The organism is Xanthomonas rydalmerensis, assembly GCF_033170385.1.
Taxonomy (GTDB): domain Bacteria; phylum Pseudomonadota; class Gammaproteobacteria; order Xanthomonadales; family Xanthomonadaceae; genus Xanthomonas_A; species Xanthomonas_A rydalmerensis.
In genome coordinates, this window is the sequence record NZ_CP126170.1 from 3,680,640 (window position 1) to 4,591,886 (window position 911,247).

800 protein-coding genes, 16 tRNA genes, 2 other RNA genes, 5 pseudogenes and 4 riboswitches (2 of these 827 running past the window's edge) are annotated in these 911,247 nt (G+C 68.7%); of the genes and pseudogenes, 321 read left to right on the plus strand and 502 right to left on the minus strand.

Translation table 11 applies throughout. The annotated features are described in order from the left end of the window. The 3 genes in view from QN245_RS15400 to QN245_RS15410 are tightly spaced (at most 7 nt apart) and all read left to right on the plus strand, a layout consistent with a single transcriptional unit that may run on beyond the window. A protein-coding gene (locus QN245_RS15400; RefSeq protein ID WP_317843592.1) for a PhnD/SsuA/transferrin family substrate-binding protein crosses the window boundary here: on the plus strand, positions 1 to 109 show its final stretch. The gene continues 647 nt to the left of window position 1, outside the view; the window shows 109 of its 756 coding nt (coding positions 648-756); its start codon lies off the left edge, out of view; it ends in the stop codon at positions 107 to 109. Positions 110 to 116: 7 nt separating this feature from the next. Then, positions 117 to 758 (plus strand): hypothetical protein, encoded by a 642-nt coding sequence (locus QN245_RS15405; protein ID WP_255421655.1) that lies wholly within the window; start codon positions 117 to 119, stop codon positions 756 to 758. Continuing rightward, the gene (locus tag QN245_RS15410; RefSeq protein ID WP_317843593.1) at positions 755 to 1,390 is read left to right on the plus strand and encodes a hypothetical protein; all 636 of its coding nucleotides are present in this window, start codon (positions 755 to 757) and stop codon (positions 1,388 to 1,390) included. Before QN245_RS15405 ends, QN245_RS15410 begins: the two co-directional genes overlap by 4 nt. A gap of 62 nt (positions 1,391 to 1,452) precedes the next feature. Here QN245_RS15410 and purT read toward each other — a convergent pair whose 3' ends face one another. Beyond that, positions 1,453 to 2,640, minus strand: a complete 1,188-nt coding sequence (gene purT, locus QN245_RS15415) for a formate-dependent phosphoribosylglycinamide formyltransferase (RefSeq protein ID WP_317843594.1) — start codon at positions 2,638 to 2,640, stop codon at positions 1,453 to 1,455. 35 nt (positions 2,641 to 2,675) lie between these two features. Further along, complete coding sequence (locus tag QN245_RS15420; protein WP_317843595.1) at positions 2,676 to 3,548, minus strand: LysR family transcriptional regulator; 873 nt, start codon at positions 3,546 to 3,548, stop codon at positions 2,676 to 2,678. Between the two features lie 131 nt (positions 3,549 to 3,679). Here QN245_RS15420 and QN245_RS15425 point away from each other — a divergent pair, with 131 nt between their 5' ends. From QN245_RS15425 to QN245_RS15480, 12 genes are all read left to right on the plus strand, one after another. Further along, the gene (locus QN245_RS15425) at positions 3,680 to 4,678 is read left to right on the plus strand and encodes a quinone oxidoreductase family protein (protein WP_317843596.1); all 999 of its coding nucleotides are present in this window, start codon (positions 3,680 to 3,682) and stop codon (positions 4,676 to 4,678) included. A 163-nt stretch (positions 4,679 to 4,841) separates the two neighbouring features. Next, a complete protein-coding gene (locus QN245_RS15430; RefSeq protein WP_317843597.1) occupies positions 4,842 to 5,993 on the plus strand; it encodes an aromatic ring-hydroxylating oxygenase subunit alpha in 1,152 nt (383 codons plus the stop codon). Further along, positions 5,983 to 6,609, plus strand: a complete 627-nt coding sequence (locus QN245_RS15435; RefSeq protein ID WP_317843598.1) for a DapH/DapD/GlmU-related protein — start codon at positions 5,983 to 5,985, stop codon at positions 6,607 to 6,609. The genes QN245_RS15430 and QN245_RS15435 overlap by 11 nt, the downstream gene beginning before the upstream one ends. A gap of 454 nt (positions 6,610 to 7,063) precedes the next feature. Next, positions 7,064 to 7,936, plus strand: a complete 873-nt coding sequence (locus QN245_RS15440) for an SPFH domain-containing protein (RefSeq protein ID WP_317843599.1) — start codon at positions 7,064 to 7,066, stop codon at positions 7,934 to 7,936. A gap of 13 nt (positions 7,937 to 7,949) precedes the next feature. Next, complete coding sequence (locus tag QN245_RS15445) at positions 7,950 to 8,240, plus strand: hypothetical protein (protein ID WP_160964424.1); 291 nt, start codon at positions 7,950 to 7,952, stop codon at positions 8,238 to 8,240. Beyond that, complete coding sequence (locus tag QN245_RS15450; protein WP_160964371.1) at positions 8,237 to 8,416, plus strand: type II toxin-antitoxin system antitoxin; 180 nt, start codon at positions 8,237 to 8,239, stop codon at positions 8,414 to 8,416. The genes QN245_RS15445 and QN245_RS15450 overlap by 4 nt, the downstream gene beginning before the upstream one ends. Further along, complete coding sequence (locus tag QN245_RS15455; RefSeq protein WP_160964370.1) at positions 8,413 to 8,589, plus strand: DUF4177 domain-containing protein; 177 nt, start codon at positions 8,413 to 8,415, stop codon at positions 8,587 to 8,589. The genes QN245_RS15450 and QN245_RS15455 overlap by 4 nt, the downstream gene beginning before the upstream one ends. Position 8,590: 1 nt before the next feature. Further along, on the plus strand, positions 8,591 to 9,913 hold the full coding sequence (locus tag QN245_RS15460; protein ID WP_184448167.1) for an alpha/beta hydrolase: 1,323 nt from the start codon (positions 8,591 to 8,593) through the stop codon (positions 9,911 to 9,913). Beyond that, positions 9,910 to 10,503 carry a PH domain-containing protein gene (locus QN245_RS15465; protein WP_237475189.1) on the plus strand — a complete coding sequence of 198 codons (594 nt, stop codon included), beginning with the start codon at positions 9,910 to 9,912 and terminating at the stop codon, positions 10,501 to 10,503. The genes QN245_RS15460 and QN245_RS15465 overlap by 4 nt, the downstream gene beginning before the upstream one ends. 249 nt (positions 10,504 to 10,752) lie before the next feature. After that, a complete protein-coding gene (locus QN245_RS15470) occupies positions 10,753 to 11,571 on the plus strand; it encodes an APH(3') family aminoglycoside O-phosphotransferase (RefSeq protein WP_160964368.1) in 819 nt (272 codons plus the stop codon). A 100-nt stretch (positions 11,572 to 11,671) separates the two neighbouring features. Beyond that, positions 11,672 to 12,481: a M15 family metallopeptidase gene (locus QN245_RS15475; RefSeq protein ID WP_317843600.1), complete on the plus strand. Its 810-nt coding sequence runs from the start codon at positions 11,672 to 11,674 to the stop codon at positions 12,479 to 12,481. Further along, a complete protein-coding gene (locus tag QN245_RS15480) occupies positions 12,478 to 13,074 on the plus strand; it encodes a hypothetical protein (protein ID WP_317843601.1) in 597 nt (198 codons plus the stop codon). The genes QN245_RS15475 and QN245_RS15480 overlap by 4 nt, the downstream gene beginning before the upstream one ends. A 205-nt stretch (positions 13,075 to 13,279) precedes the next feature. Here QN245_RS15480 and QN245_RS15485 read toward each other — a convergent pair whose 3' ends face one another. From QN245_RS15485 to QN245_RS15500, 4 genes are all read right to left on the minus strand, one after another. Continuing rightward, a complete protein-coding gene (locus QN245_RS15485; RefSeq protein WP_160964365.1) occupies positions 13,280 to 13,651 on the minus strand; it encodes a DUF423 domain-containing protein in 372 nt (123 codons plus the stop codon). 102 nt (positions 13,652 to 13,753) lie between these two features. Further along, positions 13,754 to 14,920, minus strand: coding sequence for a polyketide cyclase (locus QN245_RS15490; RefSeq protein ID WP_160964364.1), 1,167 nt, complete (start codon positions 14,918 to 14,920; stop codon positions 13,754 to 13,756). Positions 14,921 to 15,400: 480 nt separating this feature from the next. Then, positions 15,401 to 16,042: a response regulator gene (locus QN245_RS15495; protein ID WP_160964363.1), complete on the minus strand. Its 642-nt coding sequence runs from the start codon at positions 16,040 to 16,042 to the stop codon at positions 15,401 to 15,403. Further along, the gene (locus QN245_RS15500; RefSeq protein ID WP_160964362.1) at positions 16,042 to 17,232 is read right to left on the minus strand and encodes a sensor histidine kinase; all 1,191 of its coding nucleotides are present in this window, start codon (positions 17,230 to 17,232) and stop codon (positions 16,042 to 16,044) included. Before QN245_RS15500 ends, QN245_RS15495 begins: the two co-directional genes overlap by 1 nt. 140 nt (positions 17,233 to 17,372) lie before the next feature. Between QN245_RS15500 and QN245_RS15505 the strand changes: the two genes are divergently transcribed. The 5 genes from QN245_RS15505 to QN245_RS15525 all read left to right on the plus strand — a co-directional run bounded on the left by QN245_RS15505 (position 17,373) and on the right by QN245_RS15525 (position 20,449). After that, positions 17,373 to 17,966, plus strand: coding sequence for a GNAT family N-acetyltransferase (locus QN245_RS15505; protein WP_160964361.1), 594 nt, complete (start codon positions 17,373 to 17,375; stop codon positions 17,964 to 17,966). 2 nt (positions 17,967 to 17,968) lie between these two features. Continuing rightward, positions 17,969 to 18,730: a septum site-determining protein MinC gene (minC, locus tag QN245_RS15510; RefSeq protein WP_160964360.1), complete on the plus strand. Its 762-nt coding sequence runs from the start codon at positions 17,969 to 17,971 to the stop codon at positions 18,728 to 18,730. Between the two features lie 36 nt (positions 18,731 to 18,766). Further along, positions 18,767 to 19,576, plus strand: a complete 810-nt coding sequence (gene minD, locus QN245_RS15515; protein WP_160964359.1) for a septum site-determining protein MinD — start codon at positions 18,767 to 18,769, stop codon at positions 19,574 to 19,576. 2 nt (positions 19,577 to 19,578) lie between these two features. Continuing rightward, positions 19,579 to 19,836: a cell division topological specificity factor MinE gene (gene minE / locus QN245_RS15520; RefSeq protein WP_160964358.1), complete on the plus strand. Its 258-nt coding sequence runs from the start codon at positions 19,579 to 19,581 to the stop codon at positions 19,834 to 19,836. Between the two features lie 115 nt (positions 19,837 to 19,951). Further along, positions 19,952 to 20,449: a hypothetical protein gene (locus QN245_RS15525; RefSeq protein ID WP_160964357.1), complete on the plus strand. Its 498-nt coding sequence runs from the start codon at positions 19,952 to 19,954 to the stop codon at positions 20,447 to 20,449. Between the two features lie 141 nt (positions 20,450 to 20,590). On the opposite strand, the gene QN245_RS15530 is transcribed toward QN245_RS15525, so the two are convergent. Both QN245_RS15530 and QN245_RS15535 read right to left on the minus strand, forming a co-directional pair. Beyond that, positions 20,591 to 21,907 carry a sensor histidine kinase gene (locus QN245_RS15530; RefSeq protein WP_160964356.1) on the minus strand — a complete coding sequence of 439 codons (1,317 nt, stop codon included), beginning with the start codon at positions 21,905 to 21,907 and terminating at the stop codon, positions 20,591 to 20,593. After that, complete coding sequence (locus QN245_RS15535) at positions 21,897 to 22,598, minus strand: response regulator transcription factor (protein ID WP_160964355.1); 702 nt, start codon at positions 22,596 to 22,598, stop codon at positions 21,897 to 21,899. The genes QN245_RS15530 and QN245_RS15535 overlap by 11 nt, the downstream gene beginning before the upstream one ends. A gap of 349 nt (positions 22,599 to 22,947) precedes the next feature. Between QN245_RS15535 and QN245_RS15540 the strand changes: the two genes are divergently transcribed. The 3 genes from QN245_RS15540 to QN245_RS15550 all read left to right on the plus strand — a co-directional run bounded on the left by QN245_RS15540 (position 22,948) and on the right by QN245_RS15550 (position 27,542). Next, on the plus strand, positions 22,948 to 23,724 hold the full coding sequence (locus QN245_RS15540; protein ID WP_317843602.1) for a phosphatase PAP2 family protein: 777 nt from the start codon (positions 22,948 to 22,950) through the stop codon (positions 23,722 to 23,724). Beyond that, entirely contained in the window at positions 23,721 to 25,382 is a 1,662-nt protein-coding gene (locus QN245_RS15545) for a phosphoethanolamine transferase (RefSeq protein WP_317843603.1), read from the plus strand. Before QN245_RS15540 ends, QN245_RS15545 begins: the two co-directional genes overlap by 4 nt. A gap of 126 nt (positions 25,383 to 25,508) precedes the next feature. Then, positions 25,509 to 27,542 (plus strand): M2 family metallopeptidase, encoded by a 2,034-nt coding sequence (locus QN245_RS15550; RefSeq protein WP_317843604.1) that lies wholly within the window; start codon positions 25,509 to 25,511, stop codon positions 27,540 to 27,542. Between the two features lie 29 nt (positions 27,543 to 27,571). Here the strand turns inward: QN245_RS15550 and QN245_RS15555 are convergent, their stop codons facing one another. From QN245_RS15555 to QN245_RS15565, 3 genes are read right to left on the minus strand one after another with little or no spacing between them, the layout of a single operon-like run. Further along, entirely contained in the window at positions 27,572 to 28,102 is a 531-nt protein-coding gene (locus tag QN245_RS15555) for a GNAT family N-acetyltransferase (protein ID WP_160964351.1), read from the minus strand. 4 nt (positions 28,103 to 28,106) lie between these two features. After that, entirely contained in the window at positions 28,107 to 28,520 is a 414-nt protein-coding gene (locus tag QN245_RS15560; protein ID WP_160964350.1) for a hypothetical protein, read from the minus strand. Between the two features lie 50 nt (positions 28,521 to 28,570). Further along, positions 28,571 to 29,821, minus strand: coding sequence for a multidrug effflux MFS transporter (locus QN245_RS15565; protein ID WP_317843605.1), 1,251 nt, complete (start codon positions 29,819 to 29,821; stop codon positions 28,571 to 28,573). Between the two features lie 288 nt (positions 29,822 to 30,109). Further along, a riboswitch (glycine riboswitch) is annotated at positions 30,110 to 30,214 on the plus strand. Positions 30,215 to 30,316: 102 nt separating this feature from the next. Between QN245_RS15565 and gcvP the strand changes: the two genes are divergently transcribed. Next, positions 30,317 to 33,178, plus strand: coding sequence for an aminomethyl-transferring glycine dehydrogenase (gene gcvP, locus QN245_RS15570; protein ID WP_317843606.1), 2,862 nt, complete (start codon positions 30,317 to 30,319; stop codon positions 33,176 to 33,178). A 234-nt stretch (positions 33,179 to 33,412) separates the two neighbouring features. Beyond that, positions 33,413 to 35,527 (plus strand): catalase, encoded by a 2,115-nt coding sequence (locus QN245_RS15575; protein WP_317843607.1) that lies wholly within the window; start codon positions 33,413 to 33,415, stop codon positions 35,525 to 35,527. Between the two features lie 814 nt (positions 35,528 to 36,341). Here QN245_RS15575 and QN245_RS15580 read toward each other — a convergent pair. From QN245_RS15580 to QN245_RS15600, 5 genes are all read right to left on the minus strand, one after another. After that, entirely contained in the window at positions 36,342 to 37,040 is a 699-nt protein-coding gene (locus QN245_RS15580) for a glycosyltransferase family 2 protein (RefSeq protein WP_184644007.1), read from the minus strand. Then, a complete protein-coding gene (locus tag QN245_RS15585) occupies positions 37,037 to 37,639 on the minus strand; it encodes a class I SAM-dependent DNA methyltransferase (RefSeq protein ID WP_184644009.1) in 603 nt (200 codons plus the stop codon). Before QN245_RS15585 ends, QN245_RS15580 begins: the two co-directional genes overlap by 4 nt. Then, entirely contained in the window at positions 37,636 to 38,406 is a 771-nt protein-coding gene (locus tag QN245_RS15590) for a PIG-L deacetylase family protein (RefSeq protein ID WP_184644010.1), read from the minus strand. The genes QN245_RS15585 and QN245_RS15590 overlap by 4 nt, the downstream gene beginning before the upstream one ends. Beyond that, a complete protein-coding gene (locus tag QN245_RS15595; RefSeq protein ID WP_425612875.1) occupies positions 38,394 to 39,374 on the minus strand; it encodes an acyl-CoA dehydrogenase in 981 nt (326 codons plus the stop codon). Before QN245_RS15595 ends, QN245_RS15590 begins: the two co-directional genes overlap by 13 nt. Before the next feature lie 206 nt (positions 39,375 to 39,580). Then, positions 39,581 to 40,744: a zinc-dependent alcohol dehydrogenase gene (locus QN245_RS15600; RefSeq protein WP_160964344.1), complete on the minus strand. Its 1,164-nt coding sequence runs from the start codon at positions 40,742 to 40,744 to the stop codon at positions 39,581 to 39,583. Between the two features lie 154 nt (positions 40,745 to 40,898). Between QN245_RS15600 and QN245_RS15605 the strand changes: the two genes are divergently transcribed. Then, the gene (locus tag QN245_RS15605) at positions 40,899 to 41,249 is read left to right on the plus strand and encodes a nucleotide pyrophosphohydrolase (RefSeq protein WP_317843608.1); all 351 of its coding nucleotides are present in this window, start codon (positions 40,899 to 40,901) and stop codon (positions 41,247 to 41,249) included. A gap of 373 nt (positions 41,250 to 41,622) precedes the next feature. Here the strand turns inward: QN245_RS15605 and QN245_RS15610 are convergent. From QN245_RS15610 to QN245_RS15620, 3 genes and pseudogenes are all read right to left on the minus strand, one after another. Next, positions 41,623 to 42,117: pseudogene (locus QN245_RS15610) on the minus strand (DUF6496 domain-containing protein); the annotation flags it as partial. A gap of 139 nt (positions 42,118 to 42,256) precedes the next feature. Further along, positions 42,257 to 42,829: a phosphatase PAP2 family protein gene (locus QN245_RS15615; RefSeq protein WP_317843609.1), complete on the minus strand. Its 573-nt coding sequence runs from the start codon at positions 42,827 to 42,829 to the stop codon at positions 42,257 to 42,259. Between the two features lie 348 nt (positions 42,830 to 43,177). Then, a complete protein-coding gene (locus QN245_RS15620) occupies positions 43,178 to 44,563 on the minus strand; it encodes a DUF763 domain-containing protein (protein ID WP_317843610.1) in 1,386 nt (461 codons plus the stop codon). 176 nt (positions 44,564 to 44,739) lie between these two features. Here QN245_RS15620 and QN245_RS15625 point away from each other — a divergent pair, with 176 nt between their 5' ends. Next, positions 44,740 to 45,369, plus strand: coding sequence for a DUF4291 domain-containing protein (locus tag QN245_RS15625; RefSeq protein WP_317843611.1), 630 nt, complete (start codon positions 44,740 to 44,742; stop codon positions 45,367 to 45,369). Between the two features lie 116 nt (positions 45,370 to 45,485). Next, complete coding sequence (locus tag QN245_RS15630; protein WP_317843612.1) at positions 45,486 to 46,076, plus strand: hypothetical protein; 591 nt, start codon at positions 45,486 to 45,488, stop codon at positions 46,074 to 46,076. A gap of 218 nt (positions 46,077 to 46,294) precedes the next feature. On the opposite strand, the gene QN245_RS15635 is transcribed toward QN245_RS15630, so the two are convergent. Next, complete coding sequence (locus tag QN245_RS15635; protein WP_317843613.1) at positions 46,295 to 48,811, minus strand: excinuclease ABC subunit UvrA; 2,517 nt, start codon at positions 48,809 to 48,811, stop codon at positions 46,295 to 46,297. Positions 48,812 to 48,946: 135 nt separating this feature from the next. After that, on the minus strand, positions 48,947 to 49,588 hold the full coding sequence (locus tag QN245_RS15640; protein WP_317843614.1) for an HD domain-containing protein: 642 nt from the start codon (positions 49,586 to 49,588) through the stop codon (positions 48,947 to 48,949). 395 nt (positions 49,589 to 49,983) lie between these two features. Between QN245_RS15640 and QN245_RS15645 the strand changes: the two genes are divergently transcribed. Then, complete coding sequence (locus QN245_RS15645; protein WP_255421658.1) at positions 49,984 to 50,244, plus strand: hypothetical protein; 261 nt, start codon at positions 49,984 to 49,986, stop codon at positions 50,242 to 50,244. A 325-nt stretch (positions 50,245 to 50,569) separates the two neighbouring features. After that, complete coding sequence (locus QN245_RS15650; protein ID WP_317843615.1) at positions 50,570 to 51,157, plus strand: hypothetical protein; 588 nt, start codon at positions 50,570 to 50,572, stop codon at positions 51,155 to 51,157. Between the two features lie 269 nt (positions 51,158 to 51,426). On the opposite strand, the gene QN245_RS15655 is transcribed toward QN245_RS15650, so the two are convergent. The 7 genes from QN245_RS15655 to hflK form a co-directional block, all read right to left on the minus strand. After that, entirely contained in the window at positions 51,427 to 52,368 is a 942-nt protein-coding gene (locus QN245_RS15655) for a restriction endonuclease (protein WP_184644029.1), read from the minus strand. 229 nt (positions 52,369 to 52,597) lie between these two features. Next, positions 52,598 to 54,616 (minus strand): tetratricopeptide repeat-containing diguanylate cyclase, encoded by a 2,019-nt coding sequence (locus QN245_RS15660; RefSeq protein ID WP_317843616.1) that lies wholly within the window; start codon positions 54,614 to 54,616, stop codon positions 52,598 to 52,600. A 513-nt stretch (positions 54,617 to 55,129) separates the two neighbouring features. Further along, positions 55,130 to 56,365 (minus strand): DUF1444 domain-containing protein, encoded by a 1,236-nt coding sequence (locus QN245_RS15665; RefSeq protein ID WP_317843617.1) that lies wholly within the window; start codon positions 56,363 to 56,365, stop codon positions 55,130 to 55,132. 138 nt (positions 56,366 to 56,503) lie between these two features. Then, complete coding sequence (locus tag QN245_RS15670) at positions 56,504 to 57,796, minus strand: adenylosuccinate synthase (RefSeq protein ID WP_317843618.1); 1,293 nt, start codon at positions 57,794 to 57,796, stop codon at positions 56,504 to 56,506. Between the two features lie 267 nt (positions 57,797 to 58,063). Further along, entirely contained in the window at positions 58,064 to 58,249 is a 186-nt protein-coding gene (locus QN245_RS15675; RefSeq protein WP_160971067.1) for a DUF2065 domain-containing protein, read from the minus strand. 238 nt (positions 58,250 to 58,487) lie between these two features. Then, positions 58,488 to 59,354 carry a protease modulator HflC gene (gene hflC, locus QN245_RS15680; RefSeq protein ID WP_160966319.1) on the minus strand — a complete coding sequence of 289 codons (867 nt, stop codon included), beginning with the start codon at positions 59,352 to 59,354 and terminating at the stop codon, positions 58,488 to 58,490. Then, the gene (hflK, locus tag QN245_RS15685) at positions 59,351 to 60,511 is read right to left on the minus strand and encodes an FtsH protease activity modulator HflK (protein WP_160966317.1); all 1,161 of its coding nucleotides are present in this window, start codon (positions 60,509 to 60,511) and stop codon (positions 59,351 to 59,353) included. The genes hflC and hflK overlap by 4 nt, the downstream gene beginning before the upstream one ends. 142 nt (positions 60,512 to 60,653) lie before the next feature. Between hflK and QN245_RS15690 the strand changes: the two genes are divergently transcribed. Then, positions 60,654 to 61,658, plus strand: a complete 1,005-nt coding sequence (locus QN245_RS15690; RefSeq protein ID WP_160966315.1) for an acrylyl-CoA reductase family protein — start codon at positions 60,654 to 60,656, stop codon at positions 61,656 to 61,658. A gap of 82 nt (positions 61,659 to 61,740) precedes the next feature. Then, a complete protein-coding gene (pilH, locus tag QN245_RS15695; RefSeq protein WP_010340114.1) occupies positions 61,741 to 62,118 on the plus strand; it encodes a twitching motility response regulator PilH in 378 nt (125 codons plus the stop codon). A 360-nt stretch (positions 62,119 to 62,478) separates the two neighbouring features. On the opposite strand, the gene QN245_RS15700 is transcribed toward pilH, so the two are convergent. Together QN245_RS15700 and QN245_RS15705 are read right to left on the minus strand one after the other, a co-directional pair. Beyond that, positions 62,479 to 63,366, minus strand: a complete 888-nt coding sequence (locus QN245_RS15700; protein ID WP_048490191.1) for a DnaJ C-terminal domain-containing protein — start codon at positions 63,364 to 63,366, stop codon at positions 62,479 to 62,481. Positions 63,367 to 63,501: 135 nt separating this feature from the next. Continuing rightward, positions 63,502 to 63,969 (minus strand): Hsp20/alpha crystallin family protein, encoded by a 468-nt coding sequence (locus QN245_RS15705; protein ID WP_010341349.1) that lies wholly within the window; start codon positions 63,967 to 63,969, stop codon positions 63,502 to 63,504. Positions 63,970 to 64,138: 169 nt separating this feature from the next. Between QN245_RS15705 and QN245_RS15710 the strand changes: the two genes are divergently transcribed. After that, positions 64,139 to 64,621, plus strand: a complete 483-nt coding sequence (locus QN245_RS15710; RefSeq protein ID WP_317843619.1) for a peroxiredoxin — start codon at positions 64,139 to 64,141, stop codon at positions 64,619 to 64,621. 31 nt (positions 64,622 to 64,652) lie between these two features. Further along, positions 64,653 to 65,237: a ferritin-like domain-containing protein gene (locus tag QN245_RS15715; RefSeq protein ID WP_160966311.1), complete on the plus strand. Its 585-nt coding sequence runs from the start codon at positions 64,653 to 64,655 to the stop codon at positions 65,235 to 65,237. A gap of 650 nt (positions 65,238 to 65,887) precedes the next feature. On the opposite strand, the gene pbpC is transcribed toward QN245_RS15715, so the two are convergent. The 19 genes from pbpC to prpB form a co-directional block, all read right to left on the minus strand. Then, positions 65,888 to 68,281, minus strand: coding sequence for a penicillin-binding protein 1C (gene pbpC, locus QN245_RS15720; RefSeq protein ID WP_317843620.1), 2,394 nt, complete (start codon positions 68,279 to 68,281; stop codon positions 65,888 to 65,890). 231 nt (positions 68,282 to 68,512) lie between these two features. Next, on the minus strand, positions 68,513 to 69,001 hold the full coding sequence (locus tag QN245_RS15725; protein WP_317845380.1) for a sensor histidine kinase: 489 nt from the start codon (positions 68,999 to 69,001) through the stop codon (positions 68,513 to 68,515). A gap of 799 nt (positions 69,002 to 69,800) precedes the next feature. Beyond that, entirely contained in the window at positions 69,801 to 71,195 is a 1,395-nt protein-coding gene (locus tag QN245_RS15730; protein WP_317843621.1) for a sigma-54-dependent transcriptional regulator, read from the minus strand. An 82-nt stretch (positions 71,196 to 71,277) separates the two neighbouring features. Next, a complete protein-coding gene (locus QN245_RS15735) occupies positions 71,278 to 73,719 on the minus strand; it encodes an ADOP family duplicated permease (RefSeq protein ID WP_317843622.1) in 2,442 nt (813 codons plus the stop codon). Beyond that, positions 73,716 to 74,486: an ABC transporter ATP-binding protein gene (locus QN245_RS15740; protein ID WP_184448199.1), complete on the minus strand. Its 771-nt coding sequence runs from the start codon at positions 74,484 to 74,486 to the stop codon at positions 73,716 to 73,718. The genes QN245_RS15735 and QN245_RS15740 overlap by 4 nt, the downstream gene beginning before the upstream one ends. Before the next feature lie 21 nt (positions 74,487 to 74,507). Continuing rightward, positions 74,508 to 75,758, minus strand: a complete 1,251-nt coding sequence (locus QN245_RS15745) for an efflux RND transporter periplasmic adaptor subunit (RefSeq protein WP_184448200.1) — start codon at positions 75,756 to 75,758, stop codon at positions 74,508 to 74,510. 147 nt (positions 75,759 to 75,905) lie between these two features. Further along, positions 75,906 to 76,847, minus strand: coding sequence for a glycerophosphodiester phosphodiesterase family protein (locus tag QN245_RS15750; protein WP_160966297.1), 942 nt, complete (start codon positions 76,845 to 76,847; stop codon positions 75,906 to 75,908). A gap of 19 nt (positions 76,848 to 76,866) precedes the next feature. Then, entirely contained in the window at positions 76,867 to 79,785 is a 2,919-nt protein-coding gene (locus QN245_RS15755; RefSeq protein WP_317843623.1) for a TonB-dependent receptor, read from the minus strand. Between the two features lie 43 nt (positions 79,786 to 79,828). Next, positions 79,829 to 80,302, minus strand: coding sequence for a DeoR family transcriptional regulator (locus QN245_RS21535; RefSeq protein ID WP_425612876.1), 474 nt, complete (start codon positions 80,300 to 80,302; stop codon positions 79,829 to 79,831). A gap of 32 nt (positions 80,303 to 80,334) precedes the next feature. After that, on the minus strand, positions 80,335 to 80,994 hold the full coding sequence (locus tag QN245_RS15765; protein ID WP_317843624.1) for an HAD family hydrolase: 660 nt from the start codon (positions 80,992 to 80,994) through the stop codon (positions 80,335 to 80,337). Between the two features lie 379 nt (positions 80,995 to 81,373). After that, on the minus strand, positions 81,374 to 86,263 hold the full coding sequence (locus QN245_RS15770) for an alpha-2-macroglobulin family protein (RefSeq protein WP_317845381.1): 4,890 nt from the start codon (positions 86,261 to 86,263) through the stop codon (positions 81,374 to 81,376). A gap of 372 nt (positions 86,264 to 86,635) precedes the next feature. Next, on the minus strand, positions 86,636 to 87,655 hold the full coding sequence (locus QN245_RS15775; RefSeq protein ID WP_184644053.1) for a nucleoside hydrolase: 1,020 nt from the start codon (positions 87,653 to 87,655) through the stop codon (positions 86,636 to 86,638). 69 nt (positions 87,656 to 87,724) lie between these two features. Next, positions 87,725 to 89,944: a TonB-dependent receptor gene (locus tag QN245_RS15780; RefSeq protein ID WP_317843625.1), complete on the minus strand. Its 2,220-nt coding sequence runs from the start codon at positions 89,942 to 89,944 to the stop codon at positions 87,725 to 87,727. Positions 89,945 to 90,346: 402 nt separating this feature from the next. Then, positions 90,347 to 91,540, minus strand: coding sequence for a 2-methylaconitate cis-trans isomerase PrpF (gene prpF / locus QN245_RS15785; RefSeq protein WP_317843626.1), 1,194 nt, complete (start codon positions 91,538 to 91,540; stop codon positions 90,347 to 90,349). 38 nt (positions 91,541 to 91,578) lie between these two features. Then, the gene (locus QN245_RS15790; RefSeq protein WP_317843627.1) at positions 91,579 to 92,082 is read right to left on the minus strand and encodes an SRPBCC family protein; all 504 of its coding nucleotides are present in this window, start codon (positions 92,080 to 92,082) and stop codon (positions 91,579 to 91,581) included. Positions 92,083 to 92,112: 30 nt separating this feature from the next. Beyond that, positions 92,113 to 94,728 (minus strand): Fe/S-dependent 2-methylisocitrate dehydratase AcnD, encoded by a 2,616-nt coding sequence (acnD, locus tag QN245_RS15795; protein ID WP_317843628.1) that lies wholly within the window; start codon positions 94,726 to 94,728, stop codon positions 92,113 to 92,115. 310 nt (positions 94,729 to 95,038) lie between these two features. After that, positions 95,039 to 96,205 carry a bifunctional 2-methylcitrate synthase/citrate synthase gene (prpC, locus tag QN245_RS15800; RefSeq protein ID WP_160966279.1) on the minus strand — a complete coding sequence of 389 codons (1,167 nt, stop codon included), beginning with the start codon at positions 96,203 to 96,205 and terminating at the stop codon, positions 95,039 to 95,041. Between the two features lie 41 nt (positions 96,206 to 96,246). Next, on the minus strand, positions 96,247 to 96,849 hold the full coding sequence (locus QN245_RS15805; RefSeq protein ID WP_317843629.1) for a DUF1003 domain-containing protein: 603 nt from the start codon (positions 96,847 to 96,849) through the stop codon (positions 96,247 to 96,249). A 31-nt stretch (positions 96,850 to 96,880) separates the two neighbouring features. Beyond that, positions 96,881 to 97,768 (minus strand): methylisocitrate lyase, encoded by an 888-nt coding sequence (gene prpB, locus QN245_RS15810; RefSeq protein ID WP_160963184.1) that lies wholly within the window; start codon positions 97,766 to 97,768, stop codon positions 96,881 to 96,883. Between the two features lie 119 nt (positions 97,769 to 97,887). On the opposite strand from prpB, the gene QN245_RS15815 reads away from it, so the two are divergent. The 7 genes from QN245_RS15815 (at position 97,888) to QN245_RS15845 (ending at position 105,892) form a co-directional block, all read left to right on the plus strand. Further along, a complete protein-coding gene (locus QN245_RS15815; protein WP_317843630.1) occupies positions 97,888 to 99,129 on the plus strand; it encodes a citrate/2-methylcitrate synthase in 1,242 nt (413 codons plus the stop codon). A 298-nt stretch (positions 99,130 to 99,427) separates the two neighbouring features. Continuing rightward, positions 99,428 to 99,523: a type II toxin-antitoxin system RelE/ParE family toxin gene (locus QN245_RS21540; protein WP_237474580.1), complete on the plus strand. Its 96-nt coding sequence runs from the start codon at positions 99,428 to 99,430 to the stop codon at positions 99,521 to 99,523. Further along, positions 99,520 to 99,876 carry an XRE family transcriptional regulator gene (locus QN245_RS15825; RefSeq protein ID WP_184448210.1) on the plus strand — a complete coding sequence of 119 codons (357 nt, stop codon included), beginning with the start codon at positions 99,520 to 99,522 and terminating at the stop codon, positions 99,874 to 99,876. The genes QN245_RS21540 and QN245_RS15825 overlap by 4 nt, the downstream gene beginning before the upstream one ends. Before the next feature lie 146 nt (positions 99,877 to 100,022). Then, positions 100,023 to 100,631, plus strand: coding sequence for a transcriptional repressor LexA (gene lexA, locus QN245_RS15830; RefSeq protein ID WP_184448211.1), 609 nt, complete (start codon positions 100,023 to 100,025; stop codon positions 100,629 to 100,631). Continuing rightward, positions 100,631 to 101,251 (plus strand): translesion DNA synthesis-associated protein ImuA, encoded by a 621-nt coding sequence (gene imuA, locus QN245_RS15835; protein ID WP_184448212.1) that lies wholly within the window; start codon positions 100,631 to 100,633, stop codon positions 101,249 to 101,251. Before lexA ends, imuA begins: the two co-directional genes overlap by 1 nt. Positions 101,252 to 101,261: 10 nt before the next feature. Next, on the plus strand, positions 101,262 to 102,683 hold the full coding sequence (locus tag QN245_RS15840) for a Y-family DNA polymerase (RefSeq protein WP_184448213.1): 1,422 nt from the start codon (positions 101,262 to 101,264) through the stop codon (positions 102,681 to 102,683). Continuing rightward, positions 102,680 to 105,892, plus strand: coding sequence for an error-prone DNA polymerase (locus QN245_RS15845; RefSeq protein WP_317843632.1), 3,213 nt, complete (start codon positions 102,680 to 102,682; stop codon positions 105,890 to 105,892). Before QN245_RS15840 ends, QN245_RS15845 begins: the two co-directional genes overlap by 4 nt. Positions 105,893 to 105,944: 52 nt before the next feature. Here the strand turns inward: QN245_RS15845 and QN245_RS15850 are convergent, their stop codons facing one another. Continuing rightward, positions 105,945 to 106,235 carry a hypothetical protein gene (locus QN245_RS15850; RefSeq protein ID WP_317843633.1) on the minus strand — a complete coding sequence of 97 codons (291 nt, stop codon included), beginning with the start codon at positions 106,233 to 106,235 and terminating at the stop codon, positions 105,945 to 105,947. Between the two features lie 417 nt (positions 106,236 to 106,652). After that, complete coding sequence (locus tag QN245_RS15855) at positions 106,653 to 107,204, minus strand: nuclear transport factor 2 family protein (RefSeq protein WP_317843634.1); 552 nt, start codon at positions 107,202 to 107,204, stop codon at positions 106,653 to 106,655. Positions 107,205 to 107,217: 13 nt separating this feature from the next. Here QN245_RS15855 and QN245_RS15860 point away from each other — a divergent pair, with 13 nt between their 5' ends. Continuing rightward, entirely contained in the window at positions 107,218 to 107,943 is a 726-nt protein-coding gene (locus tag QN245_RS15860) for an ArsR/SmtB family transcription factor (RefSeq protein ID WP_317843635.1), read from the plus strand. A gap of 180 nt (positions 107,944 to 108,123) precedes the next feature. On the opposite strand, the gene QN245_RS15865 is transcribed toward QN245_RS15860, so the two are convergent. Further along, entirely contained in the window at positions 108,124 to 108,894 is a 771-nt protein-coding gene (locus QN245_RS15865) for a DNA-formamidopyrimidine glycosylase family protein (protein ID WP_317845382.1), read from the minus strand. A 201-nt stretch (positions 108,895 to 109,095) separates the two neighbouring features. Here QN245_RS15865 and QN245_RS15870 point away from each other — a divergent pair, with 201 nt between their 5' ends. Then, positions 109,096 to 109,278, plus strand: a complete 183-nt coding sequence (locus QN245_RS15870; RefSeq protein ID WP_184644073.1) for a hypothetical protein — start codon at positions 109,096 to 109,098, stop codon at positions 109,276 to 109,278. Positions 109,279 to 109,411: 133 nt separating this feature from the next. Here the strand turns inward: QN245_RS15870 and QN245_RS15875 are convergent, their stop codons facing one another. From QN245_RS15875 to QN245_RS15940, 14 genes are all read right to left on the minus strand, one after another. Continuing rightward, on the minus strand, positions 109,412 to 110,524 hold the full coding sequence (locus QN245_RS15875; RefSeq protein WP_160966257.1) for a serine hydrolase domain-containing protein: 1,113 nt from the start codon (positions 110,522 to 110,524) through the stop codon (positions 109,412 to 109,414). A gap of 729 nt (positions 110,525 to 111,253) precedes the next feature. Further along, a tRNA-Val gene (locus QN245_RS15880) sits at positions 111,254 to 111,328 on the minus strand. Positions 111,329 to 111,415: 87 nt separating this feature from the next. Continuing rightward, positions 111,416 to 111,769, minus strand: a complete 354-nt coding sequence (locus tag QN245_RS15885; RefSeq protein ID WP_160966255.1) for a PilZ domain-containing protein — start codon at positions 111,767 to 111,769, stop codon at positions 111,416 to 111,418. Further along, a complete protein-coding gene (locus QN245_RS15890; protein WP_160966253.1) occupies positions 111,766 to 112,728 on the minus strand; it encodes a DNA polymerase III subunit delta' in 963 nt (320 codons plus the stop codon). Before QN245_RS15890 ends, QN245_RS15885 begins: the two co-directional genes overlap by 4 nt. Further along, positions 112,725 to 113,396, minus strand: coding sequence for a dTMP kinase (gene tmk / locus QN245_RS15895; RefSeq protein ID WP_160966251.1), 672 nt, complete (start codon positions 113,394 to 113,396; stop codon positions 112,725 to 112,727). Before tmk ends, QN245_RS15890 begins: the two co-directional genes overlap by 4 nt. Next, positions 113,393 to 114,454: an endolytic transglycosylase MltG gene (gene mltG, locus QN245_RS15900; protein ID WP_425612877.1), complete on the minus strand. Its 1,062-nt coding sequence runs from the start codon at positions 114,452 to 114,454 to the stop codon at positions 113,393 to 113,395. The genes tmk and mltG overlap by 4 nt, the downstream gene beginning before the upstream one ends. Before the next feature lie 74 nt (positions 114,455 to 114,528). Further along, the gene (locus QN245_RS15905; protein ID WP_160966247.1) at positions 114,529 to 115,878 is read right to left on the minus strand and encodes an aminodeoxychorismate synthase component I; all 1,350 of its coding nucleotides are present in this window, start codon (positions 115,876 to 115,878) and stop codon (positions 114,529 to 114,531) included. A gap of 185 nt (positions 115,879 to 116,063) precedes the next feature. After that, the gene (gene fabF / locus QN245_RS15910; protein WP_160966245.1) at positions 116,064 to 117,299 is read right to left on the minus strand and encodes a beta-ketoacyl-ACP synthase II; all 1,236 of its coding nucleotides are present in this window, start codon (positions 117,297 to 117,299) and stop codon (positions 116,064 to 116,066) included. A gap of 129 nt (positions 117,300 to 117,428) precedes the next feature. Beyond that, the gene (gene acpP / locus QN245_RS15915; RefSeq protein WP_160966243.1) at positions 117,429 to 117,668 is read right to left on the minus strand and encodes an acyl carrier protein; all 240 of its coding nucleotides are present in this window, start codon (positions 117,666 to 117,668) and stop codon (positions 117,429 to 117,431) included. Between the two features lie 204 nt (positions 117,669 to 117,872). Beyond that, positions 117,873 to 118,616, minus strand: coding sequence for a 3-oxoacyl-ACP reductase FabG (fabG, locus tag QN245_RS15920; protein WP_184644081.1), 744 nt, complete (start codon positions 118,614 to 118,616; stop codon positions 117,873 to 117,875). Positions 118,617 to 118,707: 91 nt separating this feature from the next. After that, positions 118,708 to 119,652 (minus strand): ACP S-malonyltransferase, encoded by a 945-nt coding sequence (gene fabD / locus QN245_RS15925; protein WP_160966239.1) that lies wholly within the window; start codon positions 119,650 to 119,652, stop codon positions 118,708 to 118,710. A 690-nt stretch (positions 119,653 to 120,342) separates the two neighbouring features. Beyond that, positions 120,343 to 121,326 (minus strand): beta-ketoacyl-ACP synthase III, encoded by a 984-nt coding sequence (locus QN245_RS15930; protein WP_160966237.1) that lies wholly within the window; start codon positions 121,324 to 121,326, stop codon positions 120,343 to 120,345. 97 nt (positions 121,327 to 121,423) lie between these two features. Further along, positions 121,424 to 121,618: a 50S ribosomal protein L32 gene (gene rpmF, locus QN245_RS15935; protein ID WP_010342479.1), complete on the minus strand. Its 195-nt coding sequence runs from the start codon at positions 121,616 to 121,618 to the stop codon at positions 121,424 to 121,426. Between the two features lie 101 nt (positions 121,619 to 121,719). Beyond that, positions 121,720 to 122,229 (minus strand): YceD family protein, encoded by a 510-nt coding sequence (locus tag QN245_RS15940; protein ID WP_010342480.1) that lies wholly within the window; start codon positions 122,227 to 122,229, stop codon positions 121,720 to 121,722. A gap of 131 nt (positions 122,230 to 122,360) precedes the next feature. Here QN245_RS15940 and QN245_RS15945 point away from each other — a divergent pair, with 131 nt between their 5' ends. After that, on the plus strand, positions 122,361 to 122,933 hold the full coding sequence (locus tag QN245_RS15945) for a Maf family nucleotide pyrophosphatase (RefSeq protein WP_184448224.1): 573 nt from the start codon (positions 122,361 to 122,363) through the stop codon (positions 122,931 to 122,933). 1 nt (position 122,934) lies between these two features. Here the strand turns inward: QN245_RS15945 and QN245_RS15950 are convergent, their stop codons facing one another. The 3 genes from QN245_RS15950 to QN245_RS15960 all read right to left on the minus strand — a co-directional run bounded on the left by QN245_RS15950 (position 122,935) and on the right by QN245_RS15960 (position 127,860). Next, positions 122,935 to 124,773: a hypothetical protein gene (locus QN245_RS15950; protein ID WP_425612878.1), complete on the minus strand. Its 1,839-nt coding sequence runs from the start codon at positions 124,771 to 124,773 to the stop codon at positions 122,935 to 122,937. Between the two features lie 8 nt (positions 124,774 to 124,781). Continuing rightward, complete coding sequence (locus QN245_RS15955; RefSeq protein WP_317843638.1) at positions 124,782 to 125,771, minus strand: glycosyltransferase family 2 protein; 990 nt, start codon at positions 125,769 to 125,771, stop codon at positions 124,782 to 124,784. A 244-nt stretch (positions 125,772 to 126,015) separates the two neighbouring features. Next, complete coding sequence (locus QN245_RS15960) at positions 126,016 to 127,860, minus strand: ArnT family glycosyltransferase (protein WP_317843639.1); 1,845 nt, start codon at positions 127,858 to 127,860, stop codon at positions 126,016 to 126,018. Between the two features lie 36 nt (positions 127,861 to 127,896). Between QN245_RS15960 and QN245_RS15965 the strand changes: the two genes are divergently transcribed. Genes QN245_RS15965 through QN245_RS15980 form a run of 4 tightly spaced genes read left to right on the plus strand, consistent with a single transcriptional unit; the run spans position 127,897 to position 132,269 of the window. Beyond that, entirely contained in the window at positions 127,897 to 128,850 is a 954-nt protein-coding gene (locus QN245_RS15965) for an AAA family ATPase (RefSeq protein WP_317843640.1), read from the plus strand. A 5-nt stretch (positions 128,851 to 128,855) separates the two neighbouring features. Next, positions 128,856 to 129,812, plus strand: a complete 957-nt coding sequence (locus QN245_RS15970; RefSeq protein WP_317843641.1) for a DUF58 domain-containing protein — start codon at positions 128,856 to 128,858, stop codon at positions 129,810 to 129,812. Further along, positions 129,805 to 131,754, plus strand: coding sequence for a transglutaminase TgpA family protein (locus QN245_RS15975; RefSeq protein WP_317843642.1), 1,950 nt, complete (start codon positions 129,805 to 129,807; stop codon positions 131,752 to 131,754). The genes QN245_RS15970 and QN245_RS15975 overlap by 8 nt, the downstream gene beginning before the upstream one ends. Beyond that, positions 131,751 to 132,269 (plus strand): Slp family lipoprotein, encoded by a 519-nt coding sequence (locus tag QN245_RS15980; protein WP_160966223.1) that lies wholly within the window; start codon positions 131,751 to 131,753, stop codon positions 132,267 to 132,269. The genes QN245_RS15975 and QN245_RS15980 overlap by 4 nt, the downstream gene beginning before the upstream one ends. An 83-nt stretch (positions 132,270 to 132,352) precedes the next feature. On the opposite strand, the gene QN245_RS15985 is transcribed toward QN245_RS15980, so the two are convergent. The 4 genes from QN245_RS15985 to dnaX form a co-directional block, all read right to left on the minus strand. Continuing rightward, positions 132,353 to 132,700 (minus strand): histidine triad nucleotide-binding protein, encoded by a 348-nt coding sequence (locus tag QN245_RS15985; RefSeq protein ID WP_010342491.1) that lies wholly within the window; start codon positions 132,698 to 132,700, stop codon positions 132,353 to 132,355. 75 nt (positions 132,701 to 132,775) lie between these two features. Continuing rightward, entirely contained in the window at positions 132,776 to 133,390 is a 615-nt protein-coding gene (gene recR / locus QN245_RS15990; protein ID WP_160966221.1) for a recombination mediator RecR, read from the minus strand. 250 nt (positions 133,391 to 133,640) lie between these two features. Next, a complete protein-coding gene (locus tag QN245_RS15995; protein ID WP_160966219.1) occupies positions 133,641 to 133,961 on the minus strand; it encodes a YbaB/EbfC family nucleoid-associated protein in 321 nt (106 codons plus the stop codon). Positions 133,962 to 133,967: 6 nt separating this feature from the next. Further along, positions 133,968 to 135,830 carry a DNA polymerase III subunit gamma/tau gene (gene dnaX / locus QN245_RS16000; RefSeq protein ID WP_317843643.1) on the minus strand — a complete coding sequence of 621 codons (1,863 nt, stop codon included), beginning with the start codon at positions 135,828 to 135,830 and terminating at the stop codon, positions 133,968 to 133,970. A 235-nt stretch (positions 135,831 to 136,065) separates the two neighbouring features. Here dnaX and QN245_RS16005 point away from each other — a divergent pair. From QN245_RS16005 to QN245_RS16015, 3 genes are all read left to right on the plus strand, one after another. Then, positions 136,066 to 136,158, plus strand: a tRNA-Ser gene (locus QN245_RS16005). 85 nt (positions 136,159 to 136,243) lie between these two features. Further along, positions 136,244 to 137,773, plus strand: a complete 1,530-nt coding sequence (locus QN245_RS16010) for a DUF6538 domain-containing protein (protein ID WP_317843644.1) — start codon at positions 136,244 to 136,246, stop codon at positions 137,771 to 137,773. A 119-nt stretch (positions 137,774 to 137,892) separates the two neighbouring features. Then, positions 137,893 to 138,801 (plus strand): hypothetical protein, encoded by a 909-nt coding sequence (locus tag QN245_RS16015; protein ID WP_317843645.1) that lies wholly within the window; start codon positions 137,893 to 137,895, stop codon positions 138,799 to 138,801. A 644-nt stretch (positions 138,802 to 139,445) separates the two neighbouring features. Here the strand turns inward: QN245_RS16015 and mobQ are convergent. Next, entirely contained in the window at positions 139,446 to 140,990 is a 1,545-nt protein-coding gene (mobQ, locus tag QN245_RS16020) for a MobQ family relaxase (protein ID WP_317843646.1), read from the minus strand. A gap of 285 nt (positions 140,991 to 141,275) precedes the next feature. Between mobQ and QN245_RS16025 the strand changes: the two are divergent. Beyond that, a pseudogene (locus QN245_RS16025) lies at positions 141,276 to 141,571 on the plus strand (hypothetical protein). Positions 141,572 to 141,713: 142 nt separating this feature from the next. Here the strand turns inward: QN245_RS16025 and QN245_RS16030 are convergent. The 7 genes from QN245_RS16030 to QN245_RS16060 all read right to left on the minus strand — a co-directional run bounded on the left by QN245_RS16030 (position 141,714) and on the right by QN245_RS16060 (position 150,572). Further along, the gene (locus tag QN245_RS16030; RefSeq protein WP_317843647.1) at positions 141,714 to 143,447 is read right to left on the minus strand and encodes an ADP-ribosylglycohydrolase family protein; all 1,734 of its coding nucleotides are present in this window, start codon (positions 143,445 to 143,447) and stop codon (positions 141,714 to 141,716) included. After that, positions 143,448 to 144,110 carry a DarT ssDNA thymidine ADP-ribosyltransferase family protein gene (locus QN245_RS16035; protein ID WP_317843648.1) on the minus strand — a complete coding sequence of 221 codons (663 nt, stop codon included), beginning with the start codon at positions 144,108 to 144,110 and terminating at the stop codon, positions 143,448 to 143,450. It abuts the gene before it with no gap. Next, positions 144,107 to 145,513, minus strand: coding sequence for a 3'-5' exonuclease (locus tag QN245_RS16040; protein ID WP_317843649.1), 1,407 nt, complete (start codon positions 145,511 to 145,513; stop codon positions 144,107 to 144,109). Before QN245_RS16040 ends, QN245_RS16035 begins: the two co-directional genes overlap by 4 nt. Positions 145,514 to 145,930: 417 nt before the next feature. Beyond that, positions 145,931 to 148,504, minus strand: a complete 2,574-nt coding sequence (locus tag QN245_RS16045; RefSeq protein ID WP_317843650.1) for an XVIPCD domain-containing protein — start codon at positions 148,502 to 148,504, stop codon at positions 145,931 to 145,933. Between the two features lie 33 nt (positions 148,505 to 148,537). Next, positions 148,538 to 149,197: a DUF1629 domain-containing protein gene (locus QN245_RS16050; protein WP_317843651.1), complete on the minus strand. Its 660-nt coding sequence runs from the start codon at positions 149,195 to 149,197 to the stop codon at positions 148,538 to 148,540. Positions 149,198 to 149,313: 116 nt separating this feature from the next. Then, positions 149,314 to 149,997 (minus strand): thermonuclease family protein, encoded by a 684-nt coding sequence (locus tag QN245_RS16055; RefSeq protein ID WP_317845383.1) that lies wholly within the window; start codon positions 149,995 to 149,997, stop codon positions 149,314 to 149,316. A 92-nt stretch (positions 149,998 to 150,089) separates the two neighbouring features. Continuing rightward, the gene (locus QN245_RS16060) at positions 150,090 to 150,572 is read right to left on the minus strand and encodes a JAB domain-containing protein (RefSeq protein WP_317843652.1); all 483 of its coding nucleotides are present in this window, start codon (positions 150,570 to 150,572) and stop codon (positions 150,090 to 150,092) included. A gap of 489 nt (positions 150,573 to 151,061) precedes the next feature. On the opposite strand from QN245_RS16060, the gene QN245_RS16065 reads away from it, so the two are divergent. Further along, positions 151,062 to 151,445, plus strand: coding sequence for a hypothetical protein (locus QN245_RS16065; protein WP_317845384.1), 384 nt, complete (start codon positions 151,062 to 151,064; stop codon positions 151,443 to 151,445). A 21-nt stretch (positions 151,446 to 151,466) separates the two neighbouring features. Here QN245_RS16065 and QN245_RS16070 read toward each other — a convergent pair whose 3' ends face one another. Beyond that, positions 151,467 to 151,928, minus strand: coding sequence for a hypothetical protein (locus tag QN245_RS16070; RefSeq protein ID WP_317843653.1), 462 nt, complete (start codon positions 151,926 to 151,928; stop codon positions 151,467 to 151,469). A 372-nt stretch (positions 151,929 to 152,300) separates the two neighbouring features. On the opposite strand from QN245_RS16070, the gene QN245_RS16075 reads away from it, so the two are divergent. Then, positions 152,301 to 153,692, plus strand: coding sequence for a site-specific integrase (locus QN245_RS16075; protein WP_317843654.1), 1,392 nt, complete (start codon positions 152,301 to 152,303; stop codon positions 153,690 to 153,692). A gap of 80 nt (positions 153,693 to 153,772) precedes the next feature. Here QN245_RS16075 and QN245_RS16080 read toward each other — a convergent pair whose 3' ends face one another. From QN245_RS16080 to QN245_RS16090, 3 genes are all read right to left on the minus strand, one after another. Then, entirely contained in the window at positions 153,773 to 155,035 is a 1,263-nt protein-coding gene (locus tag QN245_RS16080; protein ID WP_317843655.1) for a hypothetical protein, read from the minus strand. A gap of 9 nt (positions 155,036 to 155,044) precedes the next feature. Further along, the gene (locus tag QN245_RS16085; protein ID WP_317843656.1) at positions 155,045 to 156,136 is read right to left on the minus strand and encodes a nucleoid-associated protein; all 1,092 of its coding nucleotides are present in this window, start codon (positions 156,134 to 156,136) and stop codon (positions 155,045 to 155,047) included. A gap of 175 nt (positions 156,137 to 156,311) precedes the next feature. Further along, complete coding sequence (locus QN245_RS16090) at positions 156,312 to 156,587, minus strand: helix-turn-helix domain-containing protein (protein WP_317845385.1); 276 nt, start codon at positions 156,585 to 156,587, stop codon at positions 156,312 to 156,314. Between the two features lie 162 nt (positions 156,588 to 156,749). Here QN245_RS16090 and QN245_RS16095 point away from each other — a divergent pair, with 162 nt between their 5' ends. The 4 genes from QN245_RS16095 to QN245_RS16110 all read left to right on the plus strand — a co-directional run bounded on the left by QN245_RS16095 (position 156,750) and on the right by QN245_RS16110 (position 159,362). Then, complete coding sequence (locus QN245_RS16095) at positions 156,750 to 157,520, plus strand: hypothetical protein (RefSeq protein ID WP_317843657.1); 771 nt, start codon at positions 156,750 to 156,752, stop codon at positions 157,518 to 157,520. 51 nt (positions 157,521 to 157,571) lie between these two features. Further along, positions 157,572 to 157,886 carry a hypothetical protein gene (locus QN245_RS16100; protein WP_317843658.1) on the plus strand — a complete coding sequence of 105 codons (315 nt, stop codon included), beginning with the start codon at positions 157,572 to 157,574 and terminating at the stop codon, positions 157,884 to 157,886. Continuing rightward, positions 157,883 to 158,263 carry a hypothetical protein gene (locus QN245_RS16105; RefSeq protein ID WP_317843659.1) on the plus strand — a complete coding sequence of 127 codons (381 nt, stop codon included), beginning with the start codon at positions 157,883 to 157,885 and terminating at the stop codon, positions 158,261 to 158,263. Before QN245_RS16100 ends, QN245_RS16105 begins: the two co-directional genes overlap by 4 nt. Before the next feature lie 358 nt (positions 158,264 to 158,621). Continuing rightward, on the plus strand, positions 158,622 to 159,362 hold the full coding sequence (locus QN245_RS16110) for a DNA/RNA non-specific endonuclease (protein WP_317843660.1): 741 nt from the start codon (positions 158,622 to 158,624) through the stop codon (positions 159,360 to 159,362). A 116-nt stretch (positions 159,363 to 159,478) separates the two neighbouring features. Here the strand turns inward: QN245_RS16110 and QN245_RS16115 are convergent, their stop codons facing one another. The 6 genes and pseudogenes from QN245_RS16115 to QN245_RS16140 form a co-directional block, all read right to left on the minus strand. Beyond that, on the minus strand, positions 159,479 to 159,811 hold the full coding sequence (locus tag QN245_RS16115) for a hypothetical protein (protein ID WP_317843661.1): 333 nt from the start codon (positions 159,809 to 159,811) through the stop codon (positions 159,479 to 159,481). A gap of 421 nt (positions 159,812 to 160,232) precedes the next feature. Then, a complete protein-coding gene (locus QN245_RS16120; RefSeq protein ID WP_317843662.1) occupies positions 160,233 to 160,634 on the minus strand; it encodes an H-NS histone family protein in 402 nt (133 codons plus the stop codon). Positions 160,635 to 161,262: 628 nt separating this feature from the next. After that, positions 161,263 to 162,198, minus strand: coding sequence for a hypothetical protein (locus QN245_RS16125; protein WP_317843663.1), 936 nt, complete (start codon positions 162,196 to 162,198; stop codon positions 161,263 to 161,265). Between the two features lie 51 nt (positions 162,199 to 162,249). After that, positions 162,250 to 162,464: pseudogene (locus tag QN245_RS16130) on the minus strand (integrase); the annotation flags it as partial. A gap of 101 nt (positions 162,465 to 162,565) precedes the next feature. Next, a complete protein-coding gene (locus QN245_RS16135) occupies positions 162,566 to 163,111 on the minus strand; it encodes a type II toxin-antitoxin system VapC family toxin (RefSeq protein ID WP_317843664.1) in 546 nt (181 codons plus the stop codon). Continuing rightward, entirely contained in the window at positions 163,101 to 163,934 is an 834-nt protein-coding gene (locus QN245_RS16140; protein WP_317843665.1) for a hypothetical protein, read from the minus strand. Before QN245_RS16140 ends, QN245_RS16135 begins: the two co-directional genes overlap by 11 nt. A 553-nt stretch (positions 163,935 to 164,487) precedes the next feature. Between QN245_RS16140 and ffs the strand changes: the two genes are divergently transcribed. Next, positions 164,488 to 164,584, plus strand: an RNA gene (gene ffs / locus QN245_RS16145) — signal recognition particle sRNA small type. 284 nt (positions 164,585 to 164,868) lie between these two features. On the opposite strand, the gene QN245_RS16150 is transcribed toward ffs, so the two are convergent. Genes QN245_RS16150 through QN245_RS16180 form a run of 7 tightly spaced genes read right to left on the minus strand, consistent with a single transcriptional unit; the run spans position 164,869 to position 169,036 of the window. Continuing rightward, entirely contained in the window at positions 164,869 to 165,315 is a 447-nt protein-coding gene (locus QN245_RS16150; protein WP_160966215.1) for a molybdenum cofactor biosynthesis protein MoaE, read from the minus strand. 3 nt (positions 165,316 to 165,318) lie between these two features. Further along, positions 165,319 to 165,564 carry a MoaD/ThiS family protein gene (locus QN245_RS16155; RefSeq protein WP_317843666.1) on the minus strand — a complete coding sequence of 82 codons (246 nt, stop codon included), beginning with the start codon at positions 165,562 to 165,564 and terminating at the stop codon, positions 165,319 to 165,321. Further along, positions 165,561 to 166,079, minus strand: coding sequence for a cyclic pyranopterin monophosphate synthase MoaC (moaC, locus tag QN245_RS16160; RefSeq protein ID WP_317843667.1), 519 nt, complete (start codon positions 166,077 to 166,079; stop codon positions 165,561 to 165,563). The genes QN245_RS16155 and moaC overlap by 4 nt, the downstream gene beginning before the upstream one ends. 31 nt (positions 166,080 to 166,110) lie before the next feature. After that, entirely contained in the window at positions 166,111 to 166,485 is a 375-nt protein-coding gene (locus QN245_RS16165) for a nuclear transport factor 2 family protein (protein ID WP_317843668.1), read from the minus strand. 3 nt (positions 166,486 to 166,488) lie between these two features. Beyond that, the gene (gene moaA, locus QN245_RS16170; protein ID WP_160966207.1) at positions 166,489 to 167,523 is read right to left on the minus strand and encodes a GTP 3',8-cyclase MoaA; all 1,035 of its coding nucleotides are present in this window, start codon (positions 167,521 to 167,523) and stop codon (positions 166,489 to 166,491) included. After that, positions 167,520 to 168,287 carry an MBL fold metallo-hydrolase gene (locus QN245_RS16175; protein ID WP_184644106.1) on the minus strand — a complete coding sequence of 256 codons (768 nt, stop codon included), beginning with the start codon at positions 168,285 to 168,287 and terminating at the stop codon, positions 167,520 to 167,522. Before QN245_RS16175 ends, moaA begins: the two co-directional genes overlap by 4 nt. Further along, positions 168,287 to 169,036: a 3-deoxy-D-manno-octulosonic acid kinase gene (locus QN245_RS16180; RefSeq protein ID WP_160966203.1), complete on the minus strand. Its 750-nt coding sequence runs from the start codon at positions 169,034 to 169,036 to the stop codon at positions 168,287 to 168,289. The genes QN245_RS16175 and QN245_RS16180 overlap by 1 nt, the downstream gene beginning before the upstream one ends. Before the next feature lie 20 nt (positions 169,037 to 169,056). Here QN245_RS16180 and QN245_RS16185 point away from each other — a divergent pair, with 20 nt between their 5' ends. Next, complete coding sequence (locus QN245_RS16185; protein WP_317845386.1) at positions 169,057 to 170,106, plus strand: glycosyltransferase family 9 protein; 1,050 nt, start codon at positions 169,057 to 169,059, stop codon at positions 170,104 to 170,106. 199 nt (positions 170,107 to 170,305) lie between these two features. Then, entirely contained in the window at positions 170,306 to 170,560 is a 255-nt protein-coding gene (locus tag QN245_RS16190; protein WP_317843669.1) for a DUF2798 domain-containing protein, read from the plus strand. Positions 170,561 to 170,606: 46 nt separating this feature from the next. Here the strand turns inward: QN245_RS16190 and QN245_RS16195 are convergent, their stop codons facing one another. The 3 genes from QN245_RS16195 to QN245_RS16205 all read right to left on the minus strand — a co-directional run bounded on the left by QN245_RS16195 (position 170,607) and on the right by QN245_RS16205 (position 173,517). Continuing rightward, positions 170,607 to 171,011 carry a DUF6165 family protein gene (locus QN245_RS16195; RefSeq protein ID WP_160966197.1) on the minus strand — a complete coding sequence of 135 codons (405 nt, stop codon included), beginning with the start codon at positions 171,009 to 171,011 and terminating at the stop codon, positions 170,607 to 170,609. A gap of 104 nt (positions 171,012 to 171,115) precedes the next feature. Next, on the minus strand, positions 171,116 to 172,990 hold the full coding sequence (locus QN245_RS16200; RefSeq protein WP_317843670.1) for a rhamnogalacturonan lyase B N-terminal domain-containing protein: 1,875 nt from the start codon (positions 172,988 to 172,990) through the stop codon (positions 171,116 to 171,118). Between the two features lie 436 nt (positions 172,991 to 173,426). Continuing rightward, a tRNA-Ser gene (locus QN245_RS16205) sits at positions 173,427 to 173,517 on the minus strand. 209 nt (positions 173,518 to 173,726) lie between these two features. Here QN245_RS16205 and QN245_RS16210 point away from each other — a divergent pair. Then, positions 173,727 to 174,431 (plus strand): PP2C family protein-serine/threonine phosphatase, encoded by a 705-nt coding sequence (locus QN245_RS16210; protein ID WP_017907821.1) that lies wholly within the window; start codon positions 173,727 to 173,729, stop codon positions 174,429 to 174,431. 168 nt (positions 174,432 to 174,599) lie between these two features. Here the strand turns inward: QN245_RS16210 and dnaQ are convergent, their stop codons facing one another. Genes dnaQ through QN245_RS16225 form a run of 3 tightly spaced genes read right to left on the minus strand, consistent with a single transcriptional unit; the run spans position 174,600 to position 176,497 of the window. Next, positions 174,600 to 175,337, minus strand: a complete 738-nt coding sequence (gene dnaQ, locus QN245_RS16215) for a DNA polymerase III subunit epsilon (RefSeq protein ID WP_184448236.1) — start codon at positions 175,335 to 175,337, stop codon at positions 174,600 to 174,602. A 29-nt stretch (positions 175,338 to 175,366) separates the two neighbouring features. Continuing rightward, complete coding sequence (gene rnhA / locus QN245_RS16220; RefSeq protein WP_017907823.1) at positions 175,367 to 175,825, minus strand: ribonuclease HI; 459 nt, start codon at positions 175,823 to 175,825, stop codon at positions 175,367 to 175,369. Between the two features lie 12 nt (positions 175,826 to 175,837). Beyond that, on the minus strand, positions 175,838 to 176,497 hold the full coding sequence (locus QN245_RS16225) for a class I SAM-dependent methyltransferase (protein ID WP_184448238.1): 660 nt from the start codon (positions 176,495 to 176,497) through the stop codon (positions 175,838 to 175,840). Positions 176,498 to 176,509: 12 nt separating this feature from the next. On the opposite strand from QN245_RS16225, the gene gloB reads away from it, so the two are divergent. Together gloB and QN245_RS16235 are read left to right on the plus strand one after the other, a co-directional pair. Beyond that, positions 176,510 to 177,277: a hydroxyacylglutathione hydrolase gene (gloB, locus tag QN245_RS16230; protein WP_317843671.1), complete on the plus strand. Its 768-nt coding sequence runs from the start codon at positions 176,510 to 176,512 to the stop codon at positions 177,275 to 177,277. Then, positions 177,274 to 178,485, plus strand: coding sequence for a lytic transglycosylase domain-containing protein (locus QN245_RS16235; RefSeq protein WP_317843672.1), 1,212 nt, complete (start codon positions 177,274 to 177,276; stop codon positions 178,483 to 178,485). Before gloB ends, QN245_RS16235 begins: the two co-directional genes overlap by 4 nt. 440 nt (positions 178,486 to 178,925) lie before the next feature. Here the strand turns inward: QN245_RS16235 and QN245_RS16240 are convergent, their stop codons facing one another. From QN245_RS16240 to QN245_RS16305, 14 genes are all read right to left on the minus strand, one after another. Next, positions 178,926 to 180,914 (minus strand): peptidylprolyl isomerase, encoded by a 1,989-nt coding sequence (locus QN245_RS16240; RefSeq protein ID WP_317843673.1) that lies wholly within the window; start codon positions 180,912 to 180,914, stop codon positions 178,926 to 178,928. Positions 180,915 to 181,088: 174 nt separating this feature from the next. Then, positions 181,089 to 181,165: transfer RNA gene (locus tag QN245_RS16245), tRNA-Asp, on the minus strand. A gap of 117 nt (positions 181,166 to 181,282) precedes the next feature. Beyond that, a tRNA-Asp gene (locus QN245_RS16250) sits at positions 181,283 to 181,359 on the minus strand. 27 nt (positions 181,360 to 181,386) lie between these two features. Further along, positions 181,387 to 181,461, minus strand: a tRNA-Val gene (locus QN245_RS16255). An 11-nt stretch (positions 181,462 to 181,472) separates the two neighbouring features. Next, entirely contained in the window at positions 181,473 to 181,745 is a 273-nt protein-coding gene (locus tag QN245_RS16260) for an HU family DNA-binding protein (RefSeq protein ID WP_010341124.1), read from the minus strand. Positions 181,746 to 181,973: 228 nt separating this feature from the next. Continuing rightward, entirely contained in the window at positions 181,974 to 184,442 is a 2,469-nt protein-coding gene (gene lon / locus QN245_RS16265; RefSeq protein WP_160966185.1) for an endopeptidase La, read from the minus strand. A 178-nt stretch (positions 184,443 to 184,620) separates the two neighbouring features. Next, complete coding sequence (clpX, locus tag QN245_RS16270) at positions 184,621 to 185,907, minus strand: ATP-dependent Clp protease ATP-binding subunit ClpX (protein WP_160966183.1); 1,287 nt, start codon at positions 185,905 to 185,907, stop codon at positions 184,621 to 184,623. Between the two features lie 128 nt (positions 185,908 to 186,035). Then, positions 186,036 to 186,662 carry an ATP-dependent Clp endopeptidase proteolytic subunit ClpP gene (gene clpP / locus QN245_RS16275; RefSeq protein ID WP_017907831.1) on the minus strand — a complete coding sequence of 209 codons (627 nt, stop codon included), beginning with the start codon at positions 186,660 to 186,662 and terminating at the stop codon, positions 186,036 to 186,038. A gap of 141 nt (positions 186,663 to 186,803) precedes the next feature. Next, positions 186,804 to 188,099 carry a trigger factor gene (gene tig, locus QN245_RS16280; RefSeq protein WP_317843674.1) on the minus strand — a complete coding sequence of 432 codons (1,296 nt, stop codon included), beginning with the start codon at positions 188,097 to 188,099 and terminating at the stop codon, positions 186,804 to 186,806. Between the two features lie 191 nt (positions 188,100 to 188,290). Next, positions 188,291 to 188,375, minus strand: a tRNA-Leu gene (locus QN245_RS16285). Between the two features lie 90 nt (positions 188,376 to 188,465). Further along, positions 188,466 to 188,541 (minus strand) — tRNA-Lys (locus QN245_RS16290). A 75-nt stretch (positions 188,542 to 188,616) separates the two neighbouring features. Beyond that, a tRNA-His gene (locus QN245_RS16295) sits at positions 188,617 to 188,693 on the minus strand. 35 nt (positions 188,694 to 188,728) lie between these two features. After that, a tRNA-Arg gene (locus tag QN245_RS16300) sits at positions 188,729 to 188,805 on the minus strand. Positions 188,806 to 188,849: 44 nt separating this feature from the next. Next, positions 188,850 to 188,926: transfer RNA gene (locus tag QN245_RS16305), tRNA-Pro, on the minus strand. Between the two features lie 155 nt (positions 188,927 to 189,081). Here QN245_RS16305 and QN245_RS16310 point away from each other — a divergent pair. Then, positions 189,082 to 189,882, plus strand: coding sequence for a Bax inhibitor-1/YccA family protein (locus tag QN245_RS16310; RefSeq protein WP_184448243.1), 801 nt, complete (start codon positions 189,082 to 189,084; stop codon positions 189,880 to 189,882). Between the two features lie 141 nt (positions 189,883 to 190,023). Here QN245_RS16310 and QN245_RS16315 read toward each other — a convergent pair whose 3' ends face one another. The 3 genes from QN245_RS16315 to grxC form a co-directional block, all read right to left on the minus strand. Continuing rightward, positions 190,024 to 191,031, minus strand: a complete 1,008-nt coding sequence (locus QN245_RS16315) for an isocitrate dehydrogenase (protein WP_184448244.1) — start codon at positions 191,029 to 191,031, stop codon at positions 190,024 to 190,026. Between the two features lie 164 nt (positions 191,032 to 191,195). Then, positions 191,196 to 191,606 (minus strand): carboxymuconolactone decarboxylase family protein, encoded by a 411-nt coding sequence (locus tag QN245_RS16320; protein ID WP_160966175.1) that lies wholly within the window; start codon positions 191,604 to 191,606, stop codon positions 191,196 to 191,198. Next, positions 191,603 to 191,914, minus strand: coding sequence for a glutaredoxin 3 (gene grxC / locus QN245_RS16325; RefSeq protein ID WP_160966173.1), 312 nt, complete (start codon positions 191,912 to 191,914; stop codon positions 191,603 to 191,605). The genes QN245_RS16320 and grxC overlap by 4 nt, the downstream gene beginning before the upstream one ends. Before the next feature lie 149 nt (positions 191,915 to 192,063). Here grxC and QN245_RS16330 point away from each other — a divergent pair, with 149 nt between their 5' ends. The 7 genes from QN245_RS16330 (at position 192,064) to QN245_RS16360 (ending at position 201,788) form a co-directional block, all read left to right on the plus strand. Next, entirely contained in the window at positions 192,064 to 193,707 is a 1,644-nt protein-coding gene (locus QN245_RS16330) for a M48 family metalloprotease (protein WP_317843675.1), read from the plus strand. Between the two features lie 83 nt (positions 193,708 to 193,790). Beyond that, positions 193,791 to 194,480 (plus strand): phosphate regulon transcriptional regulator PhoB, encoded by a 690-nt coding sequence (gene phoB, locus QN245_RS16335; protein ID WP_160959358.1) that lies wholly within the window; start codon positions 193,791 to 193,793, stop codon positions 194,478 to 194,480. 64 nt (positions 194,481 to 194,544) lie between these two features. Beyond that, positions 194,545 to 195,870 carry a phosphate regulon sensor histidine kinase PhoR gene (gene phoR / locus QN245_RS16340; RefSeq protein ID WP_160966169.1) on the plus strand — a complete coding sequence of 442 codons (1,326 nt, stop codon included), beginning with the start codon at positions 194,545 to 194,547 and terminating at the stop codon, positions 195,868 to 195,870. 11 nt (positions 195,871 to 195,881) lie between these two features. After that, positions 195,882 to 197,981 carry a polyphosphate kinase 1 gene (ppk1, locus tag QN245_RS16345; protein ID WP_160966167.1) on the plus strand — a complete coding sequence of 700 codons (2,100 nt, stop codon included), beginning with the start codon at positions 195,882 to 195,884 and terminating at the stop codon, positions 197,979 to 197,981. A gap of 55 nt (positions 197,982 to 198,036) precedes the next feature. Then, positions 198,037 to 199,563, plus strand: a complete 1,527-nt coding sequence (gene ppx, locus QN245_RS16350; RefSeq protein WP_317843676.1) for an exopolyphosphatase — start codon at positions 198,037 to 198,039, stop codon at positions 199,561 to 199,563. Positions 199,564 to 200,146: 583 nt separating this feature from the next. After that, complete coding sequence (locus QN245_RS16355) at positions 200,147 to 201,280, plus strand: glycosyltransferase family 4 protein (RefSeq protein WP_184448246.1); 1,134 nt, start codon at positions 200,147 to 200,149, stop codon at positions 201,278 to 201,280. Then, complete coding sequence (locus QN245_RS16360; RefSeq protein ID WP_184448247.1) at positions 201,264 to 201,788, plus strand: phosphatase PAP2 family protein; 525 nt, start codon at positions 201,264 to 201,266, stop codon at positions 201,786 to 201,788. Before QN245_RS16355 ends, QN245_RS16360 begins: the two co-directional genes overlap by 17 nt. A gap of 95 nt (positions 201,789 to 201,883) precedes the next feature. On the opposite strand, the gene QN245_RS16365 is transcribed toward QN245_RS16360, so the two are convergent. Then, positions 201,884 to 203,302 (minus strand): CoA transferase, encoded by a 1,419-nt coding sequence (locus tag QN245_RS16365; protein ID WP_184448248.1) that lies wholly within the window; start codon positions 203,300 to 203,302, stop codon positions 201,884 to 201,886. A gap of 398 nt (positions 203,303 to 203,700) precedes the next feature. Here QN245_RS16365 and lpxH point away from each other — a divergent pair, with 398 nt between their 5' ends. Then, complete coding sequence (gene lpxH / locus QN245_RS16370) at positions 203,701 to 204,438, plus strand: UDP-2,3-diacylglucosamine diphosphatase (RefSeq protein WP_160966161.1); 738 nt, start codon at positions 203,701 to 203,703, stop codon at positions 204,436 to 204,438. Positions 204,439 to 204,493: 55 nt separating this feature from the next. On the opposite strand, the gene QN245_RS16375 is transcribed toward lpxH, so the two are convergent. From QN245_RS16375 to QN245_RS16415, 9 genes are all read right to left on the minus strand, one after another. Beyond that, a complete protein-coding gene (locus tag QN245_RS16375) occupies positions 204,494 to 204,985 on the minus strand; it encodes a hypothetical protein (RefSeq protein WP_317843677.1) in 492 nt (163 codons plus the stop codon). Positions 204,986 to 205,126: 141 nt separating this feature from the next. After that, complete coding sequence (locus QN245_RS16380; RefSeq protein ID WP_317843678.1) at positions 205,127 to 206,371, minus strand: zinc-dependent metalloprotease; 1,245 nt, start codon at positions 206,369 to 206,371, stop codon at positions 205,127 to 205,129. A 235-nt stretch (positions 206,372 to 206,606) separates the two neighbouring features. Further along, on the minus strand, positions 206,607 to 207,413 hold the full coding sequence (locus QN245_RS16385) for a ferritin-like domain-containing protein (protein WP_317843679.1): 807 nt from the start codon (positions 207,411 to 207,413) through the stop codon (positions 206,607 to 206,609). Positions 207,414 to 207,530: 117 nt separating this feature from the next. Next, on the minus strand, positions 207,531 to 208,997 hold the full coding sequence (gene purF, locus QN245_RS16390) for an amidophosphoribosyltransferase (RefSeq protein ID WP_160966153.1): 1,467 nt from the start codon (positions 208,995 to 208,997) through the stop codon (positions 207,531 to 207,533). Positions 208,998 to 209,025: 28 nt separating this feature from the next. Continuing rightward, entirely contained in the window at positions 209,026 to 209,787 is a 762-nt protein-coding gene (locus QN245_RS16395) for a CvpA family protein (RefSeq protein ID WP_160966151.1), read from the minus strand. A gap of 95 nt (positions 209,788 to 209,882) precedes the next feature. Beyond that, positions 209,883 to 210,980 carry an SPOR domain-containing protein gene (locus tag QN245_RS16400; RefSeq protein ID WP_317843680.1) on the minus strand — a complete coding sequence of 366 codons (1,098 nt, stop codon included), beginning with the start codon at positions 210,978 to 210,980 and terminating at the stop codon, positions 209,883 to 209,885. 69 nt (positions 210,981 to 211,049) lie between these two features. Further along, on the minus strand, positions 211,050 to 212,309 hold the full coding sequence (gene folC / locus QN245_RS16405) for a bifunctional tetrahydrofolate synthase/dihydrofolate synthase (RefSeq protein WP_425612879.1): 1,260 nt from the start codon (positions 212,307 to 212,309) through the stop codon (positions 211,050 to 211,052). Positions 212,310 to 212,727: 418 nt separating this feature from the next. Further along, on the minus strand, positions 212,728 to 213,372 hold the full coding sequence (locus QN245_RS16410; protein WP_160966147.1) for a histidine phosphatase family protein: 645 nt from the start codon (positions 213,370 to 213,372) through the stop codon (positions 212,728 to 212,730). Between the two features lie 162 nt (positions 213,373 to 213,534). Beyond that, on the minus strand, positions 213,535 to 215,694 hold the full coding sequence (locus QN245_RS16415) for a S46 family peptidase (RefSeq protein ID WP_160966145.1): 2,160 nt from the start codon (positions 215,692 to 215,694) through the stop codon (positions 213,535 to 213,537). 182 nt (positions 215,695 to 215,876) lie between these two features. Here QN245_RS16415 and tdh point away from each other — a divergent pair, with 182 nt between their 5' ends. After that, on the plus strand, positions 215,877 to 216,908 hold the full coding sequence (gene tdh, locus QN245_RS16420; RefSeq protein WP_160966143.1) for an L-threonine 3-dehydrogenase: 1,032 nt from the start codon (positions 215,877 to 215,879) through the stop codon (positions 216,906 to 216,908). 85 nt (positions 216,909 to 216,993) lie between these two features. On the opposite strand, the gene QN245_RS16425 is transcribed toward tdh, so the two are convergent. Genes QN245_RS16425 through QN245_RS16450 form a run of 6 tightly spaced genes read right to left on the minus strand, consistent with a single transcriptional unit; the run spans position 216,994 to position 222,129 of the window. Continuing rightward, on the minus strand, positions 216,994 to 217,692 hold the full coding sequence (locus QN245_RS16425) for a TorF family putative porin (protein ID WP_160966141.1): 699 nt from the start codon (positions 217,690 to 217,692) through the stop codon (positions 216,994 to 216,996). A 57-nt stretch (positions 217,693 to 217,749) separates the two neighbouring features. After that, positions 217,750 to 217,983 (minus strand): hypothetical protein, encoded by a 234-nt coding sequence (locus QN245_RS16430; protein WP_317843681.1) that lies wholly within the window; start codon positions 217,981 to 217,983, stop codon positions 217,750 to 217,752. A 14-nt stretch (positions 217,984 to 217,997) separates the two neighbouring features. Continuing rightward, positions 217,998 to 219,038: a sulfate/molybdate ABC transporter ATP-binding protein gene (locus QN245_RS16435; RefSeq protein WP_317843682.1), complete on the minus strand. Its 1,041-nt coding sequence runs from the start codon at positions 219,036 to 219,038 to the stop codon at positions 217,998 to 218,000. A 7-nt stretch (positions 219,039 to 219,045) separates the two neighbouring features. Then, entirely contained in the window at positions 219,046 to 220,002 is a 957-nt protein-coding gene (gene cysW, locus QN245_RS16440; protein ID WP_160966135.1) for a sulfate ABC transporter permease subunit CysW, read from the minus strand. After that, positions 220,002 to 221,102 (minus strand): ABC transporter permease subunit, encoded by a 1,101-nt coding sequence (locus tag QN245_RS16445; protein WP_237475279.1) that lies wholly within the window; start codon positions 221,100 to 221,102, stop codon positions 220,002 to 220,004. The genes cysW and QN245_RS16445 overlap by 1 nt, the downstream gene beginning before the upstream one ends. A 4-nt stretch (positions 221,103 to 221,106) precedes the next feature. Continuing rightward, positions 221,107 to 222,129, minus strand: coding sequence for a sulfate ABC transporter substrate-binding protein (locus QN245_RS16450; RefSeq protein ID WP_317843683.1), 1,023 nt, complete (start codon positions 222,127 to 222,129; stop codon positions 221,107 to 221,109). 193 nt (positions 222,130 to 222,322) lie between these two features. Between QN245_RS16450 and kbl the strand changes: the two genes are divergently transcribed. Beyond that, positions 222,323 to 223,525: a glycine C-acetyltransferase gene (kbl, locus tag QN245_RS16455; protein ID WP_317843684.1), complete on the plus strand. Its 1,203-nt coding sequence runs from the start codon at positions 222,323 to 222,325 to the stop codon at positions 223,523 to 223,525. Between the two features lies 1 nt (position 223,526). Beyond that, positions 223,527 to 223,919 carry an HNH endonuclease gene (locus QN245_RS16460; protein ID WP_317843685.1) on the plus strand — a complete coding sequence of 131 codons (393 nt, stop codon included), beginning with the start codon at positions 223,527 to 223,529 and terminating at the stop codon, positions 223,917 to 223,919. On the opposite strand, the gene QN245_RS16465 is transcribed toward QN245_RS16460, so the two are convergent. The 4 genes from QN245_RS16465 to QN245_RS16480 form a co-directional block, all read right to left on the minus strand. Continuing rightward, positions 223,870 to 224,658 (minus strand): pseudouridine synthase, encoded by a 789-nt coding sequence (locus QN245_RS16465; RefSeq protein ID WP_317843686.1) that lies wholly within the window; start codon positions 224,656 to 224,658, stop codon positions 223,870 to 223,872. The genes QN245_RS16460 and QN245_RS16465 overlap by 50 nt on opposite strands. A 91-nt stretch (positions 224,659 to 224,749) precedes the next feature. After that, positions 224,750 to 225,244 (minus strand): hypothetical protein, encoded by a 495-nt coding sequence (locus QN245_RS16470; protein ID WP_160966125.1) that lies wholly within the window; start codon positions 225,242 to 225,244, stop codon positions 224,750 to 224,752. A 290-nt stretch (positions 225,245 to 225,534) separates the two neighbouring features. After that, a complete protein-coding gene (locus QN245_RS16475; RefSeq protein WP_160966123.1) occupies positions 225,535 to 226,632 on the minus strand; it encodes an OmpA family protein in 1,098 nt (365 codons plus the stop codon). Positions 226,633 to 226,909: 277 nt separating this feature from the next. Then, positions 226,910 to 227,821 carry a LysR family transcriptional regulator gene (locus tag QN245_RS16480; RefSeq protein WP_317843687.1) on the minus strand — a complete coding sequence of 304 codons (912 nt, stop codon included), beginning with the start codon at positions 227,819 to 227,821 and terminating at the stop codon, positions 226,910 to 226,912. A 99-nt stretch (positions 227,822 to 227,920) separates the two neighbouring features. On the opposite strand from QN245_RS16480, the gene QN245_RS16485 reads away from it, so the two are divergent. From QN245_RS16485 to QN245_RS16505, 5 genes are all read left to right on the plus strand, one after another. Beyond that, on the plus strand, positions 227,921 to 229,171 hold the full coding sequence (locus tag QN245_RS16485) for an MFS transporter (RefSeq protein WP_167087312.1): 1,251 nt from the start codon (positions 227,921 to 227,923) through the stop codon (positions 229,169 to 229,171). Next, positions 229,168 to 230,472 (plus strand): SGNH/GDSL hydrolase family protein, encoded by a 1,305-nt coding sequence (locus QN245_RS16490; RefSeq protein ID WP_317843688.1) that lies wholly within the window; start codon positions 229,168 to 229,170, stop codon positions 230,470 to 230,472. Before QN245_RS16485 ends, QN245_RS16490 begins: the two co-directional genes overlap by 4 nt. Before the next feature lie 42 nt (positions 230,473 to 230,514). Then, a complete protein-coding gene (locus tag QN245_RS16495) occupies positions 230,515 to 231,549 on the plus strand; it encodes an aldo/keto reductase (RefSeq protein ID WP_184448261.1) in 1,035 nt (344 codons plus the stop codon). A 42-nt stretch (positions 231,550 to 231,591) separates the two neighbouring features. Next, complete coding sequence (locus QN245_RS16500; protein WP_317843689.1) at positions 231,592 to 232,614, plus strand: zinc-binding alcohol dehydrogenase family protein; 1,023 nt, start codon at positions 231,592 to 231,594, stop codon at positions 232,612 to 232,614. A 587-nt stretch (positions 232,615 to 233,201) separates the two neighbouring features. Continuing rightward, entirely contained in the window at positions 233,202 to 235,250 is a 2,049-nt protein-coding gene (locus QN245_RS16505) for an NADPH-dependent 2,4-dienoyl-CoA reductase (RefSeq protein WP_184644161.1), read from the plus strand. 168 nt (positions 235,251 to 235,418) lie between these two features. Here QN245_RS16505 and QN245_RS16510 read toward each other — a convergent pair whose 3' ends face one another. Then, entirely contained in the window at positions 235,419 to 235,829 is a 411-nt protein-coding gene (locus tag QN245_RS16510; RefSeq protein WP_184644163.1) for a Rap1a/Tai family immunity protein, read from the minus strand. A gap of 98 nt (positions 235,830 to 235,927) precedes the next feature. Here QN245_RS16510 and QN245_RS16515 point away from each other — a divergent pair, with 98 nt between their 5' ends. After that, positions 235,928 to 237,259 (plus strand): MFS transporter, encoded by a 1,332-nt coding sequence (locus tag QN245_RS16515; protein WP_317843690.1) that lies wholly within the window; start codon positions 235,928 to 235,930, stop codon positions 237,257 to 237,259. Between the two features lie 130 nt (positions 237,260 to 237,389). On the opposite strand, the gene QN245_RS16520 is transcribed toward QN245_RS16515, so the two are convergent. Beyond that, positions 237,390 to 238,511 carry an ROK family protein gene (locus QN245_RS16520; protein WP_317843691.1) on the minus strand — a complete coding sequence of 374 codons (1,122 nt, stop codon included), beginning with the start codon at positions 238,509 to 238,511 and terminating at the stop codon, positions 237,390 to 237,392. Between the two features lie 111 nt (positions 238,512 to 238,622). Here QN245_RS16520 and QN245_RS16525 point away from each other — a divergent pair, with 111 nt between their 5' ends. The 6 genes from QN245_RS16525 to QN245_RS16550 all read left to right on the plus strand — a co-directional run bounded on the left by QN245_RS16525 (position 238,623) and on the right by QN245_RS16550 (position 246,487). Next, positions 238,623 to 241,121 carry a TonB-dependent receptor gene (locus QN245_RS16525; RefSeq protein WP_184644169.1) on the plus strand — a complete coding sequence of 833 codons (2,499 nt, stop codon included), beginning with the start codon at positions 238,623 to 238,625 and terminating at the stop codon, positions 241,119 to 241,121. Between the two features lie 23 nt (positions 241,122 to 241,144). Continuing rightward, the gene (locus tag QN245_RS16530; protein ID WP_184644171.1) at positions 241,145 to 242,041 is read left to right on the plus strand and encodes a glycerophosphodiester phosphodiesterase family protein; all 897 of its coding nucleotides are present in this window, start codon (positions 241,145 to 241,147) and stop codon (positions 242,039 to 242,041) included. Positions 242,042 to 242,257: 216 nt separating this feature from the next. Continuing rightward, complete coding sequence (locus QN245_RS16535; RefSeq protein ID WP_160967057.1) at positions 242,258 to 243,412, plus strand: glycerophosphodiester phosphodiesterase family protein; 1,155 nt, start codon at positions 242,258 to 242,260, stop codon at positions 243,410 to 243,412. 90 nt (positions 243,413 to 243,502) lie between these two features. Beyond that, the gene (locus QN245_RS16540; protein ID WP_425612880.1) at positions 243,503 to 244,993 is read left to right on the plus strand and encodes a hypothetical protein; all 1,491 of its coding nucleotides are present in this window, start codon (positions 243,503 to 243,505) and stop codon (positions 244,991 to 244,993) included. Between the two features lie 299 nt (positions 244,994 to 245,292). Beyond that, the gene (locus QN245_RS16545) at positions 245,293 to 245,754 is read left to right on the plus strand and encodes a cell wall hydrolase (protein ID WP_019797714.1); all 462 of its coding nucleotides are present in this window, start codon (positions 245,293 to 245,295) and stop codon (positions 245,752 to 245,754) included. A 124-nt stretch (positions 245,755 to 245,878) separates the two neighbouring features. Next, a complete protein-coding gene (locus QN245_RS16550; protein WP_317843693.1) occupies positions 245,879 to 246,487 on the plus strand; it encodes a glutathione S-transferase N-terminal domain-containing protein in 609 nt (202 codons plus the stop codon). Positions 246,488 to 246,535: 48 nt separating this feature from the next. On the opposite strand, the gene prpE is transcribed toward QN245_RS16550, so the two are convergent. The 11 genes from prpE to QN245_RS16605 form a co-directional block, all read right to left on the minus strand. Beyond that, a complete protein-coding gene (gene prpE, locus QN245_RS16555; protein ID WP_160967053.1) occupies positions 246,536 to 248,407 on the minus strand; it encodes a propionate--CoA ligase in 1,872 nt (623 codons plus the stop codon). 143 nt (positions 248,408 to 248,550) lie between these two features. Further along, positions 248,551 to 249,480, minus strand: a complete 930-nt coding sequence (locus QN245_RS16560) for an acyltransferase family protein (RefSeq protein ID WP_317843694.1) — start codon at positions 249,478 to 249,480, stop codon at positions 248,551 to 248,553. A 108-nt stretch (positions 249,481 to 249,588) separates the two neighbouring features. Further along, on the minus strand, positions 249,589 to 249,873 hold the full coding sequence (locus QN245_RS16565) for a hypothetical protein (protein ID WP_317843695.1): 285 nt from the start codon (positions 249,871 to 249,873) through the stop codon (positions 249,589 to 249,591). A 63-nt stretch (positions 249,874 to 249,936) separates the two neighbouring features. Further along, the gene (locus QN245_RS16570) at positions 249,937 to 250,203 is read right to left on the minus strand and encodes a hypothetical protein (protein WP_160967047.1); all 267 of its coding nucleotides are present in this window, start codon (positions 250,201 to 250,203) and stop codon (positions 249,937 to 249,939) included. 70 nt (positions 250,204 to 250,273) lie between these two features. After that, on the minus strand, positions 250,274 to 250,582 hold the full coding sequence (locus QN245_RS16575; protein ID WP_317843696.1) for a hypothetical protein: 309 nt from the start codon (positions 250,580 to 250,582) through the stop codon (positions 250,274 to 250,276). A gap of 22 nt (positions 250,583 to 250,604) precedes the next feature. After that, complete coding sequence (locus tag QN245_RS16580) at positions 250,605 to 253,121, minus strand: S9 family peptidase (protein WP_317843697.1); 2,517 nt, start codon at positions 253,119 to 253,121, stop codon at positions 250,605 to 250,607. A gap of 100 nt (positions 253,122 to 253,221) precedes the next feature. Continuing rightward, a complete protein-coding gene (gstA, locus tag QN245_RS16585; RefSeq protein ID WP_317843698.1) occupies positions 253,222 to 253,842 on the minus strand; it encodes a glutathione transferase GstA in 621 nt (206 codons plus the stop codon). Positions 253,843 to 253,921: 79 nt separating this feature from the next. Beyond that, positions 253,922 to 254,800: a LysR family transcriptional regulator gene (locus QN245_RS16590; protein WP_317843699.1), complete on the minus strand. Its 879-nt coding sequence runs from the start codon at positions 254,798 to 254,800 to the stop codon at positions 253,922 to 253,924. Between the two features lie 70 nt (positions 254,801 to 254,870). Further along, positions 254,871 to 255,857, minus strand: a complete 987-nt coding sequence (locus tag QN245_RS16595) for a malate dehydrogenase (RefSeq protein WP_010340467.1) — start codon at positions 255,855 to 255,857, stop codon at positions 254,871 to 254,873. A 36-nt stretch (positions 255,858 to 255,893) separates the two neighbouring features. After that, on the minus strand, positions 255,894 to 256,271 hold the full coding sequence (locus QN245_RS16600; RefSeq protein ID WP_317843700.1) for a glutaredoxin family protein: 378 nt from the start codon (positions 256,269 to 256,271) through the stop codon (positions 255,894 to 255,896). Positions 256,272 to 256,361: 90 nt separating this feature from the next. After that, a complete protein-coding gene (locus tag QN245_RS16605) occupies positions 256,362 to 256,856 on the minus strand; it encodes a peptidylprolyl isomerase (protein ID WP_048490063.1) in 495 nt (164 codons plus the stop codon). A gap of 199 nt (positions 256,857 to 257,055) precedes the next feature. On the opposite strand from QN245_RS16605, the gene typA reads away from it, so the two are divergent. The 3 genes from typA to QN245_RS16620 all read left to right on the plus strand — a co-directional run bounded on the left by typA (position 257,056) and on the right by QN245_RS16620 (position 261,875). Next, a complete protein-coding gene (gene typA, locus QN245_RS16610; protein WP_160967035.1) occupies positions 257,056 to 258,885 on the plus strand; it encodes a translational GTPase TypA in 1,830 nt (609 codons plus the stop codon). A gap of 16 nt (positions 258,886 to 258,901) precedes the next feature. Further along, the gene (locus QN245_RS16615; RefSeq protein ID WP_184448277.1) at positions 258,902 to 259,384 is read left to right on the plus strand and encodes a DUF2127 domain-containing protein; all 483 of its coding nucleotides are present in this window, start codon (positions 258,902 to 258,904) and stop codon (positions 259,382 to 259,384) included. Between the two features lie 343 nt (positions 259,385 to 259,727). Next, positions 259,728 to 261,875: a ricin-type beta-trefoil lectin domain protein gene (locus QN245_RS16620; protein ID WP_317843701.1), complete on the plus strand. Its 2,148-nt coding sequence runs from the start codon at positions 259,728 to 259,730 to the stop codon at positions 261,873 to 261,875. A gap of 84 nt (positions 261,876 to 261,959) precedes the next feature. Here QN245_RS16620 and QN245_RS16625 read toward each other — a convergent pair whose 3' ends face one another. Both QN245_RS16625 and QN245_RS16630 read right to left on the minus strand, forming a co-directional pair. After that, positions 261,960 to 263,117 (minus strand): mechanosensitive ion channel family protein, encoded by a 1,158-nt coding sequence (locus QN245_RS16625; protein WP_184448279.1) that lies wholly within the window; start codon positions 263,115 to 263,117, stop codon positions 261,960 to 261,962. 268 nt (positions 263,118 to 263,385) lie between these two features. Further along, the gene (locus QN245_RS16630) at positions 263,386 to 264,780 is read right to left on the minus strand and encodes a class II 3-deoxy-7-phosphoheptulonate synthase (RefSeq protein ID WP_317843702.1); all 1,395 of its coding nucleotides are present in this window, start codon (positions 264,778 to 264,780) and stop codon (positions 263,386 to 263,388) included. A 200-nt stretch (positions 264,781 to 264,980) separates the two neighbouring features. Between QN245_RS16630 and QN245_RS16635 the strand changes: the two genes are divergently transcribed. Both QN245_RS16635 and QN245_RS16640 read left to right on the plus strand, forming a co-directional pair. Next, positions 264,981 to 267,122 (plus strand): TonB-dependent receptor, encoded by a 2,142-nt coding sequence (locus QN245_RS16635; RefSeq protein WP_317843703.1) that lies wholly within the window; start codon positions 264,981 to 264,983, stop codon positions 267,120 to 267,122. A gap of 237 nt (positions 267,123 to 267,359) precedes the next feature. Continuing rightward, entirely contained in the window at positions 267,360 to 268,250 is an 891-nt protein-coding gene (locus tag QN245_RS16640) for an alpha/beta hydrolase family protein (protein ID WP_317843704.1), read from the plus strand. Between the two features lie 175 nt (positions 268,251 to 268,425). Here QN245_RS16640 and QN245_RS16645 read toward each other — a convergent pair whose 3' ends face one another. The 53 genes from QN245_RS16645 to QN245_RS16905 form a co-directional block, all read right to left on the minus strand. After that, positions 268,426 to 268,938, minus strand: a complete 513-nt coding sequence (locus QN245_RS16645) for a disulfide bond formation protein B (protein ID WP_160967023.1) — start codon at positions 268,936 to 268,938, stop codon at positions 268,426 to 268,428. Positions 268,939 to 269,137: 199 nt separating this feature from the next. Then, on the minus strand, positions 269,138 to 269,521 hold the full coding sequence (gene rplQ / locus QN245_RS16650) for a 50S ribosomal protein L17 (RefSeq protein WP_010340456.1): 384 nt from the start codon (positions 269,519 to 269,521) through the stop codon (positions 269,138 to 269,140). 197 nt (positions 269,522 to 269,718) lie between these two features. Next, positions 269,719 to 270,717, minus strand: a complete 999-nt coding sequence (locus tag QN245_RS16655; protein WP_317843705.1) for a DNA-directed RNA polymerase subunit alpha — start codon at positions 270,715 to 270,717, stop codon at positions 269,719 to 269,721. 51 nt (positions 270,718 to 270,768) lie between these two features. Next, positions 270,769 to 271,398 carry a 30S ribosomal protein S4 gene (rpsD, locus tag QN245_RS16660; protein WP_010340454.1) on the minus strand — a complete coding sequence of 210 codons (630 nt, stop codon included), beginning with the start codon at positions 271,396 to 271,398 and terminating at the stop codon, positions 270,769 to 270,771. A gap of 14 nt (positions 271,399 to 271,412) precedes the next feature. After that, positions 271,413 to 271,805 (minus strand): 30S ribosomal protein S11, encoded by a 393-nt coding sequence (gene rpsK, locus QN245_RS16665; protein WP_003470632.1) that lies wholly within the window; start codon positions 271,803 to 271,805, stop codon positions 271,413 to 271,415. A gap of 9 nt (positions 271,806 to 271,814) precedes the next feature. Then, on the minus strand, positions 271,815 to 272,171 hold the full coding sequence (gene rpsM, locus QN245_RS16670; RefSeq protein WP_160967083.1) for a 30S ribosomal protein S13: 357 nt from the start codon (positions 272,169 to 272,171) through the stop codon (positions 271,815 to 271,817). Positions 272,172 to 272,510: 339 nt separating this feature from the next. Next, entirely contained in the window at positions 272,511 to 273,881 is a 1,371-nt protein-coding gene (gene secY / locus QN245_RS16675) for a preprotein translocase subunit SecY (RefSeq protein WP_160967021.1), read from the minus strand. A gap of 7 nt (positions 273,882 to 273,888) precedes the next feature. Then, on the minus strand, positions 273,889 to 274,332 hold the full coding sequence (gene rplO, locus QN245_RS16680; protein WP_010340451.1) for a 50S ribosomal protein L15: 444 nt from the start codon (positions 274,330 to 274,332) through the stop codon (positions 273,889 to 273,891). Positions 274,333 to 274,338: 6 nt separating this feature from the next. Further along, the gene (rpmD, locus tag QN245_RS16685; protein WP_010340450.1) at positions 274,339 to 274,530 is read right to left on the minus strand and encodes a 50S ribosomal protein L30; all 192 of its coding nucleotides are present in this window, start codon (positions 274,528 to 274,530) and stop codon (positions 274,339 to 274,341) included. Then, entirely contained in the window at positions 274,523 to 275,068 is a 546-nt protein-coding gene (gene rpsE / locus QN245_RS16690; RefSeq protein ID WP_160967019.1) for a 30S ribosomal protein S5, read from the minus strand. Before rpsE ends, rpmD begins: the two co-directional genes overlap by 8 nt. Positions 275,069 to 275,223: 155 nt before the next feature. After that, positions 275,224 to 275,583: a 50S ribosomal protein L18 gene (rplR, locus tag QN245_RS16695; protein ID WP_160967017.1), complete on the minus strand. Its 360-nt coding sequence runs from the start codon at positions 275,581 to 275,583 to the stop codon at positions 275,224 to 275,226. Positions 275,584 to 275,670: 87 nt separating this feature from the next. Further along, on the minus strand, positions 275,671 to 276,198 hold the full coding sequence (gene rplF / locus QN245_RS16700; protein ID WP_160967015.1) for a 50S ribosomal protein L6: 528 nt from the start codon (positions 276,196 to 276,198) through the stop codon (positions 275,671 to 275,673). Between the two features lie 16 nt (positions 276,199 to 276,214). After that, positions 276,215 to 276,613 (minus strand): 30S ribosomal protein S8, encoded by a 399-nt coding sequence (gene rpsH / locus QN245_RS16705; RefSeq protein ID WP_010340446.1) that lies wholly within the window; start codon positions 276,611 to 276,613, stop codon positions 276,215 to 276,217. 254 nt (positions 276,614 to 276,867) lie between these two features. Next, positions 276,868 to 277,173 carry a 30S ribosomal protein S14 gene (gene rpsN / locus QN245_RS16710; protein WP_160967013.1) on the minus strand — a complete coding sequence of 102 codons (306 nt, stop codon included), beginning with the start codon at positions 277,171 to 277,173 and terminating at the stop codon, positions 276,868 to 276,870. Positions 277,174 to 277,280: 107 nt separating this feature from the next. Next, a complete protein-coding gene (rplE, locus tag QN245_RS16715) occupies positions 277,281 to 277,823 on the minus strand; it encodes a 50S ribosomal protein L5 (protein WP_010341606.1) in 543 nt (180 codons plus the stop codon). 11 nt (positions 277,824 to 277,834) lie between these two features. Then, entirely contained in the window at positions 277,835 to 278,152 is a 318-nt protein-coding gene (gene rplX / locus QN245_RS16720; RefSeq protein ID WP_160967011.1) for a 50S ribosomal protein L24, read from the minus strand. Between the two features lie 15 nt (positions 278,153 to 278,167). Continuing rightward, positions 278,168 to 278,536, minus strand: coding sequence for a 50S ribosomal protein L14 (gene rplN / locus QN245_RS16725; protein WP_003486699.1), 369 nt, complete (start codon positions 278,534 to 278,536; stop codon positions 278,168 to 278,170). A gap of 14 nt (positions 278,537 to 278,550) precedes the next feature. Then, positions 278,551 to 278,820, minus strand: a complete 270-nt coding sequence (gene rpsQ / locus QN245_RS16730; RefSeq protein ID WP_010341599.1) for a 30S ribosomal protein S17 — start codon at positions 278,818 to 278,820, stop codon at positions 278,551 to 278,553. A gap of 11 nt (positions 278,821 to 278,831) precedes the next feature. Next, positions 278,832 to 279,017: a 50S ribosomal protein L29 gene (gene rpmC, locus QN245_RS16735; protein WP_010341597.1), complete on the minus strand. Its 186-nt coding sequence runs from the start codon at positions 279,015 to 279,017 to the stop codon at positions 278,832 to 278,834. Beyond that, the gene (gene rplP / locus QN245_RS16740; RefSeq protein ID WP_003470657.1) at positions 279,017 to 279,430 is read right to left on the minus strand and encodes a 50S ribosomal protein L16; all 414 of its coding nucleotides are present in this window, start codon (positions 279,428 to 279,430) and stop codon (positions 279,017 to 279,019) included. The genes rpmC and rplP overlap by 1 nt, the downstream gene beginning before the upstream one ends. A 5-nt stretch (positions 279,431 to 279,435) precedes the next feature. Continuing rightward, positions 279,436 to 280,170, minus strand: a complete 735-nt coding sequence (gene rpsC, locus QN245_RS16745; protein WP_160967009.1) for a 30S ribosomal protein S3 — start codon at positions 280,168 to 280,170, stop codon at positions 279,436 to 279,438. Positions 280,171 to 280,187: 17 nt separating this feature from the next. Further along, positions 280,188 to 280,523, minus strand: a complete 336-nt coding sequence (rplV, locus tag QN245_RS16750) for a 50S ribosomal protein L22 (protein WP_003470663.1) — start codon at positions 280,521 to 280,523, stop codon at positions 280,188 to 280,190. 12 nt (positions 280,524 to 280,535) lie between these two features. Further along, on the minus strand, positions 280,536 to 280,805 hold the full coding sequence (gene rpsS, locus QN245_RS16755; RefSeq protein WP_003470666.1) for a 30S ribosomal protein S19: 270 nt from the start codon (positions 280,803 to 280,805) through the stop codon (positions 280,536 to 280,538). A 6-nt stretch (positions 280,806 to 280,811) separates the two neighbouring features. Then, the gene (gene rplB / locus QN245_RS16760) at positions 280,812 to 281,639 is read right to left on the minus strand and encodes a 50S ribosomal protein L2 (RefSeq protein WP_160967007.1); all 828 of its coding nucleotides are present in this window, start codon (positions 281,637 to 281,639) and stop codon (positions 280,812 to 280,814) included. A 10-nt stretch (positions 281,640 to 281,649) separates the two neighbouring features. After that, entirely contained in the window at positions 281,650 to 281,949 is a 300-nt protein-coding gene (gene rplW, locus QN245_RS16765; RefSeq protein ID WP_010341592.1) for a 50S ribosomal protein L23, read from the minus strand. Beyond that, positions 281,946 to 282,551: a 50S ribosomal protein L4 gene (gene rplD / locus QN245_RS16770; protein ID WP_048490092.1), complete on the minus strand. Its 606-nt coding sequence runs from the start codon at positions 282,549 to 282,551 to the stop codon at positions 281,946 to 281,948. Before rplD ends, rplW begins: the two co-directional genes overlap by 4 nt. A 12-nt stretch (positions 282,552 to 282,563) precedes the next feature. Continuing rightward, positions 282,564 to 283,214, minus strand: coding sequence for a 50S ribosomal protein L3 (rplC, locus tag QN245_RS16775; protein ID WP_010341590.1), 651 nt, complete (start codon positions 283,212 to 283,214; stop codon positions 282,564 to 282,566). Positions 283,215 to 283,225: 11 nt separating this feature from the next. Further along, positions 283,226 to 283,537 carry a 30S ribosomal protein S10 gene (gene rpsJ, locus QN245_RS16780; protein WP_010341589.1) on the minus strand — a complete coding sequence of 104 codons (312 nt, stop codon included), beginning with the start codon at positions 283,535 to 283,537 and terminating at the stop codon, positions 283,226 to 283,228. Positions 283,538 to 284,014: 477 nt separating this feature from the next. Then, the gene (tuf, locus tag QN245_RS16785) at positions 284,015 to 285,205 is read right to left on the minus strand and encodes an elongation factor Tu (RefSeq protein WP_160966994.1); all 1,191 of its coding nucleotides are present in this window, start codon (positions 285,203 to 285,205) and stop codon (positions 284,015 to 284,017) included. Between the two features lie 89 nt (positions 285,206 to 285,294). Further along, on the minus strand, positions 285,295 to 287,385 hold the full coding sequence (gene fusA / locus QN245_RS16790; RefSeq protein WP_160967005.1) for an elongation factor G: 2,091 nt from the start codon (positions 287,383 to 287,385) through the stop codon (positions 285,295 to 285,297). Positions 287,386 to 287,525: 140 nt separating this feature from the next. Continuing rightward, positions 287,526 to 287,993 carry a 30S ribosomal protein S7 gene (rpsG, locus tag QN245_RS16795; protein ID WP_048490049.1) on the minus strand — a complete coding sequence of 156 codons (468 nt, stop codon included), beginning with the start codon at positions 287,991 to 287,993 and terminating at the stop codon, positions 287,526 to 287,528. Between the two features lie 11 nt (positions 287,994 to 288,004). Then, on the minus strand, positions 288,005 to 288,382 hold the full coding sequence (gene rpsL, locus QN245_RS16800; protein ID WP_160967003.1) for a 30S ribosomal protein S12: 378 nt from the start codon (positions 288,380 to 288,382) through the stop codon (positions 288,005 to 288,007). A gap of 229 nt (positions 288,383 to 288,611) precedes the next feature. Next, positions 288,612 to 292,829 carry a DNA-directed RNA polymerase subunit beta' gene (rpoC, locus tag QN245_RS16805; protein ID WP_317843706.1) on the minus strand — a complete coding sequence of 1,406 codons (4,218 nt, stop codon included), beginning with the start codon at positions 292,827 to 292,829 and terminating at the stop codon, positions 288,612 to 288,614. 130 nt (positions 292,830 to 292,959) lie between these two features. Further along, complete coding sequence (gene rpoB, locus QN245_RS16810) at positions 292,960 to 297,111, minus strand: DNA-directed RNA polymerase subunit beta (RefSeq protein ID WP_317843707.1); 4,152 nt, start codon at positions 297,109 to 297,111, stop codon at positions 292,960 to 292,962. 296 nt (positions 297,112 to 297,407) lie between these two features. Next, the gene (gene rplL, locus QN245_RS16815; protein ID WP_010341338.1) at positions 297,408 to 297,776 is read right to left on the minus strand and encodes a 50S ribosomal protein L7/L12; all 369 of its coding nucleotides are present in this window, start codon (positions 297,774 to 297,776) and stop codon (positions 297,408 to 297,410) included. A 63-nt stretch (positions 297,777 to 297,839) separates the two neighbouring features. Further along, a complete protein-coding gene (rplJ, locus tag QN245_RS16820) occupies positions 297,840 to 298,382 on the minus strand; it encodes a 50S ribosomal protein L10 (protein ID WP_010341340.1) in 543 nt (180 codons plus the stop codon). A gap of 484 nt (positions 298,383 to 298,866) precedes the next feature. Then, positions 298,867 to 299,565: a 50S ribosomal protein L1 gene (gene rplA / locus QN245_RS16825; protein WP_160966997.1), complete on the minus strand. Its 699-nt coding sequence runs from the start codon at positions 299,563 to 299,565 to the stop codon at positions 298,867 to 298,869. A gap of 3 nt (positions 299,566 to 299,568) precedes the next feature. Beyond that, complete coding sequence (rplK, locus tag QN245_RS16830; RefSeq protein ID WP_010341342.1) at positions 299,569 to 299,997, minus strand: 50S ribosomal protein L11; 429 nt, start codon at positions 299,995 to 299,997, stop codon at positions 299,569 to 299,571. 200 nt (positions 299,998 to 300,197) lie between these two features. After that, entirely contained in the window at positions 300,198 to 300,755 is a 558-nt protein-coding gene (gene nusG, locus QN245_RS16835; protein WP_145699991.1) for a transcription termination/antitermination protein NusG, read from the minus strand. A gap of 13 nt (positions 300,756 to 300,768) precedes the next feature. Next, positions 300,769 to 301,182, minus strand: coding sequence for a preprotein translocase subunit SecE (gene secE, locus QN245_RS16840; RefSeq protein WP_160966996.1), 414 nt, complete (start codon positions 301,180 to 301,182; stop codon positions 300,769 to 300,771). A 50-nt stretch (positions 301,183 to 301,232) separates the two neighbouring features. Further along, positions 301,233 to 301,308, minus strand: a tRNA-Trp gene (locus tag QN245_RS16845). Between the two features lie 165 nt (positions 301,309 to 301,473). After that, positions 301,474 to 302,664: an elongation factor Tu gene (gene tuf, locus QN245_RS16850; protein WP_160966994.1), complete on the minus strand. Its 1,191-nt coding sequence runs from the start codon at positions 302,662 to 302,664 to the stop codon at positions 301,474 to 301,476. 45 nt (positions 302,665 to 302,709) lie between these two features. Then, positions 302,710 to 302,785: transfer RNA gene (locus QN245_RS16855), tRNA-Thr, on the minus strand. Between the two features lie 30 nt (positions 302,786 to 302,815). After that, a tRNA-Gly gene (locus tag QN245_RS16860) sits at positions 302,816 to 302,889 on the minus strand. 32 nt (positions 302,890 to 302,921) lie between these two features. Further along, positions 302,922 to 303,007 (minus strand) — tRNA-Tyr (locus QN245_RS16865). Between the two features lie 159 nt (positions 303,008 to 303,166). Next, positions 303,167 to 304,258 (minus strand): redox-regulated ATPase YchF, encoded by a 1,092-nt coding sequence (gene ychF, locus QN245_RS16870; protein WP_160959215.1) that lies wholly within the window; start codon positions 304,256 to 304,258, stop codon positions 303,167 to 303,169. Positions 304,259 to 304,333: 75 nt separating this feature from the next. Continuing rightward, positions 304,334 to 304,918, minus strand: a complete 585-nt coding sequence (gene pth, locus QN245_RS16875; protein ID WP_160966993.1) for an aminoacyl-tRNA hydrolase — start codon at positions 304,916 to 304,918, stop codon at positions 304,334 to 304,336. A 53-nt stretch (positions 304,919 to 304,971) separates the two neighbouring features. Continuing rightward, positions 304,972 to 305,622 (minus strand): 50S ribosomal protein L25/general stress protein Ctc, encoded by a 651-nt coding sequence (locus tag QN245_RS16880; RefSeq protein ID WP_160959210.1) that lies wholly within the window; start codon positions 305,620 to 305,622, stop codon positions 304,972 to 304,974. Between the two features lie 163 nt (positions 305,623 to 305,785). After that, complete coding sequence (locus QN245_RS16885) at positions 305,786 to 306,745, minus strand: ribose-phosphate diphosphokinase (protein ID WP_160966991.1); 960 nt, start codon at positions 306,743 to 306,745, stop codon at positions 305,786 to 305,788. A 140-nt stretch (positions 306,746 to 306,885) separates the two neighbouring features. Then, a tRNA-Gln gene (locus tag QN245_RS16890) sits at positions 306,886 to 306,962 on the minus strand. Between the two features lie 13 nt (positions 306,963 to 306,975). Further along, entirely contained in the window at positions 306,976 to 307,839 is an 864-nt protein-coding gene (gene ispE, locus QN245_RS16895; RefSeq protein WP_317843708.1) for a 4-(cytidine 5'-diphospho)-2-C-methyl-D-erythritol kinase, read from the minus strand. Then, positions 307,836 to 308,489, minus strand: a complete 654-nt coding sequence (gene lolB, locus QN245_RS16900) for a lipoprotein insertase outer membrane protein LolB (protein ID WP_184448286.1) — start codon at positions 308,487 to 308,489, stop codon at positions 307,836 to 307,838. Before lolB ends, ispE begins: the two co-directional genes overlap by 4 nt. Then, the gene (locus tag QN245_RS16905) at positions 308,486 to 310,156 is read right to left on the minus strand and encodes a tetratricopeptide repeat protein (RefSeq protein WP_317843709.1); all 1,671 of its coding nucleotides are present in this window, start codon (positions 310,154 to 310,156) and stop codon (positions 308,486 to 308,488) included. Before QN245_RS16905 ends, lolB begins: the two co-directional genes overlap by 4 nt. Before the next feature lie 66 nt (positions 310,157 to 310,222). On the opposite strand from QN245_RS16905, the gene hemA reads away from it, so the two are divergent. The 8 genes from hemA to ppk2 all read left to right on the plus strand — a co-directional run bounded on the left by hemA (position 310,223) and on the right by ppk2 (position 317,561). After that, complete coding sequence (hemA, locus tag QN245_RS16910; protein ID WP_317843710.1) at positions 310,223 to 311,506, plus strand: glutamyl-tRNA reductase; 1,284 nt, start codon at positions 310,223 to 310,225, stop codon at positions 311,504 to 311,506. Further along, the gene (gene prfA / locus QN245_RS16915) at positions 311,484 to 312,569 is read left to right on the plus strand and encodes a peptide chain release factor 1 (protein ID WP_184448289.1); all 1,086 of its coding nucleotides are present in this window, start codon (positions 311,484 to 311,486) and stop codon (positions 312,567 to 312,569) included. Before hemA ends, prfA begins: the two co-directional genes overlap by 23 nt. Continuing rightward, positions 312,566 to 313,018 carry a GNAT family N-acetyltransferase gene (locus QN245_RS16920; protein ID WP_317843711.1) on the plus strand — a complete coding sequence of 151 codons (453 nt, stop codon included), beginning with the start codon at positions 312,566 to 312,568 and terminating at the stop codon, positions 313,016 to 313,018. Before prfA ends, QN245_RS16920 begins: the two co-directional genes overlap by 4 nt. Before the next feature lie 31 nt (positions 313,019 to 313,049). Then, on the plus strand, positions 313,050 to 314,765 hold the full coding sequence (locus QN245_RS16925) for an O-linked N-acetylglucosamine transferase, SPINDLY family protein (RefSeq protein WP_317843712.1): 1,716 nt from the start codon (positions 313,050 to 313,052) through the stop codon (positions 314,763 to 314,765). A gap of 649 nt (positions 314,766 to 315,414) precedes the next feature. Further along, positions 315,415 to 315,696, plus strand: coding sequence for a hypothetical protein (locus QN245_RS16930; protein ID WP_317843713.1), 282 nt, complete (start codon positions 315,415 to 315,417; stop codon positions 315,694 to 315,696). Between the two features lie 203 nt (positions 315,697 to 315,899). Next, complete coding sequence (moaB, locus tag QN245_RS16935) at positions 315,900 to 316,418, plus strand: molybdenum cofactor biosynthesis protein B (RefSeq protein ID WP_184644345.1); 519 nt, start codon at positions 315,900 to 315,902, stop codon at positions 316,416 to 316,418. Positions 316,419 to 316,431: 13 nt separating this feature from the next. Further along, entirely contained in the window at positions 316,432 to 316,776 is a 345-nt protein-coding gene (locus QN245_RS16940; protein WP_160966973.1) for a helix-turn-helix domain-containing protein, read from the plus strand. Next, positions 316,773 to 317,561, plus strand: coding sequence for a polyphosphate kinase 2 (gene ppk2, locus QN245_RS16945; protein ID WP_160966972.1), 789 nt, complete (start codon positions 316,773 to 316,775; stop codon positions 317,559 to 317,561). The genes QN245_RS16940 and ppk2 overlap by 4 nt, the downstream gene beginning before the upstream one ends. 462 nt (positions 317,562 to 318,023) lie before the next feature. Here the strand turns inward: ppk2 and QN245_RS16950 are convergent, their stop codons facing one another. After that, entirely contained in the window at positions 318,024 to 318,665 is a 642-nt protein-coding gene (locus tag QN245_RS16950) for a TlpA family protein disulfide reductase (protein WP_317843714.1), read from the minus strand. Next, positions 318,662 to 319,936, minus strand: coding sequence for a YihY family inner membrane protein (locus QN245_RS16955; protein WP_167087655.1), 1,275 nt, complete (start codon positions 319,934 to 319,936; stop codon positions 318,662 to 318,664). Before QN245_RS16955 ends, QN245_RS16950 begins: the two co-directional genes overlap by 4 nt. Positions 319,937 to 320,012: 76 nt before the next feature. Here QN245_RS16955 and wrbA point away from each other — a divergent pair, with 76 nt between their 5' ends. The 4 genes from wrbA (at position 320,013) to ybaK (ending at position 322,010) form a co-directional block, all read left to right on the plus strand. Continuing rightward, positions 320,013 to 320,609, plus strand: a complete 597-nt coding sequence (gene wrbA / locus QN245_RS16960; RefSeq protein WP_160966970.1) for an NAD(P)H:quinone oxidoreductase — start codon at positions 320,013 to 320,015, stop codon at positions 320,607 to 320,609. Next, the gene (locus QN245_RS16965) at positions 320,606 to 320,962 is read left to right on the plus strand and encodes a DUF2069 domain-containing protein (RefSeq protein WP_317843715.1); all 357 of its coding nucleotides are present in this window, start codon (positions 320,606 to 320,608) and stop codon (positions 320,960 to 320,962) included. The genes wrbA and QN245_RS16965 overlap by 4 nt, the downstream gene beginning before the upstream one ends. Positions 320,963 to 321,041: 79 nt before the next feature. After that, the gene (locus QN245_RS16970; RefSeq protein ID WP_017909075.1) at positions 321,042 to 321,527 is read left to right on the plus strand and encodes an asparaginase domain-containing protein; all 486 of its coding nucleotides are present in this window, start codon (positions 321,042 to 321,044) and stop codon (positions 321,525 to 321,527) included. Between the two features lie 9 nt (positions 321,528 to 321,536). Beyond that, positions 321,537 to 322,010, plus strand: a complete 474-nt coding sequence (gene ybaK, locus QN245_RS16975) for a Cys-tRNA(Pro) deacylase (protein WP_160966966.1) — start codon at positions 321,537 to 321,539, stop codon at positions 322,008 to 322,010. Between the two features lie 314 nt (positions 322,011 to 322,324). Here ybaK and QN245_RS16980 read toward each other — a convergent pair whose 3' ends face one another. From QN245_RS16980 to sufT, 3 genes are all read right to left on the minus strand, one after another. Beyond that, positions 322,325 to 324,094, minus strand: coding sequence for a S8 family peptidase (locus QN245_RS16980; protein ID WP_425612962.1), 1,770 nt, complete (start codon positions 324,092 to 324,094; stop codon positions 322,325 to 322,327). A 603-nt stretch (positions 324,095 to 324,697) separates the two neighbouring features. Continuing rightward, positions 324,698 to 325,765 (minus strand): branched-chain amino acid aminotransferase, encoded by a 1,068-nt coding sequence (locus tag QN245_RS16985; protein ID WP_425612963.1) that lies wholly within the window; start codon positions 325,763 to 325,765, stop codon positions 324,698 to 324,700. 142 nt (positions 325,766 to 325,907) lie between these two features. Continuing rightward, positions 325,908 to 326,459: a putative Fe-S cluster assembly protein SufT gene (gene sufT, locus QN245_RS16990; protein ID WP_160966962.1), complete on the minus strand. Its 552-nt coding sequence runs from the start codon at positions 326,457 to 326,459 to the stop codon at positions 325,908 to 325,910. A gap of 105 nt (positions 326,460 to 326,564) precedes the next feature. On the opposite strand from sufT, the gene QN245_RS16995 reads away from it, so the two are divergent. Both QN245_RS16995 and QN245_RS17000 read left to right on the plus strand, forming a co-directional pair. Then, positions 326,565 to 326,984, plus strand: coding sequence for a hypothetical protein (locus tag QN245_RS16995; protein WP_160966960.1), 420 nt, complete (start codon positions 326,565 to 326,567; stop codon positions 326,982 to 326,984). A gap of 416 nt (positions 326,985 to 327,400) precedes the next feature. Beyond that, the gene (locus tag QN245_RS17000; protein ID WP_317843717.1) at positions 327,401 to 328,372 is read left to right on the plus strand and encodes an IS110 family RNA-guided transposase; all 972 of its coding nucleotides are present in this window, start codon (positions 327,401 to 327,403) and stop codon (positions 328,370 to 328,372) included. Between the two features lie 122 nt (positions 328,373 to 328,494). Here the strand turns inward: QN245_RS17000 and QN245_RS17005 are convergent, their stop codons facing one another. Continuing rightward, positions 328,495 to 329,937: an NAD(P)(+) transhydrogenase (Re/Si-specific) subunit beta gene (locus tag QN245_RS17005; RefSeq protein WP_425612964.1), complete on the minus strand. Its 1,443-nt coding sequence runs from the start codon at positions 329,935 to 329,937 to the stop codon at positions 328,495 to 328,497. 134 nt (positions 329,938 to 330,071) lie between these two features. Continuing rightward, positions 330,072 to 330,383: an NAD(P) transhydrogenase subunit alpha part 2 gene (locus QN245_RS17010; protein WP_017909519.1), complete on the minus strand. Its 312-nt coding sequence runs from the start codon at positions 330,381 to 330,383 to the stop codon at positions 330,072 to 330,074. Between the two features lie 165 nt (positions 330,384 to 330,548). Between QN245_RS17010 and QN245_RS17015 the strand changes: the two genes are divergently transcribed. Genes QN245_RS17015 through QN245_RS17025 form a run of 3 tightly spaced genes read left to right on the plus strand, consistent with a single transcriptional unit; the run spans position 330,549 to position 332,028 of the window. After that, positions 330,549 to 331,124 (plus strand): RNA polymerase sigma factor, encoded by a 576-nt coding sequence (locus tag QN245_RS17015; RefSeq protein ID WP_160966958.1) that lies wholly within the window; start codon positions 330,549 to 330,551, stop codon positions 331,122 to 331,124. Beyond that, a complete protein-coding gene (locus QN245_RS17020; protein ID WP_317843718.1) occupies positions 331,121 to 331,522 on the plus strand; it encodes a hypothetical protein in 402 nt (133 codons plus the stop codon). Before QN245_RS17015 ends, QN245_RS17020 begins: the two co-directional genes overlap by 4 nt. Before the next feature lie 5 nt (positions 331,523 to 331,527). Next, complete coding sequence (locus tag QN245_RS17025) at positions 331,528 to 332,028, plus strand: DUF3106 domain-containing protein (RefSeq protein WP_317843719.1); 501 nt, start codon at positions 331,528 to 331,530, stop codon at positions 332,026 to 332,028. A 128-nt stretch (positions 332,029 to 332,156) separates the two neighbouring features. Here the strand turns inward: QN245_RS17025 and QN245_RS17030 are convergent, their stop codons facing one another. From QN245_RS17030 to QN245_RS17045, 4 genes are all read right to left on the minus strand, one after another. After that, a complete protein-coding gene (locus tag QN245_RS17030; RefSeq protein ID WP_317843720.1) occupies positions 332,157 to 333,128 on the minus strand; it encodes an IS110 family RNA-guided transposase in 972 nt (323 codons plus the stop codon). Between the two features lie 443 nt (positions 333,129 to 333,571). Next, positions 333,572 to 334,651 (minus strand): NAD(P) transhydrogenase subunit alpha, encoded by a 1,080-nt coding sequence (locus QN245_RS17035; RefSeq protein WP_317843721.1) that lies wholly within the window; start codon positions 334,649 to 334,651, stop codon positions 333,572 to 333,574. A 218-nt stretch (positions 334,652 to 334,869) separates the two neighbouring features. Continuing rightward, entirely contained in the window at positions 334,870 to 337,188 is a 2,319-nt protein-coding gene (locus QN245_RS17040) for a DUF1631 domain-containing protein (RefSeq protein ID WP_317843722.1), read from the minus strand. Positions 337,189 to 337,402: 214 nt separating this feature from the next. Next, a complete protein-coding gene (locus QN245_RS17045; RefSeq protein ID WP_317843723.1) occupies positions 337,403 to 339,640 on the minus strand; it encodes a DUF1631 family protein in 2,238 nt (745 codons plus the stop codon). Positions 339,641 to 339,795: 155 nt separating this feature from the next. On the opposite strand from QN245_RS17045, the gene QN245_RS17050 reads away from it, so the two are divergent. From QN245_RS17050 to QN245_RS17065, 4 genes are all read left to right on the plus strand, one after another. Further along, complete coding sequence (locus QN245_RS17050; protein ID WP_317843724.1) at positions 339,796 to 340,371, plus strand: nitroreductase family protein; 576 nt, start codon at positions 339,796 to 339,798, stop codon at positions 340,369 to 340,371. Beyond that, entirely contained in the window at positions 340,368 to 341,291 is a 924-nt protein-coding gene (locus QN245_RS17055; protein WP_317843725.1) for a 5'-3' exonuclease, read from the plus strand. The genes QN245_RS17050 and QN245_RS17055 overlap by 4 nt, the downstream gene beginning before the upstream one ends. Before the next feature lie 276 nt (positions 341,292 to 341,567). Then, positions 341,568 to 342,119 carry an NUDIX hydrolase gene (locus tag QN245_RS17060; RefSeq protein ID WP_317843726.1) on the plus strand — a complete coding sequence of 184 codons (552 nt, stop codon included), beginning with the start codon at positions 341,568 to 341,570 and terminating at the stop codon, positions 342,117 to 342,119. Then, on the plus strand, positions 342,112 to 342,909 hold the full coding sequence (locus tag QN245_RS17065) for an N-formylglutamate amidohydrolase (RefSeq protein ID WP_317843727.1): 798 nt from the start codon (positions 342,112 to 342,114) through the stop codon (positions 342,907 to 342,909). The genes QN245_RS17060 and QN245_RS17065 overlap by 8 nt, the downstream gene beginning before the upstream one ends. A gap of 38 nt (positions 342,910 to 342,947) precedes the next feature. Here the strand turns inward: QN245_RS17065 and QN245_RS17070 are convergent. After that, a pseudogene (locus tag QN245_RS17070) lies at positions 342,948 to 343,509 on the minus strand (MFS transporter); the annotation flags it as partial. Between QN245_RS17070 and QN245_RS17075 the strand changes: the two are divergent. Further along, complete coding sequence (locus tag QN245_RS17075) at positions 343,504 to 344,388, plus strand: LysR family transcriptional regulator (RefSeq protein ID WP_184448300.1); 885 nt, start codon at positions 343,504 to 343,506, stop codon at positions 344,386 to 344,388. The pseudogene QN245_RS17070 and the gene QN245_RS17075 sit on opposite strands and share 6 nt — an antisense overlap. A gap of 70 nt (positions 344,389 to 344,458) precedes the next feature. On the opposite strand, the gene QN245_RS17080 is transcribed toward QN245_RS17075, so the two are convergent. Further along, positions 344,459 to 345,130 carry a DUF7716 domain-containing protein gene (locus QN245_RS17080; RefSeq protein WP_317843728.1) on the minus strand — a complete coding sequence of 224 codons (672 nt, stop codon included), beginning with the start codon at positions 345,128 to 345,130 and terminating at the stop codon, positions 344,459 to 344,461. Positions 345,131 to 345,533: 403 nt separating this feature from the next. On the opposite strand from QN245_RS17080, the gene QN245_RS17085 reads away from it, so the two are divergent. Beyond that, positions 345,534 to 346,418 (plus strand): transglutaminase-like domain-containing protein, encoded by an 885-nt coding sequence (locus QN245_RS17085; RefSeq protein ID WP_317843729.1) that lies wholly within the window; start codon positions 345,534 to 345,536, stop codon positions 346,416 to 346,418. 122 nt (positions 346,419 to 346,540) lie between these two features. Here the strand turns inward: QN245_RS17085 and pip are convergent, their stop codons facing one another. The 4 genes from pip to prmC form a co-directional block, all read right to left on the minus strand. Continuing rightward, positions 346,541 to 347,482 carry a prolyl aminopeptidase gene (pip, locus tag QN245_RS17090; protein ID WP_160966934.1) on the minus strand — a complete coding sequence of 314 codons (942 nt, stop codon included), beginning with the start codon at positions 347,480 to 347,482 and terminating at the stop codon, positions 346,541 to 346,543. 120 nt (positions 347,483 to 347,602) lie between these two features. Continuing rightward, entirely contained in the window at positions 347,603 to 349,966 is a 2,364-nt protein-coding gene (locus QN245_RS17095) for a Tle-like phospholipase domain-containing protein (protein ID WP_317843730.1), read from the minus strand. Beyond that, entirely contained in the window at positions 349,963 to 350,559 is a 597-nt protein-coding gene (locus QN245_RS17100) for a hypothetical protein (protein WP_237475313.1), read from the minus strand. Before QN245_RS17100 ends, QN245_RS17095 begins: the two co-directional genes overlap by 4 nt. 387 nt (positions 350,560 to 350,946) lie before the next feature. After that, positions 350,947 to 351,780: a peptide chain release factor N(5)-glutamine methyltransferase gene (gene prmC / locus QN245_RS17105; RefSeq protein ID WP_317843731.1), complete on the minus strand. Its 834-nt coding sequence runs from the start codon at positions 351,778 to 351,780 to the stop codon at positions 350,947 to 350,949. Positions 351,781 to 352,017: 237 nt separating this feature from the next. Between prmC and ahpC the strand changes: the two genes are divergently transcribed. The 8 genes from ahpC to QN245_RS17145 all read left to right on the plus strand — a co-directional run bounded on the left by ahpC (position 352,018) and on the right by QN245_RS17145 (position 360,134). Continuing rightward, positions 352,018 to 352,584 carry an alkyl hydroperoxide reductase subunit C gene (gene ahpC, locus QN245_RS17110; protein ID WP_043093067.1) on the plus strand — a complete coding sequence of 189 codons (567 nt, stop codon included), beginning with the start codon at positions 352,018 to 352,020 and terminating at the stop codon, positions 352,582 to 352,584. Positions 352,585 to 352,744: 160 nt separating this feature from the next. Further along, on the plus strand, positions 352,745 to 354,337 hold the full coding sequence (gene ahpF, locus QN245_RS17115) for an alkyl hydroperoxide reductase subunit F (protein WP_317843732.1): 1,593 nt from the start codon (positions 352,745 to 352,747) through the stop codon (positions 354,335 to 354,337). A 152-nt stretch (positions 354,338 to 354,489) separates the two neighbouring features. Continuing rightward, the gene (locus tag QN245_RS17120) at positions 354,490 to 355,443 is read left to right on the plus strand and encodes a LysR substrate-binding domain-containing protein (RefSeq protein WP_184448307.1); all 954 of its coding nucleotides are present in this window, start codon (positions 354,490 to 354,492) and stop codon (positions 355,441 to 355,443) included. A 113-nt stretch (positions 355,444 to 355,556) separates the two neighbouring features. After that, entirely contained in the window at positions 355,557 to 355,988 is a 432-nt protein-coding gene (rnk, locus tag QN245_RS17125; protein WP_167087300.1) for a nucleoside diphosphate kinase regulator, read from the plus strand. Positions 355,989 to 356,045: 57 nt separating this feature from the next. After that, entirely contained in the window at positions 356,046 to 357,014 is a 969-nt protein-coding gene (tal, locus tag QN245_RS17130; RefSeq protein WP_317843733.1) for a transaldolase, read from the plus strand. Between the two features lie 286 nt (positions 357,015 to 357,300). Then, positions 357,301 to 357,870: a type 1 glutamine amidotransferase family protein gene (locus QN245_RS17135; protein ID WP_317843734.1), complete on the plus strand. Its 570-nt coding sequence runs from the start codon at positions 357,301 to 357,303 to the stop codon at positions 357,868 to 357,870. A 175-nt stretch (positions 357,871 to 358,045) separates the two neighbouring features. Beyond that, positions 358,046 to 359,278 (plus strand): hypothetical protein, encoded by a 1,233-nt coding sequence (locus QN245_RS17140; RefSeq protein WP_317843735.1) that lies wholly within the window; start codon positions 358,046 to 358,048, stop codon positions 359,276 to 359,278. Positions 359,279 to 359,393: 115 nt separating this feature from the next. Further along, complete coding sequence (locus QN245_RS17145) at positions 359,394 to 360,134, plus strand: hypothetical protein (RefSeq protein WP_160966916.1); 741 nt, start codon at positions 359,394 to 359,396, stop codon at positions 360,132 to 360,134. Here QN245_RS17145 and msrA read toward each other — a convergent pair. Together msrA and QN245_RS17155 are read right to left on the minus strand one after the other, a co-directional pair. Then, a complete protein-coding gene (gene msrA, locus QN245_RS17150; RefSeq protein ID WP_317843736.1) occupies positions 360,080 to 360,730 on the minus strand; it encodes a peptide-methionine (S)-S-oxide reductase MsrA in 651 nt (216 codons plus the stop codon). The two genes, QN245_RS17145 and msrA, sit on opposite strands and share 55 nt — an antisense overlap. Positions 360,731 to 360,880: 150 nt before the next feature. Next, positions 360,881 to 361,108, minus strand: a complete 228-nt coding sequence (locus QN245_RS17155; protein ID WP_017915895.1) for a putative signal transducing protein — start codon at positions 361,106 to 361,108, stop codon at positions 360,881 to 360,883. Positions 361,109 to 361,367: 259 nt separating this feature from the next. Here QN245_RS17155 and QN245_RS17160 point away from each other — a divergent pair, with 259 nt between their 5' ends. The 7 genes from QN245_RS17160 to rlmM all read left to right on the plus strand — a co-directional run bounded on the left by QN245_RS17160 (position 361,368) and on the right by rlmM (position 367,735). Then, a complete protein-coding gene (locus tag QN245_RS17160) occupies positions 361,368 to 363,122 on the plus strand; it encodes a glutamine--tRNA ligase/YqeY domain fusion protein (RefSeq protein WP_317843737.1) in 1,755 nt (584 codons plus the stop codon). Between the two features lie 304 nt (positions 363,123 to 363,426). Next, the gene (locus QN245_RS17165; RefSeq protein WP_317843738.1) at positions 363,427 to 364,203 is read left to right on the plus strand and encodes an AraC family transcriptional regulator; all 777 of its coding nucleotides are present in this window, start codon (positions 363,427 to 363,429) and stop codon (positions 364,201 to 364,203) included. 30 nt (positions 364,204 to 364,233) lie between these two features. Then, positions 364,234 to 365,193, plus strand: coding sequence for a DMT family transporter (locus tag QN245_RS17170; RefSeq protein ID WP_317843739.1), 960 nt, complete (start codon positions 364,234 to 364,236; stop codon positions 365,191 to 365,193). Between the two features lie 47 nt (positions 365,194 to 365,240). Further along, positions 365,241 to 365,621 carry an STN domain-containing protein gene (locus QN245_RS17175; protein ID WP_184644393.1) on the plus strand — a complete coding sequence of 127 codons (381 nt, stop codon included), beginning with the start codon at positions 365,241 to 365,243 and terminating at the stop codon, positions 365,619 to 365,621. Positions 365,622 to 365,680: 59 nt separating this feature from the next. Next, positions 365,681 to 366,088: a hypothetical protein gene (locus QN245_RS17180; RefSeq protein WP_317843740.1), complete on the plus strand. Its 408-nt coding sequence runs from the start codon at positions 365,681 to 365,683 to the stop codon at positions 366,086 to 366,088. After that, complete coding sequence (locus QN245_RS17185) at positions 366,088 to 366,648, plus strand: nucleoside deaminase (protein ID WP_017914178.1); 561 nt, start codon at positions 366,088 to 366,090, stop codon at positions 366,646 to 366,648. The genes QN245_RS17180 and QN245_RS17185 overlap by 1 nt, the downstream gene beginning before the upstream one ends. A 22-nt stretch (positions 366,649 to 366,670) precedes the next feature. After that, entirely contained in the window at positions 366,671 to 367,735 is a 1,065-nt protein-coding gene (gene rlmM / locus QN245_RS17190; protein WP_317843741.1) for a 23S rRNA (cytidine(2498)-2'-O)-methyltransferase RlmM, read from the plus strand. A gap of 120 nt (positions 367,736 to 367,855) precedes the next feature. Here rlmM and QN245_RS17195 read toward each other — a convergent pair whose 3' ends face one another. Further along, positions 367,856 to 368,971: a Gfo/Idh/MocA family protein gene (locus tag QN245_RS17195; RefSeq protein WP_184448318.1), complete on the minus strand. Its 1,116-nt coding sequence runs from the start codon at positions 368,969 to 368,971 to the stop codon at positions 367,856 to 367,858. Between the two features lie 125 nt (positions 368,972 to 369,096). On the opposite strand from QN245_RS17195, the gene QN245_RS17200 reads away from it, so the two are divergent. The 4 genes from QN245_RS17200 to QN245_RS17215 all read left to right on the plus strand — a co-directional run bounded on the left by QN245_RS17200 (position 369,097) and on the right by QN245_RS17215 (position 371,750). After that, positions 369,097 to 369,996 carry an SMP-30/gluconolactonase/LRE family protein gene (locus QN245_RS17200; protein ID WP_317843742.1) on the plus strand — a complete coding sequence of 300 codons (900 nt, stop codon included), beginning with the start codon at positions 369,097 to 369,099 and terminating at the stop codon, positions 369,994 to 369,996. An 81-nt stretch (positions 369,997 to 370,077) separates the two neighbouring features. Beyond that, the gene (locus QN245_RS17205; RefSeq protein ID WP_160970597.1) at positions 370,078 to 370,800 is read left to right on the plus strand and encodes a hypothetical protein; all 723 of its coding nucleotides are present in this window, start codon (positions 370,078 to 370,080) and stop codon (positions 370,798 to 370,800) included. Positions 370,801 to 370,847: 47 nt separating this feature from the next. Then, positions 370,848 to 371,243, plus strand: coding sequence for an EF-hand domain-containing protein (locus QN245_RS17210; protein WP_184644401.1), 396 nt, complete (start codon positions 370,848 to 370,850; stop codon positions 371,241 to 371,243). A gap of 186 nt (positions 371,244 to 371,429) precedes the next feature. Further along, positions 371,430 to 371,750, plus strand: coding sequence for an EF-hand domain-containing protein (locus QN245_RS17215; protein ID WP_317843743.1), 321 nt, complete (start codon positions 371,430 to 371,432; stop codon positions 371,748 to 371,750). Positions 371,751 to 371,993: 243 nt separating this feature from the next. Here the strand turns inward: QN245_RS17215 and comJ are convergent, their stop codons facing one another. The 3 genes from comJ to ubiH all read right to left on the minus strand — a co-directional run bounded on the left by comJ (position 371,994) and on the right by ubiH (position 375,086). Continuing rightward, positions 371,994 to 372,476, minus strand: a complete 483-nt coding sequence (gene comJ, locus QN245_RS17220) for a competence protein ComJ (RefSeq protein ID WP_317843744.1) — start codon at positions 372,474 to 372,476, stop codon at positions 371,994 to 371,996. A gap of 220 nt (positions 372,477 to 372,696) precedes the next feature. Continuing rightward, a complete protein-coding gene (locus tag QN245_RS17225; protein WP_184448321.1) occupies positions 372,697 to 373,875 on the minus strand; it encodes a UbiH/UbiF family hydroxylase in 1,179 nt (392 codons plus the stop codon). Then, positions 373,872 to 375,086 (minus strand): 2-octaprenyl-6-methoxyphenyl hydroxylase, encoded by a 1,215-nt coding sequence (gene ubiH / locus QN245_RS17230; protein ID WP_317843745.1) that lies wholly within the window; start codon positions 375,084 to 375,086, stop codon positions 373,872 to 373,874. The genes QN245_RS17225 and ubiH overlap by 4 nt, the downstream gene beginning before the upstream one ends. 144 nt (positions 375,087 to 375,230) lie before the next feature. Here ubiH and QN245_RS17235 point away from each other — a divergent pair, with 144 nt between their 5' ends. The 10 genes from QN245_RS17235 to QN245_RS17280 all read left to right on the plus strand — a co-directional run bounded on the left by QN245_RS17235 (position 375,231) and on the right by QN245_RS17280 (position 385,594). Then, positions 375,231 to 375,815, plus strand: coding sequence for a hypothetical protein (locus QN245_RS17235; protein ID WP_317843746.1), 585 nt, complete (start codon positions 375,231 to 375,233; stop codon positions 375,813 to 375,815). 5 nt (positions 375,816 to 375,820) lie between these two features. Next, positions 375,821 to 376,375 (plus strand): cob(I)yrinic acid a,c-diamide adenosyltransferase, encoded by a 555-nt coding sequence (locus tag QN245_RS17240; RefSeq protein ID WP_160970583.1) that lies wholly within the window; start codon positions 375,821 to 375,823, stop codon positions 376,373 to 376,375. Between the two features lie 24 nt (positions 376,376 to 376,399). After that, positions 376,400 to 377,308, plus strand: coding sequence for a histone deacetylase family protein (locus QN245_RS17245; protein ID WP_184448323.1), 909 nt, complete (start codon positions 376,400 to 376,402; stop codon positions 377,306 to 377,308). Between the two features lie 26 nt (positions 377,309 to 377,334). Next, entirely contained in the window at positions 377,335 to 378,159 is an 825-nt protein-coding gene (locus tag QN245_RS17250; RefSeq protein ID WP_255421666.1) for a hypothetical protein, read from the plus strand. A 195-nt stretch (positions 378,160 to 378,354) separates the two neighbouring features. Next, the gene (lptD, locus tag QN245_RS17255; RefSeq protein ID WP_184448324.1) at positions 378,355 to 380,706 is read left to right on the plus strand and encodes an LPS-assembly protein LptD; all 2,352 of its coding nucleotides are present in this window, start codon (positions 378,355 to 378,357) and stop codon (positions 380,704 to 380,706) included. Then, on the plus strand, positions 380,703 to 382,064 hold the full coding sequence (locus QN245_RS17260) for a peptidylprolyl isomerase (RefSeq protein ID WP_317843747.1): 1,362 nt from the start codon (positions 380,703 to 380,705) through the stop codon (positions 382,062 to 382,064). Before lptD ends, QN245_RS17260 begins: the two co-directional genes overlap by 4 nt. Before the next feature lie 3 nt (positions 382,065 to 382,067). Beyond that, complete coding sequence (gene pdxA, locus QN245_RS17265; protein ID WP_160970575.1) at positions 382,068 to 383,045, plus strand: 4-hydroxythreonine-4-phosphate dehydrogenase PdxA; 978 nt, start codon at positions 382,068 to 382,070, stop codon at positions 383,043 to 383,045. Positions 383,046 to 383,171: 126 nt separating this feature from the next. Next, a complete protein-coding gene (gene rsmA / locus QN245_RS17270; RefSeq protein WP_184448327.1) occupies positions 383,172 to 383,966 on the plus strand; it encodes a 16S rRNA (adenine(1518)-N(6)/adenine(1519)-N(6))-dimethyltransferase RsmA in 795 nt (264 codons plus the stop codon). 324 nt (positions 383,967 to 384,290) lie between these two features. Further along, positions 384,291 to 384,674, plus strand: a complete 384-nt coding sequence (gene apaG / locus QN245_RS17275; RefSeq protein WP_010340000.1) for a Co2+/Mg2+ efflux protein ApaG — start codon at positions 384,291 to 384,293, stop codon at positions 384,672 to 384,674. Beyond that, positions 384,674 to 385,594 (plus strand): symmetrical bis(5'-nucleosyl)-tetraphosphatase, encoded by a 921-nt coding sequence (locus QN245_RS17280; RefSeq protein ID WP_425612881.1) that lies wholly within the window; start codon positions 384,674 to 384,676, stop codon positions 385,592 to 385,594. The genes apaG and QN245_RS17280 overlap by 1 nt, the downstream gene beginning before the upstream one ends. A 119-nt stretch (positions 385,595 to 385,713) precedes the next feature. On the opposite strand, the gene QN245_RS17285 is transcribed toward QN245_RS17280, so the two are convergent. From QN245_RS17285 to QN245_RS17320, 8 genes are all read right to left on the minus strand, one after another. Next, positions 385,714 to 386,220 (minus strand): dihydrofolate reductase, encoded by a 507-nt coding sequence (locus QN245_RS17285; RefSeq protein ID WP_317845389.1) that lies wholly within the window; start codon positions 386,218 to 386,220, stop codon positions 385,714 to 385,716. A gap of 80 nt (positions 386,221 to 386,300) precedes the next feature. Then, complete coding sequence (locus tag QN245_RS17290) at positions 386,301 to 387,095, minus strand: thymidylate synthase (RefSeq protein ID WP_317843748.1); 795 nt, start codon at positions 387,093 to 387,095, stop codon at positions 386,301 to 386,303. After that, positions 387,092 to 388,000 carry a prolipoprotein diacylglyceryl transferase gene (gene lgt / locus QN245_RS17295; RefSeq protein WP_317843749.1) on the minus strand — a complete coding sequence of 303 codons (909 nt, stop codon included), beginning with the start codon at positions 387,998 to 388,000 and terminating at the stop codon, positions 387,092 to 387,094. Before lgt ends, QN245_RS17290 begins: the two co-directional genes overlap by 4 nt. Positions 388,001 to 388,630: 630 nt before the next feature. Continuing rightward, positions 388,631 to 389,122 (minus strand): TPM domain-containing protein, encoded by a 492-nt coding sequence (locus QN245_RS17300; protein WP_317843750.1) that lies wholly within the window; start codon positions 389,120 to 389,122, stop codon positions 388,631 to 388,633. Next, positions 389,122 to 390,024 (minus strand): TPM domain-containing protein, encoded by a 903-nt coding sequence (locus QN245_RS17305; RefSeq protein WP_317845390.1) that lies wholly within the window; start codon positions 390,022 to 390,024, stop codon positions 389,122 to 389,124. The genes QN245_RS17300 and QN245_RS17305 overlap by 1 nt, the downstream gene beginning before the upstream one ends. A 120-nt stretch (positions 390,025 to 390,144) precedes the next feature. After that, on the minus strand, positions 390,145 to 390,789 hold the full coding sequence (locus QN245_RS17310) for a LemA family protein (RefSeq protein ID WP_160966717.1): 645 nt from the start codon (positions 390,787 to 390,789) through the stop codon (positions 390,145 to 390,147). Between the two features lie 75 nt (positions 390,790 to 390,864). Continuing rightward, positions 390,865 to 391,614, minus strand: a complete 750-nt coding sequence (locus tag QN245_RS17315; protein ID WP_010342213.1) for a TerC family protein — start codon at positions 391,612 to 391,614, stop codon at positions 390,865 to 390,867. Between the two features lie 39 nt (positions 391,615 to 391,653). After that, positions 391,654 to 392,034, minus strand: coding sequence for a diacylglycerol kinase (locus QN245_RS17320; protein WP_010342212.1), 381 nt, complete (start codon positions 392,032 to 392,034; stop codon positions 391,654 to 391,656). 188 nt (positions 392,035 to 392,222) lie between these two features. On the opposite strand from QN245_RS17320, the gene QN245_RS17325 reads away from it, so the two are divergent. The 5 genes from QN245_RS17325 to QN245_RS17345 all read left to right on the plus strand — a co-directional run bounded on the left by QN245_RS17325 (position 392,223) and on the right by QN245_RS17345 (position 399,727). Beyond that, entirely contained in the window at positions 392,223 to 392,939 is a 717-nt protein-coding gene (locus QN245_RS17325) for an SGNH/GDSL hydrolase family protein (protein ID WP_160966714.1), read from the plus strand. Between the two features lie 109 nt (positions 392,940 to 393,048). Beyond that, positions 393,049 to 393,732, plus strand: a complete 684-nt coding sequence (locus QN245_RS17330; RefSeq protein WP_160966712.1) for a response regulator transcription factor — start codon at positions 393,049 to 393,051, stop codon at positions 393,730 to 393,732. Next, positions 393,710 to 395,119 carry a HAMP domain-containing sensor histidine kinase gene (locus QN245_RS17335; RefSeq protein WP_317843751.1) on the plus strand — a complete coding sequence of 470 codons (1,410 nt, stop codon included), beginning with the start codon at positions 393,710 to 393,712 and terminating at the stop codon, positions 395,117 to 395,119. The genes QN245_RS17330 and QN245_RS17335 overlap by 23 nt, the downstream gene beginning before the upstream one ends. Positions 395,120 to 395,352: 233 nt before the next feature. Then, positions 395,353 to 398,565, plus strand: coding sequence for an efflux RND transporter permease subunit (locus tag QN245_RS17340; RefSeq protein WP_184448332.1), 3,213 nt, complete (start codon positions 395,353 to 395,355; stop codon positions 398,563 to 398,565). Further along, complete coding sequence (locus QN245_RS17345; RefSeq protein ID WP_184448333.1) at positions 398,555 to 399,727, plus strand: efflux RND transporter periplasmic adaptor subunit; 1,173 nt, start codon at positions 398,555 to 398,557, stop codon at positions 399,725 to 399,727. The genes QN245_RS17340 and QN245_RS17345 overlap by 11 nt, the downstream gene beginning before the upstream one ends. A 109-nt stretch (positions 399,728 to 399,836) precedes the next feature. Here QN245_RS17345 and QN245_RS17350 read toward each other — a convergent pair whose 3' ends face one another. The 3 genes from QN245_RS17350 to QN245_RS17360 form a co-directional block, all read right to left on the minus strand. After that, a complete protein-coding gene (locus tag QN245_RS17350; RefSeq protein ID WP_160966708.1) occupies positions 399,837 to 401,117 on the minus strand; it encodes a sensor histidine kinase in 1,281 nt (426 codons plus the stop codon). Positions 401,118 to 401,225: 108 nt separating this feature from the next. Beyond that, complete coding sequence (locus tag QN245_RS17355) at positions 401,226 to 401,939, minus strand: response regulator transcription factor (RefSeq protein ID WP_003481607.1); 714 nt, start codon at positions 401,937 to 401,939, stop codon at positions 401,226 to 401,228. A 92-nt stretch (positions 401,940 to 402,031) separates the two neighbouring features. Further along, positions 402,032 to 402,706: an arylesterase gene (locus tag QN245_RS17360; RefSeq protein ID WP_160966707.1), complete on the minus strand. Its 675-nt coding sequence runs from the start codon at positions 402,704 to 402,706 to the stop codon at positions 402,032 to 402,034. Positions 402,707 to 402,815: 109 nt separating this feature from the next. Between QN245_RS17360 and QN245_RS17365 the strand changes: the two genes are divergently transcribed. From QN245_RS17365 to QN245_RS17375, 3 genes are all read left to right on the plus strand, one after another. Next, positions 402,816 to 403,418, plus strand: a complete 603-nt coding sequence (locus QN245_RS17365) for an ABC transporter ATP-binding protein (RefSeq protein ID WP_160966706.1) — start codon at positions 402,816 to 402,818, stop codon at positions 403,416 to 403,418. Continuing rightward, entirely contained in the window at positions 403,415 to 405,898 is a 2,484-nt protein-coding gene (locus QN245_RS17370) for an ABC transporter permease (protein ID WP_317843752.1), read from the plus strand. The genes QN245_RS17365 and QN245_RS17370 overlap by 4 nt, the downstream gene beginning before the upstream one ends. A gap of 150 nt (positions 405,899 to 406,048) precedes the next feature. Next, positions 406,049 to 406,948 carry a S1 family peptidase gene (locus QN245_RS17375; RefSeq protein WP_317845391.1) on the plus strand — a complete coding sequence of 300 codons (900 nt, stop codon included), beginning with the start codon at positions 406,049 to 406,051 and terminating at the stop codon, positions 406,946 to 406,948. Positions 406,949 to 407,151: 203 nt separating this feature from the next. On the opposite strand, the gene QN245_RS17380 is transcribed toward QN245_RS17375, so the two are convergent. From QN245_RS17380 to QN245_RS17400, 5 genes are all read right to left on the minus strand, one after another. Further along, complete coding sequence (locus tag QN245_RS17380; protein ID WP_425612882.1) at positions 407,152 to 408,087, minus strand: DUF6607 family protein; 936 nt, start codon at positions 408,085 to 408,087, stop codon at positions 407,152 to 407,154. A gap of 52 nt (positions 408,088 to 408,139) precedes the next feature. Continuing rightward, on the minus strand, positions 408,140 to 408,730 hold the full coding sequence (locus QN245_RS17385; protein ID WP_317843754.1) for a Hemin transport protein: 591 nt from the start codon (positions 408,728 to 408,730) through the stop codon (positions 408,140 to 408,142). 6 nt (positions 408,731 to 408,736) lie between these two features. Then, positions 408,737 to 410,950: a TonB-dependent hemoglobin/transferrin/lactoferrin family receptor gene (locus QN245_RS17390; protein WP_317843755.1), complete on the minus strand. Its 2,214-nt coding sequence runs from the start codon at positions 410,948 to 410,950 to the stop codon at positions 408,737 to 408,739. A 174-nt stretch (positions 410,951 to 411,124) separates the two neighbouring features. Next, entirely contained in the window at positions 411,125 to 411,325 is a 201-nt protein-coding gene (hemP, locus tag QN245_RS17395; protein ID WP_160966701.1) for a hemin uptake protein HemP, read from the minus strand. A gap of 186 nt (positions 411,326 to 411,511) precedes the next feature. Beyond that, the gene (locus QN245_RS17400) at positions 411,512 to 412,483 is read right to left on the minus strand and encodes an aldo/keto reductase (protein WP_160966700.1); all 972 of its coding nucleotides are present in this window, start codon (positions 412,481 to 412,483) and stop codon (positions 411,512 to 411,514) included. Between the two features lie 217 nt (positions 412,484 to 412,700). Between QN245_RS17400 and QN245_RS17405 the strand changes: the two genes are divergently transcribed. The 5 genes from QN245_RS17405 to QN245_RS17425 all read left to right on the plus strand — a co-directional run bounded on the left by QN245_RS17405 (position 412,701) and on the right by QN245_RS17425 (position 417,649). Continuing rightward, positions 412,701 to 413,999: a NupC/NupG family nucleoside CNT transporter gene (locus tag QN245_RS17405; protein ID WP_160948067.1), complete on the plus strand. Its 1,299-nt coding sequence runs from the start codon at positions 412,701 to 412,703 to the stop codon at positions 413,997 to 413,999. Positions 414,000 to 414,067: 68 nt separating this feature from the next. After that, positions 414,068 to 415,021, plus strand: coding sequence for a ribokinase (locus QN245_RS17410; protein WP_317843756.1), 954 nt, complete (start codon positions 414,068 to 414,070; stop codon positions 415,019 to 415,021). A gap of 97 nt (positions 415,022 to 415,118) precedes the next feature. Beyond that, entirely contained in the window at positions 415,119 to 415,724 is a 606-nt protein-coding gene (locus QN245_RS17415) for a DUF4893 domain-containing protein (protein ID WP_317843757.1), read from the plus strand. 75 nt (positions 415,725 to 415,799) lie between these two features. Then, entirely contained in the window at positions 415,800 to 416,798 is a 999-nt protein-coding gene (gene dusB / locus QN245_RS17420) for a tRNA dihydrouridine synthase DusB (protein ID WP_317843758.1), read from the plus strand. 23 nt (positions 416,799 to 416,821) lie between these two features. Further along, positions 416,822 to 417,649: a methyltransferase domain-containing protein gene (locus QN245_RS17425; protein WP_317843759.1), complete on the plus strand. Its 828-nt coding sequence runs from the start codon at positions 416,822 to 416,824 to the stop codon at positions 417,647 to 417,649. 7 nt (positions 417,650 to 417,656) lie between these two features. Here the strand turns inward: QN245_RS17425 and QN245_RS17430 are convergent, their stop codons facing one another. The 3 genes from QN245_RS17430 to QN245_RS17440 all read right to left on the minus strand — a co-directional run bounded on the left by QN245_RS17430 (position 417,657) and on the right by QN245_RS17440 (position 420,425). Further along, positions 417,657 to 418,730 carry a metal-dependent hydrolase gene (locus QN245_RS17430; protein ID WP_317843760.1) on the minus strand — a complete coding sequence of 358 codons (1,074 nt, stop codon included), beginning with the start codon at positions 418,728 to 418,730 and terminating at the stop codon, positions 417,657 to 417,659. A gap of 132 nt (positions 418,731 to 418,862) precedes the next feature. Continuing rightward, entirely contained in the window at positions 418,863 to 419,555 is a 693-nt protein-coding gene (locus tag QN245_RS17435; RefSeq protein WP_317843761.1) for a hypothetical protein, read from the minus strand. Positions 419,556 to 419,750: 195 nt separating this feature from the next. Further along, a complete protein-coding gene (locus QN245_RS17440; protein WP_160966689.1) occupies positions 419,751 to 420,425 on the minus strand; it encodes a hypothetical protein in 675 nt (224 codons plus the stop codon). Positions 420,426 to 420,787: 362 nt separating this feature from the next. Here QN245_RS17440 and QN245_RS17445 point away from each other — a divergent pair, with 362 nt between their 5' ends. After that, complete coding sequence (locus tag QN245_RS17445; RefSeq protein WP_160966687.1) at positions 420,788 to 421,174, plus strand: hypothetical protein; 387 nt, start codon at positions 420,788 to 420,790, stop codon at positions 421,172 to 421,174. A gap of 66 nt (positions 421,175 to 421,240) precedes the next feature. Here the strand turns inward: QN245_RS17445 and QN245_RS17450 are convergent, their stop codons facing one another. From QN245_RS17450 to olsF, 3 genes are all read right to left on the minus strand, one after another. Then, complete coding sequence (locus tag QN245_RS17450) at positions 421,241 to 423,178, minus strand: tetratricopeptide repeat protein (RefSeq protein WP_184644438.1); 1,938 nt, start codon at positions 423,176 to 423,178, stop codon at positions 421,241 to 421,243. Between the two features lie 656 nt (positions 423,179 to 423,834). After that, a complete protein-coding gene (locus QN245_RS17455; protein ID WP_160966683.1) occupies positions 423,835 to 424,653 on the minus strand; it encodes a UDP-2,3-diacylglucosamine diphosphatase in 819 nt (272 codons plus the stop codon). After that, positions 424,650 to 426,365, minus strand: a complete 1,716-nt coding sequence (gene olsF / locus QN245_RS17460) for a bifunctional ornithine lipid synthase OlsF (protein WP_184644440.1) — start codon at positions 426,363 to 426,365, stop codon at positions 424,650 to 424,652. Before olsF ends, QN245_RS17455 begins: the two co-directional genes overlap by 4 nt. Positions 426,366 to 426,571: 206 nt before the next feature. Between olsF and metK the strand changes: the two genes are divergently transcribed. Continuing rightward, a complete protein-coding gene (gene metK, locus QN245_RS17465; RefSeq protein WP_010342184.1) occupies positions 426,572 to 427,783 on the plus strand; it encodes a methionine adenosyltransferase in 1,212 nt (403 codons plus the stop codon). Between the two features lie 374 nt (positions 427,784 to 428,157). Here the strand turns inward: metK and QN245_RS17470 are convergent, their stop codons facing one another. The 8 genes from QN245_RS17470 to QN245_RS17505 form a co-directional block, all read right to left on the minus strand. Further along, complete coding sequence (locus QN245_RS17470) at positions 428,158 to 429,381, minus strand: histidine-type phosphatase (RefSeq protein ID WP_317845392.1); 1,224 nt, start codon at positions 429,379 to 429,381, stop codon at positions 428,158 to 428,160. A gap of 44 nt (positions 429,382 to 429,425) precedes the next feature. After that, positions 429,426 to 430,517 carry a Ca2+-dependent phosphoinositide-specific phospholipase C gene (locus QN245_RS17475; RefSeq protein ID WP_317843762.1) on the minus strand — a complete coding sequence of 364 codons (1,092 nt, stop codon included), beginning with the start codon at positions 430,515 to 430,517 and terminating at the stop codon, positions 429,426 to 429,428. 71 nt (positions 430,518 to 430,588) lie between these two features. Then, positions 430,589 to 433,303 (minus strand): TonB-dependent receptor, encoded by a 2,715-nt coding sequence (locus QN245_RS17480; protein ID WP_425612965.1) that lies wholly within the window; start codon positions 433,301 to 433,303, stop codon positions 430,589 to 430,591. 446 nt (positions 433,304 to 433,749) lie between these two features. After that, positions 433,750 to 435,702, minus strand: coding sequence for a lipase family alpha/beta hydrolase (locus tag QN245_RS17485; protein WP_317843764.1), 1,953 nt, complete (start codon positions 435,700 to 435,702; stop codon positions 433,750 to 433,752). Further along, a complete protein-coding gene (locus QN245_RS17490; protein ID WP_160966679.1) occupies positions 435,699 to 436,679 on the minus strand; it encodes an Lnb N-terminal periplasmic domain-containing protein in 981 nt (326 codons plus the stop codon). The genes QN245_RS17485 and QN245_RS17490 overlap by 4 nt, the downstream gene beginning before the upstream one ends. 92 nt (positions 436,680 to 436,771) lie before the next feature. Then, positions 436,772 to 437,347, minus strand: a complete 576-nt coding sequence (locus QN245_RS17495) for a TetR/AcrR family transcriptional regulator (protein WP_160966677.1) — start codon at positions 437,345 to 437,347, stop codon at positions 436,772 to 436,774. A gap of 82 nt (positions 437,348 to 437,429) precedes the next feature. After that, on the minus strand, positions 437,430 to 440,144 hold the full coding sequence (gene ppc / locus QN245_RS17500) for a phosphoenolpyruvate carboxylase (RefSeq protein ID WP_317843765.1): 2,715 nt from the start codon (positions 440,142 to 440,144) through the stop codon (positions 437,430 to 437,432). A 163-nt stretch (positions 440,145 to 440,307) separates the two neighbouring features. Then, the gene (locus QN245_RS17505) at positions 440,308 to 442,848 is read right to left on the minus strand and encodes a S9 family peptidase (protein ID WP_317843766.1); all 2,541 of its coding nucleotides are present in this window, start codon (positions 442,846 to 442,848) and stop codon (positions 440,308 to 440,310) included. A 152-nt stretch (positions 442,849 to 443,000) separates the two neighbouring features. Beyond that, a riboswitch (S-adenosyl-L-homocysteine riboswitch) is annotated at positions 443,001 to 443,100 on the plus strand. Between the two features lie 33 nt (positions 443,101 to 443,133). On the opposite strand from QN245_RS17505, the gene ahcY reads away from it, so the two are divergent. From ahcY to QN245_RS17520, 3 genes are all read left to right on the plus strand, one after another. Then, positions 443,134 to 444,579, plus strand: coding sequence for an adenosylhomocysteinase (ahcY, locus tag QN245_RS17510; protein WP_160957428.1), 1,446 nt, complete (start codon positions 443,134 to 443,136; stop codon positions 444,577 to 444,579). Positions 444,580 to 444,849: 270 nt separating this feature from the next. Next, complete coding sequence (locus QN245_RS17515; protein ID WP_160966673.1) at positions 444,850 to 445,134, plus strand: CopG family ribbon-helix-helix protein; 285 nt, start codon at positions 444,850 to 444,852, stop codon at positions 445,132 to 445,134. Position 445,135: 1 nt separating this feature from the next. After that, on the plus strand, positions 445,136 to 445,435 hold the full coding sequence (locus tag QN245_RS17520; RefSeq protein WP_160957430.1) for a type II toxin-antitoxin system RelE/ParE family toxin: 300 nt from the start codon (positions 445,136 to 445,138) through the stop codon (positions 445,433 to 445,435). 105 nt (positions 445,436 to 445,540) lie between these two features. Here QN245_RS17520 and QN245_RS17525 read toward each other — a convergent pair whose 3' ends face one another. Further along, a complete protein-coding gene (locus QN245_RS17525; RefSeq protein WP_184448355.1) occupies positions 445,541 to 445,798 on the minus strand; it encodes a hypothetical protein in 258 nt (85 codons plus the stop codon). A 26-nt stretch (positions 445,799 to 445,824) separates the two neighbouring features. Further along, positions 445,825 to 446,586, minus strand: coding sequence for a class I SAM-dependent methyltransferase (locus QN245_RS17530; RefSeq protein WP_317843767.1), 762 nt, complete (start codon positions 446,584 to 446,586; stop codon positions 445,825 to 445,827). 512 nt (positions 446,587 to 447,098) lie between these two features. On the opposite strand from QN245_RS17530, the gene QN245_RS17535 reads away from it, so the two are divergent. From QN245_RS17535 to QN245_RS17545, 3 genes are read left to right on the plus strand one after another with little or no spacing between them, the layout of a single operon-like run. After that, positions 447,099 to 448,475, plus strand: a complete 1,377-nt coding sequence (locus tag QN245_RS17535; protein WP_317843768.1) for a cytochrome P450 — start codon at positions 447,099 to 447,101, stop codon at positions 448,473 to 448,475. A 7-nt stretch (positions 448,476 to 448,482) separates the two neighbouring features. Continuing rightward, positions 448,483 to 449,397, plus strand: coding sequence for a sulfotransferase domain-containing protein (locus tag QN245_RS17540; RefSeq protein ID WP_317843769.1), 915 nt, complete (start codon positions 448,483 to 448,485; stop codon positions 449,395 to 449,397). Then, complete coding sequence (locus QN245_RS17545) at positions 449,394 to 450,098, plus strand: sulfotransferase family protein (RefSeq protein WP_317843770.1); 705 nt, start codon at positions 449,394 to 449,396, stop codon at positions 450,096 to 450,098. The genes QN245_RS17540 and QN245_RS17545 overlap by 4 nt, the downstream gene beginning before the upstream one ends. Before the next feature lie 11 nt (positions 450,099 to 450,109). On the opposite strand, the gene QN245_RS17550 is transcribed toward QN245_RS17545, so the two are convergent. Together QN245_RS17550 and QN245_RS17555 are read right to left on the minus strand one after the other, a co-directional pair. Next, positions 450,110 to 450,871 (minus strand): TorF family putative porin, encoded by a 762-nt coding sequence (locus QN245_RS17550; protein WP_317843771.1) that lies wholly within the window; start codon positions 450,869 to 450,871, stop codon positions 450,110 to 450,112. Between the two features lie 17 nt (positions 450,872 to 450,888). Further along, positions 450,889 to 453,429 (minus strand): methyl-accepting chemotaxis protein, encoded by a 2,541-nt coding sequence (locus tag QN245_RS17555; RefSeq protein ID WP_317843772.1) that lies wholly within the window; start codon positions 453,427 to 453,429, stop codon positions 450,889 to 450,891. A gap of 516 nt (positions 453,430 to 453,945) precedes the next feature. On the opposite strand from QN245_RS17555, the gene QN245_RS17560 reads away from it, so the two are divergent. Next, positions 453,946 to 454,443 (plus strand): DUF6630 family protein, encoded by a 498-nt coding sequence (locus QN245_RS17560; protein ID WP_160966659.1) that lies wholly within the window; start codon positions 453,946 to 453,948, stop codon positions 454,441 to 454,443. A gap of 69 nt (positions 454,444 to 454,512) precedes the next feature. On the opposite strand, the gene QN245_RS17565 is transcribed toward QN245_RS17560, so the two are convergent. Together QN245_RS17565 and QN245_RS17570 are read right to left on the minus strand one after the other, a co-directional pair. Further along, complete coding sequence (locus QN245_RS17565; protein WP_160966657.1) at positions 454,513 to 455,070, minus strand: DUF3228 family protein; 558 nt, start codon at positions 455,068 to 455,070, stop codon at positions 454,513 to 454,515. Between the two features lie 203 nt (positions 455,071 to 455,273). Continuing rightward, the gene (locus QN245_RS17570) at positions 455,274 to 456,194 is read right to left on the minus strand and encodes a M14 family metallopeptidase (protein WP_317843773.1); all 921 of its coding nucleotides are present in this window, start codon (positions 456,192 to 456,194) and stop codon (positions 455,274 to 455,276) included. Positions 456,195 to 456,531: 337 nt separating this feature from the next. Here QN245_RS17570 and QN245_RS17575 point away from each other — a divergent pair, with 337 nt between their 5' ends. From QN245_RS17575 to QN245_RS17585, 3 genes are all read left to right on the plus strand, one after another. After that, entirely contained in the window at positions 456,532 to 457,902 is a 1,371-nt protein-coding gene (locus QN245_RS17575) for an alpha-amylase family protein (RefSeq protein ID WP_202394649.1), read from the plus strand. A 163-nt stretch (positions 457,903 to 458,065) separates the two neighbouring features. After that, the gene (gene metF, locus QN245_RS17580) at positions 458,066 to 458,908 is read left to right on the plus strand and encodes a methylenetetrahydrofolate reductase [NAD(P)H] (RefSeq protein ID WP_317843774.1); all 843 of its coding nucleotides are present in this window, start codon (positions 458,066 to 458,068) and stop codon (positions 458,906 to 458,908) included. A 166-nt stretch (positions 458,909 to 459,074) separates the two neighbouring features. Then, positions 459,075 to 459,698, plus strand: coding sequence for a DUF4124 domain-containing protein (locus QN245_RS17585; RefSeq protein ID WP_317843775.1), 624 nt, complete (start codon positions 459,075 to 459,077; stop codon positions 459,696 to 459,698). 273 nt (positions 459,699 to 459,971) lie between these two features. Here the strand turns inward: QN245_RS17585 and QN245_RS17590 are convergent, their stop codons facing one another. The 3 genes from QN245_RS17590 to QN245_RS17600 form a co-directional block, all read right to left on the minus strand. Further along, entirely contained in the window at positions 459,972 to 460,934 is a 963-nt protein-coding gene (locus QN245_RS17590; protein WP_317843776.1) for a Nudix family hydrolase, read from the minus strand. A 394-nt stretch (positions 460,935 to 461,328) separates the two neighbouring features. After that, a complete protein-coding gene (locus QN245_RS17595) occupies positions 461,329 to 461,703 on the minus strand; it encodes a VOC family protein (protein ID WP_317843777.1) in 375 nt (124 codons plus the stop codon). Between the two features lie 171 nt (positions 461,704 to 461,874). Continuing rightward, the gene (locus QN245_RS17600) at positions 461,875 to 462,429 is read right to left on the minus strand and encodes a TetR/AcrR family transcriptional regulator (protein WP_160966643.1); all 555 of its coding nucleotides are present in this window, start codon (positions 462,427 to 462,429) and stop codon (positions 461,875 to 461,877) included. Here QN245_RS17600 and QN245_RS17605 point away from each other — a divergent pair. Beyond that, positions 462,398 to 463,720, plus strand: a complete 1,323-nt coding sequence (locus QN245_RS17605) for an FAD-dependent monooxygenase (protein ID WP_255421670.1) — start codon at positions 462,398 to 462,400, stop codon at positions 463,718 to 463,720. The two genes, QN245_RS17600 and QN245_RS17605, sit on opposite strands and share 32 nt — an antisense overlap. A 121-nt stretch (positions 463,721 to 463,841) precedes the next feature. Here QN245_RS17605 and secA read toward each other — a convergent pair whose 3' ends face one another. Both secA and QN245_RS17615 read right to left on the minus strand, forming a co-directional pair. Next, the gene (secA, locus tag QN245_RS17610; protein ID WP_184448367.1) at positions 463,842 to 466,583 is read right to left on the minus strand and encodes a preprotein translocase subunit SecA; all 2,742 of its coding nucleotides are present in this window, start codon (positions 466,581 to 466,583) and stop codon (positions 463,842 to 463,844) included. 163 nt (positions 466,584 to 466,746) lie between these two features. Continuing rightward, on the minus strand, positions 466,747 to 467,694 hold the full coding sequence (locus QN245_RS17615) for a M23 family metallopeptidase (RefSeq protein ID WP_184448368.1): 948 nt from the start codon (positions 467,692 to 467,694) through the stop codon (positions 466,747 to 466,749). A gap of 10 nt (positions 467,695 to 467,704) precedes the next feature. On the opposite strand from QN245_RS17615, the gene QN245_RS17620 reads away from it, so the two are divergent. After that, positions 467,705 to 468,181 carry a DciA family protein gene (locus QN245_RS17620; protein ID WP_184448369.1) on the plus strand — a complete coding sequence of 159 codons (477 nt, stop codon included), beginning with the start codon at positions 467,705 to 467,707 and terminating at the stop codon, positions 468,179 to 468,181. A 147-nt stretch (positions 468,182 to 468,328) separates the two neighbouring features. Here the strand turns inward: QN245_RS17620 and lpxC are convergent, their stop codons facing one another. The 15 genes from lpxC to QN245_RS17695 all read right to left on the minus strand — a co-directional run bounded on the left by lpxC (position 468,329) and on the right by QN245_RS17695 (position 485,937). Further along, positions 468,329 to 469,243: a UDP-3-O-acyl-N-acetylglucosamine deacetylase gene (lpxC, locus tag QN245_RS17625; protein WP_160966633.1), complete on the minus strand. Its 915-nt coding sequence runs from the start codon at positions 469,241 to 469,243 to the stop codon at positions 468,329 to 468,331. Between the two features lie 382 nt (positions 469,244 to 469,625). Then, positions 469,626 to 470,852: a cell division protein FtsZ gene (gene ftsZ, locus QN245_RS17630; RefSeq protein WP_317843778.1), complete on the minus strand. Its 1,227-nt coding sequence runs from the start codon at positions 470,850 to 470,852 to the stop codon at positions 469,626 to 469,628. A gap of 285 nt (positions 470,853 to 471,137) precedes the next feature. After that, positions 471,138 to 472,373: a cell division protein FtsA gene (gene ftsA / locus QN245_RS17635; RefSeq protein WP_010340121.1), complete on the minus strand. Its 1,236-nt coding sequence runs from the start codon at positions 472,371 to 472,373 to the stop codon at positions 471,138 to 471,140. Beyond that, positions 472,370 to 473,224: a cell division protein FtsQ/DivIB gene (locus QN245_RS17640; RefSeq protein ID WP_425612883.1), complete on the minus strand. Its 855-nt coding sequence runs from the start codon at positions 473,222 to 473,224 to the stop codon at positions 472,370 to 472,372. Before QN245_RS17640 ends, ftsA begins: the two co-directional genes overlap by 4 nt. A gap of 127 nt (positions 473,225 to 473,351) precedes the next feature. Continuing rightward, the gene (locus QN245_RS17645) at positions 473,352 to 474,293 is read right to left on the minus strand and encodes a D-alanine--D-alanine ligase (RefSeq protein ID WP_184644484.1); all 942 of its coding nucleotides are present in this window, start codon (positions 474,291 to 474,293) and stop codon (positions 473,352 to 473,354) included. After that, positions 474,290 to 475,726, minus strand: coding sequence for a UDP-N-acetylmuramate--L-alanine ligase (gene murC / locus QN245_RS17650; protein ID WP_184644486.1), 1,437 nt, complete (start codon positions 475,724 to 475,726; stop codon positions 474,290 to 474,292). Before murC ends, QN245_RS17645 begins: the two co-directional genes overlap by 4 nt. Further along, positions 475,723 to 476,961 carry an undecaprenyldiphospho-muramoylpentapeptide beta-N-acetylglucosaminyltransferase gene (murG, locus tag QN245_RS17655; RefSeq protein WP_317843779.1) on the minus strand — a complete coding sequence of 413 codons (1,239 nt, stop codon included), beginning with the start codon at positions 476,959 to 476,961 and terminating at the stop codon, positions 475,723 to 475,725. Before murG ends, murC begins: the two co-directional genes overlap by 4 nt. Further along, entirely contained in the window at positions 476,958 to 478,280 is a 1,323-nt protein-coding gene (gene ftsW, locus QN245_RS17660) for a putative lipid II flippase FtsW (RefSeq protein WP_167087284.1), read from the minus strand. Before ftsW ends, murG begins: the two co-directional genes overlap by 4 nt. After that, positions 478,280 to 479,365, minus strand: coding sequence for a phospho-N-acetylmuramoyl-pentapeptide-transferase (mraY, locus tag QN245_RS17665; RefSeq protein ID WP_010344435.1), 1,086 nt, complete (start codon positions 479,363 to 479,365; stop codon positions 478,280 to 478,282). Before mraY ends, ftsW begins: the two co-directional genes overlap by 1 nt. Then, the gene (locus tag QN245_RS17670) at positions 479,355 to 480,869 is read right to left on the minus strand and encodes a UDP-N-acetylmuramoyl-tripeptide--D-alanyl-D-alanine ligase (RefSeq protein WP_317843780.1); all 1,515 of its coding nucleotides are present in this window, start codon (positions 480,867 to 480,869) and stop codon (positions 479,355 to 479,357) included. The genes mraY and QN245_RS17670 overlap by 11 nt, the downstream gene beginning before the upstream one ends. Then, complete coding sequence (locus QN245_RS17675) at positions 480,866 to 482,338, minus strand: UDP-N-acetylmuramoyl-L-alanyl-D-glutamate--2,6-diaminopimelate ligase (protein WP_425612966.1); 1,473 nt, start codon at positions 482,336 to 482,338, stop codon at positions 480,866 to 480,868. The genes QN245_RS17670 and QN245_RS17675 overlap by 4 nt, the downstream gene beginning before the upstream one ends. Positions 482,339 to 482,346: 8 nt before the next feature. Beyond that, complete coding sequence (locus tag QN245_RS17680; protein ID WP_317843782.1) at positions 482,347 to 484,215, minus strand: peptidoglycan D,D-transpeptidase FtsI family protein; 1,869 nt, start codon at positions 484,213 to 484,215, stop codon at positions 482,347 to 482,349. Continuing rightward, on the minus strand, positions 484,212 to 484,475 hold the full coding sequence (ftsL, locus tag QN245_RS17685) for a cell division protein FtsL (protein ID WP_009576670.1): 264 nt from the start codon (positions 484,473 to 484,475) through the stop codon (positions 484,212 to 484,214). Before ftsL ends, QN245_RS17680 begins: the two co-directional genes overlap by 4 nt. Beyond that, positions 484,472 to 485,521, minus strand: a complete 1,050-nt coding sequence (rsmH, locus tag QN245_RS17690; protein WP_317845393.1) for a 16S rRNA (cytosine(1402)-N(4))-methyltransferase RsmH — start codon at positions 485,519 to 485,521, stop codon at positions 484,472 to 484,474. The genes ftsL and rsmH overlap by 4 nt, the downstream gene beginning before the upstream one ends. 14 nt (positions 485,522 to 485,535) lie before the next feature. Beyond that, the gene (locus QN245_RS17695; RefSeq protein WP_010344444.1) at positions 485,536 to 485,937 is read right to left on the minus strand and encodes a division/cell wall cluster transcriptional repressor MraZ; all 402 of its coding nucleotides are present in this window, start codon (positions 485,935 to 485,937) and stop codon (positions 485,536 to 485,538) included. A 371-nt stretch (positions 485,938 to 486,308) separates the two neighbouring features. Here QN245_RS17695 and QN245_RS17700 point away from each other — a divergent pair, with 371 nt between their 5' ends. Continuing rightward, entirely contained in the window at positions 486,309 to 487,073 is a 765-nt protein-coding gene (locus QN245_RS17700) for an NRDE family protein (protein WP_317843783.1), read from the plus strand. 207 nt (positions 487,074 to 487,280) lie between these two features. Then, positions 487,281 to 487,647, plus strand: an RNA gene (gene rnpB, locus QN245_RS17705) — RNase P RNA component class A. Positions 487,648 to 487,712: 65 nt separating this feature from the next. Here rnpB and QN245_RS17710 read toward each other — a convergent pair. Further along, positions 487,713 to 488,141, minus strand: a complete 429-nt coding sequence (locus QN245_RS17710) for a GFA family protein (RefSeq protein ID WP_317843784.1) — start codon at positions 488,139 to 488,141, stop codon at positions 487,713 to 487,715. A gap of 85 nt (positions 488,142 to 488,226) precedes the next feature. Beyond that, positions 488,227 to 489,051: a 16S rRNA (cytidine(1402)-2'-O)-methyltransferase gene (gene rsmI, locus QN245_RS17715; RefSeq protein ID WP_160966607.1), complete on the minus strand. Its 825-nt coding sequence runs from the start codon at positions 489,049 to 489,051 to the stop codon at positions 488,227 to 488,229. Positions 489,052 to 489,131: 80 nt separating this feature from the next. Between rsmI and QN245_RS17720 the strand changes: the two genes are divergently transcribed. The 4 genes from QN245_RS17720 to QN245_RS17735 are packed head-to-tail and all read left to right on the plus strand — an operon-like array spanning position 489,132 to position 493,149. Then, entirely contained in the window at positions 489,132 to 490,856 is a 1,725-nt protein-coding gene (locus QN245_RS17720) for a penicillin-binding protein activator (RefSeq protein ID WP_317843785.1), read from the plus strand. After that, a complete protein-coding gene (locus tag QN245_RS17725) occupies positions 490,846 to 491,214 on the plus strand; it encodes a YraN family protein (protein WP_184448379.1) in 369 nt (122 codons plus the stop codon). Before QN245_RS17720 ends, QN245_RS17725 begins: the two co-directional genes overlap by 11 nt. A gap of 1 nt (position 491,215) precedes the next feature. Continuing rightward, positions 491,216 to 491,767: a metal-dependent hydrolase gene (locus QN245_RS17730; RefSeq protein WP_317843786.1), complete on the plus strand. Its 552-nt coding sequence runs from the start codon at positions 491,216 to 491,218 to the stop codon at positions 491,765 to 491,767. Next, positions 491,764 to 493,149, plus strand: coding sequence for an FAD-binding oxidoreductase (locus QN245_RS17735; protein ID WP_317843787.1), 1,386 nt, complete (start codon positions 491,764 to 491,766; stop codon positions 493,147 to 493,149). The genes QN245_RS17730 and QN245_RS17735 overlap by 4 nt, the downstream gene beginning before the upstream one ends. A 236-nt stretch (positions 493,150 to 493,385) precedes the next feature. Here the strand turns inward: QN245_RS17735 and QN245_RS17740 are convergent, their stop codons facing one another. The 13 genes from QN245_RS17740 to QN245_RS17800 all read right to left on the minus strand — a co-directional run bounded on the left by QN245_RS17740 (position 493,386) and on the right by QN245_RS17800 (position 510,322). Then, positions 493,386 to 494,114, minus strand: a complete 729-nt coding sequence (locus tag QN245_RS17740) for a response regulator (RefSeq protein ID WP_160966597.1) — start codon at positions 494,112 to 494,114, stop codon at positions 493,386 to 493,388. After that, positions 494,104 to 496,782 (minus strand): sensor histidine kinase, encoded by a 2,679-nt coding sequence (locus tag QN245_RS17745; protein ID WP_160966595.1) that lies wholly within the window; start codon positions 496,780 to 496,782, stop codon positions 494,104 to 494,106. Before QN245_RS17745 ends, QN245_RS17740 begins: the two co-directional genes overlap by 11 nt. A gap of 66 nt (positions 496,783 to 496,848) precedes the next feature. After that, a complete protein-coding gene (gene kdpC, locus QN245_RS17750; protein ID WP_425612884.1) occupies positions 496,849 to 497,472 on the minus strand; it encodes a potassium-transporting ATPase subunit KdpC in 624 nt (207 codons plus the stop codon). 40 nt (positions 497,473 to 497,512) lie between these two features. After that, positions 497,513 to 499,582 carry a potassium-transporting ATPase subunit KdpB gene (kdpB, locus tag QN245_RS17755; RefSeq protein ID WP_317843788.1) on the minus strand — a complete coding sequence of 690 codons (2,070 nt, stop codon included), beginning with the start codon at positions 499,580 to 499,582 and terminating at the stop codon, positions 497,513 to 497,515. A 10-nt stretch (positions 499,583 to 499,592) separates the two neighbouring features. Continuing rightward, on the minus strand, positions 499,593 to 501,305 hold the full coding sequence (gene kdpA / locus QN245_RS17760) for a potassium-transporting ATPase subunit KdpA (protein WP_317843789.1): 1,713 nt from the start codon (positions 501,303 to 501,305) through the stop codon (positions 499,593 to 499,595). 16 nt (positions 501,306 to 501,321) lie between these two features. Next, positions 501,322 to 501,414 (minus strand): potassium-transporting ATPase subunit F, encoded by a 93-nt coding sequence (locus QN245_RS17765; protein WP_010341961.1) that lies wholly within the window; start codon positions 501,412 to 501,414, stop codon positions 501,322 to 501,324. A gap of 302 nt (positions 501,415 to 501,716) precedes the next feature. Next, positions 501,717 to 503,225, minus strand: coding sequence for an outer membrane beta-barrel protein (locus QN245_RS17770; protein WP_317843790.1), 1,509 nt, complete (start codon positions 503,223 to 503,225; stop codon positions 501,717 to 501,719). A 1,295-nt stretch (positions 503,226 to 504,520) separates the two neighbouring features. Next, positions 504,521 to 506,104 carry a CocE/NonD family hydrolase gene (locus QN245_RS17775; RefSeq protein ID WP_160966585.1) on the minus strand — a complete coding sequence of 528 codons (1,584 nt, stop codon included), beginning with the start codon at positions 506,102 to 506,104 and terminating at the stop codon, positions 504,521 to 504,523. Positions 506,105 to 506,336: 232 nt separating this feature from the next. Next, entirely contained in the window at positions 506,337 to 507,311 is a 975-nt protein-coding gene (gene thiL / locus QN245_RS17780; protein ID WP_317843791.1) for a thiamine-phosphate kinase, read from the minus strand. Positions 507,312 to 507,419: 108 nt separating this feature from the next. Next, the gene (gene nusB, locus QN245_RS17785; protein ID WP_317843792.1) at positions 507,420 to 507,899 is read right to left on the minus strand and encodes a transcription antitermination factor NusB; all 480 of its coding nucleotides are present in this window, start codon (positions 507,897 to 507,899) and stop codon (positions 507,420 to 507,422) included. After that, positions 507,896 to 508,363 (minus strand): 6,7-dimethyl-8-ribityllumazine synthase, encoded by a 468-nt coding sequence (gene ribH, locus QN245_RS17790; RefSeq protein ID WP_184448389.1) that lies wholly within the window; start codon positions 508,361 to 508,363, stop codon positions 507,896 to 507,898. The genes nusB and ribH overlap by 4 nt, the downstream gene beginning before the upstream one ends. Before the next feature lie 119 nt (positions 508,364 to 508,482). Next, on the minus strand, positions 508,483 to 509,610 hold the full coding sequence (gene ribB, locus QN245_RS17795; protein WP_184645192.1) for a 3,4-dihydroxy-2-butanone-4-phosphate synthase: 1,128 nt from the start codon (positions 509,608 to 509,610) through the stop codon (positions 508,483 to 508,485). A gap of 112 nt (positions 509,611 to 509,722) precedes the next feature. After that, positions 509,723 to 510,322, minus strand: coding sequence for a riboflavin synthase (locus QN245_RS17800; protein WP_184448390.1), 600 nt, complete (start codon positions 510,320 to 510,322; stop codon positions 509,723 to 509,725). A gap of 79 nt (positions 510,323 to 510,401) precedes the next feature. After that, positions 510,402 to 510,566: riboswitch (FMN riboswitch) on the minus strand. A gap of 215 nt (positions 510,567 to 510,781) precedes the next feature. Between QN245_RS17800 and QN245_RS17805 the strand changes: the two genes are divergently transcribed. Further along, positions 510,782 to 511,405 (plus strand): outer membrane beta-barrel protein, encoded by a 624-nt coding sequence (locus tag QN245_RS17805; protein WP_184644513.1) that lies wholly within the window; start codon positions 510,782 to 510,784, stop codon positions 511,403 to 511,405. An 88-nt stretch (positions 511,406 to 511,493) separates the two neighbouring features. On the opposite strand, the gene ribD is transcribed toward QN245_RS17805, so the two are convergent. The 6 genes from ribD to QN245_RS17835 form a co-directional block, all read right to left on the minus strand. Further along, entirely contained in the window at positions 511,494 to 512,603 is a 1,110-nt protein-coding gene (gene ribD, locus QN245_RS17810; protein ID WP_317843793.1) for a bifunctional diaminohydroxyphosphoribosylaminopyrimidine deaminase/5-amino-6-(5-phosphoribosylamino)uracil reductase RibD, read from the minus strand. Beyond that, entirely contained in the window at positions 512,600 to 513,082 is a 483-nt protein-coding gene (locus tag QN245_RS17815) for a GNAT family N-acetyltransferase (protein WP_317843794.1), read from the minus strand. Before QN245_RS17815 ends, ribD begins: the two co-directional genes overlap by 4 nt. A gap of 4 nt (positions 513,083 to 513,086) precedes the next feature. Beyond that, positions 513,087 to 513,617, minus strand: coding sequence for a transcriptional regulator NrdR (gene nrdR, locus QN245_RS17820; RefSeq protein WP_010340907.1), 531 nt, complete (start codon positions 513,615 to 513,617; stop codon positions 513,087 to 513,089). Between the two features lie 105 nt (positions 513,618 to 513,722). After that, positions 513,723 to 514,991 (minus strand): serine hydroxymethyltransferase, encoded by a 1,269-nt coding sequence (glyA, locus tag QN245_RS17825; RefSeq protein ID WP_317843795.1) that lies wholly within the window; start codon positions 514,989 to 514,991, stop codon positions 513,723 to 513,725. Positions 514,992 to 515,112: 121 nt separating this feature from the next. After that, entirely contained in the window at positions 515,113 to 515,613 is a 501-nt protein-coding gene (locus QN245_RS17830; protein WP_317843796.1) for an RcnB family protein, read from the minus strand. 110 nt (positions 515,614 to 515,723) lie between these two features. Beyond that, positions 515,724 to 516,659, minus strand: a complete 936-nt coding sequence (locus QN245_RS17835; protein WP_317843797.1) for a helix-turn-helix transcriptional regulator — start codon at positions 516,657 to 516,659, stop codon at positions 515,724 to 515,726. A 223-nt stretch (positions 516,660 to 516,882) separates the two neighbouring features. Between QN245_RS17835 and QN245_RS17840 the strand changes: the two genes are divergently transcribed. Continuing rightward, positions 516,883 to 518,328, plus strand: a complete 1,446-nt coding sequence (locus QN245_RS17840; protein ID WP_317843798.1) for an MFS transporter — start codon at positions 516,883 to 516,885, stop codon at positions 518,326 to 518,328. Positions 518,329 to 518,466: 138 nt separating this feature from the next. Beyond that, the gene (ettA, locus tag QN245_RS17845; protein ID WP_160970653.1) at positions 518,467 to 520,128 is read left to right on the plus strand and encodes an energy-dependent translational throttle protein EttA; all 1,662 of its coding nucleotides are present in this window, start codon (positions 518,467 to 518,469) and stop codon (positions 520,126 to 520,128) included. Positions 520,129 to 520,314: 186 nt separating this feature from the next. Here ettA and QN245_RS17850 read toward each other — a convergent pair whose 3' ends face one another. The 13 genes from QN245_RS17850 to QN245_RS17910 all read right to left on the minus strand — a co-directional run bounded on the left by QN245_RS17850 (position 520,315) and on the right by QN245_RS17910 (position 539,958). Then, positions 520,315 to 520,830: a peptide deformylase gene (locus QN245_RS17850; RefSeq protein ID WP_317843799.1), complete on the minus strand. Its 516-nt coding sequence runs from the start codon at positions 520,828 to 520,830 to the stop codon at positions 520,315 to 520,317. A 231-nt stretch (positions 520,831 to 521,061) separates the two neighbouring features. Beyond that, positions 521,062 to 525,546, minus strand: a complete 4,485-nt coding sequence (locus QN245_RS17855) for a cellulose synthase subunit BcsC-related outer membrane protein (protein WP_317843800.1) — start codon at positions 525,544 to 525,546, stop codon at positions 521,062 to 521,064. Next, positions 525,534 to 526,700 (minus strand): cellulose synthase complex periplasmic endoglucanase BcsZ, encoded by a 1,167-nt coding sequence (gene bcsZ / locus QN245_RS17860; protein WP_317843801.1) that lies wholly within the window; start codon positions 526,698 to 526,700, stop codon positions 525,534 to 525,536. Before bcsZ ends, QN245_RS17855 begins: the two co-directional genes overlap by 13 nt. After that, positions 526,697 to 528,976, minus strand: a complete 2,280-nt coding sequence (gene bcsB / locus QN245_RS17865; RefSeq protein WP_317843802.1) for a cellulose biosynthesis cyclic di-GMP-binding regulatory protein BcsB — start codon at positions 528,974 to 528,976, stop codon at positions 526,697 to 526,699. Before bcsB ends, bcsZ begins: the two co-directional genes overlap by 4 nt. A gap of 59 nt (positions 528,977 to 529,035) precedes the next feature. Next, positions 529,036 to 531,186, minus strand: a complete 2,151-nt coding sequence (gene bcsA / locus QN245_RS17870) for a UDP-forming cellulose synthase catalytic subunit (RefSeq protein ID WP_184448397.1) — start codon at positions 531,184 to 531,186, stop codon at positions 529,036 to 529,038. Positions 531,187 to 531,281: 95 nt separating this feature from the next. Further along, positions 531,282 to 531,674 (minus strand): hypothetical protein, encoded by a 393-nt coding sequence (locus QN245_RS17875; RefSeq protein ID WP_184448398.1) that lies wholly within the window; start codon positions 531,672 to 531,674, stop codon positions 531,282 to 531,284. 47 nt (positions 531,675 to 531,721) lie between these two features. Next, positions 531,722 to 532,180, minus strand: a complete 459-nt coding sequence (bcsD, locus tag QN245_RS17880) for a cellulose biosynthesis protein BcsD (protein WP_184448399.1) — start codon at positions 532,178 to 532,180, stop codon at positions 531,722 to 531,724. A gap of 218 nt (positions 532,181 to 532,398) precedes the next feature. After that, positions 532,399 to 533,583, minus strand: a complete 1,185-nt coding sequence (gene pncB / locus QN245_RS17885; RefSeq protein WP_160970667.1) for a nicotinate phosphoribosyltransferase — start codon at positions 533,581 to 533,583, stop codon at positions 532,399 to 532,401. A gap of 73 nt (positions 533,584 to 533,656) precedes the next feature. After that, a complete protein-coding gene (locus tag QN245_RS17890) occupies positions 533,657 to 534,631 on the minus strand; it encodes a glycoside hydrolase family 113 (protein WP_425612885.1) in 975 nt (324 codons plus the stop codon). Then, entirely contained in the window at positions 534,613 to 536,127 is a 1,515-nt protein-coding gene (locus tag QN245_RS17895; RefSeq protein WP_317843803.1) for a hypothetical protein, read from the minus strand. The genes QN245_RS17890 and QN245_RS17895 overlap by 19 nt, the downstream gene beginning before the upstream one ends. Continuing rightward, positions 536,075 to 538,006 (minus strand): glycosyltransferase family 2 protein, encoded by a 1,932-nt coding sequence (locus QN245_RS17900; RefSeq protein WP_184448401.1) that lies wholly within the window; start codon positions 538,004 to 538,006, stop codon positions 536,075 to 536,077. Before QN245_RS17900 ends, QN245_RS17895 begins: the two co-directional genes overlap by 53 nt. Before the next feature lie 2 nt (positions 538,007 to 538,008). Beyond that, complete coding sequence (locus QN245_RS17905; protein WP_317843804.1) at positions 538,009 to 538,959, minus strand: hypothetical protein; 951 nt, start codon at positions 538,957 to 538,959, stop codon at positions 538,009 to 538,011. 153 nt (positions 538,960 to 539,112) lie between these two features. Beyond that, a complete protein-coding gene (locus QN245_RS17910) occupies positions 539,113 to 539,958 on the minus strand; it encodes a glycosyltransferase family 2 protein (RefSeq protein ID WP_160970675.1) in 846 nt (281 codons plus the stop codon). A gap of 432 nt (positions 539,959 to 540,390) precedes the next feature. On the opposite strand from QN245_RS17910, the gene QN245_RS17915 reads away from it, so the two are divergent. From QN245_RS17915 to QN245_RS17930, 4 genes are all read left to right on the plus strand, one after another. Next, on the plus strand, positions 540,391 to 541,542 hold the full coding sequence (locus QN245_RS17915; protein WP_317843805.1) for a phosphotransferase enzyme family protein: 1,152 nt from the start codon (positions 540,391 to 540,393) through the stop codon (positions 541,540 to 541,542). A 92-nt stretch (positions 541,543 to 541,634) separates the two neighbouring features. After that, on the plus strand, positions 541,635 to 543,815 hold the full coding sequence (locus tag QN245_RS17920) for a TonB-dependent siderophore receptor (RefSeq protein ID WP_317843806.1): 2,181 nt from the start codon (positions 541,635 to 541,637) through the stop codon (positions 543,813 to 543,815). Between the two features lie 385 nt (positions 543,816 to 544,200). Beyond that, positions 544,201 to 544,773: a nicotinamide riboside transporter PnuC gene (pnuC, locus tag QN245_RS17925; protein WP_317843807.1), complete on the plus strand. Its 573-nt coding sequence runs from the start codon at positions 544,201 to 544,203 to the stop codon at positions 544,771 to 544,773. 163 nt (positions 544,774 to 544,936) lie between these two features. After that, positions 544,937 to 545,668: a UTRA domain-containing protein gene (locus QN245_RS17930; protein ID WP_317843808.1), complete on the plus strand. Its 732-nt coding sequence runs from the start codon at positions 544,937 to 544,939 to the stop codon at positions 545,666 to 545,668. Positions 545,669 to 546,191: 523 nt separating this feature from the next. Here QN245_RS17930 and QN245_RS17935 read toward each other — a convergent pair. The 16 genes and pseudogenes from QN245_RS17935 to QN245_RS18010 all read right to left on the minus strand — a co-directional run bounded on the left by QN245_RS17935 (position 546,192) and on the right by QN245_RS18010 (position 570,994). After that, on the minus strand, positions 546,192 to 547,025 hold the full coding sequence (locus tag QN245_RS17935) for a glycosyltransferase (protein WP_160970302.1): 834 nt from the start codon (positions 547,023 to 547,025) through the stop codon (positions 546,192 to 546,194). Between the two features lie 46 nt (positions 547,026 to 547,071). After that, entirely contained in the window at positions 547,072 to 547,725 is a 654-nt protein-coding gene (locus tag QN245_RS17940) for a hypothetical protein (protein ID WP_184448408.1), read from the minus strand. A 243-nt stretch (positions 547,726 to 547,968) separates the two neighbouring features. Next, the gene (gene gspD / locus QN245_RS17945) at positions 547,969 to 550,269 is read right to left on the minus strand and encodes a type II secretion system secretin GspD (RefSeq protein ID WP_184644544.1); all 2,301 of its coding nucleotides are present in this window, start codon (positions 550,267 to 550,269) and stop codon (positions 547,969 to 547,971) included. Positions 550,270 to 550,280: 11 nt separating this feature from the next. Further along, a complete protein-coding gene (xpsN, locus tag QN245_RS17950; protein WP_184448410.1) occupies positions 550,281 to 551,060 on the minus strand; it encodes a type II secretion system protein XpsN in 780 nt (259 codons plus the stop codon). Positions 551,061 to 551,235: 175 nt separating this feature from the next. Further along, positions 551,236 to 551,871: pseudogene (gene gspM / locus QN245_RS17955) on the minus strand (type II secretion system protein GspM); the annotation flags it as partial. Beyond that, positions 551,852 to 552,976, minus strand: coding sequence for a PilN domain-containing protein (locus tag QN245_RS17960; protein ID WP_184448412.1), 1,125 nt, complete (start codon positions 552,974 to 552,976; stop codon positions 551,852 to 551,854). The pseudogene gspM and the gene QN245_RS17960, both read right to left, overlap by 20 nt. Further along, positions 552,973 to 553,830 carry a type II secretion system minor pseudopilin gene (locus QN245_RS17965; protein WP_160970282.1) on the minus strand — a complete coding sequence of 286 codons (858 nt, stop codon included), beginning with the start codon at positions 553,828 to 553,830 and terminating at the stop codon, positions 552,973 to 552,975. Before QN245_RS17965 ends, QN245_RS17960 begins: the two co-directional genes overlap by 4 nt. Beyond that, positions 553,827 to 554,480, minus strand: a complete 654-nt coding sequence (locus tag QN245_RS17970) for a type II secretion system protein J (protein ID WP_160970280.1) — start codon at positions 554,478 to 554,480, stop codon at positions 553,827 to 553,829. The genes QN245_RS17965 and QN245_RS17970 overlap by 4 nt, the downstream gene beginning before the upstream one ends. Continuing rightward, the gene (xpsI, locus tag QN245_RS17975; protein ID WP_184448413.1) at positions 554,477 to 554,893 is read right to left on the minus strand and encodes a type II secretion system protein XpsI; all 417 of its coding nucleotides are present in this window, start codon (positions 554,891 to 554,893) and stop codon (positions 554,477 to 554,479) included. The genes QN245_RS17970 and xpsI overlap by 4 nt, the downstream gene beginning before the upstream one ends. Beyond that, entirely contained in the window at positions 554,890 to 555,339 is a 450-nt protein-coding gene (gene xpsH / locus QN245_RS17980; protein ID WP_039726527.1) for a type II secretion system protein XpsH, read from the minus strand. The genes xpsI and xpsH overlap by 4 nt, the downstream gene beginning before the upstream one ends. A gap of 78 nt (positions 555,340 to 555,417) precedes the next feature. Then, entirely contained in the window at positions 555,418 to 555,855 is a 438-nt protein-coding gene (gspG, locus tag QN245_RS17985) for a type II secretion system major pseudopilin GspG (RefSeq protein WP_048492274.1), read from the minus strand. Positions 555,856 to 556,412: 557 nt separating this feature from the next. After that, a complete protein-coding gene (gene xpsF, locus QN245_RS17990; RefSeq protein WP_160970274.1) occupies positions 556,413 to 557,627 on the minus strand; it encodes a type II secretion system protein XpsF in 1,215 nt (404 codons plus the stop codon). A gap of 121 nt (positions 557,628 to 557,748) precedes the next feature. After that, entirely contained in the window at positions 557,749 to 559,479 is a 1,731-nt protein-coding gene (gspE, locus tag QN245_RS17995; RefSeq protein ID WP_184448414.1) for a type II secretion system ATPase GspE, read from the minus strand. A gap of 282 nt (positions 559,480 to 559,761) precedes the next feature. Continuing rightward, positions 559,762 to 561,657 carry a S8 family peptidase gene (locus QN245_RS18000; protein WP_317843809.1) on the minus strand — a complete coding sequence of 632 codons (1,896 nt, stop codon included), beginning with the start codon at positions 561,655 to 561,657 and terminating at the stop codon, positions 559,762 to 559,764. Positions 561,658 to 561,813: 156 nt separating this feature from the next. Then, positions 561,814 to 568,800 (minus strand): ESPR-type extended signal peptide-containing protein, encoded by a 6,987-nt coding sequence (locus QN245_RS18005; protein WP_317843810.1) that lies wholly within the window; start codon positions 568,798 to 568,800, stop codon positions 561,814 to 561,816. A 1,051-nt stretch (positions 568,801 to 569,851) separates the two neighbouring features. Continuing rightward, the gene (locus QN245_RS18010; protein ID WP_317843811.1) at positions 569,852 to 570,994 is read right to left on the minus strand and encodes a hypothetical protein; all 1,143 of its coding nucleotides are present in this window, start codon (positions 570,992 to 570,994) and stop codon (positions 569,852 to 569,854) included. Positions 570,995 to 571,107: 113 nt separating this feature from the next. Between QN245_RS18010 and QN245_RS18015 the strand changes: the two genes are divergently transcribed. Then, entirely contained in the window at positions 571,108 to 573,729 is a 2,622-nt protein-coding gene (locus QN245_RS18015; protein ID WP_317843812.1) for a methyl-accepting chemotaxis protein, read from the plus strand. 316 nt (positions 573,730 to 574,045) lie between these two features. Here QN245_RS18015 and purL read toward each other — a convergent pair whose 3' ends face one another. The 3 genes from purL to xerD all read right to left on the minus strand — a co-directional run bounded on the left by purL (position 574,046) and on the right by xerD (position 580,352). Next, on the minus strand, positions 574,046 to 578,134 hold the full coding sequence (purL, locus tag QN245_RS18020; protein WP_317843813.1) for a phosphoribosylformylglycinamidine synthase: 4,089 nt from the start codon (positions 578,132 to 578,134) through the stop codon (positions 574,046 to 574,048). A gap of 336 nt (positions 578,135 to 578,470) precedes the next feature. Then, on the minus strand, positions 578,471 to 579,277 hold the full coding sequence (locus QN245_RS18025; RefSeq protein ID WP_160970262.1) for a DsbC family protein: 807 nt from the start codon (positions 579,275 to 579,277) through the stop codon (positions 578,471 to 578,473). 100 nt (positions 579,278 to 579,377) lie between these two features. After that, positions 579,378 to 580,352, minus strand: coding sequence for a site-specific tyrosine recombinase XerD (gene xerD / locus QN245_RS18030; RefSeq protein ID WP_184448418.1), 975 nt, complete (start codon positions 580,350 to 580,352; stop codon positions 579,378 to 579,380). Here xerD and QN245_RS18035 point away from each other — a divergent pair. Together QN245_RS18035 and QN245_RS18040 are read left to right on the plus strand one after the other, a co-directional pair. Beyond that, positions 580,351 to 580,596, plus strand: a complete 246-nt coding sequence (locus QN245_RS18035; protein WP_317843814.1) for a hypothetical protein — start codon at positions 580,351 to 580,353, stop codon at positions 580,594 to 580,596. The two genes, xerD and QN245_RS18035, sit on opposite strands and share 2 nt — an antisense overlap. Before the next feature lie 9 nt (positions 580,597 to 580,605). After that, the gene (locus tag QN245_RS18040; protein WP_184448420.1) at positions 580,606 to 581,082 is read left to right on the plus strand and encodes an RDD family protein; all 477 of its coding nucleotides are present in this window, start codon (positions 580,606 to 580,608) and stop codon (positions 581,080 to 581,082) included. A gap of 281 nt (positions 581,083 to 581,363) precedes the next feature. Here the strand turns inward: QN245_RS18040 and QN245_RS18045 are convergent, their stop codons facing one another. The 3 genes from QN245_RS18045 to lptF form a co-directional block, all read right to left on the minus strand. Then, a complete protein-coding gene (locus tag QN245_RS18045; protein ID WP_221236415.1) occupies positions 581,364 to 582,038 on the minus strand; it encodes a methyltransferase domain-containing protein in 675 nt (224 codons plus the stop codon). Between the two features lie 262 nt (positions 582,039 to 582,300). Further along, positions 582,301 to 583,407, minus strand: a complete 1,107-nt coding sequence (gene lptG, locus QN245_RS18050; protein ID WP_160968937.1) for an LPS export ABC transporter permease LptG — start codon at positions 583,405 to 583,407, stop codon at positions 582,301 to 582,303. After that, complete coding sequence (gene lptF / locus QN245_RS18055; RefSeq protein ID WP_160968935.1) at positions 583,404 to 584,489, minus strand: LPS export ABC transporter permease LptF; 1,086 nt, start codon at positions 584,487 to 584,489, stop codon at positions 583,404 to 583,406. Before lptF ends, lptG begins: the two co-directional genes overlap by 4 nt. A 107-nt stretch (positions 584,490 to 584,596) precedes the next feature. Between lptF and QN245_RS18060 the strand changes: the two genes are divergently transcribed. The 4 genes from QN245_RS18060 to QN245_RS18075 all read left to right on the plus strand — a co-directional run bounded on the left by QN245_RS18060 (position 584,597) and on the right by QN245_RS18075 (position 590,192). Continuing rightward, on the plus strand, positions 584,597 to 586,081 hold the full coding sequence (locus QN245_RS18060; RefSeq protein WP_317843815.1) for a leucyl aminopeptidase: 1,485 nt from the start codon (positions 584,597 to 584,599) through the stop codon (positions 586,079 to 586,081). A 118-nt stretch (positions 586,082 to 586,199) separates the two neighbouring features. Continuing rightward, positions 586,200 to 586,625: a DNA polymerase III subunit chi gene (locus tag QN245_RS18065; RefSeq protein ID WP_160968945.1), complete on the plus strand. Its 426-nt coding sequence runs from the start codon at positions 586,200 to 586,202 to the stop codon at positions 586,623 to 586,625. Positions 586,626 to 586,734: 109 nt separating this feature from the next. Beyond that, complete coding sequence (locus QN245_RS18070; protein ID WP_317843816.1) at positions 586,735 to 589,719, plus strand: valine--tRNA ligase; 2,985 nt, start codon at positions 586,735 to 586,737, stop codon at positions 589,717 to 589,719. Between the two features lie 14 nt (positions 589,720 to 589,733). Then, positions 589,734 to 590,192 (plus strand): methyltransferase family protein, encoded by a 459-nt coding sequence (locus QN245_RS18075; RefSeq protein WP_237475394.1) that lies wholly within the window; start codon positions 589,734 to 589,736, stop codon positions 590,190 to 590,192. Positions 590,193 to 590,276: 84 nt separating this feature from the next. Here QN245_RS18075 and QN245_RS18080 read toward each other — a convergent pair whose 3' ends face one another. From QN245_RS18080 to pssA, 4 genes are all read right to left on the minus strand, one after another. Beyond that, on the minus strand, positions 590,277 to 591,431 hold the full coding sequence (locus tag QN245_RS18080) for a pectate lyase family protein (RefSeq protein ID WP_184448425.1): 1,155 nt from the start codon (positions 591,429 to 591,431) through the stop codon (positions 590,277 to 590,279). A gap of 537 nt (positions 591,432 to 591,968) precedes the next feature. Then, positions 591,969 to 592,457 (minus strand): ribosomal protein S18-alanine N-acetyltransferase, encoded by a 489-nt coding sequence (gene rimI / locus QN245_RS18085; protein ID WP_160968927.1) that lies wholly within the window; start codon positions 592,455 to 592,457, stop codon positions 591,969 to 591,971. Next, the gene (locus QN245_RS18090; RefSeq protein ID WP_184645200.1) at positions 592,454 to 592,924 is read right to left on the minus strand and encodes an alanine acetyltransferase; all 471 of its coding nucleotides are present in this window, start codon (positions 592,922 to 592,924) and stop codon (positions 592,454 to 592,456) included. The genes rimI and QN245_RS18090 overlap by 4 nt, the downstream gene beginning before the upstream one ends. Positions 592,925 to 592,938: 14 nt before the next feature. Further along, entirely contained in the window at positions 592,939 to 593,715 is a 777-nt protein-coding gene (pssA, locus tag QN245_RS18095; RefSeq protein WP_048491588.1) for a CDP-diacylglycerol--serine O-phosphatidyltransferase, read from the minus strand. A 78-nt stretch (positions 593,716 to 593,793) separates the two neighbouring features. On the opposite strand from pssA, the gene QN245_RS18100 reads away from it, so the two are divergent. The 3 genes from QN245_RS18100 (at position 593,794) to QN245_RS18110 (ending at position 596,684) form a co-directional block, all read left to right on the plus strand. Further along, a complete protein-coding gene (locus tag QN245_RS18100) occupies positions 593,794 to 594,186 on the plus strand; it encodes a DUF4124 domain-containing protein (RefSeq protein WP_160968923.1) in 393 nt (130 codons plus the stop codon). Between the two features lie 89 nt (positions 594,187 to 594,275). After that, a complete protein-coding gene (locus QN245_RS18105) occupies positions 594,276 to 595,970 on the plus strand; it encodes a proline--tRNA ligase (protein WP_160968921.1) in 1,695 nt (564 codons plus the stop codon). Between the two features lie 249 nt (positions 595,971 to 596,219). Further along, a complete protein-coding gene (locus QN245_RS18110; protein WP_317843817.1) occupies positions 596,220 to 596,684 on the plus strand; it encodes an H-NS histone family protein in 465 nt (154 codons plus the stop codon). A gap of 60 nt (positions 596,685 to 596,744) precedes the next feature. On the opposite strand, the gene QN245_RS18115 is transcribed toward QN245_RS18110, so the two are convergent. Beyond that, positions 596,745 to 598,004 carry a threonine/serine exporter family protein gene (locus tag QN245_RS18115; RefSeq protein WP_160968917.1) on the minus strand — a complete coding sequence of 420 codons (1,260 nt, stop codon included), beginning with the start codon at positions 598,002 to 598,004 and terminating at the stop codon, positions 596,745 to 596,747. Between the two features lie 100 nt (positions 598,005 to 598,104). On the opposite strand from QN245_RS18115, the gene QN245_RS18120 reads away from it, so the two are divergent. From QN245_RS18120 to QN245_RS18135, 4 genes are all read left to right on the plus strand, one after another. Further along, positions 598,105 to 599,217 (plus strand): ABC transporter permease, encoded by a 1,113-nt coding sequence (locus QN245_RS18120; protein WP_160968915.1) that lies wholly within the window; start codon positions 598,105 to 598,107, stop codon positions 599,215 to 599,217. 76 nt (positions 599,218 to 599,293) lie between these two features. Next, entirely contained in the window at positions 599,294 to 600,109 is an 816-nt protein-coding gene (locus QN245_RS18125) for an ABC transporter ATP-binding protein (protein WP_160968913.1), read from the plus strand. Between the two features lie 4 nt (positions 600,110 to 600,113). Beyond that, positions 600,114 to 601,040: an MlaD family protein gene (locus QN245_RS18130; RefSeq protein WP_043093283.1), complete on the plus strand. Its 927-nt coding sequence runs from the start codon at positions 600,114 to 600,116 to the stop codon at positions 601,038 to 601,040. Beyond that, on the plus strand, positions 601,037 to 601,711 hold the full coding sequence (locus QN245_RS18135) for an ABC-type transport auxiliary lipoprotein family protein (RefSeq protein WP_317843818.1): 675 nt from the start codon (positions 601,037 to 601,039) through the stop codon (positions 601,709 to 601,711). The genes QN245_RS18130 and QN245_RS18135 overlap by 4 nt, the downstream gene beginning before the upstream one ends. Before the next feature lie 303 nt (positions 601,712 to 602,014). Here QN245_RS18135 and QN245_RS18140 read toward each other — a convergent pair whose 3' ends face one another. Further along, positions 602,015 to 602,602 (minus strand): alpha-ketoglutarate-dependent dioxygenase AlkB family protein, encoded by a 588-nt coding sequence (locus QN245_RS18140; protein ID WP_317843819.1) that lies wholly within the window; start codon positions 602,600 to 602,602, stop codon positions 602,015 to 602,017. A 113-nt stretch (positions 602,603 to 602,715) separates the two neighbouring features. Between QN245_RS18140 and QN245_RS18145 the strand changes: the two genes are divergently transcribed. Beyond that, on the plus strand, positions 602,716 to 604,359 hold the full coding sequence (locus tag QN245_RS18145; RefSeq protein WP_160968907.1) for an electron transfer flavoprotein-ubiquinone oxidoreductase: 1,644 nt from the start codon (positions 602,716 to 602,718) through the stop codon (positions 604,357 to 604,359). After that, positions 604,356 to 606,425 (plus strand): glycoside hydrolase family 99-like domain-containing protein, encoded by a 2,070-nt coding sequence (locus tag QN245_RS18150; RefSeq protein WP_317843820.1) that lies wholly within the window; start codon positions 604,356 to 604,358, stop codon positions 606,423 to 606,425. The genes QN245_RS18145 and QN245_RS18150 overlap by 4 nt, the downstream gene beginning before the upstream one ends. Before the next feature lie 16 nt (positions 606,426 to 606,441). Here the strand turns inward: QN245_RS18150 and QN245_RS18155 are convergent, their stop codons facing one another. Next, positions 606,442 to 607,074 (minus strand): CoA transferase subunit B, encoded by a 633-nt coding sequence (locus QN245_RS18155; protein WP_317843821.1) that lies wholly within the window; start codon positions 607,072 to 607,074, stop codon positions 606,442 to 606,444. A gap of 1 nt (position 607,075) precedes the next feature. Next, a complete protein-coding gene (locus QN245_RS18160) occupies positions 607,076 to 607,813 on the minus strand; it encodes a CoA transferase subunit A (RefSeq protein ID WP_184448431.1) in 738 nt (245 codons plus the stop codon). A gap of 133 nt (positions 607,814 to 607,946) precedes the next feature. On the opposite strand from QN245_RS18160, the gene QN245_RS18165 reads away from it, so the two are divergent. Beyond that, on the plus strand, positions 607,947 to 609,293 hold the full coding sequence (locus QN245_RS18165) for a phosphohexomutase domain-containing protein (protein ID WP_184448432.1): 1,347 nt from the start codon (positions 607,947 to 607,949) through the stop codon (positions 609,291 to 609,293). 49 nt (positions 609,294 to 609,342) lie between these two features. After that, a complete protein-coding gene (locus QN245_RS18170; RefSeq protein ID WP_160968899.1) occupies positions 609,343 to 610,746 on the plus strand; it encodes a mannose-1-phosphate guanylyltransferase/mannose-6-phosphate isomerase in 1,404 nt (467 codons plus the stop codon). An 87-nt stretch (positions 610,747 to 610,833) separates the two neighbouring features. Here the strand turns inward: QN245_RS18170 and rfbD are convergent, their stop codons facing one another. From rfbD to rfbB, 4 genes are read right to left on the minus strand one after another with little or no spacing between them, the layout of a single operon-like run. Further along, positions 610,834 to 611,748 carry a dTDP-4-dehydrorhamnose reductase gene (gene rfbD / locus QN245_RS18175; RefSeq protein ID WP_184448433.1) on the minus strand — a complete coding sequence of 305 codons (915 nt, stop codon included), beginning with the start codon at positions 611,746 to 611,748 and terminating at the stop codon, positions 610,834 to 610,836. Continuing rightward, positions 611,745 to 612,302 carry a dTDP-4-dehydrorhamnose 3,5-epimerase gene (gene rfbC, locus QN245_RS18180; RefSeq protein WP_019797144.1) on the minus strand — a complete coding sequence of 186 codons (558 nt, stop codon included), beginning with the start codon at positions 612,300 to 612,302 and terminating at the stop codon, positions 611,745 to 611,747. Before rfbC ends, rfbD begins: the two co-directional genes overlap by 4 nt. Then, positions 612,299 to 613,186 carry a glucose-1-phosphate thymidylyltransferase RfbA gene (gene rfbA, locus QN245_RS18185; RefSeq protein ID WP_184448434.1) on the minus strand — a complete coding sequence of 296 codons (888 nt, stop codon included), beginning with the start codon at positions 613,184 to 613,186 and terminating at the stop codon, positions 612,299 to 612,301. Before rfbA ends, rfbC begins: the two co-directional genes overlap by 4 nt. A 58-nt stretch (positions 613,187 to 613,244) precedes the next feature. Next, the gene (gene rfbB, locus QN245_RS18190) at positions 613,245 to 614,300 is read right to left on the minus strand and encodes a dTDP-glucose 4,6-dehydratase (RefSeq protein ID WP_184448435.1); all 1,056 of its coding nucleotides are present in this window, start codon (positions 614,298 to 614,300) and stop codon (positions 613,245 to 613,247) included. Positions 614,301 to 614,528: 228 nt separating this feature from the next. Between rfbB and QN245_RS18195 the strand changes: the two genes are divergently transcribed. The 10 genes from QN245_RS18195 (at position 614,529) to QN245_RS18240 (ending at position 624,954) form a co-directional block, all read left to right on the plus strand. Continuing rightward, positions 614,529 to 615,275 (plus strand): electron transfer flavoprotein subunit beta/FixA family protein, encoded by a 747-nt coding sequence (locus QN245_RS18195; protein WP_317843822.1) that lies wholly within the window; start codon positions 614,529 to 614,531, stop codon positions 615,273 to 615,275. Continuing rightward, entirely contained in the window at positions 615,275 to 616,216 is a 942-nt protein-coding gene (locus tag QN245_RS18200) for an electron transfer flavoprotein subunit alpha/FixB family protein (RefSeq protein WP_317843823.1), read from the plus strand. The genes QN245_RS18195 and QN245_RS18200 overlap by 1 nt, the downstream gene beginning before the upstream one ends. 20 nt (positions 616,217 to 616,236) lie before the next feature. Further along, positions 616,237 to 617,214 carry a lysylphosphatidylglycerol synthase transmembrane domain-containing protein gene (locus tag QN245_RS18205; RefSeq protein ID WP_184448437.1) on the plus strand — a complete coding sequence of 326 codons (978 nt, stop codon included), beginning with the start codon at positions 616,237 to 616,239 and terminating at the stop codon, positions 617,212 to 617,214. A 106-nt stretch (positions 617,215 to 617,320) separates the two neighbouring features. After that, positions 617,321 to 618,709, plus strand: coding sequence for a UbiA family prenyltransferase (locus QN245_RS18210; RefSeq protein WP_317845398.1), 1,389 nt, complete (start codon positions 617,321 to 617,323; stop codon positions 618,707 to 618,709). Then, complete coding sequence (locus QN245_RS18215; RefSeq protein ID WP_317843824.1) at positions 618,709 to 620,016, plus strand: FAD-binding oxidoreductase; 1,308 nt, start codon at positions 618,709 to 618,711, stop codon at positions 620,014 to 620,016. The genes QN245_RS18210 and QN245_RS18215 overlap by 1 nt, the downstream gene beginning before the upstream one ends. Before the next feature lie 2 nt (positions 620,017 to 620,018). After that, positions 620,019 to 620,747, plus strand: coding sequence for an SDR family oxidoreductase (locus QN245_RS18220; protein ID WP_317843825.1), 729 nt, complete (start codon positions 620,019 to 620,021; stop codon positions 620,745 to 620,747). A gap of 1 nt (position 620,748) precedes the next feature. Further along, complete coding sequence (locus QN245_RS18225) at positions 620,749 to 621,693, plus strand: NAD-dependent epimerase/dehydratase family protein (protein WP_184448440.1); 945 nt, start codon at positions 620,749 to 620,751, stop codon at positions 621,691 to 621,693. A 22-nt stretch (positions 621,694 to 621,715) separates the two neighbouring features. Beyond that, entirely contained in the window at positions 621,716 to 623,011 is a 1,296-nt protein-coding gene (locus tag QN245_RS18230; RefSeq protein WP_317843826.1) for an NAD(P)/FAD-dependent oxidoreductase, read from the plus strand. Then, positions 623,008 to 623,400, plus strand: coding sequence for a GtrA family protein (locus tag QN245_RS18235; protein ID WP_184448442.1), 393 nt, complete (start codon positions 623,008 to 623,010; stop codon positions 623,398 to 623,400). Before QN245_RS18230 ends, QN245_RS18235 begins: the two co-directional genes overlap by 4 nt. Before the next feature lie 78 nt (positions 623,401 to 623,478). After that, positions 623,479 to 624,954, plus strand: coding sequence for a hypothetical protein (locus QN245_RS18240; protein WP_184448443.1), 1,476 nt, complete (start codon positions 623,479 to 623,481; stop codon positions 624,952 to 624,954). A 268-nt stretch (positions 624,955 to 625,222) separates the two neighbouring features. Here the strand turns inward: QN245_RS18240 and QN245_RS18245 are convergent, their stop codons facing one another. The 13 genes from QN245_RS18245 to QN245_RS18305 all read right to left on the minus strand — a co-directional run bounded on the left by QN245_RS18245 (position 625,223) and on the right by QN245_RS18305 (position 639,606). Then, the gene (locus QN245_RS18245) at positions 625,223 to 625,750 is read right to left on the minus strand and encodes a hypothetical protein (protein ID WP_184448444.1); all 528 of its coding nucleotides are present in this window, start codon (positions 625,748 to 625,750) and stop codon (positions 625,223 to 625,225) included. A gap of 22 nt (positions 625,751 to 625,772) precedes the next feature. Continuing rightward, positions 625,773 to 627,374: a hypothetical protein gene (locus QN245_RS18250; RefSeq protein WP_317843827.1), complete on the minus strand. Its 1,602-nt coding sequence runs from the start codon at positions 627,372 to 627,374 to the stop codon at positions 625,773 to 625,775. A gap of 75 nt (positions 627,375 to 627,449) precedes the next feature. Next, on the minus strand, positions 627,450 to 628,424 hold the full coding sequence (locus tag QN245_RS18255; RefSeq protein WP_317843828.1) for a CgeB family protein: 975 nt from the start codon (positions 628,422 to 628,424) through the stop codon (positions 627,450 to 627,452). Further along, positions 628,421 to 630,937 (minus strand): glycosyltransferase family protein, encoded by a 2,517-nt coding sequence (locus QN245_RS18260; RefSeq protein WP_317843829.1) that lies wholly within the window; start codon positions 630,935 to 630,937, stop codon positions 628,421 to 628,423. Before QN245_RS18260 ends, QN245_RS18255 begins: the two co-directional genes overlap by 4 nt. A 56-nt stretch (positions 630,938 to 630,993) precedes the next feature. Then, entirely contained in the window at positions 630,994 to 632,094 is a 1,101-nt protein-coding gene (locus QN245_RS18265) for a class I SAM-dependent methyltransferase (RefSeq protein WP_317843830.1), read from the minus strand. 61 nt (positions 632,095 to 632,155) lie between these two features. Further along, complete coding sequence (locus tag QN245_RS18270) at positions 632,156 to 632,716, minus strand: CatB-related O-acetyltransferase (protein ID WP_184448448.1); 561 nt, start codon at positions 632,714 to 632,716, stop codon at positions 632,156 to 632,158. Next, the gene (locus QN245_RS18275) at positions 632,713 to 634,050 is read right to left on the minus strand and encodes an ABC transporter ATP-binding protein (RefSeq protein ID WP_317843831.1); all 1,338 of its coding nucleotides are present in this window, start codon (positions 634,048 to 634,050) and stop codon (positions 632,713 to 632,715) included. The genes QN245_RS18270 and QN245_RS18275 overlap by 4 nt, the downstream gene beginning before the upstream one ends. A gap of 39 nt (positions 634,051 to 634,089) precedes the next feature. Then, positions 634,090 to 634,908 carry an ABC transporter permease gene (locus QN245_RS18280; RefSeq protein WP_184448450.1) on the minus strand — a complete coding sequence of 273 codons (819 nt, stop codon included), beginning with the start codon at positions 634,906 to 634,908 and terminating at the stop codon, positions 634,090 to 634,092. Between the two features lie 24 nt (positions 634,909 to 634,932). After that, the gene (locus QN245_RS18285; RefSeq protein WP_317843832.1) at positions 634,933 to 636,132 is read right to left on the minus strand and encodes a cystathionine gamma-synthase; all 1,200 of its coding nucleotides are present in this window, start codon (positions 636,130 to 636,132) and stop codon (positions 634,933 to 634,935) included. An 86-nt stretch (positions 636,133 to 636,218) separates the two neighbouring features. Next, positions 636,219 to 637,589, minus strand: coding sequence for a pyridoxal-phosphate dependent enzyme (locus QN245_RS18290; RefSeq protein ID WP_010340227.1), 1,371 nt, complete (start codon positions 637,587 to 637,589; stop codon positions 636,219 to 636,221). Positions 637,590 to 637,769: 180 nt separating this feature from the next. Beyond that, a complete protein-coding gene (locus QN245_RS18295; RefSeq protein WP_010340228.1) occupies positions 637,770 to 637,988 on the minus strand; it encodes an HP1242/YdcH family protein in 219 nt (72 codons plus the stop codon). Between the two features lie 335 nt (positions 637,989 to 638,323). After that, complete coding sequence (locus QN245_RS18300) at positions 638,324 to 639,196, minus strand: OmpA family protein (protein ID WP_317845399.1); 873 nt, start codon at positions 639,194 to 639,196, stop codon at positions 638,324 to 638,326. Between the two features lie 17 nt (positions 639,197 to 639,213). Then, the gene (locus tag QN245_RS18305) at positions 639,214 to 639,606 is read right to left on the minus strand and encodes a DUF4398 domain-containing protein (protein WP_048491628.1); all 393 of its coding nucleotides are present in this window, start codon (positions 639,604 to 639,606) and stop codon (positions 639,214 to 639,216) included. 99 nt (positions 639,607 to 639,705) lie between these two features. Between QN245_RS18305 and QN245_RS18310 the strand changes: the two genes are divergently transcribed. Next, entirely contained in the window at positions 639,706 to 640,842 is a 1,137-nt protein-coding gene (locus QN245_RS18310; RefSeq protein WP_160968863.1) for a PilT/PilU family type 4a pilus ATPase, read from the plus strand. A gap of 466 nt (positions 640,843 to 641,308) precedes the next feature. Here the strand turns inward: QN245_RS18310 and maiA are convergent, their stop codons facing one another. Beyond that, positions 641,309 to 641,965, minus strand: coding sequence for a maleylacetoacetate isomerase (gene maiA, locus QN245_RS18315; protein WP_184448452.1), 657 nt, complete (start codon positions 641,963 to 641,965; stop codon positions 641,309 to 641,311). 89 nt (positions 641,966 to 642,054) lie between these two features. Beyond that, on the minus strand, positions 642,055 to 643,044 hold the full coding sequence (locus tag QN245_RS18320) for a fumarylacetoacetate hydrolase family protein (protein ID WP_317843833.1): 990 nt from the start codon (positions 643,042 to 643,044) through the stop codon (positions 642,055 to 642,057). A 345-nt stretch (positions 643,045 to 643,389) separates the two neighbouring features. Here QN245_RS18320 and QN245_RS18325 point away from each other — a divergent pair, with 345 nt between their 5' ends. The 3 genes from QN245_RS18325 to QN245_RS18335 all read left to right on the plus strand — a co-directional run bounded on the left by QN245_RS18325 (position 643,390) and on the right by QN245_RS18335 (position 645,968). Continuing rightward, entirely contained in the window at positions 643,390 to 644,763 is a 1,374-nt protein-coding gene (locus QN245_RS18325) for a DEAD/DEAH box helicase (RefSeq protein WP_167087274.1), read from the plus strand. Positions 644,764 to 644,954: 191 nt separating this feature from the next. After that, positions 644,955 to 645,314, plus strand: coding sequence for a 6-carboxytetrahydropterin synthase QueD (queD, locus tag QN245_RS18330; protein WP_017916250.1), 360 nt, complete (start codon positions 644,955 to 644,957; stop codon positions 645,312 to 645,314). A 276-nt stretch (positions 645,315 to 645,590) separates the two neighbouring features. Further along, positions 645,591 to 645,968, plus strand: a complete 378-nt coding sequence (locus QN245_RS18335; RefSeq protein ID WP_160968855.1) for a phasin family protein — start codon at positions 645,591 to 645,593, stop codon at positions 645,966 to 645,968. A gap of 413 nt (positions 645,969 to 646,381) precedes the next feature. On the opposite strand, the gene bioD is transcribed toward QN245_RS18335, so the two are convergent. Further along, positions 646,382 to 647,071, minus strand: a complete 690-nt coding sequence (gene bioD / locus QN245_RS18340; RefSeq protein ID WP_317843834.1) for a dethiobiotin synthase — start codon at positions 647,069 to 647,071, stop codon at positions 646,382 to 646,384. Between the two features lie 117 nt (positions 647,072 to 647,188). On the opposite strand from bioD, the gene QN245_RS18345 reads away from it, so the two are divergent. The 3 genes from QN245_RS18345 to btuB all read left to right on the plus strand — a co-directional run bounded on the left by QN245_RS18345 (position 647,189) and on the right by btuB (position 650,583). After that, positions 647,189 to 647,671, plus strand: coding sequence for a GAF domain-containing protein (locus tag QN245_RS18345; RefSeq protein WP_317843835.1), 483 nt, complete (start codon positions 647,189 to 647,191; stop codon positions 647,669 to 647,671). Beyond that, entirely contained in the window at positions 647,668 to 648,096 is a 429-nt protein-coding gene (locus QN245_RS18350) for a TfoX/Sxy family protein (RefSeq protein ID WP_317843836.1), read from the plus strand. The genes QN245_RS18345 and QN245_RS18350 overlap by 4 nt, the downstream gene beginning before the upstream one ends. A gap of 284 nt (positions 648,097 to 648,380) precedes the next feature. Continuing rightward, a riboswitch (cobalamin riboswitch) is annotated at positions 648,381 to 648,597 on the plus strand. 114 nt (positions 648,598 to 648,711) lie between these two features. Then, positions 648,712 to 650,583: a TonB-dependent vitamin B12 receptor gene (gene btuB / locus QN245_RS18355; RefSeq protein ID WP_317843837.1), complete on the plus strand. Its 1,872-nt coding sequence runs from the start codon at positions 648,712 to 648,714 to the stop codon at positions 650,581 to 650,583. Positions 650,584 to 651,058: 475 nt separating this feature from the next. On the opposite strand, the gene gph is transcribed toward btuB, so the two are convergent. Both gph and dinB read right to left on the minus strand, forming a co-directional pair. Continuing rightward, positions 651,059 to 651,712 (minus strand): phosphoglycolate phosphatase, encoded by a 654-nt coding sequence (gene gph, locus QN245_RS18360; protein WP_317843838.1) that lies wholly within the window; start codon positions 651,710 to 651,712, stop codon positions 651,059 to 651,061. Between the two features lie 445 nt (positions 651,713 to 652,157). After that, positions 652,158 to 653,219, minus strand: coding sequence for a DNA polymerase IV (gene dinB, locus QN245_RS18365; RefSeq protein WP_317843839.1), 1,062 nt, complete (start codon positions 653,217 to 653,219; stop codon positions 652,158 to 652,160). A 209-nt stretch (positions 653,220 to 653,428) separates the two neighbouring features. Between dinB and fabA the strand changes: the two genes are divergently transcribed. Next, the gene (gene fabA / locus QN245_RS18370) at positions 653,429 to 653,944 is read left to right on the plus strand and encodes a 3-hydroxyacyl-[acyl-carrier-protein] dehydratase FabA (protein ID WP_160968846.1); all 516 of its coding nucleotides are present in this window, start codon (positions 653,429 to 653,431) and stop codon (positions 653,942 to 653,944) included. Continuing rightward, the gene (gene fabB, locus QN245_RS18375; protein WP_160968845.1) at positions 653,944 to 655,152 is read left to right on the plus strand and encodes a beta-ketoacyl-ACP synthase I; all 1,209 of its coding nucleotides are present in this window, start codon (positions 653,944 to 653,946) and stop codon (positions 655,150 to 655,152) included. Before fabA ends, fabB begins: the two co-directional genes overlap by 1 nt. 46 nt (positions 655,153 to 655,198) lie before the next feature. On the opposite strand, the gene QN245_RS18380 is transcribed toward fabB, so the two are convergent. The 6 genes from QN245_RS18380 to QN245_RS18405 form a co-directional block, all read right to left on the minus strand. Next, the gene (locus QN245_RS18380; protein ID WP_317843840.1) at positions 655,199 to 656,080 is read right to left on the minus strand and encodes an SH3 domain-containing protein; all 882 of its coding nucleotides are present in this window, start codon (positions 656,078 to 656,080) and stop codon (positions 655,199 to 655,201) included. A 374-nt stretch (positions 656,081 to 656,454) separates the two neighbouring features. Then, entirely contained in the window at positions 656,455 to 658,479 is a 2,025-nt protein-coding gene (locus tag QN245_RS18385; protein ID WP_317845400.1) for a M3 family metallopeptidase, read from the minus strand. A 61-nt stretch (positions 658,480 to 658,540) separates the two neighbouring features. Beyond that, a complete protein-coding gene (locus QN245_RS18390; protein ID WP_160969200.1) occupies positions 658,541 to 659,644 on the minus strand; it encodes a PLP-dependent cysteine synthase family protein in 1,104 nt (367 codons plus the stop codon). A 119-nt stretch (positions 659,645 to 659,763) separates the two neighbouring features. Further along, the gene (locus QN245_RS18395; protein WP_317843841.1) at positions 659,764 to 659,976 is read right to left on the minus strand and encodes a heavy-metal-associated domain-containing protein; all 213 of its coding nucleotides are present in this window, start codon (positions 659,974 to 659,976) and stop codon (positions 659,764 to 659,766) included. Between the two features lie 34 nt (positions 659,977 to 660,010). Beyond that, complete coding sequence (locus QN245_RS18400) at positions 660,011 to 662,449, minus strand: heavy metal translocating P-type ATPase (RefSeq protein ID WP_317843842.1); 2,439 nt, start codon at positions 662,447 to 662,449, stop codon at positions 660,011 to 660,013. Further along, positions 662,446 to 662,886 (minus strand): heavy metal-responsive transcriptional regulator, encoded by a 441-nt coding sequence (locus QN245_RS18405; RefSeq protein ID WP_160969204.1) that lies wholly within the window; start codon positions 662,884 to 662,886, stop codon positions 662,446 to 662,448. Before QN245_RS18405 ends, QN245_RS18400 begins: the two co-directional genes overlap by 4 nt. A 116-nt stretch (positions 662,887 to 663,002) precedes the next feature. Here QN245_RS18405 and QN245_RS18410 point away from each other — a divergent pair, with 116 nt between their 5' ends. From QN245_RS18410 to QN245_RS18420, 3 genes are all read left to right on the plus strand, one after another. Continuing rightward, positions 663,003 to 663,404, plus strand: coding sequence for a CopL family metal-binding regulatory protein (locus QN245_RS18410; RefSeq protein ID WP_317843843.1), 402 nt, complete (start codon positions 663,003 to 663,005; stop codon positions 663,402 to 663,404). Between the two features lie 120 nt (positions 663,405 to 663,524). Further along, positions 663,525 to 665,342: a copper resistance system multicopper oxidase gene (locus tag QN245_RS18415; RefSeq protein WP_317843844.1), complete on the plus strand. Its 1,818-nt coding sequence runs from the start codon at positions 663,525 to 663,527 to the stop codon at positions 665,340 to 665,342. Next, a complete protein-coding gene (locus QN245_RS18420; protein WP_317843845.1) occupies positions 665,339 to 666,541 on the plus strand; it encodes a copper resistance protein B in 1,203 nt (400 codons plus the stop codon). Before QN245_RS18415 ends, QN245_RS18420 begins: the two co-directional genes overlap by 4 nt. Positions 666,542 to 666,840: 299 nt before the next feature. Here QN245_RS18420 and QN245_RS18425 read toward each other — a convergent pair whose 3' ends face one another. Next, positions 666,841 to 667,314, minus strand: a complete 474-nt coding sequence (locus QN245_RS18425; protein WP_317843846.1) for a hypothetical protein — start codon at positions 667,312 to 667,314, stop codon at positions 666,841 to 666,843. 427 nt (positions 667,315 to 667,741) lie between these two features. Then, on the minus strand, positions 667,742 to 668,461 hold the full coding sequence (locus QN245_RS18430; protein WP_317843847.1) for a TetR/AcrR family transcriptional regulator: 720 nt from the start codon (positions 668,459 to 668,461) through the stop codon (positions 667,742 to 667,744). Positions 668,462 to 668,565: 104 nt separating this feature from the next. Here QN245_RS18430 and QN245_RS18435 point away from each other — a divergent pair, with 104 nt between their 5' ends. Beyond that, on the plus strand, positions 668,566 to 669,696 hold the full coding sequence (locus QN245_RS18435) for an FAD-dependent oxidoreductase (protein WP_184450294.1): 1,131 nt from the start codon (positions 668,566 to 668,568) through the stop codon (positions 669,694 to 669,696). Between the two features lie 123 nt (positions 669,697 to 669,819). On the opposite strand, the gene glmS is transcribed toward QN245_RS18435, so the two are convergent. Continuing rightward, the gene (gene glmS, locus QN245_RS18440) at positions 669,820 to 671,652 is read right to left on the minus strand and encodes a glutamine--fructose-6-phosphate transaminase (isomerizing) (RefSeq protein WP_184450427.1); all 1,833 of its coding nucleotides are present in this window, start codon (positions 671,650 to 671,652) and stop codon (positions 669,820 to 669,822) included. A gap of 296 nt (positions 671,653 to 671,948) precedes the next feature. On the opposite strand from glmS, the gene QN245_RS18445 reads away from it, so the two are divergent. From QN245_RS18445 to QN245_RS18510, 14 genes are all read left to right on the plus strand, one after another. Next, positions 671,949 to 673,217, plus strand: a complete 1,269-nt coding sequence (locus tag QN245_RS18445; protein ID WP_317843848.1) for an efflux RND transporter periplasmic adaptor subunit — start codon at positions 671,949 to 671,951, stop codon at positions 673,215 to 673,217. 140 nt (positions 673,218 to 673,357) lie between these two features. Beyond that, positions 673,358 to 674,074, plus strand: a complete 717-nt coding sequence (locus QN245_RS18450; protein WP_160969222.1) for an ABC transporter ATP-binding protein — start codon at positions 673,358 to 673,360, stop codon at positions 674,072 to 674,074. A gap of 28 nt (positions 674,075 to 674,102) precedes the next feature. After that, positions 674,103 to 675,425 (plus strand): ABC transporter permease, encoded by a 1,323-nt coding sequence (locus tag QN245_RS18455; RefSeq protein ID WP_317843849.1) that lies wholly within the window; start codon positions 674,103 to 674,105, stop codon positions 675,423 to 675,425. 15 nt (positions 675,426 to 675,440) lie between these two features. Further along, complete coding sequence (locus QN245_RS18460; RefSeq protein WP_317843850.1) at positions 675,441 to 676,655, plus strand: ABC transporter permease; 1,215 nt, start codon at positions 675,441 to 675,443, stop codon at positions 676,653 to 676,655. 12 nt (positions 676,656 to 676,667) lie between these two features. Beyond that, complete coding sequence (locus QN245_RS18465; protein ID WP_317843851.1) at positions 676,668 to 677,978, plus strand: ABC transporter permease; 1,311 nt, start codon at positions 676,668 to 676,670, stop codon at positions 677,976 to 677,978. After that, entirely contained in the window at positions 677,975 to 679,216 is a 1,242-nt protein-coding gene (locus QN245_RS18470) for an ABC transporter permease (RefSeq protein WP_184450304.1), read from the plus strand. The genes QN245_RS18465 and QN245_RS18470 overlap by 4 nt, the downstream gene beginning before the upstream one ends. Positions 679,217 to 679,229: 13 nt before the next feature. Continuing rightward, on the plus strand, positions 679,230 to 680,525 hold the full coding sequence (locus QN245_RS18475) for an ABC transporter permease (RefSeq protein ID WP_184450306.1): 1,296 nt from the start codon (positions 679,230 to 679,232) through the stop codon (positions 680,523 to 680,525). 46 nt (positions 680,526 to 680,571) lie between these two features. Continuing rightward, entirely contained in the window at positions 680,572 to 681,798 is a 1,227-nt protein-coding gene (locus tag QN245_RS18480; RefSeq protein WP_317843852.1) for an ABC transporter permease, read from the plus strand. A 49-nt stretch (positions 681,799 to 681,847) separates the two neighbouring features. Continuing rightward, entirely contained in the window at positions 681,848 to 683,149 is a 1,302-nt protein-coding gene (locus tag QN245_RS18485) for an ABC transporter permease (protein ID WP_317843853.1), read from the plus strand. 38 nt (positions 683,150 to 683,187) lie between these two features. Then, positions 683,188 to 684,408: an ABC transporter permease gene (locus QN245_RS18490; protein ID WP_184450312.1), complete on the plus strand. Its 1,221-nt coding sequence runs from the start codon at positions 683,188 to 683,190 to the stop codon at positions 684,406 to 684,408. Positions 684,409 to 684,444: 36 nt separating this feature from the next. Beyond that, positions 684,445 to 685,776 (plus strand): ABC transporter permease, encoded by a 1,332-nt coding sequence (locus QN245_RS18495; protein WP_317843854.1) that lies wholly within the window; start codon positions 684,445 to 684,447, stop codon positions 685,774 to 685,776. Beyond that, positions 685,773 to 687,008: an ABC transporter permease gene (locus QN245_RS18500; RefSeq protein WP_317845401.1), complete on the plus strand. Its 1,236-nt coding sequence runs from the start codon at positions 685,773 to 685,775 to the stop codon at positions 687,006 to 687,008. Before QN245_RS18495 ends, QN245_RS18500 begins: the two co-directional genes overlap by 4 nt. 102 nt (positions 687,009 to 687,110) lie before the next feature. Then, positions 687,111 to 688,448 carry a sigma-54-dependent transcriptional regulator gene (locus QN245_RS18505; RefSeq protein ID WP_317843855.1) on the plus strand — a complete coding sequence of 446 codons (1,338 nt, stop codon included), beginning with the start codon at positions 687,111 to 687,113 and terminating at the stop codon, positions 688,446 to 688,448. Continuing rightward, a complete protein-coding gene (locus QN245_RS18510; RefSeq protein ID WP_184450317.1) occupies positions 688,445 to 689,800 on the plus strand; it encodes a sensor histidine kinase in 1,356 nt (451 codons plus the stop codon). Before QN245_RS18505 ends, QN245_RS18510 begins: the two co-directional genes overlap by 4 nt. A 109-nt stretch (positions 689,801 to 689,909) precedes the next feature. On the opposite strand, the gene QN245_RS18515 is transcribed toward QN245_RS18510, so the two are convergent. Next, the gene (locus QN245_RS18515) at positions 689,910 to 690,431 is read right to left on the minus strand and encodes a GNAT family N-acetyltransferase (protein ID WP_317843856.1); all 522 of its coding nucleotides are present in this window, start codon (positions 690,429 to 690,431) and stop codon (positions 689,910 to 689,912) included. Positions 690,432 to 690,434: 3 nt separating this feature from the next. Continuing rightward, complete coding sequence (gene glmU / locus QN245_RS18520) at positions 690,435 to 691,802, minus strand: bifunctional UDP-N-acetylglucosamine diphosphorylase/glucosamine-1-phosphate N-acetyltransferase GlmU (RefSeq protein ID WP_184450321.1); 1,368 nt, start codon at positions 691,800 to 691,802, stop codon at positions 690,435 to 690,437. A gap of 140 nt (positions 691,803 to 691,942) precedes the next feature. Between glmU and QN245_RS18525 the strand changes: the two genes are divergently transcribed. Beyond that, complete coding sequence (locus tag QN245_RS18525; protein WP_160969295.1) at positions 691,943 to 692,326, plus strand: GtrA family protein; 384 nt, start codon at positions 691,943 to 691,945, stop codon at positions 692,324 to 692,326. A 394-nt stretch (positions 692,327 to 692,720) separates the two neighbouring features. Here QN245_RS18525 and QN245_RS18530 read toward each other — a convergent pair whose 3' ends face one another. The 10 genes from QN245_RS18530 to QN245_RS18575 all read right to left on the minus strand — a co-directional run bounded on the left by QN245_RS18530 (position 692,721) and on the right by QN245_RS18575 (position 701,146). After that, entirely contained in the window at positions 692,721 to 693,299 is a 579-nt protein-coding gene (locus QN245_RS18530; RefSeq protein ID WP_317843857.1) for a chorismate mutase, read from the minus strand. 306 nt (positions 693,300 to 693,605) lie between these two features. Next, complete coding sequence (locus QN245_RS18535; protein ID WP_019796279.1) at positions 693,606 to 694,028, minus strand: F0F1 ATP synthase subunit epsilon; 423 nt, start codon at positions 694,026 to 694,028, stop codon at positions 693,606 to 693,608. 144 nt (positions 694,029 to 694,172) lie between these two features. Next, positions 694,173 to 695,579, minus strand: coding sequence for a F0F1 ATP synthase subunit beta (atpD, locus tag QN245_RS18540; RefSeq protein ID WP_160969252.1), 1,407 nt, complete (start codon positions 695,577 to 695,579; stop codon positions 694,173 to 694,175). A gap of 145 nt (positions 695,580 to 695,724) precedes the next feature. Continuing rightward, positions 695,725 to 696,588 carry a F0F1 ATP synthase subunit gamma gene (gene atpG, locus QN245_RS18545; RefSeq protein WP_048492349.1) on the minus strand — a complete coding sequence of 288 codons (864 nt, stop codon included), beginning with the start codon at positions 696,586 to 696,588 and terminating at the stop codon, positions 695,725 to 695,727. Positions 696,589 to 696,773: 185 nt separating this feature from the next. Further along, the gene (gene atpA / locus QN245_RS18550; protein ID WP_160969254.1) at positions 696,774 to 698,321 is read right to left on the minus strand and encodes a F0F1 ATP synthase subunit alpha; all 1,548 of its coding nucleotides are present in this window, start codon (positions 698,319 to 698,321) and stop codon (positions 696,774 to 696,776) included. A gap of 147 nt (positions 698,322 to 698,468) precedes the next feature. Next, positions 698,469 to 698,996, minus strand: a complete 528-nt coding sequence (locus QN245_RS18555) for a F0F1 ATP synthase subunit delta (RefSeq protein ID WP_017910292.1) — start codon at positions 698,994 to 698,996, stop codon at positions 698,469 to 698,471. A 1-nt stretch (position 698,997) separates the two neighbouring features. Next, complete coding sequence (locus tag QN245_RS18560; RefSeq protein WP_017910291.1) at positions 698,998 to 699,468, minus strand: F0F1 ATP synthase subunit B; 471 nt, start codon at positions 699,466 to 699,468, stop codon at positions 698,998 to 699,000. Positions 699,469 to 699,582: 114 nt separating this feature from the next. Next, complete coding sequence (gene atpE, locus QN245_RS18565) at positions 699,583 to 699,882, minus strand: F0F1 ATP synthase subunit C (RefSeq protein WP_010340497.1); 300 nt, start codon at positions 699,880 to 699,882, stop codon at positions 699,583 to 699,585. Positions 699,883 to 699,959: 77 nt separating this feature from the next. Continuing rightward, complete coding sequence (gene atpB / locus QN245_RS18570) at positions 699,960 to 700,754, minus strand: F0F1 ATP synthase subunit A (protein ID WP_184644682.1); 795 nt, start codon at positions 700,752 to 700,754, stop codon at positions 699,960 to 699,962. A gap of 26 nt (positions 700,755 to 700,780) precedes the next feature. Further along, entirely contained in the window at positions 700,781 to 701,146 is a 366-nt protein-coding gene (locus QN245_RS18575; protein WP_184450328.1) for an ATP synthase subunit I, read from the minus strand. Between the two features lie 446 nt (positions 701,147 to 701,592). Here QN245_RS18575 and QN245_RS18580 point away from each other — a divergent pair, with 446 nt between their 5' ends. Further along, on the plus strand, positions 701,593 to 702,405 hold the full coding sequence (locus QN245_RS18580) for a porin family protein (protein WP_160969258.1): 813 nt from the start codon (positions 701,593 to 701,595) through the stop codon (positions 702,403 to 702,405). A gap of 137 nt (positions 702,406 to 702,542) precedes the next feature. On the opposite strand, the gene QN245_RS18585 is transcribed toward QN245_RS18580, so the two are convergent. The 3 genes from QN245_RS18585 to aceF form a co-directional block, all read right to left on the minus strand. After that, positions 702,543 to 702,842: a hypothetical protein gene (locus QN245_RS18585; RefSeq protein ID WP_317843858.1), complete on the minus strand. Its 300-nt coding sequence runs from the start codon at positions 702,840 to 702,842 to the stop codon at positions 702,543 to 702,545. A gap of 49 nt (positions 702,843 to 702,891) precedes the next feature. Further along, positions 702,892 to 704,688, minus strand: a complete 1,797-nt coding sequence (gene lpdA, locus QN245_RS18590; RefSeq protein ID WP_317843859.1) for a dihydrolipoyl dehydrogenase — start codon at positions 704,686 to 704,688, stop codon at positions 702,892 to 702,894. Positions 704,689 to 704,820: 132 nt separating this feature from the next. After that, positions 704,821 to 706,581, minus strand: coding sequence for a dihydrolipoyllysine-residue acetyltransferase (gene aceF, locus QN245_RS18595; RefSeq protein ID WP_317843860.1), 1,761 nt, complete (start codon positions 706,579 to 706,581; stop codon positions 704,821 to 704,823). Positions 706,582 to 706,801: 220 nt separating this feature from the next. Between aceF and QN245_RS18600 the strand changes: the two genes are divergently transcribed. After that, positions 706,802 to 707,560, plus strand: a complete 759-nt coding sequence (locus tag QN245_RS18600) for a hypothetical protein (protein ID WP_317843861.1) — start codon at positions 706,802 to 706,804, stop codon at positions 707,558 to 707,560. A gap of 162 nt (positions 707,561 to 707,722) precedes the next feature. Here QN245_RS18600 and QN245_RS18605 read toward each other — a convergent pair whose 3' ends face one another. Continuing rightward, positions 707,723 to 708,262 (minus strand): DNA-deoxyinosine glycosylase, encoded by a 540-nt coding sequence (locus tag QN245_RS18605; protein WP_317843862.1) that lies wholly within the window; start codon positions 708,260 to 708,262, stop codon positions 707,723 to 707,725. Between the two features lie 182 nt (positions 708,263 to 708,444). Here QN245_RS18605 and QN245_RS18610 point away from each other — a divergent pair, with 182 nt between their 5' ends. Continuing rightward, the gene (locus QN245_RS18610; protein WP_184450341.1) at positions 708,445 to 709,077 is read left to right on the plus strand and encodes an OmpW/AlkL family protein; all 633 of its coding nucleotides are present in this window, start codon (positions 708,445 to 708,447) and stop codon (positions 709,075 to 709,077) included. A gap of 143 nt (positions 709,078 to 709,220) precedes the next feature. Here the strand turns inward: QN245_RS18610 and QN245_RS18615 are convergent, their stop codons facing one another. From QN245_RS18615 to QN245_RS18635, 5 genes are all read right to left on the minus strand, one after another. Next, positions 709,221 to 709,784, minus strand: a complete 564-nt coding sequence (locus QN245_RS18615) for a DUF1453 domain-containing protein (protein ID WP_317843863.1) — start codon at positions 709,782 to 709,784, stop codon at positions 709,221 to 709,223. Positions 709,785 to 709,797: 13 nt separating this feature from the next. Next, on the minus strand, positions 709,798 to 710,601 hold the full coding sequence (locus QN245_RS18620; RefSeq protein WP_160969274.1) for a MetQ/NlpA family ABC transporter substrate-binding protein: 804 nt from the start codon (positions 710,599 to 710,601) through the stop codon (positions 709,798 to 709,800). Between the two features lie 226 nt (positions 710,602 to 710,827). Next, positions 710,828 to 711,523 (minus strand): methionine ABC transporter permease, encoded by a 696-nt coding sequence (locus tag QN245_RS18625; RefSeq protein ID WP_160962381.1) that lies wholly within the window; start codon positions 711,521 to 711,523, stop codon positions 710,828 to 710,830. Next, positions 711,520 to 712,527 carry a methionine ABC transporter ATP-binding protein gene (locus QN245_RS18630; protein ID WP_184450343.1) on the minus strand — a complete coding sequence of 336 codons (1,008 nt, stop codon included), beginning with the start codon at positions 712,525 to 712,527 and terminating at the stop codon, positions 711,520 to 711,522. Before QN245_RS18630 ends, QN245_RS18625 begins: the two co-directional genes overlap by 4 nt. A 104-nt stretch (positions 712,528 to 712,631) precedes the next feature. Then, positions 712,632 to 713,528, minus strand: a complete 897-nt coding sequence (locus QN245_RS18635; RefSeq protein WP_184450345.1) for a DMT family transporter — start codon at positions 713,526 to 713,528, stop codon at positions 712,632 to 712,634. 229 nt (positions 713,529 to 713,757) lie between these two features. Between QN245_RS18635 and QN245_RS18640 the strand changes: the two genes are divergently transcribed. Next, the gene (locus QN245_RS18640) at positions 713,758 to 714,240 is read left to right on the plus strand and encodes a YajQ family cyclic di-GMP-binding protein (RefSeq protein WP_160969280.1); all 483 of its coding nucleotides are present in this window, start codon (positions 713,758 to 713,760) and stop codon (positions 714,238 to 714,240) included. Positions 714,241 to 714,608: 368 nt separating this feature from the next. Here QN245_RS18640 and salA read toward each other — a convergent pair whose 3' ends face one another. The 13 genes from salA to QN245_RS18705 all read right to left on the minus strand — a co-directional run bounded on the left by salA (position 714,609) and on the right by QN245_RS18705 (position 728,629). Beyond that, positions 714,609 to 715,895 (minus strand): salicylate 1-monooxygenase, encoded by a 1,287-nt coding sequence (gene salA / locus QN245_RS18645; RefSeq protein WP_317843864.1) that lies wholly within the window; start codon positions 715,893 to 715,895, stop codon positions 714,609 to 714,611. A gap of 22 nt (positions 715,896 to 715,917) precedes the next feature. Continuing rightward, the gene (locus QN245_RS18650) at positions 715,918 to 716,637 is read right to left on the minus strand and encodes an alpha/beta hydrolase (RefSeq protein ID WP_317843865.1); all 720 of its coding nucleotides are present in this window, start codon (positions 716,635 to 716,637) and stop codon (positions 715,918 to 715,920) included. A gap of 19 nt (positions 716,638 to 716,656) precedes the next feature. Beyond that, entirely contained in the window at positions 716,657 to 717,850 is a 1,194-nt protein-coding gene (locus QN245_RS18655) for an OmpP1/FadL family transporter (RefSeq protein ID WP_184644703.1), read from the minus strand. Between the two features lie 773 nt (positions 717,851 to 718,623). Beyond that, on the minus strand, positions 718,624 to 719,751 hold the full coding sequence (locus QN245_RS18660) for an NAD(P)-dependent alcohol dehydrogenase (protein ID WP_317843866.1): 1,128 nt from the start codon (positions 719,749 to 719,751) through the stop codon (positions 718,624 to 718,626). Positions 719,752 to 719,768: 17 nt separating this feature from the next. Then, entirely contained in the window at positions 719,769 to 721,232 is a 1,464-nt protein-coding gene (locus QN245_RS18665) for a benzaldehyde dehydrogenase (RefSeq protein WP_317843867.1), read from the minus strand. 23 nt (positions 721,233 to 721,255) lie between these two features. Next, positions 721,256 to 722,221, minus strand: coding sequence for an alpha/beta hydrolase (locus QN245_RS18670; RefSeq protein WP_317843868.1), 966 nt, complete (start codon positions 722,219 to 722,221; stop codon positions 721,256 to 721,258). Positions 722,222 to 722,392: 171 nt separating this feature from the next. Beyond that, entirely contained in the window at positions 722,393 to 723,166 is a 774-nt protein-coding gene (locus tag QN245_RS18675; RefSeq protein ID WP_317843869.1) for a 1,6-dihydroxycyclohexa-2,4-diene-1-carboxylate dehydrogenase, read from the minus strand. Then, the gene (benC, locus tag QN245_RS18680) at positions 723,163 to 724,194 is read right to left on the minus strand and encodes a benzoate 1,2-dioxygenase electron transfer component BenC (protein WP_317843870.1); all 1,032 of its coding nucleotides are present in this window, start codon (positions 724,192 to 724,194) and stop codon (positions 723,163 to 723,165) included. Before benC ends, QN245_RS18675 begins: the two co-directional genes overlap by 4 nt. Positions 724,195 to 724,219: 25 nt before the next feature. Further along, entirely contained in the window at positions 724,220 to 724,708 is a 489-nt protein-coding gene (benB, locus tag QN245_RS18685) for a benzoate 1,2-dioxygenase small subunit (protein ID WP_317843871.1), read from the minus strand. Beyond that, positions 724,705 to 726,060, minus strand: coding sequence for a Rieske 2Fe-2S domain-containing protein (locus QN245_RS18690; RefSeq protein ID WP_317843872.1), 1,356 nt, complete (start codon positions 726,058 to 726,060; stop codon positions 724,705 to 724,707). The genes benB and QN245_RS18690 overlap by 4 nt, the downstream gene beginning before the upstream one ends. Before the next feature lie 74 nt (positions 726,061 to 726,134). Beyond that, on the minus strand, positions 726,135 to 727,073 hold the full coding sequence (catA, locus tag QN245_RS18695) for a catechol 1,2-dioxygenase (RefSeq protein ID WP_317843873.1): 939 nt from the start codon (positions 727,071 to 727,073) through the stop codon (positions 726,135 to 726,137). A 78-nt stretch (positions 727,074 to 727,151) separates the two neighbouring features. Beyond that, the gene (gene catC, locus QN245_RS18700) at positions 727,152 to 727,442 is read right to left on the minus strand and encodes a muconolactone Delta-isomerase (protein ID WP_184450369.1); all 291 of its coding nucleotides are present in this window, start codon (positions 727,440 to 727,442) and stop codon (positions 727,152 to 727,154) included. Positions 727,443 to 727,444: 2 nt separating this feature from the next. After that, positions 727,445 to 728,629 carry a muconate/chloromuconate family cycloisomerase gene (locus QN245_RS18705; protein ID WP_317843874.1) on the minus strand — a complete coding sequence of 395 codons (1,185 nt, stop codon included), beginning with the start codon at positions 728,627 to 728,629 and terminating at the stop codon, positions 727,445 to 727,447. Between the two features lie 144 nt (positions 728,630 to 728,773). Between QN245_RS18705 and QN245_RS18710 the strand changes: the two genes are divergently transcribed. Then, complete coding sequence (locus QN245_RS18710) at positions 728,774 to 729,706, plus strand: LysR family transcriptional regulator (RefSeq protein ID WP_184450374.1); 933 nt, start codon at positions 728,774 to 728,776, stop codon at positions 729,704 to 729,706. Between the two features lie 15 nt (positions 729,707 to 729,721). Continuing rightward, positions 729,722 to 730,285 carry a DUF1415 domain-containing protein gene (locus tag QN245_RS18715; RefSeq protein WP_184450377.1) on the plus strand — a complete coding sequence of 188 codons (564 nt, stop codon included), beginning with the start codon at positions 729,722 to 729,724 and terminating at the stop codon, positions 730,283 to 730,285. An 84-nt stretch (positions 730,286 to 730,369) separates the two neighbouring features. Here QN245_RS18715 and QN245_RS18720 read toward each other — a convergent pair whose 3' ends face one another. Next, positions 730,370 to 731,077, minus strand: a complete 708-nt coding sequence (locus QN245_RS18720) for a pseudouridine synthase (RefSeq protein ID WP_317843875.1) — start codon at positions 731,075 to 731,077, stop codon at positions 730,370 to 730,372. After that, positions 731,074 to 732,144, minus strand: coding sequence for a class I SAM-dependent methyltransferase (locus QN245_RS18725; protein ID WP_317843876.1), 1,071 nt, complete (start codon positions 732,142 to 732,144; stop codon positions 731,074 to 731,076). The genes QN245_RS18720 and QN245_RS18725 overlap by 4 nt, the downstream gene beginning before the upstream one ends. 143 nt (positions 732,145 to 732,287) lie before the next feature. Between QN245_RS18725 and QN245_RS18730 the strand changes: the two genes are divergently transcribed. Then, a complete protein-coding gene (locus tag QN245_RS18730; protein WP_017908770.1) occupies positions 732,288 to 732,551 on the plus strand; it encodes a hypothetical protein in 264 nt (87 codons plus the stop codon). A gap of 324 nt (positions 732,552 to 732,875) precedes the next feature. On the opposite strand, the gene QN245_RS18735 is transcribed toward QN245_RS18730, so the two are convergent. The 5 genes from QN245_RS18735 to QN245_RS18755 form a co-directional block, all read right to left on the minus strand. Continuing rightward, positions 732,876 to 734,210 (minus strand): PQQ-dependent sugar dehydrogenase, encoded by a 1,335-nt coding sequence (locus tag QN245_RS18735; protein WP_317843877.1) that lies wholly within the window; start codon positions 734,208 to 734,210, stop codon positions 732,876 to 732,878. 74 nt (positions 734,211 to 734,284) lie between these two features. Beyond that, entirely contained in the window at positions 734,285 to 734,605 is a 321-nt protein-coding gene (locus QN245_RS18740; RefSeq protein WP_160968108.1) for a DUF3247 family protein, read from the minus strand. 56 nt (positions 734,606 to 734,661) lie between these two features. Beyond that, positions 734,662 to 736,662: a PAS domain-containing hybrid sensor histidine kinase/response regulator gene (locus QN245_RS18745; RefSeq protein WP_425612886.1), complete on the minus strand. Its 2,001-nt coding sequence runs from the start codon at positions 736,660 to 736,662 to the stop codon at positions 734,662 to 734,664. A 163-nt stretch (positions 736,663 to 736,825) separates the two neighbouring features. Continuing rightward, complete coding sequence (locus tag QN245_RS18750; protein WP_317843878.1) at positions 736,826 to 737,074, minus strand: hypothetical protein; 249 nt, start codon at positions 737,072 to 737,074, stop codon at positions 736,826 to 736,828. Between the two features lie 19 nt (positions 737,075 to 737,093). Next, complete coding sequence (locus QN245_RS18755; protein ID WP_317843879.1) at positions 737,094 to 737,564, minus strand: hypothetical protein; 471 nt, start codon at positions 737,562 to 737,564, stop codon at positions 737,094 to 737,096. 192 nt (positions 737,565 to 737,756) lie between these two features. Here QN245_RS18755 and QN245_RS18760 point away from each other — a divergent pair, with 192 nt between their 5' ends. Continuing rightward, a complete protein-coding gene (locus tag QN245_RS18760; protein ID WP_317843880.1) occupies positions 737,757 to 738,329 on the plus strand; it encodes a DUF3016 domain-containing protein in 573 nt (190 codons plus the stop codon). Positions 738,330 to 738,376: 47 nt separating this feature from the next. Here QN245_RS18760 and alr read toward each other — a convergent pair whose 3' ends face one another. Together alr and QN245_RS18770 are read right to left on the minus strand one after the other, a co-directional pair. Continuing rightward, complete coding sequence (gene alr, locus QN245_RS18765; protein WP_160968116.1) at positions 738,377 to 739,450, minus strand: alanine racemase; 1,074 nt, start codon at positions 739,448 to 739,450, stop codon at positions 738,377 to 738,379. Beyond that, a complete protein-coding gene (locus QN245_RS18770) occupies positions 739,429 to 740,736 on the minus strand; it encodes a D-amino acid dehydrogenase (protein ID WP_317843881.1) in 1,308 nt (435 codons plus the stop codon). Before QN245_RS18770 ends, alr begins: the two co-directional genes overlap by 22 nt. A gap of 136 nt (positions 740,737 to 740,872) precedes the next feature. Here QN245_RS18770 and QN245_RS18775 point away from each other — a divergent pair, with 136 nt between their 5' ends. Next, complete coding sequence (locus tag QN245_RS18775; protein WP_017908762.1) at positions 740,873 to 741,352, plus strand: Lrp/AsnC ligand binding domain-containing protein; 480 nt, start codon at positions 740,873 to 740,875, stop codon at positions 741,350 to 741,352. Positions 741,353 to 741,373: 21 nt separating this feature from the next. Here QN245_RS18775 and QN245_RS18780 read toward each other — a convergent pair whose 3' ends face one another. Both QN245_RS18780 and QN245_RS18785 read right to left on the minus strand, forming a co-directional pair. After that, the gene (locus QN245_RS18780) at positions 741,374 to 741,754 is read right to left on the minus strand and encodes a baeRF12 domain-containing protein (protein ID WP_048492458.1); all 381 of its coding nucleotides are present in this window, start codon (positions 741,752 to 741,754) and stop codon (positions 741,374 to 741,376) included. Between the two features lie 122 nt (positions 741,755 to 741,876). Then, entirely contained in the window at positions 741,877 to 742,320 is a 444-nt protein-coding gene (locus QN245_RS18785; RefSeq protein ID WP_317843882.1) for a hypothetical protein, read from the minus strand. A gap of 137 nt (positions 742,321 to 742,457) precedes the next feature. Here QN245_RS18785 and msrB point away from each other — a divergent pair, with 137 nt between their 5' ends. The 6 genes from msrB (at position 742,458) to QN245_RS18815 (ending at position 746,466) form a co-directional block, all read left to right on the plus strand. Beyond that, a complete protein-coding gene (gene msrB / locus QN245_RS18790; RefSeq protein WP_317843883.1) occupies positions 742,458 to 742,922 on the plus strand; it encodes a peptide-methionine (R)-S-oxide reductase MsrB in 465 nt (154 codons plus the stop codon). Positions 742,923 to 742,960: 38 nt separating this feature from the next. Beyond that, positions 742,961 to 743,362, plus strand: a complete 402-nt coding sequence (locus QN245_RS18795) for an MliC family protein (protein WP_160968124.1) — start codon at positions 742,961 to 742,963, stop codon at positions 743,360 to 743,362. Positions 743,363 to 743,476: 114 nt separating this feature from the next. Then, positions 743,477 to 744,331: a flagellar motor stator protein MotA gene (gene motA, locus QN245_RS18800; RefSeq protein ID WP_160968126.1), complete on the plus strand. Its 855-nt coding sequence runs from the start codon at positions 743,477 to 743,479 to the stop codon at positions 744,329 to 744,331. 7 nt (positions 744,332 to 744,338) lie between these two features. Further along, a complete protein-coding gene (gene motB / locus QN245_RS18805; RefSeq protein ID WP_317843884.1) occupies positions 744,339 to 745,535 on the plus strand; it encodes a flagellar motor protein MotB in 1,197 nt (398 codons plus the stop codon). 106 nt (positions 745,536 to 745,641) lie between these two features. After that, complete coding sequence (locus tag QN245_RS18810; protein ID WP_317843885.1) at positions 745,642 to 746,172, plus strand: hypothetical protein; 531 nt, start codon at positions 745,642 to 745,644, stop codon at positions 746,170 to 746,172. 9 nt (positions 746,173 to 746,181) lie between these two features. Next, positions 746,182 to 746,466 carry a DUF4031 domain-containing protein gene (locus tag QN245_RS18815; protein WP_160968132.1) on the plus strand — a complete coding sequence of 95 codons (285 nt, stop codon included), beginning with the start codon at positions 746,182 to 746,184 and terminating at the stop codon, positions 746,464 to 746,466. Positions 746,467 to 746,594: 128 nt separating this feature from the next. Here QN245_RS18815 and QN245_RS18820 read toward each other — a convergent pair whose 3' ends face one another. Then, the gene (locus QN245_RS18820) at positions 746,595 to 747,134 is read right to left on the minus strand and encodes a DUF6630 family protein (RefSeq protein WP_184644733.1); all 540 of its coding nucleotides are present in this window, start codon (positions 747,132 to 747,134) and stop codon (positions 746,595 to 746,597) included. Positions 747,135 to 747,279: 145 nt separating this feature from the next. On the opposite strand from QN245_RS18820, the gene QN245_RS18825 reads away from it, so the two are divergent. Then, positions 747,280 to 747,522 (plus strand): DUF3297 family protein, encoded by a 243-nt coding sequence (locus QN245_RS18825; protein WP_048492240.1) that lies wholly within the window; start codon positions 747,280 to 747,282, stop codon positions 747,520 to 747,522. 76 nt (positions 747,523 to 747,598) lie between these two features. On the opposite strand, the gene QN245_RS18830 is transcribed toward QN245_RS18825, so the two are convergent. From QN245_RS18830 to QN245_RS18840, 3 genes are all read right to left on the minus strand, one after another. Beyond that, complete coding sequence (locus QN245_RS18830) at positions 747,599 to 748,360, minus strand: ABC transporter permease (RefSeq protein WP_019798936.1); 762 nt, start codon at positions 748,358 to 748,360, stop codon at positions 747,599 to 747,601. After that, positions 748,357 to 749,304 (minus strand): ABC transporter ATP-binding protein, encoded by a 948-nt coding sequence (locus QN245_RS18835; protein ID WP_317843886.1) that lies wholly within the window; start codon positions 749,302 to 749,304, stop codon positions 748,357 to 748,359. Before QN245_RS18835 ends, QN245_RS18830 begins: the two co-directional genes overlap by 4 nt. 170 nt (positions 749,305 to 749,474) lie before the next feature. Then, a complete protein-coding gene (locus QN245_RS18840; RefSeq protein WP_317843887.1) occupies positions 749,475 to 750,404 on the minus strand; it encodes a DMT family transporter in 930 nt (309 codons plus the stop codon). 111 nt (positions 750,405 to 750,515) lie between these two features. Between QN245_RS18840 and QN245_RS18845 the strand changes: the two genes are divergently transcribed. Further along, on the plus strand, positions 750,516 to 750,995 hold the full coding sequence (locus tag QN245_RS18845; protein ID WP_160968142.1) for an Lrp/AsnC family transcriptional regulator: 480 nt from the start codon (positions 750,516 to 750,518) through the stop codon (positions 750,993 to 750,995). A gap of 168 nt (positions 750,996 to 751,163) precedes the next feature. On the opposite strand, the gene QN245_RS18850 is transcribed toward QN245_RS18845, so the two are convergent. Then, on the minus strand, positions 751,164 to 752,801 hold the full coding sequence (locus QN245_RS18850) for a Na+/H+ antiporter (RefSeq protein ID WP_160968144.1): 1,638 nt from the start codon (positions 752,799 to 752,801) through the stop codon (positions 751,164 to 751,166). Positions 752,802 to 752,964: 163 nt separating this feature from the next. On the opposite strand from QN245_RS18850, the gene QN245_RS18855 reads away from it, so the two are divergent. From QN245_RS18855 to QN245_RS18865, 3 genes are all read left to right on the plus strand, one after another. Then, positions 752,965 to 753,636, plus strand: a complete 672-nt coding sequence (locus tag QN245_RS18855) for a class I SAM-dependent methyltransferase (RefSeq protein ID WP_317843888.1) — start codon at positions 752,965 to 752,967, stop codon at positions 753,634 to 753,636. Positions 753,637 to 753,886: 250 nt separating this feature from the next. After that, on the plus strand, positions 753,887 to 754,504 hold the full coding sequence (locus tag QN245_RS18860) for a pentapeptide repeat-containing protein (RefSeq protein WP_317843889.1): 618 nt from the start codon (positions 753,887 to 753,889) through the stop codon (positions 754,502 to 754,504). A gap of 311 nt (positions 754,505 to 754,815) precedes the next feature. After that, positions 754,816 to 755,352, plus strand: coding sequence for a fasciclin domain-containing protein (locus QN245_RS18865; RefSeq protein ID WP_425612967.1), 537 nt, complete (start codon positions 754,816 to 754,818; stop codon positions 755,350 to 755,352). A 121-nt stretch (positions 755,353 to 755,473) separates the two neighbouring features. On the opposite strand, the gene QN245_RS18870 is transcribed toward QN245_RS18865, so the two are convergent. The 4 genes from QN245_RS18870 to QN245_RS18885 all read right to left on the minus strand — a co-directional run bounded on the left by QN245_RS18870 (position 755,474) and on the right by QN245_RS18885 (position 759,550). After that, a complete protein-coding gene (locus tag QN245_RS18870) occupies positions 755,474 to 756,916 on the minus strand; it encodes a UdgX family uracil-DNA binding protein (RefSeq protein ID WP_317843890.1) in 1,443 nt (480 codons plus the stop codon). A gap of 56 nt (positions 756,917 to 756,972) precedes the next feature. Then, on the minus strand, positions 756,973 to 758,217 hold the full coding sequence (locus tag QN245_RS18875; RefSeq protein ID WP_317843891.1) for a putative DNA modification/repair radical SAM protein: 1,245 nt from the start codon (positions 758,215 to 758,217) through the stop codon (positions 756,973 to 756,975). A gap of 94 nt (positions 758,218 to 758,311) precedes the next feature. Continuing rightward, positions 758,312 to 759,118 (minus strand): DODA-type extradiol aromatic ring-opening family dioxygenase, encoded by an 807-nt coding sequence (locus QN245_RS18880; protein WP_317843892.1) that lies wholly within the window; start codon positions 759,116 to 759,118, stop codon positions 758,312 to 758,314. A 30-nt stretch (positions 759,119 to 759,148) separates the two neighbouring features. Beyond that, on the minus strand, positions 759,149 to 759,550 hold the full coding sequence (locus tag QN245_RS18885) for a DoxX family protein (RefSeq protein WP_317843893.1): 402 nt from the start codon (positions 759,548 to 759,550) through the stop codon (positions 759,149 to 759,151). Positions 759,551 to 759,657: 107 nt separating this feature from the next. Between QN245_RS18885 and QN245_RS18890 the strand changes: the two genes are divergently transcribed. Continuing rightward, positions 759,658 to 760,563, plus strand: coding sequence for a LysR family transcriptional regulator (locus QN245_RS18890; RefSeq protein WP_160968158.1), 906 nt, complete (start codon positions 759,658 to 759,660; stop codon positions 760,561 to 760,563). Positions 760,564 to 760,670: 107 nt separating this feature from the next. Next, positions 760,671 to 761,240: a flavodoxin family protein gene (locus tag QN245_RS18895; RefSeq protein ID WP_160968160.1), complete on the plus strand. Its 570-nt coding sequence runs from the start codon at positions 760,671 to 760,673 to the stop codon at positions 761,238 to 761,240. Positions 761,241 to 761,445: 205 nt separating this feature from the next. Here QN245_RS18895 and QN245_RS18900 read toward each other — a convergent pair whose 3' ends face one another. Further along, entirely contained in the window at positions 761,446 to 762,357 is a 912-nt protein-coding gene (locus QN245_RS18900) for a LysR family transcriptional regulator (RefSeq protein WP_184450421.1), read from the minus strand. Positions 762,358 to 762,501: 144 nt separating this feature from the next. Between QN245_RS18900 and QN245_RS18905 the strand changes: the two genes are divergently transcribed. From QN245_RS18905 to QN245_RS18960, 12 genes are all read left to right on the plus strand, one after another. Next, entirely contained in the window at positions 762,502 to 763,569 is a 1,068-nt protein-coding gene (locus QN245_RS18905) for an aldo/keto reductase (protein ID WP_317843894.1), read from the plus strand. A gap of 32 nt (positions 763,570 to 763,601) precedes the next feature. Next, on the plus strand, positions 763,602 to 764,021 hold the full coding sequence (locus tag QN245_RS18910; RefSeq protein ID WP_237475368.1) for a carboxymuconolactone decarboxylase family protein: 420 nt from the start codon (positions 763,602 to 763,604) through the stop codon (positions 764,019 to 764,021). Positions 764,022 to 764,074: 53 nt separating this feature from the next. Then, positions 764,075 to 765,070 (plus strand): aldo/keto reductase, encoded by a 996-nt coding sequence (locus QN245_RS18915; RefSeq protein ID WP_160968166.1) that lies wholly within the window; start codon positions 764,075 to 764,077, stop codon positions 765,068 to 765,070. A 64-nt stretch (positions 765,071 to 765,134) separates the two neighbouring features. Continuing rightward, positions 765,135 to 765,836: a glycosyltransferase gene (locus QN245_RS18920; RefSeq protein ID WP_317843895.1), complete on the plus strand. Its 702-nt coding sequence runs from the start codon at positions 765,135 to 765,137 to the stop codon at positions 765,834 to 765,836. Between the two features lie 50 nt (positions 765,837 to 765,886). Beyond that, the gene (locus QN245_RS18925; RefSeq protein ID WP_221236098.1) at positions 765,887 to 766,333 is read left to right on the plus strand and encodes a GNAT family N-acetyltransferase; all 447 of its coding nucleotides are present in this window, start codon (positions 765,887 to 765,889) and stop codon (positions 766,331 to 766,333) included. 109 nt (positions 766,334 to 766,442) lie between these two features. Continuing rightward, positions 766,443 to 767,459 (plus strand): 3-oxoacyl-[acyl-carrier-protein] synthase III C-terminal domain-containing protein, encoded by a 1,017-nt coding sequence (locus tag QN245_RS18930; RefSeq protein ID WP_317843896.1) that lies wholly within the window; start codon positions 766,443 to 766,445, stop codon positions 767,457 to 767,459. A gap of 1 nt (position 767,460) precedes the next feature. Further along, positions 767,461 to 768,438 carry an NAD-dependent epimerase/dehydratase family protein gene (locus QN245_RS18935; RefSeq protein WP_317843897.1) on the plus strand — a complete coding sequence of 326 codons (978 nt, stop codon included), beginning with the start codon at positions 767,461 to 767,463 and terminating at the stop codon, positions 768,436 to 768,438. Beyond that, positions 768,435 to 769,283, plus strand: a complete 849-nt coding sequence (locus QN245_RS18940; RefSeq protein ID WP_317843898.1) for an MBL fold metallo-hydrolase — start codon at positions 768,435 to 768,437, stop codon at positions 769,281 to 769,283. Before QN245_RS18935 ends, QN245_RS18940 begins: the two co-directional genes overlap by 4 nt. Beyond that, positions 769,276 to 770,457: an ATP-grasp domain-containing protein gene (locus QN245_RS18945; RefSeq protein WP_317843899.1), complete on the plus strand. Its 1,182-nt coding sequence runs from the start codon at positions 769,276 to 769,278 to the stop codon at positions 770,455 to 770,457. The genes QN245_RS18940 and QN245_RS18945 overlap by 8 nt, the downstream gene beginning before the upstream one ends. Further along, a complete protein-coding gene (locus tag QN245_RS18950; RefSeq protein WP_317843900.1) occupies positions 770,454 to 771,569 on the plus strand; it encodes a hypothetical protein in 1,116 nt (371 codons plus the stop codon). The genes QN245_RS18945 and QN245_RS18950 overlap by 4 nt, the downstream gene beginning before the upstream one ends. A 141-nt stretch (positions 771,570 to 771,710) precedes the next feature. After that, positions 771,711 to 772,898 (plus strand): GGDEF domain-containing protein, encoded by a 1,188-nt coding sequence (locus QN245_RS18955; protein ID WP_317843901.1) that lies wholly within the window; start codon positions 771,711 to 771,713, stop codon positions 772,896 to 772,898. 43 nt (positions 772,899 to 772,941) lie between these two features. Continuing rightward, complete coding sequence (locus QN245_RS18960) at positions 772,942 to 773,955, plus strand: Rieske 2Fe-2S domain-containing protein (protein ID WP_317843902.1); 1,014 nt, start codon at positions 772,942 to 772,944, stop codon at positions 773,953 to 773,955. Here the strand turns inward: QN245_RS18960 and QN245_RS18965 are convergent. Then, on the minus strand, positions 773,945 to 776,920 hold the full coding sequence (locus tag QN245_RS18965) for a bifunctional diguanylate cyclase/phosphodiesterase (RefSeq protein WP_317843903.1): 2,976 nt from the start codon (positions 776,918 to 776,920) through the stop codon (positions 773,945 to 773,947). The genes QN245_RS18960 and QN245_RS18965 overlap by 11 nt on opposite strands. A gap of 102 nt (positions 776,921 to 777,022) precedes the next feature. After that, the gene (locus QN245_RS18970; protein ID WP_184644773.1) at positions 777,023 to 777,949 is read right to left on the minus strand and encodes an oxygenase MpaB family protein; all 927 of its coding nucleotides are present in this window, start codon (positions 777,947 to 777,949) and stop codon (positions 777,023 to 777,025) included. A 174-nt stretch (positions 777,950 to 778,123) separates the two neighbouring features. Between QN245_RS18970 and QN245_RS18975 the strand changes: the two genes are divergently transcribed. Together QN245_RS18975 and QN245_RS18980 are read left to right on the plus strand one after the other, a co-directional pair. Further along, on the plus strand, positions 778,124 to 778,741 hold the full coding sequence (locus QN245_RS18975) for a hypothetical protein (protein ID WP_184449412.1): 618 nt from the start codon (positions 778,124 to 778,126) through the stop codon (positions 778,739 to 778,741). 347 nt (positions 778,742 to 779,088) lie between these two features. Next, the gene (locus QN245_RS18980) at positions 779,089 to 781,206 is read left to right on the plus strand and encodes a TonB-dependent receptor (protein ID WP_317843904.1); all 2,118 of its coding nucleotides are present in this window, start codon (positions 779,089 to 779,091) and stop codon (positions 781,204 to 781,206) included. 439 nt (positions 781,207 to 781,645) lie between these two features. On the opposite strand, the gene QN245_RS18985 is transcribed toward QN245_RS18980, so the two are convergent. Genes QN245_RS18985 through QN245_RS18995 form a run of 3 tightly spaced genes read right to left on the minus strand, consistent with a single transcriptional unit; the run spans position 781,646 to position 784,145 of the window. Continuing rightward, positions 781,646 to 782,041: a hypothetical protein gene (locus QN245_RS18985; RefSeq protein ID WP_317843905.1), complete on the minus strand. Its 396-nt coding sequence runs from the start codon at positions 782,039 to 782,041 to the stop codon at positions 781,646 to 781,648. Positions 782,042 to 782,086: 45 nt separating this feature from the next. Further along, positions 782,087 to 782,854, minus strand: a complete 768-nt coding sequence (locus QN245_RS18990) for a LytR/AlgR family response regulator transcription factor (RefSeq protein ID WP_317843906.1) — start codon at positions 782,852 to 782,854, stop codon at positions 782,087 to 782,089. Beyond that, a complete protein-coding gene (locus QN245_RS18995) occupies positions 782,847 to 784,145 on the minus strand; it encodes a sensor histidine kinase (protein WP_317843907.1) in 1,299 nt (432 codons plus the stop codon). Before QN245_RS18995 ends, QN245_RS18990 begins: the two co-directional genes overlap by 8 nt. 496 nt (positions 784,146 to 784,641) lie before the next feature. Here QN245_RS18995 and QN245_RS19000 point away from each other — a divergent pair, with 496 nt between their 5' ends. The 4 genes from QN245_RS19000 to wecB all read left to right on the plus strand — a co-directional run bounded on the left by QN245_RS19000 (position 784,642) and on the right by wecB (position 789,575). Then, positions 784,642 to 785,784, plus strand: coding sequence for a glycosyltransferase family 4 protein (locus tag QN245_RS19000; protein WP_317843908.1), 1,143 nt, complete (start codon positions 784,642 to 784,644; stop codon positions 785,782 to 785,784). 19 nt (positions 785,785 to 785,803) lie between these two features. After that, a complete protein-coding gene (locus QN245_RS19005) occupies positions 785,804 to 786,946 on the plus strand; it encodes a glycosyltransferase (protein WP_317843909.1) in 1,143 nt (380 codons plus the stop codon). 64 nt (positions 786,947 to 787,010) lie between these two features. Further along, positions 787,011 to 788,417 carry an undecaprenyl-phosphate glucose phosphotransferase gene (locus tag QN245_RS19010; protein WP_317843910.1) on the plus strand — a complete coding sequence of 469 codons (1,407 nt, stop codon included), beginning with the start codon at positions 787,011 to 787,013 and terminating at the stop codon, positions 788,415 to 788,417. Between the two features lie 27 nt (positions 788,418 to 788,444). Continuing rightward, positions 788,445 to 789,575: a non-hydrolyzing UDP-N-acetylglucosamine 2-epimerase gene (wecB, locus tag QN245_RS19015; protein ID WP_317843911.1), complete on the plus strand. Its 1,131-nt coding sequence runs from the start codon at positions 788,445 to 788,447 to the stop codon at positions 789,573 to 789,575. Here wecB and QN245_RS19020 read toward each other — a convergent pair. The 17 genes from QN245_RS19020 to QN245_RS19100 all read right to left on the minus strand — a co-directional run bounded on the left by QN245_RS19020 (position 789,560) and on the right by QN245_RS19100 (position 807,768). Next, on the minus strand, positions 789,560 to 790,852 hold the full coding sequence (locus QN245_RS19020; protein ID WP_317843912.1) for an O-antigen ligase family protein: 1,293 nt from the start codon (positions 790,850 to 790,852) through the stop codon (positions 789,560 to 789,562). The genes wecB and QN245_RS19020 overlap by 16 nt on opposite strands. Next, positions 790,849 to 791,631: a WecB/TagA/CpsF family glycosyltransferase gene (locus QN245_RS19025; RefSeq protein ID WP_260302936.1), complete on the minus strand. Its 783-nt coding sequence runs from the start codon at positions 791,629 to 791,631 to the stop codon at positions 790,849 to 790,851. The genes QN245_RS19020 and QN245_RS19025 overlap by 4 nt, the downstream gene beginning before the upstream one ends. After that, positions 791,628 to 792,704, minus strand: coding sequence for a glycosyltransferase family 4 protein (locus QN245_RS19030; RefSeq protein ID WP_317843913.1), 1,077 nt, complete (start codon positions 792,702 to 792,704; stop codon positions 791,628 to 791,630). Before QN245_RS19030 ends, QN245_RS19025 begins: the two co-directional genes overlap by 4 nt. 3 nt (positions 792,705 to 792,707) lie before the next feature. Then, positions 792,708 to 794,033, minus strand: a complete 1,326-nt coding sequence (locus QN245_RS19035) for an O-antigen ligase family protein (protein WP_317843914.1) — start codon at positions 794,031 to 794,033, stop codon at positions 792,708 to 792,710. After that, a complete protein-coding gene (locus QN245_RS19040) occupies positions 794,030 to 795,295 on the minus strand; it encodes a hypothetical protein (RefSeq protein ID WP_317843915.1) in 1,266 nt (421 codons plus the stop codon). Before QN245_RS19040 ends, QN245_RS19035 begins: the two co-directional genes overlap by 4 nt. Further along, positions 795,282 to 796,271: a class I SAM-dependent methyltransferase gene (locus QN245_RS19045; protein WP_317843916.1), complete on the minus strand. Its 990-nt coding sequence runs from the start codon at positions 796,269 to 796,271 to the stop codon at positions 795,282 to 795,284. Before QN245_RS19045 ends, QN245_RS19040 begins: the two co-directional genes overlap by 14 nt. A gap of 16 nt (positions 796,272 to 796,287) precedes the next feature. Beyond that, positions 796,288 to 798,129 carry an asparagine synthase (glutamine-hydrolyzing) gene (asnB, locus tag QN245_RS19050; RefSeq protein ID WP_317843917.1) on the minus strand — a complete coding sequence of 614 codons (1,842 nt, stop codon included), beginning with the start codon at positions 798,127 to 798,129 and terminating at the stop codon, positions 796,288 to 796,290. A gap of 58 nt (positions 798,130 to 798,187) precedes the next feature. Then, positions 798,188 to 799,534 carry a hypothetical protein gene (locus QN245_RS19055; RefSeq protein WP_317843918.1) on the minus strand — a complete coding sequence of 449 codons (1,347 nt, stop codon included), beginning with the start codon at positions 799,532 to 799,534 and terminating at the stop codon, positions 798,188 to 798,190. Then, on the minus strand, positions 799,531 to 800,274 hold the full coding sequence (locus QN245_RS19060; protein ID WP_317843919.1) for a TylF/MycF/NovP-related O-methyltransferase: 744 nt from the start codon (positions 800,272 to 800,274) through the stop codon (positions 799,531 to 799,533). The genes QN245_RS19055 and QN245_RS19060 overlap by 4 nt, the downstream gene beginning before the upstream one ends. 235 nt (positions 800,275 to 800,509) lie before the next feature. Next, positions 800,510 to 801,466, minus strand: coding sequence for an NAD-dependent epimerase/dehydratase family protein (locus QN245_RS19065; protein WP_317843920.1), 957 nt, complete (start codon positions 801,464 to 801,466; stop codon positions 800,510 to 800,512). After that, on the minus strand, positions 801,463 to 802,731 hold the full coding sequence (locus QN245_RS19070) for a hypothetical protein (RefSeq protein ID WP_317843921.1): 1,269 nt from the start codon (positions 802,729 to 802,731) through the stop codon (positions 801,463 to 801,465). Before QN245_RS19070 ends, QN245_RS19065 begins: the two co-directional genes overlap by 4 nt. Before the next feature lie 147 nt (positions 802,732 to 802,878). Further along, positions 802,879 to 804,111, minus strand: a complete 1,233-nt coding sequence (locus QN245_RS19075; protein ID WP_317843922.1) for a lipopolysaccharide biosynthesis protein — start codon at positions 804,109 to 804,111, stop codon at positions 802,879 to 802,881. Positions 804,112 to 804,124: 13 nt separating this feature from the next. Then, positions 804,125 to 805,876 carry an ABC transporter ATP-binding protein gene (locus QN245_RS19080; RefSeq protein WP_317843923.1) on the minus strand — a complete coding sequence of 584 codons (1,752 nt, stop codon included), beginning with the start codon at positions 805,874 to 805,876 and terminating at the stop codon, positions 804,125 to 804,127. Then, a complete protein-coding gene (locus QN245_RS19085) occupies positions 805,873 to 806,340 on the minus strand; it encodes a lasso peptide biosynthesis B2 protein (RefSeq protein WP_317843924.1) in 468 nt (155 codons plus the stop codon). Before QN245_RS19085 ends, QN245_RS19080 begins: the two co-directional genes overlap by 4 nt. A 346-nt stretch (positions 806,341 to 806,686) precedes the next feature. Then, positions 806,687 to 806,905 carry a hypothetical protein gene (locus QN245_RS19090; protein ID WP_152235729.1) on the minus strand — a complete coding sequence of 73 codons (219 nt, stop codon included), beginning with the start codon at positions 806,903 to 806,905 and terminating at the stop codon, positions 806,687 to 806,689. Next, entirely contained in the window at positions 806,886 to 807,335 is a 450-nt protein-coding gene (locus QN245_RS19095; protein WP_160959607.1) for a type II 3-dehydroquinate dehydratase, read from the minus strand. The genes QN245_RS19090 and QN245_RS19095 overlap by 20 nt, the downstream gene beginning before the upstream one ends. A gap of 10 nt (positions 807,336 to 807,345) precedes the next feature. After that, positions 807,346 to 807,768, minus strand: coding sequence for a hypothetical protein (locus QN245_RS19100; protein ID WP_317843925.1), 423 nt, complete (start codon positions 807,766 to 807,768; stop codon positions 807,346 to 807,348). A 263-nt stretch (positions 807,769 to 808,031) separates the two neighbouring features. On the opposite strand from QN245_RS19100, the gene QN245_RS19105 reads away from it, so the two are divergent. Continuing rightward, positions 808,032 to 809,624, plus strand: coding sequence for an APC family permease (locus QN245_RS19105; RefSeq protein ID WP_184449447.1), 1,593 nt, complete (start codon positions 808,032 to 808,034; stop codon positions 809,622 to 809,624). Positions 809,625 to 809,636: 12 nt separating this feature from the next. Here QN245_RS19105 and QN245_RS19110 read toward each other — a convergent pair whose 3' ends face one another. Both QN245_RS19110 and QN245_RS19115 read right to left on the minus strand, forming a co-directional pair. Next, positions 809,637 to 810,092 carry a hypothetical protein gene (locus QN245_RS19110; RefSeq protein ID WP_317843926.1) on the minus strand — a complete coding sequence of 152 codons (456 nt, stop codon included), beginning with the start codon at positions 810,090 to 810,092 and terminating at the stop codon, positions 809,637 to 809,639. An 83-nt stretch (positions 810,093 to 810,175) separates the two neighbouring features. Continuing rightward, positions 810,176 to 811,849 (minus strand): M28 family metallopeptidase, encoded by a 1,674-nt coding sequence (locus QN245_RS19115; protein WP_317843927.1) that lies wholly within the window; start codon positions 811,847 to 811,849, stop codon positions 810,176 to 810,178. 311 nt (positions 811,850 to 812,160) lie between these two features. Between QN245_RS19115 and QN245_RS19120 the strand changes: the two genes are divergently transcribed. The 7 genes from QN245_RS19120 to treA all read left to right on the plus strand — a co-directional run bounded on the left by QN245_RS19120 (position 812,161) and on the right by treA (position 823,295). Further along, positions 812,161 to 813,606: a cellulase family glycosylhydrolase gene (locus tag QN245_RS19120; RefSeq protein ID WP_425612968.1), complete on the plus strand. Its 1,446-nt coding sequence runs from the start codon at positions 812,161 to 812,163 to the stop codon at positions 813,604 to 813,606. A 257-nt stretch (positions 813,607 to 813,863) separates the two neighbouring features. Continuing rightward, positions 813,864 to 815,312, plus strand: a complete 1,449-nt coding sequence (locus tag QN245_RS19125; protein ID WP_317843929.1) for a cellulase family glycosylhydrolase — start codon at positions 813,864 to 813,866, stop codon at positions 815,310 to 815,312. 157 nt (positions 815,313 to 815,469) lie between these two features. Continuing rightward, the gene (locus QN245_RS19130; RefSeq protein WP_317843930.1) at positions 815,470 to 818,367 is read left to right on the plus strand and encodes a M16 family metallopeptidase; all 2,898 of its coding nucleotides are present in this window, start codon (positions 815,470 to 815,472) and stop codon (positions 818,365 to 818,367) included. A gap of 336 nt (positions 818,368 to 818,703) precedes the next feature. Then, on the plus strand, positions 818,704 to 819,177 hold the full coding sequence (locus QN245_RS19135; RefSeq protein WP_317843931.1) for an SMI1/KNR4 family protein: 474 nt from the start codon (positions 818,704 to 818,706) through the stop codon (positions 819,175 to 819,177). 94 nt (positions 819,178 to 819,271) lie between these two features. Next, entirely contained in the window at positions 819,272 to 820,054 is a 783-nt protein-coding gene (locus QN245_RS19140) for a DUF72 domain-containing protein (protein ID WP_317843932.1), read from the plus strand. 322 nt (positions 820,055 to 820,376) lie between these two features. After that, positions 820,377 to 821,294, plus strand: a complete 918-nt coding sequence (locus QN245_RS19145; protein WP_317843933.1) for a GAF domain-containing protein — start codon at positions 820,377 to 820,379, stop codon at positions 821,292 to 821,294. Positions 821,295 to 821,600: 306 nt separating this feature from the next. Beyond that, the gene (gene treA / locus QN245_RS19150) at positions 821,601 to 823,295 is read left to right on the plus strand and encodes an alpha,alpha-trehalase TreA (RefSeq protein WP_317843934.1); all 1,695 of its coding nucleotides are present in this window, start codon (positions 821,601 to 821,603) and stop codon (positions 823,293 to 823,295) included. 79 nt (positions 823,296 to 823,374) lie between these two features. Here treA and QN245_RS19155 read toward each other — a convergent pair whose 3' ends face one another. Together QN245_RS19155 and QN245_RS19160 are read right to left on the minus strand one after the other, a co-directional pair. Continuing rightward, positions 823,375 to 824,148 carry a lytic transglycosylase domain-containing protein gene (locus QN245_RS19155; RefSeq protein WP_160971049.1) on the minus strand — a complete coding sequence of 258 codons (774 nt, stop codon included), beginning with the start codon at positions 824,146 to 824,148 and terminating at the stop codon, positions 823,375 to 823,377. Between the two features lie 527 nt (positions 824,149 to 824,675). Next, entirely contained in the window at positions 824,676 to 825,602 is a 927-nt protein-coding gene (locus QN245_RS19160) for a hypothetical protein (protein WP_425612969.1), read from the minus strand. Between the two features lie 329 nt (positions 825,603 to 825,931). Here QN245_RS19160 and QN245_RS19165 point away from each other — a divergent pair, with 329 nt between their 5' ends. Then, positions 825,932 to 826,717: a transporter substrate-binding domain-containing protein gene (locus tag QN245_RS19165; RefSeq protein WP_317843936.1), complete on the plus strand. Its 786-nt coding sequence runs from the start codon at positions 825,932 to 825,934 to the stop codon at positions 826,715 to 826,717. Between the two features lie 108 nt (positions 826,718 to 826,825). On the opposite strand, the gene QN245_RS19170 is transcribed toward QN245_RS19165, so the two are convergent. Continuing rightward, positions 826,826 to 827,725: an AraC family transcriptional regulator gene (locus QN245_RS19170; RefSeq protein WP_160971043.1), complete on the minus strand. Its 900-nt coding sequence runs from the start codon at positions 827,723 to 827,725 to the stop codon at positions 826,826 to 826,828. A 301-nt stretch (positions 827,726 to 828,026) separates the two neighbouring features. On the opposite strand from QN245_RS19170, the gene QN245_RS19175 reads away from it, so the two are divergent. Further along, positions 828,027 to 828,386 carry a hypothetical protein gene (locus QN245_RS19175; RefSeq protein WP_317843937.1) on the plus strand — a complete coding sequence of 120 codons (360 nt, stop codon included), beginning with the start codon at positions 828,027 to 828,029 and terminating at the stop codon, positions 828,384 to 828,386. A gap of 207 nt (positions 828,387 to 828,593) precedes the next feature. On the opposite strand, the gene QN245_RS19180 is transcribed toward QN245_RS19175, so the two are convergent. Then, positions 828,594 to 830,519 (minus strand): asparagine synthetase B family protein, encoded by a 1,926-nt coding sequence (locus tag QN245_RS19180; protein WP_317843938.1) that lies wholly within the window; start codon positions 830,517 to 830,519, stop codon positions 828,594 to 828,596. Between the two features lie 645 nt (positions 830,520 to 831,164). Here QN245_RS19180 and QN245_RS19185 point away from each other — a divergent pair. Genes QN245_RS19185 through QN245_RS19200 form a run of 4 tightly spaced genes read left to right on the plus strand, consistent with a single transcriptional unit; the run spans position 831,165 to position 834,062 of the window. Continuing rightward, positions 831,165 to 831,950: a class I SAM-dependent methyltransferase gene (locus tag QN245_RS19185; protein ID WP_317843939.1), complete on the plus strand. Its 786-nt coding sequence runs from the start codon at positions 831,165 to 831,167 to the stop codon at positions 831,948 to 831,950. A 32-nt stretch (positions 831,951 to 831,982) separates the two neighbouring features. Continuing rightward, positions 831,983 to 832,264 carry a PqqD family protein gene (locus QN245_RS19190; RefSeq protein WP_317843940.1) on the plus strand — a complete coding sequence of 94 codons (282 nt, stop codon included), beginning with the start codon at positions 831,983 to 831,985 and terminating at the stop codon, positions 832,262 to 832,264. Positions 832,265 to 832,296: 32 nt separating this feature from the next. Next, complete coding sequence (locus QN245_RS19195; protein WP_317843941.1) at positions 832,297 to 833,208, plus strand: hypothetical protein; 912 nt, start codon at positions 832,297 to 832,299, stop codon at positions 833,206 to 833,208. Then, complete coding sequence (locus QN245_RS19200) at positions 833,205 to 834,062, plus strand: sulfotransferase domain-containing protein (RefSeq protein WP_317843942.1); 858 nt, start codon at positions 833,205 to 833,207, stop codon at positions 834,060 to 834,062. Before QN245_RS19195 ends, QN245_RS19200 begins: the two co-directional genes overlap by 4 nt. On the opposite strand, the gene QN245_RS19205 is transcribed toward QN245_RS19200, so the two are convergent. From QN245_RS19205 to QN245_RS19220, 4 genes are read right to left on the minus strand one after another with little or no spacing between them, the layout of a single operon-like run. Further along, entirely contained in the window at positions 834,045 to 834,527 is a 483-nt protein-coding gene (locus tag QN245_RS19205; protein ID WP_317843943.1) for a GNAT family N-acetyltransferase, read from the minus strand. The two genes, QN245_RS19200 and QN245_RS19205, sit on opposite strands and share 18 nt — an antisense overlap. Positions 834,528 to 834,571: 44 nt before the next feature. Beyond that, entirely contained in the window at positions 834,572 to 835,162 is a 591-nt protein-coding gene (locus QN245_RS19210) for a phage tail protein (protein WP_317843944.1), read from the minus strand. A gap of 24 nt (positions 835,163 to 835,186) precedes the next feature. After that, complete coding sequence (locus QN245_RS19215; protein WP_317843945.1) at positions 835,187 to 835,735, minus strand: phage tail protein; 549 nt, start codon at positions 835,733 to 835,735, stop codon at positions 835,187 to 835,189. Positions 835,736 to 835,759: 24 nt separating this feature from the next. After that, entirely contained in the window at positions 835,760 to 836,293 is a 534-nt protein-coding gene (locus tag QN245_RS19220; protein ID WP_317843946.1) for a phage tail protein, read from the minus strand. Positions 836,294 to 836,630: 337 nt separating this feature from the next. Here QN245_RS19220 and QN245_RS19225 point away from each other — a divergent pair, with 337 nt between their 5' ends. Further along, on the plus strand, positions 836,631 to 837,809 hold the full coding sequence (locus QN245_RS19225; RefSeq protein ID WP_317843947.1) for a nucleotidyltransferase family protein: 1,179 nt from the start codon (positions 836,631 to 836,633) through the stop codon (positions 837,807 to 837,809). A 159-nt stretch (positions 837,810 to 837,968) separates the two neighbouring features. Here QN245_RS19225 and QN245_RS19230 read toward each other — a convergent pair whose 3' ends face one another. From QN245_RS19230 to QN245_RS19250, 5 genes are all read right to left on the minus strand, one after another. Further along, positions 837,969 to 838,889 carry a CorA family divalent cation transporter gene (locus tag QN245_RS19230; protein WP_184644840.1) on the minus strand — a complete coding sequence of 307 codons (921 nt, stop codon included), beginning with the start codon at positions 838,887 to 838,889 and terminating at the stop codon, positions 837,969 to 837,971. 270 nt (positions 838,890 to 839,159) lie between these two features. Then, positions 839,160 to 840,530, minus strand: coding sequence for a D-serine/D-alanine/glycine transporter (gene cycA / locus QN245_RS19235; RefSeq protein WP_317843948.1), 1,371 nt, complete (start codon positions 840,528 to 840,530; stop codon positions 839,160 to 839,162). A gap of 139 nt (positions 840,531 to 840,669) precedes the next feature. Further along, the gene (locus tag QN245_RS19240; RefSeq protein WP_160970362.1) at positions 840,670 to 841,041 is read right to left on the minus strand and encodes a hypothetical protein; all 372 of its coding nucleotides are present in this window, start codon (positions 841,039 to 841,041) and stop codon (positions 840,670 to 840,672) included. 183 nt (positions 841,042 to 841,224) lie between these two features. Next, complete coding sequence (locus QN245_RS19245) at positions 841,225 to 842,100, minus strand: DMT family transporter (protein WP_317843949.1); 876 nt, start codon at positions 842,098 to 842,100, stop codon at positions 841,225 to 841,227. Between the two features lie 167 nt (positions 842,101 to 842,267). Next, positions 842,268 to 845,711: a DEAD/DEAH box helicase gene (locus tag QN245_RS19250; protein ID WP_317843950.1), complete on the minus strand. Its 3,444-nt coding sequence runs from the start codon at positions 845,709 to 845,711 to the stop codon at positions 842,268 to 842,270. Between the two features lie 235 nt (positions 845,712 to 845,946). Between QN245_RS19250 and QN245_RS19255 the strand changes: the two genes are divergently transcribed. After that, on the plus strand, positions 845,947 to 846,783 hold the full coding sequence (locus tag QN245_RS19255; RefSeq protein ID WP_317843951.1) for a class I SAM-dependent methyltransferase: 837 nt from the start codon (positions 845,947 to 845,949) through the stop codon (positions 846,781 to 846,783). A 21-nt stretch (positions 846,784 to 846,804) separates the two neighbouring features. On the opposite strand, the gene QN245_RS19260 is transcribed toward QN245_RS19255, so the two are convergent. Next, positions 846,805 to 847,698 (minus strand): LysR family transcriptional regulator, encoded by an 894-nt coding sequence (locus QN245_RS19260; protein ID WP_317843952.1) that lies wholly within the window; start codon positions 847,696 to 847,698, stop codon positions 846,805 to 846,807. Positions 847,699 to 847,781: 83 nt separating this feature from the next. On the opposite strand from QN245_RS19260, the gene QN245_RS19265 reads away from it, so the two are divergent. Together QN245_RS19265 and QN245_RS19270 are read left to right on the plus strand one after the other, a co-directional pair. Further along, entirely contained in the window at positions 847,782 to 848,597 is an 816-nt protein-coding gene (locus QN245_RS19265; RefSeq protein ID WP_317843953.1) for an NAD(P)H-dependent oxidoreductase, read from the plus strand. 82 nt (positions 848,598 to 848,679) lie between these two features. Then, on the plus strand, positions 848,680 to 849,771 hold the full coding sequence (locus QN245_RS19270) for a DUF1615 domain-containing protein (protein WP_317843954.1): 1,092 nt from the start codon (positions 848,680 to 848,682) through the stop codon (positions 849,769 to 849,771). 27 nt (positions 849,772 to 849,798) lie between these two features. On the opposite strand, the gene QN245_RS19275 is transcribed toward QN245_RS19270, so the two are convergent. From QN245_RS19275 to QN245_RS19285, 3 genes are all read right to left on the minus strand, one after another. Continuing rightward, complete coding sequence (locus QN245_RS19275) at positions 849,799 to 850,098, minus strand: hypothetical protein (protein WP_160970376.1); 300 nt, start codon at positions 850,096 to 850,098, stop codon at positions 849,799 to 849,801. Between the two features lie 144 nt (positions 850,099 to 850,242). Next, positions 850,243 to 850,563, minus strand: coding sequence for a DUF3817 domain-containing protein (locus QN245_RS19280; protein ID WP_317845402.1), 321 nt, complete (start codon positions 850,561 to 850,563; stop codon positions 850,243 to 850,245). 204 nt (positions 850,564 to 850,767) lie between these two features. After that, positions 850,768 to 852,855 carry a beta-galactosidase gene (locus QN245_RS19285; RefSeq protein WP_317843955.1) on the minus strand — a complete coding sequence of 696 codons (2,088 nt, stop codon included), beginning with the start codon at positions 852,853 to 852,855 and terminating at the stop codon, positions 850,768 to 850,770. 333 nt (positions 852,856 to 853,188) lie between these two features. Between QN245_RS19285 and QN245_RS19290 the strand changes: the two genes are divergently transcribed. Beyond that, positions 853,189 to 854,406 carry a glycoside hydrolase family 30 protein gene (locus tag QN245_RS19290; protein WP_317843956.1) on the plus strand — a complete coding sequence of 406 codons (1,218 nt, stop codon included), beginning with the start codon at positions 853,189 to 853,191 and terminating at the stop codon, positions 854,404 to 854,406. Positions 854,407 to 854,555: 149 nt separating this feature from the next. On the opposite strand, the gene QN245_RS19295 is transcribed toward QN245_RS19290, so the two are convergent. The 5 genes from QN245_RS19295 to QN245_RS19315 all read right to left on the minus strand — a co-directional run bounded on the left by QN245_RS19295 (position 854,556) and on the right by QN245_RS19315 (position 859,072). Beyond that, entirely contained in the window at positions 854,556 to 855,380 is an 825-nt protein-coding gene (locus QN245_RS19295; RefSeq protein WP_317843957.1) for an alpha/beta fold hydrolase, read from the minus strand. Positions 855,381 to 856,030: 650 nt separating this feature from the next. Next, positions 856,031 to 856,666 (minus strand): DUF2076 family protein, encoded by a 636-nt coding sequence (locus QN245_RS19300; protein ID WP_184449510.1) that lies wholly within the window; start codon positions 856,664 to 856,666, stop codon positions 856,031 to 856,033. A gap of 212 nt (positions 856,667 to 856,878) precedes the next feature. Then, positions 856,879 to 857,082, minus strand: coding sequence for a hypothetical protein (locus QN245_RS19305; RefSeq protein WP_184449512.1), 204 nt, complete (start codon positions 857,080 to 857,082; stop codon positions 856,879 to 856,881). Between the two features lie 98 nt (positions 857,083 to 857,180). Beyond that, positions 857,181 to 858,149: a polysaccharide deacetylase family protein gene (locus QN245_RS19310; RefSeq protein ID WP_184449514.1), complete on the minus strand. Its 969-nt coding sequence runs from the start codon at positions 858,147 to 858,149 to the stop codon at positions 857,181 to 857,183. A 107-nt stretch (positions 858,150 to 858,256) separates the two neighbouring features. Continuing rightward, positions 858,257 to 859,072, minus strand: coding sequence for a hypothetical protein (locus QN245_RS19315; RefSeq protein WP_317843958.1), 816 nt, complete (start codon positions 859,070 to 859,072; stop codon positions 858,257 to 858,259). 218 nt (positions 859,073 to 859,290) lie between these two features. On the opposite strand from QN245_RS19315, the gene QN245_RS19320 reads away from it, so the two are divergent. Further along, a complete protein-coding gene (locus tag QN245_RS19320) occupies positions 859,291 to 860,259 on the plus strand; it encodes an alpha/beta hydrolase (RefSeq protein WP_317843959.1) in 969 nt (322 codons plus the stop codon). A gap of 179 nt (positions 860,260 to 860,438) precedes the next feature. On the opposite strand, the gene QN245_RS19325 is transcribed toward QN245_RS19320, so the two are convergent. Both QN245_RS19325 and QN245_RS19330 read right to left on the minus strand, forming a co-directional pair. Further along, positions 860,439 to 861,359, minus strand: a complete 921-nt coding sequence (locus tag QN245_RS19325; RefSeq protein ID WP_317843960.1) for a hypothetical protein — start codon at positions 861,357 to 861,359, stop codon at positions 860,439 to 860,441. A 148-nt stretch (positions 861,360 to 861,507) separates the two neighbouring features. Beyond that, positions 861,508 to 862,287 (minus strand): SPFH domain-containing protein, encoded by a 780-nt coding sequence (locus QN245_RS19330; protein WP_317845403.1) that lies wholly within the window; start codon positions 862,285 to 862,287, stop codon positions 861,508 to 861,510. Between the two features lie 140 nt (positions 862,288 to 862,427). Between QN245_RS19330 and QN245_RS19335 the strand changes: the two genes are divergently transcribed. Both QN245_RS19335 and QN245_RS19340 read left to right on the plus strand, forming a co-directional pair. Beyond that, on the plus strand, positions 862,428 to 862,649 hold the full coding sequence (locus QN245_RS19335) for a hypothetical protein (RefSeq protein WP_317843961.1): 222 nt from the start codon (positions 862,428 to 862,430) through the stop codon (positions 862,647 to 862,649). A gap of 493 nt (positions 862,650 to 863,142) precedes the next feature. Continuing rightward, positions 863,143 to 863,931 carry a hypothetical protein gene (locus tag QN245_RS19340; RefSeq protein ID WP_317843962.1) on the plus strand — a complete coding sequence of 263 codons (789 nt, stop codon included), beginning with the start codon at positions 863,143 to 863,145 and terminating at the stop codon, positions 863,929 to 863,931. A 66-nt stretch (positions 863,932 to 863,997) separates the two neighbouring features. Here QN245_RS19340 and QN245_RS19345 read toward each other — a convergent pair whose 3' ends face one another. The 3 genes from QN245_RS19345 to QN245_RS19355 form a co-directional block, all read right to left on the minus strand. Then, positions 863,998 to 864,897, minus strand: coding sequence for an XVIPCD domain-containing protein (locus QN245_RS19345; protein WP_317843963.1), 900 nt, complete (start codon positions 864,895 to 864,897; stop codon positions 863,998 to 864,000). Positions 864,898 to 865,007: 110 nt separating this feature from the next. Further along, positions 865,008 to 865,661 (minus strand): hypothetical protein, encoded by a 654-nt coding sequence (locus QN245_RS19350; RefSeq protein WP_317843964.1) that lies wholly within the window; start codon positions 865,659 to 865,661, stop codon positions 865,008 to 865,010. A gap of 153 nt (positions 865,662 to 865,814) precedes the next feature. Continuing rightward, positions 865,815 to 866,414 (minus strand): XAC0095 family protein, encoded by a 600-nt coding sequence (locus QN245_RS19355; RefSeq protein WP_317843965.1) that lies wholly within the window; start codon positions 866,412 to 866,414, stop codon positions 865,815 to 865,817. Between the two features lie 380 nt (positions 866,415 to 866,794). On the opposite strand from QN245_RS19355, the gene QN245_RS19360 reads away from it, so the two are divergent. Further along, the gene (locus tag QN245_RS19360) at positions 866,795 to 867,283 is read left to right on the plus strand and encodes a Panacea domain-containing protein (protein WP_317843966.1); all 489 of its coding nucleotides are present in this window, start codon (positions 866,795 to 866,797) and stop codon (positions 867,281 to 867,283) included. Between the two features lie 18 nt (positions 867,284 to 867,301). Next, the gene (locus tag QN245_RS19365; RefSeq protein WP_317843967.1) at positions 867,302 to 868,021 is read left to right on the plus strand and encodes a hypothetical protein; all 720 of its coding nucleotides are present in this window, start codon (positions 867,302 to 867,304) and stop codon (positions 868,019 to 868,021) included. Between the two features lie 238 nt (positions 868,022 to 868,259). Here QN245_RS19365 and QN245_RS19370 read toward each other — a convergent pair whose 3' ends face one another. Then, positions 868,260 to 871,262 (minus strand): RNA-directed DNA polymerase, encoded by a 3,003-nt coding sequence (locus tag QN245_RS19370; protein ID WP_317843968.1) that lies wholly within the window; start codon positions 871,260 to 871,262, stop codon positions 868,260 to 868,262. Between the two features lie 56 nt (positions 871,263 to 871,318). Beyond that, entirely contained in the window at positions 871,319 to 874,009 is a 2,691-nt protein-coding gene (gene aceE, locus QN245_RS19375; protein ID WP_184449538.1) for a pyruvate dehydrogenase (acetyl-transferring), homodimeric type, read from the minus strand. A 201-nt stretch (positions 874,010 to 874,210) separates the two neighbouring features. Here aceE and QN245_RS19380 point away from each other — a divergent pair, with 201 nt between their 5' ends. From QN245_RS19380 to QN245_RS19390, 3 genes are read left to right on the plus strand one after another with little or no spacing between them, the layout of a single operon-like run. Continuing rightward, positions 874,211 to 876,202 (plus strand): SpoIIE family protein phosphatase, encoded by a 1,992-nt coding sequence (locus tag QN245_RS19380; RefSeq protein ID WP_317845404.1) that lies wholly within the window; start codon positions 874,211 to 874,213, stop codon positions 876,200 to 876,202. Continuing rightward, positions 876,199 to 876,639 carry an ATP-binding protein gene (locus QN245_RS19385; RefSeq protein ID WP_317843969.1) on the plus strand — a complete coding sequence of 147 codons (441 nt, stop codon included), beginning with the start codon at positions 876,199 to 876,201 and terminating at the stop codon, positions 876,637 to 876,639. Before QN245_RS19380 ends, QN245_RS19385 begins: the two co-directional genes overlap by 4 nt. Next, complete coding sequence (locus tag QN245_RS19390; RefSeq protein ID WP_160970416.1) at positions 876,636 to 877,022, plus strand: STAS domain-containing protein; 387 nt, start codon at positions 876,636 to 876,638, stop codon at positions 877,020 to 877,022. Before QN245_RS19385 ends, QN245_RS19390 begins: the two co-directional genes overlap by 4 nt. A 72-nt stretch (positions 877,023 to 877,094) precedes the next feature. On the opposite strand, the gene QN245_RS19395 is transcribed toward QN245_RS19390, so the two are convergent. Beyond that, entirely contained in the window at positions 877,095 to 878,066 is a 972-nt protein-coding gene (locus QN245_RS19395) for an IS110 family RNA-guided transposase (RefSeq protein WP_317843970.1), read from the minus strand. 591 nt (positions 878,067 to 878,657) lie between these two features. On the opposite strand from QN245_RS19395, the gene QN245_RS19400 reads away from it, so the two are divergent. From QN245_RS19400 to QN245_RS19425, 6 genes are all read left to right on the plus strand, one after another. Continuing rightward, a complete protein-coding gene (locus tag QN245_RS19400; protein ID WP_237475458.1) occupies positions 878,658 to 879,203 on the plus strand; it encodes a PadR family transcriptional regulator in 546 nt (181 codons plus the stop codon). Positions 879,204 to 879,287: 84 nt separating this feature from the next. Then, positions 879,288 to 880,079, plus strand: coding sequence for a siderophore-interacting protein (locus QN245_RS19405; protein ID WP_317843971.1), 792 nt, complete (start codon positions 879,288 to 879,290; stop codon positions 880,077 to 880,079). Positions 880,080 to 880,245: 166 nt separating this feature from the next. Continuing rightward, positions 880,246 to 880,515 carry a hypothetical protein gene (locus tag QN245_RS19410; protein WP_184644890.1) on the plus strand — a complete coding sequence of 90 codons (270 nt, stop codon included), beginning with the start codon at positions 880,246 to 880,248 and terminating at the stop codon, positions 880,513 to 880,515. 9 nt (positions 880,516 to 880,524) lie between these two features. Further along, complete coding sequence (locus tag QN245_RS19415) at positions 880,525 to 881,508, plus strand: radical SAM protein (protein ID WP_317843972.1); 984 nt, start codon at positions 880,525 to 880,527, stop codon at positions 881,506 to 881,508. An 11-nt stretch (positions 881,509 to 881,519) separates the two neighbouring features. Continuing rightward, complete coding sequence (locus QN245_RS19420) at positions 881,520 to 881,780, plus strand: hypothetical protein (RefSeq protein WP_317843973.1); 261 nt, start codon at positions 881,520 to 881,522, stop codon at positions 881,778 to 881,780. 24 nt (positions 881,781 to 881,804) lie between these two features. Continuing rightward, complete coding sequence (locus QN245_RS19425; RefSeq protein ID WP_237475457.1) at positions 881,805 to 882,251, plus strand: hypothetical protein; 447 nt, start codon at positions 881,805 to 881,807, stop codon at positions 882,249 to 882,251. A gap of 115 nt (positions 882,252 to 882,366) precedes the next feature. Here the strand turns inward: QN245_RS19425 and QN245_RS19430 are convergent, their stop codons facing one another. Then, positions 882,367 to 883,005, minus strand: coding sequence for a YceI family protein (locus QN245_RS19430; RefSeq protein ID WP_317843974.1), 639 nt, complete (start codon positions 883,003 to 883,005; stop codon positions 882,367 to 882,369). An 83-nt stretch (positions 883,006 to 883,088) separates the two neighbouring features. Then, complete coding sequence (locus QN245_RS19435) at positions 883,089 to 883,679, minus strand: malonic semialdehyde reductase (RefSeq protein WP_017915369.1); 591 nt, start codon at positions 883,677 to 883,679, stop codon at positions 883,089 to 883,091. A 126-nt stretch (positions 883,680 to 883,805) separates the two neighbouring features. On the opposite strand from QN245_RS19435, the gene QN245_RS19440 reads away from it, so the two are divergent. Then, entirely contained in the window at positions 883,806 to 884,777 is a 972-nt protein-coding gene (locus tag QN245_RS19440) for a mitochondrial fission ELM1 family protein (protein WP_317843975.1), read from the plus strand. A 58-nt stretch (positions 884,778 to 884,835) separates the two neighbouring features. On the opposite strand, the gene QN245_RS19445 is transcribed toward QN245_RS19440, so the two are convergent. Further along, complete coding sequence (locus QN245_RS19445; protein WP_202394973.1) at positions 884,836 to 886,710, minus strand: S53 family peptidase; 1,875 nt, start codon at positions 886,708 to 886,710, stop codon at positions 884,836 to 884,838. A gap of 895 nt (positions 886,711 to 887,605) precedes the next feature. On the opposite strand from QN245_RS19445, the gene QN245_RS19450 reads away from it, so the two are divergent. Both QN245_RS19450 and QN245_RS19455 read left to right on the plus strand, forming a co-directional pair. Continuing rightward, a complete protein-coding gene (locus QN245_RS19450; protein ID WP_160970400.1) occupies positions 887,606 to 889,906 on the plus strand; it encodes a TonB-dependent receptor in 2,301 nt (766 codons plus the stop codon). An 80-nt stretch (positions 889,907 to 889,986) separates the two neighbouring features. Beyond that, the gene (locus tag QN245_RS19455) at positions 889,987 to 891,060 is read left to right on the plus strand and encodes a glycerophosphodiester phosphodiesterase (RefSeq protein WP_317843976.1); all 1,074 of its coding nucleotides are present in this window, start codon (positions 889,987 to 889,989) and stop codon (positions 891,058 to 891,060) included. Positions 891,061 to 891,136: 76 nt separating this feature from the next. Here the strand turns inward: QN245_RS19455 and QN245_RS19460 are convergent, their stop codons facing one another. Further along, on the minus strand, positions 891,137 to 892,108 hold the full coding sequence (locus QN245_RS19460) for an IS110 family RNA-guided transposase (protein ID WP_317843970.1): 972 nt from the start codon (positions 892,106 to 892,108) through the stop codon (positions 891,137 to 891,139). Between the two features lie 581 nt (positions 892,109 to 892,689). On the opposite strand from QN245_RS19460, the gene QN245_RS19465 reads away from it, so the two are divergent. Continuing rightward, positions 892,690 to 893,247 carry a queuosine precursor transporter gene (locus QN245_RS19465; protein WP_317843977.1) on the plus strand — a complete coding sequence of 186 codons (558 nt, stop codon included), beginning with the start codon at positions 892,690 to 892,692 and terminating at the stop codon, positions 893,245 to 893,247. 401 nt (positions 893,248 to 893,648) lie between these two features. Here QN245_RS19465 and glnE read toward each other — a convergent pair whose 3' ends face one another. Continuing rightward, positions 893,649 to 896,510: a bifunctional [glutamate--ammonia ligase]-adenylyl-L-tyrosine phosphorylase/[glutamate--ammonia-ligase] adenylyltransferase gene (gene glnE, locus QN245_RS19470; protein WP_317843978.1), complete on the minus strand. Its 2,862-nt coding sequence runs from the start codon at positions 896,508 to 896,510 to the stop codon at positions 893,649 to 893,651. A gap of 632 nt (positions 896,511 to 897,142) precedes the next feature. Here glnE and proP point away from each other — a divergent pair. Further along, complete coding sequence (gene proP, locus QN245_RS19475; RefSeq protein WP_167088057.1) at positions 897,143 to 898,624, plus strand: glycine betaine/L-proline transporter ProP; 1,482 nt, start codon at positions 897,143 to 897,145, stop codon at positions 898,622 to 898,624. 451 nt (positions 898,625 to 899,075) lie between these two features. On the opposite strand, the gene QN245_RS19480 is transcribed toward proP, so the two are convergent. Beyond that, positions 899,076 to 901,268, minus strand: a complete 2,193-nt coding sequence (locus QN245_RS19480) for a hypothetical protein (RefSeq protein WP_425612970.1) — start codon at positions 901,266 to 901,268, stop codon at positions 899,076 to 899,078. Between the two features lie 411 nt (positions 901,269 to 901,679). On the opposite strand from QN245_RS19480, the gene scpC reads away from it, so the two are divergent. Both scpC and QN245_RS19490 read left to right on the plus strand, forming a co-directional pair. Further along, positions 901,680 to 903,200 carry a succinyl-CoA:acetate CoA-transferase ScpC gene (scpC, locus tag QN245_RS19485; RefSeq protein ID WP_317843980.1) on the plus strand — a complete coding sequence of 507 codons (1,521 nt, stop codon included), beginning with the start codon at positions 901,680 to 901,682 and terminating at the stop codon, positions 903,198 to 903,200. A gap of 31 nt (positions 903,201 to 903,231) precedes the next feature. Next, entirely contained in the window at positions 903,232 to 904,395 is a 1,164-nt protein-coding gene (locus tag QN245_RS19490; RefSeq protein WP_317843981.1) for an AAA family ATPase, read from the plus strand. Between the two features lie 213 nt (positions 904,396 to 904,608). On the opposite strand, the gene QN245_RS19495 is transcribed toward QN245_RS19490, so the two are convergent. The 4 genes from QN245_RS19495 to groL all read right to left on the minus strand — a co-directional run. Then, positions 904,609 to 904,908, minus strand: coding sequence for a GIY-YIG nuclease family protein (locus QN245_RS19495; RefSeq protein ID WP_160966529.1), 300 nt, complete (start codon positions 904,906 to 904,908; stop codon positions 904,609 to 904,611). Between the two features lie 429 nt (positions 904,909 to 905,337). Beyond that, complete coding sequence (locus tag QN245_RS19500; protein WP_160966527.1) at positions 905,338 to 906,411, minus strand: 3-deoxy-7-phosphoheptulonate synthase; 1,074 nt, start codon at positions 906,409 to 906,411, stop codon at positions 905,338 to 905,340. A gap of 988 nt (positions 906,412 to 907,399) precedes the next feature. After that, positions 907,400 to 910,315 (minus strand): TonB-dependent receptor plug domain-containing protein, encoded by a 2,916-nt coding sequence (locus tag QN245_RS19505; protein WP_425612971.1) that lies wholly within the window; start codon positions 910,313 to 910,315, stop codon positions 907,400 to 907,402. Between the two features lie 863 nt (positions 910,316 to 911,178). Next, positions 911,179 to 911,247 carry the 3' end of a chaperonin GroEL gene (gene groL, locus QN245_RS19510; RefSeq protein WP_160966525.1) on the minus strand. Its footprint extends 1,578 nt past the window's final position, so only the last 69 of its 1,647 coding nucleotides appear in the window; its start codon lies beyond the right edge, outside the window — the gene reads right to left on this strand; its stop codon occupies positions 911,179 to 911,181.

Consider the following 911,247-nt stretch of genomic DNA (forward strand, 5'->3'; position numbering starts at 1 on the left):
CGACGACCAGGCGATGCTGGACGCGCTGGGCCTGGAGCGCGGCTTCGAGGCGATGGCTGCGGAGGACGCGGAATTCATGATCGACCTGATCGACACCTTGCTGGACTGAGGCGCCCATGCCCACGCCTTCCGCCCGCGATCCCGCACGCCTGGTGATGCGCACCCACGCCCGCGCCCTGCTGCGCGACCCGCGCGATGCCGCCGCGCACCTGGCGCGACTGCACGCCGCGCTGCAACTGCACGACAACGAACCGACCCAGGGCGTGCTCGCCGACCTGTTCGTCGCCCTGCCGCGGCACGACGTCGCCCTGCGCCAGCTGGCGCTGCAGATGGCCGCGGCGCATCTGGCGCCGCACGTGGCCGAGGCATTCCAGCGCCATAGCCAGGGCCACGCGCTGCTGCCGATCAACGCCCTGGCCACGCGCTGGAGCGTGCTGGCGCGGCCGTCCGCCGACGTGCCGGCGCGGGTGCGCCGGGCCAGCCCGGACCATTCGCGGCGGATGGTGCGCGAGGTGGTGGACGCGCTGTGCGATGGCGCACCGATCGCCGCGGCGCGCTGCGAACGCGAGTTCCTGGATTACTGCATCAGTTGCCAGGACAAGCTCGCCTTCATGCTCGCCACCCGCGAACTGCGCCGCCATGCGCTGGCCCTGGGCGACCGCTGGGACAGCACCGCGCGCTGGCTGCAGCAGCGCGAACCGCTGGGCGGCCGCAGCGTCGACGCCCTGTCCTTTTCCAGCGCGAGTGCGCCGCGATGACCACCCCCGAACCGACCAGCCTCGAACCGACCTGGCTGATGCCGACTCCGCACGGCGTGCTGCACGGCTTCGCCAGCGCCACGCCCGACCGCATGCAGCGCGCGCTGCAACTGCTGCTCGGCGCGCACGGCGCGCTGTCGCTGCAGGAATGGCGCCAGCGCGTGGGTGGCGACGCGCAGCGCCTGCTGCAGGACGCGCGCGAACAGCAATGGGTGCAGTTGCTGCGACGTGCGGTGCCCGGCCCGGAAATCCGCCTGGACGATTTCGCCCAGCACGTGATCGCCCCGCTATCGGCCGAACGCCGCGCGGTGCTGGCCTCCGACAGCGGCTTCTGCCTCGGTCATGTCGGGCTGGACCAGGAACAGGCCGAGACACTGAGCGCGGCCGCGGCCGACTTCGCAAGCTTCGCCCAGCGCCAGCGCGCGCGCGGCTGGCACGGCGCGCACCGCTACGTGGCGTTCTACAGCGAGCCGCAGTTGTTGCTGCCGGATTGGTCGTTCGTGCCGTTCTGGGTCGACGGCGCCGGCTACTGGCTGGTGCTGGGCGGCGAGGCGCTGCTCAACAACCTGGCGATGGTGGAACTGGTGTGGAGCATTCGCCTGGCGGCGGCACGGTTTGCGCCGCCGGCTTGAGGGGCCGGGAGTGGGGATGAAAGCGGGCTCGCCTTGCGGCCCGCTTTCCTGTGCCCGAATCTTCAGGCGTCGAGGTCGATGGTGAGGGCAGCGGCGGCGTCGCGGGCGGTCTGGCGCGCCTGCTCGATATCGGCGCCGCGGGCCAGGGTCACGCCGACGCGGCGGTGGCCGTGCACGCTGGGCTTGCCGAACAGGCGCAGGGCGGTGTCGGGCGCCTGCAGCGCGGCGCCGACGTTGCCGAAGCGCGGCACGCCCTCGCCGTGCGCCAGCAGCGCGCACGAGGCCGACGGGCCGCTCTGGCGGATCGCCGGGATCGGCAGGCCGAGGATCGCGCGCGCATGCAGGGCGAACTCGCTCAGTTCCTGCGACACCAGGGTGACCAGGCCGGTGTCGTGCGGCCGCGGCGACACCTCGCTGAACCACACCTCGTCGCCCTTGACGAACAGCTCCACGCCGAACAGGCCCCAGCCACCGAGATCGTCGGTGACCGCGCGGGCGATGTCCTGCGCGCGCTGCAACGCCAGCGCCGACATCGGCTGCGGCTGCCAGCTCTCGCGGTAGTCGCCATCCTTCTGCCAGTGCCCGATCGGATCGCAGAACGCGGTGCCGCCGGCATGGCGCACGGTCAGCAGGGTGATCTCGTAGTCGAAGTCGATGAAGCCCTCGACGATGCAGCGGCCGGCGCCGGCGCGGCCGCCGGTCTGCGCGTATTCCCAGGCCGCGTTGATGTCGGAGGCGCTGCGCAGCGTGCTCTGGCCCTTGCCGGAGGACGACATCACCGGCTTGACCACGCACGGCAAACCGACCGCGGCGATCGCCTCGCGGTACTGCTCGGGCGTGTCGACGAAACGGTACGGCGAGGTCGGCAGGCCCAGGGTCTCGGCGGCCAGGCGGCGGATGCCTTCGCGGTCCATGGTCAGCCGCGCCGCGCGCGCGGTGGGAATCACCCGCTGGCCGAGGTCGCGCTCCAGCGCCACCAGCGTTTCGGTATGGATCGCCTCGATCTCCGGCACGATCAGGTGCGGCTGCTCGCGCGCGATCAACTCCCGCAGCGCCATCGCATCGAGCATGTCGACCACGTGGCTGCGGTGCGCGACCTGCATCGCCGGCGCGTCGGCATAGCGGTCCACCGCGATCACCTCCACGCCGAAGCGCTGCAGTTCGATCGCCACTTCCTTGCCCAGTTCGCCGGAGCCGAGCAGCAGCACACGGGTGGCGGAAGCGGACAGCGGGGTTCCCAGAGTGACCATGGCGGCGGCGCCTGCGCGAAGAGGGGGTGGCTATTCTAAAGCCGCCCGTCCGCCGCCTGCACCGCGTCGGCGATGGCCTCGGCGACCCGCTGCACGCGCGGCGCACGACGCACGTCCGGATGCACGACCAGCCAGATCTCACGCTCCACGTCGCAGCGTGGCGCCTCGGGCAGTTCGACCAGCGCCCCGCCGGCGCTCGCCGCGGTCGCCTCCAGCAGGAACCGCGGCAGCAGCGCCACGCCGGCCCCGGCCACGCAGGCATGCAGTTGCGCGGCCAGATCGTTGGCGACGAAAGCGAACCGGCGCCCGCCCGCGAAGCGCTGCAGCCATTGCTGCTGCGGAGTGTGCGCAAGCGCATCGTCATAGCCGACAAATGACCAGCTGGCAGGCGCCGCGCGGGCCCACTCCGGGCTCGCGCACAACGCGAAGCGCATGCTGCCGATGCGCCGCGCCACCAGTCCCGGCGCCTGCGGCCGCGACAGCCGCACCGCCAGATCGGCATCGCGCGCGTACAGGTTGGCCGCCTGCGCCTCGCCCAGCAGATCGATGCGCAGCGCCGGCCAGGCACGCTGGGCGCGGGCCAGGCGCGGCGCCAGGAAGTGGCTGGCGAACACCGGCGAGGCCGAGACCCGCACGACGCCTTCCAACGTCGTGGCGCCCTGCGCGGCACGGCCGAAGGCATGCGCCTCCGCTTCCAGACGCCTGCCGTGCTCGGCCAACTGCAGCGCTTCGGCGGTCGGCAGCCAGCCGCGCGGCAGGCGGTCGAACAGGCGCAGGCCCAGTGTCGCCTCCAGCGCGTCGATGCGCCGCGCCACCGTCGAGTGCTGGACCCGCAAGGTCCGCGCCGCCGAGGACAGGCTGCCGTCGCGCAGGACGGCCAGGAAGTAGCGGACATCGTCCCAGCTCATCGCGGGAGATGCGGCCGGGAGCGGGCTGGTGTCGGTCGAATTTTGCACAGCGCCTGAGCGAAAGAAGGGAATTCCGCCGAATTATGCACAGCCGGATGATGGTGACCTCCTCCCCACCCCGAGAAACCGCCATGTCCCCTTCCCGTACTGCCCTGCGCATCGGCATCGACCGCTATGGCGATGCCGACGTGCTGCGCCGACTCGATGCGCCGGTCGCCGCGCCCGGCCCTGGCGAGGTCCGCGTCCGCCAGACCGCCATCGGCGTGAACTTCGTCGACATCTATTTCCGCAGCGGCGCGCATGCCTTGCCGCACCTGCCGGAAGCGCTCGGCATCGAGGCGGCCGGAGTGGTCGACGCGGTGGGTCCCGACGTGCGCACGCTGACGCCCGGCCAACGGGTCGCCTATGCGGGCCTGCCCAATGGCAGCTACGCCAGCCTGCGCACGCTGCCGGCCGCGCGCGTGCTGCCCCTCCCCGACGCGCTGAGCGACGAGGTGGCCGCTGCCGGGCTATTGAAAGGCATCACCGTGCACATGCTGCTGCATCGCGTTCGCCAGGTCGCGGCCGGCGACACATTACTGGTGCACGCCGCGGCCGGCGGGCTCGGCCTGCTGGCGACGCAGTGGGCGCGCGCACTCGGCGCACGCGTGATCGGCACGGTCGGCTCTGCCGCCAAGGCCGAGCTGGCCCGCCGCCATGGCGCCGAGGCGGTGGTGGAGTACCGGCAGGAGGATTTCGTCGCCGCCGCGCGCGCGTTCGGCGGTGGCGACGGCGTCGACTACGCCATCGACGGCATCGGCGGCGAGGTCCTGACCCGCACGCTCGGCGCCGTGCGCCCGTTCGGCCTGGTCGCGAGCATCGGCCAGGTCGCCGCGGTCGGCGCACGGCATTGCGTGGACCTCGACGACCTCGGCCCGGCGCGCTCGATCGCGCTGGCGCGGCCGAGCGTGCTGGGCTTCATCGCCCGCGACCTGGACGGCTATCGCGCGGCGGCGCAGGCCACGCTGCAACGGCTGGCGGACGGGCTGCGGGTCGAGATCGGCGCGCGGCTGCCGCTGGAACGCGCGGCCGATGCGCACCGATTGCTGGAATCGCGCGCGAGCACGGGTGCCATCGTGTTGCTGCCGTAGCGGCGGCCGTACCGGCAATTCTGCAATGCCCATAGCAATGGCGCGGAGGCGCCTGCGCGCAGCGAGGTGCTATCTTCTGCAGCGTCACTGGGGATGTCGCCATGCACGCACGCAGCGCCGGAAACCGCCACGGCACGCCCTGCCGCACCGCCGGGGAGCGCCCATGCAGTCGCTGATGCCGGCCGAGGCCTACATCGACGAGGCCTGGTTCGCCCGCGAGCGCACGCAGCTGATGCTGCCGCTGTGGCAGTTCGTGGCGCCGCGCATGCTGCTGGACAAGCCCAACGCCTTCGTGCGCCGCTCGATCTGCGGCGTGGACGTGGTGGTGCAGAACATCGACGGCGAACTGCGTGCCTTCGACAACCTGTGCCTGCACCGGCAGAACCCGCTGCAGCAGCAACCGCAAGGCGTGCGCCCGCTGGTCTGCAGCTACCACGGCTGGCGCTACGGCGCCGACGGCAGCGTGGAGAACATTCCCTTCCAGGACGATGCCTACCGCCTGGCTCCGGAGGCACGCGCCTGCCTGCGGCTGCGCCGCTTCGCCGTGGCCTGCCTCGGCAAGCTGGTGTTCGTGAACCTGTCGGCCGAGCCGATGCCGCTGGAGACGCAGTTCTCGCTGGAAGCGTTGGAGATGCTGCGCGCCGCCTCCGAGCAGTTCGACGACGAAGTGCTGGTGGCGACCTTCGAGGCCGACTTCAACTGGAAGCTGGCCTACGAAAACCTGCGCGATGCGCTGCACCCGCGTTTCGTGCATGCACGCACCCTGGCGCAGCAGGTGAAGTTCCAGGTGCAGATGGACGACGCCGGCATTGCCGAGGCACGCCGTTATCACGCCGAGGGCAGCGCGTCGCGCGAGGCGCATCTGGCGCGCCTGCGCGCGTTCAGCAGCGGTGGCCTCAACGAGCCGTTGGTGGCGATGGCGCACTACCCCTGGCACGCCCACGTCGACCGCTTCGGCAACGACGACTGGTATCTGAACTGGCTGCTGTACCCGAACCTGCACATCGCCTCGGGCTCGGGCGGCTATTCCTTCATCATCGAGCACCACCAGCCGGTGTCGGCGCAGCGCACCGACCTGCTGGTCTACTACGTCACCGCGCGCAAGAAGCATCGCTATCCGGGTTCGGACGCGGTGCTGCTGGGGCACCTGCATGGCGCCGAGAAGGTGCTGCGCGAGGACATCGAGATCATGGAACAGGTGCAGTCGGGACTGCGCGCCGGCGCCCCGCGCGCGGTGCTGGGCGATTACGAGCACGCCAACATGCAGATCGAACGCTGGTACATGGACGTCATGGAGGGCCGCCATGTCCTCTGACAAGTACGTGATCGGCAGCGGTGCACGGCTGCGCTGGGCGCTCGCCGCCTGGGCCGAGGCGGCGCCGGACTGCGTGCTGCACCCGGTGGACGTGGCACAGGGCAAGGACTACCGCTTCGATCTGGATGCGCTGCAGGCGCTGGCCGACACCGGCGCCACTGCCTTCGTCGCCTGGGACGCGCAGTTCCTCAACTTCCGCCGCCAGGAGCTGATGGGCGAACTCAAGGCGCGCGGCTTCAAGATGCCGCCGCTGCTCTGCCGCGGCGCGCAGGTCGCCGCCAGCGCGCGCGTCGGCGAGAACTGCGCGATCGGCGTCGGCGCCATCGTCGATGCGCACTGCGACATCGGCTTCAACACCTGGATCGGCGCGGCGGCGGTGCTGGAATCGGCGGTCAAGGTCGGCGCCTCGGCGTGGATCGAGGCCGGCGTGACGATCGGCGCGGAAGCGCAGGTCGGCGCCCAGGCCACGCTCGGCCGGCAGGTGGACATCGGCCCGGGCGTGCGCATCGGCAAACGCTGCCAGGTCGAAGTCCCCGGCCGCTACCGCAGCGACATCGCCACCGGCACTCACCATCTCAGCGGGTTCCGCAGCCCGGTGCTGATCCTCAACGGTTGAGTGGCTGCCTGCGACGACGGCCGGGATGGGGAGGCGGGAGTCGCGGAGAGGCCGGGATTCGGGAATCGGGATTGGGGATTCGCCGAAAGGCCGGGATTCGGCAGTGGGGATTGGGGATTCGCAAGAGCGGATCGCAGTCAGTCTGACGCCGTGCCGGCGACCCTCGGCCGGCTGGGGACAAGTGCTTCCAGCATGCACTCGGCGAATGCGGCCAGGGCGCGCCTGCTCGCTGTCGCAGCGACGTTCCATTGAAACCGCCAGATCGGCGATCCGGCTGGATGCGCACAGGCGTCCCCCTCGGTCCGTCCGCATGCTCGCTTTTACCAATCCCCACTCCCGAATCCCGAATCCCGGCCTCTCAACCATTCCCCATTCCCGACTCCCCAATCCCGGCCCCTTGCAAACTGATATCAATTTGATATCGTTTCGCCCAACCACCCAAGGACGCGCCACCATGAAAGAGCAGCCCCGTTCCTCCCTGCCCGGCATTCCGATGATCGTGGGCCTGGTCCTGGTGTTCGTGGCGGGCGCCGGGGCGATCATCGCCACCGGCGTGCTGCAGCCGTTGTCGATGCCGTGGACCCTGCTGGTCGCGATCCCGGTGCTGGCCGTCGCGCTGTTCCTGGTGGTCGGCCTGTATTCGCTGGAACCGAACCAGGCGGCGGTACTGAGCCTGTTCGGCCGCTATGTGGGCACGGTCAAGGACCCGGGCCTGCGCTGGAACAACCCTTTCTTCAGCAAGCGCAAGGTCAGCCAGCGCGTGCGCAACTTCGAGAGCGGCCGGCTCAAGGTCAACGAACTGGACGGCAGCCCGATCGAGATCGCCGCGGTGATCGTGTGGCAGGTGATGGATGCGTCCGAGGCGGTCTACAACGTCGACGACTACGAGAGCTTCGTGCACATCCAGTCCGAGGCGGCGCTGCGTGCGATGGCCACCAGCTATCCCTACGACCAGCACGAGGACGGGCAGATCTCGCTGCGCAGCCATCCCAACGAGATCAGCGAACAGCTCAAGCGTCACCTCGACGAACGCCTGACCCAGGCCGGCGTGGACGTGATCGAGGCGCGCATCAGCCACCTCGCCTACGCCCCGGAAATCGCCCAGGCGATGCTGCAGCGGCAGCAGGCCAACGCGGTGATCGCCGCGCGCACGCGCATCGTCGCCGGCGCGGTGGGCATGGTCGAGATGGCCCTGGCCGAACTGCAGAAGAACGGTGTGGTCGAGCTGGACGAGGAGCGCAAGGCGCACATGGTCAGCAACCTGCTGACCGTGCTGTGCTCGGACCGCGGCACCCAGCCGATCGTCAACGCCGGCTCGCTGTACTGAGGTGTCGATGTTGATGCACGCCGCCATCGCGCCGCTGGCGCTCGCCCTCTCCGGCCTGCCGGCCCTGGTCATCGCCGCCTGGGTCGGCGGCAAGGACGACGACCGCGCGCGCGGGCTGGGCCTGCGCTGGGCGCTGATCGGCCTGGCGATCCTGCTCGGCGCAGCGGCGCTGTACTGGACCGGCGGCCAGCGCGCCGGCGTCTATGCGGTGGCGATCGTGCTGCTGCTGACAGTGAACGCGCTGATCGTGTCGATGCTGCTGCACCTGCGGCGCAGCGACGCCGCGCGGCGGGAGCGGTCATGAGCGAGAAGAAGGCCTATCCGCTGCGCATCAACGCCGACGTGCTGGCGGCGGCGCAGCGCTGGGCCGACGACGAGCTGCGCAGTCTCAACGCGCAGATCGAATACGTGCTGCGCGACGCGCTGCGCAAGGCGGGCCGGCTGCCCAAGCCCGGCGACGACAAGGAACGCGGATCATGAGCAAGCGCTGGGAATACCTCACCGTCGAGGCCAAGACCAACCTGATGCTGGGCCTGAAACTGGACGAGCTGCAGGCCGACCTGAACAAGCACGGCAAGCTCGGCTGGGAACTGGTCAGCGTGCTCACGCTGCCAGGCACCAAGCCGCTGCTGATGTTCAAGCGGGAGGCCTGACATGCGCCGGCCTCGGCTCCTCGCGCCTGCACTGGCGGCGCTGCTGGCGCCGCTCACGACGCTGGCGGCGCCGCCGCAACAGACCGCCAGCGCCCTGCTGGATCGCCTGCAGGCCGGCGACCTGGCCGCGGTCGAAGCCGAGTTCACCCCGGCGATGGCCAAGGCGGTGCCACCCGACAAGCTGGCCCAGGCCTGGCGCACGCTGTCCACACAACTGGGTGCGCTGCAGCAGCGCGGCCCGGCCAGCGAACGCGAGCAGCACGGGCTGCGCGTGATCGAACAGCGCCTGCAGTTCGAGCGCGGCGCACTGCTGGCGCATGTGTCGATCGACGCGGACGGCAAGATCGCCGGCCTGCTGTTCACGCCCGCACCGCCGCCGGCGCCTCCGCCGCCCGCAGCCGACGCCGGCTTCAGCGAACAGGCGTTTGCGGTCGGTCCACTGCCGGGCACGCTTGCGCTGCCGGCGGGCAAGGGCCCGTTCCCGGCAGTGGTCTTGGTGCACGGCTCGGGCCCGCAGGACCGCGACGAGACCATCGGCCCGAACCGTCCGTTCCTCGACGTCGCCCGCGGGCTCGCCGCGCAGGGCATCGCGGTGTTGCGCTACGACAAGCGGACCTTCGCCTTGCCGGAGAGCTTTGCCGGGCGCATCAACGCGGGGTTCACCATGGACGACGAGACCACCGACGACGCCGTCGCCGCGGTGGCGGCGCTGGCGCGCACGCCCGGCATCGACCCTGCGCGGATCGTGGTGATGGGCCACAGCCAGGGCGGCATGCTCGCCGCCCGCATCGCACACCGCTCCGGCAAGACCGCCGGCATCGTGCTGTGGGCGGCGCCGGCGCGGCCGTTGCTGGACCTGCTGATCGAGCAGAACCGCTACCTGTTGAGCCAGGAACATCCGCCGTCGCCGCAGCGGCAGGCGGCGCTGGCCGAGATCGAGCGCCGCGTGGCCAAGGTCCGCGGCAGTGGCGAGGTCGCGCGCAGCGATTCGCCGTTGGACGTACCCGCCACCTACTGGCGTGCGTTCGACCAGGTCGACCCGGTCGCCGACGTCCGCGCGCTCGGGCAGCCGGTGCTGTGGCTGCAGGGCGAGCGCGATTTCCAGGTCACCGCGCCGGACTGGCAGCGGTGGCAACAGGCGCTGGCCGACGACCCGCGCGCGACCATGCACCGCTACGCGCAACTCAATCACCTGGGCATCGCCGGCACCGGCGCGCCCGGGCCGGGCGAGTACGCGACGCCAGGCCACGTCGACCCGGCCTTGATCGCCGATGTCGCCGCCTGGGTGCGCGCCCTGCCCGCCAGCCACGGCGCCGCGCCATGAGCCGGCTGCGATCCACCTCGCCCTCGCCGGCACGGCAGTATCCGGTGGCGCCGGCGCATCGGCTGGGTCTGGCGTTGTGGCTGTGGTTGCCGTTGCTGCTGGTGGCCGCGGTGATCGGCGGCTTCGCGCTGCACGCGGCGCAGCCCGGCGCGCTTTGGTGGCATTTCGGGCTGCTGGCGCTGATCGGCGTGGCCGGTACCGCCACCTTCGCGCGACAGCGTGTGCTGCTGCACGACGGTCTGGTGGAAATACGCGCGACCTTCCTGACCAAGCGCGTGCCGCTGACCACGCTGCGCCTGCAGGCCGCGCGCGTGGTCGCGCTGTCCGAGCACACCGGTTTCAAGCCGGCATTGAAGCTGTTCGGTTTCGGCTACCCCGGTTTCCACGCCGGCCACTTCCGGACCCGCGACGGGCACAAGGCGTTCTGCCTGATCACCAGCGACCGCGTGCTGGCCGTTCCCCTGCACGATGGCGGCTGGCTGCTGCTCAGCGTCGAACACCCCAGGCAGGTGCTGCAGGAGTGGCAGACGCTCGCGACGCAGGCTCCCGGCGGCGAAGAGACACGCCGCGCGGCCCGCCGCCTGGCCTGAGTCCGACACGCGTCGCCACGTCGGGCGCTGCCGCGACCGACCGCACAGGGCAACGACGTGCTGCACGCGGTGCGGCACGTTCTCGCGGTTCGCACGCGTCCAATACGTCGAGGACGCAAAGTCGGGCGTTCTGGCGTATGCGAGGCGATATGCTGGAACACCAGCCACGCTCGTCCTCGTCGCCAGCCGCGTGCGTAACGACGACGGCGACGGCTTCGCCCTCCACATGACGCCTCCAGGATCGGCCCGATGGACGACTTAGCGCCACACGAGATTCCCGCCACCGCACCGGCGCTGCCGCCGACGCTGTCCGCGCGGCTGCATGGCCTGCACTGGCACCGCAATCTCGTCGGCGAAGCCGGCGCCCAGGTCTATCGGCTCGCTGGCGCCGGCACGCCGGACCTGTACCTCAAGCGCGGCATCGGCGAGGCGCACGACGAGGTGGTGGACGAGTTCGCCCGCCTGCACTGGCTGCGCGCAATGGGCTGCGTGCCGCGCGTGCTGCATTTCGAGGCCGACGCCGCCGGCGCCTGGCTGCTGAGCGAAGCCCTGCCGGGCAAGACCGCCTACCAGTGGCTGCTGGAAGCACCCGCACAGGCCCAGCGTATCGTGCAGGCGCTGGCCGAGTTCCTGCGCGGCTTTCACGCCACGCCGATCGCCACCTGTCCGTTCGACACCAGCCACCTGCTGCGCCTGGCCATCGCGCAGCGCCGGCTGCAGGCGGGTCTGGTCGACACCGAAGACTTCGACGAGGCGCGTGCCGGCTGGTCGGCGGACGCGGTGTGGCAGGCGATGACCGCGCTGCTGCCGCTGGCCAGCGAGCGCGTGCTGTGCCACGGCGACTATTCGCTGGACAACATCCTGCTCGACGCGCCGGACCACGTCGTCGGCGTGATCGATCTCGGCCGCGCCGGGGTCGCCGATCCGTACCAGGATTTGGCGATCCTGGCCAACCGCCTGGACGAATTCGGCCCGGAGCTCGCCGGCCGCTTCTTCGCCGCGTACGGCATCGCCACGCCGGACCTCACGCGGCTGCAGTTCCACCAGTTGCTCGACGAGTTCTTCTGAACATCCTCGCCGCGCCGCGCAGTGTGCGGCGCGGCCACACGGGCGCGGCTGGACTCCCCGGCGACTGGCCGCCCGCGGTGCTTGGCTCTACCCTGTGCCGATGCGCACCGTTCCCAGCCTGCTGCTCAACACCGAGACCATCGAACTGCTGCCGGCCACGCGATTGCGCGCCCGCAGCAACGCCGACGCGCGGCAGCTCGCGCAGGCGACCTGGCTGCTGCGGCGCAAGCACGACGGGCGCTACCTGGCGACCGCGAACGCACACGGGCTGCACGCGCTGGTGCCGCGGCTGATGCACGAACCCGGCATCGAGGCGGCACTGGATCGACTCGACGCGCTGCCCGCACGCGGCGCGATAACCGCGGACGAGGCCTGGTTGCCGCTGCACGCGCTGCAGGAGCGGCTGGACCAGTTGGGCCTGGCCGCCGATGCCTACGCGCAGCGCACCGGCCTGCCGCTGCAGCCGGAACCGGCCACCCTGCACGCGGCCGGCGACGACCGCTACCGACGCCCGTTGTGGCTGAGCGCGGGCGCCGCACGCGCCTGGCACGCGCTGCGCCATGCCGCCGCGCGCGATGGCGTGGTGCTGGAGGTGATCTCCGGCTATCGCAGCCACGCCTATCAACTGGGCATCTTCGCGCGCAAGTTCGCCCGCGGGCAGACCCTGGAGCAGATCCTCGCGGTCAATGCCGCGCCGGGCTTCAGCGAGCACCACAGCGGGCACGCCCTGGACATCGGCATGCCCGACGAGCCGCCGGCCGAGGAAAGCTTCGAGCGCACGCCGGCCTTCGCCTGGCTGCGCGAACATGCCGGCGCCTTCGGCTACCGGATGAGCTATCCGCGCGACAACCCGCATGGCATCGTCTACGAACCCTGGCACTGGTGCTGGCAGGAGGCCGCTTGCGCATGACCCGTTCCGACACACGCCGGCCGCGCGCCGGCACCGCCGCCTGGCGGGCATTGGCCCTCCTGGCCCTGGCGCTGCCCACCTGCGCCGCCGCGCAATGGCACGACCGGCAGGGCCAGGCCTTGCCCGACAGCGCCGAGCGCGGGCACGACAAGGCCTTCGCTGCCGCGCTGCAGATCGCCGACGACGCCGACTTCGCCGCGTTCGCACAGGAGTGGGGGCAGACCGACGCCGCGCACGCGCCGCAGTTGCGTACGATCGCGCGCGTGCAGCGCGGCCAGTTGCTGCGCGTGGCGCTGCTGTACTCCGGCTGCGCGCCCAGCCCCAACAACGACGGCGCCTGCGATGCGCAGATGAGCCTGCGCGTGCTCGGCCCCGATGGCAGCACGACCCTGCAGGATCCGATGCGACCACTGGGCATGGGTGGCCCACCGGCCGCCGCCGGCCTGCTGGAACTGGCGCCGCTGTCGGTGCAACTGCGCTTCGAGGACAGCGACCCGCTCGGCACCTACACCGTGCAGGTCACGGTCAACGACCCCAGCCAGGACGCGTGGGTGCGGTTGAAGACGCAGGTGGAACTGGTCGGCGACCGCTGAGCGCGGCGCGCGGCCCAACCCACGAGCCGCCCAGCGCGGACAAGACCGCTAGCGCGCGTGTAGCGCCCACACCCTGAGTCGCCGCGGCGACGGCATCGCGCCGCACCGCTGCAGCTTCGCTCCTGCACGGTTTTCAAGCACGCCTTTGCGCACTTACCGCTGCTGCGCTTGGCATGCTTCGCCCCTGTGCCGAAGTGACTCCGGCTCAGCGCCGCAGCGCATCCACCGCCCACAGCAGCCAGCCCAGCATCAGCGTGGTGCCGCCGATCGGCGCCAGCCGGGTCGGCCACTGCGCCAGCGCGTTGCCGGCCAGGCTGCCGGAGAACAGCACGGTGCCGAGCAGCAGCAGGCACAGCGCACTGCGGGCGAGCAGGCGTTCGCTGCGGCGGCCCAGCGCCGCCAGCGCCACGCCGTGGCCGAAGGCATACAGCGCCGCGGTCTGCAGGTGCGATTGCGCCAGGGGCTCGGCAACGCCGTGCGAGGCATAGGCGGACAGGCCGATGGCCACGGCCGCAAGCAGCGCGCCGGCGCTGCACAGCCAGAACGGCCCGCGCGTACGGCGATCGAACGTCAGCATGTGCGTTCCCTCCGGGAGCGCGGCAGCGTTTGCCGCCCCCCATAAACAGAACGCGCCGCAAGATGCGGCGCGTTCCGGTTCACTCGTCCACCAGGGCAGGACTTACTTGATCGCCCAGTAGATGTCGTAGGTGCCTTCCGGCGTGAACGCCTTGTCCACTCCGCCCTTCCAGGCTTCGTACGGACGGTCGGTCACGTCGTAGCCGCTGGTCGCGGCCCAGGCACGCAGCGCATTGCGCGCCGCATCCAGGCCCGCCATGTGGCCGGTGTAGCTGGCGAAGGCGGAACGGTGCGCTTCGGTGCGCAGGTAGGTCACCGGGGCGCCCTGCGGGATGGTCACCTTCAGCGGCTCGCCAGAGGCGGCAACCGGGGTGGCATCGACCGGCGCGGCAGCCGCGTCGTCCTTCTTGTCGTCCTTCTTCTCATCCTTCTTGGCGTCGTCCTTCGGCGCGCCACCGGCACGCTTGCGCACCGGCTGGGCGACGTCGAACGCGTACTTGTCCGAACCGAAGTCGGTGGTGACGATACGCACCGGACCGGCCGCTTCCAGGCCGTTGGCGTCCATCACCCGCTTGATCCACTCCTGGTTGTCCTTGATGGACTTCTTGATGGAGTCGTTGTCGCGGTCGATGTTGCCGGCGTTGACCACCAGCAGGTCCTCGGCCGGGACGTCGACGACCTTCAGGTCCTTCAACGGGGTGTCGTCGGAGCGGTAGTCCACGTTCGGCACGGTGGCCAGCACGTTGCTCAGGCGCGACAGGCCCAGCTTGATGTCGTCGCCGACATGGCGGCTGACGTACAGGCCGGCGTAACGACCCAGCAGGTCCCAACCGTACTTGACGGTGTAGTCCTGGGTGATCTTCACGTTGCGGCCGTTCTTGCCGGTCGGCTCGAGCTTGAAGCTGGTGGTCTTGTCCTTGCCCTTGGTCTCGTCCTCGATGGCGATGACCACGTCCTTGTTCTTCTCGGTCGAGGTGATGGTCCAGCTACCCTTGCCGATGTAGCCCTCCTTGGAGCTGTAGTCCAGGCGCGCGCCGACGCCGGATTCCGGGCCGGAGAGCTTCAGCTCGATGCGCGGGTCGCGCAGCACCAGAGGATTCCAGTCCTTGAACCGACGCAGGCTGTTGACCGTGTCATAGACGATGGTCATGCGCCGATTGGTCTCGACGCTTTCGGACATGTGACGCTCCGAGGGCAGCACCACGCCGACAATGACGAACAGGCCAGCCACGATCCCCAGGGCGATCAGGAACTCGATAATACGGGTCATTCAGGAGGTCTCCGGGGCCGATCCCACGGCCGGGTTGATGAAGCGAAGCGCCCATCCTAGCAGGCTTCGCTGTCCGTGGTCAGCACATCACGGAATGCCGCTTCGCCCTGCGCGGCAACGGCCTCGCGCGATGCCGGCAATCGCCGTGCATGCGGCACTGAGGGCGACCAGACCATTGTCCTGGCAGTGGCATCGGACAGACATGCGTGCCCGGCCATGGACTGCATCGAAGCGAGCAACGGCGGCGCCCCAAGGCCTGCAGGCGTGACGCATGCAGGCCGGACTCGGGCCAGACCACTGCCCCGAGCGGCACAGGCGCGGCCGCCACGTACCGGCACGCTTCCCCAGCGCCCGGTCACGCTGGACCGGCCCGGCGTGCGCGATATCCGCCTTCGCGGGCCGCCCTCCTGTCGTGTTCAGACCGACTGCAGCGCGCGGCCGAACCAAACGCGACGCCAGGCTGGGCCGCCCCCCGCCCCGTCAGACCAGTTGCAGCTCGAACGCCTTCAGCACCGCCCGCGTGCGGTCGCGCACGCCGAGCTTGGACAGGATGTTGGAGACGTGGTTCTTGATCGTGCCCTCGGCCACGCCCAGCGAATTGGCGATCTCCTTGTTGGAGAAGCCGCTGGCCATCAGCCGCAGGATCTCGGTCTCGCGGTCGGTCAGCGGGTCGGGCCGGTCCAGGCTGACGAAGTCGTTGCGCATGTGCTCCAGGCCCGACAGCAGGCGCTGGGTCACCGCCGGCTGCACCAGCGAGCCGCCGGCGGCCACGGTGCGGATCGCGCCGACCAGTTGCTCCAGCGACACGTCCTTGAGCAGATAGCCCTTGGCCCCGGCCTTGAGCCCGGCCAGCACCAGTTGGTCGTCGTCGAAGGTGGTCAGGATGATGGTCGGCGGCAGCGCCGCGGCGCGCGACAGCGTCTGCAGCGCCTCCAGCCCGGACATCGACGGCATGCGCATGTCCATCAGCACCACGTCGGGGAGCACCTGCGGGATCAGCTCCACCGCCTGGCGGCCATCGTTGGCCTCGGCCACCACCTCGATGCCGCCGTCCAGCGCCAGCAGCGAGCGGATGCCCTGCCGCACCAGGGTTTGATCGTCGACCAGGCAGACACGGATCATCACAACACTCCTTGGGGAACGGCGGGCGGCAGCAGGGTGGCGGCGCCGGGAACGACGGCGCGCAGGCGGAAGCCGGCGCCGGGGGCGGCGGCCACGTCCAGGCTGCCGCCATACTGACTCAGGCGCTCGCGCATGCCGCGCAGGCCGTTGCCGGGGGCCAGGGTCTCGCAACCGCGGCCGTCGTCGCGCGCCTGGATCACCACCTGCGGACCGTCGCGGCGCACCTCGATCCACAGATTGTCGGCCTGGGCGTGGCGCACCGCGTTGGTGATGATCTCCTGGGTGCAGCGCAGCAACACGTGCGCACGCTCGGGATCCTCCACGGTCAGCGGCTCCTCCACCTGCAGGTGGATCTGCAGCGACGGCACCCGCTCGGCCAACGGCCGCAGCGCCGCCGCCAGGTCGATCGCACCGCTGTCGCGCAGTTGGCTCACCGCCTCGCGCACGTCGGTCAGCAGCAGCTTGGCCAGGGTATGCGCCTGCTGCACGTGCTCCTGGGCGCGACCCTCGGTGATGTGGCCGGCCACTTCCAGGTTCAGGCTCAGCGCGGTCAGGTGGTGGCCGAGCAGGTCGTGCAGTTCGCGCGAGATGCGGGTGCGCTCGTTGACCCGGGCGCTCTCGGCCAGCAGCGCGCGGGTGGCGCGCAGCTCGGCGTTGAGCTGGCGCTGCTCCTCCCGCGCCTGGGTCTGCTGCCGCGCGACCAGGCTGGTGACGAAGATGAACATGGAGAAGCCGCCGTACAGCAACGACTGCATCAGCGCCTCGAACGGCGGGAAGCCGATGGTCAGGTACACCGGCAGCACCGCCAGCTGGCTCAGCAGCAGCCAGGCCACGCCGGCGCGCACCGGCAGCAGCCAGGGGATCACCCCGGCCGCCACCATCATCAGGATGCTGCCCAGGCCGGAGCGGTGCAGGTAGCCGACCGCCAGCGCGCAGATGGTCAGCAGCACCAGCATGCCGCGGTCGTACCAGCGCACGCCGTCGCCGCTGTGCAGGCGCCGGGTCAGCAGGAAATAGACCACGCCGAAGCCCAGGTAGCTGGTCAGCAGCAGCCACACCTCGCCGCTGGGCATCCGTCCCGATTCCTCGACCGGTTCCCAGTACAGGTACAGCAACGGCATGCAGATGACCGCCCAGGTGAACAGGCCGGCATAGCGCAGAACGCGGGTGTGGCTGAGATATCCCAACATGCAGCCATCTTAGGATGAACGGCGCGCATTGCACTCCCACGGAAGTCATGCCGCCGCGGCTCGCCGGCCCGGGTCGCGCGTGCGATAATCCGGCCCGGCGGCCCGCACGGGGCCGCGCGCGCATCAGCAATGGAGTCTCAATGTCGATCGTCATCCGCGACGTGCGCGAGCACGAGCTCGATTCGGTCCTGGCCCTGAACAACAACGCCGGACTGGCGATCCTGCCGCTGGATTCGGCCAAGCTGCACCGCTTCTACGAAACCGCAGAGTACTTCCGCGTCGCCGAGCGCGACGGCAACCTGGCCGGCTTCCTGGTCGGGTTCGGTAGCGACAGCGCCCACGACAGCAGCAATTTCGCCTGGTTTCGCGAGCGCTACCCGCAGTTTTTCTATATCGACCGCATCGTGGTGGCCAGCCGCCGCCGCGGTGGTGGCGTCGGCCGGGCGTTCTATGCCGACGTGCAGAGCTACGCCGAGTTGCGCTACCCGCAACTGGCGTGCGAGGTTTTTCTGGATCACGGTGCCGATGCGGCGCTGCTGTTCCATGGCAGCTTCGGCTTCCGCGAAGTGGGCCAGAACACGATGAACGAAGTGGAGGTGCGTGCGAGCATGCTGTTGAAGGATCTGTGCAGTTACGCGTGGGTGCGCGAAACCTACGGCGACACCCTGCCCGACCTGCCCTGGGCCGGCCACGCCCATCGTCTGCAGCGGGCGCAGCGCCCGACCGGGACCTGAGCGTGTCGTCGGTGAATCTGGATTTCGAGCAGGCCGGCGAACTGAAGATCGGTCAGGTCGGCATCGCCAACCTGCGCGTGCGCACGCTGGACGTGGCGCGGCTGAGCCAGGAGATGCGCGAGCGGGTACAACGTGCGCCCAAGCTGTTCGGCCGTGCCGCGGTGATCATCGATTTCGGCGGCCTGGCGCAGACCCCGGACACGGCCACCGCGCAGGCGCTGCTGGACGGCCTGCGCGACGCCGGTGTACTGCCGGTGGCGCTGGCCTACGGCACCCGCGAGATCGAGGAGCTGTCGGTGGCGCTGGGCCTGCCGCTGCTGGCCAAGTTCCGCGCGCAGTACGAGCGGTTCGATGGCGGCGCGCCCGCTGCGGCGCCGGCTCCGGTCTCGCCGCCGCCCCCGCCTCCGCCGCCACCCGCTCCCACGGCACGGCCGCAACCCGGGCGCATGCAGAAGAGTGCGGTGCGCTCCGGGCAACAGCTGTATGCGGAGAATTGCGACCTGACCGTGGTGGCCACCGTCGGCGCCGGCGCCGAGGTGATCTCCGACGGCAGCATCCACATCTACGGCAGCCTGCGCGGCCGCGCCCTGGCCGGCGCGCAGGGCAACACCGAGGCGCGGATCTTCTGCCGCGACTTCCACGCCGAACTGGTCGCCATTGCCGGCCACTACAAGGTGCTGGACGATATTCCCAAGGAACTGCGTGGCAAGGCCGTCCAGGTCTGGCTGGAGCAGGACCAGATCATGATCGCCGCGCAAGACTGACGCGGCCCAACCACGAACGTATCAGGAGATAGTCCTTTGGCTGAAATTATCGTTGTCACCTCCGGCAAGGGCGGCGTCGGCAAGACCACCACCAGCGCGAGCCTGGCCTGCGGGTTGGCGCGACGCGGCAAGAAGGTCGCGGTGATCGACTTCGACGTGGGCCTGCGCAACCTCGACCTGATCATGGGCTGCGAGCGCCGCGTGGTGTACGACTTCGTCAACGTGGTGCACAACGAAGCCACGCTGAAGCAGGCGCTGATCAAGGACAAGCGCTTCGACAACCTGTTCGTGCTGGCCGCCTCGCAGACCCGCGACAAGGACGCGCTGACCCAGGAAGGCGTGGAGAAGGTGCTCAAGGACCTGGCCGCCGACGGCTTCGACTACATCGTCTGCGATTCGCCGGCCGGCATCGAGAAGGGCGCGTTCCTGGCGATGTACTTCGCCGACCGCGCGGTGGTGGTGGTCAATCCGGAAGTGTCCTCGGTGCGCGACTCCGACCGCATCCTCGGCCTGCTCGACTCCAAGACCCACAAGGCCGAGAACGGCAAGAGCCTGCCCGCGTTCCTGCTGCTGACCCGCTACAGCCCGGCGCGCGTGGAAACCGGCGAGATGCTCAGCATCACCGACGTGGAGGAGGTGCTCGGCCTGAAGGCGATCGGCGTGATCCCCGAATCCGGCGACGTGCTCAACGCCTCCAACAAGGGCGAGCCGGTGATCCTGGACGGCGAATCCCCGGCCGGCCAGGCCTACGATGACGCCGTGGCGCGCATTCTCGGCGAGGAACGTCCGATGCGTTTCATCTCCGTGGAGAAGAAGGGCTTCTTCACCAAGTTGTTCGGAGGGTGAGCATGGGACTATTCGATTTCCTCAAGACCAAGAAGAACACCGCCGAAACCGCGAAGAACCGCCTGCAGATCATCATCGCGCAGGAGCGCAACCACCGCGGCGGCCCGGACTACCTGCCGCTGCTGCAGCGCGAGCTGCTGGAAGTGATCAAGAAGTACGTCAACATCGACGCCGACGCGGTCAAGGTGGACCTGGTCAAGGACGGCGAGCACGACGTGCTCGACATCTCCGTGGCCCTGCCGGAAGGCCCGACGCCCTGAGGCCGTGCGTCGGCCGCGGCAGGCGCCGCGGCTGACGCACCGGTCGCGCCGGCGCGGTGCCCGCCGTGATCGGGCGCGCCCGCCGCGCCCTTTCCGTCCCAACGAAGTCCACCCGATGCAGACCGATACCGCCCCTGCCGCTGACGCCGCCCAGGTGCTGACCGTGGGCGCGATCGGCCTGGACGCGCCGCGCGCGCTGCTGGCCGGCTACGGGCTGGCCCTGCACCGCGTCGCCGACGGCGCCGCCATTCCCGGCAGCTACTGGGGCGAGCCGGAAGCCGGGGTGATCGCCAGCGACGTCTACGTGCGCGACGACACGCCGGTGCATTCGCTGCTGCACGAGGCCTGCCACCTGATCGTGCTGCCGCCGCAGCGGCGCGCGCAGGTGCATACCGACGCCACCGACTCGGTGGAAGAGGAAGACGCCACCTGCTACCTGCAGATCGTGCTGGCCGACGCCCTGCCCGGCGTGGGCCGCGCGCGGCTGATGGCGGACATGGACGCCTGGGGCTACACCTACCGACTGGGCTCCACCCGCGCCTGGTTCGAACAGGACGCCGACGACGCGCGCGCCTGGCTGGCGCAACGCGGGCTGCTGCCGGCGCAGGCTTAGTCACCATTCCGGGCAGGCCGCGTTGGCCCTCCAAGGCCGTCAGGTTTGCGTCGCGTGGCGCGACGATGATGGCCTTGCCGCGCCAACCCAAAAGGCCGCCCCTTTGCGCACGCTTGGGATTTGGTGACAGGCGCTAGCCCGTCACTCCGGCGCAGACGACGGCGGCGACATCCCGGAGCGCTTCAGCGCGCTGCTCAAATCCAGGGTCGCGCGGGTGCCGCTGCCGGCCGGCGAATCCAGGTGCAGCGCCCAGCCCAGGTGCTCGCACAGCCGCGCGATCAGGTCCAGGCCGATGCCGCTGCCCTCGCGGCTGCCGCCGCCGCGCGCCATGCGCATGTAGATCGCGCTGATCTCTTCCGGGCTCATGCCGTGGCCTGGGTCGTCGATGCAGACCACGCCCGGCGCCGGCATGGTGATCTCGATCCGGCCCTTGTCGCTGTTCTCGATGGCGTTGCGCAGCAGGTTGCCGATCGCCACCTGCACGATCGCCAGCGGGGTGAGCACCTCGCACGGCGGCAGCGGTGCCAGCACCAGTTCCAGGCGCTTGTCCGCGCACAGGTGACGATGGTCCTCGACGATCTCCGGCAGCAGCTGGTCCAGCCGCACCAGGTCGTTGCCGCGCGCCAGCCGCGCCGGGTCCTTGGCCAGCACCAGCAGCAGCGAGATCAACTGGCCGACGCCGCTGGCGGTACGGCGGATGCGCAGCAACTGGTTGCGCACGCTGGGCGGCACGTCGTGCTGCTCCAGCGCCAACTCGGCGGCGCCGCCGATCACCGCCACCGGCGTGCGCAGTTCGTGGCTGGTGCTGTCGATGAAGGCGCGCTCGCGCTCCACGAACAGGTCGTTGCGCGCCAGGTAATCGTTCAACGCCTCGGCGATCACCACCTGCTCGGCGCTGGCGCGCGGATGCACCTCGATGCGCTGCCCAGGCCGGTCCGGGCGCAGGCTGCCGATGCGCTGGGCCATGTCGGTCAGCGGCTGCACCACCCGGCCCATGCCCCAGGCCACCAGCGCGCCGAGCAGCAGCACCGCCACCGCGTTGGACACCAACATCCACAGCGCCAGGTTGTCCTCGTGGTCGTGCAGTTCGGTGATGTCCAGCGTCAGCGCCAGGCGGCGGCCGCGCACGTCCTGCACCAGCACCACCTTCTCGCTGCCTTCCAGCTGTACTTCGTCGTGCAGGCCGGGGCCCAGTGCCGCCACTGCCGGCGGCAGCGGCGCCCCGCCCTCGTCGCCGTACAGGCTCACCGTGCGGGTGTCGATCCAGCGGTAGTCCGGATCGGCCGCGCTGCGCGCCAGGAAGTGGTCCAGTTCGGAAGTCAGCAGCGAACGCCAGGTGAGCTGCTCGGCCTGGTCGTTGACGATGTAGCCATGCACGAACACCGCCAGCGACAGCAGCGCCGCGTAGCCCACCAGCCACAGGGTCAGCCGCTGCCGCAGGCCGGCCCTAGTCGGCATGCTCGCCCTCGTGGGGGCCGACCACCGCCAGGCGGTAGCCGATGCGTGGCAGGGTGTGGATCAGCTTGGCCGCGAACGGACCGTCGACGCTGCGGCGCAGGTCGTAGATGTGCGAACGCAGCATGTCGCCGTCCGGCGGCTCGTCGCCCCACAGCGCCTGCTCCAGGCGGTCGCGGGTGACCGCGGCCGGGCTGGCCTGCATCAGCACCTCCAGCAGCTTGCGGCAGGCCGGGTACAGATGCAGGGCACGCCCGCCGCGGGTCACTTCCAGCGTGGACAGGTCCATCTGCAGGTCGCCCACGCGCAGCAGCTTGCTGCGGCCGCGGCCGCTGGCGCGCACCAGCAACGCCTCCAGCCGCACTTCCAGCTCCGGCAGCGCGAACGGCTTGGTCAGGTAATCGTCGGCGCCGGCGCGGAAGCCGGCGATCTTGTCCGGCAGTTCGTCGCGCGCGGTCAGCATGATCACCGGCACGTCGGCATGGTGCTCCTCGCGCAGCGCGCGCAGCACCTGCTGCCCGTCCAGCCGCGGCAGCATCCAGTCCAGGATCAGCGCGTCGTAGCGCTGGGTGGTGGCCAGGTGCAGCCCGGTGACGCCGTCCGGCGCCGCGTCCAGCGTGTGGCCGCGCACCTCGAAATAGTCGAACAGGTTGGCGACCAGGTTCCGGTTGTCTTCTATGACCAGCAGCCGCATGGGGGCGCTCGAATTCGGGGGACGGACCCGCCCATGCTAGCGGAAGCATGTCGGAACGCCGTCAGAACGGCGTCGCGTCTTGATCGAATCTCAATAAAACCTGGAAAGGATCCCAACACGGGGACGTCAGGCTGCCCTCCCCGCACACCGCCGCAGAGGCCCGACCGCGCCGTTTCCCCGCCACGTTCCCATGTCGCCGAGGCCGGTGGCCCGGCGCTTGCATGACGGCGACGGTGCGCAAGCTTTGCTGAAGCCTGGCCCTCTCATCCCGCAGTTCCGACAGCTATCCGACACCTGCAACCCGACCATGCCCCCACTTTCCCGCCGTCCCTGGCCGCCTTCGTCGACCATGCTCAGTACGCCCCTGCGATTGTCCGCTGCGGCGGCGCCCTACAGCGGCGCACGCCGGCACTTCTATCTCTCCCATCTGTGGGTGCCGCTGGCCCTGGTGCTGCTGGCCAGCACCGTGCTGATGGGCCTGGGCGGCGATTTCTGGATCGCCGACCTGCTGTACCGCTGGGAAGGCGGGCAGTGGGCGCTGAAGGATGCGGCGCTGACCCGTAGCCTGATCCACCACGACGGCAAGCTGCTGAGCGCCGCGGCCTGGGCGGTGACCGCGGGCCTGGCGGTGTGGGCCTGGCGCCGTCCCGATGGACGCCGCTACCGGCAGCCGCTGTTGTACCTGCTGCTGGCGGTGGCGCTGAGCACCGGCGTGGTGTCGCTGCTGAAGTCGGTGACCGACATGGACTGCCCCTGGGACCTGCTCCGCTACGGCGGCAATCGGATCTTCGTGGGCCTGTTCGAGACCCGCCCGGTGGGCATGCCGCGCGGGGTATGCTTCCCCGCCGGTCATTCCAGTGCCGGCTATGCCTGGGTGGGGCTGTACTTCGTTGCGCTGGCGCTCAAGCCGGCCTGGCGCTGGCTAGCGCTGGCGATCGGCCTCGGGGGAGGCCTGCTGTTCGGTCTCGGCCAACAGCTGCGCGGCGCGCATTTCATGTCGCACGACCTGTGGACGCTGGCCCTGTGCTGGGGCGTGGCACTGGGCCTGTACCGGGCGATGCTGTGGCCGGGCGCGATGCCGCAGGCCGACCGACGCCTTTCCACCACCAACGATGCCGCCGCATGAGCCGTTCCGCCGCCCCGCCCTCGCCGTCCACCCTGTCCCGCGCCCGCTGGTGGGCCTGGCGTCCGCAGTTGAGCAACGAGATGCTGGCGCTGGCGGCCAGCGCGTTCTTCGCCCTGGCCTGCAACGGCATGTTCTGGCGCAGCGCGATGAGCGGCCATGCCGGCGACATCAAGCTGGCGCTGTCGCTGTTCCTGCTGCTGCTGTCGGTGCACGGCCTGCTGCTAGGCCTGTTGCTGTGGCGCGGCATCGCCAAGCCGGTGCTGACGGTGCTGCTGATCACCACCGCGTTCGCCGCGCACTACATGAACAGCTACAGCGTCTACCTGGACGCGGACATGCTGCGCAACGTGCTGGCCACCGACCACAAGGAATCGCGCGAACTGATGACCACGGCGCTGATCGCGCCACTGCTGTTCTACGCGGTGCTGCCGATCCTGGTGCTGTGGCGGGTGCGGCTGATCCGGCGTTCGCCGCTGAAGGCGCTGGCGATCCGCCTCGGCTTCCTGGTCGGCATGCTGGCGCTGGGCGGCGTCGCCGCGATGCTGTCGTTCCAGGACCTGTCGGCGATGATGCGCAACCATCGCGAGATCCGCTACCTGGCCACGCCGATCAACTACCTGGTCGCGCTGCGGCAGAACTTCAAGTCCGACAGCCCCACGCGCAAGGCGCCGAAGCTGCCGCTGGAACATGACGCCAAGGCCACCGCGCGCGCGCCGGGCAGCAAGCCGCGGCTGCTGGTGGTGGTGCTGGGCGAGACCGCCCGCGCGCAGAACTGGGGCCTCAACGGCTACGCGCGGCAAACCACGCCGGAGCTGGCCAAGCGCGACGTGATCAACTTCCCCGACATGCACTCCTGCGGCACCAGCACCGAGGTCTCGGTACCGTGCATGTTCTCGCCGTTCGGCCGCCACGACTACAACGAGAGCAACATCCGCAAGCACCAGTCGCTGCTGCACGTGCTCGAGCACGCCGGCATCGCCACGCTGTGGCGCGACAACCAGTCCGGCTGCAAGGGCGTGTGCGACGGCCTGCAGATCCAGCACCTGGACGATGCCAAGGATCCGCAACTGTGCAAGGACGGGCGCTGCATGGACGAGATCCTGCTGCAGGACCTGGCCGCGCAGGTGCGCGCCAAGCCCGGCGACCGCGTGGTGGTGCTGCACCAGCTCGGCAGCCACGGGCCCAGCTATTTCGAGCGCTACCCGGCCGGGTTCCGCCGCTTCACCCCGACCTGCGACACCGCCGACCTGGGCAACTGCAGCCGCGAGCTGATCACCAACGCCTACGACAACTCGCTGCTGTACACCGACCACCTGCTGGCGCGCACCATCGACACGCTGCAGGCGATGCCCGACTACGACACGGCGATGATCTACCTCTCCGACCACGGCGAGTCGCTGGGCGAGAAGGGCCTGTACCTGCACGGCGTGCCCTACGCGATCGCGCCGCAGGAGCAGACCCACGTGCCGATGGTGATGTGGTTCTCGCCGGGCTTCGCCAGCGCGCGCGGCCTGGACCTGGCCTGCCTGCAGGCGCGCTCGCGCAAGTACGCCGACCAGGACAACCTGTTCCCGTCGGTGCTGGGCCTGATGCAGGTCAAGACCGGCGTCTACGACCACGCGCGCGACCTGTTCGCGCAATGCGCCAAGCCGCAGTGACTGCCCGCTCACGGGCGGTCATGGTCTGACGGGACACGGCGGCGCGGCCAAGAGCGCGCCGCCCGAACTTGCGGCGTTGCGGGCGGGCCACTAGCCTTCCGGGCAATCGCCCTGCAAGGATTCGCCGTGAACCACCGCTCTCCGCTGCTCGCGCTGTGTCTCGGCGCGAGCCTGCTGATGCTGTCCGCCTGCCGCAAGGAACCCGCGGCCGAGACCGCCGCCCCCGCCACGACCCAGGCCGAGGGCGAGAGCGCCGACCAGTTCGTCGCCCGCATCAACGAGGAGTACCGCGCGCTGCTGCCGGAACTCACCGCAGCGCAGTGGCTGTCGGCCACCTACATCAACGGCGACAGCGAGCGGCTGGCGGCCAAGGCCAACGCGCGCTGGCTGACCACGCTCAACGGCTGGATCGCGCAGGCACGGCGCTACGACGGCAAGCCGATGTCGGCCGACAGCGCCCGCGCACTGCGCCTGCTGCAGCAGATGACCGCGATGCCGGCGCCGCGCGATCCGGCGCGGCTGGCCGAGCTGGCCGCACTGGCGACGAAGATGGAAGGCGCTTACGGTGCCGCCTCCTACTGCACCGGCGAGGGCGATGCGCGCCGCTGCCGGCAGTTGGGCGAACTGGAAGACGTGCTGCGTCGCAGCCGCGACTACGACCAGCAACTGGATGCCTGGCAAGGCTGGCACGCCGCCGTGCAGCCGATGCGCAAGGACTACCAGCGCTTCGTCGAGCTGGTCAACGAAGGCGCGCGCGACATGGGCTACGCCGACACCGGCGCGCTGTGGCGCAGCGGCTACGACATGCCGCCGGCTCAGCTCGCCGCCGAGACCGACCGGCTCTGGACCCAGGTCAAGCCGCTGTACGAACAGCTGCACTGCTACGCGCGCGGCAAGCTCGACGCCGAATACGGCAAGGACAAGGGCGAACTCGCCGGCGGCCTGCTGCCGGCGCACCTGCTCGGCAACATGTGGCAGCAGGACTGGAGCAACCTGTGGGACCTGCTGCAGCCCTATCCCGGCGCCGGCAGCCTGGACATCACCGACGCGCTGGAGCGGCAGTACCAGGGCAATTTGAGCGCGGCACTGGCGCGGCGCAACGGCGACACCTCGGCGGAGGCGCGATTCATGGCCCAGCGCGAGGCGCAGTTGCTCAGCGCGCAGCAGATGACCGAGCGCGCGCAGGATTTCTACACCTCGCTGGCGATGCCCAAGCTGCCCGACAGCTACTGGACGCGCAGCCAGTTCATCAAGCCGCTGGACCGCGACGTGGTCTGCCATGCCAGCGCCTGGGACATGGACATGGCCGGCGACGTGCGCACCAAGATGTGCGTCAAGCCGAACGAAGAGGACTTCACCACCATCTACCACGAACTCGGCCACCTCTATTACGACCTGGCCTACAACCCGCTGCCGCCGCTGTTCCAGGGCGGCGCCAACGACGGCTTCCACGAAGCCATCGGCGACACCGTGGTGCTGGCGATGACCCCGCAGTACCTGCATTCGATCGGCCTGGTCGACGCGCCGCAGGTCGGCCGCGAAGCGCTGATCAACGCACAGATGCGCATGGCCCTGAGCAAGGTCGCGTTCCTGCCGTTCGGGCTGATGATCGACCGCTGGCGCTGGGGCGTGTTCGACGGCTCGATCGCCCCGGACCGCTACAACCAGGCCTGGTGGGAGCTGAAGGCCAAGTACCAGGGCGTGGCGCCGGCGACACCGCGCGGCGAGGACTTCTTCGACCCTGGCGCCAAATACCACGTGCCGGCCAACACGCCGTACACGCGTTACTTCCTCTCGCATATCCTGCAGTTCCAGTTCTACAAGAGCCTGTGCGACGCCGCCGGCTACAAGGGCCCGCTGTACGAGTGCACCTTCTACGGCAACAAGGAAGCCGGGCAGAAGTTCTGGTCGATGCTGCAGCGTGGCGGCAGCCAGCCATGGCAGGCCACGCTCAAGGAACTGACCGGCAGCGAACGCATCGACGCCGGCCCGCTGCTGGAATACTTCGCGCCGATGCAGGAGTGGCTCAAGCAGCAGAATCAGGGGCGGATGTGCGGGTGGGAAGCGTCGGCGCAGAGGCCGACACAAACCACCGCCCCCGCTTCTCCCACGCCTGCTTCTCCCACGCCCGCCCCGACGACGCCAGCACCTCGGCGCTGAGCACTGCCAGCGCAGGCGCCGCCATCAGCTCAGTCGTCGGCCAGCCGCGCCCAGCGCTCGTGGTCGCGCCATATCCCGCCGATGCGCAGGTAGCGCGGCGAATAGCCCTCGTGGCGGAAGCCGGCGCGCTTGGCCAGGGCCAGCGAGCGGGCATTGTCCGGCTGGATGTTGGCCTCCACCCGGTGCAGCCCCAGCTCGCCGAACGCGTAGGCCACGCACAGGCGCAGCGCATGCGTCATCAGTCCGCGGCCTTCGCAGCCGGCCATGGCGTGGTAGCCGAGATAGGCGCTCTGGAAGCAGCCGCCCATCACCTGGCTGAAGGTGAACAGGCCGGCGAGCGCGCCGCTGCTGCGTTCGCGCGCCAGCAGCGCGATGTTGCTGCCGTCCAGGGTCTGCGCGTACCAGGCCTCGAAGCCGGGCACGTCGGTGAACGGATAGCTCCACGGGTGATGCAGGGCGACGCTGGCGCGGTGCGCCTGGACCAGCGCGATGCCGTCACGGCGCCGCACCCGCGCCAGCGACACGGCCTCCTGCGCAGCCTGGCCGGCACTCTGGCCCATGGGCTCAGGCCGGGGCCGCCGCGCCGCCGTCGTCGCGGCCCATGACCTGGGCGTGCCGCGACTTGAACTCGTCGAAACTCAGGCCCTGCGCCTGCGCATCGGCCTGCGCGGCGTCCTTCAGCGCGTCCGAGTACATCAGCCGCACCGGCGTGCCGGCACGCTCGTGCAATTCTGCCGCCTGCATGATCAGCGACAGCACCTGCGCGGCGCTCTCGCTCTGCCCGGCGATGCGCCCGTCCATGCCCAGCACCCACTCGCCGTCGCGGCGCACGATGCCGGCCAGCAGCGTGCGCTGCTGGTCGCGCAGCTCCGCGTGCGGTTCGATGGGCGCGGCCGGCGCGGCGCCCTCGGCGCGGTGGCGCAGGCGCTCGGCCAGCTTCTTGCGCAGATCGCGGCGCTGCTTGGACTCGATGGACATGCGGTTTCCTCAGCGATGACCCGACGACGATAGCCCAACTGCGGCCATGCTCACAGCGGGTCGGCCGGTTCGAGGCGCGGTACCTGCGCATCCGGCCGCGGCAGGCGCTTGCCGCTGCGCCGCTCCCAGCGCCAGAAGCCCCAGCCGAGCAGGAAGAACGCGCCCGAGCCCAGCGCCAGGTGCAGGGCGTGGCCGCTGAGCAGCGGCGACAGCACGCCGGCCACCAGCACGGTCACCATCAACTGGGTGAAGGCCTGCAGCGACGAGGCCAGCCCGCGCTGGCGCGGATACATGTCCAGCACCGCCAGCGCCAGGATCGGGAAGATCAGCGCGGTGCCCAGGCCCGCGAAGAAGATCGGCAGCACCGCCCACGGCAGCGCGATGGCCGGCGCCAGTGCGGTGTAGGCGATGTTGCCGATCATCGACACGCCGCAGCAGACGAAGCCGAAGCGCACTTGGCGCATCGGCCCCAACCGCCCGGCCATGCGCCCGGACAGGAACGCGCCCAGGGTCATGCCGCCGATGGTGGGGATGAACAGCCAGGCGAAATCGCGCTCGGTCTTGCCCAGCAGCTCGATCATGAACACCGGCGCCGAGGCGATGTACAGGAACACCCCGCCGAAATTGAACGCACCGGCCGCGGCCAGGCGCTGGAAGCGCGGATTCAGCGCGATGCCGATGTAGTCGCGCAGCAGCGTGCGCGGCGCCAGCGGCGTGCGCGCCTGCGGCGGATGCGTCTCCGGCATCCAGCGCAGGGTGGCGACCAGCAGCAGCGAGGAGAAGCCGACCAGGAACCAGAAGATCGTCGGCCAGCCGCGGCCGCTGCCCAGGATCCAGCCGCCGATGATCGGCGCGATCGCCGGGGCGATGCCGAAGATCATCGACACCTGGCTCATCAGCCGCTGCGCGTCGTCGCCGTGGAACAGATCGCGGATCACCGCGCGGCCAACGATCATGCCGACGCCGGCCGAGACGCCCTGCAGCGCGCGGAACGTCAGCAGCGTCGGCAGGTCGCGCGACAGCGCGCAGCCGGCCGAGGCGAGGATGAACACGATCAGGCCGGCGACGATCACCCGCCGCCGCCCCAACGCGTCGGACAACGGTCCGTGCGCCAGGCCCATCACCGCATAGGCGAACAGGTACACGCTCACCGTCTGCTGGATCGCCACCGGATCGGCGTGCAGGCGCTGCGCCAGCTGCGGGAACGCCGGGAAGATGGTGTCGATGGAGAACGGGCCGAACATCGCCAGCCCGGCCAGCAACAGGGCCATGCGGCGCGTGGACACGGACGGGAGCGTCATGGGGACATCATCCTGAGAGCCGGCCGCGGCGGCCACAGGGCGGGCGCACACGCGACAGCGCCGTCCGGCATGGACGGGCGCGAGAAAAGGGAGTGCGGCCATGATACGCGCTGCGGCCGCATGCGCGCATCCGCCGCGGCGTGCCCATTCAGGCTGGTGTGGGCGCGCGCGGCCCGTCGTGGGGGGCGCCGGCCACGCTATAATCGCCGCGCAGCATGGTGGGAGAAGCGGGGCGACCCGCTGCCGAAGGCGCAAACGCCCGTAATCGCTCAGGCCCGATACCACCCGCACCAAGACTCTGGAGAGACCGGTCAAACCCGGCGCCGAAGGGGCACGAAGCGCAGCGCCAGCCGCCGCTTCCAAACTCTCAGGCAAAAGGACAGAGGGGCATTGGGAGGACGCGCGCTTCCCGTCGGTCGTGCCCGCCACAGCGGCCCGACGACGGCCTTGCGCGCGTCCCCGCCTCCTCGTGCCTTCCTCAGCCGGACGACTGCCATGTCTCACACCTCTTCGCTGCGCGACCTCGAACACCACTCGGCTTTCATCGAGCGCCACATCGGCCCGAACGACGCCGAGATCGCGCACATGCTGCGCACCGTCGGCCACGACTCGCTGGAGGCGATGACCGACGCCATCGTGCCGGGCAACATCAAGTCGGCGGCCGCGCTGGCGCTGCCCGACGCCATCACCGAGGAGGAGGCGCTGGCCAAGATCCGCGCCATCGCCGACAAGAACACGGTATTGCGCAGCTTCATCGGCCAGGGCTACTACGGCACCCACACGCCGAAGGTGATCCTGCGCAACATCCTCGAGAACCCGGCCTGGTACACCGCCTACACCCCGTACCAGGCGGAGATCTCGCAGGGCCGCATGGAAGCGCTGATCAACTTCCAGACCATGTGCGCCGACCTCACCGGCATGGAGATCGCCAACGCCTCGCTGCTGGACGAAGCCACCGCCGCGGCCGAGGCGATGACCCTGGCCAAGCGTTCGGCCAAGTCCAGGTCCGACACCTTCTTCGTGCACGACGCGGTGCATCCGCAGACCCTGGAACTGTTGCGCACCCGCGCCGAGCCGCTGGGCATCGTGCTGCGCGTGGGCACGCCGGAGGAAGCGCTGCAGGCCGAATGCTTCGGCGTGCTGCTGCAGTATCCGGACAGCTTCGGCCACATCGGTGATCACAAGGCCTTGGCCGACGCCGTGCACGCGCAAGGCGGCCTGGTCGCGGTCGCCACCGACCTGCTCGCGCTGACCCTGATCGCCGCGCCCGGCGAATGGGGCGCGGACATCGTCGTCGGCAACTCGCAGCGCTTCGGCGTGCCGTTCGGCTTCGGCGGCCCGCATGCCGCGTTCATGGCCTGCCGCGACGCCTACAAGCGCTCGATGCCGGGCCGCCTGATCGGCGTGTCGATCGACGCCGCCGGCAACCCCGCCTACCGCCTCACCCTGCAGACCCGCGAGCAGCACATCCGCCGCGAGAAGGCCACTTCCAACATCTGCACCGCGCAGGTGCTGCTGGCGGTGATGGCCTCGATGTACGCGGTGTACCACGGCCCCGAGGGCCTGGTGCGCATCGCCCGCCGTACCCACCGCCTGGCCGCGATCCTGGCCGCGGCGCTGCGTGGTGCCGGCGTCGCCGTCGGCGAGCGCTTCTTCGACACCCTGCACGTCACCGGCGTCGACGCCGAGGCCATCCACGCCAAGGCGCGCGCGGCCGGCATCAACCTGCGCGCGATCGACAGCACCGCGCTGGGCATCAGCCTGGACGAGACCGCCACCCGCGCCGACGTGGTCGCGCTGGCGCAGCTGTTCGGCGCGCAGGCCGACGTGGACGCGCTCGATGCAGCCACCGCCGACGCGCTGCCGCCGCAGCTGCTGCGCCACAGCACGTTCCTGCAGCACCCGGTGTTCAACACCCACCACAGCGAGCACGAACTGCTGCGCTACATGCGCGCGCTGGCCGACAAGGACCTGGCGATGGATCGCACCATGATCCCGCTGGGCAGCTGCACCATGAAGCTCAACGCCACCGCCGAGATGATTCCGGTGACCTGGCCGCAGTTCGGCGCGATCCATCCGCTGGCCCCGGCCGAGCAGAGCGTGGGCTACAAGCAGCTGATCGACGAACTGGAAGCGATGCTGGTGGAGTGCACCGGCTACGACGCGGTCAGCCTGCAGCCGAACTCCGGCGCGCAGGGCGAGTACGCCGGCCTGCTGGCGATCCGCGCCTACCACCGCGCGCGCGGCGAAGGCCATCGCGACATCTGCCTGATCCCCGAATCGGCGCACGGTACCAACCCGGCCTCGGCGCAGATGTGCGGCATGACCGTGGTGGTGACCAAGTGCGACGGCAACGGCAACGTCGACGTCGCCGACATCCGCGCCAAGGCCGAGAAGTATTCCGAGCGCCTGGCCGCGCTGATGATCACCTACCCGTCCACCCACGGCGTGTTCGAGGAAGACGTGGTGGCGATCTGCGAGGCGGTGCACGCGCACGGCGGCCAGGTCTACACCGACGGCGCCAACATGAACGCCCTGGTCGGCCTGGCCAAGCCCGGCAAGTGGGGCTCGGACGTGTCGCATCTGAACCTGCACAAGACCTTCTGCATCCCGCACGGCGGCGGCGGCCCCGGCGTCGGCCCGTGCGCGGTGAAGGCGCATCTGGCGCCGTACCTGCCGCGCACGCTCGGCGGCGACGGCGACGTCGGCATGGTCTCGGCGGCCAGCTTCGGCTCGGCCTCGATCCTGCCGATCAGCTGGATGTACATCACCATGATGGGCAACACCGGGCTGCGCAAGGCCACCCAGGTCGCGCTGCTCAACGCCAACTACATCGCCAAGCGCCTGGCGCCGTACTACAAGACGCTGTACACCGGCCGCAACGGCCTGGTCGCGCACGAGTGCATCCTCGACATGCGCCCGCTGGAGAAGACCAGCGGCATCGGCGCCGAGGACATCGCCAAGCGCCTGATCGACTTCGGCTTCCACGCGCCGACGCTGAGTTTCCCGGTCGCCGGCACGCTGATGGTGGAGCCGACCGAGAGCGAATCGCAGCATGAGCTGGATCGCTTCATCGACGCGATGATCCAGATCCGCGAGGAAATCGCCGCGATCGAGGACGGCCGCCTGGACCGCGAGGACAATCCGCTCAAGCACGCCCCACACACCGCTGCGCAGGTGACCGCCAGCGAGTGGACCCACGCCTACCCGCGCGAACTGGCCGCGTTCCCGCTGCCGACGCTGAAGCAGCAGAAGTACTGGCCGCCGGTGGCGCGCGTGGACAACGTGTACGGCGACAAGAACGTGATGTGTGCGTGCATCCCGGTGGATGCGTACAAGGAAGACGCGGTGGTCTGAGTCGCGTCGTCGTTCGACGTTGCATCCAAGACCCAGCCTCGCGCGCGAGGCTGGGTTTTTTTATGTGTGCGCGCATCGCGCGCACTGCAGTAGACAAGTGCGTGCCGATGCGGGGCGTTGCACGGCTCGTTCACGCCGCGCCGCCCAGGATCGGGACTTCCGCCGCGCCCGTATCTTCACGCACCGGGCACACCACTGCGACGCCTCTTCTCGCCACGCACCGGAGCACCCCCCATGGCCAGCCGCAAACGCACGCCCAGCGACCCCGCATCGTCCACCGCCCTCGCCTCCACCGCCGCGCCCGCCGACCAGCGCGGCCATGGCGACGAACTGCACCAGCAGGCCGGCGGCACGCATCCGCGGCTCACCACCAACCAGGGCATTCCGGTCGCCGACAACCAGAACTCGCTGCGCGCCACCCCGCGCGGGCCGACGCTGCTGGAAGACTTCATCCTGCGCGAAAAGATCACCCACTTCGACCACGAGCGCATTCCCGAGCGCATCGTGCACGCGCGCGGCAGCGCCGCGCACGGCTATTTCGAACTGACCAAATCGCTGGCCAAGTACACCACCGCAGCGCTGCTCACCGAGGTCGGAGTGAAAACACCGGTGTTCACCCGCTTCTCCACCGTCGCCGGCGGTGCCGGCTCGGTGGACACGCCGCGCGACGTGCGCGGTTTCGCGGTCAAGTTCTACACCAAGGAAGGCAACTGGGACCTGGTGGGCAACAACATCCCGGTGTTCTTCATCCAGGATGCGCTGAAGTTCCCCGACCTGATCCATGCGGTGAAGATGGAACCGGACCGCGGCTTCCCGCAGGCCGCCAGCGCGCACGACACGTTCTGGGACTTCGTCTCGCTGATGCCCGAATCGCTGCACATGATCATGTGGGCGATGAGCGACCGCACCATCCCGCGTTCGCTGCGCATGATGGAAGGCTTCGGCATCCACAGCTTCCGCCTGCTCGATGCGGAAGGCCGCAGCACCTTCGTCAAGTTCCACTGGCGGCCCAAGCTCGGCCTGCAGTCCACGATCTGGGACGAGGCGGTGAAGCTGGCCGGCGCCGATTCGGACTTCCACCGCCGCGACCTGTTCGAGGCGATCCAGCGCGGCGACTTCCCGGAATGGGAACTGGGCGTACAACTGTTCACCCAGGAACAGGCCGACGGTTTCCCGTTCGACCACCTGGACGCCACCAAGCTGATCCCGGAAGAACTGGTGCCGTTGCAGATCGTCGGGCGCATGGTGCTGGACCGCTGGCCGGACAACTTCTTCGCCGAGACCGAGCAGGTGGCGTACTGCCCGGCCAACATCGTGCCCGGCATCGACTTCTCCAACGACCCGCTGCTGCAGGGCCGCCTGTTTTCTTACCTGGACACCCAGCTCAGTCGCCTGGGCGGGCCGAACTTCCACCAGTTGCCGATCAACGCGCCGAAGTGTCCGTTCGCCAACATGCAGCGCGACGGCCACATGCAGATGGGCGTGCCCAAGGGCCGCGTCGCCTACGAACCGAGCTCGCTGCAGGCCGACAGCCCGCGCGAGACGGCGCGCGGCTTCGTCAGCCATCGCACGCCGGCCGAGGACGCCGCCAAGGGCCGCATTCGCGCCGAGAGCTTCGCCGATCACTACAGCCAGGCACGGATGTTCTACCGCAGCCAGACGCCGCCGGAACAGGCGCACGTGGCCTCGGCGCTGGTGTTCGAGCTGTCCAAGGTCGACACCGCGCACGTGCGTGCGGCGGTGGTCGGGCATCTGCGCCATGTCGATCCCAAGCTGGCGCAGCGCGTGGCCGACGGCCTGGGCATGGATGGGTTGCCGCCGGCACCGCCGGCCGCGGTCGCACCGCAGGACCTGCCGCTGTCGCCGGCGCTGCAGTTGATCGGGCGAATGAAGCCCACCCTGCAGGGTCGCGCGATCGGCATCCTGATCGACGAGGGATCCGATGCGAAGGCCGTGCACGAGTTGCGCAAGGCCGCCACCGACGCCGGTGCGGCGGTCAAGATCGTCGCGCCCAAGCTGGGCGGCGCCGTGCTCAGCGACGGCAAGCGCCTGACCGCCGACGGCCAGCTCGCCGGCACGCCCTCGTTCGTGTTCGACGCGGTGGCGGTGGTGCTGTCGGCCGAGGCCGGCAAGCGGCTGAGCAAGGAATCGGCGGCCATCGACTTCGTCAGCAATGCCTTCGCCCACCTCAAGGCGATCGCCGCCGACGCTGGCGCGCAGCCGCTACTGAAGGCCGGCAATGTGCAGAAGGATGCCGGGGTGGTGGAGGCCAGCGACAGCAAGGGCTTCATCAACGCCGCCAAGACCCGGCAGTGGAGCCGCGAGCCGAAGCTGCGCCTGCTGGCCTGAACAAACGCGGCAGTGTCCGCCATGGCGCCGCACGGCGTGGCGCCATGGCGATATCGGTGAGCCAGCCGGAGTCACGGCCCCACTTGCCAGCCCGTGATCCAGTGCGCTGGGATGGCCGCGGTCGACCTGGGGGCACGCGTTCCGGCTAACCACCCGCCTCGGCTACGCGTGCCATGCCGCACAGGCGACCGGCACGACGACGACAAAGATCCCGAACTTGGAGTCGCGTCACTGCACCCGATAGGGGTCCCCGATGCACCCACGAGAGGTCCGAACCGGCTCCCGGGTCGGCTCAACGGCCGCCCGAACATAGCCTGGTCAATTTTTCGCCACCCCTCTTGACACTGTTGTGTCACGGGCCGGCATCGGCCTTATCCACAACCTTATGCAGAAGTCATCCACACCCCCTGTGGACAAGGGGCCGATGGCGCCCTCACCCGACCAGAACAACTAAGTTATTGATTGCTGGTCAAAAAGCCTGTCGAAGACTTGACAAGAAGCTGGCAAACCACTCCAGCACAGCCTGCCGGCGCCAGGCCCGAAGAAAACTTATCCCGAACCTCGAGGCGACGTGTCTACAAAGACGCAAGGTGAAGGAGACGTGAAAACTTCACCCGTTCGCGACGGACGGTTGGCGCCGCCGGCGAGAGCCCTCTGTGACCGTGCCTGGCGCGGCTTTCCGACCGGCAGCATCGGGCTGTGCATGCTGCACTGCGCCACGCTCAGGCAGCGGGTCAGCCCTTGCCGAGCTGGAGTCGCCGGGGCCTTTGCAAGCGCCCAGATGGCACAGGCGCCCGACGCGGCGTTCCAACGCTCAGGCCAGGGCGTCGCCGTCGACCACGGGCAGCAAGGACTCGGCCAAACGGCGCTCCATCTGTTTGAGGTAGTCGCTGAAGCCGCCGCATGCGCGCGCCACGCGGCGCGCGCTGGTGGTCACCACCGGTTGCGCGCGCCGCGCGATCCGCGCCTGCACGCGTACCATCGCCTCCACCAATGCCACGTCCTCGTGCGCCGCCAGCGGCAGGAAGCCACCGCATCGCCGATACAGCTCGGCGCTGAGGCCGAGGTTGGCGCCATGCACGTGCGGATGGTCGTCGTGACGGCATTCGCCGGCCAGGTAGGCATCGCGCAAGCGCGTGCCGTAATCATCCCAGTCGATGACCGTGACGATGCCGCAGAACGCGTCGCTGGCGCACTCCAACTGCGCCGACAGCCAGTTCGCCGGCACCACGGAGTCGGCGTCGGTGCAGGCCAGCCAGCGCGCGCCGGCGGCCAGCGCCGCCTGCGCCGCCGCCGCGCGGGCGCTGCCGACGTTGCCGGTCTGCAGCGCAATGGCGTGCGCCCCATGCGCGGCGACGATATCGGCGGTGCCATCGCTGCAGCGGTCCAGGGCGACGAACACCTGCACCGCCTCGCCGCGCAGACCCGCGCATTGCGCCGCGAGCGCCACCGAGCGCAGGCACGCCCCGATCAGTTGTTCCTCGTCGTGCGCCGGAATCAGCACCGCGATCATCGCAACTGCTCCGCTGCGGCCACCGAGTATGGCGTGGCGCTCCAGGCCTCGAGCAGCACGTCGTCGTCCTCGTAGCGCAACAGCCGCGGCAACCCAAGCGTCTGGGCCAGGCAGGCATGCACGGCACGGCCATCCATGCAGGCCTGGTCAAACGCATGCAGCCAGTGACAGGCGACCAGCACGCCCTGCTCGCTCAGCGAAGCGGCCAAGCGCCGGGCGCACTCCTGCAACCGCGGCAACGGCAGGTAGTAACCGACCTCGCTGAACACGATCAGGTCGAAACGGCCCGCTGGCCAACTACGCGGATGCTCGGCCTGGCGCACCTGCACATGCGCCGCACTGGCGTTGCGCTGGCTGGCCAGGGCCACCGCGCGCTCGGACAGGTCGGTGGCCAGCAACGCATCGCAGCGCGGCGCCAGGGCCGCGGTCAACTCGCCATTGGAGCACCCCAGTTCCCAGGCACGCGCGAAGCGCGCGCGCGGCAGGCTGGCCAGCAACAGGGCGCGCTTGCGCGCTTCGTACCAGCGCTCGCGATAGCCGAACGGATCCTCGTCGCGGTAGAGGGCACCGAAATATTCCTGGACCGGGACCGAGCTCATGCGACAAACACCTCGAAGCGGCGAGCGAAACGTTGCAGGACCTGCGGCGGCAGGATCGGCGCCGGCACCGGCGGGTGTGCGGTGCCCAGTTGCGAGGCGAAGCAGTGCAGCGCCCGTTGCTTGGCCTGCCAGTCGGCATCGCGCAGGGCGTAGCGGACCGCACCGCGCAAGGCCTGCGGCACAGCAGCGTCGGCCTGCAGCCAGTGCCAGGCCCACACCGGGAACTCGACCGTGCGCGCCGCGCTGGCGGCGACCGCATGCCGCACAGCGCGCGCGCTGGCCTCGTGGTCGGGATGGCCATCGTGGCGCCAGGTGGTCAGCACCAGATCGTCCGCCTGCAGGTGCGCCTGCAAGCGTTCGCTCAATACCGCCTCACCCTGGCCGACCTCGCCGTCGGCCAGGCCCAGATGGTGGATCGCGGCGGGATCGACGCCCAGGCAATGCGCGGCCGCGGCCAGCTCGGCGCGGCGCACCGTGCGCAGGCGCTGCGGCGTCCAGTAGGGGTGGTGCGGATAGCAGGCCTCGCCGTCGGTCACCGCCACCAGGTGCACTGGCATCCCCATGCGGCGCGCGCAGGCGATCGCGCCGCCGCAGCCCAGCGCTTCGTCGTCCGGATGCGGCGACACCACCACCAGCCGCGCGGCTCCCGCGATCAGCGCTTCGATCGGACGCTGCGGCAACGCGGCCAGCCAGGGCGAGCGCTGCCACGCCGATTCCGGCGTGCCATCGCCATGGATCTGCGGCCGTGCGGCGCTCACAGCCGCCATGGCTGCACCTGCTCGCCCAATGCCTGGCCCAATGCGGCCCAATCATGCTCGGCATGGCTCTGCCGCACGAACACCGCAAGGTCGGCGCAGCGCATCGCATGTTCGCGGTCGCTGCACAGCGGACCCGGGCCAAGCGCGCGGCCGACGCGATCGAGCACCTCGGTGGCGGCACGCTCCACGAACGAACGCAGCCGGATCACCGCATGCCGATGCGCCTGGTCGGGCGCGGCGTCGATGGCGGCAGCCAGTTCGCGCAACAGCGCGCGCGCCGCGCCGAGGTGCTGGTCGATCACGCCCAGGTGCATCGCCGCATGCGCATCGCGCTGCAGTTTGGAATGCGCGCGCAGGCGCTCGGCTATCGCGCACGCGGCACCGTACCAGCAGGCGGCGATGCCGGCACCGCCATGCCAGAACCCGGGACGCTGCAGGTACTGACCTGGCGCGCCGACCGCGACCGCCGGCACCGCATCAAACGTCACCGGGCCGCTGACCACACGGGCCATGCCGACGGCAGCCCAGGCCTGCGTGTCGATGGCGATGCCGGGCTGGCGCAACTGCACCTGCACCAACTGCTGCCGTTCTGCGTCATGCGCGGTGAGCAACGCCTGATCGACGATGCCGGCACCGGAACACCACGCCTTGCGGCCAAGGACCTCGCCGCGTCGCGCGTCGCCGCGGTACGCCAGACGCGCGTCCGGCGCTTCCGCGGCCCACACGGCAAACAATTGTCCGGACGGCGGCGCCGGCGCGCCGAGTTCGGCCAGGATCGCGAGCGCGTCGTAATGCGCTTCCAGCACCTTGGCCAGGCACACGTCGGCCGCGGCGATCTCGGCGAGGGTGCGCCAGCGGTCCAAGGTGTCGCCCGCGCCAGGCAGCGGCAAGTGTGGATGGCGCGCGAGGACGTGCAAGGCAGCGCCGCGCAGGTCGTCGGCGTCACCGAGGGCAGTGGGGGAAAGCAGTTCGGTCAAGCGAATCCTCTGTACGAAGGCGCCACGCAGCGTCGGCGGTGGCCGCAGCGCAAAGCGCCCGAGATGAAGCCGCGTGCAATCACAGCAGACCGCCTGCGCAGCCAGCGTGTGTTCACCGCGCGGCGGCGTGCACACGCATGAAGCGTTCACCACAGCACGGTGCCATCGCCCCCAGCGATGCGCGGAGGCGATGGCGCTGCGCGGGCCTACGGCGTCAGGATCACCTTGCGGCAGTCCTGCTCCTTCTTGTCGAAGATGGAATAGCCCTGCGCCGCCTCGGCCAGGCTGAGGCGATGGGTGATGATCTCGTTCGGGCGCAGCCGGCCCTCGCCGATGTGTTCCAGCAGTTCCGGCATGAAGCGCTGCACGTGGGTCTGGCCCATCTTGAAGCTCAGCCCCTTGTCGAAGGCGTCGCCGAACAGGAAGCCGTGGATGAAGCCGGCGTACACGCCGGGTACGCTGACGGTGCCGCCACGGCGGGTGGCGGCGATGCATTGGCGCAGCGCGGTGCCGCTGCTGCCTTCCAGCTTCAGCGTGGCCATCACCGTCTCCACCGTGCTGCCCTTGGCCTCGAAGCCCACCGCGTCGATGCTGGCATCCACGCCGCGGCCGTCGGTCTGGCCGACGATGATGTCGGCCGGATCGTCCACTTCCTCGAAGTTCAGCGGGATCACGCCGTAGGTGCGCTGGGCGAAGTCCAGCCGGTACGGATAGCGATCGACCATGAAGATGCGCTCGGCGCCGAGCATGCGGCAGCAGGCCGCGGTCATCAGCCCGACCGGGCCGGCGCCGAAGATCGCCACCGTGCTGCCCTGGCGCACGCCCGCATTGACTGCGGCCTGGTAGCCGGTGGGCAGGATGTCGGAAAGGAACAGCACCTGCTCGTCGTGCAGCACGTCCGGCACCACCAGCGGGCCGACATTGGCCTTGGGCACGCGCACGTACTCGGCCTGGCCGCCGGCGACGCCGCCGTACAGATGGCTATAGCCGAACAGCGCGGCCGGCGGCCGGATGCCTTTCTGGTTCAGCGCCGCGCCCTTGCCGGTGTTGGTCGTCTCGCAAGCGGCGTACTCGGTGAGCCGGCAATGGAAGCACTCGCCGCAGGCGATCACGAACGGGATCACCACGCGGTCCCCCTTCTTCACCCGCTGCACGTCCGGGCCGACCTCCTCGACCACGCCCATGAACTCGTGCCCGAGCACGTCGCCGGTGTGCAGGTCGGGGATCTTGCCGCGGTACAGATGCAGGTCCGAGCCGCAGATCGCGGTGGCGGTGACGCGCAAAATGATGTCGTCGGTCTCCACCAGCACCGGGTCGGGAACGGTTTCCACGCGCACATCCCGGGTGCCGTGATAGGTCAGAGCTTGCATGGGCATTTCCTTTCGTCTGCGAACACGTCCCGCAGTGTCGCTGCCGAGGCCGTGCATCGTCGGTGACCATGCCGTGAGTCCGACGTCGCGACCGCCGCGCATGCATGTACGGCGGCTGCTTTACCATGCGCCATCCCCACTGCGAGCCGATGCCATGCCCGACAGCCTCCACGACCTGCAGGCCGCCCAGCGCGCCTTCGCCGACGCCCGCGACTGGGGTCAGTTCCACAGTCCGCGCAATCTCGCCGCGGCGCTGTCGGTGGAAGCGGCGGAATTGCTGGAACATTTCCAATGGCTGGACGATGCGCAGAGCAAGCAACTGTCTGCAGAAAAAAAGCAACAGGTCGGCAGCGAGATCGCCGACGTGCTGCTGTACCTGGTGCAGTTGTGCGACAAGCTGGACATCGACCCGATCGAGGCTGCGCAGCACAAGATGCTGGTCAACGCCGCCAAGTATCCGGTGGAGCGTGCCAAGGGCCGCATCACAAAGTACACCGAGCTATAAGACACACAGCTAGCCGCGCGGATCGCGGAGGCACCAGACGCGCGGCGCCGGCATGCGCCACCGCGTCATGGGACTGCTAGCTGCCCGAGCGCGAACTGCGCTTGCGCGCCGACGAGGTCTTGTTTGCGCGCTTGCTCGTCGTGCGCTTGCTGGCGGCGCTCTTCTTCGCTGGCGTCTTCCTGACAGCCGACGTTTTTGCCGTCGACTTTTTCGACGCTGTCTTCTTGGATGCCGTCTTCTTCGTCGCAGCCTTCTTTGCCGAAGCAGTCTTGCTCGCCGCCTTCTTGCTCGCCGTCTTCCTGGCCGTCGTCTTCCTGGCCGAGGCGGTCTTCGCCGTACCCTTCTTCGTGGCGGAGGTGTGCGTACCGGCTTGTTTGGCCCGGGTTTGCGCGGCCTTCTTGGCGGCGGTCTTGCGCACCGTCGCGCCCTTGGTCTGCGCCGCCTTCTTCGCGGCGGCCGAGCGGCTGCTGGCACTGCGCTTCTTCGCCGCGCGTTTGGTCTGCGTCGACAGCGCCTCGCTGCCTACGGTCTTGCGCGCGGTCGTGCCCTTGCTGGCGGTCTTGAGCGCCTTCTTGGCACCGCGCGAGCGCGCCGGCGAGGGCTTGCCCTGCTTGCCGCCCTTGGCCTCTTCCTGTGCCACCTTGTTCTTGGTGTCTTTCGACGCGGTCTTCGACGCGCCGGTCTTGACCCCGGCACGGCGCGCCTTGGACAGGCCGATGGCGATCGCCTGCTTGGTCGACTTCACCTGGGTCTTGCCGGCGCGCACGCGATCGATTTCCTCGCGCACGAATTCGCCGGCCTGGGTGGTGCCCGCCTTGCCTTCGCGCTTGGCGCGACGCGCGCGGGTGGTGGTGGATTGCTCCGGCATCGAGACGTCTCCTGAAAGCGGCCACGGCGGCCATCGGCTTCGGGTGTAGCAACGCACAGGTAAAGAGCAGGCATACGACAGGCGAAGCGCGCGTGCATGTACGTGCACGCGGACGAACGTGCGATCAGCCGTCGTGCGATCAGCCGTCGCGACCGCACAGCGCCGGCGAATAGGTCTGGATAGCGTGCTGGATCGGCGCGTGGCGTCCGTACATCAGCACGCCGACCAGGGCGACAGACAAGATCGCATACATGCGCAGGCGAGCAGGCAACTGCGGCGCGCCGCGCCACCGCAGGTAGCAGGCCGTCGTCGCGGCACCAACGACCACGCCGGCCGCGACCTCGGACAGGCTATGCGCCCGTGCGTAGACGCGGGCAATGGCGATCACGCTGGCGATGGCGAATCCGCAGGCCACCGCGAGGCGCGGCCGCGGGCGGGCGCGCAGGCACAGCATGCAGGCCATCGGCCACACGCAGGCGGCGAGCATGGTGTGCCCACTGATCACCCGGAACTGCAGCGCGCGCAGCTCCACGCCGCAGCCGGCATAGAGAATCTTGGTCGCCCCCACCAGGGCCGCGGCGGTCGCCACCAGGCCCAGCCATGTGCCGGCGGCGCGCCAACCGCCGCTGCCCAGCGCCAGCCACAGGGCGCAGACGAGCGCCAGCGGCAGCGTCATCGCTGCGTCGCCGAAATTGCTGATGGCAGACCACATACTGGGGAAAACGTCCTTCGGCGTACGCGTCGTTGGGGCCACCGACGCAGCGCGCCGTGGCCGCCATGATACGGGCGATCGCTGGAACCGGAGGATCGTGGTGCGCAGCGCACGACGGAGGCACAAGCGCGGCCACTGATCCAGCCGCCGCCCTGCGCGTGCCGGCGGTCCCTGAGCCCCGCGTAGGAGCGGCTTCAGCCGCGACGGGCTTTACCGGGAACGCCCATCGCGGCTGAAGCCGCTCCTACAGAACACGTCCCGCCATCATCAGAGGCGCCCTGTCGCCGCTGCTGCACGGCACCCTGGATCCGTTAGCGTGCGGCGCAAGCCACCCGCCGCACGCGCCCCTCAGCTCGCGTGTGCGGCGCGCCGCTCCGCGACATCGTGCGGCGCCGGCTCCCAGCCGAACACGCTGCGCCCACCGTAGGCGTGCGATTGCGCACGCTCCTCGGCGATGTAGTCCTCCACCGACGGACCACGCGCGGTCGGCTCGAGCAGGCGGGCCTGCACGTCCAGGCGACGGATCGCCTCCAGCTTTTCCTCGCGCCCCAGCTTGGCCTGCGCCACCGCGGTCTTGAGCACGCCGATGGTGTGGTCGTAGACCCGCGTGGGCACCGGAAACGGATGCCGGTCCTTGCCGCCATGGGCCAGTGAGAACCGCGCCGGATCGCTGAAGCGGCACGGCGTGCCGTGCAGCACCTCGGCCACCAGAGCCAGCGCGCGCACCGTGCGTGCGCCCACGCCCGGCACCTGCAGCAGATCGGCGAAATCGCGCGGCCCACATTCGGCGGCAGCAGCCAGTGCGCCGTGCAGTCGCCGCACCACGACGTCGCTGCCGCGCACATCGTGGTGGTCGGGCAGCGACAGATGCGGCAGGTCGGCCGGCCGGCGCTCGGGCGCCGTCGCCGCTGCTGGAGCGAACAGGTCGCCGGTCTTGGCGAACAGCGCATCGGCCGGCAGCGCAGTGTCGGACCGTCGCTGCGCGGCGCGCGCCGGCACTGCGGCAACTGGCGCCGACGTTTGCGCCGCCTCCAGCGTGGCGTATTCGCGGGCGATGCGCTCCGGAGCCAGCGTCTGCAGCAGGTCCACCTGCGCCGCACGCGCGGCGGCGGCGCGATGATCGGCGAGATTGACGATGCGGCCCTGGCGCGGGCCATCGATCGCCGCATGCGGCGCATCGACGAAGCTGATCAGGCCTTCCGACAGCCAGTGATAGCGGCGCGCCTGCTTGCGCGCGCCGTGCATGCCCTGCTGCACCACCACCCAGCGCCCGTCGTCGCTGACGATGAAGCCATGCAGGTACAGGTCGAAGCCGTCCTGCACCGCGGCGCTGTCGACCTTGGCCACCAGGCGGCTGACGCGCGCCAGTTCCGCACCGTCCAGGCCGGTCCGCTCGCCCACCGCCTGCAGTTCGTCCGGCGTGGCCCGCGAATGCCGCCCACGGCCGCCGCACACATGGATGCCCAGTTCGCCGGACAGCGGCGCCAGGCCGCGCTTGAGCGCGCCGAGCACACTGGTGGTGATGCCGGAGGAATGCCAGTCCATGCCCATCACCGCGCCCAGCGACTGGAACCAGAACGGATGCGCCAGGCGCCGCAGCAATTCGTCGCGGCCATAGCTGTGCACGATGGCCTGGCACATCACCGCGCCGAGCCGGGTCATGCGCGCGCCCAACCAATGCGGCACGCGGCCGCCGTGCAGGGGCAGATCGGCGCTGCCGGAACGTCGGCTCATGGGGGCTCCGGGGAGAGGGACGCACCAGGGTAGCCAGTGCCGGTCTCAGCGCGCGAGCCTGGAGGCGAGCGCAGGCTGAGTGGTTCAGTGCGGCGCGCGCGAACGCAGCCAACCGACACGGGGGAGACGCGGCAGCAGATCGACGACGGTGTTGCGACGACGTAGACTGCGCACGGATGCATTCCGTTTCCTACGCTGCCTTGCAGCCCACTTGGCCCCGCCAGGGCCGTCACATCCTGGCGCGCTTCGACGCCGACGCGATCGATGTCTACCAGGCCTACCGCCCCGCAATCGCGCAGTTCGCGGTGGCCCATCAACGCTTCGGCGGCGAGTTCAGCTACGAGCGGATGAGCTGGATCAAGCCGAACTTCCTGTGGATGATGTATCGCGCCGGTTGGGCGCAGAAGCAAGGGCAGGAGCGGATCCTGGCGATCCGGCTGCCGCGCGTCTTCTTCGACGACCTGCTGCGGGCCGCGGTCCCGTCGACGTTCGATCCGGTGCGCTTCGCCAGTCATGCCGCGTGGAAGGACGCGGTCCAGCAGTCCGACGTGCGCCTGCAGTGGGACCCGGACCACGCGCCCGACGGCAGCGCGCTGCCGCGTCGCGCACTGCAACTGGGGCTGCGCGGCCAGGCGCTGCGCCAGTACGGCGAACGGCAGGCCATCTCGATCACCGACATCACCGATTTCGTGCACGCGCAGGCGGCGAACCTGCGGCACGGCGAGCCGGCGCTGCAGGTCCCACACGAGCGGGTCTACGTCCCGCCGGCCAGCGCGGCGCGGAACGTCGGGCTGGACGACCAGTAGCCGCCGTCGGCCGCAGCGCCGCACGCGAGCAGGCTCTCCCGGCGCGTCGTCACACACACGGCGCGCGACACGCACCGGGCATACTGCGCCTCAGGTCGACTGCCCAAACACGCCCGATGTCCTACGCCACCCTCCACACGCTGCTCGCCCCCTGGGGCGAACTGCGTCCGCAACCCGCATCCGACTGGCAGGGCACGTTGCCGCTGCCGCAGGCGCTCGCCGACTTCTATGCGCAGGTGGGGCCATGGGGCGAAACCCGCCACGCGCAGATCGGTCCGACCGGCCTGTCGCTGGAGATCGGCGGCAACCCGGTCGACATTCCGCCCTTGCACAAGCTGTGGCCACTGCAGGCCGGCTATCGCTGGAACGCGGTCGACGGCAAGCGACTGGCGGACTGGCCGGAGCACTGGCTGGTGATCGCGGACCAGGGCGCGGATCCGTTCATCCTGGACACCGCCAGCGGCGACGTCCTGTTCGCGTTCCACGGTGCCTGCGCGTGGCGACCCCATCGGCTGGCGGCCACGCTGGAAACTGCGTTCGGCGGCCTGGCAACCATGGCCAACACCATGGCCGAACTCGGCGACGATGCGTTCGACGACAGCGACGAACTGCTCGGCACGGCACGCACCGCGGTCGCCACGTCCCTGGCCGCCTATTTGGGCAGCACTCTCGAGGCCACGCGCTTTCTGGAAACGCTGGAGTGGTAGCGGGCTGAGCACGCAAAGGGGCGAACCCGGCCGGTTCGGCCTGCGGGTGGCGCCTTCGCAGGCGCGGGGATTGTCGGCCAGCGTCGAACTGCCGGGCTGACAATGCTCGTCTCGCAGGAAACCGGCTTCACCACCGGCAGCGTGGGCGGGCGCGGCGACGTGGGTTGCCCGTCGGCCGCTCCGACGTGGATTTACACCAAGCGACGCACGGTCACCGGCTACTCCGCCAACTCCGCCGCCAGAAACTGCGCGGTTCGACTGTCGGCCTGCCGCGCCACCACGCCTGGCACACCCGCCGCCACGACCTTGCCGCCCGCCCCACCCGCACCCGGCCCCATGTCGATGATCCAGTCGCTGGCCGCGGCCACGCGCATGTCGTGCTCCACCGCCACCACGGTGTTGCCCACCTCCACCAGCCCGTGCAACTGCCGCAGCAGCGTGTCCACGTCGGCCGGGTGCAATCCGGTGGTGGGCTCGTCCAGCACGTACACGGTGCCGCGGCGCTGCGCGCGTTGCAGCTCGCTGGCCAGCTTGATGCGCTGCGCCTCGCCGCCGGACAGCTCGGTCGCCGGCTGGCCCAGCCGCAGATAGCCCAGGCCCACGTCCACCAGCACCTGCAGCGGCCGCGCGATCGCCGTATCGTCGGCGAAGAACGCCAGCGCCTGCGCCACGGTCATGCGCAACACCTGCGCGATGGTGTGGCCGCGCAGTTCGATCTCCAGCGTCTTGGCGTTGTAGCGCGCGCCATGGCAGGTCGGGCACGGCGCATACACGCTGGGCATGAACAGCAGTTCCACGCTCACCGCGCCCTCGCCTTCGCACGTCTCGCAGCGGCCCTTGGCCACGTTGAACGAAAAACGCCCGGCATCGTACTTGCGCTTGCGCGCCGCCGGCGTGGCCGCGAAGCGCTTGCGCACATGGTCGAACAGGCCGGTGTAGGTGGCCAGATTGGAACGCGGCGTGCGCCCGATCGGCGCCTGGTCCACCTGCACCAGCCGCCGCACGTGCTGCAAACCGTCGGCGATGTAGCCATCGGTGGCGACGCGCGCGCCTCGCTCCAGCGGATCCAGTTCCTCCTCCGCCTCGGCCGGTGCCTGACCCAGTTGCGTGCCCAGCAATTCCACCAGCGCCTGGCTGACCAGCGAGGACTTGCCCGAGCCGGACACGCCGGTGACGGTGGTGAACACGCCCAGCGGGATGTCCACGTCCAGCGCGACCACATTGTTGCGGCTGACCTCGCGCAACTGCAGCCAGCCCTCCGGCGTGCGCGGCGCATGCGTCGCGGCCCGCGGCTCGGCGAACAGGTAGCGGCGCGTGGACGAGGCCTGCACCTGCGCCAGTCCCGCCGGCGGACCGCTGTACAGCACCTGCCCGCCGTGCTCGCCGGCACCAGGGCCGACATCGACGATCCAGTCGGCATGACGGATCACGTCGATCTCGTGTTCGACCACGAACAGCGAGTTGCCCGCGCCCTTGAGCTGATCCAGCGCGCCCAGCAGCGCCTGCGTGTCGGCCGGATGCAGGCCCGCCGACGGTTCGTCCATCACGTAGACCACGCCGAACAGTTGCGAGCGGATCTGCGTGGCCAGGCGCAGCCGCTGCAGTTCGCCGGGCGACAGCGTCGGCGTGCTGCGTTCCAGCGTCAGATAGCCCAGCCCCAGAGCCTCCACCACCTGGATCCGCGCCAGCAGGTCCTGGGCGATGCGCTGCGCGGCCAGCGCCTGTTCCGGATGCCGCGAACGGCCCTGCATGCGGCCTTCCGCCGCGGGCCGCAACAGGTCGGCGACCTCGCCGAGCGGGCGCTGCGACAGTGCGCCGATATCCAGCCCGGCGAAAGTCACCGACAGCGCCTCGCGGCGCAACCGCGTGCCGTCGCAGCTGGGGCACGCGGTGCTGATCAGGTACTGCGCCACGCGCTTCTTGATCAACGCACTCTGCGTGCTGGCGAAGGTGTGCAGCACGTAGCGGCGCGCGCTGCTGAAGGTGCCCATGTACGCCGGCTCCTGCTTGCGCTTGAGCGCGCGCTGGGTCTCGGCCAGGGTGAAGCCGGGATACACCGGCACGGTCGGCTGCTCGTCGGTGTACAGGATCCAGTCGCGGGTCTTCTTCGGCAGCTTCGCCCACGGCACGTCGACGTCGTGGCCGAGCGTGGTGAGGATGTCGCGCAGGTTCTGCCCGTGCCAGGCCGGCGGCCACGCCGCCACCGCCCGCTCGCGGATGCTCAGCGAACGATCCGGCACCATCGATGCCTCGGTGGCGTCGTAGATGCGCCCCAGGCCGTGGCAGGTGGGACAGGCGCCGGCCGGCGTGTTCGGCGAGAAGCCGTCGGCATGGATGATGCCCTGCCCCGGTGGATACGTGCCGGCGCGCGAATACAGCATGCGCAGCGAGTTGGAGATGGTGGTGACGCTGCCCACCGACGAGCGCGTGCTCGGCGCGCCGCGATGCTGCTGCAGCGCCACCGCCGGCGGCAGGCCGTCGATGGCGTCCACGTCGGCGACGCCGGCCTGGTCGATCAGACGCCGCGCATACGGCGAGATCGAATCCAGGTAGCGCCGCTGCGCCTCGGCGAACAGCGTGCCGAACGCCAGCGACGACTTGCCCGAGCCGGACACGCCGGTGAACACCACCAGCGCGTCGCGCGGCAGCTCCACGTCCACGTCCTTGAGGTTGTGCTCGCGCGCACCACGGACGCGCACGAAGCCGGAAGCGGCGAAAGCGGAAGGCGTGGACATGGGCGGGACCGGCAACGCGAAGGAGCACGCAAGCTTAGCCGCTCGGCCGCCATGGGCGTGTCGTGGCGACTGTGCTGCGACGCGCCCGGTCTCTCATCGGCGCAGAACGGCACGCAGTCGCCCGTGACGCAGGTCTCAACCCAACGCGGGCGCCGCCAGCGTGTCGGCGTCCGCGTCGCGCGCGGCCAACGCCTGCATCCGCGTCACCGCACTGGCGAAGGCGCGCAGCACCGCCACGCCGCGCTCGGCGTAGATCGCATGCAGCGCCTGGTAGTACCACAGCGTGCCCTCACGGCCGGCGGTGAAGCGCTCGAACACTGCCGCCCCGACCTCTGGGTCTTCCAGGTCGGCGACGATGCTGCGCGCGTTGTAGAGCTTGTCGCAGGCCGACACCAGCAGCACCGCGTCCGGGGCATCGGCCAGATGCGCCAGATACGCCTGCTTGCGGATGCGCCAGTCGCGGCGCTTGGCCGGCACGTCCGCGGGCGCCGCCTTGCGCTCGGCGGTGGCGTCGGTGCAGGCCATCACCATGTCGGCCACTGCCTCGCCGAACTGCGCACGGATCACCGCCTCGTGGCCGGCGCCGCAATCCTCGACCACGTCGTGCAGCAGCGCTGCGATCGCCTGGTCCTCGTCGCCGCCGGCCTCCAGCACCAGCGTCGACACACCCAGCACGTGACTCAGATACGGCACCGTGCCGCCCTTGCGGAACTGGCCGGCGTGGGCGATGCGCGCGTAGTCCACAGCGCGCGCGTAGCGTTCGGTGAGAGCAGTCATGCGGCGATCCTGACGGAACAGGTCGGCATTATCGCCAAACTTGCCCGCGTAGGCGCGTGCAGGCGAGCGCGGGCACGGCGGCCGTTCAAGCTGCCCTGCCCCGGCGCTGCATCGCAGACCGCTCGATCGCCACGCCCCGGCTGACGTGCCCGACCTGGCACTGAAAGGCGGCCTGTAAGCACAACACAGCTGCAGCGCACGCAAGAAGCCCTCGCCTTAGGCAACCGGTTGCTGGTAAGAGATACCAGGCAGGGTCCCTGCGTCCCGCAGCGCCTGCACATTACTTTTCCCCCGCACCGCGTTAACGTGGCGCTTGGAAAGATAGGATGGTCTTGCCTAACCTACCGCCCACTCGATACACACGCATGAACGCAGCGCCGAGGATGCAACCGACCATGATCACCGACACCGCCCACGCCGTGGACGACACCGCCACCGACAGCGCCCCGATCCCGCCGGCCCGCCGTGCCGCCATTTCCGGCCGCGCCGCCGCGCACAGCGTGTACCGCTCGCCGCTGTCCGCCGATGACGCCGGCAATGACGCGCTGCGCCTGCGCGAACAACGCGCCAAGCGCGCGGCGCAGGTCGCCGCGGTCGGCACCGTCGCCGCCCTGGCCGCCGTGGCCCTGATCGCCTGGCGGCGCGCAAGGCGCTGACCGCGCAACAGCACCAGGCGTTCCGTATCATGTGCCTTTTCGAGACCAGCAGCTCCTGGCCCAAGGTCACCCGCGAAAACCCGGCTAAGGGCACCCTGAAAGCGGGCGTCTTCCCCGAAACGAACCGCAGGGCTTTCGCCTGCGCTTGGAGCGCCCGCCAGGAACCGATTAGGCGACGCTTACGTTGAAAGGTGTTGGTGCCTATTTCGTCGATCTAGGCGTGAAGCGGGCGATGGAGGAGTTACGGGGACATCGGTGGACCGCTGTATCACCTACGCTGAGGCCGCCTTACGCAATGCAGTCAACTTAATCGCCTAACCATCGGATGCCCACCTACGCTATCGAAGCCCGCTCGTTCTGCGTCGTCGGCATCGCCAGTCACAACTTCTGGGTGCTGCGCGACGAACAAGGCAACGCATTGGCGGAACTGCACGGTCTGGCCACCGACCGTGCGACCGGCCATGCCATCCCGATCGGTACCGACGAAGCCCGACACTCTCTGCGCGCCTGGCATTACCCGCACACCCATGAGTACGCCCAGTCCATCGGCGCCCAGATCGACTCGACCAGTTTCCTCCGCGACGACCAACCGTCGCGCATCGTCGTGACTGGCGACAAGGACCATATTCTGGCGCGATGGAACGCTGCCGTGCAGGCAATCGCCGAGCTCAACGCGATGGACCTCGACTATCCGAGGTACGGCATCAAGCTCTTCGGCAAGACCATCAACAGCAATGCCGCCTACCGAACTTTCGGCGAACTGATGGACGTGCCGGTGCCGGCATTTTATGGTCGGCTAGCACCAGGCCTCGCCAGTTGCATGCTGGACCGCGAACGCACCGAAGCCTTGCGCTATCGTGAGCAGTCGGCGCTGGATCGGCGAGGCACTCCGTTGATGGGAAACCACGCATAGAACCCATCCAAAGTACCGCTGGCGGCCAGACCTCCAGCGATAGCTAAGGCGAGGCACGTGCCGAAGCGTTGACATCAGCGCCTGCTCACGAGCACGCAGCTTGCTCCGCGCTCCTCGACGTCCTATCAACACGTAGACCAAGCAAACTTTTCCAGCGGCGAGTAAACGCGCACCTATCGAACTGGAGAGCCTTCAACCACGGCTTGATGGAATGGCAGACATTGCCATGCGGAACTGACCGCAGAAAGCAGCCAAATAGTCACTACCGGTCAGGCACCGCTCTCCTCAAAGAAATCCGAATCAATGCGCTTCAACTCATAGACACCTACCCGGCTGACGCCCACACCGTAGTCAACCATTAACCCAGTCAGTTCTGTGCCGTCGATCAAGATGATCTTGGTGTTGATCGACTTCACGTAGTCCCGCGCATCACGACTGTAAGTCGATGTGGTGATAAAAACGCCTTTGACCGCGCGCTGTCCTTGGAGCGCTCCAGCGAATTGCTGGATATCGGGCCGCCCCACCGTTCCCTCCCAGCGCTTAGCCTGGATGTAGATCGCATCCAGCCCCAAACGATCTTCTTTGATGATGCCATCGATGCCGCCGTCGCCGCTTTTTCCGATCGCGCGACCTGCATCGTCGAGCGAACCGCCATAGCCCATGGCGACCAGCAACTGCACAACCAGCCTCTCGAAAAAAGCTGGCGATGCCGATTTGACTTGATCAAGCAACTCGAGTTCAAGCCGCTCCCGCAGCGCGCGATAGGCCGATGCCATCTGATCCTCTGGCGTTTGTAGCGTCACCAAGTCGGAAGATTCCTCAACGGCGCCGGCCTTGACTGGGTCCTGATCCCCGACATTCTCACGCCGCCGGCTACGAAACTCTTTGAACGCCTCGTATCGCAGCAGTGTTTCCAATCCAACTGATGCCGGATTGGAGGCCAGTAGTTGTAGCCCTTCCGCTGTGATCGTCAGATAGCCACGCTTTGGCGCTTGAACAAGCCCTGCCTGCTTCAGGTAAGTGTTCGCCCATCCCACTCGGTTGTTGAAGAGTGGCGCTGTACCACTAGGCAGTAGTTCATTGCGCTCTTCTTCGGTGAGCTTGAACACCTCAGCCAACGTCTCGACAACATCGCGAAGCCGGTGCTCTTTGCGATCTGCGATAAGCCGTAACAACGGCAGCATGATGGTTTGGAAGTCCGGTATCGCCACAAAGCCCCCGATCCTGAAGAACAGTTCCTTAGAAGGTAACCATTCTAGATCAGCAAGGCATCCGAGTACCTGCCATCAGCAAGCCGGAATGCGCTGCTCTCACAGCACTGACAGCGCCAATGGCTGATGCGATCCCTGACCAATCGCAACGTAAAGGACTTCGTGTAGCCAATCTTTAAAGCGGTAGCATCTCAAGATTCAAAATACAAAACATGTTTGAGAGAATTGCTCAAGCCACACCTTGCCCCGCCACAAACACCACCCCATCGCCCCCACCCCCACTCTGCAGCAACCGCCCCTCTGCCTCCAGCGCCTCCAGCGACACATCGGCGCCGAGATCAGTCGCCCCACCTTCCAACGTCAACCCCACCCAGCGATCGCGGCCGGCATGCTTGGCGCGGTACAGGGCGGCGTCGGCGATGCGCAGGCTCAGCGGCCAGTCGCCGCCGGGGTGGGCGGGGAACAGGCTCACGCCCATCGACACGGTGAGGGCGATGCGTCCGGCTGGGCGCATCAGAGGGTCGACCTGCAGGCGTTCGCGTAGGCGGCGGAACAGGCGCGGGGCGTCGGCCAGGGTGCCGCCGGGGCAGATCCACAGGAACTCTTCGCCGCCCCAGCGGGCGATGACGTCGGAGTTGCGCGCGCACTCGCGCAGCAGGTCGCCCAGGTGCATCAGCGCGTGGTCGCCGCCTTCGTGGCCGTGCAGGTCGTTGACGCGCTTGAAGTGGTCGATGTCCAGCAGGGCGATCAGCAGCGGTTCCTGCGTACGTTCTGGCGTCGCGGCCGCCTCGCGCGCCTGCAGCCAGGCGGTGACGTAGCGTCGGTTGCGCAGTCCGGTGAGCGCGTCCTCTTCGCTCTGGCGGCGGATGGTGGCGGTGAGCTGTTCCAGTTCGCGGTGCTGGGTGTGGATCTCGTCGTTCTTGCGCGCCAGCTCGGCGTTGACGCGCCGGCGTATGCGGCCTTCGCGCACCTTCAGCAGGAAGAAGCCGGCCAGCGCCAGCAGTGCGGCCAGCAGGCCGTAGAGCACGCTGCGCTGGCGCTGTTCGCGCGCCTGCAGTTGCGCGTAGGCGGCCTGTTCGGCGGCGCGGGTGCGGCCGAGCGCAGCCAGTTCGCTCTTCTTGCGCGCTAGGTCCACCGCCGACTCGAGCTGCGCGATGCGGGTCTTGGATTCGACGTTCACCGCTTCGTCGTTGACCGCCTTGTACTCGCGCATCAGCGCCAGCGCTTCACGGTCGCGGCCGAGCGCGTCGAGGTTGTCGATCATGCGTGGATACAGTTCCAGCCGCCGCGTCACGTTGTCCGACTGCGCGAACAGTTGCCGCGAACGCTCGAACGCGGCGGCCGCGGCGTCGCGCTGGCCGAGGTCGGCCAGGGTGGCGCCGAGGGTGGAGTAGACGATAGCCCCTTCGCCGTTGTCGCCGTGATCGCCGTTGTGCGCGGCGTTCTCCAGCGCTGCGGCGGCTTCGCGCAGCAAAGGCAAGGCCTCCTGTGGGCGATGCTGGCTGGACAGCACATTGGCGAGGTTGTTGAGCGGACCGATCAGCGAAGCGTTGCCGTCGGCGCGCGCCGCCACCAGCGCCTGCCGGTAGATGGCCTCGGCGTGCTGCAGCTCGCTGGCGCCTTCGTAGGCCGCGCCCAGATTGCCAAGTACGGCTGCGCGCGGTAGCCCCTTGCGGGGCTTAGCGTCATAGGCGGCCAGCGCACGCTGGCCGTAGGCGATCGCCTTCTCCCATTCGTGCGCGTAGATGAACACCGCGGTGGCGTTGTGCAGCATGGCGGCGTCGTCCGGTTTGCCCAGCGCCTTGCCCACCCGCTCCACCTCGAGCAGGGCGGCGATGGCGTCGGGCATGCGACCCTGCTGCGAGGTCACCACGAACACAATCTGGTTGGCGTTGTATTCCACCAGGTCGGGATGCTTGCGCACCTTGGACAGGGCGATGCGGGCCACGCGCAAGGCGTCGTCCTGCGCGCCCATCCGGTAGTAGGACGCGGCCAGCTGCCGCCACAATTCGGCGATCTGCGGCTCGTCCGGTAGTTCCTTCTCCAGCCGCCGCATCTCGGCTTCGAGTTCGGCAATGCGCGCGGCGTTGCGCGGCTGCCAGATGGCGCCGTTGAGCTTTTTGAACAGACGCACCCGCTGCTGCGGCGACAACGGCTGTGTGCGCAGGGCCGAGCCGAGGGTGACCACCGTCTCCGGCTTGCCGGCGGCGGACGCCGCGTCCACCAGTTCCAGGCCGAGGGGAATCAAGCCCCGCTTGTCGGCCGCAGCCTCCCACGCCGGCATACCCATGCGTAGCGCGGCCGCCGGGTCTTCGGCGCGCACGGCCTCTACGCAGGCCGGCAAGGCCTGCGCTGGCGCACAGGCGGGCGTTACCACCGTCTGTGCCGACGCGTTCGGCGCGAGCACAACCCACCACAGCAGCGCTCCGAGCGACTGCCAAACCAAGCGACTGCGCACTGCATTCTCCCCCAAGATGCCACGGCCCACGCCGGAGTCCTGGGCGCGGCGGCTGCCGGCGCAATCTGGTTCCCCGCGTGTCGCTGTCGATGTGCAGCGACGCCGATCCGTGCGCTGCTATCGGCTGCACTGGCGATTTCTTGAGCCCCGCTCGTCCACCCTCACCCGCCAAACATCGGCGGCGGTCTGCCTTCCCACATGTGCTACGCATGCGGCGAAAACGCGCCATGTCCAATTCCGCATGCCCGCTCACGCATCCGTCGCGACAACACCGACGCGAAGACGAAGACCCGCGCCTTGTACCTAAACCGGGGGCAATTGCCGCAGTTGCTCGGCGCTGGGGAAGCTGCGCACGCGATAGCGCGGCGGATACAGGGTCGGCTGACGCTCCATCAGCGCACCGAGCAAGGCGAATGCCGGCTCCCACTCCGCAACCGTCACATCCGCTTCGCCGTCCTCGCGCGGGACGACGAAGGCGATGTGGTCGGTCCTGGGCAGCAAGGTGTCCACGCCCTCGGTCCAGGTGCCGACCGACACCTGCCGCGTGCCGTCGTGACGGTCCTGGTAGACGTTGAACGAGGCCACGAACACATCCACGTCGTTGGCCTCGTGCAGCTTGTCGAGCAGCGCCTTCTGGCCGGCGTAGGCGGGCGTATCCAGCATCCGCCGCAGGTCGGCCTGGCGCTGCCGGTGCTCGGGCGCAGTCAGCGCGAACGGCACGATGCGGCGCGCGTCGTCGTAGGTGAAGGCCAGCCAGGAGATGCAGCGGCCATGCTCGGCCGCTTGCAGGCTCAGTTCCAGCATGAGGGCCATGGCCACGTTGTCGCGCTCGCCGACCACCAGCAGGCAATCGCGCGTGGGCAGCATGAACACCGGGCGCCCCGCCACCGGCGCGCGATGCAGCACGTCCGGCAGCAAGGCGCGGCTGGTGTCGTAGGCGTCGTACCAGGCGCCGCGGAACACGCCGGGAGCGACTTCGGCGAAACGGTCCTCGGTGGCGTCGCGCAGGTTGTCGCGGGCGATGGCCAGGCCCTCGTCCAGGGAGATGCCCCACTCCGGCCGCGGCCCGGCGATCAGGGTGGACGTCGAATCGGGCAGGTCCAGCGCCAGCAGCTCGACGCAATCCTCGCCGATGTCGCGGCAGGCATAGGGGAACGGCACGTCCATGCCCTTCTCGCACCGCTGCTCCAGGCGCAGGTCCTCGAACATGCCGCGGTTGCGGATCACCGGCATCAGCGTGGCGCGCAGTTCCTCGAAGCTACGCTGCTGGCGGCTCTCCTCCTGCTCGTTGAGGAAGGCGGCGACATAGCTGTGCAGCGCCTCGTCGCGCCGACGCCGATCGGCGTGGGTATAGGCGTGGTAGGCATTGTGCAGGTGGATGGTGCGGCCGTTCTGGCCGACCAGGCGGAACGCGTCCGGCTGGTACGTCAGGGGTTCGGCATAGCCGCGCGCCTGCAGCGTCTCCAGGAACAAGCGCGCGAACGCATCCGGGCCAGGCGGCTTGCGGTTGAACAGCGTGTCGAACAGGCCATTGAACATCGGCGGTCTTCCTTGGAGTCGGGTGCGCACAACGCGCCGTCGCAGGCGCATGGCGCGGGTGGCTGCGGGCCCGCCATCCTCTCGCAAAAAAGCCCCGCCGAGGCGGGGCTTTCGTGAACGCCGCAGCGCGCGCCAGGATCAGGCGAACGGATCCTGCAGCACCATGGTGTGGTCGCGGTCCGGGCCGGTGGAGACGATGGAGATCGGGCAGCCGGCCAGTTCTTCCAGCGCGCGCAGGTAGGCGCGGGCGGCAGCGGGCAGCTTGTCCCACTCGGTGATGCCGTGGGTGTTCTCGCTCCAGCCCGGGAACTCCAGGTACACGGGAGTACACTCTTCCCAACCCTGCGCGTCCAGCGGCGCGTACTCGGTGCGCTTGCCGCGGTATTCGTAGGCGATGCACACCTTCAGCTTCTCCATGCCGTCGAGCACGTCGAGCTTGGTGATGCACAGGCCGGAGATGCCGTTGATGGCCACCGCCCGCTTGAGCGCGACGATGTCCATCCAGCCGCAGCGGCGTGGGCGGCCGGTAGAGGCGCCGTACTCGGCGCCGCGGTCGCGGATGCCCTGGCCGATTTCGTCGTCCAGTTCGGTCGGGAACGGGCCGCCGCCGACGCGCGTGGCGTAGGCCTTGGCGATGCCCAGCACGTAGTCGATGTCCTGCGCGCCCACGCCGGTGCCGGCCAGCGCGCCACCAACGGTGGTGTTGGAGCTGGTGACGTAGGGATAGGTGCCGTGGTCGATGTCCAGCAGCGCACCCTGCGCGCCTTCGAACAGCACGCGCTTGCCCTGCTTGCGCAGGTCGTGAAGGATGCCGGCGACGTCGAACTTCATCGGCTGCACATACTCGCCGAAGGCCAGCGCTTCGTCGAAGGTCTTCTGGAAGTCGACCGCTTCCACGCCCAGGTACTTGGTCAGCACGAAGTTGTGGTAGTCCAGCGCGGTGCGCAGCAGCTCTTCCAGCTGCGGCGGGTAATGCAGGTCGGCGACGCGGATGCCGCGGCGCGCCACCTTGTCTTCGTAGGCCGGGCCGATGCCGCGGCCGGTGGTGCCGATGGCCTTGCCGCCGGCGGCCTTCTCGCGGGCCTGATCCAGGGCGATGTGATACGGCATGATCAGCGGCGCGGCCGGCGAGATCTTCAGGCGCGAACGCACTTCCACGCCGGAGGTCTCCAGCTCCTCGATCTCCTTGCGCAGCGCGGCCGGGGAGATCACCACGCCGTTGCCGATCAGGCACAGCGCGTCGTCGCGCAGGATGCCGGACGGGATCAGGTGCAGGACGGTCTTCTTGCCGTTGATGACGAGGGTGTGGCCGGCATTGTGGCCGCCCTGGAAACGCACGACGGCACCGATTTCCTCGGTGAGCAGATCGACGATCTTGCCTTTGCCTTCATCGCCCCACTGGGCGCCGAGCACGACAACTGACTGACCCATGGCTGGGTAACTCCTGGTTTGCTGCGCGACCGTCGGGGCCACGCGGATGTGGTGGCCGTGCGGGGTCCGACCGACACCAGCGCGGTTGCTCCATCGGGGAGCGTCCAGGCGGCGGCAAGACCCATACACGGAAAAAGCCGGTCGAGACGCTCGCGTGGAGCGGGCCCGGCCGGCTTTTGTGCATTATCCGGGTTTTGGGTGGCGGTCACCACCCCTTCCCCCGCCGCGTTCAGCGACCTGCCCGACGGCAGCACTCGGGATGCGGGGTCAGCCGCGAACCCATAGCAAGGCGATCAACCCCACCGCCAGGGCCACCCCGCCAGCGATCCGCAATTGTGTGGTCGGCATGGCCAACATCTGCTGCACCATCCGCTTCCAGGCCTCCGGCGCCACCAGCAGGATCAGGCCTTCGAAGACGACGACCAGGCACACCGCGGCGATCAGATCGTGCATGGAGTCTCACAGGCAGAAGGAGATGGCGTGTGCGCGTCAGCTGGAGAGCCCGCATCCTGTAGGATGCGGCTTCAGCCGCGACAGGGTCTCCCAGAAAAGTCCGGACGCGGCAGGCGTTCCGCGAACCCTGTCGCGGCTGAAGCCGCTCCTACAAAGGAAGGCGGCTGCGGCCAACCGATAACGGGACCGGGAACCCGCTCTTACGAATCCCCAATCCCAACTCCCCAATCCCCGCCCCTCAGCGATCGCTCTTGAGGTACTGCAGGAACGGATCGTTCTTGTCGAGCACGATCACGCCGTTGCCGTCGGCCATGGCGCCGCGATAGGCCTCCAGGCTGCGGTAGAAGGCGTAGAACGACGGGTCGGCGGAGCCGGCCTTGCCGTAGACGCTGGCCGCCTCGGCATCGCCTTCGCCGCGCAGCTTCTGTGCATCGCGCTCGGCCTCGGCGACCAGCACCGTGCTCTCGCGGTCGGCCTGGGCACGGATGGTCAGCGCCTGCTCCTCGCCCTCGGCGCGGAGCTTGGCCGCTTCCTGCTTGCGCTGCGCGCGCATGCGCTCGTACACGTCGGTGATCACCTGGCTGTCGGTCGGCAGGTCGATCTGCTTGATGCGCAGGTCGACGATCTGCATGCCCAGGGTCTTGCTCGCCGCGTTGATCGCCACCAGCTGCTTGGCGATCAGTTCGCTGCGGTCGCCGGACACCAGCTGCTGCAGGGTGCGCGAGTTGATCTGGTTGCGCAGCGAATCGGTGATGATCGGCGCCAGCAGGCTGTTGGCCACCTTCTCGTCGCCGCCCTGGGTGGCGCGGTAGAAGGCACGGACGTCGGAGATGTAGCCGATGGCGAAGAAGCTGACGCTGACGTCCTTCTGCTCGGCGGTGAAGTAGCGCGCCGGGGTGGTGTCGATCACCTGAAAGCGGCGGTCGAACATGCGCACCGACTCCACCAGCGGCACCTTGAAGTGCAGGCCCGGCTTGAGGTCGGCACGCACCACGCGGCCCAGGTTCAGCACCATCGCCGCCTTGTCCTCGGGCACCACGAATACCGAGCTGAGCAGCGCGAACAGCGCGACGACGGCAATGCCCGCCCACAATGACAATTTCATCGCTGGATCTCCTCACGGCCGGTCGGGCGCGGCGTGCGCTCCGGGTTGCGGACACTCTCGGCCGAACTGCTGTTCAAGGACGGCATCAACACCTCCTGCGGCAGCGTCGGCACCGTCGGCAGCGATCCGCCGGTGGTCGGCGAGGTCGGCGGGGTCGACGTGGCGGGCGCCTTGCCCTCGGCCGGCATCGGCACATAGATCAGCTGGCGGCCGTCGCCGCCGATGACCTTGCGGTTCTGCGCCAGCACCTGCTGGATCGTCTCCAGCCACAGCCGCTTGCGGGTGACCTCCGGCGCGTTCTGGTACTGCTGCTGCAGCAAAGTGAAGCGCTCGGCGTCGCCCTGCGCGCGGGCGATCGCCGCTTCCTTGTAGCCTTCGGCGACGGTGCGGGTGCGTGCCGCCTGGCCGCGCGCCTCCGGCACCACCTTGGCGGCGTAGGCCTGGGCCTCGTTGATCAGCCGCTCCTTGACCTGTTGGGCACCGTTGACCTCGTCGAAGGCCGACTTCACTTCTTCCGGCGGACGCGCGTCGGGCAGGGTCAGGCCGGTCACGATCAGACCGGTGTGATAGGCCTTCAGCGCGGCCTGCAGGCGCTCGCGCGCGGCCACCGCCATCGGCCCGCGGTTGTTGAGCACCGTATTGAGATCCGAGCGGCCGATCTGTTCGCGCACCGCGCTCTGCGCGGCCTGCTCCAGCACCAGGTCGGCGTTGCGCGCGCCGAACACGTAGGTGCGCGGGTCTTCGACCCGGTACTGCACGTTGAGCGAAACGTTGACGATGTTCTCGTCGCCGGTCAGCACCGGCAACTGGCTGTCGAAGGTCTTGATGCGGGTGGCATCGACCTTGCGCACGGTCTCGATCGGCCACGGCAGCTTGAAGTTCGGGCCCGGCTGCAGGATCCGCGAGAACTGGCCGAAGCGCAGCACCACGCCGCGCTGCTGCTCGCCGATCAACTGGAAGCTGCTGAACAGCAGCACCAGCACCACCGCGCCCAGGATCCAGCGGCCGATGCCGCCGCCGTCGCCGAACAGGTCCTTCAACGGACCGGGCAACCCGCCCCATTTTCCTCCCCCATTGCCGCCACGAGGCGCCCAGGGACCGCGCCCGTGATTGTCGGGGCCGTCTCCGCCCTTGCCGCCAGGTGTATTCCAGGCCATGCATGCTCCAAGAAGGAAGGTGGCGACGCGTCGGTCACGCGCCGCTCACCGGATAATGAGTCGCCGATTCTACTAGATGGGGCAGACCCGCCGTTTCGAAAGGGTATCTTGGTGCATTCCTGCGTGCCGACCAAGGTGTTCCATGTCCGTTCCCGCCCAGTTCTCCGCCTTCCGCATCCACCAGGACGCGAGCGGCTACCACGCCGGCCTCGTCCCGCTGTCCCTGGACCAGCTCAACGACGGCGAGGTGGTGATCCGGGCGGCCTGGTCGTCGGTGAACTTCAAGGACGCGCTGGCCGGGACCGGCCAGGGCAAGATCCTGCGCCGCTTCCCGCTGGTCGGCGGCATCGACGTGGCCGGGCACGTGGTCGCCTCCAGCGACCCGGCGTTCAAGGAAGGCGATACGGTGCTGGTCACCGGCTGCGGCCTCAGCGAGACCCGCGACGGCGGCTACAGCGAGTACGTGCGCCTGGAGTCCAAGTGGGTGGTGTCGCTGCCGGCCGGGCTGAGCCTGCGCGAGAGCATGGTGCTGGGCACCGCCGGTTTCACCGCGGCGCTGGCGTTGCTGCGCCTGCTCGACAACCGCCAGACTCCGGCGCACGGTCCACTGTGCGTGACCGGCGCCACCGGCGGGGTCGGCTCGCTGGCGATCGACATCTTCAGCCGCGCCGGCTTCGAGGTGCATGCGGTCAGCGGCAAGGCCGACCGCGCCGAGCAGCTCAAGGCCTGGGGCGCCACCCAGGTGCTCGGTCGCGAAGCCTTGCAGACCAAGCGGCCGCTGGAGTCGGTGCGCTTCGGCGGCGGCCTGGACAACGTGGGCGGGGCGATGCTGACCAGCCTGCTGGCGCAGACGGCACCGTACGGCAGCGTCGCCAGTGCCGGCCTGGCCGCAACCGCGGAGCTGGACATGACGGTGATGCCCTTCATCCTGCGCGGGGTGTCGCTGCTGGGCATCGGCTCGGCCGGCACCGCCCGCGACCTGCGCGACCGCATCTGGCAGCACCTGGGCAGCGACTGGAAGCCGCGCCATCTGGACACGATCTGCACCCGCGAAGTCGACCTCGCCGGCCTGCCGGAGGTGTTCGCGACAATGCTGGCCGGGCAGTCGTTCGGGCGCACCGTGGTGCGGCTGGATCCGGGCGCGTAGCCACGCCGACGCTTTGTGACACGCAACGCTTTCCGCCCTCGCGCCGCTGCCACTACACTCCGAGCTTCCTAGGGGGAAGCACATGGCACGCATTCTGATCGTCGACGATTCGCCGTCGCAGTTGCTGGGCATCCAGCGCATCGTGGAAAAACTGGGGCACGAAACGATCACCGCCACCGACGGCGCCGCCGGCGTGGAAGCGGCCAAGGCGGCCTTGCCGGACCTGGTGCTGATGGACGTGGTGATGCCCAACCTCAACGGCTTCCAGGCCACCCGCACCCTGCGCCGCGAGCCGACCACGCAGAACATCCCGGTGATCCTGGTCACCACCAAGGACCAAGACACCGACCGCATGTGGGGCATGCGCCAGGGCGCCCGCGCCTACATCACCAAGCCGTTCTCCGAGGACGAGCTGTACGAGGTGATCGAGCGCGTGTTCAGCGGCGAGGATGCGCCGTAGAAGCCGGGAATCGGGATTGGGGATTGGGGATTGGGGATTCGTAAGGGCGGGTTCCGGGCGGCGTTTGAGCACGCAGCGTAAGGCCGCATTGCAATCGGCGCCCCTTGTAGGAGCGGCTTCAGCCGCGACAGGCGCTACCGGTAACGCCTGTCGCGGCTGAAGCCGCTCCTACGCAGGCCATGCGGTTTCGCTGGCGCCGCGCCGCATTGCGCAGATACGTGTGCAGGGCCGCCTCGCGCAAGCCGCGATGGCCGGTTTATCGGGACCGCATCGCGGCTGAAGCCACTCCTACGACGCCACAGAGCGAGGGGAGCCCGCTTTTGCGAATCCCCACTCCCGACTCCCCAATCCCGGCACCACTCACACGGCCTCGCCAAAGGCCTTGGCCAACCCGCGATACGCCTTGCGCTGTGCTTCGGTTTCCGGCGCCGGCGCCAGTACTTCCAGTTCGACGATCTGGTCGCCCGGCGGGGTGCCGGGCAGGCCGCGGCCGCGCAGGCGCAGCTTGCGGCCGGCGTCGGACTCCGGCGGGATCTTCAGTTCCACCGCCCCGCCCAGGGTCGGCACGCTGATGCTGGTGCCCAGCGCTGCCTGCCACGGCGTCACCTGCAGGGTGTAGAGGATGTTGCGGCCGTCCACCTCGAACTGCGGATGCGCGGCGTACTCGATCTCCAGCAGCAGGTTGCTGCCGCCGTTGCCCTGCCCGCTCAGCCGGATCACCTGGCCGGGGCGCACGCCCTTGGGCACGCGCACGTCCAACTGTTTGCCGTTGATGGTGATGCGCACGCTGTCGCCGGCGTACACCGCCTCCAGCGGCACCGCCAGCTTGGCGCGGGTATCGCCGCGCGGTGCACCGGGTCCCGGACCGGGGCCGGCGCCGCCCTGGCGGGCGCGCTGCTGGCGGGCGAACAGGCTCTCGAAGAAATCGCTGAAGCCGCCGCCGGCGCCACCGTTGCCGAACACTTCCTCGAAGTCGAAGCCCTGCGCACCGCCGTAGTTCGGCGGCGCGTGGAACTCCTCGCCCGGGCGGTAACCCTGCGCGCGCAACTGGTCGTAGGCGGCGCGCTTGGGCGGGTCGCGCAAGGCCTCGTAGGCCTCGTTGATCGCCTTGAACTTCTCTTCGGCCCCAGGCTCCTTGCTGACGTCGGGATGGTACTTGCGCGCCAGCCGCCGGTACGCGGTCTTGATCTCGGCATCGCCGGCGCTGGGTTCCACGCCCAGGGTCGCGTAGTAATCCTTGAATTCCATCCATCACCTCAAAAAGAGTCGGCCCGCCGCCTTGCGGCAACGGGCCGGTGGCATGCATTGCGCCATCGCCCGGCCATTCTACGGCCGGCCGCGAAGGCGCGGCGTCGCGATGGCGACGCCGCTGCGAGCGGGCGCTTACTGCACGATCGTGGCCCCGGTATCGACCTGGATGCGGCGCGGCGTGCTCGCCGGTCGCTTGGGGATGCGCACTTCCAGCACGCCATGGTAGCCGGTGGCGGAAATGCCGTCCGGGTCGGCGCTGTCGGGCAGCGCGAAGCGGCGATGGAAGCTGCCGTAGCGGCGCTCGATGCGCGAGAAGCGCTCGGTATCGGCGGCCGATTCGCTCTTGCGCTCGCCCTTGATCGAGAGGATGCCCTTGTCCATCGACACCTCGATCTCCGACGGATCGATGCCCGGCAGGTCGGCGTACAACACGAAGCGCTCCGGCTCCTCCTTGATGTCCACGCGCGGCACCCACTGCGCGGTGACGACGGCCGATTCGTCGGTGCCGCCGTTGGGGTCGAAGAAGCGGTCGAACACCTGCTTGATCTCGTTCTGGAATGCGGCCTGGGCCGGCCACTGGCGATAACGGACGATGCTCATCGTGGTCTCCTGAAACGTGAATGAGGTACACCCCGGAGGGGACGGTTCGCGGCGGCGGGACCGGCCCGCCGTCCATGCCCGTCAGATAGGCCTGCCGCCGCGCTTTTCAAGGCGTTGACGCCACCTTCCCATTTCCGTTTCTAGACTCGGTTCATCCAAGGAGCCCGACATGCCCATCCAGATCGGCGAACGTATTCCCGAAGTGGTGCTGCAGCACATCCGCGACGGCGTGGAAGCCGTGGACACGCGCAGCCTGTTCGACGGCCGTCGCGTGCTCTTGTTCGCGGTGCCCGGCGCCTTCACCCCGACCTGTTCGGAGAAGCACCTGCCCGGCTATGTGGAGCACTTCGAGGAGTTCCGCAAGCGCGGCATCGAGGTGTACTGCATGGCAGTCAACGACCCGTTCGTGATGCAGGCCTGGGGCAAGAGCCAGCTGGTGCCGGACGGCCTGCAGATGCTGTCCGACGGCAATGGCGACTTCGCCAAGGCACTGGGTCTGGAACTCGACGCCAGCAGCTACGGCATGGGCGTGCGGGCGCGCCGCTTCGCGCTATACGCCGACGACGGCGTGGTACGTGCGTTGTTCGTCGAGGCGCCGGGCGAATTCAAGGTCTCCGCCGCCGACTACGTGCTGCAGCATCTTCCCGACTGATCCCCTCACCCACCACAGGAAACGGCCAGCCATGTCCAACAAGCCAGCCACCCCGAACACCGACGCCAAGCCGCTGCAGCACACCGCCGGCCTCACCGACACCGCCACCCTGCGCGCCAACGCCCGCCAGAGCATCGAGGACGGCGCGATCACCAAGAGCTACAGCGCCGACCGCGAGGCGGTGATCAAGATGCTCAACGACGCGCTCGCCACCGAGTACGTGTGCGTGCTGCGCTACTACCGCCACTACTTCATGGCCGCCGGCATGCTCGCCGACGCGGTCAAGTCCGAGTTCCTGGAGCACGCGCAGCAGGAACAGGCGCACGCGCACAAGCTCGCCGAGCGCATCGTGCAGCTGGGCGGCGAGCCGGACCTCAACCCGGACACGCTGACCGCGCGCTCGCACGCCGAGTACAAGGAAGGCGAGGACCTGCGCGACATGGTCAAGGAAAACCTGATCGCCGAGCGCATCGCCATCGACAGCTACCGCGAGATGATCAACTTCGTCGGCGACAAGGACACCACCACCAAGCGCATCCTGGAAGAGATCCTGGCCCAGGAAGAAGAGCACGCCGACGAGTTCTCGGACATGCTGGAAGGCTGGATCGGCAAGTAAGCCGGCTCAGGCTTTATGCTCTCTCGTAGGAGCGGCTTCAGCCGCGACAGGCGTTCCCGATGGATTCTGTTGCGGCTGCAGCCGCTCCTACGTTTTTTCTCTTCGCGATACACAAATCTCAAGCGAAAGCAAAGGCTTTCGCCCTTACGGGCGAGTTACTTTTCTTTGCTAGCGCAAAGAAAAGGTAACCAAAAGAAAGCGCGCCCTGCCTTCGCGCCCTCCGCGCTGACGCGCTCCGGGTCCGCGTCCATCCCGGGGATCCGCGGAAGGGGCTTGGCTGCTTCGCAGCCAAGTCCGGGGCAGTCGCCTCACGGCGCCAGCCCGCCCGCCGGGGCGAAGCAGTGCTTCGCCTTTTCCGGCGAGCCCTGCCCTGCCGCGGACGGCGCACATCCATGTGCGCCGCCCTTCGGGTGTTTCCCCGCGATGGCCGCCGCTTCGGAAGGGAACCCGGCAAGTCAAAAGCAAGAGCGACAGCAGCAGCCAAAGCCAAAGCCAAGCGACCGCCCCCACAGGGACTCGCGGTTATCGGTGTCCGGGAGCGATGTGGGAGGGACTTCAGTCCCTAGTGCTTCCGAGGTCAGATCGTCCGCCTACTCTGGTCGTCGTGGTTGCATGACTGTTGGCTTCTACGAGCGCGCACCACCCGATGCTCAGCGCAACACGCGGAACCGGACCTGGGTCCAGGCGCCGTTGCTGGCCAGCGCGGTCAGGGTGTGGTCGCCGGCATCGGCGAAGTCGCGCTGGAAGGTGCGTGCGCCCTCGGTGCGGGCGATCCAGCGGCCGTCCAGCAGCCAGTCCACCGGCATGCTCGTGCCCAGCGCGCGCACCTGCAGACGCACCGTGGCGCTGCCCGGCGCACGCGCCAAGGTGGCGCGGTCGTTGAGGCCTTCGATGCGCAGCACGTCGCTGCGGCCGCGGCCGTCGTCGCGGCAGTCCGGCGCCAGCGCCGGCAGTTGCCCGGCCTGGCGCTCGCTGGCGTGCAGCCACGGCGTCAGCAGCGCCGGCCAGTGCGCCAGGTCGCGGGTGACCGTCTCGTGCGGCTGCGCGCAGTCCGGCGACAGGCGCAGGCCGCTGTGCGCGTCCACCTGCACGGTCTCGCGGCCGGCGCTCCACAGCCGTGCATCGCGCTCGGCGAAGGTCGGCGGCACCGCGCCGTCCAGCGCGTAGGCAGAGAAACGGCGCTGGCACAGCGCCGGCGGCGTCTGCTCGGCGGCGATGCCCAGCGGCCAGCACACGTCCACCTGCTGCACGTTGGCGGGCATCGGCCGCGCTGCGGTGTCGCCACGCAGGCGTGGCAGGCTGTCGATCGTCTCGAACATCAGCGGCAAGGCGGTCACCGCGCCGTACTGGCCGGGCAGCGGTGTGCCGTCGGGGCGGCCCACCCACACGCCGACGGTGTAGCGGCGGGTACTGCCGATCGCCCAGGCGTCGCGGTAGCCGTAGCTGGTGCCGGTCTTCCAGGCTACGCGCGGGCGCGTGCCGACGTCGAAGGTGCCGATGCCGTAGCCGGGACGCGGATTGGCCTCAAGCATCTCGCGTACGATCCAGGCCGCGCCGGGCGACATCAGCCGCCGCTCGATGCGCTTGTCGGACGCGCTGTAGCGCACGTGGCCGGCGATGCCGTCGCGGTTGAGCGCGGCGAAGGCGCCGACCAGTTCCTCCAGTTTCGCACCGGTGCCGCCGAGGATCAGCGCCAGGTTGGGCGTGCTGCCGCGTGGGAACTTCAGGCCGATGCCGGCGTTGCTCAACCGCGCGGCGAAGCGCGCCGGCCCGACCCGGTCGAGCAGGTCCACCGCCGGCACGTTGAGCGACAGGCGCAGGGCGCTGGCGGCGCCGATCGGGCCGTTGAAGGCTTCGTCGAAATTGCCAGGGCGGTAGTCGCCGAAACTCTGCGGCACGTCGACCAGCAGGCTTTCGGAATGGATCAGGCCGTCGTCCAGGGCCATGCCGTACAGGAACGGCTTGAGCGTGGAGCCGGGCGAGCGCCACGCCTGCACCATGTCCACGTCGCCGAGCCGGCGGCGGTCGCCGAACTGCACCGAGCCGATGTAGGCGCGCGCCTGCAGGTCTTGGTTGTCCACCACCAGCAAGGCGGCGGAGGTGCGCTCGGGCAGTTGCGAGAAGTAGGCGCTGACCCGGTCTTCGAGGGTGCGCTGCAGGTCGGCGTCGAGGGTGGAGACGATGTGCGCGGCGTGCGGGTGTTGCTGGCGCAGGCGTTCGGCCAGCAGCGCGGCGTGCAGCGGCGTCTGCAGCGAGCGCGCCACCACCGGTTCGATGCGCGCATCGTCGACCTGCGCGCGCGGCCACACGCGCAGCGCGACCATGCGTTCGAGCACCTTGTCGCGCGCCACGCGCGCCGCTTCCGGATGCCGGTCCGGACGCAGCCGGCTCGGCGCCTGCGGCAGCACCGCCAACAGCGCTGCCTCGGCCTGCGACAGGCGCGCGGCCGGTTTGCCCAGGTAGGCCCAGCTCGCCGCGTCCACGCCTTCGATCGTGCCACCGTAGGGCGCGCGCTCCAGGTACAGCTGCAGGATCTGCCGCTTGCTCAGGTGCGCTTCCAACTGCAGCGCACGCAGCGCCTGCTGCGCCTTGCCCCAGGGCGTGCGCGTGCTGACCTCGGGCGGCATCAGGATGCGCGCCACCTGCATGGTCAGGGTGGAGCCGCCGGAGACGATGTGACGCGAGAACAGCCACTGCTTGGCCGCACGCAGCAGCGCCCAGGGATTGATCCCGGGGTGGACCCAGAACCAGCGGTCTTCGTAGTTCAGCAGCGCCTGCAGGTACAGCGGCGAGACGCTGTCCGGCGTGGCCGGATAGCGCCAGACGCCATTGCCATCGGCGAAGGCGCGCAGCGGGGTGCCGTCGGCCGCCACCACCAGGGTCGAGGTGTCGCGCGACTTCGGCAGCGGCAGCGGGAACGCGAGATCCAGCAACAGCAAGGTCGACAGCAGCGCCACCGTTCCCCAGCGCAGCCACGGCAGCAGGCGCGTCCAGCGCCAGGGGCGCCGCGCGGCGTGCGGAGCGGCGGTGTCGTCCAGTGGCATGCGTGCTCCCGATGGAAGCGGCCATTTTGCCTGTTGCGGCGGCGAGGCGGGAGTGGGAATGCTCCTGCGCGTGCGACGTCGTCGGCGATGCGCGGCTCGGAACACCGCCAACAGTTCGCGGTTGCCGCGACGCGATTGGACGCGCCGCTCCTACAACGGCATTGAGGCTCCTGGAGACGCTCAATGCCAGCACGTAGTGCACAGGCTAGATCCCGCCGAACGCCCCCCACCCTACGCCAGTGGCAGCCGCAGCGTCGCCACGCTGCCGGGCGCATCCGTGCGCGCCTCCAGGCTCAGGCTGCCGCCCTGCGCCTCCACGATCTGCCGCGACAGCACCAGGCCGATCCCCGAGCCACCGGGCTTGGTGGTAAAGAACGGCACGAACAGGTTGTCGCTGGGCGGCAAGCCGGCGCCGCCGTCGAGCACCTCGATCAGCACACTGGCGCCGTCGCCGCGCGCGCGCAGCGTCACCGGCGCGCTGCCGCCGGCTTCCAGCGCGTTGCGCAGCAGGTTGATCAGCACCTGCTCGAGCTGGTCGGCATCGGCGCGCGCGTGCAGCGCCGGTGCGATCGCGAGCTGCACCCGGGCGTCGTCCAGCAGTCGCTGCACGCGCGCGCACAGCGGCGCCAGCGCCACCGGCACCGGGACCGGCGCGGGCAGCCTGGCCAGCCGGGCGTAGCCGCCCAGGAAACGCTGCAGGGCGGCGCTGCGCTGTTCGATCACACCCAGGCCGTTGTGCAGATCGGCCTGCAATTCGGCGTCGAGCGCCTGCGGCGCGGCCGCCAGCAGCCGCGCGAGGGTGTCGGCGATCGAGGCGATCGGCGCCAGCGAATTGTTGATCTCGTGGCTGAGCACGCGCAGCAGGCGGCGGAAGGCTTGCGCCTCCTCCTCGCGCAGCGCGCGCTCCATCGGCTGCACCAGCAACAGGCGCCCGGCCTGGCTGCGACTGCGCAAGGCGGCGTGGCCGATCTGCCAGCGCCCCTGCTGCCGAGGAAACGCATGCGCCTGGATGCTGCCCGACGGCACGTCGAACAGGCCGGCCAGTCCCAGCGCCTGCGCGGATTGCCCGATCGCCTGCTGGGCGGCGACACCCAGCAAACGCTCGCCGGCCGGGTTGACCAGGCGCAAGCGCTGATCCTGTTCGAAGGCGAACACTGCCCCGTCCAGTGCCGCCAGGGTCTTGCTCAGCAGTTGCAGGCTTTCGTGCGAATCGCGCTGTTCGTCCTGCAGGCGTTGCGCCAGGGCGTTGAACCGTGCCAGCAGGCCGTCGGCATCGCGCGCGTCCTGCGCGGCACGCACGCTGTAGTCGCCCTCGCGCAGCGCGTCCAGCAGGCCGCCGAGGGTACGCAGGCGTTGCCCGGCATCGCGCTGCTGCCGGCGCCACAGCGCCGCGGTCAGCAGCAGCACGCACAGCAGCAAGAGCACCGCCTCGGGCAGCCGCGGCGCGCCAGCGGCAAGCACGAGGAGCAAGGCCAGCAAGGCCGGCGCCGCCAGCCACAGCGGCCGCCAACGCTGCCGCTCAGCCGCCGTCATCGCTGCGCAGGCCGTGCTTGCCCAGGCGCCGGTACAGGCTCTGCCGGGTGATGCCAAGCTGGTCGGCGGTGCGCTGCAGGTTGCCCTGCTGCTGCGCCAGCGCCTGCTTCAGCAGCAGCGCCTCGGCTTCTTCCAGGGTCAGCTGTGTCGACAGCGCGGGCGCAACGCTCGCCGCCGGCTGCAGGCGCAGGTCGTCGCTGCCCAGGATGCTGCCGTCGGCCAGCAGCGCCGCACGCTCCATCGCGTGCGCCAGCTCGCGCACGTTGCCGGGCCAGGCGTAGCCCAGCAGCGCGCGCTCGGCATCGCGCGCCAGCGTCGGCAGCGGCCGCCGATACCGCGTGCAGGCGGCAGCCAGGTAATGCCGCGCCAGCGGCAGGATGTCGGCGCCGCGTTCACGCAGCGGTGGCACCCGCACCTGGAAGGTGTTGAGCCGGTACAGCAGATCCTGGCGGAAGCGGCCGGCCGCCACTTCCGCCTCCAGGTCGGCATTGGTCGCGGCGACGATGCGCACGTCGACCCGCTGCGTGCGCGAGGAGCCGAGCCGCTCGAACTCGCCATCCTCGATCGCGCGCAGCAACTTGGGTTGCTGCTGCAGCGGCAGGTTGCCGATCTCGTCCAGGAACAGGGTGCCGCCATCGGCCAGTTCGAAGCGGCCGGCACGGTCCTGGCGCGCGTCGGTGTAGGCGCCGCGCACGTGGCCGAACAGTTCGGCCTCGAACAGGGTCGGCGCCAGCCCGCCGATGTTGACCTTGACGAAGGCCTGCGCGCGACGCGGCGACCACTGGTGCAGCAACTGCGCCAGCAGGCTCTTGCCGGTGCCGTTCTCGCCCAGCAATAACACGTTAGCGCCGCTGCCGGCGATGCGCAGCAGATCCCCGACCAGCCGCTGCATCGGTGCCGATTCGGCGACGAAATCGGCCGCGCCCTCCTGCAGCAACAGCGCCTGCGCCTCGCCGAGCCGCTGCGCGGTGCGCCGGCTACGATCCAGCGCGATGCGGCTGTCCAGCACCGCCAGCACCCGTGCGTTCTGCCAGGGCTTCTCGATGAAATCGACGGCACCCTCGCGCATCGCCGCCACCGCCACTTCGATGCTGGCCCAGGCGGTCATCGCGATCACCGGCAGCCCCGGCCATTGCGCGGCGATCTGCGCGATCAAGGCCAGGCCTTCGGCGCCGGAAGTGGTGTCGCGGGCGTAGTTCATGTCCACCAGCACCGCGGCGAATTCGTCGCCACGCAGGCAGGCCAGCGCCAGTTCCGGCGATTCGGCGCCGACCATGCCGTAGCCGGCGCTCTTGAGCAGCATGCGCAGGGCTTCGCGCACGTCGGCCTGGTCGTCGACGACGAGGATGCGCGGCAAGGGCGGTGTGCGGGCGTCGTTCATGGCGCAGAGTCTAGCGGCCGGGCGCGGTGGGCAGGCGCCACGGCCGCCGCCGTGGCATACCCGCATCGAGAGGCGAAGCGGATCATTCGGCGCGCAAGGCCTGCATCGGCGGCACCCGCGCCGCCCGCTGCGCCGGCGCCAGCGCGGCGAGCAGGCCGGCCGCGACCAGCACCAGCAGCACCGCGCCGATCGCCAACGGGTCGGCCACACGCACCTCGAACAGGAAGCGCTGCAGCAGCCGCGACACCGCCATCGCCACGCCCAGGCCCAGCAGCAGGCCCACTCCGATCTGCATGCCGGCCTCGCCCAGCACCTGCCGCCGCAGCCGTGCCGGCGGCGCGCCGAGCGCGGCGCGCACGCCGAACTCGTGCTGGCGTGCGGCCACCGCCACCGCCATCACCGCGTACAGGCCGACCGCGGCCAGCAGCAATGCCAGGGCGGCGAACAGGCCGACCAGCAGCAGGTTGAGCTTCTGCTCGCTGGTGGTGGTGGCGACCAGCGCCTGCATCGGCCGCAGGTCGGCGATCGGCTGCTGCGGCGCCACTTCGTCGATCGCCGCACGCAGCGCGCGCTCGTCGGCGCCCAGCGCGCCGGCGCGCAGATGCACCGCATAGGTCAGCGCGCCGAAACCGCGAATGATCTGCCACATCGGCTCGCTCATCTGCGCCAGCGGCTGGTACACCGTCGGCTCCGGCGGCTCGGCCGGGCTGGTATGACGCACGTCGCCGACCACGCCGACCACGCGCATCGCCAAGCGCTGGTTGCCGCCGTCATCGGGCACGGTGATGCTCTTGCCCAGCGCCTGCCCGTGCAGGTAGCGCGCGGCGAAGCTGGCGCTCACCACGCAGACCCGCTCGGCCCCAGCCACGTCGCTGTCGGCGATCCCGCGCCCGGCCAGCAAGGGGATGCGGAACACGTCGAGGAATTGCGGCGTGGCCAGCCGGTACTGGGCATCGACGGAGGGCGCACCGTTGATCTCCACGCTCCAGCTCAGCCGCGTCGCCGTCGGCGGATTGGTCGACACTCCCACGCGGTCGATGCCAGGCACCTGCTGCAGCCGCGCGACGATGCGCCGGGTCTGCTCCACCGCATCGGCCGCGGTGACGTAGCGTTCCTTCACCGGGGCCAAGGAGAACACCACCGCCGACCGGCTCTCGAAACCCATCGGCACCTCCGCCAGTTTCTGCAAGGTGCGGGTGAACAAGGCCGCGCCGATCAGCAGCACCACGGCGATGGCCACCTGTGCGATCACCAGGACGCGACCGAGGCGCCCGGCCTGCAGACTCCAGCCGCCACGCCCACCGCCAGCCAGTTCGGCGACCAGATTGCGGCGACGGCCGCGCACGATGCCCAACACGGCGGCCAGCAGCGCGGTGGCACCGCCGGCGAGCAGCGCGAACAGCGCGCTGGCGCCGGTCAGGTGCGCCGCTTCGCCGCGCATCCACATCAGCGGTACCCAGTCGCCGAGCAGGCGCAGCCCAAGCCAGGCCAGCGCCAGCCCGGCCAGGCTGCCGAGTACGCCGATCAGCACGCCTTCGGCCAGCGCCGGCAGGCTCAGCCGCAGCCACGATGCGCCCAGTGCGGCACGCACCGCGCTGTCGTGGCTGCGTCCGAGCGCGCGCAGCAGCATCAGGCTGGTCAGGTTGATCGCGGCGATCAACAGCACGCAGGCGGCCGCGGCGAAGAACAGCCACAGCGTATTGCCGCTATTGGCGGCGTACAGGCTGTCCTGCAACGGCAGCGCATTGGGCGGCCGCCGCTGCAACGAGCCCCACCACGATGCGTCCATGTGCGGGCTGTTGCGCAAAAAGGCCTTGAGCGTGGCCGCGGTCTGCGCGGAAGCCGCGGCCACGCTGACTCCGGGGCGCAACCGCGCCACCACGATCTCGTTGGTGGACAGGTTGGTCTCGGCCAGATCCGGCTGCATATTGCGGATCAGGTCGAAGGGGTCGGCCCAGGGAAAGTCCGCCGGCAGCACGCCGACGATCTGCACCGGCTTGCCTTCGACCTGCAGCATGCGCCCCACCGCCGCCGGATCGCCGCCGAAGTAGCGCTGCCAGAAGCGATGGCTGAGGATCACCGCCTGCGGCCCGCCGGGCCGGCTTTCCTCGTCGCTGAAGTTGCGCCCCGCCGCCATCGGCAGGCCGAGCGTGCGCAGGACGCCGGCATCGGCACTGATCGATGCGACCACCTCGTTGGCATCGCCGCGGGCGATGTTGGCCGGCACCGGGAACGTGCGCAGGATGCCGATCGACTGCAGGCTCGACATGCGCCGCAACACCGGGTAGTAGCCGGGCGCGGCGACATTGCGGCCGGGATCGCTGGATAGGCCGAGCGTGACCAGCCGCTCCGGCTGCGGGAACGGCAATGGCTTGAGCAAGGCCTGGTCGAGCAGCGCGAACACTGTCGTGGTGGTGGCCACGCCCAGCGCCAGGGTCAACACCGCCAGCAGCAGATAGCCGGGTTTGCGCGCCAGCGCGCGCCAGGATTGCCGCATCTCCGCCCAATGCAGGGCGGCGCTCATCGCGCCTGCTCCGCGGCGCGCACCGGCAACGCCACATCCTGCTCGTGGCGCAGCCGCTCGAAGGTGTCCTCGTCGACGATGCGGCCGTCGAGCATGTGCACGATGCGCTGCGCGCGCCGCGCGAACGCCGGGTCATGGGTGACCATGCACAAGGTGGTGCCGTTGTCGTGCAGTTGTTCCAGCAACTGCATCACCGCCTCGCCGTTGCGGCTGTCCAGATTGCCGGTGGGCTCGTCGGCAAGCAGGATCGCCGGGTTGCCCGCCAGCGCGCGCGCCACCGCCACGCGCTGCTGCTGACCGCCGGACAACTGCCCCGGATAGTGCTTGTGGCGATGGTGCATGCCGACCAGTTCCAGCACCTCGCGCACGCGCTGGCGGATCTGGCTGCGCTGGGCGCCGGAGCGGTAGGTCAGCGGCAGCGCCACGTTCTCTTCCACGGTGAGGTCGGCGATCAGGTTGAAGGCCTGGAAGATGAAGCCGATCTCGGCATTGCGGATGCGCGCGCGGCCGACCGTGTCCAGTTCGGCGACGTTGCGGCCGTTGAGCCGGTAGGTGCCGCCACTGGGCGCATCGAGCAAGCCCAGGATCGACAGCAGGGTCGACTTGCCGCAGCCGGACGGTCCGGTGATGGCGACGAAATCGCCGGGCGCCACCTCCAGCGCGATCTCGGCCAGGGCGTGCGTCTCCACTTCCTCGGTGTGGAACACCTTGCCGAGCCCGTCCAGGTGGATCAACGGCGCGGCGGATGGTGCGGGAATTGCGGTCATGCGGGGTCTCTCCTGGTCTGGCTAGCGTAAGCGCAAGGTGGCGTCGGCATTCCATTGGCTGGTGTCGGACAGCACGACGCGGTCGCCGGCGCGCAGGCCGGCACGGACTTGGATGCGGTCGCTGGAAGCGGCGCCGAAACGCACGCGAATGCGCTGCGCGGTCTGGCCGCCGTCGCGCAGCACGAACAGGCTACCGGCGGCGTTGGGCACGGCCAGCGCCGGGCGCGGGATGCTGACCACGTCGCGCAGCGTGCCGAGCACGATGCGCCCGTCCACCGACAGGTCCGGGCGCACGCCGGACGGCAGCGGCGGCGTCAGCCGCACGTCGACCACCACGCTGCCGCTGCGCACCGCTGGATCGATCCGCGCCACCTGCCCGCTGACGACGCCGTTGTGCGTGTCCACCGCGACCGGCAGGCCTTCGATCACGTCCTTGGCCAGGACCTCGGGCACCTGCAGCCGCGCCAGCAGGTCGTCCGGGCGCGCGACCCGCGCCAACTTGGCGCCGGCCTCGACACGCTGGCCGGGCTCCACGTCCACCTGCTGCAGGATGCCGTCGCTGCCGGCGCGCACCTGCAGCGCGTCGGCTTGTTGCGCGGCGATGGCCAGGGTGCTGGCGGCCTGCGCGCGCCGCGCCTGTGCCGCGCGCAACTGCGCGGCCATGTTCTGCCGGAACGCGGCCACGCGCTTGGTCTCGATGTCGGCGCGGCCGCGCTGCTGCGCCTCGACGATCTGGCTCTGGGTCAGGTCGATGTCCGAGATCGCCCCGCCATCGTGGCCGCGCCGGTAGGCCTTGGCCTTGATCTGCGCGATCTGCAGTTCGGACTCGGCCTGCGCCTGCAGCGCCTGCTGGTCCAGCAATTGCGACGCCAGTGCGGCGTGCAGTGCGGCCAGGTCGGCGTCTGCGCCAGCCAACGCGGCGCGCGCGCGATCCAGGCCGGCGTCCAGTTCCGGATTGACCAGTTGCAGGATGGGTGTGTCGGCCTGCACGCGCGCGCCGGCCTCGACCCGTTGCTGTTGCACGGTGGCCGGGGCCCCGGCGGTGATCCAGCGGATCTGCCGCGGCACCAGCACGCCACTGGCGCGGACCTCGCGGCGCATCTCGCCGCGCGTGGCCGCATCGATCCACAACTCGCTGCGCGCCACGCGCGGCGCCGCGCGGCCGCTGCCGAGCAGTGCCACGCCAAGCAATACCGCAACGGCAGCGGCCACCACCAGCCAGCGGCGGCGGTGGCGCCAGAACGAACGGTTCGGTGATTTCGCGATATCCATGCCTGCTGTGCAGCAGGCTGCGTGCCAATCGGCGAACCGCACTAACCCATTGAATCGTTTGCACTACGACCGCGACACGCGCGGTCGCCGCGTCCGCAAGCGGTCGTGCACCGACCGATTACGGACAGTGGCGCGAGCAGGTGCGGGTCAGGGCTTTTCCAGCGACGCGCGATAGCGCAGCAGCGCTTCCGGTTCGTCGGTCTGGAAGGCGCCGATGCCGGCGCGATACAGCCGCCCCCACACCGCTTCCGGATCGCGCACCGCATCGGCATCGCCGCCGACGTCGGCGACGAAGCCGTCCCACAGCGTGTTGACCAGCAGCCGCACGTGCCGCTGCTTGGCCAGGGCCGCCACCGCCGGCAACTGGGCCAGGCGCATCCGCGGCAGTTCGATCGCCACCGGCCGCACCTTGCCTTCCGTCTGGGTGCGCACGGTCTGCACCAGGTCGTCGGTGCCCGGCGGATTCAGCAGCACCGGGGTGAAGTTGACCTGGTCGAACGGCGGCATCGACGCCAGGTCCTGGCTGGCGACGCCGACCTCGGTCTTGACCACCACCTGCCGCTCCATGCCGGCGCGGCGCACCGCATCGACCACCTCGGCGTAGATCGGCGCTTTGACGTCCAGGTTGAGCATGATCCGGCCCTTGGCCGCGGCCAACATCTGCGCCAGGGTCACTGGATGCTGGTCGGTAAGCGCCGCGTCGGGACCGCCCTCGTCGTCGCGCAGGCGCAGCCGCGCCAGTTGCGGCCAGGTGAGTTCGGCGACCTTGCCGGTGCCGTCGGTGGTGCGGTCGACGGTGGCGTCGTGGAACATCACCAGGGTGCCGTCGCCGGCGCGGCGGATGTCGGTTTCGAGCATGTCCACGCCCAGCGTCACGCAGCGCTCCAGGCCCAGCAGCGAGTTCTCCGGCGCGTGCCCGGCGAAGCCGTGCGCGGGCGCGGGGTTGTGGCAGCCGCGATGGGCGACGACGAAGATGCCGCCGTCCGGTGCGGCCAGGCGCGCCTGGATCGGGGCGATGGCGGCGACGGCCGGAGCCGTCGCGGTCAGCAGTGCGGCAATGACCGCGCCGCGCGAGAAAAGCAGGTTCATGGTTGGTCTCCGGCAACGGTCACAGCGACGGGGTGAAGCGCAGGCCGAGCCAGTAGGTGGTCGGCATCGAATAACTGTCCTTCAGCAGGTTCTCGCCGGGGCCGGTCAGGCTGGTGAGGCGGCTGTGGGTGACATTGCTGATCTGGCCGACCACGCTGAGCTGCTTGCTCACCGCCCAGGTCGCCGACAGATCCAGCTGCGAGCGCGGCGCCCAGTACAGGTCCTGCCAGGCGATGTTGCTGACGATGGCGCGCAGCGCCTTGCCCTGGCGGTTGTAGGCCGCACGCAGTTCGACGCCGCCGACGGTGTAGAACAGCGAGGCGTTGGCGGTGTAGTCGGGCTGCCCGACAAGGCGATCGACAGTGCGCTGGCTCTGCACCACGTTGGGCGCGCTGCCGCTGGTGAACGGCACGTCCATGCCGCCGTCGAGCAGGGCCAGGTTGGCGCTGGCGCCCAGGCCGGACAGCGCCGGCACGCCCGGGAACAAGGTGTTGAACACCGCGCTCAGTTCCAGGCCGCGCACGTGCGCCTTGGCGGCGTTGGCCGGGGTGCTGATCAGCACGTTGGAATAGGTGGTGCCGTTGAAGCCGAACTGGTCGGTGCGCGAGAGGGTGAAGATCTCGTCCTGGATGCGCTTGTCGAACAGCGCCGCGGCGAGCATGCCGTCGAAGTCGTCGGGCAGGCGCCATTCCAGCGACAGGTCCAGGTTGGTGGACACGCGCGGCTTGATGTCGGGATTGCCGATGGTGACGGTCACGCCCTGCGCATTGGGATTGCCCATGTCGCTGCTGTTGACGAAGCTGATCGAGGTGCGCGCGGCATAGGCGTCGTAGGGCGGACGGCCAAGCGTGCGGCTGGCGCCGGCGCGCAGGTCCAGGCGATCGTTGACGTGGTAGGTCATCACCGCCGAGGGCAGCACCTTGGCGTAGCGCGAATCGGTGGGCGCATCGACGTAGACGTAGTTGCCGCTGGCCGCGTCCAGTTGCCGCTGGCGGCCGACCGTGGATTGGTCGGTATGGTCGTAGTGCAGGCCGGCTACCACGTCGACATCGTCGCTGCGGTAGCCGAGCAGGCCGTAGGCGCCGAAGATCTCCTCGCGGTGGCTGAAGTTGTCCTGGTTGCTGAAGGCGCTCTGGTCGGTGCGGTTGAACGCGCTCAGCGGGGTGGCGCTCAGCACCTGGTTGGCCTTGTCCGGATCGATCGCGATCAGGTTCAGGCCCAGGTAGCGCATCGGCGCGTTGGACGGCGCCAGCACGTCGCCGATCTTCAGCGGCGGCGCGCTGCGGTTGGGCTGGTACTCCACGCGGTAGATGTCGAAACCGGGCTCGTCGCGGGTGTAGCTCAGGCCGCTGCCGAAGCCGAAGCCGCGGTCCATCTCGCCGCGATTGAAGGCGTAGTCCAGGCGTCCGGTGAGCACCTTGTCGCGCGCATTGCGCTGGTAGTCCGGGCGCCAGTACAGCAGGCTGTAGTTGTCGTAGTCGTAGTACGACTGCGCCGACATCGGGAAACGCTGATTGAGCGCGGAGGTGTCGTAGTTGAAGCCATAGGCCGCCGTCGGCACCACGGTGACGCCGGGTCCGGTCTGTCCGGTGGGCACCGCCGCCGGGCGCTGCGCGCCGGTGACGTACTTGATCATCTTGATCGGTTCGGCATAGGTGGCATCGGACCAGGACGCGCGTGCGGACAGCACCTGCCGGTCGTCCGGGCGCCACTCGAAGCCGGTCTGGCCGAGCTTGGTGCGGGTGGTGGTGATCTGGTTGGAATAGCCCACTTCCACGTCGCCGACCGGGTAGCTGCCGCTGGTGGCGGTCTGGTTGTAGACGCGATTGCGGTTGCGCGGATCGAGGATGATCTCGTTGCGTTCCATGTTGTCGCGGAAGTAGTAGTAGCCGGCCGTGGCGTAGGCCTGCAGCGACTCGCTCAGCCGCGCCTCGAACTTGCCGGTGAGGCCGTAGCGGTCGCGCTTGTCCATCACGTACCAGTACTTGTCCTGCTGCGGCACCGCCCAGCCGTTGCCCAGGTTGGTGCCGCTCTGCAGCGCGCCGGTACTGTCGTAGAACCCGTAGTGCACCGTGTCGGTGGTCATGTGGGTTTCGGTGTAGCTGCTCAGCGTCTGGTAGTTGCCGGACAGGGTCAGGCCGTACTGGCCTTCGCTGCCGAAGGTACGGCTGCCGGTGGCAAGCACGCGGTAGCCCGGGTCGTCCTGGTCGCGCGGCTTGCCGACGTCGTTGGCATGGCCCAGCGACGCCTCGGCGGTGAAGAACGGCTTGCCGCCGTTCTCGAACGCGCTGCGGGTCTTGAGGTTGATCGCGCCGCCGGTGGCGTTCGGATCCAGGTCGGGGGTGAAGGTCTTGATGACCTGCAGTTCGCTGACCATCGAGGCCGGCAGGATGTCCAGGCGCACGCCGCGGGTGATCGAGCCGAGCGTGCCGTTGGGCGTGCCCGGCGAGGCCACGGTCAGGCCGTCGATGGTGACGTTGTTGTAGGACGGGCCGAGGCCGCGCAGCACCGGGGTGGCGGCTTCGTCGCGCGGATGCTCGTTGTCGGTGGCCGGCAGGACGGACAGGCCCGGAATGCGGCGCAGCGCCTCGACGATGGTGGTGTCCGGCAGCGCGCGCACGTCGGTGGAGCTGACCACGTCGGTGATGTTGGTGGCCGCGCGCTTGCTCTCGATCGCCGCGGCATTGGCCTTGCGCACGCCGGTGACCTGCACGCTGGACAGCGTGGTGGTGCCGTCGCCGTTGGAAGCATCGTTGGGCGGGGTGTCGGGCGTGGTGTCGCCGACGGCCGGCGCGGTAGCGGTGGAGGCAGCGACGGCGCTGGCGTCGGCGGCGACCGTCGCCGTGGTGGACGCGGCGTCCTGCGCCAGCGCGGCCTGGCAGCTGGCGGCGAGCGCGCAGACGATCAGCGCGCGGCGCCGATAAGTGAGTGGTTGCATTGCGATGTCCCCTGGTTGACTGAATTAAGTAACTTAAAGTTTGTTATTTAATCCCAGGGATATGACGAAACGATGGCGTTGTGTGGAAGGCGTGAAGACACAGCCGTCTCTGCCCGCCGGCGCGGCCGGCGGCCGCCTGCAATGTGGTGCGATGCGGCAGGCACGATTGGCGGGCGATCGGCACCTGCCGTTCCCGCAGCGGTTGCCCGAAACGCAGAAGCCGCCGGATGACGGCCCGGCCCAGACCGTGGCCGCGGCCGCAGCGCGGTGCACTTGCGCCGCCTGCGTGGCGAAGGTAGCGCGCGCTTGCGCTCGGCATGCTCGGCCTGGCGCTGCGGCAGCGGCGCGGACGCCGGCGTTGGCGGCAGCGCCCCACCGTAGACCCGCCGGCACAGCCCTGCGCGGCGAGTTCGCGCAGGTCGCGGCGGATCGACTCCTCGGCCACGGCGAAGCGCTCCGTCAGTTCCGCCGCCACCACTCGGCCGTGCTCGCGCAGGCGCTGCAGGATCGCCTGCAACCGCTCCTGCGGCAGCGTGTCGCGCTCGCCGCTCAGGGCGCCGCGGCGCCGGCGCGCGGCGGCAGCAGGTCCAGCGCGACCAGCTCCTCGCGCAACGCCGCGGCATCGCGAAACTGCAGCGCATGCATGCCGGTGGCAGCCGCGGCCTGGACATTGCGCGGCGCATCGTCGATGAACACCGCCCGCGCCGGGTCGATCGCGAAGCGTTCGCACAGCAGCGCGAAGATCGCCGGGTCCGGCTTGAGCAGGCGTTCTTCGCCCGACACCAGCACGCCCTCGAACCACTGCAGGAACGGATAGCGTTCGCGCGCGATCGGGAAGGTCTCGTGCGACCAGTTGGTCAACGCGTACAGCCGCACCCCCTGCCCGCGCAGTTCGTCCAGCACCGCCACGGTGGCGTCCAGCGCGCCGCCCAGCATCTCTGGCCAGCGCGCGTGGTAGGCCGCGATCAGCGGCGCATGCGCCGGATGCTGCGCGCTCAGTTCGGCCACCGCCTCGTGCCACGGTCGCCCGGCATCCTGGCGCTCGTTCCACTGCGGGCTGCACACCTCGCGCAGGAAGGTTTCCATCGCGGTTTCGTCGTCGAACAGGCGGCGGTACAGATGGCGCGGGTTCCAGTCGATCAGGACGCCGCCGAGATCGAACACCACCGTGTCGAGGTGGGACGCGGCGGACGGGGGGGACGCGGGCATGACGGGCTCCAGGGAACGGAAGGGGAACGCAGCGGCGGAGCAGGCGCGCATTGGCGGCGGCCGGCAGCAGCGCCGCCACCGCGGCCACTGCTGGCGGCAGGCCGATGGCGACGGCGGCTGCAGCGCGATCGGTGCGGCGCTCATGGTAGCCGTCCCTTCCGGCTGACATCTCTGGCCGGCGTACCCTCACCCCCAGCCCCTCTCCCGGGGGGAGAGGGGAGTTTGGTGCGGCGTCGCTGTTGGGCATCCTGGCGGTCGTACCCTCACCCCAGCCCCTCTCCCGCAGGGAGAGGGGAGTTTGGTGCGGCGTCGCTGTTGGGCGTCCTGGCGGTCGTACCCTCACCCCCGGCCCCTCTCCCGCAGGGAGAGGGGCGTTGGATCAAGGCTGCACGACGTTGATCGTGCCGGGGTTGCTGCGCCCCACGCCGCGCAGGTCGGGGCGGTACATGTCCTCGACCAGCGACGGCGGCACCGTGTAGGTGCCCGGGGTCACCGCGCGCACCAGGTAGAACACCTGCGCCTTGCTGCCCGCCGACAGGCTCAGCGCGGCCACGTAGCGGTCGTCGCGGAACTCCTCGTGCTTGACGTCGGCGGCGTTGGAACGGTCGCTGATCTCGATGCCATCCACCACCACGTCGGCCCACTGCTTGGCGTCGCCCAGGTTGAAGTTCTCGATCTCCAGGCCGGCCGGTAGCAGGTCGGTCAGCAGTGCGTCGGGCATGCTGGTGTCGGAGGTGATGGTGACACGCACGATCAGCGCCTCGCCCTCCTTCAGCGGCTGCGGCGTCCACGGCTTGCCGTCGGTGCCGTAGAAGCTGCGCTCCACCTTCAGCGTGCTGTCGTCGGCCGCCGGCGGCGTGCGCGGCACGCCGGCGATTTCCAGGCTGGCGTACAGCGGCGGCTGGCCCTGCGGCACGAAGTGCACGCCGCGCGCCAGCTCGGCCTCGTCGAACTGACGGCCGAAGGCCTTGGCCGGGGCGATCGTTTCGCTGCTGTCGCCGACATTCAACTGCCCGGAGACCTGCGCCGTCTGGCTGTTGAGCAAGGCCTTGCCCATGCGCGCCAGCGCCACCTGCTCCTGCGTGCTCAGCCACAGCCAGCCGCCACGGCGGCGCGCGTCGATCTCGCGCCCCAGCGCCATCACCCGCGCGTCGTACTCGGGCTTGGCCAGGCCACGCTCGTGCAGCAGCGCGATCATCAGCGCATCGTCGCGGACCACGCTGCCGTAGTCGCCGAAGTAGCGCGGCCGGTCGGCGCTGTCCTTGGCGAAACCGGCGGCGATCGCCGCCTCGCCGCGCTTCTTGTCGCCCTGCAGCGACAGCGCCACGCCCAGGTGCACCAGCGACAGACCGGTCAGCGCCTTGCTGCGGTCGTTGTCGTACAGCGCGCGCAGCGTGCCCAGCGGCGCACGGTTGACCCGCGCCAGCACGTAGCCGGACCAGGCCTGGTTGGCGAACTTCAGGTTCTCGCGGCGGTCCTGGCCGTAGAAGTTGTTGCCGCCGGACAGCAGGTCCTCGCTGAGCCGGTTCAACGCCTTCTGCAGCACGTTGTCGGGCACCGCGAAGCCGGCGTCCTTGGCGTCGAGCAGGAACTCGGCGATGTACGGGGTCAGCCCCGGATTGACGTAGCCGTCGTCGCCCCACATCGAGAAGTGACCGCTGGAGACCTGCATCGAGGCCAGCCGTCCGAACGCGCCTTCCATGCGCGCGCGGCGCGTGGCCGCATCCAGGCCCTTGACCCCGAGCAGGCGCGCGGTGGCGTCGTCGAGCAGCAGCGCGGCGTAGCCCTTGCTGGTGGTCTGCTCGGCGCAGCCGTAGGGGTACTGCAGCGCGCCCTGCAGGGCACTGGCGAACGGGATCGGCGGCAAGGCGCTGACCAGCATGCGCGCGTTGACCGAGCCGGCCATCAGGCCTTCGGCATCGCTGGCGCCCAGGGTCACCGGCGCCAACGGGTCGAGCACGCGGGTCTGCGTGCGCAGCACCGACGGCCACGCCGCACGCACCGGCAGGTCGTAGCGGCGGTCGGCGGCAAAACCATTGCCTTCCACGCGCACCCGCACCTTGGCCACCGTATAGCCCTCCTGCGCCACCAGCGGGAAGCTCAGGGTGGCCTTGCCGTCCTTGCCCAGCTTGGCGCTGCGCGCGTTGTCGGCGATCGCCAGCGGACCTTCGCCATCCACCCGCACCTTGAACTCGCCCGGCTGGCCGGTGAAGTTCTGCACGTCCAGGGTCACCGTGCTGCGGTCGCCCGGCGCCATCACCCGCGGCATGCTGGCCTCGGCCACGATCGGCGCGCGCACCAGCGTCTCCACGTCGCGGTTGCCGTAGCGCTCGTCCGAATAGACCAACGCCGACACGCGCAGGGTGCCGTTGAAGTCCGGTACCGGCAGCTGCACGCGGGCGTTGCCCTTGGCGTCGAGCTGCACCGGGCCGGAGAACAGGTCCACGGTCTGCACCCGCGCGGTCGGGCGCTTGGCCTGCGGCAACGCCGCCAGCGCCATGTCGCCGCCGAAGCGCAGCTTGCCGGTGCCGCCCTCGAAGCTCTCGATGACCCGGCCATAGATGTCGTAGGCATCCACGCCCAGGCCCCGCTGCGCGAAGAACTGCGCGTTGGCGTCCGGCACCGGGAAGCGGGTGATGTTGAGGATGCCCACGTCCACCGCGGAGATGGTCACGTGCGCCTGCTTGCCGGCCAGTTCCGGCACGCTCACCGTCACCGGCAGCGGCTGCTCCGGGCGCATCTGCTTGGGTGCGACCAAGCCCACCGCCACGCGCCGGGCCTTGCGGTCCATCGGCACGTAGGCTACGCCGACCGCGCGCGCCGGGGTGATCTTGCTCGGCGCCGAGCCGCCGCGGAACACCAGTGCGGTGACGTAGACGTCGTGGCGCTCCCAGTCCTTGGTCACCGGGATCTCGAAACTGCTGCCCGGCTTCACGTCGATGTCCTGCACGTACAGCATGCGGTCGCTCTCGACCATCAACACGCCGGGGCCGGCGTGCGGCGGGGTCAGGGTGACCTTGAGCGTGTCGCCCGCCTTGTAGCCGGTCTTGTCCAGCGCCAGCTTGACCTTGTCCGGACGCGCATCGAGGCCGCGGTTGTCGTCGTTCCAACTCCAGCCGGCATGGAACGGATAGCGCGTGGTCAGGCCGGTGGCCGGGTCGAACACGTCCACCCGGTACTCGCCCCACTCCACCGGGAAATCAAACTTGGCGGCGCTGGCACCGGCATCGACGGTGAGCGTCTGCTTGTTCTCGAAGCGGCGGGTGAAATCGTAGTCCCAGCGGTTGTCGGTGAACGCCCAGTGGTAGTCGCGCAGCTCGCGCACCAGGGTCACCTTCAGGCCCTTGGCCGGCTGCGGCTTGCCCTGCGCATCCACCCGCATCAGTTCGAAGCGCGCGTTGGCGTTGGCGTCGGCGCCGTCCTTGTCGTCGAACAGCGGGCGTACGCCGACCAGCGCCGGTGCTGGCCACAGCACGCGCTTGAGGGTGCGGGTGACGGTGCGGCCGCCGGTCTCGTACACACTGGCCGAGACCAGCGCGGCGATGGTGCTGGTCGGCTTGGCCTCGTCGGGCAGCGCCAGGTCCTCGCTGAGCTTGCCGTCGGCGCCGAACTCGGTATCGACGATGTCCTTGGCTTCGCGCGGCAACTGCAGGGTCGGGTCGCCGAAGAAGTAGCCCGGCAACGCCTCCACCGGATGCTGCTCGACCGCCACCGCCAGCTTGGCGGTGAAGCGGTTGCCCGCGGCCGGCGCGCCGTACAGGTAGGCGGCGGTGGCCTGCAGCTTGAACGGCTCGCCCGGCTTGAGCGTCTTCTGCGCGCTGTCCAGGTCCAGCTTCATGCGCTCGGGCAGGAATTCCTCGATGCGCAGGGTCATGCCCTGCACCGCTTCCTTGCTGGTCGGGTCGGTGCGGAACTCCACCTGCCAGCGCCCGGTCGGGGCGTCGGCGGGGATCAGTTGCTCGAAGCTGAAATAGCCCTGGTCGCCCGGCTGCAGCCGGGTCTCGCGGAAGATCTTGCCGTCGGGCTGCTTCAGCCGCAGGAACACCGGCTGCGCGCCCTTGCCGGTGGTCGGCACCGGCTTGCCGTCGTTGTCGCGCAGCAGCGCCGACACCCGCACGGTCTCGCCGGGGCGGTACAGGTCGCGGCCGGACCAGGCGAACACGTCGAACCAGGCGTTCTCGCGCCCGGCCACCGCGAACTCGCTCAGGTCCAACGCCGGCTGGTTGAACGGCAGCATCGACAGGTCGGTGCCGCTGCGCGCCACCAACACCTGGCCGGCGTCGAGCGTGTAGTTCAACAGCGCGTTGCCGTTGTCGTCGGTCTGGCCCTTCAGGAACAGCTCGCCGTCGGCGTTGAGCACGCGCAACTCCACCTTCTTCAACGGCTCGCCGCTCTGCAGCGAGGCGGTGTGGACGAACAGCTTGTCCTTGTAGGCGCGCGCATGCAGGCCGATGTCGCTGACCGTGAAGAAGGCAGTGTCGTACTCGTTGTCGAACTTGCCGGGGCGGCGCAGCACCGCGAAGTACAGGCCCGGCGCCTGCAGTTCCTTGATCTCCTGGATCGGCAGGTAGGTCAGCGCGCGCTCGTTCTTGTCGCCGCCGAGCACGAAGCGGTTGGTATAGACCGAATCGGCCAGTTGCGAGATCGGGGTGTGGTCGCCGTAGTCGCTGTCCAGCTCCCAGGTGCCGCGGCGGCCGCCGCGCTGGTACTGGGCGAAGAACGCCGGCAGCGCGCTGTCCTTGACCCGCATGAACTCCACGTCCACTTCCGGCACGTTGAGCGAGACCACCGGCAGGCCGCGGCTCTCGCGCGCCGGCAGCACACTGCCCTGCGAGGCGAAGCCGACGGCCGGCGTCAACTCGCCGGTATAGACCTTCTGCTTGAGCGGCTTGCCCAGGCGGCTGCCGTCGGCCGCCAGCAGGTCGGCCGAGATCACCACCGTGTAATCCTTGGCCGCCTCCACGTAGGGGTAGCGCAGGGTCTTGCCGTCGTCGGACAGCGACCAGGCGCTCTCGTCGGTGCCGACCTTCTCCTCAAAGCGCAGCAGCTTGTCGAAATCCTGGGTGCCGACCAGCGGCCGCGAGAACTCCAGCGCCAGCGACAGCCCGTCGCCCTTCTGGTCAGGATAGGCGCGGACCAGGCCGAAGCCCTTCATCGCTTCCTTCTGCCCCTTCACCGGCTCGCCGCTGGCCTCGGGCAACTGCCCGGATTCGTTGCGCTTGCAGCCGCCCAGCGCAAGCGCCAGACCCAGCAACAAGAAAGTCCCCATCAACCCTGCGCGCAGGCCCGCCCAGCGCCGCTTCGAATCCGTGTGCATGCGTTCGCTCCGTGAATGTGGCGCGAGTATAAAGCGCCGGCGCGACGGCTGGAGGGGCGAAGGTGCACCATCCATCGGCGTGTGCGCGGCAAGCTACCGTCGGCGCGGAAACACGCCCGGCAACCATGCCGACGATCCCCGTGGAGCCCCCGTAGGAGCGGCTTCAGCCGCGACAGGCATTCCCGGGAAAGCCCGTCGCGGCTGAAGCCGCTCCTACCCCCTGAACGAATGGCCAATGGCTCCGCCCGTCGCGACCCAACGTCGCTCCAACCATGGCCTCATGGCAAAGCAATCCTTACACCGCCAGGTGTCGGCGCCCTAACCTCAGCGCAGCAGCCGCTGCATGTACAGCGCGATCAGCCGCGGCCGATCCAGCGCCAGGCACACCTGGGCATTGGCCGCAGCGCCCGGCGCGCCCGCCGCCGGCGCTTCGCGGGTGTAGCCCTTGTCGTCGACCACGATGCGCAGCGGCACGGTGGGGCACAGGCTGGGGTCGAGCAACTGCGCCACCGGCACCACGTCGAACAGGGTCGGGGTGGCGCTGGCCCAGGGCTGGTCGGTGTCGCGCCACTGATAGTAGAGCTGTGCCAGCGCGTCGGTCAGCGGCTCGCCATGGGCGAACAGCGCCACCCGTTCCGGCTCCTCCAAGGTCACTTGGGTGGCATCCAGCGGCAGCATCACGATCGGCACGCCGGCGGCGAACACGCGCTGCGCGGCGGCGATGTCGGCCGCGATGTTGTACTCGGCCGCCGGCGGATTGGGCGGGCGGTAGCGCGACTTGCCGTAGCCCACACGCACCGAGCCGCCCATCAGCACCACCTGCTTGAGCTGGGCGAAGCCGGCCGGGTCGCGCTGCTGCGCGCGCGCCGCGTCGGTCAGCGGGCCGAGCACCAGCAGGGTGACCTCGCCGGGATGGCGCCGCGCCTGCGCCAGGATGAAAGCGGCCGCGTCCGGCGCCGCCGCAGGCAGGCGGCCCTTCGCCGCCCAGCGCGCCTGGCTGAAGGGAATGCTGCTGGTGGTGCGCTGGCCGATCGCCAGCGGGATGTCGCTGCGGCCGGCCTGCTGCAGCAGCCGTTGCAGCAATTGCGCGCGCAGGCCGGTGTCGCCCCAGGCCGAGGCGATGCCCAGCACCTGCAGCTCCGGGCTGCGCAACAGCAGCGCCAGCGCGAACGCATCGTCGATGTCGTCGCCGATGTCGGTGGAGACGATCACTTTCTGCACGGGCGTAGCGGATGCGCCCGCGTCCTGCGGCGGCGCGACGGCCGCGGGGCGCACCGCCCCTGCGGCAGCCGCGGACGCGGTGGCCAGCAGCGCCAATGCCCCCCATCGGATCAGATTGCGCATGCACCTCTCCCAAAAAAGAACCGCCGGCATGATAGCCGGCGGTCGGTCTTGCAACGGCGAGGCCGCGGATCAGAAGTTGGCGCGGAACTGCGCGCCGACGATGCGCGGATCGTTGATGAAGCCGGTGAGGTTGTTGAAGTCGATCGCACCGGTGGCGCGGATCTGGTTGGTGCAGTTGCGGCAGAACACCGAGACCTCGTATGCACCGGCGCCCCAGTTGTAGCCGATCTTGGCACCGCCCTCGAGCAGCGGCTGACCGACGAACTCGCGCGAGTCGTACAGGAAGAAGTTGATCTCGCTGCGGTAGGACCAGTCGGTGAAGAAGAAGAACTCGGCGTCGTCGCCGACCGGGATGCCGTAACGCAGGGTCGCGTTGCCCATCCACTTGGCCGCCTGCGGCAGCACGTTGCCGTCGATCAGCGCGCGGCCGGAGGCATTGATCGGATCGGTCACGGTGCAGGTGCGGCACACGCCCACCGACAGGGTCGGGTCCTCGATGCGGGTCCAGTTGTAGGCACCGCCCAGGGTCACGCGCAGGTTCTGGGTCAGCAGCGCTTCGAAGTCGAACTCGGCACCGCGCGCCTTGGAGGTATCGGCGTTGAGCAGGCGCACGTCGTTGGAAGCGCCGCCGACCGCGGTCAACTGCTGGTTCTTCACCCGGAAGTCGTAGACGTCGAAGCTCAACCGCGCGCGCTTGTCGAACAGGTCGGACTTGATGCCGACCTCGAACGAGTCCACGGTCTCCGGCGCGGCCACGGTCAGCGGTGCGGTGGCCGACGGCACGCCGAAGCTGGCGCCGCGGAAGCCGCGGGCGGCGCGCGCATAGACGTTGACGTTGTCATTGATCGTGTAGGTGGCGCTGAGGTCGCCGGTGACCTTGGAGTTGTCGGTGCTGCCGCTGGAGGGCTGCTGCAGGGTCACGCGGTCCAGTTGGAGGACGTCGAAGATCTTCTTGTCGTAGGTGTAGCGGATGCCGGCGCGCAGGTTCAGGCGCTCGGTGGCCGCGTAGTTCAGCGAGCCGAACGCCGCCCACGAGGTGTTGCGCTGGCGGGTCAGCTGGTAGCTGGACAGGGTGCCGCCGGCCAGGGTGTTGTAGGTGTAGTTTTCGCCCTCCACCGAATCGTGGAAGTAGTACAGACCGGCCTGCCAGTTCAGCGGACCGGCGTACTGCGACTCGGCGCGCAGCTCCTGCGAATACTGGTCCAGGTTCTTGATGCCGCCGGCGGTCTCCACCGGGAACGGGATCACCCCGGGGCCGGACGGCGGCGCGAACACCGCGCCGTAGCCGCCGTCGATGTCGCCGCGGCTGTAGTACTTGCCGATGCCCTCGTAGCCGGTGATCGAGTGCAGCACGATGTCGCCCAGGTCCCAGGTCAGGTTGGCGCTGCCGCCGTAGGTCTGCAGTTCCTGGGTGTTCTTGCCGTCGATGGACACCTTGTCCGGGTCGAAGCCGGCGACCAGCTGGTTGGTGCCCGGCTGGAAGATGTTGGCGCGGAACAGCCGCGCGGTGCCGTAGAGGTGGCGCGCGTGCGCGTTGAACAGCGCGCTGAAGTCCTCGCCCGGCTGGAACAGCACCTGCAGGCGCACTGCCGAGTCCATGTAGCCTTCGAAGGAGCGGTTGTCGACGGTGTTGTCGACCCAGTCGCCGCGGCGCTGGCCCAGCGCCGACAGGCGCGCGGCCCACTTGTCGCCCATGGCCACGCTCAGGCCGGTTTCCATGGTCATGGTGCCGTAGGTGCCGTAGGACAGGCTGGCGTAGCCGTCGTTGGCGCCGATGGTCGGCTTGACCGAGTTGAACTTGACCACGCCGGCGGGGGTGTTGCGGCCGAACAGCGTGCCCTGCGGACCGCGCAGCACTTCCAGGCTCTGCAGGTCGAAGATCGGGAAGCCCTTCAGGAACGCGTTCTCGGCGACCACGTCGTCATAGATCAGCGACACCGGCTGCGAGGCGTAGGTGTTGAAGTCGGTGTTGCCGTAGCCGCGGATGTAGAAGCGCGGGAACACCCGGCCGTTGGACGACTCGACATTGAGGCTGGGCGCCTTGCCCGCAAGCACGCGCACGTCCGAGCCGCTGGTGGCGATGGCGTCCAGGTATTCCGGGCGCAGCACGCTGGCCGACACCGGCACGTCCTTGGAGTCCTCGGCGCGGCGCTCGGCGGTGACCTTGATCGTGTCCAGACGGGCGACCCCGTCGGTGCTGTCCGCCTGCTGGGCGGCGGCGGGGAACGAAAGCGCGGAAACGACGGCAACGGCAAGCGCACTGGCGCGCAGCGACCAACTGGCAGACATGGGAACTCCGGGATGGGTGGGCGTAATCGGGAGCGCGCCGAGTCCTTGCCGCGCCGCAGCATAATTAACACAAAATATACAACCTGCGGCGGCCGGCGTCACCTGGTGGGGCCGGGATTTGGGATTGGGGAGTTGGGATTGGCAACAGCGGGGCTGGCGCTGGAGCTGGGCCTGAGGGCCCGGGCCGACCTCCCGGATTGCGGTAGTCGCCTTTCGTCGCGTCGGGACTGAAGTCCCTCCCACAGGGCTGCCCTCCCCTGTGGACGTATCAGGCTGGCGAGGTGCCCCACCTGTACCCGCCTGTAGGAGCGGCTTCAGCCGCGACGAGCGAAGCGGCAACTTCTCCGGCCTCCGAGACGCTCGGGGCCGCACTCGCTGCCACCGGCTCAGCCGGCCGGCGCCTCAACCAGCCGCTGTCTCCGGCACCCGCACCCAGCCTTCCATCAGCACGCGCGCGCTGCGGCTCATCAAGGCCTTGGTGACGGTCCACTGGCCGTCCGCCTGGCGCGCTTCGGCGCCGACCCGCAAGGTGCCCGAGGGGTGGCCGAAGCGCACCGCCGTGCGTTCGCCGCCGCCGGCGGCGCGGTTGACCAGGGTGCCGGGGATCGCCGCGGCGGTGCCGATCGCCACCGCCGCGGTGCCCATCATCGCGTGGTGCAGCTTGCCCATCGACATCGCCCGCACCAGCAGGTCGATGTCGGCGGCCGCCACCGGCTTGCCGCTGGAGGCGATGTAGTCGGCCGGCGGCGCGACGAAGGCGACCTTGGGCGTGTGCTGGCGCGTCACCGCGTCGTCCAGCGTGGCAATCAGGCCCATGCGCAGCGCGCCGTACGCGCGGATGGTTTCGAAGCGCTGCAGCGCCTGCGCATCGCCGTTGATCGCGTCCTGCAGCTCGGTACCGCGGTAACCCAGCGCCTGCGCCTCGAGGAAGATGGTGGGAATGCCGGCATTGATCAGGGTCGCCTGGAAGCTGCCGACGCCCGGCACCTCCAGCGTGTCGACCAGGTTGCCGGTGGGGAACATGGCGCCGCCGGCGCCGTCCTCGTCGGCGGCCGGGTCGAGGAATTCCAGCGCGATCTCCGCCGCCGGGAAGGTCACCCCGTCCAGCTCGAAGTCGCCGGTCTCCTGCACCGCGCCGTCGGTCATCGGCACCTGCGCGACGATGGTCTTGCCGATGTTGGCCTGCCAGATCCGCACCGTGGCGACGCCGTCGCGCGGAATCCGCGCCGGATCGACCAGCCCGGCGGCGATCGCGAACGGCCCCACGGCGGCCGACAGATTGCCGCAGTTGCCGCTCCAGTCCACGAATGCGCGCTCGATCGCGACCTGGCCGAACAGGTAGTCCACGTCGTGACCGGGACGCGTGCTCGGCGCCACGATCACGGTCTTGCTGGTGCTGGAAGTGGCCCCGCCCATGCCGTCGATCTGCTTGGCGTAGGGATCGGGACTGCCGATCACCCGCTGCAGCAGCGCATCGCGCGCCGGGCCCGGCGTCTGCGCCGCCGCGGGCAGGTCCTGCAGGCGGAAGAACACGCCCTTGGAGGTGCCGCCGCGCATGTAGGTGGCGGGGATGCGGAGTTGCGGAGCGTGGGCCATGGCGGTTCCGGTTGCGTGCGAAAAGAAGAAACGGCGGATCAGGGCGAATCGGGAATCTCGGGCTCGACCAGCTGCGTCAGCAGGCTCAGCGACTCCTGCCAGCCGAGGTGGCAGAACTCCACCGGGATCTGCGGCGGGATGCCCTCCTGCAGTATCTCCAGCGCGGTGCCGCAGGCCACCGGCCGCAGCCGCACGGTCACGATCATCTCGCCGGGCAAGTCCGGGTTGTCGAAGCGGTCGGTATGGCGGATCAATTGGCCGGGCACCAATTCCAGGTAGGTGCCGCCGAAGGCGCTGCTGGTGCCGGTACCGAGGTTGGTGAAGCTCATCCGGTAGCTGCCGCCCACGCGCGCGTCCAGCGCATGCACGGTGGCGACGAAGCCGTGCGGCGGCAGCCATTTGACCAGCGCCGCCGGTTCCAGGAAGGCGCGGTAGATGCGCTCGGCCGGCGCGCGCAACACGCGATGCAAGTGGACGGTACCGGTGGTGGCAGCGGACGTGCTCATGGCGGTCTCCTCGGCGGTGGCGGGCGCGGCCAGCATGGCACGCGCCCGATGACAGCGGCAGTCGGCTCAGGCGCTGCGGGCGTCCTCCAGGAAGTCCTGGGCGAAGCGCTGCAGCACGCCGCCGGCCTCGTAGATGGACACCTCCTCGTTGCTGTCCAGGCGGCACAGCACCGGCACGTCCGCGACGTCGCCGTTGCGGCGCACGATGCGCAGCGTCAGCGTGGCGCCCGGGGTGCGCGTGCCGACCACGTCGAAGGTCTCGCTGCCGTCGATGCCCAGGGTGGTGCGCGTGGTGCCGGGCAGGAACTGCAGCGGCAGCACGCCCATGCCGATCAGGTTGGTGCGGTGGATGCGCTCGAAGCCCTCGGCGACGATGGCCTCGACCCCGGCCAGGCGCACGCCCTTGGCCGCCCAGTCGCGCGAGGACCCCTGGCCGTAGTCGGCGCCGGCGATCACGATCAGCGGCTGCTTGCGCGCCATGTAGGTCTCGATCGCCTCCCACATGCGCAGCACCTGCCCATCCGGCTCCAGCCGGGTCAGCGAGCCCTGCTGCACCTTGCCGTCGACCACCGCCATTTCGTTGATGAGCTTCGGGTTGGCGAAGGTGGCGCGCTGCGCGGTGAGGTGGTCGCCGCGATGGGTGGCGTAGGAATTGAAGTCCTCCTCCGGCACGCCCATGTGCGCCAGGTATTCGCCGGCGGCGCTGTCGGCCAGGATCGCGTTGGACGGCGACAGGTGGTCGGTGGTGATGTTGTCGCCAAGCACCGCCAGCGCGCGCATGCCGCGCAGCGTGCGCTCGCCGGCCAACGCGCCTTCCCAGTACGGCGGGCGGCGGATGTAGGTGCTGCGCGGGCGCCATGCGTACAGCGGCGCCACCGGCGCGCCCTGCTCCACGCGCACGTTGAACATCGGTGCGTACACCTGACGGAACTGCTCCGGCTTCACCGCCGCCCGCACCGCCGCATCGATCTCGGCGTCGCTGGGCCAGATGTCCTTCAGCCGCACCTCGCGCCCGTCGGCATCGGTGCCCAGCACGTCCTTCTCGATGTCGAAGCGCACCGTGCCGGCGATGGCGTAGGCGATCACCAGCGGCGGCGAGGCCAGGAACGCCTGCTTGGCGTAGGGATGGATGCGGCCGTCGAAGTTGCGGTTGCCCGACAGCACCGCAGTGGCGTACAGGTCACGCTCCACGATCTCCTGCTGGATGCGCGGCTCCAGCGCGCCGCTCATGCCGTTGCAGGTGGTGCAGGCGAAGGCGACGATGCCGAAACCCAGCGCCTCCAGGTCCGGCAGCAGGCCGGCCTCTTCCAGGTACAGCTGCACCGCCTTGGATCCGGGCGCCAGCGAAGTCTTCACCCATGGCTTGCGGGACAAGCCGCGCGCACGTGCATTGCGCGCCAGCAGGCCGGCGGCGATCACGTTGCGCGGGTTGGAGGTGTTGGTGCAACTGGTGATGGCGGCGATGATCACCGCACCGTCGGGCATGCGCCCCTGCGCCTGCTCGGCCTGGCCGGCGGCCAGCTTGGTGGCGTCGGCAATGCCGCGCGCGGCCAGTTCGGTGGTCGCCACGCGCTTGTGCGGGTTGCTGGGGCCGGCCATGTTGCGCACTACCTGCGACAGGTCGAAGCGCAGCACGCGCTCGTACTGCGCGGTGGCCAGCGCATCGGCCCACAGCCCGGTGGTGCGCGCGTACTGCTCCACCAGCGCCACCTGCGCTTCCTCGCGCCCGGTCAGGCGCAGATAGTCCAGGGTCTGCTGGTCGATGTAGAACATCGCCGCGGTGGCGCCGTATTCCGGGCACATGTTGGAGATGGTGGCGCGGTCGCCGATGGTCAGCGCGGCGGCGCCTTCGCCGAAGAATTCCAGATACGCGCCGACCACGCGCTCCTGGCGCAGGAACTCGGTCAGCGCCAGCACCACGTCGGTGGCGGTGATGCCAGGTTGCGGCCGGCCGCTCAGTTCGACGCCGACGATGTCCGGCAGGCGCATCCACGAGGCGCGGCCGAGCATCACGCTCTCCGCTTCCAGCCCGCCCACGCCGATCGCGATCACGCCCAGCGCGTCCACGTGCGGGGTGTGGCTGTCGGTGCCCACGCAGGTATCGGGGAAGGCGACGCCGTCGTGCACGTAGATCACCGGCGACATCTTCTCCAGATTGATCTGGTGCATGATGCCGTTGCCCGGCGGGATCACGTCCACGTTGCGGAACGCGCGCTTGCTCCAGTCGATGAAGTGGAAGCGGTCCTCGTTGCGGCGATCCTCGATCGCGCGGTTCTTGGCGAACGCCTGCGGATCGTCGCCGCCGCACTCCACCGCCAGCGAGTGGTCGACGATCAGTTGCACCGGCACCACCGGATTGACCTTGGCCGGATCGCCGCCCTGCTCGGCGATGGCATCGCGCAGCCCGGCCAGGTCCACCAGCGCGGTCTGGCCGAGGATGTCGTGGCACACCACCCGCGCCGGAAACCACGGGAAATCCAGGTCGCGACGGCGCTCGATCAGCTGCAGCAGGGCGTCGTGCAGCAGGTCCGGATCGCAGCGACGCACCAGGTTCTCGGCGAACACCCGCGAGACGTAGGGCAGGCCGGCATAGGCGCCTGGACTGATCGCATCGACTGCGGCCTGCGCGTCGAAGTAGTCCAGCGAGGTACCCGGAAGGGATTTACGGTAGTGGCTGTTCATGGCTGGCTACAGTAGAAAAAAGCGAAGACAGGACTCCTTCTCCCACCGGGAGAAGGTGCCCCGAAGGGGCGGATGAGGGTACGGGCGAAGCCTGGTGCAATCCGATTTCTCATGAGGGCGGATGAGGGTACGGGCGAAGCCTGGTGCAATCCGATTTCTCATGAGGGGCGGATGAGGGTACGGGCGCTATGGAGGTGCCTGGAGGAAAGGACTTCCATCGCAGACGTCCCTGGCCGCCGTACCCTCACCCCCGGCCCCTCTCCCGACGGGAGAGGGGAGTGTCACTCGGGGTAGACGATTTTGGGTGGCATCACTTGCGCTGATCGATCGGCACGAACGCCTGATCCTCCGGCCCCACGTAGTTCGCGCTGGGGCGGATGATCTTGCCGTCGATGCGCTGCTCGATGATGTGCGCGCTCCAGCCGGCGGTGCGGGCGATCACGAACAGCGGGGTGAACATCGCCGTCGGCACGCCCATCATGTGGTAGCTGACCGCGCTGAACCAATCCAGGTTCGGGAACATCTTCTTGATGTCCCACATCACCGTCTCCAGGCGCTCGGCGATGTCGTACATCTTGCGGCTGCCCTGCGCCTCGGACAGTTCGCGCGCCACGTCCTTGATGACCTGGTTGCGCGGATCGGACACCGTGTACACCGGGTGGCCGAAGCCGATGATGACTTCCTTGCGCTCGACCCGCGCGCGGATATCTGCCTCGGCCTCGTCCGGGGTGTCGTAGCGCTTCTGCACCTCGAAGGCGACCTCGTTGGCACCGCCATGCTTGGGCCCGCGCAGCGCGCCGATGCCGCCGGCGATGGCGCTGTACATGTCGCTGCCGGTGCCGGCGATGACCCGGCAGGCGAAGGTGGAGGCGTTGAACTCGTGCTCGGCGTACAGGATCAGGCTGGTGTGCATCGCCTGCACCCATTCCTCGTGCGGCTTGAAGCCGTGCAGCAGGCGCAGGAAGTGTCCGCCGATCGAATCGTCGTCGGTCTCCACCTCGATGCGCCGGCCGTTGTGGCTGTAGTGGTACCAGTACAGCAGCATCGAGCCGAGGCTGGCCATCAGCTTGTCGGCGATGTCGCGTGCGCCGGGATGATTGTGGTCGTCCTTCTCCGGCTGCACGCAGCCCAGCACCGACACGCCGGTGCGCATCACGTCCATCGGATGCGCCGACGGCGGCAACTGCTCCAGCGCGGCCTTGACCGCGGCCGGGATGCCGCGCAGCGAGCGCAGCTTGGCCTTGTAGCCGCGCAGCTCGCTGTTGCTGGGCAGCTTGCCGTGCACCAGCAGGTAGGCGATCTCCTCGAACTGGCTGCTGCGCGCCAGGTCCAGGATGTCGTAGCCGCGGTAGTGCAGGTCGTTGCCGCTGCGGCCCACCGTACACAGCGCGGTGTTGCCGGCGGCGGTGCCGGACAGGGCCACCGATTTCTTCGGCTTGAAGCCGGGGGCGGTCTGCGGAGCGGTGCTGTCGTTCATGGCGAATCTCCCGGGTGTTGCGGTCGGATGGGTGCAGTAGATCAGGACGCCTGCGGCGGCGGCGAGATCCCGCCGCGCTCGAGCAGTTGCTGCAGCATGAGGATCTGGCGGTTCTGCAGATCCACCAGCGTCGCCCAGTCCTGCTCGCGCAGCTGGTTGAGCTTCTCGTGCACCTGCAGGATTTCCAGCTCGGCCTTGATGTTCACTTCGTAGTCGTTCTGCGCGTGCAGGCGGTCCACCGCCGCCTGGCGGTTCTGGCTCATCATGATCACCGGCGCCTGGATCGCGGCCAGGCACGACAGGCACAGGTTGAGCAGGATGTAGGGATACGGATCGAAGGCGTGCGCCAGCAGCAGGCTGTTGAGCGCGATCCAGCCCAGCAGCACCAGGCCGAAGCCGATGATGAAGCTCCAACTGCCGCCGATCGCGGCGACGCGGTCGGCGATGCGCTCGCCCAGCGAGCGATCGCTGTCGGCCTGCTTGACGATGTCGCGGGCCACATGGCGCTTGGCGATGAAGCGCTCCACCACCTCGCGCTCGGCCTCGGACAGCTTGTCCAGTTCGGTCTGCAGCAGGTGCCGCGCGGTCTGGCGGCGATCGATGCGGCTGCGCAGGAACGATGCAGCGCTGGCTTGGGTATTCATGGACGGACTCGGGCAGGAAAATCGCCGCCGATCATGCGCCCTTGCCGGCGAACAGCGCATCCAGGCGCTGCTCGAAGGCGTGGTAGCCGATGCGCTCGTACAGTTCCTCGCGGGTCTGCATGCGCTCGAGCACCGCCTGCTGGTGGCCGTCGCGGCGGATCGCGGTGTACACGTCCTCGGCGGCCTTGTTGGCGGCGCGGAACGCCGACAGCGGGAACAACTGGATCGCCACGCCGGCCGAAGCCAGTTCGTCGCGGGTGAACAGCGGGGTCTTGCCGAATTCGGTGATGTTGGCCAGCACCGGCACCTTCACCGCGTCGACGAAACGGCGATAGGTGTCCAGGTCGTAGGCGGCCTCGGCGAAGATGCCGTCGGCGCCGGCCTCCACGCAGGCGATGGCGCGTTCGATCGCCGCGTCCACGCCCTCGGCCTGGATCGCGTCGGTGCGCGCGATCAGGAAGAAGTCCGGATCGGTCTTGGCGTCGGCCGCGGCCTTGACCCGGTCGACCATCTCGCCCTGGCTGACGATCTCCTTGCCCGGGCGATGGCCGCAACGCTTGGCGCCGACCTGGTCCTCGATGTGGCAGGCGGCCGCGCCGGCCTTGATCAGCGCCTTGATGGTGCGCTCGATGTTGAACGCGCTCGGCCCGAAGCCGGTGTCGATGTCCACCAGCAGCGGCAGCGGGCACACGTCGGTGATGCGGCGCACGTCGATCAGCACGTCGTCCAGGGTGTTGATGCCCAGGTCCGGCAGGCCCAGCGAGCCGGCGGCGACGCCGCCGCCGGACAGGTAGATCGCCTTGTAGCCGGCGCGCTGCGCCAGCAGCGCATGGTTGGCGTTGATCGCGCCGATCACCTGCAACGGCGCTTCGGCGGCCAGGGCGGCGCGGAAACCGGCGCCGGGGGAAACGAGGGACATGGGCGACTCCTGACGAAGAGGCGGCGGCGCCCCACCGGGCGTTCCGCGATGGGCGCCAATCTGGCACTCTCGCAGGCACGGATCAATCTTGATTCAATGAATCAACCTATCGTCCCTTCATGTCCGACGCCACCGACCGCAACCTGATCTCCGCCGCCCAGGCCTGCGCCCTGCTCGGCATCAGCAGCGCCACCCTGTACGCCTACGTCAGCCGTGGCCTGCTCAGTTCGCGCGCCGGCGCCGACCACCGCAGCCGCGCCTACCTGCGCGCCGAAGTGGAGCGGCTGGCGCAGCGCAAGCGCGCCGGCCGCGGCGCCGCACGTGGCGCCGCGCAGAGCCTGGACCGCGGCCTGCCGGTGCTGGAGACGCGGATCTCGCTGATCCGCCCCGACGGCCCCTACTACCGCGGACGCTCGGCGGTGGCCATGGTGCGCGCCGGCGCCAGCCTGGAGGACGTCGCGCGGCTGCTGTGGGACTGCCCCGACGGCGAAGACCCGTTCGCCAGCGCCCCGGTCGCGCCATGGCCGGCGGTGGTGGCGCCACTGGCCGGACATGCCGCGCTGCCGCCGCTGGAACGCGCCATGGCCTGCATCCCGCTGCTGGCCCTGGACCTGCGCCAGTCGCTCAACGCCGCTCCCGGCGTGCGCCGCGAAATCGCCGCCACCCTGCTGCGGCAGAACGCCGCGCTGCTGGTCGGCACCGCCCCGGATGCGCGCCCGCTGCATCGGCTGATCGCCGACCACTGGCGTCCCGGCGACGACGACTTCGCCGAGCTGGTGCGCGCCGCGCTGCTGCTGTGCGCCGACCACGAACTCAACGTCTCCGCCTTCGCCGCCCGCGTGGTCGCCTCCACCGGCGCACCGCTGCACGCCACCGTCAGCGCCGGCCTGGCCGCGCTGTCCGGCCCGCGCCACGGCGGCGCCACCGCCCGCGCCCACGCCCTGCTGCGCGACGCCCAGGACGCGCCCAGCGCCGCCGCCCTGATCGCCGAACGCTGGCAGCGCGGCGACGACCTGCCCGGCTTCCACCACGCCCTGTATCCCGACGGCGATCCGCGCGCGGCCGAAGTGCTGCGCCAGCTGCGCGAACGCAGCGGCGGCAGCGCGCGCATGCAGCACGTGGAAGTGGTGATCGCCGCCGCCCAGGACTGCAGCGGCCAGCGCCCGAACATCGACTGCCTGCTGGCCGCGCTCTGCTTCGTCCACGACCTGCCCGCGGCGCACGCCCTGGTGCTGTTCGCCGCCGCCCGCCAGGCCGGCTGGCTGGCGCACGCCCTGGAGCAGCAGGCCCTGGGCAAGCTGATCCGGCCCCGCGCCCGCTACGCCGGGGCGATGCCGGAGGATGGTGCCGTGCCGGGCTGAAAGGACGGCGAGCGCACCTTGCGTGTGCACCAAGATTGGTACACCATGCCGCCATGGAGACCACACCGGACGTGCGCTTCTACCGTGCCGCATCGGGCGTCGAGCCGGTGCGGGTCTGGCTCAGGGAAGACGTGTCCGTCGATGCCAGGCGCGCCATCGGCGGCGACATCAAGACGGTGCAGTTGGGATGGCCGCTCGGCATGCCCTTGGTGCGCAAGCTGGACCAGCACCTGTGGGAAGTGCGCAGTGCGATTCCCGAAGGCATTGCGCGGATTTTTTCACCACCGTTGGATCGGACATGGTGTTGCTGCATGGCATCGTCAAGAAATCGGGCAAGACCCCGAGCGCCGATCTCGCCACCGCCAAACGCCGCAGAGACGAGGTGATGCGATGAGCCGCAATGTCCATATCGGATCCAGCTTCGACAGCTTCCTGGCCGAGGAAGGCATCCTCGAAGACACCGCCGCGCTCGCCGCCAAGCGCGTGATCGCCTGGCAGGTCGCCGAAGCGATGAAGTCCGCCAAGCTCACCAAGAGCGCGCTGGCCCGGCGCATGAACACCAGCCGGTCGCAACTGGACCGCGTGCTGGACGCCACCGACACCAGTCTCACCCTGGACACGCTGAGCCGCGCCGCCACGGCGCTGGGCTACCGAATCCAGATCGACCTGGTCGCCGCGCAATCGGGCAGGCCCGTCGGCAAACCGCCAACGGCGAAGACCAAGAACTCGGCCGGCATCGGCAGCTGAGCGCGGTCAACGCCCTTCCAATACCACGGCTGGACGAGCCAGCCTGACCGGCGGATGGCGCCAGCGCATCGGAGCGGGCGTGCCTCCGAACGCGTTCAGCCGCCCCATCTCGCCAAGGCGGCGCCCTCGGTGTACAAATGTACACCATGACCACCCTGTCCCCGCAGCGCGCCGCCATCCTCACCTACGTCCATGCCTGCATCGAGCAGGACGGACGTCCGCCGAGCCTGGCCGAGATCGCCGAACGCTTCGGTTTCGCCTCGCGCAATGCCGCGCGCAAGCACGTGCAGGCACTGGTCGAGGCCGGGCTGCTGGCGCAGGTGCCGCAGCAGGCGCGCAGCCTGCGCCCGGCGCAGGCCGGCAACCGCAGCGAACTGCTGCAGTTGCCGGTGCTGGGCCGGGTCGCCGCCGGTGCGCCGATCGGTGCCGACATCGGCCTGGACCAGCAGTTGCGCCTGGACCGCGCGGTGTTCGCGCTGCGCCCGGACTACCTGCTGCGGGTGCAGGGCGACTCGATGATCGACGACGGCATCCTCGACGGCGACCTGGTCGGGGTGCGTCGCGCCGCCGACGCGCGCAACGGCCAGATCGTGGTGGCGCGGCTGGATGGCGAACTCACCATCAAGCGCTATCGCGCCGATGGCGCCGGCATCGCGCTACTGCCGCGCAATCCCGCCTATGCGCCGATCGTGGTCGGCCGCGGGCAGGACTTCGCCATCGAAGGGCATTACTGCGGCCTGATCCGGCCCGGCTGATGGCCGCCGTCGTCGCCCTCGACCGCCTGCTGGCCGAGCGCCGCGTCTGGCGCGGCCAGCCGACGGCGCTGCCGCCCAGCGCGCAGCCCACCGGGCACGCCGCGCTGGACGCGGTGCTGCCCGCGCGCGGCTGGCCGGAGATGGCGCTGACCGAGTTGCTGCACGCCGCCGACGGCATCGGCGAGCTGCAGCTGCTGTGGCCGACGCTGGCGCGGCTGTCCCAGGGCGGCGGCCGCATCGTGCTGGTCGATCCGCCGTACCTGCCCTACCCCGCCGCCTGGGCGCAGGCCGGCGTGGCGCTGGCGCAGCTGCAGATCGTCCGCGCCGGCGCCGACGCGGCCTGGGCTGCCGAACAATGCCTGCGTTCGGGCAGTTGCGCGGCGGTGCTGTGCTGGCCGGGGCTGGCCGGCGACAAGACCCTGCGCCGGCTGCAGGTGGCTGCCGAGACCGGGCGCACCCTGGGCTTCGCCTACCGGCCGCTGAAGGCGGCCGCCAATCCATCGCCGGCCGCGCTGCGCATCGCCATCGACGCCGCGCCGGCACAACTGCGCGTGCTCAAGTGCCGCGGCGGCCTGCCGCCGGCGCAGCCGATCGCCCTGTCCGCTCTGGCGACCGGGTGAGGCCGCAGGCATGCGCTGGGCTTGCATCCTGTTGCCGCAACTGGCGCTGGACACCGTCCTGCGCCGCTGGCCGTCGCCGGACGAACCGCTGGCCTTGCTCGACGGCCCGCCGCAGCGGCGCACGCTGAAGGCGGTCAACGCCGCCGCGCGCGCCCGCGGCCTGCGCCCCGGGCAATCGCTGGTCACCGCGCAAGCGCTGTGCGACCGCTTCGCCACCGCCCTGCACGATGCCGAAGAAAGCCGCCGCAGCCAGCAGTTCCTGGCCGCCTGGGCGTATCGCTTCAGTTCGCTGGTCAGCACCGACTATCCCGGCGCGCTGCTGCTGGAGATCGAGGCCAGTCTCGGTCTGTTCGGGCCCTGGCCGCGCTTCGAGGCACGGCTGCGCGAAGAGCTGACCGCACTGGGCTTTCGCCACCGCATCGTGGTCGCACCGCATCCATTGGCCGCGCGTGCGCTGGTCAATGCGCACGACGGCATCGCCCTGCTCGACAACGCCGCGCTGCAGCGCGCGCTGGGGCAGCTGCCGATCGCCCGCGCCGGGCTGTCGCCGACCCTGGCCGACGGCTTCGCGCGGATGGGCCTGCGCCGCCTGCAGCAGCTGTTCGCGCTACCGCGCACCGCGCTGGCACGGCGCTATCCGCCGGCCCTGCTGCAGCACCTGGATGCGCTGCGCGGGCAAGCGCCGCTGCCGCTGCAGTACTACCTGCCGCCGGACCGCTTCGATGCGCGCCTGGAACTGGGCTATGCCACCGAATCCAACCAGGCGCTGCTGTTCCCGCTGCGTCGCCTGACCCAGGACCTGGCCGCGTTCCTGGCCGGACGCGACGGCGGCGTGCAGCGCTTCCGCCTGCTGCTTGAACACGAGGACCTGGAGCCCAGCGTGGTGCCGGTGGGATTGCTCGCCGCCGAGCGCGATGCGGCGATGCTGTTCGAACTGGCGCGCGGGCGCCTGCAGCAGGCCAGCGTGCCGGCGCCGGTGCAGGCGCTGCGCCTGTGCGCCGACGAACTGCCGCCGTTCGTGCCGGCCGCGCGCGAACTGTTCGACGAGCGCGCGCAACAGGCGCTGCCGTGGGAGCAACTGCGCGAACGCCTGCGCGCGCGCCTGGGCGACGACGCCGTGCACGGCCTGCGCGCGCACGCCGACCATCGCCCGGAACTGGCCTGGCGCGCCGAGTCCGCCGCCGCCCGCGGCACGGCGGCGCCCGCCACCGCACCGCCACGCCCCGGCTGGCTGCTGCCGCGACCGGTGCCGCTGCGCGAACGCGCGCCCGACCGCCTGGCCGGGCCGGAACGCATCGAGAGCGGCTGGTGGGACGACGGCGACGTACGCCGCGACTACTACATCGTGCGTACCCGCCAGGGCCAGCGCGCCTGGGCCTTCTCCCCGGCCGATGCGCCGGATGTGCTGATGCTGCACGGCTGGTTCGCATGAGCCACACCCCGCCGCACCCCCGCATGCCGCCGCGCCTGCGGCTGCTGCCGACGCCAACGTCTGCGCCGGCCAGCGCACCCGCCGCCAACGTGCCGCGCGCGCCAGCGGACCCCACGCTGCCCGACTACGCCGAACTGCATTGCCTGTCCAACTTCAGCTTCCAGCGTGGCGCCTCGCACCCCTGGGAACTGTGCGAACGCGCGCTGCACCACGGCTACCGCGCCCTGGCGATCACCGACGAATGCAGCCTGGCCGGCATCGTGCGTGCGTGGCAGGCGGCCCGGGACATGGGCCTGCACCTCATCGTCGGCAGCGAGATCCAGTTCGAGCACGGCCCCAAGCTGGTGCTGCTGGCCGAGACCCTGCATGGCTACCAGCGGCTGTGCCGGCTGATTACCCTGGCCCGACGCCGCGCCGACAAGGGCACCTATCGTGCGTTGCGCGAGGATCTGACCAGCGCGGACGACGGCGCCGGCCTGCTGTGCCTGTGGCTGCCACGCGGTGACGGCGACGACGCAAAGGACGGCGCTTGGCTGCAGGCGCGCTTCCCGCAGCGGCTGTGGCTGGCCGTGGAACTGCTGCGCGGCCCCGACGATGCCGCGCTGCTGCAGGCGCGACTGGACCTGGCGCAGCGCCTGCGGCTGCCCGCCGTCGCCAGCGGCGACGTGCACATGCATGCGCGCGGCCGTCGCACGCTGCAGGACACACTGACCGCGATCCGCCAGCGCCTGCCGCTGCACGAAGCCGGCGCCCACCTGTATCCCAATGGCGAACGCCACTTGCGCCCGCGTGCCACGCTGGCGACGCTGTATCCGCCGGCACTGCTGGCCGAAACGGTGCGCATCGCGCGGCGCTGCAGTTTCAATCTCGAGCAACTGCAGTATGAGTACCCGCACGAACTGGTGCCGCCCGGGCACACGCCCACGCAATGGCTGCGCATCCTCACCGAACGCGGCGCGGCCGAGCGCTGGCCGCACGGCGTGCCGGACAAGGCGCGGCGCCTGATCGAACACGAACTCGGCGTGATCGAGCGGCTGAAGTACGAGTCCTACTTCCTCACTGTCTACGACCTGGTGCGCTTCGCGCGCTCGAAGGACATCCTGTGCCAGGGCCGCGGCTCGGCGGCGAACTCGGCGGTGTGTTACGCGCTCGGCATCACCGCAATCGATCCGGACCGCATCGGCATGCTGTTCGAACGCTTTATCTCCGAGGAGCGCAAGGAGCGGCCGGACATCGACATCGATTTCGAGCACGACCGCCGCGAGGAAGTGATCCAGTACATCTTCAACCACTACGGGCGCGAGCGCGCCGCACTGGCGGCGGTGGCGATCAGCTACCACACGCGCAGCGCGGTACGCGACGTGGCACGCGCGCTGGGCCTGCCCAGCGACACCGTCGATGCGCTGTCCTCCGCGCTGGGCCAGCGCGACCCGGTGGAGTCGGCGCAGGAACTGCTGCGCGAGCGCGGCTTCGAACCGGACACGCCGGTGATGCGCCGGCTGCTGGTGCTCGCCGGCCAACTCATCGGCTTCCCGCGGCATCTGTCGCAGCACCCCGGCGGTTTCGTCATCTCCGAGCATGCGCTGCACACCCTGGTGCCGGTGGAGAACGCGACCATGGCCAATCGCACGGTGATCCAGTGGGACAAGGACGACCTGGAACTGGTCGGGCTGATGAAGGTCGACGTGCTCGCGCTGGGCATGCTCAGTGCGCTGCGGCGCACCCTGGACCTGCTGCGCGCGCACCGCGGCCGCGACTACACCCTCGCCACCATTCCTGCCGAAGACCCGCAGACCTACGCGATGATCCAGCGCGCCGATACCATCGGCGTGTTCCAGATCGAATCGCGCGCGCAGATGGCGATGCTGCCGCGGCTGCTGCCGGAACGGTTCTACGACTTGGTCATCCAGGTGGCGATCGTGCGCCCCGGGCCGATCCAGGGCGGCATGGTGCACCCGTATCTGCGCCGGCGCAGTGGCGAGGAGGAGCCCGACGACTTGCCCGAGGAACTGCGCGAGGTGTTCAAGCGCACTCTCGGCGTCCCCTTGTTCCAGGAACAGGTGATGCAACTTGCGGTCAACGCTGCTGGCTACACGCCGGGCCAGGCCGACCAATTGCGCCGCTCGATGGCGGCCTGGAAACGCCACGGCGGGCTGGAACCGCATCGCGACAAGCTGCTGGAAGGCATGCTCGAGAGAGGCTACACCGCCGAATTCGCCGGACGCATCTTCGAGCAGATCAAGGGCTTCGGCAGCTACGGTTTCCCCGAAAGCCACGCCGCCAGCTTCGCCCTGCTCACCTACGCCAGTTGCTGGCTCAAGTGCCACGAACCGGCGGCGTTTACCTGCGCCCTGATCAACAGTTGGCCGATGGGCTTCTACAGCCCCGACCAGTTGCTGCAGGACGCGCGCCGCCACGGCCTGCAGGTGCGGCCGGTGGACGTGCGCTACAGCGACTGGGACTGCAGCCTGGAAGCGTATAGCCCCGATCCCGACGTGCAACCGGCGATCCGCCTGGGCCTGCGCCTGGTCCGCGGCCTGGCCGAGGACGCCGCGCTGCGCCTGCAGCAGGCGCGCGCGCAGGCGCCGTTCCACGACCTGGCCGACCTGTGCCACCGCGCCGCCCTCGACGACAAGGCCCGCGCCGCGCTCGCCGACGCCGGCGCGCTGAAAGCGCTGGCCGGCCATCGCCATCGCGCGCGTTGGGCCGTGGCAGGCGTCGAGGCGCAGCGGCCGCTGTTCGAAGCGCTCGCGGCCACGCCCGAGCAACAGGTCCCGCTGCCGCTGCCCAGCCAGGGCGAGGACATCCGCGCCGACTACGCGACGATCGGCACCACCCTGGGCAAGCACCCGCTGACCCTGCTGCGCGCGCAGCTGCGTGCGCGCCGCTACCGCCATTCCGGTGAACTACGCGACCTGCCGCACGCCAGCGCGGTCGCCATCGCCGGTTTGGTCACCATGCGCCAACGCCCGCAGACCGCCAGCGGCGTCACCTTCGTCACCCTCGAAGACGAGCACGGTCTGGTCAACGTGGTGGTGTGGCGGCGCCTGGCCGAACGCCAGCGCCAGGCCCTGATCGAATCGCGGCTGCTGCTGGTGCGCGGTCGCGTCGAGACCGAAGGCAAGGTCCGTCACCTGATCGCCGCCCATCTCGAAGACCTGACGCCCCTGCTGCTGGGGCTGGACATCCGCAGCCGCGACTTCCACTGACGCAAGCGCAGCGTTGTATGCCTTGCGCAGCGAGCGAGCGGGCAGGCCGCCGTTAGTGCGATGGCACCTCCGCGGCATGGCCGCACGCCTGCATCGCCCGTTGCACCGCCTCCGCTTCGCTGAGGCGTTCACGATAGATGGTGGCGGCCAATTCGCGCCTGGCCTTGCTCGATCCGATCGCACCATGGCTGGCGATATCCGACAACGGCCCACCCAACTGACGATATCTGGCCACGAGCCTGGCCGTCGCGGCCATGCTGTCGCACTCCACCGGTGCCGCCTGCAGCGGTGCGCACACCATCAGCAAATACGAAAAACCAAGCGCTGCGAGTCCGTTGTTCATCACTGCTCCCAAGCGGAGACGGAGAACCGCCATCCCCATGCGGCCGTGCAGAGCGGAAGCGCTGCAGGACGTCGCCGCACGGCACGGCGGCGCGCGTCCGGCATCGCCACGCGCACCACCGCCAACAACGGCAAACAGGCCACAGCGGCATCTGGCCGCACGTATCGCCATCCACCCATTGCGGACAGCGCCGAGGCAAGATAGCCAGCGCAAACGCCGGCGCCAGGAGGATTGCGACGAAACCCGGCGACGGCGGATCGAACGCCGGATCGGCGGATCCAAGTCAGGCGGCAATGCTGCCGACGGCCGCTCCTCGCGCAGCCACGCAAGGCCACCGCGCCATGCCTTCCGGCGCGAGCCCGCGATCGTCGTTGTCATGCCGTGTCCGGGCCGCCGAGGCCGGCCCCTGTCCCAAGGCTATCTGCCCAGCGCAGCCAGCAATGTCTGCACGCCTTTCCAGCCCCAATACACGCGATGGCAGGCGATCAATCCCGCGGCGTCCAGGTCCATCACTTCCACCAGATCGACCTGATCGCCCTGCGGCGTTTCGCGCGGGTACTCCCAGACCAATTGCCGCCCCGCGACATGGCAGTGGCCGCTGCGATACCAGCGTCCCAGGCCGTTCTCGGGCTGGGCGAAGGACGCGGCAAAGAACGCCGCGATGGCCTCGCGGCCCTGCAGCCGCCCGTCCTGACGCGTCGCCGACGCCACATAGGCCAACGGCGACTCCAATTGTGCGTCCGGCGCATACAGCGCCATCAACGCCGACAGATCGCGCGCGACCACATGCCGATGCCAGTGTTCGAACACCAAGTGTGCATCGCGCTCGGCGGGGTTCGACGGCGCTTCGTTCGTCTGCATCGGCAGGCTCCGGTTGAAGTGCGCGCAGTCTAGGAATCCGCCGGCGACATCGTTTCGATGCGCATCGAAACGTCGCGGCGCGACCGGCCCTATGATGGCCGCGTCCATCGGGAGCGCGGCGATGCATCTGGAACGACCCAAGCTGGCGGCGACCGCGTTCCTGATCGCGGACCCGGCCCGCGCCGCCATGCTGATGGCCCTGATCGACGGGCGCGCACTGCCGGCCGGCGAACTGGCCTTCGCCGGCGGCGTCACCCCGCAGACCGCGAGCGCACACCTGGCAAAGCTGCTGGAGGGCGGCCTGCTGGCGGTCGAGATCCAGGGCCGCCACCGCTACTACCGCCTGGCCAGCGCGCACGTCGCCGCCGTGCTCGAGACCCTGGCCACCCTCGCGCCGCCGCAGGCGTCGCGCTGCCGCCGCCCGCATCGCGACACGCAGACGCTACGCCTGGCGCGCTGCTGCTACGACCATCTTGCCGGGCGTCTCGGCGTGGCGGTCGCCGAGGCACTGGAACAGCGTGCCTGGCTGACCACCCACGACGACGCCACCCGCTACGCCGTCTCCAGCGAAGGCGGGGCGTGGTTCGCGCGCATGGGCCTGGATCTGCCGCATCTCGCCCAGGGCCGCCGCGCCATGGCCCGGCGCTGCCTGGACTGGACCGAACGCCGCCATCACCTCGCCGGCTCCCTGGGCGCCGCCCTGCTCGATCAGTTCTGCGCCAGACACTGGCTACGCCGTGCAGACGGTTCCCGCGCGTTGGTGGTCACCGATCTCGGCTGGGCCGGCCTGCTCACCGAACTGGGCATTCGGCGGTTCGAAGACGGGGCCGTGGCGCTGCCCTCCTGACGAAGGGCGATCAGCGCGCGTGGTAGACGGCGACGCCCCATTGCCCTGACTGACGCATGCGCGCCGGCCACCGGCAACGACTACGCGGTCTCAGCCACCGCATCCAAAGCGGACACTGCAGCCAAGGTACATGCCTCTTTAGCTGCCAACACGATCAGCACTTTGCTGACGGCAGCGGGATTACTTGAACATATCAGTCTGCAACCCATCATCCAGCGCATACCGCCGCTGGCAATGCTCGCAGAAGAACACGCGCCGCTGCGCCTTGCCGAGTTGCTTGCGATAGGTGAGCAGATGCCCGTCGCGCGGACAGACCGTCTTGGTGTGCACTTGGTAGTGCTTCTTCAGTTCGTAGGCTTTCTTCCAGCGATAGAAATCGAAACTGTACTCGCGCGCCTGCGTCACCAGTTCGCCCAGCTTGCGCGGCGACAATGCACCGATCTCGCTCTCGGGATGCACCCGGATGCGGTGCAGCACCTCGTTCTTGATGATGTTGCCGACCCCGGCGAACACGTCCTGATCCAGCAAGGCATCGGCAGCGAGCGTCCGCGGGCGCAGGCGCAGCTTGCGCCGCGCCTGCGCCGCATCCCAGTCGGGATTCATCACGTCCGCGGTCCAGTCGTAGGCCGCATCCAGCGGACCGTCGATGAACTTGATCGAACATGCGTAGAAGTTCAGCTCCTCGCCCTTTGCGAAGCCCAGGCTCAAGCGGGCCGACGCGTCCTTGCGCGCATTGATCCGGTAGCTACCGAACAGCAGAAAGTGGATGCGCACACTGAACGCATCGAACTCGATCAGGAAATGCTTGCCCCAACTGCGCAGCGACAGGATCTTGCGGTTGCGCATCCGCTCCAGGTCCAGCTTGCTGTTGCCGGACACTCGCAACACCTTGCGCCCGGCGAAGGCGGCAGCTTCTTCTTTCAGGATGACGATAGAAGGACCTTCAGGCATGGCCAAAGTATCGATAGCGGCCGTGAGCGATTCGTGAGCCGAACGGGAGCCAGTGCTGGTCAGTCGGCGCTGGGATATGGGTTGGAATCGGATGATCGATGCCAACGACCCGGGGCCGCCCGCTCCAGTTCAGCCGCGTACTCGGCCTGCAGCGAGCGGGACCGAACATGCTGATGACAGCCACGCCGCGCAGTGGCAGGCATGAGCCGCATCGAGCTGCTGCTGGATGTCCACCAGCTCGCGCCCGAAACGTTCTTCACCGACAACCACACCGAACACCAGATCCGCCAAAGGGGGATCCAGGCCTTCATGGATCCGGATGCGTGCGGTCCGCGTGATGTCAGCAGCCCCCGCATTTCATATGCACGTGGCAACAGGCGATAGCCGTCGATCGAAAGCGTATCAATATCCGCACGCATGGGAATCAACGCATCTTTTCAAGAAATTTCGACCGCATCATCTTCGTAGATATCACGAACAGAGGCGGCTCGGGCCGCGCGAACAGTCATCGCACACACTATTTTGGACCGACCGCGGCCTCGCCTATCCGCAAAACGAATTCGTCCAGGTCGGTGTTGGCGGTATTGGCGAGAATGACGATGGTCAGGTCGCGGTCGAGGAAACGATACAGCTGCGCCTGCGCGCCCATGATCCGACCTGGACGTTTGGCGACACGGTGCTTGGCAGCGCCTATCCGCGTCTCGTAAACCCACAGGCCATAACCGTAGTCGTCGAGCCCTGGCGTGGTCAGCCGGGCGATGCTTTCCTTGCGCAACAGGCCTGACCCGAACAGCGCGTCCGAGAACCTGAGCACATCTTCGGCCGTGGAGTACATCGCGCCAGCGGAGTACCAGTTCTCCGGATAGACCGGGAAGTCGTTGGACAGGGACTTGAGATCTTCGCGATACGAGTAGGTGGAGGCCAAGCCTTCGACGATGCTTTCATGGCGCAGCATGCCGGTATGGTGCAGCCCCAGCGGCTTTAGAATCCGTTCCTTCAGCACCTGCTCGTAGGTTTTGCCCGTGACGCGTTCGATGACCTTGCCCAGGATCAGGTAATCGCCGTTGTTGTAGTCGAAAGTCGTGCCTGGGGCATGCAGTAGCGGTCCACTGCAGAATTTTCTTATCAACTGATCGCTGGTATAGGGCGACTGGTAGGTCGGCAAGCCCCTGGTCAATGCCTGCTCCAAGCTTTTCACCTGGTCGAAGTTCCGCAGTCCGGACGTGTGGTTGAGAAGCTGATGCAAGGTGATACGGTCGGCACCGGCGATGGCGTAATCGGGCAGGTAGCTGGCCACGTTCGCCTGCAGATCCAACTTTCCTTCTTCATGCAGTTGCAGCACCAGGGTGGCGGTGAACAGTTTGGTGATGGAAGCGATCCAGTACCGGGTCTGGTCGCCGTTGGCGACGCCGTACTGGACACTGGAAAGGCCGAAACTGCGCTGGTATCGCCGCTTTCCGTCCTGCTGGACCAAGACAGTACCGCTGAAGCCGTGTTGCGCGGCATAGGTAGCGATGAAGTCTTCGAGTGGCGTCGCCTGCGACTGCGCCCGCAGCGGCATCGCCGCGCAGAGAAAGACAAGCACACCGACAAGCAAGCGATAAGTAACGGAACTGAAGAGGTTTCGCACGATGTACCCCGGCATGATGGAACGGCCGCGAGTATGGAGCCGGACCAATACCTGGGCGGGTGCCTTCGGACAAAACGAGGATAAGGCCGACGAAATGGCCGACGCGCGCTGCGAACAGGTGGGCTGGCCCGGCAGGGTGACCTGGCCTGGCGCTCGCGCCCGTGCTGGCCGTTGCTTCTGTCTTGTTCCGGCCACGCTTACAACTGTGTCAAATACCACTCGCCATCGAGCTCGAAGCCCATCAGACGTCCCTGCGCATCGCGCAGAAAACGCAAAGGCCCGCTGGATCCAGTCGCAGCGCATTCGCACCGAACAGATCCGGCGATACGGATTCCAACCACCACTGCAGGGCGCCTACTTGCAAGCGCAATCCCGTTAGCCGTCGCAGTCAGCTCCGCGGTCCTCGAACTTGGACACGGCAGCCTGTGAAACGTTTAACGCTTCAGCAATCTACGTTTGTGTCTTCTTCGCGACAGCTCCTCGGGCCGCCAACGGCAGCGTGTTCCGAATTCGACGAGGCCTGCTCAAGGCCCGCGGGACGAACGGCCAGTGGCCCGCGTCCGGCATGGCGAGGATCGCCATCAGGTCGGCGCGGCGGTATCAGGATTCCGACACGGCTGCATCATTCAACACGCACATCGATACCGTCATTCCGCACTCGCAATCGCTGTTAACGTGCAGATACGAAAAAGCCGGCACTAGGCCGGCTTCTCGTAATTCTTGATTTCGTGGTGGGCGGTGCAGGGTTCGAACCTGCGACCCTTGCCGTGTGAAGGCAATGCTCTACCGCTGAGCTAACCGCCCGTGTCGCGAGCCGCACATTATAGGGCTGTGGCGCGTGGCGTCAATGGGTCCTGTCGAGGCCCGCGGCGCGGTGTCGCCACGCGGCCGCTACATGGTCTGGGTGGGCTTGTCGGCGTTGAGGGTGCCGGCCAGCTGGGTCTCGATCTTGGTGCGGATGGTCTCGCCTTCGCTGTTGTCCGGCAGCTGCACGCCGATGCCGGCGGCGCGGTTGCCCTGGGCGCCGACCGGGGTCACCCAGATCACCTTGCCGGCCACCGGCAGGCGCTCGCTGGAATCGGGCAGGGTCAGCAGCAGGAACACTTCGTCGCCGAGGAAGTAGCGCTTGGGGGTGGGCACGAAGATGCCGCCGTTCTTCACGAACGGCATGTAGGCGTTGTACAGCGCCGCCTTGTCCTTCACCGCCAGCGACAGGATGCCCTGGCGTCCGCTCATCGCGCTCATCGTTGTGCCCCTCTCCGGGCCGGGCGATCGCCATCGCGCCAGGCCAGCAACAGTTCCGCGATCGCCAGGTCGGCGCGCACGGTGGTCCGCAGCAGGTCGCGGGTGCGATTGGCGGCGTCGAACCACGCGGCCAGCTTGTGCAATCGCGCCGGGTCGGTCAAGCCGGCCTGCGACGCCTGCGCCAGCGCCAGGTCGGCGGCATGGCCCAGGCGCTGCTCGGCCAGCGCGTCGCCGCTCCAGCGCTGCGCGGCCTCCAGCGTGCCGAGCTTGCCGGCGGCGACCTGCTCCAGGTCCGCGGCCACCTGCCGGCGCAGCTTCAAACCGTCTTCGCGCAGCCACTGCGCGGCCAGGCCGGGATGGCCGCGCGCGGCATCCAGCGCTTCGCGTGCGGTCTTCTCGGGAAAGTCCTGCGCCAGCAACCAGGCGATCGCTTCGTCGGCCGGCGGCAGCTTGAATTCCAGGCGCTGGCAGCGGCTGCGAATGGTCGCCGGCAGGCGCGCCGGCTGCGCGCTGATCAGCCACAGGTAGCGGCCGGGCTGCGGCTCTTCCAAGGTCTTCAGCAAGGCGTTGCAGGCGGCGCGGTTGATCGCGTCGGCCGGGTCCACCACCACCACCTGGGCCACGCCGTATTGCGGGGTCAGCGACAGCTTCTGCGAGATCTCGCGCACCTGTTCGATGACGATCTCGGTGCGCAGCTTGTCGCCGGTGCGGTTGGGGATGAACGAGATCAGTTGCAGGTCCGGATGGGTGCCGGCGGCGATCAGCTGCGCACTGCGCAGGTTGGCGGCCGGTTCGCCCTGGCCCAGCACGTGCGCGGCCAGTTTCAGCGCCACCGCGCGCTTGCCCAGGCCTTCCGGCCCGCAGATCAGCAGGCCATGGCCGAGGCGGCCGGCATCGAGCGCGGCCACGGTCTGGTCGTAGGCACGCTGCTGCCACGGCGAAAACGGCAGATCGCTCATGGCATCGGCTCCTGTTGCTCGCGCACCCACGCCGCCAGCGCGGCGGTGACCGCCTGCGCCACCGCCTGCGGCGGCTGGCTGGCGTCGATGACGCGGAAGCGTTGCGGGTCCTGCGCGGCGCGCTGGCGGAAGCCGGCACGCACGCGCTGGAAGAAATCGTCCTGCTCGCTCTCGATCCGGTCCGGCCACAGGTCGCGGCCGCTGGTGCGGGCGCGGCCGATCTGCACGTCCAGGTCCAGCAGCAGGGTCAGCCCCGGCTGCAGGCCGACCGCACGACGTTCCAGGTCGGCGATCCAGGCGCGGTCCAGGCCGCGGCCCTCGCCCTGGTAGGCGTAGCTGGAATCGGTGAAGCGGTCGCTGACCACGTAGGCGCCACGCTGCAGCGCCGGGCGGATCACCTCGCGCACGTGCTGCGCGCGCGCGGCGAACACCAGCAGCAGCTCGGTCTCGGCGGCCAACGGTTCGGCGACCTCGCCGGGCGTCTTGTCCAGCAGCAGCGCGCGGATGCGTTCGGCCAGCGGCGTGCCGCCCGGCTCGCGGGTCAGCACCACCTCGTGGCCCTGCGCCTGCAGCCCGTCGCGGATCGCATTGATCGCGGTGGTCTTGCCGGCGCCCTCGCCGCCTTCCAGGCTGACGAAGCGATGGTGGCGCAGCACGGCCTCGCTCATGGCGTCACCGCCGCGCCGTTGCGCGCCTGGCGCAGGCGCTGCAGGTAGCGCGCCACCGCCGCATTGTGCTCGGCATAGCTGGAGGAGAACGCATGCGCGCCGCTGCCGTCGCCGATGGCCACGAAGTACAGGCTGTCGCCCGGCGCCGGATTGGTGGCGGCACGCAGCGCCTCGCGCCCGGGCATGGCGATCGGGGTCGGGGTCAGGCCGGTGCGGGTGTAGGTGTTGTACGGCGTATCGGTCTCCAGGTCGCGCTTGCGGATGTTGCCGTCGTAGGCGCTGCCGATGCCGTAGATCACGGTCGGGTCGGTCTGCAGCTTCATGCCCAGTTGCAGGCGGCGCACGAACACGCCCGCGATCTGCGGGCGCTCGGCGGCCAGGCCGGTTTCCTTCTCCACGATCGAGGCCAGGATCAGCGCCTGCTCCGGCGACTGCAACGACAGGTCCTTGGCGCGCGCGTCCCAGGCCGCGGCCAGGGCCTTGTCCATCGCCGCATGCGCGCGGCGCAGCAGTTGCAGGTCGGTGTCGCCGCGCTGGTAGAGGTAGGTCTCGGGCAGGAAGCGGCCTTCCGGGTGCTGGCCGGGCTGGCCGAGCTTGGCCATCAGTTCGCTGTCGCTGAGGTCGGTGGTGGTGTGCACCAGCGGTGTGGCCGCGTTCAAGGCGCTGCGCAGCTGGCGCACGTTCCAGCCTTCGACAATGGTGAAGCGGTACTGGATCACCTGGCCCTTGCGCATGCGCAGCAGCAGCTCGCGCGGGCTCAGCGCCGGCTGCAGCGCGTACTCGCCGAAGCGGAGCTTGCCGGCCACGCCCAGCTCGCGCGCCAGCAGTTGCCATTGCAGGTCGCTGCCCTGGGTCACGCCGGCGGCGCGCAGGTTGCGCAGCACGCCATTGAGCGAGGCGCCGCGCGCCACCTCCACGCTGGGCTGGGTCGCCTGCAGCGGCTGCTCGGCGAAGGCGCGATAACTGTGCCACCACCAAGCGCCGGCCGCGGCCAACAGCAGTGCCAGCACCAGCAATGTCCCCAGCAGGGTCAGACACCCGCGTTTAGCCCAAGCCACGGCCACCTCGAAACGACGTCAATGACGTGCAGGATACCGCGCGGCCGGCGTTGCCCGGTATCGCGTCGCCCCGCTCACGGCTCCAGCGCGCGCAGCAGGCCGCGCGCCTTGGCCCGGGTCTCGTCGAGTTCGCGCTCCGGGTCGGAATCGAACACGATGCCGGCGCCGGTGCGGAACTGCACCTGCGCGCCGTCCACCTCGGCGGTGCGGATGAGGATGTTCAGGTCCATGTCGCCGTCGCGGTTGAGCCAGCCGAACGCGCCGGTGTAGGCGCCGCGCGGGGTCTGCTCCAGCTCGGCGATGATCTGCATGCAGCGCACCTTGGGGCAGCCGGTGATGGTGCCGCCGGGGAAGGTGGCGCGGATCGTCTCGCCCGGCGTGGTGCCCGCGCGCAGCCGGCCGCGCACGTTGCTGACGATGTGGTGCACGTGGGCGTAGCTCTCCACGCTCATCAGTTCGTCGACCTCGACGCTGCCCGGCGCGCAGATTCGCCCCAGGTCGTTGCGCTCCAGGTCGATCAGCATCACGTGCTCGGCGCGCTCCTTGGGATGGCCCACCAGTTCGCGGATGCGCGCGGCCTCGTCGTCGCCCGGCGCGCGCGCGCGGGTGCCGGCGATCGGCCGGGTCTCGACCACGTCGCCGCGCACCGACACCAACCGCTCCGGCGAGGAACTGACCACGGCGCGGCCGTGGCCGACGAACAGGCCGGCGAACGGCGCCGGGTTGGCGCGGCGCAGTTGCGCGTACAGCGCCGCCGGCGCCAGCGGCGCGGCGAAGCGCGCCGACCAGCGCCGCGACAGGTTGACCTGGAACACGTCGCCGGCGCGCAGGTAGTCGAGGATGCGGCGCACGCCGTCGACGAAGCGCTGCGGCGGATCTTCCTCGATCGCCAGCGGCGCCTGCCAGGCCGGCGCCGGCGCCGCCGCGGGCAGCGACTGCAGATCGGCGAGCACGGCCTCCAGCAATGCCGCATGCGTGGGTTCGGCCAGCACCACGCAGTCGCCGCTCACGTGGTCGCGCAGCAGCGCGGCGGGGCAGCGCAAGGCCAGCGCCGCAGGCGTGATCGCGGCGGACTGCGGCAGTTGCAGCACCGGCTCCACCTGCGCGGCCAGTTCGTAATCCAGCAGCAGCGCCCAGCCGCCGCGGAACGGCCAGCGCGGTTCGTCGCGTTCGCAGCGTTCGGCCTGCCAGCGCGCGTCCAGCGCGCTCAGGAAATCGCCGGCGACCGCCGCACCATCCAGCTCGCGGGTGACGCCATCGCGATCCAGGCGCAGGCCCTGCCCGTCGGCGACCAGCAACATGTCCCAGCGCCCCTGCGCCGTCCCCGACGCCGCCGATTCCAGCAGCACCGGATACCGCTGCGGCGCCAGGCGATGCAGCGCCAGCAGATCGACGTCGGCCGGCAAGGGAACGGTACGCAGCATCGAAGATCCGCTGGAAGAATGAAAACGTGAGGCGGTGCAGGCGCCGCCGGGCAATGCGGCGCCGGAGAATCTCGGCGCGGACATGCCGCGCACCCGTGTCAGGCGGACCAGCGCGGCACCATCACGGCGCCGGCTTCTCCCAATCCCGAATCCCTACTCCCGAATCCCGAGGGGGCTACGCCCCCTCACACCCGCTTGAACAGCAGCGTGCCATTGGTCCCGCCGAAGCCGAACCCATTGGACATCGCCACGTCGATCTTCTTCTCGCGCGCCACGTTCGGCACGTAGTCCAGATCGCAGCCTTCGCCCGGCTCGTGCAGGTTGATGGTCGGCGGGATGATGCCGGCGTGGATCGCCATCACCGAGAAGATCGCCTCGGCACCGCCGGCGGCGCCGAGCAGGTGGCCGGTCATCGACTTGGTCGAGCTGACCATGGTCTTGTAGGCGTGATCGCCCAGCGCGCGCTTCATCGCCAGGGTCTCGGCCAGGTCGCCCAGCGGCGTGGAGGTGCCGTGCGCGTTGAGGTAGTCGACCTGGTCCGGATTGAGCTTGGCGTCCTTCATCGCCGCCACCATGCTGCGCGCGGCGCCTTCGCCATCCTCGCTCGGGGCGGTCATGTGGAAGGCGTCGGAGCTGGCGCCGAACCCGACCAGCTCGGCGTAGATGCGCGCACCGCGCGCCTTGGCGTGTTCGTACTCTTCCAGCACCAGCACACCCGCGCCGTCGCCGAGCACGAAGCCGTCGCGCTCCTTGTCCCACGGCCGCGAGGCCGCGGCGGGATCGTCGTTGCGGGTGGACATCGCCTTCATCGAGCAGAAGCCGCCCACCGAGGTCGGCGAGGAGCCGCGCTCGGCGCCGCCGGCCAGCATCACGTCGGCGTCGCCGTGCTGGATCATGCGCATCGCGGTGCCGATGGAATGGTTGGAGGTCGCGCAGGCCGAGACCGCGGAGAAGGTCGGCCCCTTCAGCCCTTTGATCAGGCTCACCTGGCCCGGCAGCATGTTGATGATGGTGCTGGGGACGTAGAACGGCGAGATCTTGCGCGCGCCGCCCTCGTGGAATTTGACGGTCTGCTCCTCGATGCCGAGCAGCCCACCGATGCCGGAGCCGAGGATCGCGCCGATGCGTTCGGCATTGGCCTCGGTGATCTCCAGGCCGGAATCGTCCAGCGCCATGAACGAGGCACCGACGCCGTAATGGATGAACGAATCCATCTTGCGCGCGTCCTTGGACGAGATGAACTTGGTCGGATCGAAATCCTTGATCTCGCCGGCGATCTTGGTGGTGAATTGAGACGCATCGATCTGGGTGATCGGGCCGATGCCGGAGCGTCCGTTGACGATCCCTTCCCAACTGCTGGCCAGGTCATTGCCCAACGGCGACACCAGGCCCATGCCGGTTACGACGACACGACGGCTCATTGCGAAATCTCCTCACCGCGATGCGCGCGGCCTTGACCCTGTAAAAACACAGGGCCGCATGCGCGGCCCCATGGGATTGTCACGCGCATCGGGCCCACGCAGGCGCCGATGGCGATCGAGAACGCCGCATCAGCTCTTGACGTGCGACTTCACGTAATCGATGGCCTGCTGCACCGAGGTGATCTTCTCGGCTTCTTCGTCCGGAATTTCGCACTCGAACTCTTCTTCCAGGGCCATCACCAGCTCGACGGTGTCCAGCGAGTCGGCACCCAGGTCATCGACGAACGATGCGTTGTTGGTGACTTCTTCTTCCTTGACGCCGAGCTGTTCGACGACGATTTTCTTGACGCGTTCTTCGATGGTGCTCATTGGGATATCGCTCCAGATGGAGTAGTGGTGGTTCGAGTTTAGGACCCCCGCACACGGATGTGCGGTGCTCCTGTGAGGGACTCACAAAACGCCATCGGGCTGCGATGGCCGCGTTGGATAGTGTAGTGGAAACCGGCTGGCCCTTGCATCGCTGCACAATTGCCGGCCGATCAGCCACTTAGGCGCGTCCGCTGCGCCGCAGGCTTACGGCATGTACATCCCGCCGTTCACGTGCAGGGTTTCGCCGGTGATGTAGCCGGCATTGGGGCCGGCCAGGAACGCCACCGCGTTGGCGATGTCCGACGGCTGCCCGAGCTGACCGAGCGCGATCTGCTCCAGCAGCGCGGTGCGTTGCGCCTCCGGCAGCGCCTTGGTCATGTCGGTGTCGATGAAGCCCGGCGCGACCACGTTGACGGTGATGCCGCGCGAGCCGATTTCCTTGGCCATCGACTTGGAGAAGGCGATGATGCCGGCCTTTGCCGCCGCGTAGTTGGCCTGGCCCGGATTGCCGGTCACGCCGACCACCGAGGCGATGTTGACGATGCGGCCCTTGCGCGCCTTCATCATGCCGCGCAGCACCGCCTTGGAAGTGCGGAACACGCTGGTCAGGTTGGTGTCGATGATCGCCTGCCAGTCGTCGTCCTTCATCCGCATCAGCAGGTTGTCGCGGGTGATGCCGGCGTTGTTGACCAGGATCGAGACCGGGCCGAATTCCTTGGCGATCGCCTCGATCAGCGCATCGACCGCGGCACCGTCGGTGACGTCCAGCGCGCGGCCATGGCCGCCGTGGGCGGCCAGACGCGCGCCGATCGCCTGCGCGCCGGAATCGGAGGTCGCGGTGCCGACGACGGTGGCGCCCTGCGCGGCCAGGGTGTCGGCGATGGCCGCGCCGATGCCGCGGCTGGCGCCGGTGACCAGGGCGATCTCGCCCTGCAATGGCTTGCTCATCTGCGTTTCCTTGAAGACGGACGGCGCATGGCGCCGTGGGGAAGGAAGGAGGCCGGCGCGGGCAAGACACGCACCGCGCGGCGGCCGGCGATCAGGAGGCCCAGGCCTCGCGCGCACCGGCGAAATCGGCAGGCGTACCCAGCGCGCGCCCATCGAGCGACTTGTCGATGCGCTTGACCAAGCCGGTCAGCACCTTGCCCGGGCCGCACTCGGCCAGGCGGGTGGCGCCGCCGGCGGCCAGCGCCTGCACGCAGCCGGTCCAGCGCACTGGCAGGTACAGCTGCTCGACCAGTGCCTGGCGGATCGCCTCGACGCCTTCGTGCACCTGCGCATCGGCGTTCTGCACCACCGGCAGCTGCGGCGCCTGCCAGGCCAGCCCGCGCATCGCCTCGGCCAGGCGGTTGGCCGCCTCGCGCATCAGCGGGGTGTGCGAGGGCACGCTGACCGCCAGCTTCACCGCCTTGCGCACGCCGCGCTCGGCCAGCAACGCCAGCGCGCGGTCGACCGCGGCGGCATCGCCGCCGATCACCACCTGCCCCGGCGAGTTGTAGTTGGCAGGCACCACCACCTGGCTGCCCGCGGCCTGCGCGCAGACCTCCTCGACCAGCGCGTCCTCGGCGCCGAGCACGGCGGCCATCGCGCCCACGCCGGCCGGCGCGGCGTCCTGCATCAGTTGCCCGCGCAGCCGCACCAGGTGCGCGCCGTCGTGCAGCGACAAGGCGCCAGCAGCGACCAGTGCGCTGTACTCGCCCAGGCTGTGCCCGGCCAGCTGCGCCGGACGCGCCCCACCCTCGGCCAGCCACAGCCGCCACAGCGCCACGCTCGCGGCCAGCAACGCCGGCTGGGTGTACTCGGTGCGGTTGAGCATCTCTTCCGGGCCGCCCTGGCTCAGCGCCCACAGATCCACGCCGGCGCCATCGGAGGCTTCGGCGAAACTGTCGCGCAGCTGCGGATGCAATTCGGCCAGTTCGGCCAGCATGCCCAGCGATTGCGAACCCTGGCCGGGGAAGACGAAGGCGAGTGTGGAATCGGTCACGCGGTTGGCCCTGCGAAAATCGAGCGGCGATGATACGGGCGAAACCGGCCGGACGTCTGTACTCGGGCGTATGTGAGTGGCAGCCGATCCACCGCGCGGCGCCAGCGGCGCGACGCTCCGCCGTGCCGGGCGTCATGCCGACAGCGCGCGTGGCGGCCGCGACGCATGCGGGCGGAAACCGCTGCGACCGGGCGCGTCAGGCAAGGCAACGGCAGCGCATGCCGACAGCAGTAAGGCGCGATGGGCATGGGTCGAATCGGGCATAGCCTGGACGGCCGAGCGATGGCGCGATGGGCGCGCACGCCCTGGCGGGCGCACGAGTCGATCCGCGCCTCGGCCGACCGGTTCAGGGCGCCGCAACAATGCGCTCTGCCGCCGCTCAGCAGGGACGCCTCGTCACCTGCGTACGAGCGGCTTCCGCTGCGACGGGCTTGACCGGGAATGCCTGTCGCGGCTGAAGCCGCTCCTGCAGGAGCTTCGATAAGGCCCCGACGCAATGCAGCAGCGGACAGCGCGCTCAGACACCCATCGCGCCTCCGGGCGCGGCGGCTGTGCACGGCGCGCCTGACGCGCTGGCGTCGATGGGATGGGTTCGGCGAGCGTATCGCCGTGCGTCGTGGAGACGACGCACGGCGTTCGGCATCGCCGCTGGCGCACCGCGGCGCCGATGGCGCCGGGCACGGGGCAGGCTCAGTAGCGCAGCAGCGCCGAGCCCCAGGTGAAACCGCCGCCGAAGGCTTCCAGCAGCAGCAGTTGGCCGCGCTGCACGCGGCCCGAGCGCACCGCCACGTCCAGCGCCATCGGCACCGAGGCGGACGAGGTGTTGCCGTGGATGTCCACGGTCACCACCACCTGCTCCATCGGCAGATCGAGGCGCTTGGCGGTGGCTTCGATGATGCGCAGGTTGGCCTGGTGCGGGATCAGCCAGTCCAGGTCGTGCTTGTCCAGGCCGTTGGCGCCCAGGGTCTCGTCGACCACCGCGTCCAGTGCCTTGACCGCGTACTTGAACACCTCGCTGCCCTTCATCTGGATGCCGCCGGCGGCCGGATCGCCGGTGCCATCGCCCAGCCCGGTGGCGATGCCGACCGGATTCCACAGCAGTTCCTTCTTGCTGCCGTCGGCATGCAGATGGGTGCTGAGGATGCCCGTGTCGTTATCGGCACGCAGGACCACCGCGCCGGCGCCGTCGCCGAACAGCACGCAGGTGGTGCGCTCGGTCCAGTCGACGATGCGGCTGAGGGTTTCGGTGCCGATCACCAGCACGGTCTTGGCGTCGCCGCTGCGGATGAACTTGTCGGCCACGCTGAGCGCGTAGACGAAGCCCGAACAGGCGGCATTGACGTCCAGCGCCGGGCAGCCGACCACGCCGAGGCGGGCCTGGATCAGGCAGGCGGTGGACGGGAAGATCAGGTCCGGGGTGGTGGTGCCGACCACGATCATGTCGAGTTCGGCGACATCGATGCCGGCGGCTTCGATCGCCTTCAGCGCGGCCTCGTAGCCCAGGTCGCCGGCGGTCTGGCCGGGGGCGGCGATGTGCCGCTCGCGGATGCCGGTACGGCTGCGGATCCATTCGTCGCTGGTGTCGACCATCTGCGACAGATCGTCGTTGGTCAACACTTTTTCAGGCAAATAGCTGCCGGTGCCCGCGATCCTGGAATAGATCCGCTTGCTCATGCTGGTTCCTGTTGCCTGTTACGCAGGCCGCACCGGTGCGGCGCGGCCTGTGAAGATGGGTGACTCCGTCCGCCGCAGCGCGGTGGACGGGCACGGATCAATCTTCTTCGACCTGCGCGGTCTTGGTGGCGATCACCTTCTTGCCACGGTAGTAACCGTCGGCGGTGACGTGGTGGCGCAGGTGGATCTCGCCGCTGGTCGGATCGGTCGACAGCTGCTTGGCGCTGAGGGCGTCGTGCGAACGGCGCTGGCCGCGGCGGGACGGGGTGACACGGGATTTCTGCACAGCCATGGGATTGCTCCAAACTCGGTTCGTTTACATCTGTCGTCATTACGTCGCGCAGGACGCGCGCGTCCGGCAACAACCTCAGGCAGCGGCAGGCGGACCGACCGCTACTGTTTCTTCAGCGCCGCCAACGCCGCGAACGGGTTGACCTTGCTCGTTTCTTCCTCGGTCGCCGGCCAGTCGCGATCGACCGCCTCGCTTCCGGGCGCCACCGGCACCAGCGGTACCGCCAGCACCAACTCGTCCTCGACCAGATCGGCCGGCCGCAGCATGCCGTCTTCCGGCACCAGCAAGGCCTCGTGATCCGGCGGCAGCGCGGCTTCTTCTTCCTCGCTGCGGATCAGCCCCAGCCGCTGTACGCTCGACACCGGCAGCAGGAAGCGCTGCAGGCTGCGCTGACAGATCAGCGGCAGCTCGGTTTCGATCTTCAGTTCGACATAGGACACTTGCAGTACAGCGTCGCGGCCGAATTCCAGCGTGTAGCGGCATTCGCCTTCGGTGTCGGCCAGGCTGCCTTGCAGACGGGTCATCGCCGAGAGCGGCAGGCGGTCTTCGAAGACCCTGCGCGCTGCGACCATCCGCCAGGCATCCAACAGTTCGGGCACGTTCGCGGACATAAGCCGCAGAATGTTAAGGACTGCCGGGGCCGCTGTCAAACCGTCCCGGACCCGTCCCTGCATCGCCTTGCCGGTCCGCGCCGGCCGCCGCAGACTGCCGGCCCCGGCCCACCGCTGCCTGCCCACCGCCGATGCCACCGCTGATCCTGGCTTCCACTTCCACCTACCGCCGCGAGCTGCTGCAGCGGCTGCGCCTGCCCTTCGACTGCGCCCGCCCGCAGGTCGACGAGACTCCGCTGCCCGGCGAGACGCCGCTGGCGCTGGCGCAGCGGCTGGCGGCGGCCAAGGCCGCGGCGGTCGCGGCCACCGCCGGGGAGGCCTGGGTGATCGGCTCGGACCAGGTCGCCGAACTGGACGGCCAACCGCTGGGCAAGCCCGGCGACGTGGCCGCGGCGCACGCACAGCTGGCGGCCATGTCCGGGCGCAGCGTGCGCTTCCACACCGCCGTGTGCCTGCAGCGCGGTGGACGCACGCTGCAGGCCTGCGACCTCACTGAAGTGCAGTTCCGCGACCTGCAGGCCGAGGCCATCGCCCGCTACGTCGCCGCCGAACGGCCGCTGGACTGCGCCGGCAGCTTCAAGTGCGAAGGCCTGGGCATCAGCCTGTTCCGCGCGATCCACAGCCAGGACCCGACCGCGCTGATCGGCCTGCCGTTGATCGCGCTGTCCGAGCTGCTGCGCGAGGCCGGTTACACCCTGCCCTAGCTCACTGCAACCGGCACCACTGATACGGGAAGCGCGCCTGCCCGACCCAGGACGGGTAGATCCGGCAGGACCCCGGCTGCAGCGCCAGGCCGTAGCGCGCCAGTTGCTGCTCGGCCAGCGCCTGGGTCTGCCGGTCCGCGGCGGCGACATCCACAGCCCGTTCCGGCAGCAGCACCCAGCGGCAGCGGCCGGCGTCCACGGCCACGCCGGCACGCACCGGGCGGTGCGCCAGGCGCCGCATCAGCGCGCAGTCGGGGCCGCGATCCAGGCCCAGGCGCGCGGCCACGGCATTGAGCCGCCGCAGGCGCTCGACATTGCGATCCACCTCGGCCGGCAACAGCGCATAGCCCTGCCCGCGCGCCGCCAGCATCGCCCGTACCCGCGCGGCGTAGGCCGGCGTTTCCGGAAAATTGGAGGCGACCGAGGCATACGCCGCCTGCTCCGGCAGGAACGGAATGCGCCAGGACTCCGGCGCATCGCCGACCAGCAGCACCAGGCTTCGCTCGGGCTGCGGCATGGGCGGCGCCTGCACCCGGAACGCCTGCCGCACCCAGCGCTCGTGGCCCCACTCGCCCCAGCCATACAGCGCAAAGGCCGCACAGGCGATCAGGGTCCAGCGTGCCGCCGGGGCGGCGATGCGCGCCGGCAGCAACCGCCGCAGCCCCACCCACAGCAGCAGCGGCGCCAGCAGCTCCGGCACCACCAGATAGCGCTGGATGCTGAAGGCCGCCTGCCAGGCGAGGAAGGCCACCACAACGAACACCAGCACCGCACGCCAGGCCGGCGCGACCACCTCCGTCGGCGCGGAGGCGCGCGGACGCCGCAGCGCCCAGCGCAGCAACGCGACCAGGCCCAGCAGATACAGCAGCGGCCACACCAGTTGCCGCAGGCGCACCTCGCTGACCCGGTTCGGCGCCAGCGAGAACTGCAGCGGCCAGGTCAGCCATTCCCACAGCGTCTTCGGCAACCAACGCGTGTCGCTGACCGCCACCGGCTGCGCCAGTGGCGCCAGGAAGTGGCTGTTGAACTGCGGGAACAGCGGATTGCCGAAGGTCTGCCAGACCCGCAGCAGCCACGGCCCGGCCAGCAGCGCGAAGCTGAGCAGCGTCACCGCGGTCAGCACCGCGGCACCACCGAGGCGCTGCCGCGGGCGCCCGCCGGCGACCAGCGCTGCCACGCCCAGGGCCAGCGCGAACAGGGCATTGGTCAGTTTGCAGGCCATCGCCAGCCCGAGCAGGGCGCCGGCCAGCGTCCACCAGCCCAGCGCCACGCCCTGCCCCGCGGCCTGCTGGCGGCGTTGCGCGTGCAGTGCGGCGAGCAGCGCGCCCAGCACCGGCAGGGCGCTGGTGTTGTCGGCCATGGTGCCGGCGAACTCGGACAGGAACGCGGCGCTGCACAGGCCGGCCAACGCCAGCCACGGCACCAGCCGCGCGCGATCCAGCCGCGGGTCCAGCACCTGCCAGACGATGCCGGCCAGCAGCAGGAACGCCAGCGCATGCAGCACGCCCATCGCGAACCCGGCCAGCGGCGCAGGCAAGGCGACGAACAGCGCGTAATGCAACACGTCCAGCAGCGGATTGAAGTAGCTCTGCATCTGCGCCGGCGCCAGGTCGATGCCGAGGCGGCCGTGCAGTGCGGCGTAGCCGTTGTACAGGTGGTAGTTGCGCAGGTCCCAGTTGGCGTCCTGGCCCAGCCACAGCGACAACAGTCCGCCGAGCAGCGCCACCGCCACGCCCGCCGCGATCACGTTGCCGCGGCTGTGGAAGGCGAAGCGGCGATCCAGCGCGGCCAGCAGGCGCTGGCGGCGCGTCGGGCGCGGCACTTCCGCCGCAGCAGCCATGGCCACGCTCATGCGCCGCCACCCCGCTGCGTACCCTGCACGTCTGCCGCCGGCCAGGCCGGGATCGCCAGGTAGGCCAGGCGCTTGGCCTCGATGCGGCCGCGCGTGACCGTGTCCAGGATCAGCCCGCAGGCCAGCAGCAGCACGCCGAGCAACACCAGCGCCGAGCACAGGATCGCGGTGGGGAAGCGCGGCACCAGGCCGGTCTGCCAATAGGTCTGCAGCAACGGCACCGCCAGCCCCAGCGCCAGCAGCACGCAGGCCCCGAAGCCCAGCGAGAAGAACAACAGCGGCCGCTCGGCCTTGAACAGGCGCAGGATGGTCAACAGGATGCGGGTACCGTCGTGCCAGGTGCGCAGCTTGCTCTGCGATCCTTCCGGACGCGCGCCATAGGCGGTGTCCACTTCCGCCACCGGCATGCGCAGCTGCAGTGCGTGCACCGCCAGTTCGGTCTCGGTCTCGAAGCCGGCGGCGTGCGCGGGGAACGACTTCACGTAGCGCCGCGAGAACACCCGGTAGCCGGACAGCATGTCGTCGAAGCTGCGGCCGAACAGGAAGCCCACGCAGCGGGTCAGCAGCACGTTGCCGGTGCGATGGCCGGCGCGGTAGGCCGCCGCCGCGTCGCTGCGGCGCGCGCCGACCACCATGTCCAGCCCGTCGCGCAGCAGGCGCTCGACCAGCGCCGGCGCCATCGCCGCATCGTAGGTCGCATCGCCGTCGACCAGCACGTACACGTCGGCCTCGATGTCGGCGAACAGGCGCCGCACCACGTTGCCCTTGCCCTGCAGCGCGACCTCGCGCACCACCGCGCCGGCCGCACGCGCCCGGGCGATGGTGGCGTCGCTGGAATTGTTGTCGAACACGTGGATGCGCGCGCCGGGCAGATGCGTGGCGAAATCGGCCACGACCTGGCCGATGGTGGCCGCTTCGTTGTGGCACGGCACCAGCACCGCGATCCGCGGCGCGGCCGCGGGGCGGTCGGAGGGGGAACTGGACATGGGCGGCGTGCGGTCCTGCGCGACGGCGTGGAAAGGCGCGTCATTCTAGGGCGGATCACCACTCCCCGAGCACGTCGCGCCGCGGTTGCGCCTGCCTATGGCGAGACGCAGGAGGACGTAGACGTCAGCCCAGGGCCGAACGATGGCGCGGCCACGGGCGCGCAACCCCGGCATTCGGGTTTGGCATGGCAGGCGCGCCGCCAAACCAAGCACGGCATCCTCGGGGGCGACGAGACGCCCCAGCTCAGCGCGGGCGCAGCACGATCGGTTGTTCCCACCAGTCCTCGACGCTGCCGTCGCGGCCGTGCAGGCGCAGGCCCAGCCAGTGCGTGCCCGGCGCCAGGCCGCTGGCATCGACGGTGGCGCTGAAGCCGATGTTCGGATGGCCGGGATCGGTGGAGATCTTCCAGAACTTGGTGACGTCGTAGAACGTGCCGTAGTGCGCCTGCGCCGCGACCTTGCCGTCGAGCAGCACCTCGATCCGGTCGAGCCCCACTCCGTCCTTGAACGCCCAGCCGGAGACGTCGAAGCGGCGACCGACCGTGGCATCCACGTCGGGGGTGTTGAACCAGGCCATCGCCGGCGTGGTGCAGGGACCGGCCGCGCGCTGCGCCGGCAGCGCGAACAGCAGGAAGCGCTGGCTGCCGTGGTCGCTGGACACCACGCGCGGCGGCGGCAGCGGACCGACCAGGTCGCAGACCGCGTGGTAGCGCTGCAGCAGCAGCCGGTACTTCATGTCGCTGGGCGAGAGCACCAGCAACCGCGGACCGTCGCGGTGGCCGTCGCTGAGCAGCCCCCACTGCTGCAGTTGCGCGCTGCGCCCGTGCTTGTCGTTCAACGGATGCGGCAGCACCTGGATGTTCGGGTCGCGCAGCTCGAAGCCGAGTTCGGCGCCGACCTTGAAGTTGTCCGCCAGCACCTGGGTGCCGGGCGGCATGCTCGCCAGTTCGCGACGCACCGCGCTGGCCAGCGGTCGCCAGCCGGCGAAGTTGCGCGGGTAGTACTTGTCGCCGGCGGCGTGCTCGCGCACCGCCGGCGTCGACACCGCCAGGTAGTAGCCGAACGCGCCGACCAGGCCCAGCCCGGCCAGCAGCCAGGTGGCGCGGCGCAGCGGCTTGCTCCAGCCGTTGAGGATCACCGGCGTGGCGATCAGCAGCGCCAGATAGCCCGGCAGCGGCCAGTGGAAGCTGACCCGCTCGGCATCGGTGAAGAAGCCGAGCAGGAAGATGCCCAGGGTGGACACCCCGCCGAGCAGGCCGAAGTAGCGCCACTGCACGCGCGTGCCGCTGCTGCCGCCGCGCGTTGCCATCAGCGCCACCTTGGTCATCGCCACCGCCAGCAGTGGCGTGACCAGCAGCAACTGGATCAGCAGGAAGGCGATGCCGGCCGGCTGGAAGCTCCAGGGATGGCGATCGACCAACTGAAACTTGAGACCGGCCTCGCCGTTGTCCGCATTCCATGCCAGCAGCGGCAGCCAGGCGACCATGCCCAGCGCCAACGCCACCCACACCTGCGGATCGCGCAGCATGCGCCGGCCCTGCGGGATCAGCAGCAGCGCGATCGCGCCGACGCCGATCACGCCGACGAAGCGGTAATGGCTCAGCGCGCCGATGCTCAGGCCCAGCGCCAGCTCCACCGCGCTCATCGCCTCGGACTGGCGCAGCAGCCGCGCCGTGGCGTCGAGGCACAGGATCGTCGCCAGCGCCATCGGCACGTCCGGCAGCGCCAGGATGCCCAGGGTGCCGGACAGCGGCATCAGCAAGGCCAGGCTGCCGGCGCGCCAGCCCGCGACCGCGCCGAACCAGCGCGTGGCGATGCGCGCGATCAGCCATGGCAGGGCCGCGCCCAGCAGCAGGAACGGCGCGCGCAGCACCAGCAGGTGATCGCCGCCGAGCGCCACGCCCAGCCGCGCCAACCACGCGGTCAGCCCGGGCAGATCCGAATAGGCCAGCGCCAGATGCTGGCCTTCCTGCCAGTAGAACGCCTCGTCGACGAACAACGGCAGGCGCGCGGCGACCAGCAGTTTGGCGGCGGTGACGAGCGTCCACAGCACGATGAAGACGCTGCGTGCACGTTGTTCCCCTTGCATTGCCCGTACACTCCCTGAAACCGTTGCGAGACTGCGATGCCTACTCCGCTCCGCTTGCCGGAAATGCTAACCGATACGTTGCGCGAGGCGCTCACACGCGCCCAGCAGCAGGTCAATTCGCTGGTCCTGGGCAAGCCGCAGCAGGTGCGCATGGCCTTTGTCGCCCTGCTGTCCGGCGGACATCTGCTGATCGAGGACCTGCCCGGCCTGGGCAAGACCACGCTGGCGCATGCGCTGGCGGCGAGCCTGGGGCTGGGCTTCCAGCGCGTGCAATTCACCTCCGACCTGTTGCCGGCCGATGTGCTCGGCGTGTCGGTGTACGACGCCCAGTCGCGCCAGTTCCAGTTCCACCCGGGGCCGGTGTTCACCCACGTGCTGCTCGCCGACGAGATCAACCGCGCGCCGCCGCGCACCCAGAGCGCGCTGCTGGAAGCGATGGCCGAACAGCAGGTCACCCTCGACGGCACCACCCATCCGCTGCCGTCGCCGTTCTTCGTCATCGCCACGCAAAACCCGGTGGACCTGTCCGGCACCTTTCCTCTGCCCGACTCGCAACTGGACCGTTTCCTGCTGCGCCTGGCCCTGGGCTATCCCAACGCCGAGGCCGAACGCGCGCTGCTCAGCGGCAGCGACCGCCGCGACCTGATCGCGCAGACGCAGCCGCTGCTCGGCGAGGCCGACATGGCCACCCTGCGCCAGGGCGTGGAGCAGATCCATGCCAGCGAGGCGCTGGTCGGCTACGTGCAGGCGCTGCTGGCGCGCAGCCGCCAGCACCCCGGTGTGCGCGTGGGCCTGTCGCCGCGCGCCGGCATCGCCCTGCTGCGCGCGGCCAAGGCGCATGCGTTGCTGCTCGGGCGCGGCCACGTGCTGCCCGACGACGTGCAGGCACTGTTCGTCGCGGTCGCCGAACACCGCCTGGTCGCCGAGCAGGAATCGGCCTCCGGCCAGGCCCTGGCCAAGGCGATCCTGCACAGCGTCGCGGTGGACTGACGCCGATGCCGGGCGGGCGGCGCGACTGGCGGCAGCGACTGGCGCAGTTGGCCGCGCCGCGCGCGCCGGAAGCCCTGCCGATGCAGTTGGACCGGCGCCGCATCTACATCCTGCCGACGCCGTTCGGCGGCTTCATGGCGCTGCTGCTGGCGGCGATGTTGCTCGGCGCGCTGAACTACAACAACAACCCGGCGCTGCTGCTGGCGATGCTGCTCGGCGCAGCGGCGATGGCCAGCGCCATCGTCGCCCACCTGCAGTTGTCCGGGCTGCGCCTGGAGGCGCTGTCGGCCGAGCCGGTCGCCGCCGGTCAGCCATTGCGCCTGCGGCTGGCGCTGGCCACCGCCGACGGCCGCCGCCGGCGCGGCCTGCGCGTGCGCCACGGCACCGCGCACACCTATCTGGACCTGCACCGCGACGACCGCAACGAGGCCGACCTGGAGGTGCCCACCGAGCGCCGCGGCTGGCTCGACCTGCAGCGCATCCAGGTCTCCACCACCCAACCGCTGGGCCTGCTGCGCGCCTGGGCCTGGTTCTGGCCGGACACCCCGCTGCTGGTCTACCCGCAACCGGAAGCCGATGGCCCGCCACTGCCGGCCGGCGCCGGCACCCCGACCCAGACCCGGCTGCACGCGCTCGGCGAGGAATTGCACCAGTTGCGTCCCTACCGCGCCGGCGACGCGCCGCGGGCGATCGCCTGGAAGCACTCGGCGCGCCGCGACACCCTGCTGGTGCGCGAGTACGAACGCCCGATCGGGGTGGACGTGGTGCTGGACTGGCGCACGCTGCCGGCCTTGCCGCACGAACGCCGCATCGCGCGGCTGGCGCGCTGGGTCGAGGACTCCGAACGCGACGGTCGCCGCTACCGCCTGCTGTTGCCGGGGCAGCCGGCGCTGGGGCCGGGCCGCGGCCCGCAGCACCGGCATCTGTGCCTGCGCGCGCTGGCGCTGCTGCCGCATGGCTGAGCCGCGCTCGCCCGCGTTGCACGCCGCCAGCCGCGCCTGGGCACTGGGCGCGGCGCTGCTGGCCTTGCTGCCGCTGCTGCTGCAGTTGCCCGGCACGCTGGCCTGGCTGATCGCCCTGTCGGCGCTGCTGATCGGCGCCAGTTCGGCGTGGCGGCCGATGCCGGCACTGCTGCGCCTGGCCCTGGTCGCGGTGATGCTCGCAGCGTTGTACTGGCAGGTCGGCCTGCGCTTCGGCCGCGATACCGGCTGCGCGCTGCTGGCGGCGATGCTGGCGATCAAGCCCTCGGAACTGAAGAGCCTGCGCGATGCGCGCAGCCTGCTCGGCTTCGCCCTGTTCGCGCCGTTCGCCGCCTTCCTGCTCGACCAGGGCCCGGTGACGATGGCGCTGGGGCTGGCCGCGGTGATCGCGGCGCTGCTGTGCATGCAGCGCCTGGCCGATCAGGAAGGACACAGCGCACGCCGCCCGCTGCGCGGACAACTGCGCGGCGTCGGCCGTCTGCTGGCGCTGGGCCTGCCGCTGGCGCTGGCCGCGTTCTGGCTGTTCCCGCGACTGGGCTCGCCGCTGTGGGGCGTTCCGGAGCGCGCCATGGGCCGTCCCGGCCTGTCGGACACGATGAGCCCGGGGCAATGGCTGGACCTGATGGCCGACGACACCCCGGCGCTGCGCGTGCAGTTCTTCGGCCCGGTGCCGGCACCGGCGCAGCGCTACTGGCGCGGCCCGGTGCTGTGGGATTTCGACGGCCGCACCTGGCGCGCGCAACGCGGCAACGCCTGGGCGCCGGCACCGGCGGTGCAGTTCGCGCCGGGCGGCTGGGACTACCAACTCGAAGTGGAGCCGACCGACCGCCGGCAACTGGTCGCGCTGGACCTGCCTCTGCAGGCGCCGGCCGGCACCCGGCTCAGCGCCGACGCGGTGCTGCAGACCGAGCGTCCGCTCAGTGCGCTGACCCGCTGGCGGCTGCGCTCGGCGCCGCCGCAACGGGTCGAGGCCGATCTCGACCCGGCGCAGCGGCAACGCGCACTGGCGCTGCCGCCGGGCTACAACCCGCGCACCCTGGCGCTGGCCCGGCAATGGCGGCAGCAGGCCGGCGGCGACGACGCGGCGATCGTCGCCCGCGCCCTGCAATGGATCCGCCGCGACTTCGCCTACACCCTGCAGACGCCGCTGCCCGGCCGCGACGGCGTGGACGAGTTCCTGTTCCGGCAGAAGGCCGGGTTCTGCGAACACTTCAGCTCGGCCTTCGTGGTGCTGATGCGCGGCGCCGGCATTCCCGCGCGCGTGGTCACCGGCTATGCCGGCGGCACCCGCAACCCGTTCGGCGACTACTGGGTGGTACGACGCATGGACGCGCACGCCTGGGCCGAGGTGTGGCTGCCGCAACGCGGCTGGGTGCGCGTGGACCCGACCGCGGCAGTGGCGCCGGAACGCATCTACGACACCCTGGAGGACCGGCTGGGCAACGGCGCCGGCGCCCAGGGCGGCAACGCCGACTGGCGCTTGCGCGACCTCGCCGACTGGGCGCGGCGCGGCTGGAACGACCTGGTGCTGTCCTTCGACGCCAACCGCCAGCAGCGCCTGCTCAGCCAGTTCGGCGTGGCGAAGTTGGAGCCCGGCCAGCTGGTGGCGCTGTTCGCCGGGTTGGCGGCCCTGCTGCTGGGTGCGATGGCCTGGTGGCTGGCCCGCGGCGAGCGCGAGCGCGATCCTTTGCTGCGCGCCTGGCGCGGCCTGAGTCGGCGCTACGCCAAGCGCGGCCAGGGCCGCGCGCCGCACGAACCGGCATTGGCGTGGGCCGCGCGCGTGCAGCAGGAAACCGGCGATGCGACGCTGATTCCGCTCAGCCGGCGTTTCGCCGATGCGCGCTACGCTGGCGCTGATTCGGACAGCGCTTCATTGTTGCGCGACCTGCGCAGGCACCGTCCGCCCACTGGAGCATCCCGATGAAGATTCGCCTGCTGTTCCCCGTGATCGCTGCGTTGGCGCTCGGCGCCTGCGCCACCGCTCCCAAGCCACTGCAAGGCCAGTTCGCGCCGGTCAGCCCGCGCGATTCGGTCGCCGGCCAGCAGGCCGGCGCGCCGGTGCGATGGGGCGGCAAGATCATCAAGACCACGCCCGGCCAGGGCCAGACCTGCTTCCAGATGCTGTCGCGCCCGCTCAATGCCAGCGGCCGTCCGGACAGCAGTTCGGCCGACGCCAGCGATGGCCGCTTCATCGCCTGCCGCGCCGGCTTCTACGACCCGGCGGTGTTCGAGCCCGGCCGCGAAGTGACCTTCATCGGCCACGTGTCCGGCTACGACAACACCCGCATCGGCGAATACGACTACCGCCTGCCGAAGATGGACGCGGACGTGGTCTACCTGTGGCCGGTGGTGCGCCAGGTCGAAGTGGTGCCCGCCTACCCGTACGGCCCGTGGGGCCCGGGCTGGGGCCCGTGGGGTCCGCGCTGGGGCTGGTGGTAAGCCTGCCGCATTCACCGCAACGAAGAACGCCGCTGATCCAGCGGCGTTTTTTTATGCCTGCCGGTTGGCGCCAGCCGCGCGACTCAGGGCGTGCCGAAGCGCCCCAGCGGCGCGCCGGCGAGCAGATGCAGGTGCAGATGGAATACGGTCTGCCCGGCGTGCTCGCGGCAGTTGATCACCACCCGGTAGCCGTCCTGGGCCAGGCCCTGCTCGCGCGCATAGCTGGCCGCGGCCAGCACCAGCCGGCCGACCAGAGTCGCCTGCTCCGGCGCCAGGTCGTCCAGGGTCGGAATCTCCACCTGCTTGGGGATGAAGAGCACATGCACCGGCGCCTGCGGCGCGATGTCCTTGAAGCCGAGCACGGCGTCGTCCTCGTAGACGATGCTGGCGGGAATTTCGCGACGGATGATCTTGCCGAAGATGGTGTCCATGGAGCGCGCCCGGAACGAAAGAAGGGGCCGTCGTTATAGCCCAATTCGGCGTTGCGCCGCAGCCGCGTGCGGCGGTTACTCGCCGGCGCCGGCGCGCGGCACTTCGCTGCGGCTGCCGAAGGCATGCGACAGCGTGCCGCGATCCACGTACTCCAGCTCCCCGCCCAGCGGCAGGCCCTGCGCCAGGCGGCTCGGCCGCACGCCGTGCTGGCGCGCCAGTTGCGCCAGGTAATGCGCGGTGGCCTCGCCTTCGACCGTGGAGTTGGTGGCGATGATCAGTTCGGCGACCTCGCCCTGCGCCAGCCGCGCGGCCAGCCGATCCAGGCCCAGCTCGCGCGGCCCGATGCCGTCCAGCGGCGACAGCCGGCCCTGCAGGATGAAGTACAGGCCGCGGTAACCGGTGGCGTGCTCGATCGCCAGCCGGTCGGCCGGCGATTCCACCGCGCACAGCTGCTGGCGGTCGCGGGCGGGACTGGCGCAGATCGCGCAGAGTTCGGTCTCGCTGAAATCGCGACACTGCGCGCAATGGCCGATGCGTTCGATCGCCTCGTGCAACCGCTCGGCCAGGCGCTGCCCGCCTTCGCGCTCGCGCTCGAGCACGTGATAGGCCATGCGCTGCGCGGTCTTCTGGCCGACGCCAGGCAGCACGCGGAACGCATCGATCAGTTGTTCGAGCAGCGGCGAGCTCATTGCGGTTGGGGATTCGGGATTGGGGATTGGGGATTGGGAATTGCAGCGGGCTATCCACCACCAAGTGGCTGTCAAGCGATCCGGTGAAAACGGGACATTGCGTAGCAGCGGCTTCAGCTGCGGAGGGCGTTACCCGCAATGCCCATCGCGGCTGAAGCCGCTCCTACGCGGGGAGTGCACCGAAGCAGGTGATGCGGCGCGCTCGCGAGAAACCACGAATCCCGAATCCCCACTCCCGAATCCCGGGCCCTCAGAAAGGCAGCTTCATGCCCGGCGGGATCGGCATGCCGGCAGTGGCCGCGCCCATGCGCGCCTTGGACTCGGCATCGATCTTGTTGGAGGCGTCGTTGAAGGCGGCGGCGATCAGATCCTCGGCCATTTCCTGGTCGGCCAGGATGCTCGGATCGATCCGCACCTTGCGGCACTCCTTGGCGCCGGTCAGGGTCACAGTGACCATGCCGCCGCCGGCGCTGCCGGTGACTTCGAGCTGGGCCAGTTCTTCCTGGGCGCGCTGCAGGTTTTCCTGCATCTTCTGCGCCTGTTGCATCAGTTGGGCGATATTGCCGCGCATCGTGGTTCACTCATCGTAGGGACGGATGGAATCGGGAACGACCCGCGCGCCTTGCTGCTGGATCAGCGCCTGCACCGCCGGGTCGTTCATGAACGCGGTTTCGGCCGCGTTCTGGCGCTCGCCGCGTTGCCGGTGCGAGCGCTCGTGCAGGGTTTCGGCATCGACCGCGATGCCGCTTTCGATGACGATCTTCGGGCGCTGACCCAGCGCGTCGGCCAGGGCCGCGGCTAGTTCGCCGAGCGAGCGCTCGGACTGCAGGTACTCGAAGCCCGGCGATAGCGACAGCCGCAGCACGCCCTCGGCATGGCTGACGAAGGCGGCATTGGCGGCGAGCTGCCGCGAGGGGCCATTCAGGCCGCAATCGGCAACCAGTTCCAGCCAGTCCTCGGCGCTGTGCAGCGCGCGCGGCGTGTCGGACACGGCGGCGTGGGTGCGCGGCGTCTGCGCCAGCGGCGGCACCATCGCCATTTCCGGTTCGGCGGCCGCGGCCGGGGCGACCGCTGGCGCCGGTACCGTGGCTGGCGCGGACGGCGCAGGGCGTGCCACCGGCGGCGCCGGCGGATCCCACGGCGGATCCAGCGGGGTCGCCGCCGCACTGGGCGCAACCGCCGCGGGCGCAGCGGGGACCGGTGCCGGCACGGCGACGACGGGCGCCGCCCGGACAGCGGCAGCCAGCGCAGCAGGTGCCGCCATCGCCGCAGCAGGCGCGCTGGCCGCGGCTGCCGAGGCATTGCCATGTCCCTGCGCCGCCGCACCGGTCGCGGTGCCGGCCGGCAGCGCCGCGGCGCCCATCGGACGGAACGCCAGCATGCGCAGCAACGCCATCTCGAAGCCGGCGCGCGGACTCGGCGCCAGATACAGGTCGCGGCGCCCGTTCAGCGCCATCTGGTACCACAGCTGCACGATCTCCGGCCGCAGGCGCTCGGCCAACGGGGCCGGGTCCAGGCCATCCAGCGCGGGCGTGGCCGCCCCCGGCACCAGTTGCCGCACCTGGATGCGGTGCAAGGCCTCGGCCAGCGCCTCCAGCACCCCACCCCAGTCGGGCGAGAACTCGGCCAGGCCGGCCACCACCTGCAGCAGCCGCTGCCCGTCGGCATCGGCCAGCGCGTCCAGCATCGCCCCGACCTGGGTGCGGTCGACCGTGCCCAGCATCGTCCGCACGACATCGTCGCGCAGCGCACCGCCGGCGTAGGCGATGGCCTGGTCGAGCAGCGACAGGCCGTCGCGCAGGCTGCCGTCGGCGGCCTTGGCCAGTTGCACGATCGCCGAGGCATCCACCTCGATCTGCTCGGCGGCCAGGATCTTGGTCATCTGCCCCTGGATCTGCTCCTCGTCCAGGCGCTTGAGGTTGAACTGCAGGCAGCGCGACAGCACCGTCACCGGCAGCTTCTGCGGGTCGGTGGTGGCGAGCAGGAACTTCACGTGCTCCGGCGGCTCTTCCAGGGTCTTCAGCAGCGCGTTGAACGCCGCCTTGGAGAGCATGTGCACTTCGTCGATCAGGTAGACCTTGAACTTGCCGCGCGAGGGCATGTACTGCGCGTTCTCGATCACCTCGCGCACGTCGTCCACGCCGGTGTTGGACGCGGCGTCGATCTCCAGCAGGTCGATGTAGCGGCCGGCATCGATGTCCAGGCAGGCCGCGCACTGGCCGCACGGGTCGGCGCTGGTGCCCTGCTCGCAGTTCAGCGACTTGGCGAAGATGCGCGCGATGGTGGTCTTGCCGACGCCGCGGGTGCCGGTGAACAGGAATGCGTGGTGCACCCGGCCGCTGTCCAGCGCGTTGGTGAGCGCGCGGACCACATGCTCCTGCCCCACCAACTCGGCGAAACGCTTGGGGCGCCACTTGCGGGCGAGAACGAGATAGGACATCAGGCGACCGTCTTCATCTGAACCGCCATTGTGCCACGCCGGGCCACCACGATCGTTCAGTCGCCCGGTCAGCCGCCGTCACGCGCGCGCCGGCCTTCGGCGCAGGCTGCCTGCGACGATGAACAGGGCGAAGATGAGCGCAGTTCACGCAACGGCGGTGGTTCGCCTTGTGAACGGCCGCCATGACGGCTAGAATTCCCGCCCTTGCCCGGACCGCATGGCCCGCGCAAGACCCGGAGAGGTGTCCGAGTGGTTGAAGGAGCACGCCTGGAAAGTGTGTAAGCGTCTAAACCGCGCTTCGGGGGTTCGAATCCCCCTCTCTCCGCCAGATTACGCAAACCCCTGAGAAATCAGGGGTTTTTTGTTGGCGTAAAACTGGGCTGCAGACGCGCAAAACGGGACACACGACGCCCATGCGCATTCCCCATCATCTCGTTCGAGCTCCCTCCGGCCTCTGGTCGTATCGCCAGCGTGTCCCGGTGGATTTACAGCCCATCGTGGGTCGCCAGACCTTCAAACGCACCCTGCACACCTACGACATGCGGGAAGCGCGGCTGCGCGCGCTGACCCTGGCCGCCCGGTATGCTCAAGTCTTCCGTGTGTTGAGGGAACGACGCATGCAGACCCGAGACGACGACTTGGATGCGCTCCTCGCGCGTCTGACCGGCGCCGAACGCCCGCAGGAACTGACGCTGAAGCGGACACGCTCGGCGGATGGGTCGATCACCGAGCAATGGGAAATCGACACCCCAGAAGACGTCACGCTCTACCAGCAACTCATGGAACTCACGGCCCCGCAGTCCAGCGCGCTGGGGGAGCTGATTCATCAGCACGTGCCGCCCCTCCCGACGCCGAGGCGAACGACGAAGCCCGCCATTGAGACGATCACCCTGGGCAAGGCCCGGGATGCTTGGCTGGATAGCATCAAGGCCAGCACGCTCCCCAAGACCTGGACCATCAAGCGGACCGCCATCGACCTGCTGACCCGCTTCCTCGGAGAAAAGACCAAGCTGCACACCATCACCCGCTCGGACCTGTCCCGGTGGTATCAGCACATGCGCGACAACAAGGCATCGACCCCGACCTTGACCAACAAGCAAAGCTATGTGGGCGGCAAAGGGGGCTTTTTCGAATGGGCCATGGCCTCGGGCCACTACCCGAAAGGCGACAACCCTGCCTCCGGCCATGTGAGCTACTCGACTCGGGAGAAGCGGACCCGGCGTAAGTTTGGCTTCAAGGCCTATGACACCCACCAAGTCCAAGCGCTGTTCGCGCCTGCGGCCTTTGAATCCCTACCCCTGGCCGCGCGGTGGGCGTCCCTCATTGGTCTGTATACCGGCGCTCGCGCCTCGGAGGTCGGCCAACTGCTGACCGCCGACGTAGTACAGGACGGCGGCCTCCCCTGTATCCAGATTTCGGACGAGGGCGAGCATCAGAAGGTCAAGACGGACGTGAGCTTGAGGACTGTGCCGATCCATCCCGATCTCCTCGCCCTGGGCTTCCTGGATTGGGTCGAGCAGGCGCGCGCCGAGGGACAAGAACGCTTGTTCCCAGCGGCCAAAGCCGATGCCAAGAACGGCCAGGGCAACTGGATCTCCAAAGCGTTTAGCCGGCACCTGGCCGAGGTGGGCAAGAACTGGCCCACCGCCAAGCGCGGCTTCCACTCGTTGCGCAAGACCCTGATCCAAGAATTGCAGGGCGCCGGCGTGGTGTCCGAACTCAGGGCTCAGTTGGTCGGCCATGAACTGGATGACGAGCACCATGCCACTTACAGCCGCGACTTCACCGCCAAAGAAAAGCTGGAAGGACTGGGGGCTCACTCGCCCGGTCTTCGGATATTGAGCTACGGGCTTAACCTCCAAAGGTTACGCACGCTGGTAGATCCCAGTCTGCTGCCTGATGGCAGTTTGCCTAAGCGTCCTCGCCTTAAAACAAGGCACTAACCGCAGAGGTATTCCAGACCCACTCGACGCACTGACGAAGTCGATAGCATCCAACATAGGCCCCGGCTCTAAGAGACCACCGTTCATCAACATTTCACCCAGCCAGCTAGGAGAGCGACGTGGCAAAGATCCAGATTGAGGAAAGGGAATACGAGACGGCGTTGTATCAAGAACTAGGCTCAACAAACGGCCACCTCTGGGCACCCGGCCAGGTTCTTGAGGCTTTCATGGCATTTGATTACTCCACCTACACTAAAAATCCTAAATTTTGGAATGCGGTTGGCAAGAATCCGCAACTGGGCGTTAACCTCAATCCAAAGGCCCCATCCTTCAAGAAAATAAAGCGCCCCCTCCCTCAATTTGCGCTAAATCTATTCGTGCAAGCGAAGAGACCCCGCAGTCATAGAATGAAAGCCGAAGCAAAGTTAGCGGCCCATAAACTTGGCTCACCCTGCTGGAGATTCAAGATATCCCAGCCTCAACACAGAAGACTACGGAAGTTGGCAAAGGCTGCTGGAAACAAAGCTTATGTTTGTTATGCCGCTCCAGTCTTCCACATGGCATTAAAACTATACACCGCCCAGCTGAAAGGAACCATCATTGATCAAAGCACCTTTCCACCCGTACTTGCATTAGGCAAACATCACGCATGGAACTATTCGCAACCTGGTGCTAAAGGAGTCGCTAACAGCGAGCCAGAGCCCATCGAAGAAACAGGCCTGCGTGATCGCATATCAGCGATGCTGCGCGACGACCAGCAGCACCAAGAGATGTCGCCCGGGAAAGCTTTAAAAAGATTATGGAACGCGGCAGACGCCTCCAGTAAGGAGGAGATTGAATCAATGGGCGCACGCCGACGAGAAAAGTATTTGGCTCGTCGCAAAGCAATAAACGCACTCAGGACACGTGGGCAAGAAGAAGCGAGGGCAATGATCTATTGCTTGCACTTGATCAACTATGCAAATACATTTGACATGATTTGGCTGGTCATTTCCCCAGTAGCGAAACAGGCAAAAGTGAAGAGCTGAACGCCGGCCAATTTTCCCAGGTCAAACGCACATTCCGACCAACGATGGCAGCCTACCTTCACTCATCTCCAACGAACAGTGGAAGCTCACCCAATTGCTCCGCACTTCTGAAGCTTGGGTGCAAACCAAAATATACTTCGGGTTTCCAGACGCTAAAGGCATTCAACCCGGATGCTGAAACCGTGAGATACTCGACAACTCAAGACTTGCAGTTCTTGGTGGCGGTGGTTCGATGTGAAGACCCTTCACTACAGGACCTACCCATGCCCGCAAACGTAGAACTCCGCATCGCCAGCCAGCTTCTTCAAGCCCTGGTGCCTCAAAACAACGCCCGAGACGCCAGTGAGCGCGAGGTAGATGTCCAACATGCGTTGGATGTCGCAAAAATACTGTTGCGTCGGTTCGCCGCATCGCCTGGAAGCCAAGCAGGTCAGTCCCTCGCCTACTCTCCTCCGAGAGGCACTGTATCGCGAGCCGCGGTCGTCGACCGGGACCAAGTGCCGATCCGCTTCCCTTCCCTGGATGCTTGGCGTGAAGCTCGTGCCCTCCCACCAGCGAACCCAATCCCCACCAGAACGCTGCCAAGGGGACCTGGCCTTCGTTGAAAAACAGCCCCGCGTCCGCGGGGCTTGTTCTTTATAGGATCAATGAAGGGTCGGCCCACGCGGAACTCGCGGACGAGGAGCCGACGCATCGGATTCCAAGGACTGAGGAGCCACTGGCTTTAAAACTTGCCCCTGCGGCGGATAAGGCATTGCCTTGAGGAGCTCTGCCTTCTTAGCGATCTCAGAGTCGATCAAGCTCAACTCTTGTTCCGCTGCCCGTTCCTGAGCCAACTTCAACTCAGCTGTGCGCTTCTCAAGGACCGAAAGCCGCCGGCCGCGGCGCTGGGTCCATTCCGGGCGCGAGTAGACAGTTGAATCCAGCGGATAGTCGGAGTTGAACCGCTCCCACTCCTGTTCGGCGATGTGATGCAACTTGGTCGCACTCTTGACGTTCAGCAGCCTGCGAGCCCGGTTAATGATGAGGCACTTGAGAGCACGGACCTGAATTACAGCCTTGGTGATCCATTGCCGGAGCTCGATGGTCTCCCCTTGCAAGGAAAGCTGCCGCTGCGCCCAACTCAACGCATCGCGAGTCCTTTCCATGGCCAGATCGGCCCTCGCCCGGGCTATCTCCTCCAAGTCGCGCAAGGCATCGACAATCCTCTCGGCGAGGCTGACGGGCGCCTGCTGTTCCGGGAGTCCATGAGACGAAAGGAGCAGGTGCTGCAACCGGACTCCAGAAACGCCTCGCATCTCCAGACCAGCGGGCAGCCCTGCCGTATCGCTGTTGAGGATCCGCCCACCACGCGCGGGCGCCTCTTCTTGAGTTGGACTTGGCGCGGGCTTGCCCGCTAACCCGGCTTTGCGCACCAGGTATTCATAGTGTTCTTTGTTGTCTTCCGCTATCTGCTCGTTCTTGCTCGCCCTATCGGTCGCTACGCCCTTTCTAGCCAGCGCGGCTGCCGACTTACCCAGATGCTGGGTCGGTTCGCGGGAAAGCGCTGCTGCCGCCAGATCGTCTCCCCGCTCCATCGCCGATCTGGCCTGTTCGGCCAAGCTGCGATGGTCGATCGTGCTAGTAATACCAGCTGCCTCCAGATGGGCGTTCGTCATCGTTGCGATCATCTCCCGAATCCATTGCACCTGGGCCTTGCCCGACGGCCCAACGTCCAACTCCCGGGTTTTGTCGCCAAAGCCTTCAGGCCCAATGCGGCGGGTGGTCGCCAGGATGTGGACATGGTGGTTGAGCCCATCCGGCGTGCGTGGGGAATGGAGGCTTGCCTGGACAGCGAAGCCGTACCGGTCGACCAGCGCATCGGCGATGACAAACGCCAACTGTGCCCGCTGTTCGTCGGAGAGCTCGTGGGGCAAGGAGACTTCGAACTCCCTGGCCACGGTCGAGTCTTTCCGACGCTCGGCGGCCTCCGCGATCGCCCAGAGCTCCTGGGGGTCAAAGGCCCACTCGGGAGCGTCTGGCGGCGCAAGGCAGAAGCTTTGGACGACGCCGCTGCGGCGGCGGTAGTCGTGCTGCTGCCCGGTGAGCAAGTCCGCGATCAGCAGGCCGCCTCGATAGGCGGCCGCAGCGAGAGCGGACTGCCCGCGGCTGCGACTGAAGATTTTGATTGAGGTGTGGAAGATGGCCATAAAAACTCCTGTGAAGACAGGGTTCTTTATGGACCAGCTTTTGCCGTTGGCAAGCCTCGCAGAGGCTTGGGGTTCCAGGGGCGGAGCCCTTGGCGCACGCATCCGTCAGGATGCTTAAGTGCGCTCTTGCTTCCTTCTTTTAAGCCTTGTTTTTCAGATCTTTTCGATTTGGAGGGAGTCCAAATTTTCAAGTGGGCGCGAACTTGACGAGAGCCATTTCTCTGGTTGACTCGTAGGCAAGCAGATGGGAAATAAGATGAGCGCGAAAACCACTACCACGATCGAATCCATGGAGCCACAGAACGGCTAGCGCAGTTGCAAGCGCGCGAACTTTTAGCAAGCCAGCGCCAAGCGGTAAAAGCGAAGGAAATGCAACGCCGCGAAGAAGCAAAGCGGCGCGCACGTGTCGCAGAGCTAGTGTTCCTGGCCGGTGCAGAAGCGCTGGAATTGCTGAGTTGGTCGGCACACTATTGAGCTATGTGGAAAGCCGCAATGACCATGATGTCCGCGACCAAGCACGCTCCCGCGGGCTCTTGCGGCTGTCAATGGTAGACACAGAAGACAGCCAAATCAGGCACTGACCTGCCTCTCCAGTACCAGATCTACTGAAAACCTTCCCGAAATTGATAAAGCGGCACCAACGCCATTTAATCACGCCGATGGTACCGCACCCAAAATTAAAGCAGCGAAAAACCTTCAAAGCTAACCATCGAATCTAAGAAGCTAAGCTTTAGAGCGTCGCTGCCTTGCAAGCTTAGCCTTCGCGATTATGGCCACAAGAGCAACAGCAGACTCTATATCCTGATTTTGGTCTATGCATCTATTGATGACCCGCCCGATGACTTCATTGGAAAATCCAGAAGAAAAAACCTCCTCACTGATTTCGTCCAAGCTCATGCCCGCATGGCGCCGTTCGCCTAAAATGCCGCTAGAGCTCAGCTTCCCTTCCTCGTTGACAAACGATTCCTTAGCCCGCGCAGAATTCTGCTGACTAGCACGACGCCGATCAACTGCACGCTGTAGCGCGATGTCTTCCTCCGACTGCTGCCGTACTCCACCACTACTACTTGGAAGAAGCATCGGCGAGGCTGTCGCCAAATCTCTGCGCCTTTTGACGAGAATGGTCTGACCAAAATCCAAGCGCATCCACTGCCAGATCTCACTACCATCGCCGGACGAATAGTCGCCACCGATTGGCTCAGCATTACCCAAACCAGCCAAGACAATTCCTCCGTCGTGCACCATTACCGAGTCGGCCTGAGTTCCTGGGGCGCGCCATTGCATTAAGTCAGGATATTCAAAAGAACTGACGACAGACCCATCTCGAATTTTCTCCAGTCGAAGCGCCTGGTCAACGAGATACTCTCTATCCTGGACATGCCAGCGCGGTGCCGGCGCCAGCGCGCCAAGCATAGCGCCCGCCATAGTACCGATAGTGTCTGTGTCGCTACCCAAGGCATTAGCTGCACAGAGCACGGCATCTTCAACATTAGCATTCCTAAACAACCAAGAAAGAGCGTTGGCTGCAATAGATGTCTTCAAACCAGAACCGCGCAACTTCTCATTGAATAAATCAAGCTGAGTCAGAACGTCAAAATAACTAAACTCAAGGTTGTCACTACTAAGGGAGTTCTCAATCTTATTCAAATCATCCTGACACTCAGCGCGCACTCTAGCCAGCGCATCCTTCAACTTGACGCCGGACTTTTTCTCCCAGGACGGCAACCAAAAATCACGAAGCTGAGGGTCAGAGTCAACCATTTCTGGGACTTCGTTGAACACACTAAGATACTTCCCCCATGACTCAGGCCCGCTGACAGCACCCTCAAGCAAAGTATCTGAAAGACTGATCGCATGAAAAATCGCCCCACAGAACCCGTTGGGGTGCCCGTGTGTGACTAGCGAATCACGTAACACATTCAAAAGCATCTTGTCATTTCTATCCGCGGGAGCACACCACACATGGGGCTGAATCCGCATTGCAGCACCGTTACCACCGCCATCGACGTATCGCAGGTTTTTAGCATTGTAGAAGTTCGAGAACCAGTTGACGCCCTTTTTTGCCAGGCCAGATGCAGCAGCCTTGCTGCCCCGGCCAGCGCCCAATGCATACGAAAGCCAAGTTGGAAGCTCGATTTTGGCGAAGGCCTCAACGTCGAACACTCCACCATTGCCGATAGCCCGGGAAACAGCAAGCCGCAGCTGGGTGTCATCAGAATACGTTCCTGCAGGCAGGTCAACCTCAACCCCCGACCAGCCTCCAATCTTCCTTCTCCACTGGACAGGCTTCTTTAGTCTCGGCGCACCCACACGTCGCTTAACAAGGCCTGCGTCAGCCAGTTCAGTGATCCAACCCAATGCATCAGCAGAGGCAGCCCAGAGCGAGGAACTGACGATCGAGACCGGCCCTTGCCCGGCTGAACTTGACCGGTGAACTTGACTATAGTTATTGCTCATCTAGTTAGGCCTTCCGACGAATTTCTGCTCATTTACAATGACCTCTACCCACGTCATTTCGAACTCGCGAAGCCAACCCTCCACCCTGTCGGCCTGCTCGCCCTCTCTGACATACACCCGGCGTAGTGCATGAAGATCAACATATCCTGGATACAATACTTCAGCTTGCTCGCAAGTAGGCAGTCGAGGCTCCCTATCTAGCCTATAAGCCCGCCACGATGGCAACTTGCGCCCAACTACGGGCACGAAAAGCGCATCAAAACCCTCCAAGCCCCCCTTCCGAGAACACAGATCATAACCGTTGTTGGTGGTAGCGAAGTAAACTCCATCATCACACATTATAGATGAGTCAAACGATAATATAATCCACCAATAATCAGAATCCTGGTGCCATCTACTAGAAACAAGCAAGAATCTACTATTGATTTCTGATATTGAAAGATTGACGTAGTCAAGCCAGTTTTCCTTCTTATCAAACCCCTCTGCGGTTTCCGGCCTCGATACCGAGTTGGCCATCCACTGATGTTCAAGGTACTCGTCAAAGTGAAGTCTATGCCTGGAGTAGAGACGGCGGGAAGCAAGCATCCCGACAAAACCTCGATTCGTAGTAAAGTGAACAACCTCCACAATGCCACGCTCTTGAATCCGGCTAGCGATAGTCATGGCAGAGACTCCTCTGAAAATGCCCCCTTTTGAAAGAAGTCCACCAGTCTAGACTCTTCGCCCGGCTTATAACCCAAGACTACCTGATTTCGCGCGCGCGCAACAGCTACAGCGAGAAGTCTACGTAATACCAGCAACTCATCATCGGAATCCAGATCTGAGAATCCTGTATTTTCAGAGCTTAACCCCAAAATGAACACATAATCAAACTCCAAACCTTTTGAAGAATGAAACGTGCATAGAGCAATGTTTTCCGATCCGGATGGCCATTCTGATTCTCTCGTGATTTCAGCGAATTGCAGCCCTGAATTCCTTAGCGACTCGCGAGTATAGTCCAGCCAAGCTCCGGTGATATAGAGAAATGCTACGGACTCGTTCGTCAGATCCACTTGGCTTCGAATGAACTGAATTGCCCATGCAAGTTGATTCCTGTAACGCCCGCGAAGGACAACGGGAAGTGGCCCGTCCCTCTCTGCGGAGTTGAGATTAGGAAGCGCGCCATCGCTATCGACAGTTAGCCCACTAAGCAACCCGAGAGCAAATGCGGCTATCTGCTTAGTATTTCGGTGATTCGCTCGTAGCGTGTGGTAACCACCACGACGAATCTCAAATCCCGCCTCTAGCCAAGTGAAGCCACGCGCGTAGATCCTTTGCGCAGTGTCAATAACAAATGTGAGCGCGTGATCCGGCGCAAGATGTCTGCCGATTGCCCGGAGTTGATTGGCGGAAAAATCTTGACTCTCATCGACTATGACAACGTCATAGTTCATCGATCCTTCTGTCTCTGCCATTCTTATAGCGAGTCCGTTCCAATCCACTCCTCCTTGCGTCTCAAGCCACGCCAGATAGGGAATCACGATTTCATCAAGAATTTGGCGCCTCAAGGTTCTTTCAACACGAGGTTGCGTCCCTCGACCGGTTCGTTCCGTTCGTATATATTCATCGAGATTTAACGGATGAAACCGACCTAGTATGTAATCAACTTCCTTTCTGAGATACCCCTGCGATAGAGAGCCGATTTCGGCTTGCGCGATCAGCTTACTGAGATGAACCTCCGCAATCCTGTCGATAATTCGAACGTCATTCAGTACGTTAGCAGCCCATTTGGCAAATGTTTTAATTTCCAGCAAAACATTTGAAGCGTCGACCTGAGAATCTGCCAACGCCGATACATATCCGCTCAATGTCTTATTGAAGGTCAACACAAGGACCCTTACAGGAGAAGTGTCTGACCGCCTCTTCTTTCGGGCTTCGAACATATAAAGAAGAGACCTCAGCCGCAAAAGCGCCGTCGACGTTTTTCCACTTCCTGCAGCCCCCCGTATAACTTCAACCCCCAGATCATTGCCACTTATGATGGGCAGCTGTTCTGGAGTAGCCTTTACTTGCGGCAGTGTCTTCATCTCTATCCTTTGAGAATCATTAATATCTGATACGCATCGAAATATGAATCCATTTGTGGATTCTACTCATGTCTCTATGCACGAAGTTGGCAATAACCAAACCTCTCGCGTCGCCAAGTACATCGCCATCCCTACCCCAAAAGCTTGGAACCTAAATTCCCTGCCCCACGTAAGCACCACATCCTCCGTTCAGCATTTCTGCCTTGGCGTCCGCGGTTTAGCTCTAGATCACGCTAAGCGCATAACGTAAGCCCTTCCTGCAATGACGGCATAGGCACTGCCTACCTCTGGCGGCCTGCCTCCTTGCGGTCCTCCAAACTGAGGCCTTAGTCAAAGCACCTGGTTTTTTCTTACTTTAAGGCGTGCCCCTTGGTGCTCTCATTGGTCGCGCTGAAAAGACCTCGGAACATCTAAAGCCTAGAGCGCCATCTTCGGCCCTTGCTCCTGTTGCTGAGTCTGTCGTTGGGTTTGCTCAAGTGCCTGCTGGCGCACCTGATCCTGCTTGATGACCTCCGCCTGCTGCAGGTTCTGCTCCGCCGGCTGCTGGGCGGCCTCCCGCCCATCCACCCGAGCATGGAAGATCGGCAGCTTGTCACCGAACGGCGCGTAGACCGCCAGCACGTTCTCCGCTCCGTCCTTGCCCAGCGCACCGGTCACCCGGTCCACCCGTTTCACCAGCGGATCCTCAACCTGTTGCTTGTAGAGCGCCGCCGTGACGTTGCGGCTTTCCTCTTCGTTCCAGTTCCCCGTGCCGCTGACCCAGGAGTGGATCGTCTGGTAGGTCGAGTGGTCTGGATGCGCGGGGTTGTCGGCCAGGATCGGGCTCTTCGCGTCCTTCTCCTGCGCCGGTTCGGCCTCCGGCTCTTTGCTGCGGCTCGGCGCGGTCACCGAGACCGTCGCCAATGTCGGCACGTGTGCCATGGCCGGCTGGCCCAGCTCGGCTTTGGCTTGGCGCAGTTCCTCGGAAGTGGTTACCGCCACTTGATGGGCCACGCCGTCCTGGCCGACCTTGTAGTGTGCGATCTGGCTGTCGTAGCCGTATTGCCCCTGCTCGTTGGGCTTCAACTTCTGAATCGTCGGACCGGTGAGGCCTTCAGCGTCCTTTGTCCGCTGCGTGGCGAGTTCCACTGCCTGCAGGTTGTGCTTCTGCGCGTTGAGGTCGACGCCAGCGGCTCGATACCGATGCAGGAGCTCGTTGTGCTCCATCTGCGCCGCCGTTGGCGCTGGGCGAGCCTCAATGGCCGCCAGCGTCTCCTGAGCGCGCTCCAGCGATGGCTGGCGCATCTGGTTCGTGAGCTCCAGCTCCGCCGCCAGGTTGCCGGCGGCCACCCCGTCCTTGCCGAGCCACTGCCCGGCCTCGTTGCGCTGGTAGGTCTGGCCATCGTGGCCCTGCACCCGGTCCTGCTGGGCACGAGCACTTTCCACGGCAGCAGGCACGCCCACGCCGTAGTCCTGCCCGCGCTGCGCAGCGTGACTCTCCAGGTAAGTCTGGGCGATGGCCTCGCGGCCGTTGGCGATGTTGTTTTCGATGCGCGCCAGAGCCTCCTGGTTCAGGCGCTGCGTCTGCTCTGCGCTCGCGATCTGGGGCTCGTAGACACCGCGATCATCCGCACCCGTCACGCCGGTTTTGACCTGGCGCTCCCACTTCTCCGTGTCCGGATTGCGATGCCAATTTTGGTTGTCCAACCCAATCCGATCGCCGGGCTGGGCCGGCAAATTGAACGGGTCCTGCGGCGGGGGCGCTTTGCCCAGCGCAAACTCAGCGGCCTTGGCATTGGCCATCGCGCCCAGTTCCTGGGATTTCGCGTAGCTGGCCACCACGTCCTGCTCGACGGCCTTGCCCTGCCCCTCTTGCAATTGGCCTTGGCGCTCCCAGTTGCGGCCGTTGAACTGCCAGTCCACCCCGGCCTTGTCGGTCTGGTGGAAGATGTCTCGGTTCTCTTTCAGGTCAACGGCCTTGTCGAAGGCCTTGCTCATCAAGACGGCATCGCCCACCACCAGCGCTGCAGGCACAAACCCGCTGCTGCTGCCCAGCGCGGCCGAGGTGGCCGCACCGCCGGCCCAGCCACCCGCGTTGCGGGCAATGGCGTGCTGAACTTCCGACTGCGCGGCCGTGGTGTTGCCCTGCTCCATCAGCGCCGAGGCAGTGCGAGCAGTCATGACGGCATCCGCCCCCGTGGCCAGGAGACCGCCGGCACGGGTCAGGCCACGCGCGGACGCCTCACCCATCAGCAACTGCATGGCAACTTCGCCACGCTGGCCGCGGGGCACGCGAAGATTCTGTGCGGCTTCCTCACCTAGGGTCTGCTCGACCTTGAGGATGCCCTGCTCAGACAAGACCACGCGCCCATCGTGGTGGGCATTGGCGATCGCGAGCGACAACCCGCTGCGCTGAAGTTCGATGTCCCCGCCTCGAATGATGGCGGTGTTGCTGACCTGAATCTGACTGAGCGTAGTGACGATGCGAGATTCAGAGTTCGTCACACCGGCCCAACCACGATCAACCCCGGTGAGCCCCTTAAGAACACCAAGCTGTTGAGTATGGGCTTGGTGATAGTCTGAGTTGTTTTGCAGAAAGTTCTGAGTTTTCAGGTTGGCCTGAGCAGGGGTAAGACCAAGTGGCGTGTTGGTGTTCAAGTCATTGTTAATCAGGCCAACTGCAAGAGTGTCGCGCAACTGCTCAACACGCTGGGCCACGCGATTCAACGCTTCCGGGTCACCTCGCAAAGCCGCTCGGCCATCTCGCGTTGCCTGAATTTCTTCCAATTGCTTAATTACGCCATACTGATAGGCGCCAAGCGGGCCACCGCTGTGCGGTGAAATACCTAGAGATTGAGCGAACTTCGGATCGGACGGCAGGAAGATACGGTTTTCCTGCGCATGAATATCAAACCGACCGGTCTCTTGCAGCTTCGCAAGCAACTTACTGTTTTTAAGCGTTTGCTGCTCGATCTCGTGATGATCTTGAAAAAGCGTCCGATATTTCGACATAAACTAAGCTCTTCCCTGCTCGTATTCGGCGCATCAACGATTCACGACGTCGTAGAACCATAGCCCGTCGGAATTCCCATCAACGCCAATTCCGGCGGCCTCAACCGCCTCCTTGAATAACCGATCGCAAAATACGCCATCATTGAAAGGAAGCTTAAATACATGCGCATTTCCGAGCACATCACGCCTGAAAGCCAATCGGCTACCGCCTGCAAGGCTGTAATACTTTCCAGCTTCGTAATCGTCGCCGATTTTGATATCGAGTTCCGAGGCTTCCTCATCCAAAGCATCTAACGTGCGAACAACATCGCATAGAAAGACAGTCGGCCCCTTGGAACCATCGGCCAAGCGATAGTCGGTATCAGCAAAAGCAAAGGCATCCGCATCCACAGATTCCATCACATTGCGGAGTCGCTCGGAGACCAGCCAATAGCCACTGAAGCCACCCTCAAGATCCTGAGGCAACGCCCCTTCCTTTGGGTCGTAGATCAATCGTGGCGTCTCTCTCAACGGAGGAAATCCACCTTCGTCCGGCTGCAAAATAAGCCGGGGCGGCGTCAACAAAGCCTGCTCATTTTCGAAGATCACCCCGTGGCCCTTTCCCCCACGCCGGGCGTCCGGCAGCAACTCGAAAAACTCTCCCTTCTTGGGCTGATTGGTCATCTTGGTTTCCATGCGTTGCACCCCGTCCATAGGCTCACGTCCATCGACTACTGTGACCGGAGTCTAGCGCTATCGTCCGCACCTTGGGCAGACAAATCGGCAAGGGTCGTGACACGCCTACCGCCACCCGTGCTGTGCCCAGGGACTCAGCGCTTTGCCGGCTCCCACCCTGCCCGCATGGCCTCCTCAGGGCTGCAGAACATGCGCTCGCCGCGGCTCAGGTCGATACTGGTGCGCTCGTAGTCCCGCTGGCCCTGCACGTGGTAGATCTTCTTGCCCTGACGGGAGATGTTGCCCTTGATGCGGCATCCGCTGGACACGGTCGGCGTGGCCACTGGCGCCTGGCGAGCCGCCTGATCCCGCTTGCCTCGACGGTAGTCGGCGGGCATCTGGAAAGGCCCTTGCCAGAGGTTGCGCCGCTGCTGGCGCGCATTGGCTTCGTCTGCGATGAATGCCGTGGCGTATTGGCGATACGCGACCGCCCAGCCTGAGCGCACCATCCACCGGTTGACGGATTGCCCCTGGACGAAGCATTCGGCCACCACTCGACCGTAGCGGTCTGTGTCCTTGGGTTGGCAGCGAACGGTCTTGTCCAACAGGTAGCCGTCCAACGCGGCGGCAGACCGGCGGCCACAGGGCCAGGAGCGTCCGTCCTTGTTGGTGCATTGCTGGGCGCTTTCCGGGGCATCGATGCCCCATAGGCGGATGCGCTGCTTCGCCACGGTGAGGGTGTCGCCGTCCGTGACGGTCGCGCGGCCGACCAGCTCTGCGGCTGCGCCTGAGGATGTAGCAAAAACCAGCATCAAACACACCGAACGCCTAAACGACATCAACACCCAATTCCTTTCAAGACTGCCCTGGACTTAGTGCCAGGTCGCAACGGACCCGGCACTTTAGCGGGAAGGGGCAAAGAGAGGGAGGGCTAAGCCCACCCCCTGCTGGCCAGGCTGACGTGCTGCAGGCCACCGATGACCAAGTGGTCCAGCACCCGGATGTCGAGAAGCGCCAGCGCCTGCTTCAGGCGCTCCGTGACCTGGCGGTCGGCTTGGCTAGGCTCCGGGTTCCCGCTCGGGTGGTTGTGGAAGAGGATGACCGCGGCAGCGTTGAGGTCCAGGGCGCGCTTGGCGACGACTCGGTTGTGGACTTCGCAAGCGTCGGTCGTGCCGGTGAACAGGTGCTCGGTGGCCAGAATGTGGTGCTTGGTGTCGAGGAAGACGACGCCGAAGACTTCGTGCGGCAGGTGGGCGCAGCGGGCGACCAGGTAGCTGCCGGCCTGCTCGGGGCTGTCGATGCGGCCCAGCCGCTGGAGGCGTTGCTCCAGAATGGTGGCGGCGGCGAGCAAGATGCCCTCCTCGTCCATCTGGAGTTGGTATTGGGCCGTGCGATCCTGGGTGGTGCGCTTCATCGGTTCTTCTCCACCAGCGCGTTGTGCGCCTCGTGGGAACCTGCAGGCGAAGCGTTAGGCTCGACCGCACCCGGGAGTGAGCACCGCGGCAGCGGCGCGCAGCGGAGGGCCGCAACAGAGCACCAGCGCCGAGGAGGAGGCTCGCCCTTGCGGTCGGGATAGCGAAGCTAGGATTCCCTTCAAGAGGCCCAGCGCTGGTGGAGAGCAATGATGTGCGGCTCCCCTGCCCGCGATTGAAAAGCCAAGGGGACTTGAGTGCTGCGTGCGTGCAACTTTTTCCCACCGTCCTTGCACACGTTGGCGACTGCTGGCTTGCTGCTGCCGTGAGCGACCGCTCACTGAGAGTGCTCATGCCCACAGCATTCAAGTTCGATAGTCTCTGGCGCGCATCTCAGCAGTGCATTGCAGAGCTATGGGACACTCGGACCATCTTCCGACACGCGTCCAACCATGCGAACCAAACAACGAAAAGCTTCTCTGGCCTTTTGGATGAGAGCGCAAGCACTTACGGCGCTGGTGGCGATATCGCTTGCAGGGTGCGCGGCAAGTAATCCGGTCGCGAGCCATCCCATTGAAGGCCCTGTGCACCTGGGAGAGATTGCGGCCGTTGATGGTCCCAGGGTGCGTCCCGATCGCGTCATCGAAGACAGCCGTTGCCCTGCCGACGTTCAATGCATCCAGGCGGGTCGGCTCGTCGTTAGGGCGACCGTGCTCGGTGGCGGCTGGTCCAAGGAGTTGGACCTCACGCTGGGCGTCCCGGTCCCGGTTGCCGATGGCATGTTGACGCTGGTCGACGCCACGCCCGTGCCCATTAGTGGGGAGACCGCCGCGTCCGCCGCCCGCTTCACCTTCAAATTTCAGGGCGGCCGTTAGGCCCAGGAGATGTCTGGCTCCTCATTGCTCGGCTGGGTCTTGGTAAGCACCTCGATCCCAAGAGCGATAGCGCCAGGGCACGACGTCTTCAAGGAAAGTGATGCGGGGACTTGGAAGGTTGCCGAACCCTGCCAGGCTGGCGCGCAGCCGCTCGGCTTGAGCCTCAGGGACAAAGAGCCAGGGCCTGACTATCCAATCCAGCGGGACGCCGCTATCGCGAGCCAGGGCGGCCCTAACTCCATGCCAATGCTCGTTCCACGACTTCAACCGAGCCAAGAGCGAAGGCGCCCGGGCCGCGTAGGTGATCTCGCAGAGATAGCCAGCCCGCTCCTTGAAGCTCACAGCCACCGCGTCGCAATACCAATGCGGGCCGCTGGTGTCCGGGTTGGCGCCCTCGTTGAGCTGGATGCAGCACTGGCTGTTGATGAACAGCGCTCGGTCCGCCCTCAGGTAGTCGAGCACCACGCCTTCGAAGTGATCCACGCTGATACTCCTTTACAGTCGTTAAAAGGCAGACCTTGGCATCCCAGAATCAAATAAGCAAAATAAACTAACTAAAATACATCTGAAATTTATACTTTATTAATATTCATTCACTCCATTTGACCAACTTAGTTAGCTTATCTAGATTAAACAGTACTAAAATGACTCCAGAAAATCCTGAGCGGCAGACGCGCAATCGATTGATTTCATTGAAACGTCGCACTGAACCCAGCGCAGTACAAACCGACCGACTCGTTGAGGTGGCCATAGGGAGCCGCGACGCTTACTGTATTCAACTCGCCGGCGATTTTGTATTGACTATTTTGTGAGCTATCTTATTGGTACTTCCATCGTTTCGATGGAAGCCAAGCAATGCCCTCCCCCGCTCTAGAACACCTTCACCAATACCTCCTCCATCCGATCGGCACGCTCCAGCTCAAGGGTGTCCAGATGGGCAACCTTCGTATCGAAGAGTTGAACATCACCGGGCGAGAAGCCGCCATCCACGCCCAGGAGATGCTTGACCGGGCCGACGACCGCCAACGGCGCAGCCGCCGGGCCAATGGCTGCACACAATATCCGGCCCCGCTCCCTATCGCTTCTGCTCCTCGCCTGCTATCGGTCGAGATCGCCGATTACGTTCGGTCTCGCGATCACCGAGGTTTGGCCAAGAACACGACAGGATCCACCTCCCGCACGCTCACGTTGCTCAAGATGACCTGTGGCGATATTCCTGTATCTCGTGTTGACCACAGCCATATCTATCGCCTGTGGGAACTGCTGCGGTGGGCTCCTCCGTCGCTTCTCTCAGACCCCAGGTATCGCGACTACACCTACGACGAGGCGATCGCGCTGGGAAAGAAGCTCGGGGTGCAGCCCCGTGCGCCCAAGACGCTTGAGAAGCATCGGCGCTTTCTCTGGACCTTCTTCAAAGGGCTGGTTGAGGCCAACGCGATTCCTGCTTCGCCTATGGCAGGGTTCAAGAAGTTCAAGGAAGATCTCGCTGAAGACGCGGACAACGCAGAGCGATTGTTCGACGAAGCCGACCTGCAAAAGATCTTTGCCCCGGAGACTTTCATTCCCTGGGCAAAGGCCCATCCCCATCGGTGGTGGATGCCCATGATCGGCCTCTACACCGGCGCGCGCATCAACGAGGTCGCCCAGTTGAAGGTTGCAGACATCGTCCAAGAGGCCGGGGCTTGGTGGATTCGCATCCGGGTCACGATCGATCCTGACCTGGCGCATAAAAGCCGAGGCAGGAGCCGGCAACGCCTAAAAGGCAAGTCGGCCATCCGCGACGTGCCGATCGCGCAGCCCCTCATCGACGCCGGCTTCCTGGACTACGTCGAAGACATTCGCCAGTGCGGACACCCGCGGCTCTTCCCCCACCTCTCCGCCGGCGTCAACCGCGAGACGGGCGACTCGAACGCTCGCTACAGCCAAGCCCCGCTCAACCAGTTCAGCACCTACATGAAACGCTTAGGCTTCAAGAAAGGGGTCGGTTTCCATGCGTTCCGGCATACGATCGCCACGGAGCTCCATCACCAGGACATCCCGGAAGAAGTCATTGCGTTGATCACGGGTCACTCACCCCACAAGCGAGTCGCTGTCCTGCACGAGGCCTATTTCCACAAGAAGCCGGCACTGGCTCAAAAGAAGAAGATCCGCACCATCAAGCGCTACATGCCGAGCGTAGAGCTGCCCAAGTATCAGCGAGGTCAGTTCGCTGCTCAGCTGTCGGACCCGAGCAAGTTCTACCCGTGATGCATTTAGTTCAGATGGCGAATTCAACGAGCGGACGCGTTCTTGAATCCGCCATTCGTAGAAACACCAGATGCTCATAGTCAAGCCGATTTTCGCGCCTTAAAGAAGGCTCCAACAACCACAACGACAAGGACAATAAGCACAATGCTTGGCAGCGCATGCGCACCAAACCTTAGAACCACCATCCCCAGCGCGATGAGCGTTGGAAACCAAGCCAAGGGTTGGATCACCATATGAACTTTGCGCAGGAAAGCCAACTGCTCAGCAAATCCTAGCTTGGCACTATTGATAGCACCCTGCAGAGCAGTAGGGTGCTTACTAGAAGCGCCTTGAACGTCCGCGATAGAGAGATTGAACCCCGCCTCAACTCTCTTTGAAGCAAGACGCTGGTTGTGGAGGATTCCGCTCAGCAAAAGGGAAACCAGCAACATACCCAAACAAAGCCCAGACGCGCTCCATACGTCATCTGCCAACCAGACTGCGGCGAGGCCGCCGATCGACAGGGGCAGAGCCAGCATCTTGCCTGAACTGTCACCGAGCACCGCAGCCATACGGGTTGCGTAGTCAAGCTCGATTCGCGCCACGTCCCCGCGCAGCTTCTCAAAGGAGAACTTTTGGACGTAACACTCGGCGTTGAGTTCGTAGGCCATGACAACGTCAGACCATGAGTAGACCAAGTATTGGAACGCCGGCTCAGGAGCGTCTGAGCGCCTCTTTGCCAGCACGCTGGTGAGTGCCACACGGAAGAGCTGCTTATGCTCGTTAATGTGCAGCTGGCCTTCTTCATTAGAAAAAAGCGCTTCCAGGACTGAAATGTCCGGCTTCGGAGCCAGCAGGCAGGCGCGAGTGATCCTAGTATCAATCTCGAAAGTCTTGGGTCCTGTATCGCCCGTCGCGGGAAGGACAAATAGGAGCTTCTTGGTGCTAGCCGTCAAGGACACGGTGTTCAACGAGAGCTTGAGCAAGCCTCCTATCAACCTTCCCAGATGCAGAGCAGCCACCAGCTCTTCTGTTGGCTCTTCTGCATCTCCAAGAATGTCTTCCTGAATGAGGTAGTAGTTCCCGGGGACGCCGCCGGAGCTAAGAATTTCCGATCCATCAACAAAGTCGTAAACGTTCGCGTAGAAGCGCCCAAATTCATTTGACGGCAGCCTCCAAGTAAATGAAATTTGTCCGTCTTCTTCATGAGGGCCATCTTCGAAGCTCCCGAACTTTCGCTCCAGCTTCTGACACTCTTTGAGCTCGCCCGCAACGTTATACGCCGGCCCGTCATAGGAGAATGTGCCCTCCTCTATAGAAGGCCTCCCAGCGGCACGGTATAGGCGAACTACGCTCTCAAACACGACTCGTCCTTAGCCACGCTGATCCAGGGTTGCCTCAATCTTCTTTGCAGCTTCGTCCGGCAGACGCCGGATTCGGAGTGACTTATCAGCGCGACTGTAGATCAAAGGCCCCTCCGTTTCGCTGATTTCTGTGTCTTCGAACGACAGGCGCCATCCATCCGCTTGCGCGGTAATCCGAGTAACGGACTTTAAGTATTGGGCACTGACCACAAAAGATTCTGGGACCTGACCATCCTCACCGTTGAGGTATTCACTCAACCCCTCAACGTGCTCAACCAGCTCATCCCCAAGCGCCACACGCACAACTGCCACCAAGGTTCCGACTGTCATCACAGCTCCCTGTGGCAAGGCAGCCATATGATCAATGACGGCTCGCCTCACCTTGCGAGCATGAAGCTTTATCTCCTTCTTTGAAGCCACAAACTTCCTAACAGCATCGATTGCGGACTTGGTGGCTCGATTAGATGAAACACCCTTTTCACAACCCAGTGCATCGATGAAATACTTTGCGACCTCATTGCGCACACCTTTGTTAACGAAGCAGAGGTAGGTTCTCTCTTCCTCGTCAGCGCCGGCATCGGCAGAGCCAACGCTCAACGCCTGCGCATACCTCGCAAGATTGATACGTGCAGCTTGGTGCAGCTTCGACAAGTCGAGTTCACGAATGTCAGTCGGAACCATATCCGCCGACAAGCTCAATGCTCCGCGCTCTTTAATCATCGCCACTAGAAGGAATGGCGTCGCGTTGACCTCGTACACCATAAAGAACACGTAACCGCCAGTCGAAAGAAGCTCCTTTCTCGCAGCTGCCACAAGCTCCGCCATGCCCACCTCTGTAAGCGTCATGAACGTTGCCAGGTCAGAACTGATAGTCAAGTTTTCAACCGCGCCTGGAAACTGCCCCTCTCGATTGTTCGTTCCGAACTGCCCCCAGAATACGGTGCTCCCGTCTCGCCCGACGAGACGCGACAACTGTTCTCCAAGAGCCTGAACCTGGCTGAGCGAAACGTCCAACGGCCCAGGCGCATGCCTGACTCGTGAAGTGTTGGACTGAGCCTCTTTTTCGAGAGAGTGAATTACTGCGAAAACCAGTCTATCCATAACTGCCTTACCCCCTATTGGCTCAGGCAGCAATGGTATCACCCATGCATATAGCGGCCGCTCAGGGCTATCCAACAGCTAATTAGCCGCAGAGGCTGAGACGGACTCCCCAGTTGCGTCCCTGAAAAAGGCCCTACCGAAGCTCTGATGAGGTAAAGCGCCGTCCTGATGCAAGCTAAGCCGGCGGGCAAGCCAAGTGGCTCTTGATGAGTTCAAGAACGCCCTTTTGACGCTCTGCAGGCAATCGAGCAACCAGCAAGATGACCTCGGCCAAGACGTCTGAACTGGCATGGAAATACGCCGGCGGCACCCCGAGCGCATCGCTGAGCGCTGCCAACGTTTCGTGGTCTGGTTCGCGCTCTCCTCGCTCATAGCGGGACAAGCGTGACGAGGCGGCCTTCTCGTTCATCCCCAACAGCGCTCCCAGTTCGACCTGCGACAAGCCCGCCACGCGCCGGGCCGTGCGCAAGCGACGGCCAAAGACGGAATTCGGAGGCAGGGATGCGGGCATGGAGATCTGACTTCGGGCTGACCTCCAAGTCTGCACCGACTAGCATCCTAACGCACTTATCTGCCAATATGGCAGATACATTCACACACGTCGCGAGGGTCTATGGCACTTCAGGAAAAGCTGGCATTCGCAGCATCTCTGGCATTGATGTTGGCCGTTCCTATCGCTGCCCACGCCCAGGACGGCTCCGACCCCAAGCCCGGCTTCTTCCGTCAGCTCGGCGGGAGCCTCAAGGACGCCGGCAAGCAGATGGTCGGCATCAAGCCAAACGCGGGGGGCAAGTCCACCGCGCAGGCCGGCGGCTCCGGTGCCCTCTACACGCCCCTCAGCGGCGGCGGGAAGCTGCCCGGGCTCTTCAAGGGCGACAACCACCAAGCAGCACAGCTCGGGAAGCTGGAGTGGCCGCGGGTCGCGCTCACGTTCGCCGAGTGGGGCCAGAAGCTGCCTTGCTGGACGGTGGAAGCACGCATTTGGACCAGCGCCTCTGCCTCGACCACCGAGACCTTCCGCGCCTGCGCCGACGCCCCGCTGACCGACACCGATGACCTTGGCGAGAAGGCCGAGCTCAACACCTCTGCTCTCTGGAAGGGACGGGACACGCTCAACGGTGTCCGGGTGCCGCCCAGCAATCCGAACACCGGTGCCCAGCGCTCCACTGGCCCCAACCCGCCGGCCCAGCCCTTCGTGGTCAACGTGAGCCGGCCCGGCGTCGCCGATCGCGCCGTCGACGTCGCCCTGCGCGTGGCCTGGGTCTCGGGCTTCCTCCAGACCGCGGATCTCCATCCGGGAGCCAGCGGCCTGCTGACGCCCTTCAAGGACACCCGGATGTGGATCGCCGGCTTCAAGCCGGACGGCAACCGCGACAAGCAGTAGGCCCTGACCTCGCCCGCCTTCCCCACCCCATCCCTCAGCAAAAGGAACGACATGAAGAACGCATGGATCGGCCTGGTCGCGTTGACCATGGCCCTGGGCCTGACCGCCTGCAGCGGGAAGCCGTCGAGCGACAACGCCAAGCAGGCGCTGGCCGCCCTGCTCCAGCAGAGCGGCGCCGGCCGAGTGAGCGACATTCGCGACTTCGAGTTGACCGGCTGCACCAAGGCCGAGGATGCCGACGGCTACCGCTGCGATACCCGCGGTCAAGTGGTCCTGGACATCGCCGGCAGGCAGGTCCCCATCCCCGTCAACAAGAACTTGCGCTATGCCAAAGCTGACGGCAGCTGGAGGGCCTACGCCAAATGACGACCCACCCTGATTCGATCGTCCCCGCGTCGATGGGCGTGGTGAACCCGCTTCCCGGCGAAGGTGCGCCGCGTGCTGAGCCCAAGAAAGTGCTGACGCCCCACAACCGCTTTTTCTGGTGGTTCTCGCTCAGCCTGCTCTTCCTGGGCCCGCTCGGCTTTCTCGTCGGGCCACTTATGGCTCGGCGCGGCCTGCGGAAAGCAGAGCGGCTCTACCCGGGCGCCGCCTACATGGCTCGGCAGCGCGACCAGGGCTTCACCTGGGCCCAGTGGTGGGTGATGACGCCGCTGGCCGCGACCATGGGCATGGCGGCCATGGCCGTGCTGAAGTGGTTGCCGATCGCTCTGTTCGTGATGTGGGAGCAGTTGGCCCGCTGATTCCGATAGAGCATTTGCATCAGAGAAGCCCGGGCAATCCGGGCTTTCTTTTTGCTCCATACCTCGTCCGTATTGCATGGCTGTGGAGGCCGTTTTACAGCGACAAAGTCTTCCGACCAAGTCACACCTTGGCCAATCCGCGGTTGACCCGCCCAGCTCGCTGTTAGATACATGTCGCAACCGCGTGCCACGTCGTGGCAAAGGGGCGCGGTTGTCGTCTCTCCCACCACACCGGCATCGAGCCGGTCTCGGCTGTCTGCTCCACCTCTGTTCAACTAGCGCGTCTCTCAACAGGCACGGCCCTTGTCCGTGCGTGCTGGATTCGTGCGGCCTGCCTAAACACATGGAGAAGTGCACTATGCGATTCCGGATCTTCCTCGCCGTCTTCCTGCTCACCACCACCAGCGCTGCAGCGCAGGCCCAGGTCGTTACGCTCAACAAGGGCGGCTTCCTCCTGACCTACGACTGCACCGAGCACACCGCCACGCGCTACGAATACTCGCTCAACGCGGACACCGGCTCCGCGGCTCGCCCCTCTGACTTCAAGCTCGACACCACGCTGCCGAGCGGTTGTGGCGGCCAGACCTCGACCAAGTCCTACGCGAGCGTGCGCTCCGGCTACGATCGCGGCCACCTGGTCACGTCCAACCACATGGACTACAACTCGACCTACATCGTGCGCGCCAACCTGATGTCCAACATCGTGCCGCAGGTGTCAGGCTTCAACCAAGGCATTTGGGTGAGCGCGGAAAATGTCGCCGAGTGCTACCGCGATATCCGACCGGTGAAGGTCTACGGCGGGGTGGTCTTCGGCGACACGTCCAACGATTACTTCCTCTCCAGCCACGGCATTCGCACGCCCGAGTATTTCTGGAAGACGATCATCACCACGGACCCGAGCACCGGGGCCGAGAAGGCCATCAGCTGGATCATCCCGAACCAGACCGGCCTGGGCAGCCTGGACGACTACATCGTGTCGATCGCTGACCTGGAAGAGCTCATCGGCGCCAGCAACGTTGGCATCACCGCGTCGTCCGCGGTGAAGAACATGCTGCCGGCGACGACGTGGAAGCTGCCGAGCAACTGCGACCTGAGCTGATCACGCGCCGGCTTTGCAACGCGTTCCCTCGAAAGCCCTGGGTCACCCCCCGGGGCTTTCTCTTTGCTGGCGATGGATAGCTACAACCAGAAACCCTCTCAATCCGGGACGTCTCATCAACTGGCTGCGTCGCCCTTGAGCACTGGCAGCGGCTGGCCCGCAGCGGATCCAATCGGCAAGCGGGATTCGGCGCCAGGCGTGACGACGATGACAGTGATGACCTCGTCCTTCAACGAGTTGATCTGGACAAATTTCAACCCGGCTTTTTCGAAGACGTATGCCTTAAACAGCGGCGACAGGCTGACGTTTTGTTTGCCGGGGGGAATGCGCTCGCCCATGCCCTCGATGACGTCCGCCGGGTTCAACGCCGGCTCCGCCGCCTTGGCGAGCGGGGACAACCCAGCGGCCATAACTGCCAACCCAAGCAATGTTCCTGAGAGGGTTTTCATCGTTCGTTCCTTGACGAGTGAAGCGTGGCGAAAACGCTACTGCTGGCCAGATGAGGGGGCAAGCACCAGCACGAGGGCTGCTCAAAACGTCTACAAAGATAGACAGATGCTTCCGGCCGGCAGCCCTCCCCGTGCCGCGCCTGCTTGGCCAAGGAGCGCCATGCGCAAAGCAAAGGCCTCGCATGCGAGGCCTTTGGTCGTCGGCGCTTTTGAGTGGAGGTTCTGGGCTCCGTCCCCCGCCATGGCGGGTGAAGTGGCCTGGACGACAGATATAGGTTGCCACCAAGATCGGCGTCGTGCGATCAGGTGGAGGCTGACCGCAGCATCAGAAAACTCCTACGCAGAATCTGAAGCTCTCATGGAGCACGGGCATTATTCCTTAGCTTTTTACTTCCCCGCGTGGCGTTGCTTAAGCTTTTTCTCACCCGGGATACTTCGGAAACTTCTCGTCTGGGTGACTGGCCTTCCATTGGTTGTAGGCAGCGGTTCCTTGCCAGGCAGTAAAGGCGCGCGGAGGACGGCCCCGACCGCTCCAGGTCTCCTGGGTATGCGGCAGCCAATACTTAGGGGCGGCATCCTTCTTGGCCTGAGGGGCAGCCTTGCGGCCACGGCCCGGGCTGCTGGCGCCAATGGCCACTGCCAACTCAGCCTTCTGCTTAGCGGTGAAGTGCTCGCTGTATTGAGACAATAGGCCGATGATTTCGGTTACAGCGAAGGCGACCTGTTCTTGGCGGAGCGCTGCTTCTTGCTCTTCAAGCTTGCGGAGCTCCTCTTCTATCTTGGCCTTGGCGGAGGTGATCGATTCCAACGTTTTCTTACTCATTGTGTAGCAATCCTCGATGAAGACTCAACAATACCGTATCTTTAAAAAACTCTGCACAATCAATACAACGGTCGCGCCTGAAGGCACCGGAAGAAGGCAACGAGCTAGGTCTGTTCACACCAAATGAGTAACCCACGCCTCTCGCGACTACCCGGGCCATCTGCCAGTAGTTGGCGCCCCAATTCACCAAAGCGGGGCTTTGGAACATCTCCAGCCTGGAGATGCCTATGCGGCTTGAGCTAAGGACAACGGTTTGGCTGTAGTGTTGGGCCATGATTCCACTAACCGTCATGGCGGATTTATGGATCATCTCGGTGGGAATCACGACTAAGACCTCTCCAACACTCCAAAATTGACCGCCTTAGAATGCTCGCAGACCTAATTGACAAAGTCTCACATGGATGTAAATTCGGAGCAATTCATGGAGCAAATCAATGGAAATGCCTTACCTTAAGCCAGTCGCAGAAATGACACAAAAGGAGTTCTGGACGCAAGCCTATCTTGCTTCACTTCACAGAGTGGATCACGAGGCTGCGCTGCAGGAGGCTGATGGCGCCTTAAAGGCATGTAACAAACGCTGGAGCTCTAGGAGAATAGCCCCCGTGGAAACGTGTCAGTATGTACATAACTACCCTCTAGGAACGGAGGCTTTCGACCCTTGACTCGACAACTTCGCCTTCATTTCACCCCTGGGGTTAGGCTCAAATTTGCCCTTCAGCACGACCGCCAAGTCTGCCGTTGAACCCATGACCTTTAAGTGTGACCCCATGGTAGACAAGCCTACAAGATGAACTGGCTCATGCATTCGAGCCTCGGCAGATTTATCCGTAGGAAGGGAGAATCCGTTTTTCGCTTCGCCACTTCCACAAAGAAACGCGACGTATTTAAGGAACTCCCCTTGGTCAAGCCCCAAAGAAAGCGGCTCCTCGCTGGTAGAAAATTGCATACAATATTTCTCTCTCATCAAATCCGATAGAGGAATAGCTGGACTATTGGCCTTATTCTCGCGCAGAGCCACTAATACATTTTTCTGAATACCAACCGGCCTTCTAATACCCCGCCGTCTTGCGATTTCTTTTGAATTTCGCGCGGCAGCGCAGGCTAAGATATAGGGTGAACACGTGATGGCGCCCTTTAACCAACCTTGATATTCATCAGCAGACCAATAGGTTAAAAAGTGGCCTCGCAACGACAACATCAACATTTCGGATGCCAACTCGTTGGTCACGGCTAATTCGACAAGCTCAGACAGTCTCTCGACGAGAAATTTTGGCAGATACTCACCCTTTTGTCGCCACTCAGTTCTTACTTTCGATAAACTAGATTTTACCTCAAACAAAAAGAACCTTTCTCCATCCCTTATTGCGACGTCACTTAGCTTCGACTCTGCCCTGCCATCGAACTTAACAAAACCAGAGGGATATGGCTGAGGCAGTTCATTTCGGCTCGAATCAGGCGCAGCATACTGCAGCACCTCTGCTTTTTTAGACTCAATAAAATTCGACCATTGCATATCACGCATTGCAATGATTATTGTATCTTCCCACAAATCTGCTCGACTCATTGAGCGCTTCCCTTTATAAAAACACTTCGAACTACAGCAATTTCCCTCAAACTATCGAGGGCAGTAAACGAGAAACAGGCCAGGACGACTAAATCTGTCAAGCGTGCCCACCCGGTCCGGAGGCTTCGTCGGTCGATGTAGAGCTTCTCCAAGACTGCCTGCACACTCCCATGCTCGGTGAGCGCTCCAATCGCCGAAGCCGACACCCCTGTCTCGCCCAGCTTTGAGGCAATGGCGTGTCGGGACCCGTGAATCCCTGCCCTTTTGCGCCCCCCCTTGACCGCAACCGGGCCGTCAATGGCTACACCCCCACCCGCCTGATTCATGCCGCCTGCGACGTGGCCCATCAGGCGGCGAAGGGGTACACCTAAATCAACCCGGTTCCGGGAAGTCCGAGTCCTGGGCGGGATATGGCAACAGGGTGCAGGTCGGGCACCGGGTAGTGACTTGCTACCTTTGTCATCGCCATTTCCTTCCGGTCCACCTTCACCGGCTTGTTCTCAGAGTCTAGCGTTACCAGTACGTCCGCTTTGATGAGCATTGCAGAGACTACGTGGATGGAATCCGGAGTAGTCAGGATGTATGGCTCGCCTGCTCCGTTCTTCTCCTTGCCATAGCAGTGGCGTCGGAGGCGGGCTCCTTGTCGGGCGATACCATCGCTTAGGGCTATCGTCTGGAAGTTGCTACGGCGAATCATGGACTCGAACCGCTCGCGCGCCTCATCGCCCAATTCCATCGACAAGACCTCTGTAATGCCCACCGTCGAGATCGCAAGAACGATTTGGTTGCGGTCAAATGCCCCGGCTTGCGACAAGAGCGCGCTATAGACTCCGTCACCATGGTTCTTTTCCTCTTTGAGCAGCGCGATGAACGCAGAGCTGTCCCAATAGATGATATTGGCCTTACCACTCATTCCGCAGCTCCCGGACGAACTCCGCCGCACTCAACTCGCCGGTGGAGTCCGGCGCGCTTCCAGCAAGTTCACTCAGCGTCGGCAGATCGCTATCGCGTGGATGAATTTCAATGTGCCGGACGCGAACCTCATATGGCCAAAAATCATCTTCATACGATTTGAGTTCCCCTTCGACCGTGGCGTTGTGCTCGACAGAGGCGGCGGCTTGAGTAAGCAGTTCGAGTGGGAAAACACATTTGATTTCCACACCTCCGACCGGAGGCACGATCTTGAAATACGGCTGCTTCCCGACGCCCGAGTAACGCTTGACTACGCCCTTGACTGCTCCGAATTCTCGCCGCACATCAGGCAGCGCATCATCGAGAGCTTTGGCGACAGCATCATCGAGTGGAATAGGGGCAATTCCAGGGCCGTCGATCCAAAGCCGCTCGAACCTCTCGCCGACTCCGGCGACCAGCTTTCGCAAGTGACCAACAAGACGGGCACGATCGGAATCGACGCGCGCGGTCCGGTTCCGGACCTGACCCAAGAACGTGACAAAAGAATCCGCGACGCGACCCGCGTGCTGGCCGCTGTCGGCAAGCGAAATAGGCAGCACACCTACCATCGCCGGGCTGTTATGGCTCAACTCAGAGACTACAAAGTCAACAGCAGGCGAGCCCTCACGGGAAACAAGATTTCCCGTCTCTGCCAGCGCCGCTTTGAAAGCGGCGAGCTTGTCGATAAATGCGCCCAAGCGAACGTCGCCGCCGAGTTCTTCAACGCCTTCCATATGGAGACGCAGAACCCGGGGCTCGGCAAGTTGGTCGATGGGACGGCTCATGACGGCATCTTAAAGGCTGAATGGCAGAAAAGGCTCCCATGCGTCCGTCCACAGGATGAGACGGTGCCAAAGGGGGCTAAACGGTCGGCACCTTCAAGGAAAAATCCAACGCGGACCCTCGCCCGGCAGGCTCCGCGAGTGGTCGCCGCGCGCTTCTCCAGCTTGTTGGCCGTCGCGTTGCGCTCCGCCTGCTTCTTTTGGTGGATTGCCTTGGCCTTCCGGACGTTGGGGACCGCGCCTTTCATGCTTCGTCCTCCTAGTCCGGCGCCTCGGCGATGGCCCGGGCGGTGAGCTGGTTGCCTGGGTAGCGATGGGGTCGCCCCCTAAAGCTAGCGGCGAGAGCGCCTGACCCGCTACAATGCCGGTTCACAAGTCAGGCCACATCCCTGGTTTGCGTGCTGTAGGAGAGTCAGGAAGTTGGATCGGGATCAGTCGATCCCCCTCTCTCCGCCAGATTCGAATGCGTGTCCTCTCGCAGAGTGCCCCACCCCGGTGGCGGTATCCGAAAGAGGAATAACCGCGCCACTGGCGCGGTTTCGTCTCTATGGTGGCCCCGTCGGCCCCTCGCGACGCTAGGTCGAAAACCCCGCCAGGGCCGGAAGGCAGCAACGGTATCGATCGACGCGGGCGCCGAGGTCAGCCGGCGGGGTTACCACCCCTCTTCTGTAACGCTGCCTGCCGCATGGATACACATCGCCTGCGCGGTGCCTCCTGCCAGACATGAGCATCCTTGCGGTACGCCATGCCTTTCGCCCGCTTCGGGTCCGCTTCGGCTCCCTGGCTAGTCGTTGGCACCGGCCGTGGCGACGGCGCACGCATCCCTACACCGGAGGCGCCACTTCGGCGCGTATCGATCGACGCGGGCGCCGAGGTCAGCAGGCGGGGTTACCACCCCTCCCTACGAAGACAGCGATCAACGCATGATCGTGCGCCGCTATTCGCGTTGCGGCGCCTGCGTCTCCGGATGCAACCAGCCGGCATCGCCGTCGCGATAACGTTCGCGCTTCCAGATCGGCACGCGTGCCTTGACCTCGTCGATGACGTAGCGGCAGGCATCGAACGCGGCACCGCGGTGCGCGGCGACCACGCCGACCCACACCGCCAGATCGCCGATCGCCAGTTCGCCGATGCGGTGCACGCAGCGCAGATCGAGGACGGCGAAGCGGGCCAGCGCCTCGTCGACGATGCGCTGGCCCTCGGCCTCGGCCAGCGCGGCGTAGGCCTCGTAGTGCAGGCCGTCGACCGCGCGGCCGTCGTTGTGATCGCGCACCCAGCCTTCGAAGCTGGCGTAGGCGCCGGCCTGGGCGTGCGCCAGCGGGGCGCGCAGCATGGCGATGTCGAGCGGCTGGTCGGCCAGCCGGAAACGCGGTTCGGTGGCCATGGCTCAGCCTCCCGAGACCGGCGGGATGAACACCACTTCGCTGCCGTCGCGCACCGCTTCATCCCAGCCGACGAAGGCGCCGTCCACCGCCACCCGCAACCGATCCAGCGGCCAGCGCAGGCCGTGGCGGGCATCAAGTTCGGCGTATAGGCCGCGCAGGTCCGGCGCATCGGTGCGCACCTGTTCGCGCTCCAGGCCCGCGGCCTCCCGCAAGCTGGCGAAGTACAGCACGGTCACCGAGGCGCTCATGCCACGCTCCCGACGTCGCGCTTGCCGCCACGCTTGCCGACCAGCCGCACCGGACCGATGGTCATCGCGTGGGTCAACGCCTTGCACATGTCGTAGACAGTCAGCGCGGCGACGCTGGCGCCGGTCAGCGCCTCCATCTCCACGCCGGTGCGGTGCACGGTGCGCACCGTGCACTCGATGCCCAGCACCTGCGGCGAGCACCATTCGATGGCGAAGCGGCAGCCGTCGATCGGCAGCGGATGGCAGAACGGAATCAGTTCGTGGGTGCGCTTGACCGCCATCGTGCCGGCGATCACCGCGGTGTCGACGATGCCGCCCTTGGCGCTGCGCAACGCATCGGCGCGCAACTGCGCGGCCACGGCGGCGGGAAAGCGCACCTGCGCCTCGGCCACGGCGACGCGCGCGGTGACGGCCTTGGTGGAGACATCGACCATGGTCGGCAGCCCCTGCGGGTCCAGGTGGGTCAGTGCCGGCGCGGCGGCGCGCGCGGACGTGGCGGTGGTCTTCTTGGTCATGGACTGCGCTGCCGCTCCCACGGCGCGATCTTCAGGCACCGCCGGGAATCGGCGTGCCTTGGTGGAACAGCATGCGCCATCGGCCGTCACGGCGCTGCCACAGCGAACTGCGCAGCGCCTGCCGCGGCGGCTCGCCGCCGCCGCTGCGCTCGCTGCGGTAACGCACTTGCGCAAGATCCGGCGCCAGCGACCGCACCTCGATGTCGAAGGCCCGGTAGCGGACGTCGCCCGATTCGGCCGACAGCGTGTGCAGCACCACCGGCTTGTCGAAGCGGCGGCCGGAAGCGCCGAACTCGACGAAGGCCTCGTCGAGCAGTTCGGCCACGCGCGCTGCCGAGGCCCGCACCGCCGGCTCAAGCAATTCCAGCTCCAGCGCGACCAGCGCGCGTTGCAACGCGGCGTCCATCGCTCAACCGCCGATCAGGAACATTTCGACGTGCTTGCCGCGCCTGACCTGCGCGGCACCGCGCAGTTCGCTGTAGCGATCCTCGCGGCGCTCCCACAGCGCGCGCACGCGCTCGGCCAGCGCCTCCTCGCCGCCGGCCAGCGCCGGCCGCAGGTCGGTCCCTTCGCCCGCGAACAGGCAGGTGTAGAGATGGCCATCGGCGGACACGCGGGCGCGGTGGCAATCGCCGCAGAACGGCGTGCTGACCGAGGTCACGAAGCCGATCTCGCCGCCGCCGTCGGCGAAGCCATAGCGCGCGGCGACCTCGCCGGGATAATGCGGCGCCAGCGCCTGCAGCGGCCAGCGCGCGGCGATGCGGTCGCGCAGTTCGGCGGCCGGCACCACCCGCTCGCGGCGCCAGGCGTTGCAGGTGCCCACGTCCATGTATTCGATGAAGCGCAGCACGTGGCCGCTGCCGCGGAAATGCGCCAGCAAGGGCAGCACCTGATCGTCGTTGATGCCGCGCTGGACCACGCAGTTGAGCTTGACCGGCCCGAACCCGGCCGCGACCGCCGCATCGATGCCCTCCAGCACCTGCGCGATCTCGCCGCGGTCGCCGGACATCTTCCGGAACACCGCCGGCTCGATCGCGTCCAGGCTGACCGTGACCCGACGCAGGCCGGCCTCGCGCAAGGCCTGTGCGTGCCGCGCCAGCAGCGCGCCGTTGGTGGTCATGGCCAGGTCGTCCACACCGGGAATGCGCGCCAGCCGCCGCACCAGTTCGGGCAGATCGCGGCGCAGCAGCGGCTCGCCGCCGGTCAGGCGCAACTTGTTGACGCCGTTGCGCACGAAGGCGCGGGCCAGGGTCTCGAGTTGCGCGAACGACAGCCGCGATGCGGCGTCGAAGCCGTAATCGTCCGGCACCTTGTCGGCCGGCATGCAGTAGCCGCAGCGGAAGTTGCACGCCTCGATCACCGACAGGCGCAGGTCGCGCAACGGTCGCCCGCGCCGGTCCGCCGGCGTCGCCGACGCGAGCGGCAGGCGCGGCAGCGCGTTCATCCCAACGGTACCTGCGGCACCTGCGCGGCGCGCGGCGCGGGCAGCGCCACGCATTCGCCCGGGCGCGCCACGCGGTGCCCGCGCCTGCGCAGGGCTTCGGCATCCTCAGTGCTGGCGTAGTGGTACAGCATGGTCCGTTGCAGCAGCTCGGCGGGATACTCCCGCTCCAGATCGTCCACGCCAGTATGCGACGGGTTGCCGTGAAGACCACAGTCGTGGGCCACCAGTTCGCCGTCGTTGGCATACCGGTTCAGCATTTCCGGGATCGGCCGGGTATCCCCGCTCCACACCAGCGCACCCTGCAGGCGCAGGCCGTAGGCGGTCTCCGGCCAGTGATGGCGCACCGGGAACACCTCCAGGCGCATGCCCTCGTGCCAGAACGCATCGCCCACCGCGATCAGCTGGAACGCATCCCAGAAGTTGGCGCCGCCCTCGGCCAGCACGTTCGGATAGTCGGCCACCCGGCGGTGCAGCAGCGGCACCACCGTCGCCGGCACGTACAAGCGCACCTTGCCGCGGCGCTCGGAGAAATAGCTGTCCACGAACAGCCGCTCGAAGCCGGCGACGTGGTCCAGATGCACATGGGTGACGAACAGCGCCTGCGGCATCGCGCCGTAGTGCGCCTGGTAGGCGGTCAGCCCCTCACCGCCGCAATCGATGGTCAGCCACGGCCGGCCATCGCGCTCGATGGTGGCCATCGGCGAGCCAAGCGACACCGCCGACGCGTTGCCCACGCCCTGGAAACGCAGCGCCCAGTCGGTCATCAGCAACCGCGCTCCCAGGCCAGGTCGTAGGCGCGGCGCAGGCGCGCATAGTCCTTCTCCACCGCATCGACGCTGCGTTCGCCGCGCAGCTTCAGCAGCGAACGACGCAGCCGCTTGAGGTTGCGCTCGCGCCAGCGGGTGCTGGGAATGCGCAGCACGCCGCGATCGAAATCGATCAACCAGCCGCGGTTGTTGCCGTCGAACAGGATGTTCTGGGCATTGAGGTCGGCGTGATCGAGGCCGGCGCGATGGAAGCGCGCGATCAGCCGCCCCGCCTCCTCCCACGGCGCGCCGCGGCCGGCGATGCGCGCGCAGTCGGCCAGCGAGCGCACGCCCTCCAACCGCTCCATCAGGATCGCCGCGCGGTAGCGCAGCCCCTGGCGCAGATAGCAGGCCGCCAGCGGTCGCGGCACCGGCAGCTTGCGCGCGATCAGCGCGCGCATCAGCCGGAACTCGGCGAAGCTGCGGGTGCGGTCGGCGCCGGTCCACAGGTAGCGGTCGCGGACCAGCTTGGCGACCAGCCCACCGCGGCGGTACTGGCGCAGCACACAACTGCCGAACGGGGCATCGACGAACCAGGCGCCGCCACGGCCGCCGGCATCCACCGGGCGCGCACGTTCGGCCCAGGCGGCGGCGGAGAACAGCGCCGGTTCGGCTTGCCGCAGCCGCTCGCGGTCGAACAGAATGGCCCCGTAACCGCGGCCCTCGCGGTACGGCGTCAGCGCTTCGGTGGCGTCGAATGCAACCATCCAGCGAGTCTAACAACACCATGCCGGCAACGCTCCCTTCGTTGTGCCTGTTGCGCCTGTCGGCGCTGGGGGACGTGACCCACGTGGTGCCGCTGGTGCGGACCTTGCAGCGCGCCTGGCCGCAGGCGCCGGCACTGCACTGGATCATCGACAAGGCCGGGCACAAGCTGCTGGACGGTTTGCCGGGCGTGGTGTTCCACACCTACGACAAGCACAGCGGCGTGGCCGGCATGCGCGCCTTGCGCCGTGACCTGCCAGCGCAGGGCTTCGACGCGCTGCTGCAGATGCAGGTGGCGTTGCGCGCCAACGTGCTGTCGGCGTTCGTGCCGGCGCGCCGGCGCATCGGCTACGACCGCAGCCGCTCCAAGGACCTGCATGGCCTGTTCGTCAACGAACGCATTCCGGACCGCCCCGGCATCCACGTGCTGGATGCGATCGGCAGCTTCTGCGAGCCGCTGGGGCTGCGCCAGGCCGAGGTGCGCTGGGACCTGCCGGTGCCCGAGGACGCCCATGCCTGGGCGCGCGCGCAATGGCCCGACGACGGCCGCCCGGCACTGCTGATCTCGCCCTGCTCCAGCCACCAACGCCGCAACTGGTATGCCGAGCGCTATGCCGCGGTGGCCGACCATGCGGCCACACAGGGCTGGCGCGTGGTGTTGTGCGGCGGCCGCAGCGATCTGGAACGCAGCACCGCCGACGCCATCGTCGCCGCAGCGCGCACGCCGGTGCTCGACCTGGTCGGCCGCGACACGCTCAAGCAACTGCCGGCGCTGCTGCAGCGCGCGGCGCTGGTACTGACCCCCGACTCCGGCCCCATGCACATCGCCAACGCGATGGGTGCCAAGGTGCTGGGCCTGCACGCGGCCAGCAACCCGCGCCGCAGCGGCCCGTATTCGGACCTGCGCTACTGCGTGGACAGGTACGACGCGGCCGCGCGCAAGTACCTGGGCAAGCCGGCCGAGCGCCTGAAGTGGGGCAGCAAGATCGAGTTCGACGGGGTGATGGCACTGATCGAGGTGGACGACGCCATCGCCGCGTTCGAGCGCTACCGCGCCGACCACGGCCGCTGAGTCCTATTGCGGCGCGCGCGGCGCCGCCCTACTATCGCCGCGCGTCCTGCCGCCGACCCAGCCCGCAGGAGCCGCCGTAAGCGTTTACGTCAATCAACGCGCCAACTGCGCCGGATCCGTCCGGGGCTGTTTCCCGCCCAGGCCTGGCAGGCCGTTGGCGGGTGGCGCCTTCGATCGACCGGCTTACGGAGAGTCCGCAATGTCACGTTCCCCGCTGTTTTCCCGCAAACTGCCCCCGCGCCATGCCGCCTGGGTGACCCCGCTGCTGCTGTCGGTGCTGATGACCTGCATCGTCTCAATGATCAGCACCTTGCGCAGCGTCGGGCTGGCGCCCGGCGTCGGCACGCTCTGGCTCGGCGCCTGGGCGCTGTCCTGGCTGGTCGCCTTCCCCACCTTGCTGCTGGTGCTGCCGCTGGTGCGGCGCCTGACCGGCCTGGTGGTGGCGCGCGACTGACGGTGGCCGGCATCCGGGAGACGGCAACGCCTCCCGGGCGCCGCCCTCAGGCCGAGGGGTTGCGGTAGTCCTGGTAGGACTTCTCTTCCACGTAGCTGGAGCCCAGGGCCAGATTGATTTCCTTCTTGAGGCGCGCGCGTTCGTCGTTTTCGTAGTACACGCTGCGCGCCAGCTTGATGAACTCCTCGTCGAAGGCCTGCGCCTTCTCCTTGATCCGGATCTCGTCCTCGATGACCCACAGGCGCTCGTTGACCGCCTTCAACTCCGCACGCAACCGCGCCACGTCGCCACCGGCCGCCGGATGCGCCATCCAGGTCTTTTCCAGCGCCGACAACTCGGCGCGCACGTTGGCCAGCTTTTCGGCATCGCCAATGCGCTCGGACTTGATCTGCAGGATGGCGATCTTGTCGAGCAATTCGCCAAAGGATACGGGCACCAGGATTTCGGACATGGCAGACACCACAAACAGAAGTCGCGCAAGTGTAACGGCTCTGCCTTAAGGCGGCGTCGGCGCTGCGTCGCGGTTGCGCACCGGCCTGGTACGGAGCACGGACGTCAGCGCGCCGCAGCGACGCCCGCAGGTACGTTCTCCTGGACCAGATCGATCGCATCGTACGAAACGCCCGGACTGAGGAAACCCTGCCCGTGCTGACCGCTGGCGACGCTCAACGTCAGCTCGTTGCTCCCGACCTTCAACGCGGACAACGGGATGACGAAGCGATAGACGGTGTTGTTGCCGCGATAGGTGCCGACCGTCAACGTGCGCGAGGTCGGTTGCTGCGACGCCGTGGGAACCGCCGCCTGCCAATCGCCGATCGCGGGCACGGGGCGCCCATGAAAGGCGGCGGTGGTGATGCCGATCCGCAGCGTCGGCGGCGCGGCCGGCATGCGCGCGAGGACGAAGCGCACGTGCAGCGCGTTGTTCACGTCCTGCCATTGATACGCGGGAAAGTCCTGCGCCGCTGACGACGCACCGACCGTGAATGGCGCAGTCCGCCAGCTCGCCATGCGCACGTCCGACGGGTGCATGGTCGTCACCTTGTCGCCGTTCAAGAACTCGCGCGGCGAGCCGTCCCAGCGCCCGATCCGCCACAACGCCGGCACGGCGTCCGGATCGTCGGCGCGCAGCGTCCCGGCGGCCACGGTACGGCCTGCCGCCACAGCGGCCTCGCCCTGCGCGACGGCCAGTTCGTTCTTGTAGAGCGTCACCCGGTAGACGCCTGGCAGCATGCCGCTGCGTTCGAAGCGCCCGTCCGCGCCGACGCCGGTCCAGTACTGCGCCTGGGCCGAGGCGAAACCCACCGTGTAGGCAAAGGCAGGATCAAGGCCGCGCGCCGTACCGGCCACCCCGCCGCGTGCCGCCGGCGGGACGTAACCGTCCAGGCCCGCACCGGCGAACCACGCGGTATCGACCGGCCCGGGCGGCGCGCCATCGGTGAAGATCAGCGTGTAGGCATCGAGGATGCCGGTCCGGAACGGCTCGGTCTGGCCTTCGCCGTAATTGACGATGTAGGTCAGCTCCTGGTCGACGGTGCCCTGGTCCAGCAGGCTGCGGTAGAACGGGCCGCCGGAGCCGCCTTCGTTGTCGTCGCGCACCATCCACATCCCGACATGCGCACCGGTCGCGCCGAAGAAACGCCAGTCGAGCAGCCGCATGTTGGAATAGTGTTTCGAGCGGGTCTGCCCGTCCGGACGGGCAAACACGTCATGCGCCTCGATGGTGCGATCGGTGCCGTGCAGGTCCGCCGGTTCGGGGCCATGCGGGAGCAGCGCCCAGGGCACGCGCACGACGAAGCGCAGCAGCCCGGGCTTCGGTTCGCTGCCGAAGCGGTCGGCCATGTAGATGCGCGGCTCGCCGCGCCGGGCCAGGTAGTAATGGACCAGATCACCCGAGCGCACCGTCACCCGGATCGTGTCGGCATCGAGCTGTCGCGCCTCGACGGCGACCGACCCGGCGTCCGCGTAGAGGCCGGCGAAGCCCGAGTTGACGTGGCTGTCCTTGGCCGGATCCTGGTACTCGACACCATGCCAGCGCAGCGAGGACAGACCGCCCGCGCTCTGCAACCCATTGTGGCCGGCGATGCGCCGCACGGCGAAGGTCAAGCCCGCACCGGTGTCGACGACATAGGCATCCGCGCGTTCGCTGAGTCCGAACCGCGCCGCGCGCGCGGATTCCGGCGCGTCCGGCATCGGCGCCGCAACGCCGCGCTGGGCCGTGGCGCCGACCGCGGCAAACAGCAGGATGCACATCACGATGGAGGAGAAGCACCGACGCGATCCTGGGTGCCCACCTGCGTTCGTCGTTTTCATCGCCTGCGCGCGCGGCACCACCCTGGGGACGCCGGGACACGCGTCGGCACGTCGATTCGCACGCTCGAAGCCAATCCGACTGTCCATTGCGCCAATGCCGAAACCAGGGGGCGACAGCATGCGAACACGACCGCTGGACGATGGATGAACCGGGAGAACGATCTTGTCCAACGCATGGCGGGAACGCCTGCGACGCGCCGGATGCAGGCGCGACGCCGCGGGATGCGGGCGTCCACCTGCGCAGGCAGACCTGGCGGCCGGCCTCACCCGCGGTGAGGCGGGATCAGGCCCAACCGGAGGTGGAGTGCAGGGTCCACGCCAGGCGCAAGGCCTGTTGCGATCGAACCTGCACGAACGTGGCGATCCATCGATGGCCACATGCGGTCGACCGCCGCCCGAGGACCCTGGACGGCTCGGTCGCGGCGCGGGGATGCGATGGGGTAACGGGACAGCGCCTGCAGCGCGGCTGGAATCGCCAGCGACGTTTGCCGGTCCGGCACGGGGCATATTGATGCCCCTGGAGACGCAACCTCGCGGGAGCGCGAGACGCGAAAACTGGCGGGAAGGGGGGGATTCGAACCCCCGAGGCGCTATAAACGCCTGCCTGATTTCGAGTCAGGTACATTCAACCACTCTGCCACCTTCCCGGGTGGTCCCCGGCGGACCGGGGGCGTGCATCATACGGTTCCCGCCGCGCGCGGACAAGCGGCCCGGCGCCGATGCCCCGCAAGCGCCCCCGTGGCGCGGGGCGATGAATCCCGCCTGCGTGGCGCCGCGCCCGGCGATTGCCTGATCCGCGCGCGACCGCGATGATGCCCTTCGACCCCAGAAAACACCGGCCGGCCGCAGGCGCGCAATGATCGAATTCGGACACCTCACCCACGTCGGCCTGCGCCGCGACCTCAACGAGGACACCTATTACGGCGACCACGAACTGGGGCTGTGGCTGGTGGCCGACGGCATGGGCGGCCACGCCTGCGGCGAAGTCGCCAGCGCCCTGGCGCGCGAGGCCATCGTGCGCGAGGTACGCGGCGGCACCGCGCTGGCGCAGGCCATCCGCATCGCCGACGAGGAAATCATCCGCGCCTCGCAGCGCCGCAACGACACCCTGCCGATGGGCACCACGGTGGTGGCCGCGCGGGTGCAGGGCAACCGCTTCGAGGTGGCCTGGGTCGGCGACAGCCGCGCCTACCTGTGGCGCGACGGCAAGCTGGCCCAGCTCAGCCAGGACCACAGCTACGTGCAGGAGCTGATCGCGCAGGGCGCACTCACCGCCGAGCAGGCCCGCGCGCATCCCCACCGCAACGTCGTCACCCAGGCGCTGGGCGTCACCGATCCGCAGCACTTGAACGTGGCCACGATGACCGGCGAGCTGCGCCCGGGCATGCGCCTGCTGCTGTGCAGCGACGGGCTGACCGAGGAAGTGGACGATGCCGGACTGGCCAACGCGCTGGGCCACGACGACTGCAGCGCGCAGGAATGCGTGGACATGCTGGTCGCCGCCGCGCTCGACGAAGGCGGTTCGGACAACATCACCGCGATCCTGGTGCGCTGCCACTAGGGCGCGTCATCTGTCCCGGGCACGACGTCCTGCCGCGCACGCCTTCTAACATCGAAGCGCGAAGAAGTAACCGCCCGCCTGTCCACGCCTGAGCGATGACACGTTTGGCGCGCAGCCAGCCAGATCCTCAGGTCGGCGTGGCAGACGCGCCACCCGCGCAAGGCGGCCTCAGCCGGCCACTGCCTCCGCCGCGACCGGCTCGGCGTCGTCCCACAGCGCGCGACCGGCCTTCTTGCGCAGCTTCTCCAGCCGCGCCTGGTGCGCCTCAAGCTCCGAGGCCGTCGGCAGCACCCGCGGGCGCGGCAGCAGCATCGACATGTCGAAGGCCGGCCCCTGCGCTGCCGTACGCGCGGCGCCGTCCTCGGCCAGGGCGAAACCGATCTCCTCCTGACCGGAGGTCAGCGCGATGTACACGTCGCTGAGGATCTGCGCATCGAGCAGCGCGCCGTGCAGTTGCCGGTGCGAGTTGTCCACGCCCAGCCGCTTGCACAGCGCGTCCAGCGAATTGCGCTGGCCGGGGAAGCGCTCGCGCGCCAGCAGCAGGGTGTCGATCACCGTGGCGCGGTCGAGGATGCGGCCGTAGGACTCGCCCAGCCGCGACAGTTCGTAGTCCAGAAAGCCCAGGTCGAACGAGGCGTTGTGGATGATCAGCTCGGCGCCGTCGATGAACTCCAGGAATTCGTCGACCACCTCGTGGAATTCCGGCTTGTCGGCGAGGAAGTCCAGGGTCAGGCCGGTGACTTCCTGCGCGCCGGGCTCGAAATCGCAGTCCGGGCGCAGATAACGATGGAAGTTGCGCCCGCTGGGGCGGCGTTCGAGCAGTTCCACCGCGCCGATTTCGACGACGCGGTTGCCCTTCTTCCATTCCAGGCCGGTGGTTTCGGTATCGAGGATGATCTGGCGCATGGGACTCGCAGCGGAAAAGGAAGACACGATCAGGTCGCCACCGCGGCGCCGCCGGCGCGCACGTGCAGGGCCTGGTTGCGCGCCAACTGGTCGACCCGCTCGTTGTCCGGATCGCCGTTGTGGCCCTTGACCCAGCGCCAGTCGATCGTATGCCGCTGCGCCGCGGCGTGCAGCCGTTCCCACAGGTCGCGGTTCTTGACCGGATCGCCGCCAGCGGTCTTCCACTGCCGCCGCACCCAGCCCGGCATCCACTCGGTGATGCCCTGGCGCACGTACTGCGAGTCGGTGTGCAGCACGATCTGGCACGGCTCGTTGAGCGTTTCCAGGGCCATGATCGCGGCCATCAGCTCCATGCGGTTGTTGGTGGTGTGCGCCTCGGCGCCGGCCACCTCGCGCTCCAGTCCCTTGTAGCGCAGCAGCGCGGCCCAGCCGCCGGGGCCGGGATTGCCGAGGCAGGCGCCATCGGTATGGATGTCGACAGTCTTCATGAAACTCCGTGTTCAGATGGATGCGACCGAGCCGCGCCAGCGGACCGGCGCGCGCAACGGGATGGGGCCGATGCCAGCGGCGGTGCGTTTCTCCGCCTGCAACAGGCAGACCGCGCGCAGCGGTGCGGTGGACGTGGCCGGGCCGACACCACCGCGAGTCGGCCACACCGGCCCGAGATAGCGCAACTGCTCCACGCACGGCAGGCCGACCTGTTCGAGCAGGCCGCGCCAGCTGCCCGGCGGGCGCGCCACCAGGCCCTGGCGGCGCCAGCGCAGCCGGTACGGGCTCATCGCGTTGAGCGCGAACAGCCACAACCGACCGCCCGGCATCAGGATGCGCTCGCATTCCTCCAGCAGCGCCGCCGCATCGGCGCCGAGCACGTGCTGCAGGACGATGGCGTTGACGCTCTCCGACGGCAGCGGCAGCGGCAACGTGCACACTAGGTCGCCGGCATAGCCGCGCGCGCTGCGATGCAGGCGCACGCCCCTGCCCGGAACCTCGCGCGATGGCGGCGGCAGCGGCACCGGCGCCAGCCACAGCCAAGGCTGCGCGGGGCGCTTGAGCAGGGCGTCGAGGATCAGCGGCTGCTCGGCCTGCAGCAGCGCCTGCGCCCCGGCTGTATCAAACCAGGATGAGACGTTGGCTTGACGAGGGAGCGACACGGCAGGCATGGTGCCAATTCTATGCGACTGATCGCCCTGCCCGCATTCCAGGATAACTACATCTGGGCGATCGCCACGGACGACGGGCGTGCATTGCTGGTCGATCCCGGCCAGAGCGAGCCGGTGCTGGAAGCCGCGGCGCAAGGGCTGCAGCCCGCCGCCATCCTGCTCACCCACCACCACGACGACCACATCGGCGGTGTCGCCGCCTTGCGCGAACGCTGGCCGGACATCCCGGTGTACGCGCCGGACGACCCGCGGATCGCCGGATTCGCGTGCCAGCGGGTCGGCGACGGCGATGTCGTGAAGGTGCTGGACTGGCAGTTCGATACCCTGGCCGTCCCCGGCCATACCCACTCGCACCTGGCCTATGTCGGCCAGGGCCACCTGTTCAGCGGCGATACGCTGTTCAGCCTGGGCTGTGGGCGCATGTTCGAAGGTACGCCCTCCCAGATGTTGGGTTCGCTGCAGCGCCTGTCCGCCCTTCCGGGCCAGACGCTGGTCTGCTGCGGACACGAATACACCTTGGCCAATGCGGCATTCGCCGTCACGGTCGATCCCACCAACGCTGCCCTGCGGCAGCGCCATCAGGAAGCCCAGGCCATGCGTCACGCTGCCCGCCCCACCGTTCCCGTCACCCTCGCCAGCGAACTGGCGACCAATCCGTTCCTGCGTACCGCCTCTGCGGCGATCCAGCAGGCGATCGGCGCCCGGCTCGGCCGGGGGGTGTCCGACGAGGTGGACGTCTTCGCCGAATTGAGGCGCTGGAAAGACGATTTCCGCGCATGAGGGCGCTGGCGTTGACGGCGGCGCTGACGCTGGCGATGGCGTCGGCGGCGTCCCCTGCGGCGGCCTCGACCCCGCTCGCGGCGGCACTCGAACAGACCGTGGCCGGCCTGAACGGCCTGCCGACGGACGCGGCGGCACTGCCACCACCGACCACCCGTAACGGGCACGACATCCTCGCCCGCTTCCGCGATGGCCTGGCCGACGCGCGCTGCGACGCCGGCGCCACCGATGCGCGCTGGCAGCAGCAATTCTCGCGCGCGCCGTCGCGTCTGGCCGACGAGGACGAGGACGTGCTGCCGCTGTTCGGCTACGTGGTCGACGAACTGCGCGCGGCCAACCTGCCGACCGAGTTCGCGCTGATCCCGTTCGTGGAGAGCGGCTACCGCCCAGGCGCCCGCAACAGCGGCGGCCCCGCCGGCCTGTGGCAGTTCATCCCCGGCACCGCGCGCAACCACGATGTCCCGGTGGAGAGCGGCTACGACGGCCGCCTGTCCGCGGTGGACTCCACCCGCGCTGCGGTGCGCTACCTGAAGACCCTGCACGGCATGTTCGGCGGCGACTGGCGCCTGGCGATCATGGCCTACAACGCCGGCGAGTACCGCGTGCTGCAGTCGATGCGCCGCGCCGGCATGAACGCGCAGAACGCGCAGCCGGACAAGCTGCCCGGCCTGTCCTCGGTCACCTACGCCTATGTCGAGAAGCTGCACGCGCTGGCCTGCGTGCTGGAACAGGCGCAGACCCGCGACGAATGGATGGCCTCGCTGGACCGCGACGTGCCGATCCTGCAGGCACAGACCCTGCCCGCCGGCATGGCGCTGGACGAATGGGCACGGCGCCAGGCACTGCAGGGCAACCAACTCGCACGGCTGAACCCGGCGCTAGGCAGTGGCCGCAGCACCAAGCGTGCGCTGCCGGTACTGGCGCCGCGCAGCCTCGGCGGCCCCGTGCTGGCCCAGGACACCGCGCCGCCGGTGCAGGACGACGCGCCGGTCGTCGCCACCGTGGCCAGCACCGACGACAGCCCCGCGCCGAAACGCGCCACGCGCGCCGGCGCACGCTCCCGCCACACCCACACCGTGCGCGACGGCGACACCGCCTGGAACATCGCCAAGCGCTACGGCATCACCGTGCAGGCGTTAATGATGAAGAACGGTCTGTCCGCGCGCAGCGTGCTGCGTCCCGGCATGGTGCTGAGCTACGAGGACTGACGCGCTCCCGCCGCGGCGGGACGACGTCCACGACGTGCCGCAGCGCCGACGGCCGTGCAGCCACGCCGCGGGATGACCTGATCACTCGTTCCCAACCCGAATGAGCACCTGCGACCAGCGTAAGCGCCTGCAAGGCAGGCGCATCACCGCGTCCAGGGCCTACGCCAACCGCGCACTGCCCCACGGCCAGCATATCTGCCTCGATCGCCCCAGCGCGCTCAGCACGCGCACGAGGCGAAGGTAGCGACGTACCGCGCCTGCCGCCCAGTCGTGGCACTGCCAAGCCTGCCGGCGATCGGCAGGCGCACGCGATGCACTTGCGCGCCAAGGCTGCGCACCTCTCCCGCGGCGACACGCACACCTCGATGACGCCTGAAACGCAACAGGCCCGGCATTGCCGGGCCTGTTGCGTGACATCGTGCTTCGACGGCGCGCAGCTGTTACAGCTGCGACTCCTGCACGCTGATCTTGAAGTGCTTGCGCATCGCATCGACGTAGGCCTTGGCATCGGCCTCGCCTTCGATCCGCGCCAGCTGCTGCTGGAACATGGTCCGCTGCTCGGCCGGCACCTTGCTCAGGTCGCCCGGCGTCACCTTGGTCACCGCGAACAGCGCATAGCGCTTGCCCACGGTGCCCGGCGCTGCAGGCAGTTCCACCTTGCCCACCGACGGCTTGCCGTCGGCCGGCTGCGGCGCGCTGAAGATCGCCTGGCTGGCCTGCGCGCTCGGCATCGGCACGTTGCGCGGCAAGCCCGGCATCGGGTTGATCTGCAGCTTTTCCGGGCCAGCCAGCGCCTGCAGGGTCTCGCCCTTGCGCAAGCGCGCCAGCAGCGCGTCGGCCTTGGCGGCGGCGGCCTTGGCGGTGCGGTCGGCATGCACCGCGGCCACCACCTGCTCGTGCACCTTGGCCAGCGGCTGGATCTGCTCCGGCTGGTGCTGGGTCACGCGGATCAGCACGCTGTGGTTCGGCCCCAGGTTGATCGGGTCGCTGACCGTGCCGTCCTGCACCAGGGTGTCGGAGAACGCGGCGCGCAGCACCGCCGGCTGTGCGGCGATGCCGCTGGCGCTGGCGCGCGAGAACGGCCCCAGCGTCTGCACCGGCAGGCCCACTTCCTTCGCCGCCGAGGCCAGCGCGGTCGGGTTCTTGTAGACCAGGTCCACCAGCTTGCCGCTCAGTTCGCTGAAGGCCTTCTCGCTGTCGGCCTTCAGTTGCTCGCTGGCGAGCTGATCGCGGACCTGCTCGAACGACTTGCCGCCGCCGCCCTTGACCTGGCGCAGCTGGATCACGTGATAGCCGAATTCACTCTTCACCGGACCGACGATCTCGCCGGGCTTCATCGCGAACAGCGCATCCTCGAACGGCTTGACCATCACGCCCTTCTCCACCCAGCCCAGATCGCCGCCGGCGTTCTTGGAACCGGGGTCGTCGGAGTTGGCGCGGGCCAGCGCGGCGAAATCGGCGCCGGGCTGCTTGGCCTCGGCCGCCAGCTTGGCCGCCTTGGCCTCGGCCGCCTTCTGCGAGGCCGCGTCCTTGCCGGCGCTGATCAGGATGTGCGAGGCCAGCCGCTGGTCGGGCTCGACGAAGCGCGCCTTCTCGTCGTCGTAGCGCTTGCGCAGCGTCGCCTCGTCGGCCGGCTTGACCGGCGGCAGGTTGGCCGCATTGAGGTCGACGTACTCGATCGTCACGGTTTCCGGCTGCTTGAAGTCGGACTTGTGCGAGTCGTACCACTGCTGCACCTGCGCGTCGCTGACCGGTGCGGTGTCGGTCGGCATTTCCGGCAACAGCGCCATCTCCACGTCGCGCGTTTCGCCCAGCATCTTCAGCAGGCGCTCGGTCTCCTGCTTGGTGGCGAACGCCGATTCCGCGATGCCGGAAGGGATCACCGACTGCTGCAGCGCGTCGCGCACCAACTGCTGGAACATGGTCGGCGTGCGCGGCGGCGTGCCCGAGGCCAGGGCCAGGCGGTAGCGCTCCGGATCGAACTTGCCGTCGTTCTGGAAGGCGGGCATGGAGCTGATGTAATCGCGCACCGCGGCATCGCCGATGACCACGCCGGCGCGTTCGGCCGACAGCTTCGCCACCTGCTCGTCGATCAGCTGATCGAGCAGCTTGCGCTTGTTGTCGATGCTTTCGAACGCACGCGGATCGAAATCCTCGCCCTGCTGTTCGCGCGCCTGGATGCGCGCCTGCTCGAAGCGGGTACGGAACTGTTCCGTGCTCACTTCGTGGTGCTGCCACAGCAGCGACACCGGCCACCATGTCGGCGCCGACGACCACCACGCCGGCGGCGCCTGCACCTTGGCGACATTGTTGGCACCGACGCCACCGAGGTAGCTGTTGTCGATGACGAACAGGAACGGAATCATCAACAAGCCGATGATCGCGGTGGCGATCCAGCCCGAGGTCTTTTCGCGAAGTTTCTGCAGCATTGGGAACCGACGGCCTATTGGCGAGCCGCGCAGTTTAACCCGCTTCACGCCTTGCGGCAGAACCGGCGGCCCGCCAGCCCGCGCCGCTCATGCGCCGCGGCGGCGAATCCGGGCGAAACCAGCGCACTGCGGAAAAAAAGAAACCCCCGATTGCTCGGGGGTTTCGCGTGCAAATGGCGGAGTGGACGGGACTCGAACCCGCGACCTCCGGCGTGACAGGCCAGCATTCTAACCGACTGAACTACCACTCCGCGTTTGAACGGAGGCGGGCGCGAAGCCCGCTTTCCCGGAGCTGCCGGGCCGACGCTGGCGCGTGGCGGCGACTGCGAGAAACGAAACCCCCGATCGCTCGGGGGCTTCGGTACAACTGGCGGAGTGGACGGGACTCGAACCCGCGACCTCCGGCGTGACAGGCCAGCATTCTAACCGACTGAACTACCACTCCGCTTTTGAAACTTGTCGCTTGGTGCTCTGGTGGGTGCTGAGGGTTTCGAACCCCCGACCCTCTCCGTGTAAAGGAGACGCTCTACCGCTGAGCTAAGCACCCTAGCGAGTCGATTAGTTTACGGCATCCTTCAGCGCTTTACCAGCCTTGAACGTCGGATTCTTCGACGCCGCGATCTTGATGGAGTCGCCGGTCTTCGGGTTGCGGCCGGTGCGCTCGGCACGGTCGCGCACCTGGAAGGTGCCGAAGCCCACGAGCGTGACGCTGTCGCCCTTCTTCAGCGCCTTGGTCACTTCCGACACGAAGGCGTCGATGGCACGACCGGCTTCGGCCTTGGAGATATCGGCGGCAGCGGCGATCGCGTCGTTCAGTTCGGCTTTATTCATTTCTTGATGACTCCATGTGCGGCAGAAGACCGCGGAATTGAGGATCGGGTGTCGGCGTGGCCTGTCTCGCGTTGGCGAGACCCCGATCGATGATTTGCACTACCAAGCACGCCCGTTCGCGGTGCTCGCAAGCGCTGCATTTATACCAGCGGGCCCATACCCGCGCAAGCCGAAAAGCCAGCAACGGCGCGGGTTTGAGCCATATGCGCAGGGACGGTTCAGCGCGCGTCAGTGCTTGACGCGCGGGTTCGAGGATGCTTTCTGCTTGCGCCGCGACGGCGCCTGCTCGGCATCGGCGGCGGGCTTGGGCGCAAGCGGACGCTCCAGGGCCAGATCCAGCACTTCGTCGATCCACTTCACCGGCACGATCTTCAGATCGCGGGTGACGTTCTCCGGGATGTCGGCCAGATCCTTGCGGTTCTCCTCGGGGATCAGCACGGTGCGGATACCGCCGCGCAGCGCCGCCAGCAGCTTTTCCTTGAGTCCGCCGATCGCCGAGACGCGGCCACGCAAGGTGATCTCGCCGGTCATCGCCACCTCCGACCGGACCGGCACCTTGGTCAGCATCGACACCAGCGAGGTCACCATCGCGATGCCGGCGCTGGGGCCGTCCTTGGGCGTGGCGCCATCGGGCACGTGCAGATGCACGTCGTGCTTCTGCAGGAAGTCCGCCTCGATGCCGAGCCGCTCGGCGCGCGAGCGCACCACCGACAACGCCGCCGACGCCGATTCCTTCATCACGTCGCCGAGCTGGCCGGTCAGGATCACCGCGCCCTTGCCCGGGACCAGGGTCGATTCGATCTGCAACAGATCGCCACCAACCTCGGTCCAGGCCAGGCCGGTCACCAGGCCGATCTCGTTCTGCTCCTCGGCGCGACCGAAGTCGTAGCGGCGCACGCCCAGGTACTTGTCCAGGTTCTTCGAGCCGACGCTGACGCGCGCCTTGTCCTTGCGCGCGACACCCTTCTTGGCCGCAGCCTTCTTCGCCGGCACCACCGTCTGCGGACCGGCCAGGGCGATCTCCTTGACCACCTTGCGGCAGATCTTGGCCACTTCGCGCTCGAGGTTACGCACGCCGGATTCGCGCGTGTAGTAGCGCACGATGTCGCGGATCGCGTCGGCACCGATCTCCAGTTCGTCCTGCTTCAGGCCATTGGCCTTGAGCTGCTTGGGTACCAGGTAGCGTGCGGCGATGTTGAGCTTCTCATCCTCGGTATAGCCGGGGATGCGGATCACTTCCATGCGGTCCAGCAACGGGCCGGGGATGTTCAGCGAATTGGAGGTCGCCACGAACATCACTTCGGACAGGTCCAGATCCACTTCCAGGTAGTGGTCGTTGAAGGCGTTGTTCTGCTCGGGGTCGAGCACTTCCAGCAGCGCCGACGACGGATCGCCGCGGAAGTCCATCGACATCTTGTCGATCTCGTCGAGCACGAACAGCGGGTTCTTGCTGCCGACCTTGTTGAGGTTCTGCACGATGCGGCCCGGCATCGAACCGACATAGGTGCGGCGATGCCCACGGATCTCCGCCTCGTCGCGCACGCCGCCCAGCGACATGCGCACGAACTTGCGGTTGGTGGCCTTGGCGATGGACTGGCCCAGCGAGGTCTTGCCCACGCCCGGCGGCCCGACCAGGCACAGGATCGGCCCCTTCATCTGCTTCACCCGCGACTGCACCGCGAGATACTCGAGGATGCGGTCCTTGACCTTCTCCAGGCCGTAGTGATCGGCGTCGAGGGTTTCCTGCGCGACCTTGAGGTCCTTGCGCACCTTGCTGCGCTTCTTCCACGGCACGCCCAGCAGCCAGTCGAGGTAGTTGCGCACCACCGCGGCTTCGGCGGACATCGGCGACATCTGCTTGAGCTTGTTGAGTTCGGCCTTGGCCTTGGTCTCCACCGGCTTGGGCATGCCGGCCTCGGCGATCTTGCGCGCCAGTTCCTCCAGTTCGCCCGGCGCATCGTCGAGGTCGCCCAGCTCCTTCTGGATCGCCTTCATCTGCTCGTTGAGGTAGTACTCGCGCTGGCTTTTCTCCATTTGCGACTTGACCCGGCCGCGGATGCGCTTCTCCAGCTGCTGCACATCGATCTCGCCGTCGACCAGGCCGACCAGCATCTCCAGGCGCTCGCCCACTTCCAGCGTTTCCAGCAGGCGCTGCTTGTCGGCCAGGCGCACACCGATGTGCGCGGCGATGGTGTCGGCCAGGCGGCCGGGCTCGTCGATGCCGGACAACGTCTGCAGCAACTCCGGCGGCAGCTTGCGGTTGGTCTTGACGTACTGCTCGAACAGCGACATCAGCGAGCGCGCGATCGCCTCGACCTCGCGCTCCTCGCGCGATTCGGCGGCGTCGATCTCGCGGCCTTCGCCCTGCAGCGCGCCGTCGCGCTCGGCGACCTTGTCGACGCTGACCCGCGACAGGCCTTCGACCAGGACCTTGATGGTGCCATCGGGCAGCTTCAGCAGTTGCAGCACCTGCGCCAACGTGCCGACGTTGTACAGGTCGGCCGCCGCCGGATCGTCGGTCTCAGCGGATTTCTGCGCGACCAGCAGGATGCGCTTGTCGGCCTCCATCGCGTGCTCGAGCGCGCGCATGGATTTGTCGCGACCGACGAACAGCGGGATGACCATGTGCGGGAAGACCACGACGTCGCGCAACGGCAGGACCGGCAGGTCGAGGACTTCGGATTGGGACTGGGCCATGAGGATTCCGATTTGGGAGGCGGGAACGCGGTGCGGGCGGCCATAAAAACGCCGATGGCCCCGTTATGGGGCCATCGGCTGGACGATGCAAGGGGAGCAAGAAACCCCTTTTACTTTCAGTAACTTACCGAGACACAGGGAGGCCGCGACGAGGTCGCCGCGCCCACCCCGCCCGGGGTCACTCCGCGGAGGCGACCTTGGGCGGCGCCGGCGGGGTCTGGTAGATCAGGTACGGCTCGGACTTGTGCTCGATCACCGACTCGTCCACCACCACCTTGCTGACGTTTTCCTGCGACGGCAGCTCGTACATCGTGTCCAGCAGCACCGACTCGACGATGGTGCGCAGGCCGCGTGCGCCGGTCTTGCGCTTGAGCGCCTTCTTGGCGATGGCCAGCAGCGCGTCCTGGCGGAACTCCAACTCCACGCCTTCCATCTCGAACAGCTTCTTGAACTGCTTGGTGATGGCGTTCTTCGGCTCGGTGAGGATCTTGATCAGCGCCGGCTCGTCCAGCTCCTCAAGCGTGGCGACCACCGGCAGGCGGCCGACGAACTCAGGGATCAGGCCGAACTTGATCAGGTCTTCCGGCTCGACCTCGGCCAGGATCTTGCCGACCTCGCGCTTGCGCTCGGAACTCTTGACCTTGGCGCCGAAGCCGATGCCGCCGGCATCGTTGGAGCGCTGCTGGATCACCTTGTCCAGGCCGGCGAACGCGCCGCCGCAGATGAACAGGATGTTCTTGGTGTCCACCTGCAGGAATTCCTGCTGCGGATGCTTGCGCCCGCCCTGCGGCGGCACCGAGGCAACCGTGCCTTCGATTAGCTTCAGCAGCGCCTGCTGCACGCCTTCGCCGGACACGTCGCGGGTGATCGACGGGTTTTCGCTCTTGCGCGAGATCTTGTCGATCTCGTCGATGTAGACGATGCCCTGCTGCGCCTTGTCGACGTCGTAGTCGCACTTCTGCAGCAGCTTCTGGATGATGTTCTCCACGTCCTCGCCGACATAGCCGGCTTCGGTCAGCGTGGTCGCATCGGCGATGGTGAACGGCACGTTGAGCAGGCGCGCCAGCGTCTCGGCCAGCAGCGTCTTGCCCGAACCGGTCGGACCAACCAGCAGGATGTTCGACTTGGCCAGTTCGACCTCGTCGTTCTTCTGCCGGCTCTCGATGCGCTTGTAGTGGTTGTACACGGCCACGGCGAGCGTGCGCTTGGCGCGCTGCTGGCCGATCACGTACTGGTCGAGCACTTCCAGGATCTCGCGCGGCTTGGGCAGGCTGCTGCGTGCCGACTGCGCCTTCTCCTCGAGCTCCTCGCGGATGATGTCGTTGCACAACTCGACGCATTCGTCGCAGATGAACACGCTGGGCCCGGCGATCAGCTTACGGACCTCGTGTTGACTCTTGCCGCAGAACGAGCAGTACAGGATCTTGTTGCTGTCGCCGGAACGGCCTTGCCGGTCTTCGCTCATTGCTTCGCTTACCCAGTTACCCCACCCGATGAACGGTGGTTCGATTTCGAGAATAGCACAGGGCCGGGAGGACGCTAGCCCGACCCCGGCCCTGCGGAATACGCTGCGTTTAGCAGTACATGCAAGCCTTATGCCGGCTGGATGGACTCATCCGGGCGACGCTCCAGAACCTGGTCGACGAGGCCGTAGGCCTGCGCGTCGACGGCGCTCTTGAAGTTGTCGCGCTCGGTGTCGCGGGCGATGGTCTCCAGCGACTGGCCGGTGTGCTTGGCCAGGATTTCGTTCAGCCGCGCGCGCAGGGTCAGGATCTCGCGCGCGTGGATGTCGATGTCGGTGGCCTGGCCCTGGAAGCCGCCCAGCGGCTGGTGGATCATCACCCGCGAGTTCGGCAGCGCATAGCGCTTGCCGGCCGCGCCCGAGGCCAGCAGCAGCGCGCCCATCGAGGCGGCCTGGCCGACGCAGATGGTGCTCACGTCCGGCTTGATGTACTGCATGGTGTCGTAGATCGCCATGCCGGCGGTGACCACGCCGCCCGGCGAGTTGATGTAGATGCTGATGTCCTTCTCCGGATTGTCCGCTTCCAGGAACAGCAGCTGCGCCACGATCACATTGGCCATGTGGTCGTCGATCGGGCCGACCAGGAAGATCAGGCGCTCCTTCAACAGGCGCGAATAGATGTCGTAGGCGCGCTCGCCGCGGCTGGTCTGCTCGACCACCATCGGAACCAGATTCAAGGCCTTGGTCACATTGTCCACGCGGTGATCTCCTGCTGCTCGGGGTCGGTCCCTGCACGGGGGTGTACAGGGCTTCGCATCGTGTTGCGCCCCGCCGCCGCGGGGAGTGAAACGGGATTCGGCGCGCGCATGCCGGGATGCGCGCGGCGGCGACGCGTCGTCTTATTGACGGATCGCGTCCTGGAACGACATCGCCTGCTCGGTGTGCTGGGCGCGCTCGGCGATCCAGTCGATCACCTGCTCTTCCATCACGCGGCTCTGCAGTCCTCCCATCAATTGGGGGTCGTTGCGGTACATCTCAATGACCTGTTCCGGCTCTTCGTAGGTCGAGGCGATCAGGCGCAGCGTCTCCGAGACCCGCTTCGGGTCCAGGCGCAGTTCGTTGCGGCGGGCGACCTCGCCGACCAGCAGGCCGACCAGCACACGCTTGCGCGCGGCGTCCATGAAGCCCTGGTGGGCATCGTCAGGCACCTGGCCCGGGTCGCGGCCGGAACGGCGCAGTTGCTCGACCTGCTGCGCCAGCATGGCGCGCGCTTCGTTCTCGACCAGGCGCGGCGGCATTTCGACCGAGGCGTAGGCGGCGATCAGCTGCTCGCCGACTTCGCGGCGCAGGCGGTTCATCAGCGCGCCCTTGAGCTCGCGTTCCAGGTTGATGCGGATGTCCTTGCGGAACTGCTCGGCATCACCGCTCTTCACGCCGAAGCTCTTGATGAACTCCTTGTCCACGTCCGGCAGCACCGGCGCGGCCACGTCGACCGCCTTCACGTGGACCTGGACCTGCTTGCCGGCGAACTGCGGCACACGCCAGTCGGCCGGGAAGTCGACGGTCAGGGTCTTCTCTTCGTCCTTGGACAGGCCGACCAGGCCCTGCTCGATCGCCGGGAACATGACGCCCGAGCCGATCACGCTGCTGCCCTTCTCCACGCCCTCGGCCGGCAGGCGCTCGTCGCCGACCTGCGACCAGGTCTCCAGGGTCACCAGGTCGCCGTCCTGCGCCGGACGCGCGACCGGCTGCCAGGTGCGGCGCTGCAGGCGCAGGTTTTCGATCATCTGCTCGATGTCGGCGTCGGTGACCTCGGCGGTGTGGCGGATCACCTGCAGCTTGGACACGTCGATGTCGCCGAAGTCCGGCACCACTTCGAAGGTGGCCACGAACTGCAGTTCGTTGTCGCCGGCGCGGTCGATGCGCGGATTGCCGGCCAGGCGCAGCGCGTGCTCGCGCACGGCCGAGTCGAAGGTCTCGCGCAGCAGGCCGTCCAGCGCCTCGGCGCGGATCTGCGGCCCGAAGCGCTGCTCGATCACCTTGGCCGGAATCTTGCCCGGACGGAAGCCCTTGATCCGCGCGGTACGCGCGACTTCGCGCAGGCGACCGCCGACATGGGTTTCCAGGCGATCCTCCGGCAGGGTGAAGGTCAGACGCCGTTCCAGGGTACCGGTGGTTTCGATCGAAGCTTGCATGTGGACTCCTGCCACCGGGAGCCCACGGCTCTCGGCACGATGTAGAAAAGTACGGGTTGGCGCGGGCACGGGACAGCCGCCGCAGCCGGATAGTTTCGCCTATTCCCGCGGCGCCTGCCAGCGCAGGGCCGGTAGGCCCGAAGCGGCGACGCCGGACGTGGCCGCGCGAGCACGGCCCACGGGCATCGGAATGGTGCGAAAGAGGGGACTCGAACCCCTACGCCTTGCGGCACTGGTACCTAAAACCAGGGCGTCTACCAATTCCGCCACTTTCGCATTGCAGGGCCGGAAGGCGCCTGCCGGCACATTGTTGCAGGCCGGCCGGCAAAGAAAAAGGCACCTGCCGGAGCAGGTGCCTTTCTGTTTTGGTGGGCCGTCAAGGATTCGAACCTTGGACCTATTGATTAAGAGTCAACTGCTCTACCAACTGAGCTAACGGCCCTGAAACTGAGTCGCACATTCTATGTGCTTTTTTGCTTCGTTGCAACACCCGCGAAGCGTCGGGTCACACGATCAATGGGGTGGCTGAGGGGACTCGAACCCCCGACATCTGGAATCACAATCCAGTACTCTAACCAACTGAGCTACAGCCACCATTGAAACCTTGCATCTGCTGCCCGGCGCCGGTGTGGCGCGCCCGACAGGAATCGAACCTGTAACCGCCGGCTTAGAAGGCCGGTGCTCTATCCAGTTGAGCTACGGGCGCCCTGGCTGGATTGTCGCATTCCTTTCCGCCGTTGGACATCGGATTGGTCGGGGTAGAGGGATTCGAACCCCCGACATCCTGCTCCCAAAGCAGGCGCGCTACCAGACTGCGCTATACCCCGGCGGAACATCCCTCGCGGCCAAGGCCGGAAAGGTCGGCTATTGTGGGAAGCCTGAGGCCCGCTGTCAACGTCGCATGTACGCAACATCGCCTGCGCTATGCTCACGCCTTGCCATCGGCACCGGCCGAGCGCCACTTTTTGAAGGAGAAAACAGCATGCTTCGCAGCGGTAATCCCGCCCTGAAGGAATCCACCTTCCTCGATCTGCACAGCGGCAACGTGGTCTCGCCCGGCAGCGGCACGGTCGTCGCACACGACAGCGGCGCGATGACCCTGAACGGCACCGCCAACAAGACCGGCGTGTTGTTGATGCTGACCGTGCTCACCGCCGTGTTCGCCTGGAGCCAGTCGCTCTCGGTCGACGCCGCGGGCAACGAGATGATCGCCCCGGGCGTGGCCGGCTACGCGCTGGGCGGCGCCATCGGTGGCTTCATCCTGGCCCTGATCACGATCTTCAAGAAGGAATGGTCGCCGATCACCGCGCCGCTGTACGCGCTGGTGGAAGGCTTCTTCCTGGGCTCGATCTCGGCGGTCTACGAGCACCGCTTCAACGGCATCGTGCTGCAGGCGGTGCTGCTGACCTTCGGCACCTTGTTCGCGCTGTTGTTCGCCTACCGCAGCGGCATGATCAAAGCCACCGAGAACTTCAAGCTGGGCGTGGTCGCAGCCACCGGCGGCATTGCCCTGGTGTACCTGGCGACCATGGTGCTGGGCTTCTTCAACATCCAGATTCCCTACATCCACGCCTCCGGCACGGTCGGCATCCTGTTCAGCCTGTTCGTGGTGGTGGTGGCGGCGCTGAACCTGGTACTGGACTTCGACTTCATCGAGAGCGGCGTCGAACAGGGCGCGCCCAAGTACATGGAGTGGTACGGCGCGTTCGGCCTGATGGTTACGCTGGTGTGGCTGTATGTGGAGTTCCTGCGCTTGCTGTCGAAGCTGCAGTCGCGGAATTGAAGCCGGGAGTCGGGAATCGGGATTGGGGAATCGTAAGAGCGACTCCCCTTGACCGATCTGCAGATGTGGTTTCGGACAACTTCCGAGCAAAAGAAAGGGCGCCCTGGGGCGCCCTTTCTTGTTTGCGATCTTCCGGCGCGCTCAGAGGCGGCTGGCGATGGCCTTGGCGAAGCCCATGGTATTGCCGCTGCCGCCCAGGTCCGGGGTCAGCCCGTCCTTGGCTTCCAGCGTGGCGACGATGGCGTTGCGCAGGCGCTCGGCGTTCTGCGGCTGGCCGACATGGTCCAGCAGCTGTGCCGCACCCAGCAGCAGCGCGCACGGGTTGGCCTTGCCCTGCCCGGCGATGTCCGGGGCCGAGCCGTGCACGGCTTCGAAGATCGCCGCGTCCACGCCGATGTTGGCGCCCGGGGCCAGGCCCAGGCCACCGACCAGGCCGGCGCACAGGTCCGACAGGATGTCGCCGAACAGGTTGGTGGTGACGATGATGTCGAACTGCTCCGGGCGCATCACCAGTTGCATGCACGCGTTGTCGACGATCATTTCCTGGAATTCGATCTCCGGGTAGTTCGCCGCCACTTCGCGCGCCACCTTCAGGAACAGACCCGAGGTGGACTTGATGATGTTGGCCTTGTGCACCGCGGTGACCTTCTTGCGGCCGGTCGCACGGGCCAGGTCGAAGGCGTAGCGCACGATGCGCTCGGAACCCTTGCGGGTCACCTTGGCCATGGACAGCGCGGTCTCGCCGTCGGCCGACACTTCCTGGCCTTCGCTCAGGTAGGCGCCTTCGGTGTTCTCGCGCACGGTGATCAGGTCCACGCCGGCGCCGAAGCGCGACTTGGTGTTCGGGAACGACTTGGCCGGACGCACGTTGGCGTACAGGTCGAACTGGCGGCGCATGGCCACGTTGATCGAGCTGAAGCCCTCGCCCACCGGCGTGGTCAGCGGGCTCTTCAGCGCCACCTTGTTCTTGCGGATCGACTCCAGCGTGGCGGCCGGCAGCAGGTCGCCGTGCTTCTCCAACGCCACCAGGCCCGCGTCGGCGTATTCGTAGGTGAGGCCGGCGTTCAGCGCGTCGAGCACGAACAGCGTGGCGTCCATGATCTCCGGGCCGATGCCATCGCCACGGATGACCGTGATTGTCTGCGTCATAGGGTTGCGGTTTCCGTACAAGAGGGGGGAGCGCCGCCCGGGAACCGGGGCTGCAGGCGCAAGGAGGTTTCAGCGGTAATTATGCCCGAAGCCGGTGAAGGCGCCCAAAACCGGGCGGCCTCCGGCGCGGGCGCCGGCGGGCTTGGGGGCACCCCGAGGCGGGCTCAGTCGTGGGCGTGCTGCGCCGGGGCCGCGGCGCCAGCCTCCAGCGTGTCGAGGAAGTCCACGGCGCGGCGCAGGTGCGGGATCACGATCGACCCGCCGACCACCAGGCCGACCGAAAAGGTCTCGAAGAACTCCTCGCGGCTGACCCCAGCCTCCTTGCACTGGGCCACGTGGTAGCTGATGCAGTCGTCGCAGCGCAGCACCAGCGAGGCGACCAGGCCGAGCAGTTCCTTGGTCTTAACGTCCAGCGCGCCGGCCTGGTAGGTCTGGGTGTCCAGCGCGAAGAAGCGCCGCACCACCTGGTTCGGCTCGGCCAGGATGCGCTGGTTCATGCGCTGGCGGAACTCAGTGAACTCGCGTACCCGGTCCTCCCCTGCCGCGGCGCCCTCGCCCGTCGCGGCGCCGCTCATGCCTGCGCCTCGGGGGCGCGGCCGTCGAGCAGCGGCTCCAGCTTGCCGGCGCGGTGCAGCGCCATCATGTCGTCGTAGCCGCCGACGTGGACGTCGCCGACGAAGATCTGCGGCACGCTGGTGCGCCGCGCCAGCGCGACCATCTTCTCGCGCTCGGCCGGATCCAGGTCGATCCGTACCTCGTTCCAGGTGCGGCCCTTGCTCTTGAGGAAGTTCTTGGCCGCCACGCAGTACGGGCAGATCGCGGTGGAATAGAGGGTGATCGGCGCGCCGCCGGCCTGGCCGGTGTCGGCAGTTGGGTTGTCCACGGGAAACTCCGGGCGGTGTAGAAGGTCCAAGTCACTATGGTAGCGGCCGGGTGGATTTTCGAGGCCGCTGCCGCAACACTGCGAATCATCCCGGATTCACCGTCGTCCCGGGCGCCCCCCGGCGTCCGCCTACCCTCTTGGAGCCCGTCTTGCGCCTGCTGCCGCTCGCCTTCGCGATCACCCTGGCCACCGCCTGCGCCGTGGCGCCGGCCCAGGAGAACAAGCTGCCGGACATCGGCTCCTCGGCCGGCGAGCTGCTGACCCCGGCGCGCCAGGCCGAGTACGGCAAGATGATGCTGGCCGAGCTGCGCAGCTACGGCTACGTGCTCGAGGACCCGCTGATCGACGACTGGCTGCAGACCATGGGCACTCGGCTCGGCGCCAACAGCGATCAGCCGCAGCAGAAGTTCACCTTCTTCATGCTGCGCGACCGCCAGATCAACGCCTTCGCCACCCTCGGCGGCTACGTGGCGGTCAACGCCGGCCTGGTGCTGACCGCCGAGCGCGAGGACGAGGTGGCCGCGGTGCTATCGCACGAAATCGCCCACGTCACCCAGCAGCACGTGCTGCGCGGGGTGGAGCGGGCGCAGCGCGACCAGATCCCGATCCTGCTCGGCATGCTCGCCGCGGTGGTCGCGGCGCAGCAGGCCGGCGGGCGCTCCAGCGGCGACGCCACCCAGGCGGCGATCGCCAGCGGCCTGGGCCTGATGCAGCAGCGGCAGATCGACTACACCCGCTCCAACGAATCCGAGGCCGACCGCCTGGGCATCCGCACCCTGGCGCGCAGCGGCTACGACGTCGATGCGATGGCCGGCTTCTTCGAGCGCATGTCGCTGGCGATGCGCGGCAACCAGGGCGGCTACAGCACCCCGGACTTCCTGATGACCCACCCGGTCACCACCACCCGCATCGGCGAGGCGCGTGAGCGCGCCGAGCAGATGAAGAAGAACACCCTGACCCTGACCACCAGCGTGCCCGGCGGCACCCTGAAGGAGCGGGTCGATCCGAACGACGTGTCGCTGAGCCAGCCGCTGGGCGCGCCCAGCAACCCGCTGCTGCCGGGCGGCCTGCAGTTGCCCTTCGCCAACTACGCGCGCGGCCCCAGCGGCCAGTTCGAGTGGGCGCGCGAGCGGCTGCGGGTGTTCAGCGCCAACACCCCGGCCGATGCGATCCGCGAGTACGAAGGCCTGCGCCAGGGCAGCAAGCAGGGCCTGAGCGACGCCCAGCGCTACGGCCTGGCGCTGGCGCGGCTGCGCGGCGGCGGCAGCGCGCAGGACGTCGCGCAGACGCTGGAAAGCCTGCTGCAGGCGCACCCGGACAACTGGTGGCTGACCGTCGCGGTGGCCGAGGCCGAGGCCAAGGCCGGCCGCAACCAGGCCGCCGACCAGCGCTTCGAGGCGCTGGTCAAACGCATGCCCAGCAACCGCGCGGTGGCCCTGAGCTATGCGACCGCCCTCAACGAACAGGGCGGCCGCCAGGCCGGCCAGCGCGCCCAGGCCGTGCTGCGGCCATTGCTGGGGGCGGCCGCGGAGGATCCGGTGTTCCAGCGCACCTTCGCCCGCGCCTGCGAACTGGCCGGCGACGACACCCGCGCCGGCGAGGCCTACGCCGAGGCCGCCTATCTGAACGGGCACCCGGAGCAGGCCCTGATCCAGCTCAGCAACCTGAAGAAGCGCAGCGACCTGGACTACGTGGCGCGCGCGCGTATCGACGCGCGCATCGCTGCGATCACCCCGACGGTGCTGGAACTGCGCCGCCAGGGCGTGCAGGACCCGGACATGCAACGGCGCTGAAACGCGCCCGTGTCAGGCGTCACTCAACCGTAATAAAACCGTAGTCTACTGGCGACCTTCCTCCCCAGTTCCACGGTGCCGTTGTGCAGAAACGCATCCTGATCGTCGACGACGAACCGGCCATCCGCGACATGGTCGCGTTCGCCCTGCGCAAGGGCGACTTCGAGCCGGTGCATGCCGGCGATGCCCGCGAGGCGCAGACCTCGATCGCCGACCGGGTCCCGGACCTGATCCTGCTGGACTGGATGCTGCCCGGCACCAGCGGCCTGGAACTGGCCCGGCGCTGGCGCAAGGATGCGATGACCCGCGAAGTGCCGATCATCATGCTCACCGCCCGCGGCGAGGAGAACGACCGCGTCGGCGGCCTGGAGGCCGGCGTCGACGACTACGTGGTCAAGCCGTTCTCCGCGCGCGAGCTGCTGGCGCGGATCCGCGCGGTGATGCGCCGCACCCGCGAGGACGACGAGGACGGCAGCGTCTCGGTCGGCAGCCTGCGCATCGACGGCGCGGCGCACCGGGTGTTCGCCGGCGAGGCGCCGGTGCCGATCGGCCCGACCGAGTACCGCCTGCTGCACTTCTTCATGACCCATCCCGAGCGCGTGTACAGCCGCGCGCAGCTGCTCGACCACGTCTGGGGCGGCAGCGTCTACGTGGAAGAGCGCACCATCGACGTGCACATCCGCCGCCTGCGCAAGACGCTGGAACCGTTCGCGGTGGAAAACATGGTGCAGACCGTCCGCGGTTCCGGCTATCGCTTCTCTGCGTCCATCTGACCGCCGGCTTCGCCTGTTATAACGGCGGACGGATCACGATCCTTTGCGACAGAGTGCGTTCCCGATGCCCCGCCACATCCGCTCCGCCTGGTTGAAGACCCTCGGCACGCTCGCCGGCATGTTGTTGCTGGCGTTGCTGGTCGGCTGGATCGGCGGCCATGTGTGGATGGCGCTGACCCTGATGTCGCTGGGGGTGATGGGCTGGCACTACTGGCGGCTGCGGCGGGTACTGCGGCGACTGACCGCGCGCCAGCGCTGGGAGCCGCCGGCCGGCACCGGCGTATGGAACGAGCTGGATCGGCTGCTGTACCGCAGCCAGGCGGAAATGCGCGTGCGCAAGCGGCGCCTGCTGGACATGCTGCGCGCCTACCGCGCCGCCGCCGCGGCACTGCCCGACGCGGTGGTGGTGGTGGACCGCAACAGCCAGCGCATCCAGTGGTTCAACGAGGCGGCCGGCACCCTGCTCGGCCTGCGCCACCCTGGCGACCTCGGCGCGCCGGTGGTGGAGCGCTTGCAGCCGATGCCGCTGGCGCACTGGCTCAGCGGCGGCCGCAACGCCGAACCGATGCTGGACATGCCCTCGCCGGTCGACGACCGCCTGCGCCTGAACCTGCGCCTGATCCCCTATTCCGACGACCACTGGCTGCTGGTCGCGCGCGACGTCAGCAAGCTGCTGCAGCTGGAGCAGGTGCGCCGCGATTTCGTCGCCAACGTCTCGCACGAGCTGCGCACGCCGCTGACCGTGGTCCACGGCTACCTGGACATGCTCGATCCGGAGGACTTCCCGGACTCGGGGCCGATGATCGCCGAGATGCGCAAGCAGTCGCAGCGCATGACCCAGCTGGTCGAGGACCTGCTGACCCTGTCGCGGCTGGAATCGCAGGAGCACGCCAACGAGGAGTCGATCGCGATGGCGCCGATGCTGGCCACGCTGCGCCGCGAGGCCGAGGCGCACAGTCAGGGCCGGCACCGCATCGAGGTCCACGACGAGGCCGATTGCGACCTGGTCGGCTCCAACAAGGAACTGCACAGCGCCTTCTCCAACTTGGTCACCAACGCGGTGCGCTACACCGCGGCCGGCGGCACCATCCGCATCCGCTTCGCCCGCGAAGGCGACGGCGCGGTGCTGTCGGTGCGCGACAGCGGCTACGGCATTCCCGCGCATCATCTGCCGCGGATCACCGAGCGCTTCTACCGCGTCTCCAGCAGCCGTTCGCGCGAGAGCGGCGGCACCGGCCTGGGCCTGTCGATCGTCAAGCACGTGCTCGGTCTGCATCAGGCGCGACTGGAGATCGAGAGCGAAGTCGGCAAGGGCAGCACCTTCTCCTGCCACTTCGGCGCCGGGCGCGTGCATCCGCGGCACGACCATGCCACCCTGACCTCCGTCTAACGAGTATCGCCATGCCCCGCCGCGCCCCTGCCCTGCCGCCCACGCCGCCACCGGACATTCCCAGCGACCCGCTGCGCGATCCCGCGCTGTACATCAACCGCGAACTGTCGCAACTGGACTTCAATTTCCGGGTACTGGCGCAGGCGCAGGACCCGCAGGTGCCGTTGCTGGAGCGGCTGCGCTTCCTGTGCATCTCCTGCACCAACCTCGACGAATTCTTCGAGATCCGCGCCGCCACCGTGCGCCACGCGCAGGAGTTCGGGCTGCCGCCGGCACCGGACGGGATGAGCCCCAGCGCCATCCTCACCTCCATCCACGACCGCGCCGCGCAACTGGTCGACCAGCAGTACCGCTGCTGGAACGAGGTGCTGCGCCCGGCACTGAAGGACGCCGGCATCGGCGTGCTCGGCCGCCATTCCTGGAACGCGCGGCAGAAGCGCTGGCTGCGCGCCTACTTCCGCAACGAGATCATGCCGGTGCTGTCGCCGCTGGGCCTGGACCCGGCGCATCCGTTCCCGAAGATCCTCAACAAGTCGCTGAACATCGTGGTGGTGCTCAAGGGCACCGACGCGTTCGGCCGCGTCGGCCACCTGGCGATCGTGCGCGCGCCGCGCTCGCTGCCGCGCATCATCCAGTTGCCGGAAAGCCTGTCCGAGGGCGGGCAGAGTTTCGTGTTCCTGTCCTCGGTGCTGTCCACCTTCGTCGACGAACTGTTCCCGGGCATGGAGGTGATGGGCTCCTACCAGTTCCGCGTCACCCGGAACTCCGAACTGGTGGTGGACGAGGAGGAAGTGGAGAACCTGGCGCTGGCGCTGCGCGACGAACTGGTCAACCGCGGCTACCGGCCGGCGGTGCGGCTGGAGATTGCCGAGGACTGCCCGAAGTCGATCGTGCGCACCCTGCTGCAGAACTTCGAATTGCCGGAGAACGCGGTCTACCGCATCAACGGCCCGGTCAACCTGAGCCGGGTCAACCAGGTCTACGACCTGGTGCAGCGCCCGGACCTGAAGTATCCGGCGATGAACCCGCGCACCCTGCGCGACAGCGAAGGCATCTTCGAGATCGCCGCCGCCGGCGACGTGCTGCTGCACCACCCGTTCGACGCCTTCACCGCGGTGCTGGACCTGATCAAGCAGGCCGCGATCGACCCCAACGTGCTGGCGATCAAGCAGACCCTGTACCGCACCGGCAAGGACTCGGCGATCGTCGATGCGCTGGTGCTGGCCGCGCGCAACGGCAAGGACGTCACCGTGGTGGTGGAGCTGCGCGCGCGCTTCGACGAAGAGGCCAACCTGGGCCTGGCCGACCGCCTGCAGGAAGCCGGCGTGCAGGTGGTGTACGGCGTGGTCGGCTACAAGACCCACGCCAAGATGCTGCTGATCGTGCGCCGCGAGGGCCGCAAGCTGCGCCGCTACGTGCACCTGGGCACCGGCAACTACCACAGCGGCACCGCACGCGCCTACACCGACCTGAGCCTGATCACCTCCGACGTGGACATCGGCAACGACGTGCACCTGCTGTTCCAGCAGTTGTCCGGCCTGGCGCCGAAGATCCGCCTCAAGCGCCTGCTGCAATCGCCCTTCACCCTGCACCCGGGCGTGCTGCACCGGATCGAACGCGAGACCAAGCTGGCGCACGCCGGCCGCCCGGGCCGCATCATCGCCAAGATGAACGCGCTCAACGAGCCGCAGGTGATCCGCGCGCTGTACGCCGCCTCGCAGGCCGGGGTCAAGATCGACCTGATCGTGCGCGGCGCCTGCACCCTGCGCCCCGGCGTGCCAGGCGTGTCCGACAACATCCGGGTGCGCTCGATCGTCGGCCGCTTCCTCGAGCACAGCCGGGTCTACTGGTTCGGCAACGACGGCGCGCCGGAACTGTTCTGCGCCAGCGCCGACTGGCTGGAACGCAACCTGCTGCGGCGCGTGGAGACCGGCTTCCCGATCCTCGATCCGGACCTGGTCAAGCGCATCCACCGCGAGGTGCTGCAGAACTACCTGGCCGACAATCTCAACGCCTGGGAACTGGACGCCGACGGCAACTACCGCAAGCTGGCCCCGGGCCAGGACCAGCCGCCGCACTCGGCGCAGCTGGCCCTGCTCGACGGGCTCTGAGCGCAGCGCGGCGTCGCGCCAACGGCGCGCGCCGCGCATCGGCTACCATTCCGCCATGCCTGCCACCTCCCCCACTCATCCGCCGCTGCGCGACGACGACCTACTGGCCGCCATCGACCTGGGTTCCAACAGTTTCCACATGGTCATCGCCCGCTATCAGCTCGGGCAGCTGCGGGTGGTGGACCGCCTGCGCGAGACCGTGCGCATGGCCGACGGCTTGGACAACAAGGGCGGGCTGTCCGCCGACGCGCGACAGCGCGCGCTGGAATGCCTGGCGCGCTTCGGCCAGCGCATCCGCGACCTGCCTTCGCTGCGCGTGCGCGCGCTGGCCACCAACACCGTGCGCCAGCTGCGCTCGCCGCAGACCTTCCTGATTCCCGGCGAGACCGCGCTCGGCCATCCGATCGAAGTGGTCAGCGGCCGCGAGGAAGCGCGCCTGATCTACCTGGGCGTGGCCCATGCGCAGCCGCCCAAGCCGGACGAACGCCGCCTGGTCATCGACATCGGCGGCGGCTCCACCGAGTTCATCATCGGCAGCGGCTTCCAGACCCTGGAACGCGAGAGCCTGCAGGCCGGCTGCATCGCCAGCACGCGGCGCTTCTTCCCGGGCGGCAAGCTGTCCAGGAAGAAGTGGAAGGACGCGCTGACCGAGATCGGCGCCGAGTTCCAGCAGTTCGCGGGCCAGTACCGCGCGCTGGGCTGGCACGAGGCGCTGGGTTCGTCGGGCACGCACAAGGCGATCGGCGAGATCTGCGCGGCGATGAAGCTGACCAAGGGCGCGATCACCGCCGAGGCGCTGCCGCAACTGCGCGACCGCCTGCTGCTGGCCAAGCGCATCGAGGACATCGACCTGCCGGGCCTGTCCGCCGACCGCCGGCCGATCATCGCCGGCGGCGTGCTGGTGCTGGAGGCGGCGTTCCAGGCGCTGGGCCTGCAACGGCTGATGGTGAGCAAGGCGGCCATGCGCGAAGGCATTCTCTACGACATGCTCGGCCGCGGCGGCGAGAACGATCCGCGCGAAACCGCGATCGCCGCGCTCACCCAGCGCTACGGCATCGACGAGGCGCAGGCCGCGCGCGTGGAGCACACCGCGATGGCGCTGTTCGAGCAGGTTGCCGGCGACTGGGCGCTGGATGCCGACGACGCGCGCATGCTCGGCTGGGCCGCGCGCCTGCACGAACTCGGCCAGGCCATCGCGCACAGCCAGTACCACGTGCACGGTGCCTACGTGCTGGAGCACTCGGACATCGCCGGCTTCTCGCGGCAGGAGCAGCAGGTGCTGGCCACGCTGGTGCGCACGCACCGCCGCAACGTCTCCAAGACCGCGTTCGAGGCACTGCCCGACCGCCTGCTGCTCAGCGCCAAGCGCAAGGCCGCGCTGCTGCGCCTGGCGGTGCTGCTGCATCGCGCGCACGAGGCCGACCCGATCCCCGCGCTGGAACTGAAGGCCGACGGCGCCAACCTGCACCTGATCCTGTCGCAGCCGTGGATCGAATCGCGGCCGCTGCAGCGCGCCGACCTGATCGGCGAAGTCGAGGGCATGGCCGGGCTGGGGATCAATTTCCGGCCGTTTGTGGCTTGAGGGCCGGGATTCGGGATTCGGGATTCGGGATTCGGGACTCGGGACTCGGGACTCGGGACTCGGGACTCGGGACTCGGGACTCGGGACTCGGGACTCGGGACTCGGGACTCGGGACTCGGGACTCGGGACTCGGGACTCGGGACTCGGGACTCGGGACTCGGGACTCGGGACTCGGGACTCGGGACTCGGGACTCGGGACTCGGGACTCGGGACTCGGGACTCGGGACTCGGGACTCGGGACTCGGGACTCGGGACTCGGGACTCGGGACTCGGGACGGCAGCATGCTGTCCGCGGTCAAATCGCGGTCAAGCGATTTGATGAAAAAAGTGCCGGTTTTTGAAAGAAAAAGCCGCACTCTCTGAAGCCGCGACACCGCGGCTTTTTTGTGGGAGGGGCTTCAGCCCCGACGCCTTACCGATACCGCGTCGGGGCTGAAGCCTCTCCCACAGAAAAGCGGCACGGCGACGAACTTGCGAAAATCCCGAATCCCGAATCCCGGCTTCTGGCGTCATCGTTCCTACATGCGCTGGACATGTTCGCTTCACCGCCGTGCGCGAGGCTTTGCCAAACCGGAGCCCCCGCATGCGCTACGCGATCGTCACCGAGACGTATCCCCCTGAGGTCAACGGCGTGGCGCTGACCGTGCAGGGGCTGGAACTGGGGCTGCGCGCGCGCGGCCATAGCGTCGATGTGGTGCGTCCGCGCCAGGCCGGCGATGCCGACCCGGCGGATCTGCGGCTGGTGCGCGGTGCGGCGCTGCCGCGCTACCCCGGATTGAAGTTCGGCCTGCCCGCGCCACGGCGCCTGACCCGGCTGTGGCAGGCGGCACCGCCGGATGCGGTGTACATCGCCACCGAGGGCCCGCTGGGCTGGTCGGCGCTGCGCAGCGCACGGCGCCTGGGCATTCCGATCGCCACCGGCTTCCACACCCGCTTCGACGAATACCTGCCGCAGTACGGCGCGGCCTGGCTGCAGTCGACCGCGCTGCGCTGGATGCGGCGCTTCCACAACCAGGCCCAGGCGACCCTGGTGCCGACCCGCGAACTGCGCGACTTCCTGGCCACCCAGGGCTTCGAGCGGGTACGCCTGCTGGCGCGCGCGGTGGACAGCAAGCAGTTCGAGCCGCAGCGCCGCGATCCGCAGTTGCGCCAGCAGTGGGGGCTGCAGGACGACGATTGCGCGGTGCTGTACGTGGGCCGCATCGCCTCGGAGAAGAACCTGCCGCTGGCGGTGCGCGCGTTCCGCCAGTTGCAGCAGCTGCGCCCGCGCGCGCGCTTCGTCTGGGTCGGCGACGGCCCGCTGCGCGAGCGCCTGGCGCAGGAGAATCCCGACTTCATCTTCTGCGGCGTGCAGCGCGGCGATGCGCTGGCGCGGCATTTCGCCAGCGGCGACCTGTTCCTGTTCCCCAGCCGCAGCGAGACCTTCGGCAACGTGACCCTGGAGGCGATGGCCAGCGGCCTGGCCACGGTCGCCTTCGACTACGGCGCGGCGCGCGAGTACCTGCGCGACGGCAGCAACGGCGCAGCGGTGGCCGACGACGACGCCTTCATCGCCGCCGCCCTGCGCCTGGGCAGCGACGAGGCGCTGCGCCGGCGCCTGGGCGCGGCCGCCTGCGCGTCGATGCAGCAACTGCGCCCGGAGCGGGTGGTGGCCGATTTCGATGCCCTGCTCAACCAACTGGCGCAGACCCGGAGGACGCATGTCGACGCGGCTTGAGATCCTGCGCGGGCACGAGACCCGCTGGTGCCGGCGCGCCAACCACTGGTGCCGGCGGCGTTCGGTGCGGCGCTTCTTCTCGGTGATCAGTCGACTGGGCGACGGCGTGTTCTGGTATGCGCTGATGACCCTGCTGGTGCTGTGCGACGGCATGGACGGCGTGTTCGCCTCCGCGCACATGGCCGCCACCGGCGTGGTCGCACTGAGCCTGTACAAGGGCCTGAAGCGCTGGACCCGGCGTCCGCGCCCGTATGCCGCCGACCTGCGCATTCGTGCCTGGGTGGCGCCGCTGGACGAATTCAGCTTCCCCTCCGGCCACACCCTGCACGCGGTGTCCTTCGGCATCGTCGCCCTCGCCTACTACCCGTGGCTGGCGCCGCTGCTGGTGCCGTTCATCGCCTGCGTGGCGCTGTCGCGGGTGGTGCTGGGCCTGCACTACCCCAGCGACGTCCTCGCCGCCACCGGCATTGGCGCGCTGCTGGCGGGCGTGTCGCTGTGGTTGGTTTAAAGCTGGGAGTGGGGAATCGGGAATAGGGAGTGGGAACAGCCGGCGCCGTCCGGCCCTATGCGCTCTCTCTCCATCCTGACGCTCTCAAGACTGCTTCATCGTGCCTTGGCCGAGTCGCTTGCCCATGCGCATGGAGACGCGCCAAGAGGCTCGGCGCCACGGGCGAGAGACGGGCGAAGGTCCGAGTAGTTGATCTGGGTTGGCAGGTACGTCGTTTCGCCGAACGGTCCCGGCACCGTCACACGTCGATTCTTCAGCCGCGCGGGATCGGGCGGCGGCAAGCCGATCACCTGTGCACGAGACAGCAGGCCGAGATCCTGGATCCACATGCAGACCCGCGCCAGGTCGAGATGGACATGGTAGGCGCCGCCTTCCACTGTGCGCCGCCGAAGGGCCTCGGTCACACCGGCCGCTCCCAAGATCGCGGCCAGATAGTCGTTCAGCAGATAGGTCGGCGGCAAGCGGGGGCCATCGAACGCCCCCTCCTCCGCCGAAAACCCCGTGGCGGCGCAGGCGAGCTGATCGAACCCGCCGCGCTGAGACCAAGGCCCCGCCTTGCCCCAGCCATGGAAGTCGAGCACGACAATCCCCGGCCGGCGCTCGGCAAGCGCGAGCGGCCCGTACCCCTTGCGATCGAGGGAAAGATAGCTTCCAACATAGATGTCGGCATCGCCCAACAGCCGTTCGAATGCCGCACGTCCCGCCGGCTCGTTGAGGTCGCACCAGGCGCTTCGCTTTCCAATATTGGTCTCGACCTGCATCGCCTGCGGGTCGGGATAACGCGGTGTCGAAAGATGAAGGACCTCCGCTCCATGTTCAGCCATCAGTCGCGCCGCGATCGGCCCTGCTATGACATGGGTGTTGTCGAGGACGCGCAATCCATCCATCGGCAGCGCTGCCCTTCCCTCGGGCAGGGGCACCGGTGGGGTATCGCCGATCCTGGTGATCTCGATCAGCGGTCGGTCGGCAAGGTAGAGCCCTTGGGGATGGCTGCGCCATTCCGCCCGCGTCCGGACGGCAACGCATGTGCCCCCTACCCCGCTGATGGCGTCCTCCAATGCGAAAGCGTCCCAACGTGCGATCGCGTCGGCAAAATGCCGACGTGACGGAGGACAACCGAGCACCTGGCAGGCCAGCATCCGCAGATGCGGATAGGTCAGCAGCAGATAAACGTAACGGCCGTCGCCTGCACGATAGAAGTCGCTGTCCGCGAACAGGGAGGGATCCTCGAAGAGTCGTTCGGCAGGCACGCCGTTCAAGGTCGTCAGGAACACCGCCATCAGCTGCGCGATCGCATCCTCGACGTCGACGGTGACGGTCTGTCGTGTCCCGCCCCTCAACTCGCCGAGACTGCTCATGCCCGCGCCCAGCAAGCCGAGGGCCGCGGCGGCACCGTCCCCAATACGATGGACCGATGGCGTCACCGGGTCGTGGCCCGTCAGGACCACCGTGGTGCCGGCGTCAATTCCGATGGAATCTCTCAGATCGGCGTAGACCCCCTGTACGGTCCTCATGACGACCTCCTTCAAACGTTGAAAGACGATTCACGGCCGGAGCGCGCGATGGCGCCAGCAATGCGGTCACGCTAACAAACATTTCTATGTTGATGGCGTGAGATGCGTCGGCGTATCAAACAGTGCCTTGGCCGCGCTCACCTCGGCAAACGAAGGCCCTGCACTACCGACCAGAATCGCAGCGCCGCACAAAGCGACAGGACGGCAACGGGCCGCGACCCGGTAGAAGGAGGAACCGTAGTTCAACGTGCACGCTCACTGGTCGCCAGCCACCAGGGCGGTTTCGGTTCCAAGGCGGCGGCGGAAGCCGCTCCTACGCCAGGCACAACGACGCCAATGCTCGCGGCTTCATCCAATCCCCAATCCCGATTCCCCAATCCCGGCCGTACAATGGCCGAATGACCACGCTGTTCATCTCCGACCTGCATCTGGATCCGGCACGGCCGGCGATCACCGCGCTGTTTCTCGACTTCCTGCGCGGGGAGGCGCGCCGGGCCGAGGCGCTGTACATCCTCGGCGACCTGTTCGAGGCCTGGATCGGCGACGACACGCCGTCCGAGGCGGCCGATGCGGTGGCGCTGGAGCTGCACGCGCTGCACGCGGCCGGGGTACCGGTGTTCTTCATGCACGGCAACCGCGACTTCCTGCTCGGTGCCGACTACGCGCAGCGCGCCGGCCTGCGCCTGCTGCCCGATCCCTGCGTGATCGATCTGTACGGCGAGCCGACCCTGCTGCTGCACGGCGACCTGCTGTGCACCGACGACACCGCCTACCAGGCGTTCCGCGCGCAGACCCGCGACCCGGCGTTCCAGCAGCAGTTCCTGGCGCAGCCGTTGGCCGCGCGCATCGCCTACGCGCAGCAGGCGCGCGCCGCCAGCCAGGCGCGCCAGGCCGACCTGAAACAGGGCGACCGCACGCAGTTCGAGACCGTCACCGACGTGGCGCCGGCCGAGGTCGCCGCCACCTTCGCCCGCTATGGCGTGGCGCGGATGATCCATGGCCACACCCATCGGCCGGCGGTGCATGCGCTGGACGTGGAGGGGCGTGCCTGCACCCGCATCGTGCTCGGCGACTGGTACGAACAGGGCTCGGTGCTGCGCGTGGATGCGCAGGGCTGCCGACTGCAACAGCTCTAGTACACGTGTCCGGCGCGGCCGCGCGCAGCCCGGCGACGCGCACAAGACCCGCCGCTCAGGGCAAGCCGCCACCGGTTTGCTGCTGCCGCCATTGCGCGTAATCGACGAAGTCGCCATCGACCACGTCGTACCAGCGGATCGCGCCGGAACGCTCGACGCGGAAACGGTCGCGGACCGGCTCGGTCTGTGGATCGCCCGGGCAACCGTCGCCGTGCTTCTCGCGCACCGCGATCTCGATCGCCGCCGGCGCGGAGGCCTTGGGTGCGGCCGGTGCAGAGGCTGTCGCGGAGGCCACCTCGTCCTGCTCGTCCTCGATGGCATAGCCCAGGCACGGCAGGTCGGGATAGGCGTGATCGGCCGCCAGGCGCGCCTGCAGCAGATCCATTGCGCGGTTTTCGTCGAAGGTGTCGGCCGGCGGGGTCGCCCGCGGCGGGTCGGTCTTGGCCGTCGGCGACGGGCTATCGGCCTGCCGATCGGGGGCGGGGCCGCAGCCCGCGCTCAGCATCGCCAGCAGCAGTGTGGCCGGCAGTCGCATGCGCTTGAACATCGTCGATCCCAGGAAGTCAGTCGGCACCGACCGCGCCGGCGCCACTTCCCAGCATAGCGGAAGCGCACGCCACCGCGCCCGCTCCGCTCGTCTCCGTCACGCGTGGCGCAGGCGTGCGGCCTGCGCCACGCGCACGCCGGCTCAGCGGAACCCGGCCACCGTCGCCTTGGTGTTGACCAGCACACGCTGGTTGTCGGCGGTGCTGGCGTTGCCCATCGGCACGCCGTTGTAGGACACGTTCGGGTTGGACCAGTAGTTCAGCCGCGGGCAACTGCTGGTGCAGTTGTAGGCCATGATCGTTCGCCAGCTGTTGCCGTAGCGATAACCGTGGCCATAGGCGTACGGCGAGGTGCTGGAGTCGGTGGCCACATCGTGGCGCGCGCTCTGCAGATGGCCGATCTCGTGGGCGAAGCTGTAGTAGCCGGTGGCGCAATCCCAGTACACCGCCGCGAACGCGGTGGCGGCGGTGGAACCGATGCCCGAGGCGAGGCCGCAATAGGCGGAATTGTCGATGATCAGCACGCCGACGTCGGCCGCGGTGCTGTTGCGCGAGGTATGGATACTGTCCATGTAGCCGTCGCTGGTACCGCGGAAGCGGGTCAGGTCGGTGTTGAAGTCGCCGGACTCGGTGTAGTTGGTGGTCTCGTAGCCGGCCAGTTGCATGGTGATGCCGACGTTGCTGTTGGTGTAGCCCTGGTTGGACTCGGCCACCGCCAGTTGCACCAGCGACTGGATGTTGCCGCCGTAGCTGGTCACCGCCTTGTTGGTCGCCACCACCAGCACGCGAATGGTCGCGGGCGAACCGGACGAGGCGCCGGCGGCGGTCATGCGCTCGTCGATCACCGACTGCGGCATCTGCACGGTCGGCAGCAGGGCGTAGTCGGCCGGATGCTCGGCCGGCATGCGGCGTTCGTCGACCTCCACCAGCACATGGCCGCCGCCGGCGATCGGACGCAGGTGGAACAGCGTGCCGTTGCTGCGGATGCTGCCGGTGATGGTGTCGCCGCTGCGCACCAGGATCGCCGAGTTCAGCGGATCCAGGCCGGAGGGTGCGCGAGTCCGGGCCACCGCGGCATTGCCGAGGTTGCCGTACCAGATGCTGTTGCCGCCTTCCAACTGCTCGGTCTTCAACTGCGTGGCGGTGATGCGCTGGCCCAGCAGGTCCAGCTCGAGTTGCTTCTGTCCGGCGGTGACCGCGGCGGCGTTCACGCCGACGCGCTGCACCGCGCCGGTGGCGGGATTGGCCAGCAGGCGGCTCAGCGCCGGCTCGCCGGCGATGGACTTGGACACGTACTGGCTGCTCTGGAACAGGGGCGTTCCGGCCGCGGAGGCGGAACCGGCGACACACAGGGCAAGCATCGCGGTAAGGCTGCAGATCGACTTCATGTCGGATTCCTGGGTGGTGAGTAGGGACGAACGTCGCCCCGCGCGCGGCCGGAACGGGGGAGGCCGCGCGGGGGAGTTCGATTAGCCGCTCAGCCACCGTTCAGCGCAAGCAACAAATGCGGTCCAGGCATCAGTCGGAGATAGACATCACGAAATCCACGCGACGCCACCGGAATGCCGTCCACGTCGGCGCCTCGCTGCAGCACACGCCACGCCCTGTCGGGCGGCGGCGCCTTCAGCCGGCCTGCTGCTGCAGGGCCAGCAATTCGTCCTCGTCGAACCCGGCCAGCAGGCGCGCCTGCAGGTTGAACGGACCATGCAGGTAGCCGCCGGCGTATTCGCGCAGCAGCGCGGCGAAGCGGGCGCGCGGCTCGATCCCGGCCTGTGCGCAATACCAGCGGTACCAGCGCGAGCCGGCGGCCACGTGCGCCACTTCCTCGCGCAGGATGATCTCCAGGATGTCGGCGGTGGCGTCGTCGTCGAGCGCGCGCAGCTTGGCGATCATGCCCGGGGTCACGTCCAGGCCGCGCGCCTCCAGCACCCGCGGCACCAGCGCCATCCGCGCCAGGCCGTCGTGGGCGGTCTTCTCGCACATCTCCCACAGGCCGTTGTGCGCGGCGAAATCGCCGTAGGCGTTGCCCAGCGCGCGCAGGCGGTCGCGCAGCAGCACGAAATGGCGCGACTCGTCGTCCGCCACCGCCACCCAGTCGGCATAGAACGCCGGCGGCAGGCCGCGGAAGCGGTAGACCGCGTCCCAGGCCAGATCGATGGCGTTGAGTTCGATATGGGCGATGGCATGGATGAAGGCGGCGCGGCCTTCGGCGCTGCCGAGGCCGCGGCGCGGCAGCTCGCGCGGATGCACCAACAGCGGTCGCGGTGGCCGCCCGGGCATGCGGATCGGCTCGGGCGCCGGCGCCTCGGTCGGCATCGCCAAGTCGCCATGACGCCAGGCCGCGGCATGGCGCTGGGTCAGCGCGACCTTCTCGTCGGGGTCGGCCGCGTCCAGGCAGGCGCGCGCGGCCTGGTACAGGTCGCCGTTCACGGCGCCGCCGGCAGTTGCGCGGCCGCGGTCACCAGCGGCGCGCGACAGCCGCCGCACAGCACGGCCAGGCCCGCCAGCGCGCGCATGCGCCGCGCCCGGGCGCGGCCGCCGCGGGACTCAGGCACGGCGCTTGCGCTTGGCCTCGTCCGAGCGCAACTGCATGATCCGCTCGAAATAGCCGGGCTCGATGCCGGTGGTGTACTGGCCATTGAAGCACGAGGAGTCGAACGCCTTCAGTTCCGGATTGCCCTCGCGCACCGCGGTCTCCAGGTCTTCCAGGTCCTGGTAGATCAGCCAGTCGCAGCCGAGGAATTCCTGGATCTCCTGCTCGCTGCGGCCATGCGCCACCAGTTCGTCGGCGGCCGGCATGTCGATGCCGTAGATGTTGGGATAGCGCACCGGCGGCGCCGCGCTGGCCAGGTACACCTTGCGCGCGCCGGCGTCGCGCGCCATCTGCACGATCTGCCGGCTGGTGGTGCCGCGCACGATCGAATCGTCGACCAGCAGCACCACCCGGTTGCGGAATTCCAGGTGGATCGGGTTGAGCTTGCGGCGCACCGACTTCACCCGCTCGCCCTGCCCCGGCATGATGAAGGTGCGGCCGATGTAGCGGTTCTTGACGAAGCCCTCGCGGTACTTCACCCCGAGCACGTTGGACATCTCCAAGGCGGCGTCGCGCGAGGTGTCCGGGATCGGGATGATGGTGTCGATGTCGTGGTCCGGGCGCAGGCGCAGGATCTTCTCGCCCAGCTTCATGCCCATGCGCATGCGCGCCTTGTGCACCGAGACGTTGTCGATCATCGAGTCCGGGCGCGCGAAGTACACGTACTCGAAGATGCACGGGGTGTGGTCGGTCGGCGAGGCGCAGACCTCGGAGAACAGCTCGCCGCGGCCGGTGATGACCAGCGCTTCGCCGGGGCGCACGTCGCGCACGCGGGTGAAGCCGAGGATGTCCAGCGCCGAGGACTCGGAGGCGACGATGTACTCGTCGCCCTCCACGCTCTCGCGCTTGCCCAGCACCAGCGGGCGGATGCCGTGCGGATCGCGGAACGCGACCAGGCCCAGGCCCAGCACCACGCTGACCACCGCGTAGCCGCCCTTGCAGCGGCGGTGCACGCCGGCCACGGCGCGGATCGCCGCTTCCGGGGTCAGCATGCGCTGCGCGTCCAGCTCGTAGGCGAACACGTTCAGCAGCACTTCGCTGTCCGAATCGGTGTTGATGTTGCGGCGGTCGGCCTCGAACACCTGCTGGCGCAAGGATTCGGTATTGACCAGATTGCCGTTGTGGGCCAGTGCGATGCCGTACGGCGAATTCACGTAGAACGGCTGCGCCTCGTCCATGCCTTCCGAGCCGGCGGTCGGATAACGGCAGTGGGCGATGCCGACGCGGCCTTCCAGCACCGCCATGCGCTTCTCGTCGAAGACGTCGCGGACCAGGCCGTTGGCCTTCTGCACGCGCAGGCGGGTGCCGTCGGCGGTGGCGATGCCCGCCGCGTCCTGACCGCGATGCTGCAGCACGGCCAGGCCGTCATAGAGTTGCCCGGCCACGTTCTGGGTGCCGACGATTCCGACGATGCCACACATGTCAACGCTCTCCGCGGCGGGGACGCCGCTATTGGGAAGGTGGCCGTGCCTGGCCGTTGGGTTCGACCCGTGCCGGGTCGGATTGCGCCGGACGCGCCTGCGCCGGATCGATGTTCGCGGGCATCAGTTGCGACGGATCGCTCCCGGGCTGCGCGGACCGCACCCCGGGACGTCCCAGGGCCTTGGACATCATTTCCTGCAGCCCACTGGCCTGCAGGGCGTTGCCCAGCGCGGCATTATCGCCTGCCGCGGGCAAGTTGCCCAAATCCATCTGCGACACGTTCAGTTGCGGCATCTGCGACAGGTTCAACTGCGGCATCTGCGGCATGCGCCAGTCCGGCATCTGCGCGCGCATCCAGCCCACGCCGGGGCTGAGCACCGGCAGCACCATCGAATGGCGCCAGTCCGGCTCGCGGGTCAGCGGCGTGAAGCTCATCAGGAACGCCAGCACCGCGGCGAAGAAGCCGCCGCGCGCCGCGCCCAGGCCGAAGCCGAGCGCGCGGTCGGTGCCCGACAGCGCGGTCGAGCGCACTGCGGTGCGGATCACCATGCCGGTGATGCCGACCACCGCCATCACCGTCACGAAGGTCAGCGCGTAGCCGCCCAGGTAGTAGCTCATGCTCGGCCGTGAGCCGTTGGCCAACCACTGCCCGGCGTTGCCGCCGAACTGGAACGTGGCCCAGCCGGCCAGGAACCAGGACAGCGTGCCGACCACGATGCCGACGAACCCACGCAGGGCCCCGAGCAGGGCCGAGACCAGGATCACCGTCAACAGCACCATGTCGATCATGCGCGCCTCCCGCGGCCGAGCCGCTGCATCGCGCCGATCGCGCGTCGCGCCAGCCTTCCCTGGACCATCGTGCTACTCCATGGGCCGGGGCCCGATCAAGGATGTGGACGTACCATACCGCTGATACCGACCTTGGCCGCCACCTGGGCGCGCAACTGCTCTGCATCGGCGCGGTTGGCGACCGGCCCGACCCGCACCCGGTTCAGCGCGCCCTTGTCGGTGCGCACCTGTTCGACGAAGGCGCTGAAGCCGGCCGCGCGCACCTTGTCGCGCAGGGCATTGGCGTCCTCGGCCTTGCCGAACGCGCCCAGCTGCACGGCGAAGCCGGTACCGGAAGCGGCAGGCGCAGCCGGCACGCTCGGCGCTGGCTTGGCGGCCGCCGTGGTGGCCGGCGTGGCCGCAGGCTTGCTGGGTTCGGGCTTGGTCACGGCCGGCTTGGCCGGTTCCGGCTTGGGCGCCGGCGGCGTCGCCGGCTTGGCGGTGGCGACCGGCTTGGCCGGCTCCGGCGGCAGCGCCTCGGTCTTGGCCGGGGCGGCGGGCGCGGCGGCGGCGACATGGCTGCCGGCGGCCGGCGTGGCGCTGGTCGGGGTCGCGTTGCTCGGCGCCGCGTCCAGGGTCACCACCTGCGCGTTGACGTCGTTGCGGACCTTGACCGCCTGCAGACGCACGGATTCGGCCTGGGCGCGATCGGCATACGGCCCGATCCGCACGCGCCAGGCCTGGCGCCCGCCGATCGTGGCCTGCTCGCGGAAGCCCGGCAGCTGCGCCTGCTTGAGCCGTGCGATCACCGCATCGGCGTCGGCGGCGGTGGCATAGGCGCCGAAGTTCACCGCGTAGTTGCCGGCGGCCACGCTCGGCGGCAACGGCTGCGCGGCGCTGCCGGCGGCCGGATCGGCCAGGTCGGCGGCATCGGGGTTGTTCTGGACCGGCGCCGGCGCGGCGGCGGCCGCGGGCGTGGCACCCGGGGACTTGGCCATGCCCACCGCCCCACCGCTGGGTGCATCGCCCGGGGTCACCAGCGGCAACTCGCGGGTCTGGAACTGGCCGTCGGCCGGCGCCTCGGGCGCCTTCAACGGCACATTGGCCACGCCGCTGTCGGGCGCAGGCCCCTTCACCAGCATCGGCAGGAAGATCACGGCGAGCGCTACCAGGACGAGGGCGCCAATCAATCGCTGTTTCAGGACGGTATCCACGGAAGGGGTGAGGGGGCGGCGTGGCGGAGTGCCGTGTCGATTATAAGGTCGGCCCGCGCGAGGGCGGGATCAGCCGGCTGAATGCAGCCAGTGCAGGGCCTCGGCGGCGGTATGGAACGAGCCGAACACCAGCACGCGGTCGCCCGGCCGCGCCTGTGCCAGCACCGATTGCAGCGCCTGCGCCACGCTCTCGGCAACGCTGGCTTCGGCGGCGGCCGTACCCGCCAGCCGCGCGCGCAACTGCGCACTGCTCTGGCCGCGGCTGCCGCTCAAACCGGCCAGGTGCCAGGCATCGACCTGCGCGGCCAGCGCCTCCACCACGCCGGCGGCGTCCTTGTCGGCCAGCGCCGCGAACACCGCGCAGGTGCGGCCGGCGACCGGCTGCGCCTGCAGCGCGGCGGCCAGCTCGCGCGCCGCCTGCGGGTTGTGGCCCACATCGACCAGCACCTCCACGCCATCGCGCACGCACGGCTGCAGCCGTCCGCGCAGACGGGCGGCGGCGATGCCCTCGGCATAGGCGTTGCGCGGCAGCGACCGGCGCAACGCGCGCAGGGCGGCAATGGCGGTGGCGGCGTTGGCGCGCTGCACCGGCGCGCGCAACTGCGGCAACGGCAACTGCAGTTCGGTGCCGACGTCGCGCCAGCGCCAGCGTTCGGCGTCGATCTGCTCGTGGAAGAAGTCGCTGCCGGCGCGGATCGCGTTGGCGCCGATCGCGTAGGCGCGGCGCAGCACGCTGGAGGGCGGATCGATCTCGCCCAGCACTAGAGGCTTCCACGGCCGCGCGATGCCGGCCTTCTCCGCGCCGATCGCTTCGCGGTCGCTGCCGAGCCAGTCGGTGTGGTCGATGTCCACGGTGGTGATGACCGCCACGTCGGCATCGACCAGGTTCACCGCATCGAGCCGGCCGCCGAGGCCGACCTCCAGCACCGCCAACCCCAGCTTGGCCTGCTGGAACAGCCACAGCGCCGCCAGCGTGCCGTACTCGAAGTAGGTCAGCGCGGTCTCGCCGCGCGCGGCCTCCACTGCCGCAAAGGCAGTCATCAGGTCGGCATCGCTGGCCTCTTCGCCCTCGATGCGCACGCGCTCGTTGTAGCGCAGCAGGTGCGGCGAGGTGTAGCTGCCCACGCGCCAGCCGGCGGCACGCGCGATCGCCTCGATGAAGGCGACGGTCGAACCCTTGCCGTTGGTGCCGCCGACGGTGATGACGTGCTTGGCCGGCCGGGTCAGGCGCATGCGCGCGGCGACCGCGCGCACCCGCTCCAGGCCCATGGCGATGTCCTGGGGATGTTGGCGCTCGATGTAGGCGAGCCATTCGGAGAGGGTGTTCATGGAGGCGATTGAACTCGACTGATGCGGCGACAGCACGCGTACCGAAGCCGCACTGCACTTTGCTGTTGTTAGGCGTCGGCGGTTGCTTGGCTTTGGCTTGGCTTTGGCTTTTGCGGTTGATGTTGCTTTAGCTGTTCCGGATCCCGTGAGGCACGGCAAGCAGGCCGGACGAAAACCCCGCAGGGGCGGCGCGCAGGACGCGCGCCGTTTTTCGACGGCACATGGATGTGCCGCCGAAAAATGTCCGGCCTGCTTGCGCACCCGGAGCGCGCAGCGCGGAGGGCATGCCGCCCGGGTGTGCTTTCTTTTGGTTACTTTTCTTTGCACAAGCAAAGAAAAGTGACTCGCGCGCCAAGCGCGAAAGCATTTGATCTTGCCTTTGCATCAACTCAGCAGACCGTCGCAACGACCGGAAAACCTACAACGCCCGATGCTTCGCCTCGCCGAAGAACGGCGTGTGATGCGCGCAATCGTTCAGCCGCACCACTTCCAGATGCTCCACGTCCGGCCCTTCCAGCAGGTTCAGCGTGGTCGGCGCCTGGCGGAAGCTCCACAGCCGCGCGATCGGCAGGCCCAGCACCCGGCACAGGATCACCCGGTTGACCGCATCGTGGGCGACCACCAGCAGCGTGTCGTATTCGCCCAGGCCCTCGGCGGCGCGGGCCAGGCCGCGCCAGGAGCGCTCCAGCACCTGCCGCAGCGACTCGCCGCCCGGCATCAGCACCGTATCCGGCTCCTCGCGCCAGGCGCGCAGGCGCGCAGGATCCTTCTCGTTGATTTCGCTGGCCAGCAGACCTTCCCACTCGCCATGGGCGATCTCCTGCAGGTCCGGATCGGTCTGCAGCAGCGCCTCGCGCTCGGCGCCCAGGGCGAAGCGCGCGGTGCGTTGCGCGCGTGCCAGCGGCGAGGCCACGGCGCGGGTCAGCGGCACCTCGCGCAGGCGTGCGCCCAGCGCCTGCGCCTGGGCGTCGCCGACCGGCGACAGCGGGATGTCGATCTGGCCCTGGTAGCGGCCTTCGGCGTTCCACGGGGTTTCGCCATGGCGGGCGAGCAGAATGCGCATGCGCTGGATTCCTTGGGGGAAGGGCCCGTCTCGCAAACGAAAACGGAGCGGCATGATACCCGCTCCGTCGCCGGAAACCCTGCGCCGCATCCCGCGCGCCGCCGCAGCGCGCCGGGGCGGACACGCGGACGGCGGCCATGGCCGCCGTCCGTCGGGCCTGGCTCACTTGGCCAGGTTCAACTCCTTCAACAGCCGCGGCGCCGGCATCACTTCCTGCATGATCCAGTGCAGATAACGCGTGTCGACCGCGATCATCCGGGTCATCGCCGGGTCGAACACCCAGTTCGAACTCACCGACTCCCAATTGCCGTCGAAGGCCAGGCCGACCAGCTTGCCGTGCGCGTCCATCACCGGCGAGCCGGAGTTGCCGCCGGTGATGTCCAGGTCGGACAGGAAGTTGACCGGCACCGTGCCCAGCCGCTTGTCTTCCAGCCCGCCGTAACGCTTGGCCTTAGCCGCATCCAGCAGCGCCTTGGGCGAATTGAACGGCTCCACGCCGGTGTCCTTGGCGACCACGCCTTCCAGCGTGGTGAACGGGGTGTAGGCCACGCCGTCCTTGGGCACGTAGCCCTTGACGTTGCCGAAGGTGATGCGCAGCGAAGAGTTGGCGTCCGGATACACGGACTCGCCCTGGCTCTTCTTGTAGTCGGCCACGGCCTGCAGGTAGCGCGGACGCGCCAGCAGTTCCTCGCCCTCGCGGCGCTTCTGGTCCTGCTCGATCTGCAGCAGGGTCGGCATCAGCGCCACCGCATAGCGCAGCGCCGGATCGTCGCTGGCCTCGAACGCGGCGCGGTCGGCATGCAGCCACTTCAGGCGCGCATCGGTGTTGCCCAACTGGGTACCGGCCAGGCGCGCGGCGGCGGCCTGCGCATCGGCGCCGGCCAGCCACTGGTCCAGCGCCGGCAGGCGCTGCGCCTTCGGCAACTTCAGGTACTGGTCGAACCAGTAGCGCTGCAACTGGCTGTCCATGGACGCGACGTAGCGGCGCTCCATCTGCTTCATCGCACCCTCGATCTCGGGCAGGTCGCGCTCCTGGTAGCCCGGCTCGCGTTCGGCGTCCGGCTTGGCGCGCTCGATCGACAGGCGGTACAGCGACACCGCACTGCCGAGCGCGCCGGTACGCTGCATCTGCCGCAGCACCAGGTCGCGATCGCGCGTCGCCTTGGCCTGCTCGCCCAGCGCCAGCAGTTGCGCATGCGCCTGCAGCGCGGCCTTGCCCTCGCCGCCCTGGCGCTTGAGCCAGTCCAGCACCGCGCGTTCCTCGGCGTGCTTCTTGGCCGCCGCATCGATGCGCTTGAAGCCTTCCAACTGGCCTTCGTAGTTCTTGGCGACGTTGTTCCAGCTGGCCATGGTCGCCGCGTACTTCACCTGGATGTCCGGATTCTGCTTGCCGGCCTGCTCGACCAGCGCGATCAGGTCGCGGTACTGGCGCGCCGCGGTCGGATAGCCCCAGTCGGCGGTAGCGTCGAATTCGGAGGCCAGCGCATAGCGGTTGGTGCGGCCCGGGTAACCGGCGACCATGACGAAATCGCCGGCGCCCAGCGGCTGGTCGGCGAACTTCAGGAAGTGCTTGGGCTGGTACGGCACGTTGTCCTTGGCATAGGCGGCCGGCTTGCCGTCCTTGCCGACGTAGGCGCGGTAGAACGAGAAATCGCCGGTGTGGCGCGGCCACATCCAGTTGTCGACGTCGCCGCCGAACTTGCCGATGCCCGACGGCGGCGCGTAGGCCAGGCGCACGTCGCGGATTTCCAGGGTGCGGAACAGACGGTAGGTGTTGCCGCCGGAGAAGCTGTACAGCTCGCAGCGGTAGCCGGCATCGGCTTCGCACGCGGCGACCTGGGTCTTGTCGAAATCCTCCAACGCCTGCGTGCGCTTGAGCGCGTCCTTGCCGGCGGCGGCCATCGCCGCCTTGGCCTGCGCGGTGACGTCGGTGATGCGGTCGAGCACATAGATGCGCGCGTTCGGGCCGGCACTCAGTTCCGCACCCTGGCTGGCGGCGCTGAAGCCGTCGCGGATCAGGTTCTTCTGCGGGGTCGAGTTGAGCTGGATCGCGCCGTAGGCGCAGTGGTGGTTGGTCACGACCAGGCCCTGCGGCGAGACGAAGCTGGCGGTGCAGCCGCCCAGCGAGACCACCGCGCCCATCGGGTCGCCGGTGAGGTCGGACAGTTGCTGCGGCGACAGCTTCAGGCCGGCCTGCTGCAGCGGCCCGGCGATATCCGGCAACTGCTGCGGGACCCACATGCCCTCGCCGGCCTGGGCGGTGGAGACACCGGACAGGGCGGCCACGGCGGCGATGGCGACAGCCAACGAATTCGAACGCATCGAATAGCTTCCTTGATGACAGACGTTAGAGTGTAACGGCTGTCATCAAGCGCCCGGACCGTGACCAATGGCACCCTGGGGCGTGTCGCCCAGTCCCGGGCACGTCCTGACCGCGCCGCAACATGGGCGCGCCGGCCGGGCGCTTATACTGCGCGCCCTCTTCCCATCGAATCTGCACCGACATGGCGCAAACAATGAAGGCGCTGGTCAAGCGCGACGCCGCCAAGGGCATCTGGCTGGAACAGGTGCCGGTGCCGGTCCCCGGCCCCAACGAGGTGCTGATCAAGCTGGAAAAGACCGCGATCTGCGGCACCGACCTGCACATCTACCTGTGGGACGAGTGGAGCCAGCGCACCATCAAGCCCGGCCTGACCATCGGCCACGAGTTCGTCGGCCGCATCGCCCAGCTCGGCTCGGCGGTCACCGGCTACGAGGTCGGCCAGCGCGTCTCGGCCGAAGGCCACATCGTCTGCGGCCACTGCCGCAACTGCCGCGGCGGACGTCCGCACCTGTGCCCGAACACGGTCGGCATCGGCGTCAACGTCAACGGCGCCTTCGCCGAGTACATGGTGATGCCGGCCTCCAACCTGTGGCCGATCCCCGACCAGATCCCCTCCGAACTGGCCGCGTTCTTCGACCCCTACGGCAACGCCGCGCACTGCGCGCTGGAGTTCGACGTGATCGGCGAGGACGTGCTGATCACCGGCGCCGGCCCGATCGGCATCATCGCCGCGGGCATCTGCAAGCACATCGGCGCGCGCAACGTGGTGGTCACCGACGTCAACGACTTCCGCCTGAAGCTGGCCGCGGACATGGGCGCGACCCGCGTGGTCAACGTCGCCAACACCTCGCTCAAGGACGTGATGGCCGACCTGCACATGGAAGGCTTCGACGTGGGCCTGGAGATGAGCGGCAATCCGCGCGCCTTCAACGACATGCTCGACTGCATGTACCACGGCGGCAAGATCGCCATGCTCGGCATCATGCCGCGCGGCGCCGGCGCCGACTGGGACAAGATCATCTTCAAGGGCCTGACCGTGCAGGGCATCTACGGCCGCAAGATGTACGAGACCTGGTACAAGATGACCCAGCTGGTGCTGTCCGGCTTCCCGCTGGGCAAGGTGCTGACCCACCAGCTGACCATCGACGAATTCCAGAAGGGCTTCGACCTGATGGAAGAAGGCAAGGCCGGCAAGGTCGTGCTGAGCTGGTAAGGCGCGCGCCGCGGCAACGCGGCGATACCGGAAAAACACGAAGGGCGCCTTGCGGCGCCCTTCGTCGTTTCACGAGACGATGCGATCAGAACGCGATCGTGCCCGAGACCACCACACGGTGACCGGCCAGGCGCTCGGTGAAGTTCTCCGGGCCCTTGTTGTCGGTGTCGTAGTAACCCACGCTCAGCGCCAGCGGGCCGACCATCTTGCCCACGCTGACGTTGTAGTCGGTGTAGTCCTGGTACGCGGTCAGCGCGCTTTCGTAGGTGGTGCGGCCGACGTGCGCGCCGACGCTGAAGCCCTGCGGCAGCGCCCAGTTCCCGTCCAGCGCGTAGTAGAAGCTGTCGCGGTCGAGGTTGTACACGTTGTCGGTGTACGCCACGGTCAGGGTGTAGGTCTTGAGGAACTTGGTCTTGGTGATCAGTTCGTTGTAGTTCGACTTGCCGGCGCCCGGGTAGCCGTAACGGTTGACCATCACGTCGAAGTTCCAGTCCGGCGAGAAATCGACGTTGTAGCCGACGAAGCCGTCCACTTCCCAGTCCGGATCGCCCGCGCCGAAGTCGACGTTGGAGCCCCAGGTGCCCACGTACAGGCCGAACGGCGAGGTGTAGGTGAGGCCGGCCTGGAACGCCGGGCCCTTGTCGGTCTGGGAGACGCCGCGGAACACGTAGTCGCTGACCACGCCGTAGGAGCCGGTGATCGGCGAAGCCGGTTCGTCCTGGGCCAGGACGGTGAACGGCGAAGCGGCCAGTGCGACGGCCAGGGCGAGAGTGGTCTTGTTCACCGGTCATTCTCCTGTGGGTTGACGAGGGTGGGTTGCAGCAGCGGGACGCATGCGCTTTCACGCTTTTTTAACTGCTTTGATCTTGCAGTGCAACAACTTTTCGCCCAGCGCATGCCATGGCCTGACACAGGCCTGTACTTTTGCGTCACGTGCGGACACGGCCGGCGCGCCGGGGTTGGCCTCGGACTCGACAGGCATGGACCCGGCCAGCGACCTGGCGGTCACGTCGAGGCCGACCGGGCCAGCCGCTGACGGCACCGGCGCGCAGCCGCGCCAGTAGGCGATTGGCATGGCGCGATGGCGCCTCAGTCGGGTCGGGCGAACAGCCCGAAGCGGCGCGCGCGCAGGTGCAGCGGCTGGCCGGGCGCGTAGTCCGGCACCCCCTCGCCCGCCGGCAGCTCCACCTCCACCTCGTCGTGGCCGTGCGCCAGCTGGGCGCGCAGGCGCAGGCGCGGGCCGCTGCGCTGGATCGACAGCACCGTCGCCGCCCAGCCCTCGCTGCCGGGCGCCAGGTCTTCCGGCCGGACATACAGTTCGACCGGGCCGCTGGACAGCGGCGTCGACGGCACCGGCAAGGCCAGCCCGCCGACCTGCACCGCACCGTCGTGCAGACGTGCCGGCAGCCGGTTCACCGCGCCCACGAAGGCGTACACGAACGGCGAGGCCGGCTGCTCGTAGACCTGCGCGGGACTGCCGATCTGCTCGATCCGGCCGCGGTTGAGGATCGCCACGCGGTCGGCCAGTTCCAGCGCCTCCTCCTGATCGTGGGTGACGAACACCGTGGTCAGGCCGGTGCGTTCGTGCAGTTCGCGCAGCCAGCGCCGCAGGTCGCGGCGGACCTGCGCGTCGAGCGCGCCGAACGGTTCGTCGAGCAGCAACACGCGCGGCTCGATCGCCAGCGCGCGGGCCAGCGCCACGCGTTGGCGCTGGCCGCCGGACAGTTGCGCCGGGTAGCGCCGCTCCAGGTCGTGCAACTGCACCAGCGCCAGCAACTCCTGCACCCGCGCACGGATGCGCGACTCGCTCCAGCGCGCCTCGCGGCGCACGCGCAGGCCGAAGGCGATGTTCTCGTACACGCTCATGTGCTTGAACAAGGCGTAGTGCTGGAACACGAAGCCGACCCGGCGCGCCTGCACCGACAGCGCGGTGGCGTCCTCGCCGTGGATCAGCACGCGGCCGCGATCGGCGTGTTCCAGCCCGGCGATCACCCGCAGCAACGTGGTCTTGCCGGAGCCGGACGGCCCCAGCAGCGCCAGCAGTTCGCCCTGGCGGATGTCCAGGCTGACGTCGTCGAGCGCGGCGAAATCGCCGAAGCGCTTGCCCAGGTGCTGTAGGCGGATGGTCATCGCAACCTCAATGTCGGTGAGTGGCGGCCAGCGCCGCGCCGTGGCGCCAGTGCAGCCAGGACTTCACGGCGAGCGTCAGCAGCGCGGTCAGCGCCAGCAGGCTGGCGCAGGCGAAGGCGGCGCTGTAGGCGTATTCGTTGTAGAGGATCTCCACATGCAGCGGCAGCGTATTGGTGCGCCCGCGGATGTGCCCGGACACCACCGACACCGCGCCGAACTCGCCCATCGCCCGCGCACTGCATAGCAGCACGCCGTACAGCAGGCCCCAGCGGATGTTCGGCAAGGTCACCCGGCGAAAGGTCTGCCAACCGCTGGCGCCCAGGCTCAGCGCCGCCAGTTCCTCGTCGTCGCCCTGCTGCTCCATCAGCGGCATCAGTTCGCGCGCGATGAAGGGGAAGGTGACGAAGGTGGTCGCCAGCACGATGCCCGGCAGCGCGAACACGATCCGCGGCAAGCGCAGCACCACCTCGCCCAGCAGCGGCAGGGACAGCCGCACGCCCTCGTCGATCAGCGGCCAGGCCCAGCCGTTGCGGCCGAAGATCAGGATGAACAGCAACCCGGCGACCACCGGCGACACCGAGAACGGCAGATCGATCAGGCTCACCAGCAGGCGCTTGCCGGGGAAGCGGTGCTTGCTGACCGCCCAGGCCGCGGCCACGCCGAACACCAGGTTCAACGGCACCACGATCGCTGCGACCAGCAGGGTCAGGCGGATCGCCGCCAGCGCGTCCGGATCGGAGATCGCACGCCAGAACACGTCGGCGCCACCGCGCAGCGCCTCGGTGAACACCAGCAGCAAGGGCAGCAGCAGAAACGCCAGCAGGAAGACGAGCGCGCCGCCGATCAGCAGCCGCTGCACCCAGCGCGGCTCGTCGACCACCGAGGCCTGCGCGTGCGCGGCGACGGCGGCAGCGCCGGCCTGCCCCGGGACGTGCGCGGCCAGCGCGGACACGACCGACGCCATCACGCCACCGCCCTGCCGCGCCGCGCGAACCAGGCCTGTGCCGCATTGACCAGCAGCAACGACAGCAGCGACAACAGCAGCATCGCCGCGGCGATCGCGCTGGCGCCACCGTAGTCGAATTCTTCCAGGCGGATGGTGATCAGCAACGGCGCGATCTCGGTGGCGTTGGGCAGGTTGCCGGCGATGAAGATCACCGAACCGTACTCGCCGACGCCGCGCGCGAAGGCCAACGCGAATCCGGTCAGCACCGCCGGCCACAGCGTCGGCAGCAGCACCCGGCGCACCGTCTGCCAGCGCCCGGCACCGAGCGTCGCGGCCGCCTCCTCCAACTCGCGCTCGGCCTCGGCCAGCACCGGCTGCACGATCCGCACCACGAACGGCAGCCCCACGAACACCAGCGCCACCACGATGCCCAGCGGCGTGTAGGCGACCTTGACCCCGCCGGCGCCGCTGCTCTGCATCAGCCCGGCATAGCCGATCAGCAGGCCGCCGACGCCCAACGCGGCCAGGCCGAGCACGGCGACCGTGCCAAGCAGGCGCTGCAGCGCACGCAATGGGGCTGGCAGCAGCGACTGGCTGCGCCGCAACAACGCGTAGCCGGTGGCCGACAGCGCCAGCAGCAACGCCAGCCGCGGCCACCACCAGGCCAGTGCCGGCAGGCTGGCCGCCAGCGCCTGCGCGGGCTGCTCCAGCCAGCGTCCGATCCAGCCGTTGCTGCCGTACAGCGCAGTCAGGGCGATGCCGGCCACCGCGGTCGGCAGGGCGAACGGCAGGTCGATCATCGCGTCGAACAGGCGCTTGCCGGGAAAGCGATAGCGCACGAACACCCAGGCCACCCAGGTGCCCATCACCGCATTGAACGCCGCCGCGGCCAGCGCAGTGCCGAAGCTCAAGCGCAACGCCGCCAGCACCCGCGGCTCGCTCCACACCCGCCACACGCCGTCCCAGCCCAGCCCGCTGGTCTTGAGCAGCACCGCGAGCAAGGGGATCAGCACCACCAGTCCCAGCCAGGTCAGGGTGATGCCCAGGCTCAACCCCAGGCCCGGCATCACCCGGCGCTGGCGCGGTGCACGGGCAACGGCGGCGGCGGTCACGGCCATCGCGTCACTTGCTCGCCTGGATCTGGTCGAACAGGCCGCCGTCGTCGAAGTGCGTGGCCTGCGCCTTGGCCCAGGACCCGAATGCCTGCTCGATGGTGACCAGGCGCACCTTCGGCAGCCGCGCCAGATCGGCGCGGTCGGCGTACTCGGGATGGCGCGGCCGGTAATAGTGCTTGGCCGCGATCTTCTGTCCTTCCGGCGAGTACAGGTACTTCAGGTATTCCTCGGCGACCGCGCGGGTGCCGTGCTTGTCCACGTTCCTGTCGACCAGCGCCACCGACGGCTCGGCCAGGATCGACAGCTTCGGCACCACGATCTCGAACTTGTCCTGGCCCAGTTCCTGCTGCGCCAGGAACGCCTCGTTCTCCCAGGCCAGCAGCACGTCGCCGATGCCGCGCTGGACGAAGGTGGTGGTGGCGCCGCGCGCGCCGGTGTCCAGCACCGGCACATTGCGGAACAGCGCGCGCATGTAGGTGAGGATGCGCTCGCGATCGCCCTTGAAGATGTGGTCGGCGTAGGCCCAGGCGGCCAGGTAGTTCCAGCGCGCGCCGCCGGAGGTCTTGGGATTGGGCGTGATCACCGACACGCCGTTGCGCAGCAGATCGGGCCAGTCCTTGATCCCCTTCGGATTGCCCTTGCGCACCAGGAACACGATGGTCGAGGTGTACGGCGCGCTGTTGTCCGGCAGGCGCGTGGCCCAGTTCGCATCGATCAGCTTGCTCTTGGCGGCGATCGCATCGACGTCGTAGGCCAATGCCAGCGTCACCACATCCGCCTCGACCCCGTCGATCACCGCGCGCGCCTGCTTGCCGGAGCCGCCATGGGAGGTCTCCACCGCGACCTGCTCGCCGGGATGCAGCTGCGCCCAATGCTTGGCGAAGGCGGCGTTGTAGTCCCGGTACAGCTCGCGGGTGGGATCGTAGGACACGTTGAGCAATTGCGTCTCGGCAGCGGCCGCGGCCCCGGCGAACACGCACAGCGCGAGCGCGAGCAGCGGGCGCCAGCGGCGCGGCGGAAGGCTGGACATGGACGGTTCTCCGAAAACACACAGGCCGATGCCGCGGCCGATGCCCGCCGCGGACCATGACGCATGCTGCGCAGCGGCAGGCGGCGGGTGAAATGACTTCCCGGCAGCGGCTCATGCCATTTGCGCATGACGGCCCCGGCCTTCGCGGGCGCCGCGGTAAAATCGCCATCTCTTTCCGCCGCGCGTGCCCGTCATGACCGACTCCCGCCTCACCCAGCACTACGCCGAGGAACTGGACGCGATCCGCGCCCAGGGCCTGTTCAAGTCCGAGCGCATCATCGTCGGCCCACAGGCGGCGGAAATCGTCCTCGCCGACGGCCGCCGCGTGCTCAACTTCTGCGCCAACAACTACCTGGGCCTGGCCGATCATCCGGCGCTGATCCAGGCCGCCAAGGACGCGCTGGACACGCACGGCTTCGGCATGGCCTCGGTGCGCTTCATCTGCGGCACCCAGGACCTGCACAAGCAGCTGGAAGCGCAGATCGCCGCGTTCTTCGGCACCGAGGACACCATCCTCTACGCCGCCTGCTTCGACGCCAACGGCGGCCTGTTCGAACCGCTGCTGGGCGAGCACGACGCGATCATCTCCGATGCGCTCAACCACGCCTCGATCATCGACGGCGTGCGCCTGTGCAAGGCCAAGCGCTTCCGCTACGCCAACTGCGACATGGCCGACCTGGAAGCGCAGCTGCAGGCGGCCGACGCCGCCGGCTGCAAGACCAAGCTGATCACCAGCGACGGCGTGTTCTCGATGGACGGCTTCATCGCCCCGCTGGACGAGATCACCGCGCTGGCGAAGAAATACAACGCGCTGGTGCACATCGACGAATGCCATGCCACCGGCTTCCTCGGCGCCAGCGGCCGCGGCTCGGCCGAGGTCAAGGGCGTGCTGGACAAGATCGACATCGTCACCGGCACCCTGGGCAAGGCCATGGGCGGCGCGCTGGGCGGCTTCACCACCGGCCGCCGCGAGGTGATCGAACTGCTGCGCCAGCGCTCGCGGCCCTACCTGTTCTCCAACTCGCTGCCGCCGCACGTGGTCGCCGCCGGGATCAAGGCCTTCGCAATGCTCGACGCCGCCGACGACCTGCGCGCGCGCCTGGTCGAGAACACCGCCTACTTCCGCGAGCGCATGGCCGCCGCCGGGTTCGACATCAAGCCCGGCACCCATCCGATCTGCCCGGTGATGCTGTACGACGCGCCGCTGGCGCAGCGCTTCGCCGAACGGCTGCTGGAGGAAGGCATCTACGCGATCGGCTTCTTCTTCCCGGTGGTGCCCAAGGGGCAGGCGCGGATCCGCACCCAGATCAGCGCCGCGCACACCCGCGACCACCTGGACCGGGCGATCGACGCGTTCACCCGCATCGGCCGCGAGCTGGGCGTCATCACCGCCTGAGATGCGCGCTGCGCTGCGCCAACGGCTGTTGCTGGCGGCGCAGACCGACGCGCAGGCGCAGCCTGCAGCCGGCGGTTGGCATAGCCGCTGCCTGCATTGCCGGCGACGCCTTGACTTGCACGGCGACGGCGAGCCGCTGGGCCATTGTTCGCTCGAACATGTGGTGCCGCAGGCCTGGTTCGGGCGCCGCGCTGCGGCAGCGTTGTGCGCCCAGGTGGGCGACGATGCCAACGATGCACGCAACCTGGCGCTGGCCTGTGCCGGCTGCAATCACGCCAAGGGTCGCCATCACGATGCGCGCGGGCCGCAGGATGCGCGCGCCCGCGACGTCGTCGCCACGTTGCTCAGCGCGCGGTTGGCACGCTGGCGTCCGCCGCCGGCGCCAACGCCGTGACTTCGGCGGCGCTGAGTTCGCGCCAGGCACCCTTGCCCAACTCGCCCAGCGCCAGCTCGCCGATCGCCACCCGCACCAACCGCAGCACGTCCAGGCCGAGCGCGGCGAGCAGCCGCCGGATCTGCCGGTTGCGGCCCTCGTCCAGCACCACTTCCAGCCAGGCATGGCGCTCGCCCTGGCGCAGCAGGCGCACCTGCTTGGCGCGGAGCGGTTCGCCATCGTCGACCACGCCGGCACACATCCGTGCCAGCAGCGCCGCGTCGGGCACCGCGTCCACCTGCACGTGATAGGTCTTGTCCGGGCCGCTGCCCGGATCGGTCACCCGCGCCGCCCATTGCGGGTCGTTGCTGAACAACAGCAGGCCCTCGCTGGCCTTGTCCAGGCGCCCGACCGGTGCCAGCCACGGCAGGCCGGCACCGTCGAAACAGCGATAAACGGTGTCGCGGCCGCGTTCGTCCTGCGCACTGGTGACCAACCCGCGCGGCTTGTTGAGCATCAGGTACAGACGCGCGGTGTCGGCCAGCGGCGCGCCGTCCACGGCCAGCCGGTGGCGGCCCTGCAGGATCGGGAATTCGGGATCGGTGACGATGCGCCCGTCGACGGCGACGCGGCCGGCGGCGATCCAGCGCGCGGCCTCGGTGCGCGAGCACAAGCCAAGCTTGGACAGGGTGCGGGCCAGGCCGTGACGCGGCGTGGCTGGCGCGGCGCCGCGCGCGGAAGGGCGCGGACGCGCGGGCACCGCCGGGGACGACGCCGGACGACGGGAACGCGGCGGCTTGGCCCCTCGCACTGCGCGAACGGGCGCGGCCGCAAGCGGCCGCGCGCCGGACTTACTGCTTGTTGGCGTCGGCCGGCGCCGGCGCCTCGGCGGCGGCGGCCGGTACCGGTGCCGGACGTGCCTTGACCACGCGAACGCCGCGCGCCTTCATCCAGGCGTCGAACTCCTCGGCGGTCATGCGCTTGCCGTTCTGGCTCATGTCGAACCGCCAGGGCGTGTTGTCGAAGGCGGTGGCCGGCTTGTACGCGGCCGGATCGTTCGGCTTCACCGCGCCCGGGGTGGCGTTGGCCAGGCTCTGGCAGCCTTCGGCGCGCAACCGCAGCAGCACGCGGTCCAGCGACTGGTCGCTGCTGTAGGACTGGGTCAGCACGCCGCTGGGCATGCCCAGCTGCACGTTGCGGCTGAACAACTCCGAAGCGACCGGCGCGGCGACCGTGGCCGGCAGCGCCAACGGCTTGGGCAGCAGATCGCCGGAGCAATCCGGTGCGGCGTGGGCCGCAGGAATCAGGGCGAGCGCAAGCAGGCTGGCCGTCACGATACGCAGCATCGGTTTTTTTCCATTCAGGCGAGTCGACGAGCGAGTGTAGGCAGGGCCCGGCGTGCTTTCAACTGTTACCGGCACTACATGCGCTAAATAATTGGGATTGCTGAAAAAATTCAGCTTTGACCGGCGGGCAATGCAGCTCATGCAGGAGCGGCTTCAGCCGCGACAGGCGTTCCTGGGAAGGCCCGTCGCGGCTGAAGCCGCGCCTACGGCAACACCGCATCCATTCGCCGTCCCCACAAAAACAAAGCCCGGCACGAGGCCGGGCTTTGCTTGAGACTGGAAGCGTCCGATTAGTTCTGGACGTTCAGCTCGGTACGACGGTTCTTGGCACGGCCTTCCGGATTGTCCGAACCATCCGGGTTGGTGTTCGGCGCAATCGGACGGCTCTCGCCGTAGCCGATCGGACCGACCAGACGCGAAGCGTCCACGCCGTTCTTGGTCAGGTAGTCGTACACGACGCGGGCGCGACGCTCGGACAGCTTCTGGTTGTAGGCTTCGGTACCCTTCGAGTCGGTGTGACCGGCAACCTCGACACGCAGGTCGGGGTAACGCTTCAGGATCTCGGTCGCTTCACCCAGGATCGCCACGGCGTCCGGACGCAGGTTCGCCTTGTTGAAGTCGAAGTTGACGCCCTTCAGGTCGATCGACACCGGCACCGGGCAGCCGTCCGGACCGATGGTCTGGCCAGGCTGGGAGTTCGGGCACTTGTCGTCGCAGTTGTTGACGCCGTCACCATCGTCGTCCAGGTCGGCGCAGCTCGGCGCAGCGGCCGGCGGCGGCGGCGGGGCGACCGGGGCAGCCGGCGGCGGGCCCAGCGGGATCACGACGCCGACCGAAGCCAGCACGTCGCCGAACCAGTTCTGCGACGGAGCGGCAACGCTCTGGTCGTCGAAGTCAGCGCGGTAGGCCACTTCGGCACGCACGGCAACGCGCTTGTCGAAGGTGGTCTGCAGACCGACGCCGGCCTTGGCGGCAAAGTTGCCGTCCTTGCGCTGGCCCGGGGAGACCGGACCGCCGGTGTCGAACTCTTCTTCCGAGCGCTGGTAGCCCAGGCCGAACAGCAGGTACGGGTTCCAGCCGCGGCCTTCCTGGATGAAGTGGCGACGCAGGTCGAACGAGATGCCGTACTGGCTCCAGTTCAGGTCCTGGTTCTTGTCGAAGTTCGGGTTCTGATAGTTCAGCTCACCGTCCAGCGACCAGTTCGGGTTGATGAACTTGCCCAGGCCCAGGGTGACGAAGGGCGCATCGTTGGTGGTGCGATCCTTGTCCTGGAAGTTGAAACCAGCCGAACCGGTCAGGTACCAGCGGTCGTCGAATTCCTGCGCGGACGCTGCCTGGGCGACGGCCAGACCGCCCAGCAACGCGGCGGTGAGAATTTTCTTGTTCATTAATACAACTCCTTGTTTCGGGGAGATAGAAACCGGTAGAGGCATGGTTCAGTACAGATGTCTCGTCACATCCAGACGGCCGTTTCCGCACGCCATCGCCGCGCACATTATGCGCGGCATAGTGAAGATGGCGTTAACGGGCACGTAACATGTGAAAGTCAACGCCAGCCGCTGCAAGGCCGTGGATACACCCTATACAGGTTGATGAAATCCCGCAATGCGGCGGGGAGATGACCGTTTGCGGTCGTAGACAAGCGCCCACAGGGCGACCCAGTTCTCACCGCGGCCGCGCCCAGGGCGGCGGGTCGGCCAACTCGGCCTGCATGAACTCGACGAAGGCCCGGACCCGCGGCGGCACCAGCCGGCGTTGCGGCATGACCGCGTGGATGCCGGTCTCGGCCAGCGGATAGTCGGCCAGCACCTGGCGCAGCCGCCCCTGCCGCAGGTCCTCGGCCACATGCCATTCCGAATGCAGGGCGATGCCCTGGCCGTTGACCGCGGCGTCGCGCAGCACCTCGCCGAAGTTGGTCTCCAGCGGTCCGGCCACGCGCACGGCGATCTCGCCGTCGGGCCCCTGCAGCCGCCAGGTGTCCTGCCTTCCGTCGCTGCCGGTCAGCAGCAGGCAGGCGTGCGCGGCCAGGTCGGCCGGCGTGGCCGGGGTGCCATGGCGGCGCAGGTAGTCGGGTGAGGCGCAGAGCATGCGCCGATTGCCGGCCAGGCGCCGCGCGACCAGGCTGGAATCGCGCAGGTTGCCGATGCGGATCGCCAGGTCGAAGCCTTCGCTGACCAGGTCCACGACGTTGTCGCTCAGGTGCACGCTCAGCCGCACCTGCGGGTGCAGCGCCATGAACCGCGGCAGCAGCGGCGACACGTAGAGCCGCCCGAACGCGGCCGACATCGTCACCCGCAGGGTGCCGGCGGCGGCGACGCCGGCCTGGCGCAGGCCGCCGGCCAGCGATTCCAGGTCCTCGACCAGCGGCCGCCCCTGCTCGGCCAGTTGCAGGCCTTCCGGGGTCGGGTGCAGGCGCCGCGTGGTCCGGTGCAGCAGGCGCACGCCGAGCGCGCGTTCCAGCCGCTGCAGCCGCTGGCTGGCCACCGCCACCGAGATGTCCAGGCTGCGCGCGGCGGCGCTGATCGAGCCGAGGTCGAGCACGCGCAGGAACAGGGCGATATCGCCGATCCGGTCCATTGTGTGGATTCCATTGAAAGTCGTTCAATATTTTTACTGTTTTTGCTGAGAACCTGCAGGCCTAGGCTGCCGTCCTCCCGCCACTCTCGGAGCCGCCGCATGGCCGCCTCGCTCGCCCCACCTCCCCACCCGCCCGCTGCCGGGCGCACACCGATCGCGCTGTTCGCACTGACCGCCGGCGCCTTCGGCATCGGCACCACCGAGTTCGTGATCATGGGCCTGCTGTTGCAGGTGGCCGCCGACCTGCAGGTCAGCGTTCCCGCCGCGGGGCTGCTGATCTCCGGCTATGCGCTGGGCGTGTTCCTCGGCGCGCCGCTGCTGACAGTGGCCAGCCGGCGCTGGCCGCGCAAGCGCGTGCTGCTGGCGCTGATGCTGGTGTTCACCGCCGGCAACCTGGCCTGCGCGCTGGCGCCGACCTATGCGGCGCTGATGGCGGCGCGGGTGGTGACCTCGCTGGCGCATGGCACCTTCTTCGGCGTCGGCGCGGTGGTCGCCACCACCCTGGTGCCGCCGCAGCGCAAGGCCTCGGCGATCTCGACCATGTTCACCGGCCTCACCGTCGCCACCCTGCTCGGGGTGCCGGCCGGTGCCTGGCTGGGCCTGCAGTACGGATGGCGCGCCACGTTCTGGGCGGTGGCGGCGATCGGCGCCCTGGCCACCGTGGTGATCGCCGCACTGGTGCCGGCCGACCGCGACGCCCCGCCGGCGCCGCCGCTGCGCGAGGAACTGCGCGCGGTCGGTCGCGCCCCAGTGCTGCTGGGTCTGGCGACCACGGTGCTGGGCTATGCCGGCGTGTTCGCGGTGTACACCTACGTGCAGCCGCTGCTGACCCAGGTCACCGGGGTGGCCGACAGTGCGGTGTCGCCGCTGCTGCTGGTGTTCGGCGTGGGCATGATCGTCGGCAATGTGCTCGGCGGACGCCTGGCCGACCGCCGACCGCGGCAGGCGCTGCCGCTGAGCCTGGGTGCGCTGGCCGTGGTGCTGGCGGCGTTGACCTTCGCCTTGCCGTCGGCACCGGCGATGGCGCTGGGCATCGGCCTGCTGGGCGTGGCCGCGTTCGCCACGGTGGCGCCGCTGCAGGTGTGGGTGCTGGGCAAGGCCGGCGAGGCCGGCCGGCATCTGGCCTCGAGCCTGAACATCGGCGCGTTCAACCTGGGCAATGCGCTGGGCGCGTGGCTCGGCGGCCTGGTACTCGGCCACGGCGGCAGCCTGTCGCAACTGCCGTGGGTGGCGGCACTGCTGACCCTGGCCGGACTGGCGGTGGCGCTGGGTGCACTGCGGCTGTCGCCGGCCACCGCCGTGCCCGCGCCCGATACCGGCGCCGGCTGCGCCGCCGGCGGTGCGGCATGAGCCGGGCGATGGCAAGGGCCGCGCTGGCGACGGCCCTGCTGGGCACGCTGGCGCTGCCGGCCGGCGCGGCACCGCGCGACTGGATCGCAACCTGGCAGGCCAGCCCGCAACCGCTATGGGCCGCAGACTTCCCGTTCCCGACACAGACGCCGTTCCACCTGTGGCGGCAGACCGTGCGCCAGGTGGCGCGGGTCAGCCTGGGTGGCAGCGAGGTGCGGGTGGAGCTGAGCAACGCCTATGGCGACACGCCGCTGCACATCGGCGCCGCGTCGCTGGCGCTGGCCGGCGACGGCGCTGCGACCCTGCCCGGCTCGCAGCGGCCGCTGCGCTTCGGCGGCAAGACCGAGGTGATGGTGCCACCGGGCGCGCCGGTGCTCAGCGATCCGGTGGCGCTGAGCGTGCCGGACCTGGCCCGACTCAGCATCAGCCTGTATCTGCCGCAGCCGACCGCGCCGTCCACCTTTCACTGGGAAGGCCTGCAGAGCGCGTGGCTGGCCGAGGGCGAACGCACTGCCGACGCCACGCTGGCCGACGCCACCGCGCTGCCGGTGCGGCTGTTCGTCAGTGGCATCCAGGTGCGCCGCGCCGATGCCGCCGGCGCGGTGGTGGCGCTGGGCGACTCGATCACCGACGGCGCCGCCTCGACGCCGGGGCAGGATCGGCGCTGGCCGGACCAGTTGGCCACGCGGCTGGCGGGACAGCGGGTGGCGGTGCTCAACGCCGGCATCTCCGGCGGCCGCGTGCTGCGCGACCGCATGGGCCGCAACGCGCTGGCGCGGCTGGACCGCGACGTACTGGCGCAGCCCGGCGTGCACACCCTGATCCTGTTGATGGGCATCAACGACATCAGTTGGTATGCCACGCCGTTCGCACCCGACGATGCACCGGTGTCGGCCGAGGACCTGATCGCCGGCTACCGGCAGCTGCTGCAGCGCGCGCAGGCACGCGGCCTGCGGGTGATCGGCGCCACCCTCACCCCGTTCGAGGGCGCGTTGCCGGACGCGCCGATCCCCGGCTACTACAGCGCGCAGAAGGAGGCCGTACGCCAGCAGGTCAATGCCTGGCTGCGCGCCGGCAACGGCTTCGACGCGATCCTGGATTTCGATGCGCTGCTGCGCGACCCCGCGCACCCCACGCGGATGCGCGCGGACGTCGACTCGGGCGATCACCTGCATCCCGGCGACGCCGGCTACGCGGCCATGGCACAGGCTGCCGCGCAATTGCTCGGCGCCAACGCGCCCGCGCGCCCTCCTGCTCCCGCCACTGCGGGCGCGGTCGACACCGACACCGCGGCGCGCTGACGCCGTCTCTCCCATCCCCTTCCCCACTATCAGGAGTTCTCCATGGAATACCGTCATCTCGGTGCGTCCGGCTTCAAGGTCCCCGTGCTCAGCTTCGGCACCGGCACCTTCGCCGGCACCGATCCCTTCTTCGCCACTTGGGGCAATTCGGACGTGGACCAGGCGCGGCGCCTGATCGACATCTGCCTGGAGGCCGGCGTCACCCTGTTCGACAGCGCCGACGTCTATTCCGGCGGCGCCGCCGAATCGGTGCTGGGCGCGGCGATCAAGGGCCGCCGCGACCAGGTGCTGCTGTCGACCAAGGCCGGCTTCCGCTTCGACCGCGCGGTGCCCAACAGCGTCGGCTCCTCGCGCTTCCACCTGGTGCGCGCGGTGGAAGCGGCGCTGACCCGCCTGGGCACCGACTACCTCGACCTGTTCCAGCTGCACGGCTTCGATGCGCGCACGCCTGTGGAGGAGACCCTGTCCACGCTCGACGACCTGGTGCGTGCCGGCAAGATCCGCTACCTGGGCGTGTCCAACTTCTCCGGCTGGCAACTGATGAAGTCGCTGGCGGTGGCCGATCGCCACGGTTGGTCGCGCTATGTCGCGCACCAGGCCTATTACTCGCTGATCGGGCGCGACTACGAAGAGGAGCTGATGCCGCTGGGCCTGGACCAGGGCGTGGGCGCGCTGGTGTGGAGCCCGCTGGGCTGGGGCCGGCTGACCGGCAAGCTGCGCCGCGGCCAGCCGCTGCCGGACAGCAGCCGCCTGCACGACAAGGCGGTCACCGAGGCCGGCCCGCCGGTGCAGGAAGAGCGCCTGTACCGGGTGATCGACGCCCTGGAGGCCATCGCCGCCGAGACCGGCCGCAGCGTGCCGCAGATCGCGCTGAACTGGCTGCTGCAACGACCGACCGTCAGCAGCGTGATCATCGGCGCACGGACCGAGGAGCAGTTGCGGCAGAATCTGGGGGCGGTCGGCTGGACCCTCGATGCCGCCCACGTGCAACAGCTGGATGCGGCCAGCGCAGCGGTACCGGTGTATCCGTACTGGCACCAGCGCGGCTTCGCCGAGCGCAACCCGCGGCCGGTCTGAGCCGCGGCCGTGCCCTCCTTTCCCTCACGTCCAGGAGCCTCCATGAAAGCGGTCGCCACTCTCCAACCCCTGCCGATCGACGATCCGCAGTCGCTGCACGACCTCGACCTGCCGACGCCGCCCGCGCCCGGCGGCCACGACCTGCTGGTGCGGGTGGAGGCGGTGTCGGTCAATCCGGTGGACACCAAGGTCCGCGGCAACGCATCGCGCGACGCCCAGCCCAAGGTGCTGGGCTACGACGCCGCCGGCGTGGTCGAGGCGGTCGGGCCCGAGGTCGAGGGCTTCGAGCCGGGCGACGAGGTCTACTACGCCGGCGACATCACCCGCGCCGGCAGCAACGCCCAGTACCAACTGGTGGACGCGCGCATCGTCGCGCGCAAGCCGGCCACCCTGGACTTCGCCCAGGCCGCGGCGCTGCCACTGACCACCCTCACCGCCTGGGAGCTGCTGTTCCAACGCATGCCGTTCGACTTCGACGACGCGCGCAACCGCGGCCGCCGCCTGCTGGTGATCGGCGGTGCCGGCGGGGTCGGCTCGATCGCGATCCAGCTGGCGCGGCATGCCGGCTTCGAGGTGATCGCCACCGCCTCGCGGCCGCAGACCCGCGACTGGTGCCTGCAACTTGGCGCGCACCACGTGATCGACCATCGCCAGGCGCTGGCGCCGCAGCTGCAGGCGCTGGGCATCGACCAGGTGGACGCGGCGCTGAACCTGGCCGACACCGACCGCTACTGGCAGCCGCTGGGCGAGCTGCTGGCGCCGCAGGGCCACGTCGGGCTGATCGTCGAGCCGAGCGGTCCGCTGCACATCGGCGACCCGTACAAGGCCAAGTGCATCGGCATCCACTGGGAAATGATGTTCGCGCGCGCCCGTTTCCGCACCGAGGACATGATCGAGCAGCACCGCATCCTGGCGCGCACCGCCAGCCTGGTGGACGCGGGCGAACTGCGCACCACCCTGACCGAGACGCTCAACCCGATCAACGCCACCACCCTGCGCGAAGCGCACCGGCGCCTGGAGTCGGGCAGCACCATCGGCAAACTGGCATTGGTCGGCTGGGGCTGAGCGGCCGCGCAGTGATCGGAACATTCGCACGATCGCCCCGCCGACCGTAACTGCTGTTGCTGTTGCTGTTGCTTCCGCTTCTGCTGATGTTGCTTCTGCGTTTGCTGTGCTTTTGATCTACCCGGGCCCCCTCGGCGCGGCAGACGCGGCGGGCGAATACCCGAAGGGCGACGCGCAGGATGCGCGTCGTTTTCCGCCGGCACATGGGTGAGCCGGACAAAGGCGAAGCACTGCTTCGCCCCGGCGAACGGGCAGGCGCCGTGAGGCGCCTGCCCCGGGCTTGGCCGCGTAGCGGACAAGTGCCGTCGGAAAATGCCCGACGTGGCTGCGGACCCGGAGCGCGCTAGCGCGGAGGGCGCGCTGCGGGGTGTGTTTCTTTTGGTTACTTTTCTTTGCACAAGCAAAGAAAAGTGACCCGCGTCAGCGGAAGCTGTTGCCTTTGCTTCAAAGCTTCCTGCTTCAGAATCCCCGCGCCATAGCCAAGGCAACCTCAAAGTCAGCGTAAAGGCACGAAGGCAACGTCCCTCTTGCCGTAGCCCAAGTTTCACGGCACCCTGCGCGCTTCCGTACGCCTGCGTATCCACGCCATGTCGCCCGCCCCCGGCCAGCCCGAATCCGCCTCCGCCGCCTATCCGCACCTGTTCGCCCCGCTGGATCTGGGCTTCACCCAGTTGCGCAACCGCATCCTGATGGGCTCCATGCACACCGGCCTGGAGGACCGCGCCCGCGACTTCCCCAAGCTGGCCGCGTACTTCGCCGAGCGCGCCGCCGGCGGCGTCGGACTGATCGTGACCGGCGGCTTCGCGCCGAACGTGGTCGGCTGGCTGAAACCGTTCGGCGGCAAGCTGTCCTGGCCGTGGGAGGTGCGCCCGCACCGGCAGGTGACCGCCGCGGTGCATGCGCACGGCGCCAAGATCTGCCTGCAGCTGCTGCACGCCGGGCGCTACGCCTATCACCCCTTGTCGGTGGCGCCGTCGAAGCTGAAGGCGCCGATCAACCCGTTCACCCCGCGCGCGCTGTCGGCGCGCGGCGTCGAACGCCAGATCGATGCCTACGCGCATGCCGCCAAGCTCGCCCGCGAGGCCGGCTACGACGGCGTCGAAGTGATGGGATCGGAAGGCTATCTGATCAACGAGTTCATCGCCCCGCGCAGCAACCGCCGCAGCGATGCCTGGGGCGGCGACGCGGCCAAGCGCATGCGCTTTGCGGTGGAGATCGTGCGCCGCATCCGCGCCGCTTGCGGGCCGGACTTCATCATCGTCTACCGGCTGTCGCTGGTGGACCTGGTCGAGGACGGCAGCGACTGGCAGGAGATCGTGATGCAGGCGCAGGCGATCCAGGCCGCCGGCGCGACCATCATCAATTCCGGCATCGGCTGGCATGAGGCACGCGTGCCGACCATCGCCACCTCGGTGCCGCGCGCCGCCTTCGCCGCGGTCACCGCCAAGCTCAAGCCGCACGTGCGGCTGCCGCTGATCGCCACCAACCGCATCAACATGCCCGACGTGGCCGAGCGCATCCTCGCCGGTGGCGGCGCCGACATGGTGTCGCTGGCGCGGCCGCTGCTGGCCGATCCGGAATGGGCCAACAAGGCGCAGCGCGGCCAGGCGCAGGCGATCAACACCTGCATCGCCTGCAACCAGGCCTGCCTGGACCACGTGTTCGAGAACAAGACCGCCAGTTGCCTGGTCAATCCCCGCGCGGCCGCCGAGACCGAACTGAACTACCTGCCGACGCGCGCGCCCAAGCGCATCGCCGTGGTCGGCGCCGGCCCGGCCGGACTGGCCTGCGCGACCGTGGCCGCGCAACGCGGCCACCGCGTCACCCTGTTCGACAGCGCCAGCGAGATCGGCGGTCAGTTCAACGTGGCCAAGCGGATTCCCGGCAAGGAGGAATTCCACGAGACGCTGCGCTACTTCCGCCATCAACTCGAGGCCACCGGCGTGGAGCTGCGCTTGCAGACCACCGCCGATGCTGCGCTGCTGGCCGACTTCGACGAGGTGGTACTCGCCACCGGCATCGTGCCGCGCACGGTGCAGTTCCCCGGTGCCGATCATCCCAACGTAGTCAGTTATCTGGACGTGCTGCAGGGCCGGGTGCAGGCCGCGGACAAGGTGGCGATCATCGGCGCCGGCGGCATCGGCTTCGATGTCGGCGAATTCCTGGTGCACGCCGGGGAGTCGACCGCGCTGGACCCGGCGCGGTGGATGGCCGAGTGGGGCGTGGACCCGCAGTTCGAAGGCCGCGGCGCGCTGTGCAAGCCGCGTCCGGAGCCGCCGGCGCGCAGCGTGTGGCTGCTGCAGCGCAGCCCGGGCCGGCCCGGCGCGCGGCTGGGCAAGACCACCGGCTGGATCCATCGCGCCACGCTCAAGGCCAAGGGCGTGACCATGCTCGGCGGCGTCGAATACCTGGGCGTGGACGACACCGGTTTGCGCATCCGCGTGGACGGCGCCGAGCAACTGTTGCCGGTGGGTACGGTGGTGGTCTGCGCCGGCCAGGAACCGCGGCGCGACCTGCAGGCGGCGTTGCTGGCCGCCGGCCGCAGCGCGCACCTGATCGGCGGCGCCGATGTCGCCGCCGAACTGGACGCCAAGCGCGCCATCGCCCAGGGCAGCCGGCTGGCGGCGCAGTTGTAGGGCATGCGCTGACCCGGCAGGCCGTCGGCGACCATCGCCGACAATGTCGCGCCGATGCACGCGGGCTAGGCCGGGCGCAGTCGGTGATCGTCCTCGCTACCGGCGCGCAAGGCGGACGTCGTCTGCAGCAGGCATGCCTGTCCGCCACCAACTACGGGCCTGCAAGCCTCAACGTGCCGTGCAGGGGAACGCCGCGTGCAACGCATGCCCCACCGGAACCGCCGCGCGCTGCCGCAACTGCGCCGCCGGCAGCGCGGCCAGCGCGGTGAACACGCGATCGACCAGTTCATGCGCCAGCACGCCCTGCGCGCCGGCGCACCACTGCGTGCCTTCGGTGGCATCGGCGACGCCGGCGATGTACAGCCGCGCCATCGCGCTGGCCTGCGCGCGGCGCTGTTCGGCGCTGCCGACGAGCGGCGTCGCCACGGCCTGCGCATCGCCGCGCAGCAATCGCAGCAGATCGCCAGCTGACAGCTGATGCACCGCCTCCGGACGCGCGGCCACGGACGCGGCGGCAGGCGCGCTGCCGGCGGCAAGACACAGGCACAGCAGCCGGGGCAATGACGATGACAGCGACATCGGCGGACTCCTTTGGCAACCAGGACCAGCGCTGTCGATCCTAGCAAGCCGGCGCGGCGGACTTGGTGCTGTCGCATCGTGCGGCTATAAGCCTGGGCATGCCATGCGCCTCCCCCCTGCCTACCCTGCCCCGCCTGCCGCACGCGGCGCTGGCGGCGTATGCCGGCGCGCATTTCGGCAAGAGCCTGCTGTGGTACGCCGGCGAACTGCTGCTGATCTATTCGCTGACCGAACACGCCGGCCTGCGCGCGATCGCGGCCGGGTTGGTGCTGGCGCTGGGCCTGCTGCTCAGCGCCGCGATCGGCCTCGGCGCCGGCTGGGGCCTGCGCCGACGCCTGCGCGACGTGCGCAACGCCGGACGCCTGCAATGGCACGGCCTGGCCGCCGCCGCGCTGGCGCTGCTGCTGGTGTTCGCTACGCCGTTGCTGCCGTCGCCGTGGCGGCTGGGCTACGTGCTGGCGGTGAGCCTGCTGTTCCGGCTGGCCTACGCGGCCTGCGACGTGGCCCAGAACACCTTGCTCAGCCTGGCGCAGTGGCCGTGGCGCGGCCACGACGGCGCCAGCGCGCTGCGCCTGGCCGGCAGCGGCGCCGCGGCGCTGCTGATCAGCAGCGTGGTCGGTGCGGTGCTGGCCCGCGGCGCCGATGGCGGCGGCCTGGCGCTGCAGGCCAGCGCGGTGCTGGCGGCGGTGGCGATGCTGTGCGCCTGGCAGTTGCAGCGGGTGCTGCACCGTCATGCCGCTGCGCATCCTGCACCCTCCGGCACCATCGCCGCAGCCGCGACCGACACGGCGCCCTCGTGGCGCGCGATTCCCTGGCAGCCGCTGGCGCTGATCGCGGCGGTCTCGCTGACCCTGCCCGCGTTCACCAAGCTCGCCCCATACGTGGCCGCCTACGGCCTGCTCTCGCCCGGCTGGGGCAGTGCGGTCCTGATCGCCTATGCGCTCGGCACGGTGCTGGTGCAGCCACTGGCCGCGCGCTGGGGCCGACAGCGCACGCCGGCGCAACGGCTGGCCTGGCTCGGCAGCGGCCTGCTGCTCTGCGCGCCGCTGTTCGCGCTAACCCTGCCGGCGCAGCCGTTGCTCAGCCTGGCCGCCGCGGCCTGCATCGGTGCGATCGGCGGCAGCGGCGGACAACTGGTGTGGGCCTGGCACGCACAACGCACCGCCACCCGCGCCGTCGCCCAGCACGCGCTGAGCTTCGCCGCGCTGACCGCCGCCGCGCAGGTGGCACTGGCCGCCGGGGTGGTGCTGATCGGCCTGCTGCTGGACGCGCTGGACTACCGCGACGGGCACTGCCTGCTGCTGTGCTGGGCGATGGCGGCCGGTCCGCTGTTGTGCGGGGCGCTGTGCCTGCTGCTGGCGCTGCTCACCGGGCGTCGCCGGCCATTGGCTGCCGACGCCGGCATGGCGGCGACCGCCAACGGCGGTTGAGGCGTTGGCACAGGGTCGGCGGCAGCGCCGACGCCGACGCCGCTGCGGCCCCGAAAGGCCACGGATCTGACGCAGGATCGCCCGCCACGCGGCGGCATCGGCCCTGCGGCGCAGCGCGCCCAGTCGTGCGCTAGGCGAAGAAGGCGCGCTGCAACGGCATCAACGCCGCACCCAGGGTCACCGCGTCGCCGACGGTGCGGGCGATGCACAACTGCGGCAGCGGCGGCGCCAGGCCATGCCGGTTGGGCGCGCGCGGGATGCGGATGCGCTCGATCAGGCGCGCGCCGATCGTGGCCGGCAGGCGCCCGCCGATCACGATCGCCTGCGGATCCAGCGCATAGGCCAGGTAGGCGCACAGCTGCGAGAACGGCGCCTCGGCCATCTCCAGCCAGGCATCCACGCCCGGGGTGTGCGCGTCGATCGCGCCGAGCATCTGCTCGACGCCGGCGTAGTCCTGGCCGGCGGCGCGCACCAGGGACAGCAACGCATCCAGGTTCGGATAGGCCATGCCGCCGACGGTCCAGATGCCGCCGAACTCGCCGGCATTGCCGCGGTAGCCGCGGAACAGCCGGCCATCGGCGATGATGCCGCCGCCGAAACCGTTGGTCAGGTGCAGGTACACGAAGTCGCGACACTCGCGGCCGACGCCATACAGGCTCTCGGCCACCGCCGCCGCCGCGCCGTCGTTCTCGACCGTCACCGCACAGCCCAGCGCCTCTTCCAGGATCGGCACCAGGTCCACCTGGGTCCAGTCCTCCAGCGCCGGCGGCCCGGCCATCTGCCGGCCCTGCCCGGTGAAGAACGCCGAGATCGCCATGCCCACGCCGACCACCTGCGCCGGGTCCACCCCGGTCTCGGCCAGCAGCTCGGCACGGAATCGCTGCAGTTGCGCCAGCACCGGCGCACGGCGCATGTCGGCCAGGCCGATGCGGCGCTGACCACGCACGTTGCCGGCGAAATCCACCAGCGCCAGCGCCACCACGTCGCCCATCAGGCCGATGCCGAAGGCGTAGGCGTAGTCCGGCGCCAGCCGCACGTCGACGCTGGGATTGCCGCGGCCCTCGGCGGCACGGGCGCTGAGCTGGACCATGCGGTCCTGCACGAAACCCTGCAGCAGGCGCGCCACGGTGGGCTGCGACAGATCCAGGTCGCGGCTCAGCGCCGCCTGGGTCTGTACCCCGGTCTTGAACACACGGTCGAGCAACTGGCGGCCGCCGGCACTGACGCGCGGCGGGAAATCGAGATGCGGCATAGGCGGACAGAAGCGTGATGGATGCACAACCGCAACAACCTAGCATGTGGACACAGAAGTTTCATACATGGTAAATAGTATTACCCCCACATTCTTTTACTGGGGGTCTTCATGCGTACCGTTCATCCGCACCCGAGCCTGCTGGCGCTCGCGCTCGCGTCCATCCTCGGCAGCGCCACTGCCGTCCATGCCGAGGACGCGCCGGCACCGCCGGCCGATGCCACCACCACCCTGGACCAGATCGTGGTCACCGGCACGCCGCAGGGCCAGTCGCAGAAGGACGCACCGTTCGCGATCAGCGTGGTGTCCAAGGAACGCCTGGAGCGCAGCACCCCGAGCAGCAGCGTGGACATGCTGCGGGCGGTCCCTGGCTTCTCCGCCGAACCCTCCGGCGGCCAGGGCGGTGGCCAGAACATCTACGTGCGCGGCCTGCCCGCAGGCGGCTGGTACTACGTGCAGTACCAGGAAGACGGCCTGACCCTGTTCGACGAGCCGCAGGAAAGCTTCTTCAACGTCGACACCCTGTTCGCGCTGGACATGATGACCGAGCGCCTGGAAGTGGTGCGCGGCGGCACCTCGCCGCTGTTCGCGACCAACGCGCCGGGCGGCACGGTCAATGCCATCACCCGCCACGGCACCGCCACGCCCGAGGGCGCGGTGCGCATGACCGTCGGCAGCGACGGCCTGCGCCGCGAGGACGCCTACAGCGCCGGCCCGCTCAGCGAGAACGTGCTGTACAGCATCGGCGGTTATCACCGCAGCGACGACGGCCTGCGCCGTACCGGCTACACCGCCGACCAGGGCGGCCAGCTGCGCGGCAACCTGACCTTCCTGATGGGCGATGCGATCCTCGACGTCGACGCCAAGTACCTCAACGACCGCACCGCCTTCTACAACCCGATCCCGCTCGCCGACCCGCGCAACCCGTCGCAGTCGCTGTCGGCGCTGATCGACCCGCTGGACGGCACGCTGCTATCCAACGACCTGCGCCACACCACCGCGCTCACCTTCGACGGCAATGGTCCGCTGGCGCGCAACCTGGACCTGGCCGACGGCATCCACAACAAGGTCAAACAACTCGGCACGCACCTGGAATGGGACCTGGGCGATGGCCTGACCCTCAACAACCGCATGCGCTTCGTCGATGCGGAAGTGGACTACACCGCGCTGTTCTCCGGCGCCGCGCCCTACGATGCCGGCGCCTACCTCAACACGCAGCTCGGCCGCGCGCGCAGCGGCTTCGGCGCGCGCGTGGCGCGGGTCGGCTACGTCACCACCCGCGACGGCGCCGCCTACGATCCGGCCACGGCCGACGGCCTGGTGCTGGAGAGCGGCCTGTGGAATGCGCGCACCCATCTGCGCACGCTGTCCGACGACCTGCGCCTGAGCAAGGCGTTCGACGACACCGCGCTGGGCAAGCACACGCTCACCGCCGGCCTCAACGTGCAGCACGTCGAATTCCGCCAGGACCGGCTGCAGAACACCGTGCTCACCACGCTGCAGAACAACGCGCAGCGCCTGGACGTGCTGGCCTACGACGCCGCCGGCAACGTGGTCGGTTCGGTCACCCAGAACGGTTTCGTGCGCTACGGCAACGGCGTCACCAGCGGCTTCGCCAACGCCACCTACCTGTCGCCGTACCTGTGGGATTCGGTGCGCTTCGGCCGCCTCGGCCTGGATGCCGGCGTGCGCTACACCCGCTACAACGCCAACGGCGGCGTGTACGCCAACACCACGCGCAATCTCGGCGATCCGAGCACGCTGGCCGACGACAACGTCGGCGGCCTCAGCGGTGCGTTCAGTCCGCGCACCGATCACCGCCATGCCACGCAGTGGACGCTGGGTGCCGAGTTCGCGCTGACCCCGCAACTGCAGACCTTCGCCCGCTACACCCAGTCGCAGCGCCTGCCGCGGCTGCAGAACGTCTACCAGACCCAGAACGCGGACGTCACCGACATCGACCAGGCCGAAGCCGGCCTGCGCGGCAGCTTCGGCGACACCTTCTCGTTCTCCACGGTCGGTTTCTGGAGCCGCTTCAACGACCTATCGATCAGCGCCATCGTGCTCGACAACACCGGCGCTGTGCAGAATCTGGCACTGGTCGGCAAGACCCGCACCCTGGGCCTGGAGTCGGAGTTCACCTGGCGGCCGTCGCCGCTGTTCGGCATCACCGGCTCGGCCACGCTGCAGGATCCGCAGACGCGCGGCCTGAGCAATGCGACCACCGGCCTCAGCTACGGCGACCTGGACGGCAAGCAGATCTCGCGCATTCCCAAGTTCATGGCGTCGATCAGCCCGACCCTGTACTTCGACATCGACGGCCGGCCGGTGGAACTGTCGGCCACCGCCTATCGCATGGGCCAGCGCTACGTCGATTACACCAACGCCACCGCCCTGCCCGCCTACACCACCTACGACCTGGGCCTGTTCGCGCGGCTGAGCGAGCACCTGGAACTGCAGCTGCACGCGGCCAATGTCAGCAACGCGCTTGGCCTGACCGAAGGCAATGCGCGGGTGGACACCTTGTCCGGGCAAGGCACCGCCGACGCGATCTACGCGCGGCCGATCTTCGGCCGCAACTACAACGCATCGCTGACCTGGAGGTGGTGAGCATGCACTGCCGGAGACTGTTGATGAGCGCAGTGCTGTCGCTGCCGATCCTGGCCCTGGCGGCCACGCCGAGCCTGCCCGACCGCCTGCGCGACCCGCACGGGCCGCCGCTGGTGGTCTCGCACCGCGCCTGCTGGAAGTTCGCGTCCGAGAACACCCTGGACGGCATTGCTGCCTGCATCGCACGCGGCGTGGACATGGTCGAGATCGACGTGCGCACCACCCGCGACGGTGGGCTGGTGCTGATGCACGACGAGACCGTGGACCGCACCACCGACGGCCACGGCGCGGTGGCCGATCTGACGGCGGCGCAGATCGCCGCCTTGCGCGTGCGCAGCCAGGGCGGCGGGCGCGACAGCACGCTCACCGCGCGGCATCCGCCGACACTGGCGCAGGCGCTGGCCGTGGCGCGCGGCAAGGTGCTGGTGAACCTGGACATCAAGGCCGCGGCGCTGGACCAGGTGATCGACGCGGTGGAGGCCGCCGGCGCGCAACGCGACGTACTGCTCAACGTGCCACTGGACGTACCGGCGGCGGTGCTGCAGCGCGCGCGCAAGGCCGATATCGCGGTGCAGGCGCTGTACCTGCAGCGCGACTCGGCGCTGTCGCCCGAGCAGGCCTTGCGCCGCGCCGCGCGCCTGCGGCCGGCGGTGGTGCAGTTGATGTTCGACGACCCGGCGGTGCTGGACATCGCGCAACGCGAACTGGCGCCGCACGCGCGGCTGTTCGTCAACACCATGACCAACGACATCGCCAGCGGCAGGCCGATGCGGCTGTCGGCCAACTACACCGACCAGCGCGCGCTGCGCGATCCGGCCGCGGTCTGGGGCGGGCTGCGCAAGCACGGCGTGAGCATGATCCAAACCGACGAACCGTTGGCATTGCAACGCTACCTGCACGGCACGGACACGCCCCGGTAGCCGGTCTCGTTCCCAATCCTGGCGACGCGGCGCGATCGCCACGCGCCGCGTCGCCAGGAGTCCAGTTTCAGACGGGCGGCATGCACTGCCAGGACGATGCCCGTCGCTTCGAGCACTGCACCACTGACGACCGCGCTCACTGGCATGGCGGCGGCGGCGGCGCGTTGCGTTGCGTTCCTTCACTTCATTCCATCAACCCCGAACGGAAGAGAGCACATGAAACTGCCCAAGAAACCCGCCAAGGCCCTCGCCCTGGCGCTGGCCTGCGTCTCGCTGAGCGCGCTGTCCGGCATGGCGTCGGCCGCCAGCAACTGGAACCCGGAACACATCCTCAACGTGATGAAGAATCCCTACCAGGGCAATCACGCCGACGTCGTGGTGATCTCGCATCGCGGGCTGGTCGGCAACGGCTGCGCCGAGAACTCCACCTGCTCGATCCTCGATACCTACAACGAGAACATCGAAGCGATCGAACTGGACGTCAAGCAGGCGTCCGATGGCGTCCTGTGGCTGTTCCACGACCAGAACGCCGGCCGCGTCATCGACCACAACCCCGGCTTCAACATCTTCCAGCCCGCCGCCAATCCGTCGGGCTGGAATCCGGACATCAGCACCCTGAGCAGCCATGATCTGATCAACATGTACCTGCGCGACAAGAACTTCGCCAAGACCAACGACCATCCGGCCTCGCTGGGCATCGCACTGGATGCGGTGAGCCACTATGCCAACCACATGGTGGTGGTGCTGGATCTGAAGTCGCTAGACGCGGTGTCGCGCGCGGCCGACCAGGTCAATGCGTTCAAGATGCAGAACCAGGTGGTGCTGAAGTTCAGCGCCTCGCTGCTGCCGAAGACACCCAGCGACATCACCCGCTTCACCAAGGGCGTGCCGTTCGCACCGACCGTCTATGCGGGCGACATGGACAGGATCGCCGACAACTACGTCGGCCTGTGCGGCTTCACCGCGCCCAATACGCCGCAGTGCCGGGTCAGCGCGTGGATCACCGAAGTGCGCAAGCAAAGCGGCTTCGCCTGGCTGGAAATCGGCAACAAGCAGCCCCGCCGCGGCGACCCGACTGCCGAGCTGCTGGCCGCGAACCAGGCGCAGAAGCAGGCGATCGGCGCCTTCTCGCCGGTGCCCGAATACCGCCTCAGCAGCCATGACGGCCAGCACTTCGTGCGCAGCAACGGCACCTGCTGCGCATCGCTGGACGACTACCTGACGAAAACCAAGTACTTCGGCAACGAGACCGCCGACGATCGTCCGAACTTCCGCGCGCAGGTCACCGCCGGCTTCACCAGCATCATCACCGACGATCCGCTCGGCGTGATCCGCGCCAACGTCCCGCGCAACACCGCGCGCTACAACTGACCACTGGATGGTCGCGCCGGGGAGTGCGCTCCCCGGTCCTGCACGGCGCCCTTGCGCCGTGCAGTCCGTCGTCCGCCTTCAGGAGCTCCCATGCGTTCCGCCCCACGTCCCCGCCATCTGCTTCTCGCGCTCCTGGTCGCCGGCGCGTGCGTGCCGCTGCTGCAACGCGCGGCCACCGCTCACGGCGCGCAAACCGCAGCGCCCGCCTCTCTCGCAACGCACGCGCCTGCCGACCCGGCGAGCGCACAGACCCCGCTGCACACCGACGTCCCGTCGGTGAACCGCAATGCCATGCCCGGACCGCCCGCAAGCGCGGTGCTGGCCGCGGCGCAGGCGCTGCCCGCCGACTTCCAGGCCGATGTGCTGCTGCGCCTCGCCGCCTCCCCCGATCTGCAAGCCGATGGCGACCGTGCCACTGCCGCGCAACGGCTGACGCAACAGGCCGTGGCATTGGCCGAGCGCGCGCAACGGCGCATGCCCGGCCTGGCCCGTGTCGGCTACGTCAGCGAAGAGAACCCCGACGAACTGCGCGCATTGCGCACCGCAGGCCTGGACCGGCTGACACTGCAGACGCGTGCCGCGCAGCGTGCCACGCCGGCACAGGCGCAGGCGCTGTTCGCGGCACTGCCGACACCGCAACCCGGCAGTTGCGATGCGGCCTACCTCGACGATCCAAGTCCGCTCTATGCGTTGACTACTGCACTGCAGCCGACACAACCGACGGCGCGCGCAACCGCGGTGAGCGCACGTGTGGACGCGGCGCAACACGAAACCGACACCGCGCCGGCGCTGAAGATGGCACTCGCCGCTGCGCCGCTGGACAGCGCAGGACAGGCACAGCTCGCCGACAGCCTGACGCGCATGCTCGCGCGCATCCGCGGCGACGATGCCGGCTTCACCGCCACCGAACTGAGCGTCGCCGGCGACATGCCGCTGGTGCTGCAACAGCTCTCCGACACCGCGCTGCGCGAGCGGCTGCACAGTGCCTACCGCGGCTACGTTGCCGCGCACCTGGCGCAGACGCGGTGTCCGTCCAGCGTGCTCGGCAACCACTGGCTGCTGGAGCAGCGCTTCGTCGCCGAGCTGCCCAGCGAACGCATCCTGCCCGCGCAACCGGTCACGGCCCAGCCGGTCGACGAAGACGCGATCTCGCTGATCCGCCAGGCCGGCTACAACATCCGCACGCAGTTGCTGGATCCTGACGCTGGCGCCGACGCCCTTGCTACGGAAAAAGCCTCGCTGGAGTTCCTCGACCAACTCGACCACGGCGTGCTGCAACAGACCGCGGCCAGCGACGACAGCGGCCGCGTGCAGCGCGCGCGCCTGCGCGAACTGCTGCGCTATCTCGAGTATGCGCCGGCCGGCACCGCGCGCGACCGCGGCATGAACCTGCTCGCCACGCTGTTGAGCGGACCGTACTACGCGCGCGATCACGACACCTGGTTCGGCGATCTGCACGTGCTCGCCGAGCAAGCGCAACGTTGGCCCGATCGCGAACAGCGCCTCGCGCAACTGAGCGGACATGCCGATCCGGTGGTCAAGGTGTACGCGATGCTGATGCAGCGCAAGCAGTTTCCCTGAGCCTGATGCGCCGCATCGCGGCGCTGCACCATGCCGTCGCGCGGCCAGGCACGACGGCGTTGCCACAGTGCGAGATGTGAACCCTGTCAAGACTCGGGGTTCAGTTGCGATTCGGGAAGCGGCGCCTATTGTGCGCCCCTCTTCCGACCCGCCCATCTTGGCGGGTCCCGCCGGACTTCAGATTGCCGGCACCCGGGCGGCCCGTGACAGGCCGCCTCCCCATGACGCCAAGCCGCATCGCTTGCCGCGCCACTCCGGCGCGTCACCTCGACGACGGCCCATACGGAGCAAGGAGTACGATGAAACTGGCCTGGATCCTCTGGCTATCGCAATTGTTGCCGCAACCCGCTGCCGATTCGCTTTGCCTCAGCACCACCGTGTACTTGGAAGCGCGCGACCAGACGCTGCGCGGGCAGCAAGCCGTCGCCGAAGTCGCATTGCGGCGTCTGGACAGCGGTCTGTGGGGCGATTCGATGTGCCAGGTGGTCACCGCGCGCAAGCAGTTCGCGCCGGGCCTGGTGAAGCCGGGCACCGAACTGAAGAACGACGACGCCTGGGCCGACGCGGTCAAGGTCGCCTTCGCCGCCGAGCGCAACTGGGCGCTGCCGCAGGGCCAGCGCAAGGAGATCGTGCCCGGCGCCAGCCACTTCGCCGCGCATGCCATCGCCAGCCCGAGCTGGCGCAACGCCTATCAGGTCGCGACCATCGGCGACCACACGTTCTATCGCGTGCAGAAGCTGCGCCCGCGCAACGCCTCCTGATCCTTCGCCACGCAGGCACATCCGACGCAGGCTCCCGCACGCCACGCACGGCGTGCCAGTGATCGCCAAGCGCCCCGCGCAGCGGGTACGCTCTGGCGTCCTGAATGATGCGGAGCCGCCTGCCATGAAACTCTATTCCAAGCCCGGCGCCTGTTCGCTGGCCGATCACATCGCGCTGCGCTGGGCCGGATTGCCGTTCGAACTGAAGCTGCTCGATGCCGCCGCGATGAAGGCGCCGGCGTATCTGGCGATCAATCCGGCCGGCGCGGTGCCGGCGCTGCAGGTGGACGACTGGGTGCTCACCCAGAATTCGGCGATCCTCAACTACATCGCCGATCTCGCGCCCGACGCGCACCTGGTCGGCGACGGCAGCCCGCGCAGCCGCGCCGAAGTGCAGCGCTGGCTGGCCTTCCTCAATGCCGATCTGCATCCGGCGTTTCATCCGCTGTTCGGCAGCACCCGCTATCTCGACGACGCCGCGGTCATCGCGCGCACCCAGGAACACGCACGCGAGCGTGTGCGCACGCTGTATGCGCGCGTGGAGGCCGCACTGGAACAGCAGACCTGGCTGGGCGGCGCACGCCGCTCCATCGCCGACGCCTACCTGTTCGTCACCCTGCGCTGGGCGCGCGCGCAGCAGATCGCGCTCGGCGCCAACCTGCAACTGCATTTCGAACGCATGTCCGCCGATCCGCAGGTGCAGGCCGCGCTGCAGGCCGAAGGCCTGAGCTAAGCGTTGCCGCGAACGCCGGCGCATCTGCGCCGGCGTCGTCATGCGGCGTCAACCGCGCAAGGCGCGGCGAATCTCCTCCAGCGCACCGGGATCGTCCAGCGTCGACAGATCGCCCGGATCGCGCTGCTCGGCCAGTGCCTGCAGCGAACGCCGCAACAGCTTGCCCGACCGCGTCTTCGGCAGTGCCTGCACCAGATACACCTGCGCCGGCCGCGCCACCGCACCGAGCCGCTGTACCACGCACTGACGCAGTTCCTCGACCACCGCCGCAGCATCCGGCGCGACCTGCTTCAGCGTCGCGAACACCACCGGCACCTGCCCTTTCAATTCGTCGTGCATGCCGATCACCGCGACTTCGGCCACGTCGGCGTGGCCGGCGATGGCTTCCTCGATCTCGCGCGTGCCCAGGCGATGCCCGGCGACGTTGATCACGTCGTCGGTGCGGCCGAGGATGAAGGTGTAGCCGTCCTCGTCGCGGATCGCCCAGTCCAGCGAGCTGTACAGCAGCGTGTCGAAGTGGCTGAAGTAGCTGCGCAGGAAGCGCGCATCGTCGTTCCACACCGTGGTCATGCAGCCCGGCGGCAACGGCGGTTCGATCACCAGCACGCCCTTGCGCCCGGCCGGCACCTCCACGCCATGCTCGTCGACGATGCGCGTGCGGTAACCGAGATTGGGAAAGCCCGGCGAACCCGGTTTCACCGAGCGCAGTTCCACACCTGGCAACAGGGTCAGCACCGGCCAGCCGGTCTCGGTCTGCCAGTAGTTGTCGATCACCGGCTTGCCCAGCGCTTCGCCGATCCACAGTGCGGTCGGCTCGTCCAGCGGCTCGCCGGCCAGGAACAGATAGCGCAGCGCGCTCAGGTCGCGCTCGCGCAGGTAGCGCGCCGGGTGCTTCTTGAGCACACGGATCGCGGTCGGCGAAGAGAACATGGTGCGCACGCGGTACTTCTCGCACAGCGCCCACCACACACCCGGATCCGGTTGCACCGGCAGGCCTTCGTACAGCAGCGAGGTCGCGCCGACGATCAGCGGGCCGTACACGTTGTACGAGTGCCCCACCGCCCAGCCCACATCGGAGGTGGAGAACATGGTCTGTCCGGGTCCACAGTCGAACACCGTGCGCATCGACAGTGCCAGCGCCACCGCATGACCGCCGACGTCGCGCTGCACGCCCTTGGGTTTGCCGGTGGTGCCGGAGGTGTACAGCAGATAGCTGGGCTCGTTGGATTCCAGCCACACCACGGGTACCTGCGTATCGCCGACCTCGGCGCGCAGCGCGGCATAGTCGACGTCGCGCCCGGGTACGCGCGGCTGCGCCGGATCCAGCCCACGCGAGACGATCAGCACCGTCGGTGGCGGCGCACTGGCTTCGGCGCAGGCGGCATCGACCAGCGGCTTGTAGGGGATGCGCTTGCCGCCGCGGCTGCCGGCATCGGCGGCGATCAACAGCTTGGGCCTCGCATCGTCGATGCGCAGCGCCAGGTTGTGCGCGGCGAAGCCGCCGAACACCACCGAGTGCACCGCGCCAATGCGCGCGCAGGCCAGCATCGCGTACACCGCCTCGGCCATGTTCGGCATGTAGATGACCACGCGGTCGCCGCGCTGCACGTCCAGCCGCTGCAGCACCGCGGCGAAGGCGTTGACCTCGCGGTGCAGCTGCGCGTAGGTGATCTCCTGGGTCTGCCCGGTTTCGCTGGACACCGCGACCAGCGCCAACTGCGCGGCGCGCGCGGGCAGGTGCCGGTCCACCGCGTTGTGGCACAGGTTGGTCAGCCCGCCGACGAACCAGCGCCGGAACGGCGGCGTGTCGTACTCCAGGATCGCCTGCGGCGGCCGCTCCCAGTGGATCGCCTGGGCCTGCTCGGCCCAGAATTCCTCGGGTTGCTCGATCGAACGTCGGTACAGCGTCGCGTAGTCCATGCCGCCCCTCCCAAGGCCGGTGCACCGGCTCCGAGCATAGTCCTTTGGCGGGGAGGGCGTCGTTCCGACCTTGGTCGAAGGAACTGACAAGAGCGCCTAGGTCAGCCGTAGCACCAGCACTCTCCTGAACGGGGTAACGGACCCTACGACGCGTCTGTGCCGTCTTCTGCACCCTGTGCCGCCGACCGCCCGGGCCGCCGATCGGGCTTGAGGCGCAACGCCTTCTTTTCCACCAGATGCCAGGACGCGGCCGCCAGCGCGAACGTCGCAGCAAGGGTGATGGATAGGAGGTGGAGATAAGGCGTCCGTCTTCCCAGAAGCGCGACGCCGATTTGCTGCACCGGCCACGCATAGATGTAGAGGCCGTACGAAAGATCGCCGAATCGCGAGACATCGCGCATGCCTGCCCACGCGCGCAAGCCAATCGCCATCGTCAGCGGCGGGACGATGAAGGCAAGGCCCAGGGTCGTTTGGTCGAGGCGTATCAAAACGCAGCCTACCAGCAGGAACACCAGGCCCGGCAGCGCTTGGCGAAGCAGCGGATACGCTCGCAGCAGACTTCCTGCCGCGAAGAACAGCCCGAAGTCCGCCAGGAAGCTTTCCCCACCCTGTGCACCCGACAGCACGAAATAGCACAGGATCCCCATCGCCAACACCAGCGATGGGCGCCGGGTGGCCACACCTGCCAAGAGAAGCAGTGCGTAACAGCAGACCTCGTACTTGATCGTCCACAGAGATCCGTTCGTCCGGTGCCTGGGATTGTCGGGGAATCCCGTCAGCCCAAGCGCAGCGATCACGGCCACCGTGAGCGGAATCGACACGCACAGGGCAGGCAGCATCCGCAACGTACGGCGCGTACAGAACCGGAAAACGTGAGGATCCTTCAGCCAACTGGAGGTCACCAGATAGCCGCTGATCGAGAAGAAAATGAGCACACCCAAGTTGCCGAACGAATGGTCCCCGACGACCATCGGCTCCGCGCGCCCCGAAAGCGCAAACTGATGGCTGACCAGAACGAGCAGCGCGCCGATCAAGCGCAGCGCATCGAAATTGTTGCGCACTGCTTTGCTCACGCCCGTTCCTCTACGCATGCCGTTCATGGATCAACTGCCGCGATGCAATGGCAAGCATGCCATCGCAGCTGTTGACCGAGCGCGCCACGACACTACCGCAGCGGCGCGTCAGTTCGCGGCGTCCTTGGCAAGCCAGGCCTGCACCGGCGCGACCGTCTTGGCGAAGCTCTGGAACAGTTCTTCACGCATCAGTTCATCGTCGGGATACCCGAACCAATACTCCACTGCAATTTGCCCACCGCGACGTCGCACGTCGACAGAGTGAGTCTTCTTCTGACCGAGCGCAAACAATATCGGCACAGCGCCGTCCCACTTGCAATATGCAAAGTACCCCTCTGCGACCAACACTTTCACAAGTCGCTCGATCTCAACCACGTCATCGGCGCGATGCATGCATGGCTCCGTCACCGTTACCTAGCAACACTACGAAATACCATCGACTCCGGACGAGCTTCGTCAGGCGCGCTCATCGACCGCACGCAGCAAGACGATGTTCACACAGTCTTCCGACTCAAGTACCCAACCCGCGGCAGGCGTGTCGATCATGATGCCTTCGCCGAACTCGGACCGAAACCACTCTCTTGAGGCGACGTCTTCTTCCGGCGGAAAGTCGCCAGTGCTGACGACAAAGAGCACTTGCGATGGGCGTTCGTCGTCATGCCACCTGACCAGGTCCCCACGACGGACGGGAATCGTTGTACCCGGATAGCAGGGTCTGGTCATGCCTTGCCTCACGCCTGAATCGAGCCGCGCCGCAACGCGGCGTCGGCTGGACGAATCGCCGGATGCGGCACTACTTCCCCGGCACCGTAAACGTCACCACCACATTCTTCGGCGCCTGCTCGAAGCGCGCGACCACCGATGCCTTGCTGAGTTGTACGATCTGCTCCAGCGGCTTGTGCGGGACGCCCTGGAAGTTGACCGTGACTTGGTCCAGGGCGCCGTTTTTCCAGTTGAAGCCGACCTGGGGCTTGCTGCCGACCGACGCTTCCAGGTCGGCAGCCACCTTCCGCGAATGCGCGTACGCATCCTTCACCGTGTCGACGGCATCGCATGCCGTGAGCGCCAGGAACAGCGGCGCCAGGAACAGGATCGATCGCATCGTACGCTCCCGGACCGCCCAGCTACTGCTTCTGCACCGCCGCGCTCGCCGCCGACGCCGCACGCGGCGGCGCCTGCTTCACGTAGCGGTCGAACCACTCCAGCATTTCCGCCACCACGTCCTCGTTGGACTCGCGCGCGGTGTACCAGTGCGGTTCGAACGGCAGCAGCACCAGCCGCGCGGTGCCGCCGAGGCCGCGGATGGCCTGGAACATGCGCGGCGCCTGGGTGGTCTCGGTGCCGGGGTTGGCGTCGTCCATGCCGTGCACCAGCAACAGCGGCTCGTTGATCTTGTCGGCGTGGAAGAACGCCGAGGCCTGCGCGTACACCTCCGGCGCGGCCCAGAACGAACGCCGCTCGTTCTGGAAGCCGAACGGGGTCAGGGTCTTGTTGTAGCTGCCGCTGGTGGCCACGCCGGCGCGGAACAGGTCGGTGTGCGCCAGCAGGTTGGCCGCCATCAGCGCGCCGTGGCTGTGGCCGGTGACGCCGATGCGGTCGCGGTCGACCACGCCCAGCGCCACCGCCTTGTCCACCGCCGCCTGCGCGTTCTCCACCAGTTGCTGCAGGTAGGTGTCGTAGGCGGTCTTCGGGTCGCCCACGATCGGGAACGCGGCATCGTCGATGATCGCGTAGCCGGCCAGCAGCAACAGTTGGTAGGAATGCAGGCGGGTGAAGTCGCGGTCGTTGGCGCCGCTGACCTGGCCGGCCTTGGAGGCATCGGCGTAGTCCAGCGGATAGGCGTAGAGGATCGCCGGCACGCGCGTGCCTTCCTTGTAGCCGGGCGGCGTGTACAGGGTGAAGGACAGTTCCACGCCGTCCTTGCGCTTGTAGGTCACCAGGCGCTTCTTGATCTGCCGCACCACCGGGGTCGGGTCGGGGAAGCGGGTCACCGGTGCCAGAGTGGAGGCGACCACTGCCTCGCCGGCCGCCGCGGCCGGCTGCGCCTGGCCCAGCGTGCGCAGGTACACGTTGGGCGGGTCGCTCGGCGACTGCCGCCAGGTCAGCAGGCGGCTGGTGTCGTCGCCGGCGAATCCGGCAAAGGCTTCGTCGACGTCGGCGCCGCTGCGGAACAGGCGCTGGGTCTTGCCGCTCGCCAGGTCGTAGCGGTCCAGGAACGGCCGATCGCCGGCCGGGGTGGCGCCCTGTCCGCTCAAGAACAGCGCGCCGTTGTCCTCGCGCAGCACGTACTCGCCGTTTGGCAAGCGACGCAGCTCGGGCGTGCCCGGATCGGCGTACAGGTCGTCGGTGGACAGGTCGAACAGCACCCGTCCGGCGCTGCCGGGGCGGTCCGCGTCCAACAGCGTGGTGCGGCGCCAGTGGCGGTTCTCGTCGTACTCGTCCAGCAACACCTGCCCACCCTGCGCGAACCAGCTCAAGCCGGCGTAACGCTGGGGCACCTTGGCCAGTTCGCGCGGCTTGCCGGTGAACGGCGCCGACAGGGTCAGCAGCTTGTCGCGGGCAGGAGCGCTCGTCTTCCAGTCGCCGCCGTCCAGCGCCTCGGCCCAGACCAGGGTGGCCGGCTGGTTGGAACGCCAGCCGTAGGCACGCGGCCCGGTCGGCACGCCATGCACCGGCACCCGGTCGGCCACCGGCAGGTTGGCCAGCACGCGCTCGCTACCGTCGGCCAGGTCCAGCACCGCCACGTCGTGGGCGAAGCGGCCGTAGGTGGTGACGTAGGAATACGGGCGCTGCAGGCGCTCCACGCGCACGTGGCGGCCGTCCGGCGCGCCGTCGACCACCGAGTACACCGCCGGCTTGCCGATCGTGCGCAGTTTGCCGCTGGCGGCATCCACGGTGACCAGCTGCGAAGTGGCGTAGTAGGTGAACTGTGCCTCGTCCTCGGGGCTGGACAGGGTGTCGCGGGCCTCGTAGGTGCTGCTCTCGCCCTTGCCGCGGATCGCTTCCTTGACCTCCGGCCCCGGCGGCACCGCCGCCTTCACCGGCGCCGCGCCCAGATCCTGCGGCACCGTGCGCACCAGCAGCGTGTCGCTGCCGCCCAGCCACTGGATCTCGCCGCCCAGCACGGGGTTGAGCTGCACGCCGTCGATGCGGCGCACTGCGCCGGTGGCGACATCGCCCAGCCACAGTTCGACGCGGTCGGCCGCGGTGTTGTTGAAGGCGAAGCGGCGGCCATCCGGCGACCACACCGGTTGTGCCGGACAGGCGCCGGCCGGCAGGGTCACTGGGGTCTGCTTGCCGCTGGCCACATCGACCAGGCTGAAGCCATCCAGGCAGGCGCGGATGCCGTAGCCGTTGGACATGTCGTGGCGCGCATGGGTGCGCGGCTCCACGCGCACCCCGGCCAGTTTCAGGTACGGCTCGGCGACGCGCGCGATCGGCGGGTAGGCCTGGCGCTCCACCAGCAGCAGGGTGCGCCCGGTCGGGTCCAGCCGCGGCGACGGATTGAGCGGCGCGCGCATCACGCCCAGCAGCGGCTCGGGCGGTTGCCGGTAACCGCTGTCGGCGGTGGCGGCATGGGCGGCAACAGGCAACGCACTGGCGAGCGCCAGCGCGCCGACCCAGCGGAACGGCATGAGCATGATCGAAACCCCCTTTCGAATGGCGTCGGCAACGTAGCACGGCCGCCGCGCAGCGGCCGAGCGCCGAAGGTCATGCCCGGCCGGACCGCGCCGCCCCGGCTCAGGACGGCGCCAGCGCCTGCTCGGCGGCCAGCGCCGCCACCACACTGGGACGCTGCGCGATGCGCGCCGTGTAGGCGGCCAACGCCGGATGCGCGTCCAGCGACAAGCCGAACCGCGGCAGCCAACCGAGTACGGTGAACAGGTAGGCATCGGCCACGCCGAAGCGCTCGCCGAGCAGGTACGCCCGCGCGCTTAGCGCGGTCTCGGCATGGCCATAGCGCTGCAGCAGGCGGGCGGCGACCGCGGCGCGCCGCTCCGGCGCCAGCCCGGCATCGAACAGCGGCACGCTGCCGGCATGCAGTTCGCTGTTGATGAAGGCCAGCCACTCGTACAGGCGATAGCGCGGCAAGGCGCCTGCCTCCGCCGGTGGCACCAATGCCGCCTGCGGACAGCGGTCGGCCAGGTACAGCAGGATCGCCGGCCCCTCGGTCAGCACCTGGCCGTCGTCCAGTTGCAGCGCGGCCACATAACCCTTGGGATTGATCGCCCGGAAATCCTCGCCCTCGGCGGTACGCTTGCTGCGGTTGTCCACCCGCACCAGCCGGAACGGCAACTGCAGTTCGCGCAGCACGATGTGCGGCGCCAGGGAACAGGCGCCAGGAGCGGCATAGAGGTGCATCGAAACGGTCTCGCAGGAACACCGGACAGTCGGCGCGCGCAGTGTGCGCGGCACGGGGGCCTGTCGAGAAACAAGAATGTCAGGGCGCGCCAGTAGCGCTGCTAATGGCTTCGTCCAGGAACCCGCGCAGTTGCAACGCGGCCGGTGCCACGTGTGCAGCAGCGACCAATGCGAAGCGGCGCTGCAGCCGCGGCTGCAACGGCAGGACCTGCACGCCGTCGCGCTCGGCCGGCAGCACCGACGCCGGCAGCAGGCTGGCGCCCGCGCCATCGCGCACCAGGGTCCACGCGCTGGACCAGTCGCGCACCTGCAGGCGCAGGTCGGCGATCGCCAGTCCCTCACGCTCGGCCAGGCGCTGCGCATGCAACCAGCAACCGCCGGTAGCCAGTACGAACGGCAGCGCCAGCAGCTCCGTCAGGGCGATGTCGCGCGCCTGCGGACGCGCCAGCGCCGGCGGCAGTACCGCCAGCCACTCGTCCTCGCCGAACACCGTGGCATCGCGCTCCGGCGCCGGATCCAGCACCACGCCCAGGTCGACGTTGCCGGCCGCCAGCCAGGCCTCGACCTCTTCGTCGCTGCCTTCCAGCCAGACCACGCCCGTGTCCGGATGCGCCCGCTCGAACGCGCGCAGGCGCGGCGCCAGCCAGGGCCTCGACGAGGCGAACCCGGCCACCCGCAGCGACGGCGCGGCGGGCGCACGTTGCGCCCTGGCCAGCGCCTGCATGTGCGCCAGCTCGGCCAGCATCGCCCGCGCATGCTCCAGCGCACGCGCTCCGAACGGCGTCGGCTGGATCCGCCCGCGCTCGCGCAACAGCAGCGCCGCGCCCAGCACGTGCTCCATCTGCGCGATGGCCTGGCTGGCGCCGGACTGGGTGATGCCGCAGCGCGCGGCGCCGGCACTGATGCTGCCGCACTCGACGACGGCGACGTACAGCCGCCAGTGGATCAGATTCATCATGTTGGGCTTCCCACAACGCGAAACGCCGGGCGGGGCCCGGCGTTCCGTGACGACGCGATCGCGGTGGCGATCAGCCCAGCAGGTGGGCCACGCCGCTGCGCTCTTCTTCCAGTTCGGCCAGGGTCTTGTCGACGTACTTCTGGCTGAAGTCGTCGATCGGCAGATCCTTGACGATGGTGTACTTGCCGTTCTCGGTGGTGACCGGGAAACCGAAGATCACGCCTTCCGGGATGCCGTAGGAGCCGTCGGACGGCACGCCCATCGTCACCCACTTGCCGTTGCTGCCCAGCACCCAGTCGCGCACGTGGTCGATGGCGGCGTTGGCGGCCGAGGCGGCCGAGGACAGGCCGCGCGCTTCGATGATCGCCGCGCCGCGCTTGCCCACGGTCGGGATGAAGGTGCCGGCGTTCCATTCCTGGTCGTTGATCGCATCGGCGATGGAGGCGCCGTCGGCGGTGGCGAAGCGGTAGTCCGGGTACATGGTCGGGCTGTGGTTGCCCCACACCACCAGCTTCTCGATGCCGCCGACCGGCTTGCCGAGCTTGAGCGAGAGCTGGCTCAGCGCGCGGTTGTGGTCCAGGCGCAGCATGGCGGTGAAGTTCTTCGGGTTCAGGTCCGGCGCCGACTTCATGGCGATGTAGGCGTTGGTGTTGGCCGGGTTGCCGACCACCAGCACCTTGACGTCGCGCTTGGCCACCTTGTTCAGCGCCGCGCCCTGCGCGGTGAAGATCTTGGCATTCTCCAGCAGCAGGTCCTTGCGCTCCATGCCCGGGCCGCGCGGACGCGCGCCGACCAGCAGGGCGATGTCGGCATCCTTGAACGCGACTTCGGCGTCGTCGGTGCCGACCATGCCGGCCAGCAGCGGGAACGCGCAGTCTTCCAGCTCCATCATCACGCCCTTCAGCGCGGCCTGGGCCTTCTCCATCGGCAGTTCCAGCAACTGCAGGATCACCGGCTGGTCCTTGCCCAGCATTTCGCCGGAGGCGATACGGAACAGCAGGGCATAACCGATCTGGCCGGCGGCGCCGGTCACGGCAACACGAACGGGTGCTTTCATGGGGGATTCCTCTGCTAAGAAAGTGGGTGGGGTGGATCAGTAGACGCGATAGCCCAGCGGCTGCAGGTGCAGGTCCAGGGCGGCGGTGTCGTAGCCTTCGACCACGTGCTGGCCGATCACGGTGATCGGCACGCCTTCCAGGCCCAGCGCGGCGGCGGCCTGGCGGCCGGCCTCCTGCTCCACGTCCAGGACCGTGTAGCGGACCTGGGCGCGGGCGAAATCGGCCTGTTGCCGGCGGCAGTAGCCGCACCAGTCGGCGGCGAGCATGACGATGCCGTCGTCGCCGGTCAGCAGGCGCGGGTCGCCGGCAGCCAGTGAGGCCGACGGTGTCGAGGCCGCGCTGCGCCACCACGCGTGCACGCCGCCGCCGATCACGAGCAGCAGCAGGCACAACACAAGGGGGCGCATCGTCATCGGCGGTCGGGTGCGGCAATCAACCGGGAAATGGTAGCACGCAGGGTCTGCGCGCCCGGCCGCAGGACCGGACGCGCGGACAGCGCCGGATCAGGCGTCGAGCGTGCGGTTCCACTCAGCGACGCGGTCGGCCTTGGCCGCCAGCACCGCGTCGGCGTCGCCTTCGATGGTGATCTTGTTGATCACGTCGCCCTGGGCGACGCTATCGACCACGTCCAGGCCCTCGAGCACCTTGCCGAACACGGTGTGCTTGCCGTCCAGCCACGGGGTGGCGGTGTGGGTGATGAAGAACTGGCTGCCGTTGGTGCTGGGGCCGGCATTGGCCATGGACAGCACGCCGCGGTCGTGGCGCACGCCGTTGTTGGTTTCGTCCTCGAAGCGGTAGCCCGGGCCGCCGCGGCCGGAGCCTTCCGGGCAACCGCCCTGGATCATGAAGTCGGCGATCACGCGGTGGAAGTTCAGCCCGTCGTAGAAGCCGCGCTTGGCCAGGTTCACGAAGTTGGCCACGGTCAGCGGGGCCTTGTCGGGATACAGCTCGATCTTGATCGGGCCGCGGGCGGTGTCGAAATGGGCGATCAGGGACATGGGATTCCTTGGAAACGGGGGCGTCATGAGGGGCGCATAGGATACACGGCGCCTTGTTCAGGCTTCGCCCGCGCCCGCCGCCGGCGCCTGAACGGGCCTGCCCGGCCTGCCGCCGCCGGGCGCCGGCAGGCGCCACGGGATCCGGGTATACTAGGTGGCTTCCTTTCCTTCCTTCTGGCGCCGGCTGGCCCCCTTTCGCATGTCCATCGAAAATCTTCGCAATATCGCCATCGTCGCCCACGTCGACCACGGCAAGACCACCCTCGTCGACTGCCTGCTGAAGCAGTCCGGCACCCTGTCCGAGCGCACGGTGCTGGCCGAGCGCGTGATGGACAGCAACGACCAGGAAAAGGAACGCGGCATCACCATCCTGGCCAAGAACACCGCCATCACCTGGCAGGGCAACCGCATCAACATCGTCGACACCCCCGGACACGCCGACTTCGGCGGCGAGGTGGAGCGCGTGCTGTCGATGGTGGATACCGTGCTGATCCTGGTCGACGCGATGGACGGCCCGATGCCGCAGACCCGCTTCGTGACCCAGAAGGCGTTCGCGATGGGCTTCAAGCCGATCGTGGTGGTCAACAAGATCGACCGTCCCGGCGCGCGCCCGGACTGGGTGATCGACCAGGTGTTCGACCTGTTCGACAAGCTCGGCGCCACCAACGAGCAGCTCGACTTCCCGATCGTCTACACCTCGGCGCTGAACGGCTACGCCTCGCTGGACGACAGCGTGCGCGACGGCGACATGACCCCGCTGTACGAAGCGATCATGCGGCACGCGCCGAAGCCGGACGTGGACCCGGACGGCCCGTTCCAGATGCGCATCAGCCAGCTGGACTACAACAACTTCGTCGGCGTGATCGGCATCGGCCGCATCCAGCGCGGCGTGCTGAAGAAGAACATGCCGGTGGCGGTGATCGACCGCGAAGGCAAGAAGCGCCAGGGCAAAGTGCTGCAGGTGCTGGGCTTCCTGGGCCTGGAGCGCATCGAGCAGGACAGCGCGCAGGCCGGCGACATCGTCGCCATCTCCGGCATCCAGGAGCTGACCATCTCCGACACCGTGTGTGCGCTGGAGGCCCCCGAGGCGCTGCCGCCGCTGACCGTGGACGAGCCGACCATCTCGATGACCTTCCAGGTCAACAACTCGCCGTTCGCCGGCAACAAGGACCTGTCCGGCGGCAAGTTCCTGACCAGCCGCCAGCTCAAGGACCGGCTGGAGCGCGAGACCGTGCACAACGTGGCGCTGAAGGTGCAGCAGCTGGAAGACGCCGACAAGTTCCTGGTCTCCGGCCGCGGCGAGCTGCACCTGTCGGTGCTGATCGAGAACATGCGCCGTGAGGGCTTCGAACTGGCGGTGTCGCGCCCGGAAGTCATCATCAAGGAGATCGACGGCAAGCTGATGGAGCCCGTCGAGCAGCTGGTGGTGGACATCGAGGAACAGCACCAGGGCGGCGTGATGGAAAAGCTGGGCACCCGCAAGGGCCAGCTGAAGAACATGGAGCCGGACGGCAAGGGTCGCGTGCGCCTGGACTACATGATCCCGGCGCGTGGCCTGATCGGCTTCCAGAACGAGTTCCGCACCCTGACCCAGGGCTCGGGCCTGCTGTTCCACGTGTTCGACCACTACGGCCCGAAGGAACAGGGCGCCATCGCCAAGCGCCAGAACGGCGTGATGATCGCCAACGCGCCGGGCGCCACCCCCGCCTACGCGCTGGGCCCGCTGGAAGAGCGCGGCCGCCTGTTTGCCGCCGAAGGCGACAACGTGTATGAAGGGCAGCTGGTCGGCATCCACTCCAAGGACAACGACCTGACCGTCAACGCGATCAAGACCAAGCCGCTGACCAACATGCGCGCCTCGGGCAAGGACGATGCGATCAAGCTGACCCCGGCGATCAAGTACACGCTGGAACAGGCACTGGACTTCATCGAAGATGACGAGCTGGTCGAAGTCACCCCGAAGGAGATCCGCTTGCGCAAGAAGCACCTGACCGAAAACGAGCGCAAGCGCGCCGGTCGCGCGGGCTAAGCGGCAGCGCACGCCTATGGCCGCCGACAAGGCGTACAACCCGGATCCGCATGCGCATCCGGGCCTGCACCTGATCGCACTGCTGGAGGCCGGCAAGGGCCTGCTCGCGGTGTTGGCGGCAACGGGGCTGGAACTGATGGGTCCGGCCCCGCTGCGCGCGGGGGTGGACAAGCTGATCGTGCGCTTCAGCCTGGATCCGGACCACGGTGCCCTGCCCTCGCTGCTGACCATGATCAGCCCCGGCGCGGTGCACCTGGCCGCCGCCGGCATGCTCGCCTACGGCGTGTTGCACATCATCGAGGCCTGGGGCCTCTGGCGCGCCAAGGCCTGGGCCTCGCTGCTGGGCTGTATCTCCGCAGCCATCTACCTGCCGTTCGACGTCTACGCGATCGTGCGCCACCCCGGCTGGGCCTCTTGGGCGGTGCTGGCGATCAACCTCGCCGTGGTCGGCATCCTGGCCCGCGATCTGGTGCGGCGCCGGCGGCATCCTCGGGCCTGAGCTGCATTGCCCGATGCAAGAGGCGGGACGCCGCTCCCGCAGCGTGTCGCTCGACACGGCGCATCGCCACCGTCATTCGCCCAGCGCCTGGGTGTTGCGTGATACCAGACCAGCCGCCACGATTCCCTAATTCCCATCACGTTGTGCATGGACGCATTTCACGCAATGCGATTCTCGCTGCGCTAAAGCGTTCACTCGTCTACAGAATCGACCGCACCTGCCGATGCTGTTTTGGCGTAGTTTGGGCGCGTCCGGAACGCGTGCCATGGCGGCCAACCGGCCGATGGCGGAGACTGGTATAGGGGATTCACCGATGCGGTTCGCAGAAGCGATGGGATGGAGTGTGGCCGCACTGCTGTGCGCGGGCTTGAGTGCCTGTGGCGGTGCGATCGGCGACAAGGGCACCACAGCGTCCAACCGGACAAGGCAGCAGCCGACGGCCCTGGCTAATGGCACGGCCGCCACGGCAGCGGCCGCCGTACAGCACGCCGCCTTGTTCGACGCGAAAGACAGCGGCGCGCTGATCCGCTATACCAGCCGCACCCCGACCGGACACGACGGCGCGTTCGCCCTGTACCCGATCACCGTCAGCGAGGCGCATGCCATCAAGGCCAGCGTCGACGGCACGATGACGTTGCCCACGCCCGATGGAAAGAACCTGCGGATCGGCTTCCTGAGCCGGCGCGACGCCAAGGGCGGCATCTGGACCTGGGTCGGCCGGGCGGACGGCCAACCGCTGGGCAACGAAACGGTCATCAGCTTCGGCAAGGACGCGGTGTTCGGGTCGCTGGGCACCATCGATGGCATGACCTACCAGCTCACCACGATCGAAGGAAAGCCTTACATCATGGCGGCGGCCAGCGCCGACCTGCATTCCGCCGGAAGCCGCACGGACGGGCGGCGCCTGGCCGATGCGGTCATCCACCTGCCCGCCGGCGACACCGCACAGGGCTACATCGCCGGGTACAGCAGCCTGGCGCAGGTCAACGCGCAGGCGGGCAGCACCTCGACCAACACGATCGACGTGTTGCTCGGCTATACGCCCGGCTATCGGGACTACCGCGGCGGCATCACGGCGATCGACACCGTGCTCACCAATCTGGTGGAGACGGCGAACCTGTCCTTCGCCAACGCCAACATCAATGTGCGCTATCGCTTGGTCGGGACCGTGCAGGTCAGCTACCCGGACAACACGTTGAACGACAACACCCTCGACGAACTCACCGGGGTCAGCCAGGCCACCGCCGCGGCGCTGGTGCCGCTGCACGACGCGCGCGATCGCCTTGGCGCCGACATGGTTGGCCTGGTGCGACGCTTCAATGGTGCCCAGCAGAGCTGCGGTGTGGCCTGGCAATCCGGCGGCACCGATTCGCGCTGGGGATACGCGGTGATCTCCGACGGCGTGGACGGCGGTTACTACTGCACCCGTGGCACCCTCGCCCACGAGTTCGGCCATCTGCTCGGCTCCGGGCACCAGCACGAAACCGGCCAGGAGCCGGGCTTCAATTTCGGCCATCGCAGTGACGTGGGCAGCTTCCACACCACGATGGCCTACGCGATCAACGGGCAAAGCGAGATTCTGGTGTACTCGTCGCCGTCGATCACCACCTGCAACGGGCAAGCCTGCGGCGTGCCGGACCAGGCCGACAATGCCCGTGCCTTCCTCACCACGGTGCCCAACGTCGTCCAGTACCGGCAGACCGTGGTGCCGCTGGATGATTCCAGTTCGCCCGGCCAGGTCATGGGCCCCTCCGGTAAATGCCTCGATGTCGCGGGTGGAGCGACCGGCAACGCCGCGGCCGTCCAGGTCTGGAGCTGCAACGGGTTCCGCCAGCAGAAGTGGTCGTTCCAGCGCGGCAGCCGCAGCCTGCGCGGGGAAGGCACCGACAAGGTCCTCGACATCAGCGGCGTGAGCCGCGCCAGTGGTGCACCGATCCAGCTCTATCAATCGCTGAACACGGAGAACCAGGGCTGGCACTTCACCAGTTCCTCGCTCATCGCCACCGGCGGCAAGGTGTTGGACGTCGTGTCTGCCGGGTCCGGCAATGGCGCGCGACTCCAGCTCTGGGACAACCTCGGCGGCGCCAACCAGCGTTGGTCGTACATCCCCGCGACCGGCGAAATCCGGGTCTCGACCGGGCGCTGCCTGGACGTGGCGGAATTCGGCGTGACTACCGGGACGCCCGTACAGATCTGGGACTGCACCGGCACCAAGAACCAGATCTGGCAGCTCGGCAAGAACGGGTCGATCGTCGGCTATGGCGGCAACTGCCTGGAAGCGGTAAACCTGGCCCAGAACGGTACCGTCGTGCGCATGGCCGCCTGCACCGGCACGAGCGCGCAAGCTTGGCGGATCCGCGGCGAGATCCGCAGCGACTTGAACGGCAAATGCCTGGACGACTCGGCCGGCGGCACCCGCAATGGCGCCATCGCGCAGATGTGGGAATGCCTGGGCAACGTCAATCAGCTCTGGGAAGTGCAACCCAACTGACGTGATCGCCGGATAGGCCAAGCCGTCGCCGGCAGAGCACGTCCCCGGCGACGTGCTCTGCCGGGAACGTGCGCGCGGTGCTGCTTACCCAGCGCCGCGCTGAACGGCAGAAGCGCTGGCACCCGCCCCATCCTCCGCACCGGGCGAACGCATCGCATCGGAGTCGCTGGCGCGTATCGGCGGATGCGACAGCCGCACCGGCTCCGGCGCCACTTCGGCGCGCAGCAGCGGCAAGGCGTAAGGGTGCTCGCGCACCAGGAAGTCCAGCATGCGTTCGCGCACGATGCAGCGCAGGTCGAAGGCATCGCCGGAGTTGCGCGCGCTGACCAGCAGGCGCACCTGGATCGTGCGCTCGCTGGTATCGGTCACCTGGGTCACGCAAACCCGCCCGTCCCATAGCGGCTCGCTCTTGCAGATCCGCTCCAGCTCGGCGCGCACCTGCGCGATCGGCGTGCGGTAGTCCAGCCACAGGAACGCGGTCCCGAGCAGGTCGGCGCTGCTGCGCGTCCAGTTCTGGAACGGGTTCTCGATGAACCAGGTCAGCGGTACCACCATGCGCCGCTCGTCCCAGATCCGCACCACCACATAGGAACTGCCGATCTCCTCGATGCGGCCCCACTCGCCTTCGACGATGACCACGTCGTCGAGCCGGATCGGCTGGGTCAGCGCGATCTGCAGGCCGGCGATCAGGTTGCCGAACACCGGCTTGGCGGCGATACCGGCAACCAGGCCGATGATGCCGGCCGAGGCCAGCAAGGTGGTGCCGATCTGCCGCACCGCCGGGAAGGTCAGCAGGACGATCGAGGTGCCCAACAGGATGATCGTGCCCATCACCACCCGCGCCAGCACCCGCGTCTGGGTCTGCACGCGGCGCGCGGTGAGATTGTCCGCCACCTCGATCGGATGGCTGCGCAGGATCGCCGTTTCCAGCGCCGCCACGCCGCGCACCAGCAACCAGGTCACGCAACCGATCATGCCGATGTGCAGCAGGTGCTGCAGGTCGGTCAGCGCCTTCTCGTCCAGCGGCGTGGATTCGAGCGCGAAGCTGAGCATCAGCATCGGCAGCAGGAAGGCGACCGGCACGCTGACCACGCGCACGATGCGCGCACGCCGGTAGTCGCGGCCGCGCATGCGCTGGGCGATGCGCAACAGCAGCCACCAGGCCAGGAAGCCGAGAATCAATGCGGCGCCGATCGGCACCGTGTAGGCACGCCAGGGCACCCAGTGAAGATCGAGGGTCAAGTTGCGCTCCTTTGTTGGGGGGAGGAGTCGCGACAGTCTGGCAGTGCGGGGATTAGCGCGATGTCGAGCACGCACGGTGCGGCGCCGGGCAATGGCAGCCGCAGCAGGCGTCGGCGCGTGTGCGCACAATTCTGCGAAACGGGTTGTCAGTTGCAGCGAGACGCCGCCACGCGCAGTGCATGCAGATGCAATGGCCCCGCACAGGTCCGTGCCCAGCGCCAGCGCAGCACCGACGCGCATACTGCGCGACGGCGCATGACGCCAACGACTACGCGAGCGGCGTGGCGACGTGGCGCCCGTTCTGCTTGCGCACGATCGCCATCGCGATCTCCAGCGACTGCTCGTAGTTCAGCCGCGGATCGACGCTGGAGCGGTAGGCGCGCTCCAGGTCGCGCTCGGTCAGTTCGCGCGCGCCGCCGGTGCACTCGGTGACGTCCTCGCCGGTCAGTTCCAGATGCACGCCGCCCAGGCGGGTGCCGGCCGCGGCGTGGATGTCGAACGACTGCTCCACCTCGCCCAGGACGTTCTGGTAGCGCCGGGTCTTGTAGCCGTTGCTGGTGCTCTCGGTGTTGCCGTGCATCGCATCGCACACCCACAACACGCGGCGGCCGTCGCGCTTCACCGCGTCCAGCAGCGGCGGCAGCTTCTCGGCGATCTGCGCCGCGCCCATGCGGTGGATGAAGGTCAGCCGGCCCGGCTCGTCTTCCGGATTGAGCACGTCGATCAGCCGCAGCAACTGGTCCGGCTGCGCAGACGGCCCGACCTTGATCGCGATCGGATTGCGGATGCCGCGGAAATACTCCACGTGCGCGCCGTCCAGCGCCGCGGTGCGCATGCCGATCCACGGATAGTGCGTGCTGAGGTTGAACCAGCCCCACTGCCGGGGCACCTCGCGGGTCAGCGCTTCCTCGTAGGGCAGCAGCAAGGCCTCGTGCGAGGTGTAGAAATCGACGCGATTGAGGTTGTACAACTGCGCGCCGGAGAGGGTCTCCATGAAACGCACCGCATCGCCGATCGAGGACACCATCTTCTGGTAGTCGTCGGCCAGCGGCGAGCAACCGACCCAGCTCAGGTTCCAGTACTCGGGATGATGCAGGTCGGCGAACCCGCCGTCGATCAGCGCACGCACGAAGTTCATGGTCATCGCAGAGCGCGAATGCGCGGTGATCATGCGCCGCGGATCCGGCACCCGTGCTTGCGCGGTGAACTCCGGGCCGTTGACCACGTCGCCGCGGTAGCTGGGCAGGGTCACGCCGTCGCGGGTCTCGGTATCGGCCGAGCGCGGCTTGGCGTACTGCCCGGCGTAGCGGCCGACCCGTACCACCGGCAGGCGCAGGCCGTGCACCAGCACCAGGCTCATCTGCAGCAGCACCTTGAGCCGGTTGGAAATGGTGCCGGATTCGCAATCGCTGAAGTTCTCCGCGCAATCGCCGCCCTGCAGCAGGAAGCGCTTGCCTTCCTGTGCCTCGGCCAGCTGCTTCTTCAGCGCGAAGATCTCCCAGGACGTCACCAGCGGCGGCAACTGCCGCAACTCCGTCAGCGTGGTCTCCAGCGCCTGCGGATCCGGATACACCGGCATCTGCAGCGCCGGCCGCTCGCGCCAACTGGCGGGCGACCAGGAGGACGAGGCGGATTCGGACACGGCGGCGGCGGACAGATTCATGAAAGGACTCCTTGGCAGTGTGCGATGTTCGCAGAGCCGGGGCGCGCCGCATAGCGCCGCACGCCGGTCATGTCGGCAGCGCCGCGACATGAATGGCAAGCAACACCGCGACGCCACCATGACTTCCGGCCTACGCCGGCGTTTTTGCGAAAGCACACTGTTATTAAGTAACAATTCCTTTCCCTTTGGTCCGCCTTGCCATGACACGTCGCCCCCTCTCCTCCGCCATCGCCCTGGTCCTGCTGGTCGCCCCCGGCCTTGCCCTCGCCGCAGACGCCGCCGCCGACAACACCGCTGCCACCGAACCGACCGTCGATCTCGATCCGGTCACCGTCACCGCCAAGCTGGAAGCCGCGCGCAACGCGCTGTCGCCGGACATCGGCAGCAGCCAGTACGCGATCACCGCCGAGGACATCGCCCGCCTGCCGCTGGGCGCCTCCACCCCGCTCAACCAGGTGCTGCTGCAGGCGCCGGGCGTGGTCCAGGATTCCTACGGCGGCATCCATGTGCGCGGCGACCACGCCAATCTGCAGTACCGCATCAACGGCGTGATGATTCCCGAATCCATCTCCGGCTTCGGCCAGACCCTGGACCCGCGCACGATCAAGAACATCCGCCTGCTCGACGGCGCGCTGCCGGCGCAGTTCGGCGACCGCACCGCGGCGGTGGTCGACATCACCACCAAGAACGGCGTGGAACTGGGCAACGGCGGCAGCGTCGGCATCACCGGCGGCTCCTACGGCACGCTCAATCCCAACGCCTCGTGGTGGGGCAGCGACGGCCGCTTCAGCTGGTTCGCCAGCGGCAACTACCTGCAGAACCGCATCGGCATGGAGAACCCGACCGACAGCGACAACCCGATCCACGACAAGACCCACCAAGGCAAGGGCTTCGCCGACCTCAGCTACCTGCTGAACGAGAACACCCGGCTCAGCCTGCTGGTCGGCTACGCCAACAACCGCTTCCAGATCCCCAACAATCCGGGGCAGACGCCGGCGTTCACCTATCTGGGCAACAACAGCTTCGATTCCGCGCAGCTCGACGAGAACCAGCGCGAGAACACCCGCTTCGGCACCCTGGTGCTGCAGGGCGCGCTCGGCGACACCAGCTACCAGCTGTCGGCCGGCCAGCGCTACAGCAGCGTCGCGTTCTCCCCGGACATCGCCGGCGACCTGATCTTCAACGGCGTCGCTTCGCAGGTGCAGCGCGCCAACCGCGCCAGCACCCTGCAGGCCGACTTCTCCACGCCGTGGGGCAGCACCCACACCTTGCGCTACGGCGTGTACGGCAACTTCGAACACGCCAACGCCAGCAACAACGCCTACGTGTTCCCGGCCAACGACGACGGCAGCCAGAGCAGCGACGTGCCGCTGTTCATCCCCGACGGCAGCCGCTTCCACGCCAGCACCTACGCGGTGTACCTGCAGGACGAATGGCAGCCGAGCGATGCCTGGACCATCAACTACGGCGTGCGCGGCGATCGCTACAAGGCCTTCGGTACCACCGAGGGCCAGCTCAGCCCGCGCCTGGGCGTGGTCTGGCATGCCAGCGACAGCACCACCCTGCACGCCGGCTATGCGCGCTACTTCACCCCGCCGGCCACCGAGCTGATCTCCACCAGCGACATCGCCCTGTACGACGGCACCACCAACCAGCAGTCGGCGGCGGGCGGCCCGACCAAGCCGCTGAGCGAGCGCAGCGACTACTACGACCTGGGCATCTCGCAGATGGTCGGCGACCACCTGACCCTCGGCCTGGACACCTACTACCGCAAGGCCGACCGCCTGCAGGACGAAGGCCAGTTCGGCGCCGCCTACGTCTACTCCACCTTCAACTACCGCTACGGCCGCATTCGCGGCGCAGAGTTCAGCGCCGACTACAGCAACGGCCCCATCAACGCCTACTTCAACGCGGCCTACAGCAAGGCCATGGGCAAGCAGGTAATGACCAGCCTGTACAACTTCGACCCGGATGCGCTGGCCTACGCCAACGATCACTGGATCCACCTGGACCACGACCAGAAGCTGACCTCCTCCGGCGGCATCAACTACGCCCTGGCCGAGGACAGCCACGTCGGCGCCGACTACCTGTTCGGCAGCGGCCTGCGCACCGACGCCAACGGCGTGCCCAACGGCGGCGAGCTGCCGGCGTACTTCCAGCTCAACCTCAGCGCCGGCCATGACTTCGCCTTGGCCAGCAGCCACCCGCTGCACGCGCAGCTGGCCGTGCTCAACGTGCTCGACCGCCACTACCAGTTGCGCGACGGCGGCGGCATCGGCGTGTTCGCGCCGCAGTGGGCGCCGCGCCGTGGCGTCTACCTGAGCCTGCAGCAGGACTTCTGAGCAGGCGCGGCGATCGCCTGCGGCGTGCCACCCGGCGCACCGCAGGCCTCGCGCCGCAAGACGTGACGGGTCCGGCTTTTGCCGCGGCCCGTCCGGCACCACAGCGAAGCCGCACGCCGCGTCGTGGCCGTGGCTTCGCCCCCGCCCGAGGGAGGCGTCCCATCACGTCATCCCCCCCGTGCTCCGGACCGCCGCCACGACGCGTTGCCATGCATCCCGTCCAGGCAGGTCTCGCGCATGCTCAAACATCTGTTCGCCACCATCGTCGCGGCCACCATTCTCGCCATCGCCGCACCGTCGACGGCACACGCCGAAAGCGTCACCGACTTCCGAATGCCGGTCGTCGTGCAAGGGGTCGACTACGATCTCGCCGCCCGCGTGTATCGCCCCGCGGGCCCCGGCCCATTTCCGCTGATCATCATCCATCACGGCACTCCGGCGGACAAGCGCAAGCTGGCCGACACCCGCCTCGGTTTCGCCCGCGCCGCGCGCTGGTTCGCCGCCCGTGGCTACATGGTGGTGCTCGCCTTACGGCCTGGCTACGGCAGTTCAAGCGGCACCTATCTGGAAGGCGCCGGCAACTGCCACGATGCCGATTTCGTCGTCGCCGGGCGCAAGATCGCCGCGGCCGAAACGGCGATCGTCGACGCCGCCGCACGCCTTCCCGGCGTGGACCCGCAGCGCATCGTGGTGGTCGGCCAGTCCGCCGGCGGCCTCGGCGCGGTGGCCCTGGCCGATGCGCCGCCGCCGGGCGTGCGTGGCGTCATCAGCTTCGCCGGCGGGCGCGGCAGCAATGGCAAGGAGGTCATCTGCGCCGGCGAGGACCGCCTGGTCGAAGCAGAAAAGACCCTCGGCGCGGCCAACACACTGCCGCAGCTTTGGCTGTACGCCGCGAACGATCACTTCTTTCGGCGCGAACTGGCGCACCGCATGTATGCGGCCTACCGCGCCGGCTCGACGCCGCCGGTGACCTTCGCCGATCTGCCGCCCTTCGGCGACGATGGCCACAAGACCTTCGCCCAGGCCGATCCGTCGGTGTGGGCCAGGCCGGTGGCAGCGTTCCTGGCCCAGGTCATCCCGCAGGCTACAAGCGCGCAGGCGCTGCCACAGGCCAGCGCGGCGCATTGAGGCAGGCAGGCGAGAGAGCGGATCGCCAATCGCGGGCAACACAGCAGGATGTTGCCCAATCGGATGGACAACGTCGTGGCGCGGCGGCGTGTGTCCGCTCTGCCCATCTCGGCGTCAAGCAGCTCTGACGCCAGGCGCCATAAGGATGAGCGATCAGCGCACAGCAGGGGAACCGTCAGATCAGCGTGCGTCGCCGGCTCTTGAAGCCCGCATACAGCGCGAACACCGCCAGCAGCACGAAGCAGATCAGGCACCACATCGGCATCGACAGGCCCAGGAAGCGCCAGTCGATGTTGCCGCAGTCGCCGGTACCGGTCAGCACCCGGCGCAGCACCTCGAACGGCCCCATGGTCTCGCGCAGGAAGCTCAGCGGCGGGCCGCAGGACGCCATCGGGTCCGGGAACAGCTGCACCGAGACGTGCTTGGTGGAGATGCCGGCGCCCACCATCGCGGCCAGGAACGCCAGGACGCCGTAGAGCTTGCGCCCGCCAGCGCTGCGCGGCCCGTGCAGGGCGCCGAGTAGGAACAGCACGCCCAGCGCCGCGAACGCGATGCGCTGGAAGATGCACAGCGGGCACGGCTCGATGCCCAGCCGGTATTGCACGAAAATCGCATAGCCCAGCAAGCCGGCGCAGATCAGAAAGCCGAGCAGGAACTGCGCGCGGAAACCCCAGCGTAACGGATTCATCGGACTCGAACTCGCATCGACGATCCGCGCATTATCCGCGATCGTGCGCCCCATCACCATGTGTCATGGCGCTGTTGGTCGCCCTCGCCCGCACGGCGAGCATGCTCTCCCAATCCCCAATCGCGACTCCCCAATCCCGGCCCCAACAACAAAAAAGCCCGGACATGCCGGGCTTCTTGCTGCTGCAGACGCGAACCGATTACTCGGCCACTTCCTCGGCCACGGCCGGGCGATCGACCAGTTCGACGTACGCCATCGGCGCATTGTCGCCGGCGCGGAAGCCGCACTTGAGGATGCGCAGGTAGCCGCCCGGGCGCGCCTGGTAGCGCGGGCCCAGCGTGGTGAACAGGGTGCCGACCGCTTCCTTGTCGCGCAGGCGGGCGAACGCCAGGCGGCGGTTGGCGACGTTGTCGACCTTGGCCAGGGTGATCAGCGGCTCGGCGACGCGGCGCAGTTCCTTGGCCTTCGGCAGGGTGGTCTTGATCAGTTCGTGCTTGATCAGCGACGCCGCCATGTTCTTGAACATCGCTTCGCGGTGCGCGCTGGTGCGGCTGAACTTGCGGCCGGATTTCTGGTGACGCATGGGTTGGGATTCCTATGAAAGAGTGTGACTGTTGGAGATCGCTGTCGCCGTCGTGGCGTTGAAAGTGGACTGCGGATGGTCCTTGCCGGCCGTCCCTGACCGGGCGACGCCGCGGGCTTTGACCCGTCGACGTGGTGGTGCGGATGAAGCGAACGACATGCGGCCGATGCCTTGCGGCACCGGCCGGATGCGCAAACTCAGCCGAGCATGCCGTGCTGGGCGACGCCGGCCGGCGGCCAGTTCTCCAGCTTCATGCCGAGCGACAGGCCACGCTGGGCCAGCACTTCCTTGATCTCGGTGAGCGACTTCTTGCCCAGGTTCGGGGTCTTGAGCAGCTCGACTTCGGTCTTCTGGATCAGATCGCCGATGTAGTAGATGCTCTCGGCCTTCAGGCAGTTGGCCGAACGCACGGTCAGTTCCAGATCGTCGATCGGACGCAGCAGCACCGGATCCACGCCATTGCTGGCCGGCTTGGCCGCGCCACGGTCGCGATGGGTGAAGTCGCCGAACACCGACAGCTGGTCGCTGAGGATGTCGGCGGCGGTGCGCACGGCTTCCTCGGCATCGATCGTGCCGTTGGTTTCGATGTCCAGGACCAGCTTGTCCAGGTCGGTACGCTGCTCGACGCGGGCCGATTCGACCGCGTAGGCGACGCGGCGCACCGGCGAGAACGAGGCGTCCAGGACCAGGCGACCGATGGTGCGGGTCTCTTCGTCCGGACGGCGACGCGCGGCGGCCGGCTGGTAGCCGAAGCCACGCTCGATCTTCAGACGCATGTTGATCGCCGTGTCCTTGGTCAGGTGGCAGATCACGTGTTCGTTGTTGAGGATCTCGACGTTGTGGTCGGTCTTGATGTCGGCGGCAGTGACCGTGCCCGGACCCTGCTTGGACAGCGACAGCGTGGCGCTGTCACCGGTATGCATGCGGATGGCCACGTCCTTGAGGTTCAGCAGGACTTCCAGCACGTCCTCCTGCAGCCCTTCGACCGTGGTGTACTCGTGCAGCACGCCGTCGATCTCGACTTCGGTGATCGCGAAGCCGGGAATCGAGGACAGCAGCACGCGACGCAGGGCATTGCCCAGCGTATGCCCATACCCGCGCTCCAAGGGCTCGATCACGACCTTGGCGCGGTTGTCGGTAAGGCGTTCGATCTGCGGCCCACGGGGGCGCAGAACCTGGTTGGCGGTAACCGTCATGTTGCGGGTTCTCCTGACGAGCCTCCGTGGACCGGAGGCTCTCCGATGTGATTACTTCGAATACAACTCGACGATCAGCGCTTCGTTGATGTCGGCAGGCAGGTCCGCACGGTCCGGCACGGCCTTGAAGATGCCGCTGAACTTCTTCGAATCGACCTCGACCCACGACGGGTTCAGGTCGTGCGTTTCGGCAACGGTCAGCGCTTCCTGCACGCGAAGCTGCTTCTGCGCCTTTTCCGACAGGGCGATCGCGTCGCCGGCCTTGACCTGGTACGAGGCCAGGTTCACCGACTTGCCGTTGACCAGCACGCCACGGTGCGACACCAGCTGGCGCGCGGCCGGACGGGTGACGGCGAAGCCCATGCGGTAGACGACGTTGTCCAGGCGGGTTTCCAGCAGCTGCAGCAGGTTCTCGCCGGTGTTGCCCTTCTTGGTCGAGGCCTTCTTGTAGTAGTTGCGGAACTGACGCTCCAGCAGGCCGTAGATACGCTTGACCTTCTGCTTTTCGCGCAGCTGGGTGGCGTAGTCGGACAGCTTGCCCTTGCGGGCAGTCGCGCCGTGCTGGCCGGGCTTCTGCTCCAGCTTGCACTTGGAGTCCAGCGCACGCGCCGGGCTCTTGAGGGAAAGATCGGCGCCTTCGCGGCGCGCGAGCTTACAGGTAGGACCGATATAACGAGCCATTTCTTATCGCTCCTTTAGACGCGACGCTTCTTCGGCGGACGGCACCCGTTGTGCGGGATCGGCGTCACGTCGATGATGTTGGTGATCTTGTATCCGACGTTGTTCAACGAACGGACGGCGGACTCGCGACCCGGACCCGGGCCCTTGATGCGCACTTCCAGCGACTTCACGCCGTAGTCGAGCGCAGCGCGCCCGGCCTTCTCGGCGGCAACCTGCGCCGCGAACGGCGTGGACTTGCGCGAACCGCGGAAACCGGCGCCACCGGAGGTCGCCCAGGACAACGCATTGCCCTGACGGTCGGTGATGGTCACGATGGTGTTGTTGAACGAAGCGTGGACGTGGGCGACGCCGTCGGTGACGACGCGCTTGATCTTCTTCTTGGTCTTTGCTGCTGCGGGCTTAGCCATGTCGGTCCCTTACTTCCTGATCGCCTTGCGCGGGCCCTTGCGGGTGCGGGCGTTGGTACGGGTGCGCTGACCGCGCAGGGGCAGGCCACGACGGTGACGCAGGCCGCGGTAGCAGCCCAGGTCCATCAGTCGCTTGATGGCGATGCCGATTTCGCGACGCAGGTCGCCTTCGACGATGTACTTGCCGACTTCGAGACGCAGGCGCTCGATTTCCGGCTCGGACAGGTCGCGGATCTTGGTGGTCGAGGTCACGCCTGCGGCTTCGCAGACCTTCTTCGAACGGGTACGGCCGATGCCGTAGATGCTTTGCAACCCGACCCAGACGTGCTTCTGGGCTGGCAGGTTGACGCCTGCAATACGCGCCATGACGCGGTTCTCCAACTGAGTGATGGCCCGACGGCGCACCACGGCGCCATCCGGCAGGATGGATCAAAAAGTGAACTTGTAAGTCTAGCAAGGTCTCGGGTTACATGGAAGCCTGCGGAACCTGAGGTTCCGCAAGCCCGGCATGGGGAGTGTGCCCATGCTCCGGCGCCGGACGTCGTTGACAGGGAGAAACCTCCACCCCGCCGCCCGCGCTACTCCAGCGCAGGACCACCACGTCTCACCCGCGCACGAGACCGCTGCACGGGCCGCCCTTCAAGTCGGAAGACTGCGCCCGGGAACCGGGGGCGTCTTCGCGGAAGGATTCAAACAGTATAGCAATCAACCCCGGGCAAAACCGCCGCCGCGCGAGCCACCCTTGAGGTTGGCCTTCTTCAACAGGCTTTCGTACTGGTGCGACATCAGGTGCGCTTGGATCTGCGCGATGAAGTCCATCACCACCACGACCGCGATCAGCAGCGAGGTGCCGCCGAAGTGGAACGAGGTGCCGAGCTGGGCGCGCATCACTTCCGGCAGCAGACACACGATCACCAGGTACACCGAGCCGGCCGCGGTCAGGCGGGTCAGCACGCCGTCGACGTAGTCGGCGGTGGCCTTGCCCGGACGGATGCCCGGAATCAGCGCGCCGGACTTCTTCAGGTTGTCCGCGGTTTCCTGCGAGTTGAACACCAGCGCCGTGTAGAAGAACGCGAAGCCGATGATCAGCGCAGCGAACACGATCATGTGCACCGGTTCGCCGGGACCGAGCGCATTGGCGATGCGCTGCAGCACGCTGCCGAAGGTGCTGTTGGAGGCGGCCTGGCCCGACCACATCGACAGCGTCGCCGGGAAGGCGAGGATGCTCGAGGCGAAGATCGGCGGGATCACGCCGGCCATGTTGAGCTTCAGCGGCAGGAACGAGGTCTGGTTCATGTACGCGTTGCGACCGCCCTGGCGGCGCGCGTAGTTCACCGTGATCCGCCGTTGTCCGCGCTCGACGAACACCACGAACAGGGTGAAGGCGAGGATGGTCAGCACGATCAGCAGCAACGCGATGAAGCTCAGGTTGCCGTCGCGGAAGGACTCCACGGTCTGGATCGCCGCTGCCGGCAGGCCGGCGACGATGCCGGCGAAGATGATCAGCGAGACGCCGTTGCCGATGCCGCGCTCGGTCACCTGCTCGCCGACCCACATCAGGAAGATGGTGCCGGCGGTCAGCGCGATCACCGCGGTGAGCACGAAGCCCATGCCGGGGGCGTACACCACCGGCGCGCCGCCCGGTGCGGTCTGGTTCTGCAGCGCCAGGGCGATACTGCCGCCCTGCACCACCGCCAGCAGCACCGCGCCGATGCGCGAATACTGGGTGATCTTGCGTCGGCCCGACTCGCCTTCCTTCTGCATCGCCTTCAGCGACGGGAAGATGTGCGTGGCCAGCTGGATCACGATCGATGCCGAGATGTACGGCATCACGTTCAGCGCGAAGATGCTGAAACGGTGCAGGGCGCCGCCCGAGAACATGTTGAACATGTCCACGATGCCGCCGCCCTGCGCCTGCATCAGCGCAAGCATGGCTTCGGGATTGACGCCCGGCACCGGCACGTAGCAGCCGATGCGATAGACGATCAATGCGCCGAGAACGAACAACAGGCGCTGGCGAAGTTCCGTGAACTTGCCGAGCCCGCCGCCGAGGTTACCCATGCCAGCCTGCGCCATCTGCGTGTTACTCCTGCACGCTGCCGCCGGCAGCTTCGATTGCCGCCTTGGCACCGGCGGTCGCGGCGACACCCTTCAGCACGAACTTCTTGGTCAGTTCGCCCTTCAGGACCACCTTGGCCTTCTTCGCGGTGCTCGGGACCAGCTTCGCGGCGCGCAGCGCAGCGAAATCGATCTCGCCGGCCGGCAGGTTGTCGAGCTGGTAGGACAGCACTTCGGCAGTGTCCTTGGCCATCTTCGAACGGAAGCCGATCTTCGGCAGACGGCGCTGCATGGGGGTCTGGCCGCCTTCGAAGCCAGCCTTGATCTTGCCGCCGCCCTTGCGCGCGAACGAACCCTTGTGGCCGCGGCCGGCGGTCTTGCCCAGGCCGGAACCGATGCCGCGACCGACGCGGGTGCGCTCGGTGCGCGCGCCCGGCGCGGGCTTCAGATCATTCAGATGCAAAGTCATGGTCGATTACTCCTCAACCTGGACGAGGTACTGAACCTTGTTGATCAGGCCGCGCACTTGCGGGCTGTCCTTCAGTTCGCGCACATCGTTGAGCTTGTTCAGGCCCAGGGCACGCACCGACAGGCGGTGACGCGACTGGGTACCACGCAGGCCGCGCACCAGGCGCACCTTCACCGTCTTGGTGGATTCATTAGCCATGGGTCAGATCCTCCACCTTCTTGCCGCGCTTGGCCGCGATGCGCGACGGCGACTGCATGTCTTCCAGGCCGCGCAGAGTCGCGCGCACCAGGTTGATCGGGTTGCGCGAGCCGACGGCCTTGGCCAGCACGTTCTTCACGCCCACCGCTTCCAGCACGGCGCGCATCGCGCCGCCGGCGATCACGCCGGTACCTTCCGAGGCCGGCATCATGAACACGCGCGCCGCGCCGTGGCCGGACTTCACCGGGTGCCACAGGGTGCCGTTGTTCAGATCGATGTTGAGCATGCCCTTGCGCGCATACTCCATCGACTTCTGGATCGCGACCGGCACTTCGCGCGCCTTGCCGTAACCGAAGCCGATCTTGCCGTTGCCGTCGCCGACCACGGTCAGCGCGGTGAAGGTGAACTGGCGACCGCCCTTGACCGTCTTGCTGACGCGGTTGACCGCGACCAGCTTCTCGATCATGCCGTCGTCGACTTTCTCTTCGCGGTTGCGGTCGCGATCACGACCCCGCGGTGCACGCTGTTCTTCAGCCATTGTGATGCCCTTGATAGAGGAAAAGATTTACGGCTTCGTTGCCGCTTGGAGTTGTGGTCTGGAGCCGTGTTCCCCGGGCGCGCGCAGAAGGCGCGCCAAGGTCCGATGCACCCCGCATCGACGGGACGGGCGCGGCAGTGCCGCACCCGCAAGGATCAGAACTGCAGGCCGCCTTCGCGCGCGGCGTCGGCCAGCGCCTTGATGCGGCCGTGGTAGCGGTAGCCCGAGCGGTCGAAGGCGACCTTCTCGACGCCCGCGGCCTTGGCGCGCTCGGCGATCAGCTTGCCGACCTTGGCGGCGGCGTCGCTGTTCTTGCCGTTCTTCAGGCCGTCCTTGACGTCGGCCTGCAGGGTGTTCGCCGCAGCGAGCACCTTGGAACCGTCGGCGGTGAAGACCTGCGCGTACAGGTGCTGGCCGGTGCGCAGCACCGACAGGCGGGCGACGCCGAGCTCGCGGATGTGAGCGCGGGTCGACTTGGCGCGACGCAGGCGGGCGATGTTCTTGTTGATGGTCATGTCTGTGTCCTACGGAAGCTGAAGGAAGCGAGGCGTTCGTGGGGAACCCGGCCTCGCAAGGCCGGACTCCTGGCGGAAGAACCTGGCTTAGGCCTTCTTGGCTTCCTTGCGAATGATGGCTTCACCGGCGTACTTCACACCCTTGCCCTTGTAGGGCTCCGGCGGACGGAAACCGCGGATCTTGGCGGCGACTTCGCCGACGCGCTGCTTGTCGGCGCCCTGCACCAGGATCTCGGTCTGCGTCGGCGCGGTCAGGGTGATGCCCTCCGGCGCGACGAACACGATCGGGTGCGAGAAACCGAGCGCCAGGCTCAGGTCCTTGCCCTGCATCGTGGCGCGGTAGCCGACGCCCACCAGCTCGAGCTTGCGCTCGAAGCCCGCGGACACGCCCTGCACCATGTTCGCCAGGATGGCGCGGACGGTGCCGGTGATCGCGATGTGCGACGGATCGTTCGCCGACAGCGTGGCGACACCGTTTTCCTGCTTGATTTCGACACCGGCCGGCTTGGCAAGCGACAGGGTGCCCTTCGGGCCCTTGACGCTGAACTGATCGGCCTGGACGGTGAGTTCGACGCCCTTCGGGAGGGAGATCGGCTTCTTGGCTACGCGGGACATGTGAGTGCTCCTTCCCTTAGGCCACGAAGCACAGGACTTCGCCACCGACGCCGGCCTGACGGGCCTGCGCATCGGTCATGATGCCCTTGGACGTGGAAATGATGGCAACGCCCAGACCGCCGAGAACCTTCGGCAGCTCGGTCTTGCCGCGATACTGGCGCAGACCCGAACGCGAAACGCGCTTGAGCGTATCGATGACCGGGCGGCCCTCGAAATACTTCAGCACGATTTCCAGTTCGGACTTGTTGTTCTCGATCGCGTTGACGCGCAGATCGCTGATGTAGCCTTCGGCCTTCAGCACTTCCGCGATCGCAACCTTGATCTTGGAGGACGGCATTTTCACCGTCGGCTTGCCAACCGCGGCCGCATTCTTGATGCGGACCAGCAGGTCGGCGATGGGATCAGTCATGCTCATGGTGTCTACCTTTGAGTGCACCGATATCCGCTTTCGCGAAAATCTTGTGTGGTGGAGCGGTGGAATGACGCAGGGGGTGAAGCGCGCAACCGCCGGAGAAACCCGCGGCGGCTGCCATACCCGTCCCTGCCGCGAGGCAAGGAGCGGGAGTATACGACAAAAAGTCCGACTTGCGTCGGACTCGTTGTCTGAACGACAAGTGGGCGGTCAGACCGCCCTGCCCGGCCCCGCGAACGGGACCGGCGCCGCTGGAATTACCAGCTGGCCTTGCGCAGGCCCGGAACGTCGCCGTTCATGGTCGCCTTGCGCAGCATGTTGCGGCCCAGGCCGAACTTGCTGTACACGCCACGCGGGCGGCCGGACAGTTCGCAACGGGTACGCTGGCGGCTCGGCGACGAATCGCGCGGCAGCTTCTGCAGCTTGGTCACGGCCTCGGCCTTCTCGTCGTACGAGGCGGTGCCGGAGGCGATGATCTTCTTCAGCGCATCACGCTTGTCGGCGAACTTCTTCGCCAGCTTCTTGCGCTTGATGTCGCGGTTGACCATGGAGGTCTTTGCCATCTGTAAATCCTCGGGATTCGAGATTGGGGATTTGAGATTTGCGGAACCCGGGGTGGCGGGCATGCGCCCTTCCATCCCGAATCCCGAATCCCGAATCCCGGCGTCAATCAGTTACGGAACGGGAACTTGAACGCTTCGAGCAGCGCCTTGGCTTCGGCGTCGGTCTTGGCGGTGGTGGTGATGGCGATATCCATACCGCGGATCGCATCGACGGCGTCGAAGTCGATTTCCGGGAAGATGATCTGCTCCTTCACGCCCATGTTGAAGTTGCCGCGGCCGTCGAACGAACGCCCCGAGACACCGCGGAAGTCGCGCACGCGCGGCAGCGAGATGTTGATCAGGCGGTCCAGGAACTCGTACATCTTGGCGCGACGCAGCGTGGTCTTGCAGCCGATCGGCCAGCCATCGCGGATCTTGAACGACGCCACCGAGATGCGCGACTTGGTCACCACCGGCTTCTGACCGGAGACCTTGGCCATGTCGGCGACGGCGTTTTCCAGGATCTTCTTGTTCGTCGCCGCCTCGCCCACGCCCATGTTCAGCGTGACCTTGACCAGCTTCGGCACTTCCATCGGATTGGTGTAACCGAACTTCTTCATCAGAGCCGGTACCACTTCTTCCTTGTAGATCTTTTCGAGACGGGAAGTCATTGTGTCATTCCTCAGGCGTCGAGCGCCTCACCGCTGGAGCGGAACACACGCAGTTTGCGTCCATCCTCCAGCACCTTGAAGCCAACGCGCTCGCCCTTGCCCGTCGCCGGGTTGACGATCGCCACGTTGGAAATATGGATCGACGCTTCGCGCTCGACCACGCCGCCGGCGACGCCCGCCTGCGGGTTCGGCTTGGTGTGGCGCTTGACGATGTTCGCGTTGGAGACGACCACGCGGTCGCCGTCGACGCGGACGACTTCGCCCTGCTTGCCCTTGTCCTTGCCGGTGGTGACGACGACCTGGTCGCCCTTCTTGATACGGTTAGCCATGTGTATGTCCTCCGCTCACAGCACTTCGGGAGCGAGCGAGACGATCTTCATGAACTTCTCGGAACGCAGCTCGCGGGTAACAGGCCCGAAGATGCGCGTGCCGATCGGCTCCTGCTTGTTGTTGAGCAACACCGCGGCGTTGCCGTCGAAGCGGATCAACGAACCGTCCGGACGACGCACACCCTTGCGGGTACGCACGACGACGGCGTCGTAGACTTCGCCCTTCTTGACCTTGCCGCGCGGGATCGCGTCCTTGACGGTGACCTTGATGATGTCGCCAATGTGCGCGTAGCGGCGCTTGGAGCCGCCCAGCACCTTGATGCACATCACTTCCTTGGCACCGGAATTGTCGGCGACGTCGAGGTAGCTCTGCATCTGGATCATGATTCAGATCTCCCTTATTCGGCCGCGCGGGTGACGATTTCCACCACCCGCCAGTTCTTGGTCTTGGACATCGGCGCAATCTCGGTCACGCGCACGACATCGCCTTCGTTGCAGGCGTTGTCGGCATCGTGGGCGTGGAGCTTGGTCGAGCGCTTGATGTACTTGCCGTACAGCGCATGCTTGACCTGACGCTCCACCAGCACGGTGACGGTCTTGTCCATCTTATTGCTGACCACACGGCCTTCGACCGTGCGCAGCGTCTTGCTTTCGTTATTGTCGCTCATCGCGGCCATCCTTACTTCGTGCTGCCGAGCAGGTGCTTGACGCGAGCGATCTCGCGGCGCACCCGGCGGGTTTCGTGAGTCTTCGGCAGCTGCCCGGTGACCTGCTGCATGCGCAGGGCGAACTGCTCCTTGCGCAGATCGGTCAGGTGGGCCTTCAGATCGTCGGCCGACTTCTCGCGGAGTTGTTTGATGTCCATCAGCGTACCGTCCGGGTCACGAAGGTGGTGGTCACCGAAAGCTTGGCAGCGGCCAGGCGGAACGCCTCGCGCGCGACATCTTCGCCGACACCTTCGATTTCATAGATCATGCGACCGGGCTGGATCTGCGCGACCCAGTACTCGACGTTACCCTTACCGGAGCCCATTCGCACTTCGATCGGCTTCTTGGTGATCGGCTTGTCCGGGAACACGCGGATCCACATCTTGCCGCCGCGCTTGACGTAGCGGCTGATCGAGCGGCGCGCCGCTTCGATCTGGCGCGCGGTCAGCTGACCGTGCGCCGTGGCCTTCAGCCCGTACTCGCCGAAGCTGACGGCGTTTCCGCTCCACGCCAGGCCGTCGTTACGACCCTTGTGCATCTTGCGGTATTTGGTTCGCTTGGGTTGCAACATTGCCGTTACCTCGCTTCACGGGCCGGACGCGACGGACGGTCGCCACGGTCGCCGCGATCATTACGATCGTTGCGCGGGGAATCGTCCTGCTTTTCCTGGCCAACCTGGGAGAAATCGAAGATCTCGCCCTTGTAGATCCAGACCTTGATGCCGATGATGCCGTAGGTCGTCTTGGCTTCAGCGAAGCCGTAGTCGATGTCGGCACGCAGCGTGTGCAGCGGCACGCGGCCTTCGCGGTACCACTCGGAACGGGCGATTTCCGCACCGTTCAGACGGCCGGCGACGTTGACCTTGATGCCCAAGGCACCCAGGCGCATCGCGTTGCCGACCGAGCGCTTCATCGCGCGGCGGAACATGATGCGACGCTCCAGCTGCTGCGCGATCGACTCGGCGACCAGCTGCGCGTCCAGCTCCGGCTTGCGCACTTCGGTGACGTTGATGTGGGCGGGGACGCCCATCATCTCGCTCACTTCCTTCCGCAGCTTCTCGATGTCCTCACCGCGCTTGCCGATCACCACGCCCGGGCGGGCGGTGTGGATCGTCACGCGCGCGGTCTTGGCCGGACGCTCGATCAGGATCTTGCTGATGCCCGCCTGCGCCAGCTTCTTGCGCAGCATTTCGCGGACCTTGAGGTCGGCCGCCAGGTAACCGGCGAACTCGCCCTTGTTGGCGTACCACTTGGAATTCCAGTCCTTGGCGATACCCAGGCGGATTCCGATCGGATGAACTTTATGACCCATCGTCTTTTCCTTTCCGCTTACTTGGCGGCGCCCACAACCACAGTGATGTGGCTGGTGCGCTTGAGGATGCGGGTACCGCGGCCTTTCGCCCGCGCCATGAAACGCTTCAGGGTCGGACCTTCATCAACCATGATGGTCTTGACCTTCAGCTCGTCGACATCCGCGCCCTGGTTGTTCTCGGCATTGGCGATCGCCGACTCCACCACCTTCTTGATCAGGTGGGCAGCCTTCTTGTCCGAGAACTTCAGCAGGTTGACCGCCCGCTCGGCGGAAAGACCGCGCACCTGGTCAGCGACCAGGCGGGCCTTCTGCGGGGAGATGCGCGCGGTGCGCAGGATTGCTTTCGCTTCCATCGTCATCTCTCCTTACCGGCTCGACTTCTTGTCGCCACCGTGACCCTTGAAGGTCCGGGTGACGGCAAATTCGCCGAGCTTGTGGCCGACCATGTTCTCGTTGACCAGCACCGGAACGTGGTTCTTGCCGTTATGCACGGCGATGGTGAAACCCACCATCTCCGGCAGGATCATCGAACGTCGCGACCAGGTCTTGATCGGACGCTTGCTGCCGGCCGCGGCCTCCACCTTCTTGACGAGGTGGTGATCGACGAACGGGCCCTTCTTGAGTGAACGTGCCATGGTCGATTAGCCCCTACGATCGCGGACGATGAATTGTTCGGTGCGCTTGTTATGGCGCGTCTTGTAACCCTTGGTCGGGACACCCCACGGGGTGACCGGATGCGGATTACCCTGACCGGCCTTCGCCTCACCACCACCGTGCGGGTGGTCGACCGGGTTCATGGCCGCACCGCGAACGGTCGGACGCACGCCGCGCCAGCGCTTCGCGCCCGCCTTGCCCAGCTTCTCGAGGTTGTGCTCGTCGTTGCCGACTTCGCCGATGGTGGCGCGGCACTCGGCCGGCACCTTGCGCATTTCGCCGGAGCGCAGACGCAGGGTGGCGTAGATGCCTTCACGCGCGACCAGCTGCACCGCGGCGCCGGCGGCACGCGCAATCTGCGCGCCCTTGCCCGGCTTCAGCTCGATCCCGTGGACGGTGGTACCGACCGGGATGTTGCGCAGCGGCAGGGTGTTGCCGGTCTTGATCGGCGCATCCGAACCCGCGATCACCTGGTCGCCGGCCTTCAGGCCCTTCGGCGCGATGATGTAGCGGCGCTCGCCGTCGGCGTAGCACAGCAGGGCGATATGGGCGGTGCGGTTGGGATCGTATTCGATCCGCTCCACGCGCGCCGGGATACCTTCCTTGTTGCGCTTGAAGTCGATGACGCGGTAGTGCTGCTTGTGGCCACCGCCGACGTGGCGGGTGGTGATGCGGCCGTGGTGGTTACGACCACCGGACTTGCTCTGCTTTTCCACCAGTGCAGCGTGCGGGGCGCCCTTGTGCAGATCGGGCGTGACCACGCGCACGGCCGAACGACGGCCTGCGGAGGTGGGCTTGAATTTCATCAATGGCATGGGATGTACCTCAGGCCTTGGCCGTTACGTCGATGGACTGGCCTTCGGCCAGACGCACGTACGCCTTGCGCCAATCGCCGCGACGACCGCTGCGCGAACGGAAGGACTTGTTCTTGCCCTTGACGTTCAACACGTTGACCGACTCGACCTTGACGTCGAACAGCTGCTCGACCGCGGCCTTGACATCGGCCTTGGTGGCTTCGTTCGAAATCTCGAAGACGTACTGATTGGAGAGTTCCTGCAGGCGCGCGGTCTTTTCGGAGACACGCGGAGCGCGCAGCACGCTGAAGATTTTTTCGTTGCTGCTCATGCCAGCCACTCCTCGACCTTCTTGACCGCATCGGCGGTGATCACGACCGTATCGGCCCCGACCAGCGACACCGGATCCAGGCCCTGCACGTCGCGCACTTCCACGTAGGGAAGGTTGCGGGCGGACAGGTACAGATGCTCGGACGCTTCTTCGGTCACGATCAGCGGGCGCTTGCCCACTTCCAGACCCTTCAGCTTCTCAATCAGGCCCTTGGTCTTGCTGGCCTCGACGTCGAACGCGTCGACGACCATCAGGCGGCCCTGGCGGTTCAGTTCCGAGAGGATCGCGCAGATGGCCGCGCGGTACATCTTGCGGTTGACCTTCTGCTCGAAGCTGCGCGGCTTGGCCGCGAAGGTCACGCCACCGCCGACGAAGATCGGAGCGGTCAGCGCGCCGTGGCGAGCGCCACCGCCCTTCTGCTTCTTCGACTTCTTGGTGGTGCCGTTGACTTCCGAACGCGTCTTCTGCGCCTTGGTGCCGGCGCGGCCGGCGTTGCGATAAGCGACGACGACCTGGTGAACCAGATCCTCGCTGAAATCGCGGCCGAACACGGCATCGGAGACCGAGACCTTGTTGTTGCTACCCGTGATAACGAGTTCCATCGTCATCTCTCCTTATGCCTTGCTAGCCGGACGCACGATCACGTCGCCACCGGCAGCGCCAGGCACAGCGCCGCGAATGGCGATCAGGCCACGCTCGACGTCGACCTTGACCACTTCCAGATTCTGCGTGCTCTGCTGCACCGCGCCCATGTGGCCGGACATCTTCTTGCCCGGGAAAACGCGACCCGGGGTCTGGCGCTGACCCAGCGAACCCGGCGCGCGATGCGACAGCGAGTTACCGTGGGTGGCATCGCCCATGCGGAAGTTGTGCCGCTTGATGGTGCCCTGGAAGCCCTTACCCTTGGTGACGCCCTGGACGTCGACCTTCTGGCCGACGGCGAAGATGTCCGCCTTGATTTCGCCGCCGACGGCGAACTCGCCCAGCTGCGCGTCCTCGACGCGGAACTCCCACAGGCCGCGACCCGCTTCGACCTTCGCCTTGGCGAAATGGCCGGACGCCGGCTTGTTGACCAGCGCGGCGCGACGGGCGCCCACGGTGATCTGCACGGCGCTGTAGCCGTCGGCTTCGACGGTCTTGAGCTGGGTGATGCGGTTCGGGGTCGCTTCGATCAGGGTGACCGGGATGGAGCGGCCGTCTTCGGTGAAGACGCGGCTCATGCCGGCCTTGCGGCCCACGAAGCCCAACGAATACTTCTTCGTCATGGTCGTAGTCCTCAGGTCAACTTGATCTGGACATCGACGCCAGCCGCGAGCTCGAGCTTCATCAGCGCGTCCACGGTCTTGTCGTTGGGGTCGACGATGTCGAGCACGCGCTTGTGCGTGCGGGTCTCGTACTGGTCACGCGCGTCCTTGTCGACGTGCGGGGAAACGAGGATGGTGTAGCGTTCGATCTTGGTCGGCAGCGGGATCGGGCCACGCACTTGCGCGCCGGTCCGCTTGGCCGTCTCGACGATCTCGCTGGCCGAACGGTCGATCAAACGATGATCGAACGCCTTCAGCCGAATCCGGATCTTTTGGTCCGCCATGACGGTGGGTTCCTTCGTTAAAAGAGCGACGGGCAAGGCCTCTGGGATACCTGCCCCGGTTGTTTCCTGATAGTCGTACCGCAGAGCATCCGGCTCGGCGGGGGCATTCCTTCCGCCCCAAAAACTGGGGCAGACCAGTCGACCCGGCCTGCCCAGACGGAAAAGTATAATGCGCAGCTAGAGCAGCGTCAACAACTCGGGGTTGTTGAGTGCTCCATGCGACGCGACCTTCCCGGTCCTGCGAACACGAGCGGCGTCCTGCCTCTCTTTTCGCTGTCTTGCCGGCGCCCTACCCAGGAACGCCGAGCCGCGCATTATAGCGACGACTTCACGCCTCCGCAACACCTCGCGGCAACAAATCGCCAGAACGTTCGCATGCCCGGAAACGACGAAGGGCCGGCTTGCGCCGACCCTTCGCGATGCCGACGACCGCAGTCGCTGGCGAATCCAACCGGCGGCCTTGGCCGCCGGAGGGCATTACTTGATGATCTTGGCCACCACGCCGGCGCCGACGGTCCGGCCGCCTTCGCGGATCGCGAAGCGCAGGCCTTCGTCCATCGCCACCGGGTTGATCAGCGTCACCACCATCTTGACGTTGTCGCCCGGCATCACCATCTCCACGCCTTCCGGCAGCTGGCACGCGCCAGTGATATCGGTGGTGCGGAAGTAGAACTGCGGGCGATAGCCCTTGAAGAACGGGGTGTGACGGCCGCCCTCGTCCTTCGACAGCACGTACACTTCGGCTTCGAAGTCGGTATGCGGCTTGATCGAACCCGGCTTGCACAGCACCTGGCCGCGCTCCACGTCGTCACGCTTGGTGCCGCGCAGCAGCAGGCCCGCGTTGTCGCCCGCCTGGCCCTGGTCCAGCAGCTTACGGAACATTTCCACGCCGGTCACGGTGGTCTTCTGCGTCGCACGGATGCCGACGATTTCGATTTCGTCGCCCACCTTGATGATGCCGCGCTCGATACGGCCGGTCACCACGGTGCCGCGGCCCGAGATCGAGAACACGTCTTCCACCGGCATCAGGAACGGCTTGTCCACGTCGCGCTGCGGCTCCGGGATGAACGAGTCCAGCGCGTCCACCAGCTTCAGGATCGCCGGCACGCCGATCTCGCTCTGGTCGCCTTCCAGCGCCAGGCGGGCCGAACCGTGGATGATCGGGGTGTCGTCGCCCGGGAAGTCGTACTTGCTCAGCAGCTCGCGCACTTCCATCTCGACCAGCTCGAGCAGTTCGGCGTCGTCGACCATGTCGGCCTTGTTCAGGAACACCACGATGTGCGGCACGCCGACCTGACGCGACAGCAGGATGTGCTCGCGGGTCTGCGGCATCGGGCCGTCAGCGGCCGAGCACACCAGGATCGCGCCGTCCATCTGCGCCGCACCGGTGATCATGTTCTTGACGTAGTCCGCGTGACCCGGGCAATCCACGTGCGCGTAGTGGCGCGTCGGGGATTCGTATTCCACGTGGGCGGTCGAGATCGTGATGCCGCGCGCCTTCTCTTCCGGCGCCGCGTCGATCGCGTCGTACGCCTTGAACTCGCCGCCGAAGCGCTCTGCGCCGATCTTGGTCAGCGCCGCGGTCAGCGTGGTCTTGCCGTGGTCGACGTGACCGATGGTGCCGACGTTGACGTGCGGCTTGGTGCGCTCGAACTTACCCTTTGCCATGTCTCTCTACCTCGTGATTCGTATTGGGGGAACAGAGAGCGGGATGCGGCGCGGACCTGGTCCGCCGCACGCATCCCGTCGCTCTAATCTCAGCTCTTCTTGATGACCGCTTCGGCGATGTTGGCCGGCGCTTCAGCGTAGTGGTCGAACTCCATCGAGAAGGTGGCGCGACCCTGCGACATCGAGCGCAGCGTGGTGGCGTAGCCGAACATTTCGCCCAGCGGCACCATCGCGTTGATCACCTTGCCCGACGGGCTGTCGTCCTGGCCCTGCAGGATGCCGCGACGACGGCTGACGTCGCCCATCACATCGCCCAGGTAGTCTTCCGGCGTCACCACCTCGACCTTCATGATCGGCTCCAGCAGCACCGGGTTGGCCTTGTTGAAGCCTTCCTTGAAGCCCATCGAGCCGGCGATCTTGAACGCCATTTCCGAGGAGTCGACGTCATGGTACGAACCGTCGATCAGGCGCACCTTGACGTCCACGATCGGGTAGCCGGCCATCACGCCGTTGGCCACCGCTTCCTGGATGCCCTTGTCCACCGCCGGGATGTATTCCTTCGGCACCACGCCGCCGACGATCGCGTTCTCGAAGGTGTAGCCCAGGCCACGCTCCTGCGGCTCGATCTCGAGCACGACATGACCGTACTGGCCCTTACCGCCGGACTGACGCACGAACTTGCCTTCCTGCTTGACCGCCTTGCGGATGGTCTCGCGGTAGGCCACCTGCGGCTTGCCGACGTTGGCTTCGACGTTGAACTCGCGCTTCATGCGGTCGACCATGATTTCCAGGTGCAACTCGCCCATGCCGCGGATGATGGTCTGGCCGGATTCCTCGTCGGTGTTGACGCGGAACGAGGGATCTTCCTGCGCCAGACGGCTCAGCGCGATGCCCATCTTTTCCTGGTCCGACTTGGTCTTCGGCTCGACCGCCATCGAGATCACCGGCTCCGGGAACACCATGCGCTCCAGGATGATGATGTTGTCCTGCGCGCACAGCGTGTCGCCGGTGGTGACGTCCTTCAGGCCCACCGCCGCGGCGATGTCGCCCGCGCGCACTTCCTTGATCTCTTCGCGGTTGTTGGAGTGCATCTGCAGGATGCGACCCACGCGCTCCTTCTTCGACTTGACCGGGTTGTACACCTGGTCGCCCGAGTTCAGCGTGCCGGAGTAGACGCGGAAGAAGGTCAGCGAGCCGACGAACGGGTCGGTCATGATCTTGAACGCCAGCGCCGAGAACGGCGCGGTGTCGGTGGCCGGACGGCTGTCTTCCTTGTCGTCCTCGTCGATACCCTTGACCGGCGGACGATCGCTGGGCGACGGCAGCAGCTGGATCACGCCGTCGAGCATCGCCTGCACGCCCTTGTTCTTGAACGCGGTACCGCAGTACACCGGCACCACTTCCACCTTCAGGGTGCGCTCGCGCAGGCCATTGACGATCTCGGCCTCGGACAGGTCGCCCTCGTTGAGGTACTTGTCCATCAGGTCTTCGTTGGCTTCGGCGGCGGCCTCGACCATGAACGCACGCGCTTCGGTGGCCTTGTCGGCCAGGTGCGCGGGGATCTCACGGTACTCGAACACGGTGCCCTGCGAAGCGGTATCCCAATGGACCGCCTTCATCTTGATCAGGTCGACCACGCCTTCGAAGCCGTCTTCGGCGCCGATCGGCACCTGCATCGGCACCGGGTACGCACCCAGGCGCGACTTCAGCTGCTCGACCACCTTGTCGAAGTTGGCACCGGTGCGGTCCATCTTGTTGACGAACGCAAGGCGCGGCACCGCGTACTTGTTGGCCTGACGCCACACGGTCTCGGACTGCGGCTGCACGCCACCGACCGCACACAGCACGAACACCGCGCCATCGAGCACGCGCAGCGAACGCTCGACTTCGATGGTGAAGTCGACGTGCCCGGGGGTATCGATGATGTTGAAGCGGTGCTGCGGCAGCGACTTGTCCATGCCGCTCCAGAACGCCGTGGTGGCCGCGGAGGTGATGGTGATGCCACGCTCCTGCTCCTGCTCCATCCAGTCCATCGTCGCGGCACCGTCATGCACCTCGCCGATCTTGTGGCTGACGCCGGTGTAGAACAGGATGCGTTCGGAGGTGGTGGTCTTGCCGGCATCGATGTGGGCCATGATGCCGAAGTTGCGGTAACGCTCGATGGGAGTGGTACGGGCCACAGGGAGCCTCTCAAATTTCTTGGATTTCGGATGGCCGAACGCCGCCTTGCGGCGGCCTTCGGATTTGTGCCGCGCGCGACGGCGCAGCTAGCAGCACTTCTAGATAGTGCTGACGGGCCCCGTTTCCAAGGCCCGGAAGGTCACCAGCGGTAGTGCGCGAACGCCTTGTTCGCTTCCGCCATGCGGTGAGTCTCTTCACGCTTCTTGATGGCGCCACCACGGTTTTCCGAGGCGTCGACCAGCTCGGCCGCCAGCTTGCGCGGCATCGAGTTCTCGCCACGCTTGCGCGCCGAGTCGATCAGCCAGCGCATCGCCAGCGCCATGCGACGGGAGGAACGCACCTCGACCGGCACCTGATAGGTGGCACCGCCGACGCGGCGCGACTTGACTTCGACCGCCGGAGCGACGTTGTCCAGCGCCTTCTGCACCAGCTCGACCGCATTGGGGTTCTTCTCGCCGATGACGTCCATCGCGCCGTACACGATCTTTTCGGCGACCGACTTCTTGCCGCTCAGCATCACCATGTTGATGAAGCGGGCGATGGTTTCACTCCCGTGCTTGGGATCCGGGAGAACGGCGCGCTGCGGCGTATTACCTTTACGTGACATGTGTGCTTCCCTTAGCTCTTCTTCGGACGCTTGGCGCCGTACTTGGAACGACCCTGGCGACGCTTGGCGACGCCGGCGGCATCGAGCGAACCGCGCACGGTGTGGTAGCGCACGCCCGGCAGATCCTTGACGCGACCGCCGCGGATCAGGACCACGGAGTGCTCCTGCAGGTTGTGGCCTTCGCCGCCGATGTAGCTGATGACCTCTTCCTGGTTGGTCAGGCGCACCTTGGCGACCTTACGCAGGGCCGAGTTCGGCTTCTTCGGGGTGGTGGTGTACACGCGCGTGCAGACGCCACGGCGCTGCGGGCACTTGTCCAGCGCCGGAGAGGCGCTCTTGTAGGTGGTCGCCTGCCGCGGCTTGCGGACCAGCTGGTTGATCGTCGCCATCAGGTAGATTCTTCTGATTGAGGCCGTCGGGCCTGGATGCGTGAAAACGAAGGCAGGCCGAAGGACGGCCTGCCGAGACAGGAAAGTATAGCGGGCAAGTCAAAGCGCCGTCAACACAACGGAATTTTTACTTGCTGGCCCATCCGGGGCCGGAATACGGGGCGCGTCCGCTGCGCCCCCTTTCACTTGGAACGACGGTCCCGCGGACGGGACCGGTCCGGCTTGCTGTTTACTCTTCGCTGCCGGCAGCCGTCGGCGCGGGAGCTTCGACCGCCGGCTCGGCGCTGCCGCCGGACAGGGTCTGCATTTCCGACTCGGTCAGGCCGCTGGCATTGCGACGGCGCAGGCTGTGGTACGCCAGGCCGGTACCGGCCGGGATCAGACGGCCCACGATCACGTTTTCCTTCAGACCGCGCAGCGTGTCGCTGGTGCCGCGGACCGCCGCCTCGGTGAGCACGCGGGTGGTCTCCTGGAACGACGCGGCCGAGATGAACGACTCGGTCGCCAGCGAGGCCTTGGTGATGCCCAGCAGCACCGGGTCGTACTTGGCCGGCAGTTCGTTGCGGGCCGCCAGGCGGGCGTTCTCCTCGATGACGCGCTGGCGCTCGGCCTGCTCGCCATTGAGGAACTTGCTGCTGCCCTGGTCGGTGATCTCGACCTTGCGCAGCATCTGCCGGGTGATGACCTCGATGTGCTTGTCGTTGATCTTCACGCCCTGCAGGCGGTACACGTCCTGGATTTCCTTGACCAGGTACGCGGCCAGCGGCTCGACGCCCAGCAGACGCAGGATGTCCTGCGGGCTCGGCTCGCCGTCCACCACGGTTTCGCCCTTGGCCACGTGTTCGCCTTCGAACACGATGATCTGGCGGTACTTCGGGATCAGCTCTTCGTGCTCCGACCCATCGGTGTCCTTGATGATCAGGCGCTGCTTGCCCTTGGTGTCCTTGCCGAAGCTGATGATGCCCGAGCGCTCGGCCAGGATCGCCGGATCCTTCGGCTTGCGCGCTTCGAACAGATCCGCCACGCGCGGCAGACCACCGGTGATGTCGCGGGTCTTGGACGCTTCCTGCGGGATCTTCGCGACCACGTCGCCGACGCCGACCGCGGCGCCATCCTGCAGGTTGACGATCGAGCGCGGCGGCAGCAGGTACTGCGCCGGCAGATCGGTGCCCGGGATGGTCAGGTCGTTGCCCTTGGCATCGACGATGCGCACGATCGGGCGCAGGTCCTTGGCCTGGGTGCCGCGACGCTTCGGATCGGTGATTTCGCGCGAGGCCAGGCCGGTCAGCTCGTCGGTCTTCTCGATGACGGTGACGCCGTCGATGAAGTCGATGAAGCGGATGAAACCGGCCACTTCCGACACGATCGGGTGGTTATGCGGATCCCAGTTCGCCACCGACTGGCCGGCCTTGACGGCGTCGCCGTCCTTGGCGGTGATGGTGGCGCCGTACGGCAGCTTGTAGCGCTCGCGCTCGCGGCCGTGGCCGTCGAGCACCGACAGTTCGCCCGAACGCGACACCGCCACCAGCGAACCGTTGGCGTGCTCGACCGACTTCAAGTTGTTGAACTTGATCGAACCGGTGGTCTTGACCGTGATGTTGTCCACCGCCGCCGCACGCGAAGCCGCGCCGCCGATGTGGAAGGTACGCATGGTCAGCTGGGTACCCGGCTCGCCGATCGACTGCGCGGCGATGACGCCCACCGCTTCGCCGATGTTGACCAGGTGGCCACGGGCCAGGTCGCGGCCGTAGCAGCGTGCGCACACGCCGAACGCCGATTCGCAGGTGATGGTCGAGCGGACCTTGACCGACTGCACGCCGGCCTCTTCCAGCTTGGCCACCCACTGCTCGTCGAGCAGGGTGTTGCGGGTGACGATCGGATCCTCGTCGTTGCCCGGCAGGAACACGTCCTCGGCCACCACGCGGCCGAGCACGCGGTCGCGCAACGGCTCGACCACGTCGCCGCCTTCCACGATCGGGGTCATGGTCAGGCCGTCGGTGGTGCCGCAATCCGGCTCGGTGATCACCACGTCCTGCGCCACGTCGACCAGGCGACGGGTCAGGTAACCGGAGTTGGCGGTCTTCAGCGCGGTATCGGCCAGACCCTTACGGGCACCGTGGGTGGAGTTGAAGTACTCCTGCACGTTCAGGCCTTCGCGGAAGTTCGCCTTGATCGGCGTCTCGATGATCGAGCCGTCCGGGCGGGCCATCAGGCCGCGCATGCCGGCCAGCTGACGGATCTGCGCCTGCGAACCACGCGCGCCGGAGTCGGCCATGATGTACAGCGAGTTCATCGACTTCTGGTCGATGGTCTCGCCCTTGGCGTTGACCACCTTCTCGGTGCCGATGGTGTCCATCATCGCCTTGGCGATGCGCTCGTTGGTGCGCGACCAGATGTCCACGACCTTGTTGTAGCGCTCGCCGGCGGTGACCAGACCGGACTGGTACTGCTCCTGGATTTCCAGCACTTCCTGCTCGGCTTCGCCGAGGATGCCCTTCTTCTCCGACGGGATCAGCATGTCGTCGATGCCGATCGACACGCCGGCGCGGGTCGCGTAGGCGAAGCCGGTGTACATCAGCTTGTCGGCGAACACGACGCTGTCCTTCAGACCAAGCTGACGGTAGCTGGAGTTGATCAGGCGGCTGATGTTCTTCTTGGTCAGCTCGGTGTTGGCCAGCGCGAACGGCAGGCCTTCCGGCAGGATCTCGGCCAGCAGCGCGCGCCCGATCGTGGTGTCCACGATCGAGGTCTTCTTGCTGCGGTTGCCTTCCTCGTCGATCACCGTCTCGGTGATGCGGACCTTGACCTTGGCGTGCAGTTCGACCGCACGGTTGTCGTAGGCGCGCTTCACTTCGGCGATGTTGGCGAACACCATGCCCTCGCCCTTCTTGTTCTCCAGGGCGCGGCTCATGTAATACAGGCCCAGCACCACGTCCTGCGACGGCACGATGATCGGCTCGCCGTTGGCCGGCGACAGGATGTTGTTGGTGGACATCATCAGCGCGCGCGCTTCCAGCTGCGCTTCCAGCGACAGCGGCACGTGCACGGCCATCTGGTCACCGTCGAAGTCGGCGTTGAACGCGGTGCAGACCAGCGGGTGCAGCTGGATCGCCTTGCCTTCGATCAGCACCGGCTCGAACGCCTGGATGCCCAGACGGTGCAGGGTCGGCGCACGGTTCAGCAGCACCGGGTGCTCGCGGATCACCTCTTCCAGGATGTCCCAGACTTCGGCTTCTTCGCGCTCGACCAGCTTCTTGGCGGCCTTGATGGTGGTGGCCAGGCCGCGACGCTGCAGCTTGGCGAACACGAACGGCTTGAACAGCTCCAGCGCCATCTTCTTCGGCAGGCCGCACTCGTGCAGACGCAGGGTCGGGCCGACCACGATCACCGAACGGCCGGAGTAGTCCACGCGCTTGCCGAGCAGGTTCTGACGGAACCGGCCCTGCTTGCCCTTGATCATGTCGGCCAGCGACTTCAGCGGACGCTTGTTGGTGCCGGTGATGGCACGGCCGCGGCGGCCGTTGTCCAGCAGCGCATCGACCGATTCCTGCAGCATGCGCTTTTCGTTGCGCACGATGATGTCCGGCGCGTTCAGCTCGAGCAGGCGGCGCAGGCGGTTGTTGCGGTTGATGACGCGGCGGTACAGGTCGTTCAGATCGGAGGTCGCGAAGCGGCCGCCGTCCAGCGGCACCAGCGGACGCAGATCCGGCGGCAGCACCGGCAGCACGGTCATCACCATCCACTCCGGACGGTTGCCGGACTCGATGAAGGCCTCGATCAGCTTGATGCGCTTGGTCAGGCGCTTGAGCTTGGTTTCCGAACCGGTGCTGGCGATCTCTTCGCGCAGGCGGGTCATTTCCGACTGCAGGTCGATGGTGCGCAGCAGCTCGTACACCGCCTCGGCGCCCATGGCGGCGTCGAAGTCGTCGCCGTGCTCCTGGCGCGCGGTCAGGTACTGCTCTTCGGTCAGCAGCTGGCGGCGCTCCAGGGCGGTCAGGCCCGGCTCGGTCACCACGTAGGCTTCGAAGTACAGCACGCGCTCGATGTCACGCAGGGTCATGTCCAGCATCAGGCCGATGCGCGACGGCAGCGACTTCAGGAACCAGATGTGCGCGACCGGCGAAGCCAGGTCGATGTGGCCCATGCGCTCGCGGCGCACCTTGGCCAGGGTCACTTCGGTGCCGCACTTCTCGCAGACCACGCCACGGTGCTTCATGCGCTTGTACTTGCCGCACAGGCACTCGTAATCCTTGATCGGGCCGAAGATGGCGGCGCAGAACAGGCCGTCGCGCTCGGGCTTGAAGGTCCGGTAGTTGATGGTTTCCGGCTTCTTCACTTCGCCGAAGGACCACGAACGGATCAGGTCCGGCGAGGCCAGCGCGATCTTGATCGCGTCGAAGTCCAGCGTCTGGCGCTGCTGGTTGAAGAGGTTGAGCAGGTCTTTCATTTGATTTCTCCGGGAATCGGGAATAGCGAATAGGGAATCGTTGGAAGCGGAGAGTCGGGACAGGAAACGCGGGCGGCCTGTCGGCACACGCCCGGGCGGTTTCCTAGTCCCGACTCCTCATTCCCTGCCCTCAGTCTTCCAGTTCCATGTTGATCGCCAGCGAGCGGATTTCCTTCACCAGCACGTTGAAGGACTCCGGCATGCCGGCGACCATCTCGTGCTCACCGTCGACGATGTTCTTGTACATCTGGTTACGACCCTGCACGTCGTCGGACTTCACCGTCAGCATTTCCTGCAGGGTGTAGGCCGCGCCGTAGGCTTCCAGCGCCCAGACTTCCATTTCGCCGAAGCGCTGGCCGCCGAACTGCGCCTTGCCGCCCAGCGGCTGCTGGGTGACCAGCGAGTACGGGCCGGTGGAGCGCGCGTGCATCTTGTCGTCGACCAGGTGGTTCAGCTTCAGCATGTGCATGTAGCCGACCGTGGTGTGGCGATCGAACGCCTCGCCGGTGCGGCCGTCGTACAGCTGGGTCTGGCCGCTGATCGGCAGGTCGGCGAGTTCGAGCATGTGCTTGATCTCGGCCTCGGTCGCACCGTCGAACACCGGGGTGGCCATCGGCACGCCGTCGGTCAGGTTCTTCGACAACGACAGCAGCTCCGCGTCGCTGAACTGGTCCAGGTCCACGCGGTCCTCGCCCAGCTTCTGGTCGTGGTTGTAGATCTGCGCCAGGAACTTGCGCAGGTCGGCGACCTTGGTCTGAGCCTCGAGCATGTTCTGGATCTTGCGACCCAGGCCCTTGGCAGCCCAGCCCAGGTGCACTTCCAGCACCTGACCGATGTTCATACGCGACGGCACGCCCAGCGGGTTCAGCACGATGTCCACGGTCTCGCCGTTGGCCATGTACGGCATGTCCTCGATCGGCTGGATCATCGACACGACACCCTTGTTGCCGTGGCGACCGGCCATCTTGTCGCCGGGCTGGATGCGGCGCTTCACCGCCAGGAACACCTTGACCATCTTCAGCACGCCCGGGGCGAGGTCGTCGCCGGCAGTGATCTTGCCGCGCTTGTCGGCGAAGCGACGCTCGAACTCCTTCTCGTGCGCCTGGATCTGCTTCTGGGCGCGTTCGATCGCCTCGGAGGCGTCCTCGTCCTTCATGCGCAGCGCGAACCAGTCGGACTTCTTCAGGCCGTCCAGGTAGGCGTCGCTGATGGTGTCGCCCTTCTTCAGGTTCGGACCGCCGTTGGCGACCTTGCCGATCAGCTGGCCACGCAGACGCGCATAGATCGCGCTTTCCAGGATACGGAACTGGTCGTCGAAGTCCTTCTTGACCCGCTTGATCTCGTTTTCCTCGATCTGGCGGGCGCGCTTGTCCTTCTCGATGCCGTCGCGGGTGAACACCTGCACGTCGATGACGGTGCCGTCCATGCCCGGCGGCACGCGCAGCGAGCTGTCCTTCACGTCCGAGGCCTTCTCGCCGAAGATCGCGCGCAGCAGCTTCTCTTCCGGGGTCAGCTGGCTCTCGCCCTTCGGCGTGACCTTGCCGACCATGATGTCGCCGGCGCGCACTTCCGCACCGATGTACACCACGCCGCTCTCGTCCAGACGGTTCAGCGCCTGCTCGGACACGTTGGGGATGTCGGCGGAGATTTCCTCCGGCCCCAGCTTGGTGTCGCGCGCCACGCAGGTCAGCTCTTCGATGTGGATCGTGGTGTAGCGATCCTCTTCCACCACGCGCTCGGAGAGCAGGATGGAGTCTTCGAAGTTGTAGCCGTTCCACGGCATGAACGCGATCAGCATGTTCTGGCCCAGGGCCAGCTCGCCGATGTCGGTCGAGGGACCGTCGGCCAGCACGTCGCCGCGCGCGATCACGTCGCCCACGTTCACCAGCGGACGCTGGTTGATGCAGGTGTTCTGGTTGGAGCGGGTGTACTTGATCAGGTTGTAGATGTCGACGCCGGCGTCGGTGCCGCCGCCGATCTCGGCCTCGTTGACCTTGACCACGATGCGGCCGGCGTCGATCTGCTCGATCACGCCGCCACGGCGGGCGTTCACGGTCACGCCCGAGTCGCGCGCCACCGCACGCTCGATGCCGGTGCCGACCAGCGGCTTCTGCGCACGCAGCGTCGGCACGGCCTGGCGCTGCATGTTCGCGCCCATCAGCGCGCGGTTGGCGTCATCGTGCTCCAGGAACGGCACCAGCGCGGCCGCGATCGACACGGTCTGCATCGGCGACACGTCCATGAAGTGCACTTCCGCCGGCGGCTTCAGCAGCGACTCGCCCTGGTAACGGCACGGCACGAACTGCTCGGTCAGGCGGCTCTTGGCGTCGTGCAGCGCGTTGGCCTGCGCGATGACGTACTCGTTCTCTTCGATCGCCGACAGGTATTCGACCTCGTCGGTGATCTGGCCGTCCACGACCTTACGGTACGGCGTCTCCAGGAAGCCGTACTGGTTGGTGCGGGCATACACCGCCAGCGAGTTGATCAGGCCGATGTTCGGGCCTTCCGGGGTTTCGATGGTGCAGACGCGGCCGTAGTGGGTCGGATGCACGTCGCGCACTTCGAAGCCGGCGCGCTCGCGGGTCAGACCGCCCGGACCCAGCGCGGAGACGCGACGCTTGTGCGTCACTTCCGACAGCGGGTTGTTCTGGTCCATGAACTGCGACAGCTGCGAGGAGCCGAAGAACTCCTTGATCGCGGCGGCCACCGGCTTGGCGTTGATCAGCTCCTGCGGGGTCAGGCCTTCGGACTCGGCCATCGACAGACGCTCCTTGACCGCGCGCTCGACGCGGACCAGGCCCACGCGGAACACGTTCTCGGCCATTTCGCCGACCGAACGCACGCGACGGTTGCCCAGGTGGTCGATGTCGTCGACCACGCCGCGGCCATTGCGGATCTCGGTCAGGACCTTGATCACGTCCAGGATGTCGGAGCTGTCGGCGTGCTCGGCGACCAGGCGCTTGGACTCCTCGTCGCTGCGCTCGCCGAAGTACTTCTTGTCGTACAGCACCGACTCGCCGGTGACTTCCTTGCGGCCGACACGGCGGTTGAACTTCATGCGGCCGACCGTGGACAGGTCGTAGCGCTCGAAGGTGAAGAACAGGTTGTGGAACAGGTTCTGCGCGGCGTCCTTGGTCGGCGGCTCGCCCGGGCGCATCATGCGGTAGATCTCGACCAGCGCCTCGAGCTGGGTCTTGGTCGGATCGATGCGCAGGGTGTTGGACAGGTACGGACCGCGATCCAGGTCGTTGACCCACAGCGTGCCCACGGCGTCGACGCCGGCCTTGCGGAACGCGGTCAGCTGATCTTCGCTGATCTCGTCGTTGGCGCTGGCCAGCAGTTCGCCGGTCGAGGCATCGACCACGTCGTGCGACAGGATGCGGCCGACCAGGTACTCGTCGGGCACGGCCAGCGCGGCGATGCCGGAGGCCTCGAGCTGCTTGACGTGGCGCGCGGTGATGCGCTTGCCGGCTTCGACGATGACCTTGTCGCCATCGGCCAGGTCGAAGTTCAGGGTCTCGCCGCGCAGGCGCTCGGGCACCAGCTCCAGCTGCACGCCTTCCTTCGGGTCGATGTGGAAGGTGTTGATCTCGAAGAACTCGGACAGCATCTCCTCGTTCGAGTAGCCGAGCGCGCGCAGCAGGATCGACACCGGCAGCTTGCGGCGGCGGTCGATACGGGTGAACAGCGCGTCCTTCGGGTCGAACTCGAAGTCCAGCCAGGAGCCGCGGTACGGAATGATGCGGGCGCTGTACAGCAGCTTGCCCGAGCTGTGGGTCTTGCCGCGGTCGTGGTCGAAGAACACGCCCGGCGAGCGGTGCAGCTGCGAGACGATGACGCGCTCGGTGCCGTTGACGATGAAGGTGCCGTTGTCGGTCATCAGCGGGATCTCGCCGAGGTAGACCTCCTGCTCCTTGACGTACTTGATCGCCTTGGTCGAGGACTCGCGATCGTAGATCACCAGGCGCACGGTCACGCGCAGCGGCGCGCCGTAGCTCATGCCGCGCTGGCGGCATTCACGCTCGTCGAACACCGGTTCGCCGAGCTTGTAGCCGACGTACTCCAGCGCCGCGTTGCCGCTGTAGCTGGAGATCGGGAACACCGATTTCAGGGCCGCGTGCAGGCCGTGGTCCGAACGCTTGTTCGGGTCGGTGTTCTCCTGCAGGAACTCGCGGTAGGAATCCACCTGGATGGCGAGCAGGAACGGCACTTCGAGGATCGAGCGCTGCTTGCCGAAGTCCTTGCGGATACGCTTCTTTTCGGTGAACGAATAAGACGTCATGAGGTATCACCTTGGCTGATGCGGGCCACGCGTCCGCGGCCCTGAGTGAACATAAATTGTCAGTTGGAAGTCGCTGGTATTGCCGGCACCAGCACGCCTTCTCCCGCTACTTCCAACTACCAACTCGATGAGAACGAGATTGGGGATGAGGGGATTCGGGATGGGTCGACGACCGCCTCTCGAATCTCCGATGCCGAATATCCAATCCCGGCATTGCAACAACGGCCAAAGGCCGGGGGCTTTCGCCCCCAGCCTTCAGTGCATCGCCTTGAACGGCTGGCGATGCAAGGGACTGCTTACTTGACTTCGACCTTCGCGCCAGCGGCTTCCAGGTCCTTCTTGAACTTGTCGGCGTCTTCCTTGGACACGGCTTCCTTCAGCACGCCGCCGGCCTCGGTGAGGTCCTTGGCTTCCTTCAGGCCCAGGCCGGTGATGGCGCGGACGGCCTTGATGACGTCGACCTTCTTGGCGCCGGCGTCGATCAGGATGACGTTGAACTCGGTCTGCTCTTCGACCGGAGCGGCGGCCACGGCCGGACCGGCAGCGGCGACCGGGGCGGCGGCGGAGACGCCGAACTTGTCTTCGATGGCCTTGACCAGCTCCATCACTTCCATGAGGGTCTTTTCGGCGATTGCGTCGACGATCTGCTCGTTAGACAGGGACATTGTGATTACCTTTGGAATTTTTTCTGGATGAGGTTCTAGTGAACCGTTTCAGGTGTCGCGAACTTAAGCCGTTTCGGCTGGGGCTTCCGCTTCGGCGTCGGCGGGAGCGGCGTCGCCGCCACCCTGCTTGTCGCCCACAGCCTTGACCGCACGGGCGAACATGCTCGCCGGCTCGGCCAGGACGCGTGCCAGCATGGCCAGCGCCTGCTCGCGGGTCGGCAGCGACGCCAACACCTCGAGATGAGCGGCCGGATACAGCTGACCACCCAGCGACACGACCTTGGCCTGCAGCTTGTCGTTACCCTTGGCGAATTCCTTGATCAGACGACCGGCAGCGCCGGGTTCTTCCGTCGAGAACGCATACAGCAGCGGACCGACCAGCGCGTCCTGGACGCACTCGTATTCGGTACCGGCAACGGCACGCGCGGCCAGGGTGTTCTTGACAACACGCAAGTACACACCGGTTTCGCGCGCCTTCTTGCGCATCGCGGTCATTTGCGAGACCGTGATGCCGGCGTACTCGGCAGCAACCAAGGAGTGGGCCTTCGCGGCGACGTCGGCCAGTTCGGCGACGACTTCTTGCTTCTGGGACAGATTGAGAGCCATTGCACTCCTCCGTTAAAGCCGGGAGTTGAAATGCGCGACCTGGGATGCGTCAGGAGCGATACCGCCGCTCTTGCCAATCCCCAATCCCGAATCCCGAATCCCTGCTTCAAACTTACTCCGCTCGCGGCTCCTGCCGCTTGCGGTCCTGGGCGGCCTCCTTCCTGGATGCCGGGGATGCCGCATGGCATCCCAGTTGGTGGCCGTTCCAGACCTGGAGTGAGCGCGCCCGGAACCCCGGGTTGGCCTGCACCAGAAAAACTCCAGAAAGGCGGCACCATCTACGCCGGCACATCCCCGAGGGGACTGGATTAAGCGATCCCGCTGTACCGACGGCGACTCCTTGCCATTGCGAGCTTCCGTGCCCGTCGTCGGTGTGCGCAGACCGCGCCTGCGGTCTTTGACGGCTTCGCGTCGGGTTGCCCCTGGCGACGCCTTCAAAAGGGTGAAACCGGCGCCGCACCTCGCGGGCGGCGCCGTGTTGCGATTACTTCAGGGACAGCGACGCCTGATCGACGGTGACGCCCGGACCCATGGTCGAGCTCACCGAGATCTTCTGCAGGTAGGTGCCCTTCGAGGTCGCCGGCTTGGCCTTGACCAGGTCCAGCAGCAGCGCCTGCAGGTTGCTCTTCAGCGCGTCGTCTTCGAAGCTGGCCTTGCCGATGGTGCAGTGGATGATGCCGGCCTTGTCGGTGCGGTAGCGCACCTGGCCCGACTTGGCGTTCTTGACCGCTTCGGCCGGGTTGGCGGACACGGTGCCGACCTTGGGGTTCGGCATCAGGCCGCGCGGGCCCAGCAGGGTGCCCAGCTTGCCGACGACGCGCATCGCGTCCGGGGTGGCGATGACCACGTCGTAGTTCAGGTCGCCACCCTGCATCTTCTCGGCCAGGTCGTCCATGCCGACGGCTTCGGCACCGGCGGCCAGCGCCTCATCGGCCTTGGCGCCGGCGGGGGCGAACACCGCCACGCGCACGCTCTTGCCGGTACCGGCCGGCAGCACGGTGGAACCGCGCACCTGCTGGTCGGACTTCTTCGCGTCCACGCCCAGGCGCACGGCCACGTCGACGGCTTCGACGAACTTGGCCTTGCTGGTGGTCTTGACGATCTTCAGCGCTTCGTCGATCGAATACGCCTTGCCCGGCTGCACCGCAGCACGGATCGCTTTCTGTCGCTTGGTCTGTGCCATTGCTTAACCCTCCACCGTCAGGCCCATGCTGCGGGCAGAACCCGCAATCGTGCGTACCGCCGCTTCCAGCTCGGCCGCCGTCAGGTCGGCTTCCTTCGCCTTGGCGATCTCTTCGAGCTGCTTGCGGGTCACCTTGCCCACCTTCTCGGTGTTCGGGCGCTTGGAGCCGGAGCTGACGCCCGCGGCCTTCTTCAGCAGCACGCTGGCCGGGGTGCTCTTGGTGACGAAGGTGAAGGTACGGTCCGAGTAGGCCGTGATGATGACCGGAGTCGGCAGGCCCGGCTCCAGCTTCTGCGTGGCGGCATTGAACGCCTTGCAGAATTCCATGATGTTCAGGCCGCGCTGACCCAGCGCAGGACCGACCGGCGGCGAGGGGTTGGCCTGACCGGCCTTCACCTGCAGCTTGATGTAACCGACGACTTTCTTTGCCATTTTAGTGTCTCCGGGTGCTAGCGCCTAAACCGCAGGCTCCCCATCGCGACGGGAAAATCACGTGTCCCGCCATCACGTTTTTGAAGTGCGCAGAAAGCCGCCTCGCGGCGGCTTCCGTTCTGCCCGGCGGCTTGCCTGGACAGGGAGCCGCGCAGTATAGCAGAGATTTTGGCGCCCGGCGCAGCCGCGCCGGGGCGGGCTCAGGCCTTCTCGACCTGGCCGAATTCCAGTTCCACCGGGGTGGAACGGCCGAAGATCAGCACCGCAACACGCAGGCGGCTCTTCTCGTAGTTGACTTCCTCGACCACGCCGTTGAAGTCGTTGAACGGGCCGTCGGTGACCCGAACCATCTGGCCCGGCTCGAACAACACCTTCGGACGCGGCTTCTCCACGCCATCCTGAACGCGCTGCAGGATCGCATCGGCCTCTTCGTCGCGGATCGGCAACGGACGGTCGGCGGTGCCGCCGATGAAGCCCATCACCTTCGGCGTTTCCTTGACCAGGTGCCAGCTTTCGTTGTCGATGCGCGGAATGCCGCCCTCTTCGTGGGTCTCGATCTGCACCAGCACGTAGCCCGGGAAGAACTTGCGCTCGGAACGGCGCTTCTGGCCGGAGCGCATCTCGATAACTTCCTCGGTGGGGACCAGCACGTCGCCGAAGCGCTCCTGCATCTCGTCACGCACAATACGGTCGCGCAGCGCTTGGGCCACGGACTTCTCGAAGCCTGAATAGGCGTGAACGACATACCAACGCTTCACTGCTGCACTCTCCTCAACGGCTCACGAACCACTGCATCAGCTTCTGGATCAGGAAATCGAACCCGCCCAGCAGCAGACTCAGAATGATCACCACCACGATCACCACCCAGGTGGTGCGAATGGCTTCCTGACGGGTCGGCCACACCACTTTGCGCAGTTCGAAACGGGATTCGGACAGGAACTCGCGGCCTTCGCGACCCTTGGCGGTCATCAGGAATACCGCCGCGCCCGCAGCCAGACCCGCGATCACCGCCAGTGCGCGCAGCGGACCGGACCAGCTCCCCAGTTGTGCCGCACGGCTCGGCTCACCGAACCAGAACCAGACGAACAGGCCCGCGATCACCAGCAGCGCTGCGATGACGTACTTGACGATATCGCCGCCAGAAGACGCGGCGGGGCCTTTGGAATGCTCGATCTTGCTGTTCATCCGACTCTTGCTGCTATGCGACCGAGGTCACTGGATAGGGAGCGGCAGATTGGCACGCCAGGAGGGACTCGAACCCCCAACCTGCGGTTTTGGAGACCGCTGCTCTGCCAATTGAGCTACTGGCGTGTAGTAAGAACGACTGCACTTCCCTGAGACGGCGAAGGCGGACCGAAGGTTCCGGCCCGCCCTTCGCTGAACCCGGCGACCGGAGCCGCCTGCACCTCGTCGGATTCCGGCGGCTACAGCCGCCGTCCTGCCGTCGAGCCCGGCGGCCGAGGCCGCCGGAGGGCATTACTTGATGATCTTGGCCACCACGCCGGCGCCGACGGTCCGGCCACCTTCGCGGATCGCGAAACGCAGGCCTTCGTCCATCGCCACCGGGTTGATCAGCGTCACCACCATCTTGACGTTGTCGCCCGGCATCACCATCTCCACGCCTTCCGGCAGCTGGCACGCGCCAGTGATATCGGTGGTGCGGAAGTAGAACTGCGGACGGTAACCCTTGAAGAACGGGGTGTGACGGCCGCCCTCGTCCTTCGACAGCACGTACACTTCGGCTTCGAAGTCGGTGTGCGGCTTGATCGAACCCGGCTTGCACAGCACCTGGCCGCGCTCCACGTCGTCACGCTTGGTGCCGCGCAGCAGCAGGCCCGCGTTGTCGCCCGCCTGGCCCTGGTCCAGCAGCTTGCGGAACATTTCCACGCCGGTCACGGTGGTCTTCTGCGTCGCACGGATGCCGACGATTTCGATTTCGTCGCCCACCTTGATGATGCCGCGCTCGATACGGCCGGTCACCACGGTGCCGCGGCCCGAGATCGAGAACACGTCTTCCACCGGCATCAGGAACGGCTTGTCCACGTCGCGCTGCGGCTCCGGGATGAACGAGTCCAGCGCGTCCACCAGCTTCAGGATCGCCGGCACGCCGATCTCGCTCTGGTCGCCTTCCAGCGCCAGGCGGGCCGAACCGTGGATGATCGGGGTGTCGTCGCCCGGGAAGTCGTACTTGCTCAGCAGCTCGCGCACTTCCATCTCGACCAGCTCGAGCAGCTCGGCGTCGTCGACCATGTCGGCCTTGTTCAGGAACACCACGATGTGCGGCACGCCGACCTGACGCGACAGCAGGATGTGCTCGCGGGTCTGCGGCATCGGGCCGTCAGCGGCCGAGCACACCAGGATCGCGCCGTCCATCTGCGCCGCACCGGTGATCATGTTCTTGACGTAGTCCGCGTGACCCGGGCAATCCACGTGCGCGTAGTGGCGCGTCGGGGATTCGTATTCCACGTGGGCGGTCGAGATCGTGATGCCGCGCGCCTTCTCTTCCGGCGCCGCGTCGATCGCGTCGTACGCCTTGAACTCGCCGCCGAAGCGCTCTGCGCCGATCTTGGTCAGCGCCGCGGTCAGCGTGGTCTTGCCGTGGTCGACGTGACCGATGGTGCCGACGTTGACGTGCGGCTTGGTGCGCTCGAACTTACCCTTGGCCATGGCTGCTTCTTCTCGGTGATCGTAGAAAGATTTGACGACTGAATATGGTGCTCACGAAAGGAATCGAACCTTCGACCTCCTCCTTACCAAGGAGGTGCTCTACCGACTGAGCTACGTGAGCGTTGTTCTATTGTGACACAAGCGCGTTCAATGGAGCGGGAGACGGGAATCGAACCCGCACCATCAGCTTGGAAGGCTGAGGTTCTACCGTTGAACTACTCCCGCTACGGGATGCCGCACTGCCACAACAAAATAACTGGTGGAGGGAGGTGGATTCGAACCACCGAAGGCGTAAGCCAGCAGATTTACAGTCTGCCCCCGTTGGCCGCTTGGGTATCCCTCCAACTTACCCACTCGAACCCGGCTGCGAAGCCGAAATCAGAGAGGGGTGAAACAGCCCGCTATTCTTCCCTGACATCCCCGCCTTGTCAACAGTATTTTGACGCGATGTCGCAGGAAATCGTCGTTGCTCGCGCGCGCCCGGCCAGGACGCGCGCGCGCATCAGACGTTGAAGCGGAAATGCAGGATATCGCCTTCCTGCACGCGGTATTCCTTGCCTTCCAGACGCAGGCGCCCGGCCTCCTTGGCACCGGCCTCGCCCTTGTACTTGATGAAGTCGTCGTAGGCGATGGTTTCGGCGCGGATGAAGCCCTTTTCGAAGTCGGTGTGGATCACCGCCGCAGCCTGCGGCGCGGTCGACCCGGCCTTGACCGTCCAGGCGCGCACTTCCTTCACTCCGGCGGTGAAGTAGGTCTGCAGACCCAGCAGGGTGTAGCCGGCGCGGATCACCCGGTTCAGGCCCGGCTCGTTCAGACCCAGATCGGCCAGGAACGCATCGCGGTCGGCGTCGTCCAGCTGCGACAGCTCCTCCTCGATCGCCGCCGACACCGGCACCACCTCGGCGCCCTCGGCAGCGGCATGCGCACGCACCGCATCCAGGTGCGGATTGTTCTCGAACCCGTCTTCCAGCACGTTGGCGATGTACATCACCGGCTTGAGGGTGAGCAGGAACAGATCGCGCACCAGCGCCTTCTCTTCCTCGTCCAGGCCGGCGTTGCGCCCGGCCTTGCCCTCGGCCAGCGCGGCCTGCAGCTTGGCCAGCACCGGCTTGCGCGCCGCCGCGTCCTTGTCGCCGCCCTTGGCCGAACGCTCGGCACGGTTGAGCGCCTTCTCCACGCTATCCAGGTCGGCCAGGGCCAACTCGGTGTCGATGGTCTCGATGTCGGAGACCGGGTCGACCTTGTTGTTCACGTGGATGATGTCGCCATGCTCGAAGCAGCGCACCACGTGGGTGATCGCATCGACTTCGCGGATATGCGCCAGGAACTTGTTGCCCAGGCCCTCACCACTGGCCGCACCGGCGACCAGGCCGGCGATGTCGACGAACTCGACCGCGGTCGGCACGACCTTCTGCGGATTGATGATCGCCGCCAGCGCGTTCAGACGCGGATCCGGCACCGGCACCACGCCCACGTTCGGCTCGATGGTGCAGAACGGAAAATTGGCCGCGGCGATGCCCGCCTTGGTCAGCGCATTGAACAGGGTCGACTTGCCGACGTTGGGCAGGCCGACGATGCCGCATTTGATGCCCATGTTTCAGTTTCCGGGATTTGGGATTCGGGATTGGAGATTCGCCCAGCCGCGCGGCCGCGAATCCCCAATCCCCAATCACGCATCCCTGTTCGTATGCAACCGCTTCATCGCCTCGTTGAAGTCGCCCTGCACGGCCAGCGGCAGCACGTCGATGGCGTCGTCGATGGCGCGGTCGATGAGGACTTGGTCGTCCTTGCCGGCGCGTCCCAGCACCCACGGCACCACCTTGTCCTTGTGGCCGGGATGGCCGATGCCGATGCGCAGGCGGTGGAAGCCGGCATGCCCGAGCAGGCGAATGGTATCGCGCAGTCCGTTCTGGCCGCCGTGGCCGCCGTCGAACTTGAGCCGCGCGGTGCCCGGCGCCAGGTCCAGTTCGTCGTGTGCCAGCAGCGCCTGCGCCGGTTCGATCTTCCAGAAGCGCAATGCGGCCGTCACCGACTTGCCGCTGAGATTCATGAAGGTGGCCGGCTTCAGCAGCCACACCGCCTGCCCCGCAACCTCGATCTTGGCGGTCTCGCCGAACAGCTTGGCGTCCACGCTCCAGCGCGCGCCGGCCCGCTCGGCCAACGCGTCCACAAAACGAAACCCGGCGTTGTGCCGGGTGTTCGCGTGTTCGGCACCGGGATTGCCCAGGCCGACGATCAGACGCAGACCAGTCATGCGCAATGCATCGCCGCAGCGTCCGGACCGAAGCCCGGACGCCGCGCAGGCGATTACTTGCCGTCCTTCTTGGCCGGCTCGGCAGCGGCAGCCGCCGCGTCGGTGGCTTCCGGCTCTTCCTCGACACGGCCGTGCTTGGCGATGACCACCGCCACGTCGTGCTCCTTGCCCAGCTTCAGTTCCGGCAGCTCGACGCCGGCCGGCAGCTTCAGGTCGGACAGGTGGATCACGTCGCCGACCGACAGCGCCGACAGGTCGACTTCGACGAACTCCGGCAGGTCCTTCGGCAGGCACACGACCTGGATTTCGTTCAGCTCGTGGGTCACGACCACCTCGGCCGACTTGCCGGCCGGGGACACGTCCTCGTTGAGGAAGTGCAGCGGCACCGACGCGTGCAGCGCCTCGTTGTCGTTCACGCGCTGGAAGTCGATGTGCATGATCAGCTGCTTGAACGGGTGACGCTGCATATCGCGCAGCAGCACCTTCTGCACGTCGCCGTTCAGGCTCAGGCTGAGGATGGACGAATAGAACCAGTCGTTCTGGCTGGCCAGCCAGACTTCGTTGTGGTCGAGCTGGATGTTGACCGGCTTCAGATCGCCACCGTAGACGATCGCCGGGATCAGGCCGTCGCGACGGAGGCGGCGGCTCGCACCCTTGCCCTCGACTTCGCGGCGCTGAACCTTGATTTCATGCGTGGTTGCCATTTGCGTTTACTACCTTGGTTGAATGAACCGCCTCACGGCGGTTTTGATGACTCTTCCGCGACCAGAAGAGTCTGTGGGAAGCCGGGATTGGAGATTCGGGATTGGGGATTCGCAACGGCGCCGCTTCTGCGAATCCCCAATCCCGAATCCCCAATCCCTGCCCTTAATCGACGTACAACGAGCTCACCGACTCGCCGAAGGCGATGCGGCGAATGGTTTCGGCCAACAGCTCGGCGACGCTGAGCTGGCGGATCTTGCCGCAGGCGCGGGCAGCCTCCGACAGCGGGATGGTGTCGGTGACGACCAGCTCGTCCAGCTGCGAATTGGTGATGTTGCTCACCGCGGGGCCGGACAGCACCGGATGCGTGCAGTACGCGGCGACCTTCAGCGCGCCGCGCTCCTTCAGCGCGGCCGCGGCCGCGCACAGGGTGCCGGCGGTGTCGACGATGTCGTCGACCAGCACGCAGGTCTTGCCCTCGACGTCGCCGATGATGTTCATCACCGTGGACACGTTGGCGCGCGGGCGGCGCTTGTCGATGATCGCCAGGTCCGCATCGTCCAGGCGCTTGGCCACCGCACGGGCGCGGACCACGCCACCCACGTCCGGCGACACCACGATCAGGTTGTCGGTGCCGTAGGCGCGCCAGATGTCGGCCAGCAGCAGCGGCGAGGCGTAAACGTTGTCGACCGGGATGTCGAAGAAGCCCTGGATCTGGTCGGCGTGCAGGTCCACGGTCAGCACGCGGTCGGCGTTGACCGCGCTGAACATCTTGGCGGCGACTTTGGCGGTGATCGGCACGCGCGAGGAGCGCATGCGCCGGTCCTGCCGCGAGTAGCCGAAGTACGGCACCACCGCGGTGACGCTGGCGGCGCTGGCGCGCTTGAGCGCGTCGATGATCACCAGCAACTCCATCAGGTTCTCTGCGCTGGGCGCGCAGGTCGGCTGGATCACGAACACTTCCTGCCGGCGCACGTTCTCCTCGATCTCCACCTGCACTTCACCGTCGGAGAAGCTGGAGACCATCGCCTTGCCGGGGCGCACGCCCAGTTCGCGGCAGATGCTTTTGGCCAGGGGCTTGTTGGCGTTGCCGGAGAACACCAGCAGGTTGCGTTGGTCTTGCATGAGGGTCTCTCGGGTGGCTGCAAAGAGCGTGTGGCGACGAAAACCGGACGAATCGAAAAAGCGAGGAGAAGCGATGCCTTTCCCGTTGAATCCCCGCACATGGATGTGCGGGCGTTTGCAGAGGGATCTGCATACCCAAATGGCAGGGGCGGTAGGATTCGAACCTACGAATGCCAGGATCAAAACCTGGTGCCTTGGGCCTCTTGGCGACGCCCCTGCATAAACCTGTGTCAAGCCTCCAGCGCGTCGAGCAGCGGCGAACGCGGGACGCCGCCTGCCACCCAGGCGCGCATCCCGTCCGGCAAGTCCGCCAGCGCGCGCACGGCGGCAGCGCGATCGGCAAACTCGACGAAACAACCGCTCCCCGACCCGGTCAGGCGTGGCGTACCGATCCGCGCCAGCGCCTGGAACGTGGCCTGGACGGCCGGTTCGCGGCGAAGCAGGACCGGCTCGAACGCGTTACCGAGCAGGAAACCTGAAACGAAGTCCGCTATTTTCGCGGGCGCAGCATCCCGCGTCAAATCGGGGGACTGGAACAGCGCCGCGGTGGGCACGTGCACCCCCGGATCGGCGAGCACATACCAGGCCGGCGGCAGCGCCAGGGCTGTCAATTGCTCGCCCACCCCCTCGGCCCAGGCGTCGCGCCCGCGCACGAACACCGGCACATCCGCCCCCAGCGACAGGCCGAGGCCGGCCAGGGCGTCCTCGTCCAGCCCGGCGCCCCACAGCGCGTTCAGCGCCACCAGTGCGGTCGCCGCATCGGACGAGCCACCGCCGAAGCCGCCGCCCGCCGGAATGCGCTTTTCGACGCGGATATCCACACCTTGGACGACATTCGCTGCTTTTTGCAGAAGCCGCGCGGCACGCACCAGCAGGTCGTCGGCCTCCGCGACCCCGGCCACGGAGGGGCCGATCCGCGCCACCACCCCGTCGGCGCGCGGCCGCAGGTGCACCGTATCGCCCCAGTCCAGCAGGCGGAACACGGTCTGCAACTGGTGGTAGCCGTCCGCTCGGCGGCCGGTAATCTGCAGAAACAGGTTCAGCTTCGCCGGGGCCGGCCAGGACGACCAGCCCCCGTCGATGGGCGCGCTCATGGCGCCGGAATGTCCCAGTGGTCCACCAGCAAGCGCACCTTGGCGTCGCCGTTGCGCGCCTCGATGCGCCGCGGCAGGGCCGGCTGGCCGTCGCTGGGCGGGTACCACTCCTGGAACTCGATGTCCCAGCCCATCTGCCGCAAGGTGCGCGGCCGCCCCTGGGCATCGTAGTCCACGTGTTCGGGCGCTTCGGTATCCCACGCCACCTGCCCGCGCACCCACTGCGGCAGCAGATTGACCGGGATTTCCCAGCCGGTCGCTTCCAGCAGCAGCTGTTCGGCGTTTTCGCCTTCGCGCGGCCCGCCCTCCATGCCTTCCAGGCGCCCGGCCTCGGAGTGGCTGTCGCCGATCAGGCGCCAGCTCTGCCGGGTCACCGGCGCGCTGAGCTGCACCTCGTACTGGCGATGCTGCTGCTTCCAGTCGATGCGGCCGCTGCCGCCATTGCGGCCGTTGCTGATCGCGACCCGTCCCTGGAACGACCAGTCCGGATGCGCCTGTAGCCACTGCGCGCGCGCTGCCTCGGCCTGCTGCGCGGCGGCATCGGGCGTGGCGACGGCGACCGGCGCCGGGGTGCGGGTCGGCAGCGCGCTGCAGCCGCCCAGCAGCAGCCCGGCGGCCAGCGCCCACGCAGCGCGCAAGCCAGGCCTCACGGGCTCACCTGTTCCAGGGCGCGGCGCAGCGCGCGATTGTCAGGATCGAGCTTGCGCGCCTCGTCGAAGTACTTGTTGGCCTCCTCGTGCTTGCCCTGCTCCCACAGCACCTGGCCGATGTGCGCGGCGATCTCCGGATCCTTCACCTGGCTCCAGGCGCGACGCAGCTGCACCAGCGCCTCCTGGGTCTTGCCGAGCCGGTACAGCACCCAGCCGTAGCTGTCGATGATCGCGGCATTGTCCGGATCGGCGGTGCGGGCGCGGTCGATCAGCTGCAGCGCCTCGCGATAGCGCTTGGTGCGGTCGGCCAGGGTATAGCCGAGCGCATTCAGTGCCGCCACGTTCTCCGGGTCGGTGACCAGGATCTTGCGCAGATCGGCCTCGGCGCGGTCGATGCGGTCGCGGCGCTCCCAGGACAAGCCGCGCGCGTACAGCAGGGCGTTGTCGTCCGGATATGCGGCCAGGCCACGCTCGAACACCTGCAGCTCGCCGGCGTCGTCGCCGCTGCGCTGGCGCAATTCCGCCTCCAGCACATAGGCGTCGCGGCGCGCGGCATCGTCGGCCTCGGCATCGTCCTGCAGCGCGCGCGCCTCGGCGAAGGCCGCGTCCTTCTGGCCCAGCGCGTACAACGCGCCGGCCGCGCGCAGCCGCGCCTCGCTGCGCAGCGGGCCGCCCGGCACGCCGCGATACCAGTCCACCGCCTCCTGGTTGCGCTTGAGGAACTCGGCGATCTTGCCGAGCAGCAGGCGTCGCTCCGGATCGGGCCGGTCGGCGCCCTTGCGCAGTTCGTCGTACAGCGCGGTCAAGGCGGCGTTGTCCTGCAGCTTGGCCAGCATCGAGGCGCGCAGGCCATAGTTCTGGGTGGTCTGCGGCCCCAGCGCCAGCACCCGCGCCGCGGCGGCGGTGTCGCCGATGGCGTCGTAGGCATAGGCCAGCGCGGTGCGCAGTTCCGGATCGCCCGACACCTTGGGCTCCACACCCTCCAGCAGCGCGCGCGCCTGCTCGGTCTTGCCCGCCTGCTGCAGCTGCGTGGCGTGCAGCAGCGCCACACGCGGCTCCTGCGGGAAGCGCTTGACCAGTTGGTCGACGATGCGCTCGGCCAGCTTGGGCTGGTCCAGGCGCAGCGCCAGCCGCCCGAACTCCTGCCAGGCCTCGAGCTGGTCGGGGATGGCGTTGGCGTCGAGCAACTGGTCCAGGGCCTTGGCCGCCACCTCCGGATCGCGGTTGCCGCTGACCAGGGCAATCAGGGCGAAGCGCCAGCCGCGCGGATCCTTGTCGCGCAGCAAGGCCACCAGCAGGCTGCGCGCCTGGCGCAGATTGCCGTTGCGCAGGGCCAGCGAAGCCTCGGAGCTGCGCATGGCCAGCGACTCGGGCGCGCGCTGCCGCCACAGCGCCAGGGCCTGGGTGGCGGCGGCGCTGTCGTTGGCCAGCATCGCGATGCGGGTGGCGCGTTCGGCCAGACCGGCGTCGCCGGGGCTGTCGTTGGCGGCCTGCAGGTACCAGCGCGAGGCGTCGGCCAGTTGCCCGGCCTGCAGGGCGAACTCGCCGGCCAGGACCGGGGTCATCACGTCCTGGGCGGGGCTCGGCGCCTTGGCCGCGGCCGGTGCGGCCACGGCGGCGATTGCGGACAGCAGCAGAAAGGTACGGATGCGAATCAGTGCGGGCATCGGAAGCGGCCGGGCCGTAAAATGGGGCCCTGAATGGCCAGCAGCTTATCGCAAGCAACTGAACAGATGACGTTGTGGGTGCTCGGATTGAACCACCAGACCGCGCCGGTCGACCTGCGCGAACGGGTGGCATTCGCCGGCGACGCATTGCCGCGCGCGCTGCAATCGCTGCGTGCGCTGCCCGACGTCACCGAAGCGGCGCTGCTGTCCACGTGCAATCGCACCGAGCTGTACGCCATTGCCGGCGATGCACAGCACCTGGCCGACTGGCTGGATTCGCACGCCGCCGGCCTGCACGGCTATCTGTACCAACACCAGGATGCGGACGCGGTGCGGCACCTGTTCCGGGTCGCCACCGGGCTGGACTCGATGGTGCTGGGCGAGCCGCAGATCCTCGGCCAGGTGAAGGACGCCTGGTCGCTGGCACGCGAGCACGGGGCGATGGGCAGCCGCCTGGACCGGCTGTTCCAGCAGACCTTCTCGGTGGCCAAGCGCGCACGCACCGACACCCGGGTCGGCGCCAATCCGGTCTCGGTCGCCTCCACCGCGGTGCGCCTGGCGCAAAGCTCCTTCGCCCGGCTCAGCGAATCCACCGTGCTGCTGGTCGGCGCCGGCGAGACCATCGAGCTGGCCGCCAAGCATCTCAGCGAGGGGCGCGTGCGACGCCTGCTGATCGCAAACCGCACCCTCGCCCACGCACAGGAACTGGCCAGCCGCCACGGCGGCGTGGCGCTGCCGCTGAGCGAGCTGGAGCGTCACCTGCACGAGGCCGACGTGGTGTTCTCGGCCACCGCCGCGCGCGAGCCGGTGGTGACCCGGGCGCAGGTCGAGCAGGCGCTGCGCGCGCGCAAGCACAAGCCGATGCTGCTGTTCGACCTGGCGGTGCCGCGCGACATCGAGGCCGGCGTGGCCGACTTGGCCGACGCCTACCTGTACACCGTCGACGACCTGGAGCGCGCGGTCGAGGACAACCGACGCGGCCGCCGCGAGGCCGCCGAGGCGGCCGAGGCGATCATCGACCTGCAGGTGGTGCGCTACATGGAAGCGCTGCAGGCCAGCACCCGCCAGGCGCCGCTCAAGCGCCTGCGCGCGCACGGCGACAGCACCCGCGACGACGTGCTGGCCAAGGCGCGGCAACAACTGGCGCACGGCAAGCCCGCCGACGAGGTGCTGGAGTTCCTCGCCAACACCCTGACCAACCGCCTGCTGCATCCGCCCACCGCGGCCCTGCGCGAGGCGGCGCTGCGCGGCGACGCCGACCTGGCCCGCGCCGCCGAGCGCCTGTTCCCGGAGAAGCCGGGCTACCACCATCCGATCATGAAGACCGATGACACCGACCCTGCGCCGTAAGCTGGAGGCGCTGGCCGAGCGTCGCGAAGAACTCGAACGCCTGCTGTCCGACCCCGAAGTGGTAGGCGACAACACGCGCTTCCGCGACTATTCGCGCGAGTTCGCGCAACTGGAGCCGGTCGCCGCCGCGCTGGCGGCCGAGGCCGCGGCCAAGGCCGACCTGGCCTCGGCCGAGGCGATGCGCGCCGATCCGGAACTGCGCGAGCTGGCCGAGGAGGAAATCGGCGCCGCGCAGGCGCGCCTGGCCGAACTGGATGCGGAACTGGCACTGCTGCTGGTGCCGCGGGATCCGCGCGACGACGGCAACCTGTTCCTGGAAGTGCGTGCCGGCACCGGCGGCGACGAGGCGGCGATCTTCGCCGGCGACCTGTTCCGCATGTACGCGCGCTACGCCGAGCGCCAGGGCTGGAAGGTGGAAGTGGAATCGGACAGCCCCGGCGAGCACGGCGGCTACAAGGAGATCGTGGCGCGCATCGTCGGCCGCGGCGCCTACTCCAAGCTGAAATTCGAATCCGGCACGCACCGCGTGCAGCGCGTGCCGGCGACCGAGTCGCAGGGCCGCATCCACACCTCCGCGGCGACGGTGGCGATCATTCCCGAAGCCGACGACGTGGAGGAGATCGCGATCAACCCGGCCGACCTGAAGATCGATACCTTCCGCTCTTCCGGCGCCGGCGGCCAGCACGTCAACAAGACCGAGTCGGCGATCCGCATCACCCATGTCCCCAGCGGCGTGGTGGTCGAGTGCCAGACCGAGCGCAGCCAGCACGCCAACCGCGACAAGGCGATGAAACGGCTCAAGGCGCAGTTGCTGGAGGCCGAGCGCAGCAAGCAGGCCGCGGCCGAGGCGCAGGACCGCAAGCTGCAGGTCGGCAGTGGCGACCGCAGCCAGCGCATCCGCACCTACAACTTCCCGCAGGGCCGGATCACCGACCACCGCGTCGAGGGCCTGACCCTGTACGACCTGCCGAACGTGATCGAGGGCGACCTCGATGCACTGATCGGGCGCCTGAGCCACGAGCACCAGGTCGACGAACTCGCGCGCCTGAGCGACAGCCCGTGAGCGTGAGCGTGCGCCAGGCCGATGCGCACGACCTGCCGGCGCTGGCAGCGCTGTTCGATGCCTACCGGCAGTTCTACGGGCAGGCCCCGGATGCGGCGACCGCGCACGCCTTCCTGGCTGCGCGCCTGGCCCGCGCCGAGTCGGTGGTGCTGCTGGCCGAGCGCGATGCGCAGGCCGCCGGCTTCGTGCAGTTGTATCCGTCCTTCTCTTCGGTGCGGGCGGCACGGCTGTGGATCCTCAACGATCTGTACGTCACGCCTGCGCACCGCCGCCACGGCGTGGCGCAGGCGCTGCTGCACGCCGCCGAAGGCCACGCCGCGGACGATGGCGCGGTGCGCATCGTGCTGGAGACGGCGCAGGACAATCTCTCCGCGCAGGCCCTGTACCGCGCCTGCGGCTGGCAGCAGGACCTGAGCGCGCAGCACTACGCCAAGGCGTTGGTGCCATGAGCGTGCGCGGACTGCGGTCGATCACGGCCGCATGAACGGCGGCGCCGACGAACGCCTGCACCTGCAGGCCGCGGTGCGGCGCGATCCGCAGGATTTCCTGGCCTGGGTGATGCTCGCCGACGCCGAACTCGGCGCCGGCGCGGTTGCCGCGGGCGAACAGGCTGCCGTGCGCGCACTGCAGCTGCGTCCGGGGCATCCGGAGGCGCTGGCGCGGCTGGGCCGGGTGCGCTGGACCCAGGGTCGTCATGCCGAGGCCGCGCAGGCCCTGCGCGCAGCGCTGCAACAGGCGCCGCAGCACCCGGGCATCGCGGTCTGGCTGGGTCACGCACTGGAAGACAACGGCGAGGCCGAAGCCGCGGCGCAGGCCTATGCGCACGCGCATGCCTTGCTGCCGCAGGAACCGTCGATCGCCGCCTACCTGCTGAACTGGCGCCGCAAGCTGTGCGACTGGCGCGGGCTGGACGCGCTGTCGCAACAGGTGCGCAGCGCGGTGCGGCAGGGGCATCCGACCATCGAACCGTTCGCCTTCCTCAACGAGGACGCGGGCGCGGACGAGCAGTTGCGCTGCGCGCGCAACCGCGCCCAGGCGCTGGCGCGCGCCCTCGCGCCGCTGCCCGCCACGCAGGTGCGCAGTGATGGCGCGCTGCGCATTGGGTTCCTGTCCAACGGCTTCGGCGCACATCCCACCGGCCTGCTGACCGTCGCCCTGTTCGAGCGCCTGCGCGCGCACCGCGACCTGCAGGTGCACCTGTTCGCGCTCAACCACGACGATCGCAGCGCGATCGGCGCGCGCCTGCAGGCGGCCGCGCATGCCTGGCACGCCGTGGCCGGGCAGCCGCATCGGCAGATCGCCCAGCACATCCGCGACGCCGGCATCGACCTGCTGTTCGATCTGCGCGGCTGGGGCGGCGGCGGCACGCCCGAGGTGCTGGCGCTGCGCCCGGCGCCGGTGCAGTTGAACTGGCTGGCCTACCCCGGCACCTCCGGCGCGCCGTGGATCGACTACGTGGTCGGCGATGCCTATGCGTTGCCGCCGGCACTGGCCGCGCACTACAGCGAGCGGGTGCTGCGGCTGCCGCGCGCCTTCCAGCCCTCCGACGACACCCGCCATGTCGGCGCCCCACCGGCGCGCCGCGACTGCGGCCTGCCCGAGCACGGCACCGTGTTCTGCTGCTTCAACAACAGCTACAAGCTCGGCCCGCGCAGCGTGGCGCGGATGCTGGAGGTGCTGCGACAGGTGCCGGACAGCGTGCTGTGGCTGCTGTCCGGCCCTGGCCAGGCCGATGACCGACTGCGTGCGGCCGCTGCGGCGGCCGGCGTGGAACCGACGCGTCTGCGCTTCATGCCCAAGCTGGCGCATCCGGACTATCTGGCGCGCTACCGGCACGCCGACCTGTTCCTGGACACCCATCCGTACAACGCCCACACCACCGCCTCCGATGCCCTCTGGGCCGGCTGCCCGGTGTTGACCCGCCCCGGCAGCACCTTTGCCGCGCGCGTGGCCGGCAGCCTCAACCATCATCTCGGCCTGGACGAAATGAATGCCGCCGACGACGACGCGGCGTTCGTCGCGACCGCGGTGCGCCTGGGGCGCGATCCTGCTGCACTGCAGGCGCTGCGCGAGCGGTTGCACGCGCGGCGCGCGGACAGCGGGCTGTTCGACATGCAAGGTTTCGCCTCCGACTTCGCCGCGCTGCTGCGCGACACTGCGGCACGCCACGGCTGGCAAGGCGCAGCGTCGGCCTGATTTAATCGGGATGCGCGGCAGCCGCGCGGCGCGCATGAAATATGCGTGAGGCGCGACGGCGCATCACTTGTCGCCATCGGCGTCGCTGATGGAACCTTTGCATCGCATCATTCGGTCTCCTCTCGCGCGCAACGCCACGACGCACCCCGCGATGAGGACGATCCATCGCTGCAGATCGCACCGAAGCGTCACAGACAATCAGCGAGTGCGGCCTGTGCATGTCAGCGGATCGTCCACAACACTTGACCTCAAGCAAACTTGAGGTCCGACACTGCGCGCACGCTCCCTGTGCAGATCCCTCGATGTCGCTGTCGTTCCCCACGTCCACGCCCTCCTCCCCCGCGCCCACACGCAGCATGCTGCTCGCCGAGGCGTCCATGCCCGACCGGACCGCGCTGCTCGAATGCGTGCGCGGCCTGTGCGACCACCGCCTGCACGCCCTGACCTGGATGGAATCCCTCGGCGACGCCCCCGATCTGCTGTACGCACGCTGCTGCTGCGACGCGGCACCCGAACTGCATGAACTGTTGCGCGCACGCCTGCCGGCGCTGCGGCGGACGCTGCGGCGCTACCGGCGCTGCGGCGGACGCTGCGGCGCTACCGGCGCATTCGCAGCGGCGTGTCCGATCCGCACCGGGAAGCGTCCTGCGTGGTGGTCACACGCGTCCCGACACGCGATGCGGCGCAGGCGCAGCGCCGCGCCGACGCTGCCTTCGCCGCCCTGCAGGATGGTGCGCATGCGCTGCGGGGATTGATCGCCGCGCAGCTGTACCTGTCCGACGACGGCCGCACCCTGCTCGAATGCACCGAGTGGCACGGCGCCGACGCGCAGCGACGCGCGCTGCAGCGCGAGCCCGAGCGCCTGCCGCTGGCGGCCGATCGTGCTGCCAGCGTCCATCGCTTCCGGCCGCGCACGCTGGCCCTGGCGTGAAATACCCGATCCTCCGCATGAAGCGGCTCGATCGCGCTTAGGCGCCGGGATCGGGCTCAAGCAAGGCCGACACGCCACGCGGCCTGCCTCTCTTGGGCGCGGGCCGGCCTCCATCCAGCAAGCAATGGCCCTGGAAGCACCGTAGCTGAAGCGGTGGCGCGGGCAGGCTATACGCCGGCCGGGCGAGCGGCTAGGCTGCCGGCATGAGCGCAAACGCCGACTTCATTGCCTTGAACCTGTGCGTGCTGACCGTCTCGGACACGCGCAGCCTCGACCAGGACAGTTCCGGCGACTACTTGGTCGCCGCCCTCAGCGGCGTCGGCCATCGCCTGCACGCGCGGGAGCTGCTGCCGGACGACCGCTACCGGATGCGCGCCACGGTCTCGGCCTGGATCGCCGATCCCGAAGTGGATGGCATCCTGGTCACCGGCGGCACCGGCTTCACCGGCCGCGATTCCACGCCCGAGGCCCTGCTGCCGTTGCTGGACAAGCAGATGCCGGGGTTCGGCGAGCTGTTCCGCGCGATCAGTGTCGAGGAGATCGGCACCTCCTCGCTGCAGTCGCGCGCCTTCGCCGGCCTGGCCAATGCCACCTTCCTGTTCTGCCTGCCCGGCTCCACCTCGGCCTGCCGCACAGCCTGGGAACGGATCATCGTCGCGCAGCTGGATGCCCGCACCCGCCCCTGCAATCTGGCCACGCTGCGCCCGCGGCTGAAGGAATGACCTGGACTCCCGCATGTCCCTGGACACCACGTTGCGCCTGCTGGCCAAAGCCAGCGGCATGAGCGCCGCGGACATCGCCGCGGCCATCCCACGCGCCGGTGCGGCCACGGTCAAGGCCTGGATGGCCGGCGAGAAATTGCCCGGGCGCGCCCAGCTCACTGCGCTGGCGCGCACCTTCGGCGTCCCCGCCGGCGCCCTGCTCGGCGAACTGGCCAGCCAGCTGGACCCGGCGCGCACCCGCGGCGAACACGACCTGCTGCAGGCCTACCGCGCCCTCGACACCCGCCAGCAGGGCGCGCTGCTGGAAGTGGCGCGCAGCATGGCCGGCACCGGCACCCGCAAGCGGAGCAGCAAATGAGTCATCTGAAGCGCAAGCAGTACAAGGCCCTGATGCAACCGCTGCAGCTGGAACTGATGGCGATGGCGCAGGCCGTGCAGCACAGCGGCGAGCGTGTGCTGGTGCTGTTCGAAGGCCGCGACACCGCTGGCAAGGGCGGTGCGATCCAGGCCATCGCCGAACACCTGAACCCGCGCCAGTGCCGGGTAGTAGCCCTGCCCAAGCCGACCGACCGCGAAGCCACGCAGTGGTATTTCCAGCGCCACATCGCGCACCTGCCGGCCGCCGGCGAGATCGTGCTGATGGACCGCAGCTGGTACAACCGCGCCGGCGTGGAGCGGGTCATGGGCTACTGCAGCGATGCCGAGTACCACGCCTTCCTGCGCCAGACCCCGCTGTTCGAGCGGCTGCTGGTGGACGATGGCATCCGCCTGTTCAAGTACTGGCTGTGCGTGGACCAGGCGCAGCAGGAAAAGCGTTTCGCCGAGCGCCTGCACGACCCGCTGAAGGGCTGGAAGCTGTCGCCGGTGGACCTGAAGTCGCGCAGCCAGTACGCCGACTACACCCGCGCCCGCGAAGCGATGCTGGAGGCCACGCATCGCGACTATGCGCCGTGGACCCTGGTCGACTTCAACGACCAGAAGCGCGGCCGTCTGACCCTGATCCGGCACCTGCTCGATCAGTTGCCGGAAACCCGCCTGCACGAACCGGACCTGGACCTGCCGCCGCTGAAGCACAAGCTGCACAAGGAAAAGTTCGGGCTGCTGCAGCCGATTCCGTCGTATGAGGCCGGGAGTGGGGATTAGGGAATGGGGATTGAGCGAGGCCTGCGGCGCGCAGCCGTGGCCTTCCGACATCGCCTCGCTTGGCGCGCCCACCCACAGGGATAGTGCGTCGCGGCTGAAGCCGCTTTTAAGGGGGACAGGCGCCTGTTTAGTGGTGTGCGAGCAGAGGCCATCGTAGGAGCGGCTTCAGCCGCGACGAGCGAAGCCATCCCATCCTCCCGTCGCGCAAGGCGTCGGGACTGAAGTCCCTCCCACAACGACTGCGCTTCATTCCGGACGCATCGGATAGGGGGTCGGGTTTAGCCGCGTCACCACCATCGGTCAGCCTTCCGGGTCGCGGCTGAAGCCGCTCCTACAGCGATTCGACCGCGATCTGATGGCGACCTGATGGCGCCTCCGCACGCACGCAAGCGCGCATCCCAGTCCCCAATCCCGAAGGCCCAGTCCCAGGCGACGACCACGCCGCACAGCCAACCGACACCCTCACCCCGCCGCCTTCCCCTTGCCCTGACCGGGTGCCGGGCCACCGGCAGCGGCGATCGCGCTTTCGATGTCCTTCGCGTTGACCGGCCCCAGGAACTGCTTGGCGACCTTGCCATCGGGCGCGATCAGGTAAGTCATCGGCAGCCCGCGCGGGGTGGCGAAGTCCGCCGGCGGCGCATAGGTGTCGACGATGACGATCGGATAGGCGACCGGATGCTGCTTCAGGAACGCCTGCATCTCCGCCGGCTCGATGTCCTCGTAGGCCAGGCCCACCACCTCGATGTTGTCGCGCATGACGTGCAGGGCCGACAGCTCCGGCATCTCCTTCAGGCACGGCGCGCACCAGGTGGCCCAGAAATTCACCACCACCCACTGCCCGCGATGCGCGGCCAGGTCGTACTCGCGACCGTCCACCGCCTTCATCTTCAGGGTCGGCTCGGAGCGGGTCTCCTGCACCACGGACGGTCCGGCTGCCGGGGCGGCGGGGGCCTCCGGCGCTGGCGGAGCGGGCGGCGGCTTGGGCGCGGAGGATGGCGCGGTGGTCGCGGTGCCGTCGGCCGGCTTGGGCGTGGGCTGGCGGTCGCACCCGGCCAGCAAGGCGGCGGCGGCGAACAGCGGGAACAACAGGCGCATGGCGGTCATGCAAGGTCTCCGATCTCGGTATAGAGGTCGCCGACGCGACGCTTGAGCACGTCGCGCAGCGGCAGGCGCAGTTCGTCCAGCGCGCGGCACGCCGCCTGGCCCAGGGCGTCGTCGCGGCACGGCAAATAGGTCTCGACGACGGGGATGCGCAGCTGGCAATTCTCGTACAGCTCGGCCACCGGCAGGTCGCTCAGGTCGCGGGCCAGCAACCAGTCGCCCTGCTCGGTACGGCGGAGCAGGCGGATGCGTTCCAGCTCGCACAGCAGTTGCTGCATCAACGAGTCGGTCAGCATCGGCTCCAACTGCAGGATCTGGTCCTCCTGCAGCCCGCAGCCCTGCTTGCGCGCCTGCGCGAAGCGCCCGAGCAGGCGCAGCAGGCCATAGATCTCGTAGCCGGCCGGCAGGCGCATCGAGGCCGGCTGGTAGCGGAACGCGGCGATCGAGGACGACACCGAGGCACCGAGCAGGATCGCGATCCAGCTCAGGTAGATCCACAACAGGAAGATCGGCACGAACGCGACCGTGCCGTAGATGCGCTGGTACGACTGGAAGCTGCCCAGGTACAGGCTCAACCCCCACTTCACCAGTTCCAGCAGCAGCACCGCCAGCAGCGCGCCCGGCACCGCGTGGCGCAGCTTGACCGTGTGGTGCGGCACCACCCTGTACACCAGGGTGATGCAGACGAACTCGATCAGCACCGGCGCCACGCTCAGCACCACCTGCGCCAGCAGCCGGCCCTCGCTGGTCTTGAACAGCGGCAGCGCGAAGAACCGTGCCGACACCGCCAGCGATGCCGCGGCCAGCAGCGCGCCGAGGGTCAGCACGGTCCAGTACACCAGGAAGCGGGTCAGCTGCGGCCGCGCCGACACCACCCGCCAGATCTGGTTGAAGGTCTGCTCGACGCTGTTGAGGGTGATCAGCAGCGAGACCACCAGCGCGACCACGCCGGCGGTGGTCAGTTGCCCGGCGCTGGCCGAGAACTGGCGCAGGTAGGCCTCCACCGAGCGCGCCGCGGCCGGCACGAAGTTGGAGAAGATGTAGTCGCTGAGCTGGTCGCTCCATTTGTCGAACACCGGGAACGCCGACAGCACCCCGAACACCACCACCGCCAGCGGCACCAGCGCGAAGATGGTGGTGTAGGCCAGCGAGGCCGCGGCCTGGAACAGCCGGTCGTCGATGAAGCGCCGCCACAGGAAGCCGGCGAAGCTGCGCATGCGCGCGCGGTCGCGCAGGCGATCGGCCCAGAGATTGACGGTGTCCAGCGGCTGCATCGGGCAAGGGTACCCGATGCGCATGGACGCCGGCATCGTCGATACTGGCGGTCGTTTCGATCCACGAGAGGGCCGCATGGCCGAGATTCTGGTCCTGTACTACAGCCGCGGCGGCTCGGTGGCGCGACTGGCGCGGCAGATCGCGCGCGGCGTCGGCGAGGTGCCGGGCATGGCCGCGCGCCTGCGCACCGTGCCGCCGGTGGCTGCTGTCACCCAGACCAGCGCACCGCCGGTGCCCGACAGCGGCGCGCCGTACGTGGATGCCAGCGACCTGCGCGACTGCGTGGGCCTGGCGCTGGGCAGCCCGACCCGCTTCGGCAACATGGCCGCGCCGGTCAAGCACTTCATCGACGGGCTCGGCGCCGACTGGGCCAGCGCCACCCTCGCCGGCAAGCCGGCGGCGGTGTTCACCTCGACCGCGTCGCTGCACGGCGGCCAGGAAGCCACCCTGCTGTCGATGCATCTGCCGCTGCTGCACCACGGCTGCCTGATCGTCGGCATTCCCTACACCGAACCGCTGCTCAGCAGCACCCGCAGCGGCGGCACGCCGTACGGGGCCAGCCACGTCGCCGGCGCCGACGACGATCCGCAACCCAGCGAGGAAGAAGCGCAACTGGCGCGCGCGCTCGGCCGGCGCCTGGCCGACATCGCGCAACGGCTGGCGGCGCCATGAGCGGGGGGCGCCTGCGGGTGGCGCTGGGGGTGACGCTGCTGGCGCTGGCGGCGCTGTTCGCGGCCTGGTTCCACGACGATCGCCACCGTCTCGCCGCCCTGCTGGTGTTCGCGCTGCCGCCGCTGCTGCTCGGCGTGGGCGTGCTGCGCGGCTCGGCGCTGGCGCGGTTCTGGAGCGGCGTGGGCGCGCTGCTGTGGTTCAGCCATGGGGTGATGACCGCCTGGAGCCACCCGCCGCAGCGCGGCTACGGCTGGGCCGAACTGCTGCTGGCGCTGCTGGTGGTGGGCCTGTCCAGCGCGCCGGGCATCCGCGCGCGCTTCGCTCGCCGCCGCGGCGCCGCCGGGCGCGACTGAGCGGCCATCCCGCCGCGCCCGGTATCATGGACGGCCTGCGCGGCCACGGCCGCGTCCCGACATGCTTCTAGGAACGGCAATGGAAGAACTCCTGATCGTCACCACCGGCGGCACGATCGACAAGATCTACTTCGACGACAAGTCCGACTACCAGATCGGCGACCCGCAGATCGGCCAGATCCTCAAGGAACTGGGCGTGACCTTCCGCTTCACCGTGATCCCGATCATCCGCAAGGATTCGCTGCACATCACCGACGAGGACCGCGAGCTGATCCGCGCCACCATCGCCGCGCAGTCCGCGCGGCATGTGCTGATCACCCACGGCACCGACTCGATGGTGCAGACCGGCAAGGTGCTGCAGGCGATCGAGGGCAAGACCATCGTGATGACCGGCGCGCTGAACCCGGCGCGCTTCCGCGGTTCCGACGCCGAGTTCAACATCGGTTGCGCGGTCGGCGCGGTGCAGTCGCTGCCGGCCGGCGTCTACATCGCCATGAATGGGCGCATCTGGGACCCGCAGAAGGTACGCAAGAACGTGGCGGCCAACCGCTTCGAAGCCGCCTGAGCGACCGCGATTTCCAAGGCGACGCGCGCAACCAAGGCGTTGGACGCGGCCGGCATCGTCTACCGGCTGCATCCCTACGACTACGCCGCCGAAGCCGGCGCCAAGGGCCTGCAGGCCGCGCAGGCGCTGGGCCTGCCGCCGGAGCGGGTGCTGAAGAGCCTGATGGCCTGGGTCGACACGCGCGCGGTCTGCGTGGTGGTCCCGTCCGATCGCCGGGTGCAGTTGAAGAAACTGGCCGCGGCGGCGGGCGGCAAGGCGGCGCGGATGATGGAGGCGGCCGAGGCCGAGCGCCGCACCGGCTACAAGGTCGGCGGCATCAGCCCGCTGGGCCAACAGCGGCCGGCGCCGGTGCTGGTGGAGCAATCGGCATTGGGCGCGGGCAGCGTGTGGTTCAACGCCGGGCAGCGCGGCCTGCTGCTGGAGATGGACGCCGCGCAGATCCTCGATGCGCTGCAGGCGCGTGCCTGCGATCTGTGCGAATGATGGCGACGCAGGAGCGAATGGCGTAGAGCGTGCTCCCGCCGATCGCCGTGCCGGGCAGCGTCCTGTCCGTGGCATTGGCACGCACCGAAGCCCACGCCGTCGTGCCAGCGGCCGGATCCGCACGACAAGTGCTGCGATGGCTGACATGGCGTAGAGCGGTGGCACGCCACGCGACAGCGAGCCCCTGCGCCCATAAAAAAGCCCCGCGCCGAAGCGCGGGGCGACCGAGAGTGGCAGCATCGGCGTCCTGCCGAGCGCTGCGATCCGGCACCGGGAGGTGCGCGGCGGCCATGGCGGCCGCCGCGACGGATGCCTCAGTAGTCGGCCTTCAGGCTGAGCCCGGAGAACGTGCTGTACGCCTTCACCCGCACGTAGTAGGTGCCGGCCTGCGGGGAGTTGAAGGTGCAGCTCTCGTTGTTGCCGTTCTTGTACGGACGGCAGTCGTAGGCCGAATCGGTCGGCGCGCTGCCGAAGCGCACGTACAGGTCGGCATCGCCGCTGCCGCCGGAGGTGGTGACCACCAGGCTGCTGGCACCGGACGGCACCTTGACCGTGTAGTTCAACGAAGAGCCGCTGTTGGCGCTGAGGTTGGTGACCGCCACGCCGTCCTGCAGCTCGTTGCTGCTGCTGCCGCCACCGCCGCCGCTGCTGCCGCCGTTCTGCGCCGCGGTGACCGCCGCGTTGGCATCGAGCAGGCCGGCGCCGCACCCCTGCGAGCAGGAGAAGCTGGCGGCGGTGTTCTTGATGGTGCTTTCCACCTGCGCCGGGGTCAGCGCGGTCGGCGCCACCGACTGCATCAGCGCAACCACGCCGGCCACGTGCGGGGTCGCCATCGAGGTGCCGTTGTACGAGGCATAGCTCGGGTTGCCCGGGGTGGTGGTGCCGTCGTTGAGGGTGGACAGGATGTTCGAGCCCGGCGCGGAGATGTCGATGCCCGCGCCGTAGTTCGAGTAGCTGGCCTTGGCCCGCGACGAGGTGGTGGCCGCCACCGCGATCACGTTGTTGCAGTTGGCCGGCACCGAGCTGGACACGTTGGTCGAGCTGTTGCCCGCCGCCACCACCACCGTGGTGCCGCGGCCGACCGCGCCGTTGATGGCGTTCTGGTAGGTGCTCGAGCAGGTGCCGCTGCCGCCCAGCGACATGTTGATCACTTCGGCCGGGTTCTGGTTGGCCGGCACGCCGCTGACGGTGCCGCCGGAGGCCCAGGTGATCGCATCGGCGATGTCGGAGGTGTAGCCGCCGCACTTGCCGAGCACGCGCACCGGCAGGATCTTGGCCTTGAACGCGGTGCCGGCCACGCCGGTGCCGTTGTTGGTGACCGCGGCGATGGTGCCGGCGACGTGGGTGCCGTGCCAGCTGGAATTGGAGGCCGGCGAACCGGAGTAGCACTCGCCGGCGGCGGCCCAGTCGCCTTCGTCGGACGGGTCGCTGTCGCGGCCGTTGCCGTCGCGTGCGGCATCCGCATCGCTGATGAAGTCGTAGCCCTGCAGGACGTTGGCGTTGAGATCGGGGTGGCTGGTGATGCCGGTGTCGATGACCGCCACGACCACGCCGTCGCCGGTGGCCTTGTCCCAGGCCGAGCGCACGTTGATGCCGGCATTGCTGGTGCCGAAGGCCCACTGGTCGCCCAGGCGCGGATCGTTCGGGGTCAGGGCGATGGTCATGCGCTGGTCGACCTCGACGTACTCGACGTTCGGGTCGGCGGCGATCTGCCGCATCAGCGTCTCGGCCTCGGCGCGGTCCAGCGGACGGCTGGCCTTGACCACTTCCGGCCCCACCGCCAGGCGGCGCAGGCTGGTCAGGCCGAGCGCGCGGCCGTTCTTGGCCGGCAGCGCGGCGGCGGCCGATTGCAGCGTCGCGCGCAGCGCCGCCGAGGGCGCGGCAGCGGCCGCGGAGGCGCTGGAGATGCTGACCGGCGCGGCGTCGCGGGTCTTGACGATGAAGCGTTGCACGGTCGGTTCGGAAGACAGGCCGGAGAGGTTCACGTCACCGGCAAACGCTGGGGTGGCCAGCAGCAGCGAGGTGAGAGCAGAGGCGCCCAGCACCACCAGCCACGGACGCTGGCGCGAACCACGATGCGACATTTCGGACATTCGGACTTCCTTTCGGTTGAGTAGCCGCCTGACGGCGGTGTTCCGCGCTGCACCGGCCCGGCCTTAACCTGAACCCGGCATGCATTGCGAGCCCGGTCGACCCCTGTGTTGCCGACCATTCATCGAACCTAGCTCAGTACAAGTGCGTATGGAGCGGGCTGTGACGGAAATCCGTTGTACAAAACCATGAAATGCAATGGGATTCGATGTAATAAAGTGATTCTTACCTCATTTTTGCTGCAGTGCAGCATGCCGAGACGCCAAATTTGGCAAATTCAGGGCAGCCTTTTGGCACTCGCGCGACGTCTCGGCAAGAACAAGAGACAACAGATACAGACAGGCCGGGAGGGTCGGCAGGACACCTCGCCGCACCGGGATGGACACGAAATGTCCAGCGCGCGGACTCCTCCGTTGGAGAGGACAGGAGCGCGTCGGGCGCATGGACGGGGCACCGACGCCTCAGGCGCCGCGCCACCAGCGCGGATGCCGCCCGCGATGGTGGACGCCATCGCCGGACACCCTGCGCCTGGGGCGCGAAACCCGCACGCCAGGGCGGCCGATGGCCCCCCCCCCCCGGCGTCGGGGGGGCGGGGCTCAGCTCAGCCGCACCAGCCAGCCGTGGCGATCGGCCACGCGGCCGTACTGGATGTCGGTCAGTTCCTGGCGCAGCGACAGCGTCACCGGGCCGGCCGGGGCGGTCAGGTCGCCGACGGCGAAGTCCTTGCCCTTGAGCTGGCCGATCGGGGTCACCACCGCGGCGGTGCCGCAGGCGAACACCTCGGCGATCTCGCCGGAGGCCACGCCGTCGCGCCACTCTTCGATGCTCACCTGGCGCTCCACCAACTGCATGCCGCGGTCGCGGGCCAGTTGCAGGATGCTGTCGCGGGTGATGCCTTCCAGGATGCTGCCCGACAGCGCCGGGGTGACCAGGCTGCCGTCGCGCATCACCAGGAACACGTTCATGCCGCCCAGTTCCTCGATGTACTTGCCCTCGACCGGGTCGAGGAACAGCACCTGCGAGCAGCCCTGTGCCTGCGCCTGCTGCTGCGGCAGCAGCGAGGCGGCGTAGTTGCCGCCGCACTTGGCCGCGCCAGTGCCGCCCTTGGCGGCGCGCGCGTAGTCGGTGGACAGCCAGATCGCCACCGGCGCCACGCCCTTGGCGAAATAGGCGCCCGCCGGGCTGGCGATGACGTAGTAGCCTGCCTTCTGCGCCGCGCGCACGCCCAGGAACGCCTCGTTGGCGATCATGAACGGACGGAAATACAGGCTGGTCTCCGGCGCCGACGGCACCCAGGCCGCATCGACCGCGATCAGCTGCCGCAGCGATTCCACGAACAGCTCCACCGGCAACTCCGGCAGCGCCAGGCGCTGCGCCGAGCGCTGCAGGCGCTTGCCGTTGGCCTCCGGGCGGAAGGTCCAGATCGAGCCGTCGGCATGGCGATAGGCCTTGATGCCTTCGAAGATCTCCTGGCCGTAGTGCAGCACCGAGGCGGCCGGGTCCAGCGCCAGCGGGCCATAGGCACGCACTTGCGCGTCGTGCCAGCCCTGCTCGCGGCTCCATTCGATGGCGACCATGTGGTCGGTGAAGTAGTTGCCGAAGCCCGGCGCGGCGAGGATCTGCGCGCGCGCCTCGGCGCTGCGCGCGGCGGTGGACGGGATCAGGCGGAACTGCGTGGACGGCTCGGTAGCGGACACCGGGAATTCCTGTGGTAGTCGAGGGATGGCCAGGGCCGCCGCGTCGTGGCGACCGCAGCGGCGGCGCCCGATCGGGCTCCGGCACGACGCGCGGGGCGTCGTGCGCGGGTCAGAGCATGCCGGTTTCCAGGCGCGCGGCCTCGGACATCATATGCCGGCCCCATGGCGGATCGAACACCAGCTCGACGTCGGCCTCTGCGATGGTCGGGATCATTTCCAGCTTGCTGCGCACGTCGTCGACCAGGATCTCGCCCATGCCGCACCCCGGCGCGGTCAGGGTCATCTTGACCTCGACGGTGCGCTGGCCGTCCTCGCGCGCGTGCATGGTCACGTCGTAGATCAGACCCAAATCGACGATGTTGAACGGGATTTCCGGGTCGAAGCAGGTGCGCAGCTGCTGCCAGATCAGCGCTTCGACCTGCTCGTCCCCGGCATCGTCGGGCAGTTCCAGCCCCGGCGGCGGCTCCTTGCCGATGGCGTCGCCGTCCTTGCCGGCGATGCGGAACAGGTTGCCCTCCACGAACACCGTGTAGCTGCCGCCCAGGGCCTGGGTGATATAGCCATAGCTGCCGGCCGGCAGGGTCACCACGTCGCCCTGCGGCACCATCACCGCCGCGCAATCGCGTTCGAATTGGACAGGTTCACTGCTGCGTGAGTACATGGGGGCGATATGGGGACGGGCCCCGCCGGTGCAAGTCGTGCAGTTTATCCGAGTGCGCGGGGCGCGCGCCGGAAGTATCCTGTACGCCTTCTCCGGGAACATCGAATGCCGCCTTCCTCCACGCCGGCCAGGCCCTCGCACTGGCTGTGGCCCCTGCTGCTCGCCATGGGCTGTTTCACCGCACTGATCGCCTGGTTGCTGGTGGCGCTGTCGCTGGGTCGCCAGGCCGGCTGGATGGCCGTGGTGGTGGCGCTGGAGAGCGCCTGGATGCTGCGCCTGGGCAACCTGCCGCGCGGCCCGCTGCGCATCGCGGTGGCGATGCTCGCCACGGTGCTGGTGATCGTCGCCGCCAACTGGGGGATCGCCGCCGCGCAGATGGGCGCGGGGCTGGGCCTGAACGTGTGGGATTCGTCGCTGAAGATGGGCGCCCAGTACGCCTGGACCCTGACGATGCTGGCCAATAGCCCCAGCGATCTGCTGTGGCTGGGCATCGGCGTGGTCACCGCGTACTTCAGCGCGCGCTGAGGCGGCGGGTCGCGGTAGACACCGCGCCTACGAGCGAGGCAAGCCGGCTGGCCGCGGCGTCAGGCCTCTCTCATCCTCCCTGTTTTCGCCACGCACGACGTTGGCATTTGTAGGAGCGGCTTTGGCCGCGAGGGGCGTTACCGGTAACGCCCCTCGCGGCCAAAGCCGCTCCTTGTATCTGGACCTGGCGCCCCTAAACAGGCGTCATGTCTTCCGACTGATCATCGGAGGAGGTGTGGGAAGTCCAGTCGCTCCTGAAGCTTCGAGCTTGCATCGTAGATCGGCTCCCCTCTCCACATGCTGGCCCTTGGGTGTCCGAACGGTATCCAGAGTCCGCCCCCGGCGTGAACTCGCATCGACAAGGCAGGACCGGGCACAGCGCCGATCATGACCCTGACACGATGGAGGAATCGCGTATGTCTCCCGTCATCGGCATCGACGTCGCCAAGCGCAGTTTCGATGTGGCCATCGAACTGACCAATGGCAAGCACCGTACCAAGGCCAAGTTGTCCAACGATGCCAAGGGCTTCCAGGCCCTGCAGGCATGGCTGCAGACGCATGCGCAGCCCGATAGCTGGATCGCCATGGAGGCCACTGGCACCTACCACCAGGCACTGGCCGAGTTCCTCCACGCACGAGGCTATCGGGTGTGCGTGCTCAACCCGGCGCAGACGGCCGCGTACGCACGCAGCCAGCTCAGCCGGGTCAAGACCGATCGCAGCGATGCCAAGCTGATCGCCAGCTATGCCCTGCGTCACCGCGAGCAGTTACGCCGTTGGCACCCTGATCCGCCGGCGCTCAAGCAACTCAAGGCACTGGTGCGCCGGCGCCAGGACTTGCAACAGATGCTGCAGATGGAGCGCAACCGGCTGGACGTCGCTCCGGCCCAGGTGAAGGACTCGATCCAGGTCCATCTGGCCGATCTGCAACATCACATCGCCCAGATCGAGCAGGCCATCGATGACCATATCGACCAGGATCCGACCTTGCGGGGGCAGCGCGAGTTACTGGTGAGCATCCAGGGCATCGCCGACACCAGTGCGGCCTTGATGCTGGCCGAGCTTGGCGATGTGAGGCGCTTTGCCGATGCCTCGGCGGTGACCGCCTTCGCCGGCCTGAATCCGTGCCTGCAGGAGTCGGGCGACCGCAAAGGCCATGTCTGCATCTCGCGCACCGGCTCGCCCCGCCTGCGCGCGGGCCTGTTCATGCCGGCCCTGGTGGCCATGACCCACAACCCGGTCATCCGGGCGCTGAAACAGCGGCTAAGCGAACGCGGCAAAGCCGGCAAGCAGATCGTGTGCGCCGCTATGCGCAAGCTCCTGCACCTCGCCTATGGCGTCCTCAAATCGGGCACCGCGTTCGACCCGAAAAGGAGCCTTGCCTGCTAGGGGGTAAGACGGTATCTACGGTTCCTGCGAGCGCACCTGCGATCGCTGTCCGAAACTTCCTTGAACGCGACAGCAGGAGAGGTCCCAGAGCGCCGTCCCTGCCCCACTGTCGTGCCCGCGGCTCAATGCCCGCCGCCGTCCAGCGCCTTCAGTTCGCTGACCAGGGCGCCGGCCGCCTCGGCGCCGTCGCCGTAGAGCATGCGGGTGTTGTCGGCATAGAACAGCGCGTTTTCGATGCCGGCGAAGCCGGTGCCCTTGCCGCGCTTGATGACGATGACGTTCCTGGAATTGACCACGTCCAGGATCGGCATGCCGTAGATCGGGCTGGCCGGATCGGTCTTGGCCACCGGGTTGACCACGTCGTTGGCGCCGATCACCAGCGACACGTCGGTGCTGGCGAACTCGGGGTTGATGTCGTCCATGTCGGCGATCAGGTCGTAGGGCACGCCGGCTTCGGCCAGCAGCACGTTCATGTGCCCGGGCATGCGCCCGGCCACCGGGTGGATCGCGAACTTGACCTTGACCCCGCGTTCGATCAGCCGCTGCGCCAGTTCCCAGATCTTGTGCTGCGCCTGCGCCACCGCCATGCCGTAGCCCGGCACGATCACCACGCGCTCGGCGTAGGCCATCATCGCCGCCACGTCGCCGGCCTCGATCGGCTTCTGGCTGCCGGCGATCGCCTGCGCCTGACCACCGCCGCCGAAGTTGGAGAACAGCACGCCGCGGATCGGCCGGTTCATCGCCTTGGCCATCAGCCGGGTCAGCAGGATGCCGGCCGCGCCGACCATCATGCCGGCGATGATCAGCGCCTCGTTGCCGAGCACGTAGCCCTCGAACGCCACCGCCAGGCCGGTGAAGGCGTTGTACAGCGAGATCACCACCGGCATGTCGGCGCCGCCGATCGGCAGCGTCATCAGCACGCCCAGGGCCAGCGCCAGCACGAAGAACAGCACGATCGCCAGCGGACTCAGGCTGATCGCGGCCCACGCGCCCACGCCCAGCATCGCCACGCACACCAGCAGGTTGAACGCCTGTTGCCCGGGGAAGGTAACGCGCTTGTCCAGGCGCCCGTCGAGCTTGGCCCAGGCGACGATCGAGCCGGACAGCGACACCGCACCGATCGCCGAACCGATCACCGCCAATGCAAGCGTGGTCGCATCCGGCTGGCGTGCGGCCAGCGCGGCGATCGCGACCTCGCTCCAGTGGGTGGTATCGCGGCGCATCAGGAACGAGAAGCGCAGCAGTTCCACCGCGCCGATCGCCGCCGCCGAGCCGCCGCCCATGCCGTTGTACAGCGCCACCATCTGCGGCATGTCGGTGATCGCCACCTTCTTGGCCGAGATCCACGCCGCGGCGGTGCCGAGCGCGATCGCCAGCACGATCAGCGGCAGGTTGTGCAGGCCCGGCAGCAGGAAGGTGGCGGCGGTCGCCAGCAGCATGCCGAAGCCGGCCCAGCGGATACCGCTGCGCGCGGTCCTCGGCGAGGCCATGCGCTGCAGGCCGAGCAGGAACAGGGTGGCGGCGACCAGATAGCTGCTCTTGATCAGGATCGGCAACAGTTCCATCAGCAGGCGTGCTCCGAAAAAGGACATCTGCCCGAGCGGCAGCAAGTGGGAGAGAACGCCCGACGCGATGCCGAGCAGCAGCACGAGCAGGGCGACGGCGACCAGCGCCGCGACGATGCGCAGGGGCCGCACATTCAATCCTTCGCCTTGGTCTTGGAGGCGTCCGGCTTGCTGGACTTGAACATGTCCAGCATGCGCTCCGTCACCACGTAGCCGCCGGCGGCGTTGCCGGCGCCGAGCAGCACCGCGACGAAGCCGATGGCTTTTTCCAGGGTGGTGTCGGCATGGCCCAGTACCACCATCGCGCCGATCAGGACGATGCCGTGGATGAAGTTGGAACCGGACATCAGCGGGGTGTGCAGGATCACCGGCACCCGCGAGATGATCACATGCCCGGCGATGGCCGCCAGCATGAAGATGTACAAGGCCACGAACCCGTCGCTCATCGCACCGTTCTCCCGGGCGCCGCGCCCGTCCGCCGCATCATAACCGCCTGCTGAACCGCTGTGCGATGCCGACATGCGGTGGCGCAAAGACACGCGGCGCCGGCCGGTCAACCGCGACCGCCATGGCGCGTTTACCACGGCATCCCCCTGCCAGGAAGCTAAGCTGTGCTGGTGAGCACGCCCGCCCTCGCACCGCCGTCGACCGATGCCGATCCCGAACAGCGCCCGTTGCCGGCGTCGCTGGATGCGTTCCTGGCCGAGATCGGGCCGCGCGCGTTCCGCTTCGCCGAAGCCGGCCTGCGCCAGCGCGAGGACGCGCTGGACGCGGTGCAGGACGCGATGATCAAGCTGCTGGCCTATCGCGAGCGCCCGGCGCAGGAATGGACGCCGCTGTTCTGGAGCATCCTGCGCCGGCGCATCATCGACCTGCAGCGCCGCCGCAACTTCCGCCTGCGCTTCTGGGCACCCAACAGCGAGCGCGATTCGGACAGCCCGCCGGACTGGGCCGACGACGGCCCCAATCCGTCCGAGCAGCACGAGCGCCGCCAGACCCATGCACGCCTGGTGACCGCCCTGCGCGCGCTACCGGCGCGGCAGCGCGAAGCCTTCACCCTGCGCGTGCTGGAAGAGCTGGACGTGGCCACCACCGCACGCGCGATGGGCTGCTCGGAAGGTTCGGTGAAAACCCATCTATCGCGCGCCCGCGAGGCGCTGCAGAAACATCTGGAGGACGTCCGATGACATCCGATCCCACCCGCTCCGCGGACTTCGATGCGCGCCTGCGTGCCGTCCACCAGGCGGGTTTGCAGGCCCTGCCCGCCCCGACCCTGGCGCGGCTACGCGCCGCACGCCAGCAGGCCAGCCAGGCGCACACGGCGCCGGGCCGGCGCTGGGGCTGGCTGCTGGCAGCGGTGCCGGCGCTGCTCGGTGCGGCGCTGGGCGTGCACCTGCTGCTGCGCCCGGCACCCTCGGTGCCGACCAGCACCGCCAGCGTGGCCACCGACACCACCGCGGCCGCGACCACGTCGGCGCGCGCCGGCGCCGGCACCGACACCGACCAGGCCGCGACCGCGATGCTGGACGAAAATCCCGACCTGTACCTGTGGCTGGGCTCCGATACTTCGCTGGCAATGGAATGAACCCGATGACTCGCCTGATCCGTCTTTCCCTGGCGCTGGCGCTGCTGGCAGGCAGCGCCGTCCCGGCCGTGTTCGCCGCCCCGCCCCCGCCGGGGCCGCCGCCACCGCCGTCCGCGGCCGATCGCGACGACGATGCCGGCCCACCACTGCCCGACTGGGAGCATCTGAGCCCGCAGCAGCGCGAACTGCTGATCGCCCCCCTGCGCCAGCGCTGGAACGATGCCCCACAGCAACGCCGGCGCATGTTCGAGCACGCGCAGCGCTGGCAGTCGATGACCCCGGAGCAACGCGACCGCGCGCGCAAGGGCGCCCGCCGCTATGAGGACATGACCCCGCAGCAGCGCGAAGAGGCGCGGGTGCTGTTCGACCGCATGCGCGCGCTGCCGCCGGACCAGCGCAAGGCGCTGCGCGACCGCTGGGAAGCGATGACGCCGGCGCAACGCGCTGCCTGGATCCGCGCCAATGCCGGCCCGGACAGCATGTCGCCGGTGGAGTCTGCCAGGTAAGCGGACGGCGCTTTCCCTCCGCGCCGGTCGAGGTTGATGCGCACGTCGCGCGGTACCTTGCGGTACGTGTTGGGTGATGGCTTCCAGGGAGACCGTCGCAGGACAACCTGTAGATACCGTCTTACCCCCTAGCAGGCAAGGCTCCTTTTCGGGTCGAACGCGGTGCCCGATTTGAGGACGCCATAGGCGAGGTGCAGGAGCTTGCGCATAGCGGCGCACACGATCTGCTTGCCGGCTTTGCCGCGTTCGCTTAGCCGCTGTTTCAGCGCCCGGATGACCGGGTTGTGGGTCATGGCCACCAGGGCCGGCATGAACAGGCCCGCGCGCAGGCGGGGCGAGCCGGTGCGCGAGATGCAGACATGGCCTTTGCGGTCGCCCGACTCCTGCAGGCACGGATTCAGGCCGGCGAAGGCGGTCACCGCCGAGGCATCGGCAAAGCGCCTCACATCGCCAAGCTCGGCCAGCATCAAGGCCGCACTGGTGTCGGCGATGCCCTGGATGCTCACCAGTAACTCGCGCTGCCCCCGCAAGGTCGGATCCTGGTCGATATGGTCATCGATGGCCTGCTCGATCTGGGCGATGTGATGTTGCAGATCGGCCAGATGGACCTGGATCGAGTCCTTCACCTGGGCCGGAGCGACGTCCAGCCGGTTGCGCTCCATCTGCAGCATCTGTTGCAAGTCCTGGCGCCGGCGCACCAGTGCCTTGAGTTGCTTGAGCGCCGGCGGATCAGGGTGCCAACGGCGTAACTGCTCGCGGTGACGCAGGGCATAGCTGGCGATCAGCTTGGCATCGCTGCGATCGGTCTTGACCCGGCTGAGCTGGCTGCGTGCATACGCGGCCGTCTGCGCCGGGTTGAGCACGCACACCCGATAGCCTCGTGCGTGGAGGAACTCGGCCAGTGCCTGGTGGTAGGTGCCAGTGGCCTCCATGGCGATCCAGCTATCGGGCTGCGCATGGGTCTGCAGCCATGCCTGCAGGGCCTGGAAGCCCTTGGCATCGTTGGACAACTTGGCCTTGGTACGGTGCTTGCCATTGGTCAGCTCGCTGGCCACATCGAAACTGCGCTTGGCGACGTCGATGCCGATGACGGGAGACATACGCGATTCCTCCATCGTGTCAGGGTCATGATCGGCGCTGTGCCCGGTCCTGCCTTGTCGATGCGAGTTCACGCCGGGGGCGGACTCTGGATACCGTTCGGACACCCAAGGGCCAGCATGTGGAGAGGGGAGCCGATCTACGATGCAAGCTCTAAGCTTCAGGAGCGACTGGACTTCCCACACCTCCTCCGATGATCAGTCGGAAGACATGACGCCTGTTTAGGGGCGCCAGGTCCAGATACAAGGAGCGGCTTCAGCCGCGACGGCGTTCCCAGGAACGCCCGTCGCGGCTGAAGCCGCTCCTACATAGGAAAAGCAGCCTGCGAGGTGCTGGATCAAGTGGCCTGTAATGACGCCTGCCAGTTCGCCCGGTGTAGTAACGCGGATATCGGCGCCTGGAATTCAGCCCCCCTCTCACCGGCTCAACGACCCACAACGCCAGCTCACGCCGTCCAGCGCGTCTTCGCCAGCAGTTCGTCGTTCCAGTCGTAGGCGATCGCGCCGTCCTTCAGGAACAGCGCGACGAAGTTGTAGACGTTGCGTGCGTACATCTCGCTGGCGTGCACCGCGCCCATGCTGGCCAGGTCCAGCGGACCGGCGATGGTCACGCCGGCGTGTTCGATGGTCTCGCCCGGCCGGGTCACTTCGCAGTTGCCGCCGGTCTCGGCGGCCAGGTCCACCACCACGCTGCCAGGCTTCATGCCGGCGACCATCGCCGCGCTGAGGATCTTCGGCGCCGGCCGTCCCGGCACCGCGGCGGTGCATACCACCACGTCGATGCCTTTCAGGTGCTCGGCGAGGCGCCGCTGCTGCTCGGCGCGTTCGTCGTCGGTGAGTTGCCGCGCGTAGCCGCCCTCGCCGGCGGCGCTGACTCCGAGGTCGAGGAACTTGCCGCCCAGCGATTCGATCTGCTCGCGGGTTTCCGGGCGCACGTCGAAGCCCTCCACCTGCGCACCCAGGCGCTTGGCGGTGGCGATGGCCTGCAGGCCGGCCACGCCGGCACCGACGATCAACACCTTGGACGGGCGGATGGTGCCGGCCGCGGTGGTCAGCATCGGGAAGAAACGTGGCGCCAGCTGCGCAGCGATCAGGGTCGCCTTGTAGCCGGCCATGCCGGCCTGCGAGCTGAGTACGTCCATCGCCTGCGCGCGGGTGGTGCGCGGCAGCCGTTCCAGCGGGAAGGCGATCAGTTGCCGCGCCTGCAGCGCCGCCGCGCGCGTCGGATCGGCCTGCGGCTGCAGGATGCCGACCACGCCGGCGCCCTCCTTGAACTGCTCCAGCGCCAGCGCCGGAAGCGGCTGCACGCACAGCACCAGATCCGCCTGCGCCGGGCTGTCGGCATCGGCCAGGCTGGCGCCGGCAGCCAGATAGGCCGCATCGACGAAGCCGGCCGACACGCCGGCCTGCGGTTCGACCCGCACCTGCGCACCCAGGGCGACCAGTTTCTTGACCGTCTCCGGCGTGGCCGCCACACGGCGTTCGCCCTGCGCCGACTCCTTCACCACCAGCACCTGCACTGCCATGCGATTCCCCGTGCCTTGCCCGTCGTCCGCGCCGATCCTACAGGGTCCGCACGCCAGGTGGAGGCGAAGCGCCCACTAGGCGGGCATCCGTGGCCAGGCACGCTGGCGACGCGCGCCCGATAGCGCGGACCCACGCGCCGCAATCGGTAAAAGCCAAGCAACGCGTGACCACGTTTGACGCCACGGCAGCGCTCATCCACGCCCCCGCGACGGCCCGCTCAGTGCAAGGTCGCGCTATGCGGATCCAGGCGGTCGATCACGCCCTGCATGGCGCTGTCGAAGGCGCCGTCGTCGACGTGCGCGCGCAGCCGGCCCAGCCGCACCATCACCGCCAGTTCTTCCGGCGAGGCCACGCAGAAGCGCACACCGCGCCGGTTGACGAACAGCAGCCGCGACGAGATCGGGCTCACCCACGACAGCTTGCCGGCCTGCATCTTGCCGTCGCGGTCGACGAAATCCAGCCAGGTGCCGATGGGCATCGCGCGGAAGCGGTCGGCGTCTGCATTGTCGAAATCGTCCATGGTCTGCGGCGGCGCCACCTCCACCGGCTGCGCCTCCTGCACCGGCGGCTGCGGCAGCGCCACCTGCGGCAGTTCCGGCAGCGGCCGCTCCAGTTCCGGGCGCAGTTCGGCCACCGCCTGCAGCGTGTCGTGCAGCGCATCGATCGCCGCCGTCGCGGCTTCGGCATGCAGGCCAACGCTGGCGAAGACCCGCTGCAGCGCCCCCTGCCAGGCCTGTAGCCAGGGCTTGCCGACGATGTGCCGCTGCGCCTCGGCGGCTTCCTCGAGCAGGCCGTCGGCCAGCGCCAGCGCATCGCGCACGCCGGGGCCGCCCTCGCCTTCGCGCAGCATCGCCATGGTCAGATGGTGTTGCCACGGCTGGCGCAGGAAATCCTGCAGCGCCTGCGGTAGTTGCCGGCCCTGCAGGCGCACCTGCAGTTCGGCCTCGGCGCGCTGCCGCGCCAGTTCCAGTTTCTCCTGGCCGCGCTGGGTTTCGGCGGCACGGCGCTCGGCGATCTCGATGCGGCGGCGGTGCTGCACCAGGAAATCGCGGAACTCCTCTTCCAGGGTCAGGAAGATCGCCAGGTTCTCGTTGAAATCGGCCACCAGCCGGTCGATGATCTCCTCGACCTTGCCCATCAGCACGCGCTCGGCCTGGCTCTCGCCGGTGTTGCCCTCGCAGGCCTCGGCCAACGAGTTGAGCAGGCGCCGCGCCGGATGGGTCTTCTGCACGAACATGCGCCGGTCCAGCAGCGCGACCTTGACGAAGGGCACCACCAGCCGGCCGATCAGTTCGCGCGAGCGGCCCTCCAGGTCGCGCTCGTCGAGCATCACGTCGAACAGCATGCCGACCAGATCGATCGCGTCTTCGTCGACCGGATCCAGCCGCGCATGCGCCGGGTCCACGCCGAACTGGGTGGCGTTGGACAGCACCTCGCTCTTGAGCCGCTGCGCCAGCGACTCGCTGTCGTCGCCGATCGCCGCACGCAGCGTGGCGCTGGGCGTGGCCTGCAGCAGCGACAGCACCGACATCATCTCGCGCTGGCTCAGCGGCCGTTGCTGCCCGACCGCCGCGGTCGCCGCGGAGGTGGCGCTTTCGCGCGCGTTGCGGGTCTGCTGCAGCAGCTCGTGCAGCGCCTCCAGCAACACGCCCTGGCTGCCGCCGGGCAGGCGCGCCTCACCGTCGTCGTAGCGCTCGCCGGCCTGCAGGCCGCCGCGGCGCTCGGCCCAGCGGTTGACGAAACGGTTGGCCCAGGCCGGTGCGTAGTGTTCTTCGTCGTCGCCAAGCTCGGCACCGACGCCGGCATCGGCCGCCGCGCCGGCCTCGCGCGACGGGCGCGGCTCCGGCGGTGGGGCGCGCCGCGGCGGCGGTGGCGGCCGCGGCCGCGAGATCTCCGGCATCACCCCGGCCTGGGCGAGGTTGTCGTCCAGGTCCTGGTAGAGCTTGCCGACGCCGGCGGTGAAGTCGCGCTCGCACAGCTTGATCAGCACCAGCCGCACTTCCGGGGCCAGGTCGCTGGTGGAGAAGGCGGCATGCACGGCCACGCCGATGTGTTCGGGGCCGATCGGATTGGTGTCCGCATCCAGTTCCAGGCCGCCGGCGATCCAGCCCAGGCGCCGGTCGATGCGGGTCAGCACCGGCTTCCACTCGCGCAGCAGCACGCTGGCCAGGTTGCGCACCGCCAGCCGCGATTCCAGTTCGTGTTCGGAGATCAGGCTCAGGCCCTGCCCATAGCCGGCCAGCGCGACTTCCGCCGACAGCGGCGCGCCGGCCTCCAGCGCCTCCCAGGCGGTGTGCAGCTGCGCGCGGAAGCGCGCGGCGATCTCGTCGCGGCGACGGCGCAGTTCGCGCATGCCGTCCAGGAACAGCAACTGCGACGCGCCGGCGCTCTCGGCGCGGTCGAACAGCACGTCATCGAAATGCGCCAGCGCCTCGGCGAAGGCCTGGCCCAGCACCGGCAGCATGCCCTCGCGCGCCTGCGTCAACAGGCGCGGGTCACGCGCCGGGTGTGCGTGCGGGCTGGGGCTGAAACTCATGCGCAACGGCTCCGCGCCATGGACGGCGCCAGATGAAAGAGTAGTGGAGGACGAACAGACGCGGCCCCTGTTTCCGCTCCTGCATGGTAGGCAAGGTAGCTGAATATCGACCGTGATGGGCTACGCATTTCTCGCTCCAGAACGTGACCCCGAGCAGAATCGTAGTGCTTGACGGCGTAACTCCGCGTGCAGCGCGGCCTGAATCCGCACCCGCTCAGGCCGCGACCGCCACCCGTTCCAGGCGCTCGACCACGCCCTGCATGGCGCTGTAGAAGGCGTCGTCGTCGCGATGCAGGCGCAGCCGATCCAGCCGCGCCATCACCGCCAGCGCCTCGGCCGAGGCGACGCACAGCCGCCCGCCGCGGCGGTTGACGAACAGCAGCCGCGCCGAAATCGGGCTCACCCAGGTCAGCTTGCCGGGTTGTACGCGGCCTTCGCGGTCGACGAAGTCCAGCCAGGTGCCCATCGGCAGGGTGCGGAAGTAATCGGCGGTGATGTGATCGAAATCGGTGGGCTGGGCCGGCTCCGGCAACGCCGGCACCGGCTCGGCGGCGGGCGGTTCCGGCAACTCCACGCTGGCCACGGGCAACGCGGCCTGCAGCGGCCGCGCGTGCGCCAGGTCGTCCAGCGCCGTGTGCAGGGACTGCCAAGCGGCCTCTGCCGCCGCCGCGTCCAGGCCGACGCTGGTCCACAGCCGGGTCAACTCGGCGCGCTGCGGCTGTAGCCAGCCTCCCGCGGGCGCTGCGCCCGACTGCGCCTGGCGACACTGCGCCAGCACCGCATCGCCCAGCGCCAGCGCCGCGGCAAGCACGCTGCCCTGGCCGTCGTCGCGCAGCGCCGACTGCTGCACGTATTGGCACCAGGACTGGCGCAGGAAGGCCTCGATCGGCGGCGGCAGGGTCAGGTCGTCGCCGGCTTGCTGCAACAGCTCGTGCACGGCCTGTGCGGCACGCTGCCGGGCGACCTCGCGGCGTTCCTCCGCTCGTTGCAGTTCGGCTGCGCGGCGCTCGGCGATCTCCACCCGGCGTCGGTACTGCTCATAGGCGCTGCCGAACTCGGCCTCCAGCGCCAGGAACACCGACAGGTGCTCGTCGAAATCGCGCACCACCCGTTCCACCGCCGCCTGCGCCTGCGCCTGCAACGCCTGCTCCGGGCCGGTGCTGCCGGCATTGCCGTCGCAGGCGTCGGCCAGCAGGTTGAGCAGGCGCCGGGCCGGATGCCCGTCGCGCACGAACAGGCGCCCGTCGATCAAGGCCACCTTGGCCATGGGCACCAGCATCTGCCCCAGCAGTTCGCGCTGCGGCGGCTGCAGCACGCATTCCTCGAGCATGACGTCGAACAGCAGGCCGACCAGATCCAGCGTGTCCGCATCGGCCGGATCCAGGCAGGTGCCCGCCGGGTCCAGGCCAAGCGAGGCGCCGACGCCGGCGATCTGCCGGCGCAGGCCCTGCGCCAGCGGGCCGCCGTGCTCGCAGACGGCGGCGAATCCGGCCAACGGCATGGTCTGCAACAACGACAGCACCGACAGCAGTTCGCGCGGCGACAGACAGCGCCGACCCTCGCCCGGGCCTGCCTCCGGCTGCGCCTCGTGCAGCAGCGCGCGCAACGCCGGCGGCAGCACCTCCTGCTCGTTGCGAGCATGCGCGTCCAGCGCGCGCGCGGCGCGGCGCTGCGCGGCGGTCAGCGGTGCGGCGGTGTCCCAGTTCTCGAAGAAGCGGCTGATCCAGTCCGGCGCCGCCTCGTTGTCGTTGTCGCTGGCGCCCAGGCGCGGGATGGCGCGGCGGCGTGGACGCCCGCTGGGCAGCGCGCGGGCGCGCGCGACCTCGTTCAGGCGCTGCTCCAGTTGCGCGTACAGTTCGCCGACGCGCTCCTGCAGTTCCTCCTCGCAGATCTTGACGATCGCCAGTTGCACCTGCGGCGCCAGCACCAGCCCGTGCAGCGCCGCGTACACCGCCGCGCCCACGTGCTCGGGACCGAACGGGTTGTTGTCGGCATCGATGCGCTGGCCGCCGGCGATGAAGCCGAGGAACCGGTTCAGCCGCATCAGTTCCGGCCGCCAGCGGTGCTGGATCGCGCCAGCCAGGTTGCGCACCGCCAGGCGCACGTCCAGCTCCTGTTCCGAGACCAGGCTGAGGTCGCCCCGCTCGCGCGCCAGGCTGCGTTCCACCGACAGCGGGCGGCCGGCCTCCAGCGCCTGCCAGGCCTGGGCCAGGTGCGCGCGGAAACGCGCGGCGATCGGCTCGCGCTGCTGGCGCAGCAACTGGATCGCCTCGAAATAGTCGTTCTGGGTCGGCCCGGCGCGCTCGGCCATGCGGAACAGCGCTTCGGCCAGCACGTCCAGCACCTCGCCGAAGGCGCCGGCGAGCGGCACCGACACCACATCCCGGACCTGCTCGAGCAGATCCGCGTTGCGGCTGGGCGACAACTCTTCAGCGTATTCAGCAAGGGTCATGGCAGTGTGATACGCAGGCAGCAGTGAGACCGACGTCAATTCGGAAGCTAGCGGCAGATCAGCAACACAATGTGATTGTCCGTGTAACCGCGGCATCCGCTGCCGCCTGCGAGCGCGCGACTATAATTTCGCGCCTGCCCCACGGAATCGAGACTATGCGCACAATTCATTCGCTGCAAGCGCTGGATGCGCGCCGTTCAGTACCATCCAAGCAACTCGGCGAGCCGGGGCCGGACGCGGACACGCTGCTGGCCATGTTGCGGTCGGCGGTCCGTGTCCCCGATCACGGAAAGCTGGTGCCGTTCCGCTTCCTGCGCATCGCTGGCCCGGCGCGCCAGGCGCTGGGCGACATCCTTGCCGAGCGCACCCGGGAGCGCGACCCCGGCGCCTCGCCGGCGGCGGTGGAGAAGGACCGCGAGCGTTTCGCCCATGCGCCCGTCGTGATCGCGGTGATCACCTGCCTGCAACGCGGGCACAAGGTGCCGGAAATCGAACAGTGGCTCACCGCCGGTTCGGTGTGCTTCGCGTTGCTGCAGGCGGCACAGGCCTACGGCTTCGGCGCGCAATGGCTGACCGGCTGGATGGCGTATGACGAAACGGTGACCGCACGGCTCGGCCTGGCCGAGCACGAGCACGTCGCCGGCTTCATCCACATCGGCACCGCCCGCCTCGACGTACCGGAGCGCGAGCGGCCGGACCCGCGCGCGCTGCTCAGCGACTGGACGCCGTGAACGCAGGGCTGCCCCTGTCGCGGCCGCTGTACCTGGTCGACGCCAGCCTGTACGTGTTCCGCGCCTGGCATTCGATTCCCGACGAGTTCCAGGACGCGCAGGGCTGGCCGACCAACGCGGTGCACGGCTTCGCCCGCTTCCTGCTCGACCTGCTCGAGCGCGAACGCCCGCAGCACATCGTGATCGCCTTCGACGAAGCGCTGGACAGCTGCTTCCGGCATCGCCTGTACGCGGCCTACAAGGCCAACCGCGCGCCGGCGCCGGATGCGCTGCGCCGCCAGTTCGCGCACTGCAAGGCACTGTGCGCGGCCCTGGGCCTGGGCGTGCTGGCGCACCACGACTACGAGGCCGACGACCTGATCGGCAGCGCCCTGCACAGCGCACGCGGCGACGGCTTCCATGGCGTGATCGTCTCGGCCGACAAGGACCTGTCGCAGTTGCTGCTGGAGTTCGACGAACAGTGGGACTACGGCCGCGGCCAGCGCTGGGGCGCGGCCGGGGTCAAGGCGCGCCACGGCGTGCATGCGCACCAGATCGCCGACTACCTGGCGCTGACCGGCGATGCGATCGACAACATTCCTGGCGTTACCGGCATCGGCGCCAAGTCCGCGGCGATCCTGCTGGCGCATTTCGGCGACCTCGACACACTGCTGGCGCGGGTCGACGAAGTGGCGTTCCTGCGCCTGCGCGGCGCCGCGCAGATGGCCGTGCGCCTGCGCGAACAGCGCGAGCACGCGCTGCTGTGGCGGCAGCTGACCACCATCGCCCTGGACGCGCCCCTGCACATCGCCGCGCCGGGTTTCGCCCGTGGCGTGGCCGATGCCGACATGCTGCAGGGCCTGTGCGAGGCGCTGCGCTTCGGGCCGCTGACCCGGCGCCGCCTGCTGCAGGCGGCCGGCCTGGAGTTTGCGGCCGGCTGAGCGACGGCCTCGCCGCTGCGACCCGACAACACTGCCGAATCGAGGCCGGCGCGCCCTTCAAGGTCAGATGCACCCGTTGTGCAAGGTCTGGCCTTGGCCGCTACGCCCCGGCGAACCACGCGACGCCGGCGCCGCGTCGCACCCGCCAACCGCCAACCGCCAACCGCAGGCCGCGTGCGCACATCAAAACGACAGCGCACGCTCTACACTGCACCGCATCGCCGGACCGCGCCGCGCGCGACCGCGCCTTCTTCCTCCGCTACCTGCGAGCTGCCCATGCCCCGCCACGATTCTCCGCCCCGCGTCGTCTACGAAGGCAAGTACCAGCGCATGGTCGTGCGCGGCACCTGGGAGTATTCCGAACGCGTGCATGCCGGCGGCCTGGCCGCGATCATCGTGGCGGTCACGCCGGACGACGAGGTGCTGTTCGTCGAACAGTTCCGCGTGCCGCTGCAGGCGCGCACCATCGAGATGCCGGCCGGGCTGGTCGGCGACATCGATGCCGGCGAATCGATCGAGGTGTCGGCAGTGCGCGAACTGGAAGAGGAAACCGGCTGGACCGCCGACCACGCCGAGGTATTGCTGATCGGCCCGACCTCGTCCGGGGCCAGCAACGAAAAGATCGCCTTCGTCCGCGCCAGCGGCCTGCACAAGGTCGGCAACGGCGGTGGCGACGCCAGCGAGGACATCACCGTGCATTCGGTGCCGCGCACCCGCGCCGCCGCGTGGCTGGTGCAGAAGATGGGCGAAGGCTACGAACTGGACGCGAAGCTGTGGGCCGGGCTGTGGATGATCGAACACCACTTGGACGGCACGCCGCGTGTCTGAGCCGCACGCGTCCGCCCTGCCAGCGCTACTGGGCGCCGACGACCCGGCGGTATTCAGCGTCCACCGCCCGCACGGCACGTCGCCGTTCGTGCTGCTGGCCGACCACGCCGGGCAGGCGGTGCCCCGCGCGCTGCACGGCCTCGGCCTGGCGCAGGCGGAACTGGACCGGCACATCGGTTGGGACATCGGCATCGCCGGCACCACCCGTGCACTGTCCGCGTTGCTCGACGCCTGGGCGATCGAACAGACCTATTCGCGGCTGCTGATCGACTGCAACCGCCCGCTCGCCTCGCCGACGCTGATCCCGTCCGTCAGCGACCGCACCGCGGTGCCGGGCAACGCCGCACTGACGGCGGCGCAGCGGCAGCAGCGCATCGACGCCGTGCATGCGCCCTACCACGCGCGCATCGCCGCCGAGCTGGACGCACGCCGTGCCGCCGCGCGACCCACCGTGCTGGTGATGATGCACAGCTTCACCCCGACGCTGGACGGCGTGCCGCGGCCCTGGCATGCCGGCGTGCTCTACCACCGCGACACCCGCTTCGCCCACGCGCTGCTGCAGGCGCTACGCGAGGAAGACGACCTGCTGGTCGGCGACAACGCGCCGTACGCGGTCAGCGACAGCAGCGACTACGCGGTGCCCGTGCACGGCGAAGGCCGCGGCCTGCCGCATGTGGAACTCGAAATCCGCCAGGACCTGATCGCCGACGCCGTCGGCCAACAGGCCTGGGCGCAGCGGCTGGCGCGGATCTTCAGCGCCTTGCAGCCGCAGTTGCTGGCGTTGGAGTAAGCCGAGGCGGACGCAAGCCCAGCGATCTCCCATGCCTCGCGCGACAGGCAGGGCGCTGCACCGCATGCGCCGCGCGGGTAGCGCAGGCACAACGCGATGACCATGCCCAGGACCGCGAACAGCGCAGCCCCGTACTGCGCCCGCGCCAACCCATCCAGCGCCGCCGCACTGGCGGCCGGTTGCGCGCCGCGCGCCGCATTGGCCACCATCACCAGCACTGCCAGGCCCACCGCACCACCGATCTGCTGCGCGGTGGCGGCCATGCCCGAGGCCCCCCCCCTGCTGCGGTGCCGGCACGCCCTGGCCGGCTACCACCCACATCGCCGTCCAACTCATGCCCTGCCCCACGCTGAGCAGGACAATGCCCGGCAGCAGCGGCCAATAGCCCGCGCCGTGCGGCAATGCGACGGTCGCTCCCGCGATGCCCAGCGCACCTGCGCCAAAGCCCCAGGCCAGCACCTGCCGCGGCGAACGCCGCTGCAGCAAGCATTCGGCGATGCGGATGCCGACGGCGCAGACCACGGTCGGCGGCAGGAACGCCATCCCGGCCTGCAGCGGGCTCCAGCCGTAGCCGTCCTGAAAGTACAGCGCCAGATGGATCTCAACGCCGTGCGCATGCTGGTGCAGGTGGCGGAGGCGCGCAGTTTCACCGTCGCCGCTGGCCAGCTCGGGGCCAGTCAATCGGGCCTGTCCCGCGCGATCGGCAGGCTGGAGGCGGCGCTCGGCGTCAAGCTGTTGCAGCGCACGACCCGCAACGTCGGGCTGACCCCGGACGGACGCCAGTTCGTCGAGCAGGTGGCGCCGTTGCTGAGCGGCCTGGACGAGGCCGAGCGGCAACTGGCGGACCGCTCCTGCACGCCGTCCGGCACGCTGAAGATCAGCGCGCCGTCGATGTTCGGCCGCAAGGTGCTGGTACCGCTGCTGGCCCCATTGCTGGCGCGGCATCCGCAGCTACGGGTGGAGACCGTGCTCAGCGATCGCCTGGTCGACCTGGTCGAGGAAGGTTTCGACGCCGCATTGCGCACCGGCCCCATCGCCGACAGGCGCATCGTCGCACGGCCGCTGCGGCCGCTGCGCTGGGTGACCGTCGCCAGTCCCGCCTACCTGGCCGCACACGGCACGCCTACCGACCTGGAGACGCTGCGCGATCACGCCTGCCTGGCCATCCGCAATCCGCGCAGCGGGCGCCTGGCGAACTGGCAGTTCCTGCAGGACGGACAACGCTGCGGATTCGCGCCGCCGGCGCGGATGGTGTTCGACCACGGCGATCCACTGGTCGAAGGCGCCATTGCCGGCATCGGCATCGTGCAGGTGATGGATTTCGCTGTGGCCGATGCACTGGCCGACGGACGACTGCAACGTGTGCTGCAGCCGTTCGAAGGCCGCAGCCGCACGCTATCGTTGATCTATCCACCGTCACGGCAGCGCTCGGCCAAGCTGCACGTGTTGACGGACGCGCTGCTGGCCGGGAGCTGGTGAAGCCCGCCCACCGCCGATGGCATGGCAACGCGCGGCAGAGACGGCGCACGCCAGGCGCACAACCCGTCGTCTATTTCAGCGTCGGCACCGACATCCACGGAAACGCCTTGTAGCCTTGCGCCTGCAAGGGGGCGCCAAGTGCGGCGAAGTCGGTCGCGATTGCCGTGGCGCGGCGACGATCCAGTGCCTCGCCTAGTGTCAGCGAGCCGGCACGACAGGCGGCCAGCGCCTGCCCGATCGGCCAATCCAGCAGGCGCGCGACCTGCTGCGCCACCGGCTTCACGTGTTCGGGCGGGCAGCTTGCAAGCACCAGGTCGAACGAGGCAAAGATGCCTGCACCGACGCCAGCCGCACGCGCTGCCTCCCATGCGTCCTCGTCCGCCTCGCCGAGGGCTTCGTCCACGCCCTCGACCTGCAGGAACGCGTCGTACTCGGCGTAGTAGGCCAGTGCCTGCGCGTAGTCCTGCAAGGTCGACAACGGGCATTGCCGCTTCTGCACGTCCAGCACGTCGGCAAACGTTGCCGGCTCCAGGTACGGCGCCAGGCCCAGCGCGCGCGCCGCCGCCGGCGCTGCACCAGCATCGTCGAACGCGGTAGCTTCGTCGGGCGGCAACCAGAAGCGCGCCTGCAGTGGTTCCTCGCCGCTGGCATGCACCCAGCCGAACGCCTCGTGCACGTGAGCGTCGTCGTTGCAGGCGGCAAAGGCGTCCAGCGTCTGGCGCAAGGTCAACAGCGGAATCATGCGTCGTCGGGCAGGCAGCGCGCGGCAGCACAGTCTACGTCAGGCGTGCGCATGCCTGGCGCCGAGGCGCCGAGACCGGGCCATTCACTGTCCCCCCCCGGGCGACGCACCGCACGTGGACGCGCGGTGCCCGGTCGACGGCAGGCACTCGCTGGCTTGGCCACCGCCGACCACATCCGGCGCCGACCGCGCCGCGATGCGATCGCGGTGCCGCAGCGTGCGGCCCGACCCAACTGGCGCTGGCGATCCGCCGAGAGGCCGATCGCCGCCACAGCTCGGGACCCACGCCCGCCGAGGATGCCGAACAGGCGAGGGGGCGCCTTCACGCCCACCTGAGCGTGCGCTGCGCACTCTCGGACTACGCCGTCCACATCCGGACGTCCCGCCACGCACCGGACCGCCCATGCTCATTCGTCTCGGCTACGAGATCCGTTACCACTTCCCGCAGCCGACCCCGGTGCTGGCCATGCTCGATATCCACGACAGCCGTCGCACCGACATCGTCGTCGCCACCGCGCTGCAGGCCGAACCGGCGATCCCGCTGCGCGGCTACCGCGACCAGTTCGGCAACAGTTGCACACGCATGCTGGCCCCGGCCGGCGTACTGACGCTGCGCGCCGACGCGGTGGTGCGCGACAGCGGCCTGCCCGACCAGTACCGCTACGACGCGCCGCAGACGCCGGTGGAACAGTTGCCGGACGACACCCTGGTGTACCTGCTCGGCAGCCGCTACTGCGAGACCGATCTGCTCAGCAGCATGGCCTGGGACCTGTTCGGCAGCGCGCCCACCGGCTGGGCGCGGGTGCAGGCGATCTGCGACTACGTGCATGCGCAGATCGAATTCGGCTACGCCCACGCGCGTTCGACCAAGAGCGCCGCGCAGGCGCTGCAGGAAGGCCGCGGCGTGTGCCGCGACTTCGCGCATGCGGCCATCGCGCTGTGCCGCTGCATGAACATCCCGGCGCGTTATTGCACCGGCTATCTGGGCGACATCGGCGTCCCCGCCTCGGACGCGCCGATGGACTTTTCCGGCTGGTTCGAGGCGTTCCTCGATGGGCATTGGTACACCTTCGATGCGCGCCACAACCTGCCGCGCATCGGCCGGGTGCTGATCGCGCGCGGCCGCGACGCCGCCGACGTCGCGATCAGCAACACCTTCGGCGACAACACCCTCGAATCGTTCGTGGTGTGGACCGAGGAAACCGACCAGGCGCGCCTGGACCCACGCCCCGCCGCGACAGGCGCCACCGGCACGACGGCACTGCACGACGCCGGCCTGCCGCTGTAGTGCGCTTGCGCTGCATGGCGTGGCCGGCGACGGCGGCGCCCGCACGGCGGAAACCCGCAACGATGCGCGCCTGAATCCTCCGGGCACGGCATGCGCCAGCGCCGGCGCACGCCGTTCCCGCGTCAGGCGAAGCCGTCGGTAGCGCGTACCAGTGCGTCGACGTTCTCGGGCTCGAACGCGGAATGGCCCGAGGCCGGCGTGATCTGCAGCGTCGCCTTCGGCCAGGCTTTGGCCAGGTCCCAGGCGTTGGCCAGCGGGCAGACCACATCGTAGCGGCCGTGCACGATCACCCCGGGGATGTCGGCGATACGGTGCGCGTCGCGCAACAGCTGGTCCTCGACCTCGAAGAAACCGCCGTTGACGAAGTAGTGGTTCTCGATGCGGGCGAAGGCCAGCGCGAAATGCGGGTCTTCGTGGCTGTCGACGAAATCGGCATCCACATGCAGGAAACTGGTCGCGCCTTCCCACACGCTCCAGGCCTTGGCCGCGGCCAGGCGGGTGGCCTCGTCGTCGCTGGTCAGGCGTCGGTGGAAGGCGGAGATCAGGTCGGCGCGCTCCACCGGCGGGATCGCCGCGATGTAGTGCTCCCAGGCATCGGGGAACAGGCGGCTGGCGCCTTCCTGGTAGAACCACTCCAGTTCCCAGCGGCGCAGCATGAAGATGCCACGCAGCACCAGCTCGGTGACGCGCTCAGGATGCGTCTGCGCGTAGGCCAGTGCCAGGGTCGAGCCCCAACTGCCGCCGAACACCTGCCAGCGCTCGATGCCCAGGTGCGTGCGCAGCCGTTCGATGTCGGCGACCAGGTCCCAGGTGGTGTTGTCGACCAGGTCGGCATGCGGCGTGGAACGGCCGGAGCCGCGCTGGTCGAACAGTACGATGCGGTACTTGGCCGGATCGTGGAAGCGGCGCATCTTGGCGTTGCAGCCGCCGCCCGGGCCACCGTGCAGCAGCACCACCGGCTTGCCGTGCGGGTTGCCGCACTGTTCGTAGGACAGGGTATGCCGTGCGTCCACCGGCAACATGCCGCTGTCGAACGGCTCGATCTCGGGATACAGCGTGCGCATGGCGACTCCTGCGGGAAAACCGCGATTCTACCCATGCGCGCCACGATGGGCGGCGCCGACCGGCAACGGCCGGCCGCGAACGGACCTGACGCAGCGCCGATCGGCCAACCGGTGTCGGCGTTAACCGAGAGCCGGCGCGCCTCTGCCGCCAGGGGCGTCCTGCAGCCGCTGCTGCGCTTCCATGGCCAAGTGCTGCTCGCGCTGCTGGTTGAACGCCTGCGTCTGCTGCACCGTCTCGTGCATCGGTGCCGCCGCCTGCGCCACGTCCGTGGCGGCGCGAAACCCCGGCGTGGTACCGGACACCCACAGCTTGTCGCCGGCCACCTGCACCCGGTCGATCTTGTTCGCGCCGGCGATGCCGGCCTGCTTGGCGCCGAGCATCGCCTGCGCGACGTGCGCATCGTCGATATGCGCCGGCACGTCCTTGCGGATGCGCGCGAACATGGCCTGATCGGACGCAGGCAGCGCGCCCAGGTTCTGCGCACGATCGGCCGTATGGCCGGCCGACGGTGCCGAGTGGGCTCCTGAAGCAGGCGTCGTCGCCGCGCCATGCGGATGCGTCGCGGCAGGCGCCTGCGGGTGCGGCTGCGCGGGCGCGTTGGCCGGCGCGCTGCGCTGGAACCACTGCCCGGGATGGGTCAGCGTGTCGTAGGCCTGGCCCGCCGCGTGCTTGGCCGCATCGATGCCCTGCGTGGCGGTCTGCCTTGCGGTCTCGTACGCCTGCGTACCCACCCGCGCGGCGCTGTCGGCCGCTTGCTTCGCCGCATCATAGGCACTGGTGGCCGCACGTCCAGCTTGCTCCACGCCTTCGGTCACTGCGTGTTTGGACGCGTCGTAGGTCTGCGTGACCGTGCGCTCGACATGCTCCACACCGTTTGCGACCACATGCTTCGCCGCGCCGTAGGTTTGAGTGGCCGCGCGCCCAACCTGCTCCGCGCCTTCGGTCACCACATGCTTCGCGGCGTCGTAGGTCTGGGTGGCGGCGCGACCAACCTGCTGCGCGCCTTCGGTCACCACGTGCTTGGTCGCGTCGTAGGTTTGCGTCACCGCACGTTCGGCGCGATCGATCCCATCGGAGACCGTTTGCTTGCCGAGCTGATAGGTCTGCGTGGCGGTTTGCGCCGCGACCCGCGCACCATCGTAGGCATCGACGATGTGATTGGCGACGTTGGCAACGCGCGCCTGTACACGAGGATCATGGATCTTCTCGACCACGGCTTCGGCCGCCGCGTGTGCGCCTCGCTCCACGGCGCCTTTGGCCGACTCGAGCCCGCCGCTCACCCAACGTGCTGCCGCATCCGTACCCTGCCCGTGCAGACGGGCGGCTTCGCCCACCACATGTCCGGCAAATGGCGCCACGGGGATGAAGGGTCCGGTAAAGCGCCCGCCTTCCCGCGCCACGATCGCTATGCGCTCGTCCAGCGCTTGCACGTAGCGACCGCCGGCGCGCACGGCATCGGCGCCGGATTGCAGGCCATGTTGCACGCCCCGCACGACACCGTTGCCTTCGATCCCGTCTCGAATGGGCTGCTCGGCATGCAAGGTCAGGTATTCGTTCACTTGCCGCTGGACCCCGGGGGGCAGCAGGCGCTGGCCATCGCCTGCCTGCATCTGCCGCAGCGCCAGCGACAGTTCCCCGCGGTGATGGGTGACATCGCTTTGGAACTGCGCGATGGCCGCTTCATGCGCCGCAGAGCGCTGCACCGCCTCTGCGAAGCGGGTGGGTTCCAGCATGTTGCCCGGACTCTGGCTGCCGAAGTGTTGTTGGCCGCCGTGATCGCCCAGGCGCATCGCGATCAGCACGTTCGGGGGCGGCGCGCCGGCCGGCGCATCCAGGTAACGGCCAGCACGCAGGCTTTGGATGTCGTCCTGGCTGGCCAGCGATACCACCTTGCCAACGTGCGGGCTGGCCGCGCTCACCACATCGCCGGCCATGCGGTAGTTGGTGAGTTGGCAGCCGGGCTGCGGCGCACCGCCGGTGAGCTGTGCCGCACCGTAGGCATTGAAGGTGGCGCCGCGCAGCCCGTACCTGGCCGCCTCGATTTCCGCCAGCGCACCGCCAAGGGAATGGCCGGCGACCGAGACCTGGTCCCTGGGGATGCCACGGTCGGCCGCCTTGGCGAGCATCTCCGCGGTGAACGCATCGGCGGCGGCTTTTTGCGGATTGACGTTGTCGCGCACCATCTTGGCGTCGACAGCGATGTCCTGCAGCGTGGTCAGCGCATGGTCCCGTCTTTCCGCGCTGGTAGCCCCGGAAAACAGCGCCGGATCGGTGCCGCGATAGGCGATGACGATGTCATGCGGCGCCGCCACGTTTTGATAGGCGGTTGCATGAAAGCCGGTAATCGGGTCGCTCGCATATCCGAAGACGGTGTAGTCCTTGCCGTCCAGGGCAACGGCCTTGGACGTTTCGACATCGCGCTGCGAGCGGTTGACATAGGCGTCGTTGGCAGCATCGGCGCGCACCTGATCGATGTGGCTCATGGGATGACATCCTTGACGACGACGGTGACGGGAAAGTACGCATCGGGATGCTGGGCGACGTCGGGATCTTCAGCGGTCAGGGTTTGCGCACCATGGCGCGCGGCGGCGGGGTCGCCGTACACGCTCTTCTTGAAATAGCTCGTCTGCAGGCCATCGCGCAGGAGAGTATTCAACGTGTGGCTCCAGTTGAACCTGACGCCCTTGGCGACCGCCGTGATGGCGACACTGGTCACGTCCCAGTGGCAGACGCCAAGTTTGTAGTAGTCCTCGTCCTGCAAGGCATCGCGATAGAAATACCCTTTCCACGTGTGCTCGTCCATGCGGGTCATTTCAATATCGACGCCAATGTTCGGCACGTCCTGCTCGCCGAGGAATGAGTCCATCGGCAAGCATTTCTTGTTGACCACGTCATATCCGATGTAACCCTCGATCGAATCCCACGGCCCGGGAGCCTGCGACGTGGCGATGACCTCGTAGCGCTTGACCGGGTGTGGATTCTTCGCGGGGTTTTTCGGACTGCCGTGCGTCATGGAACATCCTGCCGTCAGGGTGATGGAAAGGGTGAATGCAGCCAGAGCCATTCGGGTTTTCATGCGGGCACTCTACGCCGCGGCCGACAGGCGCGCCAACGCGATGGCGATATGGCGCTCCAGCCTGCCTACCCCTCCCCGGCTCCGCTCGTAGCGGTCATGCACCGCGACAGCCCCAACCGTCTTGCAGGCAATATTCAACGTGCAGCACGGTACCGCGGCGCGTCGATTGCGCGCGAAGGCAGGCCGGCAGGCGTGGCCTGGGAAAGGTTCAGGCGGCACGGACATTCCTCGCGCCGGTCTGCGACGGCGCTGCCGACAGGCCCCGCTATTGATGCGAGGCGTGGTTGCCGAATCGGCGGATCACGTTTTGTCTACGAATAACGTCGCGCCACCGCCCGAACCGAGCGCGCTCAAGCACGTCGCGGCGTTCCATCCACCGCTGCCGGCTTACGCCGCCAGGCGCTGCCCCAGCGTGACCCGATCCCGCGCTTCCAGGTCCTGGTAGGTCGCCACTTCGGCGAAGCCGGCCGCCTCGAACAGCGCGCGGACCGCCGGGCCCTGGTCCCAGCCGTGTTCCAGCAACAGCCAGCCGCCGGGCAGCAGATGCGCCGGCGCATCGGCGACGATCCGGCGCAGGTCGTCCAGGCCATCGGGGCCGGAGGCCAGCGCGCTGGCCGGTTCGTAGCGCAGGTCGCCCTGCTGCAGGTGCGGGTCGTCGGCAGCGATGTATGGCGGGTTGCTGGCGATCAGATCGAAGCGCTGGCCGGCCAGCGGTTCCAGCCAGGCGCCGTGGGCGAAGGTGACATTGTCCAGGCCGTGCGCGTGCGCATTGGCCTGCGCCACCGCCAGGGCAGCCGCACTGAGGTCGGTGGCCAGCACCTGCGCCTGCGGCCGCTCGCTGGCCAGGGCCAGGGCGATCGCGCCGCTGCCGGTGCCGAGGTCGGCCACGCGGCGGCCAGGCACCGTATCCACCCGCTCCAGCGCCAGTTCCACCAGCCGCTCGGTGTCCGCGCGTGGGATGAGCGTGGCCGGTCCGACCGCCAGGTCCAGGGTCCAGAACCCGCGCCGCCCGGTCAGGTAGGCCACCGGCTCGCCCTGTACACGCCGGGCCAGCAGCGCCTGGAACCGGCCCGCCGCCTCGTCCGCCAGCGGCTCGCGGGCGTGCGCGAACAGCCATGCACGGTCGCGCTGCAGGGCGTGCAGCAGCAGGGCTTCGGCATCGCCGCGCTCGACCTGGGTGCAGGCCGCGCGCAGCAGGGACTCGGGGGTAGGCGCATTCATCGCTGTCACGATGACGCAGCGAGCGCGGAAAAGCCAACGTGGTAGAACGGACCGACGCCCATGCGCCAAGGGTGGCTGGCGCCATCGTGCGGCAGTGCAGCAAAGAGCCAGGCTTGAGAATCGATAGAAGAAACCTATCTATTCAATTCCATCAATCGATTTGAGGGATCTATTGGCGCCCCCTATCATGAGGCTCGTTCCATCCCCCGACCCCTATTGCAACCACGAGGAAACTCCATGTCGTCTTTGATCAACACCCAGGTCCAGCCGTTCAAGGCCAACGCCTACCGCAACGGCGAATTCATCGAAGTCACCGACGCGGACCTGAAGGGCAAGTGGTCGGTGCTGATCTTCATGCCGGCCGCCTTCACCTTCAACTGCCCGACCGAAGTGGAAGACGCCGCCGAGCATTACGCCGAGTTCCAGAAGATCGGCGCCGAGGTCTACATCGTCACCACCGACACCCACTTCTCGCACAAGGTGTGGCACGAAACCTCCCCGGCGGTGGGCAAGGCCCAGTTCCCGCTGGTCGGCGACCCGACCCACCAGCTGACCCGCGCCTTCGGCGTGCACATCGAGGAAGAAGGCCTGGCCCTGCGCGGCACCTTCGTGATCAACCCGGAAGGCGTGATCAAGACCCTCGAGATCCACGACAACGCGATCGCCCGCGACGTCACCGAGACCCTGCGCAAGCTCAAGGCCGCGCAGTTCGTCGCCGCGCACCCGGGCGAGGTGTGCCCGGCCAAGTGGAAGGAAGGCGAGAAGACCCTGAAGCCGTCGCTGGATCTGGTCGGCAAGATCTAAGCCGCCCTCGCTCCCATCTCCGCCTAGCGCGGGGGTGGGGGTGAACCGCAGCCGGCATCGCCCGCCGGCGCCGGCTGCGGTTCATCCCTCCTCCCTCTTCGCGGCGCGCTGCTCCGGCAGCTCGTCTCCCCCTCGTTTTGCCCAACGTCAGGAGTCCGCCATGTTGGATGCCGATCTGAAAACCCAGTTGAAGGCCTACCTGGAGCGGGTCGTCCGGCCCATCCACATCACCGCGTCGGTGGACGATGGCGCCAAGTCGCGCGAGATGCTCGACCTGCTCGAGGACCTGGTGCTGCTGTCGGACAAGATCACCCTGGACGTGCACCGCGACAGCGGCGAGCGCGCCCCCTCGTTCGCGCTGAACAGCCCGGGCCAGGACATCCACCTGCGCTTCGCCGGCCTGCCGATGGGCCACGAGTTCACCTCGCTGGTGCTGGCGCTGCTGCAGGTCGGCGGCCACCCGTCCAAGGCCACCGCCGAGCTGATCGAGCAGGTGCGCAACCTGCCCGGCGAGTACCGCTTCGAAACCTATTTCTCGCTGTCCTGCCAGAACTGCCCGGACGTGGTGCAGGCGCTGAACCTGGCCGCGGTGCTGAACCCGAACATCCAGCACGTGGCGATCGACGGCGCGCTGTTCCAGGACGAGGTCGAGGCGCGGCAGATCATGTCGGTGCCCACCGTGTACCTCAACGGCGAAGTGTTCGACCAGGGCCGCATGACCCTGGAGCAGATCGTGGCCCGGCTCGACACCGGTGCGGCCAAGCGCGATGCGGCGGCGATCGCGGCCAAGGCGCCGTTCGACGTGCTGGTGGTCGGCGGCGGCCCGGCCGGCGCGGCGGCGGCGATCTACGCCGCGCGCAAGGGCATCCGCACCGGCGTGGCGGCCGAGCGCTTCGGCGGCCAGGTGCTGGACACCATGGCGATCGAGAACTTCATCTCCGTGCAGGAAACCGAAGGCCCGAAGATGGCCGCGGCACTGGAGCAGCACGTGCGCCAGTACGACGTGGACATCATGAACCTGCAGCGCGCCGAACAGCTGGTGCCGGCCGGTGCCGACGGCCTGGTTGAGGTCAAGCTGGCCAACGGCGCCTCGCTGAAGAGCCGCACGGTGATCCTGTCCACCGGCGCACGCTGGCGGCAGATGAACGTGCCCGGTGAAGACCAGTACCGCAACAAGGGCGTGGCCTACTGCCCGCACTGCGACGGCCCGCTGTTCAAGGGCAAGCGCGTGGCGGTGATCGGCGGCGGCAACTCCGGCGTGGAAGCGGCGATCGACCTGGCCGGCATCGTCAGCCACGTCACCCTGGTGGAGTTCGACAGCAAGTTGCGCGCCGACGACGTCCTGCAGCGCAAGCTGCGCAGCCTGGGCAACGTCGACATCCTGGTCAACGCGCAGAGCACCGAGGTGCTGGGCGACGGGCAGAAGGTCACCGGCTTGGTGTACAAGGACCGCGTCGGCGGCGACGTGCATCGCCTGAGCCTGGAAGGCATCTTCGTGCAGATCGGGCTGTTGCCGAACACCGAATGGCTGCAGGGCACGGTGGCGCTGTCGCCGCGCGGCGAGATCGTGGTCGACGACCGCGGCCAGACCTCGCTGCCGGGCGTATTCGCCGCCGGCGACGCGACCACGGTGCCGTACAAGCAGATCATCATCGCCATGGGCGAAGGCTCCAAGGCGGCGCTGAGCGCGTTCGACCACCTGATTCGCCACAGCGCACCGGTCGCCAGCGGCAGCGTCGCCGAAGCGGCCTGATCCGCACCCGTCCCGCGCCGCATTGCCGGCGCGGGGCCAGGGCGTGCCACCTCCACGGCGCACGCCCCATCTGTCTCGCCGTCACGTGCACCACACGCTCTATGCTGTGACCCTGCGTCACCTCCCGCCGCTGCGTCTCAAGGACTCCGCCGATGAACCTGCGTGATCTGAAATACCTGGTGGCGCTGGCCGATCACAAGCATTTCGGGCGCGCCGCCGCGGCGTGCTTCGTCAGCCAGCCGACGCTGTCCACGCAGATCAAGAAACTCGAGGACGAACTGGGCGTGCCGCTGGTCGAACGCGCCCCGCGCAAGGTCATGCTGACCCCGGCCGGACGCGAAGCCGCCAGCCGCGCGCGCGGCATCGTCGCCGAGATCGAGCAGATGAAGGAGGCGGCGCGGCGCAGCCAGGATCCGGAAGCCGGCACCGTGCGCCTGGGCATCTTTCCCACGCTTGGCCCGTACCTGCTGCCGCACGTGATCCCGCGCATCCGCGAGCGCTTCCCGCAGCTGGAACTGCTGCTGATCGAAGAGAAGAGCGACGTGCTGCTGGCCCGCCTGCGCGAAGGCCGGCTGGACGCGGCGCTGCTGGCGCTGCCGCTGCACGACGAGCAATTGCACGCCGAATTCCTGTTCGAGGAACCGTTCGTGCTGGCGGTGCCCGAGCAGCATCCGCTGGCGCGGCGGCCGACCCCGCTGACCATGGACGAACTGCACGCGCAACGCCTGCTGCTGCTCGAGGACGGGCACTGCCTGCGCGACCAGGCGCTGGACGTGTGCCATCTGTCCGGCGCGCTGGAGAAGGCCGAGTTCCAGGCCACCAGCCTGGAGACGCTGCGGCAGATGGTCGCCGCCAACGTCGGCGTGACCCTGTTGCCGTTGCTGGCGGTGCAACCGCCGGTGGCCAATCCGCCGAATCTGCGCCTGCTGCCGTTCGCGCCCGACGGCGGCCCAAGCCGGCGCATCGCCATGCTGTGGCGGCGCAGTTCGGCGATGGGCGCGTTCCTGCAGCAACTGGCGCACCTGTTCGGCGCGCTGCCCGAAGACCTGTTTACCCTGCCGGCGCAGGCCCCGCTGCCGAGCCAGACGCCGCGCCAGGTGGCCTGAGCAGGGCCGGGCCGGCCGCGGCGTCGCATCGGCGCCGGCTTGCTTGCACAATGGGAACGGGGGCGGCGCGGTGCCGCCCCCATTCGTTGTGCCAACCAAACCGGAGCCTGTCCATGACCTCGCAACACCACAGCGGCCTGCCGCCCTCGTTGATCGTCTCCAGCCGCGACCTCGCGCGCCTGGAAGCCCTGCTCGACTCCCCTGCCTTGCATCAGCACCCGGCCGCGCTCGCGCTGGGCGCAGAACTCGACCGCGCCACCGTCGTGGCGCCGGACCAACTTCCTCCCGGCATCGTCGCCATGCATTCCCGCGTGGAATGCGAAGACGAACTGCACGGCGAACGCCATCATCTGACCCTGGTCTATCCGCACGAAGCCGATGCCGCGCATGCACGCATCTCGGTGCTGGCCCCGGTCGGCAGCGCCCTGCTCGGCCTGGCCGTAGGCCAGTCCATCGACTGGCAGGCGCCCGGCGGACGCCCGCTGCGCCTGCGCGTGACCGCGGTGCAGCGCGCCGACGACGACAACGCGCGCGCAGCGCGTTAACGTGCGCGGCCCTATCCTTGTTCCACGCGTTTTCCCACTCGTTCCCGAGAGATACCGATGACCTCTTCCGCCCCCTCCAAGCTCGCCCAGTTGCGCGAGTTGTCCGTGGTCGTGGCCGATACCGGCGATTACGACGCGATCAAGCGGCTCAAGCCGGTGGACTGCACCACCAACCCGACCCTGGTGAAGAAGGCGCTGGACCTGCCGGTCTACGCCGACCTGATCGACGAGGCGCTGGCCTGGGCGCGCGGCCAGGATGGCGACCACGCCGCCCTGGTCGACGAGATCGCCGACCGCCTGACCATCGGCGTCGGCGCCAAGCTCAGCGCGCTGGTGCCCGGCCGCGTCTCCACTGAGGTAGACGCCGACCTGGCCCACGACACCGCCGCCACCATCGCCAAGGCGCACAAGTTCATCGCCATGTACGCCGAACATGGCATTGCCAAGGACCGCATCCTGATCAAGGTCGCCGCGACCTGGGAAGGCATCGAGGCCGCGCGGCAGCTGCAGAAGGACGGCATCGACTGCAACCTGACCCTGATCTTCAACCGCACCCAGGCGCTGGCCTGCGCCGAGGCCGGGGTGTTCCTGATCTCGCCGTTCGTCGGCCGCATCCTCGACTGGTACGTGGCCAAGGGCCAGACCCCGGCGACCATCGACGAGGACCCGGGCGTGAAGTTCGTGCGCGGGGTCTACGACGAGTTCAAGCGCCGCGGCTCGGCGACCGTGGTGATGGGCGCCTCGTTCCGCTCCACCGCGCAGATCGAGGCACTGGCCGGCTGCGACCGCCTGACCATCTCGCCGGACCTGCTGGAGAAGCTCGACGCCGACCATGGCCCGCTGCCGCGCAAGCTCTCGCCCGGCCAGGCCGACGGCGCCAAGGTGGAGCCGATCGACGCCAAGCGCTTCGCCGACGACCTGGCCGCCGATCCGATGGCCACCGAGAAGCTGGCCGGCGGCATCGACACCTTCGCCAAGGACCTGCAGACCCTGCGCGACACGATCCGGCACAAGCTGGTCGGCTGAGCGGCGCAGCCCCAAGCGCGGCGATGCCGCGCTTGGGGGCGGGAATGGGGAAACGGGAAATGGGAAATCGGTAAAGCGGATCCCTGGCTCGCTGCCGCCCGCCCTCTCGATCGGATGCCGCCGGTGCAGGCGGTCGCACCGCGCGAGTACCAATGCGCACTGCACACGGGACCCTGAAAACAGGCTCAGGCGCAATGCACCTCACCCACGATGCTTTCGACACCGCGTTGGCGCGGCCGCAACTTTCGCCGGGCTATGCTGCGCGCCCGAATGCAGAGGCAAGGCAATGGCAACGATCGCGGTAGTGATGGTGGACGGCGTGGCGGACTGGGAAATCGGCATCATCCTGCCGGCGGCACGGGCCTGGTTCGGCGACGAGATCCAGATCGCCAGCATCGACGGCAAGCCGGTCGGCTCGATCGGCGGACTGGACCTCCACCCCACCTACGCGCTGTCGGACCTGGCGCCGCTGGACGCCGACCTGTGGCTGCTGCCCGGCAGCGACCGCTGGCAGGCCGGCGAGATCCCGGGCCTGAGCGGGTTGTTGCAACAACGCCTGGAGGCTGGCCGCGGCGTGGCGGCGATCTGTGGCGCGACCCTGGCGCTGGCCTACGCCGGCCTGCTCGATACCCGCCCACACACGAGCAATTCCGAGGTCTTCCTGCGCGAGCACGCCGGCGTCTATGCCGGCAGCGCGCACTACCAGGACCGCCGCGTAGTCAGCGCCGGCGGCCTGATCACCGCCCCCGGCACCAGCCCGGTCAGTTTCGCCGAGGAATGCCTGCGCCTGCTGCATCCCGAACGCGAGGCGCAGATCGCGCAGATGCGGCAGATGTTCGCCGCCGAGTTCGTGTAGCGCGACCAGTGCCACCTGTCATGCAGACGGCGGCCGTGCCGCATGACTACACTTGTCGCCACACCCTGCAGTACGCCATCGGCGGCTGAGCGCGACGTCGCGGTCGCGCCATGGCGCGGCGCCTGTCCCAGGTGCGCCGGCAGGGTGCTTCCACGACTTCGACAGGAGAGGCTGCATGCGCGGATGGATGGCGCGTTGTTTGTTTTCGCTGGCGCTTGCCGGTGCCACCGCCAGTGCCACCGGCATGTCCGCCACGCCGACGCCGACCCGGGTTGCGATCCTGGGCGTGGAGCACGCCGCACAACTGGTCTCCGAACGCGACCAGCCGGGGGTGCTCGCGGCATTCCTGGAGCAACTCGCGCCGGACGCGGTGTGTATCGAACGCCCGCCGGAGCAGGCGGCACGCGGCGATTACTACGAGTACACCTACGAGGTGCAGGGCGTGATCCTGCCCTACGCCGCGACGCACGCGGTGGCCGTGTGCCCGATCGACTGGATGCCGCCGGTGGAGGACGCCAGACTCGGCTTCGGCATGGATCTGGACACCCCGCTGGAACTCCGCCGTGAGCAGGGTTTCCAGGGCTTCCTGGCGTTCCCCGACAAGGCCGCCCTGCAACGCGACTTCTTCGCGGCGGATGCGGCCGAGAACCTGGCCGCGGTGCAGAAGTGGGCGCAGACCCCGGCGCCGCGCGCCGACCAGGACCTGCCACGGCGCCTGTACCTGTACCGCACCTTCCTGCAGGCCCAGCGCATCCGCGCCGCGGCGCTGGCGCATCCAGGCAAGACCGTGCTGGTGGTGGTCGGCTACTTCCACAAGCCGGACCTCGAAGCGATCCTCGCGCACGATCCGGCGATCGCGCTGGTACAGCCGTCGACGCTGGGTCGGCCCACGGCGGACGCGGTCGAGCGCGCCACCACCGCGACGCAGCGCGCGGCGATCCTGGCCTTCAACCTGCTCGGCGCCCAGGCCGACACCGGCAACGTCGACTGGGCCTGGATGACGCACGTTCTGGATACATACGCGACCGAGGCGCCGGCCGCCGAAACGGCGCTGTTGCGGACCCGCCTGGCCCTGCTGCGCGGCCAGATCGCACCGGCCGAGGCGCGGCGCCGCTACGCGCGGCTCGCCGAGGAAACCCCGGCCGCGTTGGCGTTCGGCTGGACCGGCGTGCAGGACCGCACGCGCGTGGATTCGTTCTTCGACCCCTTCGGCAACCTGACGGTTCGCCAGCGCGCGACGCTGGAACTGGCACGGACCGACTACGCGCTCGGCCGCAATCGCGACGGCGAGGCGGCGATCGCACGACTCAAGGCCGACCTGTCGCCGCGCAAGGCCCTGCAGCTTTCCGGCTACGCGGCACGGCTGCTGCCCGCCACCGGCAAGGGCACCGCGGGCATCACCAAATAAGCAGATGATGGCGGGCGGCCGGACGCACGCCGGCGCCGCGCCCATCGAGGATCGGTCTCGCTCTTTGAGAGAGGGCTGTGGCTTGATGCAGCCGAATTCAGTTCGGAGACGCAGCATGTCACTCGCCGAGTTCGCAGGTCGCTACAGCAACATCGCCGGCGTCATCGCCGCCGCCGGCGCGCTTCCCATGTTCTTCCTCAAATGGAGGACGGGCTTTCTCGGTCTCTCCGTGAAACGCACGCAACGCCTTTATGCGCTTTCGCTGGGCGGCGCTTGGCGGCATGCGGATGCGGCCGCCTTGCAGATCGCGGTCGGCAATGCCATTGGCGGCAATCTCGACGGCGACGACATCAGAATCGCGTTGGAGCGCAGCAATGCAGTCCGGGTGCTGACTTACTGCAAGATGGCCAAGGGCATGATTGGCGTGTCGAACGACAAGTCGCGCTTCGTGCCCAAAGGAAATTGGAAATCAGCCGGAAGCTATCGAAAAGCGGCCATCGCGCTGTACGTGGCCGCATTCGCCCCCTGGTTGCTTGCACCTGCCGCCTTCAATCTCTTTGAGCCATCCAAACAAATTGCCGGTGGGATCGCGCTGGCGATGTTGCTATTGACCCCCGTTCTGGCATGGCTCTCCGCGTGTGCGGAAGCTGCTTACCGGCTCACAAGCGACTTCGATCAGAAGTACCCCAGGCTTCAGCCGCTCCCGGCCAGCAAAGGACGGACACGGGCAGCCCGCACGAAGCGTACAGGCGCGCCGCAGCCGAGCGCCGGTCGGCCGCGGCGCAGCCTCCGCGTTGAGGCTCAGGCTTCCAGCCCGATCGGACAGCTCACCCCGGTACCGCCGAGGCCGCAGTAGCCGCCCGGGTTCTTGGCCAGATATTGCTGGTGCTCGTCCTCGGCGTAGTAGAACGGCGGCGCCGGGAAGCGGATCTCGGTGGTGATGGCGCCGTAGCCGGCGGCGTCCAGGCGCTGCTGGTAGGCGTCGCGGCTGGCCAGCGCGGCGTCGTACTGGGCCTGGGTGGTGCAGTAGATCGCCGAGCGGTACTGGGTGCCGGTGTCGTTGCCCTGGCGCATGCCCTGGGTCGGGTCGTGGCTCTCCCAGAAGGTCTGCAGCAACTGCTCGAAGCGCACGGCCTGCGGATCGAACGCCACCAGCACCGCCTCGGTGTGGCCGGTCTGGCCGGAGCACACTTCGCGATAGGTGGCATTGGGCGTCTCGCCGCCGGCGTAGCCGACCGCGGTGCTGAACACGCCCGGCAGCGACCAGAACTTGCGTTCGGCGCCCCAGAAACAGCCCAGACCGAACTGCACCTGCTCCAGCCCGGCGAAGGCGTCGCGCAACGGATGGCCATTGACGAAGTGACGGTTGTGCAGCGGCAGCGGCTGCGCGCGTCCCGGCAGGCTCTCGCCCGGACGCGGCAGACGCTGCTTGAAGGCACCGATTCCCAACATGGCACGGACTCCTGGCAGCGACGGCGATGCCTTGTGGATGGCGCTGCCTGATGGCCGTTTCAAGGCCGGGATTGGGGAATCGGGATTGGGGATTGGCAAAAGCGGGATGCTGCCTTTGCGAATCCCCAATCCCCAATCCCGGCCCCCAACCTACATCGCCCGCGTCACCTGCCCGCCCAGGCCTAAGGCCATCAGCACTTCCTGGGCCTTTTCCAGCAGTTCGTCGGCCACGCAGACCTGGACCACGCCGAACGGCAGTTCGCCCGCGCCGCCGAGCAGGGCCTCGCCGAACACGAAGGCGGTGATGCCGGCGTCCTCCAGCGCATGCTTGGCCAGATGCGCATCGATCAGGTGCTGGGCACGGTAGGCGATCTGCATGATCGGCTCCTCAGCCGTGTACGGCGACGTTGGCGACTTCGAGCGAGGCGCAGCGCATGCCCGGGGACGGGCGCTTGGCGCCGATGGCGAGGCAGGGCAAGGGCATGGCGCGTTCTCGCAGTGGAAGATCGGCAGAGTACGCCGTGGACGCAGGTCGCAGCCAGCCGACAGAAGCCCCTGTGCGTCAACAAACATCGACATAGGGTCAACGATTGTTGACCCGAGTAGACTGTTGCGCACCCAATTTGTTGACGCGCGCATGTCCGACACCCCCGCTACCGACGCCTCCGCCCCGGCCGAGAAGAAAGACTTCATCCGCCAGATCGTCCGCGAGGACCTGGCCAGCGGCAAGCACACGGCCATCCGCACCCGCTTCCCGCCCGAGCCCAACGGCTACCTGCACATCGGCCACGCCAAGGCGATCTGCCTGGACTTCGGCATCGCCGCCGAGTTCGCCGGGCGCTGCAACCTGCGCTTCGACGACACCAATCCGGCCAAGGAAGACCCCGAATTCGTCGCCGCGATCCAGGACGACGTGCGCTGGCTGGGCTTCGACTGGGCCGAGTTGCGCCACGCCTCGGACTATTTCGAGGTGTATTACCTGGCCGCCGAGAAGCTGATCCGCGACGGCCACGCTTTCGTCTGCGACCTCTCCGCCGAGCAGGTGCGCGAGTACCGCGGCACGCTCACCGAGCCCGGCCGCGACTCGCCGTACCGCACCCGGAGCGTCGAGGAGAACCTGGACCTGTTCCGGCGCATGCGCGCCGGCGAGTTCCCGGACGGTGCGCGCACCCTGCGCGCCAAGATCGACATGAGCAGCGGCAACATCAACCTGCGCGATCCGGCGCTGTACCGCATCAAGCACGTCGAGCACCAGAACACCGGCAACGCCTGGCCGATCTACCCGATGTACGACTTCGCGCATTCGCTGGGCGATGCCGTGGAAGGCATCACCCACTCGCTGTGCACGCTGGAGTTCGAGGACCACCGCCCGCTTTACGACTGGTGCGTGGACAAGGTCGACCTGGCCGGTCATCCGGAGCTGCTGCAGCCGCTGCTGGACAAGGGCCTGCCGCGCGAGGCGGGCAAGCCGCGGCAGATCGAGTTTTCGCGACTCAACATCAACTACACGGTGATGAGCAAGCGCAAGCTGACCCAACTGGTGACCGAAGGCCTGGTCGACGGCTGGGACGATCCGCGCATGTACACCCTGCAGGGCCTGCGCCGCCGCGGCTACACGCCGGCCGCGCTGCGCCTGCTGGTCGACCGCGTCGGCATCAGCAAGCAGAACTCGGTGATCGATTTCTCGGTGCTGGAAGGCTGCCTGCGCGAAGACCTGGACGCGCACGCCGCGCGGCGCATGGCGGTGATCGAGCCGCTGAAGCTGGTGTTGAGCAATCTCCCGGAAGGCCACAGCGAGACGTTGACCTTCTCCAACCATCCCAAGGACGACAGCTTCGGCACGCGCGAGGTGCCGTTCTCGCGCGAGCTGTGGATCGAGCACGAGGATTTCGCCGAAGTCCCGCCCAAGGGCTGGAAGCGGCTGGTGCCGGGCGGCGAAGTGCGCCTGCGCGGCGCCGGCATCGCCCGCGTCGACGAGGTGATCAAGAACGACGCCGGCGAGATCGTGGAACTGCGCGGCTGGCTCGACCCGGAATCGCGTCCGGGCATGGAAGGCGCCAACCGCAAGGTCAAGGGCACCATCCACTGGGTCAGCGCCGCCCACGCGGTGGAGGCGGAGATCCGCCTGTACGACCGCCTGTTCTCGGTGGAGAAGCCCGACGACGAGTCCGACGGCAAGACCTACCGCGACCACCTCAACCCCGACTCCAAGCGCAGCGTGCGTGGCTACGTCGAACCCGCCGCCGCGCAGGCCGCGCCGGAGCAGGCGTTCCAGTTCGAGCGCACCGGCTATTTCGTCGCCGACCGCTACGACCACCGCGCCGACGCGCCGGTGTTCAACCGCAGCGTGACCCTGCGCGATACCTGGAGTGCCGGCCAGGGCGGCGCCTGAGGCGTTGCTGCGCGTGTGGTCCTCACGGCCGCACGCGTCAGCGCACGCCATCGCCTGCAATGAGTCAGCGCCGGCCACGACCGGCGCACGGTATGCGCCGCCACATCGCCAGGCGCACCGCAACCGACCCGCTCGACGCGTCCGTAGGAGCGGCTTCAGCCGCGACAAGGCGTTACCGCGAATGCCCGGTCGCGGCTGAAGCCGCTCCTACAACGGCGGTGCCCGCATCGGGATCTTGCAAAAAACCCCAATCCCCAATCTCAGCCCTTCCCCTCACAACTACCCGCGCGCTAGCGTAACGGGCATGTCCCCCGCCGCCTCCCTCAGCCTGCGCAGCTACGGCCGCGACGGCGCCGCTCATCAGCATGGCCACGTGCAGCTGGTGCTGCCGCTGCACGGCACGCTGGAACTGGAAGTGGACGGCCGCGGCGGCTATCTGGACCGCTTCCGCGCCGCGGTGGTCGCGCCGCAGACCCGGCATGCGCAGTCCGCGCTGGACGCAAACCGCTTCCTGATCGTCGATTGCGCCACCGATGCGTTCGGCGACGATGCGCTGGAACGCCTGCGGCGACAGCCCTTTCTCGACCTGCCCCCGCCCTTGCAGGACCTGCTCGCCGCGCAGGCGCCGTATCCCGACCTCGACCTCACCCATGCTCGCGCCGGCGCAGCCGTGCTGGCCTGGCTGCAGGCGGACACCGCACCCCGTGGCTGGCAGCGGCTGCAGGCGCTGTGCCGACGCGTCGAGGCCGCGCCCGGCCAGGACTGGCCGGTGCGGCGCATGGCGCAGCTGGCGCACCTGAGCCCGAGCCGCCTGCACGCGCTGTTTCGCGCCGCGCTGGGGCGTACGCCGCAGGACTGGGTGGCGGCACGCCGGCTGGACTGGGTGCGCCAGCAACTGGCGCACGGTACTCGGCCGATCGCCACAATCGCCCAGGACAGCGGCTATGCCGACCAGAGCGCGCTGACCCACGCGCTGAAGCGCAGCACCGGGCAGACGCCGGCCGCCTACCGCCGCCGTCATCGTCCAGCACCAGGACAGGAGTCTGGGACAAGCCGGCGCCCGCCGCTGGCGGCATGCTGAGCCGACACCGCAGCAACGGAACCGGAACGCATGCGCGAACGTCTATGGGCAGGGGTCGGCAGCGGCATGGCCGCGGGCGCGCTGTGGGGACTGGTGTTCCTGGTGCCGCAACTGCTGAGCGCCTTCTCGCCGCTGCAACTGGCGGTCTCGCGCTACCTGGCCTATGGCGCCATCGCCGCCCTGGTGCTGCTGCCGCGCTGGCGCACCGCGACCGCGCCGCTGGGTGCCGCCGAATGGTGGGCGCTGCTGCGCCTGAGCCTGCTCGGCAACATCGTCTACTACGTGCTGCTGGGCAGCGCCGTGCAGTGGGCCGGCGGCGCCGCCACCGCGCTGATCATCGGCCTGTTGCCGGCGGCGGTCACCGTGATCGGCTCGCGCGCGGCCGGCGCAGTGCGGTTGCGCCGGCTCGCCGCGCCCTGCGCGCTGTGCGTGCTCGGCGTGGCGCTGGTCGCGGCGCAGACCCTGGCCGTCGCACGGCCGCATATTCCGGCCAGCCTCGGCCTGCGCGCGGCCGGGTTGGCGTGCGCGGTCGGCGCGCTGGCGTGCTGGACCGCCTATTCGATCAAGAACGCGCGCTGGCTGCGGCGACGCCCGGACCTGTCCGGCCGCGACTGGTCGCTGCTGACCGGCGTGGTCACCGGCGCGCTGGCCCTGGTACTGGCGCTGCCGGCCTTCGCCCTGGCCGACACGACACATGCCGGCCCCGACTGGATGCGCTTCTGGGGCCTGGCGCTGGTGCTGGCGCTGTTCGCCTCGGTGATCGGCAACGCCTGCTGGAACCACGCCAGCCGGCTGCTGCCGCTGACCCTGGTCGGGCAGATGATCGTGTTCGAGACGGTCTTCGCGCTGCTGTACGGCTTCCTGTGGGAGCAGCGCTGGCCGAACCCGCTGGAACTGCTGGCGATCGCCTGCCTGCTCGGCGGCGTGCTGTGGTGCACCCTGGTGCATGCGCGGCCGCAATCCCCTGCGCACGAAGCCAAGCCCGGTTAAGCCACGCCGCCTAGACTGGCGCAGGTCCTCCCCACGGGAATCGCGCCATGCACACCGTCCTGCGCCGTAGCTGCCCCGCCCTCGCCCTGACCATCGCACTCGCCGGCTGCGCCTCCTCCACCGCCTCGTCCGGCGCGGCCCCGGATTCAGCCGCCACCGCCAGCGCACCGGCAACGACCGGCAAGTGCGACGCGGTCCCCGACCACGCCTACGACCTGCCGGCCGGGCGCTTCGATGAGGTAGCGCAGCAACTGGCCCACGCCACCGGCTGCATGGTCGTGTACCGCGACCCCAGCCTCGCGTCGCTGCCGGTCAACGCGGTGAAGGGACAAGTCAGCATCCGCCAGGCGCTGCACCAGGCACTGGACGGCACCGCGTTGCGGATCGCACAGGACAGCGCAGACGCGATGACCGTCGTGCGCCGCTGACCCGGCGGCGGCGCGGTGGGTTGCTACCATGGCCGCACTCCACCGCACGGAAGGTCGCCATGCCCCGCCATTTCGCGTCGTTGCTGTGTTCCCTGTGCCTGATCGCCGGCATGTTGCTGTCCAGCGCCTGCGCGCGCAGCGAAACCGCCAAACCGTCGGAACCGGCGCCGGCACCCACGGCGTCCGCGCCAGGCCTGCCGATCAAGGTCGACAGCAGTTGCCGCACCGATGCCGACTGCACCGTCAAGAACGTCGGCAACTGCTGCGGCGCGATGCCGGCGTGCGTCAACCGCGACAGCCCCACCGATCCACAGGGGGTGATGGCGCAGTGCCAGGCCAGCGGGCGCATGAGCGTGTGCGGCTCGCGCGCCATCGCCGGCTGCTCCTGCGTGGCCGGGCAATGCAGCGCGCGCCCCGCGCAAGCCGATACACTGCGCGCCCCCCAGCCTGCCGAACCCGTCCGCTGATGCTCTACGCGCAAGTCCACCTCACCCTGCCCGCCTGGATCCACGAAGCGGTCGATCCGCAGGCCGTCTACGCCAGCGACGCCGACAAGGTGGCGCTGGCGGTGGAACTGTCGCGACTGAACGTGGACGCCGGCAGCGGCGGCCCGTTCGGTGCGGCGGTGTTCGGCCCGGACCACCGCATCATCGCCGTCGGCGTGAACCGGGTGGTGCCGCAGACCACCTCGCTCGCGCATGCCGAGAACATGGCCTACATGCTGGCCCAGCAGCGCCTGCAGACCCCGCGCTTGAACGCGGTGCTGTCGCCGGTGACCCTGGCCACCTCCTCGCAGCCGTGCTGCCAGTGCTACGGCGCGACCATCTGGGCCGGCATCGACCGCCTGCTGATCGGCGCCAGCGCCGAGGACGTGATGGCGCTGACCCCGTTCGACGAAGGCCCGCTGCCGGCCGACTGGGTCGGCGAACTGCAGCGCCGCGGCATCGAGGTGGTGCGCGGCCTGCACCGCGACGCCGCCTGCGCGGTGCTGCGCCGCTACGGCGAACTCGACAGCCCCCGCTACTGACGCCGCCGGCGAAGGCTTGCCCATGTCCCCCGAGAACGGCCCGCTGGTCCATGGCCTGTTGTGCTACTGCCGGCCCGGCTTCGAACCCGAACTGGCGGGCGAGCTCAACGCCCGCGCGGGCGAGGCCGGGCTGGCCGCCTACGCGCGCACCGAGCGCAACAGCGGCTATGCGTTGCTGCTCGCCGACACCGCGGTGCCGGCGCAGGCGCTGCCCTGGCGCGGGCTGATCTTCGCCCGGCAGAAGCTGCACCTGCTGGCCGAACTGCGCGAACTGCCGGCCAGCGACCGCATCGCACCGATCCTGCAGGCGCTGGCCGGGCAGCCGCGCTTCGGCGACCTGTGGGTCGAACATCCGGACTCGGACGCCGGCAAGCCGCTGTCGGGCCTGGCGCGTAGCTTCGGCAACGCGCTGCGACCCGCCCTGCGCAAGGCCGGCCTGCTCAGCGACAAGCCGCAGCCGCGGCTGCCGCGCCTGCACGTCTGCTTCGTGACCGGCACCCACGCCCTGCTCGCGGTGGCCGACAGCGAGGACAGCGCGCCGTGGCCGCTGGGCATTCCGCGCCTGAAGCTGTTGCCGGAGGCCCCCTCGCGCTCGGCACTGAAACTGGAGGAAGCGCTGCTGGCACTGCTGACCCCGCACGAGCGCGAGACGCTGCTGCGCCCGGGCATGCGCGCCGCCGACCTCGGCGCCGCCCCCGGCGGCTGGACCTGGGTGCTGACCCGCCAGCACCTGCACGTGACCAGCGTGGACAACGGTCCGCTGCGCCAGCACGTGCTCGACAGCGGCCTGGTCGACCACCTGCGCGCCGACGGCTTCCACTGGAAACCACCGCAACCATTGGACTGGATGGTCTGCGACATGGTCGAGCAACCGCGCCGTGTCGCCGAGCGCATGGCCACCTGGTTCCGCGAGGGCTGGTGCCGGCACGCGATCTTCAATCTGAAGCTGCCGATGAAGAAACGCTGGGATGAGACCCGGCTATGCCTGGACCTGTTCGCCGAACGCGCCGAGCGCCCGCTGCAGCTGCGCGCCAAGCAGCTCTACCACGACCGCGAAGAGATCACGGTGCTGGCGATACCGGGCTGAGCGGCGGCGCGTCCACATCCGGCGTTTCGTAGGCGCGGCTTTAGCCGCGATGGGCTTTCCCGATAACGCCCATCGCGGCTAAAGCCGCGCCTACCAAGAGCGCATTGGCTCCGCTCGCCGCTACAGCACGATCCGCGCCCCATCCGCACGCGCCGAACGCTGGATCGCCTCGACGATGCGGATGTCGCGCAGGCCTTCTTCGCCGGGCACGCGCAGCGGCGTGCCGTGCAGGATCGCCAGCGCGTCCTCGTCCATCTGCAGCGCCTGCTGGTGCCGCACCCGCGCGTCGAACAGGCGGCCGTCGCTGGCCCGGCCGCGCACGCCGTCGTAGGCCTGGAACGGCGCCAGTTCGTACCAGCCGTTCGCGCACTCGGCGCGCAGCAGGTTCATGGTGCGGCCGAAGCTGGCCGCGCAGGTGGCGGTCACCTCGTGCGGGAATTCCAGGGTGAAATGCATGTGCTCGTCGACCTCGTCGAACAGCGCCGGCCGCTCCGTGGAACGCCGCGCGCTGACCGCCAGCGGCTCGGTGCCGGTCGTGTAGCGCGCCGCGTTGAGCGGATACACGCCCATGTCGTACATCGCCCCACCGCCATACTCCGCGCGCAGCCGCCATGGCCGCTGCGCCGGGTCGGTGTCGCCATAGCCGGCGTAGCCCGCCTCCGCGCGCACGCGGCGCATCGCCCCGAACGGGCGTTCGCCGGCCAGGGCAATGAGGCGTCGGGTATTGGGCTCGTGCTGCATGCGGTAGCCGATGCTCAGCCGCACCTTGTTGCGCGCGCAGGTCTCGATCATCGCCTGCGCCTGCTCGGCATGCAGCGCCATCGGCTTCTCGCACCACACGTGCTTGCCGGCGGCGGCGGCGCGGATGCTCAGCGGCGCGTGCAGGTGCGGCGGCGTGACCACGTAGACCACGTCGATGTCCGGGTTGTCGGCGATGCGCTCCAGGTCGTCGTAGCTGTAGACGTTGCGATCCGGGATGCGATAGCGCGCCTGCCACTGCGGGATCTTCTGCGGCGAGCCGGTGACGATGCCGGCCAGGCGACAATGCCTGGTCAGAGTGAGACCCGGCGCCAGACGGCTGCTGGCGTACTCGCCCAGCCCGACCAGGGCCACGCCCAGCGGCTTGCGCCGCCGCGATGGCGTCGCCGCCCACCCCATCGGTCCCAGCATGCCGGCACCGGCCGCGGACAGGCCGGCAAGCAACAGACGGCGGCGATTCGGCGAGGAAGGTGACATGCGCGACTCCAACCGGACGGTCTCTGCACCCTACCCGCATGCGCCGCATCGGCACTGTGAGCCACATCGCGCGATGCGCCATGGCCTCTGGCACACTGCCGCCTCCGCTTTTCCCGGAGACGCCGATGCGCTGCCGCCCACTGCTCGCCGCCCTCGCCCTGCTGCTGGCTGCCCCGGCCGGCGCGCAGGAGCACCTGTTCCAGGCCCGCGACCTGGTCGGCGACGGCGTGTTCACCGACAAGATCGAAGGTCCTGCGACCGGCCCCGATGGTGCGCTGTACGTGGTCAACTTCGCCCACGACGGCAGCATCGGCCGGGTCCAGCACGATGCCGAGGGCCGTGCGCAAGCCACCTTGTTCGTGGATCTGCCTGACGGCAGCATCGGCAACGGCATCCGCTTCGACCGCCGCGGGCGCATGTATGTGGCTGACTACGGTAAACATCGCATTCTGCGCATCGCCCTGCGCAGCAAGCGCATCGAGGTCTACGCCGCGCTGCCGGGCGCGTTCCAGCCCAACGACATCGCAATGGCGCCGGACGGCACCCTGTACGCCAGCGACCCGGACTGGAAGCACAACGGCGGCCAGCTGTGGCGCATCGACCGCGACCGCAGCGCGCATCTGATCGAGACCGGCATGGGCACCACCAACGGCATCGAGGTCAGCCCCGACGGCAAGCGCCTGTACGTCAACGAGAGCGTGCAGCGGCGGATCTGGGTCTACGACCGTGCCGCCGACGGTGCCGTGTCCAACAAGCGGCTGTTCGCCAGCTTCGCCGACGCCGGCCTGGACGGCATGCGCTGCGACGTCGACGGCAACCTGTACGTGGCCCGCTACGACGCCGGCAAGGTGATCGTGCTGGCGCCGGACGGCACGCTGCTGCACGAGGTCGCGACCAAGGGCCGCAAGCCCACCAACCTGGCCTTCGGCGGCGCCGACGGACGCGATGTCGACGTGACCCTGCAGGACCGCGGCGCGATCGAGACCTTCCGCAGCGACCGCCCCGGACGCGAGTACGGACGCTGATGGGATGCGTATCGCAGCGGCGTCTCAGCCCGCGCAATGGCCACCTGGCATCCTGGCTGCACTGACTGGAGGGCCGCGCACATGCAGCCGATCGAACTGAACAACCCGGCCGGCTTCGCCGACGAATTCCTGCGCCTGACCCTGCTGCAGGGCTTCCAGTCGCTGACCAAGCGCGACCTGGAGCTGCTGATCTTCGTGTTGCTGGAACGCGACGGCGCGATCTCGCGCAGCGATTCCAACAACGCGGTGGCGATGCGCCTGCGGGTGACACCGGCCAAGGTCAAGGGCCTGCGCCGCGACGGCTATGCGCGTTGGCGCGCGCTGGTGCCGGAAGAGGGCGAGGCGGCGCTTGAGCGCATCGTCGCCACGGTGCTCACCGAGGACAACCTGCGCGCCGGGGCCAAGCACGTCAGCGAGCGCAGCAAGAAGGACGGCTTCCTGGCGATCCGCATCGAACACCCCGACGACCAGCAGCGCTTCGAACAGGCCATCGTCGACGTCGGCGCCATGCCCGTGTACGAGCGCAACCGCGACGTGATGGCGGTGCGCTTCGACACGCTGCTGAAGATCGCCGAGCGCTGGGGCTACCTGCAGCCGGACCCGGAGAAGATCACCCAGGAGTTGCAGAAGCTCGCGCCGGCCGCCGAAGAGGTCGCCGACCTGTTGAAGAAGGACGTGAGCAAGCTACGCTGGGAGGATGTGCGCCGCGCGCTCAACAGCCTCGGCGCCAAGGCCGTCGCCAGCACCGCCGAGGGCGGGCTGAAGGGCCTGTTGAAGCTCGCGTTCCCGTTCATCCCCGGCTGAGCGCCGGGGCCGCCATTCCATCGCCGTCCCGGAGTTTCGTCGTGTCCATGTCCTGCCGTTCCCTCGCCCTGCTCTGCTGTCTGTGCGCCTGCGCCGCACCAGCCGCGGCGCAGAACCTCACCGCCACCTCCAGCGCCACCACCGAGCCGCTGCGCGATGCGCCGGTCAACGTGCGCGCGCAGCCGCTCAGCAACGGCGTGGTGACCCACCAGGTGCAGTTGCCAACGACGCCCGGCGAAGCGCAGGTCACCGTGCGCAGCATCCAGCCCGACCGCGTCGCCGGCAGCTACCGCATCGACTTCGAGGCGCTGGACGCCGACCACGACGGCTACATCAGCCGCAGCGAAGCGCAGGCCAACCCGTCGCTGGCCGACGAGTTCGATGCCTTGGACACCACCCACAGCGGCCGCCTCAGCCGCGCGCAACTGGCCGGCTGGCTGTAGCGGTAAACGGCATGCGTCCGGCGCCACCATGGCGGGCGCCGGCGCACCGCCGGTCGCCTTGCGGGCGCATTGGAAACGCTTGCTAAACAGCGCCGGCGCGCGCGCGCGAATGCCCGATTTTTTTAGTGTCGATTAATTCGGCCAGGCCTATGTTCTTGACTCCTTCCCAGCAACAGGAGTCGTGCCATGAACCGCATCGTTCCTCGTCTCGTCCCGTTCGCGTTTGCGCTGCTTGCCGCGCCGGCGCTGGCCATGGCGCAGTCGGCGCCGGACGAAGTGACCCTGCACCAGAACGGCCAGATCATCAATGTCACCTCGGTCGAACCAAACTCGATCGTCGGCGACTACCACATCGACTTCGCCAAGCTCGACAGCAACCATGACGGCTACATCAGCCGCGCCGAGGCCAAGGCCGATCCCACGCTGTACGCCGAGTTCGACGCCGTCGACGTGCATCACCACGGCCGCCTGAGCAAGGCCGACCTGCAAGGCTGGATGTCGACGTGACGCGACCCACGCGTCGCACGACCCGCATCCTTTCCACCACACGCGCCGCCTGCGGCCTTCCCGCCGCATGCGGCGCGACTGTTTTCTGAAGCGGCAACGCCGCAGACATCCGTCACGCGATGGTCGAAGGGTCGCGCAAACCATTCACTGCAGCTGCCGCCGCCATCGCCACTGCGTCGATCGCCGCGCCGCGCGCCTCACCCCAGCCTGGCCGTCCTGCCTCGCCCGCCGCGCTGACGACCGCTACAGCGTCCCTTCCTGCAGCGGCGCATCCTGCGCCCCACCCCACGGGTCGTCCAGCAGATAGCACGCCGACACCGGCTGCGTCGCCGGCACCAGGGTGAATCGGTAATACACTTCGTCATCGCCTTCGCAGACCTCGTAGTACAGCGCGTAGTCGCCGGGCTGCAGCGCCAGTGTCACATCGAAGGCCTCGGCGGCAGACGCCACCTGCACCCGCACGTCCGGATTCACACGGAACGGCACCTGCATGCGCCGCTGCGCGCGTGGGTCGGGCGCGAACGCCGTGGCCAGCACCAGGTGCACCTGCGCGCCGAACGCGTCCTCGGGCAGCGGGTCGAACACCACGTAGTCGCGGTGCAGGATCGCTCCCTGCTCCAGGTTGTGCGGCCCCCAGCGGCAGGCGGCCTCGTCGAAGTCGCGGGCGCGCAGTTGCACCTGGCTGTGGGAAATCAGCAGATCCACGGTCTGTGTCGCGTCTTGCATCGTCATCCTCCATGGCAGGGACGCGGCCTGCGTGCTGCGCTTCGCGCCCTACCCTCACCCCAACCCCTCTCCCGAGGGGAGAGGGGCTCAAGCAACCAGCCGAAGCTGGCTCTTCCTTCTGCCTCCGGGAGAAGGTGCCCCGAAGGGGCGGATGAGGGTACGGGCGCCGCTCGGCGCGTGGTCGGATCCTGCGGCCGCCGCATCCGGCCGGAGCGTGCGCTTACACGCCGGAAGCGCGCTTCCAGAAACCGTGCATCAACAACGGCAGCTTGCCGGCCAGGCCCAGCAACGGGCCGCGCAGCAGGGTCAGGTGCAGATCGTCGTTGGAGAACAGGCGATTGATCGCATCGAAACCATAGGCGGCGACAGTGTTGTCGCTGCGGCGACCGCGCGCCCAGCGCGCCAGCCGCTGCGGCGCCGCCCAGTCGACCCGCTGCGCCTGCGCCTGCCGCACCAACGCCGCCAGCGCGGCGACGTCGCGCAGGCCCAGATTGACGCCCTGCCCGGCCAGCGGATGCACCACGTGCGCGGCATCGCCCAGCACCAGCAGGCGGCCGCGCTGGTAGGCCTCCACCAATTGCCGGCGCAGCGGGAAGCCCAGTCGCGGCGACAGCGCGCGCACCGCGCCCAGGCGGGCGCCGAAGGCCTGGGTCAGTTCGGCGCCGAACGCCGCGTCGTCCAGTGCCAGCACCCGCGCCGCCTCGGCCTCGGGCAGGGTCCACACGATCGAACTGCGGCCATCGGCGAACGGCAGGAACGCCAGCGGCCCGCCCGGCAGGAAACGCTGCCAGGCGGTGTCCTGGTGCGGCTGTTCGGTCTGCACGAAGGCGACCACGCCGCGCTGGCCGTAGTCGTGCGCCGGCGCGTCCAGTCCGGCCAGCCCGCGCAGCGTGGAATCGGCGCCGTCGGCGGCGATCGCCAAGCGCGCGTCCAGGCGGCTGCCGTCGTCCAGGCGCAGTCGCGCGCGCTCGGCCGAAGGCTCCAGCGCCTCCACGCGCGCCGGGCAATGCACCTGCACGCCGGCCGCCGGCAACGCCGCCCACAGCTGTTCGACCAATAGAGTGTGTTCGACGATCCAGCCGAGCTGGTCGCGGCCCAGGGTGTCGGCGTCGAAGGCCAGCTCGCCACCGCCGCCGGCATCCCACACGCGCATGCGCCGGTACGCGCTGGCGCGCTGCGCCAACACCTGCGGCCACACGCCCAGGCCCTGCAACAGGGCCGCGTTGTCGGGGGCGAAGGCGTACACGCGCAGGTCCGGCGTGTCCGCCGACCAGCGTGGCGGCTCGCGGCCCTCGACCAGGGCCACCGCCAGGCCTTCCGCAGCCAGGGCCAGCGCGCAGGCCGCGCCGACCACGCCGCCGCCGACCACCACCACATCCAGCACGCCGCGCCGGCTCATGCGCGCGCCTCCCGGCACAGTTGCGGCACGTCGCCGCGGAAGCCCATCGCGCCGCCGACCAGGAACGACTGCAGCGGCGCGGCCTGCGCCGCCGCCAACAGGCCCAGGCTACGCAGCGGGCGCAGCAGCGGTGTGGGATTGGCGGTCAAGCGCGCCAACCCGCCGGAGAACGTCACCGTGCGCTGGCGATCCTGCTCGCGGCGCTGCGCGTACTGCTGCAGCAGCGCCGGCGCGCCCGGATCGGTGCCGTCGCGCTCGATCAGCTCGGCCAGGGTCAACGCATCGCGCAGGCCCAGGTTGAAGCCCTGCGCGCCCAGCGGGTGCAAGGTTTGCGCGGCATTGCCCAGCAGCACCGCGCGCGCGTCGGTCAGCCGCTCGGCCAGCACCTGCACGATCGGGTAGGCGCTGCGCTCGCCGCTGCCCAGCAGGCGGCCGACGCGCCAACCCAGCGCGTCCTGCAGCCGCTGCAGCCAGGCGCCCTCGTCCAGCGCGGCCACCGCCGCGGCGTCCTCGGCGGCGACCGCGTGGATCGCGCCGTAATGGCGGTCGCCGCGCGGCAGCAGCGCGGTCGGGCCGTCGTCGCGGAAGCGCTCGTAGGCGGTGCCGTCGGGCTGGCGGCTGCCGCGTACCCGCGCCACGAACAGGGTCTGCTGGAAATCGTGTCGCGTTGCGCCGATGCCCAAGGCCTCGCGCACCGCGCTGGCGCTGCCGTCCGCACCGACCAGCAGACGCGTGTGCAGGACCTCCTCGCTGCCGTCGCGCACGATGCGCAGGCGGCGCACGCCGTCCTCGGCGTCGGCCTCCAGCGCCACGAACTGCGCCGGGCGGTAGCGGGTCAGCCGCACCGTCGCCGCCAGGCTGGCCTCCAGCGCCTCGCCGAAGTCGCGCGCCACCACCACCTGGCCGAAGGCCTCGCGCCCGTAGTCGGCGGCTTCCAGCCGCACGCGGCCGAAATCGCCGGCGCGGCTGACGTGGATGCGGCGGATCGGCCCGGTCGGCGCGCGCAACCGCTGCATCACGCCGAGCGCGCTCAGCGCGTTGACCGTGGCGGCGGCGAAGCTGAGGTTGCGCTGGTCGAACACCGGCGGCAACGCGCCCGGCGGGGCGGCCTCGATCAGGCCCACGTCGATCCCCAGCCGGTCCAGGGCGATGGCCAGGCTGGCGCCGACCAGGCCGCCGCCGACGATCACTACGTCATGTCGTTTGCTCATCCGGCCATGATACGACCCGCACCCGTCTGCCCGGTGAGCGCCAACGCCCGGCTTGCGCCGCACAGGCCGCCCCGGCGCGCGGCACTCGCGCGCGCCACGCTTCCAGTAGAATCCCGGGTCTTACGTGCACCGGTGCCCGCCGCCATGACGCCTTCCGCCCACCGCCTCCCCGCCCTGCTGCTGTTGACCGCACTGCTGGCCGCGACCCGTATCAACCACTTCGGGGCGATCCCGGACGCGTCGTGGGCGGTGTTCTTCGTCGGCGGCTTCTACCTGCGCAGCTGGACCCGCTGGGCCTTCCCGCTGCTGATGGCGCTGGCGGTGCTGGTCGACTACCTGGTCATCCGCGGCCAGGGCCTGGATTTCTGGCAGCACTACTGCGTGTCGCCGGCCTACTGGTGCCTGATCCCGGCCTACTTCGTGCTGTGGGCCGGCGGCGCGTGGCTGGCGCGGCGCTATCGCGGCGCCGACTGGCGCGCGCTGGGCTTGGCCGCCGCCAGCCTGCTGGTCGCGGTGGCGCTGTGCCACCTGCTGGCGCAGGGCAGCTTCTACTGGGTCAGCCGCAGCGTGCCGAACCCGACCCTGGCCGGCTGGTGGCAGAACTACAGCGACTGGCTGTTGCCGTACCTGGGCAGCGCCAGCCTGTACGTGGCGCTGGCCGCGGCGATCCAGGTCGGCGTCGAGCAGCTGGCGCGACTGGGCCAGCGCGGCCAGCCGGTCGGTCACTGACCGGGATGGGCAACCGCCTCTCCAAGATCTATACCCGCACCGGCGACGACGGCAGCACCGGCCTGGGCGACGGCAACCGGGTCGGCAAGGACTCGGCGCGGGTCGCCGCCTACGGCACCGTGGACGAGGCCAACTCGGCGATCGGCGTGGTCCTGGCCTGCGCGCTGGCCGAGGACGTGCGGCAGCTGCTGACCGCGATCCAGCACCAGCTGTTCGACCTCGGCGGCGAGCTGTGCATCCCCGGCCACGCCGCGATCCATGCCGCCGACATCGACGCGCTGGAACGGCACCTGGACCGCTATAACGACGCCCTGCCGCCGCTGCAGGACTTCATCCTGCCCGCCGGCGGCGAGGCCGCGGCGCGCTGCCACCTGGCCCGCACCATCGTGCGCCGCGCCGAGCGCGAGACGGTGGCGCTGTCGCGCCAGGACGCGGTGCGCCCGGAAGCGGTGCGCTACCTCAACCGGCTCTCCGACCTGCTGTTCGTGCTGGCGCGGGTGCTGGCGCGGGCCGACGGCCACGGCGAAGTGCTGTGGCGCCACGACCGGCGCCAGGCCTGAGCGACGCCCGGGCCGCGGCCGCGCATGCTGATCTACACCCATCCTGCCTGCCTGGGTCACGCGCCGGGACCCGAGCACCCGGAACGGCCGGAGCGCCTGGACGCGGTGACGACCGCACTGCGCGAGGCGTTTCCCGCGCTGGAATGGCGCGAAGCGCCGCTGGCCAAGCTCGGCGACCTGGCCCGGGTGCATGAGCGCGACCTGATCGATCGCGTCCTGGCCGACCTCGACGGCCCGCAGATGCTCGACGTGGACACGGTGATCTCGCCCGGTTCGCGCGCCGCCGCACTGCGCGCCGCCGGTGCCGGCGTCGCCGCGGTGGACGCGGTGATGCACGGCGCCAGCGACACCGCGTTCTGCGCGGTGCGCCCGCCCGGCCACCACGCCACCGCCGACACCGCGATGGGCTTCTGCCTGTTCAACAACGTGGCCGTGGCCGCCGCCCACGCCCGCGACGCGCACGGCCTGGAGCGGATCGCCATCGTCGATTTCGACGTGCATCACGGCAACGGCACCCAGGCGATCTTCGAGCGCGAGCCGAAGGTGCAGTACCTCAGCACCCACCAGTCCGGGCTGTTCCCGCACACCGGCGGGGTCCACGACCGCGGCGTCGGCAACCTGCACAACGCACTGCTGCCGCCGGGCAGCGGCGGCTTCCGCTTCCGCAACACCTGGGCCGACCAGATGCTGCCGCTGCTGGACGCGTTCAAGCCGCAGCTGCTGCTGATCTCGGCCGGCTTCGACGCGCACATGCATGACCCGCTGGCCGATCTGATGCTGGAGACCGAAGACTTCGCCTGGCTCACAGCAGAATTGCGCGCAGTGGCACAGCGGCATGCCCGTGGCCGGATAGTGTCGCTCCTGGAAGGCGGCTACAATTTGGGCGCGCTTGCAGAATGCAGCGTGGCTCATGTCAGATCATTAATCTCTTAAACGTTGAAGGAAAAACGATGAGAACCATGAAATTTATTTTCGGAGCATTTGCAATTGCATCCGCTTTTGCAGCCAATGCTCAGTCAGCGAGCGTGCCGCTTATACGACCGATTTTCCCCGGCCAGCTTAATCAAGGGAAAGTAATGGTCCCAGAAGAGACAATCAATTCCCCATCCGGAACTTACTCGCTAAGATTCAATTCAGACGGCTCGCTAGGACTTTACCAGAATAGTAACAATTCAAGAGTCTGGATTGCCAAGGGAGACAGTGGCACATCATTCGGCGACACGGTTTCTTTTCTGCAAGACACCCCTCAATACGGCAAAAAATGGACTCAATGCTTCGGCATGGGTAAAAACGGCAGCTATGTCAACAAACTCTTCAAGAGCTGCCAAACTTCATCAGTCCGCGGACTAGCCGGTGGAGAGGCTTACCTCGCTGTACAGGATGATGGAAATTTAGTTGTTTATGCAATGAGTCAAGCATGGAAAGCTGACGGAAAATACATTAACGGCTATGAAGGCATAGCATTTCCTATGGGCACAACCTTTTCCAAAGGCAGCAGCTTCTCTACCTCCAATGGAGCAGCCAGACTCGATTTCAGCACAACTGGAAATTTAGAAGTCTATACCAATGGCGCACTGACTTGGCAATCCGGAACTGGTGGCTCCGGAGAATCTGCCGTCATGCAGGGTGACGGAAACTTCGTCATTTATAATGCTGCAGGAAATGCAATTTGGAATACGAACACAAGCGGACGAAAAGACGCTTATCTGGCCTTAGCATCAAATGGAGCTCTAAATGTCATTGCCAGAGTCGAAGGTAGCCAAGGAGTTCTTTGGCACCGATAGCTGTGACAAGCCGGCAAGGCAACCTCTAAGCCCTACATAGCATCTTGGCATTCGATGCTAAAAATGACTCCCAGTCCGCCACTCCTTCGACTCTGTTCAGGCATGGCGGGCTGGGCGCCATTCTTCACGAACAACTTATTGCTCCTATGGGCATGATGCTGCAAGCTAGTTGCTGCTTCTAACAAGATACTGCGCGTGCATCGAGTTCTTCGCCTACTGCCGTTGCCATTCAGCATCGCCCTGTGCCTGCCGGCCGTGGCGGCTGAAAAGCCGCCGAACTGGGGCCTGTGCCCAACCCCGGACGTCCTGCCCAAGTTCGACGACGCGCAGCAGCCGGACCCCAAGCTCGCGCAGAACCGCGACCAGCAGCCGACCAATATCGAAGGCGACCAGCTGTCGGGCACCACCACCATCCCGAACTACACCGGTAACGTCGCGCTCAAGCGCGGCGACCAGTTCATGGGCACCGACAGCCTGCGGGTGGACACCGAGACCGGCAACTACATCGCCGAGGGCCACGTGCGCTACCAGGATTCGTCGATCCGCATGATCGCCGACCGCGCCGAGGGCAATCAGGACACCGATACCCACAAGATCACCAACATCCGTTACCAGCTGCTGGCCCGCCGCGGCAACGGCAAGGCCGACTCGGTCGACCTGCAGGGCGCGCTGGGACAGATGCACCGCTCCACCTACACCACCTGCGACCCCTCGCAGCGGGTGTGGGAGCTTCACGCGCCTGAGATCGACGTCGACAACGACGAAGGCTTCGGCACCGCGCGCAACGCGATCCTGAAGATCTACAACTTCCCGATCCTGTACGCGCCCTGGTTCAAGTTCCCGATCGACGATCGCCGCACCAGCGGCTTCCTGTTCCCGGCGATCGGCATGTCCAGCCGCAACGGCTTCGACTACCTGCAACCGTACTACCTGAATCTGGCGCCGAATTACGACGCCACCCTGTATCCGCGCTTCATGGCCCGGCGTGGCCTGATGCTGGGCAGCGAATTCCGCTATCTCTACGACGGCGGCAAGGGCGAACTGCAGGCTGCCTACCTGCCCGACGACAAGCTGCGCGACAAGGATCGCGGCCGTTTCGGCTACCAGGGCTACCACAACATCAATTCGCAGTGGCAGGCGCGCGCCTCGCTGGCCTGGGTCAGTGACGAGCGCTACACGGAGGACTTCTCCAACCGCCTGCTCGGCAATGCGGTATCCAACATCCAGAGCCAGATCGGCATCTACGGCACCGGCGACACCTGGACCGCAGGCCTGATGGCCGACCGCTGGCAACTGACCGACTACACCCTGACCGAGGACGCGCTGCCGTACAACCGCCAGCCGCGCGCCTTCTTCAATTGGGACCAATCGTTCGGCAACTATTTCGAAGCCGGCCTGTACAGCGAGGCAGTGCGCTTCGTGCACGACGACATCCATGAGAAGACCACGGACGGTACTTATGAACGTACCGGCAATGTCATCGAGAAGCCCGGCGGCTCCCGCCTGGACCTCAAGCCCTACATTTCGATGCCACTGGCCGGCGCCGCCTGGTTCCTCAAGCCGACCCTGGCCTGGCGCTACACCGCCTATCAGTTGGACAAGGACCTGGCGGCCACGCTCGGCGGCGACACCACGCCCTCGCGCAGCCTGCCGATCGCCACGGTCGATGCGGGCCTGTACTTCGACCGCGATACCAAGTGGGGCAACACCAATTATCTGCAGACCTTGGAACCGCGGCTGTTCTACCTGTACACGCCGTACCGCGACCAGAACGACCTGCCGATCTTCGACACCCGCGAGTTCACCTTCAGCTGGGGCCAGTTGTTCCGCGATTCGCGCTACACCGGCGCCGACCGCCAGAACGACGCCAACCAGCTGACCATGGCGCTGAGCTCGCGCCTGCTGCGCCAGGACGACGGCAAGGAGAAGCTCTCCGTCAGCCTCGGCCAGATCCTGTATTTCAGCGATTCGCGGGTCAGCCTGCCCAACAGCAACACCAGCATCGAGCAGGGCAAGTCGGCCTGGATCGCTGACGCCAACTACATGCTCAACGACCGCTGGACCATGGGCGCAACCTACCAGTGGGATCCCAAGTACCGCCGCAAGGACCTGGCCAGCTTCCGCACCCGCTACCTGCTGCCGGGCGACGGCATCGTCAACTTCAGCTACCGCTTCCGCCGCGACCTGCTGGAACAGGCCGATGTGTCGTTCCTGTACCCGATCAATCCGACCTGGAGCGTGGTGGGCCGGCATTACTACTCGCTGATGGACAAGAAGCCGCTGGAAAGCATCCTCGGCGTGCAGTGGGACAGCTGCTGTCTGGCGGTGCGAGCGCTGGCGCGGCGCTATGTGCGCAACCGCACCGGCGCGTTGGATACCGCGTTCCAGATCGAGTTCGTGCTCAAGGGCCTGTCGTCCCTGGGCCAGGACACGGACCGCGTTCTGCGCCGTGCTATCCTCGGCTACAACCGCGACGACCTGTACTTGGTCCCGCCCAGCAACACCACGACCGATCCGGACGCTTACGATCCGAACCAGATTCCATGACCAAGACCCTTTCTGCTTTCCTCGCCGCTCTGCTGGCGATCGCCGGCGTGTCCGCTCCGGCCGCCGCGCAACAAACCCAACCGCTGGACCGCATCGCCGCGGTGGTCGACGAGGATGTCGTCCTGCAGAGCGAGCTGGATCGTGCCGTGCGCAACGTCAAGGCGCAGTATGTCGGCCGCGAGGCGCAGCTGCCGCCGGATAACGTGCTGCAGCGGCAGGTGCTCGAGCGCCTGGTGCTGGTCAAGCTGCAGGTCGCGCGTGCCAACAGCACCGGCATCCGTGTCGGCGACGACGAGCTGAACCGTGCCATCGCCAGCATCGCCCAGCAGAACGGCACCGACGTGGACGGCCTGCGCAAGAAGCTGGCTGCCGACGGTATGTCGTACACCGACTTCCGCAACTCGGTGCGCGACGAAATCACCGTGCAGCGTCTGCGCCAGAGCTTCGCGCAGAGCCGCATCAACGTGAGCGAGAGCGAAGTGGACGCGGCGCTGGCGCAGCAGGCCACCACCGGCACCCAGTACCACCTGGCGCACATCCTGGTCGGCCTGCCGGAAGGCGCCACCGCCGAGCAGATCAAGACCGCCCAGGGCAAGATCGACGGGGTCAAGACCCTGATCGACAAGGGCGAGATCGACTTCAACGCCGCGGCGGTGCGCTACTCCGACAGCCCCAACGCGCTGGAAGGCGGCGACCTGGGCTGGCGCAGCCTGGACGAGATTCCCAACGCGTTCGCGCAGATGATCCGCGACATGAAGCCGGGCCAGGTCGCCGGCCCGCTGCGCGGCCCCAGCGGCTTCCAGCTGCTGAAGCTGGTCGAAGTGCGCGACGCCTCGGCCAACCCGGAAAAGAAGACGGTCACCGAGTACCACGCCCGCCACATCCTGATCCGGGTCAACGATGCGCAGCCCGACGCGGCCGCCAAGGCCAAGGTCGAGACCCTGCGTGCCCGCATCGCCGGCGGCGCCGACTTCCAGGCCGTGGCCAAGGAAGCGTCGGAAGACACCAACAGTCGCAGCCAGGGCGGCGATCTGGGCTGGTTCCCGGTCGACGCGTTCGGCCCGGACTTCGGCCACCAGGTCGCGAGCCTGCAGGACGGCCAGGTGTCGCAGCCGTTCCGCACCGAGGCCGGCTGGCACATCGTGCAGCGCGTCGGCGAGCGTCAGACCGACGTGACCAGCGACACCCAGCGTGCCCAGGTCCGCGAGACCATCGGCCGCCGCAAGCTGGAAGAGGAATACAACCGCTTCCTGCAGGAAATGCGCGGCGAAGCCTACGTCGACCTGCGCGTGGGCAACACCGACGCGGCCACCGCGCCGGCGACCACGCCCGCGCCGGCGCCCGCCGCCAAGCCCTGACCCATGCGCCCCTCGCTCGCGCTGGTGCCGGGCGAGCCGGGCGGGATCGGCCCGGAGCTGTGCGTGCGGCTGGCGCAACAGCCGCGCCACGATTGCCAGCTCCTGGCCTTCGCCGATCCCGAGACCTTGCGCGCCGCCGCCGCGGCGCTGTCGCTGCCGCTGCAGCTGCTGCCCGAATCCAGCCCCGCCCTCGCCCCTGGCGACCTGCGCCTGCGCACGGTCGCCAATGCCGTGCCCAGCCGCTTCGGCGCAACCGAGCCGGCCAATGCCAGCGCAGTGATCGCTGCACTGACCCAGGCCGCCGACGCCTGCCTGAGCGGCGAACTGGCCGGCATGGTGACCGGTCCGGTGCACAAGGCCGCGATCAACGCCGGCGGCATCGCCTACACCGGCACCACCGAACTGCTGGCCCAACACGCCGGCCGCGAGGTGGTGATGATGCTGGCCAACGCCATCGTGCGGGTGGCCCTGGTCACCACCCACCTGCCGCTGCGCGCGGTCGCCGATGCGCTCACCCCGACCCTGCTGGAACGCAGCCTGCGCATCACCGAGGCCGCGCTGCGTCATGAGTTCGGCATCGCCGCGCCGACCATCGCCGTGCTGGGGCTGAACCCGCATGCCGGCGAGGACGGCCATCTGGGCGTTGAAGAGATCCAGGTGATGCAGCCGGTGCTGGACGCCCTGCGCGCGGAAGGCATGCGCCTGCTCGGCCCGTTGCCGGCCGATACCGCTTTTCTGCCGCAGAAGCTGGCGACCGTGGACGCGGTGCTGGCGATGTACCACGACCAGGGCCTGCCGGTTCTCAAGTACAGCGGCTTCGAGCAGGCGGTGAACCTGACCCTCGGCCTGCCCTATCCGCGCGTGGCGGTCGACCACGGCACCGCGCTGGAGCTCGCCGGCCGCGGCGTGGCCGATCCATCCAGCCTGTTCGCCGCCACCGCGCTGTGCGCGCAACTGGCTGCGCGCCGCACGCAGGCTTAGCTGCCGGTCCGAGCCGCGCTCGGCGCGCTGTCGCAACCAGGCTCACGGTCATGCCGGTCGCAGCTGAAACCACTCCTATGCCGCTGCAGCGCGCGCCGCCCCACGCATGCCGATAAAATGCCCGCCATGACTTCCTCCTCCGGCTTCGGCGCCCCGGCCAAGAAATCCCTCGGCCAACACTTCCTCAGCGACCGCCACTACATCGACAGCATCGTGCGCGCGGTCGACCCCAAGCCGGGCGACCGGCTGGTCGAGATCGGCCCGGGCCAGGGCGCGATCACGTTCCCGCTGCTGCGCCGGCACGGCCAGCTGACCGTGATCGAGTTCGACCGCGACCTGATCGCGCCGCTGACCGCGGCGGCGGCCGGCGTCGGCGAACTGACCATCCTCAACCGCGACGTGTTGTCGGTGGATTTCACCGCCCTGGCCGAGGGCGCGCGCATCCGCCTGGTCGGCAACCTGCCCTACAACATTTCCTCGCCGATCCTGTTCCATGCGCTGGACCACGCCGCGGCGGTCGCCGACATGCACTTCATGCTGCAGAAGGAAGTGGTCGACCGCATGGCCGCCGACCCCGGCAGCAAGGTCTACGGCCGGCTCAGCGTGATGTTGCAGGCGTACTGCGAGGTGACCTCGCTGTTCGTGGTGCCACCGGGCGCGTTCCGGCCGCCGCCGAAGGTGGATTCGGCGGTGGTGCGGCTGGTGCCGCGACCGCCGCAGACGGTGGGCATCGCCGATCCGAAACGCTTCGCCGACGTGGTCCGCGCCGCGTTCGGCCAGCGCCGCAAGACCCTGCGCAACGCCTTGAACGGCGTCTGCGATGCCGCGCAGTTCGAGGCCGCGGGCGTGCGCCCGGACGCGCGCGCCGAGCAGCTCGAGGTCGCCGACTTCGTGCGTCTGGCCAACCTGCCCCTGGCCTGACGCTCCTGCACCGCCCCGCGCGTGCTCGCGGGGCGCACCCACGAGCGTGATGCGATGGCACACATGCCGGCAGCGGCCCGGCCAACGCAGGCCTGGACGTGGCGACGACACAAGTCCGCCTGTTCCCCTTTGATGGCAAGACGCACGACGCAGACCCTGTACGTCACGATCCGCGTTCCCGCGGGCCGCCCGCCCGTGGCACGACGCCGGCCATCGCGGCACGCCCGGGCCGCGAACAAGGCCGCCACGGCGCGCCACCCGCTTCGCAGCGCGAACCGCTCACGCATCTGCCTCAAACGGCAAAACACGCTCTAAACTGTAGGGATGAACGACGACGCCCCCTATCGGATCGAGGTCGAAGTGTCGCCCCGATTCCTCGACGACCAATCGGCGCCGGAGGACGGACGCTATACGTTCGCCTACACGATCCGCATCCACAACCGCGGCCGCGTCGCCGCGCGGCTGATCGCCCGGCACTGGGAGATCACCGACGGCAACGGCCGCATCGAACGCGTGGACGGCGACGGCGTGGTCGGCGAACAGCCGCGGCTGCGCCCGGGCGAAGATTTCCGCTACACCTCCGGGCTGGTGCTGGAAACCGAGCACGGCACGATGCGCGGCCACTACGACATGGAGGCCGACGACGGCACCCATTTCATCGCCGCGATCGCGCCGTTCGTGCTGTCCGTGCCGCGGACCCTGCACTGATGGCGGTCTGGGCCATCGGCGACCTGCAGGGTTGCTACGACATCACCCAGCAGTTGCTGGAGAAGATCCGTTTCGATCCGGCGGTGGACCGGCTGTGGTTCTGCGGCGACCTGGTCAACCGCGGCGGGCAGTCGCTGGAGACCCTGCGTTTGGTGCACTCGCTGCGCGAACACAGCGTGGTGGTGCTGGGCAACCACGACCTGTCGCTGCTGGCGATCGGCGAGCGCAGCCCGGACGAACAGCGCAAGGTCAATCCGGACCTGCAGCGCATCGTGCTGGCCGAGGACCGCGACGAACTGCTGACCTGGCTGCGCATGCAGAAGCTGCTGCACGCCGACCGCCAACTCGGCTGGATGATGATCCACGCCGGCCTGGCGCCGAAGTGGACCACCGCGCTGGCCGAGAAGCATGCGCGCGAGGTCGAGCAGCAACTGCACGGCAACGGCTACCGCAAGCTGTTCCGCAACATGTACGGCGATCGCCCGGCCTGGTCGCCGGGCCTGACCGGCTACGACCGCTCGCGCGCGATCATCAACCTGTTCACCCGCGCCCGTTACTGCACCCCGCGCGGACGCATCGCGATCGAGGAAAAGGGCACCCCCGGCACCCAGGCGCAGGGCCTGTACCCGTGGTTCGAAGTGCCGGGACGGGTCGAGCGCGACCTGAAGATCGTCTGCGGGCACTGGTCGACGCTGGGCCTGACCATCACCCAGGGCGTGCACGCGATCGACACCGGCGCGGTCTGGGGCGGCAAGCTCACCGCGTTGCGCCTGGACAGCGAGGACCTGCAGGTGGTGCAGGTCCCCGGCCGGCCGGTGCAGGGGCCGCCGCCGGCGGCGCGCAGCAGCACGCCGCGACGGCGCAGCGCGCCGCACCGTGGACAACAGGCGCCCGCTGCCTCTGCGCCCGAGCAGGAGTGAGGTCTCAGGCGATACGTGTAATGTCTTAGGAGCGGCTTTAGCCGCGATGGGCTTTCTCGGTAACGCCCGTCGCGGCTGAAGCCGCTCCTACGACAGCACCGGCATCCGCCAGCGGATCCCTACGCCGCGCCAGGCCGACGCCGGTAATCCACGAAATCGAAGGCCAGCGCGTGCCGCGCATCGGCCGGATGCGCTTGCCGCGCCACCACCTCCCACTGCTCCGGATCGAACGTTGGGAAATGCGCATCAGCGCCATCGACGACAGTGTCGACATGGGTCAGGTACAGCACCTCGGCCAACGGCAGGGCCAGGGCGAAGATGTCGCCGCCACCGATCACCGCCAGCTCCGTGGCGCCGGCCTCGCGCGCGGCGTCGATCGCCGCCTGCAGCGACGCCACCGCCTGCATGTCCGCGAACGGCACCTGCCCCGAACGCGTCATCACCAGGTTCAGGCGCCCCGGCAGCGCTCGCCCCAGCGACTGCGCGGTCTTACGCCCCATCAGCACCGGCTTGCCCAGGGTCAGCGCCTTGAACCGCTTCAGATCGTCCGGCAAGCGCCACGGCAGATCGTTGTCGCGACCGATCGCATTGGCGCGATCCAGCGCCGCGATCAGGCTGAGCCGCAGGCCACCCGTTGCCGCCCGGGAATCCGCCGTTGCCTCTGCTTCACGCGAATCCCCAATCCCCACTCCCGACTCCCCGCCGCTCACACCGCCACCGGCGCCTTGATCGCCGGATGCGGGTCGTAGCCCTCGATGGCGATGTCGTCGTAGATGAAGGCGAACAGATCGGTGACCGCCGGGTTCAGCCGCAACCGCGGCAGCGGCCGCGGCGTGCGCGCCAGTTGCTCGCGCGCCTGCGCGAAGTGATTGGAGTACAGGTGCGCATCGCCGAGCGTGTGCACGAAATCGCCCACGCCCAGGCCGGTGGCCTGCGCCACCATGTGGGTCAGCAGCGCGTAGCTGGCGATGTTGAACGGCACGCCGAGGAAGATGTCGCCGCTGCGCTGATACAGCTGGCAGCTGAGCTTGCCGTCGACCACGTAGAACTGGAACAGGCTGTGGCACGGCATCAGCGCCATCTGCGGCAACTCGGCCACGTTCCAGGCGCTGATCACCAGCCGCCGCGAATCCGGGTTGCGCTTGATCTCGTCCACCAGCCACTGCATCTGGTCGATCTCGCGGCCATCGGCGCCGGTCCAGCGCCGCCACTGCTTGCCGTACACCGGGCCGAGTTCGCCCTGCGCATCGGCCCACTCGTCCCAGATGCTGACCTTGTTGTCCTTGAGGTAGGCGATGTTGGTCTCGCCCTTCAGGAACCACAGCAGCTCGTGCACGATCGAGCGCAGGTGCAGCTTCTTGGTGGTGACCAGGGGAAAGCCGTCGTTGAGGTCGAAGCGCATCTGCCAGCCGAACACGCTGCGCGTGCCGGTGCCGGTGCGGTCGGCTTTCTCCGCGCCGCGCTCCAGCACGTGCTGCAGCAATTCCAGGTACGGCTTCACTTGGTCACCTCCGGCGGCGGCACCGGCTGCAGTACCGGCGCGCTGCGCGAGCGCCACAGCAGGAACAGGCCGAGCAGGACCAGCGGAATGCTCAACTGCTGGCCGCGGGTCAGCCAATGGAACGCCAGGTAGCCGAGCTGCGCATCCGGTACCCGCACGAACTCCACCGCGAAGCGGAACACGCCATACAGCAGCGCGAACAGGCCGGACACCGCATAGCGCGCGCGCGGCTTCATCGAGAACGTCCACAACACCACGAACATCACCAGCCCTTCCAGCGCTGCTTCGTAGAGTTGCGACGGGTGGCGGGCATAGCGGTCGAGCAGGCCTGCGGCGTATTGCTGCTGCAGTTGCGCGGTGCTCTTCAGGCTCTCCAGCGCCGGCGCGTTGGCCACCCCGTCCTGTATCGGCGCGTGCGGGAAGATCACGCCCCAGCCGGCGTGGGTCAACTTGCCCCACAACTCGCCGCCGACGAAATTGCCGATCCGGCCGAAGCCCAGGCCCAGCGGCACCAGCGGCGCGACGAAATCGACGGTGTCGAAGAAATGCAGGCGCGCCTTGCGCGTCCACCACAGGCAGGCGGCCAGCACGCCCAACAGGCCACCGTGGAAGCTCATGCCGCCGTCCCACACCTTGAAGATCAGCAGCGGGTCGGCCAGGAAATCGGACAGCGCGTAGAACAGCATGTAGCCGATGCGCCCACCCAGCACCACGCCGAGCATCGCGTAGAAAAGAAGGTCGGAGAAACCATCCTCGTTCACCCCGGGCAGGCGACCGGCGCGGATGCGACGACGGCCCAACCACCAGGCCGAGAGGAAGCCGGCCAGATACATCAGCCCGTACCAATGCACCTTCACCGGCCCGAACGAGAAGGCGATGGGATCGATCTGGTGGAGATAGGTCATGCGCAAGCGTCGGCCGGGGGGCAAAGAGTGCCTATTCTGCCACCGACTCCGCTGCTTGCCGCGATTTGTGGACGGCACAGCGGGGTAGCGCTTCATCTGCTGGCAGGCGCACGCGTCTGCCACTGACTCCGCCAATTGCTGCGATTGCGGACGGCACAGCGGGGTGACGCTTCATCTGCTGGCAGGCGCACCAACCCGCCACCGAACGACCTCAAGACACATGCGCAGCCCAGACACCACGTGCCCCCTCCGTCCTTGCGGGAGCGGCCCATGTGGCCCCGAGCCATCGCCTCGACGAGCAGAGCCATCTAGTTCACTTCGGCACTGTCGCGTCGGGACTGAAGTCCCTCCCACAACATCACCGGATCGCGCCGATGCAGGAACGGCCGGTGCACCAATGTGGGAGCGGCTTCAGCCGCGACGCGCGCAGCCATCAGGCCCCAGCCCGGCACTCTCGCGTCGGGACTGAAGTCCCTCCCAAGACACCACCAGATCCCACCGACGTGGGAGCGGCCAATACCCCACTGTGGGAACGGCTTCATCCGCGACGGGCACAGCCGTCAGGCTCCAACCCGGCACCGACGCTGCATTTCATCTGCTGGCCGGGCAAAACCCACTGCCGCAGCACACTCAGTCCAGCACCCGCGGCAGATTCGGCAATTCGTTCTCGCCCTGCTGACCCGGCTGCGCCGGGAAGTGCGCGGCCAGCAGCGCGGACACAGCACCGACGCCGGCGAGCACCGCCTGTTCGGGCTGGCCCACGCGCATGTCGCGCTCGATCAGCGCGCAGACCTGGCGCCACTGCGCCGCGTCCACCCGCCCGCGCAGGCCGCGGTCGGCGACGATCTCGATGTGGTGATCGGCCAGCAGCAGGTAGATCAGCACCCCGTTGTTGGCGTCGGTATCCCAGGTGCGCAACTGCGCGAAGGCCTGTTCGGCGCGCAGCCGTGGGGTCATGCCGCGCAGCACCTGCGCCGGCGCCAGGCCCGACTCCACCGCGAACATCACCTGCCCGCGATGCAAGCGCTCGCCCTCGGCGATCGCCGCGCCAATGCGTTCCAGGCTGGCCGCGGGGAACAGACGCTGGGCGGACGGCGCGAACAGGTGCCGAAGCAGGCGCATCACCAGCTCCCCGAGGCGCCACCGCCTCCGGAACTGCCACCGCCACCACCCCAGCCGCCTCCGCCGCCGCCCCAACTTCCACCGCCACCGCCACCGCCACCGCCGCCCCAGCCACCGCCGAATCCGCCGCCTCCCCAACCTCCGCCGCCCCAGCCGCCCCAACCGCCGCCGCCAGCCGAGCGGCCCGGCGCGATCCCGACAAACAGGCCCAGCAGCAGGCCGATCCCGCCGGTCAGCGCACCGACGAACAGCGACAGGCTCAGCAACAGGCCGACGCCACCGCCGACCACGCCGCTCAGCACGCCACGCACGGGACGCGACAACCGCGCGAACAGCACCTGCGCGACCAGCGCCGCGAACAGGCCGGCGAAGAAACCGAATCCCAGGCCGCCCCCGCGCGACGCCGATGCATGCGCACTGACCGGCGCCGGCAACGCTTCGCCGTCGATCAGCTTGACCAGCATCGCGGTGGCCTCGGCGATGCCACCGCTGTAGTCACCGGCGCGGAAGCGCGGCGCCAGGTACTCCTGGATGATGCGGTTGGCGGTGGCGTCGGGAATCGCGCCTTCCAGGCCGTAGCCGGGCTGGATGCGCACGCGCCGGTCGTTCTTGGCCACCACCAGCAGGACGCCGTCGTCCACGCCCTTGCGGCCGAGTTTCCACTGGTCGAACACGCGCTGGGTGTATTGCTCGATGGTCTCCGGCGCGGTGCTCGGCACTACCAGCACCTGCAATTGGCTGCCCTTGCGCTGCTGCAACTGCACCGCCTGCCGGTCCAGCTCCAGGCGCTGGTTCGCCGTCAGCGTGCCGGTGGTGTCGACCACCGGCGCGTCCAGCGGCGGGATCGGCGCCTCGGCCTGCGCCCAGGCCAGCCAGGGCAGCAGCGCCAACAGCAGCACCAGCCAGACGCCGGCGTGCCGGCGAGATACACGGCGAGCCGCACTGCGCGACGCCGCCGATGCGGTAGCGCGCTCAGCCGTCACGGATGTGGAACGCACGCCCGGGCCCGCCCGCGGCGGCGCTTAGTGCGCCGGCGCCGGTTGCTGCTGCGGCTGCGGTTGCTGCGGCGGCGCGGACGCCGGCTGGCCGCCGAAGTTCACCGCCGGCGCCTCGGAGATCTGCGCCTCGTTCTCCACCGAGAAGTTGGGCTTTTCCTTGTAGCCGAACAGCTTGGCGGTGAGCACCTGCGGGAAGGACAGGATGTAGGTGTTGTAGTCCTGCACTGCCTGGATGTAGCGGCCGCGCGCCACGGTGATGCGGTTCTCGGTGCCTTCCAGCTGCGCCTGCAGGTCGCGGAAGGCCTGGTCGGATTTCAGGTTCGGATAGTTCTCGCTGACCACCAGCAGCCGCGACAGCGCGCTGGACAGCTGGCCCTGCGCCTGCTGGAACTGCTGCAGCGAGGCGGCGTCGTCGGCGTTGACCTGCACCTGGCCGACCCGGGCGCGGGCATTGGTCACGTCGGTCAGCACCTGCCGCTCCTGGTCGGCATAGCCCTTGACCGTGTTGACCAGGTTCGGCACCAGATCGGCGCGGCGCTTGTACTGGTTCAGCACTTCCGACCAGCCGGCCTTGACCGCCTGGTCCTTCTGCTGGATCGCGTTGTAGCCGCAGCCGGACAGCAACACCGCCAGCGCGGCCAGGAACAGGGAGCGGGACAACAGGCGCATGCGAGGACTCCGGCAGATGACTGCGCGCAGCTTGCCACGCGCCCGGTGAAAACGCAGCCTGCGCAGCTCAGCCGCTCACCACTTGCCGGCGCCGGGCACCTGGTGCGCGGCGGCGCGCCGGCGCATCAGCAGATTCAGCCACTCCACCAGCACCGAGAACCCCATCGCCGCGTAGATGTAGGGCTTGGGCACGTGCACGTCCAGCCCGTCCAGGATCAGCACCACGCCGATCATCAGGATGAAGGCCAGCGCCAGCATCTTCACCGTCGGGTTGGCGTCGATGAAGCGGCCCAGCGGGTTGGCCGCCAGCAGCATCACCGCCACCGCCAGCAGCACCGCGGCGATCATCACCGGGATATGCTGGGCCATGCCCACCGCGGTGATCACCGAATCCAGCGAGAACACGATGTCGATCACCGCGATCTGCGCGATCACCATCCAGAACACGCCCGAGGCCTTGCTGGTGGTGGGGTCTTCGTCCTCGCCGCCGGTGATCAGTTCGCGGATCTCCATGGTGCCCTTCACCAGCAGGAACAGGCCGCCGACGATCAGCACCAGGTCGCGGATCGAGATGCCCATGCCGGCCACGCTGAACAGCTCGCCCTGCATGCGCGCCAGGAACGCCAGCGACACCAGCAGCGCGATGCGGGTCAGGCAGGCCACGGCGATGCCGAACTTGCGCGCGGCCGGGCGCTGCGCTTCCGGCAGCTTGCCCACCGCGATGGAAATGAACACTAGGTTGTCGATGCCCAGCACGATCTCCAACGCACTCAGCGTCAACAGCGTCAACCAGGTGTTGGGGTCGGCGAGAAACTCGAGGGCCATGGCGTCGGATCCTTTAACAGAAGAAGAAACGGGCGGCGATCACAGCAGGCGCGGCAGCAGGATCAAGCCCCAGCACAGCACCACGTTGGCCAGCATCACGAAGACCGCGGCCGAGCCCATGTCCTTGGCGCGGCCGGCCAGCTCGTGATGCTCGGGGCCGTAGCGCTCGATCACCGCTTCGATCGCCGAATTGAGCAGTTCCACCGCCAGCACCAGCAGCAGCGAGCCGATCATCAGCACCTGCTGTACCGGCCCCTGCCCCAACCACAGCGCCAGCGGCGCAAGGATCAGGAACAGGCATACCTCCAGGCGGAACGAGGACTCGTGCAGCCAGGCCGCGCGCAGTCCCTGCCACGACCAGCGCGCCGCCATCAGCATGCGGCGCGGCCCGCGCGGCAGATGCCCGAACTGGTCGGCCATGGCTCAGCCCCGTCCCAGGCAACGGGGACGCGACGACGACGGCCGGAAGGAATCGGTCATGAGCAAGGGCGCAGCGGGATAGGCCGCAATTTTGCCACAAGCCCCGCGGCGGCGCCGGCATCGCCGCGGATTTGCCTGCATGCGGCGCCTGCGGCACCATCGCCGCTCCCTTGCTTCGAGGAGGCGTCATGCCCCGTTCGCCGCTGCGCGCACCGCTGCTCGCCCTGAGTCTGTTCAGCCTGTCCCTGCTGGGCGTATCGCCGGCACGCGCACTCACCCCAGCCGCGGCGCCCAGCGTGCCCGACCAGGTCTCCAATGCGGCCTGGGAAGAGGACATGGCGCGCTTCGCCAAGGACGATGCCGCGCATCCGGTCAAACCCGGCGGCGTGCTGTTCGTCGGCAGTTCCTCGATCCGCTTCTGGACCTCGCTGGCCACGGATTTTCCGGGCGTGCAGACCCTCAACCGCGGCTTCGGCGGCTCGGAGATCCGCGACAGCACCTGGTACGCCGACCGCATCGTGGTGCCATACAAGCCGCGCCTGATCGTGTTCTACGCCGGCGACAACGACCTCAACAGCGGCCGCAGCCCGCAGCAGGTGCGCGACGACTTCGTGGCCTTCGTGACCCGCGTGCACCGCGACCTGCCCAAGACCCGCATCGTCTACCTGTCGATCAAGCCCAGCCCCTCGCGTGCGGCGCTGATGCCGAAGATGGCCGAGGCCAACGCGCTGATCCGCAAGGCCGCCGCCGGCCTCAAGCAGGTCCAGTTCGTCGACGTGTACACGCCGATGCTCGGTGCCGACGGGCAGCCGCGCGCCGAGCTGTTCGGCCCGGACAAGTTGCACATGAACGCGGCCGGCTACGCGCTGTGGCGCGACACGCTGCGGCCGTATCTGAGCCCCTGACACGACGATGAGCGGCGTGGCGCGCATGCACGAAGGCCGGGGCCCTGCCGGTGCGGCCAGCACGCGCCGGCGATCGCGTTCTGCCGCCTCCGGCAGGGAGTAAGCCAGGATGCCCAGGGCCCTGGTCATCGAAGACGACGAAGTGACCGCCCGCGACATCGTCGCGGAACTCGGCGCGCACGGCTTCAGCGCCGACTGGATCGCCGACGGACGCGACGGCCTGCAGCGCGCGCTGGCCGATGGTTACGACATCATCACCCTCGACCGCATGCTGCCCGGCATGGATGGCATCGACGTGGTCTCAGAACTGCGCAAGCGCTCGGTGCAGACGCCGGTGCTGATGATCAGCGCACTGTCCGAGGTGGACGAGCGCGTGCGCGGCCTGCGCGCGGGCGGCGACGATTACCTGACCAAGCCGTTCTCGCCCGATGAGCTGGTCGCGCGCGCCGAAGTGCTGGTGCGCCGCCATCGCAGCACGACCGCGACCGAAACCCGCCTGCACGTGGCGGACCTGGAACTCGACCTGGTCCGCCACAACGCCTTGCGCAACGGACAGCCGCTGACCCTGCTGCCCACCGAGTTCCGCCTGCTCGAATTCCTGATGCGCAACGCCGGCCAGGTGGTGACGCGACAGATGATCTTCGAGCATGTCTGGGGCTTCCATTTCGATCCGGGCACCAACGTGATCGACGTCCACATCGGCCGCCTTCGCCGCAAGATCGACGGCAACGGCCAGCCGCCGCTGATCCGCACGATGCGCGGCTCGGGATATGTCCTTGCCCCCGCTGAGTGACGCCTGGCGGTCGGCCACCTCGCGGCTGATCCTGATCTACGGGTCGCTGTTCGCGATCTGGTGCATCGTGCTGCTGGGTATCGTGCAGTGGGAGTCCACCCGCTATCTCTCGCACGTGATCGACCAGATGCTGGTCGCGCGCATCCATTACCTGGAACACACCGACCCCGCGCGCCTGGCCGAGACGGTGGGCCAGGCCAACGCCATCGACATCCAGGGCTTCATGTGGGTCGGCCTGTTCGACGCGCAGGGACGCCGCATCGCCGGCAACATCGCCGAGGCGCCCAAGGGCATGGCCGTCGATGGCACCGTCGGCGTGGTCAGCGCCCGGCTGATCGACAGCGGGCGCAGCGGCCAGACCCGGGCGCGCGGCATCGCCCGGCACCTCCCGGACGGCCGCCGGCTGGTCGTGGTCAAGGCCAGCACCGTCATCGACGGACTGACCGCGATCATCTACCGCGGACTGCTGTGGGGACTGTCGTTGACCCTGCTGCCGGGCCTGCTCGGCGGCCTGCTCATCGCGCGCGGCCCGGCCCGGCGCATCCGCGCCATCCAGCAGGCCATGCAACCCATCCACCGCGGGGATCTCAGCGTGCGCCTGCCGGTGTCCCGGCGCGGCGACGAGGTGGACCTGCTGGCGGCCACGGTGAACCGGACGCTGGGCGAGGTCGAACGCCTGCTCGGCGAGGTGAAAGGCGTCACCGACAACATCGCCCACGATCTGCGCACCCCGCTGACGCGCATGCGCACGCGCCTGCACCGGCTGCAGCAGCAGTTCGCCGGCCGCCCGGAAGGCGAGCAGCTGGACGCATGCGTGAGCGAGATCGACACCGTGCTGACCCGCTTCCGCGCGCTGCTGCGCGTGTCGGAACTGGAAGACCGCCAGCGCAGCGCCTGCTTCTCGACCATCGACCTCGCCCCGCTGCTGCATGAGGTCCACGCGTTCTACGCGCCCGTGGCCGAGGACCGCGGCCAGGCTTTCGACCTTGTACTGGAGCCGCTGCCGGCCGTGCACGGCGATCGGCAGCTGCTGTTCGAGGCGCTGGCCAACCTGGTCAGCAATGCCATCAAGTTCACGCCCGACGGCGGGACGATCCGCCTGTCGGCAGGCGCCGACCAGGACGGCAACGCGCGCATCGAGATCGCCGATAGCGGCCCCGGCATCGCCCCCGACGAGCGCCAGACGATCTTCCGCCGCTTCTACCGCGTCGACCAGACGCGTGCCAAGCCCGGCTGCGGACTGGGCTTGGCAATCGTCAGCGCCATCGTCCGCCTGCACGGCTATACGCTGCAGGTGGGCGGCGACGCGCGCGGGGCGGTGTTCTCGGTCCTCTGCCCGCCCGCCGCGGCCGCGCCGTCCGCGGGCCGTGCACCCTGCCCTGCCTGACACGGCCCGCACCGGTGCGCGGTCGCGCGCATCCGCCCACGTCTCGCCGCGCGTGGCGTGGCAGCGCCGGACAGGCGGCGTGCGGCTTACGGCCCGGTCAGTACACAAGTCGTTGAACCATCGAGCGTTTGCGGCGCGGGGGCGGATATCTAAATAAATCTTAATGAAGCCAGGGAACACCCCCCAGGCAAAATCCGCCGCGACGCAACATTCGCGCACGGAACCGCTCCTCCATGATTGGCCTCGTCCGGATCGCACTGACGCGACCGTATACCTTCGTCGTCCTGGCCCTGCTGATCCTGATCGTGGGTCCGCTCGCCGCATTGCGCACGCCCACCGACATCTTCCCGGACATCCGCATCCCGGTGATCGCCGTGGTCTGGCAGTACAACGGCCTGCCGCCCGAGCAGATGGCCGGCCGCGTCAGTTCGCCGTTCGAACGCGTGCTCACCACCACCGTGAACGATGTCGAGCACACCGAGGCCACGTCGATCCAGGGCTTCGGCATCATCAAGATCTTCTTCCAGCCCAACGTCGACATCCGCACCGCCAACGCGCAGGTCACCGCCGTGGCGCAGACCATGCTGCGGCAGCTGCCGCAAGGCACCACACCGCCGCTGATCCTCAACTACAACGCCTCCACGGTGCCGATCATCCAGTTGGCGCTGTCCGGCAAGGGGCTCACCGAGCAGAACCTGGCCGACCTCGGCCTCAACATCATCCGTCCGCAGCTCACCTCGGTGGCCGGCGCGGCGATCCCGTATCCGTTCGGCGGCAAGACCCGCCAGGTGCAGATCGACATCGATCCGCCGGCGCTGCAGGCGCGCGGCCTCTCGGCGCAGGACGTGGCCAACGCGCTGGCGGCGCAGAACCTCATCACCCCGGTGGGCACGCAGAAGATCGGCAAGTACGAATACACGCTGCAGCTCAACAACGCGCCATCGGACATCGAGGAGCTGGGCAACCTGCCGGTGAAGACGGTCGACGGCGCCACGGTGTTCATCCGCGACGTGGCGCATGTCCGCGACGGCGCCCCACCGCAGACCAACATCGTGCACGTCAACGGCGACCGTTCGGTGCTGATGACGGTGATGAAGAACGGCTCGGCCTCGACGCTGGCGATCATCGCCGGCATCAAGGACCGGGTCGCGGCGATGAAGGAGGCGCTGCCGCCGGACCTGCGGATCGTTCCCATCGGCGACCAGTCGCTGTTCGTGAGTGGCGCGATCGCCGGCGTGGCGCGCGAAGGCGTGATCGCCGCGGCGCTGACCAGCCTGATGATCCTGCTGTTCCTCGGCAGCTGGCGCTCGACGCTGATCATCGCCATCTCGATCCCGCTGGCGATTCTCGGCTCGATCGCCGCGCTGTCGGCGATCGGCGAGACGCTGAACATCATGACCCTGGGCGGCCTGGCGCTGGCCGTGGGCATCCTGGTCGACGACGCCACGGTGACCATCGAGAACATCAACTGGCACCTGGAGCAGGGCAAGTCCGTGGAGACGGCGATCCTGGACGGCGCCTCGCAGATCGTGACGCCCGCCTTCGTCTCGCTGCTGTGCATCTGCATCGTATTCGTGCCGATGTTCTTCCTGGAAGGCGTGGCGCGCTTCCTGTTCGTGCCGATGGCCGAAGCGGTGATGTTCGCGATGATCGCGTCCTTCCTGCTGTCGCGCACGCTGGTGCCGACCATGGCCAAGTACCTGTTGCATCCGCATGCGCCGCATACCGACATGCACGGCGACGGCCATGGCCAGCCGCCGTCGCGCAATCCGCTGGTGCGCTTCCAGCGCGGTTTCGAAAAGCGCTTCGAGCGGCTGCGCGCCGGCTACTACGCCCTGCTCGAGACCGCGCTGCTGCGCCGCAGGGCCTTCGTGCCCGGCTTCATGCTGTGCGTGGCGCTGTCGTTCCTGCTGCTGCCGATGCTCGGCCGCAACTTCTTCCCGTCGGTGGACTCGGGCCAGATCCTGATGCACGTGCGCGCACCGGTCGGCACCCGCGTCGAGGAAACCGCGCACCTGTTCGCCGACGTGACCGGCGCGGTGCGCAGGCTCATTCCGCCGCACGACCTGGCCGGCGTCGTCGACAACATCGGCCTGTCGTCCTCGGGCATCAACAACGCCTACAACAACACCGGCACCATCGGCTCGCAGGACGGCGACATCCAGATCGCGCTGAGCGAAGGCCACGCGCCCACCGCCGACTACGTGCGCACGCTGCGCCAGACCCTGCCGCGGCAGTTCCCGTCGGTGGTGTTCTCGTTTCCGCCGGCCGACATCATCAGCCAGATCCTGAACTTCGGCGCGCCGGCGCCAGTGGACCTGCAGATCCGCGGCCCGAACCTCGCCGCCAACTTCGCCTATGCCAACCGCCTGCTGCGCGAGATCCGCCGCGTCCCGGGCGTGGCGGACGCGCGCATCCAGCAATCGCAGGCCAGCCCCGGCTTCGCGGTGAACGTGGACCGCAGCCTCGCCCAACAGGTGGGCATTACCGAGCGCGACGTCACCAGCAGCCTGGGCGTGAACCTGGCCGGCTCCAGCCAGATCGCGCCGACGTTCTGGCTGAACCCGCAGAACGGCGTGTCGTATCCGATCGTGATGCAGACGCCGCAGTACAGCCTCGACAGCCTGCCCGACCTGCAGAACGTGCCGATCAGCCCCAGCGCCGGCCAGGGCGGCGCGCAGAGCCTGGGCGGGCTGGCGACGCTGTCGCGGACCGCGACCAATGCCGTGGTCAGCCAGTACAACATCAATGCGACGGTGGACATCTTCGCCTCCCCGCAGGACCGCGACCTGGGCGCGGTCGCCGCCGACATCCAGAAGATCCTCGACGCCAACCAGAAATTCCTGCCCAAGGGATCCAGCACGGCGCTGCTCGGCCAGGTGCAGACGATGAACAAGGCATTCGCCGGCCTGATCTTCGGCCTGCTCGGCGCGATCGTGCTGATCTACCTGTTGATCGTGGTCAACTTCCAATCGTGGAGCGATCCGTTCGTGATCGTGACCGCCTTGCCCGCGGCGATCGCCGGCATCGTCTGGATGCTGTTCGCCACGCACACCACCCTGTCGGTCCCCGCGCTGACCGGCGCCATCATGTGCATGGGCGTGGCCACGGCCAACTCGATCCTGGTGGTGAGCTTCTGCCGCGAGCGCCTCGCCGAGCACGGCGACGCGGCGAAGGCGGCATTGGAGGGCGGCTTCGTGCGCTTCCGCCCGGTGCTCATGACCGCGCTGGCGATGATCATCGGCATGGCGCCGATGGCGCTGGGCCTGGGCGAAGGTGGCGAGCAGAACGCGCCGCTGGGCCGGGCCGTCATCGGCGGCCTGATCTTCGCCACCGTCAGCACGCTGTTCTTCGTGCCGATCGTCTTCAGCCTCATCCACCGCCGTGGTTCCCAGCCGTCCTCGCCGACGGCGCACGCCTCCGGAGCGTCCCCGCATGTCGCCTGATCTGTCGCCCCCCGTTTCGCCACGCCGTCTCCGCCTGGCCGGCGTCATCGCCTCGATCGTGGTCCTGGCCATCGTCGTCGCCGGCATCGCCACGCGCGCCGGCGACGCGCGCCGGCTGCGTGCATGGACCGACGACCAGGCGGTGCCGACGGTCACCGTGGTGGCCCCGGAGACCGACCAGGGCACCGGCGTGCTCAACCTGCCCGGTCGCCTGGAGGCGTATGCCCGCGCGCCGATCTTCGCCCGGACCAGCGGCTACCTGAAATGGTGGAAAGCCGACATCGGCGCCAGGGTGAAGGCCGGCGACGTGCTTGCCGAGATCGAAACGCCCGACCTGGACCAGCAGTTGCTTCAGGCCAAGGCCGACCTGGCCAACGCCCGGGTCAACGCCGCCCTGGCCCAGACCACCGCCAAGCGCTGGCAGACCATGGGCCAGACCGAGGTGGTGTCGAAGCAGGCGGTGGACGAGAAGACCGGCGACTACGACGCCAAGCGCGCCCTTGCCCAGTCCGCACAGGCCAACCTCGAGCGCCTGGAGGCGATGAAGGGCTTCGCCAGACTGGTGGCGCCGTTCGACGGCACCGTCACCGCGCGCGAGACCGATGTCGGCGCGCTGATCAACGCCGGCGGCGGCGGCCAGGAACTGTTCGTCGTGTCGGACACGCACAAGCTGCGCATGTACGTGAACGTGCCGCAGAGCGATGCGCCGTCGGTGCGCGCCGGCAGCAAGGTGACGCTGACGGTGCCGGAGTACCCGGGGCAGACCTTCAGCGGCGTCGTCGACAGCGCATCGGGGGCGGTCAACGCCGCCTCGGGCACCACCCTGGTCCAGGTCGCCGTGGACAATCAGGACGGCAGACTGATGCCGGGCGGCTACGCCAGCGTGCGCTTCGATCTTCCGGCCGACGCCGCGCTGGTGCGGGTCCCGGCCAGCGCGCTGGTGTTCGACGATAAGGGCCTGCGCGTGGCCGTGGTAGACGCGCACGACACGGTCGCCTTCAAGCCGGTGACCATCGCGCGCGACTTCGGCAAGACCGTGCAGCTCGGCTCGGGCATCGCCGCCGGCGACCGCCTGATCGAAAGTCCGCCGGACGGCCTGACCGACGGCGACAAGGTGCGCATCAGCGCGCCGAAGGCGGATGGCGGACACGCCAAGGCGTGAACGCGGCTGGCCGGCGGTCTTTTCGAAGCACGCCGGCCATTGCAGCGCGCGGAACCGATGCGGGCCAACGCGCGGGCACCGGCCTGCACGGATCCGGAACTGCCGGCGCTCACTTCGCCGGAACGAACCGCACGGTTGCCAGGATGCCGCCGCCCTCGGCGCTTTCCAGCGCGACCTGCCAGCCGAAGCGCTCGCACAGCCGGCGCACGATCGACAGGCCCAGCCCGGCGCCTTGCGGGCGCTCCGGCTCGGCGCGGAAGAACGGCTCGAAGGCGTGTCGCAAGGCCTCCTCGGACATGCCGATGCCGGTATCGCGGATGCGGATGCGGTCGGCCTCGACCTCGACCTCGACGCGCCCTGCATCGGTGTAGCTGCAGGCGTTGCGCAGCAGGTTGCTGACCACCACGTGCAGCACCCGGGGCGGCGCATGCAGCGTCGCCGAGCCCAGCACGCGCACGCTCAGCGTCACCGGCTTGTCCGCCAGCAGCTCGCGCGCGTTCTCGGCCTCGTACGCGACCACGTCGGTGACGTCGAAGAGTTCGCTCTGCGGCACCACGTCAGCCTCGCGCGCCAGGATCAGGAAGGCGTCGATCACCGCCTCCATGTCGCGGCCGGCGCGTTGGATCCGCTGCAGGCTGCGCTGCAGGCGCGGCGGCAATTCCAGATCGGTCATCGCGATGTCGGTGGCGACCCGGATCACCGTCAGCGGCGTGCGCAGTTCATGGCTGGCATCGCGGGTGAAGTTGCGTTCGCGGGCGACGTGGTCGGTGACGCGCTGGGCCAACGTATGCAGGGCGGCGGCCAACTGCCGCGCCTCGCCCTGCACATCGGCCGGCAGGTTTTCCGGAGCCAGTTCGGCGGCGACTGGATGCCGCGGATCCCAGCGCGAGACCCGCCGCGCCAGCCAGTTCATCGGCGACAGCAAGCGGCGCGACACCCGCCAGGTCAGCCAGGCCACCACCAGCACCGCGATCAGGGTCAACAGGGTCGGCACCACGCCGAACCAGAACGCCAGCCGCTGCGCCGGCGCGCGCAGGAACACCAGGTATAGGCGGCCGGACGGGTTCTGGTCGACCAGCACGATCTCGCCGCCGGGGCGGTCCTCGTGCAGGCCGGGCGCCAGCGTGCGCAGGTCGATGGGCACCGCCGCATCGGAGTGTCCGGCCGGCACCAGATAACCGCGCAGGCTGTGAGTATTGGGGGGCGGCTGCTGCGGCTGTTGTGCATGCAGGCGCCAGTAGTAGCGCGCCTCCTGCTTCAGGATCGAGCCGACCAGCGAGTGCTGCACGATCGCCACCACCAGATAACTGGCAAGCGTGACTACACAGCCCGCAAACACGATGCGGGCGATCAGGGCGAGGCGAAGTTTGCGCGGCAACCCGTGCGGCATACGGCATCCGTGATCGTTGCCGCGATTATAGGAAGGCCGATCGTGAGCCTTTCGTGCAAGCGGCCCCGTTTGCGGGGACCGCTGCGGGTTTCACGATCGCGCGCCGCCTCAGCTCATCGGCTGGGCGATGTCGGCGATGCGGTAACCGGCGCTCTGCACGGTGTGCAGCAGCGGGCGGTCGAACGGCTTGTCGATGATCTTGCGCAGGTTGTACAGATGGCTGCGCAAAGTGTCCGAGTCCGGCAGGCCGTTGCCCCAGATCTCGCGCTCGATCTCCTGGCGGGTGACCACGCGCGGCGATTCGCGCATCAGGATGGTCAGCAGGCGCAGTCCGATCGGCGACAGCTGCAGCTCGGTGCCGGCGCGGGTGGCGCGCATGCTCACCGGGTCCAGCACCAGGTCGGCCACCTTCAGCACTTCAGAGCCGACCTGGCGGCGCTCGCGACGGATCAGCGCACGCAGGCGTGCTTCCAGTTCCTGGATCGCGAACGGCTTGGTCAGGTAGTCGTCGGCGCCAAAGCCCAGGCCGGTGAGCTTGTCGTCGAGCGTGTCGCGCGCGGTCAGCATCAGCACCGGGGTCGACTTGCGCGCGTCGTTGCGCAGGCGGCGGCACACTTCGATGCCGTCCAGGCGCGGCAGCATCAGGTCCAGCACCACCACGTCGTAGCTGTTCTCCGCCGCCAGGCGGTAGCCGTCCAGGCCGTCGCAGGCGTAATCCACTTCGAACCCGCGGCCTTCCAGATACTCACCGATCATCTCGGAAATGTTGCGGTTGTCTTCCACGACCAGCACGAGCCCGGATGTTTCCTTGGTCTGACGCATGATGCTTCCTCAGTCTTCAGCTTTGTGAAACATGCCGGATGTGCAGTGGTGGCGGCGTGAAGACCGCTTCATGTGCCTGAGTCATGAAAAAATTACTGCGCGATCAATGGTTTGAGTTGCGGCCATACGTTGTCCAGCACCTTGGGCTGGGCCGCGGCGGTCGGATGCAGGCCATCGCCCTGCATCAGCGCCGGGTTCAGCGCCACGCCTTCCAGCAGGAACGGCAGCAGGCCGGTCTGGTACTGCTTCGCCAGGTCCGCGTAGACCGCGCGCAGACGCTGCCGGTAGCCCGGTCCGTAGTTCGGCGGCACGTCGATGCCCAGCAACAGCACCTTCGCGCCGGCCTCACGGCTGAGCACGATCATCTTCTCCAGATTGCCGCGCAGTTCGGCCGGGCTGAGCCCGCGCAATGCGTCGTTGCCGCCCAGCTCGATGACCACTACCGACGGTTTGTGTTTCTGCAGCAGCGCCGGCAGACGGGTCAGTGCGCCGGAGGAGGTCTCGCCGCTGATGCTGGCATTGACCACCGCCGGTGGCGCCCGCATCTGTTGCTGCAGGCGCTTGTCCAGCAAGGCCACCCAGCCGGACTGCACCGGGATGTTGTGCGCCGCGCTGAGGCTGTCGCCGAGCACCAGTACCGGCCCCGTCGCACCTTTGGCACAGGCGATGGCGGGCAGCAGCACCCACCATGCCAATAGCAGCCAGGCGCGGCGCATCCAGGCCCGCTTGCTTCTCGTCTCGTCGCCACGCATCCGGAGATTCCTCATCGACAGTCAGGCCCCCACTCTTCGCGCCGGTATCGCCATCGACGTACGCGATGTCGGCAAATCCGTCAGCGGACCGGAGGGCACGGTCCACATTCTCGACAAGGTGGGATTGACCATCGGTGAAGGCGACAGCGTCGCCATCGTCGGCGCCTCCGGGTCCGGCAAGACCACCCTGCTCGGGTTGCTGGCCGGCCTCGACCTGCCCACGCGCGGCGAGATCGTGCTGGCCGGGCAATCGCTCAACACGCTGGACGAGGAAGCGCGCGCCGCGCTGCGCGCGCGCGAAGTCGGCTTCGTGTTCCAGAGCTTCCACCTGCTGCCGTCGCTGACCGCGGCGGAGAACGTCGCCCTGCCGCTGGAACTGGCCGGACGCGAGGATCCGGCGCGGGTGCGCGAGGTGCTGGAGGCGGTGGGGCTCAGCGCGCGTGCGCGGCACTATCCGCGGCAACTGTCCGGCGGCGAGCAGCAGCGCGTGGCGCTGGCACGCGCGTTCGTGGCGCGGCCACGGATCCTGTTCGCCGACGAGCCCACCGGCAGCCTCGACCAGGCCACCGGGCAACAGATCAGCGACCTGCTGTTCGCGCTCAACGAAGGCAGCGACACCACCCTGGTGCTGGTCACCCACGACATGCGCCTGGCGCAGCGCTGCGAACACCGCTACCGGCTCGACGGCGGCCGCCTGCGCGCCGCCGACCCGGCGGACGCCGCATGAACGTGCTGCGCCACGCCGCGCGCGCGCTGCGCCGCGAACTGTTCGCCGGCGATCTGCTGACCGTGTTCGCGGCACTGGTGCTGGGCGTGGCGGTGATGACCGCGGTCGGCACCCTGGTCGACCGGGTGACCCTGGCGCTCACCGGCAGCGCCGCCGAGGTGATCGGCGGCGACCTCGGCGTCAGCGGACGCCAGGACATCCCTGGCGACTTCGCCGAGGAGGCGCAGCGGCGCGGCCTGCGCAGCACGCGCCTGGTCAGTTTCCCCAGCGTGCTGTTCCACGGCGACGCTAGCCAGATGGCCAACATCAAGGCGGTGGGCGCCGGTTATCCGCTGCGCGGCGAACTGCTGGTGGCGCGCGACACCGTCGGCGCCGGCAGCGAACGCGCCGGACCGCCGCCGCGCGGCGAGGCCTATGCCGATCCGCGCCTACTCGAAGCGCTGGGGCTGAAGCTCGGCGATGCGCTGGAGTTCGGTGCCGGCACGCTGCGCGTGACCCGCGTGTTGCGTGCCGAACCGGATGCCTCCGGCGAACTGATGCAGCTGTCGCCGCCGCTGCTGGTCAACCGCGCCGACGTCGATGCCGCCGGCCTGCTCGGCCCTGGCAGCCGCGCCTCCTATCGGCTGATGTTCGCCGGCGCGCCGGGCGAGATCGCCGCCCTGCGCGAATGGCTGGCGCCGCGTGCCAAGGCGTACCGCCTGGTCGGCATCGAGGACACCCAGCGCGGCGTGCGTGGCGCCTTCGACCGCGCCGGGCGCTTCCTGGCGCTGGCCGCGTTGCTGGCGGTGCTGCTGGCCGGCGTCGCCACCGCGCTGGCCGCCAACCGTTTCGCCCTGCGCCGCATCGATCAGGTCGCGGTCTTGCGCTGCCTGGGCGCGCGCCAGCGCGACATCCTCGTCGCGCTGGCGCTGCAGTTGCTGCTGCTGGCGATCCCCGCCTGCGTGCTCGGCGTGGGCCTGGGCATGCTGGCCCAGGTGGGCCTGGTCGAAGCGCTGGGCAGCCTGATCCCCAACCGCCTGCCCTTGCCGCAGGCGACCCCGGCGCTGGCCGGCGCCGGCATCGGCCTGTTGCTGCTGCTCGGCTTCGGCCTGCCGCCGCTGCTGCGCTTGCGCGACGTCCCGCCGATGCGGGTGCTCAACCGTAGCTTCGCCGCGCTGCCGCCGACCTCGCTGCTGGTCTACGCCGCGGCCCTGGTCGCCACCGTGGTGCTGGCGGTCTACGCCACCGGCGACGGCCTGCTGGCGGCCTGGGTGCTGGGTGGCCTGACCCTGCTGGCGGCGCTGGCCGCTGCCGTCGGCGGCGTGCTGCTGGCGGTGTTGCGGCGGCTGCAGGGACGGCTGCGCGGGCCATGGAAGCTGGGCCTGGCGGCGCTGACCCGGCGCCGCGCGCTGAGCGTGGTGCAGTTGGTGGGCCTGTCGCTGTCGCTGTGCGCCCTGCTGTTGCTGGCGGTGATCGGCCCCGGCCTGCTCGGGCAGTGGCGCGACCGACTGCCGGCGGACACGCCGAACTACTTCCTGATGAACATCCAGCCCGACCAGGCCGACCAGGTGCTCGGCACCTTGCGCACGCTCGGCGTCGCCGACGCGGCGGTGGAGCCGTTCAGCACCGGCAAGCTGGTGGCGATCAACGGCAAGCCGCCGCAGCGCCGCGCGCAGGGTCCGGACGACGAGGGCGACGGTAGCGACCGGCCCATCAACTTCTCCTGGCGGCATGAGTTCCCCGCCGCCAACCGGTTGCTGTCCGGGCGCTTCTGGGCCGCCGACAGCACCGCCGCCGAGGCCTCGGTGGAGGAAGGCTGGGCGCAGCGCTACGGGCTCAAGCTCGGCGACCGCATCACCTTGCTGCTCGGCGACCAGCAGCGCAGCTTCACCGTCACCAATGTGCGCAAGGCCGACTGGGATTCGTTCCGGGTCAACTTCTTCCTGCTGCTCAACGCCGGTGCGGTGCAGGATGCGCCGTACAACCTGATCTCTGCCTTCCATCTGCCGCGCGCCTCGGCCGCGCAGTTGAGCGGGCTCAGCCGCGCCTATCCGAACGTGTCGCTGCTCGACATCGACGCGATCCTGCAGCGCGTGCGCGAGGTCATCGACCGCGTCGCCCAGGCGGTGCAACTGGTGATGGGCTTCAGCCTGCTGGCCGGCGCGCTGGTACTGCTGGCCGCCCTGCAGGCCACCGCCGGGGAGCGTCGCTACGACAGCGCGGTGCTGCGCACCCTGGGCGCGCGCCGCGGGCAACTGCGCGGCGCGGTGCTGGTGGAGTTCGGCGCGCTCGGCCTGCTCGCGGCGATCCTCGCGGTCGGGGCAGCGGCGATCATCGGCGTGGTGGTGGCCAAGCAGGCCTTCGACCTCGCGCTGTCGCCACCGTGGCCGGCGCTACTGCTCGGCGGCCTGGGCGGCGTGGCGCTGAGCCTGCTCGCCGGCTGGTCGGGCACCAGGCGCATCCTGCGCACGCCGCCGGCGCTGGCCTTGCGCGAGCCTTGAGTGGAGCCGGGATTGGGGATTCGGGATTGGTAGAGCGCCGCAGGCTGCGCGGACGTGACGCCGTTGGCGCTCGGCGGCGGTCCTTGGCGACGACGGGCGCGATGCGTGCCGCACACGGGTAAGATCGCGGCACATCGAAAGGAGAAACGCATGAAATGGATTGTCGCCTGTTGCCTGCTGGCCCTCTCCACTGCGGCTGGCGCCGTGGTGGTCAGGGCGGACGTGGAGGAAACGCGCTACCGGATGCCGGCGGCGGCATTCCCGGCCCTGGTCGACCTGCCCGGCGAAGGGCACGGCGTGCTGATCGCGCCACAGTGGGTGGTCACCGCCGCGCACGCGGCACCGATGCAGATGCCGGGCATGGACCAGGACGTGTCCATTGGCGGCGTGGCGTACAGGATCAAGCGCGTCGTTCTCCATCCCGGCTACCGCAAGCCGGCCGATGCGCTGGTGCAGGAGGCACTGACGACGCACGACTTCTCCAGGTTCTATGCGGCGCTCGGCGCCGCCGACGATATCGCGCTGATCGAGCTGGCTGCGCCGGTGCCGGGAGTGGCACCGGTCGCGCTGTACCGCGGCGACGGAGAAGTCGGGATGACCGCCGAATTGATCGGCAAGGGCGCCACCGGCGACGGCAAGGCCGGCCAGGATCCCCACGGCGCCCATCGCGGCGTGCTGCGCCACGCCTTCAACACGATCGTCGGCGCCGACCCGCGCTACCTCTCGTATCGCTTCGACGCGCCTCCCTCCGCCCTGCCGCTGGAAGGCATCACCGGCAGCGGCGACAGTGGCGGCCCCTTGCTGATCGGCACCGGCGACGCGCGGCAACTGATCGGGCTGGCGTCGTGGGGCAACTATCCGCCGGACCATCCGTTCTGGGCGACCTGGACCACGGGTCGTCCATTCGTGCAGGGTCTTTACGGCCAGATCGTGCACGCCGTGCGCGTGTCGCGCTATCTGCCGTGGATGACGCAGGTGATGGCCACATCCCCGGATGACACGTCGTCACCAACGACGACGCCCGCACACGCGCACGACGCGGCACGCTGATACGCCATCGCGGCGCCGCGCTGGCGCCGGCCTTGCGTCGGCTTGCCTCCCGTTAGCGCACACCTGCGGCGCTCAGAGCGTGAGCCGTGCTCTGCACGCCATCCAGCGCCGAACAGGTTCTGCGGCGGCGCGACACACGCAAGAAAAAGGGGAAGGCGCCATCCCGGCCGCCTTCCCCACCCTGGCTAGTTGACGCCGCCGTCTCAGCGCGCGGCCGGCGCCGGTGCCGTCCATTGCGCGAACACCGCATCGAGTTGCGCATCGCTGACCGGCTTGCCCTGTTGCACCGCCTCGGCCTGGCCGAACAGCGGCATGATGATCGCCATGCCATCGACCTTGGTCTTCAGGTGCACGCCCGGCGGCTTGCCGAGCAGGCCGTCCCAGCGCGCACGCACCCTGGCCCAGTAGCCCTGGGTCGCGGTCCAGTAGGCGCGCGCCGGGCTGAAGTCGACGGTCGTGGTCCTGACGTAGTCGTTGAAGCCGAACTCGCGGGCGATGGCCTGCTGGCTGCCATCGGGCTTGCGCAGCACCTTGGTGTTGAACTGCTCGTGGGTCCAGCCGGCCGGAGTCAGCGTGTGCCGGTTGATCACCGCCAGCGCGTTGTAGTCGCTGCGCTTGGTGTACTCGCGGCGCGGCAACGGGCGCCAGCTCAGGTCGCTGGTCCAGGTCGGATGGCCATCGGCGTAGTCCCAGCGCCCGGTGCCGCAGTAGCGCGGCGCGTCGCTGACCTCGTACACGCACTGGGTCCAGGCGCCGCGGGTGGCCGCGGCGTCGAGCGGGCGTACCTGCCAGGTCTGGTCGGCGCTGAACTCGAAGCGCTGCGGCGCCTCGTAGATCCAGTCCTGGCGCCAGTGCTTGGTCACGTGGCCGCTCTTGGGCTCCACCAGCAGATGCTGCAGCACCACCTTGCGCGGACTGTCCTCGACCACGATCACCACCTCGTCGCCACCGCTGCGCATTGGCGCGGCGCGCGTGTAGCCGGGTTGCAGCAGCACGGTCTCGTCGAAGGCGAACGCCACCGTGTACTCGCCCTGCATCGCCAGGATGCTGGCACGGTCGCGCGCCGGATCGGCGTTCTCGGCGTGGACGGGAAGACTGCCGGCAAGCAGCAAGGCGCAGAACGGGAGTTGGACTTTCATCATCGAGAGGTGTGTGGGTAGTGACAGGAAATGAGGAAACGCCAGCGGCCGCTCACAACCGTAGCAGCGGCCACGGCCGGTCGGGATCGGGGCGCGGCGCAGGGCGTCCGGCGCGGGCGCAGCAGCAGTCGTCGACCAGCACATCGCCCTCGGCCGCTTCCAGGCGCGCGATGCGGCGGGCGATGCTGGCACCCAGCGGCGACACGCCGGCGACGCTGGCCGCCAGCACGCCATCGGCCGCGTGCAGGCGCAGCGCCCGCGCGTGCCAGCCATCGCCGCGCAAACGGCCGGCGACGCGCCGCCACAGCCGCTCGGCGACGCTGCCGTCGGCGGCATCCTGCGCCGCGGGCAGCGCCGACAGCAGCATGTCCCAGGCGACGAAATCACTGTCGGGCAGCAGGTACAGGCGCCAGCAGCACTGCTGCTGGCGATCGTAGAAGCGCAGGCTCTCCAGCACGCCATCGCTGTCCACGTCCAGGTGCGCGGCCACGCTGCAGGCGTGTCGCCAGCCGATCAGTTCGGCGCCGATGCGGGCGCGGTACAGACACAACACGGTGCCCAGTGCGGCCAGCTGCGCCGGGCGCGGCAGCGGCGCAGCGGCGATCCGCTCCGGGCCGGTACGCGCTGGCGCGGCCGTGCGCATGCGCGGCTACCAGTCCAGCGCCAGGCTGACCGAGACGTTGCGCCCGGCGCCGGTGTAGCGGTCGAGCACGCTGCTGCTGGCCAGGGTCGCGCCAGGCAGCATGTTCCAGTCGATGTAGCGGCGGTCGGCCAGATTGAACACGCCCACGTCCAGCCGCGCACCTTCGGTGAAGCGCCAGTGCGCGAGCAGGTCCAGCGTCGCGTAGCCGGCCGGCGTGTAGTAGCTCGGCAGTTCCGGCCGGCGCTTCTTCGCCACCGCGGTGGCGACCAGTTGCGTGCCCCAGGTGCTGCGGTCGTAGCCCAGGCCGAGCACGCCGCGCAGCGGGTCCACCGAGTTGAGCGGCGTGCCGTCGGTGCGGTTGTCGCCACGCGCATAGGCGGCGCTGGCCTGCAGCGACCAGCCGCTCCAGCGCGCATCGAGCGCGCCGAAGTCGATGCCGGCCTTGGCTTCCACGCCGCGGATGGTCACCCGGTCGACGTTGCGCGATTGATACAGCATCAAGCCGTCGGCGTTGAAGCCGACGAAGCGATAGGACTCGATGAAATCGCGGTAGGCGTTGCGGTAGGCGCTCAGTCCGGCGTAGACGGCCGGACCGGCGTAGCGCACGCCCAGTTCGGCGCCGCGACTGGTCTCCGGCTTCAGGTCGGGATTGGCGATCGCGGTGTAGCCGATCAACAGATTGGTGAAGCCGATATTGACGTCGTTGTAGGGCGGCGCGCGGAAGCCGTGCGCATAGTTGGCGTACAGCGACCAGGCATCGTCCAGGCGCCAGATCGCGCCGAGCTTGGGCGAGACGTTGCGGTCGCTGATCTTCTTCGCCGCCACGCCGGGATTGTCGGTGGCGAAGATCGCATCGACCTGCGGCGACAGCCGATAGTAGTCGGCACGCAGCGCCGGGATCAGGCTGAAACGGCCGTCGGCCAGTGCGATCTCGTCCTGCAGGTAGGCGCCGGCCTTGGCCGTCTCGGTGATCGGGAAGTCGCGGACCGGGAAGGTCTCCATGCCCACGGTCTTGCTGATCGCGCCGGTGCGCAGCGTCAGCGTGTGGCCGTCGCGCTTTTCGTGGGTGTCGGTGTGCGACAGATCGATGCCGTAGCTGATGTCGTGCACGGCGCTGCCCTGCTCCACCCGCTTGTGCAGATTGGCCTGCAGGCCGTACAGGCGCTGGTCGAAGTCGTGCTCCATGTGCCGCAGCGTGCCATTGCTGCGGCGTTCGTCGGTGCGCTGCAGGCTCTGGCTATCCTGACGGTACAACTGCCACTGTAGGTCATCGGCGAGCAGCATGCCGAGTTGGTCGATCTCGTGTCCCAGCGACACGCGGGCGCGGGTCTGATGGTCGCGGCCGCGCTGCGACAGGATGCTGGCGGTGACGTTGCTCAGCGCATCGATGCGGGAGTAGTCCTCGTTGCCTTCGACGGTCAACTTCCAACGTTGGTTGGCGCTGGGCGCGTAGACCAGCTTGCTGAGCAGGCTGCGGCCGTCGCTGCTGAGCGGATTGGGCGCGGTGCGGGCGGCGCCGATGCTGCGGTTGTCGCCCTGGGTCTCGCTTTCCTGGCCCTGGCGATGGCTGACCGCGGCCATGCCGCTCCAGCGGTCGCCGCCGAAGGCGACCAGCGCGCCGGCGAACAGCCCCTTCCACTCGCTCTCGTAGCCGAACTTCAGGCCGACGTAGCGGTCCTTGCCCGGCGCCAGGTAGTCGGCCGGATCCTTGGTCACATAGGCGACCACGCCGCCGAGCGCATCCGAGCCGTACAGGGCGCTGGCCGGGCCGCGCACGATCTCCACGCGCTTGAGCGTGTCCATGTCGACGAAGTTGCGGTTGGCGTTGAGGTAGCTGCCGAAGCTGAAGGTATCCGAGACCGGGATGCCGTCGGTCTGGATCAGCACGCGGTTGCCGTCCAGGCCGCGGATGCGGATGCCGCCGATGCCGCTGAAGCGGCCGCTGTTGCCGGTGGCGGACACGCCGGGCGTGTAGCGCAGCAGATCCTTCAGGTCGTGGACCAACGTGCGGTCCATCTGTTCGCGATCGATCACATCGACGCTGCCGGGCACGTCGACGATGGCGCGCTGGGTGCGGGTGGCGGTGACCTGCAGGCGGTCGAAATCGCGGATGGCGGCCGCCGCACTGGCGTCGTCGTCTGCGGCGGAAGCGGGAGCGGCATGCGCGCCGGCGGCAAGAGCCAGCCACAGCGCGCCGGTCAGCGGAGCGGTACGGAACATGGAGAGCATCGGTGGTCGCGGAAGACCCTCGACCGGCACGGCGCGGGGTCCGCGCCTGGCCGAGGGGGAGAGAAGGATCGCGACTGCGAGGCGGCCGCGGCCGACGCGCAAGGGCGTCGGCCAGGTGGCGGCAGGTCGAGCGGGAGGCCGGCCGCGCGCGGCGGCCGGAGGGCATTACTTGGTCAGGATCAGCTTGTCGTTGCTGGTGTGGCGCAGGCGATAGACGCGGTCGCCGTGCTGGATCAGCACTTCGCGGCGGCCCTTGAGCAGCGCCTGGCTGCTGATGGTTTCTTCGGCCGGCACCGCGCGCGGCACGGTGCGCTCGCGCAGGCTCAGGGTGTCGGGGTGACGCAACAGCACGGGTTGAGCGGTCATGGTCGAACTCCATCCACGGGGTGCATCGAGATGATAATGATTCTCAATACTTAATCAAGACCCATTCTCGCCCGATTCGATTCGCAGTACCGATCGAAATACAGATCCCGAAAGATTTCAAAGATCGACACGAACCCTCTCGCTTGCGCCGCCACGACATCGTGACGGGGCAAGCAAGTGCCGTCCTCAGCGCACGGCGGCTTCGACCCGCTCCCACCACGCCGCGTCGTCGCGCTCGGCCAATTCCAGCGCGGCCAGGTTCTCCAGCAATTGCGCGACCCGGCTGGCGCCGAGGATCACCGTGGACACGTGCGGGTTGCGCAGGCACCAGGCGATCGCCAGCGACGCCGGCGCCACGCCCTCGTCGGCGGCCAGCGCGGTGAAGGCGCGCGCGCGCTCGACCCGGCGCTGCGCCGGCGGCCCGATGACCTCCTGCTGCAGCCAGGCATTGCGCTCCTGGCCCAGCCGCGAGGCCGGATCGATGCCGTCGTTGTACTTGCCGGTCAGCAGGCCCGAGGCCAGCGGCGACCAGATGGTGGTGCCCAGGCCCAGTTCGGCGTACAGCGGCGCGTACTCCTGCTCCACGCGCTCGCGATGCAGCAGGTTGTATTGCGGCTGTTCCATCGACGGCCCGTGCAGGCCCAGCGCGCGCGCCACCTGCGCCGCCTCGCGGATGCGCTCGGCCGGCCACTCGGAGGTGCCCCAGTACAGCACCTTGCCCTGGCGGATCAGCGCGTCCATCGCGCGCACGGTTTCTTCCACCGGCGTGTCCGGATCGGGACGATGGCAGTAATACAGATCCAGATACTCCACCCGCAGGCGCTTGAGCGCGGCATGGCAGGCGTCGGTGACATGCTTGCGCGAGAGCCCGCGCTGGGTCGGGCGCGGCGATTCCACGGCGCCGAAGTAGACCTTGCTGGACACGCAGAAGCCGTCGCGCGGCAGCCGCAGGTCGGCGATCACGTCGCCCATCACCTGCTCGGCACGGCCGTGCGCATAGACCTCGGCGTTGTCGAAGAAATTGATGCCGTGGTCCCAGGCGGCGGCGATCAGGTTGCGCGCTTCGTCGCGGCCGGTCTGCCCGCCGAAGTTGATCCAGGCGCCGAACGACAGCGCCGACAGGTGCAGCCCGGTGGCACCGAGGCGACGGTAATGCATGGCAACTCCTCCTGCTGAGCGAACCCGCGGCAAGGCCGGCGGGTGGCCGCACAGTGTAGCGGCGCCGCGGCAAGGCCCCGTCGGCGGCAGCGGGGGCGCCCCGCTCTTGCGAATCCCCAATCCCCGCTCCCGAATCCCCGACTGAACACGCCTCGCCTTGCCGGCCGTCACCCCCTGCACTAGGCTTCCCGTCTTTGGTCGGGGACCGGGGACGCAGATGGTCGAGGGATTGGGAAGGATCGGCTTCGGCCTGTTCGGTTTGGCGGTGTTGATCGGGATCACCTGGCTGTTCTCCAACAACCGCCGAGCGGTGGACTGGAAGCTGGTCGCGACCGGCCTGGTCCTGCAGATCGGTTTCGCCTCGCTGGTGCTGCTGGTCCCGGGCGGACGCGAGGTGTTCGACTGGCTCGGTCAGGTGTTCGTCAAGGTGCTGAGCTTCGTCAACGAAGGCTCCAGCTTCATCTTCGGCAGCCTGCTCGACACCAAGACCTATGGCTTCATCTTCGCCTTCCAGGTGCTGCCGACCATCATCTTCTTCTCCGCGCTGATGGGCGTGCTGTACCACCTGGGGGTGATGCAGGCGGTGGTGCGGGTGATGGCGTGGGCGATCACCAAGGTGATGCGCGTGTCCGGCGCCGAGACCACCAGCGTGTGCGCGAGCGTGTTCATCGGCCAGACCGAGGCGCCGCTGACGGTGCGCCCGTACATCCCGCGCATGACCGAGTCCGAGTTGCTGACGATGATGATCGGCGGCATGGCGCACATCGCCGGCGGCGTGCTGGCGGCCTACGTGGGCATGCTCGGCGGCGGCGATCCGGCGCAGCAGGCGTTCTACGCCAAGCATCTGCTGGCGGCCAGCATCATGGCCGCGCCGGCGACGCTGGTGGTGGCCAAGCTGCTGATCCCGGAGACCGGCACGCCGCTGACCCGCGGCACGGTCAAGATGGAAGTGGAGAAGACCACCAGCAATGTGATCGACGCCGCCGCCGCCGGTGCCGGCGACGGCCTGCGCCTGGCGCTGAACATCGGCGCGATGCTGCTCGCGTTCATCGCCCTAATTGCGCTGGTCAACGCCCCGCTGACCTGGCTCGGCGACGTCACCGGCCTGGCCTCCGCGCTGGGCCGCCCGACCAACCTGTCCACCATCTTCGGCTACGTATTGGCGCCGGTGGCCTGGGTGATCGGCACGCCGTGGCCGGATGCGACCACGGTCGGTTCGCTGATCGGCCAGAAGGTGGTCATCAACGAGTTCGTCGCTTATACCGAGCTGTCGCGTATCGTCCAGGGTCAGGTGCCGGGCGTGAGCCTGAGCGCGGAAGGCCGGCTGGTCGCCACCTACGCGCTGTGCGGCTTCGCCAACTTCAGCTCGATCGCGATCCAGATCGGCGGCATCGGTGGCCTGGCCCCCGAGCGCCGGCACGACCTGGCCCGCTTCGGCCTGCGCGCGGTGCTGGGCGGCTCGATCGCCACCTTCATGACCGCGACCATCGCCGGGGTGCTGTCGCACTTCGCGTGATCCGGCCGCAGCATCCGCCGCACCGGTTTTCTTTTTTTCCAGTTCCAGTCGAGAAGCAGTACATGCCTATGAGTTCGGTCATCGTCGTCGGTTCGTTCAATGTCGACCATGTGTGGCGTTGCGAGAATTTGCCCGCACCGGGGGCGACCATCGCCGGCCGCTACAGCACCGGCCCCGGCGGCAAGGGCTTCAACCAGGCGGTGGCGGCGGCCCGCGCCGGCGCACGCACCAGCTTCGTCTGCGCGCTCGGCGACGATGCCGGCGGCGCGATGGCGCGCGGCCTGGCGGCGCAGGACGGCATCGCCCTGGTCGCCGAGGCCAGCACCGAGCCGACCGGCACCGGCGGCATCTACGTCGATGGCCACGGCCGCAACACCATCGTCATCGGCGCCGGCGCCAACGCCGCGTTGAGCCTGGAGTTCGTGCAGGCGCAACGCGCGCTGCTGGGATCGGCGCGGGTGCTGCTGGCGCAGCTGGAGTCGCCGATCGAGACCATCGAGGCCACCCTGGCGCTGGCGCGCGAGGCCGGCCTGACCACGGTGCTCAACGCCGCCCCGGCCAACGCGCAGACCAGCATCGGCCTGCTCAAGCTGGCCGACGTGCTGACCCCCAACGAAACCGAGTTCGCCGCCCTGCTGGCGCGCCATGTCGGCGCGCGTGTGGACGCCGACGACGTCGCCGCCACCGATGGCGGCAGCCTGCACGCGCTATGCCGCAAGCTGCTGCCGGGCGGCACCGTGGTGGTGACGCTGGGCGCGGTCGGCGCGTTCATCTCGCATCCCGAGGAGCGCCTGCGCGGCGACACCCAGCCCTACTACCGGATCGGCGCCGAGACCGCGCACACGGTGGACACCACCGGCGCCGGCGATGCCTTCAACGGCGCCCTGGTGGCCTCGCTGGCGCAGTCGCCGAACGCCGCGTTCGCCACCCACGTGCGTTTCGCCAATCACTACGCGGCGCGCTCCACCGAAGCCGAGGGCGCGGCGGCGTCGATGCCGCGGCTGACCCCGGACGCCGCCTGAGCCTGCGCGCGGCAATCCGCATCGCCGCGATTGCCGCGTTTCCCTGACCACAACACCGCCGGCCGCCGTGCCGGCCGCATCCGACAAGGAGTTCCCGATGCCCCGTCATTCCCTGCTGCCGTTCGGCGCGCTGTGCGCGCTGCTGCTCCCGCTGTGCGCTGCCGCTGCACCGCGCTGCGACTGGAACAGCCTGGCCGCCGATGCCGACCGCGCGGCGGTGACCGTGTCCGCCGAGCGCCTGCAACAGGTGATCGCACCACGTTACGACGATGCCGAGCAGGAAGCAGGCGCCACGCTGGCGCGCACCTTGCTGCAGCGCGCGCAGACGCCGCAGCAACCCGGCAAACTGGAAGGCCGCTGGAAGGTGCGCTCGATCCAGGTCGACCCGCACTTCGCCTATGCGTACCCGTACTTCAAGGCCGAGATCCGCGGCGATGCCTGCGGCTATCACCTGAGCAAGACCAGCGGCTCGCAGCGCCGCAGCGGCACCCTGTATCCGCTGGCCGCCGGCAGCCACGAACTGGCCTTCCTCGGCGCCAGCACGGTGAACGACGAGCCTGAAGCGACCTACGCCCCTGGCCATGTCTCCGACGGCACACACGGCAACAGCGTCGGCCGCCTGGTCGCGCTGGGACCCAACGAACTGCTGCTGATCCTGGACGGCAAGGACAACGGCTTCGAGCTGTACCAGCTGATCCGCTGACGCGCGCGGCGTCTGCCGCCGCGGAGGGCGGCGCGACTGCGGCGCGCCAATACGCAGGCCCGCTACACTAGCGGCATGCGCATCGGCCCCTACACGATCGAACCGAAGGTGATCCTGGCACCGATGGCCGGGGTCACCGACAAGCCGTTTCGGCTGCTGTGCAAGCGCCTGGGCGCCGGCCTGGCGGTGTCGGAGATGACCATCTCCGATCCGCGCTTCTGGCAGACCCGCAAGTCGCTGCAGCGCATGGACCACGCCGGCGAGCCGGACCCGGTCAGCGTGCAGATCGCCGGCACCGAACCGCAGCAGCTGGCCGAGGCCGCGCGCTACAACGCCGACCACGGCGCGCAACTGATCGACATCAACATGGGCTGCCCGGCGAAGAAGGTGTGCAACGCCTGGGCCGGCTCGGCGCTGATGCGCGACGAGGCGCTGGTGGCGCGCATCCTCACCGCGGTGGTGAAGGCCTCGCCGGTACCGGTGACGCTGAAGATCCGCACCGGCTGGGACTGCGACCACCGCAACGGCCCGATCATCGCGCGCATCGCCGAGGACTGCGGCATCGCCGCGCTGGCGGTGCACGGGCGCACCCGCGACCAGCATTACAGCGGCCACGCCGAGTACGCGACCATCGCGCAGATCAAGGCGATGCTGCGCATCCCGGTGATCGCCAACGGCGACATCGATTCGCCGCAGAAGGCGGCGCAGGTGCTGGCCGCGACCGGCGCCGACGCGGTGATGGTCGGGCGCGCGGCGCAGGGCCGGCCATGGATCTTCGGCGAGATCGCGCACTATCTGGCCACCGGCGAACAGCAGCCGGCGCCATCGCTGACGTTCGTGCGCGACACCCTGCTCGGCCACCTGCAGGCCCTGCACGACTTCTACGGCGAGGTGCAGGGCGTGCGCATCGCGCGCAAGCACCTGGGCTGGTACGCCAAGGACCGGCCGGAGAACGCCGCGTTCCGCGCCGTGGTCAACCGCGCCGAGAGCGCACAGGCGCAACTGGCGCTGACCGCCAACTACTTCGACGCGCTGATCGCCGGGGTGCCGCCCGCCTTGTCCGCCGCCGCCTGACGCCTTCTTCCTGGAGCACCGCCATGAGCGCATCTGCCGAGACTCCGACCTATCTGCACGGCTATTCCGACACCGAACAGGCACGCCTGCTGAAACAGGCGCGGCTGCTCGAAGCCACCCTGTTCAATCAGATCGACTACACCGGCGCGCGGCGCCTGCTGGAGGTGGGCAGCGGCGTCGGCGCGCAGACCGAAGTCTTGCTGCGGCGCTTCCCGGAGCTGCACGTCACCGGCATCGACCTGAGCGAGGCGCAGCTGCAGGCCGCGCGCGACAACCTGCAGCGCATGCCGTGGTGCCAGGACCGCTACACGCTGCAGCAGGCCGACGCCGGTGACCTGCCGTTCCAGCCGCGCAGCTTCGATGCGGCGTTCCTGTGCTGGGTGCTGGAGCACGTGCCGTCGCCGGCACGCGTGCTCAGCGAAGTGCGGCGGGTGCTGGCGCCGGGGTCGCCGGTGTACGTGACCGAGGTGATGAACGCCTCGTTCCTGCTGCACCCCTACTCGCCGAACGTGTGGCGCTACTGGATGGCATTCAACGACTTCCAGTACGACCACGGCGGCGACCCCTTCGTCGGCGCCAAGCTCGGCAACCTGCTGCTGGCCGGCGGGTATCGCGACGTCAGCACCGAGATCAAGACCCTGCACCTGGACAACCGCGAGCCGGCGCGGCGCAAGACCATGATCGGGTTCTGGGAAGAGCTGCTGCTGTCGGCGGCAGACAGGCTGCTGCAGGCCGGCGCGGTGGACGCGGAGACCGTGGCCGGCATGCGCCGGGAGATGGCGCAGGTGCAGAGCGACCCGGATGCGGTGTTCTTCTATTCGTTCGTGCAGGCGCACGCCACAGTGTATTGAGCGGCGCTCACGGCGCCGCTGGCGATGCCTGCGTGCCGACCGGCGCGGGCGACGCCGGCTCGACCCAGATCCGTTGCCACATCCGCGCCAGCGCTGCGCGAATCTGCCCACGTGCCACCGGCGCCCGGTACGCGGCCTGCAGTTGCCGCGGTGGAATCGCCTCCCAGCCGTCGCCCTGCTGCCGCGCGACCGCGAAGTTGAAATTGTAGTCAGGTTCCAGGCCCATGCGCAGGTCGCTGAGCACCAGTTCGCCGTCCTTGACCTGCGCGCGCATGAAACCGCGGTTGAACCAGCTCAGTCGCTGCACTGCCGGCAGGTCGCGTACCTGCGCCAGCGCCTGGGTGTTGGAGGGATAGCCCTGGAAGCGCATCGGCCCACGATCGGCGACCAGCGAGCGCTCGCCGATCACATAGCCGCTCGGCGTCATCGCCACCACCCGCCACAACAACGTGTTGAACGGCATCGGCACCGAGAAGCGCGGCGCCTGCGCCAGGCCCATCGCCGCCAATGCGCGGTCGGCCTCGCGATCGACCAGGTGCTTGGCCAGCAGCGACCAGCCCAGGTAGGCGCTGCTCAACAGCAGTCCGACAAGCAAAGCCTGCTGCGCAAAGCGGCGCGCGCGCGCCCACCAGGCGATGCCACAGGCCAGCAGCAGCCACAGCGTGTAGGCGGGATCGATGATGAACACGCTCGACCACATGGCCGGCGGCGGCCGCAGCGGCCACCACAGCTGCGTGCCGTAGACGGTGAACGCATCCAGCAACGGATGGGTGATCAGCGCCAACTGGATCGCCCAGAACCAGCGACGCGGCGCCTCGGCCACGCGCCCGTGGCCGAAGCGGCGGAACAGCCACCAGATCAGCCAGCCGAGCAGCGGCAGCACGAACAGCGAATGGCTGACGCTGCGATGCACCGTCATCAGCGTGACCGGATCGCGAGTGAGCGGCAGCAGGATCAGCGAATCGAGATCCGGCGCGGTACCGAGCGCGGCACCGGCGAGCAGTGCCGCGCGCCGATGCGCGGCCGGGGCGATGGCCGCGGCAACGGCGCCACCGAGCACGATCTGGGTGAGGGAATCCATCGGGGGATGCTAGCAGCGATGCAGTGCTCGATGCGCAGCGGTGAGATACCCGCATTCTCGATGTGCCCGACAGGGAGAGGCGCCCCGTCGGGGACGCCTTTCTTTATTTCATCTGCACTGCCTGAAGCAGGATCAGGGGGAAATTTCTCCGGATGCGTAGAGTGGGAAATATCCCTGTGAAACGAGGATGCCAAAGGCCAAATACGAGGTGCCAGATGCCATTTCGCTGTCACCAAAGAGAAAGTAGCCCATCGCATCACTCGCTGCGACGATCGCCCAGCCCGTGTGCGGAGGCGCAGCCTGTCTCGATGAGGCGTCGGCCGCAAATTTGGACCAGTAGCGCGTGGAGTGCCTGACCACGCTCAGCCCACCCAGGACCAGCGCGCCGTTCTTCGACCTGGGATCGAGCCGCGCGATGCCTTCCCGTTCCAGTTCCTCGAATTGCACCGCCGCCGCGTCCAGGTCCTGGGCGTTCTGCACGATCTGGTCCATTCGCACGATGAACGAGAATTCGTAGGCGCTTAACTGCTGGCGCAGTACAGCCAGGTTCTCGGTCATCGGCCGGGTCGGGTCGATCGCATCCACCATGGGCTGCCGCGTGGCGATGAAGCGCTCCAGCGGCATGCCAGGGTTGTAGCCGCACTTCTCGACCAGCGCGGCGAGGGCCCCGTCGGGCGGGACGTTGGTGTCCATCAGGCAGCCCAGGTACATGTTGTGCTGGATGCCGGCCTGGTCCATCGGATTCTCGGCCGCCAGCGCGGGGGCCGCGCCGAAGGCACTGCCGACCAGCAGGGCGGCGGTCGCGACAAGGAGTTTTTTGTTCATGAACATTCTCGTGCAATGGATGGAGAGAGAGGTGGCCAGGTCTCGACGTTCCTGCGCAGGCCCCGCAAAGGGCGACCACCGACGCACCGGCACATGGCGCAATGCGATACAGGGGAAGGCGCCCATCGGGCCTTCCCCCCTCGGCGTGCCTGGCCCGATCGGGTCTCCCGAAAGGCTGGCGGCAGATGGATCGACTCAGGGTTGCGGATTGGGAGTCGGGCTCGCCGTGTCGAAGATCACGTCGTGGGCCTGGCTGGAGACCGTGGCCGCCGCCCCGACGTCGTGATTCGAGAGGAAATAGCCACCCACGTCGCTCACGACGACGGCCAGCCATTTCCAGAACCGCCCTTTCGAAGTGACGCCGCTCTCGGCCGCCTGCTTGGACCAGTAGCCATTGGAATGCCTGGCCACGCTCAGCCCGCCCAGGATCAGCGCGCCGTTCTCGGACTTGGGATCGAGCCGCGCGATGGCCTCGCGCTCCAGCGCCTCGAACTGGGCCGCCGCGGCATCCATGTCCGCGGCGTTCTCGACGATCTGATCCATGCGAACGAGGAACGAGTACTCGTAGGCATTGAACTGCTGGCGTAGTGCGGGCAGGTTTTCCGTCAGGGACCGCGTCGGATCGATCGAGTCGACGATCGGCTGCTGCGTGGCGATGTACCGCTCCAGCGGCACGCCGGGGGCATAGCCGCACTTCTTGACCAGCAGGGTCAGCGCGTCCTCGGCCGTGGCATTCAGGTCCATCAGGCAGCCCAGGTACATGTTGTGCTGGATGCCGGCATGGTCCAACGGGTTCTCGGCCGCCAGCGCAGGGGTGCCGACGACGCTGCCCGCCAGCAGAGCGGTTGCGACAAGGAACTTCTTCTTCATGAGCGTTCTCTCGCTATATGGAAGGGATTGGAGATGGCTGGGATGCGTGCACCGCCCCCGGAGGAAGGCCACCGCCGCATCGACACACGGTGCGATCCGGCGATTCCAGGCTAGGCAGGGCGACGGCGCAGCACGAGGGCGAAGCCGGGCCGCCCATGGAATGAACCGGGTCGAATTGACGGAGCCCGGATACGAGCACCACCGGTCGCGGGCGCGCGATCCTGTGGCGCGGCACAATGCCGCCATCGAAGAATCAATGCGTTAGCCGGATTTATTCCCGGTCTATACCCGTGGATGCGCTGGCATCGGCCGTCGCGCCACTCGTAGGCTGCGGCTTCCCTTCTGCGCATTGCGAGATTCCGATGCCTGCCTCCCGCTCCGTCTTTCATGCCGCCCTCGTCGCGGTCCTGCTGAGCTTGCCGCTGATCGCCCACGGCCACGACACCCTGCCACCGGACTGGTGCCTGGAGCAGGACCAGGAACCGGAGGTCGTGGTGAAGTTCGATTTCGACGGCCAGCAGCTGCGGCAGACCATGGACAAGTGCGGCGTGGTCGATAGCCACGAGCCGTACACGAATACGCTGAACACCATTGCCGCCTATTGCGAGGTGGTGGCCCCGTCGCGATCGGCCAAGCCCATCGTGCTCGGCCCGACGACCTTCCTGGCCCGCGACCACCACAGCGCCTACCGCATGGAACAAGGCTTGAAGGGCGCGTGCGTGGTCTGCCCGGCCAAGCGCGGGCGCTGACCCACCGTGCAGGCGCGCTCGCTCCTCAGGGCGGCCAACGGTCGCCAGCAGGGCGGCCAGGCACGCTCAGCCGAGCGCGTCCCGGCGGGTGTAGGCAAGCACCGTGTCGATCCGCGACTGCAGCGCGGCGCGCGCCTCTGCCGAGATTCCCTCGCAGTGCGCGAGCACGAAATAGGCCGAGCGCAGTACATCCCGCCAGCGCGGGTTGCTGGGCAACTTGGAGACCGCCAGGTAGCGCTCCATCGCCCGCGCGCGCAGGCGGCCATCGTCGATGTTCACGCGCCAGATCCGGCTGCGCTCGGCCAACTCCAGCCGGCCGGTCGCCGTGGTGCGCTCCCAGGTGTCGATGACCGCGAGCATCAAGTCGACCAGCGCGCGTCGGAAGGCATCGCGCAACGCAGGCGCAGCGGCTTCCTGTTGCGTGTGCTCGGCCTGCGCGGTGTCCGACGCCGCGTCAGTGTCGCGTTCCTGCAGGGCGAGGACGACCAGGCCATCGCCGCCCCGCCAGGGTGCGAGGGTAACGGCGAGCGGTGTGCCGTGCCGCGCCACGACCTCGAGGCGCTGCGCGGCGCTGTCCTCCATACGCTCCAGCGCCGCCTGCAACGCCGGACGGTCGCGTTCGGCAACGCAGGCGAACACCGCCTGCCCTACCGGTTCGGCGGCGTCCGTGCCGCCAAGCAGCAGGCGGCCGGCACGATTGGCGGCCAGGACCTGGCCTTCGGCATCGAGCAGGCACAGCGCATCCTCGCGGCTATCGAGCAAGGTCTGCAGCAGGCTGCGATCCTCGGCCAGCGCATCGGCCTCGCGCCGATAACGGGCGAGTTGCTCCTCATGGCGAACACGCTGGGCGGCCTGCAGCACACGTTCGCGCTGCCGGCGACGCTGCAGCCACAGCCAGACACCGAGCGCGGCGGCGACGCCGGACACCAGCGCCAGCCACAGCAGCAGCGTGCGTTGGCGCAGCTGGGCCTGACGCAGGCGGTTTTCGCTTTGCAGGGCGTCGATGGTGCGCTGCTTTTCGGCGGTGTCGAAGCGGATCCGCAACCAGTCCAGTTGGCGATCGTGCTGCGCGCGCACCAACGCGGCGGCTTCTGCGTTCGCGCGCCGCAGGGTGGCGATGGCGGCCACCGTGTCGCCACTGCTTTCCTGCAGCCGTGCCAGTTCCTCCAGCAGTGGCACCCGCACCGGATCGCCGCCGGCGGCCGCGGCCAGCGCCTCGCGCAGGCGTGCCGCGGCCGCAGCGGCATTGCCTTCGAGCCGGGCCGTCCGCGCCAGTTGCAGCTGCAGTGCCGATGGCAGCGGCAGCGCCCACGCCTCGGCGAGCGCCAGCGCACTGGAACTCCAGCGTTGCGCCTGCGCCACATCGCCAAGCGCCAGCGCCGCACGGATCAGGCCGTCGTGGACACGCAACTCGTACACCCGGCGGCCCTGCGCGCGGTACACGGCCAGGGCCTCCTGCAACCAGGCCAGCGCTTGCGGCGTGTCGCCGCTGTCGAGCGCCAGCTCGGCCATGGTTTCCTGCACGTGCGCGGCCTCGATGGCGTCGCCCTGCGCGCGGTTGGCGGCCAGCGCATCGCGGTAGTAGCGCATCGCGGTGTCGGACTCGCGCAGTTCGCGATAGACGTCGGCAATATTGGTGAGCACCGACGCCGCTACTGCGCCGTGCGCACGCTGCAGGTCCAGGCTTAGCGTCAGGTTGCGCAGGGCGCCGCGGAAATCGCCGAGCCGGCGCAGCGCCGCACCGACGTTGTTCAGATCGCGCGCCTGCCCCACGCGGTCGTGCAGCGAGCGGGACAGCGTGGCCGCGCACTCGAAGCGCGCCAGCGCCTGCGGCAGGCGTTCGCGACGGAAATCGAGAATGCCGCGGCGGCGCGTGAGTTCGTAGCGCAATCGCGCGTCGCCGGCATCGCCGATATTGGCCTCGGCGCAGTCCAGCGCCTGCTCGGCGGCGTCGAAGCGGCCGCCGTCGAGCTGTTCCTTGGCCCGTGCGAACAGCGCGTCCATCCGCGTGCCACCGGTTGTGTGCAAGGTCGACAGGCCGGCCTGCTGCAGGCACAGCATCGCATCCGGGAGTTTGCGCGGTGCCTCGGCATCGGTGCAGCCGTAGACCGTGTTCTGCGCGATCGCTGTCCCGCACGCCGCGAGCAGGACGCCCAGGCACGCCGCTCGGACGCGTGCCCGCTGCCACGCGCGTGCAGTGGTGGCCTGGGCCTGGAGGGTCGTGCTGCAAGACGCCGACCAGATCGGGCTCGACCACGTCCATGCGGATCGCAGCGACCGGCCGCACACTGCCTTCCCTGGTTTCACGTGCTCCACGGCTCCAGAACTGATCGGGATGCGGCGCAGATGCGCCGCAGCGATATGGCCCGGGGCGACAACCGGGCGCGGCGGCCATGTGCTCCTGCCCGGGCGTATCGCTCCATCGCAACGCAGTAGACCCGATGCGCTGGAGGCCGGGCAAGCGCACACCGCGGTGCTATCCGCACCACGTCGATCATCATGGAATGGACGTCACGCCGAGTTCTACGCCGCCGTCCAGTGCCACTGTGGCAGCGCTGCGTCCAGTCGACCCGCACCGTGGTTGCGGCATGCGCAGTCCACGACGTGCTCAGAAACTCCGCAGAGAGCGGCGCAGCGTAGCCGCGCGCGAACCGTCCGCCTCAGGCCGCGCGCGGCCAGGCGTTCTCCTGCACCAGCCGCAGGCGCGGCGGCAGTTCGCGCAGCACGTCGCCGCGATGCGAGAGCAGGCGCAGCGTGCCGTCGGCCTCCTCGGCGAGCGCGGTGAGGCTTTCGACCCAGTCGCCGTCGTTGGCGTAGACCAGGCCATCGCGTTCGAACAGGCCGGCGCGGTGCACATGGCCGCAAATCACCCCGTCCAGACCGCGACGGCGCGCGTCGTCCAGGCCGGCAGTGACGAAGCGCTCGATGTAGCGCTCGGCCGCGCTGCTCTGCCGCTTCAGGTAGTCGGCCAGCGACCAGTAGCGCATGCCCAGGCGGCGGCGCACGCGGTTGGTCAGCTGGTTGCCGGTGAGGATGCGGTAGTACAGCCAGTCGCCGAACTTCTCCTGCAGGCCGCCGAACTGGGTCACGCTGTCGTAGTCGTCGCCGTGCACCACCAGCAGGCGGCGTCCGTCGGCGGTGGCGTGCACCGCGCGCCGGCGCACCTGCATCGCCGGCAGCGCCAGCCCGCAGAAGCGGCGGATCGGCCGGTCGTGGTTGCCGGGCACGTAGATCAGCTCGGTGCCGCCACGGGCCAGCGCATGCAGTGCATCGATCACGCGCTGGTGCGCCGCGCTCCACACCGCGCGGCGTTGCGCCATCCACCAGAAGTCGACGATGTCGCCGACCAGGTACAACTGTTCGCAGCGTAGGCCGCCGAGGAAATCGGCCAGTTCGCGTGCATGGCAATGCGGCGCACCCAGGTGCACGTCGGAGACGAACACCGCGCGGCGCGGCGACAGGCTGCTGACCGGATTCATGCCACCACCTCTGCTTCGTTGCGGGGACGTTCGAGGTAGCGCGCGCGCTTCTTGCTGCGGATGCGCTGCAGGTCCAGCTCGATCAGGCCGTCGACGGCGTCGTTGAACGCCGGATCCACGCCGAAGGCGAGGAAGCGCGCGCCGCCGGGTTCGCACAGATCGGTGTACTGCTTGTAGAGCATCGGCACCGCCGCGCCCAGCGCGTCGAGGTTGCCCTTGAGCACCTTGAAGGCGGTGTCGGCGTCCAGTTCGTCGAACGCCGGCGGCGCTTCCGGGTACGGGAACGGCCGCGCCGAGGCGGCTTCGCCGCTGGCGTCGCCGTAGTAACGCGCGTAGTAGGCCACGATCTGCTCGCGTGCCTGCTGCGGCAACGCGGCACTGATCGACACCGCGCCGAACAGGTAGCGCACCTGCGGATGATCTTGCAGATAGGCGCCGATGCCCTGCCACAGGTAGTCGATGCTGCGGCTGCCCCAGTAGTCCGGCACCACGAAGCTGCGCCCGAGTTCCATGCCCGCGGCGATGCGCGGCAGCATGCCCTCGCCGTAGCGGAACAGTTCGGCGGTGTAGAAGCCGGCCAGGCCGCGCTCGGCCAGCACCGGCGCGCCGCGGGCGACGCGGTAGGCGCCGACCACGCGGGTGGCGGCGCCATCCCACAGCACGATGTGTTCGTACCAGGTGTCGTAGTCGTCCAGGTCCAGGCGCCGGCCGGTGCCCTCGCCCACCGCGCGGAAGGTCAGCTCGCGCAGGCGGCCGATCTCGCGCAGCAGCGCCGAGCCGGCGCGAAGCCGGCCGACGCGGATCTGCTTGCCGTCCAGGGTGTGGCCGAGGCTGCGCAGGCTCGCCACTTCCACGGCCAGTTGCGCCGGGTCCTCGGCGGCGACCAGCGCTTCCTCGCTCGGCGCGGCCTGCCCGCCGCTGCGGCCGAGCGCATACAGCTCGCTGCGCAGGCGCCGCATCAGCTCGGCTTCGGGCAGGTCCTGCGGCAGCGCGCGGGCGCGGCCCAGGCTGAGCGCGATGCGGCGCTCGCGACGGGCGAACATCTCCCGCGCCAGCAACGCAGTCCCGGCCGGCTTGAACAGCGCCGAGGCGCCATAGAACAGCGCAGAGTTGCGCGCATGGATGCGCACCGGCAACACCGGCGCGGCACTACGCAGGGCGAAGCGCAGGAAGCCGCGGCGCCAGCGGCCGTCGGCGACGCCGCCCCAGCCCAGCCGCGAGACTTCACCTGCCGGGAACACGATCACACATTGCTCCTGCGCCAGCGCCTGCTCGATCGCCCGCACGCTGGCCGGCGACGGCGCACCGCCGAGGATGCGTACCGGCAGCAGCAGGTCGCGCAGCCCTTCCAGCGCCCACAGGAAATCGTTGGCGACGATCTTCACGTCGCGCCGCACCTGGCCGACACAGTCCAGCAGCGCCAGCGCATCCAGCGCGCCGGAGGGGTGGTTGGCGACGATCAGTAGGCGCCCGCGCGCCGGGATGCACTCGGCGGCGGTCGGCCCGACCACGTAGCGGGCCTGCAGGAAATCCAGTCCGGCCTGGACCAGGGCGAACCCGCGCAGGTCGCGGTTGGCCTCCAGGAACGCGTCCAGCGCGTCCAGTCCCGACCATTTCTGCAGGCCGCGCAGCAATGGCCGGACCAGCCGCGAGCGGCGTCCGGCAAACCAATGCGGGTAGCGGTCCTGAAGACGGCGTTCGAGTGCGAGCACGGCAAGCCCCCTTGCTGACTGCGCACAGCTTCGGCCGCGGCGGCGACACCGATCTTGCAATCTGGCTACGGCAAGGTGACGGACGCACCGTGGCGCGCCAACCGGTTAACCTTGGGCAACGTCGGCCCCGGGCACCATGCACGCCGCCCGGCGCCCGTGTATCATTCGCCTCCATCTTTTCATCCGAATACAAGGATATAGCCGCGATGTCCAGCTATCTCTTCACCTCCGAGTCGGTCTCCGAAGGCCACCCGGACAAGATCGCCGATCAGATCTCCGATGCGGTGCTCGACGCGATCCTGACCCAGGACAAGCGCGCGCGCGTGGCCTGCGAAACGCTGGTCAAGACCGGCGTGGCGATCGTCGCCGGCGAAATCACCACCAGCGCCTGGATCGACCTGGAAGCGCTGACCCGCAAGGTGATCCTGGACATCGGCTACAACAGCTCCGACGTCGGCTTCGACGGCGAGACCTGCGGCGTGCTCAACCTGATCGGCAAGCAGTCGCCGGACATTAACCAGGGCGTGGACCGCAAGAAGCCGGAAGAACAGGGCGCCGGCGACCAGGGCCTGATGTTCGGCTACGCCACCCGCGAGACCGACAGCTTCATGCCGGCCGCCATCCACCTGTCGCACCGCCTGGTCGAACAGCAGGCCAAGGTGCGCAAGAAGAAGAACTCGCCGCTGGCGTGGCTGCGCCCGGACGCCAAGAGCCAGGTCACCCTGCGCTACGAAGACGGCGTGGCGACCGCCATCGACGCGGTGGTGCTGTCCACCCAGCACGACCCGGACATCAAGCAGAAGCACCTGGTCGAAGCCGTGCGCGAGGAAATCCTCAAGCCGGTGCTGCCGGCCAAGTGGCTGCACAAGGGCACCAAGTTCCACATCAACCCGACCGGCAAGTTCGTCATCGGCGGGCCGGTGGGCGACTGCGGCCTGACCGGGCGCAAGATCATCGTCGACACCTACGGCGGCTGGGCGCGCCACGGCGGCGGCGCGTTCTCCGGCAAGGATCCGTCCAAGGTCGACCGCTCGGCCGCCTACGCCGCGCGTTACGTCGCCAAGAACGTGGTCGCCGCCGGGCTGGCCGACCGTTGCGAAGTGCAGGTCTCCTACGCCATCGGCGTGGCCGAGCCGACCTCGATCTCGGTCACCACCTTCGGCACCGGCAAGATCGCCGACGACAAGATCGAGAAGCTGATCCGCAAGCATTTCGACCTGCGTCCGTTCGGCATCATCCAGATGCTCGACCTGATCCACCCGATGTACCAGCAGACCGCCTCGTACGGCCATTTCGGCCGTACCCCGAAGGCCTTCACCTACACCGACGGCACCGGCGCCCAGCACCAGGCCACCGCGTTCTCGTGGGAGAAGACCGACCGCGCCGAGGCACTGCGCGCGGACGCCAAGCTGAAGTAAGCCGGCCAGCCGCGCTTGCGACGAAGAACGGGCCGCACTGCGGCCCGTTCTTCATTTGGGGTGATGGGTGGTGCTGAACCGTCGACACAGACGCTGTCGCGGATGCGTCGTCGTAGGCCACCGCCTCCGTGACTGGGCGTCACGACGAACGCCTGTCGCGGCTGAAGCCGCTCCTACAGGATCAGCAGCGCATCGCGGTCGCCGCGAGCAAAGGACACGGCATCGCAATGCCGGGCAACGCGTCATCCATTCACGCGTCAGCATGCCGTCCGTCGTAGGAGCGGCTTCAGCCGCGACGGGCATTCCTGGGAAGGCCTGTCGCGGCTGAAGCCGCTCCTACGACGAGCAGACGAGCAGAAGAACTTCGTGCCTGCTCAGCCGCGCCGCTGCAGCGCGGCCTGCAGCAACGACTGGAACTTCGGCAGCGGACACAGCCCGGTCGCGGAGTCGCTGCAACCGGGTATCTGCAGGGTCTGCAGCAGCGGCGGATGGCGCAGGCTCAGCGGGGTCAGTGCGCGCAGCTGGTCCAGCGACTGCGCCTGGTAGCGCACGCGCACGTAGCGCTGGCCGTTGCGTGCGTCGCGCACCTGCTCCACCACCAACGCGCCGCCCGGGGGCGCGTCGTCGCGGCCGAAGCCGGGCAGATGGAAGTGCAGGTCGAGCAGGCCGCTGAGCGCGGCGATGTGGGTGTCGCTGGCGACCAGCACGCTCAGCCGCGGCGCATCGGCCGTGCCCAGCGTGTCCAGCAGGCGGTGCGCCAGCGGCGCGCCCGCGCGCGCGGCCATGTACTGCGGCCGCGCATAGATCTCGAACAGCAAGGCATGCAGGCGCGACACCGCAGCGATGCGCGCCGGGGTCGCGCGGCCCCAGCCAACCTGGTCCAGCGGCATGCCTTCCGCGTATTGCAGGATGAACACCTCGGCCGTGCCCGAGGTCAGGTCCAGCGGTCCGTGCAGGGCCAGGCTGCGTCCGTTCCCGCCCGGGGTCAGCGACGACGGCATGTGCACGAAGTCGCAGGTGTCGGTACAGCCAAGGATCTGCTGCATGGTCCGCAGTTCGCGTGCATACGGTGCCAGCACCGCGCCCGGCCCACCGGTCTGCCGCTGGATCGAGGCCACCGCGGCGGCGGCATCGAACTCCACCGCGCCGGCTTCCACCGGGCGGAACAGCGGGTCGTCGCTGCCCTCGGCCTGGTGGCCGGCCTGCAGATGGCAGCCGGGCGCGAGGGTGTCGGCGAGCAACTCGGCACTGACGATGGTGCGCTGGTCGGTGTTGGCATAGATGCTGACCGCCCCGTCGGCGGGGCAGCCCTGGGCCGGCAGCACGCCATCGCGCAGCAACCATTGCCGGGTGTAGTCGCCGCTGCGCTCCACCGCGGTGCGGCCGTGCGCGGTGAGCAGGCTCGGCGGCGTGTCCCACACCGGCCAGGGCTGCGGCGCCAGCGCGGCAGCCGCGGCCTCGCCCGGCAGCGGTGCGCGTACGCCATGGCGGAACAGCATCCACACCTTTTCCACCTGCAGCGCGGGCACGGGCACGGTCTTCGGCGCCGGCCGCGCCTGCGCGCCCAACGTCGCCACCACCAGCGCGACCCACAACATCCAGCACAAGCCTGTCTTCATCGTCGTTCCCAAGATGGAAAATCTCATGGCGCGGTCGCGCCGCAGTCAGCGGTGATCCGGTCGCAGCGCAGGCCCGTGGCGATACCGAGCCAGTAGTGCAGTTGCTGCGGATCCGGCGCGCCGGCGTAGTAATCGGTACTGATCCACTGCGCGCCGGCATCCAGCGCCGCCTGCGCACGGCGCCGGTCGTGCGCACGTGCTTCGCGGCCTTCGGCATCGGCGCGGGTGCGCACCACGAAGCCCTGCGCGACCAGCGCGCGGATCCGCGCCGCCTCGGCCAGCGGATCCTCGATCGACAGCACCGCCGCCTCCGGCTGGTCCGGCGCATACCAACCGAACATCATGCGGCCACGCAGCGATGGATGCTCCTGTCGATACAGCGCCTCGTGCCGCGGATTGCCGTCGAGCACGAACAGCATGCGGCCACGCGCCTGTGCCACGCGCGGCCAGGCATGCGCCAGCACCGCGTCGCGCAGGCTCGGCGCGGCGCCGCGCACATCGTCGGGCACGATCAGGCGTGCGCGCCCGACCACCTCGATGATGTCGCGGTCCAGCGCGTCCAGATCGTTGGCATCGAAGGCGGCACGGTGCGGCCACAGGCCCGGCACCGGATCGAAATCCACCGCGTTGACCAGCACCACCAGCGGCGCATGCCGCGGGTGCGCGCGCGACCAGGCGGCGAGAATCGCCAGGCAGTCGCGGAAGCGCAGGCAATGGCTGGCGTAGTCCAGGCCCGGCTGGTGCAGGACCTTGGCGCCTGGCGCATGCATCCTGGCGCGGGTCGCCGCATCGGCACGCGCATACGGCGCGGCATACAGGCCGCCGTGCGGGTCGGCGGCCACGTCGAGTTCGAGTTGCCGCAGCCCCAGCGCGAGCTGGGCCTGCAGCGAAGGATGGCCATAGGCCAGTGCCGGCCATTCGGCGGCGTCGTGCGCCTGCAGGCGCTGCCGCACCTGCGCGGTCGGCACTGGCCGATAGCTGTTGTGCGAGCCGAGCAGTTGCACCTGGTCCAGGCGCAAGCCGTCGATCGGCACTGTCGCCGGTGCCGCTGCCGCGCTGACCGCTCCCGGCAGGCCAATCAGCGCCAGCCAGACGAGCAGCAGCGCGCTGCACACAACGCCCCACCCGCCGCGCGGCACAAGGCCGTGCGGCGGGTGGGGACGTCCAGCGTGCGCAAGCGCCCGGTTCAGAACGTGTACTTCACGTTCAGCAGTGCGGTGCGGCCGGCATCGACGATGTCGGAGATCGCGGTGCTGTTGCGGCCCACGTGCGCCCAGTAGCTCAGGCGATTGGTGAGGTTGGCCACCGACAGGTCGGCACGCAGGTGCTCGTTGAAGGTGTAGCCGACATGCAGGTCCACGCGGGTGATCGGCTTGACCCACAGGTCGTCCCAGGTCGCGCCGCGGTTGTAGTAGTCGTACACCGAGACGTATTCGCCGGAGTAGTGGTAGGCCAGGTTCACCGACAGCGGACCCTTCTCGTAGAACAGTTCGGCGTTGGCCATCAGGTCCGGCGCGTTCTGGATGCGCTCGTCGTGGAAGCCGTCCATGCCCAGGTCCACGCGGGTGGTCTGGCGAGTGAGGTTGGCGCCGATGCCGAAGCCGTCCAGCGGAGCCGGCATGCCCTGCAGGGTCTGCCGCACCGCGGCTTCGAAGCCCAGCACCTTGCCGTCGCCGCCGTTCTGCGGACGCACGTAGCGCACGTTGCCGGCACCGGCGCTGCTGCCGGCGTTGGCCGGATCCGAGCCGCTCTCGTAGATGTAGTCGGTCAGGCGCTTGTAGTAGCCGGCCAGCATGGCGTGGCCGCCATGGCCGTTGTCCCACTCGCCGGACAGGTCCACGTTGAGCGACTTGATCGGCTTCAGGTCCGGGTTGCCCTCGGTGATGACCGTGGTGCCGTCGCTGGAGACGTCGTAGTTGGCGCCGCCGCCGAGCTGCACCAGCGCCGGCCGTGTGTAGCTGGTCCACACCGAGGCGCGGTACACGGCATTGCCGGCGCCCGGGCGGTAGTTCAGGAACACGCTCGGCAGCGGCACGTCGTAGCTGGTGCGGTTACTGCTGAAGAAGCCGGGCAGTTCGTTGCCGTTGGCGTCTTCGGGCATGGTCCAGAAGGTGTTGCGGATGCTGGTGTGCTCGAAGCGCACGCCCGGGATCACTTCCAGGTCGCCGCTGCGGAAGGTGGCCATTGCATACGCAGAGGTGACCGCCTCGTCGCCGCGCATGGTCGCGCAGTTCTGGTTGTTGATCGCCAGGCTGCCGCAGGTGTCGAAGCTGGCCGCGGTCAGGTGCTGGGCGATCATCGCCTTCAACCCGCCGTTGCTGAGCTTGACCGTCGGCCACGCGTACTTGCCCGGGTACACCGAATCGTACTGGCCGACCACCAGGCCGGTGTCGCGCAGCAGCGTGCCGTCGGTGAACTTGCTGTTGGTCCAGTCGCGCGAGGTGAAGTCGCGGGAGCTGTCGACGTACTTCACGCCGAACTGGATGTTGCTCAGCGCGCCCTGGTCGAAGTCGTAGCGCACGTCGAACTTGGCGCCGCCCTTGGTCTGGCCGCTGTAGGACTTGGTCAACTGGCCGTAGCGGCGCGCATACAGGCCGCCGATGTCGCTGGCCTGGGCCTGGATCGCCGGGGTCAGCAGCGGCTTGGGGAAGCCTTCGCTGTCGTAGCCGGAGAAGGTGTTGGCGCCGCCGTACGGGAACTGGGTCGAAGCGTACTGGTCCACGCGCGCGGAAATTTCCACGTGGTCCGGACGATCGTTGTCGCCGTAGCTGTAGAACAGGTTCGGCGACAGCGTCCAGTTGCCCAGTTGCTTGTCGGCGCCGAACTGGAAGGTGGCCAGGTCCGCCACTTCCGGGTTGGTCTCGTACCAGTAGCGCACCGCAACACGGTTGATCTGCGGCTGGTACACGCCGGTGCTGCCGATCTGCACCAGGCTCACGTTGGCCGGCACCAGCTGGGTGTAGCCGGTGTTCTGCTCGGTCTTGGCGTAGGCGTAGGTGGCGCGCGCGTACAACTGCAGGCTCGGGTCGACGTGCCAGTCGAAGGACACGTTGCCGCCGTAGCGCTTGGTGTCGCCGGCGGAATAGCCGATGTTGGCGCCGGTGGCCATCAGCAGGTCCTGCGGATCGTAGCCGGGCGCCGGCTGGCCGCTGGCGGTGGTACGCGAGAAGTACTTGCCCGACCAGTCGCCGCGCGAGGCGGCGGCGTTGGCCACTTCGCTGTTCACGTAGTGGCGCTCGTCGTAGTACGCGCTGGTGTAGATGCCGAACTGGTTGTCGGCGCCGAACTTGGCGTGGAACTCGCCGGACGCGCCCTCGCCCAGGCCGCTGTCGCCGTAGTCGCGCGCACGGCTTTCCATGCGGCCGCTGGCGGTGACGCTGCCGCCCATCGCCTCGCTGTAGTCGAAGCCGCTGGGGGTGCGGTAGTCGATGGTGCCGCCGATCGCATCGCCGTCCATCGCCGCGGTGGAGGTCTTGTTCAACACGATGGTCTGCAGGCCCGACGGCGGCAGCAGGCTCAGTTGCACGCTGCGGCTGTAGGGCAGGCCCTGGGCGACGTTGACGCCGTTGATCAGGTTGACGTTGTACTCGGCGTTGAGGCCGCGCACCGAGGCGAACATGCCCTCGCCGCGCGCGGCGCCGTCGACGCCGCCGAAGTACGACTGCCCGGTGTTGACCACATTGACGCCCGGCAGCAGGCCCAGCGCCTCGGCGATGTTGTGCACGGCGGTGTACTTCAGGTCTTCGGCCGACAGCACGTTGGCCGTGTTGGTGGCCGCCATCTGCATGTCCGCGGCGTTGTAGCGGGTGACGGCGACGGTGATCTTGTCCAGGGTCTTGGCGCTGGCGTCGGACGCGGGGTTCTGCGTCTCCTGCGCATCCTGCGCCTGGGCCAAGGCCATCGGCGCGACACCGAGCAACGCTGCGGCGATCGCCCATGACAGGCGTTTGGGAAGATGGATCGAGTGCGACATGAAGAATCCGAGCGTAGGCGCGACCAACGGAATGTTCCGCAGGCCGGGCATGGTGGGGAGAGAGGCCGTGATCGTGTTCACGGCGGCGCGCATTGTTGGCGGGCGCGGCTGCAATTTGATGACAACGATGTCACCCACCGCCATCAACCATCGATCCGACGCATTTCCCGCGGAATTCGGCACAACCGCGACGATGCACGGCGCGGCGCTAGGGGGCGTGGCGCCAAGGCGAGCGCGACGCGTTGGGCGCGTCTATCCGAGTTGCGTGGAGCTGGCTGCAGGGATGCGTCGCCCGCCTCTCGGTGGGTGCGGTGCGCGGCGCAATGCCGCCGACGCGTTCCGAGACGCTAGGCGCGGCTGCGCCAGCGGTGTCCTCAGCGCGGCGTTGCGGCGGCGTCGACCTGCAACTGCGCGTGCAGGATGCGGCGGATCTCCAGGATCGCCTGCGGCGTCTCCTGCACGCTGTGGCCCGAGGTGATCACCAGTTCGGAGACCGCGCCCGGCAGATGTGCGCTGCGGTACGGCACCAGCCCGTCGTCGGAATCGGCCAGCGGCACCGCCGGATCGCGGCGGGCGATGATGGTGTGGTAGCGCACCGCCGGCGCGATCGGCAACTCCGCCGCCGCGCGCACGAACGGGTCGGTGTCGCGCAGGTTGTCGATGCTGTTGGGCACGCGCACCGGCGCGCCATCGGGTCCGTCGATTCCCTGCAGCAAGGTGTTCAAGCGATCGAACAGCGTCACCGGCAGGCGTACCAGGCGCCCGGCCAGGCGCCCGAGGCGGCCTTCGGCGAAGGTGGTGCCGCGTTGCGGCGCGGCGATGAAGATGGCGCGGTCCACCTCCGGCAACGGCGCGAAGCGCAGCAGCGGCTGCAACTGCGCCAGCGCCTGCGGATCCAGCGGGCGGCGGTCGCCGCGTGCGCCGATCAGCTCGTTCCACAGCGTGTCGCCGGAGTCGCTGACCAACAGGCGCCCGATCACCCCGCCCATGCTGTGGCCGATCAGCACCATGTGCTGCGAGGCCGGCGCCTGCCCCTGCGGATCGAAATGGCGCAAGGTCTGCTGCAGCAGCGCATCGATCTGCGCACGGTTCCAGGCGATCGGCATGTTGGTCGGGTAGTAGACCTGCCAGATCTGGTAGTGGCGGCGCAGCTGCTCGTCGCCCATCAACTCGTTGGCGACGTTGACCCAGGCTTCCGGACTGCTGGCCAGGCCGTGCAGCATCAGGATGATGCGCCGGTCCGGATCGTACGGCTGCATCAGGTACAGATGCGGCTGCTCGATGCCATCCTCGCGGCCGAGCATCGAGCGCAGCGACTGCCGCGCGAAGCCGGCACGGGCCAGCCACAGGCCGTAGGCGGCGGTGAAGTTGGCCGCCAGCGGCAGGCGCTGGCCGTGCACCTCGACCTCGCCATCGCGATACGGATCGTAGGGCGCGACCACCACGCTGCGGGTGTCCAGCACCTGCGCCAGGCTGTCGCCGTCGAAGCGCAGCAACACCGTGGTCGGCGCATAGGGCATCTCGCTGAAGGCCGGCGCGTGCGGGTCCGGCGCGGTCTTGGCAGCGGTTGCCGCGGTCGGGTCGCCGACCTTGGACGGCGCAATCTCCGCGACCAGCTCGGCGCCGAAACCGTCGCGCCGGTAGGTGCTGCGCAGGCCATCGAAGCGCAGCGTCGACGCCGGCAGCATCGCGTCCGGCCGCGCCACCCCGCCGGGCAGGCGGAAACTGCCCATGTCCGCGCGCACCTGCCAGCCAGCCGTGCGCAGCATGTCGTCGTCGTGCAGCTCGCCGCTGGCGCTGCCGGCACGCCAGCGCAGGAACAGCTCGCCGACCACCTGCTGCACCGCGTAGTTGTAGTAGTCGCGCACCTGGGTCTGCCGGTCCTCGAAGGCGCGCGCACTGGCCGGACGCTGGGTGTAGAACAGATAGGCGTAGGCGTAGCGCGCGGCCTCCAGCCAGGCCTGCAGCGTCGCATCGTCCAGCGCCCTCGCCTGCCGCGGCGTGCGCACATTGGCCGCATGCACCCACAGCTCCGACAGGGTCGCCAGCCGCCGCTCCTGGTCCAGCCCCTGCAATGCGCGCAGCTGCGTGGCGCAGGCCGCAACGTCCGCCTCGCAAGTCTTGGGATCGAGCGCGAGCACGCGCAGCGTCTCCAGGCTGGCGTCGCTGAGCTTGCCGGTGCTGAGGACGTCGCCACGCTGGGTGGCGATGTAATCGGCGGCGCTGCGCGACTGCACGCTGACCATCGCGCAGCCGGTGCCGAGCAGCAGCGCGGCAGCCAACAGCCCGGTGCCGGCGCAGCGGGCAAGACGTGCGCGCAGGGTCATGGCGTGGCCGCCGGATCGTCGCCGGGAATGCCGGCGCGAATGCGCGTGGAGAAGTCGGCGTCAGCGCCCGCAACCCGCGCGCGTTCGCCGATACGGCCGCGCGCACGCAGCGTGGCCAGGCTGTAGCCGGGCATGAAGCCGTGCTGCGCGTAGACGTAGGAAGGCAGGTAGCCGGACAGCAGCAGGCGGACGTCGAGCGGTAGCGCGGGATCAAGCTTGCGCGCCAGTTCGAACACGATGGTGGTGCAGTTGCTGGTGGCGGTGTTGTAGAACCGCGGCGTGCGCTGCAATTGCTGCGCCCGCGCCACGTAGCCCAGGAACAGCTGGCGCAGTTGCGCGCGCGACAGGTTGAGCCGATACAGGTACACGTCCTCGCCGCGCACGTTGCTGCGCACCGCCAGGATGTCGCGCTCGTCGGCGGCCACCATCACCTGCTCGAAATTGCGGAAGAATCCGGCCAGCGCCGAGAACGCCTCGCCGCGCTCCTTGCGGATCTCCAGCGAGAACACCACGCGACGGCCGTCGTCGAAGCCGAACGAGACCAGGGTGTGGGCGATCGCCGGCCCCATCCAGTACGACAGCGCCAGATCCGCCGAGGCCAGTCGGTCCAGATCGTAGCGGCGGGTCTCCCAGTGCGGGGTGTAGTCGTGGTCGCTGCGCCAGGCGAAGTTGCGCACGTTGTGCAAGGTGACCACATGCCCGTCCACCTGCGGCTGCAACAGTTGCGCGACATCGTCGGCCCAGTCGCGGTTCTGCTGCGGCTGCAGCGCCGACCAGCCCACCGCCATGCCCGCGCAACCGACCGCGAACAGCAGCGGCAGTACGCGGTACTCGCGCGGATGCCGCAGGCCCCATAGCGCAGCGGCGCCGAGCGCGGCCCACAGCAGCGCCGAGCCGTAGCGCACCACGGCGCCGGTATGCGGCAGGTAGCTCAGGAACAGCGCGCCCCACAGGCTGGCGGCAAGGATCGCCAGCATCGCCAGCGCGCGTGCCAGCCGCCGCGGCCAGCGCCGTCTGGGCGCGCCCGTGTCCGCCGCGGCGCGCTGCCGCGCAGCGCCGGCAGCGCGGCTCACAAGTCCGCCGCCGCTGCGGGCGTGGCCAGGGCGTGGCGCAGCAGGCGGCACCCCCGCTGCGCCAGCGCCTTGCGCTCGGCTTCGTCGCTGCCACGCTGGCAGGCGCCGAGCATGTCCATGGCCAACCCCAGATCCTGGTCGTCCAGGTCGGCACGGCACAGGCCGGCGGCGATCGCACGCTGCAGGTACGGCAGCAGGATCGCCATCGCCCGCGCATGCGCCGCGGCGATCGTCGGATGCTCGCGCGGCATCGACCGCCAATAGTCGGCCAGCGGCGCCGACATCGCGATGTGCTCGGCGACGTCGTACAGCAGCAGGAACAGCCCGTCCGGCCGCGTGCCGATCTCGCGCGCGCAGCCCTCCAGGCCGTCCAGGCCGCGTTCCAGCAGGGCCGCCATCAGTTCGGTGCGGTCGGCGAAATGGCGGTACAGGGTGGCGCGGCCGAGCCCGGCGCGCTCCACCACCAGTTCCAACGGCGCCAACACGCCATGCTCGCAGAACACCTCGTCGGCGGCGTCCAGCAACAGGCGGCGGCGGTGGGCGGTATCGGCTCGCATTTCCATGCGCGGCATTATCGGACAATTTTGTCCGCTTGCAAGCGGATTACGGTCGGCAGCCGCCGGCATCGACCGGCGGCACCTTGAAGCACTGGCCTCAGCCTGTGTTCTGCACGCCCTGGGCGACGCCGTTGACGCAGGCCACCAGCGCCCGCAGCAGGTCTTCGTCCTCGCCCTCGGTGGCGCGCCAGCGCTGTAGCAGGTCCACCTGCAGCACGCTGATCGGGTCGATGTAGGGATTGCGCAGGCGGATCGACAAGGCCAGCCGCGGATCGTGCTGCAGCAGCGAGGTTTGCCCGGTCAGCGTCTTCACCCAGCCCTTGGTCAGTGCCAGCTCGTCGCGGATGCGCGGGAAGAAGCGCTCGTGCAGCGGCCCGGACAGGCGCGAGAACATCTCGGCGATGTTGAGGTCGCCCTTGGACAGGACCATGGCGATGTCGTCGAGGAAGGTGCGGAAGAACGGCCAGTCGGCGGCCATCGCGCGCAGCGCGTCCTCGTGGCCGGCGTCCACCGCCGCCTGCAGGCCGCTGCCCACGCCGTACCAGCCCGGAATCACCGCGCGCGCCTGGCTCCAGGCGAACACCCAGGGAATCGCACGCAGGTTGGACAGCGCCGCATCCTGGCCGAGCCGCCGCGACGGCCGCGAACCCAGGGTCATGCGCTCGATCACGTCGATGGGCGTGGCCAGGCGGAAATAGCGCATGAACTCGCCATCGCCGACGAAGCCGCGGTACGCCTGGCTGCTGTGCTCGGCGACCAGGTCCATCACCGGCCGCCAACCGTCCTCGCGCGCGTCGGCCGCACGCGGGCGCAGGCTCGACAGCAGCACCGCGCCGGTCATCTGCTCCAGCGAGCGCAGCGCCAGCGCACGGATGCCGTACTTGCGGTGGATCACCTCGCCCTGCTCGGTGACCCGCAGGCGTCCGTCGACGCTGCCGCGCGGCGCCGCCTCCAGCGCGCGCGTGGTCTTGCCGCCGCCGCGCACGATCGAGCCGCCGCGGCCGTGGAAGAAGGTCAGGCGGATGCCCAATTCGGCCGCCGCCTCCAGCAGTTCCACTTGCGCGCGCTGCAAGCCCCAGCGCGAAGCGGCGATGCCGCCGTCCTTGCCGCTGTCGGAATAGCCGAGCATCACCATCTGCACGTCGTCGCGCGCGGCCAGGTGGCGGCGGTAGACCGGATCAGCCAGCAGGTCGCGCAAGGTCGCGGTGCCGCCGCGCAGATCATCCACGGTCTCGAACAGCGGCACGATGTCCAGCGGCACCGCGCCGTCGTCATCGACCAGGCCGCCGCGGCGCGCCAGCGCCAGCACGGTCAGCACGTCGGCGCGGTCGTGCGCCATCGAGATGATGTAGCTGCCCAGCGCGTCGGCGCCGTGCCGCGCGCGCGCATCGGCGAGCGCGGCGAACACCGCGTCCAGCCGCGCATTGCCTTCGTCGTCGGCGGCCGGCAGTTTCTGCTCGCCGCCGGCATAAGGACCGAGCAGGCGCGCGCGCTCCTCCACCGCCCGCGCGTCCCAGTCCTGCGTGTCCAACGCGGCGGCGACCGCGCGCGCGTGCACGCTGGACTCCTGGCGCACGTCCAGCCGCGCCAGGTGGAAACCGAAGCTGCGCACCCGCCACAGCAGGCGCCGCACCGCGAACCAGCCGGCGTGCAGGCCCTTGTTGGCCTGCAGGCTGTCCAGGATCAACTGCAGGTCGCTTTCCAGTTCGGCCGGGGCGGCATAGGCACCCGGCGCGTCGTCCAGGGTCGCCTGCAGGCGCGCGCGCATCAGGTCGTTGAGCAACCGGTAGGGCATGTCGCCGTGGCGCGGCCGCGAGCGCGCGGCGGCCTCCGGCAGCAGCTGCCGGTAACGCTCCAGTTGCTCCAGCAGCGGTGCGCTGACCGCGACCAGGGTGGTCGACTGGCTGAGCAGGCTGGCCAGTTGCCACAGTTCCTTCAGATAACGCTCCAGCACCGCGCGCCGCTGCGCGTCGAGGGTGGCGGTGATGGTGGCGGCATCCACATTGGGGTTGCCGTCCATGTCGCCGCCGACCCAGGTGCCGAAACGCAGCAGCCGCGGCAGGGTCAGCGCCTGCCCGTAGGTCTCCTCGATGGCGTGCTCCAGGGTCTCGTACATCACCGGGATCACCCGGTACAGCACCTGGGTCAGGTAGAAGCCGACGTGCTCGCGCTCGTCCTCCACGGTGGGACGCACCGGCGAGGAATCGGCGGTCTGCCACGAGGCGGTCAGCGCCATGCGGAAACGCGCCGCGTCGGTGGCGCGCTCGCCAGGCGTGCGCAGGCCGTCGAGGTTGTCGACCAGGCTGGCCACCATCAACTGTTCCTTCTCCAGCAGCGCGCGCCGCACCGCCTCGGTCGGGTGCGCGGTGAACACCGGCTCGACGTCGATGCGCGGCAGCCAGTCGCGCAGCTCCTCGAGGCCGACGCCCTGCGCCTTGAGCCGGCGCAAGGCGTCGTGCAGACCGTCCGGCTGCGGCGTATCGGCACTGCTGCGCTGGTAGTCGCGGCGGCGGCGGATGCGGTGCACGCGCTCGGCGATGTTGACCACCTGGAAGTAGGTGCTGAAGGCGCGCACCAGCGCTTCGGCGTCGCGCGGTGCGCGGCCGGCGAGTTGCTCGCTCAGCGAGGACAGCGGCGCGGCACGCTCACGGCGGGCGATCGCGGTGGTGCGGATGCGTTCGATCTCGTCCAGGAACTGCGCCGAGACCTGTTCGGCGAGCAGGTCGCCCACCAGGGCGCCGAGGCGGCGCACGTCGTCGCGTAGGGGAAGGTCGGGCGTGGCGAAGACGATACTGCTGCGGGACTCGTTCATCGGGAAACGCATGGCTCGGCAGTGGGGGCGCCGCAAGCCTAACCGAAAAGGGATCGCGTTCCCGTCGGCCGCGGCGACGGTTTCAAAGCGAACCATTTGCACCGCACGGCAGTGCCCTGTGCCACGGCTGCACGAAAACGTGCGGCCGTGGCACAGGCACGACTCAGCGCGACACAGCGCCTGCCGCGGCCGGCAAGGACGTCGGCGTGGGCGCCGGCCCCAGATAGGTGCGCAGCCAGCGCTCGCTCTCGGCCAGCATCTGCAGCACCGATTCGCGCGCGCGGTAGGCATGCGCCTCGTTGGGCAGCATCACCAGCCGCGCAGTGCCGCCGTTGCCCTTGATCGCCGCGTACATGCGCTCGCTCTGGATCGGAAAGGTGCCGGAGTTGTTGTCCTCGGCACCGTGGATCAGCAGCAGCGGATCCTTGATCCGGTCGGCGTAGTTGAACGGCGACATGGCCTGGTACACCGGCTGCGCCTGCCAATAGGTGCGCTCCTCGGACTGGAAGCCGAACGGCGTCAGCGAGCGGTTGTAGGCGCCGCTGCGGGCGATGCCGGCCTTGAACAGGCGCGTGTGCGCGAGCAGGTTGGCAGTCATGAAGGCGCCGTAGGAATGCCCGCCGATGGCGATGCGATCGCGATCGGCGACGCCGCGCCGCACCACCTCGTCCACCGCCGCCTGCGCATCGGCGACCAGTTGCTCGACATAGGTGTCGTTGGGTTCGCGCGCACCCTCGCCGACGATCGACATCGATGGGTCGTTGAGCACCGCATAGCCCAGCGCCAGGAACGCCTGCGGCCCCCAGTAGCCGATCGCATTGAACCGATACGGCGAATCGGTGACCTGGCTGGCGGCGTCGGCGGATTTGAACTCGCCCGGATAGGCCCACATCAGCATCGGCAGCGGGCCGTCGCGCTTGACGTCGTAGCCCGGCGGCAGCAGCAGGGTCGCGGTCAGTTCCACGCCGTCCTTGCGCCGGTAGCGGATCTGCTCCTTGTGCACGTCGCGCAACTGCGGCGTGGGATGGGTGAAGCGGGTCAACGCCACCGGCTCGGCGTTCGCGCTGTCGAGCCGATAGAAATTGCGCGGCTCCTGCGGCGTCTCGCGGGTGATCAGCAGGCGCTGACCGCTGTCGTCGAGCAGAGCCTGCGGCACCGCGTAGTACGGCGCCTGCGACTGGAACAGGCGGGTGCTTTTCCGCGTGTCCAGATCGTAGCGGTCCAGGAACGGCCGATCGCCCTGCGGCGAAGCGCCTTCGCCGCGCAGGAACAGGCTGTGGCCATCGGCGGCGATCAACAGGCGCGGGTTGCCGGCGGCATCGCGCTCCGTCACCGGCGTGCCGGGATCTGCGTAGCGGTCCTCCTGCGAACGCTGCGCCAGTAGCTGCGGCGCCTGCGCGGGATGGTCCGGGGCTACGCGCCACTGCTTGGTCTGCCGCGTCTTCCACCAGAACTCGTCGATCAGGGCCAGATCGCCGCGGCCCCAGGCAATGCCGGCAAAGCGCGACTGCAGGCGCGCCAGCGTCACCGGCGGCGCCTTGAACGGCGCCGCCTGCATCATCACCGCGTCGCGCACGGCCGCTTCGCGCGCCGGGTCGCCGCCGTCCTGGGCTTCCGCCCAGACCAGGGTGGCCGGCGCGTCGCTGCGCCAGTCGATGTCGCGCACGCCGGTGCGCACCGCATCGTTGCCGGTCGGCAGGCCTTCCACCAGCGGCAGCTGCGCCAGCGTGTGCACCGGCTTGCCGGCGCGGTCGAGCACCTCGATGGTGCGCGGGAAGCCACTGGCCGGCACCAGGTAGGAGAACGGCCGCTGCAGGCGCTGCGCCAGTAGATAGCGGCCGTCCGGCGACGGCGCCAGCGACAGGTACAGGTCCGGGTTGGCGATGCGCTGCACCTGCCCGTCGACATCGACCAGCGCCGGCTGCGCGCGCAGTTGATCGTCGAACTGGCGCGCGTCGGCCTCGTTCTTCAGCAGGTCCTGATAGGTGCGCAAGGCGGTGGCGCCACCGCCCGCGGTCTGCTGCACCGCCGGCCCGGTCGGCACTGCATCGGCGGGCGGCGCCGCGCCCTGCTCCTGCGGCTGCAGCAGCACCAGCAACTGGCGGCTGTCGGGCATCCATGCGTAACCGTCGCCGGACACCGTGTTCAGCCGCTCGGCGATCCGCCGCGCTCGCTGCGCGGCGATGTCCACCACCCACAGCTCGTTGGCGCCGTTGCGTGCGTCGACCCGGTTGAAGGCCAGATGACGCTGGTCCGGCGCCCAGGCCATGCCGGCGATCGACAGCGGCGACGGCAGGCCGTCGATGCGCAACTCGCTGCCGTCGGCGATGCGCAGCAACCACAGTTTGTCGCCGAAGACGAACCGGCTCTGCGAGCGGGTGCGCGGATGGATGCGCAGCCCGGCGAGCTTGAGTTCCGGCTGGGCGACCTGGGCGATGCCGGGCAGCGCGGGGAGCTGCAGCATCGCCGCCAGATCGCGCCGCGGGCTCAGCGACAGTTGCGGCGGCCGCGGTGCGTCGACAATGGCCTGCAGCGGCGCCGACGGCAGTTGATAGCCGCTGTCGGCTGGATCGGCGGTGGCCGCCGCCGCAGGTGCCGAGGCCGCGTTGGCGGCGGCGCTGCCGGCGGCGGCCAGGGCCGCGCACAGCAGGCCGCAGACCGGCCTGGCGACGCGGCGGCGCCCGCGCACTGTGATCTGGTTCATCTCTCCCCTCTCCTTCCCATCGAACGAACCGACGACGGTAGCAGGGCCGGCGTCGGGCGCCCCCTGTCGATGGTTGGGCCTGGGCGTGTCCTCCATGTTCTGACCGCGTGTTCAAGCGCCACACGCAGCAGCCGCTATAATCGGTTACCCCTTGCGCCGAGGGGCGCTGCGACCGGATCGAGACCGGATTCTCCGTCTCCAGATCCGGCCAGGCTCGGCGCGAGGCTTGAGCGACAACGGCGCCCGGACTTCGCGAGTTTCTCGCCATTGACCGGAGCTTTATCGATGAACGCTGCACTCAAGCGCTTTTCCACCGAGGGCGACTACAAGGTCGCCGACATTTCCCTGGCCGATTGGGGCCGCAAGGAACTGGACATCGCCGAGCACGAGATGCCGGGCCTGATGTCGATCCGCCGCCAGTACGCCACCGCCAAGCCGCTGGCCGGGGTGCGTGTCACCGGCTCGCTGCACATGACCATCCAGACCGCGGTGCTGATCGAGACGCTGAAGGACATCGGCGCCGACGTGCGCTGGGCCTCGTGCAACATCTTCTCCACCCAGGATCACGCCGCCGCGGCGATCGCCGCCACCGGCACCCCCGTGTTCGCCTGGAAGGGCGAGACCCTGGAGGAATACTGGGACTGCACCCTCGACGCGCTGACCTTCACCCTGCCCGACGGCACCCAGACCGGCCCGGAACTGGTGGTGGACGACGGCGGTGACGTGACCCTGCTGATCCACAAGGGCTACGAGCTGGAGAACGGCTCCAAGTGGGTCGACGAACCGGCCTCCTCGCACGAGGAGCAGGTGATCAAGAACCTGCTCAAGCGCGTGGCGGTGGAGCGCCCGGGCTACTGGACCCGCGTGGTCAAGGACTGGAAGGGCGTCTCCGAAGAGACCACCACCGGCGTGCACCGCCTGTACCAGCTGGCCGAGGCCGGCACCCTGCTGATCCCGGCGATCAACGTCAACGACTCGGTGACCAAGAGCAAGTTCGACAACCTGTACGGCTGCCGCGAGTCGCTGGCCGACGGCCTCAAGCGCGCGATGGACGTGATGCTGGCCGGCAAGGTCGCGGTGGTGTGCGGCTACGGCGACGTCGGCAAGGGCTCGGCGCACAGCCTGCGCGCCTACGGCGCCCGCGTCATCGTCACCGAGATCGACCCGATCTGCGCGCTGCAGGCGGCGATGGAAGGCTTCGAGGTCAACACCGTCGAGGACACCCTCGGCCAGGCCGACATCTACGTCACCACCACCGGCAACAAGGACATCATCCGCATCGAGCACCTGACGCAGATGAAGGACCAGGCCATCGTCTGCAACATCGGCCACTTCGACAACGAGATCCAGGTTGAGGCGCTGTACAAGCTGCCGGGCGTGCAGAAGATCAACATCAAGCCGCAGGTGGACAAGTTCGTGCTGCCCAACGGCAATGCGATCTTCCTGCTGGCCGAAGGCCGCCTGGTCAACCTGGGCTGCGCCACCGGCCACCCCAGCTTCGTGATGTCCAACAGCTTCGCCAACCAGACCCTGGCGCAGATCGACCTGTGGCAGAACAAGGACAGCTACGAGAAGCAGGTATACCGCCTGCCGAAGAAGCTGGACGAGGAAGTGGCGCGCCTGCACCTGGAGAAGATCGGCGTGAAGCTGACCAAGCTCACCGACGCGCAGGCCGCCTACCTGGGCGTGCCGGTCGACGGCCCGTTCAAGCCGGAGCACTACCGCTACTGAGCCGTTGGCAAGACATCGCCATGCAGACAAGAACGGGCGCCGCGAGGCGCCCGTTTTTTGTGCGGTCGGTGCTGCGAGCGCATGGTCGGGAGGCTAGGAACATGCTCGGGAGGCTAGGAATTCGTATCGAGCGAAAACTGCCGGCATCGCTGAGCCAATCCCTGCTCCAAACGGACTTTCCGGCAAGCTGACCGAAGGCGGCTGTCCGGCCAGGCCGCCTGTACCACACCTGTGCTACATTGATTCCACACCAATCGCCTGGAGCTCCCCATGAGCACCACCACCATCCGCCTGCCGGACGCGCTCAAGGCCCGCATCGCCAAGGCTGCGGAAGCGGCCGGCACCACGTCGCACAACTTCATCCTGGAAGCCATTGCCGAGAAGGCCGAGCTGGCCGAGCGGCGCGTCGACTTCCATGCAGAGGCCGAGCGCCGTTGGGGCCAATTCCTCGAGACCGGCGAGAGCATTCCCTGGGACGAGATGCGTCGTTATCTGATGGAACGCATTGAGGGCAAGGACACTCCCCCTCCCGTCCCCCGCAAGTTCGCGAAATAGCATGGCGCACGTCGAGTTCCTGCCATCTGTCAACGAGGACCTACGGCGCATCATCGGCCATCTGGAACAACACGAAGCCGAACATATCCAAGAGCGTCTGAGCGAGATCGTCAGCGCATCGAACGTGCTGACGGACAATCCGCTGATCGGCCGGCTGACGCGCCATGATGTGCGTGAACTGGTCATTGGCCAAGGCGCTCACGGATATATTGCCCTCTACCGATACGTGGTTGCGCTGGATACCGTCTTTGTCCTGGCGATCCGCGCGCAACGCGAGGCAGGCTATGCACGCGATGCCTAACATCAAGGCCGGCGCGCCAACCTGATCGATGCGATGCTGACAGGGACATGGGCGCGCGAAGCCCCACCCCGACTGATTTGCTACAACTGCGCCCCCTCGCGCCTGCTAGCGCGGCACTTCGCTGCCGGAAGATGAAATGCTGAGTGACTCCCGCAGCAAACTGGCGATCGCGAAGCCAATCGCACCGTGCTTGGTCGTGGCACGAGCGTCGACCAGACCAAGCACGATGCGGCGCGGCTGCAGGCGCGGTTCGCCCATGACACCAACGGTATCGACCGGTATCGCATCGGCATGGACACGCAGGCGCCAAAGGTGACATGGCCCCACTGCAGATTCCGCAACGCACACACCGGACATCGCCATCTAGTGCCTGAGACGGCGCAAGTCTTTCAGATCCTGCGCTCGCCAGCCGGCACGTACACCGAAATCTGGATGCGGCTGCGCGCGTGATACGGCGCACGTGCCCAGTCGCTCCAGCGCGCCTCACGACGTAGGCCGGCGATCTGCGCCATCAGGTCCAGCTCCGATGGCCACACGTAGCGGCGGCGCTCGCTGAAGATGCGCGTGCCGGACTCACCCAGCACCACCACGCGCTGGTCGATGCGTTGCTGCAGCGGATCGGGCTGCGAGCACACCAGCATCACCGCCGCGCCGTCGCCGTCGGTATCCGGCACGTCCAGCACCTGACTGACCTTGCCGCCGCCGTCGAACACCTCTGCGCCCGGCACCGCGGTCTGGATCAGCAGGCGCCCGTCGGGCGCCAGGCAGCGCGCCGCGTTGACCATGCAACGCAGTTGTTCGGCCTGGGTCAACAGATAGCCGAACGCCGCCACCGCATAGATCAGGCCGAACGGCCCGGACACCGGCATGTCGGCGAAGTCGGCGCAGACCAGTTGCAGACGTTCGCTGCCGGGTTTGGCGCGCAAGGCCTCGAGCATCGCCGGCGCGTTGTCGATGCCGGTGACCGGCACATCGCGATGCGCGAGCGACAAGCCGAGGCGGCCGGTGCCGATGCCCAGTTCCAGTGCCGCACGGCCCGCGGCCAGCTCGGCGAGGACACCGACGCACTGCTGCGTGACGACGTCGGGCCAGCGATCGTAGAACCGGTCGTAGATCGCGGCCAGGCGGTCGTAGTCGTGGGTCACGGGCATCCGTAGCCACTCGTTGCCGAAGTGGCGCGACGATAGCACGCACTGATGCGACGGGATGGCGCGTCGCACAGGGCAACGCCGTGCATGGCAGGCGCTGCAATGAACGGCGGTTGCGTGCAATACACGGCACGGCGCCGCAGATGACAGGCGCATTGCAGTTGGCCGCGCTTCAGTCTTTCGCTTGCGTCGCCACACCCAAGCAGGGATGCTTTTCCCGCGTCTGTCACGGTGACAGACGCGACAACCGCAACAGATTCCCCGTTCAATCAGGAGTATCGCCATGAAACGCCTTTTTGATTCGCTGTCGCGCTGGGTGCAGAGCCTCGGCGGCCGCAAGCTCGGCTACATCTACACCTACTGACCTTCCCGCCACCGTCGTGTGGCGTGCCTGTGCGAGAGGGGGCAATCGTCCGCCCTCTCGCGGCGCTTCTTTTCGCCCGGCCACGCGCTTCGTTCGCCATGCGACACATGCCAGCTTCCGTCTCGCGGCGCGTCACCATGCGGATCTTCGCGTGACCGAAGCGCAGCGACTGCCACCAGGGCCGCGCGGGCACTGGGCGTTCGGCAATCGGCAGGCCTTCGCTGCCGATCCCCTGGAATTCCTGCAACGCAGCGCACGCGAGCATGGCGACGTAGTGCAGATCGCCGAGCGCACCTATCTGATCGCGGCACCGGCTGCCATTGCCACGGTGCTCGGCGACGACGGCAGCCTCTATGCCAAATCGGATCCGGATCCGCGTGCGCGCCGCGCCGCATTCCCGGGATCGGTGATGAACAGCGAGGGCGAGGCCTGGCGGCACAAGCGCCAGGCACTGCAGCCCGCGTTCCGCGCCAGCCTGGTGCGCGACTACGCCGGGCAAGCGCTCGCTGCCACGCAAGCGTTGTTGCAAGCGCGCAATGACAGCGTCCACGCCCAGGATCTGCGCCTGACGATGACGGCGCTTTGTGCGCAACTGGGCGCCGGTTTCCTGCTCGGCGACACCGCACACGCGCCAGCACTGCTGCGAATGCTGCCGATGGTCGATGCGATCCTGCAGCAGACGCGCACGCCATCGGCGGCACCGGCCTGGTGGCCGAGCGCCGGCAAGCGGCAACTGCGTACCGCACGCAGCGAACTGGACAACGCGCTGACGCAGATCCTGGCGTCGCCGCGTTCAGCAGGCACAGGCGCCTCGGTACTGGAGCTGCTGCAGCGCGACGATCCGCAGGGCCAGGGCGATTGGTGCCGCGACGAAGCGGCGGCGATGCTGATGTCGGCGCTGGAGCCGATGGCGGCCGGCCTGACCTGGACGCTGCTGCTGCTGGCCCAGCATCCCTCGATCGCGCAGGCGGTGGCGGAGGAAGCCGATGCCCTGCCCGGCCTCGACAGCGCGTCCGCCACGGCCTGCGACGACGCGCTGGTCGAACGCCTGCCGCTGGCGCGCGCCTGCGTGAAGGAAGCCATGCGCCTGTATCCGCCGGCGTGGATGACCGCGCGCATCGCCCAACGCGACACCACGCTGGAGGGCTTCGCGGTGCCACGCGGCACCCAGTTGGTCATCAGCCAATGGGTGGTGCAGCGCGATCCGCGCCACTTCGCCGCGCCGGACCGCTTCATGCCGGCACGCTGGCTGGACGCCGCACATGCGCCGGCGCGCTACACCTACTTCCCTTTCGGCGGTGGCCCGCGCAGTTGCATCGGCAGCCAACTGGCGCTGGTGCAGATGACCGTGGTCGTGGCCGGCCTGCTGCGCGAGCGCACGCTGCAGCTGGCCGCGGATGCGCAGCCGCGGCCGTATCCGGCGCTGGTGCTGCGTCCGCTCGATGTCCGCATCGCCCTGCGCCCGCGCACGGCAGCCCCGCCTCGCCAGTCGCCTATCGCGACGGCGCCACTCGCTCCCACACCGTAAGCCCCGCATGGCTGATCCCGCCGCCTTCGCCAAGACCCGGGAATATCCCAACCGCTTTTTCGATTCGGCCGCCTGGAACGCGCTGGCCTTCCGCGACGGCGACATCGTCATTGCCAGCTACGCCAAGGCCGGCACCACCTGGCTGCAGCAGATCGTCGCGCAGTTGTTGTTCGAGGGCGCGGCGGACGTCGACGTATCGGCGATCTCGCCATGGTTGGACGGCGTGTACCCGGACCGCGCCAGCAAGCTCGCGCTGCTGCAGGCGCAGACCCACCGGCGCTTCATCAAGACCCATTTGCCGGCCGATGCATTGGCGGTCAGCGATCGCGCCAAGTATCTGTACATCGGCCGCGATGGCCGCGACATCGCGCTCAGTCTGTACGACCACCAATGCGCGGTCAGCCAGGATGCGCAGGCGCGGCTGGACGCCGGCGCGGCCGAACCCGGCAAGCTGCGCGTGGTGCCGCCGCCGAGCCTGCCGGTGGACGCCTACGTGGCGCATTGGCTGGCCCAAGACGGTGCACCGTTCTGGCCGTTCTGGGAAGGCGTGCGCAGCTGGTGGCAGCAGCGCGCGCAGCCCAATGTGCTGCTGGTGCACTACGCCGACCTGCTGGAGGATCTGCCCGCACAGGTGCGGCGCATCGCCACGTTCCTGGAGATCCCGGTACGCGAGGCGGCCTGGCAGACGATCCTGGCGCACTGCCGATTCGGCTACATGCGCCAACACGCCGCACGCTACGTGCCGCAGGGCGCCGGACTGTGGCGCGAGGGCGGCAAGGCCTTCTTCAACCAGGGCCGCAGCGGCCGCTGGCGCACGCTGTTGCCGGCGGCCGTCGCCACCGACTATGAGGCGCGCGCGCAGGCAGAGCTGGGCCGCGAGGCCGCGCAGTGGCTGGCGCAGGGCGCAGGGGCGTCCGCATGAGCCTGCGCATCATCGGCGCCGGCCTCGGCCGCACCGGTACCCTGTCGCTGAAAGTGGCGCTGGAGCATCTGGGCCTGGGCCGCTGCTATCACGCCATGGAACTGGCCGCGAACCTGCGCCAGGCCTTGCCGCTGTGGGACGCGGCGATCGACGGGCAGGCGGATTGGGAAGCGCTGTTCGCAGGCTACACCGCCACCGTCGATTATCCCGGCTGCTGCTTCTGGCCCGAACTGGTCGCACGCTATCCGCAGGCCCGGGTGATCCTGACCGTGCGCGATGCCGATGCCTGGTTCGATTCGGTGCGCAGCACCATCTTCGCCAGCGACGGCAGCGTGCCGGCCTTGTTCGGCCCCGATGGCCAACGTCTGAGTCAGTTCCTGCGCCGTGGGTTCGCCACGCGCATCGACGATCGCGGCTTCATGACCGACTATTTCCACCGCTGGAACCAGGCCGTCATCGCCAACGTACCGGCACATCGCCTGCTGGTACTCGACACCGACGCGCAGAGCGGCTGGGAACCGCTGTGCGCCTTCCTCGGCGTGCCGGTGCCGGCACAGCCGTATCCGCGCGTGCATGCGCGCGGCAGCAACGGCGCGCAAGCGCGCCCGCTACCGAGCGGACCAGCACAACGCGAACAACGCCTGCGCGCCTACCTGGACCGGCTCGCCGTGGAGGCGTTCGCGCCGTCCGTCGACGGCTGATCGCCACCCGGCTACAGCGAGAAATTGCGCTTGATGGTGAACGACCAGGCGCCGTCGATCGGATTGGTGACATGCACCCGGCCGTCGCCATCCGGTACGCCAGTGGTGTAGCGGCGGTAGACCCCGGCGCTGTTCCAGGCCCGCGAATAGGCCAGCCCGAACTCGGTGCCGCGCCAGGTGCGGCTCAGGCCTACGCGCGCGTCGGTCCAGCCGTAGTCGGCGAAGTTGCGCACGTGCTGATGGCCCGCATGCATGCTCGCCTGCCAGTCCGACGCCAGCGGTAGCGTGGCGTCCAGCGCCAGATAGCTGGAGCCGCGCGAGTGCTGGCCCTGGCCGACGCCCAGCGTGGCACTGTTGTAGCCGAAGTAGTCGCGCGTCCAGGTGCTGGCATAGGACAGCTCCACCGTCCGCCAGTGCCCGGCGACGATGGCTTCGCCGTAGTCGTAGCGGGTGCCGCTGGCGCTCATGCGCGCGCCGGGATACGCGTAGTGGTAGACGCCGGCGCGCCAGCCCCAGTCGCCATGGCTGGCCGCATAGCCGGCATACACGTCCCACTCCACGTGCCCGCCTTCGATGAAGTACGAACTCACGCCCGACGCCCAGGTGCCGGCATACCAGCCGCTGTCGGCGGCCACGTCCAGCCCGCCCTGCAGCACCGGCCGGCCCCAGCTCTGCTCGAAACCGCGCGAGACGTAGTTCGAGGTCGCCGCCAGATTGGCGCTGGCGGTCCCGGCCCAGGCCGGTGCAGCGGCGCCCAACGCGAGCAGGAGCACTCCCGTGCGCACGGCCCTCACGACGCCAGCTCCAGCCGCGTCCGGCCCGAGGTCCCCAGGCCGCCCGGCGATGGTGCCGCGAGCTTGAACAACGCCACCGCGCGCTGCAGTTCCTCGGCTTGCTCCTCCATCGCCCGCGCCGCCGCGGTGGCCTCCTCGACCAGCGCGGCGTTCTGCTGGGTCACCTCGTCCATCTGCACGATGGTCTTGCCGACCTGTTCGATGCCGGCGCTCTGTTCCTGCGAAGCGGCGGCGATCTCGCTCATGATGTCGGTGACCCGACGCACGCTGGCCACCACCTCGCGCATGGTGTCGCCGGCGCCGTTCACCAACGCGGTGCCGTCGTCGATCTTCCCGACCGAGGTATCGATCAGGCCCTTGATCTCGTGCGCCGCGGTCGCCGACCGCTGCGCCAGCGCGCGCACCTCGCTCGCCACCACCGCGAAGCCGCGCCCCTGCTCGCCGGCGCGCGCGGCTTCCACCGCGGCGTTGAGCGCCAGGATATTGGTCTGGAAGGCGATGCCGTCGATCACACCGATGATCTCGGCCATCTTCTTCGACGCGGCGGCAATGCCGGTCATGGTCTCCACCACCTGCTCGACCACTGCGCCGCCACGCGACGCCACACCGGCGGTGTCCTGCGCCAGGCGATTGGCCTGGTGCGCATGCTCGGCGTTCTGCTTCACCGTGGAGGTCAGCTCCTCCATCGAGGCCGCGGTCTCTTCCAGATTCGCCGCCTGCTGCTCGGTACGACGCGACAGGTCGTCATTGCCGGCCGCGATCTCGCCGGCGGCGGTGTTGATCGCGGTGGTGGCCTGCTGGATGCGACCGACGATGCCGGTCAGCTGCTCCACGGTGGCATTGGCATCGTCGCGCATCTGCGCGAACACGCCATGGAATTCGCCGTGCATGCGCGCGGTGAGGTCGCCCTGCGCCACGGCGCGCAACAGCGCCGACAAGGCCGAGAGATTGCCTTCGGTCAGCTCCATCAGCCGGTTCAGCCCGACCACCATGCCGCGGAAGTCGTACTGGAAGCGTTCGGCATCGCCGCGCCGGGAGAAATCGCCGGAGGCCGCGGCCTGTGCCAGTTCGGTGATGGCCTGGTTGATCGCCTGCAGGCTGTGCTTGGTGGTGCGCATCGCCTCGGTGATCGCCGCCTTCTCGCCCGGCAGCGGTTCCATGTCCACCTGCATGTTGCCGATCGCGTACTGCGACATCACCTCGACCAGGCGCCGCTGCACGTCCACGTGCGCGGCGACCAGCGCGTTGGTGCCGTGGACCATGCGCCCGTATTCGCCGGGGAAGCGCTCGGCGTCCATCCGGTAACTCATCTCGCCGGCGTCGTGGCGCTGCGCCATCTCCGCCTGGGCCTGCATCACCGCCTGCAACTGCGTCTGCATGCTGCCCATCGCATCCAGCAGCTGGCCCAGTTCGTCGTCGCGACGGTGGCGGACCTGGCTGTCCAGGCGCCCGGCGGCGACCGCCGAGGACACGCGCACCGCCTCGGCCAGCGGATCGAGCACCTGCCGGCGCAGCAACAGGTACAGCGCACCGCTCAGCAACAACGCCGAGAGCAGGCCGACCGCGGCGATGGTCCACAACAGCGCACGCGCCTTGGCCATGACCAGCGCATACGGCACCGAGATGCCCAGCGCGAACGCCTGCGGCGCATCGCCGATCTTCAGCGGCACGAACACGTTCAATGCATCCTCGCCGTCGGCGCGGCGATGGTCGAATACCACCTCGCCCTTGGCCACGCGCGCGAGCATGTCCTTGGACCAGGCGTCGTTGCGGGTCTTGCCGACCTGCTGCGGATCGCGGCTGGCCATCACCATGCCCAACGGCGACAGCAGGCTGGCGTAGCCCTCGCCCATCGGCCGCAGCGCGGCGATGCGCTGCTGCAGCGTATCCAGGGTGAAGTCGACGGTAACCACACCTAGGAAGCGGCCGTTCTCCAGGATCGGCGTGGCCAGCGTGGTCATCAACGTGTCCTTGCCGGCCACCGGGTAGTAGTACGGCTCGATCACCACCGGCTTGTGCGTATTGCGCGCCAGCAGGTACCAGTCGCCGTCGCCCGGCTTCTCGTAGTCGCGCAGCGCCTCGCGCACCAGCTTGCCGTTCTGCCGCGACCACCAGGTCATGTAGCGGCCGGTGGCATCGTGGCCCTCGGCACCGACGAAGGCCTTGTCGTTGCCGTCGAACGCGTCCGGCTCCCACATCGTGCTGATGCCCAGCCATTGCGGATGCGCGTCGAGCTGGCTGCGCAACACCGCGGTGGCGGTGGCACGCGACAGGCCAGCGGCGTGCTGCACGCGGAAGCTGTTGGCCAGCGCATCGCTGGCGTCGAAGGCAACACCGATCTCGCGCGACACGCGCTGCGCTTCCAGTTGCGCCAGGTTCTCGATGCTGGTGCGCGAGGTCGACAGCAATGCATCGCTGCTGCGCCAGTAGATGATCATCGCGGTCAGGCCGAAACAGGCGAGCGCGAGCAGGCCGGTACCCAGCATCAGGCGTTTGGCGACGCTGCCGCGACGGCGATGCGGCGACGGAGTGGACATGAGGGCTTCCTTGGCGGGGAGAGGGAATACGGTCGCGGGGAACGCGCCACGCGGCAGCTCACCGCAGCGCGCGGCGCGAGCGCGCCGTGTCCGTTGCCGATGATCTGCCCGGGACGCCTTCCCCATCGGGCCACGACGCGCGGCCGGGCATCACGTCCCGGCGCGGCTGCATGGCGGCCCACCCCATCGCTATCGTCCCGTCGCCCGCAAACTTGATGGCCATCCCGCGCCAGGCCGATGAACGGACGGGTGTTCGCGTTCAAAGCGGCCGATCGCGCGTGGTTTTCTCCTGTATGCATGCGCCAGTGAACAGCCGCGCGCACTGGTGCAGCACTGCGTGTCGGCATGCACAAGCGCGACGGCATGAGGGACGAGCCATGCGGATACCGGCGAGGTACGCGCGGTATGCGAGCAAGCCGCACGCGAACGGACGGCGCCCCCGGTGCGGCCACGGCAGCCCGGTGTTGCTGCCGGCACGACGGTGCATCGACAATGGCCCGTACAAGGAGAGAGGCCATGCACCCTGCCCGCGACAGCTGGACGTCCATCTGCGACACGGTTGCGCCCGAAGACCACGACCTGGGCGACGACGTTGCGCTCGCCGTGGAGGCGCCGGCGCGCTATCTGCAGCGGTTCGAAGAATCGCTGTTCGAGCGCGGCATCGAAGAGCCCCATCAGGTCACTCCGTGGCTAGCCCTGGTCGACGGGTTGATCGCCCGGCGCTTGTGCACCGAGGTGGATTGGAAAGTGGACGCCGCCGACCTCGCCCACGCGCTGGGCGAACTGCGGCCCCTGGCGGGCATGCGGAACGTGCTGTCGCCACTGGCCGCATCGCAGACACGCAACGAAGAGGCGCTGACGCTCGCGGCGCGCTGCCTGCACGCGCAGGGCATGGCACTGATCCATCTCGACATCGACAGCGACAGCTATCCGTTGCTGGTCGTCCCTGTGGACCGGGGCGAGGCGACGCGGCGGATGGCCGAAGCGTTGGGCGAACGCGCCGCCGCCCTGTAAGCCGCGACGCGCGTATCGCCGTCGCACGCATCTTCCGGCGTGCTGGGCATCGACACGTGCGAGCCGGGCTTACGGCCGCCAGTTGGCGTTGTATTCCCAGAACGCCACGCTGCGTCGATAGGCGTCGCGATCCAACGGAACGCCGGAGCCACCCTCCTCCACGCCCAGCGCATTGCGCAGCATGGTGATCGGCGCCATCGGGATCTCCTGCGGCTCGGCGGTGTACAGGCAACCGACCACGCCCCAGTCCGCCTCGATCGGCGCGCCCTCGTGGGCGAGTTGTTCGCGGCTGTAGAGGATGGGCAGCAGGTACTCCGCCACCGGCGGCTCGACCCCTTCGAACCAGCGCACCAGTACCGGCAGTTCCTCGCGACTGCGCGCCTCGTAGCCGGAACGCAGCAGGCGCCGGTTGGCGTCGGTGATCGGCACGGTCAGGCAGCGCGTCGAGGTCCAGTTGCGGTGCACGTGCAACTTGCAGAATGGCGCGTAGCCGTCGAGCACCTGCAGCGGCGCGTGCGCGTTGAGATGCTGCTCGAACTGTTCCGGCGTGCAGTCCTGGATCGCATTGCGGCGGCCATCGCGCGGGAACAGGCGCGTGCGGGCGAACGGCGTGAGGACGATGGACATGGCGGACTTGGCGAACGAGGGCGGACAAGCGTAGCGCGCGGCACGGCCGGTGCCCACCGTGCCGCCAGATCCCGATGCGTATCTGGCGCATCAGCCTCAGCATGGGAAACCAGGATAGGAGCGGCTTCAGCCGCGACGGGCGTTACCGGCAATGCCGTCGCGGCTGAAGCCGCTCCTACGGATGCTACGCACCACGCTTCCGGTTAGGGATGCGCCAAGGCGTAATCGATCGCCGCGCGCACCGCCGCCGCCTGCGCGGCATTGCACTGCTCCGGCGTCGCGCTGGCGCTGTCCGGGTATACCTCGGTGGTGGTGGTGTAGCGCGCGTCGGTGATGCCCGCGCACAGGCCCAGCCGCTTCACCGGATAGTTGATGACACCCGGCGCGGCCAGCGGCGTGCCGATCAGTTCGCCGGCAGCATCGGCCGGTGCGATATGGGTGACCTGCGCCACCGCGGCCAGCACCGCCTGCTGGAACGCCGGCTGCGGATTCTCGCTGTCGCCGACCAGGTAGAACCCGTCGGGAATGCCGCCCGGCTCGTAGGCGATGCCATCGCGCGCGGCCAGCGCCGGACGGAACTCGGACTCGTCGCTGTCGGTGGTCTCGTGCAGGTCGATGTGCATGCGCACCCGATCGCGCAGCGGCGCCACCAGGCGCAGCAGCGCGGCCGACTCCTGCGCCGGGCTGTCGGCGCGGAACGAACGGTTGGGATCCAGCGCATCGGCGTTCCAGCGGTGAATGCGTTCGTACGCCCACGGGCTCACGCACGGCGCCACCAGCACGTTGGCGCGGCCGGCATACGCGTCGGCATGCTGCTGCGCGAACTGCAGCGCGCCATGCACGCCGCTGGTCTCGTAGCCATGCACGCCGCCGGTAACCAGCATGCACGGCGAGGCGTCGTCCCAGTTGCGGCTGCGCAAGGCCAGCAGCGGATAACGCTCCTGCGCATACGCCAGTTCCCCGTACGCGACCACCTCCCACTGCCCGCGCAGGCCTTCGATGGCGGCGACTACCTCGTCCTGGTAGCTGCGCCGGCTTGGCTGTGTAGCCAGCCAAGCCGCCTTCTCGGCGGGGCCCCAGGGCACGCCGGGGGTTCCGATCGGATAGAAGGCTGCGCTGGTCATGGTGCGGCTCCGCGTCGACAGGTGAGGGCGGCGACTGTAGCAAAGCGCATGGGCCGCGATGCGACATGTGCCGCGAATGCAGCGTTCGTGGTGCTCCCATGCGGAAGCGGAAACAGATCCCGCTTTCGCGCGCTGTCGCCATGAATACGTATGTAGCGCGCGCATGTTGCGCCGCGATGCGCGCTTAGCATCCTCCCGCCGCATGCCAGCCCCGCGGCGACGTCACGCCCCTGTCCTGCAGGCGTTCCTGCCTGCGCCCACGCAACGAGGAGATCGAACGATGCGCGTCCCATCCGCCGCTGCAAATCGTCTGCTGCGCCTGCATCGCTGGCGCAGCCTGCTGGTCGGCCTGCTGCTGCTCCTGGCCACCGCCAGCGCCCAGGCCGACGTCATCCTGCATGCCTTCAACTGGCCGTACGCCACCGTGGAAGCGCGCGCCGCGCAGATCGCCGCCGCCGGCTACCGCAAGGTGCTGGTGGCGCCGGCCTACCGCTCGCAGGGCGACGCCTGGTGGGCGCGCTACCAGCCGCAGGACATGCGCCTGATCGACAACCCGCTCGGCGACACCGACGCCTTCGCCAGCATGGTGCAGGCTCTGAAGGCGGTGGGCGTGGAGACCTATGCCGACGTGGTGCTCAACCACATGGCAAACGAAGCGGCCACGCGCTCGGACCTGAACTACCCGGGCAGCGCGGTTCTCGGCCAGTACGCCGCCAATCCGCAGCGCTATGCGTCGCTGCGGCTGTTCGGCGACCTCTCGCAGAACTTCCTCAGCGCCAGCGATTTCGGCCCGGCGCAATGCATCACCAACTACAACGACCCCTACCAGGTGCGCACCTACCGCATCTGCGGCGGCGGCAACGATCCCGGCCTGCCGGACCTGGTCGGCAACGACTGGGTGGTGCAGCAGCAGCGCAACTATCTGCTGGCGCTGAAGGCACTGGGCGTGACCGGCTTCCGCATCGATGCGGCCAAGCACATGACCTTCGACCATTTGAACAAGGTGCTCGATGCGCAGGTGCGCTCCGGCGTGCTGGTGTTCGGCGAAGTCATCACCGGCGGCGGCAGCGGCAATTCCGACTACGACCAGTTCCTGGCGCCGTACCTGCAGGCCACCCCGCACGCGGCCTACGACTTCCCCTTGTTCAACTCGGTGCGCAACGCCTTCGCCTATGGCGGCAGCATGGACCAGCTGGTGGACCCGGGCGCCTACGGCCAGGCGCTGCCCGGCGCACGTGCGGTGACCTTCGCCATCACCCACGACATCCCCAACAACGCCGGCTTCCGCTACGCGATCATGGACCCGGTCGACGAGACCCTGGCCTACGCCTACCTGCTCGGCCGCGACGGCGGCGTGCCGATGGTGTACTCGGACAACAACGAGAGCGGCGACAACCGCTGGGTCAACGCTTACCAGCGCGACGACCTCAAGCGCATGGTCGGCTTCCACAACGCCGCGCAGGGCCGCGACATGCAGGTACTGGCGCACGGCGCCTGCTACCTGCTGTTCCGCCGCGGCGACCTGGGCATCGTCGGCATCAACAAGTGCGGCACTACCGTCACCGCCGCCGTACCGATGAACGGCAGCGTGCTGCGCTGGAACGTCGACTACACCGATGCGCTGGGCTCCGGCAGCGTGGTGCGCATTTCCAGCGGCAGCTACACCTTCAGCCTGCCGCCGCGGCAGGCGCGGATGTGGAAGCGCTGAGCCTGCGAGCGGACGCGGCGCGCCCACCGGCGCGCCGCAAGGGGGCTGCGTCGCCGATCCGGGCGGCGCGGTGGCGGCTGACCAAGGTGCGGCCGCCATCGCCTATTGCATATCCATCCGGATGAAGAGATATACTGACGACACCGCCCGCTGCGTTGCGCCCATGACCGCCATCAGCTTCGAGTTCTATCCGCCCAAGACCGACGAGCAGCGCGCGCAGCTCGACCGCACCGCCGCGCGGCTGAAGGCCTACGCCCCGGAGTACGTGTCCTGCACCTTCGGCGCCGGCGGCTCGACTCTGAGCTACACCTCGGAGACCGTGCGTCACCTCAAGCAGCACCACCGCTTCGAGGCTGCGCCGCACCTGTCCTGCGTGGGCGGCAGCCGCGAGGAGATCCGCGAACTGCTCAAGTTGTACCGCGCCATCGGCTGCCGCCGCCTGGTCGCGCTGCGCGGCGACCTGCCGTCCGGCATGGGCCACCCCGGCGACCTGCGCTACGCCGCCGACCTGATCGCCTTCATTCGCGCCGAGCACGGCGACGCCTTCCACCTGGAAGTGGGCGCGTATCCGGAGACGCATCCGCAGGCCAACGATGCGCTCAGCGACCTGCGCCACTTCAAGGCCAAGGTCGACGCCGGCGCCGATGCCGCCATCACCCAGTACTTCTACAACGCCGACGCCTACTTCCACTTCGTCGACGCGGTGCGCAAGCTCGGCGTGCAGATCCCGATCGTGCCCGGCATCATGCCGATCTCCAACTTCAGCCAGCTGCGGCGCTTCTCCGAACAGTGCGGCGCCGAAATCCCGCGCTGGATCGGCAAGCGCATGCAGGCCTACGGCGACGATGCCGAGGCCATCCGCGACTTCGGCACCGACGTGGTCGCCACGCTGTGCCAACGCCTGATCGACGGCGGCGCGCCCGGGCTGCATTTCTACACGCTCAACCTGGCCAAGCCGACCACCAGCGTGCTGGCACGCCTGCGCGGCGCCATCGCCGCCGGCTGAGTGTCGCCGCCGCTGTCGCGGCCGCTCGGGATTGGGCATTGGGGATTCGGGATTCGCCAAAGCGGGGCAGCGCGCCGCTGTTGCCAATCCCGAATCCCGAATCACCAATCCCCGCGTGACCACCCATTCGCTCCGCGGTCACGCCGGCTGCCGCTACCCTGCGCCGATGCGCGCTCTTCCGCCGATCCTGCTGGTTCTGTGCCTGTGCCTGTACGTGTTCGCCACTCCCGCCGCGGCGCAGCGGGTGAACCGCTGCAGCGGCCCCGACGGCACCACCGTGTTCAGCGATCGCCGTTGCGAGGACGTCGGCGCGATCGACCGCCTGCCGCCACCGGCCGCGCCCGGCAATGTCGGCAGCAAGACCGCCGCCCTGGCGCCACCGCAGTGCGTGCGCCGGCTCAGCGTGCTGGTCCAGCAGATCCGCACCGCAGTCGAGACCCGCGACGTCAACCGGCTGTCGGCGCTGTATTGGTGGAACGGCGCTTCCGACGACGGCGCGCAACGCATCTTCGACCGGCTGGAGGCGATCGTGCGTCGCCCCCTGGTCGCGATCGTGCCGGTGGTGCCGGACACCAGCGGGACCAACGCTCCTGCAGCCGGCACGTCGTCGACAGTCGCGTCCGCGACAACGGCCACGTCGGCCGCGGCAGATGCCGACAGCGGCGAGGCGCCATCGCGTCCGCATCCGACCGGCCTGCGTCTGCAGCAGACCCTCGCCGGCAGCATCACCCCCACCTCCACCGTGCTGGACCTGCGCCGGCAGTACGACTGCTTCTGGATCAGTTTCTGAGGAGCCGGGATTGGGGATTGGGGATTGGGAAATCGCAACAGCGGCGTCCCGTACGCTCCTCCCCCTCGCGCAGGAGCGGCTTCAACCGCGACCTGTCGGAGATCCGCTGTTGCGGCTGAAGCCGCTACCACAAGTACGGCGCCAGCCTCGTCGGAGGATCACTGTGGGAGGGACTTCAGTCCCGACGCATTGCGCCATCGGAAGGCGCACCACTTCGCGCGCCACGGCTGCATGACAGTTGACTCCTACGGGGAGCGGTTGCCACCGCCCCGCTCACGCCACATCGGCCGGCAGCGGCCATAGCCCGCGGATCGCGGCGATGCCCTGGCCGCCGTGGCGGCGTGCCTCGGTTACCTGGGTCGGCGCCAGGCCGCCGATCGGATAGATCGGCAGGGCGACCTGCTCGCGCAGGCGCTCGAATGCCTCCCAGCCCAACGGCGCGGCGCCGGGGTGGCTGGCGGTGGCCGCCAGCGGCCCGACCACCGCGAAATCGCAGCCGATGCGCTGCGCCGCCTGCAATTCTTCGAGACTGTGGCAGGACGCCGCCACGGGCTGGCCGGCCGGCAACGGACGCGCCTGCCAGTGCGGCAACTGCTCCGCGCCCAGGTGCACGCCCACGCCCAGTGCCTGCGCCAGCGCCACGTCGCGGTTGAGCAGCACCTGCGCGCCACGTGCCGCGCACAGCGCCGCCGCGGAACGCGCCAGCGGCGACCACTGCTCGGCCTGCAAGCCCCGCGCGCGCAACTGCACGCGGCGCACACCGCCATCCAGCGCGCGCTCCAACGCCGCCAACCAGGGGCCCGGTTCGGCCGGCTCAGGCGTGACCAGGTAGCACGCGGGCTGGCGCAGCATCGCCACCACCGGCTGGTCGGCCGGCGGCATCGCGTAGCGGCCCAGCTTGTCGGCGCTCACCCAGGTCAGCGCCTGGCCCTCGCGGCCGCGTGGCGTGCCCTTCCACGCCGACACCTGGCGCACTTCCAGGCGCAACCGCTTGTCCGGGTAACGCTGCGGCACTTCCATCAGCCACTCGCCGACCACCGCGTCGATGCCCAGTTCCTCCTGCAGTTCGCGCACCAGCGCCTGCTCCGAGGTCTCGCCGGGCTCGCGCTTGCCGCCGGGGAATTCCCACAGACCGGCCAGGTCGCGGCCCTCGGTACGGCGGGTCAGCAGGATACGGCCGCGCGCATCGGTGATGACGCCGGCGACGACATGGATGGATCTGAGCGGTTCGGACATGGCGCAAGCTTGCCGTTTCCGGCAGCGCCAACGCAATCAACCAGGGTCACATCGGCGCCGATCGGCCGCGGAGGCGACATCCCGCGCGGCCGGGCAATCCCCGGGACGGGACCATGACCTGCACCCAGCGCGGCTTGAAGGCGCGGGCGTGTCGCGCCGACACCAAGCATCGCGCGCTGGTCCACATGCGACGCTGCGTGGCGTGCGCCGCTCATCGCGCTGCTGCGGTACGCATCGTGGTGGTTGGGCGCACTTCCGCAGCCCCGGTTGCGTTCCAGCCGGGACGGGCCTTCACGGAAAACCGCCACGGCTGAAGCCGCTCCCACGGAGACGGCTGCATTCCAGATCGCGGTGCCGATCATCCCCACTCCCACTCCCGACTCCCGACTCCCGCTCAGGCGACCAGGTCGTGGCCGATCCGCCACAGCACCCCGCCGGGATCGTGCAGGGTGAAGTCGCGCATGCCCCAGGGCCGGTCCTCGGGTTCGCCCAGGCGCGCGCCGTAGCGGGCGACCAGGTCGGCCGCGTGCAGCCGCCGCCACCAGGCATCGGCGTCCTCCACCCACAGGTGCAGCATCAGGTTGTGCGCTAGGGCTTGGTGGTAGCCATCCTGCAGCAGGAACGCGCAGCGGTCACCGTGGCGGAAGCAGGTCAGGCCGTCGCCGAGCGGCTCGGGCACGAATCCGACCTCCGCATAGAACCGCGCCGACACCCCGAAATCCTGCGCCGGCACGAAGACCTTCAGTTCCAGGCTGCGCAAGGTTTCCATGGCACTTCCTCCAACGCATGCGTGCGATTCGTGACCCAGCATGCCACGCTGCGACGGTACACGCGTCTCAGCACGAGCACGCGCAAGCCTCCCTCTCCCCGCCCCGGCCGCGGCATGGCCGCTGGAGCACGCCCCGGCCTTGCGTAAGGGCTTGGCAAACGCGCCCCGCACTCACAGCGGCTGGGTCAGATACCGCTGCAGCGTCTCTCCCAACACCCGCACCGCCAGCGGCCGGGTCAGACCCCTGGCCGGAAACTCCAACACGTAGCGCACCAGGGCGAAGCCCAGCATCTGCGAGGCGATCAGGGTCGCGCGCGTCTCTGCCGCCGCGCCCGGTCCCAGGTAGCGCCGCACCGCCGTGCGCAACTGCGTCTCGAAGATCTCGGTGATCCGCGCCTTCGCATCGGCATGGCTCACCGCCGCGCGCAGCAAGGCCACCAGTTGATGCCCCGAGGGCGCGTCCTCCCAGACCGCGAAGAAATGCGCCGCCAGGCGTTCGCCTATTTCCTCGGCTGGCGTGTCGCGTAGATCCGGAAGGTGCAGGTCGAACTCCACCGCCGCCAGGAACAGCTGCTCCTTGCTGCCGTAGTAGCGGATCACCAGCGCGACATTGGCCTGCGCCTGCGCCGCGATCTGGCGCACGGTGGCGCCGTCGTAGCCGTGCAGGGCGAACAGCGCCCGCGCCGATTCGAGAATGCGGTCTTTGGTGGCCTGCGAGCGTGTCACTGGGGTGTCCGTGGGAGGAACAGACGTAGCGCCTGTAAACGGAAGTTTACTCCACGCCGGAAACGGCGCAGGATGTAAACACACGCTTACTCAGGGAAGTGCGATGAACACGCATGGCGACATGCTATCGACGGACGTACTGATCGTGGGTGCCGGGCCCAGCGGGCTCGCGCTGCGCCTGGCCCTGGATCGCCTCGGGATCACCTCGCTCCTGATCGACCGGCATCCGGCAGGGCTGAACACCTCGCGCGCCGCGGTGATCCATGCCCGCACCCTGGAAGTGCTCGAACCGCTCGGGGTCGTGCCGCGCCTGCTCGCGGCAGGCGTGAAGACCACCCGGTTCCGCGTGCGCGACAGCGACCGGGTCCTGCTGCAGATCGGCTTCGACGACCTGCCCTCGACGCACCGATACGCGCTGATGTGCCCGCAGAGCGCGACCGAGGCGATTCTCGGCGACGGGATCGGGCCCGATTCCGCCACGGTGTGGCGGCCGGCACGCCTGCTGTCGTTCGCGCAGGCAGCCGATGGCATCAGCGCCGACCTGGAACTGCCGCAACAGCGCAGGCAGTTGGTGCGTGCGCAATGGATCGTCGGCTGCGACGGCGCGCACAGCACGGTGCGGCAAGGCGCAGGAATCGCATTCGAGGGCGGGGACTACACGGAAACCTTCGTGCTCGCCGACGTGCGCATGGCATGGCCGCTGCCGCGCGAGGAAGTCAGCCTGTTCTTCTCGCCGCAGGGCCTGATGGTGGTGGCGCCGTTGCCGGAGCCCGACGGTGCAGCCGGCGATCGCCACCGGATCGTGGCGACGGTGACGGATACAGCCGGGCCTCCGACCCTGTCGCAGATGCAGGCCTTGCTCGACGCGCGCGGACCGCGCAGTGCGCGCGGCCGCATCGACACGCTGCTCTGGAGTTCGGACTTTCATCTGCAGCATCGCGTGGCCGCGCAGATGCGACACGGACGCGTCCTGCTGTGCGGCGATGCGGCGCATGTGCACAGCCCCGCCGGAGGCCAGGGCATGAATACCGGCATCCAGGACGCGATCGCCCTGGCACCTGCGCTGCAGCGGGCACTCCACCAGCAGGATGACCACGACCTGGATGCGTGGGCCAGCCGCCGCCATCGCATCGCCCGCGGCGTGGTGCGCATGACCGATGCGATGACGCGTGCGGCCACCGCTACCGCGCCGGTGACACGTACTGTTCGCAATGGCCTGCTCGGCCTGATCGATCGTGCGCCCCCGATCCAGCGCAGGCTGGCGGCGCGATTGGCCGAGCTGGGCAACTGAGCGTCGGACGGTCGCTGCCCCGCAAGCGTGCGGGAGCAGCGTCCCCGGGACGCCGGAGACTAGGAAAGGGCCGGCGCCCACAGCGGCTGCGCACGTGCGCAGCGCTGCGGCGGGACCAGGCTCAGCTCAGCTGGCCGTGGCAGTGCTTGTACTTCTTGCCGCTGCCGCAGGGGCAGGGATCGTTGCGGCCGACCTTCGGCGCTTCGCGGGTCACCTGCGCCACGGTCGGCGCTCCCGCCTCGCCGCGCTGCACCTGCTCGGCTTCCTCGTCGGCGCCGTAACCGCCGGCGTCCTGGTGCTGGAACTGCGCCTGGCGCAGCTGCGCCTCCACCTGCTGGCGCTCCTGCGCCTCCAGCGCGGCCACTTCCTCCTCGCTGCGGATGCGCACCCGCGCCAGCAGGGTGACCACTTCGCGCTTGGCGTGTTCCAGCATCTCCGAGAACAGCTCGAAGGCTTCCTTCTTGTATTCCTGCTTGGGCTGCTTCTGCGCGTAGCCGCGCAGGTGGATGCCCTGGCGCAGGTAGTCCATGCGCGCCAGGTGCTCCTTCCAGCTCTGGTCGAGCACGGTGAGCATCACATGCTTCTCCAGCGCGCGCATGGTCTCGCCGCCGATCGCCGATTCCTTCTCGCGGAAATGGCGGTCCACTTCCTCGCGCACCTTCTCGACGATGCCATCCGCGTCCAGTTCCTCGTGGCGCTTGACCAGATCGGTGATCGACAGCGACAGGCCCAGTTCGCTGGCCAGCGTGGCTTCCAGGCCCGGCAGGTCCCACTGGTCGTCCACCGAGTTCGGCGGCACGAAGCGCGACACGATGTCGTAGATCACGTCGTCGCGGATGCCGTCGACGTTCTCCTTCACCGACTCGGCGTCCAGCAACTCGTCGCGCTGGGCGTAGATCACCTTGCGTTGGTCGTTGTTGACGTCGTCGAAATCGAGCAGGTTCTTGCGGATGTCGAAGTTGTGCGCCTCGACCTTGCGCTGCGCCTTCTCGATCTGCCGGCTGACCAGCTTGTCCTCGATGACGTCGTCTTCCTTCATGCCCATCATGCGCATCGCCTTCTGCACCCAGTCCGAGGCGAAGATGCGCATCAGGTTGTCTTCCAGCGACAGGTAGAACCGCGAGGAACCCGGGTCGCCCTGGCGACCGGAACGGCCGCGCAGCTGGTTGTCGATACGCCTCGATTCGTGGCGCTCGGTGCCGATGATGTGCAGGCCGCCGGCGGCCTTGACCGCGTCGTGGCGCTCCTGCCAGGCCGCCTTCAGGCGCGCGCGCGTCGCCTCGTCCGGCTCCTCGCCCAGCGCGTGCAGTTCGGCCTCCAGCGAGCCGCCGAGCACGATGTCGGTACCGCGGCCGGCCATGTTGGTAGCAATGGTCACCGCGCCCGGCTGGCCCGCGTTGGCGACGATCTGCGCTTCGCGCTCGTGCTGCTTGGCGTTGAGCACCTCGTGCTTCACGCCGGCCTTGCGCAGGTGCTCGGACAGCATCTCCGAGGTCTCGATCGAGGTGGTACCGACCAGCACCGGCTGGCCGCGCTTGGCGCAGTCCTCGATGTCGGCCAGCACCGCGTTGAACTTGCCCTGGCGGTTGAGGAACACCTGGTCCGGCCAGTCCTTGCGGATGGTCGGGCGGTTGGTCGGGATCACCACCACTTCCAGGCCGTAGATGCTCTGGAACTCGTAGGCTTCGGTATCGGCCGTACCGGTCATGCCGGACAGCTTCTTGTACATGCGGAACAGGTTCTGGAAGGTGATGCTGGCCAGCGTCTGGTTCTCGCGCTGCACCGGCACGCCTTCCTTCGCCTCCACCGCCTGGTGCAGGCCATCGGACCAGCGCCGGCCCGGCAGGGTGCGGCCGGTGAACTCGTCGACGATCACCACCTCGCCGTCGCGCACGATGTAGTCCACGTCGCGCTGGTAGATCGCGTGGGCGCGCAGCGCCGCGTTGAGGTGGTGGACCACGCTCAGATTCTGCGCGCCGTACAGGCGGTCTTCCTCGTCGGTGAGGATGCCGGCGGCGCGCAGCAGCTCTTCGGCGTGCTCCATGCCCGCTTCGGACAGGTGCACCTGCTTGCCCTTCTCGTCGACCCAGAAGTCGCCCTCGCCCTCTTCCGACTCCTGCTTGACCAGCTGCGGCACGATGCGGTTGACGCGGATGTACAGCTCCGGCGACTCGTCGGCCGGGCCGGAGATGATCAGCGGGGTGCGCGCCTCGTCGATCAGGATCGAGTCGACTTCGTCGACGATGGCGTAGTTGAGCCCGCGCTGGAAGCGATCGGCCTTGGACAGCGCCATGTTGTCGCGCAGGTAGTCGAAGCCGAATTCGTTGTTGGTGCCGTAGGTGATGTCGGCGGCGTAGGCGGCGTGCTTGTCGCTATGCGGCATGCCCGGGTACACCACGCCCACGCTCAGGCCCAGCCAGTTGTACAGCTTGCCCATCTGCGCGGCGTCGCGGCGCGCCAGGTAGTCGTTGACGGTGACCACGTGCACGCCCTTGTCTTCCAGCGCGTTGAGGTACACCGGCAGCGTCGCGACCAGGGTCTTGCCCTCGCCGGTGCGCATTTCCGCGATCTTGCCCAGGTGCAGGACCATGCCGCCGATCAACTGCACGTCGTAGTGGCGCATGCCCAGCACGCGTCGGCTGGCCTCGCGGCACACCGCGAACGCTTCCGGCAGCACCTTGTCCAGGGTCTCGCCGCCGGCGATGCGTCCGCGCAGTTCCGGGGTCTTGGCCTGCAGCTGTTCGTCGGAGAGCTGCTCCATCTCCGGCTCCAGCGCATTGATCTTGGCGACGATACGGTGGAGCTGGCGCAGTTGGCGCTCGTTGCGGCTACCGAAAACGCGAGTAAGCAGACTGTTGATCATTGAAGGAACCGGTTGGAAAGGAACGCCCGCGCGGCCCGATCCCCAGGGAATCGACGGGCCGCAAACGAAACAGGGCGCGAGGCGCCCTGTCGATGGCAAAGCACATTGTAGCTTGGGGCGGAGCCCGGCGATTCAAGCGCCGGCACGCCGCCCCCTGCCGGACTCAGCCGCGGCCGCGGCGACCCACCGGAATGGCGCCATCGCCGAGGAACTTGGCCGGGTTCACCACCACCCCGTCCTTCCACACCTCGAAATGCACGTGGGCGCCGGTGGACCGGCCGGTGGAGCCGGCCTTGGCCACTTCCTGGCCGACCCGCACCAGGTCGCCGACCTTCACCGACAGCCGCGAATTGTGCGCATAGCGGGTGACATAGCCGTTGCCGTGGTCGACCTCGACCACGTTGCCGTAGCCGCCGCGCACGCCGGAATAGCTGACCACGCCGTCGGCCACCGCCAGCACCGGGTCGCCGACATTGGCGTGGAAGTCGATGCCCTTGTGGTTGCCGGTGCCGCGGCCGAACGGATCGGCGCGGCCGCCGAAGGCCGAGGTGATGTAGCTGTTGCGGATCGGCATCCGCGAGGGCACCGCGTTCTGGTCCAGCTGGTGGTCGAACAGCAGCGATTCGAGCACCGACAGCTGCTGGCCGGAGGTGGCGAACTGCTGCTGCAGCCCGTCCAGCTCCTTGCCGAGCTGCTGCGCGGGCATGTCGTGGCTGGGCTCGTCGTCGCCGCCACCGACGCCGACCGGCTGGTCGAAGTCGAACTCGCCGTCCTGCAGCTTGCCCATGCGGGTCAGGCGCTCGCCGAGCGCGTTGAGCCGGGTCGCCTGCGCCTGCAGCTCGCCCAGACGCGCGGCCAGGGCGTTGACCTGGGTCTGCGCGTCGCGGCGCACCTGCGCCAACTCCTGGTCCTGCCGCTCGAGCTTGGCGCGCAGTTGCGCCGAACCACCCCATCCGGCCGCGGCGCTGACACCGATGCCGAGTACCATGCCGAGACCGAGGACCGCGCCGAGCGCGGCCAGGGGGCGGCGATCGGCGAAATCGCGCAATCGCCACGGCAACGTCTTGACCCCCTTTTCACTGGAACGGATTACGATCTTCTTGAACGTCATATGAGTTTTCATGTCTAAGCGAAAGTCCGGCGAAGGCCATACCGCCACGCCGCAGCCGGCGTTGGACGCCGCACTGGCGGACAAGGCGGGCGACCCGTTGCGACGCGCCCTGTGGCTCGACGCGCTGGACCGGCAGTTACGCCCCCATCTGCCGCCGAACCTGGCCTCCCGTTGCCGGTTGGCCAATGTGAACGGCGAGCAGCTCGTTTTTCTCGTTGAGTCTCCGGTCTGGCACGCCCGGGTCAGGCTGGCCGAGGCCGACATCCTTGCTGCGGCCCGTTCCCTCGGGCTGAAAGCCACCAAAGTGACCGTCAAGACTGCGACTGCACCCGCGCATTCCCCAATGCAGCAGGCAAGAAGCAAGCCAGCTCCGGTTTCTGCGGCCACGCACAAGGGGCTGCGCGAGGCTCTGGCTTCCCTGCAGGACGTCGGCTCCGCGACGCCTGATGCGACCGCGGGCTCCGACCCCGGCCGTCGACGTACGTAGACACGCACGCCGCGACCCGACGCATCCTAGCGGGCGTCGGGCGTGAGGTCGTTACCGATTCGTTAAATCGATGTTAAGGGGAGAAGAAGAACCGGCCGATTGCCGATTCCGTGATCCCAACCCGGCCGATGGCCGGGCTGAACGGATTCAGGCGTAAGCCACGGCCCCGTAGGCCACCGGCGCCTGCTGCGCGGCGGATTCGAAGCTGACCCATTCCCAGGCCGCCTGTTCGGCGAGCAGCGCGCGGACCAGCTTGTTGTTCAGCGCATGGCCGGACTTGTAGCCCTCGTAGGCACCGAGGATGGCGCCGCCGGCCAGGTAAAGGTCGCCGATCGCATCGAGGATCTTGTGGCGCACGAACTCGTCGGCATAGCGCAGGCCGTCATCGTTGAGCACGCGGAACTCGTCGAGCACGATGGCGTTGTCCATCGAACCGCCCAGGCCGAGATTGCGCTCGCGCATGTACTCCAGGTCGCGCATGAAGCCGAAGGTGCGCGCGCGGGAGATTTCCTTGATGTAGGCCATCGTCGAGAACTCGATCTCCTGGCGCGACTGCTTGGCCGGGATCATAGGGTGGTCGAACTGGATGGTGAAACCGAGCTTGTAGCCGCCGTCGTAGGGCACGAAGCGGGCGATCTTGTCGCCGTCGCGCACTTCCACTTCGCGCTTGATGCGGATGAAGCGCTTGGCCTTGTCCTGCTCGACGATGCCCGCCGACTGCAGCAGGAACACGAACGGACCGGCCGAGCCGTCCATGATCGGCAGTTCGGCCGAGGACAGTTCGACGATGGCGTTGTCCACGCCGAGGCCGGCCATCGCCGACATCAGGTGCTCCACGGTCTGAATCTTGGCCTGGCCGCGGCTCAAACCGGTGCACAGCGTGGTCTCGGTGACCAGTTCGGCATCGGCAGGCACGTCCACCGCCGGATCCAAATCCACGCGTCGGAACACGATACCGTGGTCGGCCGGTGCGGGGCGCAGGGTCATGTAGACCTTGTCGCCGCTGTGCAGGCCCACGCCGGTGGCGCGGATCGTGTTCTTGAGAGTGCGTTGCTGGGTCATGGCAGACAGTCTGGAAACGTCTGTTCGCACGGGAACTGAACAGACAACGAGAATATCACGCGTTTAGCCAAATTTTAACAAAGCGGTCACAGCATCCCATGGGTGCAACGCTGGCCCGTGCCGGCGTCGCGGTCGCAAAAACCTGCCGGGTCGCGAGGACCCGGCAGCAAGGGACACGGCGCGCCGACCAGGGAGGCGCTCCTGGACGGCGGTGTTGCGGACCGGCGCGAACGCCGGCCGATGACGCATCGACCTCAGTCGGCCTGGCGGCGCAGGGCGGGACGCTTGCTTGCAGAGCACGGCTTCGCGAGCGGCCCCGCGCCCGGCCATGGATGGCCGGGCAGGCCCATCCGCAAGCCGGACGGCTGCGCCAGGGACGGCATCAGTCGGCCTGACGGCGCAGGAACGCCGGAATATCCAGGTAGTCGCTCGGCAGGTCCGCCGCGGCCGGGGTCGGCGCAGCGGCCGCCGGGCTCATCGACTCGCCGCTCGGACGACGCAGGCCCAGGCCCATCGCACCGCCGACCGCCTTGGACACGGCGTCGCCGCCTTGCTCGAAGTCGCCGAACTCCGGCTGGCCGGTGGTGGCGTTGCGCACCAGCTTGATCGGCGCACGCTGCTCCGGACGCTGCGACTGGCGCGACACCGCGCGGTTCAGGCCGGTGGCGACCACGGTCACGCGCACTTCGTCCTGCATGTCCGGATCCAGCACGGTGCCGACCACCACGGTGGCGTCCTCGGAGGAGAAGCCCTCGATGGTGCGGCCGATCTCGTCGAACTCGGCCATGGTGAAGTCCGGGCCGGCGGTGATGTTGACCAGGATGCCGTTGGCGCCGGCCAGGTTGACGTCGTCCAGCAGCGGGTTCTGGATGGCGGCTTCGGCAGCGGCCTGCGCGCGATCGTCGCCGCGGGCCGAGCCGGTGCCCATCATCGCCAGGCCCATTTCCGACATCACCGTGCGCACGTCGGCGAAGTCGACGTTGATCAGGCCCGGACGCACGATCAGGTCGGCGATGCCCTGCACCGCGCCCTGCAGCACGTCGTTGGCGGCGCGGAACGCCTGGATCATGGTGGCGTTGCGGCCGAGCACGGTGATCAGCTTCTCGTTGGGGATGGTGATCAGCGAGTCGCAGTGCTGGCTCAGTTCCTCGATGCCCTTCAGCGCCACCTGCATGCGGCGGCGGCCTTCGAACGGGAACGGCTTGGTGACCACGGCCACGGTCAGGATGCCCATTTCCTTGGCCAGCTGCGCCACCACCGGCGCGGCGCCGGTGCCGGTGCCGCCGCCCATGCCGGCGGTGATGAACACCATGTCCGCGCCCTGCAGCGCGTCCATGATGCGCTCGCGGTCTTCCAGCGCGGCCTGGCGGCCGACTTCCGGGTTCGCGCCCGCGCCCAGGCCCTTGGTGACGTTGGTGCCGAGCTGCAGCTGCAGCTTGGCGCCGCAGTTCTTGATCGCCTGCGAGTCGGTGTTGGCGGTGATGAATTCCACGCCGTCCACGCTGCTGCTGACCATGTGCGCGACCGCGTTGCCGCCGCCGCCGCCCACGCCAACGACCTTGATCACTGCATTGGGTGCCATCTTTTCAATCAGTTCGAAATGCGCCATGTCCGTGTCCTCTTGAGCCGGGATTGGGGAGTGGGGAGTGGGGATTCGGAGAACTCCGATCCTTTTTTCCTGCCTCTCCGTCCGGCGAGTGTTGTTGTTTGGATGCCGGGATTCGGGATTCGGGAGTGGGGATTCGCAAGAGCGACTACCCGGTTCCGTGACCCTTTCCGCGGCGGAATCACTGCAAAAAAACCTATCGCCTGCCTACCTACCGCTCTCCACTCTCTCTACCTACCGCTGTTGCTCCCACCAATTTCGAATGTCGAATCCCGAATCCCGGCTCCATCAAAATTCGCCGCGATACCAGTTCTTCAATTTCTTGAACAAGCTGCCGGCGCGGCCGGTCGGCAGCGACGGGCGGCGCGGGTGTTCGATCTGGCTGCCCATCAGCAGCAGGCCCACGCCGGTGGCGTGGACCGGGTTGCCCACGACCTCGCCCAGGCCGGTGACGTGCTGGGGAATGCCTACGCGTACCGGCATCTGCACCATTTCCTCGGCCAGTTCGACCACGCCTTCCATCTTCGAGGCGCCGCCGGTCAGCACCATGCCGGCACGCACCAGTTCCTCGAAGCCGGAGCGGCGCAGTTCCGCCTGCACCATCTCGAAGATTTCCTCGTAGCGACCCTGCACCGCCTGCGCCAGCGAATGGCGCGGCATGCGCCGCGGCGGACGGTCGCCGACGCTGGGCACCTGGATGCTTTCTTCCGCGGTGGCCAGCTGCGCCAGCGCGCAGGCGTAGCGCACCTTGATCTGCTCGGCTTCCGGGGTGGGCGTGCGCAGCATGTGCGCGATGTCGTTGGTGACGTGGTCGCCGGCGATCGGCAGCGAGGCGGTGTGGCAGATCGCGCCCTGCACGAACACCGCCAGGTCGGTGGTGCCGGCGCCCATGTCCACCAGCACCACGCCCAGCTCGCGCTCGTCGGCGGTCAGCACCGCCACCGAGGACGCCAGCGAGGACAGGATCAGGTCGTCCACCTGCAGGCCGCAGCGCTGCACGCACTTGCTGATGTTGGCCGCGGCCGACTGCGCGCACACCACCAGGTGCGCGTGCACCTCCAGGCGCACGCCGGTCATGCCAACCGGGTTGCGGATGCCTTCCTGCGAATCGTCCAGCACGTACTCGCGCGGGATCGCGTGGAGGATGCGCTGGTCGGCCGGGATCGCCACCGCCTTGGCCGCTTCCAGCACGCGGTCCAGATCGTTCCAGGTCACCTCGCCGTCGCGGATCGGCACGATGCCCGGCGAGTTCTTGCACTGCACGTGGTTGCCGGAGATCGACGCATACACCGAGCGGATCTCGCAGCCGGCCATCAGCTCGGCTTCCTCGATCGCGCGCTGGATCGACTGCACGGTGGATTCGATGTCCACGACCACGCCGCGCTTGAGACCGCGCGATTCGTGCGAACCGATGCCGATCACCTCGATCGGGTTGCCGGGCGAGTATTCGCCGACCAGCGCGACGACCTTGGAGGTGCCGATGTCCAGTCCAACGATGAGGGATTTGTCGCCTTTGCGGTTCATGTTTTGGAGCCGGGAATAGAGAATGGGGAATGGGGAATGGAGAAGAGCGAGCGCGTGCGCGGGGTCGGAGGGTCGGCCAGTGCCGCGTGGCGCGTGGGCTGAGCCGGCGCCGCTGGTTTCTTCTCCTTGCCCGGCTCCTTACTCGGCTCTTTGCTCTCGGGTACCCATGCCACCGTGAATCCGTTGGTGTAGCGAAGATCGGCGCGCGCCAGCGGCGGCTGGCCCGGCTGCAGCAGTTGCGGCAGCACCCGGGCGAAGCGCTCCAGGCGCGCGCGCGCGTCGTCGCGGCCGACCACCACCTGCACGCCGTTGCCCAGCGCCAGCGACCAGCTGCCGCGCGCGTCCAGGGCCACGCCCTGCACCGGCAAGCCGACCGGGGCGAACAGCGCGCGCGAGGCGTTGTACAGCGCGACCACGTCGGCGGCCTTGGCGTCGGGACCGTCCAGGTGCGGCAGCGCCACGTCGCGCAGTTCGTTGGGCAGGGCGAAGATGCGCCCCTGCTCGGACAGCATGCGGTCCGCGCCCCAGCGCGCGAACGGACGATGTTCGGTGACGCGCACTTCCAGCACGTCCGGCCAGCGCTTGCGCACGCGCGCACTCTCCACCCACGGCAGGCGCTCGATCGCGTTCTGCGTATCCTGCAGGCGCACCGCGAAGAAGCCGCGCCGCGCGTACGGCAGCACCACCTGGCGCAACTGCTCGGCGGACACGCGCTTGAAGTCGCCACTGACCTGCAGCCGGCTCAGCGGCCAGCGCTCGGCGCCGACCCAGCCGTTGAGCACGGCCACGATCGGCAGCGCGACCAGGGCCAGTGCCAGCAGCCAGGCGAGGATGCGCAGGGAGGCGTTCATGGGCGCGCTCCGCGTGCGGGATTGGGGATTGGGCATTCGGGATTGGCGCAATGCGCGCAGCAGACCGCGCCGGCGGCGCGAAGCGCCGACGGTGCGAATCCCCAATCCCGAATCCCCAATCCCGGCTTCACAGCGTCTGCTCCAGGATGCGCCAGCACAGGCCGGCGAAATCCACGCCCAGCTGCGCCGCGGCCTTGGGTACCAGCGAATGGCTGGTCATGCCCGGGGCGGTGTTGACCTCGATCAGCTGCAGGCCGCGCACGCGGTCGCGCATCACGTCCACGCGGCCCCAGCCGCTGCAGCCGGCCGCGGCGAAGGCCTGCAGCGCGAGCTGGCGGATCCGGGTCTCGTCCTCACCCTCCATGCCTGGGCACAGGTATTGGGTGTCCTCGGCGATGTACTTGGCGTGGTAGTCGTACCAGTCGCCCGCGGGCACGATGCGGATCGACGGCAGCGCGACGTCGCCGAGGATGCCGACGGTGTATTCCTCGCCCTGCACCATCTGCTCCATCAGCAGTTCGCCGCGGTAGTCGGCAGCGAAGGCGCGCACCGGCGCCAGGTCGGCCTCGGACAGCACGCGGAACACGCCGACGCTGGACCCCTCGCAGGCCGGCTTGACGAACAGCGGATAGCCCAGCGCGGCGGCCGCCGCGGCCAGGTCGGCCTGGGCGTCGATGCGGGCGAAGCCCGGAGTCGGCAGGCCGGCGGCGATCCACACCTGCTTGGTGCGGATCTTGTCCAGGGTCAGCGCGCTGCCGAGCACGTCGGGGCCAGTGAACGGCACCTGCAACGCGCGCAGCAGACCCTGCAGCACGCCGTTCTCGCCGTCGCCGCCGTGCAGGATGTTGAATACGCGGTCGACCTCGCCGGAGCGGATGCGCTCCAGCAAGGCGGGAATGCCGTCCACCGGCTGCGCGTCGACGCCGCGGCTGCGCAGCGCCTCAAGCACGTTGGCGCCCGAGTTCAGCGACACCTCGCGCTCGCTGGAGCTGCCGCCAAGCAGCACGGCGACGCGGCCGAACGCGGCCGGGTCGGTGACGCGCGGCGGCGGCAGGGTCTGCGCGCTCATGCGTCCGCTCCGCCGGCGAAGCCGTGCTGGGCGATGTGCTGGGCGACGTAGCCGATGTCGCCCGCGCCCATCATCAGCAGCAGGTCGCCGTCCTGCAGCACGTCCGGCAGCACGCTGTCGAGTTCGCCGACCTGGCCGACCACCACCGGTTCGCTGCGGCCACGTGCGCGGATCGCACGGGCGAGCGAGCGCGCGTCTGCGCCCGGGATCGGTGCCTCGCCGGCTGGGTAGACCTCGCTGAGCACCAGCGCGTCCACTTCCGACAGAACCGCAGCGAAGGCATCGAACTGGTCGCGGGTGCGGCTGTAGCGATGCGGCTGGAACGCGACCACCAGGCGCTTGTCCGGCCAGCCGCCACGCGCGGCAGCGAACACCGCGGCCAGCTCGCGCGGATGATGGCCGTAGTCGTCGACCAGGCGCACGCGCGCGCCGGCGGCGGTGGTCACTTCGCCCAGGTCGTTGAAGCGGCGGCCGATGCCGGCGAAGCTCTGCAGCGCGCTGGCGATCGCCTCCGGCGCCACGCCCAGCTGCCAGCCGATGGCGGCGGCGGCGAGCGCGTTGAGCACGTTGTGGCGGCCCGGCAGCGCCAGGGTCACCGGGATGCTGCTGCCTTCCGGCAGGCGCAGGGTGAAGCGCATGCGCGGGCCGTCCTGGACCACGTCCTCGGCGCGCACGTCGGCGTTCTCGCTGAGGCCGTAGCTCATCACGTGGCGCGGGGTCTTCCCCGCCAGCGCGGCCACTTCCGGATCGTCGATGCACAGCACCGCCAGGCCGTAGAACGGCAGGCGCTGCAGGAACTCGGCGAACGCGGCCTGGACCCGGGCGAAGTCGTTGCCGTAGTTCTCCAGGTGGTCGGCATCGATGTTGGTGATGACCGAGATCAGCGGGTTCAGGCGCAGGAAGCTGCCGTCGCTCTCGTCGGCCTCGGCCACCAGCCACTGGCCGCCGCCGAGCTTGGCGTTGGCGCCGGCGGCGAGCAGTTGCCCGCCGATCACGAAGGTCGGGTCCAGCCCGCCTTCGCTGAGCACCGCCGCGGCCAGGCTCGTGGTGGTGGTCTTGCCGTGGGTGCCGGCCACCGCGATGCCGCGGCGGAAGCGCATCAGCTCGGCCAGCATCGCCGCGCGCGGCATGATCGGAATGCGCTGGCTGCGCGCTTCCATCAGTTCCGGGTTGTCTTCGCGGATCGCACTGGACACCACCACGCAGTCGGTGCCGAGCACGTTGGCGGCCGAGTGCCCGCGCATCACCCGCGCGCCGAGCTTGACCAGGCGCCGGGTGGCCGCGTTGTCGGCGTTGTCCGAACCGGAGACCTCATAGCCCAGGGTCAGCATGACCTCGGCGATGCCGCTCATGCCGGTGCCGCCGATGCCGACGAAGTGCACGCGCGGGAACGCGCGGACCAGATCGCCGGTGTCGTGGAGACGGCGGATCATTGGGCACCTCCGGTGGAGGTGCCGGGATTCGGCATTGGGGATTGGAGATTCGCGTCGCCGGCGGCCGATGGCCGCAGCGCCGCACGTTGTACGGGTGTCTGCATGGTGTCCTGCTTGTGCTCCTGCTTTTTACCAATCCCCAATCCCGAATCCCGACTCCCGGCTTCTTCCAACACGATGTCCGCGATGCGTTCGGCCGCATCCGGCTTGGCCAGCTGGCGTGCGGCCTCGGCCATGGCCAGGCGCTGTGCGGGCTGTGCCAGCAGGTCGCGCAGCACGCGCTGCAGGTGACCGGCCAGGGCGTCGTCCTGTTTCAGCAGCACGGCCGCGCCGCGCTCGACCAGGTATTCAGCGTTGCGGGTCTGGTGGTCGTCGACGGCGGCGGCGAACGGCACCAGCACGCTGCCGATGCCGACCGCGCACAGTTCGGCCAGGGTCGAGGCGCCGGCGCGACACACCACCAGGTCGGCCCAGGCGTAGGCGCCGGCCATGTCGCCGATGAAGGCTTCGACGCTGGCGGCCACGCCGGCATCGGCATAGGCGCGCGCGGCTTCCTCGCGCAGCGCTTCGCCGCACTGGTGGCGCACCTCGACGGCCACGCCGAGCGCGGCCAGCGCCTGCGGCAGCGCCTGGTTGAGCACGCGTGCGCCCTGGCTGCCGCCCAGCACCAGCAGCCGCGGCGCGCCGTGGCGACCGGCCAGGCGCTGCGCCGGCGGCGCCAGCGCGGCGATCTCGGCGCGCACCGGGTTGCCCACCGCTTCCTCGCGGGTGGCGAAGCTGCCGGGGAAGCCGGTCAGCACGCGCCGTGCGACCCGTGCCAGCACCTTGTTGGTCAGGCCCGGCGCGCGGTTCTGTTCGTGCACCAGCAGCGGCAGCTTGAGCAGCCGCGCGGCCAGGCCGCCGGGACCGGCAGCGAAGCCGCCGAAGCTGATCACCGCGCGCGGCGCACGCCGGCGCAGCACGAAGCCGGCGGCGCGCACGGCGCGCATCACCCGCACCGGCGCGCCGAACAGGGCCAGCGCGCCCTTGCCACGCAGGCCGCCGATCTCGATGGTGTCCAGCTCGATGCCGTGCTCCGGCACCAGCCGCGTTTCCATGCGCCCGGCCGCGCCCAACCACACCACCGGCACGCCGCGCGCGCGCAGCACCTTGGCCACGGCCAGCGCGGGGAAGATGTGCCCACCGGTGCCGCCGGCGAGGATCATTACCGGACGATCGCCCTGCACCGCGCTCATCCCAGCCTCCCGAAGGTGGGCTCGACGCGCGGCTGCATGCGGCTGGTGCCGCGCCCCGGGGCGCCGCCCTGGATCGCCGCGGCGACCGCGCTGGCGCTGGCCTCGCGCGCGGCGTGCAGGTCCTCGGCGTTGTCGACGGTCTGCTTGACCGGCATCGCCGCATCGCTGCGCACCAGCGCCACCTGGCGCTCGGCGCGGTTGAGTTCGTAGGACACGCGCAGCAGCAGGCCCATCGCCACGCAGGTCATCAGCACGCTGGAACCGCCGGCGGAGATCAGCGGCAGGGTCAGGCCCTTGGTCGGCAGGATGCCCAGGTTCACGCCGACCGAGACGAAGCTCTGCAGGCTGATCCACAGACCGATGCCGAAGGCGATGTAGCCGGAGAAGTGGCGCTTCATCTCCACGCAGCGCATGCCCAGCCAGAACGCACGGCCGACCAGCAGCGCGTACAGCGAGATGATCAGGCACACGCCGACGAAGCCCAGCTCCTCGGCGATGACCGAGAAGATGAAGTCGGTGTGCGCTTCCGGCAGGTAGTTGAGCTTCTGCACCGAGCCGCCCAGGCCGACCCCGAACAGTTCGCCGCGGCCCACCGCCATCAGTGCGTTGGACAGCTGGTAGCCGGAGCCGAGCTGATCGGCCCAGGGATCGAGGAAGGAGGTGATGCGGCGCAGGCGATACGGCTCGAGGATCGCGATGAAGGCGAACACCGGCAGGCCGATCACGATCGGCATCGACATGCGCGGCAGGTTCACCCCGCCCAGCACCAGCATGCCGGCGGTGATCGCCAGCAGCAGCGTGGACGAGCCGAAGTCCGGCTGCAGCAGCAACAGGCCGACCAGCGCCACCGCCACGCCCAGCGGCTTGAGCATCGCCGGCCAGGTCGCGTTGACCTCGTCGCGGAAGCGCACCAGGTAGCTGGACAGCCACACGATGTACAGCACCTTCACCGCTTCCACGGTCTGGAAGCGCGAGATGCCCAGGTTGATCCAGCGCCGCGCACCGTTGACGGTGCTGCCCAGGCCGGGCACGAACACCACCAGCAGCAGGCCGAAGCAGGCCAGCAGCAGCAACTGGTTGTACTGCTCGATGTTCTTCAGCTCGGTGCGCATCGCCCAGATCGCCAGGCCGACGCCGCCGGCCAGGAACAGCAGGTGGCGGCTCAGGTAATAGAACGGGCTGGTGGTCAGCTCGATCGAGCTGGAGCCGACCATGACCACGCCCAGCGACGCCAGCGCCACCGCGGCGCCGAGCAGCCACGGGTCGTAGCGGCCACCGATGGCCTCCAGGCGGGTCGCTTGGCGGGCGGTGTCGTTCATCAGCGTACCTTCAACGTGGCGAGGCCGACCAGCACCAGCACCACCGAAATGATCCAGAAGCGCACGATCACCCGCGGCTCCGGCCAACCCTTCAGTTCGAAGTGGTGGTGGATCGGGGCCATGCGGAACACGCGCTTGCCGGTGAGCTTGAATGAGGCGACCTGGATCATCACCGACAGGGTCTCGATGACGAACACGCCGCCCATGATCACCAGCACCAGTTCCTGGCGCACGATCACCGCGATGGTGCCCAGCACCGCGCCCAGCGCCAGCGCGCCGATGTCGCCCATGAACACCATCGCCGGGTAGGTGTTGAACCACAAGAAGCCCAGGCCCGCTCCGGCGATCGCCGCGCAGATGATGATCAACTCGCCGGCACCGGGAATGGTCGGGATCTTCAGGTAGGCGGAGAACACCGCGTTGCCCGAGGCGTAGGCGAACACGCCCAGCGCGCAGGCCACCAGCACCGTCGGCATGATCGCCAGGCCGTCCAGGCCGTCGGTCAGGTTGACCGCGTTGGAGAAGCCGACGATCCAGAAGTAGGCGATGGCGACGAAGCTGATCCCGGCCAGCGGCAGCGCGATCGACTTGAACATCGGGATGTAGAAGGTGATCGCCGCCGGCACGTCGGCGGTGTAGTACAGGAACAGGCCGGCGGCCAGGCCGAAGATCGACTGCAGCAGGTACTTCCAGCGCGACTTCAGGCCGTTCGGGTCGCGGCGCACGATCTTGATCCAGTCGTCGTACCAGCCGATCACGCCGAACGCCAGCATCACCGCCAGCACCAGCCACACGTAGCGGTTGCGCAGGTCGCCCCACAGCAGCACCGACAGCAGCACGGTGAGCAGGATCAGCGAGCCGCCCATGGTCGGGGTGCCGGCCTTGGAGAAATGGGTCTGCGGGCCGTCCTGGCGGATCGGCTGGCCGCCCTTGAACTGCGCCAGCTTGCGGATCACCGCCGGGCCCAGCCACAGCGACAGGAACAGCGAGGTCAGCGCCGCGAGGATGCCGCGGAAGGTCAGATAGCCGAACAGCCCGAACATGCTTTCGAGCTGCTGCAGCCAGCGGGCGAGTTCAAGCAGCATGCGGCGCCTCCTGTGCCTGGTTCAGCAGCGCGCGCACGACGGTATCCATGGCGCTGCCGCGCGAGCCCTTGACGAGGAGCGTGGCCGGGACCCGGGACCCGGGTCCCAGGTCCCGCGAAGGCGCGCCAACGGACGGCGCGCCGGTGTTCTCATGCATGTGCTTCACTTCCTGCTCTTGATCCTGCTGTTCCCGGGTCCCGGCCACGGCCGCCAGATCGCGCTGCAGCGCTTCGATCAGCGCCGCATGGCTGTCGAACACACGGCCGTTCTCGCCGAACGCCTGTGCGGCGTGGGCGCTGAGCGGGCCGAGCGCGTACAGCCGGGTCAGCCCGGCATCGCGCGCGCGGCGCCCGCCACTGGCATGCAGCGCCTCGGCGCCGGCGCCGAGTTCGCGCATGTCGCCCAGCACCAGCCAACGCTCGCCGCCGGCCGCGGCCAGGGCGTCGATCGCCGCGGCCAGCGAGCCGGGGTTGGCGTTGTAGCTGTCGTCGATCAACACCGCGCCATTGGGCAGCGTGTGGGTGATCTGCCGACCCGGCACCGGCTGCACCTGCGCCAGGCCGGCGGCGATGCGCGCCGGCGCCACGTCCAGCGCCAGCGCCAACGCGGCGGCGGCCAGCGCGTTCTGCAGGTTGTGCCGGCCCGGCAGCGGCAGCGTCGCCTCGACGTCGCCGCGCGGGGTGGTCAGCACGAACTGGGTGCGGTCGGCGGCCATGCGGATCTGCGCGGCACCGACCTCGGCGCCCGGCTGCAGGCCGAAGCGCAGCACCTGCGGCCGCGCCTCGCCCATCGGCAGGCGCTGCTCGAACCACAGGCCGAACGCGTCGTCGGCATTGACCACCGCGGTGCCGTCGGCCCGCAGCGCGGTGTAGATCGCGCCCTTGGTCTGCGCCACGCCGAGCAGGCTGCCCATGCGCTCGAGGTGCGCGGCGGCGATGTTGTTGACCAGCGACACCTGCGGCGGCGCGATGTCGGCGAGGTAGGCGATGTCGCCCGGCTTGCCGGCGCCCATCTCGTAGATCGCGTAGTCGGCGTCGTCCGGCGCCTCGATCACCGCCAGCGGCAGGCCGATCTCGTTGTTGCGGTTGCCGGGGTTGGCATAGACGCTGCCGCCGTCGATGCGGCAGGCGTGCTGCAGGATCGCCAGCAGCAGCGCCTTGACGCTGGTCTTGCCGTTGCTGCCGGTGATCGCGGCCACCCGGGTGGCGCGGCCGCGCTGCATGCCGGCGGCGATCCGCGCCAGCGCCAGTTGGGTATCGGCGGCGACGATCTGCGGCAGTTCGATCTGCGGCTGCACGCGCTCCACCAGCAGCGCGCTGGCGCCGCGCGCGGCGGCGTCGGCGGCGAAGGCGTGGCCGTCGAAACGCTCGCCGCGCAGCGCCACGTACAGGCTGCCGGCAGCCAGGCTGCGGGTGTCGTGGCTGATCGCATCGATCGCCACGTCGTCGCCATGCAGTTCGGCGCCGGCCCAGTGCGCGATCATCGACAACGGCAGGCGCTTCATCGGGCCGCCTCCGTCGCATGCGCGCGCAGGGCCTGCGCGGCGACCTCGGTGTCGTCGAACGGATGGCGCACGCCGGCGATCTCCTGGTAGGGCTCGTGGCCCTTGCCGGCGATCAGCACGATGTCCTCGGCGCCGGCGTCGGCGACCGCCATGGCGATCGCCTGCGCACGGTCGCGCTGCACCTGCACCGCCTGCATGCCGTCGAAGCCGGCCAGGATGTCGGCGACGATGCGGTCGCCGTCCTCGCCACGCGGGTTGTCGTCGGTGACCACCACGCGCTCGGCCAGGCGCTGCGCGATCGCCGCCATCTGCGGGCGCTTGCCGGTATCGCGCTCGCCGCCGCAACCGAACACGCAGGTGATGCGGCCCTGCACGTGCGCGCGCAGGCTCTGCAACGCCTGTTCCAGCGCGTCGGGGGTGTGCGCGTAGTCGACCACCACCAGCGGCTGCGCGCCATCGCCGCCCAGCCGGTTCATGCGCCCGCGGATCGGCTGCAACTGCGCCAGGGTGGCGGCGATGCGCACCGGCGCCACGTCCAGCGCGTGCAGCGCGCCGGCCACGGCCAGCAGGTTGTCGACATTGAAGCGGCCCAGCAACGGCGACTGCAGCGGATGCCGCTCTTCGCCGATCGCCAGGGTGAAGCCGATGCCGCGCGCGTCCAGGCGCAGCGCCTCTGCGCGCACCTCGGCACCGTCCTGGCCGCGCGAGCTGACCGCGATGCGGCGCAGCGCCGGATCCAGTTTTTCCAGCAACGCGCGGCCGAACGCATCGTCCAGGTTGATCACCGCCGACTTCAGCCCCGGCGTGGCGAACAGGCGCGCCTTGGCCGCGCCGTAGCCCGCCATGTCGCCGTGGTAGTCGAGATGGTCGCGGGTGAGATTGGTGAACACCGCCACGTCGAAATGCACCGCGTCCACGCGGCCCTGGTCGAGCGCGTGCGAGCTGACTTCCATCGCCACCGCCTGCGCGCCGGCGTCGCGCAGCTGCGCCAGCAGCGCGTGCAGCGGCAGCACCAGCGGCGTGGTGAAACCGGTCGGCTGCACCTGTCCGTACAGGCCGGCGCCGAGCGTGCCGATGCTGCCGCTGCGCGTGCCCAGCAGATGCCAGGCCTGCGCCAGCAGTTGCACGGTGGAGGTCTTGCCGTTGGTGCCGGTGACGCCGACCATGGTCATGGTCTGCGACGGATGGCCATGGAACTGATCGGCCATCGCGCCCATGCGCGCGCGTAGGCCCGGCACCGCGATCGCGTCGGCCGGCGCCGGCAGCTCGGCCGGGGCCGGCGGGTCGTACAGCACCGCGACGGCGCCGTTGGCGCGCGCCTGTTCGACGAAGCCCAGGCCGTGCGCGCCGAACCCGGCGATCGCCACGAAGGCATCGCCCGGGCGCACCGCGCGGCTGTCCATCACCAGCCCGGACACCTGCACGTCGTGCGGCAAAGCCACACCCGGCAACAGTTGCGACAGCGACATCGCGCGGGTCACTGGCGGGTCTCCTGCAGCGGCGCCGGCAACGCGGCCGGCGCCGGCGGCGCCACCGCGCGCGCGCTGGGCAGCGCGGCATCGACCTCGGCGGCGGCGTCGGGCACGGTCGCCGGATCCGGTTCAACCTGCGCCGGCGGCGGCGCGTGGCCGCTCTTGCCGGCGGCCTGCGCGGCCAGCCACGACTGGATGTCGTCCGGCGGCACGTCCATCAGCCGCAGCGCGCCTTCCATCACGTTGTGGAACACCGGCGCCGAGACCAGGCCGCCGTAGTACTTGGCGCCCTGCGGGTCGTTGATCACGATGACCGTGGCGAAACGCGGGTTGCTCGCCGGCACCAGGCCCGCGAACAGCGCGTTGTAGTGGCCGCGCTCGTAGCCGCCGGGGCCGGCCTTGCGCGCGGTGCCGGTCTTGCCGGCGACGTGGTAGCCCAGGATCGCCGCGCCCTTGGCGCCGCCCTGGGTGACCACGGTCTCCATCATCGCCACCACTTCCTTGGCGATCGCCGGGTCCAGCACCTGCTTGCTGTCCTCGTGCTGACCCTTGACGAAGGTCGGGGTCACCAGGCGGCCGCCGTTGCCCAGCGCGCAATAGGCGCGGGCGATCTGCAGCGGCGTCACCGACAGGCCGTAGCCGTAGGACATGGTGGTCTTGGACGAACCGCTCCAACGCGCCGGCGACGGGAACACGCCGGCCGATTCGCCGGGGAAGCCGCTGTGCGGGGAGCTGCCGTAGCCGTAGCTGTGGACCTGGTCGTAGAAGGTCTGGTCCGGCAGCTTGGCCGCGATCTTGGCCGCGCCGATGTTGGAGCTGCGGGTGATCACCCCGGTCACGGTCAGCACGCCGTTGTTGCGCGGCACGTCCTTGATGGTGAAGCGGCCCACGGCCATGTAGCCGGGGTTGGTGTCGATCAGCGTGTCCTTGGTCACCACCCCGGCCTTGAGCGCGGTGGAGATGGTCAGCGGCTTCATCGTCGAGCCCGGCTCGACCAGGTCGGTGACCGCGCGGTTGCGGCGCACGTCCGGGTTGACCCCGTTGACCGCATTGGGGTTGTAGGTCGGCAGGTTGACCATGGCCAGGATCTCGCCGGTGGCCACGTCCATGATCACGATCGAGCCGCCGGCGGCCTTGTTCTCGACCAGCGCGTTGCGCAGTTCCTTGTAGGCCAGGAACTGGATGCGGCGATCGATGCTCAGGGTCAGGTCCTTGCCCGGCTGCGCCGGCTTGACCAGGTCGATGCTCTCGACGATCGCGCCCTTGCGGTCGCGGATCACCCGCTTGGCGCCCGGCTTGCCGCGCAGCCAGGAATCGAATGCCAGCTCCAGCCCTTCCTGGCCGCGGTCGTCGATGTTGGTGAAGCCCAGCACGTGCGCCATCGCTTCGCCCTGCGGGTAGAAGCGGCGGAATTCGCGCTGCGAGAACACGCCGGGGATGCCCAGCGCGACCACCGCATGCGCCTTGTCCGGGTTGATCCGGCGCTTGAGGTACATGAACTCCTTGTCCGCCTTCTGCGACAGCTTGGCGGTCAACTCGTCGACCGGCAGCTCCAGCGCCTGCGCCAGCTGCGGGATGCGGTCCGGGCTGCGCAGCAGTTCCTGCGGATTGACCCAGATCGACTCCACCGGCGTGGACACCGCCAGCGGCTCGCCGTTGCGGTCAGTGATCATGCCGCGCGAGGTGGCGATCGGCAGTTCGCGCAGATAGCGCGCCTCGCCCTGCCGTTGGTAGAAGTCGCTGTTGATCAGCTGCACGTAGGCCGCACGGCCGATCAGGGTCACCGAGCACAGGCCCAGCGCCGCGCCGACCAGCACCAGGCGGCCACGCAGGTTGAAGTTGCTGCGGGTGCGGTTGCGTCCGCTCTTGCTCACGGGCGCACCACCACGATGTCGCCGGTCTCGGGGAACTTCATTCCCAGCCGCTCGCGCGCGACCTGGTCGACGCGATTGCTCTCGGCCCAGGTCGCCTGCTCCAGCTGCAACCGGCCGAACTCGATGTTCAGCTCGTCGCGGTTGTGCTCCAGCCGCGACAGCTCCACGAACAACTGGCGATGGCGATGGCGCATGTACACGACGCCGATCGCCGAGGCGATGGTGCAGGCGAGCAGCACGATCAGCAGCAACCGGCTCATGGGGCGTCTCCGTGCGGAGACGCCGGGATTGGGGAGTGGGGATTGGAGATTGGGGAGGAGCGCTCGTCGAATCCCGAATCCCCACTCCCCAATCCCAGCTTCTCAGCCACCCGCAGCACCGCACTGCGCGCGCGCGGGTTCACCGCCAGTTCGTCGGCGTCGGCCTTGATCGCGCCGCCATGCAGGCGCAGGGTCGGCACGAACGTGCTGGCCTCGGGCAGGCGACGGTTGCTCGGCGGAGCCTTGGCGTGGCGCTGCATGAACTGCTTGACGATGCGGTCTTCCAGCGAGTGGAAGCTGATCACCGCCAGGCGGCCGCCGGGCTTGAGCCGGGCCAGCGCCGCGTCCAGGCCGGTCTCCAGATCGGCCAGTTCGCGGTTGATATGGATGCGGATGGCCTGGAAGCTGCGCGTGGCCGGGTGGGTCTTGCTGTCGCCGCGCGGCATCACGCTGGCGATCAATTCGGCCAACTCGGCGGTGCGGGTCAGCGGCTGCTTCTCGCGGCGGGCGACGATGGCGCGAGCGATGCGCCGGCTCTGCCGCTCTTCGCCGTAGGTCCACAGCACGTCGGCGATCTCGCGCTCCTCGGCGCGCGCCAGCCACTGCGCCGCGCTCTCGCCGGCCTCCGGGTCCATGCGCATGTCCAGCGGGCCGTCCTTGCCGAAGGAGAAGCCGCGTTCGGCCACGTCCAGCTGCGGCGAGGACACGCCCAGGTCGAACAGCACCCCGTCCAGGGCGGTGGCGGCGTCCCACTGGCCCAGCTCGGCGAAGCTGCCGCGATAGATGGACACGCGCGCGTCGCCGCCGAACGCATGTTCGGCTTCGGCGATCGCCTCGGGGTCCTTGTCCATCACCAGCAGCCGGCCTCCTGGGCCGAGTTTGTGCAGCACCCCGCGCGCGTGTCCGCCACGCCCGAACGTGCCATCCAGATAGATTCCGTTTTCGATCACCTGCAGCCCGTCCAGGACCTGCGCGAACAACACCGGCACATGCGCCGCCGATGGTTGCGACACCGGGAGGTGACCGGCCTGCGCCTGTCCGCGCATCCGGACACCCCGACTCACAACTTCAGATCGAGCAATCCATCGCCCAGATCCTCGTCAGACAATGTCTGCTGGATCAGTGCGCGATGAGCCTGCTCGCTCCACAGTTCGAACTTGTCGCCCATGCCCAACAGCACGGCGCGCTTTTCAATGCCCACCGCGGCGCGATGGCTCGGCGGAATGGTGATGCGGGCGTTGGCATCCAGCTCCAGCGCCGCCGACGAACCCACCAGCTTCTGCTGCAGGACCCGCACCACGCGCTGGGTGTTGGGCTTGGCCATGACGTCGTCACGGACCCGCTCCCACTCCTTCTCCGCATACAGCCACAGGCAGCCGGCCTCGAACGGGTTGTAGGTCAGCACCAGCCGATTGCCGCTCACGCGCGCGACGAGGTCGCGGTACGCGGTGGGAACCGCCATACGCCCCTTGTCGTCCACAGTGATTGCGGTCTCGCCCTGAAACACGACGCCTGCACCTTTCCGAATCCGCCTGGGCGGTCATTGAACCACGAAAAACCACAAAAAACCCGGTTTCCCCTCAAGTGCCCACCTTAGCAGCGCGCAACAGGTTGTCAACAACTTTGCGAGCGGCAAATCGCTAGCGGGATCAATGGTTTGCAGCAATCTTTAGAGACTTGTTCAAGGCTTATCCACAAGTTACTGTTTCGTCTCAAATTTTGAGATTGAACGGAAATTCAGGCCTGTGTACGGGGCGTTAAGGCCATCGTCACCGGCCGTCGACACGGCACATGGACTCGCACCCGGTTGCGCAAGCGCGCACACTGCGGCGCATGTGTCTGGTCGTTCTCGCGCACGCTGCGCACCCGCGATGGCGCTTGCTGCTGGTCGGCAACCGCGACGAATTCCACGCCCGCCCGACCGCGCCGCTGCAGCGCTGGCCGGCCCCGGCGCAACGCCTGCTGGCCGGGCGCGACCTGCGTTCCGGGGGTACCTGGGTGGGGCTGGACGAGGCCGGCCGCTGCGCCGTGGTCACCAATGTGCGCGACCCGCTGGCGTCGATGTCCGGCGCTTCGCGCGGCGCCCTGATCGCCGACTACCTGACTGGCGCGCAGCCGGCCGCCGCCTTCGCCGAGGCACTGGCGGCGCGCGCCGACGCCTATCCGCCGTTCAACCTGCTGCTGGCCGATGCCGCCGGCGCCGCCTACGTCGGCAACCACCCGCCCGGCCGCAGCGCCCTGGCGCCCGGCGTGCACGGCATGTCCAACGGCGCGCTGGACGCGCCCTGGCCGAAGACCCTGCGCCTGCGCACTGCCGTGACCGCCTGGATCGCGGCCGGCGACGACGACCTGGCGCCGCTGTGGCGGGCGCTGGCCGACGAGACCCTGGCCGACCCGGCCGACCTGCCCGACACCGGGGTCGGCCCGGAACTGGAGCGGCGGCTGTCGCCGGCCTTCATCCGCGGCCACGACTACGGCACCCGCGCCAGCACCATCGTCGCGGTGGACGCCGCCGGCCACGGCTGGATCCACGAGCGCCGGTTCGGCCCGGATGGGGTGTTCCTGGGGGAGACGCGGCTGGAGAACCGGGACTCGTGACCCGGGATTCGGGATTCGGGATTCGGGAAGCATGGGATGAGGCGCGAAATCGCTGTCAGCGACCTGATACAAAAAGCGGCGATTTTCGTGGGAGGAACTTCAGTCCCTCCCACAATGCAATCGCAACCGCCCTGCACTCGCGGAAAAATCCCGAATCCCGAATCCCGAATCCCGGGCTCCGGCTTAACATGCGACAATGCGCGCGGCGGAGTCGGCCAGACAGTCGCGTCATCCCCTCGCACTTCGGTGCGGCGGGATGCCGAGGAAAGTCCGGGCTCCATAGGGCAAGGTGCCAGGTAACGCCTGGGCGGCGCGAGCCGACGGACTAGTGCAACAGAAAGATACCGCCTACGTCTGCGCAAGCAGGCCGGTAAGGGTGAAATGGTGCGGTAAGAGCGCACCGCGAGTCCGGTAACGGACCGGCACGGCAAACCCCACCTGGAGCAAGACCAAATAGGGACCTCATGGCGCGGCCCGCGTCGGGTCCGGGTAGGTTGCTCGAGCGTACCGGTGACGGTGCGCCTAGAAGAATGACTGTCCACGACAGAACCCGGCTTATCGGCCGGCTCCGCCGCTTTTTTCTACGCCCCCTGCCCACCGCTGGCCGGGGACAGCCGCCCGGCCTGTCCAGACGGGCCACTATTGCGCTGCGCCAGTCACCATGGCGACGAATTCGGGGCCGGTCATGTTCCTGGTGGGTTCGGCGAACGAGTAGCTGGCCGACTTTTCGTCGATGAAGATTTGCGACGTCAACGCGAAGCCGGAAGGATCCTCGAAGAGGTGAACGGACAGCGCGTGGTGCGTCCCGTCCTTGGACCGCCACATCAGCGTACTGCCGCAGACCTTGCAGAAGCACCGCTCCCCCCATTCGGACGAGGCATACACGCCCACGTTCTCTGCGTTCTCGACCTCGACGTCGCGGCATTCCACCGCGAGGAATACGCCGCCGGACCAGCGACGGCACATCGAACAGTGACACGCCCCCATTTCGCGGGCGGAAAACGTCGCCTGCAGCCGAACGGCGCCGCAGAGACACGCGCCCTGCTCCTTCGCAACTGCTGTGCTCATGGTGTGCCCTTTCATCAAAGAAGCAGAAATGGAACGCCGCTACAGCCTGGCACGGGTGGTGCCGAACGCCCGGCCTACTGCCACGTCAGCCGCCGTACAAGGCCTTTCGCGAAGCACCGGTCAGTTCGGCGGCCAGCTTGGCGGCGGTGGACGGCGGCAGGTGCTCGCTGAGCTTGGCGTAGACGCGGCGGCCCTCGGCCAGTTGCGCGTCGGCGTCGTCGCCGGCGCCCTGCACCATCAGCACGAACTCGCCCTTGCGCTGGTTGTCGTCGGCCTCGACCCGGGCGTGCAGGTCGGCCAGGGTCCCGTCGAGCACGGTCTCGAACAGCTTGGTCAGTTCGCGCGCCAGCACCGCCGGGCGGGCATCCCCGAAAGCAGCGCGGCAGTCGGCCAGGGACTCGGCGATGCGGTGCGAGGCTTCGTAGAACACCAGGGTGCGCGGCTCGCCGGCCAGACGCAGCAGGCGCTCGCGGCGCGCCGAGGCCTTGGCCGGCAGGAAGCCCTCGAAGGCGAAGCGGTCGCTGGGCAGGCCGGCCACGCTGAGCGCGGCGATCACCGCACAGGCGCCGGGCACCGGACTGACCCGCACTCCGGCCGCGCGCGCCGCGCGCACCAGGCGGTAGCCGGGGTCGCTGACCAGCGGGGTGCCGGCGTCGCTGACCAGGGCCAGCGACTGGCCCTCCAGCAGGCGCGCGACGATGCGCTGGGACAGCGCCTCCTCGTTGTGTTCGTGCAGCGCCAGCAGCGGCCGCTCGATGCCGAAGTGGGCCAGCAACTGGCCGCTGCGGCGGGTGTCCTCGGCACAGATCGCCGCCACCGAGCGCAGCGTCTCCTGGGCGCGCGGCGTCAGGTCGGCGAGATTGCCGATCGGCGTGGCGACGACATGCAGGGTTCCGGGCTGGGCGCTCATCTACGGCTTTCCATGGTCAAGGGTAGAATCGTAGCGGTTTTCCCCGGCGCGCCCGGCGTGCCCAGCCGAATGGACCAGAAATGAACAAGCGATTCGCAAGGATTTCCGCCCTGTCGCTGCTGGCGTTGCTCATCGCCGGCTGCGCCACCTCCAGCGTGACGCCGAGCGCCTCGCCGGCCCAATCGGCGGCGCTGGCGCTGCTGGACCAGGGCAAGCCGCGGGACGCGGCGCAGCAGCTCGAGGCGCAGGCCGCCGGCGCCACCGGCAGCGAGCGCAACCAGTTGCTGGGCGACGCCGCCTTCGCCTGGTACGAGGCCGGCGACGCCGCGCGCGCGCGCAGCCTGCTGGCACAGGTGCAGGTGCGGCAGTTGCCGCCGCTGAGCAAGGTGCGGGTGGCGCTGGTCGAGGCCGAACTGGCCCTGGCCGACCGCCAGCCGGCCAAGGCGTTGCAGGCGCTGGGCAGCGATCCGCAGGCGGTGCCGCAGAACCTGCGCGCGCGCTGGCACCTGGCCCGCGCGCAGGCGCTGGAAGGCACCGGCGATGCCACCGCCGCGCTGGACGAGCGTGCCCGCGCCGACAACGGCCTCAGCGGCCAGGCGCGCAGCGACAACCAGCGCGCCATCGTGCGCCAGCTCGCAACGCTCAACGACGCCACCCTGCAGGCGCGCGCCGCCGCGCTGCCGGCCGGCGACCCGCTGTACAACTTCGTCGGCCGCGCGCTGCTGAGCCGCGGCCTGGCGCTGCCGCGTCCGTTCGACCGCGGCGAGCAGTGGGGCTTCGACACCAGCAAGCGGCCGCCGGCCGAGCGTGACGGCTACCGCCCGCCGGCCAAGCTGGCGGTGCTGCTACCGCTGAGCGGCAGCCTGGCCACCGCGGCCGCGCCGGTGCGCGACGGCCTGCTCGCCGGCTACTACGGCGAGACCCGCCGCCGTCCTGCGATCGACTTCATCGACACCACCGGCACCCCGGCCGGGGCGCTGGCCGCCTACCAGAAGGCGGTCGACGGCGGCGCCGATTTCGTGGTCGGCCCACTCGGCCGCGACGAGGTCACCGCGCTGTTCGGGCGCGACGCGCTGCCGGTGCCGTTGCTGGCGCTGAACCGCGGCACTCACGCGCCGCCGGGCGGCAGCGCCGGTTTCTCGCTGGCGCCGGAAGACGACGGCATCGCCGCCGCCGAGTACCTGCTGGCGCACGAGCGCCGCAACACGCTGGTGATCGGCAGCAACGACGACAACGGCCGCCGCGCGGTGGCCGCGTTCCGCGACCGCTTCAGCGAGCGCGGCGGCAAGGTCGCCGGCAGCGTCAGCGTGGCCGACACCCCGGGCGACATCGGCGCGCAGCTGCGCAACGCCGGTGCCGCCGACTCGGTGCTGCTGGCAGTGAAGGGCAACACCGCCCGCGTGCTGGCGCCGCAGTTGGCGCTGGCCGGTTTCGCCGGCAAGACCCGGGTGGCGACCTCGCAGCTGGTGCTGGGCACCGGCAAGCCGGAGGACGACCTGGTACTGGACGGCATCGTCTACCCGAGCGAACTGTGGAACGTGCGTGGCGTCGGCGGCCTGCCGGCGGCGACCAGCGTGGCCGACATGCTGCCGACCGCGCGCGGCCCGGCCGCGCGCCTGTTCGCCTTCGGCTACGACGCCTGGCAGATCACCGCGTACCTGGAAAAGCTGGCGACCGGCAAGGACAGCGGCCTGCGCGGCGCCACCGGCGTGCTGCACCTGGACGGCTTCGGCAACATCGTGCGCACCCCGGCCTGGTCCACCTTCAGCGGCGGGCGCCCGACCCCGCTGCCCGATGGAAACTGAGCGGCGCCGACGCGGCAACGCGGTGGAAGCGGCGGCGCGCGCCGAACTGGAGCGCGCCGGCCTCCGCCTGATCGCCGCCAACGTCGCCTTCCGCGGCGGCGAGCTGGACCTGGTGATGCAGCAGGCGCAGAGCCTGGTGTTCGTCGAAGTGCGCTACCGGCGCAGCAGCGCGTTCGGCGGCGGCGCGGCCTCGGTCGACCTGCGCAAGCGCCGCCGCCTGCTGCTGGCGGCGCAACTGTTCCTGGCCGCGCATCCGCAGTACGCCACCTGGCCGTGCCGTTTCGACGTGGTCGAGGCCGAGGGCGATCCGCCGCGGCTGACCTGGCTGCGCGACGCGTTCCGCGCCGAGGATTGCTGAGATGCCGAGCATCTTCACCCACGCCGCAGTGCCGCTGGCGCTGTGGGCCGCCGCCGACCGCGGGCGCATCTCCACGCGCCTGCTCGGCGCCGGCATCGTCGCGGCGATGCTGCCCGACGCCGACGTGCTCGGCTTCGCCCTGCACATCCCCTACGCCGACGCTTTCGGTCATCGCGGCGCCAGCCACTCGCTCTTGTTCGCGGCGGTGCTGGGCGTGCTCGGCGGATTGCTGCACCGTCCCTTGCGCGCCGGCGCGTTGCAGGCGGCCGTCTGGATGTTCGTCTGCACCGCCTCGCATCCACTGCTCGATGCGATGACCTCCGGCGGCCTCGGCGTGGCCCTGGCCTGGCCGTGGAGCGAGCAGCGCTGGTTTGCGCCGTGGCGGCCGATCCGGGTCTCGCCGTTCGCCAACGGCTTCTTCAGCGCGCGCGGCATGGCCACGCTGTGGTCCGAGCTGCGCTGGGTGTGGCTGCCGCTGGCGCTGGCGGTGCTCACCTGGAAACTGCTGCAGCCGCCCTCGCCCTCCGCTCCCTCTTCACCGCCTTCGCCATGACCACACCCCTCCCCGCCGCACTCACCGACACCCTCGCCGCGCTGCTCGGCGCCGACGGTTGGCGCACCGATGCCGACAGCCGCCGCAGCTACGGCGAGGACGATTCGCGGCGCTGGGCATTGGCCGACGCGGTGGCACTGCCGCAGACCCGCGAGCAGGTGCAGGCGATCGTGCGCGCCTGCCGTGCGCACCGCGTGCCACTGGTGGCGCGCGGCGCCGGCACCGGCACCGCCGGCGCCGCGGTGCCGTTCAGCGGCGGCGTGGTGCTGTCGTTCGCGCGCATGAACCGCATCGTGCAGTTGCGCCCGGCCGACCGCTGCGCGGTGGTCGAACCCGGCGTGCTCAACGGCGACCTGCAGCAGGCGCTGGCGCCGCACGGGCTGTTCTGGCCACCGGATCCGTCCAGCGCGGAGATCTGCAGCGTCGGCGGCAACCTCTCCACCAACGCAGGCGGGCCGCGCGCGGTGAAGTACGGCGCCACCCGCGACAACGTGCTCGGCGTGGTCGCGGTGACCGGCAGCGGCGAGCTGATCCGCTGCGGCGGCGCCTACACCAAGGACGCCACCGGCTACGACCTGACCCACTTGCTGGTCGGCAGCGAAGGCACCCTGGCGCTGATCGTGGAAGCGACGCTGAAGCTGTCGCCGCGGCCGCTGGCGCAGGCCGGCCTGCGCGCGCTGTACCGCGACGCCGCCGGTGCCGCCGCGGCGGTGTCGCGGCTGATGGCGCAGCCGAGCACGCCGACCATGCTGGAATTCATGGACCGCAGCGCGATCGCGCTGCTGCGTCGCAACGGCAGCGACGTGCCCGAGGCCGGCGCGATGCTGCTGATCGAGGCCGACGGCGACCACGACACCCTGCCCTACGCGCTGCAGGCGCTGGGCGCGGCGGCCGAGGGCGACGGCCTGCTGGCCCTGGACGTGGCCGCCGACGGCAGCGCACGCGACCGCCTGTGGGCCGCGCGCCGCGCGCTGTCGCCGGCGCTGCGCACGATCCGGCCCGGCAAGATCAACGAAGACGTGGTGGTGCCGGTGTCGCGCATCCCCGAGTTGGTTGCCGGTGTGGAAGCGCTGGCCGCCGAGTTCGACCTGCCGATCGTCGCCTTCGGCCATGCCGGCAACGGCAACCTCCACGTCAACATCATGTACGCGCCCGACGATGCCGACGAGACTGCGCGCGCGCAGGCCGCCCTGCCGCGGCTGTTTGCCCTGGTGCTGTCGCTGGAAGGCACGCTGTCGGGCGAACACGGCATCGGCGTGGCCAAGCGCGACTACATGGATCAGGCCTTCGACGCCGCCACCCTGGACGCGATGCGCGCGATCAAGCGGGCACTGGATCCGGATGGGATTCTCAATCCGGGGAAGGTGTTGCCGGAGGCTTGAGCGGGATTCGGGATTCGGGATTCGGGATTCGGGATTCGGGATTCGGGATTCGTAACAGCGTCTTTCGCGTGCGGATCCATTGCAACGTCGACCTAATCCTGATTTCCGTCGCTGTCGGGCTGTGTCCGTCGCGATACGCCCTGTGGAGCGACTTCAGTCGCGACGGGCCTTACCGAAAACGCGGGGTCGCGGCTGCAGCCGCTCCAACGAACACCGGGCAAGGCCGACGCGACACATCACGCGGACGGACACTGCACGCCGATGAAGCGCAACCCCACGCCCGGCTCGGTGGCGATGTAGCGCGGGGCCACCGCGCTGTCGCCGAGTTTCTGCCGCAGCTTGCCGACCAGGATGCGCAGGTAATGCGTGTCGTCCTGGTGGGTGGGACCCCACAGTTCGCGCAGCAGTTGCGGCTGTGTCACCACGCGGCCGCTGTGCCGCAGCAGCAGCGCGAGCAGCGCGTACTCCTTGCGGCTGAGCGGCAGCGCCTCGCCGTCCAGGCGCACCTCGCGCAGGCCCAGGTGGATGTGCAGGTGGCCGTCGTCGAACACCGGCTCGGCCTCGCCGGCCACCGGTTGCATGCGCAGCAGCACGCGGATGCGCGCCATCAGCTCCTGCACGCCGAACGGTTTGGTCACGTAGTCGTTGGCACCGGCGTCCAGCGCCTGCACCTTCTCGTCCTCGCCGGCACGCACGGTCAGCATGATTACCGGCACCGACGACCATTGCCGCAGTTCGCGCAGCACGCTGTGCCCGTCCTGGTCGGGCAGGCCGATGTCCAGCACCACCAGTTCGGCGCCGTGCGCGGCCAGTTGCGCCAGGCCGGCGGCGCCGGTGTCCGCCTGCAGCACGCGGTAGCCCTGCGCGCGCAGGCTGATGTCGAGGAACCGGCGGATCTGCGGCTCGTCGTCGATGACCAGCACGCGCGGCGGCGGAATCGGATCGGCGTGGGACTCAGTCGGCATCGGGGCGGGACGGCGGCGCGGCGGGTTCGATGAGCGGCAGGGTAATGCGGATTGTGGTGCCACGACCATCGGGGCCGGGCAGCGCCTCGACGCTGCCGCCGTGCGCGCCGATCATGCCCTGGCAGATGGTCAGGCCCAGGCCGGTGCCGTGGCGGCCGCGGTCGCCGCGCTCGACGCTGTAGAACATATCGAAGATGCGCGCGCGCTCGTCCTCGGGAATGCCCGGGCCGCGGTCGCTGATGTCGATGCGCAGGCGGCCCTCGACCATGCCCGCGGCGACGCGGATCGCCGCATCCGCCGGCGAGAACTTGGCCGCGTTCTCCAGCACGTTGAAGATCGCCTGCTCGACCAGCGCCGGGTGCACCCACAGCGTCGGCAGGTCCGCGGCCAGGGCGATGTCCAGGCGCACCTGCGGCTGGTAGCGCTGCAGGCGCCGCGCGGCCGAGCCGATCAGTTCGTCCACGCCGATCCAGTCGCGGTTCAAGGTCAGCCCGGTGTGGCCGAGCCGGGTCATGTCCAGCAGGTTCTGGATGTAGCGATCCAGGCGCTCGCCTTCCAGTTGGATCGTCTCGAGCAGGCTGCGGCGATCCTCCGCGTCCATCGCCTGGCCGTAACTGGACAGGCTGCTGGCCGCGCCGATCATCGCCGCCAGCGGCGAGCGCAGGTCGTGTGAGACCGAGGACAGCAGCGCCGAACGCAGCCGCTCGGTCTCGCCGCTGACCCGCGCACTCTCCAGGTCGGCGACCAGGCGCGTGCGCAGCGCGGCCTGGCCGATGTCCTCGACCATCGCCTCGGCCAGGCGCTGCTGCTCCAGGCCAGGGCGCTGCACGCCGGCGCCGAAGCGCAGCCCGACCACGCCGATGGTGCCGCGCTCGTGGCGCACCGGCAGGAACCACCAGCTCGCGCCGGCCAGCGTATCGGTGAAGCGACCGGTGGCCTGGCCGTGGCGCTGCGCCCAGTCGGCGGCGCTGCGGTCCACCGCGGCCATCGTCGGCGCGTAGTCGTCGGCGCCGTCATGGGCGCGCTCCAGCGGCTGCAGGCGCAACCAGGCCTCGGCGTCGAGCGTACCGGCGAGCGCGCGGCGCCCGGCCTCCAGCACCTGGCCGAGGTCGGCGGCGCTGGTCAGTTCGCGGCCCAGCCGCTGCAGTGCGGTGGTCTGCGCATTGACCGCACGCAGCGCCAGCACCTGCATGCGCAGGCGCGAGGCCAGGCGCCCGGCGACCAGCGCGGCGACCAGGAACAGCAGCACCGTGACCACGCCCTGGCGCGCGCCGATCTGGAAGGTGAAGCGCGGCTCGATGAAGAAGAAGTTGTAGCTGAAGAAGCTCAGCAGCGCCGCCAGTACCGCCGCGGCCATTCGTGTCTTCGACGCCACCATCACCACCGCGACGATGAACACCATCGACAGGTCGTCGATACCGACCCAACGTTCGGCGACCCAGGCCACCACCACCGCCAGGACGGAGGCCAGCGTGGCGAACACCAGGTCGTCGCGCGACAGCCAATGCCCCGGACTGCGCCAGCGCCGCCGCGCGCGGGCGCGCGCTTCCGGCGAACTGATGATCACCAACTCGTAGTGCGCGCCGCGTTGCAGCAGTTGCTGGGTCAGGGTGCGGTTGATCATCCGCGCCAGCGGACGCTCGCGGGTGCGCCCCAGCACCAGCGTGGACACGCCGCTGCGCGCGGCATGGTCGAGCAAGGTATCGGCGACGTTGGCGCCGTGCAGCAGCGCGGCGTCGCCGCCGAGCCGACGCGCCAGCGCGAAGGCGCGGTCGATCTCCAGTTGCCAGTCGGCGTCGGGCTGCGCCTGGGTCTGCACGGTGACCACGGTCCACGGCGCGCCGCGGCGCTCGGCCAGGCGCCGCGCCACCCGCACCAGGTAGTCGGACTGGCCGCGCCCGTCGATCGCCACCATCACCGTGCGCCGCAGCGCCACGCTGGTGCGGCCCTGCGCGGCCTGCACATCGCGCAGATCGTTGTCGACGCGGTCGGCGGCGGTCTGCATCGCCAGTTCGCGCAGCGCGGCCAGGTTCGACGGCGAGAAGAACGCCTGCAGCGCCTGCCCGGCCTGCTCGGGCAGGTAGACCTTGCCCTGCTGCAGGCGCTCGATCAGTTCGCGCGGCGGCAGGTCGACCAGCACGATGTCGCGCAGGCGGTCGAAGATCGCATCGGGCACGGTCTCGCTCACGCGCACGCCGGTGATGCGGTGGACCACGTCGTTGAGGCTCTCCAGGTGCTGGATGTTGACCGTGCTGTAGACGTCGATGCCGGCGTCGAGCAATTCCTGCACGTCCTGCCAGCGCCGCTCGTGGCGGCTGCCGGGCGCGTTGCGATGGGCCAGCTCGTCCACCAGCACCAGCGGTGGGCGCAGCGCCAACAGCGCATCCAGGTCCATCTCGTCGAGGGTGCGGCCGCGGTACTCCAGGCGCCGCCGCGGCTGCACGGTGAGGCCCTCCAGCAGTGCCGCGGTCTCGGCGCGGCCGTGGGTCTCGACCACACCGACCACCAGGTTGCTGCCCTGCTGCTGCAACTGCCGCGCGCGCGACAGCATCGCGTAGGTCTTGCCGACCCCTGGCGCCGCGCCGAGGAACACGGTCAGTCGCCCGCCGCGCTCGCGCTGCAGTTCGCCGATCAGGGCGTCGGCCTGTTGGGTGCGGGGGTCGGGCATCGAAGGGCCGGGATTGGGGATTCGAAATTGGGGATTCGCGAAGCGTACAGCGTCAGGCCATGCGCTCTACTGCTTTTGCCCATTCCCGATTCCCGTTTCCCCATTCCCGTCCGCGTCCAAGGCCAAATTCAGCGCCAGCACATTCACCCGCGGCTCGCCCAGCACGCCGAACTGGCGCGGCTGGGTCTGTGCGGCGACCAGGGCGGCGACGGTCTGCGGCGGCAGGCCGCGCGCGGCGGCGACGCGCGCCACCTGGATCTGCGCCGCATCGACGCTGATGTCCGGGTCCATGCCGCTGCCGGACTGGGTGACCAGATCGTCCGGCACCTGCGCCGGGTCGATGCCTTCGCGCGCGGCCACCGCCTGGCGGGTGTCGTCCAGGCGCTTGCGCAGGTCGGGGTTGCTGCGCGCCTGGTTGCTGCCGGCCGCCGACATCGGGTCGTACTTGGCGCCGGACGGACGCGGCTGGAAGTAGCCCGCGGCGGCGAACGGCTGCGCCACCAGCGCCGAGCCGACCACGCGGCCAGCGTGGGTGTGCAGGCTGCCGTTGGCCTGCGCGGGGAACAGCGCGCCGGCCAGCACGGTGGCCAGCAACGAGTACAGCGCCGCGGACGCGAGCACCAGCAACGGCAGCACCAGCACGGCGCGCCAGCGCATCGGCTCGCGGGGAGAAACGGAAGACACGGTCATGGGAGCGATTCCGGAAGGAGCGTCAAAATCGGCGCCGGGCTCAGCCCAGCGCCACCAGCAACAGATCAATGGCCTTGATCCCGACGAACGGCAGCAGCACGCCGCCCACGCCGTAGATCAGCATGTTCCGGCGCAACAGCGAGGTCGCAGAGGACGGGGTGAAGCGCACGCCGCGCAGCGCCAGCGGGATCAGCGCGGGGATCACCAGCGCGTTGAAGATCAGCGCCGCGAGCACTGCGTTGGTTGGGCTGGACAGGCGCATCACGTTCAGCGCGGCCATCTGCGGGATCGAGGCGGCGAACAGCGCCGGCAGGATCGCGAAGTATTTGGACACGTCGTTGGCCAGCGAGAACGTGGTCAGCGCGCCGCGGGTGATCAGCTGCTGCTTGCCCACTTCCACCACCGCCAGCAGCTTGGCCGGATCCGAATCCAGGTCGACCATGTTGCCGGCCTCCTTGGCCGCCTGGGTGCCGGAGTTCATCGCCAGGCCGACGTCGGCCTGGGCCAGCGCCGGCGCGTCGTTGGTGCCGTCGCCCACCATCGCCACCAGGCGTCCGCCGGCCTGCTCCTGGCGGATGCGCGCCAGCTTGTCCTCGGGCGTGGCTTCGGCGATGTAGTCGTCGACGCCGGCCTCGGCGGCGATGGCCGCGGCGGTGAGCGGGTTGTCACCGGTGATCATCACCGTCTTGACGCCCATCGCACGCAACCGCGCGAACTTCTCGCGCACGCCGTGCTTGACCACGTCCGACAGTTCGACCACGCCCAGTACGTGCCGGCCCTCGGCCACCACCAGCGGCGTGGCGCCGCTGCGCGCGACCTGCTCGACCCGGCTCTTCAGCTCCGCCGGCACCTGCCCGCCCAGCGCGGTGACGTGGCGGATCAGCGCATCGGCGGCACCCTTGCGGATCGACCGCGGCGACGCCGTGCCGAACCCCGGCAGGTCGACGCCGGACATGCGCGTCTGCGCGGTGAAGGCGACGAACTCGGCGTCTTCCGGATCGGCCGGCGGCAGGCCCTGCTCGCGCGCCAGGCGCACGATCGACTTGCCTTCCGGGGTCGGGTCGGCCAGCGACGACAGCATCGCCGCCTCGCGCAGTTGCGCCACGTCCACGCCGCTGAGCGCATGGAACACGGTGGCCTGGCGATCGCCGTGGGTGATGGTGCCGGTCTTGTCCAGCAGCAGCACGTCGACGTCGCCGGCCACTTCCACCGCCTTGCCCGACTTGGCCAGCACGTTGGCCGACAGCGCGCGATTCATGCCGGCGATGCCGATCGCCGGCAGCAGCCCGCCGATGGTGGTCGGGATCAGGCACACCAGCAGCGCGATCAGCAGCAGCGGATCCACGTGCACGCCGACGAAGCCGGCGATCGCCGGCAGCGAGGCGACCACGATCAGGAAGGTCAGGGTCATCGCCGCCAGCAGCATGGTCAGCGCGATCTCGTTCGGGGTCTTCTGCCGGTTTGCGCCTTCCACCAGCGCGATCATGCGGTCCAGGAAGCTGTGGCCCGGCTCGGCGGTGACCTTCACCAGGATCTCGTCGGACAGCACCTTGGTGCCGCCGATGACGCCGGAGCGGTCGGTACCGGCCTCGCGCAGCACCGGCGCGGATTCGCCGGTGACCGCGGCCTCGTTGATCGTGGCCAGGCCGTGCACGATCTCGCCGTCGGCCGGGATCAGTTCGCCGGCTGAGACCACCACCAGGTCGCCCGGGCGCAGTTCGGCGGCGGGCACGCTGGCCTCGCCGTCCAACCGCGCGCTGGCGACCCGGCGCGCCACCAGGTCCTTGCGTGCGCGCCGCAACGAGGCGGCCTGGCCGCGGCCGCGCGCCTCGGCCACCGCCTCGGCGAAGTTGCCGAACAGCACGGTGATCAACAGGATCGCGGTCACCGCCCAGCCGAAGCCGGCCGGGCCCTGGCCGGACACGGTGATCAGCGCCGACAGCAGCGTGCCGGCGAAGACCACGGCCATCACCGGGCTGCCGAGCAGGTGCCGCGGCGACAGCTTCAGCACGCTGTCGCGCAAGGCCGCGCGCAGCGCCGCGGCATCGAACAGCCCAGGCCGGCGCGCCGGCGAAGAAGCCACGGAAGTAGAAGGAAGCGGGGTGCTCATCGTCGTCGTCTCAGTGCGCGGCCAGGGTCAGGTGATCGGCGATCGGTCCCAACACCAAAGCCGGCGTGAATTGCAGAACGGTCAGGACCGCGATGACCGCGATCAGGGTCAGCGCGAAGGTCGGGGTTTCCACCTGCAGGCTGCCGCCGGTTTCCGGCGCCACCCGCTTGCGCGCCAGTTGCGCGGCCACGATCAGCGGCACGATCAGCGCCGGATAGCGGCCCAGCAGCAGCACCGCGGTGCAGCTCAGGTTCCACCACGGAATGCCGTCGCCCAGGCCCTCGAAGCCGGAGCCGTTGTTGGCGAAGGCCGAGGTGTACTCGTAGAACACCTGGCTGATGCCGTGGAAGCCGGGATTGGAGGTCGCCGAGATCGATGCCGGCAGCGCCAGGGTGACCGCGGTGAAGCCGAGCAGCACCAGCGGCTGCAGCAGGATCAGCAGCGCCAGCAGGCGCACTTCCGGTGCCTCGATCTTGCGCCCGAACAATTCCGGGGTGCGCCCGGTCATCAGTCCGGCCAGGAACACGCTCAGCAGCAGATACACCAGGAACTGCTGCAGGCCGCAGCCGATGCCGCCCCAGATCGCGTTGATCAGCATGTTGACCATGGCCACGCCGCCGGTCAGCGGCGCCAGCGAATCGTGCATGGCGTTGACCGAGCCGTTGGAGGTCTGCGTGGTCAGCGACGACCAGGCGGCCGAGTCGTCCACGCCGAAGCGTACTTCCTTGCCTTCCATCAGCGCGGCGCTGCCGGGCGCGTGGCCTTCGGCCCACAGCGACACCGCGGTAGACGCCAGCGACATCACCAGCATGCTGCCGAACACCAGCGCGGTGAACTTGCGGCGCCCGGTGAACGGGCCGACCATGAACGCCACCGCCACCGGGATCAGCACGATCGCCAGCACCTCCAGCAGGTTGGAGAACGGCGTGGGATTCTCCAGCGCCATCGCGCTGTTGGGCCCGTACCAGCCGCCGCCGTTGGTGCCGAGCTGCTTGATCGCCACCATCGCCGCGACCGGGCCGAGCGGGATCTTCTGCGTCTGCTGCCCGGCGCTGGCGTCCAGCGGCGTGGCGACCGGACCGGCGGCCAACGTCGAGGGCACGCCCTGCTGGGTCAGCAGCAGCGTCCACAGCAGGCACAGCGGCAGCAGGAAGCGCAGGGTCGGACGGATCACGTCGGCCCAGTAGTTGCCGACGTCCACGTCCTGCGGCAACTCGCCGCCGGCCGCCGCGCGCGCCGCATCGTGGCCGCGCCCGCCGAACAGGCCGCGCAGCGTCGCCGCGACCAGCGCCAGGCCCATCATCGGGGTGATGAACTGCAGGCCGACCACGCCCACCGCCTGCGACAGGTACGACAGCTGCGCCTGGCCCGAGTAGTGCTGCTGATTGGTGTTGGTCAGGAACGAGACCATGGTGTGCAGGGCCACGTCCCAGCGCATGTTGGGCACCGCATCGGGATTGAACGGCAGCCAGGCCTGGGTCACGAACAGCGCGAACACCAGCACGCCGAGCACCAGGTTGCTGGCCAGGAACGCGCCGGCGTAGGCGCGCCAGTGCATGCCGCGCGCCGAATCGGTGCCGAGCAGGCGGTACAGGGGGCGTTCGATCCAGCCGAACAGCGCGTCGCCGCGCATCGGCGCCCCGCGCATCACCTTGGCCAGGTACAGGCCCAGCGGCCATCCCAGCAGCAGCGCGAGCGCATAGACAAGCAATGTATCGATCATGGAAGTGGCACTCGGCTCAGAAATCTTCGGGGCGCAGGATCACGTACAGCAGGTAACCGGCCGCGACGATCACCGCCACGCCGCAAACGAACGAAAGCCAACCGCTCATGGTCTCAACTCCGAAACAAAGGGACGGCCCGCCGCAGGGCAGGCCGCAATCACGTGGGAACACCGCCGTACGCGACACGCGCACGGCGGCAGAAGGGAAGCGCAACATGGCGACGCACGCCGGGTCGGACAGGCCTTCTGGCCCAGGCCGGCATTATCGAAGCCAGCGCCATAAACTCTCCGTGGCGAAGCCGCGCGGCGCGCATAAATTCTGCGTAAAACCGTGCGTGCCGGCGTATCGCCATGGTCGGCGCCGGCAGCGCACGATGACGCGCGACACGGCCGGCGCCGCGCGCGCCGTCCTCAGTAGTGCAGGATCGCGTCGATCAACGCAGTCGCCTGATGATTGCGGCGGCCGCCGTCGTAGGCGGGAAAATCATAGGCGTGCTCGTAGCGCAGCTCGGGGCGGATCTCGAGGTCCTGCGACACCCAGTGGGTGAGGCCGATGGTGTGGCTGGAGTAGCGCGTGGCGAAGCCGGTGCGCTGACCGTCGTGATCGTTCACGAACTCGTTGCGGATCGCCAGCATGTCCGAGGCGCCGAGCTGGATGTTGACGTAGTTGACGATGGCGTCGGCGCTGCTGCGGCCCAGCGGGAAGTCGGGCGCCTCGCCCAGCGCATAGCCCGGGCGTCCGGTCGGCGCGTGCGATTGCGACGGATCGGTCGCCAGCGCCTGGTCGCGCACGTAGAGGTGGTAGGCCTCGGTGAGCATGTGCACCTTCGGCGAGAAGCGATGGCCCCAGGTCAGCACGAACTCCTGCAGGTTGTTGTAGGTCTGTGCGGCGTTGTTGTACGACTCCACGCACGGATACAGCATGTCGTCGTTGCTCTTGGAGACCCAGCGCAGGCAGGCCTGCGCGCTGAGGCGGCTGGTCGCGTCCCAGATCGCCGAATCGTCGCCGCCGTGCACGCCGAGCTGCAGCGTCCACTGGTCGTTGAGCTTGGTGGTGGTGAGGATGCCCATGTTGGTATAGGCGTCGACCGTGTACAGGATCGAATGGGTCAGCAGGTAGTTGTTCGGCGAGAACTGCGCCTCGATGTCCGGCAGCGACAGGTAGCGGCCGACCGTGACCAGCATGCCCTGCGCCACCGACGGCAGGTACAGGTCCACGTGCGCGATCATCGGATCGTTGCCGTAGATCTTGCCGTTGAGCGCACTGTTGGCCTGCGGGTGGTGCAGCAACTGATCGCTGGTGACCCCCTTCATCGTGGTGTAGTGGTAGTCGTAGCCGTACAGGTCGTCGAGATGGAAGCCCCAGTCGACATGATCGGTCTGCACGGTGTCCGGCACGCGCTGCAGGCGGATCAGCGCCTGGTTGAACTCGCCGCGATTAGGCCGCGTGGAGTAGGACAGCGGATAGTTGGTGCGCGAGGACGTGCTGGCGTTGAGCGAGGGATTGATCCAGCCGTACAGCTCGATGCGGTTGCGCTGCATCCACTGCCCCACACGCGTGCAGGCCAGCGCCTTCTCGACCGGGTACTGCGCATTCTCGTTGGGCACGCCGACCGGGTAGTCCACCGCGCCGAGCTGCCATTCGGCCGACGGAAACGGCGGCGAGGAGAACGGCGAAGCCAGGCCGCGGCGCGCTGGCGTCGGCGCATCGGGATCGGCCGGTTGCGCATCCTCGCGATAGGCCGAGGCCAGGCGCGAGAAGAAACCATTGGCACAATCGGCGCTGCGCGCCAGCGGCGCCGTGGCGGCGCCCGACGCCGGCATCGCGTCCGACACGGGCGCGGCCAGACCTGCGGCGGCGGCATCGCCGGCGCACAGCAGAGTCAGGGACAGGAACAGGGGATGGAGCTTCATGGACATCGCGACTTCGGCTCTGCGACGAGCCGTCCTTGTTTGGGTGGAGGGAGACAACGACAGCGCGCCGCGTCACGCGCACGCGCCATCGCCGGCGATGCGCCTGGTGGCGCATCGCGTGGAGAGAGTTGGAATGCAGCGCCGCGGTGGCGGCGGTGTCAGGTGGTCAACGCGCGTGCAGTGAGCGCGCTGCTGCGTGGCGGCGGACGCTGCAGCGCGCTGCGGCAGACATCGTGGCGTCGCAACGCACGAGGCATGACGGCCACGCTGACGCGGGCACTAGGCGAATGCGCGACCGGAGGCGACATATTGCGCATGCAAGCGATCATTGCGGTCAGCGACACGCTCAAACTTCCAGCCATCGATTCCACGCAAGCATCCCCGTCGTCAGCGCGGAAAGTATAGGAATCGCCGGATATCTTCGTTGCAAAGCGCGCGCCGGTTCGAATAAAACCTACGTAAATTCGTATGCAGAATGGGCCGGTGCGCTGTGTGGCGATGCGTGGCTCCGTACCCTCATCCGCCCCTGCGGGGCACCTTCTCCCGAAGGGAGAAGGGAAGAGCCGAAGCCCCTCTCCCACCGGGAGAGGGGTTGGGGTGAGGGTACGGCGCGCGAAGCGTCGCCTCGACCTGATCATGCGAGGCTACGCCCGTACCCTCATCCGCCCCTGCGGGGCACCTTCTCCCGAGGGGAGAAGGGAGAGCCAAAGCCCCTCTCCCTCCGGGAGAGGGGTTGGGGTGAGGGTCCGGTGCGCGAAGCGTCGCGTCGACCTGATCATGCGAGGCTTCGCCCGCACCCTCATCCGCCCCTGCGGGGCACCTTCTCCCAGGGGGGGAGAAGGGAAGAGCCGAAGCCCCTCTCCCGCCGGGAGAGGGGTTGGGGTGAGGGTCCGGCGCGCGAAGCGCCGCGTCGACCTGATCATGCGAGGCTTCGCCCGTACCCTCATCCGCCCCTGCGGGGCACCTTCTCCCGAGGGGAGAAGGGAGAGCCAAAGCCCCTCTCCCACCGGGAGAGGGGTTGGGGTGAGGGTCCGGTGCGCGAAGCGCCACGTCGACCTGATCATGCGAAGCTTCGCCCGCACCCTCATCCGCCCCTGCGGGGCACCTTCTCCCGAGGGGAGAAGGGAGAGCCAAAGCCCCTCTCCCGCCGGGAGAGGGGCTGGGGTGAGGGTACGGTGCGCGAAGCGCCACGTCGACCTGATCATGCGAAGCTCCGCCCGCACCCTCATCCGCCCCTGCGGGGCACCTTCCCCCGAAAAGGGGGCCATGGTCCCGAGGGGAGAAGGGAAACGCTAACTGCCTCAGTGCAACGGCACGCTCAGGAACGACGGCGTGGCCGTCGGCGAGCTGAAGCTCACCGTGCCGCCGAAGCGGCTGGCCGAGGTGTAGCGCGGATCGGTGGTGTCCACCACCAGCACCAGGCGGCGACCAGCCGGGATCTCGACCGCGGTCGCCTGCAGCGCCAGGTCGAGCGTCACCGGTGACCCTGGCGTCGCATTGCGCAGGGTGTACGGCACGTGGCTGAGCAATTGCGCCGAACCCGAACTGTCCATGCTGTACAGATAGGCGAACAGCGACACGTTGGACTGACTCGGGGTCACCGTCAGCCGCAGCGACGGCGCGCCGGCCAGGCGCTTGTCGCTGGACAGCACCGGGCCGCTCCACACTGCGGCACCAGCACGGCTGACCAGCGGGATCGAGGTCGTCACCGGCTGGCCGAGGCCCTGCAGCAGGCCGCTCAACATCACCACGCCGGAGTCGGCCAGGGTCGGCACGCCGGTGGCGATGCGGTAGTTCCAGCCGCTGCTGTTGCCGGTGCTCAGCGAGCCGGTCGGCAGCAGCAGGCCGCTGGGGCCGGTCAGGCCGTAGCGCGTGGCGCCGGCCTGCACGCTGTTCCAGTCGGCATAGCTGAGCCAGGTGCCGCCGAGGGTCGACAGCTGCACCGGCGCTTCGCGGTCCACGCCGTTGTCGCGGCCCTTCAGGTAGCGGTCGAACCAGCGCGTGGCCTCGGTATACACCTGGTTCGGCAGGCCCAACGCGCCCGGCAGTTCGGCGGTGGCGTGGTCGCCCTGGCTGAACATCAGGTGCTTGGGCACGCTGAGCTGGTTGTAGAGGTTGATGTACTGGTTCGGCGGGAACAGGCCGTCGTTGAACGCATTGGCCAGCAGTACCGCCGGGCCGTTGCGGTTGAGCGCCTGCACCTCGTTGATCACCCCGCGTTCGGCGGCCTTGGGCAGGAAGCCCTGCACCGCACCGTCGTAGTCGCCCACCGCCACGTGCGCGGTGATCTGCGCCAGTTCCGGACCGGGCCGGCCAGTGGCGACCCCGGCGGCGACCAGCATGCCCACGCCCTGCTGGCTGACCGTGCTGTTGGCGTACAGCGACGCCTGCAGGTCGGCCCAGCCGCTGAGCGCGGCCACCGCCTTGATCCGCGGGTCGCGCGCGGCGGCGAGCAGACTGGTGCCGGCGCCGTAGGAGATGCCCGACACACCGATCGCCTTGGCGTCGGCCGGAGTGTTGGCCAGCGCCCAGTCGATCACCGCGCTGACGTCCTCCACCGTCGGCTGCCCGGCGATGTCGATCAGCCCCTGCGAGTCCCAGAAGCCGCGCGAGGTGTAGCTGACCACTACATAGCCGTCGTTGGCCAGTTCGCTGGCGCGGCCCACGTACTCCAGGTTGGGCAGCGACCAGCTGGCTGGCATCACCACCAGCGGGAACGGTCCCGGGCCCTGCCCCTGCGGCACCAGGACGAGCGCGCCGAGCTTGGTGCCATCGAAACTGGAAATGCTCTGGTACTGCTTGCTGAAACCGGCCGCGGCCGCGGCGGCGGAGAACACCAGCAACATCGCGCCAAGGGCGATGCGACGTGACACGGACATGCGCATGGACTGCCTCCCAAGCGGCGCCGAACCGGAATGGCCGGCTGCCGGAACGGTACTGCCAGAACGGTGACAAGCGCTCGACACGGGGCCGGGCAGGCGGACCGTACCACCAGGTACGGGCTATATTCACGCCGCAGTGCGGCACAGTATGGAAGGGGCGTCGGTCGGCGTTGGCCGGCGGGCCTCACGTCCTGGCGCCGCGGCCTGGGCCCGGCGTGCGCTCAGGCCACTTGGCTCAGCTCAAAAAGTGCTGGTAGCCGCTGCGCGGCGGTTGCCACGGCCGGCCGGCCGCATCGCGCACCACAATGCCGCGGCCGGCGACGATGCGCCCGATCGGCGTCGCCGTGACCCCGACCGCCTGCAGCACCTGCACGATCGCAACGCGCTGTACCGGGTCGGCGGTGAAGCACAGCTCGTAGTCGTCGCCGCCGCCCAGTTGCCAGGCGTGTACCTGTGCAGGGTCCGCGTCGGCCGGGGCGGCGACCGTCGGCAGCGAGACCAGCTCCAGTTCGGCACCGACGCCGCTGCGCACGCAGATGTGTTCCAGGTCGGCCAGCAGGCCATCGGAGACATCCACGCAGGCCCGCGCCAGGCCGCGCAGGCGCAAGCCGGCCTGCACCCGCGGTGTCGGCCGCAGCAGGCGCTGGCGCAGGTGTTCGTGCAGCGGATCGGCGGCTGGCGCGGTCACGTCCAGGCGGCCGCCCTGCCACAATGCCAGCGCCGCGGCGGCCTCGCCCGGCTGGCCGGTCACCCAGACCTCGTCGCCCGGCTGCGCGGCATCGCGGCGCAGCGCCGCCGTCGCCGGCACGCTGCCGATCGCGGTCACCGACAACGCCAGCGGCCCGCGCGTGGTGTCGCCACCGGCCAGGCCGATGGCGTGCGCGTCGGCCAGGGCGAAGAAGCCCTCGGCGAACGCATCGACCCAGGCCATGTCGACCTGCGGCAGCGATAGCGATAGCGTGCACCAGCGCGGCTGCGCGCCCATCGCCGCCAGGTCGGACAGATTCACCGCCAGCGTCTTCCAGCCGATGTCGGCGGCCGCGGTTTCGGCCGGGAAATGCACCCCGGCATTGAGCGTGTCGGTGGTGATCGCCAGCAATTCCCCCGCTGGAGGCAGCAGCAACGCCGCATCGTCGCCGATGCCCAGCGGCAGATCCGCACGCGCCCGACTGCGCGCACGCAGGCGCTCGATCAGATCGAATTCAGGCATTGGAGGACCGGGAATGGAGATTGGGGATTGGGGATTGGCAAAAGCGCGTCCTCGGACGGGAATGTCGCTCTGGCGAATCCCCAATCCCGAATGCCCAATCCCGCGCCGTCAGGCGCCGCCGCCACCCGACTCCACCGCGCGCCACTGCAGCGCGGCCCGATCCAGGACGCCGTTGACGTAGGTGTGCCCGTGCTCGGAGCCGAAGCGCTTGGCGGTCTCGATGGCTTCGTTGATCACCACGCGGTACGGCACGTCCATGCGGTGCAGCAGTTCGTAGGCGGCAAGGCGCAGCACCGCGCGCTCGATCGCGTCCACTTCCTCCACCGTGCGGTCCAGGTAGCCGACCAGCGCTTCGTCCAGTTCGGCGCGGTGCTTGAGCACGCCTTCGACCAGGTTCTCGAAGTACACCAGGTCGGCGATCTCGTGCGCCTGTTCGTGCGCGAACTGCGCGATCACGTGCTGGGCGTTGCCGCCGGAAATCTGCCAGGCGTAGATCGCTTGCAGCGCACGCCGACGCGCGCGCGAGCGCAGGACCGGATCGACACCATCGCGGCGTGGGTAGTGCTTGTGGCCAGCGGGTTTGTTCACGGCAGCAACTCCAGCAGGTTGACCATCTCCAGCGCGCTCAGCGCCGCTTCCTCGCCCTTGTTGCCATGGCTGCCGCCGGCACGCGCCTCGGCGTCCTCGACCTGCTCCACGGCGAGCACGCCGTTGAGCACCGGGATGCGGAAGTCCAGCGAGACCCGCAGCAGGCCCTCGGCGCAGCCATCGGCGACGTGTTCGTAGTGGCGGGTATCGCCACGGATCACGCAGCCCAGCGCGATGATCGCGGCGTGCTTGCCGGTCGCGGCCAGGCGCGCGGCGACCAGCGGCAGCTCCCACGCGCCCGGCACGCGGATCACGTCCACCGCGTCATCGGCGATGCCGTTGCCGGACAGGCTCTGCCGCGCGCCGGCGACCAGCACGTCGGTGATGCGGGCGTTCCAGCGGCTGGCGATGATCGCGAAACGCGCCGACTCGGGAGTGCGGAGGTCGCCTTCGTAATGGGACATGGCGGTGGCAGCTTGAGGGGGTGGGAGAGTTTAACAGGCAGGGAGGCCAGGGCCCGGAATGCGATCCAGGGGAACCGCGTAGTCGGCTGAGCACCGCCAATGGCGAGAATCGCTCGGAATCAGCTTTTACCGATTCCCCAATCCCGATTCCCGATTCCCGGCTCAATGTGCTCCACCACCTCCAGCCCGAACCCGGCCAGGCCGATCTGCCGGCGCGGCGTGCCGAGCACGCGCAGCTTGCCCAGGCCCAGGTCGGCCAGGATCTGGCTGCCGGCGCCGTTGCGCCGCCACTGGCCCACGTCCTTGCCGTGCGCCGCCTCCGGCTGCGCGCGCAGCCGCGCCAGCAGCGCCTCACTGTCGCGCGGCGCGGACAGCACCACCATCACCCCGCGGTCGGCCGCGGCGATCGCGCGCAGCGCGTCGCTGGCCGCCACGCCGAAGTCCTCGCGGCGCCAGTGCAGCAGATCGGCGAGCGGATTCTCCACCTGCACCCGCACCAGGGTCGGGGTGTCGGCGTCCGGGGTGCCGCGAACCAGGGCGAAGTGCAGATCGTGGGCGATGCGGTCGCGGTAGGTGACCAGGGTGAAACCGCCGAACTCGGTATCGATGGGCCGCTCGTCGATGCGCTCGACGGTGTGCTCGGTCGCCAGGCGGTAGGCGATCAGGTCGGCGATCGAGCCCATCTTCAGGCCATGGGTGCGGGCGAACTCCTCCAACTGCGGACGCCGCGCCATGCTGCCGTCGGGATTGAGCACCTCCACCAGCACGCCGGCCGGCTCCAGCCCCGCCAGCATCGGCAGGTCGCTGGCCGCCTCGGTGTGGCCGGCGCGGGTCAGCACACCGCCGGGCTGGGCGATCAGCGGAAAGATGTGGCCGGGCTGGCTGAGGTCGTGCGGCTTGGCATCGGGCTTGACCGCGGTGCGCACGGTGTGGGCGCGGTCGTAGGCGGAGATGCCGGTGGTCACGCCTTCGGCGGCCTCGATGCTGACGGTGAAGTTGGTATGGAACTGCGCGGTGTTGCGCTGGACCATCGGCGCCAGGCCCAGCTGCGCGCAGCGCTCGCGGGTCAGCGACAGGCACACCAGGCCGCGCGCGTGGGTGACCATGAAGTTGATGTCCGAGGGCTTGACCAGCTCGGCGGCCATGATCAGGTCGCCCTCGTTCTCGCGGTCCTCGTCGTCGACGATGACCACCATGCGGCCGGCGCGGAGTTCTTCCAGCAGCTCGGGGACGGAGGCGAAATTCAGGCTCGGGGTAACGGAAGGCGACATGCGGGGACTCGCGGAAAGACGGAGGGTGCCGCGCGCGCCGCAGGCAGCGGCGTGGCGCGACGAAAAGGCGAAACGGATGCGGCCAGGATCAGTCCTGGCGGCCCTGCAGCAGGCGTTCGACGTAGCGCGCGACCAGGTCGATCTCCAGGTTCACCGCCGCGCCGACGGCGGTCTGCGCGAACGCGGTGTGCGCCACGGTGTGCGGGATCAGCGCGACTTCGAAGCCTTCCGCATCGACCGCATTGACGGTGAGGCTGACCCCGTCCACGCAGATCGAACCCTTCTTGGCGATGTAGCGCAACAGCGCCGCCGGCGCGGCGAAGCGCCAGCGCTGCGCGCGCGCGTCGTCGTGGATCGACAGCACCTGGCCGAGCCCGTCGACATGGCCGCTGACCAGGTGCCCGCCGAGGCGGTCGCTGGGGCGCATCGCCCGCTCCAGGTTCAGCGCCGCGCCCTCGGCCAGGCGGCCGAGCGTGGTCAGCGCCAGGGTCTCGGTGGAGGCGTCGGCCTGGAACGAGGCGGCGTCGAACGCGATCACGGTCAGGCACACGCCGTTGACCGCGATGCTCTCGCCCAGGCGCACGTCGGCGAACGGCAGGCTGCCGGTGGCGAAGGTGAAGCGGATATCGCCGCCCTGCGGCTGGCGTGCGGCGAGATGGCCGACGCCTTCGATGATTCCGGTGAACATAGCTACGTTTCTCGCAATGGGGTGAGCGAAAAACGCCACAAGGCAAACAGGCACGCGCACAGCCGCAAGGCTGCGCGAAGGCCGTCTTCTTTCATCCGGACTATACCGTCGGCTCCGGCATCGCACCGGATCTGCTGACCTTCCCGATTTCGACGCGTCGCGCCTGCGCCGGGAAGCGCTCGCGGGCTCGTGCGCGAACGCACCTACCGCCGGTGGGGAATCGCACCCCGCCCTGAAGACGTTTGTGGTCGCCGGCGAACCGGCCCGCGCATTCTAGCAGGCGCGGCATACGGGCCCGGCCTGCATTACCCATCGCGGCGGGACGCTGCATCACGCAGCCCGCCGCGAAGACAGGAATGTGAAATATATGTTAAGATCCTGTTTGCGACAGGAGACGTCGCCTGTGTGCCGCCCTGCATTGGGACGATGACACTGCCATTCATCCGGAGAGCACCACCCATGCGCAACACACTGATCCTGGCTGCCCTGTTGGCGGCCGCACCTTTTGCCGCGTCGGCCGAAGGCCTGAGCTACAACTATGTCGAAGGCGGCTGGAACCGCACCGACATCAACGTCAATGCGTCCTCCGAGGACGTCAACGGCGGCTACCTGCGCGGTTCCTGGCAGATCGCCGAGCCGGCGTATGTGTTCGCCGGCTACCAGCGCGCCAGCGAAGACTTCGCCCTGTCCGAGGTGTACAGCGGCAAGGTGACCGTGCAGCAGGCCAACCTGGGCATCGGCTACCGCCAGGAAATGACCGAGCGCGTCGATTTCATCGCAGACGCCAGCGTGTTGCGGATCAAGGCCGAAGCCGACCTGCGCGAGGACGGCGTGCGTCTGGGCCGCGGATCCGATTCCAGCACCCTGGGTGCCGTCAATCTCGGCTTGCGCGGCAAGCCCTCGCCGCGGACCGAAGCCTGGATCAAGGCCGGCTACATCGACGGCAGCGATGCCGACGAAGGCAAGTTCGTCGGCACCCTCGGTGGCCAGATCAACTTCACGCGCACCTGGGGCATGGTCGGCGAAATCGAATACATCGATGACGCCAGCCAGTACAAGGTCGGCGTGCGCGCAAGCTTCTGATCAAAAGCGCGGCGTTTTGCGCGCACAAAGGGCACGCCGGCATACACCGCCGGCGTGCCCTTTGCGTTTATGCCTCACATTGATGGACTCAGCCCACCAACGGGAGATAGCGCAAGCGCAGGTCCTGCCCCAGGTGCACCACGTCGGCAAGCTGCAGCGGCACGCGCTGCGCCATCGTGTCGATGCCGAGCCCAGCCAATAGCGGGCGGGCGGTATCGCCAAGCAGCAGCGGCGCCATGTACACCAGCACTTCGTCGACCACGTCGGCGCGCAACAGTGCGCCGCCCAGCGTCGCCCCGGCTTCGACCTGCACCTCGTTGATGCCGCGCTCGCCGAGCAGGCGCAGCGCCGCGTGCAGGTCGCAGCGGCCGTCGTGCAGCGGCACCGCGGCGAAGGCGGCATGCTCCAGCGCCGGCGGCACGCAGTCCGGCGCGTGCAGGTACAGGGTCGGCGCGCTGCCGTCGCGGACCTTGGTCTGCGCCAGGCTGCGCAGTTGCGCGTCCAGCACCACGCGCAGCGGCGGCGCCACTTCGATCGCGGCATCCAGGCGCACGGTCAGTGCCGGATCGTCGGCCAGCACGGTCCCGGCGCCGGTGAGGATGGCGCCGGCGCGGGCGCGCCAGTGCTGCACATCCTGCCGCGCCGCCGCGCCGGTGATCCATTTCGATTCGCCGCTGGCCAGCGCGGTGCGTCCGTCCAGGCTGGCGCCGAGCTTGATCCGCAGCCATGGCCGGCCGCGCTCCACCCGCGACAGGAAACCGCGATTGAGCGCGCGCGCCGGCGCCTCCATCAGGCCCGCCTGCACCGCGATGCCGGCGGCGCGCAGCAGCGCGAAGCCGCCGCCGTTGACCTGCGGGAACGGATCGGCCATCGCCGCCACCACCCGCGTCACCCCGGCCTCGATCAGCGCCAGCGCGCACGGCGGGGTACGGCCGTAGTGCGCGCACGGCTCCAGGGTCACGTAGGCGGTGGCGCCGCGGGCGCGTTCGCCGGCGGCGCGCAGCGCGAACACCTCCGCGTGCGGCCCGCCGGCGCGCTGGTGGAAGCCCTCGCCCACCACGACGCCGCCGCGTACGAGGACGCAGCCGACCATCGGGTTCGGGCGCGTGGTGTAGGCGCCGCGCTCGGCCAGGCGCAGGGCCTGCGCCATCCAGCGATGGTCGTCGGCGGAGAAGCCGGGAACGAGGTCGGCACTCATGCGGATGCGGCGGCAGCGCCGGCGTCGCGGCGCATCACCACGATCTGCAGCGGCCCCAGCGGCAGGTCGGCGTGGCGCCGCCAGCCCAGGCGCTCGTAGAACGGCACCAGCACCGGCTCGCAGTACAGGTACAGCCACTGCACGCCGAAGCCGGCGGCGGCCTGTACGCAGTGCGCGACCAGGGCGGCGCCGACGCCGGCACTGCGTGCCTGCGGCCGCACGTACAGCGTGGCCAGCCATGGCGAAAACTGGCGGATGCGCGCGTCGTCGTTCTGCAGCAGGCTCACCGATCCCAGCCAGTCCTCGCCATCCAGCGCGATCCAGGTGGTGGGAATACGGCGGTCGTCGCGATGGCTGCGCAGGTCGGCCTCTGCCTCCACCACGTTCCACTCCGGCAGCAGCGGGCCGAACGCCTGCAGATGCTCCTGCGCCAGCGCCGGGATGTGCTGCGCCGCCTCGGCCAGACAGACGATGCGCATGCGCTCAGCGTTTGCCGGTCTTGTCGCCCGGCTTGGCCGCGCGCACCAGGTCAAGCAGCGGCAACTGCTCGCTGCCCACCGGCAACTCGCGCTCGAGCTTCTCGATCTCCTCGCGGAAATCGGCCACGTCCTGGAAGCTGCGGTACACCGAGGCGAAGCGCACATAGCCGACGTGGTCGAGCTTGCGCAGCTCGGCCATCACGTACTCGCCGACCCGGATCGACGGCAGTTCGCGCTCACCGGACATGCGCAACTGGTGCACCACCGCGCGCACCGCCGCCTCGATCTGCTCCTCGGCCACCGGCCGCTTCTGCAGCGCGCGGTCGAAGCTGGTGCGCAGCTTGCGCGCATCGAACGCCTCGCGGCCGCCGTCGCTCTTGATCACCGTCGGCAGCTTGAGTTCGATCGTCTCCAGCGTACTGAAGCGCTCGCCGCAGGCCTCGCACTCGCGACGACGGCGGATCGTCGCGCCGTCCTCGGACACGCGCGAATCGATCACCCGGGTATCGGTGTGCTGGCAGAAGGGACAGTGCATCAGGGGCCGGGATTGGGAATTGGGGATTGGGGATTGGAAAAAGCGGGCGCCTCAGGACCGGAGCTTACGCTCCATCCCGAATCCCCAATCTCCAATCCCCGCCGCTCAGCCATACACCGGATACTTGCGGCACTGCGCGGTCACCGCGTCGCGCACGCGCGCCAGCACCGTGTCGTCGGCCGGGGCGTCGAGCACGTCGGCGATCCAGTTGGCCAGGTCGACGCAATCCTGTTCCTGGTAGCCGCGGGTGGTGATCGCCGGGGTGCCCAGGCGCAGGCCCGAGGTCACGAACGGCGAACGCGGGTCGTTGGGGACCGAGTTCTTGTTGACGGTGATGTGGGCCTTGCCCAGCGCCGCCTCCGCGTCCTTGCCGGAGACGTCGCGGCCGATCATGTCGACCAGCATCAGGTGGTTCTCGGTGCCGCCGGAAACGATCTTGTAGCCGCGCGCGATCAGGGTCTTGGCCATGGCCTGCGCGTTCTTCACCACCTGCTGCTGATAGGTGGTGAACTCCGGCTCCAGCGCTTCCTTGAACGCCACCGCCTTGGCCGCGATCACGTGCATCAGCGGGCCGCCCTGGATACCGGGGAAGACGATCGACTGCAGCTTCTTGGAGAGGTCTTCGAGCTTGTCGCCGGCGCCGGCGGCACTGGCGAGGATGATGCCGCCACGCGGGCCGCGCAGGGTCTTGTGGGTGGTGGAGGTGACCACGTGCGCATGCGGCAGCGGAGTCGGATAGACGCCCGCGGCGACCAGGCCGGCCACGTGCGCCATGTCGACGAAGAAATACGCGCCGACCTTGTCGGCGATGGCGCGGAAGCGCGCCCAGTCGATGACCTGCGAGTAGGCGGAGAAGCCGGCCACCACCATCTTCGGCTTGTGCTCCACCGCCAGGCGCTCGACCTCGTCGTAGTCGATCAGGCCCTGGTCGTTGACGCCGTACTGCACGGCGTTGAACAGCTTGCCGGAGGCGTTGACCTTGGCGCCGTGGGTCAGGTGGCCGCCATGCGCCAGCGACATGCCGAGGATGGTGTCGCCCGGCTGCAGCAGCGCGAAGTACACCGCCTGGTTGGCCTGCGAGCCGCTGTGCGGCTGCACGTTGGCGTAGTCGGCGCCGAACAGTTGCTTGACCCGGTCGAGGGCCAGTTGCTCGGCGACGTCGACGAATTCGCAGCCGCCGTAATAGCGCTTGCCCGGGTAGCCTTCTGCGTACTTGTTGGTGAGCTGGCTGCCCTGCGCTTCCATGACCAGCGGGCTGCAGTAGTTCTCGCTGGCGATCAGCTCGACGTGGTCTTCCTGGCGGCCGGCTTCGGCGGCGATGGCGCGGGCCAGGTCGGGATCGTAGGTTTCGATGCGGGCGTCGCGCGGGAACATCGGGTCTCCAGGGGCATGGACAGAAGGCAGACCGCTAGTTTAAGCCCCGCGCAGGGCCCAGGGCGAACCAAAACGCAGACGGCCTCCCGAAGGAGGCCGTCTGCTGGTGCCGCAGCAAGGCTCAGCGACCGCTGAGCACCAGGTCGGCGATGATGCCGCTGGCGATGGCGACCAACAGCAGGTTGCCGGTGTCGTCGCGCACCCAGCGATAGCCGTGAGGCGGACGCCGGACCTGGTAGCGGTCGTAGTCGTAGACCACGTAGTTCGGGCCGTAGTAGCGCTGGCCGCGCGCCCAGCGCGGCGGACCCGGGCGGTAGTAGACGACGTCCGGCCCGGTGCGATAGCCGTCGCGGTAGCCGCGATCGTAGGCACGGCGAGCGTCGCGGCGGTCGCGCTCACGGTCGCGCCAGTAACGCTCGCGATCGGCGTCGCGGTAGCCGCGGTCGTACCAGCCATGGTCGCGCGGACCCGGTCCCGGCGGCGGAGGCGGCGGCCCCGGAGGACCCGGCGGGCCCCAGCCCGGGCCCGGGCCGCCCGGACCCCAGGCGAATGCGGGTGGCGCCATGAAACCCAGCGCCAGCGCGGACGAGAGGGCAATTGTGGCAAGGCGTTTCATGTTCATGGCAACTCCGTCACGTGGTGTGGCGATTGCATTTAGGCCCTTGCCATCTGAACCGCCTCCTTCTGGAATCGGTTACGTATTCAGCTTTCCCGATCGGACTAAGAAAGCGTTCATCCATCAGGGTTTGCGGCCTGTGCGTGCAGGCGCAATAGCGCCGCCTGCGCTGTGTCATCGGCCGGCAAATAGACCACCAGACGGTTGCCGTTGCGCGGCGCCGACCACCAGTTGACCTGGTGCAGGCGCAGCTCGCCTTCCTGCGGATGGCGGAAGCGCTTGAGCTGGTTCTCAACACCCCGCACCTCGCGCCGCTGCCGCCACAGCGCATCGAACTCGGGCGAGGCGGCACGGTAGCGCGCCAGCAACGCCTCCCATTCCGGCTCGCCCAGGTGTTCGGCCATCGCCGCGCGCAGCAACGCCACCATGTGCTGCAGCACGTCCTGCCGATCGAGCAATGCGTCGCGCCAGCGCGGATTGGTGAAGGCCTGATAGACGCAGTTGCGATCGGTGTCGGGCAGGTCGGCCAGGGTCACGCCCATCAGCCGCTCGAAGGCCGGGTTGGCGCCGAGGATGTCGAAGCGCGGGGTCTGCAGCATCGCCGGCCACGGCCCGAGCTGATCGAGCAGCATGCGCGCGGTGCCGGTCAGGCGTTCGCACGGCGCCGCCGCCAGGGCGGTCGTGCCGCCCACGCCGGCCAGCGCCAGCACGTGCGCGGTTTCGACCTCCGAACACTGCAGGGCGCGGGCGATGGCGGTCAGCACGCGCGCCGAAGCGCGCACCGGGCGCCCCTGTTCAAGCCACGTGTACCAAGTCACGCCGACATCGGCGAGCAAGGCGACCTCCTCGCGGCGCAGGCCGGGGGTGCGGCGCCTGCCGCCGCGCGGCAGCGCCAGGCGCGCCGGATCCAGGCTCTCGCGGCGGGCGCGCAGGAAGGCGCCAAGCGCGCGGGCACGCTCGCTGGCCAGGGCCGGGCCCGACGACGCTGCAGGCGTGGCAGACGCGGCGACCCGCTCCGGCCTGGAGGTGGAATGGGCGAGGTCCAGTTGCATCGTCTTCTCCGCTTCGTTGTCCGCCAGTGCCAACGATCCCGTGCCGGCACACAGCGCTCGCTGCGCCGCCATTTCCCGTTACACCACCGGGGGACGTCGCACCCAAAGCAAACCGCCCGAGATCCCAGGGAGGCACTGCCAGTACCAGGATAAATGAGTCCTTGTACCAGTTTAGAGGCTCTCCATACTGCGCGCCATGACCACGCCCTCCCCCGTCTCCGCCATGTCCGCCACCGCCCCCGCCCTGAGCCGCCGCGGCCTCGGCATCCTGCTGATCGGGCAGATGCTGCCGTTGATCGACTTCTCCATCCTCAATGTCGCGCTCGGTTCGATCGCGCGCACGCTGCATGCGTCGGCGATGCAACTGGAGCTGATCGTGGCCGTCTACGGCGTCGCCTTCGCGGTGGGCCTGGCAGCAGGCGGCCGGCTCGGCGACAACCTCGGCCGGCGCCGCGTGTTCGGTGCCGGCGTGCTGCTGTTCGGCCTGGCCTCGTTGCTGTGCGGCGTGGCCGGCTCGGTGACGGCGCTGCTGGCCGGGCGCACGCTGCAAGGGCTGGGCGCGGCACTGGCGGTGCCGCAGATCCTCGCCACCATCCACGTCAGCCTGCACGGCAAGGCGCACGCCCGGGCGCTGGCGCTGTACGGCTCGCTGGGCGGCATCGCCTTCGTCATCGGCCAGGTACTGGGCGGATCGCTGGTCAGCGCGAACATCGCCGGCTCCGGCTGGCGCAGCGTGTTCCTGATCAACCTGCCGTTCTGCCTGCTGGCGCTGGCCTGCCTGCGCGCCGTGCCGGAGACGCGCGCGGCGCGGCGGATGCCGCCCGACCTGGCCGGCGCCGGGCTGCTGGGGCTGTTCCTGGCCTGCCTGCTGCTGCCGTTGGCGCTGGGCCCGGCGCTGCACTGGCCACCGGCATGCCTGGCGGTGCTGGCCGCCTGCCTGCCGCTGCTGGCGGCACTGACCCGGGTCGAACTGTGGCAGGAACGCCGCGGGCGGACGCCGCTGCTGCCGCCGGCCTTGCTGCGGCTGCCCAGCGTGCGCTTCGCGCTGCTGGTGGGCGGGGTGTTCTTCACCTGCTGGAGCGGCTTCATGTTCGTGCTGGCGCTGACGCTGCAGACCGGCGCCGGACTCTCGCCGCTGCAGTCGGGCAACGCCTTCATCGTACTGGGCGCGGCCTACTTCGCCTCCGCGCTGGTCAGCGCCCGCGTGGCGGCGCGCTGCGGCCCGGTGCCGACGCTGCTGCTCGGCTGCCTGGTGCAGATGCTGGGCCTGCTGGCGCTGGGCTGGACGCTGCACGCGGTGTGGCCGCACCCGGGCGCACTCAACCTGGCTCCGGCAACGGCGCTGATCGGCGCCGGCCAGGCCTGGATCGTGGCCAGCTTCTACCGCATCGGCCTGTCGCAGGTGCCCACCGACCATGCCGGCGCCGGCAGCGCCATGCTTTCCACCATCCTGCAGGCGGCCATGGGCCTGGGGCCAGCGGCACTGGGCGCGATCTACGCCCACGCCCGCGGCGGCGGCAGCCTGGCCGCGATGCAGGCAGCGCTGCACAGCGAGTGGCTGGCGATGCTGCTGCTGGTGATCTGCGCACTGTTCTATCTGCGCCGGCAACGTCGTGCCGGCACATCGGCAACGGCACCGAGCGCGGCGCTGCCGCCGATCGCCGAGTAGGCCGCGCGGCAACGCCCGCGCGTCTGGTGCCGCAACCGCGCGGCAAAGAATGCCGGCGGCCGTCCGGCTATAATCCGTCATCCCTTTCGACGCCCTCCGGCCGCCGGCCGGCGGGCGCCCTGCGCCTTTGGAGCCGCCATGTCGCAATACATCTACACCATGAACCGGGTCAGCAAGACCGTGCCGCCCAAGCGCCAGATCATCAAGGACATCTCGCTGTCGTTCTTCCCCGGCGCCAAGATCGGCCTGCTCGGCCTCAACGGCGCCGGCAAGTCCACCGTGCTGAAGATCATGGCCGGCGTGGACACCGATTTCGAAGGCGAGGCGCGCCCGCAGCCCGGCACCAAGGTCGGCTACCTGGCGCAGGAGCCGGAGCTGGACCCGAACAAGACCGTGCGCGAGTCGGTCGAGGAAGGCGTGGGCGAAGTGCTGCAGGCGCAGGCCGCGCTGGAAGCGGTGTACGCCGCCTATGCCGAGGAAGGCGCCGATTTCGACGCGCTGGCCAAGGAACAGGAGCGCCTGGAGGCGATCCTCGCCGCCGGCGATGCGCACACCCTGGAGAACCAGCTCGACGTGGCCGCCGACGCACTGCGGCTGCCGCCGTGGGACGCCAAGATCGCCAACCTGTCCGGCGGCGAGAAGCGCCGCGTGGCGCTGTGCCGGCTGCTGCTGCAGAAGCCGGACATGCTGCTGCTCGACGAACCGACCAACCACCTCGACGCCGAGTCCGTCGAATGGCTGGAGCAGTTCCTGGCGCGCTACAGCGGCACCGTGGTCGCGGTCACCCACGATCGCTACTTCCTCGACAACGCCGCCGAGTGGATCCTGGAACTGGACCGCGGCCGCGGCATTCCGTGGAAGGGCAACTACACCGAGTGGCTGATGCAGAAGGACGAGCGCCTGAAGCAGGAAGAGAACCAGGAGAAGGCGCGGCAGAAGGCGATCCAGAAGGAGCTGGAGTGGGCCCGGCAGAACGCCAAGGGCGGCCGCTCCAAGGGCAAGGCGCGTCTGGCGCGGCTGGACGAACTGCAGTCGGTCGACTACCAGAAGCGCAACGAGACCAACGAAATCTTCATCCCGCCGGGCGAGCGCCTGGGCAACTCGGTGATGGAGTTCAAGAACGTCTCCAAGAAGTTCGGCGACCGCCTGCTGATCGACAACCTGTCGATGATCATCCCGCCGGGTGCCATCGTCGGCATCATCGGCCCCAACGGTGCCGGTAAGTCGACCCTGTTCAAGATGATCACCGGGCAGGAGAAGCCGGATTCGGGCGAGATCGTGGTCGGCCCGACCGTGCAGCTGTCGTACGTGGACCAGAGCCGCGACAAGCTGGAAGGCAACCACAACGTCTTCCAGGAAATCGCCGGCGGCCTGGACATCCTCAACATCAACGGCATCGAGATCCAGTCGCGCGCCTACATCGGCCGCTTCAACTTCAAGGGCCAGGACCAGCAGAAGATGGTCGGTTCGCTGTCCGGTGGTGAGCGCGGCCGCCTGCACATGGCCAAGACCCTGCTGCAGGGCGGCAACGTGCTGCTGCTCGACGAACCGTCCAACGACCTGGACATCGAAACCCTGCGCGCGCTGGAAGACGCGCTGCTGGAATTCCCGGGCAACACCTTCGTGATCTCGCACGATCGCTGGTTCCTGGACCGTATCGCCACCCACATCCTCGCCTTCGAGGGCGACTCGCACGTGGAGTTCTTCCAGGGCAACTACCGCGAGTACGAGGAAGACAAGAAGCGCCGCCTGGGCGACGATGCCGGCCCCAAGCGCCTGCGTTTCAAGGCGCTGAAGTAAGCCGCAGCGCGTTCGTGCAGCACCCGCCACGGCCCGCCTCGCGCGGGCCGTGTGCGTTTTGCGGTTGTGTCCACGATGACGTTTGCAGGGACGCTCGTAGGAGTGGCTTCAGCCGCGACCGAGGCGCTACCGGTAACGCCCGGTCGCGGCTGAAGCCGCTCCTACGAAAAGCACGTCGGTCCTGCGCTACAGCTCGTACGACAGCACGTCCTCGAAGCCGAACTTGTCGAAGTCGCGGATGCGCGAGGGATACAGCCGGCCGATCAGGTGGTCGTGCTCGTGCTGCACCACGCGGGCGTGGAAGCCCTCGGCCTCGCGCTGCAGCGGCGTGCCGTCCGGCAGCACGCCGCGGTAACGGATGTGCCGGTAGCGCGGGATCACCGCGCGCAACCCCGGAATGGACAGGCAGCCTTCCCAGCCATCCTCCAGCGCGTCGGACAGCGGTTCGATCTCGACGTTGGCCAGGGCGGTGCGCGGCACCGGCGGCGCCTCCGGATAGCGCGCGCTGCGCTCGAAACCGAACACCATCAACTGCAGGTCCACTGCGATCTGCGGCGCGGCCAGGCCGACGCCGCGCGCGGCGTCCATGGTCTCGAACATGTCGGCCACCAGCGCATGCAGTTGCGCGCTGTCGAAGTCGGTGACCGGCGGCGCCTGGCGCAGCAGACGCGGGTCGCCCATGCGGATGATGTCGCGGATCATGTGCGGGCTCCTGGACGGGGATGCCCCCGATTATCCGCCGTGGCGGCGATGCGTGCAGCGGGGCTGCGATGTACCGTGGCCCCAGCTACGGTCTGCAGCGGTGCGATATCTGCATTCCAGCAAAGCGCCGACGCAACGTCGTAGGAGCGGCTTCAGCCGCGACAGGTTTCATGGGAACGCCTGTCGCGGCTGAAGCCGCTCCTACGACGGGAGCAGTGCGCCTGCCGCGCCCTACTCCGGCACGTATGGCGAGGCCAGCACCTGCGGGCGGCGGCCGAGGCCGGCGCCGAGCCGGTCGAGCACGAAGCGCACGTAGATGTTGGTGCTGAACTGGGTGTAGTCGCGGGCATTGTTGAACAGCAGGCGGCCGCCCAGGAACAGTTGCGGGGCGATCTGCCATTCGGCCGCGCCGGCGATGTTGTAGGACATGCCGGTCTTGCTCTGCCCGGCGTAGACCGGCGCGACGTAGCGGTCGGTCAAGCCCAGCAGCGCGGCCAGCGAGGCGGCGTCGTAGGCGGCCTGCTGCATCTGCGCGCTGGTCGGGAAGTACGGGCTGTCGTCGCTGCGGAAGTGCTGCACGCCGACGCTGGCGTCCACGCTCCAGTTGACCGTGCGCCCGGCCGTTCGCCCGCTCCAGTGCACAGGGAAGCCCAGGTCCACGTAGTCCTGCGGGCTGAAGTAGCCGCCCTGGCCATACGTGTAGCCGCCCAGGTTCTTGTCGTACTGCATCGCGGTCAGGTTGAGGCCGGCGGTCAGCGACTGGTTCTCGGTGTCCAGCGCGTGCACGTACACGCCCAGGTCGACCTGGCGGTGATCGTTGCTGGCGACGTTGCGGCCGACCAGGCGGTCGGCACCGACGCTGGCGTAACCGCCGAGCAGGCCGTTGTCTAGGGTGGCCGACAGGCGCAGGCCGTTGCTGGTCACACCGCCCCAGCCGAGCCCGGCGCGGCCGTCGTCGACGCCGCCGAAGGACAGCAGGCTGTCGCTGACCGCGCGGCGGAACACCTCGCCCGAATAGGTCAGGGTGTCGCCAGCCTGGCCGCGGTAACCGACGCCGCCGACGATGCGCCGCTCGGGGAAGCCGACCGGGGTGCTGCCGAGGTCGGCGCTGAAACCGCCGTTCTTGTAGGTCACCGCCATGCCGACGCCGCGCGCGTCCTGGTCCATGCGCCGCGCGCCGTTGCCGTTGGCGGCCATGGTGTACAGCGCCTGGCTGAAGCCGGCCGGGGTCAGCGTCGCGGCGGTGGGGTTGGCCGCCAGGTTGCGGAAGCGGGCGATGTCGGCGGCGCTGAGGTCGGCGCTGCGCGAGGCGTCGCCGAGGATGGCGCTGGCCAGCGTGCCGATCGCGGTGTCGGCGGCGGTATTGCCGAGCAGGAAGGCCGACAGCGGCTCGGCGTACAGCGCCTGCAGCGCCGCCGCCTCGCGCTGCGCGTTGGTCAGCGTCGGGTCGGTGTCGTTGAACAGCTTGTTGTACAGCCCGGTGTTGACCGCGTAGGTGCGCAGCGCGTTGCGGGTGGCGTTGCTGTTGCCCTCGGTGAGCAGCAGTTGGTACAGGTCGCTGCCGACCAGGCTGTCGATCGGGGTGCGGTCGGCGGCCAGCGCATCGCCCATCGCCGCGGCCGGGCCGGCACCGAAACGGCTGGCGGTGGCGTAGCCGGTACCGAGCGTGCCGGCATCGAGCAGGGTCGGGGTGACGTCGACCTGCAGCTTGCCCTCGCCCACCGCGAACTCGCCATGCAGCGGCACTTCCAGATCGCGCAGGCGGCCCAGGCCGGCTTCGCCGTCGCGGGCGCGGTAGCTGGCGCCGGTGGCGACGCTGTCGCTGTTCTCGGCCTGCACTTCGCGCAGTTCGTCGAGCACGCTGGCACCGCCCGCGGAGGTGGCCGGTGCCGCCGGCTGGCGCAGGGACGCACGCGGCGTGTCGGCCAGCAATCCATCATCGGGCAGCGCGCGCGGCGCGGTGCGGGCTGTGCTGCTGCGCTGGCCCGGCACCGGCAGCGCGGCCAGGGCCACGCCCACGGCGCTGGCGCTGGCGCTGGCCGGCGGCGGCAGGTCGTCGCCGGCGGCCACGGGCGCAGACGCCGGCAACGCGGAGGCCGCGTAGGCCGGGGCCGGCACGCCGCCGCCGAGGCTGTCGGACACCACAGCGGCGCTGCGCGGCATGCGCCCGTTCATGCCAGCGAACGGATTGAGCGGGCGCCCGGCCGCGGCGTACGACGCCGGACCGTTGGCGGCCGGCAGGCCGTTGTCGTACTGACCCGATTCGTGCGCCTGCGCCGCCAGCGCGGCGCGGAAATAGCTCTCGGCCTTGCGGTTCTTGCCGGCGCTGCGATACACGCGACCGGCGGCGGCGAGCACCTGCGGCGAATCCGGCGCCTGCGCCAGCGCGCGCTGCAGGTAGTCCTCGGCGCTGTGCAGGTCGCGCAGTGCGGCGGCGGTGTTGGCCGCGGCGATCAGCGTGTCCAGGTCGTTGGGCGACTGCTGCAGTTGCTGCTGGTACAGCACCAACGCCTGGCGCTGGTCGCCGGCGGCGGCGTACAGCCGCGCCAGCGCGGCCACTGCCTGCGGGTCCTGGTTCTGCTGCGCCAGCAGCGGCGCGAGCGCGTCGTAGGCGGCTTCGAGGTTGCCGAGTTCGCGCAGGGCATCGACCTGGCGCAACACGTAGCCGCTGCGCAGCGCCTGGTAGCGGCGCTGCTGCTCGGCGCTCATCTCGGTGTCGCGCAGTTGGCGCAGGGTCGCCGCCAGCTCCGCGTCCTGATGCGCGCGCAGCAGCACGCCGGCGTACTGCAGGCGCGATTCGGTGGAGGGATTCTGTCCGACCAAGCGCTGCGCCAGGGTCAGCGCGCGCGTGTTGCTGCCGATATCGGCATAGGCGCCGGCCATCGCCGCCAGCAATGCCGGCTGCTCCAGCGCGTCGCCCAGCGCGGCCTCGGTGCGGCCCAGCAGCAACTGCGCTTCGCCGCCGCGGCCCTGTTGTTGCAGCAGGCGCGCCTTGGCCGCCTGTTGTTCGACCCAGGCGGTGTTGCGCAGCGCGCTCATCTCGGCGGTGCGCGCACTGGCCGGGATGCGCTCCAGGCTGGCGTAGGCGCTGGCCCAGTCGCCGCGTTCCTGCGCCAGCAGCGCGTTGGCGTACAGCGCCTCGGGCATGTCGCCATGCACCGCGAGCAGGCCGTCCATGACGCTGCGCGCCTGGTCCGGACGCCCGGCCTGCTGGTACAGACGCGCCAGGTCCAGGCGCACCCACGGATCGCCAGGGTTGTCGACCATCGCCGTCTCCAGCTCGCTCTGCGCGGTGACGGTATCGCCGGCCTCCAGCGCCTGCTGCGCGCGGGCGCGCTGCAGGTTGGCTTTCAGTGCGGTCTCGCCGCCGGCCTGCTGGCGCTGCGCCGGGCTGAGCCTGGCGAACAGCGCATTGGCCTCGGTGGCACGGCCCTGACGGCTGTACAGGGCGATCAGGCCCTGCAGTGCGCCGGCATCGTCGGCATGCAGGCGCAGCGCCTCGCGGTAGCTCTTTTCGGCCGCGGCGGCATCGCTGGCCGACTGCAGGTCGCCCAGCAGCGCGTAGCCGGCGGCCTCCTCGGGCTTGAGCTTGACCGCCTGCTGGGCCAGGCGCAGCGCCGCGTCGTTGTCGCCGCGCGCACGCGCGGCCTGTGCCTGCTGCAACTGCAGCCAGTAGCGCGCGCTGTCCAGCGCGCTGCGCCACTTGCCGTTGGCGGCCGCGGCCGGGCGCAGCAGCTCCTGCGCTTCGCCGAAGCGCTGCTGGCGCAGCCGCACCGAGCCCAGGCCGCCGAGTGCCTCGGCGTCGCGCGGACGCGCGCGCAGCACCTGCGCGAAGCGCTGTTCGGCCAGGGCCAGGTTGCCGGCGTTGAGCGCCTTGAAGCCCTCGCCCAGCTGTTCGCCGGCTGGATCGCCGCCTTGCGCGCGGCGCTCCTGCAGTTGCGCGGCCTTCCTGGCGATCTCGGCATCGTTCGGATTGGCGGCCAGGAACGCCTGGTACAGCGGCGCATCGGCAGGGCCGGCATTGAGCCACAGCAGGGCCTGACGCCAGCCGGCGCGCGCCGGGCCGGCGACATCGGCGCGTTTGCTCAGCGCGGCGAGCTGGGCGATGCCCTCGCGCCGCGACGGTTCGCGGTAGGTCTGCACCTGCGCCAGCGCCAGCGCCGCGGCGGTGTTGTCCGGCTGCGCGGCGGCCAGGCGGCGCAGGCCATCGCGCGCGCCTTCCCAGCCCTGCGGCGTGCCGGCCAGCGCCTGGTAGTACTCCAGCGCCAGCGCGTCCGGCGGACCCTTGCCATCGAACATCGCCTGGTAGGCGCGCACCGCGTCCACGTAGCGGCCGGCGGCGGCGGCGCGGCGCGCGTTGCGCAGGTCGACGTTGTCGCCGGTGCCGCCGATCGACATCGCCAGGCGCTGGGTCTGCGGCGCCTGCGGATGCGCCTTCTGCAATTGCGCCAGGCGCTTGCGCGCGTCGGTCTGGCGGCCTTGCGCCAGATCGATCTGGGCCAGGCCGAGCAGCGCGTCGGGCTGGTTCGGGTCGACCCGCAGCAACTTGCGCCAGGCGTCGGCGGCGAGGTCGTCGCGGCCCTGGTCGTGCCAGTAGTTGCCCTGGCTGACCAGTTGCTGGGTGGCGTCGGCGTTCTGCGCGTGGGCGCTGCCGGCGAGCAGGCACAGGTCGATCATGCCGGCCAGGTACAGGGGTTTGAGGTTCATGCGGAGCATTGGGTTCTCCAGGCGGGCTGCAGCGCGCCGTCTGCGGAAAAGCGGTAGCGGTTGTCGAGCCAGGCGCGTCCGAACAGGATCAGCACCCGGTCGTAGTAGGGAAGCCGGGCCGCGGCGGCATCGCCGGGCGCGGGAATGCGTTGCGCCTGCGCCTTGAGCAGCGCCGGTTCGCGCAGCGCGCTCAAATACGGCAGCAGCGCTGCGGCGAAGCCGGGCGGGGCCTGGCCGCTGCCGACGCCCTGGCGGGTATCGATCTTCTCGTCGAGGCGGCCCTGCGCGCGCAATTGCTGCAGCGGGCCGGACAGATCGTCGAGCAGCGCCTTGCGCAGCGGATCGGCGGCATCGAGCATGCCGGCCCACAGGTACACGCGGATCGCGTCGTAGCTGCCGATCGCACCCTTGTCCGGATCGACGCCGAAGGCGCGGCCGTCCCAGGCGATCCAGTCCGGCGCGAAGCCGACCGGCGCGCTGTCGCGCAGCAGGCGCGCGCTGCGCGTGGCCAGACCGGCCCACGGCCCCTTCGGATCGACCGCGGCGAAACGCCGCAGCAATTGCAGCGGCAGGTAGCTGGGATTGAGCGTCCAGCGCTGCGGCGTGGCGAAGCCCTTGGCCGCCGGCAGCAGCATGCCGCCGAACCCGGGCAGTTCGACCAGCTCGGTGCGCCGCACCAGCGCCAGCATCTGCAGGCCGGCCTGGGTGTAGCCGGGCCGTTGCCACAGGCGCCCGGCCTCGAGCAGCACGTAGGCGATCCACAGGTCGGCGTCGCTGGCGCTGTTACCGTCGAGCACGCGCCAACTGCCGTCGCTGGCGCGGCCCCACAGCCAGGCCGGCAGCACCTGCTGCGGGCGTCCGCCGCACAGGTTGTGCCGGGTCCAGCCGAGCACGCGCTCGAACAGCACCTGGTCGTTGGCCACCAGCGCGAAGAACAGCGCGTAGGACTGGCCCTCGGAGGTGCTGCGCTGGTCGGCGTGCTGGAAATCGATCACCCGCCCGCTGGCATCGATGTGCTTGGCGACGAACGCGGTCCACTCGCGCCACGGCGCGCAGGCCGGCGCCACCGTGAGCGCGGCGCGCGCCGGCGGCAGCAGCGTCGCCGCGCCGGCAGCGAGCAGGCCGCCGAGCAGGCGCCGGCGTTGGCCGGTGTGTCCGTTCACCGCCCTTCCTGCAGCCGTGCCGCCGAGTGCCGGCGCAGCACCACGCGCGCGGCCAGCGCCAGCAGCACGCTCAGCACCACCACCGCCAGGCCCAGCAGCAGCGGGTGCTGCGAGAAGTACCAGCGTGCCCAGGTCGGCAGCGGCAGGTGGCCGACGTAGTAGGTCTGGTTGCCGGCGAGGCTGCGCACCTTGCCTTTCTGCAACAGCACCACGCTGCCCTGGAAGTCCTTCAGCGTGGCCGGCTCGAGCCAGGCGTCGAAGAAGTCCTCGACGCTGGCCGGATCCTCGGCCAGCAGCGCGACCACGCTGCGCCCGGCCTTCAGCGGCGACTGGAAGCCCATCAACACCACGTCGCCGGGCGCCGGCTTCACCGCCACCTCGGCGGTGGTCGGCAGGTCGGTGCGGCGCGCATCGAACGACAGGAAGCCGGGCAGCTTGTCCAGCACCCAGTCGCTCATCGCAAAGCGCCGCCCGCTGGCGCCGTCGCCGATCGGCAGCGCCGCGCTCCAGCGCTGGAACAGCGGCTGCGAGCGCAGGCTGCCGAACACCAGCAGGTCGCTGTCGGCGTGCTTGTCGACCTCGGCGGCGTGGATCAGGGTCACCCGCAGCGCCGGGTAGCCGGTGGACGCGCCGAGCCGGCCGAGCAGGGTCAACAGGTTGGCCATGTCCTGGTCGCCGATCTCGTCCGGCACCACCACGGTGGACTCGGACAGGTCGGCCAGGCGCGTGAACGGGAAGCCGGCATTGCCGAAGGCGGCCAGATTCGGCATCGCGATGTAGTGATGGAACGAACGCAGGTCCACGCTGGAGTCGGCGTCGATCGCGCCGGACACGTCGGGGAAGGTGTTCTTGCACGCCTCCGCCTGCGGGCGGTCGAAGAAGAAGTGGAAGCGCAGCTGGCTGTTGGCCGAGAACGGCCCGGTCGGCAGCAGCAGCTTCTGCTCCACCGGCATCGCGCCCTTCGGCGAGAGCGCGTGCCACCAGCGCAGCGGCAACGACTCGGCATAGGCGTGGCCGTTGAGCGGCAGCGTGGTGACGAAGGCGTCGTTGATGCTGACGTTGAGCGCCGACTTGTTCTGCGTCTCCGGCACCGTGTAGCGGTAGCGCAGGTTGACCGGGATGCCGTCGCGCTGCCACACGAACAGGTCCGGCGGCAGCTGCAGGCCGACCCGGATCAGGTCGGGGTGGTAGCCGCTGACGTTCAACTGCGCGGTCTGCGCAACCAGGTCGCCGAAGCGCACCGGCTTGTCGCCGGAGATCCAGTTGGGCGCGTCGTAGGGCTTGCGCGGCTGCGCCTGCTTGAGTTCGCCGATGCGCGCCATCGGGCCGTTGAGCGGCGTGCCCAGGCTCAGCGCGGTGGCGGCCTGCTGCAGGTCGTCGTCGTCGCGGCCCAGCACCAGCAGCAGCTTGCCGGTGGCATCGCGCGGATTGGTGATCATCGCCAGGGTCGGGCCGGAGATCTCGCTCAAGCCGGCCTGGGTCGCCGCCAGTTCCGCCGGCAGGGTCGCGGCGGTGGCGAACAGCACCGCGTTGCCGGTGGCCGGCACGTCGCCGATGGCCACGCCGAACGAGGCGCCGCGGTAGCCGGCCTGCGCGCCGAACCAGGAGGCGACGATGCCGGCGCTGCGCAGCGTGGCCAGGTCCGGGCGCTGCGGGAACACGAACGGCAGTTCCAGGCGGCGCGTATCGCGCTTGTCGTAGAACGGCACCGGCAGCAGCGCCAGGTCGTTGCGCAGCACCAGCGGGGTGGCGGTCAGCGACAGCCGCGTGGACGGATCGATGTTGGCCCACAGGCTGGTGTGGTCCGGATCCTCGCAGTCGCGGGTGTAGTGGCCGATCAGCTGCAGGTTGAGCCGGTTGTAGTCGCTGATCAGGCGCGGATCGATCGGCACGTCGCTCTGCTGCAACTTGCCGGCGTTCTCGCGGCTGACCGGCAGGGCCGCCACGGTGACGCCGTTGACGCTGACCTTCAGGTGCGACAGGTCCGGCAGCAGCGCCGGCGAGTAGCTGTACACCAGATGCAGGTTCGCCGCCTGCACCACTTCGTCGGTGCGCGTGCTGAAGGGAATGCCGGCGCTGCCCTGGATGCCGCGCAGGGTCATCTCGTAGTCGATGCCGAGCTGCTTGAGCGTGGCCGAGCGCTCGCGTTCGGCCGGGGCCGGCAGCGGCACAGCGGTCGCGGCGGCCGGCGCAGTGGCAGGAAGGGTCGGCTCCTGGGCCAGCGCCAGGCCGGACAGGACCGTGAGACAACATGCAGCCAGGGCGGGTAGACGCATCGACGGCGACCGGAAAGAAAGGGAAGAGAGGAAGGAACGCAGCACAGCGGGACGACGACTCACGGCGCAGCCTCCTCGCCGGCGGTACGGCCGCGCCAGCCGCTGCGCGCGCTGCTGGCGACGTGCTGACCGAGACGCCGGAAACCGCGCACGCTGGCAGCGAACACGCGCCCCAGCGACACCCAGAAGCGATCGCGGTCGTGGCGGCCCCACTGCGACACCCAGATGTCGGCGCGGGCGAAGGTGCAGGCCACCAGCCAGCGCTCCTGTTCGATCGACATCGGCCGGAACTGGATGCTGATCTCGCCGTCGCGGTCGTGGCGCACCATCGCCGGCAGGCGCTTGGAACTGCCGCGCTGCGGCAGCGCGATCTCCACCGGCATATCCGGCTCCACCGGCACCGGCTCGAGCAGGCGCAACGCCATGCCGCCGGTGGAGAAGTTGACGGTGCGGCAGGCCAGTTCGCGGCCATCGGCCAGATGCAAGGTGGCCGGGATGTCCAGCGGCACGCGGTGCGAACGGCGCACCTGGCGCATCTCGCTGGCGGTGGCGATGGTGGCGCCGAGCAGCAGCACGTTGTAGGCGGTCCAGGCCAGGTTGAACCAGATGGTCTGCGCCTCGCCGCCGGCCTGCACGCTGAGCAGGCGCATCACCCCGGCGACCACGCCGGCCAGGTTGAGCACCAGCAGGAACAGGTAGGGCTTGGCGATCTGCCCGTCGAAGTAGCTGCGCGGCACCAGGCCGCCCTTGGGGGTGACGTTGAACTTGCCGAGCTTGGGATTGAACAGCGCCACCAACGTCGGGCGCAGGATGTACCAGGCCAGCGTGGTCTCGTAGACCTCGTTCCACAGCAGGTGGCGGAACTTGCCCTGGGTGCGCAGGTTGGTCAGGTTGGCCTGCAGGATGTGCGGCAGGGCGTAGGCCAGGATCATCAGCGCCGAGGCGTGGATCACGTGCGCGCCGAAGAACAGGAAGGCCAGCGGCGCGGTGAGGTAGACGATGCGCGGCAGCCCATAGAAGAAGTGCAGCATCGCGTTGGCGTAGCACAGCCGCTGCGACAGGCGCAGGCCCTTGCCCAGCAGCGGATTGTCCAGCCGCGCGATCTGCGCCATGCCGCGCGCCCAGCGGATGCGCTGGGCGACGTGGCCGGACAGGCTTTCGGTGGCCAGGCCGGCGGCCTGCGGCACCGCAATGTAGGCGCTGCGGTAGCCGCGGCGGTGCAGCTTCAGCGCGGTGTGCGCGTCCTCGGTGACGGTCTCCACCGCCACCCCGCCCACCTCTTCCAGCGGCTTGCGCTTGATCACCGTGCACGAACCGCAGAAGAAGGTGGCGTCCCACTGGTCGTTGCCGTCCTGCAGCAGGCCGTAGAACAGTTCGCCTTCGTTGGGCACCTTGCCGTGGTTGCCGAGATTGCGCTCGAACGGATCGGCCGAGAAGAAGTAGTGCGGCATCTGCACCACCGCCAGCTTGGCGTCGCGCAGGAACCAGCCCATCGCCACCTGCAGGAACGAGCGCGTGGGGATGTGGTCGCAGTCGAAGATCGCCACATACTCGCCGCTGGACTTCTTCAGCGCGGCGTTGATGTTGCCGGCCTTGGCGTGGAGGTTGTTGGTGCGGGTGACGTAGTGGATGCCGGCCTGCGCGCAGAACGCGCGGAACTCCTCGCGGCGGCCGTCGTCGAGCAGGTAGATGTTGAGCTTGTCGGCCGGCCAGTCCATCACGCTGGCGGCGAGGATGGTCGAGCGCACCACCGACAGCGGTTCGTTGTAGGTGGGGATGAACAGATCGACGCTGGGCCATTCGCGCTGGTCGGCCGGCAGCGGCAGCGGCCGCCGGTTCAGCGGCCACAGCACCTGGAAGTAGCCCAGCGTCAGGATCACGAATGCGTACAGCTCGGCCAGCAGCAGGCCCAGGCCCAGGCTCAGGTCGACCGGGCTGCTCATGCCCACGGTCTGGGTCAGGCGCCACCAGATGTAGCGCGAGGACACCGCCAGCGACAGCGCCATCATCACCAGGATCGCCAGGCGGCTGCCACTGCGCCGCAGCAGCATGGCCGCGGCGAACACCACCAGCGAGAACAGCAGTTGCTGCGGCACATCCATCGGGATGGCGACGACGAAGACCAGCAACACGGCGCCCAGCAGCCACAGCGACCAGTTGGCCAGGACATGCAGCGGGCGCGCGGCATGCGACGCGGAGGCAGCGCTCATCGGCGGTTCCTAAAAGGGGGAGGAGGCCGGCGCGTGGTCTTCCCCACCACGCGGCGACGGCAAACAGGTGCGGCGCCCGCAGGCGCCGCGCGACATCAACGATTCAAGAAGCGCTTGAGCGGACCGCCCGGCGCCGGCACGGCGGCCTCGCGGCCGGCCTCGAGCAGGCGCTGGAACAACTGCTGCAGCGGCGTGCCGGTGGCGGCGCCGGCGGCAGCAGCCGGTGCAGGTGCGGCAGGCGTGAGCGGCAACGGTGCAGCCGGGGACAGCGCGGCCGGCCTGGCCTCGATCGCGGCGCGTACCACCGACAGCACCGGCGCCGGTGCGGCGGGTGCTGGCGGCGGCGTGGCGGCAGCCGGCTCGGCGGCGCTGAGCCGGTCGGCGGAAAAATCCTGGTAGGCGGTGGCGCCGCTACTGCCGAGCTTGGCGAACAGGCTGGAGACGTCGTCGCCGGTTTCGGCACCCGTCTGCTTGGACTTTTTGGACATGACTCCCCTCATGACGATCAAAAAAAGTTCGGTGCGTCGCGCCGCGCTCAGCCGACCCGGGCCAGCACCAGGCGGCGCAGGTCTTCGTTCGCGGACGACAACGCACGCACGCCCAATCCGGCCGACATGCCGACCTGCACGAACCAGGCCTGGTACACCCCTTCCAGGAAGCCGTCGGCGCCGGCGGCCTGCCCGGCCAGGCCGATATGCAGCGGCGAACCGGCGTGCAGCAGGTCGACGCGGTCGGCATGTTCCTCGAACCGCGCATAGCCCCATTCCAGCCGGTCCCAGACGCGATTGGCCGCGTCCTCCAGCTCCTGCAGGGTGGCGCAGGCACCGACCGGATGTTCGGCGGCGAAGCGACGCCCGATGCGCGCCATCAGCAGCGCCAGATCCTCGGGGCCCAACTCCGCGGCGAACTCCTCCGCCAACGCGCGCAGGAAGCCCCGCCACTGCCGCGAACAGGCCTGGGTGCGGTAATGGGTCGGCAACGCGTGAGCGCTCATCGGGAAGTCTCTGGCCAGGGACGGAACGACAACGGCGTAGCGGCTGTAGCGCCTGGGCGGCCCATCCTGACCGTCACTATTGCGACACAGTTCTCACTTTCCCGTGCAGTGTATCTCACTCTTTCTTCACCGCAAAGCCCTGTTGCACCGAACGGCGACTCCTGCCCGGCCGCCCCGGCGACCGCTGCCGCATCGGCACCGGCAGGGTCATTGCAGGCTCAGGGCTGGTCCTCGGCCGGCACCTGGAACACCTGCCGCAGGTAGGCCAGATAGGCCGGGTCGTCGCACAGGGTCTTGCCGGGCGAGTCGCTGAGCTTGGCCACCGGCTGGCCGTTGCAGCGAACCATCTTGATCACGATCTGCAACGGCACCAGGCCCAGGTCGTTGGTCAGGTGCGTGCCGACGCCGAACGCGAGCATGCAGCGCTCGCGGAAATGCGCGTACAGCCGCATCACTTTGTCGATGTCCAGGCCGTCGCTGAACACCAGGATCTTGCTGCGCGGGTCCACCCGATGCTGCTGCAGGTGCGCCAGCACGCGCTCGCCCCACTCGAACGGATCGCCGGAATCGTGGCGCATGCCGTCGAACAGCTTGCAGAAATACAGATCGAAATCGCGCAGGAACGCGTCCAGGCCGACCACGTCCGACAACGCGATGCCGAGATCGCCGCGGTACTCGCGCGCCCACGATTCCAGCGCCGCCGCCTGCGAGTCGCGCAAGCGCGGCCCCAGCGCCTGGAACGCCTGCAGATACTCGTGCGCCATCGTGCCCAGCGGCGTCAGGCCGTAGCGGCGGGCGAAGTACACATTGCTGGTGCCGACGAACTGCTGGCCCAGGGTCTGCTGCAGCACCGGCAGCAGTTCGCCGTGCCACGCCCGCGAATAGCGACGCCGGGTGCCGTAGTCGGCGATGGCGCAGCCGTCGTAGCCCGGGGTGTCGCGCAGCAGCGCGATCTTGGCCTGCAGGCGGCGCAGGCCTTCGGCATGGTCGGCGCCGCCGGCGTTGCGGAACCACACCTCGTTGACGATCGCCAGCAGCGGCACCTCGAACAGGATGGTGTGCAGCCACGGCCCGCGGATGCGCAGCTCGATCTCGCCGGGCACGCTGGTCGAGGCCTGTAACTGCAGGTACTTGCGATCCAGGTGGAACAGCGCCAGGAAATCGACGAAGTCCGGCTTGATGAAACGCATCGCGCGCAGGTAGTCCAGCTCGTCGGCGCGGAAGCGCAGCGCGCACAGCGCGTCGATCTCCGCCGAGATCTGCGGCAGGTACTGCGCCAGGTCGATGCCCGGGGTGCGGCACTTGAAGCGGTACTCCACCTGCGCGCCGGGGTGCTGATGCAGCACCGCCTGCATCATGGTGAATTTGTAGAGGTCGGTGTCCAGCAACGAGTCGATGATCATCGCGCGATTATGCGCCCGCTGCGTTGCCAGTCCGTTGTCGCCGGTTGCGCGCGTCGCAATGCGGCCGCACACCTCAACGCTTGAGTACCGCCTGCGCCGGCTTGTGCTGCACGGTGAAATCGCTGTCGCGGGCGCCGCCGGCGCCCGGATCGGTGTACCAGCACCACAGTGCGATGCCGGCGATGCGCGGCTGCGCGTCGAGTACATCGCGCCACTCGCGCAGCACCTGCGCCTGCAGCGCCGTGTCGACTTCGGCGCTGCGCTGCTCCGGGCTTTCCCAAGGCGCGGCGAGGCTGCCGCGCGCCGAGCGCAAGCCGAGTTCGGCCACCCACACCGGGCGGCCGCTGCGCTCGCCCAGCGCCTGCACCCGCGCCGCCGCCGCATGCATCTGCGCGCGCCGCTGCGCCGGCGCCGCGGCCAGCGCCGGATACAGGCTGGTACCGACGAAATCGAAACGGTCCCAATAGCCGAAGCGCTCGGCCTGCTCCAGGCCGTCGGCGACGTAGCCGATCGGGCCGCGATAGACCTGACGCACCGCCGCCAGCAGCGCCGGCCACTGCGGGGCATCCTGCAACTGGCGCAGTTCGGTGCCGACGATCAGCGCGCTGGCGCGCTCTTCGGCGGCGACCTGGGCCAGTTGCAGCAGCGCGCGCCGGTAGGCGGCGAACCAGGCGTCGCGATCGGCCGGCGCGGCCTCGCCGGCCCAGTGCCCGGGAATCCACAGATGCACCTTCAGCACCGGCTGCAGGCCGGCCGCACGCATCTGCCGCAATCCGGCGCGGATCAGCGCAGGACTGCTGTCGCTGCCCAACACCGGCGCCGAGGACTGCGGCGACGCCTGCCAGACGAAGGCGACCAGCAGCGCGCGCGAGGCGCCGGCATCGGCCAGCTGCTGCAGCGACTGCTGTGCCGCGTTGCTGCCCCACGGCGCGCTGGGCGACACCTTGACGTTGGCACCCATCCACGGCGATGCGGGCGCCGCACTGCAGCCGCCGGCGCTCAGCGCCAGCAGCAAGGCGGCCAGCAATCTTACGGCGATCGGCGCCATACCCGGTAGATGCCCTGGTGGTAGACCAGACTGTAGCCCGGCAGGCCCTGTTGCCATAGCTGCGGGAAGCGCCGGTTGAGGCTGTCCAGGGCACCGGTCTGGCTGGCAGGGTCGCTCACCACCACCTGGTCCGGCATCTTCCGTGGATCGACCAGCGCCTGCTTGAAGCGCGGATCGAACGGCAGGACCAGTTGCTTGGCGTCGCCGCGGGCAACGATCACCGGATAGCTGGCGCGATCGTCGAGCAGGGTCGGCAACCGCGCCTCGGCCAGCCACGCCCCCAACTGCGCGGCGTCGGCATGGCGCGGCGCTGCCGGCGCCTGCAGCGCGGCGATCCAGTCGCGGGTGGTGGAGGTGGCGGTGCGGGCGATCACCCAGCCGCTGGACACCGCGCCGGCCAGCAGCAACGCCAGGCCCAGCCAGCGCACGTCGCGGCGCAGGTCGCCCAGCACCAGCGCCACCGGCACCAGCAGCAGGGCCAGGAAGTCCAGCGGCTGCGCAGTGAAGCGCGCCCAGGTGGCCAGCGTGCCGGCGCCGATCACCGTGGCGGTGGCAGCCAGCACGCTGCGCCAGGTGTCGCCGGTGCGGGTGTGGCGCAGCAACAGCAACAGCGGCGCGCTGACCATGCCGGCCAGCAGCAGCCACAGCGGCGGCCACCACGGCTGCGCCGCGGCCTGCTGCAGCCACGGCTGCAGCGCCGCCTGCGCATAGATGCCGCGGAAGGCGGAATTGGCGTCGCGCACGAACAGCAGCGGGTCGCCGAAGAACATGTAGTTGAGGTACATCCAGGCCGCCACCGCGAACAGGAACGGCAGGTAGCACACCAGGTAGAAGGCCAGCGGCGCCTGCCGCATCAGGCGCGGCGGCGCGATCAGGAACAGCCACGGCGCCAGCCCCACCGCCAGGAAGCAGGCGCGTTCGTCGACGAAGAACAGCAGGCACAGGCTCGCGGCCAGGCGCAGGTAGGCGAAGGCTTCCGGATCGTCGCGGAAGTGGCGCAGCGCGCGCGCGGCCACGTAGAACACCAGCAGGCCCAGGCCCTGGTTGTTGCCGGACAGGGTCGGCCACAGGAAGAACGGCTGGACCACCAGCCCGGCGCTCAGCGCCCAGGCCCAGCCGCGGCCCAGCCCGGCGGCGATGTCGCGCCACAGCAGGGTCACCAGAGTCGCCCCGGCCAGCACGTCGACCAGGTACGGCAGCAGCGGCGTGGACAGCCCCGGCAGGCCGCCGATCAGCACGCCCAGGTACAGCGAGGCCTGCGCGTACAGGAAGCCCAGGTACTCGATGCGGAAGCCGGCCGCGTCGCGCAACAGCAGCAGCTTGGCGTACTGCGCCATCGCGTCGTCGCTCATGTAGCCGTGCGCGAGCAGCCGGTGGCACAGCAGCGCCAGCAGCGCCGCGGTGCACACGAACACCGCGGTGCCGCGCGCGCGGCGCGGCGCGTCAGTCGTCGAGCGCGGCGCGGCGCTCTTCGGCCATGTGCTTGCTGATGCCATGGGTGGTCTTTTCCCAGTAGAACGGGTTACGGATGAGCTGCCACAGGCCCTTGTAGGCGGCGATGGACTGCAGCAGCCAGTACAGCGGCACGGTCAGCGCGTAGGGCGCCAGGCGGAAGTAGTCGCGCTTGAACGCCGCCACCAGGGTCATGTAGATCAGGAAGCCGTTGCCGAGCAGCAGGTTGAGCAGGCTCAGGTACAGCAGCGCCGGCGGGAAGAACGGATCGAAGAACTTCGACCCGACCGCCAGCCACAACCCGTAGCTGAGCCACATCAGCGGCGCGGCCAGCGCGGTGAAGAAGGTGCCGCCGACGAACAGCTGGAAGCCCCAGAACCCGCGCGCGCCGGTGGAGCGGTACAACTGCAGCGGGTTGCGCATGTGCACCAGCCACGTCTGCATGTAACCCTTGAGCCAGCGCGAGCGCTGCCGGATCCAGTTGGGGATGCTGACGTTGGCTTCCTCGAACGTGGTCGAGTTGACCACGCTGACGCGGTAGCCCTGCTGGGTCAGGCGCACGCCCAGGTCGGCGTCCTCGGTGACGTTGTACGGGTCCCAGGCGTGGACCTTGCGCAGGATGTCCAGGCGGAAGTGGTTGGAGGTGCCGCCGAGCGGGATCGGGATGCGCAGGGTCTCCAGCGCCGGCAGGTAGAAGTCGAACCACAACGTGTATTCCAGCGTGAACATGCGCGTGAGCCAGTTCTCGTCGGCGTTGTAGTAGTTCAGCCGCGCCTGGATGCAGGCCACGTCGGCCGGCGATTTGCGGAACGCGGCGACCACGCGCTTGAGCTGGTCGGGCTCCGGCTTGTCCTCGGCGTCGTAGATGGTGAGCATCTGCCCGCGGGCGAAGCGCAGCGCGTAGTTGCAGGCCTTGGGCTTGGTCTTGGGCTGCGACGGCGGCACCCGGATGATCTCGAAGAACGCCTCCAGGCCCAGCGCCTTGGCCGCCTCGATGGTCTCGGTGTCGTCGGCCTCCAGCACCAGCTTCACGTCCAGCTTGGAGGTGGGGTAGTCGAGCCGGCGCAGCGCGTTGGCCAGGATCGGCAGCACGTCCGGTTCCTTGTACATCGGCACCAGCACCGTGTAGACCGGCAGGTCCTCGTCGCCGAGCGCGGCCACTTCCTCGTCGCTGACCTTGATGTCGATGCGGCGCCGCGCGCCGCGCCAGGCCAGCACCAGCTTCAGCCCGAAGGTGGCCAGGAACGCCACCGCGATCAGCGTGTTGAGCGCGATCAGCGTGACCAGCGGCCACAGCGCCAGCGCCGCGGCCAGCACCACGGTCAGCGCCACCAGGAAGGCGGACTGCGCGCGGGTGATCACCTGCCGCGCCGAATGCTCCGGCGCGTGTTCGGCCAGCAGGTTCAGCGCGTCGTGGGTGAGCTGCGCGTCGGCGTGCTGCTGCAGGCTCCAGACGATGTCGAACTTGGAGGTGCCGACGAAACGCACCTGCTCGCCGTAGGTGGCGCGCGCCCAGGCGAAGATCTCCGGGCCGGGATCGGCCACCGCCAGCACGAGTTGGCCGTCCTCCTCGCGCCACGGCAGCACCAGGCGCTGCGCGTAGTCGGCCAGCCGCTCCGGCTGGAACAGCGCCGGGTCGATCGGCTGCTTGAGCAGATTGACGAAGTTCAGCCCGAAATGCTGCGCCAGCACGGTGTAGAAGCGCAGCGGCGCGACCCCGCGCTGGGCCAGCACCACGTCGCCCAGGCGCGAGCGCCAGCGCGCCTGCAGGGCCAGCGCGTTCTGCAGCAGCGGCGGGTCGATCACCCCCGCGGCGACCAAGGCCTCGCCGATCGGCAACTGAAGGCCGCCCTCGGTCGCAAGCCGCCCGAGCCGGCCGGGCACGCTCGCCTCGGCGGCGGCGCTGTCGTGTTCGCCGGACACGGTTAGAACCGCCACCAGGCGGCGACGAACGGGCCGCCCGCGCCGCCGGTGTTGCGCCCGGCCACCGGCTGCTGGTAGCCGAGCTGCAGCTGCGTGCCACCGGGCAGCGTGTACAGCACCGAGGCCTGCAGCTTGCTGAAATCGAAGTTGTTGCCGCGGATCGGCGTGTTGTCGCCGGGCGCGTAGATCCGGTTCGGCCCCTTGCCGTTGCCCAGGCTCTGGATCACGTTGAACTCCCCGATCAGCATCCAGCGCGGCGCCAGCGCCACGCCGCTGGACAGGTCCAGCCGCGCCTCGTCGGAGGCATCGCCGCCGCGCAGGCGCACCGCCGTGCCCAGATCGACATAACCGTCGTGCTCGCCCAGCCGGTAGCCGCGGCCGACGCTGTAGCGCAGCTCGGCGCCGTAGTCGCCCTGGCCCAGCGCCGGCCGTTCACCGTCGCGCTGGCGCGCGTAGCCGGGGACCAGTGCCAGCACCTGCAGCGCGCCCTGCCAGGGACCGTCGCGGCCGTCCGGGTCGAGCCGGTAGCGCAGGCCGATTTCCTGATCCGACCAGCCGCTACTGTGGCGATCGCCATAGCCGCTGTCGTTGCGGTAGCCGACCTTGCTGAAATAGAAGTTGCCGACCAGGGTCAGGTCCGAAGTCAGCGCGTATTCGCCGTAGAGATTGAGCTGGTCCTGGCGGCTGCGCCCGGCATCGGGGAAGTTGCCGGACTGGCCGTGGCTGTTGAACACCGCGCCGCCATCGGTGTGGCTGGCCTTGAGGATCACCAGCCCGTGGCCGGCCTCGTCGACCCAGGCACTGGCGTAGCAGGGACCGGCGGCCAGCGCGAGCAGCGCCAGCGCCAGCCGCGCGCGGCGCGCGGGCGTGGCGCTGCCGGGAGCAGGCATGGGCATAGCGGGCGCGCAAGCGCGCGCGCGGGTGCGCGGACGCACGCCATCGAAATCATGCATGGTTGAGTTCCTGGTGGGGGTCCCCGAACCGGAAAAGCAGACGCGGCCCAGGGAGGAAATCGGCGGAACACGCCATTTGTTAAGTGACGCACTTCCCAATATAGCGAATTTATGTTGCTATGCCGCACGCGCGCGCAACGCGGCCGATTTCGTTCAGCCTGGGCGGCGCCAGCACAGCCGGGCGAAGGTGACCCAGGCATGCAGCCAGATCACCGCCCACACTGCCACCCGCAGCGGCCAGGCCCGGGTCGGTGCCTCGAACTTGCGGAAGTAGCGCCACAGGCCGCGGTGCTTGTGCCACTCGACGAACCACGGCCGCTTGCGGCTGGACACGCCGCGTACGTGCAGCACGCGCAGGGTGTTCAGCACCGCCACCGTGGCCCCGGCCTGGCGCGCGCGGCGGCACAGGTCCAGGTCCTCGGCATGCAGCCGGTAGCCGGCGTCCCAACCGCCGATGCGCGCGAACAGCGCACGCGGCAACAGCATCAGCGCACCGGACAATGCCGGTACCGGCTGCAGCGGCTGCGCCGGGTCGGCCGCCAGCGCCAGCCGCGAGCCGGCCAGCGGATGCCGCAGCATCGCCGCGAAGTCCGGATCGCGTCGCCGCACCGCGGCGTCGGCGCGGCCGTGCTCGTCGACCTGCTCCACGCCCAGCAGCGCCTCGCCGAGCGCGGCGGCCTGCGCGCGCAGTTGGGCCAGGGTGTCGGGCTCGACCATCAGGTCGGGATTGACGAAGGCCAGCCACGGCGCGTCGCTGGCCGCGGCGCCCTGGTTGCAGGCGGTGGCGAAGCCGGGGTTGTCGGGATTGGCGATGAAGCGCACCCGCGCATCGTCCAGCGCATGCCGTTGCACCACCGCCAGGGTGTCGTCGCGCGAGGCGTTGTCGATCACCCGGATCTGCGCCACTTCGGCCGCCGCGCGCAACCGCTGCAGACAGGCATCGATGGTGCTGCCGCTCTCGTAGGTCACCACCACTACGGCTATCTGCTGTTCGCTCATCCGCCAATTATCCCGCATGTCTCCCGCATGCGCCGCCCGCCACGCGCGCGGCGGGCATGGCGGCGGCGGCGATTGCCGCGCATACTCTGCGCCCCGTGCGCTGCGCGGCCGCCTGCGGCCCCGCGCGTGCGGGAGACGGAGCGATCCGTGCCCTCTCCTTCGCCCAGTGCAGATGCCGGTCAGCGTTGTTTCCTGTCCAAGGCTGCCGCCCCACCCCGCACACCGCGCGCGCCACCTGAGCCCGCGCGCATGCCGAGATGCCGGCGGCGCCACCGTCCCCGCTCCCGATCGCGCGACCGGGCCCTCCGCCAGGCCTCCCCGCTCCTGGTCTAGACCAACCATCCGCGAAAGCCGCGCCGCAGCGCATTGCATGCCCGGCATGCAGCCGCCAACGTGGCGCACTGGGTCGCGCCGACGCCACGAGGCGCGCGCATGAGCGCCCGCCACCAGATGCACGGCATGGGCACGCAGACCGTCGTGGCCGACTGGCCGCCGCTGTCCGACGGCGAGGTGGAGGCGCTGCTGCAGCAGTACCCCGTGCCCGGTCGCCTGCGCGCCCTGCGCTGGCACAGTCCGCGTCCGTTCTCGGCGGCGGCGGAGGTCGAGACCACCGCGGGCACGCTGTTCGTCAAGCGCCACCATCGCCGCGTGCGCGACCTGCACGCGCTCGGCGAAGAGCACGCCTTCATCGCCCACCTGCGCGCACGCGGCATGCCGGTGCCGGAGGTGCTGCGCGACCGCGACGGCGCCAGCGCGGTGCGGCGCGGCCACTGGACCTACGAAGTGCTGCGCGCCGGCGAGGGCGAGGACCGCTACCGCGAGGCGATGTCGTGGACGCCGTTCGCCGACACCGCCCATGCCGCCGCAGCCGGCCGCGCGCTGGCCGCGCTGCACCGCGCCGCCGCCAGTTACGCGGCGCCGCCGCGCACCACCACTGTGCTGGTCGCCAACCTGCGCCTGTTCGTCCAGCCGCAGCCGTTGCAGGCGCTGCAACACGACCTGGCGCGGCGCCCGGCGCTGGCGGCGTGGCTGCAGCAACGCGACTGGCAGGACGACCTGCGCGCGCACCTGCTGCCCTGGCACGCGCAGGCCTGGCCGCTGCTGCAGACACCGCCGCCGGCGCTGTGGACGCACGGCGACTGGCATGCCTCCAACCTGCTGTGGCGCGGCCATGGCCCGGCCAGCACGGTCAGCGCAGTGTTCGATTTCGGCCTGACCGACCGCACCTTCGCCCTGTTCGACCTGGCCACCGCGATCGAACGCAACCTGATCCCGTGGCTGCAATTGGACGACGGCGGCAGCGCGGTCGCCGACCTCGACCAGCTCGACGCGCTGCTGCAGGGTTACGCCTCGCTGCTGCCGCTGGACGCGGCGCAACTGCGCTTGCTGACTGCGCTGCTGCCGCTGGTGCATGCCGATTTCGCACTCAGCGAGATCGAGTACTTCGCCGGCATTACCGGCTCGAATGCGCACGCCGAGATCGCCTACCGCCGCTACCTGCTCGGCCACGCCGCCTGGTATGGCGAGGACGAGGGCCAGCGCCTGCTGCGACATCTGCAGCGGCGCGCCGCGGCCGCGCCATGAACCGCCGTCTCGACACCGTCACGCCTGTCGTCCGCGCACTGCGCGGGCGTGCCGCTTCCCTCTTTCGTTTCGTTTGCCCGAGGTCGTCCCGCATGCTTCCCACCCGCCGCTTCCCCGCCCCGCACGCTCTCACGCTGGCGCTGGCCATCGCGCTGCCGCTGCCGGCCCTGGCCGCCGACGCAGCGCCGGCATCCGCCGCGACGCAAACCCCGGTCGACCTGGACGCCGTCAACGTGCAGGGCCGCCAGCCGCACAACCGCAGCAGCCTGAGCGGCTACGGCGATGCACCGCTGCTGGATACGCCGATGGCCATCGACACGATCGACCGCACCCAGCTGTCCGACCGCCAGGTGCGCGTGCTCAGCGAGGTGCTGCGCGCCGACGCCGCGGTCGGCGACAGCTACGCGCCGATCGGCTACTACGAGAACTTCCTGGTCCGCGGCTATTCGCTCGACGCGGCCAACAGCTACCGCATCAACGGCCTGACCATCGCCGGCGAACAGAACGTGGCGCTGGAGAACAAGGAGCAGGTGCAGGTGCTCAAGGGCCTGTCCGGGGTGCTGTCCGGCATCACCACCCCGGCCGGGGTGATCGACTACCAGACCAAGCGCCCGCAACACGTGCGCAGCCTGGTGCTGAGCGGCGACGACGACGGCAGCCGCGGCGCGGCGGTGGACCTGGGCGACTGGTTCGGCAGCGAGCGCCAGTTCGGCCTGCGCGTCAACGCCGCGCACGAGACGCTGCGCAGCTATGTCGACCACGCCGACGGCCACCGCAACTTCCTGTCGCTGGCCGCGGACTGGAACATCGATCCGCAATCGACCCTGCAGCTGGACGTGGAATACCAGGACCGCCAGCAGCGCTCGGTGCCGGGCTACCAGTTGCTCGGCGGCACGCAGTTGCCGAACGGGGTGTCCGTGCACCGCCTGCTCGCCTACCAACCGTGGTCCAAGCCGGTCGGCATCGAGGCGCTGAATGCACAGGTGCGCTACGAGTACCGCTTCAGCGACACCTGGAATGTGCACGTCGCCGCATCGCATAGCCGCGCGCTGATCGACGATTACTCCAGCTTCGCCTGGGGCTGCTACGGCGCGGCCAGCTGCGCCGGCGACGCGGTGCCCAACTACTTCAGCCGCGAAGGCGACTACGACATCTACGACTACCGCAGCCCCGCCGACAGCCGCCGCAACGACGAACTGCAGGCGATCGCCAGCGGCAGCGCCAGTACCGGCGTGCTGCAGCACCAGTTCCAGGTCGGGGTCGACTATCTGCATCGCACCATCGACCGCCACGGCTCGATCAATGAAATGATCGGCAGCGGCAACATCGACGCCGATCCGCCGCTGCTGGCGCCTGCAGACGCCGTGCTCGGCCCCAAGCGTCGGCGCCTGGACAGCGAACAGACTGCCCTGCTGGCCAGCGACCGCATCGGCATCGGCGATGCCTGGCAGCTGCTGCTGGGCGCGCGCCAGGTGCGCTACGACGAACGCGCCTGGGACCGCGACGGCACCCTGACCCGGCGCACGCGCCGCTCGGTGCTGCTGCCGCAGGCGGCACTGCTGTTCAAGGTGCAACCGTCGCTGTCGCTGTACGCCAGCTTCGCCAAGGGCCTGGCCCCGGGCGGCACCGCACCGTGGTTCGCCAGCAACGCCGACAGCATCCTCGCCCCCACCAGCGCCTACCAGCGCGAGGCCGGCATGAAGTACGAGCGCGACGGCGTGACCCTGGGCGCGGCGCTGTTCGACATGCGCCAAGCCAACCAGTACGCGCAGCCGCAGGCCGACGGCAGTTTCCTGTTCGTGCAGCAGGGCCGCCTGCACAACCGCGGCATCGAACTGTCCGCCGCCGGCACGCTGGGCGCCGGGCTGCACCTGCAGGCCAGCGTCGCCGGCATCCGCGCGCGCGCCGAGGGCACCGGCACACCGGGCGACGAAGGCCACCAGGCACTGAACGTGCCGCGGTTGCGCGCCAGCGCCCAGGCCAGCTGGGACGTGCCCGGCGTCAGCGGCCTGGCGCTGCTGGGCGGCGCGCAGTACAGCGGCGCCAAGTACGCCGACCGCAGTGGCCAGGTCGCCGTCGGCGGCTACAGCGTCTACAACCTGGGCGCCCGCTACGCCACCCGACTAGGCACGGTGCCCACCACACTGCGGCTGAGCGTGGACAACCTCACCGACAAGCGCTACTGGCGCGACGTCGGCGCCTACGAAGGCGACGACTATCTGTTCCTCGGCGCGCCGCGGACCGCGCGGCTGGCGCTGCAGTTCGATTTTTGAAGGGCCGGGATTGGGGAATCGAGATTGGGGATTGGTAAAAGCCGAAGCTAGATGCGGATGCGTTACTGGTGTGGGAGCGGCTTCAGCCGCGACGCGCTGCCGCTGATCGGTCGCGGCTGAAGCCGCTCGTGCAACACCCACGATCCCATGCGTTTGCGAGATGTCATGATTCAGATGCCTTGATCCACGATGACGTCATTCACCATCCCCTCTTCGAACGCCAACTGTGCTGAGGGCCGTTGTAGGAGCGGCTTCAGCCGCGACGGGCTTTCCCGGTAACGCTTATCGCGGCTGAAGCCGCTCCTACAAAAACGAGCGCAATGCTGCGCGCTCGCGCACCCCCTCCAATCCCCAATCCCCAATCCCCAATCCCGGCCTCCCACCCATGTCCCCCCTCGAACTGCTCGCCGTGCTGATCAACGTGTTGGGCGTATGGCTGACCGCGCGGCGGGTGCGCTGGTGCTGGCCGGTCAATGTGTTCGCGGTGCTGCTGTACGCGTGGCTGTTCTATCAGTGGAAGCTGTACTCGGACATGCTGCTGCAGGGCCTGTACGTGGTCCTGCAGGGCTACGGCTGGTGGCGCTGGAGCAAGGGACTCGGCGACGACGGCAAGGTCCAGGTCGGGCCGCTGCCCTGGGCCGAGGGCGTGCGTTCGGTACTGGCCGGCGCCACCGGCGCGGTTCTGCTGGGCTGGCTGATGCACCGGCACACCGATGCGGCATTGCCGTGGCTGGATGCGGCGCTGTCGGCGTTCAGCGTGGTCGCCAGCGTCTGGGCCGCGCGCAAGCGCATCGCCAACTGGGGCCTGTGGATCGTGCTGGACTGCGTCTACGTCGGCGTGTTTCTTTACAAGGGGCTGTATCCCACCGCGGCGCTATACGCCGGGTTCGTGGTGCTGGCGATGTACGGCTTGCGGCTGTGGCAGGAGGATCTGCGCCGTGCGCAATCCCTCGCCTGACGCGCCGCTCCCTTTTCGCTGGCTCGCGGCAAAGCGCGCGCCTGCGTCAGGTCGGGTGCGAACGGCGCGCAGGACCGCACGAGCCTGCGATGCTCACGCATCGTCCGCGTGCCGGCCAGAAGGTAGTCTTGTCAGCCACGCTTCACCACGCCCTGGACTTCGCATGAGCTTCGCCACCACCGCCGGCTTCGCCCAGCGCATTGCCGATGCGCTGCTGGCGCGCATCGCCGCCGGCGAATGGCGTACCGACCAACGCCTGCCGGTGGAGCGCGAACTGGCCGCGCTGTTTGGCTGCACCCGCATCACCTTGCGCGAGGCCCTGCAGCAACTCGAATCGGACGGGCACATCTACCGCGAGAACCGTCGCGGCTGGTTCGTCAGCGCGCCGCGGGTGCGCCACGACCCCAACAGCATCGCCGGCTTCATGCAGTACGTGGCGGCACAGGGCGGCGTGCCGCGCACCGAACTGCTCGCCGCGCAGCGCCAGCCGGCCGGCCCGGCGCTCGCCCGGCACCTGCACCTGGACGATCCCGCGGCCGAGGTGTTCGTGCTGCGGCGCCGGCGCTGGATCGGGCGCCGCGCGGTGCTGCTGGAGACCAACGCGATCCTCGCCGCATGGGCGCCCCACCTGCTCGACCACGACCTGGCCGGCTCGCTGAGCGCAGTACTGACCCAGCGCCTGGGCTTGCGGCAGGCGCGCAGCCGGCTGTCGATGTATCCGGCCACGCTCGATGCGGAGCAGGCCGCGCTGCTGCAATCCACCGCCGGCACGCCCTGTTTCCGCCTGCAACGCGTCAGCTACGCCGCCGACGGCCGCGCCGTGGAATTCGACATCGAATCCTGGCGCCACGACGTGCTGGAAGTGTCGGTGGATGTGTACGCGCCGCCGGAGTGAGGCTGACTCTGCATATCGCCGCGCAGGCGCGCTGCCGGGAGTGGCTTGTATGGCCATCTGGGTCGCTCCCGCGTCACCACCAGAACCACAGGCGAAGATCGCCCCTGCCGATGCAATAGTCTCCCCGCCCCTTCGGGATGCCGTCGATCCCGTCTCGCAGGGCTGCAAGCCAGACCGCGCCAATGTCGAGTGCAGCCGGCGCTAGATCCGCTGGAAACGACCACAGATCATCGGTTGTCGAGAAGGTGAGGCGCAGCTTCTCCGGAGCGACCCACGCAGCGCGGCCGCGCCGATTGTTTGGAACGACAAGCTCGGCCTTAGTGGATGCTGTGATCGCGATAGCACGTGAACCGCCGCCATCGGTAACCAACGCATCAAGCAAGGCCAGCAGGGACTGGCATCCATCTGGATCTGCGTTGAGATGCCCGCCGGGGTAATTGCGCTCGTTCTCGAGATAGCGCCACAGCGAGATGCGGCCGGATTGCGTCCAACAATGCGCACGCCGCAGGTGGGCGGCGCCAGGCTACGCATCGAACAGCGCGCGTTGCGGATCCGGCGGCGGCAGCGTGTCGTACAGGCGCTGCAACTCCTCGCGGCAGGCGCGCAGCGGATCGTGCATCAGGAACCCGGCCAGGCGCGCGTGCCAGGCCGGCCAGCGCGTGGCCAGCGCGTCCATGTCGCCGTCGGCGGCGCGGCCCTCGCCGCTGCTCGCGACATGCGCGGTCTCGCACAGCACGTTGCGCCAGCCGAGCCCGGCCATGCGCAGCGACAGGTCGGTCAGCGCCGCATACCAGGAGCCATAGCTGCTGGCGTCCAGGCCGCCGGCGCGCTGCCGCGCCACCCCGCGCAGCACCACCGCATGGCACACCGCCGACGGCAGTTCCGGATGCAGCGGTGGCAAGGCCGCGCAGGCCCGTGCCAGGCGCTCGGGATCCTCGGGCAGCGGATTGATCTCGCCCAGCCGCGGCCACGCGCAGGCTTCGCCGGCATTGCTCCATGGCGTGGCGCTGGCGATGGCCGCATCGCGCGCAAGGCAGGCGCTCAACTGCAGCAACCAGCCCGGCCCGGGCTGCGCATCAGCAGCCAGCACCGCCACGTCGGCGTCGCCGCAGGCGCGCAGCATCTCGTCCACATGCGCGACTTCGCCGAGCATGCGCGGCCGCCGCGTGTAGTCGGCCTGCAGGCGCGTACGCGCCAGCCAGGCCTCGATCACCCGCATGCCGCGCGGCCCGGCCTGCGCATCGTCGGCCAGCCACACCCGGGTGCCGGCCGGCGTGTTCGCCTCCAGCGCGCCCAGGCAGGCGTCCAGCGCGACGTCGTCGACGCCGACCGCCAGCAGCACGATGGGCAGGTCTATACAGACACCTGCAAGCCCGGGATCAAGCGCATATTCTGCTCATCACTCAATTCACGAAAAAATTATCGACATACACCATGGAAGGCACATTCTGCACTTCGCCCAAGTTGGTTACATAGTTCGATGTGTAGCCCGATATCGTGACCGTCACTTGCTTCCCGGCGTACTTCGACATGTCTATATTGCTCACCTGCCTGAACCTCGGACACGACTGTGTCACGGAACAGCTTTGCTGCTCCTGGTTTCTACCGCTGTAAGAAGCCAGGGACTCCGTCGCTCCTGTGGCCAAATCCTTGATCGTGACGTACAGGTATCCCGTCTCAAAAGTACGTGGAGTCGATGCGGGCTGGAAGATATCCCCGATCTTGTAGGCAAAGCTCAGTTTCGCCGCTACGGGAACGACGAAGGTCTGGGACACGCGCCCACACAGATTATTCGCTCCCACGTCTCCTCTATAGTCGAACGACACGACCGCCACATAACCATCGGCCGGACTCTCTGTGGCACCACCCAATCTCGCCCCACCCTGAGTGTAAGTCGCGTTCGCGCAACTCGAAAAAGCACCGGACTTGCCGAATGCGGCTTCCCATACCCAAGGCTGACCAGGCCTATTGAACGCTCCGTTCACTACTTGAGCATGCGCACTTAAAGGCAACACGCCGGAAACAGCAAAAAGCAGAAGAGCGCATTCTTTACGCATAAAACCTCCTGTAATTCATCTTGCTCGCCACTGAAACAGGACATTACATCAGACTGGATATCCACAGACTCCGTTGAAAGGCAGAAAAGGTGAGATCCTAGCGGCAGATCAAAATTGAGCCTCGCAACAGCAAAGATCGCACTCCACCATGCCTGACCGCATCCACATAAGATACTTGATCGGTTAGCGACTTGATCGTGTGCGCGGCCTGCGTTTCAGCAAGCCGCACACAGGAGTGTCCGCTTACTTCTTGCCGCGTGCCGGCAGCGGCTTCATGGCCTCGAATTTCTGCCCGTATTCGTCGGTGAGATTGCGCGCTTCCTGCGGGTTGCGCACGATCGTCGGGGTCAGCAGTACGATCACTTCGTTGCGGCTCTTGTCCTGGGTCTTCTGTCCGAACAGCGCACCGACCACCGGCAGCTTGCTCAGGTAGGGCACACCGTTGCTGCCGTCGGTGGTGCTGTCGCTGATCAGGCCGGCGAGCATGATGGTGTCGCCGCTCTGCACCGCGGCCTCGGTCTTGACCCGACGGGTGTTGATCGGCACGTTGCAGGCGGTGCTGGTGCCAGCGCTGGTGCCGCAATTTGTCGGCGCCGCACCGGGCGAGCTGACCTCCTGCACGATGTCCAGGAACACCATGCCGTCCTTGGTCACCCGCGGGCGCACCTTCAGGATCACGCCGGTGTCGATGTAGTTAACCGAGGAGTAGGTAGTGCCGGTGCCCAGGCCGGTGTCGACGCTGACCGAATTGATCGGAATGCGCGTACCCACATTGAGCGTCGCCTCGGCGTTGTTGCGCACGAACACCGATGGCGTCTGCAGCAGCTTGACGTTGGTGATCTGATCCAGAGCAGTGATCACCGCTGCGGCGTTCCTGCCTAGGAAAGTCCAGCCCAGGCCGCTACTGCCGGTGATCTTACCGGCGATATCGCCCCAGATCTTGCGGCCCTGCGCACTGGGCAAGCCTGCTCCCGGTCCGAGACCGGTGGAGTTGGCCACGTTGGAATCGGCAGAGGCGTTGACCGAATTCTCGAAGAACCAGTTGACGCCATACTGCAACTTGCCGGTCAGGTTGACCTCGGCCACCTGCGCCTCGATGTGCACCTGCATCGGCATCACGTCGAGCTTCTCGACTATGTCGCGGATCGAGCGCCAGGCCTGCGGGGTCGAGCGCACCAGCAGGGTGTTGGTTTCCTCCACGGCCGACACGCCGACCTTGTCGCCCTGCACTTCCAGGGTCACGCTGCCGTTGCCGGCAGTGCGCGGCGACAGCTGCAGGCTGCCGTTGCCGAGGCCGCCGCTGCTGCTGCCGGAAGAACTGCTGCCGCCGCCCAGGCTGTCGCTGCTGCCACCCAGGCTCCCGCCCAAGCTGCCGCCGCCCAGGCCGCTGCTGTCGCTGCCGTTGAAGCCGCCCAGGCCGCCGCCGTTCAACTGGCTCATCTGCGAGCCCGGCATCAGCGAGGCGTTGGAATCGCCGCGGTTGCCGCCGCCGGCGCCGAACACTTCGGCCAGGCGGTCGGCCAGGTCCTTGGCCTTGATGTACTTGAGTTCGTAGGAGAACAGCCGCGCGCCGCCGCCGGCGCTGTCGATGCGGTCCAGCCACTCCTGGATCTGGTCCAGGTAGCGCGCCTGCGGGGTGATCACCAGCACCGCGTTGGCGTTCTCCAGCGGCATGAAGCGGAACATGCCGGCGCTGGGAGTCTTGCTGTTCTCGCCGAACACCTTCTCCAGGTCGGCCGCGACCTGCTCGGCCTTGCCCGACTGGATCGGGAACACACCCACCGACATGCCCGACAGCCAGTCGACGTCGAAGATCTGCACGGTGCGCAGGTAGTTCTCCAGCTCGGCGCGGGTGCCACCCAGGGTGATGACGTTGCGCGAGCCGTCGATGCCGACGATGGCGTTCGGCCGCGCGTACGGCTCCAGCACCTTCTTCATCTCGCTGGCGGAGATGTATTTCAGCGGCACCACGCGCACCTCGAAGCCGCGCGCGTTGGCCGGCGAGGCGGTGCTCGGCGCCACCGTACCGGCCAGGGCCTGGTCGGCGGGGACGATGTTGTAGCGGCCGCCGCTGTAGACCATGCGCGCGTTGTTCCAACCCAGCACCATCTCCAGCAGGTTCAGCGCCTGCGCCGGCGACACCGGCTTGGGCGTGGCCAGGGTCACCGTGCCCTGCACGCCCGGCGCGATCACGTAGTTCTGCCCGAGCATGTCGCCGAGGATGGCCTTGACCACCGCCTGCAGCGATTCGCCCTCGAAGTTGAAGGTGGCGCTGCCGCTGCTGGCGTTGCCCAGCGACGGTGCTGGCGCTGCGGCGGCCGCGGAATTGATCATGGTGCCGCTGCCGCGGCGGATCACCGGGGTGGCGCGCTCGGGCAAGGCATTGGGATCGGCCGGGCCGCCCTCGCCGTCGTTCTGGGTGCTGCCGGCCGCGCCGACCTGGGGATTGATCGCGGCGCCGCGACGGACGTCCGGCGAGGGCGTGGTGGCGCAGCCGGCCACCAGGCCGATGGCGAGGAACAGGGAAAACAGACGCGGCGTCATGCGATCACTCTTCAAGGGTTCTGACCTGAGGGGTTGTTCTGGCGCTGTTGCTGCAATTGCCGGCGCCGCGCTTCGATCCGCTCGCGGATGGCCTGCAGCTGCTCCGACGAGGGAGCCGGCGACGACGGCGCGGGTGCGCTCGGGGTCGGTGCCTGGTTCGGCACCGGGTTGGGGGCGGACTGGGTCGGCGGGCGCGGCGCGGTGGCGTTGGACTGGCCGTTGGGCGCGGACGCAGGCGGCGGCATCTGCCCTTGCCCGGCAGCCGTGCGCCCGGCCTGCCCGAGCACGGTCGGCGGTTGCCCGCCCTTGCCGTCGAACACCTTCAACTCCAGGGTCTGGGTGCCGCCGCTACCGCTGACCGTGGCCTGGCGCGGCGCCAACGACAGCAGCCGCCAGCCCTGCACCGCGGCGCCGCCTTCCTGCAGGCGCAGCGATTCGCCCTGCTCGGTGGTCAGCGTCGCCATCTTGAAGCCGTCGGTGAGCAGCACGCCGGTCAGGCGTACGTTGGGTGCGGCGGACTGGCCGCTGTCGGCGCTGAGGAAGAACGGATGCGGGCGGCGGTCCTCGGCGAACACCGGGCGCGCGGCGATCTCCCCGTACTGAGAGAAATCGCCCAGGCGCTGCGTGCTCGCCGCGGGCAGGCCCGGCAGCCGCTGCAGCATGGACGGATCGTCGGGCAGGGGCGCCACGCGCTCGCCGAGCCCGCCCAGGCCCAAGGCCCAGACCAGCAGCCCCCACAGCGCCAGCGTGCCCAGCCACACGGTGCGCAGGCCCATCGCTTCAATTCGCATGGCGGCCCTCCACCTGTTGCGGCAGGTCCGCCGGGGCGGTATTCGCAGCGCCGGGCGTGCCCGGCAGGTTGGTCGCGCTGGGCGCGGCCTGCGGCGCTGGCGCGGCAGCCGGCTCGCTCGGCCCGGCACCGGCGGAACCGCCAGCGTTCATCACCGGTGTGGCCGCGGCGGGTGCCGCCGCTGCAGCCGGGTCCGGCGTGGCGGACGCCGGCGGCGCCGGCATCGCGTTCGGGCGCAGGTAGCCGGCCAGTTCGAAAGCCACGTCCAGGCCGTTGCCGCTCTCGCCCGGCGAGAGCTGGTAGCGCTGCGCCATCACGTTGAGGTTGTCGACGAACAGCGCCGGCGTGCCGCTCTCCAGCGCATGCAGCACGGCGGCCAGTTCCGGCGTGCCGCAGCGCAGGCGCACCTGCACCGCGACGCGGGTGAAGCGGTCGCTGCGATTGTCGGCGGCCAGCGGCGAGCGGTTGCTGATCGCGCAGCTGCGGTTGCCGGGGCTGGCCGTGGCCACCGCGCTTTCCAGGCGCTGCACCAAGCCGGCCGAGGCCAGCTCGGCCGATGTCTCGCGCAAGAAGCCCGGGCGCGTGGCCAGTTCGCGCTGCGCCTGCTGCAGCCGTTGCGCCACCTGCGGCGCCTGCTGCAGCTGCATGCGCACGCGCAGTTCGCGCTGGCGCAGTTCCTGGATCTGCGTATCGACCTCGCGCATCGGCACGGTCCACCACGGGTGCACCAGCACCAGGTAGCCCAGCGCCAGCGCCGCCAGCAGCAGCCCCAGCGCCAGCCAGCGGTCGCGCTTATCGACCTGCACCGGCATCGGCGGCCTCCTTGCGCTTGGTCCCGGCCAGTTCGGCGGTGAGGGTGAAACGGTCGCGGTGGCTGCCCGGGTCGGCCTGCAGTACGCCGGTCAGCGACGGCGTGCGCCACAGCGGCGAGCCTTCCAGGCGCCCGACCAGCGACGAGGCTTCGCTGCTGAGGCCGATCAACTGCAACTGGTTGCCCTCGATCGAGAACTTCTCCAGATAGGTGCCCTCCGGCAGGCGCTTGCTCAGTTCGTTCCAGACCTCCACCGAGGCCGGGCGCTCGGCGCGCAACTGGTCGAAGAATGCGGCACCTTCGACCAGGTCGATCAGTTGCTGGCGCTGCGCGGCGACGGCGCGCGCGCGCTGCGCCCCGCTGTCCACCTGCGTGCGCAGGTGCTCCAGCGCGTCGCGGCGGTTGTCCAGCAGCTGCCAGCCGGCGGCGCACAGCGCCAGCAACGCGGTGACGGCGAGGATCGCGTTCCAGCGCCGCATCGGGTCGGCGCGGCGGTGGCGCTGTTCCTGCGGCAGCAGGTTCACCCCCAGCGGCGCGCCAGCGCTGCCGGCGACGTCGATGCCGGCCAGGGTCGGGCGCAGCGCGCCAGCGCTGGCCTGCAGGTCGTCCAGCACGCGGCGCGGCGCCACCACCAGTTCGGCGTCGAGCTGGGCGTCGTCGCGGCGGCCCTCGGCGCGCACGTCGTAGATCACCTGGTCGGCCTGGAACGGGGTCTGCCGGTCGATCTCGAACTTCACCACCTCGCGCAGGTGCTCGGCCGCCGCCGCCGGCAGCCGTAACCGGCGCTGCAGTGCCGCCTCGGCCGGCAACAGCCACACCCGCGGCAACGCCGCCAGGCGCGGCCCCAGCAATGCCTCCAGTTCGTCGGGCAGCAGCGGCCACGGCAGCGCCAGCGGCGCGCCCAGTTCGGACTCGACCTGCCGCGCCAGCATCAGCTGCTCGCCCTCGCGCCACAGCAGCAGCCGCGCCTGCGACCAGCCCAGTTGCAGCTGCCAGCGCGGCGGCAGCCACGCCATCAGCGAGCGCTGCCACCAGGCCAGCAGCCCGCCCGCACCGGGGGCGATGCGTACGCCAAGTTTGTCCATCGTGTCGCGCCACGCCGTCATCGCACCGTCGTTCCTTCTTCCCAACGCAACACAGTGTAGGCGGAGCCCGGCAGCGCCGACGAGCCTGGGCGCACCACCGCACGCAACACGCCCTCGCGGCCATTGCCCAGCCGCGCCCGGCTTTCGATGCTGTAGGTGCCGCCACCGCCCATGCCGACCATGCCGAGCTGGGTCTGGTCGGTGCGTTCGCGCTGCGCCAGCACCTGCTGCGCGTCCAGGCCGAGCGCGGTCAGCACCGGCCCCGGCGCGAAGTCCGGCGTTGGCCGCGACACGCCGCCGTACAGGGTCAGGTTGGGCAGCAGCTTGGCGTACAGCTCCGGGTCCATCCCCAGTACCAACTGCAGCTCGGCCAGGCTTTCGAACGGCGCATCCTTGGCGCCATAGGGCAGGCCGGCCGCGGCATAGTCCGGGTCCTCGGCGCCGTTGGGCTGGGTCAGGTTGTCCGGGTCGCGCCAGTCCACGATCGCCGCGGCGATGCGCTCGGCGCGCTGCGGATCCTCGCCGACCGCGCGCACCAGCGCCGCCAGCAGTTGTGCATCGGCCATGTTCAAATCGACCTTGCCGCTCTCGTCGGTGACCCGCAGGTCTACCGTGGCGCCTTCGTACTGCCAACGGTAGCGGCGTCCGTCGGCGCGCCAGCCCGGTTGGGTGGGCGTGCCGGCGAGCCGGGTCAGCGCGTATTCCAGGCCTGCGCGGGCGCGCTCCTGCGCCTCGGCGCCGTCGCCGAGCACCTTGCCCTGCAGGTTCTCGGTGCGCGCGGTCAGCGCGAAGGCTCCGATCAGGGCGGTCAGCAGCGCGATCAGCCACAGCACCAGCACCAGGGCGGCGCCGCGGTCGCGACGTGCCGCGCTCATTGCCGCATCTCCGCGCCGCCGGCCTGGCGCAGCGCCACCACCAGCGGCGGCCATGCCGTGCCGTCGCCGCTGCGCAGTTCGATCGAGACCAGCAGCGGCAGCGTGTCGGTGCGCTCCCAGCGCTCCTGCCAGGGGCCGATGGTGCCGCGCTCCGGGTCCAGGCCGCGATAGCGGAAGCGCACCTCGCGCAGGTCGCGCGCCAGCGGCTCGGGCGGACGCGGCGGGGTCTCGGCCAGTTGCTTGCCGGCCTGCACCTGCACCAGCGCGATCGCCAGTTGCCGATGATCGCCGTCGCCACTGACCCGCAGGTCGTGCAGATAGGGACCGCCGCGGCCGAGGTACTCGGGCAGATCGGCGACGAACTGCATGCGCTGCGGTTCGCCGACGAAGCGCACCGGCTGCAGGGTGTGCGTGTCGATGTCCAGTGGCAGCGACTGCGCGCCGCTCAGGCGCCGGCGCAGGAAACCCTCGACCGCGCGCATGCGTTCGCTGCGCCCGGCGATCGCTTCGCCGCGGCCGCTGATCGCCATCGCCGAGCGCAGCGTGGCGAAGGCCAGGGTCAGGCCGCCGACCAGCAGCACCGTGGCCAGCAGCACTTCGATCAGGGTGAAGCCGCGCGCAGTGGCGCGGTGCGGCGCGCGCGCGTTCATTGCGGCACCCCGTTGCCTTGCGGGGCGACCAGGCGCAGGGTCTTCCACTGCAGTGCCTGCGCCGGCGTATCGCCCCAGCGCACCTGCAGGGTCAACTGCAGCAAGGTCGGCGCGCCGGGCGTCACCGCGGCATCGGGCGGCCGCCGCGGGTCGGCGTAGGGCGCCACGTCCAGGGTCCAGCGGTAGCGGCCCTCGTCCAGCGTGCCCTGGCTGCGCCCCGGCTGCAGCGGCTGCTCCACGCCCTGCGCCGCCAGCAGCGATTGCGCATACAGGGTGGCGCGGCTCAGTTGGTCGGCGCGCTGCACCTGGCGCGCGGCACCGGACAGCGAGCCCAACAGCAGGGTCAGCGCCAGCGCCAACAGCGCGAACGCCACGATCACCTCGATCAGGGTGTAGCCGCGCTGGCGGTTCATGGGCCCGCCTGGTCCGGTGCACGCCCGACCGTGACCTCGCCGGTCAGCCAGGTCACATCCACGCGCCAGCGCGCCTGGCGCGCCTGCAGGTCGATGCGCCCGCCGGTGGAGGCGCCGTCCTCGAAGAACTGGATCGCGCCCTCGCCGTCGCGGCGCTGCGCCTGGCGCGCACCGGTGAAGCGAATCGTCAGCGACGGCGGGATCTCGCCGTGGCGGCCGTTGGGCGCCTGCCAGCGGTGCGCCTGCGGATCGATCAGGAAGCGCTGCGGCTGGCCGCTGGCGATCGCCTGGGTGCGGGTGTAGCGCAGTTGCGAGGCGATCTCCTTGGCCGCCGAGCGCAGGCGCATGCCGTCGATGCCGCCGGTCAGCACCGAGGCCGCCAGCAGCGCGGCGATCGCGATCAGGCCCACCACCAGCAGCATCTCCAGCAGCGACACGCCGCGCATGCGCGCACGCGCAGCCGGCGCGCACGCCGGCGCGCCGAAGCGCAGCGCGCCGGCAGGGGCCCGGATCACGGCGCCGGATCACTCGTACTTGATGTCGGCGTCGTAACTGCTGCCGCCGGGCTGGCCGTCCTTGCCCAGGCTGATCAGGTCGAACGGACGGCCTTCGCCGGGCACCTTGTACTCGATCGGGTGGCCCCACGGGTCGTTCAGTTCCGCCGGCTTGGCGTACGGGCCGAGCCAGCCGCTGACGCCGCCCGGCGCGGTGACCAGGTCGTCGAGCTTGGACGGCAGCTTGCCGGTATCGAGCTGGTAGTTGTCGATCTTGCCGGCCATGGTCTGGATCTGCGACTTGGCCAGGTTGGCCTTGCCGCGATCGGCGCCGCCGAGCACGCGGCTGCCGACCAGGGTCAGCACCGCGCCGATCAGCACGATGACGATGATGATTTCCAGCAGGCTCATGCCCGCCTGGCGTGCGGCGGACGGGGAACGGGTGAGGGAGCGGCGGAGAGTGCGCATTGCATGGATCCTTGCGGTGGAAGACCTATGTAGCCGAACACGGTGACGATGGCAGCCGGCGCCGGCCGGCGGTACAGCGGCGCGTCACGCACGCCGTCACACCTGGCGGCGGAGGATCCGTGCCGCGCGCACGCACGGCCGCGGCCGGCATGCGCGGCGCCGCTGGCAATGGGACAGGGACGGCGGCGGAAGGTTCCCGGCCGGAAACGCGCGGCGTCACAGTCCGCGAGGGCCGCCCGAGGCCCGGCCGTGGCCGGGCGTTCGGCGCCACATGCGCGATGGCGCGCCGCGCGGACGCACCAGGCAAGGCCGCTGCCGCCCATGGCGTCGCATTGCCGGCTCCGGATAGACCGGCCCGGCCATCCATGGCCGGGCGTTCGGCCATGCGCGAACCGGTGGTTCGCAAGCGCATGGCCTCTTTCGATTCATTCGGCCGCTGCGCCAGACGCACGCGCGGCCATCCATGGCGCAACATCACGGGCGCCGGAACCACCGGCCCGGCCATCTCTGGCCGGGCGTTCGGCGCCACATGCGCCATGGCGCATAAGCGTGGCGCCTCACCCAATCGCATTGGTGAGGTCGTAGAGGGGGACGAGGACGGAGATGATCACCAGGCCGACCACCGAGGCCAGGACCAGGGTGATCGCCGGCACCATCGCCGCCAGCAGGCGGTCGATGGCCTGGGCGGTCTCCTGCTCGAAGGTGTCGGCGGTCTTCAGCAGCATGATGTCGAGGGCGCCCGATTCCTCGCCGACCTGGATCATCTGCAGCGCCAGGCGCGGGAAGCGCTTGCCCTTGGACAGCGACGCCGACAGCCCGTGGCCGTTCTTGACGTCGTCGGCAGCGGCGCCGACGTCCGCCGTCAGCGCCAGGTTCGACAGCACGTTGCGGGAGATGCCCAGCGCCGCCAGCAACGGCACGCCGTTGCGCAGCAGGGTGCCGAGGGTGCGGGTCAGGCGCGCCGTCTCCAGTCGCGAAATCAGCACGCCGACGAAGCGCTGGCGCAGCAGCCAGGCGTCGAAACTGGCGCGGAATGCGGGGTCGCGGCGCTTGCGGTCCACCGCCAGGAGGGTCACCCCGGGCACCACCAGCAGCACGATCCACCAGTCGCGCACGAACAGGCCCACGCTCAACACCGCCTGGGTGAACCAAGGCAGGGCCACGTCCAGGCTCTCGTACATCTGCGCGAACTGCGGCACCACGTAGCCGAGCAGGAACAGCAGCGCGCAGCCGACCACGCTGACCAGGATCGCCGGGTAGATCAGCGCGTTGATCACCCGTCCGCGCAGTTCGCGGCTGCGCTCGAGGTACTCGGCCAGGCGCTGCAGGGTGTCGTGCAGGCTGCCGCCGGCCTCGCCGGCGCGCACCATGTTGATGTACAGGCGCGAGAACAACCCGTGCTGGCGCTCCAGCGCGGTGGACAGCGGCGCACCGCCGCGCACCGCGTCGCGGATGTCGCCGACGGTGCGCTTGGAGCGTTCGTCCTCGGGCAGTTCGAGCAGGATCGACAGCGCGCGGTCCAGCGGCTGGCCGGCGCCGAGCAGGGTCGCCAGTTGCTGGGTGAACTGCACCAGCGCCGCGCCGTCGAACGGCTTGGGCCGGAACAGCCCGCGCAGCGAGGTGCCGCCGCCCTCGGCGGCGAGCCGGGCCTGCATCGGCATGTGCCCCTGCTCCTGCAGGCGCAGCGCCACCTCCGCCTCGCTGGCGGCTTCCATCTGCCCTTCCAGGACCTCGCCGTGCGAGTCCAGGGCCTTGTAGCGATAGAGCGGCATCAGACGCGGGACCCGGGACCCGGGACCCGGAACCCGGAAAACAGCAATGCCGCATCGCGCGCGCGCCGACGCGACGCGCCGAACGAGCATGCGGGTGCGACGGACCTCCGCGGCAGCGACATCAGGTTTCCTCCGTCACGCGCAACACTTCCTCGATCGTGGTCTGGCCGCTGAGCGCCTTGGACAGGCCGTCCTCGTACATGGTGCGCATGCCGGCCTCGCGCGCCAGCTGCTCGATCTCGCCCATGCCGGCGTGGCGCATCACCGCGCGCCGCAGCGCGTCGTTCATCACCAGGAATTCCATGATCGTGGTGCGGCCGACGTAGCCGGTCGGCGCGATCGCCGAGGGCCGCGGGCGGTACAGGAAGATCTCGCCTTCCGGCTGCAGCCGGCGCAGTTCGAACTTCTCGATCTCCTCCGGCGAGGCCGCGTAGCGCTCGGCATGGGTCGGCTCCAGCCGCCGCACCAGGCGCTGGGCCAGGATGCCGTTGATGGTGGAGGTCAGCAGGTAGTCCTCCACACCCATGTCGAGCAGGCGGGTGATGCCGCCGGCGGCGTTGTTGGTGTGCAGGGTGGACAGCACCAGGTGGCCGGTCAGCGCGGACTGGATGGCGATGCGCGCCGTCTCCAGGTCGCGCATTTCGCCGATCATGATGATGTCCGGATCCTGACGCACGATGCTGCGCAGCGCATGCGAGAAATCCAGGCCGATCTGCGGCTTGGCCTGGATCTGGTTGATGCCCTCGATCTGGTATTCGACCGGGTCTTCGACGGTGATGATCTTGACGTCGGCGGTGTTGAGCTGGCTCAGCGCGGTGTACAGCGTGGTGGTCTTGCCCGAGCCGGTGGGGCCGGTGACCAGCAGGATGCCGTGCGGCTGCTCCAGCACCTTGCGGAACTGCGGCAGGAACGCGTCGGTGAAGCCGAGCCGGTGGAAGTCGAACACCACGGTCTCGCGGTCGAGCAGGCGCATCACCACGCTCTCGCCATGCGCAGTGGGCACGGTGCTCACGCGCAGGTCCAGTTCCTTGCCCTGCACCCGCAGCATGATGCGGCCGTCCTGCGGCAGGCGGCGCTCGGCGATGTTGAGCTTGGCCATGATCTTGACGCGGCTGATCACCGCCGCGGTCAGATTGGCCGGCGGGCTCTCGCCGTCGATCAGCACGCCGTCGACGCGGTAGCGCACCTTCAGCCGGCTCTCGAACGGTTCGATGTGGATGTCCGAGGCGCGCAGTTCCACCGCACGCTGGATCACCAGGTTGACCAGACGGATCACCGGCGCTTCGGAGGCCAGGTCGCGCAGGTGTTCGATGTCGTCGGCGGCGACGCTGTCGCCGTCGGCGGTTTCCACGATCGCGCCCATCGCGCTGCGGCCCTGGCCGAACCAGCGCTCGATCAGGTCGTCGATCTCCGAGCGCAGGCCGACCCGCGGCAGCACCTGCAGGCCGGTGGCCAGGCGCACCGCGTCGGCGGCATAGGCGTCGTGCGGATCGGCCATCCACAGTTCCAGCACGCCGTCGCGCTCGCCCAGCGGGCACACATGGAACTGCTTGAGGAAGCGCAGCGACAGCGGCTGCGCCTCGGGCAGGCTCTCCGGCGCGGTGGCCGGCAATTGCTTGGCATCGAGCAGCGGCAGGCCCAGGACCTCGGCGCTGAGTTCGGCGTGGTCGCGCTCGGAGACCAGGCCCAGGCGCGCCAGCAGCGCCAGCAGGCTGCCGCCGGATTCGCGCTGCAACTGCCGCGCGCGCGCCAGGTCGCCGTCCTTGAGCCGGCCCTTGGCCAGCAACGCCGCGATGATGCGGGTTTCGGGCGTCTCCACGGCGACGACAGTGTCCTTCACGAGCGCATTCACGCGATCCCTCCCAGATGACCGTGCGACTTTAGCAGTTCGGCATGACCCGACGCCGAATCCGACCCGCTCCCCTGCCGCTGTCTACCGGGCGGCCAGGAAGCGGGTGCAGGCAGGCCCGTCGCGGTCATCGGCCTGACATCCTGGCAGGACATGCTGATAAGTTGCGTAGCGCACCATGGCGACCGCGGAGCAGGCCGCACGGCGCTGCCCCCCCAGACGCAGGAAACCCGGCCGCAGCCGGGTTTCCTGGAACCGCATGGCGCTTCCCTGCGCCGCGTGCGCTTACTGGCGCGCGACCAGGCTCACGCCGTTGTAGGCGCTCTCGCCGACCAGCTTGATGTAGTAGGTGCCGGCCTGCGGCGCGGTGAAGCGCACCGTCTCGTTGTTGCCCGGACGGGTCGACTTGGCGTCGGCGTTGCCGGTACCCGGCTCCTTGCCGAAGCTGACATACAGCGACACGTTGCCGCTGCCGCCGTAGGTGAGGAAGCTCAGCACCGCACCGGCCTTGGCCTCGAAGCTGTACAGCACCTCGTTGCCCGCGGCACCGGCGAGGCCCGCCACCGCCACCTTGTTGGTCAGCGCGGTCGCCGGCGGCGCGCACTGCTCGGTGGCCGGATCGCACGGTTCTTCCAGCGCCTTGGCCAGGGCGGCCTTGGCGTCGACGATGCCGGTGCCGATCGGGGTGCTGGACGGGATCGACACCGGGAACGGACGCGCGGTCTGCTTGAGCAGGGTCTCCAGCGCCGCCGGGGTCAGCGGTGCCTTGCCCGCGGCGATCAGCGCGCTCTGCACCAGCGCACCGACCGCGGCCACGTGCGGCGAGGCCATCGAGGTGCCGCCCAGGCCCATGTAGGTGTAGCTGCCGGAGGTGGGCGTGGTCGCACCGTTGTACCCGTTCTGCCAGATGTAGCCGCCCGGGTTGCCGTCGACGCTGCCGCCGCCGCCCGGACCGGACAGGTCCACCTTGGCGCCGAAGTTGGAGTAGTAGGTGATGCCGCCGGTGATGCGGGTGGCGCCGACCGCGATCACGTTGTCGCAGCTGGCCGGGCTGAAGTTGGCGGCATTGGCGGTGCTGTTGCCGGCGGCCACCACCACGGTGGTCCCGCGCGACACCGCGCCGTTGATCGCCTCCTGGGTGGCGCTGTCGCAAGCGCCGCCGCCGCCCAGGCTCATGTTGATGACCTCGGCCGGGTTCTGGTTGGCCGGCACGCCGGACACGGTGCCGCCGGAGGCCCAGATGATGGCGTCGGCGATGTCGGAGGTGTAGCCGCCGCACTTGCCGAGCACGCGCACCGGCAGCACGGTGGCGTTGGGCGCCACGCCGGCCATGCCGATGCCGTTGTTGGTGGCTTCGGCGACGGTGCCGGCGACGTGGCTGCCGTGCCAGGAGCTGTCCTCGGCCACCGAGCCGGCGTAGCACTCGTTGTCGTTCTCCACCCAGTCGCCGTAGTCCAGCGCGCCCGGCACGCGGGCGTCGGTCGGACGCCGCGAGGTCGCCGCGTCGGAGATGAAGTCGTAGCCCTGCAGCAGGTTCACCGCCACGTCCGGGTGGTTCGGCAGGATGCCGGTATCGAGCACCGCGACCACCACGCCGTCGCCCTTGGACACATCCCACGCGGCCGGCAGGTTGATGCCACCGGTGGCGTTGCTGTAGTGCCACTGGTACTGCGCGTACAGCGGATCGTTGGGCACCAGCTGCGGCTGCACCTGCGAGGCGGCCCGCAGCACATCGACCGGGCGCAGCTTGGCGTCGACCTGCGCGTACTTCACCGTCGGGTCGGCGGCGATCTCCGCCACCACCTTGTGCAGGTCGGCCTTGCTCAGCTTGCCGGTCAGGCGGATCAGGTCCGCGCCGATGCCCAGGGTGCGCACGTACTCGGCGCGCACGCTGGCCGCGGCCGCGCGCGAGATGCCGTTGCCGCCGCCGAGGCTGGCGCGGCCCACCGCCGACTGCACGGTCGACAGCTTGGCGCTGCGGTCGCTGGCCGCGGCGGTGCCGGCGTTGTAGCGCACCAGGATGCGGTTGGAGGTCACCGCATCGGCCGGCGCGGACGTGCCCGGTTCCTTGACCGGCAGCGGCGCCGAAGCGCTGGCCGCGATCGCGCTCGAGGCTCCCAGCGACATCGCCAGCATGGCGGCGGCGATGGCATTGATACGAAGGTTTTGCTTGTCGATCACGTTGACGTCCTCTTCAAAGTTTCGTGGATCAGGCGACAGTTGCGGCCGTAAAACTCCCTTTTCCGAATCCGTTGGCCGGCCCAGCCAAGGTCCTGTGGTCTGCCCCCTCAGGCCATTGCGTGGCGGACGGCGGCACGCGCCGCCGTCCGCGATGGATCACCAGCCGAAACCGGCACCGATGCCGATGGAGCTGTCGTCGCTGCTGAACGCACCGCCGATGGTCACGGTGGCGCGATCGCTGAAGGCACGCTGGTAGCCCACCGACAGCGCCGACTCGCCGTTCTGGAAGCCGATGCCGGCGCCGACCCGGTTCTGGGTGCGGATGCCGGCGGCGCTGGTGGCCATGTTGAGCATGGCCGCGCTCATCGCGCCCTGGCGGTCGATGCGGCGGTCCTGGTCGCGCAACCGCGCATCGACGTCGCCGCGCAGCACCTCGAAGCTGTCGGCCATGGTGCCGAAGCGCGCATCGGTGTACGACTTGGCGGTGGCCACGCCGTTGTCGAGCTGGCTCTTGTTGACCGCATCGGTGGCCTGGGTGCCGGCGGCGACGTTGGCGAGCTGGCGCTCGTTGCCGGCGCTGCCGATCGAGACCGTCTGCGCACGATCGGCCACCGAACCCTGCCCCAATGCGACCGCACCCTGCGCCGTGGCGCTGGCGCCCTGGCCGAGGGCGGTGCCCGAAGCCGCGCTGACGCTGGCGCCCTCGCCCATCGCCACCGCATTGGTCGCCACCGCCGCGATGTGGCTGTTGGCGCCCACCGCGGTGCTGCCGTCGGCATTGACCTTGGCGTTGCTGCCGATCGCGGTGTCGTTGGGGCCATGCGCATACGCGCTGCCGCCGATGGCGGTGCCGGTGACGTCGTTGGCGCGCGCGGCGGTCCCCACCGCCGTGGCACTGGAGGCCACCGCCACATTCTCGCCGACCTGCGCAGTGCCGATGCTTCCGGACACCGGCGTCGCCGCTGCTGCAGTGGCAGCCGTCGCTGCCGACGCCGCAGGCGCAGCCTCGGCCTGCACGGCCACCGCACTGGTACCGACCATGCGTGCGCTGCGTGCCGCGGTGGCGCTGCCGCCGCTGCGCGCATCCAGTTCGCTGACCTTGCCATCCAGCGCTGCCAGCGCCGCGCCGACGTTGTTGTAGCTGGCACCCTGGATCACGTAGGTCGGCGCCACGAACAGGCCTTGCGCACCGAGCCCGGCACCGCCGCCCAGGAACGTGGCCATGTTGCTCAGCGACTGGTACAGCTGCCCGCCGTTGATCGCCTCGGTGCTGCCGGCGGCAAGGCTGCCGGCGGTCAGGTTGACGATGCGCCGGGTGGCCGGGCCGCCGCGGCCGTTGCCGCTGCCCAGCGACACGGTGTCGGCCTCGTACACGCGCGAGCCGGCGCCGAGCGCGACTGCGTTGTCCGCCGAGACACCGGCATTGGCGCCGAGCGCGACGCCGTTGCTGCCGCTGTTGCGGACGAAGCTGTTGTAGCCCATCGCCACGCCGTTCTCGCCGATCGCATTGGTCTGCAGGCCGATCGCGGTGCTGCGCGCACCGGTCGCCGAGCTGCCGGCACCGTTGGCGGTGGCACCGGCGCCGGCGGCGACGCTGCCCACGCCCAGCGCGGAACTGCGCAGGCCGCTGGCGATAGCGCCGGCACCGGCCGCGGTGCTGTCCACGCCACTGGCGCTGGCCACCGCGGTGCCGGAACTCTGGAAGCGCGCACTGGTGTCGCCGGCGGCGGTGGCCACCGCGTCCAGCTGCGCCTTGTTCACCGCATCGTTGGCGTTGACCGCGGCATCGACATTGGTGATGCGGCGCGTCGCCGGTGCGCTGACCCCGTTGCCGCCACCCACCGACACCACGTTGGCTTCGCTGGTGCGCGCGCCCGAGCCCAGGGCGACGCTGCCGGCGCCGCTGGCCGACGCGTTGATGCCCAGCGCCGTGGCATTGGTGCCGCCGAAGGCGAAGGCGTTCTGGCCGATCGCGGTGCCGCCCTGCGCCGTGGCCCAGGCGAACTGGCCGACCGAGGTGGTCTGCGCCGCCGTGGCCCAGGCCGAGGCACCGAGCGCGGTCGCATCTTCGCCGGTGGCGCGGGCGCTATTGCCCAGCGCCGACGCATAGGCACCGGACGCGGTGCTGCCCCACCCCAGCGCCGAGGCGTAGTTGCCTGCCGCCGCCGCGCCGTAGCCGAACGCGCTGGTGCGGGTGCCGCTGGCGGCGCTGAAGGCACCGACCGCGGTGCTGTAGTCGCTGCTGGCGGCAGCCTTGTAGCCGTCGGCAGTGGCCTGCAGTCCGCTGGCGATGGCACCGGCGCCGCTGGCGCTGCTGAACGTGCCGCTGGCCTGCGCCCCCGCGCCCAGCGCGGTGGCGCCGGCGGCGCTGGCGGTGGTGGTGCCGTCGAGCAGCACGTTGCCCGACGCATCGGTGTAGTACAGCGAGCCGCCGATCGCGGTGCTGGATTCGCCGGTGGCCGTGGCGTTGTAGCCGGACGCGGTGGCGTAGCGGGCACCGGCCAGCGCACCGCTGCCGAACGCCGAGGCGCCGGTGCCGTAGGCGTTGCTGGCCTCGCCGGCGGCGGTGGCGTAATTGCCTTCCACGTAGCTGCCGACATCGTCGGCCGGATCGCTGCCGCCGCTGGCCTTGAACTGCTTGCCGGTGGCATCGGCGGACTGCTTCACCGCGTCGAGCTGGGCGACGTTGACCGCGTCGGTGGCCTCGGTACCGGCGGCGACGCTGGTGATCTGCCGCTCGTTGCCGGCACTGCCCACCGAGACGGTGTTGTCGCGCGCCGCCTCGGAGTTCGCCCCCAGAGCCACGCTGTTGACGCCGGACGCGTACGCGCCGTAGCCGAAGGCGCTGGCGCTGTCGGCGCTTGCGTAGCTGAGGCTGCCGAGCGCACTGCTGAAGTCCGCGGTGGCGCCGGCGCCGGCGCCGAACGCCGCGCTGTTGGCGCCCGAGGCCTCGGCCGGAATCAGGCCGAAGAACGAGGTGCCGCCGACCGCCACGCTCTCCTCGCCGGAGGCCACGCTGTACTCGCCCACGGCCACGCTGCCGCTGCCGGAGGCGGTGGAGGACACGCCGACCGCGGTGCCGTAGCTGCCGGACGCCAGCGCGCCATAGCCCAGTGCCGAGGACAGGTAGCCGGTGGCCTCGCTGTAGCCGCCCAGCGCGGTGCCGCCGGTGCCCGAGGCGGTGCTGCGGAAGCCGGTCGCCGTGGCCTGGTTGTCCGAGGCCACCGCTTCATTGCCGGTGGCAGTGGCGTAGGTGCCGCTGGCCTGCGCACCGGCACCGCTGGCGGTGGCGCCGATCTCGCTGGCCTGGGCGTTGCTGCCGATGGCGATGCTGTTCTCGCCCGACGCCTGGCTGGTGTTGCCCAGCGCAACCGCGTCGACGCCGCTGGACACGGCGTTGAAGCCGATCGCGGTCGCCCCGGCAGCCACGGCATTGGCGCCGCCGCCGAGCGCGGTGGCACCGTCGCCGGTGGCGTTGGCCGCCTCGCCGGCGGCCAGCGCGTTGTCGCCGTCGACCAGCGCACCGGCATCGCTGTCGGCGCTGCCGCTGGCCTGGAAGTACTTGCTGGTCGTCGCCGCCGCCTGCTTCACCGCATCCAGCTGCGCGACGTTGACCGCGTCGGTGGCTTCGGTGCCGGCGGCGACGTTGGTGATCTGCCGTTCCTGCCCGGCACTGCCCACCGACACGCTGTAGGCGCGGTCGGCAACCGCCCCGGCACCCAGCGCCACCGCATTGGCGGCGGTGGCCTCGCTGCCGGCGCCGAGGCTGATCGCGCTTTCCGCATCGGCCACGGTGTTGGTGCCGATGGCGATGGTGTTGACCTGATTGCCCAGCGCCTGGAAGCCCATCGCCACGCTGTAGTTGCCGTAACCGAAGGCGCCGCGGCCGACCGCGGTGGCGCTCAGACCCGGCGCCCAGCTGTTGAAGCCGATCGAGGTGGCGCCGCTGCCGCTGGCCCATGCACCGGTACCGAACGCCGAGGCATTGGCGCCGGTGGCCCAGGCCGAGGCACCGAACGCCGACGCGCCGTCGGCAGTGGCCCAGGCGTAGGCGCCGACCGCACTGGCGTCCTCGCCGCTGGCCCAGGCGTTGTCGCCCTGCGCCAGGCTGTAGTTGCCGGTCGCGCGCGCCTTGTAGCCGCCGGCGGTGCTGTGGTCGCCGGTGGCCTGCGCACCGTAGCCCGTGGCGGTGGCGACGCTGCCGGTGGCCTGCGCGCCCGCACCGAGTGCGGTGGCGTTCTCGCCGGCATTGGCGCCGACCAGCACCGGCTTGCCGTCGGCATCGACGATCGGCTGGTTGTACTGGTCGTAGGCCTGGCCGCGGCCGCCGATCGCGGTGCCGCCCGTGCCGCCGGCGCTGCTGCCGTTGCCCAGCGCCACCGCGTCGTCGCCCATCGCCGCCGCGCCGCTACCGAACGCCGCCGCGCCGCTGCCGTAGGCATTGGCCGCATCGCCGGCGGCCAGCGCGCCCTCGCCGTCGGCATAGGCGCCGACCGCGCCGCCGCCGTGCGCGAAGAACTTGGAGGTATCTTCGGCGGTGGCGCGCACCGCATCCAGCTGCGCAAGGTTGACCGCATCGGTGGACTGCGTGCCCGCGGCGACGTTGACGACCTGCCGCTCGCTGCCGGCATCGCCGACCGACACCGTATTGGCGCGGCGCGCCACCGCGTTGGCGCCCAGCGCCACGCTGTCGGCGGCCAGCGCGGTGCTGTAATAGCCGACCGCGGTGCTGTTGGCGCCGCTGGCCCAGGACTGCGCGCCCAGCGCGCTGGCGAAGGCGCCCGGCGCATAGGCGAAGTAGCCCAGCGCGGTGCTCTGCAGGCCCGAGGCTTCGGTCATGCTGCCGTTGGCGGTGGCGTAGTTGCCCGAAGCGATGGCACCGGCGCCGAACGCGGCCGCATTGGTGCCGCTGGCCTGGGTCTGCACGAACAGGCCCAGACCCGGGATCAGGTCGGCCGGACCGCCGACCGCGACGCTGCTGGTGCCGGTGGCCGCGCTCTGCGTGCCGACCGCCGTGGCGTAGTCGCCGGTGGCATTGGCCACCGCGCCGAAGGCCGCCGCCTGCGCACCGCCGGCGTAGGCGCCCACGCCCACCGCCGAGGCGGCGAAACCGCTGGCATCGGCGCTGGCGCCCAGCGCGGTGCCACCGACCCCGGCGCTGGTGGCGCCGGTATCCACCGCCACCCCGCTCTTGGTGATCAGCGGCTCGCCGTTGGCGTCCACTGCCACCCCGCCGACCGCCACCGCCGCCGGCCCGGTGGCCTGCGCATTGGTGCCGAAGGCGGCGCTGTTCTGCCCGGCCGCGACCGCGCCACTGCCCACGGCGGTGGCCCCGTTGTTGAGCGCATCGGCGCCGGCGCCGAGCGCGGTGCTGCCGTTGCCGATGGCATTGGCGGCCTCGCCGGCGGCCAGCGCGTCGTCACCTTCGACGTAGGCGCCGGCATCGCTGCTGGCACTGCCGCTGGCCTGGAAATACTTGCCGGTGGTGGCCGCGGCCTGCTTCACCGCGTCCAGTTGCGCCACGTTGACCGCATCGGTGCCTTCGGTACCGGCGGCGACGTTGGCGATCTGCCGCTCCTTGCCGGCAGTGCCGACCGAGACGGTATTGGCGCGATCGGCGACCGTGCCCTGGCCAAGCGCGACGCTGCCGCTGGCGGCGGCCTTGGCGCCGTAGCCCAGCGCGGTGGAATCGTCGGCCTGCGCCCAGGACGCGGCGCCGAACGCGGCGCTGGAGGCGCCGTCGGCCGAACTCAGCCAGCCGACCGAGGTGGAGAACGCGCCGTTGGCCCAGGCACCGGCGCCGAACGCGCTGCCGCCCTCGCCCTGCGCCTCGGTGGTGAACAGGCCGAGCACGCTGCCGCCGACCGCGGTACTGGACGCGCCGCTGGCCAGGCTCGAATAGCCCAGCGCCACGGCGTTGCCGCCGCTGGCGTTGGCGCCGTAGCCGACCGCGGAAGCGAAGTCGCCACCGGCCTGGCTGAAGCCACCGTTGGCGGTCGCGGCCAGCCCGGTGGCCGCGGCGGAAAAGCCGGTGGCGGTGCTCTGCAGGCCGTCGGCGCGCGCCGCCGTGCCCAGTGCGGTGGAGAACGCACCATTGGCCTGCGCGCCGGCGCCAAACGCGCTGGCGCCCTGCTCGGCCGCGGTGGTGGTGCCTTCCAGCTGCACCTGGCCGTTCTCGTCGACGATCGACAGCGCACCGCCGACCGCGGTCGCCGAGGCGCCGACGGCGGTGGCGTTGCTGCCGACCGCGGTGGCATTGCCGCCCAGGGTGGTGGCGCCGCTGCCGAGCGCGCTGGCGCCGTTGCCGATGGCGTTGGCGCCTTCGCCGGCGGCGATCGCATTGGCACCCTCCACGTAGGCACCGGCATCGCTGGCGTCGCTGCCGCTGGACTGGAAGTACTTGGCAGTGGTGTCGGCGGTCTGCTTGACCGCGTCCAGCTGCGCCACGTTGACCGCGTCGGTGGCTTCGGTGCCGGCGGCCACATTGGTGATCTGGCGTTCGTTGCCGGCCTTGCCGACCGAGACGCTGTCGTCGCGGTCGGCCACCGCATCGGCGCCCAGCGCCACGCTGTTGCGGCCTTGCGCGACCGCGCTGTTGCCCAGCGCGGTGCTGTTGAAGCCGCTGGCGCTGGAGAAGCCGCCGACCGCGGTGGCGTACTCGCCCGTCGCGTCGGCCGCCACGCCGACCGCGGCGCTGGCGGCGCCGGAGGCGATGCTCTCGGCGCCGAGCGCGGTCGCGCCATCGCCGCTGGCGGTGCTGTAGTAGCCGAGCGCGCTGGCCTCCACGCCGCTGGTTTCGCTGAGCGTGCCGCTGGCCACGCTGCCGTCGCCGCTGGCATTGCTGGCCGCGCCGGTCGCGGTGCTCTGCGCGCCGCTGGCGTTGCTCTCTGCACCGACCGCGGTGGCGTAGTCGCCGCTGGCGCTGGCGTTGTCGCCGATCTGCAGGGCCTGCGCCTGGGCGCTGGTGGGAAGGGCGCCCGCGCCCAGCGCCAGGGCGATCGCGCCGGCCAGGGCCAGGCCGTGTGCGCGTGCGGCGCGGCGGTCGCGGACGACGGCGCCGCGCGCATCGCCGCTGGCCAGTTCCGATGCCACGACCCACATCCCCAGTGCGTTGTTCCAGACCTTGCGATAAATCCGATTCATCGACGACTGCTCCTCAATTCGGCTGGTTTTGGTCAAAAAGCCACCCTCGCCCGGCGTTCCGGCCGGCCGACCCCCTGTCGGTTTTTTGGTGCCGCACGTCCCTTACCGGGACGCGAGAGGCTCACGCCTGTCGCTGCTCGGAGCTGTAGATGAACCGAGGTGGAATGCGGAACTGACTCGAGTGTTAACTCGGCTTCGGAATTACGTCAAGTTTTTGACTTGATGAGACACAGGTCGTGACAAAAGCCGCGAATTCAGCCTGGTTTCGTTAATTTTTCGACAAATATCAATGAAAACAATCAGGTCACGTCAATTTTTCGGCACGCACCTTGCCATTCTTGACATGCCGCCTTTCCGGCGATTTCTTTTTCTGTCAAGGACTTGACGCAAAAAGGTGGTAAGTGCGCCCTCGGACCGCCGACGCATGCCGAAGGCCGCACCAGACGGACGCGGATGGAGTCGATTGCGCGAAATGCGGCCCCCGAGAGCGCGCGAGGGGGACCTGGACGCATGGCCGTGATTCGGTCCCAGCTCGGGAGCCGCGGATCGTTCGGCAGGACGGTGTTGGTTTGCGCACGGCGCAGGCATGCAGGGGCGTCGCCACGGCGATCAGCCGAGAGAGATGGTCAGACGCGCAACGCCTTTGCAGGAGCGGTCTCAGCCGCGACCACGCCCCCTCAGCACAGGCGGGCAGGCTGCATCGAGGAATCTCCTCGCGCACAAAACGACCGCATGCGGTCCCTCAGGCGCAGTGGCCAGCCTGGGCAATTCCCGCGTCGGCAGCTGCGGTGCCGCCCGCTCCGACACATGCGGACGTGACAGCACGCGCGTCGTAGCGCGTGCCCAGCGGCCGGCCTTGTTTGCGCCCGGCAGCCGCGCCGTCGTTCGCCGCAGCTCGGGTCGGGCATCGTCCATGTGTGGCAAGCGTGGCGAAAAATTCCGCGCAAGGCACCAGACTCGCTGCTCCGGCATCAGATGGCACGGTGCCACAGCAACGACGTGGATCGAAACCGGAAGGTCTTCTTCTCCCAGGAACGCAACACGGCAACCGCTAGAAGTAGAACCCGATGTTGAGGTTGAACCGCGAGTGCCACCTGGACCGGTCGCCGTCGTCGATCGCGATACCGTCGCCGCCTGCGAACCACATGTTCCTGCCGGCGATCCAGTCCAGATAGGTCAGCATGACGCCCTTCTTGATGCTGCACCCGGTGACGTTCTGCGAGGACGAACGCAGGTCGGGCCGATCGTGGGTGGGCAGGGTCATGCTGAAGTTGTTGTAGCAGGTCACATCGTCCAGCCAGCGTCCCTTGCCAAACGAATACGCGATGTTGGCGGTGGGGACATCGGCTTCGGCGGCGATCTCGAACGGCGCAAGGAACGCCGACATCGCGATGCGATCGCTCGGGACCGCGTAGCGATAGCGCGCCCACTGCACCTGGCTGGTCCAGCCGCCGCTGCTCCACTGCGCGTGCAGCGCCGCGGCGCGATGCCCGTAGCGGCGGCGATCCTCGACATCGAGTATCTGCCCGGAAAACGCCGACGCGCCAAGCAGGAGGCTGCCGTGTGCCAGGTCGACGCGGTGTTCGTAGCGCACATTCAGCCGATGGTATTCGCGATAGGGATAGCGCGCCGTCTCGGCGACATCGAACGAATAGCGCGCCGTGCGCGCACCGTCACCGTATTCGTCGCCCGAGAACCAGCCGACGTGCACGGTGTCGTTGCCGTTGGTGCGCATGAGCACCAGGCCCGGGTCGTAATCGTCTTCGATGCCGAGGTAGTAGCCGGACCCGAACCAGAAACTGTTGGAGGCAGTCGGCAACAGGCCGAACGGCACCTGCTGGATGCCGGCCTTCAGCACCGTGCGATCGTCGACGTTCCAGCCCACGAACGCATGATGCACCGCATTGAATCCGTCGTACCAACGCTGTTGCGCAGAGACGAAGAACGGACCGTCTCCCGCATTCAGGTCGACCCGCAGCAGTTCCAGATCGAGGCCATGCGTGGGGCCGTAATCCAGCCAGCCGTAGTTGAAACGGACCGCTCCGCCGAGCTTGAAGTAGGTCTCGGTGTTCTGAGTGTCCTGTGCGCATACATGACCGCTTAAGGCAGCGGCCAGCACGAATAAAAGCCCGGAACGAAAGGACATGAGCGTGACCGCCTCCCTGGTGGTTGTCGCCAGACCAGTATCGGCCACGGCAGGCCCAGCATGAGCATGAAAACGGAGATCAAGTTTGGCGCGGGGACGTCGATACCTCAGCGCAGCGGTGTGCCCAGCAGGGTCGCCCATCATCCACAACGGGAGCAGCAATGAGCAGGACCCTCGTCCGCCGTCACAGCGTCGCCAGTCGTTTGATGATCGGCACCGGCATCATCGCCCTGCTGTGTTTCGGCATGACCGCCGCCATCACCTATTGGCGCAGCAGCCATGCCTTGCTCGACGCGTCGCATGCCATGCTGCGCGAAGCGGCGCGCCACGAGGCGAGCGATATCTCCTCGGACATCGGTTCGGCCTTCGACGCCGGCGCGACCCTGGCCAACACCTTTCGCATTCAGCGCGGCGCCAACGGCGTGAGCCGGGACTCGGCCGCCGCCGTGCTGCATGAGCAGCTGCGTCTTCACAAGCGCTGGCTGGGCATCAGCACGCTATGGGAGCCGAACGCGTTCGATGGACACGATACCGCCAATGTCGACGCGCCCTTCCACGATGCGACCGGGCGCTTCATGGTGTACTGGTCGTACCAGAAGGGCGAGCTGGTGCGCGAGGCGCTGCACAGCTATGACAAGCCCGGCGAGGGCGACTGGTACCTCGCGGCGCGCAACAGCCACGCGCCGGTGGTGATCGAGCCCTACTACTACCCGGTGGCCGGCGTCGACACGCTGATGACCACCTTGAGCACGCCGGTGATGGACGGCGACAAGTTCCTGGGCACGGTCAACATCACCATGTCGCTGGATGCGCTGCAGAAACGCGTGGCGTCGCTGCATCCGCTGGACGTGGGCCAGGCGATGCTGCTGTCGCCGACCGGCGCGGTGATGGCCAGCGCCGATGCCAAGCAGGTGGGCAAGACGCTGTCCGATGCCCGCACCCAGGCGATGCTGGCAAACGTGCGCGCGGGACAGATCAGCAGCGACGAGGCCATGGTGGCCGGCGAGGACTGGTTGCGCGTGTTCGTGCCGATGCGCCTGGGCCAGGCGCCGCAGGTGTTCGCGCTCGGCATCATGGTGCCCAAGCACCACGTGATGGCGCAGGCCCGCACCTTGCTGTGGGTCATCCTGGCGGTGGGACTGTTCTCGGCCGCCCTGCTCGGCGTGTCGCTGTACCTGCTGCTGCGGCGGCAGGTGCTGGCGCCGCTTGCCGAGGCGGTCAAGGTCTCCGCAGCAGTGTCCTCGGGCGAATTGAACAGCCGCATCGAACCGCGCCGCATGGACGAAATGGGGCAGCTGCTGCAGTCGATGGGCAGCATGCAGGCGCAGCTGCGCGCGGTGATCGAAGCGCAGGACGACATGGCCAGCCGGCACGATGCCGGCGAGATGAGCTATCGCATGGATGCGGCGCGCTTCCCCGGCGAGTACGGCCGCATGGTGGCCGGCACCAACGACCTGGTCGATGCGCATGTGCAGGTGCAGCGCGAGCTGGTGGCGGTCATGTCGCGCTACGCGGTCGGCGACATGCAGCCCGACATGCGCGCCTTGCCCGGCGAGAAGGCGGCGCTCAGCGATGCGATGGCGGCGACCAAGCGCAATCTGCAGGCGATCAACCGGCAGATCCTCGCCCTGGCGCAGGCCGCCGCGGCCGGCAACTTCGCCACCCGCGGCGATGCGCAGGCGTTCGACCACGATTTCCGCGGGATGGTGGAAGGGTTGAACAACCTGATGCAAACTACCGATACCAACCTGGCGGAGGTGTCGCGGTTGCTGCAGGCGATCGCCACCGGCGACCTCACCGTGCGCATGAACGGCGAGTTCCGCGGCGTGTTCGCGCAGATGCGCGACGACGCCAATGCCACGGCCAGCCAGCTGGCGCAGATCGTCGGCAGCATCCAGACCTCGGCCGCATCGATCAAGGGTGCCGCCAGCGAGATCGCCGCCGGCAACCAGGACCTGTCGCAGCGCACCGAGCAGCAGGCCGCCAACCTTGAAGAAACCGCCGCCTCGATGGAAGAACTCACCTCCACCGTCAAGCAGAATGCGGACGGCGCGCGCCAGGCCAATCAGCTCGCCATCGGCGCGGCCGGCGTGGCCGCGCAGGGTGGGCAGGTGGTGGACCAGGTCGTGGAGACCATGCGCGGCATCGAAGCCTCGTCCAGGAAGATCGCCGACATCATCTCCGTGATCGACGGCATCGCGTTCCAGACCAACATCCTGGCCTTGAACGCGGCGGTGGAAGCGGCACGCGCCGGCGAACAGGGCCGCGGCTTTGCGGTCGTGGCCTCGGAAGTGCGCATGCTCGCGCAGCGCTCCTCCGGCGCGGCCAAGGAGATCAAGGACCTGATCGAAGACTCGGTGCAGCGCGTGGCCGAAGGCTCCACCCTGGTGCACAGCGCCGGCGCGACCATGAGCGAGGTGGTGGCCAGCGTGCAGCGGGTCACCGACATCATGGGCGAGATTTCCGCAGCGTCGCAGGAACAGTCGGCCGGCATCGCCCAGGTCAACCAGACCATCACCAACATGGACGAGACCACCCAGCAGAACGCCGCGCTGGTGGAAGAAGCCACCGCCGCCGCGCGCTCGCTCGAGGACCAGGCGGTGCAGCTCACCGAAGCGGTGGCGGTGTTCAAGCTCGATGCCGCGCATGCGGCCGCGCGGCAGGCGGTTCCAGGCCCGACGGCACCGCCAGCCAAGCGTCCGACGGCCGGCCGCCCTGCCGCGTCCCGGTTGCGCGCTGTCGTGACCACGCCCGACAGCGACAACAGTTGGAAAGAGTTCTGAAACAGGCGCGGGCGCGCGGTCGGCGCCCGCATGGTCCAACAGTGCCTGGCCTGGCCAGGCACTACGCGGCCGGCCTGTCGGCCAGGCGGACGCAGCGCGCGCGATGCGCCATCGCCTGCCCGCATCGCGTCGCACCTGGGTGCTGAAGGCACAGAGGCGGCGCCCCGATCGGCACCGCTTCCCTCGAACAAGGCCTGATGTCTCCAGCGCGCTGCAGCGTCGCCGTCGCAGGGTGCAAGCACCCCTGCGGCGGATGGCTGCCGCGACCGCCCCCGACCCGCCACGCCCGCCAGGGGCGGACGTGGCGCAGGGGCGCTCAGCCCACCCACACCCGCGCATTGCGGAACATGCGCAGCCACGGCGCCTCGTCCGGCCACTCGGCCGGATGCCAGCTGAGGTTGAGCGAGCGCAGGGTCCGCTCCGGGTGCGGCATCAGGATGGTCACCCGGCCGTCGTCGCTGGTCAGGCCGGTGATGCCGTCGGGCGAGCCGTTCGGGTTCAGCGGGTACTGCGTGGCGACGGCGCCATGGCCGTCGACGAAGCGCAGCGCCACGCGCGCGGCCGCCTGGTCCACCGCACTGTCGAATTCGGCGCGGCCTTCGCCGTGCGCCACCGCCACCGGGATCCGCGAGCCGGCCATGCCGCGCAGGAAGATCGACGGCGACTCCACCACTTCCAGCAGGCTGGTGCGCGCCTCGAACTGCTCGCTGCGGTTGCGCAGGAAGCGCGGCCAGTGCTCGGCACCGGGGATGATGTCCTTGAGCTGGCTGAGCATCTGGCAGCCGTTGCATACGCCCAGGGCGAAGCTGTCGCTGCGCGCGAAGAACGCGGCGAAGGCATCGCGCAGCGCCGGCCGTTCCAGGATCGAGGTGGCCCAGCCGCGGCCGGCACCAAGCACGTCGCCGTAGCTGAAGCCGCCGCAGGCGGCCAGGCCGACGAAGTCGGCCAGGTTCACGCGGCCGGCGATCAGGTCGCTCATGTGCACGTCGAAAGCACGGAAGCCGGCGCGCTCGAACGCATTGGCCATCTCGATCTGGCCGTTGACGCCCTGCTCGCGCAGGATCGCCACCTTCGGCCGCTGGCCGCTGGCGATGAACGGCGCGGCGATGTCCTCGGCCGGGTCGAAGGCCAGCTTCGGCTTCAGCCCGGGCGCGGCGAAGTCGCGCGCCAGCGCGCGTTCCTCGGCGGCACTGTCGGGGTTGTCGCGCAACGTCTGCATGGCGTGGGTGACCGACCACCAGGCATCGAACAGCTCGTCCCAACGCCATTCGGCCAGGGTCTTGCCGCCCAGGCCCACGCGCACCGCCGCGGCGGTGCTGGGGCGTGCGATGCGCTGCGCGCACTCGGTCAGCGCATGGCGCTCGACCAGATCGGCGAACGCGGCGCGGTCTTCCTTGGCGACCTGCACCACCGCGCCCAGTTCCTCGTTGAACAGGCTGCGGAAGGGATCGTCGCCCCAGGCATCGAGGGTGATGTCCAGGCCTTGCCGCGACGCGAACGCCATCTCGCACAGCGCGGCGAACGCGCCACCGTCGCTGCGGTCGTGATAGGCCAACAGCATGCCGGCCTCGCGCGCATCGCGGATCAGCTCGAAGAACGCGCGCAGCCGCTGCGGATCGTCCAGGTCCGGCACCGCGCCGCCGAAGGCCGGCAGCGCGCCGTCGCCATGCACCTGCGCCAGCACCGAACCGCCCAGGCGCTGCTTGCCGCCGCCCAGCCCGATCAGCCACAGCTCACTCTCGGCCTCGCGCGCCAGCAACGGCGTCAGCTGCGCCCGCGCATCGGCGACGGGCGCGAAGGCAGAGACGATGAGGGAGACGGGGGAGACGCTTTTGTGGGTTTCGCTGACGCCGGGAGTGGGGAGTGGAGATTCGGGATTGGCAACAGCACTGTCCGTGCCCGTCGACCCGCTTCCACCAATCCCCAATCCCGCTCGCTCTTCGACGGCCGCAGGCCGGCCATCCCGAATCCCGGCCACACCCCACTGCGCCTGCATCGACAGCGAGTCCTTGCCCACCGGGATGCTCAGGTCCAGCTGCGGGCACAGTTCCATGCCCACCGCCTTGACCGCGGCGTACAGGCGCGCATCCTCGCCGTCGTGGTTGGCCGCGGCCATCCAGTTCGCCGACAGCTTGACCTGGTCCAGCGCCTGCACCGGCGCCGCGCACAGGTTGGTGATCGCTTCGCCCACCGCCATGCGCGCCGCTGCGGCGGCATCGAGCAGGGCCAGCGGGGTGCGCTCGCCGATCGCCATCGCTTCGCCGGCGTGGGTATCGAAGCCGGCCAGGGTGATCGCGCAATCGGCCAGCGGCAGCTGCCACGGGCCGATCATCTGCTCGCGCGCGGTCAGGCCGCCGACGCTGCGGTCGCCGATGGTGACCAGGAAGCTCTTCGCCGCCACGGTCGGATGGGCCAGCACGCGCAAACCCGCCTCGCGCAGGTCCAGCGCATCGGTGTCCAGTTCCGGCCAGCGCGGCGCCGGCGGCTGCCGGGCGTCGCGGTGCATCTTCGGCGGCTTGCCGAAGAGGACGTCCATCGGGAGATCGATGGGGTGCGGGGATTGGGGATTCGGAATTCGGGATTCGTGAGAAGCGGGGGAGCCGGCCGACGTCGTGCCGTTACCAATCCCCAATCCCGACTCCCCAATCCCGCCGCCGAGGACGCCATAGCCCACGACGAGCCGCTCCTCGGCGGTCGCCACACCGACAGCGGCAAACGGGCAGCGCTCGCGTTCGCAGATCGCGGCGAATTCGGCCAGGCGCGCCTGCGGCACGCCGAGCACGTAGCGCTCCTGCGATTCGTTGCACCACAGCTGCATCGGCGACAGCGACGGGTCGTCGCTGGGCACGCGGTCGAGGTCGATGAGGCCGCCCACACCGGAGTCGTGCAGCAGTTCGGGAATGGCGTTGGACAGGCCGCCGGCGCCGACGTCGTGGAACCAGCGGATCGGGTTGTCCGTGCCCAGCGCCACGCAGCGGTCGATGACCTCCTGCACGCGCCGCTCCATCTCCGGGTTGTCGCGCTGCACGCTGGCGAAATCCAGGTCCTCGGCGCTGTCGCCGGAGGCCACCGAACTGGCCGCGCCGCCGCCCAGGCCGATCAGCATCGCCGGGCCGCCGAGCACGATCACCGCATCGCCGGGCTGCAGCGGGATCTTCTCCACCTGCACGCGGTCGATCGCGCCCAGGCCGCCGGCCAGCATGATCGGTTTGTCGTAGGCGCGGGTCAGGTCCTGCGTCTCCGGCAGCTCGAAGCTGCGGAAATAGCCGAGCAGGTTGGGCCTGCCGAATTCGTTGTTGAACGCGGCGCCGCCGAGCGGGCCATCCAGCATGATTTCCAGCGCCGGCGCCATGCGCGGGTTCAGCGGACGCGCGCCCTCCCACGGCTGCGGCAGGCTGGGAATGCGCAGGTGCGAGACGCTGAAGCCGGTCAGGCCGGCCTTGGGCTTGCCGCCACGGCCGGTGGCGCCCTCGTCTCGGATCTCGCCACCGGCACCGGTGGAGGCGCCCGGGAACGGCGCGATCGCGGTCGGGTGGTTGTGGGTCTCGACCTTGATGCAGAACGCCGACGGCGTCACCGCCTCGCTGCGGTATTCGCCGCTGGCCGGATCCGGGCGGTAGCGTGCGGCCGGATGCCCTTCCACCACCGCCGCGTTGTCGCTGTACGCGCTGAGCGTGTGCTGCGGGGTCTGCTGGTGGGTGTGCTTGATCATCCGGAACAGCGAGCGGTCCTGCTCCTTGCCGTCGATGGTCCAGCTGGCGTTGAAGATCTTGTGGCGGCAGTGCTCGGAATTGGCCTGCGCGAACATCATCAGTTCCACATCGGCCGGGTCGCGGCCGAGCTCGCCGAAGCGCTGGCGCAGGTAGTCGATCTCGTCCTGGGCCAGGGCCAGGCCCAGCCGTGCGTTGGCCGCCTCCAACTGGTCCAGCGGGATACGCTCGACCTCGCCACGCGCCGGCGCCTGGAACAGCGCCTGTGCCTGCGCGGCGCCGTCCAGCAGCGACTGGGTCATCGGATCGTGCAGCAGCTTGGCCAGCGCGGCCTGGTCGGCCGGCGCCGCGGGCCAGCCGGCCAGGTCCAGGCGGGTACCGCGCTCGACCCGGCGGATCGCCAGGCCGGCACCCCGGACCAGTTCGGTGGCCTTGCTCGACCACGGCGAGCGCGTGCCCAGCCGCGGCACCACGTAGCGCGAGCAGGTGCCCGCTTCGACCGGCGCCGGCGCGTCCTGCGCCTGCAGGATGCGGCGGGCCGCGACCAGGTCGAGCGCTGCGTCGGGTTCGCTGTCGAGAAAGTAGACGTGCCAGGCGCCGGCGATGCGCACGCCGGGGACGATGGACTGCAGGCGGGTTTCGAGCCGAGCGCGACGGAACGGCGAAAGGGCGGAAGCGCCCTCGAGGACGATCATGTCCGGGGAACCGTGTGAGGAAACGGGCTGGCTATTGTAAGCCGGGATTGGGGATTCGGGATTTGGGATTGGTAAAAGCGGCGTTTCGCGCGCGGACGCTCATCAGGCAACGCCATGAAGATGGCCTGTCCGTGGCGGGGTTGCGGCAACGGGAGCGGAATGGCAGCGCCCCGCGCGGGCACGCTCGCTAGGGACGCACCGAAGGCGTCCTGATCGCAGCGGGCTTAGAGATTCAGGCTCCCGGCTCGGGATGCGGGACGACCACGCGTTGGAGTTCGCCGCAGCAGCGCTCCAGCGAATCCCCAATCCCGAATGCCGAATCCCCGTGCGCGGCCCTTAACGGCTTCCGCCAGCCTTCGCCGCTTCCGCCGCGCGCTTGTCCAGCGCTTCGCGCATCTTGGCCGGGGGCAGGTAGCCGCCGATCTGGGTGCCGTCCGGGGCGAAGATCGCCGGGGTGCCGTTGACGCCCAGGCGCTGGCCCAGGTTGTACTGCATGGTCACCGGGTTCTTGCAGTTGGTCGCGCCCGGCACCTTGCCGCTGCTCTTGGCTTCGGTCAGCGCCTGCTTCTTGTCCGCCGCGCACCACACCGCGACCATGTCCTTGTAGTCCTGGCTGCCCAGGCCCATGCGCGGGAACGCCAGGTATTCCACGGCGATGCCCTGCTTGTTGAGCTCGCCGATCTCGCTGTGCAGCTTGCGGCAGTAGCCGCATTCGATGTCGGTGAACACGCTGATGGTGTACTTGGGATTGGCCGGGGCGAAGACGATGCGATCGGCACGCGGCGCCGACTCCAGCAGCTTGCGGCGATAGCTCAGCAGGCCCTCGCTGGAGGTGAGCTGCTTTTCCTGGATGTCGAACGGCTGCGCCTGGAACAGATAGCGGCCGTCGTCGGACACGTACAGCACCTGCCCACCGACCACCACTTCGCGGAAGCCCGGGAACGGCGCGGCGCCGATGTAGTCGGGCTTGAAGTTGGGATCCAGCTGCAACAGCGCCGAACGCACGCGCTGCTCTCCCGGCGCGCCGCTGGCGGCGGGTGCGGACTTGGCCGAGGCGGCCGCGCCGGCGGGAGGCGTGGTGGACTGTGCGCAGGCGGAGAGCGAAGCCGCGCCCAACAGCGCGCAAAAAGCAAAACGGAGCATTGGCGATCCATGAGGGCTGCGAATCGCCCGATTGTCGCACACCCCCCGGCACGGTCCATGTAGACAGGCTGAGCGGCCAGCGCACGCGCTGGGGCGGCGCTCAACCGCGCGGATGATGCTTGCGGTGCAGGCTCTGCAGGTGTTCGCGCGCGACCAGGGTGTAGATCTGGGTGGTGGACAGCGAACTATGGCCGAGCAGCATCTGCAGCGCGCGCAGGTCGGCGCCACGGTTGAGCAGATGCGTGGCGAAGCTGTGGCGCAGGCCATGCGGGCTGATCCGCGCCGGATCGATCCCGGCCACCGCGGCATAACGCTTGACCAGCACCCAGAACTGCTGGCGGGTCAGCGCGCGCCGCGCGGCGTCGATGAACAGCGGCACCACGCCGTCGCTGGCCGGCACCGGCTGCCCGGCCGCCAGCGCCGGGCGCGCGCTGTCCAGGTAGCGCTGCAGCCAGTGCTGCGATTCCTCGCCCAGCGGCACCAGCCGCTCCTTGCTGCCCTTGCCGGTGACCCGCAGCACGCCCTGGCGCAGGTTCACCGCATTGGCCGGCAGGTTCACCAACTCGCTGACGCGCAGGCCGGCGGCGTACATCAGCTCGAGCATGGCGCGGTCGCGCAGCCCGGCCGGCGCGGTCGCGTCCGGCGCCGCCAGCAGCGCATCGATCTGGCTCTCGGCCAGCGCCTTGGGCAGCGAACGCGGCAGCCGCGGCGGCTCCAGCAGCGCGGTCGGATCGTCGCCGCGCTCGCCGCGGCGCACGCGCAGCGCGAAGAACGCGCGCAGCGACGACAGCCAGCGCGCATTGCTGCGCGGCGAATAACCCAACTCGGTGCGCCAGGCCAGATAGTCGAACAGCGCCTGCCGATCGGCACCGGCCAGGCCGCCACCGGCGCCGTCGCGCCAGCGCGCGAAGCCCTCCAGGTCGCGGCGGTAGCTGTCCAGGCTCTGCCGCGCCAGCCCCTGCTCGGCCCAGGCCGCATCCAGGAACTGCTGGATCGCCACCGCATCGGCCTCGCGCAGCGGCGCGAGCCATTGCGTCTGCTGACGGCGTTCGGCGGGGGAATGCAGGGAGGGCATGCGGGCGGGATTGGGGATTGGGGATTGGGGATTGGGGATTGGGGATTGGGGATTGGGGACTGGAGACTGGGACTGGGACTGGGACTGGGACTGGGACTGGGACTGGGACTGGGACTGGGAAAAGCCTAGCCACTTTGCCTGGGTGTGCAAGGTCGACGTGGCCGGGCAGCGCACCGGGATGGCGTGCGCCAGCAGCACCGCTGCGATGTGCACGGTCCACCGCAACGCGCGCGACTGGCTCTAAGCTGTGCCGATGAGCGCATCGCCTCCCGCTTCCGCCCCCCATCCACGCGCGCTGCTGCTGTGGCGGCTGCTGGCACTGTTCTACGACGCCTGGCCGGTGCTGGCGCTGTGGTTCGTGATCTCGGCGCTGTTTACGCTCGGCTACGCGCTGGAGGGCCATGCGCCGCGCGAGAACATCGCGCCGTTCAGCACCCTGCAGTGGCTGCTGTGGCTGTGCTGCTGGGTGGTGGCCGGCTTGTACGCGACGCTGAGCTGGCGTCGCGGCGGCCAGACCCTGGGCATGCGCCCGTGGCGGCTGCGCCTGCACGGCGCCGACGGCACCACACCGAGCTGGGGCGCGCTGTGGCGCCGCTATCTGGTCGGCACCGTGTCGTTGCTGCTGGGCGGGCTGGGGTTCTGGTGGGCGCTGGTCGATCGGGAGCGATTGACGTGGCATGACAGAGCCAGCGGCACCACTCTGACACGACTGCCGAAAGCCAAACCCTGATCCCAGCACATGGGCGCGCCAAATGCGCCTGCCGCGTCGTGATCTCTGTGGCGCGACATGACCGCATCAGCGGCACACGGCTGACGCGTCAGCCCAAAACGAAATCCTGACCGCACTGCGCCGGCGCGCGGCGGTGCGCCGACAACTTATACCCGTCAGTGCCGCAGCGGCGCGCCCGAAGACGCACGCGGCGTTGCACAACGCCGCCATGGCGCATGACCCGACCGAGAGAACCCGGCATGCCGCGCCTGCGCCAATGCGGTGACCAGCGCGACGGTTGGCTAAACCTTGGTTTGTCCGGTCACGACCCGCTCGATGACCGCCAACCTGACCCTGTCCTCGGGCGAGTCGCTGAGATTCAAGAATCCGTCGACGCCATGCTTCGTGCCGTTGCGGAAATCCTGGAACGTGTCCAGGATCCGGGTCGGGTAGCGCTCGAGATGCTGCGCGTCCTTCAGGAAGACGGTGACGCAGTCGTTCCATTGGTCCAGATACTGATTGCTGACGTAGGACTCGAGCAGCACCGCATCGATCTTGTTCCACTTCGCCCAAGTGACCAACGCCTGACCGGCATCCGGATAGAATCGCCAGCAATCGACCGGATATCGATGGAAATCGCCGTTCGACGGCGTATTCAGGTAGCACAGCCCACCCGGCTTGAGGACTCGCAGGATCTCCAGGAACACGACCCAGAACATTTCCGAATGTTCGAGGCAACTGCTCGACAGCACCATGTCGATGGAGGCATCGTCGAACGGAAGCGAATACGGCGAATCCAGCACGACATCGACGCCATCGCCACTGGCAAAATCCACACCGATGTACTCGAACTGCTCCGGCGTGACCTGGCGCAAGGTGCCGTTGAAATTCCTGGATCCGATCTCGACGACCTTGACGCTCGATTGACTCTTGAATGGCTCGGAGTAAGCGTCAAAAAAACGCTGGCCATTGCTCATTGCAGTGGGATGCATCGAAAACCCTTCCAGGTGGCAATTACACGATTTCAGCCTTCATCGAGCCGACGGACAACGCCGCTCGAAAGACCGCCAATGATGGGGCACACAGGCACTGCCACCCCTGCAGAACGCGCACGATTATTGCCGCATCAGGCAGACGGGGTAAAGGGCGCCCGACGTCGACGACCAACGCCGATGCAGGCCCCAAACGGCTGTGGAACTCCAGGCTCGGCAGTGCCCGGAGCCGCATGGACGACATGCACTAACTGCTGCGTTTGCGGAACAGCAACCAGGACACGGTCAACATCACCAAGGGCGGCAAGGCGTAGGCGATGCGGTAGTCGAACTTCAGGGCGCCGGCCATGCGTCCGAAGAACAGCTGCAGGAGCCAGAACACCAGCGCGAACAGGATGCCCAGGAACAGGCGCTTGCCCATGCCGCCGCTGCGCAGCGCGCCGAACGCGAACGGGATCGCGGCGAAGCACAGCGCCAGCACGTTGAGCGGATAGAACCAACGGCTCCAGTACTGGTCCTCGTAGTCGCGCGCGTCCAGGCCGTTGCGGCGGCGGTATTCGATGCTGGTGTGCAGGTCGCGCGCCGACAGGTTGCGCGGCTTGGCCAGGCCCGAGGCCAGTGCCGCCGCATCCAGGCGCGATTGCCACGGCAGGCTGTCGAACTTCTCGCGCTGCACCGAGCGCTCGGCGAAGGTGTCGCGGTAGGCCTGCTTGAGGGTCCAACTGCTGTGACGGTGCTCGGCGATGGCGGCGTGGGTCAGCGAGGCCAGCCGGCCGCTCTCGTCCAGCGTGTACAGGCGCACGTCGCGCAGCTCCAGCCAGGTGCCGCCATCGTCCTCCAGGTGCTCTTCGCCGGCCTGCGCATTGAGGAAGGTGTTGCCCTCGCGCGCCCACAGCCCGGAATAGCGGGCCATGCTCATGTCGCCGTTGTACTTGGCGTTGGCCTTGATCGCGTCGGCCTGGTTCTGCGCCCACGGCGCCAGGGTCTCGCCGTTGAACACCATGGCCACGGTCAGCACCGCCATGGTCGAGGCCGCGGCCAGGCTCAGCCGGCGCCGCGACAGGCCCAGCGCGCGCAGCGCGGTCAGTTCGGAGGTGGCGGCGAGCTGGCCCAGGCCCATCAGCACGCCGATCACCGCGCCGGTCGGGAACAGGGTGTAGGCGCGGCGCGGCACCGTGTAGGCCACGAACGCGGCGGCATGGCCCAGGCTGTAGCTGCCGGTGCCGATGACCTTGAACTCGTTGGACAGGGCCATGATCACGTCCAGGCCCAGCAGCACCGCCCAGGTCAGCAGCACCGTGCCGAGCACGGCGCGGCCCACGTACACATCGTGCAGGTTCGGACGCAGCCTCATGCCGGCTGCCTCCGCGGCCGCGACAGCCGGCCATCGCGCAGGTACATCCACACCGCCAGCGCCAGCAACGGCAGCGTCAGCCACCACAGGCCGAGCGCACGCGGCAGCTTCTCGGTGCTCAGCCACTGGGTGCCGAGGAACATCAGGTTGGTGCCGACCAGGTAGGCCAGGAACGCCAGCATGATCCGGCCGTAGCGCTGCTGCCGCGGCGAACTGCGCGACAGCGGCAGGGTCAGCAGGGCGAAGGCCAGCGCCAGCAACGGCGGTGCCAAGCGCGCGTGCAGCTGCGCATTGGCCTGCGGGCGCGGATCGCCGATCAGCTTGCCGGTGGGCAGCAGTTCGGGGTCATCGTCCTTGCGCGCGGCGTTGCGGTCGGGCAGCGCCACGTCGTTGCTGACGAACCGCATCATCCGGTAGTCCAGTCCGTCGCCGGCCAGCGGGCCCTCGACCCGGTAGCCATCCTCCAGGCGCAGGTAGCGGTCGGCCTTGCCCTCGAAGAACATGGCGCCGCGCTGCGCGGTGACCACGTCCAGGCGGCCGTCCTTCTGGCGCTGCATGAACACCTTGCTGAGCTTGGTGCCGTCCCCGGACAGGGTGCTGATGTAGACGATGCCGCCATCGGACAGCGGGGTGAAGCGCCCCGCCTCCAGCCCGGCCATCAGCAGGCTGTGGTTGGCCTCGTCGATCAGCCGGTCGGAGGTGCGGTCGGCCCAGGGGCCCAGCCACAGCGAGCACATGCCGACCAGGGTCACCACCGGGATCACCAGCATCAGGATCGGCCGCAGCAGGCGCCGCGGACCGACGCCGATGGCGGTGATCACGGCCATTTCCGAGTCGCGGTACAGGCGCGCGAGCGCCAGCAGCAGGCCCAGCATCAGCGCCAGCGGCAGGATCAGCGGCAGGTACACCACGAACTGCAGGCCCAGCTGTGAAAACAACAACTTGGCCGGGATGCGGCCATCGGCGATGTTGCCCAGGATGTCCACCAGCACACCACCGACGCTGACCACCAGCAGCACGATCAGGGTGGCAGAGAAGCTCTGGACGAAATCGCGCAGCAGGTATCGATCGAGCTTCGGCATGGGGGTGGGTTGATTTAAACTCTCGGATTCGTTCGCGGCTGCCCCAGCCTATCCGACTGGGGGTAAAGAGTCCGCGATTGTACGGATTTGCCAACGGAATCTGATCAATGGCCCTGGAATTCACCCTGAACCACGACGCCCCGGCTACCGCGGCGTTCGACTGCATCGTCGTCGGCGTGTTCGCCGACAAGCGCCTGTCCCCGGCCGCCCAGGCCCTGGACGCGGCCAGCGGCGGACGCCTGACCGCCCTGGCCGAGCGCGGCGACGTCAGCGGCAAGACCGGCGCCACCGCCCTGCTCCACGACCTGCCCGGCGTGAAGGCGCCGCGGGTGCTGGCGGTGGGCCTGGGCGACGCCGCCAAGTTCGGCGTGCCGCAGTACCTGAAGGCGGTCGGCGACGCCGCGCGCGCCCTCAAGAGCGGGCCGGCGGGCAGCGCGCTGCTGACCCTGAGCGAGCTGGAGGTGAAGGGCCGCGACCAGGCCTGGGCGATCCGCCAGGCGGTGATCGCCAGCGACCACGCCTGCTACCGCTACACCGCCACCCTCGGCAAGAAGAAGCCCGACGACAGCGGCCTCGCCCGCCTGGCCGTGCACGGCAACGACGCCACCGCGCTGGCCCAGGGCGAAGCGATCGCCGCCGGCGTGACGTTCGCCCGCGAACTCGGCAACCTGCCGCCGAACCTGTGCACCCCGGCCTACCTGGCCGAGACCGCGGCCGCCTTCGCCCAGGGCGTGGAGGGCGCCGAGGCCGAGATCCTCGACGAGACGCAGATGCAGGAACTGGGCATGGGCTCGCTGCTGGCGGTGGCGCGCGGCTCGGCCAACCGCCCACGGCTGCTGGTGCTGAAGTGGAACGGTGGCGGCGACGCCCAGCCCTACGTGCTGGTCGGCAAGGGCATCACCTTCGACACCGGCGGCGTCAACCTGAAGACCCAGGGCGGCATCGAGGAGATGAAGTACGACATGTGCGGTGGCGCCAACGTCATCGGCACCTTCGTCGCCGCCGCGACCGCGCGCCTGCCTCTGAACCTGGTGGTGGTGGTGCCGGCGGTGGAGAACGCGATCGACGGCAACGCCTACCGCCCGTCGGACGTGATCACCAGCATGTCCGGCAAGACCATCGAGGTCGGCAACACCGACGCCGAAGGCCGCCTGATCCTGTGCGACGCGCTGACCTACGCCGAACGCTTCAAGCCTGCGGCGCTGATCGACGTGGCCACCCTCACCGGCGCCTGCATGGTCGCCCTCGGCCACCAGACCGCCGGGCTGATGAGCAAGCACGACGACCTGGCCGCCGAACTGCTGGCCGCCGGCGAGCACGTGTTCGACCGCGCCTGGCGCCTGCCGCTGTGGGACGAGTACCAGGGCCTGCTGGATTCCAGCTTCGCCGACGTCTACAACATCGGCGGCCGCTGGGCCGGCGCGATCACCGCCGGCTGCTTCCTGTCGCGCTTCACCGAAGGCCAGCGCTGGGCGCACCTGGACATCGCCGGCGTGGCCAGCGACGAAGGCAAGCGCGGCATGGCCACCGGCCGCCCGGTGGGGTTGCTGTCGCAGTGGTTGCTCGACCGCGCCGCAGGCGGCGCGGCGTGATTGGGGAGTCGGGATTGGGGATTCGCCAAGCGACTGGCGGCGTGTTCGCTGCACAACGTCGCCAGGTAAGCGCACTCCGCCGTTGCCAATCCCCAATCCCCAATAACGAATCCCAGCCCTGATGCGCGCCGACTTCTATCTGATCGCCAAGCCGCGGTTCCTCAACGAACCGTTGCGACTGGTGTGCGAGCTGGCGCGCAAGGCCAACGACGCCAACCTGTGGACGCTGGTGCTGGCGCGCGACATGGCCCAGGCCGAGGAACTGGACGAGTTGTTGTGGGCGTTCGATGCCGACGCCTACATCCCGCACCAGATCGCCGATGCCGATGCCGACGAAGAAGAGGCGCAGGTGCTGATCGTCCCGCCCGGCGTCGACGCACCGGAGCGGCCGCTGGTGATCAACCTGCGCGATGCGCCCTACCTAGGCGCCTGCGAGCGCGTGCTGGAAGTGGTCCCGGCCGACCCGTCCGCGCGCGAACCGCTGCGCGAGCGCTGGAAGCAGTACAAGGCCCAGGGCTACGCGGTCAGCAAGCACGATATGTGAGGAGCCGGGATTGGGGATTGGGGATTCGGGATGGGTCCCTGCTCCGCCCCATCATCGGCACCGCACGGCAACGAATCCCGAATCACGACTCCCCAATCCCGGCTTCCCCATGACCACCCTCGCCTCCAGCTACGATCCCAAGTCCTTCGAATCGCGCCTGTACGCGCAATGGGAAGCGTCCGGTTACTTCGCGCCGTCCGGGAAGGGCGAACCGTATACCGTGCTGCTACCGCCGCCGAACGTGACCGGCACGCTGCACATGGGCCACGCCTTCCAGCAGACGCTGATGGATGCGCTGGTGCGCTACCACCGCATGCGCGGCTTCGACACGCTGTGGCAGGTCGGCAGCGACCACGCCGGCATCGCCACCGAGATGGTGGTGTCGCGCAACCTGACCCTGGAAGGCAAGGGCGAGACCCGCGATTCTCTGGGCCGCGACGGCTTCATCGCCAAGGTCTGGGAGTGGAAGCAGCACTCCGGCGACACCATCGAGCGGCAGATGCGCCGCCTCGGCACCTCGGCCGACTGGTCGCGCAGCACCTTCACCATGGATCCGCAGCCGTCGGCGGCGGTGATCGAGGCCTTCGTGCGCTGGCACGAACAGGGCCTGATCTACCGCGGCCAGCGCCTGGTCAACTGGGACCCGGTGCTGAAGACCGCGATCTCCGACCTGGAAGTGGAGAACGTGGAGGAAGACGGCTTCCTGTGGTCGATCGCCTACAAACTGGAAGATGGCGCCAGCTACGAGCACGTCGAGCACGACGCCGACGGCAACGAGACCCTGCGCGAAACCCGCGACTACCTGGTGGTCGCCACCACCCGCCCGGAGACGCTGCTCGGCGATACCGCGGTGATGGTGCATCCGGAAGATGCGCGCTACGCGCACCTGATCGGCAAGACGGTGACGCTGCCGCTGACCGGCCGCCGCGTGCCGGTGATCGGCGACGATTACGTCGACCGCGCGTTCGGCACCGGCGTGGTCAAGGTGACCCCGGCGCACGACTTCAACGACTACCAGGTCGGCGTGCGGCATGGGTTGCCGATGATCAACATCCTGACCCCGGATGCCAAAATTATTGGCGGCTCTGGTCAGCACGTCATTCCGAGTTCCGATCGCACCGCTCCTTTTGCATTGGGCGTCAGGGACGCTCACGGATTGGAGGCCATTCCCGACAAGTACCGCGGCCTGGACCGCTACGATGCGCGCAAGGCGGTGCTGGCCGACCTCGAAGACCTCGGCATCCTGGTCGAGACCAAGCCGCACAAACTGCAGGTGCCGCGCGGCGACCGTACCGGCCAGGTGATCGAGCCGTACCTGACCGACCAGTGGTTCGTGAAGATGGACGCGCTGGCCAAGCGCGGCCTGGAGCTGGTCGAGTCCGGGCAGATCCAGTTCGTGCCGCCGAACTGGATCAACACCTATCGCCACTGGATGGAGAACATCCAGGACTGGTGCATCAGCCGCCAGCTGTGGTGGGGCCATCGCATTCCGGCCTGGTTCGACGACGCCGGCAACTGCTACGTCGGCCGCGATGAGGCCGATGCGCGCGCCAAGGCTGGCCTCGGCGCCGACGTCGCCCTGCACCAGGACAGCGACGTGCTGGAGACCTGGTTCTCCTCGCAGCTGTGGCCGTTCGCGACCATGGGCTGGCCGGAGCCGCAGGCGATGGCCGAGCGCGGCTTCGACCGCTACCTGCCGTCGAGCGTGCTGGTCACCGGCTTCGACATCATCTTCTTCTGGGTGGCGCGCATGATCATGGCCACCGACAGCTTCACCGGGAAGGTGCCGTTCCGCGACGTCTACATCACCGGCCTGATCCGCGACAAGGACGGGCAGAAGATGTCCAAGTCCAAGGGCAACGTGCTCGATCCGCTGGACATCATCGACGGCATCAGCATCGAGGACCTGGTCGCCAAGCGCACCACCGGGCTGATGCAGCCGCGCATGGCCGAGAAGATCGAGAAGGCCACGCGCAAGGAATTCCCCGAGGGCATCATCGCCCACGGCGCCGATGCGCTGCGCTTCACCATCGCCGCGCTGGCCGGCCACGGCCGCGACATCAAGTTCGACCTGGGCCGCGCCGAGGGCTACAAGAATTTCTGCAACAAGCTGTGGAATGCCAGCCGCTTCGTGCTGATGAACACGCGCCAGGAAGATGCGGACGCGGCGACAATCACGAACGCGTCGCCACGCGCCCAGATGGCGAACCACGCGGACACCGCTTTGAATGCCGGTTCAGCCACGCAACAGCCGGTGACCGATGCCGAGAAGTGGATCCTGCTGCGCCTGCAGGCGGTCACTGCCGAGGCACAGGCGCAGTTCGCCGCATACCGCTTCGACCTGCTCGCGCAGTGCCTGTACGAATTCGCCTGGAACGAGTTCTGCGACTGGTTCCTGGAACTGACCAAGCCGGCGCTGAACGGCGACGACGCGGCGGCCGCCGACAGTACCCGCCATACCCTGCTGCATGTGCTGGAAACCCTGCTGCGCCTGCTGCATCCACTGACCCCGTTCGTCACCGAGGAACTGTGGCAGCAGGTGGCGCCGCGCCTGGGCATCGCCGCGCCGACCATCTCGCTGCAGCCGTACCCGGACGCGGCGGCGATGGACGTGACCGGCTACGACGGCGCCGCGGCCGACGTGGAATGGCTGAAGGCGATGGTGTCGGCGCTGCGCCGCGTGCGCAGCGAATTGCAGGTGGCGCCGTCGCGGCAGGTGCCGCTGCTGCTGCAGGGCGGCCAGGCGCAGGACCGCGCGCGGGTCGAACGCTTTGCCGCGCAACTGCGCTTCCTGCTCAAGCTCGAGGCCATCCAGTGGCTGGATGACGGCGCGACCGCGCCGGCCGCAGCCACCGCGATCGTCGGCGAACTGAAACTGCTGGTGCCGCTGGAAGGCCTGGTCGACCTGGATGCCGAACGCCTGCGCCTGGACAAGGAGATCGCCCGCGTCGCGTCCGAGAAGGACAAGAGCGAAGCCAAGCTGGGCAAGTTCACCGACAAGGTGCCGGCCGCGGTGATCGAGCAGGAACGCCAGCGCCTGGCCGACTGGAGCGCGCAGTTGGACGGCCTGCGCGAGCAGCGCGCCAAGCTGTAGCCAGGCAGGGCGGCATGCGCATGCGCTGGCGCGTGCCGCCACCGTTACTCGTGCTGGTCGGTGCGGCAGGCGCCTGGGTCGCGGCCCGGGCATGGCCCGCGCCGACCTTGCTACTGCCGGGTCAACGCGCGCTGGGCGTGGTGCTGATCGTGGCTGGCGTGATCGCCAACGTGGCACCGAAACGGCATTTCCGCCGCGCCGGCACCACGGTGAACCCGCTGCAGCCGCACCGCGCCAGCGCGCTGGTGCAGTCCGGGCTGCATCGGCATTCGCGCAACCCGATGTACGTGGGTCACGCGCTGATGTTGCTGGGGTGGCTGCTGTGGCTCGGCCATCCCGCCGCCGGCGTGGCCCTGGCCAGTTACCTGCTGTACGTCGATCGCGTGCAGATTCCGCGCGAGGAAGCGGCGTTGCAAGCGCGCTTCGGCGCCGCGTATGTCGATTACTGCCGACGCGTGCGTCGCTGGCTGTAGAACACGCACTGCCCGCCGGGCACGATGCCCCCACCCCTCTCCACGCCGCCGCCCGGCCTTGCGGGCGGCGGCGCAGCGACGCCCTCAGAGTTTGCCGGCGCCGGCCTTGGCCTTGACGTCCGCCGCCACCTTGTTCGCCGGCAGCAGCGAATAGGTGTACGGCGGGGTCCAGCCGATGTTGTTGTTCCAGGAACAGGTCAGCGCCTGGCCGTTGAGCAGCGAGCCGAAGTCGCGGTAGACGCTGCCGCCGTAGTCGGCCGCGATCTTGTCGCAGCTGCTCACGCCGCTGATGTCGAAGACGTTGTTCTCGGAGAAGATCTTCGACTCCTTGCCCACGCCGTGCGCGTAGGAGAACGGATACACCGCGTTGCTGGTGCTGCCCACGTGGTAATTGTTGTAGAGGTGCACCTGGCCGAAGCGCACCCGCGGCGCGCGCGCGGAGATGTTCTCGAACAGGGTGTTGTGGATGGTCACCTTGAGCTTGCCGCTGTCGGTGCTGGAGGCGCTGTCGCTGGAGCCGATCAGGTTGTTCTTCTCGTGCGACTTGAACGCCGAGTAGGACACGGTGACGTAGTTGGCGCCCTTCTTGATGTCCAGCGCGCCGTCGTGGTGCTGTTTGGGTCGGCCGTTGGCGGTGCCGTTCTGGTCGTCGGTGCGGCGGCCGTCGGTGAAGGTCACATGGTCCACCCACACGTTGCTGGCGCCCTCGATGGTCATGCCGTCGTATTCGGAATTCCAGTTGCCGGCGCTGCCGTCGTTCGGATCCCACACCGGTTGCGGATCCCACGGATTCTCGATGGTCAGGTTGCGCACGATCACGTCGTTGGCCTTGACGTAGAAATAGCCCTCGCGGATCTCGGCGTTGCTGCCGACGCCGATCAGCGTGGTCTTGGTGGGCACGTCCAGGCGCGCGCGGCTCTTCATGTCCGCGGTGGTGCTGTACGGCGTGCCTTCGCTGATGTCGATGATGCCGTTGACCTTGATGATGCGGCCGTTGCTGCCGGCGCTGGCCTTCAGCGCGGCCTTCAGCTGCGCCGCGGTGCTGACGCTGTAGACATCGGCGGCGGCGGCCTTGGAGCCGCCCTTGGTGCCGCCGTTCTGCGTCGCCCAGCCGGTGCTGGCGACCTCCAGGCTGGCGTCGGCATGGGCGGCGCCGGCGATGCCGGCCAGGCACAGGGCCAGGCCAAAGGTGCGCAGCGGCGAGCGCGGCGATGGAGCGATGCGGGACTGCGTGGTCATCCTGGAAACCTCGTGAGCATGCGTGGTTTGGACGCAGGCGCGCGCGCTCCGCAGCAGCGGAATGCACGGCGACGCCTGCGCGGTCGCTGTCCCCTCGGACAACTGCGGGTCATGCCTTCGTGGGAGGCAGGCGCCGAAGAGGCGCGCACTGTAGGGACCGCGCGGCGTATGTAAAGGGACGATGTAGACACCCACGATCCAGCCGCACGATATGGGAGCCGCGTCGCACGAATTGCCTGCGCGCAACAGCGCGCCGCAGTGCCATCGCTGCGGGACAACAACGCTGTCCCACCGACAGAAGGCGACATTGCAGAGCTCGCCTGCGACGGCGCAAAAACGCCGGGAAAACCACAACAGGCGGGTAACGGCACACGTCGGTCATCGCCGATCGACGCGCACGCAGCGCAGCACATTGCACCGGCCAGACGCAGGCCAGCACTCACCCACACCGGCCGCTTGCGCCGATGCCTTCCGCACACACGCGGCGGCACCGCTCGAATGAAACCGCACGTCGCCCGTGGCGGACGCGCAGAGGCCTCAGGACATGCCGTCGAAGAACAGCTCGATCGCCATCACCAGCGCGTCCTCGCGGCCGTTCGCGGCCGGGTAGTAGCGCGGGCGCCGGCCGATCTCGTTGAAGCCTTCGCTGTGGTACAGGGCGATCGCATTGGGATTGGATGGGCGCACTTCCAGGAATACCCGGCGCGCGCCGAGGTCGACGCCGTACTTGATCAGCGCGCGCAGCAGCAGTCGGCCATAGCCGCGCGACTGCCGCTCCGGCGCCACGCAGACGTTGAGGATGTGCGCCTCGTCAGCAGCGACGCTGATCACCCCGTAGCCGACGATCGTGCCCTCCTCCACCAGCACCCAGCCCGGGTAACCGGCCTGCAGGCAGTCGCGGAAGATGCCGCGGGTCCAGGGGAAGGGATAGGCGCGGCGCTCGATCTCCATCACCGCATCCAGATCGGTTTCGCGCAAGGCGCGCAGCGTGGCCGCTGGTGCAGGCGCCGACCCGAGCGCGCTCATCGCGGCGTCCGCTTGCGCAGCGCGCGCAGCTGCGGCCACAGCGCGCGCTTGGCCGCCGCATTGCCGCGCAGTTCGTCCAGCGGCCAGGTCGCCATCAGCGCCTGCGTGGCCGGATCGTTGGGATTGAGGCCGGAAGCGCGCAGCAAGGCGATCTGCAGGCGATCGGGCAGGCGCAGGCCGACCCGACGCGCCGCTGCCGCAGGTGCCGCACGCACCGCGTCCGGCGCTTCCGCCGGTGGCGGCGGCGCCGACGCGCGGCGCCGTTCCGGCAACTCGGCGGCCGGCAGCTCGACGGCGCGGCCTCCCCGCGGTGGCGCCGATCCAGGCGCCGACCGCTGTACCGGCGCGACGGGCTCCACCTCCGGCGTCGGCGCCGGTTCGATCACCGCCGCGGCATCCACGTACACGGTGTGGCCGAGCGCCTGCAGCCAGCCGACCTGCTCGGCCGACCACAACGGCGCATCCATGGACGCGTGCTCGCTCATGTCGCGTCCGGCACCTTGCGCCAGCGCCGCCACAGCCACAGGCAGGGCCCGGACAGCGCGTACAACACGCCGATCGCCAGCAGCGCCCGCGCCAGGTCGATCACCAGCACCGCCAGCACGATCGGCGCCAGCACCAGCATCAGGAACGGCACCCGGTCGGTGCGCGGGCCCTTCTCGCCGCTGCCCTTGAAGCTCCAGAAGCGGATGCGGCTGACCATCAGCAGCGCCGCGGTCACGGTCAGGCCCAGCGCCACGTAACGCAGCTGTTCGCCGTCCCAGCCCAGCGAGCCGTCGGCGAAGGACCACACGAAGGCCATCATCAGCCCGGCCGCGGCCGGGCTGGCCAGGCCCACGAACCAGCGCTTGTCGACCGTGCCGACCTGGGTATTGAAGCGGGCCAGGCGCAGCGCGGCGCAGGCCGCGTACAGGAACGCCGCCGACCAGCCGACCCGGCCCAGCATGCTGCCATCGAACTTCAGCGCCGACAGCGACCAGTGGTACATCACCAGCGCCGGCGCCATGCCGAAGCTGACCAGGTCGGCAAGCGAGTCGTACTGCACGCCGAATTCGCTGCTGGTGCCGGTCAGCCGCGCCACGCGCCCGTCCAGCCCGTCCATCACCGCGGCCACGAACACCGCCACGCTGGCGTGCACGAACTGGCCGTTGGCGGCGGCGATGATGGCGTAGAAACCGGAGAACAGGCCGGCGGTGGTGAACAGGTTCGGCAGCAGGTAGATGGTGCGCGAACGGGGGGGCGGTCGGGATGAGTCCATCCCGTCAGTCTAATCGACTTGCCAGGCCCGTCGGCGGGTGCTGCAATCGGCGCTCCCGCCGCGCCCCTGGAGACCGCGATGCGCGCCCTGCCCCGGTTTTGCTGCCTGCCCCTGCTCGCCGTCAGCGGCATGCTCGGCGCCACCACCCTGTACCAATGGAAGGACGCGCAGGGCGTCACCCACTATGCCGAGACCCCGCCCCCCGGCGGCAAGTACCAGGTCCGCAAGGTCGACACCCGCGGCGACGCCCCGGCCGAGACGCCCGAGGCGGCCCCGGCCGAGAACGGCCAGTGCCTGACCGCGCGCAAGAACCTGGACATCCTCAACAAGCCCGGCAAGATCACCACCGACAGCGATGGCGACGGCAAGCCGGACGGGGAACTGGACGAATCCCAGCGCGGCGCGCAGAAGGCCCTGGCCGAGGCCGCGATCAAGGCCTACTGCTCGCCGGCGGCCGCACCCGCCAAGTAACCCGAACGCGCGGCGCCGGCCGCGGGCAATGCCCGCAGCGCCGGCAATGACTGGCAAAATGGGCGACCCGCCGTCTGCGAAGCCCCTCGATGCGCCTTTCCCAGTTCCACCTGCACACCACCAAGGAAACCCCGGCCGACGCCGAACTGGTCAGCCACCAGCTGATGCTGCGTGCGGGCATGATCCGCAAGCTCGCCTCCGGCCTGTACACCTGGTCGCCGCTAGGCCTGCGCGTGCTGCGCAAGGTGGAAGCGGTGGTGCGCGAGGAAATGAACCGCGCCGGCGCGGTGGAAGTGCTGTTCCCGACCATCCAGCCGCGCGAGCTGTGGGATGCCACCGGGCGCTGGAGCAAGTTCGGCGGGCTGATGCTGCGCATGCAGGACCGCAAGGAGCAGGACTACTGCTACAGCCCGACCGCCGAAGAGGCCGCCGCCGATTTCGCGCGCCAGGAACTCAACAGCTACAAGCAGCTGCCGGTCAACTTCTACCAGATCCAGACCAAGTTCCGCGACGAGATCCGGCCGCGCTTCGGGGTGATGCGCGCGCGCGAGTTCCTGATGAAGGACGCCTACTCGTTCCACCTGAGCGATGAAGACCTGGCGCGCGAATACGAGAACATGAAGGCGGCCTACATCCGCATCTTCACCCGCCTGGGGCTGCAGTTCCGCGCGGTGCAGGCCGATTCCGGCGACATCGGCGGCGACGCCTCGCAGGAATTCCACGTGCTGGCCGAGTCCGGCGAGGATTCGCTGGCGTTCTCCACCGGCTCGGACTACGCGGCCAACGTCGAAGCCGCGGTCGCCGCGGCACCGGCGCCGCGCGCGGCGGCAAGCGAGGAGCTGCGCAAGGTCGCCACGCCCACCCAGAAGACCTGCGAGGCGGTGGCCGAGCTGCTCGGCATCCCGCTGCAGCGCACGGTCAAGTCGGTGGCGGTGATGGCCGGCGAGCGCTTCGTGCTGGCGCTGGTGCGCGGCGACCACACGGTCAACGAGATCAAGCTGGGCAAGGTCGCCGGCCTGGCCGGCTACCGCATGGCCAACGAGGCCGAGATCCTCGCGCATCTGGGCAGCGAGCCGGGCTTCCTCGGCCCGCTGGGTCCGCGCCAGCCGATCCGCGTGGTCGCCGACCGCGACGTCGCGGCGCTGGCCGACTTCGTGGTCGGGGCCAACGAACGCGGCTTCCACCTGGCCGGGGTCAACTGGGGCCGCGACCTGCCGGAACCGGACGCCGTGGCCGACCTGCGCAACGTGGTCGAGGGCGAGCGCGCCCACGACGGCGGCGAGATCCGCCTGGCCCGCGGCATCGAGGTCGGCCATGTATTCCAGCTCGGCCGCCAGTACGCGCAGGCGCTGGATGCCACCGTGGTCGACGAGCACGGCAAGACCGTGACGCTGGCGATGGGCTGCTACGGCATCGGCATTTCCCGCATCGTCGCCGCGGCGATCGAGCAGAACCACGACGACGCCGGCATCCGCTGGCCGCAGCCGATGGCGCCGTGGACGGTGGCGGTGTGCGTGATCAATCCCAAGCGCGACCCGGCGGTCGACGCCGCCGGCGAGGCGTTGCTGGCGGAACTGCAGCAGGCCGGGCTCGATGCGGTGCTGGACGACCGCGGCCTGCGCCCCGGCGCGATGTTCGCCGATATCGAATTGATCGGCGTTCCGCACCGGGTGGTGGTCTCGGAACGGGGTTTGGCCGCCGGTACGTTCGAATATCGCGCGCGCAGCGGCGGCGATGCCGAACACCTGGACCGCGCCGCCTTGCTGGCGCGATTGCAGGGGTAATGTCTGGGGCCGGGAGATTATCCCGGCCCTTTTTCTTTACGCGCTCATCACGCTCGCAAGCGAATTCTCCGGATATCGCTGCAATTGAATACATCCCGTATAAGCGGATCGGGAAATGGTGCAGCGGTATCCCGCTTGCAGATGCCTGCCGGGAATAAGCCGAATATTTGTCAAACCGATAACACATCATTATCATTCTGCGCTGGCCAGGGAATGGCGGAAGGCCACCACCCATTTTCCGGAGTAAAGATGACCATCGATCTCAGCGGCCTGTCGGCCAAGCAATTGGGCGCGCTCATCAAGACCGCCAAGAAGCAGCAGTCCATCGTCGCCAAGCGCCCCCCCATCGCCAAGGTCCGCACCCAGCTGACCCGCCTGGCCAAGAGCCACGGCTACAGCATCGAGGAAGTCTTCGGTGGCGCCGCCCCCACCGCACGTGGCCGCAAGGCCGGCAAGCCGGGTCCGAAGCCGGGCCGCAAACTGGGCAAGGTTCCGCCGAAATACCGCAATCCCGCCAATGCCGCCGAAACCTGGACCGGCCGCGGCAAGCAGCCGCGCTGGCTGGCCGATCTGGTCGCCAAGGGCAAGAAGGTCGACGATTTCCTGATCGCCGGCGGCGCTGCCAAATCCGCCGCGCCGGCCAAGAAAACCGCCAAGAAGGCGGTCAAGCGCGTGGTCAAGAAGGCCAGCAAGAGCGCCGCGCCGAAGGCCTGATCCGCCGCGGTGACCGCAGTGAAAAACGCCGGCGCATGCCGGCGTTTTTTATTACCGGATTCAAAGATTCTTGCGCGCCGGTACCAGCAGATTGCCGAAAAGCAGGCCGGCGACCAGCGCCATCACGATATTGGTCACCGTCAGCAGTGCCGATTGCCCGACGAGCACGTCCTGCTGCTGCACCAGGGTCAACAGTCCGCGCAGACTGGCGCTGCCGGGCACCAGCATGATGATGCCCGGCAACCGGACCAGGGCCCCTGGCCGGTGCACGATGCGGCCGAACAGATTGCCGGCCGCGGTCAACACCATCGCCGACAGGAAGATGCCGACCGGGCTGCCCCAGGCGTCGCCGGCGAAGCGCGCGATCGCATAACCGGCTACCGATGCGGCCATCACGAACGGATAATCGCGGCCGCTGGCCTTGAACAGCAGCGCGAACGCATAGGCGGCGACCAGCAGCGAGGCCCATTCCACCCAGCCGTGCTGCGGCCGCGACGCCCGCACCATCGGCTCCAGGCCGAGCAGTTGCGCCAGGGTCACCGCGATCACCGCGCCGACGGTCAGCTTGAGGACGGTGGTGACCGCGCCGGCGAAGCGCGCCGTGCCCGAGACCCAGTGCTGGCTGGTCAGTTCGTTGACCGCATTGGTCAGCGCCATCCCCGGCAGCAGCACCACCAGCGAGGCGATGATCACCGTATTGAGATTGAGCGGCGCCACAAAACTGGCCACCAGGGTCGCGACGAAACCGGCCAGCAGCGCCGCCAGCGCGTCGTTGGCTTCCTTGGTCGCCGGGCGCTTGTCGGTGAGTTGGGTCAGCACGCCGATCAGCAGGCCGATCACCGTGGCGGTGGCGATGTCCAGCCACGGCAGGCGCCACAGCCCGGCCACGCCGGCCGCGGCCAGGCCGAAGCCGAGCACCTGCATCGCCACCCAGCGCCGCCCCGGCGGCTGGTCCAGCTGGCGCAGCGCGGTGTGGCCCTGGGCCACGCTCATGCGCCCACTGGCCACGTCGTCGGCGATGCGGTCGGCGACGCTGAGCTTGTGCAGGTCGTTGTCGCCCGGCGCCAGCCGCACCACGCGGGTGATGTCGCTGGAGCCGATCGCCTTGGTCGGGTCGCTGAAGCTGAGGATCAGCCCGGTCGGGTTGGACCAGGGTTCGCAATCCAGGTCCAGTTGCTGCGCCAGCGCCACCACCGCCGCCTCCAGCCGCTGCGCGGTGGTGCCATAGGTGTGCAGTCGCCCGGCGATGTCCGAGACGAAGGCGATGCGCTGCGCGTAGGTCGCGTTGGCGGAAGGACTGACGGTGGGAGCGGCGGGCATGTCGGCTAGTATGGCGCGAACGCCGCGCCCGGCCACCCCGTCGCGATCACCACATCTGCAACACGGGCGAAACAGGTATGCTCGCGCACCGGACGCCCCCATGATCGAACCGCAACCGCCCAAACTCAGCCAGGACGACCGAGACCCCTCGCGGGTGCGGCTGACCGGCAGTTGGACCCTGGCCACGGCCCTGGCCTCCTCGGAAGTGCTGCGCGGCATGCCGGCCGGCACCACCGGCATCGACGCCAGCGGCATCGGCCAGCTGGATTCGGCCGGGGTGCTGCAGCTGATGCGCTACGCCACCCGCAACGGCATCGCCCACGAGGCGCTGGATTTCCGCCAGGACCATCGCGCGCTGGTCTCGACCATCGAGGACGTCGCCGACGACCGCCCCAAGCGCAAGCGCGACTACGGTTTCGCCGCGGCGCTGGAACGCCTGGGCTACGCGGTGCATCGCAACGGCAAGGAAATCGTCGCCCTGGTCGGCTTCCTCGGCGAGACCCTGGTCAAGATGATGCGCCTGGTGCATGAGCCGCGGCGCTTTCGCCTGACCTCCACCGTGCACCACATGGAGCAGGTCGGCCTGGACGCGGTGCCGCTGGTGGCGCTGCTGTCGTATCTGGTCGGCGCGGTGATCGCCTTCCTCGGCTCGACCATCCTGCGCGACTTCGGCGCCGAGATCTATGTGGTGGAGCTGGTCAGCATCGCCTTCCTGCGCGAGTTCGCGGTGCTGCTGACCGCGATCGTGCTCGCCGGGCGCACCGCCAGTGCGTTCACCGCGCAGATCGGCGCGATGAAGGCGCGCGAAGAGGTCGACGCGATCCAGACCCTGGGCCTGGACCCGATGGACCTGCTGGTGATCCCACGGCTGGTGGCGCTGATGCTGATGCTGCCGCTGCTGACCTTCGTGGCGATGATCGCCGGCCTGGCCGGCGGCGTCACCGTCGGCGCCTTCGACCTCGGCATCCCGCCGCAGATGTACCTGGCGCGCATGCACGACACCATCGATATCCGGCACATGCTGGTCGGGCTGTCCAAGGCCCCGATCTTCGCCATCGTGATCGGCCTGATCGGCTGCCTGGAAGGGCTGCGGGTGGAAGGCACCGCGCAATCCGTCGGCGAGCGCACCACCTCCAGCGTGGTGCAGACGATCTCGCTGGTGATCATCATCGACGCGATCGCCGCGCTGTGGTTCATGAACATGGGGTGGTGATGGAGCCGGGATTGGAAAGTAGGCATTGGGGATTCGTTGAAGCCGGGCGCTGCGCGCCTGGGCGGGAGCGGTTGCGTTGACCAATCCCGAATCCCAAATCCCGAATCCCGAATTGGCCATCTCCGTCCGCGGCCTGGTCAATCGCTTCGGCACCCAGACCGTGCACGAGGACCTGGACCTGGACGTGCGCCGCGGCGAGATCCTCGGCGTGGTCGGCGGCTCGGGCACCGGCAAGTCGGTGCTGATGCGCACCATCCTCGGCCTGCGCGACCCCGATGCCGGCAAGATCCAGGTGCTCGGCGTGGATACCGACTCCGGTCGCCGCGCCGATCGCCTGCACGTGGAGCGCAATACCGGCGTGCTGTTCCAGGACGGCGCGCTGTTCTCCTCGCTGACCGTCGGCGAGAACGTGCAAGTGCCGCTGAAGGAGCATTTCGGCGAACTGCCCGACAGCTGGCATTACGAGCTGGCGCTGCTGAAGGTGAAGCTGGCCGGCCTGCCCGCCGACGCATTGAACAAGCTGCCCTCGCAGCTGTCCGGCGGCATGCGCAAGCGCGCCGGGCTGGCGCGTGCGTTGGCGCTGGACCCGCCGCTGCTGTTCCTGGACGAGCCCACCGCCGGCCTGGACCCGATCGGCGCGGCCGCCTTCGACCGGCTGATCCGTACCCTGCAGGAAGCCCTGGGGCTGACCGTGTTCCTCATCACCCACGACCTGGACACCTTGTACGCTATCTGCGACCGCGTGGCGGTGCTGGCCGACCGCAAGGTCATCGCCAACGCGCCGTTGGCCGAGATCGAGCAAGTGGACCACCCGTGGATCCAAGAGTATTTCCACGGCCCGCGCGCGCGCGCCGCGCGCGATGCCAAGACCGCCTGGACCGAGACCCCCTGAGCCCATGGAAACCAAAGCCAATTACGTGCTGATCGGCGCCTTCACCATCGTGGTGGGGATCGCGCTGCTGCTGTTCGGACTCTGGGCCGCCAAGTACTCCTCCGACCGCACCTGGCAGGAATACCGCGTGGTGTTCCGCGAGGCGGTGACCGGCCTGTCGGTCGGCAGCCCGGTGCAGTACAACGGCATCGCGGTGGGCTCGATCACCGAGCTGACCCTGGCGCCGAACGACCCGCGCCAGGTGGTGGCGCGGATCCGGGTCAACTCGACCACGCCGATCAAGAGCGACACCCGCGCCAAGCTGGGCATCACCAGCCTGACCGGCCCGTCGATCATCCAGCTCTCCGGCGGCACCCCGGAAGCGCCGTCGCTGACCTCGATCGACAACAGCGATGCGCCGATCATCCAGACCACGCCCTCGGCGCTGCAGAACATCACCGACACCGCCAACCGCATCGTCGAACGCCTGGACGAAGTGCTCAGCGACCGCAACGTCGCCAGCATCACCGCCACCCTGCACAACCTGGAGACCATCAGCGGCGGCCTGGCCGACCGCGACCAGGGCATGCAGTCGCTGATCGTCAGCGCGCGCGACGCCGCGCGCAACCTGGACACCACGCTCAAGACCACCAACGGCACCATCCAGCGCCTGGACCAGAATCTGGTGCAGCAGCTGCCGCCGATCCTGGACAAGCTGGAGGACACGCTGAGCAAGCTGGATTCGGCCGCGGGCAATGCCGACAAGATCCTTGGCGAGAACCGCTCGGCGATCAACAGCTTCGCCAACGACGGCCTCGGCCAGCTCGGCCCGACCCTGACCGAACTGCGCGGCCTGATCCGCGACCTGCGCCGGGTCAGCGACCGCCTGGACAACAACCCCGCGCGCTACCTGCTCGGCCGCGACGCCCCGAAGGAGTTCAAACCCAAATGAAGCCGATGCGCGCCTTCCTCCTGCTCGCCGTGCCGGCCCTGCTGCTGGCCGGCTGTTCGCTGCCCGGCGGCAACAAGGAGCCGGTGACGATCTACGCGCCGGACGTGCGGGTGACCGCCGACCCGGCCTGGCCGCAGGTGAGCTGGCAACTGGCACTGACCAAGCCCAGCGCCGCGCGCGTGGTCGACAGTTCGCGCATCGCGGTGCGGCCGACGCCCGACGAACTGCAGGTGTACGGCGGCGTCAGCTGGGCGCAGCCGGCCACCGACATGCTCGAGGACATGCTGCTGCGCGGGTTCGAGGATTCCGGGCGCATCCCCGGCGTGGCCCGGCTCGGCACCGGCATTCGCGCCGACTACAAGCTGCTGCTGGACCTGCGGCGTTTCGAAGCGGACTACGCCGGGCGCGCGGTGCCGTCGGCCACCATCGAACTCAATGCCAAACTGCTGTACAGCGCCGACCAGCGCGTGGTCGCCTCGCGCACCTTCCTGGTGACCCAGCCGGCCGCCGGCACCGCCGAATCGCAGGTGGTCGACGCCTTCGGCCAGGCCATGTCGCAACTCGGCCACGATGTGGTCGGCTGGACCCTGCAGCAGGGCCAGGCCGACGCGGCCACGGCGATGGCGCCGAGCGTTCCGCCGCCGGCCAGCCCGAAGCCGCCGCGGCGCTGATTGCTCCCCTGATTGCTCCCCTCTCCCACCGGGAGAGGGGTCGGGGGTGAGGGTACGGCGGCTGCGGAGTCATTTCTCCAGACACATCCCTAGCGCCCGAACCCTCATCCGCCCCTTCGGGGCACCTTCTCCCGGAGGGAGAAGGGATCAAGTCCCCCCATGACCGCTCTGCTCCCCTCTCCCACCGGGAGAGGGGTCGGGGGTGCGGGTACGGCGGCTGCGGAGTCATTTCTCCAGACACATCCCTAGCGCCCGAACCCTCATCCGCCCCTTCGGGGCACCTTCTCCCGGTGGGAGAAGGGATCAGGGCAAGGAAGGCGCAATGCGGCGGAACGTCAGGTTGATCCGCTCGCCGACCGGCTTGGCGGTGCGCGGTAGGGCGTGCCGGTACAGGCGCTGGGTGTCGCCCGCCATCAGCAGCAATCCGCCGGAGCTCAGTTCCAACGCCTGGCGCAGCGCCGGCTGCTGGCGATGGCGCAACACGAAGCGACGCGACGCGCCCAGGCTCAGCGAGGCGATCACCGGCGCCGGGCCGAGTTCGCGCTCGTCGTCGCTGTGCCAGCCCATCGCATCGCGGCCGTCGCGGTAGCGGTTGGCGAGCACGCTGTTGAACGCCACCCCGGTCTCGGCCGCCAGCCGCGCACGCAGCGGCAGCAGCGCCGGCGGCCACGGATGCGGCGCGAAGCGGGTACCGGAATAGCGGTAGCTGGCGTCGGCATCGCCGATCCAGCAGCTCAGCCGCGGCGAATCGACCAGCTTGCCGAACAGGCGGATCCGGTGCACTTCCCAAGGCACCTCGCGCAGCAACTGCGCGCACAGCGCCGTCGCCGCGGCCGGGTCCAGCCACTCGGGATACCAGCGCAACTCGGCGCCGGGCAGATCAAGTTCCATCGCGCCACGCTAGCACGCCCGCCCCCACCATACGCCGGCGTTCGGAATTTGCCCCTTCACGCGCAAACCCTGAAAATGCAGGCAGCCAGAACGAGCCAACGGGAGCGGAACAGATGACGGGAACCGAGGGCGGCGCCAACGCGCCGCAGCCAGTGGAGCGCGACGTCATGGAGTACGACGTCGTCACCGTCGGCGCGGGCCCGGCCGGGTTGGCGTTCGCGATCCGGCTCAAGCAGCTCAACCCCGACATCTCGGTCTGCGTGATCGAGAAGGCCAGCACCATCGGGGCGCACATCCTGTCCGGCGCGGTGATCGAACCGGCGCCGCTGGATGCGCTGCTGCCGGGCTGGCGCGACAACCCGCCGCCGATCTGCGTGCCGGCGGCCGAGGACGAGTTCTGGTACCTGAGCAAGGACGGCGGGCACAAGTTCCCGATGGTGCCGCCGGGCATGCGCAACCACGGCAACTTCATCGTCAGCCTCGGCGCCATGTGCGCCTGGCTCGCACCTCAGGCCGAGGCGCTGGGCGTGGAGATCTACCCCGGCTTCGCCGCCGCCGAGACCCTGCATGCCGAGGACGGCACGGTGCTGGGCGTGCGCATCGGCGACATGGGCGTGGCCAAGGACGGATCGCACAAGCCGGGCTACACCGCCGGCATCGACATCCGCGCCAAGGTCACGGTGCTGGCCGAAGGCGCGCGCGGACACCTGACCAAGCGCCTGATCGCGCGTTTCGCGCTCGACGCCGGCCACGATCCGCAGGCGTTCTCGATCGGCATCAAGGAGCTGTGGCAGTTGCCCGAGGGCCGCGTCAGCCCCGGCAAGATCGTGCACACCCTGGGTTGGCCGGCCGACAGCAAGACCTACGGCGGCAGCTTCCTGTATCACCTGGAGAACAACCAGGTGGCGCTAGGCTACGTCAGCGGCCTGGACTACCACGATCCCGAATACCGGCCGTGGGAAGCCTTCCAGCAGTGGAAGAACCACCCGATGATGAAGTCGCTGCTGGAAGGCGGCAGCATCCTCTCGGCCGGCGCGCGCGCCATCGCCAGCGGTGGCTGGCAGTCGCTGCCGAAGGTGGAGATGCCCGGCGCGCTGCTGATCGGCGACACCGCCGGCCTGCTCAACGTCCCCAAGATCAAGGGCACCCATCAGGCGATCCGCAGCGGCATGCTCGCCGCCGAACACCTCGCCGCCGGCGCCGCGCTCGACCCGGCCGGCTTCGACGCGCGCCTGCGCGGCTCGGAGGTGATGGCCGAGTTGCGCCAGGTACGCAACATCAAGCCCGGTTTCAAGAAGGGGCTGTGGTTCGGCCTGCTCAATGGCGCGTGGGAAACCCTGGTCAAGGGCGCCTCGCCGTGGACGCTCAAGGTCGGCGCCGACTGGAAGAGCCTGGACCGGCTGGGCGAGCACGAGCAGCCCAAGCGCGACTACGTGCAGCGCGAACTGGCCCCGCGCGATCGCCTGCAGGGCGTGTACTTCGCCGCCACCGAGCACGACGAGGACCAGCCGGTGCACCTGCACGTGCTCGATCCGCAGATCTGCGTGACCCGCTGCACCGAGGAGTACGGCAACCCGTGCACGCGTTTCTGCCCGGCGGCGGTGTACGAGATCGTCGACGACGCGGCCGGCAAGCGCCTGCAGATCAACGCCGCCAACTGCGTGCATTGCAAGACCTGCGACATCAAGGATCCCTACGCGATCATCGACTGGGTGACGCCGGAAGGCGGCTCCGGGCCGAACTACCAGAACCTGTGAGCGCAGGCCTGCCCGCGCGCCTGAAAACCGCGCTGTACCTCACGCTGCGCGCGGGCTTTCGCGTCCTGCCGCTGGCGCCGGCGCAGCGCGATCGCCTGCGCGCGCGCTTCCTGGAGCGCCATGCGGATCTGGTGCCGCCGCCGCCGCGCGGGCGCGCCACCGACGGGCACGGCGAACGCCGGCCGCGCGCGCGCGCCGACGAACGCGCGATCGGCCACGTGTCCTCGCAGGAAGCGCCATTGCCCACGCCACTGCCGGCCACCGTGGTGGCGTTCTACCTGCCGCAGTTCCATCCGATCCCGGAGAACGACGCCTGGTGGGGCACCGGCTTCACCGAATGGCGCAACGTCACCCGCGCGCTGCCGCAGTTCGAGGGACATGTGCAGCCGCGGCTGCCGGCGGACCTGGGGTTCTACGACCTGCGCAACCCGCAGAGCATGCGGCAGCAGGTGGCGCTGGCGAAGCAGTACGGCATCGGCGCGTTCTGCTTCTACTTCTATTGGTTCGGCGGCAAGACCCTGCTGGAGACGCCGCTGCGGCAGTGGCTGGACGATCCCACGCTGGAGCTGCCGTTCTGCCTGTGCTGGGCCAACGAGCAATGGTCGCGGCGCTGGGACGGCCGCGGCGACGACGTGCTGATGGCGCAGGCGCACAGCGCGCAGGACGACCTGGACTTCATCGCGCACGTGGCCGACTACCTGCGCGACCCGCGCTGCCTGCGCGTGGATGGCCGGCCGATGCTGCTGGTGTACCGCCCGCATCTGCTGCCGGATCCACAGGCCACCGCCACGCGCTGGCGCGACTGGTGCCGAGAACACGGCATCGGCGAATTGCACCTGGCCTACGTGCAGGGCTTCGAGCGGCCGGACCCGCGCGACATCGGTTTCGACGCGGCGGTCGAGTTCCCGCCGAACATGAGCAATCCCCGCTCGCTGGCCGCCGAGCAGCACCTGCTCAATCCCGACTACAGCGGCGCCGTGCTGGATTGGCGCGCCCTGGCCGCGGAGATCGCCGCGCGCCCGCTGCCCGACTATCTGCTGTATCCGGGCGTCAACCCGGGCTGGGACAACGAAGCGCGCCGTCCCGGCGCCGGCCGCGTCTATCTGCACGCCTCGCCGCGCGGCTACGAGGACTGGCTGCGCACCACCATCCATACCAGGCTGCAGGGTCGCCGCGCCGAGCAGCGCCTGGTGTTCGTCAACGCCTGGAACGAGTGGGCCGAAGGCGCCGTGCTGGAACCGGATGCGCGGCTGGGCCATGCCTATCTCGATGCAACCCGCCGCGCGCTGGCGCCACTGCCGGCGCGCGACGCGACGCCGCACGCGATCGTCCACGCCTGGTATCCGGACGTGCTGCCGGAACTGCTGGCGCAACTGGCCGCGAGCGCCCTGCCGTGGCGTCTGCTGGTCACCACCTCGCCCGACCAGGCCGATGCGGTGCGCGCGCACCTGCGTGCGTGCGCGTTGCCGTCCGAGGTGATGGTGCTGGAGAACCGCGGCCGCGACATCCTGCCGTTCCTGCACGCCGCCGAGCGGCTGCTGCGCGATGGCGTGGACGTGGTGCTGAAACTGCATACCAAGCGCAGCACCCATCTGCACAACGGCGATGCCTGGCGCACCGAACTGCTGCAACGCCTGGCCGGCGCCGACCGTGCCGCGCGCGTGCTGCAGGCCTTCGCGCAGGAGCCTGCGCTCGGCCTGGTCGCGCCCGAAGGCCATCTGCTGCCGTTGGCCGAATTCTGGGGCGGCAACCGCGCGGCCGCCGACTACCTGCTGCGCCGGACCGGCCACAGCGACGCGCGCCTGGAGCAGGCGCAGTTCATCTCGGGCAGCATGTTCTGGGCACGCCTGGACGCGCTGCGGCCGCTGCTGGACAGCGGCCTGTGCCCTTCCGAATTCGAGGCCGAGCACGGGCAACTTGACGCCACCCTGGCGCATGCGGTGGAACGGCTGGCGGCGCCGCTGGCCGAGCGCGCCGGCTACCGGGTGGCCACCGTGGCCGACCTGCTCGGCCAGCCACCGCCGGTATCCACCACCGACTACGCCTACGCGCAGCGCAGCGCCTGAGCGGCGCAGCGCGCCCTTACCCGCGCCGGAACGGCACGCCGGTCTTGGCGACCAGTTCGGCCTCTTCCACGCCCTCGGCGGTTTCCACCAGCACCAGGCCGCTGTCGGTGACGTCGAACACGGCCAGGTCGGTGATGATGCGATCGACCACGCCGACACCGGTCAGCGGCAGATCGCAGGCCGGCAGGATCTTGTGGCTGCCGTCCTTGGCCACGTGTTCCATCAGCACCACCACGCGCTTGACCCCGGCCACCAGGTCCATCGCGCCGCCCATGCCCTTGACCATCTTGCCCGGCACCATCCAGTTGGCCAGGTCGCCCTTCTCGCTGACCTGCATCGCGCCGAGGATGGCCAGGTCGATATGGCCGCCGCGGATCATCGCGAAGGAATCGTGGCTACCGAAGTAGCTGGCGCCGGCGCGGGCGGTGACGGTCTGCTTGCCGGCATTGATCAGGTCGGCATCGACCTCGTCCTCGCTGGGGAACGGACCGATGCCGAGCAGGCCGTTCTCCGATTGCAGCCACACGTCCACGCCCTCGGGAATGTGGTTGGCGACCAGGGTCGGCAGGCCGATACCCAGATTCACGTAGGCGCCGTCGGTGAGTTCGCGGGCGGCGCGCTGCGCCATGTCGTCGCGGGTCCAGGCCATGTCAGGCGTCCTTCTGGCGCAGGGTGCGCTGTTCGATGCGTTTTTCGGGATGCGGGTTGTGCACGAGGCGGTCGACGTAGATGCCGGGCAGGTGCACCTGGTCCGGATCCAGGCTGCCGGTCTCCACCACTTCTTCGACCTCGGCGATGCAGAGCTTGCCGGCCATCGCGCAGGCCGGGTTGAAATTGCGCGCGGTCTTGCGGAACACCAGGTTGCCGGCGGCATCGGCCTTCCACGCCTTGACCAGGGCCACGTCGGCGCGCAGGGCGGTCTCCAGCACGTAATGCTTGCCGTCGAACTCGCGGGTCTCCTTGCCCTCGGCCACCACGGTGCCGTAGCCGGTAGCGGTGAAGAACGCGGGGATGCCCGCACCGCCGGCACGCAGGCGTTCCGCCAGGGTACCCTGCGGATTGAATTCCAGTTCCAGTTCGCCGGCCAGGTACTGGCGTTCGAACTCCTTGTTCTCGCCGACGTAGGACGAAATCATCTTGCGGATCTGCCGCGTCGCCAGCAGTTGGCCCAGGCCGAAGCCATCGACGCCGGCATTGTTGGAGATCACCGTGAGGCCGCTGACGCCGCTGTCGCGCAAGGCAGCGATCAAGGCCTCGGGGATGCCGCACAGGCCGAAGCCGCCGACCGCCAGGGTCTGCCCGTCCGCCACCACGTCGGCCAGCGCCGTGGCCGCATCGGGGTAAAGCTTGCCGCGCCGCCCGCCCGCAAGGGTAGTGGTGTCGCCCATTCGCCAGCTCCGCGTTGGAAATAGGCGCGTAGTCTAGCCGCTCGCCGCGCCGGACCCCCGCCGCACCGCCGCAACGACCGATTAAGCGGCGGAACGTTACACTCGGGTTTCCCCCAACTAGGACCCTCTTCCTATGTCGCTTCCCGCATTCAAGGCCTACGACATCCGCGGTCGCGTTCCCGACGAACTGAACGAGGACTTGGCGCGCCGCATCGGCGTGGCGCTGGCGGGGCAGTTGCAGAGCGGCCCGGTGGTGGTCGGCCATGACGTGCGCCTGGCCAGCCCCGCGCTACAGGCGGCACTGTCGGCGGGCCTGCGCGCCAGCGGCCGCGAGGTCATCGACATCGGCCTGTGCGGCACCGAGGAAGTGTATTTCCAGACCGACCACCTGCAGGCCGCCGGCGGCGTGATGGTCACCGCCAGCCACAACCCGATGGACTACAACGGCATGAAGCTGGTGCGCGAGAACGCGCGCCCGATCAGCTCCGATACCGGCCTGTTCGCGATCCGCGACACCGTCGCCGCCGACACCGCGCCGGCCGCGGCGCCGACCGCCGCCGAGCATCACCGCCCGGACAAGAGCGCCTACATCGAGCACCTGCTCAGCTACGTCGACCGCGCCACGCTCAAGCCGCTGAAGCTGGTGGTCAACGCCGGCAACGGCGGCGCCGGTGCCATCATCGACCTGCTGGCGCCGCACCTGCCGTTCGAGTTCGTGCGCGTCTTCCACGAGCCGGACGGCCACTTCCCCAACGGCATTCCCAACCCGCTGCTACCGGAGAACCGCGCCGCCACGGCCAATGCGGTCAAGCAGCACGGCGCCGACTTCGGCATCGCCTGGGACGGGGACTTCGACCGCTGCTTCTTCTTCGACGCCGACGGCCGCTTCATCGAGGGCTACTACCTGGTGGGCCTGCTGGCGCAGGCGATCCTGGCCAAGCAGCCGGGCGGCAAGGTCGTGCACGACCCGCGCCTGACCTGGAACACGATCGAACAGGTCGAGGAGGCCGGCGGCATTCCGGTGCTGTGCAAGAGCGGGCATGCCTTCATCAAGGAGAAGATGCGCAGCGAAAACGCCGTGTACGGCGGCGAGATGAGCGCGCACCACTACTTCCGCGAATTCGCCTACGCCGACTCGGGGATGATCCCGTGGCTGCTGATCGCCGAACTGGTGTCGCAATCCGGCCGCTCGCTGGCCGACCTAGTCGAGGCGCGCATGCAGAAGTTCCCGTGCAGCGGCGAGATCAACTTCAAGGTCGCCGACGCCAAGGCGGCGGTGGCGCGGGTGATGGAACACTTCGCCTCGCATGCGCCGACGCTGGACTACACCGACGGCGTCAGCGCCGAATTCGCCGACTGGCGCTTCAACCTGCGCAGTTCCAACACCGAGCCGCTGCTGCGCCTGAACGTGGAAACCCGCGGCGATGCGGCGTTGCTGGAACAGCGTACCCAGGAGATCTCCGAGCTGCTGCGCGGCTGATCCCGACACCCTCCCCCACCCACAGACGCACTATGGAGTTCCCCCGCCCATGAGCGACGTCCTTCCCATCATCCTGTCCGGCGGTTCCGGCACGCGCCTGTGGCCGTTGTCGCGCGAGTCGTATCCCAAGCAATTCCTGCCACTGGTCGGCGAGCAGAGCATGCTGCAGGCCACCTGGCAGCGCGCGGCGCCGGTCGCCGCGCATGCGCCCATCGTGGTCGCCAACGAAGAACACCGCTTCGTCGCGGCCGAGCAGTTGCAACAGATCGGCGTGAAGCCGCATGCGATCCTGCTCGAACCCAAGGGCCGCAACACCGCCCCGGCGATCGCCGTGGCGGCGCTGGAGGCCTCACGCGATGGCGCCGATCCGCTGTTGCTGGTCCTGCCCTCCGATCATGTGATCGGCGACGAGGCGGCGTTCCAGGCAGCGGTGCGCGTGGCCGCCATCGCGGCCGAGCAAGGCAAGCTGGTGACGTTCGGGATCAAGCCGACCGCACCGGAAACCGGCTACGGCTACATCAAGGCGGCCGCCGGCGATGGCGCGCGCGCGGTCGAGCGCTTCGTCGAAAAACCCGACTTGGCCACCGCGAAAAGTTATCTGGCGTCGGGCGAGTATTACTGGAACAGCGGCATGTTCCTGTTCCGCGCCTCGCGCTACCTGGAAGAACTGCGCAAGTTCCAGCCCGCCATCGCTGATGCCTGCACCAAGGCGTGGCAGTCGGCAAAGCGCGACGCCGACTTCACCCGTCTGGACAAGGACGCCTTCGCCGCCAGCCCCTCCGACTCCATCGACTACGCGGTGATGGAAAAGACCGCCGACGCGGTGGTGGTGCCGCTAGACGCCAAGTGGAGCGACGTCGGCTCCTGGTCGGCGCTGCTGGACGTGTCGCCGCAGGATGCCAACGGCAATGCCCACCACGGCGACGTGATCGAGATCGATTGCCGCAACACCTACGCCTACGGCTCGCGCCTGATCGCGATGGTCGGCCTGCAGGACGTGGTGGTTGTGGAGACCGACGACGCGGTGCTGGTCGGCCACCGCGAACGCATCCAGGAAGTGAAGGACATCGTCGCCAGGATCAAGGCCAACGGCCGCTCCGAAGCCACCTGGCACCGCAAGGTGTACCGTCCGTGGGGCGCCTACGACTCGATCGACAACGGCCAGCGTTTCCAGGTCAAGCGCATCACGGTCAAGCCCGGCGCCACGCTGAGCCTGCAGATGCATCACCACCGCGCCGAGCACTGGATCGTGGTGAGCGGTACCGCCGAAGTCACCCGTGGCGAGGAAGTACTGCTGCTCACCGAAAACCAGAGCACCTACATCCCGCTCGGCGTGACCCACCGCCTGAAGAACCCCGGCAAGCTGCCGCTGGAGTTGATCGAAGTGCAGTCGGGTAGCTACCTGGGCGAGGACGACATCGTGCGCTTCGAGGACACCTACGGGCGCACCTGAGTCCGGCACACGCCACAACGCAAAGAGCCGGGCACTGCCCGGCTCTTTGCTTTTCGGCTGCGTGCTTTTTCTGCCGCGTACGGCAGGTCAGGCGGCCGGTGCTGCCGTGGCGAGTTCACCGATCACCTGGCGCAGGCCATCGCGCCACTGCGGCAGTTCCAGCGCGAAATCGCGCTGCAGGCGCGACACGTCCAGGCGCGAGTAGGCCGGGCGCTTGGCCGGGGTCGGATACTCCGCGGTGGTGATCGGCAGCACCCGCGGCGCGCGCGACAGCAGGCCCGCCGCCACCGCCTCGGCGAAGATCGCCTCGGCGAAGCCGTGCCAGGTGGTCTCGCCGGCCGCGGTCAGATGCCAGGTCCCGGACGGCAGCGTCGCGCGCTGCGCCAGCACGCGCGCAGTGACATCGGCGATCAGCGCCGCCGGAGTCGGCGTGCCGACCTGATCGGCGACCACCCGCAGTTCGTCGCGGTCGGCGCCGACGCGCAGCATGGTGCGCAGGAAATTGTGTCCGTGCGCGGCATACACCCAGGCGGTGCGGAAGATCAGGTGCTGCGCACCGGAAGCGCGGATCGCCTCCTCGCCGGCCAGCTTGGTGGCGCCGTACACGCCCAGCGGCGCGGTCGGTGCATCCTCGGGATAAGGCTGCGCGCCCTGGCCGTCGAACACGTAGTCGGTGGAGTAATGCACCAGCGGCACGCCCTGCGCCGCACACCAGGTGGCGATCGCCGCCGGCGATTCGGCATTGGCACGGCGGGCGGCCTCTGCGTCCTGTTCGGCGCGATCGACCGCGGTGTAGGCCGCGGCGTTGACCACCGCCGTCGGCCGCAGCCGGTCCAGCAGTTCGCCCAGCGTCTGCGGCTGGTCGAAATCGGCGCGCTCGCAGGCGCTGCCGTCGGGCAACTGGCCGCTGCGCGTGGTCGCGAGCACCGGCCCCTGCGCCGCCAGCGCGCGCAGCAGCTCCTGCCCGACCTGGCCGTTGCCGCCGAAGACCAGCACGCTCATGGCTGGTAGACCGGCAGGCGCTCGACCGGGATATCGGCCAGGAACGGCGCGACAGCGTCCTTGCCCGACAGCACCGGCTCGGAGATCGGCCAGTCGACGCCGATCGCGGCATCGTCCCAGCGCACGCCAGCGTCGGCTTCCTTGACGTACACGTCGGTACACAGATAGCTGAACACCGCACGCTCCGACAGCACGGCAAATCCGTGCGCGAAGCCTTCCGGAATCCAGAACTGCTTCTTGTTCTCCGCGCTCAGCACCACCGCGGCCCAGCGGCCGAAGTGGGGCGAGCCATGACGTATGTCGACGGCGACGTCGTACACCTCGCCCTCGAGGACGCTGACCAGCTTGCCCTGTGGCCGCGGCCACTGGTAATGCAGGCCGCGCAGCACGCCCTTGGCCGAGGTGGAGACGTTGCTCTGCACGAACTTGGTGGGCAGTCCGTGCTCGCCGAAACGCTCGGCGTTCCAGGTCTCGAAGAAATAGCCACGCGCATCGCCGAACACCGCCGGCTCGATCACCACGCAGCCGGGCAGATTGGTTTCAATCACTTTCACGGAACGGTTCCTCGTACAGCCAGTTCATGCAGATAGGTGCCATAAGCGTTCTTGCGCAGCGGAGCGGCAAGTTTCTCCAGCTGCGCCGCATCGATCCACCCGTTCCCGAAGGCGATCTCTTCCGGGCAGCAGACCTGCAGGCCCTGCCGCGACTGGATGGTCTCGATGAAATTGGAGGCTTCGTGCAGCGACTGGTGGGTACCGGTATCCAGCCAGGCATAGCCACGGCCCAGCGCTTCCAGATGCAGTTCACCAGCTTCCAGGTAACGGCGATTGAGATCGGTGATCTCCAGTTCGCCGCGCGGCGAGGGCTTCAGTTCCGCGGCATGGTCGCTGGCCTGGCCATCGTAGAAATACAGGCCGGTGACCGCATAGTTGGAGCGCGGCTTGGCCGGCTTTTCCTCGATGTCGATGACCTTGCCGGACGCGTCGAACTCGGCCACGCCGTAGCGCTCGGGGTCGTTGACCCAGTAGCCGAAGACGGTGGCCCCATGCTGCCGCGCATCGGCACGGCGCAGGGTCTCGGTCAGGCCATGGCCGTGGAAGATGTTGTCGCCCAGCACCAGGCAGCTCGGCTTGCCGGCGACGAAGTCGCGGCCGATCAGGTAGGCCTGGGCCAGCCCGTCCGGACTCGGCTGCACCGCGTACTGGATATCCATGCCCCACTGCGCGCCATCGCCCAGCAGCGCCTGGAACAGCGCCTGCTCGTGCGGGGTGTTGATGATCAGCACCTCGCGGATCCCGGCCAGCATCAGCACGCTGAGCGGGTAATAGATCATCGGCTTGTCGTACACCGGCAACAGCTGCTTGCTGACGCCCTTGGTGATCGGATACAGCCGCGTGCCGGAGCCGCCAGCGAGGATGATGCCCTTGCGTTGTGTCATGAGGTGCTTCCTATGGACGTCCGCATGTGGATGTGCGGACGCATGCGAGGGACGCGGGTTATGCCGCGGTGCCGATCCGTTCCAGCCGATAGCTGCCATCGAGCACGCCCTGCACCCAGTCCTGATGGCTCAGGTACCAGTCCACGGTGAGCGCGATGCCCTGTTCGAAGGTGTACTTCGGCTCCCAGCCCAGTTCGTTCTTCAGCTTGGAGGCGTCGATGGCGTAGCGGCGATCGTGGCCGGGCCGGTCGGCGACGTAGGTGATCTGGCTGACGCGCGGCTTGCCGTCTTCGCGCGGACGCCGTGCGTCCAGCAGCGCGCAGATCGCCTGCACCACTTCGATGTTCTGCTTCTCGGAATTGCCGCCGACGTTGTAGGTCTCGCCCACTTTGCCCTTGGCCAGCACGGTGCGGATCGCTTCGCAGTGGTCGCCGACGAACAGCCAGTCGCGCACCTGCTTGCCGTCGCCGTACACCGGCAGCGGCTCGCCGGCCAGCGCCTTGGCGATCACCAGCGGAATAAGCTTCTCCGGAAAGTGGTAGGGGCCGTAGTTGTTGGAGCAGTTGGTGGTCAGCACCGGCAGGCCGTAGGTGTGGTGGAACGCGCGCACCAGATGGTCGGAGGCGGCCTTGGACGCCGAGTACGGCGAGTTCGGCGCATACGGGGTGGTTTCGCTGAACTTGCCGGTCTCGCCGAGGGTGCCGTAGACCTCGTCGGTGGACACGTGCAGGAAACGGAACGCGTCGCGGCGGCCGTCCGGCAGCGCCTTCCAGTGATCGCGCACCGACTCCAGCAGGCCCAGGGTGCCGACCACGTTGGTCTGGATGAAGGCGCCGGGGCCATCGATCGAGCGGTCCACGTGGCTCTCGGCGGCGAAATTGACCACCGCGTCGGGCTGGTGCTCGGCGAGCAGACGGCTCACCAGCTCGCGGTCGCCGATGTCCCCGTGCACGAACACGTGGTCGGGATTGCCTTCCAGCGACGCCAGCGTGTTCAGGTTCCCGGCGTAGGTCAGTGCGTCCAGGTTGATCACACGGATGCCGCGCGCCACCGCCTCGAGCACGAAATTACCGCCGATGAAACCGGCACCGCCGGTTACGAGCCAAGTCGCCACTGTGTGTCTCTCCTGATTGGGCGCCGTCGGCGCCTAATGTCCAAACCACACAGGATATACGCTTTATATGAACCGGTCGTGGGCGCCGCACGCGGCGATCGCGTGCCCGCCGAGGGCGCCCACCATACGCCCTCGCATGGTCAAGCGCGCCCGGTTAGAATCCTCCGACTGCCCCGTGCCAGCCGCCGCGGCCGGGCCTTCCCGCACTGCTGAAGGATCTCGTACACGATGAAAATCCTCGTCGCCTACAAGCGCGTGGTGGACTACAACGTCCGCATCCAGGTCAAGCCGGACGGCTCCGGCGTGATCACCGAGGGCGTCAAGCTCTCCGCCAACCCGTTCGACGAAATCGCCCTGGAAGAGGCGCTGCGCCTGCGCGACGCCGGCATCGCCAGCGAGGTGGTGGTCGCCACCATCGCCCCGGCCGACGCCGCCGCGCACCTGCGCAACGGCCTGGCGATGGGCGCCAACCGCGCCATCCACGTGGTCGCCGATGCGGCAATCCAGCCGCTGACCGCCGCGCGCACCCTGCTCAAGCTGGTCGAGCAGGAGCAGCCGGACCTGGTGATCCTGGGCAAGCAGGCGATCGACGACGACGCCAACCAGACCGGGCAGATGCTGGCCACGCTGTGGGGCCGGCCGCAGGCGACCTTCGCCGGCAAGCTGGTGGTGGCCGACGGCAAGGCCACGGTGACCCGCGAGGTCGACGCCGGCCTGGAAACCCTGGAAGTGGATTTGCCGGCGGTGGTCACCACCGACCTGCGCCTGAACGAGCCGCGCTTCATCAAGCTGCCGGACATCATGAAGGCCAAGAGCAAGCCGCTGCAGACGCTGGCCTTCGCCGACCTGGGCGTGGAGGCCAACGACAGCCTCACCACCACCCACTACGCCCCGCCGGCCAAGCGCAGCCGCGGCATGATGGTCAAGGATGCCGCCGAACTGGTGGCCGCACTCAAGCAGAAGGGGTTGCTGTAATGGCCAAGATCCTCGTCATCGCCGAACATCTCAACGGGCAGCTCAACGCCGCCACCGCCAAGTGCGTCAGCGCCGCGCAGGCACTGTCGCCGGACGCCATCGACATCGTCGTGCTGGCCGCCGATCCGGCCGCGGTGGCCGCCCAGGCCGCGCAGATCGCCGGCGTCGCCCGCGTCCTCACCGTCGCCAATCCCGCCAACGAACACGCCATCGCGCAGGTGCTGGGCCCGCAGATCGCCGCCCTGGCGACCGGCTACACCCACGTGTTCGGCCCCTCCACCACCTTCGGCAAGGACCTGATGCCGGTGGTGGCCGCCCTGCTCGGCGTCAACCAGATCTCCGACCTGATGGCGGTGGACGGCGAGTACGCGTTCAAGCGCCCGATCTACGCCGGCAACGCCATCATCAGCGTGCAGTCCCCGGCCGACCAGATCGTGGTGGCCACCGTACGCAGCGCCTCCTGGCCGGAAGCGGCGCAAGGCGGCAGCGCGGCGGTCGAAGCGGCCAGCGTGGACGCGCCGCTGCCGAGCCACACCCGCTTCGTCGGCCTGGCCGCCGGCAAGTCCGACCGCCCCGACCTGCAGAGCGCCAAGCGCGTGGTCTCCGGCGGCCGCGGCGTCGGCTCGGCGGAGAACTTCCAGATCGTCTACCAGCTCGCCGACAAGCTCGGTGCGGCGGTCGGCGCCTCGCGCGCGGCGGTCGACGCCGGCTACGTCCCCAACGAACTGCAGGTGGGCCAGACCGGCAAGATCATCGCGCCGGAGCTGTACGTGGCGATCGGCATTTCCGGCGCCATCCAGCACCTGACCGGCATCAAGGACGCCGGCACCATCGTCGCGATCAACAAGGACCCGGAATCGCCGATCTTCGAGATCGCCGACATCGGTCTGGTCGGCGACCTGTTCACGGTGTTGCCGGAGCTGGAAAAGGCGCTGGGCTGAGCCGTCGCGGAGACCCGGGAATGATGCCGCACGGCGCCGACGGCGTGCCCGCGCCGCGCCACCGTGCGGATCATCTGGCGCTGTTCGTCGTGCTGTTGTGCGGCGGCTACCTGGCCGCCCTGTGGTGGATCGATCGCGGCAACGGCACGTTCGCCCGGCTGGGTGCGATCTGGCCGTTGCTGGCGCTGGCGGTGCTGCCGGTCTCGGTCAGTTACCTGTTCCGCTTCTGGCGCTGGCGCTGGCTGCTGCAACGACAAGGCCATGCGGTCCCGTTCGGCCTCGGATGGGCCGCCTACCTGGCCGGGTTCGCATTGACCGCCACCCCTGGCAAGGCCGGGGAATTGCTGCGCATCCGCTATTTCGCCCGCATGGGCGTGCCGGCAGGTCGGACGCTGGCGGTGTTCGTGTTCGAGCGCGCCTCCGACCTGCTGGTGATCCTGGCGCTGTCGCTGCTGGCCGCACCGGTCTTCCCCACTCTGGGCACGCTCGCCGCAGTGGTGCTGGGCTTTGTCGCCCTGCTGTTCGGCGCCGCCGCCTGGCCGGCCCTGCTGGCGTGGCTGGAGGGTGTGGGCCGGCGCCTGCCCGGGCGCTGGCTGCGGAGGACGGCGCAGTTCGCCGTGTTCGCCGCCACGGAACTGCGTGCCTGCCTCGGAACGGCGCAGATGGTGCGCAGCCTGATCGCGGGGGCCGGCGCCTGGGGCCTGACCTCGGCGGTCTTCGTGGGGCTGTGCAGCGGCCTGGGCCTGGACCTGGATCCGCTGGTCGCGTTCGGCATCTACCCGCTGGCGATGCTGATCGGCGCGCTGTCCTTCGTCCCAGGCGGGGTCGGCACCACAGAACTGGCGATCGTGCTGATGTTGGACCGGCTGGGCGTCGCCACCGCCGATGCGATCGCGGTCGCGGTGGCGGCGCGGCTGGTGACGCTTTGGTACGCGGTCGCCGTGGGCGCCCTGGCGATGGGCGCGACGGAATTCCTGCAACGACGCCAGGCCGCCTGAACCGCTGGTTATAATGCGGCCCCGCTATGCATCACCAGGCCGCAGCATGTCCTTCCCCCCCAGTTCTCCCGCCGACCGCCCGGCTGTTTCAGGGCGTGCGCTCTGTGTGGATCTGGACGGCACGCTGCTGAATTCGGACATCCTCTACGAGTCCCTGCTGGCCCTGCTGGCGCGCAATCCGCTGTACGTGTTCCTGCTGCCGCTGTGGCTGCTGCGCGGCAAGGCCGCGCTGAAGCGCGAACTGGCCGCGCGGGTCACGCTCCCGGCCGAAACCCTGCCCTACAACGCGCACGTGCTGGAGCTGCTGCGTACTACCTCGCAGCGCCCGCGCGTGCTGTGCACCGCCTCCGACCAGTTGCTGGTCGCGCCGATCGCCGCGCACCTGGGCCTGTTCGAAGAGGTCATCGCCAGCGACGGCCAGCGCAACCTGTCCGGCCGCAACAAGGCCGACGTGCTGGTGGAGCGGTTCGGCGCCGGCAACTTCGACTATGCCGGCAATGGCCGCGTGGACCTGCACGTGTGGGACAAGGCCGGCGGCGCCTGGGTGGTCAACAACGGCAACGGGCTGCGCGCCGCTGCCGCGCAGCGCACCACGGTGCACGGGCATTGGCCGGCGCCGCCGCGCGCCCGCGCCTGGCTCAAGGCGCTGCGCCTGCACCAATGGCTGAAGAACCTGCTGGTGTTCGTGCCGCTGCTGACAGCGCACCGCTTCCTGGACGGCGAGTCGGTGCTGCAGTCGGTGATCGCCATGGTCGCGTTCGGGCTGTGCGCTTCCGGCGTCTACGTGCTCAACGACCTGCTCGATCTCACCCCCGACCGCCAGCATCCGCGCAAGCGCAAGCGCCCGTTCGCCGCCGGTCGGCTGCCGCTGCTGCAGGGCCTGTTCGCCGCACCTGCCCTGACCCTGGCCGGACTGGCGCTATCGCTGGCCTGCAACCTGCAGTTCACCCTGGTGCTGCTGGCCTACTACGTGATGACGCTGGCGTACTCGCTGCGGCTCAAGCGCATCGTGATGATCGACGTGGTATTGCTGGCGGCGCTGTACACCGTGCGCATCATTGGCGGCGCGGTAGCCATCGACCTAGAGCTGTCGTTCTGGCTGCTGGCGTTCTCGATGTTCATCTTCCTCTCGCTGGCGCTGCTCAAGCGCTACACCGAACTGCACGCAATGCTCGGCAGCGGCAAGACCAAGGCCAGCGGCCGCGCCTACTCGGTGGAAGACCTGGTGCTGCTGCAATCGATGGGTGCGGCGGCCGGCTACATCGCGGTCATGGTGATGGCGCTGTACATCAACAGCCCGGAAAGCGTGCAGTTATATCGGCATCCGAAGCTGCTGTGGCTGATCTGCCCGGTGCTGCTGTACTGGGTCAGCCGGGTCTGGATCGTGGCGCACCGCGGCGACATGCACGACGACCCGATCGTATTTGCCGCCACCGACCGGGTCAGCCAGGTGGTGGTGGTGCTGTGCGGGCTGTTCGCGCTGAGCGCCATCTGATGGCCGATGCCGGGCAGTCCTGGGGGCGCTACCCGCACGCGACGCAGACGCTGCTGCCGATCGCCGACCGGGCGGCCGCCCTGCCGGCCTTCGCCGGCAACGCCCTGCCGCGTGGTAATGGCCGCAGTTACGGCGACAGCTGCCTCAATCCGGATGGCATCCTGCTGTGCGCGCGCGGCCTGGACCGCTTCATCGGCTTCGACCCGGCCACCGGCCGGCTGCGCTGTGAGGCGGGAGTCACCCTCGCTGAAATCATCGATCTGGCGCTGCCGCAGGGCTGGTTCCTGCCGGTGACGCCGGGCACCCGCTACGTCACTGTGGCCGGCGCCATCGCCAACGACGTGCACGGCAAGAACCATCACCGCACCGGCAACTTCGGCCACCACGTGCTCGCCTTCGAGCTGTTGCGCAGCGACGGCAGCCGCCGCCTGTGCACCCCGCACGACGATGCCGACGGCTGGTTCGCGGCCACGGTCGGCGGACTCGGCCTGACCGGGCTGATCACCTGGGCGGAGATCCAGCTGCGCCGCGTGCCGGGCCCGGCACTGGAGACGGAGAACATCCGCTTCGGCTCGCTCGACGAGTTCTTCGCGCTGTCCGCCGCCTCGGCCGACAGCCACGAATACAGCGTCGCCTGGATCGACTGCCTGGCCAGCGGTCGCGCCCGCGGCCGCGGCCATTTCACCCGTGCCGATCACTGCGCTGGCCCGCCCGAGGAGCGCCCGGCCTCGCCCGGCAAGGGCCTTGCGATGCCGCTGACCCCGCCGGTCTCGCTGGTCAACAAGCTGTCGCTGCGGCCGTTCAATGCGCTGTACTACTGGCGCCAACCCGCGCGCAGCAAGCGCCGGCTGAGCCATGTGTTGCCGTTCTTCTATCCACTGGACGGCATCCGCCACTGGAACCGCATGTACGGCCCGCGCGGCTTCCTGCAGTACCAGTGCGTGCTGCCGCCGGCCACCGCGCGCGACGGCGTGGACGCGCTGCTGGCAGAAATCGCCCGCAGCGGCAGCGGCTCTTTCCTGGCCGTGCTGAAGGAATTCGGCGACCTTCCCGCGCGCGGCATGCTGTCCTTCCCGCGCCCGGGCACCACGCTGGCGCTGGACTTCCCCAACGACGGCGCCGACGTGCTGCGCCTGCTGGAGCGGCTGGACCGCATCGTCGACGCCGCCGACGGCGCTCTGTACCCTGCCAAGGATGCGCGGATGTCCGCCGCCTCGTTCCAGCGCGCCTATGCCCGCTGGCAGGACTTCAGCCGCTATCTCGATCCCCGCTTTTCTTCCGGCTTTTGGCGCCGGGTCACGGAGTGAATATGCAACGCGTCCTCATCATTGGCGCCACCTCGGCCATCGCCGAGGCCACCGCCCGGCGCTACGCCGCGCGCGGCGCGGCCCTCCATCTGCTCGGCCGCCAGGCCGCGCGCCTGGACGCGATCGCGTCCGATCTGTCGGCACGCGGCGGCAAGGCCAGTTGCGGCGTGCTCGACGTCAACGACAGCGCCGGCCATGCGGCGGCCTTCGATGCCGCCTGGGCCGCGCTGGGCGGCGTCGACGTGGTGCTGATCGCCCACGGCACGCTGCCCGACCAGGCCGCGTGCGATGCCTCGGTCGACCTGTCGATGCGCGAGTTCGCCACCAACGGCACCTCGACGATCGCGCTGTGCGCCGCCCTGGCGCCGCGCCTGCGCGCGGGCGCGACGCTGGCGGTGATCTCGTCGGTGGCCGGCGACCGCGGCCGCGCCAGCAACTACCTGTACGGCAGCGCCAAGGCCGCGGTCAGCGCCTATCTGAGCGGCCTCGGCCAGCGCCTGCACCCGGAGGGCATCAACGTACTCACCATCAAGCCGGGCTTCGTCGATACGCCGATGACCGCCGCCTTCAAGAAAGGCGCGCTGTGGGCCAAGCCCGACCAGATCGCCAAGGGCATCCTGCGCGCGGTCGACGGCCGCCGCGCGGTCGCCTACCTGCCCGGTTTCTGGTGGGCGATCATGTTCGTCATCAAATCCATTCCCGAATTCGTTTTCCGCAGGATCAAGCTCTGACATGACCGACAAACACGCCAAGATCGTCATCACCGGCGCCGCGGGCCTGGTCGGCCAGAACCTGATCGTCGAACTGGAGCAGCAGGGCTACACCCAGCTTGTGGCGATCGACAAGCATGCGCACAACCTGCAGATCCTGCGCGAGCTGCATCCGGCCGTGCGCGTGGTGGAGGCGGATCTGGCCGAGCCGGGCGATTGGGCGCACGAGTTCGAGGGTGCAGCCTGCGTTGCCCAGCTGCACGCGCAGATCACCGGCAAGACCACCGACCTGTTCACTCGCAACAACCTGACCGCGACCGCGCACGTGCTCGATGCCTGTCGCGCGGCGAAGGTGCCGTATCTGGTGCACATCAGCTCCTCGGTGGTGAACTCGGTGGCCAAGGACGACTACACCAACACCAAGCGCGCTCAGGAAGAAATGGTGGTCGCCAGCGGCCTGCGCCACTGCGTGCTGCGCCCGACCCTGATGTTCGGCTGGTTCGATCCCAAGCATCTGGGCTGGCTGTCGCGCTTCATGGCCAAGACGCCGGTGTTCCCGATTCCGGGCGATGGCCGGTTCATGCGCCAGCCGCTGTACGAGCGCGACTTCTGCCGCTGCATCGCCAAGTGCATCGAACGCGAACCCGACGGCGATGTCTACGACATCGTCGGCGACACCCGCGTGGACTACGTCGACATCATCAGGACGATCAAGCGGGTCAAGAAGCTGCACACCCTGATCGTGCATATCCCGATCGGCTTCTTCGCCTTCCTGCTGCGCGTGTATTCGCTCTTCAGTTCCAAGCCGCCGTTCACCGCCGACCAGCTGAAGGCGCTGAGCGCCGGCGACGACTTCAAGGGCGTCGATACCGAAGCGGTGTTCGGCGTGCGGCAGACGCCGTTCGAAGACGCGATCCGCGAAAGCTACACCGACCCGCGCTACAGCCACATCGTGCTCAAGCGCTGAACCGTCATACGAGACTAGAATCATGAGTACATTCGCGATCGTCGGCAGCGGCCCCATGGGCCTGATGGCTGCCATGGAACTGCTGAAGAAGGGCCACCAGGTCGACGTCTACGAACGCGACGACCGCATCGGCGGCATGTCCGCGGACTTCGATTTCGACGGCCTGCGCATCGAGCGCTACTACCACTTCATCTGCAAGACCGATTTCCCGCTGTTCAAGCTGCTCGAGGACCTGAAGCTGTCCGACCGCCTGCACTGGACGGACACCAAGATGGGGTATTACTACCAGGGCAAGCTGCACAAATGGGGAACGCCGTTCGCCCTGCTCGGTTTCCCGCACCTGGGGCTGGTCGACAAGATCCGCTACGCCCTGCACGTCATGCACACCAAGGGCATCAGCGACTGGACGGCGCTGGACAAGGAAAATGCGCGTGACTGGATCACCCGCTGGATCGGCCCCAAAGCCTACAAGGTGATGTGGGAGAAGGCCTTCGCGCTGAAGTTCTTCGAGTACCAGAATGACCTGTCCGCCTCGTGGATCGGCACCCGCATCAAGCGCGTGGCGCTGTCGCGGCGCAACCTGTTCAACGAAAGCATGGGCTATCTCGAAGGCGGCTCGGCCGTGCTGCTGGAACGCATGGCGGCGGAAGTCGCACGCCTCGGCGGACGCATCCTGCTATCGCAACCGATCGAGGAAGTGGCCTCGGTCGACGGCAAGGTCACCGGCATCCGCACCCGCGACGGCCATCATGCCTACGACGGCGTGGTGTCGACGGCGCCGATCCAGTACGTGCCTGGCATGGTGCCGGGCCTGCCCAAGACCTTTGCCGATCAGGTCGCCGCGATCGAGAACATCCCGGTCGCCTGCGTGATCCTCAAGCTGTCCAAGCCGGTCAGCGAAAACTTCTGGATGAACATCAGCGACGACCGCATCGCCATCCCCGGCCTGATCGAATACAGCAACCTCAACCCCGGCAAGGGCCCTGGCGAGCACATCGTGTACGCGCCCTACTACATGCCCAAGACCCATCCGAAGTGGCAGTGGAGCAACCAGCAGCTGATCGACGAAGTCATCCGTTACCTGCCGATGATCAATCCGGACTTCAAGCCGGAGTGGATCCGCGCGACCCATTGCCATCGCTACGAGTACGCGCAGACCATCTGCCCGCCAGGGTTCCAAGACATGCTGCCGCCGATGAAGACGCCGGTGCAGGGCTTCTACATGGCGGATACGGCGTATTACTACCCGGAAGATCGCTCGATCAACGAAAGCATCGACGTCGGCAGGCGTCTGGCCGAGGTTGCGGCGACGGCATGATCAGCAAGCGGTTCTTCTTCTTCCTGCTGTCCGGCGGCATCGCTGCCGCCGCCAACTTCGGCTCGCGCATCCTCTTCAGCCATTGGCTGCCGTATGCCGCCGCGATCGTGCTGGCCTACCTGGTCGGCATGACCACGGCCTTCATCTTGATGCGCAAGTTGGCGTTCAAGGAAACCTCCAACACCCAACGCACGCAGATCGCCTGGTTCGTCGTGGTCAACGCCGTCGCTCTGCTGCAGACCCTGGCGATCAGTCTGTTGCTGGCGAAGTGGGTTTTCCCCTGGCTCGGCATCCGCTATCTGGACGAAACCGTCGCCCACGCGATTGGAGTCGCCGTGCCCGTCGTGACCAGCTACCTGGGCCACAAGTACCTGTCGTTCAAGAACTGATCCGCTTCCCGCCCGTCACCTCTGCATGGGGCGAAAGGCGTTCGACCACCGTGCCACCACTCTGCGAGCAATGGCGCCATGCCCACCGCACCACAACCGCCCTCATCCGGCGCCATGCACCTGGCCAAGAGGTTCCTTCTTCCTTGGTTGGCACTGACGCTCTTTCTAGGAGCGTTCTACCATTGGTCCGGGCTGAACATTCAGACGTTCAGGGCAGAATCCGGCCTATTTATCGCTTGGGCGTACAGCGGCGATCTCGCCCACTTTGTCGACGCGCACATTTATGCCTCCTACGGTGGCCATTACACGCCACTGTACTTCGCCGCGGAGCTACTGCAGGCAAGGCTGTTCAGTACCAGCGAGCACCTATGGTTCTGGCGGCAGATGCTGTTGCTCGGCCTGCTGGGTACCGCTCTGGCTTCACTCACGCGTACGACGCTGGAGGCCTTGGGCAATGGCCGCAGCGTTGCGCAGGTCGCCGGCTATCTGCTCGCCGTGGTGTTCCTGCTGCAACCAGCGATCGCGGAAATGGTGACCTGGCCGTTCATGGCCGGACAATTCCTGTGCATGGCGTGTGCCGCGATGGGGCTGCGCTATCTGATCCGCGCAAGCGGCTTCAGGGACGAACGCGCGTTGCTCTGGGCGATGGCCTGGAGCTACGCCTCGATGCATTTTCTCGGCGTGGGCTTCGTCATCAGCATCACCGCCCTGATCAGTTGCTGCGTGCTGATGTGGAGCCAACGGCTCGCGCCCCGTCATTGGCGCACCATCTGCATCTTCGCCGTGCTGACGGCGCTACATGGCGCGATGATGACTCGTGGCGTGCCGACACCGGAACTGGCGATACCAGTGTCGACGCTGGTAAAGCGGTTTGGTGCGCTGTACATGGGACTCGTGCATGGCGGGCTGCAGTCGCTGTGGGCCAGCGGCCGCTTCCGCTGGCCGGACGTGGACGCCTTCCCGGTCGACGCCGTCTATGGCCTGGCCTTGCTGGCCGCGCTGCTTGCCGCCGCGATCGCCATGGCCCAGCGCGCCCGCGCGCAGTACCGGCCGTCACTGATGTTGGCCAGCATCGTGGTGGGTTTCCCCACACTCGCGCTGGCATTGTTCAGCGCGCTCCCGGTGCTGCGAACCAAAGGCACGCTGGATCCGCATAGCCTGGATGGCTATCTGTTCGGTACCCGCTATCTGATCTTCGCTACCTTTTTCGCTTACCTGCCGATCAGCGCGCTCGTCGGCTTGGTTGCGCGCAAGCTCGGCAAACCGATGTTGGTACCGCTCCTGATCCTGTCGCTTGGATCGGCGGCCGGCACAGTCGCCTTTATCCGCATTACCGTTCCGCAGATCTGGCCTTACCTGCTGACGCCCTCGGACGTGCTATGGGCGAACGTGGTCAAGGAAGCCGCGACGCAGCAAAAGGCGCAGGGCTATGTGAAGGACCGCCCGCTGAGCGAACTCGACCACGAGTTCAATCCACCGATGCACATGTTCACTCCATTGATCGAGCGCGACCTCGGCTGCAGAAAGTGCATCCAGGTTGAGAGCAAACCCTGACTGCTGCGCCGGGCGTTGCTGCAGCGCCCGGCGCGCGATGTCGCATATGCTGACGCATCGGCGATCAGCGTGTGAATGGATACTCAGCGCTTATGGGTCACGCACCGGAATGCAGGCGTGTGACAGACAGGACAACACCGCTCGCGGTGAAACGGGGAGATGAGGCAAGCGTGTAGCTGTGCGGTGGTGCGGTGTTACCTGGTCGCAGCGAGGCAAGCGACCAACGCGCGCACCTCACGCAGGGTGGATGCGCGCGTTACGCAGCGCATCAACGCTGATACAGCATCAGATTGAGGACTTTGCTTTCAGGGTTGCCGTTGATCGTCAGCGACTCCTTGCCCTGGGCGGGGTACACCCAGACAACCAGCTTGTCACCGCCGGCCTCGCGTGCCAGTTCGTAGCGCACCACGCCACCGCTTTGCTGCAGCGCGAACTCGGATTCCAACGTGACCGGCAGGTAGTCGTTGTCCTTGGAGCCGGCAAGCTCCGCTCTTCCGATCGTGCAGCGCTCATCCTGGCAGAGCTTCAGGGCAATCTTGCCCTGCGCGGCGCCACCGCTGTTGCCGATCTGCACCGCCGCCCGCTTGACGTGCAGCGTGGCCGGAGGCGCGAAGGTGCCGGCAAGCACCTGCTGATCGTTCAACGGGATCGCCGCATTGGAAGAGTCGTCCATGGGCACGCGGACGGAGACGTCTGCTGCCGCCAGGTACTTTTCGCACTCGCTGGCAGGATACTGTCGGCACCCGGCCAGCACCCACAGGACGGAGGCCATGGTCAGCATGGTACGCACACGCATTTCGCTTCTCCTCGATTCCGCTTCAGGCCGGCGGCAGCAGGGCGTCGGCCCTTGCCCACAGCAGGCCAAGATTGATCAATAGCTGAAGGACGACGCATGCCAACGCGATCCGCTTGCTCATGCGATCCTGCATGAACTTCATCGCGAACACGCACAGCACGATGCCGATGGCTTGCAGGCCGTGGACTGCAGGAATCGCCGGAGCACTGAACACACCTACCAGCAGCGCACTGGGCAACACCACGAAGGCGAAGAGTTCCCTGGGCCGGCGACTGCCATACGTCCATGCGCCCGCATATGCCTGCGCGCTCACCAACACGCCCATGGCGCCGGTGATCGAGATCATCACTTCCTGGAACAGCTGGTTGGGCACCATCGGATAGGTGCCGAGATACAGCGGCAGGAACGTCCGTGCTGCGTTGGCGACGCGTACCCAGAGCAGATCGCCCAGGCTCGCCGAGCTCAACAGGTTCTGCGCCACCAGGTCAGACGGAATCTGCAAGTACCAGCGCGTCCACAACCACCAGGGCAGCACGCAGGCGACCAGCGCCAGCCCATAGGCAATCACGTTGCGCACGCACTGTGGTTTGAATCCGTCGCGCAGCAGGATGTACAGCCCGAAGCATCCCGCGAAGACGATTGCGTAGGGATGCGACCAATACGCCATGCCTGCCAGCACGCCCGCGGCCAAGGCGGAACGTCGCGACAGCAACGTATAGGCACCGAGAATGAGGAAGAAGCCGCCCAGGGATTTCGGCCAGGTGAACAGGGTCTGGGCAATGAAGTACGGGCTACTGACGACCAGCAGCAAACCGGCTAGCACATAGGCCCCACGCAATCCGGCCCGCATGAGCAGCAATGCCGCACCGAGCAACAACGTGCTGTTCAACACGATGCCGACCGCGAGGAACTGCCGGAAGGCAGCGTCGTCGCCCAGGCTTCCGACGTCGGGCCAATCCTGGCCGACGTACTTGAATCTGGGCAGCGCATGGATTTGCTTTGCCGGCGGATCCAGGGCCGCACGGAACGGCACATTCACCAGCGACATCAAAATGGGACGGTTCGACAGTTCCTGCCCGGGCATGAGCGGCCGTTCGAACGCGAACTGGATGTCCCGCAGCAGGAACTCGCTGGACAGGAACGGCAGGTAATTGTCTGCCGGGAACGCTCCCATCATCACCTGCACCTTGACGTGCAGATGCTGGTTCTTGATCACGTATGGCCCGTCCGGCAACTCGCCGGGAAAGCGGGCCGGCATCGACACGATCGCCATGCACGACAGCGCCATGCCGATCCACGCGGCGAAGCCGAGAACAGTCAGCCGCCAACGCCCCGTCAGCAGCTTGCCGAGCACGCCATGGCGATACCACTGCCAGCAAGAGAGCGCGTACAGCAGCGCAAACCCGATGCACGCATTGAGCTGATTGTCGCTCGGAAGGGAGACGACGAAGACGCCAAGCGCACCATGCCCGACCACGCCGACAGCAACGGAGTACGCCAGCAGTTCCAGGCCGTGCAGCCGCCTGCCGGCCTCGGTGAGCGACAGCAACCCCGCCCCCACTCCAAGCAACGACAACGCCACCGCAACGCAAAGCGCCAGGCTTCCCCACAACTCCACTGCCACGTTACTGCCTCCTCAGTACACGAACCACGTTCCCCATGCCCGACGACCGGCCATTGGCCAAGCTCGGCTTCCCCGTCACCGGCCTGCGCGCCACTCCTGCACATGTTCCAGCATCGTCTGCGCGCGGTGCAGATAGGTATGCTCGCGCAGCGTGCGCTGCTGGGCCGCCGCGGCGATCGACAGGCAGCGATTGCGATCGCCGACCATGGCCTCAACGCACTCGCGGAACTCGCGCACGGAGTTGTAGAGCAGGACCTCGGTGCCGGGCGCGTAGTAATCGACGATCTCCAGGCTTTCGACGAAGAACAACTGGGTCGTCCCCGCCATCGCAGCTTCGAAGGTGCGCGGCCCCGGCGTGGAAGGATCAAGCTTGAAGCGATCGTTGGCGTAGTGGTAGTCGCGCCCCATGTTGAGCGTGATCCATGCACGCGCATACCGATCCGAGAGCTCGTTGTTGGGCAGGCGCTGATTGCGGCAGAACGGCAACTCCGACTCCGGCCATCCATCGCCCAGCACCACCGCAGCGTGCTCCTGCAACGGCTTTGCCAGATCGCGCAGCAACTTGATTCGGTTACCGAAAGCGACGCCGCAGAAAAAGATGTTGACGTCCTTCGTCGCCGAGATCGGACGCCAGTGCGCTCGCTCGCTCGCTGCCAGCGGCAGGTGGAACGCGCGTGGATGATCGTAATGCTCGGCGCACCACTTGTCGTTGCTGAAGACAAGATCGGCGACGTCCTTGATCTTGTAGCTGAAATCGAATTCGTAGGGATCGTCGTGCAGCCAGAACACCAGCGTCGCACCGGTCTGCGCGCAGTAGCGCTTGATGCCGCTGTAATCGGCATCGTCCGGCATGCACGAACCGAAGCACACGACCAGTTCGGGCTTGGCCGACCATGCCTTGGCCGCGGCGTGCTCGAGCGGCACGTTCACCACCAACTCGACACCACGCAATTGCCAAAAGCCTTCGGCCACGTAACTGCGCAACACCACGTTACGATTCTGATTGTCCGGCGAGGCGCCGCAGACCAGGACGCGGAAGGGCGTGTTCATTTCGCGGCTCCAGAGAGGCGGCTCACGACTTTGGAGGCGAGCCTGCGCGCCGTGTTCACCGCGCCGTTCTTCCTAAAGTACCGATACAGCCGGCGCAATCTTCCCGGCTCCGGCGTCGGCACCAATTGAGCGACCTCGTTCACCACGACGGTCGCACCGCGCGGCTGGATGGTCCACTCTCGATCCATCAACAACACGCCGATCTCCTTGAGCGTCTGCCCACGCGGCGGGGACCCGGCGTCACGCGCACGCCACGGCGGCAACTGCGCCAGCAGGCCGTGATAGAGCCCGCTGAGCCACTGCGTATGTTCCTGGTGACCGACACCGAGGCCGGCATGAACGTTCGCACGCACGCGCTCGACCTCCGCGCGATCGGCGATCAGCCTCCGTACCAGCGAGACGATCGCGCCCGACTCTCCCATCGGCAGCTTGAACCCGTTGACGCCATCGGCCACCCGCTCGCCGAGCGCGCCCGTGTCCGACACGATCGGCACCAAACCCGCGCTCCACGCCTCGGACAGGCTGATGCAGTAGGTCTCGGGCCAGATTGAAAAATGCATCGACATCGAGAAGCCGGCCAGTATCTGCGGCAGGCTGCCAGGGCGGTAGGCGCCATGCACACGCAGGTTCGGGATCTTCAGTACATTGAAGATCTCGTTGTACGGCTCGGAAAGCCGCCCGATCACCGTGAATTCGACATTGTCCGTACGCAACTGGTTGAAGGCATGGACCAGTTGGTCGCCGCCCTTGTTCTTGGTGAAGTTGCCGACGATGGCGATCCGCAGCGGCGCATCCGGCATTTCCGGCGGATGCTGCGGTACCTTCGCACGCTCGTCGCCAAGGGGCATCGGCACGCCCATGACCCGCAGCTTCTCGCTGCCCTCCAGCAATGGATACATCGTCCTGAACAACGATGCCACGCCCTCGGTATTGGCGTGGAGCGCGTCCATCGCCAACAGCATGCGACCGTAAAAGGCCCGGCGCTTGGCTTGACTGCCCGCGGCCAGGCCATGCGCCGCATTCAGGCACACATCGCAGGTCTCCGCCGGCAGCGCCGGAATGTTGCAGTACACTCCTCGGTAGTCCAGCAGGTTGAAGCGCGAGCAGACGACGTAGTAGTCGTGCAGGCTCAGCACCGACGGAATGCCCAGCGCGGACGGAATGAAACCAAGGGACGGCACATGGCCGATCAGATGCTGGAAATGCACCAGATCGATCCGGAACTTCTCCAGCAACCCGGAGAACATTTGCTCGCGCTCGGGGCAGGACAGCAGCGCGTCGTCGAGCGGGGAGGCGCAGTCGAAGCTCTGGACCACCTGCATCGCTTCGTTGTAGACCACGTAACGCATGCCAACCGGCGTCACCGTCCGATCGGGGACGTAGAAGAACAGTTCGAATTCGTCCCTGAGCGCTTGGCGCATGGAGTCCTGATAGACCTCCACCCCGCCGTAGGGCTCCACGCCAAGGATGTTGTGCGACACCATCATCAGGCGCCGCCGCGCCCTGGGCGCCGGCTGCAGCGACGGCACCGGCACCGGCACCACCGCCAGCGCCTCCAGCTCCGCGAACAGGGTCTGCACCCGATTGGCGTACAGGTGTTCGGCCCGGGCGCGCTGCTGTGCGGCGCGGGCGATCGCTAGGCGCTCCTGCGAGTAGGCCAGATAATGCTCCAACTTCTGGATGCACTCCTGCACGCTGGAAAAGCCGACGTACTCCTTGCCTTCGGTGAAGAAGTCGTCCACCCGAATTTCGGGGATGGAGGTGTCCACCAACTGGAAGCCGCCCGCCAAGGCCACTTCGAAGAAGCGCGGACCTGGCGTATGCGCGACCGGATCGTTGCCCGAGGAGGAGAACGCACGATGCAGGGTCAGCACCGAACGGCTGCGATTGGAGAACTTGGCGAACTCGGTGTTCGGCGTGCGCCAGTCGTATTCGCTCAGCTCCATGCCGAGCTTCGGCGCAGGAATGTACGGGTTGGCGGGCAGCGCCAGCTTCAGGCGGATATCGGGAATCGCGGCCTGCAGCTTGCCGAGAAACTCCGCCCGGTTTGGCCAGGCCGTGCCGGCAAAGAAAAGATCGTAGAAGTAGTGCCCGTCGTCTACCTCGGGCAACGCATGGAAGTGGAAGTGCTCATCCGCGGCGAATGGCAGATGGCGCCCCTTCGCACCGTATCCAGCGACACTGCCGGCATCGTTCGTGAACACCAGATCGAACAGATCCGAATTCTTCACGTTGATGCTGCGCTCGTACGGATCCTCGGTGACCCAGAGCACAGCACGGCCGCAGACATCCACCAAGCGCTCGACTACAGAGCGATCCAACTCCTCGCCGTCGAAAGCAAGCAGCAAATTGCATCCATGCCGTTGCGCCTGCGCGATGGCCGACCCGTAGTCGGCCTTGATCATGCACTCGACACCGCCGTGTTGTGCGAGCGCCCTGGCGATGGCCAAGCAGATGTAATGGTTGGGATTACTCCGCTTGGTGTCGAGGAGCAGGACGCGCCATGGCTTCATTAAAAATTCCGGGTACTGAGATCCGTGCGCGCGGATCGATTACCACAATCTTAACATCATTGAGCACCCGTGAACATTCGCTTCATGGCTCGCAACGGCGCCATCAGGCGCCAGCTGAACGAGGCGCGCATGCGTTCCAGCGCCACCTCGTGCTGCTGTTTCTCCGCTTGAATGCGCTGCATCTCCGCCTCCTTGGCCGAAAGCATTTCGGTGAGCTGCACCAGCTCTTCCTGCAGGCGCCCCATCAGCACGGGCACTTCCGCCACCTTCGCCGAAAGCTCGGCGCTGTGCGCCACTTCGCTGCGATAAGCGGCAGCCTGCTCGTCCAGCTTGGACTGCAAGGCGGCGTGCGTTTCGCGCAAGCCGGCGAGGTCGGCGGACATGTCGCCCTTTGCCGCTTCACTCTCGTTCAACAACCCCGCCAGCCTGCCCTGCTCCCGCGCGAGCGTGCCGATGTCCAGCTTGGTCGAGATCAGCTGCCCGACGTGCTCGAACAGGCGATTCACTAGGACCGGCGCCCCTTCCACTGCGGTGAACGCGCACAGCTGGCGCAGCGCGTCGGGCTGGTCTTCGCCTACCAACAACACGCCCAAGCCATGGGTATGCGTGAATTCGAACGACGGATAGCGCTGGCGGATTTCCGCCCAGTAGCGCCAAACGCCGAAATCGCGCTCCCTGACGTTGATGTCGTGAAACAGCACCACTGCGCGCTTGGACAGCTTGCTTGCCCAGGTTTCAAAATCATTGCGGACCGCATCGTAGGTATGCAATCCATCGATATGCAGCAGATCCACACTGCCGTCTTCGAAGTACTCGACGGCCTCCTCGAAACGCATGCGCATCAAACGCGAAAAATCGGCATAGTTGCGTTGGTGGTAGTCCAGCAACGTAAAGAACACCTCGTCGCCGTAGACACCCGCGTGCTCGTCGCCTTCCCACGTGTCGACGGCGTAGCACTTGGCCTGGACCCCGCAGCCCTGAATCGCCTGGCAGAACGCCAGGTAGGACGCACCGCGATGCGTCCCCAGTTCCACCAGGATTCCCGGGCGCATTTCCTCGATCAACCATCCTGCGAACGGGATATGCCCCAGCCAAGCACTCTCCGGAGTGCACTGGGGGTGCAGGAACATCGTATTGTTAATTGGAAAGTTGATCACGATTCTGCTCCGTACACGACATTCCCGAAGGGATATGCACACTGCGCATCACGCGGATGCACTACTGGAACTGGGCGATGAAGGCATCGACATCGTCCTTGCATAGCAGATGCTGGCAGGCATGAATCTTTTCGATCGGCCAATCCCACCAGCGGATGGTGAGAAGGGCCTCGATCTGCTGCTCGGAGAAACGCTTTCGAACGAGTTTGGCCGGATTGCCGGCGACGATCGCATAAGGCGGAACATCCTTCGCGACCACGGCACCTGCGCCGACGATGGCGCCATCGCCAATGCTGACGCCGGACAGCACCATCGCACCATGCCCCAGCCAGACGTCGTTGCCGATGCGGGTCGGTCCTTTGTTGGCCGGAAGGCCATCGCGCTTGGCGAGCGGATCGCCGAAGGCGATGCGCAGGGGAAACGTCGTCACCCAGTCGCTACGGTGTTCGCCACCGCCGAAAATGACCACATCGTCGGCGATCGAGCAGAACGCGCCGATGTCGATGGACTCGTCCTCGGCCCACACCTTCAGCTCCGGATTACCGTAGGTGAACCGCCCCACGCTGACGCGCGGATCGTCGCTGGCCAGCAGCGCGATCCTGCTCTGGAAGGTATCGTTCATTGGGATTCCGCAACCTTCATCTGCACGCGCTCGAACGGGATGCCGACCAATCCGTAGCGCAGCGTAGGCGAGGACACCTTGAGGATCACCGCATCGTGCAACCAGTGATGCTGCGTATTGGTCAGGGGATCGCCCTCGGCGACAGAGACCGTCATCGAGTAATCCCCGTTCGGCAGTAGTGGCAGGTGGAAAACGAACTCCGCTTCAAGCTGATTGCCCGCGGCCACGTCGAGCGGCGGCTGCACATGGGTGAAGGTGTGCTCGCCGAACAGGGATTGTCCCAGGCTGTCCTTGACGAAAAAGCCAAGGATGGGGCTCTTCATGTCGCGATGCACCTTGGCGACGATGCGCAGCGCGACATGCTCGCCGCCGAAGAAATAAGGCCGGCCAGGATCGTCGAGGTTGGTGAGCGCCACCGACGCGATGCTGGCGGCGCCCGACTGCCAACCGTCGGAGTGGGCGATGTTGTCGAACAGTTCGAGCTTGATCTCCTCCACCGGCTTGGCCACCGGACGCGGCCCGATGACCTTGCCCTCGCGCTGATCGAGCGCCTGCAGCTTCACCTCGTCGCCGTAGCTTTCCTGCGCGCAATATTCGATATAGGCCTGGGTGGTTTCCTGGGCCGAGGCGTGCATGCGCATGACCCCCTTGTCCAGCCACACCGCCGACTGGCAGAAACTCAGGACCGAGCCGGTGTCGTGGCTGACGAACAGCAGCGTGCCGCGCTCGCGGAAAGCGCGCAGGAAGCGCATGCATTTCTGCACGAACACTGCGTCGCCGACCGCCAGCGCCTCGTCGACCACCATGATGTCGGCGTCCACGTGCGCGATCACCGCGAACGCCAAGCGCACGTACATACCACTGGAATAGACCTTGACCGGCTGATCGACGAAATCCCCGATGTCGGCGAACGCCAGGATGCGGTCCAGGCGCGCCTCGATTTCCGCATGGGTCAGGCCCAGGATGGACGCGCTCATGAACACGTTCTCGCGCCCGGTGAACTCGGGATTGAAGCCCGCGCCCAGTTCCAGCAAGGCGGCGACGCGGCCGTTCACCTGGATCGACCCGGACGTCGGCGACAGCGTGCCGCAGATCATCTGCAACAGGGTCGACTTGCCCGAGCCATTACGGCCGATGATGCCCACGGTGTCGCCGCGACGCACCTCGAAGGACACGTCCTGCAGCGCCCAGAACTCTTTGAAATACTTGCGCGAGGCAAGACCCAGCGAACGCCCGACCCGCGGGAACAACGCCTGCTTGATGCGGTCGTGCGGCTTGTCGTAGACCTGATAGCACTTGGAGGCGCCAGAGACGCGAATCGCCAATTCCGACATGATGGACCTTTGAATCGAAGCGAATGCTTCAGCGAGCGGTTAGACGACGTCCGCGAAACCGCGGCGTACCAATTGGAACCAGTAGTAGCCCACGTAGGCGACGATGAGGCTGCCGATGGAATACTTGAGCAAGCCCATCCAGTCCGGCGGCAGCCCCCACATCAAGACGTTTCTGGACTGCTCGATGATGAAGGTCAGCGGGTTGAGGTAGATCCACTTGCGCATGCCTTCCGGCAGCGAGGTGATCGGATACAGCGCAGGGCTCATGAACAGCAGTACCGTCGCCAGCAGACCGGTGATCTGGCCGATGTCGCGGTAGTACACCCCCAGCGCGGCGAAGAACCAGGTGACTCCCGAGGCGACCATCACCAACGGCGCGATCACCAGCGGGAAATAGAGCACCGTCAGCGGCAGCCGATGCAGCAGCAGGAACTGCGCGATCAGCAGAACCGCCAGGGTGATGACCATGTGGAACAGCGACGACGCAACCGCCGACCAGGTCAGGATCTCCAGCGGAAACACCACTTTCTTGACGTAACTGGCGTTGGCCAGGACCAGCATCGGCGCGCGACTGATGCACTCGGACAAGAAGCCGTGGACCATGATGCCGGCAAACAGGATGATCGCGAACTCGGCGCGATTGGATTCCACCGAGCCACCCCAGCGCGCATTGAACACGTAGGAAAAGACGAAGGTGTAGACCGCCAGCATCAACAGCGGATTGAAGAACGACCAGGCCAAGCCCGCGATGGAACCGCGGTAGCGGCCAAGTACCTCGCGCTTGGCGAGCTGGTAGATCAGCTTGCGGTGCTGCGCGAAGCTGCGCAGCGCCGATGCCGGCGAAAGAGAATTGCTCATCAGGAAGTCGCCTCGTGGAACAGGTCAGTTGTGGCGCACGGGCGCAAGCGCCTGCTCGAGGTCATGGCGCAAATCCCCCACATCCTCCACCCCCACGCTCAGCCGCACCAGCGCATCGCTGATGCCGAGCTGGTCGCGGCGCTGCACCGGCACCGAGGCATGGGTCATCACCGCGGGGTGGTTGACCAGGCTCTCGACGCCACCTAGGGATTCGGCCAGGGTGAACAGGCGGGTGCGCTCGCAGAAACGCTTGGCCGCGTCGAAGCCGCCCTTGAGCACGATCGAGACGATGCCGCCGTAGCCGGCCATCTGCCGGCCGGCCAGGGCGTGCTGCGGATGCGAGGGCAGGCCCGGGTAGATCACCTTCTCCACCGCCGGGTGCGTCTCCAGCCACTGCGCCAGGGCCAGGGCGTTGTCGCAGTGCGCGCTCATGCGCAGCGGCAGGGTCTTCAGGCCGCGCAGCGCCAGGAAGCTGTCGAACGGACCCTGCACGCCGCCCACCGAGTTCTGCAGGAACGCCAGTTGCTCGGCCAGTTCGGCGTTGTCGCCGACCACGGCCATGCCGCCGACCATGTCCGAGTGGCCGTTGAGGTACTTGGTCGCCGAATGCACCACGATGTCCGCGCCCAGCGCCAGGGGCCGCTGCAGCAGCGGCGAGGCGAAGGTGTTGTCGACCACCACCAGCAGGCCGTGCTTGCGCGCGATCGCGGCGATCGCCGCGATATCGACGATCTTCAGCATCGGATTGGTCGGGGTCTCGATCCAGACCATCTTGGTGGTCGGGCGGATCGCCGCCTCGAACGCAGCCGGGTCGGTCAGGTCGACGAAGCCGAACTCCAGCGCGGCGGTGCGTTTGCGCACGCGCTCGAACAGACGGTAGCTGCCGCCGTACAAGTCGTCCATCGCGATGACGTGGCTGCCGCTGTCCAGCAGCTCGATCACCGTGGCCGTCGCTGCCATGCCGGAGGCGAAGGCGAAACCACGGCTGCCGCCTTCCAGGGCCGCCACGCAGCGCTCGTAGGCGAAGCGGGTCGGGTTGTGGGTGCGCGAGTACTCGAAACCCTGATGCTCGCCGGGGCTGGACTGAGCATAGGTGGAGGTCGCGTAGATCGGCGGCATCACCGCGCCAGTGGACGGGTCCGGGTGCTGTCCGCCATGGATGGCCAGGGTCGCCAGCGCCAGCGCTGGGCCGTCGCCTTGGGGGTTCGACGTGTTGTCCGTCATGAAGGGGGTTACCGGAAAAGGGGCGTGATTCTAGCAGCGCGGTCTGAATGGCCCCATGCAGCGGGGCCGGCCAGCCGCGGGGAGTGTTACTGCACCCGGCGGCGCAGGTAGTTGAGCAGGTCGATACGGGTGATCAGGCCGAGGAAGGCGCCCTCGTTCATCACGATGGCGACCTGGCCGCGATCGAACACCGGCAGCAGGGCCTCGATCGGCGATTTGACGTCCAGCCGGTCGAGCTTGCTGACCATGGCCGTGGCCACCGGGTCACGGAACCTCGCCTCGTCGCCGTATACATGCAACAAGACGTCGCTTTCGTCGACGATGCCGACGAGTTGGTCGCCCTCCATCACCGGCAGCTGCGACACGTCGTACAGTTTCATGCGCTGGTAGGCGGTGGTCAGCAGGTCCTTGGGGCCGACCACCACGGTGTCGCGCTGGCTGTACGGGCGCAGGATCAGGTCGCGCAGGTCGCCGTGCTGCGGGCGCTCCAGGAAGCCGTTGTCCAGCATCCAGTAGTCGTTGTACATCTTCGACAGGTACTTGTTGCCGGTGTCGCAGACGAACACCAGCACCCGCTTGGGCTCGGTCTGTGCGCGGCAGTACTTCAACGCCGCCGCCAGCAGGGTGCCGGTGGAGGAGCCACCGAGGATGCCCTCCTTGGCCAGCAGCTCGCGCGCGGTGTGGAAGCTCTCGGCGTCGCTGATCGAATAGGCCTTCTTGACCCGGCTGAAATCGGAGATCGCCGGCAGGAAGTCCTCGCCGATGCCTTCCACCAGCCAGCTGCCGGACTTCTCGCTGACCGTGCCCTGCTCGATGTACTCGGTCAGGATCGACCCGACCGGGTCGGCCAGCACCAGCTCAGTGTGCGGCGAGGCGGCGGCGAAGGCACGCGACAGGCCGGTCATGGTGCCGGAGCTGCCGCAGCCGAACACGATCGCGTCCAGCCGGCCGTCCATCTGCCGCAGGATCTCCGGGCCGGTGCCGAACTCGTGTGCGGCCGGGTTGTCGGGGTTGCCGAACTGGTTGATGAAATAGGCGCCAGGGGTCTCGGCGGCGATGCGCGCGGCCAGGTCCTGGTAGTACTCCGGGTGGCCCTTGGCCACGTCGGAGCGGGTCAGCACGACCTCGGCGCCCATCGCCTTGAGGTTGAAGATCTTCTCCCGGCTCATCTTGTCCGGGACCACCAGGATCAGCTTGTAGCCCTTCTGCTGGGCGACCAGGGCCAGGCCGATGCCGGTATTGCCGGCGGTACCCTCGACCAGCACCGCGCCCGGCTTGAGGTCGCCGCGGCGCTCGGCCGCCTCGATCATCGACAGGCCGATGCGATCCTTGATCGAGCCGCCGGGATTGGCGCTCTCCAGCTTCAGGTACAGCTCGCACACCCCGGTGTCGAGCTTGCTGGCCTTGACGATGGGGGTGTCGCCGATCAGGTCGAGTACGGAGGAGTGAATGGCCATCGGGTCCGAATGCGTCGCGCCGCGGCAGCGGCTGGACCGGTCATTATCCCCGCTCGGGGATGGAAACGCGCGGCGGGGACGAAAAAAGCCGCGATCGCGGCTTTGGAGGGGGATGACGCGGACGGTGGCAAACCGACGAGGAGGCCAGCCACCGCCCGCGACAAGGGGGCAATAGTACGGTCAGTGCGGCTTCTGCTCGTAAAGGCGCAGCAGCTTTTCCTTGGCGGCGAGCTTTTCGCGCTTCATCTGCGCCAGGGTGACATCGTCGATCGGCAGCACGCCGAGTTCGGCGTCCATGCACTTCTTGTCCAAGGTCTTGTGGCGCTGGTAGAGCTGCTTGAACTCCGGATCGGACTTGATCAACGCGTCGATTTCGGTCTGCGGTTGCCCTTCGAACATAGGAATAGCCTCCTTCAGCTAGAAACAAGAACGCCCCGGCCGCTGCGGCACGGGGCGTTGCCTGGGAGCGGAAGCGCGCGAGCCGCCGGCTGCACACCGCTGCAACGCCTGGAACCATGGTTCCTGCGACGTCGGACTGCGGTGCGCACCACTGCGTCATCGGCTCGAACTCCTCCGTTGGCACCAGGCGGCGGGAGTGCCACCTGGAATACCGACCCTACGCTTCCCCACCGCCGCGAACAAGAGAAGCAGGCCCGCTTTGCCGCATTCAGTTGCTCGGCGCTCAGGCCCAGGGAAAAACCCCGTTAAACCGCCTGCGCGGGCACCCGCAGACCTTAGGGCGCGATCACAACTTCGGCCGAACGCGCCTTGGTCGAGGGCCCCTTCTTGCCGACCGCCTGCACCCGGTTGGCAGGCACGCCGCCGCTGACCAGGGCCGCGCGCAGGGCGTCGGCGCGCTTCTGCGCCACGCCGGCGTCGGTGTCGTAGGCCTCGACCCGCACCTTGCCCTTGCTGATCTGCAGGTACTGCGACAGGGCCTTGGCCTGGTTGGTGGCATCGCCCGACAACGCGGCCTTGCCGGCACCGAAGGCCGCACCGGAGAAGGTGAAGACCTCCCCGCGGGTCTCGAAGCGCGAGGCCGGCAGCTTGGTACCGGCGACCAGTTCGGCCTCCTCGCGCGCCAGCTTGGCCGACTTCTGCTGCGCGGCGCTGAGCTTGGCGGTCTGCTGCCCGGCGACGCTGGCCAGCGCGGCATCCGCGTCCGCCCGCGCGGCCTGCTCGGCCTCGGCGGCCTGGCGCAGGCTCTCGGCCTCCTCGGCCTGGATCTGCGCCTGCACGCGCAGGCGCTCGGCCTCCTGGCGGGCGCGGGCGGCCTCGCGACGGCTGGCCTCGATCAGCAGGTCGCTGCGGGTCTTCTCCAACTGGTCGACCTGGCGCCGGGCGATTTCGGCGCGGGCCATGGTTTCGGCGATCTCGACCCGGCGCTCGGCCAGGTAGCGCGCCTCGTCGCGCTCCTTGCGCTTGGCGTTGGCGAAGTTGGCCACCGCCTGCTGCGCCTGCAGGCGCTCGTAGGCGGCGACATCGGCATTGAGCGGATCGGCCTGCAGCGCCATCAGGCGCTGGTTGAGCACGGCCAGCTCGGGATCGTCGGCCGCCATCGCGCCCAGCGGCGCCAGCAGCAACGCCAGCAGGGCCAGGCGGCGCATTCCGTGCAGGACGCGGCTCATGGACGGCCCTCCCCGGTGCCCAGGGTCTGTTGCAGTTGGGCCACCTCGGCCTGGCGCTGCTTCAGTTGCGCATTGGCCACCGCCTCCTCGCTGCGCGCCCGCGCCAGGTCGGCATCGGCGGCCACGCGCAGCGCCAGCTGCGGCGCGGTCTTGCGCTGGCGGCGGTCGAGCGCGGCCTGCTGCGCCTGTTCCAGGCCCTGGCGGGCACTGGCCAGCAGGTCCGGCGCGTACTGGTCGGCATCGGCCTGGATCGCGCGCTGCACCGCCTGCTGGGCAGACAGCAGCTCCGGCGAGGCCACCTGGGCGAACGCGGCCGGCGCGGCGAACAACGCCAATGCGCAGGCCATCACATACTGCTGACAACGGAAGTGTGCGAAGCTAGTTTTCATCTAGGGGGGCCGTGGACGGAGACGTCGGTCACGGCCATTGTCGGAAGCCTGTGGCGCGCTTGCAACGGGCGATTGCGGATCGTTGGGGAACCATTGCGCATGGATATCGGCTATTTCCTGAAGCTGATGACCGAAAAGAACGCCTCGGACATGTTCCTGACCACGGGAGCACCGGTCTATATCAAGATCGAAGGCAAGCTGTACCCGCTCGGCGCCACCGGCCTGCCGCCGGGCATGGTCAAGAAGATCGCCTACTCGCTGATGGACGAAGGCCAGGTGCCGCAGTTCGAGCGGGACCTGGAATTGAACATGGCCATCGCCCTGCAGGACGCCGGACGTTTTCGCGTCAACGTGTTCAAGCAGCGCGGCGAGGTCGGCATGGTGATCCGCGCGATCCGCAGCAAGATCCCCAGCATCGAAGAGCTGCACCTGCCACAGGTGCTCAAGGACGTGATCATGACCCCGCGCGGGCTGGTCCTGGTGGTCGGCTCGACCGGCTCGGGCAAGTCCACCTCGCTGGCGTCGATGATCGACTACCGCAACAGCACCACCACCGGGCACATCCTCACCATCGAGGACCCAATCGAATACCTGCACAAGCACAAGCTGTCCATCGTCAACCAGCGCGAGGTCGGGCTGGACACCCACGCCTTCCACAACGCACTGAAGAACGCGATGCGCGAGGCGCCGGACGTGATCCTGATCGGCGAGATCCTGGACGCGGAGACCATGGAGGCGGCCATCGCCTTCGCCGAGACCGGGCACCTGTGCCTGGCCACTCTCCACTCCAACAATGCCGACCAGACCATCGAGCGCATCCTCAACTTCTTCCCCGAGAACGCGCACAAGAACGTGCTGATGAACCTGTCGCTGAACCTGCGCGCGGTGATTTCGCAGCGCCTGGTCAAGGACAGCAGCGGCCGCCGCCGGCCGGCCTCGGAAGTGCTGCTGAACACGCCGATGATCCGCGACCTGCTGCGCCGCGGCCAGGTCCACGAGATCAAGCAGGCGATGGAGGAGTCGCTGGAGGAAGGCATGGAAACCTTCGATCAGTGCCTGTTCCGCATGGTCAAGCAGGGCCAGATCGAGCAGGAGGAAGCGCTGCGCGCGGCCGACTCGCGCGACGGCCTGGCCCTGAAGTTCCGCCTGTCCGAAGGCGGCAGCGGCGAGCACGACCCCTATGCCGACTACGACAGCCCCAGCGCCGCGCCGCGGATCACCCACGGGTTCGTCTGAGGCCTCCGGCGAGGGCGCGGCCGGGGCTTCGCAGGTCTGCGATCGCGATGCAGCCGCGGCAACGGCGGCAACAGTGGACCGACCGCCCATCGGCGGTCGCTGCCGCGTCGCCCTTGCCAGGGCAAACGCCACTTCCACGCAGTTACGCGCCATGCCCGGCCCCAGCCACTGCGGGAGTCAACTGTCATGCAGCCGCGACGCGCGAAGCCAAAAGCCGACTGACACCCCCCGTCGTCGGGACTGAAGTCCCTCCCACAGTGCACCCGGCGAGTTCGCCGCAAGCTTCTATGGAAGCGACTTCAGCCGCGACGCGCGAAAGCCGGAGCGTCCGACACACTGCAGTTGGGACGGAAGCCCCTCTCATACCCTCACGCGCAACGATGCGGCGGTGGAGGGTGGTGGTGGCCGACCGGGCATCATCGGAAGCCCGGTCGCGACGGAAGCCGCTGCTACGGCGCAGCGCGACTCACTGCGCGTCGGGCTGGTTCTCCGGGCGCGCCGCCTCGAATGCCGGCAACGCCAGGCAGGCGCGCTCGATCCGTTTCAGGGTCGGGTAGACCTGCAGGTCCACGCCGAAGCGACGCGCGTTGTACAGCTGCGGCACCAGGCAGCAGTCGGCCAGGCCCGGCTGCTCGCCGTGGCAGAAGCGGCCAGTGTCGGGCGACTCGGCCAGCAACTGCTCCAGCGCGTCGAAGCCGGTCTGCATCCAGTGCCGCATCCACTCCTCGCGCTCGGGCTGCGGCACGTTCCAGGCGCTCTCGAAGAACTGCGCCACGCGCAGGTTGTTGAGCGGATGGATGTCGCAGGCGATCAGTTGCGCCAGGCCGCGCACGCGGGCGCGGTCGATCGGCGCGTCCGGCAGCAGTGGCGGCTCCGGCCAGCGCTCGTCCAGGTATTCCAGGATCGCCAGCGACTGGCGGATCGGCTGGCCGTCGTGGCACAGGGTCGGCACCAGTTCCTGCGGGTTCAACCGCGCATATTCCGGCGAGTGCTGCTGCCCGCCGTCGCGCACCAGGTGCACCGGCAGCGACTGGTAGGCCAGACGCTTGAGCTCCAGCGCGATGCGCACCCGGTACGCGGCGCTGGACCGCCAGTAGGTGTAAAGCTGCAGTGCCTCGTCCATGCCCGCCTCCGTCTGCGCAATCGACAACGATACCGGTGGACAGCGGCGGTGCGGCGCCGCCGGTCGCCCCGGTAGCGCCGCCGGCCGGGTCAGGGCAGCGGTGCCTGCTCGATGCGCTGCTCGATCGCGCCGAAGATGCTCACTCCGTCACGGTCCAGCATCTCGATCCGCACCACGTCGCCGAAGGACATGTACGGGGTACTCGGCTTGCCGTCGCGCAGGGTTTCCACGGTGCGCTGCTCGGCGAAGCAGGAGGCGCCACGCGTGGTGTCCTGGTTGGCGATGGTGCCCGAGCCGACCACCGCGCCGGCCGCCAGCGGCCGGGTCTTGGCCGCATGCGCGACCAACTGCGCGAAATCGAACTGCATGTCCTCGCCGGCTTCCGGCGCGCCGAACCAGGCGCCGTTGATGTGGGTCAGCAGCGGCAGGTGCACCTTGTTGCCCTGCCAGGCCTCGCCCAGTTCGTCGGGGGTGACGAACACCGGCGACAGCGCCGAACGCGGCTTGGACTGCACGAAGCCGAAGCCCTTGGCCAGCTCCGGCGGAATCAGGTTGCGCAGCGACACGTCGTTGACCAGGCCGATCAGCTGGATGTGCGCGGCGGCCTGCGCCGGGCTGACCGCCATCGGCACGTCGTCGGTGACCACCACGATCTCGGCCTCCAGGTCGATGCCGTAGTCCTCGCTGACCACCTTGACCGCATCGCGCGGGCCGTAGAAGCCGGCGCTGACCGCCTGGTACATCAGCGGATCGGTGTAGAAGCTCTCCGGCACCTCGGCGCCGCGCGCACGGCGCACCCGCTCGACGTGCGGCAGGTAGGCGCTGCCGTCGAGGAATTCGTAGGCGCGCGGCAGTGGCGCCGCCAGTGCCGCCATGTCCAGGTCGAACTGGCCGTCGGCGCTGCCGTCGTTGAGCGACTCGGACAGGGCGTTCAGACGCGGGGCGAGTTTGCTCCAGTCCTCCAGCGCGCGCTGCAGGGTCGGTGCGATGCCGGTGGCGCGCACGGCGCGGGTCAGATCGCGGGACACGACGATCAGGGTGCCGTCGCGACCGCCTTCCTTCAGGGAACCTAGCTTCATGTCCGTCCAGTGCTGGGGGCTGAGCCGGCGATTGTACGGCCAGACGCCGGCTTGGTTTCAACTGAAACGGACACCGCGTTTGTGCAGCGCGCCAATTCAGGTAGACTATGTCGGTCTGCATGCGGCCGTCCGTTTCCCTCAGGGACAGCCGGCGAGGCCAGGATCGCAACGATCCGACTCGCCCGCCCCACCCGACGCCTTTCGTGGTGCCGACGAACCCCAGCCTTGCGCTGCGGGTTGATCCACCCTCTCGCAGCGCGGTTCACGGGAACGCTCCGAGCCTCACCTACTTGCGCCTGCGCGCCGGGTCCGTCCCGGCGTCGGCGCGTTATCCGGAGCATTCTCATGTCGTTCGAATCCCTGGGCCTTGCGCCCTTCCTGCTGCGCGCGTTGGCCGAGCAGGGCTACGAAACCCCCACCCCGATCCAGGCGCAGGCCATTCCCGTCGCCCTGGAAGGCCATGACCTGATGGCCGGCGCGCAGACCGGCACCGGCAAGACCGCCGCGTTCGGGCTGCCGCTGCTGCAGCACCTGGGCACCTCGCCGCAGCCGGTCAGCAGTGGCGGCCCGCGCAAGCCGCGCGCGCTGATCCTGACCCCGACCCGCGAGCTGGCCACCCAGGTGCACGACAGCCTGCGCGGCTACAGCAAGTACCTGCGCATCCCCAGCACCACCATCTACGGTGGCGTGGGCATGGGCAACCAGCTCGACGCGCTGCGTCGCGGCGTGGACCTGCTGATCGCCTGCCCAGGCCGCCTGCTCGACCATCTGGAGCGTCGCAGCGTAGACCTGTCGGGCATCGAGATCCTGGTGCTGGACGAGGCCGACCGCATGCTCGACATGGGCTTCCTGCCGTCGATCAAGCGCATCCTCGCCAAGCTGCCCAAGCAGAACCGGCAGACCCTGCTGTTCTCGGCCACCTTCGAGGAAGGCATCAAGCAGCTGGCCCGCGAGTTCATGCACGACCCGCAGGAAATCCAGGCCACCCCGAGCAACACCGTGGCCGACACCATCACCCACCGCGTGCACCCCGTGGACGGCGCGCGCAAGCGCGAACTGCTGCTGCACCTGCTGGCCGCCGACTCGCGCAAGCAGACCCTGGTGTTCGCCCGCACCAAGCACGGTGCCGACAAGCTGACCATGTTCCTGGACAAGTCCGGGCTGAAGACCGCCGCGATCCACGGCAACAAGAGCCAGGGCCAGCGCCTGCGCGCGCTGAGCGACTTCAAGGCCGGCCGCATCACCGTACTGGTGGCGACCGACATCGCCGCGCGCGGCATCGACATCGACCAGTTGCCCAAGGTCATCAACTACGACCTGCCGATGGTCGCCGAGGACTACGTGCACCGCATCGGCCGCACCGGCCGCAACGGTTCGACCGGCGAGGCGATCTCGCTGGTGGCGCAGGACGAGGCCAAGCTGCTGCGCGCGATCGCGCGCATGCTCAAGCGCGAGATGGACATCCGCGACGTGCCGGGCTTCGAGCCGGTGACGCCGATCCGCTGGGGCAACAACAACCCGCCGGACGAGCGTCCGGGCGGTGCCCGTCCGCCGCGTCGCGGCAGCCATGCCCGTCGCGGCCATGGCGATGCGCCGGCGCACGCGCATGCACATGCCGGCAGCAAGAAGCCCGGCGGCAACCACGCCGACGGCGCCCGCCGCCAAGGCCAGGGACGCCGGCAGGGCAACGGCGGCAACCGTCCCGCCGCGCCGCGCTGATCGCAGCGCTCGTACAGCGCTGCCGCATCACTCGACAAGCCGCCCTTCGGGGCGGCTTTTTCGTTGCGTGGTCCCAGCGCGGGCACAGGCACGGCGTCGCCGTGCGATGCCCGCCACGGGGCGCCGCCGCTGCATCGCCTCGACCCGCGCGCGACCGCGCCGCTCCCGCCCCTGCCCGTACAATGCCGCCCATGGATATCTTCAAAGTCTTCACCCTCGAAGCCGCACACCGCCTGCCCAACGTGCCGCCCGGCCACAAGTGCGCGCGCTTGCACGGGCACTCGTTCCGCATCGAGCTGCACGTCAGCGGCGAACCCGGCGCCGAGAGCGGCTGGGTCATGGATTTCGGCGACATCAAGGCGGCCTTCCGCCCGCTCTACGACCAGCTCGACCACCATTACCTCAACGACATCGAGGGCCTGGACAACCCCACCAGCGAACGCCTGGCGGTGTGGATCTGGGACCGGCTCAAGCCGGCGCTGCCGCTGCTGAGCGAAGTGGTGGTTCATGAAACCTGCACCTCCGGCTGCCGTTATCGCGGTCCGGGTTGAAAGGCTGGGAATGGAGAATGGGGAGTGGGGAATCGCAAGGGCGGCACCGCGGTGGCTGAGCGTTTGCGATGCCGCCTGCCCGTGCGTCGTAGCGCGCATTGGCGCTTGCCAGAAACCCAGAGGCGCCTTGCCGAGCCCCGGAAAATTGCGCCAAGCCATTGATCCGGAAGGTAGATTGAACGCATCCTGAGCGGCTTCAGAAAATTTTGTTGCATCGCAGCAGAATGGGCGTATGTTGCACTGCAACAGCAGTCGGCATTCCAACGGAGTTGCATGATGTCCGCTCAATTCAACGATCAGTTCAGCAGCTACACCCAGCAGTTCGCCGCCGCCGCGGCGCGTGCCAACCGCCTGGCGCTGGAGAGCGCCGAGAGCGTGTTCGGCGTGCAGTTGAAGACCTTCGAGAAGAACGTGTCGGCCACCACCGGCTTCCTCGGCGAACTGACCGAGGCCCGCGATCTGGGTACCGTGCAGGCGCTGTGGCCGAAGGGCCTGCAGATCGCCCGCGACAACTTCGAGCGGCTGGCCACGGCCAACCAGGAAGTGTTCGGCCTGGGCCTGAAGACCTCCGAGGCGATCGGCCAGCTGGCCAAGCACCAGTTCGAGGCGGCGACCGAACAGGCTGCGCCCAAGGCCAAGCCCACCGCCAAGTAACACCGTTTTCGACGTCGCTGCGGTTCGCCGCCCGACGCACGCTCGGTCTGCATGGGTCCCTCCCCCCGTGCAACCCCAGGCCCGGTAGATCCCTCCCTCTACCGGGCCTTTTTTATGGGCGGGATTCGGGAGTGGGGATTGGGGATTTGTCGATCTCGCGCGTCCCGGCGTTCCTGGCTTCCTTCATGGGAGAGGCTTCAGCGCCGATGCTCTGCTCGAAACCGGTAGATCTCTTCTTCTACCGGCTTATGCGCGCGCTTCGGGAGTGGGAGCGACATTCGGGACGAGCCGATCCCGCCGTCGGGATACCTGTCTGCGGGAAGGGCTTCAGCCCCGACGCGTCATCGGCAAGGCGTCGGGACTGAAGTCCCTCCCACACAAGCCGGCTGCGCAGCGCGCGTCTCGGCAGCGGCTCAGTCCGGGGACATTCCCGCCCACGGCTGCAACTCCGCCGCCAACTGCGCGGCCTGCGGTTGCGGCCGGTACGGCAAGCGCCCCCAGCACGGCATCGGCAGACGCGCGCGCAGCATCGCCATGTTGTCGTCGATGCGCTCCATCGCCGGGTCGATCTCGTTGCCGATCCAGCCGATGCACTGCAGGCCGTCGGCGGCGATCGCCGCGGCGCTGAGCCGGGCATGGTTGAGGCAGCCCAGGCGCAGGCCGACCACCAGCACCACCGGCAGCCCCAGCGCGCGCGCCAGATCGGCCTGATCCAGCGTCGCCGACAGCGGCGCCGCCCAGCCGCCGACACCCTCCACCACCACCACGTCGGCCTGCGCGCGCAGGCGTTCGAAGGCGGCGGCGATCGGCACCAGTTCCAGTTGCACGCCGGCATCGGCGGCGGCCAATTCCGGCGCCAGCGGCAGCGGCAACGCGTAGGGATTGAGATCGGCGTAGGCCGGCCGCGGCGCGCTCGCGTCCTGCAGGGCAAGCGCGTCCTCGTTGCGCCAGCCGTCGGCGTCGCGGCTGCAGCCGCTGGCGACCGGCTTCATGCCCACCGCGCGCTGGCCACGCGCGCGCAAGGCATGCAGCAGCGCGGTGCTGGCGATGGTCTTGCCGATGCCGGTATCGGTGCCGGTGACGTAGAAGGCGGGAACAGCCATGCGAAAACCCTGTCGGTTGGCCGGCGGGACGCGCGGCGGCGCGCAGGATAGCCGGGCGCGTCGCGCGCGTCAGCCGCCGCGGTGCCGGCGGACGCAGCGCGCTGCTAGACTCGCGCGATGTTCGCCTCGTCCTCGCTCACCGGCAGCAAGCCGGAACAGTACGCCCAGTTGCTCGACCAGGCCCGTGCCCTGGTCGCCGGGGAGCCCGACCGCATCGCCAATGCCGCCAACCTGGCGGCGCTGGTGTACCACGCGCTGCCGCGGCTGAACTGGGTCGGTTTCTATCTCTACGACGGCAAGGAACTGGTGGTCGGCCCGTTCCAGGGCCTGCCCGCCTGCGTGCGCATTCCGCTGCACAAGGGCGTGTGCGGCGCGGCCGCCAGCAGCGGCCAGACCCAGCGCATCGACGACGTGGAGGCGTTCCCCGGACACATTGCCTGCGATTCCGCCTCGCGCTCGGAACTGGTGGTGCCGCTGCTGCGCGGCAGTGCATTGGTCGGCGTGTTCGACCTGGACAGCCCGGACCTGGCCCGCTTCGACGCCGACGACCAGCGCGGCCTGGAAGCGATCGCCCAGGTCTTCGTCGACAGCCTGCGATGAGCACGGCCAAGCTGCGCAACATCGGCCCCAAGAGCGCGGCCTGGCTGCGCCAGGTCGGCGTGCGCACGCAGCAGGACCTGGAGGCGGCCGGCGCGGTCGGCGCCTTCGTCAAGGTCAAGCGCGCCGGCTTCAAGCCCAGCCTCAACCTGCTGTATTCGCTGGAAGGCGCGCTCAGCGGCTGTCACTGGCAGGAACTGTCCGAGGCGCGGCGCGCGCAGTTGCTGGGCGAGCTAGAGACCGCGACGGCGGCGCTGCCGGCGCAGCGCGGCCTGCCGGTGGCCGGGCCGGTGGCGACCACCCATTTCGACCGCGACGACACGCGCGGCGACGACGCTGCCGACGGCGCCTACGCGCACGAGGCGCACGACACGCCGGTGGGCGACCATCACGGCGACGACGACAGCCACGGCACCCACGCCGACTAGGGCGTTGCCGCATCCCCAAGCATGCCGCGCCTTGATTGCGCATGCCTGTGACAACGCAGAACGTGGACGTGAGTCCGCGCCCGAGCGACAACGCGACCACGGACGCACGCGATCACAGCCCTTCGGGCGAGGTCTGGCCGGCATGTCGCCTGCGCCGCGCGGCCCGACCTGACTGCCCGTCGGCGCTGCGCCGCGCACCACCGGTGGCGCGCTTGCCAGACCCAAAGCCGCACCCCCGGGATGGATGGGCATGCCCTACCCCGCGCAGCCAGCGGCGATCGCGTACAATCGCGCCGCTTCAAGGTGACCCACCGGCTCCGGCCAGCGGGTTGAAACGGGAAGCCGGTGCGTCTTGCGACAAGGCCGGCGCTGCCCCCGCAACGGTAAGCGATCCGCGCTGACGACTTTCGCCACTGTGCCACGGCATGGGAAGGCGTCGCAGCCGGGAGGCCCGCCTCCCAGATCGCCAGCCCGGAGACCGGCCTTGCAGCTCACTGGTTGCGATGCGGAGGGCGTCGCGGCGTGCCGCGCCGCGTTCGGCGCCGTCCGCTTGCACCTTCCGTTCGCGACTCCCTCGCCGTCACAGCGCGCAGCCGCGCGCCGGAGTTGCCACCCATGTCGTCCCGCCTGCTTTCGGTCGCGATCGCGTCCGCCCTGTCCCTGCCCGCGCTGGCCCACGCCGCCGACGCCGCCACCGATCTCGACCAGGTCCTGGTCACCGCCACCCGCACTCAGATCTCGGTGGAGGACAGCGTGGTCCCGGCGCAGGTCATCGACCGCGCGGAGATCGAGCGCAGCCAGGCCACGTCGCTGGCGCAGCTGCTGCAGGGCCGCGCCGGCATCGGCATCTCCAACCAGGGCGGCCTGGGCAAGCTGACCACGCTGAGCCTGCGCGGCAGCGAATCGGACCACGTGCTGGTGCTGGTGGACGGCGTGCGCATCGGCTCGGCCAGCGCCGGCCTGGCCGCGTTCCAGGACCTGCCGCTGAGCCAGATCGAGCGCATCGAGATCGTGCGTGGCCCGCGGTCGAGCCTGTACGGCTCCGACGCGATCGGCGGCGTCATCCAGATCTTCACCCGCCGCGGCGGTCAGGGCTTCCAGCAGAACCTGAGCCTGGGCGGCGGCAGCCACGGCCTGCGCGAGGCCGGCGCCGGCTTCAGCAACCGCGGCGAGCGCGGCTGGCTGGCCGTGCAGGGCGGCTACCAGAAGACCGACGGCATCAATGCCTGCAACGGCTCGGCCACGCTGTTCGCGGGCTGCTTCGTCGACCAGCCCGACCGCGACGGCTACCGCAACGTCTCGCTGAGCGCGCGCGGCGGCTACGCGCTGACCGACACGCTGCGCATCGAAGGCCAGGCGCTGAACATCGACAGCCGCAACGAGTACGACGGCGATCCGCTGTTCGCCGGCAACGAGGCCGACAACACCCAGCAGGTGTTCGGCGGCAAGCTCGACTGGACCCCGTCCGATCGCCTGCACCTGGCCGCGCAGTTCGGTCGCAACGTCGACGACGCCGACAGCTACTACCGTGCCCCCGGCGCGCGCACCCGCAGCTTCGTCAGCACCTTCGACAGCCGCCGCGACACCGCCGCGCTGCAGGGCGACATCACCCTCGCCGAAGGCCACCTGCTCAGCGTCGGCAGCGACTGGCAGCGCGAGCACGTCACCAGCACCACCGCTTTCGACGTCGACAGCCGCGACAACACCGGCGTGTTCGCCGAGTACCAGGGCCGTTTCGGCGCGCAGCAGGTGCAGGCCAGCGTGCGCAGCGACGACAACGAGCAGTTCGGCGAACACACCACCGGCAGCCTCGGCTGGGGCCTGGCGCTGGCGCATGGCCTCAAGCTCACCGCCAGCGTCGGCACCGGCTTCAAGGCGCCGACCTTCAACGACCTGTACTACCCGTTCGCCGGCAATCCGGAGTTGAAGCCGGAGCGTTCCAAGAGCGGCAACCTGGGCGTGGCGCAGTACGCCGACAGCTGGAACTGGACCTTCAACGCCTACGAGACCCGGGTCAAGGACCTGATCTCCTACGACGCGATCAGCTTCCTGCCGGTCAACGTGGACGAGGCGCGCATCCGCGGCGCCGAACTGACCGGCTATGCGCTGCTGGCCGGCTGGGAACTGTCGGCGCAGCTGAGCCACACCGACCCGCGCAACCGCAGCGATGGCGGCAACCGCGACAACTGGCTGGCGCGTCGCGCGCAGAACACCGCGCGCCTGGACGTGGATCGCGGCATCGGCCCGGTCAAGCTCGGCGTCACCGTGTTCGGCAGCGGCCACCGCTTCGACGACGCGGCCAACCGCGTACGCCTGGCCGGCTACGGCACCGTCGACCTGCGCGCGGAATACGCGTTCACCCCGGACTGGACGCTGCAGGCCAAGGCCAGCAACGTGTTCGACCGCGACTACCAGACCATCAACTGGTACAACCAGCCGGGCCGCGAGTACGCGCTGACCCTGCGCTACGCGCCGGCGGCGCGCTGAGTCGGCGCCCCGCGCTGCGCCGGCGGGCGTGGCGCGGGGCAGCCCGCACGGAAAACACGCGCGTCTTTTTTGTAGGAGCGGCTTTAGCCGCGACAGGCTTTCCCGCGAACTCCCGTCGCGGCTGAAGCCGCTCCGCATGTGCGACCACGTCGGATGTAGATGCGCGCATTCTCAACGCAGGCATGCGCGATGCATCGCGCAGTTGGTCGCTCGCGATAAGGGCCGCTGGCTGTCGAACGCAAACACCCGCCCTCGTGCTCATGCATCGCGGCACGAACCTCACAGTTCGGCGCCCGCTACGCGCCCGTACCCTCACCCCAACCCCTCTCCCGGGGGGAGAGGGGCGTAATGCGTCATGGGTTGTGGGAGCGGCTTCAGCCGCGACGGGCCTTGCCGGGAAAGCCTGTCGCGGCTGAAGCCGTTCAACCGCATCCCGATCTTTGCGCTGCTCCGCGGTGCTTGAACCGCCGTCGTATCAACGCAGTTGCAGCAGCTCGCGCAGGTCGTCCATCAGCAGCACCACATCGGCGGTGACCAGATCCAGATCGCGCGGATAGCCGTAGCGCACCAGCGCCACCGGCATGCCGGCGGCCTGCCCGGCCTGCAGGTCGGTCCCCGAATCGCCGACCATCAGGCAGCGCGCCGGCGGTTTCGCGAACTGCTGTGCCAGGTGCAGCAGCGGCACCGGACTGGGCTTGCGTTCGGGCAGGCTGTCGCCGCCCAGCACCGCAGAGAACAGATCGGCCACGCCCAGATGGCGCAGCAGCGGCGGCACCATCGCCGACGGCTTGTTGGTGCACAGCGCCAGCGTCACCCCGTCCGCGTGCAGTTGCGTCAGCGTCTCGGCCGCGCCGGGATACAGCCGCGGACTGCGCAACAGGCATTCGGCGTAGTGACGCATGAAGGTCGGCATCACCGTCTCGAGTGGCGTGGCGTCGCCGGCATGCCGCCAGGCGATCTCGACCAGCTTGCGCACGCCCTCGCCGATCCAGCCGAGCACGGTCGCCTCCGGCACGCGCGGCAGGCCGAAGTCGGCCAGCGTGCGGTTCAACGCCTCGGCGATGTCGGCGCCGCTGTCGACCAGGGTGCCGTCCAGGTCGAACACCACCAATGCGTAGGGGAACGTCATCTCGTGCCAATGCGGGAGGGGGAAGTGCGCATTGTAGGTGGGGCAAGGCTGGTATGCGGTCGCGACAAGGCCGATCAGCATGACCAGACGATGAAGTCGGTGTTCCAATCCTTGCAGCATGCCCCTGTGGGAGGGACTTCAGTCCCGACGCGGAAGAGGCGAAGGCCACGTTTCCTGTTCGCTCGCGTCTCCCTTGGCTTTCAATCCACGCCGGTAGCCGTGCGACTGGAGCTGGCGCCTGTCGTGGCTGTCCCGGATCGTGTTTCAATCCACGCACACTCAAGGGCAGGACTGCGACAGACGCTGCCTATGGTGCAGCCGTTCCTATTTCGACCTCTGCACCGGTGAAGGTGCGGCTGCCAACTCGGCATCCTCGACGGCTACAACAATCCGTTTCAATCCACACGCCAGGCACAACACGATAAGCCCCCCGCGCGCGACCACCTCAACCGAACAAGCGCCCCTGCGCCTGTCCCGGCTCGCGTTCGTGGAAGCCGGACAGGCCCACGCCGACCAGGCGATAACGCGTGGACGTCGGCAGGTCCACGCGCTCGCGCAGCGCGAGGGCGATGTCGATCAAGGCCTGCAGCGAATCCGGCGGCTGCTCCGGAGTGAAGCTGCGGGTGAGGATGCGGAACTGCGCGGTCTTCAGCTTCAGCACCACCGTGCGCGCGATGCGTTCGGTGCGGCGGGTGGCGTTCCAGGTCTTCTCGGCCAGTTGCCGGATCGCCGGCTCCAGTGCGTCCAGCGCCAGGTCTTCGGCGAAGGTGTCCTCGGAGGAAATCGACTGCACCGGCTGGTCCGACTCCACCGGACGTTCATCGATACCGCGCGCGCGCTGGTACAGGCGCAGGCCGAAGCTGCCGAAACGCGCTTCCAGCTCGGCCTCGCTGCGCGCGCGCAGGTCGCCGACGGTGGCGATGCCCAGTTCCGCCAGCTTGGCCTCCATCACCTTGCCCACGCCGGGCACCTTGTTCACCGGCAACGGCGTCAGGAACGCGTCCACGCGATGCGGACGGATCACGAACTGGCCGTCGGGCTTGCGCCAGTCCGAGGCGATCTTGGCCAGGAACTTGTTCGGCGCGATCCCGGCCGAGGCGGTCAGCGCCGTTTCCTCGCGGATCTGCGCGCGGATGGTCTGGGCGATCTCGGTGGCCGTGCGCAATTCGCCCTTGGGCGCCGTGACGTCCAGGTAGGCCTCGTCCAGCGACAGCGGCTCGATCATGTCGGTGTGGCGCTGGAAGATCTCGCGCACCTGCCGTGACACCGCCTTGTAACGAGCGAAATCCGGCGGCACGAAGATCGCGTCCGGGCACAGCCGCTCGGCGCGCAGCGCCGGCATCGCCGAGCGCACGCCGAACACGCGCGCCTCGTAGGAGGCGGCGCACACCACCGAGCGCATGCCGCGCCAGGCCACCACCACCGGCTTGCCGCGCAGCGCCGGATCGTCACGCTGCTCCACGGACGCGTAGAACGCATCCATGTCGACGTGAATGATCTTGCGCATCGACCCCATACCCTACGCCTGCGAACGGTGCGCGCATGATAAGCCCCGCACTGCGCACGGGCTGAGAATGCGCGCCTTGATCCGGCGCAGTGCGCGCGCCGCCGCAGATGCCGACACTACGCGTGCGTACGGATAAAACGTTTGATTGAACGCGCAAGGCTCATGCACTCTTGCGCGCCTCGACTGTCTCGCCTGGGAATGTTCCGCTCATGAGTCGTCTGTCCTCCTATTCTCGCGAGCAATTGCTCGCCAGCGCACGCGGCGAGCTGTTCGGCGCCGACGCCGGGCGCCTGCCCAACGACCCGATGCTGATGTTCGACCGCATCGTCGCCATCGACGAGACCGGCGGCGCGCACGGCAAGGGCGTGATCCGCGCCGAACTGGATATCCGCCCGGACCTGTGGTTCTTCGGCTGCCATTTCATCGGCGACCCGGTGATGCCCGGCTGCCTGGGCCTGGATGCGATGTGGCAGTTGACCGGCTTCTTCCTGACCTGGCTGGGCGCACCCGGCCGTGGCCGTGCGCTGGGCGTGGGCGAGGTGAAGTTCACCGGCCAGGTGCTGCCCACCGCCAGGCAGGTGGTCTACGAGATCGACATCAGCCGGGTGATCAACCGCAAGCTGGTGATGGCGGTGGCCGATGGCCGCATGTCGGTGGATGGGCGCGAGATCTATACCGCCAAGGACATGCGCGTGGGCCTGTTCACTTCGACGGAGGCATTCTGATGCGGCGCGTGGCAATTACCGGGATGGGCATCACTTCATGCCTGGGCAACGACCTGGACAGCGTGTCGCGCGCATTGCGCGAAAGCCAGTCCGGCATCCGCCATAACCCGCAGGCAGTGGAAGCCGGCCTGCGCAGCCAGGTCGGCGGCGATGTGCAGTTGGACCTGGACGCGGCGATCGACCGCAAGCTCAAGCGCTTCATGGGCGATGCCTCGGCCTACGCCTACCTGGCGCTGCGCGATGCGCTGGCCGATGCAGGCCTGGACGAGGCGGCGATCAGCGACCCGCGCATCGGCCTGATCGCCGGCTCCGGCGGCGGCTCCAGCCACTGGCAGGTGGAAGCGGCGGACCTGCTGCGCAACCGCGGCGTGCGCAAGGTCGGCCCGTACATGGTGCCGCGCACGATGTGTTCGGCGGTGTCGGCGAGCCTGGCCACCGCGTTCAAGATCAAGGGCGTGAGCTACTCGCTGTCGGCGGCCTGCGCGACCTCGGCGCACTGCATCGGCGCGGCGGCGGACCTGATCCGCCACGGCCAGCAGGACGTGATGTTCGCCGGCGGCGGCGAAGAGCTGGACTGGACCATGAGCCTGATGTTCGACGCGATGGGCGCGCTGTCCACCGGCTTCAACGACACGCCGGCGGTGGCGTCGCGGCCCTACGATGCCGCGCGCGACGGCTTCGTCATCGCCGGCGGCGGCGGCATGCTGGTGCTGGAGGACTACGAGCGCGCGGTGGCGCGCGGGGCGCGCATCCATGCCGAACTGGTCGGCTACGGCGTGACCTCCGACGGCGCCGACATGGTCGCTCCGTCCGGCGAAGGCGCGGTGCGCTGCATGCGCATGGCGCTGCAGGGCGTGGATGCGCCGATCGACTATCTCAACACCCACGGTACCTCGACCCCGCTGGGCGATGTCACCGAGCTGGATGCGGTGCGCGCGGTGTTCGGCGATGCGGTGCCGCCGCTGTCCTCGACCAAGGCGCTGTCCGGGCATTCGCTGGGCGCGGCCAGCGTGCACGAGGCGATCTACTGCCTGCTGATGCTGCGCGACGGCTTCATCGCCGGCTCGGCCAACATCGACACGCTGGACCCCCGCGCCGAGGGCTTCCCGATCGTCCGCGAGAGCCGCGATGCCGCGTTGCGCACGGTGATGTCCAACAGCTTCGGCTTCGGCGGCACCAACGCCGCGCTGGTGTTCGCCAAGGCCTGAGCCGGGCCAAACGCGCACGCTGCCAGCAACGGCAGCGTGCCGCGCGTCAACGCTCCAGTTGCCTGACGTCGCGACGCCCGGCGTCGTGGTCCTTGTGCGCTTCCGGCTTGGCCGGTGGCGCTGAAGGCGGTGGCGGTGGCGGTGGCGGTGGCGGCGGCGGTGGCGGCGGTGGCGGTGGCGGCGGTGGTGGTGGCGGTGGCGAACTCGGCTTCGGCGGATGCCGCTCGACCCATTGGATCGTCGCCGGCGACGGCGGCCACGACGGCGATGCCGATGGCGCGGACGCAGGCGGCGGCACGGGCATCAGTCCCATCGATTCGCGCTGGCGGCGGTCGTCGTCCTGGCGTTGCAACTCCTTCGCCAGTTCCTTGTTGTAGCGGGGATTGAGCGCGTCCGGCGGCGGAATCTGGTACATCCGCTCGCCGGGCGGCGTCCATTGCGGCGTGGCGCTCACCGCCTCGGACGCAGGCGACGGCGGCGTCCGCCATTGTGGCGCCAGCTGCCGCTGCAGCGGGGCCGGAATCTGCGCCGGGCCGGCCGCGGTCGCGGTGCTTTCCAGCGATCGATAGCGCGCACGTTCGCGCGCCCACGGCTGACCGCGATAGTGCGTGTCCCAATAGCGGTCCAGCGCAAAGCCGACCGTGGGCACGCCAGGCTCACTGCCCTGTTCCTGGGCGTTGAAGTCGATCGCACCGGCCGGCAGCCAGCCGCGTTTCTCGCGCCAACTGACATCGCACCAGGCCCAGTCGCGGGTGCAGCCATGTACCCGCAACGCCTCGTCGGTGACCGGGGTGGCCACGCGCGGATACTCCGGTGCGGGGCCGGCACGCAGGCTGGCGCCGATGCGCACCGTGCCGCTGCCATCCTGCGCCAGCGCCGGCACGGCCATGCTCAACAGCAAGGGCGTCCACCACCCTGCTCGCTTCATGCGGTCCTCCTTGTGCAGTGCGGCAGTGTCCTGCGCCGCGATTGCGGCGGCGAAGATCGCCGTGCCGCTGCGCTTTGTTCTAGCACAGGGGAGCCGGGATTGGGGATTGGGGATTGGGGATGACCAGCCTGTGGCTGTTGAAAGCGGGGATTGGGGATTGGGGATTGGGGATTGGGGATTGGGGGCGGCAGCGTGCTGTGCGGAGCCAAACATTGGCAAGCGATTTTCTGCAGGAGCGGCTTCGGCGGCGACAGGCGTTACCGGTAATGCCCCGTCGCGGCTGAAGCCGCTCCTACAACAAAGCCAGAAGCGCGAGGAATGCCATGCACTCGCGAAAAATCACAAATCCCCAATCCCGACTCCCGAATCCCCGCTTATCCCGCCATGCCGCTGTGCCGCAGCAGCGCCTCCAACTCCGGCGCGCGGCCACGGAAGGCGGTGAAGTTCTCCAACGCCGGGCGGCTGCCGCCGCGCGAGAGGATCTCGCGCAGGAAGCGCGCGCCGGTGGCGGCCAACTGGTCGGGCGTTTCCTCGAACGCCGCATAGGCGTCGGCGCTGAGCACCTCGGCCCATTTGTAGCTGTAGTAGCCGGCCGCATAGCCGCCGGCGAAGATGTGGCTGAACTGGTGCGGGAAGCGATTCCAGGCCGGCGGCCGGTTCACCGCGACCTCATCGCGCACGCGCTCGAGCAACTGCAGCACGCTGTCGGCCTGCGCATCGAAGTCGTGGTGCAACTGCATGTCGAACAGCGCGAACTCGAGCTGGCGCACGGTGAACATACCGCTCTGGTAGTTCTTCGCCGCCAGCATCTTGTCGAACAGTGCGCGCGGCAGCGGCTCGCCGCTGTCCACGTGGGCGGTCATCGCCTGCAGACGCGGCCATTCCCAGCAGAAGTTCTCCATGAACTGGCTAGGCAGCTCCACCGCATCCCATTCCACGCCGTTGATGCCGGCCACGCCCAGTTCGCCGACCTGGGTCAGCAACTGGTGCAGGCCGTGGCCCATCTCGTGGAACAGGGTGGTGACTTCGTTGTGGGTGAAGGTGGCCGGCTTGCCGTCGCTGCCGCGGCCGAAGTTGCACACCAGGTACACCAGCGGGGTCTGCACGCCGTCGGCGCGCTCGCGGCGATTGCGGCAATCGTCCATCCAGGCGCCGCCACGCTTGCCTTCGCGCGCGTACAGGTCCAGATAGAACTGCCCGACCAGGCGCCCCTGCGCGTCGCTCAGGCGGAAGAAACGCACGTCCGGATGCCACACCGGCGCGCTGTCGGCCTCCACGCGCAAGCCGTACAGGTCGTGGATCAGGCCGAACAGGCCGTCCAGCACCTTGGGCTCGGTGAAGTAGCGCTTCACTTCCTGCTCGGAGAAGCTGTAACGCGCCTGCTTGAGCTTCTCGCCGGCATAGAGCAGGTCCCAGGCTTCCAGCGTGTTCAGGCCCAGATGCTCGCGCGCGAATGCCTCCAGCTCGGCGCGGTCGCGCTGCGCGTAGGGCTTGGCGCGTACGGCCAGATCGTGCAGGAACGCCAGCACCTGTGCGGGATCCTGCGCCATCTTCGTGGCCAGCGAATACTCGGCGTAGCTGGCGAAGCCGAGCAGCGCCGCCAGTTCGCCGCGCAAGGCGAGGATGCGGCCGATCGCCGCGCTGTTGTCCAGCGCCGCATCGCCGAACTCCGAGGCGCGGATCGCGTTGGCGCGGTACAGCGTCTCGCGCAGCGCGCGATCCTCGGCGTACATCTGCACCGGCAGGTAGCACGGCATCTGCAGGGTCAGCTTCCAGCCGGCCTGGCCATCGCGTTCGGCCGCTGCGCGCGCGGCGGCGATGCTGTCCTCGGGCAGGCCGGCCAGGCGCGCCTCGTCGTCGATCAACAGCGACCACGCGTCGGTGGCATCGAGCACGTTCTGCGAGAACTTGGCCGACAGCGCCGACAGTTCTTCCTGGATCGCGGCGAAGCGCTGCTTGTCGGCCTCGCCCAGTTCGGCGCCGCCCAGGCGGAAATCGCGCAACGCGTTGTCCAGCACCTTGCGCTGCGCCGGGCCGAGCGTGGCCGCCTCCGGCGAATGCGCCAGCGTGCGGTACTGCGCGAACAGCGCCAGGTTCTGCCCGAGCGCGCTGGAGAAGCGCGTCACCTTGGGCAGGTTGGCGTTGTAGGCCTCGCGCAGCGCCGGCGTGTTGACCACCGCCTGCAGGTGGCTCACCTGGCCCCAGGCGCGCCACAGGCGCTCGGTGGCGTCGTCCAGCGGCGCCACGAAGCTGTCCCAGCGCACCGGCGCCACCGTCTCGGCGGCAGCCACCGCGGCCTCGGCCTGCGCCAGCAGGGTGTCGATCGCCGGGCCGATGTGCTCGGGCTGGATCGCATCGAAGCGCGGCAGGCCGGAAAAATCGAGCAGGGGATTGGTCATCGCGGAAGTCTCGGTCACGGAAGGAAGGCCGGCGGCGCCGGCCATGGCAGTGAGATGGCGGTCAGTCCAGCGCGGCACAAGGCAGCGGCGGCAACCCGGCGCCGGCCACCGCCGCGGCCAGCTGCGCATCGGCCTGGTCCACGTCGATGCCGTGCTCGGCGTACCACTGCGGCCGGTAGTAGCTGTGCACGTAGCGCTCGCCGCTGTCGCACAAGATGGTGACGATGGCGCCGCTGCGGCCCTGCTCGCGCATGCGCGTGGCCGCCTGCAGCACGCCGACGAAGTTGGTGCCGGTGGAGCCGCCCACGCGCCGGCCCAGGCGCGCGCTGACGTAGCGCATCGCCGCCAGGCTCAGCGCGTCGGGCACCTTGACCATCGCATCCACGCAGCTGGGGATGAAGCTCGGCTCCACCCGCGGCCGGCCGATGCCTTCGATGCGCGAGCCGCCGGTGCTTTCCAGGCCGGCGTAGTCGCGCCCGGCCAGCGCCTCGCGGTAGCCGTCGAAGAACAGCGACACCTCCGGATCCGCGCACAGGATGCGGGTGGGATGGCGCCGGTAGCGTACGTAGCGCCCGAGCGTGGCCGCGGTGCCGCCGGTGCCGGGGCTGCACACGATCCACGCCGGGATCGGGTGCGGCTCCTCCTGCATCTGCCGGAAGATCGATTCGGCGATGTTGTTGTTGGCGCGCCAGTCGGTGGCGCGTTCGGCGTAGAGGAACTGGTCCATGAAATGGCCGCCGGTCTCGCGTGCCAGTTGCACCGAATCGGCATGCAGGTCGCAGGCGCGCCCGACCAGGTGGCAGCGCCCGCCCTGGAACTCAATCGCGGCGATCTTTTCCGGCGAGGTCGTCGCCGGCATCACCGCGATGAACGGCAGCCCCAGCAGGCGCGCGAAGTACGCCTCGGACACCGCCGTGGAGCCGCTGGAGGCCTCGATCACCGGCCGCCCCTCGCGCAGCCAGCCGTTGGCCAGCGCGTACAGGAACAGCGAGCGCGCCAGGCGATGTTTGAGGCTGCCGGTGGGATGGCTGGATTCGTCCTTGAAATACAGGTCGATGCCGGGGAAACCGGGCAGGTCCAGCGGGATCAGATGGGTGTCGGCCGAGCGGTTGAAGTCGGCTTCGATCTTCTGGATGGCGGCGGCCACCCAAGCGCGATGGGTCATGGCGGTGCGGGAGCGGAGAAACCGCGCCCACGATACACGCCCGGCCCGCGTCCGGGTCATGCGCGACCGCGGCCGCCACGCCGGCGTTCACCCGGCGTGGCGCGGCGCCGGGGCGGCGCTCAGCCGGCGGCCACGCTGAAACCGGCGTCGGCGATCGCCTGCTCCAGCGCGGCCACGTCGATGCGCGCGGGGTCGTAGTCGATGCCCACGCGCCCGCCCTCCAGCACCACCGTGCTGGCGCTCACGCCCGGGCAGGCGTTCAGCACCCGCTGCAGCCGCGCGCTGCAGCCGCCGCAACTCATGCCGTGGACGAGGAGATCGAGATGTTGCATGTCAGGCTCCAAAGTGAAGAAATCGAACACGCGCTCACTGCGCACGCCAGCGATTCAGCAGCAGCGCGTTGCCCAGCACCGAGACCGAACTCAGCGCCATCGCCGCGCCGGCGATCACCGGGTTGAGCAGGCCGAACGCGGCCAGCGGGATGCCCAGGCCGTTGAAGACGAAGGCGAAGAACAGGTTCTGGCGGATCTTGCGCACGGTCGCCGCGGACAGGTCGATGGCGGCGGCGACGCCGGCCAGGTCGCCGTGCATCAGCACCACGTCGGCCGCCTCGATGGCGATGTCCGAACCGCTGCCGATGGCGAAACTGACGTCGGCCGCGGCCAGCGCCGGGGCGTCGTTGATGCCGTCGCCGACCATGCCCACGTGCGCGCCCGGCACGGCCTGCAACTGGCGCACATGCGCGGCCTTGTCCTGCGGCAGCACCTCGGCCTGCACCTGCTCGATTCCGAGCCGCGCGGCCACCGCCTGCGCCGCGTGGCGGTTGTCGCCGCTGAGCATGGTCACGGCGATGCCGCGCGCCTGCAGCAACGCCACCGCCTCGGCGGCGTCCTCGCGCAGCGGATCGGCGATGGCGATGTAGCCGGCCACGGCGCCGTCCACCGCCACCCCGACCACGCTCTGGCCCTGCGCCTGCGCCGCCTCGGCCTGGCGGCGCAGCGTCGGGTCGGCCGGCACGGCGACCAGGCCATCGAGCCACGCCAGCGCCCCCAGCACGACCTCGCGCCCGTCCACGCGGCCGCGCACGCCCTGCCCCGGCAGCGTCTGCACTGCCTCGGCCAGCGGCGCCGGCACGGCCGCGCGCACGCCCAGGTCGGCGGCGCGCTGCACGATGGCGCGCGCCAGCGGATGCGCCGACCCGGTTTCCAGCGCCGCGGCCAGGCGCAACAGCGGCGCGGCCTCGGCCTCGTCGGCGACCAGCACCGCGGTCACCTGCGGCTGGCCCAGGGTCAGGGTGCCGGTCTTGTCGACCACCAGCGCGGTCAGCGCGCGGGCGCGTTCCAGCACCTCGGCGTCGCGGATTAGGATGCCGGCGCGCGCGCCGACGCCGGTGCCGACCATGATCGCGGTCGGCGTGGCCAGGCCCAGCGCGCACGGGCAGGCGATCACCAGCACCGCCACCGCGTGCACCAGGGCGTCGGCGAAGCTGCCGCCCAGCGCCCAGGTCGCGCCCAGGGTGATCGCGGCGATGGCCAGTACCGCCGGCACGAACACCGCGGCGATGCGATCGACCAGGCGCTGGATCGGCGCGCGCGAGCCTTGCGCGGCATCGACCATGCGCACGATCTGCGCCAGCAGCGTGTCCGCGCCAACGCCGGTGGCGCGCGCGCGCAACAGGCCGAGCTGGTTGACCGTGGCCGCATGCAGGCGGCTACCCGGTGCCTTGGCCACCGGCAGCGCCTCGCCGGAGAGCATCGCCTCGTCCACGCTGGAGTGGCCGTCGAGCACCTCGCCGTCCACCGGCACGCGCTCGCCGGCAGCGACCACGAACACATCGCCGACCGCCAGTTCCGCCGCATCCACCTCCACGATGACGCCGTCGCGCTCGACCCGCGCAGTGGTCGGCGCCAGGTCGAGCAGCGCGCGCACCGCCGCGGTGGTGCGGCGCTTGGCACGGGCCTCGAGCAGGCGCCCGAGCAACACCAGGGTGATGACGCTGGTGCTGGCCTCGAAGTACACGTGCTGGTCGTGCAGGCCGGCCACGGTGACCACGGCGCTGTACAGATAGGCCATGCCGGTGCCCAGCGCGACCAGCACGTCCATGTTGGCGCTGCCGTTGCGCAGGGCGCGATAGCCTGCACGGTAGAAGCGCGCGCCGATCCAGCACTGCACCGGTGTCGCCAGCAGCCACTGCAGCCAGCGCGGCAGCGGCTCGGCATGCGCACCGCGCAAGGCGTCGCCATCCAGCATGCCGAGCATCTGCCCCCAGAACGGCAGGGTCAGCAGCACCGCCGCTGCGAACATTCCCAGCTCGCGCCGCCAGGCGCGGCGCTCGCTGCGGCCGCGCTCGGCCAGTTGCTCGGGGTCCATGGCCTGCGCGACGCGCGCGCCGAATCCCGCACGGGCGATCCGCGCGATCAGCTCCGCCGGCGCGACCGCACCGTTCACGATCTCCACCCGCGCCTTGGCCGAGGCCAGGTTGGCGTGACCGGCAAGCACGCCCGGGGTCTTCGCCAGGACCGCGTCGATCGCCGCCACGCAGGAGGCGCAGTGCAGGCCGCTGAGTTCCAGGGTCACCGCCTGGGTCGGCACGCTGTAGCCGGCCTGCTGGATGCGCTGCAACAGTGTCGGCAGGTCCACTTGCTGCGGGTCATAGTCGACCTGCACGCGCGCCCCGGCATAGCTGGCCTGCGCCGCGACCCCGGGCAGGCGCTGCAACGCCTTCTCCACGCCGGCCGCGCAGGCGGCGCAGGTCATGCCCTGCACCGGCAAGGTCAACGAGGCGGTGGCGCGGTCCGCGCTCATCGCGGCGGCTCGCCGGCGGCATCGCCGCGGATGTCGCCCAGGATCGGGCAGGCGTCCGGCGCACCGCGGCCGGGACACTCCTCGACCAGCATCGCCAGGGTGTCGCGCATCTCGGTCAGTTCGGCGATGCGCCGGTCCAGCGCCTGCAGGCGCGCGCTGGCGCGCTGCTTGATGCCCTCCACGCCGTGCACGCGATCGTCCTGCAGCGCCAGCAGTTCGCCGATCTCCTCCAGCGAAAAGCCCAGTTCCTTGGCGCGGCGGATGAAGCGCACCCGCTGCACCGCCGCGGCGTCGTACTCGCGGTAACCGGATGCGCGGCGCGGGGCGGGCGGCAGCAGCCCCTGGCGCTCGTAGTAGCGCACGGTATCGATGGCGACGTCGGCCTGGCGGGCGAGCGCGCCGATGGTGAAGCGGACGGTGGCGGGATCGGATCGCATGCGCACACCCTACTCCCTGGAGTCGGGTCCAGAGTCAAGCCTTCCCGCGCGGCAGTCGCTTGCCGCCCACGCCGGCTTCGGTATCCTCTGCGCTTCCCGCCGTCACCCTGCCGCCTGTGCCGACCTTCGCCGTCCTGATGCGCCTGCTGCTGTGCCTGAGCCTGCTGCTCAACGGCACCGCGGCCGCCATGGCGATGCCGGGCATGGCGACGCACGGCCCCTCGACGCACGACACGGCTGCCACGATGGCCAGCGCGGCGCCGGCGCATGCGGCGATGCCCTGCCACGACGCGCCGCCACCGGCGGATCACGACGGCCCCTGCCACGACCATGCCGGCAAGCACGGCGGCTGCGGCGGCATGGCGGGCTGCCAATGTCCGCATGCGCAACCGCTGCCGGCCCTGCTGGCGATGCCGCTGGCACTGCCGCGCATGCCCCGCACCCTGGTCGCCGCCGCTTCCCAGGCCGCGCACGGTGCGCCCGGCCTGCCACGACTGGAACGTCCTCCCAGCGCCTGAGCGCGCGCGGCCGCCCCACGGGCGGTCTCCTGGCGGCGGCGCACAGACGCTGCCGCGTCCGTGCCTGCAGCGCCCCGTCGGCGCTGCGCGGCACATCGCATCCGCTTATGGACCTGACACATGAACGCATCTTCTTCCGGCCTGCCGGCGCTGCCGTCGCGGCGCCGCTTCGTCACCGGGCTGGCGCTGGGCGCCGCCGCCGGCCTCAGCGGGCTGCCGCTGCGCAGCGCACAGGCCAGCGCGCTCGCCCGCAACGGCGCCGCGCCCTATGTGCTGCACGGCACCGACCTGGACCTGAGCATCGGCAGCACCCGGGTCAACTTCACCGGGCGCGAGCGCCCCGCCATCGCCGTCAACGGCAGCGTGCCCGCACCGATCCTGCGCTGGCGCGAAGGCGACACCGTGACCATCCGCGTGGCCAATCGCCTGCCCGGCCACACCCAGACCTCGGTGCACTGGCACGGCCTGCTGCTGCCGGCCAACATGGACGGCGTGCCGGGCATGAGCTTCGACGGCATCTATCCGGGCGAGACCTACCAATACCGTTTCGCCCTGCGCCAGTCCGGCACCTACTGGTACCACAGCCATTCGCTGCACCAGGAGCAGGCCGGGCTGTACGGCGCCATCGTGATCGACCCGCGCGACCCGCCGCCGTACCGCTACGACCGCGAGCACGTGCTGTTGCTGTCGGACTGGACCGACCTGGACCCGGCCGCGCTGTTCCGGCGGCTGAAGCAGATGCCGTCCTACGACAACCTGTACCAGCGCACCGTCGGCGATTTCCTGCGCGACGCGCGGCAGGACGGGCTGCGCGCCACCCTCGCTGACCGCGGCATGTGGGGGCGCATGCGCATGACCCCCAGCGACCTGTCCGACGTCAACGGCAACACCTACACCTACCTGCTCAACGGCATGACCCCGGCCGGCAACTGGACCGGGCTGTTCCGCCCCGGCGAGAAGGTGCTGCTGCGCTTCATCAACGCCTCCAGCATGAGCTACTTCGACGTGCGCATCCCCGGGCTGAAGATGACCGTGGTCGCCGCCGACGGCCAGTACGTGCATCCGGTGAGCGTGGACGAGTTCCGCATCGCCGCGGCCGAAACCTACGACGTGCTGGTCGAACCCAGCGGCCAGGACGCCTACACGGTGTTCGCCCAGGACATGGGGCGCACCGGTCACGCGCGCGGCACTTTGGCCGTGCGCGACGGGCTGCAGGCGCCGGTGCCGGCGAACGATCCACGCCCACTGCTGCGCATGCAGGACATGGGCCACGCGATGGCCGGGCACGCCGGCATGGAGCACGGCGCGGGCACGGCCATGCACGGCATGGAGGGCGGCTGCGGCGCGAGCATGCCCATGGCCGGCATGCCGGGCATGGAGCACGCCGCGCACGCAACTGCAGGCGCTGCCGCGGCATCTGCGCATCCACGCAGCGAACGCGGCAATCCGCTGGTGGACATGCAGTCCTCCGCCACCGCGCCGCGGCTGGACGACCCGGGCATCGGCCTGCGCGACAACGGCCGCCGCGTGCTGACCTACGCCGACCTGCACAGTCTGTTCGAGGATCCGGACGGACGCGAGCCGGGACGCGAGATCCAGCTGCACCTGACCGGCAACATGGAGAAGTTCGCCTGGTCGTTCGACGGCGTTCCCTTCGCCAGCGCCGAACCGTTGCGGCTCAACTACGGCGAGCGCCTGCGCATCGTGCTGGTCAACGACACGATGATGCAGCACCCGATCCACCTGCACGGCATGTGGAGCGACGTGGAGGATGCCGCCGGCCGCTTCCAGGTGCGCAAGCACACCGTGGACATGCCGCCGGGCACGCGCCGCAGCTACCGCGTGCGCGCCGACGCGCTGGGGCGCTGGGCCTACCACTGTCATCTGCTGTATCACATGGACGGCGGCATGATGCGCGAAGTGCGGGTGGACGCATGAGCCGCTCGCGCCTCGCTCCGCTCGCGCGGGCCACCGGCCTGACGCTGCTGTTGGCGCACGCCGCAGCGCAGGCGCAGCATGCCCATGCTGCCGACACCGGCGCCGACGCAGCTGCCGCGCGCTGCGCCTGCCCTGCGTCCGCTGCCGCCGTGCCCATGGCGGACGCGGCGGCAACGCAACCCGACACGGCAATGCATGGCGCCATGGACCACGCAGCCATGGGGCATGCCGCGCACGTGCCGGCCATGCAAGGCGCGCCTGCCACGCAGACCACGGCAGAGCACGCCGACGCCATGTCGCACGCGCACATGGACCACGCCACGATGGACCACGCGGCCGCGCCGGCGTCGCAGGGCGATCACCGCGAACACGCGCACTCCGCGCACGACGGCATGCATCACGACGGCATGGACCACGCGATGCCCTCCGCGCCTTCCCCGACAGCGACCGCGTGCCACTGTCCCGCGAGCGCCAACACGCCGCTGCCGCGCGAGCCGATCCCGCCGATCACCGCGGCCGACCGTGCGGCCGCGTTCCCGGTGCTGCGCGACCACGGCATGGCGCACGGCGCCTCGCGCACCGGCTATTTGCTGGTCGATCGCCTGGAGGGCTGGGACAACGCCCATGGCAGCGGCCAGGCCTGGGAAGCGCGCGGCTGGTACGGCGGCGACATCGACCGGCTATGGCTGCGCAGCGACGGCGAACGCGAGGGCGGCCGCACCACCGCGTCCTCGCTGGAACTGGCCTATGGCCGCGCGATCTCGCCCTGGTGGGACGTGCTGATCGGCGGCAGGCAGACGTTCGCGCCGGGCCACGCGCGGACCTCTGCCGCGTTCGGCGTGCAAGGCATGGCGCCGTACAAGTTCGAGGTGTCGGCCATGCTCTACGTCGGCGAAGGCGGCCATGCCAGCCTGCACCTGGAAGGCGAGTACGACGTACTGCTGACCAATCGCCTGATCCTGCAGCCACGGCTGGAAGCGGAACTGGCCGCGCGCGACGATCCGGCGCATCGCACCGGCAGCGGCCTGACCACCGTGGAGGGCGGGTTGCGCCTGCGCTACGAAGTCACGCGCCGGTTCGCGCCGTATGTCGGCGTGGAGCACGTGCGCAGCTTCGGCGAGACCGCCGATCAGCGTCGCGCCGCTGGCGAGGCCATGCGCGAGACGCGCTGGGTCGCCGGCCTGCGCTTCTGGTTCTGAGCCACGGCGGCGCGCCGTAGCACATGGCGAACGGCGGCGCAGAAGACGCGCCGCCTTGGCGAAACACGGCACCGCCGCTAGACCGGCGTTCGCGGTGCCCCAGCTGCATGTGCGCCCATCGCCACCATCCAGGCACGAACAACGAAGACGTGCCTTTGTAGGAGCGGCTTCAGCCGCGAGGGGCGTTACCGGGAAAGCCCGTCGCGGCTGAAGCCGCTCCTACGAGACGCCGAGACGGGGCCGGGCCACAGCGCATCACGCATGAACGGCGAAGGACATCCGACGTGCCTCGCCACCGCTCACGCGTGCAGCGCCGCCTGCAACGCCGCCACCTCGTGCCGTGGCGGCCGCAGCGCGCCCAGCGTGCCGACCAGTTCACGGTAGCTGCGCGCCAGTTGCGCGAACAGCCCGGCGTCGCTGTCGCGGGTCTCGGCGACTTCGGCATAGGCGCCGCGGCCGAGATCGATGAAGTAGTCGACGCTGACCCGGCGCCGTTCCGCCACGCCGGGAAACAGCCCGGCGATCAGCAGACAACCGTCGCCGACCTCGCGCAACGCGTCGGCGCGTGTGCGTCCGACCTGCTCCTGCGCATGCAGCCAGGCCAATGCCTGGATGCGCGCCAGCAACTGCGCGTCGCGCTGGTAGCGCAGCAGCACGAACACCAGGTAGTGCTCGCGCGATTCGTCCAGCGGCCGGCCCAGGCGCTGCCCGGCCTCGTGCACCAGCGCCTGCCACAGCTCGGCCGGCGCCCCCTGTCTGAAAGACTCGTACATACGTCCTCCTGCGTGGTGGGAACCCTCGCAGGAAGCTTATGCATAACCCGGGCCAATGCGCTGGCAGCCGACCACACCGTCTGCCAAGGCGGTGCCGCTGCAGCGCCTTACTCCACCGTCACCGACGTGGCCCGGTTGCGCGGCTTGCCCACAGGCGCCAGCGTTCGCCGCATGGACTGGTGGCGCGGCGCGCGCATCAGAACCGGACGAAGCGCGATGTGCCTCCGCCTCCTCGGCGGCACCACCTGGCGACCGATGCTGGACGCACCGATACCGTGGCCTGGCCACGTCATTCCGGGCAATGAATCGCGCCAGGCCGACGGCGCTGGCTGCACAGACTTAGCTGCGCCGGCACCAGCGCGACGGGGCGACGTGCGTAGCGTGCGCGACGTGCGTGCCAGCAGCAGGCGCGTCCCTGCAGGACCGCTCAGGAATGACGGGGCTTTTTGCGCGCGCCGCCGGCCACCTGCGCGCCGCCCTGCGCCACGATGCCGGCAAGGATCAGGTCGATCCCGGCGATGAAGTCCACGCGGTCGTCGTGCGTCTGCAGTGCGCCGGCCATGCTGCGCACGAAGGGATACGCGACGGGATCGAGCCGCGACCACGTGCTCGCCATTGCGGCCAGGGTCGCGTCGCGGACAAGACCCTGGGTGAGCGCCAGTTGCGTATTGGCCGCGTTCTGTCCGCTTACGCCGAGCATGTAGTTGAGCAGCGCGGACACCGCCGCCCACTGCGCCGTGTCGGCCACACCGAGCGCACGCAGCGGCCGGCCAAGGCCTTCGATGATGCGCACGATCGGCAACTGTCCCGGCGCCTGCCACAGGGCCGACCCGATCCAGGGATGCGCATCGATCGTGTCGAACATGGCCAGGGCCAGCGCGCGGATGGCGGCCTGCGGCGTGGCGCCGGCCGGTGGCGTCGGCAGGCTGCGCGCGATGACGGCGTCGCAGGCGGTCGTCAGCAGATCGCGTTTGTCGGCGATGTGTCCGTAGAGCGCGCCCGGTCCGGTGGCGAGCCGTTCGGACAAGGCGCGGAAGGTCAGCCCGGCCTCGCCGTCGCGATCGAGCAGGGCGATCGCCGCCTCCACGATCTGCTCGCGCGACAGTGCTGCGTCACGGCGGGGCTGATTGCGTCGTGTCTTGGTCATGGCCGATCTTGACATGAATGGAACGCCATTCCAAGATGATGGAACGCCATTCCATCCAGCTCGGCGCAGCGGGGTTCGTTGCGCCCACCCGCCATCGAGGCACCATGCACACTCCCATCGCGATCATCGGTGCCGGACTCGGCGGGCTCGCGCTCGCCCGCGTGCTGCACCTTCACGGCATCGCCGCGACCCTCTACGAAGCCGAGGCATCGGCCGATGCGCGCCCGCAGGGCGGCCTGCTCGACATCCACGACTACAACGGCCAGCTGGCACTCAAGGACGCCGGGCTCTACCCGCAGTTCCGCGCGCTGGTGCTGCCCGGCGCGGATGCGAAACGGGTCGTCGACCGCGATGGCACCCTCCTGATCGAGCGGCCGGACCTCGGCGCCGGCAACCGGCCGGAGGTGGATCGTGGGCAGTTGCGCCGCCTGCTGCTCGACGCCCTCCCCGCCGGCGCGGTGCGCTGGGGCTGCAAACTCGCCGATGTGTCGCCGCTCGCCGATGGGCGGCATCTATTGCGCTTCGGCGATGGCGCCACGGTGACCACCGATCTGCTGGTCGGCGCGGACGGCGCCTGGTCGAAGGTGCGGCCATTGCTGTCCGCTGCCGTGCCCGCCTACAGCGGCACCACGTTCGTCGAGACCCGCCTGTTGGAGGCCGACACCCGGCATCCGGCCAGCGCGCAGCTGGTCGGCCACGGAACGCTGATGGCGGTCGCACCGGGCAAGGGCCTGTTCGCGCACCGCTATGCCGACGGCACGCTGCATGCGTATGTGTCGCTGGTCAGGCCGCAGGCGTGGTTCGACGGCATCGACGTCGCCGTGCCGGCGAGCGCGATGGCGCGCATCGCCGCGGAGTTCGCCGGTTGGGCGCCGGCGCTGACGGCGTTGATCACCGCCAGCGACACGCCGCCGGTGCTGCGCCCGATCCATGCCTTGCCGGTCGAGCACCAATGGGAGCGCGTCCCCGGCGTGACCCTGCTCGGCGACGCGGCGCACCTGATGTCGCCGTTCGCCGGCGAAGGCGCCAACCTCGCGCTCTACGATGGTGCCGAGCTGGGCAAGGCCATCGCCGCGCATCCCGGCGCGATCGAGGCCGCGCTGGCCACGTACGAAACCCGACTGTTCGCCCGCAGCGCGCCGTTCGCCCGCGAATCCCAGCGCAACCTCGCCCTGTTCTTCGACGACGCCGCGCCGCAGAGCCTGGTCGACTTCTTCAACGGCGTCGCCACGTAGCCGCCAGCGACCTCCGCTGGCGCTACGGCGGACATCGCCACAGCGCGCCACATCCGCATCGCACCGTCATGGCGGCCCGCGCACGCCCGCCATCGCTGGCGCGCCGAACGTCCCTGGACGCGCTTACTCCACCGTCACCGACTTGGCCAGATTGCGCGGCTTGTCCACGTCGGTGCCGCGCGCCAGCGCGGTGTGGTAGGCCAGCAATTGCACCGGCACGGTGTGCAGCACCGGGCTGAGCACGCCGGCGTGGCGCGGCGTGCGGATCACGTGCACGCCCTCGGATTCGTTGAAGTTGCTGTCCTGGTCGGCGAACACGAACAGCTCACCGCCGCGTGCGCGCACTTCCTGCATGTTGGATTTCACCTTCTCCAGCAGGGTGTCGTTGGGCGCGATCACCACCACCGGCATGTTGGCGTCGACCAGCGCCAGCGGGCCGTGCTTGAGCTCGCCGGCCGGGTAGCCTTCGGCGTGGATGTAGGTGATTTCCTTGAGCTTGAGCGCGCCCTCCAGGGCGATCGGGTAATGCAGGCCGCGGCCGAGGAACAGCGCGTTGTGCTTGTCGGCGAAGCGCTCGGCCCATACCGCGATCTGCGGCTCCAGGTTGAGCACGTGCTGCACGCTGCCGGGCAGGTAGCGCAACTGCTCCAGGTACTCGGCCTCCTGCTCGGCGCTCAGCCGCCCGCGGCGCTTGGCCAGCACGCAGGTGAGCTGGAACAGCGCTGCCAGCTGGGTGGTGAAGGCCTTGGTCGAGGCCACGCCGACCTCGGCGCCGGCGCGGGTGTACAGCACCATCGCGCTGGCGCGCGGGATGGCGCTCTCGGGCACGTTGCAGATCGACAGGGTCTTGGCGTGGCCCAGCGACTTGGCGTACTTGAGCGCCTCCATCGTGTCCAGGGTTTCGCCGGACTGGGAAATGGTCACGATCAGCTGCCGCGGATTGGCGCAGGCGTCGCGGTAGCGGTACTCGCTGGCGATCTCCACGCTGCACGGCAGCCCGGCGATGCCCTCGATCCAGTAGCGCGCGGTCAGCCCGGCGTAGTAGCTGGTGCCGCAGGCCAGGATCTGCACGCCGTCCACGTCGGCCAGCAGCGCCTCGGCCTTGCTGCCGAACAGCGCGGTGTCGAACCCGCCGGCGTCGAACAGCGCCTCCAGCGTGTCGGCCAGCGCGCGCGGCTGCTCGTGGATCTCCTTCTGCATGAAGTGGCGGTACGGGCCCAGTTCCAGCGAGGCCAGCGACACATCGGACACGTGCGGCTCGCGCTGCACCGGCTGGTCCTGCGCGTCGTACACCTGCACGCCGTCGCGGCGCAGTTCGGCGGTATCGCCCTCTTCCAGAAAGATCACCCGGCGCGTGGCCTGGATCACCGCCGAGACGTCGGAGGCGATGAAGTTCTCGCCCTCGCCCAGGCCGATCAGTAGCGGGCAACCCATCCGCGCGCACACCAGCAGGTCCGGGCGCGACTTGCTCACCGCGGCCACGGCATAGGCACCGGTCAGCTCCTTCACCGCCGCCTGCAACGCGCCGAGCAGGTCGCGGCCCTGGTCGATGTAGTGGTGGATCAGGTGGGCGATGACCTCGGTGTCGGTCTGCGATTCGAACACATAGCCCAGCGCAGTCAGGCGCTCGCGCTGCTGTTCGTGGTTCTCGATGATGCCGTTGTGGACCAGGGCCAGGTCGCCGTGGCTGACGTGCGGATGCGCATTGGCCTCGGTGACGCCGCCGTGCGTGGCCCAGCGGGTGTGGCCGATGCCCAGCGGCGCATGCAGGCCCTCGGCCAGCGCGGCGCTCTCGGTCTCGGACACGCGGCCGGTGCGGCGCACGCGGCGCACCTGCCCGTCGGCGATGGCGGCGATGCCCGCCGAGTCGTAGCCCCGGTATTCCAGGCGCTTGAGCCCCTCGATCAGGACCGGAACCACATCGCGATCCGCGATCGCACCGACGATACCGCACATAGCCACGCCCTTCGCCGAAAAGTCCGCCATTCTAGCCAAGTCCGCTGAATGTCTCGCCGCTGTCCGCTGCCGGACTAGGGCGTGTCACCAATTCCCGAGGATGTCGCGTTGGGTCTGGCAAGCCCAATCCGAAGGGCCGCGATTGCTCGGAAATTGATGACACCCCCGAGTGTCCGCGAACGTGTCCGCGGACACTCGGACACTTGTCCGCGCCGCCCGCCTCCATGCAATTCAATGGCTTGCAGTTGGCACGCATCCTGCGATGGAGTTCCCATCCTCACCGCTGCGATCGTCCGATGATCCGTGACACCTCCGCCCAGGACCAGGTTCTCGCCCGCCCCCGCTCCGCCACCTGGCGCCGCTGGCTGTGGCCCGGGCTGATCGTTGCGCTGGTGCTGCTGGGCATCGCCTTCGCCGCACGCGGCTGGATCGCCGGCAGCCGCTCGTTCGACGCGCAACGCGTGCGCATCGCCACGGTGACCCGCGGCGACCTGGTCCGCGACATCTCCGCCGACGGCCGCCTGATCGCTGCCAACAGCCCGACCCTGTACGCCATCTCCGGCGGCACCGTGACCCTGAAGGTGGTCGCCGGCGACGTGGTCAAGCAGGGCCAGGAACTGGCCGAGATCGACAGCCCGGAGCTGCGCAGCAAGCTGGCCCAGGAAGAGGCCACCCTGGCCGGCCTGGAGGCCGAGGCCGGCCGTGCCGACCTGGACGCGACCCTGGCCCGCGCCAATGCCAGCAAGCTGATCGACCAGGCGCAGATCGAGCGGCAGGCCGCCAGCCGCGACCTGGAGCGCTACGAGCGCGGCTACGAAGGCGGCGCGGTGCCGCAGGTGGAACTGGCCAAGGCCCAGGACACCCTGAAGAAGGCCGACATCGCGATGAGCCATGCACAGAAGGATTCCGGCCTGCAGGCCCAGGGCGCCTCGCTGGACGCACGCAACAAGCGCCTGCTCGCCGAGCGCCAGCGCGCGGTGGTGGCCGAGGTGCAGCGCCAGGTCGACCTGCTGACCCTGCGCTCGCCGTTCGACGGCCAGGTCGGCCAGGTGCAGGTCTCGCAGCACACCAACGTCGCCGCCAACGCGCCGGTGCTGAGCGTGGTCGATCTGTCCAAGTTCGAACTGGAGATCAAGGTACCGGAGAGCTTCGCCCGCGACCTGGCGATCGGCATGCCGGCGCAGTTGACCAGCGGCGCCGGCGAACCGTTCGCCGGGGCGATCTCGGCGGTGTCGCCGGAAGTGGTCAACGGCGAGGTCAACGCGCGCATCCGCTTCACCGACAAGCAGCCGCCGGGCCTGCGCCAGAGCCAGCGCATGAGCGCGCGGGTACTGCTGGATACCCGCAAGAACGTGCTCAAGCTCGAGCGCGGCCCGTTCGTCGAACAGTCCGGCGGCCGCTACGCCTACGTCATGGACGGCGACTCGGCGGTGCGCCGCCCGGTCGAACTGGGCGTGACCAGCCTGGGCGAGGTCGAAGTGCGCTCGGGCCTGCAGCCGGGCGACCGGGTCGTGGTCTCCGGCAGCGACCTGTTCGGCGACGCGCCGCAGGTGACGGTGCATTGAAGGCCGGGATTGGTGAGTCGGGATTGGGGATTGGTTGAAGCCCCATGCTGCTCTCCTGTCCTTGCCACTGATCCAGACGCGTCGCACCCCACCAATCCCCAATCCCCAATCCCCGCTCCACCACCACAGGAACTCACGCCATGCTCGAAATGCGCTCCGTCTCCAAGGTCTTCCGCACCGAACAGGTCGAGACGCATGCGTTGCGCTCGCTGGACCTGCATGTCCGCGAGGGCGAGTTCGTCGCCGTCACCGGGCCGTCGGGTTCGGGCAAGACCACCTTCCTCAACATCGCCGGCTTGCTGGAAACCTTCACCAGCGGCCAGTACCTGCTCGATGGCCAGGACGTCAGCAACCTCAACGACGATGCGCGCTCGCGCATGCGCAACCAGAAGATCGGTTTCATCTTCCAGGGCTTCAACCTGATCCCCGACCTCAACCTGTTCGACAACGTCGACGTGCCGCTGCGCTACCGCGGCATGGGCGCGGCCGAGCGCAAGCAGCGCATCGAGGAGGCGCTGGGCCGGGTCGGGCTGGGCTCGCGCATGAAGCACTATCCGTCCGAACTGTCCGGCGGCCAGCAGCAGCGTGCGGCGATCGCACGCGCCCTGGCCGGCAGCCCGCGCCTGCTGCTGGCCGACGAACCGACCGGCAACCTCGACTCGCAGATGGCGCGCGGCGTGATGGAACTGCTGGAGGAGATCAACGCGCAGGGCTCGACCATCGTCATGGTCACCCACGATCCGGAGCTGGCCGCGCGCGCGCAGCGCAACGTGCACATCGTCGACGGCCAGGCCACCGACCTGCAGCGCGAACCGGTGCTGGCGCACGGCGGCAACGACGCCGCGGCCGCAGGCTGATCGGCAGGGCGACGGCGCGGAGACTGGCATGCTCAGCTACTACTTCCAGCAAGCGTTGCGCAGCCTGCGCCGCAGCCCGGTGCTCACCGCGCTGATGGTGCTGTCCATCGCCGTGGGCATCGGTGCGGCGATGACCACGCTGACGGTGATGCGGCTGCTGTCCGGCGATCCGTTGCCCGGGCGCAGCCAACAGATCTTCTTCGCGCAACTCGATCCGCGCCCCAGCAACGGCGCCAACCAGAAGCCGTACGACAAGCTCGACTACCCCTCGGCCATGGACCTGTGGAAGAGCGGGCGCGCCGATCGCCAGGCCATGGTCGCCGAGAGCGAGATCAAGGTGCGCGCGCCGGACAGCGCCACCGCGCCCTTCATGACCCAGTTGCTGATGACCCAGGCCGATTTCTTCCCGATGTTCCAGGTGCCGTTCGCCTACGGCAGCGGCTGGCGGGCGCGCGACGATGAGGACAGGGCACGGGTGGCGGTGATTTCGGCCGATCTCAACGCCAAGCTGTTCGGCGGCCGCAACAGCGTCGGCCGCAGCCTGCTGGTGCGCGGCACCGCGGTACGCATCGTCGGCGTGCTGGCGCCGTGGCGGCCGTCGCCGCTGTTCTACACACTGGCCGGCGGCAGCTTCGCGCATGGCGATACCGCCAGTTTCTATGGACGGCCGCAGGACGTGTTCATGCCGCTGTCCAGCAGCCTGGAGGTCAACGACGGCCATATCCAACCATGGACCTGCTTCAGCAAGGTGGATTCCGCAATGGACCTGCGCGATGCGCCGTGCGTGTGGCTGCAATTGTGGGTGCAACTGGACACGCCGGCGAAGGTCGCCGACTACCGCCGGCTGCTGGCCGACTACGCCGCGCAGCAGCACGCCGCCGGGCGCATCGGCCGTGCCGACACCGCGCGCCTGCTGTCCCTGCCGCAATGGCTGGAGCACAACCGCGTGGTGCCGGGCGACGTGCGCCTGCAGAGCTGGCTGGCGCTGGCGTTCCTGGGCCTGTGCCTGTTCAACAGCGTCGGCCTGCTGCTGGCCAAGTTCCTGCGCCGCGGCGGCGAGATCGGCGTGCGCCGCGCGCTGGGCGCGTCGCGGCGCGCGATCTTCGCGCAGTGCCTGACCGAGGCCAGCGTGATCGGCCTGGTCGGCGGCGCCGGCGGCTGGCTGCTGACCCTGCTGGGCCTGTGGAGCGTGCGCCAGCAACCCACCGCCTACGCCGACCTGGCGCATCTGGACCCGACGACGTTCGCCGGCACCTTCGCCCTGGCGATCGCCTGCAGCCTCGCGGCCGGCCTGTTCCCCGCCCTGCGCGCCAGCGGTATCGCGCCGGCCATGCAACTCAAGAGTCTGTAACCGGGGCGCACGACGATGCAGATCAAACCCATCCTGAGCGCGCTGGCGCGCCACCGCATCGCCGCGGGGCTGATCACGCTGGAAGTGGCGCTGGCCTGCGCCGTGTTGTGCAACGCCTTCTTCCTGATCGGCAACCGCCTGGAATTGGTGCATCTGCGCAGCGGCATCGACGAGGCCGCGCTGGGCTTGGTGTCGCTGTCCGGCTGCGACGACTGCAACAATGCCGACCTCAACGCCCGCGCGCTGGATGCGGTGCGCCGCACGCCCGGCGTACGTGCGGCGGGCGTGGTCAACAGCGTGCCGTTCGCCACGCCCACCAACAACAACGGACTGTGCCTGGACCAGGACTGCACCCAGATCGGCGGCGTGCCGCATTTCTACATGGTCAGTCCCGGCGCCGTCGCGGCCCTGGCACTGCAGCCGGACAGCGGCCGCACCTTCGGCGACGCGGACTACCAACCGCTCAAAAACGGCCTCCCGACCACGGCCGGCGTGTGGATCACTCGCGCGCTGGCCGCACATCTGTGGCCGGGCCAGGATCCGCTGGGGAAGGAGTTCTGGGCCGGCGGCCATTTCCGCGTGATCGGCACACTCGACCACCTGGCGCGCCCCGATCCAGGCCGCAGCGAAGACGGCGTGATCGGCAGCGACTGGTCGGTGGTCATCCCGGTGCGCGAAGCGGAGCGCTCAGGCACCTACGTGCTGCGCGCCGATCCGCGCGAGCTGCCGCGGGTGTTGGCGCAGGCGCGCGCCGCGGTGGCGTGGGCGGTACCCGAAGCGGTGATGGACAACGCGTACAGCAAGCCGCTGCTCGACCTGCGCCAGGAATACTTCCAGAGCGACCGCGCCATGACCGGGCTGCTGGTCGCGATCATCGTCGCGATGCTGCTGGTGACCGCGCTGGGGATCGTCGGCCTGGCCAGCTTCTGGGTGCAACAGCGCACCAAGCAGATCGGCATCCGCCGTGCGCTCGGCGCCACCCGCCGCGACATCCTGCGCTATTTCCAGACCGAGAACCTGCTGCTGGTCGGCGCCGGCGTGGCGCTGGGCATGCTGCTGGCCTATGGCGGCAACGTGCTGCTGATGCACGTCTTCGAACTGGAGCGGCTGCCGGCCAGCTACCTGCCGGTCGGCGCGCTGCTGCTGTGCGCGCTGGGCCAGCTCGCCGTGCTCGGCCCGGCCCTGCGCGCCGCCGCCGTCGCCCCCGCCATCGCCACCCGCAGCGCCTGACCCGGAGCCCGCATGTTCGCTTACTACCTCCGTCTGGCGCTGCGCAGCTTCGGCCGCAACCGCATCCTCACCGCGCTGATGGTGCTGGCCGTGGCGCTGGGCATCGGCGCGTCGATGACCATGCTGACGGTGCTGCATACGCTCTCCGGCGATCCGCTGCCCGGACGCAGCGCCACGCTGTTCCATCCGCAGGTGGATCCGCGTCCGCGCAACCTGCCCAGCGCCGACCCCGAGCCGCCGGACGAACTGACCTGGCAGGACGCCACCGCGCTGTATCGGGCGCAGGCGGCGCCGGCGCAGGCCATGACCAGCGCGAACTGGCTGCCGGTGCGCCAGACCGTGCCCAACAGCCCCTTGCGCATGCTCACCACCCGCGCCGCCACCGCCGACCTGTTCGCGATGTTCGGCATGCGCTTCCTCTACGGCGGCGGCTGGAGCCATCGCGACGATACCCAGCGCGCGCCGGTGGTGGTGCTGAGCCGCGCGCTCAACGACGCGCTGTTCGGCGGCGCCGACAGCGTCGGCAAGACCCTGACCATCGCCACCCGCCCGTTCCGGGTGATCGGGGTGATCGACGCCTGGGATGCGCAGCCGCGCTTCTACGATCTCAACTCCGGTGCGTACAAGGCGCCGGAAGCGCTGTACATGCCGTTCGAGACCTGGCTGGACCTGCCGCAGGACTACGGCTACGGGCCGATGCAGTGCTGGGGCAAGGACGGAGAGGCCGGCCTGCACGATCCCAAGGCCGCGCAGTGCACCTGGGTGCAGTACTGGGTGCGGCTGGACACGCCGGAACAGGTGCGGCGCTACCGCGCGGCGCTGGATGCCTACAGCGCGCAGCAACGCCAGCTCGGCCGCTTCGAACGCGCCCCCAACACCCGCCTGCGCAGCCTGGTCGATTGGCTGGACTACAAGCGGGTGGTGCCGGCGACGGTGCGCATGCAGACCTGGATCGCCTTCGGCGTGCTGCTGGTGTGCCTGCTCAATGCCGTCGGTCTTCTGGTCGCCAAGTTCATGCGCAAGGCCGGCGAGATCGGCGTGCGTCGCGCGCTCGGCGCCAGCCGCCGCGCGGTGTTCGCGCAATGCCTGGCCGAATCGGCGCTGATCGGCTGCCTGGGCGGCCTGCTCGGCATTCCGCTGACCTGGATCGGCCTGTGGCTGGTGCGCCAGCAACCGGTGGCCTATGCGCAGCAAGCGCATGCCGATCCCGCGATCCTGGGCATCGCCCTGGCGGTGGCCACGCTGTCGGCGCTGGCCGCCGGCCTGTGGCCGGCCTGGCGCGCTTCGCGCATCGCTCCCGCCCTGCAGGTGAAATCGCTATGACCGCGCTGCCTCCCGTGCGTCCCATCCTGTCCGCACTGGGCAGCCATCGCGCCGCGGTGGTGCTGATGGCGCTGCAGATCGCCCTGACCCTGGCGGTGCTGTGCAACCTGGTGTTCATCATCGCCCGCACCTACCAGCGGGTGCAGACCCCGACCGGGGTGATGGAACAGGACATCGGCCTGATCCAGAGCATCGGCGTGGTCGGCGAGCCGGGCAGTATCAGCAGCGTCGGCCGCAGCCTGGACATCCTGCAGGCGGTCCCCGGCGTGGAAGCGGCGGCGTTCGGCGCGCCGCCACTGTGGGGTCCTGCGCAGGCGCAACTGTTCCTGGAGCCGCAGGCCACGCAGCCGGCCGCTCGGGCGACATTGTTCACGGGCAGCCAGGGCCTGAACCGCACCCTGGGCATCCGCATCGTCGCCGGCCGCGACCTGCGCGATACGGAACTTCCCGGCGCCTCCGCGTTGTTCGGCGCGCCCGCCGAGATCGAGCGGCGCCTGCCGGCGCTGATCACCCCGTCGCTGGCCGCCAAGCTGTTCCCCGGCGCCTCCCCGCTGGGGCGCTCGCTCTACACCAGCGTCTTCAGTCAGTCGGTGCGCCTGGACATCGTCGGGGTGATGGCGCCGGTGCGCGGCGAGATCACCGGCCACGACGACGATGCCGATGCGCTGCTGACCGAACTGCGCGTCGGCAGCGAAGGCTGGGGCGGCGGCTACCTGATCCGCAGCGCGCCCGGGCAACTGGCGCAGGCGCTGCCACGCGCGGCGGCGGCGATGCAGCGCGCCAATCCCACCTACGTGCAGCAGCAGGTCGCCACCATGCAGGAGCTGCGCGCCGACTACTTCAAGAGCGACAACGCGGTGGCGCGGATGCTGCTGGCGATCATCCTGATCCTGCTCACCGTCACCGCGCTGGGCATCGGCGGGCTGGCCAGCTTCTGGGTGCAGCAGCGCACCCGGCAGATCGGCATCCGCCGCGCGCTCGGCGCCACCCGCGGCGACATCCTGCGCTACTTCCAGTTGGAAAACCTGCTGATCGTCGGTGGCGGCGCGCTGCTCGGCGCCGTGCTCGCCTACGTCATGAACCAGTGGCTGATGCAGCGCTTCGAACTGGAGCGGCTGTCCTCGCCCACCGTGCTCACCGGCATCCTCGCGGTGTGGCTGCTCGGCCAGCTCGCCGTGCTCGGCCCCGCCCTGCGCGCCGCCGCCGTCCCGCCCGCCACCGCCACCCGCAGCGCCTGACCCCGGAGCTCCCATGTTCGGTTACTACGTCCGCCTCGCCTTGCGCAGCTTCGGCCGCAACAAGGTCCTCACCGCGCTGATGGTGCTGGCCATCGCCTTAGGGATCGGCGCCAGCATGACCACGCTGACCGTGTTCTACGTGCTCTCCGGCGATCCGATCCCGCAGAAGAGCGACCGCCTGTTCTATGTGCAGGTGGATGCACAGCCCAAGGCCGGCTACCAGCCGGGCGAGGAACCGGATTTGCAGAACACCCGCTTCGATGCCGAGGCCCTGCTGCGCGAGAAGCGCGCCAAGCGCCAGGCGCTGATGACCGGCGGCAGCGTGGCGATCGAACCGCGCAAGAGCGGCCTGAAGCCGTTCAAGTCGGAAGTGCGCTTCACCTCGGCGGACTTCTTCCCGATGTTCGATACGCCGTTCCTGTACGGCCACGGCTGGACCGGCACGGAAGACGAGCGCCACGAGCGCGTGGTCGTCATCAGCAGGAAGCTCAACGAAAAGCTGTTCGATGGCGCCGACAGCGTCGGCCGCGAACTGCGCATGGACCAGAACACCTTCCGCATCGTCGGCGTGCTCGACACCTGGGAACCCAAGCCGCGCTTCTACGACGTCACCAACACCTACGGGTCGGACGAACAGGCCTATCTACCGTTCTCGGTGGCGATGGACCTGAAGATGGACCGCAACGGCAGCATGAACTGCTTCGGCGACAACAACGGCGACCAGACCGCGCTCAATGCGCCCTGCGCCTGGGTGCAGTACTGGGTGGAACTGGAAAATCCGGCGCAGGCCGCCGACTACAAGGCCTACCTGGAGAACTACTCCTCGCAGCAGCGCGCGGCCGGACGCTTCCAGCGCCCGAACAACGTGCGCCTGCGCGACGTCATGCAGTGGCTGGACCACAACGAAGTGGTGCCCGGCGACGTGCGCCTGCAGCTGTGGCTGGCGATGGGCTTCCTGCTGGTGTGCCTGCTCAACACCGTCGGCCTGCTGCTGGCCAAGTTCCTGCGCCGCAGCGGCGAGATCGGCGTGCGCCGCGCGCTGGGCGCCTCGCGCGGGGCGATCTTCGCGCAATGCCTGGTGGAGGCCGGCGCCATCGGCCTGGCCGGTGGCGTGGCCGGACTGGGCCTGGCCATGCTCGGGCTGTGGGCGGTCCGCCAACAACCGGCCAGCTACGCCAAGCTGGCGCACCTGGATCCGAGCATGCTGGCGCTGACCTTCACCATGGCGGTGGGCGCCAGCCTGCTCGCCGGCCTGTTGCCGTCGTGGCGCGCCATCCAGGTCGCGCCCGCCCTGCAACTCAAGTCCTGACCCTGCGCGCCCTGCGCCGTCCACGCCCTCTCACAAGGTCATCGCCATGGATATCCGCCCCATCCTGTCCACCTTGCGCCGGCACAAGACCGCCGCCGCGCTGATCGTGCTGGAGATCGCCCTGGCCTGCGCGATCGTCTGCAATGCGCTATTCCTGATCGGCAACCGCATCGAGACCCTGCACCGGCCCAGCGGCATCGCCGAGTCGGAACTGGTGACGATCTCGCTGGGCGGCATCGGCCAGCAGGTCAACGCCGCCGCCCGCACCCGCGAGGACCTGGCCGCGTTGCGCGCCGTGCCCGGCGTGCGCAACGCCACGCTGCTCAACCAGGTGCCGTTCGTGCACTACTCCTGGAACACCAGCCTGTCGCTGACCCCGGACCAGGAGCGCCCCACTCTCAACGCGGCGCAATACATGGCCGAAGAGGGCACGCTGAAGACCCTTGGCCTGAAGCTGGTGGCCGGACGCGATTTCGCGCCCGACGAGTACATGGATATGGACGCCGCCCAGACCGACAAGCAGATCCGAGAGAAAGGCACCGCCATCATCCTCAACCGCGCCACCGCGGAAAAGATGTTTCCGGGTCAGAACGCGCTGGGCAAGACGGTGTATACCGGCCCGGTGGGCGCCCGCGTCGTCGGCATCGTCGACCCGCTGGCGCGCCCCACCGCCGCCAGCGGCCTGGCCGAGATCGACTACGCGATGCTGCTGCCGTTACGCCTGAAGTACACCGACGGGCTGTACGTGCTGCGGGTCACCGACCCGGCGCGGCGCCAGGAAGTGCTGAACGCGGCGACCGCGGCCTTGATGAAGGTCGACAGCAGCCGCCTGGTGCTCAAGCAGCAGACCTACAGAGAGATCCGCGACGACTACTTCCAGGGCGACCGCGCGATGGTGTGGCTGCTCGGCGCGGTCTGCGTGGCGTTGCTGGTGGTCACCGCACTGGGCATCGTCGGCCTGGCCAGCTTCTGGGTGCAGCAGCGCACCAAGCAGATCGGCATCCGCCGCGCGCTCGGCGCCACCCGCGGACAGATCCTGCGCTATTTCCAGACCGAGAACTTCCTGCTGGCCAGCACCGGCATCGTGCTGGGCATGCTGCTGGCCTACGCCATCAACCAGTGGCTGATGGGCAAGTACGAACTGCCGCGGCTGCCGCTGGCCTACCTGCCGATCGGCGCGGTGGCGCTGTGGCTGCTCGGCCAGATCGCGGTGTTCGCGCCGGCGCGGCGCGCCGCCAACGTGCCGCCGGCCGTCGCCACCCGCAGCACCTGACCCATCCCCTTGGCCGGCTCCGGCCGGCCCTTTTTCTTCAGGACGCACCATGTTCGGCTACTACTGCAAACTGGCGCTGCACAGCTTCGGCCGCAACCGGCTGCTGACCGCGCTGATGGTGCTGGCGATCGCGGTCGGCATCGGCGCGTCGATGACCACGCTGACCGTGTTCCACGTGCTGGCGGCCGATCCGATTCCCGGCAAGAGCGCGCAGCTGTTCAACGTGGAGCTCAACCTGCAGCCGGACGACCGCTACGATCCGAACGACACCGACCCGCAGCAACTGACCCGCCGCGATGCCGAGGCGCTGCTGCGCGACAGGCGCGGCGATCGCCAGGCGCTGATGTCGGCCGGCAGCGTGACCGTGGTGCCGACGCAGCCGCAGCTGACGCCGTTCGGCGCCGAAGCGCGCTACACCAGCGCCGACTTCTTCCCGATGTTCGCCGTGCCGATGCGCTACGGGCATGCCTGGACCGCGGACGACGACGCCCGGCGCGCGCGCGTGGCGGTGATTTCGCGGCGGCTCAATACCCAGCTGTTCGGCGACGTGGACAGCATCGGCCGCCAGCTGCAGCTCGGCGATGCGGTGCTGCGCGTGGTCGGGGTGATCGACGCCTGGGACATGAACCCGCGCTTCTACGACCTCACCAACAACGAATACGGCGACAGCGAGGACGTGTTCGTGCCGTTCTCCACCGCGCGCGACCTGGACCTGGACGTCAGCGGTTCGATGTCCTGCTGGGGCGACAGCGGTGGCGACAAGACCAGCGAGAGCGCGTCCTGCGCCTGGATCCAGTACTGGGTGGAGCTGGATAGCCCCAACAAGCGCGCCGCCTACCTGGACGCGCTGCAGGCCTATGCGCAGCAGCAGCGCGACGCCGGCCGCTTCCGCCATCCGCCGGACATCCGCCTCAGCGACGTGATGACCTGGCTGGACCGCAACCACGCCGTCCCCTCCGACGTGCGCCTGCAGGTGTGGCTGGCGTTGGCGTTCCTGGGCATCTGCCTGCTCAATACCGCCGGGCTGATGCTGGCCAAGTTCCTGCGCCACAGCGGCGAGATCGGCGTGCGCCGCGCGCTGGGCGCCTCGCGCCGCGCGATCTTCGCCCAGCACCTGGTCGAAGTGGCGGCGATCGGCGTGGTCGGCGGCAGCGGCGGCCTGCTGCTGGCGTGGATCGGCACCTGGCTGGTGCGGCAGCAGCCGTCCACTTACGCCGCGCTGGCGCACATGGATGGCCGCATGCTGCTGCTCGCGCTGGCGTTGAGCCTGGGCAGCAGCCTGCTCGCCGGGCTGCTGCCGGCCTGGCAGGCGATGCGCGTGCCCACCGCCCTGCAACTCAAGTCGCAATGACGCGCCGCACGCGCCCCTCTCCGCCAGGAACTCCCGCCGTGTCCCTCCATCCCATCCTCTCCAGTCTGCGCAAGCACCGCGTCGCCGCCGGCCTGATCGTGCTGGAGATCGCCTTCAGTTGCGCCGTGGTCTGCAATGCGCTGTTCCTGATCGATCAACGGCTCGAACGCATGCACCGGCCCAGCGGCGTCGCCGAGCGGGAACTGGTGCAACTGCGAAGCCGCAGCGTGGTCAGCGACGGCAACGGCGCCGCGCAGACACGGGCCGACCTGGACGCGCTGCGCCGCATCCCCGGCGTGCGCGACGCCAGCATCATCAACCAGGCACTGTTCGGCGATTCGCTCGGCTACAGCGGCGTGTCGCTGCGCCCGGACCAGGAACGCAGCACCCTGCATGCGGTGCAGTACTTCGGCGACGCACGGCTGCTCGACACCCTGGGGCTGCATCTGGTCGCAGGGCGCCGCTTCGCGGAAGACGAGTTCATCGACTACGCGCAACTGCGCGATCCGGTCGCCAAGCGCATCCCGCCCTCGGTCATCCTCAGCCAGTCGCTGGCGCAACGCCTGTTCTCCGGCCAGAACGCGGTGGGCCGCACCATCTACGTCTACGGCGAACACCGCGTCGTCGGCGTGGTGCAGCGCCTGGTGCAGCCCCGCGAAGGCGGGACCACCGGCCAGTACGAAGACACGATGCTGTTCCCGGTGAACGTTCCCTACGATCACGGCACCTACCTGCTGCGCGTAAGCGACCCGGCGCAGCGCGAGGCGATATTGCGGCAAGCCAAGGCGACGCTGTCGCAACACGGTCCACGGCGCATGGTGAACGGCGCCAAGACCTTGCAGCAGGCGCGCGCGGCCTACTACCGCGACGACCAGGCGATGGCCTGGCTGCTGGTCGGCGTGAGCGTGGCGCTGCTGCTGATCACCGCGCTGGGCATCGTCGGCCTGACCAGCTTCTGGGTGCAGCAACGCACCAAGCAGATCGGCATCCGCCGCGCGCTCGGCGCCACCTGCACGCAGATCCTGCGGCATTTCCAACTGGAGAACTTCCTGCTCGCCAGCACCGGCATCGTGCTGGGCATGTTGCTGGCCTACGCCGCCAACCTGTACCTGATGAGCGCCTACGAGTTGCCGCGGCTGCCGCTGTGGTACCTGCCGGTCGGCGCGCTGGTGCTGTGGCTGCTCGGCCAGCTCGCGGTGCTGCCGCCCGCGCGCCGCGCCGCCGCGGTGCCGCCGGCGGTGGCCACGCGCAGTGTCTGACCCGACGCGGCCACCACCCAAGGAAGGAGCTGTCGCATGTTGAACTATTATCTGCCGCTGGCCTGGCGCGGCCTGCGGCGTACGCCGGTCGCCACCGCATTGATGGTGCTGGCGATCGGCCTGGGCATCGGCGCGAGCATGACCATGCTGACGGTGCTGCATGTGATGTCGCGCGATCCGCTGCCGGGCAGAAGCGCTGCGCTCTACACCCCGCATCTTGACCCGTTGCCGGCCAGTTACCCCGATAGCCAGGAGTGGAGCGATCCGGCTGACAACCTCACCTGGCCCGACGCCATGGCGCTGCTGCGCGCCGCCCCGGCCACGCCACAGGCGGCGATGACCGGCGGGCAGGCGTTGCTGTGGCCACCGCGCGGGGCCCAAGCGCCGCTCGACCTGAGCGGGCGCTACGCCAGCGCCGGGTTCTTCGCCCTGTTCGGCATCCCGTTGCAGCGCGGACGCGACTGGAGCGCACAGGACGACCAGAACCATGCCCGCGTCATCGTGCTGAGCCGCACCCTGGCCGATACCCTGTTCGGCGCGCGCGACCCGGTCGGCCAGCGGGTGGCGCTCGGGGAAAAGCGCATCGGCTTCGAGGTGATCGGCGTGGCCGGCCCATGGAATCCGCAACCGCTGTTCTATGGCGATCCGGGCAGCAAGGGCAGTTTCGGCCAGCAGGACGATTTCTTCCTGCCGCTGTCGACCGCGATGGAACTGGCGCTGGACGTCAACGGCAACATCAGTAGCTGGGACAAGGTCAGCGGCGACGACGCGGCGCGATTAAAAGATCCTTCGACCAGCTGGCTGCAATTCTGGGTGCGGCTGGACACGCCGCAACAGGTCGCCGACTACCAGCGCCTGCTCTACGACTATGCCGCGACACAACACGCCAGCGGACGCTTCCAGCGCCCGCCGGAGCGTGCACGGCTGTACGCGTTGATGGACTGGCTGCGCCACCTGCGGATGGTGCCCGACGATGTGCGCCTGCAGACGCTGCTGGCACTGGGCTTCCTCTGGATCTGTCTGGTCAACGTGATCGCCTTGCTGTTGGCGAAATTCCTGCGTCGCGGCGGCGAGATCGGCGTGCGGCGCGCGCTCGGCGCCCGCCGGAGCCACGTGTTCCTGCAGTTCGGCAGCGAAGCCGCACTGATCGGGCTGCTCGGTGGCGGCCTGGGCATCGCGATCGCCGAGCTGGGTCTGTGGAGCGTGCGCCAACGCCCGGACGACTACGCCAGGCTGGCGCGGATGGACCTGCAGATGCTGCTCGCCACCGTGGCGCTGGCGGTGATCGCCGCGCTGCTGGCGGGCCTGCTGCCCGCATGGCGGGCGAGCCGGATCAACCCCGCCCTGCAGATCAAGGACCTGACATGAATCTGCCGATCCGCCCCATCCTCTCCAGCCTGCAGCATCACCGCCTCACCGCCGCGCTGCTGGCGCTGCAGGTCGCGCTGACCTGCGCCTTCGTCGCCAACGCCGTGTTCCTGATCGGTGGGCGCATCGAACGGTTGCGGGTCCCCAGCGGCTTGCCGGAGCAAGAACTCGCGCTGATCTCGGTCCGCGGCGTCCAGAGCGATGGCAATGCGTTGGCCCAGCAACAATCCGATCTGCAGGCATTGCGCGGCATCCCCGGTGTCACCGCAGCCGCCGCGATCGGCTTCAGCCTGCCGCTGTCCGGCGGCGCCAACGACTATGGCGGTTGCCCCGACCGGCAGACGCTGGACCGCGCGATGGCGCAGCATTCGATGGACAATACAGGGTGCATCCAGGCCACGTATTACTCCGGCTCGCAAGGTTTCGTGCAGGCCATGGGCGCGCACCTGATCGCCGGCCGCGACTTCCGTGCCGACGAATATTCCACCGCCTCGCCAAGCGCCGTGATCGTCACCCGCACGCTGGCGCGGCAACTGTGGCCAGGTCAACCTGCGGTGGGCAAAACGCTGTATGGCGGAGTCCAGGGCGCCATCGTCGTCGGCGTCGTCGACGATCTGCTGCGCACGACGCTGCGTGGCGCAACGGTCGACCACCTTGCCGCACTGTCGCCGCAGCTTCCCGCGGGCAACCACGTGCAATATCTGTTGCGCAGCGCGCCGCAGGACCGCGAACGGGTCCTGGCCGCAGCGGCCGGCGCGCTGGCAAAGGCAGGGCCGCTGCGGCTGATTCCGCGCGAAGGGCGCCGCAGCTACTCCCAGCTGCGGCAGCGCTATTTCCAGCGCGATGCCACCATGATCGGGTTGCTGCTCGCGGCGACCACGGGCCTGTTGTTCGTGACCGCCCTGGGCATCGGCGGCCTGGCCAGCTTCTGGGTGCAGCAACGCACGCGCCAGATCGGCATCCGCCGTGCCATCGGCGCGACCCGTCGCGACATCCTGTGGCATTTCCGGACCGAAAACCTGCTGATCGTGAGCGTCGGCAGCGCCGTGGGCATGGTGCTGGCATTGCTGCTCAATCACGCGCTTTTGCAGCGCTACGATCTGCCACGCTTGCCGCTGGGCTACCTGCCGGCTGTCGCTGCAGCGCTCTTGCTGCTCGGCCAGCTGGCGATACTGCCGCCCGCGCGCCGCGCCGCCGCGGTGCCGCCGGCAGTGGCCACGCGCAGTGTCTGAGCCAGCGATGCGCGGACACACGACAAGCCGGACGCAGGCTGCGATGATGCGGCCTGATCCGTTTTCCTCCACCGGCGCGCCGACCCGCGCCCAAGGTGCACGATGCCCTGCCTGCTGATCATCGACGACAACCCCGCGGTCGCCACTGCGCTGGAAGTGCTGTTCTCCCTGCACGACATCGACACGGTGTATGCCGACAGCCCGCAGGCTGGCCTGCAGCGCCTGGCCGAGAGCGACATCGACCTGGTGCTGCAGGACATGAACTTCACCGCCGACACCACCTCCGGCGAGGAAGGCGTGGCCCTGTTCGAGGCGATCCGCACGCGCCATCCGGACCTGCCGGTGATCCTGCTGACCGCCTGGACCCAGCTCAGCAGCGCGGTGGAACTGGTCAAGGCCGGCGCCGCCGACTACCTGGCCAAACCCTGGGACGACCGCAAGCTGCTGACCACGGTCAACAACCTGCTGGAACTGTCCGAGACGCGCCGCGAACTGGAGCGCCGCCGCGACGGCGAGCGCCGCCATCGTCAGCAACTGGCGCAGCGCTACGACCTGTGCGGCGCGGTGTTCGCCGACCCCGCCAGCGAGCGCGCCATCGCCCTGGCCTGCCAGGTCGCGCGTTCGGAACTGCCGGTACTGATCACCGGCCCCAACGGCAGCGGCAAGGAGAAGATCGCGCAGATCATCCAGGCCAATTCCTCGGTGCGGCGCGGCCCGTTCGTGGCGCTGAACTGCGGCGCGATCCCGGCCGACCTGATCGAGGCCGAACTGTTCGGTGCCGAGGCCGGCGCCTACACCGGCGCCAACAAGGTGCGCGAGGGCAAGTTCGAAGCCGCCGACGGCGGCACCCTGTTCCTGGACGAGATCGGCAACCTGTCGCTGGCCGGGCAGATGAAGCTGCTGCGGGTGCTGGAGACCGGCCGGTTCGAGCGGCTCGGTTCCAACCGCGAGCGGCAGGTCAAGGTGCGGGTGATCAGCGCCACCAACGCCGACCTGACCGCGATGATCCGCGAGGGCAGCTTCCGCGAGGATCTGTACTACCGGCTCAACGCGGTGGAACTGTCGCTGCCGGCGCTGGCCGAGCGCCCCGGCGACATCGTGCCGTTGGCCGAGCACTTCCTCTCCGGCGACAAGCCGCTGTCGTCCGGCGCCTGCCAGGCACTGCAGCGCCACGCCTGGCCCGGCAACGTGCGCGAACTGCGCAACGTGGTGCAGCGCGCCGAACTGCTGGCCAGCGGCGCGCAGATCGAGGCCGCCGACCTCAACCTGCCGAAGCCCGCGGCGCCGCGCATGACCGCCGCCGCCGAGCCCGACCGCGAGCGCATCGTGGCCGAACTGGGCCGCGCGCACGGCGTCATCGCCCAGGCCGCCGCCGAACTGGGCATGAGCCGGCAGGCGCTGTACCGGCGCATGGACCGCTACGGCATCCCGCGCGAATGAAACTGCGCCGCTCCTTCACAGCCATGCTGTTCCTGCGCCTGCTGCCGGTGCTGGCGCTGGCGGCGGCCTTGCCGTGGCTGCTGGCCTACTGGATGGACCGCGGCTGGGAAGTGGTGACGGCCTCGACGCTGGCCCTGCTGCTGCTGATGTGGTGGACGCTGCGCCGCGCCACCGCGCCAATGCGCTCGGTGTTCCGCGCCCTGGCCGGCACCGTCAGCAGCTATCGCGACGGCGAGTACAACTTCGGCGTGCACTGGCGCGGCGACGACGAACTGGGCGAGATGGTCGCCGCGCACGCGCAACTGGGCGAGATCCTGCGCGAGCAACGCCAGGGCCTGGCGCAGCGCGAGCTGATGCTCGACACCATGGTGCAGAACACCCCGGTGGCGATGCTGCTCACCTCCAAGGGCGGCGACGGCCTGCGCCGCGTGGTGTTCTCCAACCTGGCCGCGCGCAAGCTGCTGCACAGCGGCTGGAAGCTGGAAGGCCAGCGACTGGACGACCTGTTGCTCGGCGTGCCGGCCCCGCTGCGTGAGGCGATCTCGCGCGGCGGCGACAGCCTGTTTGCGATCGAGGGCGGCGACGAGGATCCGGACGAGGAGCAGATCTACCACCTGTCGCAGCGCCGCTTCCATCTCAACGGCCGCCCGCACGAACTGCTGCTGATCCGCCTGCTCACCGCCGAGCTGCGCCGCCAGGAAGTGCATACGTGGAAGAAGGTCATCCGGGTCATCAGCCATGAGCTCAACAACTCGCTGGCGCCGATCGCCTCGCTGGCGCACTCCGGCGCCGAACTGGTGCGGCGGCAGAAGGTGGAGCGGCTGGAAGAGGTGTTCGGCACCATCGAGGAACGCGCGCGGCACCTGGAAGGCTTCATCCGCGGCTACGCGCGCTTCGCCAAGCTGCCACAGCCGCAACTGCAGACGGTGCACTGGGCGCAGTTCCTGGCCGGGCTGCAGCAGCAGATTCCGTTCGCGCTGGACCTGGAGTCGCCGGACCTGCACAGCCGGGTCGATCCGGCGCAACTGCAGCAGGCGCTGCTCAACCTGGTCAAGAACGCGCACGAATCCCTGCCCGAGGGACAGACGCCGGCCGACGGCGTGCGCGTGCGTGTGTCCACACGCCCGGACTGGCTGCGCCTGGAAGTGCTGGACCGCGGCAGCGGCATGAACGAGGCGGTGCTGCACAACGCGCTGATGCCGTTCTATTCGACCAAGCGCAACGGCACAGGCCTGGGCCTGGCCCTGACCCGCGAGATCGTCGAAGCCCACGGCGGCCGCCTGTCGCTGCACAACCGCGACCAAGGCGGGTTGTGCGTGACGGTGCAGTTGCCGCAGGGGGAGCGGGGCTGATTGTTTTTGGAGCCGGGATTGGGGATTCGGGATTGGAGATTCGTAACCCGGCTCCCGAGAAACATGGCAGCCGCTGCAACCTGAGAGACGGCGACTTGCCGCACCCCGCTCAGCGCAACGGCAATGGACAGCGCATCGCCACCCGCAGGTGCATCGGAAAACCGAGTGCGGCTTCCTGTTGCCAGGTCGCGCACAACTGCGGCCCCCACTGCGTAGGCGGCAACTCGACGAAGCCTTCGCTGGCGTAGAACGGCGCATTCCACGGCACGTCGCGCAAGGTGGTCAGCAGCATGCTTGGGAAGCCGGCCGCCATCGCGGCTGCGCGCGCATGCCGTAGCAGCGCACGGCCATGGCCGCGACGCCCGTAGCGCGGATCCACATCCATCTGTTGCACATGGAAACCATCGTCCAGGCATCCGCCGAGCAGATAGCCCGCGCAATCGCCATCGTCGTCCAGCGCCACCCACAGCTGCTCGCGCGCCAGTCCTGCACGCAGGGCGTCCATCTCCAACGCATGCGCCGCGAATACGGCCTGCGCCGCATGGCCCTGCAGCAGGGCGCCGGCGCGCCGCTCGATTTCCGGCAACCGCGCCAGCTCGTGCTCGCGCGCCAGGCGGATGTGCCTGGCCATGCCTCAGTCGCGCTTGCCCGGGCGTTTCCAGCCCTCGACGGTTTCCTGCCGCACCCGTGCCACGCTCAGCTTTCCGGCCGGCGCGCTGCGGGTAATCACCGAGCCGGCACCGATGGTGGCGCCCTCGCCGATCTCCAGCGGCGCCACCAGCGCGCTGTTGGAGCCGACGAACACGCCATCGCCGATCACCGTCTGCGACTTGTTGACGCCGTCGTAGTTGCAGGTGATCACGCCGGCGCCGACGTTGACGCCGCTGCCGATGGTGGCATCGCCCAGATAAGTCAGGTGATTGGCCTTGCTGCCGACACCGAGCACCGCCTTCTTGGTCTCGACGAAATTGCCGATGTGCACGCCATCGGCCAGCACCGTGCCCGGTCGCAACCGGGCGAACGGACCGATCTGCACCGCGCCCTCGGCCACTACGCCTTCCAGATCGCAATGCGCGCGCACCTCGGTGCCGGGCCCCAGCACCACGTCCTTCAGCCGCACGAACGGGCCGATGCTGACGCCGTCGCCCAGTTCCACCTCGCCTTCCAGGATCACGTTGGCGTCGATGCACACGTCGTGGCCGACACGCACGCGGCCGCGCTGGTCCAGGCGATGCGGGTCGATCAGCTGCACGCCCTGTTCGCACAGCGCACGCGCCGCGCGCAACTGCCAGGCGCGCTCCAGTTGCGTCAGCTGCCACGGATCGTTGGCGCCCTCGGCCTCGATCGGATCGGCCACCAGCACCATTTCCGCCGGAGTGAACTCGGCGGCAGCCGCGGCGAACACATCGGTCAGGTAGTACTCACGCTGCGCGTTGTCGTTGCGCAACTGCGCCAGCCAGCGCTTCAACGCAGTGGACTCGGCGGTGACGATGCCGGTGTTGATGGTGCGGATGCGCCGCTGCTCGTCGTCGGCATCCTTCTGCTCGACGATCGCCGCGACCTTGCCGGCGGCGTCGCGCACGATGCGGCCGTAGCCGGTGGGATCCTCCGGTTCGGCCACCAGCACCGCGACGCGGCCGGGCGCATGCAGCAGGCGGATCAGGGTTTCGGCGCGGATCAGCGGCACGTCGCCGTACAGCACCAGCACCGTGGCCGCGTCGGGCACGGCCGCCATCGCCTGCTGCACCGCGTGGCCGGTGCCCAGCTGTTGCGCCTGCTCGGCCCACAGCAGGTCCGGCTGGTCGGCGAAGGCCGCCAGCACCGCATCGCCGCCATGGCCATGGACGATGTGGATCGCATCCGGCTGCAGCTGGCGCGCGGTCTCGATCACGTGCGCCAGCATCGGCCGGCCGGCGATCGGCTGCAGCACCTTGGGCTTGACCGACTTCATCCGCTTGCCCGCGCCGGCGGCGAGGATCACGACGTGCAGTGGCAGGCTCATGGGGCGGTTCCGTTGCGGGTGGACGACGAATTCTAGAGGCTGCCGGCCACGCCTGCCGTCACGACCGCGCCACACGCGACGGGCTGTACATCGACGCCGCAGGCGCTAGCATGCGCGATCGTCTCCTCCTGCGGATGTTCATGGGTCTTTTGCGCCAGGGCAGCCAGTTCCTGCTGATCGGCCTGCTGCAATTGCTGATCGACTGGAGCGTGTTCGTCGCCGCCACCGCGGCCGGCATGCCGACGGTGCCGGGCAACGTGCTGGGCCGCGTCTGCGGCGCCCTGCTCGGGTTCTGGCTCAACGGCCGCATCACCTTCGCCAGCGACGACGCCGCACGCCTGGGCTGGCGCCGCTTCGGCCGCTTCATGGCCATGTGGCTGGTGCTTACCGTGCTCAGCACCTGGCTGGTGGCGCTGTGCGCGCACGCGCTGGGCCTGCGCCTGGCCTGGCTGGCAAAGCCGCTGGTCGAAGGCATGCTGGCGGTGGTGTCGTTCTTCCTGGGCCGGCAGCTGGTCTACCGCTAGCCCTGGCAGCACGGCGGGCGTACAGACGGCACGCCGCTGCACGCAATCGGCATAGATGGCTGTCGGGGCTGAAGCCCCTCCCACAAGAGCCAGCGGATGCCGGGAGCGTCCCTGTGGGGGCGACTTCAGGGAACCTCGAATAACCACGCAGTCCCTTTGTAGGAGCTGCTTCAGCTGCGACAAGCTCTACCGGAAACGCCGGTCGCGGCTGAAGCCGCTCCTACGAGGATAAAGATGTGTCCGGCTGCGCCGCGGCAACGAGTGTTATTAGAGAGACCCTTCAGTCGCGACGATCGAAGCCCGAACGACGGGCCCGCATCTGGGGCGCTGATCGCCAGAACAACTTCGCCTCCCTCCAACGCAGGCCATCCGTCGCCGGCCCACTACCGAAGACTCAGTGGCAGAAATCGCCCAGGCTGCGCACCAGCGCGGTGCGGTGCAGCTGGTCCAACTGCCAGCGCAGCGCATAGGCCTCGGCCGCGCGCGCAGTCGTGGCCGGGCAATCCGGGGCCTGGCGCACCGCGGCGCTGGCCTGCAGCGCATCCAGCATCTCACCCTGCAGCTGATCCAGGCGCGCACGCAGCGCGGTCAGGTCCGGGCGCGGGCTGTTGGGCGCGCGGCCACGCAGGTGCCAGCGCGACAGCAGTTCGTACTGCACCAGCTTGTTGGATTCGATCTGCATGCCGAAGAAACGCGCCGCATCGTCCGGATCCACACCGTGGGCCGGCGCCTGATCGCGCACGCTCGCCAGCACCGCGGCCTCGCGCGTGGCGTCCAGCACCGGTTTGCCGCTGTCCCACTTGCTCAGCGCGACCTGGTCACCGATCGCATTGCGCTCGGCGATGCGATCCAGCAGCGGCTCCAGCGGGGTGGCGCTGCGTGCGGGCAAAGCGCATCCCATCAACAGGGCGCCGGCCAGCACGGCGGTCAACGCGTGCACGCAGGGACGAGGAACGGAAGCGGACAGGGGCATCTCGATTCTCCGGTAACCGTCTGCGGGTGGGGGATGGACCGCAGATCGGGCGGTCATCTTGCCGTAGTCCGCGGACCGAACGATGACCGCACTCGAGTCTTGTCGCATGACATCGCGGCCGAGTCAGCGACCAGCAAGCCAGCGCCGTGCGCTGCGTCGCATTCCGCATCGATGCCGCGACGACGATCCAGGCGCACGCGCGCGGACGCACCACGTAAGCGCGGAGCACCCATCTCCAGACACGACAACGCCGGCAAACGCCGGCGTTGTCGTCGCGCATGCGGCCGCTGCCGCGTGGCACGGAACTCAGTGCTTGAGGTTCTTGCGCAGGCGCTCCAGCGCCTGCAGCTGCGCGGTGACCTCGGCCAGCTTGGCCTGCGCCTCGGCCACGTCCATGCCTTCGCCGCGGTTGGCGAGCAGGCGCTCGGCTTCTTCCTTGGCCTTGCGCACCGACGCCTCGTCGATGTCCTGCGCGCGGATCGCGGTGTCGGCCAGGATCGTCACCACCTGCGGCTGCACCTCGAGGATGCCGCCGGAAATGGCGAAGTCCAGCTGCTCGCCGCTCGGGGTGGTCACCACCACCTTGCCGGGCTTGAGCCGGGTGATCAGCGGCGCGTGCTTGGGCGCGATGCCCAGCTCGCCCAGTTCGCCGGTCGCGACCACCAGGGTGGCGTCGCCGTGGTAGATCTCATGCTCGGCGCTGACGATGTCGCAACGGATGGTGCTCATGATTACCTCGCTGGCGCGAGGCGGGATTGGGGAGTCGGGATTGGGGATTGGCACAAGCGGTCGCGCCGCTTGGTCCTCACACCCACTCCCTTGTCCTCGATGCCGCCTTGCGAATCCCTAATCCCGAATGCCGAATCCCGGCGCTTACGCCTTCTCGGCCATCTTCTTGGCCTTCTCGACCGCTTCCTCGATGCCGCCCACCATGTAGAAGGCCTGCTCCGGCAGGTGGTCGTACTCGCCGTCGACGATGGCCTTGAAGCCGCGGATGGTGTCCTTCAGCGACACGTACTTGCCCGGCGAGCCGGTGAACACTTCGGCCACGTGGAACGGCTGGCTGAAGAAGCGTTCGATCTTGCGCGCGCGCGACACGGCCTGCTTGTCCTCTTCGGACAGTTCATCCATGCCCAGGATCGCGATGATGTCCTTCAGTTCCTTGTACTTCTGCAAGGTGGACTGCACGCGGCGGGCGGTGTCGTAGTGCTCGTGGCCGATCACGTTCGGGTCCAGCTGGCGGCTGGTCGAATCGAGCGGATCCACCGCCGGGTAGATGCCCAGCGAGGCGATGTTACGCGACAGCACGACGGTGGCGTCGAGGTGGGCGAAGGTGGTCGCCGGCGACGGGTCGGTCAGGTCGTCCGCGGGCACGTACACGGCCTGGATCGAGGTGATCGAGCCGGACTTGGTCGAGGTGATGCGCTCCTGCAGCACGCCCATTTCCTCGGCCAGGGTCGGCTGGTAGCCCACCGCCGACGGCATGCGGCCCAGCAACGCCGACACTTCGGTACCGGCCAGGGTGTAGCGGTAGATGTTGTCGACGAACAGCAGCACGTCCTTGCCCTTGCCCGACGCGTCCTTCTCGTCGCGGAAGTACTCGGCCATGGTCAGGCCGGTCAGCGCGACGCGCAGGCGGTTGCCCGGCGGCTCGTTCATCTGGCCGTACACCATCGCCACCTTGTCCAGGACGTTGGAGTCCTTCATCTCGTGGTAGAAGTCGTTGCCCTCGCGGGTACGCTCGCCCACGCCGGCGAACACGGACAGACCCGAGTGCGCCTTGGCGATGTTGTTGATCAGTTCCATCATGTTGACGGTCTTGCCGACGCCGGCGCCGCCGAACAGGCCGACCTTGCCGCCCTTGGCGAACGGGCACATCAGGTCGATGACCTTGATGCCGGTTTCCAGCAGCTCGGTGGCCGAGGACTGGTCTTCATAGGTCGGCGCCGCGCGGTGGATTTCCCAGTGATCGCTGGCCTGCACGTCGCCGGCCTCGTCGATCGGACGGCCCAGCACGTCCATGATGCGGCCCAGCGTGCCGGCACCGACCGGCACCGAGATCGCACGGCCGGTGTTGGTGGCGATCAGGTTGCGCTTGAGGCCGTCGGTGGAACCGAGGGCGATGGTGCGCACGATGCCGTCGCCCAGCTGCTGCTGCACTTCCAGCGTGATGGCGGTGCCTTCGACCTTCAGTGCGTCGTAAATCTTCGGCACATCGGCACGCGCGAATTCGACGTCGACGACCGCGCCGATGATCTGAACGATCTTGCCCTGACTCATTTTGCTGCTCCGGTTAGCTTTAGTTCTGTCCGGATGGCCTGCGCCATCCCATGGATTTCGTGATTGGGGATTGGCGATTCGGGAGTGGTAAAAGCGCGCTGCGCTGCTCTTGCCAATCCCGACTCTCCAATCCCGAATCCCGGCACTACACGGCCGCTGCGCCGCCGACGATTTCGGAAATTTCCTGGGTGATCGCAGCCTGACGCGCCTTGTTGTAGACCAACTGCAAGGTGCTGATCAGCTTGCTGGCGTTGTCGCTGGCCGCCTTCATCGCGACCATGCGCGCCGCATGCTCGGACGCCACGTTCTCCAGCACCGCCTGGTACACCAGCGACTCGATGTAGCGCGTCATCACGTGCTCGAGCACGGTCGCGGCATCGGGTTCGTACAGGTAGTCCCAGTCGTGGTGCGCGACCTGGCTCTCGGCCGCCGGCAGCGGCAGCAGCTGGTCGAAGCTGGCCTTCTGCGTCATCGTGTTGACGAAGCGGTTGTAGACCAGATACACGCGATCCAGCTTGCCTTCGGTGAACGCATCCAGCATCACCTTGATGACGCCGATCAGCTGCTCCACGCGCGGCAGGTCGCCCAGGTGGCTGACGCTGCCGACCATGTCCACCTTGAGCCGGCGGAAGAACACCGAGGCCTTCTGGCCGATGGTGACCACGTCCACCCCCGCGCCCTGGTCCTGCCACTGGCGCACTTCGCCCAGCATCTTGCGGAACAGGTTGTTGTTCAGGCCGCCGGCCAGGCCGCGATCGGAGGAGATCACGATGTAGCCGACGCGCTTGACCGACTCGCGCTGCACCAGGAACGGATGCGTGTAGTCGGTGCTGGCCTGCGCCAGATGCCCGATCACCTGCTTCATCGCCTGCGCGTAGGGACGCGAGGTCTTCATCCGATCCTGCGCCTTGCGGATCTTGGAGGCCGAGACCATCTCGAGCGCGCGCGTCACCTTGCGGGTGTTCTGCACGCTCTTGATCTTGGATTTGATTTCGCGTCCGCCTGCCATTACTCGCTCGCTCCGCTCGTGGGATTCGGGATTCGGGATTGGGGATTCGCTAAAGCTCCCAAACCCACCTCGCCTACAAACCCAACTATCTGAATCTGAAGATCCGGAGCGGTGATCGGGATCGACCCATCCCCTGAACCACCGCTCTTACGAATCCCGAATGCCCAATCCCGAATCCCGGCTCTTTACCAGCTACCGGTGGTTTTGAACTCGCCGATGCCCTTCTTGAACGCGGCCTCGATGTCGCCGTTCCAGTCGCCGGTGTCGTTGACCTTGGCGATCAGCTCGCCCTGGGTGTTGGCGAAGTGGGCGTGCAGGCCCTCTTCGAACGCCAGCAGCTTGTTGACCGGCACGTCGTCGAGGTAGCCCTCGTTGACGGCGTAGATCGACAGCGCCTGGTTGGCGATGGACATCGGCAGGTACTGCTTCTGCTTCATCAGCTCGGTGACGCGCTGGCCGCGCTCAAGCTGCTTGCGGGTGGCTTCGTCCAGGTCCGAGGCGAACTGCGCGAACGCCGCCAGCTCGCGGTACTGCGCCAGCGAGATGCGGATGCCGCCGGAGAGCTTCTTGATGATCTTGGTCTGCGCGGCGCCGCCGACGCGCGACACCGAGATACCGGCGTTCACCGCCGGGCGGATGCCGGCGTTGAACAGGTCGGTTTCCAGGAAGATCTGGCCGTCGGTGATCGAGATCACGTTGGTCGGCACGAACGCGGACACGTCGCCGGCCTGGGTCTCGATGATCGGCAGCGCGGTCAGCGAACCGGTCTTGCCCTTGACCTCGCCCTTGGTGAACTGCTCCACGTAGTCCTCGGACACGCGCGCGGCGCGCTCCAGCAGGCGGCTGTGCAGGTAGAACACGTCGCCCGGGTAGGCTTCGCGGCCCGGCGGGCGCTTCAGCAGCAGCGAGATCTGGCGGTAGGCCACGGCCTGCTTGGACAGATCGTCGTACACGATCAGCGCGTCTTCGCCGCGATCCATGAAGTACTCGCCCATGGTGCAGCCGGCGTAGGCGCTGATGTACTGCATCGCCGCCGATTCGGAGGCGGTCGCGGCGACCACGATGGTGTGGGCCAGCGCGCCGTTCTCTTCCAGCTTGCGCACGATGTTGGCCACGGTCGAGGCCTTCTGCCCGATCGCCACGTACACGCACTTGATGCCGGTGTTCTTCTGGTTGATCACCGCGTCGATGGCCAGCGCGGTCTTGCCGGTCTGGCGGTCGCCGATGACCAGCTCGCGCTGGCCGCGGCCGATCGGGATCATCGCGTCGACCGACTTGTAGCCGGTCTGCACCGGCTGGTCGACCGACTTGCGCCAGATCACGCCCGGCGCGACGCGCTCCACCGGCGCGGTCTGGCTGGTGCCCAGCGGGCCCTTGCCGTCGATCGGCTCGCCCAGCGCGTTGACCACGCGGCCCAGCAGCTCCTTGCCGACCGGCACTTCCAGGATGCGGCCGGTGGTCTTGGCCACGTCGCCTTCGCGCAGGCTCTCGTAGTCGCCGAGCACCACGGCGCCGACCGAGTCGCGCTCCAGGTTCAGCGCCAGGGCGTAGGTGTCGTTCGGCAGTTCGATCATTTCGCCCTGCATCACGTCGGCCAGGCCGAAGATGCGCACGATGCCGTCGGACACGCTGGTGACCGTACCTTCGTTGCGCGACTCCGCGGCCAGCTTGACCTGCTCGATGCGGTTCTTGATCAGTTCGCTGATTTCGGAGGGGTTGAGCGTGGTTGCCATCTTGGTTTCCTTCGGATCGTCCATCGCGCAGCGGCGGATGGCGACGTGTGGTTAGCTTCTTTGAGAATCGGGAATGGGGAATCGGGAATCGGGGGTGGCGTCGCCGCCGGGCCGGGTTCTCTCCTCTCTATTCGCCATTCCCGTTTCTTAGTGGGCCAGTGCGGATTGCAGACGCGACAGCTTGCCTTTCAACGAACCGTCGATGACCACGTCGCCGGCGTCGATCACCGCGCCGCCGATCAGCGAAGCGTCCACCGCCGTGGTGATCTCGACCTCGCGGCCGAAGCGCTGCTTCAGCGCCACCTTCAGCGAGGCCACCTCGGCATCGCTCAGCGCCGTCGCGGAGGTCACGTTGGCCTGCACCACGCGCTCGGCCTCGGCCCGCAGCTGGTCGTACAGCCCGGCGATCTCCGGCAGCAGCGGCAGCCGCTGGCCTTCGGCCAGCAGGCTCAGGAAGCGCTGGTACTGCTCGTCGGCGGCTTCCGGCGCCAGCAGCGACACCGCCTGTTCCCGCTGCAGCAGCGGGTTGTGCAGCAACGCGGCCACGCGCGGGTCGGCCGCGACCTGGGCGGAGAACGCCAGCGCCTGCGACCAGGGCGCGAGCTTGCCGGCGTCGCTGGCCGCGGCGAACGCAGCGCGAGCGTAGGGACGCGCCAGTGTGAGGGCCTGGCTCATCTCAGATCTCCGCCGCCAGCTCGTCGAGCAGCGCCTTGTGGGCGTTGGCGTCGATTTCGCGCTTGAGCAGCTTCTCGGCACCGCTCACCGCCAGCAGCGACACCTGGCGACGCAGGTCCTCGCGCGCACGGTTGGCCGCGGCGTCGATCTCGGCCTGGGCCAGTTCCTTCTGCCGGTTGGCTTCGACGATCGCCTCGTGCTTGGCCGCCTCGACGATCTGATTGGCGCGCGCATGGGCCTGATCGATGATCTCGTTGGCCTTGATGCGGGCGTCCTTCAACGCTTCGTTGACCTTTTCCTGCGCCTGCGCCAGATCCTTCTGACTGCGATCGGCGGCGGCCAGGCCTTCGGCGATCTTCTGTTGGCGCTCTTCGATGGCCTGCATCAGCGGCGGCCAGATCTTGGTCGCGACGATCCAGATCAGACCGGCGAACGCCAGCGCCTGGGCAAAGAGGGTGAGACCGATATTCATGGGGTACGCTCAGCCAATGGTGACGGGGTGGACGCGCCGCCAGCACGGCAGCGCGTCCGAACCTTCATCCGTAGCGGCGGCCGCCGGTGGCGACCGCACGCCGGTACGACGGGATCAACCGCCCTGCGGCAGACGCGCGACGAACTCGCCGATCATCGGGTTGGCGAACGCGAACAGCAGGCCGACCGCGACGCTGATAATGAACGCGGCGTCGATCAAGCCGGCGGTGATGAACATGCGGACCTGCAGCACCGGGATCAGTTCCGGCTGGCGCGCGGCCGATTCCAGGAACTTGCCGGCCATGATGGCCAGACCGAGGCCGGCGCCCAGCGCGGCCAGGCCGATCATGATGCCGACGGCGAGGACGGTGGAGCTCTGGACTTGGGCGAGGTTGGTCAGGACGGCGAAGTACATGGTTTTCTCCAGGAACAAAGTTGCTTGAGGATGGTGAATCGAACGAAGGGTTGCTTAGAACGCGTGAAACAGAAACGTCAGTGGCTGTCTTCCGCCAGGCTCAGATACACGATGGACAGCATCATGAAAATGAACGCCTGCAGCGGAATCACCAGCAGGTGGAACAGCATCCAGCCGAAGCCGAACGCACCGCCGGCCAGCGCGCCGAAGATGCCGGCACCGCCGAGCACCCAGATCAGCAGGAACACGATCTCGCCGCCGAACATGTTGCCGAACAGTCGCATCGCCAGCGACACCGGCTTGCTCAGCCACTCGACGACATTGAGGATCAGGTTGAACGGCAGCATCCACTTGCCGAACGGCGCGGTGAGGAATTCCTTGGCCATGCCGCCCACGCCCTTGGAGCGCAGCGAGAAGAAGATCATCAGGAAGAACACGCTGATCGACATGCCCAGGGTGGCATTGACGTCGGCGGTCGGCACTGGCTTCCAGTAGTGCACGCCGGCCCAGCTCAGCGGGATCGCCAGGAAGTCCGCCGGGATCATCTTGATGAGGTTCATCATCAGGATCCAGAAGAACAGGGTGATCGCGATCGGGGTCACCAGCTTGCTGGTGCCGTGGTAGGTGTCCTTGGCCTGGCGGTCCACGAACTCCAGCAGGATCTCCACGAACGCCTGCCACTTGCCCGGCACGCCGGCGGTGGCCTTGCGCGTGGCCAGCCAGAAGCCGAACACCATCAGCAGGCCGGACAGCACCGACATGACCATGGTATCGACGTGCACCTGCCAGAACCCGCCTTCCTGCACCTGGAAGGTGAGGTTGTGCAGATGGTGCTGGATGTAGGAGGTAGGGGTTTCTGCCTCGCCCGCCATGTGTCCTGAGCCTTTTCTTGATTCGATCAACGTCTGGCCAGAGCCAGAACCTGGAACATCAGCCCGACGGCGATACCCGCCAACAGGGCCAGAGGAGGCAGCCGCCACCAGGCAAAGCCCAGCGCCAGTACCGCGAACACCAACACCCACTTCAGCACCATGGCCACGATCAACCGCGCCAATGCCGAACCCGCCGCCTGCACACCGCCATTGAGCGCGGTACGTGCTGCCAGCCATCCCCCTGCCACGGTCGCCAGCCCGGTTGCGGCAGCGCCCATCGCGTACTTCGGCCCCAGCAGCAAGAACAGCAGGGACATCACGGCCACCGCCACCAGCGGGTAAATCGCTGCGCGCAGCATCAGCCGCCGACCCGCATCAACGGAGTTCAGCACAGAAAATCCTGCATTTGGTGGTGGATTGAGGACGGCTTCGCGTCCGTCGAGCCGCGGAATTATAGCAATGGGACAATTTGCGAGACAACCGCCAGTGGTCCTGACCGCGCCCGAATGCCCATCCGCCCGTAGACGATAGCACGGCCGTCGCCCACGGCCGGCGCCGAATGCGGCGTTGCAACACGTCTTTGCGGAGGAACTTTCTGTCCACTGCCCTGTCTGATCGGACAGGGACTGCGCCCATCCTCGTCGGCCCACAGCGCAGACCCACCGAGCCCCGGTCCTTCCGGGGCTCTTTTCGTTGCGCGTTCTGGGACGTGGGTGGCGACACGGGCAACCATACTTTCACGAATGGTGGACGCGGATTTAAGGATAGTGACGCCACGCGCTGGCGCCAGCCATCGACGACCTATCCCAAGAACCCAAGACGACGGAGCTTGTCCCCCATGAAACACTTGCTTGCCCTGGCGCTGCCGTTCGCGCTCGCCGCCGCTTACGCCACGCCCGCCCACGCCGAAGACGGCGACGACCGCTTCACCCTGCGGGTGGGCGCGATGAACGTGGACAACGACAACACCCTGCGCGGCAATGCCGTGATCAATGGCAACGCCATTTCCGGCGCGCAGGACTTCAATTTCGGCGGCAAGGAATGGGAGCCGCGCGTGGATGGCGTGTTCCGCCTCAGCACCCGCCAGCGCCTGATCTTCGACTACTTCAAGTACGACAAGGACCGCCGCGAAGAGCTGGGCGAGGACGTCAGCTTCGGCGGCGTGACCGTGCCGACCGGCAGCTTCGTCAAGGGCGAACTGAAGTACCAGGTCGCCAGCCTGGTATACGACTACTCGGTGATCGACAACCCGCAGTTCAGCATGGGCCTGCAGATCGGTGCCGAATGGGCCAAGGTGCAGGCCAACGCCTACGCCGACCTGGGCCCGGTGTACGCCGGCACCTTCCTGGACGAGAGCGAGGACGGCGCCGCGCCGGTGGTTGGCCTGCGCTTCACCGCGCACCCGAGCGAGCACTGGCTGTTCAACATCCAGGGCCAGTACCTCAACACCAAGTGGGGCAACTTCGACAAGTACGACGGCGACCTGAGCCGCGCCAACGCCATCGTCGAATACCGCTTCACCCGCAACTTCGGCATCTTCGCCGGCTACGACTGGTTCAAGCTCGACGTGGACCGCAAGCGCGACAATGCCAGCATCGGCCTGAAGCAGGAATTCAAGGGTCCGGTCGCGGGCGTGACCTTCGCGTTCTGATTGGTTCGGGACCCGGGACCCGGGACCCGCAAGCAGCTTGATGCAGAACCCCGCAGCGATGCGGGGTTCTGTCGTTTAACGGGTACGTGGACAATGGCCGGCACGGCGGCAGCTGCGTCGCGGCAGCCGACACACGCTCAGGGCGGCTTGGTCGCTCCCGCCACCAGCAGATGCTGGTGCGTCGTGCAGTAGCACTCGTCGTGCCAGCCGTAGTGCGGATCGGTGCAGATCGCGTGTTGCACCGCCGCCGGCAGCGACGCCACGTCGCTGCGCAAGTCGCGCTTCAACGACACGAACACCGAGCCCGGCTGCGGCCAGTCGGTCCGCTGCGGCGACTCGGCGATGCGGTTGCCGCCGGCCAGTTCGCGCTGCAGCAGCGCCTGCAGTTCGGGACATAGATTGTCCTGCCCCACAGCGACCTCCGTGCGTCGGCTCACCGCGGCCGCGACCGCACCGCGCGTGGCGGCACGGTCACACGGAGCGACGTCACTTCTTCTTCGGGATGTACAGATCGGTGATGGTGCCGTCGTAGACCTCGGCGCTCATGCCGACCGACTCGCTCAGGGTCGGATGCGCGTGGATGGTGTGGCCGATGTCCTCGGCCTCCGCGCCCATCTCGATCGCCAGGCCGATCTCGGCCAGCAGGTCGCCGGCGTGCACGCCGACGATGGCGCCGCCGATGACCCGGTGCGTCTCCTCGTCGAAGATCAGCTTGGTGAAGCCCTCGGTACGGCCGATGCCGATGGCGCGGCCGCTGGCCGCCCACGGGAACTTGGCCACGCCGACCTTCAACCCCTTGGCCTTGGCCTCGGTCTCGGTGACGCCGACCCAGGCGATTTCCGGGTTGGTGTAGGCCACCGACGGAATCACCCGCGCCACCCACTCCTTCTTCTCGCCGGCGGCCACTTCCGCGGCCAGCTTGCCCTCGTGGGTGGCCTTGTGCGCCAGCATCGGGTTACCGACGATGTCGCCGATGGCGAAGATGTGCGGCACGTTGGTGCGCATCTGCCGGTCGACCGGAATGAAGCCGCGCTCGGTGACATTGATGCCGGCCTTGTCGGCGCCGATCTTCTTGCCGTTGGGCGCGCGACCCACCGCGACCAGTACGCGGTCGTAGGTGGTGGCGGCCAGCGCCGGCGTTTCGCCCGCGGTAGCGGCTTCGAAGGACACGGTGATGCCCTTCTTATCGGCCTTGACCTCGGCTGCCTTGGTCTTGAGATGGACCTCCACGCCCTGCTTCTTCAGCCGGTCGGCCAGCGGCTTGACCAGGTCCTTGTCGGCGCCCGGCATCAACTGGTCCATGAACTCGACGACGGTGACCTTGCTGCCCAGCGCGCTGTACACGGTGGCCATTTCCAGGCCGATGATGCCGCCACCGACCACCAGCAGGGTCTTGGGGATGTCCTGCAGTTCCAGCGCGTCGGTGGAGTCCATCACCCGCTTGTCGTCCCACGGGAAATTCGGCAGCTTCACCGCCTGCGAGCCGGCGGCGACGATGCAGTGCTCGAAGCGCAGCAACTGGGTCTTGCCGTCGGCACCGACGATCTCCAACTCGTTCGGCGACACGAACGACGCCACGCCGGTGACGGTGCGCACCTTGCGCTGCTTGGCCATGCTGGCCAGGCCGCCGGTGAGCTTGCCGACCACCTTCTCCTTGTACTCGCGCAGCTTGTCCAGGGTGATCTTCGGCTTGCCGAAGTCCACGCCGAAGTCGCCGGCGTGGGCGACCTCGTCGATCACGGCGGCCGCATGCAGCAGCGCCTTGGAGGGAATGCAGCCGACGTTGAGGCAGACGCCGCCGAGGCTGGCGTAGCGCTCGATCAGCACCGTGTCCAGGCCCAGGTCGGCAGCGCGGAACGCGGCGGTGTAGCCGCCAGGGCCGGCGCCGAGCACCACCATCTTGCATTCGATGTCGGCGGGCTTGCCGCTGGCCAGCGCCGGCTTGGGCGCCGGCGGCTCGGCCGGCGCGCGGTGCGACGGCGCCACCGGCGGCTTGCTGGCCGGCACCTCGGCCGGGGCCGCGGCGGGCGCGGCCGCGGCGCCGTCCGCGGTCTCCAGCAGCGCGATCACCGCGCCCTCGGACAGGGTGTCGCCAAGCTTGACCTTCAGCTCCTTGATCACGCCGGCGGCCGCGGACGGCACTTCCAGCGTGGCCTTGTCCGACTCCAGCGTCACCAGGCCCTGGTCCTTCTTCACCGTGTCGCCGACGGCGACCAGCACCTCGATGACCGGAACGTCGCTGTAGTCGCCGATATCCGGGACCTTGACCTCAATGACCGCCATGCAGCTTCTCCTGTGGCCCATCGCCGCGGCGATGGGCGTTTGCAGTTCGTCGGCGCGACAGCGCAAACACGCGGCGCGCGCAAGTGGGGGAAAACCGGCACCGCGACGGACGCGGCGCCGTGACGGCAGGGCTTACAGCAGCACGCGGCGCATGTCCGCCAGCACCTGGCTCAGGTAGGTGGTGAAGCGCGCGGCCGCGGCACCGTCGATGACGCGGTGGTCGTAGCTCAGCGACAGCGGCAAGAGCAGCTTGGGCGCGAATTCCTTGCCGTTCCAGACCGGCTGGATCGACGACTTGGACACGCCCAGGATCGCCACTTCCGGCGCATTGACGATCGGGGTGAAGGCGGTGCCGCCGATGCCGCCGAGCGAGCTGATCGAGAAGCAGCCGCCGCTCATGTCGGCCGGGCCCAGCTTGCCGTCGCGCGCCTTCTTGGCCAGCTCGCCGCTCTCGCGCGCCAGCTCGACCACGCCCTTCTTGTCCACGTCGCGGATCACCGGCACCACCAGCCCGTTCGGGGTGTCGGCGGCGAAGCCGATGTGGAAGTACTTCTTCAGGGTCAGGTTCTCGCCGCTGGCATCGAGCGAGGCGTTGAACTCGGGGAACTGCTTCAGCGCCGCGGCGCTGGCCTTGAGCAGGAAGGCGAGCATGGTCAGCTTGATGCCGGCCTTCTCGTTTTCCTTGTTCAGCGCCACGCGCAGGGCTTCCAGGTCGGTGATGTCGGCCTGCTCGAACTGGGTGACGTGCGGGATCATCGCCCAGTTGCGCGCCAGGTTGGCGCCGGAGATCTTCTTGATCCGCGACAGCGGCTTGACCTCGACCTCGCCGAACTTGGCGAAGTCCACCTTCGGCCACGGCAGCAGGTTCAGGCCGTTGCCGCCGGCGGCAGGTGCGGCACCCGCAGCAGCCGGCGCGGCGCCGGACAGCGCCGCCTTGACGTAGCGCTGCACGTCGTCCTTGCTGATGCGGCCGCCCTGTTCCGAGCCGCTGACCTGGAACAGGTCCACGCCGAGTTCGCGGGCGAACACGCGCACCGCCGGGCTCGCATAGGGCACCTTCTGCGGCAGCACGCTGTCGGCGTCGAACGCCACCGGCGGGCTGCTCTGGGTGGCGGACGGCGCGGCCGCCTTGGCCGGCGCCGTGGCCTGGACCTGGGCGATTTCGCGCTGGGCCAGCTTGTCCGGCGCAGAGGAGGTCGGCACCGGCTCGACGCCGCCGCCGGTCTCGGCGCTGGGCTGGATCGCGGGCGCGGACGGTGCGTCGGCATCGCTGCCGGCCACTTCGATCAGCGCCACCACCTTGCCCTCGGACAGGCTGTCGCCGACCTTGACCTTGATTTCCTTGACCACGCCGGCCACCGACGAGGGCACTTCCATCGTCGCCTTGTCCGACTCCAGGGTGACCAGGCTCTGGTCCTTCTTGACCGTGTCGCCGACCGCGACCAGCACCTCGATCACCGGCACGTCGCTGTAGTCGCCGATGTCCGGCACCCGCGCTTCGACCACGCCGCCCGCCGCGGCAGCGGCAGCGGCCGGCGCCGGCTTGACCGCATTCTGCGAGGGTGCGGCGGCCGGGGCGGCGGCCTGCTGGGCCGGCGCGGGCGTGGCCTTGGCGGCCGCAGGCGCGGCGGGTGCGGCACTGGCGCCACCCTCGGCCACTTCGATCAGCGCCACCACCTTGCCCTCGGACAGGCTGTCGCCGACCTTGACCTTGAGTTCCTTGACCACGCCGGCGAACGGCGACGGCACTTCCATCGTCGCCTTGTCCGACTCCAGGGTGACCAGGCTCTGGTCCTTCTTCACCGTGTCGCCGACGGCCACCAGCACTTCGATTACCGGGACGTCGCTGTAGTCACCGATATCGGGGACAAGTGCTTCCTTGATTTCGGCCATGCGGGCAACTCCGGCAACTAATGAGGGGGAAACCCCTATTGTGGCGGCCCGCAGCCGCAGCGCCAACCTTTGCCGGGCAAAAAAGCCCGATCGCCTGCGCGGCGCGCGACTGCCGGCGGACAGTACGCCGGCGCATGTTGCGCGCCCGCGGCGCCAACCGCCGGTGCGCCGCCTTCACGGAGCCGCCGCTAGGCTCACCGCAGATTTCCGGAGGGCAGGCATGCGGATCCTGGTGCTGTTGATGGCGTTGGCGATGCCGCTGGTCGCCTGGTTCGGGCAACGCGGCGCGTTCGGCCCGACCAACGGCGCCATTTCCGACCGCTACCCGACCCTGATCGTCGCCGCCGGCTACGCCTTTGCGATCTGGGGCGTGATCTTCCTGCTCGACCTGGCCTTCGGCCTGTGGCAATTCAGCGCGCGGCGCCGCCACGGCAGCGCGCTGGCGCAGGTGCGGGCACCGGCCGCGCTGGGCTTCGCGCTGACCGCGGCGTGGATGCCGGTGTTCTCCCAGCAGCACTTCCTGCTGGCGCTGGCGGTGATCTGGACCGCGCTGGCGGCGATGCTGCTGGCCGCGCTGCGGCTGTCGCGCGATCGGGCGACCGAACCGGGCCAGACCCTGTGGGCCTGGCTGCCGCTGTCGCTGCATGCCGGCTGGCTGTCGCTGGCGGCGTTCCTGAACACCGCGCAGGTGGTCGTGGCCTACCGCTGGCTCTCGACCGAGCGGATGCTGCCGTGGAGCCTGGTGCTGTTCGCGCTGGCGGCGGCGCTGCTGCTGGGCATGAACCGGGCGATGCGCGGCAATCTTGCCTATGCGGCGGCGGCGCTGTGGGCGCTGGCCGCGGTCTACGTCAAACAGGCCGACGTCAAACAGGCCGGCAGCACGCTCGCCGGTGCGCAGACCGCGGCCTGGGTGGCGCTGCTGCTGGCCGCCGCGCTGGCGCTGCAGACCCTGTGGCTGCGCCTGCGCGCGCGGCGGTGATCGATCGGCGCGACGTCAGGGCACCGCCAATCACCTGTTTTTCCCGCACAGCACGCCGTCTCTCGTAGGAGCGGCTTCAGCCGCGACAGTGTTGCAGGGAGCGCCTCGTCGCGGCTGAAGCCGCTCCTAAGCATGTGCCGCCTGAGGGATTGGAGGCGCCCTTCAATCACCGGCTGCCGGCGCGCGCAACCAGGGCTGCAGCTGAGACCACGCCTGCAGCAAGCGCGGCCAGGCGAAGGCGGCATTGGCCGGACTGCTGGAAGGCAGCGCCAGCAGTACCAGCGGCGGATCGCGCAGCGGCAGTTGCGGCTGCACGAAGCGCGCGAACGCCTGCGCCGCCGCCGCGCCGTTGCAGGCGATGACGCGCAACTGCGGCAACTGCGCGATGCGTTCGGGCAAGGCATTGGGGACTTCGCTGCCGCGCACGATCGCCGCATCCAGGCTGCCGCGGCGTCGGCACTGGCCGATCACGTCCCACAGGCCGACGCCGGCGGCGTGCAGCGCCTGCATCCGCGCTTCGGCGTCCAGTGCCACATCGAAACCGCACAGCGCCGCCATCAGTGGCCAGAACCGGTTGCGTGGATGCGCGTAGTAACGCGCCTGCTGCAACGACGCCGCGCCTGGCATGGAGCCGAGCACCAGCACCCGGCAATCGTCGCGTATCTGCGCGGGCAGACCCTGCAACAGCGGCTGCGTCGTCACGTCGCACACATCAGGATGAACAGCCAAAAGCCTTAAAACCTCGTTATTTCAAGCATCAGGCGCAAGTGCCTGAACGTCGCCTGCATTGGTCCGGCGAGGGTCGGCGACGATTCATCTTCTCATCGATACGGTGTGCGCGCCCACTCCCGTGGCCCCACAAGAAAAAGATGAGGAGATACCCCATGCGGTCCATTCAGATCCTGAGCCTGGCTGTCGTGTCCGCCCTTGCGTTTGCGCCCGCCGCATTCGCACAGGATGCCGATACCGCGTCCGGCAAGCATTTCTCCGTCGTCGGCAGCGCGACCCTGCTCGACACGCACTCCAAGCCGGCGGCCGGCCTCGACGTCGACGGCGGCCCGGCGCCGACCATCAGCGCCAGCTGGCTGATCAACGACAATTGGGCGGTCGAACTGTGGGGCGCTGCCGACAAGTTCAACCACCGCGTCAAGGCGGACGGCGTTGGCAAGGTCGGCACCGTCGAACAGCAGCCGATCGCGCTGAGCGGCCAGTACCACTTCGGCCAGGCGGACAACGTGTTCCGTCCGTTCGTCGGCGTCGGTTACTACGAGTCCAACTTCAGCAACGAGAAGATCGACGCGCTTGCCGGTACCGGCCAGCACGTGAGCCTGGACACCGCCAAGGGCGCCATCGGCACCGTCGGCGTGGACATGAACATCAACTCCACCTGGTTCGCCCGTGCCGATGCGCGCTACATGCATTCGCGTCCGGAAGTGAAGGTGGCCGGCGAAGGCACCGGCGAAGACCTGAAGCTGGATCCGTGGCTGTTCAGCTTCGGCGTCGGCGCGCGCTTCTAAGCGTTCCGTCTCCAGTGTTTGCGCAAACGGGCCCGAAAGGGCCCGTTTGTTTTTGTGCGTTCGCTTCACTCGACTCTGCGCTCACAATTGCTGGCAGCGCGATCAACAGAAGGTACCGCGTCGCCTTGCAGGCGCGCCCGCCCTCAACACGGCGAGCGATCGAAACCGCGGTAGCGATCGAAACGGCGCAGGCGCCGCCGCAACAGCCAGGCATAGGCGCAGGCATAACCGAGTAACAAGGCCGCCGCGGCCAGCAGGCTGGCGTGGCTCATCCAGCCCTCGGTGGGCCAGGCCGCACCATCGACCAGGCTGCGCCAGCCCTGCCACACCCCGGCACCGATGCGCACCGCCACCAGCGCGGTCATGCCCAGCACCAGCCACAGGTTCGGCGTGTAGTGCAGCCCGTGCGGCAGTGGCTCGAAGCGGGTGGCGACGATGCCGAGCGCACCCAGCAGCACGCCGATACCCCAGCCGGCCAACGCACTGATGGCCGCACCGGGCCACCAGTGCGCGGCGATCAGGGCGAAGACCAGCAGCACCACGCTGGACAGCAGCGCCGACCACAGTTGCACTGCGATCAGCCAACCGCGCGCCTGACGCCGCGCCGTGCCCACGCGGAACCGCTGCAGCAGCGACAGCGGCAGCAGCACCGCGGTCACCGCCAGCGCGATCACGATCGCCAGCGGAATGGCCAGCAGCAGCGGCATGCGTGTGGGCCGATCAGAACGCGGGCAACACCGCGCCCTGGTACTTGCGCTGGATGAAGGCCTTCACTTCCGGGCTGGTCAACGCCTTGGCCAGCTTCTGCACGCGCGGATCGTCCTTGTTGTCGGCACGCGCGACCAGGAAGTTCACGTATGGCGAATCCTTGCTCTCGATCGCCAGCGCGTCGCGGGTGGGATTGAGTCCGGCGTCGAGCGCGTAGTTGGTGTTGATCAGCGCCAGGTCGACCTGGTCCAGCACCCGCGGCAGCATCGCCGAATCCAGCTCGCGGAACTTCAGCTGCTTGGGATTGGCGACGATGTCGCGCTGGGTGGACAGCGCATTGCGCGGGTCCTTGAGCTTGATGACCCCGGCCTTGTCCAGCAGGATCAGCGCGCGGCTGTTGTTGCTGGGGTCGTTGGGGATCACCACGTCGGCGCCCTGCGGCAGTGCGTCCAGCGACTTGTAGCGGCGCGAATAAGCGCCGAACGGCTCGATGTGCACGCCGACTACGGTGACCAGATCGCTCTTGCGGTCGCGGTTGTAGGCCTGCAGGTAGGGCTCGGTCTGGAAGTAGTTCACGTCGATCTGCTTCTGCACCACCTGGTCGTTGGGCTGCACGTAGTCGTTGAACACGCGCACGTCCAGGGTCACGCCCTGCTGTTCCAGCATCGGCTTGACCACCTCCAGGATCTCGGCGTGCGGCACCGCGGTGGCGGCGACGCTGAGGTGGTCGCTGGCGGCGCCGGCATCGGGCTTGCCGCAACCGCCGAGGGCGAGCACGGCGCTGGCGAGCAGGAGGCGGAACGGGAATCGGGTCATGGCAGGTATCCGGAAAACGTGGGGAAGGAGAAGGGCAGCGACCAGCTCTGTCAGCACGCTAGCAGACCCGGCCTCGCTCTGCGGCGAAAGACCTTAGATTGCGTCGTGTTGTGGGAGCGACGCTCGTGTGCGCTTGCAGGTCAGCCGTGACCGCGCTACCGCCAGCGGTCGCAGCTGATCCCGCAAAGGGACAAGAGCCGCTCCTACGACGACAACCAGGAGGACATCAGCGCCGGCTGTAATGCGCGACCAGGCGGTCGCCGAGCATCTGCAGCGCCTGCACCAGCAGCAGCAGGATCACCACCGTCACCAGCGCCACGTCGGCATGCGAGCGCTGGTAGCCGTCGCGGTAGGCCAGGTCGCCGAGGCCGCCGGAACCGATCGCGCCGCCCATCGCGGTGAAGCCGATCAGGGCGATGGTGGTCACCGTGGCGCCGGCGATCAGGCCCGGCCGCGCTTCCGGCAGCAGCACCCGCGTCACCAGTTGCCAGGTGGTCGCGCCCATCGCCAGGCTAGCCTCGACCACGCCGCGGTCCACTTCGCGCAGTGCGGTCTCCACCAGCCGCGCGTAGAACGGCGCCGCACCCACCACCAACGGCAGGATCGCGCCGCGCACGCCCAGCGAGGTGCCCATCGCCCACAGCGTCAGCGGGATCATCGCGATCATCAGGATGATGAAGGGCACCGAGCGCAGCACGTTGATGACCAGCGCCAGGCCGCCGTACAGCAGCGGCTTCTGGTGGGTCTGGCGCGGGCCGGTCAGGAACAGCAGCACACCCAGCGGCAGGCCGATCAGCAGGGTCAGCGGCAGCGAGCCGCCGAGCATCAGCAGGGTGTCGACGGTGGCGCGGCCGATCTCGCTCCACTTGCCGGCATCGAGATTGCGGAAGAAGCCGGCGGCGGCGGTGGCGAACGGGCTCATCGGCGCAGCTCCTGCACATGCACGCCGGCGGCGACGAAGGCGGCCTGCGCCGCATCCATGTCGCCACCGACCAGGGCCACGGTCAGTTGGCCGTAAGGGGTGTCCTTGATCCGGTCGATGCGCCCGGACAGGATGTTGTAGTCCACCGCGGTGGCGCGGGCGATGCGCCCGAGCAGCGGCGCGTAGGTGTCGGTGCCGAGGAAGGTCAGCCGCAGGATGCGCCCGTCCACCGCGGTGAGGTCGCGGTACAGCTCGGCCTCGTCGACGTGTTCGGCCTCGGAGACGAAGCGCTTGGTGGTCGGATGCTGCGGATGCAGGAACACCTCGGTGACCGGCCCACTCTCGACCAGGCGCCCGGCGTCGAGCACCGCCACGCGGTCGCAGACGCGGCGGATCACTTCCATCTCGTGGGTGATCAGCACGATGGTCAGGCCCAGTTCGCGGTTGATCTGCGCCAGCAGCGCCAGCACCGAGGCGGTGGTCTGCGGATCCAGCGCGCTGGTGGCCTCGTCGCACAGCAGGATCCGCGGGCGCGTGGCCAGGGCGCGGGCGATGCCGACGCGCTGCTTCTGCCCGCCCGACAGCTGCGCCGGATACTTGCCGGCATGCGCGGCCAGCCCCACCCGCTCCAGCAGTTCGGCCACCCGCGCGTCGATCTCCGCGCGCGGTGTGCCGGCCAGTTCCAGCGGGAACGCGACGTTGCCGGCGACCGTGCGCGAGGACAGCAGGTTGAAGTGCTGGAAGATCATGCCCACGCGCTGGCGCAGTGTGCGCAGCCCGGCGCGATCCAGCGCGGTGACGTCCTCGCCGTCGATGATCAGGCGGCCGCCGCTGGGCTCCTCGAGCCGGTTGATCAGCCGGATCAGGGTCGACTTGCCGGCGCCGGAATGGCCGATGATGCCGAACACCTCGCCGGCGTCGATGCGCAGGTCGAGCGGATGCAGCGCCACGACCGGCTGGCCGGCGACGGAATAGGACTTGTGCAGGCGCTCGAACTGGATCAACGCGCGGAACCGGCAGCGACGGGGGGCGCAAAGCCTAGCAGGCCAAGATGGCGTGCGTTATTCCATTCGATTCTAACGTAGGCGCGCATCGCAGCCGGCTACGACTACGGCCGCGCCTGCGGCGGCGGATGCGCCACCGCGCGGATCCGCTCGCGGTGCAGCAGATACAGGCCGCTGGCGACGATGATCGCCCCGCCCACCCAGGTCCAGGCGTCGGGCAGCTTGCGCCACAGCAGCCAGTCCCAGGGAATCACCCACAGCAGGCCGCTGTACTCCAGCGGCGCGACCAGCGAGGCGTCGCCGCGGCGGAACGCCTGGGTCAGCGCCACCTGGCCCAGCGCCCCGGCCAGGCCCATGCCGGCGATCCAGCCGGTGTCGGCCGGGCGCAGCGGGGTCCAGTCCGGCAGCGCCAACGCGCCGGCGCCCAGCGCCATGATCAGCAGGAACCACACTACCAGCGACTGCGACGTGTCGGTGCGCGCCAGCAGGCTGACCAACACCGAGGCGACCGCATAGGCCACGGCCGCCAGCAGCACCATCAGCCCCGGCAGCGAGACGAACCCATCCATGCCGGGGCGCAGCACCACCAGCACGCCGACCAGGCCGACGCCGATCGCCGCCCAGCGCCGCGGACCCACGTACTCGCCGAGCAGCGGCACCGACAGCGCCGCCACCAGCAGCGGGGCGACGAAGTAGATGGTGTAGGCGGTGGACAGCGGCAGGCTGCGCAAGGCCCAGGCGAAGCAGCCGATCATGGCGATGCCGAGCACGCCGCGCAGCAGGTGCAGCCCCCAGCGCACCGGCCAGATCGCATGCGGCCCGGCGCTGGCCAGCACCCACACCAGCACGAACGGCAGCGAGGCGCCGCCGCGCAGCGCCGCGACCTGCAGCGCCGGATAGTGCGTGCTGAGCTGCTTCATGGACGCATCCATCAGCGAAAAGAACGCGACCGCGGCGATCATCCACGCGGCGGCTGCGGCATTGGAACGGGAGGTGGGCATCGGCGCATTATCGCCGCGATCGGCGCTGGGCGTGGTGCCGGAGGACATCGCGTCGGGACTGAAGTCCCTCCCACATGGCTCCGGCCGGCGTGCCGGCCGATGCCGCCTCCTGTGGAAGCGTCTTCAGTCGCGACGCGCGGCACCGACCAACGCACGGCATTGCGCACATGCACGTCCCCACGCGCCGCCCGCACGTTCTACGATAGGCATCTTTGCCGAGGACCCGCCCATGCCTTCCTTCGATATCGTTTCCGAAGTCGACAAGCACGAACTGACCAATGCCGTCGACCAGGCCAACCGCGAGCTGTCGACGCGTTTCGACTTCAAGGGCGTGGAGGCCAAGTTCGAGCTGGACGACCAGGTCATCACGCAGTCCGCGCCCAGCGATTTCCAGGTCAAGCAGATGACCGACATCCTGCGCGCGCGCCTGCTGGCCCGCGGCATCGACGTGCGCTGCCTGGAGTTCGGCGACGTGGAGACCAACCTGGCCGGCGCGCGGCAGAAGATCACCGTCAAGCAGGGCATCGAGCAGAAGCTGGGCAAAAAGATCGTGGCCTCGCTCAAGGAGGCCAAGCTGAAGGTGGAAGCGCAGATCAACGGCGACAAGCTGCGGGTCAGCGGCAAGAAGCGCGACGACCTGCAGGACGCGATCGCGCTGCTGAAGAAGAGCGATTTCGAGCTGCCGCTGCAGTTCGACAACTTCCGCGACTGAGGCGGGCCGAGCAAACGCTTCACGCCTCATCGCCATATCAGTACGAGGGCGCATGGGGGCACCGCGTGGCGACTGGTCGCGTTGCACTCGACCGCACGATGTCTTCGCATGCGGCGTGAATGCCCACACCGCCGATCGCATCGCCGGGGCCGCGCGGCGGAATGGCCGGTACGCCATGTCTCAAGTACGCCATGCCGCGACCTGCGCACGCCATCCGGCCAGCGCAGGCGTGGGCGTCCCGGCGTGGCAACCGGGACGCCTCCTGGCGTCGCGATGCGTGCAAAGGCGATGCACGGCGCAGCGCGACGCGTCGATACGACGCCGCCTCCGGGCCGCGGACGCTCAACGCCGCGCGCCGCAATCCTGGGCTAGGCGCCCGCGGTGACGCCCGCGGCCAGCATCCGCCGCCCCTGCTCCACTTCGGCCTCCAGGTCGTGCGTCCAGATCCAGTCGAAGCGCTGCGCCAGCGTCTGCGCCAGCCGCGTATCGTCGGCGCCGGCCTGCGGATCGCGCAGCTCGTACAGCTCGCCGGCCTCGCGCGAGGTGCGCTGCACGCGGCAGGCGCGCGGCAGGCGCAGGCGCTCGTAGACCTGCAGCAGGGCCGGCAGATCGCCGCGGGTCAGGCCGGGCGTGGCCAGCAGTTGCGCCAGCAGATAGGCGTCCTCCAGGCCCTGCCCGGCGCCGGCGCCCTGGTGCGGCAGCATCGCGTGCGCGGCATCCCCGATCAGCGCCAGCCGCCCGTGCACGTAGCCGGGCAACTCGGCCAGATCGTGCAGCGCCCAGTGCGTGGGCGTGTCGATGCACTCCAGCAAAGTGCGCGCCGCCTCGCCCCAGTGCGCGAACGCCTCCAGCATCTCGCGACGGCTGGCCTCGCGCACCCAGGCCTGGCCGGTACGCCACTGCGGCGCCGGGTCGCTGCGGTCGGAGACGAAGGCGACCACATTGATCAGCCGGCCCTGCTTCACCGGGAAGGTGAGGATGTGCGCGTCCAGGCCCAGCAACATCTGCGGCACGTCGACCAGGTGCGCGTCCACACCGCGCGTGGCGAAGGCGGCGCGCAACCGCGCCGCGTCGATCAGGCCGCGATAGGCGCAAGTGCCGGTGAAGCGCGGCTCCGCCGGCGCGTGGCCGAGCGCGCGCAGCACCTCGCCGCGCAAGGCCGACTTGATGCCGTCGGCGGCGATCAGCACGTCGCCTTCGTACTGGCTGCCGTCGGCGAAGCGCACGCGCGCCGCGTCGGCATCCTGCTCCACAGCGACCGCGCGCTTGCCGAACTGGGCCAGCCCGAACGGCAGGCGCGTGGCCAGCGCGTCGAGGAAGTCAGCGCGATGCACCGAGGACTGGCCGACGCCCGGCGCCAGGGTCTGCCCCAGCAGCCGCGCGTCCTCGCCGCGGCGCCATTCGAACCACACGTCCTGCCACGGTGCCGGCGTGCGGTCGGCGAGTTCGGCATAGGGCTCGCCCATGCCCAGGCCAGCCAGCGCGCGCACCGCGTTGGGACCGAACGAGACGCCGGCGCCGATTTCGCCGAAGGCTGGTGCCGATTCGAACAACTGCACGTCGAGATGGCGGTGGCGGCACAGGCCCAGGGCCAGGCCGACGCCGGCGATGCCGCCGCCGACGATGCCGATGCGCAGGGGGGATGCAGGGTTCATCTGGAGTCTCCGGTTGGGAAGGTCAGTCGCGGCCGGCCAGCAGGATCTTTTCGGCCAGCCGCGCGGGCGCGCTGAAACACACTTCGTGGCTGCCCGGCAGGCTGACCAGGCGATAGGCGCCCAGGCGCGCACTCAGCCGCGGATGCCAGCCGTACTCGCCCGGCGGCAGCGCCACATCGTCGGTGGCGTAGAGCCAGCTGCGCGGGATCAGCAGTTCGTGGAAGCGCTTGAGCGGCACCGCGTCGAAATGGCTGCGCGCCGGGGTCGGGCTCAGCTGCGCGTAGGCCTGCTGCGCCTGCGCCAGGTCGGCGTCGCCGATGAAGCCGTCGCGCCAGATCGGGAACGGCAGCATGATGCCGCCGTCGGCATCGACCGCGTTCTTCCACAGCGCTTGGTAGTGCGACGGCAGCAGGTCGAACAGCGCCTCGCCGTCGCGCAACACGAAGGCGTTGTGGAACACCAGGCGCTTGCAGCGTTCCGGTTCCTCTTCCGCCAGGCGCTGCACGATGCTGCCGCCCCAGCTGTGGCCGAGCACGACCAGGTCGCGCAGATCGTGGCGGCGCACGTAGTCCACCACCGAGGCCACGCAGTCGGCGTGCGAGACGCGCTTGTCGGCGCCGGCGCCATGCCCGGCGATGGTCGGCGCATGCACCTGCGCACCGTGCGCGCGCAGGTGCTCGGCGACGCCATCCCAGGCGTGGCCGTCATGCCAAGAACCGTGCAGCAACAGATAGGTTTGCATGGAGTCGTCTCCGTGAGGCTCAGCGGAAGGTCCAGCCGATGCCGAGATTGAAGTAGGTGAGATCGCGGGTCCCGGCCTGCACGCCACCGCTGGCGACCGCGCCGCCCGGCGCGTGGGTGACGCTGCCGGTCAGCGACAGCTGCGGCGACAGCCGCCAGGTCGCGCCCAACGCGTAGTGGCGGTATTGCGCCAGCGGCGCCAGCACGGCCAGTTGCGCCTGGCTGTCGGGGATCAGGCGGCTGGCGCGCGAGTAGCCCAGCCGCAACGACCACGCATCGTCGAGGCGGTAGTCGGCGCCAAGCCGGAACACGCGCTGGCTGCGCCAGCCGAAGCCGGGGCCGTCCGCATCGCCGAGCGCGCCACCCTGGTCGATGCGATTGCCGTAGGCGCGCTCGCCGGACCAGTCGATCCACAGCCAATCGGCGGCCAGTGTCAGTGCCGCGGTGGGCTGCCAGGCCAGGCCGGCGCCGGCCTGCTGCGGCAGGTCCAGGCGGCCTTCCGGCAGCAGCCCGCGGTAGCGCTGCAGGCGGCCGAAGCGGATGCGGCTGGACCAGGTAATTCCCGCGTTCAAACCCGGCGCCAACTGGCCGTACCAGCCCAGCGCCATGCCATAGCCGTACGCGGTGTCGGCACCGGCCGACTGGAAACCGATGCCTTCCAGGCCGGCGATGTGCAGGCGCTGATAGGCCAGCCGCGGCGAGAGGCCCAGGTATTGGTGCTCGCCCACACGCCAGGCCAGGGTCGGCGCCAGCACCACCTGCTGCAGCTTGGACAGGGTGTCATGGCTGCCGTAGACCGGGGCGCCATAGTCCAGCGCCACGCCATGCCCGAACACCGACACGCCCAGGCTCAGGTCGTCGTTGAGCTGGCGGTTGTAGCCGGCGGTCGGCACCGGGACCAGCGCATCGTCCTTATAGCGGGCAGCGCCGACCTGGCTGCGCACCGGCGCGGAGATCAGGGTGAGGTCGGCATCGACACGGTCGCCGACCGCGCCCATGCCGGCCGGGTTGTTGGCCGACGCCGCCGCATCCAGCGGCAAGGCGATCGAGGTGCCGGCCAGGCCCTGGGTCTGCGCGCCGTAGCCGGGCAAGGCCACGCCGTTGTTGGCGGCCGCGCCGCCGGAAACCGCCGCCATGGTCCACAGCAGCGTGGTCCAGCGCTGCTTGAAGTGGCGTTGCGTCGTGCGACGCGATGGATGTCGGAACTGCTGCATGATCGGGCCCTCCCTCCGAGCCGATGCGTGGATGCGTGCCGCCGGCCGGCGGCGCGCGGGGGTGCGTGCCGTCGCCTACGCGGCGGCAGCGGAAATCGAACGTGGATGTGCTCGCGGTTCGGCGCGCGCCGATCGAAGACGGCGACGGATCGCTTCCGCGCCATCGGCGCATCGCCGCAGTGTGTCGCCGCTGGCGCGCGGCGCACGCGGCGCGCGCCAGCGCCACGGCACGGGTCGGCTGATGGGGTCGGTGGGACGCGGCGTGCGGTTCATGCCATCGACACTGCGCGCGATCGGACCGGGCGTCTAAGACCATCGCAGTCTCGCTCGATACTCTGCCGGTATGTTCGTCGCGCAAGGCCCGAATCCACTGCATCTTCCGCAGTGCATCAATACGTGCGCGACACGGGCATTGCGTTCATCGCCGCCCGTGCATGTGCGCCTCGCCCGGTGCGAATCGCGCAATGACGCCAGTGCAGCGGGCTCGCGGGGCAGCGGCGGGCGTCGCACACAACGCGGCACAGGCGACCGCCGCCGAGCGCGACGATGCGGTGGGCGGCGCCCGCCAGGCGGGGCGACAGGCAGTGCCGGATCGCGAGATGGCGACGCTGCCGAATTGCACAACGCGGCACTGGGACGCAAGCATGGCCAGAAAGCAAAACGCGCCTGCACGACGCAGACGGCATCGTGCAGGCGCGTATCAGGGCGCGGCGGACAGCGCTGGCGCCGCCGCGCAGGTCGTGGCGGCAGTGCCGCCGCCGCGGGCGACCGGCTCAGGACGCCATGCGCAGGATCGGCTTCAGGGTGATGCCGCTGCTGCTATCGGCGGCGGCCTGGTTGATCTGCGCCAGCGGATAGAACTTCACCAGCTTGTCGAACGGGAAGCGCCCCTGCTGATACAGCGTCACCAATTGCGGAATGAAGACCTGCGGCACGCTGTCGCCTTCCACGATGCCGCGGATGCTGCGTCCGCCCAGCAGCAGATTGTTGACGTCGAAACCGGCCTTGGTGCCCAGCTTGGGCGCGCCCACCACGCCGATCGTACCGAGACCGCCCAACGCCTCGATGCCGAGCTCCAGCAGCTCCGGGCGCCCGGTGGATTCGAGCGCGAAGTCCGCGCCTCCGCCGGTGATCGCGCGCACGGCCTCGACCAGATCGCCTTCGCGGTTGTCGATGACATGTGTCGCGCCCACCTCCATCGCCAGCTCCAGCCGCGAGGGCACCACGTCCACGGCGACGATGCAGGCGGCGCCGGCCACGCGCGCGGCCATCACCGCGCTGAGTCCGACCGCGCCAGCGCCGATCGCCACGAAGCTGCTGCCGGGCCGCACGTTCAGCGCGTTGATCACCGCGCCGGCACCGGTCTGGATGCCGCAGCCGAGCGGACCCAGCAGTTCCAGCGGCGCCTCGCGCGCCACCTTGATGGCGTTGTTCTCGCGCGCCAGCGCATAGGTGGCGAAGGAGGATTGGGCGAAGAAGTGGTCGTGCAGCGGCTGGCCGTGCAGATCTTCGATGGCGGTATGGCCGTGCGCGTCGCCACCGCCGAAGTTGCGCGGAAAGAATTCCTGGCAGTAGGCGGCGTGGCCTCCCGTGCAGGGATTGCAGTGGCCGCACGCGCCGTAGGTCAGCACGACATGATCGCCGACCTGCAACCCTTTGACGTTGGGCCCGAGCGCCTCGACCACGCCAGCGCCTTCGTGGCCGAGGACCGCCGGCAGCGGCACGGGATAGTACTGGTCGCGCACGATCAGGTCGGTATGGCACAGGCCGGTGGCCACCACCCGCACCAGCACCTCGTCGTCCTGCGGCGCGCGGATGCGCGCCTGTTCGATGGTGAACGGCTGTTGCGGCGCGTGCGCCACGGCCACGGTGATCTGGCGCTTGTCGGTTGCTGCATGCATGGCACGTCTCCTGGCGGTCAAAGTGGGTAGGCGGGCGCGGTGCCCTTGACGGTCAACCACTGCCATTGGGTGAATTCCTCCCAATTGGCCGGACCGCCGATGCTGCTGCCGTTGCCCGACGCGCCGACGCCGCCGAACGGATTGACGACCTCGTCGTTGACGGTCTGGTCGTTGATGTGCAGCAGGCCCGTGCGCAGCTGTTCGCCCAGCGCCAGCGCGCGGCCGACGTCGGCCGAGATCACCGCCATCGACAGGCCATACTCGGTGTCGTTGGCCAGGCCGATGGCATCGGCGTCGGTCTCGAACGGCACCACCACCGCGACCGGGGCGAAGATCTCCTCGCGGAAGGCGGGATTGTCCGGCCGGACATCGCTGAGCACGGTGGGTTCGAAGAAGAGGTCGCGGTAGCCGCCGCCGGCCGCGAGGGTGGCGCCGGCCTTGCAGGCATCCGCCACCAGCCGCGCGGCATGGTCGCGCTGGGCGGCGTTGATCAGCGGCCCGAGCGCGACCTCGCCGCTGGCCGGGTCGCCCACGCGCAGGCTCCCGGCCTTGGCGGCCAGGCGCTCCACGAAACGCGGATAGAGCGCGCGCTGCACCAGCACCCGCCCGGTCGACATGCAGATCTGTCCCTGGTGCAGATACGCGCCCCAGGCCGTGTTGGCGATCGCCAGATCGAGGTCGGCATCGTCGAGCACGATCAGCGAATTCTTGCCGCCCAGTTCAAGCGAGACCTTCTTCAGGTGCCGACTGGCGGCCTCGCCGACCTTGCGTCCGGCCGCGGTGGAACCGGTGAACTGGATCATCGCCACGTGCGGGTCCGCGGTCAGTGCGGCCCCGGCGGCGCCGTCGCCGGGCAACACGTGCAGCACGCCGGCGGGCAGGCCGGCCCGTTCGAACAGCCGGGCGATGACCACGCCGCCGCAGACCGCGGTGCGCGGATCGGGCTTGAGCACGACCGCGTTGCCCAGCGCCAGCGCCGGGGCCACGGCGCGCATCGCCAGGTACAGCGGGAAATTGAACGGCGCGATCACCCCGACCACGCCGAGCGGACGCCGTCGCGCCACGCTCAGCCGCCCCGGAGCCGATGGCAGCACCTCGCCTTGGCTGCGCGACGGCAGCGCCGCCGCTTCGTGCAGCGCGCTCGCGCACAGGCTCGCCTCGAAGCCGGCCTTGCCTTGGGTGGAGCCGCTTTCGCGCACCAGCCAGCCGGCGATCTCCTGCTGGTGGCGTTCGGCCAGCCTCGCCGCCTCGCGCAGCACCTGGGCGCGCTGCGCATACGGCGCCGCGGCCCAACCGCGCTGCGCCTGCGCGGCGGAGGCCGCGGAGGCGGCGATCTGCGCCGGCCCGGCCAGGCCGATGCGCGCGAGTTCCTTGCCGGTGGCCGGCTCGATCGCCGCAGCGCTGGCGTCGCTCGCCTGCCATTGGCCGGTAAACAAGGCGGCCTGCCAGGCATCGTCTTGCAGCAATGCATCTTCCGTCATGGTCGTTCCTCGGGATCCTTCGTTCAGGGGCGTGCCAGCCGCTCGCGCAGGAACGCCGCGGCATGTTCGAGCGCGTGTACCGCCGCCGGCAGCACGCCGGCCATTTCGACGAAGCCGTGCACCATGCCCGGCAGTTCGACATAGTCCACCGGCACCTCGGCCGCGCGCAGGGCCTCGGCGTAGAAGCGCCCGTCATCGCGCAGCACGTCGCAGGCAGCGGTATAGATCAGCGCCGGCGGCAGGCCGCGCAGGTCCGCCGCACGCAACGGCGACACCCGCGGATCGCTTGGATCGAAGCCCTCCACGAACGGCGCCACCATCGCCTGCATGGTCGCCAGGGTCAGTGGCGGCATCGCGGCGTTCTCGTGTCGCGCCGGAAATTCCCGCGCCGCTGGCGACAGATCCGTACTTGGATAGAACAGCACCTGCGCGCGCAGCGTCACCGCACTGCCACGCAACTGCTGGCATGCCACCGCTGCCAGACTGCCGCCGGCGCTGTCGCCGGCCACGGCCAGCCGCGCGGGATCGATGGCAAGCCCGTCGGCATTGGCCGCCAGCCAGGTAATGGCCGCCACTACGTCCTGCGGCCCGGCCGGTGCCGGATGCTCAGGTGCCAACCGATAGCCGATGGCCACGACCGCGCAACCGGCCGCCTGCGCCAATCGCCGGCAAATCTTGTCGTGGGTATCCAGATCGCCGGCGGTCCAGCCGCCGCCATGCGCATAGACGATGGCCGGGCCGGTGCTGGCGGATTCGGGGCGATACAGGCGCAGCGGGATCGCGCCGGCCGGCCCCTGCGCATGCAGGTCGCGGACGTCGGCCATCGGCAACGGCGTGCCTCCCAGCAATGCGCCGATCTGTGCGTAGGCCTGACGCATCAGCGGGATCGGCAACGTCTCCAGGGCAGGCACGCCGGCGGCGGCCATGCCCTGCAGCACCGCCAGCACCTCCGGTGCCAGCCGCGCAGGATCGAATGGGATGGTCTGCATCGATGAAGACTCCAGGGGGATGGGGTGGTGCGGCGGGACGTCAGGGCCGGTGCACGGCGGTGCGCATGCGGACCGGGCTGCCGGCGTCCGCCCGCGAGACGGCATGGCAGACGGCTCGGACCAGGCGAAGACGCGGGACAACGCCAACGCACGGACGGTCGCCCGCGCGCCTCATCCCTGGTCGCCTCCGCCGACCGGCAGCACGGTGCCCGTGATGTAGGAGGCCTCGTCCGAGGCAAGGAACAGGACCGCCGCGGCCTGCTCGTCGAGCGTGCCGTAGCGCTTCATCAGGCTCGAACCGAGCGTCTGCGCCACGATGTCCTGGTACCACGCCTGCTCCTGCGCGCTCTGCGGCTCGGCATTGCGCGGCACCCGCCGCGGCGGTGCGTCGGTGCCGCCCGGCGCGACCGCGTTGACCCGGATCCCCTGCCCCGCGTACTCGAACGCCAGGCAGGCGGTCAGCGCGTTGACTCCCCCCTTGGCGGCACCGTAGGGAACGCGGTGGATGCTGCGGGTGGCGATGGAAGAGACGTTGACGATCGCGCCGCCGCCCTGCTCGATCAGATACGGCAGCACGGCCCGACATCCCCACAGCGCGGGAAACAGCGAACGCCGCACTTCGGCCTCGATCTGGTCCGGCGTATACGCCGCGTAGGGCTTGGCCCAGATGGTGCCGCCGACGTTGTTGACCAGCACATCGATCCGCCCCATCCGCGCATGTGCGAACGCCATGGCGCGCGCGTTCTCGGCGTAGTCCTCCAGGTCGGCCACCAGCGTCGTCGCCTCCGCCGGCGCCAGCGCCTGCTCCAGTTCGACGATGTGCTCGGCGCGATCCACCAGCACAAGCCGCGCGCCCTCGGCGGCGGCGCGCTCGGCGACCCTGCGGCCGATTCCTTGCGCGGCGCCGGTGACCACCACCACCTTGCCGGCGAAGCGCGGGCTCACGCGGCGCGCTCCTGGGCCGGCGCCGCCGTGTTGGCGACGAACTTCTCGCAGTGGAAGTTCGCCGGCACCAGGCCACGCTGCTGGAAGTGCGCACGCACCGCCTCGACCATCGGCGGCGGGCCGCACAGATAGACGTCCACATCGCCGTCGTGCAGCGCCTGCGCCGGCAGGTGATCGGTGACGTAGCCGGTCCGCGGGTGGCCGGCCGCCGGATCGACCACGCAGGTGGTGACGTCGAACCAGGCCACGCGTTCGGCGAGCGCCTGCAGGCGCTCGACCAGGACCAGGTCCGCGCCACGGGTGGCGCCATACACCAGGTGCACGGGCTGCGCGCAGCCGCTGGCCTCCAGTTGCGCCAGCATCGACAGGAACGGCGCCAGGCCGGTGCCGCCGGCCAGCATCAGCAGCGGCCGCGTCACCTCGCGCAGATAGAAGCTGCCCAGCGGGCCGCTCAGATCGAACCGTTGTCCCGGCGTGGCCGCATCCAGGCAGGCGCTCATCAATCCGCCAGGTACGCGCTTGATCAGGAACGTCAGTTCGGAAGCGCCGGGCGGCGAACTGAACGAGTAGGCGCGGGTCTGTCCGCTGCCGGGAACGGCGATGTTGACGTACTGGCCGGGCAGGAAGTCGGGAACCTCGCCGACCGGCTGCAGGGTCAGCTCCAGGGCGGCGTCGGCGTGCGCGCGCACCGACGCCAGCGTCGCCTGGAACGGCACGCTGCCGGTCTTGCACGCGGCCGACGTCGCCGGCACCGCCAGCGCGCAGTCGGAATCCGGACGCATCTGGCAGGTCAGCACCAGGCCGGCGGCGGCCTCCCCGGCGCTGAGCGCGTCCTCGATGTAGTCCTCGCCGAGCGTGTAGCGCCCGCTTTCGGCGCGGCATTTGCAGGTGCCGCACACGCCGTCGGCGCAATCCATCGGCAGGTTGATCCGCTGGCGGAACGCGGCATCGAGCACCGTTTCGCCCACGGTGCAGTGGATCACGCGGGTGACCCCGTCTTCGAAGTTCAGTGCGATGCGATAGGACATGGCGGTTGCTCGCGGTGCGGCCCGGTCAGACGTGATAGATGTCGACGACCTGGCGGATGTAGTCGTTCTTCAGCACGATGGTCTTGCGCGCGATGCGCAGCGCATCGCCCTCCTGGCGCAAGGTGAGCGAGGTCGTGCCGAAGAACTGGTCGGTGACCTTGTAGCGGTGACTGAGCGTGTGGAAGTTGTGGCGCACCTCGATCTCGCGTCGGCGCGCGGCCAGCACCTCGACGTTGCTCACCTGGTGCGCGGTACGCGGCTCCGGGGTGGAGGCGCCGGAACGTTCGGTCTTGATGCGGAACACGCGGTCCTCCAGGCCGGACCGGTCGGCGTAGTAGATCAGCGAGATCTGCGATTGCGGGTCGTCGGTGAGGCGGTCGTCGTCGTCCCAGGCCGGCATCCAGTACGTCGCATCCTCGGCGTACAGGGTCAGCCATTCGTCCCACTGGCGATCGTCGAGCAGCCGCGCCTCGCGGTACAGGAAGGCGCAGATGGCCTGGTAGTCGACGCTCATACGCCCTCCGCCCGGTCGCGCGCGATCGCCGCGCGCATCGCCTGCGCCCAGTAGGCGTGCTGGCGCACGAACAGGCCTTCGTCCTCACTGCGCTCGCCGGACAGCAGCGGTTTCAGGCCCATGCGCCGCGCGTTGTCGTCCGGCCCCTCGATCCACAGCGGCGCGCCGCGACTGAGATCGTTCCACGGCGCGGCGGTGGCCGCATAGCCGGCCTGACAGGCACGGAACTCCTCCAGATCGTCGGCGGTGCCCATGCCCGAGACGTTGAAGAAATCCTCGTACTGACGGATGCGCAGGGTCCGCTCCTGCGCGCTCTCGCCCTTCGGGGCGAAGCAGAAGATGCTGACCTCGGTGCGGTCGACGTCGATCGGCCGGATCACGCGGATCTGCGTGGAGAACTGATCCATCAGGAACAGGTTCGGATACAGGCACAGATTGCGGGTCTGCTCGACGATCAGCGCGGCACGCTCGGCACCCAACCGCTGCGCGAGCTCCTCGCGATGGGCGTACACCGGGCGCACCTCGGGGTTCATGGTCCTGGTCCACAACAGGAGGTGGCCGTTCTCGAAACCGTAGACGCCGGCGACGCTCTTGCTCCAGCTGGCGGCATCCACCGCCGGCGTGCCTTCCTGCTTTCGCCGGCTCATGGTGGCCGCGTAGTTCCAGTGCACGGTGCTGACGTGGTAGCCGTCGCAGCCGTTCTCCATCTGCAGCTTCCAGTTGCCGTCGTAGATGTAGGAGGAGTTGCCGCGCAACACCTCCAGCCCCTGCGGCGCCTGGTCGACGATCTGATCGACGATCAACCGCGCCTGGCCGAGGAACTGCTCCAGCGGCGCCACGTCCTCGCGCAGGCTGCCGAACAGGAAACCGCGGTAGTTCTCGAACCGCGGCACGCGCTTGAGATCGTGGCTGCCGTTCTGGCCGAACTGCGGCGGATACTGGGTGGTCTTCTCGTCCTTGACCTTGAGCAGCTTGCCGCTGTTGGAGAAGGTCCAGCCGTGGAACGGACAGGTGAAGCTGCCCTTGTTGCCGTGCTTGCGTCGGCACAGCATGGCGCCGCGGTGGGCGCAGGCGTTGATCAGCGCGTGCAGTTGCCCCTGCTTGTCGCGCGTGACGACCACCGGTTGCCGCCCGATATAGGTGGCGTAGTAGTCGTTTTCGTTCGGGATCTGGCTCTCGTGCGCCAGGTACACCCAGTTGCCCTCGAACAGGTGTTGCATCTCCAGCTCGAACAGATCGGCGTCGGTGAAGATGTCGCGGCGGCAACGGAACCGGCCCTCGGCGGGATCGTGCTCGATGGCATGCGCGAGCAGCGCATCCAGCGCAGCCGCTTTGTCGATGACGGCGGACATGGCGTTGTCTCCTGGAAGCGTGGAAGCGGGCGGCGTGGCCGAGACGGCGCGGGCCGCATCACGCGATGGTGGGATCAGGCCGCGGCGCGGCGGCGCAGCGGATTGGCCTGGTTGTCGACGCCGTCGACCAGCGGGGTCAGGTGGAAATCGAAGGCGATCTCGGCGAACGGGCCATCCACGCCGTTGGCGGCGATGCTGGCCGGGTCGCTGTGCTCCACGATCGCCGGCACCAGGCCGTCGCGGGTGGCGTAGGCGAAGTCGTCGTCGACCAGCGGATCGCCGGCGATGTTGATCTGCGTGGTCAGCTTGCGGTGGCCGTCGGCGCCGATGAAGAAGTGGATGTGCGCCGGACGCTGGCCATGCCGGCCGAGCGCGAACAGCAGCCGTTCGGTCGGGCTGCCCGGCGGCACGCCGTAGCCCTTGGGCACGATGCTGCGGAAACGGTACTGGCCGTTGTCGTCGGCGAGGATGGTGCGGCGCATGTTGAATGGCGCCTGCTTGCCGGTGGGATCGAAGTGCGAATAGAACCCACGCGTGTCGCAATGCCAGACCTCGACGCTGGCGCCGGGCAGCGGCTGGCCGTCGGCGCCGTACACGGTGCCGTGCATGATCAGGGTGTGGCCATTTTCGTCGGTGCCGTCGTCGAGCCGGGCGAAGCCCTGCGCCACCGGCGCGCCGGCCACGTACAGCGGCCCTTCGATGGTGCGCGGGGTGGGATTGTCGATGCCCAGCGCGGCGTCCATGGCGTCCAGGCGCAGGTCCAGGAAGTGGTCCAGGCCCAGCCCGGGCGAGATCAGCCCGGCCTGCCCGGCCGCCCCCAGGTCGTTGAGCCAGGCGATCGCCGCCCAGTACTCGTCCGGCGTCACGTCGAGATCGTCGATCGCCTTGAACAGGTCCGACAGCACCCGGTGCACGATCTGTTTTACGCGCGCATCGCCGGCCGCCTGGTCCAGGCCGCTGACGGTACGCAGGAATTCCTGCACCTGCCGAGTCTCGAAGATCTTGACGCTCATCGTGGTGTTCCTTCTCTGCGCTTGGTTGCGTTGGCTGCCTTGAGACGCCCCGACTATGGGAGCGCCCGCGGTCCGGGTCTAACGATCGTCTGCGTACAGCGACGAGGGGTGGCGGCACAGCGGGGTGACCGCGATGCGCATGTAGGGGAACAGCGGCAGCGACAGCAGCAGCGCGTGCAGTTCGGCGTTGTCGGCCACGTCGAAGATGCTGACGTTGGCGTACTGCCCTACCACCCGCCAGATGTGCCGCCAGCGGCCGTCGCGCTGCAGTTCCTGGAAGCGCGCCTTCTCCTCGCGCTTGAGCTGCTCGGCGCGCTCCGGCGGCATGTCGGCGGGAAGATTCACGTCCATGGTCACGTGGAACAGCATGATCAGTCCTCCGCGGCGGCGCTGATCGCCACCACGCTGCGGCCGCGATCGCGGCGGAAGGCCTGCACCTGCGCCTCGTCCAGCGCGATGCCCAGGCCGGGGCCGGTGGGCAGATGCAGATGGAAGTCGGCGTAGCGCAGCGGCTCGGTCAGCAGGTGCTCGGTGAGCAGCAGCGGCCCGAACAGTTCGGTGCCCCACTGCAGTTGCGGGAAGGTGGCGAACACCTGCGCCGAGGCGATGGTGCCGATCGGCCCTTCCAGCATGGTGCCGCCGTACAGGCCGATGCCGGCCGCCTCGGCGATGGCGGCGACCTTCTGCGCGGCGATCGGCCCGCCGGACGGCTCGATCTTCACCGCGAACACGTCGGCCGCCGGCGCCCGCGCGGCCAGGAACGCGCTCTCCGGCCCGGCCAGGATCTCGTCGGCCATCAGCGCCAGCGGGAAGCGCTGCATCAGCCGCTGCATCGCGTCGCGCGAGGCCACCGGCTGCTCGACCAGCTCGCAGCCGGCATCGGCCAGCGCCGGCAGCGCGCGTACCGCCTCGGCCTCGCTCCAGGCCATGTTGACGTCGACCCGCACCGCGCCGCGTGCACCCAGCGCACGCTTGATCGCGGCCACGTGGGCGATGTCATCGGCCGGCGGCCGCGCACCGATCTTCAGCTTGAACACCTGGTGCCGGCGCAGGTCCAGCATCTGCTCGGCCTCGGCGATGTCGCGCGCGGTGTCGCCAGACGCCAGGGTCCAGGCCACCGGCAGGCGCTCGCGCAGGCGCCCGCCCAGCAACTCGCTCAGCGGCAGCCCGACCCGCTTGCCCTGCGCGTCCAGCAGCGCGGTCTCCACCGCGCACTTGGCGAAATGATTGCCCTTGACCTGCTTGCCGATGCGCTGCATCAGCGCCTGCACGCCGCTGGCGTCGGCACCGGTCAGCAGCGGCGCCAGGTAGCGGTCGATCGCCAGCTTCATGCCTTCCGGGCTCTCCGCGCCGTAGGCCAGGCCGCCGATGGTGGTGCCTTCGCCCACGCCGACCACGCCATCGGAGCAGTGCAGGCGCACCAGCATCAGGGTCTGGCCCTGCATGGTCGCCACCGACAGACGGTGCGGGCGAATAGTCGGCAGGTCGAGCAGCAGGGTCTCGACGCGGTCGATGGTCGGGGCGGCGCGATGGGGGGCGTGCGGCAACGGGTTCATGCGGACAACACTGCGCCGCCACCGTCCGCGCGTCCAAGACTATGTGGGTCTTTCCATCATACCTTTCTGGTATTTTCCTCTCGCGATACCCGTTTGAGCTGCCTTTTTTGCAGTGCAACATACCCAAAGAGCACATCGACCACAATGGAACTGCGCCAACTGCGTTACTTCGTCGCCGTCGCTCGCGAGCGCAACTTCACCCGCGCGGCCGAGCTGCTGCACATCGCCCAGCCGCCGCTGAGCCGGCAGATCCAGCAACTGGAGGAACAACTGGGCACGCGCCTTCTGGTGCGCAGCAGCCGCCCGCTCCGCCTCACCGATGCCGGCAAGCTGCTCTACGAAGAGGCGCTGCAGATCCTCGGGCGCGTGGAACAGATGCAGGACGCCACGCGCCGGCTCGGCCGCAGCGAGCAACGCGTGTTCTCGATCGGTTTCGTCGCCTCCTCCCTCTACGGTGGCCTGCCGACCCTGGTGCGGCGCCTGCGGCAACAGCGTCCCGACCTAGATATCCGCCTGCTGGAGCTGATGTCGGGCGAGCAGATCGAAGCGCTGAAGACCGGCCGCATCGATCTGGGCATCGGCCGCATCCGCCACGACGACGACATGGTGGAGCGCTTCGTGCTGCGCGAGGAGCGCCTGGCGGTGGCGCTGCCGATGGACCATCCGCTGGCCACGTCCGACGCCCCGCTGGCGCCGGAAGCGCTGACCGCACAGCGATTGATCGTCTATCCCAGCCAACCGCGGCCGAGCTTCGCCGACCAGGTGCTGTCGCTGCTGCGCGACCGCGGCATCCGCCCGCTGGCGGTGCAGGAGGTGCGCGAACTGCAGACCGCGCTGGGCCTGGTGGCCGCCGACCTGGGCCTTTGCGTCATCCCCACTTCCGTCCGGGTGCTGCGCCGCGACCTGCACTACCGTCTGCTCGACGATGAACGCGCCACCTCGCCGATCATCCTCAGCCACCGCCGCAACGACAGTTCGGACCTGCTCCCGCTGATCATGCAGTTGATCCGGGAGATGTACCTGGAACGGCCGGCCTGGCTGGACAGCGCCTACAATCGCCTGCTTCTTCTCCCCTAGGCAACGCCAGCACCGATGCAGACCCCCACGCCCAACGACGCGCCCGACTACCTGGGCGACACCCGCCGCTGGCTGGAACGCGCGGTGATCGGCCTGAATCTGTGCCCCTTCGCCAAGGCGGTGCACGTCAAGCAGCAGATCCGCTACGTGCTCAGCGATGCGAGCACGCCGGAGGCGCTGCTCGAACAGTTGGCCGAGGAACTGGTGCTGCTGCGCGACACCCCGGCCGAGCAGATCGACACCACGCTGATCGTGCACCCGGATGTGCTGCAGGATTTCCTGGACTACAACGACTTCCTCGACAACGCCGACGCCGCGGTCGAGGCGCTGGACCTGCAGGGCATCCTGCAGGTGGCCAGTTTCCATCCGCAGTACCAGTTTGCCGGCACGGCGCCGGAGGACATCGGCAACTACACCAACCGCGCGCCCTACCCCACCCTGCACCTGTTGCGCGAGGACAGCGTGGAACGCGCGGTGGCCGCGTTCCCGGACGCGGACGTGATCGTCGAGCGCAATCTCCAGACCTTGGAGAAGCTGGGGCTGGAGGGCTGGAAGCGGGCGCTTGACGGCCGGGATTAGGCATTCGGGATTGGGGATTCGTAACAGCAGGATCGCGGCGGTGCGAGGCGCATCGCGCCTTTGCCAATCCCGAATCCCCAATCCCTACTCCCGGCCCTCGAACAGCACCGCCACGTCCGCTGCCTCCAGCACCCGCCACTGTCCCGGGGGTAGATCGCCCAGCGCAAAGCCGCCGATGCGGCTGCGGTGCAGCGCGGTCACGTGGTTGCCGACGGCGGCGAACATGCGCCGCACCTGGTGGTAGCGGCCTTCGTGCAGGGCCACGCGCACCTGCCGTGGCCCCAGCGTTTCCAGATGCACCGGCAGCAGCGGCGTGGTCTCGCCCTCGAGCATCAGCGTGCCACTGGCGAACTGCGCCGCTTCGTCGCCACGCAGATCCTCGGCCAGGGTGGCCTCGTAGACCTTCGCCAGGCGTGCCTTCGGCGAGACGATGCGGTGCAGCAGCGCGCCGTCGTCGGTCATCAGCAGCAGGCCGCTGGTGTCGCGGTCCAGCCGCCCGACCGTGGACAGCAACGGCGAGCGCAGGCGGAAGCGCGGCGGCAGCAGGTCATAGACGATGCGTCCCGGATCCTTGGTCGAGCAGGTGTAGCCGACCGGCTTGTGCAGCGCCAGGATCAGCCCGGGCGGCGGATCCAGCGGCTCACCGTCAACCCGGATCGCCGCGTGCGGCACCTGGTCGTCGGCGTACAGCACCTCGCCCTCGGCGTCGGTGATGCGGCCTTCGCGGAACATCAGCGCCACCTGCTTGCGGCTGCCGTAACCCAGGTTGGCCAGGTGCTTGACCAGTTTCATCGGCGCGCTCCGCCGCGGCTGCGCACCGCGTGGATCAGCTTGAAGCCGTCGCGGGTGGCGAGCACCTCGGTCGCGCCGAAGCTGGCGTCGAGCACCGCCTCGTAGGGCAGATGGCGGTTGGCGACCAGGAACAGCCGCCCGCCGGGCGCCAGCGCCTGCGCCGCCACCGCGATGAAGCGCCGGCCGATGTCCGGCCGTTCCAGCCGCCCCGGCGCATGGAACGGCGGATTGCTGACGATGACGTCGTACTGCCCCGGCAGTCCGGTGGTCACGTCGTGCCAGTGGAAGCCCAGCGTCGTCCCGGTCGGCGCCTGCGCCAGGTTGGCGCGCGCCAGCGCCAGCGCGCGCGCATCGGCCTCGAACAGGTCCAGCGCGGTCAGCTGCGGGCAGCGCGCCAGCAGTTCCGCCGACAGGTAGCCGTAGCCGGCGCCGAGATCGGCGGCACGGCCACGCAGGTCGGCGGGCAGGTGCTCGGCCAGCAGCGCCGAGGCCGGGTCGATGCGGTCCCAGGCGAACACGCCCGGACGGCTGCGGAAGCGCCCGTCCAGGATCGGCCGCACCGCGTCCAGTTTCGCCCAGCGCTGCTGCAGCGCGGCGTCATGGGTGCCGTGCAGCGGCGCGGTCCAGTAGACCCGGCAGTGGTGCTTGGTCAACTTGCCGCCGAGGCCGGCCAGTTGCTGCAGGTCGTCCTCTCCTGAGCGCGCGCCCTCGTTGTTGGCCTGGCAGGCCACCACCACGCCGCCCGGCGCGGCCAGCGCCACGGCGCGCGCCAGCAGCGCCCGCGCCTCCTCGCGCTGGCGCGGCGGCAGCACCAGCACCAGCGCGTAGCCGCCGGCATCGGCGGCGCCGTCCTGCTCGGCGCGCACGGTCCAGCCACCCTGCTGCAGCGCGCTGGCGAACGGCCGGTAGTCCTGCTCGCAGACCAGTTGCGCCGACTGCGCGTGCTGGCGCAGCGCCCAGCCGTCGCGGGCGCGCAGGAACAGCACCTTGCCGGCAGGCCAGCGCAGCACGCCCTGGGAAAACGGCAGGAACAGGGTATCGAGGGGAGCGTCTTGCGCGGCCGGCATCGGGCATGGTCATCGGAACAGGGACGCGCATTCTACCGGCAGCGCGCCGCGACCCCGGTTTTGCGCGAATCCAACGCATCATTGATGTTCCGGCAACATCGCCGCGCCTAGGCTGCAAGACACCAAATGACCGGAGAGGCAGCATGCGCGCAGTGTTCATCGGCGGCGTCGTCGACAACAGCGAAGTGGACCTGGATGGCAGCCAGCCGCCGTTGCACTACCCGGAGAACACCGGCACCGGGCGCCCGCGCTACCGCCTGCACCAGCGCGGCGCGCGCGACGACGGTAGCGTGGTCTATGCCGTCTACGCCGCCCCGGAACTGGGCGACACCGAAGTGGAGCGCGTATTCAACGAACGCGGCTACGCCCGCCGTTTCGGCGTGGAGCCGGCGCCGGTGGAACACTGACGTCGGGCAGGCGGCGTAGGAAATCCAAAGTCGACATGTAGGAGCGGCTTCAGCCGCGACCGGGCCTTACCAGGAATCCCCCGGTCGCGGCTGAAGCCGCTCCTGCGAAGAAGTGCACATCTTTTTAGAAGGACGCGGCGACGCCGTGCATCGGGATGCGCGAATGCGGGAGCCTTAGTGGTCCTGTGCCGGCCAGCTCCGAAATGCTTTTGTAGGAGTGGTTTCAGCCGCGACCGGGCTTCATCAGGAAGCCGCTGATCGCGACCAAATACGCTTCTAAGATCGATGCGAACAGGCGCGCCTAACGCCGCCAGCGCCTGCCCCTCACTTGCCCGGCTTCGGCGTCACCCGCCAGATCACATTGCCGACGTCGTCGGCGACCAGCAGCGCGCCCGGCTTGTCCACTGCCACACCGACCGGGCGACCCTGGGCGTGGCCCTCGGCGTCGAGGAAGCCGGTCAGCACGTCCTGCGGCTTGCCGCTGGGCTTGCCGTTGGCGAAGGGCACGTAGATCACCTTGTAGCCCGACGGCGGGTCGCGGTTCCAGGAGCCGTGCTGGCCAATGAAGGCGCCGCCGCGGTAGGTCTGCGGCAGCAGCGCGCCTTCGTAGAAAGCCAGGCCGAGCGAGGCGGTATGTGCGCCCAGCGCGTAATCAGGCTTGATCGCGCTGGCCACCATCTCCGGGTTCTGCGGCTGCACACGCTCGTCCACGTGCTGGCCGTAATAGCTATAGGGCCAGCCGTAGAAGCCGCCCTCGCGCACCGAGGTCAGGTAATCGGGCACCAGGTCGCTACCGAGTTCGTCGCGCTCGTTGACCACCGTCCACAGGGTGTCGGTGCCGGGCTGCCAGGCCAGGCCGACCGGGTTGCGCAGGCCGCTGGCGAACACGCGGGTGGCGCCGCTGGCCGCGTCCACTTCCAGGATCGCGGCGCGGTTGAGTTCCTGCTCCATGCCGTTCTCGGCGACGTTGCTGTTGGAGCCGACGCCCACGTAAAGCTTCTTGCCGTCGCGGCTGGCCAGCAGGCTCTTGGTCCAGTGGTGATTGATGCCGCCGGGCAGGTTGGCGACGAAGCTGGGCGCGGCGGTGATCTGGGTGTCGCCGTCCTTGTACGGGAAGCTGACCAGCGCATCGGCATTGGCGATGTACAGGCGGTCGCCGACCAGGGCCATGCCGAACGGCGAATACAGGCCCTTGAGGAACTGTGTGCGCACTTCGGCGACGCCGTCGCCGTCGGCATCGCGCAGCAGGGTGATGCGGTTGGCGCTGGGCACGCTGGCGCCGGCCTTGGACATCATCGCGCCCTGGATCTTGTCGCGCAGCCCGCTGCTCTCTTTTTCCGGCGCCGGCGGCTCGGCGGTCTCGGCGACCAGCACGTCGCCGTTGGGCAGCACGTACAGCCAGCGCGGATGGTCGAGGTCGCGCGCGAAGGCCTGCACCGCCAGATCGGCGGCCGGTACCGGCGCGGCGCCATCGGCCCAGCGCTTGACCTCGGCGACCTTGACCGTGGGGATCATGCGCTTGACCGGATCGGGCAGCACCGGGTTCGGCCCCATGCCGTCCTCGATGGGGTGCTTGGCGGTGTCGCCGCAGGCAGCGAGCAAGGCGGCACTGAGCGCACACAACACCCAACGGGCACGAATCGGCGAAGACATGGTCATGCGTCTTGGATATCCGGGAACACGGGGGAACGCCGATGATGCCCAGCCCCGCCGCGGAAAAAGTGAAAGATGCGTCAAGAGGCGTCGCCGCGCGGATCGCTGTCCCAGGGCCGCGCCGGCAGCTGGCGCACGCTGCGGATTTCGTCCAGCCACAGGTAACGGTGCTGGGCCGGATCGTCGAGATCGTCGATGCGCACCTGCGCATTGCTGCCTTCATTGCCGTCGGCATCGCGGAATTGCTGGATGCTGGGGCGCACCGACACGGTGCCGAAGCACACGCTGCCGTCGGTCAGTTCGATGCGCACATGCGACTGACCGGGCAGTTGCAGGATCAACGCTTCCAGCGCCTGGATCTGCGCCTGGTCGGTGTGGATACGCTCGGCAAACTGGGTCATCGGCGGACTCCGTATGGGGACCGCTGCACCCTAGCGCCGCCGGTGTGAGCCGGCAGTCAGCGCTGCCGCGCGAAGCGCACCGCCGACACCAGCTGCGCCACGCTGTACGGCTTGGCCAGGTGCTCCTGGAAGCCGGACTGCAGCGCGCGCTGGCGATCGTCGGCACGCGCCAGCGCGGTCACTGCCACCGCCGGCAGGTCGTCCGCGCTCAGACCCATGTTCTCGCGCACGGTGCGGATCAGGCCGTAGCCGTCCATGCCCGGCATGCCGATGTCGGTGACCATCACGTCGATCGCCGCATGGCCGCCGCCATCGAGCACCTCCAGTGCCTCGCTGGCCGAGCCCACCGCGACCACTTCGGCCCCCTGCTCCTCGAGCAGGCGCCGCAGGTAGTCGAGCATGTCCGGCTGGTCCTCCACCGCCAGCAGGCGCACGCCCTTGAGCGAATACGCCTCGACCACTTGTTCGGCCATCGCGAAGGCGCGCACTTCGCGCAGCGGGCGCGAGCCCGGCGCGTCGCGGTGCAGCGGCAGGCGCACGGTGAACACCGAGCCGCAGTCGCGGCCTTCGCTGAACGCGCTGATCTGGCCGCCGTGCATCTCCACCAGTTGCTGCACGATCGCCAGACCCAGGCCGAGGCCGCCGTGCAGACGCGTGGTGGTGCTGTCGGCCTGGCGGAAGCGGCCGAACAGGTGCGGCAGGAATTCCGGCGGGATGCCGTCGCCGGAATCGCGCACGGCGACGCTGACGTGCTCGCCATCGTCGTCGAGCTCGATCGCCAGGGCGATGCGCCCGTGCGCGGGGGTGAACTTGATCGCATTGGACAACAGGTTCCAGAACACCTGCTGCAGGCGCGTGGCGTCGCCCAGCACCATGCAGGGCTGCGCGGGCGCCTGCAGGGTCAGCGCCTGGTCCTTGCCTTCGGCCACCGGCTCCTGCGCGCGCATCGCCTCGCGCACCTGCTCGGCCAGGTCCAGCGCCTCCACTTCCAACTGCACCTTGCCCAGCAGCATGCTGCTGAGGTCGAGCATGTCGGAAATCAGCCGCTGCTGCGCACGCGCGCTACTGGCGATCACCGACAGGCCCTTGCTGCTCGGGTCGCCCGGCGGCAACCGCTGCAGCAGCAGATCGCTCCAGCCGAGGATGGTGGTCAGCGGCGTGCGCAGTTCGTGCGACAGTGTCGCCAGGAATTCGTCCTTCAGCCGCGCCATGCTCTCGGCGGCGTTGCGCGCGCTGCGCTCGGACTCCAGCAGTTGCTCGCGCGCCAGCTCGATGTCGCGGCGTTCGGTGACGTCCGGGCTGCTGCCGGCCAGGCCGATGAACTTACCCTCGGCGGAGTAGCGCGGCACCGCGGTCATTTCCACCCAGCGCCATTCACCGTCGTGGCGGCGCGCGCGCGCCAGCGCGCGCAGATTGCGCTGGTCGTGCAGCGCGTTGCGCAGCTCGTAGGCGAACACGCCCACATCCTCCGGATGCAGCACATCGCCCCAGCCCGGGCGCACCCCATCGGTGTCCAGATCGATGCCGAAGAACTCGGCGTAGGCAGTGTTGGTGAAACGCAGCTCGCCCTGGGCGTCCAGCACCCACACCGGCATCGGCAGGCCCTCGGCCAGCGCGCTGAAGCGCGCCTCGCTCTCGGCCAGGTCGCGCTCCATCCGCTTGCGCTCGGTGATGTCGAGGAACTGCACGGCGACCTGGTGCAATTCCGGCGCACCGACGCGGAACGCATCCACCGCCCACCAGCGGTCCAGCGCGGTGGCGAAGTTTTCGAACTTGGCCGAGCGGCCGCTCAGCGCCACCTCGCCGTAGCGCTGGAACCAGTGCTCCTCGTGGGTCGGCGAGATGTCGCGCATGCGCCGCCCGACCACCTCGCGCAGGCCGGTCTCGCGCTCGAAGGCCGGATTGACCTGCAGGAACACGTAATCGACCGCGCGCTCGCCTTCGAACAGCATCTGGATCACGCAAAAGCCGGAATCGATCTTGTCGAAGATTTCGCGGTACTGCAGGTCCGTCGCCTGCGCGAACGAAGACGAGGTGGATTCTGGGCTGGCATGCATGACGGAGTAACTCTGGAAGCGGCCTACGGCAACGGATGACGACGGTGCCCTGCATCCGCGGCGCAACAACGACGCGCTAGGAACGGCGAGGCGGAACCCCCATCTTGTTAAGCCACTCCGCCGCCGTCAAGCCAGGGTGCACGCTGCACCTGCGGGAACCGGGTCACCAGAAGAAGGCGATCCCCAGGACGATGCCCAGCAGCGAGAGACCGATCCCGGCAAACACCAGCCGCTGGGTCAGGCGCGCGCTGCGCAAGGCCTGCTCTTCCAGCCAACGCTCGGCCTCCTCGCGCCACGGCGGCGGCGGCGAGGATTCCAGCAGTTGCTGCACGCGCGCCGTCCCCAACTGCCGGCATTGCCGACGGCATTCTTCGGGGACCACGGGTCGCTGGGGTGCGCTCACGACGGACATGACAAGCTTCCTGAACCGCTCAGCCGAGCGTGAAACGCGGTGCGTCGCTGGCGAGCTCGTGCTCCACCGCCATCCGCGCCAATCGCGTGTAGTTGGCACGCGGGCCGGCCCCGCGGCCGACGATCAGGCCCAGGTACTCCAGGCCGGCCCACACCCGCGCCTTCCACTCCACGCCGTCTTCGGCCAGCACCAGCGTCAGCGTATAGCGGAAGCTCTGCCCCTGCGGGCTGCGGTAGTGGTAACTGGGCGGGAACTGCACGGCCACGTCCTGCGCCTCGCCGAGCGAGACCAGGTAGCGCCGCAACAGATGGCGCACGTCGTCGCCCGGGTTCAGGCGCAGCTGGCGCGCCGCCTCGTCCAAGTTGGCCTGGTACTCGACGAACGCGGCCGCGCCACTGGCCGGGCTGTGCCCGTGGCGCTTGGCCCACTCGATGAACTGCAGGCGCACATCGCTACCGGTATGGGCGTGGTGGAACAACGGCGTCTTCATGCGATCCCCGCATCACTCGAGTGGCCTCCATGCTCGCGCGCGCACCGTGAAGCAGGCGGCGAGGCGATGTGAGCCGGCCGTCACGCCGGAGCGGATGAATCCGCGGCCAACGGTGCTCGCCACACGCCTCGCCGCGATTGCGGGCGCGCCGGCACAGGCACACACTGGACACACGCCTCCTGGAGATCCGCCATGAAGATCCGCTATGCCTGGACGGCGCTGGCTGTTGCCTGCCTGTGGGCGGGCGGCGCCTCCGCCGAGATCCGTAACGTCACCGACCCGCAGGCGCCGCGCAGCCTCGCCAGCGACGGCCCGGTACAGGTCAGTTGGGCCGATCCGGCCAGCTTCAGCGAACTGCGGCAGAGCCGCAACCGCTGGGAAGCCGAACGCGGCGATTGGGTGCAGGACCTGGCCGCCTACCTGCAGAAGCAGGCCGCCAAGCAACTGCAGCCCGGCCAGCGCCTGGACATCAAACTGACCGACATCAAGCGCGCCGGCGACTACGAGCCATGGCACGGCCCGAACTGGAACGACGTGCGGGTGATGCGCGACCTGTACCCGCCGCGGATCAGTCTCGACTTCACCCTGTACGGCGCCGACGGCCAGGTGCTGGCGCAGGGCCAGCCGAAGCTGATGGACCCGAGCTACCTGTACAACAGCTCGGTCGGCCTGAGCACCGATCCGCTGCGCTACGAAAAACGCATGCTCGACGACTGGCTGCGCCGCCAGTTCCGCAACAAGGACAGCGCGGTCGCCGAGCGCTGAAGCCGTCCGCGCGGCGCCGGCATCGCGCCGGCGCCGTCAGGCACGGGTCAACCGCCGAGATAAGTGCGCGGCGCGCGCTTGAGGCCGCACAGCAACCGGTAGGCGCTGGAGTTGCAGCGCCCGGCCAGCGCATCGATACGCGGCTGCGCGCCCCACAACTGCACCTCGCTGCCGAGTCCGGCCTGCGGGTGGTCGGTCAGATCCACGGTCAGCATGTCCATCGACACGCGCCCGATCAGTTCACCAGGCGCGCCGTCGATCAGCACCGGCGTGCCATTGGGCGCGAACTGCGGATAGCCGTCGGCATAACCGATCGCCACCACCCCGACCCGGGTCGGCCGCGCCGCGACGAAGCGCGCGCCATAGCCGACCGGCTCACCCGGCCCCAGGTCGCGCACCGAGATGACCTTGGACTGCAGGGTCATCACCGGGCGCAGTTCGCCGGGCAGTGCCGCCGTCGCGGCGAACGGGTCGGCACCGTACAGCATCAGCCCCGGCCGCCCCCAGTCGTTGTGCAGCTCAGGCCAGCCCAGCAGCGCCGGCGAATTGCACAGGCTGGTCTCGCCGGCCAGGCCGGCAGTCGCCTGGCGGAACACCTCCACCTGCTCGCGGGTACGTGCGCTGTCCAGTTCGTCGGCACGGGCGAAGTGGCTCATCAGCACCAGCCGCTCGACCTGCGGCAACGCGCTCAGGCGCGCATGCGCGGCGCGGAATTCCTCCGGCGCCAGGCCCAGCCGGTGCATGCCGCTGTCCAGCTTCAGCCACAGGCACAGCGGCTGCGGCGCGGCGAAGGCGGCGATCGCCTCCACCTGCCAGGGCGAGGCCACCGCGCACCACAGCCGGTGTTCGGCGACCAGCGGCAATTCGTCGGCGTCGAAGATGCCTTCCAGCAGCAGGATCGGCGCGGCGATGCCGGCCTGGCGCAGTTCCAGCGCCTCCTCGATGCAGGCCACCGCGAAGCCGTCGGCCTCGCCGTCCAGCGCGCGCGCGCACGCCACCGCGCCATGCCCGTAGGCATCGGCCTTGACCACCGCCAGTGCCTTGCCGCCGCTCAGTTGGCGGGCCAGGCGGTAGTTGTTGCGCAGCGCGTCGAGGTCGATCAATGCACGGGCTGGGCGCACGCGACGGCCTCGGCGACGGACGCGGCGGAACCGCGGGAGTAACGGAAGATGTCCAGGCCCTCGCCGCTGATCTGCGGCTGCCGCGAGACCATCAGGTCGGCCAGGTAGCGGCCGGAGCCGCAGGCCATGGTCCAGCCCAGCGTGCCGTGGCCGGTGTTGAGGAACAGGTTGCGGTAGCCGGTGGCGCCGACCACCGGCGTGCCGTCCGGGGTGGCCGGACGCAGCCCGGTCCAGAACTCGGCCGCGGCCAGGTCGCCGCCGTGCGGGTACAGGTCGTTGACCACCTTCTCCAGCGTGGCGCGGCGCCGCGCCGGCCGCGACAGATCGAAGCCGGCCAGTTCGGCCATGCCGCCGACGCGGATACGCTCGTCGAAGCGGGTGATCGCGACCTTGTAGCTCTCGTCGAGGATGGTGGAGGTCGGCGCCAACGCCGCGTCGCGGATCGGCAGGGTCAGCGAATAGCCCTTCAGCGGGTACACCGGCAGGCGGATGCCCAGCGGCGCCAGCAGGCCGGGCGAATAGCTGCCCAGCGCGACCACGTAGCGGTCGGCGCGCTCCAGCCGGCCGCCGATGCGCACGCCGTCGATGCGATCGCCATCGGCCTGCAGTGCCTCGATGGTCTCGCCCTGCCGGAACTGCACGCCGGCCGCAGCCGCCATCGCCGCCAGGCGCTGGGTGAACAGGCGACAGTCGCCGGTCTGGTCGTTGGGCAGGCGCAGCGCGCCGACCAGGGTCGCCGGTGCGCTGGCCAGGGCCGGCTCGACCCGGGCGATGCCGGCACGGTCCAGCAGTTCGTAGGGCACGCCGTACTCGCGCAGCACCTCGATGTCCTTGGCCGCGCCGTCCAGTTGCTGCTGGGTGCGGAACAGTTGGGTGGTGCCGAGCTGGCGGCCTTCGTAGGCGATGCCGGTCTCGGCGCGCAGCTGGTCCAGGCAGTCGCGGCTGTACTCGGACAGGCGCACCATCCGCGCCTTGTTGATCGCATAGCTCTCGGCGGTGCAATTGCGCAGCATCTGCGCCAGCCACAGGTACTGCTGCAGGTCGGCGGTCGGCGTGATCGCCAGCGGCGCATGGCGCTGGAACAGCCATTTCAGCGCCTTCAGCGGCACCCCCGGCGCCGCCCACGGCGACGCGTAGCCGGGCGAGACCTGGCCGGCATTGGCGTAGCTGGTCTCCAGCCCGGCCGCCGGTTGGCGGTCGACCACCGTCACCTCGCAGCCGCTGCGGGCCAGATACCACGCCGTGGCCGTGCCGATCACACCGCTGCCGAGAACCAGAACCCGCATGCGCCTACTCCGTTCGGATCAATTCCCTGGCTGGATGGCGCCAGGGCAGAAGTTCGGTGCAGTATAGGCAGCGCAACCCAGGATTTTCCCCTGACTTCCGCCACCCCAGCAGGCCAAACCCCTGAGACCCGCCCGCATGGCCGCACGCCTCCGCGAACTAGACAAGATCGACCGCAAGATCCTACGCATCCTGCAGCAGGAAGGGCGCATCTCCTTCACCGAACTGGGCGAGCGGGTCGGCCTGTCGACCACCCCGTGCACCGAGCGGGTACGCCGGCTGGAACGCGACGGCGCCATCACCGGCTACTACGCGCGGCTGGACCCGCACTATCTCAAGGCCAGCCTACTGGTGTTCGTGGAGATCAGCCTGGCCTACAAGTCCGGCGACATCTTCGAGGAGTTCCGCCGCGCCGCGCTGAAGCTGCCGAACGTGCTCGAATGCCACCTGGTCTCGGGCGACTTCGACTACCTGCTCAAGGCGCGCATCAGCGAGATGGCGTCCTACCGCAAGCTGCTGGGCAGCACCCTGCTGACCCTGCCGCACGTGCGCGAGTCCAAGAGCTACATCGTGATGGAGGAAGTGAAAGAAACGCTCAGCCTGCCGATCGCCGACTGAGCGTTTCGCGCGGGGCGCAGGTCAGGAGACCAGCAGCTTCTCGAGATCGTCGCGCGAGGAATTGGCGTGGTTCTTGGCCAGTTCGGCCACCACCCGCTTCTGGACCTCCTTGTGCAACAGCGGCCGCAGCTGCCCCAGCGTGTGCGGGTCGGCGACCAGCATCAGGTGCTCCACCTGCCCGCGCAACGCATCCTGGTACAGGCGCTCGGCCACCTGGCGCACGAACCCGGCCTCATCCATGGTCATCGGCCGGTCGCCGTCCTCCACGCCCTCGATCGGCGTCGGATTCAGCACTTCGGTCTGCTCCAGCAGGGCGGTCTCGCCGGCCAGGTTGACCCGGAACAGGCGCGCGCTGGTGCGGTCGGCGACGACGATCAGGGTGTTGTCGGGAAGCTTGCTCATCGGTTCTCCTGCGAAACATGGCGCCGCGGCAATCGCGGCCGGTACGCCAGTCTAGAAACCGATTTGTGAGGATGGCGGCCACGCGGCGTTCGCCGTGCGTTCGTCGCCCGGGTGCAAGCGCATCACTCCTGGATGCGCACGCCGTCGCCGCTGGGGACGGTGTCGTAGTAACGGCCGGTGCGGGTGTCCAGCGCGCGGTTCGGGCCGACCTGCATCGCTCCGGGGATCACCTGCCCGCTGCGGTCGTAGAGGCGCACCGGACGGCGTGCGGAGGGGTCGGCGACCGCGGCCGCAGGCACTGCCGGGCTGGCCGGGCGCGTGTGCCGAGTCTTTCCTTGTCGGTCGTCCAGGTTGGACGGCACCGGCGTGGCCTTGGGGCTGGTTGCCGAAGCCGGCGGACGCTCGTCGAGACGACTGGCCACCGAGGGCGCCGGCGGCGGCGCGGACTGCAGGGTATTGGCGTCGCGATTGCCGGCCGGTGCGCCGGGGACTGGCTGAAGACTCTGCGCGACGGCAAGCGCCGGCACGAGCAGGGCGATGGCAACGCAGGGCAGCAAGCGGTTCACGGTGGCTCCGTCGATGGGCCGGGGGAGCGTTCCACGCTAGCGCATCGCCGAGGCCGCGTCGACGCGGTACGGCGCGCTTGATCCGCCGCGTACAGCCCTCATGTTGTTTTCCCCCTCTTCCAGCCACGGGTCCCGCCATGAGCCGATTCGACCTCACGCCTCCCACCACTGCCGAGCGCGAGCGCCTGATCGGCGACCTGAACGTGGAGGAACGCCGGGTGCTGCTGCAGCACGGTACCGAAGCGCCGTTCTGCGGCGTGTTCCTGGACAACAAGCTGGAGGGCGTCTACACCTGCCGGCTGTGCGGACTGCCGCTGTTCCGCTCCAGCGCCAAGTTCGATTCCGGCACCGGCTGGCCGAGCTTCTTCGCGCCCTACCACCCCGACCACGTGCGCGAGATACGCGACACCAGCCACGGCATGATCCGCACCGAGATCGTCTGCGCCCGCTGCGACAGCCATCTCGGCCACGTGTTCCCGGACGGCCCGCCGCCGAGCGGCGAGCGCCACTGCCTGAACTCGATCTCGCTGCAGTTCACCGAACAGGGCCAGGCGTTGCCCAACCCGCTGCACCGCGCCGGCGGCGAGACCGAACCGGCCTGATTCCGGCGCAGCCGCGCCGCCATAGGGAGACCACCGGTATGCGTACCCCGTTGCTTCCCCTCCTGCTCCTGCCACTGGCCCTGAGCGCCTGCCAGCGCAGCCCCACCCCGCCGCCGGCGCAGACCACGCCGACAGCGGCCACGTCTTCGCCCGCCGCCGCGCCCGGCCTGCAGGCCGATGCCCTGCCCATGCAATGGCGCTGCGGCGAGGAACTGGTGCAGGCGGCGGCCGATCCGGCGCGCGAGCGCCTGGCCCTGCAGGTGCGCGGCACCCGCCTGGACATGCAGCGCACCGATGCCGGCACCGCCACCGGCGCGCGCTACGCCGACGCACTGGGAAACACCTTCTGGCAGTCGCAGCCGGACCAGGCCACGCTGACCCTGGCGGGTGTGGGCGAGACGCTCAAATGCGTCCGCCACGACAGCGGCATGACCGGCTGAGCACCCGGTCCGCCACCCACATCGCCAAAAAGCCGGCACAGTTCACACCTTCAGAATGGCGCCGCGGGGCCGACATCTAGGGCGTCCCCGCTTCGGCCCGCAGGCTGCCCCGCCATGCTCATCATCGTTGGCTTCATCGTCGTCATCATCAGCGTGGTCGGCGGCTACGTGCTGTCGCACGGCAAACTCGGCGCGCTGTGGCAGCCCTACGAGCTGATGATCATCGGTGGCGCGGCGCTGGGCGCGTTCCTGGTCAGCACCCCGGGCAAGATCGTCAAGGCCACCATCGCCGACGTGATGGGGGTGTTCAAGGGTCCGAAGTACAAGTCCGACGACTATCGCAGCACCCTGACCCTGATCTACGAACTGCTGAACAAGGCGCGCCGCGACGGCTTCATGGCCCTGGAAGACCACGTCGAGCGGCCGGCCGACAGCGCGATCTTCGGCAACTACCCGAAGGTGCTGGCCGACCATCACCTGCTCGACTTCATCACCGACTGCCTGCGCCTGATGATCGGCAGCAACATCGAGCCGCACGAACTGGAACCGCTGCTGGAACTGGAGCTGGAGAAGCACCACCACGAGGCGATGGCGCCGGCCCATGCGCTGAGCAAGGTGTCCGACGGCCTGCCCGGCTTCGGCATCGTCGCCGCGGTACTGGGCATCGTGATCACCATGGGCGCGATCGGCGGCCCGATCGAGGAGATCGGCCACCACGTCGGCGCGGCGTTGGTCGGCACCTTCCTCGGCATCCTGATGGCTTACGGCTTCGTCTCGCCGCTGTCGGCGGCGATGGAAGCGCGCGCCGAGCAGGACAGCCGCATCTTCGAATCGGTGAAGACCGCGCTGCTGGCCTGCCTGCGCGGCTACAACCCGAAGATCGCCCTCGAATTCGCGCGCAAGACCCTGCCGACCGACGTGCGGCCGAGCTTCGCCGATTTCGAAACGCATCTGAAGACGATCAAGTAACGCCGCCATGGCCGAGACCAAGCCCACCGTCGTCATCCGCCGGGTCAAGAAGGTCCAGGGCGGCGGCCACCACGGCGGCGCGTGGAAGGTGGCCTATGCCGACTTCGTGACCGCGATGATGGCGTTCTTCCTGGTGCTGTGGCTGGTCGCGGCCACCACCAAGGAACAGCGCGCGGCGATCGCCGAATACTTCCGCAATCCCAGCCCGCTGGCCGGCAAGAGCCCGGCGCCGAGCCCCGGCATGGCCGGCCCCGGCGGCGCCAGCACCTCGATGATCAAGCTCGGCGGCGCCGGCGAAATGCAGCGCGGCAACAACAAGGATCCGTTCGGCAGCAAGAGCCTGAAGGGCGACGACAACAGCAAGAGCAGCCAGCGCGAGAAGGAAAAGGAGCGCCTGGAAACGCTGATGCAGGAACTGAAGCAAGCCATCGACAAGAGCCAGGCGCTGGAGCCGTTCAAGGACCAGCTGCTGCTGGACCTGACCCCGGACGGCCTGCGCATCCAGATCGTGGACAAGGAAAACCGGCCGATGTTCGACCTCGGCAGCGCGGTGCTCAAGCCCTATACCCGCGGCATCCTCCACGAGCTGTCCGGCTTCATCAACCAGGTGCCCAACCACATCAGCATCACCGGCCATACCGACGTCACCCAGTACAGCGGCAAGAACGGCTACAGCAACTGGGAGCTGAGCGCGGACCGCGCCAACGCCGCGCGCCGCGAGCTGGTCGCCGGCGGCATGGGCGAGGACAAGGTCTCGCGCGTGGTCGGGCTGTCCTCGTCGGTGCTGTTCGACAAGCAGGTGCCGAACAACCCGATCAACCGCCGCATCAGCATCGTGGTGATGACCAAGGATGCCGAGGATGCCGCCACGGCCGATGGCGACCACAGCGTCGCCCTGGGCACGGTGCAATCCGATGCCGACACCAAGGTGCCGGACCTGAGCGCCGCGGCGACGGAAGCGGCCGCAACACCGGCCGCGGGCAAGGGCGCGCCCGCGGCGGCGCCTGCCGCCACGCCTGGCGCGGCACCGGCGGCACCGGCTGCGACACCGGCCAAGGCCTCGGTGCAGATCGCCAAGCCGCGCACGACCTCGCCGGAGGCCGCGGCCGCCGCCGCACGCGACGCCTTGCGCAGCATCAACGGCGGCGCACCGGTGACGGCCGCCGCGGGCAGCGGCGGGGCCGAAGCGGCCAGCGCACGCTGATCTCGGTGTACCCGGACGTGCCGGCGGCGCTCCCGCCGCGCTGGCCCGGCAGGACCGTACACGGCGCGGCGCTTACAATGGCCGCCACTTCGCCAACGAGACCGCCGTGTCCAAGCAATCCAAAGCCAAGCGCGACAAGCGCAAGAAGCAGCAGTCGCCGCGCCCCTTCGCCCGCCTGGGCCGCGAGCAGCCCATCGCCAACCACGCCGTGCTGCAGGACCAGAGCGGCCGCGTGCTGGCCGCGATCGGCCTGCAGGGACGCCAGTGGTTGCTGGCGGTCGGCGGCCAGACCATGGGCAATGCCGACAATCCAGTGCCGATGCTGGCGATGCTCAAGCACCTGGCCAACCTGCAGGAGCAGGAAGGCAACACCATCACCCTGGAATACTCGACGCAGCTGCAGCAGATGATCGACGCGCTGGCGGCCGAGGCCAGCCAGACCCCGGCCGAGTACCTGGACGCGCTGGTCGCCGAGTTCGCGGCTGGCGACGGCGCGACAGAGAATGCGGACGAGGACGAGGACGGGACCGACGCGGACGACGCGCCGGAGACGACCGGTGCCGCGCCGGCGCAGGCCGACAGCAGCGCGGCGCCTGACGCCGCGGCGGATGCCGACGGCACGCACAAGCCGGCCTGACCGGACCCGATGGCGGTCTACATCGACGACGCGGTGCATCCCTGGCGCGGCCAGCGCTGGGGTCACCTGCTCGCCGACACGCTGGACGAACTGCACGCCATGGCGGCGCGGCTGGGCATTCCCCGCCGCGCCTTCCAGAACAAGCTCAGCGGCGCGCACTACGACGTGCCGGCGCCCCTGCGCGACGAAGCGATCCGCCTGGGCGCGGTGCCGGTGTCGCGGCACAGCGATCGCGAACTGCTGAAAGCCCTGATCCGCCATGCGCGTGCGCAGGCGCGCGGCGAGGCGCAGTGAGCGATGCCACCGCGTCCGCCAACGCGCTTTTCGTAGGAGCGGCTTCAGCCGCGACTGGCGTTCCCGGGAAAGCCTGTCGCGGCTGAAGCCGCTCCTACAGCACGCCCGCAGCGCCGACTGACGTCTGCCTAGAACGGATCGCTGCCCGGGCGCAGGTCGATGCCCAGGATCGCAGCCAGGCGCTGCATGTCCTGGTCGTCGCGGCTGAGCGCCATCCAGCCGGCGCGGATCTCGCTGCCGGCGTCCCAGCACCAGATGCTGTAGCCGTGCTCGCGCAGGCGATCGTAGGCCACGGCCAGCAGCGAGGCGCTGTCGTGATCCTCCAGGAAATCGGCGTCGTCGATGTCGCCGCCCCAGTCGATGCGCAGGTTCCAGCGCGCGGCCAGTTCGTCGATCGCGCCGATCAGCGCCTCGCAGTCGTGACCGTCGACGTAGAAGCCCGCGCGCCAGTCGATCGCGTCCTTCAGCGTCCACAGCCAATCGGCGTTTTCGCGCTCTGCCTCGCCAGCGGCCTCGCGGTAGGCGTCGAACTGGCGCAGCGCGCTTTCCTCGTCGCCCGGGTTGATCAGCAGCAACAGGTTCCAGATCAGGCCCTGCTGTGTGTCCGGATCGTCGTCGTCGTCGAACAGGTCGTCGGGATCGTCGTAGTCGGCGCTGTTGTCGGGCATGGCGGCGCATCAGGCATCACGGGGGCCGCCAGTGTGCCGCGCCCGGCGCGACGACGGAAGCGCGGAACTCGGCAACGGCGCCGCGGGCGTTTATCCTTCGCAGCCCGGAAGACGGCGCTGTCTGCCGCCACGCGAAGCCACCACGATGTCCGACACGCCCCCCGACCGCCTGGCGGTCAGCCCGCAGAGCCCCTTCCACGATGCCGAGACGCTGTCGCGCGGCGTCGGCATCCGCTTCAATGGCGTGGAGCGCGACAACGTCGAGGAATACTCGATCAGCGAAGGCTGGATCCGCGTGCAGGTCGGCAAGGCACGCGACCGCCGCGGCAACCCGATGACCATGAAGGTCAAGGGCCAGGTCGAAGCCTTCTGGCTCGACGCCAAGTAAGCGCGACCGCCGACAGGCACAGCGCCTGCCGGCACATTGCGGTGGCCGGCCGCACGCAGCGGCCCCGGCTACCGCCTCAGGGCTTGAGCCGGTAGCCGCTGCGGAAGATCGCCCAGATCACGCCCAGGCACAGCGCCAGGAATCCCAGGGTCATGCCCACGCTGACCGCGATGTGCACGTCGGCCTTGCCGTAGAACGCCCAGCGGAAGCCGCTGACCAGATACACCACCGGGTTGAACAGGCTGATCTTCTGCCACAGCGGCGGCAGCATGTTGATCGAGTAGAAGCTGCCGCCGAGGAAGGTCAGCGGCGTGATCACCATCAGCGGGATCACCTGCAGCTTCTCGAAGCCGTCGGCCCACACGCCGATGATGAAGCCGAACAGGCTGAAGGTCAGCGCGGTCAGCACCAGGAAGCCGAACATCCACAGCGGATGGGCAATCTCGTACGGCACGAAGGCGCGCGCGGTGAGCAGGATCAGCAAACCCAGCAGCACCGATTTGCTCGCCGCCGCGCCGACGTAGCCGATCACCACCTCCCACCACGCTACCGGCGCCGACAGCACCTCGTAGATGGTGCCGGCCCAGCGCGGCATGTAGATGCCGAACGAGGCGTTGGAGATGCTTTCGCTGAGCAGCGACAGCATCACCAGCCCGGGGATGATGTAGGCACCGTAGCTGATGCCGTCGATGGCGCCCATGCGCGAGCCGATCGCCGCGCCGAACACCACGAAGTACAGCGAGGTCGACAGCACCGGCGAGGCGATGGACTGGGTCAGCGTGCGGAAGGTGCGCGCCATCTCGAAGCGGTAGATCGCGGCGATCGCGTGCAGGTTCATGCGCGCACCTCCGCAGCGGCGGCGGCCGGCCGCACCAGGTTGACGAAGATCTCCTCCAGCGAACTCTCGCTGGACTGCAGATCCTTGATCTCCACGCCCTGCGCCTCCAGTTGCCGCAGCAGCGGGCCGATGCCGGTCTGCGCGGCCTGCGCGTCGTAGGTGTAGGTGAGCGTCGCGCCGTCGGCGGACAGTTCCAGCGGCTGCGCCGCCAGCGCCGGCGGCAACGCCGGCAGCGGCGCCTGCAGGGTCAGCGCCAGTTGCTTCTTGCCGAGTTTGCGCATCAGCGTGCGCTTGTCCTCCACCAGCAGCAGTTCGCCGCGGGCGACCACGCCGACGCGGTCGGCCATGTCCTCGGCCTCCTCGATGTAGTGCGTGGTCAGGATGATGGTGGTGCCCTGCTCGCGCAGGCGCCGCACCATCTGCCACATGTCGTGGCGCAACTCCACGTCGACGCCGGCGGTGGGTTCGTCCAGGAACAGGATGGACGGCTCGTGCGCCAGCGCCTTGGCGATCAGCACGCGCCGCTTCATGCCGCCGGACAAGGTGGAGATCTTGCTGCCGCGCTTGTCCCACAGCGACAGTTCGCGCAGCACCCGCTCCAGGTGGGCGTCGTCGCGCGGCTTGCCGAACAGGCCGCGGCTGAAGCGCACCGTCGCCCACACCGTCTCGAACGCATCGGTGGCCAGCTCCTGCGGCACCAGGCCGATCTTGCTGCGCGCGGCGCGGTAGTCGCGCACGATGTCGTGGCCGTCGGCCAGCACCCGGCCGCTGCTGGGCGTGACCAGGCCGCAGACGATGCTGATCAGCGTGGTCTTGCCGGCGCCGTTGGGACCGAGCAGGGCGAAGATCTCGCCGCGGCGGATCTCCAGGTCGATGCCCTTGAGCGCCTGGAAGCCCCCGGCGTAGGTCTTGGTGAGCTGTTGCACGGAAATGATCGGCGACACGGGAACTCCCTGGGCGGCGCAGCGACTGCGGTACGGCCCCCAGGGTAGAAGCCCGGTCGTGATGGATAAATCCCGATCCGGCGGAAGCACTCTCCCGGATGCGGGACAGTGCGCCAGCCAGTGCCTGCAAACGCTGACGACGCCGCCGTGGTCGCCGCGCCGAACGCCGGCTAGCGTTCGCCGGGATCGAGGGTGCCGGTGGCCGGTCGCGCAGGGCGCGGCAAGGGCAGCACGCGCCAGCCGAAGTTGACCCCGGCCGCCGCCAGCAGGATCAGCAGCGCCCCGAGCACCTGCGTCCACGCCAGCGACTGCCCGAAGGCGATGCGATCGACCACGATCGCCACCACCGGATAGATGAACGACAGCGCCCCGATCATCGCGGTGGGCAGTTTCTGGATCGCGCCGTACAGCAGCACGTACATCACGCCGGTGTTGACCACCCCGAGCACGACCAGATCCAGCCACTGGCCCCGGGTGGAAGGCAGTGCATCGAAGTGCGCGAACGGCGCCAGCAACACGATGCCGATCCCGAGTTGCAACAGCGCGAGCAGGTGCGGCGGCGTGCCTTTCAGGTGCTTGGTGATGATCGACGACACCGCGTACAGAAATGCGGCGCCCAGCGCCAGCGCGACGCCCTGCAGGTATTCGCCCGGCACCGCGAGCACCGCCGGCGCGATGCGTACCACGCCCACCAAGCCGACGAACGCCACCGCCAGCCACGCCACGGTCGAGGCGCTGATGCGCTCGCGGAACACGATCGCGCCGAGTCCGACCAGCATGAATGGCTGCGTGTTGTAGACGGCGGTGGCCATCGAAATCGAGGCGCGGCCGTATGCGGCGAACAGCAGCAGCCAGTTCGCCACGATGGTGACGCTGCCGAGCAGCACCAGCGCCAGCATCCGCGGCGAGAACGCCTTGCGGCGCAGCAGGCCCAGCGCCGCGCAAAGGATGAGCAGGGTAGCCGCGCCGAACACGCAGCGGAAGAACACCACGTTGACCGGCGACTGTCGTGACGACATCACCAGCCAGCCGATGGTGCCGGACATGAGCATGGCCACGACCATCTCGGCCGCACCACGGCGAATTTCGTTGGACGCCATCCCGGTTCCTTTCAACGCTGCGAACGACAGCCATTGTAGAAACCGGGATTCCACGAAAACATGCTTAAACTTAGGCTTATTCCGCAATCTTCCTGCGAAACAAAGGTCGCTATGCAAAACCGCCTTTCCCCACCCGCCGTCGCCCCGCTCGACGCGATCGACCGCGCCATCCTCGCCGCGCTGGCGCAGGATGCGCGCATGGCGACCAGCGAGCTGGCCAGGCAGATCGGCCTGTCGGCGCCGGCCACCGCCGACCGCGTGCGCCGGCTGCAGCACCAGGGCGTGATCGCCGGATTCACGGTCGAACTGGACCCGCGCGCGCTCGGCTACACCTTGCAGGCGATCGTGCGAGTCAAACCGCTGCCAGGGCAGTTGCACCTGGTGGAGGAACTGTTGCAGCGCATTCCGGAATTCGTCGAGTGCGACAAGGTGACCGGCGAAGACTGCTTCATCTGCCGGCTGTACCTGCGCGACATCGAGCACCTGGACAGCATCCTGGCAAAAGTCACCGATCGCGCCGAAACCAATTCCGCCATCGTGAAGTCGACCCCGGTCCGCAGGCGGCTGCCGCCGCTGGTCGAGGACGCCTAGCGCGATGCGCTAGCCGCGGGGCTTACGACTGATCATGCAGCGCCAGAGGCGTAGGCCAGCGTGCGCCATGGAGGGCAGAGGGCGAAGAACACCAAGCCGGCGCGAGCTGGGACGGCACCAGGAACCCGCTTTCACGAATCCCGAATCCCGACTCCCCACTCCCGGCCCTTAGCTCTTGCGCCGCGCCTCCAGCAGATCCAAATTGCGGATCAGCCGGCGCGCGATCTCGTCGGAGATCTTGCGCTGGCGGGTCAGCTTGAACAATTCCTGGCGTTCGGCCTGCAGGCCGGCGTGGCGCAGCTGGCGCAGCACCGCGTCCAGGCGCCGCGCCTCCTCCGGATCGCTCTCCATCGCCTCGCCGTGGTCGAGATGGCGCTGGTACAGCGCGCTGACCCGGTTGGCGGCCTCGTTGTAGAGATCGGCGTGCTCGCTGTCCTGCACCAGCCGCTGGCGCAGCTTCTCCACCGCCGCCAGCGCCGCGCGCGAGGACTCGCGCCGCGCCAGGTCCTCTTCCCGCTGGTCGTTGGGTTCTTCCGGCAACGCCAGGCCGCGCAGCAGCCGCGGCAGCCCGATGCTGGCGACCAGCAGCGAGGTGACGATCACCGCGCTGGCCAGAAAGATCGCCAGGTCGCGCGCCGGAAACGCGGCGCCGCTGGGCAGGGCCAGCGGCAGGGTCAACACGCCGGCCAGGGTGATCGCGCCGCGCACGCCGGCCAGCGAGGTCGCCACCACGATCCGCCACGGCGGGCTCTGCCGGTCCTCGCCGCGGCGGCGCGCCTTGAGCAGGGTCCAGCGCAGCGACAGCCACACCCACAAAAAGCGCAGCAGCAGCAGGCCGACGTAGATCGCCAGCGCGTAGGCGGGCAGCCACCACGGATTCAGGTGCCCGGCCTCGTCCATGTTGTGCATGGCGCCCTGCACGATGCCCGGCAGCTGCTCGCCGAGCAGCACGAACATGATGCCGTTGAGGGTGAACTGGACCATGTCCCACACCGCCGAGCGCTGCACGCGCATGCTGCCCGGGGCACGGCCGCTCAGCTCCACGTAGCTCATGGCGATACCGGCGGCGACCGCGGCGAGGATGCCCGAGGCGTTGATCGCCTCGGCCAGCAGGTAGGCGGCGAACGGCAGCAGCAGGTTGACCAGGATCGCCGCGCCCGGCTCCTCGCCGACCTGGCGCCACACCCAGCGCTGCGCCAGGCTGGTGCCCACCACCACCGCGATGCCGGCGGCCACGCCGACCAGCGCCACCCACAGGAAGGTCAGCGAGGCATCGGCCAGCGAGAACGTGCCGGTGATCGCCGCGGCCACCGCGAACTGGAAGCAGACCAGGCCGGACGCGTCGTTGAGCAGCGACTCGCCTTCCAGGATGTGCATCAGCCGCTTGGGGATCGGCGCGCGCGCGGCGATCGAGGACACCGCGATCGGATCGGTCGGCGACACCACCGCGGCCAGCGCGAACGCCACCGCCAGCGGCATGGTCGGGATCATCCAGTGGATCAGGAAGCCGGCGCCGAGCACCGTGAACACCACCAGGCCCAGCGCCAGTTCGAGGATCACGCCCTTGTCGCGGAACAGGCCCTGCTTGGGGATGCGCCAGCCGTCCAGGAACAGCAGCGGCGGCAGGAACAGCAGGAAGAACAGCTCCGGCTCCAGCGCATAGCCCTTCTTGAACACCCCGGCGATGATCGCGCCCAGGCCGATCTGCACCAGCGGCAGCGGCAGCGAGAACGGCAGGACGCGCACCAGGTAGCCGCTGGCGACCACCGCCAGCAACATCGCCAAGACCACTTCGATCGAATGCATGCTCGTCCGACAGCGGCGCCACGCAGGCGGCGCCGCCCATGAATGGGGGAGCCTGCAAGCAAAGCGCACCGCGGCGGCGATGTCCAGTGGCGCGGCGGGCGTGTACGGCTACTATCCTGCCGCAGGCCGGTGGTGGACACCGGCGCCTTCCGCCGGAGACCGCATGCTCACCATCCAGGAACTCAACCGCTTCATCGAGGCGCAGGCGGCGGAAGGCGTTTGCGTCCAGCGGGTCTGGGACCTGATCGGCGACCACTTCGTCCAGGCCCAGGCCAGCCTGCCGGCCGAGCACGCGATGGAGCGGCGCGAGCTGTCCTTCCACGACCATGTGCGGCTGCTGGGCTACCTGTGCCTGCTGCTGGAGAGCGTGCCGGGCGACCTGGTGGAGATCGGGGTCTGGAAGGGCAAGTCGCTGGTGCTGATGAACGAGGTCTGCGGGCGCGAGCGCCGGGTGATCGGCATGGATCCGTTCGCGTTGCCGAACCAGTTCGAGGAATTCAACCACTACCGGCAACAGTTGCTGCCCAATGCGCGCTTCATCCGCGGCTATTCGGAGTTCTGCGCCGAGCATTTCTACGCCATGGAGCCGAAGGTAGCGCTGTTGCACATCGACGGCGGGCACACCGGGCGCAATGTGCTGCTGGATTTCCTACTGTACGGACCGAGTGTCGTCTCCGGCGGGTTCGTGGTGTTCGACGACTACGGCGACTGGGAATACTCGCCGGAGGTCGGCCCGGCCGTGGACCTGCTGCGCGCCGCCGGCTACTTCGGCGACTTCCACGTGCTCGGCTGCGCCCACGGCTTCGAGAACAGCTACGTGCTGCAGCGCCGCTGAGCCGACGCGCTTTTGCCCCTCCAGCGCGCCGGCAGCGGACGGCGGCGGCGTTCCGAGAATGCCAGCGGCGGGATGATCCCGGCCAACCGACAAGGCAAGCATTGTCGACACACCGATCATCCATCCCGGACCCTGAACCCGACAGCCGCGCAGGATGGGGACGTCGCGGCGCGTCTGAAGCTGTAGCCTTACTCAAACATAATGGCATGGCAGATATCATGGCGCCAATGCATCACCGAGGTGGCCGCTCATGAAACAAATAACCGGCAAATGGCGCAACCAAGAATATTTGGCGAGCATCATCGACAGCATTGATTCAATAACGGCTGGACGGCCGATCATTAGCGACGCCGATCTTTCCGGCATCACCATCGGCCCATTTGCCGTCCTGGAGCAATTGAAAACCGCGAATCTCTTCGAATCAAGGATAAGCGACACCGATCTGTCTTACTCGAAACTATCGGGAAGCGCGAACAACAGCTTCTTCATGCGCGTTAGCCTTGAAAATGCCAGCTTGAACAGAGTCATTTTATGCAGATCGGAAATAATAAATTGCAGCTTCTCAAGAAGCAAGCTTGTAATAAACATGGATGATACGATCTGCGAAAAAACCGCTTTTGTCAAAGCCAGGTTTGCCGGTGGATCTTATGGAATGGAGTACGGCGGTCGCCGGGTAAAGTTCATAGACTGCGATTTTACTGACGCTGTCTTTGACAGAGTCGAATTTAGAGCATCGACATTTATCAACTGCATTTTTGCTGATGCGAAGTTCAGGAAATGCGACTTTCGTGGCGCCAGGTTTGAGGCTGGCGTTTTACCGCTGGCAACCCAGTTTGAAAATATGGACATCCCTGCTCAGTGCTTGTGATCCCGTCTACATAAGCCGACAACGACGCACTACCTGCGTCCGGTAGACCGTTCGCCACAGCGCTGCCCTGCCCTGCCCTGCAGCCTGCGCCACCGTGCGAGAGGGCGCTCGCCTGGACCACCGTTGATGCAAGCGGCGCCTGTCGGCACCGCCCATTCATCATTATCTGGACGGCGTGATGCAACCGCGCCGGCGCAGCGCGCGTAAAGACAGGTGCACGGCCGACTGGCCGCGCATCCCTTTCAAGGAGCAAGCCCATGAAGATCCACTTGCTGTCCCTGGCCCTCGCCGGCCTCGTCTCCCTGCCTGCCATGGCCGCCCCCAGCCAAACCGCGATGCACGACCACGCGGCAATGAGCGAAGCCAAGCCGAATCCGATGGTCGGCGGTGCGCCGATGTACGCCACCAAGGACATCATCGACAACGCGGTCAACTCCAAGGATCACACCACCCTGGTCGCCGCGGTCAAGGCCGCCGGCCTGGTGGACACGCTGAAGGGCGCCGGCCCGTTCACCGTGTTCGCACCGACCAATGCCGCCTTCGCCGCCTTGCCGGCGGGTACCGTGGACACGCTGCTCAAGCCGGAAAACAAGGAAAAACTGACCCAGGTGCTGACCTACCACGTGGTCCCGGGCAAGCTCGATGCGGCCGCGCTGCTGGCGCAGATCAAGGCCGGCGGCGGCAGCGCCAAGCTGACCACTGTGCAGGGCGAAACGCTGATCGCCAAGACCCGCGGCGGCAAGGTCACCCTCACCGACAGCAAGGGCAACACCGCGCACGTCACCACCGCCGACGTGATGCAGAGCAATGGCGTGATCCATGTGGTGGACAAGGTTTTGATGCCGTAAGCACACGTCGGGGGGTGCATTGGCATCGCGGGGGCGGCTACGGCCGTCCCCGTTTTGCACGTGCATGCGGCCGACCACGAGGGCGCTCCGCCGACGACGACCGCGCCACGCGCACAGGGCATCAGTCGCCGGCACCGCCTGCGTGCGGCATCGGCACCTGCGCTGCCAGCACGCGCAAGTCGCGCACGAAGCCCTGATAGGCGGCCTCGCCCGCCTCGCCGCCGCGCTGGTGCAGCACCCACGACGGATGCACCGTGGCCAGGGCACGGGTGCCATCGTCCAGCGCCTGCCACTGCCCGCGCTGGGCCATCAGCGCAAAGCCGCTGCCCAGCACCGCGCGCGCCGCGGTCGCGCCCAGGCACAGCACGATGCGCGGACGCACCCGCGCCAGTTCGCCGGCCAGCCACATCCGGCAGGCCTCGACGTGGGCACGCTCGGGATTGCGATGCAGCCGCGCCTTGCCGCGCTGCTCGAAACGGAAATGCTTGACCGCGTTGGTCACGTACAGGCCGGCGCGGTCGACGCCCAGTTCCTGCAACGCGCGGTCGAACAGGCGCCCGGCCGGGCCGACGAAGGGACGCCCGCTCAGGTCCTCCTCGTCGCCGGGCTGCTCGCCCACCACCATCACCGCCGCGTCCTGCGGGCCTTCGCCGAACACGGTCTGGGTCGCCGGCTGCCACAGCGGACAGCGGCGGCAGTCGCGCGCCGCCGCGCGCAGCGCATCGAGGCTGTCGTCGGCGGCCACCACCAGCGCCGGTGCCGGCGCGGGAATGCGCCGCCGCACCGGCTCGGGCGCGCGCTCGGCCATCTCGCGCACGCGCTGCCCGGCATCGCGGATCAGCGTGGGCAGCAGTTGCGCCTCCGGCAGGTGCTTCCAGTATTTCTGCGGCATCTCCTGGCGCATCATCGTCGGGTTGAGCCGTGCCGGGTTGAAGATGTTGGCGTAGTAGGTGCGCCACAGTGCGTCCTGCGCATCGTCGGCCGGCGCATCGGCGCGCTGCGCGCCGTCGCCGAACTGCAGCGTCTCGCCGTCCCAGCGCACGCTGCGGTACGGGGTGAGGATCGCCCAGCGCATGCCGGCGAAACGGCGCGCGAAGAACGGCGCCACGCGATCGACGATGTGGTGCTCCGGCTCGAACCAGGCGATGTACGCCTCCTGCTCGCCGGGCACTTCACGGAAGCGCACGAATGCCTTCATCTTGTGGCTGTCGCGGCGTACCGCCTGCGCCCATTGCTGCGCGCGGTGCACGTCGGCATCGGTCACCCGCTGCAGCAGCGCGCGCTCGCCGCCGGCGATGCGCCACAGCAGGCGGTACAGCAGCGCATGCCGCTGCGGATCGCGATGGCACAGCACCGCGCCGGCCAGCGCCAGGAACTCCGCCGACACCCGCGGCGGCTGGACCTGCGCAGGCAGCGTCGCGACGTCGGTCCCGACCAGCAGGCCGCCCTGCGCATCGCCATCCCAGGCCAGCGTCTCCGGCACTACCTGCGCGCACCACGCCGCCCGCGCCACCGCCCGCCATGCCTCCAGGCTCCACGGCGGCACCACCTCAGCCTGAAACATGGCCCGCCCCGCGTAGCGCTCCGGTGCCGCGAACGCAAAGGACCGCGCCCATCGCGTCAGTCAAACAACCCACCCTGCCGCGGCGCCGGCGCCAGCTGCGCGCGCAGCCGTTGCGGATCGTCCAGCCGCTGCCGCGGATGGTGGTCGAGCACACTGACGAACGGCAGCAGTTTCTTCAGCGGCACCCGCAACCGCGCCAGGTCCTCGACCCGCAGCCGCGCATGCCGCCGCGCCAGCAGCAAGCGCTCGACGTTGCGCGTGCCCAATCCCGGCACGCGCAGCAACAGTTCGCGCGCGGCGGTATTGAGATCCACCGGGAATCGCTCGGGGTTGCGCAGCGCCCACGCCAGCTTGGGGTCCACGTCCAGATCGAGCATGCCGCTGGTGGTGGGCGGGGCGATCTCCTCCACCGAGAAGTCGTAGAACCGCAGCAGCCAGTCGGCCTGGTACAGACGGTGCTCGCGCTGCAACGGCGGCGCCTGCAGCGGCAGCTTGCTGGAGGCGTCGGGAATCGGACTGAACGCGGAGTAGTAGACCCGGCGCAGGCGATAGTTGCCGTAGAGATTGTGGCTGGTGTGCAGGATCGCGCGGTCGTCGGCGCCATCGGCACCGACGATCATCTGCGTGCTCTGCCCGGCCGGGGCGAAGCGCGGCGGCTTGGCGCGCACCCGCGTCTCGGCCTTGCGCGCTTCCTTGCTCTCCTCGATGCGCCAGCGCAACTCGCCCATCGCCGCACGGATGCCGCCGACGTTCTTCTCCGGCGCCAGTTGCGCCAGGCCGCGTTCGGTCGGCAACTCCACGTTGATGCTGAGCCGGTCGGCGTAGCGGCCCGCGGCGGCGAGCAGTTCCGGCGCCGCGTCGGGAATGGTCTTGAGATGGATGTAGCCGGCGAAGCGGTGCTCCTCGCGCAGTTGCCGCGCCACTTCCACCAGTTGCTCCATGGTGTAGTCGCTGTTGCGGATGATGCCGCTGGAGAGGAACAGGCCTTCGATGTAGTTGCGCTTGTAGAAATCCAGAGTCAGCTTGACCACTTCGGCCGGGGTGAAGCGCGCGCGGCGCACGTTGCTGGAGACGCGATTGACGCAGTACGCGCAGTCGAACACGCAGAAGTTGGTCAGCAGGATCTTCAGCAGCGACACGCAGCGCCCGTCGGGCGTGTACGAATGGCAGATGCCCATGCCCTCGGTGCTGCCGATGCCGCCGCTGCGCAGGGAGTTGCGCTTGTCGGCGCCGCTGGAGGCGCAGGACGCGTCGTACTTGGCCGCGTCGGCGAGCACGGCGAGTTTTTCGAGGGTATTCACCGGCCGACGATGCCGGGTCCGCGTCTCAAACGGTGAGACGCGGATGCGCTGCGGCCTTCACCGCGATGAACCGCTCAGTCGACGCGCCCGGTATTCAGGCCGCGGCACGCGCCGCGGCGCCGTCGAAGCGGTAGATGTCCATCGCCAGCAAGCCCGCATCGATGCCGGCGTCGATGCGCTGCGCGCCGAGTCCCTCCGCGCCGGCCGCGCCCATCGCCACGTAAATCGGCAACCAGTGCTCGTCGGTGGGATGCGCACGCGCGGCGAACGGCGCCTGCCGGCGGTAGTCGAGCATCGCGGGCACGTCGTCGCGGCGCAACGCCTGCTCGGTCCATTCGATGAACGGACGCACGTAGGGCACCTGCTTGCCCTCGGCGTAGCGGCCGAAGTCGTGCAGGTTGTGGGTGATGCTGCCCGAGCCGATCACCAGCACGCCGTCCTCGCGCAGCGGCGCCAGCGCGCGGCCCAGCGCCAGGTGGTGCTCCGGCCCGAGTTCGGGCTGGATCGACAGCGGCACCACCGGGATGTCGGCGTGCGGGTACAGCAGCGACAACGGTACCCACACGCCATGGTCCAGGCCGCGGCGCGGGTCCAGTACCGGCTGCAGCCCGGCCTGTTCCAGCAACTCGGCGACCTGCTCGGCCAGTGCCGGCGCGCCCGGCGCCGGGTACTGCATCGCATGCAGCGCCTGCGGGAAACCGCCGAAGTCGTGGATGGTCTGCGGCTGCGCCGCGGCGCCGACCAGCGGCCGCCGCCCCAGCCAGTGCGCCGAGGCCAGCACGATGGCGCGCGGCCGCGGCAGCGTCGCCGCCAGTTCGGCCAGGCGCGTGCCGACCAGGCCGGGCTGCAACGCGGTCATCGGTGAACCGTGCGAGATGTACAGGGAAGGCAGGCGGGACATGGAAGGTCTCCGGAGGAAGGAGCGCCGCGCTCAGCGCGAGCGCAACGCGAAGCGGCCGTCGCCGATCAGGAACAGCACCGCCAGCGCCAGCGCCCAGAACGCCGGGTACTCCCAACCGCCGCCGGGATTGGCGAAGCCGAAGCCGTTGGCGCCGTGCACGCTGACGATGGTGCCGAGCAGCAGCGGGATGCCGAGCAGTCCGACCCAGCGCGCATAGACGCCGAGCAGCAAGGCCACGGCGAGGGTGAATTCCAGCGCCATAGCCACATAGCCCAGCCCGCCGGGCAGGCCGAGCGACACGAAGTAGGCGGCGGTGCCGGCCGGGGTGAACACCAGCAGCTTGGTCAGCGCATGCACCAGGAACAGCGCGCCCAGGGCCAGGCGCAGCAAGGTGGCGCCGTAGGGCGCCAGGCGGGAGACGGGAGCGGACATGAAGGATCTCCGACAGCGGTGGGATGGGGAACGCTGCACAGGCTATTCCCATCGCCACCATGGATAAATTACCTTTATTCCGAAGATTAATTTCAGGATGCGCAACAATGGATACGCTGGATGCCATGCGGGTGTTCGTCGCCGTGGTCGACCGCAACGGCTTCAACGCCGCCGCCGACGCGCTGGGCATGTCCACCGCCAGCGTCACCCGCCAGGTGGCGTGGCTGGAGCAGCGCCTGGGCTCGCGCCTGCTCAACCGCACCACGCGCCGGGTCAGCCCGACCAGCGTCGGCGCCGCCTACTACCAACGCTGCCAGCTGCTGCTGGCCGAGTTCGACGATATGGAAGCGGCGGTCGGCGAGCAGGCGCTGACGCCGTCCGGCACGCTGCGGATCAACGCCCCCTTCAGTTTCAGCGTCGCCCGGCTCGGGCCGCGCCTGGCCGGCTACAGCGCGCGCTATCCGCAGGTCGCCCTCGATCTGTCGCTGTCCGACCGCCTGGTGGATATCGTCGAGGAAGGCTACGACCTGGCGATCCGCATCACCCGCCAGGTGGCGCCGACCTTGATCGCGCGCAAGCTCGGCGAAGTGCAGGCATTCCTGTGCGCGTCCCCAGCCTACCTGGCGCGCGCCGGCGCCCCGCAACTGGCGGCCGACCTGGCCGGCCACGCCTTCCTCAGCTACAGCTACGTGCAGGACGACCTGACCCTGCACGGCCCCGACGGCGCGACCCAGGTGCGGGTGGCCGGCACCCTGCGCGCCAACTGCGGCGACGTGCTGCGCGAGGCGGCCATCGCCGGCATGGGCATCACCGTGCAGCCGGACTTCATGGCCGAGGCGGCACTGGAGGACGGACGCCTGGTGCGGGTGCTGCCCGACCACGAGATCGGGCCGATCGGCGTGTACGCGGTGTACGCCAGCCGCAGCCACCTGGCGCCGAAGGTGCGCAGCTTCATCGACTACCTGGTCGAAGTGGGCATCGACAGGGCGATGCGCTCCCCGGCCGAGAGCTGAACCGCGGCGCGCGGTCGGACACAACATCCCGCCGATGGCGCTGATCGCGGCGGCCGCGCATGCGCACAATGCCCGCGCTTTTCCCCCACACCCTCAGGAGTCCGCGCATGAGCAAGATCGCGATCGTCTACTTCAGCGGCTACGGCCACACCGTCAAGCAGGCCGAGGCCGTGCACGCCGGCGCCGCCAGCGTCGGCGAGGCCACGCTGTACCGCATCGACCAGGACGGCAACCTGCCCGACGGCGCCTGGGAGGCCATCGGCCAGGCCGACGCCATCATCTACGGCAGCCCGACCTACATGGGCGGCCCGGCCTGGCAGTTCAAGAAGTTCGCCGACGCCAGCTCCAAGCCGTGGTTCTCGCAGGCCTGGAAGGACAAGGTCGCCGCCGGCTTCACCAACTCGGCCTCGGTCAACGGCGACAAGTTCGCCACCATCGGCTACTTCTGGACCCTGTCCCAGCAGCATGGCCAGATCTGGGTCGGTACCGGCCTGCTGCCGTCCAACACCAAGGCGCACGGCCCCGACGACGTGAACTGGACCGCCGGCTCCGGCGGCGCGCTGGCGATCTCGCCGTCCGATGCGTCCCCGGACGAGGCACCGCGCAGCGGCGACCTGGAGACCGCGCGCCTGCTCGGCAAGCGCGTGGCCGAGTTCGCGGCCAAGCTCAAGGGCTGAGTCCGTCGGGTGCCGCCCGCGAAGGGCGGCACCCTGCACCCCTATCGCAAGCGGTCTCTGGGCGACGCGACGCCCCTCGGCGCCCGGCCTTGCCGGTCGGGCGCTGCTCCTAGCCGCGCTACGATCGCGGCTGCGGTTGCGGCACTGCCGCCCGTTCGCTTTGTCCCCACGTCGCAATATGCCGGCCACCGGCCTGCGCCGCGCTCTACGCAGCGCGGCCGGCCGCGTGCGCTGCGCGCAGATGATCGATGAACACGCGCAGCTTCGGCGGCAAGTGCTCGCGCGCCGGGTAGTAGATGTGCCAGCCGGCGAACGGCGCGTGCCAGTCGTCCAGCACCCGCTGCAGGCGGCCGGCGGCGACGTCGGCGGCGACCTGCCATTCGAACGCTTGCCCCAGGCCCAGCCCGCGGCACGCGGCGTCCAGGCCGACCAGGGTGTCGTTGACCACCAGCCGCCCGGTGACTTCGACCAGGAAATCGTGGCCGTCGCGGGTGAATTCCCAGGCCTGCAGGCGACCGTCGGTGCGGCGCCAGCGAATGCAGTCGTGCTCGGCCAGTTCGGCCGGCGTGCGCGGCGTCCCGTGTGCGGCGAAATACGCCGGCGCGGCCACCACCGTCTGCCGCTGTGGCGGTCCCACCGGCACCGCGATCATGTCGCGCGCCAGGCTCTCGCCCAGGCGAATGCCCGCGTCGAAGCCGCCGGCGACGATGTCGGCCAGGGTCCGGTCCGAGTACAGCTCCACGCTGACCTCCGGATAGCGCGCCAGGAACGCCGGCAGGTGCGGGCACACCAGTTGCTCGGCGGCCACCAGCGGCAGGTTGATGCGCAGCGTGCCGGCCGGGCGGTCGCGCAGGAAATCCAGGTCGGCGAAGGCGGCGTCGATCTGCGCCAGGCCCGGCGCCACCCGCTGCAGGAAGCGCTCGCCATGCTCGCTCAGGCCGACCCGGCGGGTGGTGCGGTTGAGCAGGCGCGCGCCCAGTTGCGCCTCCAGCGCGCGCAGCGTCTGCGACAGCGCCGAGGGCGAGACGCCCAGCTCGGCGGCGGCACGGGTGAAACTGCCGTGGTGGGCGACGCGGACGAAGGCGACGACGGCGGACAGCGGCGGGGGACGGTGCATGGCGAGCGGGCAACAGTGGGGGACGGACGCGTCAGGTGCGCCGGCATTGTTTAGCACACCTTCAAAGCACATGCGGATTACCCGGATTTATCCATGGCGACGCGGCGCCTACAGTGCCCGCACCCTCACCTGGAGACCTCCGCGATGGCCCTCGATCACTACCGCCTGCTCGGCCGTTCCGGCCTGCGCGTCAGCCCGCTGTGCCTGGGCACCATGACCTTCGGCGCCGACTGGGGCTGGGGCGCAGACGCCGACGAGGCGCGCCGGCTGTTCGACCTGTACGTGGAGGCCGGCGGCAACTTCCTCGACACCGCCAACATCTACACCAACGGCAGCGCCGAGACCCTGCTCGGCCGCTTCGTCGCCGGCCGCCGCGACCGCCTGGTGATCGCCAGCAAGTTCGCGCTCAATCCCTTCCCCGGCGATCCCAACGGCGGCGGCAATCACCGCAAGGCGCTGCTGCGCTCGGTCGACGCCAGCCTGGCGCGGTTGGGCACCGACTATCTGGACCTGCTGTACCTGCACGCCTGGGACGGCACCACCGGCATCGACGAAGTCATGCGCGGTTTCGACGACCTAGTCCGCGCCGGCAAGATCCTCTATGCCGGCATCTCCGACACCCCCGCCTGGCAGGTGGCGCGCATGCAGACCCTGGCCGACCTGCGCGGCTGGACGCCGTTCGTCGCCCTGCAGATCGAGTACTCGCTGGCACAGCGCACCGTCGAGCGCGAACTGGTGCCGATGGCCGAGGCGCTGGGCATGTCGGTGCTGGCCTGGTCGCCGCTGGCGATGGGCGTGCTCACCGGCAAGTACAGCGCCGCCGACCTGGCGCGGGTGCGCGCGGCCGCCTCCGGCGGCGCCCAGGTCGATGGCGTGGGCCGCGCCGAGGTCGCGCATTCGCAACGCACCTTCAACGAGCACGCCCTGGCGGTGGCCGAGGTGGTGGTGGCGCTGGCCGCCGAGTTGCAGCGCTCGCCGGCGCAGGTGGCGCTGGCCTGGCTGCTCGCGCGCGGGGCGATGCCGATCGTCGGCGCGCGCAGTGTGACGCAACTGCAGGACAACCTGGGCGCACTCACCCTGCACCTGGACGCCGAGGCACTGCAGCGGCTGGACGCGGCCAGCGCGATCGAACTGGGCTTCCCGCACGACTTCCTGGCCTCGCCGAATCCGCAGGCCTTGCTGAGCGGCGGCACCCGCATCCAGCCGCGCTGAGCGCGGCGACCTTCGCACACGAGGACCGTCCCATGACATCCACCACCAACACACTGCCGAGCAGCATGACCCTGGCCGACGCCGAAGCGGCCGGCATCGCCCAGATCGCCGCCTTGATGGGTGCGCAGCAGGGCGCGGCGATCCGCGCCCTCGCCGACGATGCGGACACTGCGCTCACCGGCCGCGGCGCGGCCATCGCGTTCGGCGAGATCTATCGCCCGGGCACCGCGCTGGAGCTGAAGACCCGCGAGCTGGTCACGGTGGCGGTGCTGGCCAGCCTCGGCCACGCCGAACCGCAACTGCGCGTGCACCTGCGTGCGGCGCTGGCCGCCGGCGCCAGCCGCGCGGAGATCTTCGCGGTACTCGACCAGTTGTACGCCTACGTCGGCTTCCCCACCGCGCTCAATGCCCTGGCCGTCGCACGCGAGGTCCTCGGCGAATCCTCACCCTGAGCGAACCGCCCTGCGGCCACGCTCTCCCTCCCCTCCCCCTCAGGAGCATCTCCATGCAAACCCGCACCCTCGGCCGCAACGGCCCCCGCGTCTCCGCTCTCGGCCTCGGCTGCATGGGCATGAGCGCGTTCTACGGCGGCCGCAGCGACGACGCGGCTTCGATCGCGGTCATCCATGCCGCGATCGAGCACGGCGTCAGCCTCATCGACACCGCCGACATGTACGGCCCGCACACCAACGAAGTGCTGGTCGGCAAGGCGCTGGCCGGGCGCCGCGACCAGGTCGTGCTAGCGACCAAGTTCGGCATCAAGCTCGACCCCAACGACCCGACCGCGCGCGGCATCGACGGCCGCCCGGAGTACGTGCAGTCCGCCTGCGAGGCCAGCCTGCGCCGGCTCGGCGTGGACCATATCGACCTGTACTACCAGCACCGGGTGGACCCGAACGTGCCGATCGAGGACACGGTCGGGGCAATGGCACGGCTGGTGGAACAGGGCAAGGTGCGTTTCCTCGGCCTGTCCGAAGCCGCCGCAGGCACCATCCGCCGCGCGCATGCGGTGCATCCGATCACCGCGCTGCAGAGCGAGTATTCGCTGTGGTCGCGCGACCCGGAACACGACGGCGTGCTGGAGACGGTGCGCGAACTGGGCATCGGCTTCGTGCCTTACTCGCCGCTGGGCCGCGGCTTCCTGACCGGCGCGATCCGCTCGCCGGAGGATTTCGAGGCCGACGACTACCGGCGCCATTCGCCGCGCTTCCAGGGCGAGAACTTCGACCGCAACCTGCAGCTGGTGGAGCGGGTGCGCGAGCTGGCCCAGGCCAAGGGCGTGACCCCGGGCCAACTGGCGCTGGCCTGGGTGCTGGCGCAGGGCGAGGACCTGGTGCCGATCCCCGGCACCAAGCGCCTGGCCTACCTGGAAGAGAACCTGGGCGCGCTGCAGGTGAAGCTGAGCGCCGAGGAGCTGGCGCAGATCGAGGCGATCTTCCCCGCCGATGCCGCCGCCGGCCATCGCTACCCGGCCGCGTCGCGCGGCGCCCTGCAGGGCTGAACCGCGCCCCCGGCCGCGGCGCGGGTCGATTGCCCGCGCCGCGCCGGCCCCGCATCATGCGGGGGTGATCTCCTTCATCGTCCCCGCGCACGACGAAGCTGCCCTGATCGGCGACACGCTGGCCTCGCTGCACGTCGCCGCCCAGGCGCTGCGGCTGGACTGCGAGACGCTGGTGGTGGCCGATGCCTGCAGCGACGCCACCGCCGAGATCGCGCGCCGGCACGGCGCGCAGGTGCTGGAGGTGGAACTGCGGCACATCGCTGCCGTGCGCAATGCCGGCGCCGCCGCCAGCCACGGTCGCCATCTGCTGTTCGTCGATGCCGACACCCGCGTCAATACGCCCTTGCTGGCCGCGGCACTGCGCGCGCTCGGCACCGGCGCGGTCGGCGGCGGCGCGCAGGTGCGCCTGCTCGGCGACGTCGCCTGGTACGAACGCCTGGCCCAGGCGCTGTTCGGCTGGCTGTTCCGTTGCACCGGCATCGCCCCCGGCTGCTTCCTGTTCTGCACGCGCAGCGCCTTCGTCGCCGCCGGCGGCTTCGACGAGCGCTACTACGCCGGCGAGGACGTGGCGCTGAGCCGCGCGCTGGCGCGGCAAGGACGCTTCGTGATCCTGCGCGAGCCGGTGCACACTTCCGACCGCAAACTGCGCAGCTTCAGCAAGCGCGAGCACCTGGGACTGCTATTGCAACTGCTGCGCCGCGGCCGCGGCATGCTGCGCTCGCGCGACGCGCTCGGCTTCTGGTACGGGCAGCGCCGCGGGCGTTAGGGCGTGTCATCCCCTTCCCTACAGGCTCGGGCGCTTTCGGCTATCTGCACATGGACGAGAACGGTACGCTGGAGATCAGGAACGCGGTGATGGCGGACCGGCACGCCATCGCGGCGTTGATGGCGGCGCTGGACTATCCGGGCACCGAGGCCTTCATCGAGACGCGCCTGGCGCAACTGCTGGCGCATCCGGACGCCGCCTTGCTGGTGGCCGCCGCAGGAGACGACGTCGTGGGCGTGTTGTCGCTGCATTTTCTGCCGCAGTTGGCGTTGGCCGGCGACATCGGCCGCATCAGCTACTTCTGCGTGGACGATCGCGCGCGCGGCGCCGGCGTGGGGCAGCGCCTGCTGGCGCAGGGCGAGGCCTTGGCGCGGCAGCGCGGCTGCGACCGCCTGGAGGTGCACTGCCATCGCCGCCGCGAACGGGCGCACGCCTTCTATCGGCGGGAAGGCTTCGTCGAAGTGCCCAAATATTTCGCCAAGTCGTTGCGCGACTGAGGACTGCTTGCGATCGCCAGCGCCAGGCAACGGCGCGACCGTCCCGCGCGCAGTTGCCGGCGCCGATCCGCTGGCAGTACGCTGCGCGCCCCTTGTGCGAGCTTTACGGATGAGCGTCCACACCAGCAGGCCCATCGCGCTGCGTCTTCTCGGCACGGGCACGTATCTGCCCGCGCAGCAAGTGCCGGCAGAGACCTTCGACCGGCGCTGGGGCAAGCCCGCCGGCTGGACCCTGCGGCATACCGGCGTGGCCACGCGGCACTATGCGGGCGCCGACGAGCCGGCCACGGCGATGGGCGAACGCGCCGCGCACGCGGCGTTGGAGGCCGCGCAGCTGCAGGCGCACGAGGTCGATTGCGTGATCAGCGCCTGCAGCCTGATGGAACAGGCGATCCCGTGCAGCGCCGCGCTGCTGCACGCGCGGCTGGGCCTGCAGGGCAGCGGCATCCCGGCCTTCGACATCAACGCTACCTGCCTGAGCTTCATCGCTGCGCTCGACCTGGCCGCCTGCGCGATCGCCGCCGGCCGCTATCGCCGCGTGCTGATCGTCTCCAGCGAGATCGCCAGCGTCGGCCTCAACCCGGACGATGCCGACACCGCGCCGCTGTTCGGCGACGGCGCCGCGGCGGTGGTGGTCGGCGCCGACACCGGCGACAGCGGCTCGCAATTGCTGGCGGCGCGGCTGGAAACCTACTCCGAAGGCATCGACCACTGCCGCGTGCGCGCCGGCGGCACCCGCCTGCGTCTGGATCACGGTGTCGAGGCGCTTCGCGCCGGCTCGCAGTTCGAAATGCACGGCCGCGCCACCTATCGCCTCGCCGCGGCGAAGCTGCCCGGCTTCCTGCAGCGCCTGCTGGCACAGGCCGGAGTCGAGCTGGCGCAGTTGCAGCGGATCGTGCCGCACCAGGCCAGCGCCAAGGCGCTGCGCCACCTGCGCGTCGCGCTGGGGCTGGCGCCGGATGCGCTGATCGAGATCATCGGCGACCACGGCAACCAGATGGCCGCGTCCATTCCCAGCGCGCTGCACCAGGCGATCCACAGCGGCCGCATCGTTCGTGGCGACCTGATCGGCCTGGTCGGCTCCGGCGCCGGGCTGGCGTTCGGCGGTGCGGTGTTGCGCTACTGACATGGCACGCGTCCTGGTCACCGGCGCCTCCGGCTTCATCGGCGCCTACATCGTGCGCGCATTGGCCGACGCCGGCATGCCGGTGCGCGCCAGCGGCCGCGACGCCGCCAAGCTGTCGGCTTTCGTCGACGATCCGCGCATCGAGGTGGTGCGCGCCGAGCTTTGCCGCGACGACCTAGCGCCGCTGCTGCACGGCTGCGATGCAGTGATCCACTGCGCGGCGTTGTCGGCGCCGTGGGCCAGTGCCGAGACCTTCCGCCTGGCCAACGTGGTCGCCACCGAACGCCTGCTCGCCGCCGCGCTGACCGCACGCGTGCGCCGCTTCGTGCACTTCAGTTCGCCGAGCATCTACTTTCGCTTCGCCGATCAATACCAGATCACCGAAGAGTTCACCCCGCCGGCGCGCTGGATCGGCGGCTACCCGCAGACCAAGTGGGAGGCCGAGGAAAAGGTGCGCGCCGCCGCGACGTCCGGGCTGCCGGCGGTGGTGCTGCGCCCGCGCGCGGTGTTCGGCCATGGCGACAACGCGATCGTGCCGCGGCTGCTGGCGGTGGCGCAGCGCGGCTGGTTCCCACTGATCGACGGCGGCCGCGCGATGATCGACGTGTGCTGTGTGGAGAACGCGGTGGCCGCTGCGCTGGCCGCGCTGCGTGCCGAGCACATCGGCGACGGCCGCGCCTACAACATCAGCAACGGCACACCGATCGCGGTCCGCGACCTGGTGACCGAGCTGTTCGCGGTGCTGCGCCTGCGCGTGCGGCTGCTGCCGGTGCCGCGTGGGCCGGCGCTGGCCCTGGCCACGCTCGGCGAACAGATCGCGCTGCGCCGGCGCGGCCAACCGGAACCGCGGCTCAGCCGCTACGGCATCGGCGTGCTCGGCTATTCGCAGACGCTGGACATCGGCCGTGCGCGCCGCGAGCTCGACTATGCGCCGGTGCTGTCGACCGAGGCCGGGCTGGCCGCGCTGGGGCAACGATGAGCGCGCCACGGCTGCGCTGGCGACTGTACGAGGCCGGCCATTGCATGCATCCGGAACGCGCCACCCGCCGCGGCGCGCCGCTGGCACCATGCCCGTTCCCGGCACTGGCGGCGCTGCTGCAGCATCCGCAGCACGGCGACCTGTTGTTCGACACCGGCTATTCGCCGCACTTCTTCGACGCCACCGCGCGCTTTCCCGAGCGCCTGTACCGCTGGCTGACCCCCGTACAGTTGGCACCCGGGCAATCGCTGCGGGAACAGCTCGCACGCGACGGCGTGGATGCGGACCGCATCGGCTGGATCGTGCTGTCGCATTTCCACGGCGACCATGTCGGCGGCGTCGCCGATTTCCCGCAGGCGCGTCTGGCCTGCGCACAACAGGCCTGGGACGACCTGCAGCGCCGCGGCCGGCTTGCCGCGCTGCGCGAAGGTTTCCTGCCGGCGCTGCTGCACGGCGCGCGCCCACGCATGCACTGGATCGAGGCGCTGCCCGCAGCCGCGACACCTGCCGCACTGCGCGACTTCGGCACGCCGCGCGATCTGTTCGGCGACGGCAGCGTGCTGTTGGTGCCGCTGCCCGGGCATGCGCCCGGCCACTACGGCCTGTGGTTCGAGGACGCGCATGGCCCGGTGTTCCTGATCGCCGACGCGGCCTGGTCCAGTGCCGCGCTCGCCGACGGCACGCCGCCGCCGGCGCTGGTCACCCACCTGCTCGGCGAGCACCGCGTCTATCGCGACACGCTGGCGCGGCTGCATGCGTTGCGCCAGGCCGAGCCGGAGTTGCGGCTGGTGCCCTCGCATTGCCGGCAATGGCGGCCGACGCCGGCAGGGCACACGCATGGCTGATGCACCCGGCGTGCTGATCACGGGCGCGCGTGCGCCGGTCGCCCTGGACCTGGCGCGCCGTTTCGCCGCGCAGGGCTGGCGGGTGCACCTGGCCGACAGCGTCGCCAGCCGCATCTCCGGTTGGTCGCGTGCGGTCGCCGCGCATCACCGCGTCGCGCCCGCGCGCGACGCACCGCGCGCCTGGCTGGCCGATCTCAATGGCGTGCTCGCACGCCAGCGCATCGACGTGCTGATGCCGACCTGCGAGGAAGTGTTCTACCTGGCCCGCTACCGCAGCGCGCTGCCGGCGCAGCTGCACCTGCCGCTGCACGACTTCGACACGCTGCGCACGCTGCACAGCAAGTACGCCTTCATGGAACTGGCGCGCAGCCTGGACAGCGACGTCGAGGTGCCGGACAGCGTGCGCGTGCGCAGCCTGGCGCAGGCACGCGAGTGGGCCGGTACCGCGCCGCTGGTGTTGAAGCCGGAGTTCTCGCGCTTCGGCGTGCATGTGCGCTTGTATCCGCACGGCGTGCCCGCCAACGCCACGCCGCTGCCCGACCAGGGCGACTGGGTCGCGCAGCGCTACTGTGAGGGCGAAGAGCGCTGCTCGTATGCACTGGCGCGCGACGGCGTGTTGCTGGCGCATGCGGTGTACCGCCCGCGCTATCGGCTGCGGCGCAGTTCCAGCTACTACTTCGACGCCGCGCCGGATCCGCAGATCGAGCGCTTCACCGCGCAGTTGGTAAAGGCGCTGCGCTTCAGCGGGCAGATCTCCTTCGACTGGATGGTCTCCGCGCAAGGGCGCTGCAGCGTGATCGAATGCAATCCGCGTGCGACCAGCGGCCTGCACCTGTTCGCCGCGACCGATCCGCTGGTGGCGTTGCTGAGCGGCGACGCGGGCACGGCGCAGGCGCCGCTGCGCCCGGCCGAGGACCGCGCAGCGATGCTGGGCATGCTGATGCTGGGCGTGGCCTTGCCCGCGGCGCTGGGCCACGGCCGGCTGCGGCAGTGGCGCCACGACTACGCGCGCGCCGAGGACGTGCTGGCGCCGCGCGGCGACCGCTGGCCGCTGGCCGGCACGCTGTGCGACCTGGGCAGCCATGCACGGCTGGCGCTGGCGCAACGCTGCAGCGTGCGCGAGGCCGCCACCCGCGATACCGAATGGGACGGCGAGGCGTTGCCGCCGCCATGAACGCCGGCAGCGCCGACGACGCGGCCGCCGATTACGCCGCGCAGCTGCAGCGCTTCGCCGCGCTGCATGCCGGTGGCGACGCGCAGCAGTTGGCCGACAACGCGCATGCGCGCATCGAGGTACTGCAGGCCGGCGCACTGGCAATGCCGGTGACGGTCGGCGAGCGTCACCCGGGCAACGCCTGGGTATGTTCGCCGCGCACCACGTATGCCGACTACGCAGCCGAGGAAGCCGCGCGGCTGTTGCCGGGTGCGCTGGCCGCACCGGTACGCGGCCTGTGCGGCGGCATCGGCGCGTGGCTGGACTGGGCACGGATCGACCGCGCGGTCACCCTCAACAACTGGCTGCTGTCCACCAACCTGTATCCGCCGCTGCCGCCGGGCGGCCTGCGTACGCTGCTGGACGCCGCACGCGCGCGCTGGCCCGACCACGCGCTGTGGTTCCGCTCGCTCAATGCGGTGGACACACCGCAGTGGCTGCACGCGCTGCAGGCCGAGGGCTTCACCCTGATCGCCAGCCGCCAGGTGTACCTGTACGAGGACTGGCCGCAGCTGCTGCGCCATCGCGACCTGGCCCGCGACCTCAAGCTGGTCGAGCGCCGCGATCTGCAGCGCTGCGGCAACGATGCCATCGGCGAGGCCGATTACCCGCGTATCGCCGCGCTGTATGCGCAGCTGTATCTGGAAAAATATTCGCACTGCAACCCGGCCTACCATGCCGGTTTCCTGCGCGCCTGGCACCGCGCCGGGCTGCTGCGCTTCGACGGCTTCCGCGACGATACCGGGCAGTTGGTCTGCATCACCGGCCTGTTCGGCATCGGCGGCACCGTCACCGCGCCCATCGTCGGCTACGACCTGCGCCTGCCGCAGCGGCTGGCGCTGTACCGCACCCTCACCGCCTGCGGCATCGACCATGCGCGTCGGTACGGCCAGCGCCTGAACCAGAGTGCCGGCGCAGCCAGCTTCAAACGCCAGCGCGGCGGCCTGCCGGTCATCGAATACAGCGCGGTCGATGCGCGCCACCTGCCGTTGCGACGGCGCCAGCCGATCGCCGCGCTTGGCACGCTGACCCGGCGCATCGGCGTCCCGCTGATGCGCCGCTACCGGCTATGAGCGACGCCGCGCCGCGCGTTTTGCATTCCGTAACCGTTTTCAGCGCAAAACGCGCGTGTTCTGCCGAATGCCGGGCACACCCGCTGCCTTATACTTTGCTGCACCTGCAACACCCCATCGCCGCTGCGGCCCGGGACATCTGTGGAATGGATTGCGCACCTGGCCCATGCCGGCACCTTGCTGATCGTCAACGCGTTGCTCGCGGCGGTGTCCTCGGCGATGTTCCTGGCGCTGTACGTCACCGGCCGCAAGGAACGGCATGCGCGCAGCCTGTTGCTGCTGGCGCTGAGCTACGCCGTCTTCGCCCTGGGCTTCGGCATCCTGCTGGCGCCGGCCTGGCATTTCACGGCCGTCTGGATCGCGCCGGCCGGCAACGTCACCCTGGACGTGGCGACCGTATTGACGCTGGTGGCGGTGAACGCCTACCTGCAACGCCCGCTGCTGCAGTGGACGCTGCTGCTGCCGGTCGCGATGCTTTGCGCGCTGGAACTCTACAGCCTGCATTACGCCGGCTACGATCACCGGATCATGGTGATCTTCGGCGGCCTGTTGCGCGGCATCTTGACCGTGGCCACGGCGGTGGCGTTGTGGCGCCATGCCCACAGCATGGTGCGCACCGCGGCGCGCTTCACCGCCGTCTTCCACTTCCTGTGGGCCGGGATGATCGGGCTGCGGATCGCATGGTGGGCCGTCCATCCCGACGTCGGTCTCGGCCAAGACCCGACCACGAATTTCGGCTTGCTGGCGCGCATCGTGCTGACGGCCAGCATCACCCCCGGGTTCCTGTGGATGCTGACCCGCGAAATGAACGCGGAACTGGTCCGGCATGCCTCGCAGGATCCGCTCACCGGGGTGACCAACCGCCGGGTGATGTGGGAGCGCGGCGAAGCGGCGACCTGCGATGCGGCGCGCAAGCAGGGCGCGATCGCCGTGCTGATGATCGACGTGGACCACTTCAAGGCGATCAACGACCGCTTCGGCCATGCCGTCGGCGACCAGGTCCTGATCGCCATCGCGCAGACCCTGTCGCAGCACATCCGCGCGCCCGATCTGCTGGCGCGCATCGGCGGCGAAGAATTCATGGTGCTGGTCCCGCATGGCGACGAAGCCGCGGTACGCGATCTCGCCGAGCGCCTGCGTCGCCGGGTGGAACAGCAGCAGATCGGTCCGGCGCCCGATGCGCCACTGGCATGCACGGTGAGCATCGGCTATTGCCGGTCGGCAGGCGCGCAGGCGCCCTGGCAGACCCTGGTGCTGGCGGCCGACCAGGCGCTGTACGCCGCCAAGCGTGCCGGCCGCAACCGGATCGCCGGCACCACCGTCGCATGATCGCCAGCGGCGAACCACACACACTGCGGGCGCTGCGCGCGGCATGAGCGGCTGGCATCCGTCCCTGTACCGGCAATGGTTCGCCGTCGCGCCCGCCGCGGCGTTGCGACGGCGGCCGCTGGCCGTGTCGGTGATGGACCGGCACGCGGCGATCGCGCGCTGCGCCGATGGCAGCCTGCTGGCGCTGGAAGACCGTTGTCCGCACCGGCACGCGCCGCTGTCGGCCGGCTGCGCCACCGGCGATGGCCTGTCCTGCCCGTATCACGGCTGGCGCTTCGACCGCGCCGGCGCCCTGCGCGAGATCCCTGGGTTGCCGCCCGGGCAGACGCCGCCGGCGGTGCGGGTACGCGCCTTCGCCGCGCGCGAGCACGACGGGCTGATCTGGCTGCGTCCCGATCCCGAGGGCGCGGACGCGCCGTCGCAACTGGTGCAGGCGCTGCAGCCGTCGGCGCGGCGCTTCCTGTGGCGCACGCGCTGGGACGCGCACGTGGTCGATGCGCTGGAGAACTTCCTGGACCCGCTGCACACCCACCTGCTGCATCCGGGACTGGTGCGGCGTGGCGGCGCGCGTACCGCGATGCGCGCGGAACTGCGCCATACCGACGAAGGCTTCCACGTGGACTACCGCGGCGCCGCGGCGCAGAGCGGCTGGCTGTACCGGCTGTTCGAATCGCCGCGGATCCTGGAACGCGCGCATTTCGCCGCCCCCGGCAGCGCGCAGATCGAGTATCGCTACGCGCGCGGCGGCCGCGTGCGGATCAGCCTGCACTTCACCCCGCTCGGCGAACGCAGCACCGACGTCTTCGCCAGCCTGCACGTGGAAGGCCGCTGGGCGCCGGCGTGGGCGGTGCGCCTGCTGGTGTGGCCGCTGCTGCGCCGGGTCGGCGAACAGGACCGGCGCATGCTCGCGCTGCAGTCGCGCAACCTGCAGCGCTACCCGGGCGCGCGCGGCGCCTCCACCGCGCTGGACCTGGTGCGCGAACCGCTACGCCGTTACTGGCAAGGCGACGCTCTACCGACGCCGGGCAGCGGTCACGACGTGGAGATCATGCTGTGACCGCGCCGAGCCGCTGCAGCACGTCCGCCAGCGGGGCCGGACGCCCGAGCAGATAGCCCTGCACGCCGCCGCAGCCGTGCGCGCGCAGCCAGCGCAACTGCGCATCGGTTTCCACGCCCTCGGCGACCACGTCCAGCCCCAGGCAATGGCCCAGGGTCAGCAGCGCCTGGCAGATCGAGGCGTTGCGCGGGTCGCGGTCCACCTCGGCGACGAAGCTGCGGTCGATCTTCAGCGTGTCCAGCGGCAGGTCGCGCAGATGCGCCATGCTGGAGAAACCGGTGCCGACGTCGTCGAGCGCCACGCGCACGCCCAGCGCGCGCAGCTGCCGCAGCACGTCGCCGGCCTGCTGCGGCTGCCGCATCAGGCTGCTCTCGGTCAGCTCCAACTGCAGGCCGTTGGCGGCCAGCCCGGCCTCGGCACAGGCCTGCACCAGGTCGGCGACCAAATCGCCATCGAAGAACTGCAGCGCCGACACGTTCACCGCCACCGGCAGGTCCGGCCATCCGTGGTCGACCAGGTCGCGACGCGCGCGCGCCGCCGCGCGCATCACCCAGCGCCCCAGCGGCAGGATCAACCCGGTGTCCTCGCACAACTGGATGAACGCATCCGGGGCGATGAAGCTGCCGTCGGCCTGCGGCCAGCGGACCAGGGCCTCGAGTTCGCGCGGGGCGCTGCTGCCGGCGTGCATGATCGGCTGGAAATACAGCTCGAATTCCTGGCGCTCGATCGCCTGCTGGAGACGTCCGGCCAGGCGCAGGCGTTCGGCGGTCCGCGCCGCGATGGCCGGGTCGAAGCGCACCAGGCTGCGGCCCTCGGCCTGTGCCGCGTGCGCGGCCTGCGCGGCGCTGCCGATCGCCTCGTGAGCGTCGGCGGCATCGTCCGGACACAGCGCCACGCCGATGTGCGCCTGCAACTGCTGGGCGAACTCACCGCCCTGCACCGGCGCGTACAGCGCCTCCTGCAGCGCCTGCAAGGCCTGTGGCAGCGCAGACGGGTCCAGGATCGCCAGTACGAAGTCCTGCGCCGGCTGATGCGCGCTCAGGCCGAAGCGCTCGCCGAGCGCGTGGATGCGCCCGGCCACCGTGCTGCGCACGGCATCGCCGGCGGCGCGGCCCAGGGTATCGCCGATCAGGGCCAGGCCGCGCACCTGCACGTAGGCGATGGCATAGCCGCCGCGTTGCGCACGCAGGGCATCGGCCAGGGCGTGCGGCTTGAGCAGGCCGGTGCTGAAGTCGTGGCGCGCCAGGTAGGCCAGCTCGCGTTCGTGGGCCACGCGCTCGGTGACGTCCTCGGCCAGGATCAAGCGCGCCGGCACGCCACCGAACTCCAGGTCGGCACTGTGGACGCACACCGACAGCAGGCTGCCGTCCTTGCGCCGGTGGGTCCACACGCTCGGCGCGGCGAAGCCTTCGCGCGGTTTGCGCACGTCCTGCAGCAAGCGTTCGACGTCCTCGGCCGGACGCAGATCGCGCAGATCCATCGCCAGGAATTCGGCGCGGCTGTAGCCGTACTGGCGCACCGCGGCCTGGTTCACTTCCAGGAAGCGCAGGCTGTCCACGGCGAACACCCAGTACGGCAGCGGATTGCGGTCGAACACCAGCCGGAACTGGCGCTCGGCGTCGAGCAGGCGCGCCTGCGCCGCCACCCGGTCGCTGACGTCCTGTACCGCACCGGTCATGCACAGGCCCTTGCGGGTGCGCACCAGCGCGCCGCGCGCGGCCAGCCAGCGCAGGCGCCCATCGGGCAGATGCATGCGGTAGACGGTGTTGTAGTCCGCCCGTCCCTGCGCGGCGTCCTCGTAGAGCTGCGTCACTCGCGCGCGATCCTCGTCGTGGATCCGCTCCAAAAACGCCTCGATCGGCAACTGCATGCGCTGCAGGCCGAACATCGCGCCGGTCGGCTCGGACAGGCGCAGCACGCGCTCGGCGATGTCGATGCGCCAGGTGCCGATGCCGCCCATGCCGTGGGCCAGGCGCAGGTCCTCGTCGCCGCGGCGCAGGCGCTGCAGCAGATGGCGCTGGCGACGCTCGGCGCGGCGCAGGCTGCCGAGCAGATAGGCCAGACCAAGCAGGTACAGCACATACACCAGCGCCGCCACCGCGGCGAACCCCCACCAGCCGGACAGCGTCTCGCGCAGCCCCACGCCGGCCACCGCCAGCAACGGATACGCGCCGCCGCCGCTCAGCGCCAGCACCCGTGGCGTGCCGTCGAAGACATCGCGGCGCACGCCCAGCGCGCCGCCGTGCGGCATCGGCTGCGCCAGCGCGATCGGCAGGCGGGACTGGCCGGCCGCGAGCGGGCGGCTGGCGCCCAGCAGCGCACCCTGCGCGTCGGTCAGGGCGACGATGCCGTCGCGCCCGCTGTCGGTGCCCTGCACGATGCGCTGCAGCGCGGCCACCCGCCATTGCGCCTCGACCCAGCCGTCCGTGCCCCAGGGCACGGCCACCCGCACCACCGCCTCGCCGTCGGCCAGGCGCAGCGGCGGACTCACGCAGACCCGGCCGCCACAGCGCGCACGCTGCATCCACGCGAGCAGGTGCGCATCGCCGGCACCGCCGAAGCGGCGTCGCCCCTGCGCATCCAGCAAGGACACGTCGTGCAGTTCCGGGTGCCGCGTCAGCAGGCCCTGCAGCGAGGCGGCGATCAGTTCTGGCGCGCGTCGCGGCGTCTCCGCCAGCAGCGCCTGCGCACTCAGGCCTTCGCCGTGCAGGGCCTGGCCGAGATTGTCCAGTTGCAACTGCAGCAAGCGGTCGGCGCCGGTGGCCAGCGCCAGGCTCTGCCGCTGCGCCGCGGCCAGGCGATTGTGGCGGTCCTGCGCCAGGACCAGCACCAGGCCGGCCGCCAGCACCACCGCCAGCACCAGGCCCCAGGTCGCGATCGCCCGCGACGGCGCGCGCGTGACGCGCCGCAGGCGGTGCCGGAAGCGACGGTCGCGCTTCCTGTCGGCGAGCGGGTGCTGCGGCATCGAGAATTGCAACGGTGCGTAGGTGCTGGTTACAGCGGCCTGGCACCGGCGATCTTGACCGTACGTGATGCGATGCTGCGTTCAGCGACGCAGATAAACGGTTCAGTCCATCACAGGCCACTGCGCCAGTTGCTGCGTGGTCAAACCGACGCGCCGGCAGGCACGCGCGGCAATGCCGTCGTGCAGCGCGACCCGGAACAGCGGCGCCACCTGCTGCAGCAGCCAGGCCGGTACCGCAGGGCCGGTACGCTGCAGCCGCGCCTGCCGCAGCATGGCGCTGGCCCACGGCGGCAGCAGCGCCGCGCCGGCGCCCAGGAACAATTCGCGCGACAACCCCGGCGCCGGCACCGGCAGGCGCAGGCCGGCCAGCACCGCCAGCACCTCGCGCGAGCGCGCGTCCACCCGCAACTGCGGCCGCTGCCGTTCGAAATAGTCCAACACCGCGGCCTCGCTGGCCGGCACGGCGCGCGCGCCCAGCGCCTCGGCGACGCGCCGTCCCTCGTCGTAGTAGCGGTCGGCGATCGCCGCCGGTACCGCACGGCAGTAGCGGCGGTAGCCCTGCAGAAAGCCGTAGGCTTCGGTCACGTGCACCCAGGTCAGCAACGCCGGATCGTCGGCGGCATAGGCGCGCCCGTCGGGCGTGTGGCCGCGCACCCGCGTGTGGATCGCGCGAACCCGGGCGATCTGGCGCTGCGCCGCGTCGGTGGGCGCATAACTGGTGGCGGCGACGAATTGCGTGGTGCGACGCAGGCGCCCGACCAGGTCCTCGCGAAAGTTGGAATGGTCGTAGACCCCGGCCAACGCCAGCGGATGCAGGGTCTGCAGCAACAGCGCACACAGCCCGCCGGCCAGCATGCCGGGAAATTCGGCATGGATGCGCCAGGTGACGCTGTCCGGACCGAACAGGCCGATGTCGCCGAGCGGCTGGTCGTAATCGATGGCATCGCGCTCGCGCGGGAACGCGCCCAACACCCAGCGGCGGATCTGGGTGGTGGCCGGGGCGGAGAGGGTGCGTAACAACGAAGGCATACGCCGATGCTAGCGGAGATGGCGCGAGCGCCGTGCGATGGCGTATGGCGCGCACCGCCCGCGCCGCATGTGCGACCGCAGCATGCACTTTGCGGCCGCTGTGCTAGAAAGAAGCTGCCTCAAGATCGCCCGTCGACGTTCCGCATCCGTCACCGCATCTGCAAGGAGCCCGTCATGCTCGCTTTGTTCAAAGGCTTGGGATTGCTGCTCGAGGACAACGCGCTGCACCAGCGCTCGTTTCCCGAACAGGTCGCGCACTGGCAGCACAAGAGCGAATCGCAGATCCGCGAAGAGGTGGCCTTGCTGGCCAAGGCCAAGCAGCAATGGCTGGTGGCCTCGATCATCGGCTGGCAGGCGATCTCGCTGATCCTGCTCGGGGTGATCACCGCGCAGTTGTGGCAGCACGACTACCACCTGACCTTCTCGCGCATCGTCATCGTGGTCACCTCCTGGGTGGCGATCCTGTTCGTGATCTGGTTCATCGCCAACATGTTCGACCGCACCGCCGGCTTCGAGCGCTGGCTCACCGCGTTCAACAGCCGCGAGCCGCTCTCCGCCGATGCCGACACCGTGGAATGCGTGGCCGACGCGCTGAACATGGCGCGCAAGTATCCGGAGATCCTCGCCTACAAGCGCGAGGTGGTGGCCAACCGCGAACTGCGCCACGAGGACATCCGGATCATGCGCGAGATGGGCCGCATCCGCCTGCATGCCGAACTGGTCGCCTCGCTGATCCAGTTCGAAGGCACGCCGCCCGGCGGCCAGCCCGGCGTGTTCCGCGTCGCCGGCTGAGGCTGCCGCACACGCACAAGGCGCGCCGTCTGCACGACGGCGCGTCGTCGGCCTGGCGCCACACGCGACCGCAGCGCGGCCGCCATGCACGCATGATCGGTCGGCATCCACGCACGCGCCTGCAGGGTGCTCGTCGAGTTCGGCGCTGCAGCTTGGACACGCTGGCAGCGCAACCACGATGCCTGGCCATTTGGCCGGATCCTGCCAGTCCAGCCGACCTCCCACCCGACTCCCCGCCGTGCACCCGTCACGGCCGCTGCAACGCACGCGCCGGCCATGGGCATTCCCAACGCCCATTTCGCGAAATATAATCATTCTCGATTAGAACTTTCGCCCCCACGGTCTCGATGCCACTGCACCCCCTCTCCTGCGCCTGCCTGCTGGGCATGGCGCTGTCCCTGCCTGCGCACGCCGCCACTGCCGATACCGCCACGGCCGCCGACAGCAGCGCCGATGCCGCACAGGCGACCGCCCTGCCCACGGTGCAGGTGCGCGCCGACGCCCAGAGCGGCTTCCACGCCACCGGACCGGTGCAGGCCGACAAGTCCGACGCGCCGCTGGCGCAGACGCCGTTCTCGATCACCGTGGTGCCGCGTGCGCTGCTGGACAGCCAGCAGGCGCTGAGCCTGTCCGACGCGCTGCACAACGTCTCCGGCGTGGTCGCCAACACCTATGGCCGGCGCGGCTGGGACGACCTGATCATCCGCGGCCAGACCGCCTCCGACGCGTTGTTCGTCGACGGCCTGCGCACCGCCGCCAACAACCGCGTGGCCGAGCAACTGTTCGGCGTGCAGCAGGTGGAGGTACTGAAGGGCCCGGCCTCGCTGCTGTACGGGCAGGTGCTGCCGGGCGGCCTGGTCAACCTGATCAGCAAGCGTCCCGGCGCCGAGCCGATGCGGCGGGTCGACCTGAGCGTGGGCAGCGATGGCCTGCGCCAGGGCAGCGTCGATTTCAACCAGCCACTGTCGGCCGACGGCAAGGCGGCCTTGCGCCTCAATGCGCTGGCGATGAACAGCGACGACCCGACCGACCACGTGTACTTTCGCAGCCGCTGGATAGCGCCGTCGTTGTCGCTGGACCTGGGCCCGCGCACCGACTTCGTGCTGCTGACCAGCTACCAGGAACGCGACTACATCCGCCAGCAGGGCCTGCCCTGGGAAGGCAGCGCCGAACCCAACCGCAATGGCAGGATCGACCGCGCGCTGTTCACCGGCGAACCCGGGCAGCGGCCGTACCACAGCCACCAGAGCCGGATCGGCTACGTGCTCGATCACCGCTTCGACAACGGCTGGACCCTGCACCACGCCGCACGTTGGCAGAGTTTCGGCCTGGACGGCTTCCTGATCGCCAACAACGGCCTGGCCGCCGACCTGCGTACCCTGCGTCGCACCGCCACCCAGCAACAGTTCGACGGGCGCACCTGGGTGCAGGACACCTACCTGCAGGGCGGCTTCGCCACCGGCACCTGGCAGCACACCGTCACCGCCGGCCTGGACGCGTTCAAGACCTGGGAGTGGAACGTGCAGTCGACCTGCCGCGTCGGCACTCTCGACGTGTACGCGCCGGTCTACGGCAGCGCCGTGGTCTGCCCGGCCCGGCCCAATCGCGACAATCTCAGCGTGGTCGCCTCCGGCGGCCTGTACCTGCGCGACCGCATCCAGTTCGCGCCCGACTGGCAGTTGCTGCTGGGCCTGCGCCACGACCGCAGCCGCAACCGCAGCGAGGACCACCTGGCCGGCAGCGACGTGCGCAACGACGCCAGCGCGACCACCGGCTCGGCAGCACTGATGTTCGACGCCGGCGGCGGCCTGCGCCCGTATGCCAGCGTCGCCACCTCGTTCTATCCAAACGTCGGCACCGACGCGCAGGGCGCGCAGTTCGACCCCGAGCGCGGGCGCCAGGTGGAACTGGGCGTCAAGATGGAGGTGGGCAGCGGCACCAGCCTGAGCATGGCGCTGTACGACCTGCGCCGGCGCAACGTGCTGCAGGCCGATCCGTTCAACGACGGCTACAGCATCGCCGTGGGCGAACAGCGCAGCCGCGGCCTGGAACTCAACGCCACCGCCGACCTGGGCAACGGGCTGAGCCTGTTCGGCGGTTACGCCTACACCGATGCGGTGGTCACCGACGATGGCGGCCAACGCGTCAGCAGCATCGGCGACCGCCTGAACAACGTGCCGCGGCACAGCGGTTCGCTCTGGCTGCAGTACAGCGCCCACGGCGCGGCCGACGGCTGGAGCGTCAGCGGCGGCGCGCGTGCCGAAGGCGAGAAGACCGCCTACGGCCACCGCATCCCCGGCTACCTGGTGTTCGACGCCGGCCTGGGCTACCGCCAGGGCCATTGGCGCTACGCATTGAACCTGAAGAACGCCTTCGACCGCGACTACTACACCGGCGGCCTGCAGCGCGCCGTGGCCCTGGGCGACCCGCGCACGCTGCTGTTCTCGGTGGGCGTGGATTACTGAGCAGACGGCGTCGCTTCCCCGCCGCGCATGCGTGGTCGCAAGCGCGACCTGCGGCGCATGACCGCGCGGTCGACGCATCATCCCCGCGCCGCCATGCCGTCCTGCCGAAAGGGACGGAGCAGCCTCCTGTGGGAGCGACTGCAGGGCACCTCCAATAACGCACTTTGTCGCGACTCAAGCGAACATGTCGTGTCACCTTCGTAGGAGCGGCTTTAGCCGCGACGGGCTTTCCCGGGAAAGCCCGTCGCGGCTAAAGCCGCTCCTACAGGAGGGCTCGCGTCGTTGTCAGAGGCGCCCTTCAGGCGCGACACATGACGTCATCCGGCAGCCGCTTTGCACCCGCTGTCGGGACTGAAGCCCCTCCCACAACAGCCGCGATCATCCGGACATCGCCAGATGCCGCGGCAGATCATGTCGGCCAGCCACACGCCATCGCCCCTCAATCGCGCCCGCACGCAGATGCGGAGGCATCCGACACCACGCACTGCCGGAAATCGCGCGGCAGCCCGGCGATCTCGCGGCGCTGGCCGACCGTCAGATCGAAGGCCTGCAGCACGCGCGGACTGCAGGCAGCGCCGTCGCTACCATGCGCCGCCTGCGATGCCGTGCAGGCGGCGTAGACCTGGTAGTGGCAGCGTCCGCTGTGGCTGTCGATGCAGCGGAACGTGGCCAGGCCGCCGCGGTAGGTGGTCCGACTGAACAGCAGCGGCACGCCGCGTTCGCTGGCCTGCACCACCGTCTCGCGGCTGGCGCCGACGGACAGGTCGAGATCGGCCTGTCCGTGGCAGCCGAACAGGCCGAGCAGGCACGACCACAGCAAGGAGAGCAGGCGCATGCGGAGATTCCTTGTTCCAGTGCGAAGCGGAAGGTGATGCCGCGGCTACATGCCGCGGAACAGGCTCATGTACGGCTGGCTGACGGTCAGGACCTCGTCGCGGTGGCGCAACTTCAGCCGGCCCTTGCCGGTGTCGTCGCGCACCACCGAGGCCACCGCCTTGAGGTTGACGATGGTGGAGCGGTGGATCTGTCGGAACGCAGCCGGATCGAGCACGTCCAGCAACTCGCGCAGGGAGGTGCGCAGCACCGCCTCGCCATCGCGGGTGAGCACCGTGGTGTACTTGCTGTCGGCCTGGAAATACAGCACGTCGTCGAGCAGGATCAGCCGCGTCTCGCGGCCGCTGCTGGCGGTGACCCAGGCCAGCGGCGGCGGCGCCGACGGGGCGGCCGGGCGCTGCTGCAGGCGCTGCAGCAGCGCATCGAGCACCGCCGGATCCGGCCCCTGCGCCGCGCGCGCCTGCAGCCGCTGCACCGTGGCCTGCAGGCGTTCGCGCACGATCGGCTTGAGCAGGTAGTCCACCGCGCCGTGTTCGAACGCATCGATGGCGTACTGGTCGTAGGCGGTGACGAACACCACCTGCGTGTGTGGACTCAGTTCCCCCAGCGCGCGCGCCACCTCGATGCCGCTCAGCCCGGGCATGCGGATGTCCAGGAACGCCACCTGCGGGCGCAGCTCCGCCAGCCGCTCCAGCGCGCTGGCGCCGTCCTCGCACTCGGCGACGATGCGCAGCTGCGGCCACACCTCGCCCAGCAGCGCGACCAGCGCGTCGCGCAGCAGGGTTTCGTCCTCGGCGACGATCGCGTCAGCCATGCTGCGCTCCCATGGCCATCGGCACCGGCAATGGCGGTGGCGGCGGCGGCGCCCCAACCGGCCACGGCAGGGTGATGGTGGCGGCCACGCCACTGGGGAAGTTGGAGACGATGGCGAAGCTCGCCGCGCCGGCGTAGGTCAGGCGCAACCGCTCACGCAGGTTCTTCAGGCCGATGCCGGTGCCGCTGGACTGGGTGTTGAAGCCCAGGCCGTCGTCGGCCACGGTCAGGGTGACGTGGTCGTCGACCACGCGCGCCATGATCCAGATGGTGCCGCCGCCGGGCTTGGGTTCCAGGCCATGCTTGATCGCGTTCTCCACCAGCGTCTGCAACATCATCGACGGCAGCGGCAGCGTCTTCATCGTCTCCGGCACCTGTACCTGCAGTTGCAGGCGTGCACCCATGCGGATGCGCAGGATCTCCAGATAGGCCTGGGTCCGCTCCAGCTCGTCGCCGAGCGAACTCATCGCGTCCTCGGCGCTGGGCAGCGAGCGTCGCAGATATTGGATGAGATAGCCCAGCATCAGGTCGGCGCGCGGCGGGTCGGTGCGCGCCAGCACCTGCGCACTGGCCAGGGTGTTGTAGAGGAAATGCGGCTCGACCTGCGCGTGCAGCAGATTCAGCCGCGCCACGGTCAGCTCCTGCTCGGTGGCGGCCTGCGCGGCGGCAGCCTGCTCGTCGCGGCGCAGCTCGGCCACGCGCCGCGTCAGCGCGCGGCCCAAGGCCTCGGCGTTCTCGTAGTTGCTGCCTTCGTCGACCGCGAACAGGTCGATCCAGGCGCTGGCATCAGGCTCCAGCAGCAAGGTCAGGCTGCTGGTGCCGGTGCCCGGGGTCACCGTCGCCAGCACCTGGTTGCGCTTGACCGCGAAGCGCGCGACCAGGTTCCAGCGCGACGGCCGGCGGCCGTTGTACGGATCGATGCGGCGCACCTTGGCGCGCACCTGCAGGCTGTCCAGCGTGCTTTCGACCTCCTCCACCCGCGGCAGTTCGCGCACTGCCGCATCCAGCAGCGCGAACGCCTCGCGGGTGTCCAGCGGAATCTCGATCTGGCGTCGCTGGCGGCTGGCCAGGGTCTCCCAGTCCAGGCGTCCGGCGATCAGCCAGACCCGGCGCAGGTGGGTAATGCCGGCGATCAGCGCCGACAGCATCAGCAGCATCGCCAACAGGCCGAAGAACCAGCCCGGCGGTCTGGACATGGCGTAGAACAGTCCGCTCCAGACGAAGCCGGCGACGACCACCGCCACGGCCCAGGCGCACAACAGACGGACGATGAAGAACAGGCTGGCGAGCATGGCGGCCGGGGACCGGAAGAGGTGCCAGCGAGCATAGCCGCCGCAGCCGGCGGCGCCAGCGCGCTGCGACGAAACCGCACGAACGCGGAGCGGAGACAGGAATTCGGCGTGCCAACCGCTGCCCGCCCGGCGCTGCAGCCGCTGCCCGCGCACTGCCGGGATGGCGATCCGCGATGGACGGCGTCGGGACTCGAAGCGACCATCGCCCGCGCGACGCACTGGCCTCCTGAGCGGCAGCGGCTCGTATGGTCGGCCAGACCGGCGCGCATCGCCTGCCAGGATCGCTCACCGCCTGGGCGGCGCAGCTTCGTTCTAGACTCTATGTCCGACCAGGGGAAACCAGGATGCGCCAGCAGCACGTCCCACGCCGCGCCATGACGACGCTCGCCCAACGCGGAGCGTCGGCGGCAGTCGCGCCCGGCCCGGCCGCCGCGCGCACGCAGGATCGGCACTGCGGCGCCAGCCCCGCTGTGCGTGGCGCGCGACCGTGGTCACGATGCACGTAATTCTGGCGACGGAATCGATCCGGTATCCGCTGACCGGCGTCGGCCGCTACACGCAGGAACTGGCCACGCAGTTGGCGGCCTTGCCGCAGATCGATTCGCTGCGCTTCCTGCACGGCCGACGCCTACGTAACGACCTGCCAGCGCCGGGCCCGGCACCGACGCTGGTGCCGTGGCTGCGCGACCGGCTGTCGGGCATCCAGCCGGCCGTCGACATCTACCGGCGGATAAACAATGCAGCCAAGGCGCGCGCGCTGCGCGGACAGGCGCCGGCCCTGTTCCATGGCTGCAACTACTACCTGCCGGCGTTCGACGGCCCCTGCGTGGCCACCTTCCACGATGTCTCGATCTATCGCTGGGCCGAGTGCCATCGTGCCGACCGGGTACGCTACATGCGCAAGGAACTCGCGCTGTCGTTGCGCCGCGCGCAATTGATCCTGACCGTCTCGGAATTCTCGCGGCGCGAGATCGCCGCGCAGTTCGACTGGCCGCTGGCGCGCATCCGCGCCATCCCGCTGGCCGGCAATGCGGCCTTTCGCCCGCATCGCACCGAGGAGTTGCAGCCGCCGCTGCAGGCGCTGGGCCTGCAGGCCGATGGCTATTCGCTGTTCCTGGGGACGATCGAGCCGCGCAAGAACCTGCAGACGCTGCTGCAGGCCTATGCCGCGCTGCCGACGGCGCTGCGCACGCGCTGGCCACTGGTGGTGGCCGGCCATCCGGGCTGGCACAGCGAGGCGCTGCACCAGCGCATGGCGCAGGCGCAACGCGACGGCTGGCTGCGCTACCTGGGTTACGTGGAGGAGGCCAGCCTGCCGGCGCTGGTCGCCGGTGCGCGACTGTTCGTGTTCCCGTCGCTCTACGAGGGATTCGGCCTGCCTGTGCTGGAGGCGATGGGCAGCGGCACACCGGTGCTGTGTTCCAATGCGGCGGCGCTGCCCGAGGTCGCCGGCGACGCGGCCGCACTGTTCGATCCCGGCGATGTGGACGGTCTGGTCGGCTTGCTCGCGCGCGGCCTGGACGATGCGGCCTGGCGCGCGACGCTGAGCGCGGCCGGGCGCCGTCGTGCTGCCGAGTTCGACTGGCGTACGTGCGCCGAGCGCACTGTCGACGCCTACCGCGACGCGATGCGCGCATGAATCACGGAGCTCCGGGCTGATGCGCGTCCTGCATGTCTACAAGACCGCCTTGCCCGACTCCATCGGCGGGATCGAGCGGGTGGTGCATACGCTGGCGCAGCAGGCGCAAGCGCGCGGCGTGGACAGTGAGGTCCTGGCGCTGTGCGATGATGCCGCGCAGGCCGGCACCCGCCTCCATGCCGGCTACACGCTGCATCGGCTGCGCCGCATCGCCGAGTTCGCTTCGATGCCGGTCTCGGTCGGCCTGGTGCGGCGCTACGCGCAACTGGCGCGCCGCGCGGACCTGATCCATTACCACTTCCCGTGGCCGTTCATGGACGCGCTGCACTTCGCCGCCTCGGCGGGCACCCCCTCGGTGCTCACCTACCATTCGGACATCGTGCGGCAACGGCAGCTGTTGCGCCTGTACCGACCGCTGCAGCGGCGCTTCCTGCGCAGCGTCGACCGCATCGTCGCGACTTCGCCGAACTACCTCGCCAGCAGCGCGGTCCTGGCGGAACACCGCGCCAAGGTCAGCGTCATTCCCATCGGTCTGGATGCCGCGCCGCAACACGCGGCATCGACGCAGCGGATGCAGGCCTGGCGCACTCGCCTGGGTCCGCGCTTCCTGCTGTTCGTCGGGGTGCTGCGCTACTACAAGGGCGTGCGCTTTCTGCTGGAGGCCGCACACGGGCTGCAGATCCCGATCGCGATCGTCGGCGATGGCCCGGAAGCGTCCGCCTTGCGCGCGCAGGCGCAGGCGCTGGGCCTGCCCCACGTGCAGTTCCTCGGCACGGTGGACGAGGCCGACAAGCACGCCCTGCTCGCCGCCTGCGACGCGCTGGTGTTCCCGTCGCATCTGCGTTCCGAAGCCTTCGGCCTTTCCCTGCTGGAAGCGGCGATGCACGCCAAGCCGATGATTTCCTGCGAGATCGGCACCGGGACCAGCTTCGTCAACATCGATGGCGAAACCGGTCTGGTGGTGCCGCCGGCCGATCCGGTGGCCTTGCGCGACGCGATGCGCTATCTATGGGACCATCCACACATCGCCGCGGCCTTCGGGGGGCACGCGGAAGCGCGATACCGGCGGTTGTTCACCGCCGACGGCATGACCGACGCCTATCTGGCACTTTACCGCAGTGTCTGCGGGGCGCGCGGGGCAGAAGACAGGGAATGGGGATGAGGAGCAGCTTGGGGACGCACGGAAACAAGGCAATGCAGTCGCGCAGCGCGCGGAGCGAACGCGCATGAGACTGCTGGGCAGGCCACTGCCGCGGACGGCGGCAGCGGGCATGGTCGGCGATGCGATGGCGCTGGCGGCGACGCTGCTGAAGGTGGCCGATGCGGCGGTGGTGATCGGTAGCGGCCTGCTGGCCTATGCCCTGCGCGTGGGCCAGGCGAACCTGCCCGAGGCGCCACGTTATCCGTATGCGCTGCTGGCTGGCACCGCGCTGACGCTGCTGGTGTTCTCGCAATTGGCGCTGTACCGCAGCTGGCGCCTGGCGCTGCCGACGATGATGCTGGGCCGGTTGCTGCTCGGCTGGGGCGTGGTGCTGGGCGTGCTCGCGTCGCTGAGTTTCCTGAGCAAGACCGGCCCCAGTTTCTCGCGCTTGTGGTTTCTGTACTGGGCGGTGATCGGCGCGTGCAGCCTGATCGGGGTGCGCCTGGCCGCGGATCGTCTGCTGCGCTGGCTGCACCGACATGGCATCGGCACACGTCGAATCGCGGTGCTGGGTCCGCCGGAGCGGGTCGAACAGGTCGGCGCGCGGATCAGCCAGGGGCCATGGTCCGGACTGCAATGGGTGCCTTCACCGGCGATGATCCGCAACGGCGACCTTGCGGCACTGCCGCAATGGCTGGATCTGCAGGGCATTGCCGAAGTGTGGCTGACCTGGCCCATGCGCGAGGAAGCGCTGATCCGCGAGAGCATGCGCCGCCTCGACGCCAGCAGCGTGGACGTGCGCTGGATCCCGGACATTTTTGCCTTCGGCATGATTCACCACGGCATCGCCGAGGTGGCGGGAATGCCGCTGCTGGAGCTGTCGGTGCGGCCACTGTCGCGCACCGCGCAATGGCTCAAGGACGTCACCGACAAACTGCTGGCCGCGCTGATCCTGCTGCTGAGCAGCCCGCTGCTGCTGGCGCTGGCGCTGGGCGTCAAGTTGTCCGGGCCGGGGCCGGTGCTGTTCCGGCAGACGCGGCACGGCTGGGACGGTCAACCATTCGAATTGTGGAAGTTCCGCAGCATGCGTCTGCACGACGCCGACGCTGCCGCGCCGCAGACCCAGCGCGGCGATCCGCGGGTGACCCGATTCGGCGCCTTCATGCGCCGCACCAGCCTGGACGAGCTGCCGCAGTTCTTCAATGTGCTGCAGGGGCGCATGTCCATCGTCGGACCGCGTCCGCATGCACTGGCGCACAACGCGCAGTACCAGGACCTGGTGCCGAACTACCTGCAACGCCACCGGGTCAAGCCCGGCATCACCGGCTGGGCGCAGGTGAACGGGCTGCGCGGCGAGACCGACACGGTGGAGAAGATGCGCAAGCGCATCGACTACGACCTGTACTACATCCAGCACTGGTCGCTGTGGCTGGACCTGAGCATCATCGCGCAGACCGGCGTGATCGTGCTGTTCGACCGCGACGCTTATTGACCGCAGGACCGGGGGAGTCCGAATCCGATGCATATCAGCTACGTTCTCGGCACCCGCCCGGAGATCATCAAGCTGGCCTCGCTGATCGCGGCCAGCGAGCGCGACGGCCTGCGCTTCTCGATCGTGCATACCAACCAGCACTACGCCGAAAAGATGGACCGCATCTTCTTCGACGAACTGGAACTGCCGCGCGCCCACTACAACCTCGGGATCGGCTCGGCGTCGCACGCCACCCAGATCGGCCGCATGCTGTGCGGCATCGAACCGGTACTGGAACGTATCCGCCCGGACGTGGTGGTGGTGCAGGGCGATACCAACAGCGCGCTGGCCGGCGCCATGGCCGCCAACAAGCTCGGCATCGCGGTGGCGCACGTGGAGGCGGGCCTGCGCAGCCGCGACCGCAGCATGCCGGAGGAAGTGAACCGGGTCCTGATCGACCACATGTCCGATCACCTGTTCTGCCCGACCCCGCTGCAGGCGCAGATCCTGCGCGAGGAAGGCCTGGCGCCGGCGAGCATCCGGGTCACCGGCAACACGGTGGCGGATGCGACGCTGGCGCACGCGCGCACCGCCCTGCGACGGTCGGACATCCTGCAGCGGTTGGGACTGCGTGAGGGCGCCTACCACCTGCTGACCTGCCACCGGCGCTCCAACACCGACGATCCGCAGCATTTCGCCGCGCTGATGCAGGCGGTGGCGGCGATCTCCGAGGACGCCGGCGTGCCGCTGGTGTTCCCGATGCATCCGCGCCTGTCGAGCATGGGCGATGCCGCCTCGGCGCGGCATCGCTGCCTGCGCGCGATCGGGCCGGTCGGCTATCTGGACATGCTGGCGCTGCAACAGGGCGCATCGCTGATCATGACCGACAGCGGCGGCATCCAGGAGGAGGCCTGCATCCTGCAGCGCAAGTGCCTGGTGCTGCGCACCAACACCGAACGGCCGGAAACCCTGCAGGTCGGCGGGGCGGAACTGCCGTTGAGCCTGGACGCGCCCGGTCTGCGCGTGGCCGCCGACGCGCTGCTGGCGCGCGAGGTGGCATGGCGCAACCCGTTCGGCGACGGCCATGCCTATCGCGACGTGCTCGACACCCTGCTGACCAGCACCCAGGCCGGGCAACGCTTCTCGGCACGCGTGCCGTTGCGTCAGGCCGCGCGCTGACGGCCCGATTCGGGCGATCGCGCGGAAGCGCACATGAGGGCGTACTGCGTCGCCACCGCCAGCGCCGCATGCAGCGAGAACGCATAGAACTGCAGGTAGAAGTCGAACACACCCAGGCCGAGCAGCAACACGCCCCACAGCAGCGCCCAGGCGCGCATTCGCATCTGCCGCAGCAGGGGCGACCACAAGGCCACCAGCAAGCCCAGGCACGCCAGCAGCCCGCACAGCCCGGTTTCCGACAGCACCGCCAGCAGCAGGTTGTGCGCATGCAGTTCGCCGCGATCGAAGCGTCCACCGGTGTAGTCCGGCACCAGGAACTGGAAGACCCCGGCACCCAGCCCGAACCACGGGTGGCTGCGCCAGGCCTCGAACGCGCCGGCCCACAGATAGGTCCGCCCCAGCGACACCGCGGTGAGCGTGCTTTCGTGCACCGCACTGGTCATGTCCGCATAGCGCTGCCACAGCACGAAGCCGGCCAGCCCCGACAACCCCAGCAGCGCCGCGACGGCCGCGTTGCGACGCACGCGCGACGCGCCGCGCCGCGGCCACGCCCACCACAGCAGCAGCGCACCGACCGGCAACAGCGGATTGCGCACCTGGGTCAGCGCCAGCGCCAGCACGGCACCCAGCAGCGCCATGACCAGCGCGACGCGTCCCAACGCGCCGCTACGCCACAACTGCAGGACCAGCGTGGCCACCACCACCGCGCTCGCCGCCAGCAGCGCCGGATGTTCGTACATGCCGGAGATCCGCGGCAGGTACTTGAAACTGTCCTCGGCGTGGAAGGCCAACGACAGGCGCAGTGCAGGCGGCCAGTGCAGGCGCACCGCCAGCCCCAGGGCCAGGTTCCACCACAGCGCAATCAATGCCGCCAGCGTCGCCGCACGCGGCCAGCGCGGGCAGGCGAGCGCGAGATTGAGCATGGCCCACAGCGCCAGCAAGGCGGTGGCGTAGCGCACGGCGAACTTGAACGCCAACTCCGGATATCCCGATGCCAGCACCGACGCAACCAGTGCCGCCAGGCACGCCAGGATCGCCAGCAACGGCGCGCGCAGGATCGACGGCACGCCATGCCGCCACAGCGCCCAGACCGCCACGCCCAGCACGAAGGCGCGAATCGCCATCGAGCCCAGCGACAGCCCCACGCCGAAGTAACGTCCGGTCAGCACCACCTGCTGCAGGCAGAACAGCAGATACACGCCCAGGCATGCCGCGACCGCCAGCGGCTGCGGCGCGCGCGCGCCAACAGCGGACGCGCCCGTCGCCGATGCGCTCATGCCGGTTCGCGGATCGCCGCGCGTGCGCGATAGCGCCGGCTCAGGCGCGCACGCAGCAGCAGGAGCAGATACAGGAAGTTGGTGCGGACGTAACGCCAGCCCAGGCGACGCGGCTCCAACGCCAGCCGGAACAGCCACTCCATGCCGAACCGCTGCATCAACAGCGGCGCGCGCGGCAGCATGCCGGACAGCACATCGAAGGATCCGCCCACGCCCATCGCCACCGCCACGCCCAGGTCGGACCAGTAACGCTGAAGGAACAGTTCCTTCTTCGGCGAGCTGATGCCGATGAACAGGTAGCGTGCGCCGGAGGCGCGAATCGCCGCGACCACCTGCGGCACCTCGGCCTCGCCGAAGTAGCCGTCGCGGGCGCCGACGATTTGCAGCCCTGGCGCGGCCGCACGCAGGCGCTCGGCCGCGGCCGCCACCACCGCCGGCCGCGCGCCGAGCAGATACACGCCGTCGCCGGACTGCGCGGCCTGCGCACACAGGTCCTGCATCAGATCGATACCGGCGCGCCGCGGCGGCGGCTCCACGCCCATCCAGCGCAGGCCGATGCTGATGCCGCTGCCGTCGATATGCACCAGTTCGGCCTCCTCCAGCGCCTCGCGCAACGGCGCCTGCGCGCGCGCATCGATCAGCTTGGCCACGTTCAGGCCCTCGATCCGCAGCGGCGCGCCGCCGGAGGCGGCGGTCTGTGCCCGTTGCAGCAGCTCGGCAGGCGCAAGCAGATCCAGCGGGCAATCGAAGAAACGCAGACGCGGCGGACTGGGGTTCAAGGGACAGGCTCCTCGGGGATCACTGCATCGTACAGCGCCAGTACCTGCGGCCGAATGCCTTCCCAAGTGAAGCCGGCATGCACCGAGGCCACCACCTGCGGCGCGACGCGTTGCCGGCGCAGCGCCGCCACCCGCGACGCCAGCGCCGGAACATCGCCCAGCGGATACAGCGCATCCTGCAAACCCAGCGGCTGCAGGATCGCGCGATTGCCGGGGATGTCGCTGGCCAACACCGGACAACCGAGCAGCAGCATTTCGATCAACACCGTCGGCATGCCTTCCACCGCCGACGGCAGCACGAATGCATCGGCGCGCGCCGCCATCGCCGCGACCTCGGTGTCGGCGACGAACCCATGGAAGCGCACGCGTGCGGCCACGCCGTGTGCATGCGCGCAGGCCTCCAACCGGGCGCGATCGGGTCCACGCCCGACCAGATGCAGCACCGCCGCGTCCATCCCCTGCTGCGCCAGCAGCGCGATCGCATCGTGCAGGCGTTTCACCGCATCCAGGCGGCCGACCGAGAGCAAGGCCGGCGCGCCTGCCAGCGTGGCGGCCTCGACCGGAGCCGCCGGCAGTTCGGCGGCCAGGACCGCATTGGGCAGCAGCAGCGCGTGCGTGGCCGGCATCCGCCGTGCCTGCAGGTATTCGCGCCAGTAGGCCGACAGCAGCACCACGCGATCGGCGCGGCGCAGCAGCGAACGTTCCACCAGCGCATCCCAGACGCGCTTGCGCAGGCGCTTGCCCAGGCTGGGCGCATCGTCGTAGTAGCAGTGCGGCGTGTACACCACGCGCTTGCCGCGGCAGCGCGCCAGCAGCGCCGCCAGCGCCGCGATCGGCGTGCGTGCGCCGTGCACGTGCACGACATCGGCCCAGCCGATCTGCGGCCACAACCCGGCCGCGGCGACGCGGACCGTGGCGTAGTCGGGCCGGCCGGAATCTTCCGCCGCCGGCGCCGCCACCCGCACCGCGTGTCCGGCCTGCGCCGCCAGCACCGCCAGGCCATGGATGTGCCGGGCCACGCCGCCGCCGCCGCGCAGCGGCGCAAAATCCTTGTACACGTGCAGGATGCGCACGACTCAGGCCTCCGCCGCAGCGTCCGACGGCGGCAGCGCGGGGGTGTGCGTCTGGACTGGACGTGCCCGCCTCCGGCACTGCCGCAACACGCCGCCGAGCAATAGCCAGAAGCCGCCCGCACCGGACACGGTCAAGGCGTTGTCCGAGGACACCAGCGTGGTCATCATGCCGCACAGCAGCCAGAAGCTGGCCAGGGCCAGGCGATCGTCGTCCTGGCGGTAGGTGCGCCACAGGGTCCGCAGGCACCAGCCGAGGAAGCCGAGGAACAGCAGTGCCGCCGGCACGCCCATCTGATAGGCGATGCTAAAGATCGCGCCTTCGCCGCCGCCGAGATCGGTCAGCCCCTGCCGCGCGGCGAGAGCGCCCTGGCGTCCGATTCCGCCGCCGAACAACGCGACCTGATGCAGGTCGGCCAGATTGCGCTGCAGCGCCCACCAGTGGCCGATGGTGGACCCGTCACGAAAGTTCACCGACATCACCACGATGCCGTAGGAGGCCACCACGATCGCCAACCCAACCGCGCCGGCCAGCACGATCCGCGCCGACGCCGAGCGCACCAGGCCGCGCCCGGTCAGCAGATAGCCGAGCACGGCGACGATGCCGGCCAGCATCGCGCCACGGGTGCCGGACATCCAGATCCCCGCGAACAGCCCGGCACAGGCCAGCAGTGCCCGCCACGGCCAGCGCCGCTGCCACAGCGCCAACGCCGCCAGCGCCGCGGTCACCAGGAACTGGCCCTGCGCCAACGGTGCGGCGAGCAGTCCCCCGGCGCGGCGCGCGTAATCTTCGCCGCCGACGAAATTCCACGGCAACCCGGTCTCCGGGTCGGTGTCCTGCGGCATCACGCCCTTGACCTGTTGCAGGTAGTCCGGCAAGCGCACCTGCCTCACCCAGAAGTCGGTATGGGTCAGATCCCACACGCCGAACAGCGCGCTGGCCAGGCCCAGCCAGACCAGGGTGCGCGTGGCGGCGCGCAGATCGCGCGGCTGCGGCATGCCGCCGTAACCGGCCAGCACGAACAGCAGCGGGACCATCACCACGCCGAACGATCCCACGACGATGCCGGCCGGCAGCCCATGCGCATACCCGAGCGGCGCGTACGCGGCCGCCAACGCGCCGAACACCAGCACCGACAGCAGCATCGGCCGCGGCATGCGCGCGGTCAGCAGGCACAGCGCGGCCAGCCCCAGGACCGTGGCATCGCGCAGTGGCCGCAGCCAGGTCGCCTGCGGCAACGCGCCGCCGGCGTACAGCCAGGCCACCAGCAGATCGCCGAGATGGATCCACAGGATCAGCAGCACCAGCCCCAGCCGCCTCAGCCGGCTCACGCCATCGCTCCCAGACGCTGCGGCCAGTGCGGGTCGCTGGCGAAGGTCTGGCGCAGCCACTGCGCCTGCTGCGCGAGCAGGCGCCGGCATGCCGACGGGTCCGCACACAGTTGGCCGATCAACGCGCACAGCGCGGAGGCATCAGCGACCTGCGTCGGCGGACGCCCGACCGCCAGCGCATCCAGCGACTGCGTCGCCGGCCAGGCCAGGCCGATCACGTAATGGCCACGGCAGGCGGCCTGCAGCAAGGCAGTGGAGCAGAAACCGACCACGATCGCCGGCGCCGCGGCAGCGTCCAGCAGCGCATGCGGCGGACGCCGGCAACGGGTCGCCAGCACGGGGGCGGCATATGGATGGCCGCCGCGCACCTCCTCCGGATGCAGCAGGATCTGCAGCGTGGGGCCGTCGCACTGTGCCAGGGCCTGCGCCAGGGCCAGGAAGTCCGCCGCGAGCGGACGGCCATAGATCGGCGTGTGCGTCTGCGACACCAGGCACAGCGCCGCGGGCAACGGCGCGTCGTCGGCACGCTCGGCCGCTGCAGCGGCCGGCAGCAACGCTGGGCCATAGCCGAGTGCCTGTGGCGCCACCCCATGCTGCGCGAACACCTGTGCGCTGCTCGGCCCCCACAGCAGGTGCCGCTGCGCGCGCACGGGGAAGAACTCGTCGGTGGGCAGACCATGCTGCACGCACACGCTGCGCCAGCCGGTGCCTGCGGCCTGTTGCGCGGCGACCGCATACAGGTCGAAGTCGTTGTGCAGCAGCAGTGTCGCCTCGCCACGCGCGACTAGAGTCCGCGCCCAGGCGCCACGCCACAGGCGCTGCCGGAACACGCAGCAGCGCACCAGCCAGGGCGACAACGGTGGCGCGCCTGCGGCGGTCTGCCGCAATCGCCAGGCACCGGCGGCGTGGCGCCAGGCGGCCGCTGCCGGGCGAGCGGGCGGGTCGCCGGCGACGCGCCTGCGCAGGCGCGGATGGATCAGCACGCTGCAGGCGATGCCGCGCTGCGCCAGGTCGGCCACGCACGGCGCCAGCGCAGCCCAGCCGTTGGCGCCGGGCAGGGTGACCAGCGCCACCCAGGCGGCCAACGGTGCCGGCGCGCGTGGCAGGCGCCAGCACAGCCAGGCATCGCGCACCGTCGCCAGCAATGCCCGCACCACCGCGCCGCGCCCACGCCTGGCGAGAAAATAGAGTTCGTGGCGCGCCGCCGCGGCCTCCTCGCCATAGTGCGCATGCAGCGCCTGCTGGAAGTCAGCGAAGCGCATCGCGCGTCGCCTCCCGCACGTGCCGGCGTCCGCGCCAGCGTTGCACTTCGCCGGGCAGGCCGGGGCCGAACGCACGCACGATCACGCGCTTGAGTGCGCGCCGCAGACGATCGCGCAGGCCCCAGCCCACGCTGTCCAGCCGTGCATCGAGCAGGCGCACTTCCTCGGCGCTGGCGCCGGCCAGTGGCGTGGCGCAGGGATGCGGCGGCCGCCGTAGTTGCACCCACAGATTGTCGGCCAGCACGCCGCCGGCCGGATGCGCCCCGCACTGCACCACCTCCAGCCCGGCGCTCAGCGCCAAGCGCTGCAGCACGGGGCCAGAGAAATAGCTCAGATGCGCCGGATGCACGTAATTGCGCGAGCGCCAATCGCCCATCACGTCCGGCACTTCGATCCAGGCATGTCCGCCTGGCGCCAGGATCCGCGTCAGCGTGTGCAGGAAACCGCGCGGATCGGGCAGATGCTCCAGCACGTGGAACGCCACCACTGCGTCGACGCTGGCGTCCGCCACCGCCTGCAGATCCGGCACGAACGCCACGCGCGCGTCGCCGAGCAGCCGCGCACGATGTTCCAGATCGGGTTCGATCGCCCACAGCGCCAGGTCCGGACGCGCTGCCGCAGCGACGCCGAGGAAGGCCCCGAAACCCGAGCCCATTTCCAGCAGCCGGGCACCGTTCGCCAGTTGCGGCGCGATCCACTGCAGCCGTCGCTGCGCGATCGGCCGGTCGCCACGCCAGGCGAAGAAGCGCGCTTCGCTGCGCCAGGGCGATTCGGCCGGGAACAGTCGCCGGTAGTCGTGCGCATAGAAACGCGCCAGGGTGTCCTCGGTGAAGTCCGGCGCCAGATAGGCCAGCGCGCACTGCCCGCACCGGCGCAATTCCTGGCCGGTGTCGGCATACACCTCGGGCCACACCGCGCGTTGCAGCGTGGTGGCGCCGCAACAACGGCACACGCCCGCGTCGGCCGCCAGTTCCATCGGCACACGCCCTGGCCTAGCCATAGATGCTCCGGTACCACAGCGCCACGGAGAGGGCGAACCACAGCGTGCTGTGCGCCTCGCCACGCTGCCACTGGCTGCGCAACGCCGCCAGGTCGAGAAATTCGCCCAGCTCCGGCGGCAATGTCGCCAGGATCGGCTGCAGCGGCATGCGATCGACCAGGAACTGCTCGGCATGGCCGAAGCCGGTGCTCTTGCGCTGGCCGACCAGGCGCTGCGGCAAGATGCCGGCGAACGCCTGCCGCAGCAACGCCTTGCCATGGTAGTCGCCCATCCGCCGCTGCGCCGGCGTGGCCAGCGCGCGTTCCACCACCCGGTAATCCAGGAATGGCGCGCGCACCTCCACCCCGGAGTGCATGCTGTTGCGATCGGTCATGCGCAGGATCATCGGCAGGTTGGTCGTCAGCACGTCGGCGCGCAGGCGCGCCTGCACGTCGCCGCGGCGATCGGCCTGCAACACGGCCAGACGGGACGCCTGGTCGTGCCACAGCGCCGCCGACATGCTGGCCACGCTCGGCCGCTGCCGCCGCAGCAACGCCCCGAGCGAACCGGCCGGCAGATCCCAGGCCAGGCGGTTGAGCAACAACCTCGGATCCACCGCGCCGCTGCCGAGCAGGCGCACCAGCGTCGGCAGGCGCAGAGCGTGCAGCGCGCTGCGCGCGCTCAACGCCAGGTACAGGCGGACGTAGCCGCCGAACAGCTCGTCGGCGCCCTCGCCGTTGAGCACGACCGGGTAGCCGGCGTCGCGGACGGCCCGGTACATGCGGAAACTGGCCAGGATCGACGGCGTGCAGAACGGCTCTTCCTGCGCGCGCACCAGCTCCAGCAACTCGTCTTCGGCCGGGATCGCATGCGCGCGGTGCACGCGGTGGCGCGCCGCCTCGCCCCATTCGGCCATCAACCCCGACGCGGCCGCGACCTCGTCGAAGCGCGCCTGCTCGGCGTCGCGGTAGCCGTAGGTGTAGGCGCCGGCAAAGCAGGTGCGCGGCGCATGCGCCGCGCCCAGGCTGAGCCGGGTCAGAATCGCGCTGTCCAGCCCACCCGACAGCAGCGTCACCGTCGGCACGTCCGAGCGCAGGCGCAGCCGCGTGGCATCTTCCAGCAGCGCGCGCGTCGCCTCGTCGTCGAGCGGCGCCACCTCGCCCGGGAGCGGCCAGCGATGGTAGCGGTGGCGGCGGCTGTGGCCGTCCGCCGAGACGCGGTACACCCAGCCGGGCGGCACCGCACGGATGCCGGCATAGAACGTCTCGCCGCGATGGTCGGACAGGCCGGCGACGAGGAAATCGAAGATCGCACCGGGATTGGGCGGCGGATAGCCGCCCAGCGCCGCGGCGATGGCGCGGATCTCGCTGGCCAGCAGCAACTGCCGGCCGTCGTGATGCAGGTACAGCGGCTTCACCCCGAGCCGGTCGCGACAATAGATCAGATCGCCGCTGGCCTGCTCCAGCAACACGATCGCCCACATGCCGTTGCAGCGCGCGAACAGGTCTTCGCCCCAGGCGCGCCAGCCATGCAGCAGGACCTCGGTATCGCTGTCGGTACGGAAGCGATGGCCGAGCGCTTCCAGTTCGCGGCGCAGTTCCAGGAAGTTGTAGATCTCGCCGTTGAACACCACCGCGTTGCCGGTGTCGGCACAGCGCATCGGCTGCGTCGCCGCCTCGCTCAGGTCGAGGATGGCCAGGCGGCGGTGGCCCAGCGCGGTCGGCACGGGCTGCTGCTCACACAGTAGTCCCTGCGCATCCGGACCACGCCGGGCCAAGGCGGCCAACGCGCGTTCGGCCTGCGCCTGCAGCGCTGCGCCGTCGCCGAAATTGCGCAACGCGACTATGCCGCACATGCGCGCCTCCTTGCCCCTACGCTGCGGCGCGACACGACAGCGAACCTCGACGACCGCGTCACGCCGCGCGCTCCGGCGCGGGCGCGAACAGGCTGCGCTGGCGCCAGGCCGTCCACAGCGCCGGCAGCAGCAGCACCGCCGCCAGCGTCCAGCCGATCCGCCCGCCCCAGAGCGAGGCCGCCAGCAATGCCGAAAGCAGCGCCGCAACGCCGCCGCCGTTGAGGCGCAGGCCGCACAGCCGCAGACTCACCGCGGCGATCCCCAACAGGCACAGCAGCCGCCCCCACAGCAGCCACTGCGGCGCTGCCCATGCCGCAGCGGCCAGTTGCAGCCCCGCGCTGCACAGCAAGCCGATCAGCAGCAGGCGCAACAGCGCGCGTTCGCGATGGCGCCCGATCAGCAGCGCCGCCAGCACCCCGCTGAGCAGCACCGTCGCACCACCGGCCAACACCGGCGTCGTCCATGGCCACCAGGCCCGCTGTTCGGCACTGCCCCAGGCCGCCACCGCAAGCGGCAGCAGCAGCGCGGCCAGCGCCGCGCCGCCCAGCACCAGCGAGATCAGCCACTGCGCCCAGCGTTGGCCGGCCTCGCTGGCGGCCTCGGCCAGCAGCAGCCGGTTGAACTGATTGAACACGCCGCTGGCGCCGTTGAGCAGATAGCCCAGGAACAGATACACCGGCAGGAAGCCCGGCGCCACCGCCGCCAGCAGCAGCGGCGTCAGGCGATCGTGCAGGATGCCGGCGATGCCCAACAGCGACAGCTGCACGGCCGTTGCCAGCAGATGGCGGCCGTGGCCGCGCTGCGGCCACAGCAGGCGCAGCGGCGCGGCGAACACCGCCATGTTGACCAGCGCCTGCAGCAGATAGCCGATGCTCACGGCGATGCCGGCACCGACCGCGCCGCCACACCCGGGAAACGGCCGCAGCAGCAGCCAGGCCAGGATCGCCACCGGCATCGCGACCTGCTGCACGGCGAATCCCGACAGCCGCCGTGCCTGCGCCAGCAACGGCGCCGAATAATTGACCAGGCCGAACAGGGTGGCCGGCAGCACCGCCAGCACGTAGCCGAAGCCTGCGCCCCGCCACTGCCAGGACCATCCGGCCGCGACGACCCATGCCAGATCCAGCACCAGGGTGGCCAGCAGCCGATGGCGCAGCGCCTGCCGCCAGCGCATCTCCCATCCCGGCGCGGCCGGATCTTCGCGCAGGAACAGCGAGGCGTAGCCCAGGTCGGCCAGAAACAGCACCGTGGTCAGTCCCAGATGCGCCAGTCCCACCTCGCCATAGCCTTGCAGGCCGAACTGGCGCAACAGCAGCCACTGGAACAGCAGTGCGCAGCCCTGCCCGAGCGCATACAACAACGCGCCGGACACGAATCCCGCGCGCAGGCGCCCGGCCGTGCTCATGGCCGGGCGAGAGATCCGGCCGCCGGCACATGGCACAGAAAGGCGCGCGAGGCCGCGCCATAGACGAACCACGGCTCGAATTCGATGCCGAACCGCTCGGCGCATTCCCGAAGGGCGCGCCGTTCGCCGCGCTGGCGATCGGCCTGGAACAGATCGTAGTCGTCGCACAGCAGCACGCTGCCCTGAACCAGGCGCGGTGCGATCAACGTCAGCGCATCGCATGCCGAGGCATACAGATCGCAATCCAGGTTCACGATCGCTGCCTGGGTGTGGCCGATGGCATGCGCATTGTCGGCGAACAGGCCGGGCACCAGGTGCAGGTCCGGCGCGCGCAGCCCCACCGCGGCGCAGCGCGCCTGCGCCTCGGATTGGGCGGCGAGGAAGCTGCCGGTGGCCAGGCTGTCCTCGCCTTCGGCATTGCGCGGCATGCCGGCAAAGGTGTCGAAGCCGTAGAACCGCGGCCGCTGCGCCAGGAAGCCCAGCACCGTGCCCCGATGCTGGAAGGGCAAACCGGCGCTGCGTTCGATGCGCCGCCGCTGGTGCCGATAGCACAGCCACGCATGGGCCAGGCTGTTGCCGCGGTACACGCCGAACTCGTAGTAATCGCCGGCAAGCTGGGTGGCATGCACGTAGGCCCAGGCGCGATACAGCGCGCCCAGCGCATCGTTGCGATGCAGGTTCGCGCCGACCCGGAGGCCGCGATAGGCGAGCTTGAGGCGTTCGATGAGCGTTACGGACACGTCGGACACCGTACGTCGGGCCAGGGGCGGAAACGTCCGAGTATCCAGGCTCGATCCCGACCAGCGCAATGGCGCACGCGGGTGCGCGTGACCGTGGAGACGGCGGCGTACGCCTGGTCAGCGGCAGATGCGCGCGACGCACACGGCACGGTGTCGAGAACACCGTCCTCGACGACCTTCGCCACCGGCTGCACGCGCGGATCGGCCGCGCACTGAGCGATCCGGTCGAGTGCGCTCATCCGGGAACGCGTGTGTCCGCAGCCTGCTCCGGCGCGAGCGTGCGCTGCAACGCCTCGCGCAGGGTCCAGCGCGTGCGCCAGCCCAGCACCGCGGCGGCCTTGGCCGGGTTGCCGAGCTGATGCGCCCGGTCATGCGCACGCTGCCGCTGCGGATCCACCTGCACCCGCGGTGCACGGCCGAGCAAGGCACCGATTTCCTCCACCAGTTCGCCGACCGAGTGCTCCACGCCCGAGCACAGATTGAACACATCGTAGGCCGGCTCCGCCCGCGCATCGTCGAGCAGGGCCAGCAGCCCGGCGGCCGCATCGTCGGCATGCAGGTAATCGCGGCGCGGCTGCAGGTTGCCCAGCTGCACCAGCGGCGCCGGCGCCGGATCGGCCGCCAGTTGCGCCAGCACCTCGGGAATCAGGTGCGCGTTCGGATCGTCGTGGGCGATGCTGTTGAACAGGCGCGCCACCCGGCCGCGGCGGCCGCCGCCGCGCGCGCACCACAGGCGCAACTGGCCTTCGTTGCAGAGCTTGGACAGCGCGTAATTGTCGCGCGCCTCCGTGGGGCTGCCGGCTTCGTCCAGCGCCTGCTCGCCCCAGGCATACACCGCCCCGCTGGAGGCGATCAGCACCTGTCGCACGTCGGTGTCGTCGGCGGCCTGCAGCACGCTCTCGGTCCCGACCACGTTCACCTGCAGGCAATGCATGCGCTGCCGTTCGCAGGTCGGGATATGGTGGATCGCGGCCAGGTGCACCACCGCGTCGGCGCGGAACGTACGCAAACAGGCAGCCACCGCGGCCGTGTCGCGGATGTCGGCGACGGCCGCGACGTGCAGGCCCTCCGGCAGGGCCATGCCGCTGGACAGGTCGTCCAGGCCAGCGACCGCGTCGCCGCGCTGCAACAGCGCCATGACCAGCCGGCGTCCGATCATGCCGGCGGCGCCGGTCACCAGCACCCGTTTCACGATCGCCTCGGTACAGGCGGCGACGCGTCGTCGGGCAACAACCGGCGCCGCAGTCCGGCAGGCAGCCAGGCGAACAGTGGATCGCGCTGCGGCGACCACGCGGACGGATCGCGCAGACGCCGGGCCGCGACATAGAGGCCCAGCCCGAGCGACATCATCAGCAGCGCCGCCACGAACACCGCGACTGCCACCAGCACGGGTCGCCGCGCCGGCACCGGCGTCGCCGAGAGCGCCGGCAGCGCCCGATAACGCACCTGCTGGGCGCGCCCGCGTTGCTGGGCCAGCGTCAGTTCGATCTCGCGTGCGATCTGCTCCCGCACCGAATCGGCCTGCGCACCGGCGGCGAAGACCGCCGCGTGGCACGCCTGCAGCCAGTCCTGCAGGGCCTTGCCCGAATGCAGTGTCGAGGCGCGCTTGTCGGCACAGGCGAGGAAACGCTGCTTCCAGTCGAGCTGTTCGAGTTCGCGCTGGCCCTGGCGCAGATTGGCCCGGGTCTCGGTGATGGTGGCCTGCAACGCCACGATCTGCGCCAGCGGCGACAGGTACTTGCCGCCGCCGTCGCCGACCGAGACCACCGTGTTGACCTCGCTGCGCCGCAGTTCCGGATAGCGCTCCAGCAACGCCTGCATGTCCGCCGCCTGCTGGGTGCTCTGCTGGATGGCGAATTGCTGCTGGATCTGCGCGATCTGCAGTTCCGGCCGCTTCTCCACGGTCTGCTGGCGCATGCCATCCAGCGCATCGCGCAGGCCGCCCCACAGCATCACCTGCCGCACGTGCTGGGCGATCGCCTGCAACTGCTGCGTGGCGGCCGCATCGTCGCGTGCGTTGATCGCCACCTCCAGGCCCAGCGCGCCGACCGTCTTCGGATCGATATTGACCTGCTGGCGGATGTCGTCGCGCTCGACCGCACTGCGGTACTGCACGCGCGTCTCCCAGTAGCGCGGCTGCTGGAACTGCCGCTGCACGCGTTCGCGCAGATCCGCCGGCAATGCGATGGCGGCCACCGAATCGGCCACCAGTTGCCGGTCCGACAGCATCGGCTGCAGTCGCCGCCACTGCTCCAGGGTCAGTTGCGGCACATCCAGCAGCGCGCTGACGCTGTAGACCGGGCGCAGCGCGACCAGCACGCCGGCGGCCAGCGCCAGCAGTGCGGCCACGGGAATCAGCAGGCGGCCGAACTGTCGATAGAAACGCAGCAACTCCAACAGCAGGTCGCCCAACGACGCATCGTCGCCACGGTCACGCACATCGTCTCTGCCAGGCATCGGATCCATCGCCGTGTTCGCGTCACAAGGAAGTCACCAGCCCGGCGCAGCGCCTTACGCGGCATCGCATGTCCCCTCATGTCGATCGGCGGCTGGAGGAGCGGGCACTGTGCCATACCGGTCGCGATGGCGGCAATGCGAAGCGGCTCACGCCACCGGTGCGGCGGCGCGGCGCAACCCCAGCCACAACGTCGCCGCCAGCACTGCCTCGGTGGCGATCGTCGCCAGCGCTGCGCCACGCGCGCCGTAGTGCGGCGTCAGCACCAGGTTGAGCGCCAGGTTGGTCGCGGCCGCCAGGCCGGCGCCAAGCATGTAGCAGCGCTGGCGCTCGAGCGCGATCGCCGTCTGCGTCAGCACGTAGTTCGGCAGCACGAACACGAAGGCGGCGAACAGCCAGCCCACCAGCGGTCCCGCCGTGGATCGGTACGCCGGCCCATACAGCAGCCCGACCACCCAACTGCCGAGCGCGGCACCGGCGATCGCCAGCGCGATGCCGGCCAGCGCCGCGGCGGCCAGGGTACGGCGCTGCAGCCGCTGCGCGGCAGCAGGATCGACACGGCTCAGGCGCAGGCGCCGGAAGAACAGCAGCGCCACCGGCGCCGCCAGCAACAGCACGCCATCGAACAGACGATAGGCCGCGGCATACTGGCCGACCTCGGCCGGCGACACCGCACGATGCAGGATGACGATGTCGCTGCGCCGGTACAGGCAGGTCGCCAGGTCGATCCACAGGAAGCCGGCCGCGGCGCGATACAGCGCGGCCTGCGGCCGCCAGCGCGGCCGATCGTGCAGATCCCGACCCAGCAGCGCGTACGCCAGCAGCAGCCCCACGGCCCAGGCCGCGAACACCACCTCGGGACGGGCGCCCAGGAACAGCACCGCGAGCACGATCGACAGTCCGCTCAGCGCACGCGCGCCGACCTGCCAACGCGCTTCGCGGCGCCAGTGCCCGGCGCCTTTCAGCTGCGCCGAGACCAGTTGCGACAGGGTCACCGCGGCGAAGCACAGCACCGCCCACCCCAGCGCCGGATCGCCGACACTGCGTGGCAGCAGCAGCGCCACGGCCACCAGCAACAGCGTCGCGAGCAGCAGATGCCCGCGCGCCAGGCCCGGCAACGCCGGCGCGTACTCGGCCAGCCCCGGGCTGGGCGCCACGCGCTCGCGCAGCACCAGCGTGCGCATCCCCACATCCTGGGCCAGCGCCAGCAGCGTTGCCAGGTTGAGCAGGTAGGCGTAACGGCCGAATCCCTCCGGCTGCATGCTGCGCGCCAACCACACTGACAACCCCAGCGAGACCGCCGCCACGCACAGGATCGCCCCCCATTGCGCGGACAAGGCACCGGCGCCGGCGCGCCAGGCAGACGTGCGTGGCGCGCTCATCCGCACAGGCCTGTCATGCCGCGCCGGTCCATGCCGCGGCCACTTCGTGCCAGCGGCCCTGCGCGCGCACCCGGCCCTCCTCCAGCACCACTACCTGGTCCGCGCGTTCCAGCATGGCCAGCCGATGGCCGATCACCACCACGGTCAGATCGCCGTGCAGGCGCTCGATCGCGGCGCGGATGCGCGCTTCGTTGTCGTGATCCAGCGCGCTGGTGGCTTCGTCCAGGATCAGCAACGCGGGCCGCTGCAGCAATGCACGCGCCAGCGCCAGGCGTTGCCGCTCGCCCCCGGACAGGCGCATGCCACGATCGCCGATCACGGTCTCCCAGCCCTGCGGCAGCGCATGCACGAACTGCGCCGAGGCCTGCTCCAGGGCCAGCTGCAGCGTTGCCGCATCGGCGTGCGGTGCGGCCAGCAGCAGGTTATTGCGGATGCTGTCGTTGAACAGGAAGGTATCCTGCGACACGTACGCCACCGCGTGCCGCCAGCTGCGGCGCGCGTGCGCATCCAGGGTCACACCGTCGATCTCCAGCGCGCCCCGGTCCGGGCCCAACAGACCGCACAGCACATCGGCCAGCGTGCTCTTGCCCGCGCCGGAGGCGCCGACGATGGCGGTGGTGGTGCGCGCCGGCAAGACCAGCGAGATCTCCTGCAGGGCCGACGCCTCGCGACCGGCATAACGCACCTGCACATCGCGCAGGGCGATCTGCGTCTGGACCTGCCAGTCGATGGCACGCGGCGGCAGCGCCGGCTCGGACCACTCGCGCGCCTGTGCCAGTTGCCGCTCCACTTCCAGGAACGCGGGCACGGTATGCACCCAGTACTGGTGCTGCTGCTGCGCCATTGTGAGCAATGGCAGCAAGCGCGCGAACATCACCACCAGGATCAGCAGCTCGGCCAGCGGCAGGTGCCAGACCTGCAGACCCAGCAGCACATAAGCGGCCAGCAGGAGCGCCGCCGCGCTGTGCAGCAGCGCCTTGGACAGCGCCAGGCCCGACGCGAAGCGCGCCTGCAGGTCGCGCACGGCCGTCGCATCGCGGTTCACGACAGCGCGATAGCGCGCCTCGGCCCCCAGGATCTTGGCCAGGCGCAACCCGGCCAGGCTGTCGTGCATGCCGGCATGCAGGCGCTGCCTGGTCTGGGTCAGCGCGCTGCCCAGCCGCAGCACGCGACGGCGGCGGCCGAGCAGCAGCAACAGCAGCAGCGCGCCCGCCACGACCGTGGCCAACGCCAGCGTCCCGGCAAGTGCAATGGCCGCGAACAGATAGATGATGGCGGTGGCCAGGGACGCGAGCATGAGCAATGCATGGCCGAGCCCGACCCCGACCCGCTCCACTTCGGTCAGCATCAGGCTGGCATGGTCGCTACTGCGCTGGGCCACCAACCATCGCCATTGCGCCTCCAGCAGTGCGGCGAAGCTGGCCTCGCGCAGGCGCTCGGCCACGTCCTGCTGCAAGCGGGCGGCAGCGTGCTCGCGTGCGTAATGGATGCCATTGCGCAACAGCACCAGCGCGCAGAACAGCGCCAGCAATGGCAGCGGGGCGTCGGACGGCAAGCCGAGCATGCCGACGATTTCGCCGACGGCATGCGCCATCGCACCGCCGCTGGTCGCGCCACCGCCTTGCAGTGCGCCGAGCAAGGGCACCAGCAGCAGCACGCCGATGCCCTCGCTGGCGCCGGCCAGCGACATCAGGACGAATACGCCAAGCAGGCGACCACGCGGCGCCCAGCCCAGCAACCGGCGCAAGGCGCGCCAAACGCTCATCGCCGCGGTTCCGCTGGCACCACGAAACAACCGATCCGGGCGAAACGCTCCACGCCACCGCCACCGGTGACCCGGACCGGACCGGCGACCACCCAGGCGTGGGCCTGCAGCGCCAACGTCTCCGGCGCCCGCGCCGCGCCGAAGCACAGCATGTGCGGCACCCGGAACAGGCCGAGCAGGCAGCGCGCACTCAGCGCCTGGGCCAGACAGTTGGATTCCCAGGGCGTATGCCGCGCCGCCAGGCGCAAGGTGCGCCCGATCTGGATGGCGCGGCGCTGCGCCCGTGCATCCAGCACCGGCGCGGGCGGTGGCTCCGCCACCCCGCGTCCCAGGCAGGGGGCCAGGCGACGGAAGCCCAGCGCCAGCACCGCGGCACGCGCCGCACCCAGCAGCACCCAGGCCGGCACCAGCAGGCAGCGTTCGAATCGAGGCAGGCGCAGGAAGCCGCTCAGCCCGCCGGGCATGGGCACTCCTGCCACGGCAACGCCGCGCGCCGCGCAGGCACGGCCGCCGCACGGACGCGTTGCGCCTTCTGCATGCGCGAACGCGGAAGCGGCGACACAACGGGCATGGGCGACACCTGCGCTGGAAGGACGACCGCGGGGACCGGCGCAATGGACACCACGGCGCAGTGCCGAGCGACCATGGCGCAAAGCGCGGACGCGCCAGCCTAGCAAATGTTCCCCCGCGCCGGGCACGCCGGACAGCGTGCCGCGCCAGGGCATGGACCTGCGTGCGTCGCGCTCGCGGCTCACCTGCCACAGGCATGCGCCAACGGGACGCTGCCTGCGCGGAACCGAAGAGACGCCGCTACAGCCGGCTCACGCTGCGGATGCGGATCTCGCTGCTGTCCACGCCGTGGCGCTGCGCCGCCTGCGCGCGCAGGCGGCACAGCAGCCGCTCCGGGTCCAGCGGCGCCGGCTCGGCCCAGGTGTGCGCCAGCGTCCCCCAGGCCACGCGCTGGCCGAAGCTATAGGCCTCGTAGTCGGCCAGGTAGTGGCGCGCGCGCTCAGGTGCCGACGTGGACATCGCCTTCGTAGCCGTTGCATCCCAGGTGTTCGAGCGCGATCGACAGCGCCAGCGCGTAGCCCTGCGCGCAGTAGCCGCCGACCTGGCCCAGGCGCTGCCCCGAGGCCGCGCACAGGCAGGCTTCGCGGCGATCGCTGGCATCGTCGTGCACTTCCACGTAGGGCCGACGCAGGTGCGCCACCGCATCGGCGGTGACGGCGCTGTCCGAGCACGCGCCCGGATCCAGCAACAGCATCTCCACGCCGGCCTGGTCGGCCTGGGCCAGTGCCTGCAGCAGTTCGCGCTCGCTGGCGCAGCCGCGCACGGCCAGGGTCTTGCCGGCGCGCCCGGCATTGGCCAGCAATTGCCGCATCACCGGCGGGGCGATGCGCGCCGGGCGGCCGCGATGGCCGGCCACGCAGTCCGGGCCACGGAGCAACAGGATCGACATGGCGGCGCCCTCAGTTGGCCAGCGCCGCGCGCGCGCCGAGCCGGCGCTGCGCCACGCCCAGGGCGATGGCGTAGCTGTCGGCGAGCGCACCATTGGCGATCACCGTCAGCAACGGCGCGTGCCGCGGGTGCAGGAGCAGTTCCAGCGCCTGCGCGCTGGCGTCGTGCATCTCGATGTACGGGTGGCCCAGCGCGTCCAGCGCCGCGCACAGCTGCGCGCCGTGGTCGGCCAACTCCGACGCCGGCAATTCGCCGGAATCCAGCAGCACCAGCTCGGTGTCGTCGCAGGCGCCTTGCCGCAGCCGCGCCACGATCTGCGCGGCATCGGCGCAGGCCACCGGCACCACCTGCGCGGCATGGGAAGCGGCCAGGCACTGCGCCGCGGCGATGGCCGACGCATCGCGATGCGGGCCCTGGATCAGCAGAATCGACATGGAACACATCCAACGGGAAGGACGGGGCGCAGTCTGCGCGCGCGCCGCATAAGCGTTCCATGGCGTTGGGGCACTGTGGGCGTAAAGCTTGCGTAATGGCGGGGATTGGGGGATTCGGGATTGGGGATTCGCAAAAGCGGATGGCGGCACTGCGCTTCCACCAATCCCGAATCCCTGCTTCTAAGCCAATCCCCAATCCCCAATCCCGACTCCCGGCTTTCCATGCGATCATCCCCCGCTTCCCGCCGCCGCCCGGACTCGCCATGACCCACTCCGCTCTGCGCCGCGATGTCGGCCCGTTCGCCCTGATGCTGACCGGCCTCGGCTCGATCATCGGCTCCGGTTGGCTGTTCGGCGCCTGGCGTGCCGCCGGGCTGGCCGGCCCCGGTGCGATCTGGGCCTGGGTGCTGGGCGCGGCGATCGTCACCACCATCGCACTGGCCTATGCCGAGCTGGGCGCGATGTTTCCCGAGTCCGGCGGCATGGTCCGCTACAGCCACTACTCGCACGGCTCGCTGGTCGGCTTCATTGCCGGCTGGGCCAACTGGATCGCGATCGTGTCGGTGATCCCGGTGGAGGCCGAGGCCTCGGTGCAGTACATGGCGTCCTGGCCGTGGCAGTGGGCGCAGGACCTGTACGTGCAGCAGCCCGGCGGCGCCGGCGAGCTGTCGGTGCCCGGCCTGTGCATCGCCGCAGTGCTGGTGCTGGCGTACTTCCTGCTGAACTTCTGGAGCGTGAAGCTGTTCGCGCGCTCCAACAGCCTGATCACCGTGTTCAAGCTGGTGGTGCCGGCGCTGACCGGCATTGCGCTGATCGCCAGCGGCTTCCACAGCGAGAACTTCAGCGTCGGCCTGCACGGCGGCAGCCACACCATCGACTTCGCTGCGGTGCTGACCGCGGTGGCCACCGCCGGCATCGTATTCAGCTTCAACGGCTTCCAGAGCCCGGTGAATCTGGCCGGCGAGGCACGCAATCCCGGGCGCAGCATCCCGTTCGCGGTGCTCGGCTCGATCGCGCTGGCCACGGTGGTCTACGTGCTGCTTCAGGTCGCGTACCTGGGCGCGGTGCCGCCGGACCTGCTGGCCAAGGCCGGCTGGCACGGCATCGACTTCCGCTCGCCGTTCGCGCAGCTGGCGATCATCGTCAACCTGCACTGGCTGGCGATGCTGCTGTACGTGGACGCCTTCATCAGCCCCAGCGGTACCGGCATCACCTACACCGCCACCACCGCACGGATGATCTACGGCATGGAGCGCAACGGCACCATGCCCAAGGTGCTGGGCCGGATCCATCCGACCTGGGGCGTGCCGCGGCCGGCGATGTTCTTCAACCTGCTGGTGTCCTACCTGTTCCTGTTCTTCTTCCGCGGCTGGGGCACGCTGGCGGCGGTGATCTCGGTGGCCACCATCATTTCCTACCTCACCGGCCCGATCAGCGCCATGGCGCTGCGCAAGCACGCGCCGGAGATGCACCGCCCGCTGCGCATCGCCGGCCTGCCGGTGCTGGCCGCGGCGGCCTTCGTGCTGGCCACCGAACTGCTGTACTGGGCGCGCTGGCCGCTGACCGGCGAGATCATCCTGCTGATGCTGGTGGCCCTGCCGGTGTATGCCTACTACCAGCAGCGCGACGGCTGGAAGGATTTCCGCCGACACCTGCGCGGCGCCAGCTGGCTGATCGCCTACCTGCCGACCATCGCCCTGCTGTCGTGGGCCGGCAGCACCACCTTCGGCGGTCACGGCTATCTGTCCTACGGGCCGGACCTGGTGGTGGTCGGCGTGGTCGCGCTGGGCTTCTACTTCTGGGGCGTGCGCGCCGGCTGGCGCACCCCGTCGCTGCAGCAGGCCAGCGCCGGCTGAGCCGCGGCGGCGTCAGCCGCCGCGCAGGAATTGCAACGCGCGCGACAGCAGCACGGCGCCGACGAAACCGGCCAGGGCGCACAGGCCCACCGCGACGAGGCCCTGGTGGGACGGGTCGTCGCGTCTGTCGAACAGGGCCAGCGCCGCGGCGACGCACACCGCCGAGGTGCCGGCCCCGATCAGGCCGATGCGCAGATGCGCGCGCCAGCCACGCAGGCGTGGCCAGGCACGGGCGGCGAACAGCCCGGTCAGCAGCGCCGGCAAGGCGCCGAAGACATAGGAAAACATCGCCATCAGCAGAAGCAGCAGCAGCGGGGCGCTGACGCCGTTGCTCTCCCCCCAGGTCATCGCGATCGCCACCGGCAGCCCGACCACCACGGTCCCGAGCGGCGGGCCGACGAACAGGAAGGTCATGACGACGCCAACACCGACCAGCCAGCGCGGCAGCGGGTCGTTGCCCGCGTCCATGTCGGCCTGATCGGCAACGTCCGCACGCACGCCCGGCAGCGGGTCCGGAGCCGCCTGCGGGGCAGGCGGCAACGGGGCGTGGCTCACTTGGCGGGCGCGGCTTGGCGCTGCGCGGCGCTGGCGTCGCGCGTGGCGCGGAACTCGGAGTCGCGGCTCCAGTTCGGCCACTGCGTCGAGTTGGCCAGTTCCTCGCCCAGCGTGTACAGCACCTGCATGTCGCGCGCGGCGCCGGCGAAGGTCCAGTTCGGCTGCCATTCGTCGCCGGGCTGGTGGTAGCGCTTGGCGGTGTAGTCGTCCGCGGCGGCCTTGCCGGCCGCCACGCCGCCGTCCACCCAGTCCTGGCCGGCGGCGAAGGACAGCGCCGGCACGCCGCGCTTGGCGAAGGAGAAGTGGTCGGAGCGGAAGAAGTAGCCGGCTTCCGGCTTCGGGTCGGGCGTGTAGCGCAGATCCCAGCCCTTCGCCACGCGCTTGAGGTCGTCGAGCAGTTCCAGCTTGGCGGTGCCGTAGATGCCGAAATCGCGCGACGGCCCGAACGGGCTCATGCCGTCCATGTTGATCACCGCCACCGTGCGCGCCAGCGGATACAGCGGCTTGGAGGCGTAGTACTCCGAGCCGAGCAGGCCCTTCTCCTCGGCGGTGACCGCCATGAACACCACCGAGCGCTGCGGCGCCGGGCCCTTGGCGAAGGCGCGGGCCAGTTCCAGCAGCGCGGCGACGCCGCTGGCGTTGTCCAGCGCGCCGTTGAAGATGCGGTCGCCCTTGGCGTCGGGCGCGCCCACGCCCAGGTGATCCCAGTGCGCGGTGTAGATGAGGGTGTCGTCCGGCTGGGTCTTGCCGGGCAGCCGCGCGACCACGTTGCGCGAGGTGATCACCTCCGACTTCACCGCGTAGTCGGCGTACAGGCGCTCGCCCTTCAGTTCCACCGGCTTGAAGTCGCGCGATTGCGCCTGCTTCTTCAGCGCATCGAAATCCAGCCCGGCGCGCTTGAACAGGTCCACCGCCAGATCGCGCTGGATCCAGCCTTCCAGCTCCGGATGCACCGTCTTGGGATCGTCGCGGACCACGTCGAACATGCTGTTGGTGTTGGAGTTGGCGACGGTGGCCCAGCCGTAGGAGGCCGGTGCGGTCTCATGCACGATCAGCACGCCGGCCGCGCCCTGCCGCGCGCCTTCCTCGAACTTGTAGGTCCAGCGGCCGTAGTAGGTCATGCCCTTGCCGTCGAACGCGCCCTTGCCGGTCTCGAAGTCGGGGTCGTTGATCAGCACCACCGCGATCTTGCCCTTCAGGTCCACGCCCTTGAAGTCGTCCCAGCCGCGCTCGGGCGCCTTGACGCCGTAGCCGACGAACACCAGTGGCGCCCCGTCCAGGGTCACCTGGCTGCTGCCGTCGAGCGCGGCGCGCACGGCGATCTGCTGGCCCTGGGTCAGGGCCTGGCGCTGGTCGCCGCTGGCGATCGCCAGCGTCGGGGTGCCGACGATGTCGGCGCGGCGCAGCGGCACCGCCTGGGTCCACAGGCGCTTGCCGTCGCGCAGGTCGCCGCCGGGCTGCAGGCCGGCCGCCTGGAACTGCGCACTCAGATAGGCCACGGTCTTCTCCTCGCCCGCCGAGCCCGGGGCGCGGCCCTCGTAGGCGTCGGAGGCCAGGGTCTTGACGTCGGTGGACAGGCGCTTGGTGTCGAAGGTCGGTGCGGGCGGCGGTGCCGCCAGGCAGGCGCCGGACAGCGCCAGGGCCAGCAGGCTCAGGATCGGTCGTTTCACTTGGTTCCCCTCGGCAGACACAAAGAAGGGCGAGTGTAGCGGCGCCCCTACCGGGTCGTGGTGGGTCGAACGACCGCCATACGTGCGCTGTCGCAAAAATTTATTGTGATAAACCACTCAAATATGAAGCTGAACATGCTCTAATGCCGCGCTCGCGCACCGCGGGGTCCGCGCCAATCCGGTGGCCCATGCCGATCCGCGCGCCCGCCCTGGCTTCCACCCGAGCCCGGCGTGAGAACCGTCACTCCCCACCTCACCCGGGCCGCTCCGACTGCGGGCCGGCTCGCTTCCGGAGACCTGCAGAGATGTCGATGTCCCCCCTCACCCGCATCACCCGTTGCGTGCTGGCCGCCGCGCTGCTGGCCGCCAGCGGTTCGGCCTGGAGTTACGCGATCAGCAAAGGCACGGTGGTGGACGACCGCGGCAACGCGGTGCAGCTGCGCGGCGTCAACTGGTTCGGCTTCGAAGGCAGCGCGCACACCGTGCACGGCCTGTGGGCGCGCAACTGGAAGGACATGATCACGCAGATGCAGGGCCTGGGCTTCAATGCCGTGCGCCTGCCGTTCTGCCCGCAGACCCTGCGCGGCGTGGCGCCGACCAGCATCGACTACGGCCGCAATCCGGACCTGCAGGGTCTGAGCTCGCTGCAGGTGCTGGACAAGGTCATCAACGAACTCAGCAGCCGCGGCATGTACGTGCTGCTGGACCACCACTCGCCCGATTGCCAGGGTATCTCCGAGCTCTGGTACACCGACTCCTACAGCGAGCAGCAGTGGCTCAGCGACCTGAGCTTCGTGGCCAAGCGCTACGCGTCGGTGCCGGGCGTGATCGGCATCGACCTGAAGAACGAGCCGAATGGCCGCAACACCTGGGGCACCGGCAACCTCAAGACCGACTGGAACAAGGCGGTCGAGCGCGCCTCGGCGGCGGTGCTGAAGGTGGCGCCGAAGTGGCTGATCGTGGTCGAGGGCATCACCGACAACCCGACCTGCTCCAGCAGCAACGGCTACTGGTGGGGCGGCAACCTGGAACCGCTGACCTGCACCAAGCTCAATGTGCCGGCCAACCGCCTGCTGTTGTCGCCGCACGTGTACGGCCCGGACGTGAACTGGCAGCCCTACTTCGGCGACGGCAGCTTCCCGGCCAACATGCCGGCGATCTGGGAGCGCCAGTTCGGCCAGCTGACCCAGCGCGGCTACGCCATGATGATCGGTGAGTTCGGCGGCAACGAAGGCCGCAACCAGGCGCAGGATCCGATCCTGCAGAAGGCGCTGATCGACTACCTGATCAAGAAGAACATCCGCAGCGGCTTCTACTGGGCGTGGAACCCCAACAGCCGCGACACCGGCGGCGTGCTCGACGACGACTGGACCACCGTGCGCACCGAGAAGATGGCCGGGCTGAAGCGGCTGTGGGGCGACACCGGCGGCACCACGCCGACGCCCACTCCGACGCCTACGCCTAACCCGGAGCCGACCCCGACCCCGACCCCGGCCCCGGGCAGCGCCAGCTTCAGCACCAAGGTCATCGTCGACAGCGACTGGAACGCCGGCTACTGCGAACGCGTGCAGGTGACCAACAGCGGCAGCGCCACCGGCAACTGGGCGGTCACCCTGTCCATCAGCGGCACGATCAACAACCTGTGGAACGCCACCTGGACGCAGTCGGGCACCACGCTCAGCGCCAGCGGCGTGGACTGGAACAAGACCCTGGCCGCCGGCGCCACCGCCGAGTTCGGGTTCTGCGCCGCCCGCTGAAGGCGGCACCATCGCCTCGCGCAGCGCGCGGGGCCCATGCCAACGGCAGCGTCCCACGACGCTGCCGTTGCCATTTGCACCGGGCGACTGCGCGCCCGTGGACGCCACCACAGCGCCTGCGCGCAATCGGTGGACAAGCACGTCTTCTGCAACGGCAATCACGGCCGCCGCGGCGGGACACTGCCGATCATCGCCGCCAAGCATCCGCCCCCCCCTTGGCCGGCGCGCCCCGCACCGGCCGCCATCGGAGCACCGCGATGAAACGGTCCCTGCATTCCCGCCTCACCCGCTGCCTGCTGGCCGCGGCGCTCGTGATCGCCAGCGGCTCGGCCTGGAGCTACGCCATCCAGCAAGGCAAAGTGGTGGACGACGCCGGCAACGCCGTGCAACTGCGCGGCGTCAACTGGTTCGGTTTCGAGACCTCGCAGCACACCGTGCACGGCCTGTGGGCGCGCAACTGGAAGGACATGATCACGCAGATGCAGGGCCTGGGCTTCAATGCCGTGCGCCTGCCGTTCTGCCCGCAGACGCTGCAGGCGGTGTCGCCCGGCAGCATCGACTACAGCCGCAATCCGGACCTGCAGGGCCTGAACTCGCTGCAGATCCTGGACAAGGTGATCAACGAACTCAGCAGCCGCGGCATGTACGTGCTGCTCGACCACCACACGCCGGATTGCAACGCCATCTCCGAGCTCTGGTACACCGGCAGCTACAGCGAGCAGCAATGGCTGGACGACCTGAGCTTCGTCGCCAAGCGCTACGCGTCGGTGCCGGGGGTGATCGGCCTGGACCTGAAGAACGAGCCGCACGGCGCCGCCACCTGGGGCAGCGGCAATGCCGCCACCGACTGGAACAAGGCGGCCGAACGCGCGTCGGCGGCGGTGCTGAAAGCGGCGCCGAACTGGCTGATCGTGGTCGAAGGCATCGCCGACACGCCGACCTGTTCGAGCGGCACCGCGCACTTCTGGGGCGAGAATCTGGAACCGCTGGCCTGCACCCCGCTGGCGATTCCGGCCAACCGCCTGCTGCTCGCCCCGCACGTGTACGGGCCGGACGTGTCCATGCAGTCCTACTTCAGCGCCTCCAACTTCCCGGCCAACATGCCGGCGATCTGGGAGCAGCACTTCGGCCGGTTCGTCCAGGCCGGCCACGCGCTGCTGCTGGGCGAGTTCGGCGGCAAGTACGGCCAGGGCAACCCGCTGGACGTGCAGTGGCAGAACGCGCTGGTCGACTACCTGATCGGCAAGGGCATCCACAGCGGCTTCTACTGGTCGTGGAACCCGAACAGCGGCGACACCGGCGGCATCCTCAACGACGACTGGAGCACGGTGCGCAGCGACAAGGTGACCCTGCTGAAGAAGCTGTGGGACGGCGCCGGCAGCGGCAGTGGTGGTGAGGGCGGTAACGGCGGTGGCAACGGCGGCGGCGGAACGCCCACGCCGCCACCGTCCGGCAGCAGCTTCAGCACCAAGGTGCTGGTCGACAGCGACTGGAACGCCGGCTACTGCAACCGCGTGCAGGTCAGCAACACCGGCGGCAGCAGTGGCGACTGGACCGCCACCCTGTCCATCAGCGGCACCGTCAGCAACCTGTGGAACGCCAACTGGACCCAGTCCGGCACCACCCTCAGCGCCAGCGGCGTGGGCTGGAACAAGACCCTGGCCCCGGGCGCGACCGCCGAGTTCGGTTTCTGCGCCGCGCGCTGAGCGCTGCGCTGCGTTTCTAAGATCCCGCACGGCCACGCTCCCCGGGCGTGGCCGTGCGCGGAGCCGGTCGCCGCCCCCTCGGTGTGCCATCAGTCACGTTCCCGCGGCCGCCGCTGCGCCTCTATGCTGGCGCACTGTCCACACTCAGGCCCGGCCCATGCTCCGACCCTTGTCGCTGTTGATCTCCAGCATCCTCACCCTCGGCACCGGCGCCGCCCTGGTCGCCGCGCCGTCGGCCCTGGCCGCGGCCACGCCGGCCCAGGCGACCGCGCCGGAGATCGCCTACACCCGCTTCACCCTGCCCAACGGCCTGACCGTGGTGGTGCACGAGGACCACAAGGCGCCGGTGGTGGCGGTGAGCATCTGGTACCACATCGGCTCGGGCGACGAGCCGGCGGGCAAGACCGGCTTCGCGCACCTGTTCGAGCACCTGATGTTCTCCGGCTCGGAGAACCACAAGGGCACCTACTTCCAGCCGTTCGAGAAAGTCGGTGCCACCGACATGAACGGCACCACCTGGTTCGACCGCACCAACTACTTCGAGACCGTGCCGACCACCGCGCTGGACACCGCGTTGTGGATGGAGTCGGACCGCATGGGCCACCTGCTCGGCGCGATCGGCCAGAAGGAACTGGACACCCAGCGCGGCGTGGTCCAGAACGAAAAGCGCCAGGGCCAGAACCGCCCCTACGGCCGCGTCGACGAGAACATCCTGGCCAACATCTTCCCGGCCAACCACCCCTACCAGCACGACACCATCGGCTCGATGGCCGACCTCGACGCGGCCTCGCTGGACGACGTCAAGCAGTGGTTCCACGACAACTACGGCGCCGCCAACACCACCCTGGTGCTGGCCGGCGACATCACCGTGGCGCAGGCCAAGGCCAAGGCCGAGCAGTACTTCGGCGACATCCCCGCCGGCCGCCCGGTGCCGCGCCAGCAGCCGTGGATCACGCCGCTGGCCAAGCAGACCCGCGGCGTGCAGCACGACCACGTCGCGCAGCCGCGCATCTACCGCACCTGGGTCGCGCCGCAGCTGGGCACCGACGACGCGGTGCTACTGGACCTGGCCACCACCGTGCTCGGCGGCGGCAAGACCAGCCGCCTGTACCAGCGCCTGGTCTACCGCGACAAGCTGGCCGACGACGTCTCCGCCGGCCTGCAGTCGTTCGCGCTGGCCAGCCAGCTGCAGATCACCGCCGACGTGAAGGAAGGCGTGGACCCGGCCAAGGTCGAGGCCGCCATCGCCGACGAACTGCAGAAGTTCCTGGCCGAAGGCCCCACCGCCGACGAACTGCAGCGCGCCCAGGTCGGCTACCGCGCCGGCTTCGTGCGCGGCCTGGAGAAGGTCGGCGGCTTCGGCGGCAAGGCCACGGTGCTGGCCGAGGGCCAGGTCTACCGCAACGATCCGGGCGCCTACAAGAAGGACCTGGAACGCGCGCAGGCGGCCACCGTCGCCAGCGTGCGCAAGGCCGCCGACACCTGGTTCGGCAAGGGCGACTACCTGCTGACCGTGCTGCCGGCGCCGGAAGGCTTCGATCCGGCCGCCGAGGACAAGGCGGTCAAGCCGCTGGCCGCAGCCCCGGGCAAGCCCGCGCCGAAGATGCCGGCGAAGGGTAACTACAGCGTCGGCAAGTCGCAGGTGGACCGCGCTGCCGGCGTGCCGGAGACCAGCCAGTTCCCGAGCCTGAGCTTCCCGCAGCTGCAGCGCGGCAAGCTCAAGAACGGCATCGAGGTGGTGCTGGCCGAGCGTCACACCATCCCGGTCACGCAGATCCAGTTGCTGTTCGATGCCGGTTATGCGACCGACCGCGGCGGCAAGCTCGGCACCGCCAACTTCACCGCGGCGCTGATGAACGAGAGCACCCGCAACCTGGATTCGGTGGACGTGGCGCAGCGCCGCCAGCGCCTGGGCGCGATGACCAGCGTGTCCTGCGAACTGGACAGCTGCGACGCCTCGCTCAACGCACTCAACGACCAGCTGGCGCCGTCGCTGGACCTGTTCGCCGACATCGTGCGCAACCCGGCGTTCAAGGCCGACGACATCGAGCGCATCCGCGGCCAGTGGCTGGCCTCGATCGCGCAGGAGAAGACCCAGCCGCAGGGCCTGGCGCTGCGCACCCTGCCGCCGCTGCTGTACGGCCCCAGCCATCCGTACGGCGTGCCGCTCACCGGCACCGGCACCGAGGCGGCGATCAAGAGCCTCACCGCGGGCGACCTGAGCGCGTTCCAGAACAACTGGCTGCGTCCGGACAACGTGCGCATCCTGGTCGCCGGCGACACCACCCTGGCCAAGATCATCCCGCAGCTGGATGCCGCCTTCGGCGACTGGCAGGCTCCGTCCGGCAAGCGCCCGACCAAGAGCCTGCCGCAGGTGGCCGCGCAGCCCAAGCCACGCGTGTTCCTGATCAACCGCGACGACGCCCCGCAGTCGCTGATCCTGGCCGGCCTGCTGGCGCCCTCGACAAAGGCGCCGAACAACCTGGCGATCGGCGTGGCCAACGGCGCCTTCGGCGGCACCTTCACTTCGCGGCTGAACATGAACCTGCGCGAGGACAAGCGCTGGGCCTACGGCGCCAACAGCTTCATGATCGACGCGATCGGCCAGCGCCCGTTCCTGTTCTTCGCCCCGGTGCAGACCGACAAGACCGCCGAATCGGCCGCCGAGATCCTCAAGGAAGCCAAGGCCGTGGTCGGCGACAAGCCGCTGACCGCCGCCGAGATCGCCAAGATCAAGGAACAGCGCGTGCGCGCCCTGCCGGGCAGCTTCGAGACCACCGGTGCGGTGCTCAGCGCGATGGAAGGCATCGTCCAGTACGGCCGCCCGGACGACTACGTGCAGACGCTGAAGACGCGCCTGGAAGCGGTCGACCAGCCGGCGGCGGAAGCGGCGATCAAGGAGATCGTGGCGCCGCAGGCGATGACCTGGGTCATCGTCGGCGACCTCAAGCAGATCGAAGCGCCGGTGCGCGCGCTGAAGCTGGGCGAGGTGCAGGTGCTCGACAGCGACGGCCAGCCGGTCAAGGCGAAGGCCTCGGCGGCCGCCAAGCAGTAAGGCAATACGCGCATGGCCGGAAGATCCCGGCCATGCGTCGCAAGGCGGCGTGCGGACGGATCGCCCGCGGCGCCGAAACGCCTTGGCGTGGCGACGCGCGCAGTGGTGCATATGCTGCCCGATCCCCAGTCCCGCGTTGGAGGCACGCGCACAAGCGCGCTGCCGATCGCAGCCAGTGTTGCGCGCTGCACGCATCGGTCGCTCGACATTCAAGCGGTGCAAGGTCGGAACGACGTCTGCGGGCCGGTCCTTGCGGTTTCCGGGAAAGCCGGCTGACCAAACACCCTTCGAAAAGTAGACTCGTCTCCTGGGCACTGCTGCCGATCGGGGATCACGATGCTTGAAAACACACTCTCGGATGGCGAAGCGGCCGTCACCCCAGCGGACCTGGATCACCTGGAATCGGTGATTGGCAGGAAGCTGCCGACTCCCTTCCGGGAGCATTACCTCAAGTACAACGGCGGCATGCCTGAGCGAGCGTATTGGGTCGGCGAAGAGGACTATGAGCCGATCGAGGTCGCCACGTTCAAACCGATTGCGCATTGCGACTACACGCTGCTGTCCACCTACCGGTTGATGCTGCAGAAACAGGTTCTGCCCGCACGCCTGCTGCCGTTCGCGAACGATTGCGGCGGCAACTTCTTTTGCCTGGATCTGGACACGGGAGCCGTCAGCTATTTCACCACCGACACCTTCGACAGCGAGCTCAGCCCCGAACAGAACCAGGCCCACGCCGAAAGGCCGCTCTGCCCGGATTTCCTCCAGTTCGGCCAGGGACTGGTCGACGAGGAGGATGCGGACGACGCATGAACCTGCCGGCAGGCGGGTATGGCCGGCAATCTCCTTCACGGCGCTTGGCCGCAGCGCTTGATATCCCAAAGACTCGTCCCGCCTGCCACCGCCGATGCCGACCGCCTCGCCACGCCGCACCGACGCCGCGCCACGCATCCGCGTCGGCTGCGCCGGCTGGTCGATCGCCAGCACGCAGCGCGCGCTGGTCGGCGACGGCGCCAGCCAGTTGGCGCGCTATGCCACGCGCTTCGATGCGGTCGAGATCAATTCCTCGTTCTACCGCCCGCACCGCCCCGTCACTTACCAGCGCTGGGCCGATAGCGTGCCGGCGGATTTCCGTTTTTCGGCCAAGCTGCCGCGCACGATCACCCACGACGCGCGCCTGTACCGCGTCGCGCCGCTGCTGCAGACCTTCCTCGGCGAAGTCGGCCATCTCGGCGACAAGCTCGGCTGCCTGCTGGTGCAGCTGCCGCCGAGCCTGGCCTTCGACGCGCGCACCGCCGCCACCTTCTTCGCCATGCTGCGGCGCCGCTGGCACGGCGGCATCGCCTGCGAGCCGCGCCACGCCAGCTGGTTCGGCGCGCGCGCCGAGGCGCTGTGGCAGCGCCACAGGATCGCGCGCGTGGCCGCCGATCCGGCCCTGGACGCCGATGCCGCGCAGCCGGCGGGCACCGCGGCGCCGGCCTATTGGCGCTGGCACGGCGCGCCACGCATCTACTACAGCGACTACGCCGACGACGCGCTGCGCCGGCTGGCCGACCACGTCGTCGCCACCACGCCGCACACCGGCGAAGCCTGGGTGATCTTCGACAACACCGCGCTCGGTCACGCCCTCGACAATGCCGCCACACTGCAGACACAGCTGCGCGCGCTCGGCGCCAGCACAGCGGACTGACCGCCATGCCCGCCGACTCTCGTTGCGGGGCGGGGCACGCCCCGCTCCGACGACTGGAGCCAGCCCCGCGTTCGCCGCACCCCGCAGGAGCGGCTTCAGGCCGTGACCCAAGCAGAGCGAAGCGCCGGCGCGCGCGCTGAAGCTGGGCCAGGCGCAGGTGCTGGACAGCGACGGCCAGTTGCTCGAGTGCCGAGCGGCACGGCGCGCGCGACAAGGGCCTTGGCGTGCACCGCGTCACGCTTGCACGCTTTTCCACGCGGCATCCGCGCGCCCTACGGTATGGTGCTGCGCCTCGCGATCCGCGCCAGACCCCACGCCATCCATGACCGATGAAGCCCAGCGCCAGCGAGTCCTCGACAGCTACCGCATCGTCGGCAGCCTGCCCGAGGACGCCTACCAGGACATCGTGCAGATCGCCGCTGCGCTGTGCGATACGCCGATCGCGCTGCTGTCGCTGCTGGACCGCGACCGGCAATGGTTCAAGGCACGGATGGGCCTGGAGGTGCCGCAGACCGAGCGCAGCCAGGCGGTATGCGACCACGCGATCCGTGAGCCCAAGCAATTGCTGGAAGTGCCCGACCTCGCCGAGGACCCGCGGTTTGCCGACATCTCGGTGGTCCGCGGCGACACCGGCGCGCGCTTCTACGCCGGCATGCCGCTGGTGACCGATGAGGGCATCGCCCTGGGCACGGTCTGCGTGCTCGACACCGCGCCACGCCAGCTCACCGACGCCCAGCGCGACGGCCTGCGTGCGCTGGCGCGCACCACCATGCGCCTGCTCGACGAACGCCGCCGCACCCTGCAACGCGAACGCGAGGCGATCCTGCAACCGCATTCGGCCGATGCCCACGGCGCCGCCACCGATGGCCGCTACCGGGTGGTGATCCTGGAAGTGCAGGAACTGGCCGCGCTGGCCGAGCGGCAGAGCGAACGCCTGCTGGGCAGCAGCCTGCAGCAGCTCGACCGCACCCTGGCCAGCTACGTGCACGACGGCGGCGCCGACACGGTGGACCGCGCCACCGAGCACGCCGAGTTCATCGTCATGCTGCATGGCGCCGATGCCGAACAGAAGCTGCGCGGCCTGCGCGAGATCGCCGCGCGGCAGCAGGCGCTGGGGCTGACCGTCCTGGTCGGCGACGCCCAGGCCACGCGCGCGGACGAGCCGATCGGGCTGGTGTTCCTGCGCGCCGAAGCCGCGCTCAGCGCCGAGAAGGACCGCCAGCGGCCGCAGACGCCCTGACCTGCGCGGCGCGTGCCGCCGCGCGTCGTAGCGCGCTAGACGGCCCCCGCCCTGACACGGGTGGCGCTGAGCCCCCCCCCCCCCCGCAGGCGGGCAGCCCCCAAGCTGGCACGGCGATCGAGCGCCGAGCCCTGCAGCGGCCCCGTTCTTGCATGCCCCCAGGCGTTGCGGTCCTCACCGGTGCGAGCCGGCCGGCGCGCGGCCGCCAGGGCACGATCGGCAGGCCCCGCATCGGATCCGGCCGCGGCCGCCCCGTCTCCGCCTCGGTCGTTTACCATGCCGCACGCATCCTGCTCTGGACCTGACATGAGCCATGCCGCTCCTCCCTGCTGCACCCCGCTGCTGAGCCTGTCGCTCGGCCTGTTGCTCGGTACCGCCGACACCGCCATGGCCGAGGCCGCGCCGGCGACGACGCTGACCGCGCCGGCACCGCCGCCGCAGACGCCCGACCTGGCCTACCCGGAACTGTTCCAGGCGGTGCAGCGGCAGGAGCTGTTCGACGACCAGAAGCACTTCGTCGATGCGCTGCCGTTGCGCGACCCGGCGCTGATCAACGCCGACTATCTGGCGCAGCGCCAGCAACCCGGCTTCGACCTGCGCCGCTTCGTCGCCGCCAACTTCGAGGAATCCGGCCCGGTGCAGACCGAGGCGATCCGCCAGGACACCGGCCTGCGCGAACACATCGACGCGCTGTGGCCGCTGCTGGTGCGCCGCCAGGTCGAGGTGCCGGCCTACAGCAGCCTGCTGTCGCTGCCGCACCCCTACGTGGTGCCGGGCGGGCGCTTCCGCGAGGTCTACTACTGGGACTCCTACTTCACCATGCTCGGCCTGGTGGAGAGCGGCGAACACGAACGCAGCCGGCAGATGCTGGACAACTTCGCCTACCTGATCGACACCTACGGGCACATCCCCAACGGCAACCGCACCTACTACCTGAGCCGCTCGCAGCCGCCGTTCTTCTCGCACATGGTGCAGTTGCAGGCCAAGGTGGAAGGCGATGCGGCCTACGCGCGTTACCTGCCACAGTTGCAGAAGGAATACGCGTACTGGATGGAGGGCGCGCAGAACCTGGCTCCGGGCAACGCGCATGCGCACGTGGTGCGGCTGGCCGACGGCAGCCTGCTCAACCGCTACTGGGACGCCCGCGACACGCCGCGCCCGGAAGCCTGGCTGCACGACGTGCGCACCGCCGCCGAGGCCAAGGACCGCCCGGCCGCCGAGGTCTACCGCGACCTGCGCGCCGGCGCCGAGAGCGGCTGGGACTACTCCAGCCGCTGGCTCGGCGACCGCAAGACCCTGGCCAGCATCCGCACCACCGCCATCGTCCCGGTCGACCTGAACAGCCTGCTCTACCACCTGGAGAGCACTCTGGCCGTGGCCTGCGCCAAGAACCCGGGCGCGGCCGGCTGCGACACCGACTACGCGGCCCTGGCCAGCGCACGCAAGACCGCGATCGACAAGCACCTGTGGAGCGATGCCGGCTACTACGCCGACTACGACTGGCAGCAGCGCCGGCTGCGCGAGCAGGTCACCGCCGCGGCGCTGTACCCGCTGTTCGTCGGCGTCGCCTCACCGGCCCGGGCCAAGCGCAGCGCCGACACCGTGCAGGCGCAGTTGCTGCGTCCCGGCGGCCTGGCGACCACGCGCCTGCACACCGACCAGCAGTGGGACGAACCCAACGGCTGGGCGCCGCTGCAGTGGATCGCCGTGGACGGCCTGCGCCGCTACGGCCAGGACGCCCTGGCGCAGCGCATCGGCAGCCGCTTCCTGGCGCGGGTGCAGGCGCTGTTCGCGCAACAGCACAAGCTGGTGGAGAAGTATGCGGTGGACGCGCAGGCCAAGGGCGGCGGCGGCGGCGAGTACGCCCTGCAGGACGGCTTCGGCTGGACCAATGGCGTGACCCTGTTGCTGATGGATCTGTACGCGGCACCGGCCGCCGCGCCGACAGCGGCGCACGCGCAAGCGCAGGCCGACGCCGAGGCGGAAGCAGTCGCGCTCTGAAGCGCTGCGGGCGGCAGCGCGGCCACGCCGCGTCCGCCTGCGCATGCGCATGCGTCATCGCCAGCGGTCGGCGCCGCAGCTACTGCGCCGGCGTCTCCACGGGGATGCCCATCGCGACGCGATAGCGCTGGTACAGCGCCATCACCTTGTCGATGTACTCGCGGGTCTCCGCGTACGGCGGCACGCCGCCGTAGCGCGCCACCGTGCCGATGCCGGCGTTGTAGGCCGCGGCGGCGAGCACCCGGTCGCCGGCGTAGCGACGCAGCAGCGCGCGCATGTAGCGCGCGCCGCCGGCGATCGACTGGTCGGCCGCAAACGGGTCGTGCACGCCGTATTCCTTGGCGACTTCCGGCAACAACTGCATCACCCCCTGTGCGCCCTTGGGTGAGACCGCGGCGGCATCGAAGCCGCTCTCGGCATGCGCGATCGCGCGCAGCCACGGCTCGTCCACGCCGGTGGCGCGCGCCGCGGCGCGGAACTGCTTGGCATGCGGTTGCAACTGGGGCGCGCCGACCTTGCCGAGGCCGGGATGCGCGCTTTCGCCCGGCGGGGTCACCGCGGTGAAGCGCAGATAGGGCCGCGAGCCCGGCAGGTTGCGCGTGGAGTAGACCAACTGGCCGTCCTGCTCGCGCTCGTACAACGTGCCGCTGAACACGCCCAGGTTGCCCCACAGATTGGGCGTGGCGATCGCCGCGTCATCCAGCTCCTTCGGCGTGCAGCGCGAGCCCGGCTCCGGCGCCGTGGCCAGGCTGACCGTGCCGTCGCGCACGCAGCGGTACACGGTGCGCGCAGACGCGCCGGCGACCACGCCACAGCACAGCAGCAGGCACAGCGCGGCACGGGCTAGGGGCATCGGCGACACGATCGGACAGGACGGGCGCGCATCATCGCCCAGCGCATGTCGACGCGAGTGATGGCCGGTCCCTCGGTCCGCTTTCCGACAGCCCCTTGTAGGAGCGGCTTCAGCCGCGACCAGGCGCCGACACACCATCGACGGTGCCAGACACCACGCGTCGCGGCTGAAGCCGCTCCTACAGGAACTTGCGACGCGTTGTCTGGGTGCACTGTGGGAGGGACTTCAGTCCCGACGGCTTCCAAGGTCGAATCGCCCGCCTTCTTCGCCCATCGCAGCCGAAGCCGCTCCACAAGGAACGTGCAATGCGCTGTCTGGGCGCACTGTGGGAGGGACTTCAGTCCCGACGGCTTCCAAGGTCGAATCGCCGCCTCTTCGCTCATCGCGGCCGAAGCCGCTCTACAAGGAACGCGCGACGCGCTGTCTGGGTGCACTGTGGGAGGGACTTCAGTCCCGACTCCTGCCATGGTCGAATCGCCCGGCTGCCTCCGCTCTTCGCAGCTGAAGCCGCGCCCATCGCACGCCACTTACGGCGCGCATGCCGCCAGTTTCTGGTCGGCATACCACAGCGCGCGCCGCGCCAGGTCGTAGGCGCTGTCGGCCTCGCGCGGCAGCAGTTGCTGCGCGCGGATCGGGTCGGCGCCCTTGGCCATCGCGGTCTCCACCTGCAGCAGCGCATCCAGGTGCTGCTGCACCGGCGCCAGCAGGCGCGCGCGCCGTGCCGCCGGACAGGCGCCGCGGCGTTGCTGCAGATCGGCCAGGGCCTGGCGAATCCGCCGGCTGGCTTCGCCATCCAGTCCCGGCGCCTTCTCGAAGGCGATCGGCGCGGCCTTGTAGGCATCGCCGGTGGCCTCGCTGCCAAGGTCGCTGGGGCGTTCGTGCAGCGCCGGATTGAAGCGCAAGTCCGGCGGCGGCCGCGCCACGGCCGACTGATGCGTGTTCTTGGGCAGCAGTTGCCTGATCGCCCGGTCGATGCCCTGCACGGCGACGTCGCCGAGAGTGCCGTCGCTGGCCCAGTCCTTGTCGAAGCGGGTCGACCGGTAGTCGATCGGGTTGGGCCGTTCGAGCAGGCGCTTGGACTTGGCGACGTCGCGCGGATTGAGCGTCCCCGGCGGCGTGCCCTGCGCCTGCGCGAACGGATCCACCGCCACCCCATCTGGCAGGCGCGGATGGCCATCGCCGGTATAGAGCGTCGCCGCCATCCGCGTGTCGGCGGCGGCGGGCGCAGCCTGCGTGGGCGTGGACGGCGGCGCGGCGGCGGCGGGCGGCTGCCGTGCGGGGGCGTGCGTGCGCGCGGCCGTCGACGGCGCAGGCGCGGAGGCCGATGGCGGGACCGCGGCGCGCTGCACGGGTTGCGGCGGCAGGAACACCAGCCGCAGCGCATCGTCGGCCGCCACGCGTGGCGGCGCCGATGGTGCGCCCCACAGCAGGCGCCCCAGCAACACCAGGATCATTGCGGTCGCCAGTGCCGCCCACAGCTGCTGCCAACGGTCTTGCGCAGGGAGGGCGGTCACGACGATCGGGGATCCATGGGCAGGCGCGATAGCGAATGTGGAGGACGGACCGGTACAGCGTGCCGCGAGTTCCGTTGCCGGCGCGTGCCGCCGCGCGCGGCTGGCGGCGATACGGCGCCACCTGCGGCCGCTCTGCGCGCGCAAGGCCTTGTCCTGCCAGGGATTGTGCCGGCGCGCGCGGAAACCGGCTAAGGTGGCGCGCGCCGGCGCTGCGACAGCCGGCGTACAGCCAGCGGGCACCGGCGCCCGCCCTGCCGCAGGAGACCCGCATGATCCGACGCCTGGCCGCCACCCTGCTCGGCGCCGCATTGGCGCTGCCGGCGCACGCCGCGCCCTCGCACCTGGACAGCGTCCTGCAGCGCGGCGCGCTGCGCGTGTGCACCACCGGCGACTACGCGCCCTATAGCCGCCTGCGCGCCGACGGCAGCTACGAAGGCATCGACATCGCCCTGGCGCAAGCGCTGGCCGAGAGCCTGGAGGTCAAGATCCAGTGGGTGCCGACAGGCTGGCCGACCCTGCTGCCGGACCTGCTCGCCGACCGCTGCGACATCGCCGTCGGCGGCATCTCGGTGTCGCTGCCGCGGCAGCGCCAAGCCTGGTTCAGCGCGGTGCTGGAGGTCGACGGCAAGATCCCGCTGGTGCGCTGCGCCGATCGCGCGCGCTACCGCGCCATCGCCCAGATCGACCGCCCCGAGGTGCGGGTGATCGAACCGCGCGGCGGCACAAATGAGGCCTTCGCCCGCCGCGAGCTGCCGCATGCGCAATTGCTCCTCTCCGACGACAACCCGGCCATCTTCCGCGACCTGCACGAGGGCCGCGCCGACGTCATGATCACCGACGCCTCCGAGGCGCGCTTCCAGCAGCGCCAGGTGCCGGGCCTGTGCGCGGTGGCGCCGCAGCAGCCGCTGCAGTACAGCGAGAAGGCATTCCTGCTGCCGCGCGACGACATGGTCTGGAAGGCCTACGTCGACCAGTGGCTGCACCTGAGCAAGGCCAGCGGTGCCTATGCGCGGATCGTGGCGGCGTGGCTGGGCGATCCGGAGACGACACCGTAGGACTCCGGCTGCACGCGCGCATCAGCATGCGGTCGTCGCGTAGGCGAGCGCGGCCACACGTAGCGCGCAATGCAACGTCGCGGCACCCACCGCGCATGCCAGTTTCGCTCAGCCGGCCAGGCCCAGCTGTTCGGCCAGGTCGCTGCGCGGCGAACGCCCGTACAGCCGGCTGTATTCGCGGCTGAATTGCGACGGGCTCTGGTAGCCGACCCGGTAGCCGGCCGCGCCCACGTCCATGCGCTCGACCACCATCAGCCGCCGCGCCTCGCGCAGGCGCAATTGCTTCTGGTACTGCAGCGGCGTCATTGCCGCGACCGCACTGAAATGGTGATGCAGCGAGGACACGCTCATGTTGACCTGGCGCGCCAGGTCTTCGATCCGCAGCGGTTCGGCGTAGTGCTGGCGCAGCCAGGCGATGGCCTTGGCGATGCGGTTGCTGGGGCTGTCCTCCTGGGCGATGCGCAGCAGGTTCGGCCCGCACGGACCGACCAGCAGGCGATACAGGATCTCCTGTTCGATCAGCGGCGCCATCGCCGCGATATCGGCCGGCCGCTCGAGCAGCCGCAGCATGCGCAGCGTCGCGTCCAGCAGGTCCGGGCAGGCGGTGTTGACCGACACCCCGCGCGGGCGCTCGGCACCGACCTGCGGCGGCAAGGGAATGCGCTCGAGCAGTTCGCGCAGCCGGTCCGGCCGGATCGACATGCCCACGCCCAGCAACGGGTGTTCCGGGCTGGCCTGGGTGATGCGCGAGACCACCGGCAGATCCAGCGTCACCAGCAGAAAGGTGCCGACCCCGTAGCGGTACTCCTCGCTGCCCAGGGTCAGGCACTTCTCGCCCTGCAGCACCAGCGCGAAGACGGGCCATTGGGCGGTATGCGTCTTCGGCGATGGCGCGGAGCGGTAGGAACAGAAGAAGCCCTCGATGGCGGTATCGTGGTCGCCATCGGGCGTGGCCAATCGGGCAACCAGGGCGGCCATTTCCTGGTAGCGGTGAGCGAGCGCGGTCATCGGCAAGGGCGCCGTAGCGTGCGGAGAAGGAAGGGAAGCTTGCACGATGCTGCGCCGGCACGGACCACGGCGCGACGCGGCTTGCAGGATCGTACAAGAATTCCGTTGGATCGCGCTAACGCGCCCGCAACGCGGGCCAGCATCCTGTGTCGGCCGGTTCCCGTCCCGGCGCCGTCCCGGAACGCCCGCCCCCGCCCGCCTGTTCCGGCCGTTCGGCCCTGTCCTTCCCCCATGCCCCTCGTCGCGCTGCCGCGTCGCCGTCAGCGCGCCATGCGGGCGACGCAGACCGCAGGAGAGACCGATGCATCCCCATACCGAAGCCCTGGAAATCGCCACCTTCCGCCTGCACGACTGCACCTGGCGCACCTTCCTGCGCGCCAATGCCGAAGTCGATGCCTGGCTGCAGCGCCAGCCCGGCTTTCGCTCGCGGCGCATCGCCCGCCGCCGCGACGGCAGCGTGGTCGACATGGTGCTGTGGGACAGCGTGGCGCACGGCACCGCGTCGGCGCGGCGGCTGATGCGCGAACTGCAGGGCGCCGCGATTCACGCCCTGATCGATCCGGACACGGTGTCGTGGGACATCGCCGCGGTGCAGCACGTCAGCGGCGAGGAGCACGAGGCGGCGGATGCCGCAGCGGAGGCCGACAGCCTTGCGGCGTGATCGGTGTCGCCGCGCGTAGCCGATCCTCAGATCCAGCCGCGGCGGCGGAACCAGACCGGTGATCGCCTGCGCTCGCATGTACACCGAAATTCGGCATGGCGCATGCGTTCGCTCAGTGGCGGATGCAACGCGCATGGCATGCCCCGCGTCATGCCATGTCGCGCTCGCGGCTGGAGTGCTGTTGAAGGGGCCTGCAGCGTCTGCGCGTCAGGCGCCGCCGCGCTCGTGCCAGGCCAGAAAACCAGCCATCTGCAGACCGGACGCCAACACCTGCAGGTACTCGCCACGCCGCGACTCGGCGGCCGCGGCATCCTGCGGCCAGCGCTCCAGCAATGCCTGCAAGCGCGGCAGATCCACGACCCGATTGGCCAGCGGCGAGCGGCGGGCGTCGGCCAGTTGCGCCTGCAGCGCACCGCGCTGCGCGCTCAAGCGCGCGAACCAATCGCCCTGCTGTACGCCAACCGCGCGGTTGGCGTGGATCTCCGGCGGCGCGCCGCGTGCGGCCAGCAGACGGCGCGACAATGCACGGGTGACGCCGTCGCGCAGGAACTGGTCCAGCGGCAGGCTGCCGAAGAATTCGATCACGCGCCGGTCGCCGAGCGGAAAGCGCGTCTCGATCCCGGACATGGCGCGCAGCGTGTTCCACACATCCATGGCGGCGGCGTTGTCCAGCATCCAGTCGCGCAAGATCCCGACCGACGAGGAACCGCCCCCCAGTAGCATCCGGGCGCGGTTTCTATCCAACGACTGCCGCATCCCCAGCGCTTGCGCCAATGCCGGTTGCAGGGCCGCCTCCGCCTCCCAGGCCGCGGCCGGCAGGCGATGCCAGAGACGCAGCAGCGCAACCGGCGCGAACGGACGCAACAGGTAGCGCTGCACTGTCTTGCGCCGGCTCAGACCTTCGCTGGCGGCGAGGGCGCCCAGTTGTGCCGCCAGCAACCGCCACTGCCGCTGCCGCAGCAGTTGCGGCAGTCTCAACAGACCGTCGTAACTGAAGAACGCGTTGCCCAGTTCGCCACCCAGCATCACCTGCCCGCCACGCGCATACAGGAACCGGTACAGCGGAAAGAACCAGGCCATGTTGGAGGGTGTGCGGACCGGCTGTGCGCCTTCCCGCCACCAGCACGCGGGATCGTGCTCGCCCCAGTCGTCGCCATCGTCGCCGACCAGATGCCAATCGATCCCCGGATGGCTGGCGGCCAGATGCTGCGCACGCGACGATTCGTCGTAGTAGTGGGTGGCGCTGGCAACCGCGGTCGCCGCCAGCGGTTGACGCGTGAGCGCCAGCAGCGGCGCCGGCGCCTGTTGCCGCGCCGCCGACAGCGCCACCGAACCGCTGTCCAGCCCGCCGGTCAGACAGGTCGCCACCGGCCCGCGCACGCGCAGCGCGTCGGCCACCGCCCGATCCAGCACCTCGGCTGCCGCAGCCTCGACCTCGGCATCGCCGCGCAGGCACAGCGATCCCGCCTCCGGCGGCGACCACCAGCGCTGGCAGTGCGTGGCTTCTGGCGTCAGCACCACGGCGTGCGCCATCGGTACCCGATCGATGGCGCGATAGACGGTGCGCTGCGGACGCACACGGTCCATGATCAGTTTGTCAGCCAGGGCGCGATCGTCCAGATCCTTGGGTACCTCCGGCAGCGCCAGCAGTGCCCGCAAGCGCGTGGCGAAGGCGATCAGGCGCGGCCCGCGATGCACGAACAGGGAACGCAGGCCCAACGGATCGCGCGCCAGCAACAGGCGCTGCCGGTCCGGACGGTACAACGCCAAGGCAAAAGATCCGTAGAGGCGCGGCAACGCCGCGACGTCCCAGCGCTGCAAGGCCTGCAGCAACAAGGCACCATCGGGCGCGCCGGCACTGGCGCAATCTCCCAGCGCCGCCGCCAGTTCCTGCCGCGCTGCCAATGTCACGTCGGCCGTGAGCACGGCGCCCGACGCCCCCACCCATGGCATCGCCTCGTCGGCATCCTGCGGGGTGAAGACATGTTGGCGATGCACGATGGCGGCCCCGCCTCCCTGCCAGATACGCGCCGGACCGATTCCGCGCGCGTTCATTGCCTCGCCCAGGCGATGCAGATCCGACGGTGCGACCGGCGCGCCATCCAGCCGCCAGATGCCTGCAAAGTCACTCATCAGAGCGCGTCAAATCCCGAGAGTCGCGCTGGAGCTGACAGGCGCACGCCGGTGGCCGCGTCATCGCTCGGGGTGGGCGCAACGTCCATTTCCTCGTGCTTTTCTGACACAGGCCCGCGCAACCGCGGGCGGCATGCTCGGGACATGGCAGACACGCCCTAGGCCCGGCAAAGGTGCCTCAGATCAGGAAGCGGTCGACGTCCCGATCCCATCGCCACCTGGCCGCCCCCCATTCGCCGTTTCGTCGATCGACAGGAAGGACACCACGGGCGCCGTCCACACTTTGCGTCCACTCTCGACGGAAGCAGCAGACGAAACCGTTGGTTGGTTCTCGTACATCGCGGAATCTCCCTATTGTGTTTTTTGCCATTGGATCTGGCGCAGGCTGGACGTAGCCTGCTTCCCCAGCGTATCGGCACCTGCGCAGCAGGCACGCCTCGCGCCCCTGCTGTCCATCGTCCTCTCCGATTCTCCCGTACGCCCCCACCGCGTAAGCTTGCGCAGGGTGTTTCTAGGTTACCACCACATGCCGCCCGCGATACTCACACGTCTACGCCCAAGGCGACGGGCGCCGTCATCGGCGCTGCCGGCGTCCGGCTCGTGTTTGCGCTTAGCGTGCTATTCCGGCCGGTCGCCGCGGCCGGCATGAGCATGCGCCGCTTTCATTGGTGCAGGTTCCTGTCGATCCGCAGCGGCGTGCGGCTGTTGTATCGCGCCTTGCGTGGCCGGGAGGGGCGCACCTATGCGTGGCTGCGGCTCACTTCGCCGGTGCCGTTGTTCCAGGATTACGCGACCACTTCGATGGATCGTTATCCGACCCTTTTCAGCTTCGCCCAGCAGACGCTCGGCGCCGAACGACACCCGCGGCTGCTGTCGTTCGGCTGTGCCAGCGGCGAGGAGGTGTTCAGCCTGCGCGCGTACTTCCCCAACGCCGCGATCACCGGCTTAGATATCCATCACGATTCCATTCGCGCCTGCCTGCGCCAACTACGCGACCGGCCCGATCCGGGACTGCGCTTCCGCGTGGCCGGCGACACGACCGGCGAGGCCGACGGCGCCTACGACGCCATTTTCTGCCTGGCGGTGCTGCGTCGCGGCGATCTGGCGGCGCATCCGGGCGAGCGTTGCGATCACCTCATCCGATTCGAGGACGTCGAGGCGCAGTTGCTGGACTTCGCCCGCTGCCTGCGCCCCGGCGGACTACTGGTGCTGCGCCACGCCAACTTCCGCCTGCGCGACACCCAGGCGGCGCGCTGGTTCGACACAGCGCTGTGCGTGCCGACGCCGGCACGCGCGGATACGCCGCTGTTCGGTCCCGACAATCGGCGGCTGGCCGTACAGGCCGACGAACAGGTGGTGTTCCGGCGCTGCCTCGCGCCCCGCGATCAGCAGGCGGGACTGGCGCTTTGCAGCGCACGGCGTCCTCGGTAAGCTCCTCCATTCCCCACCGACCTGGCACCAGGATGCGCATCGCACCGAGCACGATCATCGCGCGGACGCCCGGCTGCCTTGCCGCCGAGATGGGCGATGAACTTGTCCTCATGAGCACCGAGCGTGGGTTGTACCTGTCGCTAGACGCCATCGGCAAGGACGTATGGTCGCATCTAGATCCGCCCTGTGCCTTCGCCACGCTGTGCGATCGCCTGGGTGCCGAATACGCGGCACCCAGGGCCACCATCGAAACCGATGTGGCGGCACTGCTGGAGACGCTGCGCGATGCTGGGGCGGTGGAGATCCGCGCCTGACTTACGCATTCGCCAAGCAGACGCCGGTCGCCATGCCCCCGCAGCATTGGTACGTGTTGTGCGGTCTGCGCGTGCGCAGCGCGCTGGCGCTGCCGGAACTTGCGCCCTGGCCCGACAGCGCGGATCGCGCCGAAGCGGACGTGGTGATCGAGGAAGCCCTGGTTCCGGATCGGCTGGACGCGGCCGAACCCGCCGATTCCTGGTTGAGCGTCGGTCGCGACGGAACGGTCCTGCTGCAGGTGCCGGAGGTGGTCCGTATCCTGGTACAGGCCGGCCGATCGATGCGCGTGCAGCGACTGAATCCGCACGACCAGAGTTGGCGATTGTTCCTGCTCGGCTCTGCCCTTGGCTATCTGTGCCTGCAGCGCGGCCTGTTCCCGCTGCATGCGGCCTGCCTGCGCATCGGTGCGCAGACCGTGGCCTTCGCCGGGCATAGCGGTGCGGGGAAATCGACCCTGGCGGCAGCCCTGCTGCAACGCGGCCATGGCCTGCTCAGCGACGACCTGACCGTCATCCGCAGCGATGCCACCCGCGGCATCACGATGCTGCCAGCGTTTCCGCGGCTGAAACTTTGGCGCGACACACTGGAATTGCTGCAGTTTCCGCTGTCCGATGCGCCGCGGATACGACCGGGCATGGACAAATTCGATCTGCGCCCGAGCGCCGGCTTCGATGCCGCGCCGGCGCCGCTGGATGCGGTCGTGGTCCTGGGCGATGCTCCGGCGCCACATCTGCAGCGCCTGTCGCCGAACATCGCCCTGACGGCCCTGGATGGCTACCTGGCGCGCCCGCAGGCGGCCGAGCGCATGGGCCTGCGTGCGACCGCGTTCGCGCAGGCAGCCGCCATCGCCCGCCAGGTGCCGGTCTGGCACCTGCAACGTCCGCGCCGCTTCGACGCGCTGGATGCCACCGCCGCCCTGATCGAAGCCCATTTCGGCGTATGAGCCGGCGCGGCATCTTCTGGCTCGCCTCCTATCCCAAGTCCGGCAATACCTGGGTCCGTTGCCTGATCGCCAGCCTGCAGCATGGCGCTGCAGAGGTGGATCTCGACGAACTCGCGCCGGCGCTACCGAATGCCGCATCGCGCGTATGGCTGGCGCGCCACCTCGACGTGGACATTGGCGAGCTGACGCCGACCGAACTGCATCTGCTGCGCGGTGCCGCCTACCGGCGATGCGCAGCGCAGACGCTGAGCATCCTCAAAGTCCACGACCACCACGACCCCATGCTGTTTCCCGCTGCGGCAACCTTGGGCACCGTCTACATCGTGCGCGATCCGCGCGACGTCGCCCACTCCTGGGCGGACCACGCCTGCCTGGACCTCGACACCGCCATCGAGCAATTGGGCAAAAGCGGAACTACCATGAGCGCCTCGATGGCCGAATACCGGCCGCAGGCGCTGCAACGTTACGGCTCGTGGTCCGAACACGTGGCTTCCTGGCAACAGGCGCCTGGCCCCCGCCTGTTGCTGCGCTATGAGGACCTGCAGGCCGATCCGCTGCGGGAAACCGCGCGCCTGGCAGACTTTCTCGGCCTGCCCGCGGAGCCCACGCAGGTTGCGCGGGCGGTAGCGGCCTGCGGCTTCGAAACACTGCGCGATACCGAGCAACGCCTTGGATTCGCAGAACGCCAGAAAGGGCAGGCGCGCTTCTTCCGCCAGGGCCGCGCCGGCGCGTGGCGCTCGGCACTCAACGCAACGCAGGCGGCGCGTGTCCTTGCCGACCATGGCCCAATCATGGCTTGGCTGGGCTACCGGGACGCCACACCACTTGCGAAACGCTCATTCGGGAAGGCATGACCCGTTGGGGGACCAGACCATCTGCCAGGCGATGCCGGTGTCGGCATACGACCGAAAGCCGAGCCGGCGATAGAGGCCGGCCGCAGGATTGCCCTTTTCCACCTGCAGCGACACCTCGCGGCCAGCGGCCGCCGCTTGCTCCAGCAGTGCCGCGATCAACGCCGTTCCCAGGCCCTGCCCGCGGCACTCCGGCAGCAGCAGGATATCCATCAAGCGAACCGCGTCCGCCGCATCGCCACCCAGATACAACCTCCCGACCACGCGCTCGCCCTCGATCAACACCAGGAACAGCACCTGTTCCTGGCTAAGGGTGTAGTGACGCTGCTGCGCCTCGAACTGCTGGTCGATGAACGCGGCGCGGGCCGCATCGTCCCACGGCAACATCGCGAACTCGGCCCAGCGTTGCTCCCGATACAACGCGCGCAGCGCCGGCAGATCCGCTGCGCATTCCGGTCGCGTCCGCATGCCCCGCGCCAGCAAGGGCGCGGGACACTCGAAGCGCAACTCGCTCAATCCTGTCGTTCCGGATAGATGCCGTCGGTGGCGCAGATGCAGTAGCGCATGGTGGTGAACGGCTGCCGGTTCTCGTGCGCCTGCGCCGGTGTCGCGCTGGCAGGAAAGGGCAAAAGGGTGGCGGGAGACATTGGCGCCAGGGGGACGGTGGCGGGCGGCATCTTGTATTGGGCGTACGTGGTGATCGGTTCGACCGGATTGATCAGACGCGACACGTAGGCGACCGGGCTGGGAGTCGAACTGAACGAGGTCGGCGCCGCCAAGATGCCGGTGAACTTGCTGGTGATGGTGTGAGTATGGACCGGCAACTGCGCTACCGACCCCAGCGCGACGGAGTCGGTGCCATCCTGTTGCGCCAGCGCATAGTTGCTCAGGCCGGTTCCCTGGCCGCGACCGACCACGGCACGGCCGCGCAGGTCCGGCAAGCCGAACGTCGCGCGACCATCGCCCCCGTAGAAATTGGAGAGGAGCGAAAATAACATTTGGTACTGCTGCACGCTCACCAACTGGCCCATGCAATCGAGCCAACCCTCCGGTGCGAAGTTATAGGGAAACGCACGCACCTCGCCGATGAAACTATTGGACATGTCGGGCTCCTATGCGATGGGCGGTCACGGCCGATTCGGAAACAAGCCATTCAGGCAGATCAGATAATTCAGTGCCTGCGTGGGCATGCGATTGGGGTGCGCCTGATTCGCGCCGGCCGTTTCGACGGTATCTGCGGACAAGGACAACTCCTTCTGGGTCGTGCTGGAAGGCGTGAAGTACTCCACGTTCGGCGCCGGCGGCGCCGCCAACAGATTGTTGACCGGCACGACGGTCGTGGCAGTCGCGGTGGTCGCCTGCAAGGTGTGCCGATGCGCGGGGATCTCCGCCAGTTTCAAGGTCACGCTTTCCGCGCCGAGTTGCTGCCCGAGCACGCGCGCGGTCAGTTGCGGTGCCGGCGCCCGCGCCTCGCCCTGCCCCTGCCCGATCGGCACCCGGCTGCGCAAGTCCGGCAGATTGAAGGTGGTCACGCCGTCGCCGCCGTAGACGGTACCGATAAGCGAGTACAACGCGACATAGTTCTTGATCGGCAACGAGCGGCCATCGCAGAACGCCCAGTTTCTCGGCTCGAAGAAGCTGGCGAACAGGATGATCTGACCTGTGTAGGCATCCATGGTGTCGGTCCTTTGTGGCAGGCGTCAGGAGAAGCGGGACGGAAACAAGCCTTCCGTGCAGATGCAGAAGTTCAACACCAGCGACGGTTGCATGTTGTTGTGCGCGGCGCCCCCGCCCTCCTGGCTGACCGAGTCGGCGGCCAGCGGCACCAGCGCCCCCGTTGGCGCATACAGGTAATGCGGATCTTCTGGCTCGGCCAGATAAGCGCCGACTGCCGAAGCGGTGGTTCCCGCCGTGGCGAGCGCACGGACGTCATGGGTATGCGGGGGAACCTGCGCAGCAGTGAGCGCCACGCCTTCCAGACCACCATAGTTGCCCACGGCATACGTGACCGGCGGCGAGGTGAGCGGATTGGAGCCCTGTCCCACCGGCACCCTCCCGCGCAGATCGGGCAGACTGAACGTGGTCTTCCCGTCGCCGCCGAACTGGTTGCCGAGCAAGGCGGCCAGCGCTTGATTGCTCTGGATCTGCAGCGTGCGGCCATCGCAGGGCAGCCATCCCCTGGGAACCCAGTCCATCGTGAACAGGCGAATTTCGCCTATGAACGCATCGGTCATACGTCGTCTCCTTGAGAGCGGATCAGCGAGAGGCCATGGCTGCGATCGCGCACGAAATTGCACCGCCCTGGGCGCCGCGTCATGCGTCGAGGGCTATGCTACACAGCGTACGAATGCGCGATACATCAGTCCGATGCTGATGTGCATCGCACCTGATGACGGGGACCGACAAGAATCATGTGCGCACTGAATCACTTAGCACTTCTCCGGTGGCCGCGATGAGCGCTGGTCAAGAAATTTTGTCTACGCTCGAATACAAGCACTCCCAAGTGCGCGAATTGGCCTCAACCTGGACGGTGCGTGCCGACCGCGCGCGCGACAGTTCCGGACTCGCGTCATGATCGCAACGATGGCCGGATGGTCGCCGGCCTTCGCCTATGCGTTGTGTCTGTGGCGGGCGCAGGCCGATCCGTCGCTTGCAGGTAACGTCGATCCGCCTGCCTTCGCGCGGGTGCTCGCGCGACATCGCCTGGCGCTGGCATTGCCGCCTGCCGAGACGCTGGCGGCGACCATGCCGGCGCCGCTGTACGATGCGCTCCGCCAACGGCAGCGCCGCGTGCTCGTGCAGACGCTACGACAGACGGCGGCATTGCATGAGATCGTCTGCTGCCTGCGCGATGCCGGCCTGCGTCACTGCCTGCTCAAGGGACAGGGCTATGCCGCCTTGTTCGGCATGCCGCAGCATCGCGAAGCCTGCGACATCGACCTGTTGATCGATGCCGACGACCGCGATCGCGCGCTGCCGCTATTGCAGCGCCTGGGCTATGTGCTGGACGCCGATGCGGCGGGCGCGCTGGACCGCTACGTGCGCGACAATCACGCCTTGTCGTTGCGGCATGCCGGCAGCGGACTCGTGCTGGAGTTGCATCTGCGCCTGACCAGTCAGGCCCGCGCGTTCCCGTTGCCAACCGCAACACTGTGGGACGACCACACCACTACCGTCCGCGTCGCCGGACTGTCGGTGACCACGTTGGCACCGCCGCTGGCGGTGGTCTATGCCGCCTTCCACGGCAGCAAGCACAACTGGCACCGCGCGTTCTGGCTGGTGGATCTCGCGCAGGCGCTGCGCAGCCCGTCGCTGGACTGGCATGCCACCCTGGCGCTGGCGCGCAGCCTCGGCATGGAACGGCAACTGGCCCTGGGCGCCTTGTTGGCCGAGGCCACGCTCGGTGTCAGCGTGCCTGCAGCCTTGCGCGAACAGACGGCGCTGTTGCGCAGCGCGCGCTTTGCGGCCGATACGCTGCTGCCGCACCTGGACGCGCTGGGCTCGGATCGCGGCGCCGATCTGGCGGCCCGGCTCGGCGTGACCCGCTATGCGCTGCGCCTGTTGTCGCTGCAATCGAACTGGCGTAGCCGCCTGCAATTGATCCCGTTCCTGTTGGCCCCCACCGAGGACGATCGCGCAGCTACGCGCCTGCCGCACCCGCTGCAGTGGGCCTACCCGGGATTGCGTGCGCTGCGGCTGGCCCGGCAACATCTGGCCAAGCGCCGCGGCATTCGCGACGACGCGCACTGACGCGTTTCCCCGCATTGCAGCGGGCGTTCGGCCGATCCGACGCGCGGGCGGCCGCGTGCCTGCACGCCGCACACGCGTGCGGGCCGCCATCGTGCGCGGGCCTCCACGTCGTCGCCGCCATGGCGATGCGGCGCGACGCGGCGGCGCCCGCAGGGGCGCTCAGACCCAGCCACGCCGGCGGAACCACGCCAGCGGCACCAGCATGCTCAGCGCGATCACGCCCAGGGCCCAGTAGTAGGCATCGTGCCATTTCAGCTCGGGCATGTGCGCGAAGTTCATTCCCCAGATGCCGACCAGCACCGTCGGCGGGATGCCCACCACCGAGGCCACCGCCATCACCTTCATCACGTTGTTCTGGTCGACGTTGATCATGCCCAGCACGCTGTCGAGCAGGAACTCGATGCGGTCGTCCAGGTGCTGCTCGAATTCGATGAGGGTGGCCAGATCCTTGTGCAACAGGCCGATGCGCTTGGCCGCGTCCTCGCCGAACCAGTCCGGCGCGGCGTCGTCCAGGTAGGTGGCCAGGCGCAGCAGGCCGTGACCGGCGTTGTGCATGCCGCCCAGGCGCCGGCCCATGTCGCCGACGTCGTGCAGCATCCGCTCCAGGTGCCGCGACTTGTGCCGCGCGTGCGGCTTGGCGAACGCTGCGCGCGTGGTCTCGGTGATCTGCGCTTCCAACGCTTCCAGGCGGTCGGCCAGGCGCCCGACCAGTTCGTCGAGCAGGCGCAGCAGCAGGTCGTCGCTGCTGCGGCAGGGGTTGTGCTGCAACTGCGCGGCCACCGCATCCAACGAGGCCATCGGCTGCTCGCGCTGGGTCACCAGCACCCGCGGCGACACCGCAAAGCCCAGCGGCGCGGTCGGACCATCGTCGTCCTGGAAGCGCGGCACGTTGAGGAACAGCACCTCGCCCTCCACCCGCACCCGGCTGCTGAACTCGATCTCGCCAATGACCGCACGCGTCGGCACCGCGAAGCCGACCTTACTGTCGACCTCGGCCAGGTCCGCCTCGCTCGGTCGGCACAGGTCCACCCAGCACACCGGCGTGTCGGAGGTGCCGCCGAGGCGATGGATGGTGATCATCGGGACGGGCTCGCGCAGGAAAGGCCGCGAGCATCCGTCAGCGCGCGCGGAGCGTCAACGCCCGCCGCGCACACCGGTTCAGGCTAGGGCGTGTCATCCATCCCCGAGCATGCCGCGCCGCGATTGCGCGCGCCTGTGGCAAGGAAGAGCGAGGAAGTGGACGTGCGTCCACGCCCGAGCGATGACGCGGCCACGGGCGCGCGCAACCGCGGCCCTTCGGGTTGGGCCTGGCAGGCCCAACGCGGCATACTCGGGAATGGGTGACACGCCCTAGGCGCTGCGGCGCTTCAACGCGTAGCCCACGCCCAGCAGCAGGAACCACACCGGGCTGGCGAACAGCGCCTGGCGGGTATCGGCCTGCAGGGTCAGCAGCACCAGCACGAAGGCGAAGAACGCCAGGCACACGTAGCACATGACCACACCGCCGGGCATCTTGAACGCCGAGGCCGCGTGCAGCTGCGGGCGCTTGCGCCGGTAAGCGATGTAGGCGCACAGGATCAGCGACCAGACGAACATGAACAGCACCGCGGCCAGCGTGGTGACCAGGGTGAAGGCGGTGACCAGGTTCGGGATCAGGTACATCAGCACGGTGCCGCCGAGCAGGCAGGCGCAGGAGAACAGCAGCCCGCGCGCCGGCACTGCCGCGCGCGAGAGACGGGCGAAGCCGCGCGGCGCGTGGCGCTCCTCGGCCAGGCCGTAGAGCATGCGGCTGGTGGAGAAGATGCCGCTGTTGGCCGAGGACGTCGCCGAGGTCAGCACCACGAAGTTGATCAGGCTGGCCGCGGCCGGCACGCCGGCCAGCACGAACAGCTCCACGAACGGGCTCTTGCCCGGTACCACCTCGCGCCACGGCGTCACCGCCATGATCGCCACCAGCGCCAACACGTAGAACACCAGGATGCGCACCGGGATCGAGTTGATCGCCTTGGGCAGGTTGCGGCGCGGGTCGGCGGTCTCGGCGGCGGTCGTGCCGACCAGCTCGATGCCGACGAAGGCGAACACCGCGATCTGGAAGCCGGCGAAGAAGCCGCCCAGTCCCATCGGGAACATGCCGCCGTCGTTCCACAGGTTGGCCAGCGAGGCCACGTGCCCGGACGGCGACTGGAAACCCCAGGCGACCAGGCCGGCGCCGGTGAGGATCAGCGCGCAGATCGCCACGATCTTGATCAGCGCGAACCAGAACTCCATTTCGCCGAACAGCTTCACCGTCACCAGGTTCAGTCCCAGCAGCAACAGCACGCACAGCATCGCCGGGATCCATGGCGCCAGCGTCGGGAACCAGAATTGCGCGTAGGCGGCGATCGCGATCACGTCGGCGATGGCGGTGATGATCCAGCAGAACCAGTAGGTCCAGCCGCAGAAGAAGCCGGCCCAGGGCCCCAGCAGGTCGGTGGAGAAGTCGATGAACGACTTGTACTCCAGGTTCGACAGCAGCAGCTCGCCCATCGCGCGCATCACGAAGAACAGCATCACGCCGATGATCAGGTACACGAACAGGATCGACGGCCCGGCCAGGCTGATGGTCTTGCCCGAGCCCATGAACAGGCCGGTGCCGATCGCCCCGCCGATCGCGATCAGCTGCAGGTGGCGGTTGGAGAGGCTGCGCTGCAGGTGGTCGGGCTGGGCGGACGGATCGGTCATGGGCGCAGGCCATCGCGAGGGATTAGCCTGCAAACATAGAAGATGGCGGCAGCGCGCGCCAGCCGCGCGTGCGCCGGATGGCGCCCGCGGCGGCGCGGACCACGCCGCATGCCGCCGGGGACGCCGAACGCCGCCGGACTCAGGCCAGCGCGCCGCCCTGCCCGATCGCGACGAAGCTGAAATCGCGGTCGGACTGGTTGCCGCCGCCGTCGCCGGTCTTCAGGAGCACCTGGCCCGCGTCCAGGCGGATGATCACCGCGTTGTCGCAGGTGTTGCCGTCGCCCGGGTAGATCTGGGTGACGGAGACCCCGTCCAGCGCCTGGAACGGCGGCTGGAAGCTCACCAGGTAATGCCCGGTGCTGACATGCGCCACCGTGTACCCCGCGCCGTTGCGGACCCCGCCATCCGCGCCGACCACGCCCGCCACCACCCGCACGCCCGTCGCGCCCGCACTCGCCGCACCCGCATGGGCCGCGGCGTCGAGCAACTGCCCCATCGCATTGTTCGTCATGCCGTTCTCCGATCTTGATAAGGAAAGTCCGATGGCGCGGCGACCGCAGCGGTCCCTCGCGGCCGCGCGCCTGCATTGCCTCGTCCGTGAACGGGCAGGATCGCCGCGCTGCGCGCGCGGCCGTATCGGCGATTTCCTGATCGGCGCCGGGGCGGCGGCCGAGATCGGCTCAGGCGGCGACACTCACACCAATTTGGTGCGACGCCACCAGCGTGTGACCTTTTCCTCGCGCACCAGGGTGAACAGGCCGGCGCCCAGGATCAGCGCGATGCCCACCGCCATCGGCCAGTCCAGGTGGTCGTGGAACAGCCAGTAGCCGAAGCCGATGGCCCACAGCATCTGGCTGTACTGGGTCGGCGCCACCGCGCTGATCGGTGCCGCGCGCGAGGCGTACATCATGAAGATCGCGGCCAGCCCCGCGAGCAGGCCGTAGCCGGCCAGCAGGATCCACTGCTGCCAGGTCGGCCAGACGAAGGTCGGCAGCATCAACAGGCCGCCCATCAGCAGCGGGCCGAGCACGCCGGCGCCGTACAGGGTCAGGCGCTTCTCGCCGGGCCCGGCCATGCGCAAGCTGATCACCGACACCGCCCCCACCAGGCCGCAAATGATCGCGGCGACATGGCCCTGCCCCAGGTGCCGGAACCCCGGCCGCAGCACCACCAGCACGCCGATGAAGCCGACGATCACCGCCAGCCAGCGCCGCCAGCGCACCTCCTCCTTGAGCAGCAGCACCGACAGCACGGTGACGAAGATCGGCATCAGGAAGATCAGCGCGAACGCCTCGGCCATCGGCAGCAGGGTGAAGGCGGTGACCGCGGACAGATTGCCGGCCGCGCCGGTGAACGCGCGCAGCAGCCAGATGCTCGGCCGCTGCGCCACCACCACCTCGCGCCAGCGATCGCCCGGCTTCTTCAGGAACGGCAGCGCGGACAGCATCAGCAGCGCGCCGAAGAACACCACCTCGTAGGCCGGCAGCGAGCCCTCCAACCCCTTCACGAAGGCATCGCTGATCGAATAGGCGGCATAACAGGCGAAACCGAGCAGCACACCCTTGAGCATCGGCGATCCTGACCGGCGCGGCACCGCGACGGCGTACATGGGGGGGACGGCCAGTATCCCTCTTTTGCCGCGGGGATGCCGCCGCGGCTTGCGCCGGCGTGGCGCATCCGCACCCCGACGCCCACCGCGTCACCTTCGGACCATGCCGCCGGTCGCCGTGGCCGCCGCTAGCCCGAAGCGGTGGGGGACACATCCGGCAGGCCGAGCTCCTTCAGGAACTCCGAAGGCGACCGGCGCGGTAGGGGGAACTCGCCCGACACGGTCGCATCGAAATGCTGCAGCGGGCTCCACAACTCGAAATCCCCGATCAGATAGCAGCGGCGCTTGGCCCGGGTCAGCGCGACATTGAGCAAGTTGGGCTTGGACGAGGCCCACAGGGCCGAGCCCGGATGCTGACGGTCGGCGCCCAGTACCATCAAGACCGTATCCTGCTCCTTGCCCTGGAAGGTATGCACGGTTCCCACGCTACCGCGCAACCAGTCGCGCAGCGCACGTGGCGACGGCGGCGCGTGTCCAGCGCCCATGTCCTCCCAGGCGTCACCGCTCAGCGCGTCGTGCAAGGCCTGCCGGATCGCCTTGAACGGCGAGATCACGTACAGCCGCGGCAGGGTTCCGTCGCGCCGATACAGCCAGACGATCAACTCGGCCACGAACGCGATCTGTTCGGGCACCACCTGCTTGCGCGCTGTGCCGCCTGGGATATCCAACCAGCAACTGGCGACCGGCAACGGCGGCGCATCCGGCGCATGTCGTTCGCACATGCCATAGACCATCTTGCCGCCGTAGGCGATGCGATTGGCGATACCGAACATCGGTTCGATGCAGCGCCGGTGCACCCGCAACGGGCTGCCGATCCACAGCCGCTCATCGCCTGTCGTCGTCAGGGTTCCGTATCGATTGGCCTGATCGGCGAGGCGCTGCGCGGACGTGAGGTGCGGTGCATAGGTCCCGTCGCGGGTCGCATCGGAGCGCGCGCCGAGCGCGGCGATCAAGCGGACCGGCAAGGTGAATACAGGTTCGATCTGCAACGGGTCGCCGACCACGACGGCACGGCGCGCGCGCCACAGTGCCCCCACCGCCGCCTGCGGCACCGCCTGCCCGGCTTCGTCGATGAACAGCCAGCCGATCGCATCCGGACCCAGGCCGCGGAACTGGCTGGCGAACGACGCGAAGGTGGTGGACACGATCGGAACGATCATGAACAGGCTGCGCACGATCGGCAGATAGTCGTCCGCGCACTGCGGCCGCTTGTTGTTCAACCACTTGGTCACCGCGACGACGTTACTGCCGAATCCATGATGCTGTGTGGCCTCGTGCAGCCACGCTTCGTGCAGCGCCATCGCGGCGGCGAACACCTGCGAACGCAACTGCGCCAGTTCCGGGTCGTGCCAGACGCCATCGATCTGGAAGCGATCGGTTTCGAGCTGCTGGGGGGTTTCCGGCAGCAACGGCGGCGGCACGGCCTGCGCCAGTTCGCGCAAATGCTGCAGATCGGCCTCCTGTGCATGCTGCGCCTCGGCTTCTGCCGCACGGCACGCCTCCCAGTGCGCGCGTGCAGACGTCATCGCCTGCAGCGCGCCGGCCACCTGAAGGCGCTGCGCTGCGCAGGCCTCGAAGTGCTGCAGCTGCAGATCGGCATTGGCCCTGCGTTCCGCGTCGGTCGCGCGCCAGCGTCGAAGTGCGGTGCGGAACTCGAACAGCCATTGCGACCAGGAGGGCCGGGTCTTGCGGATCAGTTGCTCTCGTTCCCGCAGATGCACCGACTCCAGTTCCAGGCGGGCCAGCTTGGCCTGCGCCTGCGCATGCACCCGTTCGGTTTGCTCGCCATCCAGGCGTGCCTGTTCGCTGGCGTGGTGCAGAGACGCCAATTGCAGCCTCCATTGCTGCACGCGTGCCTGGCAATCGGCGTAAGCGCTGCGCGACGACAGCGCATGCCCAACCGCCTGGTCGGCTTCCCGGAAACGCGCGGCCGCCTCCGAGAAGCTCAACGCGGGTGCCTGTTTGCGCCACTCCCAGAACGTCATGGGCGTTTCTTCGCTCGAGGTCTTCAGCGACGCGAAGGCGAAGCGCTCGCAGAACGCCTTGCGGTTGCGCGAGTTGCCCAGCGCGCAACTGATGAGCCCCCAAGGCATCTCGTCGCCTTCCGGGGAAACATTGCCGCGCTTGCCCTTGCCGGCCTTGATCGCCAGGTTGTGCGCGACCGGTTGCAGATAACGGACGCTATCGCGCCACGGTGACGCCACCTCGCCGCGCTTGGGCAAGGCGACGGAAATATTCTCGATGGCGGCGTTGTTGTAGGACGCCACGACCATCTCGTGCCCAAGAAGTGGCTCGATCAACTCCTGCAAGTAGCTGGGCTTTGCGTCGCCATCGAATGTCACCTTGCGCTTGGTACTGGCGAAGGCAGCCCCGGCGCCAGGCAGCCCCGCCAGCACGCGCGCGCGACGCACCAGAATCTCGGCGAACAAGTCGCGCAGCAGCGTCGTCTTGCCGGTACCAGGCGGTCCATTGACCGAGAACAGGCCGCCAGTCTCCAGCTCCAATAGTGCGGTGTTGATGGCGAACTGCTGCATCAGGCTCATCGCGTGCGCGGGATCGGACAGCCAGTGGCCCGCATTGAGATGTCGCGGATGCAACGCCCGCAGCAGCTGCTCGCGACCGGCCTCGGTATACAGATCGGTCTGGTCTTGTTTCGGCAACGCAATGAGGTAGCGCCGCAGTGGCTCGGGAATCGTCCCGGCCTGAACCGAGGCGATCGCACGTTCGAGGTCGACGAGAAAGAAACTGTTGAGGATGTCGACCTCGATCTCCGCACTCGGCTCGTCGTCCACATCGTCGGCATCGGCCTCCGAATCCGTCTCGCCGGTGGCCGCCTCGGTCGCGGTCGCGGTCGCAGGCACGGTGGCGCCTGGCGTCGTCGCCGCGGCGGCCGCCTCGGCCGCCGCCTCCGATGCCGGTGCCCTGTCGCGCACCCGCGCTTCCAGCACCGCCATCGGCGCCTCTGGATCCGGCGTGAACCCGGCCCACTCACACAGCATGCGGTGCAGGCGCAGCACATCCTCGACACCGAGCGGCGCTCCCGCACGATCGCCGCGATGCGCCATGAAGTCGCCGAACAGACCGAGCAAGCGTTGCTTGGCTGCCTCGAACGCCGCGTGGCCGAGTGATCCCAGACCGCCCGCGCGGACCTGGCCGATCGCCCATGGCACGGTGGAGATCGAGATCCGATCCAGTTGCAACTCGCCTTGCGGCGACAACCTCAGCTTGGCAAAACAGGTGGCGCCTTCCAGTTGCGCGCGCTGCTGCTCTTCCTCGTCGGTCATGCCATCGCCGGCTGCCGGCGGCAGGCAGTCTCGCATCATGTCCAGGATCGCGGACGCATCGAACACGCCCAGGTAGAGGTCGAACCCCCGCACCTCCTTGTCCGCCGGCGGATCGATGTGCAGCCAGTCCGGTCCGTTCGCGGCCGCCAGGCCATCGCTCCTCAGGTAGCGCCATTGCCAGTCCTCGAGGTCGCTCAGCCGCTGGTCCAACGCAAACGGGATGAAGAACTCGAGGGTGTGCCAATGCTGCAACACCTGGAGAATCCGTCGCTGTTCTTCCTGATTCAACGCCCTGCTCCTTCCATACCGGTGCAGGTCGAATTCTAGCGACGCCGCATCGGCGCACACGGCTCCGCTCGCGGATGTCTACATCGGCATGCCGCGCGAACGGCCGCAGAGCGCCCCCCGCGACTGGGCGCGGTGAACGGGCGCATCCCTTCTTGAACGCGCGTCGGGTACGATGCAGCCCTTCCGCCTGTGCCGCCCGCGCCGCTCCTCGCGTCGGTGGCGAACCTGTGATTCCGTGACCCGCTACTCCGGCCCCCTGCTCACCCGCCCGCTCGCCGCCGCGCTGCTCGCCGCGCGCGATGCCGGCGCCGCCACCTGGTCCGGCTCGCTAGACCTGGAGCGCAGCCAGGGACAGGCGCTGCTTGACACCGAAAGCTGGCAGTGGAAGGGGCGCGATTACCCCTATCCTGGCAAGCTCAAGGACCGCACGCTCTACTACTGGGATGGCGAGGATTTCGCAGCGGTCTCGCGCTTCAGCGGCGCGCTGATCAAGCTGGTGCCGACCGAGTGGGGCGCGCCGACCTTCGAGATCGACGGCATCAAGATGTTGCCCAGCGCGCAGCTGTCGCCGTTCGAGGACGCGCGGCGCAAGGTGGCGCTGGTGGAACCGCGCGGAAAGCAGGTGCTCGACACCTGCGGCGGCCTCGGCTATTTCGCCGCCTGCGCGCTGGAGGCCGGGGTGGCGAGGCTGCAGTCGTTCGAGAAGAACGCCGATGTGCTGTGGCTGCGCACGCTCAATCCATGGTCGCCAGATCCGGACGCCAGCGAGGGCCGCCTGCAGCTGACCCATGGCGATGTCGGCGCCGCCATCGGCGGCATCGCCGACGCGTCGATGGACGCGATCCTGCACGACCCGCCGCGCTTCGGCATCGCCGGCGAACTCTACGCGCAAACCTTCTACGACCAGTTCGCGCGGGTGCTGCGCCGCGGCGGCCGACTGTTCCACTACACGGGCACGCCGAACAAGCTCACCAGCGGCCGCGATGTGCCGCGCGAAGTCGCCAAGCGCCTGGAGAAGGCCGGCTTCGCCGCGCAACTGGCGCTGGACGGGGTACTGGCCACGCGCCGCTGAGGCGGCAGCGCGTCCACCGTGTCAGATCGACGCGAGGAGGTGCTCGCGCAACCAGCGATGCGCCGGATCGCGATGCACGCGCTCGTGCCAGAGCATGGCCATTTCGTAGCCGGGCAGTTCGAGGGGCGGCGCGCACGCCTGCAAGCCGGATTGGTTGCGCACCAAGCGCTCAGGCAGCATCGCGACAAGGTCGCTGCGCTGCAGCGCGGTGACGACGAACAGGAAGTTCGGCACCGACAGCACCACGCGGCGCTGCAGGCCGTGCGCGCGCAATGCCGCATCGGTAACGCCGCTGAAACCGCCGCCATCGGGCGAGACGATGACGTGTTCGAGCGTGCAGAACTGCGCCAGGCTCGGCCGTCGACGCAATCGCGGGTGGCCGGCGCGGCCGACCAGCACATAGCGCTCGGCGAACAGCGTGCGACGGCGCAGGCCGGGCGGCGCATCGGCGACGGTGTGCAAGGCCAGATCGATCTGGCCCTGCTCGGCCTGTTGCGCAATCGACGACGGCGCCAACGGCAACACCGCCAATTGGGTCCCCGGCGCCACCCGGCGCAAGGCGGCGATCGCCGGCGACAGCACGGTCGAGGCGCCGTAGTCGCTGGCCGCTACCCGCCACAGCGTCTGCGCCCGTGCCGGATCGAACGGCGCTTCCGGCGCCACCGCCTGCTGCAGTGCCTGCAAGGCCTCGCGCAAGGGCGCGCGCAGCGCTTCGGCGCGGGCAGTGGGACGCATGCCGCGCGGCCCCGGCAGCAGCAGCGGATCGCCCAGTGCCTCGCGCAGCTTGGCCAGATGCACGCTGACCGATGGCTGCGACAGATGCAGGCGCGCCGCCGCGCGGGTCACGTTGTGCGTATCGAGCAACGTGTCCAGGGTCAGCAGCAGATTGAGATCCAGCCGACGCAAATCAACCATGACAATAGCGGCCATTAAGGCAATTCATTTCCACTATAACCAATGGCGGCCTAGCGTGGCGGCATTCCTCGTGGAGAAGCCGAATGAACGTGTTGCTGGTCTACGCCCACCCCGAACCCGCCTCGCTCAATGGGGCCCTCAGGCAGGTGGCGGTGCAGCGCCTACAGGAGGCAGGCCATTGCGTGCAGGTGTCGGACCTGTATGCGATGGACTGGAAGTGCACGGTCGACGCACAGGACAGCCTGGACGGCGCGGCGGACGCGCGCTTCGATCCCTCGCGCGACTCGCAGCGCGCCTTCGCCAGCGGCCGCCAGCGCGCGGACATCGCCGCCGAGCAGGACAAGCTGCGCTGGGCCGATGCGGTGCTGCTGCAATTCCCGCTGTGGTGGTTCTCGATGCCGGCCATTCTCAAGGGCTGGGTGGATCGGGTCTATGCCTGCGGCTTCGCCTACGGCGTCGGCGAACACTCCGACACGCATTGGGGCGATCGCTATGGCGAAGGCACCCTGGCCGGCAAGCGCGCGATGCTGATCGTCACCGCTGGCGGCTGGGATTCGCACTACGCGCCGCGCGGCATCAATGGCCCCATCGACGATCTGCTGTTCCCGATCCAGCACGGCATCCTGCACTACCCGGGCTTCGACGTACTGCCGCCGTTCGTGGTCTACCGCAGCGGGCGCATGGACGCGGCACGTTTCGCGCAGACCAGCGCCGCGCTGGGCGAGCGCCTGGATACACTGTTCAGTACCGCGCCGATCGCGTTCCGCAAGCAGAATCATGGCGACTACGCGATTCCGGCACTGACGCTGCGGGAGGATCTTGCCCCCGGCCGTAGCGGCTTCTGCATCCATGTGGCCGAGACGGACGCACAGGCGCCAGCGACCTCCGATCACACCTAGTGGTCACCGGCGACGTCGCGCGGCGCCAACACCTCGCCTGTAGGATGCGGACGATCGCCATCCCGCAGGAACCGCTTCGCCGATGCCCGCCGCCGTCTTCGCCCGCCTGCTCGCCGTGTGCACTCTCGCTCTGCTCGGCGCCTGCGCCACGCAGGCGCCGCGCGTGCCCGAGCGCACGCCCAGCGAGGTCAAGGCGGACATCGCTCGGCGCATCCCGGCGACGGTGCCCGACCGCCGCGGCTGGGCCGACGACGTCTACGTGGCGCTGGCCTCGCAGAACCTGCCGACCAGCGCCGACACCATCTGCGCCGTGCTGGCGGTGATCGAGCAGGAATCGACCTACCAGACCAACCCGCCGGTACCGGGACTGGGCAAGATCGCGCGGGCGGAACTGCAGCGGCGCGCGGCCACACTGCATTTGCCGGCGTTCGCGCTGGATGCGGCGCTGCAGCTGCGCGGACCCGATGGACGCAGCTATGCCGAGCGCCTCGCCGCCGCGCGCACCGAGCAGGACCTCAGCGCGCTCTTCGAGGACATCGCCGGCAGCGTGCCGCTGGGCCAACGCCTGTTCGGCGATCTCAACCCGGTGCACACCGCCGGACCGATGCAGGTGAGCATCGCCTTTGCCGAAGCGCATACCGACGGCTACCCATACCCGCTGACCGACAGCGTGCGCCACGCGGTATTCAGCCGCCGCGGCGGCATCTGGTTCGGCACCCGTCACCTGCTCGGCTACCCGAACGCGGCGGCGATGCTATACCGCTTCGCCGACTTCAACGCCGGTTGGTACGCCAGCCGCAATGCCGCATTCCAGGCCGCATTGGCGCGGGCCAGCGGTATCGCCCTGGCGCTGGACGGCGACCTGCTGACGCCGGGTGCCGATCTCGACGCTCCCGGCGCCACCGAGCGCGCCGCGCGCAGCCTGGGCACGCAGTTGGGCATGGACGGGCGCAGGATCCGCCGCGAACTGCAGCGCGGCAGCGATGCGGATTTCGGCGACAGCGCGCTGTATCGGCAGGTGTTCGCGCTGGCCGACCGCGATGCCGGCAAGCCGCTGCCACGCGCGGTGCTGCCTGGCATCGCCCTGGAAAGTCCGAAGATCACCCGCAAGCTGACGACCGCCTGGTTCGCGCAGCGCGTGGCCGAGCGTTGGCAGCGCTGCCTGGACAAGTGACGACCGCGACGCTCCGGTCGACGTGCACTACTTCGGCTTGCGCAGCGCCATCACCGACCAGCCAAGGGCAACGGCAAGCGCCAGCAACACCAGGCTGAGCACGCTGTCCCACGCGATCGAGAACCAATAGTGGCCTGGGTCGGTCTGCAGCGGATAGATCCGTGTCGGACCGACTCTCGATACGCCGATGTACACGCCGCTCTGCAGCGCTTTCGCCAGCAGGTATAGCTTCAACATGGCACTCGCGCCGATGGCCATGGCCACCAGCACCAACACCGGCCGTTGCACACGCGCGACCAGCCGCTGCAGGCGCGTGGGTGCGGGCATTGGCGGGGGCGGTCGTCGTTGGCGTTTGCCCATGGTGTCCTCGCCTGCGCTAGGCGATGCATTCTAGGGCGATGCCGGAGAACGCTGGCACAACGCTCCGCATCGCAGGCCCCGCCGCGCCCCGCCTGCGCCGCGGCGCGTGCACTACCCCACTGCGCGCTGGCGTGGCGCGCCGAGCAGGCCGATCCGGCGGAACCACAGTTCCAGCGGCACCGTGACCAGCGGCGGCAGCGCCGCCAGCAGGCTCAACGCCCACGCCCACCAGGGCCACCGCAGGCGCAGCGCCGCGACCAGGCTGGCGGCCACGTACAGCAGGAACGCCACGCCATGCAGGCGGCCGAACAGCCATACGCCCAGTTCGGTGGTCTGGGTGCCGTACTTGAGCAGCATGCCGAGCAACAGGCCGGCCCAGGTCAGGCCTTCGAACACGGCGGCAGCGGCGAACAGCCGGCCCACCGGCGACAACGGAGAAGAAGACAAGGACACGCGCGACTCCAGTGAGGGAACCAGGCCGCGACGCGATGGCGGCGGCGACGCCCGCTGGCAGTGGCATTGTAGAGCGTGCCGTCGCGCGTGGCGCACAGGCGCGACGCGGCCACGGCAGGCGCGGGCCAGCCGCTCCGGCCGCCCTGTTCCTTCGTCCCTGGCCGCAGCGCACCGCGGCTGCGCTCAGCGGCGCCGTTCCAGCACCGCCACGTCGTCGGGCGCCAGCCGCACCGTGTCGCTGCTCGGCGCCGGACCCACCAGTGAGCACATCGACGCCGGCAGCCGTACTTCGTGCGCGACGGTGCCGTGGTTGATCAGCACCACGATGCGACGCGCGCCGTCGCTGCGCACGCCCACTTCCACGTCGTCCGGCACGTCGGCCAGCGGCGCGTGCACATCGGCATCGCGCAGCCAATCGCCGGTGAGGCGGTCGAGGGTAGCATCGTCGAACCAGCCACCGACGTAGCTGATGCGGCCCTTGCCCACGCGCCGGGTCAGCAGCGCCGGCGCACCGTCCAGCCAACCATTGGCCGCGCCGTACTGCAGTGGCGCGGTGGTATCGGCGGCGGTGGCCTGCAACTGTTCGGCCCAGATTTTGGCGCTGCCGTCGGTGCCCGCACCGACCAGCGGGATCGGCTTGTCCAGCGCATAGAACTGTTCCACGCGGCCACCGAGCAACGCGGCCAGCGGACCAGGCTGGCGCTGCGGATGCAGGCCGTTGTCGATGTTCTTCATGCCGCTACGCGGCCCCAGCACCAGATGCCCGCCGTGCTCGACATAGGCCTTCAGCCGCAGCGCCTGCGCCTCGGTCAGCACGTTCAGCGCCGGCGCCACCACCAGCTTGTAGCGCTCCAGCGGCGCCATCGCCGAGACCACGTCGACCACCTGCGCCTGCTGCCGTAGCGGACGGTAGAAGCTCTTCATCTGCACGACCGGATCGAAGTCGGCCGCATGCTTCTGGAAGCCGATCGCCCAGCGGCTGTCGAAGTCGTTGATCAGCGCCACCTGTGCCTGCGGCGTGGTGCCGGCCAGCGCCGGCCCGGCCTTGGCGAACTCGGCGCCGACCTGCTGGATCTCCGCATACACCGGCACCGGCTGGCCATCGGCGCCGACCAGGGTGCCGTGGTATTCCTCCTGCCCGTTGGGCGCGGCCCGCCACTGCCAGTACGACACCGCATCGGCGCCGTGCGCCACCGCCTGCCACGCCATCGCCCGCACCTGGCCCTTGCGCAGCGCCACGTTGGTCGCGCGCCAGTTGACGAAGCCGGGCTGGGTCTCCATCACCCAGTAGTTGCGCTGCTTGTAGCCTCGAGTGAGATCGTGGCGTGCGGCGTTGTCCACCCAATCGTAGCGCTCGCCGGCGACGTAGTCGTCCCAGGCGGCGATGTCGAGCACGCCATGCACGGTGTAGGCGTCGAAGCCGGCGAACCAGCCCATGGTGTTGGTGGTGATGAACTGACGCGGATCGGCATGCGGGCGGATCGCATCGATCTGGTTGCGCGAGTAGTCGGTCCAGGTGTCACTGACGAAGCGTTTCCACTCCAGCAGCAACGCCGGGTTCTCTTCGTCCTCGCGCACCGGGATCTGCGCGAAATCGTTATACGTCTGGCTCCAGTACGCCGTGGCCCAGCGCTGGTTGAGCGCCTCGATGCTGCCGTACTTGCGCTGCAGCCAGGCATGGAACTGCGCCTTGGCCTCGGGGTCGAACGAGGACTGCGCGTACTCGTTGTCCAGTTGCCAGCCGACCACGTGCGGGTTGTGCCCGTAGCGCTGCGCCATCTGCTCGGCGATGGCATGCGCGAAGCGGCGGTAGCGGGTGCTGGCGAAGGAGAACTGCTGGCGGTTGCCGTGCTCGTCGCGCACGCCGTCCTGGCTGACCCGCAAGGTATCCGGATAGGCCTGGGTCAACCACGCCGGTGGCGCGGCGGTCGGCGTGCCCAGCACCACCACCATGCCATGGCGCGCGGCGGCGGCGATGGCGCGGTCCATCCAGGCGAAGTCGTACTGCCCCTCGCGCGGCTCCATCCGGCTCCAGGCGAACTCGCCGATGCGCACCACGCGCACGTGCGCCGCCTGCATCAGCGCCAGATCGTGCTCCCATTGCGCCTCCGGCCATTGCTCCGGATACCAGGCCACGCCCAGCAGCAGCGGCGCGGCGTCGCGATAGCGGGTAGCCTGCGCCTGCGCCGACGGCGGCAGGCAGAGCGCGATCAGCAGCATCGCGGCGAACAGCGCAACGCCGCAGCGTTGCGGAATACGGAACAGTGGCATGCGCAACACCCTTCGCAAGAGGAAACGCCGGCACTCCCCTTCGTCATGCCGGCCAATGCATTGTGCGCAGTTTTGCCGCGTGTGCACTTGTGCATCTTGCGGCGTTTGCGCGCGCAACTGCGCACAATCCACAGGTGGCTCCTCACTGCGCAGCGGCGCAAGCATCCACGCTGCATCGCGTCATCCCACGTGGCCTGCGCGCGGTGCGGACTGAGGACAGGGTTGCGCTCGCCTTGCGCCGTCGGTCTCACTTGCCAGGTTTGGACGATGGCGACATTGAAATGGTCATCTGTGCTGGCTAGCGTCACGCCTCCCCCAACCCCTGGAAACACCATGAAGACCCCTCGCCTGCTCGGCACCTTGCTCGCCGCGGCCGCCACGCTGTTCTCGGCCGGCGCCGCCCTGGCCCAGACCGTCACCGTCAATCCGTCCGAAGTCCACCAGACCATCCAAGGCTTCGGCGGCATGAACGGCGCCGGCTGGGTCGCCGACCTCACCCCGGCCCAGGTCGATCTGGCGTTCGGCAGCGAGACGGGGCAGATCGGCCTGTCGATCATGCGCATGCGCATCGATCCGTCCAGTTCCGGCTGGAGCCAGCAGGTGCCGTCGGCGGTGCGGGCACGCGCGCACGGCGCGGTGCTGCTGGCCACGCCGTGGTCGGCGCCGGCCTACATGAAGTCGAACAACAGCCTCAACAATGGCGGCAAGCTGCTGCCGCAGTACTACGACGCCTATGCCAAGCATCTGCTGGACTTCACCGCCTACATGGACAGCAAGGGCGCGCCGATCTACGCCCTGTCGCTGCAGAACGAGCCGGACTGGCATCCGGACTACGAGTCGGGCGACTGGAACGGTACCGACTTCCTCAACTTCATCAGCGCGCAGGGCGCGAAGTTCGGCAAGTTCAAGCTGCTCGCCGCCGAGTCGCTGGGCTTCAACACCGCACTGACCGACCCGGTGCTCAACAGCAGCGCCGCGCAATACCTGTCGATCATCGGCGGGCACCTGTATGGCGTGCAGCCCAAGGACTACCCGCTGGCGCGCAGCAAGGGCAAGCAACTGTGGATGACCGAGCACTACACCGACAACACCGACGGCAACGCCTGGCCCTCGGCACTCGGCGTGGCCAGCGAGCTGCACAACAGCATGCTCGCCAACTACAGCGGCTACATCTGGTGGTATATCCGCCGCAGCTACGGGCTGATCGCCGAGAACGGCACGGTGAGCAAGCGCGGCTATGTCATGTCGCAGTTCGCGCGCTTCGTGCGCCCTGGCTCGGTGCGCATCGGCGCCACCGCCGCGCCGTATAGCGATGTCGCAGTCAGCGCCTACAAGACGCCGAACGGCAAGCTGGCCCTGGTCGTGGTCAATACCGGCACCCAGCATCGGCAGATCACCGTGCGCGTGCCCGCCGGCAGCGCCACCGCGTTCAGCAAGTACAGCACCTCGTCCAGCCTCAACGTCGGCTACGGCGGCAAGTACAGCGTGGCCTCGGGCCAGACCGTGGTCTACGTCGACCCGCAGAGCGTGGCCACGCTGGTCGGCGAGTGAACTGTACGATCGCGTAAGTCGCGCAGAACGACCCGCGGCAGCCGAGTGCTGCCGCGGGTCGGTTTTCTACGTTCTCGCTTCTTGCATCGACACGGTGCCACGCCTAGCGCGGTGGCACCGCGACACGCCGCCGAGGCGGGGGCTCGCGCTCAGCCCAGCTTGGCCAGGAACGCCAGCAAGGCCTGATTGAACTCCTCGGCGTGGCTGGTGTTGCAGCCATGCGGTGCATCCTTCAGCAACACCACGTCGCTGCCGGCGATGGCGCGGTGGGTGCGCTGGCCGGAGCCCTCGTACGGCACCGTGGCATCGGAATCGCCATGCAGCACCAGGGTCGGCACGTCGACCTGCTTGAGATCCTCGCGGAAATCGGTGGTGCCGAACGCCTGCATGCAGCCCAGCGCCGCGGTCTGGTCGCTCTGCAGGCACAGCGCGATCGCCTCCTGGCGCTGCGCCTCGCTCACCTTCAGCGTGCCGTGGGCGCTGAAGAAACCACGGGTGAAATCGTCGAAGAAGGTCTCGCGCGAGGCCTTCAACCCCTGCTCCATCTCCTGCGCCTGCTCCTTGCTCAACGGCCCTTCGGGGTTGTCGTCGGTCTTGAGCATGTACGGCGGCACGGCGGAGGCGAACACCACCCCGGCCAACTGGGCGGTGCCATGCCGCGCCACATAGCGCGCCACCTCGCCACCGCCCATCGAGAACCCGACCAGCACCGCCTCGCGCAACTGCTTGTCCTCGATGATGCCAGCCAGGTCGTCGGCCAGGGTGTCGTAGTCGTAGCCATCGGCCGGCTTCTCGGAACGGCCGAAGCCGCGACGATCGTAGGCGATGACCCGGTAGCCGGCCTGCTGCAGCGGCCCGACCTGGTCCTTCCATGCCTCTGCCGACAGCGGCCAGCCGTGGATCAGGATCACCGGACGGCCGGCACCGCCGGTATCTTCGACATGCAGACGGACACGCGCGTTGGTTGCAGCCATGGGCAAGACCTCGGTGGTGGGGAATCGCGGCAGCTTCCTCTGCAGCATGTCCGGCCCGCGTGAGGGCGATGTGTCGGGTCGCTTAACGCGACACGCAAGCGCTCAGCCGATCCGAGGCACGGCACGCGTCACGGCGCCAGCGCATCCCGCGCGATGCGCTTGAATCGCGCGGACACGTGGGCGTACTCGATGACCCGCAGCAGCAACGCCATGCCGGTAGCCACGTGCCAATCGTCGTACTGATGTGGATTTGACGGCAGCGTCCGCGCATGGGCGCTGCGCATTCGCGCGGCTTAGCCGGCCATCGCGCCGCAACGGCAGCGCGAACCGCCACCATTCGATGGACAGGCCGCGTGCACCAGCGCAAGCGAGACGAAGCCGCGCGTCCAACCCATGCGCCGGACCTCGCGCATGACTTCGATTGAATGGATTCATGAATAGATAATCGGCTGGCGCAGGGCAAGGTTATGCCTGTTTTCTGCGATTTTTTTGCGTTCCTGCGCCAGCCCGCCGCACCAGCCGTGAATAGATTGAAGAATAGAAACTCGTGCCAACCGGGCGCGTCGATGCTTCGAAGCGCCCCGATTGCGAGCGCCGGCTGGCACTCGCTCGATCAGACGACCAGTGCGGTAACGCAAGCGCGCCCGGCATCACGTCCAGTTGTCGTTGCCGAAGTCGCCGTCGTCCTGGAAGTCCTGGCCCATGTCCTGCTGTGGCGTGTCGTCGTAATAGTTGTTGTTGGTGATGTTCTCGACCACCGTCTCCTGCGGCGCACCTCCACCGAACAGGCCGCCACCGTGGTGGCCACCCAACAAGCTTTCCACGCCTTCGAACAGGAACATGCCGCCGGCCACGCCGGCCGCCGTAGTGGCCGCGGTGCTGAGGAAGCTCGGTCCGCGCGCCGCGGCCGGAGGGGGCGTCGGCTCGGCAGCCGCGGCACCGCCACCGAACCAGCGCTCGCGCCAGCCGGGCGCGCCGGCGCCCGCGACGCCTGCGGTAGCGGGCGCCGGCGGCAACGGCGGCGGCGCCGCGTTGAAACCCTGGCCGAGGAAGCTGGCAGGCGGCGGCGGTGGCGCTGCCTGCTGCAACTGCGCGATCTGCGCCTTGGCGGCCTCCAGCGCGTGCTCCAGCAGCAAGGTGCGCTGCACCAGCAGATACATGGCATCGGGTTGATCGGCCAGCCGCGCGTGGATCAGCGCGTCGGCCTGTGGATCTTTGGCCACCCCGCCGGCGCTACGCAGGCGCGCCAGGAAGTCTTCGAGAAGCTGCTGTTCTTGCGGAGTCATACCCGTACCTGGATGCAATGACCGGCCCAGTGCCGGCACGGCACGGTATGGGCATCGCTCGGCGCAGGCCAAGGGTGCGGCCTCTGTTCGGTGCAGCGGCATTCATCAATCGCGCATGGCCCGCGAGCCAGACCCGCGAACGCCATGGCGAACTTCGACATTTCTCCGACACGCGCGCCAGGCACGCCCTCATCCAGGCACACGCGCCTGGCTCATTCCTCGCCGATGTCGGAGACGGACGAGGGCGACGCGTGCGGCTGCCGCGCGGCCCACATGTTGTCGACCAGGTTCGGATACGGGCGACCGTTCTCCTCGGCGCGCTGCCGCGCGGCCGCCTTCTGCGATGGCGACAACGGCTGGCTGCGCTGACCGCGCGGATTCGGCTTCTTCCACGGAGGCGTCTTGGACGAGGGCATGGGCGTCAGCGTGAGCGGAGAGGCGTCATCGTGATTCTGGGATGCGTGCGTGGACGGTGAAGGCCTGCCGGGACTCGTCGGCAGCTGCACGCTCTGTGCTACTCCGAATCCACCCCAGACAGCGCGAACACCCAGCGCGGCACCACCGGTTCGCCGGCATAGAAGTCCTTCGGCTTGTCCTCGGCCATCGCCCAGCGATGCAGCCAGCTGATCCCGCCGGGGCCGGTGTAGCCCTCGGCATGTTCATAAGCGGGATCGCGCAGCGCCTCGTCCAGGCCAATGAAGGCGTAGCCGCGGCGGCGCGTGGCCGCGACCAGGTCCGGGAAGGCGGCCGCGTTGAGCGCATTGGCGTGCATCAACCAGACCTGCGGGATGCGGCGGCCGAACAGGGCTTGCGATTCGCGCTCGAAGTAATCCAGCTTGTTGAGCATGTACGGCACATAGCCCTTGCGCAGGCGCAACAGCAGGGCGTCGCGTGCCGGACCTGGCGGCTCGTCCAATACATGCGCGTAGGCGAACGCCCACACCCACTCGCCACTGTCGACAGTGACCGGCGCGATGCGGTAGCCATGCGCCGCCAGGAAAGCGTTGACCGCCTCGCGATCGGCGACGCTGCGGCCGGTCGCCAGATAGGGATGACGGAACCACTGCAGCGACTGACCACGTTCGGCGAGCAACGGCCGCAAGGTGCGCTCGCCGCGCACGATCGCCTCCTCGTACGCCGGCACGCCGACCTGGTGCAGATTCACGTGGCCATACGTGTGATTGCCCAGCGCATAGCCGGCGTCCAGCCAATCGCGCAGCATCGCCACGCGCTGTGGCTGCACTTGCCCATCCTGCTCGAGCTTGTCCTCGTTGACGAAGCCGACGATGGGCACCTGCGCTTGCTGCAGAGCGGCCATCAATTGCCCATGCAGCGCCGGCAATTGCGCTGGCGGCGTCTGCTCGATGCGCTGCCACGGCAGGTCGTCGATGGTCACCGCGATGCGGCGGGTGTCGTCCTGGGCCTGGGCGAGTGCGGCGACGCACAGCAAGGCCGGCAGCAGCAGGCGGCGAAGCAGTTTCATCGGACGTCCCTGGGAGTTGGGACACCAGTCTATACGCGCAGCACGACGTGGAAGTCAGTGCGGATCCCTGCCTGGGCGGCTCGCCAGCAAACCGAGCGGGCGAAGTTTCAATTCCCTAACTGAAACTTGTCGCGATATGTCCTCTGCGGGCAAGACGTGGGGGCGCCACGTTCCAGGTTTCGAGCCAACACCGTTACCAACTGCTTGCGCGCCAGGCGCTTTCGCGCGGGCGACGTGGCGGGTAGGATTTCCGCAAGCGCATCGCTGAGCGGCAGCGACCAGGTCGCCCTGGGGCCATTCATGTCCTCATCTCGTCCGAACACCGGCTTGCCTTGGATCCATGACAGCATGAACGGCTTTTGCGACTGCGAGTAGAATTCCATCGGCACCCCGCGTTCGAGCACGATGCGAACCGTCATGGACGGATCATCGTCGGTCCATGAAATGGGCTCCCGGTAGATCTGCTCAAGCGCGCCCCTCACGTTATCCCCATTCGCTTGCGCGGCGCGCAATTGGCGCTGTTGCAGGGGGGAGCAATTCGGAGCGACAAACAGCGCGTTGCGGATTTTGGTTATCGTCTCCGCCGCCATCGCTCGCTGCTGCAACTCGCCCAGCCCAGTCGCGCGGTCGATGCGGGGAGCACGCGCTGCCGCGAACAACGCCATCACCTTGTCCGTGGCGACCTGCTGCTCAGCGTGCCTCGTGCCATCGTTATCCGTCCACCGCATGATAAACCCCATGCCGTTACGCGCCGGAACCAAGTGGAACCTTTCATCGACGTACCCCCACCCCATGTACGTGTATTGGATCGAGACCGAGACGATCCTGATCGGGACTTGCCGCCCAGCCGGCGCTGCAACACTTCCTGCAGCAAGCAGCCAGAGCGATGCAACGGCAACGGCGATGACCAACGCGATACGCATGCGATTCCCCCCAGTGCATGCAACCTAATCCACCTTTCATGCAGAGGGAAGAGGCCAGCGCCGGAATCCCTTCTCGCAAGTCCAGTCGACACGCGCCGCGGGGTTGGCGGAGCGGGTTTGCGCGCGATGCACACGGGAGGCGCCGGCACTCGCGCAGCCATGGCACCATGCAGGCACGCCGACTTGCGCGCGTGTTACAAGCAAACGGAAGCGAAGGAATGAGAAAAGCACTGTGGCTGGTCTGGACATCCCTGCTGCTGGCCGGGTGCACGAACGCGTTGCAAGCACCGGCGGCAGCGACGGCAACGAAGGATGCCACCACGCAACCTGCGGCTCCTCCCGCACGCACGGTGGCGACGCAGCTCGGCGGTCAGCGCGGCAGCGGTGCGGCTTACGAACTGGTCGGGACCGAGGTATGGGATGTTCCCGATCCCGTATCCGGCCGCACCTACCAGGTGTTCGTGGCGCTGCCTGCCGGCTACGCGGACCATCCTGAGCGGCGCTACCCGGTGCTGTACGTCACCGATGCCGACTATGCGTTTCCGGTGGCACGCCAGATCGCGCGACGCTTGAACGGCGAAGGGCCGGCCATCGAGGACTTCATCCTGGTGGGCTTGTCGTATGCGCTCGGCGACGCACCGATGCCGAGCCGGCGACGCGACTACACGCCCACCACCGAGGACGGCAGCGCTGCGTCCGCTGGCGCCACGCATGGGAGTGCCAGCAGCTACATCGCCTATCTGCGCGATCAGGTACTGCCGTTCGTCGCGCAGCGCTATCGCACCGACGAAGCGCGGCGCCTGTTCCTCGGCCACTCCTACGGCGGCCTGCTCGGTACGCAGGTCCTGCTAAGCACACCCGAGCTGTTTTCCGGCTACATCCTGGGTAGCCCATCGTACTGGTTCGGCGAACATGCCATGCGCGCCGAAGAAACACGCTTCGCCTCCCGTCACCGCGACCTGCCGGCCAAGGTCTACATGTATGTTGGCGAGTACGAACAGCGCCGCTACGGCAAGACCTACGACATGGTGACCGACGCGCAGCAGATGGTGCAGACCTTGCGCGGGCGGCATTATCCGTCGCTGCGCCTGCAGCTGGACGTGCTTGCCGACGAGGATCACCTGAGCGTCGCGCCGCGTGGGCTCACCCATGGTTTGAAGTTCCTGCTAGGCATTCCACCGCAGTGAGGTGTGGCACTCATGCCGCTGGCCGGGCGGATGCCGCGTCTCTACGGATGGCTTTGTCGCGGCTGAAGCCGCTCCTACAGATGCGCTCCGGTCGCTGTTAAAGGTTTCCTAAAATCACACCTTCCATTTAACGATGCGTTTTTCGAAGAGGTTTACTGAAGGCACTCTGCACGGATCACTCAATACTTCAGCGCATCCGCGGTCGGCGCCAATGGCGCGAAGCGCGCGTTACTGAAATCGTGCAGCAACTGGAAGGCCTGCGCGCCCTGCTGCGCCGCCTCGCGGAAGTCGCTCTTGCGCAGGCGATAGAGCCCACCATCGCGTGCGAACACCAGGTCGCCGCCATCCCAATCGGCCCAGTCGCTGCCTGGCAGATCGACCAGCACGTTGCCCTCGCGGTCCAACACCCGGTGATCCAGGCCGTACCATGCATGATTGTCCTGGCCGACCACATGCAGCAGCGACTGCAGGCGGCGGCCATTGGCGCCAACCTTCTCGCGCACGCGCGGGCGGCTGAAGCGGAACAGCGCATCGCCGCGCAGGCCGCAACGTTCGCCCTCGCCGTCATCGTGCAGGTGCCAGCCATCGCGCTCGCGCAACACGCCGTCGATCGGCTCGTCCTCGCCACCACCCGAATGCTTGCCGAACGGGCGCACATGCAGATCGTGCGGCAACTGGAAGCCGGTCGGCATCGGAAAGGGATCGCGCCCGTCGCGCGGCGGATGGTTCAACAACAAGGTCCGCTCGTCCTCGAACATCCCGCCGCCGCCCCAGCTGTCGCCCTTCGGCCACAGCGCCAGCGCGGTGAAGAACGGCGGCCGCGACAGCGCCGTCCAGGTGCCGTAGTCGCCTCGCTGCGTGGAGGCGAAATACACCAGCAGCCGCCCCGACGGCGACAGATCGCAGCGCCGCTCGTAGATGCGGCCCTTGAACCACTGCCCATGCACGAAGCTGTCGTCGCGCAGATCCCAGTGGATCAACTGCACCTGCTTGCTCGGCCCGCGGCGAAAGATCACGCCGATGCGCGCGTCGCGCGCCAGCAGGGCGAACAGGCGGGTCGCCGGCGGGCGCTGCGACATTGGGGAGGGGGCGGGTTCCATCCGCGGATCTCTTCGCAGGACACGGCGATCACAGTGGCAGACCCGCGGCGTGGCGACAACCGCTGCCGGCGTGCCGCTTCGGCGACGCGCACAGCGCGATCGAATCGACATGAGGCGGGCATCCCAAGCCCGCCTCTACCACGGCGCGTTACTTGGCGATCACCGACGTCCCCGACGGCACCATGTAGCAAGCCTGCGCCTTGGCGCATGCGTCGGCGTTGATCTCGGCGATCTGGCTGGCCAGGTACTGCTCCGGGGTGAGCCCCATGCGGTTGCGGTAGGCGTTGTCCGCATCGGCCTTGGCCACCTGTTCCTGCTCGCGCTGGCGCTCGGCGGTGGTGGCTTCCACCAGGGTCTTGACCCGCTGCTGCTGCGCCGCGGTCAGGTTCATCTGCTGCAGCACGTCGGGATTGGGACGAGCACGGCCGAGGGTGATGTTCTGGATCTGGATCGGCAGGCCCTGTTCCTTGACCAGGGCACGCACGTTCTCGGTCACCGCCTCGTCGATCTTCCGTGCACTGTCCGGGTCGCTCATCATCTTGGTCATGTCGTAGCGCTTGACCTGGTCGCGCACGATCGCCGCGTACTGGCTGGCGACGTTGTTCTTGAACCAGTCCTGGCCGAAGCCGGACAGCAGCCGCGCCGGCGCGGTGATGCGGTATTGGATCTGCGTGGAGAAGTCCAACAGGATGTTGTCGCTGGACGAGAAGTCGTCGAAGGCCACCTGCACCGTCTGCGGCGTGGTGTCCACGTACACCGCCGACGTCGTCATCCACGTGTAGGTGCGGCCGGGATCGCGCACGTCGTCCAGGCGGATGCCGCCCTTGCCGAACAGCAGCGGCTTGTCCACCAGCACCGCCTGCTGCCCCGGATCGGGCGAAACCACGGTACAGCCACACAGCAAGGCCGCCACGGCGGCGGCCAGCATGAGATGTTTCATCGATGTCCCCTTGAAGGACGGCGCCGCGCGCCGTCGTGTGCGGGGATGCTAGCGCATCGTTGGCAGCGAGGCATCTGGCGGTCACCACCGCTTCATTGCGGTGCTGAGCAGCGCTTGCTTGATGATGAATGCAGCACGCTTCAGAAAAATTCGCAGAGAAGCAAATTCAAATCCAAATTCAGGAAGCAGCGCGAAGCGAAGAGACGTCGATTTCAGTCTCTATGATCGACGGACTCGAACGCTCGATACCGCAGGATGAGCACCTGGCCGTCAGTACGTTCGTTCTTCATCTGATGACCTTTGAAGACTTGAACCGCCTCGGCACGAACGCATTAGGCGCTTTCGAGTGAATCGACAGTGTGTCGCGTGGTCGGAGGCTAAACCTAAACATGGCGAAACAGCGGGTTCCGAGCGCGCTTGCGCCACCAGTTGACCATACAGTGGATCATGATAGGCAGCGTATTCGTCCCCTAACAGCACCAGCATATTGCACGCGGCGGGCATGCTAGACATGAAAAACCTCCTGGGCGACCGGGTCGACGATATTGGCCATCGCCCGGTATGCAACGGTGACGTGGTCACGCCTAGCGCGACCAACAACAAGCGCGGCCTGCGTCGATCTTGCTTAACCATCGGTCACTCCTTGAACATGGTCTGCGACTCGTATGCAGGGGAGATAGCAATGGGGCTCGTGGCGCTCCACAGGCATCTCGCCGGAGATGTGCCCGCACGCTATCCAGCGCATCAGAACTCCCGACTTGACGCATAGCCGCATCGCGCGTTAAAGAGCAACAGGCAAGACAAGATCGGCGAAAGGAAATGGCGAAAACACGTCCTCTGAAGATGAACTGGCTGGCCTGCACTGCGATCGCCACGCTGTCCACGGCGGCCTGTTCGGCACAACCGCCTGCCGATGCACCCAAACCAGCGGCGCGCAATGAGCACCCTGCCGTAGCGGCTCACCAAGTCGCGCCCGACAATCCACTGAAGCCGGGCGAATACATCACCGACAAAGGATGGGGCCGCCTGCTGATCAAGCAGCAGAACGGAGCATTGACCTTCTCCCTGGAAAGCACCACGGGGGAGGACGTGTGCGAGCTGAATGGCGCGATAGAGGGGCACACCGGCGTCGCCAAAGGGAATAAGGGCCAACCCAGCTGCCAGGTGAAGTTCGCCAGTACGCCGCAGGGCATTGATGTAGCGGCTGCCACGCCCGCCGAATGCAAGACGTTCTGCGGCTACAACGGCGATTTCGAGGCGCCCTACCTGCGGGTCAAGGATGGTTGCGGCCGGGACAAACTGGACCGCACACGGACAACCTTCAAGCGTCTCTATGACGCGAAAGACTACAAGGCGGCGCTCGCCACCTTGTCGCCAGTTGTGCTGAATTGCCTGCCCACGCTGGAATGGGAAGACGAAGGCGCCATTCGTAACGATCTGGCCATCACCCAGTACAGAAATGGCCTGTATGCGCAGTGCCTGACCACACTCGACAAGTATGCCGAGGACGCCGCAAAGAATGACGACGCGGCCGTGGAAGGATGGACACCAATGCTGGCAGACCGCTACCTGGCGATCGTGCACGCAGCGAGAACCAACATCGGCTTGTGCCGCAAAGCCGCTATGCACTAGTAAGTGCGACTCGCAGCCGCCTTTACAGGACCGCGGCACTAATAGGGTGCTGATAGCCCAGGCAGGCTATCCCATCTGATGCGGTCGGGCCTGTATCTGGTCTCGCTGCTCCACACCTTGTGCCTGATTCTGGCGTTGCGCCTCGTTCAACGACTGTAGTTGTGCCAGCGTCTCTTCCACGGGCTTGCGCAACGCATCCTCCGTCCGCATGTGCGCACGCAGGTGCGCGGGGTCATTCAGTGCGCCCTGGACAACAAACAGGTTCTCGCCGGCCCGGACGTTGCGCGAGTCCTGGCTAAGCACCACATGGTCGATACGCGAAAGGCCATTTTCTTTCGCAAGATAGGCCGCGCTCGCCGCCAACTTGGCACTGTCGCCGTCGTAATCCCGGCCCAAGCCTTGTTCGAGCTTCACCACCGCGGACTCTGCCTGCTGCAGCAATGGGTCGCGTGGTCGCTCAGGCCCTGCACCAGCGAGCCTCCCTGACACGCTCGGCTCGCCTTGCGTCCCATTTTCGGTGATGGCCTTCTGCAGGATGGTCTGCTTCGGCATCGGGTTGTGATGCTCTTTGTTGAGTTCGCTTCCCGGCTTGGGCGCGGGGATGCTTTGAACGTCGTCCTTGTTGCTCAGCGGCTTGAGGTCGCCTTCGAACTTTTCATCGATGGCGCCATGGCGGTCTCGACGGTGCAGCCCTGCGTAGTTGAGCGCGCCCCAGGTAAAGTCGATACAACTATTCGTCGTACCGCTGTACTTCATATCGAAGCCGTGCTTTTGCGGTGCGTCGCCAAAGGCACGCAGCCGGTCGTACTGCTCCCGGCTGATTTCCATGGTGCGGCTGTAGTAGGGATCCTTGTAATCCCGCAGATCCCTGTCGTACACCTTCCCCTGACCGCTGGAGCTTCCATGTTCGACAGGCGCAAAGCCGTAGCTATCGACCTGCTTTCCATCTGAAAGCGTGTAGTACATGTGTCCCGCCGCAGACGTTCCGCCGGATAACGTCAACGGTGTGCCGGGGGCAGCCAGATATATAGTGACCGTGTACCGTGGTGTGGGCTCGCTCATGGTGCTACGCCTCCCTATTGCGCCTTGGCGGTGAAGGCAACTAGCAGTTCCGCGTGTGTCTCTTCCAAGGCACGAATATTGCCCCCGAAGCGGACGGACACCCGGTAGCGACCAGGCGGTGTATCGCGAACAAAGGCCAGATCCATTTCACGGTAAGCGGCATCCGGAGCGATCAATCCAGCGGCGCGCATCGTCGGTTCATCTGCATTCGCCTTGAGGAGACCTGGCACATGTCCGTCGCGGTCCAATGCCACCGCCTGGTACTCGGTGCGCCCAACCAGTTCGCTCCGCTGCAATACCACGGGCTCCTCGCCTGCCGCCGTCAACCGAGAGAGATGGACCTGAGCGGTGACGCCGGCGTCGCGTAAGTGGTCCACTTTGGACAGCGCAGCCTCAGCATCCGGGGCCGTTACCCTCACCCCAATGAAGATAGGCGGTTCCGGATCATCGGCCTGGGCGGGGACATCGAAATCCAGCGTGATGGCATCAGCCAACACGTGCGGGCTCAGCGGCCTGACCAGCGGCACAGTCGTTCTCATTGCAGATTCCTCCTTGGCATGCGGCGCTCGGTCCGGCGCTGGGGGCTGAGCCGAGTCAGCCTGGCATCCTGTCAATTGCAGCGTCGCGGCAATGAAGAGGATGCCGATCAGGTGCTTCGCTGTCACCATGACACGCTCGCTTCGATTCTCTTGCACTAGAGAGTAGTCCGGCCGGCCAGTCGGCGCGAGTATGCCGTCGCCCACGCGGACGCTCGCTGCCGTCCTGTTCGGCCCACCGGCCTTGTCTTACAAAGCGCCCGCGCCGCGCCAATGTAGCCAGGATCAATGCAGCCGCCCGCCTCCCGCAGGCGGCGCCTCGGATTCCAGCGCATAGACGGCCCGATCTTCGCGCACGCGGTTCGACGGTAGGTCGCGCAGCGGCTGGCGTGCGATCTGCAGCAGCAGTTCATGCACTTCGTTCGCCGCAGCGCAGAGCGTGCTGCCCACTTCCGGCTGTGTCTGGCCGGCACGCTGCGCCGCATCGCCGGCCGCCACCACCCGGGCATTGGCCGAGACGATCTCGGCCAGCTGAGTGAGCTTGTCAATCTGCTGCTGCGTCACCCGAAACTGGCCGCTGCCGGCGTCCGTCGTTGCTTGGACCATGGCATCGGACCAGGTGCCGCGCGTTGTGTCCGTCCGCTGGGCGGGATAGGACAGCGCGTCCAGCACCAGGTCCACTTGCTCGGCCAACAGTTCCAGACAGAGCGCCAGTTCGCCCATGCGCACTTTGGGTTCGGCGGCGCGCTCCTCGGCCTGCGTGCGTGGCTGCGCCAGCCGGACCAGGAAGCGTACGTGATTGCGCAGCTTCTCCAGGCGGAACTGGCTGTCCTCCGGCAGGAAATAGCCGGGCATGTCTTCGTCGTCCAAACGGTCGTGCGCCATCGTTGCCTCCTCGTTCCATGAAGGGGTCCGCCCGCCACGCATGGCGGACGGGAAGTCGGGAGGTTCGAAACCGCTAAGAGCCGGCGGGCGTATTTCCCCGAAGGGTGTTGTATTAGCCGCCCTCCCGACGCAGGCATCGCATCGGCTTGCGCCCGAGCTTCGGGCACAAAAAACCCACCGGTTTGTCGGAGGTGGGCACCGCTCTTAGAGGAGTTTCGACGCTCCTTGCTGAGAAGCCTGCTACTGAGCAAACCGCTTGTCAACCTCTGAATGGTCAGCGCCCCTAGATTTCGGCTACCCGAGCTTCTAGGTGTACTCTAGGCTTGCTTAGCACTTTGGGATTCTCTTAAACATGCCACGAGCGATCTGATGGAACGCATATGAACGATGGGCGCGCAGTAGCAAACCTTATTCTAGACATAGCCGAATCCGAGGGGAGAGATGTAACCAATTTGGCACTTCAAAAGATTCTTTTCTTTTGTCACGGCTGGTGCATTGCCAAACTCGGAAAGCCACTTATAAAGCAGGAATTTGAGGCATGGCAGTATGGACCCGTGCTACAACACGTGTATAGAGAGTTCAAGACCTTCGATCGATCGCCTATAAAAAGTCGAGCGCGCAAGTTGGATCCAGCTACAGGTGAAAAAGTTGATTTAGATATCACCTTAGATGAAGAGACGCGCGAAATCGTTAATGCGGCTACCGTTTTTTACTCGAAGCTGCGTCCTGGCACCTTAGTAGAGATGAGCCACGTTGCCGGCGGGCCATGGGACAGGGCGTGGAATCACGGCGGCACCATCAACCCAGGCATGCGCTTACAGAACAACGAAATTGAGCAGCACTTTAAAGCCTTGAAAGCACCTTTCTGACAGTGAGGAACAATCGCAATGGCAAAGCTCAAGATTCCTTCACTTCAACATCTTGCTCGCGTCTGGCATCCTGACCCGGTTAGAATTCAGAAAGCGCTTGTAGCGCTTGTCAGAAACAGCCCTACTTTCAGCTACGAATTGGTCTTTGAACTTGTTCGAGATCTCATTTATCTAAAGATACCATACAGCCAAATTGAACAAGCGATTATTGAAAGGGTAAAGCGGGAGGACGTACGTAAGAACTTCCTTAGCCTACTTCCTTTAGTACAACAGCACTTCAAGGGTGTAGAAATTAGCTTCGTCCACCAAGTGGCGAGACGATTCTATCCCGTGGGCCGTGAATTAGTTATCCCATTTAGTCCACCATTGATCTATGGCTCCAACGGGAAACTTCACCTCCCATGGTTTAGTTTTTGGCGCTCCAATCCCCTTGACAAAGAGCGCCTTGCTTTATTTATCACCGTTATAGATGACATTGTCTCCCAGGATCCAGATTTAGAGCAAGCTGAATTTTCTTTCCTGGATTTCAGTGCCCCCGAACCAAAATCCGATCGTAGATTGACCGTACTGCCAGGGGAAAAGATAGCGCGCGTAAGCGATCAAGAGCGCAATGAGATGTTGATGATTTTTGTACGAGGATTCCAGCTCGCAAAAAGCGAACTCAGTAATGACCATGACAGTTCAAAAATGCAGTCTCAAATGGTCGATGAAGACGACGATCAACTACTTCTTTTTTGAAGAAAATATATAACCAGTACCTCAGCCTCCGAGTGTACAAGCTCTGTAACCGCTTTTGCCTCGGATGCTATCGCTCCTGAGACGACTACATATTCGTCTCATCCCTGCAGCAGAGCGTATCGGCCAACCACCAAGAGCGTTAGTCTCAAACGAGCCCTCGTAAAGTGCACCCTGGCCCAAATGCTAGAGAGGATTCCATCCAGCCGCCTCAAGCCCCCTCGACTCAGCATTCAAATTGCTACTTCTTATCGATATCAGCTCTCTTAGCTGAAATCCTACGCTCTTTGGAAATGGAGAATCCTATGGGTAGCGGCTTCCATTTTCCTTTGCTCTTTTTTTGAACGCCGTTCGATCGATGAAACTTCTTTATACTCATCACATCAAGCGGAGCAACTACGAAATAGTCCTCATCCCCTCCTCGAACCTGGACAACATCGCGCCGGAAGCTATCGACTGCGGGGGCCCTAATGCGACTGTCACCATATTGACGACTGTTCACCTGAACTACGTAGGCATGCAAATCCTGCGCGGCAGCCTCTACAAGGGATGAGAAAGAGTTAACGTCTCGATTCCACTCTAAAGCAAACAGCGTATCAACGTGCCCTTGGAACGACCTCCGATTATCGATGTTGGTGAGATCGCTACAAATCAGGACCCCAAAAAAATGCTGACCATGTTTATAGATCGGCCTGCAACGCTTCAACTCTACGCTTCGCATTACACGCCCAACTGACGCCAGCGCCTTCCTTTCCTCGTGAGCGGGCAGAATCTTTGGCTGTATGTAGGAAATGGTAGAGCTGTACCCTGGCCAAGTGGTATGCAGAGAAACTAGCGCATCGTTGTAGTAGGCCCCCCTTGGATTTTCATTCTCGAGCCCAGCCATAAATGAGATCCCAGATTTAGATAGCTTGATAGAAGCACTCTTAGCCCATCGTCGAGGCACTGATGCCTCCGGGAAGACAACATAGTCAACCTTAGGGTCTCCCGATAGGATCGCATTTATGATTCGATTAAATCTCTTATACCGAACTAGACTTCGGTTTGGCTTACCGTCCAATGCGGAATCCCAGTCCACCTGCTCCGTTAGATAGCTCACGATCGCGACCCTAACTGTATCAGTATGTTTACATGGCACGGAAAGCATGATCTGAGTGGAGCGCGATTCGACTTCCGCAAGCTTTGGAATTCCCCGCGGACGCGCCCTTGCCCCTCTTAGCGCAAATATGCTGTTCCTCAGTAGCGAGGACGAGTACAGCAAGTCCGGGGCAACCGCCGTGATCTCCTGAACCGTTAAAGGTCTGGTAGCGAACACGACGCCTGGCCAATATATTTTCCTATAATCCCGATCGGCAGCCTCGGTGAACTTCCTCAAACCCGCAAGCCGAAGCTCTCTTTGAGCGGCGAAGTCTCTCGGTATGACCGGAGATTTTGGACTCCTTGCCCCAGGAGAATCCATCCACAGTTCTTTGTAAGGCCGACGCCCCATGTCAGAGAATAGCAGTCTCTTCGAAGCCTCACCAAGTGGTGTCCTGGAAACTGTAGGGGTTTCAATCCGACTAATTTTCTTTATTCGCTTCATCAACGACATGTACGCGGCATCAAACTTGAAGCCGTGCACGGTCGAGGACTGGAGAGCAACCTGGAATAGGTTCCGTGCGTAAAGCTGCACCATTCTTGCAAGCTTTTCGGGATCAGCCTTAACGGTATTCTTAACAAGATCAATAACCAAACTGAACCGCTTAACGATATTTGAAGCCGCCTCATAGTCGCCGCACGCTACCGCGAGGCCTACTACCCGAATGATATAGTTGAAGTAGTCGAAAATGCCGGTAGGCGTCACTACGTAACGCTCAACCATCCCGTAGAAGGTTTTTCGAGTACGCTTCCAGCTAGACGGTGTCAGATCCCGTGCGTGCGCCTCGACGTCACCCAACAACATCGCGAACCCAAGGCGCCTTATTGATACGGCGTCCGTTTTGCGGAGCGCATCGGCCTCCAGGCTTGCGTCAGAGGAAGTGAGGAGCGCTCTTGAGAGCATCCCCTCAGTCGTCTCCGGAATCGTTGGAAGCAACCTGTACTCACTTGATCTCTGCCTAATCTGCTGCTCAATTTGGCCAACGAGATCTAATCCAAATTCACCCGAGACACTGAAGACTTTTTGCTTATCCTGTGCGAACTCCACACTGCTGTCGTACAGGTAAGACGGAGAGTATCGGGTGGTAGAGGTTTGCTCATCAAAATGAAGATCTTCGCCAAATTTCTTGGCCAACCATACAAAGAATTCAGTGGAGGACGAGATTCCTGGTGGAGGCTCAACCACCAGGAAGATGTCGTCTACATAACGGCCGTAGTAGGAAGGACTCAGGGCACCATGCATCCTACGATCAAAATCAGAGAGAGCAACATTTGCGATCACTTTTGATGCAGAGAGACCTACAGGAAGCGCGCCTTCTGGTCGTCCAGCAAAGTCTGGAGTGGATTTATACCAACTATTCAGACTCCTGACGAATAGCCGCGTAAATACCTCTTGCTCTGTAGATAGAGCTATACCAATAGAGGCAAGGTACTCGGGTCTCAACAAAAACTCTGGCGAGATACTGTGATAATAGCGCCTGGCGTCCATGGTAGCTGCAATCACAGTCTTACCAGCTAGAACCTCTGCCCTTATAGCTTTAAGCCCGTTCTCCCTCCAAGCTTGATACGCACTAAAGTAGGGATTAAATAGGCCTAAAGAGTCTCGATTTATAGCCCCCTCTTCAAGCGGCGCCCTCCAGGAAGCTCGCCTCCGCAATCTGTTTCCAAAGCTAAGATTTTTATCTAGAGTCGCCTCAAACACGTGACCAACTTTCAGTATCCATAGAGCACTGATAATCTGAAATTCTACGGTGGCGGCCATCACCAAGCGAAATTCGGCAACTGGCTTAGCTTCACTCCGAGAGAACCTAGCCTTCCAGTCTTCACACGGATCTAGCGTTGAAAAGTGTGATGGTCCAGCCTTCTGATCAGAAGTAAGCGATACGCCTTTCGGGGCAAAGAGAAAGCCGCCTATCCTTGTCTTATTCTTCCACCAGCTCCCCGATAGCAGTGCCTTGTGTAGCTTCTTCAGATTCGCGTGCAGGCGTTCCTCATAATTGGAGAATGCAAGCGCATCGAAATGGATCGCTTCAAAAAAGGCATCGGACTTTGCCTTCTTATACGCAAGGTATAGCTCTGACAGGTCTATAAATTCCATTTTTTGCACAGTTCAGCTCCTTGAAATAAAAAGGGCAGCCTTAGCTGCCCTTTTATCTACATCGGTCAAACCCCAACCGGATTAGCCTTCTCCGGATCAATCTTGTACTGCTTGATCGCCCGAGCCACATCCTTCCCGGTCATCTTCCCCTCCTTCGCCAGCGCTGCAATCGCAGCATGCGCGATGTAGTACCGATCCACCTCGAAGAACCGGCGCAGGTTCGCACGGGTATCACTCCGGCCAAACCCGTCGGTGCCCAGCACGGTGTAGTGCATCGGCACGAAAGCGCGGATCTGGTCGGCGAAGGCGCGCACGTAGTCCGTTGCGGCGATGGCCGGGCCCTGGCGGCCTTCCAGCAGCTGGGTGACGAACGGCTTGCGCTGTTCGCCTTCCGGGTGCAGGCGGTTCCAGCGTTCGGCGTCGAAGCCGTCGCGGCGCAGTTCGTTGAAGCTGGGGCAGGACCAGATGTCGGCGGTGACGCCGAAGTCCTTGTCCAGCAGCTCGGCGGCGGCGATGGCTTCGCGCAGGATGGTGCCCGAGCCCAGCAGCTGCACGCGCAGCTCGCCCTTCTTGGGCTTGCCGGCGTCCTTGAGCAGGTACATGCCCTTGATGATGCCGTCTTCCGCGCCCGCCGGCATTTCCGGGTGGGCGTAGTTCTCGTTCATCAGGGTGATGTAGTAGTACTCGTCCACCTGCTCCTGCATCATCCGCTGGATGCCGTACTGCATGACCACGGTGACTTCGTAGCCGAAGGTGGGGTCGTAGCTGCGCACGTTGGGGATGGAGCCGGCGATGACCTGGCTGAAGCCGTCTTCGTGCTGCAGGCCTTCACCGTTGAGCGTGGTGCGGCCGGCGGTGCCGCCGAGCAGGAAGCCGCGGGTGCGCATGTCCGCCGCCTGCCAGGCGATGTCGCCCACGCGCTGGAAGCCGAACATGGAGTAGTAGATGTAGAACGGCAGCATCGGCACGTTGCTGACCGAGTAGCTGGTGCCGGCGGCCATCCACGAGGAGATCGCGCCCGGCTCGCTGATGCCCTGCTGCAGCACCTGGCCGGATTGGTCTTCGCGGTAGAACATCAGCTGGTCGGCGTCCACCGGCTTGTACTTCTGGCCGAACGGGGCATAGATGCCGATCTGCCGGAACATGCCTTCCATGCCGAAGGTGCGCGCTTCGTCGGCCACGATCGGCACGATGCGCGGGCCCAGTTCCTTGTCGCGCAGGGCGATGTTGAGGCTCTGCACGAAGGCCATGGTGGTGGAGTAGGTGCGCTCGCCGCTGTCCTTGAGCAGGCGCTCGAACTTGTCCAGGCCCGGGGCCGGGATGGACAGGTCGGCCTTGCGGCGGCGCTGCGGCAGGTAGCCGCCCATCGCGGCGCGACGCTCCTGCAGGTACTGCACTTCCGGCGAGTCCGGGCCGGGGTGGTAGAACGGCACCTGCTCGGCGTCGGCCAGCTGCTTGTCGCTGAGCGGGATGTTGAAGCGGTCGCGGAACGCGCGCACGGCGTCGTCGTCCAGCTTCTTGGTCTGGTGGGTGGGGTTCAGCGCCTCGCCGGCCGAGCCCATGCCGTAGCCCTTGACGGTCTTGGCCAGGATCACGGTGGGCATGCCCTTGGTGTTCACCGCCTGGTGGTAGGCGGCGTAGACCTTGTGCGGATCGTGGCCGCCGCGGTTCAGGCGCCAGATGTCGTCGTCGGACAGGCCGGCGACCATGGCCGCGGTCTCCGGGTACTTGCCGAAGAAGTTGGCGCGGGTATAGGCGCCGCCGAAGGCCTTGCAGTTCTGGTACTCGCCGTCGACGGTTTCCATCATCAGCTTCTTGAGGACGCCGTTGGTGTCCTTGGCCAGCAGGGCGTCCCAGTAGCCGCCCCACAGCAGCTTGATGACGTTCCAGCCGCCGCCGCGGAACACGCCTTCCAGCTCCTGGATGATCTTGCCGTTGCCGCGCACCGGGCCGTCCAGGCGCTGCAGGTTGCAGTTGACCACGAAAATCAGGTTATCCAGGCCTTCGCGGCCGGCCAGGGCGATGGCGCCCAGGGTCTCGGGCTCGTCGCTCTCGCCGTCGCCGATGAAGCACCACACCTTGCGGTCGGACTTCTCGATCAGGCCGCGGTGCTCGAGGTACTTCATGAACTGCGCCTGGTAGATGGCGCTGAGCGGGCCCAGGCCCATCGACACGGTGGGGGTCTGCCAGAAGTCCGGCATCAGCCACGGGTGCGGGTAGGAGGATATGCCCTGCCCGTCCACTTCCATGCGGAAGTTGTTGAGCTGGTCTTCGCTGATGCGGCCTTCCAGGAAGGCGCGGGCGTAGATGCCGGGGGAGCTGTGGCCCTGGATGTACAGCAGGTCGCCGGGGTGCTTGTCCGAGGGGGCGCGCCAGAAGTGGTTGAAGCCCACGTCGTACAGGGTGGCGCTGGAGGCGAAGGAGGCGATGTGGCCGCCCAGGTCGCCCGGCTTGCGGTTGGCGCGGACCACGGTGGCCATCGCGTTCCAGCGGATGATCGAGCGGATCTTCCACTCGATGGCCGCATCGCCCGGGCTCTTGGCCTCGTTGGCGGGGGAGATGGTGTTGACGTACTCGGTGGTCGGCGAGAACGGCAGGTAGGCGCCGGAACGACGGGTCAGTTCGACCATGTCCTCCAGCAGCTGATGCGCGCGCTCGGGGCCTGCGACATCGATGACGGCCTTGAGCGATTCGATCCACTCCTGGGTCTCAGTGGGGTTCGGATCGTTCTGCAGCACCTCGTTCAACCAGTTCATAACGCTCCCGTAGGTCGCACGCACGCGCGCGATGGCATGTGTTTTCTCGAAGCCTGCAAGTGTAGCGCAACCGCCTCTCAGGACCTCGTACGCCAGCGTATGGAACGGACTGTCACATTGGCCCGGGACACCCCGCAGGACAGCGTTGGCGGCCACTGCGCCGGGCGGCCGCGGCTGCGCTTATGATCGGGTTCCAGGCCCCTGTGGAGCGCCGCCATCGCCCTTGCCTCGTCAGCGCAGGACGCCTCCGCGGTCGCCTGGCGGCACAGCCTGCGCACGCGGCTGCTGCTGTGGGGCAGCCTGCTGCAGGTGGCGCTGCTGCTGGGCCTGGCCCTGCTGTTCTATGTGGGCGCGCGCGAGGTGATGGTGCGCAACGCGCGCGAGGAGGTGGCCGGGCTGACCCAGCAGACCGCGCGTAGCCTGGACGCCACGCTGGGCTCGGTGCAGGTGAGCGGGCGCACCCTGGCCGCCACCGCGGCGGGATTGGGCCGGCAGCCGTTCAACCTGCGCAGCCTGCTGCAGGCCACGCTGCAGGGCGACCCGGACATCGCCGGCGCCTTGCTGGTGATCGAGCCCGGCGCCCTGAAGGACGATGGCCGCGGTTTCGCCTGGCACCTGCGGCGCACTGCCGGCGGCGTGCAGGAGCAGTCGGCGGAGACGCTGGGCTTCGATCTGCACAGCATGCCGTGGTATCGGCGCACGCTGACTGCGCCGGCGCCGTGGTGGTCCGAGCCGTACAGCGACGCCAGCAGCGGTGGCGCCTACCTCACCACCTACAACCTGCCGCTGCGCCTGCCCGGCGACGGCCCGCAGGCGCCGGCGATCGGTATGGTCAGCGTGGACGTGCCGCTGCAGCGCCTGCAGGCCATCGTCGCCGAGCTGCCGGCCAACAGCGGCCTGCAGCCGATGCTGCTGTCGCCGGACGGGCTGTTCGTGCTGCACCCGGACCCGGCGCTGCGCTTCCGCCGCACCCTGGAGGCGCACGTGGCGCGGGCGCGGCCGGACCTGTCGCCGCTGGCGCAGGCGGCCGACACGCACACGCCGGTGCGGTTCGAGCACACCGCGCCGGACGGCACCCGCTACCTGACCCAGAGCACGCCCGTCGGCGACACCGGCTGGACCTTCGCGCTGAGCGTGTCGGAGGACTACATCCTGGCCGGTTTGGGCCGCATCGTGCTGTGGGGCGCGCTGGCGGGCGCCGCGGCGCTGGCGCTGTGGCTGTGGCTGCTGCACCGCTACACGGTGCGGCTGGTGCGGCCGATCGAGGATCTGACCAACTCGGCACTGCACTTCAGCCAGGGCGCGTTCGACTACCCGCTGCGCCACGTCGAGCGCGCGGACGAAGTGGGGGTGATGGCGCGCGCCTTCGACAGCGCGCGCGGTTCGATCAAGCACCAACTGGACGAGATCGCCACGCTGGCGCAGGCGCGGCAGCGCATGCAGAGCGAGCTGTCGATCGCGCGCGACATCCAGCAGGCGATGCTGCCGGTCGGGCGCACCTTCGACAGCGCCCACAAGCATCTGGAAACCCATGCGCTGCTGGAACCGGCGGAAATGGTGGGCGGCGACTTCTACCAGTTCTTCGAGACCGAACCGGGGCTGCTGTGGTTCGTGGTCGGCGACGTCTCCGACAAGGGCGTGCCGGCGGCGCTGTTCATGGCGCGGGCGATGACCGTGCTGGAGATCGCCGCGCGCCGGCACACGCGCCCGGACGCGATCCTGATCGCGGCCTCGCAGCGGCTGGTGGAAGGCAACGAGCCGTGCATGTTCGCCACCGTGCTGTGCGGGCTGATCGACGTGCACAGCGGCGACTACTGGCTCTCCAGTGCCGGCCACGAGCCGCCGCTGCTGCTCGGCGCCGACGGCCGCGCGGAACTGCTGCCGCTGGAATCCGGCCCGCCGCTCGGGCTGGAGCCGCAATCGCGCTACCCGGTGCTGCACGGGCGCCTGGCCGCCGGCGCCACCCTGCTCAGCTACACCGATGGCATCACCGAGGCGATGGATGCGCAGGAGCAGGCCTATGGCGAGGCGCGGCTGCTGGCGGCGCTGCAGCCCGGCGCCGACGCGCAGGCGCAGTGCGCGGCGGTGCTGGCCGACGTGCAGGCGTTCACCGCGCCCGCACCGCAGTCCGACGACATTACCCTGCTGGCGATCCGGCTACGCCAGGATCCGGCACGGGAGACGACACGATGATGCTGCGGTGGCAGATGGAACCGGCATTGGACGCACTGGCGCAACTGAGCGACAGCGTGGAGGCGGCGCTGCGGCGCCACGGCGTGAGCGGCGAGCAGGTCAGCCGCACCCGGCTGATCGTCGAGGAACTGGCCTGCAACACCCTGGAACACGGCCACCTGCGCCGCGCGCCGCTGCCGGTGGACGTGATCCTGCACCTGCAGCCCGATGCCCTGGTGCTGGAGTTCCACGACAGCGGCCCGGCCTTCGACCCGCGCGACGCACCGGTGCCGGACCTGGACGCGGACATCGCCGAGCGCCCGATCGGCGGCCTCGGCCTGCACCTGGTGCAGCAGCTCGCCGATCGCCTGGAATACCGCCACGACGGCGACCGCAACGTCGTGCGCATCGTCCTGCTGCAACCCGCCGATCCATCCCTTCAGGAGTCGCCCGCATGACCACGTTGAGCCTGCAGATCGATCCGGCGCAGGACAAGCGCCAACGCATCACCCTGAGCGGGCGCCTGGACACCCACACCTACCAGGCCCTGGACGAGGCGCTGGCGCCGCTGCTGGCCACGCCGATCACCACCCTGGTGCTTGACGTCTCGCACCTGGACTACATCAGCAGCGCCGGCATCCGCTCGATCTTCAAGGCACGCAAGGTGCTGGCCGCGCGCGACGGCCGGGTGCTGGTGGTCAACCCGCAGCCGCAGATCCGCAAGGTGTTCGACGTGGTCAAGGCGGTGCCGTTGAACGAGATCTTCACCTCGGTGCAGGAACTGGACGAGTACCTGGACGAGATGCAGCGGCGGGTGCTGGAGCAGGAGCGTGGTGGCTGAGGGACGGCGGCGTTTGTGCGTTGCACCCGGGGCGCCCTGCCTTTGTGCTTGTCGTAGATACCGTCTTACCCCCTAGCAGGCAAGGCCCCTTTTCGGGTCGAACGCGGTGCCCGATTTGAGGACGCCATAGGCGAGGTGCAGGAGCTTGCGCATAGCGGCGCACACGATCTGCTTGCCGGCTTTGCCGCGTTCGCTTAGCCGCTGTTTCAGCGCCCGGATGACCGGGTTGTGGGTCATGGCCACCAGGGCCGGCATGAACAGGCCCGCGCGCAGGCGGGGCGAGCCGGTGCGCGAGATGCAGACATGGCCTTTGCGGTCGCCCGACTCCTGCAGGCACGGATTCAGGCCGGCGAAGGCGGTCACCGCCGAGGCATCGGCAAAGCGCCTCACATCGCCAAGCTCGGCCAGCATCAAGGCCGCGCTGGTGTCGGCGATGCCCTGGATGCTCACCAGTAACTCGCGCTGCCCCCGCAAGGTCGGATCCTGGTCGATATGGTCATCGATGGCCTGCTCGATCTGGGCGATGTGATGTTGCAGATCGGCCAGATGGACCTGGATCGAGTCCTTCACCTGGGCCGGAGCGACGTCCAGCCGGTTGCGCTCCATCTGCAGCATCTGTTGCAAGTCCTGGCGCCGGCGCACCAGTGCCTTGAGCTGCTTGAGCGCCGGCGGATCAGGGTGCCAACGGCGTAACTGCTCGCGGTGACGCAGGGCATAGCTGGCGATCAGCTTGGCATCGCTGCGATCGGTCTTGACCCGGCTGAGCTGGCTGCGTGCGTACGCGGCCGTCTGCGCCGGGTTGAGCACGCACACCCGATAGCCTCGTGCGTGGAGGAACTCGGCCAGTGCCTGGTGGTAGGTGCCAGTGGCCTCCATGGCGATCCAGCTCTCGGGCTGCGCATGCGTCTGCAGCCATGCCTGCAGGGCCTGGAAGCCCTTGGCATCGTTGGACAACTTGGCCTTGGTACGGTGCTTGCCATTGGTCAGCTCGATGGCCACATCGAAACTGCGTTTGGCGACGTCGATGCCGATGACGGGAGACATACGCGATTCCTCCATCGTGTCAGGGTCATGATCGGCGCTGTGCCCGGTCCTGCCTTGTCGATGCGAGTTCACGCCGGGGGCGGACTCTGGATACCGTTCGGACACCCAAGGGCCAGCATGTGGAGGGGGAGCCGATCTACGATGCAAGCTCTAAGCTTCAGGAGCGACTGGACTTCCCACACCTCCTCCGATGATCAGTCGGAAGACATGACGCCTGTTTAAGGGCGCCAGGTCCAGATACAAGGAGCGGCTTCAGCCGCGACAGGCGTCATCGGTAACGCCCGTCGCGGCTGAAGCCGCTCCTACAGGGAGGGGCTGGGCATCCTCGTGGGAGGGACTTCAGTCCCGACGACGGAGGGTGTCAGTCGGCTTTCGGCTTCGCTTGTCGCGGCTGCATGACAGTTGATTCCCACAGCGCCATCGCTGGCCGATGCACCCTGGGCAGCTCCTCCGCAGAGATCCAACGCGCACCGGCGCGCTCTGCCGTCTTGACTGAACCAATCCCACAGCGCTCCACCGCCCGCCCTGCCAGGCGCTTGCCGACCGCCCAACTTCGATATATCGTTTCCACACAAGATTCGACATATCGAAATGCCACGACCCCACGCCCCCGGCCCGCACCCTGCACACCGCCTGTTCGAAGAGGACCGGCCTGGGCGTGGCCGTGGCGCCCGCGGACCACGCCCGCTCGGCCACGGCGACCTGCGGCTGTTGCTGCTGGCGATGATCGAGACCCAGCCGCGCCACGGCTACGAATTGATCCGCGCGGTCGCCGAGCTGTTCCATGGCCTGTACACGCCCAGCGCCGGCACGGTCTACCCGACCCTGGCGCAACTGGAAGCGCAGGGCCTGGTGCAGGCCGATGCCGACGCCACCCGCAAGCGCTACGCGATCACCGAGGCCGGCCAGGCCTTCGTGCGGGCCGAGCGCGCGCAAGTGGACGCGGCGCTGCAGCGCACCCAGCACAGCGCGCGCGCCCTGGTGCGCGCCAACGTGCCGGCGCCGGTGCGCGAGGCGCTGCGCCGCATCAAGCACGGCCTGCTGGCGCGGCACGGGCGCTGGGACCCGGACGAGATCGATCGCATCGCCGCGCTGTTGCATGCCGCCGCCGACGGCATGGATGGCAGCAGCCCCTGATTCCCATTTCCAGCCAGCATGCGGGTGCTTTTGTTGTTCGCCCCGCGTCGCACGCCACCCCCTCCCCCCTTCCGAGGATTCCCCATGGCGACCCACGAACACCGCCTGCTGCGCCACCCGCTGCGCCTGCGTCATCTGCAGGTGCTGCGCACGCAACCGCTGACCCCGCACATGCGCCGCCTCGTCGTCGGCGGCCCCGAGCTGGACGGCTTCGTCAGCGCCGGGCCGGACGATCACGTCAAGCTGTTCTTCCCCAATCCCGAAGGCGCGTTCGTGCTGCCGACGATGACCGAGCACGGCCCGGTGTATCCGGCCGACGCGCTGCCCTCGCCCGCCCGCGACTACACCCCGCGCCACTACGACGCCGACGCGCAGGAGCTGACCCTGGACTTCGTGCTGCACGGCGACGGCCCGGCCTGCCGTTGGGCAGCGCAGGCCAATCCCGGCGATGCACTGGTGGTCGGCGGGCCGCGCGGCTCGTTCGTGGCCGCCGACGATTTCGATGCCTACGTGCTGATCGGCGACGAGACCGCGCTGCCGGCGATCGGCCGCTGGCTGGAAACCCTGCCGGCCGACGCGGAAGTCGACGCGCTGATCGAGATCCCCGGCTACGCCGACCGACAGACGCTGGACTGCGATGCCGAACTGCGCGTCACCTGGCTGGAGCGCAACGGCGTGGACGCGCGCAGCAGCCAGTTGCTGGAAGGCGCCCTGCGCGACTTCGACGTCCCCGACGGCGACGCCTTCTACTGGATCGCCTGCGAATCGGCACGCGCGCGGATGATGCGCAAGTTCGTCGAAGGCCACCTGGGGGTGCCCAAGGAGTGGATCCGCGCGACGGGGTATTGGAAGGCGGGCGGCGATCAGGACGAGTAGCACGCCAGGGCGCCCACATGCCGCCAGCTGGAACCGGAACCGGAACCGGAACCGGAGGGTAGGCCGTAGACACGGCAGTAAATTGTTGGTTTTGTCACAGAATTCACCTGGCCCGGGTTTTACAAAGCCACCTACCCATCGACGGATCTCGAGAGACGGGTTGCACATGGACAAGGCATTTCACGATATCGATCCCCGCGGCATCACGCTGAACCCGGACGGATCACTCAACTTCGCCAACCATCGATTGCGTGCCGCGGCGACCGCCTCAGCGAAGGCGGACGCCATTCGGCCCATGAGCGAAAACGCCGGAAGATGCACCAACTCCGGTACCTGCTCGTCCACCAACTACACCTGCAACAATACGGGCGACTGTTCCAAAGCCTCGAATGTCGGCTCTTGCGTAGGCGGCAACAGCTCTCTGCCGCCAGGTTGAGGCAGAACGATGCTGAGCGAAGCCACCATCGCCGAAGCGCTTTCTCCGCGCATTCTGTCCCTCATTCTCCTGCCGACCGAAAAATGCAACTTCCGCTGCACCTATTGCTATGAAGACTTTGCAATAGGACGCATGCAGCCGAGCGTGATCAGCGGCATCAAGGCGCTGATCGCCCATCGCGCACCGCACCTGGATCGGCTCAACATCTCCTGGTTCGGCGGTGAACCGCTCCTGGCGCGCGATGTCGTTCTGGAGATCGGCCAACACGCAAATGACGTTTGCGCGCAACACGGCGTGGCGTTCATCGCGGGCTTCACCACCAATGGCTACCTGCTGGAGCCGGCTCTACTGCAAAGGTTGACCGAACTCCGGCACCGCGAGTTCCAGATCACGCTGGACGGCGACGCGGAATGGCACGACAGGACGCGGATCACCGCCAACAAAGGCGCCACCTTCGAGAAGATCTGGTCGAACCTCCTCGCCTACCGGTCATTGGCAGCGGACTTCGCCATCTCGCTGCGGCTGCATCTGCACCAGGACAACATCGCATCGATGCGGCGCCTCTACGCCAGCCTGCATCGGGAGTTGCTGAGCGACGCACGTTTTTCTGTTTACTTCCACAAGGTCTCCAATTTGAGCGCGGGTGGCACGATCGGGGAAAAGATACTGCCGCGCGACCGCTACCTTGAAGCGATCTCCTACATCACGTCCTGCGTCGACCGCTCCCGAAACGACGAACGCCCACTGTCGGAAGAGCACCTGGATGGGTATATCTGCTATGCGGCAAAGCCGAACTCGCTGATGATTCGCGCCAACGGCAAGATCGGCAAATGCACTGTCGCACTCAATGACGATCGCAACGACCTGGGGCGTCTGCACGAGGACGGCACCATCGATATCGAGAACGACAAGCTGCGGCGTTGGATGAGCGGATTCTCCGATCTCTCCGAACAGACGCTTGGCTGTCCTCTTTCCACCCTGGCCAGCACTTGAGATGGATCCCAATGCCAACCCGCATCGACCCAGGCAACATCTCCTTAGGCAAGCATGCAGAAGTGCTGTTCGATGAATCGGAAGCGTCTACCGCTGCTGCGGTCGAAGTGCTTGCAGCGCGGCGCTTCGGCCCGCTAGCCACCAATGAAATTTGCAATGGGACAAACCCGGCATGCACGAATACAAATGACTGCTCACTGGGGAGCAATACCAACTGCAACAACAAAGGCTCCTGCTTCATTTCTACCGACCCAGGCATAGGCCAGGACTGACGCGCAACCATCAGGTAGATCGCCATGACCACGCATACGAACGATAGCCGCCGCAATTTCCTCTTCGGCACTGCCGCTACTGCAATTGCTGCGATCATTCCTGCCGCTGCTGCATCTGCGGCGGCAACCGGTGCCGGCGCTCCACAAGCGTCGTCTCCCGTCGGCCGCGCCCTGCCCGAGACGCAGATCTTCGCGGTGCAGGTCCTCGGCGACCTGCGCCAGCCGTCGACCGACCTGCAGCTGATCCCCGGCCAGCTCTCCGAGCCGCTGGCGCTCAAGGGCAACGGCACGTATCGGGTGAAGATCAGCCCGACCGAGATCACCACGCGCTTCGGGCCGATCTACCGGCTCACCCTGGCCGATGCGCAGGGCACGCCGCTGGAGGAGATGAACATCGGTAGCGACACCACCGCCACCTTCAGCCGCTACGGCGTGCAGGTCTACGCGCTGTCGATCGAACAGGCGATGTAAGCCGCCCGCAGGAAGCGCGTGGGGGCTAGAAACGCAAACGCCCGCCGGATGGCGGGCGTTTGCATTGCGGCGGACGGCAGCGCGCGACGCGCTGCCGCCACGCGCGCAGGCCGGCTTACTTGGCCGCTTCCTGCAGCGCTTCGGTGGTGATGCGGATCTTCACCTCGTCGCTGACGTTCGGCACGTAGGCGCCCAGGCCGAAGTCGCTGCGCTTGACCGTGGTGGTGGCGTCGAAGCCCAGCGCCGGCACCTTCTTCATCGGGTGCGGACCGGCACCGTTGAGGGTCACCGCCAGCACCACCGGCTTGGTCGTGCCCTTGATGGTCAGGTCGCCGGCGACGGTCAGCTTGTTGGCGCCGGCCGAGGTCACCTTGGTGCTCTTGAAGGTGGCGGTCGGGAACTTGGCGGCGTCGAAGAAGTCGGCGCTCTTCAGGTGCTCGTCGAACTTGGCGGTGAAGCTGTTGAGGCCGGACAGCGGCAGGGTCACGTTGACGCTGGACTTGCTCACGTCCTGGGCGTTGTAGACCAGGGTGCCGTCGACGTCGCCGAAATGCGCGGACGGGTTGGAGAAGCCGAAGTGGCTCCACTGCACCAGCACGTCGGTGTGGGCCGGGTCGAGCGTGTAGGTGCCGGAGACGCCCTTGGCGGCGGCAGCGGCGGCGGCCGGCGCGGCGAAGGCGCTGGTGGCCGGCTGGGCGACGACGACGGCCAGGGCCATGGCGAGCGGGAGCAGCAGTTTGCGGGTCTTGGTCATGGTGGAACTCCTTGAAAGGGTGATGGGACGAAACTGCGGCAGGCGCGGGCCTGCGGTGGGACAGGGAAGCGGGACGCGCGCGCTCACTCGATGCGCGCGGCCTCGTCGAAACTCAGCCGCGGCAGGCGCGGGAACAGGCCGCTGGGGTCGCCGTAGCCGAGGTTGACCAGGAAGTTGGATTTGATCGCAGTGCCTGCGAAGAACGCGGCATCCACCTTGGCGTTGTCGAAGCCGGACATCGGGCCGGCATCCAGGCCCAGCGCGCGCGCGGCCAGGATCAGGTAGGCGCCCTGCAGCGAGCCGTTGCGGAACGCGCCTTCGCTGCGGCCTTCGCGCGGGCCGTCGAACCAGCTCTTGGCGTCGGTGTGCGGGAACAGGTACGGCAGCTTCTCGTGGAAGTCCTCGTCGTGGGCGACGATCACCGTGACCGGCGCGGCCAGGGTCTTGGCCAGGTTGCCCTCGGACAGCGCCGGCTTGAGCTTTTCCTTGGCCTGCGGCGAGGTGACGAAGACGAAGCGCGCCGGGCTGCCGTTGGCCGCGGTCGGGCCCCACTTCACCAGGTCGTACAGGGCGCGCAGGGTGTCTTCGGCGACCGGCTTGTCCAGGAACGCGTTCTGGGTACGGGCGGTGCGGAACAACTGGTCGAGGGCGGCGTCGTGCAAGGCGTCGGACATGCGGGGAGTTCCTTGATCGAGGGAAGCGCCAGGATGCCGGTGGGGCCGTCCCGATGCGAGGCGGCCAGTGTAGAGTGGCACGATTGTCGCAACACCCGGCCGCAATGCAACGGATTACTACCAAACGTGAAACGATCGGACGCGACCTGGGCGATTAGCGATGGCCGCGCCGGCAACGCCCGCCAGGCCGAGGCGCTGGCCGCCGCGTTGGCGCCTGCGGCCGCGACACCGATCCAGCCGCGGTTGCTGCAGCCGCACATGCCCTGGCGCTGGCTGGCGCCGCGCTGGCTTCCCGGCGCCCAGCATGCCTACGGCGCGACCTTCGCCGAAGCGCTGCGGCAACCGCCGTGGCTTGCCGTGGGGTGCGGCCGCCAGGCGGCGCTAGCGACGCGGCTGCTGCGGGCACGCGGCAGCCAGGTGGTGCAGATCCTGGATCCGCGGCTGGATCCGCGACACTGGGACGTGGTGGTGGTGCCGGCCCACGATCGCCTGCGCGGCACCAACGTGCTGACCCTGCTCGGCAGCCTGCATCCCATCGACGATGCCTGGTTGGCCGCCGGGCGCGCGGCATTTCCTATGCTGGGCGCGCTGCCCTCGCCGCGCGTCGGCCTGTTGGTCGGTGGCCCATCCGGGCTGGCACCGTGGAGCGAAGCGCAGGCGCACGCCGCCTTCGCCGCGATCGCCGCACAGTTGCGCACGCACGGTGGCAGCATCCTCGCCAGCGCATCGCGGCGCACGCCGCCGGCGGTGGCCGCGGCCTTGCGTCGCGCGTTCGCCGATGTGCCAGGGGTTGTGTGGTGCGGCGCTGACGATGGCGCCAATCCCTACGCCGGCCTGCTCGGCTGGGCCGAGCGCCTGGCCTGCACGCCGGATTCGGTGAATTTGCTGTCGGAAGCCTGCGCCACGCGCGTGCCGGTGCAGGTGCTGATGCCGGAGACGGCGCGTGGCCGCGCCCTGGATTTCCATCGCGCCCTGCAGGCACGTGGACGACTGCTGCCTGTAGAGAATACCGGCGACGCGCACGCCACCGGCATCGAACCGCTGCGCGAAACCGCGCGGGTGGCCGCGCTGATCCGCGAGCACTTGGCGCTGGCCTGATCGGCCGCCGCGCCGGCGTCGCTGCCACGACGCCGACACGGCAACCGGGCCCAACGCCTCAGGGGTTGCTAGGCGAACGCGGCACGCCGGCCGGCGCCGCATCCAGCGCGCCGATCAGCAACCGCACCACCGGCGTGCCCAGGCCGACCGTGTAGTTGTACTTGCCCTTGATCGGCTGGTTGTTGTCGACCACGCCGTTGTAGCCGGGGATGCCGCGATGCAGCGCCTCCGGGCCATTGGCGGCCAGGCGGTACAGGTAGTCGTTGAGATTGCCCTGGCGGCCCTGCTTCTCCACCAGCAGCGCGACCGCGCTGGCGAACTCCGGCGCGGCGACGCTGGTGCCGATCACCGCCTCGATGCCGCCCTTGAAGTAGGTGGCGACCGAGCTGTCGCCGTCGCGGCAGGGTTGCGTGGCGATCGTCGGGCAGCCGCCGACCAGCATGCCGATGTCCGGCAGCGTCCGCATGGACGTGCGCGTGCCGCCGAGCGCACGCAACTGGTAGGCCGGGCGCTGGAACAACGTGCTGACGCCGCCGCCGGCGCCCCAGTAGCCGCCGGCCAGGTTCGCGCCGAAGCCGTAGTAGTCGGCGGTCTCCAGCGGATCGCCGTAGGCGCTTTCGCTCTTGTAGCCCGACTCCAGGCTGCCCTTCTTGTACGCGGTGAGCAGGTTGCCGCCGCCGACCGCGGTCACGTGCGGGCTGGCCGCCGGATGCTCGACGCCGGCGACGAAGTGGCCGTCCTTGTGGTCGACCGCGTACTGCGTGTCGGCGCAGTCCAGGCCGGCGTTGTCGCCGCTGGAGGCGACGAAGGTGATGCCCTGCGCGTTGCCCTGCTTGAACACCGCATCGTAGGGGCGCAGCAGCGAAGTGAAATCCTTGCCGCCGTTGTAGGCCGCGGTGTAGTACAGCTCGCAGCCGCCGAACGAGGAGCTGACCACGTCGGCCTGGTTGTCCTGCACGATCTGCCGATAGCCGGCCAGCACCGATGCGTCGGTCAGATCGGGGATCACGTACAGCAGCACGCGCGCGCCCGGCGCGCCACCGAGCGCCATCTCCACATCGAGCGCGGCTTCGCCCGCCGCGGCGTCGTTGCCGTCCTGCAGGCCCGGCTTGGCGCCGGCCACGTAGTGGCGCGCGTACAGCGTCGGGTTGGCGTGGTTGGCCGCGTAGCGGCTGAAGTTTTCGTGGTCGAACATCGCCTTGATGTCCGAATCCAGCACGTCGCTGCTGATCAGGATGGCGATGGTGCTGCCGCTGCCGTCAAGCCGGCGCTGCTGCCCGGCCGCGCCGGTCGTGGCCTGGTAGGACGGATAGCCGTAGGCCTGCTTGAGGTCGTTGTACCAGTAGGTCGTGCCGCCGGCGCCGTAGCGGTTGGCGGGATTCTTGGTGGACGCGCGCTGCCAGTTGACGTGCATCGGCGGCGCACCGCGGGTCAGGCCGGTCACGGTCGCATCGCTGTCGCGCAGCGCGGCCGGCAGTTGCAAGGGAGCGGCGGCGGCGAGGCGGGCCTGGTTGCCCTGCTGCACCTCGGCGGTCAGCGGCACCGCGAACAGCCGCTCGACGTTGTCCGCACTCGCGCTGACATGCAGGGTGGTGCCCTGCTCGGTGACGTTCATGTGCGCGGCCTGCAGCGCGGCACGCACTTGCGCGACCTGCGCCGGCGCCGGGGCGAAGCGGCGCTGGAACTCGGCCGGCGTCAGCCAGTGGTGGTATTGCGGCGAAACCGGATCCTGGATGTCGGCCAGCAGCGCGTCCAGCCCGGCCTGATCGCGCAACGGCAGGTGCACGTCGAAGCTGACCGGCGCGGAGCGCAGGGTTGCGGTCATTGCCGCGATGGAGGCATCGGGCGCAGCACTGGCGGTGCCGAGCGCGCACAGCAGGGAAGCGGACAACACGGCAGCCATCAAGGGCCGACGGCGGATGCGATCAAGCATGGGCGTCTCTCCGGGGGTAGAGCGAATGGACGAGGCCGTAGCGGCCTCGCGGTGGGAAATTCATCGCCCCTCTCCCATCGGGAGAGGAGTTGGGGTGAAGATGCGGAGCGCGAAGCGACCCATCGCTGCGAGGCTGCGCCCGTACCCTCATCCGCCCCTGCGGGGCACCTTCTCCCGATGGGAGAAGGGAGAGGCCGAGCCCCTCTCCCACCGGGAGAGGGGTTGGGGTGAGGGTACGGCGCGCGAAGCGCACGCGTGATCCGCCGCTGCGAGGCTGCGCCCGTACCCTCATCCGCCCCTGCGGGGCACCTTCTCCCGAGGGGAGAAGGGAGAAGCCAGAGCCCCTCTCCCATCGGGAGAGGGGTTGGGGTGAGGGTACGGCGCGCGCAGCGCGCACGCAGGCCGGTCGATGCGAGGACTCAGCGCAGCACACGAACGGCGATTCAGCGCAGATGGACACGGACGATGATCCAAGCGACACAAATGCGCTGCGCTTCCTGCTCATGTCTGCACGCATCGGCACGTCGTCGGGCTTGGGCGAGGCCTGATCATTGAGGAGGAATACACCACAAAACTTTGACGGCCGGCGCCGTTTTCGACTTTGTAAACAGCGCTTTTCACGGCGTTTCTGACACATGCGCGTACATGTGCTCGCCACCCGCCATGCGTGGCAATCGACGACACTCTGTATCGCATTGATGTCGAGGCATGCGGTGCCACGCCGTGTCTTCCGGCATGGCGCGCGATGGCCTGCTTGCCGCCATGACCCGCCTTGCGGATGCGCCGCGAACGCCATGCCACAGGACCGCTGCATGACAAACGCAACGCAGGTGACGCCAACCTGCAACGTCGCTGTCGCATCGTGTGCGCACTTCCTTTACGAATCCCCTTGCGCATGCCTCTCCATTCCCTGCTGAGCACGGCGATCCTCGCCGCCCTGTTGTCGCCCTTCGCCGCCACCGCCGCGGAGCCCGCCGCTGCCGATGGCGCTGCGTCCGACGTGCAGCAACTCGACGCGGTATCGGTGATCGGCCAGGGCGAGACCCGCCAGGTGCAGCGCATCACCGCGCAGGACGTGGCGGTGCTGCCGCCGGGCACCAGCATCCAGAAGCTGCTCAACCGCATTCCCGGCGTCAACGTGCAGTCCAACGACGCCTTCGGCGCCAACGAGGAATCGCAGACCATCAGCCTGCGCGGTTTCAACGGCACCCGCCTGGGCTACACGCTCGACGGCCTGCCGCTGGGCGACAACGCCTACGGCAACTACAACGGCCTGAACATCAGCCGCGCGCTGATCGCCGAGAACTTCGGCGGCGTGGAACTGGCCTCGGGCATCGGCAGCCTGGGCACCGCCTCCACCAGCAACCTCGGCGGCACGGTGCAGTACTACTCGGACGATCCGTCCACCGAGGTCGGCGTGCGCCTGGCGCAGACCGTCGGTTCGGACAACAACCGCCGCACCTACCTGCGCCTGGATACCGGCGAGCACAACGGCTTCTCCGCCTACCTGTCCGGCATCTACGCCGACGCCGACATGTGGGCCAAGCCGGAATCGCCGACCCACACCGCGCAGTTCAACGGCAAGGGCGTGTACCAGTTCGAGGGCGGCAAGATCACCGCCTTCGTCGACACCTCGCGCACCTCGCAGGCCGACTACGCCTACCTGTCCAAGAGCGGCCTGCACCGCGGCCTGGGCTGGGACTGGAATCTGTACGCGCCGGACTGGCAGCGTGCGCTGGCCGCGGCCTACTGCGCGCCGGCCACGCGCGACCCCAGCCGTTGCGGCTACAGCGGCGGCGTGGACAACACCGACGACGCCTACTACCAGAGCCGCGCGCTGCGCAACGACGACCTGTACTACCTGGCCGGCGACTTCCAGCCGTCGGATACGGTGAGCGTGCACACCCAGGTCTACCACCACGAGAACGAAGGCCAGGGTCACTGGTGGTCGCCGGGCCAGCCGTCCTACCCGGGCACGCCGCAGGCACTGCCGATCTCGATCCGCAGCACCAACTACACCATCAACCGCACCGGCGGCATCGCCTCGCTGGGTTGGGACATCGGCCCGCACCACCTGGAAGCGGGCGTGTGGTACGAGCGCAACAAGCACCACGTCGAGCGCAATTTCTACTGGATCGACGGCCCGATCGACGACGACATCTTCCTGAGCAACCCGAACCGGCGGCTGTTCTCGCAGGACTACGTCATCACCACCAAGCAGGCCTACGTGCAGGGCACCTTCAAGCTGCTCGACGATCGCCTGACCCTGGACATCGGCGCCAAGAGCCCGCACACCACGATGACCGCGCGCGAGACCCCGGGGATCGCGGTGGAAGCGCCGGTGGCCAACGGCGAACTGAAGGCCAGCAAGGCGCTGCTGCCGCAGGCCGGCGTGCGCTACCGCCTGGCCGAGGGCCAGGAAGTGTTCGCCTCCTACGCCGAGAACATCGCCGCGTTCCAGGGCGGCGGCGCCGGCGGCCCGCTGCTGGTCACCCAGGCCTCGTTCGACGCCAGCGTCGGCGCGCTGCAGCCGGAGAAGTCCAAGACCTTCGAAGCCGGCTACCGCCTGGTGCGCGACCAGTTCGAGGCCTCGCTGGTCGGCTACGACGTCACCTTCGACAACCGCCTGCTCTCGCTCAACCCGTGCCCGAGCATCCAGCAGGGCACCACCCCGGCGTGCACCACGCGCTTCTTCAACGTCGGCTCGGTGAGCAGCCGCGGCGGCGAGTTGACCTTCATCTGGAAGCCGAACGCGCACCTGCAGTGGTACAACTCGGCCTCGATCAACCGCTCCACCTACGACGACAACTACGTGCAGAACGGCGTGGTCATCCCCACCGCCGGCAAGGTCACCGTGGACACGCCCAAGCGCATGTTCGCCAGCGAACTCAGCTGGACCTGGAACGGCTGGAACGCCAACCTGCGCGGCAAGTACACCGGCCAGCGCTACTACACCTACACCAACGACCAGGGCTTCGGCGGCTACACCTCCTTCGATGCCGGCGCCGGCTACGATTTCGGGGCGGTGTCGTTCCTGCAGGACCTGAAGCTGTCGTTGAACGTCACCAACCTCACCGACAAGCGCTACGCCTCCAACCTCACCGCCTTCAGCAACAGCGACCCCAACGGCCGCTCGCTGGCCTTCCATGCCAGCGCGCCGCGGCAGGCGTTCCTGACCCTGGACGCGCGCTTCTGAGCGCGTCCATCCTGTCCGCCCGCCCCCGCACCGGAACGCATGCGATGATCCGATCCACCTCCTGGTTGTTGGGATGCGCGATGGCCGTGTTGACGACCACCGCGGCGGCCGCACCGGCCGCCGCACCGGGCGAGAGCAAGCCGCTGGTGATCGGCCACCGCGGCGCCAGCGCGTTGCGCCCCGAACACACCCTGGCCTCCTACGCCAAGGCCATCGCCGACGGCGCCGACTTCATCGAGCCGGACTTGGTCTCGACCAAGGATGGCGTGCTGGTGGCGCGCCACGAGAACGAGATCGGTGGCACCACCGACGTGGCCGCGCATCCGGAGTTCGCCGCGCGCAAGACCGTCAAGCAGATCGACGGACAGCGCGTGGAAGGCTGGTTCACCGAGGACTTCACCCTGGGCGAGCTGAAGACGCTGCGCGCGCGCGAGCGCCTGCCGCAACTGCGCGGCATTGCCTTCGACGGGCAGTTCCAGGTGCCGACCCTGGACGAGATCATCGACTTCACCGCGGCCGAGTCGGCCACGCGCGGGCGGCCGATCGGGCTGATCCCGGAGATCAAGCACGGCACCTACTTCCGCGGGCTCGGCCTGGCGATGGAAGACAAGCTGGTCGCCACGCTCGATGCGCATGTCTACACGCGCAAGGCGCCGGTGGTGATCCAGTCGTTCGAGATCGGCAACCTCGAGTCTCTGCACGGCAAACTCGGCGACACCCATCCGAACGTGCGCCTGGTGCAGTTGCTGGGCGATCCCAAGGACCGCCCGGGCGACCAGTTGCGCGACGGCCCGACCTACGCGCAGATGGGCAGCGCGCAGGGCCTGCGCGCGATCGCCAGGTACGCACAGCTGGTCAGCCCGAGTCTGCGCGCGATCGTGCCGGTGAACGCCGACGGCGCGCTGGGCGCGCCCACGCCCTTCGTCGCCGACGCGCACGCGGCCGGCCTGCAGGTGATTCCGTACACCTTCCGGCCCGAGAACTATTTCCTGCCCAAGCAGCTGCAGGACGCACGCGGCCCGGCCGCGGTGAACGCCGCCGGCAGCATGAAGGAAATGCGCGCGCTGATCGATGCAGGCATCGATGGCTTCTTCACGGACGACCCGGCCGTGGGTCGCGCCGCGGTGGACGGGACACCGCCGCCGGCGCGCTGAGGCCGGGAGTGGGGATTGGGGAATCGCAACAGCGGTTCCCATTGCGGCGTTCCTCCTGTAGATACCGTCTTACCCCCTAGCAGGCAAGGCCCCTTTTCGGGTCGAACGCGGTGCCCGATTTGAGGACGCCATAGGCGAGGTGCAGGAGCTTGCGCATGGCGGCGCACACGATCTGCTTGCCGGCTTTGCCGCGTTCGCTTAGCCGCTGTTTCAGCGCCCGGATGACCGGGTTGTGGGTCATGGCTACCAGGGCCGGCATGAACAGGCCCGCGCGCAGGCGGGGCGAGCCGGTGCGCGAGATGCAGACATGGCCTTTGCGGTCGCCCGACTCCTGCAGGCACGGATTCAGGCCGGCGAAGGCGGTCACCGCCGAGGCATCGGCAAAGCGCCTCACATCGCCAAGCTCGGCCAGCATCAAGGCCGCACTGGTGTCGGCGATGCCCTGGATGCTCACCAGTAACTCGCGCTGCCCCCGCAAGGTCGGATCCTGGTCGATATGGTCATCGATGGCCTGCTCGATCTGGGCGATGTGATGTTGCAGATCGGCCAGATGGACCTGGATCGAGTCCTTCACCTGGGCCGGAGCGACGTCCAGCCGGTTGCGCTCCATCTGCAGCATCTGTTGCAAGTCCTGGCGCCGGCGCACCAGTGCCTTGAGTTGCTTGAGCGCCGGCGGATCAGGGTGCCAACGGCGTAACTGCTCGCGGTGACGCAGGGCATAGCTGGCGATCAGCTTGGCATCGCTGCGATCGGTCTTGACCCGGCTGAGCTGGCTGCGTGCGTACGCGGCCGTCTGCGCCGGGTTGAGCACGCACACCCGATAGCCTCGTGCGTGGAGGAACTCGGCCAGTGCCTGGTGGTAGGTGCCAGTGGCCTCCATGGCGATCCAGCTCTCGGGCTGCGCATGCGTCTGCAGCCATGCCTGCAGGGCCTGGAAGCCCTTGGCATCGTTGGACAACTTGGCCTTGGTACGGTGCTTGCCATTGGTCAGTTCGATGGCCACATCGAAACTGCGTTTGGCGACGTCGATGCCGATGACGGGAGACATACGCGATTCCTCCATCGTGTCAGGGTCATGATCGGCGCTGGGCCCGGTCCTGCCTTGTCGATGCGAGTTCACGCCGGGGGCGGACTCTGGATACCGTTCGGACACCCAAGGGCCAGCATGTGGAGAGGGGAGCCGATCTACGATGCAAGCTCTAAGCTTCAGGAGCGACTGGACTTCCCACACCTCCTCCGATGATCAGTCGGAAGACATGACGCCTGTTTAGGGGCGCCAGGTCCAGATACAAGGAGCGGCTTCAGCCGCGATGCGTGGAGGCCGGGGGCGCACTGTGCGAAGCGGATGCGCCATCGGGTGGGGACTGAAGTCCCTCCCACAATGCAGCTTCCCGGCAGTGCCGGTGCGGTGAAGCGGGGATTGGGGAATCGCAATCGCGCTTCCCATCGTGGGGTTTCCCACGGTAGGAGCGGCTTCAGCCGCGACCACGCGAGATCGGGAAATGCTCTGTCGCGGCTGAAGCCGCTCCTACGACGCAGGGGTGCGTTGAGATCGTCCACACGCCCGGCATTGGTCATGGTGCGTCCAGGCCGCGATAATGCGCGCCCACCGCTCCTGCCTCGATCGCCGTGTCCTCCGTCGCCGCTCCCTCGCCCACCTTTGCCACATTGACCCCGCGCGCGCTGCTGCTGTCCGTGCTGGCGATGGGCGCGGTGGTGCTGCTGTCGAACGTGCTGGTGCAGTTCCCGATCAACGACTGGCTGACCTGGGGCGCCTTCAGCTATCCGCTCGCGTTCCTGGTCAGCAACCTGATCAATCGCCGCTTCGGCCCGCGCGCGGCGCGGCGGGTGGCCTGGTGCGGGTTCGCGCTGGCGGTGCTGCTGTCGATCTGGATCGCCACCCCGCGCATCGCCGCGGCCTCGTGCCTGGCCTTCATCGCCGCGCAGTTGCTGGACATCACCGTGTTCGACCGGCTGCGCCGCGGGCGCTGGTGGCGTGCGCCGATCGTCGCCACCACCTGCAGCGCGACCCTGGACACCACGATCTTCTGGTCGATCGCCTTCGCCGGCTCGGCGCTGCCCTGGTTGAGCTGGGCCGCCGGCGATCTGGCGGTGAAACTGGGCATCGGCGTGTGCCTGCTGGCGCCGTTCCGCGCACTGCTGTGGCGGATGGCGCCGACGCGGTAGCTGTGTAAGACATCGATAGTGCAGCAATCCGCCGCCTCCACCCGTCGCGGCTGAAGCCGCTCCACAGTGGCGGCGTCGGCGCTGCCGGGAACTGCATTGTGGGAGGGACTTCAGTCCCGACGGCCGACTAGGGCTGCACTCTTCCACCTTCGCGCGTCGCGGCTGAAGCCGCTCCTACAGTGGCGGCGTCGACGCTGCCGGGAACTGCATTGTGGGAGGGACTTCAGTCCCGACGCGCGGTGTCGAACGCGCTGCACTGCGCCATCGCAACGCATGCACACTCCTGGGCAGAGCGGCTCCCACACAGCCTGCCGCTCTCGCGACCGTGGCATCCCGCAGCCCATGCCCATTCGCTGGACAGCAGCCGCAGCATCCTCTCGACGCAGCGCGCCCGCCGCGCCTCAGTGCGCCGCCTCATCGCCTGCACGCCCTTCGACGAACACCAGGTCCAGGGCGGCCGCGGCCTGGCGAATCGCCCCACGCGCCGCGGCGATCTCGGCGGTGGGCGCGGTCAGGCGCGGACGCCGGTCCAGTGTGCAGGCCAGGCCGGCCTCCACCAGCGTGGCGTGCGCGGCATGCAGGCCCGCCGCGATGGACGGTGGCAGCCAGCCGCTGTGCGCCAGCGCGTCGATCAGCGCCTGGGTGTCGCGCGGCGCCAGCAGCGCCGGCTGCTGCGCGGCGTCGAGCAGCACGCCGGCCTGCACCAGGAACTCCAGGTCGACCAGGCCGCCGGCGCCCTGCTTGAGGTCGAAGCGCGCGGCATCGCTGCGGTCCAGCTCGGCGCGCATGCGCGCACGCATCTTGCGCACTTCCTCGCGGAGCGCTGCGGCCTCGCGCGGGCGTGCCAGGGTCTGCGCGCGCACCTGCTCGAACTGCTGCAGCAGCGCCACGTCGCCGGCCACGCCGCGCGCGCGCACCAGCGCCTGATGCTCCCAGGTCCAGGCGCGGTCGCGCTGGTACTCGCGGTAGCTGGCCAGCGACGACACCAGCGCGCCCTTGCCGCCGTCCGGGCGCAGACGCACGTCGATGTCGTACAGGCGGCCGCCGCCGGTGACCGCGCCGAGCAGGGCGATCACCTTCTGCGCCAGCCGCGCGAACCAGCGCCCGCTCTCCAGCGGCCGTGGCCCGGCCGAGGCTTCCACGCCCGGCGGATGGTCGTACAGGAACACCAGGTCCAGATCCGAACCGATGCCCAGCTCCACGCCACCGAGGCTGCCGTAACCGACGATGGCGAAACTGCCGCCCGGCACCTCGCCGTGCGCGGCGACCAGCTCGGCGCGGGCCAGGCGCAACACGGTCAGCACCACCGCTTCGGCCAGCTGCGCCAGTTGGCGAGCGCTGTCGAGTGCAGGCTGGCGCCGATCCAGCGTGGCCAGGGCGATGCGGAAACTCAGCGCCTGGCGCGCTTCGTTGAGGCCGCGCAAGGCCGCTTCCGGATCGTCGCCGGCCGCGGCGACCGCGGCATCGCACAACCGCTGCATCGCCGCCAGATCCGGCATCGGGCCGTCCACGCGGCTGTCGAGCAGTTCGTCCAGCAGCAGCGGGTGCGCCGCCAGCCGTTCGGACAGGAACGCGCTGCGCGCCAGCACATCGACCAGCCGCGCCAGCGCGCTGGGCTGTTCGTCGAGCAGGGCCAGATAGCTGGCGCGGCGCAGGATCGCCTGCAGCAGGCCGAGCACGCGATGCAAGGCGGCATCGGCCTGCGCCGAGCGCGCCGCGGCGTGCAGCAGCGCCGGCAACACCCGGTCCAGGCGCGCGCGCGCGGCATCGGACAGGCTGCGCACACCCAACGACTGCACGAAGCCGCGCAAGGCCTGGTCGGCGCCGTCAGGGTCTGCGAAACCAGCGGCGCGCAGCACCTGCACCTGGCCACCATCGGGCAGGCCGCGCCAGTAGTCGGCCAGCGCATCGGGCGCCAGCGTGCGTTCACGCGGCGCCAGCAGTTCGGCGAACTCGGCAGCGACGCGGTCGCGCTGTACCTGCAGCGCCGCGTGCAGCGCGGCCCAGTCGGCATAGCCGAGGCCGAAGGCGATGCGTGCGCGGTCCAGCGGATCCTCCGGCAGCGCATGGGTCTGCGCATCGCGCAACATCTGCAGGCGATTCTCCACCCGGCGCAGGAAGCGGTAGGCCTGCTCCAGCGCAGCGCCGTCCTCGGCCGCGACCTGGCCGGCGGCGACCAGCGCGCGCAACGCCGGCAACAGGCGACGCTCACGCAAGGCGGCTTCGCGGCCGCCGCGGATCAACTGCAGCGACTGCACCAGGAACTCGATCTCGCGGATGCCGCCGGCGCCGCGCTTGATGTCGTCCAGGCGGTCGTGGCGCGCGACCTCGGCGGTGATCGCTGCCTTCATCTCGCGCAGGCCGTCCAGCGCGGTGTAGTCGAGATAGCGCCGGTACACGAACGGGCGCAGCGCCTGCAGCCACTCCTCGCCGGCGGCGATGTCGCCAGCCACCGCGCGTGCCTTCAGCCAGGCATAGCGTTCCCAGTCGCGGCCTTCGCGCTGGAAATACTGATCCATGCCGGCGAACGACAGCGCCACCCGGCCGGCCGTGCCGAACGGGCGCAGGCGCAGATCCACGCGGTGCGCGAAGCCGTCGGCGGTGGTCTCGTCGAGCAGCCGCGCCAGGCGCTGGCCGAGCCGCGCGAAGTATTCCTCGGCGGCCAGCGCCCGCGCGCCATCGGACTCGCCGCCCTGCGGATAGGCGTAGACCAGGTCCACGTCGGAGGAGAAATTCAGTTCACCGCCGCCGAGCTTGCCGAGGCCGAACACCACCAGCCGCTGCACGCTGCCGTCGGCGGCACGCACCACGCCGTGGCGCGCGGCGAATTCGCCCTCCAGCGCCTGCAGCGCCAGCGCCAGGCAGTCCTCGGCCAAGTGCGTGCTGCCGGCGAGGGTGGCATCGACATCGTCCAGCCCCAGCACGTCGCGCCACACCAGCCGCGCCGAGGCCGCCGCGCGGTAGCGGCGCAACTGCGCCGGCCATGCGGCGGGCTGCGCCGGCCATGCGGCGGGCTGCGCCGGATCCAGCTGCGGCAGCGGCAACGGCGGTGGGTCCGGCTGCGCCAGGTGCGCGAGCAAGGACGGCTGCCGGCACAGCGTGTCGAGCAGGAAATCGCTGGCCAGCAGCGCGCGCGCCAGCGCAGGCTCGAAATCGGGGAAAGATGGCCATGGCTGCGCGGCCACGGCCTGGCGCAGGCGCGCCAGGCTGCGATCGAGTGTGGGCTGCAGGGCGGCGGGAACGGCGACGGAAGCGTTGTGCATCGGTCGATTCTGGCATCCCGGGCGTTCAGGCACATCCAACAGCGCATGCGTTTCGCGGCTCGTCCGAAGCGCCATTGCGTTGTAGGAGCGGCTTTAGCCGCGATAGGCATTCCCGGGAACGCCCCGTCGCGGCTAAAGCCGCTCCTACGGGATGCTTCTGCCTTTCACCATGCAAGGCGTTCGGCATCGCTCCCTCATTGCAACTGCGATCGGCTCAAAGCGACACGCCACCATCCGCGTGCACGCAGCACCACGCGCCAGGCGTGTGTCGAGGCAATGCCCGCTGCGCGTCGGCCGCGCGGTTGAGGCGTCGCAAACACGACGCCGCACGCGCCACGCGTTGCCGCACATCGCCGCAATACGCATCGTTTCACGCCATATTCGCCGCGTTTCGCAGACCCTGCCGCCCGGCCGAATCGGGCGATGGTGTATCATGCGCCCCTCGACGGAGCCCCGCGTGATCACGCGCACCCGCTCCGTCTCTTCGATCCCGCGGCGTCGTGGTGTTGACGCGGCCATCCGGGATCGTGCCCCCGCAGACCAGTGCGGCGCCTCTTGCGCCCTTCCGTCTTGCTTTGCCTGCCCTGTGCGGGCCGGGGGTCATGACCTCACCGTTCCAGACAGGAGAAGACATGTCGGAGTTCCACGCCCATTTCGGATGGTTCAAGCGCCGCCGCCAACTGCGGGTGGAAGAAGTCACCGTCGTCGACAAACCCATGCTCAAACGGGCGGTCGGCGCGGCGGCGCTGGGCAACGCGATGGAATGGTTCGACTTCGGCGTGTACGGCTATCTCGCCGTGACCCTGGGCCACGTGTTCTTCCCCAGCACCAACCCGACCGCGCAGCTGATCGCCACGTTCGCGACCTTCACCGTGGCGTTCCTGGTGCGTCCGCTGGGCGGGCTGGTGTTCGGCCCGCTGGGCGATCGCTACGGCCGGCAGAAAGTGTTGGCCGCGACCATGATCCTGATGGCGCTGGGCACGTTCTCGATCGGCCTGATCCCCTCCTACGAACGCATCGGCATCTGGGCGCCGATCCTGTTGCTGGTGGCGCGGCTGGTGCAGGGCTTTTCCACCGGCGGCGAATACGGCGGCGCGGCGACCTTCATCGCCGAGTATTCGACCGACCGCAATCGCGGCTTCATGAGCAGCTGGCTGGAGTTCGGCACGCTGGCCGGCTACATCGCCGGCGCCGCCACGGTGACCGCGCTGCACGTCGCGCTGAGCGATGCGCAGATGCTCGACTGGGGCTGGCGCGTGCCGTTCCTGATCGCCGGCCCGCTGGGCCTGCTCGGCCTGTACATGCGCATGAAGCTGGAGGAAACCCCGGCGTTCCAGGCCTATGCCGAAGAGGCGGAGAAGCGCGAGCACGACGCGCCGGGCCTGGGCGCGCTGTTCCGCATCCACTGGCCGCAGCTGCTCAAGTGCGTGGGCCTGGTGCTGGTGTTCAACGTCACCGACTACATGCTGCTGACCTACATGCCCAGCTATCTCAGCGTCACGATGGGCTATGCCGAGAGCAAGGGATTGCTGCTGATCATCATCGTGATGCTGGTGATGATGCCGCTCAACGTGGTCGGCGGACTCTTCAGCGATCGCCTGGGACGCAGGCCGATGGTGATCGGCGCATGCATCGCGCTGCTGGTGCTGGCGATACCGTGCCTGCTGCTGATCGGCACCGGCAACGACTGGCTGATCTTCCTCGGCCTGATGCTGCTGGGCGTGGCCCTGGTGTGCTTCACCAGCTCGATGCCGTCGACCTTGCCGGCGCTGTTCTACACGCCGGTGCGCTACAGCGCGCTGTCGATCGCCTTCAACGTGTCGGTGTCGCTGTTCGGCGGCACCACCCCGCTGGTCACCGCGTGGCTGGTCGAGCGCACCGGCGATCCGCTGGTGCCGGCGTACTACCTGATGGGTGCGGCAGTGGTGGGCATCGCGACGATGGTCTTCGTGCGCGAAACCGCCGGCCTGCCGCTGCGCGGCTCGCCGCCAGCGGTCGCCAGCGAAGCCGAGGCGCACGCGCTGCTGCGCAGCGACGAGCCGCTGACCGTGGATCCGACCCGGCCGGAACTGCCGCCGTCGCCGGAACCGCCGTCGCAGGCCATGCCGACCTGACGCCATCGCGGAAGCTGCACGCTGGCCGTACCCGATACGGCCAGCGAAGACGTCCCCGAAACGTGGCGCATCGACGCCACTGCGCCGGATGACGGGATCGACATCCCAGACCACGCCGTCGCACCGTGTCCGCGCTCGCCCCAGCCCAAGAAACAGGCAATAAAAAAGCCCGCTTGCAGCGAACTGCCAGCGGGCTTTGCTCCCTCCCCCACGTCGGGATGCAGGGCGATCTTGGGCGCTTTTTTTGGACATTGCACGCTGCACTGCAAAACGATACCGGGCAGTACATTCTGCGGTGTTGGCGGGAATGGGGAAACGGGAATAGGGAATGGGAACAGCGGGCGGATGCGCGCCTTGTGCATGTCCGCGTATTCCCGGCGCCGCGATGCATTGCCCCACCCTTGGCCGGTGCACTGATCGCGGCGCACGGCACGACGCGTTCGCCGTCGCGCTAGGGCGATGCGGCCGGTGCCGGCGCCTCTGGCAGCCACGCCGGTTGCTTGTCGTACCATTCGCGCGCGCCGAGCAGATGCCATTGCCGTTGTTCGCCGCGCAAGGCCACGCCCACGCCGAGCACGCCCCAGCGCGCATACAGATCGCCCTGCGTTCCGGCGTCGCCGACGCGCAGGCGCGCGCGCAAGGCCACCCGTTCGTTCTCTGCCGAGACCCGATCCAGCCATAGCGCGTCCTTGCGCCAACGCAGCTGACCGCTGGCCTGCAGTTGGCCGGCGTCGGCCAGCTTCAACAACCACGCCGGCGCATCGCTGTGCTGCGCGAACACCGCCAGCACCGGGCCGGCGTCGCGCATCTGCATCTGCACCTGCGCATCGGCCTGCACCGGCGCCGCCGCGGCGATGCGGCCCTGCGGAATGCGCAGCGTGGCCCACCAGTCGCCTTGCTTGGGCTGGGTGCCGTAGCGCACGCCCTGCAGGCGCAGCGTGCTGCCGCTCAGATCGAAGCGCTTGTCCTGCAGTTCGGCGCGGCGCAGCCGCGCGTCCAGGTCGAGATCGCCGGCCAGTTCCAGGCCCGCGGTCTGCAGCCGCGCCTGGCGGCCGAGCACGCGCACGCTGCCCTGGCCGACCTGGCCGGACGCGTCCAACTGCAGGTCGCCGCTGAGCCGGCCGTCGCCACCGAGCACGCGCACCTGCGCCGCCGGCAGGTAGCGGTTGTAGGCACGCAGGTCGGGCACACGCGCGTCGGCGAAGCGCAACCGCGCCTGCAACGAATCGCGCAAGGTGGCCAGTGCGCCATCGCCCTGCAAGTCCAGTTGCAGGTTCTCGCCTTCGACGAAACTCGCCTTCGGCTCGGCCAGCGGCGCCAGCACGAAACGGCGCATGCGCACATCCAACTGTGTGCGCGGCTGTTCGGCGCTGCCGACGATGCGGCCGACCGCCTGCGCCTTGCCGCTCAGCCGCACGCGCATGATCTCCGCCACCGCCTGCACGTCGGGCACGTCGAGACGGCTGCCGGGCTGCAGCGCGCCCTGCCGCAGCAGCAGATCGGCGGCGACGTCGCCGCCGCCGTCGAGCTGGAACCAGGGCTTGCGCACCAGCAGGTCGCTGATCCAGTTCAACGATTCGAAATGCCAGCGCCCCTGCACGCGGCCGGAGGTGCGCGGCAGCAGCGCCGCCGGGTCGGCGAACGGCACCTGGCGCCCGGCGATGCGCAGGTCGGCATCGAGCATGCTGCGCGGATCGACCTGGCCGGGCAGGCGCGCGCGCGCGCGGATGCTGTCGCCCTCCACGTCCAGCAGCAGCGCCAGCACGCCGCGATCGGTGGCGCCGACGCCGGCATGCAACGGCACCCGCCAGTTGAGCGTGCTGCCGGGCTGCAGCGCGCCGCGCAGCAGGTGCAGATCGGCCTGAATGTGACCGAGCCCAGGTTCGGTGCTCAGCTTGGTGGTGTCGCCGGCGGTGTCGATGCGCAGCGCCACGCTGCGTCCGTGCACGCGCAGCGCCAGGTCGGTGATATCCAGCTTGCGCAGCCCCGGCGCCTGCGCGCGGTAGTGGCGCGGGAACGAGAAGCGCGCGTCCAGCGTGGCCTGGTCGGCGATCTGGCGCTTGCCGTAGCGCACGCTGGCGTCCTCGAACACGATCTGCGAGCGGAACAGTTCCGACGGGCCGCCGCGCAACTGCTTGAGGAAGCCGACGGTGCCGTGGCCCTTGCCCTCGATCGCCAGCTCGCCGAAGCGCGCGCGCTGCAGCGTGCCGCTGTGGATCGCATCGAAGCGCAGGGTCCAGCCCTGGTCGCTGGGCGGCGGCGGCGGGATCATGTCGTCGACGCGGTCCATCTCGCCGATCACGTTCACCGCTTCCATCCACGGCAGGCGCACTTCGCGATGCAGCAGCGGCAGCAGCGCGATGCGCGCGCTGACGCGGTCGGCGCGCACCTGCCAGACGTTGCGTTGCACATGGCCGCGCATGCGCACGTTCCAGGCGGTGATGAAGCCGGGCAGCACGGTGAATGCCGGCCCGGTGTGCATGCGGAACTTCTCCGGCTTGCGGTTGGTGGCCAGGTCGAACAGCGGCGTGTTGAGGAACACGTTGCCGGCCAGCAGATACAGCAGGTACGCGATCAACAGGCCGCGCAGGAGCAGGCGCCAGCCGCGCGGCAAACGCCGGTAGCGCGCGTGGACGGCAGTCAGTGGGCGAGTGAGGAGCGGCACCGCCGCACTATCGCCGCGGCGCGGCGTGGAGAGCGTGAAAACGGCACCGCCGCGCACCCGGCGTTGCGCGGCGGTGCACGCATGGCCGCCAGATCGCATCCGTTGCACCGGCGGCGCGCGCGCTGCGTCCCGCCGTCGCAATGCCGGGCTCCACCAGGAGAAGGGAGAAGCCAGAACCCCTCTCCCACCGGGAGAGGGGTTGGGGTGAGGGTCCGGTGCGCGCAGCGCCGCACACATCGCGCAGACAGTGGCGTGCGTCCGCATCTCTGCGTTTGGTGGCGCACGCATGGGCTGCCGCGCGACAGGCGCGGAAAGTGGGGACGCACCCCAGGGCGGGCCGGGTCCCGATCCGCGATAATTGCCGTCCCCTTCCCACGTCATGGTCGCCGCATGTCCGCCGAACGCATCCTCCATCCCCGCCTGCGCGAGCGCATCGTCAGCGCCGAGGCCGCGGCGGCGTTGATCCAGCCGGGCGAGACGGTGGCGATGAGCGGCTTCACCGGCTCCGGCTATCCCAAGGCGGTGCCGATGGCGCTGGCGCAGCGCATCGAGGCGGCGCACCTGCACGGCCAGCCGTTCAAGATCCAGCTGATGACCGGCGCCTCCACCGCGCCGGAACTGGACGGCGCGCTGGCCAAGGCCGACGGCATCGCCCTGCGCATGCCGTTCCAGTCCGACCCGGACGCGCGCCAGCGCATCAACGCCGGCAGCCTGGACTACATCGACATCCATCTCAGCCATGTCGCCCAGCACGTGTGGTTCGGCTTCTACGGGCAGATCGACACGGCGGTGGTGGAAGTGTCCGGCATCCGCGAAGACGGCAGCCTGATCCCGTCGACCTCGATCGGCAACAACAAGACCTGGCTGGACCTTGCGAAGAAGGTGATCGTCGAGGTCAACGACTGGCAGCCGGCCGGCATCGACGGCATGCACGACGTGTACTACGGCACCGCCTTGCCACCACACCGCAAACCGATCCCGTTGCTGCATGCCGACGACCGCATCGGCGAGCCGTCGCTGCGCTGCGACCCGGACAAGATCGTGGCGGTGGTGCGCACCCACGGCCCTGACCGCAACAGCCCGTTCACTGCGGCCGACGCCACCAGCCAGCGCATCGCCGAGCACCTGATCGCGTTCTTCCAGCACGAGGTCGGCAAGGGCCGGCTGCCGCCCAACCTGCTGCCGCTGCAGTCCGGCGTGGGCAACATCCCCAACGCCGTGCTGGCCGGGCTTGCCAGCAGCGGCTTCCGCGATCTCAGCGCGTTCACCGAAGTGATCCAGGACGGCATGCTCGACCTGCTGCGCAGCGGCGTGCTCAAGGTCGCCTCGTGCACCGGCTTCGCGCTGAGCCCGGAGGCCAACGAGGAGTTCAAGCGCAACATCGATTTCTACCGCGAGCGCATCATCCTGCGCACGCAGGAGATCTCCAACCATCCGGAACTGGTGCGGCGGCTGGGCTGCATCGGCATGAACGGCATGATCGAGGCCGACCTGTACGGCAACGTCAATTCCACCCACGTGATGGGCAGCCGCATCATGAACGGCATCGGCGGCTCCGGCGACTTCGCCCGCAATGGTTTCCTGTCGATCTTCCTCAGCCCCAGCACCGCGAAGAACGGCAGCATCTCGTCGATCGTGCCGATGGTCAGCCACGTCGACCACACCGAGCACGACGTCTCCATCATCGTCACCGAGCATGGCTTGGCCGACCTGCGCGGCCTGCCGCCGCGGCAGCGCGCGCAGCAGTTGCTCACGCACTGCGTGGACCCGAGCTACCGCGCGCAGCTGCAGGACTATTTCGATCGCGCCCTGCACGCCAGCTACGGCAAGCACACCCCGCATCTTCTGCCTGAGGCGCTGTCCTGGCACCAGCGCTGGCTGGACACCGGCACGATGCACGCGGGCGGCTGAGCGGGGCGCCGACAGTGGGTATGCTGCGCCGATGCTGACCACCCTGGCGGTTTCCTCCTATCGTTCCCTGCGCGAGCTGGTGCTGCCGCTGGCCGGGCTGACCCTGATCACCGGGGCCAACGGCAGCGGCAAGTCCAACGTCTATCGCGCGCTGCGCCTGCTCGCCGACACCGCCCAGGGCGGAGTGATCGCCGCGCTGGCCCGCGAAGGCGGTTTGCCGTCGGCGCTGTGGGCCGGCCCGGAGACGCTGAGCCGCGCGGTCCGGCGCGGCGAGCATCCGGTAGAGGGCACGGTGCGGCAGCAGGCCGTCGGGCTGAAACTGGGCTACGCCAGCGACGCGTTCGGCTATGCCATCGACCTGGGCCTGCCGATGCCCTCGGCCTCGGCCTTCGGGCTGGATCCGCAGATCAAGCGCGAATGCATCTGGGCCGGCCCCTGGCTACGCCAGTCCAACCTGCTGGTGGACCGCAACGGGCCGGCGGTACGTCTGCGCACCCAGGACGATGGCTGGACCGATGCCGGCGCCGGCATCGCCAGTTTCGACAGCGTGCTGGCGCAGTTCTCCGATCCGCGCGCGGCACCGGAGATGCACCAGGTGCGCGAGAACATCCGGCGCTGGCGCTTCTACGATCACTTCCGCACCGACGCGGCGGCACCGGCGCGCATGGCGCAGATCGGCACGCATACGCCGGTGCTGAGCAACGACGGCGCCGACCTCGCCGCGGCCATTCAGACCATCCTGGAGATCGGCGATGCCGACGGCCTGCATGCGGCGGTGGACGATGCCTTTCCCGGCGCGCGGCTGACGATCGAGGTGCATGCCGGGCGCTTCGACCTGGCGATGCATCAGCATGGCCTGCTACGGCCGCTGTCGGCGGCGGAGCTGTCCGACGGCACCTTGCGCTATCTGCTGTGGATCGCCGCGCTGCTGAGTCCGCGTCCGCCGGAACTGCTGGTGCTCAACGAACCGGAAGCGAGCCTGCATCCGGACCTGTTGCCTGCGCTGGCGCGGCTGATCGGCAGCGCCGCGCGGCAGGCGCAGATCATCGTGGTCTCGCATGCCAGCCGGCTGATCGCGGCGCTGGAGCAGCAGCCCGATTGCCTGCACCACCTGCTGATCAAGGAGCACGGCCAGACCGACGTCGCCGGCCTGCGCGCGCTCGACCGCCCGGCGTGGCATTGGCCCAGTCGCTGAGGCGGGGTGTGCCTCGCGGGCGTGCCTGCTGCGGATAGCGGCATGCCTGGTGCGATTGTCGAGGCGTTCGAACGTATCGCGTCGGGACTGAAGTCCCTCCCACAGTGCAGCCATCCTCCATCCGGACATCTGCGCGAACGCCCCGCGCCCTTGTAGGAGCGGCTTCAGCCGCGAGAGGCGTAACCGGTAGAGCCGTCGCGGCTGAAGCCGCTCCTACACTGCTGCGGATTCGGCGGTCGGTTGCGGGCTGTCGGACGCCGGCGCGGACAGGAACGCCAGCTTGCGGCCACGCGGCAGCTGCTTGAGGGCGTATTCGGCACGCGAGGCAGCGGCGCGGTCGGGATAGGCGCGGCTGGCCAGCAGCCGCACCGGCGGGTTGGCGCGGGTGTACTTGGCGCCGGTGCCGCGCAGGTGCGCCTGGAAGCGTGCGTGCAGGTCGGGAGTGATGCCGGCGTAGTAGCTGCCGTTGCGGCATTCGAGCAGGTACAGGAACCAGGGCGTGTCGGCGGCCATGCGCCCATTATCGACGTGGCGGCCGGATTCGCCAGCAACGGTGTCGCCGGTGCGCTCACGCAACCGCGGTCGCCTTGTTGGCCAGACCATGTTGTCGCGCGCACCTGGCGAGCCTGGCAAACGATCCCTGCTGTGTTCCCAAGCTTCATCACTACCCGACGAACGCATGTGCTGTCGTGCCGCTCCTCGCGCCCGCGCTGAATCGGCGACAACAGGCTTTAACGCGCTGCGAACACCTTGCCAGCCGCTGCCACACGGCGGCATACCGCAGCCACCGGACGGGCGGATAACGTCATCACCGGTACGCAGCCGTCGACACCGAAGCTCTCTCCCTTCGCATTCGGCGGCGCGGCCGGCCCCTCTTCGGGCGATTCTCGCCCTCCACGCACGCAGCCGGTCTGGCTGCGTGCGCTTCCCGCACCATCGTCCTCAGGCTGCCTGCGCCACCCGCGCCTGGCGCCGCGCGCGCACCGCCTGCGCCAGCCGCTCCAGCACCTGCACGGAATGGTCCCAGTCGATGCAGCCATCGGTGATGCTCTGCCCGTAGACCAGCGGCTGGCCCGCCACCAGATCCTGACGGCCGCCGTGCAGGTGGCTCTCGATCATCGCGCCGACGATGCGGGTCTGCCCGGCCTCGAGCTGGCGTGCGATGTCCTCGATCACCTTGGGCTGGTTGTCCGGATTCTTGCCGCTGTTGGCGTGGCTGGCGTCGACCATCAGCCGCGCCGGCAGGCCCGCCTTCTCCAGCACCTGCGCCGCCGCAGCGACGCTGTCGGCGTCGTAGTTGGGCTGGGTGCCGCCACGCAGGATCACGTGGCAGTCGGGGTTGCCGGCGGTCGCCGCCACCGCGGTCTGCCCGTCCTTGGTCACCGCCAGGAAATGGTGCGGATGCGAGGCCGCGCCGACGGCATCGACGGCGATCTTGACGTCGCCGCTGGTGCCGTTCTTGAAGCCCACCGGGCACGACAGGCCCGAGGCCATCTCGCGGTGCACCTGGCTCTCGGTGGTGCGCGCGCCGATCGCCCCCCAGGCCACCAGGTCGGCGATGTACTGCGGCGAGATGATGTCGAGGAATTCAACACCGGCGGGCAGGCCGAGGCGATTGATGTCGCGCAGCAGGCCGCGCGCCAGGCGCAGGCCCTTGTTGATGTCGAAGCTGCCGTCGAGGTTGGGGTCGTTGATCAGGCCCTTCCAGCCGACCGTGGTGCGCGGCTTCTCGAAGTACACCCGCATCACGATCTCCAGCGCATCGCCGTAGGTGTCGCGCAGCGGACGCAGGCGCTGCGCGTACTCCATCGCCGCGACCGGGTCGTGGATCGAGCAGGGGCCGATCACCACTGCCAGGCGGTCGTCGCGGCCGTGCAGGATCTCGTGCAGCGCCGCGCGCGAGGCGGCGACGGTCTGCGAGGCCTCCTCGTCGCAGGGCAACAGCGCCAGCAACTGGGAGGGCGGGGTCAGCGGTTCGATCTTGCGGATGCGCAGATCGTCGGTGTGGGGGGCCATGTGCATGTCTCGTCGGGGGGCTGTGGGGGGCCAGATCCGGCGGCATGAAAAAAGCCGCCAGGTTCGCTGGCGGCTTTCGGGATTGCGGCTGAAGTTGCCTTCAGGGTGAACGCGATCCTTCCTCCGCCAGCGGCATCGGAAAACCGTAGTACCAAAAATAAAAGCTGCGGCAGGAAGCGTTCATGGGACGTAGTGATAGCACAGGGTTTGCGGCAGCGCCACAGTTGCTGATGCAACGAACGTGGGATTGGGGAGTGGGGATTCGGGATTGGAAAAAGCGGGTCAACGCGGCGGGAAGGCTATGAGGTCGCCGTCATCGAATAGGAGCGGTTGATTCATGCGTTCTTGCGTGGCGCTGCGCGCTCCGGACCCTCACCCCAACCTCTCTCCCGATGGGAGAGGGGCTAACGCGCTTCCCTTCTCCCACCGGGAGAAGGTGCCCCGCAGGGGCGGATGAGGGTGCGGCAGCAAGCGATCCATCTCCACAAGCGCACGCCTCTGGGTTCTTGCGCGGCGCGGCGCGCTCCGGACCCTCACCCCAACCCCTCTCCCGATGGGAGAGGGGCTAACGCGCTTCCCTTCTCCCACCGGGAGAAGGTGCCCCGCAGGGGCGGATGGGGGTGCGGCAGCAAGCGATCCATCTCCACAAGCGCACGCCTCTGGGTTCTTGCGCGGCGCTGCGCGCTCCGGACCCTCACCCCAACCCCTCTCCCGGTGGGAGAGGGGCTAACGCGCTTCCCTTCTCCCACCGGGAGAAGGTGCCCCGCAGGGGCGGATGAGGGTGCGGCAGCAAGCGATCCAATCTCCACATGCACACGCCCATGCGTGCTCGCGTGGCGCTGCGCGCTCCGGACCCTCACCCCAACCCCTCTCCCGATGGGAGAGGGGCTAGTAGCGCGCTTTCCTTGCCGCATGTTGCGCATGCATCGGATCGGCTTCAACGCTGACCAAGCCCCATCCCGAATCCCCACTCCCCAATCCCGGCCTTTCAGAAATCCAACACATACTCCGCCGCCACCTCGCGGCCGATCGCGTCGTACAGGGTGGTGTTGTAGAACTGGTAGCCGTAGTAGCGTTCCTTGTTGTCGTAGCCGACGGTGTCGAGCACGTTGTTGACGTACAGATTGATCTTCATCTTCGGGGCGATGCGGTAGCCGGCGGTGAGGTTCCAGTACAGCGCCGGGCCGACGCGGCCGAAGTAGCGGCTGGTGCTCTCGCCGAAATGGCGGTTGCCGCTGTCGGTGACGCGACAGGCGTCGGAAGGGCTGGGCTGGTAGCCGTCGTCGAAGCGGGTGCAGGTGCCCCAGTTCACCGCCTGGGTGGAGCCGAAGCGCTTGGCGTAGACGGTCAGGTCCAGCGGGCCGCCGTTCTCCCAGTGCACGCTACCGCGCAGCTTGCTGCGGATCTTCTGGTCGCGCAGGTTCTTGTCGTCGTCGGTGCGGTAGGTCTGCTCGTGGTAGCCGATCAGGTTGTTGTAATCCAGGGCGAAACTGAAGTTGCCCCAGCGCGCGGTGTTCAGGCGGTACTTCAGCGAGGCGTCGACGCCGGACACGTGCATCTGCGCGATGTTGATCGGCCCTTGCTCGATGCCGGTGACACGGCCGGCGGCGTCGCGCGACACGCGCGAAAGGATGCGCGCGCAGTATTCGGCGCCGCCGGGATTGACCCACACGCCACCGGCGGTGGTCAGGCCGGTGCGGCAGCCGGCTTCGGCGCTGAGCACCTCGTCGCGGTTGAGGTCCTTGATCATGTCCTGCAGGCGGATCCGGTAGTAGTCCGCGGTCAGCGACAGGCCCTCGGCGATGTCCCAGACGAAGCCGGCGGTGAGCGAGCGGCCGTGCTCCGATTCCAGGTCGGGCGTGCCGCGGCGGTTGACCTGCATCAGGTAGAACACGTCGCTGTTCTCGGCGCTGCAGCCGCCGGTGAGGTAGTAGCCCTTCTGGATGCAGCGGTACTGGTCGATCACGGTCTGCTGGGTCGAGCTGGGTTCGCCGAGCACGTAGTGCATGTCCGGGGCGCGGAAACTGGTGGCGACGCTGCCGCGCAGCAGCAGCGTGCTCAGCGGCCGCCATTCCAGGCCGGCGCTCCAGGTGGTGTCGCGCTGCGTGCCGATGGCCGCACCCAGGTCGCTGCCGTAGGCGCGGTAGTCGCCGTAGCGGTCGTGGCGCGCGGCGAGGCTGGCATTGACCGAGGACAGCAGCGGCACGTCGAACTCGATGCCGCCGGAGTAGCGCAGGCGCTCGCCGCCGCCGTAGTCGACCACGTCCAGCGGATAGCAGGTGTTGGCACAGGGATCGGGCGCCAGCCGGTAGCCCTGCTTGGCCACTTCGCCGACCGCGGCGAACTTGATCGGCCCGGCCCAGCCCTGCAGCAGTTCGCCGGTGATGTTGGCGCTGGCCTGGTTGACCCAGGAATCGGCGCGGTTGTGCGCCTTTACCGCCAGGTCGTCGTACTGCGCGCCGGTCAGCGGCTGGTACCAGCGCGCTTCGTTCAGATCGTAGAGCGGGATGCCGCTGGCGGTGCTGCCCAGCTGCGGGCCGAGGAAGTAGGCGGTGGCCTTCTGCGTGTCCACGGTGCGCACGTACTCGTCGACGGTGTAGCGCGCGCGACCGATCGCGACTTCCCAGTCGAAGCGGTCGGCGAGGCGGCCCTTGAGGCCGGCGCTCAGGTCCCAGGACAGTTCCTTGGTGGTGTTGGCCAGGTTCTTCCAGCCGCCGGATTCGAAGCGGGTCAACTGGCGGATCGCGTACAGGTCGCGGTCGCTGCCGGTATCGTGGAACGGGCCGAGGTAGACGTAGGGCGGGTCGTAGGTCCAGTAGCCCAGGCTCTTGGTCGTGGACAGCGTGCTCCAGGCCTGCACGCCGTTGTCGAAATCGAACGTGCCGTACAGATAGGCCGAGCCGCTGTCGCCGCCGCTGGCGGCCAGCCAGTCGGCGTAGTCGTGGGCCATGCCGCAGTAGCCGCCAAGGTTGCGCACGGTGTCGCTGTTGTAGTCGTAGCTCAGCCGCTGCGCATCGACGAACTGGCCGCCGAAGCGCGCGCAGGTGCCGGCGGGCGGCGCCAGGCGCGTGTTGTCGCCGGCATCGACCAGGCTCAGCCCGGTGGAAGGATTGAAGCCGTACTTGCGCGCCTGCGCGGTCCAGTTGCTGTAGGACTCGTCGTCCTGGTCGTCCATCTTCGGCCGCTCGCCGACCGAGAGCGGGTCGCGCCGGGTCCACTGCAGCGCGTAGGTCAGGTTCCACTTGTCGCCGCTATGCCCGCCGACCCAGGACAGGTCGACCACATCGCGTCCGCCGGCGGTGGCGGTGCCGCCGCGCAGGCGCACCTGGTTGCCTTCGTAGCCCTGCTTGAGGATCACGTTGATGACGCCGGCAACCGCATCCGAGCCGTAGATCGCCGAGGCGCCACCGGTGAGGATCTCGATGCGCTCCACCGCCGCGGAGGGGATGTTGGCGTAGTTGGCGAAGTTGCTTTCGCCGGCGTAGGGCTGCGGGTAGTCGGCGACGCGATGGCCATTGACCAGCAGCAGGGTGCGCCCGGGACCGAGGTCGCGCAGGCTCACCGGCGAAGCGTTGGGCGTGTGCGAGCCGTACTTGGTGTCGGCCTCGACGCTGCCCTGCTGGTTGAGCGTGCTGAGCACGTCGTAGACGGTGAGGAAACCTTCCTGCTGGATCTGCTGCGCGCTGATCGTCAGCACCGGTTCGGCGCCCTCCACGTCCGAGCGCTTGATCCGCGAGCCGGTGACCACGACCTGGCCCAGGTCGGTGGCGGCGGCCTTGGAAGAGGCGGTGTCGGTGGCCTCGCTTTGCGCGCGAGCATCAGGCGCGCCGTGCAGCGCCAGCACGATGCCGAACGCGAGGGTGGTGAATGGGCGAAGTGGCATGCAATGTCCCCGGCAGCGGATGGGAGCAGCGCCGTGCGCGCACGACGTGCGGTGTCCTCTTCGCTGCGCCGCGCCCACGGCCATGCCACGCCGCATGCCGCAGGCACGCGCCACTTTGCGCCGGCCGCGGCGCACAGAAGAAGACGAACATGCGGGCGTGCAGATCCCCCTGAGCGCCCGTGCGTTCTAACCTGCATGCCGCCGAAAACCCTGTCAACACGCGGCCACCCCGCGTATGTAGACGATTGCGCGTTGTGCGCGATTCGCCGCGCAGTGCGTCGATTCTCGCCGTATCGCCATCGTAGGCGGTCACAGCAGCAGCACTGGCCGAGACGCTCGTGAGCGACGACGTGCTGCTCCCGCATCGCGATCGCGTGCCCCTCTCCCGTCGGGAGAGGGGTTGGGGTGAGGGTCCGGCGCACAGCGTCTCGCCGTGCCTGGGGTGCATGGCGCGACGCCCGCATCTCATCCCTCCCATCCGGCACTGTCGCCTGGCACGCCTGTGCCGCGCCTCGGTCGGGGAGATCGCACGAGCGCAGCTGCAGGCAGCTTCCAATGACGCACTTTTTGCTGCGGCTAGCGGACACGCCGCTGTCCTCGCAGGAGCGGCTTCAGCCGCAACGCGGCGTTACCGGTAATGCCCGTCGCGGCTGAAGCCGCTCCTACAACACTGCTTCCCGCCTTTGCCAAAGTGCTCTACAGACGCTCGCCAAGCAGGTTCTGCCGCGGCACGGCCAGCGGATGCACCGCGTCGTTGACCAGGGCGCACGAACGCGCGGACGCGCGCATCGGCATGCCGCCATGACGACCCACAAAAAAAGAGCCCCGCATCGCTGCGGGGCTCCTTTCGACTGCGTGGAACAGGTCGGCCGAAGCCGGCTGGATCAGAAATCCATGCCGCCCATGCCGCCCATGCCGCCACCCATGCCGCCCGGGGCGGCCGGCTCTTCCTT

Excerpts from the sequence above, each read along its gene's own strand:
- QN245_RS19300 (WP_184449510.1), bottom strand. The coding sequence starts at position 856,666 with ATGACTCCGCAAGAACAGCAGCTTCTCGAAGACTTCCTGGCGCGCCTG.
- QN245_RS16125 (WP_317843663.1), bottom strand. The coding sequence starts at position 162,198 with ATGAGTCGAGCAGATTTGTGGGAAGATACAATAATCATTGCAATGCGT.
- QN245_RS16940 (WP_160966973.1), top strand. The coding sequence starts at position 316,432 with ATGTCCCTGGACACCACGTTGCGCCTGCTGGCCAAAGCCAGCGGCATG.
- QN245_RS18060 (WP_317843815.1), top strand. The coding sequence starts at position 584,597 with ATGGCCCTGGAATTCACCCTGAACCACGACGCCCCGGCTACCGCGGCG.
- QN245_RS16500 (WP_317843689.1), top strand. The coding sequence starts at position 231,592 with ATGAAAGCGGTCGCCACTCTCCAACCCCTGCCGATCGACGATCCGCAG.
- QN245_RS16045 (WP_317843650.1), bottom strand. The coding sequence starts at position 148,504 with ATGTCGAAATATCGGACGCTTTTTCAAGATCATCACGAGATCGAGCAG.
- QN245_RS17060 (WP_317843726.1), top strand. The coding sequence starts at position 341,568 with ATGCCCCGCCACGATTCTCCGCCCCGCGTCGTCTACGAAGGCAAGTAC.
- pilH (WP_010340114.1), top strand. The coding sequence starts at position 61,741 with ATGGCACGCATTCTGATCGTCGACGATTCGCCGTCGCAGTTGCTGGGC.
- QN245_RS18945 (WP_317843899.1), top strand. The coding sequence starts at position 769,276 with ATGGCTGATGCACCCGGCGTGCTGATCACGGGCGCGCGTGCGCCGGTC.
- QN245_RS15975 (WP_317843642.1), top strand. The coding sequence starts at position 129,805 with ATGGCTGAGCCGCGCTCGCCCGCGTTGCACGCCGCCAGCCGCGCCTGG.
- QN245_RS15435 (WP_317843598.1), top strand. The coding sequence starts at position 5,983 with ATGTCCTCTGACAAGTACGTGATCGGCAGCGGTGCACGGCTGCGCTGG.
- QN245_RS18280 (WP_184448450.1), bottom strand. The coding sequence starts at position 634,908 with ATGAGCAATTCTCTTTCGCCGGCATCGGCGCTGCGCAGCTTCGCGCAG.
- xpsH (WP_039726527.1), bottom strand. The coding sequence starts at position 555,339 with ATGCGCGGCGTGTCGCTGCTGGAGATGCTGCTGGTGGTGGGCCTGATC.
- QN245_RS19425 (WP_237475457.1), top strand. The coding sequence starts at position 881,805 with ATGACCACGCATACGAACGATAGCCGCCGCAATTTCCTCTTCGGCACT.
- QN245_RS15850 (WP_317843633.1), bottom strand. The coding sequence starts at position 106,235 with ATGAACAACGGACTCGCAGCGCTTGGTTTTTCGTATTTGCTGATGGTG.
- QN245_RS16150 (WP_160966215.1), bottom strand. The coding sequence starts at position 165,315 with ATGGCCACCGAACCGCGTTTCCGGCTGGCCGACCAGCCGCTCGACATC.
- QN245_RS16460 (WP_317843685.1), top strand. The coding sequence starts at position 223,527 with ATGCGCGCTGCGCTGCGCCAACGGCTGTTGCTGGCGGCGCAGACCGAC.
- QN245_RS18730 (WP_017908770.1), top strand. The coding sequence starts at position 732,288 with ATGCGCGCAGTGTTCATCGGCGGCGTCGTCGACAACAGCGAAGTGGAC.
- QN245_RS18005 (WP_317843810.1), bottom strand. The coding sequence starts at position 568,800 with ATGAATCGGATTTATCGCAAGGTCTGGAACAACGCACTGGGGATGTGG.
- QN245_RS16515 (WP_317843690.1), top strand. The coding sequence starts at position 235,928 with ATGCCATGCGCCTCCCCCCTGCCTACCCTGCCCCGCCTGCCGCACGCG.
- QN245_RS15450 (WP_160964371.1), top strand. The coding sequence starts at position 8,237 with ATGAGCGAGAAGAAGGCCTATCCGCTGCGCATCAACGCCGACGTGCTG.
- QN245_RS15855 (WP_317843634.1), bottom strand. The coding sequence starts at position 107,204 with ATGGACGCGGCCATCATAGGGCCGGTCGCGCCGCGACGTTTCGATGCG.
- moaB (WP_184644345.1), top strand. The coding sequence starts at position 315,900 with ATGAGCGCAAACGCCGACTTCATTGCCTTGAACCTGTGCGTGCTGACC.
- QN245_RS17585 (WP_317843775.1), top strand. The coding sequence starts at position 459,075 with ATGCGCGCTCTTCCGCCGATCCTGCTGGTTCTGTGCCTGTGCCTGTAC.
- QN245_RS19450 (WP_160970400.1), top strand. The coding sequence starts at position 887,606 with ATGCCTCTCCATTCCCTGCTGAGCACGGCGATCCTCGCCGCCCTGTTG.
- QN245_RS17000 (WP_317843717.1), top strand. The coding sequence starts at position 327,401 with ATGTCTCCCGTCATCGGCATCGACGTCGCCAAGCGCAGTTTCGATGTG.
- QN245_RS18930 (WP_317843896.1), top strand. The coding sequence starts at position 766,443 with ATGAGCGTCCACACCAGCAGGCCCATCGCGCTGCGTCTTCTCGGCACG.
- QN245_RS19205 (WP_317843943.1), bottom strand. The coding sequence starts at position 834,527 with ATGCGGACGCGACCGGAATGCGCAGCGGATCTGCCGGCGCTGCGCGCG.
- QN245_RS19345 (WP_317843963.1), bottom strand. The coding sequence starts at position 864,897 with ATGTACTACACGCTTTCAGATGGAAAGCAGGTCGATAGCTACGGCTTT.
- QN245_RS17480 (WP_425612965.1), bottom strand. The coding sequence starts at position 433,303 with ATGGCCTTGGCCCAGGCGCAGGATGCGCAGGAGACGCAGAACCCCGCG.
- QN245_RS15530 (WP_160964356.1), bottom strand. The coding sequence starts at position 21,907 with ATGCCGACTAGGGCCGGCCTGCGGCAGCGGCTGACCCTGTGGCTGGTG.
- QN245_RS17195 (WP_184448318.1), bottom strand. The coding sequence starts at position 368,971 with ATGTCACCTTCCTCGCCGAATCGCCGCCGTCTGTTGCTTGCCGGCCTG.
- rplR (WP_160967017.1), bottom strand. The coding sequence starts at position 275,583 with ATGACCATCAACAAGAACATCGCCCGCCTGCGTCGCGCCAAGTCGACC.
- QN245_RS15565 (WP_317843605.1), bottom strand. The coding sequence starts at position 29,821 with ATGACGCTCCCGTCCGTGTCCACGCGCCGCATGGCCCTGTTGCTGGCC.
- QN245_RS16035 (WP_317843648.1), bottom strand. The coding sequence starts at position 144,110 with ATGACTATCGCTAGCCGGATTCAAGAGCGTGGCATTGTGGAGGTTGTT.
- clpX (WP_160966183.1), bottom strand. The coding sequence starts at position 185,907 with ATGAGCGAAGACCGGCAAGGCCGTTCCGGCGACAGCAACAAGATCCTG.
- QN245_RS18970 (WP_184644773.1), bottom strand. The coding sequence starts at position 777,949 with ATGCCTTCGTTGTTACGCACCCTCTCCGCCCCGGCCACCACCCAGATC.
- QN245_RS15845 (WP_317843632.1), top strand. The coding sequence starts at position 102,680 with ATGAGCCACACCCCGCCGCACCCCCGCATGCCGCCGCGCCTGCGGCTG.
- QN245_RS17035 (WP_317843721.1), bottom strand. The coding sequence starts at position 334,651 with ATGGCAGTGCAGGTGCTGGTGGTGAAGGAGTCGGCGCAGGGCGAACGC.
- pip (WP_160966934.1), bottom strand. The coding sequence starts at position 347,482 with ATGCGCACGCTGTATCCCGAGATCGAGCCGTTCGACAGCGGCATGTTG.
- wecB (WP_317843911.1), top strand. The coding sequence starts at position 788,445 with ATGCATATCAGCTACGTTCTCGGCACCCGCCCGGAGATCATCAAGCTG.
- QN245_RS15745 (WP_184448200.1), bottom strand. The coding sequence starts at position 75,758 with ATGGATATCGCGAAATCACCGAACCGTTCGTTCTGGCGCCACCGCCGC.
- rplF (WP_160967015.1), bottom strand. The coding sequence starts at position 276,198 with ATGTCCCGCGTAGCCAAGAAGCCGATCTCCCTCCCGAAGGGCGTCGAA.
- QN245_RS15620 (WP_317843610.1), bottom strand. The coding sequence starts at position 44,563 with ATGAGCCGACGTTCCGGCAGCGCCGATCTGCCCCTGCACGGCGGCCGC.
- QN245_RS18225 (WP_184448440.1), top strand. The coding sequence starts at position 620,749 with ATGACCGACAAACACGCCAAGATCGTCATCACCGGCGCCGCGGGCCTG.
- QN245_RS18230 (WP_317843826.1), top strand. The coding sequence starts at position 621,716 with ATGAGTACATTCGCGATCGTCGGCAGCGGCCCCATGGGCCTGATGGCT.
- QN245_RS18885 (WP_317843893.1), bottom strand. The coding sequence starts at position 759,550 with ATGTCCGCTCCCGTCTCCCGCCTGGCGCCCTACGGCGCCACCTTGCTG.
- QN245_RS17455 (WP_160966683.1), bottom strand. The coding sequence starts at position 424,653 with ATGAATCCGGTCAGCAGCCTGTCGCCGCGCCGCGCGGTGTTCGTCTCC.
- purL (WP_317843813.1), bottom strand. The coding sequence starts at position 578,134 with ATGATCGTCCTCGAGGGCGCTTCCGCCCTTTCGCCGTTCCGTCGCGCT.
- QN245_RS18615 (WP_317843863.1), bottom strand. The coding sequence starts at position 709,784 with ATGCCGCTGCTGCTGGCCATTCCGCTGGCGATCGTGATCGCGCTGGCG.
- QN245_RS17375 (WP_317845391.1), top strand. The coding sequence starts at position 406,049 with ATGAAATGGATTGTCGCCTGTTGCCTGCTGGCCCTCTCCACTGCGGCT.
- prfA (WP_184448289.1), top strand. The coding sequence starts at position 311,484 with ATGACACCGACCCTGCGCCGTAAGCTGGAGGCGCTGGCCGAGCGTCGC.
- QN245_RS16155 (WP_317843666.1), bottom strand. The coding sequence starts at position 165,564 with ATGAGCGCCTCGGTGACCGTGCTGTACTTCGCCAGCTTGCGGGAGGCC.
- QN245_RS16040 (WP_317843649.1), bottom strand. The coding sequence starts at position 145,513 with ATGAAGACACTGCCGCAAGTAAAGGCTACTCCAGAACAGCTGCCCATC.
- QN245_RS18760 (WP_317843880.1), top strand. The coding sequence starts at position 737,757 with ATGAAGATCCGCTATGCCTGGACGGCGCTGGCTGTTGCCTGCCTGTGG.
- QN245_RS17410 (WP_317843756.1), top strand. The coding sequence starts at position 414,068 with ATGAGTTCGGTCATCGTCGTCGGTTCGTTCAATGTCGACCATGTGTGG.
- QN245_RS17495 (WP_160966677.1), bottom strand. The coding sequence starts at position 437,347 with ATGCCGCGCATGGAAATGCGAGCCGATACCGCCCACCGCCGCCGCCTG.
- QN245_RS17595 (WP_317843777.1), bottom strand. The coding sequence starts at position 461,703 with ATGGAAACCTTGCGCAGCCTGGAACTGAAGGTCTTCGTGCCGGCGCAG.
- kdpC (WP_425612884.1), bottom strand. The coding sequence starts at position 497,472 with ATGACCGTGTCTTCCGTTTCTCCCCGCGAGCCGATGCGCTGGCGCGCC.
- QN245_RS18380 (WP_317843840.1), bottom strand. The coding sequence starts at position 656,080 with ATGAAGCGAGCAGGGTGGTGGACGCCCTTGCTGTTGAGCATGGCCGTG.
- QN245_RS18665 (WP_317843867.1), bottom strand. The coding sequence starts at position 721,232 with ATGACGGAAGATGCATTGCTGCAAGACGATGCCTGGCAGGCCGCCTTG.
- purT (WP_317843594.1), bottom strand. The coding sequence starts at position 2,640 with ATGGTCACTCTGGGAACCCCGCTGTCCGCTTCCGCCACCCGTGTGCTG.
- QN245_RS17100 (WP_237475313.1), bottom strand. The coding sequence starts at position 350,559 with ATGAAAACCCGAATGGCTCTGGCTGCATTCACCCTTTCCATCACCCTG.
- ppk2 (WP_160966972.1), top strand. The coding sequence starts at position 316,773 with ATGAGTCATCTGAAGCGCAAGCAGTACAAGGCCCTGATGCAACCGCTG.
- QN245_RS17850 (WP_317843799.1), bottom strand. The coding sequence starts at position 520,830 with ATGATCCGCGACATCATCCGCATGGGCGACCCGCGTCTGCTGCGCCAG.
- QN245_RS15750 (WP_160966297.1), bottom strand. The coding sequence starts at position 76,847 with ATGAACCTGCTTTTCTCGCGCGGCGCGGTCATTGCCGCACTGCTGACC.
- QN245_RS19170 (WP_160971043.1), bottom strand. The coding sequence starts at position 827,725 with ATGACCGCGCTCGCTCACCGCTACCAGGAAATGGCCGCCCTGGTTGCC.
- QN245_RS17470 (WP_317845392.1), bottom strand. The coding sequence starts at position 429,381 with ATGTTGTGGGTCGCGCTGGTGGTGGCGACGTTGGGCGCGCAGGCGCGG.
- QN245_RS18310 (WP_160968863.1), top strand. The coding sequence starts at position 639,706 with ATGGATATCGGCTATTTCCTGAAGCTGATGACCGAAAAGAACGCCTCG.
- QN245_RS16055 (WP_317845383.1), bottom strand. The coding sequence starts at position 149,997 with ATGTCGTTTAGGCGTTCGGTGTGTTTGATGCTGGTTTTTGCTACATCC.
- QN245_RS17240 (WP_160970583.1), top strand. The coding sequence starts at position 375,821 with ATGGGCAACCGCCTCTCCAAGATCTATACCCGCACCGGCGACGACGGC.
- QN245_RS19355 (WP_317843965.1), bottom strand. The coding sequence starts at position 866,414 with ATGGCGCACGACCGTTTGGACGACGAAGACATGCCCGGCTATTTCCTG.
- QN245_RS19260 (WP_317843952.1), bottom strand. The coding sequence starts at position 847,698 with ATGGTTGATTTGCGTCGGCTGGATCTCAATCTGCTGCTGACCCTGGAC.
- QN245_RS17260 (WP_317843747.1), top strand. The coding sequence starts at position 380,703 with ATGACCAAGACCCTTTCTGCTTTCCTCGCCGCTCTGCTGGCGATCGCC.
- ahpF (WP_317843732.1), top strand. The coding sequence starts at position 352,745 with ATGTTGGATGCCGATCTGAAAACCCAGTTGAAGGCCTACCTGGAGCGG.
- QN245_RS17710 (WP_317843784.1), bottom strand. The coding sequence starts at position 488,141 with ATGAGCACAGCAGTTGCGAAGGAGCAGGGCGCGTGTCTCTGCGGCGCC.
- murC (WP_184644486.1), bottom strand. The coding sequence starts at position 475,726 with ATGATCCGCCGTCTCCACGACACCGGCGATCTGGTCCGCGCGTTCCCG.
- QN245_RS19495 (WP_160966529.1), bottom strand. The coding sequence starts at position 904,908 with ATGGCCGCCGACACGCCCTGGTTCCTGTACCTGCTCGAATGCCGCAAC.
- QN245_RS17360 (WP_160966707.1), bottom strand. The coding sequence starts at position 402,706 with ATGAGGAATCTCCGGATGCGTGGCGACGAGACGAGAAGCAAGCGGGCC.
- QN245_RS19080 (WP_317843923.1), bottom strand. The coding sequence starts at position 805,876 with ATGAGCGTTTGGCGCGCCTTGCGCCGGTTGCTGGGCTGGGCGCCGCGT.
- QN245_RS19020 (WP_317843912.1), bottom strand. The coding sequence starts at position 790,852 with ATGAGCGCATCGGCGACGGGCGCGTCCGCTGTTGGCGCGCGCGCGCCG.
- QN245_RS16615 (WP_184448277.1), top strand. The coding sequence starts at position 258,902 with ATGGCCGCCGACAAGGCGTACAACCCGGATCCGCATGCGCATCCGGGC.
- QN245_RS17530 (WP_317843767.1), bottom strand. The coding sequence starts at position 446,586 with ATGCCCGTGACCCACGACTACGACCGCCTGGCCGCGATCTACGACCGG.
- QN245_RS16105 (WP_317843659.1), top strand. The coding sequence starts at position 157,883 with ATGACGACCCACCCTGATTCGATCGTCCCCGCGTCGATGGGCGTGGTG.
- QN245_RS17445 (WP_160966687.1), top strand. The coding sequence starts at position 420,788 with ATGCCTGCCTCCCGCTCCGTCTTTCATGCCGCCCTCGTCGCGGTCCTG.
- QN245_RS16235 (WP_317843672.1), top strand. The coding sequence starts at position 177,274 with ATGAGGGCGCTGGCGTTGACGGCGGCGCTGACGCTGGCGATGGCGTCG.
- QN245_RS17720 (WP_317843785.1), top strand. The coding sequence starts at position 489,132 with ATGAACAAGCGATTCGCAAGGATTTCCGCCCTGTCGCTGCTGGCGTTG.
- bcsB (WP_317843802.1), bottom strand. The coding sequence starts at position 528,976 with ATGCGTCTACCCGCCCTGGCTGCATGTTGTCTCACGGTCCTGTCCGGC.
- QN245_RS17340 (WP_184448332.1), top strand. The coding sequence starts at position 395,353 with ATGATTGGCCTCGTCCGGATCGCACTGACGCGACCGTATACCTTCGTC.
- QN245_RS17450 (WP_184644438.1), bottom strand. The coding sequence starts at position 423,178 with ATGGACGCGCTGTTCGCACGGGCCAAGGAACAGCTCGACGGCGGCCGC.
- QN245_RS18015 (WP_317843812.1), top strand. The coding sequence starts at position 571,108 with ATGAGCAGGACCCTCGTCCGCCGTCACAGCGTCGCCAGTCGTTTGATG.
- QN245_RS19410 (WP_184644890.1), top strand. The coding sequence starts at position 880,246 with ATGGACAAGGCATTTCACGATATCGATCCCCGCGGCATCACGCTGAAC.
- ahcY (WP_160957428.1), top strand. The coding sequence starts at position 443,134 with ATGAACGCTGCACTCAAGCGCTTTTCCACCGAGGGCGACTACAAGGTC.
- rplO (WP_010340451.1), bottom strand. The coding sequence starts at position 274,332 with ATGACTTTGCATCTGAATGATCTGAAGCCCGCGCCGGGCGCGCGCACC.
- QN245_RS21540 (WP_237474580.1), top strand. The coding sequence starts at position 99,428 with ATGGTGTTGCTGCATGGCATCGTCAAGAAATCGGGCAAGACCCCGAGC.
- atpE (WP_010340497.1), bottom strand. The coding sequence starts at position 699,882 with ATGTACTTCGCCGTCCTGACCAACCTCGCCCAAGTCCAGAGCTCCACC.
- QN245_RS16570 (WP_160967047.1), bottom strand. The coding sequence starts at position 250,203 with ATGACCAGACCCTGCTATCCGGGTACAACGATTCCCGTCCGTCGTGGG.
- lpdA (WP_317843859.1), bottom strand. The coding sequence starts at position 704,688 with ATGGCGGTCATTGAGGTCAAGGTCCCGGATATCGGCGACTACAGCGAC.
- QN245_RS19140 (WP_317843932.1), top strand. The coding sequence starts at position 819,272 with ATGCCGACCGCCTCGCCACGCCGCACCGACGCCGCGCCACGCATCCGC.
- hemA (WP_317843710.1), top strand. The coding sequence starts at position 310,223 with ATGACGTTGTGGGTGCTCGGATTGAACCACCAGACCGCGCCGGTCGAC.
- QN245_RS17435 (WP_317843761.1), bottom strand. The coding sequence starts at position 419,555 with ATGAACAAAAAACTCCTTGTCGCGACCGCCGCCCTGCTGGTCGGCAGT.
- rplQ (WP_010340456.1), bottom strand. The coding sequence starts at position 269,521 with ATGCGTCACCAGAAATCCGGCCGCAAGTTCAGCCGCACCAGCGCGCAC.
- QN245_RS18260 (WP_317843829.1), bottom strand. The coding sequence starts at position 630,937 with ATGAAGCCATGGCGCGTCCTGCTCCTCGACACCAAGCGGAGTAATCCC.
- QN245_RS15980 (WP_160966223.1), top strand. The coding sequence starts at position 131,751 with ATGAAGATTCGCCTGCTGTTCCCCGTGATCGCTGCGTTGGCGCTCGGC.
- fabG (WP_184644081.1), bottom strand. The coding sequence starts at position 118,616 with ATGAGCAAGCCATTGCAGGGCGAGATCGCCCTGGTCACCGGCGCCAGC.
- QN245_RS16200 (WP_317843670.1), bottom strand. The coding sequence starts at position 172,990 with ATGCTGTCGCCCCCTGGTTTCGGCATTGGCGCAATGGACAGTCGGATT.
- QN245_RS17330 (WP_160966712.1), top strand. The coding sequence starts at position 393,049 with ATGCCCAGGGCCCTGGTCATCGAAGACGACGAAGTGACCGCCCGCGAC.
- QN245_RS17400 (WP_160966700.1), bottom strand. The coding sequence starts at position 412,483 with ATGCATTACCGTCGCCTCGGTGCCACCGGGCTGCACCTGTCGGCGCTG.
- glmS (WP_184450427.1), bottom strand. The coding sequence starts at position 671,652 with ATGTGCGGTATCGTCGGTGCGATCGCGGATCGCGATGTGGTTCCGGTC.
- QN245_RS16635 (WP_317843703.1), top strand. The coding sequence starts at position 264,981 with ATGACACGTCGCCCCCTCTCCTCCGCCATCGCCCTGGTCCTGCTGGTC.
- QN245_RS15475 (WP_317843600.1), top strand. The coding sequence starts at position 11,672 with ATGCGCACCGTTCCCAGCCTGCTGCTCAACACCGAGACCATCGAACTG.
- QN245_RS15540 (WP_317843602.1), top strand. The coding sequence starts at position 22,948 with ATGCTCAGTACGCCCCTGCGATTGTCCGCTGCGGCGGCGCCCTACAGC.
- QN245_RS18460 (WP_317843850.1), top strand. The coding sequence starts at position 675,441 with ATGCAGATCAAACCCATCCTGAGCGCGCTGGCGCGCCACCGCATCGCC.
- QN245_RS19200 (WP_317843942.1), top strand. The coding sequence starts at position 833,205 with ATGAGCCGGCGCGGCATCTTCTGGCTCGCCTCCTATCCCAAGTCCGGC.
- QN245_RS19330 (WP_317845403.1), bottom strand. The coding sequence starts at position 862,287 with ATGCTGGCCGCCGCCGTGGCGGCCTTGCTGTGTGGCTGTACCGTGGTT.
- QN245_RS19245 (WP_317843949.1), bottom strand. The coding sequence starts at position 842,100 with ATGCTCAAGGGTGTGCTGCTCGGTTTCGCCTGTTATGCCGCCTATTCG.
- QN245_RS15425 (WP_317843596.1), top strand. The coding sequence starts at position 3,680 with ATGTCCCCTTCCCGTACTGCCCTGCGCATCGGCATCGACCGCTATGGC.
- QN245_RS16995 (WP_160966960.1), top strand. The coding sequence starts at position 326,565 with ATGCCGCCTTCCTCCACGCCGGCCAGGCCCTCGCACTGGCTGTGGCCC.
- QN245_RS17940 (WP_184448408.1), bottom strand. The coding sequence starts at position 547,725 with ATGCGTAAAGAATGCGCTCTTCTGCTTTTTGCTGTTTCCGGCGTGTTG.
- QN245_RS17645 (WP_184644484.1), bottom strand. The coding sequence starts at position 474,293 with ATGAGCGCGCAGACCCTGCCGCCGCCGCGCGTCACCGACCCGGCCGCG.
- bcsA (WP_184448397.1), bottom strand. The coding sequence starts at position 531,186 with ATGAGCGCTGCCTCCGCGTCGCATGCCGCGCGCCCGCTGCATGTCCTG.
- QN245_RS19085 (WP_317843924.1), bottom strand. The coding sequence starts at position 806,340 with ATGCCCGGCGGGCTGAGCGGCTTCCTGCGCCTGCCTCGATTCGAACGC.
- QN245_RS17250 (WP_255421666.1), top strand. The coding sequence starts at position 377,335 with ATGAAATTTATTTTCGGAGCATTTGCAATTGCATCCGCTTTTGCAGCC.
- QN245_RS15865 (WP_317845382.1), bottom strand. The coding sequence starts at position 108,894 with ATGCCTGAAGGTCCTTCTATCGTCATCCTGAAAGAAGAAGCTGCCGCC.
- QN245_RS15505 (WP_160964361.1), top strand. The coding sequence starts at position 17,373 with ATGTCGATCGTCATCCGCGACGTGCGCGAGCACGAGCTCGATTCGGTC.
- sufT (WP_160966962.1), bottom strand. The coding sequence starts at position 326,459 with ATGTACTCACGCAGCAGTGAACCTGTCCAATTCGAACGCGATTGCGCG.
- QN245_RS19240 (WP_160970362.1), bottom strand. The coding sequence starts at position 841,041 with ATGACGAACAATGCGATGGGGCAGTTGCTCGACGCCGCGGCCCATGCG.
- QN245_RS18980 (WP_317843904.1), top strand. The coding sequence starts at position 779,089 with ATGCCACTGCACCCCCTCTCCTGCGCCTGCCTGCTGGGCATGGCGCTG.
- QN245_RS17315 (WP_010342213.1), bottom strand. The coding sequence starts at position 391,614 with ATGGCCCTCGAGTTTCTCGCCGACCCCAACACCTGGTTGACGCTGTTG.
- QN245_RS18820 (WP_184644733.1), bottom strand. The coding sequence starts at position 747,134 with ATGCCCGACAACAGCGCCGACTACGACGATCCCGACGACCTGTTCGAC.
- QN245_RS16240 (WP_317843673.1), bottom strand. The coding sequence starts at position 180,914 with ATGCTGCAGAAACTTCGCGAAAAGACCTCGGGCTGGATCGCCACCGCG.
- bioD (WP_317843834.1), bottom strand. The coding sequence starts at position 647,071 with ATGGCTGTTCCCGCCTTCTACGTCACCGGCACCGATACCGGCATCGGC.
- rpsN (WP_160967013.1), bottom strand. The coding sequence starts at position 277,173 with ATGGCAAAGACCTCCATGGTCAACCGCGACATCAAGCGCAAGAAGCTG.
- QN245_RS15825 (WP_184448210.1), top strand. The coding sequence starts at position 99,520 with ATGAGCCGCAATGTCCATATCGGATCCAGCTTCGACAGCTTCCTGGCC.
- QN245_RS19335 (WP_317843961.1), top strand. The coding sequence starts at position 862,428 with ATGCAGCACGCTTCAGAAAAATTCGCAGAGAAGCAAATTCAAATCCAA.
- QN245_RS16575 (WP_317843696.1), bottom strand. The coding sequence starts at position 250,582 with ATGCGATCGATCCTGTTCCTGGCGCCGCTGTTCCTGGCGCTCACGGCA.
- pth (WP_160966993.1), bottom strand. The coding sequence starts at position 304,918 with ATGACTGGTCTGCGTCTGATCGTCGGCCTGGGCAATCCCGGTGCCGAA.
- xpsF (WP_160970274.1), bottom strand. The coding sequence starts at position 557,627 with ATGCCGCTCTATCGCTACAAGGCCCTGGACTCGCACGGCGAGGTCCTG.
- QN245_RS19135 (WP_317843931.1), top strand. The coding sequence starts at position 818,704 with ATGCTTGAAAACACACTCTCGGATGGCGAAGCGGCCGTCACCCCAGCG.
- QN245_RS17280 (WP_425612881.1), top strand. The coding sequence starts at position 384,674 with ATGGCGGTCTGGGCCATCGGCGACCTGCAGGGTTGCTACGACATCACC.
- QN245_RS18890 (WP_160968158.1), top strand. The coding sequence starts at position 759,658 with ATGGATACGCTGGATGCCATGCGGGTGTTCGTCGCCGTGGTCGACCGC.
- QN245_RS17745 (WP_160966595.1), bottom strand. The coding sequence starts at position 496,782 with ATGCCCGACCCCCGCACCCAACAGGCCGACGCCCTGATCGGCGAACTG.
- glnE (WP_317843978.1), bottom strand. The coding sequence starts at position 896,510 with ATGCACAACGCTTCCGTCGCCGTTCCCGCCGCCCTGCAGCCCACACTC.
- QN245_RS16605 (WP_048490063.1), bottom strand. The coding sequence starts at position 256,856 with ATGTCCCTGATCGCCCATTTCGACACCGCCCGCGGCCCGATCAAGATC.
- QN245_RS18100 (WP_160968923.1), top strand. The coding sequence starts at position 593,794 with ATGCGCGCCCTGCCCCGGTTTTGCTGCCTGCCCCTGCTCGCCGTCAGC.
- QN245_RS18400 (WP_317843842.1), bottom strand. The coding sequence starts at position 662,449 with ATGAGCGCGGACCGCGCCACCGCCTCGTTGACCTTGCCGGTGCAGGGC.
- QN245_RS15710 (WP_317843619.1), top strand. The coding sequence starts at position 64,139 with ATGCCCATCCAGATCGGCGAACGTATTCCCGAAGTGGTGCTGCAGCAC.
- QN245_RS19395 (WP_317843970.1), bottom strand. The coding sequence starts at position 878,066 with ATGTCTCCCGTCATCGGCATCGACGTCGCCAAACGCAGTTTCGATGTG.
- atpG (WP_048492349.1), bottom strand. The coding sequence starts at position 696,588 with ATGGCAGGCGGACGCGAAATCAAATCCAAGATCAAGAGCGTGCAGAAC.
- fabF (WP_160966245.1), bottom strand. The coding sequence starts at position 117,299 with ATGAGCCGTCGTGTCGTCGTAACCGGCATGGGCCTGGTGTCGCCGTTG.
- xpsI (WP_184448413.1), bottom strand. The coding sequence starts at position 554,893 with ATGAACCGCCAGCGCGGCTACACCCTGATCGAGGTGATCGTGGCGTTC.
- QN245_RS19225 (WP_317843947.1), top strand. The coding sequence starts at position 836,631 with ATGATCGCAACGATGGCCGGATGGTCGCCGGCCTTCGCCTATGCGTTG.
- QN245_RS18215 (WP_317843824.1), top strand. The coding sequence starts at position 618,709 with ATGGCCGATGCCGGGCAGTCCTGGGGGCGCTACCCGCACGCGACGCAG.
- gloB (WP_317843671.1), top strand. The coding sequence starts at position 176,510 with ATGCGACTGATCGCCCTGCCCGCATTCCAGGATAACTACATCTGGGCG.
- QN245_RS15585 (WP_184644009.1), bottom strand. The coding sequence starts at position 37,639 with ATGAGCTCGGTCCCGGTCCAGGAATATTTCGGTGCCCTCTACCGCGAC.
- QN245_RS18245 (WP_184448444.1), bottom strand. The coding sequence starts at position 625,750 with ATGCGTGTGCGTACCATGCTGACCATGGCCTCCGTCCTGTGGGTGCTG.
- rpsD (WP_010340454.1), bottom strand. The coding sequence starts at position 271,398 with ATGGCTCGTTATATCGGTCCTACCTGTAAGCTCGCGCGCCGCGAAGGC.
- tmk (WP_160966251.1), bottom strand. The coding sequence starts at position 113,396 with ATGAGCGAGGCCGTGCTGCGCCACCATCGCTTCGTCAGCCTGGAAGGC.
- QN245_RS15600 (WP_160964344.1), bottom strand. The coding sequence starts at position 40,744 with ATGCAAGCTCTGACCTATCACGGCACCCGGGATGTGCGCGTGGAAACC.
- QN245_RS18505 (WP_317843855.1), top strand. The coding sequence starts at position 687,111 with ATGCCCTGCCTGCTGATCATCGACGACAACCCCGCGGTCGCCACTGCG.
- QN245_RS17605 (WP_255421670.1), top strand. The coding sequence starts at position 462,398 with ATGCGGTCTTTGGTGGCCTGCGAGCGTGTCACTGGGGTGTCCGTGGGA.
- pncB (WP_160970667.1), bottom strand. The coding sequence starts at position 533,583 with ATGATCATCGACTCGTTGCTGGACACCGACCTCTACAAATTCACCATG.
- scpC (WP_317843980.1), top strand. The coding sequence starts at position 901,680 with ATGTCCGCCGAACGCATCCTCCATCCCCGCCTGCGCGAGCGCATCGTC.
- QN245_RS17160 (WP_317843737.1), top strand. The coding sequence starts at position 361,368 with ATGTCCGACACCCCCGCTACCGACGCCTCCGCCCCGGCCGAGAAGAAA.
- QN245_RS18435 (WP_184450294.1), top strand. The coding sequence starts at position 668,566 with ATGCACACTCCCATCGCGATCATCGGTGCCGGACTCGGCGGGCTCGCG.
- QN245_RS16140 (WP_317843665.1), bottom strand. The coding sequence starts at position 163,934 with ATGAGCCGTCCCATCGACCAACTTGCCGAGCCCCGGGTTCTGCGTCTC.
- prmC (WP_317843731.1), bottom strand. The coding sequence starts at position 351,780 with ATGAATGCGCCTACCCCCGAGTCCCTGCTGCGCGCGGCCTGCACCCAG.
- catA (WP_317843873.1), bottom strand. The coding sequence starts at position 727,073 with ATGAGCGTCAAGATCTTCGAGACTCGGCAGGTGCAGGAATTCCTGCGT.
- QN245_RS17300 (WP_317843750.1), bottom strand. The coding sequence starts at position 389,122 with ATGCGCCTGCTTCGGCACCTGTTCGCGCCGTCCGCCCAGCGTCTGTTC.
- QN245_RS17555 (WP_317843772.1), bottom strand. The coding sequence starts at position 453,429 with ATGTCCACTCCGTCGCCGCATCGCCGTCGCGGCAGCGTCGCCAAACGC.
- xpsN (WP_184448410.1), bottom strand. The coding sequence starts at position 551,060 with ATGCGAATTGAAGCGATGGGCCTGCGCACCGTGTGGCTGGGCACGCTG.
- QN245_RS16185 (WP_317845386.1), top strand. The coding sequence starts at position 169,057 with ATGCCGGCAACGCTCCCTTCGTTGTGCCTGTTGCGCCTGTCGGCGCTG.
- hemP (WP_160966701.1), bottom strand. The coding sequence starts at position 411,325 with ATGACCGCTCAACCCGTGCTGTTGCGTCACCCCGACACCCTGAGCCTG.
- rimI (WP_160968927.1), bottom strand. The coding sequence starts at position 592,457 with ATGAGCGCGCTCGGGTCGGCGCCTGCACCAGCGGCCACGCTGCGCGCC.
- QN245_RS15650 (WP_317843615.1), top strand. The coding sequence starts at position 50,570 with ATGCCCACCTACGCTATCGAAGCCCGCTCGTTCTGCGTCGTCGGCATC.
- QN245_RS15440 (WP_317843599.1), top strand. The coding sequence starts at position 7,064 with ATGAAAGAGCAGCCCCGTTCCTCCCTGCCCGGCATTCCGATGATCGTG.
- rpsE (WP_160967019.1), bottom strand. The coding sequence starts at position 275,068 with ATGGCTGAAGAACAGCGTGCACCGCGGGGTCGTGATCGCGACCGCAAC.
- QN245_RS16970 (WP_017909075.1), top strand. The coding sequence starts at position 321,042 with ATGGAAGAACTCCTGATCGTCACCACCGGCGGCACGATCGACAAGATC.
- QN245_RS16100 (WP_317843658.1), top strand. The coding sequence starts at position 157,572 with ATGAAGAACGCATGGATCGGCCTGGTCGCGTTGACCATGGCCCTGGGC.
- QN245_RS19500 (WP_160966527.1), bottom strand. The coding sequence starts at position 906,411 with ATGGCCCCCCACACCGACGATCTGCGCATCCGCAAGATCGAACCGCTG.
- QN245_RS16600 (WP_317843700.1), bottom strand. The coding sequence starts at position 256,271 with ATGACGATGCGCCCCCTTGTGTTGTGCCTGCTGCTGCTCGTGATCGGC.
- QN245_RS18320 (WP_317843833.1), bottom strand. The coding sequence starts at position 643,044 with ATGAAGCTAGGTTCCCTGAAGGAAGGCGGTCGCGACGGCACCCTGATC.
- QN245_RS15495 (WP_160964363.1), bottom strand. The coding sequence starts at position 16,042 with ATGATCCGTGTCTGCCTGGTCGACGATCAAACCCTGGTGCGGCAGGGC.
- QN245_RS18390 (WP_160969200.1), bottom strand. The coding sequence starts at position 659,644 with ATGACCCATCGCGCTTGGGTGGCCGCCGCCATCCAGAAGATCGAAGCC.
- QN245_RS18045 (WP_221236415.1), bottom strand. The coding sequence starts at position 582,038 with ATGAGCAATGGCCAGCGTTTTTTTGACGCTTACTCCGAGCCATTCAAG.
- QN245_RS18395 (WP_317843841.1), bottom strand. The coding sequence starts at position 659,976 with ATGCAACATCTCGATCTCCTCGTCCACGGCATGAGTTGCGGCGGCTGC.
- ftsA (WP_010340121.1), bottom strand. The coding sequence starts at position 472,373 with ATGAACCGCAAAGGCGACAAATCCCTCATCGTTGGACTGGACATCGGC.
- QN245_RS18140 (WP_317843819.1), bottom strand. The coding sequence starts at position 602,602 with ATGGAACTTGATCTGCCCGGCGCCGAGTTGCGCTGGTATCCCGAGTGG.
- gstA (WP_317843698.1), bottom strand. The coding sequence starts at position 253,842 with ATGCACCTCTATGCCGCTCCTGGCGCCTGTTCCCTGGCGCCGCACATC.
- ppx (WP_317843676.1), top strand. The coding sequence starts at position 198,037 with ATGCCTGCCACCTCCCCCACTCATCCGCCGCTGCGCGACGACGACCTA.
- QN245_RS18580 (WP_160969258.1), top strand. The coding sequence starts at position 701,593 with ATGAAACACTTGCTTGCCCTGGCGCTGCCGTTCGCGCTCGCCGCCGCT.
- QN245_RS17675 (WP_425612966.1), bottom strand. The coding sequence starts at position 482,338 with ATGTCGCTGTCGCAACTGTTGCCGGGTGTGGCTTTGCCGCACGACGTG.
- QN245_RS15675 (WP_160971067.1), bottom strand. The coding sequence starts at position 58,249 with ATGCACGATCTGATCGCCGCGGTGTGCCTGGTCGTCGTCTTCGAAGGC.
- QN245_RS16435 (WP_317843682.1), bottom strand. The coding sequence starts at position 219,038 with ATGACCATCCGCCTACAGCACCTGGGCAAGCGCTTCGGCGATTTCGCC.
- proP (WP_167088057.1), top strand. The coding sequence starts at position 897,143 with ATGTCGGAGTTCCACGCCCATTTCGGATGGTTCAAGCGCCGCCGCCAA.
- kbl (WP_317843684.1), top strand. The coding sequence starts at position 222,323 with ATGACCGACTCCCGCCTCACCCAGCACTACGCCGAGGAACTGGACGCG.
- QN245_RS15790 (WP_317843627.1), bottom strand. The coding sequence starts at position 92,082 with ATGCTGGCCGCGCCCGCCACCGCCGAGGAGACCGCCATGAGCACGTCC.
- folC (WP_425612879.1), bottom strand. The coding sequence starts at position 212,309 with ATGAACACCCTCTCCGAATGGCTCGCCTACATCGAGCGCCAACATCCC.
- rplP (WP_003470657.1), bottom strand. The coding sequence starts at position 279,430 with ATGTTGCAACCCAAGCGAACCAAATACCGCAAGATGCACAAGGGTCGT.
- rpmF (WP_010342479.1), bottom strand. The coding sequence starts at position 121,618 with ATGGCTGTGCAGAAATCCCGTGTCACCCCGTCCCGCCGCGGCCAGCGC.
- QN245_RS18880 (WP_317843892.1), bottom strand. The coding sequence starts at position 759,118 with ATGTCCCGCCTGCCTTCCCTGTACATCTCGCACGGTTCACCGATGACC.
- rpsQ (WP_010341599.1), bottom strand. The coding sequence starts at position 278,820 with ATGAGCGACAATAACGAAAGCAAGACGCTGCGCACGGTCGAAGGCCGT.
- atpD (WP_160969252.1), bottom strand. The coding sequence starts at position 695,579 with ATGAGTCAGGGCAAGATCGTTCAGATCATCGGCGCGGTCGTCGACGTC.
- QN245_RS18525 (WP_160969295.1), top strand. The coding sequence starts at position 691,943 with ATGGGTCTTTTGCGCCAGGGCAGCCAGTTCCTGCTGATCGGCCTGCTG.
- QN245_RS18925 (WP_221236098.1), top strand. The coding sequence starts at position 765,887 with ATGGACGAGAACGGTACGCTGGAGATCAGGAACGCGGTGATGGCGGAC.
- QN245_RS18555 (WP_017910292.1), bottom strand. The coding sequence starts at position 698,996 with ATGAGCCAGGCCCTCACACTGGCGCGTCCCTACGCTCGCGCTGCGTTC.
- QN245_RS19420 (WP_317843973.1), top strand. The coding sequence starts at position 881,520 with ATGCCAACCCGCATCGACCCAGGCAACATCTCCTTAGGCAAGCATGCA.
- aceF (WP_317843860.1), bottom strand. The coding sequence starts at position 706,581 with ATGGCCGAAATCAAGGAAGCACTTGTCCCCGATATCGGTGACTACAGC.
- QN245_RS18425 (WP_317843846.1), bottom strand. The coding sequence starts at position 667,314 with ATGTACGAGTCTTTCAGACAGGGGGCGCCGGCCGAGCTGTGGCAGGCG.
- QN245_RS19360 (WP_317843966.1), top strand. The coding sequence starts at position 866,795 with ATGAACGATGGGCGCGCAGTAGCAAACCTTATTCTAGACATAGCCGAA.
- atpB (WP_184644682.1), bottom strand. The coding sequence starts at position 700,754 with ATGGCGGGCGAGGCAGAAACCCCTACCTCCTACATCCAGCACCATCTG.
- QN245_RS17425 (WP_317843759.1), top strand. The coding sequence starts at position 416,822 with ATGAGCGCATCTGCCGAGACTCCGACCTATCTGCACGGCTATTCCGAC.
- ppc (WP_317843765.1), bottom strand. The coding sequence starts at position 440,144 with ATGAACGAGTCCCGCAGCAGTATCGTCTTCGCCACGCCCGACCTTCCC.
- QN245_RS17895 (WP_317843803.1), bottom strand. The coding sequence starts at position 536,127 with ATGGCATCAGCAAGCACATGGCCGAAGAGCGCCGCGCCGCGCTCGACG.
- QN245_RS17735 (WP_317843787.1), top strand. The coding sequence starts at position 491,764 with ATGACCACACCCCTCCCCGCCGCACTCACCGACACCCTCGCCGCGCTG.
- lgt (WP_317843749.1), bottom strand. The coding sequence starts at position 388,000 with ATGACCTATCTCCACCAGATCGATCCCATCGCCTTCTCGTTCGGGCCG.
- fabA (WP_160968846.1), top strand. The coding sequence starts at position 653,429 with ATGAGTCGTCTGTCCTCCTATTCTCGCGAGCAATTGCTCGCCAGCGCA.
- QN245_RS17165 (WP_317843738.1), top strand. The coding sequence starts at position 363,427 with ATGTCCCCCGCCGCCTCCCTCAGCCTGCGCAGCTACGGCCGCGACGGC.
- QN245_RS18720 (WP_317843875.1), bottom strand. The coding sequence starts at position 731,077 with ATGAAACTGGTCAAGCACCTGGCCAACCTGGGTTACGGCAGCCGCAAG.
- QN245_RS18670 (WP_317843868.1), bottom strand. The coding sequence starts at position 722,221 with ATGCAGACCATCCCATTCGATCCTGCGCGGCTGGCACCGGAGGTGCTG.
- QN245_RS15740 (WP_184448199.1), bottom strand. The coding sequence starts at position 74,486 with ATGACCGCAATTCCCGCACCATCCGCCGCGCCGTTGATCCACCTGGAC.
- QN245_RS16165 (WP_317843668.1), bottom strand. The coding sequence starts at position 166,485 with ATGGACGCCGCGTTGCAACGCGCGCTGGTCGCGCTGGAGCTGGAATTG.
- QN245_RS16430 (WP_317843681.1), bottom strand. The coding sequence starts at position 217,983 with ATGCCAATCGCCTACTGGCGCGGCTGCGCGCCGGTGCCGTCAGCGGCT.
- glmU (WP_184450321.1), bottom strand. The coding sequence starts at position 691,802 with ATGAGCCTGCCACTGCACGTCGTGATCCTCGCCGCCGGCGCGGGCAAG.
- QN245_RS17835 (WP_317843797.1), bottom strand. The coding sequence starts at position 516,659 with ATGCAACTGGACCTCGCCCATTCCACCTCCAGGCCGGAGCGGGTCGCC.
- QN245_RS15890 (WP_160966253.1), bottom strand. The coding sequence starts at position 112,728 with ATGAGCGATCTGCCGTTTTCGCCGTGGCAGCAGCGTGCCTACGACCAG.
- QN245_RS18165 (WP_184448432.1), top strand. The coding sequence starts at position 607,947 with ATGTCGCTTCCCGCATTCAAGGCCTACGACATCCGCGGTCGCGTTCCC.
- QN245_RS16565 (WP_317843695.1), bottom strand. The coding sequence starts at position 249,873 with ATGCATCGCGCCGATGACGTGGTTGAGATCGAGCGACTTGTGAAAGTG.
- cycA (WP_317843948.1), bottom strand. The coding sequence starts at position 840,530 with ATGACCGATCCGTCCGCCCAGCCCGACCACCTGCAGCGCAGCCTCTCC.
- QN245_RS19040 (WP_317843915.1), bottom strand. The coding sequence starts at position 795,295 with ATGCGCTTCGCTGACTTCCAGCAGGCGCTGCATGCGCACTATGGCGAG.
- QN245_RS18305 (WP_048491628.1), bottom strand. The coding sequence starts at position 639,606 with ATGAAAACTAGCTTCGCACACTTCCGTTGTCAGCAGTATGTGATGGCC.
- prpC (WP_160966279.1), bottom strand. The coding sequence starts at position 96,205 with ATGAACGACAGCACCGCTCCGCAGACCGCCCCCGGCTTCAAGCCGAAG.
- QN245_RS15730 (WP_317843621.1), bottom strand. The coding sequence starts at position 71,195 with ATGAACGACGCCCGCACACCGCCCTTGCCGCGCATCCTCGTCGTCGAC.
- QN245_RS18120 (WP_160968915.1), top strand. The coding sequence starts at position 598,105 with ATGATCGAACCGCAACCGCCCAAACTCAGCCAGGACGACCGAGACCCC.
- QN245_RS15545 (WP_317843603.1), top strand. The coding sequence starts at position 23,721 with ATGAGCCGTTCCGCCGCCCCGCCCTCGCCGTCCACCCTGTCCCGCGCC.
- QN245_RS17405 (WP_160948067.1), top strand. The coding sequence starts at position 412,701 with ATGGTCGAGGGATTGGGAAGGATCGGCTTCGGCCTGTTCGGTTTGGCG.
- recR (WP_160966221.1), bottom strand. The coding sequence starts at position 133,390 with ATGAGCTCGCCGCTGCTCGAACAACTGATCGATGCGTTCCGCGTGCTG.
- QN245_RS18610 (WP_184450341.1), top strand. The coding sequence starts at position 708,445 with ATGCGGTCCATTCAGATCCTGAGCCTGGCTGTCGTGTCCGCCCTTGCG.
- QN245_RS15665 (WP_317843617.1), bottom strand. The coding sequence starts at position 56,365 with ATGTTCAATGGCCTGTTCGACACGCTGTTCAACCGCAAGCCGCCTGGC.
- kdpB (WP_317843788.1), bottom strand. The coding sequence starts at position 499,582 with ATGAGCACCCCGCTTCCTTCTACTTCCGTGGCTTCTTCGCCGGCGCGC.
- QN245_RS18910 (WP_237475368.1), top strand. The coding sequence starts at position 763,602 with ATGACATCCACCACCAACACACTGCCGAGCAGCATGACCCTGGCCGAC.
- rfbA (WP_184448434.1), bottom strand. The coding sequence starts at position 613,186 with ATGACACAACGCAAGGGCATCATCCTCGCTGGCGGCTCCGGCACGCGG.
- QN245_RS17120 (WP_184448307.1), top strand. The coding sequence starts at position 354,490 with ATGAACCTGCGTGATCTGAAATACCTGGTGGCGCTGGCCGATCACAAG.
- thiL (WP_317843791.1), bottom strand. The coding sequence starts at position 507,311 with ATGCCTGAATTCGATCTGATCGAGCGCCTGCGTGCGCGCAGTCGGGCG.
- QN245_RS18625 (WP_160962381.1), bottom strand. The coding sequence starts at position 711,523 with ATGAGCCCGTTCGCCACCGCCGCCGCCGGCTTCTTCCGCAATCTCGAT.
- rplV (WP_003470663.1), bottom strand. The coding sequence starts at position 280,523 with ATGGAAGCGAAAGCAATCCTGCGCACCGCGCGCATCTCCCCGCAGAAG.
- QN245_RS18295 (WP_010340228.1), bottom strand. The coding sequence starts at position 637,988 with ATGTTCGAAGGGCAACCGCAGACCGAAATCGACGCGTTGATCAAGTCC.
- QN245_RS17020 (WP_317843718.1), top strand. The coding sequence starts at position 331,121 with ATGACATCCGATCCCACCCGCTCCGCGGACTTCGATGCGCGCCTGCGT.
- QN245_RS18640 (WP_160969280.1), top strand. The coding sequence starts at position 713,758 with ATGCCTTCCTTCGATATCGTTTCCGAAGTCGACAAGCACGAACTGACC.
- QN245_RS16510 (WP_184644163.1), bottom strand. The coding sequence starts at position 235,829 with ATGTCGCTGTCATCGTCATTGCCCCGGCTGCTGTGCCTGTGTCTTGCC.
- QN245_RS17730 (WP_317843786.1), top strand. The coding sequence starts at position 491,216 with ATGCCGAGCATCTTCACCCACGCCGCAGTGCCGCTGGCGCTGTGGGCC.
- QN245_RS18690 (WP_317843872.1), bottom strand. The coding sequence starts at position 726,060 with ATGTCCGCCGTCATCGACAAAGCGGCTGCGCTGGATGCGCTGCTCGCG.
- QN245_RS15485 (WP_160964365.1), bottom strand. The coding sequence starts at position 13,651 with ATGCTGACGTTCGATCGCCGTACGCGCGGGCCGTTCTGGCTGTGCAGC.
- QN245_RS18965 (WP_317843903.1), bottom strand. The coding sequence starts at position 776,920 with ATGCCGCAGCACCCGCTCGCCGACAGGAAGCGCGACCGTCGCTTCCGG.
- QN245_RS17800 (WP_184448390.1), bottom strand. The coding sequence starts at position 510,322 with ATGTTCACCGGAATCATCGAAGGCGTCGGCCATCTCGCCGCACGCCAG.
- QN245_RS16415 (WP_160966145.1), bottom strand. The coding sequence starts at position 215,694 with ATGCGTTCGAATTCGTTGGCTGTCGCCATCGCCGCCGTGGCCGCCCTG.
- QN245_RS18205 (WP_184448437.1), top strand. The coding sequence starts at position 616,237 with ATGATGCCGCACGGCGCCGACGGCGTGCCCGCGCCGCGCCACCGTGCG.
- QN245_RS17320 (WP_010342212.1), bottom strand. The coding sequence starts at position 392,034 with ATGGCCGACCAGTTCGGGCATCTGCCGCGCGGGCCGCGCCGCATGCTG.
- QN245_RS15635 (WP_317843613.1), bottom strand. The coding sequence starts at position 48,811 with ATGTCCACGCCTTCCGCTTTCGCCGCTTCCGGCTTCGTGCGCGTCCGT.
- QN245_RS18130 (WP_043093283.1), top strand. The coding sequence starts at position 600,114 with ATGGAAACCAAAGCCAATTACGTGCTGATCGGCGCCTTCACCATCGTG.
- QN245_RS19070 (WP_317843921.1), bottom strand. The coding sequence starts at position 802,731 with ATGCCTGGCAGAGACGATGTGCGTGACCGTGGCGACGATGCGTCGTTG.
- QN245_RS16365 (WP_184448248.1), bottom strand. The coding sequence starts at position 203,302 with ATGAGGACCGTACAGGGGGTCTACGCCGATCTGAGAGATTCCATCGGA.
- QN245_RS19045 (WP_317843916.1), bottom strand. The coding sequence starts at position 796,271 with ATGGAACTGGCGGCCGACGCGGGCGTGTGCCGTTGTTGCGGCGCCACC.
- QN245_RS15690 (WP_160966315.1), top strand. The coding sequence starts at position 60,654 with ATGTCCGTTCCCGCCCAGTTCTCCGCCTTCCGCATCCACCAGGACGCG.
- QN245_RS17380 (WP_425612882.1), bottom strand. The coding sequence starts at position 408,087 with ATGAAAGTCCAACTCCCGTTCTGCGCCTTGCTGCTTGCCGGCAGTCTT.
- QN245_RS17915 (WP_317843805.1), top strand. The coding sequence starts at position 540,391 with ATGAGCGCCCGCCACCAGATGCACGGCATGGGCACGCAGACCGTCGTG.
- QN245_RS17910 (WP_160970675.1), bottom strand. The coding sequence starts at position 539,958 with ATGAGCGAACAGCAGATAGCCGTAGTGGTGGTGACCTACGAGAGCGGC.
- QN245_RS17040 (WP_317843722.1), bottom strand. The coding sequence starts at position 337,188 with ATGAGTTTCAGCCCCAGCCCGCACGCACACCCGGCGCGTGACCCGCGC.
- QN245_RS17080 (WP_317843728.1), bottom strand. The coding sequence starts at position 345,130 with ATGATTCCGCTGTTGACCTTGCGCCAGACGCTGGACGCCTTTGCCGCC.
- secA (WP_184448367.1), bottom strand. The coding sequence starts at position 466,583 with ATGATCAACAGTCTGCTTACTCGCGTTTTCGGTAGCCGCAACGAGCGC.
- ftsL (WP_009576670.1), bottom strand. The coding sequence starts at position 484,475 with ATGAGCCGGTTGCTGCTGATCGTGCTGCTCGCCTGCACCATCGCCTCG.
- QN245_RS17775 (WP_160966585.1), bottom strand. The coding sequence starts at position 506,104 with ATGCGCATGTCCGTGTCACGTCGCATCGCCCTTGGCGCGATGTTGCTG.
- QN245_RS18300 (WP_317845399.1), bottom strand. The coding sequence starts at position 639,196 with ATGCGCCGCCTGGCCCTGCTGGCGTTGCTGCTGGCGCCGCTGGGCGCG.
- QN245_RS17200 (WP_317843742.1), top strand. The coding sequence starts at position 369,097 with ATGCGCTGCCGCCCACTGCTCGCCGCCCTCGCCCTGCTGCTGGCTGCC.
- gspD (WP_184644544.1), bottom strand. The coding sequence starts at position 550,269 with ATGACGCCGCGTCTGTTTTCCCTGTTCCTCGCCATCGGCCTGGTGGCC.
- QN245_RS15775 (WP_184644053.1), bottom strand. The coding sequence starts at position 87,655 with ATGCGCAATCTGATCCGATGGGGGGCATTGGCGCTGCTGGCCACCGCG.
- QN245_RS16445 (WP_237475279.1), bottom strand. The coding sequence starts at position 221,102 with ATGGCCGTGACCGCCGCCGCCGTTGCCCGTGCACCGCGCCAGCGCCGG.
- QN245_RS16520 (WP_317843691.1), bottom strand. The coding sequence starts at position 238,511 with ATGCCGCATCTCGATTTCCCGCCGCGCGTCAGTGCCGGCGGCCGCCAG.
- rplE (WP_010341606.1), bottom strand. The coding sequence starts at position 277,823 with ATGACTTCCCGTCTCGAAAAGATCTACAAGGAAGAAGTGGTACCGGCT.
- QN245_RS17830 (WP_317843796.1), bottom strand. The coding sequence starts at position 515,613 with ATGAACATGAAACGCCTTGCCACAATTGCCCTCTCGTCCGCGCTGGCG.
- rpsG (WP_048490049.1), bottom strand. The coding sequence starts at position 287,993 with ATGTCACGTAAAGGTAATACGCCGCAGCGCGCCGTTCTCCCGGATCCC.
- QN245_RS16645 (WP_160967023.1), bottom strand. The coding sequence starts at position 268,938 with ATGAATCCGTTACGCTGGGGTTTCCGCGCGCAGTTCCTGCTCGGCTTT.
- QN245_RS19455 (WP_317843976.1), top strand. The coding sequence starts at position 889,987 with ATGGCCGTGTTGACGACCACCGCGGCGGCCGCACCGGCCGCCGCACCG.
- QN245_RS17245 (WP_184448323.1), top strand. The coding sequence starts at position 376,400 with ATGCTGATCTACACCCATCCTGCCTGCCTGGGTCACGCGCCGGGACCC.
- rpsM (WP_160967083.1), bottom strand. The coding sequence starts at position 272,171 with ATGGCGCGTATTGCAGGCGTCAACCTGCCAGCCCAGAAGCACGTCTGG.
- QN245_RS19155 (WP_160971049.1), bottom strand. The coding sequence starts at position 824,148 with ATGCCCCTAGCCCGTGCCGCGCTGTGCCTGCTGCTGTGCTGTGGCGTG.
- QN245_RS18170 (WP_160968899.1), top strand. The coding sequence starts at position 609,343 with ATGAGCGACGTCCTTCCCATCATCCTGTCCGGCGGTTCCGGCACGCGC.
- rsmH (WP_317845393.1), bottom strand. The coding sequence starts at position 485,521 with ATGCGCGGACAGGCGCAGGCCGGTCACCTCCCGGTGTCGCAACCATCG.
- QN245_RS16905 (WP_317843709.1), bottom strand. The coding sequence starts at position 310,156 with ATGCCCGCACTGATTCGCATCCGTACCTTTCTGCTGCTGTCCGCAATC.
- QN245_RS15630 (WP_317843612.1), top strand. The coding sequence starts at position 45,486 with ATGTCCTACGCCACCCTCCACACGCTGCTCGCCCCCTGGGGCGAACTG.
- QN245_RS16590 (WP_317843699.1), bottom strand. The coding sequence starts at position 254,800 with ATGATGAATCTGATCCACTGGCGGCTGTACGTCGCCGTCGTCGAGTGC.
- imuA (WP_184448212.1), top strand. The coding sequence starts at position 100,631 with ATGGCCGCCGTCGTCGCCCTCGACCGCCTGCTGGCCGAGCGCCGCGTC.
- QN245_RS15500 (WP_160964362.1), bottom strand. The coding sequence starts at position 17,232 with ATGTTGGGATATCTCAGCCACACCCGCGTTCTGCGCTATGCCGGCCTG.
- kdpA (WP_317843789.1), bottom strand. The coding sequence starts at position 501,305 with ATGATCGATACATTGCTTGTCTATGCGCTCGCGCTGCTGCTGGGATGG.
- QN245_RS18080 (WP_184448425.1), bottom strand. The coding sequence starts at position 591,431 with ATGACCACGCAGTCCCGCATCGCTCCATCGCCGCGCTCGCCGCTGCGC.
- QN245_RS17765 (WP_010341961.1), bottom strand. The coding sequence starts at position 501,414 with ATGAGCGGTTGGCTTTCGTTCGTTTGCGGCGTGGCGGTGATCGTCGCG.
- QN245_RS18135 (WP_317843818.1), top strand. The coding sequence starts at position 601,037 with ATGAAGCCGATGCGCGCCTTCCTCCTGCTCGCCGTGCCGGCCCTGCTG.
- QN245_RS17570 (WP_317843773.1), bottom strand. The coding sequence starts at position 456,194 with ATGACCAGCGCAGCCTTCTATCCGATCGGAACCCCCGGCGTGCCCTGG.
- QN245_RS19415 (WP_317843972.1), top strand. The coding sequence starts at position 880,525 with ATGCTGAGCGAAGCCACCATCGCCGAAGCGCTTTCTCCGCGCATTCTG.
- rnk (WP_167087300.1), top strand. The coding sequence starts at position 355,557 with ATGACCTCGCAACACCACAGCGGCCTGCCGCCCTCGTTGATCGTCTCC.
- QN245_RS18500 (WP_317845401.1), top strand. The coding sequence starts at position 685,773 with ATGAATCTGCCGATCCGCCCCATCCTCTCCAGCCTGCAGCATCACCGC.
- QN245_RS19190 (WP_317843940.1), top strand. The coding sequence starts at position 831,983 with ATGCGCATCGCACCGAGCACGATCATCGCGCGGACGCCCGGCTGCCTT.
- QN245_RS17890 (WP_425612885.1), bottom strand. The coding sequence starts at position 534,631 with ATGGCGCCGATCGCCGTAAGATTGCTGGCCGCCTTGCTGCTGGCGCTG.
- QN245_RS16135 (WP_317843664.1), bottom strand. The coding sequence starts at position 163,111 with ATGAGTGGTAAGGCCAATATCATCTATTGGGACAGCTCTGCGTTCATC.
- QN245_RS15480 (WP_317843601.1), top strand. The coding sequence starts at position 12,478 with ATGACCCGTTCCGACACACGCCGGCCGCGCGCCGGCACCGCCGCCTGG.
- QN245_RS18840 (WP_317843887.1), bottom strand. The coding sequence starts at position 750,404 with ATGGCGTCCAACGAAATTCGCCGTGGTGCGGCCGAGATGGTCGTGGCC.
- QN245_RS16095 (WP_317843657.1), top strand. The coding sequence starts at position 156,750 with ATGGCACTTCAGGAAAAGCTGGCATTCGCAGCATCTCTGGCATTGATG.
- pssA (WP_048491588.1), bottom strand. The coding sequence starts at position 593,715 with ATGGACTCATCCCGACCGCCCCCCCGTTCGCGCACCATCTACCTGCTG.
- QN245_RS19315 (WP_317843958.1), bottom strand. The coding sequence starts at position 859,072 with ATGCGTATCGCGTTGGTCATCGCCGTTGCCGTTGCATCGCTCTGGCTG.
- QN245_RS17390 (WP_317843755.1), bottom strand. The coding sequence starts at position 410,950 with ATGTTCCGTACCGCTCCGCTGACCGGCGCGCTGTGGCTGGCTCTTGCC.
- QN245_RS17325 (WP_160966714.1), top strand. The coding sequence starts at position 392,223 with ATGCCCCGTTCGCCGCTGCGCGCACCGCTGCTCGCCCTGAGTCTGTTC.
- rsmA (WP_184448327.1), top strand. The coding sequence starts at position 383,172 with ATGACTTCCTCCTCCGGCTTCGGCGCCCCGGCCAAGAAATCCCTCGGC.
- QN245_RS19385 (WP_317843969.1), top strand. The coding sequence starts at position 876,199 with ATGATGCTGCGGTGGCAGATGGAACCGGCATTGGACGCACTGGCGCAA.
- tuf (WP_160966994.1), bottom strand. The coding sequence starts at position 285,205 with ATGGCAAAGGGTAAGTTCGAGCGCACCAAGCCGCACGTCAACGTCGGC.
- QN245_RS17920 (WP_317843806.1), top strand. The coding sequence starts at position 541,635 with ATGCTTCCCACCCGCCGCTTCCCCGCCCCGCACGCTCTCACGCTGGCG.
- QN245_RS18105 (WP_160968921.1), top strand. The coding sequence starts at position 594,276 with ATGCGCCTTTCCCAGTTCCACCTGCACACCACCAAGGAAACCCCGGCC.
- QN245_RS19290 (WP_317843956.1), top strand. The coding sequence starts at position 853,189 with ATGAAGACCCCTCGCCTGCTCGGCACCTTGCTCGCCGCGGCCGCCACG.
- QN245_RS18915 (WP_160968166.1), top strand. The coding sequence starts at position 764,075 with ATGCAAACCCGCACCCTCGGCCGCAACGGCCCCCGCGTCTCCGCTCTC.
- QN245_RS15555 (WP_160964351.1), bottom strand. The coding sequence starts at position 28,102 with ATGGGCCAGAGTGCCGGCCAGGCTGCGCAGGAGGCCGTGTCGCTGGCG.
- dusB (WP_317843758.1), top strand. The coding sequence starts at position 415,800 with ATGCGCATCGGCCCCTACACGATCGAACCGAAGGTGATCCTGGCACCG.
- QN245_RS15870 (WP_184644073.1), top strand. The coding sequence starts at position 109,096 with ATGAGCCGCATCGAGCTGCTGCTGGATGTCCACCAGCTCGCGCCCGAA.
- QN245_RS16210 (WP_017907821.1), top strand. The coding sequence starts at position 173,727 with ATGATCGAATTCGGACACCTCACCCACGTCGGCCTGCGCCGCGACCTC.
- QN245_RS17175 (WP_184644393.1), top strand. The coding sequence starts at position 365,241 with ATGCACACCGTCCTGCGCCGTAGCTGCCCCGCCCTCGCCCTGACCATC.
- QN245_RS18710 (WP_184450374.1), top strand. The coding sequence starts at position 728,774 with ATGGAACTGCGCCAACTGCGTTACTTCGTCGCCGTCGCTCGCGAGCGC.
- QN245_RS16640 (WP_317843704.1), top strand. The coding sequence starts at position 267,360 with ATGCTCAAACATCTGTTCGCCACCATCGTCGCGGCCACCATTCTCGCC.
- QN245_RS19400 (WP_237475458.1), top strand. The coding sequence starts at position 878,658 with ATGCCACGACCCCACGCCCCCGGCCCGCACCCTGCACACCGCCTGTTC.
- QN245_RS18155 (WP_317843821.1), bottom strand. The coding sequence starts at position 607,074 with ATGGCCTGGACCCGCGACGACATGGCGCAGCGCGCCGCCCGCGAACTC.
- QN245_RS15950 (WP_425612878.1), bottom strand. The coding sequence starts at position 124,773 with ATGGCTGCTGCGGCGGAAGTGCCGCGCCCGACGCGCCGCCAGCGCCTG.
- QN245_RS16190 (WP_317843669.1), top strand. The coding sequence starts at position 170,306 with ATGTCACGTTCCCCGCTGTTTTCCCGCAAACTGCCCCCGCGCCATGCC.
- QN245_RS15960 (WP_317843639.1), bottom strand. The coding sequence starts at position 127,860 with ATGCAAGGGGAACAACGTGCACGCAGCGTCTTCATCGTGCTGTGGACG.
- QN245_RS15780 (WP_317843625.1), bottom strand. The coding sequence starts at position 89,944 with ATGTCTGCCAGTTGGTCGCTGCGCGCCAGTGCGCTTGCCGTTGCCGTC.
- rpsL (WP_160967003.1), bottom strand. The coding sequence starts at position 288,382 with ATGGCGACGATCAACCAGCTGGTCCGCAAGCCGCGGCAGGCGACCACC.
- QN245_RS18350 (WP_317843836.1), top strand. The coding sequence starts at position 647,668 with ATGAGCACGGCCAAGCTGCGCAACATCGGCCCCAAGAGCGCGGCCTGG.
- QN245_RS19185 (WP_317843939.1), top strand. The coding sequence starts at position 831,165 with ATGAGCATGCGCCGCTTTCATTGGTGCAGGTTCCTGTCGATCCGCAGC.
- QN245_RS18160 (WP_184448431.1), bottom strand. The coding sequence starts at position 607,813 with ATGGGCGACACCACTACCCTTGCGGGCGGGCGGCGCGGCAAGCTTTAC.
- QN245_RS17490 (WP_160966679.1), bottom strand. The coding sequence starts at position 436,679 with ATGCTGGCGATCCTTGCCGCCAGCCTGTGGGGCGCGCTGTTCCTGAGC.
- QN245_RS18475 (WP_184450306.1), top strand. The coding sequence starts at position 679,230 with ATGTTCGGTTACTACGTCCGCCTCGCCTTGCGCAGCTTCGGCCGCAAC.
- QN245_RS18825 (WP_048492240.1), top strand. The coding sequence starts at position 747,280 with ATGTCCGACACGCCCCCCGACCGCCTGGCGGTCAGCCCGCAGAGCCCC.
- QN245_RS19110 (WP_317843926.1), bottom strand. The coding sequence starts at position 810,092 with ATGGACGCGGGCAACGACCCGCTGCCGCGCTGGCTGGTCGGTGTTGGC.
- QN245_RS17075 (WP_184448300.1), top strand. The coding sequence starts at position 343,504 with ATGGATCTCAACGCCGTGCGCATGCTGGTGCAGGTGGCGGAGGCGCGC.
- QN245_RS17370 (WP_317843752.1), top strand. The coding sequence starts at position 403,415 with ATGAACGTGCTGCGCCACGCCGCGCGCGCGCTGCGCCGCGAACTGTTC.
- rplN (WP_003486699.1), bottom strand. The coding sequence starts at position 278,536 with ATGATCCAGATGCAGAGCTACCTCGACGTCGCCGACAATTCCGGTGCC.
- ppk1 (WP_160966167.1), top strand. The coding sequence starts at position 195,882 with ATGCCCCGCCGCGCCCCTGCCCTGCCGCCCACGCCGCCACCGGACATT.
- lptG (WP_160968937.1), bottom strand. The coding sequence starts at position 583,407 with ATGAGGCTGCGTCCGAACCTGCACGATGTGTACGTGGGCCGCGCCGTG.
- prpB (WP_160963184.1), bottom strand. The coding sequence starts at position 97,768 with ATGTCCCTCGTTTCCCCCGGCGCCGGTTTCCGCGCCGCCCTGGCCGCC.
- QN245_RS15945 (WP_184448224.1), top strand. The coding sequence starts at position 122,361 with ATGCCACCGCTGATCCTGGCTTCCACTTCCACCTACCGCCGCGAGCTG.
- QN245_RS19460 (WP_317843970.1), bottom strand. The coding sequence starts at position 892,108 with ATGTCTCCCGTCATCGGCATCGACGTCGCCAAACGCAGTTTCGATGTG.
- QN245_RS19100 (WP_317843925.1), bottom strand. The coding sequence starts at position 807,768 with ATGTCGATTCTGCTGATCCAGGGCCCGCATCGCGATGCGTCGGCCATC.
- minE (WP_160964358.1), top strand. The coding sequence starts at position 19,579 with ATGGGACTATTCGATTTCCTCAAGACCAAGAAGAACACCGCCGAAACC.
- QN245_RS17345 (WP_184448333.1), top strand. The coding sequence starts at position 398,555 with ATGTCGCCTGATCTGTCGCCCCCCGTTTCGCCACGCCGTCTCCGCCTG.
- QN245_RS17740 (WP_160966597.1), bottom strand. The coding sequence starts at position 494,114 with ATGCCGACTGAGTCCCACGCCGATCCGATTCCGCCGCCGCGCGTGCTG.
- rplC (WP_010341590.1), bottom strand. The coding sequence starts at position 283,214 with ATGACGAAGAAGTATTCGTTGGGCTTCGTGGGCCGCAAGGCCGGCATG.
- moaA (WP_160966207.1), bottom strand. The coding sequence starts at position 167,523 with ATGAACGCGCTGCCGCGCCTGCCGCTCGCGTCGGCGACGCCGGCGGAC.
- QN245_RS18740 (WP_160968108.1), bottom strand. The coding sequence starts at position 734,605 with ATGACCCAGTTTGCCGAGCGTATCCACACCGACCAGGCGCAGATCCAG.
- QN245_RS18990 (WP_317843906.1), bottom strand. The coding sequence starts at position 782,854 with ATGGCTGACGCGATCGTCGCCGAGGACGAAACCCTGCTGCGCGACGCG.
- QN245_RS17545 (WP_317843770.1), top strand. The coding sequence starts at position 449,394 with ATGAGCCTGCGCATCATCGGCGCCGGCCTCGGCCGCACCGGTACCCTG.
- QN245_RS17385 (WP_317843754.1), bottom strand. The coding sequence starts at position 408,730 with ATGCGCACGGCCGCGCCAGCGCGTACCGGCCCGGAGCGGATCGCCGCT.
- QN245_RS18035 (WP_317843814.1), top strand. The coding sequence starts at position 580,351 with ATGCGGGCGGGATTGGGGATTGGGGATTGGGGATTGGGGATTGGGGAT.
- QN245_RS16955 (WP_167087655.1), bottom strand. The coding sequence starts at position 319,936 with ATGCAGCCGCTGGACACCGTCAATCTCTGGGCCGATCGCCTGCGCGAC.
- QN245_RS18770 (WP_317843881.1), bottom strand. The coding sequence starts at position 740,736 with ATGCGGGTTCTGGTTCTCGGCAGCGGTGTGATCGGCACGGCCACGGCG.
- QN245_RS17050 (WP_317843724.1), top strand. The coding sequence starts at position 339,796 with ATGCGCACAATTCATTCGCTGCAAGCGCTGGATGCGCGCCGTTCAGTA.
- QN245_RS18515 (WP_317843856.1), bottom strand. The coding sequence starts at position 690,431 with ATGGCCAGGCACATCCGCCTGGCGCGCGAGCACGAGCTGGCGCGGTTG.
- QN245_RS18075 (WP_237475394.1), top strand. The coding sequence starts at position 589,734 with ATGCGCATGCGCTGGCGCGTGCCGCCACCGTTACTCGTGCTGGTCGGT.
- ychF (WP_160959215.1), bottom strand. The coding sequence starts at position 304,258 with ATGGGCATCAAATGCGGCATCGTCGGCCTGCCCAACGTCGGCAAGTCG.
- QN245_RS18200 (WP_317843823.1), top strand. The coding sequence starts at position 615,275 with ATGGCCAAGATCCTCGTCATCGCCGAACATCTCAACGGGCAGCTCAAC.
- rfbD (WP_184448433.1), bottom strand. The coding sequence starts at position 611,748 with ATGAGCGTGCTGGTCTTCGGCGGCAACGGCCAGGTCGGGCAGGAGCTG.
- asnB (WP_317843917.1), bottom strand. The coding sequence starts at position 798,129 with ATGTGCGGCATAGTCGCGTTGCGCAATTTCGGCGACGGCGCAGCGCTG.
- QN245_RS16485 (WP_167087312.1), top strand. The coding sequence starts at position 227,921 with ATGGCCGCCTCGCTCGCCCCACCTCCCCACCCGCCCGCTGCCGGGCGC.
- QN245_RS16355 (WP_184448246.1), top strand. The coding sequence starts at position 200,147 with ATGCGCTACGCGATCGTCACCGAGACGTATCCCCCTGAGGTCAACGGC.
- QN245_RS18795 (WP_160968124.1), top strand. The coding sequence starts at position 742,961 with ATGCGTACCCCGTTGCTTCCCCTCCTGCTCCTGCCACTGGCCCTGAGC.
- QN245_RS17520 (WP_160957430.1), top strand. The coding sequence starts at position 445,136 with ATGGCGCACGTCGAGTTCCTGCCATCTGTCAACGAGGACCTACGGCGC.
- atpA (WP_160969254.1), bottom strand. The coding sequence starts at position 698,321 with ATGGCAACCACGCTCAACCCCTCCGAAATCAGCGAACTGATCAAGAAC.
- QN245_RS18450 (WP_160969222.1), top strand. The coding sequence starts at position 673,358 with ATGCTCGAAATGCGCTCCGTCTCCAAGGTCTTCCGCACCGAACAGGTC.
- ispE (WP_317843708.1), bottom strand. The coding sequence starts at position 307,839 with ATGAGCGCGCCCATCGACGGGGGCTGGTCGTCCTGGCCGGCCCCGGCG.
- QN245_RS15465 (WP_237475189.1), top strand. The coding sequence starts at position 9,910 with ATGAGCCGGCTGCGATCCACCTCGCCCTCGCCGGCACGGCAGTATCCG.
- rpsC (WP_160967009.1), bottom strand. The coding sequence starts at position 280,170 with ATGGGTCATAAAGTTCATCCGATCGGAATCCGCCTGGGTATCGCCAAG.
- QN245_RS15715 (WP_160966311.1), top strand. The coding sequence starts at position 64,653 with ATGTCCAACAAGCCAGCCACCCCGAACACCGACGCCAAGCCGCTGCAG.
- QN245_RS15905 (WP_160966247.1), bottom strand. The coding sequence starts at position 115,878 with ATGCTGCGTACCGTTCCCTTGCCGGCCGACGTCGATCTGCTGGCGCTG.
- QN245_RS16380 (WP_317843678.1), bottom strand. The coding sequence starts at position 206,371 with ATGAAGTCGATCTGCAGCCTTACCGCGATGCTTGCCCTGTGTGTCGCC.
- benC (WP_317843870.1), bottom strand. The coding sequence starts at position 724,194 with ATGTCCTATCGCATCGCACTGAACTTCGAAGACGGGGTCACCCGCGTG.
- QN245_RS19165 (WP_317843936.1), top strand. The coding sequence starts at position 825,932 with ATGATCCGACGCCTGGCCGCCACCCTGCTCGGCGCCGCATTGGCGCTG.
- QN245_RS19435 (WP_017915369.1), bottom strand. The coding sequence starts at position 883,679 with ATGTCCGACGCCTTGCACGACGCCGCCCTCGACCAGTTGTTCCGCACC.
- QN245_RS18650 (WP_317843865.1), bottom strand. The coding sequence starts at position 716,637 with ATGCAAACCTATCTGTTGCTGCACGGTTCTTGGCATGACGGCCACGCC.
- QN245_RS15410 (WP_317843593.1), top strand. The coding sequence starts at position 755 with ATGACCACCCCCGAACCGACCAGCCTCGAACCGACCTGGCTGATGCCG.
- QN245_RS19180 (WP_317843938.1), bottom strand. The coding sequence starts at position 830,519 with ATGAGTGACTTTGCAGGCATCTGGCGGCTGGATGGCGCGCCGGTCGCA.
- QN245_RS18860 (WP_317843889.1), top strand. The coding sequence starts at position 753,887 with ATGAAACAAATAACCGGCAAATGGCGCAACCAAGAATATTTGGCGAGC.
- QN245_RS17180 (WP_317843740.1), top strand. The coding sequence starts at position 365,681 with ATGCCCCGCCATTTCGCGTCGTTGCTGTGTTCCCTGTGCCTGATCGCC.
- QN245_RS19160 (WP_425612969.1), bottom strand. The coding sequence starts at position 825,602 with ATGATCCTGGTGTTGCTGGGGCGCCTGCTGTGGGGCGCACCATCGGCG.
- rlmM (WP_317843741.1), top strand. The coding sequence starts at position 366,671 with ATGTCCCCCGAGAACGGCCCGCTGGTCCATGGCCTGTTGTGCTACTGC.
- QN245_RS19095 (WP_160959607.1), bottom strand. The coding sequence starts at position 807,335 with ATGTCGATCCTGTTGCTCCGTGGCCCGGACTGCGTGGCCGGCCATCGC.
- ubiH (WP_317843745.1), bottom strand. The coding sequence starts at position 375,086 with ATGAGCAAACGACATGACGTAGTGATCGTCGGCGGCGGCCTGGTCGGC.
- QN245_RS18420 (WP_317843845.1), top strand. The coding sequence starts at position 665,339 with ATGAGCCGCTCGCGCCTCGCTCCGCTCGCGCGGGCCACCGGCCTGACG.
- pnuC (WP_317843807.1), top strand. The coding sequence starts at position 544,201 with ATGTCCCCCCTCGAACTGCTCGCCGTGCTGATCAACGTGTTGGGCGTA.
- QN245_RS17965 (WP_160970282.1), bottom strand. The coding sequence starts at position 553,830 with ATGAGCGCGGCACGTCGCGACCGCGGCGCCGCCCTGGTGCTGGTGCTG.
- QN245_RS18345 (WP_317843835.1), top strand. The coding sequence starts at position 647,189 with ATGTTCGCCTCGTCCTCGCTCACCGGCAGCAAGCCGGAACAGTACGCC.
- QN245_RS15970 (WP_317843641.1), top strand. The coding sequence starts at position 128,856 with ATGCCGGGCGGGCGGCGCGACTGGCGGCAGCGACTGGCGCAGTTGGCC.
- prpE (WP_160967053.1), bottom strand. The coding sequence starts at position 248,407 with ATGGACTACGCGACGCTGTACCGACGTTCGATCGAGCAACCCGAGGAA.
- QN245_RS19305 (WP_184449512.1), bottom strand. The coding sequence starts at position 857,082 with ATGCCCTCGTCCAAGACGCCTCCGTGGAAGAAGCCGAATCCGCGCGGT.
- ribD (WP_317843793.1), bottom strand. The coding sequence starts at position 512,603 with ATGAGTGCCGACCTCGTTCCCGGCTTCTCCGCCGACGACCATCGCTGG.
- QN245_RS19490 (WP_317843981.1), top strand. The coding sequence starts at position 903,232 with ATGCTGACCACCCTGGCGGTTTCCTCCTATCGTTCCCTGCGCGAGCTG.
- QN245_RS17700 (WP_317843783.1), top strand. The coding sequence starts at position 486,309 with ATGTGTCTGGTCGTTCTCGCGCACGCTGCGCACCCGCGATGGCGCTTG.
- QN245_RS18750 (WP_317843878.1), bottom strand. The coding sequence starts at position 737,074 with ATGTCCGTCGTGAGCGCACCCCAGCGACCCGTGGTCCCCGAAGAATGC.
- QN245_RS16375 (WP_317843677.1), bottom strand. The coding sequence starts at position 204,985 with ATGTTCAAGCGCATGCGACTGCCGGCCACACTGCTGCTGGCGATGCTG.
- tig (WP_317843674.1), bottom strand. The coding sequence starts at position 188,099 with ATGCAAGCTTCGATCGAAACCACCGGTACCCTGGAACGGCGTCTGACC.
- lpxH (WP_160966161.1), top strand. The coding sequence starts at position 203,701 with ATGACCACGCTGTTCATCTCCGACCTGCATCTGGATCCGGCACGGCCG.
- QN245_RS18905 (WP_317843894.1), top strand. The coding sequence starts at position 762,502 with ATGGCCCTCGATCACTACCGCCTGCTCGGCCGTTCCGGCCTGCGCGTC.
- QN245_RS17145 (WP_160966916.1), top strand. The coding sequence starts at position 359,394 with ATGTCACTCGCCGAGTTCGCAGGTCGCTACAGCAACATCGCCGGCGTC.
- QN245_RS15840 (WP_184448213.1), top strand. The coding sequence starts at position 101,262 with ATGCGCTGGGCTTGCATCCTGTTGCCGCAACTGGCGCTGGACACCGTC.
- QN245_RS18535 (WP_019796279.1), bottom strand. The coding sequence starts at position 694,028 with ATGAGCACCATCCGTTGCGACATCGTCAGCGCCGAGCATGAGATCTAC.
- gph (WP_317843838.1), bottom strand. The coding sequence starts at position 651,712 with ATGACGTTCCCCTACGCATTGGTGGTGTTCGACCTGGACGGCACCCTG.
- moaC (WP_317843667.1), bottom strand. The coding sequence starts at position 166,079 with ATGACCAAGAAGACCACCGCCACGTCCGCGCGCGCCGCCGCGCCGGCA.
- QN245_RS17670 (WP_317843780.1), bottom strand. The coding sequence starts at position 480,869 with ATGAAGCGCCTGCCGTTGTCGATGATCGCGCACTGGGCCGGCGCCGAA.
- QN245_RS19390 (WP_160970416.1), top strand. The coding sequence starts at position 876,636 with ATGACCACGTTGAGCCTGCAGATCGATCCGGCGCAGGACAAGCGCCAA.
- rplK (WP_010341342.1), bottom strand. The coding sequence starts at position 299,997 with ATGGCAAAGAAAGTCGTCGGTTACATCAAGCTGCAGGTGAAGGCCGGT.
- QN245_RS16595 (WP_010340467.1), bottom strand. The coding sequence starts at position 255,857 with ATGAAAGCACCCGTTCGTGTTGCCGTGACCGGCGCCGCCGGCCAGATC.
- QN245_RS19270 (WP_317843954.1), top strand. The coding sequence starts at position 848,680 with ATGCCCGCCGCCGTCTTCGCCCGCCTGCTCGCCGTGTGCACTCTCGCT.
- QN245_RS16535 (WP_160967057.1), top strand. The coding sequence starts at position 242,258 with ATGAAACTGCCCAAGAAACCCGCCAAGGCCCTCGCCCTGGCGCTGGCC.
- QN245_RS15670 (WP_317843618.1), bottom strand. The coding sequence starts at position 57,796 with ATGGGTCAGTCAGTTGTCGTGCTCGGCGCCCAGTGGGGCGATGAAGGC.
- fabB (WP_160968845.1), top strand. The coding sequence starts at position 653,944 with ATGCGGCGCGTGGCAATTACCGGGATGGGCATCACTTCATGCCTGGGC.
- QN245_RS17045 (WP_317843723.1), bottom strand. The coding sequence starts at position 339,640 with ATGACCCTTGCTGAATACGCTGAAGAGTTGTCGCCCAGCCGCAACGCG.
- QN245_RS18285 (WP_317843832.1), bottom strand. The coding sequence starts at position 636,132 with ATGACGGACAACACGTCGAACCCCCAAGGCGACGGCCCAGCGCTGGCG.
- QN245_RS16030 (WP_317843647.1), bottom strand. The coding sequence starts at position 143,447 with ATGAGCAATAACTATAGTCAAGTTCACCGGTCAAGTTCAGCCGGGCAA.
- QN245_RS15700 (WP_048490191.1), bottom strand. The coding sequence starts at position 63,366 with ATGGAATTCAAGGATTACTACGCGACCCTGGGCGTGGAACCCAGCGCC.
- QN245_RS15615 (WP_317843609.1), bottom strand. The coding sequence starts at position 42,829 with ATGTGGTCTGCCATCAGCAATTTCGGCGACGCAGCGATGACGCTGCCG.
- QN245_RS16115 (WP_317843661.1), bottom strand. The coding sequence starts at position 159,811 with ATGAAAACCCTCTCAGGAACATTGCTTGGGTTGGCAGTTATGGCCGCT.
- QN245_RS19285 (WP_317843955.1), bottom strand. The coding sequence starts at position 852,855 with ATGCCACTGTTCCGTATTCCGCAACGCTGCGGCGTTGCGCTGTTCGCC.
- QN245_RS16925 (WP_317843712.1), top strand. The coding sequence starts at position 313,050 with ATGAACGGCGGCGCCGACGAACGCCTGCACCTGCAGGCCGCGGTGCGG.
- QN245_RS17350 (WP_160966708.1), bottom strand. The coding sequence starts at position 401,117 with ATGCCGCACGGGTTGCCGCGCAAACTTCGCCTCGCCCTGATCGCCCGC.
- QN245_RS19145 (WP_317843933.1), top strand. The coding sequence starts at position 820,377 with ATGACCGATGAAGCCCAGCGCCAGCGAGTCCTCGACAGCTACCGCATC.
- QN245_RS17010 (WP_017909519.1), bottom strand. The coding sequence starts at position 330,383 with ATGAGCGACGGGTTCGTGGCCTTGTACATCTTCATGCTGGCGGCCATC.
- QN245_RS16580 (WP_317843697.1), bottom strand. The coding sequence starts at position 253,121 with ATGCTCATGCCGTTCCGCTGGGTCGGCGCGCTGGCGCTCGCCAGTGCG.
- lptF (WP_160968935.1), bottom strand. The coding sequence starts at position 584,489 with ATGCCGAAGCTCGATCGATACCTGCTGCGCGATTTCGTCCAGAGCTTC.
- QN245_RS19220 (WP_317843946.1), bottom strand. The coding sequence starts at position 836,293 with ATGACCGATGCGTTCATAGGCGAAATTCGCCTGTTCACGATGGACTGG.
- mraY (WP_010344435.1), bottom strand. The coding sequence starts at position 479,365 with ATGCTGCTTGAACTCGCCCGCTGGCTGCAGCAGCTCGAAAGCATGTTC.
- QN245_RS15525 (WP_160964357.1), top strand. The coding sequence starts at position 19,952 with ATGCAGACCGATACCGCCCCTGCCGCTGACGCCGCCCAGGTGCTGACC.
- murG (WP_317843779.1), bottom strand. The coding sequence starts at position 476,961 with ATGAGCGCGGTGCAGGGCGATCGTCCGGTAATGATCCTCGCCGGCGGC.
- QN245_RS19445 (WP_202394973.1), bottom strand. The coding sequence starts at position 886,710 with ATGCTTGATCGCATCCGCCGTCGGCCCTTGATGGCTGCCGTGTTGTCC.
- QN245_RS18220 (WP_317843825.1), top strand. The coding sequence starts at position 620,019 with ATGCAACGCGTCCTCATCATTGGCGCCACCTCGGCCATCGCCGAGGCC.
- QN245_RS17640 (WP_425612883.1), bottom strand. The coding sequence starts at position 473,224 with ATGAACGCCTCCCTGCGCATCCTCGCCTGGCTGCTGGCACTGGCCCTG.
- QN245_RS18705 (WP_317843874.1), bottom strand. The coding sequence starts at position 728,629 with ATGAACCCGTTGCCGCACGCCCCCCATCGCGCCGCCCCGACCATCGAC.
- QN245_RS17030 (WP_317843720.1), bottom strand. The coding sequence starts at position 333,128 with ATGTCTCCCGTCATCGGCATCGACGTCGCCAAGCGCAGTTTCGATGTG.
- QN245_RS18985 (WP_317843905.1), bottom strand. The coding sequence starts at position 782,041 with ATGCGCCTGCTCTCCTTGCTGTGGTCGTGCCTGCTCGGCCTGTTCGGC.
- gcvP (WP_317843606.1), top strand. The coding sequence starts at position 30,317 with ATGTCTCACACCTCTTCGCTGCGCGACCTCGAACACCACTCGGCTTTC.
- QN245_RS17725 (WP_184448379.1), top strand. The coding sequence starts at position 490,846 with ATGGAAACTGAGCGGCGCCGACGCGGCAACGCGGTGGAAGCGGCGGCG.
- QN245_RS18275 (WP_317843831.1), bottom strand. The coding sequence starts at position 634,050 with ATGTCGGAATTGGCGATTCGCGTCTCTGGCGCCTCCAAGTGCTATCAG.
- dnaX (WP_317843643.1), bottom strand. The coding sequence starts at position 135,830 with ATGTCCTATCTCGTTCTCGCCCGCAAGTGGCGCCCCAAGCGTTTCGCC.
- QN245_RS16490 (WP_317843688.1), top strand. The coding sequence starts at position 229,168 with ATGAGCCGGGCGATGGCAAGGGCCGCGCTGGCGACGGCCCTGCTGGGC.
- QN245_RS17620 (WP_184448369.1), top strand. The coding sequence starts at position 467,705 with ATGTCTAAGCGAAAGTCCGGCGAAGGCCATACCGCCACGCCGCAGCCG.
- QN245_RS18775 (WP_017908762.1), top strand. The coding sequence starts at position 740,873 with ATGGCCGCACGCCTCCGCGAACTAGACAAGATCGACCGCAAGATCCTA.
- QN245_RS18660 (WP_317843866.1), bottom strand. The coding sequence starts at position 719,751 with ATGCATGCAGCAACCGACAAGCGCCAGATCACCGTGGCCGTGGCGCAC.
- QN245_RS15755 (WP_317843623.1), bottom strand. The coding sequence starts at position 79,785 with ATGCAACCACTCACTTATCGGCGCCGCGCGCTGATCGTCTGCGCGCTC.
- QN245_RS15460 (WP_184448167.1), top strand. The coding sequence starts at position 8,591 with ATGCGCCGGCCTCGGCTCCTCGCGCCTGCACTGGCGGCGCTGCTGGCG.
- QN245_RS16360 (WP_184448247.1), top strand. The coding sequence starts at position 201,264 with ATGTCGACGCGGCTTGAGATCCTGCGCGGGCACGAGACCCGCTGGTGC.
- QN245_RS16110 (WP_317843660.1), top strand. The coding sequence starts at position 158,622 with ATGCGATTCCGGATCTTCCTCGCCGTCTTCCTGCTCACCACCACCAGC.
- QN245_RS16530 (WP_184644171.1), top strand. The coding sequence starts at position 241,145 with ATGAGCGCAGTGCTGTCGCTGCCGATCCTGGCCCTGGCGGCCACGCCG.
- QN245_RS18115 (WP_160968917.1), bottom strand. The coding sequence starts at position 598,004 with ATGCCCGCCGCTCCCACCGTCAGTCCTTCCGCCAACGCGACCTACGCG.
- aceE (WP_184449538.1), bottom strand. The coding sequence starts at position 874,009 with ATGAACTGGTTGAACGAGGTGCTGCAGAACGATCCGAACCCCACTGAG.
- catC (WP_184450369.1), bottom strand. The coding sequence starts at position 727,442 with ATGCTGTTCCACGTGACCATGGACGTGAATCTTCCCGCCGACATGCCG.
- QN245_RS18405 (WP_160969204.1), bottom strand. The coding sequence starts at position 662,886 with ATGCGATCCGATCCCGCCACCGTCCGCTTCACCATCGGCGCGCTCGCC.
- wrbA (WP_160966970.1), top strand. The coding sequence starts at position 320,013 with ATGGCCGAGATTCTGGTCCTGTACTACAGCCGCGGCGGCTCGGTGGCG.
- lpxC (WP_160966633.1), bottom strand. The coding sequence starts at position 469,243 with ATGACCCAGCAACGCACTCTCAAGAACACGATCCGCGCCACCGGCGTG.
- QN245_RS18950 (WP_317843900.1), top strand. The coding sequence starts at position 770,454 with ATGAACGCCGGCAGCGCCGACGACGCGGCCGCCGATTACGCCGCGCAG.
- QN245_RS18655 (WP_184644703.1), bottom strand. The coding sequence starts at position 717,850 with ATGCAGCAGTTCCGACATCCATCGCGTCGCACGACGCAACGCCACTTC.
- QN245_RS16540 (WP_425612880.1), top strand. The coding sequence starts at position 243,503 with ATGCGTTCCGCCCCACGTCCCCGCCATCTGCTTCTCGCGCTCCTGGTC.
- metK (WP_010342184.1), top strand. The coding sequence starts at position 426,572 with ATGTCCAGCTATCTCTTCACCTCCGAGTCGGTCTCCGAAGGCCACCCG.
- QN245_RS17430 (WP_317843760.1), bottom strand. The coding sequence starts at position 418,730 with ATGGATTCCCTCACCCAGATCGTGCTCGGTGGCGCCGTTGCCGCGGCC.
- QN245_RS15705 (WP_010341349.1), bottom strand. The coding sequence starts at position 63,969 with ATGAGCATCGTCCGTTATCGCCAGTGGCCGGCCCAGGCCGCATTCCAG.
- QN245_RS18855 (WP_317843888.1), top strand. The coding sequence starts at position 752,965 with ATGCTCACCATCCAGGAACTCAACCGCTTCATCGAGGCGCAGGCGGCG.
- QN245_RS15580 (WP_184644007.1), bottom strand. The coding sequence starts at position 37,040 with ATGATCGCGGTGCTGATTCCGGCGCACGACGAGGAACAACTGATCGGG.
- QN245_RS16950 (WP_317843714.1), bottom strand. The coding sequence starts at position 318,665 with ATGACCGCCATGCGCCTGTTGTTCCCGCTGTTCGCCGCCGCCGCCTTG.
- QN245_RS18070 (WP_317843816.1), top strand. The coding sequence starts at position 586,735 with ATGACCACCCTCGCCTCCAGCTACGATCCCAAGTCCTTCGAATCGCGC.
- QN245_RS16450 (WP_317843683.1), bottom strand. The coding sequence starts at position 222,129 with ATGTCCAGCCTTCCGCCGCGCCGCTGGCGCCCGCTGCTCGCGCTCGCG.
- secY (WP_160967021.1), bottom strand. The coding sequence starts at position 273,881 with ATGGCGCAGGCTGGCATGGGTAACCTCGGCGGCGGGCTCGGCAAGTTC.
- QN245_RS18480 (WP_317843852.1), top strand. The coding sequence starts at position 680,572 with ATGGATATCCGCCCCATCCTGTCCACCTTGCGCCGGCACAAGACCGCC.
- QN245_RS17560 (WP_160966659.1), top strand. The coding sequence starts at position 453,946 with ATGCACCCTGCCCGCGACAGCTGGACGTCCATCTGCGACACGGTTGCG.
- QN245_RS16260 (WP_010341124.1), bottom strand. The coding sequence starts at position 181,745 with ATGAATAAAGCCGAACTGAACGACGCGATCGCCGCTGCCGCCGATATC.
- QN245_RS15605 (WP_317843608.1), top strand. The coding sequence starts at position 40,899 with ATGCCCGACAGCCTCCACGACCTGCAGGCCGCCCAGCGCGCCTTCGCC.
- QN245_RS19275 (WP_160970376.1), bottom strand. The coding sequence starts at position 850,098 with ATGCCCGCACCCACGCGCCTGCAGCGGCTGGTCGCGCGTGTGCAACGG.
- QN245_RS18510 (WP_184450317.1), top strand. The coding sequence starts at position 688,445 with ATGAAACTGCGCCGCTCCTTCACAGCCATGCTGTTCCTGCGCCTGCTG.
- QN245_RS16175 (WP_184644106.1), bottom strand. The coding sequence starts at position 168,287 with ATGACCGACTGGGCGCTGCGTTTCCAGGGCGTGGGCAACGCGTCGGCG.
- QN245_RS18195 (WP_317843822.1), top strand. The coding sequence starts at position 614,529 with ATGAAAATCCTCGTCGCCTACAAGCGCGTGGTGGACTACAACGTCCGC.
- QN245_RS15575 (WP_317843607.1), top strand. The coding sequence starts at position 33,413 with ATGGCCAGCCGCAAACGCACGCCCAGCGACCCCGCATCGTCCACCGCC.
- rpsJ (WP_010341589.1), bottom strand. The coding sequence starts at position 283,537 with ATGGCGGACCAAAAGATCCGGATTCGGCTGAAGGCGTTCGATCATCGT.
- QN245_RS19405 (WP_317843971.1), top strand. The coding sequence starts at position 879,288 with ATGGCGACCCACGAACACCGCCTGCTGCGCCACCCGCTGCGCCTGCGT.
- QN245_RS19075 (WP_317843922.1), bottom strand. The coding sequence starts at position 804,111 with ATGAGCGCGCCACGCACGTCTGCCTGGCGCGCCGGCGCCGGTGCCTTG.
- QN245_RS17615 (WP_184448368.1), bottom strand. The coding sequence starts at position 467,694 with ATGACGTTCAAGAAGATCGTAATCCGTTCCAGTGAAAAGGGGGTCAAG.
- QN245_RS18830 (WP_019798936.1), bottom strand. The coding sequence starts at position 748,360 with ATGAACCTGCACGCGATCGCCGCGATCTACCGCTTCGAGATGGCGCGC.
- dinB (WP_317843839.1), bottom strand. The coding sequence starts at position 653,219 with ATGCGCAAGATCATTCACGTCGACATGGATGCGTTCTACGCGTCCGTG.
- QN245_RS16880 (WP_160959210.1), bottom strand. The coding sequence starts at position 305,622 with ATGGCAACCACGCATGAAATCAAGGTTCAGCGCCGCGAAGTCGAGGGC.
- ettA (WP_160970653.1), top strand. The coding sequence starts at position 518,467 with ATGTCGCAATACATCTACACCATGAACCGGGTCAGCAAGACCGTGCCG.
- QN245_RS15625 (WP_317843611.1), top strand. The coding sequence starts at position 44,740 with ATGCATTCCGTTTCCTACGCTGCCTTGCAGCCCACTTGGCCCCGCCAG.
- QN245_RS17205 (WP_160970597.1), top strand. The coding sequence starts at position 370,078 with ATGCAGCCGATCGAACTGAACAACCCGGCCGGCTTCGCCGACGAATTC.
- QN245_RS16470 (WP_160966125.1), bottom strand. The coding sequence starts at position 225,244 with ATGCTGCGTATCGTGACGGCCAGCCTGCTTGCGCTCGCCCTGATTCCT.
- rplW (WP_010341592.1), bottom strand. The coding sequence starts at position 281,949 with ATGAGCAGCAACGAAAAAATCTTCAGCGTGCTGCGCGCTCCGCGTGTC.
- QN245_RS18620 (WP_160969274.1), bottom strand. The coding sequence starts at position 710,601 with ATGACCCGATTCCCGTTCCGCCTCCTGCTCGCCAGCGCCGTGCTCGCC.
- QN245_RS16395 (WP_160966151.1), bottom strand. The coding sequence starts at position 209,787 with ATGATCGACATGGTGCTGTTGACGGTGATCCTGGTCTCGGCCCTGCTC.
- rpmC (WP_010341597.1), bottom strand. The coding sequence starts at position 279,017 with ATGGACATCAAACAACTCCGCGAGAAGTCGGCCGACGATCTGAAGGCC.
- QN245_RS17875 (WP_184448398.1), bottom strand. The coding sequence starts at position 531,674 with ATGTCCAAAAAGTCCAAGCAGACGGGTGCCGAAACCGGCGACGACGTC.
- glyA (WP_317843795.1), bottom strand. The coding sequence starts at position 514,991 with ATGTTCCCGCGCGACGCCCGCATCGAAACCTACGATCCCGACCTGGCC.
- rplD (WP_048490092.1), bottom strand. The coding sequence starts at position 282,551 with ATGGAACTCGTTATCACGGGTAGCAACAACAAGGTCTCGGTCTCCGAT.
- QN245_RS15940 (WP_010342480.1), bottom strand. The coding sequence starts at position 122,229 with ATGTCCGCGAACGTGCCCGAACTGTTGGATGCCTGGCGGATGGTCGCA.
- QN245_RS19295 (WP_317843957.1), bottom strand. The coding sequence starts at position 855,380 with ATGGCTGCAACCAACGCGCGTGTCCGTCTGCATGTCGAAGATACCGGC.
- QN245_RS18755 (WP_317843879.1), bottom strand. The coding sequence starts at position 737,564 with ATGAAGACGCCGTTGTTCCACCACGCCCATACCGGTAGCGATGTGCGC.
- QN245_RS15490 (WP_160964364.1), bottom strand. The coding sequence starts at position 14,920 with ATGACCCGTATTATCGAGTTCCTGATCGCCCTGGGGATCGTGGCTGGC.
- QN245_RS17540 (WP_317843769.1), top strand. The coding sequence starts at position 448,483 with ATGGCTGATCCCGCCGCCTTCGCCAAGACCCGGGAATATCCCAACCGC.
- QN245_RS15560 (WP_160964350.1), bottom strand. The coding sequence starts at position 28,520 with ATGTCCATCGAGTCCAAGCAGCGCCGCGATCTGCGCAAGAAGCTGGCC.
- QN245_RS15420 (WP_317843595.1), bottom strand. The coding sequence starts at position 3,548 with ATGAGCTGGGACGATGTCCGCTACTTCCTGGCCGTCCTGCGCGACGGC.
- QN245_RS19010 (WP_317843910.1), top strand. The coding sequence starts at position 787,011 with ATGAGACTGCTGGGCAGGCCACTGCCGCGGACGGCGGCAGCGGGCATG.
- QN245_RS15770 (WP_317845381.1), bottom strand. The coding sequence starts at position 86,263 with ATGGGGACTTTCTTGTTGCTGGGTCTGGCGCTTGCGCTGGGCGGCTGC.
- QN245_RS18530 (WP_317843857.1), bottom strand. The coding sequence starts at position 693,299 with ATGCCCCTGTCCGCTTCCGTTCCTCGTCCCTGCGTGCACGCGTTGACC.
- QN245_RS19340 (WP_317843962.1), top strand. The coding sequence starts at position 863,143 with ATGAACTGGCTGGCCTGCACTGCGATCGCCACGCTGTCCACGGCGGCC.
- cysW (WP_160966135.1), bottom strand. The coding sequence starts at position 220,002 with ATGGCGTCGGTCGTGTCCGCGCTGGCCGCGCACGTCCCGGGGCAGGCC.
- prpF (WP_317843626.1), bottom strand. The coding sequence starts at position 91,540 with ATGGCCCACGCTCCGCAACTCCGCATCCCCGCCACCTACATGCGCGGC.
- QN245_RS17185 (WP_017914178.1), top strand. The coding sequence starts at position 366,088 with ATGCTCTACGCGCAAGTCCACCTCACCCTGCCCGCCTGGATCCACGAA.
- btuB (WP_317843837.1), top strand. The coding sequence starts at position 648,712 with ATGTCGTCCCGCCTGCTTTCGGTCGCGATCGCGTCCGCCCTGTCCCTG.
- QN245_RS17355 (WP_003481607.1), bottom strand. The coding sequence starts at position 401,939 with ATGCGTCAGACCAAGGAAACATCCGGGCTCGTGCTGGTCGTGGAAGAC.
- QN245_RS16980 (WP_425612962.1), bottom strand. The coding sequence starts at position 324,094 with ATGTCGCATCGTGGTTCGCGCCAGCGTCCGTGGCTGGTGGTGCTGGGC.
- acpP (WP_160966243.1), bottom strand. The coding sequence starts at position 117,668 with ATGAGCACCATCGAAGAACGCGTCAAGAAAATCGTCGTCGAACAGCTC.
- QN245_RS19005 (WP_317843909.1), top strand. The coding sequence starts at position 785,804 with ATGCGCGTCCTGCATGTCTACAAGACCGCCTTGCCCGACTCCATCGGC.
- QN245_RS17415 (WP_317843757.1), top strand. The coding sequence starts at position 415,119 with ATGCCCCGTCATTCCCTGCTGCCGTTCGGCGCGCTGTGCGCGCTGCTG.
- QN245_RS15445 (WP_160964424.1), top strand. The coding sequence starts at position 7,950 with ATGCACGCCGCCATCGCGCCGCTGGCGCTCGCCCTCTCCGGCCTGCCG.
- QN245_RS16065 (WP_317845384.1), top strand. The coding sequence starts at position 151,062 with ATGAGAGCGCAAGCACTTACGGCGCTGGTGGCGATATCGCTTGCAGGG.
- purF (WP_160966153.1), bottom strand. The coding sequence starts at position 208,997 with ATGTGTGGCATCGTCGGAATCGTCGGCACCCAGAACGTGGCCGGGCAA.
- msrA (WP_317843736.1), bottom strand. The coding sequence starts at position 360,730 with ATGTTGGGAATCGGTGCCTTCAAGCAGCGTCTGCCGCGTCCGGGCGAG.
- QN245_RS18385 (WP_317845400.1), bottom strand. The coding sequence starts at position 658,479 with ATGACCAATCCCCTGCTCGATTTTTCCGGCCTGCCGCGCTTCGATGCG.
- QN245_RS18745 (WP_425612886.1), bottom strand. The coding sequence starts at position 736,662 with ATGCATGCCAGCCCAGAATCCACCTCGTCTTCGTTCGCGCAGGCGACG.
- rpoC (WP_317843706.1), bottom strand. The coding sequence starts at position 292,829 with ATGAAAGACCTGCTCAACCTCTTCAACCAGCAGCGCCAGACGCTGGAC.
- QN245_RS19310 (WP_184449514.1), bottom strand. The coding sequence starts at position 858,149 with ATGAAACTGCTTCGCCGCCTGCTGCTGCCGGCCTTGCTGTGCGTCGCC.
- rsmI (WP_160966607.1), bottom strand. The coding sequence starts at position 489,051 with ATGAGCGCCCAGCCCGGAACCCTGCATGTCGTCGCCACGCCGATCGGC.
- QN245_RS18600 (WP_317843861.1), top strand. The coding sequence starts at position 706,802 with ATGCGGATCCTGGTGCTGTTGATGGCGTTGGCGATGCCGCTGGTCGCC.
- QN245_RS15955 (WP_317843638.1), bottom strand. The coding sequence starts at position 125,771 with ATGTCCAGTTCCCCCTCCGACCGCCCCGCGGCCGCGCCGCGGATCGCG.
- rnhA (WP_017907823.1), bottom strand. The coding sequence starts at position 175,825 with ATGAAGACTGTCGACATCCATACCGATGGCGCCTGCCTCGGCAATCCC.
- lon (WP_160966185.1), bottom strand. The coding sequence starts at position 184,442 with ATGGCCCAGTCCCAATCCGAAGTCCTCGACCTGCCGGTCCTGCCGTTG.
- QN245_RS15735 (WP_317843622.1), bottom strand. The coding sequence starts at position 73,719 with ATGAGCGCCGCCCTGCATTGGGCGGAGATGCGGCAATCCTGGCGCGCG.
- salA (WP_317843864.1), bottom strand. The coding sequence starts at position 715,895 with ATGAACCCTGCATCCCCCCTGCGCATCGGCATCGTCGGCGGCGGCATC.
- QN245_RS16525 (WP_184644169.1), top strand. The coding sequence starts at position 238,623 with ATGCGTACCGTTCATCCGCACCCGAGCCTGCTGGCGCTCGCGCTCGCG.
- rpoB (WP_317843707.1), bottom strand. The coding sequence starts at position 297,111 with ATGACGTCTTATTCGTTCACCGAAAAGAAGCGTATCCGCAAGGACTTC.
- QN245_RS17855 (WP_317843800.1), bottom strand. The coding sequence starts at position 525,546 with ATGCTCCGCATGAACCTCAAACCCCTGTACCTGGCCGGCATGATCGAC.
- gspG (WP_048492274.1), bottom strand. The coding sequence starts at position 555,855 with ATGCGCACTCTCCGCCGCTCCCTCACCCGTTCCCCGTCCGCCGCACGC.
- QN245_RS18995 (WP_317843907.1), bottom strand. The coding sequence starts at position 784,145 with ATGCTCGCCAGCCTGTTCTTCATCGTCCGTCTGTTGTGCGCCTGGGCC.
- hflC (WP_160966319.1), bottom strand. The coding sequence starts at position 59,354 with ATGAAATTGTCATTGTGGGCGGGCATTGCCGTCGTCGCGCTGTTCGCG.
- ahpC (WP_043093067.1), top strand. The coding sequence starts at position 352,018 with ATGTCGTCTTTGATCAACACCCAGGTCCAGCCGTTCAAGGCCAACGCC.
- motA (WP_160968126.1), top strand. The coding sequence starts at position 743,477 with ATGCTCATCATCGTTGGCTTCATCGTCGTCATCATCAGCGTGGTCGGC.
- rpsS (WP_003470666.1), bottom strand. The coding sequence starts at position 280,805 with ATGGCACGTTCACTCAAGAAGGGCCCGTTCGTCGATCACCACCTCGTC.
- QN245_RS18895 (WP_160968160.1), top strand. The coding sequence starts at position 760,671 with ATGAGCAAGATCGCGATCGTCTACTTCAGCGGCTACGGCCACACCGTC.
- QN245_RS18725 (WP_317843876.1), bottom strand. The coding sequence starts at position 732,144 with ATGCCGGCCGCGCAAGACGCTCCCCTCGATACCCTGTTCCTGCCGTTT.
- QN245_RS16085 (WP_317843656.1), bottom strand. The coding sequence starts at position 156,136 with ATGGATAGACTGGTTTTCGCAGTAATTCACTCTCTCGAAAAAGAGGCT.
- QN245_RS17770 (WP_317843790.1), bottom strand. The coding sequence starts at position 503,225 with ATGTCCATGAAGCTCCATCCCCTGTTCCTGTCCCTGACTCTGCTGTGC.
- QN245_RS18870 (WP_317843890.1), bottom strand. The coding sequence starts at position 756,916 with ATGTTTCAGGCTGAGGTGGTGCCGCCGTGGAGCCTGGAGGCATGGCGG.
- QN245_RS16630 (WP_317843702.1), bottom strand. The coding sequence starts at position 264,780 with ATGAATCTGTCCGCCGCCGCCGTGTCCGAATCCGCCTCGTCCTCCTGG.
- QN245_RS15590 (WP_184644010.1), bottom strand. The coding sequence starts at position 38,406 with ATGGCGGCTGTGAGCGCCGCACGGCCGCAGATCCATGGCGATGGCACG.
- pbpC (WP_317843620.1), bottom strand. The coding sequence starts at position 68,281 with ATGCCACTGGACGACACCGCCGCTCCGCACGCCGCGCGGCGCCCCTGG.
- QN245_RS15965 (WP_317843640.1), top strand. The coding sequence starts at position 127,897 with ATGCCTACTCCGCTCCGCTTGCCGGAAATGCTAACCGATACGTTGCGC.
- QN245_RS16885 (WP_160966991.1), bottom strand. The coding sequence starts at position 306,745 with ATGCAAGACCAACGCAACCTGCTGGTGTTCTCCGGCAACGCCAACAAG.
- QN245_RS18335 (WP_160968855.1), top strand. The coding sequence starts at position 645,591 with ATGTCCGCTCAATTCAACGATCAGTTCAGCAGCTACACCCAGCAGTTC.
- QN245_RS19265 (WP_317843953.1), top strand. The coding sequence starts at position 847,782 with ATGAACGTGTTGCTGGTCTACGCCCACCCCGAACCCGCCTCGCTCAAT.
- secE (WP_160966996.1), bottom strand. The coding sequence starts at position 301,182 with ATGAACAGCAAGATCGAGCATTCCAAAGGCCCCGCCGCGTCTTCTGGC.
- benB (WP_317843871.1), bottom strand. The coding sequence starts at position 724,708 with ATGAGCGTCGACTACCAGGCCATCTGCGCCTTCCTGTACCGCGAGGCG.
- dnaQ (WP_184448236.1), bottom strand. The coding sequence starts at position 175,337 with ATGCGCCAGATCATCCTCGATACCGAAACCACCGGCCTGGAATGGAAG.
- QN245_RS17525 (WP_184448355.1), bottom strand. The coding sequence starts at position 445,798 with ATGGCGATGTCCGGTGTGTGCGTTGCGGAATCTGCAGTGGGGCCATGT.
- QN245_RS19320 (WP_317843959.1), top strand. The coding sequence starts at position 859,291 with ATGAGAAAAGCACTGTGGCTGGTCTGGACATCCCTGCTGCTGGCCGGG.
- QN245_RS18975 (WP_184449412.1), top strand. The coding sequence starts at position 778,124 with ATGCTCGCTTTGTTCAAAGGCTTGGGATTGCTGCTCGAGGACAACGCG.
- QN245_RS17225 (WP_184448321.1), bottom strand. The coding sequence starts at position 373,875 with ATGAGCCGGCGCGGCGTGCTGGATGTGGTGGTGGTCGGCGGCGGCGTG.
- motB (WP_317843884.1), top strand. The coding sequence starts at position 744,339 with ATGGCCGAGACCAAGCCCACCGTCGTCATCCGCCGGGTCAAGAAGGTC.
- rplJ (WP_010341340.1), bottom strand. The coding sequence starts at position 298,382 with ATGGCTCTCAATCTGTCCCAGAAGCAAGAAGTCGTCGCCGAACTGGCC.
- QN245_RS16120 (WP_317843662.1), bottom strand. The coding sequence starts at position 160,634 with ATGAGTAAGAAAACGTTGGAATCGATCACCTCCGCCAAGGCCAAGATA.
- QN245_RS17815 (WP_317843794.1), bottom strand. The coding sequence starts at position 513,082 with ATGCGCATCGTCTGTCTGGCCGAGGCGGCGCAGCACATCCCGGCGCTG.
- maiA (WP_184448452.1), bottom strand. The coding sequence starts at position 641,965 with ATGGACGAGGCACTGCAGCTTTACACCTACTGGCGGTCCAGCGCCGCG.
- phoR (WP_160966169.1), top strand. The coding sequence starts at position 194,545 with ATGCCCCGCCACATCCGCTCCGCCTGGTTGAAGACCCTCGGCACGCTC.
- QN245_RS15885 (WP_160966255.1), bottom strand. The coding sequence starts at position 111,769 with ATGAGCGCGATGAGCGGACGCCAGGGCATCCTGTCGCTGGCGGTGAAG.
- QN245_RS18485 (WP_317843853.1), top strand. The coding sequence starts at position 681,848 with ATGTTCGGCTACTACTGCAAACTGGCGCTGCACAGCTTCGGCCGCAAC.
- typA (WP_160967035.1), top strand. The coding sequence starts at position 257,056 with ATGTCCATCGAAAATCTTCGCAATATCGCCATCGTCGCCCACGTCGAC.
- QN245_RS16310 (WP_184448243.1), top strand. The coding sequence starts at position 189,082 with ATGCTTCGCAGCGGTAATCCCGCCCTGAAGGAATCCACCTTCCTCGAT.
- QN245_RS15645 (WP_255421658.1), top strand. The coding sequence starts at position 49,984 with ATGATCACCGACACCGCCCACGCCGTGGACGACACCGCCACCGACAGC.
- QN245_RS18270 (WP_184448448.1), bottom strand. The coding sequence starts at position 632,716 with ATGAACGATACCTTCCAGAGCAGGATCGCGCTGCTGGCCAGCGACGAT.
- QN245_RS18735 (WP_317843877.1), bottom strand. The coding sequence starts at position 734,210 with ATGACCATGTCTTCGCCGATTCGTGCCCGTTGGGTGTTGTGTGCGCTC.
- QN245_RS19000 (WP_317843908.1), top strand. The coding sequence starts at position 784,642 with ATGCACGTAATTCTGGCGACGGAATCGATCCGGTATCCGCTGACCGGC.
- tuf (WP_160966994.1), bottom strand. The coding sequence starts at position 302,664 with ATGGCCAAGGGTAAGTTCGAGCGCACCAAGCCGCACGTCAACGTCGGC.
- QN245_RS18470 (WP_184450304.1), top strand. The coding sequence starts at position 677,975 with ATGACCGCGCTGCCTCCCGTGCGTCCCATCCTGTCCGCACTGGGCAGC.
- QN245_RS17960 (WP_184448412.1), bottom strand. The coding sequence starts at position 552,976 with ATGACGGCGTGGCGCGACACGATGGACAAACTTGGCGTACGCATCGCC.
- QN245_RS18430 (WP_317843847.1), bottom strand. The coding sequence starts at position 668,461 with ATGACCAAGACACGACGCAATCAGCCCCGCCGTGACGCAGCACTGTCG.
- QN245_RS18780 (WP_048492458.1), bottom strand. The coding sequence starts at position 741,754 with ATGAGCAAGCTTCCCGACAACACCCTGATCGTCGTCGCCGACCGCACC.
- QN245_RS16075 (WP_317843654.1), top strand. The coding sequence starts at position 152,301 with ATGCCCTCCCCCGCTCTAGAACACCTTCACCAATACCTCCTCCATCCG.
- QN245_RS19215 (WP_317843945.1), bottom strand. The coding sequence starts at position 835,735 with ATGGATGCCTACACAGGTCAGATCATCCTGTTCGCCAGCTTCTTCGAG.
- QN245_RS16010 (WP_317843644.1), top strand. The coding sequence starts at position 136,244 with ATGCGCATTCCCCATCATCTCGTTCGAGCTCCCTCCGGCCTCTGGTCG.
- QN245_RS15815 (WP_317843630.1), top strand. The coding sequence starts at position 97,888 with ATGTCCGACGCCACCGACCGCAACCTGATCTCCGCCGCCCAGGCCTGC.
- QN245_RS17930 (WP_317843808.1), top strand. The coding sequence starts at position 544,937 with ATGAGCTTCGCCACCACCGCCGGCTTCGCCCAGCGCATTGCCGATGCG.
- QN245_RS17140 (WP_317843735.1), top strand. The coding sequence starts at position 358,046 with ATGCGCGGATGGATGGCGCGTTGTTTGTTTTCGCTGGCGCTTGCCGGT.
- tal (WP_317843733.1), top strand. The coding sequence starts at position 356,046 with ATGACCTCTTCCGCCCCCTCCAAGCTCGCCCAGTTGCGCGAGTTGTCC.
- QN245_RS19430 (WP_317843974.1), bottom strand. The coding sequence starts at position 883,005 with ATGACCAAGACCCGCAAACTGCTGCTCCCGCTCGCCATGGCCCTGGCC.
- tdh (WP_160966143.1), top strand. The coding sequence starts at position 215,877 with ATGGCGCAAACAATGAAGGCGCTGGTCAAGCGCGACGCCGCCAAGGGC.
- QN245_RS16315 (WP_184448244.1), bottom strand. The coding sequence starts at position 191,031 with ATGACGCAGACAATCACGGTCATCCGTGGCGATGGCATCGGCCCGGAG.
- rplL (WP_010341338.1), bottom strand. The coding sequence starts at position 297,776 with ATGTCCCTGTCTAACGAGCAGATCGTCGACGCAATCGCCGAAAAGACC.
- pdxA (WP_160970575.1), top strand. The coding sequence starts at position 382,068 with ATGCGCCCCTCGCTCGCGCTGGTGCCGGGCGAGCCGGGCGGGATCGGC.
- QN245_RS18560 (WP_017910291.1), bottom strand. The coding sequence starts at position 699,468 with ATGAATATCGGTCTCACCCTCTTTGCCCAGGCGCTGGCGTTCGCCGGT.
- QN245_RS19210 (WP_317843944.1), bottom strand. The coding sequence starts at position 835,162 with ATGTCCAATAGTTTCATCGGCGAGGTGCGTGCGTTTCCCTATAACTTC.
- QN245_RS17095 (WP_317843730.1), bottom strand. The coding sequence starts at position 349,966 with ATGAGCCACATCGATCAGGTGCGCGCCGATGCTGCCAACGACGCCTAT.
- hflK (WP_160966317.1), bottom strand. The coding sequence starts at position 60,511 with ATGGCCTGGAATACACCTGGCGGCAAGGGCGGAGACGGCCCCGACAAT.
- QN245_RS16550 (WP_317843693.1), top strand. The coding sequence starts at position 245,879 with ATGAAACTCTATTCCAAGCCCGGCGCCTGTTCGCTGGCCGATCACATC.
- QN245_RS17805 (WP_184644513.1), top strand. The coding sequence starts at position 510,782 with ATGCGCAACACACTGATCCTGGCTGCCCTGTTGGCGGCCGCACCTTTT.
- apaG (WP_010340000.1), top strand. The coding sequence starts at position 384,291 with ATGAACGACGACGCCCCCTATCGGATCGAGGTCGAAGTGTCGCCCCGA.
- QN245_RS18465 (WP_317843851.1), top strand. The coding sequence starts at position 676,668 with ATGTTCGCTTACTACCTCCGTCTGGCGCTGCGCAGCTTCGGCCGCAAC.
- QN245_RS19120 (WP_425612968.1), top strand. The coding sequence starts at position 812,161 with ATGTCCCCCCTCACCCGCATCACCCGTTGCGTGCTGGCCGCCGCGCTG.
- QN245_RS17170 (WP_317843739.1), top strand. The coding sequence starts at position 364,234 with ATGCGCGAACGTCTATGGGCAGGGGTCGGCAGCGGCATGGCCGCGGGC.
- QN245_RS18255 (WP_317843828.1), bottom strand. The coding sequence starts at position 628,424 with ATGAACACGCCCTTCCGCGTCCTGGTCTGCGGCGCCTCGCCGGACAAT.
- comJ (WP_317843744.1), bottom strand. The coding sequence starts at position 372,476 with ATGCAAGACGCGACACAGACCGTGGATCTGCTGATTTCCCACAGCCAG.
- QN245_RS18290 (WP_010340227.1), bottom strand. The coding sequence starts at position 637,589 with ATGGCCATTCACTCCTCCGTACTCGACCTGATCGGCGACACCCCCATC.
- QN245_RS17210 (WP_184644401.1), top strand. The coding sequence starts at position 370,848 with ATGTCCTGCCGTTCCCTCGCCCTGCTCTGCTGTCTGTGCGCCTGCGCC.
- QN245_RS17085 (WP_317843729.1), top strand. The coding sequence starts at position 345,534 with ATGCTCATTCGTCTCGGCTACGAGATCCGTTACCACTTCCCGCAGCCG.
- QN245_RS15765 (WP_317843624.1), bottom strand. The coding sequence starts at position 80,994 with ATGCCCGCGTCCCCCCCGTCCGCCGCGTCCCACCTCGACACGGTGGTG.
- QN245_RS18455 (WP_317843849.1), top strand. The coding sequence starts at position 674,103 with ATGCTCAGCTACTACTTCCAGCAAGCGTTGCGCAGCCTGCGCCGCAGC.
- QN245_RS18240 (WP_184448443.1), top strand. The coding sequence starts at position 623,479 with ATGCCCACCGCACCACAACCGCCCTCATCCGGCGCCATGCACCTGGCC.
- QN245_RS16180 (WP_160966203.1), bottom strand. The coding sequence starts at position 169,036 with ATGGTTGCATTCGACGCCACCGAAGCGCTGACGCCGTACCGCGAGGGC.
- metF (WP_317843774.1), top strand. The coding sequence starts at position 458,066 with ATGACCGCCATCAGCTTCGAGTTCTATCCGCCCAAGACCGACGAGCAG.
- QN245_RS15455 (WP_160964370.1), top strand. The coding sequence starts at position 8,413 with ATGAGCAAGCGCTGGGAATACCTCACCGTCGAGGCCAAGACCAACCTG.
- rplX (WP_160967011.1), bottom strand. The coding sequence starts at position 278,152 with ATGGCTAACCGTATCAAGAAGGGCGACCAGGTCGTCGTCACCACCGGC.
- acnD (WP_317843628.1), bottom strand. The coding sequence starts at position 94,728 with ATGAACAGCCACTACCGTAAATCCCTTCCGGGTACCTCGCTGGACTAC.
- QN245_RS17440 (WP_160966689.1), bottom strand. The coding sequence starts at position 420,425 with ATGAAGAAGAAGTTCCTTGTCGCAACCGCTCTGCTGGCGGGCAGCGTC.
- QN245_RS17135 (WP_317843734.1), top strand. The coding sequence starts at position 357,301 with ATGGCAACGATCGCGGTAGTGATGGTGGACGGCGTGGCGGACTGGGAA.
- QN245_RS18940 (WP_317843898.1), top strand. The coding sequence starts at position 768,435 with ATGAGCGCGCCACGGCTGCGCTGGCGACTGTACGAGGCCGGCCATTGC.
- QN245_RS18635 (WP_184450345.1), bottom strand. The coding sequence starts at position 713,528 with ATGCCCACCTCCCGTTCCAATGCCGCAGCCGCCGCGTGGATGATCGCC.
- QN245_RS18325 (WP_167087274.1), top strand. The coding sequence starts at position 643,390 with ATGTCGTTCGAATCCCTGGGCCTTGCGCCCTTCCTGCTGCGCGCGTTG.
- QN245_RS17235 (WP_317843746.1), top strand. The coding sequence starts at position 375,231 with ATGACGCCTTCCGCCCACCGCCTCCCCGCCCTGCTGCTGTTGACCGCA.
- QN245_RS15995 (WP_160966219.1), bottom strand. The coding sequence starts at position 133,961 with ATGCGCGGCAATATCGCCCAACTGATGCAACAGGCGCAGAAGATGCAG.
- QN245_RS17025 (WP_317843719.1), top strand. The coding sequence starts at position 331,528 with ATGACTCGCCTGATCCGTCTTTCCCTGGCGCTGGCGCTGCTGGCAGGC.
- QN245_RS19350 (WP_317843964.1), bottom strand. The coding sequence starts at position 865,661 with ATGGTGACAGCGAAGCACCTGATCGGCATCCTCTTCATTGCCGCGACG.
- QN245_RS16410 (WP_160966147.1), bottom strand. The coding sequence starts at position 213,372 with ATGCGCATTCTGCTCGCCCGCCATGGCGAAACCCCGTGGAACGCCGAA.
- QN245_RS17695 (WP_010344444.1), bottom strand. The coding sequence starts at position 485,937 with ATGGCGGTTCCCACCGCGTACCGCGACCTCGTCGCGCGCGTGAGCGGC.
- QN245_RS17970 (WP_160970280.1), bottom strand. The coding sequence starts at position 554,480 with ATGAACGCGCGCGCGCCGCACCGCGCCACTGCGCGCGGCTTCACCCTG.
- QN245_RS15985 (WP_010342491.1), bottom strand. The coding sequence starts at position 132,700 with ATGGACACCATCTTCGGCAAGATCATCCGTCGCGAAATTCCCGCCAGC.
- QN245_RS19130 (WP_317843930.1), top strand. The coding sequence starts at position 815,470 with ATGCTCCGACCCTTGTCGCTGTTGATCTCCAGCATCCTCACCCTCGGC.
- QN245_RS16225 (WP_184448238.1), bottom strand. The coding sequence starts at position 176,497 with ATGCCTGCCGTGTCGCTCCCTCGTCAAGCCAACGTCTCATCCTGGTTT.
- QN245_RS16050 (WP_317843651.1), bottom strand. The coding sequence starts at position 149,197 with ATGGACGGGGTGCAACGCATGGAAACCAAGATGACCAATCAGCCCAAG.
- QN245_RS18960 (WP_317843902.1), top strand. The coding sequence starts at position 772,942 with ATGAGCGGCTGGCATCCGTCCCTGTACCGGCAATGGTTCGCCGTCGCG.
- QN245_RS16545 (WP_019797714.1), top strand. The coding sequence starts at position 245,293 with ATGAAACTGGCCTGGATCCTCTGGCTATCGCAATTGTTGCCGCAACCC.
- xerD (WP_184448418.1), bottom strand. The coding sequence starts at position 580,352 with ATGCCCTCCCTGCATTCCCCCGCCGAACGCCGTCAGCAGACGCAATGG.
- QN245_RS17840 (WP_317843798.1), top strand. The coding sequence starts at position 516,883 with ATGTCCGCCACCGCCCCCGCCCTGAGCCGCCGCGGCCTCGGCATCCTG.
- QN245_RS19055 (WP_317843918.1), bottom strand. The coding sequence starts at position 799,534 with ATGAGCACGGCCGGGCGCCTGCGCGCGGGATTCGTGTCCGGCGCGTTG.
- QN245_RS16475 (WP_160966123.1), bottom strand. The coding sequence starts at position 226,632 with ATGAACAAGAAAATTCTCACCGCCGCGTTGCTGGGCGGTCTGGCCGTC.
- QN245_RS16195 (WP_160966197.1), bottom strand. The coding sequence starts at position 171,011 with ATGTCCGAAATCCTGGTGCCCGTATCCTTTGGCGAATTGCTCGACAAG.
- QN245_RS19125 (WP_317843929.1), top strand. The coding sequence starts at position 813,864 with ATGAAACGGTCCCTGCATTCCCGCCTCACCCGCTGCCTGCTGGCCGCG.
- QN245_RS16965 (WP_317843715.1), top strand. The coding sequence starts at position 320,606 with ATGAGCGGGGGGCGCCTGCGGGTGGCGCTGGGGGTGACGCTGCTGGCG.
- QN245_RS18865 (WP_425612967.1), top strand. The coding sequence starts at position 754,816 with ATGGCCGCCCCCAGCCAAACCGCGATGCACGACCACGCGGCAATGAGC.
- QN245_RS15430 (WP_317843597.1), top strand. The coding sequence starts at position 4,842 with ATGCAGTCGCTGATGCCGGCCGAGGCCTACATCGACGAGGCCTGGTTC.
- QN245_RS17505 (WP_317843766.1), bottom strand. The coding sequence starts at position 442,848 with ATGAACCAGATCACAGTGCGCGGGCGCCGCCGCGTCGCCAGGCCGGTC.
- msrB (WP_317843883.1), top strand. The coding sequence starts at position 742,458 with ATGAGCCGATTCGACCTCACGCCTCCCACCACTGCCGAGCGCGAGCGC.
- QN245_RS15860 (WP_317843635.1), top strand. The coding sequence starts at position 107,218 with ATGCATCTGGAACGACCCAAGCTGGCGGCGACCGCGTTCCTGATCGCG.
- QN245_RS16655 (WP_317843705.1), bottom strand. The coding sequence starts at position 270,717 with ATGACGGTTACCGCCAACCAGGTTCTGCGCCCCCGTGGGCCGCAGATC.
- QN245_RS15805 (WP_317843629.1), bottom strand. The coding sequence starts at position 96,849 with ATGAATACCCAAGCCAGCGCTGCATCGTTCCTGCGCAGCCGCATCGAT.
- QN245_RS16505 (WP_184644161.1), top strand. The coding sequence starts at position 233,202 with ATGTCGCCCGCCCCCGGCCAGCCCGAATCCGCCTCCGCCGCCTATCCG.
- QN245_RS19325 (WP_317843960.1), bottom strand. The coding sequence starts at position 861,359 with ATGGAACCCGCCCCCTCCCCAATGTCGCAGCGCCCGCCGGCGACCCGC.
- lexA (WP_184448211.1), top strand. The coding sequence starts at position 100,023 with ATGACCACCCTGTCCCCGCAGCGCGCCGCCATCCTCACCTACGTCCAT.
- QN245_RS15930 (WP_160966237.1), bottom strand. The coding sequence starts at position 121,326 with ATGAGCAAGCGGATCTATTCCAGGATCGCGGGCACCGGCAGCTATTTG.
- QN245_RS17155 (WP_017915895.1), bottom strand. The coding sequence starts at position 361,108 with ATGCAGATCGCCTACCGTGCCCAGCACCTGATCGATGCGCATCTGGCC.
- treA (WP_317843934.1), top strand. The coding sequence starts at position 821,601 with ATGAGCCATGCCGCTCCTCCCTGCTGCACCCCGCTGCTGAGCCTGTCG.
- QN245_RS17005 (WP_425612964.1), bottom strand. The coding sequence starts at position 329,937 with ATGGAACTGTTGCCGATCCTGATCAAGAGCAGCTATCTGGTCGCCGCC.
- QN245_RS18145 (WP_160968907.1), top strand. The coding sequence starts at position 602,716 with ATGACGGGAACCGAGGGCGGCGCCAACGCGCCGCAGCCAGTGGAGCGC.
- QN245_RS19090 (WP_152235729.1), bottom strand. The coding sequence starts at position 806,905 with ATGTCCACGTCGGCACCTGAGCGCGCGCGCCACTACCTGGCCGACTAC.
- QN245_RS18850 (WP_160968144.1), bottom strand. The coding sequence starts at position 752,801 with ATGCATTCGATCGAAGTGGTCTTGGCGATGTTGCTGGCGGTGGTCGCC.
- QN245_RS17335 (WP_317843751.1), top strand. The coding sequence starts at position 393,710 with ATGTCCTTGCCCCCGCTGAGTGACGCCTGGCGGTCGGCCACCTCGCGG.
- QN245_RS18845 (WP_160968142.1), top strand. The coding sequence starts at position 750,516 with ATGCAAAACCGCCTTTCCCCACCCGCCGTCGCCCCGCTCGACGCGATC.
- QN245_RS16320 (WP_160966175.1), bottom strand. The coding sequence starts at position 191,606 with ATGAGCGGCGCCGCGACGGGCGAGGGCGCCGCGGCAGGGGAGGACCGG.
- mobQ (WP_317843646.1), bottom strand. The coding sequence starts at position 140,990 with ATGGCCATCTTCCACACCTCAATCAAAATCTTCAGTCGCAGCCGCGGG.
- QN245_RS18235 (WP_184448442.1), top strand. The coding sequence starts at position 623,008 with ATGATCAGCAAGCGGTTCTTCTTCTTCCTGCTGTCCGGCGGCATCGCT.
- QN245_RS18495 (WP_317843854.1), top strand. The coding sequence starts at position 684,445 with ATGTTGAACTATTATCTGCCGCTGGCCTGGCGCGGCCTGCGGCGTACG.
- QN245_RS17215 (WP_317843743.1), top strand. The coding sequence starts at position 371,430 with ATGAACCGCATCGTTCCTCGTCTCGTCCCGTTCGCGTTTGCGCTGCTT.
- QN245_RS16060 (WP_317843652.1), bottom strand. The coding sequence starts at position 150,572 with ATGAAGCGCACCACCCAGGATCGCACGGCCCAATACCAACTCCAGATG.
- QN245_RS17905 (WP_317843804.1), bottom strand. The coding sequence starts at position 538,959 with ATGCATGATTTCGATGGCGTGCGTCCGCGCACCCGCGCGCGCGCTTGC.
- QN245_RS16480 (WP_317843687.1), bottom strand. The coding sequence starts at position 227,821 with ATGGACCGGATCGGCGATATCGCCCTGTTCCTGCGCGTGCTCGACCTC.
- QN245_RS15470 (WP_160964368.1), top strand. The coding sequence starts at position 10,753 with ATGGACGACTTAGCGCCACACGAGATTCCCGCCACCGCACCGGCGCTG.
- rpmD (WP_010340450.1), bottom strand. The coding sequence starts at position 274,530 with ATGGCTAATGAATCCACCAAGACGGTGAAGGTGCGCCTGGTGCGCGGC.
- ribH (WP_184448389.1), bottom strand. The coding sequence starts at position 508,363 with ATGTCCCATTACGAAGGCGACCTCCGCACTCCCGAGTCGGCGCGTTTC.
- QN245_RS18815 (WP_160968132.1), top strand. The coding sequence starts at position 746,182 with ATGGCGGTCTACATCGACGACGCGGTGCATCCCTGGCGCGGCCAGCGC.
- QN245_RS19195 (WP_317843941.1), top strand. The coding sequence starts at position 832,297 with ATGCCCCCGCAGCATTGGTACGTGTTGTGCGGTCTGCGCGTGCGCAGC.
- QN245_RS17310 (WP_160966717.1), bottom strand. The coding sequence starts at position 390,789 with ATGCGCCTGTTGTCCCGCTCCCTGTTCCTGGCCGCGCTGGCGGTGTTG.
- QN245_RS15535 (WP_160964355.1), bottom strand. The coding sequence starts at position 22,598 with ATGCGGCTGCTGGTCATAGAAGACAACCGGAACCTGGTCGCCAACCTG.
- QN245_RS19230 (WP_184644840.1), bottom strand. The coding sequence starts at position 838,889 with ATGATCACCATCCATCGCCTCGGCGGCACCTCCGACACGCCGGTGTGC.
- ftsZ (WP_317843778.1), bottom strand. The coding sequence starts at position 470,852 with ATGGCGCATTTCGAACTGATTGAAAAGATGGCACCCAATGCAGTGATC.
- QN245_RS17590 (WP_317843776.1), bottom strand. The coding sequence starts at position 460,934 with ATGTCCGAACCGCTCAGATCCATCCATGTCGTCGCCGGCGTCATCACC.
- QN245_RS18040 (WP_184448420.1), top strand. The coding sequence starts at position 580,606 with ATGAGCGCATCGCCTCCCGCTTCCGCCCCCCATCCACGCGCGCTGCTG.
- queD (WP_017916250.1), top strand. The coding sequence starts at position 644,955 with ATGGATATCTTCAAAGTCTTCACCCTCGAAGCCGCACACCGCCTGCCC.
- nrdR (WP_010340907.1), bottom strand. The coding sequence starts at position 513,617 with ATGCACTGTCCCTTCTGCCAGCACACCGATACCCGGGTGATCGATTCG.
- QN245_RS17565 (WP_160966657.1), bottom strand. The coding sequence starts at position 455,070 with ATGTCCATCGTCCTCACGCCGTTCGCCCGCACGCGCCTGTTCCCGCGC.
- QN245_RS18110 (WP_317843817.1), top strand. The coding sequence starts at position 596,220 with ATGACCATCGATCTCAGCGGCCTGTCGGCCAAGCAATTGGGCGCGCTC.
- QN245_RS19105 (WP_184449447.1), top strand. The coding sequence starts at position 808,032 with ATGACCCACTCCGCTCTGCGCCGCGATGTCGGCCCGTTCGCCCTGATG.
- QN245_RS18900 (WP_184450421.1), bottom strand. The coding sequence starts at position 762,357 with ATGCACCGTCCCCCGCCGCTGTCCGCCGTCGTCGCCTTCGTCCGCGTC.
- QN245_RS16495 (WP_184448261.1), top strand. The coding sequence starts at position 230,515 with ATGGAATACCGTCATCTCGGTGCGTCCGGCTTCAAGGTCCCCGTGCTC.
- QN245_RS17515 (WP_160966673.1), top strand. The coding sequence starts at position 444,850 with ATGAGCACCACCACCATCCGCCTGCCGGACGCGCTCAAGGCCCGCATC.
- QN245_RS18445 (WP_317843848.1), top strand. The coding sequence starts at position 671,949 with ATGATCCGTGACACCTCCGCCCAGGACCAGGTTCTCGCCCGCCCCCGC.
- ftsW (WP_167087284.1), bottom strand. The coding sequence starts at position 478,280 with ATGAACGACACCGCCCGCCAAGCGACCCGCCTGGAGGCCATCGGTGGC.
- QN245_RS15405 (WP_255421655.1), top strand. The coding sequence starts at position 117 with ATGCCCACGCCTTCCGCCCGCGATCCCGCACGCCTGGTGATGCGCACC.
- QN245_RS19365 (WP_317843967.1), top strand. The coding sequence starts at position 867,302 with ATGGCAAAGCTCAAGATTCCTTCACTTCAACATCTTGCTCGCGTCTGG.
- rpsK (WP_003470632.1), bottom strand. The coding sequence starts at position 271,805 with ATGGCTAAGCCCGCAGCAGCAAAGACCAAGAAGAAGATCAAGCGCGTC.
- QN245_RS18935 (WP_317843897.1), top strand. The coding sequence starts at position 767,461 with ATGGCACGCGTCCTGGTCACCGGCGCCTCCGGCTTCATCGGCGCCTAC.
- QN245_RS18415 (WP_317843844.1), top strand. The coding sequence starts at position 663,525 with ATGAACGCATCTTCTTCCGGCCTGCCGGCGCTGCCGTCGCGGCGCCGC.
- QN245_RS18025 (WP_160970262.1), bottom strand. The coding sequence starts at position 579,277 with ATGCTCCGTTTTGCTTTTTGCGCGCTGTTGGGCGCGGCTTCGCTCTCC.
- QN245_RS19175 (WP_317843937.1), top strand. The coding sequence starts at position 828,027 with ATGCATCCCCATACCGAAGCCCTGGAAATCGCCACCTTCCGCCTGCAC.
- bcsD (WP_184448399.1), bottom strand. The coding sequence starts at position 532,180 with ATGAGCGCTCACGCGTTGCCGACCCATTACCGCACCCAGGCCTGTTCG.
- QN245_RS18090 (WP_184645200.1), bottom strand. The coding sequence starts at position 592,924 with ATGGATGCGCCGTTGTGGTCGGCCGAGCAGGTCGGCTGGCTGCAGGCG.
- rplA (WP_160966997.1), bottom strand. The coding sequence starts at position 299,565 with ATGGCACAGACCAAGCGACAGAAAGCGATCCGTGCTGCGGTGCAGCCG.
- QN245_RS18715 (WP_184450377.1), top strand. The coding sequence starts at position 729,722 with ATGCAGACCCCCACGCCCAACGACGCGCCCGACTACCTGGGCGACACC.
- rpsH (WP_010340446.1), bottom strand. The coding sequence starts at position 276,613 with ATGAGCATGACTGATCCCATCGCCGACCTGCTGGTCCGCATCAAGAAT.
- rplB (WP_160967007.1), bottom strand. The coding sequence starts at position 281,639 with ATGCCATTGATGAAATTCAAGCCCACCTCCGCAGGCCGTCGTTCGGCC.
- QN245_RS17485 (WP_317843764.1), bottom strand. The coding sequence starts at position 435,702 with ATGACCCTGCGCGCACGTCTTGCCCGCTGCGCCGGCACCGGGCTGTTG.
- QN245_RS15640 (WP_317843614.1), bottom strand. The coding sequence starts at position 49,588 with ATGACTGCTCTCACCGAACGCTACGCGCGCGCTGTGGACTACGCGCGC.